This window comes from Actinoplanes sp. URMC 104 (assembly GCF_051386375.1).
GTDB lineage: Bacteria > Actinomycetota > Actinomycetes > Mycobacteriales > Micromonosporaceae > Actinoplanes.
Genome location: NZ_JBPQTO010000004.1, coordinates 1 through 912,019 on the forward strand (window position 1 = coordinate 1; position 912,019 = coordinate 912,019).

Genomic DNA, 912,019 nt, shown 5'->3' on the forward strand with positions numbered 1-912,019 from the left:
GCTCTGGCGCTCTTTGCGTGATGCCAAACATGTTCGGCAGAGCGGGATCACTATCTTCAGCCTATCCGGTACATCGGAAAAGATCACTCGGTTGTCCGGCCGTGTTGAGTGGTGACTTTCTCGTTCTAGGCTGACGGCTCGCCGGTCGAGAAGAGGAGGAGCCCTGTCCGCTGAAGACAGTGTCGTCCAGGCTCGGCGGGAAGGCCTGGCTCGCAATCCGGCTGTTCCCGCCACGATGCTGCGGCAACTCGTGACCGGGGCCCAGCGGCGAGTGCTGTGGTGTCTGACCCAGCGCGAGGGATGGACCCCGGAGCAGTTCGAGGTGCTGATCTCGCACCCCGACGTGGAAGTCCGCAAGGCACTGGCCGTCTCGGTACGTCTGGATCCCGAACGGCGCGGCCGGCTGGTCGAGGATCCGGACCGCAAGGTGCTGCACGAGCTCATCGAGCACGGCATGCCGTTGCCGTTGTGGGCGTACGAGCGGCTGTTCGAACGGTATCCCGCCTACCGCTACTACGTCGCCGATGATCCGAGAGTGCCCGCGCCGGTGCTGCACCATTTCCGGCTGAGCGAACCCGACCCGCAGCCCGACGCGCTGCCGCCGCTGTCCCGGGCGGAGGCCGAACGGCTCGCCGGTCACCCCAGCGAGTCGACGCGGGCCGAGGCGGCCGCCGATCCGAGGTTGCCCGCCGACCTCGTCGAACAGCTGGCCGGCGATCCCGCGAACGCGGTGCGCCTGGCGGTGTCCATGCGCCCGGAGCTGACCGAGCAGCAACGGGCGAGGATCGACTACCAGGTGCACTCGTCCGACCGGGTTCCGCTGGTGCGGTGGGCGCGCGAGACGCAAGATCCGAGCGAGCAGCGCCGGTGCGTCACGTCGGCGCACGCGGGACTGCGCCGCAGCGTCGCCCTCAACCCCCATCTGAGCCCGGAGCTGATGGCGGCGCTCGCCGCGGACGACGACGAGGATGTGCGACTGCTGCTGGTCGAGAGCCAGAAGGCGGCCCCGCCCGAGACCGTGCTCTGGGTCTATGCGCGCAACCTTGCCATCACCCATTCCTGGCTGCCCGACCATCCCGCGCTCGCGGGATACCCGTTTGCGCGCCTCGCCGAAGACCCTTTCCCCCGACTTCGCGCGCTGGTCACGAGAGACCCCGCAACCCCACCGGAAGTCATCGAACGGCTCAGCCACGATCCCGACCCTGCGGTACGCACCGAGATGGCCCGCGACCGCAGGCTACCGGTGGCCCGGGTGCTCGAGCTGTTCGAGGACCACTCGACCACTGAGGGCGCGGCCGCCAATCCCCGCCTGCCTCTGCCGGTCATGCACAGCATCGTCGCTGCGCGCTGACCCACATCCGGGCGGCCGGTGGTGCGGCACGGCGCACCAGCGTCCACATCGACGACGAAGTCCCCCGCCAACGGTCCGATCCCCGGCGCCCATAGCAGCGACTCGCCGCCTTGCCGGCGACTTACGTAGACGGCCGATTCGCCATGACTCCGGTTGAAATGAAGGGTGGGTGGCTTTTCGGATCTGTCAATCACGCTGCTCGCGCCAGACCCGAGTTTGGGCGCCAGATGTTCGCGACTTTCGGCACCACTCTGCCGGCACCGGGTCGCCGCAATGTTCGTAAGAACCGGCCCCACTCGTGGATCTTGACCGGCGCGTGGCGCCGGCGGTTCCTTCGGAGCCCGCTTACGCTGCGTGCATACGATCATGGGGCCACTCGGAGCGCGGGTGCGCGGATCTAGGCGATGAGCGGATACCCAGCGAGATGACCATGGTGTCGTCAGGGTTGTGCAGGACCTAACGTCGCCGCAGTTCGGTTGGAGTTACTCGTCTAGGATTCGCTGCCGATCAGAGGGGCGACGAGACGATGAGCGCTGCGCAACATGGAAGTGTCGAGTCGGAGGCCTTGGCAGGGCACATCCGTGCGGTCCTCGGCATGGCTGGATTCGAGCCGCATGTAGCCGGCGGGGAATCACGGATGCAGGCTGAGGCAAGAGTCAGCGCGGACGACGGGACAGGAGTCGTCCTTGACCTTGGGGAAGAGTCGGGTGCGACCAACTCAGCGGGATCGTGCCTGGTCAGATGGACGGTTACACGTGAGCTGGCCAGCGCTGCGCCAGAGGCGGCGAATGCGGTTGAACGGCGGATGCGGCGTGCGCTTGCCGACATTCTGTCGGCCGCTGGCTTCGGAGTCGATGCCAGCGGTTCAAACCTCGTCGTTGTCGGTCGCCCCGGTGATGAAGTGCTCACCTTGGCCGTGGCGGAAGAAGTCGAGGAAGAGCAGTTCCCGGGTGACGGCCCGCGCCACGCCGACGACTTGATCGCTCTGACGGAGACCATGCGTGCCGCCCTGGCCAAGGCGGGCTTCAAACCCACGGTGATCGGATTGTGGGAGAAAGCTGTCGGCTTAGTGGTCGATCCGGAGACGGTCGTGGTCGAGCCGCGCAGCAGCGTCCTGTGGATCCGCTGGGAATCGTCGAACCGGGTGATGGCCTACCGGCTTGCCCTTCCCAAGCCCACGTCGGCTCGTGAGGCGCAAGCCCTATACCTGAACGATCCGATTGTCAGGTTCGACGCCGCCGTCAATGAGGCGATGATGGAAGCCCTTGCGGACGTGTCGGCCGCGATGGGGTTCGATGTTCTGATGGATGTCAACGACTACGATCCGTACGGGATTTACGTCAAGGGATTTAGCGGTCCCGAGGCGAAGGCGACTCGCTGGCGACCTGCTGCGCCGTGACCGGATCGTGGTGGATGATTATCCCAGGTCGTTAGCATCCCCCGGATCTGCCGCCGACAGGCGTGCCATGTCTAAGTCACTCGTCACCGTGCGTCAACGATGAGGCCGACCGGCGACGCCTTAGCGGGGTCTCGGTCGGGGTGGGGTCCAACTCGCGAACATCGAAATAGTTGAGATCTCGGTGGTGCCGAAAGTCGCGATCATCTGGCGCCCAAACTCCTGAACAGACCATGCCCCCGCCCGGCACACACGGCTGGTAGCGCCCGGCCGGCGACGGCGGCTGCGTCAATTGTGGCCGGCCAGCGGTCCTACCCACGTCGCGCAGGCTCCGGCTGTCGGAGCGACGTCAGACAGGCAGGTGTTCGCCACAGCCAACAACCGCCGTTGTGAGGATGCGGAACCGCTGAGACGCCTGAAGAGGGCGCACAAGCCGGCAATATCCGCTCGCCGCCAGACCCGGAGGGGTCGACGCCAGCACGGGTGCCTCGGGTGCCGCGCCCTTTGATGCGCTGACACCACATCGAACGCCGAACCCGGATGGGAGGACGAGCTCCTCCCGAGGCGCATACCCGCATGACCCGCATCGACATGATCCTTAGTCCTCGTTCGCGTCCGGCGGCGATCTCTTATCCGCTGTTTCGAGTATCGCCGCGCATCGCGCTGCACAGCGCGGTGCGCGGCGGGAGGTGAACCCCGTCATGTCCCGCATCGAGCGGGCACGTCCGCGTGCCCAAACCTTGTTCCGCTTGCTGTTCTTGAGCCGTACGGCGGCCCGCCGAATCTGGCTGGCCGCGACGCCGGGCACCACGGCTGTCCTGATTGTGCTTACGCCGGCCGCCGCGCACGCTGACCCCGGCTTCGTGGTGCTGGCTGCGAACTCCCTGCCGCAGGTTGTCGCCAACCTGCAGGCCTGGGTCATGGGGATCCTTGCCGCCGTCGCCACGCTGTTCCTGGTCCTGGCCGGGGTGTACTGGGCGACTGCCGGCGGTGACCCGGCTCAGGTCGACAAGGCTAAAGGCGCGCTGAAGAACGCGCTGGCAGGCTATGGCCTGGCGGTGCTCGCCCCAGTTCTGCTGCAGGTCGTACGCGGCATCGTCGGGGGCTGACCGTGTACCCCTTTCCGTTGCCGTCCATCGGCGTGCTGCTCGATCAAGTACTCGAGTGGTTTGCCGGGCTGTTGCTGGACAGCCTCAACACCATGCTCGGCGTGATCACCGACGTTTTGCTGATCACCCCGAATGTGACCACCCTGCCGCAGGTGCAGGCGCTGACCGGACGCGCGGTCTGGGTCGTCGACACGATGTTTGTGCTGGCGTTCCTCGCCGCCGGGGTGCTGAGCATGACCAACCGCGGCGACGAGCAGTCCCGCTACATGGTCAAAGACCTGATCCCGCGCTGTGTCGTCGGGTTCATCACCGCCCACTTCTCGCAGCTGATCGCCGGTCAGATGATCGATGTGGCCAACGCGCTGACCACCGCTTTGACGGAACCCAACCTCGACCAGGACGGCGCGTTGCAAGCGATGCGCACCCAGATCGTCACCGCAGGCCAGCAGGGTGGGCTGCTGTTTCTGACCTGCGTGGCGATCATCTTGTTTCTGATGGCCGCCACCTTCTGCTCGGCGATCGTCCGGTTCGCGATCGCGCTGGTGCTGACCGCGGGCGCCCCGATCGCCCTGGCCTGTCACGCGCTGCCGCAGACCGATTCGGTTGCCCGGTTGTGGTGGCGATCGTTCGCGGGCGTGCTCGCGGTGCCGATCCTGCAGGGCTTCATGCTGTACGCAGCCCAATGGGTGCTCTTGGATCCGGCGGTCATGCTGCCCCTGCTGGGCTTGCCGGTGGAGCCGGGCAGCGTGCTCAATCTGTTCGTCGTCATGGTCCTGCTGTGGACGTGCGTCAAGGTTCCCGGCCTGGTGCACCGCTACACCAGCCAGGGCGCCCGCAGCAGCAACTTTCTCGGCATGGTCGTGCGGGTCGTCGTCGTGCAGCAGCTGAGCCGGGCGCTGCCCGGCATCGCCAGGGTGATGCGATGAACGAGCCGCGCGATGCCGAGGTCGTGCGGGCTCGGATGCCCGCCGATGTCGATGTCCCCGACAAAGTCGCCTACGGGCTCACGTTCCGTCAGTTGGCGATCCTCGCCGTCGCCGCGGTCTGCGGCTACGGCGCCTGGCGAGCCCTGCAGCACGTACTGCCGGTGCCGGTGCTGCTCGGCGCCGCCGTCGTGCTCGGCGGCCTGGTGTTCGGGCTCGCGGCCGGGCGCCGGGACGGCCTGACGATGGATGTATGGCTGCTCGCGGCGTTCCGGCACTCCCGCGCCCCGCGGGCGTTGTCGACCACTGACCCCACCGCGAAGGTTCCGGGCTGGGTGCAGGCACCGGCGTCGAGGGTGATGCTGCCGGCGCCGCTGACGCTGCCCGCCGAGGCGATCACCGACGACGGCGAGATCACCCTCGAGGGCGCCCGGGCGGCGATGGTCGCCTGCACCAGCGTCAACCTGGCGCTGCGCACCGCCGACGAGCAGACCGCCCTGGTCGACACGTTCGGCCGGTGGCTCAACTCCTTGTCCACGGCGACGCAGATCGTCGTCTCGGCACAGCCAGTCGACCTGCACTCCCACGCCCGCACCCTTTCGGCGGCCGCTGAGGCGATGCCGCACCCGGCGCTCGCCGCGGCGGCCGCCGATCACGCCCGCTTCCTGGATGACCTCGGGCAGCGCCGGGACCCGCTGCGCCGGCAGGTCCTGATCGTCACCCGCACCAGCGCGGGGGAGCGCGGCGAGCACGCCGCACGCCGCCGCGCCGACGGCGCCGTGCGGGCACTGTCCGGGCTGGGCGTCACCACCCGCGCGCTGGACGGTCACGCCGCGACCGCCGCCCTGGCGGCGGCGGCGGACCCGTACCGGCCGCCGCGCCCGGGCGGGCTGGCCGCCCCCGACACCGTCATCACCGGCCCTACACCGGCCGTATCGAGGAGAAGATCGTGAGCATATGGACCCGTACCCGCCGAGCGCGACCGCAGCCGGACAGCCCGGTCTCGCCGTTGGCGGCTATCACCGCGCCGGCCTCCGTCGAGGTCACCCCGCGCTTCGTGCGCGTCGGCGACGGGTACGCCGCCACGCTGGTGGTCACCGGCTACCCGGCCGAAGTCGGCCCGGCCTGGCTCGAGCCGCTGCTGTCCTGGCCCGGCCGGCTCGACATGGCCCTGCACATCGACCCGATTCCCGCCCCGACAGCAGCATCTCGGCTGCGCACCCAGCGGGCCCGGTTCGAGTCGTCGCGGCGTGCCGACGCAGCAAAAGGCAAGCTGGCCGACCCGTACGTCGAGGCCGCCGCCGACGACGCCGCCGACCTCGCCGAACGCCTCGCCCGCGGGGTGTCCAAGCTGTTCCGCGTCGGGCTGTACCTGACGGTGCACGCCCGCACCGAAGCCGAGCTACTCGAGGCGTGCGCCCAGGTGAAGGCCGCCGCCGCGTCCACGTTGATCGAGGTGCAACCCGCGACGTGGCGGCACCTGCCCGGCTGGACCACCACCCTGCCCCTGGCGACCGACAGCCTGCAGATGCGCCGGACCATGGACACCCAGGCCCTCGCGGCGGCGTTCCCGCTTGCGTCGGCTGATCTGCCGGCGCCGCTGCCCGGCGACCCCGCCACCGGCGGCGGGGTGCTCTACGGCATCAACCCGGACTCGCAAGGCATCGTCTGGTGGGACCGATGGGCGCAGGAAAACTACAACTCGATCGTCCTGGCCCGCTCCGGCGCCGGGAAAAGCTTCTTCGTCAAGCTCGACGTGCTGCGCCAGCTGTACCAGGGCGTCCAGGTCGCCGTCGTCGACCCCGAAGACGAATACCTGCGCCTGGCCGACGCGGTCGGCGGCACCATCGTCCAGCTCGGCGCCCCCGCCGTGAAGATCAACCCGCTTGATCTGCCCGTCAGGGACACCCGGCCGGACGTGCTCACCCGCCGCGGGCTGTTCCTGCACACCCTGGTCGCGGTGCTGCTGGCCGAGGTGCCGCCGCCGGCCGAACGGGCCGCCCTGGACCGGGCCATCCTGGCCGTGTACCGGCAGGCCGGGATCACCGCCGACCCGGCCACCCATCACCGACCGGCCCCGCTGCTGGCCGACCTCGTCGCGGTCCTCGCCGCCGGCACCGACCCGGCCGCCGCGCAGCTCGCCGCCCGACTCACCCCGTGGGTGGCAGGCTCCTTCGCCGGCCTTTTCAACGGGCCGAGCACCACCCGCCCCGACGGGCACCTGGTGGTCTGGTCGTTGCGGCAACTGCCCGACGAACTGCGCACCGTCGGCACGCTGCTCGCGCTGGACGCAATCTGGCGCAGCGTGGACGCCCCCGGTCCTGCGGGGCTCGGCGTGCGCCGCCTGGTGGTGGTCGACGAGGCGTGGCTGCTGATGCGCGACGGCGAAGGCGCCCGGTTCCTGTTCAAAATGTCGAAGGCCGGCCGCAAGCGCAACGCCGGACTGTCGGTAGTCACCCAGGACGTCGCCGATGTGCTGAGCACGGATGTCGGGCAGGCCGTGGTCGCCAACGCCGCCACGCAGGTCCTGCTCAAACAGGCGCCGCAGGCCATCGACCAGGTGGCGCAGGCGTTCGGGCTGACCGGCGGCGAGCGGCGCATGCTGCTGTCCGCCCAGGTCGGTCACGGCCTGTTGATCTCCGGCAGCAACCGGACCGGGTTCGAGACGATCGCCTCGAACACCGAACACGTTCTGGCGACCACGAAGCCGTCTGACCTCGCCGGCCTCGCCGACCGATGGAACCAGGAGGCCGACCTGTGAGCCCACCTTCCGTCCTGCTGGTGTTATCTACGGCGGCGCCTGGTCCTGCGGGACCGGGCGCCGATGTCGTTGCGCCGCCGAGCGCGCCCGCGCAGTGGATTCTCGACGCCGGCGCCTGGGCGTGGCAGCGGCCCTGGCTGGTCGCCGTCGCCGCTGGGCTGCTCCTGGCCTACGTCGCCGGGCAGAACCTGCTCGCCGGGTGGCGGCACCGCCGCCACGCCCAGGGCGCACGCCTGGTCACGGTGGCGCCGCCACCGGAGGTTGATGCGGCCTCGGCAGCGGCGTTGTGGGCGAACCTGCACGGCACCCTCACCCCCTCCACCCGCCGGCGGTGGCTCTACGGCAGCCCGCACGTCGTATGGCAGTACACCTGGACCGGCCGGCACCTGCTCATCTCGGTATGGGTACCCGGCACCGTCCCGCAAGGCGCAGTCGAGGCCGCGATCCGCGCCGCCTGGCCCGGCGCAGCCTGCACCACCAGCCAGGCCGGACCGCCGATCCCGCTCGGCGTGCCGCAGGCGACCGGCGGGCACCTCACCCTGCAGGCCGCGGAATGGCTGCCGTTGCGCATCGACCACGACAACGACCCCCTGCGCGCGTTGATGGTGGCCGGCTCGCAACTCAAGAACGACGAGTACGCCTGCGTCCAGGTCCTGGCCCGTCCCGCCTCAACGCGGCGGGCGGCCCGCGCGCGCCGCGCCGCCGCCCGGCTGCGCGACGGCAACACCGTCCTGCCCGCCCTCAACCCGGCAGCGCCGCTGCTGTGGCTGCTGGACATGGTCCTGCCTGGCCGCAGCACACCCACCAGAAGCAGCACGACGGCGGCCCGGCGCGATCCGGGCGTGGAACGCGACGTCCGGGCGATCCTCGACAAGACTGTCCACAGCCTGTGGACAATCGGTATCCGGTACGTCGTAGCCAAGGACAACCAGCGCGGCGGCACCCATGCGCAGGACCGGCTGCGCGGCATCGCCGACACGATCGCCTCCGCCTACGCGGTCTACGCCGGCCGCAACCGGCTCGCCCACCGCACCCGCATGGGCCAGCCGGTCGCCGTCGCGGCCGCCCGCCGCTTGGGTGCCGGGTTCCTCGCCTGCACCCCCGAAATGGCTGTGCTGGCGGCGCTGCCCCGCGACCTGGCCGTGCCCGGCCTGGACCGGGCGCGGGCCAAGGCGATGCCCGCGCCGGTGGCGATCCCCACCGGCGGGCGCGGCGTCAAGGTGATCGGTGACGCCGAGGTCGGCGGGCACCCGGTCGCGCTCGCGGTCCCGGACGCCCGCTACCAGACGCACGTGGTCGGCTCCACCGGCTCCGGAAAGACCACCCTGCTGGTCAACATGGCCATCGACGACATCATCGCCGGCCGGGGCACCGTGGTGATCGACCCGCACGGCGACCTCGTGCTGGACATCCTCGACCGGCTTCCCGCCAGCGTCGCCGGCCGGGTGGTGCTGTTCGACCCCGACCAGCCCAACCCGCCCACCATCAACCCGCTCGAGGGTGACGACCCGGACCTGGTCGTCGACAACATCGTGTCGATCTTCGGCAACATCTTCGCCAAGGCGTGGGGGCCGCGGATGGACGACGTCATGCGCGTCGCCTGCCTGACACTGCTGCGGCACGCCAACGTCACGCTGCAACACATCCCGCCGCTGCTCAACTCCGCGCAGTTCCGGTCCAGCATGACCGCCGGCCTGCAGGACCCGGCCGGCCTGTCCGGGTTCTGGCAGTGGTACGACATGCTCAACCCGGCGCTGCGCTCGCAGGTCATCGGCCCCGTCCTGGCCCGTCTGCGCGCCTTCCTGCTGCGCGATTTCGTCAAACGCACCATGCGCTACCCGAAGTCCAGCTTCGACATGAGCAAGGTTCTCGACGGCGGGGCGCTGCTGGTGCGGATCCCGAAAGGCCAGCTGGGGGAGGACACCAGCAAACTGCTCGGCAGCCTGATCCTGGCGCAGGTGTGGCAGGCCGCCACCGCCCGCGCCAGCGTGGACCCGGACCGCCGCCGCGACGCCACGTTGATCATCGACGAGGCGCAGAACTTCCTCACCTTGTCTTCGTCGCTGGACACCATGCTGGCCGAGGCCCGCAAATACCGGCTGTCCATGGTCCTGGCTCACCAAGACTTGGCCCAGTTCCCCAAGGACCTGCTCGCCGCAGCCTCCGCGAACGCCCGCAACAAGATCTACTTCTCGGTGGCGCCCGAGGACGCCCGGATCCTGGCCCGGCACACCATGCCGGAGCTCGACGAGCACGATCTGGCCCACTTGGACGCCTACACCGCGGTTGCCCGCCTGGTCGTGGGCGGCCGGCAAACACCGGCGTTCACCTTCAAGACCCGGCCGCCGAAGCCGGTCGTCGGGCAGGCGACCGCGATCCGGCAAGCCGCCGCAGCGCGGGTGCCCGCCCAGGACACCAGCGCCATCGACGAACTGGTCGACAAGTACTCGGCCCGGCCCGACGACGGCCGCCCGCAGCGCGGCACAAACAGCGAGAAGCCGAAACCCTGACCGCACCCAGACGACTCACGCCCGTAAGCGGCTGGTGACAGCTCGAAAAGTCTGTCAGTCCTGGTCGGCGGCCTACCCTGAGGCCCCTTCCGTGTCGGCTTCCCTCGCCCTTCACCACGGCACGCTTGCCGGTTCGACCGAACCCGGGCATGTCTGGGCCGTTCGTGCAGCACTCGCCGCTGGACCGGCCGTCTCCATCGCTCGAGCGAACTGCGACACCCCTCCCACGGAGGGACAACCTCTTCCGCCTAAGGAGCAGCCGTCGTGTCCACCTCCCGTCACCCGGATCGGTCGTCCCGCTCCCGCACTTCCCCCCGCACCACCTCTGGTGGCTCGGTGCGGTCGTCGGCTCGCCTGGCGCGCCTGGACCGGCTCGGCCGGCTCACCGACCGCGATCATCTGCTGCTGGGTTGGCTCGCCGAGCACTACGTGCTGTCCACCGGCCAGATCGCCGCAGCCCTGTTCCCGTCACTGCGCGCCGCCCGGCTGCGCCTGGCCGTCCTGGCCTCGCTGCAGGCCGTGACCCGGTTCGCCGACGTCACCACCGGCAGCAAGCAGTACCTCTACACTCTCGGCCCGCTCGGCGCCGTGCTCTACCCGACGCAGTACAACGACCCGCTGCGCACCGACAGCCGACAACCGCGTACCACCGTGGAACGCACCGAACGCATCATCGGCAGCCGCAAACTCGGCCACCTGCTCGGCACCAACCAGCTGTTCATCGACCTCTACGCCTGCACACGCACCGACCCGACCGCCCGGCTGGCCCGCTGGTGGTCCGAACAGCACGCCATCGCCGTGTACGGAGCCGTGCCCACCGCAGCCACCGACGGCCCCGGCATCCGCCCCGACGGACATGGCATCTGGCAGGCCCGCGGCCGGCAGGTCGGCTTCTTCCTCGAGCACGACAACGGCACCGAGAAACTCGGCACCGTCGTACTCAAGCTCGAGGCGTACACCCGCCTGGTGATCGGCGGCGGCCCCCGCTACCCGGTCCTGCTGCGCGTACCCGGACGCCGCCGCGAGCAGCACCTGCTCGACGCCCTCGCCGGCAGTCGCCTGGCAATGCCCGTCGCCACCGGCGTCCACGACGGCCACCCCGCCGGCCCCGCCTGGACCCTCACCCACGACCCGGCCCGGCGCCGCTGTCTGCACGAACTGCCCTCGGAGCACGGCCCCGACAACCCGGCCACCAACCCGCACCGCTACGCCGACGGGACGGCCTCCGCGTAGCGGCGAAGGACTTAAGCCGCGCAAGAGACCGGCCACAGCGGTCGTGGACAACGACAAGGCCGCTGTCAGACCGGCAGCCTCTGGCAGCAGCCGCACAGCGGCTCAGACGGCACCACTGGGAGTCCGACAGCGCAGGCCAGAGCACGTTCCGACGATCATGACGGCAGCCGGTCGTGACAGACCCTGCCCTTACCGTTTCCGGCACCACCCTTCCTCATATATCGCTCCACCCGGTCCGGTCCCGCCTCCGGGAACTCGCCGCACCTCACCGGTGCCCGTACCCACCGCCCTCTTGAAGGCCGGTCGGTACCCGCACCGCGCGGCGGCCCCGAAAGGTCGCACCGCACCACAGCAACTCGCTCAAACCCTCACCCGCTTCAGCCGGTCTCATGCACCCCGTGGGCCGGTCACCTTCGCGCGCCCTTACCGCGCCCGCACCCTTGAGGAGAGAACTCATGACCGCTCCCACAGCGGCCCGCAACGGCCAGCAGCTGCCCCACCCGAAGGCCCCAGCTGCCACCAAGTCCGCCGCAGGCGGGCAACCGCCGGTCATCCACCCGGCCCCGACCATCACAACGATGATCGTGTGCCTGCCCGACGCGGTGTCACGTGATCCGCTGACCGCTCACCAGCTCGCCCGGCACTTCGGGGACTCCTGCACCCTGCAGCCGCGGTACTGGGCCAAACCACATCTGTACCTGTGGCAGCTGCGCCGCCTGATCGGCCGGGTCAAGCCCGCGCGTAACCAGCCGGACTACTGCGCAGGCGGACCGGCCCGGCTGCTCGACCTGATCGGCCTGCGCCACGCCGCCGGCGTCGCAGCGGGCATCCGCCACCACCTCTGGCAGCAAGCCGTGCAGGGCACCCGCCCCGCACAGCCGTGGATCGTCTTCCACACCCGGCACCTGCAGGAGCCGGGCACGTACAGCTACGAGCAGGCCGGCACCGACTTCTGGCGCCAGGCCCGCGTGAGCGCCATGCGCGCCCACAACGCAGCGGGCGCCGGTGTGCCGCTGGCGATCGACAAGCTGGAGATGCTGCAAGCCGGAGCCGCGGCCTACCAGCACTACAGCGCCATGACCGCGGTCTGCGGCGACGCGCTGCTGACCGCCGAAGGCGCCCACCTGGTCCCCGCCAGCGACGCCTTCGCCGACCGGGTCACCTACCTCGAGCAAGCCGTCCGCTACCTCGCCGGCATCGACAACACCAGCCAGCGGCTCGTCGCGGTCTCCCTGCAGAACTCCCACCGAACCGGTCCGGTAGCTACCGCCACGGCCTGAAGGCGACGCGTACACCCCTCACCCGCCTCACCTCGCGCCCGCACCTCGCCGGGGCGACCCCAACCCCTTCGGACGAGAACAGATTGGAGATGCACATGCTCAGTGGCATCCAGGTCGCGGCGATCACTCGATGTCTGATCGGCCTCAACGACTACGTGCAACAAACCAAGAGCGAGCCTGGCGAAAGCATGCTGGCGGTCGTGCAGGAGAGCACGGTCCCGGGGCACCCCGACCCGACCGCCCGCCAGGTCAGGCTCAATCCCGTCCCCGTCCCGCAAAGGATCTGGAGCCACCCGGACGGCCCGGTCGCCGCGCTGCGCCACGCGCACGACGACATGCGCCAAGCCGGCGTCGAGCACCAGCTGGCCCGAGTCACCGGCATCCGGTTCCTGGCCTGGATCTACCTGTACACCGAGACAGTTCACGACGAGGAAGGCCCCGTCACCGTCCGCCAGATCGACGCCGTCGACATCGACGACCGGGCCTACCTGTTCACCCACGTGCTCGGCGAACCAGGGCACTCCGTGGCGGTCCTGCCCGCAGCGTCGTCAGCAGGCACCGACAGCACCCTCGCCGTCCTGATGACGCTCGCGCGCACCATGCGCACCAGCGGCTGACCCACCCTCACACACCCACGGCGCGCACCGGACCCGACGCCACCCGAGATCACCAGCGGTAGCGACAACACGCCGGTCACGGCCTGACCCCTGGCAATCAGCGACGCCGGGCTAGAAGACGCCACGGCACGCGCATCACGACACAACTAGCACCGATGCACGGCAGACCTACCGAGCCAACGAACCAAGGTCCCGACGAGCCCCGCAAAGCTCCTGCCCCAGCCGCAGCAGCGAAGTGCCAGCCGGTGAAGTCTCGCCCGGCGCCCCGGGCGGGGTGCTGGTCACGCTTCGGCCAAGCGACACGGCCGACCTTTACCTCTTCCACCAGCGAGCAGCCCTGCGCTCAGCCTGCCCAGCGGCTGCACCGCCGGCACACCTGCACCACCTTCCGGCCCGCACGACATCACACCTGTTCACCCACGCTCCCGGGACCACGCCTGGCCACCTGCTGATCCCGGGCTTTCCGGGACACGTGCATGGCCTGGCAGGCGCCGGGGCGATCAAGAAAGGGAACCCTGTCATGTTCGAACCCTCCGCCACGATCGCGAACCTGCTGACCACCGTGGCCACGACCCCGGCCGCCTCCGCAGGCATGCGGATGACGACCGAGCGCGCCGCCGACTTCGCGCACCCGCTGGCCGCGCAGCTGACCGGGATCGCACTCGACCCTGCCGGCCGCGAGCTCGCCGACCGGATGCTCGACACCTACTGGTCAGACGAACAGCGGCAACAAGACACGCTTACCGCCGCAGGCGACGACCGTGACGTCATCATCGGCAGCGGCTACCACGCCGCCGTATACGCCGCCACCCGCGTCCGCGCCGGCCACCCCCGACCGCTCGTGCTCGAACGCGATTCGCGCGTCGGTGGCATCTTCGCCGTTACCAACCGGCCGGTGTTCTACCTCAACTCCCGCAACCGCCCGGGCGGCCCCGGCCTTGCCGGCGACTTGGGCGCCAGCCTCAACTATCTGCCGGGCGCCCCGATCCAAGCGGCGAACCTGTCCACCGCCGAATACCAGACGAACACCGACATGGCCTTCGTCATCCGGCTGACCCTGGCCCAGTACGCCGACGTGGTGCCCGACGCCACGGTCACCGCCGTCGGCGAGTACAACGGCAACAGCATGCAACTGACCATCGACGGCCGCCGGGAGCTGTCTGCCCGGCGCGTCATCGACGCCCGAGGACTGGGCGACCCCAGCGGGGAGAGCCTCGCCAACGGCAGCACCATCGTCACGTTCGGCCAGTTCATGCAACGCATGGCCCGGATCTGGCCGCTGCGTGACCTGCGCAGGGTCGCCGTCGTCGGCGGCGGGGACTCCGGCAAGTGCGCGGTCGAATCGCTGCTGGGCATCGCTCCGGAACCCCTCATGGCAGCGGCCGCGCTCGACCGCGTGGACCGCATCGACTGGTACGCCCAGCAGTTGCCGACCAGCTGCGAGGGTTGGCAGCGCAACATCCGCGGCCGCTACCAGGCAATCGGCCGCCACCTACGCGAGGACCGCTTTGGTCTCCGGCGACTCACCGTCCTGCAGCGCCGGGCACGGGTCGTAGACCTGCCCGGCATGGCGCTCATCGACGGCCGCGGCTACGACTTGGCTGTGCTCTGCACCGGCACCACGGAACCGTCCATCCAGGGCCTGGGCGGCGTCAGCAGCACAGATCCGTACGCGGTCGCCGGCGCCGGCGTCGTCGCGCGGAAGTACTTCGACCGGCTGGCGTTCCGGGTCGGTCCCCACGCGAGGCTGCCATTCAGCCAGCAGGAGATCGACGAGGGCGTCGCCGAACAGCCCGGCAACGCTGCCGCGATGTTCCGGCTCGGCAGCAAGACCGCCGCTCTTGCGGCCACCCTGCCGCCGGCCAGCCCAGCCTGAGCGACACCCAACCGCAGAAGCCCCGCCGAGGCGCCCCCGAGGACGGACGACGCGTAGCCAGACGACCTACGACGGCCGGTATGTGCAACGGCTCAATCCGCTGACCACATCCGCCGAAGCGACGAGCGCTCGGCGGCCGGCTTCGGCGAGGTGGTCGCTACCCGGCGACCACCTCGCCCGTCCAAGGCCTTGGAACCAGCCCCTCAACACAGGCATCCGCCTCGACCGGCCGACGCCGACCGCTGGATCGACGCCACCACCCCAACCCGTCTTATCAACGATCCCCGTCGAAGGAGAAAACCGTGGTAATCCGTGTGCAACGCTTCGTCGTCGACGACCTCGACCAAAGCATCGAGAGCGTCGGCACCTACCGGTTCGCCCTCGAAGGAACCGAATACGAGATCGATCTGGCCGACCACAATCTCGAGCGGCTGCGCCTGGCGTTGCGTCCCTTCATCGCGGCCGGCCGGCGGCTACCGAAGGCCCCGAACGGCAAGACCCGCCGCAACACGGTCGGCGCGCAAGCCCGCGTCATCCGGCAGTGGTGGCACGACCATCGGGCCGACCTCGACCTGCCGCCCTACAAAGCGCGCGGCGCAGTACCAAGCCAGGTAAAGGTCGCCTTCCGAGCCGCGAGCCAGCACGGCGGCGTCACCGCCGACGTGCTCTCACTATGAGCCGCCACCTCATGGACGGCAGACCACGAGAATCGGCCACGAGGTGGCCCCAGGGAACGACAGGCGAGCAGCCAGACCGTAGGCGGTCACGCAGCGGCGCACCGAGCCGCAGGTGATCGCGATGATCTCTCGCGCCGTCGCCGGGATCGCAGTCACGGTCACCGTCGTCCTGCTGAGCTGCTCCGGACTCGTGGCCACCATGCTCGGCGGCGGCAACGCGTCCTCGGCAAGCTGCCTATCTACCGTCTATGCACCTCTAACCAGCACCGGCGCCGCGCCGAACGGTGTCACGAGTACGGCGCCCAAGCCGATCCGAGCATGGAATGCCGAACAGGTCGCGAACGCGGCGGTCATCGTCGCAGTCGGCCAGCAGCTGCAGGTACCGGCACGCGGCTGGGTGATCGCCGTGGCCACCGCCATGCAGGAGTCCTCGCTGAACAATCTGCCCGGCGGTGACCGAGACTCGGTCGGGTTGTTCCAGCAACGCCCCAGCCAGGGGTGGGGCACGCCCGCACAGTTACACGATCCGCGGTACGCGGCGACCACGTTCTACACCAAGCTCCTGGCCGTCCCCGGCTGGCGCAGCATGCCATTGAACCGGGCAGCGCAGGCCGTGCAAATCAGCGCCTTCCCCGACGCCTACGCGAAATGGGAGCCTCAAGCTTCCCAGCTCGTCGGCGCGGTCACCGGTACCGCGATCGCCTGCTCCAACATCAGCATGGCCGCCCCCGCGTCGCGCAACGCCGACGGCTCATGGCCGGACGAGCGATGCTCCATCCGGCCGGATCCCACCACCGGAGCGGGGTGCCTGACTCCGCGCACGCTGCATCTCGTTGTGCAAGCCGATGCCGCAGGCCTCCCGCAACCCGCGTGCTTCCGCGTCGATGACCACGGTGAACACCCCCAAGGTCGCGCCTGCGACTGGATGATGACCGCCGGCGGCGAAGCCACCGGAAGCCAACAGGCAATGGGTGATCTTCTGGCGGCCTGGGCGGTCGCGAACGCCGACGCGCTGGGCATCCGATACGTCATCTGGTTCCGCCAGATCTGGATCGACGAAAGCCGCCGCTGGCGCGCCTACAGCAACCCGTTCGGCGGCGACGACCCCAGTGGCTGGCACACCAACCACGTGCACATCTCGATATATTAGCGTCGAAACAATTTCGTCTGATGATGAGTTCGAACCGTTGGCCAATGGCCGGCTAAGCTGTCGCCAGCGGGAACTATGTCCGCGAAGAGACCTCACCGTGTCGAATGCGGTCGATGAACGACCCGGTATTCCTGCTAGTACCGTCATGCTCCGAATCGCAGCCGAACTCCCCGCCGATCTGCTCGCGGTGCACATCGGCACCGCACCCAGATGGGTTCACGAGGCGAGCGCCACCTAGACCGCTACCGGCACTCCTTGGGTTCCAACGTATGGTCGTCAAATTCCCATTCGGGTGCTGTGGAGCGGACGAACTTCGGCTCAACCCACGACCGAGTGACTCGATCTGGGTAGGCTTCAGCGAAGGTTCGTGCATCGAAATCAACCAGCCATTCCTCGGCAAAAGCAGTAGTCGAAAGCCCGCGTTCCTCGGTAAAACGCCGGAAATGAGCACGTTCTTGATAGAAGGTTTGATCGGACTCGGGCCCAGCAAGCCCGCCGCGCTCCCAGAACCGTTCGATATTCATGATGCGACACAGTTGCTCAACCATCCTTTCGTCAATCGGTAGCGTTTCGTACTGCCAGTCGTAATAGGCTCTCAGCAATGCAAGCACCGTAAATCCGGTACCCTCGCCGAAGCGGTTTTCGACGACCCCGTGCAAGGCTCGTGCCTCCAGCCCGAATCTTTCCTGCGCCGCGCTCAGTCGTAGCGCATGCACGATTGGAAGTACGTGTTCGAAGAAAATGAGCTGTCCAGCAACAACCGCAGCGAGGGGATCGACATCCTTCCCGGACTTTTCCAATCGTGTAACAAGGTAGTCATAGCCTCCAGGGCGCGCATCCTCGCGGCCGGCCGCCGACAGCGGCGTGCGCCGGATATAGCGCGCCACTTGGAGGAGTGCCGCTGAGTCGAGCCACCGAACGGCCAAGTCCACATAAAGGGTTGCCGAATCGCCGATCAGATAGCCGTCGATAGCCTCCATGCCGTCGATGAAGGAGCGGCCTTCTTTCGCCCAGAGTTCGGCGTCACAACGGAGGAGAAAAACCGGTGAACTTTCAAGCGCTCGGCTGAGCGGTAGTGAATGCACCGTGGGGTGCGTACGGTTCAAGTAGGAGATCGGCAGGGCCGCGGGCAACGAAGACGGGAAATGTAACTTGACCGTTCCCAGATAGAGGAACCTACGAGGCACGTCAGTCGGTGTGCAGAACTGGTCGAACGACTGCGCCAGCGCGTATCGGCGGTCACCCGCGGCGGTCAGGGACTGGGGATTGCTCCACCAGTGCGCCTCGCCGATGACAGCCTGAGTGACGGTCAACATCTCAATCGCCGCTGCTACCTCATCCGGAGTAACTAGCAGTTGCTGGCACTGGTTTAGCAGCACCTCCAAGGCCGCCTGGTCGCAGAGATTCTCGATCTCCGCCTCTTCCATATGCCGCGCGCTAGCATCAAGGGACTCGCGGATTGCGATGTGTTTCATCTCATGTAACACGACGAACAGGCGCGCAATTTCAGCGAATTTGTGCGCCTGTCGATTTAGCACGATCGGTAAGCGTACATCGTAATAGTTTCTCCAGCCGTGTCCGGTGCGAATGCCTCCAATGGTCGCATGGAGATACCGGTTAACGTATTCCCTGACCTCGTCATCCAGCCATCTCTCGTTAAGCAGGACGAACATCCGGGCTAGGATTTCCAGAGCCGCATTCATCCCACTCGAGCACGCCACGAAGTAGCACCCGTTGTGGATCTGCATGGCGCTTGCATGCCAATTGGAGTCATCGATTTCGGTCACGGACAAGTGCACATCGGAGACGCTCAGCCTGCGCATGTCATGGCCCGGCGGCATACGCGCCATCATTGCGGCCGCGAGATGAACAGCCTTATGCCAGTTCACTTCACCCGCATGGCCAAGCGCTTCCATCCAGTTGACATCAGAACCGGCGCGAAACAAGCTTTCCTCGGGCGCAGTCCAGTTAGCAGATTCCGCTATGAAGATACTGCCCTCGCTGCAGGAATTTATCAGCATCAGGGCGCACAGAAGTTTTTGAGACCGAACTTCACAATAATCGCGGCGACCGTGAAGCAGGCTGGCTTACCGACTAAGACGCTGATGGCGTCGGCGAGGGCGGACACGTCCACTGCGGTTTCGGCGAACTCCTTGCTTCGTGGGCACACGATCTCTTTGAGGCGGTTATTGTTGGCGGACAACCAGGTCTGTGCCCGAGCCTTTAATAACCGGCGATCCTCGCCGCCGAATCCGTCGATACTGAGTTCGGAACCTAGCTGGAGGTAGAGGTCGTCGAGGGTAAGTTCAGCAGCGTCCACATACACATCCTCCGTCACGGGAGGGGGTGCTCGCTAGAAGACACACCGCCTGTCCGGCATCGACTATCTCGGGCAGGCGATAGGCCGCCGTCGGTCCTTTGCCTTCTTGAGTGTAAGAAAGCTGAGTTCTGCCGCACGGACCTTGCGCGCGGGCAGTAGGCGGCCGGGCTCAGTACCGGACGTCGTACAACTCACAGGGTTTCGGTGGCAACCGTGTCGGTGGTAGGTGGGATTGGTGCCGACATTCACAGGACGGCTAGGCCGAAGCTCCTTGAATGCCGCCATGATCAAAAAAGCAACGAACAGGTCTCGTCGTTGCGAACAAATACTGTGCGGTGGCCGGCGAGCGGCCATTGCGTCGTCGGCGTTGCCTCTCGCAGCCCGCAGATGCCGCGCGCCCGTGCCTGTTGTCGTCGTGCGGCTGTCCAACGCGGCACATCCTGTGGCTGCGCGGCTTGGGGCCGAGCTCAGACGATGAGCGGAGCCCGCCCCACTTCGTAGTTCCAAAACCTGCACTACCTCAGAACGCTCGCCGTTGCCGTACACCCAGCGCTGGGAACTCCGGCGGGGCGTCGCCGCTGGGTCAGTGGCGTAGTGCGCGTCGCAGCGGTGCCGGGGCGAATCCCGACCGGCCGGCACGGCCCCCGGTGCGCGCCTTCACCGTGCAGCAATGTGCCACTTTCTCACGCTCTTCGTTCGGCCGCGCACCGCCGCGACGCCCGGGGCTCGGACACGGCTACCGCCAAGGCAAATCCCGCCCTGCATGACACCGCAAAAGCTCCAACTCCCTAATCGCACTTGATCAATGCGCTGCAGGAGACGTGGATCAGTGCACACCCCATCCGCCGCGAGCAGAGAGGACTCCCTCAGTCATGACTTTCCCCCGCACCCCTGCGGCACCCGCACACAGCGCGTTCGAAGTTCTTGCCGCCCTCGCCGACCTCGGCGAGGCCACCGCCGCCACGGTCGCCGAATACACACAGCTGGGCTACTCGACCGTGACGCCGAAGTTACGCGCCTGGGAGGCCAGCGGGCACGCCGAGCGCTTCCGCAACGACACCAGCCAGACGCTGTGGCGGCTGACCGCCAACGGCCGCGCCGCCACCGAAACCCCTAGCGAGCACGCCGCCACGGTGACGCCCCCTTCTTCCCCTCGCATCGACGACCACGTTGTGTCCACACCGGCCGAGGACGGCGCGGCTGCCTCGGCCGTGTCTAAGGTCGCGGCCTGCCCAGCGGTCCCGGACAGCACCACGTTGCCGGATACCGGCGAGCCGACCGACGCCACCGAGAACTGTCACAACGATCAGGATCCCGCTGAGCCACAGCCCAATTCCGCACCCGCGTCCGCAGACACTGCCGAATCCGAATCCGCCGCTGCAACGGGAACAATCGACGACATCGGCGAGCAGCCCGAGCTTGCTGGCATCGCTGCAACTTTCCCTTCGACCGGCGGCCAGATAGCGACGGAGCCGGCACCACCAGACACTGCCGCCAGCCTTGCAAACCCGGCGGCCGAAGACGCGGATTCACACCGGCCGGGCACCGCGCCATGCGGCCACCTCACCGACGCAGCAACGACCTCCCCATCCCACCGACGGCCGTCAGGCTCCCTACGCGGGGCAATCCTCGACATTCTCGAGGCCAACCCGGACACCAGCTACAAGATCAGCCAGCTGTGCATCCTGATCGACCGCGCCAACGAGGGCGCAAGCGCGAGAAAGGCCAGCGCTGGAGCGGTCGCCAACGCCGCCCACAAGCTCGCCGAAAGCGGCCGAGCCGTACTGCTGGTGGAAAAGCCCGCCACGTTTCGCCTGTCCGTAACCGACGCCTGACACACCCATCCGGATCCATAGCCCGGAAGGCAGGCGTCGAACTTCCCGGAACCACGCCTGCCCCCGGTGCTCCTTAAGCGACAAGGAGCCCAAGAAGTGTCTCCTACACTTGCCTCGATCCTCACTGCGGGTGGCGGCCTGCTCGCCGGGCTGGCGGTGGCCGGCATGCTGCTGGTGCGGCAGCACCGGACACTGGACCGCTGGCGCGACCTCGCCCATCACGACGACATCACCGGCCTGCTCAACCGGCGCGCACTGCTGACCGCCCTGCGCCGCGCCCTGCGCGACGGTGACCACGTCGGCCTCATCATGCTCGACCTCGACCGCTTCAAGCGCATCAACGACACCTTCGGCCACCAGGCCGGCAATCACGTCCTCACCGCCGTCGGGCGCCGCCTCGACGCCCTCGTACCTCCGGTAAGTCTCGTCGCCCGCCTCTCCGGCGACGAATACGCGCTGCTGGTCACCGGCGACACCGAACAGGTTGCCTCCGCCGCCTCCGCCGCGTGGCGGGCGGTCACCCGCGACCCGATCCCCGTAGGCGACACCTATCTGCAGGTCACCGCCAGCATCGGACACGTTGCCGCGGGCGTTGGTGCTACACCCACCGAGCTGCTGCGGGCCGCCGACATGGCCATGTACGAGGCGAAACAGGCCGGCACCGGCATCCACGCCGCCGGCACCGGCGGCCCGCACCTGCCACGGCACGCCCGCTACCGCGACCTGCCCCGCGGCTGAGCCGCCGCGCTCCAAGGCACCACGTGGACGCCCGAGGAACCTCACCAGGCCATCCAGCGGGTTCACCGCCGCAAGCGAGTAGCCGCCTTAAACCGCGGTTAGTCCTCGCCGAGCACGTGGCCCCTCGAACCCAGCATGCCGCGCCCTCTCCCGACCACCTGCCTGAACAGCCGCGTCCGACCCGCCCGCCCATCAATTTCGCAAGCAATGGAGATGCCATGACCATCTATCAGCCAGGGCAGCGCATCGCCCTGGTCCACACCGGCGATCCGTACACCACCCTGCGGGCCGGGGACACCGGCACCGTGCAACGTCACGACGTTGACCAGCAAACCGTTCACGTCGTCTGGGACAACGGCTCCACCCTGGCGATGTGCCTCGACGCCGGCGACCGCATTCAGCCGCTCCGCGCGGTAGCCGATCCGGTGGGCGCCGACGCCGACCGGTGGGCCAGCAGTCTGGAACTGCTGCGCGCCGCTGGCGCCGAGAGTGGTCGCAACGCCGCCGACTGGTGGGCGCAGGACACCATCGGCGGCCGAGCCTGCGCAGAACCTCGCCCTACGGCGCGACGCATCCTCACCGAGATCGCCGACGGTGACCCGGCCGTACTGGACTTGCTTCCCCACCTCAATCTGTCCAGGGAGTCGGTCGACGGTCTTAGCGAGAGCGACCTGTACGCCGCAGCGGTCGCCGACACCGGGCCAGCGTGGCAGGGTCTCGACGACCACCAGCGGGATACGGCGATCGACGCCTACCGCGACGCCTATGACACCGCCGTCCTGGACCGCGTCGAGCATCTGTGCCGGCTGGCGAGCAGCCCGAACGGCCGCGACCTGTCCCACCTGCATCCCGATCAGGTACGCGTCGGCAGTGTGGGGGTGTTCGCCGGTGACTGGGCCTGGACCGATGTCGACCGGATCGGCGTCGGCTTCGTCGGCACGCTGATCGACCGGTGGAACGGCTGGGCTGTGTTCAGTTGCACCCGGCAGGTCGCCCACGCCATCGTGGCCGACCAGCAGCAGCAACGCCGGTACGTCCGCGAGGCCCTGCAAGGAAGCGGAGTGCCCGAACCGCAGCTGGACGAGCGGGTCAACAGCGAGCTGGCCGATCTACGCGTCGAAGGCGACATCATCATCGCCGACCAGCGTGGCCTGTACGGCGACCCGGAGGCAATCGAGCGTCTGACCCCCGACGCCGACGGCCGCTACGTGGTGATGGGGTGGAACTGGTGCTGGGAAGCCGTCGACCCGTACCTGTGTGACCGGGTCGTGGGTGACCTGCCCGAGCCGGGAGATCAGCAGCAGTTCGAGCTGCTGGCTCACACACCGGGCCTGCGGGTACCGCACACCCGGCTGCGGCTGACCGACGTACAACCCGGCGGCGCCATATCGATCGGCAAGCCCGACACGGCGTTCACCGCGACCCCGGTCCTCGACGACGAGCCGGTCGCCGCGGTCAGCGCCGACGGCACCGGGACGGTGATGCTCGAGCCGCCCGAGGCAGCAATCGCGCACGATGCTCTGCGCTCTTACCTCGCCGGATGCCGCTACCGGGGCCAGCCAGCCGACACTGCGCTCGTGCTACAAGCGGTGGCCCGCGAGCACGTCCTCGGCCAGGCGGTCGCGCTCGCCGGCGCCGACGGCGCCACCGTGCTGCGGCTCGTCGACGACACCGGCCGAATCTACCGTCTGCGACCGCTGCGCCCCATCCCGCGACGCCCGCGGGATTTGCTCCACCTCGGCCGCACGCTCACCCACGCCCCAGGCCAGCGGTGGGAGCTCTGGACCGGCACCAGCTGGTCGACGGTGCCCGGCACCAGCACAACAGCCCACGATGCGGCACAGCCCTGACTGCATGCCGCGCCTACACGTGTCACCTCACCAGGGAGGCCGCTGTGAACACCTATGTCGAGCGGTTCCGGGATGCCGACCGCCGCTACGAGAACATCCGCTGCCGATGGAACGCTCTTCCCACCGCAGAGGCACGCCAAGCCTCCGGCCTGCGGCAGACGCTGGACTCCACCCACGACAAGCGGCAGTCAGCCGCCGCCGCGCTGCTGCACGATGCCGCATGCAGACACACCATCGAACAGAAATCCGGCGTCTATCTGCTCCTCGACGCCACCGGCCGGTGGCGGATAGACCCAGTCACGTTCGACGGCGCGCCGCTGCTCGGCTACGACAACGGCGCGCTCAACGAGGCATGCGAGCACGACGGCAACGACCCGGACGGCGAATGCGACGTCCTCACCCAAGCCGCCGACACCGTCGAGCTGCCCACCGCCGGCGAACTGACCGCCCTCATGCTCAGCTACCTGTGCCAGCACGACGAACTGACCAACCTGGATCTCGACGAACTCAGCGACCAAGAACTGGACAAGCTGACCGCGCACCTGAAAGCCCACCGACGCCCACCAGACAGCTGAATCTTCCACCTCGCAGACCACCGACTCATGTCCACAGGAGTGAACCCAATGCGCCCCAACCCGGCGGCCAACGCCGACCCACCCCACCACGCCTCGACCGCCGACGTGCCGGCCATAGCGGCGCCCGCAGGCCCCGATGCCCCGATCCTCCGACGGCCGCCGCTGCGGCAACCTTCGCTCAACGCCGACGCAGCCGAGCAGAGCCCGGCAGCGGTGACCGGCTCGGACAACCTGTCGGTCGGCGACCCGGCCACCCTGCGAACCCGGCTGCTGACCCGGATGTGTCACACGTGCGTGTTCCGGCCCGGCAACCTCATGCAGCTGTCGCAAGGCCGGCTACACGAGCTCGTCGAGCAGGCCCGCCAGGCGGAGAGCTACATCATCTGCCACAGCACGCTGCCCGGCATGGCACCCGACGACGTGGCACCGGCGGTATGCCGCGGCTTCGCCGACCGGTACTCCACCCAGGCGCTGCAAGCCATCGAGCGACTCTTCGGCTTCACCGAGATCGAACCGCCGCCCAAGTCCACGCCCTGACGGCGCCACCATCCGAGCACACCCCGGCCACCGCCCGCGTGGCCGAAGCCGGGCGCTCGCTGAATGACCCGTGACCGATACGCCCAGCCGGGCGCGGTTACCCGTGTTCAATCGCCGAGATCGAACCGTCCACGACGATCTCGACCCGTCTCCACTGTGCGGCTCCCAGGCCTGCGCACCCGGAGACGGGTGCGCAGGCCTCCTCCGCACTACGGAAAGGCCACGCCCATGACCGCACCCCCGCCCGCCTCCAACGGCCCCGGATACCTGTACCGCAAGGTCGCCCTCTACCTGTGCGATCACCCCGACGAGCTGCTCAAAGTCGGTGACATCACCAGAGCCATCGGCGCTCCTTCGACCGGCGCCGTGTTCGAAGTCGGCAAGAAGATGGCAGCTGCCGGACACGCCACCCACCAGACCAGCCCACACCGCTTCCAGATCACCCAGGTTGGCATCGCCGCCGCCGGTGCCATACCGCCCGCGGCCGGCAGCACCCGTGGCGGCGGCAGAAGCCGGCACGCCGCGCGACCCACGCCGGTCACCCGGCCCGGTGGGCAGCTGTACTACCAGCGCCGGCTCGGCGGCGACTGGGACATCACCGTCCTGCACAAACTGCGCAGGCAGAAGCTGCCAGTCCTGCTGTACGGGCCGCCAGGCACCGGCAAGACCGCCATGCTCGAGGCCGCCTTTCCCGACCTGCTGACCGTCGCAGGCACCGGCGACACCATCGTCGACGACTTCCTCGGCTCCTACGCCCCGCTACCCGGCGGCGGCTACGGCTTCGTCTACGGACCCCTGGTCACCGCCATGCGCGAGGGCCGGGCACTGCTGGTCGACGACGCCACCCTGATCCCGCCACGCGTGCTCGCGGTGCTGTACCCGGCGATGGACGGACGCGGCAAGGTCACCGTCAACACGCCACAGGGTGCCGAGACCGTCGAGGCCGCCGACGGGTTCTACGTGTGCGGCGGCCACAACCCCGGCGTGCACGGTGCCGTGCTCACCGAAGCCCTGGCGTCCCGGTTCACCGTGCAGATCGAGGTCACCACCGACTGGGACCTGGCCCGCCAGCTCGGCGTACCCGCCAAGGTCGTCGCGGCCGCAATCGACTGCAACAACGACCTGGCCGCCGGCCGGATCAGCTGGGCACCGCAACTGCGCGAGCTGCTCGGCTTCGTCAAAGTCCGCGACAACCTCGGCATGGCCGCCGCCCTGTCCAACCTGGCCGGCATCGCCCCCGACGGCTGCCGCACCGAAATCACATCCGCACTGTCGCGGCACACCGGCCAGACGATCAAGCCTCTCGCCCTCGGTAAACGCTGACCCCTACCTGCAATGGAGGCACCCACTGATGTCACAGCCGAGCACCCACCGCCGTCCAGCCCCTCGCATCCCGGCCGCGGTCGATCCAGGCTGGCAGCCCTGGTCCGACGCCTGGACACGGCACGTCCCCGTGCTCACCGGACGCACCGACCTGCACGTGCATGTCGCCCCCGGCGCCGGCGGCGGCGCCCCCGAATGCTTCTACCCGGACCTGCGCCGTATCGAGATCGACGCCCGCTACATCGCCGACACCCCCGACGTCGCCGACCCGCGCAAAGCCGGCCACAAGAAGATCGTGCCCACTGGCTACGGGCTTCTCATCCACGGCAGCGCCCACGCTGCCCACAGTCTGTGGCAAGCACCGCCCGGCACGCCGCCGATCCTCGCCGACACCGCCGAACTCCTCGAAGAGTCGCGCGCCGAAAGCCGCCAACGCAGCCGCCGACGCGCCGACCGCCGCTGGCTACGCCACATGATCAACGCAGTGGTGCATCCCGGCATCGCCCCCGTCGACGATCTCTGGCACGCGGGTGTCCTCGCCGCGCTCCTACTGGCCCGCGTCGACGCCCGGATCCTAGCCAGCAAAGACGTGCGTACCGTCCGGAGCGCCGTGACGGCCGTCGTCGGCCGCCGCCGGCTGCAGCAGCTACGTGACGTGTGGCGGCAGGCCCACTCCGTCGACGACACCGACGCCACCACCATGATCGAGCTGGCCCGCCGGTGGTGCGAGATCCTCGGCATCGACCCGCACCGGCAGCACACCGTTCCCATCCCGGACCCAGGCGCGTTCCCTGGCCTGCTCGAGCAGGCGCTGACCGACTTCCTCGCCGTCACCGCCGGGCTCACCTCCGCCGACTACCAGGCACAGGTACTTACCCGCCGGCACACCCCACCCGATGGCTGGCCGCGCACCAACCCGACCCGCGAGCAGCAGACCGCAGCCCGGCAGCTCGCCGAACGCCTTCAACGAGCACGAACGCGCCACCCCGAGACCGTCCAGCGCGGCTCGGTCGTGCCTCCCGGACGGCTACGGACCCGCAACGCCGTCGCCGCCGAGGCCCAGATCGCCGCAGGGCAAGTACCGACCGCCGCGCCGTGGCAGCACCGCACCCAGCAACCGCCGCCCAAACCCACCCTGCACCTGGCGATTCTGGTCGACCTGTCCGGCTCCATGCACTCCTACGCAGCCGAGTTGTCATCCGCGGCGTGGATCTTTGCGCACGCCGCGCACCGCGCGGAGGCCGTCACCACCACGATCGGCTTCGGTGATCAGACCAGCCTCTTGGTGAGCCCCAGGAGTCGGCCCAGCCACATTCTGCGCATGCAGGCAGGCGGAGGCACCCACACCTTCTGCGACGCGGTGAAGCTCGCCGACCAGCTGCTCAACCTGCGACACGGCCGCGCCCTGCGGCTTTGCGCGGTCGTCTCCGATGGCGCCGTCACCGACAAGCCGGCAGCGCAGAAACTCATCACGACCTTGCACCTGGCCGGTTGCGGCGTGCTGTGGCTGCATCCCGACGGGCTTGCCCGGCACACTTTCGCCGACACCACCGCCATCACCGTCGCCGACCCCGTCGACGCGGTCACCCGCATCGCCGACGCCGCACTCACAGCGCTCGAGAACGCCTAACTACCGAGGGCACACCGACCGTGTGCTTTCAGCCCTGGACGGAGGCGCACGGGTTCGACCAGTTGAAGGACTCGGCCGAAGATCGGACGCGCACCGCACGGCAACTCGCCAACCTCTCAACCGCGACCCTGCGGACAGCAGGAGGAGTCAGACGAACCGTCGCGGACGTCGGTAACCCGCTGTCGCCGCGAATGCCCAAGCCACACAAGTTCCGTGGTACCGACCTCAGAGGCGTTTGCCTGAAGGCCTGCTCGCCGCCGCAGCGGCGAGCAGGCACCTGAGAGCAGAACGGTGCTCTAGAACAGACGGAACCATTGCGCCTTGTTGTTGAGGTTGCAGGGCGCTTGGATGAGATTGGAGGAGTATGCCGGGTCGGACACGTACTGGATGCACTCGTGCTTCCCGTCCTCGAAGTAGGTGTAGAGATTCTTCAGCACCTGCCTCCGCGATGTGCCGGAGCCAACGTTGAAAACCTCCCACTCGTCGCCGCCGTAACCGATTTGGTTGTTGCAGACGAAGCTGGCCGGCCCGCCGCCGCTGCCGAACGAGTTGACGCATCTTCCGGTGGCGATGTTCTTGAACCGATATACCTGGTGACCGTTGTAGGAGCTGAGACCGATGAACGACCAGTTCCGGTAGTTCACCGGCGTCTGGCTGCAGGCCTTGAGCTGAGGATCTTGGGAAACCTCCCGGACGCAGAGCCCGTTGTGGTGGATGAACATACGCCCCGCGGCTTCGGCGGGGGTCGCCACCAGTGCAGCCGCCAACACCGAGACGAGCGCGGCACCCACTGCGATCAAGATACGCGTCAATGTCTGAAACTTAGTCATGAGGCGGGAGCGTATAGGGATGAGCGAGTGCACGAAAGCCCCGCACCTGCGAACTATTGTCGCTTAATGAGAATTTGAGACTTGCGTGTCCGAGTGTATTCGGTGCACTTCCTTGAGTAATAATTCGAATGGCCGCGAGCGCTCACTTGAAAAACTCCAGGAAGGCTGCTAACGGCACGAAAAAGGTACGCAGTTGCGCACCTCTATTGCGAAGGGATTGGTCAGCAGTTGCGCACCGGTCCTGGATTCGCTCAGCCGCTGGGTCGCGACAGGCCCAGCACAACTCCTCCACCGGTGACACATTCCGACCAGCGACTAAGCACGCAGCATCCTGGGAAACATAGCCGGGTCGGCGCCTGGCGGGTCGCCCGGCGCATGCGGTGAGCATGGGCCTACGTCTTCGCGCCTTCTCATGCCTAGCTAACTAAGGGCTTACGCGTCACCGGCATCGGAGTCGCGGCCATACTGCCCGCCGGTAAGCCCTCCAGGCGCTTCAGTCGTCTGCTCTTGGCCGGGGGCCGGCGGCCGGCCGGCACCAAGTCGCAGTAGTGACGTCGGCCGCAAGTGCAACCATGGGGTGCCAGACAGCGGCGTTCCGTTCGGGGAGAACCGTACAGATGTGAGCCGCCGCCTGGCGCCCGTTGGATTCTAGCGTTGTGCCTACGTTGGGCTGCTCGTGGCCATCCTGGCCGGTGTTAAGAGGTGCCGGTGGTTTCCCATTGTGTGGCGCGTGTCGGTGTGTTGGGTGAGATCTGCGGGAGTCAGACGTGACCGCCCCGAGTGACTGCTGTCGGTTCGGCCTCAGCGGCAGGTTGTGATTCGCGGTTCGTGCAGGTGGGTGCAGCCTCGTTGATCGCGAGCGCAGGATGGCAGGACCAAGTCATTTTCTCGTTGTGGAGATTGCGTGGGGGAGCGGTCGCGTATGGGGCGGGACGTGAGGGCCACTGCTGGCTCGTGCCCAGACGCCTTCGGCAATTGCCGGCAATTGACCGTGCCGTCCACCATTCGCTGCGAGAGCCGAGCGTCGGCCGGTGCGACGGCTAAGTCAGCGCCCGAATTGCTGGATGCCCGCGATCAGTTCATCGGCGAGCGTCATGGTGCGGTCGTCCGGTTCCGCGTCGATCTCGGCCAATGCCCGAGTCAGGTTCCGGCGCAGAGTGCGGATCGCGTCGGGGCGGCCGAGTTCGGCGTAGGCGCGCATGGCGTCGCGGTACAGCTGTTCGCTGTATGGGCTGTGCGCGATGGCGGCTTCCAGGACGCGGGCTTGGTCGGTGGGGTTGCCGGTGAGGGCGTCGGCCAGGGCGAGGTGAGCGTCGAGGGCTTGCTGGCGGATGGCTTCGCGGTACGGTTCCGCCCATTCGTAGTCGGTGTCCTCGGCCAGCGGGCCTTGGTAGAGCGTCACGACTCGGTGAAGTGCGGTGATGCGTTGCTGCGGGTTGGTGGCTTGGTGGGCTTCGCGGATCGCGGCGCGCATGCGCCACAGGTCGACGTCGATCGTGTCGGTGTTGAGGGCGTACCGCCGGTTCGGGTGGGTCACGTAGGTGGCTGGCCCGCCGATGCGGCGCATGACGGCGCGCAGGTCGGAGACGTAGGTGTAGAGCCGCTCGGAGGCTTTGCTGGCCGGAGCATCGGGGAGCAGGTCTTCCAGAATGGCGTCGACGGTGGCGCTGCCGTCATGCACTGCCAGGTAAACGAGCAGCTCCAGCGCCTTCTTGCGTAGTGTGCGGTCGGGCTTTGCGGCGACGATCCTGGCCGGTCCTAGCACCTTGACGTCGACGTGGCCCGGCGCGGTGTTGTCGTCTCCGGGCGCGTCGGCCGGGGGCTCGCTGGTGAAGACTGTCTCGCGGTCCGGCCAGCGCAAGGCGGTGTCGAGCTCGGCGTAGCGACCGGCGGCAGATGCGGTTCCGCCGCTAATTTCACCGGTGGAACTCGGCGGGTTGGTGACGGGCTCGGTATGAGCTGGTGACGATGCGGCGATGTCGGGATCATCGGTGGCGGCTCGGCCTGCTTCGGTGAGCCGCCACAGGGTGCGTCCGGTGTCCGTGCGGATGATTTCGGTGTGGCCGTCGTGTTCGCGTTGGACGAGTTCGGCGGTGGCCGTCGGGTACGGCACGTCGAGGTGGGCAGCGACAGCTGCCGCGGTCGCGTCGCCGAGCTCGGCCAATGCGCGTAGGACCCGCCCCGCTCGGCCGCGGCTGAGGCTGCCGTCAGCTGTCCCTGGTGTCGCCGGTGGCTGCGCGGTGGTCTGGAGCGGGTGTGCCTTGGTCTGCGGGTGCGGCGGGCCGGTGTGCGCCTCGAGCAGGGTGGCAAGCACGGCGAGCGCATCGGCTTGCGTGAGGACGGTGACCCGGTCGAGGTCGGCGAGCTGCTGGCTGTGGTCGTCGGTGGCTGCCGGTGTGGTGGATCCGTCGGTGTCCACGACGACGGTGTCGCCACTGGGCCAGTCGCCGAGCAAGATGCCGTGGATGTCGAAACGGTGGCCCTGCGAAAGCAGGGCGGCGATGCGAGTGTCGTTGTGGCTGTCGGTGGCGTCGGCCAGCAGCAGAATCGGTGGTGCCGGCTGCTCGTGCGGGTCGGCGGTACGCACGCCGGCGATGGTGTCGGCTTCATGGTCTTGAAGCAGGCGGGTCCGCTGCAGGATCTGCTGTTCCAGCAGGTTGAGGGCTTCTTCGAGATCAGTGGTGATGGTGACGCGGTCGCCGGCCGGCAGAGTATGGCCGGCGTCGCCGAACAGCATGACCGCTGTGATGGCGGGCAGCACCACACGGCCGGCCGGCGCCTGCGGGTCACTGTTGGCCACCGCGGTGGCCAGGAACCCGCGCGCGGCGGCTACGGCGCCGGGCCCGGTCAAGCCGAGACCGGACGTGGGCCACGCCACGGCCACAGGTTTGGTCAACGTGGGAGCGACGGGACGTGTGTCGCCTGGTCGCTGGGGTCCGTCTGCCGCTTCTTTCGTCAGCCCAGCAGCGGGTCCGCTTCGGTCGGCATCATCGTCGCCGGCCTCGGCGGCTTGGGCGGGGATCAGTGCGGTTGAGGTGGCGGTAGAGGCGGTCGTCGCGGGCTCGAGCATGATGCGCAGCCGGCGGCGTATCTCGGTGACCACTGGCGGCATGGCAGCCAGGTCTGGATCGTCGAGGCGCAGCTCAGGGCTGAGCGGGCGGCGGTGGTAACGGCGCCGACGGTGCGCCCAGATGAGGGCCGCGGCGGCTGCGACGGCGGTAGCCAGGCCCGCTTCGAGCCAGCTACCGCTGGTCAGTTGCACGCCCGGCGACGCGTCGCTGGCGCCGGGTGTGCCGTTGGGGGTCGGGACGTACGTCGCGCTGTGTTCGGCAGGCATGCCGGGTGCGGTGTTGGCGCCACCGGGCTCTTCGGTCGGCGCCGGTGCGGTCGTGGTAGCGGGGGCCGGCGGGCGCGATGACGTCGGCGCTGATGGATCGTGCTTTTCGGTTGGCTCGGGACGGGGCTCGTCGGTACCGCTGCGGGCTGGTGGCACGTGATCGGGGGTGTTCGGTGTGGTGGCGGTCGGCGGCAGCTTGAGGGTCCAGCCGGGATAGATGACATCCGGATCGGTGAACCTGCCGCCGACGTCGGGGTAGTCAGTGCCGCGGTTGAGCGCGAAGATTGCCGGCCATGCGTTGGCGTCGCCGAGACATCGTTCGGCGATGCTGGACAAGGTGTCGCCCTCCCGGACGATGACGTGATCGCGGCTCGTGCTGGCTGCTTGCGCTGCAGCGTCCAGGGCGGCCTGCGGCGTTGGCTGGTGCCCGCTGCCTATGCCGGGCGACACATCGTGAGTGTCTCCGCTGGCCGCAGACGGCGGGGCGGCGTGGGCGGTGCTGGCGGCCAGCGGTGCAGTCAGCGCGGTCGCGCCAACAACCGTCGCAACCAGCCCCTGCATGGGCGCGGGCAGATGCGCGACGAGCCGCTCCCAGCGCACCCGCGCGACCCGGCGCAAGATAGCCGCCACCACCAGGCCCGCGATGACCGACCAGATCAACCAGACCGCTATCCAGGCGGTGATCGCGGCATTGCCTGCTTCCAGGGGCGCCTGCGACCACATCTGGACCTGCTGCACCGAGGGCATCTGATGGGGCAGCCCACCGCCAACGGCGAACCCCAGAGGCGCACCGATCAGTAACACGGCTGCGGCCAGCATCCAACGGAGGGCAGCGATCAGCCGGAACATGGTGGGCATTCTCCTGTCATCGGTGAGCCGCAGGGGGCGGTCGTCCGCTTGCTCCTGATCGCTCAGGTCAACGGGTACGGCCTCGAGGCCCGGCGATGGCAGTTGGTGCCGGGCATCGGCACTCGGCCCGCCATGTTGTGGCGGACCGTCGACCTCCTAAGAGCTCGTACACACTGGGACACGGCGCGACCGACCGCATGGTTCACGCCGAAACAGTGCGCACTTGCGTCGGAGATTTCATCGGCGTTTGTCTGTATAACTGGCCGCTGTGTATCCACAGTTGACGATCGATTACGGGTCGGTCGCCACGCGGGCGGTGCTGACGTGGCGGGGTAGCCGGACGCCGCTGATCTTCGACGGGCAGGTGGAACTGTCCAGCGCCGTGCATGTGAGCGACGGGCAGCTGGTCATCGGCGCCCGGGCGTGGCAGCTCGCCGAAAGCGATCCCGACGGGTTCGTGCCCTCGCCACTGCACGCCGGTACCGGTCAGCTGGATGTGCGGGGCACAGCGTGGGAGGTCGCCGACCTGGTCGCGGCGACGCTGAGCCATGTGCATGCCGAAGCCGTCCGGGCCGCCGGGACACCGGTCCGCGAGGTGCGATTGGTCGTTCCTGCCGGGTGGGGGCCGCGCCGCCGTACCTGGATGCGGCATGCCTGCCGGAGCGCCGGCCTACCGGTGACCCGAATGCTCGACACGCCCATCGCGGTCGCACAGGCCGCCATGCCCGCGGGCGCATCGCCGTTGGGGACCACTGCCCTGGTCATAGACATGGGCTCTGGCTGCGAGGTCACCGTCGTGGCGCACGGACCTGCCGGATGGGAAGTGTTGTCCACCCTTACCGACCCGGACGCCGGTGGGAACCGAATCGACGCCGCACTGACTGCCGCGCTGGCCGGAGATCAGCTCGAACAGCTCACAGCCGGCGGACGGTGGACCCTCGTGGCGGCCATCCGCACCGCGAAACAGGCTCTGACCGGCCAAGCGGCCGTGACCGTACCGCTGCTGCCCGGCGAGCCGGCGGTTGTGGTCACCGCCGCCTTGCTCCAGCAGGTATCCCAGCCGATCGCCGACCGGGCCGCGGCGCTGGCCGCCACCGCAGTCGCCAACGCCGATCTGACTCTCGATCAAATCGGCGCGGTGCACCTCATCGGAGCAGCGGCAGCAACACCTGGCGCGGGCACCATGATCGCGGCGAAACTTAGCCGGCCGGTGCAGGTCGGTCCCTGCCCGGGCATCGCCGCAGCGGTCAGCGCCGGTGCACCGCCCGCCCCGGCCGGGCCCGACCATGAGCTGGTGGCGCTGCCGCCGCTACGCCGGCTGCTCGGCATGGCCCTGCCCGGGCTGGCGGCCCTGGTTCTCTACGCCCATTTCCTTCTGTCGGCCGACTTCAACAACGGCACTCCGCAGCGGTCCCGCCCCGGCTACTACGTTCTGGCCAGCTGGGGCGAACTCACCACCGCCTGCGTCCTGATCTCCGTAACAGCGCTGCAAGCCGCCGGGCTGCTGGCGGCGCTGCTCGCCCAGCGCAATCCCGAGACGGATCCGACCGGCGCGGCGCCGTCGCGGATCGCCGGCGGATTGCTCGCCTCGGCCGGCCTCAGCGCCGCACTCGCTGGGCTGTTCGCGGTGACCGCGGCCGAGTTCTTCGCGCTACCGGTATCCGCGCTCATGCGGTGGGCGCTGCTACCGCTCCTACCCCTCCTCGGTGTCGCCGTAGTCCTCGCCGCAGTTAGCCACAAAACGTCCCACCCGCCCGCGGGCGGATGGGACCGCCTGCTCACCTTCCCCGCCTCTTCGGTGATCACCGCGACGGCCGGCATCGTGGCCGTCGCATTGTGGTGGCAAGGCTCGCTGCCGGCTGCGCTCAACGGATGGGGCGGCACTATCGGCACCGCCGGCGGACTGCTCACCGGCATCGCCATCGCTTGTACTCTCGTGCGCAATCCGGCCGGGCGGACGATCCTCGCCGTTTTCACCGCGCTGTTCACCCTCGTCCTGTCGCGATCGGGCCCAGAAACGATCGCCGTCATCTACGCCCTCAGCGTGGCCGCCTTATACGGCATGCGCACGTGGGCGGCGACCAACCGCCATGCGCGGCCGTTCGCCCCTCACTTCCAGTCACAGGAGCTTCCGTCACAGAGCGGCCTTGGGTAGAAACGTCGATTGGAGGAGCCAGTCCGTGTTGCCGTTCGACACCGTCCACGCCATCACCACCCGACTGATCGCATCGGCCGACACCGGCCTGCATGAAATCCCCCGGCCGCCGACCTTGCTGCTCCTGCATCGAAGAAGCAGTCGCGCTCACCGGCACGCACTTCAGATAGACGTTCACCGGGCGAAGCTGGCAGAGGGCTATCCGCGGCGTCAGTCAGCAGATTTACTTCGCGACGTCGCGCGGCGCCTGTCCGACTCGCACCACACTCCCGGCAGCACCAAGCCGCTTCTTGGCGCGTCACGCCGCGAAGTACTAGCAGCGGGGATCGGCTACGACACTGTTTATGACAGCGGTGGCGAACCAACCCTGGCATACCGCATTCAGGCCTTGGACATAGACACACGCGCCTACGAGCTCAACTGGCGTCCCGGGGAGTCGCACCCATCCGTCGTGGTCGACGAGCGAGCCGATCCAGCGCTCACCGGCACTCTGCGCAGCCTTGCGACTCTGCTCGCTGCCGTGAACCAGGGCAGCCCGCCGAGCCGCCTGCCACGGACAAGTTCTCCGGTCACGGCGTCACCAACCATCGAACTCGACGACCAGGTCACGACACCTGGTCGTACCCGGGCACGCCGAGGACAGGGCGCCCGCGCACTCCGTGGCCGGCTCGTACGGCAAGGCGCGGGCGACAGCAGGCACCTTCGCACCGCCTTGCTCATCGCTACCAGTATTGCCGTCTTGATCGTGACGGAGCACCAGCGGTGTAGGAGGTGAGCGCCGGTGCGCCGCAGCGCGGCCACGATCAAAAGGTCGGCCGGCCGCTGGCGGCGGAAGCGACGTAACCGCCCGGGGCAGCCGTTGGCAGGCCGTCATCAACGGTGCCCCTCTCGCGTTGCCGGAATCGGCACCCGTCCTGGCATCGAGACGGACCTCTACAGTGAAAGTCATGCCGAGTCGCCAGGATCAGCTCCACTCCTACCAGTACGCGAACCAGCGTGTGGTGGCAGCGTTGATCAGCCAAGACCCGGACCCTGCCCGCTCGCCGATGCGCCGAGCAGGCATGACAGCGCTGGTCAGTTTGCTGATCGCAGCCCTAGCTGTCGGCGCCGTGACGGTCTACGGCGTGCTCACCGGCAACAGCACCACGAGCCCGCGCGACGCCGGCGTCATCCTGCAGGAGAAGGGCACCGGCGCCCAATTCGTGTTCCTGAAAGCCGACAACCGGCTGCATCCTGTACTCAACTACAGTTCCGGCCTCCTACTCGCCGAAGGCTCACCACCTCCGGTGAGAACCGTATCGTCACGCAAGCTGGCCGATGTCCCCCTCGGTCCCGAGCTGGGGATCCCCGGGGCACCAGACTCACTGCCGCAGCAATCTTCCCTGCTCAGCGGCCCCTGGTCGGTCTGTACCCAGCGCCGAGGAACCGTGTCGTGGTCGACCGTGCTGGTCGGCACGAGGCCATCGGACGGCCGCTTGGCGACCACGACCCGGGAAGCTCTCCTGGTTCGAGCGCCTAACGGGCGAGTCTCCCTCATCGACGGCAACCGCCGATTCACCATTCCCGCGGGAACGGAACTGCGGACACAGCGCGCGCTCGGCTGGGCGGCTCAGACACCCTGGCCGGTGGCCGCCGCCTGGATCAACGCCATCCCCAGCGGACCCGACCTGACCGCACCGCAGCTGCCCGACCCTCCCGGGCAATCGCCTGTGCAAGGGGTCAAGATCGGCCAAGTGCTGACCGACCTAGGCGGAACGCAGTTCGCGGTGCTGTTGTCCGACGGCGTTGCCGCCATCACACCGATGCAGGCGCAGCTTTTCCAGGCCCGTCCTGGTGCTCGAGCACCGGTCCCGGTCAACAACTTCGTCGACCTACGTCCCTCACGAACCAAGGTCACGGACGCAGGGGAGCCCGGTGGGCTGCCGGCGACAGTGCCCACTCTGGCTGAGGGCACTCCGCAACGCGCGTGCATCACCGTGCCGATCCGGGACGCGACCAAAGACGGCATCCGCATCGATCCCACGATCCCGGACGGCACGGCGATCCCCGCTTCCACCGTCTCGAGCCAAGTACGGGCCGACGCCGTGTTCGTGCCTAGAGGAGCCGGCGCCGTCGTCGTCTCCGCGGCGGGACCGGACGCCCCACCCGCGGGAACAGTGGCCGTCATCACTGACACCGGAACCATGCATCCACTGGCCAGCCCAGATCTATTGGCCAGACTTGGCTACGGCAAGGTCAAACCCGCCGCCGTGCCCGGTGAAGTCCTGAGCCTCGTGTCGCCCGGGCCACCGCTCGATCCCGAGCGCGCCAAGCAGCCGGCGACAGCCGATTGACGTCTACGCCAGTCCTTCACCGAACTAGCGGAGCCGTCGTGGAAAGATACCGGCGTGCCTAGCCCCCGCCTGGTCCCCGACCGGCCGGCGTGGCGGCCGTTCGTGGTCTTTACCGTAGTGGCCGGACCCCTATCAGGCGCGCTGCTCTGGCTGCGACCGAGTACTGCGGTCATCGTCCTGTGCGCCCTCGCCGCCATCTTCTACCTGGTCGCGGCAGCCAAACTGCTCCACAGCGCATGGTTCTGGCGATCACGCTCGGACTACGCCGCCGCAACATCAGCCTTCATCGCTGCCGTTTCGCAGCTGCGACCGGTACCGGTGATATACGAAAACTCCGACGATAACGTTGTCCTGGCTCGCACTCGGCACCGGCGCGCCTGGTTGCCGATGCATACACTGCATGTCGTATGGCGGATCGAACGATCCGACCTGGAGGACTGGCTCGCAGCCGCGACCGATCGCGCCAGGGCGCCAACTGTCGTAGTGACGCGACACTTGTTCACTCGACATAGCCCCGTACGGACTACCTTCGATGCGCACAAGGTGACCGGCGGCGGGGGAGGGACGCTGTGGGCCGCTGCATCACCGCGCTGGACGCCGGTCTCCCGTGCTCAACGACGTCAATGGCAGCGAAGCGGAGTGATCTATGCTTCGACGCTCGAGCTGGAAGAGGCCACGCGCGTCGTCCGCCAAAGCCATCCGATGACTCCACCCTCCTAACTGACCGGTCGCGAAGGCCTCAGTGCCGACCACTCGAGCCACGGGTATTCGGTCTCGTAGAGTTCAGCGCCGTGGGCGGAAACAGATCTCGGCGCCCGGTCCGCCCGATTCAACCCCGATAGGCTGGTACGGGTGCCAACGCCACGGTCGGTGGTGCGCAGTGCCAGATCGGGTCGAACACTTCTGCGGCTAGGCTCAGGAGCACACCCGTGGATATCGTTGGATGGATTGCCGGGCCGACGCCCGCTCCCACGACATGCGAGTCACACAACGGATCGACTCCAAACGCTCAACGAACGCAAACAGAGCGCTCCCGGCACGAACGGCGGCGTCATCATGATTGTGAAAATCGCCGACAGCAGCAACGGAGTGACGCGGATACAGGCCGCAGGCGAGATCGACATGGCGACCGTTGTACGGCTCGCCACGGCGATGACGGACGCCATCTTCACCGCCGGCACGGTCAGTGTGATCGTCGACATGGCCGATGTTACGTTCTGCGACTCCTCCGGCATTGCGGCGTTCGACCGAAGCTACTTCCTCGCCGCCGAGCGAGGCATCAGCTTCCGACTGATCAGAGTGCGGCCGGAGGTGTGCCGCGTACTAGAAATCACCGGCATGCTGCACACTCTCACCCAGTCGTAAGCATGTATCGCGCTAACGCCCCTCATCCGGATCCTCGCCGGGCGACTCTCGGCAGCCGCCGGGTTAGCTGGGAAGTTGCCGGTGAGCGCGTCGCGGTATGGGGTCTCGGGCGGCTGTCCGGTGCCCTTACATCTAGGACGACGACCTCCAGACCTCTCGAGTAAGCTCACGGCTTTCCGGACCATTCAAGTCGGTGGAAGCCGACTCAATGCGGATCGCCACCGAGTAAGGGACCGATCGCCTACAACTCGACGACCATGGTCGTCACCGAACGTATCTCCGTGCGAACCACTGCGCGGTATGCGGGTGCAACCCTCCGCACGCGCACCTCCCGAGTGAGCGTGCGGCGGCGCCCAAGAGACCCGCTCCTTCGGGGCTGTTCACGCGCCGACGTGGATGCCGGGGCGACGAGCGGGGTCTTTCTCGTGTTCGCGGATGATCTCGCGGGCGACGGGGGCGGTGTCGCCGCGGCCGAGCAGGAAGTAGCGAACCATGTGCACCAGTGGGCTGCCTTCGGCCCAGGCGAAATAGCAGTGGGGGCGTACCCCCGTGCAGTCCCGCAATGCCAGCAGAATCACGGCGATGGCGTTCGGCGCGGCGGGAGCCGCAGCGCGGAGCACGCGGTGACCGTCGATCTCCACACCGCGGACGCTTAGGGCGTCGCTGAAAGTCGACGGGTCCACGACGTCGATCTCTAGGAAGATCACGTCGGCGCTGCCGGGGACGGGGTTGTCGCCGCGCTGCTCACGCTCTTTAGCCGCATACTCGGCGGCGTCGCCGGTCTGCCGACGGTTGGCGATGAGGTTGATCTGCCCGTCGTAGGCGATGGTGTCGGTGATGAACCGGCGGGCGTTGTCGTCGAACTCGATGCGGTCGGCGCGTAGTTCGGTGGTCCGTGATACCCGGGAGACCAGCGAGACGACGATGATGCCGGCGATGAACATGGCCGAGATGGTGATGCCGTCAGGCTTGTCTATCACGTTCTCGACCAGCGCGTAGCACAGGATTGCGGTCAGCAGCCCGAAACCGATGCCGGCGAGATGCTGCCGGGCTCGGAACACGGCGACGGTGACCGCGAACGCCCCGGACACCATCATGGCCAGGATGCCGGTGGCGTAGGCGCCGGCCTGGGCATCGACGTCGGCGTCGAACGCCATCGTGATGACGATGCTGATGATCGTGTAGACGAGCACGACCGGCCGTACGGCGCGTCCCCATTCGGGAGCCATGCCGTACCCCGGCAGGTAGCGCGGCACGATGTTGACCAGACCAGCCATCGCGGATGCACCGGCGAACCACAGAATCAGTACGGTGCTCATGTCATAGACGGTGCCGAACACCTCACCGAGTTGTTCGTGCGCCAGCCACGCCAGCGCACGGCCGTTGGCGGCGCCGCCTTCAGCAAACTCGCCGGCGGGAATGAGCACCGTCGTGACGAGGCTGCTGGCGAGCAGGTACACGCTCATGATCAGAGCAGCGCCGGTGAGCAACTTGCGGGTGTTCTGGATTCGGGAGCGCAGGCGTTGCTGCTCGTCCGCGCCGGTGGCGGCAACCAGCGGCATCATGCTCACGCCGGTCTCAAACCCGGATAGGCCCAACACCAGCAGCGGGAACGCAACCAAGGCAGGCACGACCAAGTCACCGGCGCTGCCGCCACCGGCGGTCAGCGCAGTCGTCCACGCCGACCAAGCGCCGGGAGTGGTGACGATCTCGACGATGCCGACGCCGATGATCACAGCGTTCAGGCCGAGGAACACCGCCACCAAAGGGATGGCGACGCTGACGGCCTCGCTGAATCCAAGCAGAAACACCCCACCCAGCACGAGCAGCAGAACGACCGTGAGGGCGACCGCGTGGCCGTGCAGGAACTGTGGGGCGTGCGGGTTCTCCAGTACGTGCAAGCTGGCGTCAGCGGCCGACAGAGTGATGGTGATGATCCACGACGTGGCGACGAATCCCAGCAGCACAAGCACGAAGATCTTCCCGCGCCAGAACGGCAGTAGTCGTTCCAGCATGGCCACCGATCCGGCGCCGTGCGGGCTCTCCTTGGCCACCCGCCGGTACATCGGCAGCATCCCGAGCAGTGTCAACCCCACGATCAGCAGCGTGGCAAGTGGGGACACGGCTCCGGCTGCGGCCGCGGCGATCGCCGGCACGTAGGCGAGGCTGGAGAAGTAGTCGACACCGGTCAGGCACATCACCTTCCACCAGGCGTGGTGCTCAGCGTGTGCCTCGTCGGCAGCCCGGCCGACCGGCTGGACCTGGTGCTTGAGCAGCCACGTCGGTAGCGTTCCGCTGCGGCGGTCGCGCCGTGCCGGTGTGTCCACGACCGCAGGAAGCGCGTACGCGGGCCTCGGACCGGAGGCCTCGGCCTCGTCGATCGTGCTCATGGCTCACTTCCCGTAGTGGCTGCGGCGGTGCCGTACCGCCCTTGTCACGCTACGGCTGCCCTTTTGAGCAAGCTGCCGCAGAGGCATGCTTCCCCCGAAATGGCCCTGCGCAAGCACACGCGTCGCTGCATCCCAGGACCGCAGCCATTGAGCTCGTATTCCGGCGCCGACGCCCAGTCATGGGGGCAGCGGGGCATCGGCCGCGGTGCTCACGGAGTTACCGCGTCCGTCGGCCGAGAAGGGCGTCACTCGATTTGGATGGCGAGGATGGCCAGGTCGTCGTGCATGGGGTGGTCGCTGAAGCCGACGACTTTCTTGTGGACGTGGTTGACCAGGTCGGCGGCGGTCCCCGTGGGTGCTTGGGCGATGATGCGGTGTAGTCCGGTGTCGCCGAGGAAGGTGTCGCCGGTGCGGCGTTCGCTGGCGCCATCGGTGTACAGCAGGACTGTGTCGCCGGGGTGCAACTCGTGCCGGGTGACCGTGTGGCGCGGCCGGCGTGTAACGCCGAGCGCGACGCCGTTGGTGCCAAGCGGCTGCACATGGCCGTCAGCGCGCCGCAGGACCGGTTGTGGATGCCCTGCAAGGGTGAGATCCATCTGCACGGGGCTGGTGCCGAGGTTGAACGTGGCGTAGGCGAGGGTGCAGAACCTGCCGTCGGTGGTCTCTTCGAGCAGGGCGGTGTTGACGGCGGCCACAGCCTGGTCGGCGGCGGGCAGGAGCCGACCGAAGGCGCGGGTGCTGTGCCGGACCAGTGCGGTGCGGGATGCCGCGATCGGGCCGGTGCCGCAGATGTCGCCGATGGTGGCTACGAGCCGCCCGTCGGGGGCGGTGAACACGTCGTAGAAGTCGCCGCCGGCTTCCAGGCCGCGTTCGCTGGTGTGGTAGCAGCTGCCGAAGTTCAGCCCAGGAATCGTCGGGAGTTTCCGGGGTAGCAGACCTTGTTGAAGCAGGTGAGCGACTTGGCGTTGCTGGTTGAAGGCGCGGATGCGTTCCACGGCGGCGGCGGTCCGGCGACCGAGCTCGGTCGCGAAGCTGATGTCGCGATCGATGAATGGTTCCTCGTCGCGGCGGATCAGAGTGAGAGTGCCGATACGTCGGTCGGCGTGTTGCATCGGGGTGACCAGCCACGAGGATGCTGTCGCCTCGGCCAGGGCAGCGCGGTGCTCGGCGTTGCGGGCGAACCGGTCGAATGCGGCGGCCGGGTCGACGACCAGCTCGGGCTGCCCGGTGCGCAGTACCCAGCCGACGCCGGCGGGTGAGTCCGCGGCCGGGGGGAAGCGCTGGAGCAGGGCGTGCAAGGCCGTCAGCCGGCCGGGATCGGTGTCCGTGCTGGCCGCCAGGCGCGGCGCGGCTTTCGGCTCGGCGAGGTGGATCAGCGCGCCGCTGGACAGGCGGGGCACGATCGTCGCGAGCAGTGAGTCGAAGATTTCCTGCTCGTCTGCTGCGGCCGCCAGCGGGTCACTGAGCGCCGACAGGATCTCCAACTGGGTGTAGGCACGCGCGGAGGCCTCCCGGTGGCGGGTGCGGTCCAGCGCTTGAGCGCACTGGCTGGCCAGAGCGGTCAGGAACGCTCGTTCGGTGGGGTCGAAAGTGTGCTGGGTGGCGAAGTGGAAGCTGACTGCTCCGAGCAGCCGGTCGTCAACGGTCAGCGGTAATACCGCCGTGCTGATGGTGTGGTCGGTGAAGAACTGTTCGGCCTGCGGGAAGGCGGCTGCCCGCTCGGCGGCGTGGGTGAAGTACATCGGCTGGCTGGTGCGCAGCACGTGGGCCATCGGGTAGGGCGCGTCGATGTCGAATGCGAGTCGGTCCGGCACCGTGGTGGAGGTGTTGTGGCTGGAGGCCACGACGAACCGACGTCCTGTGACATCGGGTACGACCACGCCGCCGCTGTCAGCGCCCACAGCGGCCACCCCGTGCACGATCAGCGTGTCGACCACGGCGGCCGGGGTGTCCGCGGCGGCCAGTTGCGCAGTGATGGTGGTCAGGACCTCGGCGCGGGCCAGGTCGATGCCGGCGTCGCGCAGTTCCCACAGCAGAGTGTCGGCGCCGATGCGGCTGGCGTGGTACGTGTAGCCGCCGGGCCGGTAGGTCTGCTCCTCGGTCCAGTGAAAGCGACCCGACTCGGGTACGCCGGTGTTGAGCACCCGCATGCAGACGGCGAACGTGCCGTTGGCCAGCATCTGCGGCCACAACTGGCTGCACAACCCGCCGATCACGCGGTCCGGTTCGGGGTGACCGGCCCGGGCGGCCGCGTTCAGGTAGCCCAGCCGCATGTCGATGGCCGTTCCAGCTGCGTCGCGTACTGCGGTCGACAGCGTCACCGCTTCCGACAGATTCTCCAGCGCCGCGTCTCGTGCCAGCCGGTTCAGCGTCCCGGCGGCGGCCGCGCGGTCGTGCACGGGCCGATGCACCACCGGATCGTCAGCGCCCGGCATGTTCACGCGACGATGCCCGGTCTGCTGGCTGCGGCACGTTCGATGACTCGGTACACCGTCTGCCGGGACACCTGGAACAGCTCACCCAGCTCGGCGTGGGTGTGTTCGCCAGTGGCGTGCAGCTTGATCGGGTGCACCTGAGCGGCCGCGGACAGTTTCGGCGCGCGGCCTTGGAGTTTTTCTTTGGCGCGGGCGATGGCTATGCCTTCGCGAGTGCGCATGCGCAGCAGGTCAACCTCGCGGTCACGGCCGCAGCGTACCGGATAACCCACTGCTCATTGGATAAGCCAGCGGACACGCTATGTGTGACACCCGCTCCGCTGATCAGCGTCCGACCTCGGCAGAGCCGCCATGTGTCCGTTGGGGGAACGGCCAGCGGACCGTGCCCCGCGCTGCCTCAGAGCGGCTTATCGTCGGCTATGCGTGCCACGGTCGGCGTGCTTCGCCTGGTACATGGCGTGGTCGGCGCGATCGAGGAGGTCGTCGACGCTGATGCCGCGGCTGCCGGGAGCGCAGGTGATGACGCCGACACTGCCGGTTACATGCAGCTTGTCGAGGTCGGCGACAGCTGCGGCACGTACCCTCTGCGTCCAGTTCGATACGCAGGCGTCAGCCGGAAGCAGCGCGGCGACGATGAATTCGTCGCCGCCGAGGCGGCCGTGCAGGTCGCCGGCACGCCCGGTGTGGGACAGCGACAGGGCGAGGCGGCGCAGGATCTCATCGCCCGTAGCGTGGCCGTAGGTGTCGTTGACGGTTTTGAACCGGTCGAGGTCGATGAACGCGACGGCGAGTTGCTGCGTGCTGGACGCGATGCTGTCGAGGGCGTTGTGCAGCCAACGGTGGATGCCGGCGCGGTTGCCCAACCCGGTGAGCGGGTCGCGTTCGGCGGCCTCACGAAGGCTGTTCATGCGCTGCTCGAGGACGCTTGCCTGGGCGGCGCGCATCTGGTGTGCGGTCTCGCGGGCCAGTTGCGCGCTGAGCAGCTGCGCGAAGGTCGTCATGATGGCCAGGTTCTGTTCGTCGACGGCCGTATTACGGCTGCTGGCGCCGCACAGTGTGCCTAGCATGCCGTCGTGGGCGTCGCGTACAGGCACGCTGACGAAAGAGGTGATGCCCAGCTCCTGCGCGATGGCAGCACTGGGCCATGCAGTGGGTACGTCGGTGATGGTGGCGCGTCCCTCGTCGAGAGCGCGCCGGCACAGCGACTCATGCCAGCTCGACGTGGCACCTTCCGGAATGACCAGGTCATCGGTGTTGTGGGCGTAGGCGATGACGAGTTCGTCGGCGCTGGTGTCGACCAGAGTGAGGAAGGTCGATTCCAGGCCGGTGATGTCTTGCAGCAGTTGCAGCAGCGGTCGGGTCAGAGCTTGCAGGTCATGTCCGGCAGCGACCGCGGCGGCCAGTTGCCGCAGCCCTGCTTCGGCCGGCCTGTGCACGCCGTTGGTGAGCAGTTCGCTGATGTAACCGGCGACGGCGCGCACGGTGCCCTCGTCGCGCGGGTTCAGGGTGGCTGCGGGTGTTGTGGCAGCGCAGCACAGCGCACCGTGCACACGCCCGTCGACTGTCAGCGGGATACCGGCGTAGGCCGCCACGCCGAACGCGGTGGTGTGCGGGTGCTCGGCCATCCTCGGCTCAGCGGCGGCGTCACCGACCAGGATCGGCAGCTCACCGGCAGCGACCAGGTGACACAACGTCTCCTCGATCGGGTGTGACGTGCCGACCGGCAACACAGGGCCGCCCGGGACTGACACGCTGTGCGTAACGACCCGCTGGCCGTCGCGGAATGCGCTGACATAGGCGAGGTCCATACCGAGCTGCTCCACCAACAGCCCCAATGCCTGCTGTATACGCTGCTCGCTGCTGCCTGCCGCTGTGCGCAGCAGCCCGGCAAGCGCTCGCTCACCGGCCGCCGGTGCCGTGATGCTTCCCTGTGTCTGCATGCACCAACCGTCGACACCGCGGCAGCGAAACTGAACTCGGCACCCCAACCGCTCCCCACGCAGCCCAACACTGCACCTCCTGCCGAGCCGGCGTCCCGCTTCGCCCCGTAGCCCGGCCTGACGGACAGTAGGCGGCGAATATCGCTCGCAATAGGGGAATGCACGTGCGGTGAATACGAGCGAAAGTGTGCCGTGGTGGCCGGTGTCCGAGCCGGGCGGCCGGTTCGCGGTGCGCGTCGATGAGGTGCTGCTGCCGCTTCCTGGGGCGGCGCGGCACGCTCGGAACGTGGTCACTCAGGCGTGCCTTCAGTGGCAGATGCCGTATCTGCTCGCGCGGGCCTGTGTGGTGGTCACGGAGCTGGTCACCAACGCGGCCGTACACGCGCGAACGCTAGCTGACCTGCGGCTGATACGCAGCCGCCGCCACCTGATAATCGTCGTGCACGACGGCAGCCGCATCCTCCCGCCCAAACCTGCACGCCAGCCCGACGCTGCGCCCGGCCACCGCATCGGCTCGGGACTGACCCTCGTGGCGGCGATGGCCGACTGTTGGGGGTGCCGGCACGTCGACGGTGGCAAGGTGGTGTGGGCGGCACTACGACATGACGCCGTAGACCGTTATGCCGGCGTGGCAACGACGGAGCCATAACGACGCGCGATACGACTCAACATGCCGCGCTGGGTGATCGCGCGATCGCATCGGTCGAACAGGCAGCGGTGGTAGCAAGGCATTCGCGAGGCTCATTCGTGTCAAGCTGAGGCCGAGCGCCGCTTACTCACGGCCGATGGCTAACGCACACCCCGTGCCTGCCGATGGCAACCCCAGGAAGTCGCCTCTAGAGCGAAAGGGTGCTACCTGCTCATGGACCCGCTGCTGCTTTTGATGCAGGAAGACGCCGCGCAAGAACTGGCCGCCGCCGCGATGAACCTGGCGGTCACCGTGGAGTTGCTCGGCGCGGCGCATGCCGTGGCGGCCAAGTCAGGTGGCCAGGGCGCTGCTGAGCTGCTCGCTGCGATCGACGCGATGACTGCGGTACGTGACAGCCTGCATGGGCATGCCGCCACACTGTCCAACGCCGGCCGCTTCGGCACCGTGGCCGCCTACGGCGACTCCCGCTGATCCTCGCCACCGCGACCGGTTTGCTGCCTACTGCTGCGCCTCAAGAGCCGTAGCGGTGTGCCGATAAGGTCACTGGGACGACACCGGGCTGGCGTCGGGTGAAACGACGCCAGCTTTCGTCATACCCGTTGCTCTCGAGCGCCGTGTGCGGTGTGGTCCGGCTCACTACAACGCCGAGACTGCCGATAAGTCCAGTGCCGAGCCGCGGTGGCCTGGTGCACGAGCTCGTCTCGGTCTTTCCCCGGCTGCGAGCCCGTGGTCGCACGAGGGTCAGTCGAGGATCCGATTTCATGCCTTCTGATGCCGCAGCGCGAGCCGGGCGGCGCTCGCCGCTGGGCTGGTTCGCGAACCTGCCGGTGGTGCACAAACTCGCCGCCGCGTTCACGGTGATCTGCCTATTGCTGCTGATGGTCGGTGGTGTCGCCGTCTACACGCTGCATCGAACTCAGGCCCAGGTGGAGGCGATGTATCGCGACAGTCTGCAGGCCATTTCCCATCTGCGGACAGTCAGCGTCGCGTTCGAGCGCAGCCGCTACGCACTCACCGACCTGGCAGTCACCCCTGACCGGGCCGGGATGAGCGCGATCGAGAAGCAGATGGTCCAACGCGACGACGAGCTGGACGCCGGCTGGGCGGCCTACACCGCCACCGACATGCGGGGCCGGGAGACCGCCCGTGACGCCTTCGCCGAGCACCTGACCCGCTGGCGGCAGATCCGGGAGCAACTAGTGCCGCTGGCCCGTGCGAGCCGGCTGGCTGACTTCGTCGCTCTGCGCAACACCAGTCAACGCCCGCACGCTCTCGCCGCCGCGCGCGCCCTGGACGAACTGGCGAAGATCGAAGACCAAGCGGCGGCCGCGGCGATGAACATTACCCACGCTCATGAACAACGCGCCCAGCGGCTGGTCGCCGGACTCGCCGGCCTTGCACTACTGCTCAGCGCAGCGATGGCCGCCGGGATCGGCCGGATGATCGGCCGGCCGCTGCAGCGCACCGTCACGGTCCTGCAAGGCCTGGCTGACGGCCGCCTCGACCAGCGGCTGCCGGTCGACACCAGCGATGAGATCGGCCGCATGGGCGCCGCCTTCAACACCGCCCTGGACAGCCTCACCGACGCAATGAGCACCATCTCGGGTAACGCTGCCGAGCTGGCTGCCTCCTCGGAGGAACTTGCCGGACTGGCCGATCAAATGACCGGCACCGCGCGGCAGTCGGCCGAGCAAGCTCACCACGTCGCCGACTCCTCGAGGCGGATTCAGGCCGACATCACCTCGGTGGCCGGCGCGTCGGAGCAGATGAACACTTCCGTGCGCGAGATCGCCCGCACCGCGGCGCAGGCCGCCACCGTCGCCGACCGCGCCGCCGGCATGTCCCAAACGACTCAGGCCACGCTGGCGAGCCTCGGCGCCTCTTCAGTTGAGATCAGCAACGTAGTCAACCTCATCACTACGATCGCGCAGCAGACCAACCTGCTCGCGCTCAACGCCACCATCGAGGCCGCCCGCGCCGGCGACGCCGGCAAGGGCTTCGCCGTGGTCGCCAGCGAAGTCAAGGACCTCGCCCAAGCCACCGAGCAGGCCACCACCGACATCAGCAGCCGGGTCAACGCCATCCAGGTCGCCGGGCACGCCGCCACCACCGCCCTGGAAGAAATCATCACTGTCATCGAGGAGATCAACGCCGCGCAGCGCACCATCGCCGCCGCCGTTGAACAACAAACCCGAACGTCCGCCGAAATCGGCAAATCGATCACAGCGGTAGCGGGCAACAGCACCGGCATCAGCGACAACATCAAGAACGTCGCTCACCACTCCGCCGAGACCGGCATGGGAGCCGGCACCGTCGCCCACGCCGCCGGGCAACTCACCGACCTCGCCGTCTCCCTGCAGCAGACCGCCGCCCGATTCCGATTCTCCGCATCCACGGCACCTGCTGACACAGGCCACCCGGCAACGGCACCCACCCCCACCCGAGCCGTCGCCCGCCCGGACAGCACTACACCCAGAAATACCACCGCCGAGTTCGAACTTTTCTAGACAGTGCAGGCACCGCCTGGACGCGAAATCCGCCCGGGCGGCCGTCGCCGCCCGACGCTTGGGGCGACGGTGCTTGGCAGCTGGCCGCTGGTTAGGGTCAGTGGTCTGGGTAATCGCTGCCCAAAGACTGTGACCTAGCTGACCTGCCCTTCGGCCTTGGTGGCTGCCGTGGTGGCTGACGGCGGTACCCGCGCCGCGCCGCGGGCGCCCCGGGGTAGTGCGCGATGGCAGGAGCGATTGGCAGTGTGACAAGGGACGTTACGACGCGATCGTGGCCGGAGCCGCGAGTTGATCGCGCAGCGGATCGGGATCCATGAACTGTCAGGTCGATCGACGGAGTCGGTGCAGGTGTAAGTCGTTGCCGTGCACGAGCTGGTAAGTGACGAGGAAGCCGCGTCGCGAGTAGCGACGGCTTACTGTGCAGACCGGAGATCGCCGCGCAGGCGATGACCGATACCACGACCCCGCATTTGGCCACCCGCGCTCAGGTCGATCATGTTCGGCAAGGTTTGGGATCGTGCGGTCGGGCACCCCCACTCGGCCTGCTCTTGCGCTCGGCATCGTGACCTCCACGATCACGGCGCTGCCTCGCCGCGGCGCTGTCCGAGCACCATCACTGACGGCTTCTCGCCCGATGGCCAAGGCCGGCGTTCTCGATCACGTGCGTGACCAGCTGCGCCGCTACGTCGCGCCGACGCTGACCGTTGCCCCCGGCCCGTTACTCGTTCGACACACTGACCGCCTACGAGGCCGCAGTCATCCGCATCTGGAGCCGCCGGACAGTCGACCGCATCGGATCCGGCGATGGAACGCCCATGGGCGGCGGCACCGCACAGACGACCGACTAAGTGCTCGTCGGCATCGTTGACGGGCTCACCCTCGAGACGGCTATGACTGCCTATTGGCTGGCCGACCGGATAGTTAACCGGCGCGCGAAGGCTTCCGGCGTTCTGGGACGCTACCGATCGCCCGATTGATGATGGCCCGCACGCGAAGGGGGCGGGCGACTTCAGCCTTCACCGCCTGGGCGACCTCTTCGATATGGGCAGCGATGAGCCGAGCTTCATCCCACGTTGTCACAGGACTGCCCGCGCCGACCTTCTTCGCGGCCGCCCGCCACACGGCGACTGCTACCGCAGCGTCCATGCGCCCGCTCAACGCTGAGAGCACCGAAGCCTCATCGAAATCGGCATACGTCGTCGGCTCACCAGGCATGGGTACGCTCCTCGCGGTTGCTCAACCATTCGTCTGTCTGCTCATCGGCAGCATCGGCCCCGATCTCATGAACTGCAGAATGCATTACTCCCAGCGTTCCCGCCCGTGCCGACGCACTCCGCCGTGGCGTCACAGCCGGTCGAGCTGACCAATATTGCCGCAATCGGCGGCGATCCGGCACGTCCGGCGGCCAACAGGTGCACGTGACGGTAGCTCCACTTGCAAGTTCTCCCATGGGCGGCCTGACCAGCGATCATCTTGAGGTCAGGCGCTGCGCCGCTATGTGCTTCGAACGACGTACCTTCGTCAGGAGACAGGAAAAACGGGTTCAAGGTTGAATCACCGCGTCGGAAGGAGGCTCATGACGAACCGAGATATTTCCGTTGCCAGGAGAAAGATGGGCAGGCGACCGCCGAGAGCGATCGCCCCGGCGGCTAGCATTTTGCGCCTCGAAGACCGGCCGGCCGTCGAGGATCTGTGCTCGCAGGGCGTTGGTTCGGTGAGCGTTCGACGGCGCGTTCAGCCGCTCGGCCTGTGTCTCGTGATCGAGCGTCAACAGGAAACGTGGTCGAAGAGGTCCAGCATCTCGCGCTGATTGGCTGCGATTCCGCAGACAAATAGCGGCCGGCCAGGCCTGGAACGCTCGGCGATGACTGCGTCAACGCGGCCGCGCGGCCACACCCACCGATGATTGAGAACCATTCGTCCGACGCCGCGAAGGGCCTGTGTGACCGGCACGCCGGATGTCGTCTCCCACCCGGCGATGTCGTCCGCGTCGAACAGCGGATCCCCGCCGCGCGAGCTCCGATGCAAGCGAAGTCTTCCCCGACCCCGGATTGCCTGTGATCTGAATGGCCGTCACGGCCGAAACTCGTCTCGTCCGGTCGGAACGGTCAGTGCTGCCGGCGGGGCGACGACCAACTGGGTGTCCGGGTCGTGGTCGGTCTGTGCAGGACCACCCACGATCATGGTGGCTCTGGCCCACGGCTGTTCGCGCGCCAGGAACGGCAGCTCCTCCAGCAGCCAGTTCGCCACGTGCTCCAGCTGTTCGGGGGAGTCACCGTCGCGGACGAGCAGCCGGCGCTCCTGTTCATCGAGGTCCCCCTGCATCCACACCGAGGCATCCAGCCACCGAGCCAGCTCTTCCCGGATGACGCCGGTCCCCTCGATGAAGACGAATTGGGCGCCGGCGGGAACGGTGATGGAACCCGGCCGGTTGTGGGCGACCCATGCCTCGGGGCGGAAGTTCACCGCCGCACCCCGGTGCAGAGGTTGCAGGATGTTCTTGGCCAGCACGGCACCCCAGGCAAAGTAGGCGTGGTTCCAGGCGACGTCGTCGGTATGCACGATGGCCGCGTCAGGCGCCACTTCGCAGAGCCGTTCAGCCAGGGTCGTCTTGCCCGCACCACCTCGGCCGTCGATCGCGATTACCCGCGGACGTCCGGTGACTTCAGGCGATGCGTTGCGCAGTTGCCGGACAGCGTCCACCAAGGTCACTACACGCCAGCCAGCGGCCTCGGTCTCACCCGGATGAAGATGCATCGCCCACCTGGTCTCAGGAGAACACGCGCCCGGACCTGCCCGGACAGGTAGGCCAGTTGCCTCACCCTATCGCCGTCAACCTAGCGAAAACGACTCGAGCAGGACGGCAACGTCTACTTACTTGCGGTGAGGCTGACGGTGACGAGGGCGCGAGGCGGTACGCGCCTGGTGCCATGGGAGCGCCCGGCTCAGTCCGCGGTCGCGGCAAGTGAGTGCGCCGACGCAAGGGCCTGAAGTGGTGCCGGCGGTTGGGATGACGCAGCTGTCTATGGCCGAGGCTGCACCGTATTGTCGGCTTCGTGGTCGGCTGACCGACCGCAAGTAATCGCGGCGTTTATGTCGTAAACGGACCCGCAGAAGCTTGAGGGCCCCGCACATCAATCGGATGTCCGAAAGAGGTGTACGGCCGATGATAATTGTCTGTCCTGAGTTTGCGGCGACGGTATGGATGGGTACACGGCGGTCCGGTTTAATCCCCCGATCCCCGATGCGAAGGACCCTCGATGTCAGACCGAATTACCGACGGCGTGGGCGACATGCTGCGCTCAATCCTGCTGTTTTTGCCCAAGGCGCTCGCCTTCCTGGTCATCCTGCTGGTGGGCTGGCTCATCGCCAAGGCCGTCCGCAAGCTCGTCGACAAGATCCTCGAACGCGTCGGCTTCGACCGCCTCGTGGAGCGCGGCGGAGTCAAGACGGCCCTGCAACGGTCGAAGTACGACGCCAGTGACATCGTCGCCAAGCTTGTCTACTACGCGATCCTGCTGTTCACCTTGCAGCTCGCCTTCGGCATCTGGGGTCCCAACCCGATCTCCGACCTGATCACCGGCGTCGTGACGTGGCTGCCCCGGGCCTTCGTCGCGATCATCATCATCGTGGTGGCTTCGGCCATCGCCAAGGGCGTCAAGGACCTTATCTCCGCCAGCCTGGGCGGCCTGTCCTACGGCAAGATCCTTGCCAACATCGCCTCGGTGTTCATTCTCGGGCTGGGCATCATCGCCGCGCTCAACCAGATCGGCGTGGCTACCACCGTCACCACTCCGATCCTTATCACCGTCCTTGCGATCATCGCGGGCGTGCTCATCGTCGGTGTCGGTGGCGGCGCCATCAAGCCGATGCAGAACCGGTGGGAGCGCTGGCTCAACACTGCCGAGCAGGAGGCCACGAACCTCTCGGCCCGGACGACAGGCGGCGGCTACGCTGCCGGCGGCGGCTACGCCGCTCAGCCGGGCAGCCTTCCGGCGCAGCCTGCCTACCCTGCCACGGAGCAGCCGACCATGCCGATCGACCGCAACACCGGCACGTACTGAACAAGTCGACGAACGTAGCGGATGCGGGTTGATCGGATTTGCGATCAACCCGCATCCGGCATCGCAAGGGGCGCTCTGAACACCTCACTCGACGGCTCCTGTCAAACCGAGTCGGCGCGTACGGCGTCTCCCAGCCAGGCCCGGACGACTCCCAGGATCGACGAGCGTATCCGGACAGCCCCAGAGCTCACGTAGTAGCGACACAGAGAGCGCCTGAGCTGCGCTGATCAACAGGTGGCGATGGGCTGGCAAGCTCGCGTATTGATCCGCTGCGGATTCGCACCGGCAGGCGGCCCACTGGAACTTGTTGTTGCCGCCGTTGCTCCTTGCCGACATCGCGGGATGGGGTGGGTGGTTGGTCGGATTGGCGTTCGACGAAGCCCCCCGTCCGCGTGCATCCGGCGCCCGTAACCGGCCCGCGTACGTTGATCAACAGAGCGTGAGCTGCAAGAACGTATGCATAGGGGGGCAGTCAGCGGGTAGCAAGAGATCATCTGGAGCTACCGAAGGAGAGCACGCATGATCACGCAGGAGCAGGTGAGCACCCTCATCGGTCGCGAGGTCTATGACCGGGACGGTGACAAGATCGGCAAGGTTGGTCAGGTGTGGGCCGACGGCGCGGGCATGCCGGCCTGGGCGAGTGTGAATACCGGCCTGTTCGGCCTCAACGAGTCCCTGGTGCCGCTGCAGAACGCCGACGTTCAGGCCGACCGGCTCGTCGTGCCGTTCGAGAAGGATCTGGTCAAGGACGCCCCGAACGTGGATGCGTCACACGACGAGCCGCTGTCCGAGGCCGAGGTCGACATGCTGTACCGCCACTACGGGCTGAGCTGGGATGACAGCTACCGCGCCTACCAGGCCGGCGCTGGGACCGCCCGCGACTCGTACACCGGCACCGACGGCTACGACACCTCCGGCCCCACCACCGACGACGCGATGACCCGCTCGGAGGAGCACCTGGTCGCCGGTACCGAACGTGAGCAGGTGGGTAAGGCCCGGCTGCGTAAGTACGTGGTGACCGAGCAGCAGCAGGTCACCGTGCCGGTCACGCGTGAGGAAGTTCGCCTGGAGCGCGAGCCCATCACCGAGGCCAACCGCGGTGCCGCGTACTCCGGTACCGATATCACCGAGTCCGAGCACGAGGTCACCCTGCACGCCGAGCGGCCGGTGGTCGACACCGAGACAGTGCCGGTGGAACGGGTGCGCCTGGGCAAGGAGACCGTCACCGAGCAGCAGACCGTCGCCGGCGAGGTCCGCAAGGAGAAGATCGAGGCCGACCTGCCCGACGAGGGTCGCCGCACCCTCTGACCCGACACTGGCACCCGACAGCGGCGTCGTCGTCCTTCGCTGGACGGCGGCGCCGTTCCTGCGAAGGTCACTCCATCAACCGATAGCCGGCGGCCCGCGCGGGCGGCCATTCCGGGACGCCTACCTGCACCCGCTCGAGCAGAAGCTGGAAATCAACCGAGCCGCCGCGGCCTGTTGGGTCGGACGCTAAGAGATGTCCATCCGGGCGCAAGCAGGACACTGGGCGTGACGCGGGCGGCGACCGCGCTGCCAGCAGCCCTGCGGCGTACGGCGGGAGGAGCCGCCGCCGTTGCCCGCACGCTCGCGAAGGTCTGCGCGGTCGCATCGATCAGGTCGTCGGGCGGCGGAGCAGACCGCGTCCAGCAGCCGCAGCAGCGCGGTGGCGTGCCAGCCGGATGTCTGCTCGTGGGACACGCGCAGCAAGCGAGCGCAACTCGACGGCGGTGCGATTGCGGTGCCAGGCGGCGTCCTGCTAGGCGGGATCAACACGTTGTCGCCCGCGCCAGTGGACGAGCCTGGTCAGCGGATCCCGTCACTGATCCCAAACCACCACCACACCGGTCATGGGCGGAGTCTGTTCTGTCGAAGGTCGTACGACTCCCGGCTCGCGACTTCGGCCCCTGAGGCATTGATGCCCGTAACTCCGACGTGAAGACGTGCTCATATCCGTCCTCGGCTTGATGACTCGCCTGCGGCATGCCACGACACTGGGCTTGTTTCCGACATCGAGGAGTCACCATGGGGCGATTGATAGCCTTCCTGACAGATCTCGGCTACGCCGATGACGCGGTCGGGATGTGCAAGGGGCTGATGCTGCAGCGCAGCCCGGGCTCGCAGATCGTCGACATCAGCCACGAGGTGCGGCCGTTCGCGGTCGCCGAAGCCTCGCTCTACCTCAGTGACCTGCCGGACTTCTTTCCGGACGACACGGTCTTCACCATGATCATTATCCCTGAGACCGGTGTGCTGCCCTGTGTGGCTGCTCGCAACGAGCGAGGGCAGATCTTCGTGGCCGCGGACAACGGCGTGCTCACCGGGGTACGCCGGCGGGAGCCCTTCGAGGCCATCTACCAGATCGACAACCCGGAGTGCATGGTCTACCCGCCGACGCCGTCCTTCTATGGCCGGGACGTGGTGGTGGCCTGCGCCGGATCACTGGCTGGCGGCTTCCCGCTGGAGAAGGTCGGCAAGCGGATCGACGACGTCCGTATGTTGCCGCAGGAGGACCCGCATGTTGACGGCGACGGGACGCTGGTCGGCTCGGTGTCGATCATCGACCGCAACTTCGGCAACATCTGGACCGACATCCCCGGTGGGTTGTGCGAGAAGGCGGAGTTGGCCTTCGGTGATCAGGTGCTTGTCGAGTTCGACGGGCAGGACGCGCTGGACCTGCCGTACCGGCAGACCTTCGGCATGGTGGAGCAGGGTGCCGCGCTGGCCTATCTGAACAGCCGCGGCCGGCTCGCGTTCGCTCGCAACCAGGGAAGCCTGCAGGAGGTTCTACAGGTACCGAGCGGGACACGAGTTCGCGTACGGCAGGCGGGATGATGCGACCGGCGCTCGTGGTGGTGCTGTGCCGGCCGCCGGACAGCCCGGCCAGCAAGACCCGGCTGGTCGCCGACGTGGGCGCCGACCACGCCCGCGCGGTCTACCGAGCCTGCCTGCGCCGGGTGATCGGCGCGGCCGCCGGGGTGGACGCGGATGTACGGCTGGCCGTGGCCGGGCCGCCGCTGGCGCTGGCCGAGTTCTGCCCGGACAGCCCGGACGTCGAGCTGGTCCGCCAGTACGGCGCCACGTTCGCCGAACGGCAGCGCAACGAGATCCGCCGCGGACTCCAGCAGGGTTACCGGCGGGTGGCGTTCATGGCCTCCGATCTGCCGACGGTCGAACCTGGCCACATCGCCTGGGCCGTACGCGGGGAACCGGACGAGGTCCGCATCGTGCCGTCGCACGACGGCGGCTACTGCATCTTCGGCTCTGGTGTGGACGTGCCGGAGCTCACCCAGGTGGCGATGAGCAGGTCGGACACGCTGACGCGGTTGACGACCGAACTCGCCCGGCGGGGACGGCCGGTGGCCCTTGCGGAGTTCATCGTGCCGAATGTCAACACGGGTACCGACTTGCGATTCGTCGCCACCACGGCCGGCGCCCCCGACAGAAGGGCGAACGAGAGATGAGCGAGAACACGGCCGCGCCGGTGCGCGTGGCGCTGGTGGGATGCGGACCGCGCGCCGAGGGCCACGCCCGGGCTCTCCGGTTGTCGTCCGACTGCGAGCTCGTGGCGTGCTGCGACGTGGTCGAGGACCGGGCGGCTGCTTTCGCCGCGGAATGGGGCCTGCGGCACTACTACTCGGATCTGCCCACGATGTTGAAGGATCAAGAGCTGGCTCTGGTGGACGTCGCGACGCCCGCGGCAGTTCGGCTACCTGTCGTCGAACAGGTGGCCCCGGCCGGGGTGCCCGGGCTGTTGCTCGAGAAGCCGCTGGCCATGCGGCCCGACGCCGGCTATCGGGTGCTCGACCTGTGCCGCGAGTCCGGGGTGCAGTTGTACGTCAACCACCAGCTGCGCTTCTTCCCGCCTATCCAGCGCTTCCAGGAGGTGCTGCGCGCCGGGAAGATCGGCCGGATCCGGATGGTGCGCGCCGCCACCCGCTGGTCGCTGCTGGAGCACGGCACCCACCTGTTCGACCTGGTCAACTTCCTCTTCGAGGACGCGCTCGTACCGGAACGCCTGCTGGTACAGGCCAGCGGCTGGGAGGAGCAGGCAGGCATGCCGGAGTGCCCCACGCACACGGCCGGCGTGCTCACCACCGCCGAAGGGCCCCGGGTCTACTTCGAATGCGGACCGTGGGCGCCATCCTGGCCGGGCACCATCAACGCGTGGCACCAGGCCGGCATCGACATCGTCGGTAGCTCCGGCGTCGCCGGGTGGAGCCTCAATCGCGGTTGGTGGTACGTCGGCGAGAACGGGCGCGACGAGGAGCGCTACGAACACGACGCGCTCGACGACGTCGCACAGGCGGCGTTGTTCGACAACATCGGCGCCGCGCTCCGGCAGACCTCCCCGACCCTCGAGGCGGCCGCCATCGACGTACCCACCGATGCGGCCCGCTCGGCCTGGTCGTTCCAGGTGGTGATGGCCGCGTTGCGGTCGGCATGCCGCCGCAGCTGGGTGGACGCGCTCACGCCGGTCAGCGACAAGGACGTGGACCGGCTGCACGAGGTCATGCCCGAGCCATTGCCGGAGAGCTTCGTGCCGCCGCTCTCCCCGGTACCGCCGATCGATCCGGCCACGCCCAGCGAGCCGGTCGTCCCGGCACAGCCCGTCGTCCCGCCGGAGAGCTGATGCCGCCCGCCGTCCACCTGCTGACCCCGTCCCTGACGGACACGACCGTGGCGCGGGGAGGCATCACCTTCTATCGCGGCACGGCGGCGGCGCTCACCGCGTTCGGCCCGGTGACGGCGTACGAGCTGGATGCCGGTGAGGGCGGCCGGGAACCCGTTCCCGGGGTGGACATCGTCCGTTGCCCGACTGCCGCGGGGATCGCGGATGCGCTCGCCCACCGGCTGCAGCCCAGCGATCGGGTGGTCAAGTTCGTCGGCGCGGCCGGGCTTGAGGACTGGCGCCTGGATCTGTGGGTGGGCCGGTTGTGCCGCGATCGTGACGGGCGCGCGGTGTACGTCGACCCGGACGCGCCGTCCCGGCTGGCGTTGCTGGCCGACGGCGTACATCTGCGGTCGGCCTTGCGCGACTATACGGCCGTGGTGCTGTTCGCCGGCGGCTCGCGCGCCATCCACGAGTACCGGCGCATCGCGCCGGTACCGTGCTGGCACGCGTCCGCGGCTATCACCGCGCTGGCGCTCGGCGACCCGCCCGGTCCGGCTCGGTCACCGGAGTACGACGTCATGCTGGTCGCGGCCGGGCACGGCGCGCGGGAGCGACGGGCCGGCGAGCTGCTGACCGCATGGCTGAACCGGCGGCCCCGGCTGCGGGTCATGCTGGCCGGGCACTGGCCGGCCGACGCGGTGCCGTGGAGCGGTCCGCTGTCCCGGCAGCCGTTCACCGGCGCGGGACTTCCGGCTCTCTACCACCGGTCACGCTTCGTGGTGAATCTGCTCCGCCGGGATTTCGGCGGCTATGCGGACACCGCCGCGGCGCGGGTCTTCGAGACCGCGTGGGCCGGCAGCTGTCTGATCACCGAGCCGTTTCCCGGCCTGCCGAATTATCTTGAACCCGAACTCGAGTGCTTGGTGGCCGAGTCGGTGGCCGATTTCGTGACGGCCGGCGACGTGCCCGAGCGCCGACGGCTGGAAATCGGTGCGCGGGCGCAGCGCCGGGTGGTCGCCGACGCTGCGGCAGCGGCCCGGCAGCTCGTCGACTTCCTGTCCGGGCTCACGGCGACCCGCGTGCTGGAGCCGACATGATTCTTTTCTGGTATTCCCGGCACACCTACCGCGGCAGGCGATGGTACGCCGCGACGCCCACCGTCCCCGAACCGTCCGCCGGCTCCTGGCCGGTGGAGTACCGGCGCCCGGACAACGTGCCTGCGGGCGATGAGACCCGCGAGCTCGCCCACGCGGTCACCGGCGCGCTGGCCGGAAGCGGCCCGGGTGATCTGCTCTACCTCGTCGAGACAGCCTGCCGGCACACCGCCGCGGCGGTCGGCGCCCTGGTGCAGGGTCTCACCCGGACCGACGCCGACTACGTCGCGGTGCATGACGACGTGCGGGACTACGGGGAGTCGGACGCCACGGTCGACGGCACCGCACCGGCCGGCGCGCTGGCGGCCGTGATGTCGGACGACTACGTCTGGCACCGCCGGTCGTGTCTGGGCCGGTCGTTCGGTTGCCGCCGCGGCGTCTGGGAACGCGACCAGGACATCGTCCTGGACTGGCTGGCCGGCGCCGGTGACGTGCCCGCCTGGGACCGGCTGTGGGCCGCGTTGAGCGCCCGCGGCCGGGTACTACGCGCGGTGTCGCCGGCGATGGCGTCACCGTCGGTGCCGGGCGAGCAGTCACCGTCGTTGCCGCCGACGACGCCCATCGGACCGGTGCCCGCCGCGGCAGGCGTGCCGGCGGCCGACTTCTGGGCGCGGCCGTCGCCGGCCCAAATCGCCGTGTTACCGGCCGTGTCGGCCGGCTTCTGCGCGGAACTCGCGCGCCTGCGACCCGGCGCCCGGCTCACGCCGGTGGCGGGCGTGGAAGCGCTGGACGACACCGATGCCGGTTGCGTCGCGGTGACCATCGGCGACAAGGAGAAGCTCGACGACTTCCTGCGATTCCGGCGGCACGGCGTGACCGCCGTCGTCGTGGAGCTGACCGAGAGCGACCCGGCCCGTACGGTGCGATGGATATCCGGCCGCGACTGGCTGTTGCCGGCGGCGGCCGCCGAAGCCTCGCCCTGGATCGTGTGAAGGAGTCATCATGATCACGCATGTCGTGCTGTTCCGGTGGACCGGCGAGCCCGAGAAGCAGTCCCGGCACCTCGCCGAGGCTCTGCCCCAGATGATGCGCGAGGTCGGCGGGATCGCCGGCTACGAGTTCGGCAGCGACCTGGGCCGGCTGGGCGACGGCTACCACGCCGCGTTGCTCGTCCGCCTGCAGGACGAAGACGCGCTGCGGCGTTACGAGCAGCACCCCGCGCATCATCGGGTCATCGACGAGCGGGTCAATCCTGCCCTGGACGGCTTGGCCATCGTCCAGTTCGCGAGCTGAGCCCGGATGTCGGCCGACAACGAACTCGCCCCCGAGGCGAACCGGACGGGCGGCTCGGCGCCGGCCCGGGTGATCCTCGCCGTGTGCCTCGCCCAATTCCTCAGCGTGCTCGACGGCTTCATCGTCAGCGTGGCACTGCCGCCCACGGCCGCTGACCTCGGCATCGACGCGGCGAGTCTGCAGTGGATCCCGAACGCGTACGGGCTGCTCTACGCGGCGCCGCTGCTGATCGCGGGCCGGATGGCCGACCGTTTCGGACGGACCCGGATGTTCCAGGTGGGCCTCGCCGTCCTGATCGCCGGATCAGTCCTCGCGGCCCTCGCGCCGAACCCTACGGTCCTCTTCGTGGGCCGCGGCGCACAGGGTCTCGGCACCGCGCTCTGCCTGCCGGCCGGGCTGGGCCTGCTGGTGGCCGCGTTTCCCGAGGGACCAGGCCGCACCCGGGTGCTGGGTCTGGTCACCCTCAGCGGCGGCATCGGCATGGTCTCCGCGGGTGCCCTGGGCGGAGTGCTCACCGCCGGCTTCGGCTGGCGTGCGGTGTTCTGGTTCGCCGTGGGCCCGGCCGTACTCGCCATGGCGTTGATGGCGGCCGGCGCGCCGGGACGCCGCCCTCTGCCGCAGCGGCGGGAGCCGCTCAACATCGGCAACGGGCTGGTCGGCGCGCTCGGCCTGTCGCTCCTGGTGTACGCGAGCTCGCGCGTGCCCGCCGACGGATGGTCGGCGCAAGTGTGGGTGGCCGCGCTCGGCTCCGCCGTGCTGATCGCGACGTTCGTCGTCCTGGAACGGCGCAGCCGGAGCCCGCTACTCGATCCGCTGGTCATCGCCCGGCCGAGGGTGCGGGGCGCGAATCTGCTGGCACTGATCTTCCCGGTGGGCTTCATCGCGCCGCAGTTCCTCGGCACTCAGGTGCTGCAGGAGGTCCTCGGGCTCGACGCGATGCGCACCGGGCTGTCGTACCTGCCGCTGGCCGCCGTCGTGCTGGCGACCACACCGCTTGCCGCCCGGCTGACCGACCGGGCCGGGCCCCGATTGGTCACCGCCCTCGGATTCGGCATGCTCGCCGTCGGATTGACCTATCTGACGGCGACGCTCGACTCCGCGTACGCAATCGGTTTCCTGCCAGCCACGCTGCTCGCCGGCGCTGGCGTGACGGCGGTTTTCGTCGCGCTCGCAGTCGCCGCGGTCGAAGGGGTCCCGACCGAGCGGACCGGGATGGCCAGCGGGCTGTTCAACACCAGCCAGCAAGTGGGCGGCGCGCTGGTGCTGACCCTGACCGCATCGTTGGCGGCCGGCCGGTCGGAGCAGATGCGCGTCGACGGCGCCGATCCGGTGAGCGCGCTCGCCTCCGGCCTGCGGCTGGGCATGGCGACCACCGCGGTGCTCAGCGCCGTGGGCGTGATCGGCGCGCTGTTCCTGTTACGCCGAACCAAGGAGAGTCCATGAGCGACACCGACAAGCACGTCGGCATTACCGTCGGCGGGATCGACGCGGCCGTCGAGTTCTACACCTCGGTGCTGAACTGCCGGCTGATCCGCCGCTTCACGCCCGGCGGTCACGACGGCGTGCGTAGCCTCGTCGGCTTGCCCAGCGCCGACCTGGACGCGGCCTTCCTGGCCCTGCCGGACGGCCGCGTCCTGGAACTGCTGCACTTCCGCGCCCCACAGGTCGTGGCCGCCGAGCCCTCGCCCGCCGCAGTGGGCACGGTGCACCTGGCGGTGCCGGTGACCGACCTCGCGACGACGCTCGACCGGCTCAAGGCGCGGCACGGCACCGTCGTGGGCGGTCCGGTCCAGCTGGACGAGGCCGCCCTCGCGTACGTCCGCGACCCCGACGGCGCCCTCCTCGAGCTGATCGAGTCAACCGGGAACGACGATGACTGACGCCATCGCGGAGATCGGGGTGTTCGGGGGCTCGGGGCTCTACTCCCTCTTCGATGACGAAGCGCGGGAATACCGTGTGGACACCCCGTACGGCGAGCCGAGCGACGTGATCACGATTGGCACGGTCGGAGGGCGCAGGGTGGCGTTCCTGCCCCGCCACGGCCGCGACCATCGGCATCCGCCGCACCGCATCCCGTACCGGGCCAACGTGTGGGCCCTGCACCACCTGGGCGTCCGGCAGATCCTCGCGCCCTGCGCCGCGGGGTCGCTGGACGCCGACGTCTGCCCCGGCGACATGGTTGTCTGCGATCAACTGGTCGACTGGACACGTGGGCGGGCAGGCACCTTCTACGACGGGCCGCAGACGCGGCACATCGGCTTCGCCGAGCCGTACGATCCCTGGATTCGCGCGACGCTCCTCGCGGCCAGCGACCGGCTCGGCCTCGGCCTGCGCGAGACCGGGACGATGGCGGTCGTCGAAGGCCCCCGGTTCTCGACTGCCGCCGAGTCGCTGATCCTGGCTCGGCTCGGCTGCTCGGTAATCAACATGACCGGCAGCCCGGAGGCTCAGCTTGCTCGCGAGCTCGCCGTCGGCTACGCCACCGTCGCCATCATCACCGACCACGACGCCGGCCGGGCTGCCGACCTGCAGATTCCCGCGGTCACGCAGGAAGCGGTGGGCCGTATGTTCGCCGCCAACCTCGACCGGCTCCGCGCCTTGCTGTTCGACACGATCGCGCACCTCTCCTCCGAGCCGTCGCCGCTCAGCAGCCGGGCACTGGACGAGGCGACTTTCGGATGACCATGCCGAACGTCGACGCCTCCGCCCCACCGCGGCGGCCTCTCGTCCGGGTGACCGGCCGCCGGTTAGCCGTACTGGCCGTGCTCGCCGGCGCCGGCCTGGCTCTCATAGTCCTGGTGATGGCCGAGGCGCCGGTGCCCGCGCACCCGACGAGCGCGCGCTCATCGGCGTCCGGAGCCGGCCAGGGAACCGACGGGCGGATGCTGCTCGCCCTCGCCATCTGCGCCGGAGCGTCGTGGCTGGGCGGCACTCTATGCCGACGGCTGCTGCGCCAGCCGGAGCTGATCGGGCAGTTGGCCGCCGGCATCCTGCTGGGCCCGTCGGTCTTCGGTCGGCTGGCGCCCGATGCACAGCAATGGCTGTTCGCGTCCGACCTGGTGCACCAGATCGACGTGCTGGCCCAGCTCGGTGTGGTCCTGTTCGTCTTTCTGCTGGCACACGACCTGGCCGGCCACAACGTCCGCGGTCTCGGTGTCGCGGCCGGGGCGGTGTCCGCCGTCTCGGCCGTCCTGCCGGCGCTGCTGGGCGCGCTTCTCGCGTGGTGGCTCTACCCGGAGTACGCGCCTCCGGGCGCGAGCTTTCCCGCGTTCGCCGGGCTGATCGGTGTCGTGTTCGGCGTGACGGCCGTGCCAGTGCTCGGCGCCATCCTGCACGACCTGCGATTCGCCGACCGTCCGGTGGGGATCCTGGCGCTCGGCTCCGCGGTCGTCACCGATGCGCTGTGCTGGGCAGCCATGGCCGCGATCGCGGCCATGCAGGCGGAGAGCCTGGCATCGTCGTTCCTGATGGTGGCGGGTGCGGCGGTGTTCATCGCCGCCGCGGCGGCCACCGCGCGGTGGTCGCGGGCTGCCGCGCCGGACAACGCCGGCCTCGCGATCACCGTGATCGTGGTCCTGCTCGGCGCCTCGTGCACTGCATTCCTCGGGCTGCACCCGATTCTCGGCGCATTCGTCATCGGCGTCCTCGGCGTGACCGGCCGTGCCGCGCAGTCCTCGACGGCGGACCGGCTGCGAGACCTCACTCGGGTGTTGCTGCTCCCGCTCTTCTTCGTGACGGTCGGCCTGCGGCTCGACATCGCCGGCCTGATCGACCCGGGCATGGCAGGGCTCCTCGCCGTCGCCTTCCTGATCGCCTGCGCCGGCAAGATCGCCGGGGCTACCACCGCGGGACGCCTGCTCGGCCTGCGGTGGCCGGACGCGCTTCAGCTCGGGGCGTTGCTCAACTGCCGCGGCGTCACTGATCTGGTCGTCATCGAGCTCGGCTACCGGCTCGGCCTGCTGACCTTGCCTTTGTACGCGATCCTGGTGATAGTTGCGGTCCTCACCACGACCATGACGGCACCATTGATGCATTTGTTGACACGATCGAAATCATCAGATGTTTTAGTCGCTCATTGATGTTTGCGCGGTCGCCCCCGACGCCATTCCGCGGCGGAAGGCATAAACCACCGCCTGCTGACGATTCTGCAGCCGAAGTTTCGTCAGAATGCGCGAAACGTGACTCTTGACGGTGCCTTCGGTGACCGTCAATGCGGATGCGATCTCGGCATTCGACATCCCGGCCGAGATCAATTGCAGCACATCGCGTTCCCGCTGAGTCAGTTCGTTCCCGGCGGACTCGGCCGGCGCCACGGCACTACCGTGCATCACCGCGTGCCGGATGAGACACCGCAGAGCTGTCGGGCAGGCGTAGGGCCGGCCCGCGGCGACCGCCTCGATAGCGACGAACAGGTTCTCAACCGGATCGGTCTTCAGCATGAAGCCCAGCATGCCCGCCGTGTACGCATGGAGAATCGCCTCGTCGTCCGGGTGCGCGGCCAAAGCGATCGGGCCGGTGAGCAATCGCCCGTCATGCCGGCGCGGCAGCCGGCGCACGGCCTCCACCACCTCATCGGCCGACCGATCGAACTCCAGCAGGGTCACATCTGGGCGCAGCCGCCGCACCTCATCGGCCACCTCGAGCGGCTCCTCCAACTCGCCGACCACCGACATCCCGGGCGCCGCCTCGATCAATTGAGAGAATCCCGCGCGAACAAGCTGATGGTGATCGCACAGAAGCACTCGGATGGTCATCTCGGGCCCTCCCCGTAGGCACGCACGTCCCCGCTCGGCTCGATCAGACTAATGGACTAACTCTCATCTGATTACGTCGATAAGTGCGGTATCCCACACGGCCACCGGAAAACTATCTGACCAAATTCTGACACCTCGCAGTGCCGCTGAACTTTCAACAACTACGACGGCTAGAAGGCGCCCGGCTCATGGTCGCGACCTCGTGGGATGAGGCGACGGTGGGGTCGGTGCCAGTGCGGCGGCCGAGGCGGCCGGCTGGACAGGGACGCCTCCCTGCCCCTGGATGGCCAGCGCCAAGTGCACCGTCCGCACGATGGATCTTCACCAGTGCCCCTTCGGCCCTCGTCCCGAACCCGCCCTGCGCCGGCGGTACCGCCCAGCATCTCGTGCTGGGTGTGGGTCCTGCTCATGCTTCAGACCGCCGGAATCGCCGCACTGCTCTCGCACGCCTCGAGTAAAAGCTCTCCGAGGCGATCCTCACGGGCGGCGGCGCCTTTGCCGGAACCGTGCTGCTACTACTGGCCATCGCTCACTTCGTCAGCGGCAAGTAAGTCGCCGCCACCCCTGACGACCAACGGCGGAAGCTCTCACGGGCTTTCCGCCATCGCTCTGCATGGTCACAGTCCGGCGTCCGAGGTTCTCCCTCACTGCGGCACGCCCGCTGGAGGGGACGGTAGGCAACTGCCGGTTCCCACGGCCAAGACCAGGCCACGTAGAGTGATCGACTTGATTCTCTCCGTATATTTATGGGCGTGGCGCCCAACACCGTGGTCATCCACGTGCCGACCGGCCGCGAGCTCGACCTGACCGACCTGCCCGACCTGGGTCACCCCGACCGGCCCGGCCTGCTCGACGAGCTTTACCACCAGCGGCGCAGCCCGCGATACCGGCCGGGCGAGCTGCAGTGCCCGGACTGCCAGGAGAACAACCCGGACTGCCCGGAGTGGATGTTCCTGCGCCGCCGTGACGGGCTTTTCCACGCCGTGCACCACAACAAGAACCTCGGCGATCACCACGAGCCGGAGAGCGACACTCACAAGGCGCTCAAGGAACGCATGGTCACCGCCGCCGAGCGCGGCGGCCTGACCGCAGTAGCCGAAAGCCGGCCCGCGCACGGCCGCCGGCGTACCGACGTGGTCGTCACCGGTGGTGCGCACGACTTGGCCTGTGAGGCGCAGGTCTCTTACGCCACCGCCCGCAGCGTCCGCGAACGCGCCGACCGCGCCCATGACGACGGGCTCACCCCGCTGTGGGCCACCCTCAACGGCGCCGTCGACTGGGCCGGACAGGTGCCGTGGGCCCTGCTGGACCGCAAACCATGGCAGTACTACACCAGCGAGGCCCGGCTCCCGGTCCGCGGCGGCGTCCGCACCCTGCGGATCGCGGCCTGCGGCCGCACCGGCCAGGTCTGTCCCGACCGCCGCCGCGGCCGCCGCTGCACCGGCAAGCACGGCACCTGGGAGCCCGCGCAGATCACCCACCTTGACGATTTGATCGTGCGGGCCGCGCACGGCGAGTTCATGCCCTACCGCACCCACGGCAGTCGGCGTACCAACTGGTTCTGGGTCCGTCCCCAGGACCTGACCCGGATCCGTGAGGAACAAGACGAGCGCAGCTCACGCGCAGACCAGCTGGACAACACCGTTCCGGACGAGCCAGCAACAGACGGTCGCGGGCTCGACCGTACCTGCGGCTACGAGCCGTCGTATCGGATCGCTAAGCGCGCCGCGCGATCGCCTGGCGCGGCCGTCAACGAGCCGGTCGTGGTCGCTCTTGCCCCTGGACCCAACACAGCACCTCAACCGGGCACGGCAGAGAAAGCGCTGGTCAGCGGTCAGGAGGTCGGCGCCGCGCCGTACCGTAGGACCATGATCAACCCGGGGACTGCTCCGCTCGAGCAAGCCAGCGAGGACCTCGCCGCCACCAATCTCAACGCCTTCCTGAGCGCGGTCGCCGAACGCACCGCGGTCTTCGAGCAGGTCCCGATCCGCCGGCGGGTCGCCCGCCTCGAGGGCACCCCGGTCCGCGATCCCGCCGCCGACCGTGACGGCCGCTTCGGCTGGAACCTGCCCCTCTCCGACGGCAGCACCGTGCGCCTGCTGATGCCCGGCGCCCCACTGATCGCGCTGCGCGGCGACATCACCGCCCAGGCGCCCTGCCTCTACGTCAACGGCAACGCCTGGTGGTGGGACGGCGCCGTCGATCAGGTCGCCAACGAAGGCATGGCAGGACCGCTACTGCTCGACCGCGGACGCGCTGATGGCTGAGTGACTGAAGCCTGGGGAAGCCTGGTGACGCACAGCAGTAATCGGCCTTCAGACGACGCCGAGGCCAAGCAAGACGGTGGTGCCGAGGAGGCCGGCACCCGTCAGCAGACTGATCCGATTGAGATGGGCTCCGTCCAGCGGGGTGACCGGCACGAGCACCGAGGCCAGCATGACGATGGCAGCGGCGGCCAGGGCACCTACGACGGGGGTAGCGAATGCCGCTGCCTCGACGAACAGCACGAGACCGATCGTCCCGAGCGCGACCGGCGCCGCAAAGTGTATCCGTGGCGCATCGGACACCGGCGCGAAGATTGCGCTTGCTATCGCGAAGGCGATACCGGGACTCCAGCTGCTGTGCTGCACCGTCTGCCCGGCACGCCGGGCCACAAAAACCTCGAGCTTGCATCGTGACCCACGACAGGAGGAGCACACCAATGACCAGCAGGATCGTTTCGCCGTATGGGCTACGGCCCCGTACCGCCCCGAACGCGAAGATCAACGTTGTTGCCGCGATACCCCAAGCTGGGCTCTGAAGACGTCGGCTGCCCTTGCCGGCGAATGTCTCGAGCCACTGCTGGGCGTTGCCCGGGGTAGCGGCGGCGCGGGCCAGGGTCAGACCGAGCACCAGTACAGCGAGCACACCGGCCGCAGGCGCCGGTGACAGCGCCGGTAGTCCGGCGAGCGTCCATCGCGGCGGAACGGACTTCGACAGGTCCAATCCGGTTCGGTAGGTGGCCGTGTCGGTGGTGACTACGCGAGGGGCCTTCCGGAGTTTCTCGTCGAGCGCGAAGGCGCGTGCATAGGCGCCTTGCGACTGGAGGAAGTATCCGGGTCCCATCTGGCTGTATACCGTGGCGAGATTGAGCCAACCGAGGGCGTAGTCGGGGTGAGCGCCAACCGCCCGGCGCAAAGCATCGACGGCCTCGTCGCTGCGGCCCCGGTGCGTGAGCGCGACGCCCAAGTCGTTGGCGGCCGGGTAGGCCCCGTCGCCTCAGGTTCGCGAACACTGGGCCTTGCAAGCCGAGCAACGCCGCAGGATTCTTGTTGCCAGAAGGTCGACCGGCCGGGCCGAACCGCTGGTCACTTGCATCGCTGTCGCCGACCGCGTACTTGCCGGCGGAGGACTCGCCGTCGATGACCAGCGAGTTCGGCTGCCCGGCCCGTCGTCGGGGGCACAGCTCCTCGGCGGGCGTCCGACCGCGCCGTCCTGATTGTCAGCGGACCGGTTCGTCGGCCTCGAATTCGTCGGCCAGACGTAGTATGACGTCCGGGTACACGGCGGCCAGGACGGGCAGCGGGGTGGTCCACGGGCCGGCCGCGAGTGCCCGGCCCAGCAGATGCGCGGCGGCGGGCGGCCCGGCGCCTCGGGCGATCTCGGCGAGGGCGTGGGCCTTCCGCTCGGTCTCGGTCACCGCTTCAATGATCTCGGCGCCCCGCTCGGTCTGCCCGCGCGCGGCCAACTCCAGACCGACCGTGGACAAAGCCTCGTCCCGCTCCATGTCGGGGATTGCACGGGCGACCTTCTCGGCGTCGGACAAACGGCCGGACCGCGCGAGGGACACCGCGATCTTCGCCATCCGTCCGGAGCTGAGGAACCGCTGGAGATCGGGATCTGTCGGACGGAAACCGGGCTGAAGGGCGGCTCGAACCGCGCCGATCAACGCGAGTGAGGACGCGGCCGCGGGCGAACGGGGAGTGCCGCGGGCAATGCTGTCGGCCGTAGGGTAGCCGCCGGCCAGGACGGCGGCATCAACCGCCGCGTCAAACGGCTGTTGCACATCCCACTCGGTCAGGTGCCGGGTCCGCCGGTGGGCGAGAGTGTCGGCCAGCACTCGTGCCAAGTAGGCTGCTAGGCCGTAGTCTCCGGCCTCGGCGAGGGCTTGACCGAGACGACCGAGTCTCTCGCCCGGTTCGAGCCGGTGGCGCACCGTGACGACCAATCGGCTGGCGAGTGCACGCTGACCGGCGCGTGCTGCGGCGACCGCGATCGACGACATCGCGTCGAAGCTACTGATCGTCTGGGCGAGCCGTTCGGCCTGCGCCCACCGGCCTTGCTCGGCTGTCACCGCCACGACACGGGCCAGTACCACGGTTCGGTCTGGCACGGACGGATTGTCGCGGGCGACGCGTTCGGCCCAGTCGTGGTCCCCGCGCCGGGCCATGGCACCGGCTACCCCGGCAAGGGCGCCCACCTGAGAAAACTCGCTGTCGGCCAGGCGTGCGAGATGCTCGGCACGCTGGTAGTGCCCGCTGTCGGCCAGCTTCTCCGCGACGATGGCCCGTAGATGTGCCCGTTGTGGAGGGTAGGTGATGGACTCGGCGAACAGCTCGACTGAGTCGTAGCGTCCCCACTCGCACAGCGCTCGGACGAACCGCTCCGGCTGCCAACCCCCGCCGCCCGGCTCGAGAGTATGTAGCGTGCCGGCCAGCTTTTCTGCCACGTCTCGCGCGCCGGCAGCGACCGCTTCCTCGACGATTGCCGAGAGTACGGAGATAAGCGACGAGGGGGGGCCGGCACGGGCGATCCGCTCGGCTCGGTCGTATGCTCTCGTGATCGCCACCGCGCGGACGACCGCCAAGGCTTCCGCGCTCCGCTGGCTACTGTCGACGAGAGGACGGACAATCCCTTCGGCCTCGTTGGCCAGCCGCTTCGCGACCGCCGGCGATCCGGACCGGGCGGCGATCATGGCGATCCGGGTCAGCCCGTCGGCGCGGATGGAGGGCGAGCCGATGATGCCGACGATGCGCTCTGCTTCCGCGTAGTCGCCGAACACCACCATCGCCTCGGCCACCCTAGCCAAGATTGGATCCCGGATGAACAGGCCGTCCGGGTCGATGATCGCCGCAGCGATCCGCTCGGCCTGCGCCAGCCGGCGCCGCGCGCGGTCCGATTCTCCGGTCCGGGCCAGTGCTTCGGCCGCAGCAGCAAGCGCTCCGGCCGTGCGCTCCTGAACCTCGAAGTTGTCGACCTCTCCGTCGAGCTCTCCGGCCCGCCGATCTGCCTCGGCCGCAAGTCGGGCGGCGCGGTCGGTCAGACCGGCTGCGGCAGCCAGCTCGGCCAAGCCCGCCAGGGTCTCGACTCGTGGCCGCGGTCCGCCGATCTGGGCAACAAATTCCTCGGCTTGTTCGTGATCACCGTTCGCCGCCATCGCCCTCGCGATGCCTGCGAGGCTCTCACCGTCACTGTACGGCCGATCGTCCAACCCGTCGGCGATGCGCTTCGCCTCCTCGTGGTGACCCGCTCGGGCCATTACCTCGGCGAGGCTCCGCCGGGAGGCGTGCGAAGGTTCTCGGGTCCCGGCGGCCTTCGCCAGCTCGACGGCTTGGTTCGGCTTCCCCACCTCGGCCAGTGACCGGGCGAGGGAAAACAGCGCTGCCTGACGCACCGATTCGGACTCCACCGTACTTGCCATGCGGACGGCCTCGTCGTGGTGCCCGTGGTAGGCCATCGCCTGAGCGACCTGCGCTCGGGTAGAGTCACGGTCGTAGACGGAGGTCAGCGACTCTGCAAACGCGGCGGCGCCGTCGAAGTCGCCGGCGTCAGCAATCGCTTTTGTAAGCTGCCTAGCCCCCCGGCTGTACCGGCCACCGTCGGTGATTGCCCGGAGCATCGCCTCGGCCCGCGGTACCTCGCCGAGCGTCGCCCAGACGGCCGGCAATTCGTCCGGGATCCAACGGTTGCGGGCCTGCAGCTCGTTACGATGCCGAGACAGGTGCACCAGTCGTAGCAGGTCAGGCGGATTGCGGGCAAGCAGGTGATTTTGAGCTAGGCCGATCTCGGTGAACGCCGCGGAATCGCCACCAGTGGCAGCCAGCATCCGGTCGTGCCGCCGCGAATCGATCGCCAAGTTGACCAGCCGATCCCGATCACCGACCTCGGCCAGCCGCCGGGGATACCCGCGGATAAGGTACGCGGGAGTCTGCTCCGGCCACTGCCGCCCACGATAGTCGTCGGCCCAGGCGTGGATGCGGGCCTCGAACCCGGCGAGGATGTGCGGGCCGAGCCGGTCGACCGCTTCAGCCTGCAGCGTTTCATGGGTGAACAGATACTCACTGCCACGGGCGGCGATCGTGCGTCCGAAGACCCCGCCTAGCAGCCCGTCGAGGCGGAAGGCGGGCTCGGTCGTCAACTCGAGTAAATCCGGCCGGCTGAGACCACCGCCGGCTGCGGTGACCAATCCTACGATTTCATAGGCCAGCTGCCGCTGTCCGGCGCGGTCGACGGTTAGCACTTCGTCGAGCTCCCGCTGGGCCAGCTCAGCGATCCGCTGGGCGTGCGGCGACGGCTCCAGCGTGCGCACCCGGCAGGTCCGCAGCGGGTGGTCGCCGTCGACATCGGCCGGGACCGGCGGGTCCGGCCGACCCGCGACGATCACCCGAAGCCCGTCCGGCGGACGTTTGGGCAGAGTAGCTGCGATGCTCGCAAGTCCTGAGCCTGGAAAGGACCCGCTGTCCTCGTCCAGGCCGTCAACGAGCAGCACGAGTCGCCGGCCCGTCTCGACTGCCCGCTTGGCAGCGACCGGCAGCAGCCGCTGGCGTAGCCGGTGCCGTTCCCCGGCGGTCGCGGCCGGCGGCACCGGTTCACCGGTGATCGCGGCGAGCTGGTCGAGGAGCGCGTCGGTGAACGCGGTGCTGTCGGACTGCCCGGCCAGCCGCGCCGTCACGAAAAACGAGACTACCCAGGTGCCGGATGGCGGATGGCGGGAGAACCACGACATCAGCGCGGTCTTGCCAGCCCGCGCTGGAGCCTGCCACCACACGTACGGCTCGTCACCGGCGCACCACCCGGCCAGCTCAGCCAGCTCTGCCTCTCGGCCGCTCAGCTCGACCGGCGCGATATCCGCGACCTGCTCGGGATACCCGCAACGGCGCCACCACGAGTTGGCGGACGGGAGTACCACCCGGGTATCCGCAGCGGGCGTAGTTAGCTCTCGCAGCCGCTCCAAGAATCGCCGCTCAGGCAGGCGATCCGGCCTGGCGTCGAAGTAGTTGACGGTGCCGAGCTCGAACCAGGGTTCACCGGACAGCAGCAGCGGCAGGATCGGCTTCGCTCGGTCCCGGGCCCGCTGCACCTCGTTGCCGACGTAGATTGAGGCCTCGGCGGCCGGGGACATCACCACAAGCAGCACGGCGCAGTCGTCGATCCGGTCGCGGAGTTCGTGCGCCCACCGGTCACCAACCTCGAGGCGCTGCCGGTCAAGCCACACCGGCACCCCGGCCTCGGTCAGCCACTCGGCCAACCGGTCCACATAGAGCTCGTCGCAGCGGCTGTAGCTGATGAACACATGTCCCGCCACCAGCACACCGTACGCCGGTCAGCGGAACTTCAGGCCCTAGCGGGCCAGGGGCAGCGGCGTTTCCGGCACGGTGGAGTGTCATAGCGATGTCGGCCTGAACGAGTACCAGGTCCGCGACTGGCGGGCCTGGTACTCGCACGTCACCTTGTCGATGGCCGCTTGCGCCTGGCTCGTGGTCGCCCGGACCTTGACCGCGCAACAGCAAACAGCAGCAGTGACGGCATGATGATCGCTACACGGTATCGGAGATCCGGCGCTTGCTAGCCGCACTGTTCGTCCGCCACCACCAGCCCAAACACGTCTGGTGGTGGTCACGCTGGCGACGACGAGGCCAACACCAAGCCCGCCTCAGCCACTATTACACCGCGGCTATCCACTCAGGTGAAGTGCCGTTGCAGTACTAAGGCGGCTTCTCGACGTGATGCAGGCTGACGTGTTGGCCTGCACGATCGGGGGGGCGCCCGGACACACCTGGCTCAACAGCGTCGCCACCAACGGGGTCGGTGGTCCGGGTCGCCAGTTACGCCGCCCGGGCGGAGGGTGGAGCTGAAATGACGCTTTATGGGAGAACAACGCCTCGCTAGCTTATGGACCGGCAATCTGTCACGGAGCGTAGAGGTGGGGCGTTGAGGGACATTTGGAAGAAGCTGGCGGCCGGAGTTTGCGCTGTTTTCGGGGCCGGGCTGCTTTATGCGGCTGTGCCGTCGGCAGACGCGGCGGTTGCTGCTTCATCGTGGACGCCGGCTGAGTTGTTCAAGGCGGCGGCGCCGACAAACCCCTTTCCGGGCGGACAACCGAACGGCGGGGTGTGGCGGCTCGCCGAAGGCAATGGGTTCGACACCGGAGGCTATCGGGCGCTGAACTCATACACGGGGGCCAACTGCGGGATCGGCGGCTATCGGGTCTTCAGCGACCCGTCGGGGCTGCCGCTCGTGGGATGGAACGGTTCCGGCCGCGACATCACCAACGAGGCCGGGACGTGTGCCACCCCGTTCACCATTCCTGCGGGGGCGGTCGTCGTGCATCCGATGGCGGCCGACGCGGTCATCGAGTGGACGTCGCCGGTGGACGGGACCGTTGACGTCACGGGACGGTTGTGGGACGCGGACACCAGCTGCGGCAACGGCGTGGGATGGAAGCTGGCAGTCATTCCGCTCGGGGCGGGGCCGGTCACGACGTTGACGAGCGGAAGCTTCGGCAACGGGGGGACCTCTACGATCGACGCGGTGGCCGCCGCCGGGCAGGCCGTGGCCAGAGGCAGCCGGATCATCCTGGTGGTCGACGATGCCGGGGACACCACCTGTGACCTGACGAACGTCGACCTGACCGTCCGATCCAGCCCGGGCCGGTACGCCTACGTGGCCATGGGGGACTCGTACTCGTCGGGCGAAGGGTCGCCGGAGAACACCTTCTATCGGGACACCGTCGTGCCGGACCAGAAGACCGGTGGGAGCACCGGCTGTCACCGCTCGAGCAAGGCGTGGGCCACCAACATCGCGGCGACCCGGAAGCTGACCGGCAACCAGTGGAAGTTCGCGGCCTGCAGCGGGTCTGTGCTCAACGACTTCTTCGCGGCCAACCACGCCAACCCGGCCGAGGCGCCGCAGACGTCGTTCCTGTCATCGGACACGAAGCTGGTGACGATGACCATCGGCGGCAACGACGTCGGATTTTCCACGATCGTCAAAGACTGCATCTTCGACGAGCTGCGTCAGAAGGGGCAGCCCGGATGCCGGCAGTCGGGCCGGGTGGCAAACACCACGGCCGAGGACGGGCTCCGGAAGCTTCGGGAGACCAAGCCCATCGGCGGGCAGCAGCTCAACCGCCTGGCCGAGGCTTACCTGTACGTCGCAACACACATCGCGCCGGACGGCAAGGTCATCGTTGCGCAGTATCCGCGGTTGTTCGCCAGTGGTGCCGCCTTCTACCGGGCGTTCCCCTTGCGTAACACGGCCTCGTGCCAGGTCGGCACGGCCCACTTCGCCGCCTCTAGGGCAGCGTTGCCGGACCGTATCTACGTCGCCAAGGCCGACGCCGACTACCTCAACGGTGTCCTCGACCGCGGGAACGCGATCATCGCTGACGGGGTCAAGCAGGCCAACGACGCTTTGAAGGCGCAGGGCCGAAGCGCGCAGGTCGTCCTGGCCGACGGGGTGAACAAGCAGTTCGATTCGGATCGGGTCTGTGACGCAGGGGCGCACATCAACGGGGTGATCCTGCACGGGTTGCAGAAGGGCGGGAACGCCCAGAATCAACACCCCGATCCCGATCAGCGCAGCTTCCACCCGAATACCGACGGGCAGAGCGACTACGCCCGCGCCGTGAAGGCGAAGCTGGGGTGATTCCACAGATCCCGATTCAGCCAGCGGGGGAGAGGTGGCCGGTAGCGGTGTCGCTTTGAACGGTGTCCCGATGCCGTCCCGGACGCCTCGGTAGACCTTCTTGCTAAGCGCCGCGACTACTGCAATCCCTCGAGCGAAGGGCGTGATTCTGGCGGTTTGCCTTAGCCCGACCCGGGCGGCTCAACTGGCCCCACCAAGAGAGGCTCAGGCTGGCGCGAATCCTCGTCACGCCGCGTTGTCTATCAACGCGAGGGCCGCGGCGATGCGGAGATGTGTCGATGCGGGAGAATCCCGGCCATGACGTCGTCGCGGTGGCTCAGCCGTTACCTCGCCGGAGACCGCGAGCAGGTATGGCAGGACATGCGCCAACTGGGCGGCACGGTGCGGGAGCGCTCCAATCTGGCTGAGGAAGCGCAGGCGGTCTGCGACGAGATGGCACGTCGAGCACGGCAGAACGTCGAGGTTGTCATCGAGCGACTGTCCGATGCCGGCTACCGGTTCCACTCCAACGACGACGAGCAGACGCCCGTGAGACCTCACGTCGCGCCGACCGCGACGGCGGACGAGCTCGCTTCCTAGCTTCAGGAACAGTCCGAGGAGGTGCCCATGGCTCTCCTGTCTTGGACCAGGATCGTCGGGGACGTCTGGCTGGTCGGAACCCACCCGCAGTGGCCCGACTCGGCTTCAGGCGATCCGCTGGTGATCGAGGTGGAGGGCTCGCGCTACCCGGGAGACTCGTCAATCCGGGAGTATTTCGAGGATCAGTGGGACGCGTGGCGCGACACCGCGCAGAGAACCTCCACGCTGCCGAGCCGTTCGTGCTGACCCTGGTGCCGGATCGCTTACACAAGGAGAACGTGAGCGGCGGATCGCCGTGCGGAATCATCCTCCCTGACAGCTCCGTCGAGGGGCTGTTCGTAGGCGAGACCACGACGCCGTTCGTTTCCTTCCGGAACTGGGTCTTCCTTCATGGCGGCTTTCCCGGTATCACCAGGTCAGAGAGCGAATGGCACGTGAAGCAAGATCTCGCTAGGGATCTGCTACCGCTCTGACACACCCGGCACGTCGGTCTCGCCGTCGGCCACCCGGCTCAGCCCCTGAACCATCAGCAGCAGGTTCACTTCGACGTACGCAACCAGTCGGTGCTGGCGGCCTTGACTCTTGCCGAGCTCACTCAGTTCGTCGGCGCAGACGGAACCGAAGATCGTCTGGTCGTCGCCGATGTCCCAGATGGCCCAGCGGACATCCCCAACAGGGAGGCACCTCCACGTTCGCCACGTGCCGGCGGAGCTCGGCTGGATCGACCGGAGCCTCACGGCGAATCACGGCAACACCAACGCCTTCCGGCTGGCTCCGTCGCTCGTCACGGCGGGAAACGTAGCGGCTTGACTGTGTCCCTTGCAGTTCGCAATTGCGAACATCCCGTTGTAAAAGCCGGCCAGCGCTGCTGGCGGCGAACAACGGCCGCCGATCGCGGGTACCGGCGCCCGCGACGGCTCAGGGACGGGCAGCCGGTTCGAGCCAGGCCGCCACAGCCAGTCAGGTATAACATCCAGCCACCGAGCGTAGGTAGGGTGGCGCGACGACGTGCGCCCAACCCTTGGGTAACTACAGCGCCCGGTGATCGCAGTCGTGACCGAACTGCTCGAGGCGATCCCGCCGATCGCTCCACTGACCTGTAACCCCGGGCGAGCAGCAGCACCGCGAGGGTCGGGGCGCTGCGCCCGCTTGCGTCCCGTGTCGGTGTCGGCCGCTGCCAGCATGCGCAGAGTACGGTCCGTTCATTACTAACTGGCTCGGGCTGGTGTCACGTCAAGCCAGTAGGCCACGCGCATACGGCCGCAACCGGCTCTATCAGGCGACATTACTTCTGCGAAGCCTCCACAGAACCCGGCCAGAAGGTGTACGCAATCCCGGTCAGAAGGACCCACAGGCCGAGGAGCAGCCCCACCCATGCGGCGCCCTCATGCTCGACCATCCCGTAGATACTGCCCGCGAGCATCATCACTCCCAGCAGTAAGGTCCCGAGGCCGAACAGACGCTTGCCGGACGAGCGCTTCCTGAGAATCCCTCCGACTGTCATCAGGGCCATCGTCAGTGCATACAGACTAAACAAAATGGACAAAATGATGGCAGCGGAAGATCGGGGAAGTAGGTCGAACAGAACGCCGAGAAGGTAGATGATTGCCGCGGCGATGAGATTCGCCAGAACGTTGACCAGTACGTCTCTCGGAAACCCGGCGAGTCCTTGGCCCTGGCTCTGGTATCGCTCGTGCTCAGCTGCAGGCGTCATTGCGTGACGCTAACGCTGCGTTCATGCCGACGCCTCGTTACGCGCCGTCAAGCGCAGGTGCGGCAGCGGGTTGCCGGTTACAACTGCTGACCACGGCCGCCGGCATCCTGACTCTCGTTCCCTTGGTCCGCCGATCAACAGCGCCGTACCCTTGACGTCGCAGTCGGCAGACTGGGTCGCCGCGGCTTGATCCCGTGGCTTCCCTCCGGCGACGCGGCGATCTCGGCGCCACTCCGTCCCGGCGTGAACCTGGCTCGGCAAGGCGCCAACGGCGGTCTTGTCTACCTGGGGATAGGCGGCGAACGGCGCGGCCAAGGTCTTAAAGCACGTCTGACTGTCTACCGGCGGGGCAAGCCGCCGTCAGCGGATCGGGCGATGCGGCGCTGGATCTAGCTCTTCGCGATCCAGCATTCGTGCAAGTCCAGCTCGCCGAGCTCCTTGACCGCTCGCCGAAACCCGCCGCCGTCTGGGCTCGAGACGCCTTGCGATGGGCTGACCTGTTCGTCCGCTAGGCCGTCACGGCAGAACGGTCCGCAGCCGTGACGCTCGAGCGTGCCGTGCTGGACGCGTCTGCGTGCAGCAATCCAGGGACATCGCTCGACCTGGTGGCGCCCGTAGTGACCCTTATGTTGTCGCCATTGAGAGACTCGGTTGGCGTGTATCCGGCTTACAGGCTGACTCGTCCGTTGCCTACCTGACCAGGGCGCTCTGCACCCCTCCGGAATTGGCGTTTTGTACGTCAGTTTTAGTCGGTTTCGGTCAGCGTTTGACGGCCCAGCCACGGCCCAGGACGGCCCGAGAACAGTCATTAGAAGCATCGGGGACGCCTATCTGAGCGGGCATTCCGTAGCGCAGGCCACGCCCGGGCCGGCTGCGCCTGCCTGGTCCAGTTGGAGCCATACCACGTCTGAACGAGATGAACAGGCAAGCGCGGTCTGGCTGCCTCGCGGCGGATACCCGCCGGGCTCCGGCGTCCCATAGCCGCCGGGTCCAGGGAGGTAGCCCGGCCGCCGGAGGCTATCCACGGGTGCAGGGTCGGAGATCCTGCCCACCGGAGGCGCTAGCTGGTGATGATGGTGCTAAGTTCGGCCGTCCAGCGTCACTACCCCCGCCCGCGCTGCGCCAACACATCGAAGGGTCGGTAGTCCGATGTCGGCTCTGAGCACCACCGCTTCTACCCGCGAAGGTCGTTTCGGACGGAGCTGGCTGCTTGCTCTCTTGGCCGGCGGCTGGGGGTCGATGGTGTTCGACAACGTGAACGACCCGATCCTTGCTGCCCCTTTCTTCGTATTGACGACACTGGCGACGGCCGCCCTCGGTTATGAGCTCTACACCCAGGCTCGTCGCCCGTCCGGGGAGGGCGTGGCTCGGTGGGAGCGCTCTGATACAGCCATCGTCACGTTCTTGGTCGGTCTAGCCGCGGTCATCTCTGTAGTTATGGTTCTTCGGCCGTTTACGGCGCCCGAGCAATCGGCAAGAGCGTCATTCGCGGTGCTGTACGTGGTGTTAGCCAGTATCTTCGCCTGGCAGCGAAGCTCAGCGATGTCCCCGCCGTAGCGCTTGGAATGTTGCTCAGAGCCTCGACTGTCTCCCTGGTGGGATCCGGTCGGGGCTTCGCCATGTTCGGCTGAGTTTCGGGTCTGCGCAGTCGGGGTCGACGCCAGGAGCGCAGCGGCAGGCGTTGATCTCTGAGCTGCGCCTTTAAGATGTAGGGAAGGCCTCACACTGTGCGCATCGGCTGTTGTCACGTCTCATGACCTGCGCGACACATCAGCATCAGGACATGCGTGACACAAAGACCGCTGGGTGCATCACGGTTAGTCAGCAAATCATGGGAGACGCGTGGTCAGCGGCAAACCGGTCGTTCGTTGGCCCAGCGGCACTCTGTCCCTTCCGACAGTCTCTGGCTACAAGAAGCTCTCGGACGGCACCAAAAAGGGAAACTGAGCGGTCACCGCCCTAGGTGACAGGAGGTTGAACTCGGCCGGGACAGACGGCACACTGTTCGCTGCTCCCGCCGGACCGCATAGGAAACAAGACCACCGATGGACGAGGCCGAGTTCTGGGAGCAGATCGACCAGGTCACCGAAGTGCGGTTCGGGGGACCGGGTGGCTGCTCTGCACTCCCGGTTGAAGATGCTGGGTCCGGAACAGCTGACCGGGTTCGCCGACCGGTTGCACGAGGTCTTGGACCGGCTAGACACCCCCGCACACGCCGCGGCCTGCCACGGAATCGGCGACGCGTTCCTGTACATGCGCTGCGCCGTGGTGCTGTCCGGGCGGACCACCTTCGGCAACGTGGCCTTGCACCCGCCTGCCATGGCGGCGTTCGACGGCTGCGAGGCCGAACGGCTGCTGGATGCCGCCGCGCGGGCCTACGAGAAGAGCACCGGCTTACCCTGGGAACACGACCCGGCCGCCTTCAGCGACGAGGAGCCGTACTCGCGCTGGCTGGACATCTCTTTTCATTCGGAGGACCCCTGGGCTACCAACCTGGGACTGGAGTACGAACTCACGTACGCCGACCTGATCGACGACCTGTGCCACAGCGCCATCTGGACGTCCTGGTGGCAGGGTTCCGGCCGTGACGAACTCATCGCTGACGTGTATCTCGGATCAACCAGGCCCGTGGCTGCACGCCGAGGCCGCCGAATCGTGAAATTGACCTTGCACTGGACGACGCTGGGCTCGCACAGCAGCCTGGGAGCCTCACAGTCACGGCAGGCTTACGACGACGTTCTGACGGTCTTGACGACGGCGCAGCAGACGCTGGACCTGCCACAGCTACCGGAGCTGCCAAATCCGGCGCCGCCGGACCCGGACTACGTCGAGCAGCAACGCCGAGCTCGTCTTTGACATGGTCGAGTGCATCCCTCGGCATGGGCCGACGTCGTAGGGCGGGTCAGCCAGTGTGGCGACGGTGCCGTCGGTACAGGCGACGACCTGGCTATCGTGGCGTGCGCTTACCGGCGTGGTGGCGATGCGGGGCGCCCGGGCCGTGCCGGCATGTCGGTGTGGTCTCATGGCGGCCAGGCCCGATCGCGTCCCGGACGCCATTGGTGTGGCTTGACCTGTCGATCCGGTCGCTCGGTGGTCGCTCGGATGTTCAGCGCCACTGCCGGACGCGGCCGGACAGGACCGTATTTTGCTTGTCACGGAGGCCCCTGAGTCGACTCTTGGCCCTTGGAGATGACGGGATGTAGCCTCTCACTGTCGGACCGTGCAGCCTATAAGTCCTCCTTGCGGGAATACTGCTGAACTGCGGACTTTTAATCCTTAGGTTCGGGGTTCGAGTCCCCGGCGGCCCACCCTTCTGAGCTGCGGAAATTCAGATCCGTGCGGCCGGGTCCAGCAGGCTCCTCACCATTGCCCGGGCCGCCTCAGCACCCTCCCTCTCGTGGACTGCAGAATGCATTGCGCTTAGGGTTCGGGCTTCCGCCGACGCCGGCGCTCCGCCGCTGGGTGCTGCGAACGACGTACCTTCGTCAGGGGGCAGGACGAACGGGCACAACGCCGAACCACCGCGTCGGAAGGAAGCCCATGACGTACCGCGAGATCTCCCTTGATGTCGGAAGGCCCTTGGCCGCAGCCTTGGTGACGCTGGCCCAGACACCGGACGAGGCGTGCACCCTTCACGATCAGCTGCTCACGATCGTCCAGCTGGCTACCGAGCGAGTCGAGGCGGCAGATTTCGCGTCCGTTACCGCGCTGCGCGATGGCGCCTTGACCACCGTGGCGGCGAGCGGCGAAATCGCGCGCGCAATCGACCAGGTTCAGTACGGCGATGAAGAAGGCCCGTGCGTCCAAGCCTTTCGTGACGAAGTACCCCACGCCGTTCCTGCCGTCGCCGCCACCATGCGGTGGCCGGGTTTTCGTCGAGAGGCTCTGCGCTGGGGACTTCACGCCTCGGTGTCCGTTCCCCTGTTCGTCGCCAGCGGCAAGGCGGCGGCGATCCTCAATCTCCACAGTCGAGACGATGCCGCGATGGCTCCGCTCATCGCGGGTGTGTGGTCGATCTACGATCCCGACCGCCGGCTTCCGTACGACGACAACCTGCGGCCGGTGGGGGTGGGCGGGCAGGAAATGCTCGATGGCTTCGCCGGCGCCGTGCAGATCCGCGCCACCATTCAACGTGCTCTTCACACGATCATGAATGAGGAGCAGGGGACGGCCGTCGAGGCGTACTGGAAGCTGTCCCACCGCGCGACCCGGCACAAGCGGCCGATCCTGGAGATGGCACGGACGTTGCTGGCGAGCCAGGTGCCGGAAGCGGACGCCTGATCATCGGGGAAGGCGCGTCACGAATCACCCGGCGCCGAGCAGTCCGGATCGGATGCCACAAAGGCGGAGCCCTTCGACGGCAGCATGATGCTGAGCAGATCGGCTCGCACGGTGCGCGACGGCAGCAGATCGACGGAGCCGAGCCGCAGCTGATCGGCGGCGGCGCGAATGGACGGCGCGATGATCTCGCGGGTGACCCGTGTGCAGATCTTCTCATTGATCCAGCATTCGAAGGTCACGAGGTCGGTCCGGCCATTGTCGAGGGGTTGCAGAAAGGCCAACTCGCCGACGAGTCCGACGGGTACCGAGCGTTGTCCGTCGGATTCCGATATCGCCCGGCAGAAGATCCGGGCGGTGAACGGACTGGAGCCCGGCCAGTACTGCACCTGGGTGAACAGACCGGCAAAAGTCTCGAGGCGTTCCGGATCGAGACCGCAGCCTTTCAACTGATCGAGGTCGGCGGCGAGCGCGACGGCCAAGGTGAGGTCACGATGGTTCACCGAGCCGACCTTCGTGGCGCGCATGGCTTGGGGCAGCAGGCCGGTCTCCGGATCGTAGAGCTGCCGCGTGACCTCGGACTCTTGCTCCCAGCCCTCGACCACGAACGCCGCTCCGGGGGTCGCGCACGCGAACTCGGGAAGCTCGGCACGAAGGATGCCGGCGAGATGCAGGTACATGCCGGAAAGAGCCGGAATATCGTCGGTCACGGTAGGGCCGGAATGGAATCCCAGCCAGCGGCAGACCTCGTCATGGGCGGCCTCGCCGGTGAGATCGGGACGCTCGATTTGATCCGCCTCGGTAAGAGTGTGCGCCATGTATGTGCTCACCTCGGAGATCCTTTCTTGCGCTGTCGGCTGAAGTCAGCGAGCGTGGAGAAATATCCCGGCCGAACGCGGCCACCCGGCTGACCGATCAGTGGAACACAAGCCGTATCCGAGCGACTACTTTTCAGTACGAAAGTTGTCTCCGCCGGTGTCCTGATCGGAGACCTTCATGAGCGTGGACATGTCGCCGATGCCGGCCACCGAGCGGGCGCAATGGCTTCCGCCGTCGCAATGGCCCACCGGCAGCGATCACCTTTTCACGCCCGGACCGTTCCGGGCCGAGGCGCAACTGCCGGTCGTCACCCGGTACGCCGAGGTACGCACCGCGCTGCTCAACGCGGACGCGGCGTTCAGCCGGGTGGTGCCGTTCGCGGTGATCCCGGCCGAGCTGCGGCACCGCACCCTCTACGCGTCGTGGGGACTGGACGGCGCGGAGCACCGTCGGGCCCGGCAGTCCCTGGCCGGCATCAACCGGGGATCGAGCCCGGCGGCTCGTCGATACACCCGCGAATTGACGGAACGGCTGACGCGGCAACTGCTGCAGGAGCCGCCGCCGTGGGACCTCAGCCGAGTGATCTACGCGGTGTCGATGCAGGTCGTCGTCGAGCACACCATGCAGGCGCCGGTGCTGCTGCCGTACGTCCGGCGGTTGCGGGAACTGACCCGCGACCACGTGGCCGCGGCCGGCGGCTTCTTCGGGATCCGGCGCGACCGGGAGGCGGAGAAGATCCTGTCGCTGGTCGTCGACGGGTACGACGAGTTGCCCGCCGGCCTGGCACGGCACCTGGGCGACCTGCACCGCCTGCGGCCCGAGGAGTTCAGCGCCGACCATCTGGTCGGTCAGCTGTGGCTGCTGGCCGTCAGCTCGGAGACACAGGCGACGCAGACGGCGAGCCTGGTGGGAATGCTGCTCGAGACGGGCGAGTACGCGTACGCCCGGGACGTTCTCGACGATCCCGCGGCGCTCGAGCTGCTGGTGGCCGAGGCCGGTCGCCGAGGGATCGTCTTCCCGGCGAGCATGGTCGTGCCCCGGCGGCCGGTCTCGTTCGACGGGCAGACGCTGGACGCCGGTCGGCCGTGCTTGATCAGCTACGCCGCCGCGAACCTCGACCCGGCAGTGTTCGAGGATCCCCTCCGCTTCGACCCCCGGCGCCCGCGGAACGCCAAGCACCTCGCCTTCGGCGTCGGCGACCATCGCTGCCAGGGCGAGGCCGGCGCCGAGCAGTTCGTCGCGGACGTGACCACCACCCTGCTGCGGGTCCTGCCCCCGGAGGTCCGCCTGCACGACGGCCTGGTGCATCGGGAGACCGGCATCTCGATGTCGGTGGCGTGCCTGCCCGTCACGGCGTAGGCGACCCCGGGCCGGGCTCCGGCGTGACCAGGCCCGTCTCGTACGCCAGAACCACCGCTTGCGCCCGGTCCCGCAGCTCCAGCTTCGCGAAGATCCGGGCGACGTGGGTCTTCACGGTCGCCTCGCTGAGCGTCAGCGTCTCGGCCAGCTCGGCGTTCGACAGTCCCCGTCCGAGCAGCGCGAGCACCTCGGTCTCGCGCGGCGTCAGCGGCGAGAGGTCGCGGTGCAGGGTGGGTTGCGTCGTGGCGAACCGCTGCACCAGCCGGCGTGTGATCGACGGGGCGAGCAGCGCGTCCCCGGTCCCGACCAGGCGGACGGCGTTGGCGAGGTGGTCGGCGGTCACGTCCTTGAGCAGGAAGCCACTGGCCCCCAGGGCGAGCGCGGCGTAGACGTACCGATCCAGATCGAACGTGGTGAGCATGAGAACGCGGCACTTCGGGCTGCGGGCCAGGATGCGCCGCGTCGCCTCGAGACCGTCCATGGTGGGCATCCGGATGTCCATCAGCACGACGTCGGGGCGCAGCCGACGCTCGGCTTCGACGGCCTCGGCGCCGTCGCCGGCCTCGCCGACCACGTCGATGCCCCGGGCGGTCAGGATCAGCCGGAAACCGGCACGGATCAGCTCCTGGTCGTCGACGATCAGCGCTCTGGGCAAGCTCCTCACCCCTCCACGGGAATCCGGGCGCGTACGCGGAACCCTCCGCCCAGCCGGCGCCGGGCGTCGAGGTCTCCGCCGTACACCGCGACCCGCTGCCGCAGGCCGAGCAGGCCACGACCGGCGCCGGTGCCGTCCCCGCCGGTGGCCGACCGCGCGGAACCGCCGGTGAGCACGCTCGAACCGGTGGTCAGCACCTCCACCCGCAGCGCACGCTCGGTGTAGCGGATGAGCACCTCGGCCTTGCCGCCCGCGCCGTGCTTCAGCGCGTTGGTCAGCGCCTCCTGCACGATCCGGTACGCCGTGACGTTGATGCCGGTGGGCAGGGGGCGCGGCGTGCCCGACAGACGCACCTCGACCGGCAGGCCGGCGAACGCGATCCGATCGACGAGCGGCCCGAGGCTGCTCAGCGTGGGCTGTGGCGTGAACGCGGTGTCCGACCCGTCGGCGTCCGGGGCCAGCAGGCCGAGCAGCGTACGCAGCTCGGTCATCGTGGTCCGCCCGGCCTTCTCCACCTCGGCCAGCGCGGAGTGCGCCGTCTCGGGCAGGGACGTCATCACCTCGCGCGCGGCAGCCGTCTGCACGATCATCACGCTGACGTTGTGGCTCACGATGTCGTGCAGCTCGCGGGCGATCCGGGCGCGTTCCTCGCCGACCGCCGCCTGCGCCGCGGACTCCCGCTCGCGTTCCAGCAGCCAGCCACGCTCACCCAGGTCGGCCGCGTGCCGGCGGCGGGAGCGCACCAGCAGGACGCCCAGCGCGGCAGCGGCCGAGCACGCGACCACGAGCGCCACCGACAGCACCACCGTTCCCACGCTTCTCACCCTGTCAGAACGGCGCGACCGGCACATCATCCCGGACGCCTAGCGCGCATACATCCCCGGGACTACGGCGGGCCGACGTCCATCGACGGTCCGATGCCGTCCGCGTACGGCGTCGTTAGCGTCTTCGGCTATGACGACAGAGACGGTGGTACGCCTCGACGGCGTACGCAAGGAGTACGGGGAGACCGTCGCTCTCGATGGCATTTCCCTGCAGATCCATCCCGGTGAGGCCGTTGCGGTGATGGGACCGTCCGGCTGCGGGAAGTCGACGCTGCTCAACATGATCGCCGGGCTGGACCGGCCGACCGCCGGCACGATCGAGGTGCACGGCGAGCGCCTCGACGAGATGAACGAGACGCGGCTCGCGCTGTTCCGCCGGCACCACCTCGGCATGATCTTCCAGTTCTTCAACCTGCTGGACGACCTGCCCGCGTTGGACAACGTGGCCCTGGCCGCGCAGCTGACCGGCAGCAAGGCCGGGCCGGCCCGCGCCCGTGCCCTGGAGCTGCTCGACGAGCTGGGCATCGCCGACCGGCGTAACGTCTACCCGGCCGCGCTCAGCGGCGGCGAGCGGCAGCGGGTCGCGGTGGCCCGCGCCCTGATGAACCGGCCGGCCCTGCTGCTGGCCGACGAGCCGACCGGCGCGCTCGACTCCAAGGCCGGCGACCAGGTGATGGACCTGCTCCTCGACCTCAACCAGATCGGCCAGACCCTGCTCATCGTCACGCACGACGAGCGGCTGGCGCACCGCTGCGCGAGCCGGCTGATCGAGATGAGCGACGGCCGCGTCGCCCGCGAGTCCACCCTGGAGCGGTTGTGAGGGCGGTGTGGCGGGCGGCCCGGGCCGCCGTCCGCCGCCGGAGGCTGCAGACCTTCCTCATCGGTCTGGTGGTCCTGCTCTGCAGCGCGACGACGGTGGTGTCGCTCGCGCTGCTCGACGCCTCGTCCGCCCCGTTCGACCGGGCGTTCACCGCCGTGCGCGGGGCACATGCGGTGGCCGCCTTCGACAACTCCCGGGTGACCGAGTCGCAGCTGGCCTCGGCGCGGACCGGGGTGACCGCCGCGGCGGGCCCGTTCGGCCAGGTGACGCTGACGCCGGGCGAGGAGGCCGGGATCCTGGCGGGCACCCCGCTGACGGTGGTGGGCCGCGCCGATCCGTCCGGCGCCGTCGACCGGATCGACCTGTGGCGGGGGCACTGGCCGTCCGCTCCGGGCGAGATCGTGCTGGCTGCTCCGTACGACCCGTACTTCGACCGTGGCGCACTCGGCCGGATCACCTCGGTCACCGCGGGCGGCGTCACGTTGCGGGTGGTCGGTTTCGCGGAGAGCATCAGCCGGTCCGCCGGCGGCTGGGTCACCCCGGAGCAGATGACGGCGCTGCACCCGACCGGGTGGCAGATGCTGTACCGCTTCGCCGGCGACGTGTCGACGCGGGACGCGGTGGACGCGCGCCTCGCCGGGGTGACCACGGGGCTCCCCGGCGGGGCGTTGCTCGCCGCCGAACCGTACCTCTCGGTCAAGGAACAGGCCGCCGAGGAACTGGGCACGTACCTGCCGCTGCTCGCCACGTTCGGCGTGCTGGGCCTGCTGGTCGCGGTGCTGATCGTGGGCAACGTGGTCAGCGGCGCGGTGATCTCCGGGTTCCGGCACATCGGCGTGCTCAAGGCGGTCGGGTTCACGCCCCGGCAGGTGGTCGCGGTCTACCTGCTGATGGTGTCCGTGCCGGCGGTGGGCGGCGCGGTGCCCGGCACGGTGATCGGGGCGCTGGGCGGCAAGGAGCTGATCGGCTCGGCCTTCCGGGACTTCGGCTTCGGAAACACCCAGGTCCGCTGGTGGGTCTGGCTGGCCGGGCTGGTGGGGCTGCCGTTGATCGTCCTGGTCGCGGCGCTGATTCCGGCCGGGCGGGCGCACCGGCTCTCCGCCGCCGAGGCGATCAGCGCAGGGAGCGCGCAGCGGCGCGGGCGGGCGCTGCGTGTTCAGCGGGCGCTCAACGGCTCCCGGTTGCCGCGGCCGGTCAGCCTCGGCCTGGGGCTGCCGTTCGCCCGCCCTGGACGGACCGCGCTGACCATGGCGGCGCTGCTGCTGGGCGTGACCACGGTGACCTTCTCGACCGGCCTGAGCAGCACGCTCGACCTGTTCACCGCGGTCGGCAACCAGCTCGCCGGCGACATCGGCGTCCGGGGCCTGGCCGCTACGTTCGGCACCCCGACCAGCCGCAGCGACGCCGAGGTCGAGCAGTTGCTGCGCGGCCTGCCCGGCACCGCCCGGGTCGGCGTGTTCGCGAACACGGAGCTGCCCGTGCTCGGCAGCAGCCAACCCATCGGAGTCAACTTCTTCCGCGGTGACGTCGCCGGGCTGGGCTACCGCGCGGCCCTGCTGCGGGGACGCTGGATCTCCGCTCCGGACGAGGCGATCGCCCCGTCGGATGTGCTGCTCGAGCGGGGGCTGCACGTGGGCGACTCGGTCACCGTCGAGTCCGGCGCCCGGCGCAGCACGCTGCGGATCGTCGGCGAGACGGTTCGGGGGCCCTCCGGCGCGCCCGGTCTGCTCGTCCCGTGGCAGACGTTCCGCAGCGTGGTGCCGCAACCGCGGCTGGAGCCGAGCGACTACTTCTACCAGGTGCAGCTCACCGCGGGTCAGGACCTCGACCGGTACGTCGCTGCCGTGCAGACGGCCGACGGCGGCCTGGACGCGTGGAACAACACCGGCACCGGCAGCTTCGCGATCATCGTGACCGGCTTCTCGACGGTGCTGGGCGCGCTGCTCGCCCTCGTCGCCGCGCTGGGCGTGCTCAACACGGTCGCGCTCAATGTGCTGGAGCGCCGCCGCGACCTGGGCATGCTTAAATCGATCGGGATGACGCCAAGGCAGGTGGTGTCCATGATGGTCACTTCGATGGCCGCCCTGGGCGTCATCGGCGGCCTGATCGGCCTGCCGCTGGGCATTCTCGCCCACCGCCTGGTCGTGCCGATGGCCGCGAGCGCCGCCCGGACCACCCTGCCGAGGTCGGTCCTCGAGGTCTGGTCGCCCGGAACCGTGACGGTGCTGATCCTGACCGGTGTGGCAATCGCAGTCCTCGGGGCGCTGCTGCCCGCCCGCTCGGCGGCCCGGCTGACCATCGCCCAGGCACTGCGCAACGAATGAGAAGCCGATGCTTGCCTCAGTCCTCCATCAGGGCGGTCAGGTTCTCCAGGCTGCTGATCAGTGCGCCGGTGTAACCGAAGATCCGGGCGGACCACTTGGCGACCGCCGCGACGATCTGCGCGGTCACCACCGGGATGGTGACGATCGCGAGCGCCTCGGCGGCCCACACGATCACCCGCGCCACCAAGTCGCAGATCAGGTCGCGGACGACGTCCCGGGTGAACTGCACCAGGTTGCCTGCCGCCTGGGTGGCCGCCGACATGGTGTCGGCCAGGACCGCCAGGCCGCCGAGCCCGTCCACGTTGTTGGTCATCATCGCCCGGTACGACTCGGCGGCAGTGCCGCCCCAGCCGGGCAGGTCGGCGGCCAGGCTCGACTGGAGGTCCTCGGACATGGTCCGGAGCGCGCCGGCCATGTTGGCCCACGTGTGCGCGTGCGCCGTGACCTTGTCGGGGATGCCGGTCAGCTTGTCGAGCACCTCACGCAGCGGTTCGAAATGCTCCATCACCCAGCCCAGCCCGTTGGCCAGCAGGGCGCTGAACGGGTCGATGACAGTCGCCGCGGCGTCGCCCACGAGCGAGCCGCCGGCCAGCATGCTGTCGACCCAGCTGCCGCCCTGCACCGACTGATGGAGGCCTTGGAAGCCGTCGGCGAGGGATATGCCGGTGTACGCAGTTCGGGTCGTCGTCGATGTGGCCACCAGGGACGTGTTCGACACCATGGTCAGCCCAGTCCGCCGGCGGCTCGGATCCTGCTCTGTGCTTCGCTGTCGACGGCGTCGTAGTCCCGGCCGGTGGCGTCGAGGGCCTCGGCCAGCAGTTGAAGGTTTTCCTCGACGTACGTGTAGAGCTCGCCCTGACTGCCGTGCCGGCGCTCGAGGACTGCCGACATCCACCCACACAGCAAGCCGTACGCGGTGTCGTCCTGCGAGATCGCGCCGCTCGCGGTCTTGATCGCCGCGAGCTGGTCGCGCACCGCGCGAACGTTGGCAGCGTGCCGGAAAAGCTGTGCCGAATCCACCTCGAAGGCGTCGGACACGTCAGTACCCCTCACCGACGGGCTCGTGCTCGTTGGGCCGCCCGTCGTCCGGCTGCTCCAAGGTGTGACGCAATCGGTCGGCGATCGTACGCGCCGACAGCGAATCGGGGCCCATCGTCTCGACCGCGATGTCGTGCGCCCGGTCGGCGGCCCGCGCCCGGGCCTCGCGCAGCGCGCTCATCACCGCCCGAGCCACCACCGCCGGCTCGAATCGATGGATACGGTCGGTGAGCTCTAGGCCGACCAGCACTCCGGCGGAATCTATGGTGACCTCGGCGAGTCCGTTCCCGTCCCGTGCCGTGACGCGCAGCCGTTCCATCTGCGCGCTCATGGCCGCGGCCCGCGCCGCCATCCGGTCGACGTTCTCTTTCCAGGACCCCAGGTATTCGCGGGACGCGTCCGGATCCAGGAAGGCCTGAGTGTCGGAAACCTCGGACATGCGCCGGAGTGTAACAACGACCACCAGAAATGGATCACGTCGTGAAAACAACCGCCCGAGCGTCGACGTTCACGATGTGCCCGTCGCCGAGGACGGCCACCGGCTCGGCCCAGTGCACGTGCCCGCAGAGCGTCAACGCCGGCGCCCGCCGCTCGAGCGCGCTGCGTACCGACGCGCGGCCCAGCTGGCCCGCCCGGTCGCCGGTCGGCCCCTCGTGCATGAGCAGCACGTCAGCCGCGGGCGTGGTCAGCCTTCCGAGTAGGGCCAGAAAATCCTTCTCCGTACGCCGGAGGGCACGGTCGGGATCGCCGACGATCCCCGAGATACCGCCGACCATGACGTCGCCGAAGCCACGACGGTCGCCGTCCAGCAGTGCGACATCGCGGCCGAGTTCCGCCACCTGCTCGGCGCTCACCTCGTCGTGATTGCCGGCGACACCGAACACCATCGGGCATCCTGCGGCGGCGAAGGCGAGCCAGACGTCGAGGACCGGGCCGGAGGCGCCGCGCCGATCGGCACCGGGCGCCGAGTACAGATCGCCGGTGAGCAGGACGCCTACCCGATCGGGCGGCGGCAGCAACCCGCTCTCCGCCCACACCCCCAAGTAGTCGGCGAGCGCAATACCCAGCAGCACGGGATCGCCGCCGAGCGGCGAGGGCGCCACCCCTTGCAGGTCACCGGCGGCAAGCAACGCGTCGCAGCCGACCGGAAGCTCGTCGACCCGCACATGGTCGACCTCGAGCTGGACGTTCTGGGGGGCCCCGCCGGGACCGGCCGCCCGGTACGGAACTGTCGCGAGCCGATGCGTCCGCGTGCCGATCAGCCGCATCGGCTGCTACTCCACGACACTGCGGTAGAGGAACCGCCACTGCGGGAGGGACGCCAGCCGGGCCCGCACCTCGTCGGGACGGTCGAACTTGTCGACGAACAACAGGTAGCGGTATTCCGGGAAGTCGGGCTCCTGGTGATACTCGGCGTCGCCGTCGCGCAGGTCATTGGACTGGAGCCGAAGCTTGCCCGCGCCGGTACGCGGCCGCGCCGCGAAGTAGATGCCGCGGTAGTCGCTCTCGTGCGTGATCCACTCCACCCCGAGGGCCTCGGCGAGCCTGCCGGGCTGATCGTCGAGGGTGGGCTCGCCGTATCCGTACACGTCGTAGATCACTGTGTGCTTCCCGTTCAGAACCAGACTTTGATGGTCGGCTTGCGGCCGGCGGCTTCTTCGATCGTACGGAAGATCATGACGTGAACCTCCCGACCCGTCTCGGCCGCTGCGTCCTCGAGTATGTCGTCGAGCCCCAGCCGGTCCAGATCGCGCTCGCTCAACGGTCCAGTGGACACGCCGTCGCCGCGGAAGGGCACGCCGTTCTCCTGAGCCGCTCGGTTGATCGAATCGCCGCTGATCGCGATGTCGTAGTCACTGATCCGGCCTTCGTCGAAAGGCGCCCCGGTCTCCGCACTGCGTCCGGTGACCGAACTGCCCTGGAACCCCATGTCCAGGTCGGGATAGAGCTCGCGCATCCGGTCCCGGAACCGGGTGGCGAACTCGCGGAACTGCCCGAAGTCGCGGAAGCCGTACGGCACGCCTTGCGGCTGGCCGGACGAGGGTGAGCGGGATCCGGTTGAGGTAGGGGAGCCGCTGCCCGCGGCCGTGGGTCGTCCGTGCCGGAACACCTCGCGGGTCCGGCCCTCGTTCCGCTCCACGCTGCCGGACTGTCCACCCCGGCCTCGGCGGCCCCGGCCGCCGGAAGGTGGTTGGTCGCCGCCACTGCCGTGACCGCGGGATCTCGGAGTCAACGCCTGCCTCCATCGATGTCGGTCACGACCGTACCGCCGTGGCGCCATCGGCCGGCTCCGCGGTCGAGAGCGTCGCCGACCGCGCTGGAAAGGCGGGCGACAAGGCGTCGCACCATGCGGCGTTTCCGCTGATACCCCGAGGCGCGGGGACTCCGATATCCTCCAGGTTCAGGGATCCATCCGCGCTTCGGAAATGAGAAGCTGTGTCGGACTTGCAGATTTCCCGCGGGCGCCTCATCGACGTACTCCTCGAGGTGCCGGGCCTCGAGAGCCGCGCGACGCGTGACATCAGGATTGCCGAGCTCAGCGAGGAACTGACCCGCGACCTGGTCTTCGAGCGGTCCGACGACGCCGCGGAGGATCTGACTGCGCTGGTGGAGCTGCTGCTCGACGCGCCGGCCGATCTGCGAGCCTTCGGCACGATCATCCTGGCCCGGCACGGCGGTGAGGCGGCACGCCGGTTCGCCGAGCTGACCGCCGTACGGTCGTCGTCCGCCCGGGCGCACGTCTACCGGCCCGAGGAGCGGATCGTCGGCGAGATCCCGCTGCGCAACCGCAACTTCACCGGCCGCGTGGAGCTGCTCGACCGGCTGGGCCGCGCGCTCGCGCAGGACTCGACCACCTCGGTGCTGCCGCCCGCGCTCAACGGCATGGGCGGCGTCGGCAAGACCCAGCTGGTCAGCGAGTACGTGCACCGCCACCTCAACCAGTACGACCTGATCTGGTGGATCCCGGCCGAGCAGATCTCCTCGGTGCTGGCGTCGCTCACCCAGCTCGCGCAGCGCCTCGACCTGCCGATCGCCGACGACCAGCAGGAGACGGCCCGCACGGTGCTCAACTGGCTGGCCGGCAGCGACCGCGAGTGGCTGCTCGTCTACGACAACGCCGACGACCCGGCGCGGCTGACCCCGCTGCTGCCGTCGACCGGCGGGCACGTGATCGTGACGACCCGCAACGCGGAGTGGAGCACCACCGGCATCGCCATCGAGGTCGACGTCTTCCGCCGCGACGAGAGCATCCAGCTGCTCACCAAGCGCGCGGTCGACCCGGACGGCGTACCGATGATCACCGTGGAGGAGGCCGACGAGCTCGCCGAGAAGCTGGGCGACCTGCCGCTGGCGCTCGAGCAGGCCTCGGCGTGGTACCTGGCGACGCTCATGCCCGTCCGGGAGTACATCGACCTGCTCGACCACCGCATCGAGCTGCTCAACGAGGGCCAGCCGCCGGACTATCCGCTGACCGTCGCGGCGTTCGTCGCGGTCGCGATGGAGAAACTGCGCAGCATCGACGAGGCGACCGCCCAGCTGTTCGCGCTGTTCGCCTTTCTCGGCGGCGACGGGATCCGGCAGTCGATGCTGGGCCGCGGCGGCACCGCGCAGCTGTCGTCGCCGCTGCGTGAGGCGCTCGGCAACCCGATCCGCACCGGACGGCTCGTACGTGAGCTGCGGCGCTACGGGCTGGCCAAGACGGTCAGCCGGCCCGCGTCGGCCAGCGGCGACAAGTCGGCCCGCCTGCAGGTGCACCGGCTCGTCCAGCGGGTGCTGCGCGACACGCTCGAGCCCGCGCAGCGGGAGCAGACGCTGCGCAACGTGCAGAACCTGCTCGCCGCGGCGAAACCGGGCGACCCCGACGAGGTCGGCAACCTCGACGTGCAGAGCGAGATGGGCCCGCACCTCGAGGCCGCCGACATGATCCATTCCGGTACGCCGGAGGGCCGCCAGACCGTCCTGGACCACGCCCGGTTCCTCTGGATCACCGGCGACTACGAGGGCAGCCGGGCGCTCGCCGCCCGCGCCGCGACCGAGTGGGCGGCGGAGGACCCGTCCGACTGGCAGCTCGGACCCGACGGCCAGGCGACGCTGCTCGCCCGGGCGCAGGTCGCCAACGCGACGCGCCAGCTGGGCGACAGCAAGCGCGCCGCCGAGATCATCAGGGACACGTACGAGCGGTTCGTGAACAACCCGGCGCTCGGCCCCCGGCACGAATACACGCTGATCACGGGCAACCAGCTCGGCCACGTCATGCGCATCGACGGGCAGTACCGGGAGGCGCTGGAGTTCGACCAGCGCAGCGCCCAGCTGCACCGGGAGGTCTTCGGCGACGAGGAGGTCTACACGCTGCGGGTGGTCAGCAACGTGGCCGTCGACCACCGGCTGATGGGCGAGTTCGACGCCGCGGCGGCCCTCGACCGCGAGATCGCCCTGCACTTCGAGGGCGCGGGCGCCCTCGACGTGGAGGTGTTCCGGGTCAACATGAACCTGGTCCGCGACTACTACGGCCTCGGCCGCTACTCCGAGGCGCTGGACCGGCTGAAGGAGTGGCTGCCCGTCCAGCAGCGCCTGATCGCCGACACCCACCCGCTCGCGCTCATGGCCCAGCGCACCTACGCGATCACCTTGCGGAAGGCGGGCCGGCTCGACGAGGCCGTCCGGGCCATGCGGGAGGCGTACGACCGGACCCTCCGCACGCTCAACGCCAACCACGAGCACGCGGTGGTGGCGGCGATGAGCCTGGCCAACGCGCTGCGGCAGATCGGCGAACGCGACGAGGCCGCGACGCTGATGGACGACGTGCTGCTGCGCTACCGCAAGGACTTCGGCCGTGACCACCCGTTGACGCTGGCCGCCGAGGTGAACCAGGCGATCCTGCTGCGCGCGGGCGGCGACTGGGAGAGCGCCCGGCAGATCGACGAGACGGCGTACGGCCGCCTGGTCGAGAAGCTCGGGCCCGGGCACGCGTACACCATCTGTGCGGGCACCTCGCTCGCGACCGACTACGCCGCGGCCGGGCGCACCGCGGAGGCGCTGCTGCTGTCCGAGCAGATGGTGGACCTGAGCCGCGCCGCGGGCGCCCACCCGTACGTGCTGATGCGGATCGTCAACCTCTCCCACGACGTGCGTGCCGCGGGCGACGAGAAGCGCGCGACCGACCTGTTCGACGACGCGCTGGAGCGGCTGCGGCAGTCGCTGGGCGAGGATCATCCCGAGGTGCTGGAGGCCGCCGCGGGCCGCCGCCTCGAGGGGGACATCGAGCCGCCGCCGACCTGACCGGACGCCGGGGCGCCGGGCGGGCGACTCGCCGCTGGTGTGGCGAACAGGACCATGATCGAGTAACTGGTACATTTCGGGCATGGTAAACGGACCCCGGCGCAGTGTGCTGCGGGCGTTGCCTGTTCTCCTGGTCATGGTCCTGGCGCTGTTCGGCGCCCTTCAGGGCCTGGCCGTTCCCGGTGTCACCGGTTCCCCGCGCAGCTCCGCGGCCACAGCCGCGCATCACGCCGTAGCGTCGTCCGCTACCGCGTCTGCCGAGGACGAACCGGATTCGACCGACTCTCCCGCACCTGCCGAGCCCGGCGTCGCCGACCGCTCGACGCCCCTGTCCGACCAGTTCTCCCCGTTCGTCCGCAGCTCCCGCGCGCCGCCCGCGGCCGCCGTCTGACCGTCCGCGCACTCTGAAGCCGCGGCGGTCTCAGCACGCCGCGCGCACTCCTGCGACGGCGAAGAGACGACGCGGATGGATTGCCGTCATGAACGTGGTTGCGGAAATGCTGCTGACCGAGCCCACCCCGCTGGTCATCTGGGGAACGCTGCTGGTGCTGACCGTCCCGGCGGTGCTGCTGCTGGGCAACCCGGAGGTCCTGAGGGAGCCGGGGCGTGCCCTGCGCGAACTGTTCGCCGCGCTGCGCCGCCAGAAGCCGGCGGGCCCGTCCCCGGACGAGGCCGTCGAGGCGGTGCGGTTCGCGGCGGAGGTACGCGTCGCCTCCGCCCGCGCGGACGCCGCGGCCGGCCAGTGGCGGCAGCGGTGGGAGGACGCCGACGCCCAGCAGGCCGCGGACTGGCAGGCGTGGCTCGACGCCGACGCGCGGCTGCGGGACAGCCGGGCGGCGGCCGCGTTCCGCACGCTGTGGTCCGTGCCGACCTGCGCCGAGTACGCGTCGCGGGAGCGTTTCCTGCACCGTACGGTGGCGGCCGCCGTCGAGCGTGGTGACCTGCCCGCCGTCGCGCTGGCCGACGCCCTCGCCGGCCGCGGAGGCTGGGACGCCCGCCTGCACCCGGTCGAGCAGGAGCTGGTGATCAACCGGGCCGCCGCGGACTACCGGCGCCGCCGCTACGAGATGTCCGCCCAGGCGGAGCAGGACGCCTGGCGCGACGCGGGGGCGGCCGACCGCGCCGCCCGCGGCCTGCGCCGTACGGCCGGGGAAGCCGCCGCCCGCGCCGCCGAGCTCCACCACCTGCTGCCCGCGGGCGTCTTCGCCGGCAGCCGCCGCAGCACCCGGCTGGTCCCCGCGCCGGCCATGTGACCCACTTCCTGACCCGAGGGTCACCCGATCGGACATAGGCCTCTGCCAATGTGAGTGTGGTCGGCCGTATCGTCATTGGTCGTGACCGATGAACGCCATTCTCGTGATCCGGTCATTACGCCGGCCCACCTCGCCGTGGACATGGGCTGATGCCCCGCGTGTTGAAGCTCGTCAAGCAGAAGCTCAACGGCAACGCGGGTAGCTGGCTCACCTATCACCTCGGTGACGACGAGGCCGGCTCCTGGCTGTTTCATCCCGAAGGCACCGCGTACACGGGTCGGTGGGCCGACGGCCGCGAGGCCACGTGCTTCTCCGGGGTCCCCGAGGAACCGGGCTGCCCCGTCCTGTACTTCGCACCACATCAGGGCGGTTGGGTCGCTGCCTGGAGGCACACGCCCCGGACCGGGATCACCGTCGACTTGTCCCGTCCGATGACGCGAGGCGGGGACGTGTGGAGCTTCGTGGATCTCGAGCTCGACCTCTGGCACCTGCCGGACGACGACACGCGTCCTGGCGCCGATCCTCGCCCCAGGCTCAGCCGGTGCGGTAGGACCGTCGGCATTGCCGACGACGACGAACTTGACGACGCCGTCAGCCGCGAATGGATCACCTCAGCCGAGGCGGCCCGGACACGCGACGAGGCACGGTACGTCGCCGACCTGATTCTCGATGGGGTCCATCCCTTCACCCAGGGAGCCTGGGAACGCTTTGAACAGGCAGTCGCCCGAAGACTGCCACCTCCTCACCAACCGAAGGAACGGCGCAGCCTCAACAGTCCGATCCGAGGTGCTGGCAGCAGTGGCTGGAGCTGATACGGGCTGCGATCATGACCACCGTGACGGGCGATGACACACCCCTGCGTGAGCGGATGATGGCCATGCTCAGGCGTGACCTGCCGGCTGGTATCGACCCTGATATGGACCTGATGGTGGACAGGCTCGTCGACGCCGGTTCGATGGAGCCGTTGCTGCAGGCCCGGCAGGTGTACGCCCAGTTCGACGTGGCCGACCACGACTCGAACGTCCTGTCGATGATGACGCGGCTGGTCACGCGCGGCTGGACCGTCGAGGACCTGGCCGGGCTCCGCGAGGACTGGCCTGCCACCCACGGCTACAAGGCCGTGTACCACCTGTACCGGTTCGCGAACTACCACACCGAAATCGAGGGACTGCCGGCTGAGCAGATCCGGGCCGGGATGCGGGCGCTGTATCCGTGGTTCACCGTTGCGCCCGGCCCCTACCTCAGCCCGCGGGCCGTAGGGGACCGGTGGCCGTGGCCGTGGCCGCGGGCTACCGCTTGAGCGGACGGAACGCTGGGCACCCCGGCGGCCGACGTCGATGCGTCCGTCCTGTTGCTCACCCGAGCCAGCCGTTCGGTTGGTGGCCTCGACCCGGATGGCGAAGCTACTCCACCGTAGCGTGCCACTCACATGCATTGATGGACAACTATATTAGGGGAGATTGAGCCCCTAGCCCGCATCAGGCAGACGGCGCCCGTACTCGGCGCAGCAGCCCATCTCCCAACGATTACCGCTGGGGTGGCCGTGTTCTGTCCGTAATGGGTTCGAGTTGCTGTCGATGGCCGTGCGCGAAGGGATCCCGTCAATGCGGAATCGGCGATACCTCATTGTCTCCGGGCTGCTGTCCGGGTTGCTTCTTTCCAGCATTTCGGGCGTCGGGGCGGCCGGCGCCGTCGAACAGACAGCCGCGACACACGACCACGATCACGATCACGACCATGCCGACGGGCACGAGGACAGCCGCGAGCACATGGCGCAGGACCTTGTCGGCACGCCCATCAGCGTGATCGAGAAGGAGACTGCGCAGAACGCGGCGCGCATCCAGCGGGCGACAGGCGTACGCCCGGGGACTGCCCGCACCAAGGTCCGGGTGGCCGCCGATCCGGGCCTGTCCGGGTCGTGGGGCTCCGTCGTCAGCACACCGGTCGTCCCGGTGTTCGAGGCGGTGCTGCCCAACGGCAAGGTGCTGATCTGGGATTCCGTCGGCGACAACGCGGCCGAGTCGTATCCCGACCACACCTTCACGCGGGCGATGGTGTGGAACCCGGCCGACGACACGTACAAGCGGGTCGACCTCCAGGGCACCAACATCTTCTGTGCGGGCTTCGCGCACATGAGCAACGGCAACATCCTCGTCGCCGGCGGAAATGCCAACGCGAAGCTCCAGGGCACGGTCACCACGTACGTCTTCAATTGGCAGGCGGAGACCTGGACCCGCGGGAAGGACATGGCGGCCGCCCGCTGGTATCCGTCGGTGGCGGAAACGGCGAACGGCGAGGAGGTCATCGTCGGTGGTGGTCCCGCGACCCCGGAGGTCTATCAGACCAACGGCGCCATTCGGGCATTGACCGGCTTCACGCAATACGCCGGCCGGACCTATCCATTCATGGGCTCGCGTCCGGACGGCCAGCTCGGGCTCTACGGTCCCGCTACGGCCGGCTACACGCTCACGACCGCCGGAAACGGCGTCGTCACGGCAACTGTCACGCGCGACAGCATCTACCGCGACTACGGCAGCTTCTCCACTTACGACATCGGCAAGTCGCTCGTCGTGGGCGGTGGAAACATCACCGAGAACGGTGTTGCGAAAGTGCCGACCAAAACCGCCGTCGTCCTGAGCACCGGCACCGGAGTGGCGCCGACCGTCGCCTCGACCGGCTCGATGTCGATCGCCCGGCGGCAGATGAACGCAAGCCTGCTCGCCGACGGTTCGGTGCTGGCGACCGGCGGAATGACCAGTGCGGCGACGTCGAGCCTGGTCGACCTCGACAACGCCGCGACGGCCGCGGAGCGCTGGGATCCGGCGACCGGGAAATGGACCGTGCTCGCGAGTGCGAGCCGCATCCGGCAATACCATTCCACCGCCGCGCTGCTGCCCGACGGGCGCGTCATGACCGGCGGCGGCGGGATCTGCAGTGACTGCACCAAGTTCGGCTATCTCGAGAAGAACGTCGAGTACTTCACCCCGCCGTATCTCTACAAGAAGGACGGCAGCGGCGAGCTCGCCACCCGGCCGGTCATCTCCACGGCCCCGGCCGGCGTGAGCGTCAACACGAATTTCGCGGTCACTTCCCCGCAGTCGGCGGACATCCGCAAGGTCGCTCTGGTCGGCCTCAGCGACGTCACCCACGGCGTCGACCAGGGCCAGCGCTACGTCCCGCTGAAATTCACCGCTTCCGGTACGACGCTGACGGTCACCGGCCCGCCGAACGGCGGCGTGGCACCGCCCGGCTTCTACATGTTGTTCCTCATCGACTCGGCCGGCGTGCCTTCCGTCGCCAGGATGGTGCAGGTGGCAAAGGGACCGAATCCGGTGCTGAGCCCGGTGAAGAACAGCACCGGCCGGTGCCTCGACGTGCCGTCGTCGGCCCTGGCGATCCGCACCTATCTGCAGGGCTACACCTGCAACAACAGCAAGGCCCAGGCGTTGACGCGGCTGCCCGGTGACAAATCGCTGCGGGTCCTCGGCAACTGCGTGGACGTGCCGTCGAGCACCTTCGTGGCGGGCCGGCGGATCTGGGCGTACCAGTGCAATGCCTCGGTCGCGCAGACGTGGCAGTTCAATGCCGACGGCACGATCCGGCCGCTCGGCAAGACCACATTGTGCCTGGCCGCCGCATCATCGGCGCAGAGCGCGCAAATCCTGCTCGCCACGTGTAACGGCAACGCGTTGCAGAAATGGAGCTGGTAGCGATTCCGACGCCGGGCCCGGGCGGCCGCCGTGTGGTGCCGCGGGTCAGCTGCGCCGACTGCCCGGCGGCGGCGGGGCCAACCGTGGGCATGGGAAGCAGAGCCTTGGTCGTCGATCGATGCCTGGCATAATGCCTGCTCGATGACCACGAATATTCACGTCGGCAATGACGTAACCGCGCGGATCGCGCGACCTCAGCCGGTTCGCGCCGGTCGGCGGCTGACGGGGTGGGCGGCTGTCGCGCTGGCCGCGGTCGCGGCCGTCGGGGTGAGCGTCTGGTCGGCGTTGAACAACGACGTGACGTACGCCTTGGGTGGCATGGAGACCGCCGGCAAGACCGGGGTGAGCATCTGGGACGTGTTCGTGGCCCGTCCGGTCGCGTACCGCCTCCTGCTGGCCGCGCTCGATGCGCCTGTGGTGGACGCGCCGCTGCGGGTGGCCCACGCGGTCATCCGGATCGAGACCGCGATCGTGGTCGCGGGTGTCGCGGCGGTGCTGTTCCTCGGGATGCGGCGCTTCCTGGACGTCCGGGCGGCGGCAGCGGTGGCGGCCGCTGCTGGGCTGGCGCTGATCATCGCGCCGCAGTGGCACTTCCTGGAGCCGGACTGGGTGGCCGCGATGTTCGCGGTGCTGGCGGTGGGTGCGGCGTGCGCTCCCCGGCGGGTGTGGCTGGGTGCTGTGCTGGGTGGCTTCGCGGCGTTCTTGGCGATCGCGGTCAAGTTGGCCACCGTGCCGATCACCCTGCTGGCGCTGCTGCTCGTGGGGGTGCTGAGCGTGCGCCGGGCGGCTTGGGCTGCCGTGGCCGCGGTCGGGTCCACAGTGCTCTGGTACGTGGCGACCAAGCATTTCCTGCCGTGGGAGTGGACGTGGCTGGACGACCAGGCGAACCTGGTCGCGGACTCGCCGATTCACCACGGTCTGCGGTGGGAGGACTTCCACCTGCTGCTGGTGGGGCTGGGCGACGTGGCCCTGTTGAGCCCTGTCGTGGCGGTGGCGCCCGCCGCCGCGACGGCTCTGGTCCGGCGGTTGCCGCCGGGCCGGCCGCGCTGGATCGGTGCGGCGGTCGCCGTGGTCGCGGGCGGGTTGTCGGTGGCGTCCGCCTATGGGCAGGGCGAGTTCTACATGTACCACTACGCGGTCGTTCCGGTGCTCGCCGCGGCGGTGTGGGGCGTGGCCTTCGGCCTGTGCCCGGGGGCTCGTACGTCGCTGTTCGTGACCACAGTGGTCTTCGCCGTGGCCAGCTTCGTCCTGCTCGCACAGTCGCCCGAGTGGCGCCGCGAGAACGTCACGGCCGTATCGCTGTGTTACCTGGCAGCCGCCGTGCTCGCCGCGGTTGCCACCTGGACGCTGGAGCGCCGGGCCACGCCGCTGGTTGCTCCGCAGGCCGGGGCGATCGCGCTGATCGCGGCGCTGGTGCTGGCCACGCTGCCGACCGCGCCGCTGGCCTTCAGCGGCTACAACTACGCGCTGCACAACGAGCGGCCGTCCGCGCCGGGCTACGCCGCCCTGCGCGAGCGCATCGGTGCGGACACTCCGGTGTTGTACCTGGCGTTCGGATCGATCAACTACCTGCTGCGCAACCCGTCGACCTGCCGGTACCCGTCGCCGCAGTGGCTGCAGCGGGGTGCGCACTTCAAGCGGGTGCGGGACTACCCCAGCTACCAGGACAACCTGCGCTGCCTGACCGAGGACGACCGCGCCGGGTATCTGGTGCTGCAGCCGGGGTGGTTCCCGTGGAAACGGGCGAGCCCCGAGGTACGCGGCCTGATCGCCGGCCGCTTCGACTGCTCCGCCGCCGCACGCGTCCCCGCGCCGAAGGGTCTGGTCGTCTGCCCCGCCCGTCCCTGACCGCACAATGCGCAACAGCCCCGTCTCTGCGTCAGGGCAGGTCGGGCATGTAAGTACGTGAGCTCGGCCGTCAGATGCGTAGGTCCCGACGGCCACACCTTGAAGCCGGTGAGCGTTCAGGTGCGCAGCTCCGGTTGCGGGGGGATCGGCATGGCGCGCATGGCGACGTCGACAGAGGCGTGCAGGTCGGCGCGGCTGGCGCCGGCGGCGGCGTGCACGGCGTGGCCCTCGCTGAGCGCCATGACGAAGCGGGCCAGCGCGCGCGGGTCGATGCCGTCCGGGAGGTCGCCCTCCGCGGCCGCGCGGGACAGGCGCTCCTGGAGGGCAGCCTCGGTGGCTGCCCGGCCTGCGGCGAGCGCCTCGGCGATGCGGGCGTTCTCCGGCGCGCATGCCAGGCCGCCCTGGATGGAGAGGCAGCCGGGAGGGTGGTTGTCGGCGGTGAGGCCGTCGGCGCTCGACCGCAGGAACGCCTCGATGGACGCGTGCGCGGTCGGCTGGTCGAGCGCAGCCCTGGCGGTGGTCACCTGCCTGTCGTGGTAGCGGGTGAAGGCGCGCTTGAACAGCTCCTCCTTGCTGCCGAACGCGGCGTACAGGCTCGGGCGGTTGATGCCCATCGCGCTGGTGAGCGCGCTCAGTGAGGCGCCTTCGTAGCCGTGCTGCCAGAAAACCTCGGCGGCGCGGTCGAGGACGGTTCCCTCGTCGAAGGCCCGTGGTCGTCCCGCGGCCGGCGCGTCAGTGTCCATGACCCTCACTCTACCGCTCGGTACAGATCATGAACCGAGTCACAACCGATCAGTACAAAATCATGTTACGGTGATCCCCAACCGAGCGGTACAAAATTGAGGCCTGCAGGAGGGCATCCATGACCGTCACACTGATCACCGGAGCGAACAAGGGCATCGGGTACGAGACCGCCCGGCAACTGCAGGAGCTGGGGCACACGGTCTACCTCGGCGCGCGTGACACCGAACGCGGGGAGAAGGCCGCCGCCGAACTCGGGGCGCGGTTCGTCCAGTTGGACGTCACCGACGACACCTCGGTCACCCGGGCACTGGCCGCGATCGACGCAGCCGAGGGCCGTCTGGACGTCCTGGTCCACAACGCCGGCATTCTGGAGACCGCACTCGACGTCCCCGCGGCGCTGCGTACCTTCGACACGAACGCGGTCGGCATCGTGCGCGTCACCGAGGCCGCACTGCCCCTGCTCCGCAAGTCCTCCAACCCCAACGTCGTCACCATCTCCAGCAGCCTCGGATCTTTCTGGGCGGTGACCAACCCCGAGCGACCGGAATACGCCGTGCCGCTCGCGCTGTACGCGGCGTCGAAGTCGGCGGCCACCATGCTGACGGTGCAGTACGCCAAGGCGCAGCCGGGCATCAAGTTCAACGCCTTGGAGCCGGGCACCACCGCGACCGACATGACTGCCGCGTTCGGCATCGGGCGACCGGTCGAGCAGAGCGCCCGGGTCGTCGTACGCCTGGCCACGCTCGACGCGTCCGGGCCGACGGGCACCCTCCAGGACGAGGCCGGAATCCTGCCGTGGTGAGTGCCCGCACGCAGGCACGCCCCCATGCAGCGGCCGGCGAGCAGACGGCAGGCCCGTCCTGGAGCGGTGTCGTCTCGCTCGGTCTGGGGATCTTTGCGATCGTCATGTCGGAGTTCCTGCCGGCGAGCCTGCTGCCGGTCATCGCCGATGACCTGCGGGTGTCCGAGGGGACGGCCGGCCAGGCCGTCAGCAGCACCGCCTTGGCGGCGGTGCTGTCGGCTCTGCTCGTCTCGGTGATCCTGCCGCGCACCGATCGGCGCCGCGTCATGATCGGCCTCACTCTTCTCGCCGCAGTGTCCAACCTGATCGTGGCAGTGGCCCCCACCTTCTCCGTCCTGCTGGCCGCCCGGCTTGTGCTCGGTGTCGCTCTCGGGGGGTTCTGGGCCATGGCCACCGCGATGGCGGCGCAACTGGTACCCGCGGACCACGTCGGTCGAGCGCTGACCGTCATCAACTCCGGAGTCGCGGCCGCCACCGTCGTAGCCGTGCCGTTCGGCGCCTGGCTCGGTGGGGTGTGGGGATGGCGGGGTGTCTTCCTCCTCGCTGCGGGCGTTGCGGTGCTCGCCCTGATCGTGCAGGTGGCGACACTGCCAAGCGTCTCTGCCGAGGCGGCTGGTGCGCTGGGCGCCTTCGGATCGGTCCTGCGCTCCGGTGTCGCCCTGGCCGGCCTGTTCGCCGCCTTGATGATCTTCGGCGGTCATTTCACCGGATTCACCTACGTCCGGGTCGCCGCGCAGAGCCTTTCCGGCATCGACAGTGGCGGCTTCGCCATGCTGCTGCTCGTATTCGGCGTCGCCGGCTTTCTGGGTACGGTGCTGAGCGGTCCGCTGGCCGACCGTGCCCCGCGAGTGGGCATGGTGTTGTTCCCGGCCGTGCTGGGGATCGGGATGCTCCTGATGTACCTGACGGGCGGCTCCGTCCTCGGTCTGTTCGCCGCCGTCGCGGTGTGGGGCTTCGGATTCGGCGGTGTGCCGACCACGATCCTGAGTTGGGGTGCCCGGAGTGAGCCGACACGGCTCGAGCAGATCGGTGGGCTGATCGTGATGGTGTGCAACATCGGAATAGCCCTAGGCGCGGTAGGCGGCGGCGTTCTGGTCGACAGAGTCTCCGCCGGGATACCGCTGGTGGCCGGCGGTGTTCTGGCCGTCGCCGGCGCGGTGATGCTGGTGAGCCTGCGACCGCAGCGTTGACGGTCGTTCGCGGTCCCGGCCGGCGGCCGGCCGCGACGGTGAGGGCCCACTTCACTGCGGTTCCACTCGAATGGAAGGTGCTCATGACCACTATCGGCATTCTCGGTGCCGGCCAGGCGGGAGCCACGCTGGCTCGTGCGTCGATTGCGGCGGGCTACAACGTCGTGATCGCCAATTCGCGTACACCCGAGACACTGCGGGACCTGGTCGACCGGTTGGGCCCACGGGCCCGCGCCGCCTACGCGGTGGACGCTGCGGCCGCAGCCGACTTCGCAGTCACCGCGTTCCCGTACACGCCCGACGACAGGCTGCCGGTCGAGGCACTGGCGGGCAAGGTCGTGCTCGACATCAACAACTACATGGTCTGGCGAGACGGGAACTATCCCGACGTCGACTCCGGCCTCAAGACGATTCACGAGTTGCGTCAGGAGCAGCTGCCCGCCTCCAAGGTGGCGAAGGCTTTCACCCACATCCAGTTCCACGAGCGCTCCCCGATCAGGGTCCCCAGCGACGCGCTGCCTGCCGTGTTCCGGCTGGCCAGACCCGCCGGCGCCCCTGACCGAAAGGCACTGGTCGTCTCGAGCGACCACCCGGAGGCCGTCGAGCTGGTCACCCGGTTCTATGACGATCTCGGGTTCGACGCGGTCGACAACAGCCCACTGAGCGAATCGTGGCGCAGTGCCCCCGGTACGCCGATGTGGCGGCACCACGTCGACGGACAAAGCCGCGAGGAGCTCATCAGCAACTTGCAGCGCGCCCAGCGCCCCGTTCGATGAGCACGCGTCATCCCTCGGCGGCCGATCGGACGCTGAGTACCGGCACTCCCGCCCGTAGCGCGGGCAACACCCAGCTCGCGATGCCGGGGCACCTTGACCGCGACGACCACAAGGTCGAGTGATCGCTCGCTCGAGCTCCCGGGTCGCGGGGTGCTCACGTCGGCCAGGCGAGCAGTGCCGTGTCGACGATCTCGTCGAGAGTCTCGGGCCCGAGGCCGTTCGCGGCCTGGACCGCGATGCCGAATCCCGTCGTCATGACGTATCGGGCGAGGCGTCCCGGGTCGGCGTCACCCGAGAGGTCGCCCTCCTCGACGGCGCGCCGGAAGCGCGCCTCGAGCTGGTCACCCGCATCGATGCGCCAGCCGACCAGCACATCGTGCGCCGGCCGGCTCTGCTCACTCAGCGCCAGCGCACCCTGCACGGAGAGGCATCCCGTGGGGCGTCCCGGAGACGTCGTCGTCCGGACGGCTCCCCGAAGGAATGCCTCGGCCACCGCGCGCGCGGTGGGCTCCCGCAGGGCGCGGGTCACGTAGGAGGCCGGCCCCTCGGCGTAGCGCTGCACGGCCTTACGGAAGAGCTGCTCCTTGTTGCCGAAGGCGGCGTACATGCTCGACTTGGTGATCCCCATCGCGCCGGTCAGGTCCGTGAGGCTGGTGCCGTCGTACCCCCGCGCCCAGAACACCTGCATGGCGCGTTCCAGAGCCTCGTCGATATCGAACTCCCGGGGGCGGCCGAACCCTGTGCTTCGGGATCCACTCATGACGGCATCCTCCTCGCTCCGGGGTGGACAGGCGCGCCGGGTCGCTGTGGCCAGCTGATCTTTTCGTCACAGCAGACTTTACTCCCGGTCGGTCCAGATGTGCTAGCGTTCTGGACCGACCGGGATTTAAGTCGGTTCGCCGACCACAGGGAAGAGGATCACCACGATGAGAACCACCTCGCTCGGCGGGCTGGAGACCTCCCGCATCGGCCTGGGTGCCATGGGCATGTCGGCCTTCTACACCGGCGCCGGCCGGCGCGATGCCCAGTCGATCCGCACCATCCAACGGGCCCTGGACATCGGCGTCACCCACATCGACACTGCCGAGGCGTACGGCCCCTACATCAACGAGGAACTGGTGGGCCGCGCCATCAAGGGACGCCGGGACGAGGTCGTTCTCGCGACCAAGTTCGGTCTCGTCTCGCACACCGGCCGCCCGGGCGCGGACAGCACGGCGGCCAACGTCCGGCTCGCGGTGGAGGGATCGCTGCGCCGCCTCGGCACCGACCACCTGGACCTCTATTACCAGCATCGGGGCGACCAGGACACGCCGATCGAGGAGACCGTCGGGACGCTGGCGGAGCTGGTGAGCGAGGGCAAGATCCGTCACATCGGACTCTCGGAGGCTGGGCCCGAGACGATCCGGCGGGCGCATGCTGTTCATCCGATCGCCGCGGTGCAGTCCGAGTACTCGCTGTGGGTCCGCGACCCCGAGGCCGAGGTGCTGCCGGTCCTGCGCGAGCTGGGCGTGGGCCTCGTCCCGTACTCCCCACTGGGCCGCGGGTTCCTCACCGGCGGCATCCGCACGCTGGACGACCTCGACGCCGACGACTGGCGCCGTACCAACCCACGCTTCGCCGCCGGCAACCTCGAACGCAACATGCGCATCGTCGACGAGGTCCGCGCCGTCGCCGCCGAGGCCGGGGTCACGCCCGCGCAGGTCGCCCTCGCCTGGCTGCTCGCCCAGGGCGACGACATCGCCCCCATTCCCGGCACCACGCGCATCGACCGGCTGGAGGAGAACGCCGCCGCCGACCGCATCAGCCTCACCGACGGCCAGATCGCCCGACTGGACAACCTGACCCCGGCTACCGGCGCCCGCTACGACGAAGCCAACATGGCCGCCCTCGACCACTGAGCGGACAGCCACCCGGGAGTCGTCCTGAGAGGCGTCGCCGACCTGGCGAGGGCGCATCATCGCGCCGGCGGAGGACCGGCGGCCGCGAGGAAGGGCGGTGCCGGTGCGCTCAGCCTCGTCCGGGTGCGTACGCCCGCGCGACGAGCGTGCGCAGAACGTGGCGGCGGCGTTCGTGGTCGGACTCGGCATCCGAAGAGCTCGCCGTAAAGGTCGTGCTCGCCGGGGACCACGCCATGGACAGCGCGATCACGGTGACGAAGATGTCGAACGGGTCGAAGTTCTTGTCGATGTGACCCGCGGCCTGCGCCGCAGCGATGTTGGCCAGTTTCTCCTCGGCGCGGGGGAGCGGTTCGGCGGTGAGGGGCCCGGTCGGCCGACGCTCGAGTCGCGACCATGCGGCCAGCCGGATCAACTCGGGGTGTGCGAGGTACTCGTCGTAGAGCTGGACCGCGTACCCGGGAAGGTCCGTGCCGTCGAGGGGGACGGCGTCCACGATCGCATGCAGTGCGGTTGAGAAGACGGCGTCGAAGAGCGCGTCCTTGCTCCCGAAGTAGGCGTACAGCTGAGCCTTGTTCGCGCGGGACTGTTCCGCGATGCGGTCCACGCGAGCTCCGGCGATGCCGTGCTGCGCGAACTCGGCACGGGCGGCGTCGAGAATCCTCGCGCGCGTCGCTTCTCCACCGGCTCGCATGCGAACACGATAACAAACTAGTTGGTTGCGCTTGGGACGACGTTGATCTAGGGTTGGATGGGATGTAACTAACCAGTTTGTTAGGGGCGAGTCCTGGTCAGCCGTCTGATCGACGTGGCGTCGCGCCCTCGGCGATTGAGTCAGCGCCCGAGACCTCGCTCCCTCGGCTGAAAGGAACACGATGCGCTCGACGTACGCCTACGCGAAGGCCGCGCCCGGGGCCGACCTGACGCTCACGCGGATCTCCCGCCGGGACCTGCGCCCGGACGATGTCGCGATCGACGTGACCTACTGCGGAGTGTGTCACTCGGACCTGCACGAGATCGATCGTGGGGACACCTTTCCGCTGGTGCCCGGGCACGAATTCACGGGCGTCGTGACGGCCGTCGGCAGCTCCGTGTCGCGGTTCCGCGTGGGCGACGCCGTGGCGGTCGGAAACATCGTCGACTCCTGCGGCACCTGCCCGATGTGCCAGGTCGGGCAGGAGAACTACTGCACCTCCCATCCGACGCTGACATACGGAGGCACCGACCGGCACGACGGGCGACCCACTCTCGGCGCGTACGCGAACGAATACGTCGCCACCGAACGATTCGTCTACCCCCTTCCCGGCAACCTCGACGCCCCCGGTGTCGCACCGCTGATGTGTGCCGGCGTCACGGTGTGGGAGCCGCTCAAGCGTTGGGAGACCGGCCCGGGCAAGCAGGTCGGAGTCGTGGGCCTCGGCGGGCTCGGCCATCTCGCCGTCAAGTTCGCCCACGCCCTCGGCGCACATGTCGTGCTGTTCACCACCTCGGCCGCCAAGGGCCAGGGAGCCAAGGATCTCGGCGCGGATGAGGTTGTCGTCTCCAGCGACGCCGCGGCGATGGAGGCCCGGTCCGGTCAGCTCGACTTCATCCTGGACACTGCCTCGGCCCCGCATGACCTGACGCCGTACCTGAAGGCGCTCAAGCTGGACGGCACGCTGTGCTCGCTCGGCGCCCTCGGCTCGATGAGCTTCGACCCCCTCGCGCTGCTGGTGGGCCGCAAGAGCCTGGCGTCCGCGGGCAGCGGCGGAAGGCGCGGAACCCAGCAGATGCTGGACTTCTGCGCCGAGCACGACATCACCGCGGAGGTCGAGGTCATGCCCGCTTCTGAGGTGAACGAGGCGCTGGCGCGCCTGCGGCGCAACGACGTGCGTTACCGGTTCGTCCTCGACATGCACCAGAGTGGATCCTGACGCCGACCGGACGCCGCCGAGGCGGTGGGCGACGACGTTTTCAGGTGCAGTTGCGCGTGCCCCGCTTGACCGCGCCGGGCCAGGCCGCTCGTACGCCTGCCGGTCCGGGATACTTGGTGAACTTGATCTGGAGGCAGTCGCCCTGCTCGTAATAGCGTGAGGCGGCGAGAGCGAGCAGACCGGCGGCGGGTGCGACGGCGCCGCCGCAGACCACGGCGAGGGTGCCCGCCGAGAAGACGCCGCAAGCGCCGGCCGCGATGCCGATGACGGCGCCGGCGTCGCGCGCATTACGGGTCTGGGCGCGGTCGATGCGCACCGTACAGGTCACAATGCCGCAGTCCCCCTGGAACGGAGGGGATGCCTGCGCGGCCGGCGGCGCGATTCCCACCACGGCACCAGTTGCTATCAGTGTGGTCGTGAGTGCGGCCACAGTGCGCCGTAAGGACGGAATTCGCATGTCGTTAACTCTCCTCTGCATTGCGCGCTCCGGGGAACAAACTGTGCACGCCGGCTCCTCCAAAGGAAAGGTCTCGAAAAGGGGTCCCTCGGCAGGGTGATCACGGCACACATCGCCGAGCGGCAATCTCCGAATCGGCCTGGCCGGTCAATCGCTAATCTGCCGATCTTGCATGCAGGATGCAGTTGCGTTGCCCGACCGACGAGCCGGATGGGCCGGATGGACGAAATGTTGCTCCACTACTCGGTCGGGCTGTGTGACTTGTGGTTACGGGCAGGTGATCTGCGTCGTTGTGCCGGTGTCGCGCGGATGTTTCATCGGATTGATCGGTACGACGGTCGTCCACGTCGTATTTCCGCGCGACGAAACATACGGATCGGCTCACGTTCGAAGGGTTTTACCGTGCTCAAAGCTTTTGCTGTCGGCGCTTCCCTGGCTGCTTCCCTCGTCGCCATCGGCTCGCCTGCCGACGCGGCCGGCGCCGCGCGGCCGGACGAGGAGATGGTCATCGGCGTTGTCGCCGCTAATGGCTCCGGATGCCCGTGGGGCAGTGCTCAGGTGACGCCGTCGCCGGACAACAAGGCCTTCACCGTCACGTACAGTGAATTCACTGCCCAGGTGGGCGTCGGGACGAAGCCGACGGATTTCCGCAAGAACTGCCAGCTCGCCCTCGACGTGCACGTCCCCCAGGGGTATACGTACGCGATCTCGGGTACGGATTACCGCGGCTTCGCTCATTTGGAGCGCGGAGCATCCGCATCCGAGACCGCCAACTACTATTTCCAGGGCGAGCGGCAGAGCACCCGCATCAGGCACGACTTCTCAGGCCCGTTCGACGGCAATTGGCAGCGTACCGACAGCGTCGGCATCAGCTCGCTGGCCTTCCTGCCGTGCGGGGAGCAGCGCTACCTCAACGTCAACACCGAGCTTCGCGTCAACGCCGGCTCGTCCAACACCAAGAAGACGACCAGCATGCTGACCATGGACTCGACCGACGGCCGCATCGACACCGTGTACCACGTCGCCTGGAAGAAGTGCTGACCTTCTTCGCCACGGCTGGTCCGGATCACGGTCCGGACCAGCCGGCCGAACAACCGATCCACCCGCCGCACCGGGCATGAACTGGTGGGCCACCGGGTGAAGCCGGACAGGCCGTGCTCGAGTGAGCACGGCCTGTCCGGAACATGGGCGATTCCCGGCTGTTGTGCCAGCCTCTTCAGGCTCGCGCTCAGCACTTCTTCCAGGCGACGTGGTACACGGTGTCGAGATTCCCGTCGGTGGAATCCATGGTGATGAAACTGGTGGTCTTCCTCGTCTTCGACGAGCCGGCGAAGACGCGCAGTTCGTTGTTGACGTTCAAATACCGCTGATCCCCGCAGGGACGAAACGACAGAGCGCTGATCCCCATCGTCCGGCTGCGCTGCCAATTCGCGTCCGCGGGCCCGGAAATGGTGTGCCTGCTCATGCCCGAACGCGACTCGCCTTGAAAGTAGGTGAAGGCGGTCAACGTCGCGTGCGCGCCGCGCGCGAGGTGGGCGAAGCCGCGGTAGTCGATCCTGGAGATCGCGTAGGTGTAACCCTGCGGCACTCGCACGTCGAGTGCCAACTGGCAGTTCTTGCGGAAGTCGGTCGGTTTGGCGCCGACCCCCACTTGGGCGGTGAATTGACTGTATGTCACGGTGAACGCCTTGTTGTCCCGCGACGGGGTCACCTGGGCGCTGCCCCTGGGGCAACCGGAGCCATTAGCGGCAACCACATTGACGACCATCTGGTTTCGTGGCGTCGGTCCCGCTGATGCCGCTGCCGGTGCCGCAGTTGCGGCCAGTGACGCGACAAGCGTGGTGCCGATGGTGAGAGCCTTCAGCATGCTGATCCTTTACGAGTGGGAATTCTGCGTTACTGCTTCGCGGTCGAGCGGAACGATCGTCAAACCGCAGCAGGTTGAGAAAACGTACCATTTGTCGCTTTCACGCCAGATAGTCCATTCGGCCGAGAACCAAAAGAGGGAAAACTCGCGCCGGCCGATCGGGTCAGCGAATCGTTCGCGATCGGGCGGGCGAGCGACGGGACAGCAGGAATCCGGCCAGGGCTGCGGCCATGCCGGCGAGCCCGGCCGCCGCGAAGCCGCCCGGCGGCGCGGACGCGTCGATCACCCACCCGACGACCGGGGATCCGAGCGCGAAGCCCGTGCTCTGGGCCGCGGACTGCAGACCGGTCGCCTCACCGCGAACGCTGGGCGGCGCCAGCCGGCTCACCGCGTCGGCCACTGTGGAAAGAGTCGGCGCGGTGAGAAGCCCGGCGCCGACGACGGCCACACACAACCAGCGCCAGTCGTGGGCGAGCCCGGCGGGAATCGTGACGAGCCCGAGCAGACCGAGCAGCAGCCATGTGGGTCGCGGCCCGGAGGACTGCGCGCCGTAGATCAGTCCTCCGGCGACGGAGGCCATGCCGAACACGGCAAGGACCGCGGCGGCCCAGGACACCTGGCCCGCTTCTTCGAGCGTGGCGACGACGGCGAGGTCCACGCCGCCCAGAAGCGCCGTCACACCGAGCGCCATCGTCAATGTGGCGATCATGCCGGCGCCCAGCCACTCCCGATGCCGGGGCCGTCCGGCGGAGCCGGCGTACGCCTCGCCTTCGGCACGCAGCGGCGGATCGAGCCAAGCGATAGCGGCCCCCCCGGCTGCGATCGTGGCGCCGACGCCCCACGCGACCACACCCGAGGACAACTGCGCGGTGCACACGATCACCACTGCCGGCCCCACCATGTACGAAACCTCGCCCTGCACCGACTCCAGCGCGAAGGCGGCCCGGCGCTGTTCCGCCGTCGTCATCGCGGCGATGGCCTCCCGGGTGACCAGCTGAGCCGGCACCATCGCCAGGCCCCCTGCAAAGGCGGCGCCGAGCAGCACCCCGTACGGCAGAAACGGCACACTCAGCCAGAACACGACCTGCACCGCCACGGTCGTCCACAACACCGCCCGCAGGCCCCGCATGTCGATCATGCGGCCGAGCACCGGCCCACCCAGCGCCAAGCCGGCGGTGAGCGACGCCGCGACGCCGCCCGCCGCCGCGTAGCTCAGGTCCAGAGTCAGCACGACGTGCAGTGTCAGCACCATGACGTCAGCCGTGATCGCAACTCGGGCAAGCAGCGACACCGCCAGCAGTGGCGCCAAGCCCGGCACGGCGAGCACCTGTCGGTAGCTGATCACGCTCCAAACGCTAGGTCGCCGCCTGAGCCATAGGAACCGGCGACTCCATTAGGCCCGGCATAATGGTTCCTTATGGCCAGGGATCTGGACACCGCGTTGCTGCGGTCGTTCGTCACCGCCGTGCGGGCGGGCAGCATCGGGCGGGCCGCGGCCGCGCTCGGGCACAGCCAGCCCGCGGTCAGCCAGCAGTTGCGCAAGCTCGAGAGCGTCGTCGGCCGGCCGCTGCTGCACCGGTCGCCATCGGGCGTCACGCCGACCCGCGCAGGTGAAGAGCTTCTGCCGTACGCCGAACGCATACTCGCGCTGTCCACGCAGGCCCTCACCGAAACCGGGCGCGCGCTGACCGGCCGCTGCGGCGTGGGGCTGCTCGAAGACCTCGCCGCGTCCCAGCTCTCCCAGGCCCTTGCCGACCTTGCCCGGCTGCATCCCGGCGCGACCCTCGAGGTGCTCACCTACCCGGAGGCCATGATGCGGGAGGCCTACGACGCGGGCCACGTCCACCTCGTACTCGACGAGGCGGCGCGCGTTCCCGGACCGCTGCGCTGGACCGTCCGCCGCCCACTGGTCTGGGCGGCCGGTCAGGGTGTCGACGTGACCGCCGACCCGCTGCCGGTGGTGCTGTTCTCGAACCCGTGCTTCTGGCGTACCTCAGTCATGGAGACGCTCGAGCGTGCGGGCCGGCGCTGGCAGGTGACGTTCGAGAGCAACAACCTGGTCGGGGTGCTCGCCGCGCTACGGGCCGGCCTCGGCGTCGCGGCGCTCATGCCCACGAACATCGAACCCGCCCTGACCTGCCATGACTCCGACACCCTGCCCGTCCTGCCGGACGTCGAGCTCGGTCTCGCACGACACCCGCGTACCGAAGGCGACCCACTGATCAATGCCGTCGAAACCGTGCTACGACGCATGATCTGAACGCCGCCGGCGTCGGCAACAGCGAGCCACGGGGACCCACCCGAAGGGATTAGCCGGAACGGCCATCCCCGGCGATTACCTCTGGCCGCCACGTCGTCGCGCGGGAAAGGATGCTCGCGGGACGAACGGAGGTGGGGATCGCGTGACCGGGTACGACGCCGAGCAGCTGACGGCGGGCCTTCGCTCCATGACGATGCTGACCGCGCTCGTACGGCGCGGCGGACGGCCGGCGGCGGTGGCGCCGACCATCGCGCTGCGGACGGCGGAGAAGCAGTACGGCTGGCTGCCCGTGACGCTGGGCGGCGGCGAGCGGCGGATCGCTGTCGTCACGAACCTGCGGCTGATCGTGGGTCCGGACGAGATCCCGCTTCATGCGATCACGCGCCTCCGGCCGGGCGGGCAGCCGTGGTCGGTGACGCTCGATATTCGCGGGCGGGCGCAGGAGCTCACGCTGAGCGGGCCGTGGGTGCCGTGGATGAGCGTGGTGCTCTGCGCGGAGCTGTACGGGACGGCGTGGCCGCCGGCGTTCGCTCCGGTGCGGGCTGTGCCGGCTCCTCGACGTACATCGGAAAAAGTGCCGGAGTCGGTGGACCGGCGGCCCCGGCACTGCGACGCTGAGCATTGTGTATGACTACGACCTGTTGGTGCTGGGCTCGGGTCCCAGCGGTCAGAAGGCCGCCATCGCTGCCTCCAAGCTCGGGCGCCGGGTCGGCATCGTCGACCGGCGGGACATGATCGGTGGGGTCTGCATCAACACCGGCACCGTGCCGTCGAAGACGCTGCGGGAGGCGGTGCTCTACCTGACCGGCCTCAGCCAGCGCGATCTGTACGGCAGCAGCTACCGGGTCAAGGACGAGATCACGGTGAGCGATCTCGCGGCCCGTACGCAGCACGTGATCAGCCGGCAGACCGACGTCATCCGCAACCAGCTCGCGCGTAACAAGGTCACCATGATCACCGGGGTGGGCCGGTTCGCGGACGAGCACTCGATCTGGGTCGACGGCGGCAGCGGCCGGGAGAACAAGGTCAGCGCCGACAAGATCATCATCGCGGCCGGCACGCGTCCCGCCCGGCCCGACAGCGTGGACTTCGACGACCGTACGATCGTCGACTCGGACGGCGTGATCAACCTGCAGGCCGTGCCGCGCAGCATGGTCGTGGTCGGCGCCGGGGTGATCGGCATGGAGTACGCCTCGATGTTCGCCGCCCTCGGCACCAAGGTGACCGTCGTCGAGCGCCGCGAGAAGATGCTCGACTTCTGCGACGACGAAATCGTCGAATCGCTGAAATACCATCTGCGCGACCTCAGCGTGACGTTCCGCTTCGGCGAGGAAGTGGCGGCGGTCGAGCGTCACCAGACCGCCGCGCTGTGCATTCTCAAGAGCGGCAAAAAGATCGTCGCCGACACGGTCATGTATTCGGCCGGCCGCCAGGGCCAGACCGACGACCTGGCGCTCGAGGCGGCCGGGCTCGAGGCCGACCGGCGCGGACGCATCGAGGTCGACCTCAACTACCGCACGGCGGTCGGCAACATCTACGCCGTCGGCGACGTGATCGGCTTCCCTGCGCTGGCCTCCACCTCGATGGAGCAGGGACGACTCGCCGCGCACCACGCCTGCGGCGAACCGGCCCGCGAGATGCACCAGCTCCAGCCGATCGGCATCTACACGATCCCGGAGATCAGCTTCGTCGGGAAGACCGAGGACGAGCTGACCGACTCCGCGACCCCCTTCGAGGTGGGCATCGCACGCTACCGCGAGCTGGCGCGCGGGCAGATCGTCGGCGACTCGTACGGCATGCTCAAGCTGCTGGTGGCGCCCGACGACGGCAAACTGCTCGGCGTGCACGTCTTCGGCACCGGCGCCACCGAGATCGTCCATATCGGGCAGGCCGTGATGGGTTGCGGCGGCACGGTCGACTACCTGGTCGACGCGGTCTTCAACTACCCGACGCTGGCCGAGGCGTACAAGGTGGCCGCCCTCGACGCGTCCAACAAGATCCGCAACATCACCCGCATCGACGGATAGGGGCGGTCGCGGACGTCAATGTCCGCCCGTCCGGCTCGCCCGTTGGCGCACATTGAGACGAGCGTTACTGAGAATTTCTCGTTACGCACCTCGAAGTAACTGTCCGCAGTGTGGCGAATCGGCACAAGTGGCCTACCCCGCGCCGACGAAATACCGATCTCTTAAGGGGAACCAAAGACGAGGTAGGGGCGGTTCGAAAAAAGAATCAAGTACGCTTCGGCTATGTCATGGATGGCCAGTGCCCGGCACGGCGTTCGGGAGGCCCCCGCCGGTTTGGCGCTCCTTCAGGAGCTGCTGAACACCCGCGCGCCCATGACGTACGGCACTGACCTGCTGCTGAGCGCCGACGACGCCCAGCGGTGGCTGACCGAGGCCCTGATCACCTGGTCCCGCGTCTCCGGGCTGCCCGCGCCCACGCTGCTGATTTCGTCGTCCGACCTGCGCTCGCTGCGGCGGCTGCGCACCACGTTCGAGAACGTCATCCTCGTGGGCGGCAACCGCGGCCCCGAGGGCGCGCTGCCCCCCGCCGACGTGCCCGTCAGCCTCGTGCCCGACGCCGACGGCTGGGTGCGCATCGTCCCCACCGGCCGCGGCACGCGCTGGCTGGCGTCGGCGCTGTGGGCCGAGGCCCTGCTCGCCCAGCAGGCCGGCATCTGGCCCCGGCTCAAGCTGTGCCACAACGCCGACTGCCGGGCCGCCTTCTTCGACACGTCCCGCAACAACAGCGGCGTCTGGCACGACGTCAGCACGTGTGGGAACACTGCCAATTTGCGCGCTTTCCGCGAGCGCAAGCGGTTGATGGGCGGTAGCGGCGCGCTGCCGCCGCGGCCCACCGTCCAGGGCCCACCGAGCTTGATCGAGCCGCGCGGCCTCCTGTGAGGCGAGGGCTTGCCGGAGCTGCACCGGTGATGTGAGCGGGCCGGTCGGCCTGAAGTGCGGTGGCGGCTTGGCGTTGGTTGCGACGCCGCCGCGTCTCGTCAGGAACTTCTGGGTTGATCGGACCTGGGTCCGTTTCAGCATGCTCTTCGCGGCGCCGCGCCGCGCCGCTGCCTTCCGCGCCGCGCCGCTGCCTTCCGCGCCGCGCCGCTGCCTTCCGCGCCGCGCCGCTGCCTTCCGCGCCGCGCCGCTGCCTTCCGCGCCGCGCCGCTGCCTTCCGCGCCGTGCTGCCGCCTTCCGCGCCGCGCCGTGCCGCCGCCTTCCTCGCCGGCCGTGCCGCCGCCTTCCGGGCCGTGCCGCCGCCTTCCGCACCGCTGAACGGCAACGCCGGGACAACGTTGGCGGGCTTCGACCGCCCACATCGCGGCATCTTCGTCACGCTGCGTCCCTGTGGATAACGCGTTCTGCCGGTTGCGGAGGGCGTAGGGTCGGAGCGCCCCGGGCGGGCGGGGGTATGGGCGGGCACACCGGATGATCCACAGGCAGGAGCGGTTGCGACGCGGGTGTGGGGGCCGGGCGGTCCGCACGAAGCTCGCACGCCGCGCCCGACGCGCCGGATGTGCTCGCCGGCATCCCCGACGCGGGGAGAGGGTGCCAAGCGGCGCATCGGGCGATCAGACCTGAGTGCGGGCATACCGGACGACCTGCGCCAGTCGGGGCAAGCTGAGTCGGCACGCCGGTTGGTTCGCGAATCCGGAGCGCAGGCGGAGGTCGGGCGGGCTGGCCTGGGAGCGCAAGCGGAGGCCGGGCGGGCTGGCGCGGGAGCGCAAGCGGAGGTCGGGCGGGCTGGCGCGGGAGCGCAAGCGGAGGTCGGGCGGGCTGGCCTGGGAGCGCAAGCGGAGGTCGGGCGGGCTGGCCTGGGAGCGCAAGCGGAGGTCGGGCGGGCTGGCCTGGGAGCGCAAGCGGAGGTCGGCGGGCCGGCTCGGAGCGGGAGCGTAGGCGGGGTTGGCGAGCTGGGTGGTTGGCGCGGAGCCGGAACGCAGACGGGAGGCCGACGGGCCGGCTCGGAGCCGGGGCGTAAGCGGGTCGGCGAGCTGCGTGGTTGGCGCGCAGGTGTAGCGAAGGCGAGGCCGGCGCGCCTGGGTGGTGGGGAAGACGGCGCGCGATGAGCAGGCCGGGGCGCGGGAAGCTGGGGTGCGGACGGGAACTTCGCGCGGGTTTCGGGCGACTATGGGTTCATGGCGTGTGAGCGGTGGCGCGAGATGCTTTCGGCACAGCTGGACGGGGAGGACGACCCGGCTGACCGTACGGCGGTCGATGCGCACCTGGCGGGATGTGCCGGGTGCCGGGAGTGGCTGGACGGTGCGGCTGCGGTCAACCGGCTCACCAGCATGAACACGGTCACGCCGCCCGATCTGAGTGCGGCTGTTCTCGCGGCGCTGCCCGGAGGGTCCGCGGGGCTGGTCGCGCTGCCGGGGGGCAACGCCGGGGGCGATGGGGCGGCCGACAGCGCGACGCAGCGAGGATGGTGGCGGCGGGTGCCGTGGGAGCGGCTGCCGATCGCGGCGGGGCTGCTGGTGGCGCTTGCGGCGGTGGGGGCGGTGCAGCTCATCCTGGGACTCGACCAGGTGGGCGGCGGGGTCGTCGGCGCGCACGTGCACACGGGGCTGGACGCCACGCCAGGGCATCTGTGGCACGAGTCGGCGGCGTGGAACGTGGCGGTCGGCGCGGGATACCTGTTCATCGCGCTACGGCGCAGCCGGCCGTCGGGGCTGATTCCGATGCTCACGGCGTTCGTCGGGATGCTGTTGCTGCTCTCGGTCAACGACCTCACCGCGGGGCGGGTGGACGCCACCCGGCTGATCAGCCACGGGTTCGTGATCCTCGGATATCTGCTGATCGTCGCCCTGTCGCGGGTTCCAGGGGGCTTCGTGAGTACGCCGCCGGGCGCTCGGTCGACGGGCGGTGGAGCATGGCGGGCCCGCTTCGCCGCCGACGAGGCGGACGAGCTGAGCGAGAGGCCGGGACTGCGTCTGGTGCCGCGCGGGCCGATGACCGCCCAGCACGACGGGCGCCGGGCCGCCTGACGAAGCACGACGAGCGCCGGGCCGCCTGACGAAGCACGGCGGGCGCCGAGCGCCTGACAAAGGGGCGAATCCGACGGAGAAGCCGAGGGCGTAGGCGGCCGCAAGCGCCGGCGGAGAGGGAAGGCCGCAAGCGCCGGCGGAGAGGGAAGGCCGCAAGCGCCGGCGGAGGGGGAAGGCCGCAAGCGCCGGCGGAGGGGGAAGGCCGCAAGCGCCGGCGGAGAGGGAAGGCCGCAAGCGCCGGCGGAGGGGGAAGGCCGCAAGCGCCGGCGGAGGGGGAAGGCCGCAAGCGCCGGCGGAGAGGGAAGGCCGCAAGCGCCGGCGGAGGGGGAAGGCCGCAAGCGCCGGCGGAGGGGGAAGGCCGCAGAGCGCCGGCGGAGGGGAAGAAAGCCGGGGAAGAAGCGCCAGGAGCCGGCCGGAGCGGGGCCGGGCTGGAAGGCAGCGGCTAAGAGGCGGCGCGTCAGCGGGACGGGGGGCGGACCGAGAGCTCCCGCCAATCCCCGGGGGTGGAGAGCAGCGCACGCACGGTGTCCAGCGCGGCGTCCTCGGAGTCGTACTCGAAGAAGTGAGAGACGCCGTCGGCACCGCCCGCGCGCTGCTCGACGTACCACTGGTCGCCGCTCACCCGCAGGTAGACGTCCTTGCGGGCGACGCGGCCCCACTTGCCGTTCCACCAGTGCTTACGCTGCTCCATCCCGGCAGCGTATCGAACATCTGTTCGAGACTCGCGGAGTGGGGATGATCTTTTCGCGAAATGTCAGCGTGGCGGTTCCTGCTGATGACGCCCCGGAGTGTCGCTGTAACCGCCGGTCCTCGACACGAGCGCGTCGCGGATCTGGGTGAGCAGCACGATGTCCTCCGGCGGGGACTTCGGCGGGGGCTCCTCGCCGCGGCGGCGGCGTTCGGCCAGGATGTTGAGCGGCAGCACCACGAAGAAGTAGAGCACCGCGGCGGTGATCAGGAACGTGATGATCGCGTTCAGGAACGTCGCGTAGTCGAACTCGACGCCGCGGATCTTGAACTTGCCGGCGTCCAGGCCGGTGCCGCCGCCCATGAGCTGGATCAGCGGCTTGATGAAGCCGTTCGTGAAGCCGGTCACGACTCCGCTGAATGCGGCACCTATGACGACGCCGACCGCCAGGTCGACGACGTTGCCCCGCATGATGAAGTCTTTGAAGCCTTGGAAGATCTTGTTCACAAGCTCTCCTGCGCGCGCCGAGGGGATCGTTCCGGCCGCAGGTGCCCGCGACCGGCCGGCGACAAACTACGCCGACCGGGACGACCCTCCCCGGAAGGGGGGAGTTCAGTCGAGCGCCGGCTCCTGGGCGCTGACGGCCTCGTCGACCGTGGGGTAGGTGCGCAGCACTTCGACCAGGCCACTGACCTCGAGGATGCGCAGCACCCCGCGCTGGGGGGCGGCCAGGCGGACCGTGCCGCCGGCGTCGTCGGTGCTGTTCTTGGCCCGGACGAAGACCGAGAGCCCGGTGGAGTCGCAGAACGACACCTCGGCGAGGTCGAAGACCAGACGGGTGCGCCCCTTCTCCAGCAGGTCGCTGATCTGGTCCTGAAGCTGGGGCGCCGTCGCCATGTCCAGCTCGCCCGCCACCGACACGACCACCATGTCGGCGCGCTGTTCCGTTTGTACCGTCAGAGACATTCAGGACCTCCAGTTATGTGCTGAACGGTACTCCAAGACGCCCCCCGCCCGCAGAACGGGGCGCGTCGGTGGAGCCCGGCTCGTTATTTGGCTGGCAGCAAGTATCAGGTTCCGCGGTGGTAAAGTCCCGCCCGGCTACATGGGAAAACCACGTCGGGAGGCAGCGGTGACGCTGAGCGCGGATGAGGCGGCTCGCTTCGCCGCCCTGCTCGAGGAACACGAGCAGGCTCTGGTCGCCGCCTGGACCGAGCGGGTGGCCGCCTCGGTGCGCGGCCGGTTGAGCCACGCCGAGCTCGAGCGGCAGACCTCCGAGCTGCGGCGCGGCTTCCGGCAGGCGCTCGTCGGCTCGGCGCAGGACGTCAGCGGCGAGTCCGCCGGCGAGCTGCGGGCCCAGCTCGCCGAGCTCTCCTCGATCCGGGCCCGGCAGGGTTTCACCGCCACCGAGACCGCGGTGAGCGTCTTCGCCTTCAAGGAGGCCGTGCTGGCCGTCCTGGACGCCAACAAGGACGGCAACGACGCCGCGACCCTGCGGGACTACGTCGCTTTCTCCTCCTTCATCGACGACGCGGCGCTGTTCACCTTCGACAGCTACGTGCGGGTGCGCGAGGAGCTCATCGCCGACCAGGCCGAGCAGCTGCTCGAGCTCTCCACCCCGGTGGTGAAGCTCTGGGAGGGCGTGGTCGCCGTCCCGCTGGTCGGCACGCTCGACTCGGCCCGCGCCCAGGTGGTCATGGAGCGCCTGCTGCAGACGCTGGTGGACACCGGCTCGCCGTACGCGATCATCGACATCACCGGCGTGCCGGCGGTCGACACCCAGGTGGCGCAGCACGTCCTCAAGACGGTGGTGGCCGCCCGGCTGATGGGCGCCGACTGCATCATCTCCGGCATCCGCCCGCAGATCGCCCAGACGATCGTCGCGCTCGGCATCGAGTTCGGCGACATCGCCACCAAGGCGTCGCTGGCCGACGCGCTGCGCTACGTGCTGGCCAAGACGGGCCAGGCCAAGAAGGCCCGGGAGCGCTGAGGTGGACCGCGTACCGGTCCTCAAGATCGGCGACATCCTGCTGGTCTCCATCCAGATCGACATGGAGGACCAGGTCGCCCTGCAGCTGCAGGAGGACCTCGCCGACCGCATCGTGGCCACCGGCTGCCACGGGGTGGTCATCGACATCAGCGCGCTCGACATCGTCGACTCGTTCGTCGGCCGTACGCTCGCCACGATCGCCGCGATCTCCAAGGTGCTCGACGCCGACACCGTCGTGGTCGGCATGCGGCCCGCGGTCGCGATCACCCTCGTCGAGCTGGGCCTGTCGCTGCCCGGCATCCGCACGGCCCTCAACGTCGAGCTCGGCATGGAGATGCTGGCCCGCGAGCGCGACGCCGACGACGACGGTGACGACGACGAGGACGAGGGTGACGCCGAGACGCCCGCGGTCTTCACGCCGTGAACGAGCAGGTTCAGCGGATCGAAGTCGTCTCGGACCAGGACGTGGTGCGGGTGCGGCAGCTCGTGCGCTCGCTCGCGGTCGCGGTGAAGCTGTCGCTGGTCGACCAGACCAAGCTCGTCACCGCGGCCAGCGAGCTGGCGCGTAACACCCTGGTCTACGGCGGCGGCGGATCGGTCGAGGTGAGCCCGGTCGACAACGGCCGCCGCAAGGGCATCCGGATCGTATTCGCCGACGAGGGGCCCGGCATCGCCGACCTCGACCTGGCCTTCACCGACGGGTACACGACCGGCGGCGGGCTCGGGCTGGGTCTGAGCGGCGCGCGGCGGCTCGTCGACGAGTTCGACATCGTCACCGCCGTCGGCGAGGGTACGAGGATTACCGTGACCAAGTGGTGCCGATGAGCGGAGGCGCGGTGGCGTCGCTACCCGAGGGGCTTCTCGACGGGGGAGTCTGGTTCCGGGTGGAGGAGACGCCGACGGCCTCCACCGTACGGCGGACCGCCGAACGGCTCGCCGTGGAGCTCGGCATGCCCGAGCGCCGCATCGCCGATCTCTCGATCGTGGCCGCCGAGGTGGCCGGCAACCTCGCCAAGCATGCCGACCAGGGCGTCGTGCTGCTGCGCCCGGTGCGCGCGGACGGGCAGGCCGGCGTCGAGCTGGTCGCCCTCGACAGCGGGCCCGGCATGGCCGACCCGGCCTTCTCGTTCGGCGACGGGCATTCCACCGCCGGCACGCTCGGCATCGGGCTGGGCGCGATCGTCCGCCAGGCCTCCCGGTGCGACCTGCACTCCGTGCCCGGCCGCGGCACCGTGCTCACCGCCCAGGTCTGGCCTGCCGACCCGCCCGAGGACACCTGGGCGGCCGGGCTGACCCGCCCGCTGACCGGTGAGCCGGTCAGCGGTGACGCCTTCGCCGTACGGGAGACCGACGGCCGCTACCAGGTGATGATGTGCGACGGGCTGGGGCACGGCGGGCTCGCCGCGGTGGCCTCGCGCGAGGCGGTCCGGGCGTTCACCGAGGCCCCGGCGGCCCCGCCGGCTGCCGTGCTCGAGGTGCTGCACCGCAAGATCAGCCACACCCGGGGCGCCGCCGTGGCCGTCGCCGAGCTGGACGCCGGCGCGGGCCTGATCCGGTACGCGGGTCTCGGCAACATCGCCGGGACCGTGGTGTCGCCGCTCGGCGCCCGGCGCGGCATGGTCTCGCTGCCCGGCATCGCCGGTCACCAGCGGCGCCAGATCAAGGAGTTCGACTACCCGCTGGCGCGTGACGCGATCGTGCTGATGCACTCCGACGGCGTGGTCGACCGGTGGAACGTCATGGACTATCCCGGCCTGCTCATGCACTCGCCGCTGGTGATCGCGGCAACCGTGCTGCGTGACGCGGGCGTACGGCGTGACGACGCCGGCGTGCTCGTGGCCCGGTTGCCGTGAACGGGCCGCCGGGGGACGGGCCGGAGCTCATGCGCGTGCGGCTGCGGGTGGAGCAGGACGTGTTCGTCGTCCGCCAGCTGGCCCGTGAGGTGGCCCGCGAGGTCGGTCTCGAGCAGCAGGACCAGACCCGGCTGGCGACCGCGCTGAGCGAGGTGAGCCGCGTGGTGCTGGCCGCCGGAACCGATGCGGATGTGACGTTCACCGTGCAACAGGACGGGGTATCCACCGCGCTGCGGCTGGCGGTGGAGCGACGGTCGTCCGGCGGCGAACAGCAGTTGCGGGCGGAGCTCGGCCATGTGGGCCGTCTTATGGACATGTTGGAGGTCGAGAACGATGGGACCGGTACGGTCGTCTGGATGGCTCGACGTTTGCCGGCGAGTGCGCCGAGGCTGACCCAGGAACGGATGGACGAGATCCGCGCCGGGTTGGCCCGGCACGTGCCGGGGAGCCCGCTCGACGAGCTCAACGTGCAGAACCAGCAGCTCATCGCCGCGCTCGACGAGGTGCGGGCGCAGCGCGACGAGCTCGCTCGGCTCAACGCCGAGCTGGAGGAGACCAACCGCGGCGTCATGGCGCTCTACCACCAGCTCTCCGAGGAGCTGGAGGAGACCAATCGCGGCGTGGTGGCGCTCTACGCCGAGCTGGACGAGAAGTCGGAGCAGCTCGCCGCGGCCAGCGAGGCCAAGAGCCGGTTCCTGGCCAACGTCAGCCACGAGCTGCGCGCTCCGGTCACCGCGGTGATCGGGCTGAGCCGCCTGCTCGCCGACGAGGGCTCCGACCCGCTCACCGACGAGCAGCGCCGCCAGGTCGACCTGATCCGCGGCTCGTCGAGCGATCTGCTGTCGCTGGTCAACGACCTGCTCGACCTCGCCAAGGCGGAGGCCGGCCGGCTGGAGCCGGTCTGGGAGGAGGTCGACCTCAAGGCGATGTTCGGTCAGCTGCGCGGCACGCTGCGGCCGCTCGCGACCCGGCCCGAGGTGGATTTCCGCATCGACGAGCCGGCCGTCGCGTCGATGCGCTCCGACGAGGTCCTGCTCGCCCGGGTGCTGCGCAACCTGCTCACCAACGCGCTCAAGTTCACCGCCGAGGGGGAGGTGCGGCTCGCCGTGCGCCCCGTGGAGTCGGACGTCGAGTTCACGGTGACCGACACCGGCACCGGCATCCCGGCCGAGCTGCACGAGCGCATCTTCGAGGAGTTCTACCAGGTGCCGGGCAGCAAGGCGCTCAACGGCAAGGGCACCGGGCTGGGCCTGCCCTACGCGCGGCGGCTGGCCGGCATCCTCGGCGGCGCGCTGCGGGTGCGCTCCACGCCCGGGGAGGGCAGCACCTTCACGTTGCGGTTGCCGGCGTCATGAATCCGGCCTCCGTCCTCGTCGTCGACGACAGCGCCACCAAGCGCTACCTGCTGGTGAGCTGGCTGACCCGCGCCGGGTTCACGGTCCGCCAGGCCGAGACCGGCGGCGAGGCGCTGCGGATGCTGCCGGGCTCCGACGTCGAGCTGGTGGTCCTCGACGTCAAGCTGCCCGACATGAGCGGCTTCGACGTCTGCGAGAGGATCAAGACCGACCCGGCGTACGGGACCATGCCGGTCATCCACGTGTCGGCGCACGCCGTCGACGTCGTCGACCGCACCCAGGGCCTCAACCGCGGCGCCGACGCGTACCTGGTCGAACCGATCGAACCCGACGAGCTGATCGCGACCGCCCAGGCGGTGCTGCGCTACTACTCGGCCCGGCGGCGCGCCGAGTCGCTGGCCGCGCGCATGGTGCGTCTCGCCGAGACCACCCTGGCGATCAACACCGCGACGACGTTGCCCGACCTGATCGAGGCAGCCGCGGCGGGCGCGCAGGAGATCTTCGGCGGTCCGGTGGTGGTGCTGGCCGAGACCGTCGACGGTGAGGGGATCGCGGCGGCGGGCTCGCCTCCGGTCGTACGCCCGTGGTCCCTGCCCGTGGATGACGTCGCGGTCGGATCGGTCGTACGCGTCGACGACACCGCCGCGTGGGACGTCGTCACGTGGCCCGAGGGGGAGTCGGTGACGGTCGCCGCGGCCCGGCTGCGCAGCGACCGGCCGCCCGTCTACGTCGCCGTGCGCAGCAGCAGCCAGAACCCCGGCTTCCCGGTGCTGCGCCAGCTCTCGCAGACGGTCGCCGCCGCGGTCGAGGCGCAGCGGTCCTTCGCCGAGGAGCACCGGATCGCGGTCACCCTGCAGCGCAGCCTGCTGCAGTCGTACCTGCCCGACGTGCCGGGCGTGCAGCTGGCCGTGCGCTACGAGCCGGCGGGCGCGCAGACCGAGGTGGGCGGCGACTTCTACGAGCTCACGATGCTCGACGGCAAGCTGCTGGTGGCGATCGGCGACGTCGCGGGCCACTCGTTGCACGCCGCGACGGTGATGGCCGAGGTGCGCCATGCCGTACGGGCGTACGCGGTCGAGGGGCACCCGCCGGCGACCGTGCTGAGGCTGGTCAACAATTTCATGCGGACGGTGCTGCCCGCCGACTCCGCGACCATCTGCCTGCTCACGCTCGACCCGGGCACCGGCGAGGTGCGGATGGCGAGCGCCGGTCACCTGCCGCCGCTGCTGCACACCGGCGAGGCCGTACGGTTCCTCGAGCCGCACGGGCCGCTGCTGGGCATCAACGCGTCCCGGCCCGGCGACTTCGAGTTCGTGCTGCCGCCGGACGGGACGCTCGTGCTCTACACCGACGGCCTGGTCGAGCGTCGCGACGCGGACATCGACGTGGGCCTGACGGCGCTGGCGAACGCGTCCGCATCGGTGGAGCCCGACCTGGACGCGTTCTGCCGGCGGCTGATGGTGGAGCTCGGCGGCGCCGGGCAACAACCTGACGACATCGCGGTCGTCGCCCTGCGCCGCCGGTGACTCAGTAGATCCCCGTGTACTGCTGGTAGCCGGTGCCGATCTGGGCCCGGTCGCCGAACGTGCCGGTGCCGGTGCCGAGCTTGCGATACAGCACTCCGGCGGTGTCGCGCATCAGCAGGTCGTTCCTGCCGTCCTCGTTGAGGTCGCCGATGCCGATCACGCTGTTGTAGCCGAGCCAGCCGGTGCCCACGACCTTGAGTCCGGCCTGGAACGTGCCGTTGCCGTTGCCGTAGAGGGCGTACATGGTGCTGGTGGGGTCGTACTGCAGCATCAGGTCGGCCTTGCCGTCGCCGTTGATGTCGCCGGGCCCGACGACCTTGCTGTAGCCCTTGTAGCCGCCCTCGATCTTGACCGGGGTGCCGAAGCCGCCCTTGCCGTTGCCGGCGAAGTAGTACAGCGAGCCCGAGGCCCGCTCCCGGACGACGAGGTCGGACTGGCCGTCGCCGGTGAGGTCGCCGGTGTGCACGAGGGCGTCGTAGGCGTTCCAGTTGCCGGGGATCAGCAGCGACGTGTTGCTGCCGAACGGGGGCTGCTCGCCGCCGAGGTAGACGCGCAGTGAGCCGTCGGAGCGGCGTACGAGCAGGTCGTTCTTGTAGTCCTTGCTGATGTCGCCGAACGGGACCAGTCCGGTGAGCGTCCCGAGCGACTCGCTGCCACCACTGGTCAGGCCGATCGTGTCGCCGGTGACCCGCCGGGTGAACTGCCAGGCGCCCTGACCGGTCGTCTGGTTGAGCGCGAGCAGCGAGGGCTGGCTGGTGCACTCGTAGCTGTGCAGCAGCGGCTTGCCACCGCAGCCGACGGTGAAGGTGCTGGTGCCGGTCGCGACGGTGCTCTCGGTGCCGTCCGCGGTGGCCGTGAGCGTCCAGCGGTACGGGCCCTTGGCCGCCCGGTCGTCGCCGAAGGCACCGTCCCAGGTGACGGTCGCCGCGACCCGGGCTGCGCCGCCGGTGACCCGGACGGTCCGGCCCGTACGCACCTGGGTGATGATCAGCGCGGTCGCGGTGACCGGCCGGGACAGCTGCGCGGTGACGGTCAGGGTGCCGGGCAGCGTGAGGTTGGCCGGGGTGGCCGACGAGAGCTCGGCGACCGGCGCCGAGGGAGCGACACCCGGGTCGACGATGTGCACGGCGTTCTGGGCGTCGACCCAGGCGACGTCGCCGCCGAACTTGTCGACGGCCCAGGTGATGTTGCGGTCGTCGGCCAGGTCGCCGCGCGGGAAGGTGGCCATGGTGACCGGCTCGCCGAGCGTGTTCCCGGTGATGTCGTAGCGCAGGAGCGCACCGCTCGCGTCGTGCCGGACGAGGTAGTTGTCGCCGAGCAGGAACTGGCCGGCCGGCAGCGTGATCACGTTGCGCCGGGCCTTGAGGTCGAGGATGCCGGCCGTGCCCTGAGCGCCGCAGGTCCAGTACAGACGGTTGCCGACGACCTGCACCTCGGTGGCCGGGCAGCCGATGGCGATGGGCGGGTTGCCCGAATCGGCCGGCCCAAGATTGTAGTCCTTGACGCCGTTCTGCTCGGCCCGCCACAGGAAGTCGAACCAGAGCGCGGCGGGCGCGACGGGATCGGCCGGGAACTGATTGACGGTGCCGTTGCGCAGGACCTGCTGCGTGGTGGCGGTGTTCACGACCCGGAAGTTGGGCGAGGCGTCGATCACCTTGGCGCCGGCCCCGACGGGCACGGCGTAGCCGGTCGGGTCGGAGGACCGCATCGAGTATCCCGTGCTGCCGCGGCTGATGTAGGACGAGCCGAGGAGCGACCCGTCGGCCATCCGGACGCAGAACGCGTCCGTCTCGCACGGCACCGGGCTCACCAGGTCGGCGTCGGCCACGGGCGATCCCGTGCCGGGCGCACCGGGGCCGATCTGCTCGGCGAAGAGCCGGTAGACGCCCTCGCCGGGCACGGCCCGCGCCGCGACGTGCCGCAGCACGCCCTGCGACAGCGTCACGCCCGCGTTGACCGTCGGGCCGTACAGCGGCAGCAGGGCCGACTCGCCGGTGGCGGTCGCCTTGCGCATCGACCAGTCGCCGGTGCTGGTGCCGCCCACGAAGAGCACGCCGTCCGGCGCCTGCAGGGTGGCCGCCAGCGCTCGCGGCACCACGACGGCCGGCTCGCCCGAGCCGGTGTGCCGCTCCATGACCGGCTGGGTGCCGCTGCCCGGCTGCGGGGCGATCACGTCGTCGCCGGCCAGACCCTGGTTGGTCACCGGGACGGCGACCGGCAGCGTGACGACGTCCGGCTCGCCCGGGGTGCCGGCGGCGACCGCGGTGCGGATGAAGCTGCGGACGACCGTGGTGGTGAGCAGCCCGATGCGGTCGTCGGTGAGCACGACGCGGCCCGCGACCGGGACGGCGGGCAGCAGGTCGACCTCGCCGGAGGCGGCATCGAGCAGCCCGTACCGGGTGCCGTCGGCGTTGTCGAACCGCAGCACCGCTCCGTCGCCGTCGTTGGCCACGACGCTCATCGTCGTGGTGCCGTCAGGGACGCCGGTGACCGGCGCGGCGATCCACGACCCGTCGGCCGCGACGCGACGCAGCTCGACCGTGTCCGGCGTCGCGGCGGGGTCGATCGCCACCACCGTGTCGCCCATCTGGCGGCTGTAGGCGATGGTGCCCGTGGCCGGAACGTCGCGCCAGGCCCGCGTGCTCAGGTTCAGCGAGGGCCGGGTGCCGGTGGGGCTCGGGCGACCCGGCACGGAGGCGAACACCAGCACGGTGTCGCCGCCGGCGGGCGAGATCGCGGCGTTGGGCACGTTGTTCAGCTCGTCCACCGCGGTCGTCCTGCGATCGGCGTACGTCGTCCACAGCAGACCCGAGGTGGTGGTGCGCCGGTGCAGGAAGCCGGTCGCGCCGGCGAAGATCGGTGTGTCGGTGACGTAGGTGGCCGGGACGGTGGGCGCGGGCACGACCTTGATCTCGGTCGGTGCCGTGGCCGCCTGGGCGACGCCCGGGAGGGACAACCCGGCGGCGACGACTGCGCCGCCGACGGATGCCGCTAGAGCTCTTCTCATGATTTACCCGTTGTCTCAGTAGATGCCGGCGTACTGCTGGTAGCCGGTGCCGATCTGGGCGCGGTTGCCGAACGTGCCGGTGCCGGTGCCGAGTCGGCGGAACAGGTTGCCGGCGGTGTCGCGCAGGACGAGGTCGTTCCTGCCGTCGTCGTTGAGGTCGCCGATGCCGATCACGGCGTTGTAGCCGAGCCAGCCGGTGCCCACGACCTTGAGTCCGGCCTGGAACGTGCCGTTGCCGTTGCCGTAGAGGGCGTACATGGTGCTGGTGGGGTCGTACTGCAGCATCAGGTCGGCTTTGCCGTCGCCGTTGATGTCGCCGGGCCCGACGACCTTGCTGTAGCCCTTGTAACCACCCTCGATCTTCACCGCGGCGCCGAAGCCGCCCTTGCCGTTGCCGGGGTGGAGGAGCAACGAGCCCGACGCGCGGTCGCGGACGACGAGGTCGGACTGGTTGTCGCCGGTGAGGTCGCCGGTGTGCACGAGGGCGTCGTAGGCGTTCCAGTTGCCGGGGATCAGCAGCGACGTGTTGCTGCCGAAAGGTGGCTGCTCGCCGCCGAGGTAGACGCGCAGTGAGCCGTCGGAGCGGCGTACGAGCAGGTCGTTCTTGTAGTCCTTGCTGATGTCGCCGAACGGGACCAGGCCGGTGATCGCGCCCAGCGACTCGGCGCCGCCCGCGGTCAGGCTCGTGCCGTTGTCGCCGAGCCGCTGGGTGAACTGCCAGGCGCTCTGACCGGTCGAGGCGCTGGTGAGCGCGAGCAGCGAGGGCTGGCTGGTGCACTCGTAGCTGTGCAGCATCGGCTTGCCGCCGCAGCCCACGGTGAACACGCCGGTAGCAGCGTCGGTGTCGACGCCGTCCACACCGGCCACCAGCGTCCACCGGTACGGGCCCTTGGCGGCCCGGTCGTCGCCGAAGACGCCGTCCCAGGTGAGGTTCGCCGTCACCCGGACCGCACCGCCGGCCACCTTGACGCTCCGGCCGGTACGCACCTGGGTGATCGTCAGCGCGGTCGCGGTGACCGGCCGGGACAGCTGCGCCTTGACCCGGAGGGTGCCGGGCAGGCTCAGGTCGTCGGGGGTGGCCGAGGACGTGCCGAGGGCCGACGGGGCGGACGGGGCGACGCCGGGGTCCACGATGTGCACGGCGTTCTCGGCGTCGACCCACGCGACGTCGCCGCCGAACCGGTCGACGGCCCAGGTGATGTTGCGGTCGTCGGCCAGGTCGCCGCGCGGGAAGGTGGCCATGGTCGCCGGCTCGCCGAGCTTGTTGCCGGTGATGTCGTAGCGCAGCAGGGCGCCGTTCGCGTCGTGCCGGACCAGGTAGTTGTCGCCGAGCAGGTACTGCCCGGCGGGCAGCGTGATGACGTTGAGGTTCTCGCCCTGGAAGGTCAGGTCCACGATGCCGGCCGGGCCCTCGGGGCCGCAGGTCCAGTAGACGTGCCTGCCCACGGCCTGCAGCTCGGTGATCCGGCAGGTGGAGCCGGTGCTGACACCCGGGGCCTTGTTGCCGGTCGGCAGGTGCCACGCCTCGAAGCCGCCGTTCGGCCGGGCGCGGAAGAGCGAGTCGAACCACAGCGCCGACGCCACGGCGCCCTGATCGGGGGTCGAGGTGGGGCCGTCGGCGCCGAAGACCTGCTGCGACGTCGCGGTGTTGACCACCCGGTAGTTGGGGGAGGCGTCGACCACCCGGGCGTCCGCACCGACCGGACGGGCGGTGATGGCGGGGTCGGAGGACCGCAGCGTCAGACCCTCGCCGTCGCGGCCGACGTAGGCGGAACCGCTGTTCGACCCGTCGACCATGCGGACGCAGGTCGCGCCGGCCTGGCACGGCACGGGGTCGATCAGCGGGTAGCTGTTGACCGCCGATCCCGTGCCGGGCGCGCCCGGGCCGAGCTGCTCGGCGACGAGGCGGTAGGCGGCTCCCTCGCCGGGCCGGGGCGCGGCGACGGTGTGCCGCAGCACCCCGGCGGAGAGCGTGACGCCCGCGTTGACCTGGGTGGCCAGCGGCAGCACGACGGAGGCGCCGGCCTCGGTCACCTTGCGCATCGACCAGTCGCCACGGCCGGTGCCGCCCGCGAGCAGCACGCCGTCGGGGCCCTGCACGAGCGGCAACGCCGCCTCGGGCACGATCGGGGCGGGCTCGGTGCTGCCCGGGGTGCGGCGGGTCACGGAGATCGTCTCGCTGCCGGTGGCGACGACGAGATCACGGCCGGCCAGCGCCGTGCGGTTGTTGTTGGTGGGGTGCGGCAGCGCGATGGGTTCCGGGGTGGTCGCGGTGCCGTCGAGCACCTCGGCGCGCGGGAAGACGTACGCCGTGGTGGCGTCCGTGGTGCTGTGGATGATCGCCACCGCTTCGCCGGAGAGCTCGTACCAGTACCCGCCCGAGGCGATGGGACCGAACGGCAGCAGGGCGATCCGGCCGGAGGCGACGTCGAGCAGCCCGAACCTGCCTCCGGAGGGGTGCCCGAGCCCCAGCAGGGCGCTCCTGGCGTCGCCGGCCAGGATCAGGATCCCGGTCGTGCCCTCGGGGACGCCGGTGATCGGCACCGGCGTGGACGAGCCGTCCGCGGCGAGCCGGCGGAGCTCCGGCACGGACGACGGGGTGCCCTGCTCGATCACCAGGGTGGAGTCGCCCAGCAGGCGGTTGAGGCTCGCGTTGGCGCCCAGGGCCACTTCACGCCAGGTCATCGTGCCGAGGTCGAGAGCCTGCCGGGTCATGTCGGTGACCGGGTGGTCCGGCGCCGAGGTGTTGAGGACGACGGTGTCGCCGCCCGCCGACGTGAAGGCGGTGGGCGCCAGGGTTCCCAGCGCCTCGACCACCGTCGTGCGGCGGTCGGCGTACGTGGTCCACAGCCACGGCGAGCTCGAGAGGCGGCGGTGCAGAAAGCCGGTCTCGCCCGCGAAGGCCGGGGTGTCGGTGGGGTAGGAGGCGCTGACGGGAGCGGGTATCACCTTGACCTCGGAAGGCGCGGTGGCCGCTGGGGCGATGCCGGGCACGGCCAGCCCGGCTGCCGCCAGGACGCTGCCGATGGTTGCCGCGAGGGCTTTTTTCATTTGTTCCCCGTTGAGTTCCAGCGACCGGGGTGATTGGGACACCGGTCCGCCCGCGGATCGTAGACATTCATGACGGCCGTTTCAACCGGCCTCCTTGACGCCAGCTATTCATTCAGTGAATAGTGAGTGTCATGTCCACTGCGCACGTTTTGCTCGGCTTGCTCGCCGCGGGTCCCCGGCACGGGTACGACCTCAAGCGCGTGCACGACGAGCGGCTGCCGCAGGCCAAGCCGCTCGCGTTCGGGCAGGTCTACGCGACCCTCGGCCGCCTGCAGCGCGACGGCTACGTCGTCGACTCGGGGCAGGATCGCGAGGCCGGCCCGGACCGGACGTCGTACGCGCTGACCGAGTCCGGCCGCGGCCACCTCGACCGGTGGCTGTCCACTGTCGAGCCGCCCGCGCCCTACGTGACCAGCGAGCTGTTCACCAAGGTGATCGTCGCGCTGCTCGTGGCGGACGCCGGCCGGGCGCGCGATTACCTGACCGCCCAGCGCGCGGCGCACCTGGCGCGGATGCGCGAGCTCACCAAGGTCAAGACCCGGGCCGGCGCGACCCTCGCCGACCGGGTGGCCGCCGACTACGCGCTCGGCCATCTCGACGCCGACCTGCGGTGGCTGCAGACCACCCTGACGCGGGTCGCCGAACTGCAGAAGGAAGTGACGACGTGAGCGCTCTGCTCAGCGGAACGGGGATCACCAGGAGCTTCGGCGCCACACCGGCGCTGCGTGGCGTCGACGTCGCGGTCGGCCCGGGCGAGATCGTCGCCGTCACCGGGCCCAGCGGGTGCGGCAAGTCCACGCTGCTGCACTGCCTGGCCGGCATCCTGCGCGCCGACGCGGGCCAGGTCGTCTATCGCGACCAGGACATCGGGCTCTGGTCCGAGGCGGCCCGGTCCCGGCTGCGGCGCACCGACTTCGGGGTGCTGTTCCAGTTCGGACAGCTGGTGCCCGAGTTGACCGCGGCCGAGAACGTCGCCCTGCCGCTGCTGCTCGCCGGCTCGGGGCGGCGAGCAGCGCGGCAGGCGGCGCTCGGCTGGCTCGACCGGCTCGGGGTGGCCGAGCTGGCCGACAAGCGGCCCGGCACCATGTCCGGCGGCCAGCAGCAGCGCTGCGCGACGGCCCGGGCGCTGGTCACCGAGCCGCGGGTGCTGTTCGCCGACGAGCCGACCGGCGCGCTCGACGTGCTCACCGGCGAACAGGTGCTCGCCGAGATCGTCCGGGTGGTGCGCGAGCACGGCACCTCGGTCGTGCTGGTCACGCACGAGGCGCAGGTCGCGGCGTACGCGGACCGCGAGATCGCGCTGCGCGACGGCACGCTCGACCCCAGCGGCCTGGGCCTCGGGGCGCGCTCGTGAGGCCCGGCACGCTGGCCCGGCTCGCCATCGCCGGCACCCGCACCGACGTGCTGCGCGGTGCGCTCACCGCGGCGAGCACGGCCCTCGCGGTCGGCGTGCTGCTGGCCGCCGCCACGGTCGGCGCCATCTCGGGGTACGCCGAGCGGTACACCAACAACCTGCTGGTCGAGCCCGGCCTGCGTCCCGGCGTGGTGACCGCGCTCGTGCTGGTCGCGGTGCCGGTGCTGGCGCTGGCCGGGCAGTGCGTCCGGATCGGCGCGCCGGCTCGCGACCGGCGGCTGGCCGCCATCCGGCTGGCCGGGGCGACCCCGCGCGAGGCGGTGCTGATCGCCACGGCCGAGACCGTGGTAGCCGGTACGGCAGGGGCGGCGCTCGGCATCGTGGGCTACCTGTCCCTGCGCCTGGCATTGCCCGGCGCGGGCACGGACGGCCTGCTGGCGCTGCCCACCGACGTGCTGCCCCCGGCGCCGGTCATCGTGCTCCCGGCGCTCGCCGTGCCGGTGGTCGCCGGGCTGATCGGCGCGGCGCTGATGCGGCGGGTGATCGTCACACCGCTCGGGGTGACCCGCCGGGTGACCCGCGACCACGGCCCGCGGCCCTGGCCGGGACTGCTGCTCGGCATCGGCGTGGTGTGCTTCTGGCTGCCCGCGGGCATCGGCGAGCGGGTCCGCATGCCCGACGACCTCGTCCTCGCGCTGCTCGCCGCCGGCCTGGTGACGACCGTGCTCGCCGTCGTCCTCGGCGTCGGCTGGATCTCGCACACCACCGGGCGGCTGCTGCGCCGCTTCGGCCGGGGGCCGGCCACGCTGCTGGCCGGGCAGCAGCTGATCACCGATCCGTGGCTGGGCAGCCGGACGCTCGCGGCGATGCTGGCCGCGCTCATCGTCGGGTCGGTGGCGCTGGGCTTCGGCGCGCAGATCGAGACGGAGTTCGCCGCGTACGACCGGCTCGCCGAGCTCAACCCCGCCGCGATCGGGATGGGCCTCACCGGCGACCGCGAGTTCTACACCGGAGCAGTCGACCTGGTCGTGCTCGCCGTCGTGATCAGCGCGTTCATGGCCGCCGCGGGCGTGCTCGTGGCGCTCTCCGAGAGCATCGTGGCCCGCCGGCGGACGTACGCCGCGCTGACCGCGACGGGCGTTCCCCGGCGTACGCTCTCGGCCGCGCTGCTCTGGCAGACGCTGACGCCACTGATACCCGCGCTGCTGCTGGCACTGTGCGCGGGCGGGGTGCTCATCCGGCTGACCGGGGTGGACGTCTCGGCCGGCGGCATGAGCTGGACCGAGTGCATCGACCCGAAGGCGGACGCGGCGACCTGCGCCACCCGCACCGTCTCGCTGCCGCTGGTCGAGATGCAGGTGCCCATCCCGGTGGACCGGATGGCGCTGCTCGGCGGCGGCGCGCTGCTCGCCATGCTCCTCGCGGCCGGTGTCGCCCTGCTGGTCCTGCGGAGCAGCACCGACCTCGAGGAGCTGCGCGTCGGCTAGCGGCCGGCGAGCCCGAGCACGTCGAGCACCCAGGCCAGCACGAAGGCCTCCTCCTTCCAGGCGTCGTAGCGGCCGCTGGGGCCGCTGTGCCCGGAGTCCATCTCGGTCTTGAGCAGGTAGTCGCCGTCCGGGGCGACCGCGCGCAGCCGGGCGATCCACTTGGCGGGCTCGTGGTACTGCACCCGGGTGTCGTTCAGGCTGGTCATGGCCAGGATCTTGGGGTAGGGCAGCTTGCCGACGTTCTCGTACGGGCTGTACGCCTTCATGTACGCGTACACCTCGGCTGACTCGATCGGGTTGCCCCACTCCTCCCACTCCGTGACGGTGAGCGGCAGCGACGGGTCGAGGATGCTGGTCAGCGGGTCGACGAAGGGCACCTCGGCCACGATCGCCGCGAAGGCCTCGGGGGCCAGGTTCGCGACCGCCCCCATCAGCAGGCCACCGGCCGAGCCGCCGCGCGCCACCAACCGGTCCGCGGACGTCCATTCCTTGCGGACGAGCGTCTGCGCGCACGCGACGAAGTCGGTGAACGTGTTGCGCTTCGCCAGCAGCTTGCCCTGCTCGTACCACCGGCGGCCCATCTCGCCACCGCCACGGATGTGGGCGATCGCGAAGACCACGCCGCGGTCGAGCAGCGAGAGGCGGGCGACCGAGAAGTACGGGTCGACGCTGATCTCGTACGAGCCGTAGCCGTACAGCAGGGCGGGCGCCGTGCCGTCGCGCGGGGTGCCCTTGCGCGCGACGATCGAGATGGGCACCTGGGTGCCGTCGGGCGCCTGGGCCCACTCGCGGAACTGCTCGTAGTCGGCGGGGTCGTAGCCGCCCAGCACCGGCTTGCGCTTGCGCAGCGTCATCGAGCGCGTCGTCAGGTCGACGTCGTAGACGGACTCCGGCGTCACCATCGAGGTGTAGCTGATGCGTACGGTCGCGGTCTCGTACTCCGGGTTGCCGGCGAGCCCGACGCTGTAGATCGGCTCGGGGAACTCCATCTCGTACGCGTCGGTGCTGCCGTCGGTGATCACCCGCAGGCCGGTCAGGCCGGCGCGCCGCTGCGAGACCACGATGTGCCGGGCGAACGCGTCCACCGACTCCAGCCGCGTGCCGGGCTCGTGCGGGATCATCTCGACCCAGTCGCCGGGGTTGTCGGCCGACGTGTACGCCAGCGCGAAGTCCTCGGCGTCACGGTTGTGCAGCACGAGGAAGCGGTGGCCGTGGTGCTCGATCGAGTACTCCACGCCCTGCTCGCGCGGGGCGATGAGGATCGGCTCCGCCGCCGGGGTCTCGGCGGGGATGACCCGTACCTCCGAGGTGACCTTGCTGGACGCGTCGATCACCACGAACTTCTCGCTGCGGGTGAGGCCGACGCCGACCCAGAAGCGCTCGTCGGGCTCCTCGAAGACGATCACGTCGTCGGTCGCGGGGCGGCCGATCGTGTGCCGCCAGACGCGGTACGGGCGCCAAGCTTCGTCGACCGTGATGTAGAACAGCGCGCTGCCGTCGGCGGACCAGGCGGAGCCGTACGACGTGTCGGGCACCTCGTCGGGCAGCACCTCGCCGGTGCGCAGGTCCTTGACCCGCAGCGTGAACCGCTCGTCGCCGGTGAAGTCGGTGGAGTAGGCCAGCCAGTTGCCGTCCACGCTGACGTCGAACGTGCCCAGCGCGAAGAACTCCTTGCCCTCGGCGAGCGCGTTGCCGTCGAGCAGCACCTCCTCGCCCGGCTGGTCGGTGGTCGACGGCGGGTCGGTCTCGCCCGCACGCACCGGCACGCGGCAGTGGATGCCGTACTGCTTGCCCTCCTCGGTGCGCGTGTAGTACCAGTACGCGCCCTTGCGGCTGGGCACGCTCAGGTCGGTCTCCTGCGTGCGGCTCCTGATCTCGTTGAAGACCCTGTCCCGCAGTTCGCCGAGGTGGGCCGTCGCCCGGTCGGTCCAGGCGTTCTCGGCCTTGAGATAGGCGATGGTCTCGGGGTTCTCCTTGTCGGCCAGCCACGAGTACTCGTCGACGACGGTGTCGCCGTGGAACGTGCGCTCGGCGGGCGCCTGGCGGACCGTGGGCGGGCTGGCAGGAGTCGGGTTCGTCACGCGGCCTAGGTTACCGGGCGGTCCGGTTTCCCCGGCTTCTTTACTTCTTGCGCGCTGGACCTTGCCCGTTCGAACACGTGTACGATATGCCAGAGTGGACGATCTTCGGATTCGTCGATGGATCGCCACCACCGGGACGCGAGCTGAGAAGACGGGAACCGCGACGTGACTGACCAGGTGCTGACCGCGCTTGTGGACATCTGCGGCCCCGATTACGCCCGCGTCGCGCGCTCCACCGACACGGTTTCCGGCCGCCGCGCCGGCCACGTCGCCGTGCCCGCCACCCCGCAGGCCGTCGCCGACGTGCTGCGCCTCGCCGCCGACCTGGGCCGCAGCGTCCTGCCCCGGGGCAGCGGGTCGAAGATCGGCTGGGGCGCCCCCCGCGACGCCGTCGGCATCCTGCTCGACACCGGCCGCCTCAACGGCATGTGGGACCACGATGTCGACCGCGCCACCGCCGAGGTCGCGACCGGCACCCCCGTACGAGCCCTGCAAGCCGCGCTCGCGCTGCACGGCCAGCGGCTGCCGGTCGATCCGCCGTCGCCCACGGCCACCGTCGGCGGCATGCTGGCCGTCAACGAGTCCGGCCCGCTGCGCCACCGCTTCGGCACTCCCGCCGAGCACGTCGACCGGGTCGCGTACGTCGACCGCTCCGGCGAGGTCGCCGAGTCCGACGGCGAGGACGGCCGCCCCGGCCTGGCCGAGATCGACGGCGTGATCACCTCGGCGACGCTGCGCCTGCAGCCGCTGCCGCAGGCCCGCCGCTGGGTCGGCGTCGCCGTGCCCACCCCGATGCAGCTCGGCAAGCTGATCGACGCCGCCGGCGGCATGCGGCCCAGCGCCGTCGAGGCCGACCTCCCCGCCGGCGGTCAGCGCGGCACGCTGGCCGCGCTGTTCGAGGGCCAGGAGGCCGCCGCGGTCGAGCAGGCCGAGCGGCTGGCCGCGGCGTGGGGCGCCGGAGCCGTGGTCACCCCGATCGCGCCGCCGTGGTGGGGCGTCTACCCGTTCCGCCGCGACGACCTGGCCCTGCGCCTGTCGGTCGCCCCCGACGACCTGGCCGCGGCGCTCTACGCCCTGAGCGACGCCGCGGGCGGGCCCGTGCCGGTGCGCGGCTCGGCCGGGCTGGGCAGCGTCCACGCGGTGCTGCCGGGCACGCTGGCCCCCGACCGGGTGCGCGGCATCCTCGACAGCCTGCGCCATGTGCTGCTGGCCCGCGGCGGGCGGGTCGTGCCGGTCGTGGCGCCGCCCGAGCTGGCGGGCGAGCTCGAGATGGCCGGCCCGCACGACTTCTTCTGACGCCCGGCGGTCGCCGCTCCTTCTCCGGGCCCGGCTTCTCTTGAGGCCCGCGGTGCCGGCTTCTTTTCCAAGCGCGCCCGCGGTCCTCCGCCTTTCCTCTCCAGGCCCGCGGTCCCCGGCCGCGCCGGACCGCGGGCGGGCTAGGCGGAGGCGCCCGCGTGCAGGACGGCGTAGCGGTGGGCGTCGGCGGTCGGGTGGCGGTCCGGGATGGGCTCGTTGCCGACCGCGTAGGTCAGGTAGGCGAAGCGGCCGACCTGCGCGGTGCCGGTGAGGGCGAGGTGCCGCGCGGTCAGGTGCCGGGGCAGCAGGGGAGCGCCGCCGCCGAGCACGACCGGGGCGATGCCCAGGATGATCTCGTCGAGCAGCCCCTGGTCGACGAACTGGCCCACCAGGTCGCCGCCGCCGACGAGCCAGACGTTCTTGCCCTTGGCCGCCACCAGCATGGCCTCGTGCACGCGCTTCACGTCGCCGCTGACCATGAAGATGTTGGCGTCGGGCACCAGCGGCAGCTCGCGGTTGGCGAAGACCCAGCACGGGATGTCGCCGTACAGGTCGTGCCAGTTCTGCGGCTCGGCGAGCACGTTGTCGTTCTGCAGCACCCACTCGTAGGTGGTCGCGCCCATGGCGAACGCGCCGACACCCGCGAAGAACCCGCCGAACGGGTTCTCGTTGCCCCCGTCGACGTCGAAGAGCCACTCCAGCGAGTTGTTCTCGTCGGCGATATAGCCGTCGATGCTCGTCGCCGTGTAGTACTGAGTTTTCGCCATGAGAAACACCATGCCACGAAATAACCGTCCCAAAGGTGCGAATGGGCGGCTTGGCGGGCGGCGAAGGATCGGCGTGGCCACGGGTGTTCGTGGAGCAGCGCTGAGGGGCGGCAGTCAGCGCTGGGCGTCGGCGGACCGGAGGCCGTCGACGAGGAGGGCCACCATGCGACGGCCGTAGTCGGATTGCTCACCGGGCAGGGGCGCGCACAGCTTGGCCACCGCATAGAGCAGGTCCCGCGGGCTGATTCCGGCGCGGACCGCGCCGGAGGCGGCGGCGGTGTCGAGCAGGGATGCGAGAGCCGGCCCCAGCTTGTCCAGCAGATAGCCGGAGAGGCCGTCGTATGCCGGGTCGCCGCTGTGCAGTGCCGCGGCGAAGCCGCGCTTGGTGGCGACGAAGGCGGCGAGCCGGTCGAGCCACTGCGCCAGGGCGACGCCCGGCTCGTGAGATGCGGCCAGCGCGGGAGCCGCGTCGGCGCAGGCGTCGATCTCGCGCTCGATCACGGCCTTGATCAGGTCGGAGCGCTGCGGGAAATGCCGGTAGAGCGTGCCCACCCCGACGCCGGCCAGGTCGGTGATCTCCTTCGCGGGGGCGTCCACGCCGGAGGTGACGAAGACGGTCTTGGCTGCTTCGAGCAGCGCCTCGACGTTGCGCCGTGCGTCGGTGCGCATCCGGCGCGGCGCCCGCGCGTCGGTGGTGTCGTCGGTCACGATCACTCCTCTTGCTTATCCGGAAAAGCTTTCCGTATATTTTCGGAAAGCCTTTCCGCTTGAGCCACGATACCGCGAGGAGTGGGCCATGCAATACCGCACCCTGGGCCGGACCGGCATCAAGGTCAGCCCGTACGCGCTCGGCGCGCTGATGTTCGCCACGCAGGTCGGCAACCCCGATCCGGCCGAGTCCGTCAAGGTGATCCACAAGGCGCTGGACGCCGGCCTCAACCTGATCGACACCTCCGACGTCTACGGCGATTCGGAGGAGGTCGTCGGCCGGGCACTCGAGGGGCGGCGCGACACCGTCGTGCTCGCCACCAAGTTCGGCCGGCCCACCGGCGCCGATCCGAACCAGCAGGGCGCCTCCCGGCGGTGGATCATGACCGCCGTCGAGAACTCGCTGCGCCGACTGCGGACCGACCACATCGATCTCTACCAGCTCCACAAGCTGGACCCGGACACCGACCTCGAGGAGACGCTCTCGGCACTCACCGACCTGATCCGCGCCGGCAAGGTGCGGGCGATCGGCTCGTCCAACACGCCGGCCGTCGACATCGTCGATGCCCAGTGGCTCGCCGAGCGGCGCGGGCTGGAGCGCTTCCGCACCGAGCAGTTGCCGTACTCGATCCTCAATCGCGGTGCCGAGAACGACGTGCTCCCGGCCGCGCAGCGCTACGGGCTCGGCACGCTGGTGTGGGGTCCGCTCGGACAGGGGATGCTGACCGGCCGGGTGCGCCGGGGCGGAACGAACGACCTGAGCCGCGCTCGCTTCTTCCGGCACCTCAACGACGAGCGCCGCATCGACGTCGTCGAACAGCTGGTCCCGCTCGCCGACGAGGCCGGCCTGCCGCTGACCCACCTCGCCATGGCGTTCACCGTCGCGCACCCGGGTGTGAGCAGCACTCTGCTCGGCGTGCGCACCCTGGAGCAGCTCGACGACCTGCTCGGCGGCGTCGACGTGGCGCTCTCCGACGACGTCCTGGACCGGATCGATGAGATCGTCCCGCCCGGCGCCGACGTCACCCGGCTCGACCAGGCGTACGTGGCCCCGCCCGTGGCCGACCCGGCGCTGCGCCGCCGCCCGCTCGGCGAGCGCGGCACGGCGAAGAGCTAGGCGTCGTTGCGGAGGACCAGGATGGCGATGTCGTCCCGCGGCTCCTCGACGGAGAAGTTGATCGTCGTGGAGCGCAGCCGGGCGGCCATCACCTCGGCGGGGTAGCCGGCCAAGGGCGCGGCAGCGTCGCGCAGGCGGGCGGTGCCGAAAAGCTCTCGGCCGCGGCGGCGTTCGGTCACGCCGTCGGTGTAGAAGATGAGCGAGTCGCCCGGCTGGAGCTCGATCTCGGCGTCCGGGGAGGTGATCGACTCGAGCAGGCCGAGGGCCGTGCCGCCCTCGCCGACGAACGAGGACTTGCCGTCGGCGTGCACCAGCACCGCGCGGTCGTGGCCGGCCAGGTGGAGGCAGACCGAGAGCACCCCGTCGTGGGTCCTGGTCACCTGGGCCATCGCGAGCGTGCAGTACCGCCCGCCGCCGCGCTGGACCAGGGTCTTGTTCACGCGGCAGAGGATCTCGCCCATCGGCTTGCCGTCGTCGACCAGGATGCGGATGACGTCGCGCACCAGGCCGGTCACCGTGGCGGCCTGCACGCCCTTGCCGGACACGTCGCCGACCACGACGATCCAGCTGTCGGGGCCCGAGGGCACCACGTCGTAGAAGTCGCCGCCCACCTCGGAGCCGGTCGGCACGTACTCCGCGGCGAAGCCGACGCCCTCGACCTTGGGCAGCGCGGGCGGCAGCAGCGAGGCCTGGAGCGTACGGGCGACCTTGTGCCGCTCGTCGTGGATGCGCGCGTTGTCGATCGCCAGGGCCGCGCGGCGGGCCACGTCCTCGAGCACGGCGACCTCGTCGGCGTCGTGCCGGATGCGGTGGTGGCGGCCCACGGCGAGCGTGCCGAGCCGGGTGCCGCGGGCGACCAGCGGCACCGCGAAGCCCTCGGTCGGCGCGCCCAGCATCACCTGGGTGCCGAGCCGGGACGCCTCCTCGAGCCGGGCCAGGATCGCGTCGGGGCCGGTCTCGGCGAGCGCGTCGTGCAGCTGGGGCAGCGCGGACTCGTCGGCGTGGGTGGCCGCGGCGAGCTGCAGCCGGCCCCAGGCGTCGGTGGTGTGCACGGCGCACCACTGGCCCAGCCGGGGCACCACGAGCTGGGGGATCAGCGCCATCGTCAGGTTGACGTCGAGCGACTGGGCGAGCAGCTCGCTGGCCTCGGCCAGGAACGTCAGCCACGTCTGCCGCCGCAGGTCGGTGCGGCGCAGGCGGTCGTTCTCGAGGTGCAGCGAGAACCGTTCGGCGACCAGCGTGGCCAGCGGCTGGGCGTATCCCGTGGGGGAGGCGTCCAGCTCGAGCTCGCCCGCGTACGGCCTCTGCACGGTCAGCGGCACCTTGATGGTGTCGGCGTCCTCGCGCGGCGCGCGGCCGTACCGGGCCAGCAGCTGGCGCCCGCCGCCGTCGCCGCGGTCGAGCCGGACCACGCCGCCGGCCGCGCCGGTCAGCCGGGCCAGCTGGGCGAGCAGGTCGGCCGCGTACTCGGCCATGCCCTCCTCGGCGTGCCGCTCGGGGTTGACCTGCAGCAGCGCCGTGAGCGCGCCGACGTTGGGGGTGTCCGTCCGGGGCGTGTTGGCCGTCGCCGGCACCACGGCCGACACCTGGCCCGTGTGAGTGCGCTCGAGCCGGAACCAGACGCCCTTGCCGCTGCCCTCGTGGACCGTGCCCCAGCGGCTCGCGAAGTGGTCGACCAGCAGCAGGCCGCGCCCGCGCTCGGCGACCTCGCCGATGTCCACGCTCTCGTTGCGCGGGCCGATCGCGAGCTGCTCGACCGGGCCGGGCGCGAAGTCGGTGACCGTGACCGTGAGCCCGGTCAGGTCGGCGCGCACCTCGATGTCGAGCTCGGTGTTGGCGTGCACGACCGCGTTGGTGGAGAGTTCGGTCGTCAACAGCAACGCCTCGTTGAGCAGGGCGTCCAGCCCAGCCTCCTCGAGGACCGAGCGCACGAGGGCGCGCGCAGCCGCCGGGGTACGCCGGTCGTTGGGCAGCCGGACGCGCCGGAGCAGCCCACCCGCCGGGGTGTCCGAGATCGCATCGGCCACTGACACGTCTGCATCCTCTCCTGTCGGTGGGCCTGTGCACAAAGTCGTCTCTCGCATTGACCCGGTCGGGCGAGAGAGGATAGGAGCCCCCCGGCGGATGGACAGCGAGTGAGGACAGCATGACCGCGGTCAAGGAAGCCAACGTCGGCATGCCCGACGACACCGCAGTGCTCGGCGAGCTCGCCGAGGCCCTGCGGCGGGTTCGTCGTGGCGATCTCAAGGTGCGGCTGCCGCGCCGCAGCGGGCTGGCCGGCGAGGTCGCCGACGCCTTCAACGAGGTCGTGTCGCTCCAGGAGCGGCAGAATCTCGACCTGCGCCGCATCAGCCGGATCGTCGGCCGCGACGGCCGGCTCACGGAGCGTCTCGACGACGAGGGGCTCGACGGGGCCTGGGCCGACAGCGTCCGCTCGGTGAACGCCCTGATCGACGATCTGGGGCGCCCCACGACCGAGATCTCCCGGGTCATCGTGGCCGTCGCGGAGGGTGACCTCTCGCAGCACATGGCGCTGGAGATGGACGGCCGTCCCCTGCGGGGTGAGTTCCTGCGGATCGGCCGCACGGTCAACACGATGGTCGACCAGCTGTCGTCGTTCGCCGACGAGGTCACCCGGGTGGCCCGCGAGGTGGGCACCGAGGGCGAGCTGGGCGGCCAGGCCGACGTACGCGGGGTGGCCGGCACCTGGAAGGACCTGACCGACTCCGTCAACACGATGGCGTCGAACCTGACCCACCAGGTGCGGTCGATCTCACAAGTCGCGACCGCGATGGCCCGCGGCGATCTGTCCCAGAAGATCACGGTCTCGGCCCGCGGCGAGGTGGCCGAGCTGGCCGACACCATGAACGGCGTGACCGACACGCTGCGGCTGTTCGCCGAGCAGGTGACGAGGGTGGCCCGCGAGGTGGGCACCGAGGGCAAGCTGGGCGGTCAGGCCGAGGTGCCGAACGTGGCCGGCACCTGGAAGGACCTCACCGACTCGGTGAACTCGATGGCGTCCAACCTGACGAGCCAGGTGCGCAACATCGCCCAGGTCTCCACCGCGGTGGCCAAGGGCGACCTGTCGCAGAAGATCACGGTGGCCGCGCAGGGCGAGATCCTCGAGCTCAAGGACACCGTCAACACGATGGTCGACCAGCTCTCCAGCTTCGCCGACGAGGTGACCCGCGTGGCGCGCGAGGTGGGCACCGAGGGCCGGCTGGGCGGTCAGGCCCAGGTCCGCGGCGTCTCCGGCACCTGGCGGGACCTCACCGAGAACGTGAACCAGCTCGCCGCCAACCTCACCGACCAGGTCCGCAACATCTCCCAGGTCTCCACCGCCGTGGCCAAGGGCGACCTGTCGCAGAAGATCACGGTCGACGCCCGCGGCGAGATGCTCGAGCTCAAGAACACCATGAACACGATGGTCGACCAGCTGTCGAGCTTCGCGGACGAGGTCACGCGCGTGGCCCGCGAGGTGGGCTCGGAGGGCAAGCTGGGCGGTCAGGCGCAGGTCAAGGGCATCTCGGGCACGTGGCGCGACCTGACCGACAACGTGAACTACATGGCGTCCAACCTGACGAGCCAGGTGCGCAACATCGCGAGCGTCACCACGGCCGTGGCGAAGGGCGACCTGTCGCAGAAGATCACGGTCGACGCCCGCGGCGAGATCCTCGAGCTGAAGTCGACCGTCAACACGATGGTCGATCAGCTCTCCAGCTTCGCCGACGAGGTGACCCGCGTGGCGCGCGAGGTGGGCACCGAGGGCAAGCTCGGCGGCCAGGCGCAGGTGCGCGGCGTCGCGGGCACGTGGCGCGACCTGACCGACAACGTGAACTCGATGGCCTCGAACCTGACCGGTCAGGTCCGCAACATCGCGCAGGTGTCGACCGCGGTGGCGAAGGGCGACCTGTCGCAGAAGATCACGGTCGACGCGCAGGGCGAGATCCTCGAGCTCAAGAATACCGTGAACACGATGGTCGACCAGCTGTCGTCGTTCGCCGACGAGGTCACCCGCGTGGCGCGCGAGGTGGGCTCGGAGGGCAAGCTCGGCGGTCAGGCCCAGGTCCGCGGCGTCGCCGGCACCTGGCGCGACCTCACCGACAACGTGAACTACATGGCGTCCAACCTGACGGCCCAGGTGCGCAACATCGCGAGCGTCACCACGGCCGTGGCGAAGGGCGACCTGTCGCAGAAGATCACGGTCGACGCCCGCGGCGAGATCCTCGAGCTCAAGGACACCGTCAACACGATGGTCGACCAGCTCTCGAGCTTCGCCACCGAGGTCACCCGGGTCGGCCGCGAGGTGGGCGTCGAGGGCAAGCTCGGCGGTCAGGCGCAGGTCAAGGGCGTTTCCGGTACGTGGCAGGACCTCACCGACAACGTGAACCAGCTCGCGTCGACGCTGACCATCCAGCTGCGCGCGATCGCCGAGGTGTCCACCGCCGTGACCCGCGGCGACCTGACCCAGAGCATCGCGGTCGAGGCGCAGGGCGAGGTCGCCGAGCTCAAGGACAACATCAACCAGATGATCGTCACGCTGCGCGAGACGACCAAGGCGAACGCCGAGCAGGGCTGGCTCGACTCGAACCTGGCCCGCATCGGCGGCCTGTTGCAGGGCCAGCGCGACCTCGGCGAGGTCTGCCGCATGATCATGACCGAGGTGACCCCGCTGGTCGACGCGCAGCTGGGCGCGTTCTTCCTGGTCGACAACGAGCAGGCGGTGATGCGGCTGCGCCTGGCCGCCTCGTACGGCTATGTCGCCCGCAACCACGAGGTGACCTTCGGGCCGGGCGAGGGGCTGGTCGGCCAGGCCGCCGTCTCGCGCCGCACGATCCGGGTCCGCGCCACCCACGACGGCATCCTGACCATGCGCTCGGGGCTGATGTCGATGCCGCCGAACGACCTGGTCGTGCTGCCCGTGCTGTTCGAGGGCGAGATGCTCGGCGTGATCGAGTTCGCCTCGGTGGCCGCGTTCTCGGGCCTGCACCTGACGTTCCTCGAGCGGCTGGTGTCGACGATCGGCATCGCGCTCAACACCATCCAGGCCAACCGGCGTACGGAGGAACTGCTCTCCCAGTCGCAGCGGCTGGCCCGCGAGATGCAGGACCAGTCGGCCGAGCTGCAGCGCACCAACGCCGAGCTGGAGGACAAGGCGCAGCTGCTCAGCGACCAGAAGGCGAACATCGAGACCAAGAACCGCGAGATCGAGCAGGCCCGCCGCGGCCTGGAGGAGAAGGCGCAGCAGCTCAGCCGCGCCAGCGCGTACAAGTCGGAGTTCCTGGCGAACATGAGCCACGAGCTGCGCACGCCGCTGAACTCGCTGCTGCTGCTCGCCCGGCTGCTCGCCGACAACCCCGAGCGCAACCTGACCGAGAAGCAGATCGAGTTCGCCCGCACGATTCACAGCGCGGGCTCCGACCTGCTCTCGCTGATCGACGACATCCTCGACCTCGCCAAGATCGAGGCCGGCCGGATGGACGTCGAGCCCGACCAGGTCGAGTTCGAGGGCGTCCGCAGCTACGTCGAGCAGGCGTTCGCGCCGCAGGCCGAGGAGAAGGGCCTGGAGTTCCGCGTCTGGCTCCAGCCGGGCCTGCCCGAGTCGATCGTCACCGACCCGCAGCGGCTCCAGCAGATCCTGCGCAACCTGCTGTCCAACGCGGTCAAGTTCACCGACACGGGCTCGGTCACGCTGAGCATCTTCGGCGCACCGCCGGAGACGGACTTCGACGTGCCGGCGCTGGCCGGCGCGCGTCAGGTGATCGCGTTCGCGGTCACCGACACGGGCATCGGCATCAGCGACGAGAAGCTGGCGATCATCTTCGAGCCGTTCCAGCAGGCCGACGGCACGACCACCCGCAAGTACGGCGGCACCGGCCTGGGCCTGTCGATCAGCCGCGACCTGGCAGCGCTGCTCGGCGGCACGATCGTGGTGTCGTCCCGGCCGGGCGAGGGCTCGACGTTCACGCTCTACATGCCCGACGCGCTCAACGGCGACGGGGCTCCGCCGCTGAGCCTGCCCGCGCTGCCGTCCACGACGGTGGTGGTGCAGCCCGCGCCGGCGCCGCTCGACTTGCCGCTCATGGAGCTGCCGGTGCTGCACCAGCGCGCCGAGCTCGAGGGCCACGTGGTGAGCCCGGCCAGCCGGCAGCTCGACGGCGCCACCGTGCTGATCATCGACGACGACGTGCGCAACGTCTTCGCGCTGACCAGCGCGCTGGAGATGCACGGGCTCAACGTCCTGTACTCCGACAACGGCGTCGACGGCGTACGCCTGCTGGCCGAGCACCCCGAGGTCGACATCGTGCTGATGGACGCGATGATGCCCGACCAGGACGGCTACGAGACCACCCGGCACATCCGGCGCAACCAGCGCTTCCAGGATCTGCCGGTAGTCTTCCTGACGGCGAAGGCGATGCCCGGCGACCGGGAGTCGGCGCTCGCGGCCGGGGCCAGCGACTACATCACCAAGCCGGTGGACCTCGACGAGCTGATCGAGCTGATGGCCCGCTGGGTGAACGCCGAGACCACGGAGCCGGAGCGGGGCTGACGCCCCCAACGAAAGGATCATGGTGGCGGAGCGCGCGAAGGCCCTGCTGGTCGACGATCGCAGGGACAACCTGCTGGCCCTGGAGGCGATTCTCCAGGGCCTGCCGGTGACCCCGGTGGCGGTCGAGAGCGGTGAGGCCGCGCTCAAGCAGCTGCTCACCGACGACTTCGCGGTCATCCTGCTCGACGCGCAGATGCCGAACATGGACGGCTTCGAGACGGCGAGCCACATCAAGCGGCGCGAGCGCACCCGGCACGTGCCGATCCTGTTCCTCACCGCCGCCGACCGCGACGCCCAGCTCGCGCTGCGGGGCTACGCGGTCGGCGCGGTGGACTACCTGACCAAGCCGTTCGACCCCTGGGTGCTGCGCGCCAAGGTGTCGATCTTCGTCGACCTGTGGACCAAGACGCAGCAGCTCAAGGTCCAGTCCGACGCGACGCGTGAGCGCGACGCGCAATGGCAGCGCCTCACCGAGACCGTCGACGAGGCGGCCCGGGTGCTGCGCTCCGGCGGCGAGGACGCCGCTGCCGAGGCGCTCGCCCTGCTGGAGAAGGCACGCTGGGGCAACTAGACGTTCGCGTACGGGGTGAGGACGCCCGCCAGCAGCTGCCGCAGCACCGACTTCGGCCGCGCGCCGACCAGCCGCTGGGTCACCGAGCCGTTCTGGAAGATCAGCAGGGTCGGCAGCGACATGATCCCGTGCGCGCGGGCGGTTCCCGGGTTGTCGTCCGCGTTGAGCGTGGCGATGACCAGCCGCCCCGCGAACTCCGGCTGCAGCTCGGCGAGCGTGCGGGCCATCGGGCCGCAGGGCGGGCACCACTGCGCCCAGACGTCCACGGCGACGGGGACGGCGGAACCGGCCAGGTACTCGCGGATGGTGGCGTCGGTCAGGCTCGGCAGCTCTGGGTGGGACACGGCAACTCCTCGACGGCTTGCTCCAACTGGGAGCGCAACTGCTGCCGGATCTCGGTGAGCTGCCCGATGTAGCCGTCCACTTCGGCCAGCTTGCGGCGCAGCACGACGACCGAGTCGGGGCACACGTGGCCCTGATCATTTCCGGCTCGCAGGCACGCGACGAAGGGACGGATGTCGTCCAGCCCGAAGCCCGCGGCCAGCAGCGACCGGATCTCGTGCACGACCCGCAACTCGGCGTCGTCGTACTGGCGGTATCCGTTCGCGTCCCGGCCGGCCTGCACGAGCCCGTGCTGCTCGTAATAGCGCAGCGTGCGGGTGCTCGTGCCGGCGCGCGAGGCCAATTCTCCGATCAACATCTCCGGTGCCCCCTCGTCGTCACCCGACGCTAGGCCTTGACACCGATGTCAACGCAACCGTTACGCCGTGCTGCTGATCATCAAGGCGCTGCGCAGGCCCGTGATGTCGAGCACTCGCATGAGGAAGTCGCCGACGTTGGTCAGCGCCAGCACCGCGCGGGCGTGCTGGGCCTTGCGGCTGAGCACCACCAGCGTGCCGAGGCCCTGGGAGTCGCAGAACGTCACCCCGGCCATGTCGAGCACGATGCGGGCCGGCGGATCGGCCAGAGCCTCGTTGACCAGCGTCGACAGCTCCGTGACCGTGAGCACGTCGATCTCCCCGGCGAGGTGGAAGACGACCTCGTCGGGTGCGTGCTCAGCCGTGATCGACAGCTCGGGACGCTCCACCCGGCAAGCCTATCGCCTGTGCGCTTGTTCGGCCCGTTGGGCACGACCGTATGGGGATCTTCCCGACATCACCCTATGTGGCCGTCGATGATCCTGGGGTGATGTGAGGAACCCTCTTGAGATTCTTGTCGGACCGCGCTGACACAATGGGAGACGCTGTGACCACCTCATACCGTGCCGAGGGCCTCCCCTACCCGGAGGACGCCCCGGCCTCCCAGTCCCTGTTCGATCGCGCCAAGGTCATCGTGCCCGGCGGGGTCAATTCACCCGTGCGTGCGTTCCGAGCGGTCGGCGGCACGCCCCGATTCATGGCCCAGGGCTCGGGCCCGTGGCTCACCGACGCCGACGGCCGGCGTTACGTCGATCTGGTCTGCTCGTGGGGCCCGCTGATCCACGGCCACGCCCACCCCGAGGTCGTCGCGGCGATCCAGTCGGCCGCGGCGCGGGGCACCAGCTTCGGCACCCCGACGGCCGGCGAGGTCGACCTGGCCGAGGAGATCGTGCGGCGGACGCCCGTCGACGAGGTCCGCCTGGTCAACTCGGGCACCGAGGCCACCATGTCGGCGATCCGGCTGGCCCGCGGCTACACGGGCCGTCCCAAGATCGTGAAGTTCGCCGGCTGCTACCACGGCCACGTCGACGCGCTGCTGGCCGCGGCCGGCTCCGGGGTCGCGACGCTGGGCCTGCCCGACTCGCCCGGCGTGACCGGCGCGGCCGCGAGCGAGACGATCGTGCTGCCCTACAACGACCTCGCCGCGGTCGAGGAGGCGTTCCGGCTCGACGGCGCCGACATCGCCGCGGTGATCACCGAGGCCGCGGCCGGCAACATGGGCGTGATCGCCCCGCGCGAGGGCTTCAACCAGCGGCTCGCCGAGATCGCCCACGCGGCCGGCGCGCTGCTGATCGTCGACGAGGTGATGACCGGCTTCCGCGTCTCGGCCGGCGGATGGGCCGGGCTCGACCCGGTCGACGCCGACCTGTTCACGTACGGCAAGGTCATGGGCGGTGGACTGCCCGCTGCGGCGTTCGGCGGCCGTCGCGAGATCATGTCTCGGCTCGCCCCGGCCGGCCCGGTCTACCAGGCGGGCACGCTCTCCGGGAACCCGCTGGCCTGCGCGGCCGGGCTCGCCTCGCTGCGGCTCGCCGACGACGGGGTCTACAAGCGGCTCGACGAGCTCTCCGCGACGGTCGGCGCCCTGGCCTCCGACGCGCTGAGCACCGCGGGCGTCGCGCACCGGCTCTCGTACGCGGGCAACATGTTCTCGATCTTCTTCACGGCGTCCGAAGTGTTCGACTACGAGTCGGCCAAGACCCAGGACGCGGGCGCGTTCAAGGCGTTCTTCCACGAGATGCTGGCGCGCGGCGTCTACCTGCCGCCGAGCGCCTTCGAGTCGTGGTTCGTCTCGGCCGCGCTCGACGAGCAGGCGCTCGAGCAGATCGCCGAGGCGCTGCCGCATGCGGCGCTGGCGGCAGCGGGGGGAGCAGCACAGTGAGCGAGCCGACGCGGACGACCGTGCACGTGCTGCGGCACGGCGAGGTCTTTAACCCGAACAAGATCCTCTACGGCCGCCTGCCGGACTTCCACCTCTCCGAGCTCGGCAACCAGATGGCCAAGGCCGCAGCCGAGGCGCTCAAGGACCGCGACGTGACCCACGTGGTGGCCAGCCCGCTGGAGCGCGCGCAGGAGACGGCGGTCCCGATCGCCGCCGAGTTCGACCTCGACATCGCCACCGACACGCGGCTCATCGAGAGTGCCAACTTCTTCGAGGGCAAGAAGGTCTCGGTCGGCGACGGCGCGTTCAGCAACCCGCGGCACTGGTGGGTGCTGCGCGACCCGATCACGCCGTCGTGGGGTGAGGCCTACCTGGTCATCGCCCAGCGGATGTTCGCCGCCGTGCAGGCCGCCCGGGTCGCGGCCGAGGGTCACGAGGCGGTCTGCGTCTCGCACCAGCTCCCGATCTGGACCCTGCGGCGTTATATAGAGAAGAAGCGTCTCTGGCACGACCCCCGCCGCCGCCAGTGCGGCCTGGCGAGCCTCACCTCGTTCCGCTTCGAGGACTCGAGGGTCGTCGGCATCGACTACACCGAGCCCGCCGCGCACCTGGTGGCGCTCTCCGCGACAGCCAAGACCGCCAAGGGAGCTTGACCATGCGCCGCCTCGCCGCCGTCCTGGCCGCCGCCGCACTGACGGCCGGTGCGCTGGCCGGATGCAGCGGGGACGACAACTGGGCCAAGAAATGCTCCACCGCCGCCGGCGTGGTCGAGTGCGCGCCCGACCAGCGCACGGCGGTCAAGGAGGTCAAGGGCGAGCTGCTCGACGGCGGGCAGTACGACCTGGCCCAGGACCGCGGCAAGGTCGTGGTGGTCAACTTCTGGGGTTCCTGGTGCAACCCCTGCCGGGCCGAGGCCGACGACCTCGAGAAGACGTACCAGGCCACCAAGGCCAAGGGCGTCACGTTCATCGGCGTCAACTCGCGCGACGACAAGGACGCGGCCCGCGAGTTCGAGCGCGGCCGGGTGACGTACCCCAGCATCTACGACTTCGACGGCAAGGTCGGTCTCCAGTTCGACGTGACCCAGGTCGCCACCCCGGCCACGCTGGTCATCGACCGGCAGGGCCGGATCGCGGTCGCGCTGCGCCAGGCCACCACGGTCACGCAGCTGCAGCCGCTGGTCGAGAGGGTGGCCGCGGAGGGGAACGGCTGATGGGGCAGAGCTTCGCGGCCATCGCCGGCACCGGTCCGCTGCTGCTGGCGATCGGCGTCGCCGTGCTCGCCGGCCTGGTGAGCATCCTCTCGCCGTGCGTGCTGCCGCTGGTGCCGGGCTACCTGTCCTACGTGACCGGCCTGGCCGGCTCCGACCTGGACGCCGGCGCCGACAAGGCGCCGGTCGGCGGCGGAAGCGTGCAGACGCTGGCCAGGCCGCAGAGCCGCCTGGCCGGCAAGGGCCGCGTGCTCGCCGGCACCAGCCTGTTCGTGCTCGGCTTCATGGTCGTGTTCACGCTGCTCACCACGGCGGTCGCCAACCTGACCTTCCTGGTGCGCCACCAGGACGTGCTCAACATCGTGCTCGGCGTGCTGATCATCGGGCTCGGGGTGGCGTACCTGGGCTGGATCCCCGGCCTGCAGCGCGAGGCCCGCATCACCCGGCTGCCCGCCGCCGGCCTGCTGGGCGCGCCTGTGTTCGGGGCGATCTTCGCGTTCTCCTGGATCCCGTGCGTCGGCCCGACCCTCGGGGCGGTCATGCTGCTCGCGTCGACCAGCGGGGAGACCAGCCGGGCCGTGATCCTCGCGGTGGCGTACAGCCTCGGTCTCGGCATCCCGTTCGTGCTGTTCGGCCTCTTCTTCCGCAAGCTGCTCGGCGTCTTCCGCGCGGTGCGCCGCAACAGCCGCTGGGTCACCCGCGTCGGCGGCGTGCTGCTGATCCTGGTCGGGCTCGCGCTGGTCACCGGCGGGTGGGACCACTTCCTGGTGTGGCTCAAGGTCACCTTCGACTTCGGAGGGGAGACCCTGCTGTGACGATCACCGAGGAACGCCGGGCTCCGGCCGCTCCGCCACCGCGCCGCACCAACCGGCTGTGGGCGCTGCTGCGCAACTCGTGGCGCCAGCTCACCAGCATGCGTACGGCCCTGGTCCTGCTGTTCCTGCTGGCGATCGCGGCGATCCCCGGCTCGGTCTTCCCGCAGCGCGCGGTCAACGCCGAGCGCGTGACGCAGTACTACCGGGCGCACCCGCAGCTCGCGCCGTGGCTGGAACGGCTCGGCGGCTTCGACGTGTACGCGTCGCCGTGGTTCGCCTCGATCTACCTGCTGCTGTTCACGTCGCTGATCGGCTGCATCGTGCCGCGGATCGCCGACCACCTGCGCGCGCTGCGCCAGCCCCCGCCGGACGCCCCGAAACGCCTCGAGCGCCTCCCGCAGCACGCCGAGCCGTGGGCGCGCGCCGGCGAGCCGGCCGGGGTGGCCCGCGACATCGCGAGCGGCCTGCGCCGCGGCCGGTTCCGCACCAAGGTGCGCGAGCACGCCGACGGCTCGTGGACGGTCTCGGCCGAGAAGGGCACCCTCAAGGAGACCGGCAACCTGCTCTTCCACTCGGCCCTGATCGCCGTGCTGCTCGGGGTGGGCTTCGGGCACTGGTACGGCTGGCACGCCAACCGGATCCTGGTGGGCGGCGCCGACCAGGGCTTCTGCAACACCCTCACGCAGTACGACGACTCGACGCTCGGCCCCCGCGTCGGGCCGGGCGACCTGCCGAACTTCTGCATCAAGCTCAGCGACTTCGACGCCACGTTCCAGAGCACCGGCCAGCCCAGGACGTTCTCCGCGACCGTGCAGGTCAGCGAGGACAACGGGCCCGCCGAGACCCGCAAGTTCACGGTCAACGACCCGCTGCGGCTCGACGGGGCGAACGTCTACCTGCTCGGGCACGGATACGCGCCGGTGCTCAAGTTCACCGACCGCTACGGGGTCGCGCAGACCAAGGTCGTGCCGTTCCTGCCGATCGATGCCATGCAGACCAGCGAGGGCGTCGCCCAGTTCCCCGACGTCAACATCGACCCGAAGACCGACAAGCGCGACCCGACGCTGCAGATGGGCTTCGAGGGGCTGTACCTGCCGACCTCGCCCAGCGACGGCGGCGCGCGGTCGGCGTTCCCGGCCGAGAACAACCCGGTGCTCTACCTCAGCGCGTACCGCGGCGACCTCGGCCTCGACGTGGGCACGCCGGGCTCGGTCTACTCGCTCGATGCGGGCCAGATCGCGAGCGGCGACCTCAAGAAGATCAGCGGCGCCCGTCCGCACGCGCTCAAGCTCGGCGACACCTGGACGCTCGACGACGGCACCAAGCTGGAGTTCGTCGGCACCCGCCCGTTCGCCACGCTCTCGATCCGGCACGACCCGACGCAGCTGCTCGTGCTGGCCGGAGCGGTGGCCGGGCTCATCGGGCTGATGTTCTCGCTGTCCGGGCGCCGGCGGCGGGTGTGGTTCCGGGTCCGGCCGAATGCCGCCCTCGCCGGGTCGGGGGACGCCCCCGGCGGTACGTTGGTGGCGGCCGGTGGACTGCCGCGTACCGACTATCCCGGTTTCGCCGAGGAGTTCAAGCAGCTTGTGAAGGCCGCCGAGGAAGGGAAAACCTGATGGCGGAGTTGTCGAACCAGTTGATGGCGGCCGCCGTCCTGGCCTACCTGATCGCGATGGTCTGCTACGCCGGGGAGTACGCGTTCGGCAAGCGCAGCCGCATCGGCCGCGCCGCGGTCCGCCCGGCGGAGGCGAAGCAGCTGGTCGGCGCGGGCGGCCCGGTGCCCGACGACGTCGTCTCGGCGCCGGTGGCCGAGAACCGGCCGGCCCGGCGCGACCGCGGCGAGCTGATCGGGCGCATCGCGGTCGGCGTCAACCTGCTCGCCGCGCTGCTGCACCTCGGCGGCCTGGTCACCCGCGGCATCGCGGCCGACCGGATGCCGTGGGGCAACATGTACGAGTACATCCTGTCGACCACGTTCATCGCCTCGGCGGTGTGGATCGGCGTCGTGCTGGCCCGCCCGGCCGTACGGCACCTGGGGCTCTTCGCCTCGCTGGCGCTGGTCGTCATGCTCGGCGCGGCCAGCATGATCGCGTACACCCCGGTGGGGCCGCTGGTGCCGGCGCTGCACTCGTACTGGTTCGTCATCCACGTGTCGACGATCATCATCGGCTCGGGCATCTTCCTGATCGGCGCGGTGCCGGCCGCCATGTACCTGATCCGCGACGGGTACGACCGGGGCAAGCGCAGCTTCCCCTACACGCTGGGCAAGCGCGTGCCCGAGGCGGTGGCCCTCGAGCGGCTCACGTTCCGGCTGCACGCGTTCGCGTTCCCGCTGTTCACCTTTGGCGCGCTGATCGCGGGACCGATCTGGGCCGAGGCGTCGTGGGGCCGTTACTGGGGCTGGGACCCCAAGGAGGTGTGGGCGTTCATCTCGTGGATCGTCTACGCCGGCTACTTGCACGCCCGGGCCACGCCCAGCGTGAAGCGCACGGTGGCCACCTGGATCGCGCTGGTGGGCTTCGTGACCATGCTGATGAACCTGTTCGGCGTCAACCTGTTCTTCGAGGGCCTGCACTCGTACGCGAACGCCGGCTGACGCTCAGCCCGGCGCCGGCGCCGCCGATCGGGGCCTGCCGCAGTCGCCGGCCGTCCACGTGTCGTACCGGGTCAGCCAGTCGAGGCAGAAGCCGCCGCCCAGCCGGCGCTGCGCCGGGTCGGTGCCGGTCAGCGTGAACACGTCCTCGCGCCAGAAGCGGGCCTCGCCGCCGCCGGGCGGGCGCAGCCGCACGTTGTCGACCATCACCGGCGGCACGTCGACCAGCCCGGGCGAGCCGGAGTCCACGTGCACCTCCACGTACTGCTCGACGGTCGCGGTCTGGCCGAGCGGCAGCCGCTGGGCGGTGAGCAGGTTCCACCGGTCGCCCCACCACAGCCAGGCGCTCCACGTCCCGCCCGAGTCGGCGTGCAGGTCGATCCACACCTTCTCGCCGGGCCGCAGCGGGTACTGCTCGTAGAACTGCCAGGTCTTGGTGTTGGTGTTGAACGTGTAGACCTGCTGGCGGCCGGGTGCCGCCCAGCCGGTCTCGGCCCAGCCCGCCTCGAGCCAGGCGATGGCGCCGCGGCCCTGGGCGCGCTTGGCCATGAACCGGCCGGCCACGAAGTCGTACGACCGGGGCCGGATCGACCCGTCGACCACCGACATCCGTCCCGAGACGCCGGACCACTCGCCGCCCGTGTTGGCGCCCAGGTGGTGATAGCCGCTCGGGGTGAAGCCCTGCTCGCCGCGGCGGGCGAACCGCACGCCCGACTCGAGGACGTGGCCCGCAGCCCGGCACGCCCCCTCGCTCGCCGGTCCGGCCGGCTCGCTCGGCGCCCGCGTCGAGGCGCGGGCCGGCGGGCAGGCCGGCAGCCGGCCGCTCCGCGCGGACGTGTTCTCCGATCGCGGGCCTGCGGAAACGGCCGGGGCGGCCACGGTCGGCGCGGCGATCACGCCGGCCAGGGCGCACCAGAGCGCCGCGTTGCGGATCTTCACCTGCACCTCGCCTGCGCCATGGACCAATCGACCACTCAACGCGAATCGGACATCGTGAGTGACGGTGATCGCCTGCGTTCGGAACTGTCGGTCAGGTGAGCGAGACTTATGGCCATGGCGTCTCGTGGGTTTCCCTATGAAGATCTGCAGAGCTTCCTCGGCGCTCTCGAGGCGGCGGGTGAGCTGCGACGGATCACCGTCCCGGTCGACCCGACCCTGGAGATCAGCGAGGTGGTGACGCGCACCGTGCGGGCCGGCGGCCCGGCGCTGCTTTTCGAGCGGCCCACCCGCGGCTCGATGCCCCTGGCGATCAACTTGTTCGGCACCGAGAAGCGCATGGCCATGGCGCTGGGGGTCGACCACCTGGACGAGGTGGGCGACCGTATCGGCGCGCTGACCAAGCCGGAGCTGCCGGTCGGCTGGTCCGGCATCCGCGAGGGCCTCGGCAAGGTGCTCCAGCTCAAGTCGCTGCCGCCGCGCAAGGTCAAGTCGGCGCCCTGCCAGGAGGTGGTGCTCAAGGGCGACGAGGTCGACCTCGATCTGCTGCCCGGGCTGCAGATCTGGCCCGGAGACGGGGGCATCTACCACAACTTCGGGCTCACCCACACCAAGCACCCGGAGACCGGCAAGCGCAACCTGGGCCTCTACCGGCTGCAGCAGCACTCCCGGAACACGCTGGGCATGCACTGGCAGATCCACAAGGACTCGACCGCCCACCACGCGGTGGCCGAGCGCCTCGGGCAGCGGCTGCCGGTGGCCATCGCGATCGGCTGCGACCCGGTGGTCAGCTATTCGGCGTCCGCGCCGCTGCCGTCCGACATCGACGAGTACCTGTTCGCCGGCTTCCTGCGGGGCGAGCGGGTCGAGATGGTCGACTGCCTCACCGTGCCGCTCCAGGTGCCGGCCCAGGCCCAGATCGTCCTCGAGGGCTACCTCGAGCCCGGCGAGCGGCTGCCCGAGGGCCCGTTCGGCGACCACACCGGCTTCTACACCCCGGTCGAGCCGTTCCCGGTGCTCCACATCGAGTGCATGACCATGCGCAAGAAACCGATCTACCACTCGATCATCACGTCGCAGCCGCCGCAGGAGGACCACGGCCTCGGCAAGGCCACCGAGCGCATCTTCCTGCCGCTGATCAAAATCCTGATCCCCGACATCGTCGACTACGACCTGCCCTCGGCCGGCGTCTTCCACAACTGCGCGATCATCTCGATCCGCAAGCGCTACCCCAAGCACGCGCAGAAGGTCATGAACGCGGTCTGGGGCGCCCACTCGCTGGCGATGACCAAGCTGATCGTGGTCGTCGACGAGGACTGCAACGTCCACGACTACAACGAGGTGGCGTTCCGCGCGTTCGGCAACGTCGACTACAGCCGCGACCTGCTGCTCACCGAGGGGCCCGTCGACCACCTCGACCACGCGTCCTACCAGCAGTTCTGGGGCGGCAAGGCGGGCATCGACGCCACCCGTAAGCTGCCCGGCGAGGGCTACTCGAGAGGCTGGCCCGAGGAGATGGCGATGTCCCCCGAGGTGGTCAGCCTGGTGGACAAGCGCTGGAAGGAGTACGGCATATGACGGCGCTCGCGGCGGTCCCCGAGAAACCGGGCCGGGTCAAGGCGTTCCTGCGGCTGGTCGCCATCGAGCACTCGGTGTTCGCGCTCCCGTTCGCCTATCTGTCCGCGGCCGTCGCGCTGGACCGGCTCGGCACGGGCATCCACTGGGTCGACCTGCTGCTGATCACCGTCGCCATGGTGTCGGGCCGCACCTTCGCCATGGCGGCCAACCGCATCCTCGACCGCAAGATCGACGCGCTCAACCCGCGGACGCGGAACCGTGAGCTCGTCACGGGCGCCGTCTCGCTGCGGACGGCGTGGACCGGCGCCGCCGTCTCGCTGGTCGTCATGGCGCTCGCGGCCGGCCTGCTCAACTGGCTGTGCCTGGTGCTGTTCCCGCTCGCCGTGATCCCGCTGGTGATCTATCCGTACGCGAAGCGGTTCACCAACTTCCCGCACTACGTGCTCGCGCTGGCCCAGGCGGTCGCCCCCGTCGGCGCCTGGCTGGGCATCACCGGCACGTTCGACGGCTCCGGCCCCGCCTGGTTGCTCGGCGTCGCGGTCGGCCTGTGGATCGGCGGCTTCGACATCATCTACGCCTGCCAGGACGTCGAGGTCGACCGCAGCATCGGCGTGCACTCCACCCCGGCCCGCTTCGGCGTCCGTACGGCGTTGCACATCTCCACGGCCACCCACGTGGTGACGTTCGCGCTGTTCGTCTGGTTCGGCCAGCTCGCCGGGCTCGGCTGGCTGTGGTGGGTGGGCCTGGCCCTGACCGCGGCCGCCTTCGCCTACCAGCACATCGTCGTCACCCCCACCGACCTCTCCAAGGTCAACCGCGCGTTCTTCACCGCGAACGGCTTCGTCGGCATCGCCCTGTTCGTCTTCGCGCTGCTCGACCTCGTCCTGCTGTGACCCGCCCCGCACCGGCGCGGCCGCGGGTGCCGGAAAAGCTGTAACCGTTCACGCAGCGATCTCCGTCTAACCCGCGTGAGCAACCACGAGGCCGAGTTCCGCGAGTTCGTCGGCGCGCAGATGGAGTCGCTGCGCGGGCTCGCGTACCTCACGTGCGGGGACTGGCAGGTGGCCGAGGACGCGGTCCTCTCGGCGCTCGCCCGGCTCTACGTGAAGTGGGGCCGGGTCGACAAACCGGACGCGTACGCCCGTACGGCCGTGGTCCGCGCGGCGATCGACGAGACACGGCGGCCGTGGTGGCGGCGCGAGCAGTCGCACGGCCACGCGATGCCCGAGCTCGCGGCGCCGGACGAGATCCCGAACGCCGACGATCGCGTGCACCTGCGCCGGGCGCTGCTGCAGGTGTCGCCCAAGCACCGGGCGGTGCTGGTGCTGCGCTTCCTGGAGGGGCTCAGCGTGCCCGAGACGGCGGCGGCGCTGCGCTGCCCGGAGGGGACCGTCAAGGCGTACACGTCCCGCGGTCTCGAACGACTGCGCCGGGTCCTCGGCGTGGACCTGCGCCTGGACGAGCGGACGGAGGCCCGGTCATGAAGCTGTCTGACCTGCTGGAGACCGTACGCGACGACGCGCCGCCGGCTCGCTACACCGTCGACGACTTCGTCGCCGCGGGGCGCCGCCGCAAGCGGCTGCGCAACGCCGGGTGGGGGGCTGTGGCCGTGGTGGCTGTGGTCGCCGCGATCGGGGTGCCGCAGACCCTCACCCGGCGAGCGAGCGAGCCGGCAGTCGTGCCGGCGCCCGTGCCGTCGGCGGGCAGCCCGTCGGTGGCGGAGCACACGTTCACCGGATACACCGCGGGCCCGTTCCGGGTGCTCGACCCGGAGACTTGGCGGCTGGACGGGGAGACCACGGTGATCGAGCGGGACGGCGTGCCGGTGGGCGTGCTCGACGTCCTGCACCCGGGCGTGGACCCGTACGGCAGCACGGTGAGCAACTTCGAGAGAACCGACACCGACCCGGTGAACGGACGACCCGCGTACGTCCGCCGCGGCACCGATCAGCCGAACATCGTGGATCTCGTCTGGGAGTACGCGGACGGCGCCCTCGCCTCCGTGCGAACGTCCGGCAAGATGTCGCCGGCGGACATGCGGATGGTCGCGGAGGGCTTCTCCCTTGCTCCGCCGCGCGCGGTGCGCACTCCGTTGAGCACGTCGTTCCTGCCGCAGAGCTATCACCTGGTGCAGGCAAGCGCGGACGCGGTCCAGGCGTACGCGTACTTCCAGCTCGACGACGAGATCAGGATGCGGCTGGGGGAGCCGGACTACAGCGACCCCCTCGTCCCGCCCGCCACCCACGCCCCGCGGGGCTTCATCGGCCTCCAGCTGCTTCCGCGGGACAGGACAGCGCTGAGGCCCGCGACCGATCAGCCCGTCTGCAAGCGGACCGCCGGGTTCGAGCTGTGCGTGCGGCGGGTGGCGGCCGATCGCTTCGTCCAGGTCAGCGGCGGTGACTATCTGACCAGAGCGCAGGTGCTGCGAATCCTCGGCGGTGTCACCGTCGCCGACGTCGCCGACCCGTCCGCGTGGCGGCCGGTCGGTGAGGCATTCCCCGCAACGGCGCAACCTCTGAAGTGACCACAGGGCACACTTGAGGCATGCGTGAACCCTGGGTCGTCGGTGTCTCGGGTGCCTCGGGCACGCCCTATGCCCGGGCGGTGCTCACCGCGCTGCTCGACGCCGGCGAGTCGGTCGACCTGGTGATCTCACGGGCGGCCCGGTTGACGATCCTCGACGAGACCGGCGCGTCCGTCCGCGACGCGCACTGGAAGGAGGACGTCGGCTCCTGGCTCGGGCGCGACCTGGGCGACCTGTCCTACTGGCCCGCGGGCGACCTCGCGGCCGGGCCGAGCAGCGGGTCCTACCCGGCCAAGGGGATGATCGTGGTGCCGGCCAGCACGGCCGCGTGCGCGGGCATCGCGATCGGCCTGTCCAAGGACCTGCTGCAGCGCGCGGCCGAGGTGAACCTCAAGGAGCGCCGGCGTACGGTGATCGTTCCGCGCGAGACGCCGGTCACGCGCAGTCACCTCGAGCACCTCATCGCCCTGCACGACGCCGGGGCCGTCGTCCTGCCCGCCAGCCCGGGTTTCTACGGCTCCGGAGCGCAGGCGACGGCGCAGCAACTCGTCGATTTCGTGGCGGGCAAGGCGCTGGACGCGCTCGGCGTGGAGCACACGCTGCTGACCCGGTGGAAGGGCGAGCTGAACGCTCAGCGCAACCCGTTGGGCGGGCCGTAACCCATGCCGGGGTTGGCCGGGCCGGAGTTGCGGGGCCGGTTGGCGGCGTCGTCCTCGCGCATCTCCTCGACCACGCCGTCGCCTTCCAGCAACGCGCGGACCTCGGACTCGCGGAACCGGCGGTGGCCACCCGGAGTACGGATGCTGCCGATACGCCCGGCGGCGGCCCAGCGCGTGACCGTCTTCGGGTCGACGCGGAACAGCGCGGCCACCTCGCCTGGCGTCAGCAGACGATCTCCAGTGTCCACAGCCCCCTCCTCGCGTCGGTCTTATTGGAGCGGCCGTGATCACGGTGAGTGTCGGCGTGCTCGATCGGGACGTAAAGCCATTAGAGCATCGCCCCGGAACCGAGTCCCTGGAATGCGGAAAAAGCCCTAATTGCGACAGTGATCGTTATCCTGCCGCCCATTCGCCGCTACCGGGCGTGAGTGGTGATCTGCCACCCGTTTAGGGTCATCACCATGGACTCCATCGACCTCCGGCTGATCGAGCTGCTACGGGAGAACGCCCGCTCGTCGTACGCCGAACTCGCCCGGCAGGTCGGGCTGTCCGCGCCGGCCGTGCACGAGCGGGTCGGCAAGCTCGAGGCGGCCGGCACGATCCGTGGCTACCGCGCCGAGGTCGACCACGAGGCGCTGGGGCTGGGCGTCACCGCGCTCATCGGCATCATCGAGGACTCGGGCGCCGACACCGACGACGTGCTCGCCGCCGTGCGGGCGATGCCCGAGGTGGAGAGCTGCTATTTCATGGCGGGCGTGGAGTCCTACCAATTGACCGTACGGGTCGGCACGATCGCCGAGCTCGAACAGCTCATCGTGCGCATCAACCGCACGCCGGGAGTCGCCTCCACCCGTACGGCCATCGCCCTGTCGACGAAATGGGAGAACCGGCCGCAGCCCGGCGTGGCCTGACGCGGCCCCTCACAAGCCCGCTGCGCCGCTCAATCGGCGCGCTTGGGGTGTGGATCACCAGACCGCTCCGCCAGGCCCGGATAGTCGATCACGAAGCCGTCCTCGTCGATGGTGAGGTCGGCGCTGAACGTCTCGCTCGCGTAGCGCACGCGGCCCTCGCCCAGCACGGTGTAGATCTGGTCGGCCTGCACCACCTCGAGGCTCGGCGGCAGCACCCAGGCGACGCTGAGCCGGTGCGCGACGCCGGTGTCCGCGGCCGCCGGCCGGTGCAGCCCGAGGCGGCGGATCGGCAGCGTGCTGGTCAGCGGGGAGCCGCCCAGGTCGACGTCGAAGGCGCCGTAGAGCAGGTCGGGGTCCTCCGTGCCCGGCAGGCCCGCCCCGGCGTGCCCGGCGGCGGTGAGCACCGCGTCGAGGTCGCCCTGCTCCGAGGTGGTCGCCCGCCAGCGGCCCGCGGCCAGCTCCAGCCGCACGCTGCGGGCCCAGCCGGCGCCCTCGGCCGACACGTCGAGGTGCGCGGTCGTCCAGCCGGGATCGGTGCTCAGCTCGTAGCGGCAGGTGTAGGGGATCGGGTCGATGGCCAGCGCCGTGCCGCGGGCATAGAGGCCCTTCGAGGCGTTGATCAGGGCGTGCTCGGAGCCGGCGGTGTCCGTGCGGTGCCAGAACAGGGAGGCGGGCAGCAGCGACATCCCTCCTGTGTACCCGGTCGCGCCTGCCCGCAAAAGCCGATCGCCCGGCACTGCGAGCAGCGCCGGGCGATCGGGGAAGGGTGCGTCAGTAGGTGCGAGCCGGGCGCGGGGCGCCGAAGCGGCCCGCGGGGCCCTCACGGCGGTCGTTGCGCGGAGCGGAGTCGCGGCGGAAGCCGCCGGCACGCTCGCCGTTGCGGCCGAAGCCACGCTCGCCACGCGGCCGGTCGCCGAAGCCACCACGGTCGCCGTAGCCGCCGCGGTCGCCCGAGCCCGAACCGGCCCGGTCGCCGTAGCCGCCGCGGTCACCCGAGCCCGAACCGGCCCGGTCGCCGTAGCCGCCACGCTCCGGGCGGTCGCCGTACGAGCGCTGCGGGCGGTCACCGCGGGAACGGTCGCCGTAGCTGCCGCGCTCGCCGGCCGGACGGTCACCGTAGGACCGCTGCGGACGGTCACCGGCGGGCCGGTCGTCGAAGGAACGCTGCGGACGGTCACCGTACGAGCGCTGCGGACGGTCACCGCGCGGGCGGTCGCCGTACGAGCGCTGCGGACGGTCACCGAAGCGGCCCCGCGACCGGTCGCCACGCTCGCGGCGGGGCTCCGGCTCGTCGACCACGGGAACGCCGCTCGGCTCGCGGGCGCCGGTGATCTCGGCCAGCTTCTCGTCGCCCAGGCGCACCCGCGTCTCGGCCGGCGCGACACCGGCCTTGGACATCATGGCCTGGGTGCTGCGGCGCTGCTTGGGCAGCACCAGCGTGACGACCGCGCCGGACTCGCCGGCCCGGGCGGTGCGACCGGCCCGGTGCAGGTAGTCCTTCGGGTCCTTCGGCGGGTCCACGTGCATGACCAGCGAGATGCCGTCGACGTGGATGCCGCGGGCGGCCACGTCCGTCGCCACGAGGACGTTGGTGCGGCCCTCCTTGAACTCGGCGAGCGTGCGGGTGCGGACGCGCTGGGTCTTGCCGCCGTGCAGCGCGCCGGCCCGGACGCCGACCTGCCGCAGCTGCTCGTGGAGCCGGTCGACGCCCATCTGGGTGCGGGCGAAGACGATCGTCTTGCCGGTCCGGTTGGCGATCGACGCGGTGATCGGGAACTTGTCGTGCGGCGGGATCAGCAGCAGGTGGTGGTCCATGGTGGACACGCTGGCCTCGGCCGGGGCGGTCGAGTGCGTCACCGGGTCGTGCATGAACCGCTTGACCAGCGCGTCGACGTCACCGTCGAGCGTGGCCGAGAACAGCAGCCGCTGAGCGCCCTCGGGCGTCTTGGCCAGCAGGTCGGTGACCTCGGGCAGGAAGCCCATGTCGGCCATCTGGTCGGCCTCGTCGAGGACGGTGACCTCGATGTCGTCGAGCTTGCAGGCGCCCCGCTCGATCAGGTCGCCGAGGCGGCCGGGCGTGGCGACGATGACCTCGACGCCGCGGCGCAGCGCGTCCATCTGACGGTCGTACGGAACGCCGCCGACCGCGGTCTTCAGGAACACGCCCACCGAGCGGCCCAGCGGGGTCAGCGCGTCGGCGACCTGCATCGCCAGCTCGCGCGTCGGCACCAGGATCAGGGCCTTGGGGTGGTGCGGGCGGGCGCGGCCGCCCTTGGCGACGCGGGCCAGCAGCGGCAGGCCGAACGCCAGCGTCTTGCCGGAGCCGGTCTGACCGCGGCCGAGCACGTCACGGCCGGCCAGCGCGTCGGGCATGGTCGCGGCCTGGATCTCGAACGGGGTGGTGATGCCCTCGCGGCTGAGCACGCGGACCAGCTCGGCCGGCAGGCCCAGCTCGGCGAAGCTCGGCAGCGCCGGAGCCTCGGGGGCCTCGATCGCCTCGGGGGCCTCGATCGCCTCGGGCGCCTCATCTGTGACGGAGGTCTCGCCGACCGGCGCCTCGGTGGGGGCGCTCTCGGTGGCGGCAGGGGTCTCGACGGTGGACTGCTCGTCGGCGGTACGGGTTTCGAAAACGGACGGGAACGTGCTGGGATCAGCGAAAGTGGTCAAGAGAACCTCTCTACGGGGGCGCATGCTCGCGAATGGCCCCGCCGCGGCTGAAGGAAGCCGGCCGCTGAAATGCCCGCAAGAACGCCCGTGGCGTGCTCCGCAAGGGCACGCCGCGTCAACAACTGTCATAAGTGTACGGCTCAACGTTTCGCACGCCGACCGCATTCCGCGTCGCTAGTGGGCAGGCTCACCCTTCACGCCGCGCTCGCGTCACGCAGGATTCGGACCTGGGCACGCAAACCAAGCAAGCTTAGGCGACCGGCCGTGTAACGCCAAATCGCCTCAGGAGAACACGCCGCCCAGCCAGTCGCTGAACGAGCTGCCCGCGGTGAGCAGGAACACGATGCTGACCGTCACGAGCAGCCCCAGCACGACCAGCATGGCGACCGCGACCTTGAGGTTGCTGCGCCGCCGGTCGACGACCTCGTCGCGCCAGCCCTGGGCAAGGATGTGCCCGGTCAGCGACCCCGAGTTCTCCACCGGGTTGGTCGACACGGGCATCGTCGCGTCGATCGTCTCGTATCCGCCGGTGCCGTAGAGGGTGCCGTTGAAGTTGCGCTGCTGCGGGACGGCCACCGTGGGCTCCGGGTCGAAACCGGGCGGGTACGCCGGTGCGGCGTTGCGCTGCGAAGTCGGCACGGGCTGCGTGGCGTCGGCCGGAGCCGGTCCAGGCTTGGCCGCGGGCGACCCGAACGGCCGGGGCGCAGTCGACCCGAACGGCGCAGTCTGCGCAGCCGGCTCGGCGACCCCGAACGGTGCAGTCTTCGCGGCCTGCTCGGCCGCCCCGAACGGCGCGGTCTCCGCAGCCGGCTTGGCGGCACCGAACGGTGCGGTCTTCGCGGCCTGCTCGGCTGCTCCGAACGGCGCGGTCTTCGCGGCCTGCTCGGCTGCTCCGAACGGTGCGGTCTTCGCGGCCTGCTCGGCTGCTCCGAACGGCGCGGCCCGGCCAGCTGGCTCTGCGGCCCCGAACGGCGCGGCCTGGGCGGCCTGCTCGGCGGCGCCGAACGGAGCACCGGCGGCCTGCGACCGGGCCGAGGTGGCCGGCGGGACCGTGTACGCGGGCAGGCCGCTCGCCTGCGGAATCATCGGCGGCGGCGGAACGATCGGCTGCGGCGGGCCGGGCACGGGGCTGGGGCCGGGCGGTCCCGGAACGGGGCTCGGCGATGGGCCCGGGGGCACCGGCGAGGGGTCCGGACCGGGCGGTACGGGCGAGGGGCCCGGGCCAGGCGGAACGGGCGACGGGCCGGGACCGGGCGGAACCGGGCCGGGCGGCGTGGGGCTGGGCTGCGGGCCAGGGCCGGGCGTCGGGCTGGGACCTGGGCCGGGCGTCGGGCTGGGATTTGGGCCGGGCGTCGGGCTCGGGCCGGGTGTCGGGCTGGGGAACGGTCCGGGGGTGGGCGCCGGGAACGGGCCCGGGGCGGGCGGCGCCGGGAAGGGCTCCGGCGGCCGTACGGGATCGGGGCGTCCGGGGGCCGGTTCCGGCTCGGTGGGCCTCGGGCGCGACGGCGGCGCGGGCACCGGGGCGGGACGCTGCGGCTCGGGCTCACCCGGCTCGGGGCGGCGGGGCTGAGGGTCACCCGGCTCCGGGCGGCCGGGCTGGGGCTCACCCGGCTGGGGGCGGCTGGGCTCGGGGTCGCCGGGCTGGGGCTGACCGGGGTCGGGGTCGCCGGGGTGCGGGTCGCCGGGCTCCGCGGGCTGCGGGTCGCCGGGCTCGGGCCGGCCGGGCCGCGGGTCGGCGGGCTTGGGGTCGCCGGCCTCCGGCTCGGGCGAGCCGGCCCGGGGCGCCCCGGAAGCGGAACGGATGTCCCCGTTCGGCGGCGAGACCTTGGCCCGCGCGACGACCGACCGGCTCTGCTCACCGGGGCCCGCGGAGGCGCCGGAGATGGTGGAGCTGCGGCCCTGCTCGCCGGAAGCAGCGAAGCTGCGGTCCTGCTCACGCGAGCCGACGGAGGCGGTGGAGCCGCGGTCCCGCTCGCTGGAGCCAGCGGAGGCGCCCGAGCCGGTAGACACGGCCGCGGACGCGGTTACGGGCCGGTCGCTGGCGCCGGACGAGGACGCGGACCGGCTCTGCTCGTCGGAGCCCGTGGCAGCGGTGGACACTGGTGCCGAACCGGTCACGGGACGGCTGTGCTCGCTGCGGGCTGGGGGAGCGGAGGTCACTACCGGGGCGGAAGGGGCCGCCGAGACGGGAGCGGACGCGACCGCGGTGGGGGTTACGAGCTTGGCGCCGGACTGCTCGCCGGGGCGGCTGCCGTAGACCTTGGCCTCGCCGGCGGTGTGGGCGGCGCCCGCCGGGGCGGGGCTGATCGAGCCGGGCACGCTCACGCGGGCGGCGCCGGAGCCCAGCGTGGTGGGCAGGCGCCGGCTGGAGCCGTCGACGCGCTCGGGGACGAAGTCGTCGCCTGCGGGGGCGGGCGCTGCCGAGACCGGGGCGGTGGCCCTGATCGAGCCGCTGCCCTCGCCGGACGGCTTGGCGGCCCACAGCGCTCCGGGTGGCGGGGGCGGCGGAGGAGCGTACGCGTCCTGGTCGTTGCCCGCCGGCGTCCGCTCAGCAGCCGGCTCTTTGCCGCCACTGTCCGGTGTCGCCTGCCGCTCGTCCATGGATCCTCCCGACCGCCGCGTGCCGACGGGTTCGGTCGTCGGGCGCTGCACATAACCGTGCCATATCCGTGCGCGTCAGCACACCCGGCATCAACCGGACCATGCCCCCGGCCGGGCACCGACCACCGTAAAGGCGCAAATCAAGTGCCTCTGCGGCGGACCCTCCTGCCCTCCGGGACCGAAGCCGACGCTCCGGACCCGGACGGCCGTCAGGAGCCGGAAGCGGACGCCGAGGACGACCGGGAGGCCGACTCGGTGACCTTCGAGGGGCTGGCCTTCGACGACGAACTGGCCTTCGACGAGCTGGCCTTGCCGCTCGGCGTGTTGGCCGAGGACGAGCCGGACGAGGAAGTCGCCGACGACGAGCCCGACGAAGAAGTGGCAGACGACGAGCCGGACGATGAGCCCGAACTCGATCCGCTGGAGCTCGACCCGCCCGAACTCGATCCACCGGAGCTCGACCCGCCCGAACTCGATCCACCGGAGCTGGATCCGCCGGAGCTGGATCCGCCGCTCGAGTTGGAGCCGCCACCCGACGGGCTCTCCGCGCCGCCCGAGCTGGACCCGCCGCCCGTGGTCGGCGGGTTGGTGGTCGGCGGGTTGGTCGTGGTCGGGTTGCTCGTCGGCGGGTTGGTGGTGGTCGTCGGCGTGGTCGGTGTGGGCGACGTCGTCTTGGGCGGCGTGCTCGTCGTCGGTGTCGGCGACGTCGTCTTGGGCGGCGTGCTCGTCGTCGGCGTGGGCGACGTGGTCTTGGGCGGCGTGCTCGTCGTGGGTGTCGGCGACGTCGTCTTCGGCGGGGTGGTGGGCGTGGTCCGCGGCGGCGTCGTCGGGGTCGACGGCTGGGTCGTGGTCGGGTTCGGGTTGTCGGGCGTGGTCGGCGGCTCGGGATCGGGATCGCCCAGCTCGGGACCGGGAACGACGCCCTCGATCGAGCCGAACACGCGGGTGGCCTGAAAGAGCCGCGACCAGCGCACCGGGGTCAGCCGCACGTTGAGGCCGGTGCGCGGGGCCTCGACCATCATGCCGTCGCCCGCGTACATCGCGACGTGGTGGATGCCGCGCCAGCTGTTCGAGTGGCTGAAGAACAGCAGGTCGCCGGGGAGCAGCGAGTAGCGCGAGACCACCTTGTTGCGGGTCTGCCAGTACTGGTCGCGCGAGACGCGGGTCAGCTGGAAGCCGACCGACCGGTAGGCCGCGTACATGAGGCCGGAGCAGTCGTACTCGTCCGGGCCCTCCTCGGACCAGACGTACGGGTCGCCGCGCTGGGCGAGCGCGAACTGGAGCGCCCCGATGGCCCGCGCGTCGGCGCCGCGACCGGCCTCGGCGCCGGCCAGGTAGTTGGCGCCGAGCGCGCTGTCGACCCGGCCCTGGCTCGCCTCGGCGGCGGCCAGCTCGGGTGCGTGCGCGGCCTCGAGGCGCTGCTGGGCGGCCTGTTTCTGGGTGAGCTGGCCGTTGAGCTTGGTGTATTTGGCGACGAGGTCGCGGTAGCGCTCGGCGCTCAGCGTCTGCTCGTCGAGGGCCAGCTGCGAGTTGATCTGCGCCTGCTGGATCTGGCGGGCCGCGGCCTGGGCGGTGTCCTTGCCGCGCTGCAGCCGGGCGAGGTCGTCGAGGTCGGACAGCCCGCCGGCCCCGGGCGGCATCGCGGCGGCGTCGATCACGGACTGGGCGGCCGCGTCGGCGGCGGCTGCCTGCGCCCGCTGGAGCGTCTCGGTGGCCTGCCGGTATTTCTGCTGGGCGGCCGTCTGCTGGTCGCGGGCGAGGTTTCTGTCCTGCTCGACCTCGATCAGCTGGTCGCCGAGGGCCGTGATCGCGTTGCGGCCCTTCTCGATCTGCTGCAGCACCGGGCTGGTGGCGGCGCCGGCCAGCGTCGGCACCGGGGTCGGCGTGGCGGGCCTCTGGCCCGGGAGGGTCAGCGTGCCGAGCGCGGTCGGGCGGGCGCCCGCGTCGGGCACGGCCAGGCTGAACGTGTCGGGCGGGGCGGCGGCCGGGTCGGCCAGGGCCGGCACCGGCTGGAACAGGGCGGCGATCGTGGCGGCCACAGCGGAATACACCACAGGACGCCACCATGGGCGTGCTCTGTGTAGTCGCCGGACCCCAACTCGTGCTGTCGCCATCTGCTCCCCGTCCGCCGCGGCGCGCCGGCGCCGCATCGTTCCCTCTAAAGGGATACCGCACGCTGGACATGCCTGTCGATTGATCGAAGGTGAAAGAAGGCTGGGAATCCGGCCAACGACGGCGTGACCTGGGCCGCCTGGGACGCGGGCGTGCAGATGGTGTCAGAGGGCCCACGTACGCTCGACGGCGGGACACCAGGAAGGGGCGCTCATGGATGCCGGACTCAAGCGCGAGCTCGAGGCGAAGGTCTACGCGGGCGAGCGGCTGACGCGTGCGGACGGTGAGGCGCTGTACGCGAGCGACGACCTGGCGTGGCTGGGCCGGCTCGCGCACCACACGCGCACCGAGCGCCACGGCGACCGCGTGACGTTCACCCTCGAGCCGGGCGACGAGGGCACGGCCGCCACGATGCTCTACGGCCACACCGAGGAGCACGGCGACCGCGTCGGCGAGGTGCTGCGGCTGCGCGAGCTGCAGGACAGCACGGGCGGCTTCGCGACCTTCGTCCCGCTGCGCCACCGGCCCGACTCGCCCGACCGCACCACCACCGCCGCGCCGGCCGACTCCCTCAAGACGTACGCCGTCTCGCGCCTGCTTTTCGACAACGTCGCCCACGTGACCTGTTCGTGGGTCGCGCTGGGGCCGTCGGTGGCCCAGCTCGCGCTCAACTTCGGCGCCGACGACCTGGACGCCTCGGCCGCCGGCGCGCAGCGCGAGGAGCTGCTCGAGCTCGTCTGGGACGCCGGGTTCCGGCCGGTCGAGCGCGACGCCCGCTTCCAGGTCGTCCACGAGTTCGACCCGGCGCCGTCGCTGGCCGAGCGGCGCAGCGAGCCGCAGAAGGTCTGGGCTTAGCGCCGGAGGCCGCCGCCGCCTGCTGGCGTACCCTCGGGGTGTCATGACGGAGACGACGAGTGCGCGCCGCCCGCGCCGCGACCCCAGTGGACGGCTGGCCACCATCGGTGACCTGATCGGCACCGCCCTGGCCGGGCTGGTGACCGGCGCCGTCCTGCTGCTGGTGCTCGAGGCGATCCTGTCGCTGACCCACGTCTCGGAGTTCGGCGGCACCAGCGGCTGGCTCGCGATCATCCTGCCGGTGTGGCTGTTCGTCGAGGAGTTCCGGGCGGAGGGCTACGGCGCCTCCCGCGTGGTGGTCGCGCTGCTGGGTGCCGGGTTCGCCGTGGCCGCGGGCATGACCGTCGCCGGTTTCGCGGCGAGCCAGTTCCCGACCCTGGTGAGCGGGCTGGCCGGCGCGGCCGCGTTCACGGTCGTCTACTGCCTGGTGTGGTTCTACGGCCTCCGGTGGCTCAGCCACCGCATGGGCTGAGAAGAGGAAGAGATGAGTCCCGCCGTCAAGTACACGCTCGGCCGGATCGGCCTGTTCGTGGTCGTCCTCGGGGTGCTCTCGATGTTCCCGCTCAACCTGCTGGTGGCGGGCATGGTGGCGGTCGTGGTGTCGGCCGTCGCGTCGTACTTCCTGCTCGCCAAGTGGCGCAACGAGATGAACGAGCAGCTCGTGGGCGCGGTCGCCCGGCGCTCGGCGGAGAAGGAGCGGCTGCGGGCCGCGCTCGCCGGCGACGAGGACGCGGCCGCCGCCGGTGACCGCGCCGCCAAGAAGCCCGCCGAAAAGCCCGCCGACCGCGCATAGCCCGCGGGGAGCTGCCGGCGGCCGGGTCGGCCGGCGCGCGGAGGCCGGTGTGCGGGGTGCCGGCGCGCGGGCTGCCCGCGCGTGGAGGGCCGGCGTGCGGTGGGCAAGCGCGCGGTGGCGCGAGCTCAGTTGCGGCCGGCGAGGATGCAGAACAGGCCGCCCTGCGGGTCGGCGAGCATCGCGTAGCGCCCGATCGGCAGCGTGGTCGGCGGCTGCACCACGACGCCGCCGAGCGCGAGCGCGTGCTCGGCCGCCCGGTCGCAGTCGTGGACCGCGAAATAGACCATCCAATGCGGACCCACGTCGTCCGGCCACATGTCGGGGAGCATCGGCTGCAGGCCGCAGACCGGGGTCTGCTGCACCTTGGCCACGATGTAGGGCACCCCGGACATCGAGCTGTTGCGGAACTGCCAGCCGAACACGGACTGGTAGAACGCCATGGAGCCGTCCAGGTCGCGGGTGTTCAGCTCGTTCCAGGTGAGCGCGCCGGGCACGTCGAACACCGCGGCGCCGCGCATCGTGCCGGGCTGCCAGACGCTGAACGGCGCGCCGCCCGGGTCGAGGAAGGCGGCCATCCGCCCCTGCTGCTGCACGTCGAACGGCGGCACCAGCACCTTGCCGCCGCCCGCTTCCACCCGGGCGGCGACCTCGTCGGCGTCGGCCGTGCCGATGTACGTGCTCCAGGCCGTCGGCTGGCCCACCCCGTAGAGCGGGCCGGCGCCGGCGACCGGAAGACCGTTCAGGGCGAAGGTGACGTACTCGCCGGAAACCTCCGCCGTCCAGCCGAACAGCGCGGAGTAGAACCGCTGCGCGTCGTCCGGGTCGGCGGTTCCGAGATCGACCCAGGCGGGCGATCCGGGGGTCGAGGGAGTCATCGCCGCATCGTCGCACCACGTACCTTTGGACGGGCTTAAGTGTCGTGGTTCTAGCTGAACCGGCGACCCTCATCGCGTCGATAGGCCCATACGGCCACCCCAGCGAGGGCGGCCGTCCAGACGGCCAGGGCGGCGATGGAGCTCAGGTCGTACGGGAAATCGCTCACGGCCGCCCACATGAGACGCACGGCGCCCCCGGTCGGCAGGTAGGGGGCGAGGTCTTCGACGATGCCGGGCGCCATGCCGGGCCCGGTCATCAGCCCGCCGAGGAACGCCAGCGGGAAGAACAGCAGCTGGGCGACGACGACCGCGGCCTTCTGCGGCATCGAGTAGCCGATCGCGAGGCCCATCAGGATGAACGGGATGGCGATCAGCGCGGTCGTCAGCGCGGTGACGGCGAAGGCGGCCGGCGTGAGCGTGGCCTCGGTCAGGAACGCCGCGATCAGCACCACGGGCAGCAGCGACAGCGCCATCATGCAGAGGCCGGCGAGGATGCGGCCGGCGAAGCGGGGGCGGGCGCCGGCGGGCAGCGTACGGACGTACGGGTCCCACGGCTGGGCCCGGTCCTCCGCGACGCCCACGCCGTACTGGAAGAGGTTCGTCGACATCACCGAGAACGTGACCATCGACGCGGTGGCGGCCGTGGCCAGCTCGGGATCCTTGCCGACGAACGGCACGACGAACGCGAGCATCGCGGCGGAGGGGAAGAACGCGCTGCCGAACAGCGCGATCGGGATGCGGGAGATCTCGAGGAGCTGGAACCGGGCGTGGGTGAGCGCGAGCGACGACATGAGGGGTCTCCGGTCTCAGGAGCGCGCGGCGGCGCGGGTCTCGGTGAGCGTGAGGAACGCCTCCTCGAGCGAGGTGGGGCGGACCTCCAGGTCGGTGAAGGCGATGCCGGACGTGACCAGGTCGCGCACCAGGCGGTCGGCGTCCGCGGTCAGCAGGTGGTGGCGGTCCCCGTCGCGCTCGGCGCCGGTGATGCCGGGCAGCTCGGGCAGCGGCCCCGGGACGCTCAGACTGACCCGGCGGACGGCGACGAGGCTGCGTACGGCGTCGACGGTGTCGTCCGCGAGCACCCGGCCTCCCCCGATCACCACCACCCGCCGGGCCAGCGCTTCGATCTCCTCCAGGTAGTGGCTGGTGAGCACGACCGTGCCGCCCTCGGCCTGGTAGGAGCGGATGCCGTCCCAGAGCAGCCGGCGGGCCTGCACGTCGAGGCCGGTGGTCGGCTCGTCGAGGAACACGATCCGGGGCCGCCCGACGAAGGCGAGCGCGACGGCCACCCGCCGCTTCTCGCCGCCGGACAGGCCACCGGTCTGACGGCGTACGAGATCGGCCAGCCCGAACCGGTCGAGCAGCTCACCCTTGGGCAGCGGCTCGTCGTAGTGGGCGGACACGAAGTCGACGACCTCGCCCACGCGCAGCGAGGCGGGCAACCCCGTCTCCTGTGGAGTGACGCCCAGGCGCCGCCGGCTGGCCGGGCGGCGGGGGTCGTCGCCGAACAGCTCGACCCGGCCGGACGTGGGCCGGCGCAGCCCGGTGAGCAGGTTGACCAGCGTGCTCTTGCCCGCGCCGTTGGGCCCGAGCAGGCCGACCAGCTCGCCGGGCTGCACCGCGAGGCTCACCGCGTCGAGGGCCAGCTTGTCGCCGTAGCGGCGGGTCACGTCGATGGCGCGGGCGAGCGTCACGGCTTCTCCTGAGGGTCGAGCAGCGCGCGCAGCGCCGCGGTGTAGTCGTCGAACGCGAGCCGGCCGCGCCGTGTGAGCCGGACGAGGGTGGCGGGCGTACGCCCGTGGTGGGTCTTGGTGACCTCGACGTAGCCCGCGTCCTCGAGTTTGCGCAGGTGGACCGACAGGTTGCCGGCGGTCATCCGCAGCGACTCCTGAAGCTGGGGGAACGTGATGCGGTCGTCGTCGCGCAGCACCGAGAGGGCCGAGACCACCCGCAGCCGGGCCTGGGCGTGGATGACGGGGTCGAGCTCGGTGGACGCCAGATCGCTGCGGTCGGTCATCGCCGGCGCACCCAGCCGATCAGGCCGGCCGCGATCATGCCGCCGCCTCCGGCCACCGCCACGATCAGCGAGTGCCAGCCCGGGCCGACGAGGATGCCGACGACGTTGATCACGCTGGTCCAGGCGCCGAGGACGAACAGGTGGCGGTCGTCCCAGAGCGCGCCGCCGGCCATGTGCAGCGCGCCGGTGAGCGCCACCATGCCGCCGGCCCAGAGCAGACCCGCCCGGTCCTCCGGCAGAACGTCGCTGAACTGGGCGAAGAGGACGGAGAACGCGGTGAACGCCAGCGACCAGGTGATGCCGTAGAGCGCGCCCTGGCGGCTGCTGGGCCCGGACACCCGGCGGCCGACCCGGCCGCCGGCGAAGCCCGTGACGATGCCCGCCGCGATGAACAGCACGGACAGCACCAGCAGCGGCAGCCACGCGGGCAGGTCGGCGAAGACCCGGCCGTCGGGGCCGAAGCGCAGGAAGAACAGGGTGAAGCCGATGAGCCAGGCGATGCCCCAGGGCCAGAACATCAGGCGCGGGTCGGGGCTGATGTCCCGCACCAGGTTGGCGCGCTCCCGCTGGATCAGCGCGAGCGACTCGGCCGGGTCGAGGGGAGGAGCGTCGTCATCGATCGGGGTCATGCCAAGTACTTTACGGCACAAAGTCAAAGAGGTTTGTGCCATAAAGTTGACAGCGGTGCGATAGGGCCGCGAGCGGCGGGGGCGTCAGTCGAGCGGGGCGGGCAGCGGCTTCGCGTGGAGGACGGAGAGGCGGGAGACGGCTCTGGTCAGCACGACGTACAGGCGGTTGAGGCCCTTGGGCTCGGCGGCGACGATGTCGGCGGGCTCGTGGACGATCACATGGTCGTACTCCAGGCCCTTGACCGCCGTCGCGGGCACCACCGTGACCCGCGCCGCGGCCTCGACCTCGTCGGCGCTCGCGTTCTCGATGCCGGCCGCCGTGAGGTGGACGCGCAGCCGGTCCACCGCGGCGTCCGCGGCGATCACCGCGACCGAGCCCTCGTGCGTCAGCGCGGCGGTCACCTCGGTCAGCGTCGCGGCGTCCAGGGCGGCCGGGTCGGCCACTGGCACCACCGCCAGGTCGCCGTCGCGGCGCAGCGAGACCGCCTCGGGCACGTCGACGCCGAGCGCGGGCAGCAGGCGGTTGGCCAGGGTGAGCACGGACGCGGGCACGCGGAACCCGATCGTCAGCGGCACGACGGCCGCCCCGGGCTTGCCGAGGTGGGTCAGCGTCTCGCGCCACTCGGCCGCAGCCCACGGCGCCGTGCCCTGGGCCAGGTCGCCGAGCACGGTGATCGAGCCGTGCTCGCTGCGGCGGGCGATCGCGCGGGCCTGCATCCCGGAGAGGTCCTGCGCCTCGTCGACCACCACGTGCCCGAAGCTCGTCTGCCGTTCGAGCAGTCCCGCGGCCTCGTCGATCAGCACCAGGTCGGCGGCGCTGAACTTCGCCGACTTCACCGTCTTCGGCGGCTTGACCCAGCGGATCGCGTCCTGCTCCTGCTCGGTCAGCAGGTCGTACGAGGGATCGGTGAGCACCTCCGCGACCAGCGCCTCGGGCGTCACGGCGGGCCAGCACGCGTCGAGGAACGTCGTCACGGGAGCGACCTTCGCCATCCTGCGCAGCCAGCCGTCGGTCGGCGAGTTGCCGGTGCGGTACTCCGACTGGCGCTGCAGCAGCCCGACCACACGGGCCCGCACGCGTTCGCGGCCCACCGCGTACGGGAGCCCCTCGCGCCTCGCCTCGTCGACGATCCGGCGCAGCGGTTCCGCGTCGATGCGCCAGCGATACGAGCCATCCGACACCATGATCGGCTCGGTCGGCTTGCCGAGCTTGCGCCACAACGCCGTACGCAGCACCTCGGCCATCCGTACGTCGTGCTTGACCAGCATCGCGGCCTCGCTGTCGGCGGCGCGTACCGGCAGCCGGCCGACCAGGTCGTCCACGGTGGCCTGCTGGACCTCGACCTCGCCGAGCGCCGGCAGAACGGCCGAGATGTACGACAGGAAAGCCGTGTTGGGCCCGACGATGAGCACGCCCGAGCGCCGCAGCCGCTCCCTGTGCAGATAGAGCAGGTACGCGGCCCGGTGCAGGCCCACGGCCGTCTTGCCGGTGCCCGGTGCGCCCTGGACGCAGATCGAGTCGGCGAGCTCCGCGCGCACCAGCTCGTCCTGCTCGGGCTGGATCGTCGCCACGATGTCGCGCATCGGCCCGACGCGCGGGCGCTCGATCTCCGCGGTCAGGATGCGGCTGCTGGTGCCCAGCTCCTCGCCGCGGTCGAGGTGCTCGTCCTCGAAGCTGGTCAGCTCGCCGCGCACGAAGCCGAACCGGCGGCGGGTCGCCACGCCCTGCGGGTCGCGCACGCTGGCGCGGTAGAACGAGCGGGACAGCGGCGCACGCCAGTCCAGCACCAGCGGCTCCCCGGCGTCGTCGGTGACGTGCCGGCGGCCCACGTGGTAGGCGGCGTCGTCCATGTCGAGCCGGCCGAAGAACAGCGGGGTGGTGGGGTCGTCCGCGAGTTCCTTGACGCGGCGGGCCATGTGCCGCCCGAGCTGCTCGGCGGTGTACGAGTCGCCGGCGACCTTGTCGCCGGTCGAGTAGAGGGCCTCCGCGCGCCCGCGCATGCGGGCCAGCGCGGCCCGCGACTCGCGGAGGTGGAGGCGTTCGGCGGTGAGTTCGGTGTCCAGGTCGGGTGCGGGCACGGTGCATCCTCAGGCAGGTCGTTTCCCGGCTGCTCGCGTATCCGGTAGGGCTGGTCCGTCGCCCTCGGCGCGGGGGACGTCCGCTGCGGTGCATGCTCACCACGGCCGTCAAGCGGCCGTTCACGTTACGTCACGTGCGCCCGTGGCTCCACCGATTTACCGAGGCTGAAGAATGGGCGGCATGAGTGACGAGCGTGGGCGGGGCGGATTGCGGATCACGGACCCGCAGGTCATGCGGGCGCTGGCCCACCCGGCGCGGATCGCGATCGTGGAGCATCTGAACGACACGGGGGCCGTGGTGACGGCCACCGAGGTCGCCGAGCTGGTCGGGTTGTCGCCCAGCGCGTCCAGCTATCACCTGCGGGAGCTGGCCCGGTTCGGGCTGGTGGAGCAGGCGCCCAGCCGCGGGGACGGGCGGGAGCGGGTCTGGCGGAGCACGAGCACGGGGCTGCGCGTCGACTCCGGCGGGGACGACCCGGACGTCGCGGCGGCCACCGAGGCGCTGGTCGACGTGTTCCTCGAGCGGGACATGGAGCGCGCCCGGCAGTGGATCCGGCGGCGGCCCGCCGAGCCGGACGACTGGCGTGCCGCGGGCACGTTGACCGAGCACAGACTGCTGCTCACGGCCGACGAGCTGCGGGCGCTCACCGACCGGGTCAACGAGCTCGTGGAGCCCTACCGCTTCCGGAACCGGATGGACGATCCGCCGCCGGGCGCCCGGCCGGCCTACTTCAACATCATGGCGTTTCCCGGCGACGAAGGCTGACGGGGTCTGGCGCGATCCAGATGTGAAGGACTACTTTCGAAGTATGTCCTTCACATCTGGCGGGACGCGCTGGGCCGACATCGGGCTGATCGCGGGATCGCGGGGAGTGTCGGTCTGCGGCGACTTTCTCGCGGCGACCACGCTCGCCCTGGTTCTGCAGCAGGGCGGCCACGGCGGGCTCGCGGTCTCGGCGCTGTTGCTGGCCGCGAGCGTGCCCCTGGCTCTGCTGGCCCCGGTCGCCGGGCGGGTCGCCGATCGGGCGGACAGCCGTACGGTCCTGGTGTGCGTGCCGCTGGTCCAGGCCGGCATCTGCGTCGTGCTGGCGTACACGAGCCGGCCCGCGGCCGTCGTCGGGCTGGTGGCGCTGCTGGCCTGTGGGCTGGCGTTCACCCAGCCGGTGCTGACGGCGCTGCTGCCCGCGATGGCGAGGCGGGAGGACCTGGCCAAGGCGAGCGGGCTCAGCCAGACCGCGGGGAACCTCGGCATGCTGCTCGCCCCCGCGCTGGCGGGCGTCCTCGTCGGGCAGGCGGGGACGCGGGCGCCGTTGCTGATCGACGCGGCCAGCTACCTGGCCCTGGTCGGTGCGGCGCTCGCCGTCCGTACGCGTCGCAAGGGGGTCGCCGGCGTAAAGGTGGCGCTGGTCCCGTGGCGGCTGCGGGACGACCGTACGCTCGCCGTCATGGTCGGCGCGCTGGCCGTGGTCATCGCCGGCGTCAGCGCGATCAACGTGGTCGAGGTGTTCTTCATCCGGGACACGCTGGCCGCCTCCACCACCGTGTTCGGGCTGGTCGCCGCGGCGTGGACCGCCGGCATGCTGCTGGGCAACGCCGTCTTCGGGCGCGTGCCGCCGCACCGCATCACGGTGCCCGCTGTGCTGGCCGTGGTGGCCGGCTCGTCCGCGCCCCTGCTCGCCGGCGCAGCCGTCACGGGACCGTACTGGTTGATTCCGCTCTGGATCGCGGGTGGCCTGTGCAACGGCGGCATCAACGTCTTCACCACGGTGATCGTTGCCCGCCGTACGCCCTCCGGCGCGCACGGCCGCGCCTTCGCCGCCCTCAGCGCCGCCGTCCAGGGCGCGGGCGTGATCGGCCTGCTGGCGGCCGGCCCGCTGGTCGAGCACGTCGGCCCCCGCCTGCTGATGGCGGCGATCGGCGCGTTCGGCCTGGTCGTGCCGCTGGCCGGGATGCCGCTCGTGCGACGTGAGCCACCTTCGCATCCGGTGAGGGGCGGTTCGCCGGTGCAGCGGGATAGCGTCGGAGAATGAGCGACAGCGCCGGTCGGCCCCGGGTCGGGCACATCCAGTTCCTCAACTGCCTCCCGATCTACTGGGGCCTCATGCGTTCCGGCCACCTGCTCGACGTCGACCTGCACAAGGACACGCCCGACCGGCTCAGCGCCGAGCTCGTCGCGGGGAACCTCGACATCGGCCCGATCACGCTGGTCGAATACCTGCGCCACGCCGACGAGCTCGTGCTGCTGCCCAACCTCGCGGTCGGCAGCGACGGGCCGGTGCTCTCGGTCAACCTCATCTCGACCCGGCCGCTCGCCGAGCTCGACGGCCGCCCGGTCGCGCTGGGGTCTACCAGCCGCACCGGCGTGCTGCTCGCCCAGATGCTGCTCGCCGAGCGCTACGGCGCCGAGCCCGAGTACTTCCGCTGCCCGCCCGAGCTCACCCAGATGCTGATCGAGGCCGACGCCGGCGTGCTGATCGGCGACCCGGCCCTGCGCGCCCTCTACGAGGCCCCGCGCCTCGGGCTGCAGGTCACCGACCTGGGTCAGGCGTGGCGTGAGTGGACCGGCCTGCCGATGGTGTTCGCCGTCTGGGCCGTCCGCAAGGACTTCGCCGCCGCCCACCCGGGCGTGGTCAAGGACGTGCACGAGGCGTTCCAGCGCTCCCGCGACCTCTGCCTCGGCGAGCTGGACGAGGTCGCCGCCGCGGCGGCCCGGTGGGAGCCGTTCGACGCCGGGACCCTGGCCAACTACTTCCGGGCGCTCGACTTCTCGCTGGGTGAGCGGCAGATCGCCGGGGTGCGGGAGTTCGCCCGGCGTGCGGCGGCTCGTGGCGAGGTGCCCCCGTTGCCCGCTCACGGTCCGCTTTTCGCCGAAGTTTGATCTTCAAACGCGCAGCCCCTACGCTCCCCGCACCTCTCATCGACGCAGAGAAGACGGGGATCCCATGCGCCGACTTGCCCTTCCGGCGGCTGCTGCCCTGGCCCTCGGCGGCCTCGCCGCTCCGGCCCAGGCCGCGCCCGGCGACGCCGAGCCGCTCGTCGGCGTGTACGTGCCCGAACAGATCGCGGTCATCGCCGGCAAGACCAAGACGATCCGTGCCGAGGTGGGCAACGTCGGCAATGCGGCGGCCAAGAACGTCGTGGTCAGCTTCGCCGGCGTCGACCCGGCGCTCGAGCTGACGCTGCCGGCCGGCTGCGACGCGACGTCCTGCAAGGTCGGCGACCTCGCCGCGGGCGCCCGCAAGACCCTCACCTTCACGGTCGCGGTGACCGGCGACGAGCTCGTCTCCACGTTCCGCGTCGCCACCAACGTCGGCTTCGAGACCGAGGTGTCGGTGGTGCGCTCGGCCGGCGGCGTCGACCTGGAAGTCGAGCCGATCGACGACCTCAAGCTCACGCGCGGCCGGTCCGCCGCCCTGCCGCTCGCCGTGCACAACACCGGCAGCGAGACCGTCGACTCGGTCGGCCTGCTGGTGCTCGGCGAGGAGGGGATCACCGCGCTCGGCGACTACCGCAACTGCCTGTCCCTCGACGAGTTCGAGGACGACACGGAGGAGTCGGAGCTGGGCGTTCCCGGCATCCTCTGCAAGTTCGACCAGGAGTTCGCGCCCGGCTCGACCCTCGCGCTCCCCAAGACGTCGCCGATCCGGATCCAGCTCGACAAGGACGCGGGCGGCCCCTACACGTACTCCGGGGCCGTCCTGGCGCTCGGCGTGAACGACGACGACGCCGCGCTGCTCGCGAAGAAGAAGACCGGCCGCGCGCTGAGCCTGACCCCGGTGAGCAAGGCCGCCGACATCACCGACGGCACCGAGCCCGACGACATCAACGCCGAGGACAACGTCGCCTACTTCGGCGTCACCGCCGCCAAGTCGGCAGCCGACAGCGCCGCGGTGGGCGGCGCGTTCTCCGGCCGGTCCGAGACCGTCGAGGTCGGACTGCGCAACCTCGGCCCCACCACGCTCATCCCCGGCGACGACCAGTTCACCTGGGTCCCGAGCGTGCGGGTGTCGATCCCGGCCGGCGTGGAGCTGAGCGAGGTCGACATCAACTGCATGCCCGGCACCGACGCCGGCGAGTGGGACTTCGACAACGCCGGAGAGGTCGACGGTCTCGAGTACACCTGCTTCCCCGACCTGGGCGCCAAGGTCGGCGAGACGGTCTCGTTCGCCTTCACCGGCAAGGCGACCAAGCAGTCCGCCCCCGGTTCGGTCGTCGTCGACGGCGGCGTGCAGGACGTCAACCACGGCAACGACCGCGCGCAGATCACCGTCGCCGCGCCGGCCGGAACGGGCGGGACCGGCGGCGGCCTGCCGGTCACCGGCGCGCCTGCCGGGTGGGTCGCGCTGGGCGGCGCCGCGCTGCTGGTCGCGGGCGGGGTGGCGGCGTTCGCCTTCCGCCGGCGGCGCATCGTCACGACGCTCTGAAGCTGATCGTCCACAGGGCCGTCCGAGTTCCCGGGCGGATCGGGCGCCGGATCCGCACCTCGCCGACCCGGGGTTGCTTCGGGTTGCTAGCGTCCGCGGATCATGAGGAGTCCCGAGTTCGACGGGTATGAGCGCGCCCGGTGGGCGGGCCGGGCCGCGGCGTACGAGCGCAGCTTCGCCCGGCTGTGCGCGCACCCGGCCGACGCCCTGCTCGACGCGGCGGGTGTCGACAAGGGACGGCGCGTGCTCGATGTCGGCACGGGCACGGGCACGGTGGCCGCTCTGGCGGCGGCGCGGGGGGCGACCGTGCTGGCGGCGGACGCCGAACCGTCGATGCTGGACGTGGCGGCGCCGCGGCTGCCGACGGGGGCGACGGTGCTGGCCACGCTGCCGGTGCTGCCGTTCCCGGGGGAGTTCTTCGACGTCGCGGTCGGCAACTTCGTGATCAACCACGTGGGCAATCCGGCGGCGGCGGTCGCGGAGATGGCGCGCGTGACGCGCCGCGGCGGGCGGATCGCGGTGACCGTGTGGCCGTCCCCGCCGCCGACGGCGCAGCGGCTGTGGAACGACATCTTCGACGCGGCGGGCGTGGAACGGCCCGCACAGCTGCCCCGGCTCGACGACGCCAACGACTTCCCGCGTACGGAAAAGGGTCTGTCCGCCCTGCTGGAAGGCGCGGGCCTCGCCGCCGTCATGTGCACCACGGTGTCGTGGACGCTGCGCATCGACCCGGACGACTGGTGGGCCGGACCGGCCGCCGGGCTGGGCATGCCGGGCCTCATCCTCGCCCGGCAGCCGCAGTCGGTGGTCGCCGAGGTGCGGGCCGCGTTCGACGAGCTCACCGGCCCCTACCGTACGGACGGGGGTCTGCTCGCCCTGCCCACGTCGGCGCTGCTGGCCCGGGGCACGCGCGGCCGGCCGGCCTGACGGCTACCCGAGCACCTCGTCGAGCGCGGCCACGTCGTCGGCCGACAGCTGCCAGGCGCCGGCGGCGGCGTTCGCGTGCACCTGCTCGGCGCTGGTGGCGCCCGCGATCACGCTGGCGACGGCGGGACGCGCGGCCAGGCCGGCGATCGCCACGTCGAGCAGGCTGTGGCCGCGCTCGGCGCCGAACGCGGTGAGCGCCTCGATGGTGTCCCAGTCGGCGCCGTCGACCCAGCGCTGGTAGCGCGGCTGCGACAGCCGGGTGCCCGCGGCGGGCTCCTCGCCGCGGCGGTACTTGCCGGTGAGCAGCCCCGAGTCGAGCGGGAAGAACGGCAGCAGCCCCAGCCCGAACTGCTCGCAGGCCGGCACGACCTCGGCCTCGACCTCGCGGTGGAGCAGGCTGTACTGGTTCTGGGCGCTGACGAACGGGGTGAGGTTGGCGGCGCGGGCGGTCCAGTCGGCGTCCGCGATCTGCCAGCCGGCGAAGTTCGAGTTGCCCAGGTAGCGCACCTTGCCCGAACGCACCAGGTCGTCGAGGGCGGCCAGCGTCTCCTCGATCGGCGTCTGCGGGTCGGGGGTGTGCAGCTGGTAGAGGTCGATGTGGTCGGTGTCGAGCCGGCGCAGCGACGCCTCGACCGCGCGCACGATGTACCGCCGGGAGCCGCGGGCGCCGAAGTCGTTGCCGTTGAGGCCCTCCATGTCGAGCCCGAACTTCGTCGCCAGCACGACTTCGTCGCGGCGGCCCTTGAGCGCCTGGCCCAGGCACTCCTCGGAGGCGCCGTGCGGGGTGCCGTACACGTCCGCCGTGTCGAACAGCGTGATGCCGGCGTCGATCGCGGCGTCGACGACCTCGCGGGTGCCGTCGGCGTCGAGCTTGCGGCCGAAGTTGTTGCAGCCGATGCCGACGACGGAGACGACCAGGCCCGAGGCGCCCAGCCGGCGGTAGCTCATCTCACTCATGACCCCGACCCTATGCCCGTTCGTACCGTCGTTTGCCCGCGACGCCGCGACATCGGCCGTTGTCTATTGACACACGCCGGAAACAAAACCGACGCTCGGCTGAGAGCGCTCTCTAGTCCCCTCGGCGGAAGGTGTTCCCCCGTGCGTACCCTCCTGCGAGCCCTGGCCGCGCTGGCCGTGACCATCCCGGTCGCGGCCGCGGTCTCCCCGCCCGCGGCGCAAGCCGTCGGCCCCACCCTGCTGCCCGTCACCGTCTCCAACAACACCGGCCGCGGCGAAGCGGTGTACCTGTACGTCATCGGCATCCAGCTGTCGTCCGGCCGGCTGGGCTACGTCAACCAGGCCGGCGCCTTCTCGCCCTGGACCGGTGGCGCCCTGCCGCCGGCGCCCGCACCCGACGTCTCCATCCCCGCCGCGGGCAACGGCGGCAGCACGACCATCCAGTTCCCGCGCGGCTTCTCCGGCCGCGTCTACTTCTCGCTCGGTGAGAAGCTGAAGTTCTTCCTCACGCCGGACGGGCTGGTGCAGCCGGCGCCCTGGGCGAGCGGCGACGCCAACGAGAACATCCTGTTCGACTGGAGCGAGTTCACCTACAACGACGCGGGGCTGTGGCTCAACAGCTCGCAGGTCGACATGTTCGCGGTGCCGCACGCCGTGTCGGTGACCGGGGCCTCCGGGGCGACCAAGCGCACGGGTGACCTGGTCGCGAACGGGCGGGACACCATCATCAACACGATCCGCGGCACGTCCGGCTGGGCCAACACGGTCCGTACGCGATCGGACGGAACGGTGCTGCGGGTGCTCGCGCCGGGCAAGGCGGCCGGGGCCGGGCTGCTGAGCAGCACGTACCTCGACCCGTACATCGCGTCGGCGTGGAACGCGTACACCGGCAAGACGCTGACGGTCGTGCCGTTCGGCGATCAGCCCAACACCCGCTACTTCGGGCGTACGTCGGGCAACGTCATGCGCTTCACCAACTCCGCGGGCGCTGAGGTCGCGTCGTTCAACCGGCCGTCGTCGGCGTCGGTGTGGGGCTGCGACGGGGACCTGCCCGCCCCGAACGACCAGGTGGTCGGGCCGATCTCGCGCACGCTCTGCGCGGCGCTGAACCGGGGCACGCTCGGCACGATCGACACGCAGCCGAGCACCAACCCGGCCGACTTCTACCGCAACAACCCGACAAACGTGTACGCCAAGGTGATCCACGCCAACATGGTGGACGGCAAGGCGTACGCGTTCGCCTTCGACGACGTCGGCGCGTTCGAGTCGCTGGTGCACGACGGCGATCCCCGCTCGGCCGGCATCCACCTGACCCCGTTCGGTGGCGGCGGCTCGGGCGGCGGCGGCTCGACCGGTGCGGTGTCCGTGATCAGCTCGCTCAACAACAAGTGCATCGACGTGCCCAGCGCGAACTTCGTCGACAGCGCGCCGCTGCAGATGTGGACGTGCAACAACACCAACGCCCAGAAGTGGACCTTCACGGGCGGCACGCTGCGCAGCGAGAACAACAAGTGCATGGACGTGCAGGCGGCCGGAACCGCGAACGGCACGCCGATCCAGCTCTACACGTGCAACGGCACGGCAGCTCAGCAGTTCGTGCTCAGCGCGGCCGGCGACCTGGTGAACCCGCAGGCCAACCGGTGCGTCGACATCAAGGACGTCAACTCCGCCGACGGGGCCCGGCTGCACCTGTGGGACTGCATCGGAGCCGCCAACCAGAAGTGGCGCAAGGGGTAGTTCTGCTTCCCGTTCCACCGTGGACCTGCGGGTTCGCGGTGGAACGGGGTTGCGCGGCCCGATCATCGGTGCCAGGTTGCCCGGGTGACGATCTTTCTCGGGGGCGGCGGCAGCGAGGACGACGAGGCGCTGCTGTGGGACGAGGTTTTCCGTACGGGCGGACGCGTGGCCGTGTGGCCCTTCGCTCAGCCGCGCCGGCAGTGGCGGGCGATCGAGCAGTGGCTCGCGGGCGCGCTGGCTCGCCGCGGGAACTTCGCCATCGACCTGCCCGGCGACGCCACGGGCGGCCCCGGTGAGCTGCTGGAGACGGCGGACGTGCTCGTCATCCCGGGCGGCAACACGTTCGACCTGCTTGCGGCCCTGTGGAAGCGTGACCTCGTCGGGGCTCTGACGGACTTCGCCGTACGCGGCGGCAACGTCTACGGCGGCAGCGCGGGCGCCATCCTCCTGGGCGCGGACATCGCCATCGCGGGCGTGCTCGACCGCAACGACACCGGCAGCAGCGAAACCCGGGGCCTCGACCTGCTCGGCGGTCACGTGGTCTTTCCGCACTTCGACCCGTCGGCGCCGTCCGCGGCCCGGGAGTGGGCCCGCACCCACGATGTCCCCGTCCTCGCCATCCCCGAGACCGCGGGCGTCGTCGTCGACGGCGCACAAGCCCGCAACGCAGGACCGTCCCCTGTGGAGGTGTTCACCCCCGCCGGCGGCCGCGCCTACGCACCCGGCGAGGTCTGGTCGCTGCGGGGTCAGGACTCCGGCGGGGCGGCCAGCTCGCGGTAGGCCGGGCGCAGCAGGTCGACCAGCGGGATGTGGCGCACCTTGACCGGTGGGGCGTCGAGCGCGCGCAGCAGGAGCTCCGGCGGTGTGCTGATGCGCGTCGGGCGTTCGCGCAGACGGCTCAGGCTGATCGCGGACGTGTAGAAGCCATCGAGGTGATCCTCCAAAGGGGACTCCTCAACGGCCAGCGGGTCGACCGCCGGGACCGGCTCCGGTGTTCCGCGCAGCGCGTCGAGCAGCGCGTCTCGTGGCCGGCCGCGCCACGCGAGCACCAGGAACGGGTCGTCGTCGAAGGCCTCGGCCAGCACGTAGAGAACCGCCGAGCCGTGCTTGCAAGGCACGCTCCAATCAGGACAGCTGCAGCGGATGTCCAGGCGGTCGGGGAACAGCGGCGCCTCGTGCGCGGTGAACAGGTCGACGATCTCGTGCGGCATCTCGCCGGCCAGCAGCGCCGCACGGTAGAGCGCCTGCGAGCCGAGCGCCTCGGTCAGCTCCGTCCACTGTGTTTCGTCGAACGCGGCGATCTCGATCGTGACCTCGTACGGCTGCGGCCGCGAACCCTGCACCCGCGCGGTGACCCGGCCCGCGGCGAGCGCGAAGTCCATCACCTGACCCTTGCGCGCGTAGGCCCGGCCGCGCGCGAGGCGGCCGCCGTCGCAGACCTGTTCCAGCACGTCGACGAAGCGGCGCGACCACCACTGTTCCCCGATCTTGCCGCGCTTGGCCCGTACGGCGATGCCGCCCTCGACCTCGATCGGCCGCCCGCCCTCGAAGAACCGCCCCTGCGGATCGACCGGCATGTCAGCGCACCGCCCCGGCGTCGAGCGCGAACAGCTCGCGCAGCTCGTCGGTGCTCAGATCGGTGATCCAGTCCTCGCCCGTGCCGACGACCGAGGAGGCGAGCGCCTTCTTCCGCTCGATCATGCCGTCGATCTTCTCCTCGAGCGTGCCGGTGCAGATGAACTTGCGGACCTGCACGTTGCGCGACTGTCCGATGCGGAACGCGCGGTCGGTGGCCTGATCCTCGACCGCCGGGTTCCACCACCGGTCGAAGTGGACGACGTGGTTGGCGGCGGTCAGGTTGAGGCCCGTGCCGGCCGCCTTGAGCGAGAGCAGGAACAGCATGGGCTCGTCATCGGTCTGGAACCGCTCGACCATCTCGTCGCGCCGGGCCTTGGACAGTCCACCGTGGAGCCAAAGCACCGGGCGGTCGAGGTGGGCCGCGAGATAGGGCTGCAGCAGCGATCCCCACTCCGAGTACTGCGTGAAGACCAGCGCCTTGTCGCCGTCCTCGACGATCTGTTCCGCGAGCTCCTCGAGGCGGGCCAGCTTGCCCGACCGCGCGGGCAGGCGCGAGCCGTCCTTGAGCAGGTGCGCGGGGTGGTTGCAGACCTGCTTGAGCTTGGTCATCGCGGCCAGCACGTTGCCGCGCCGCTGGATGCCCTCGCTGCCCTCGATCTCGTCCATCATGTCCTCGACGACGGCCTGATAGAGCGTGGCCTGCTCGGGCGTGAGCGTGCACCACACCTTCATCTCGTTCTTCTCGGGCAGGTCCGAGATGATCGTCTTGTCCGTCTTGAGCCGCCGCAGCACGAACGGCCCGGTCGCCCGCTTCAGCGCCGCGGCGGCGTCCTCGTCCTGCCGCACCTCGATCGGCTCCTGGAAACGCCGCCGGAACCTCTTTGCCGGCCCGAGCATCCCCGGGTTGCAGAAGTCCATGATGGACCACAGTTCGGCCAGGTGGTTCTCGACCGGCGTGCCCGTCAGGGCGAGCCGCGTGCGCGCCGGAACCGCGCGGACCGCCTGGGCCTGCCGGGTGCCGCTGTTCTTGATCGCCTGGGCCTCGTCGCAGACGACGCGTCCCCAGTGGACTTCACGCAGCGTCTCGAGGTCGCGCACCGCGGTGCCGTAGGTGGTCAGCACGAGGTCGGCGTCGCGTACGGCGGCGTCGAAATCCTCGCCGCGTTGCCGCGTGCCGCCGTGGTGCACGTAGACCCGCAGGCCGGGCGCGAACCGCGCGGCCTCCTTGTGCCAGTTGCTGACCAGCGACATAGGACAGATCAGCAGGGTCGGCGCCACGACCGAGGCGGCGTCGGCGCGCTCGGTCAGCAGCAGCGACAACGTCTGCGCGGTCTTGCCGAGGCCCATGTCGTCGGCCAGGATGCCGCCCAGCCCGATCCGCGACAGGAAGCTCAGCCAGGACAGGCCGCGCTCCTGATAGGGCCGCAGGGTGCCCTGGAACGACGGGGGCGTCGGGACCGGGGTGAGGCGCTCGGCCGCCTGTCCGGAGAGCAGGTCGCCGAGCAGGCCGTCGGCGTCGACCTCCACCAGCGGCAGGTCCTCCTCGCCGCCGTCCATGACCTGCTGCAGCACCTCACCCGCGGTGAGCTCGCCCTCGCGGCGGCTGCCCACCGCCTTGAGCGCGGCCCGCAGCTGACGATCGTCGAGCTCGACCCACTGGCCGCGGACCCGCACCAGCGGAACCTTGAGCCGGGCCAGCTCGGCCAGCTCCTCGGCGGTCACCGCCCCGTCGCCGATCACCAGGTCGATGCGGAAGTCGACCAGCTCGTCGAGCCCGAACCCGGAGTCGGCCACGGCCCGCGACGAGGTGCCCTTCCGCGACCGGGACCGGGTGGTCAGCTTCAGCCCGACGCTCTTGCGCCCGGCCCAGGCGGGCAGCTGGACCCCGAACCCGGCCGCCTGCAACAGCGGCGCCGCCTGCCGCAGGAACTCGTGCGCCTCGGCGGTGGCGAGCTCCATGCCCGCCGGCTCCTGCCCGAGCAGCGCGACGTTGAGCAGCGGGAACAACCGCACGGCCCGGCCCAGCCCGGCCAGCAGCGTCTCGTCGGGGCGCGGCGGCAGACCGGGGAACCGCCCGCCGGCCCACACCTCGGCCGCCGGCAGGTAGAGGCTCGGATCCTCGGCGGACTGCAGCGCGAACTCCAGCCCCCACGCGTCCTGGCCGGGCGGCGGCTCGATCAGCCGGAAGCTCACCCGGATCGGGCCGTTGGCCTCGTGCGCGGCTCGCAGCCACGCGTCGAGCGCCGCCCGCAGGTCGCGTTCCTCGTCGTGGCGGGCACCGGGCAGGGCCGGGTCCTCGGCGGTGAGCGCCGCGATCCACCGGTCGGGCAGCGGCGCCTTGGGTCCGGCCCGGTGCCCCAGCAGGATCCGCTCGGGCATCACCGACCGGGCGGCCGCGTCGACCAGCGCGTCGAGCGCATCCCGGAGAGTGTGGGCCACCCCGCCGGACGCGGAGCCCGGCGCGGTGGCGGTCGGGGACGCCGGGGGAGAGGGGGAGGCGGCGCGGACGACCGGGGGCATGGCGGCGGCGAAGTCGCGGTAGGTGGTGGCGTCGGCGCCGGTCTGGACGGGGCGCCAGCGGGCGGTGGGGACGGCGGCCTCGGTGACGAGCTGGGGGAGCATGCGGCCGCGGTGGGCCAGGTCGCAGGCGTGGCCGGCCAGGACGCAGAGGTAGCGCAGCGACGACGCGGGCAGCCAGGACCCGGCCGGGTCGGGGTCGGCGAGCGCGCCGAGGGCCGGGAGCGCGGCGTCGCCGGGCAGCAGGAGGGCGGGCACGGTCCACTCGGCCAGGCGGGCGCCGCGGCCCGCCGGCTCGGCGCCGGTCTCGGGCGAGGGCAGCGGGCCGCGGGCGGCGCTGGGCAGCAGCAGCGCCAGCGACCCCACGCCGGCCTTGGCGAGCGGGTCCCGTACGTCCTCGGAGGTCTCGGTCAGGGTCGTGAGCAGCGCCTCGGCGGCGATCGCGAACGGATGTGGCCGCCGCTGCGCCCGCGAACCGGTGGTCAGGGGCAGCGCGGGGTCCTCGGCCCAGAGCGCGAGCTGTCCCGGCCGGTCCGTGCCCGGCACCCAGCCGCCATGCACGACGAGCACATCCACCCCCTGAAGGAACGCATCGAGACTAGCGACGCGGGGGGCCGGAGTGCTCATCGCCACGCAACGCGCCGACTGACGCCCGGGCGAGCGGGGACGTAATCTCGACAACGTGACGGCGAACCCGGAGATCGACAGCATCCTGCAGCGTGGGGCCGACGGCGGGCGGATCACGCCCGAGGAGGCGCTGCTCATCTACACCGAGGCGCCGTTCCACGCGCTCGCCGAGGCCGCCGACGCGGTCCGGCGCCGCCGCTATCCCGACGGCATCGTCACCTACCTGATCGACCGCAACATCAACTACACGAACGTCTGCGTCACCGCGTGCAAGTTCTGCGCCTTCTTCCGCGCGCCCAAGCACTCCGAGGGCTGGTCGCACCCGATGGAGGAAATCCTGCACCGCTGCGGCGAGGCGGTCGACCTCGGCGCCACCCAGGTGATGCTGCAGGGCGGCCACCACCCCGAGTTCGGCGTGGAGTACTACGAGAACCTGTTCGCCTCGGTGAAGCAGGCCTACCCGCAGCTCGCCATCCACTCGATCGGCCCGAGCGAGATCCTGCACATGGCGAAGGTCTCGGGGGTCTCGATCGAGGAGGCGATCGTACGGATCAAGGCCGCCGGGCTGGACTCGATCGCCGGCGCCGGCGCCGAGATGCTGCCCGACCGGCCGCGCAAGGCGATCGCCCCGCTCAAGGAGAGCGGCGCCCGCTGGCTCGAGGTGATGGCGGTCGCGCACCGCAACGGCCTGTCGTCGACCGCGACGATGATGATGGGCACCGGCGAGACGCACGCCGAGCGCATCGAGCACATCCGCATGATCCGCGACGTGCAGGACCTGACCGTGGCCCGCGGCTACCGCGACGACGCCGTCGAAACGAGCCGGGAGATCGGGGGCTTCCGGGCCTTCATCCCGTGGACCTACCAGCCGGAGAACAACCACCTCAAGGGCCGCACCCAGGCCACGACCATGGAATACCTGCGGTTCCTGGCCATGTCGAGGCTGTTCTTCGACAACGTGGCGCACCTGCAGGCGTCCTGGCTGACCACGGGCAAGGACGTCGGCCAGCTCTCGCTGCACCTGGGCGTGGACGACCTCGGCTCGATCATGCTGGAGGAGAACGTGATCTCCTCGGCCGGCGCCCGGCACCGGTCCAACCTGCACGAGCTGATCTGGATGATCCGCACCGCCGACCGCACCCCGGCCCAGCGCGACACCCTCTACCGCCACCTCGCCGTGCACCGCACGCCGGCCGACGACCCGACCGACGACCGCGTCGTGTCGCACTTCTCGTCGATCGCGATGCCCGGCGGCGGCGCGGGCCGCACCCAGCTGCCGCTGGTCGAAGCCTCGTAGAAAAGGCGGGTTGCCGTTGACCGTTCGGTCAGGTGCCGCTCCCCGAACCGGGGAGGGGCGGGTATCTGGTTCGTAACGAGGGACGTGAACCTCTGTTGCCGGCGTTCCGGCCCTGGTTACGTTGCCCGCGTAAGACCTGAGAACCACCTGACGCATCAGCCGGGTTCGACACCGGTGATGGTCGCGGACCCGACCGATGGCGGTCGTATATATAACGCACGAGGAACGGGCGGGATGGGTCACCATCCCGCCCGATCTGTTTGTGCCGGGTGTAAGAGTGGTGCTGTGACGCGCGCAGATCTGGACAAGCAGCCGCACGAGGTCGCCGAGATGTTCGACGGCGTGGCCGACCGGTACGACCTGACCAACACGGTGCTCGCCTTCGGCCAGGACCGGGGCTGGCGGCGCGCCACCCGCGCGGCGCTGAGCCTGCGTCCGGGGGAGCGGGTGCTCGACGTGGGCGCGGGCACCGGCGTCTCGACCGAGGAGCTGGGCCGGTCGGGCGCGTTCGCGGTGGGCGCCGACCTGTCCACCGGCATGCTGCGGGCCGGGCGCCGGGCGCGCCCCGAGGTTCCGCTGGTCGCGGGCGACGCGCTGCGGCTGCCGTTCGCCGACGGCACGTTCGACGCGGTCACCATCTCGTTCGCGCTGCGCAACGTCGTGGACGTCGACGGCGCGCTGCGCGAGCTGGGCCGGGTCACGCGTCCCGGCGGGCGGCTCGTGGTCTGCGAGTTCAGCCACCCGACCAACGGGCCGTTCCGCACTGTCTACATGCAGTACCTGATGCGGTCGCTGCCCGTGGTGGCCCGCAAGGTGTCGAGCAACCCCGACGCGTACGTCTACCTCGCCGAGTCGATCCGCGCCTGGCCCGACCAGCGGGCGCTCGCGGCGCGCATCGCCGGGGCAGGCACGTGGAGCCGGGTCGGGTGGCGCAACCTGACCGGCGGCATCGTGGCGCTGCACCGGGCAACTAAAGCCTAAAGAGGGACAAAAACGCCTTTCGGCCCGGCGCGGCGCGAAGGCTGTTTGGCTCGGGTCATGACGACCTTCGGGCAGCTCGAAGACACCGACATCGACATCGCCATCGACGAGAGCGACGCCGGCGAGCGTCGCGGCATGGAGCTCGCCGCCCGGCTGCGGCTGGTGGCAGCGCAGGACCCGGATCTGGCTCAGGAACTGGTCGACAACCTGATCGTGGCGCTGGACAAGGCCATGGGCGGCAACTTCCGCGACTACCTCGAGGGCGACGCGCGTGCCGCGGCGGACAGAGTTCTCGCAGAGGGCAATTCACCCACTCGAAACAGTTAGGGTTCCCTTACCAGAACGACCTTCGATGGCCGTCCTAGACTCCGAACTTGGGCGCGCTTGTGAACTGTTTCACGAGCCGCTGCGAGACGGAGGTGTGGTGTGCGCAACCAAGTACCATCCGGTCCGACAGCCGACGAGGCCGACGTCATCGTCGTCGGCGCGGGTCCGGGTGGATCAGCGGCGGCCTATCACATGGCGCGGCACGGACTGAGAGTCCTGCTGCTGGAGAAGACCGAGTTCCCGCGCGAGAAGGTCTGCGGCGACGGGCTGACCCCGCGTGCCGTCCGCCAGCTCGTCCGGATGGGCATCGACACCTCGGAAAAGGCCGGCTGGCTGCAGAACAGGGGCCTGCGGGTGATCGGCGGAGGCGTGCGCCTCGAGCTCGACTGGCCCGACCTGGCCAGCTTCCCGAACTACGGCCTGGTGCGCACGCGCCTCGACTTCGACGACATGCTCGCCCGGCGGGCCGTCGAGGCCGGCGTGCTGCTGCGCACCGGTGTCACCGTCACCGGCCCCGTGCTCGACGAGGACGGCAACGCGATCGGTGTCGAGGCCAAGGCGGGGCCGGACAAGGAGCCCGTGGAGTTCCGTGCGCCGCTCGTGATCGCGGCGGACGGCGTGTCGGGCAAGCTGCCGATCGCGATGGGGCTGACCAAGCGCGACGACCGCCCGCTGGGCGTGGCCGTCCGGCGCTACTACCACTCGCCCGTACGCGCGGACGACGACTACCTCGAGTCCTGGCTGGAGCTGCGCAGCGCGAGCGACCGCGACAAGCTGCTCCCGGGCTACGGCTGGATCTTCGGGCTGGGCGACGGCCGGGTCAACGTGGGCCTGGGCATCCTCAACAGCTCCAGCGCGTTCGGCAAGACCAACTACCGCGCGATGCTGACCGACTGGCTGGCCGGGACGCCCGCCGACTGGGGCATGCGCGACGACTCCAACGCGGACGGGCCGATCCTGGGCGCCGCGCTGCCGATGGGCTTCAACCGGGTGCCGCACTACACGCGCAACCTGATGCTCGTCGGCGACTCGGGTGGCATGGTCAACCCCATGAACGGCGAAGGCATCGCGTACGCGATGGAGAGCGGCGAGCTGGCGGCCGAGATCGCGGTCCAGGCGCTCGCCCGGCCCGCCGGCGCCGACCGCGAGCGGGCCCTGCGGGCGTACCCCGGCGAGCTGAGCGCGCGGTTCGGCGGCTACTACCGTCTGGGCGGCGTGTTCGTGAAGCTGATCGGCAACCCGCACGTCATGCGGATCGCCACCAAGCACGGCATGCCGCATCCGACCCTCATGCGGTTCGTTCTGAAGCTGCTGGCCAACCTCACCGACCCGCGTGGCGGCGACGCCATGGACCGGGTGATCAACGGTCTGACCAAGGTTGCGCCCGCGGTATGAGCACCCCGCGCGCCGAGAGCGTAAATCGGACTAATAGTGTGAACCAGCTAATAGTCGGGCAGGAGATAACATGACGGTCAACCCATACGTCCCGATCGTCGGGTTACTGATCCTCGGCGCGCTGTTCGCGTTGTTCTCGGTGTCGATCGCGCCGATCGTCGGTCCGCACCGCTACAACCGCGCCAAACTCGACGCCTACGAGTGCGGCATCGAGCCCGCGCCGCAGCCGGTCGGTGGTGGCCGCTTCCCGGTCAAGTTCTATCTGACCGCGATGCTCTTCATCATCTTCGACATCGAAACCATCTTCCTGTACCCGTGGGCCGTCTCCTTCGGAGCGCTGGGCATCTTCGGGTTCGTCGAGATGGTCCTGTTCATCGTCACCGTCTTCATCGCCTACACGTACGTGTGGCGACGCGGCGGCCTCAACTGGGACTGATGCTCTATGGGTATCGAAGAGAAACTGCCCTCCGGAATCCTGCTGACCTCCGTCGAGAAGCTCTCGAACTGGGCGCGTAAGTCCTCGTTCTGGGGCGCGACGTTCGGCTTGGCCTGCTGCGCGATCGAGATGATGGCCGCCGGCGGTCCGCACTACGACCTGGGCCGCTGGGGCATGGAGGTCTTCCGGGCCTCGCCCCGCCAGGCCGACCTCATGATCGTCGCGGGCCGGGTGAGCCAGAAGATGGCCCCGGTCGTGCGCCAGATCTACGACCAGATGCCCGAGCCCCGCTCGGTGATCTCGATGGGCGTGTGCGCCTCGTCCGGCGGCATGTTCAACAACTACGCGATCGTGCAGGGCGTCGACCACATCGTCCCGGTCGACATCTACCTGCCCGGCTGCCCGCCGCGGCCCGAGATGCTGATCGACGCGATCCTCAAGATGCGCGAGAAGGTCATGGCCCAGCCGCTCGGCCCCAACGGCCGCAAGATGCTCGAGGCCCGCAAGGCCGAGGGCAAGGTGCCGATCGTCGCGCCGGGCGCGATGCCCTCGTCGTACCGGGTCGACAAGGTCCGACGCGCGGAGTGGACCCAGGCGGTCAAGGAAGGCCGCGAGGAACAGCTGCGCATCGAGAACTGGATGAAGCTGCAGCCGCACCTGCGGGAGGGCAAGTGAGCACCCAGCCCGAGTCCGACGGCGGCGTGCCCGCCACGCAGCCCGTCGGCGCCGACATCGACGCGCCGGCGCAGGTCCCGCCGAGCCCCTACAAGGGCATGTTCGGCGTCAAGGGCACCGGCGACGTCTCCGGCTTCGGCGGCCTCGCCCGGCGCACGCCGACGACGGCCGACAGCGAGCGGCCGTTCGGCGGCTACTTCGACGAGGTGCACGACTCGCTCGAGGAGGCGTACCCGGCCTTCGCCGACGCGATCGTCAAGGTCGTCGTCGACCGGGGCGAGCTGACGCTGCACCTCAAGCCCGAGCGCATCGCCGAGGTCTGCCAGATCATGCGCGACGACGAGTCGCTGCGCTTCGAGCTGTGCTCCTCGGTCGACGCCGTCGACTACCTGGGCAGCGACCCGGCGCGCTTCCACGTGTCGTACCAGCTGACCTCGATGACCTACCGCCGGCGCGTCCGCCTCGAGGTGGCCGTGCCCGAGAACGTTCCCGTGCCGAGCGTGACCAGCGTCTACCCGACTGCCGACTGGCAGGAGCGCGAGGTCTACGACATGTTCGGCGTCGTGTTCACCGGCCACCCCAACCTCACCCGGATCCTCATGCCGGACGACTGGGAGGGCCACCCGCAGCGCAAGGACTATCCGCTCGGCGGCGTGCCCGTCGAGTACAAGGGCGCCGAGATTCCGCCTCCTGACCAGCGGAGGGTCTACCAATGACACAGTCGGGCTACGCAACCGAACGAGAGACCACCGAGGGCCGCGTCTTCACGGTCACGGGCGGCGACTGGGACTCCGTCACCAGCAGCATCGACCCGCTGAGCAACGAGAAGATCGTCGTCAACATGGGGCCGCAGCACCCGTCGACGCACGGCGTGCTCCGGCTCGTGCTGGAGCTCGAGGGCGAGACGGTCCAGGAGGTCCGCCCGGTCATCGGTTACCTGCACACCGGGATCGAGAAGAACCTGGAGTACCGCAACTGGACCCAGGGCGTCACCTTCGTGACCCGCATGGACTACCTGTCCAACATGTTCAACGAGGCCGGCTACTGCCTCGCGGTCGAGAAGCTGCTCGGCATCGAAGACCAGATCACCGAGCGCGCGACCACCATCCGGGTCATGTTCATGGAGCTCCAGCGGATCGCGTCGCACCTGGTGTGGCTCGCGACCACCGGCATGGAGCTCGGCGCCATCTCGATGATGCTGTACGGCTTCCGCGAGCGGGAGTACATCCTCGACATCTTCGAGGAGACCTCCGGCCTGCGGATGAACAACGCGTACATCCGCCCGGGCGGTCTCGCGCAGGACCTGCCGGAGTCCGCGATCCGCAAGATCCGTGACTTCCTGACGTACATGCCCAAGAAGCTCAAGGAGTACGAGGACATGCTCTCCGGCCAGGTGATCTGGCAGGAGCGCACGAAGGGCGTGGCAGTCCTCGACGTCACCGGCTGCCTGTCGCTGGGCATCACCGGGCCGGTGCTGCGCTCCGCCGGGCTGGCCTGGGACCTGCGCAAGACGATGCCCTACTGCGGCTACGAGACGTACGAGTTCGACGTCCCGACCGCGACGACCGCCGACGTGTGGGGCCGTTACCAGGTGCGGGTCGCCGAGATCCGCGAGTCTCTCAAGATCATTGAGCAGACCCTGGACCGGCTGCGCCCCGGGCCCATCTACATCGCGGACAAGAAGATCGCGTGGCCCTCGCAGCTCGCGCTGGGCGTCGACGGGCTGGGCAACTCGCTCGAGCACGTCGCCAAGATCATGGGTCAGTCCATGGAAGCGCTGATCCACCACTTCAAGCTCGTGACCGAGGGCTTCCGGGTCCCGCCGGGCCAGGTCTACGTCGGCATCGAGCACCCGCGCGGCGAGCTCGGCGTCCACGCGGTCTCGGACGGCGGCACCCACCCCTACCGGGTGCACTACCGCGACCCGAGCTTCGTGAACCTGCAGGCCATCCCCGCGATGGCCGAAGGCGCGCTGCTGGCCGACGTCATCGCCGGCGGCGCCTCCCTGGACCCCGTGATGGGTGGGTGTGACCGCTAAATGACCGACACACAGGTGGAATTCTCCCCCGCAGCCGCCCCGCTGGCCGAGAAGCTGCTCGCGCCGGCGCTCGAGATCATCGCCCGCTACCCGGAGGGCCGCAGCCGCTCGGCGCTGCTGCCGCTGCTGCACCTCGTGCAGACCGAGGAGGGGCACGTCAGCCCGAACGGCGTGGCGTTCTGCGCCGAGATCCTGGGCATCAACAAGGCCCAGGTCGGCGCGGTCGCCACGTTCTACACGATGTACAAGCGCCGCCCGACCGGCGAATACCTGGTCAGCGTCTGCACCAACACGCTGTGCAACGTGCTGGGCGGCCAGGAGGTCTACGACCAGCTGTCCGAGCACCTCGGCGTGGGGCACGACGAGACGACCGGCGACGGCCGCATCACGCTGGAGCACGCCGAGTGCCTGGCGGCCTGCGACTACGCGCCGGTGGTGACGGTCAACTACGACTTCGCCATCGACCAGGCCACGCCCGAGACGGCGGTCGGCCTGGTCGAGCAGCTGCGGGCCGGCGAGCGGCCCACGCCCAGCCGGGGCGCGCGGATCTGCTCGCTCAAGGAGATGCAGGTGCAGCTCGCCGGGTTCGCCGACCCGCGCGAGGGCGCGGTGGCCGACGGGCAGGCCGGTGCGCCGACGCTGCGCGGCGTGACGCTGGCGCAGGAGCACGGCATCGCGGTCGCGAACTTCAACCCGGACACCCCGATCACCAAGACCAAGCCGTCGCCCCGCGAGGAGAGCCGCGGCAAGGTCGCCACGGTCGTCGACAAGGTGAAGAGCGCGGCCAGCTCGGTCAAGGAAGCGGTCACCGAGAAGGTGAGCCACGCCGGCCAGCCGGTTCGCGCCGGCGACGAGAAGGACCCCGAGGTCCGCACGGCCGAGCAGCGTAACCCCACGATGGGCACCCCGGACAAGACCGGGGACGCGCAGGCCACCACGCCCACGCCGACGAACCCCGCCGAGGCTGCCGGGGCCGCCAAGAACGTTCCCGCGGGCGACGGCAAGCCGGCCGGCGACACCGAGCGTGGCGAGGACATCGTCAGCAAGGAGACGTCCGAGCGGAACAAGGGCGGCGTCGATCCCAACCCGGGCTGGCAGAACGTGCCGCGCGGCGGCGGCAAGGAGGAGGAGAAGTGACTCAGCCACGGCCTGAGGTTCTCCAGAAGCTGACCCCGGTCCTGACCAAGCGCTGGCTCTCGCCGGACGCCTGGAAGATCGGCGTCTACGAGCGGCTCGACGGCTACGCCGCGCTGCGCAAGGCCCTCGACGTCCACCCCGACGACCTGATCCAGCTCATCAAGGACTCGGGTCTGCGCGGCCGCGGCGGCGCGGGCTTCCCGACCGGTCTCAAGTGGGGCTTCATCCCGCAGGGCGACGGCAAGCCGCACTACCTCGTGATCAACGCGGACGAGGGCGAGCCCGGCACCTGCAAGGACCTGCCGCTGATGACCTACGACCCGCACTCGCTGGTCGAAGGGGCGATCATCGCGGCGTACGCGATCCGCGCGAACCGGGCGTTCATCTACATCCGCGGCGAGGCCGTGCACGCGGCCCGCCGGCTGCGCAACGCCGTCGAGGAGGCGCGGGCCAAGGGCTACCTCGGCACGAACATCCTCGGCTCGGGCTTCGACCTGGAGCTGGTGGTGCACAGCGGCGCGGGCGCGTACATCTGCGGCGAGGAGACGGCGCTGCTCGACTCGCTCGAGGGCTTCCGCGGCCAGCCCCGGCTGCGCCCGCCGTTCCCGGCGATCGCGGGCCTGTACGCCAGCCCCACGGTGGTCAACAACGTCGGCACCATCGCGAGCGTGCCGTACATCGTGCTCGGCGGCGCCGACTGGTGGAAGAGCATGGGCACGGAGAAGTCGTCCGGCCCGATGATCTATTCGCTGTCCGGCCGCATCGCCAACCCCGGCCAGTACGAGTGCGGGCTGGGCATCACGCTGCGCGAGCTCATCGAGCTGGCCGGCGGCATGAAGCCCGGGCACAACCTCAAGTTCTGGACGCCGGGCGGCTCGTCGACCCCGCTGCTGACGGCCGAGCACATCGACACCCCGATGGACTTCGAGGGCGTGGCGGCGGCCGGGTCGATCCTGGGCACCACCGCGATGCAGATCTTCAGCGACCAGGACTGCCCGGTCTACGCGACCTGGCGGTGGCTGGAGTTCTACCACCACGAGTCGTGCGGCAAGTGCACCCCGTGCCGCGAGGGCAACTACTGGATGGTGCGCACCTACCGCCGGATCCTGTCCGGCGAGGGGACGTACGCGGACCTGGACACCCTGCAGGACACCGCCGACAACATCTTCGGCCGGTCGTTCTGCGGCCTCGGCGACGGCGCCGCGACGCCGGTCGTGTCGACGCTGAAGTGGTTCCGGCAGGACTACCTGGATTACATCGAGGGCCGGACCGCTCCGCGGCTGTCCGCCAAGGCTCTGGTTGGAGCTCACTGATGACGGACGTAGCCAAGCAGACGGACACCGTCGCCCTGACCATCGACGGGATCGAGGTGACCGCGGAGAAGGGCGAGCTCGTGATCCGCGTCGCCGAGCGGATGGGCATCGCGATCCCGCGGTTCTGCGACCACCCGCTGCTGGCCCCGGCCGGCGCGTGCCGCCAGTGCCTGGTGGACATCGAGGGCCAGCGCAAGCCGGTCGCCTCGTGCACCCAGACGGTGGCCGAGGGCATGGTGGTCAAGACCCAGCTCACCTCGCCGGTGGCCGCCAAGGCCCAGGGCGGCGTGATGGAGCTGCTGCTCGCCAACCACCCGCTGGACTGCCCCACCTGCGACAAGGGCGGCGAGTGCCCGCTGCAGAACCAGGCCATGTCCAACGGGCGGGCCGAGTCGCGGTTCAAGGAGCACAAGCGCGAGTACGAGAAGCCGATCCACATCTCGAGCCAGGTGCTGCTCGACCGCGAGCGGTGCATCCTGTGCCAGCGCTGCACCCGGTTCTCCGAGGAGATCGCCGGCGACAAGTTCATCGACCTGATGGACCGCTCCTCCGGCGAGCAGATCAACGTCTACCGCGACGACTTCTTCGGCGGCCGCGGCACCGGCGACGGCCAGGTCGGTGAGGGCGACGGCGACGTGGCCTTCAACTCGTACTTCTCGGGCAACACGATCCAGATCTGCCCGGTCGGCGCGCTGACCGGCGAGCAGTACCGGTTCCGCGCCCGCCCGTTCGACCTGGTGTCGACGCCGACCGCGTGCGAGCACTGCGCCGCGGGCTGCTCGATGCGCGCCGACCACCGCCGCGGCCGGGTGCTGCGGCGGCTGGCCGGCGACGACCCCGCGGTCAACGAGGAGTGGAACTGCGACAAGGGCCGCTGGGGCTTCCAGTACCAGGTGGCCAACGACCGGATCACCACCCCGCTGCTGCGCGACGCCGCGACCGGTGAGCTGCGCGAGGCCTCCTGGAGCGAGGCGCTGCTCGCGGCGGCCGAGGGGCTCACGGCGGCGCGCGCCAAGGGCGTCGGGGTGCTCACCGGCGGACGGCTGACGGTGGAGGACGCGTACGCGTACGCGAAGTTCGCCCGCGTCGCCCTCGGCACCAACGACATCGACTTCCGGGCGCGGCCGCTCAGCACGGAGGAGGCGGACTTCCTCGCCTCGTCGGTCGCCGGCGTCTCCGACGTCACGTACGCCGACGTGGAGAACGCGCCGTCCGCGGTGATCGCCGGGCTCGAGCCCGAGGAGGAGTGCCCGATCCTCTTCCTGCGCCTGCGCAAGGCGCACGGCAAGAAGAAGCTCCAGGTGACGGCCGTCGCGCCGTACCTCTCCCGCGGTTTCGAGAAGCTCGGCGCCACCCTGGTGTCCGCGGCGCCCGGCGAGGAGGCCCGGCTGCTGGCCGACGACCCCGCCGTCGCCGCCGCGCTCGCCGTGCCCGGCGCGCTGCTGATCGTCGGCGAGCGCCTGGCCACCGTGCCCGGCGGTCTGTCCGCCGCGGCTGCCCTCGCTGCCCGCACCGGGGCCCGCCTCGCGTGGGTGCCCCGCCGGGCCGGCGACCGGGGCGCGATCGACGCCGGCTGCCTGCCCAACGTGCTGCCCGGCGGCCGCCCGGTCACCGACACGGCGGCCCGCGCCGAGCTGTCGCTGGCGTGGAACGTCGAGGCCGGCCGGCTGCCCAGCGCGGTGGGCCGCGACACGGACGCGATCGTCGCCGCGGCCGCCGCGGGTCAGCTCGGCGGCCTGCTGGTCGCGGGCGTCGACCCGGGCGACCTGGCCGACCCGCGGCTGGCCGAGCAGGCGCTCGACAACGCCGGCTTCGTGGTGAGCCTCGAGCTGCGGCACAGCGCAGTCACCCGCCGCGCCGACGTGGTGCTGCCGGTCGCCCCGGCGGCCGAGAAGGCCGGCACGTACCTCGACTGGGAGGGCCGGCTGCGGTCGTTCAACGCGGTGCTGCCCAGCACGGCGATGACCGACGGTCGCGTGCTCGAGGCGGTCGCGGCGCTGATGGAAGTCGTCCTGGGCACCGGCGATGTCATGAGCATCCGCCGCGAGCTCGGCGCCATGCCGGTCAGCCAGGCTGCCCGCCCCGCGGCGCCGACCGTTCCGGCGGCGTCGCTGCCCGAGACCGGCGAGCACGAGGCCGTGCTGGCCACCTGGCACCACCTGATCGACCTCGGCTCGCTGCTCGAGGGCGACCCGGTGCTGGCCGGCACCGCGCGGCAGCCGCTGGCGCGGATCGGCAAGGACCTCGCCGAGTCGCTCGGCGTGGTCGACGGCGACCCGGTGACCGTCGGCACCGACCGCGGCGCGATCACCCTGCCGGCCGCGATCACCGACCTGCCGCCGCGCGTCGTGTGGCTGCCCACCAACTCGCCCGGCTCGACCCTGCGTCGCAGCCTTGGCGTCGTCGCGGGCTCGGTCGTCCGGCTCTCCGCCGGGCGTTCCGGTCCCATTCTGGCTTCCTCGGAGGCGACCGCATGAACACCGTCCTCGCGGCGCACGCCGTCGACCCGACCCTTCAGACGTTCGAGAACGACGTCTGGTGGATCACGCTGATCAAGCTGTTCGGCGTCTTCGTCCTGCTGCTCCTGCTGACGCTCTTCACAATCAACTATGAGCGCAAGGTCGTGGCCCGGATGGCGGTCCGGCCGGGCCCCAACCAGGTCGGGCCCAAGGGCTGGCTGCAGAGCCTCACGGACGGCGTGAAGCTGCCGTTCAAGGAAGAGATCATTCCGAAGACCGCGGACAAGGTCGTCTACTTCATCGCGCCGGTCATCTCGGCGACGACGGCGTTCACCGCGTTCTCGGTGATCCCGTTCGGCGGCGTGGTCAACATGTTCGGCCACCAGACCGCGCTGCAGCTCACCGACGTGCCGGTCTCGGTGCTCGTGCTGCTGGCCTGCTCGTCGATGGCCGTCTACGGCGTGGTGCTGGCCGGCTGGGCGTCGGGTTCGACGTACCCGCTGCTGGGCGGGCTGCGGTCGAGCGCGCAGATGATCTCGTACGAGGTCGCGATGGGTCTGTCGATCGTGGCGGTGTTCATGACCGCGGGCACGATGAGCACCTCGCAGATCGTGGCCGCGCAGGCGCAGGGCAACCCGGTGAACATCCTCGGCTGGGAGGCGACGACCCCGAGCTGGTACGCGGTGCTGCTGCTGCCGAGCTTCGTCATCTACTGCATCGCGGCCGTCGGCGAGACCAACCGCGCGCCGTTCGACCTGCCCGAGGCCGAGTCCGAGCTGGTCGGCGGCTTCCACACCGAGTACTCGTCGTTCAAGTTCGCGCTGTTCTTCCTCGCCGAGTACATCAACATGATCACCGTCTCGGCGTTCGCCACCACGCTGTTCCTCGGCGGCTGGCGGGCCCCGTGGCCGATCACCTGGTTCTGGGAGGGCGCGAACTCCGGCTACTTCGCGCTGATCTGGTTCTTCGCCAAGGTGCTGCTGCTGCTGTTCGGCTTCATCTGGCTGCGCGCCACGCTGCCCCGCATGCGCTACGACCAGTTCATGCGCTTCGGCTGGAAGGTCCTGATCCCGGTCAACCTGGTGTGGATCCTGTTCCTGAGCTACGTCAAGGTCGCCAACAACGAGCTGTCCCAGCAGGCCAAGTGGTTCTCGATCGTCGGCATCGTGGTCGTGATCCTGCTGGTCGCCATGCTGTGGCCGGCCGCCCGCAAGCCGAGGCAGATCTCCATCGAGGAGGAGCTGGCCGCCCGGCCACCAGGCAGCTTCCCGGTACCTCCGATGGACCTGCAGGTGCCTCCCAGTCCACATGCCCGCCGGGCGGTCGCCGAACGCGCTCCGGCCACGGTCGGGTCTCCTGAAGAAAACAAGGAGGTGTGACGTGGGTACGTTCACCGGCTCTTTCAAGGGCTTCGGGGTGACCTTCGCGCACATGTTCCGCAAGGTCATCACGACCGACTACCCGTTCGCACCGCCGACGCCGGCGCCGCGCTACCACGGCCGGCACATCCTCAACCGGCACCCGGACGGCCTGGAGAAGTGCATCGGCTGCGAGCTGTGCGCCTGGGCCTGCCCGGCGGACGCCATCTATGTCGAGGGCGCCAACAACACCGACGAGCAGCGGTTCTCGCCGGGTGAGCGGTACGCGGGCATCTACCAGATCAACTACGCCCGGTGCATCTTCTGCGGGCTCTGCATCGAGGCCTGCCCGACCCGTTCGCTGACCATGAGCAACGAGTACGAGCTGGCCCGCGACAACCGGCAGGACCTGATCTTCACGAAGAAGGAGCTGCTGGCCCCGCTGCTGGAGGGCATGGAGCAGCCGCCGCACCCGATGCGGCTGGGCGAGACCGACAAGGACTACTACATCGGCGCGCTCACCAACCCGGGCACCTCGGCGGGCGCCGAGCGGGCGCCCTGGTCCGACCTGGGCACCGACGACGCGTCGACCGCCACCGGCCCCGGCGACCGGGACGAGACGGCCGGCACGCAGCGCCAGCCGGGTCAGTCGCCGACCCCGAAGGAGCGCGTCTGATGGACCACGTGTCTACCGGCGAGGCCGTCGCCTTCTGGATCCTCGGCTCGCTCTCGGTCATCGGCGCGCTGGGCATGGTGCTGGCCCGCAACGCGGTCCACTCCGCGCTCTGGCTCGTGGTCACGATGCTGTGCCTGGGCTTCCTGTACGTGGTGAACTCGGCGCCGTTCCTCGGCGCGGTGCAGATCATCGTCTACACCGGCGCGATCATGATGCTGTTCCTGTTCGTGCTGATGCTGGTCGGCCGCGACGCCTCGGACTCGCTGATCGAGACGTTGCGCGGCCAGCGGGTCGCCGCGATCCTGCTCGGCGCCGGCCTCGCCGCGCTGATCGGCACCGGGCTGGCCCGCTCGCTGGGCGACGTCCCCGTGGCCGGGCTGACCGACGCGAACGCCAACGGCAACGTGCAGGGCCTCGCGGCGCTGCTGTTCACCCGGTACGTCTTCGCCTTCGAGGTCACCTCGGCGCTGCTGATCACCGCGGCGGTGGGCGCCATGATCCTGGCGCACGTCGAGCGGGCCAAGGCCGACGCCGACGACCAGGTGACCCGGATGAAGCAGCGGTTCCGGCCGGGCAACTACCCCGGTCCCAAGCCCGGCCCCGGCGTCTACGCCAACACCATGTCGGTCGCCGCTCCCGCCCGGCTCCCGGACGGCAACGGCTCCGAGCGCAGCATCTCCCCGATCCTGCCCGTCCGTGAGCTCACCGCCGAAGAGGCAGCTCCGAAGGGAACGGACAAATGACCCCCGACTACTACCTCGTGCTCGCGGCGATCCTGTTCACCATCGGCGCCGCCGGGGTGCTCGTCCGCCGCAACGCGATCGTGCTGTTCATGTGCATCGAGCTCATGCTCAACGCCGCGAACCTCGCGCTGGTCACCTTCAGCCGCATCAACGGCGGCCTGGACGGCCAGATCATCTCGTTCTTCGTGATGGTCGTCGCGGCCGCCGAGGTCGTGGTGGGGCTCGCGATCATCATGTCGATCTTCCGTACGCGGCGCTCGGCGAGCGTCGACGACGCGAACCTTCTGAAGTACTAAAGGGGCCTTCACGTGGAACAGACAGTGGAGTACGCCCACGCGACGGGGGCGTTGAGCGGGATCTGGCTGCTGGTGGCCATACCGCTGGCCAGCGCGGCGATCCTGCTGCTCCTCGGCAAGCGGGCCGACAAGTGGGGGCACTGGCTCGGTGTCCTCGCGGTGGCCGCGTCCTTCGTGCTCGGGCTGGTGTTCTTCTTCAGCCTGCGCGGCCTCGACCCGGAGCAACGGTCGGCCGAGCTGAGCCTGTGGGACTTCATGGCCGTCGGGAACCTGCACGTCGACTTCGGGCTGCTGTTCGACCCGCTGTCCGGCGTTTTCGTCCTGCTGATCACCGGCGTCGGCTCGCTGATCCACCTGTACGCGGTCGGCTACATGGAGCACGATCCGGGCCGCCGCAAGTTCTTCGGCTACTTCAACCTCTTCGTCGCGGCGATGTTGCTGCTGGTTCTCGGCAACAACTACGTGATGCTCTACTTCGGCTGGGAGGGCGTCGGCCTGGCGTCGTACCTGCTGATCTCCTTCTGGTACACCCGGCCGTCGGCGGCCACCGCCGGCAAGAAGGCGTTCCTGATGAACCGGGTCGGCGACGCTGGCCTGGCCATCGGCATCTTCCTGATGTTCGCCACGCTCGGCACCACCCAGTACTCCGAGGTCTTCAACGGCGTGGGCGCGCTGACCGCCACCACGGTTCTGGTCCTCGGGCTTCTGCTGCTGCTCGGCGCGGCCGGCAAGTCCGGTCAGTTCCCGCTGCAGGCGTGGCTGCCCGACGCGATGGAGGGCCCGACCCCGGTCTCCGCCCTGATCCACGCGGCGACGATGGTCACCGCGGGCGTCTACCTGATCGCCCGCTCCAACCCGATCTTCTCGGCGAACACCGCGCTGCAGACGGTCGTGGTCAGCGTCGGCGCGCTCACCCTGCTGATGGGCTGCATCATCGGCGCGGCCAAGGACGACATCAAGAGGGTGCTGGCCTGGTCGACCGTGAGCCAGATCGGCTACATGTTCCTCGGCGTCGGGCTCGGCGGCGGGGCGTACGCCCTGGCGATCATCCACCTGCTCGCGCACGGCTTCTTCAAGGCCAACATGTTCCTCGGCGCGGGCTCGGTCATGCACGGCATGCACGACCAGGTGGACATCCGGCGCTTCGGCGGCCTGCGCAAGTACATGAAGTGGACCTGGCTCACCTTCATGACGGGCTGGCTCGCGATCATCGGTCTGCCACCGTTCTCCGGCTTCTTCAGCAAGGACCCGATCATCGAGGCCGCTTTCGCCCGTGAGGGCTGGACGGCCTGGCTGTTCGGATTCGCCGCGCTGATCGGCGCCGGCCTGACCGCCTTCTACATGACCCGGCTGTTCGTGCTGACCTTCCACGGGCCCGAGCGGTACACCGAGGACAACGAGCACCCGCACGAGTCGCCGAAGATCATGACGATTCCGCTGGTGCTGCTCGCCATCGGTTCCGTGGCGGCGGGTGGCCTGATGGCCTCGCCCGTGGCGCACTGGCTGGAACCGGTGCTCGGCCCGGAAGAGCATCACGAGCCGGTCATCGGTCCCGCCTGGGTGGTCAGCGTCCTGGTGGTGGTGATCTCGCTGGCGGGCGCCGGTCTCGCCTGGGCGATGTTCCGCCGGGGCACCGCCCTGCAGGAGCAGCCGGCCGGGGCCGTGGTTACCGCGGCGCGGCGCAACCTGTACACCGACGCGTTCAACGAGGCGGTGTTCGAGCGGCCCGGCATCTACCTCACCCGGGCGCTGGTCTACCTCGACAACAAGGGCATCGACGGTCTGGTCAACGGCATCGCGGCCGGCATCGGCGGCAGCTCCGGCCGGCTCCGCAGGCTCCAGACGGGCTTCGTCCGGTCGTACGCCCTGTCCATGCTCACCGGTGCCGTCCTCGTCGTCGGCGCCTTCCTCGCGATCCAGCTTGGGTGGTAGGCGTGTCTGACTTTCCGTTCCTCTCCATCCTGACGCTGCTGCCGCTGGTGGGCGCCGTCGTCGTGGCGCTCGTCCCGCGGCAGAAGGCCGAGCTGGCCAAGACGATCGCGCTCGGCTGGTCGCTTGTCGTGCTGGTGCTCAGCGTCGTCATGTGGATCGCCTTCAAGGTGGGCGGCGACCGCTTCCAGTTCCGCGAGTCGTACGCCTGGATCCCCTCGTGGGACGCCCGGTTCACGTTCGCGGCCGACGGCATCGCGCTGGTCATGCTGATGCTGATCGCGATCCTGTTCCCGATCGTCATCCTGGCGTCCTGGCACGACGTCGAGCAGAGCAACCGCTCCGCGCCGACCTACTTCGCGCTGCTGCTGGCCTTCGAGTTCACGATGATCGGCGTCTTCGCGGCCGCCGACATCTTCCTGTTCTACGTGTTCTTCGAGGTCATGCTGATCCCGATGTACTTCATCATCGGGTCGTTCGGCGGGCAGCGGCGCCAGTACGCGGCGGTGAAGTTCTTCCTCTACAGCCTGGTCGGCGGTCTGTTCATGCTGGCCGCGGTCATCGGCCTGTGGGTGGTCGGCGGCCACACGTTCGACTTCGGCAAGCTGACCGAGGCGGCCGGGGCGATCGACCAGAACACGGCCCGCTGGCTGTTCCTCGGGTTCTTCGTCGCGTTCGCGATCAAGGCGCCGTTCTTCCCGTTCCACACGTGGCTGCCGGACGCCGGTGGCGCGGCCCCGGCCGGCGCCGCGGCGCTGCTCGTCGGCGTCATGGACAAGGTCGGCACGTTCGGGATCCTGCGCTACTGCCTCCCGCTGTTCCCGGAGGCGTCGCGCTGGTTCGCCCCGGCGGCGCTGGTGCTCGGCGTGATCGGCATCCTCTACGCGGCCCTGCTCGCGGTGGGGCAGAACGACCTCAAGCGCCTGGTGTCGTACACGTCGATCGCGCACTTCGGCTTCATCGGCATCGGCATCTTCGCGTTCACCAGCCAGGCCGGCACCGGCTCGGTGCTCTACATGGTCAACCACGGCCTCGCGACCGGTCTGCTGTTCATCGTGGTGGGCATGTTCGTCGCCCGCCGCGGCTCGAACCTGATCAGCGACTTCGGCGGCGCCGGCAAGCTCGTCCCGGTGCTCGCCGGGGTGTTCTTCTTCGCCGGTCTCGCCTCGCTGGCGCTGCCGGGCACCGCGCCGTTCATCAGCGAGTTCCTCGTGCTGATCGGCACGTTCACGGTGCACAAGACGTACGCGGTGGTGGCGACCGTCGGCATCATCCTGGCCGCCGCCTACGTGCTCTGGATGGTGCAGCGCACCACGCAGGGCACCCTCAACCCGGCCCTCACCGAGGTGCCGGCGATGCAGAAGGACATCACGCTTCGCGAGAAGGTCGTGGTGGCCCCGCTGATCCTGCTGATCGTGCTGCTCGGCTTCTACCCCAAGCCGGTCACCGACGTGATCAACCCGGCGGTGGAGGCGACCATGCAGGACGTCGGCGTCCAGGACCCGGGACCGACGGCGGTCGTCGCTAACGAAAGGGTGGCGCGCTAGCCATGGAAGACCTCAAACTGCCGGGCATCGACTACGGCGCGCTGCTGCCGATGCTGATCCTCTTCGGGGCGGCCTGCGTCGGCATCCTGGTCGAGGTGTTCACGCCCCGCCGGTCGCGCAACGCGATCCAGCTGACGCTGGCGTTCCTGGCCGTCGCGGCGGCGTTCGTCGCGGTGATCGTCCAGCACGACACCCGCAAGATCACGATCGGCGGCGCGGTCGCGGTGGACGGCCCGACGCTGTTCCTGCAGGGCTCGCTGCTCGTGCTCGGCGCCGTCTCGCTGATGCTGATCGGCGAGCGCTCGCTCGAGCGCGGCGGCCCGTTCGTCTCGCAGGCGGCCATCACCGTGGGCTCGCAGAAGGACCTGCGGCAGGCCGGCGACCAGCCCGGCGGCACCGAGGTCTACCCGCTGACGATCTTCTCGCTCGGCGGCATGCTGCTGTTCGTCGCGGCGAACGACCTGCTCACCATGTTCGTCGCGCTCGAGGTGCTCTCGCTGCCGCTGTACCTGATGTGCGCGCTCGCGCGCCGGCGCCGCCTGCTCAGCCAGGAGGCGGCGCTCAAGTACTTCCTGCTCGGCTCGTACGCCTCGGCGTTCTTCCTGTTCGGCGTGGCGCTGATCTACGGCTTCTCCGGCGGGATCCAGCTCGGCCAGGTGCACGACGCGGTGGTCGACCCGCAGCGCAGCCAGGTGCTGCTCTACGGCGGGCTCGCGCTGGTCGCGATCGGCCTGCTCTTCAAGGCGGCGCTGGCCCCGTTCCACGTCTGGACGCCGGACGTCTACCAGGGCGCGCCGACGCCGATCACCGCGCTGATGGCCGCCTGCACCAAGGTGGCCGCGTTCGGCGCGCTGCTGCGGATCCTGTACGTGGCCTTCGACGGCGTGCGCTGGGACTTCCAGCCGGTGCTCGGCACGATCGCCGTGCTCACGATGCTGGTCGGCGCCGTCCTCGCGGTCACGCAGACCGACATGAAGCGCCTCCTCGCGTACTCCTCGATCGCGAACGCCGGCTACGTGCTGGTCGGTGTGCTCGCGCTCAACGAGGAGGGCCTGAGCAGCACCATGTTCTATCTGGTGGCGTACGGCTTTTCGGTGCTCGCCGCCTTCGGCATCGTGACGCTGGTGCGCGACGCCGACGGGGAGGCCACCCACCTGTCCCGGTGGGCCGGTCTGGGCCGCAAGAGCCCGCTGTTCGCCGCGACGTTCACGTTCATCCTGCTGGCCTTTGCCGGCATCCCGCTGACCAGCGGCTTCACCAGCAAGTTCGCCGTCTTCGGCGCTGCCATCGAGGGTGGCCAGACGTGGCTGGTCATCTTCGGCGTGATCACCAGCATGCTGCTGGCCTTCCCGTACCTGCGGGTGGTCGTCATGCTGTGGCTGTCCGAGCCGAGCGAGACGACGCCCACGGTGTCCATTCCCGGCTTCCTGACGTCGGCCGCGCTGGTCATCGGCGTGGTGGCTACGGTCGCCCTGGGTGTGGTGCCGGCGCCGCTGATCGACCTGACGAGAGACGCGGCGCAGTTCGTCCGCTGATCTTTTCGTGAAGAAGGCCCCGGCTCTGGTGAGCCGGGGCCTTTCTCGTTGAGCTTGTGCCCTTGTGCCCTTGTGCCCTTGTGCCCTTGTGCGGCCGGGCCCGCGCTGCCTCGTGGGGCCGGGTTCCCGCTTCCGCCCGTGGTGGGCTCCCGGGCTGCTTCGTGCGGCCGGGTTCCTGCTTCTTCCTGCGGTGGGCTCCTGGGCTGCTTCGTGCGGCCGGCTTCCCGCTTCTTCCTGCGGTGGGCTGCGGTCAGCTCGTGCGGTCGGCGATGAAGTTGCAGAGGGCGTCCATGGCCCGCTTCGCCTCGCTGTCGGGCAGCGGGGCGAGCTCGGCGCGCGCCTCCTCCGCATAGGACCGCACGGTCTCGCGCGCCTTTTTCATCGCCGCCGACTCGCGCAGCAGCGTCAGCGCCTCGGCGTGCAGGTCGTCGTCGGTGATCGGGCCGCTCGCCAGCAGCTCGCGCAGCCGCACCGCCGAGGCGTCGGTGTCGTCGCCGGCCAGCGCGTACAGCACCGGAAGCGTCGGCACGCCCTCGCGCAGGTCGGTGCCCGGCGTCTTGCCCGACTGCACCGACTCGGACGCGATGTCGAGCAGGTCGTCGGAGAGCTGGAACGCGATGCCGATCGTCTCGCCGTAGCGGGCGAGCGCCTCCACGATCTCGGCCGGCGCGCCGGAGAACATGCCGCCGAACCGGGCCGACGTGGCGATCAGCGAGCCCGTCTTCTCGGTGATGACGTGCAGGTAGTGCTCGATCGGATCGCTGCCGCGCGGCCCCACCGTCTCGGCGATCTGCCCGTGCACCAGCCGCGCGAACGTGCGGGCCTGCAGGTGGACGGCCTCGGGGCCCAGCGAGGCGGCCAGGTCGGCGGCCTGGGCGAACAGGTAGTCGCCCACGAGGATGGCCACCGAGTTGCCCCAGCGTGAGTTGGCGCTGGGCGCGCCGCGGCGTACGGGAGCCTCGTCCATCACGTCGTCGTGGTAGAGCGTTGCCAGGTGGGTCAGCTCCACCACGTTGGCCGCCGGAACGATCTCGGGCGCGGTCGGGTCGCCGAACAGCGAGCCGAGCGCCACGAGAATCGGCCGGAACCGCTTGCCGCCCGCATCGGCGAGATGGCGCGCGGCCTCAGCCACCAGCGGGTCGGCGCTGGCCACGTTCGCCCGGAGCGCCTCCTCCACGGCGGCCAGCGTCGCCGACACCGACGCATCGATCGCGGGATCGATGTCGAGGCCGAGCGACGACAGCGTCAGATCACCGGTGCTCACCACGCTTTCACGATGCCACATGGGTGCGACGACCACGGCCCCAGGGGTCACGGCAGCAAGATCAAAACCAGAGTTGGCACACGGGCGGGTCCCACCCCGGCGGCCGGCTGGGGAGGCGGCCCGGAGGAGGGTTGTCCACAAGACGCTGCGGCCTGTGGACAACCCGCTCGGCCCGCTGTGGCGGCGGCATAGGCTGCCCGCTGCCCGCTGCCCGCTGCCCGCTGCCCGCTGCCCGCAGCCCGCAGCCCACAGCCCACAACCCTGGGTGGGCGGGGGAGGCGGTGGCACACCCCGATGATCAGCTTCCAGCGGATCGGCGCCTGGTGGGCTGAGACGGGCGCGGGTGGTGGCGGCTGGTTCGCGCGGGCTCGAGGCAGGGCGTGCGACGGCGGTGCGCGCGCGGGCGAGGTGCGTTCGGCCGGCGTTGTCAGCCGCGCAACCCGCTCGGAGCGGGGCTCACGGCGACGTCAGCTAGGTGTGTGCGGCTGGGTGTTTCGCCGTGCCGTCGCACTGGAGGGAGCGCCGCGGCGACGGCCGCTGCGTGCATGGGGGAAGGTGTGTGGAGCCGGGTGCCGTACGGCTGGCTTGGATCTGGGCACCGCGGTGATGGCGGTTGCGTGCGCGGGTGCGGGACGGGGTGTCGTCGGCCGTGGAGCCGGTATCTGGGTACCGCGGTGTGGCGGTTGCGTGCGCTGGTGCGGGACGGGGTGTCGTCGGCCCTGGAGCCGGTATCTGGGTACCGCGGTGATGGCGGTTGCGTGCGCTGGTGCGAGACGAGGTGTCGTCAGCCGTGGGGCCGGCTTGGACCTGGGCACAGCGGTGACGGCGGTGGGGCGTGCGCCGGCTTGGGGGACGGGTGCCATTAGTCGCGCGGCCGCCTTGCAGCGGGCACGCCAGCGGCGGCTGCATTTTGCTGGAGAGGTGAGTACGGCCATGGGATATCGAGCCGTACGGCCCCCTGAGAAAGCGGCAACGTGAGGTGCTGCTGCCCCCAGACCCGAAACTGCCACCTCAAGCCACAGCGACCGCCTCAGGAGCATGCCGCCGCAGCAGGTGGCTGCCGAGCAGCATGGCCCCCGCGGCGGTCAGCATCGCGGCCGAGGCGACCACCCACATCGTGCGGTAGTCGGTGGTCGTGGCGACCGTGCCCAGCCCGAGCGGCCCCAGGCACCCACCGGCGTACACCCCGGTCTGGGTGATCGAAGTGGCCGCGGCCGGGGCCTGGGGGTGGAGGCGGACAACGGCGAAGTTCATCAGCCCGGGCCAGGACCAGCCGAAGCCGAAGCCGAGCACGACGCCCGCGACCAGCGGCAGCCCGCCGGGCACGGCGAGCAGCGCCAGGCCCGCGCAGCCGGTCAGCAGGAGGGCGGAGATGACGGCGATCTGGCGCTCGGGCCAGCGGTCGGCGAGCCAGCCGCCGAGGATGCGCGCGGTGACGCAGACTGCGCTACCCAACGTGAGCGCCAGGCCGGCCGGGCCGGGGGAGATACCGCGTGCGACGGCCGAATCGACGAGGAACGTGCCGAGCGCGTTGGCGGAGCCGGAGGCGAGGGTGGCGCCGATGCCGACCACGACGAGTGCGCCGGTCGCTCGCTTGGCGCCGGTGGCTGCCTTCGTCGAGGCGGTCGTGGGCTCGTGCGGGACGAGCAACAGCGCCGCCGCGGCGAGCACGGCGACGAAGACGAAGGCCCAGCGCCAGCCGAGGGTGAGCGCGACGGTCGGCACGGCGGCGCCGGACAGCAGGGTGGCGACGGGGATGGCGGCCTGCTTGATGCCGAACGAGAGGCCCTGCCGCCGCGGCGGGACGTGCCGGGACAGGGTGGTGTTGCTGGCGAGCTGCCCCATGGCGTTGGCGCCCGCGCCGAGCGCCAGGACCGCGATGAGGCTCCACAATGTATCGGCGAACGCGGCCACGCCGAGCAGCGAGGCTGCGGAGAGGGCGATCCCGGTGCGGGAGACCCGGGTGGCGCCGTACCGCTCGACGAGGTGCCCGGCCGGGACGGAGGCGAGCGCGCTCGCGCCGAAGTAGGCCGAGACGGCCAGGCCCAGCCCGGCGGGCGAGAAGCCGAGGTCGTCGCCGATCTGCACGGCGAGGCCGCCGACGAGGAACACCGGCACGCTGACCGCGATCGTCGTGGTCAGCGCGCTGACGGACGCCCGTACGGCACCGGTCGCCGGGCGCGGCGGAGAGTGGACCATCCCTCGAAGACTAGGACTACAGAATGCATTCGAGCGCGGTGAGTGCTAATGACCACACGGCTCGTACAAATCGATCGTGATCCACATCCCATTTGGCATTCCCTCGGGGGAAGATTATTCATATGGTGTAAGTCCCTGGCGTCGGAGGTAGCTGTGCGCGACCCCCTGGCGGAGCCGTCAGACCTGATCCGGAGCGTGTCACGCGCTTTGCGTGTGCTCGAGTCGGTCGGCCGGGCTCCGCGCGGACTCACCGTGAAGCAGATAGCGCGACGGTGCGAGCTGACCGTCGCGACGACGTATCACCTTGTGCGCACCCTGGCCTACGAGGGCTACGTGATCCGCCGCGAGGACGGCACGTACATCGTGGGTCTCGAGATCGCGGACCGGTATCGGGAGCTCGTGTCGGCGTTCCGCGGACCGCCGGCCGTCGGCGAGGCGCTGCGGCGTGCCGCGCTCGACAGCGGATACAGCCACTACCTGGGTCGTTTCGTCGGCGGCCGGATAGCGGTGACCGCCTCGGCCGAGGGCGCCCGCTCGCCGTTTCTCGACGACATGACGCCCGGCTTCGACGAGGGCGGTCATGCCACGGCGCTGGGCAAGGCGCTGCTGGCCACGCTCACGCCGGATCAGCGGGCGCGCTATCTGCGCGACTACGGCATGCGCGGGTTCACGCCAGCGACGCTGACCACGCCGGAGGCGCTGGAGGCCGACCTCGCGGCGGGGGAGCGGCGCGGCATGCAGCTCGAGATGGGCCAGTTCCGGCAGGGGCTGGCGTGCGCGTCGGTGCTGGTCATCGCCGACCGCGACATCGAACGCCGGCTCGTTCTGGCGTGCGCGCTGCCGGCCGCCGAGATGCTCACCTCGGCGCGCGTGGTGCGGGCCAAGCTGACCGCGGCCGCCCGCAGCGTGGCCGAGGCGCTGTCGGCGGGAGAGTCCGCCACGGCCTGACGTGCGGAGCTAAGACTCCGTTGAACCTCTCGTCATTCTCCCTCGTAAGACAGGGTGCCAGCGGGGATTCGGCGGAGGGTGGTGACGGGGTGCACTGCGAGCACGAGCACGACGACGGAGCCTATGTGCTGGGCGCCCTGTCGCCGGCGGAGCGCGCCGCCTACGAGAGCCACCTGGCGACGTGCTCGTTCTGCCGCGAGGCGGTGGCCGACATCTCGGCTCTGCCCGACGTGCTGTCCCGGCTCGATGCCAAGGAGTTCGCCAAGCTCCTCGACCCCACGTTGACCAGCGGTGCGGGCCATCCCGGCGCCTCGCTGCGCGACTGGGCGACCAGCGAGTGGGCCACGCTGCAGCCCGATGCCAAACGGCGCAAAAAGGCTTCCCGCGTACGGATGGTGAGCACCGCAGCCGCGGGTCTGCTCGTGGCCCTGATCGCGGCCGGGGTGATCGCCTGGACCCACGACAGCGCCGCGCCGGCGTCCCCGCCCGCCGGTCCCGCCATCGCGATGACCGCGGTGGAGGCCTCGTCTCCGGTCTCCGCCTCCGTGCACCTGACGAGCACGGGCGGCGGCACCAAGATCGACCTGCTGTGCTCCTACAGCAGCGCGGCGGCGCGCCCCTACACGTTCCGTCTCATCGCGTACGGTCCCGACGAGCAGAAGGAGCAGCTCGGCTCGTGGCAGGCGTCGCCCGGCGCGGAGTTCGCGATGCCCGGTGTCACCCACTTCGGCCGCGGCAGCCTGTCCCGGCTCGAACTGGTGCAGTACGACGGCAAGGTGCTGCTCGCCTACGACGTCCCCTGACCTTCTGATTCCGGGTCAGCGGGGTGGCAGGGTGGTGGCCGGCTCGACGGTGGCGGCTGTCGGGCCGGCCGCCGTCTCTCCCGCCACGACGCGGGGACGGCGGCGCAACGCGTCGACGGTGAAGACGATCAGCGCCACCCACACCAGGGCGAAACCGGCGAGACGGGCCGGCGGCATCGGCTCGTGATAGATCAGCAGCCCGACGGCGAGCTGCAGGATCGGCGCGACGTACTGCAGGATGCCGATCCCGACCATCGGCACCCGGTTGGCCGCGCTCGCGAAGAGCAGCAGCGGCAGCGCGGTCGCCAGACCCGAAGAGATCATCAGTACGGTGTGGGTCGCCGAGACGTGCCCGAAGTGCGCGTCACCGGCGGCGGTCAGCCAGGCGACGTACGCCAGCGCGGGCAGCGCCAGCACCGACGACTCCACGAACAGGCCCTCGGCGGGCGGCAGCGACATCCGCTTCTTCACCAGGCTGTAGGTGCCGAAGCTGGCCGCGAGGATCAACGCGATGTACGGCAGGTGGCCGTAGTCGATGGTCAGCACGACCACGGCGACGGCCCCGACGCCGACGGCCACCCACTGCAGCACGCGCAGCCGTTCGCGCTGCACGGTCACGCCGAGCAGCACCAGGACGAGCGGCGTGATGAAGTAGCCCAGCGCCGTCTCGACCACGCGGGACGAGTTGACCCCGTAGATGTACGTGCCCCAGTTCACCGCGATCAGCAGCGCCGCCAGCGAGATGCCGGCCAGCAGCTTGGGGCTGCGCGCCAGGCGCTTGAGGAAGCTCCAGTTGCGCACCACCGCGAGCAGCAGGCTGACGAACACCACCGACCAGATCACCCGGTGGGCGAGGATCTCCAGCGGCGACGAGGGCTGCAGGTGCTTGAAGTAGATCGGGAAGAAACCCCACATCACGTACGCCGCGAGGCCGTACAGATATCCGCGCCGTTCGTCGCTCATTGCTCCACCGTAAGGCCAGAAGCGCTGATCGCTCCTTGCCGTATGGCTGACCTCACGGGGTGCGGAGGTGACATTCCATCCAGCGGCCGGGCTGGACCTCCGTGAAACCGTGCCGCGCGTAGATCGCCTGCGCGTCGCGCGTGACCAGCAGGAAGCGCTTGAGGCCGCGGGCGGCGTAGTGGTCGCGCAGCGTGCCGACGAGCCAGCCGGCCAGCCCGCGGGCGCGGTGTGCCGGCTCGACGTAGACGTCGCACAGGTACGCGAAGACGGCGCCGTCCGTGACGACCCGGGCGATCGCCACCTGAGCGCCGTCGCGCCCGTAGATGCCGAACACCTCGGAGCCGTCGAGGGCGGCCCGCATCTGCTCGAGCGGCCGCTCCATGGCCCAGTAGGCGTCGGTGGAGAGCCACCGGTGCACCCGGGGGACGTCGATGCGCTCGCGTTCGGAGCTCAGCTCGTATCCGTCGTCGCGTAGTTCGTGCAGCACGCACCGAGTCAAGCCGTGGCGGCCCCGAATCGCCAGCCCATTTCGATCATGTCGTGGGCGGCGGCGCCGGTCAGTCGTCGCCGTCCGGGACCAGCATGTTGAGCAGCCAGCTCACGACGCCGACGAGCAGGGCGCCCAGGACGGCGCTCGGCCAGAAGTCGTCGACGTGGAACGGCAGGTCGAACCGGCCCGCGATCCAGCTGGTCAGCAGGAACAGCGCGCCGTTCACGACCAGCGCGATCAGCCCGAGCGTGAGCACGTAGAGCCCGCAGCCGACGACCTTGATGATCGGCCGCAGCACCGCGTTGATCACGCCGAAGATCACGGCGACGATCAGCAGCGTGATGATCTGCTCCGACACGACGTCGGTGGTCAGCTCGATCCCGTCGATCAGCACGGTGGCCAGCCACAGCGAGAAAGCCGTGATCAGAAGCCGGATGATGAGACCCATGGCCCCGAATGGTGCCACGATCACGCCACTCCCGGCCGCGACACCCCGATCTTGCAGCCAATCGACCGACATCACGAGCCAGCCGAAGCCCGTGGCCTGCCACGAGCGGTCGGGTCAGCCCGGCCGATGTCGCGAGGTAACCGAACCCCGTGGCCGGGCGTCAGCGGCCGGGTGGTCCGGTCAGCTGGGTCTCGATGGGGGTGTGGGCCAGCGCCGCCCAGCGGACCGCCCGCCGGTTGACCACGCCGACCATGTCGGGGCGGATCCGCGTCATCCACTGGGCGACCTCTCCCAGCCCCAGCGCGCCGCCGATCAGGCTCGCCTCCTCCGGCCGCAGCGGCTGCAGGATCAGCAGGTCGGCGCGCGACGCCACGTCGACGTCGGCGGCCGAGAACTCGTCGCGGACCACGAGCGTGGCCTGCCAGCCGTCGCCCGGACGGTTGTCGGCGCCCACCGGACCGATGTCCACGACGACCAGCAGCGGGTGCAGGGCGGACCCGGCGGCGATCCCGATCGGGCGGCCGGGCGGCACCACGGCGATCGACTCGCCGGGCACGGCCGCGCCGCGGACGAACGGCTCCCACGCCCTCGGCCGCGCGGTCTGCACCACCACCCGCGCCCCCAGGGCCATCGCCCGCAGGGCGACGAGCTGCGCGCAGCGCACGCCGCCCACCAGCAGCACCCGCGTCTGCTCGGGACGGAACAGGCGGATCACCACCGGGCTGCCGTGCCGGTTGCGCCCCAGCATGAGTCCCGACGTGCCGACCGGCAGGTGCAAGCCCTCGAGCTGCTCGGCCGGCTGCACCCCGTCGTCGGGGAGGCCGGGCACGGCGCGCGGCCTGCCGCCCAGCGGGAGCGTCGCGAACAGGCCCTCGAGCTGCTCGCCGTCGAGCCGCTGGGCGCCCGCGTGCTCACCCGACAGCAGCTTGCGCAGCGCCTGGGCGGCCACGCCCAGCGAGCCCGGGTCGGGGGCGGCCAGGCGCACCGTCAGGTCGAGCGGCGTGGGGCCGTGCGCCGCCTGCGGGCCGGCGGTCAGCGACACGGTGGTGGCGGCGGCCGGCAGCGCGAGCAGGCGGGAGACGAGGCGCCGCGACGTCTCGACGCTCGGATCGGGCCAGCGCCGCAGCCGGAAGGTCGACTGCGCGAGACCGCCGACGCGCAGCCCGGGCCACGTCTCCTGGGCCGAGCCGGCGCCGTCGTCGTGCGCGAGCTCGGCGATGACACGCAGCGCGGCCGCCTCGCCCAGCGGCCGGGCCGGCACCGCGGAGAGCCGGCGCACCAGCTTGCGCACCAGCCCGGACAGCGACCTGCGCAGCTCCTCCTCGGACCAGCCCTCGGACCGCAGCACCCGTACGGCCAGCACTGCCCGGCTGTGCCCGAGCAGGCGCCCCTCGGTGAGCTGACGGTAGGAGTTCGCCGGAGTGCCCGCACCAGCCCGCACCGCGGGCGCCGGCGCCCCGGTCAGCACCAGTTGGATCAGCACCGGGGGCAGCTCGGCCTCGGCGGAGGGCAGCAGCGACGCCGGCGAGGGCAGCGCCGGCGCGTCCTCGGCGAGCAGGCCGGCGGGATCGCCCAGCTCGAGAACCGCGGTGAGGCCGTGACCGTCGACGACCACCGCGGCCGGATCGCCCGCGAGGTCGGTCTGCTCGACGCGCGCGCCGGGCGCGACGAACTGCAGCAATGCCGCCGGACCGGCGTCGACCGGAGCGGAGTGGCGACGCCCGCCGAAGCGCAGGCCGACGCCCAGCCACTCGAAGGCCCAGCGACCCCGCAGCCGCAGCCAGGTCAGGGCGAGCACCGCCAGGGCCAGGACGCCGCCCGCGACCAAGCCGATCGGCCCGTTGAGCGCGCCCAGCGCGACCGCGACGGCGGCGACCTGGGTGGCGACGAGCTGACCCGCCCGGATGCCGAACAACCGTCCACGCCGGAGCGGGCGGGCGCTCGCTCCGGGCTGCACGGTACCGGAGAGATCACGGTGGTCCCGGTCGCCTGCCACACCAACCGTCACGTCACACCGCCTTCCGCATCCGTCGTCGTGCGGGCCCATCGTAGGGGCTGCGGCCCACCGCCGGAGCGGGCTGTGGACAGCCGAAGTTATCCACAGCTTCCGATTCCGGGCTACCGCGTCTTGACGGCTTTCGCTACGGTCGGCGACGTCATGGAAAGTGATCGGCCGCTCACGGCCCGCCCCTCAAGGCTTGTGGTCAGGGGTTAGCCTGGTGGCCAACGTCGATATGTCGAGGACGGGTGATCACCGTCCGTCCACAACGGATCAAGACATGGTCGGCGACCCGAACGAGAAAGCGGGGTGACTTCCGGGGTGGCCGGAATGAAAGCTCAAGCACAGGACATGGCGAACACCGCCGTCAAGTTCGACGACGCCAACCAGGAACTGCAGACGATGCTGAGCACGCTCATGACGGAGCTCTCCTCGCTCAGCAGCACGTGGAAGGGCCTGGGCGCCGCGGCGTTCGAGCAGGTCAAGCTTCAGTACGAGGCCGACCTCAAGACCCTCAACGCGGCCCTGGCGCAGACCGCCGAGTCGCTCAAGCAGTCCGGAGTGGGCTACGACGCGACCGACACCGAGGCGGCCAGCCGGGTGACCAGCACCGGCGGCAACTTCTCGCTGCCGCTGTAGAGGACGGAGACCAGACATGCCCAACGACGGAATGCTTCTCGTCAACTTCGGCTCCCTGCAGCAGGCCGGCGCCGACATCCAGAAAGCAGTCAGCACGCTGCAGACGAAGCTCGACGAGATCGAGGCCGCCGCGGCTCCGCTGGTCGAGAGCTGGGACGGTGAGGCCAAGGCGGCCTACCACCAGCGGCAGGCCACGTGGCGCGCGGCCGCCAACGACCTCACGACCATCCTGCAGAACATCAAGGGCGCCGTCGACCGCTCGGCGGAGGACTACATCAGCACCGAGAAGCAGGCCACCCAGCGCTTCCAGTGAGCCTCGGCAAACGGCCGGACCAGTCGACGACTGGCCGGCCGTTGTGCTGTTCGGAGTTGAATGTCCGCTTGGTCCGTTGTTGCGTAGCTTAGTGTCGCCCGAACGCGTACTAGGCGAATCGGCCGATACCGCTACGATCGGTGGTTGATCGATCGCGTCAAGCGACCGAAACGGCACTTCGGGAAGCTTCCGGACGCGCGGCGGGCGCGCCGTACAGCCGACTTGGTCGTCTGCCTACCGCCGCCCATTGTCATCGCGGCCTGACCTTGTAGGTTGTACGCGTTGAGAAGGCCTCGTCGCGCGGTGGGGAGAGGTGGACGTGTCCGAGTGGGAGCCGGCTACGGACGCCGAGGTCGCCATGCGCGATGCGCTGCGCACCGACGACCAGGAGTCGTACTTCCGTATTCTCTCCGGCGTCGACCTGCTCCTGCCCGTCTCGGCCGACGCCCTGGCGGGCCTCGCGCCGCTGGGCTGGGGCACCTGGAGCACCGGCGGCCGCACCCACGTGCTGGCCTTCACGTCGACGGCCGCGTTGCAGGCCTGTCTCGCCGACTACACCGGTTCCGCGCGCCGGGTTCCCTATGCCGAGCTCGCCAACACGTGGCCCAACCTCGAGTGGTGGCTGGCGGTCAACCCCGGCCTGCCGATCGAGGGCTATCTGCCGGCGTGGTTCGTGGCGCAGCTGTCCCGCGGCGACCTGAGGCTGCCGACCCGCGGGCCGGGGCGCGCCGAGTCCCGGACGGGCAACAGCAAGGTCACGGATCTGCAGGCTGCGGCGATGGCGGCCAACGCGGCCGCCGCGGGCCAGGAGGAAGCGGCTCGCCCCGGCGGACCCACCCATGAGGGTGCGCCGCTCACCTCGGCCACGGGCTCCTACCCGCAATATCCGGCCGCCGCGCAGAGCAGGCAGCTGCCGGGAGCGCCCGCCGCCTACGGTCAGGCCGCCGCCAACACGTACGGCGGAGCCTACGCCCAGCCCGCCGGTCAGCCTCCGGCCAGCGAGCTGCCCGCCCGCACGCCCGACCAGCCTCCCGGCGGTGGTCTGCCGACCCGTACGCCGTCCGTCGCCGCTCCCGCAGGTCTGCCGACGCGTACGCCCTCCGCCGCGCCGGACCAGCCCCCGGCCGGCGGCCTGCCGACGCGTACGCCGGCTGACCAGCCGCCCGCCGGCGGTCTGCCGACCCGTACGACGTCGCCGGCCCCGAGCCCAGCTCCGGCCGGCGGTCTGCCGACTCGCACGACGTCGCCTGCCCCGAGTCCGGCGCCGGCGGGTGGCCTGCCGACCCGCACGCCGGGTCAGCCACCGGCGAACGGCCTGCCGACCCGCACGCCGCCCGCATTCGGCCAGCCCGCGGCCGCCGCGCCGGCTAGCGCTCCGCCCGCTGCCAACCGCCCGGCGAGCGCCCCGCCTTCCCCGGTGAGCGCGCCTCCTCCTTACGGTCGCCCGGCAAGCGCGCCCCCCGCGTACGGCCAGCCCACCAGCCCGGCCGCGGCAGGCCACGCCCCCGCACGTCCCGGCTTCGCCCCGGCCGCGCCCGAGGCGCCCGGCCCCAAGCCCGAGCAGGTCGGCCCCGGCGGCCTCCCGGTCCGCACACCCGGCACCGTGCTGCCGAGCGGCCTGCCCGCCCGTGGTCCCGCCTCCGCCCCGGCGCCGCCGATCTCGGCGCCTCCGGCGCCCCCGCTCGCAGTGCCGACCGCCTACCAGCCGCCGCCCGTGCCCCCGGCGTCCATCCAGCCCCCGGTCTCCGCTCCCACCCCGGACTCACGCGGCCCGGTGCAGGATCCGCGCGGCCCGGGGCTGGACGAGCGACGCCCGGCGCAGGACCAGCGCGGCCCGGTGCAAGATCCGCGCGGAGCGCTGCAGGACCCGAGCGGCCCGCTGCCGGTCCGCACCCCCATGGCGCAGACGCCGCCGGTGCCCGACCACATCGCCCCGCACGACCCGGAGGAGACGCCGTTCAACCCGAGCTGGTCGCCCCCGTCGGGCGCCCTCGGTGATCTCCCGCGCCGCCGCCCGTCCGACGCCCAGCAGCCGTCCGGGTTCGCCGCGCCCCCGACCGGCGACCGCCAGCCCGGCGGCTTCCCGCAGGGCCCGGCCTCCCCGCAGGCCGCTCAGCGCACCGCCCCGCCTGTCATGCCCCCGATCTCCGCCCCGCCCGCCCCGCCCGCTCCGCCCGCCGCACCGATCCCGCAGACCCCACCCGCGGCGACCTCGCAGGCCCCCGCGGCGGCTCCGCAGGTCCCCGCGGCGGCTCCGCAAGCCCCCGCGGCGGCCCCGCAGCCCCCGGTGGCGGCGACCTCACCGGCGCCGGCGGCGGCGACCTCACCGGCGCCGGCGGCGACTCCACAGACCCCGCCGACCACGGCCCCGCAGCCGGTCACGCCCGCCGAGCCCGGCCGCGGCTTCGGCACGCCGCTGCCCCGGCGCCAGGCGACCCAGGCGTCGGACCGCCCCGGCCTCACGTCGTTCCCCGCCTTCCAGACCAGGGCCGAGACCGCGCCCCAGCCGATGTCCCCGCCGGTCATCCCCGGCTCGCCCGGCAGCGACCGCCCGGCCCGCCTCGGCGCCCAGCCGCCGCTGGAGCAGCGCACCCCCGCTCCGCCCCCGCAGCCCGAGGTGGCGTTCGTTCCCGCCAACGACGTCGAGCAGGATCTCTTCGAGGCCGCGAGCAGGCACAACACCGACGCGTTCCTGTCCACGCTGCTGCTGGCCACGGTGCTCGTGCCGGTCGCGAACCACTCGCGGCCGGGCAGCGCTCCCGGCGAGTCCGGGTTCGCGTTCCGCACCGAGCAGATGGACGGCGAGACGTTCCTGATCGTCTTCACGAGCCGGGACCGCCTCTCCGACCACTTCTCCGAGCCGACCCGCACGGTGAACGTCCGCTTCATCGAGCTCATCCGCAACTGGCCGGACCCCGGCTGGTCGTTCGCGGTCAACCCGACCGGCCCGATCGGCGCGAAGTACCCCGGCCCGCAGGTCATCGCGCTGGCCAACTGGGCCGCCGAGTCGGGTCTGGGCACCGATCCGGACGGCCTGCTCGACGAGGCCGCTCCGGTGCCCGCGCCCGAGCCGGCGAGCGACGACGCGCAGCACGCCACGGTCATGCAGAAGACGCTGCCGCCCGAGCAGGTCGACTACTACCTCGAGCGGGGTTACGACCGGGTCGCAGGCTTCGTGCACCGGGCCACCGAGGTGGAACATCTGCGTACGCCGGGGGAGCTCTTCGCCGCCCTCGGGCTGAGCTACGACACCTCGCCGCACCAGCCGGACGCCAAGGAGGCGTACGTCCTGCGCTGGCCGGCGTACCGCCCGAGCCTCTACCGCATCCCCTACGGCGGGCAGAACGAGCAGGCGCTGCGCGCGATGGACGGCTGGGTGATCGAGCGCGCGCCGTTCCGCGGCAACGGGTTCGCGCCCGGTGAGGGCCGCGACGTGATCGCCGAGTTCAAGGTGGACAGCGTACGGCTGCCGCACGGCGCGCAGCTGTGGCGGATCGACGCGGACGGCTCCGAGCGCATGATCGCGATCTTCGACAACGACGGTCCGCTGTGGCGCCGGGTGGGTGAGCAGTGATGCGTGACGGTTACGTGGTCGCCTGGCAGGGCCGGGAGTACGACGCTGCCCCGGACGGTGACAACGTACGGATCTACCGCTCCGATCCGGCCGACGGCTTCACCGAGGTGCGCCCCGGCCGCTACGTGCGGGTGCTGACCCCCGAGGAGTACGACGAGCTCGTCTACGTCCGCACCACGTGCACCTGGCGGGGTGCGGAGTTCATCGTGCTCGCCGAGGCCAACTCGTGGCTGCGGGTCGAGTACGCGGGCGGCCGCGCCCCGGTCGCGCGCCGGCTCGGCCTCGAGGAGTTCGACTTCGGCGTCTACCAGGGCTGGGCCCCGCTGCACGAGGTGTCCGACCTCAGCGAGCAGCGCATCTAGGCGGTCTTCAGCCAGCGCAGCACCTCGCCGGTCACCACGTCGGTGGCCTCCTGGTGCAGGAAGTGACCCGTGTCCGGGATCAGCCGCCACTCGTACGGCGCCAGCACGTAACGCCCCGAGCCCTGCGCGGTCCTCGGCAGGGTGGCGGTGTCGAACTCGCCGTGCAGCTGCAGCGTCGGCGTGACCAGCGGGCGCTGCATCAGCTTGACGAACCGGTATCCCTGCAGGCGCAGGGCACTGCGAAAGACCCAGCGGTACGCCTCGAGCGCGCAGAACGCCGCCTGCGGGATCTGCATGGCCTCCCGGCAGCGCGCCACGTAGTCGTCGAACTCCGGCGTGCCGTTCCACTGCGGACCGGCCCAGCGGGTCATCAGCTCGCCCACCATGGCGGCGTTGTCGCGGGTGAGCACGTGTTCGTACCGCGGCACCTGGAAGCGCAGAGCCGAGGAGGACGCGGCGAACTGGCCGCGCGGATCGGCGAACAGCGCCGCCCGTAGCCGCAGCGGATGGGCCGCGCCGAGCACCACCAGCCGGTTGACCAGCTTCGGGTGGAACGCGGCCGCCGCCCACCCGATCATGCCGCCCGCGCCGGCCCCGACGACCGTGGCGTTGCGCTCGCCGAGCGCCCGGATCAGCCCGGTGATGTCGGCCGCCATCGTGTAGCCGTCGTAGCCGCGCGGCGGCTTGTCGCTCGCCCCGTAGCCGCGCAGGTCGATGGCGACGGCCCGGAAGCCCGCGTCGGCGATGCGCGGCAGCATGTCGTGCCACGCCCACCAGAACTCGGGGAAGCCGTGCAGGAACAGCACCAGCGGGCCGGTGCCGGCCTCCACGACGTGGAAGCGGCTGCCGTTGGCGCCGACGAAGCGATGGGTCCACGGCCCGTCGACCAGCACGCACGACTCATCCACCCGACCGCCCATGGGCTCCAGGGTAGGCGTTGCCGTCGAGAGGTTTCCTGTGACGGCCCTGCGCCGGCGGTCTTGACAGGCCCGCGGCGGTGCTCTCTCAGCCCTCGGCGATCAGCAGCCGGCCGAGCGTGGCAGCCTTGCCGGAGCCGCAGTCGACCGGTGTCTTGCCGGGGGTGAGCCGCGCCCGGACCTTGTCGCCCTTGCTCAGCGGCACCTGCTTGGCGGAGTACACCGACCAGGTCTCGCCGTCGGCGCTCCGGAACGTCCAGCACTTGCCGGAGCCGCCGGTCACGGTCGCGGTGATCCAACCGCGGTTCGCCGGGTCGGGGTTGGGAAGGACATGGCCGGCGGGGCGGCTCGGCGGCGTCTCGGCTGTTCCTGCCTCGCCGGGCTGGGCCGCGGCGCTGCCCGCGCTGCCGGGTTCCGTGGCGTCGGCCGTGGGCTGGGCGCCGGCCGAGGCAGCCGCGGCAGCGGACTCGCCGGCCGAGACCGGGACGGCGCCGGACGCCGCGGGATCGTCGTCGGACGAGCAGCCGCCGGCCAGCAGCAGCGCCAGGGACAGCGCTCCCGCCGTCCCCGTGATGGACCTCAGCATGACCAAGCACCCCCGTGACCGAACTCGCGGCGCAAAGCGTAGCGGTTTCACGTCCGTCGCGGGGGCGGCGCCCGGGCAGGCCGGGCGCCGCGTGCGGCGGGGTCAGTCCTCGGACTTGCCGGTCTTCATGCCGGACGAGATGAGGTCCATCACCGCGGAGTCCTGCAGCGTGGTGACGTCGCCCAGCGAGCGGTGCTCGGCCACGTCCTTGAGCAGCCGCCGCATGATCTTGCCGGAGCGGGTCTTCGGCAGTTCGGGGACGAGCATGATCTGGCGCGGCTTCGCGATCGGGCCGAGCGTCTTTGCCACGTGGTTGCGCAGCTCGACGTTGAGCTGCTCGCCCGCGTCGCCCTCGGTGTCGACGTTGCCGCGCGGGATCACGAACGCCACGATCGCCTGGCCGGTCGTCGGGTCGGTCGCGCCGACCACCGCGGCCTCGGCCACCGACGGGTGCGACACCAGCGCCGACTCCACCTCGGTGGTGGAGATGTTGTGGCCCGAGACCAGCATGACGTCGTCGACCCGGCCGAGCAGCCAGAGCGCGCCGTCCTCGTCCTTCTTGGCGCCGTCGCCGGCGAAGTAGATCCACTCGTCACCCGAGCCGGCGCCCGCGCCGAACCGCGACCAGTACGTGTCGAGGAACCGCTTGTCGTCGCCCCAGATCGTACGGAGCATCGACGGCCACGGGTCGCGCAGCACCAGGAAGCCGCCGCCGCCGTTGGGCACCGACTCCGCCTGGTCGTCGACCACGTCGGCCGTGATGCCCGGCAGCGGGGTCATCGCCGAGCCGGGCTTGGTGGCGGTGACGCCGGGCAGCGGCGAGATCATGACGCCGCCCGTCTCGGTCTGCCACCACGTGTCCACAATGGGGCACCGGTCGCGGCCGATGTTCTTGCGGTACCACATCCAGGCCTCGGGGTTGATCGGCTCGCCGACGCTGCCGAGGATGCGCAGCGACGACAGGTCGTAGCCGGCCGGGATGTCGTCGCCCCACTTCATCATCGTGCGGATGAGCGTGGGCGCGGTGTACAGGATGGACACCTTGTACTTGTCGACGATCTGCCAGAAGCGGTCGCGTCCCGGCGTGTCCGGCGTGCCCTCGTACATCACCTGGGTGGCGCCGTTGGAGAGCGGGCCGTAGACGATGTACGAGTGGCCGGTGACCCAGCCGATGTCGGCGGTGCACCAGTACACGTCGGAGTCCGGCTTGAGGTCGAAGACCGCGTGGTGCGTGTAGGAGATCTGGGTCAGGTAGCCGCCGGTGGTGTGCAGGATGCCCTTGGGCTTACCGGTCGTGCCCGAGGTGTAGAGGATGAACAGCGGGTGCTCGGCGTCGAACGGCTGGGCCTTGTGCTCGGGGCTGGCCTGCTCGACGGTCTCGTGCCACCACTTGTCCTTGTCGGTCCACGCGACGTCCTGCCCGGTACGGCGTACGACCAGCACGTTCTCGATGCTCGGCGATTTCGCGACGGCCTCGTCGACGGTGGGCTTGAGCGCCGAGGGCTTGCCCCGCCGGTATCCGCCGTCGGCGGTGATGACCAGCTTGGCGTCGGCGTCCGCGATGCGGGTCGCGAGCGCGTCGACGGAGAAGCCGCCGAAGACGACGCTGTGGGTCGCGCCGATGCGTGCGCAGGCCAGCATGGCCACAGCGGCCTCGGGGATCATCGGCAGGTAGATCGCCACCCGGTCGCCGGCGCCGACGCCCAGGTCGGTGAGCGTGTTGGCGGCCTGGCTGACCATCTTGAGCAGGTCGGCGTAGGTGATGGTGCGGGTGTCGCCGGGCTCGCCCTCCCAGTGGATGGCGACCTTGTCACCGCGGCCCGCCTCGACGTGCCGGTCGATGCAGTTGTACGCGATGTTGAGCTCGCCGCCGACGAACCACTTGGCGAACGGCGGGTTCGACCAGTCGAGGACCTGGTCCCACTTCTTGGCCCAGGTGAGCCGGTCGGCCTGCGCGGCCCAGAAGGCGAGACGGTCGGCGGCCGCCTCCTCGTAGGCGCCGGCCTGCACGTTGGCGGCCGCGGCCAGCGCTTCGGGCGGCGGGAACTGCCGGCTCTCCGACGACAGGTTCGCCAATGTCTCGCTCATGAGGGCGGCTCCTCTTCACTGCTGACCCGGGCTTCTTCGTTGCACACTAGTTGCGCCGATGGATACCGGCGAGACCTGTGGATAACAGCGCGCCGGATGGTGCGATGGCCGCGCTGGATGACCACCACGTGCTTGGTCATGCGCGAATCTTGCCAGTTGTGAGCCTGTTTGCGCACCCCATGTTTCGCCCGGTTTTCCGGCTACGGTGTTCGGGTGGATCCCCTGGCCCCGCTTCTCGACCTCGCCGACGTCGCTCCCGCCCTGACCGAGGCCCGCGAGCGGGTGGACGCCGCGATGCGCCACCGCGCGCTGCGCCGGCACGGCGGACGGGTCGCCGCCGAGGCGAGTCTGCGCGCGGCCGTGGCGAGTGCCGCGCTCGAGGGCAGTGCTCACGACCTCGACGAGGTACGGGCGGGAACTGTCACCGGCCCGGTCGTGCAGGGCTCGCTGCGGGTCGCCGAGGGCGTGGGAGCGCTCGTCGACCTGTGGCCCCGCGCGCCCCGCCAGGCGCTCGCCAAGCTGCACGTGCTCGCCGCCCGGGGCGTCGTCCCGCCGTCCGACCTGGGCCGGCTCACTGGAGGCGCGGAACGCGTGGACATGCTCGCCGGTCTCGTCGCGGGCAACGACCGTACGCCTCCGCTGCTGCTCGCCGCGATCGTGCACGCCGAGCTGCTCACGCTGCGCCCGTTCGCCGGTCCGGCCGGCGTGGTCGCCCGCGCCGCCGCCCGGCTCACGCTGATCAACCGCGGGTTCGACCCGCGCGGCCTGGTCGCCGTGGAGGTCGGGCACCAGGCACGCGAGCCGGAGTACGTCGGCTCGGCGGGCGCCTACGCCACCGGCACCCCCGACGGCGTGCGCTCCTGGCTGCGCCACTACGCTGCCGCAGTGATCGTCGCCGCCGACGAGATCACCGCGATCGGCGACAATGTGCTGGCGACCGTATGACCGGTCATTGAGTTGTGGGTCCGTGCGAACCACCTCACCCCCTGACCAGCGGCTTCTAGACTTTTTCCGTGGAGACCTGGGAGCGGCCGTACACGCCGGGTGCCGGGCGCTGGCTCGTCATCGGGTGGGAGGCCTTCGCCCTGGCGCTGCTGGCCTGGACCTCGATCGAGACGTTCGAGCTGAACTGGCACGGCGTACGCCTGCTCGCGTGCGCGCTCGCGGTGCTCTGGGTGATCGGCGCGCACCGCATCCTGCAGATGGGGGCGTACGTCGGCCCCGGCGGGCTGCGCATCCACGGGCTGCTGCGGTCGCGCACGATGCGCTGGGACGAGGTCTCCCACGTGCGCCTGCACGAGGCGAGCCAGCGGCTGGGCCCGTGGAACATCCCCAGCGGGCAGACCGTGCTGATCGAGCGGTACGACGGCTCGACGGTCAACACCGAGCTGTGGGCGCAGGGCGTCGACTTCCACGCGCGCCCGAAGCTGTTCCGCGCCGTCTATCACGAGCTGCGCACCCGCCACCTGGCCGCGCGCAGCAGCTGACCGCGCCCGAGACGATTAGAGCCGGCGTCCCGCAATTGGGGCGCCGGCTGCTGCTCGTCCGACCGGGTTATCAAGCGTGCACCTGGGTCGTTGTCGACAGTCCCCAACCTCGCGGCTCCTCAAATGAAGCCCAGGGGGTCGAGGTCCCGTAGCAACGTGCCTGCCGTGGCTGATCGCGCGTGGGTTCCCGGTGGCCGTGCACGAATCTCGTCGCTTCACCGGCCAGGCATCCCGGCCGTTCCGCTTCGATCCTCGCCAGTTCTTTGTACGCCTCGCCGACACATGATCGCCAGGGCTTGGGCCCGGCAAATCTGGCTTTTGGCATTAGTCAGACTAAAGCCATTCGTACTGCTCACTGCGGGCGTACGCCCCGGAGCGCGGCAGCTCTCAGGCAGGAGCCTTGGCGATGCGCCGGTGGCGGGCGTAGATCGCCAGGCCGATCGCGGCGCCCACGCCGACGCTCAGGGCGGCAGCGGCCACCGGTACCGCGGGGCGATCGCGCAGCCGGCGACCCAGCGGGATCGGGTGGCGGAACTCGAGGATGGGCCACTCGTTCTCGACGGCGGCGCGGCGCAGGGCACGGTCGGGGTTGACGGCGCTGGGGTGGCCGACGGACTCGAGCAGGGGCAGGTCGCTGCTCGAGTCGGAGTAGGCGTAGCAGTCGGCCAGCTGGTAGCCGCGCTCGGCGGCCAGCTCGCGGACCCCGATGACCTTGCTCGGGCCGGCCGCGTAGAACTCGACCTCGCCGCTGTAGCGACCGTCGACGATGCCCATGCGCGTGGCGATGATGTCGGTGATGCCCAGCAGCGCGCCGATCGGGCGGACCATCTCGTCGCCCGACGCCGAGACCAGCACGACGTCGCGCCCGGCCGCCTGGTGCTCGGCGATCAGCGAGGCTGCCTCGGCATAGACGTACGGGTTGATGAGCTCCTCGAGCGTCTCGGCGACGATCTGTTGCACCTGCTCGACCCGCCAGCCCTTGCACAGCGCGGCGAGGTAGTCGCGGGTGCGGGCCATGCCCTGCTCGTCGGTGCCGCCCCCGAGCCGGAACATCAGCTGTGCGTAAGCAGACTTGACCATGTCACGCCGGCTGATCAGGCCGTCACGGTAGAACGGCCGTCCAAAGGCCAGCGCGCTGGACTTGGCGATGACGGTCTTGTCGAGGTCGAAAAACGCGGCGCTCAGGCCCACGGGCGGCAAGTGTAGTCGTAAGTCGTTCACAACCGGCGCCCCGCGCCCGAGTTCGCGCGCCGCCTGGTGACGCGCTGTGAAATCGGTCAGACGGCAGCAGATATCGCAGTCGGCGACAATCGGTACTCGACTGTGCTGCGTCGGTGAGGCATGCTTGTCCTGTTGCGACCGCGATTCATGTTGCGTCGGTCGCGCCCGGCACCCTCCGCTGCATCGACTTCAGCTCCATCCACCCCAGCCCTCGGTGGTTGCGCCCCCCGCGATCACCGAGTCGATTCGGCTCGACCCCCCCGGAGCCGAATCCTCGGACGGCCCCCGTCTCCCCCGACGGGGGTCGTTCCCTTTGCGGGCCCGGGTCTCAGGCGCCGGTGGCCTGGGAGGGCTCGGCGGCGGTCTCGACGGTGCCGGTCAGCCCGAACAGATCGCAGAGGCCGGTCACGTCGAGCACCCGGCGCAGCATGGTCGTCGGGTTGACGACCAGGAATCGGGAGCCGGTGTCGGTCGCGGCGCGGTAGCCCTCGATCAGCGCGCCCAGGCCGGTGGAGTCGATGAACGCCGCACCGGCCAGGTCGACCCGCACGATCGGCGGGGACCAATCGGAGACGGCGTCGCGCAGGCAGGCGGCCAGCTCGTCCGCGTTCGAGAAGTCGATCTCGCTGTCGACGGTCACGACGGCCGCGCCGTCGGCGTCCAGCGCGCGGTGGATCGAACTGTCCATGCCAACCCCATCGGTTCGTGTCCGCATCAACATACCCAATGCCCGCCTGTTCCACTCGGCGCCGGCGCCCGGCCGCCATACCAGATCCAGGCGGCGGGTACGCGTTGTCCACAGCGCCGAATCTTGTCCACAGCGCGCGAATTCGGTGCTGGCGAAGGCTTTCGCAGTCGGTGAAGGTGGCCGCCTCACCCGCTTCCGCGCCGCGCTGGAGACCGCCGATGTCCGCTGTCCGACTGCCCCTCGTCGTCACCGCCGACCCCGACCTGCTCGACGACCTGCTGCGCCTCGCCGCGGCCGGTGGCACGAAGGTCGACGTGGCCGCGGACCCGGCCGCCGCCCGCCCGAGATACGGCGCCGCCCCGCTCGTCATGATCGGCGCCGATCAGCTCGACGCCTGCCTGCGCGCCCGGCTGCCGCGCCGGTCCCGGGTCGCCGTGGTCGGCCACGGCCCCGTGTCCGAGGCGATGTGGCAGGCCGCCGGTGCGCACGGCGTCGAGCACATCGCCGAGCTGCCCACCGCCGAGAGCTGGGTGGTCGACCGCTTCGCCGAGCACCTCGACCAGCCGCTGGGCCGCGTGGTCGCGGTGATCGGCGGACGTGGCGGCGCCGGCGCCAGCACGCTCGCCGCCGGGCTCGCCATGACCGCGATCGCCGAGCGCCACCGCACCCTGCTCATCGACGCCGACCCGCTCGGCGGCGGGCTCGACCTGATGTTCGGCTGGGAGCGCCGGGACGGGTTGCGTTGGTCGGCGATCGCCGAGGCCGGCGGGCGCGTCGACCCGCCGAGCCTGCTCGATGCGCTGCCGCACCACGGCGACCTGGTGCTGCTGTCGTTCGACCGGGACACGGTGCCCGACGTGCCCGCCGACGCGATGGCCTCCGCCGTCGACGCGGCCCGCCGCGGCCGGGACGTGATCGTCGTCGACCTGCCGCGCCGGCTCGACGACGCCGGAGTGCTCGCGCTCGAGTGCGCCGACCAGGCGGTGCTGATCGTGCCGGCCGAGGTGCGCGCCGCGGCGGCCGCCGCCGGGGTGGTGCGGATGGTGCGGGCCCACCGGGATCAGCTGTCGCTGGTCGTCCGCGGGCCCGCGCCCGGGCGGCTGCGCTCGCGCGAGATCGCTTCGGCGCTCGGGCTGCCGCTGATCGGCACGCTGCGACCGGAACCGGCGATCCCGCAGGAGGTGGAGCGCGGCCGGCCACCGGGCTCCGACGGCAAGGGCCATCTGGCCGACCTGTGCCGCCGGGTGCTCGGTGACCTGCTGGGCGGCTCGACGGCGGTGGCGGCATGACGGCGTACGCGGGTCTGGGCAGCCGCCTCGCCGCCTCCGCGCCGGTCGTGGCCGATCGGGTGCGGCACCGCTTCGCCGTCGAGGGTGTGCCGGCGACCCCGGCCGCGGTCGTGCAGGCGGTGCGCACCGAGTCCGACGCCGCGGTGCTGGGCGACACGGCGGTGCTGCGGCTCGCCGACCGGGTGCACGACCAGCTCGTCGGCGCGGGGCCGCTGGCTCCGCTGCTGGCCGATCCGCAGGTGACCGACGTGCTCGTCAACGGCCTGGCGGTCTGGGTCGACCGCGGGTCGGGGCTGCAGCGGGCGCCGGTCGTGCTGGGCGACCGCGAGGAGGTACGCCGCCTCGCTCAGCGCCTCGCGGCCGCGTGCGGGCGGCGCCTCGACGACGGCCAGCCGTACGCGGATGCCCGGCTGCCCGACGGCACCCGTCTGCACGCGGTGCTGCCGCCGGTCGCGACCGACGGCCCCTATCTGTCGCTGCGCACGTTCCGCCAACGGCCGTTCCGCCTCGACGACCTGGTCCAGCACGGCACGGTCGCGCCCACGGTCGCCCCGGTGCTGACGGCGATCGTCCAGGCCCGGCTGGCCTACCTGGTCACCGGCGGCACGGGCAGCGGCAAGACGACGCTGCTGGCCACGCTGCTCGGGATGGTGCCCGCCACCGAGCGGATCGTCCTGGTCGAGGACGCGGCCGAGCTGCGCCCGCTGCACCCGCACGTGGTGGCGCTGCAGGCCCGCACCGCGAACGTCGAGGGGGCGGGCGCGGTCGGGCTGACCGACCTGGTGCGGCAGGCCCTGCGGATGCGGCCCGACCGGCTGGTCGTGGGGGAGTGCCGGGGAGCCGAGATCGTCGACCTGCTGGGCGCGCTCAACACGGGCCACGACGGCGGGGCCGGGACGCTGCACGCGAACACGCCCGCCGACGTGCCCGCGCGGCTCGAGGCGCTGGGGATGCTGGGCGGGTTGCCGCGGGCCGCGCTGCACGCCCAGGTGGTGGCGGCTCTACAGGTGGTGCTGCAGGTGCGGCGTACGGACCGCGGGCGCGTGCTCGAGTCGGTGAGCGTGCTGCTGCCCGCGGGCGAGAACCGGCTGGCCACCGTGGTGCCGGCGTGGCAGCGGCTGCGCGGCGCCGGGCCGGGCGCGTTCGAGCTGGCGCGCATGCTGAGCGCCCGCGGGGTGGCCGTTCCCGCGGTGCTCTCGCCGCCGGTGGTGGCGCCGTGAGCTGGGGGCCGTTGCTGCTCGCGGCGGGCGCGGTGGTGATCGTGCTGCCGCACGGACGCATGCGGCTGCCGCGGGTTCCGCTCGCGGTGCTGGCGGCCCGGGTTCTCGCGGTCGCCGGGCGGTCGCCCCGGCGGGCCGTGCTGGGCGGCGTGGGCGCGGTGGCCGGCGCGGGGCTTCTCGTGGGCGGGCCGGTCGGGGGAGTGGTCGCGGGGGCGTACGCGGGGCTGGCCGCGCGGGCGTTGCTGCGGCGTTCCGCCCGGCGGCGTGCGGCGGTGGCGCGGTCGGCGGCGCTCGATGCGCTGGCCTCGCTAGCCGCCGACCTTCGAGCCGGGCTGCCGCCTGAGATACCCACCGCCGGCCCGGGCGAGCGAATGGCCGCGTTTGGGTCAAGCGAGCGGATGGCCGCGGTGGGGTCGGATCGGCGGACGGCCGAAGCGAGGCTCGGCGAGGGGACGGGTGCGGGCGGGCCCGCGGATCGCTTGCGGCGGCTGACCGGGTCGGTGTGGCGGCTGGCGGAGCGTACGGGGGCGCCGGCCGCCGACCTGGTCGAGCGGATCGAGGCGGACGCGCGGGCTGCGGACCGGGCGGGAGCGCTGGCCGCGGCGCAGGCGGCCGGCGCGCAGGCCACGGCCGTGCTGCTGGCGGCATTGCCGGCCGCTGGGCTCGGTCTCGGGCTGCTCATGGGAGCGGATCCGCTTCACGTGCTGCTGCGGACGCCGCTGGGCGCGGCGTGCGGGCTCGGCGCGGTGGTTCTGCAGACCGCGGGGTTGCTATGGGCCGAGCGGCTCGTCGGCGGGGTGGCGCAATGACCGGCGGGTGCGCGCTGGCCGACTTCCTGCGAGTCGGAAGGCCGGGGCAGGTGCCCCTGCGGCCCTGTTGCGTCGCAGCCCTGCTGGCCCGGCGTGACGGATGCCTGCCGCGGCCGGAACCCGTCTCCGCAGCGACCGGCGTGGGCGCGGCGGTTGGCGTGTCTGGGGCGGCTGGCGTGCCTGCTTCGGCTGGCGTGTCCGTGGCGGCTCCCGTGTCTGCGACGGCCGGCGTATCCGCGGCGGTTGGCGTGTCTGGGGCGGCTGGCGTGCCTGCTTCGGCTGGCGTGTCTGCGACGGCTGGCGTGCCTGCTTCGGTCGGCGTGTCCACGGCGGTTGGCGTGCCCGGGCCGGCCGGCGTGTCCGCAGCGCCTGGCGTGCCTGCCTCGGCCGGCGTGCCTGCTCTGGCTCCCGCACCGGCCGGCCGGCGGGCGGTGGCGTCGTGATCGCGCTGCTGATCGCGGCGGCCGCCCTCGCGCTCGTGGTGGCGCCGATTGCTGGTGGCCGCGCGGTGCGGCGCCGTCTCGCGGCGGTGCGTCCAGCGCCGTCCGCTTCGTCCTCGCCCTCGGACGCCGAGCGCCGTACCCGCATCCTCGTGGCCGCAGCGGCCGGGCTGGCGGTGGCGTGGTTCGTCGGGACGTGGTGGGGCCTGCTGCTCGGCGTTGCCGCCGGAGCCGGGGCCGAGCGCTTCCTGCGGCAACGCGAGCCGGCCCGCGTACGGCAGGAGCGCCGGGCCGCCGCGGCGGACCTCCCCCTGGGTGCGGACCTTCTGGCGGCGGCGCTGCGAGCGGGCGCGCCGGTCGACGGGGCGGCGGCAGCGGTCGCCGACGCGCTCGACGGGCCGCTCGGGACCCGGCTGCGGCGCACCGCCCGATCGCTGGCGCTGGGCGCGGCCCCGGCCGAGGCGTGGGCGCACCTCGACGGCATTCCCGGGGCCGAGCGGCTGATCGCGGCGGCCGTCCGAACCAGCGCGAGCGGCGGCGCGCTGGCCGGGGCGCTCGGGCGGCTCGCGGACGACCTGCGGGCCGACCGGGCGGTCCGGATCGAGGCGGCCGCGCAGCGCGCCGGCGTGCTCATCGTGCTGCCGCTCGGGCTGTGCTTCCTCCCCGCCTTCCTGCTGGCCGGGCTTGTCCCGGTGCTGATCGCGGTCCTCGGCGACGTGCTGTGACCGGGGACCACCAGGGCCGGCCGCGGGCCGGTCGCCACCACAACCGAAGGAGAACCACGTGCGCACACTGATCGCGAACTACGCCCGGCTGCGGGCCGAGGCCGCCGACGCGGGGATGAACACGGCCGAGTACGCCGTCGGCACGCTCGCGGCCGTCGCGTTCGCCGGGATCCTCTACAAGGTCGTGACCGGCGGAAGCGTGACGGCGGCGCTGACCGGCATCATCGCCCGGGCGCTGAAGTGAGGCGGCGCCGGTGGCCCGGCCGCGACCGGGGAGCGTTCACCGCCGAGCTCGCGGCCGGGCTGCCGGCGCTCATGCTGCTGCTGTTCGCCGGCCTGGCGGCGGTCGGCGCGGTGGCAGCCAAGGGCCAGTGCCTCGACGCCGCCCGCGAGGCGGCGCTGGCGGAGGCGCGCGGCGACTCGGGTGCGGCCGCGGGCGCCCGGGTGGCGCAGCCCGGCGCGGTGGTCGAGATCGGCGGCGATGGCGAGGTGGCCACCGCCCGCGTGCGGGCGCACGTCCGAGTGCTGGGCGCCAACCTGCCCGTGATCACCGTCGAGGGCACGGCCACAGCCGCCCGCGAACCGGAGCCGGTCCAGTGACCGGGCCCCGGCGCGGCCCCCAACTCCCGCGGCCTCAGGTTGATCCCGCGACCGAACGCCGCCTCCGCCTTCTACGCCCGCGAGCCCGAGCCGGTCCTGTGACCGGGCCCCGGCGCGGTTTCCGAAGCCTGCGAGCCCGCTCCACTCCGGTGAGAGGGCGCGATCGGGGCGCCGCCACGATTCTCGTGCTGGCGATCGGCCTGTTCCTGGTGGCGGCCGGTATGGCGGCGGCCGGTGTGGGCGCGGCGCGCGTCGGCAGGCACGCGGCCCGCACGGCGGCCGACCTGGGAGCCCTCGCAGGCGCGGCGAAGGCGATCCACGGGCCCGAGGTGGCGTGCGGGCGGGCCGAGCGGTTTGTCGTAGCGAACGGCGGCCGGATGGCGTCCTGCGTGGTCGAGGGCCTCGACGTCGTGGTGCGCGCGGAGGTCACCGTCCGCGCGCTGCCGGGACTGGACGCCCGGGCTGTCGCCACGGCGCGGGCGGGACCGATCTACGCGCTGCCGGAATGACCGGCCGAGCGCAGGGCGGCCAGCACGGTGCCGAGCACCTGGACGGCGCCGGGCTTGTGGAGCGGGTTGTTGCCGTTGCCGCACTTGGGCGACTGGACGCAGGCGGGGCAGCCGGCCTCGCAGGCGCACGCGGCGATGGCCTCGCGGGTGGCGGACAGCCACGCGGCTGCGGTCGCGTACGCCCTCTCGGCGAAGCCCGCGCCGCCGGGGTGGCCGTCGTAGACGAAGACCGTGGGGGCCTCGGTGTCCACATGGTTCGCGGTGGACAGGCCGCCGATGTCCCAGCGGTCGCACGTGGCGATCAGCGGCAGCAGGCCGATGGCGGCGTGTTCGGCGGCGTGCAGGGCGCCGGGCACGTCGGGCGGCTCGACACCGGCGGCGTCCAGCGCGCGCGGCGAGACGGTGAACCAGACGGCGACGGTGCGCAGCTCGCGTACGGGCAGGTCCAGCGGGCGGGTGTCGATCACTTCGCCCGAGCCGATGCGGCGGCGCTGGTAGGAGACGACCTGGCTGGTGACCTCCACGTCGCCGAGGAACAGGCCGACGGGGCCGGCGTCGACGTACGAGCGGACGCCCAGCACGGAGACGTCCGTGACGTCGCGGGCCTGCGTCGTCCAGTCGGGCTCCTCCTGATGCACGAGCGCGATCGCGTCCTCGAGGTCGAGCTCGTCCACCAGATAGGTCACGCCCTGGTGCAGATAGACCGCGCCGGTGTGCAGCATGACGTGCGACGACGTCTGGTCGACCGTGCCGAGCAGGCGGCCGGTCGACGCCTCCACCACCGACACGGGCGCGCCACCGGCGCCGCGCAGGTCGACGTCGGGGCGGCCGGGATGCGTCCAGTACCAGCCGGACGGGCGCCGCCGCAGCGCGCCGGAGGCGGTCAGCCCGTCGACGGCGGCCCGTGCCGCGTCGCCGCCGAACAGGGCCAGGTCGGTCGCGGTGATCGGCGCCTCGGAGGCGGCGCAGCACAGTTGGGGGCCCAGCACGTACGGGTTCGAGGGGTCCAGCACGGTCGTCTCCACCGGCCGCCCGAACAGCGCCGACGGGTGGTGCACCAGGTAGGTGTCGAGCGGGTCGTCGCGGGCGATCAGCACCGCCAGCGCCTCGCCGCCGGCCCGGCCCGCGCGGCCGGCCTGCTGCCAGAGCGACGCCCGCGTGCCGGGATAGCCGCAGATCAGCACGGCGTCGAGCCCGACCAGGTCGACGCCGAGCTCGAGCGCGTTCGTGGAGGCGAGCGCGAGCAGCTCGCCGGAGAGCAGCGCGCGCTCGATGCGGCGGCGGTCCTCCTTGAGGTAGCCCGCCCGGTACGCCGCCACGCGGTCGCCGAGGCCGGGCACCACCTCGTCCAGCGCGCGCCGGGTCATCGTGGCGACCACCTCGGCGCCGCGCCGGGAGCGGACGAACGCGAGCGTCCGGGTGCCCGCTGCCACCGCGTCCGCGAGCAGGTCGGCCGTCTCGCTCAGGGCGGACCGGCGGGTCGGCGGCGTGTCCTCGAAGGGGTCCTCGGGCGGGAGCAGCGGCGGCTCCCACAGCGCGAACGTGGTGGCCCCGCGCGGCGAGGCGTCGGTCGTCACGGCCCTCACCGGCAGGCCGGTCAGCCGCGACGCCGCGTCCGCGGGATCGCCCGAGGTGGCGGAGGCCAGCACGAACGTCGGCGACCCTCCGTACCGGGCGGCCAGCCGTCGCAGCCGGCGCAGCACGTGCGCGACGTGCGAGCCGAACACCCCACGGTAGGCGTGGCACTCGTCGACCACCACGTACGCGAGCCGGCGCAGGAACGTCGCCCAGCGCGAGTGCCCCGGCAGCAGTCCGTGGTGCAGCATGTCGGGGTTGGTGAGCACCAGCCGGGAGTTCTGCCGGATCCACTCCCGCTCCTCGCGCGAGGTGTCACCGTCGTACGTCGCCGGTCGCACCCCGTCGAGGCCGAACCTGGCGACCGCGCGCAGCTGGTCGGCCGCGAGCGCCTTGGTGGGCGAGAGATAGAGCGCCGTCGCCCGCGGGTCGTCGTGCAGCCGGGAGAGCACCGGCAGTTGATAGGCGAGCGACTTGCCCGACGCCGTGCCGGTCGCCACGACCACGTGGTGTCCCTCGGCCGCGAGCGAGGCCGCGGTGGCCTGGTGCTCCCACGGCCGCGCGATGCCCTGGGCGGTCAGCGCGGCGATCACGTCGGCGGAGGCCCACGAGGGCCAAGGCGCCGTACGGCCCTCGCGGGCGGGGATCTGCTCGACGTGGGTGACCGGGGAGGCCGACGTGCGTGCCCGCAACCGGTGAAGCAACTCGGCGGGGCTGTGGGCGGTCGACGTCACGCCGTGCACTGTGACACCGGAATGGCTCGAACCTCAAACGGGTACGACGGTGGAGCCGGACGGCGGGTGGGTACCGGGCGGTGGTTAGATTCGCTGGGGAGATCGCCCCGGAGGAACGTGGCCCGCAGGGAGGAGGAGCGATGGAGCTGTCCCTTGCGACCCGGACCGTCGCCGAGCACACGGTGCTCGAGGTCGGCGGCGAGGTCGACGTCTACACGGCTCCGAGGCTGCGCGAGCGCCTCGTGGAGCTGGTCGACTCAGGGGTGCGCAGCGTCGTCGTCGATCTGGGCGGTGTCGAGTTCCTCGACTCCACCGGCCTGGGCGTGCTGGTGGGCGCGATGAAGCGGCTGCGGGTGGCGAACGGGCGCTTCAGCCTCGTCTGCTCCAAGGAGGCCCTGCTGAAGATTTTCCGGATCACGGCGCTCGACCAGGTGTTCCCGATCTATCCCACGATCGAGGCTGCGACCCGAGACAGCGACGACAGCGCGACTTCGTGATGGCGACTGTTCGGCTGTCCTTCTCCCCGGCACCCGTGCACGTGCGCACGGCCCGGTTGGTCGGCGTCGCCGTGGCGCGGCGCGCCGGTGTCGCCGAGGAACTGCTCGACGAGGTCCGCCTGGCGATCGGCGAGGCCTGCACCCGGGCGGTCGCCCTGCACAACCAGTACGGCCTGCCCGACCTGGTGACCGTCGAGATGTCTGATTCGGACTCATATTCCGTACGGGTCATCGACCACGCCCCGATCGAGGCGAGCATCGGCCTGGCCAAGCTGCCGCCCGACGAGCTCGCCGACGAGTCGCTGACCGACGAGGCGCTGACCACCGGCGTGGGCTTCGCGCTGCTCGCCGGTTTCGTGGACGACCTCCAGGTGCGCCCCGTCGAGGACGGTTTGGGCACCGAGGTCCGCATGGTCTGGCCTGTTCGGCGCCGCTGAGAGGCGCCGAAAACCAAAAGCCAAGCTCACGACCATATCAATCTTCGTGAGTACCCAGTCGGGCCCCCGCTAACACAGCGGTAATTATCACCACGACACGGCCGGATCCGGGTGTGACCACCGACACGCCTGGCCGATACAGTACGCGAGTTATCAGCTACTGCTCCTGGTCCCGCGGCCGCGGGACCCAGTTGTCGTCTCCCCCTTGGACGGGGATGCGCCCGGGCGGTGTCGTCCGCCGTCCCGGGCGCGGTCGGTGTACAGGAGGACATTGATGTCCGGGACCTCGTTAAGTGGTTCTAACGTCACATTTGTCATCGTCGCTCTGGTCTTCGCGCTCATCGCGCTGGGCTTCGCGGCGATGTTCGTCCAGTCGGTTCTCAAGGCCGGCCGGGGCACCAAGAACATGCAGGAGATCGCCGGAGCCGTCCAAGAAGGCGCATCGGCCTACCTGTTCCGCCAGTTCAAGACCCTCGCCATCTTCGTGGTGATCGCGGTCGTCCTGCTCTTCCTCCTGCCGGTGCACGACACCGACAACGAGGTCTGGGTGAAGATCGGACGCTCGCTGTTCTTCATCGTCGGCGCGGTCTTCAGCTCGTTCATCGGCGGCGCGGGCATGGCGCTCGCGACCCGGGCCAACCTCCGGGTGGCCGCGGCGGCCGGCGAGAACGGTGGCCGCGAGAAGGCGATGGGCATCGCGTTCCGCACCGGCGGCGTGGTCGGCTTCCTCACGGTCGGCCTGGGCCTGTTCGGCGGCGCGCTCGTCGTGCTGATCTTCCGGGGCGACGCCCCGACCGTGCTCGAGGGCTTCGGCTTCGGCGCGGCGCTGCTCGCGATGTTCATGCGGGTCGGCGGCGGCATCTTCACCAAGGCCGCGGACGTCGGCGCCGACCTGGTCGGCAAGGTCGAGCAGGGCATCCCCGAGGACGACCCGCGTAACGCCGCGACCATCGCCGACAACGTGGGCGACAACGTCGGTGACTGCGCCGGCATGGCGGCCGACCTCTTCGAGTCGTACGCGGTGACCCTCGTGGCAGCCCTGATCCTGGGCTCCGCCGCGTTCGGTCAGGACGGTCTGATCTTCCCGCTGATCATCTCGACGGTCGGCGTCGTGATCGCCATCCTCGGTGTGTTCATCACCCGGCTGCGCCCCAGCGACCGCAACGGCCTGACCGCCATCAACCGGGCGTTCTACATCTCCGCGGTCATCTCCGCGGTGATCGTCGCCGTGGTCAGCTTCGTCTACCTGCCGTCCACGTTCGCCGGCTTCAACGACGAGAACATCGCGGCGGACGTCCTGGCCAGCGGCCGCGACCCGCGCTGGATCGCGATCGGCGCGGTCGTCATCGGCATCGTGCTGGCCGCCGCCATCCAGGCGCTGACCGGCTACTTCACCGAGACCAACCGCCGCCCGGTGCAGGACATCGGCAAGTCGTCGCAGACCGGCGCGGCCACGGTCGTGCTCGCCGGCATCAGCGTCGGCCTGGAGTCCGCGGTCTACTCGGCGCTGCTGCTCGGCGCCGGCGTCTTCGGCGCGTTCCTGCTGGGCGGCTCGTCGCTCACCCTGTCGCTGTTCGCGGTCGCGCTCGCCGGCACCGGCCTGCTGACCACGGTCGGCGTCATCGTCGCCATGGACACCTTCGGCCCGATCTCGGACAACGCGCAGGGCATCGCCGAGATGTCCGGTGACATCGACGAGAAGGGCGCGCAGATCCTCACCGAGCTCGACGCGGTGGGCAACACCACCAAGGCGATCACCAAGGGCATCGCGATCGCGACCGCCGTGCTCGCCGCGACCGCGCTGTTCGGCTCGTACACCAACAGCCTGGCCACCTCGCTCGCCGACGCCGGTATCTCCGCCGACCGGGTGCAGAACGAGATCCTCGGCCTGCTGAACATCTCGAACCCGCGCAACCTCGTCGGCCTGCTGGTCGGCGCGGCCGTCGTGTTCCTCTTCTCCGGCCTGGCCATCAACGCCGTGTCCCGCTCGGCGGGCGCGGTCGTCATGGAGGTCCGCCGCCAGTTCCGCGAGTTCCCCGGCATCATGGACCGCACCCAGCGGCCCGAGTACGGCCGGGTGGTCGACATCTGCACCCGCGACGCGCAGCGCGAGCTGCTCACCCCGGGCCTGCTGGCGATCATGGCTCCGATCGCGGTCGGCTTCGGGCTGGGCGCGGGCGCGCTCGCGTCCTACCTGGCCGGTGCGATCGGCGCCGGCACGCTGATGGCCGTCTTCCTCTCCAACTCCGGCGGCGCGTGGGACAACGCCAAGAAGCTGGTCGAGGACGGCAACTTCGGCGGCAAGGGCTCCGAGGCGCACGCCGCGACGGTCATCGGCGACACCGTCGGCGACCCGTTCAAGGACACCGCGGGCCCGGCCATCAACCCGCTGCTCAAGGTCATGAACCTGGTCTCGCTGCTGATCGCCCCGGCCGTCGTGGCCTGGAGCATCGGCAACGACCAGAACGACGCGCTGCGCATCGCGATCGCCATCGTCGCGGCGGCGATCATCGCCGGCGCGGTGGTGTGGAGCAAGCGCAAGCCGATCTCGATGGGCGACGACACCCCGGCGAGCAACTCGACGCCGACGGCCAAGGTCACCGCCTGACGCCGAGCACGACAACGGGGCACCCGGCCGAGTGGGCCGGGTGCCCCGCACCATAGATGAGGATGTCGGACCTTGCCCGTACGCTGCTTCCCATGCGCCCGGCCCGACCCCTCGTACTGCTGGTTCTGCTGACACTCACCGCACCCCTGGCCGCCTGTTCCGGCGCGCACAGCGCCCGGGCGTGGGCGGCCTCGGTGTGCACCACCCTCGAGCCGTGGCGCACCGAGATCGGCTCGCTCACCAGCCGCACCCAGCAGCAGATGGAAACCGCCACCACGCCCGGCCAGGCGAAGGAAAACCTGATGCGGCTCTTCGGCGGCGCCGAGGACGCGAGCGAGCGTGCCCGGGCCGGGGTGGAGAAGGCCGGGGTGCCCGACGTCGACAACGGCGCCCAGATCGCCGACGGCTTCCTGGGGTCGCTGGCCGCCACCCGCGATGCCTACGCCAAGGCCAAGAGCGGCATCCAGGCGCTCGAGACCGCGCCGGCCGACACCTTCTATCAGCGGGTCTCCCAGGTCGTCCAGCAGCTGCAGAGCGACTACCAGGCGAGCGGCCTCGACACGAGCAAGCTCAGCTCCGCCGAGCTCAAGGCCGCGTTCGACGAAGTGCCCGAGTGCCGGTGACATGACCGAGACGGGGTGGCCGCTGATCCCGCGCGAGGTGCTCCCCGCGCCGGTCCAGGCTGCCAAGCGACCCGCTCAACCCCGTCCCGCCTCGGTCCACGACGCGGGGCGCCAGCTGCCGTTCTTCGGCGCCGAGACCACGGAGCCCTCACCCGCCGACCTGGCCGGCCTGCTCGCGGGTCCCGGGCGGCTGGGGCGCATGGGCGGCACGGCCCGCGTCTCCGTCCCGGTCGACGCCGCGTGGCGGGTGCACGTTCTGATCCCCGAGCTGGTCATGCGCGGGCTCGTGGTCAGCTGGCGCCCCTTGAATCAAGACCAGACCGACGCCGTACGAGACCTCGTCTCCACGCCGATCGAGGCCGAGGAGCTGCCCGCCGCGGAGGAAGCTCCGCCCAGCTCCGAGTCGCCGAGCGCCGCATCGCCCGGCCCGGCCGCCCCACATTTGACCTCGGCCACTCAGCGCAAAACCGAAGAATCGGAAATGTTCGAACCAGTGGGGTTGGGCGGCCGGGATGAAGCGGTCGGGGACGGGCGCGGCGGCGCGGAAGGTGATGGACGCGGCGGCGCGGTGGGGGACGGGCGCGGTGGCGCGGAAGGTGATGGACGCGGCGGCGCGGTGGGGGACGGGCGCGGTGCCGCGGTGGGGGACGGGCACGGTGGCGCGGTGGGGGACGGGCACGGTGGCGCGGTGGGGGACGGGCACGGTGGCGCGGAGGGTGACGGGGAGGGGGAGCCGGCCGGGCCGCGGTTCGAGGTTCTCACGGCGTACTCCCGGAGGTTGAACGGTCTTGCGCAGGCCTGGCCCCGGGCGGCCGCCCAGCTTTTCCTGAGCGGCCCCCGCCTGCGTCTCTGGGTGGCGGCCGCCGGGGAGCCGGCGCCGGGGGGCTACGCGCTCGGGCTCGACCCCGCCAAGGACACGGCGGAGATCGATGCGGCGCTGGTCCGCGCCGGTCTGGCCGGGCGGGTGTCGGACGATGGACGGCGCTATCTGATCATGGGGAAGCGGCGGGTCGCGCGGCTCGCTGAGCTGGTCGGGGACCGGCCGGACGCGGCGCCCCCGGAACTCTGGCCGGGCGGCGCGGGTGCGTGATCTTCCTGGATTGTGTGCGACACGACAGCATGTTCCCGGTGTACCGTGTCGCCGTCGGAGGCATACGGTGGCCGGACCGTTACCATCCGACTCCGGGGCCGTCGGGGAATGTGTCCTCGTCCGGCGCGTTACGTTGAAAGTCTGTGCTCCGCCGGTCCGGATGGCGGAAACCGAGTGTGAGCGAAGTTTGGGAGTGCCGTGCCGAGTGACGCCAGGACGACCCGTCTGGTCATCGTCGAGTCCCCGTCGAAGGCCAAGACGATCGCCGGTTACCTGGGCCCCGACTATCTGGTCGAGGCCTCCATCGGCCATGTCCGCGACCTGCCCAAGAACGCCGACGAGGTGCCCGAGCAGTACAAGGGCGAGTCGTGGGCCCGTCTGGGCGTCGACGTCGACAACGGCTTCCACCCGCTCTATGTGATCTCGGCCGACCGCAAGCAGCAGATCGCCAAGCTCAAGAAGCTGGCCAAAGAGGTCGACGAGATCTTCCTCGCCACCGATGAGGACCGCGAGGGCGAGGCGATCGCCTGGCACCTGCTCGAGACGATCAAGCCCAAGGTCCCGGTCCACCGGATGGTCTTCCACGAGATCACCAAGCCCGCCATCCAGGCCGCCGTGGCGAACCCGCGTCAGATCGACCAGAACCTGGTCGACGCGCAGGAGGCCCGCCGCATCCTCGACCGCCTCTACGGCTACGAGGTCAGCCCGGTCCTCTGGAAGAAGGTCATGCCGAAGCTGTCGGCCGGCCGGGTCCAGTCCGTGGCGACCCGCATCGTGGTCGAGCGCGAGCGGCAGCGCATGGCGTTCCGCAGCGCCGAGTACTGGGACATCAACGCTCTGCTGGCCGTCCAGGGCCAGGTCGAGGGCCCGCGCCAGTTCGGCGCGACGCTGATCGCGCTCAACGGCGACCGCATCGCCACCGGCAAGGATTTCGAGGCGACCACCGGCCGTCTCAAGCCGGGCGCGGCCGTCGTGCAACTCGACGAGGCCGGCGCCCGCGGTCTGGCCGCCCGGCTCGAGGGCCAGGCGTTCACCGTCACCCGGGTCGAGGAGAAGCCGTACCGGCGCCGCCCGTACGCGCCGTTCATCACCTCGACGCTGCAGCAGGAAGCCGCTCGCAAGCTGCGCATGTCGTCGGCCCAGGCGATGCGGACGGCCCAGCGGCTGTACGAGAACGGCTACATCACCTACATGCGAACCGACTCGGTCAACCTGTCGGAGACGGCCATCGCGGCCGCCCGCCGGCAGATCGCCGAGCTGTACGGCGAGCGCAGCGTGCCGCCGGAGCCCCGCCGCTACACCGGCAAGGTCAAGAACGCGCAGGAGGCGCACGAGGCGATCCGGCCCGCCGGTGACTCGTTCCGCACTCCCGCCGAGGTGGCCAACGAGCTGTCCGGCGACGAGTTCCGCCTCTACGAGCTCATCTGGCGGCGGACCGTCGCCTCGCAGATGACCGACGCGATCGGCAACTCGATCTCCGTACGCATCCGGGCCATCTCCTCCGCTCAGGAGGAGGTCGACTTCGGCGCGACCGGTAAGACGATCACCGACCCCGGCTTCCTCCGGGCCTATGTCGAGTCCTCCGACGACGAGAACGCCGAGGCCGAGGACGCCGAGCGCCGCCTGCCCAACCTGGCCAAGGACCAGCCGCTGACCGCGGACGAGCTGACCGCCGCCGGCCACCACACCAGCCCGCCGTCCCGCTACACCGAGGCGTCGCTGGTCAAGGCCATGGAGGAGCTCGGCATCGGCCGCCCCTCGACGTACGCGTCGATCATGCAGACGATCCAGGACCGGGGGTACGTGGAGAAGCGCGGCCAGGCGCTGATCCCGACGTTCATCGCGTTCGCCGTGGTCAACCTGATGGAGACGCACTACCCGCGCCTCGTCGACTACGGCTTCACCGCCGCGATGGAGAACGACCTCGACGGCATCGCCGGTGGCGACCACGCCTCGCTCGACTTCCTCACGGCCTTCTACTTCGGCAGCCAGACCGCCGGCGCCGACGACGCGATCGCCAAGGCCGGCGGCCTGCGCAAGCTGGTCACCGAGAACCTCAGCGCGATCGACGCCCGCCTGATCAACTCGATTCCCCTCTTCGACGACGAGGAAGGGAACCACATCGTGGTGCGGGTCGGCCGCTACGGGCCGTACCTGCAACGTCAGAAGCCCGGGGCGACCGAGGAGCAGACGAACGACCCGAGCAACCGGGTCTCGATCCCGGAGGGCGTCGCGCCCGACGAACTCACCCCGGAAAAGGTCGAGGAACTGTTCCTCGGCGGCGGCGGTGAGCGCAGCCTCGGCGACGACCCGCAGACCGGCGAGAAAGTGCTGCTCAAGTCCGGCCGGTTCGGACCCTACGTGGAGAGCGGTGAACGCCGCGGCTCGCTGTTCCGTTCGCAGTCGCCCAACACGCTCACCCTCGAGCAGGCGATTCAGCTGCTGAGTCTGCCCCGCGTGGTCGGCAAGGACCCCGACGGCAACGAGATCATCGCGAAGAACGGCCGGTACGGCCCGTACGTGCAGCGCGGCACCGACTCACGCTCGCTCGCCTCGGAGGACCAGCTGTTCACGGTCACCCTCGACGAGGCGCTGGCGCTGCTCAACGCCCCGAAGACCCGGGGCCGGGGCGCGGCCAAGCCGCCGCTGCGCGAGATGGGCCCCGACCCGGTGACCCAGAAGCCGATGGTCATCAAGGACGGCCGGTTCGGCCCCTACGTGACCGACGGCGAATACAACGCCTCGCTGCGGCGCGACCAGACGCCCGAGGAGCTCACGGTCGAGCAGGCCTCCGAGATGCTGGCCGAGAAGCGGGCCAAGGGCCCGGCGCCCAAGAAGCGGGCGGCGAAGAAGGCGCCGGCCAAGGCCGCCGACGCTGCCGAGAAGACGCCCGCGAAGAAGGCGCCTGCCAAGAAGGCCGCGGCGAAGAAGGCGGCGCCCGCCAAGAAGGCCGCTGCCAAGAAGGCGGCGCCGGCGAAGAAAGCCGCCAACGCCGCCCCCGCCGCTGCGAAGAAGGCGGCCGCGCCGGTCAAGGCGACGGCCGCCGCGGAGTAGGGCTCAGACGCCGAGCACCCGGTCCAGGTATTCGTTGGTGAAGACCCGGGCCGGGTCGAGGCGGTCGCGCACGGCCACGAAGTCGTCGAACCTCGGATAGACCGGGCGCAGGTCCTCGGCCGTACGGTAGTGCAGTTTGCCCCAGTGCGGCCGGCCGCCGAGCGGCCGGCAGACCGCCTCGAACGCCCGGAAGTACGGCTCGTAGGGCGCCCCGCTGAACTGGTGCACCGCCACGTACGCCGACTCGCGCCCGTACCCGTGCGACAGCCACACGTCGTCGGGCCCGGTGAACCGCACCTCGACCGGGAACTGGACCTTGAACGGCAGGCCGTCGATGATCCGCGGCAGCGCGTCGAGCACCTCGGGCAGCGCCGCGCGCGGGATCTCGTACTCCATCTCGGTGAAGTGCACGCGCCGCGGCGTACAGAAGACCCGGTCCGAGCGCTCGGTGTAGGTGCGGGCCGTGAGCGCTCGCGCGGCGATCGACTGCACGGCCGGGACGACGGCCGGAACCCGGCGGCCGAGCCGGCAGACCCCCTGCCACAGCGTGTTGGCCAGGAACTCGTCGTCGAGCCAGCCGCGGAAGGCGGTCAGCGGCCGGTCGTTGGCGGGCACCTTGTTGTTGCGCTTGAGCTGCGCTCGGTCGGTGTAGGGGTACCAGTAGAACTCGACGTGGTCGTTCGCCGGGATCCATTCGTCGAGCCCGGCCAGCACGTCCGCGAGCGCCATCGGCCGCTCGTCGGCGAGCAGCGTGAACGCCGGCACGCAGCGCAGCGTCACCTCGACGAGGACGCCGAGCGCGCCGATCCCGAGCCGCGCCGCCGGGAGGAGCTCGTCGTCGCGGCCGACCGTGAGCACCTCGCCGTTGCCGGTCACGAGCGTGACCGCCTCGACGCAGGAGGCCAGCGTCGTGTGGGTCGCGCCGGTGCCGTGCGTGCCCGTGGAGATCGCCCCGGCGACGGTCTGCGCGTCGATGTCGCCCAGGTTGGGCATGGCCAGCCCGTTACGGGCGAGCGCCTCGTTGAGCTTCCACAGCGGCATTCCCGCCTGCACGGTGACCAGCGGGCCGTCCACCGAGATCAGGTCGGTCATGCGGTCGAGCAGCATCCGCCGGTCGTCGGCGACGGCGATCGCGGTGAACGAGTGACCGCTGCCCACCACCTTGACCCGGCGTCCGGTTCCCGACGCTTCCTTGACCTGAGCAGCCACCTCGTCGACAGTGCCGGGGGTGAGAACGTCGGTCGCGAACGACTGCTGGTTGCCGCCCCAGTTGATCCAGCGGCGGGCGTTCCGGGGGGTCGCCATTTAAGTTCTTGTCCTCCGTACGAGCGGACAGCCGCACCGCGCGTCCCGTCGATGCCTCTCGCTCGTTGATCCGAGTAACGTTCCGATTATCACTGCTGAGAGGGAGTGGCGACGCGTGTCGACACCAACCGTCACCACCGGGCCGCTGCGGCGCGTACCGGTGCAGGGCAGAAGCGTTGCCAGGGTCCAGCGCATGCTCGACGCCTGCGCCGAGCTTGTCGACGAGGTCGGCTATGAGGGCCTGACCACGACGCTTCTCGCCGAGCGGGCCGAGGTCGCCATCGGCTCGGTCTACCAGTTCTTCCCCGACAAGCGGGCGATCGTCCAGGCGCTGGCCATGCGCAACATGGACGCGTACCTGCAGGGGTTGTCCGATCGCTTCGCCAACGAGACGTTCGCCCACTGGTGGGACGGCGTCGACGCGGCGATCGACATCTTCATCCAGATGCACCGTACGGTGGCCGGCTTCCGCACGCTGCACTTCGGCGACGTGGTCGACGTGCACCTGCTCGACGTCGAGCGCGACAACAACGCGGTCATCGCCGAGCGCCTCGCCGAGCTGCTGGTCGACCAGTTCCAGCTGATCGACCGCGACCGGCTGCGGTTCTCGCTGGAGATCTCGGTGGAGGCGGCGGACGCGCTGATCAAGCTGGCGTTCCGGCGCGACCCGCACGGCGACGAGGCGGTGCTCACCGAGGCCAAGGCGCTGATCAGGGAGTACCTGCACCGGCACGTGACCGCCTGAGCGGTCACCCCAGGAAGGCATGACCCTCCCCCCGGTACGTCGGGGCCGGCGTCGCTGACCCGCCGTCGACCAGCTGCAACTCGTTGACGTGCTCGCACAGCTCGCCGGCCTTGGCGTGACGGAACCAGACCCGGTCGCCCGGACGAAGGGCGGCCGCCGCCGCGCCGAGCAGCGGCGTCTGCACCTCGCCGGCGCCCTCGTCCGGCTTGAACGCCAGGCCCTCGGGCAGGTACGGGGTCGGCAGCCGCGAGGCTTCGGCCGGCCCGGAGGCGATCCAGCCCCCGCCGAGCACGGTGGCGATCCGCGGCGCCGGGCGGCGCACGACGCTGAGCGCGAAGAACGCGGACGGGGTCGGGCGCCACGCGGAGTAGGCGTCGAACAGCGTCGGCCCGTACAGGCCCGATCCGGCGGTGACCTCGGTGACGGCCGGGTCGGCTCCGGTCGCCGCCACGCTGCCGGTCCCGCCGCCGTTGACGAACTCCAGGTCGGCGTGTTGCCGCACGGCCGCGACCGCCTCGGCACGCCGCCGGACGAGCTCGGGGAACGAGCGCGACTGCATCAGGCGGATCGCCCGTCCGCGCAGCGCCTGACCGGGTGGCAGGTCACCCAGCCCGGCGATCTGGGCCTCGTACGACATCATGCCGACCAACCGGAAGCCGGGGCGCGCGGTGATGCGGCGCGCGAGGGCCGAGGCCTGGCCGGCCGAGTGCACGGGGGACCGGCGCACGCCCATGTGCAGCCCGCCGGCCGGGCGCCACGAGGAGTCGAGATCCAGACAGAGGCGTACGGCGGGCCGGTCGCCCGGCGGGGTGACCTGATCGACCAGATCGAGGTGCGACGGGTGGTCCACCATGAGCGTGATGGCGTCGGCCAGTTTCGCCTCGGCGGTGAGCTCGCGCATCGCGGTGCGGTCGACCGAGGGGTACGCGATCAGCACGTCGGCGGTCACGCCCGAGCGCACCAGCCAGATCGCCTCGGGCAGCGTGTACGCCATGACACCGCGCCAGCCGGGGCGGGCCAGCACGCGTTCCAGCAGCGTGCGGCAGCGCACCGACTTGCTCGCCACGCGCAGCGGCTTGCCCTGGGCCCGCGCCACCAGCTGGTCGGCGTTGTCGTCGAACGCCGCCAGGTCGACGGCCGCCACGGGCGTCTCCAGATGGGCGGTGGCTCGGTCGAGCCGCTCCTTCAGGGCGATGCGGTCGGCGCTCACGCCAGCACCGTATCGCCGTCACCAGCAATACGAAACCTCTTCACTTATTCGATACCCGAACGTGGGTGACCGGACGGCTTCGCGCCGCCCGATAGAGTGCACCCTGCGGGGATCACGGGAGGTACGGCCATCGACACCGAAACGCGGGACACCGGCCCGGTCGACCTGTCGGGCGCGGCAGCGCTGCGCTCGGTGCTGCGCATCCGGCCCTTCCGCCGCCTCTGGCTCGTGCTCGGCCTCGCCTCGTTCGGCGACTGGATCGGCCTGCTCGCCACCGGCATCTTCGCCGCGGCGCAGTTCGAGAGCAGCGCCGGTCAGGGCGCGGCGTTCGGCGGCACGATCGCCGTACGGCTGCTGCCCGCGCTGCTGCTCGGCCCGATCGCCGGCGTGTTCGCCGACCGGTTCGACCGGCGCTACACCATGGTCATCACCGACCTGATCAGGTTCGTCTTCTACGGCTCGATCCCGCTCGTGCCGCTGTTCGGCGGGTCGCCCGGTGTCACCGTGGCCTGGGCGACGATCGCGACGTTCATCGGCGAGACGATCACGCTGATCTGGATCCCGGCCAAGGAAGCCGCGGTGCCCAACCTCATCCCGAAGTCGCGGATCGAGGTCTCCAACCAGCTGACGCTCGTCACCACGTACGGCATCACGCCGATCCTCGCTGCGCTAGCGCTCTCCGCCCTCACCGCCGGCATCCAGCAGTCCGGCGCGACCCTGCCCGACTGGGCCCAGCCGGTGCAGATCGCGCTCTACCTCAACGCGATCTCCCGGCTCGTCACCGCGATCACCGTCTTCTTCGGCATCAAGGAGATCGGCGGCAAGAGCGCGGCGCGCGAGCAGGAAGCCCAGCAGAGCATGACCCGTCAGTTCCTGGACGGCTGGAAGTACATCGGCACCACCCCGCTCGTGCGCGGCCTGGTGCTCGGCATCTTCGGCGCGTTCGCCGCCGGCGGCGTGGTGATCGGCGCCGCCAAGACGTTCGCCACCTCGCTGGGCGCCGGCGAGGCCGCGTTCTACCTGCTGTTCGGCACGATCTTCATGGGCCTCGCGGTCGGCATCGGCCTCGGCCCGATGATCATCCGGGAGCTGTCCCGGCGGCGCTGGTTCGGCATGAGCATCGTGCTGGCCAGCGGCTCGGTGATGTTCCTGGGCGTCGCGTTCCACCTGTCGATGGCGCTGGTCGGCGCGCTGCTGGTGGGCGCGGGCGCGGGCATGGCGTTCCTGGCCGGCACCACGCTGCTCTACGGCGAGGTCGACGACGCCGTACGCGGCCGGGTGTTCGCCGTCGTGCAGATCGGCGTGCGGATGGTGCTGCTGCTCGCCATCACGCTCTCCGGCTTCCTCGTCGGCCTGGGCAGCTCGCGCCGCATCGACCTGGGCGCGTTCAGCTTCGACCTGTCCTTCACCCGCGTGCTGCTGCTGGTCGCGGGCGCCGTCGGCGTGTTCGTCGGCATCGGCTCGTTCCGCCAGATGGACGACAAGCGCGGCGTACCCGTGCTGGCCGACCTGTGGGGCTCGATGCGCGGGCGTCCGCTGTCGCCGCACGAGGAGTTCGTGCGCAGCGGCGTCTTCGTCGTCTTCGAGGGCGGCGAGGGCGCCGGCAAGTCGACCCAGGTCACCCGGCTCGCCTCGTTCCTGCAGGCCGAGGGTCGCGACGTGGTGGTCACCCGCGAGCCCGGCGCCACCGACGTCGGCTCGCGCATCCGCCGGCTGGTGCTCGACAAGACCGAGACTCCCTCCGCCCGCGCCGAAGCTCTGCTGTACGCCGCCGACCGCGCCCACCACGTCGCAACGGTCGTCCGCCCGGCCCTGGCCCGCGGCGCCGTCGTCATCAGCGACCGGTACGTCGACTCGTCGCTGGCCTACCAGGGCGCCGGCCGCACCCTGCCGGTGGCCGAGATCTCGTGGCTGTCGTCGTGGGCCACCGGCGGCCTCAAGCCCGACCTCGTCGTGCTGCTCGACGTCGACCCCGGCGTAGGCCTGGGCCGCGTCGACTCCCGCGGCGAGGGCGCCGACCGCCTCGAGAGCGAGTCCCGGTCGTTCCACGAACGGGTCCGCTACGCCTTCCTCGACCTGGCCGCCGCCGACCCGAAGCGCTACCTGGTCCTCGATGCGGCCCGCCCCGTCGAGGAGATCGCCGAGGTGGTCCGCACCCGCCTCGCCGCCCTCCTCGGCCCCGGCGAGCCCCAGCATCCCGCCCCCGCCTCCACGGCGGTGCCGCCGGGCCCCGACCTCGGCGCTCCCGACCTGACCGCCGAGCCCACCCAGCCCCTCACCACCCCCGCCGCCTCCACCGCGTCCGTTGCTCCCACCGCGCCCGCTGCCTCCGCCGAGCCCGCGGCCTCCACGGCGTCCGCTACCTCCGCCGCGCCCGCCGCCTCCACCGCCGACGTTGACGCCACGCAACCCGTCGCCGCTCGTCCTTCCGCTTCCGCGTACGCCCCCGCTGACGCGGAAGCCACGCAGCCCGTCGTCACCCCTCCCTCCGCGCCCGTCACCGCTTCTGCTGACGCGGACGCCACGCAGCGGGTCGTCGCTTCCACCGACGCGGAAAGCACGCAGCGAGTCGCCCCTCTTACCCGCGCAGACAGCACACAGCCTGTCGCCTTTCCCGTTAACGCCGACGGCGCGCAACCTGCCGCCGCTTCCACGGACGCGGACACCTCACAGCGCGCTTCGCGCGCTGCTGGCGCGGTGCAGTCGGCCGCCACTCCCACCGGCGCGGATGCCACGCAGCCCGTTGCCGCCCCGGCCGCCGATCAGCCCGTCGCCACTCCCGGCGCCGCGGACGGCATGCAGCGAGTCGCCAGCCCCGCCGCCGCGGACGGCACGCAGCGAGTCGACGCGGACGGCACGCAGCGAGGCGACGCGGACGGCACGGAGCCTGTCGCCTACCCTGCCGGCGGCGGCGAGATCACCCAGCCTGTCGCCGCCCGGGTCGAGCCCGACAGCCGCGACGGCGAGCGCCGGCCGGCCACCGCCCCGGACAAGCGCGCGAGCCGCGACGACGAGCCGCCGCTCGAAGAGATGGCCGAGCTGATCGGCATCAACGACGACGACACCCCCGACGGGCCTGGCCGCTACAGCCGTCGCTGAGCGAACGTCCCGCCGGCGGTCAGCCGCGCCACAGGTTCAGCATCATGGCCTCCACGGCGATCTCGGGTTTGACGTTCTCATCGATCGCCTGGCGGCACGCCAGCACCGCCTCCAGGCGGCGCAGCGCGCTCTCGGGCGACCACTTGCCCGCCGCGGCCTCCGACTGGGCGGCCACGTCGGTGTGCACGACGCCGACCGGCGCGCGCAGGTTGGTGATGAGCACGTCGCGGTAGAAGCCCGCCAGGTCGACCAGCGCCCGGTCGAGCGCGTCGCGTTTCGAGCGGGTGGCCCGCGACTTCTGCCGGCGTTCCAGATCTTTCAGCTGGCCGGCCGCGCCGCGCATCGCCCCCGCCGCGCCCCGGCCCGTGCCGCCGGCGCCCAGGGCCTGCTCGAGGGCCGACCGCTCGGCCGCGTCGGTCTCGACCAGCTGCTCCGCTGCCTCGGCCTCGGCCGCCTTGATCAGCGCGCTGGCCGCCTCGAAGCAGGCCCCTACCCCGGTCAGCCGCCGAGGCACCGACAACACCGCCTCGCGCCGCCCCCGCGCGTCGGCATCCCTGGCCAGCCGCTTGGCCCGCCCGACATGCCCCTGCGCCGCGGCCGCCGCCCAGGCAGCCACGTCAGGCGCGACGCCGTCACGGCGCGCCAGCACCTCGGCCACCGCGTCGGCCGGCGGCTGCCGCAGCGTGACCACCCGGCAGCGGGACCGGATCGTCACGGAGATGTCGTCGGGGTGGGTCGACGGCGTGCACAGCAGGAAGACCGTGCGTGGTGGCGGCTCCTCGATGGCCTTGAGCAGCGCGTTGCCCGCCTGCTCGGTGAGCCGGTCGGCATCCTCGATCACGACGACCTGCCACCGGCCCCCCGAGGGCGCGCTCGCCGCCCGCAGCACCAGCGCGCGCATCTCGTTGACGCCGATCGACAAACCCTCGGGCACCACGAACCGTACGTCCGCATGGGTCCTGCCGATCGTCGTGTGGCACCCGTGGCACTCACCGCAGCCCACGCCGTCGCGCTCGCACTCGAGCGCCGCCGCGAACGCCCGCGCGGCCACCGAGCGTCCGCTGCCCGGCGGGCCCGTGAAGATCCAGGCATGCGTCATGGCGCCGGCGGCCACCTGCTCGCCAGCCACCACCCGGGCCGCAGCCGCCGCGGCCTGCCGCAGCGTGGCAACCGGCTCGTCCTGACCCACCAGATCGGCGAAGACGTCACTCACGGCACCGATGGTATTGCGCGGCACCGACAGAAACGGTGGCGCTGTCCAGAGGCCCCAAGTTATCCACAGTGGAAAACGAGCCGTAGCGAAGGCGTCACTCTTCCGGGTACGGTCTGAGCCCGGTACGCGACGGCGCGCTGACACACGGTGAGGAGCCTCCGGCATGGCACGCGAGATCGACGAGGCCTGGATCAGTGAGGCGATCGAGAGGCATCGACGTGTCGAGCAGCTGCGCGGCGACTACGACCGGGCGGTCGAGGCGCACCGGGTCTCCGTTCATTCCCCCGACGACTCGATCGAGGTGACCGTGACGGCTTCCGGCGAGATCGCCGACATCCGCATCCACGGCGAGCTGCGGCATCGCCAGCCGGCCGAGTTCGCCCGCGAGCTGCAGGCGACCGTCGCCAGCGCCGCCGAGGCCGCCCGCTGGGCACGCGAGAAGCTGCGCGACGAAATCTTCGGCAAGCTCCGCTCACTGGGGGAGGCCTGACATGGACCGCCTTGCCGACCGTCTCGACCAGTCCGCCGACGCGGTGACCGCGCTGTCCCGCCAGGCGCCCGCTCTGCTCGTCGCGTTCGCCGTCCCGGCCACGCTCGCCGCCTCCGGAGCGCCCCGAGACGCCGGCGCTCCGGGCCTGCCCGGTCGGGTCGGTCGTGCCCTGCACGATCACTGGGCCGCCGTGGTCGAGGCGCGCGCCCACGAGGCGTCCGCGGCGGCCGCGCACCTGGCCCGGATGGCCGATTCGGTGCGCACGACCCGCCGCCACTACGCCGAAACCGACGAGGCGGTCGAGCGCCGCTTCCACCAGGAGTTGTGATGGATCGGCTCGACGAGCTGCTCGACGCCGCCGCCCCGCTGCTGCGCCGGGCCGAGGACGTTCTCGACAGCGCCGGGGCGCCGCCGGGTCACCCGCTGTGGGACGACCTTCGACGCGTACGGCTCATGCCCGCCGACGCGGCTCGCGCCGTGGCCGAGCTGCGCCCGTCCGCGCTGGCCGGGGCCGCCCCCGAGCTGCGCGCCGGCGCGCGGGTCTGCGCCGAGGTCGCCGGCTCGCTGCCGCCGCCAGACGACTGGGAGGGCGAGGCCGCCGACGCATACGAGGACCTGCGCCGCCGGACGATCAGGCAGCTGTCCGGCGACCACGACAGCCTCGAGGAGCGCTTCGAGGCCACCGCCGACCTGGCCGCCGCGCTGCACGAGTGGATGACCCGTACGAGAGAAGGTCTGGCCTCGGTCCTCGCCGACGTGCTCACCTCGGCGGAGGCCGTGACGCTGACCGCGCCGGCCGCGTTTCCGCCGACCGCCGACGAGGTCCAGGCCGCCGCGGACCTGGCGGTGTACGTCCTGCACGCGATCGCCGTCGACTATGCCGAGGCCGAGGATCTGCTGCTCGGGTCGCAACGCTTGGCCACGCCCCTGCCGCTCTGACCGTCGCGGGATGCCGGCGGGCGGGTCTGCCGTGTCGCATGGGCGCGGCGCCACATTCGGACAACCGGAAACTCCGAATGCGACGCCGCGTCCTCCTGCACCCCCCGCAGGTGTAATGCTCACTCAACGCTACGAATCGATCGTTGTCTCGGTCCGGGACGGCCTTCGGGCCGCTCGGCGGAGCAGAAGGGTCCGTCCGTTCCGGTCGGCCTCATCCATCAGGAGATCGACATCTCTCCATCCGGACGACGCCGCTCCCGGAGGCGAGCCGGCACCGAGGGACGAGGCCGGTTCGGGCGGTGAAGCCACATCCGGGAGCGACGCCGGATCCGGAGGTGGAGTCCCACCCGCAAGCGGCGCCGGTCTCGGAGGTGGAGTCCCACCCGCGAGCGGCGCCGGTCTCGGAGGCGGGGTCAGACCCGGGAGCGACGCCGGCGCAGACCGGCCAGCACGGCCGCGATCCCGACCAGAATGAGGCCGCCGCCGATCCAGGCCAGCCGGTTCAGGCGCGCGCCGGTGACGGGCAGGCCGCCGCCCGAGCCCGCGGTCGCGGGGGAGGCCCGCTGCTTGGGACCGAGGGAGACCGCGGCCGCCTCGAGTACCCCCAGCGACATGGTCAGCGAGACGGCCGACGTGCCGCCGTAGCTGTTGCCCGAGGCGGTGGCCTGGCTCAGCGACACCTTGACGGCCGTGGCGCGTGCGGCGATCGCCTGACCCCGGACGGCGTGGCGCACGTCGCCCAGCGCGAGGCGCAGCCGGATGCCGCCGCCGGTGGTGGGCGCCGACTCCGGCTCGGGGTCGGTCACCGAGGGCAGGCCCGGGACCGCCGGAACGCCCAGCGGCTTCGCCTTGCGCAGCCCGCCCACATCGACCGGTTCGGTCAGCGGGGCCGACTCGGTGGCGTGCGCGTCGGGCGTCAGCGCCACGTCGACGTGCTCGCCTGCCGCGTCCAGGCGCTGGGTGGCGATGCCCTCGCCGGAGACCTCGACGATCGCGGGCCGGTAGTCGACCTTGCCGCCGGCCGCGGCCGACATGGCGGCCTCGAGGGTGGGCGCCTGCAGCACCCGCAGCCGGATCCGGCCGCCGGCCAGGTCGATGCGCTCGGCGGCGAAGGTGGACCGGGCGACCGTACGGGTCTCGCCCGCCCGATGCTCCAGCGCGGTCGTTCCCCGGCTCGTCAGGCCGCCGGGAACGCTGACGACCGACTTGAGCAGGCCCACGCTGCCCAGCTCGGCCTCGGCCCGTCCCGTCTCGCCCACGACCTGCCCGCACGCCATGCCGGCATCCCACCGCGCGTGCGTGTCGAGCCGCCCGCGTCCCAGCCGCAGCGGACCGGGACGGCCGGCGGGCGTGGTGCGCCGCGCGCCCTCAGCGTTGGTCGGAGGCGCCTTCTGCAGCAGCGGCTTGACCAGCGAGGCGTACGTGCCCGAGGCCTTGTCGCCCGGGTAACCGTCCAGCATCCGGGCGTAGGCAGCCGACGCGATCCGCGCAGATCCGATCATCGCCGTGCGCGCCTCGCCCACCCGTACGTCCTGCACGACGCTCGTCCGCGGCCCGCGCTCGTCGTCATCCTCCGAGCCTTCGTCCACCGGCTCCCCACCGCCGGCGCCCGACGTGTCGGTGTGCTCGCCTTGCGCCGCGCGGTCCGCCGTGTCGTCCTCGCCGTCCTCGCCCGGCACGCCTTCCCGGTCCGACCTCCTCGGAGCGGTCGTGCGCACCTCGAGCCTGTTGATCCGCAGCAGCTCCGCGCCGGACTGCGCCGCGAACCCCGGCTGGTCGCACGGCCCCGGCGCCGCCAGCGCGGGCTGCGGTGCGGTGAGGGCGCTCGCGAATCCGAGCGCGACGACACTGGCGGCCAGCGACCTGGCGGGCGTCATGGAGTTCCTCCCGAGTTCGGCCGCGGTGGGCGGCGTCTACGGGTCTGCCCAACGAAGGCCGATTCGGGCGGTTGCGATACATCTATGGGACAACCCCGACGGGTACCTCAAAACAGGCATTTGGTACGTGCTGTCGGGCGTCGTAGGGTGGAGAGCATGGGCATGCTGTGCGCGGTCAGCTTCAACCGGTACGGCCGTCTCTACTACCTCGATCCGGGCGAGCTCTCGCCCCAGGTCGGCGACCGTGTGCTCGTGCCCACGGACGACGGCCCCGAGGTGGCGGAGTGCGTCTGGGCGGCGCAGTGGGTGAGCGAGGACACGTCCGGCTTCCCCAAGGTCGCCGGTCTCGCCGATGACAACGATCTGCGGCGCGATGAGCTGCTGCGCAAGCGCAAGGCGGAGGCCAAGGTCGCCGCCAAGAAGCTGATCAAGGCGCACGAGCTGCCCATGAAGGTCGTCGCCGTCGACCACGTGCTCGACCAGACCGGCACGGGCAGCGCCCGCACTACCATCTATTTCACCGCACCGCACCGGGTCGACTTCCGATCCCTCGTACGGGACCTCGGCGCCACCCTGCACTGCCGGGTCGAGCTGCGGCAGCTCTCGGCGCGCGACTCCGCCCGCGTCCAGGGCGGCATCGGCTCCTGCGGCCGCGACCTGTGCTGCGCCACGTTCCTGACCGACTTCGAGCCGGTCACGATCCGCATGGCCAAGGACCAGGACCTGCCCCTCAACCCGCTGCGCATCTCCGGCGCGTGCGGCCGGCTCATGTGCTGCCTCAAATACGAGCACCCGCTGTACCAGAAGTTCCAGGCCTCGGCCCCGGCCGTGGGCAGCCGCGTGACCACCCCCGAGGGCGACGGCCGCGTCGTCGCCCACAGCGTGCCCAAGGACGCCGTGGTCGTCCGCATGGACGCCGACGGTTCCCGCTGCTCCTGCAGCCGCGCCTCGGTGTGCGGGCCGCGCCAGGCCCACGACGAGCACTACAACTGACCCGCCCGGGCCGTCAGCGCACCTCGATCGGGGCCTCGATCCGGTGCGGGGTCAGGGGCTCGCGCGGGCGTAGCCACGGGCTGTCGGGCGCGCCGTCCGGGTCGGCCGTCCAGTCGCGGCAGATCCGGTCGATGCCGATGGGGTGGATCGTCAGGGTGCCGTCGGCGGCGATGTGCATGCGCAGAAAGCTCTTGCTGTCCTCGATGCCCTGGCCCGCGTAGAGCTCGTTGAGGTTCACGTCGGCGCTGGCGGCGATCAGCAGGTAGAGCGCCGTCAGCTGGGTGGCGAGGAAACCGCTCACCGGCCCGTACGCGATGACCGCCACGATCAACGGCCCAGGCCACTCCCAGTTGTGGAACGGCAGCTCGAGCCACACCCACGTGCCGCCCGCCGCGAGTCCGATGTGGGCGAAGCCGTGCAGCAGCCCGGCTATCCAGTGGCGCGCATGCTTGGGCCGGTCGGCCTTGGGCGGCTGGGCGAACGCCACGGCGCCCGCCAGGATGAGCACGAGCATGAGCGTCAACGGGATGCTGAACAGCCGCTGGAGGACACCGCCGCCGACGGCCGCCGCGCCCGCCATGGCCAGCATGGTCAGCGTGTGGACGATGCCCAGCATGGTGACGAAGCCGGGGTTGCGGGTCGGCACGCGCCGGAACACGCTCCACCCCAGACGCTTGGAGGTCGCGGCGTCCGGATAGGACGAGCGGAACGCGTACGACCGGCTGACGCTGCGGTTGCGGGTGAGCGTGTCGGGCTGAGGGACGACCAGCTCGTCCGGCAGGTTCTGCGTGCCGAGCAGGTAGGCGCCGCCGCCACCGCACGTGATCAGCTCCCGTTGCGGGTCGCTGTAGCGCGCGTAGTGGTGCAGGTCGCCGGAGACGAGCACGCGGGTCGTCGCGCCGGTCGGGTCGAGGATCGTACGGATGAAGTAGTCGATCGCGTCGTACTCCTCCGGATCGTCCACGGACTTGACCCACTTCGGCGACGGGGTCATGACGATGACGCGGTCCTGCGGGCCGACGTGCCGGGCGGCCGCCTCGAAGTAGACGAGCTGAGGATCGTCGATGTACGCCCCGAACTGCTCGTCGATGGAGAAAAGCCACCAGTTGGCGGGCAATTTCACCGCGAAGTACGAGCGGCGCTGCTCGGTGCGCCAGCCGCCGATGTGCCCGTCCTTGCGGCGCGCGAACAGCCTGAGGAACGCGGTGAGGCCGTCGTACCAGTCGTGGTTGCCCGGCAGCGCGAACAGCGTTGGCTGCGGCGACGCGACCGGCGGCTCGGGCAGCGCGGCGCGGTAGGGCCCCTTCATCCGGCTCTCGTAGCCGTCGCCGCTGGCCAGCGGATAGACCTGGTCACCGCCCATCAGCAGCAGCCGGCCGCGCGGCAGCGAGGCGTCGCCGAGGTCGAGGCGGGACTGTGCCAGCAGGTACGCCACCGAGTAGGTCGCGTGGAAGCCGTCGCCCAGGTCGGCCACGTAGTCGAGCCAGAGCTCGCCGTCCTCGGTCTGCGAGTGGTCGAACCAGTCGTCGTCGAGCGCGTTCTGCAGCTCACGCTTGTCGAGGTAGGCCCCGAACAGGACGGCCAGCAGCGTACGCAGCCCCGTGTTGAGCAGCAGGAGCGGCGCCAGCCAGCCCACCGGCCGCTGCGGCGTGAACCCGAGCTGCTGCGGATCCATGCTGGTGGGCCGGCGGGGAACGACCTGACCGGTGCGCGGGGGAGGGGGATGATCGGTCACGCCTGGCACCCTAGTCCCGCCCTGCGACAGAAACGCCCGCCGAATGGGGTGGGTCAGCTGAGACGCCCGAGGCGCGTACCGTACACTTGGTTCTCGTTGCCGCCTTAGCTCAGTCGGCTAGAGCGACGCACTCGTAATGCGTAGGTCGACGGTTCGATTCCGTCAGGCGGCTCCAAGGCGAAAGCCCAGGTCATAGACCTGGGCTTTCGTTGTTTCCGCAGGAGTTGTCAGGCCTTCGAGAGCGTGACCAGCAGCTGGTCGTTGAAGGCGGGGATGTCGTCGGGCTTGCGGCTGGTGATCAAGTTGTCGTCGACGAAGACCTCCTCGTCGACCCAGGTGGCGCCGGCGTTGGCGAGGTCGGTGCGCAGGCTGGGCCAGCTCGTGAGCGTGCGGCCCTCGACCACGCCGGCCTCGATCAGGGTCCAGGGGCCGTGGCAGATGGCCGCCACGGGCTTGCCCGCGGTGAAGAAGTCCCGGACGAAGCTGACGGCCTCGGGGTTCGTACGGAGGAAGTCGGGGTTGGCGACGCCGCCGGGCAGGACCAGCGCGTCGTAGTCCTCGGCTCGGGCCTGGCCGATCGGCTTGTCGACCTGGTGCTTGCCGGCCGGGTCCATGTGGTTGACGGCCTGGATCTCGTCGTCCTTGATCGACACGAGCTCGGCCGTGCCGCCGGCGGACTCGACCGCCTTGCGCGGCTCGGTGTATTCGACCTCTTCGACGCCGTCGGTGGCCAGGAACGCTACGCGCTTGCCCTGAATGGACGCTGTCATGATGGCGCTCCCTTCTCGCGGTTACATCAATATCCGCGGTTCCCCACGGCCGCCCGGGCAAACGCGGGCGTACGGCCGTTGGCGAGCGCGCTGCTGAACCAGGCGCCGAAGCCGGCGATGGACAGGGCGAGCACCTCCAGCAGGAACAGGCCGACGCCCGCCTCGCGGTCCGGGTCGCCGACGCGCACCATGAGGATCACGGCGAACAGGAACAGCACGCCCATGTTGAGCAGCACCCGCAGCACGCCCATGCGCTTGGCCTCGGGGCGGTGGACGAACGCGAGGTCGACCGCGCCCGCGAGCGTGGCGGCGATGCCGGCCACCAGTCCGGCGACGATGTTCCAGTAGGCCAGCGACCCGACGATGGCGGGTGCGCCGAGCAGGTTGGCAACGTCGAAGATCACGGCCATCACGAACAGGCCCAGCGGGAACATCACCAGGATGGGCTGTACCGCCTGTCCAGCGATCTTGAGTCGGCTCTCCATGCGGGTTATCGCCCTTCTACCTGCGTGATCACAGGTCCGAGGTTGGCATCCGAACGAGGCCTACCCGGCCGGTTCGTCAATGAAACGCCACAAGACGGTCAGGGTGACGCTCCTCATCGCTTCGCTTCGCTTGTACGCAATCTGCAACATGGCAGATTGATGCGTGGCGGACAGCTTGGTGGCGTGGTCTACTGAGAGGGAGCAAAAGGGCGGAGTCGAGGTCGAGGGGGCGATCGAAACAAACGGCACCCGGCGGCAACCGGGTGCCGTTGTCGCCTCTGCGGACGTCCTCTGTTGTCTTGAACTCGCGAGGCGGGGCACTTCTCTCCAGCGCCATCGTGGATGTCGTTCCCCTTTCCTCGCAAGGAACAGGGGAAAGGAGTGCGCCATGAGCAAACGCACCTACTACCGCGGCCCGGACGCACTGATCACCGACGACCTGTTCGTCTGGCGCGGGACGCCCGCCAAGATCTTCGCCGTACGCGATCTGCGCCGCGTCGTCGTGGTCCGAGCTCATGCGACGCCCGCCTCGCCCGCCGCCGTCCTGGCCGCTGCGGCCGGCGCCGTCACGGTGGTGGGAGTGGGCTGGACTTTGCTGGAGCCGCCGACCGCCTATGCGACCGGGCTGCTCGCCGTGCTGGTCCCCTTCGCGTTCACCGTGCCCTCGATGGCGCGTCGCCCGCGCGGGTGGGAGTTGCGCGCGGTCTACCGCAAGGCCGATGTGGTGCTCTACGCCTGCGACGACGAGCAGCGGTTCAACCAGGTCAAGCGTGCCCTGCAACGGGCCATCGAGGACGCCCGCCCACCCGAGCGCGGCCGGGACCTCGCCGCCGCCTGAACTCGTGAGAGTGACGGCCGCATTAGCCAGTTTGGTCTGATTTTCAGAACGCCGCCGTTAACGTATAGCATGCACCTCGCTGACTGCCAGATGGCAGACGGCGAGGTGGCATCGCCGTCTCCGCCGCACCGACTTCAACGATGAAGGACACATGGCCGAAGGCGTCTCGCCTACGATCGCGCGCCGACGCGTACGCATCGCCGTACGGGAGGCCCGTGAGGCGGCCGCATTGACTCAGGCCCAGGTGGCCGAGGAAATGGAGTGGTCCCTCAGCAAGGTGATCCGCATCGAGAACGGCGACGTGTCGATTTCCATCGCCGATCTGCGCGGATTGCTGAGCCTGCTCAACGTGCGTGACAAGGATCGGATCAGTGCGCTGCTGGCCGATGCGCGTATTGCGCGCGCCAGGACGTCGGCCAAGCAGATGTGGTGGCGCGAGCCGCGTTTCCGCGAATATCTCACGGACGATCTGCGTCGCTACATCGAGTACGAGGTGGAAGCCACCGAGATTCGTTACTACTCCATCATCTACTTCCCCGGGCCGTTGCAGACGCGCGAGTACGGCGCCGCGCTGACCGGCATGTTCCTGGAAGAGGGAGAGATGAGCCAGGAACAGATCGACGTCCTGGTGGATGCGCGTCAGAACCGGCTCGAGGCACTGCTCCGGAGGGTCGACTCGGTGCACATCTACTGCCTCCTCGACGAGTCGGTCTTCTGGCGCAGGCCCGGCGGTCCGGCCGTTCTCGCGGCGCAGTTGCGCCAGATCCTCGACCTGGCGGGTCAGGGGCTGGTCTCCGTGCGCATGCTCCCGTACGACCTCAGTGTCCCCATTGCGAACAATGCAAGCTTCGATCTCATGCGAGTCGGATCCGACCGCGCGGACAGCGAATTGCTGTATCGCGAGAACGGCATGAAGGACGAGATGGTGGACATTCGTTCGGAGACGGTCAGGCACCGCCAGCGTTTCGACCAACTATGGCTGCGTGCCAACGATGAGAGCGACACGATCAGCTTCATCGAGGCGCGCGTCGCGGAGCTCGCGGAAAAACCGTCGAGTCGCCGTTTGTGAGAACCGAATTTATCCGTAGTACCTTCATGTCGAGCAGGAGATCTGATGAGCCAGGACGAGTCGCCACAGTGGCGTCGTAGCAGCCGCTGCAGCGGCAGCACTTGCGTCGAGGTGGCCAGGGTGGGTGGGCGGTACCTCATTCGCGACAGCAAGAACCCCGAAGTGCCGGCGCACTCTTTCACGGAAGAAGAGTGGGTTGCCTTCGTCGCCGGTGTGAAGGCCGACGAATTCGTTTTCTGACGCCGGGTCGCCGGCACGGCTCACCTGCCTCGCCTCAGGTTGTGCGAGGCAGGTGGGCCAGTCCGCCGACGCCGTCGGTGCGCGGGCTTCTCCACCATGCGCCGTAATACCGACTTAGCGGTTTTTAACTCTTCAATCGCCCGGGCATATCCCTGCTTAAGGGGCAATTCGATTCGCCGAATCATTCATTCCTGCCGAGATTTCCCGCCTTCACTTACCGTGGAGCCCGGGGAACCGGTATGGAGGTGCGAGATGATCGACTCGACGAAAGAAGCGGGCTGGCGAAAAGCCCGGGACTGCTCGAACGGTAATTGCGTCGAGGTGGCCAAGCAGGGGGATCGGTATCTGATCCGCGACTCCACGGCTCCCGGCGTCGTGCTTTCCGTCTCCGAGGCCGAGTGGCAGTCGTTCGTCCGAGGCGTCGAGGCGGGCGACTTCTCCTTCGAATGACCGCAGCGCAAGGGCCCGTTCGAGGTGTCAAGGCGGGGGGGCGGCTCCTTCGGATGAGGGGGAGTCGGGTGGAAGCGCTGGTTGGCCGTCGGGCGTGCGGGGCATACTGCGCTGGTGAGGGACCACCCGCACGTCGCCCGTTCCGTCGCTCTGCACGACGCTGCCGAGGCGCTGCTCGACGAGCTGGCGGAGGCCTACGTGGTCGACCGCCGCGAGAGCAAGGAACAGCTCGGGCCGGCGGAGGCGCTGGTCCGGGTGGAGCGGCTCATGCCGCGCACGCCCGCCGCCGCGCCGCTGGCGATCGCGTTCACGGGAGCGCCGGGGATCGTCGTGCGGCTCGGGCGGTGGTGGGTGGACACGCTGCCGGAGAGCGCGTGCCAGGTCGATGTGCTGCGTAAACAGGTCTCGGCGCTGGTCGAGGGCGGTCTGTGGGAGCGCGTCCGGCGTGGGGTGGGCGGGTCCTGGTTCGAGTCGCGGCTGATCGGGGTCGGCGTCAACGCGCGGCGTGAAGGGCTGCTCAGCCGGCGGGACGCGCGCGAGGCGCGGCGCAGCGGGTTCGCGGCGGCGGTGCAGTGGGCGCCGTGGCCGGCCCGGCCTTGCGAGGACGAGCGGCCGCAGGGGCTGGTCACGCCCTGAAGAGGTCCCGCGAGGACGAGCGGCCGCAGGGGCTGGTCACGCCCTGAAGAGGCCCCGGGAGGACGAGCCGCCGCAGGGGCTGATCACGCCCTGAACAGGGTCAGCAACGCCTGCACGGCGGGGCGCTGGAGGACCCGCGCCATGGAGAGGTCGCCGCGGCAGAACGACTCGAACGCCCGCCAGCCGATGGGGGTGGCCATGGTGGTGTGCACGACGCCGGGGAAACGGGCGAAACCGGCCAGCAGGCGGCGGCCGGCGGCCATCTCGGGCTCGAGCTCGGCTGCCACGCGATGTTCGTACGCGGGAAGGTCCTTCCACAGCGAGCCGGCCCAGGTGCCGGAGCGCAGCGCATAGCTGATGCCCTCGCGGGTCCACGGCTCGAGCAGCCCCGCGGCGTCGCCGACGACCACGACCTGACCGCGGCGCAGCGGGGAGCCGGGGCGGCGGCAGCGGGTCAGGTGCCCGGAGTCGCGGACGACCTTGCGCTCGGTCAGGCCGTGCCGCGCCACGAGGTCGGCCAGGTACTGCTTGGTGGCGGCGCCGTTGCCCTTCGACATGATCACGCCGACGGTGAGCTCGTCGCCCTTCGGGAAGATCCAGCCGTACGAGCCGGGGACCGGGCCCCAGTCGAGCAGCACCCGGCCCTCCCAGGTCGTACGGTCCTCGTCGGTGGCGGCCAGCTCCACCTCGAGCCCGAGGTCCTGCTGCTCGAAGGTCGCCCCGACGTACCGCGACGTGATGCCGGCCGACCCGTCCGCGCCGATCACGACGTGGGCGGTGATCTGCTCGCCGCCGGCCAGCGTGACCACGCCCTGGTCGACGGCCCGCACCTGGGCGTGCTGCCGGACGGTGGCGCCCGCGGCGAGCGCCGCCGAGTACCAGGCGTGATCGAAGTCGTCGCGCCGGACAAGAGTGAGGAACGGGCGCCCGCTCGCGCGCCGGGTGAACGTACGGCGGCCGTTGCGGGTGAAGGTCAGCGCGGAGATCCGGTTGCTCGCCGGCACGTCGATGTGCTCGGAGGCGTACGTCAGCGAGGTGCCGATGAGCCCGCCGCCGCACGTCTTGTAGCGCGGGTGCTCGGCGCGTTCGAGGACGATGGTGCGCGCCCCGGACGCGGCGGCCGCGCGTGCGGCGGACAACCCCGCCGGTCCGCCGCCGACGACTGCCACATCCCAAGCCGGCTCTGCGATCACGTGGCGGAGTCTAGCCAGGAACTTATGTACGATCGTACGCATGAGCACGATGCGCGAGCGCATGCTGACCGGTGAGCTCTACCAGGCCGACGACCCCGCGATCGGCGCCGAGCTGGATCGGGCGGCGGCGCTGTCCCACCGGCTCAACACCGCCGACCCGTCCGACCACGCGCTGCGGCGGGAGTTGCTGCTCGAGCTGCTGGGCGGCTTCGGCGAGGACAGCGAGATCCGGCCGCCGTTGCGCTGCGACTACGGATACCAGACCTTCGTCGGCGCCCGCACGTTCATCAACTTCGGGCTCGTCAGCCTCGACGTGGCGCGGGTCACGATCGGCGACGACGTGCAGATCGGGCCGAACGTCCAGCTGCTGACCCCGTGGCATCCGGTCGCCGCCGGCCCGCGCCGCGACAAGTGGGAGGCTGCCTCGCCGATCACCATCGGCGACAACGTGTGGCTGGGCGGCGGTGTCATCGTGCTGCCCGGCGTGACGATCGGTGACAACACCGTCGTGGGCGCGGGCGCCGTGGTGACGAAGGACCTGCCACCGAACGTGGTGGCCGTGGGTAACCCGGCCCGGGTGATCCGGCAGGTCGAGCCGTGACCGCCGTGCCCACCGCCCGCTCGCCGCGGCGTTACGACCCCGACCGCAAGGGCCGGATCATCGACGCGACGATCGACGTCGTCGCCGATCACGGCGTTGCCGGGACGACCAGCCGGCGCATCGCGGCCGCCGCCGACGTGCCGCTCGGCTCGATCACGTACCACTTCGACAGCGTCGACGACCTGCTCGAGCAGGCCTTCGCGCGGCACGCCGAGCAGATGTCGCCCCGCTACGAGGCGCACTTCGACCACGTCACCGATCTCGCCGGCTTCGCCGACGCGGTCACCGATCTGATCCACGGCGGGGCGGGCGCCGACGCGCGGGACTGGGCGGTGTCGTACGAGCTCTATCTCGCGGCGCTGCGCAACCCGGCTCTGCGCGCCGTGACCGAGGCGTGGATGCGCCGTTCACGCGCTGTCCTGGAACGGTTCGTCGACCCGGTCACGGCCCGGGGGATCGACGCACTCGTGGAGGGTCTCGTGATGCACCTGACGCTGTCCACCAGCACCTTCGACCGGGCGGACACCCTTACGATCGTCCGCCGCTGCCTCGGAGTCGCGCCGTGAGCCAGGTGCGGTCGGCGGCCGGCGCCGTCTACGCCGCCTTCATCCTCGCCGGTGTGGCCGCCGCCAGCTGGGCCTCCCGCATCCCGCAGGTGCGCGACGAGCTCGGCCTCACCCCGTCCGGGATCGGCCTGGTGTTGCTCTCGCTCGCCGCCGGTTCGATCGTGTCGCTGCTGCTCGCGGGTCAGATCGTCGCCCGGCTGGGCTCCAGCCGCACGGTCGCGATCATGGGCGCGGTGCTCGGCGTGGCGCTGTTCGCGGTGTCGTTCGGCTACGAGTACGGCGTGCCGCCCGTCGTGCTGGCGCTGTTCGTCTTCGGTTTTGCGAACGGCGCCTGGGACGTGGCGATGAACGTGCAGGGCGCGATCGTCGAGCGCCGCCTCGGCAAGGCGATCATGCCGCGCTTCCACGCCGGCTTCAGCGTCGGCACGGTCGCGGGCGCCCTGGTCGGCGCGGGGGCCGTCGCGCTGGGCATCTCCGTCACCGCGCACCTCGCCGTGACGGCGGTGCTGATCGCCGTCATCGTCGTCTTCTCGGTGCGAGCGTTCCTGCCCGACGACGCCGGCCCCGTGCCCGCCGTGACGCCCTCCGACCCCACGATGGTCGGCTCGACCGCGCCCGTCGTCACCAAGCGCGACCGCCTGCACGCCGCCCTCGCCACCTGGCGTGAGCCCCGCACGCTCGTGGTCGGCGTCTTCGTGCTCGCCTTCGCGTTCACCGAGGGTGCCGGCATCGACTGGATCAGCGTCTCGATGATTGACAGCCACGGCACCTCCGCCGCCGTCGGCACGCTCGCCTTCGCCGTGTTCCTCAGCGCGATGACCGCCGGCCGCTGGTTCGGCCCCGCCCTGCTCGACCGCTACGGCCGGGTCGTGGTCGTCCGGGTCCTCGCCGCGATCAGCCTCGCGGGCCTCGCGCTCTACATCCTTGGGCCCGGTTCCCCGTACGCCTTCGTGGGCGCGCTGTTCTGGGGGCTGGGAGCCTCGCTGGGCTTCCCGGTGGGGATGAGCGCGGCCGCGGACGACCCGGCGCACGCCGCCTCACGGGTCAGCGTGGTCGCCTCCATCGGCTACTGCGCGTTCCTGGGCGGGCCGCCGCTGATCGGCTTCCTCGGCGACCACGTGACGGTGAAGAACGCGCTGGTCGCGGTCGCCGTGCTGCTGATCGTGTCGATCTCCGTCGCCGGCGCGGTGAAGCCGCTCGCGGAGGCCGAGCACGCGGTGTGATCAGGCGGTCGGAGCCGTACCGTGGGAACGCGCGCGGATGCTGCGCCGCACCGACGACGGGAGACGCTGTGCCCAAGCCCTACATGCGGCCGCCGATGAAGGCGACCGCGGACGAGCAGGACGCGCCGGAGCAGGCCGGGCTGATGCCGGCGCAGGCGTTCGGCGTGGTGACCGACGACGGGCGGTGCCCCACCTGCGGCAAAGTCGTCACCGACGTGAACGCCGAGCCGCTCGACTACGACGAGATCGGCGACGGCACGCTGCTGGTCAAGTCGGTGGTGTTCGTCGTGTTGCCGTGCGGGCACGACTTCACGCGCGAGGTGCGGGTCGACCGCTAGCCGCGGGCGGCCGTCACTTCATCACCAGGCGGCCGGTGGCCTCGAACTGCTTCAGGTCGGCGAGGACCTCGTCGATGACGAACGACTTGGGGCCGGGCAGCGCGTCCAGCGGGAAGAACCCGGCGTCGACCGACTCCTCGGTCTGGCGCAGCAGCTCGCCCTCCCAGGTGTGGATCCGGAACGACATGAGGATCTGCTGGTAGGAGTGCCCGTAGTCGTTGGTGTACGTGTACGCGCTGTAGAACGCGAACGGCGTCAGCGACGTGGCCCGCAGACCCGTCTCCTCCCACACCTCGCGGATCGCGCACTCCTCCATGCTCTCGCCCAGCTCCATCGCGCCGGCCGGGATCGCCCACCGGTGGTTGTCGGAGCGCTGGATGAGCAGCAGCCTGTTCCGGTCGTCGAGGATCACGCCCCGCGCCCCCACGAACAGGATGGTGTCGGTGTCCCCGACGCTCGCCCGCACCTTGCCCAGATAAGACTCAGCCCACGTCAATGCCACGGGCCAACTCTAGTCAGGCCGACTTCTTCACCGCCTTCTTCGCGGGTGTGGCCTTCTTCGTGGCCGGGGCCTTCTTGGCGGCCGTCTTCTTCGCGGCGGTGGTCTTCTTCGCCGGGGCCGCCGGGGCCGCCGGGGCCGCCGGGGCCTTGGCGGGGGCGGCCGCCTCGCCGCGCGCGGCCTTGGCCCGCTCGACCGACGCCTTGAGGGCTGCCATCAGGTCGACCGCGGCGGCCGGCGCCTCCTCGGTCTCCTCCGGCTGCACGATCTCGCGGCCCTCGACCTTGGCGTCGATGACCTCCTGCAGCGCGGCCCGGTAGTTGTCGGTGAACTCGTCGGCCTTGAAGCTGCCGGCCATCGAGTCGATCAGCGAGCTGGCCATCGCGAGCTCCGCGGGCCGGGTCTCGATGTCCTCGTCGAGGAAGCCGAAGTCGGGCGTGCGCACCTCGTCGGGCCACAGCATGGTGTTGAGCACCAGCACGCCGTCGTGCACGCGCAGCGTGGCGAGCTGCTCCCGCTGGCGCAGCGCGATCTTGACGATGGCGACCCGGTCGGCGTCCTGCAGGGCGTCGCGCAGCAGCACGTACGGCTTGGCCGCCTGCCCCTCGGGCTCCAGGTAGTAGGCCTTGGCGAACAGGATCGGGTCGATGTCGTCGGCCGGCACGAACTCCAGCACGTCGATCGCGCGGGACGTGGTCAGCGGCAGGTCGGCGAAGTCCTCGTCGGTGAGGATGACCATCTCGCCGCCGCCGATGTCGTAGCCCTTGGCGATGTCGTCGTAGCTGACGACCTCGCCGTCGATCGAGCAGGTGCGCTGATACTTGATCCGGCCGCCGTCGGTGCGGTGCACCTGGTGGAACCGGATGTCCTTCTCCTCGGTCGCGGAGTAGAGCTTGACGGCGATCGACACCAGGCCGAACGAGACCGCGCCCTTCCAGATCGCACGCATGTGCCCTCCCATACCCGTTGCGATCAGGATGGCATCACTGAGACGCCTGCGTAAGGTGTTCCGAGTTGCCTATGGTGATCGGGTGCCCGGTGCGCCGCTGTCCCCGATGCTCGCGACCGCGGGCGCGCTGCCGGGTGGGCCGGGCTGGAGCTACGAGTTCAAGTGGGACGGCGTACGCGTCCTCTCGCTGTTCACCGGTGGGGCGCCCGACCTGTTCGCGCGTTCCGGCGCGGTCGTCACCGCGGCGTACCCGGAGATCGCGGAACTGCGGCTGCCCGAGGGCACGCTGCTCGACGGCGAGATGGTGGTGCTCAACGCGGCGGGCCGCCCGTCGTTCACCGCGCTGGCCGAGCGCATGCACGTGCGCGAGCACCAGCGGGCCGCCCGTCTGGCCGTGACGCTCCCGGTGACGTACATGATCTTTGATGTCCTGTACTGCCGGGGCGACGACTGCACCGGCCTGCCCTACCGCGCGCGCCGCGAGCTGCTCGAGGAGCTGGTGCCGCCGGGGCACCGGTGGATGGTGCCGCCGTCGTTCGCGGACGGGCCGGCGACCGCCGACGCGGCCCGCGAGAACAGCCTGGAGGGCGTGGTCGCCAAGCGGCTCGGCTCGGTCTATCTGCCGGGCCAGCGCTCGCCGGACTGGATCAAGGTGAAGTTCGACCGCACCGGCGACTACGTGATCGGCGGCTGGCGGGCCGGGGTGCGCAAGCTCGGCGGGCTGCTGGTCGGCGTGCCGGCGGCGGACGGGCTGGCCTTCCGCGGGCGGGTCGGCGGCGGCATCGGCGCGGTTGCCGAGAAGGAGCTGCTGGCCGTGCTGGAACCGCTCGCGCAGCGGCAGTCGCCGTTCGTGGCCGGGGCGGTGCCCCGCGAGGATTCCCGGGGGGCCCACTGGGTACGTCCCGAGCTGGTCGTCGAGGTGCGTTACGGCAACCGTACGCCGGACGGGCGGTTGCGGTTCCCGCGCTTCCTGCGGTTGCGTGAGGACAAGACCCCGGAGGAGTGCGTGGAGGAGTACGAGGATGGCCGGTGACCGGTTCGGCGTCTCGATCGACGGGCGCGACCTCGAGCTCTCGAACCTCGACAAGGTGATGTATCCGGCGGCCGGCTTCACCAAGGGCGAGGTCATCGACTACTACACGCGCATCGCCCCGGTCATGCTGCCGCACCTGGCCGACCGGGCGGTGACCCGGATCCGCTTCCCGAACGGCGTCGACGGCATGCACTTCTTCGAGAAGAACAAGCCCGGGGGCACGCCGGACTGGGTGCGCCTGGCGACGCTGCCGGTGCCCGGCTCCACCAAGAGCCGCGAGACGATCGACTTCGTCGTGGTGGACGACCTGCCGACGCTGGTCTGGCTCGCCAACCTGGCCGCGCTGGAGCTGCACACGCCGCAGTGGCGGATCGGCGCCGACCCCGACCTGCTCGTCGTCGACCTCGACCCGGGCGCCCCGGCCGGGCTCAAGGAGTGCAGCGCGGTGGCGGTGCTGATGCGCGACCGGCTGGCCGAGGACGGCGTGGCGGCGTACCCGAAGACGTCCGGCAAGAAGGGCATGCAGCTGTGCTGCCCGATCTCCGGCACGCAGGGCTCCGAGCTCGTCTCGGCGTACGCGAAGAAGGTGGCCGAGGAGCTCGCGGCGATGGTCCCCGGTTCGATCACCGCGAAGATGGCCAAGGCGATCCGGCCGGGCAAGGTCTTCATCGACTGGAGCCAGAACAACGCGGCGAAGACGACCGTGACGCCGTACTCGCTGCGCGCCCAGCAGGTGCCCACCGCCTCCACGCCGCTGACCTGGGACGAGGTGGAGGCGGTCGCGACCGGCGCTCAGGAGCCGCGCCACTACCGCTCCGCCGACGTGCTGGAGCGGGTCGACAAGCACGGCGATCTGATGGCGGACCTGCTGGAGCCCGGCCCGGAGTTGCCCGCCTAGACCTACCTTGCGGCGCAAGGTACTGTGTGGCGCATGGCAGAGGCCTCATCGCTGGCGACGAGCCTGCGCCGCGGGACGCTCGAGTTCTGTGTGCTGTCGATGGTCGAGTTCGAGGACCGGTACGGCAACGAGATCGTCCGCCGGCTGGGCGAGGAGCCCAACCTGGCCGCGGGCGAGGGCACGATCTATCCGCTGCTCTCGCGCTTGCGCCGCTCGGGTTGGCTGGAGAGCAAGTGGGCCGAGTCGCCGAGCGGGCCGCCGCGGCGCTACTACGGGCTGACCCCGGCGGGGCGGGCCGCGCTCGACCACTTCCGTACGGAATGGGTCTCGTTTCGTCAGACCGTCGACCGTCTCGTGGGAACCGGTGAGGCCGCATGAGAACAACACCGAAGGACGTCGTCGCCGAATACCTGGACGAGGTGGACCGGCGGCTGGCCGGCATCCCCGTGCTCCAGCGCCGCGAGCTGCTCGCCGACCTGGCCGCGCACATCGCGACGGAGCGGGCCGAGCGCAACCTCACGACCGAGGGCGAGCTGATCGAGGTGCTCGAGCGGCTGGGCAGCCCCGAGGTGGTCGCCGCGGCCGCGCGGGAGGAGGCCGGCACCGGCTTCTTCCCGCCGGTGCCGCCGGCTGCTCCCCCCGCCCGCTCCCGGCGCCGGCTCTGGCCCTACGCCGTGCTCGCCGCGGTCGTGCTGGCCGCGCTGTTCCTCTGCGCCGGCCTGCTGCTCATCGGCCGGGACGGCGCGACCAGCATCGAGGGCCCGGCCACGCCCGCCGAAACCGTGTCCCCGATCGAGCCCTCCTAGTCGATCTGGGGGAGCGCCGGGCCGAGGATGTCGTCGGCGTCGACGATCGTGTAGGCGTAGCCCTGCTCGGCCAGGAAGCGCTGCCGATGGGCCGCGTACTCGGTGTCGATCGTGTCGCGCGAGACGACCGTGTAGAAGTGCGCCTGCCGCCCGTCACCCTTGGGACGCAGCACCCGGCCGAGCCGCTGGGCCTCCTCCTGGCGGGAGCCGAACGTGCCGGAGACCTGGATCGCGACGGCCGCCTCGGGCAGGTCGATCGAGAAGTTGCCGACCTTGGACAGCACCAGGGTGCGCAGCTCACCGGAGCGGAACGCGTCGAACAGCCGCTCGCGCTCCTTGTTGGTGGTCGAGCCCTGCACGATCGGGGCGTCGAGGTAGTCGCCGAGCTCGTGCAGCTGGTCGAGGAAGCCGCCGATGACCAGCACCTGCTCGCCCGCGTGCTTGTCGACCAGCGCGCGCACGACCGGCAGCTTGGTGCGCGCGGTGGCTGCGACCCGGTAGCGCTCCTCGGCCTCGGTCACCGCGTACGCCATCCGCTCCGCGTCGGTGAGCGTGACCCGCACCTCGACGCACTCGGCCGGCGCGATCCAGCCCTGGGCCTCGATGTCCTTCCACGGGGCGTCGTAGCGCTTCGGGCCGATCAGCGAGAACACGTCGCCCTCGCGGCCGTCCTCGCGCACCAGCGTGGCGGTCAGCCCCAGCCGCCGGCGGGCCTGCAGGTCGGCGGTGAACCGGAAGATCGGCGCGGGCAGCAGGTGCACCTCGTCGTAGATCACCAGGCCCCAGTCGCGGGCGCCGAACAGGTCGAGGTGGGTGAACGCGCCGCCGCGCCGCGAGGTGAGCACCTGGTAGGTCGCGATGGTGACCGGACGGATCTCCTTGCGCTCGCCCGAGTACTCGCCGATCTCCTCCTCGGTCAGCGACGTGCGGGCGATCAGCTCACGCTTCCACTGCCGGCCGGCGACCGTGTTGGTCACCAGGATCAGCGTCGTGGCCTTGGCCGTGGCCATCGCGGCCGCGCCGACCAGCGTCTTGCCCGCGCCGCAGGGCAGCACCACGACGCCCGAGCCGCCCGCCCAGAAGCCGTCGACCGCCTCCTGCTGGTAGGACCGCAGCGTCCAGCCGTCCTCGGCCAGGTCGATCGCGTGCGCCTCGCCGTCGACGTAGCCCGCCAGGTCCTCCGCGGGCCAGCCCAGCTTGAGCAGCGCCTGCTTGAGGCGGCCGCGCTCGGACGGGTGCACCACGATGGTCTCGTCGTCGATCCTGGCGCCGAGCATCCCGGCGAGCTTCTTGGACTTCGCCACCTCGACCAGCACGATCTTGTCGAGGCCGCGCAGCACGAGCCCGTGGGTCGGGTCGTTGGCCAGTTGCAGCCGGCCGTAGCGGTCCATGGTCTCGGCGACGTCGACCAGCAGCGCGTGCGGCACCGGGTAGCGCGAGAACTTGATCAGCGAGTCGACCACGCCCTCGGCGTCGTGCCCGGCGGCGCGGGCGTTCCAGAGGCCGAGCGGGGTCAGACGGTACGTGTGGACGTGCTCAGGGGAGCGCTCGAGCTCGGCGAACGGCGCGATCGCCATCCGGCAGGCCTGCGCGTCGGGGTGGTCGACCTCCAGCAGGAGGGTCTTGTCGGACTGGACGATCAGGGGTCCGCCGCTCACCAGTAACACCCTTCGAAGTGCTCACATCGACCCTCCAGTCTGACACGAATTCGATGCAACCTTCCGGGGCGCCGACGCGTTGATCATTTCGCGGGGAGGGCGGGTCGCACCACGACGGGGGTGTGCGACCCGCGCTACGCCTCCTCGTCGGGGACCGCGGCGGTGATCCGGTGCAGCGCGAACGTGTGCAGGGTCTCGGTGCGCTCGTCCTCGGCGCGCAGGTAGCCGGCGCTGAGCGAGACCGGTCGCACCAGCCGCGACAGCGTGGCCCCGTGCGAGTCGACGTAGCCCACCCAGACCCGGGCCTTCTCCCGTACGGCCTGTTGCAGCACCGCCATCGCCTGGCCGTGCTGCTGCACCGAGGTGAGCCCCGGCACGGCCTGCCCGTTGGCGGCGCGCACGCTCACCGGCGCCCGGCGGGCCGCACGGGTGGCGATGTCCCCGCGCCGGATCTGCTCGACCACCCCGGCCAGCCGCGGCCCGGCCAGCTGAGGCGGCAGGGCCTGGTCGGCGAGGCGGGAGGCGACCGACGTACGGGTCGGCGCCCGCCGCACCTTGGGCCGGCTGAGCACCGCGGCGCCCCCGGCGTCCTCGGCGACCGGCGCGAAGCCCGCGTCGCGCAGACCGCCCAGCAGCCGCGCCACCTGCAACGGGCTGACCAGCACGGTCGGCGCGATCTGACGCAGCCCGAGCGCGCCCAGCCGCTTGTCGGCGAGCACCTCGGCGATCAGCGCCTCGTCGTCGCTGCGCAGGTAGGACCCGGCGGACCCGGCCCGCAGGCCGCCGTGCTTCCGCGCGGCATCGTCGATCATGTAGGTCAGCGTCTGCGGCACCGGCGTGCGCGACCGGCGCCGGAACAGCGCGTGCAGGTCGGCGGCCGTGTAGCCGACGTCGAGCGCGCGCCGCACGCTGGCCGTGGTCACCCGGAACACGCTGGCGCCGCCGGCCGACTCGGGCTCGGCGACGACGTCGAGCTCGGCGGCCAGCTCGGGCTCGGGCGGGCCGGGCACGACCACCGACAGGTCCGCCTGCACCAGCACGTGGTCGACCGGAGCGGGCAGCAGCGCGTCCAGCGTGCGCACGGCGTCGCTGGGCGGCTCCGGCGCGCCGGAGGACCGCACGCCCAGGGGATCGGTGTCGGCGTCGTCCACGTCCTCGAGCAGCAGGCGGCCGTACGAGGTGACGGCGCCCAGCGCGGTGACGCCGAGCAGCGCGGCACCGGCCAGCGCGTCGCGGTGGCTCGCCTCCCGGCCCCGCGAGCGCCGCGGGGTCTGCCACGCCAGCAGGCCGAGCACCTCGTCGACCTGCGGGGCCGTGCCGGGCTCGAGGTCGGCGAGCACGAGCAGCGCCTCCCGCCGGGCCTGCGGCGCGCCGGCCCGCTCGGCGTCGGGGGCCAGCGCGTTGATCGGCCGGTCGCGGTCGTCGCGCTGCCCCACCAGGCCGGGCTGCCGGGTCATCGCGAGCCACGCCCGGGCCAGCGCCGTCCAGCGCTGCGCGGTGCTGAGCGCGCGCCACAGGTCGTACGCGCCGGTGGGCAGGAAAATCTCGTCGGGCGTGCCGGTCGCCCGGCTCACCGTCACGGCCCGGCCGGTGCCCGTGACATCCGTCTCACCGAGCAGACCCGCGGCGTACGCCACCTCGAGCAGCAGCGCGGCGCCCGGCTCGTCGAGCCCGGCCGCACGGGCGAGGCGCTTGAGATCCCGTACGCCCAGACCGCCGGCCCGCAGCACGGGAGCGGGCTCGGCGGCGAGCGCCTCGAGCAGCGAATCGGTGCTGCGGACGGCCTCCATCACCTGCCCCGCGCCGGCCGAGTCGACCGACTTCGGGTCGCGCGCCGTGCCCTCGGGGATCGGCGGGAAGGGCCGCAGCGTGCCCAGCGGGCCGGTGTCGCGCCGCAGCAGCATGCCCACCTCGCGGGGCAGCTCGACCAGCTCGCCGTCGGGACGCGGGGCCCGGCCCGCCTCGCCGATCGGCACCAGCACGTGGTTGTCGACCAGCCACTGCACGGGCTCGGCCACCGACTCGCGGCGCAGCGCCCCGATCGGCGGCCCGGCGGCGAGCCGGTCGAGCACGGCGCGGGCGCCGGCCGGGGCGGCCAGCACGGTGCGGCGCAGCTTGGCCCGGTCGGCGCACAGCGCGGCGGCCTGCGCGTCCAGGTAGTCGGCGGGGCGGCCCAGGCCGGCCGGGTACGGCGAGGTGACCTCGTCGACCGCGCCGACCAGCGCGAGCGCGTCCTCGCTGCCGTGCAGCAGGAACCGCACCCGCAGGCGGTCGATCGCCACGCGCACGTCGTCGGCGGCGACGCCCGTGGCCAGCTCGAGGATGGCGGCGACCGAGGTCAGGGCCGTCTCGGGGGCGCGGCTGAGCCGGGCCGCGTCGAGCACCTGCAGGGTGAACTCGTCGAGGCCGTCGAGGCAGCGCGCGACCGAGCCGCGGGACTGCGCGCGCACGGCGAGGGCGGAGATGTCGGCGGGAACCGGCACGACGAGATCGGGGCGCAGCTGGATGAGCGCGCCCAGGGCCTCGTCGGTGAGCGACCGCAGTTGATCGGCGAATGTGGTGGCCATCGTGTTCAACGCTAGCGGCCGTGGGACGATATTGAGGTGTCCGGAGGCTCCGCCGGAGCGTGATCTTGTAAAGGGGACTTTTCGTGGCCGCGACCAACAATCTGCCCGGCACCGACGTCAAGGGAGGCGCCGCCGACCGCCAGACCCACCCGCGCGGGCCGGAGGAGAACCTCGAGGTCTCCGAGCTGCTGTCCGACCGCGCCGCGGCGCCCTCGCCGTTCGGCGACGACCAGACCTTCCCGCTGCCGGTGGACCAGCTGCACTACATCCCGTCGACCCCCGCGTGAGTGCTGCGGTCGGGTTCGACCTGGACATGACCCTGATCGACTCCCGGCCGGGCATCCGCGCCGCCTACCGGGCGCTCACCGAGAAGACCGGGGTGTACGTCGACGCCGACCTCGCCGCCTCACGGCTCGGGCCGCCGCTGCGCACCGAGCTGGGGCACTGGTTCCCGCCCGAGCAGCTCGAGGAAGCGGTCACCACGTACCGCGCCCTGTACCCCGACCACGCCGTCGCCCCGACCGTGCCGACTCCCGGTGCGGCCGAGGCGCTGGCGGCCGTCCGCGAGCTGGGGCTGCGTGTCGTCATCGTCACGTCGAAGCTGGGCCGGCTGGCTGCGCTGCATCTCGAGCACCTCGGCCTCGTGGCGGACGAGCTCGCCGGGGACCTGTTCGCCGAGGGCAAGGCGGCCGCGCTGACCGAGCACGGGGTGCGCTGGTACGTCGGTGACCACGTGGCGGACATGGTGGCCGCGCACACCGCCGGGGTGCCGGGCATCGGCGTCGCCACCGGGCCGTGCTCCCCGGACGAGCTGCGCGATGCCGGGGCCGCGTACGTGCTGTCCGATCTCACCGCGTTCCCGGCCCTGCTGCGTCAGATTGCAGTTGGGTCCGGGCCCGCCGCTTAAGTAGCCTTGACGTGAGCGGTTGTTTCCATTGAGTGAAGTTGAGGTCAGCGGTGCCCACGGGTCGAGTGAAGTGGTACGACGCGGCGAAGGGATTCGGGTTCGTCACCAGCGATGAGGGCGGCGACGTGTTCCTGCCCAAGGGCGCGCTGCCGGCCGGGGTGGCCGAGCTGAAGACGGGTCAGCGGGTCGAGTTCGGCGTGGTGGACAGCCGCAAGGGCGCGCAGGCGATGGGCGTCAAGCTGATCGACGCGCCGCCCTCGCTGGCGGAGCTGCGGCGCCGTCCCGCCGAGGAGCTGCACAGCATGGTCGAAGACATGATCAAGGTGCTCGAGTCGCAGGTGCAGCCGGGCCTGAGCCGCGGGCGCTACCCCGACAAGCGCGTCGCCCAGAAGATCGCGCAGCTGGTGCACGCGGTCGCCAAGGAGTTCGAGGCGTAGTTCGTCACAGGAAAGGCTTCACCGCAGGCGTGATACCCGCCGCCGCCGCACGCTGCAACAGGGCGTCGGCGGCGGCGAGTCCGTCCCGGCCCAGGTCGAGCGTGAACTCGTTGACGTACAGCTCGATGTGCTGCCTGACGACGTCGGGCTCCATCTCCTGCGCGTTGGCGAGGATGAAGTCGCGGCTCGCGTCCGGGTTGGCCCACGCCATGCTCACCGAGGTGCGGATCCACTCGGTGGCCTCGGCCGGGTCGACCACGCCGCGCTTGGCGAGGATCGCGCCGAGCGGGATCGGCAGGCCGGTGTCGGACTCCCACCACTCGCCGAGGTCGGCGAGCGAATGCAGCCCGTACCGCTGATAGGTGAAGCGCGCCTCGTGGATCACCAGGCCCGCGTCGAACTTGCCCTCGGCGACCCCGGGCATGATCTCGTGGAACGGCACCACCTCGATGCGGCCGGGCGCGCGGTCGGCGGACCAGAGGCGGAACAGAAGGTACGCCGTCGTGCGGTCGCCCGGCACGGCCACGGTCTTGCCGGTCAGGTCGACGCCGGGCTCGCGGGTCAGCACCAGCGGGCCGCAGCCACGCCCGAGCGCGCCACCGGTGGGCAGCAGCTCGTAGTCGTCGAGCAGCCAGGGCAGCGCCGCGTAGCTGACCTTCACGAGATCGAACTCGCCCCGCTCGGCCGCCGTGTTCGTCACGTCCACGTCGGCGAAGGTCAGGTTGACCTCCGGGGTGCCGGGAATGAGCCCGTGCACCAGGGCGTGGAAGACGAACGTGTCGTTGGGGCACGGGGAGACCGCGAGTGAAAGCGCCACGTCGTCCACGCTAGACGGCCCACCCCGCCGCCGGGCGTCACGACGGGTGTCTCTCATCCCACACGGCCCACGACAGAGTTATCCACAGGCTGTCCACAAGGCGCTGGAAGCTGTGGACAACGCCTGGAACGCCTCCTGGAGACGCCAGGCCGTACGGTCCCGCGGGCCCACCGGGTTCGAGATCGCCCGCAGCTCGACGAAGGGCAACCCCGCCGCGGCCACGGCCACCCCGTACCCCTCCATGGCCTCGGCCACCGCCTGTGGATAACGCGCCGCGAGGCGCTCCGCGGTGGCGGCGGTGCCCGTGACCGTGCTCAGGGTCACGATGTCGCCCACGATCGCCTCCGGCAGCGCCGCGGCGAGCCGCTCAACCAGCGCCTGGTCGGCCGGAAGCACGCTGGTGCCGAAGCCGAGCTCCTCGACCGGCAGAAACCCCTCCGGTGTCTCGGCGCCCAGGTCGGCCGCGATGCTGCTCGCCCCGATCACGACCGCGCCGACCGGGGCGCGGCCCGGAAAGCCGCCCGCGATCCCGGCCGAGACGACCGCCCGGTAGTCGCCGGTCGCCAGCAGGCGCGCGGTGCCCGCGGCGGCGGCGGCCGGGCCCACGCCTACCGGGTGCACCACGACGTGGGCGGGGTCGGTGGCGGCTCGCACTGCTGCCGCCTCCGCCTCGACCGCGGTGACCACCAGGAGGGGCAGCGTCATGGCGGTTGTCCTCATTCGATGTTGGTCGGTGGGGTCGCCCGCGTGGGGTTGTGGGTCGTCCACTTGGCCCAGCCCACCCACCCGGGGGCCGCCAGCCTACGTCGGGAGCGAATTTTCGCGAGTTCATTGTCCACAGGCGCCGACGGCCGCGGCGCCGCTCGTCCACAGGCGCGGTCGGCGGAGGTGCCGCTCCCCACGGGCGCGTCTGGCGCAGGTGCCGTTCTCTGCGGGCGCGGCTGGTGGGGGTGCCGTTCTCTGCGGGCGCGGCTGGTGGGGGTGCCGTTCTCTGCGGGCGCGGCTGGTGGGGGTGCCGTTCTCTGCGGGCGCGGCTGGTGGGGGTGCCGTTCTCTGCGGGCGCGGCTGGTGGGGGTGCCGTTCTCTGCGGGCGCGGCTGGTGGGGGTGCCGTTCTCCGCGGGCGCGGCCGGGGGAGGTGCCGTGCTTCACGGGCGCGGCCGATGGAGGTGCCGCTCCCCGCAGGCGCGTCTGGCGCAGGTGGCCGCCCGCCGCAGGCGCGGTGGCGGAGGTGCTTGTCATCCGTTGGCGCGGGGTGGGGCCGTGCCGCCGTCGGCAGGCCGCGGGTGTCGGACGTCCCGCCTTCCCGTGGGCGCGGGTAACCGACGTGTTGCCGCCCACGGGCGCGGGTCAGACGGGTTCGCTGTCTGCGGGCGGTGACGGGCGTGCCGCTATCCGCCGCGCGGGTGACGGGCGTGCCGCTGTCCGCGGGCGCGGGTGCTGGACGTACCGCCGTCCTTCGTCGGCGGGGGTAGTGGACGGCCGTTCTTGCGGGCCCGGATGACGGAGGAGCTGTCCTCCCCAGGCGCTCGGGGAGGGTGGGTCAGCGGTCGTTGTCCTCGGGCGGGGCGGGGGTGGGGCGGCCGGCCGAGGACGGGCGGTAGACGTGGAAGCCGGGTGGGGCCAGCGCGGCGTCCGGGGCGGGCTCGGGTGAGGGCGCCGGCGTGGGCGGCGGGGGTGGGGGTGGGGGTGGTGTGGATGAAGAGGAAGGCGGGGTGTCGCGGCGCTTGTCCTTGCGTCGGCCGAACCAGCCTCGCTTGGGCTCGCCGGGGTCGATCCGCGTGGGCGGGTCGGAGCGGTCGACCCGGGTGGGCGGATCGGACGGGTTGATCCGGGTGGGCGGGTCGGTCGGGCGAGTGCGGTCGATCCGTGTTGACGGGTCGGAACGCTCGGCGTGCGTGGGCTGCGTCGGGAACGGGCCCGAGCGAGGCGACCTGCCGCCGGGTGAGGCGCTGTTGGGGCGCGTGTGGGTGGGCACGGTGGGGGCGTCGGGCCAGGGATCGGCCGGCTCCGCCGGGCCGCTGCCGGGGCGGCCCCAGCGTGCGGACGCGCCGGCTCCCGGAGGGCCGGACGGGCTCGGGTGCGCCGCGGACGGCGAGGTAGGCGATGAGCCGCTAGGGCCGGGCGCGCCGAAAGAGGTGGGTGGGCCGCCGGGGCGGGGGGCGCCGAAAGGTGTGGCTGGACGGGGCGTGCCGGAAGAGGTGACCGGGCCGCTGGAGCCGGGCGCGCCGGAAGAAGTGGCCGAGCCGCCGGAAGAGGTGGCTTGGCCGCCGGGGTGGGGTGTGCTGGAAGAAGTGGCCGCGCCGGGGGAGCCGGGCGCGCCGGGAGAGGAGGGAGGGTCTTCGGCTCGGCCGCTGAGGCGTTCGTTGTTGAGGCGGGTGGCTACGTAGGCGGCGCGGACGGTGGCTGCCACGGCCAGCACCGTGGCCAGGCCGACGCCGAGGCGGCCGGGGAGGGGGATGATGCCGATGCCGCCGCCGAGGACCCAGGCGATCATCAGCACGGTCTCGGAGTGGGCGAAGGCGCTGGCCCGGAGGCGTTCGGGGACGCGTTCCTGGATGCTGGCGTCGATGGCCAGCTTGGCGATCCCGCTGAAGACGGCGACCAGCAGCGCCAGCAGGGTGACGGTGGCGAGGCTGTAGAACAGGGTCGCCAGCACTCCGGTCGCGGCCACGACGGTCAGGCCGGCGGACTGCAGGGCCAGCGGGCGGCGGATGCGCAGCCGGGTGCCGACGGCGGTGGACAGGAAGGTGCCCACGGCCAGCGCGCCGCCGATGAGGCCGACCGCGCCCTGGCGGCCGATGTCGGTGCCCAGCACCGTGGTGTCGAGCCCGTCGGCCATGATGACGAACGCCAGGAACAGCAGCATGAAGCCGTACAGCAGGCGCAGGCTGGCGCTGCCGATCAGCGTGGCGACCACCAGCTTGCCGGAGAGCGGCCGATCCTCGCCGCGGCCCAGGCGCAGCATCGCGCGCCACGGGCGGGGCACGGCCTCGGGCGGGTCGGAGTCGGCGCGCGGGGGCAGGCGCAGCGAGACCACCATGCCGGCGATGAAGATGATCATGGCTACGCGCAGCGGCCACTGCGGGCCGAACTTGAACGCGAGCAGGCCGACGGGGGCCACCACGGCGCCGGCGAAGGTGCCGTAGACGCTGGCCCGGGCGCCGACCTGGGAGAGGCCCACGCCCTCGGGGAGCAGCCGCGGCACGGCGGCCGAGCGCGCCACCCCGTACGCCCGGGAGAGCGCAAGCACCCCGAAGGCCGCCGGATAGAGACCCCAGCCGAAGAGGTTGTCCGAGATCACGTAGGCCAGGAACGCCCGGCCCAGCATGGTGACCGCCAGCGCGTACCGCCGGCCGTGCCGGAAGTGGTCGAGCAGCGGGCCCACCACGGGCGCCAGCAGGGCGAACGGCACCATCGTGATGAGCAGGTAGAGCGCCACCTTGCTGCGCGCCTCGCCCAGCGGGACGTTGAAGAAGATCGTGCCGGCCAGGCCGATCGCGATCAGCGTGTCGCCGGCGCAGGAGAGCGCGTGCAGGTCGAAGAGCCGGATCATGCCCGTCTCGTTTGCGGCGCCCCGGGCCCGCGCCGTGCCGACCCGGCGGGTAGCCCACGCTCCACCGCGCACGGAACCGCGCACCAGCAGGCGGGCCGCCTTGACGCCGGTGCCGACGGAGCGTCCGAGAGAGGGAAGCAGCGGCATGAATCCCATCCTGACTGATGGGAGCGAGCGCTGTCCCGTTCCGCCGCGGGCGGATCCGGGGGAGTCGGTGCGGCACGAGGGGGCCCGGTGGGGAACAATGGCCACGTGACGACTCGGACCACCACGCGCGCCGCCCGCCTCGACCAGGTTTGTGCCGATGCGGTCGGGATCGCGCGTGGCGCGATCACCGATGTGGACCCCGCCGACATCGGTGAGCACCTCGAGGCGATCGCCGAGGGCGACCGGGTCGTGACCCACCTGTTCGAGAGCCACCTCGCGGGCTACCGCGGCTGGCGCTGGGCGGTCACGGTGACCCGCGTCCCGCGCAGCCGCCACGTCACGGTCTGCGAGACGGTGCTGCTGCCCGGCCCCGACGCGCTGCTGGCCCCGGGCTGGGTGCCGTGGAACGAGCGGGTCCAGCCGGGCGACCTCGGCGTGGGCGACCTCATGCCGACCGCGCCCGACGACGAGCGTCTCGCCCAGGGCTACGTGCTCAGCGACGACCCCGCCGTCGAGGACGTCAGCTGGGAGCTGGGCCTCGGCCGCGCCCGGGTGATGTCGCGCGAGGGCCGCATCGACACGGCCCAGCGGTGGTACGACGGCGAGGCCGGCCCCGAGGCGCCGATCTCGACGGCCGCCCCGCGCAACGCCCGCTGCGGCACCTGCGGCTTCTACCTGCCGCTGGCCGGCTCACTGCGCAGCATGTTCGGCGTGTGCGGCAACCTCTACGCCCCCGACGACGGCCGCGCGGTGAGCGCCGACCACGGCTGCGGCGCGCACTCCGAGGCCCTGCTGGGCGCCTCGGAGCAGCCGGTCGAGGAGCTGCCCACGGTCTACGACGACAGCGAGGTCGAGTCGGTGGCGGTCAGCCGCGGCCACGGCTCGGTCGAGGAGAGCGAACCGGCCGAGGACTACGGTCACAGCTGACTGGTCACCCGGAACTCCGGGTGCGTGAGCAACCGGCGCCGACGGCGGTGCCGGTCGTGCACGATCATCGTGATCAGGCCGGGGATGCCCGCGAGGAAGCCCGCGATGCAGATCTGCAGCCAGCGGTCGGGCCCGTCGGCCAGCCACACGATCAGGGCGGCGACGGCGAATGCGGCCAGGCCCCCGACGGCGAACGGGACCATGGGTGGGTCCAGCGGCTCGACCCGGGGCTTCGGTTCACTCACACGGACAGGATAGGACCGCCGCGATCACGGGGACGCCCCTGTGACCGGGCCGACATCGGCCTGTTTTGCGCAGGTCATCGATGACTGAGAACATGCGCCGACGATTAACTCGCGATCCGGAGAGCCCGCATGACCGTCGCCACCGAAACCCGTACGCCCAAGAACGGTTTTGACCGGTTCTTTGAGATCTCGGCCCGGGGCTCGACCCTGGGCCGCGAAGTCCGCGGTGGCCTGGCCACCTTCTTCACGATGGCCTACATCGTGGTGCTCAACCCGCTGATCCTCGGCGGCGGGGTGGACGGCGACGGCGCCAAGCTGCCGATCGCCGCGCTGGCCGCGGGCACCGCGCTCGTCGCCGGCGTGATGACCATCCTGATGGGCGTCGTGGCCCGCTTCCCGCTCGCGCTCGCCGCCGGCCTGGGCGTGAACGCGCTGGTCGCGTACGAGATCGCCCCCGAGATGACGTGGGCCGACGCGATGGGCCTGGTCGTCATCGAGGGTGTGCTGATCGCCGTCCTCGTGCTCACCGGCCTGCGGACGCTCGTGTTCCGCGCCGTACCGACGCAGCTCAAGACCGCGATCGGCGTGGGCATCGGCCTGTTCCTGATGATCATCGGTCTGGTCGACGCGGGCTTCGTGCGCCGCATCCCGGACGCGTCCAACACCACCGTCCCGGTCGAGCTGGGCGTCGGCGGCAAGCTCGTGACCTGGCCGTCCGCGGTGTTCGTGATCGGCCTGATCTTCACGCTGGTCCTCTTCGTGCGCAAGGTCCGCGGCGCGATCCTGATCGGCATCCTCGGCAGCACCGTGCTGGCGATCATCGTGGAGGCGATCGCGCACCCCAAGGGCTGGTCGCTGAACGTCCCCAAGCTGCCCGAGAAGATCGTCAGCACGCCCGACCTGTCGCTGGTCGGCCACTTCAACGTGCTCGACTCGTGGTCGCGGGCCGGCTGGCTGGTCGTGCTGATGTTCGTCTTCAGCCTGCTGATCACCGACTTCTTCGACACGATGGGCACGATGGTCGCGGTCGGGCAGGAGGGTGAGCTGCTCGACGCCGAGGGCATGCCGCCGCGGACCAAGGAGATCCTGCTCGTCGACTCGGTGGCGGCCGCCGCGGGCGGTGCGGCCAGCGTGTCGAGCAACACCTCGTACATCGAGAGCGCGGCCGGCGTCGGCGAGGGCGCCCGCACCGGCGCGGCGAACCTGGTCACCGGCGTGCTGTTCCTGCTCGCGATGTTTTTGGCGCCGCTGGTCTCGGTGGTGCCGTTCGAGGCGGCGTCGACCGCGCTGGTGGTCGTCGGCTTCCTGATGATGACGGCCGTACGGCAGATCGACTGGTCGGACTACACGATCGCGGTGCCGGCGTTCCTGGCGGTCACGCTGATGCCGTTCACGTACTCGATCTCCAACGGCATCGGCGCGGGGATCATCTCGTACGTGATCCTCAAGGCCGCCACCGGCCGGGCGCGCGAGGTCCACCCCATTCTGTACGGCGTGGCCGTGCTGTTCGTCCTGTACTTCTTGCGCGGCCCGCTGGAGGCCTGGATCCTGTGACCGGTGACCGAGGTCATGCCGTGTTCGAATGTCGTTAGCCATGCTCATTAGCTAGGCTAATAATCGTGATGGAGTGTCCCGTGGAGGCGCATCAAGGCACAGCGGACGAGCTGGCCAAGAGCCTGCGCGAGGCGATTCAGCGGCTGAACCGGCGGGTCCGCCAGGCCCGCCCGGTCGGTGATCTCACCTTCAGCCAGCTCTCCGCGCTGACCAGCCTCCAACTGGCCGGCGCGCTGACCCCGCGCGAGCTCGCCGACGTCGAACGCGTCCAGCCCCCGACGATGACCAAGATCGTCGGCAAGCTGGAGGAGCGCGGGCTGGTCGCGCGGACCCCGCACCCGACCGACGGCCGGCAGGTCATCCTGTCGGCCACCGAGCGGGGGCAGGCCGTGCACGCCCAGTTCGAGCAGGCGCGCAACGAGTGGCTTGCCTCGCAGCTGGCGGCGCTGTCGCCCGCCGAACGCGAGACGCTCGCCCGGGCGGCGGAGGTTCTGCAGAAGGTCGCCCGCGCCTGAGGGTTCGGCTGTGCGGCGCTTCGTCACACGACGATGACGCGTACACCGAACAGGAGGCACAACCGCGTGCGGTCAGTGCTGGACACCACATTCCGGTCCCTCAGGGTTCGCAACTACCGGCTGTTCGCCACCGGGCAGCTGGTGAAGCTCGTCGGCGTGTGGATGATGTTCACCGCCCAGGACTGGCTGGTGCTCGACCTGTCCGGCAACTCGCCCGGCGCGCTGGGCGCGGTGGCCTCGCTGCAGTTCCTGCCCGTCCTGCTGCTGACGCTGTACGCCGGCAAGCTCGCCGACCGCTTCGACAAGCGGCGCCTGCTCGTGCTCGCCAACGCCGCCTTCGCGGTCACCGCGATCGTCTTCGCGATCCTGGTCGCCTCGGGCCACGCCCAGCTCTGGCACGTCTTCCTCTTCGCCGGCCTGCTCGGCATCGCGAACGCCGTCGAGACCCCGGTGCGGCAGGCCTTCGTCTCCGAGCTGGTCGAGCTGCCGCTGCTGCCCAATGCGCTCGCGCTGTCGGCGGCCACCTTCAACACCGCCCGCATCGGCGGTCCCGCGCTGGCCGGCGTGGCGCTGGCCGTCTTCGACACCGGCCCGGTCTTTCTGATCGCCACCGTGCTCGCCATCGCCCCGGTGTTCAGCTACACCCGGATGAGGGCCGACGAGCTGCGGCCAGCCGAGCGGCAGGCCAAGGAGGACGCCCGCATCTCCGACGGCCTGCGGTACGTCGGCAAGCGCTCCGACCTGGTGCTGCCGATCGCGCTCATGTTCGTGGTCGGCATGATCGGCTTCAACTTCCCGGTCACCCTGGCCGCGCTCGCCAAAATCAACTTCAACGCCGGCCCGTCGTCGTTCGGCCTGCTCACCACGGCACTGGCCGTCGGCGCGCTCGGCGGCGCCCTGGCCGGCAGCGCCCGCCGCGCCCGGCCCAGCATCTACCTCGTGCTCGGCGCCGCGATCGCCTTCGGGTTGCTGGAGTTCGCGGTCGGCTTCGCGCCGAACTTCGTGGTCGCCATGCTCGTGCTGGTGCCCACCGGCTTCTTCTCGATCTATCTGGCCCAGGCCGCGAACCATCGCGTGCAGATGGGCGTCGACCCGGAGTTCCGCGGCCGGGTGATGGCCCTGTACGTGCTGGTGTTCCTCGGCACCACGCCGATCGGCGCGTCGCTGGCCGGCTGGTGGGGCGAGCACTTCGGGGTGGCGTCGAGCATCTCGGGCGCCGGCGTGGTCTGCTTCGTGGCCGCGCTGGTCGCCACCGTGTGGCAGCTGCGGACCAGCGGCGAGCGGTTCGAGATGACGCTGCGCCCGCGGCCGCGGCTGGTGCTGATCCCCGGCGCCGCCGACGACGCCCCGGTCGTCAAGGTCCCCGCCCGGGAAGCAGCCTGACGGGTATTTGGCAGAAAAGTCTATTCCGGTCCGCTGCTGTTCCGTTTTAGCGTCGAGGTGTGGCCCTCCCGCACATCGTCGTGCTCGCGGTGGTGCTCGTGCTCCCTCTGGCGGTCCCCTACGCGGTGGTCGTGACCAGGCGGCGAGACGAGTGCCGGCGTCGGCGTGCGTGCGGACTGGACAGGTCGATGCGTGACGTCGACCCCGTGGTGGCGCTGGCCCGGCTCGCCCCGCCGCCGATCGAGTGGCTGGCCCGCGACCTGCGCCGGCTCGACCGCCAGCGCCGGGGCGGGGTGACGCTCGAGAGCGAACGGTGGCTGGCCGCGGTGCTGCGGGCCTACGACGAGCGATTGTGCCTCGCCTGCAAGTGCCTGGGCGTCGCCGAGAACCTGCGCCCGCTCGACGGCCTCGACCGTGAGATCGAGCGGGTACGGGTGGAGGGCGCCCTCGAGGCGGCCGGCCTGCAACTGCGACCGCCCGAGTAACTGCATCGCCGGGCGGTCAGAGCGGCCAGGAGGCCAAGCGCTCGTAACGGCCGTCCGAGCTGCTCACCAGCGTGAACTCGGTGACCGGCCAGGGATCGCCCTCGTGACCCGCCAGGGCGCGCCGCAGGTCGTCGTCCGGGCGGTACGACACGGTGAGGTGCGGGTGGAACGGCCGGTCGTCGCTCGGGTAGCCGCCCAGCGTCAGCGCGTCGCGGACGCCGTCACGCAGCTCGCCGAGCCGCCGCAGGTCGCCCCGCACGCCCGCCCACGCGGCCGTGCGGAACTGGCCGCCGCCGGAGAGGCGCAGCTCGAAGGGGCCGGGGGACGGCACGTCGCCCAGGAGGGCGGCGACGGGCCCGGCATCTCCCACCGATCCGAGGAAGACCAGCGTCAGGTGCCAGTTCTCGACCGGCGTCAGCCGCGAGCGTGACGGCAGCACCTCGCGCAGCGCCGCGAGCGCCGGCAACGGCGGGAAGACCCCGACGAAGAGCCGGATCAGGACGACTCGCGCGCCGCCGGACCGCCGCCGAAGAGGACGTCGTCCCAGCTCGGCAGCCGCTTGCGGGGCTTGGCCTCGTCGGTCTCGGCGGACGCCTGCTGCCCACCCTGGCCCACCGTGCGGCGGGGGCGCAGGACGGCCAGCGACGGCACGGCCGGCACCTCCTTGGGCAGGTCGGAGTCCTCGTCGAAGGCCGAGCCGGGACCGCCACCGAGCAGGGCGGCGGCGCCACCGGCCACCGGGCGGCGCGGGGTCTCGGCGGGACCGGCGTCGGCGCTGCGGCCGCCGGCCGGGTTCAGCGGGCGGTCGAGCGAGGCGAGCAGCGCGTCGCGCCCGGCGCGGATCGGGTCGCGGGTGGGGCGCTGCGGCGTCTCGGCGGCGGGCAGGCCGTGGCCGCCGCGGGCCGGCTCGGCCGCGCGGGACGGGCCCGGCAGGCCGTGGCCGCCGCGGTCGGTGAAGGCGCGCTCGGGAGCGGGCTCCTGACCCAGGATCTGGGTGGGCCGCTCGGCGCAGAGGTATTGCGCCATGTCGTCGTGCGGCGACACGACCTGGCGTCCCTTGTCGAGGTCCCAGATCGCCTGGGCGGTCGCCTTGCCGGACGGCCAGGTGGCGACGATGCGCCAGGTGCCGTCCTCGCGGCGGAACGCGTCCCACGAGATCTTCTCGGTGTCTATGCCGTGCTGCGCCAGGCGGCTGTCGACCACCTCGGCGAGCGGAGCGCCCGAGTCGGACGTCTTGAGCCGGGTGCGGCGCGCGTGCTGGGCGAGCATGGCCCGCTCCTGGAGCACCGGGCCCGCGTAGCGCAGCACGCGGTCGACCGGCACGCCGGCGATGCGGGCCACCTCTTCGGCGGACTCGCCGGAACGGATGCGGGACTGGATGTCGCGCGGCGACAGCGAAGGCTGCGCGTCGGGCGCCATCACGGCCACGGCCGATCCGAGAACTGCCGGGTGATGCCCCTCGTGCGCCAGCGCACCGGAGACCCGGTCGTCGATGGGGAGCGCCAGGAGCCGGCCGACCTCGTCGGCGAGCACCATGGCCTGACCGTCCTCGGAGAGGGCGACGAAGCGTACCGGCCGCATGCGTTGCCTCCGTCCCGTCGCGTGGCCCGTGCCCCGAGAGTCAGCCACCCGGGCGCGTTTCGGAACACGGTACGCGCCTCGGTCCCCCGATGGTGGTAAGCCACGCCGTCGAGTTCGCTGAGCTGCGATGATCTTGAAAATTCACAAGCTCAACTTCGGGCGTACGGGTCGTGGCGTGAGAAGGATAACTACGGCGCGACCCCGGACCCGGCCACGGCGCGCGGCGCGACCTCCTGCGGCTCGAGGCCCGTGCCGCGAGCCGCGGCCGTGGTGGACGGCCGGGCTAGAGGCGCTCGACCACGTAGTCGATGCATGCCGTCAGCGCTGCCACGTCGGAGGGCTCGATGGTCGGGTAGAGCGCGATCCGCAGCTGGTTGCGCCCCAGCTTGCGGTAGGGCTCGGTGTCCACGATGTCGTTGGCGCGCAGCACCGCGGCCAGCGCCGCCGCGTCCACGCCCTCGAAGTCGATCGTGGCCACCGCCGCGGACCGCAGCGCCGGGTCGGTGACGAACGGGGTCGCGTACGACGACTTGTCGGCCCAGCCGTAGATCGCCGCCGCGCTCTCCGCGCTGCGTTTGACCGCCCAGGCCAGGCCGCCCTGCGCGTTCATCCAGTCCAGCTGCTCGGCCGCCAGATAGACCGTGGCCAGCGCGGGCGTGTTGAGGGTCTGCTCGAGGCGGGACTGCTCGATCGCGGTCACCAGGTCGAGGAACTGCGGGATGTACCGGCCGGTGGCCTTGATCTCGAACGCCCGCTCGATCGCCGCGGGGGACATCAGCGCCAGCCAGATGCCGCCGTCGGAGCCCAGCGCCTTCTGGGGGGCGAGGTAGTAGACGTCGGTCTCGCGCACGTCGACGTCGAGGCTGCCGCCGCCGGACGTGGCGTCGACGACCATGAGCGAGCCCTCGTCGGCGCCGGCCACCCGGCGGACCGGCACGGCCACACCGGTGGAGGTCTCGTTGTGGACCGTCGCGTACACGTCGACGCCCGCCTCGGCCGTCAGGTAGGCCGCCTGGCCGCCCGGGGCGCTGTGCACGGTCGGGTCGGCCAGGAAGGGCGCGTCCCGCACGGCTTTCACGAATTTCGCCCCGAACTCGCCGAACTCCGCGAACTGCGCCCGCTCGCGGACCAGGCCGAACGTCGCGACCTCCCAGAACGCGCTGGTGCCGCCGTTGGCGAGGATCACCTCGTATCCCGGAGGCAGCGCGAAGAAGTCGGCCAGCCCGCGCCGCAGCCGGGCCACCTGGTCCTTCACCGTGCGCTGGCGGTGCGAGGTGCCCAGAAAGGTGCGCGACACCGCGGACAACGACTCGACGCCCTCGGGCCGCACCTTGCTCGGCCCGGAGCCGAACCGTCCGTCGACCGGCTTGATCGTTTCGGGGATCCGGATGTCACTCACGGGAAGCCATTATGCGCGTAGCTCGGACCAGCCCTCGACCTGCTGCGGCTTGCGGTGTCCCGGTCCCACATAGCGGACCACCGGGTGCACCACCCGGCCGCGCCGCTTCTGCTCGAGCACGTGCGCGCTCCACCCGGCCACCCGCGCGCAGGTGAACATCGAGCTGAACATGTGGCCCGGCACCTCGGCGAAGTCGAGCACCACGGCCGACCAGAACTCCGCGTTCGTCGGCAGGGGGCGGTCGGGCTTGCGCTCCTGGAGCTCGGCGAGCGCCGCCCGTTCGAGGGCCACCGCCACCTCGTAGCGCGGGGCGCCCAGCTCCTTGGCCGTGCGCCGCAGCACCCGGGCGCGCGGGTCCTCGGCGCGGTAGACGTGGTGCCCGAAGCCCATCAGCCGCTCGCCGCGGTCGAGCACGCCCCGCACGTACGCCGCGGGGTCGCCGCTGCGCTCGACGTCCTCGAGCATGGTCAGCACCCGGGCGGGGGCGCCGCCGTCGAGCGGGCCGGACAGCGCGCCGATGCCCGAGGAGATGCACGCGGCCACGTCGGCGCCGGTGGAGGCGACCACGCGGGCGGTCAGCGTGGAGGCGCTCATGCCGTGCTCGGCGGCGGAGATGAAATAGGCGTCGACGGCCTTGACGTGGCGCGGGTCGGGCTCGCCCCGCCAGCGGCGCATGAACCGCTCGACGATCGTGCCGGCCTTGTCGATGTCCTTCTGCGGCACGGCCGGCAGGCCCAGCCCGCGGGCGGCCTGCGCGACGAACGACAGCGCGGTCACCGACACCCGGGCGAGGTCGCGGCGGGCCTGCTCGTCGTCGATGTCGAGCAGCTGGGCGAGACCCCAGTAGGGCGCCAGCATCGCGACCGCCGACTGCACGTCGACCCGGATGTCGCCGGAGTGCACCGGCACCGGGAACGGCTCCGCCGGGGGCAGCCCTGGCCCGAACCGCCCGTCGACGAGCAGTCCCCAGACGTCGCCGAACGAGACCTGGCCGATGAGGTCCTCGATGTCGACGCCGCGGTACCGCAGCGCGCCATCGGCCTCGTCGGGCTCGGCGATCTCGGTCTCGAAGGCGTCGACGTCCTCGAGCCCGGGCTTGAAGTGGGTCACGGCCCTCCCTGTTCGCGGGCGATGCTGTAGGTGTTTCATCTTGCTCGCTGGGTAACGGCAGGTCGACCCGCCGCGATGTGCTCTCCGTGACACCCATCCTCACCGACCTGACGGACGGCCCGGAGCGACTTACGGTCTTTAGCGGTGCTAACGACCGGACCTTCGCCCAAGCAGGAGCGCACGTGACCCTCGAACCCCCCTCGCCCGCGAGCATGCGGCGCGACTACACCGAGCGCGGGGCGCTGCTCGAGACGGACCTGGCGGCAGACTGGCACATCCAGTTCGAGGCGTGGTTCACCGACGCGGCGGGTTTCGGGCTGCCCGAGCCGAACGCGATGATCGTGTGCACGGCGACCCCGTCCGGCCGGCCGTCGGCGCGCACGGTCCTGCTCAAGGACTACGACGAGCGCGGGTTCGTGTTCTTCACCAACTACGAGTCGCGCAAGGGCCGCGAGCTGGGCGAGAACCCGTACGCCTCGCTGGTCTTCCCGTGGTTCCCGATGCAGCGCCAGGTGCTCGTGTCGGGGGCGGTCGAGCGGGTGACCCGGGCCGAGACCGAGCAGTACTTCGCCTCCCGTCCGCGCGGCTCGCAGCTGGGCGCGTGGGCGAGCCCGCAGTCGGCCGTGCTGCCCGACCGGGCGGCCGTCGAGGCGGGGCTGGCGGCCGCGCAGGAGCGCTTCGGCGACGGCGAGGTCCCCGCGCCGCCGCACTGGGGCGGGTTCCGCGTGCTGCCCGAGACGGTCGAGTTCTGGCAGGGCCGCAGCAGCCGCCTGCACGACCGGCTGCGCTACCGCCGTACGGAAGCCGGCTCCTGGGTCGTGGAGAGGCTCGCGCCGTGAGCCGGACCACCGAGCGGAAGTCCTGGGTCATCGACGTCCGGCCGCTCAAGGTGGTCGCCTACCGCCGGATGTGGATCGGCAACGGCGTCTCGTACTTCGGGTTCCAGTTCACCTCGGTCGCCGTGCCGGTCGAGATGTACGACATCACGCGCTCCTCGGCGTGGGTCGGCCTGATCGGCATCGCGGGCCTGGTGCCCCTGCTGATCTTCGGCCTCTGGGGCGGCGCGGCGGCCGACGTGGTCGACCGGCGCAAGCTGCTGCTGGCCAGCTCCACGCTGGCCTGGCTGGCGACCGTGGGGCTCCTCGCGCAGGCGCTGCTCGGCGTGCGCAGCGGCTACGTGCTGCTCGCGCTGACCGCGGTGCAGTCGGCCGGCTTCGCGATCAGCTCGCCCGCCCGGCAGGCGATCATCCCGCGGATCGTGCCGGCGGAGCTGGTGCCGGCCGCCAACACGCTCGCCTACACGACCACCACCGCGGGCGGCGTGCTCGGCCCGCTCGCCGCCGGTCTGATCTTCGCGGTGGCGAGCACCGGCGCCGGGGTCACCACGGCCTACCTGGTCGACGCGGTGCTGTTCACCATCTCGTTCTGGGCCACCTGGCGGCTCCCGCCCATCCCGCCCGTCGAGCACGAGCCCGGCGAACAGCGGCCCACCGCAGGGCTGCGCGGCATCGCCGTCGGCCTGCGGTTCCTGGTCACCCAGCCGGTGCTGCTGCTCTCGTTCGCGGTCGACATCATCGCGATGGTCTTCGCCATGCCGCGCGCGCTGTTCCCCGAGGTGGCCACCGACCGCTTCGGCGGCGAGTGGGCGGTCGGCTGGCTGTTCAGCGCGATCGCGATCGGCTCGGTGATCGGCGGCCTGACCTCGGGCTGGATCGGCCGGATCAAGCGGCAGGGCGTCGCGCTCGTGATCGCGGTGGTCGCCTGGGGCGTGGCGATCGGGCTCAGCGGACTGGCGCACAGCCTCTGGCTCATGGTGCTGCTGCTGGCCGTGGGCGGCGCGGCCGACCTGGTCAGCGCCGTCTACCGGCAGTCGATCCTGCAGGTCTACGCGCCCGACCGGCTGCGCGGCCGCCTGCAGGGCGTGTTCACGGTCGTGGTCGCGGGCGGCCCGCGCCTGGGCGACCTGCGCGCCGGCGGCACCGCCGATCTCACCTCGACGACCGTGTCGTGGGCGGGCGGCGGCTTCGCGGCGGCCGGTCTGGCGGTCGCGCTGGCCGCCGCGTTCCCGGCCCTGCTCAGATACCGGCCACCGGCTTCGGAGGCGGACGGCGCCGGCGCCGGGGCGAACCGATAATGTCCAAGCCATGACGAGTGTCGTAGCCGCGAAGTCCGGCACCCAGTGGTCCATCGAGTCGGACGGGCAGAGCGCCGTCGTCGTGGAGGTCGGCGGCACGCTCCGCAGCTACTCCGCCGGCGACGTGGCGGTGCTCGACGGCTTCACGGAGGACGAGCTCTCGCCCGCCTCGGCCGGCCAGATCCTCGCGCCCTGGCCCAACCGCATCCGCGACGGCAAGTACACGTTCGAGGAGCAGGCCTACCAGCTCCCGCTCACCGAGCCGGCCCGGCACAACGCCATCCACGGCCTGGTGAACTGGAGCCGCTGGTCGCTGGTCGAGCAGACCCCGTCGGCGCTCACCCTCGAGTACGACCTGCCCGCCCAGATCGGCTACCCGTGGTGGCTGACGCTGCGCGCCACCTGGTCGCTGTCCGCCGCGGGCCTGCGCTGCGACACCGAGGTCGTCAACAACTCGGGGTCGAACGCGCCGTGGGGCTACTCGGTGCACCCCTATCTGCAGCTGGCCGGGGTGAGCGTCGACGACACCGTGCTGCACGTGCCCGGCAGCACGCGGATCGTGGCCGACAGCCGGCTGCTGCCGATCGGGGCCGTCCCGGTGCCCGGCACCGAGTACGACTTCTCCGAGCCGCGCCGCATCGGCGACCTGGTGCTCGACACGACGTACGGCGACATCACGCACACCGACGGCGTCTCCGAGGTGACCCTCGCGGACCCGGCCTCCGACCGCAAGGTCGTGGTGTGGGCCGACGAGAAGTTCCGGTACTGGCAGGTCTTCTCCGGCGACACCCTGCACGGAGAGCGGTTCCGCCGCTCGGTGGCGGTCGAGCCGATGACGTGCCCGCCCGACGCGTTCCGCACCGGCCGTGACCTGGTCGTGCTCGCTCCCGGCGAGCGCTGGAGCGCGTCCTGGGGGATCCGCGGTTGATGGACTTCGAGGAGGTCCTGCGCCGCCGGCGGATGGTGCGCAGCTACGACCCCGACCGGCCGGTCGACCCGGCGCTGGTCGACAAGATCGTGCGGCACGGTCTGCGGGCGCCGAGCGCGGGCTTCTCGCAGGGCTGGAGCTTCCTGGTCCTGACCGAGCCGGCGGACCGCGACCTCTACTGGTCCTCGACCAGCGACGGCGGCGAGCCGGACGGCTGGCTCACCCGCATGCGGACCGCGCCGGTGATCGTCGTGTGCCTGTCCAACAAGTCCGCCTACCTCGACCGCTACGCCGAGCCCGACAAGGGCTGGACCGACCGCAGCGAGTCGCACTGGCCGGTGCCGTACTGGGACATCGACACCGGCTTCGCCGCGCTGCTCATGCATCTGAGCGCGGTCAACGAGGAGCTGGGCTCCTGCTTCTTCGGCATTCCGGTGCCGGCCGTCGCGCGTTTCAAGGACGCGTTCGGGGTACCGGAGGAGTACAGCCCGATCGGGACGTTGACCGTCGGCTATCGGGCGCCGGACAAGAGGTCGCCGTCACTCAGGCGCGGGCACCGTCCGGTGGACGATGTGGTGCATCATGGCCGATGGGCCGCGCCCCGGAGGGGCTAGGCTGGCAGCGCAGCGACGCGTTGAGACGTTCGGAGGGGGAGCGCCGTGATCTTCAAGGCGGTGCGGGACGGTGCCCCGTATCCCGATCACCACACCACGCTCAAGGCCTGGGCCGAGATCCCGCCGCGGCCCATCCGGCTCGCCGACCTGATCACCACCAAGCGCGAGCTGGCGCTCGACAAGCTTCTCGCCGAGGACTCGACGTTCTACGGCGACCTGTTCCCGCACGTGGTCGAGTATCGCGGCGCCCTCTACCTGGAGGACGGGCTGCACCGCGCGCTGCGCGCCGCCCTGCAGCAGCGCAACCAGATCCACGCACGGGTGCTCGTCGTCGAGTAACCCGTTAGGTTGAGGTCATGGTGGCTCCCCTGGATCTTCTGGACCTCGACACGCTGCTGAACGACGAGGAACGCGACATCCGCGAGGTCGTGCGGCGGGTCGCCGACGACCGGGTGCGCCCGCACGTCGCCGACTGGTACGAGACCGGCAGCACCCCCGTGCGCGACCTGGCCCTCGAGTTCGGCAAGCTCGGGCTGCTGGGCATGCACCTGACCGGCTACGGCTGCGCCGGCGCCTCCGCGGTCTCCTACGGGCTGGCCTGCATGGAGCTCGAGGCCGCCGACTCGGGCGTGCGCTCGCTGGTCAGCGTGCAGGGCTCGCTGGCGATGTACGCGATCTGGAAGTACGGCTCCGAGGAGCAGAAACAGCGCTGGCTGCCCGGCATGGCGGCCGGCGAGCTGATCGGCTGCTTCGGGCTGACCGAGCCCGACCACGGCTCCGACCCCGCGAACATGTCGACCCGCGCGCGGCGCGACGGCGGCGACTGGGTGCTCGACGGCGGCAAGATGTGGATCACCAACGCGCCGCTCGCCGACGTCGCGGTGATCTGGGCCCGCGCCGAGGAGGGCGTGGTGGGCTTTGCCGTGCCGACCGACTCGCCCGGCTTCACCGCCCGCGAGATCAAGCACAAGATGTCGCTGCGGGCCTCCAGCACGGGCGAGATCACGCTCGAGGGCGTGCGGCTTCCCGACGACGCCCGCCTGCCGCAGGCGCGCGGGCTCAAGGCGCCGCTGTCCTGCCTGACCGAGGCCCGGTTCGGCATCATCTGGGGCGCGATGGGCGCGGCCCGCGACTGCCTGCGGGTGGCGCTCGACTACGCGACGACCCGCGAGCAGTTCGGCCGGCCGATCGGCGGCTTCCAGCTCACCCAGGCCAAGCTCGCCGACATGTCGCTCGAGCTGCAGAAGGGCTTCCTGCTGGCGCTGCACCTGGGCCGGCTGCGCGACTCGGCCGGCAGCCTGCGCCCCGAGCAGGTCAGCGTGGGCAAGCTCAACAACGTGCGCGAGGCCATCGCGATCGCCCGCCAGTGCCGCACCATCCTGGGCGGCAACGGCATCAGCGGCGAGTACCCCGTCATGCGGCACGCCAACAACCTCGAGAGCGTGCTCACCTACGAGGGCACGTCCGAGATCCACCAGCTCGTGATCGGCCAGAAGCTGACGGGGCTGAACGCGTTCGCCTGAGGCGGCCCGGAGATCCACAAATCGGGGTGTGACAGGTCCCGCCGAGGCGGACAGGTAGAGGGCATGCACACCGACGAGGGGCGGCAGGAGAGATTCCGCCGCCTGCACGCCGAGACCTACCCCGACCTGCTGCGGTTCGTCGAGCGCAGGGTCCCGCACAGCGAGAGCGAGGACGTCGTCTCGACGGTCTTCCTGACCGCGTGGCGGCGCTTCGACGACCTGCCCGACGACGTGCGGCCCTGGCTGTTCGCGGTGGCCCGCAGGACCATGGCCAACCGCACCCGCGGGCTGCTGCGGCGCCGCGCGCTGGACATCCGGCTGATGTCGCTGCCGGCCTCGGCGCCGGACGACACGGCGGGCGCCGCGGCCCGCATCGACCTGGAGCGAGCCTGGCGTGCCCTGAGCCCGGCCGATCGCGAGGTCCTCGCGCTGATCGCGTTCGACGGCCTCACCACCGATCAGGCCGCCACCGTGCTCGGCTGCCGCCGGACCACCTTCGCCATGCGCCTGAGCCGCTCCCGGCAACGGCTGCAGGCCGCCCTCTCCGCGCCCCGCCCCCGCGACCTCCAGGAGCAGTCGTGAACCCGAACCTGACCGATCTCGACCAGCTGACCGTCCTGGACCCGGCCCGCGGGCGCGAGCCGAGCGCCGCCGAGTGGGCCCGCTCCCGGGCGATGGTGGACCGGATGACGGCGGGCCGGCGACCCCGCCGGATGCCGCGCGAGCTGGCCGTGGTGGCCGCCGCGGTCGCCATCGGGGTGGTGGGCGCGCTGACCGTGCCGTCATTGCTGCAGAGCACGGCCGAGAGGGCGTACGGGTCCTGGACGCCTGCGCCCGGGTCCCTCACCGGCGAGCAGGTCCTCCCGCAGGCGCGCCTCTGTGCCGCCAACGGCGTCGGCGAGGCCGAGGGCGCCGGCGGCCGGCCCGCCGCGGTCGACCCGGCCGACGTGCTGCTGGCCGAGCAGCGCGGGCTCGCGACGCTGCTGATCATGCGCAAGGGCAACGGCGTGATCGTCGAGTGCATGAGCGCCGGGCCCGGCGAGGACGAGCAGCTCGCGTCCATGAGCCTGATCGACGGCGACCCGCCCGCGACGCCCGCCGGTACGGTGACGCTGGAGACGATGAGCTCCTCGGGCGAGGGCGACGGCCAGTGGTCGAACATCGTGGGGCTGGTCGGTCCCGGCGTGACCGCGGTGGAGGTGCGCCTCGACAGCGGCCGGGTGTTCCAGGCCAGCGTGCGCAACGGCTGGTGGGCGGCCTGGTGGCCCGGCCACGAGGGCGGCGAGGTCGACACCCTGACCGTCACCGTGCGCACCGCGGACGGCGGCGCCACCACCCTCCGGCCGTCCGAACTGGCCTGACGGCCGGAAAGCCGTGCTGAAAATGTCGCACTCGGCTCGTACCGTGAGGGTATGGCCAACTCGGACGTGTCCTCGGGCGTCGACGAGCCCACGCGGGAGTACCCGGCGCCCGAGGAGCCTCCCTCCTCGGCGCCGCCGCCCGCGCGCGGCAGCGGCTTCGCCCGCGTGCTCATCTTCACGGGCGCCGTCTTCGCGCTGATGGTCGTGGCCTGCCTCGGCCTGCGTGCGATCAACGTGCTGCCCAGCTTCGACAACCCGTTCGCCGACAAGACGACCGACCGCAGCCAGCCGGTGCTGCTGCAGTCGATGCGCGACCTCAGCCGCTACGTCGCCGCCGACGGCACCTTCCAGGTCATCGTCGACCTGCAGGAGAACAAGGAGAACATCCCCGACTTCCTGGTCAACCGGCGCACGCTGTTCGTCGGCTCGGGCACCGTCGAGGAATATGTCGAGTTCGGCGCCCTGGCCGACGACGCGCTCCAGGTCGACAACGACAAGATGACCGTCACGATCACCCTGCCGCCGCCGCAGCAGGGCGACGCCGCGCTCGACATGCAGAAGAGCTACGTCGTGGCCGAGGAGCGCGGCCTGTTCAACCGCATCGGCGACGCGTTCCGCACCGATCCGGGCAAACAGCAGCAGGTGTACGCCCTGGCTCAGCAGCGCATCACCGAGGCGGCCCGGGCGAGCGGGCTCGACGAGCGTGCCCGGCAGAACACGCAGCGCATGCTCGAGAGCCTGTTCACGCGTCTCGGGTACACGACGGTGACCGTGAAGTTCGGATCTCCGTAGGGGAGCCGAGCGCCGCCATTCCGGGGGGCGGGGGCGGCGGCGCCCGGCGTTCGTCAGCGGTGCGGGGTCACGCGCCGGGGGTCACTCGTTGGGCAGCAGCGCCCAGAGCACGATGTAGGCCAGGAACTGCGGGCCGGGCAGCAGGCAGGAGACCACGAAGATCAGCCGCATGATTCCCGGGGAGACGCCGAAGCGGCGTGCCAGGCCCGAGCAGACGCCGGCGATCCAGCGGTCGTCACGGGGGCGAGCGAGACGGCGAGACACGGTCACTTCACTCCTTCACTGAGGAATCCGGCTGTTCCGCCGGCTCCTCTTCGACGGTATGGGCGCGGTGACCGTCCGCCCTCGGTCCCCAGGTGGAGAAGGGCGACCCGGCTCCCGTAAGGGTGACCCGTACCCGTAGCCCTTCCGCTGTTAACCTGGGTGCCGATTTCCGGCCCCCTGCGCTCCCGCGCGGCCGGTCGGCCGTGCGATGGTGCCCCTAGGAGGCAGGCGGTGACTTCCCGGTGACGCTGGCCGTCCTGCACCCCGGCACCGGCAACACCCTCGATCCCGCCGACGCGGCCCGGCTCGCCGGGGAGCTCTCCGTCGCTCTGCGTGCCGCCGGCGCGAGCACGGTCGACACCGACCTGCGCGAGGTGGTGGAGCGGGCCCAGCAGTCCCACGAGCCGGTGCTGGTCTGCGACGACAACCTCGTGGCCCACCCCAGCCTGCTGTGGATGCTCGCGACCGAGCCCGCCGGCCGCACCACCGCGCTGGTCGTCCCGGACCCGCACGGCGACCTGCGCGACGACCGTGGCAAGGTCCTGCCGGCTCCGGGCGGCGACGGCACCGTGCGCTACGGCGGCGCGATGTGCGTGGCCCCCGCCGACCTGCCGGTGCTCGCCAAGGTCGCCGACCGGCCCGACGTGCTCTGCGCGCTGCTCGAGGCCGGGCTGGTGCCCACGGCCACGCCCGTGCGGCTGCTCAAGGCCGCGCTGGTGCACGACGCCGCCGGGCTGGCCGACGCCCGCGCGCAGGTGGCGGCCGTCGACGAGGACCGGGCCCGGCTGCGCATGGCGGTCAAGGAGAGGGACGACTTCTTCACGACGTACGCGGTCAGCACCTGGTCGCCCGTGGTCACGAAGGCCTGCGCCCGGCTGCGCCTGACGCCCAGCGGCGTCACGGCCATCTCGGTGCTGCTGGCGGTGGCCGCCGCGCTCGCGTTCTGGCAGGCGTCGCGCCCCGCGATGATCGCCGGCGGCATCCTGCTCTACCTGGGCTTCGTGCTCGACTGCGTGGACGGGCAGCTGGCGCGCTACACGCGGCGGTTCGGCGCGTTCGGCGGCTGGCTCGACACGATGGCCGACCGCGCCAAGGAGTACGCCGCGTACGCGGGTCTGGCCGCCGGCGCCGAGCGCGCCGGGCTGCCGTACGCCTGGCCCCTGGCGATCACCGCGATCGTGCTGCAGACCGTGCGGCACATGACCGACGCCTGGTACGGCGCGCTGCACGACGAGGCCGCCGCCCACCCGCGCGCCCGGGCCGCCGGTGGGGTGGGCGCCCGGCTGAGCGCGGCGTCGACCCGGGTGCAGGGCGACACGGGCTCTCTCGCGTACTGGCTCAAGCGGATCGTCGTGTTCCCGATCGGCGAGCGCTGGGCGCTGCTCGCGGTGCTGGCGGCCCTCACCGACGGGCGGATCGCGCTGGCCGGCATGGTGGTCTGCGGGCTGTTCGCCATGGCCTACACGCTGGCGCTGCGCTCGCTGCGGGCGCTGAGCATGCGGGTCGGCGTCCTCGACAAGGTGGACACCTCCCGCTTCCGCGACGACGGCCCGCTCGTACGCCTGCTGCTCGCCCGGGCCGGGGCGCCGGCTCCGCTCGCGTTCGCCGCCCTCGCGGCCGTCGCCGCCCTGGCGTTGGTGATCGTCCTGCTCACCGACGGCGTCGACCCGTCCGCGAGGATCGCGGTCGCCCTCGTCGTGCTCGTCGCCGGCCTGCCCGCGCGGGCCCGGCACGGCGGACCGCTGGACTGGCTGGTGCCCGCCGCCCTGCGCGCGGCCGAATACCTGACCGTGGTGGCCGTCGGCGTCGCCGGCGAGGTGCCGACCGCGGTGACGTACCTGCTGATCTTCATGCTGACCCTGCACCACTACGACCAGGTCGCCCGGATGGAGAAGGCCGCGCCCGCGGGCCGTGCCACCGGCGACCCGCTCGGCTGGGACGGCCGGGTGGTGCTGCTGATCGCCGCCGCACTGGCGGGCGTGCCCACCGCGGGCATGGTGGCGCTGGCCGTGGTGGTCGGCGGCATGTTCGGAGTCAACGCGATCGCCGACTGGCGGACAGGTGGCACCCGGCCGTGACATTCCTGAGCATCGTCCTGCCGGTCTACAAGGTCCAGGGTTACCTGCGGCAGTGTCTGGACTCGCTGCTGAGCCAGTCGTTCACCGACTTCGAGGTCGTCGCCGTCGACGACCGCTCGCCGGACTACAGCGGCGCGATCCTGGCCGAGTACGCGGCCCGCGACCCGCGTGTGCGGGTCGTGACCGCGCCCGAGAACCTGGGGCTGGGCCGGGCGCGCAACCTGGGCCTCGAGCACGCCACCGGCGAGTACGTGTGGTTCGTCGACTCCGACGACTGGCTGTCCGAGGGCTCGCTGGCCGCGGTCGCGGCCCGGCTGCGGGCCACCGGCGCCGACCTGCTGATCGTCGGCTGGGACCGGGTGCACTGGGACGGCCGGGTGCAGACCGGCACCGCGAACAAGACGCTCGCCGAGGCGCCGGAGGTCTTCTCGGTCGAGGACTGGCCGCGGGTGCTCAACATCCTGCACGTGGCCTGGAACAAGGTCGTCCGGCGCGAGTTCCTGCTGCGGCTCGGCTTCGTCTTCGAGGCCGGCTGGTACGAGGACGTCTCGTTCTCGTTCCCCGTCATGCTCGCCGTGCCGCGCATCAGCACGCTGCCGCGTACCTGTGTGCACTACCGGCAGCGGCGCACCGGCGCGATCACCCGTACCCGCGGGGACCGGCACTTCGAGGTCTTCGACCACTGGGAGCACGCGCTCGCGCTGGCCGCGAAGTACGCCTCGCCCGGCGACGAGGTCCGCGGCCTGCTGTTCCGCCGGATGATCTGGCACTTCCTGCGGGTGCTGCGGCACGACGCCCGGGTGCCACCCGAGTCGCGGGCCCGATTCTTCGGCCGCATGACCGAGATGTACCGCAAGCACCTGCCGCCCACGGGCTACCCGATGCCGGGGCGCGCCGAGGGCCTGCGCTACCGGATGGTCGGCAGCGGCTCCTACCACTCGATGCGCGCGCTCGACTTCACCGTGCGCCAGGTGCGCCGGGGCAAGCGGCTGGCGCGGAGCGCCGCCGGGCTGCTCAAGCGCCGCGCGCGCCAGGTCGCCGGGCACCTGTACTACCAGGTGAACCTGCGGCTGCCGGTCGACGAGAACCTCGCGCTGTACGCCGCGTACTGGTATCGCGGGGTCAGCTGCAACCCGGCCGCGATCGCCGCGAAGGCCGCCGAGCTCGCCCCGCATCTGCGGCCGGTGTGGGTGGTGGGGCCGACCCGCGCCGCCGCGCTGCCGCCGGGCACCGACCACGTGGTGGCGGGCACGCTGCCGTACTACCGCGCGCTGGCCAGGGCCCGCTACCTGGTCAACAACGTGAACTGGCCCAACCGGATGGTGAAGCGGCGCGGCACCACGCACGTCATGACCCACCACGGCACGCCGCTCAAGCGGATGGGCGCGGACCAGGCGGACCATCCGGCGGGCGCGCGGGACACCGACTTCCGGCGTCAGATGCGGCGCGCCGACCGCTGGGACTACAGCGTGACCGCCAACGCGCACACCACGATCGCCTGGGAGTCGGCCTATCCGTGCTCCTACGAGACGCTCGAGGTGGGCTATCCGCGCAACGACCGGCTGGCCACCGCGACGGCGGCCGACAGCGCGGCGGCGCGCGAACGGCTCGGCGTCCCGGCCGGCCGGCGGGTGGTGCTGTACCTCCCGACGCACCGCGAGTGGCTGCCACCCGAGCGGCACGTGCTCGACGTCGAGCGGCTGGCCGCGTCGCTCGGGCCCGACACGACGCTGCTGGTGCGCGAGCACTACTTCTCCGCGGGCACGCCGATTCCGCTCGCGGACGGCTCGGCCGTGGACGTCTCCGGCTACCCCGTGGTGGAGGACCTCTATCTGGCGGCCGACGTGCTGCTCACGGACTACTCGTCGGCGATGTTCGACTACGCCGTCCTGGACCGGCCGATCGTGATCTACGCGCCGGACTGGCCGGTCTACCGCGAGCTGCGCGGGGTCTACTTCGACCTGCTCGCCGAGCCGCCGGGTGCGGTGGCCACGGCGTACCCGGAACTGGTCGATACGCTGCAGAGCGGGGCATATGCGGACGAGGCGTCAACCGCGCTCCGGCAGGCGTTCCGCGAGCGCTTCTGCTATCTCGACGACGGGCACGCGGCAGAACGTGTGGTTCGTCACGTATTCCTCCGTGAAAATCGGTAATTACTTGGTTACGCAGCGCAAATGGCACCTTTACCCGATGGTGTGACATCGATACTCCTCGTCAAATGAAGGCCGATCGCCGGCCGTCGTGGGACCGGGATCACATTGATGTTGCCCGGTAGGGGGAGGTAGGCGGTGTCGACCGTCTCGCTCAAGGACGTCACCAAGGTGTGGCCGGACGGCACCGTCGCCGTCAACCACGTCAGCCTCGACGTCGGCGACGGTGAGTTCCTGGTCCTCCTCGGCCCCTCGGGCTGCGGGAAATCCACCATCCTCCGCATGATCGCCGGCCTGGAGGACCCGTCCGAGGGCGACATCCTGCTCAACGGCGACCCGGTCCTCGAGCTCGCGCCGCGCGACCGCAGCATCGCGATGGTGTTCCAGGACTTCGCGCTCTATCCGCACATGACCGTCGGCGACAACATCGGCTTCCCGCTCAAGCTCTCCGGCCTCGAGCCCGGCTCGCGCGGCGAACGCGTCGGCGATGTGGCGAACGCGCTGGGCATCGGCGACGTGCTGCGCCGCAAGCCGAGCCAGCTCTCCGGCGGGCAGCGCCAGCGGGTGGCCATGGGCCGGGCGATCGTCCGCCGCCCGGGGCTGTTCCTCATGGACGAGCCGCTCTCCAACCTGGACAGCGGGCTGCGCGCCGAGCTGCGCGCCGAGATCTCCAGCCTCACCCGCGAGCTCGGCGTCACGACCATGTACGTGACCCACGACCAGGCCGAGGCGCTCACGATGGCCGACCGCGTGGCGATCCTGCGCAAGGGCGTTCTGCAGGACGTGGGCACGCCGACCGAGGTGTACGGGCGGCCGGCCACCCTCTATGTGGCGGCGTTCCTGGGCGCCCCGCGGATGAACCTGCTCGAGGCGTCCGTCTATGTGCACCTCGAGCGCTACATCGAGCTGAACTTCGGCGAGCAGGCGCTCTACCTGCCCTGGGACGACATCCGGGCGCGGGCGGTGTCGCACTACCACGGCGAGCGGATCGTCGTCGGCATGCGGGCCGAGGCGCTGACCCCGGTCGCGCCGGACGTGCCGGGCGACGTGCTGCGCGGCCGCATCCGCTATCTGGAGCACCACGGGCACGAGTCGCTGGCGTACCTCGACATCGGCGCCACCGCGATCGTCATCGACGAGATGGGCACCGCCGCCCGTGACGACGGGGAGCTCGACGGCGGCGGGGCGTTCAAGCGCTTCGGCGGGGCGCTGCAGCGGCTGGCGGGCCGGACCAACGGGGCCGCGCTGCAGCGGCTCGGCGGCCGTTTCAACGGATCCGTGCAGACCCGCGAGCCCGAGCAGCAGAGCGTGCTCAACGATCCCGGCCGGCACCACCGCCGCCCGGCCGAGCTGGGCGTACGGCTCGCGCCGTACCCGCCGGTCTCCCCGGGGCACCCGCTGTCGGTCGCGGTGCGCATGGACGCCCTGCACTTCTTCGACGAGCGCGGCGACCGTATCGACGTCGGCTGGCGCTGACCTCTTTCCGTCCCTCCGCCGCGCGTCTGCAAAGCGCGGACCTTCCCCCATTTGCTCGGATGGCGTACCGTTCCGCGCACAACGTCGATGCGAGGGCGTATCGACGGTACGGACCCGACCTCTGGGAGGTAGGAACGTGGCGAACGCGTCCGGACTCTTGGTTATCGAGCGCATCCTGCGCGACAGACAGGGCATCTGGCAGCAGATCGTGGAGGACCGCGACCTGCCCAGGCTCACCGGCCAGATGCTGGTCAGCTCGGTGGTGGCGCTGGCCGTCTACGGCGCCGTGCTGGGCTCCTTCCACAGTGTGCTGATGGCGCTGACCTCGGCGGGCAAGCTGCCGCTGCTGTTCCTCGCCACGCTGGCGATCTGCCTGCCGACGCTCTACCTGTTCAACCTGGTGTTCGGCGCCCGGCTGTCGATCCGGCAGTCGCTGTCGCTGGTGATGGTCGCGCTCACCGTCACCGCCATGCTCGCGCTGGCGTTCGCGCCGATCAGCCTGTTCTTCCTGATCACCGCGCCGGACTACGCGTTCTTCAAGCTGCTCAACGTCGCGATCCTGGCCCTGTCGGCGCTGGTCGGGCTGCGCTTCCTCACCGGTGGCATGCAGGTGCTCAACCAGCACGGCCTGCTGGCCCCGAAGGCCGCCGAACCGGCAGCTCCGGCCGCGGTCCCGGCGGCCGCCGAGCCCGTCAAGCCCCTCGTCGCGGCCCTGGCGCCGGCGGAGAGCACCAATGGAGCCGCTGCCGCACCCGCGACCGCGCCCGCTGCCGCTCCGGCGCCCGTCTCCCAGCCCCATCTGCTTCCGCCGGGCTACGCGCACCAGCCGCTGCGCCAGGCGCCGCAGCGCCCCGCCGGCCAGCAGACGCCGCCGAGCATGACGCTGCTCTACATCTGGATCCTGCTGTTCGGCTTCGTCGGCACCCAGCTCGCCTGGACGCTGCGGCCGTTCTTCGGCAGCCCGGACAAGCCGTTCAGCCTCTACCGCGACATCGACGGCAACTTCTACGCGGAGATCTTCCGGACCATCGCCGACCTGGTCTGAGGGCCGGCCGCGGTGTCGCTGTTGCGGTGAAATGCGGACGCGTGGTGCCACTGAGGTGGCACACCGCGTAGGCTGCACCACGGTGGAGGACAGCGTGAGGCAGGGTGTGCGGCCGGCTCCGGGAACGGAGGCGGCGCAGGGCGGTGTGTCCCCGTCGGTGCTCGCGGGCCCGGTGCCCGACAGCGCGGGCCGGCTGCTCGACCGCCGTTTCGGCCACGACGACATCACGCTGGTGCGCCACGAGGTGGCGGCCCGGCTGCGCTCGGCGGGGCTGGGCGGCGACCGCCTGCACGGCTTCATCCTGGCCGTCAACGAGGTGGTCACCAACGTCGTGCTGCACGCCGGCGGCCACGGGCGGGTGCTGGTCTGGCTGGCCGACGGCTCGGCGTGGTGCTCGGTCACCGACTCGGGCCCGGGCATTCCGGCGCGTTACCTGTCGTCTCCGGAGGTCCCTGAGGCGTACGAGGTGGGCGGCCGCGGCATCTGGCTGGCCTACCAGCTCTGCGACGAGGTGGCCGTGGCCACCGGCCCGATCGGCACCACGATCGGGTTGCGGATCGTGCTCGCGCCGCCGGCCGGTCCGCGTGGCGAAACAGCACTTTGAACAGGACGTGAACGCGCCGTCGGAATGTGAAGCCGCCCTTCCGGTCTCGTGAGTGTCCGGGTGCGACTACATTGGGCGCGTGCTCGGACTACCTCCTCACGTGACCGCCTGCCTCTTCGATCTCGACGGTGTGCTCACCCAGACCGCGCTCGTGCACAACGCCGCGTGGAAGCAGACCTTCGACGTCTTCCTCGAGGATTGGGCGACGCAGCACGGTCAACCGTTCGTGCCGTTCGACTCCGGCTCCGACTACCACCTTTACGTCGACGGCCGGCAACGCGCCGATGGAGTTCGCACCTTCCTGGCCTCGCGGCACATCACCCTGCCCGAGGGCAGCCCGGACGACGGTCCCGACCAGCAGACCGTCAACGGCATCGGCAACCGCAAGAACCTGCTCGTCCTGCAAAAGATCAAGGAGGGCGCGGTTCAGGTCTACGACGGCTCTGTCGCCTACCTCAAGGCCGCGACCGACGCGGGTCTGCGGCGTGCCGTCGTCTCCGCGAGCGCCAACTGCAAGGACGTGCTCGAGGCCGCCGGTATAGCGGACTTCATAGAGGTACGCGTGGACGGCGTGACCGCTCGTGCGCAAAACTTGCCGGGCAAGCCCGCGCCCGACACCTTCCTCAACGCCGCAGAGCAGCTCGGCCTGCCGCCGGAGAACTGTGCGGTCTTCGAGGACGCTCTGGCGGGTGTAGCCGCCGGGCGGGCGGGCAAATTCGGGATCGTGGTCGGTGTTGACCGCGTGGGCCAGACTCAGGCCCTTCTGGACAACGGTGCCGACATCGTCGTCACGGACCTGTCCGAACTCCTGACGCGTTGATCGCGTATCAGCGATTACATCTTCAAGACTTTCTCTTTCTCATTTGCGAGAGGCACCACCGTGATCCGTGAACGGGCATATCCCGTCGACCCCTGGCACATCCGGGAGACCCGGCTCGACCTGGACCTGCTGGCCCAGTCCGAGTCGGTGTTCGCGCTGGCCAACGGACACATCGGGATACGCGGGAACCTGGACGAGGGCGAGCCGCACGGCCTTCCGGGCACCTACCTGAACTCGTTCTACGAGCTCCGCCCGCTGCCGTACGCCGAGGCCGGTTACGGTTTCCCCGAGTCCGGCCAGACGATGGTCAACGTCACCAACGCCAAGCTCATGCGGCTGCTGGTCGACGACGAGCCGTTCGACGTGCGCTACGGCGAGCTCCGGTCGCACGAGCGGGTGCTCGACATGCGGGCCGGCACGCTCGAGCGCACCGTCGAGTGGGTCTCCCCGTCCGGCCAGGCGGTCCGGGTCCGCACGGTGCGGCTGGTCTCGTTCACCCAGCGCTCGGTCGTGGCGTTCCTCTACGAGGTCGAGCCGCTGGACGCCTCCGCCCGGCTGATCCTGCAGTCGGAGCTGGTCGCCAACGAGCAGCTGCCGCCGATGAGCAAGGACCCGCGGGTCGCCGCCGTGCTCGACCACCCGCTGCAGGCCGAGGAGGTGCTCGAGCAGCGCACCGGCGGCCTGCTGGTGCACCGCACCAAGGCCAGCGACCTGCGGATGGCCGCGGCCATGGAGCACCTCGTCGAGGCGCCCGGCAAGCACGCCGTGACCACCGAGGGGCACCCCGACTGGCTGCGGACGACCGTGGCGTGCAAGCTCGAGCCCGGTCAGAAGCTGCGCGTGGTCAAGCTGGCCGCGTACGGCTGGTCCAGCCACCGCTCGCTGCCCGCCGTGCGCGACCAGGTCGGCGCGGCCCTGGCCAGCGCCCGCCTGGACGGCTGGGAGGGGCTGCTCGAGGCCCAGCAGGAATACCTGGACGCGTTCTGGGACCACTCCGACGTACGGGTCGACGGCGACGCCGAGGTGCAGCAGGCGGTCCGCTTCGGGCTGTTCCACACGCTGCAGTCCGGCGCCCGGGCCGAGCAGCGCCCGATCGGCTCCAAGGGCCTGTCCGGCCCCGGCTACGACGGCCACACGTTCTGGGACGCCGAGACGTTCGTGCTGCCCGCGCTGACCTACACCCAGCCCTCCGCCGCGGCCGACGTGCTGCGCTGGCGGCACTCGACGCTCGACCTGGCGCGGGAGCGCGCTCAGACGCTCGGCCTGCAGGGCGCAGCGTTCCCGTGGCGCACCATCCGCGGGCAGGAGTGCTCGGCGTACTGGCCGGCCGGCACGGCGGGCTTCCACATCGGCGCCGACATCGCCGACGCGGTCCGTCGCTACGTGCAGGCCACCGGCGACTACGACTTCGAGCGCGAGGTCGGCCTCGAGCTGCTGGTCGAGACCGCGCGGCTGTGGCGTTCGCTGGGCCACCACGACCGGCACGGGCGCTTCCACATCGACGGGGTGACCGGCCCGGACGAGTACACGGCCGTCGTGGACGACAACATCTACACCAACCTGCTCGCCCAGCAGAACCTCCTGACCGCGGCCGAGGCGGTCAAGCGGCACCCGGACCTCGCCCGCAAGCTGGGCGTGGACGACGAGGAGACGGCGAGCTGGCGGGACGCGGCGGCCGCGGTGCACATCCCGTACGACCGGGAACTGGGGGTTCACCAGCAGTCCGAGGGCTTCACCCGGCTGCAGGAGTGGGACTTCGAGAACACCCCGCCCGAGGCGTACCCGCTGCTGCTGAACTACCCGTACTTCGACCTGTACCGCAAGCAGGTGGTCAAGCAGGCCGACCTGGTCATGGCGATGTACGTCCGGGGCGACGCGTTCACCCCGGAGGAGAAGGCGCGCAACTTCGCCTACTACGAGGCCCGCACGGTCCGCGACTCGTCGCTGTCCGCCTGCGTCCAGGCCGTGATGGCGGCCGAGGTGGGCCACCTCGAGCTGGCCCACGACTACCTGGGCGAGGCCGCGCTGATGGACCTGCACGACCTGCACCAGAACTCGCGGGACGGCCTGCACATCGCGTCGCTGGCCGGCACCTGGATCTCGCTGGTCGCCGGGCTCGGCGGCATGCGCGACTTCAACGGCCAGCTGTCGTTCGCGCCACGCCTGCCCAGCCGCATCAACAACATGGAGTTCTCGCTGCTCTGGCGCGGGCTGCGGCTGCGGGTCAACGTGACGCCCGACGAGGTCACCTACTCGCTGCGCAACGGCGGCGGCTCGGCCCGGCTGACGCTGGTGCACCACGGCAAGGAGATCGAGGTGACCCAGGTCAAGCCGGTCGTCGTGCCGATCCCGCCGCCGCACCCGGTCGGCCCGGCGCCGCAGCAGCCGGCCGGTCGCGCGCCGGTGCGGCGGGCGACGAGCTGACGTCCGACGACGGAAAAGGGCCCCGGGATCTCCCGGGGCCCTTTCGTGTGTGTGCGGGGCGGTCAGAGCAGCGACACGTGCACGTGGTCGGTGTGCGCGCTCGGCCCGTGGTACGTCTTCCAGCCGCTGGCGGGGAACCAGATCTGCTTGTACCAGATCACGTAGTAGATGCCGAGCCGGTCGGCGTTGCGCACCAGGAACGCCATGAGGTTGTTGCCGTAGCGGCGCATGTCCTCGTTGTGCGCGACCGCGAAGCCCTTGTCCTGCAGCGACCAGTCGCAGGCGCGGCCCTTGGGATGCTCGAACGGCCCGCCGTCGCGGTGACAGCCCACGAACCGGTCGAAGCCGGCCTTCTTCACCTCTTTGTACATGTGGAACGTCCGCGCGGTGATGCAGCCGTTGGTCGTCGGGTCCTCGACGTTGCAGCTCTCGGGGGAGAACCCGCCGTCGGAGTTGCGCGGCGCCGGGGCGGCCTTGGGCGAGTTCGCCAGCACCAGGCCGTGCGTGAGGCTCTCGCCGCCGACCAGCGCGAGCGCGTCGTCGGCCGCGTCCTTCTGCTTCTTCATCGCGACGAGGTTGGTCTGCTGCTTGCGCACCTCGGCGTCGAGCGCGGCCTTGGCCTTGTTGACGTCGTCGATCGCCTTGTTGAGCTCGGCCAGCTTGCGGTCCTGCATGGCGTTGATCTCTTCGAGCGAGACCGCCTTGGCGAGGAAGTCGTCGGAGTTCTGGCTGCCGAGCAGGAAGCCGGCGGCGCCGAGGTGGCCGGTGCGGTACTGCTGGCCGGCGATCGCGTTGACCTCGGGCAGCAGCGCCAGGCGCCGCGCCTCCGCGGTCTTGATCTCGGCGGCCAGTCTTTTCTGCGCCGCCGTGGATTTCGTCACCGCGGCCTTGGCGGCGACGAAGCGACGGTTCGACGACTCGAGCACGTCGTCCAGGGTGGCGTTGTTCTTGCCGACCGATCCGCCCGACTCGTCGGGGCTCGTCGAGGTGCTGCCACCCGGCTCGGCGCTCGCCGGGGAAGCGGGTGCGGCCAGGAAAGACAAGGCCACGAGCGGCGCCAGGGCAAGTGTCAGCCACCGGCGGGGTCGTACGGTCAATGCAGTTCCTTCCGGTAAACCGCCGACCGGGTTAGCTGACGGGTTCGGGACGGAAGCGATCCCTACCGCTCGCGCGGATGCACCCCACTGACCTGGTTCCCCGGCTCGCCTCGCGGCGATTGGGCGGTGGCCTGCCGGCACCTCGGGGGCGGTGCCTCCGTGGCAGAACCGGCGGCCAGTTTACCCGAGACTTTGCGCCGCTTCAGTCTTCAGGAATGGCTATTTCGTAGTCACTCCGACACATTCCGTAATTGCCGTCACGTGCCGTCGCGGGCGAATTGCGGTGCGTGCGATAACTGTCGATCATTCGATGGAGTCGGTATGGTCGGGGGCGGTCTCCACCCCCAGGGGACCGCCGCCTAATCGCCCGCGGGCGAGCCGGGGAACCAACCGTTTTTCCGGGGTGAATCCGCGCTCGCGCGGTAGGGATCACTTCCGTCCCGAACCCGTCAGCTAACTCGGTCGGCGGCCGACGGAAGGAAAGGTTGTGCGGCATAACACTGTCCGCCGACGTTCGGCGGCACTGCTCGCGCTCCTCGTCGCCATCTCCGGGCTGACTCTGGCGGTGGCCGGTCCGGCCGCCGCGGCGCCCGGCGACAGCGGCGACGACGGCGAGGGCGCACCCAGAACCCTGATCCAGCAGCTCGAGGCGGCCTCCCGGGGCTACGTCGAGGCCAAGGAGGCGCTGGCCCGGTCGCGCACGCGGCAGTCCCAGCTGGCCGCCCGGCTCAAGGAGCTCGAGGGCCAGGTGGGCCCGAAACAGGCGGCGATCGACGACATCATCCAGCAGTCCTACCGGACCGGCCGGCTGGGACCGATGAGCGCCCTGCTGCAGGCGAGCTCCTCCGGCGACTTCCTCGACCGCGCCCAGACGCTCGAGACCGTCGCGGTCAAGGAGAACGCGGCGCTGGCCGCGCTCAAGGCGACCCGCGACGGGCAGCAGCGCGCGAAACTGGCCATCGACGCCGAGGTGCGCAACCAGCTCAAGCAGGTCAACCTGATGGCCAAGCGCAAGGTGCAGGCCGAGGCCGCGCTCAAGGCCGCCAACACCGGCGAGGACGCCGATCCGCCCGGCGGCGGCACGAGCGGCGGGTCCAGCGGCGGATCGAGCGGCGGCGGCTCGCAGGCCAAGGCCACTCCGGCGCCGCGCAGCTCGGACGGCTCGCTGCGGGACGAGGGCTGCACCGAGGACGACCCCACCACCAGCGGCTGCCTGACCCCGCGCACGCTGCACGCTCTCAAGCAGGCGCAGAAGGCGGGCTTCACCCGCTATGTCGCATGTTTCCGCGAGCAGAACAGCGGCGAGCACCCCAAGGGCCAGGCGTGCGACTTCGCCGCCGAGAAGAAGGGGTTCGGCGGCGTCGCGTCGGGTGGTGACAAGACGTACGGGACCAACCTGGCCAACTACTTCATCAACAACTCGGACCGGCTGGGCGTGCTCTACGTCATCTGGTTCAAACGCATCTGGCTGCCCTCGAGCGGCTGGAAGGCGTACTCCCGCGGCAACGGCGACCCGTCCAGCGACCACACCAACCACGTGCATTTATCAGTGCGCTGACCTCGCGAGGGGGTACGAGGCTTACTTGTTGACGTAGGTCTCGTACTCCTTCATCACGTCGTCGGTGGGGCCGTCCGCGCGGATCACGCCGGACTCGAGCCAGATGGTGCGCTCGCAGGTGTCCCGGATCGACTGCTCGCTGTGGCTGACCAGGAACACCGTGCCGGCCTCCTTGCGCAGGTCGCGCACCCGCTGCTCGCTGCGCTTGCGGAATTTCGCGTCGCCGGTGGCCAGCGCCTCGTCGATCAGCAGCACGTCGTGCTTCTTCGCCGCGGCGATCGAGAACCGCAGCCGCGCCGACATGCCGGACGAGTACGTCTTCATCGGCAGCGAGCTGAAGTCGCCGCGGTCGTTGATGCCGGAGAACTCGATGATGTCGGCCGTCTGCGCCTTGACGTCGGCGGGCGACATGCCCATCGCGAGGCAGCCCAGCTCGACGTTGCGCTCGCCGGAGAGGTCGTTCATCAGCGCCGCGTTCACTCCCAGGAGTGACGGCTGGCCGGCCGCGTAGATGCCGCCGCCGCGCTCCACCGGCAGCAGGCCGGCGATCGCCCGCAGCAGCGTCGACTTGCCGGAGCCGTTGGTGCCGATCAGGCCGATCGCCTCGCCCTTGTAGGCCACGAAGCTGACGCCCTTGACCGCGTGCACCTCGCGGACGGCCGCGCTCTTCTTGCCCGTGATGATGCGCTTGAAGCTGGCCAGCGGCGTGTTCGCGCCCGGCGCCACCGAGCCGTAGATGCGGTAGACGATGTGCGCGTTGTCCGCGATGACGGTCGGTTCCCGCTGGTCAGCCACGGCCGTAGCCCTTCTCTCCGCGCCAGAAGTACACGTAACCGCCGAAGCCGACGAGCGCGGTCCAGATCAGCGCGCCGGCCCAGAGCATCGGCGCCGACCCCGCGAGCTCGACGTCCTCCATCAGCGCGTGCCGCATCAGCTCGATGAAGATCAGCAGCGGGTTGGCCTCGACCAGCGTGAGCTGCCAGCCGTGCAGCCGCTCCTGGAAGAACGTGACCGGGTAGAGCACCGCGGACCCGTACATCCAGATGCGCAGGATGTAGGGGATGAGCTGCCGGATGTCGGTGACCTTGGAGATCAGCCGCGCCACGAACAGCGCGAGTCCGGCGTTGAAGATCGTCTGGAGCAGCAGCGCCGGCACGGCCAGCAGCCACTCGACGGTGATCGGCTCGCCGGTGAGCAGCACGATCGCGACCAGGACGGCCATCGAGGCGACCATGTTGCGCACCTCGACCAGCGTGACCGCGATCGGCAGGCTGGCGCGCGGGAAGTGCAGCGCCCGGATCAGCGCCATGTTCGCCGTGATCGACTGGGAGCCCGCCTGCACCACCGACTGGGTGAATCCGAAGATGAAGACACCCGCGCACAGGTACGCGATGAAGTTGTCGACGTCCTGCTTGGTGTTGATCAGCACGCCGAAGATCACGTAGTAGACGCCGGCGTTGATCAGCGGGGTCAGGAGCTGCCAGACCACGCCCAGCTTGGTGCTGCCCAGCGACGCGCTCACCTTGGCGTTGGCGAAGGCGGCTATGAAGTGCCGGTAGGTCCAGAGGTGCCGGGTGTATTCCGGCAGGCTGGGCAGGCGCCCCGCCTTCGTCAGGCCGTGCCGCCGGGCCAGCTCCTTGAGCGATGGCCCGGTGTCGGAATCGGCGACCGCCGTCTGAGCCATGGGGTGGTGCTCCGATCTCGTCGGCCCGTGAGGGTCACCGGGCCCTGGTTCTTTAGGCGAGAACACTTAAGCAGCATGCCAAGTCGCGGCCGACGGGACGGCCTCGTATCGACGTAACCGGAAGGTTATCCGACCAAACGGCGGAACGCAACCGTAACGTCCTGGCGTATAGTGACCGCGTGGCAACAGCGAAGCGCGCACCGGCCGGAGCGGCGGTGCTCCGAAGCGACATCACCGTGGCGATCCGTGACGCCGTGATGCACGAGCTGGCCGAGGTGGGTTACGGCCGGCTCTCCATCGAGGCCGTGGCGCGCCGCGCCGGCGTCGGCAAGACCGCAATCTACCGCCGCTGGGGCAACAAGCTCGAGATGGTGCTCGAGATCGTCTCCGACGTGGCCGGCCGCAGCGTGCCGCTGCCCGACACCGGCAGCTTCGCCGGCGACCTGCAGCTGATCATGATGATCGTGAGCCGCGCTCTGCAACACCGGATCGCCTCGCAGATCATTCCCGACCTCATGGCCGAGGCCGCCCGCAACCCGCAGATCGCCGAGACCCTCCAGACGGCGCTGCGCACCCACCAGCTCGCCGTCGGCGAGAAGCTGATCGGCCAGGCGGTCGCCCGGGGCGAGCTCCCCGCGGGCACCGACCCCGACGTGGCGGTCGACCTGATCCTCGGGCCGCTCTACTGGCGGCTGGCCGTCTCGCGCTCCAAGCCCGACGACGACTACCTCGAGAAGCTGATGGCGGCCGTGACCGCGGCGCTGCGCGGATGATTGCAACCGGGGTGCACCGGGCATCCGGGTGTGCTGGGTGGCGTCCCTGCCGATGGTAGGGGCTCCGCGTCCCCGACCCCCGGAGCCTCCATGCGCGCGCCTGCCGATCAGCACGTCGACACCACCGTTCTGGACGCAGCCGCGCTGCTCACGCTCGCGTTGCGCGCACGCCCGGCGCGACAGCCGGGGCCGGTCGGGCGTACGCCCTCCTCGGGCCCGGTGACGCCGCCGGTCGGCGCGTGGCTCAGCGCGGACGGCACGGTCCGTCTCGACATCAGGACCGACGGAACGTACGCGGGAAAGGTGGCGGGGCGCAAGCGTCCGGCGCGCGGCACCTACCACCTCGAGGGCGGCACGCTGACGCTCAGCGATCGCTCCGGCCTGCACACGCCCGTGGTCGTCGGCGACGGCGTGCTGCAGATGGCCGGCCACCTCCTCGGGCCCGCCTGAGCCCGGTGTCCACAGGGCCGCCTCAGACGGCGGCGGGCTCCGCGCGGCGCGGCTCCCCGAGGACGCCGGGACGGCGGTCCATCCGGAAGCTCAGCACGGCCAGCACGAGGCCGGTGACCGCCAGCAGCACGCCGATCCACGCCGCGGAGAGATAGCCCCAGCCGGCGGCGATCACGGCGCCACCCAGGGCGGCGCCGGCGCTGTTGGCGACGTTGGAGGCCGACTGGTTGACGGCGGCGCCCATGAGCTGGGCTCCGGGCGCCACGGCGATCAGGCGGGCCTGCAGCGCGGGGCCGATGAACAGGGCGGCCGCGCCGACCAGGAAGGCGCCGGCGAACAGGCCCACGGGGTGGCGCGCCACGAGGCCGAAGAGCGCGATGGTGGCGATCATCGCGACGAAGCCGAGCAGCATGCTGCGGCGCAGGTGGCGGTCGGCGGCCACGCCCCCGGCGGCGTTGCCGACGCTCATGCCCACGCCCATCACGGCCAGCACCCAGGGCACGTACGACTCGCTGAGGCCGGTCACGTGCGTGGTGACGGGGGCGATGTAGCTGTTCACCGCGAAGAAGCCGCCGAACCCGACCGCGGCCACGGCGGCGGCCAGCCACACCTGGCGGGAGCGGAAGGCGCCCAGCTCGGCGCGCGGCGAACCGCCCGGTGCGGCGGCCACCTCGGGCACGGTGAAGACCACGAACAGCAGGGTGAGCGCGAAGACGCCCGCCACCGCGAGGTACGCCACCCGCCAGCCGGCGGCCTGGCCCAGGCCGGTGATCAGCGGCACGCCGAACACGTTCGCGGCGGTGAGCCCGCTGAGCACGATCGCGAAGCCCTTGCCCTGGCTGCCGGGGCCGAGCATTGCCGCGGCGAGCAGGCCCGCGGCGCCGAAGTAGGCCCCGTGCGCCAGCGCGGCCAGGAAGCGGCCGGCCAGCACGAGCTCGAACGTGGGCGCCAGCGCGGAGGCCACCGTGCCCGCGACGAACAGCGAGAGCAGCACGATCACGAGGCGGCGCCGGGGCATGCGGGCGGTCAGCGCGGCGATCGTGGGCGCCCCGACGACCACGCCGAGCGCGTAGATCGTGATCATCCAGCCCGCCCGGGCGACGGCGTCGGGCGCCGAGCGGGCGTAGGCGGCGGGCAGCAGGTCGCGGGCGAGGTCCGGCAGCAGGCCCATGGCGACGAACTCGGTGAGGCCGAGCCCGAAGCCGCCCAGGGCGAGCGCGAGCAGGGCCGCCCGGCGACGGCCGGCGGTGAGGTTCTCCACGCGATCGACTCTAGAACGTTCTAGTCGGTGGCGGCTTAGAACGTTCTAGTCGTCACAGGTAAATTCTCGGGTCATGACGGTGGGGGACCGGCGGCCCACGCTCGCGGACGTGGCGGCCGAGGCGGGCGTGTCGGTGGCGCTGGTGTCGATCGTGATGCGCGACGCCCCGGGTGCGAGCGCGGCCACCCGCGAGCGGGTCCTCGAGGTGGCCCGACGGCTGGACTATCAGCCCGACAGCCGGGCCCGCCTGCTGCGCAGCGGCCGCAGCCGGCTGCTCGGCGTCGTCTTCGGCGTGCAGCACCCGTTCCACGACGACCTGCTCACCGGGCTCTACGACGCGGCGGAGCGCAACGGGTACGAGCTGACGCTGAGCGCGGTCACCCCGAGGCGCGACGAACGTACGGCCATCGGCGGTCTGCTGCAGGACCGGTGTGCCGCGCTGGTGCTGCTCGGTCCGCAGATCACGACCGCGGAGCTGGGCACGCTCGCCGGGCGCCTGCCGGTGGTGGCGATGATGCGCTCGGTGCGTCAACGGCAGGTCGACGTGGTGCGCACCGACGACGCGCGCGGGCTGCACCTGGCCGTCGACCACCTCGTCGCGCTCGGCCACACCCGCATCGCGCACGTCGACGGCGGGCGGATGCTGTCGTCCGCGGAACGGCGCCAGGGCTATCGCGAGGCGATGCGGCGCCACGGCCTCCAGGCGTACGCCCGGGTGGTCGGCGGCGGTTTCGGCGAGGAGGACGGCGCCCGGGCCGCCCGCGAGCTGCTGGCGGACCCGCCGACCGCGGTGACCGTGTTCAACGACCTCAGCGCGACCGGCCTGCTCGACGTGCTGCGCCGCAACGGGCTCGCGGTGCCGGGCGGCATCAGCGTCGTGGGCTACGACGACAGCAGCTTCAGCCGGCTGGCCCACATCGACCTGACCACCGTCGCGCAGGACATCGACACGATGGCGACGCTGGCCGTGGCCCGGGCGGTGGAGCGCATCGACGGCGCGGCGGTCGCCCACCGCGAGGTGGTGATCCCGCCGCGCCTGGTGGTGCGGGGCACGACGGGCCCGCCGCCGGGCTAAGCCGCGGACGGTTCGCGCCGAACGGAGGGGAAAGGACTCTGTTCGGGGGATAGATGCGGTTCCGCGCATTCGGCCTTGCGCTGCTGCCGTTCCTGCTGAGCGCCTGCGGCGGCGGAACCCCGTCGGCCGCGCCGAGCCCCATCACCAGCACCGGCGACTCCTGGGTGACCGTCAAGCCGGGCAGCGCCACACCCAGCGCGCCGGCGAGACGCGGCGGAAGCCTCCCGCCCGCGCTGCCGCCCGTGTCGTTCATGCCGTTGAGCTCGGAGTGCGCGAACGCCTGGAACGAGGACGTCGGCATGGTGTTCATCCCGCTGTCGGTGACGCCGGGGCCGCGTTCGCTGCGGGTGCAGTGGCCCAACCGCTACGGCAAGCGGTACCGCGTCACCGCCGTACCGCAGGAGCTCGTCAGCGGCGCCCAGCCCGAGCCCGTCTGGCAGACCGTCACCACCGGCGGCGAGTGCACCGGCAGCGCCACCATCACGGGGCTGGTGTCCGGCGCGCCCTACGTCGTCTGGCTCGACGCCCCCGACACCCCTCGCGACGTCGACAACTCCCGCAGCCTCTACAGCGGCCGATCCGGCGTCGTGAAGCCCGGCTAGGCCGCGATGGTGTTGCGGCCGCTCCACTTGGCGGCGTAGAGGCGGTCGTCGGCCTCGCGGAAGAGGACCTCGCCGGACATGCCCTCGGCGAGCGCCGCCAGGCCGACGCTCACGGTCAGGCGTACGCCGGGAATGATGTCCGACCTCGCGACGGCGGCCCGGATGCGTTCGGCCACCTCGCGGCCCACGGTCAGGTCGCCGCGCAGGAAGACGGCGAACTCGTCGCCGGCGTAGCGGACCGGGGTGTCCTCGGCGCGGCAGTGCGCGCGCAGGATGCGGGCCACCTCGCGCAGCGCGCGGTCGCCGGTGGCGTGCGAGTAGGCGTCGTTGATCGCCTTGAAGTGGTCGACGTCGACGATCAGCAGCACCAGCGGGGCGGTGAGCCGGCCGCGGTCAATGCGGTCCATCAGCAGGTCGAAGCGGCGCCGGTTGTCCAGGCCGGTGAGCGGGTCGCGCAGCACCTCGCGCTCGGCCCGGGCCCGCGCGGCCTCGGACTCCTCGCGCTGGCGGGCCTGGCGCAGCATGGCGAGACGCTGCAGCCGCAGCCGCCACAACTCCAGCGTCTGACCCTGCACGGCCTCGAACAGGTCGCGGCCGGGCTGGCCGTCGTCGGCGTCGCGGGCGGTGAGCGCCAGCTCGAACCGGATGATCGGTTCCTCGTCGGGGCGGGTGCCGTACGCGCAGAGCTCGCGCGCGGCGATGAACTCGCGACGCGCCTCGGCGAGCGCGCCGTGCGAGCGCAGGCTGATGCCCAGCGCCAGGTGCGCCATCCGCGCGTACCGGAAATTCTCGGCCCCGCGCAGCGGCATCACGGCCTCGCGGGCCAGCTTCTCGGCCGGGATCACGTCGCCGAGCTTGGCCAGGGCCAGCGCCAGCATCGCGGCGGCGACCACGTCGTCGGGCCGCTGCTCGGTGTGCCGCCGGGTGATGGCCGCGCTGCGCCGCAACCGGCTGGCCGCCTCGTCGTGGCGGCCCACGTGGTCGAGCCGCAGCGCCCAGTGCAGCAGGGTGTCGGCGTGCACCAGCCCGAACGACGCGTGCGCGATGCTGAGCCGCTCATAGGTCGCGGCGGCGGTCTCGTACATCTCGGCCGCGGTGGCCGCCTCGGCGAACGAGCAGAGCGCGGAGACGCGGCGCTCGCCGTCGGTGTAGGGCAGATCCAGCAGCACGGCCGCGCGGGCGAGGTAGCGCATCGCCAGGAAGTAGCGTCCACGCAGGACCTCGATCTGCGCGAGGTCACACAGGATCTTGGCCTCGCCGAGCGGGGACCCGGCCGTCCGGTGCAGCCGCAGCAGCCGCTCGGCCAGCGAAGCCGCCTCCGCCAGACGTCCCATGAGGAGGTTCGCGTACATCTGGCCCTGAAGAAGGAACGGCACCGTACGGTCGTCGCCGGTGGCATGGGCAATGGCGAGGTACGCGTCGGCGGCGCGCAGGGCCTCGTGCCCGCGGCCGGAGTTCGCCAGCCGGTGCACACGCACCGCCAGCAGGTGCAGCGGCCCGAACGGCGTGACCGGCACCGGCAGCCGTGCGCCCGTCGGGTTGTCGCCGTCCATGGTCCCAGTATCGACTGTGACGGGTCGATCAACTACGGCTATATCGACCGATCTCACGATGAGGGTGTCGCGTACTTGTCCAAGCCGTCGACGAGCAGTTCCAGCCCCAGGTCGAAACGTGCCTCGGGACCGCCGCCGACCAGCGCTTCGGCGTGCCGGGTGACGTGGGGGTAGACGTCCGCGGGCAACTGCCGGATGTAGCCGAGATAGTCGAAGCTGAGCGAGTCGAGAAAGCCCTGCTTCGTGGTGCCGGCGGCCCGCTGGCGCCAGATGGAGTACTCGTACGCGTCGGCGGTGATGTAGAGGAAGATCCGGTCCATCGCCCAGGCCGCGACGCGCGGCGGAATGCCGCCGGCCAGCATCATGCCGAACATGGCGTCCGAGATGCGCAGCGCGTTGGGGCCACTGGGGATCGTCGCGAGCGCCGCGCGGGCGAGGTCGTTGTGCGCCACCATGGCCGCGTGCCCGGCCCGGGCCAGATCCTTGACCTGCTGTTTCCACCGTGACTCGTCGAGCGCGGGCACCTCGACCAGCCCGCACATCTCGTCGAACATCAGCTGCAGCAGTTCGTCCTTGTTGCGGACGTGGGCATAGAGGCTCGACGGACCGGTGTCGAACTCGGTGGCGAGCCGCCGCATGCTCACCGCGTCGATGCCCTCGGCCTGCACGATGCGCAGCGCGGTCCGCACGATCTCGGTCCGGGTGAGAGGCGCTTTCGCCGTACGGGCACGGCGTGCGCCAGGAGGCCAGTTCACATCGCTCATCGTCGGCGAATTTACCTTGACGCGAACAGTGTTCGCCAGTAGAACAGTGTTCGTTACAACGAACAGTGTTCGTCCAATCGGAAGGATGTGGCCATGGACGCCGTGCTCGAACGGGCGGCGGCGCAACAAACGCCGTACCGCTACCGCTGGGTCGCCCTCTTCGTGATCCTCAGCGTCGAGGTCATGGACCTGCTCGACGCGCTGGTCACCACCATCGCCGGTCCGGCCGTCCGCCACGAGCTGGGCGGGTCGTACAGCCTCATCCAGTGGCTCGGCGCCGCGTACACCCTCGCCATGGCGATCGGCCTGCTCACCGGCGGCCGCCTCGGCGACATCTTCGGGCGCCGCCGCATGTTCCTGATCGGCGCGGCGGGCTTCACGCTCGCCTCGCTGGCCTGCGGTCTCGCGCAGACGCCGGGCCAGCTCGTCGCCGGCCGGGCGGTGCAGGGCCTGTTCGGCGCCGTGATGCTGCCGCAGGGCCTCGGCATGATCAAGCAGATGTTCTCGCCGGCCGAGCAGGCCAAGGCGTTCGGCGCCTTCGGCCCGGTGATGGGCCTGTCATCGGTGGGCGGCCCGATCCTCGCCGGGTGGCTCGTCGACGCCGACTTCCTCGGCTCCGGCTGGCGGATGATCTTCCTCATCAACCTGCCGCTGGGCCTGTTCGCCGTGATCGGCGCGCTGCGGTTCCTCCCCGAGTTCCGCAGCGAACGCGCGCCGAGGCTCGACTGGCTCGGGGTGCTGCTCGCCGCGGCGGGCGCGTTCCTGCTGCTCTATCCGCTGGTGCAGGGCCGCGAGCTGGGCTGGCCGGTGTGGTGCTTCGCGCTGCTCGCCGGGGGCGTCGTGGTCTTCGGCCTGTTCGCGGTCCTCGAGCGCCGCCGCGAACGCCGCGGTCTCGACCCGCTGGTCACGCCGAGCCTGTTCCGCAAGCGCGCCTTCAGCGGCGGGCTCGTGGTCGGTCTCGTGTTCTTCGCGGCGCTCATCGGCACCGGGCTGGTCTTCACGCTGTACCTGCAGGTCGGCCTCGGCTACTCACCGCTCGAGGCCGGGCTCACCACGCTGCCGCAGGCGCTGGGCACGGTGGCCGGCTTCGTGGCGGCGGGCTCCGGCCTGAGCGAACGACTGGGTCGCAAGCTGCTGCTGATCGGCACCGTCGTGATGATGGCGGGCACGGCCGGGTTCATGCTCACGCTGTGGCTGGCGGGCGCCTCGATCACGCCGTGGCTGCTGATTCCCGCCCTGGCCGCGATCGGCGCGGGCATGGGCCTGGCGATGGCGCCGTTCTTCAACATCGTGCTGGCCGGCGTCGACGACGAGGAGACCGGCTCGGCCTCCGGGGCGCTCACCTCGGTGCAGCAGCTCGGCGGAGCGTTCGGCCTCGCCGTGCTGGGCACGATCTTCTTCGCGCTGGCGCCGGACGATCCCGTGGCCGGGCTGCGGGACTGCGCTCCGCAGGACAGCTGCCTGGCGGCGTACGCCGGCTTCCAGGACGCGACGGTCGCGACCACCGGGGTGTCGCTCCTGCTGCTGGGCGTGGCCTTCGGGTTGTCGTTCCTGCTGCCCCGCCGGGCCCGCGAGTCCTAGCCCGGCGCGGGTTCCGGCCGGCGGCGGCGTACGAACCACCGGATCATCAGCGCCGCCGCCGGCAACCCCGGTCCCACGTGGACGGCCAGCACGCCGGCGAGGTGCGGCCCGCCCCAGTCGTTGCGGTAGGTCGCCGCGTCGCCGAAGTCGATGACGAACGGCTCGATGGCCGCCCGGACGACGAGATAGAGGCCGATCACGAAAAGCGGAATGCGCCACATGGCTCGGACGCTAGGGCCCACCCGCCGGCGGCGGCACCGGAGAGCCCCCTAGGAAGATCCCCGACTTCCACGCCGATCTGCGGTGGGCCCGCCCATACCCCCGCCCACCCGGGGCGGGCCGACCCTACCGCGCCGCGGAGATCAGGGGCGAACCCTGCACCGTCGGCAATCCGGCATCGCGCCAAGCCCGGTAGCCGCCCTCCAGGTCGGTCGCCCGCCACAGCCCCAGGTCCTGCAGCGAGGCGGCGGCCAGGCTGCTGGTGTAGCCCTCCTGGCAGGTGACGATGACCTCGAGGTCGTAGCTGCCGGCGAACGGCAGCCGGGCGTCGCTGCGCGGGTCGAGCCGCCACTCGAGGACGTTGCGCTCGATGACGACGGCGCCGGGGATCTCGCCGAACTCGGCGCGCTGCGCGGCCGGCCGGATGTCCACGAGGACGGCGCCACGGCTCAGAGCGGCTTGCGTCTCGTACGGGTCCACGCGGCTCAGCCGGGCGCGGGCGTTGGCCAGGATCTCGTCGATGCCGAGCGACCCCGGCGGGGCCGGCGTCACCACTGGGCACCGGCCCGCTCGACCTCGAGCACCTCGAGGCCCGCCGCGCTGATGCGGTACTTGGTCATCGTGGTGAGCGCCGGACCGTACACGTGGACGCTGACCGCGGGGCGGTTCGACCGGTTGGTCATGCGGTGGATGTGGTGGCTGCCGAAGCGCCGGCCGGCGCCCTCGCCCAGCTCCCGCGACGTGACCCGGGGGGAGCGGCCGGCGCCTCCGACCGGCTCCCAGCGGCCGGCGCCCGCGTCGGCGCCGTACAGACCCGTGTCGCGCCGACCCGCGCCGCGCTGACCGGCGCCCGCGGCGGCGTCGCGCTGACCGGCGTCGCGCTGACCGGCGTCGCGCTGACCGGCGTCGCGCTGAGCGGCGCCCGCGGCGGCGTCGCGCTGACCGGCGTCGCGCTGAGCGGCGCCCGCGGCGACGCCGTACAGACCGGCGCCCGCCTGCAGGGCCTGGTGACCGGTGCGGTGGCCGGAGTCGCCCAGCGCAACCGTGTCCTCGGTGAGCGTGCCGCCGAAGACGTGGAACGCGCCGGCCGATCCGCCGTGGTCGTGCCATTCGGTGCCCTGGCCGGGCAGCCAGGTGAGCAGCCACACCTCGTAGTCGTCCGCGACGTGCAGGCGGTGGTACCAGCGGTCCACGGGGTTGAACCGCGGCGCCACCGGCCACTGCTCGGGTGCGGCGGCGAAGCGCGCGGCGATGGCGAGATGGTCGAGACGGGCGTCGACGACAGTCACGGAAGCTCCTCGCTTTGCATACATTGCCTATCAGTCCTATAGGTTTACCGCCACAGTGTGGTCCAGAATAGCGGGGCTCGCACCCCGGTGGCGGGAAGTCAGCCGAACAGGTTCGCGCGTGGCGTTGCCACGGGGAAGACGCTGATCAGCTGGGACAGCAGGCGCTGGCGCAACGCGCCAGATCGATCGCCAGGTCGGCGACGAGAGGGATGCCCATCCGCTGCATGGTTCACCATGCTGGCGACGCGAACCCGGCTCGTCAAACGCAGTCCAGATGTTGGGAGGCAGGGTGCTGCTCGACCTCCGGTCATGGGCTTCAAGGGTGAACGCGACGCCGGTGGCGACTTGCCGTGGCGAGGCCATGCGGGCCGTCCGGTGACTTCCGCGAGGGCGGTCGTTGCGTGGACGCCGTGTTGGATCACTCGGCGCTGTGCTCGATCAGGTGGAGCGTTCGGTCGACTTTCTCCGGGGTCGCGGAAGTGGTGCTGAAGGTGGCGTCGCGCCGCCTTCGCCGGTTCGCCCTCGAGCGACGTGGGTTGCTCAACACGCACGAGAAGTGCTCACGCCAGAGCGGTACGACCGACTCCCCGTCACGCGACTCGGGTGGTCGCAGCGAAGTTAGCGGCCGGTGTGCTGCGCGCTGAACTGGTGTGCGACTCCTCAGGTTTCCGTGGGTAGCGTGATTGTCACGCCGCCGAGACAGAGGTAGATCATGGCGCTGAGCGCGTCGAGGTTGCGGTAACCGAAGCCGCGGCGTTGGATGAGCCGGATCTTGGCGTTGATGCCTTCGAGCCGTGAGTTGGACAGGCCTAGTTCGACGGCGGCGATGATGGCGTCGAAGTGCTTCTGGATGCGGCGTACGAGGTTGGCGAACGCGGGGATGCGGCTGCGTTTCGCGGCGGTGCACCACCGTTTTAGGTATGACCGGGCATCGGCGGGGTCAACGGTTCGGTAGAGATCGCGTAGTTGTTCTTTCAGTTCCCAGGTGCGCCAGAGGCGGTAGCGGTGTCGGCGTAGGAGCCCGAGGATCCGGTGTTGTTGATCGTCGAGACGTTCTTGGCCGGCCCGGACGATGAACCGGGTGCGGCGCCAGTCACGGCGGCTTGGCATGCCGGCGACGGCGGGGATGTGCGGCGCTTCAGCGCGGTAGACGGACTCGACGACTTCGTTGGTCCACTTGATGACGTGGAACGGGTCGAGCAGACAGTGGCGTTCGGGATCTGCTCGCGGGCGACCGGCTGGTAGACGCTGCTGCCGTCCAGGCTGATCGCTTCGATGTCGGCGGCGCGGTCTGGGCCGAGCGCGGTGAAGAACTCTTCGAACGCGGACTTCGAACGTTGTTTGCCGACCCAGACGACGTTGCCGCTGTCGTGGTCGGCGACGATCGTGAGGAACTTGCGTCCGCGTTTGTAGGAGATTTCGTCCACGCCGATCCGGTAGAGGTTGTTCAAACGGGTGTCGTCGACGTGGTCGGCCACAACTCGGCAGACGATCGCGTCAACGGCTTCCCAGGAGCAGCGCAGGAGTCGGGCGATGCTGGTCTTGTCGGTGCGTTGCGCCAGCCACGCGACCACGTTCTCGAAGTCAGTGGTGTGCCGGGCGCCGGGCCGGGCCCACGGCACCTGCTCGGTGCGGACCCGGCCGCATGACCGGCAGTCCAGGCGGTGAATGTCGGCTTCCAGCCAGACCTGGCAGGCGCCGAAGTCGAGATGGCGCCAGCGACGTCGGGAGGTGTCGTAGCGCGCTTTGGTTGCCCGCGAGCAGGGGCAGACCAGTCGGCGCCGTCGGCGGCGCAGTCCGATCACGATTCCCCGGTCGGTGAACGCCACCGAGTGCACCGAGGTACCCGGTAACTGCAAGATCCGATTGAACGCCGTGGTGAGCCGCGAATTGACCAACGAAAGTCCGGCCAGCGGTCAGGGACGAACCTCGATGGAAAACGACAAGCAGGCGCAGACCGTCTCAGTCCTGTGTCGGGGCGGAGGCTGACGGCTGGCTTATCGGTGGGGCCTACTTTCGGCAGTCGTCGCTGGTGCCTTGGCTTGGCGGGTGGCTGCCCAGCTGGCCAGCAGTCGCAGAGCATCGTCGTCGGCGGAGCCGGCCGGGGCGGTGAAGGCGGTGAGGGTTTGGCCGGGGTCGGCGGGCAGGGGCATGGTTTCGTAGCTGAGGTTCAGGTGGCCGACGACAGGGTGGCGGAACTGTTTGATCCCGGTGCGGTGCTGGCGCACGTCGTGGGCTGCCCAGCGGGTGCGGAAGTCTTCGCTGCGGGTACTGAGCTCGCCGACAAGATCGGTCAAGCCTTTGTCATAGGGGTCGCGGCCGGCTTCGGTGCGCAGCATGGCCACGATGTCGGAGGCGATCCGGTTCCAGTCGATCCAAAAGTCGCGGGCGCGGGGGTCAAGGAAGGCGAAGCGGGCGTGGTTGGCGGGCCGGGCGGCGGCGTCGAACATCGGCGCCAACAGCGCCTCGGCCAGAGGGTTGGCGGCGAGGACGTCACCGCGGCCGTTGTTGACGAACGCCGGGACCTCGGTCATCAGTTCCAGTAAACGCGCCACGCTCGGTCGGACCTGTTGTGCCGGAGGTTTACGGCGGGTGCGGGCGGCGGGGCCGGCGGCGCGGGCCAGGTCGGCCAAGTGCGCCTGTTCGGCCTCGTCGAGTTGCAGGGCCCGGGCGAGGGCGTCCAGGACGCTGTCGGAGGCGCCGGCGAGGTTGCCGCGTTCGAGCTGGGCGTAGTACTCGACGCTGACGCCGGCCAGGTCGGCGACCTCACTACGGCGCAGCCCCGGGACCCGCCGGTTGCGGCTGTAGCTCGTCAGGCCTGCCTGCTCAGGGGTGATCTTGGCGCGGCGGGAGCTGAGGAAGGCTTTCACCTCGTCACGGTTGTCCACGCTTCCCAGGCTAGAACGGATCGGCGGTGTGAAGGGTGGGCTGTCAGTACACCTTCTGGCAGCAACTTCCTCGCGCCCGTGAACAGCGGTTCTCTGGTAATCGGCACCGGACAGCGGTGCCTCGACACGACGGAGAATGACGTGACTGAGAAGAAGGTTCTGCTGATCACCGGCGCCGGGCGTGGCATGGGCGTGGACATCGCGCAGGCGGCACTGGCCGCCGGCTACGCGGTGGTCGCGACCGGCCGGAACCCGGAAACGGTTGAGCAGGCGGTAGGCGCCGCAGATGACCTGCTGACGGTGCGGCTCGACGTGACCGACCCCGCGAGTGCGCAGGCCGCGGTGCAGGCAGCCGTGGACCGGTTCGGTCGCATCGATGTGCTGGTCAACAATGCCGGCAACTTCATCGCTGGGTTCTTCGAAGAGATCACCGCTGAGAACTTCCGGGCCCAGATCGAGACGAACCTGTTCGGCCCGCTGAACGTCACCCGCGCGGTGCTGCCCGTGATGCGCGCCCAAAGGTCCGGGCTGGTCGTGACCATCTCATCGACCGCCGGCATCGTCGGCGGGGAGTTCACCTCGGCGTACGCGGCGTCGAAGTTCGCCCTCGAAGGGTGGATGGAGTCACTGACCCCCGAGGTGGCGCCGTACGGCATCCGCACCATGCTCGTCGAGCCCGGCTTCTTCCGCACCGACCTGCTCACGCCCGAGTCGACCAGCTACGCGCAGCCGAGCATCGACGACTACATCGAACGCACCAAGCAGACCGTCACCGCATGGAACGCTATGAACGGTCAGCAGGGCGGCGACCCCGCCAAACTCGCCACTGCATTGGTCCAGTTCGTCGGCTCCGACGAGCCGCCGCTGCGCTGGGCCGCCGGCGCGGACGCGGTCGCCGCCTTTGAGGACAAGGCCCAGACCCTGATCAAGCAGGCCGATGCCTACCGCGACCTGTCCTCCTCGCTCGCCCACGACGACGCTTCCTGACGCATCGCCATTCACCAGCCGTCGGCCTCACGGCAACGTCTACAGAGCGACTCGATCCGGTTGGCCGAACCTAAACCATGATCAACAAGTAGGACTCGTTCTCGCAAGCATCCCGCGGAGTGATTAGCGAGGTGGCGCTGAGGTGAGCAACATCTGGGGCCCCGTTCTCGCGAACCAATCACCCACACCAACCCGAGTTGTCGCACTGGTGTTCGGCCATGCCGCCTGGGACGTCGCCGGCGGCGCCAGTCGGTGGTCACATCTGTCGTGCTGCGAGTTGAGGAGCCTGCATTCGGGGCTCAGTCGGCGAAGTTTGCCCGTCGAGGCACCACAGTGGCGGGAGTCGAAGCTCGGGCACCGGGCGAGGCGCCGGTAGCCACGACAGGACCCGGCGCCGGCTGGAAAGGCGGCGGCGATCGGAATTCGGCGGTGGCGGTGTGGAGGTCCTCAGGTGCCAGGCGCGGTCGGGGCGGGGTGCTCGGATGCCAGGCGCGCGCAGGGCGGGGTGTTCCGATGCCAGGTGCGGGCGGCGCGGTGTGCTCGGGTGTCAGGCGTGGGCCGGGGCGAGGCGCTCGGATCGCAGGCGTGCGCGGGGCACTCGGATCGCAGGCGTAAGCGGGCGGCGCGCCTGGATCCAACGCGGCGAGGCGGGGCGATCGGACCCGGGCCGGGCGCGCGGCGGCGATAGAGGCCACGGTCGGCGCCGGCCGGGGGGAGAGGCCGCTGTCCGGACGGTCCACAATGATCAAGCGCCATTTCCGGGATAGCGGACACTCCAAGCATGATCAGCATTCGCCGATGGGGATAAATCCGGACACGGGTTGCGGCATTGCACGGCATGCGGGCACGAGCCGCGGGTGACACCAATTCAGCACCGTCACTGCATTCCGGATCTCTTGGCCGGCGCGGCGTCGCGGGAGCGGTCAGCAGGGGCTTCGCACCGAGATCAACAACGCTCCGCGGGGCGTATCTGAAAGAGGCTCGTGCCGGTTAGCCTCTTTCCGAAGAAACTTCGAGTGCGCCGTCCGCAGTCGACTCGACACGCTCAGTCAGGGAAATGCGCCGATGGCTCACCGGATCGGCTCACCGCCTCAGCCGTTAAGGCGGAAATCGCGCTGAGCAGGGGTCGGAGAATCGAGAAAGCTATATGGTGACTCCGCCGCCGAGAACCGGTGTCGGAGGCACCCCTCGCCGCCCCTCCGACTCCCCCCGATCAACGAGGACGGACACGTGTTGAAGTCACGCCGCGGGCTCCTTGCCGCCGGCCTTGCGATTGCCGTGGTCGGCGCCATTGGCGTCACCTCCACGATGAACGCGGGCGCCGAACAGATCGCGAGCCCAGCAGAGGCGAGCGCGACGACGTCGGATGCCGGCTCAGCCACCGACGAGGCTCCTGCTGCCGCCGCGGCAACCGACATCACTCCGCCGCCGGTGCTGCCGTGGGGTGAGAAGCCGAAGCGGATCAAGAGGGGCACCAACGGCGCCAGCAGTTCGACGCTGCGGGCGCAGGGTCTTTCCGCGGCCCTCGCCGACAAGAACAGCTCGTTGGTCCCGCGTCCCAAGTACGGTCCCAAGGGCCGCAGCAGCAAGTCGGGCGTGCTGCGTCGCGAGCCGACCGACGTCGTGCCTCCGAAGCCCGCAAGCGCGAAGGCGGCCGAGCCCGAGTCGGACGTCAACTACATCTACAACCGCGGCACGCAGTACGCCGACAACGCCGGCGTCTACGCCAACATGACGATCGCCAAGCCCGAGCTGGCCAAGACCGACTACCACACGCTGGGCGAGATCGCGCTGCAGTCGGCCGACGGCAAGCAGATCGTCGAGGTGGGCTGGACGGTCGACCGGGTGGTCAACGGCGACGACGACCCGCACCTGTTCGTCTTCCACTGGGTCAACGACGAGCCGGGCTGCTACAACGGCTGCGGCTGGGTGCAGGCCGCCGACAGCATCAACCCGGGCGCGACGCTCACGTACGGCGTGACCAAGCGGTTCGGCATCCAGTACTACAACGACGGCTGGTGGATCGCCTACGACACCCAGTGGATCGGCTACTTCCCCGAGAAGCTGTGGAACAAGGAGGGCATCAGCTTCAACCGCTCCGGCTACGTGCAGGTCTTCGGCGAGGTCGCCACGCCGAGCACCACCCTGACGTGCACGGACATGGGCAACGGCACCGCCCCTAACAAGGAGACCGCGGCGCGGTTCTCGAGCGTCGCGTTCGTCGACGGCCCGGCTGCCGACCTGTTCGTCCGCGCCACCCCGGAGAAGGCTGACTATCAGCCCGCCATGATCCCGAACACGACGCGATCCTTCCGGTACGGCGGACCGGGCAGCGGCAAGTGCGACCAGTGACGCTCGGCATGTGACGCGATGCCCGGCCCCGGCGAGGGGGACCGGGCATCGTCCGTTTCGGCTTCCGGCGAAGAGATCGGCGCGCCCGTCGAACCGAGTTCACCGCCGCGGTGTACAACGTGGTGGCGAGACCGGAGGTCGAGAAGGCGGGCGGATGAAGCGACGGGTGAGCCCCGACGAGGAGCTGATGACCGCGCTCTACACCGAGCACTACGCGGTCCTGCTCAGCTTCGTCCTGCGGTACGTGCACGACCGGCACCGCGCCGAGGATCTCGTGCAGGAGACGTTGCTGCGGGCCTGGAAGCACATCGACCACCTCGACACCGATCCCGGCCGCATCCGGTCCTACCTGCTGACGATCGCCCGCAACGTCGTCACCAACTCCTGGCGGGCCGAGCAGCGCCGGCCCCACCTGGTCGCCGACGACGCCGCGATGAACGCGATGCCTTCGGCCGACAACGTCGACCAGATGGTGGAGGGCTGGCTGGTGGCCGAGGCGCTGGAGCGGCTCTCCGCCGACCACCGCGCCGTGGTGCAGGCCATGTACTACGAGGGGCAGAGCGTCGCCGACGCCGCGCGCCGGCTCTCGGTGCCGGAGGGGACCGTCAAGTCCCGGGCGTACTACGCGGTGCGGGCGCTGCGCACCGTGTTCGAGGAGATGGGGGTGCTGCGGTGAGCACCGGCCACGACGAACTGCACCGCCTGCTCGGCGGCTATCTGCTGGGCGGCCTCGACGAGGCGGACACCGAGCGGCTCGACGCCCACCTGCGCGACTGTGACCGCTGCCGGGAGGAGCTGGACCGGCTGGCCGCGGTGCCCGAGTTGCTGCGCCGGCTGCCCGACGCGGAGCGGGCCGACCCGGGTGCGCCCGCGGAGAAGGTCAGCATGTCGGACCGGCCGAGCCAGGAGAACATCGACGGGCTGCTGCGCCGCATGCGGGCCGAGCGGTCCCGGCAGAGCCGTACGGCAGGTTTCCGCTGGTTGGCCGCGGCGGCAGTGGTGCTGACCGCGGTGGCGATCGGTGTCGGCGTTCTGCGCGGCAACCGTACGGACCGCGAGCCGACGGTGCTGCCGAGCCCGCAGCTGGTGACCGCCCAGTTCGAGCCCGCGCAGGGCAGCGGCATGGCGGGCCAGGCGGTGCTCACCCCCAAGACGTGGGGGGTGTCGGTGGCGCTCGACGTGAGCAAGCTCAGCGGCGCGGGCCCCTTCCACTGCCAGGTGCGGGGCTCCACCGGTCAGGTGGAGCAGGCGATGGTGTGGGGCCCGACGCCGAGCGGCAACGCCAAGGTGATCGGGGCCAGCTCGATCCAGCTGCGCAACGTCAGCCGGATCGAGGTGCAGGACCACGACGGTCAGGTGCTGGGCACCGCCGATCTGCGGTGAATCAGGTGACCCTGCGGAGCCGTACGAGATAGGTCTGTGCCACCACGACCAGCGCCAGGAACGCGCCGCTGATCACCTGCTGCCAGTTGCTGTTGAGGTTGCCGACCTGGTTGATGATGTTCTGGATCACGCCGAGCAGCAGCACGCCCGCGACGGTTCCGGCGATCGTGCCGGCGCCGCCGGTGAGCAGCGTCCCGCCGATCACGACCGCGGCGATCGCGTCGAGCTCCATGCCGGTGCCCAGAACGGTGACGCCGGAGCCGAGCTTGGCCGCGTTGATCGCGCCGGCCAGACCGGCGAGCAGGCCGGACAGCACGTAGACCCAGACCTTCGTACGGCGCACCGGCACACCCATGAGGCTGGCCGCGTCCTCGCTGCCGCCCACGGCGTAGACCGAGCTGCCGAAGCGCGTACGGGCCAGCACCAGCATGCCGACGACGACGAGCACGGCGGCCAGCCACACCGGGTAGCCGATGTCGAGGAACGAGCCGGTGCCCAGCTTGCGCAACGCGTCGTCCTCGACCAGGTAGGTGTTCGAGCCCTCGGAGCTGATCGCCCGCATGAGCCCGCGCGCGCCCAGCAGGGCCGCCAGCGTCACGATGAACGGCGCCATCCGGGTGTACGCGATGAGCAGCCCGTTGACCACGCCGATGGCGCCGCAGACGGCGAGCGGAAGCGCGAACGCGGCCAGGATGCCGTACTGCGAAGCCCACGCGGCCAGCACGCCGCCGAGCACGTAGAGCGAGCCCACGGACAGGTCGATGCCGCCGGTGATGATGACGAACGTCATGCCGAGCGCGATGAGCATCGGCGGCGCGGCCGCGATCAGGATCGTGGCGGCGTTGTCGAGGCTGCGGAAGTTGGGGAAGCTCGCCAGCGCGATCAGCGCCACGACGACGAGCACGGCGAGGGCGCCCTGCCGCTGGATGGTGCCGACGATGCGGTCGGTCCGTTCGGCCTTGCGGACGTCCTCGGCGACGATCGCCGGAGGGTCCGAGACGACTCCCATGGTCACCGGGTCTTCCTCTCTCGGGCCACGTACACCGCGACCAGGATGATCACGGCCTGGACCATCTCGGTGGTGGACGGCTGAAGGTTGTGCTTGATCATCGTGGCGATCACCAGCTGCATGAGGATCGCGCCGGCCACGGTGCCCAGCACGCGCACCTTGCCGCCGGTGAGCGGGGTGCCGCCGACGACCACGGCGGTGATCGCGGAGAGCTCGATCAGCAGGCCGACCGCCGAGGCGTCGCTGGACTGGATGCGGGCCACCGACAGCAGGCCGGCGATCGACGCGAGCACGGAGCACACCACGTAGACGGTGATGAGCACCCGCTTGACCGGCAGGCCGGCCAGCTCGGTCGCCGGGCGGTTGCCGCCGACCGCGAGCAGGCGCCGGCCGAAGACGGTGCGGCGCACGACGAACGCCACCACGAGCACCAGCAGCGCGGCGATCCAGACCAGCACGGGGATGCCGAGCAGGTCGCCCGAGCCCAGGTAGAGGAAGTTCGGGTCGCGGATGTCCTTGAGCTGGCCCTCGCTGATCACCACGGCGAGGCCGCGCCCGCCGACGAACAGGGCCAGCGTCGCGACGATGGGTTGCAGGCCGACCCGGGCGACGAGCACGCCGTTGATGAGGCCGACGACCACGCCCGCGATCAGCGACACGAGGATCGCGGCGACCACCCCGTACCCGAGATAGAGCGGGATGAAGGCGGCGGCCAGCGCCATCACCGAGCCGACCGAGAGGTCGATGCCCTCGGTGCCGATCACCAGCGCCATGCCGAGCGCCACGATGACGATCGGCGCCACCTGGATCAGCTGGATGCGCAGGTTGCTCCAGGTCAGGAAGTACGGCGTGAAGAAGATGTTGTAGAGGACCAGCAGGACGATGGCGGCGTAGACGCCGTACTTGGGCAGCCAGGCCTTGAGCCGGGCGGTGTCGAAGGCGGGCCGGGCGGCCACCGTTTCAGTGCTCACGGGTGTCCTTAGCGATCGTGGACATCAGGTCCTCGGTGGTGACTTCGGCGCCGGTCAGGTTGCCGACCACGACGCCGTCGCGGAGCACCACCACCCGGTCCGAGCCCTCGACCAGCTCCTCGGCGTCCGACGAGACCAGCACGACGCCGAGTCCCTCGGCGGCCAGCTCGTCGATCAGCGACTGCACCTCGGCCTTGGCGCCGACGTCGATGCCGCGGGTCGGCTCGTCGAGCAGCAGCACCTTGGGGTTCGTCGCGAGCAGCCGGGCCAGCAGCACCTTCTGCTGGTTGCCGCCGGAGAGGTCGCCGACCGCCTGGTCGGGGCTCGACGCCTTGATCCGCAGCCGCTTCATGTAGCCGTCGACGATCTCGTCGATCCTCGAGTCGGACACGAGGCCCATCTTGGACACGCGGGGCAGCACGGCCAGCGCGATGTTCTCACGCACCGACAGGCCGGGGACGATCCCCTCGGCCTTGCGGTCCTCGGGCTGCACCGCGACGCCGGCGCGCACCGCGCGCTCGGGGGTCGGCTTCTTGAGCGGCTTGCCGTCCACCTGGATGTCGCCGCTGTCGAGGTGGTACGCGCCGCCGATCGCCTTGACGGTCTCGCTGCGCCCGGCGCCGAGCAGGCCGCCCAGCCCGACGACCTCGCCGGGCCGGACGTCGAAGCTGACGTCGTGCAGCTTGTGCCGGCTGTTCAGCTCGCGCACGCGCAGCACGGGCGCGGCCTCGGCGTCGCCGGTCGCGGACCCGGAGAAGGCGGTCGCGCCCTCCCGGCGTACCTCGGCCATGTCGCGGCCGAGCATGAGCGACACCAGCTTGATCCGTTCCAGGTCGGCGAGCTTGCCGGTGTGCACCAGCTTGCCGTCGCGCAGGATCGTGACCGCGTCGCAGATCTCGTACAGCTCGTCCATCCGGTGGCTGACGTAGATGATGCCGATGCCCTTGGCGTGCAGGTCGCGGATCACGCCGAACAGCGTCTGCACCTCGCGGGGCTCGAGCGAGGAGGTGGGCTCGTCCATGATGACGACCTTGGCGTCGATCATGACGGCCCGGGCCAGCGCGACCATCTGCTGCGCGCCGAGCGCCAGCGTGCCGAGCTGGCGGCGGACGTCCGTGGTGACGCCGTAGTCGGCGAGGATCTTGCGGGCCTCGCGGTCCATCCGCTTGCGGTCGATCATGCCCAGGGCGTTGCGCGGCTCGCGACCGAGGAAGAGGTTCTGCGCCACGCTCATCAGCGGGACGAGGTTGACCTCCTGATAGATGGTCGAGATGCCGGCGCGCTGGGCGTCCATGGGGGTGGCGAACTGCACCGGCTGGTCCTGGTAGCGGATCTCGCCGCCGTCGGGGCGGTAGACGCCGGTCAGCACCTTGATCAATGTGGACTTGCCGGCGCCGTTCTCACCGACCAGCGCGTGCACCTCGCCCGGGTTGAGCGTGAAGGTGACCCCGTCGAGGGCGCGCACGCCCGGAAATATCTTCGAGACGTCGACGACTTCGAGCAACGCCATGCAGTTCTCCTTCGGTGCCGGGACGGGTGGCAGGGGCGCCACCCGGCCCGGCGGTTCCTCGCTACCCCAGCGGGGTCGCGTTGTTCCAAGTCGCGTCGGCGTTGTAGCTGCCGGCGCTGTCCCACGTGTTGCCACCGCCGTTGGTGGCGATGTAGACGGCCTCCGCGTGATGCCGCCAGTAGTAGCCGGGATAGTTGATCGATTCCAGTGAAACGGTGCCCGTCCCGCCGTTCAGGCCGGGCTGGGCGCAAAATGTGGCGTCCTGGGCGAACACCGCGCTGCCGTCGTTGCCCGCCTTCTGCAGCCGGTATCCGGCGTGCCGCAGGTACTGGCCCGGGTAGTTGACCGACTCGAACGTGTAGCAGCTGGTGTCGGCCAGGCCGGTCCGCACGGTGAACGTGGCGTCCTGCCGGTCGGTGAGCGGGCTCGACGCGGTGGTCACGTCGGTGCGCGCGAGACCGTCACGGTGCCGCAGGTATCGGGTGTCGAAGCCGGCGGTGGTGACCCGGAACGACCGGTTCTGCCCGGCGGTCAGGTCGGCGCCGCTGCGCCACAGCGGCGCGCCGACGGCCCAGGTGGCGTCGTCGTTGAACGACCCGCCGGTGCTCGCCTCGACCCACACCTGCTCGGCGCGGTGGCGCAGGTAGCGGCCGGGGAAGTTGGCCGACTCGAGCGACGTGCCGCCGCCGGAGAGGCCGGGGCGGGCGCAGAACGTGGCGTCCCCGGCGAACGAGCCGCCGGTGTTCGCCTCGCGGTAGACCCGGGAGTCGCGGTGCCGCAGGTACTGGCCGGGGAAGTTGCGCGACTCGAACGAGTAGCAGGACGCGTTGGACAGGCCGGGACGCACCCAGTAGGTGGCGTCCTGCCGGTCGGTCGTCGAACTGGCCGTCGTCAGCACGTCGGTGCGCGCGGCGCCGGCCGAGTGCCGCAGGTAACGGTTGGTGTAGCCGGGCGTGGTCACCCGCAGCGAGGCGAGCCGGTTGACCGGGAGCGTGGATCCGCTCGCCGCGCCGAGCACCCGCAGGTTGACCTCCCGCACCCGGGCGAAGTCCATCTTGCGGACCTGCCGGTCGTACGTGAAGAAGCCGTTGAGCTCCTCCTCGACGTCGGTGGGCTCGGTGTAGACGGAGCCGGACAGCCCGTTGCCGTTGATCAGATCGACGAGCCGGCCGGTGACCTGCACGTAGCGGTTGGTCAGCGCGGTGGAGTCGGGCAGCCACTCGTACGCGAACTTGCCGGCGGTCGGCCACTCGTGTCCCGGCGAGCGCAGGCCCAGCCCGCCGTACTCGCCGTTGACCGCGAAGCGGGTGGCTGTCGGCGGCCGCGAGATGCCCGGGCCGACGTACACGTGGTCGTCGATGACGTCGCCGTTGCCCGGGTCGGGGTCGGAGTCGCAGCAGTTGGAGCCGGAGTTGTGGTTGACCATGCGGGTCGGGTCCCAGCTCTTCACCAGGTCGGCGATGCGGCCGGCGTCGTACTCGCCCCAGCCCTCGTTGAACGGCACCCACTGCACGATCGAGGTGATGCCCTTGTGCTCGTCGACGAGCTCGCGCAGCTCCTTCTCGAAGCGGGTGCGCCCGGCCGCCGACGGCTCGCGGCCGCTGGCCAGCGCTGGCATGTCCTGCCAGACCATCAGACCGAGGCGGTCGGCCCAGTAGAACCAGCGGTCGCTCTCGACCTTGATGTGCTTGCGGACCATGGTGAAGCCGAGCGCCTTCTGCTGCTCCAGGTCGAAGCGCAGCGCCGCGTCGGTGGGCGCGGTCGAGATGCCGTCCGGCCAATAACCCTGGTCGAGCGTGCCCAGCTGGAAGACGAACTTGCCGTTGAGCGTCGGCCGCAGCACGCCGCCGAGCATCGCCTTGCCGAGCGAGCGCATGCCGAAGTAGCCGCCCACCGTGTCACCGCTGGCGAGCGTGACGCGCAGGTCGTACAGGAAGGGGTCGTCGGGTGTCCACAGGTGGGCGTTCGGGACCGGGATGCGCAACGACGAGCCGACCGTGCCGGTGGCCGAGCCGACGACCGTGCCGCCCGAGAGCACCTGCGCGGTGACCTGCTGGCCGCTCGCGTTGGCGGCCTGCACCACCAGGTCGAGACCGCCGGCGCCCACGTTGGGCGTGGTGTCGAGGCGGGTGATGCGCGCGGGGTTGGTCGGCTCGAGCCAGACGGTCTGCCAGATGCCGGAGTACGGCGTGTACCAGATGCCGCCGCGGTTGAGGCGCTGCTTGCCGACCGGGATGTCCTGGCTGTCGGTGGGGTCCCAGACGCCGACGATGATCTCGTTGCTGCCGGCCCGCAGCGCGCCGGTGATGTCGTACGAGAACTTGTCGTAGCCGCCCTCGTGGGTGCCCAGCAGCGTGCCGTTGACCCACACCTTCGACTGCCAGTCGACCGCGCCGAAGTTGAGCTGCACGTTGCGGCCCGACCATCCGGAAGGGACGGTGAACGTGCGCCGGTAGTACGAGTAGTCCTGCCGCCGCATGATCCCCGACAGCGCGCTCTCGACCGGGTACGGCACGAGGATCTCCTCGCCGAGGTTCTGGCCCGTCGGCGGAGTGTTCAGGTTGGACGCTCCCGCGAACTGCCAGATGCCGTTGAGACTCTGCCAGTCGGCGCGGGTGAGCTGGGGGCGGGGGTACTCGGGGAGGGGGTTCGTCGTGCTGACCTGGCCGGTCCAGGGGGTGGTCAGCGGCGGCGTCCTGGGGGTGAATGCCGCGGCCGGTCCGGCTGTCGCCACGACCGTGCCGGCCGTGGCGGTCAGGGCCGCGACCACGAGGGCCGACAACCTTCGGGGATGTGCAGTCACGTTCTCTCTCCTTCGAAGAAGTGAGCCGTGCGGGGACGCACACATATTGACGTGAACGCACACGTGTCAGCAATAGACAGGCATCGATACGACCGGCGGCGCCGCGCCGGGCGCGGCGCCGCCGGACTGTCCTCAGTAGGCGCTGCCGAGGTCCGCCTTGGCGTTGTCCTCGCCGTACTGCCGGTCCTGGATGATGATGTCCTGGCCGACCGGCTCACCCGCGAAGAACTTCGTCGCCGTCTCGAAGGCGAGCGGGCCGAACCGCGGGTTCGACTCGATGACCGCCGACGCCCAGCCGTCGACGATGGCCTGCACCGCGCCCTTCGTGCCGTCGATCGACACGATCTTCACGTCACCGGCCTTCTTGCCGGCGCCCTTGAGGGCCGTGACGGCGCCGAGCGCCATCTCGTCGTTCTCCCCATAGATGCCGTTGATGTCGGGGGTCGACTGCAGCAGCTGCTCGGTGACTTTCTGCCCTTCCTCGCGGGCGAAGTTGCCCGTCTGTTCGAAGACCACCTTGATGTCGGGCGCGACCTTGGCGATCTCCTCCTTGAAACCGCTGGTCCGCAGCGTGGTCACGTTGTTGCCGGGGGAGCCCAGCAGGATCGCGACCTTGCCCTTGTTGCCCATGGCCTTGGCCATCTCCTGGGCGGCCCGGCGGCCCTGCTCCTCGAAGTCGGAGCCGATGAAGGTCAGGTAGTCCTTGCAGGGGGTGGCGTTGATCTTCCGGTCGATCGTGATGATCGGAACCTTCTTGGCCGACGCCTTGGCGAAGACGGAGTCCCAGCCGTCGGAGTTCAGCGGCGCGATGACCAGCAGCTGCACGCCCGAGTCGATCATCTGCTCGACGTCGCTGATCTGCTTGTTGAACTGCGAGTTGGCGTTCGTGGTCGTGAGGTTGGTGATGCCCAGCTTCGCCGCCTCGTCCTTGATGGACTGGGTCTCGGCGATGCGGAACGGGTTCGCCTCCTTCTCCGACTGGGAGAAGCCGACCTTCGCGGTCTTCAGATCGACCTTGGTGCCGCCGTACTGCTGCAGGGTGCAGGTCGGGCCGTCCGTGCCGGCGGACTGCACCACCTGGGCGCCGGCCGAGGCGGGGGTGCCGCTCGAGGCCGACTCGCCGCTGTCCTCGGACTTGGCGCAAGCGCTGGTGAAGAGAAGGGCCGCACCGAGAATCGCGGCCGCCGGCCGCCAACGGCCGGAAGAAACGCCCATGACAGAGCTCCTTTAGCGGTGGATGTGACATCGGGGAGTAACCACCTGGAAACACATTCACGCACTATCGAACTTTTTCTGTCAAGACATGGGCGCGCAGTCGCGCAGGAACGCACGCGACGCAAGATCCTTGCAACGCTGTGAACAGGATCAAAACACAGATGTCGATGTGCGCGCGACGTCCCAGCGCGCAGACATCGAAGCGAACAGACGCCGCGCTTCCTCGGGCCGCTCGCCGCTGAGCACGGCCGCGTCCTCGAGCGCCGAGGCCAGCTCGAACACCCGGCCGACCTTGCGGTAGTGCGCCGCCGCGGCCAGCGCGGGGGCGGGATCGCCGAGCAGAAGCGCCTGGCAGCGCAGGCTGGCCGCGTACGCGCGGGCCGGGCGCACCTCGCGCGCGGCCTCGGCGGCACAGATGGCGGCGGCCCGTTCGGCGACCTCGGGACTGTGATTGCGCTGCGCGAGCCGCAGCACCTCCGGCAGCCACTGGTGGCGCAGCATCATCGGCGCGTACGCCGGTTGCAGCAGCGGGCCGAGCGTCTCCAGCGCCTCGGCCGGCCGGCCCTGCTGCTCGGCCGCCAGCGCCCGCGCCACCAGCAGGAAGTCGCAGTTCTCGCGCTCCGCCTCGCTGGCCGGCACGGCGTCGGCGGCGCCCAGGTGGGCCGCGGCCAGGTCGGGCGCGTCGCGGTGCAGGGCGATCAGCGCGGCCACCCCGTGCAGCAGCATGGTCACCGCGCCCGGCTCCCGCCGGCCGTGAAAGGTGATGCCCGGCCCGTCCTCGGTGACCGCGCCGATCTCGGCCAGCGCCTCGTCCCACCGGCCCAGCCAGTAGTCCTGCACGGCGGTCGCCACCTGCAGCCCGGCCGGCAGGCGCTGCTCGGCGGCGAACTCGGCGGCGGTGCGCAGCGTCTGCTGGGCCTCGTCGAGGCGGTCCAGGTTCTGCAGCGAGAAGATCCGGTTGTCGAGCAGGTCGAAGTACGTCGCGGCCAGCTCCGGGCGGCCGCGGACCACCTCCAGCGCCCGGTCCACGTGCTCCAGCGCGCGCTCGTGATCGCGGCGGATCGAGCTGGTCAGCCAGATCGTCTGCAGGGCGAACGCCGTCTCGTACGTGCGGCCCGCCGCCACCGCCTCGTCGTGCACGACCCGGGCCCGCCGCTCGGCCGCGTCGAGGTCCTCGAGGTCGCCGCGGTGGAAGTTGGCGAGCAGCACCCGGTGCCGCGAGCGCCAGATCGCCGGCACCCGCTCGTCGTCCACGGCGTCGCGCAGCATCGCCTCCGCCTCGGCCGTCTCGCCCCGCCGGTGCCGCATGGTCGCCAGCAGGTGGCGCATCTCGGCCCGGGCGCCCGGGTCCGTCGCGAGGCTCATCGCCTCCTCGGCCTGGTTCATCGGCGTGCGGCCCTGGCGGAACTCCAGACGCACCAGCGCGACCAGCAGGATCCCGCGCTCCTCGGCCGAGGGCAGACCGGTGGCGAGCGTACGGCGGATGAGGTCGCCCGCGATCTGCGGCGCCCGGCGGACCAGCGCCGTGTGCTGGGTGACCAGCCAGTTCAGCACCCACGCGTCCACGTGCGGCGCGGACGCGTTGAGCTGCTCGGCGACCCGGGTCAGCGGGCTCCCGCAGGCGGCCAGCACCTCGGCCGCGTGCCGGTGCAGGCCCGCGCGCAACGCCGGCGGCACGCTCGCGACCAGCGCCTGGCGCAGGAACGGGTGCCGGAAGGCCAGGTCGGTGCCGCTGTCGACGAGCACGGCCGCGGCCAGCGCCTCCTCGAGCGCGCCGACCAGGTCGAGCGCCGAGCGCCCGGTGACCGCCACGACCTCGCTCACCGAGAACTCCGAGCCCAGCAGCGCGGCCAGCCGCAGCACCTCGCGGGTCTCGGGCGAGAGCACGTCGAGAGCCGCGTGCACCGCGTCGAGCAGCGTCTGCGGCGGGTCGACGGTCACCTCGGGCCCGATGTCGGCGCGGCCCTCGCTGATCTCGACCGCGTCGCGTTGCCGCAGCGCCTCGACCAGCTCGCGGGCGAACAGCGGGTTGCCGCCGGACCGGGCGGCCAGCGTGCGCAGGTTGTCGCCCGGCGGCGCGCCGACCAGCGCGGTCACCATCCGGTCCAGCTCGGCCGGGGCGAGCGGCCCCAGGTCGAGCGGCATCCGCTGCCGGGCGCGGACCTTGCGGCGCAGGTCGGCCTGGTGCGCGTCCGGCCGGCCCGCGGCCACCAGCAGCAGCGGCAGCTTCGTGACCAGCCCGAGCAGGCGTTCCCAGACCCGTACGGTCGCGCTGTCCGCCCACTGCATGTCGTCGACGACCAGCACCAGCGGGGACGTGCTGCACGCGGACCGCACCGCCGCCACGATCTGGTCGTCGGCGGGCTCCTCCACCGGGCTCCGCGGCCGCCGCGACGCCGTCTCGAGCCCCAGCGCCCGGGAGAGCACCTGCAGCGGCACGCGCGAGCCGAGCTGGTCGGCGGCGCCCCAGGCCACGCGGCATCCGAAGCGCGCCGCGTCGGCGAACGCGTGGGTGAGCAGCTCGGTCTTGCCGATCCCCGGCTCACCCGAGATCCAGACGGCGCCCCCGGTGCCCGCCGCGAGCGTCCGCACCAGCCCCCGCAGATGATCAATCTCGGCCACCCGGCCCACCCACGACCGGGCGCCGAGGCCGTCGCGCAGCGCCTTGGCGATCGGCGTGGGCACCACCGTGCGGAACGGCTCGCCGCCCGGCCGCGGGGCGGTGCGGTCGGCCGACCCGGACAGCAGGTGCCGGTGCAGCGAGCGCAGCTCCGGGCCCGGCTCGATGCCCAGCTCGGCGACGAGCGTGCGGCGGGCGGTGCGGAAGGCCTCGAGCGCCTCGCCGTGCCGGCCGGCCTGGTGCAGCGCCCGCATCAGCAGCTCGTGCAGGGGCTCGTGCAGCGGGTTGTCGCGGACCAGCGCGGTGAGCTCGGCGATCAGCCCGTCGTCGCCGCCGGCCTCGAGGCGCAGCCGGGCGCGCTGCTCCGCCGCGGCGAGCCGCAGCTCCGCGAGCCGCTGCCGGTCGAGCTCGAGAAAGGGCCCGGCCAGCCCGGCGTACGCGTCCCCGCGCCACAGCGCCAGCGCCTCGTCGAGCCGGGCGACGGCCCCGGTCGCGTCCCCGGCGGCGAGCAGCTCGGCCGCGGCCGCCCGCAGCCGCTGGAACTGCGCGGAGTCGAGGCAGGCCGGGTCGGCGCGCAGCACGTAGCCGCCCGAGCCGGTGCCCAGGTGGGCCGGCTCGAGCACCCGGCGCAAACCCGAGACGTACGTGTAGACGCTGCCCACGGCCGTGGCCGGCGGGGAGTCACCCCAGATCGCGGTGATCAGCTCGTCGCGCCCGACCACCCGGCCCGCGTGCGCGGCCAGCACGGCGAACACCGCCCGCTGCCGCGCGGGGCCCAGCTCGAGCTCGGTCTCGCCCCGCCAGGCACGCACCGGCCCGAGCACGCTGACGCGTACATTCGCCACGTGTCCTCCCGGGTCGGTACCAGTCAACTTCAAGGGAGACGGGCCGGGTGTCAATGGATAACACAAACCGCACGGACGGGCACTGTTGCGCCGTCGTCCTTCCGCGCGGGGCCGGGGCTCTGCTGAACTGGTTCATCGGACATACGGGCCCGATGAAGGATCCGTGAAGGTTCCGTGAAGGCTTGTTTCCGACACTGCTTCCCTGACCTGATGGGGAGGCAGCCATGGAACAGATCCGGGTCGCTGTGCAGGCGACGGACCCGCTCAGCCACGCCGGTCTCGCCGCGTTGCTCCAGTTCCGCGGCGACCTCACGCTGGTGCGCAACGCCCAGCGCGCCGAGGCCGACGTGCTCGTGGTGGCCGCCGAGCGGCTGAGCACCGAGGTGGTGGCCACCCTGCGCCGCGCCGGCTCCGAGACCACCGCCCCGGTCGTGCTGGTGGTCTCCGAGATCGACGAGAGCGACCTGCTGACCGCCGTGGAGTGCCGGGTGGTCGCGATCCTGCCGCGCGGAGCCGTCTCGGCCGACCGGCTCGCGCACAGCGTGAAGGCCGCGGCGTGCGGCGGCGGGGTGCTGCCGCCCAACCTGGTCGGCGAGCTGCTCAAGCACGTCGAGCGGATGCAGCGCGACGTGCTCACCCCCAACGGGCTGAACGCCTCCGGCCTGACCCCGCGCGAGATCGACGTGCTGCGGCTGATGGCCGACGGCTTCGACACCAACGAGATCGCCGGCAAACTGTGCTACTCCGAGCGCACGGTCAAGAACGTCATCTACGGCGTCACCCACCGGCTCAAGCTGCGCAACCGCTCCCACGCGGTCGCTTATGCGCTTCGCGCCGGGATGATCTGAGAGTTGGATGGGGCCATGGACGCCCCTCGCAAAGTCAAGCCCGGCGATCGCGTCGCCGTCGTGTCGCCCTCGTGGGCCGGCCCCGGGGTCTTCCTGGCGGTCCACGAACAGGCCCTCCGCCGCATCCGGGCCGAGCTGGGGCTCGAACCGGTGGAGCTCCCGACCACCCGTACGCCCGGCTCGTCCCCGGCCGAGCGGGCCGCCGACCTGATGGCCGCGTACGCCGACCCCGCGATCCGCGCCGTCTTCGCGAGCATCGGCGGCGACGACGAGATCACCGTGCTGCCGCATCTCGACCCGGCGCCGTTCCGCGCGGACCCCAAGCCGTTCTTCGGCTACTCCGACAACACCAACCTGCTCAACTGGCTGTGGATGCACGGCGTGGCCGGCTACCACGGCGGCTCGACGATGGTGCACCTCGCCCGCGGCGGCGGCATCGACGCCGAGCACCTCAGGTCGCTGCGGGCGGCGCTGTTCGAGACCGTCGACCTGCCGATCACCCCCGTCGAGCGGTTCGGCGACGAGGAGCTGAGCTGGGAGGACCCGGCGTCGCTGACCTCGCCCGCGCCCACCGTGCCGAGCCCCGGCTGGGTCTGGCACCGGCCCGACCGGGTGGTGAGCGGGCCGACCTGGGGCGGCAACCTCGAGATCCTGCACTGGAACCTGGCCGCCTCGCGGTGGATCCTGCCGCCGGCGAGCTACGCCGGGTCGATTCTGCTGCTGGAGACCTCCGAGGAGCTGCCGCCTGCCGACGAGGTCTTCCGGATGCTGCGCAACGCCGGTGAGCGCGGGCTGCTCGAGCAGTTCCCGGCGGTGCTGGTGGCCACGGCCAAGGCGAGCAACCTGGGGCACCGGCCCGCGCAGGAGGAGCGGGCGAGGTATCGCGACGACCAGCGGGAGGCGGTGCTGCGGGCGCTGGCCGCCTACAACCCCTCGGCAATGGCCGTGTTCGGGATCGATTTCGGACACACCGCGCCGCAGTGGATTCTGCCGTACGGCGGTCGCATGACCGTGGACGGGCCGAACCGCACGGTCACCGCGCACTACTAGCGGCGTGGACCGGCGGGGCGCACGGGTCGCAGAACGACCGGGCCGGCGGGTGCGCGGGCAGGCGGTGCGGGACGAGCAGCCAGGCCAGCACGGCGCCCACGACCATCAGCCCGGCGCAGATCGTCATGGTGTTGCGATAGACCGGGTGCAGCTGGGCGGCGTCGGTCAGGCTGCCGCTGCCCAGACCGGCCGCCAGCGGCAGGACAGCGACCGCGAGCAGGCCGGCGGCACGCGCGACGGCGTTGTTCACCCCCGACGCGATTCCCGCGTACGCGTCCTCCAGCGCGCCGAGAGCCGTGGCCGTCAGCGGCGCCACCAACGTCGACAGGCCCAGCCCGAAGATCAGCACCGCGGGCAGCACGTCGGCCCAGTACGAGGCGCCCGCGCCGATGCGCGACATCATGGCCAGCGCCACGGCGCAGATCAGCGGGCCCACGGTCATCGGGATGCGCGGCCCGATCCGCTGGGAGAGCCCGCCCGCGCGCGACGACAGCAGCAGCATCATCGCGGTCGTCGGCAGCAGCGCCGTGCCCGCGGCCAGCGGCGAGAAGCCGGACACGACCTGCAGGTTGACCACGAACAGGAAGAACACCCCGCCGTTCGCCGCGTACACCAGGAAGGTGACCAGGTTGGCGCCGCTGAACGCCGCGTTGCGGAAGATGCGCACGGGCAGCATCGGGTGCGGCGAGCGCCGTTCGGCGAGCACGAAGGCGACCATGGCCGCGGCGCCCACCGCGAGCGAGGCGAGCACGACCGGGTCGCCCGGGCCGTGCTCCGGCCAGGCCGTGAAGCCGTACGTGAGCCCGGCCAGCCCCACCGCGCCGAGCAGCACCCCGGTGACGTCGAGCGAACGGGCCGCCGCCGGGTTGCGCGACTCGGGCACGTGCCGCGCGGCGACGAGCACGACCGCGACGGCGAGCGGCACGTTGATCAGGAAGATGTAGCGCCAGCTGCCGATCTCGACGAGCCAGCCGCCGAGGAACGGGCCCAGCGCGCCGCCGATGCCGCCCAGCCCCGACCAAGCGCCGATCGCCCGGCCGCGGTCCTCCGGCGCGAACGACGCCTCCAGGATCGCGAGCGCGCCCGGGGTGAGCAGGGCCCCGCCCACGCCCTGCAGGATGCGGGCGGCGACGAGCAGCTCGACGGTCGGCGCCAGCCCGCACAGCAGCGAGGCAGTCGCGAACCACGAGACACCCAGCACGAAGATCCGCTTGCGGCCGTAGCGGTCACCCAGCGACCCGCCCAGCAGCACCAGCGCGGCCAGGCTCAGCGCGTACCCGTTGACGGTCCACTGAAGGCCGGCGGCGTCCGAGCCGAGGTCCCGGCCGATCTCCGGCAGCGCGATGGTGACGACCGTGGAGTCGATGAAGGCGAGGCTCGAGCCCAGCACGGTGGCGAGCAGCACCCACCGGCCCGCGGCCGAGCGGTAGCGGAGCGGCTCGCCGATCGTCAGGTCCATGCGGCGAACCCTATTACCGCAGAGCGGTCAGGCGCTTCGGCGTACCGGCTCGAGGTGCGGCGTGCGTCCGATCGCCCCGCGGGCGGCGAGCAAGGCGGCGTTCGCGACCTGCGCCGCCCGGCGGCTTGCTCCGTGCCTGCGCACCAGCAGGTTGCCCACCCGGGCGCCCAGCTCGGTGCGGTGGAACGGCTTGGTCAGGTAGTCGTCCGCCCCGGCGTGCAGCCCGGCGAGGATCCGCTGGTCGTCGACGTGCGCGCTGATCAGCATGATCGGCAGGATCTCGGTGGCGGGCTCGGCGCGCAGCCGGCGGCACAGCTCGATGCCGTCCATCCCCGGCATGCGCACATCCAGCAGCGCCGCGTCGATCCCCCCGCCCAGCAACGCCTCCAACGCCTCCCCGGCGCCCGCCACCGGCACGACCTCGTAGCCGGCCCGCTTGAGCCCGAACGCCATGAGGTCCCGGTGGTCGACATCATCGTCGGCGACAAGCACGGTCGGCATGCAAACCTCCAGGGACGCCGGCAGCAACCACTCTGCTCTTCGGTGCGCTCGCCCATTCGCTGAGCCGTTTCCCTCCCACTCCCGAAAGCCCCGCCGGCGTCGCCCTGTCGCCCGTCCGGAGGGGCCGATATCCGTCCGCTTCGGGTCCGAGTGCGCGGCTCGCCCGAGCGCGCGCCCCGCCCGGGTGCGTGGCCCGCCCGGGTGCGTGGCTCGTCCGCGTGCGTGGCTCGTCCGCGTGCGTGGCTCGTCCGGGTGCGCGGCCCGCCCGAGCGCGCGCCCCGCCCGAGCGCGCGCCCCGCCCGAGCCCGCGCCCCGCCCGAGCGCGCGGCCCCGGTCCAGCGCTGCCCCGGGTCGAATGAGGCCGGGGTTCGGGTGGGGCTCGGGGTTGGGTGGGGCTTGAAGTCGGGTCGGGCTCGAAGACGGGTGAGGCTGGGGCCGGGTGCGGCCTAGGGTCGAGCGCAGCTTGGGCCGGGCAGGGCTTAGGCCGGGCGGGGCTTGGGCCGGGCGGGGCTTGGGTCGGGTGCGGCCTGGGGCCGAGCGCGGCTCCGGGCTGAGCGCAGCTCCGGTCGAGAGCGGCCTCGAGTCGAGCGCCGCTCGAAGTCGAGTGCGGCCCGGGTGGAGCGTGGTCCCGGGTCGAGCGCGGTTTCGGACGAGCGCGGCTTCGGTACGAGCGCAGCTTCGGTCGAGTGCGGCCGCGAGTCGAGCGCGGCTCCAAGTCGAGCGCGGCTCCAAGTCGAGTGCGACCCCGGGTGAAGCAGGGTCTCGGGTCGAGCGCGGCTTCGGACGAGCGCGACCCTCATCGCGAGCGGGCCGCCTTGGGGGAATGCGGCGTCTGCGCCCCGCTGCCGTCGGTCTCTTGCCGTCGACGAAGCAGCTCCTCCGCGGGCCGGATCGTCGCAGCGGCGGATCGGCATGCCGTCGACCCGGTACTGGCGAGCCCCTCCGTCTCACGCCTGTCACCGGTGTCCGCACCCGGTCGGCGGCGCGGCGCAAGGAGCGTGGACAGAGAACGTGATTCGTCCGGAAGAGCGAGCCGCGGCGATGCCGACGCACCGCGGCACTGATCGGGTCGCCAGGCGGGCGATCGACCGAGCGGGGCTCGCGTCCGGTATCGCGCGAGTGGCCGTGCTGATGCTCGGGGGCTCGGCGTTGGGCGGAGTGATCGACTCGCGGGGAGGGGTTCGGCGTTGGGCAGGGATGGTTGCTCTGTTGGCCGAGGTGCTCGGCGTTAGGGCCGAGGTGCTCGGCGTTGGGTAGGTGGTTGCTCTGCTGGCGTCGGCGTCGGGCAGACGGTCGTTCAGGTGCCGGAGGCCGGTTGGGTGGTTGGCGGGTGGTGGTCTGGGGTTCGGCGGCTGGTTGGGCGGTCGGCGGGTGGTGGTCCGGGGTTCGGCGGCTGGTGGGGCGGTTGGCAGGTGGTGGTCCAGGGTTCGGCGGCCGGTTGGGCGGTTGGCAGGTGGTCGTCCCGCGAGTCGAGGTCGGCGATTCGGTGACTGTGCCGGGCGCAGGTCACGGTCGTCGTGGTCACCGAGAGCGGCGCATGGCGGCTGTGGAAACTAGGGTGGCAGGCATGATGCGTGCAGCCGTGTTCACCGAGCCAGGTCCCGCGTCCGTCCTTCGGATCGCCGAGCGGGACCTGCCGCCTGCCGGGCCCGGTGAGGTCCGCGTCCGGGTCGTCCTGTCGGCCGTCAACCCCACCGACACCGGGACGCGGGCGGGCCGCGGCGTGCCGGACGGGGTCACCCCGCCGCGCGTGCCGAACCAGGACGGCGCCGGGGTGGTGGACGCGGTGGGTGACGGGGTGACGGGGCTCGAGCCGGGCGACCGGGTCTGGGTGTGGGACGCCTCCTACGCCCGCGAGAACGGCACCGCGCAGGAGTACGTCGTGCTGCCGCGCCGCCAGGTGGTGCGGATGAACGAGGACGTGCCGTTCGAGGTGGGCGCCGCGCTGGGGATTCCGGCGCTGACGGCGCACCGCTGCCTCACGCTGGCCAGCGACGGGCCCGACCGGCTCGCCCCGGGGGCGCTGGAGGGCCGCACGGTGCTGGTGGCGGGCGGCGCGGGCGCGGTCGGCAACGCCGCGATCCAGCTCGCCAAGTGGGCCGGCGCGACCGTGCTCGCCACCGTCTCGTCGAAGGAGAAGGCGGAGCTGGCCACGGCCGCGGGCGCCGACGCGGTGTTCAACTACCGCGACGAGGACGTGGCGGCGCAGATCCGGGCGTTCAGCGAGACCGGCCCCAACGTGGTCGTCGAGGTCAGCACCGACAACCTGCCGCTCGACCTCGACGTGATCGCGCCGGGCGGCAACATCGCCATCTACGTGCCGGGCAAGGTGTCGTTCGGCAGCTTCAAGGCGATGCTCAAGAACGTCAGCCTCGACTTCGTGCTGACCTACACCACCTCGGAGCAGGAGAAGGACAACGCCGTCGCGGCCGTGGCCGAGGCGGTCGACTCCGGCGCCTTCCGGGTGGGGGAGGAGGCCGGGCTGCCGATCGTCCGGTTCCCGTTCGACCGGGTCGCCGACGCCCACGAGGCCGTCGAGCAGCACGTCGTGGGCAAGGTCGTCATCGAGGTGACGGCACCCTAGCGAGCAGCGCGTCGGCCACCCGCTCCACGCCGCGGCCGTCCACCGCCGACCAGGCCCGCTGGGCCAGCTCGGTGCGGGCGGCCGCGTCGGTGAGCAGCCGGCTGAGCGTGTCGACGGCGTCCGCGCCCAGGTGGCCGAGCCGCCCGAGGCCCGCCCCGTAGCCGCGGGCGATCGTCTTCTCGTACCCCAGGATCTGGTTGTCGACGACCCAGACGAGCGCCGCCGGCAGGCCCAGGCAGAGCAGCTCCCACGTCGACGTGCCGCTCGCGCTCACCGCGAGGTCCGCGCCGGCGAGCAGCTTGGGCAGGTCGTCGGTGGGGGCGATGATGTCGAAGCGCTGTCCCTCGCCGGGCACGACGGCGTGCAGCTCGTCGCGCAGGCTCTCGTTCGCCCCGATGATCGTGGCCTCGAACGGCGCCCCGGTCTGCGCGAGCAGCACCGCGATCTCGGGAGCGGCCCGATAGGCGTCCGTGCCGCCGAAGAAGGCGACGACCTTGGGCGTACGGGTGGAGGTGTGCACCGGCGGCTCGAGCGGCCGCAGCTGGCGCACCGAGCTGCGCAGCAGCGCGTAGTCGAGCCCGGCCAGGCCCAGCCCGTCGGCCCCGCTGATCACCGAGTCGAGGTTCTGGTCGACGTAGATGTCGGCGGTCTGCCCGCGGAAGTCGCCGTCGACGATCGCGAGCACGGGCAGCCCCGACGCGCGGACCGCCGCGGAGTGCTCCGGCGGCAGCGTGTACGAGTCGATGACCAGCGCGTCCAGGCCGAGCCGCCCGGCGGTCCCGACCAGCCCGGCCGCCTCGGCCGGCGGCTGCTCCCAGGCCAGGCCGCGCTGCGTGAGCTGCGACTCGGCCCACTCCACGCCGCCGAGGTCGGCGAGGAACCGCACGCCGACGCCGCGGGCCACCAGTTCCTCGGCCAGCGCGACGCACCGGACGAGATGCCCGACGCCGGTGCGGGCACCGGCGTCGCAGCGGATTCCGACAACCGTCACGGCTACGCCTGCACCAGGGCCTTCTGCAGGACGTGCGCGTTGAGCTCGATGAGGTCGGGCCGGCCGGCCAGCCAGTCGGCGAGCTCGCGCACCGAGATCGGCTCGTCGCCGAAGTGGCCCACGATCGCCTCGATGAGCTTCCAGTCGTCCTCGGTGTCCAGCGTCAGCCGCAGGTGCGAGAGGTCGGGCTGCATGGTCAGGCCGATCACGTCGAAGTCGTCGGCGTGCGTGTAGATGTACGACGTCACGTGGGTGCGGTGGTGCTCGGTGGCCAGCTTGTCGACGGCGCGCAGCACCGGGGTGCGCACGACCTCCACGTCGAGCCCGCGCGGCAGGGTGCGGGCGATGGACGTGGTCATGTAGTCGACCTCGGCCGCGACGAACACCCGGTGGGCGAGCCCGACCAGGTGCGGGTCGAGCAGCGGGCAGTCCGCGGTGAACCGCATGACCACGTCGCTCTCGTGCCGGTCGAGCACGCCCAGGAAGCGGGTCAGCACGTCGTCGACCGGGCCCCGGTAGCAGGGCACGCCGATCTTGGCGCACTCCTCCACGACGGCGTCGTCGGCCGGCTCGACGGTGGTCGCGACGACCAGCGTGTCGAGCACCCCGCTCTGCTGGGCGGCCCGCACGACCCGCTCGAGGACGCTGCGGCCGCCGAGCTGGCGCAGCACCTTGCCGGGCAGGCGCGAGGAGCCCATGCGGGCCTGGATGATGCCGAGGGTTGTCATTTAAGTCCTTTTCGAAGGCGGTTACGTGCCTTGCGGGCGACGCCGTACCCGAGTTTCGCCACACGAAAGCTCACGGTGCCGCTGAATAGCGCAACCTGCTTGCGAAGTTTGTGGAGTTCGGAGTCCCGCTTGTTGAGCTCGCGCTCGTACCACTGGGCGCGGGAGGTGGCGTCGGCGATCTGCCGGCGCAGGGCTCGCAGCTGCTCCTCGTGCTCGCGGCGCGAGTCGGGCAGGGGCAGCTCCTCGTCGGCCGGTACGGCCGGGACGTCGTCGGGCAGGCCGGCGGCGCCGTGCAGGATCGAGGTGAGCGTCGGCAGGTCGGTGGCGGCGGGCCAGGGGTGTGCGTAGCCCCCGCCGAGCAGCGTCTGCGCGAACCGGCGGATCACACCGGACTGCGGGGGGACGCTGGGGTCGAGCAGCGCGTAGCTGTCGTGGTGCACCACGACGTTGTCGGCGGTCGCCTCGGGCAGCGCGGCCGCCCAGCCGGTGAGCAGCCGCCGCAGCGTCGGCAGGTCGTGCCGCAGGCTCGCGGCCAGCAGCAGCTCCTCGAGCAGCCGGCCCGGGGGCAGCGGCCCCTCGAGCACGGACAGGTCGCGGCCTGGGGCCTCGCGCAGCACGCGGCGCACCCACCGGCCGTCGGAGCCCGGGGTGAGCTCGAGGACCGGGCCGTCGCCGGCGAGCACGGGCGGGAGGTGCAGCACGGCCGCGGGGCGGGGCGCCCGGTGGGCGGCCACCAGCCAGGAGGCGGCGAACTCGGGGCCCAGCCCGCCGCGCACGGCGGCCGCGGCGAGCCGGCGGGGATCGCTGAGGACGGCCTTGTCGGCGTACGCCTTACCGACCGCACCCGCGGCCACGGCGGCCAGCGCGTCGGACGGGCCGTCCTGCAGCGCGTTGGGCGTGGCGATCAGCGTCGGCGCCTCGGGCACCGGCCAGGCCGCCGCCACCCAGTCGATCGCGAGGCCCTCGGCGGCGAGCCGGTCGGCCAGCCGGGTGGGGTTGCCGGGCTTGGTGTCGAACTCGCCGAGCGGCCGCCACTCGCTGTCGTTCTGGGCCGACGTGGCGGTGGTGGGGTCGACGAGCCGGTGCACGCCCAGCTCGTTCTCGACGGCGAGCAGCAGCGTGCCGCCGGGGCGCAGCGCGCGCTTGAGCGCCTGCAGGCACTCGACCCAGTCGAGCTGCGCGTCCTCGACCGAGCACAGCCGGTCGAGGCCGTCGAGCGCGACCACGACCTCGTACTTCTCGTCGGCGGGCAGCTTGGCGAGCGAGCCGCAGAGCGTGGTGATGCCGCGGGCGTCGAGCTCGATCGCCTCGGGCTCGGAGCGCACCAGGCAGGTGACAGCGGCGCGGGCGGCGAGCGCGTCGATCAGCTCGTCGGTGTGCGGGCCGGCGATGAGCACCTCGGCGCCGGCCGGGAGCTGCCCGGCCAGGTAGCCGAAGAGCGCGCCCCCGGCGCGCGGGCGGTCCTCGGTGAAGGAGGGCATCTCACCCCCGATCATTTCGATCATGCCAGCACGGCCTCCGTCTCGGCGGGAGAGGCAGTGTAATACCCCGTCCAGCCGAGCATTGCGCGCAGCTCCGCGGGTGACGCCAGGTAACCGTCCCCCAACTCGCTCATGGCCGTGGCGCGGGCGGCCGCCAGATCGACGTGCTTGCCGTGCAGCTCTGGCCAGTTGCGCCGGATGCGGTCGGCCGTGGGCCGGTGCTCCTTGTCGAGGTGCATCGGGTCGCCGTAGACGGCGGGCTCGCAGCCGGCCGCGACGCCGTGGAACACGGCGCTGCTCAACCTGTTCGACGCCACGCGCTTGTGTTTGCGCAGCTCGACCAGTTGTTTGTCGAGGAAGTCGATGTCGGTGTCGCGCCACTGGTACCCGCGGTAGCCGTGGCAGATCACCCGGCCGTACTTCTCGTACGAGGCCCGGACGGCATCGTTGCGGAACTCGTGCCAGTAGAGACAGAACGTCACCGGGCCGCCGCGCTCGGTCTCCAGAATCTCCTCGACCTGGCGCTCGTGGTCGCCCGCGATGTGCTGGCCCTCCCACCCGTGGAACGGATACCAGATCGTGCCCTCGCGGGCCGCTTCCTCGGCCGGCGTCGGCTCGGGGCGCATGGTGAGCAGGTACAGAAACGGCGCGCCGACCACCGTGGCCTGCCGGCGTCCCATCGACCACGCCCGCCGTCTCGTCTGCTCGGAATAGACGAAGATGGGCCGGCCCGGCACATAGGGAGTGCCGGCGCCGAGCCCGTCCACCACGTTCCACCCGTGCTGCAGGTAGCCGTTGATCCGGGGCGGATGCTCCCGGTCCAGCCCGCAGTACTCGGCCAGGATGTGCGCGTGGCCGTAGAAGTGGTTGGCGTGGTGCACCCGCTAGCTCCCGAGGATCGTGCGCAGCGTCTCCACGACGCGGTCCTGGTCGGCGTCGCTGAGATCGACGAAGAGCGGCAACGATAGCTGCTCGGCGTAGAAGGTCTCGGCCACGGGGCACATGCCGCGCTTGTAGCCGAGGTCCTCGAACACCGGGTGCCAGTAGACCGGGATGTAGTTGACCTGCACGCCGATGCCGGCCTCGCGCATGCGCTCGAAGACCTCGCGGCGGCGGCCGTCGAGCACCCGGACGGGGTAGAGGTGACGCAGCGGGTCGACGCCGTCACGCTGGATCGGCAGGCGCAGCCCCGGCACGTCGGCGAGCAGCTCGTCGTAGCGCGCGGTGAGCTGCTGGCGGCGGGCCTTGAAGGCGGCCAGCCGCTTGAGCTGCGAGCTGCCCAGGGCGCAGAGCACGTCGGGCAGCCGGTAGTTCTCGCCGAACTCGTGCACCTCGTAGAACCACGGGCCCTCGTCGGGGCGGCGCAGGTCCTCGCGGACCACGCCGATCGTGCGGAAGGTGCGGGCCCGCTTGAGCAGGTCGGGCCGGATCGACGCGACCGCGCCGCCCTCGGCCGTGGTCATGTTCTTGGTCGGGAAGAACGAGAACGTCGTCAGGTCGGCGAGCGTGCCGACCGGGCGGCCGTGGACGGTCGAGCCGATCGAGTGCGCGGCGTCGCCGACCAGCACCGCGCCGACGCTCTCGGAGATCTTGCGCAGCGCGTCGTAGTCGGCCGGGTGGCCCGCGTAGTCGACCGCGCCGATCGCCTTGGTGCGCGAGGTGACGGCGGCCTCGACGGCCGCCGGGTCGATGTTGGCCGTCTCGTCCTCGATGTCGGCGAACACGATCGTGGCGCCGTGCATCGCCGCGGCGGACGCCGTCGCCACGAAGGTCATCGGCGTCGTGACGACCTCGTCACCCTTGGTGACGCCGGCCGCCGCGTACGCCGTGTGCAGCGCGGTCGTGCCGTTGGTGACGGTGACCGCGGGCGCGCCGGCGACGGCCTCGATGTCCTTCTCGAACTGCGCGACCCGGGGGCCGGTGGTCAGCCAGTCGCTGCCGAGCGCGGCGACGACCGCCTCGACGTCGGACTGGTTGATCGACTGCCGCCCGTACGGCAGCATCAGCTCTCCTCGAGGAGCTTGCGCATGTCCTCGACCGAGAGCCACAGGTCGTTGTTGTCGGAGCGGTAGTTGAAGCCGTCCGCGACCTCCTCGCCACCCTCGGGCTTCTCGTAGCCCCAGCTGGCCACGACCGGCTGCACCACGTAGCGGTCGGGGAAGCGCAGCGTCCGGCGGCTGTCGTCGGAGGCGATCATCTCCTCGTGCAGCTTCTCGCCCGGCCGCACGCCCATCTCGTGGGTCGCCGAGTTCGGCGCGACGGCCTCGACCAGGTCAAGGATCCGCATGCTCGGGATGCGCGGGACGAACAGCTCGCCGCCCTGCATGGTGTCGAACGAGTCGACGACGAACTTCACGGCCTGGGGGAGCGTGATCCAGAAGCGGGTCATGCGCTTGTCGGTGATCGGCAGGCTCTTGCCCTCGGCGGCGAGCTTGCGGAACAGCGGAACGACCGAGCCGCGGCTGCCCATAACGTTTCCGTAACGAACCACCGCGAGGCGCGTCGGGTGGGTCGCGGCGTAGTGGTTGCCGGCGATGAACAGCTTGTCGGCGACCAGCTTGGTGGCGCCGTACAGGTTGATCGGGCTCGAGGCCTTGTCGGTGCTGAGCGCGACGACCTTCTTGACGCCCTTGTCGATCGCGGCGTCGATCACGTTCTGCGAGCCGTTGATGTTGGTCTCGACGAACTCGGACGGGTTGTACTCCGCGGTGTCGACCTGCTTGAGCGCGGCGGCGTGCACCACGTAGTCGATGTTGTGCATGGCCCGCTCCAGGCGCGCCTTGTCCCGGATGTCACCCAGGAAGAAGCGCAGCCGCGAGTCGTCGCCGAACATCTGCCGGACCTCGTACTGCTTCAGCTCGTCGCGGGAGAACACGACGATGCGCTGCGGGTCGAGGTGGGTCAGGGCGTAGTCCAGAAACGCCTTGCCGAAGGACCCGGTGGCACCGGTGACCAGGATCGACGATCCGCTGAGTACAGACACTTGATTTTCTCCCGGGGGGTGGGCAGGACGCAGTACGAGGCGGAAGCATAACCACCTCACCAGCCGATTCGCGGGCCAACATCAAACGCCAACCGTAGTTCATCGGCGCTTCCGCTAGCATTAACGACCACGTTGCCGCAGGCGACGAGCTTGAAAATCCTCTGTCCACCCGCCCCCTTTGGAGTACCCCCGTGAGTGAACTGCAGAGACTGCGCGAGGCGTTCCGCACCGCCCTGGACCTTCCGGCGGACGCCCCCGTGGACGACCTGCGGTACCAGGACAACGAGAAGTGGGACTCCTTGGCCCACATGTCCCTGGTGGCGGCCATCGAGGACGAGTTCTCCGTGATGATTGACACAGACGACGTGATCAACATGTCGAGCTTCGCCGAGGCCGTCCGCATCCTCGGCAAGTACGGGGTTGACATCAATGAGTGACCGGGCGGCCCTGGTCACAGGCGCCTCCCGCGGTATCGGACGGGCTACCGCCACGCGGCTCGCCGAGCGAGGGTACGACCTCGTGCTGCACGGCCACGGCGCCGAGGCGGTCGCCGCGGTCGCCGAGGAGCTGTCCGGCAAGTACGGCGTGACCGCCGTCAGCGGGCACGGCGACATCGCCGACCCCCAGACGTCCAAGGCGCTCACCCAGCTCGCGTTTCAGACCTTCAAGCGCCTCGACGCGCTGGTGGTCAACGCCGGCACGCACGCCGCCGGCATGCTCGGGATGACCGACGACGCCACCATCCAGCGCCTGTTCGCGGTCAACGCGGCCGGCGCGGCCTACACGCTGCGCGGCGCCGCCCGGCTGCTGGCCCGGGGCAAGAACCCGGCCGTCGTGCTGGTCTCGTCGATCACCGCCTCGCGCGGGATCGCCGGCCAGGCCGTCTACGCCGCCTCCAAGGCCGCCGTCGCGGCGCTGGCCAAGTCGGCCGCCAAGGAGTTCGGGCCGCAGGGCATCAGGGTCAACGCGGTCGAGCCCGGCTTCATCGCCACCGACATGCTCGACACCCTCGACGAGAAGGGCCGCCAGGAGCGCATTGCCGACACGGCGCTGGGCCGGCTGGGTGAGGCCGACGAGGTCGCCGACGTGATCGCGTTCCTCCTCTCCGAGCAGGCCCGGTTCGTGACCGGCCAGGTGCTCGGGGTCGACGGAGGACTGACGCTGTGAACCTGCTGCACCCCGGTGCCCGCGTGATCGACGCGGTCACCGGCGAGACGCTGACCGAGCAGATGATCGAGGCAGCGGCCGCCGAGCTGGCCACCGGGGCCGGCGTGGTGTTCCTGCCGTTCGAGACGACTCTGCCCGCGATCGCCCGCTATCTGGCGGCGTTCCGGGTGGGCCGTCCGGTCGTGCTGCTCGACCCCGACGGCGACCACGCCGACCTGATCGAGCGGTTCACCACCACCGAGGTGCACCCCGACCTGGCGCTGCTGCTGACCACCAGCGGCTCGACCGGCAACCCGAAGCTGGTGCGGCTGTCCGCCGAGGCCGTGCGGGTGAACGCCGAGCAGATCGCCGAGGTTCTCGACATCACGCCGGACTCGGTCGCCATCACGACCCTGCCGCTCTTCTACTCGTACGGGATGTCGGTCCTCAACTCGTACCTGCTCAAGGGCGCGACCGTGGTGCTCGAGCGCACCGGCATCATGCAGCGCGACTTCTGGACGGCGGCGGGCGAGCACGGCGTCACGTCGATGGCGTTCGTCCCCTACCAGTACGAGATGCTCCGCCGGCTGCGCTTCGACCCGGCGAAATACCCCGCGCTGCGCACGCTCACCCAGGCGGGTGGCCGGCTGCGCACCGACCTGGTGACCGATTTCGCCCAGCGGATGGCGACGGTCGGCGGCCGGCTCTACGTGATGTACGGCCAGACCGAGGCCGCGCCCCGGATGGCCACGCTGCCGCCCGAGCGCCTCGACGAGAAGCTCGGCTCGGTCGGCCTGGCGCTGCCCGGCGGCACGTTCACGATCGAGGACGACGAGGTCGTCTACCGCGGCCCCAACGTGATGATGGGCTACGCCGAGACGGCGGCCGACCTGGCGCTCGGCGACGTGCAGGGTGGCGTGCTGCACACAGGTGATCTCGGTCGCATCGACGACGAGGGTTTCCTGTTCATCACCGGCCGCACCAAGCGCATGGGCAAGGTCTTCGGCGTCCGGATCAACCTGGATGACGTGGAGAAGAACTTCCCGGTGGCCGCCGTGGCCGGCGACGACAAGCTGCACGTGTTCGCCGAGAACATCTCGGACGACGAGGCCCGCGGGCTCCGCACCAAGATCTCCGAGTGGCTGGGGACACACTTCTCCGGCGTCGTAGTGCGTAGTGTTGACGCCCTGCCGCTGCTGCCGAACGGCAAGATCGACTATCGGGCGCTGGAGTCGTCGCTGTGAGTGTGTTCACCCTGCCTCAGGCCGCGAAGGAGGAGGTCCTTCTCAAGGAGCTCTCCGCGCTGACCGAGCACCACCGGGAAAACTGCGAGCCGTACGCGCGGATCCTGGCCGCCTCGGGCTTCCGGACCGCCTCGTCGGTCGCGGAGCTGCCCTGGCTGCCGGTGCGGCTGTTCAAGAACCTCGAGCTCAAGAGCATCCCCGACGACGAGGTCTACAAGGTCCTCACGTCGAGCGGCACCACCGGCGCCGAGGTCAGCAAGATCTACCTCGACAAGGCGGCGGCCGGCGAGCAGACCCGCAAGCTGGGCGCCACCGTGCAGACCGTGCTCGGCCCCAAGCGGCTGCCGATGATCCTGGTCGACACCAAGGCGATGCTGAAGGACCGCAAGTCGTTCAGCGCCCGCGGCGCCGGCGTGCTGGGCATGTCGAACTTCGGCCGTAATCACGTCTGGGCGCTCGACAACGAGGGCCACGTCGACGTCGAGGCGCTGCGCGGCTTCCTCGAGCAGTACGGCGACGAGCCGTTCCTGATCTTCGGCTTCACCTACCTGGTCTGGCTGCACCTCTACGAGGTGGCCCGCGACAACGGGCTCGACCTCAGCAACGGCATCCTGATCCACTCCGGCGGCTGGAAGAAGCTGATCGACCAGGCCGTCTCGCCGGAAGAGTTCCGCAACCGGCTGGCCGGCGTCGGGCTCACCAAGGTGCACAACTACTACGGCATGATCGAGCAGATCGGCACGATCTTCCTCGAGGGGCCCACCGGCGGCTCGCTGTACTGCCCCGACTTCGCCGACGTGGTGATCCGCGACCCCGAGACCTGGGCCGAGCAGCCGGTCGGCAAGCCCGGGCTCATCGAGGTCATCAGCACGCTGCCGACGTCGTACCCGGGTCACGTGCTGCTCACCGAGGACCTCGGCGTGGTGCACGGCGTCGACGACGGCGACTGGCCCGGCAAGCGTTTCTCCGTGCTGGGCCGGCTGCCGCGGGCCGAGGCGCGCGGCTGCTCCGACACCTACCGGGAGGCGGCGTGATCCAGTACCGCTTCGGCGTGGAGGGCGACCTCACCGCTCCCTCCGACGACCGGCTCACCGTCGGCGACCCCCGGGTCGTCGACTTCCTCGCCAAGCTGGCCCGCAAGCTGCTCGCGCCCGCGGTGGCGCGGCGGCACCCGGAGCTCGGCTCGCTGGGGTTCTTCCTGCGCCCGGCCGAGCTGCACCGCACGGTCGAGCACATGAGGCAGGGCGACGCGCTGGTGTTCCCGCGCGGCAACGTCTTCCACATCCCGCCGGCGAACGTCGACACGATCTTCGTGTACTCGTGGGCGCTGTCGGCGCTGGCCGGCAACCACAACGTCGTCCGCATCTCGGAACGCTCGGCCACCGCTGCCGACACGATCCTGACCGCGCTCAACGAGGTGCTCGCCGACGCCGACCCGGTGATCGCCCGCACCCAGCGCATGATCACCTACGGCCGGGACGACGCGGTCACCGCGGCGCTCAGCAAGTGGGCCGACCTGCGGGTCATCTGGGGCGGCGACTCCGCCGTCGAGGCCATCCGCAAGCACCCGCTGCGCCCCTCCGCGCGCGACCTGACCTTCCCCGACCGCACGTCGTGGGCGGCGCTGTCGGCCGACGGCTGGCGGGCGTCCGACCCGGCCAAGCGGCGGGCGGCGGTGCTCGGCTTCACCAACGACTCGTACTGGTTCGACCAGGCGGCCTGCTCCTCGCCGCGCGCCGTGTTCATCGTCGGCGAGGACGCCGACGTGAGCGACGTCCGCGAGGAGTTCGTCGAGCTGCTGCTCGAGACGGTCGACCAGCGCGGCTGGGAGATCGATGCCGCCATGGCGGTCGAGAAGCGGGTCAACGCCTACGGCATGGCCGCGACCGGCGCCGTCTCGTCGATGGAGTTCCCGGCCAACACGGTCACCGCCATGTCGCTGATCACGGTGCCGGACGCGCCGCGCCGCTGGATCGGGGCGGGCGCCTTCCCGTTCGCCCAGGTCGGCTCGCTGCTCGAGCTGGTGCCGGCGATGAACCGGCAGGACCAGACGTTCAGCCACTTCGGCTTCACGAGCGAGCAGCTGCGCGAGTTCGCGCTGGCGCTCGGCGGCCGCGGCGTCGACCGCATCGTCCCGTTCGGGTCGGCCCTCACCTTCGGTTCCATCTGGGACGGCTACGACCTCCCGCGTGAGTTCACCCGGTTGACGACGCTCGTCGAGTGACCGCCGTGCTCGAGTCCGCCGAGGCCCCGCCCGCGGCGCCGGCCCCGGCGGACTCCCGACGACCCCGCCAGGTGTACCGCTACGTGCGGTTGCCGCTCGCGATCCTGCCCTGGATCGTGCCCGCCGTGCTGTTCGTGCTCGCGCTGCTCGACACGGGCGTGCCGGGCCGGGACATCGCGCTCTACTCGCTGTACTTCGCCGTCGACATCGTGCTGCCCGGCACGCTGCTGTACCGGGCGTTGCGCGGCAGCCGCGGCAACCTGCCCGAGGACCTGGGCCTGGGCGCGGCCACCGGCATGCTGATCATGCTGGTCGGCTGGGCGCTGTGCGCGGCCACCGGCAACCAGGTGCTGCTGCCGTGGTGGCCTGCGCTGGTCGTGGTGCCGTTCCTGGCGGTGCCGAGGCTGCACCGGCACTGGCGGGTGAGCGATCCCCGCCCGCTGCCGTTGCGCTGGTCGTGGATCGTGGCCGGCGGCCTGGCGCTGCTGGTGGCCTCGCAGTACCCGGAGTGGGCCTCGACGCCGCTGCCGCCCGCCGGGGGCGTGATCTATCAGGACGTGCTCTACCACCTCGCGCTCGTGCACGAGATGACCCGCGGGATCCCGTTCCAGGTGCCGCAGGTGGCGGGCGAGACGCTGCACTACCACTACCTGTCCGACGCCGACATCGCCACCGGCAGCATGATCACCCAGATCGACCCGGCGATCGTGCTGCTGCGGCTGTGGATCGTTCCGGTGGCCGGAACCGCGATCTTCGTGCTCGCCGCGCTGACCCGCCTGCTCAGCGACCGGTGGTGGGCGGGCGCGCTCGGCGGCACGACCGCGGTGCTCGGGTTGCCGCTGCTGCTGGGCTCGGCCACGACGGCGCTGGGCGTGAGCCCGGTCAGCGCGGTCAGCCCCTCCCAGACGTACGCGATCCCGCTGCTCGGCCTGCTGGTCGTGTTCACCGTCGACGTGTTGCAGGGCCGCCGGCTGGGCTGGACGTGGCTGCTGGTCTTCCCGCTCGCCCTGGCCTGCGCCGGCGCCAAGTCGAGCGCGCTGCCGCCGTTGCTGGCCGGCCTGCTCGCGGCGTCCGTCGTCATGCTCTTCCGCCACCGCCGGCGGCTGCTGCCCACGGCCGGGTTCTTCGCCCTCACGGTCGCGGCCACGGCGCTCGGTTTCCGGCTCTTCGCGGGCGGCGGCGCCGGCACGCTGGCCTTCCAGCCGCTCGCCATCCTGTACTGGGTCACGCCCTACCGCGGCACGATCGGCTATCAGGACGTCATCGACAAGAACCAGTTCCTCCCGTACGGCGTGGAGCACGCGAGCACCGCCGGCAAGTTCTTCATCGCCTCGCTGCTCGTCTGGTGGCTGCTCATGCAGTCGCCGCGGATGCTCGCCCTCGCGGGCCTCGTCGCCCGCCCCACCCGCACCGACCCCGCCGCGTGGCTGCTGGCCGGCATGACCACGGCCGGCGCCGGCGCGACGTTCCTGCTCTGGCACCCGTCGGCCAGCCAGATCTACTTCTTCATGAGCGCGGCGCCGTTCGGCACGGTCGCGGTCGCCTGGGTGATGGCCCAGGTGGCGCGCAGCTGGCGTCCGGTGCTCGCCGGGGTGCTGGCGGGCGGCATCTGGGCGTTGATCGCCCCGCAGATGTTCCCGCCGCGCGTCGACCGGGTGGTCCGCTGGGCGCTCGTGCTGGCCGAGCCGGTGGTGCGTACGGCGATCGTGGCCGCGGGCGTGGCCGCGATCGCGCTGATCCTCCGCCGCGTCTTCACCGGCCGTACGCCCTGGCGCGCGGTCCCGGCCGGGCTGCTCGCCGCGGTCCTGGGCGCGGGGCTGGCCGGCGGCGCCCAGCGGCAGTTCAAGGAGGTGGACACCGCGCTGTCGGGCGCGCCTGCCCCCTACGTCGAGCCGGAGAAGCGCATCCTGCCCGAGGAGATGCAGGCCGCGCAGTGGCTCGACGAGAACGCCGGCAAGGACGACGTCGTCGCCACCAACGTGCATTGCCAGCCGATCGACTGGGTGTCCGGCTGCGACGCCCGGGCGTTCTGGGTGGCCGGGCTGGGCGGCCGGCGCACCGTGATCGAGAGCTGGGGATACACCGACGAGGCCGTCGCGCAGGACGGCGTCAACGGCGAGCGCTACATGCGGCAGCCGGCGCCCGACTTCGAGCGCTACATGCTCAACCAGAAGGTCTTCGCGGACGGGCTGCCGGCCGACATCGAGAAGCTGCAGCGGCTGTACGACGCGAAGTGGCTGTTCGCGGACGAGCGGGCTGCCGGTAAGGTCTCGGCGAACCTGGCCAAGGTGGCAACCCTGCGATACACCGCCGGGCCGGTCACGATTTATCAGTTGCGCTGAGCCGTACGGTGGTGGGGTTAACCCTACCGCCGATCGGGCGGCTCGCAGGATCGGAACGGGGACCGCCGATGCCTAGCGTCAACAACATGACGACGTACGCCTCTCCCGCGCCCTCACCTCTCGCGCGCCTGTCGCGGCAGGTGCTCATCGACACCCAGTACGTGCTCGTCGGCTTCCCGCTCGCGATGCTCACGGTCACGCTGTTCATGACGTTGTTCTTCACCGGCGTGGGCACGTTGATCATCTGGGTCGGCCTGCCGATCCTGCTGGCGACGTTCATGGTGGCGCGCGCCTTCGCCATGCTGGAGCGCGCCCGGATCCGCCCGGTGCTGGGCCGGGAGGTGCCGCAGCCCTACTACAAGAGCAGGCCCGACGCCGGCCTGCTGCAGCGGACACTGGCGCCGCTGACCGACAGCCAGTACTGGCTCGACCTGGTGCACGGCATGTTCCGCTTCATCCCGAGCACCATCAGCTTCAGCCTCGTGGTGACCTGGTGGGCCGGCGCGATCGGCGGGCTCACCGCGCCTCTCTGGGACTGGTCGATCCCGCGCGGGGCGGACGACCAGGACCTGCCCGAGCTGCTCGGGATGGGCGACGGCACCGCGACCCGGTTGGTGTTCTACATCGCGCTCGGCATCTTCTTCGCCGGCACCCTCTACCCGGTGGCCCGCGTCTCCGCCCTGCTCGAGGCGTGGTTCGCCCGCGGCCTGCTGAGCAGCCTGAACGATGTCCGCGAGCAGCTCGCCCAGGCGAACGCCGCCACGGTCGTCGCCCAGCAGCAGAAGGCCGCCGCCGTCTCGGCCGAGGCCACCGCGCTGCGCCGGCTCGAGCGCGACATCCACGACGGCCCGCAGCAGCGCCTGGTGCGGCTCGCGATGGACCTCGGCCGCGCCGAGCAGCAGTTCACCACCGACCCCGAGGCCGCCCGCGCCACCGTCGCCGAGGCGCTCACGCAGACCCGCGAGACGCTCGACGAGCTGCGCGCGCTGTCCCGCGGCATCGCCCCGCCGATCCTGGTCGACCGCGGGCTGCAGGCCGCCCTCATGGCGCTCGCCGGCCGCAGCCTGGTCCCGGTCGACCTCGACGCGGAGCAGATCGAGCGGCTCGAGCCCTCGCTGGAGTCGACGGCGTACTTCGTGGTCGCCGAGGCGCTGACCAACGTCGCCAAGCACAGCCACGCCAACGAGGTGCAGGTCAGCGTCCGGCGCAGCGGCAGCGGCCTGCTGGTCTCGATCGCCGACGACGGGGTGGGCGGCGCCAGCCTGGCCAAGGGACACGGGCTGGCCGGGCTCGACGACCGGGTGCGGGCGGCCGGCGGCGTGCTCGACGTGGAGAGCCCGCTCGGCGGCGGGACGCGGCTCACCGCGGCCCTGCCCCTCTTCTGATCGGCTTTTCTGACAGCATGGCGGCATGCGGGTGGTGATTGCAGACGACGCGGTGCTGTTGCGTGAGGGACTCGTCAGGCTCGTCCAGGAGAACGGTCACGACGTCGTCGCGGCCGTCGGGGACGGGCCTTCCCTCGTTTCCGCGATCGCCGAGCACAAGCCGGACGTGTCCATCGTGGACGTCCGCATGCCGCCCTCGCACACCGACGAGGGGCTCCGGGCCGCGGTGGAGGCGCGCGGCCTGGTGCCCGGCACCCCGATCCTCGTGCTGTCCCAGTACGTCGAGGTCTCGTACGCCGACGATCTGCTCGCCGACCGCCTGGGCGCGGTCGGCTATCTGCTCAAGGACCGGGTGTCGCAGGTCGGCGAGTTCCTCGACGGGCTGCGCCGGGTCGCCGGCGGCGGCACCGTGCTCGACCCCGAGGTGGTCAGCCAGCTGCTCGTCCGGCGCCGCCGCGACGACCCGCTGCGGGCCCTCACCCCGCGCGAGCGGGAGGTGCTGGGGCTCATGGCCGAGGGCCTGTCGAACAACGCGATCGCCCGCAAGATGGTCGTCACCGAGGGCGCGGTCGAGAAGCACGTGCGCAACATCTTCACCAAGCTCAACCTGCACCAGGACGAGGAGCAGCACCGCCGCGTGATGGCAGTGCTGGCCTACCTGCAGGGGTAGGGCTACCCCTACCCCCGATAAGCGGGTCAGCCGTATCGATCGCGGTCGCCGCAGTTCCTAGCGTTTCCAGCATGAAGAATCCCGAGCACGTCAAGGGCATCGCGGCACGCGCCGCGCTCTGGAGCGCCCGTCACCGGACTCTCGCGATCCTGGGGTGGATCGCCTTCGTCGCCGCCGTCACCGTCCTGAGCGGACACTTCGGCACCATCGAGGCCACCGGCGCCGACCAGGGTCACGGTGACTCGGGCAAGGCCGACCGGATCGTCGAGGCGGCCGGCTTCCCCGAGCGGCCCGCCGGCGAGATGGTCATCGTGCAGAACCGGGCGAGCAGCAACCGCGCCGCCGCCGTCGCCGACGTCACCGCGGCGCTGAGGAAGACGCCGGACGTGGTCGACGTGCAGGCGCCGATCCAGTCGCCGGACGGTCGCTCCTCGCTCGTCGCGTTCGGCATCGGCGGCGACCCGGAGACCGCCTCCGAGCGGGTGCAGCCGGCCCTCGACACGGTCGCCCGCGTGCAGGCCGTCCACCCCGGTCTCTACATCGCCGAGGGCGGCGACGCGAGCGGTGAGAAGCTGATCGGCGACAAGCTCGAGAAGGGCCTCAACCAGCTCGGGATGCTCTCGATTCCGGTGACGCTCGGCATCCTGCTGGTCGCCTTCGGCGCGGTGGTCGCCGCGCTGCTGCCGGTCGCGCTGGCGATCATGGCGGTCGTCGCGGCGATGGGCCTGCTGGCGTTCGCGAGCCGCCTGGCGCCGACCGTGGACACCACCGTGCACGTGATGCTGCTGGTGGGCCTCGCGGTGGGCGTCGACTACTGCCTGTTCTACATCCGCCGGGAACGCGACGAGCGGCGCAACGGCGCCGACCCGCACCGCGCCCTGGTGATCGCGGCGCAGACCTCGGGCCGTTCGATCTGGATCTCCGGTCTGACCGTCATCGTCGCGATGGCGGGCATGTTCCTGACGTTCGACACGACCTTCGTCAGCTTCGGCGTGGGCACGATCCTCGTCGTCGCGACCGCCGTGCTCGGCTCGCTGACCGTGCTGCCGGCGCTGCTGTCGGCGCTGGGCGACAAGGTCGACGCAATCAAGATCCCCGGACTCTACCGGCGGCGCAGCGACGGCCGGGTGTGGAACGGGTTCCTGCGGCTGGTGCTGGCCAAGCCGCTGATCTCGGCGGTGCTCGCGGTGGGCGCGCTGGCCGCGCTGGCCGCCCCGGCGCTCGACCTGCGGACCAAGGCCGAGGGCCTCGAGGACCTGCCGCCCAGCGCGCCGATCGTCCAGGCGTACCGGGCCATCGACGAAGCTTTCCCCAGCGAGACCTCGCCCGCGCAGGTCGTGGTGGCCTCGTCCGCGGTGCGGTCCAAGGGCTTCGAGCAGACCGTGGCGCGCCTCCGTGCGGAGGTGGAGGCGAGCGGCGGACGGCTCACCGGGCCGGTGGACGTGCGGATCAACCCCGCGGGAACGGTCGCCGTGGTGTCGCTCGGCCTGGCCCACGAGTCCGACCTGACGCTGCTGCGCTCCACCGTCGTGCCGCGGGTCTTCGGATCCACGCCGGCCCTGGTCACCGGCGAGGCGGCCGGCAGCGCCGACTTCAACGCCCGGCTCGACGCGAGCCTGCCATGGGTGTTCGGTTTCGTGCTCGGGCTGGCGTTCCTGCTGCTGCTGGTGTCGTTCCGCTCGGTCGTGGTCGCGGTCACCGGGGTGGTGCTCAACCTGCTGTCGGTCGCCGCGGCGTACGGGATGCTGGTCTTCGTCTTCCAGTACGGCCACTTCGAGAGCCAGCTGGACTTCCAGGCCGCGGGCGGGATCATCAACTGGATGCCGCTGTTCCTGTTCATCATCCTGTTCGGACTGTCGATGGACTACCACGTCTTCGTGCTCAGCCGGATCCGCGAGGGACACGACCGCGGCCTGTCGACGCGGATGGCGGTGCGCGAGGGCATCGGCCGCACGGCGGGCGTCATCACCAGCGCCGCGGTCGTGATGGTGGCGGTGTTCGCCCTGTTCGCGACGCTGCCGCTGGCCTCGACCAAGCAGCTGGGCATCGGCCTGGCCGCCGCGGTGCTGCTCGACGCGACCATCATCCGGGCCGTGCTGCTGCCCGCCGTGATGGCGCTGCTGGGCGAGAAGAACTGGTGGCTGCCCCGCTGGCTCGGGTGGCTGCCGCAGATCGCCCACGAGCCGCCGCAGACCGCGGCGCCCGCCCGTGACGAGCGGGAGCTGGCCCGGGTCTAGCCGTTGTGCCGTTCGCCGCTGCCGGACTCCGGGAACTCCCGGGGTCCGGTCCGGCGGTGCAGGAGGATCTCGGCGCCCACGGGACGGTAGCCCGCGGACTGGAAGGCGCGGATGCTGCGGGCGTTGCCGGCGGCCTGCTGGGACCAGAGCACGGCGCCCGGCGGGATCAGGTGCCGGCCCGCGAGCGCGAGCGCGCGGCCCAGCCCCCGGTCGCGGGCCTGCTCGTCCACCTCGATCGAGATCTCCCAGCGGCCCGCCACGCCGCGGCCGATCGTCAGGACGCCGCCGAGGGCCTGCCACGTGCGCACGTCGTCGCGGTGCTCGAGCGCCCGGCGTACGCGGGGGTGCTCCTGGTCCTGCTCCTCGGTGAGCGGCAGCGGCGGCGGACCGGCCAGCGCGGATGCGACGGTCAGCAGGTCGATCGTCTCGGTCGTGCGGCCGGTGCGGGCCATCAGCGCGGACAGGAAGACCGGGTTCATGGTCGCGGCCAGCGGGTCGCAGTCGAGCGCGGCGATCGTCGCGTGGATCCAGGCCGGGTCCTCGTCGAGGAAGATCACGGTGTGCGCGGTGAAGGCCAGGACCCCGGCGTCGCGGTCGCTGGGCTGCGGGACGACGGTCGTGCCGCCGTCGGCCGCGGGGAACTCCCCGGCGGCCGCCGCTTCGAGAATCTTCGCCAGCTCCATCCCGCGATCCTCCCGGTCAGAGGGACGCGCCGAGCAAGCGCCCCAGGGCGGCGGCGGCCAGGCCGAGGGCGAGGCTCAGCGCCACGTAGGTCACGGCCCGCCGGCGCTCGCCGTTGCGGACCAGCGTGAGCGTCTCGAGGCTGAACGTCGAGTACGTCGTGAGTGCCCCGCAGAAGCCGGTGCCCAGCAGGGCCGCCAGGGCCGGGGGAGCGGGCAGGCCGATCAGGAGGCCGAGCAGCAGCGAGCCGGCCACGTTGACGGTCAGTGTGCCGACCGGGAACGTGCCGCGGCGTAATGCCTGATCGGTCAGATAGCGCAGCGGAGCGCCCACCGCGGCGCCCAGCGCGACCAGCAGCGCGGTCACCGCGGCATCCGGGCCGCCAGCGCGCTGCCCGCCCAGACGGCCAGCAGCGCCCCGGCCAGGGTCGCCAGCAGGTACACCAGGCCGATCACGGTGGGTGACAGCACGACGTCGGTCATGGCCGTGGAGAAGGTGGTGTAGCCGCCCAGGAATCCGGTCACCAGGAACGGGCGCACGTGACGCCGGTCGGGCAGGAACCGGGCGATCCAGACCGCCAGCAGGCCGGCCAGGAAGCAGCCCGAGACGTTCACCAGCCAGACGGCCCAGCCGAAGCCGCCCGCCGGGTGGGGCCAGGCGACGGTGAGGCCGTAGCGCGCCAGCGCGCCGAGCACCCCGCCCGCCGAGATCACCCCGAGGGTCCGGCCGTCCATGCCGATCAAGGTAGCGCAAGCGACGGTGTGTCCACTTTGGGTGACGGTCACGGTCGCCGGAGCGGGATCGACACTGGTGGGTTACGGGTCCTAACGGGTGATGTGTAACACACAGCAACCGCCAAGGTGTCCGGCACAATCGCAGGCCGGACGCCGTTTGGCGGTCACAATCGGGCATTTCGACCGCGCGGCTCGCCGTTCCGACCGGGGAACGATTCCCTAACGGTCCCCGCGGAACTTAACCTTGGGTGGTACCTTTCGGCGTCGACTTGCCAGGCCCCGACGGCCTGACGACATCGCGCGCCCGAGCGAACTTCAGATGGCGGCGCACCAGCAGCCGGCGATGGACGAGGGAATGCATCACGCCAACTATCACTACGGTCACGCCCACCTGTTGGCCCGCTACTGCGATCTGCCCGATCCTATGCACCCGCCTCGCCTGCAGGGTTATCTCCAGCACGGCTGGAACATGGGTGACGGTCTAGCCCCGGGCACCCCCTTCGTGAACGGCAGCCGCATCTTCGTGTGGTCCGAGGAGACCCGGCGCCGCTCCTGGTCGCAGGGCCGCCGCGACGTCATCGTGGTCGGCGCCCCGTTCGCGTACCTGCTCGAGATGGAACCGGAGCCGGCCGACGCGCCCGAGCCCGAGGGCACCATCTTCTACCCCTTCCACGGCTGGGAGGGCCAGCAGATCAGCGGCGACCACCAGAGGCTGATCGACGAGGTCAAGGCCGTCGAGACCGGCCCGGTGACCGCCTGCCTGTACTGGAACGAGTACCGGATGAAGAGCGTTCGCAAGATCTACGAGAACGCCGGCTTCCGGGTGATCTGTCACGGCTACCGCGGCTTCTGGTGGCGTGACCACAACCGTGAGTTCCTGGTCGGGCAGCTCAAGGAGCTGCGCCGCCACCGCCGGGTGGTGTCGAACCGGCTGTGCAGCGCCGTCTGGTACGGCGCCCTGGCCGGCCGCGAGGTTGCCGTCTACGGCGACCCGATGGTCCTCGACAACGCCGACCCGACCTTCGGCGGCGAGCCGCGTCTGCGCCGGCAGTGGCCGGAGGTCTACGGGCACCGCACCGACTCCGCCGTCACCCATGCGCTGGCCCGCCAGCAGCTCGGCGCCGACGAGCTCGCCTCTCCCGACGAACTGCGCGCCATCGTGGGCTGGCCCGCCTCCACAGAAAGGCTGAAGTGATGTCGGAGCGCTCCGCGGCCCTGCTTCCGAACGAGGGCACGGACTTCGCCGCCGCGCTCGCCGCGCCGCCGGTCAACAACCTGCGGCGGATCGGCGGCGAGATGTTCGCGTGGAGCGACCGGGACCCGCAGCGCGGCCCGGCCCTGCCGCGCGGCGCCGTCCTCCGCCACCTGATCGGGGAGCACGCAGCCCCCGGCCGTACGGTCCTGGTCGCCGGGCCGCACGCCGAGGAGGTCGTGGTCGCGCTGGCCGACAGCGGCGCCGCGGTCACCTGGCTGCTGCGGTCGCTGGTCGACGCCGAGGAGGCCGCCCGCAACCACCCGCGGATCACCGTGCTCGCCGGCGCCGCGGTCAAGCTCGACGCCGCCGAGAAGTTCGACCTGGTCGTCGCGGCCGACGGCGTCGAGCGGCTGAACTCGGCCGAGGGCGAGCAGATGACCGCCGCCCAGCTGATCGACCGGCTCGCCGAGGCCGTGCAGCCCGACGGCGTGCTGCTGCTCGTGCACGACAACCGGCTGGGCGTGCACCACACCGTGCGCCTCGAGCCGGGCGCCCGCGAGCGGCACGACTCGGAGTGGTACGCGGCCGAGGACGAGCAGGACACCCAGCGCCCCGCCTCGCAGGAGCAGCTGGCCGCCCGGCTCGCCGAGTCCGGCCTGACGGTCGGCGCCTCGTACGCGGTGTTCCCCGAGCCGGCCGCCCCGACCGTGCTGGTCGGCGAGGGTCTGCTGGGCGAGGTCTCGTCGCCGCTGCGCCCCCGGCTCGGCACCGCGCTGTCCCAGGCGTTCGCCGCGGCGTTCCGTGGCCGTCCGGTGCTCAGCGACCCGCGCCGCCTGGTCAATCGCGCACTGCGGGCCGGCGCCGAGAGCACTGTGGCGCCCGCCTGGCTGATCATCGCGCAGGCGCAGGACGCCCCCGCGGTCAACCGCCACGAGCTGCTGATCGGCGACGCGCGCGGCACCTTCGCGTACGAGGTCGCCTCGAGCGGCAACCAGGTGCGCACGACCGTCCTCCAGCCGCTGGAGGGGCCGATCGAGCGGGAGGGCCTGCGCCGCATCAGCGAGCCGACCGCGCCCGGCGCCGACGCGGGCTACGTGCTCGAGGAGCGCCTGCTGCACCTCGCGGCCACCAACGACCTGCGCAACCTGCGGATCGAGCTGACCCAGTACGACGCCTGGCTGCGGGGCCAGGCCCAGGACGGCCTGCTCACCGGGCCGGTGGCGCTGGCCGGGCTCGCCGACGTCTTCGTCACCGAGGACGGCGCGGCGCTGCTGCCCACCCGCTGGGAGCCGGTCGAGCCGGTGCCGTTCGAGACCGTGGAGACCCGCGCGATCTGGCAGTTCGCCGTCCAGCTCATCACCTCGGGCCAGGCGCACCCGTGGCCGGTCACCTCCAGCGCGGTCGACCTGACGGCGATCATGCTGGGCATGGTGGGCCAGGGCGTCGGCGCCGACCAGGTGCGCGCGGCCGTCGACCTGCACGTGCGGCTCGAGACGGCCGACCTGGAGCTCAGCCTGGCCGACCAGCACGACCGGCGGCTGCAGCTGCTCGCCGTCTCGCCCGGCTCGGCGTCGGTCGACGTGGCCGGCTTCCGCGAGCTCACCGAGGCGCTCTGGCGTCAGCGGTACCAGGCCAGCCATCTGCTCTCGATGATGGACTGGACCGAGCAGATGATCAAGTCGCGCGACCTCGCGGTCAGCAAGATGGACTGGGAGGTGCAGTTCTACAAGAAGACCTGGGCCGGCCGGTTCCTCTGGGTCTCGCGCAGCGCCTACCGGGTGCTGATGCGCGACGGCCGCAAGTTCGTCCGTGGCCGCCGCGCCCGCAAGGCGGCCGAGGCGCAGGCGAACGCCGTACGGTAAGGCTTGAAAGAAGGGCCCCTCCAGCGCGGAGGGGCCCTTCTTTCATGACTGTGTCAGACGAGGTCCCACGTCAGCGGGGTGCCCTTCTCGGCGTCCGCCGTGAAGGTGCGGCCCAGCACCTGCCCGATGGCGTCGGGCTCCAGCCCGCCGGTCGGGCGGATCGACCGGACGTTCTCGGGGGTGACCTTGTCGCCCGCCTTGACGTCGGCGACCACGTAGAGCGAGCGACGGAACCGCAGGCCCTCCTTCTCGGCCTCGGTCGGGCCGATGTGCGTGGTGCCCAGCGCCTGCCAGGCCCGCTCCGACTCGATCCGCATCGCCTTGAGCTCGGCCGGCTCCAGCGAGAACGCCGAGTCGACGCCGCCGTCCGCGCGGTCGAGCGTGACGTGCTTCTCGATCAGGCACGCGCCGAACGCCACCGACGCGATCGGCACGCCGATGCCGTGCGTGTGGTCGCTCAGGCCGATCGGCCGCTCGAGCATCTGGGCCAGCACCGGGATGCGGCGCAGGTTCGTGTACTCCGGCGGCGCCGGGTACGAGGCCGTGCAGCTCAGCACGGTGATGTCGGTGGCGCCGGCGCCCTCGGCGGCCTCGACCGCGGCGGCGATCTCCTTCACCGAGGCCATGCCGGTGGAGATGATGATCGGCTTGCCGGTGCTCGCCGCGAGGCGGATCAGCGGCAGGTCGGTGATCTCCGAGGAGGCGATCTTGTAGAGCGACGCGTCCAGCTTCTCGAGCAGCTCGACGGCCGTACGGTCGAAGGGGCTGGAGAACGGCGTGATGCCGCGCTCGCGGGCCCGCTCGAAGATCGGCTGGTGCCAGTCCCACGGCGTGTGGGCGCGCTCGTACAGGTCGTACAGGTAGGCCTCGGACCACAGCTCGTGGCCCTTGGAGATCTGGAAGCGCGGGTGCTTCACGTCCACGGTCATGGTGTCGGCCGTGTACGTCTGGATCTTGATGGCGTCCGCGCCGGCGTCGGCCGCCGCGTCGACCAGCGCGAGCGCCCGGTCGAGAGAGCCGTTGTGGTTACCCGACATCTCCGCGACGATGTACGGCCGCTTGTCGGGCCCGAACTTAGTCATTACTTCCCTCTCTCCGTCCAGACGACAGTCTTCATCTCGCCGTCGACAAGTCGTTCGTAGCGCCGCGTCTCCTTGAAGCCGAAGCGCCGGTGGAGCGCGAGCACCTGTTTGTTCTCGGCGAGCGTCTCGCCGCCCAGCGTCTCCAGGCCAAGTGTGCCGAAGGCGTACTCGACGGCCTCCTTCTCGAGCCGCATCCACGCCTGCAGCTGCCGGTCGCCCAGGCCGGCCGTGTCGAGATAGAACGACCAGGTGTTGCCGTCGAAGATCACGACACCCGCGGGCGTGCCCGCATCGTCCTCGTAGATCAAGACGTCACGCCAGCGCTTTTCCCACCACTTCGCGTGCTCCTCGGGCTTGATCTCGTGCGTGGTCAGGCTCACCGCACGCACCGACTCGTGGTTGCGCCAGGGCAGGATCATGTCCCGTTCGGCGTAGGTCGCAGGTCGCAGCACAGTCACAAAGTATGGCCGCCCCGCCGGCGCTTCCTCCGGCGACCTGGGTCACAGCGCGATTCCTCACCCTCGTCCGGCCGCAGCCGATCACTGCGGAAGCAATCTTCTCTCGAGAGGCGGACCGGATGGGCGTGCTCAGGAGTCGGCCCAGCCGACCACTCCAAGCGTCCGGGGCGCTGCTGCTCATCACGATCGTCATGATGGCGGTCAACGCGATCGAGCCGGTGATCCCGTGGGTGCTGCTCTGGGTGCCCGGCACGATCGGCGCGGTGCTGCTGGCGGTCAACAGCCGGCTGACCGCGCGCACCGGGCACCTGCCCGTCGCGCTCCGGCGGTTCTGGCAGCACATCTCGGTGGCCGTCGTCTTCGTCGGCCTCGGCGGGGCCGCGCAGGCGTACGACATCGTCGCGGCCTCCGGCGGCGTGGTGCGCGAGTTCGGCTCCGGCCAGATGGTGTTCCACGGGATCGCCCTGTGCATCGTCATGTACGCCCTGCTCCGGCTGCCGTTCGGCCTGGAGAGCCGCGGCGAGACGTTCCGGGTGGTGCTCGACGCCGGCACGGTCATGCTCGCCTGCGCCGTGTTCGTCTGGCACTTCGCTACCCGCTACTCGTTGCAGAGCGGCGGGGCCGGCTTCACGTACATCTCGCTCGGGCTCAGCGTCATGGCGCTGCTCGCCGTCTTCGCCGTCGCGAAGTTCATGCTCACCAGCCACGCGCACATCGACCGGGGTGTGCTCCGGCTGATCGGCGCGGCCGTGAGCATCGGAGCGGTCGGCCCGGTGCTGCGCCCGGTGTTCCTGGCGTACGACGCGCACCTGTTCCCGGACATCGCCTACCTGCCGGCCATCTACCTGCTCGCCTCGTGGGCCGCCGAACGCTCGCGCACCGTCACCGCCGGGCCCCGGCGTGGCACCCCACCGCCGCGCCGCCGGCCGTTCAGCGTGCTGCCCTACCTGGCCATCGCCGCCATCGACGTCCTGCTGCTCAGCGTCACCTGGCCGGTCGCCGGCACCGAGGGCCACATCGTCCTGGTCAGCGCGGTGCTGCTCACCGCGGTCGTCGTGCTCCGTCAGATGACCGCCTTCCAGGACAACGGCCGGCTGCTGCGCCGCCTCGACCACAGCGCCACCCACGACGCGCTCACCCAGCTGCCCAACCGCGTGCTCTTCCACGAGCGGCTGCGCCGGGCGCTGGACGCCCCCGCCGAGCGGCCGGTCGCCGTCGCGCTGATCGACCTCGACGACTTCAAGGAGGTCAACGACACGCTCGGGCACGAGGTCGGCGACCAGCTGCTGATCGCGGTCGCCCGGCGCCTGTCCGGTTGCCTGCGCGTCGAGGACACCGTGGCGCGCCTCGGCGGCGACGAGTTCGTCGTGGTGCTCGACGGCGCCGACCCGGCCGCCGCGGACCTCGCCGCCCGGCGCATGATCGAGTCGCTCCGGGCGCCGGTCCTGACCGACGGCCACGAGCTGCCGATCCGGGCCAGCATCGGCATCGCCGACGGCCGCGCCGGCGACGACGCCAGCGTGCTGCTGCGGCAGGCCGACATCGCCATGTACGCCGCCAAGGCGCTGCCCGGCACGGCGTCGCTGCACTACCAGGCCGACATGGCCGCCACCTCCGCCGGGCAGTCGCACCTCGGCGCGGAGCTGCGCGAGGCGATCCGCGACGAGCAGCTGTTCCTGCTGTTCCAGCCGATCGTGACGCTCGGCGACGACCACCGCGTGCTGGGCGCCGAGGCGCTGGTGCGCTGGGCCCACCCGGCGCACGGCACGCTGGCGCCCGACGCCTTCATCCCGCTGGCCGAGCGCACCGGCCTGATCGTCCCGCTGGGCCGCTGGGTGCTGCGCGCCGCGCTGCGCGAGATGGCGCACTGGCCCGCCGGCACCCTCATCAACATCAACATCTCGGCCCGCGACCTGCGCGAAGCTGACCTTCCCGCGTTCGTGGCCGCGCTGCTCGACGAGCACGGCATCGCCGCCGACCGGGTCACCCTCGAGCTCACCGAGTCGATGCCGCTGGAGCCCGGCGAGTCGCTGACCGCCCTGGCCGCCCTGCGCGCGCTGGGCGTCAAGGTGGCGCTGGACGACTTCGGCACCGGCAGCTCGCCGCTGAGCCTGCTGCACGACGTGCCCGTCGACGAGCTCAAGCTCGACCGCGCCTTCACCCAGGCCGCCCCCGACGGCGGCATCCCGGTCGCCGCCGGCGTGGCCCACCTCGCGCAGGCCCTCAGCCTGCACGCGGTCGCCGAGGGCGTCGAGACCGAGGAGCAGGCCGACCGCCTGCGGGACCTCGGCTTCCCCGCCGCCCAGGGCTACCACTTCGGCCGCCCCATGCCCGCCGCCGACTTCCAGGCGCTGCTGCTGGTGGGCGCCGCCGCATAGGGTCGGCCCCATGGAGAGCGTCCACCGCCCGGCGGCCCGGGTTATCTGCTTCGACGCCGACGGCCGCGTGCTGCTGATGAACTGGCGTGACCCGCACGACGGCTCCGAGCTGTGGGAGCCGCCCGGCGGCGGTATCGACGACGGCGAGACCCCGCGTGAGGCCGCCCGCCGGGAGCTGGCCGAGGAGACCGGACTCGACACCGCCCGCGTGGGCGACCGCTGCGTCGACGTCGAACGTCGCTCGCGGTGGAAGGGGAGGCTCTACGTCGGCGTCGAGCAGTTCTTCGCGGCGCGCTACGACACGTCGCGTCCGGGGCTCTCCCGCGCGGGGCTGCTGCCCTACGAGGCCGCGGAGCTGATCGGCCACGCCTGGGTGCCGCCGGCCGAGTTCGCTTCGCTCCCCGGCCGTCTCGAGCCGCCGGAGCTGGCCGAGATCGTCAAGCTTCTCTGAGGTACGGGTGACGCGGAGCTGCAGCGGCCCCCCACGTGGGCGGCGGGCCGCTGCGACGACGGCCGGCTCAGGCGCTGATCTGCCGGCGCCCGGAGTTCCCGGCCGCAACGCTGATCTTGCGTGGCTTGGCCTGCTCGGAGACCGGGATGGCCAGCGTCAGCACGCCGTTGTCGTAGGTCGCCTCGAGCTTGTCGGTGTCGAGGATGTCGGCGAGGAACAGCTGCCGGCTGAACACGCCCATCGGCCGCTCGCTGATCACGGTCTCGACGCCGTCCTTGGCGCGGCGCTGCCGCTGGGCCCGGACCTGCAGGACGTTGCGCTCGACGGTCAGCTCGATGGAGTCCGGGTCGACGCCGGGCAGATCGAAGTAGACGTAGAAGGTGTCGCCGTCGCGTTCGGCGTCGACGTGCATGACGGCCGGTCGGCTCATCGTGCCGGTGAGCTGGTCGAAGAGACGGTCGACGTCGCGGAAGGGGTCGGTGCGCATCAACATGGTCATCTCCTCCTGAGATTCTCCGGTGCTCCTTCACCACCGGAGCCCCGCTGACCCGGGGATTCTCCCGAAAGTTGAGTGCCCTTAACTCAACTCACTTCTACCGATACAACGAGCCCGTGTCGCTGTCAAGCCCCGCCGGATCCGGGGTCTTGACAGTGCGGGGCGCGCGTTTTATCACTTGTTCTCGGGAGGGAGAGCGACCGGACCGAGCGCCACCAGCATGTCCAGGAGGTGATCGCGAATGTGGCCGCAGGTGACCGACCGGTGGGTGTTGCACATCGCCGCGACCCCGCACCAGGTCGACGACGTCCTCGCCGAGCTGTGCATCCACAAACGTGCCGTGCCGATCGGCGACCCGCGCTTTCCGGCCTGCCTGGCCGGGCCCGAGACCCCGCACGAGCCGCCGACGTGGATGAGCCTCGCCCGGGCCGAGCTCGAGCGGCGCGGCTACCGCACCCTGTGGTGCGATCTGGACTGCCCGCACCATCCGTCGCCGGCGAACGAGGGTGACGGGCGCGGCCGCGCGGACCGGCGATCGCCTTCGGGCCGTACGTCGCTGCGCCGCCTGATCGGCCGCGTCCCCCACCACCGCGGCGCGGTCATCCGGACCCGCAACGACCCGGCCATGAGCTGAGCCGGCGCCGATCGTGTCGTGGGAGTTCGGCAAACCTCATACGTAAATCAAGCGCGCGACGAGAATGACGATCAGGTCCCGCCGTTGTGAGGATTGGGTGACGTGGTCGAGATCTTGCGCCGTCTGCGCATCAACACGCGCGTGCTCCTGCTGGCCGTCGTCGGGCTGGCGGTGGCCGCCCTGCTGGTGCTGACCGCGGTCGGGGGCTTCCGGACGCAGCTGGAAGCCGGGCAGCGGTCGCAGGCGGCGATGCAGCTCACCGGGGAGGTGATGGAGGCCAAGTTCCGTACGGCGGACATGGCGGGCTGGCAGACCGGGTACGCGTTCGACTTCGCCCGCCGGGGCCGGGCGCGCTGTCGGACACCGCGGGTCAGCGCAAGCAGTTCCTCGCCTCGGCGGCAGCCCTGCGCACCCAGTACGCGACCGTCGGCGAGAGGTCGCTGAGCGGGTCCGAGCGCGCCCTGCTCGCGCAGGCTCAGCGGGCGTTCGAGGCGTTTCTGCAGATCGACAACCGCATCATCGCCGGTTACCGGGCCGGTACGCCCGCCTCCATCAAGGCAGCTGACGCGCTGGCATCCGGCACGTCGCTGGAGGCCTTCGGCGAGGCCGCCACCGCGACCAGCGACCTCGCGCAGCAGGTCGTCGCCGACGGGCTGCGCACCACGCAGGAGGCGGCGGCCTCGGCCAGGCGGGGGCGGCAGATCATGATCGTCACCGGGCTGGCGGGCCTCCTGGTGTCGCTCGCCGTCGCGTACGCGATCATGCGGAGCATCGCGCAGCCGCTGCAGCAGCTGCGCGGACGGCTGGACGAGATCGCCGACGGAGACGGGGACCTGCGCGCCCGGCTGCTCGAGACCGGCCGCGACGAGCTCAGCGGCGTGGCGCGCTCGTTCAACCGGTTCGTCGCCGGGATCGCCGACGCGCTGCGAGCGGTCGAGGAACAGTCCAACCGTCTGACGCATCGCTCGGACGAGCTCACCGCCATCTCCGGTGAGCTGACCTCGACCGCCGCGCAGACCAGCCGGCGGGCCGCCGCGGCGAGCAGCTCCGCCCAGCAGATCACCACAAGCGTGCAGAGCGTGGCCGCCGGAGCCGACGAGATGGGCGCCTCCATCGCCGAAATCGCGCGCAGCGCGGGGGAGGCGGCTCAGGTGGCGACCGACGCGGCCCGTGTCTCGGCGACCGTCACGCGGAGCGTCGGGAAGCTCGGCGAGTCCAGCCGCCAGATCGGCGAGATCGCCAAGGTGATCAGCGCGATCGCCGAGCAGACCAACCTGCTCGCGCTGAACGCGACCATCGAGGCCGCCCGCGCGGGCGAGCAGGGCAAGGGCTTCGCCGTGGTCGCCGGCGAGGTCAAGGAGCTGGCCCTGGAGACGGCTCGGGCCACTGCCGACATCGACGAGCGGATCGGCGCCATCCAGGCGGACACCGACGAGGCGGTGCAGGCGATCGCCCGCATCACCGAGGTCATCGACCGGATCAACGCCCTGCAGACCACGATCGCCTCCGCGATCGAGGAGCAGACCGCCACCACCGGGGAGATGAGCCGCAGCATCGGGGACGTCGCCGCCGGGTCCGTCGGCATCAGCACCGACGTCACCACGGTCGCCGACGCCGCGCAGATCACTTCGGGCCGGGTGGACACCATCCGCGGCGCCGCCGCCGACCTCGCTGCCGCGGCGGCCGACCTGCGGGCCCTCGTCGGTCGCTTCCAGTACTGACCTGCGCGCCGCCGATGGCTAGGGCGTGGGCGGTGGTGAGAAGAGCATGTCCTGCAGGGCCTCGCCGGTCAGGGGCTCGGCGAAGAAGTAGCCCTGGCCCATCTCGCAGTTGCCGCCGGCCAGCGAGCTCAACTGGCCGGCGTGCTCGATGCCCTCGGCGACCGTGGACAGCTGCAGCGCGCGGCCCAGCTGGATGATGCCGTGGGTGAGCGCGGCGGCGGTGGGCTCGTCGACCACGTCGTCCACGAACGACTTGTCGATCTTGATGATGTCGACGGGGAAGCGGCGCAGGTAGGCCAGCGACGAGTAGCCCGTGCCGAAGTCGTCGATCGCCAGGCGGACCCCCAGGGCCTTGAGGGCCAGGAGGCGGTCGAGGGTGGCGGGGCGGTGGTCGACCAGCAGCGACTCGGTGAGCTCCAGCACGAGCTGCGCCGGCGGCAGGCTCGCGGCCCGCAGCGCGGACTCGACGATGTGCACGAGGCCGGCCTGCTCGAGCTGCACGGCCGAGACGTTGACGCTGACGGTCAGCGGCGGGCCGCCGCGGCAGGCGTTCCAGAAGGCGACGCGGGCGGTGGCCTCGCGCAGCACCCACTCACCGATCGGCACGATCATGCCGGTCTCCTCGGCGAGCGGGATGAAGTCCATCGGCGGCACGATGCCGCGCTCGGGGTGCTGCCAGCGGACCAGGGCCTCGACGCCGGTGATCTCGCCGGTCCGGAGGTGGACGATGGGCTGGTAGCGCAGCTCGAACTCGTGGCGCATCACGGCGCGGCGCAGGTCGGCCTCCAGGGCGATGTGGGCCTGGAACGCCTCCTGCATGGCGGTCTCGAACACCTCGTACCGGTCCTTGCCGTGCTTCTTGGCCTGGTACATCGCGAGGTCGGCGTGGACCATGAGCTCGGCGACGGCGTGCTCGCCGGGGCCGCCGACCGCGACGCCGATGCTGGAGCTGATGAACGTCTCGGAGCCCAGCAGGTCGAACGGCTCGCGCAGCGCGGCGAGGACGCGCTCGGCCACCGGTACGGCCTCGGCGGCGTCGAGCACCCCGGGCAGCAGCACGGCGAACTCGTCCCCGCCGAGGCGCGCGGCGGTGTCGCGCTCGCGCAGGCAGCCCTGGATGCGGGCGGCCACGCCGGTGAGCAGCGCGTCGCCGGCCGCGTGGCCGAGCGAGTCGTTGACGACCTTGAAGCGGTCGAGGTCCACGAACAGCACCGCGGCGCCGGGGCCGCCGACGGCCAGCGCCTCCTCCATGCGGGCCTGGAAAAGCGCGCGGGTGGCCAGGCCGGTGAGCGAGTCGAGGAACGCCTGGCTCATCGCCTCCTGGGTGCGCGCGTCGGTCAGCGCGAGGCTGAGGTGGTCGGCGAACGCCTGCAGCACGTCGCGGGCCGGCTTGTCCCAGTCGCGCAGCGTGCCCAGCACGCCGACGGCGAGGCTGCCCACGGCCTGGCCGTTCTCGTGCACGGGCGCGGCCATCACGGACTCGAGCCGGGCGGCGGTCATCTCGGGCAGGGCGATCGGGCAGTCGGCGTAGTCCTCGACCGCGACGAGTTCGTCGCCGAGGATGGCGAGCCCGGAGACGCCGCCGGCGGCCACCGGCACGCGCCGGCCCGCGGCGCGGACGTCGTCGGGCACGCCGAGGGCGGCCACCGTGCTGAGCAGGGACGGGTCGTCCCGCTCGACGAGCGAGACCGTCACCAGGTCGACGCCCAGCAGGTCGCGCAGCGCGGCCAGCGCCATGTCGAAGATCTGCGGCACGGGCAGGCGGCGGCTGATCGCCCGCTGCAGGCGGGTCAGCTCCTCGAGGAACCGGCGGCCCAGGTCGAGGCGGCCGAGCAGCCGGCCGTTCTCCTCGGCGTAGCGGCGCTCGGACTCGATCATGTGCAGCGACTGGAGGCTCAGCTCGAGGACGCGGGCCATGCCGCGCAGCAGGCAGACCTCCTCGGCGGTGAACGGGCCGGCGGCGCGGCCGAGCACCAGCACGCCGGGGCTGGCGCCGCCGATCGAGGTGAAGGTGACGGCGTAGCGGCCCTCGCCCAGGTCGAGCGTGGTGCGACGGCCGGCGGCGATCTCGCTCAGCGCGTACGCGGGCACGTCGCTCGCGGCCAGGCCGATCGTGGCGACCACGCCGCCGTCGATCATCAGCACCGCGACGTCCGCGTCGAGCGCCCGCGCGGCGCACTCGACCGCGGCGTGATGCGCGGCCGGACCCGCGGGCCGGTCGGCCACCGCGGACAGGAACTCTGTCAGTTGATCCGTCGCTTGCACACGTTGCCAGTCGGCCCGCGCCGCCCGCACTTGAGAAAAGCCGCCGCCGGGGCCGGAAAAGCGGGCGTGCGGACGAACCGGAAGCCCGAGCTCACATGACCGGTCATGATGTGGTCACGATTTCCGAGCAAACGGTCAGAAGATTCGCGGCTTCGGTCCGGCTTTGAGGTGATCTTGGTCGACGTTCGGGAGCGGGCAAACGGGCAAGTAAACAACGAAGTTGCTGACCTTGTGATGAGGACCACAGGTTTCTCCGGTGTTACAAATAGGTCGGTCGACGAAGGGGAGGTGGCGGCAAATTGAATGCGGACGAGCGGCAGCATCAGATCGTCGCGCTGGCCCGCCGGCACGGAGAGGTCGAGGTCGCGAAACTCGCGGCGGAGCTCGACGTCTCGGCCGAAACAATTCGCCGTGATCTGCGCCTGCTGGAAAAGCACGGTCTGATCCGTCGCACACACGGCGGCGCGTATCCCGTGGAGACCGCGAAATTCGAGACCGACCTCGCGATGCGGACCGTCCGCGGCGTCCCCGAGAAGCGGCGGATCGCGGCCGCCGCGGCGGGGCTCATCGGCGACGCGGAGACCATCTTCATCGACGAGGGCTTCACCCCCCAGCTCATCGCCGAGGCGCTGCCCACCGACCGGCCGCTCACCGTCGTGACCGCCTCGCTCAACACCGCCGCCTGGCTGGCCGCCTCCACCCCGGCGACAGTTCTGCTGCTCGGAGGACGGGTGCGGGGGCGCACGCTGGCCACCGTCGACCACTGGGCGGCCAACATGCTCTCCGGCTTCGTGATCGACCTGGCCTTCGTCGGCGCCAACGGCATCTCCCGCGAGGTCGGGCTCACCACGCCGGACCCGGCCGTCGCGGACGTGAAGGCGCGGGCGGTGGCGGCCGCCCGCCGGCGCATCTTCGTCGGCATCCACACGAAATTCGGTGTCCGCACGTTCTGCCGGTTCGCCGAGATATCCGATTTCGAGTCACTGGTCACGGACACCGCATTGCCGGTTTCCGAGGCGCACCGCTATGCCCGGTTGGGACCGCAAGTCATCCGGGTCTGATCCACCGATAACCCCCACTCGCCGTTTTCGAATAAAACGGAGGTTCCACCATGCCCAGATTCGCCACGATAGGAGCAGCCGCGGCGGCCGGCCTGTTGCTGGTCACGACCGGCTGTTCGGGCGCCGGCTCGACCGGCGGCAGCAGCGGCGACACGGCCGACAACACCATTACCGCCCTGATGGTCGGCAACCCGCAGATGGAGGACATCCAGAAGCTGACCGCCGAGAACTTCACGAAGCAGACCGGCATCACCGTGAAGTTCACGATCCTCCCGGAGAACGAACTGCGGGACAAGGTCACCCAGGACGTCGCGAACCAGGGCGGCCAGTACGACGTGGCGACCGTCGGCGCGTACGAGGTGCCGATCTGGGCCAAGAACGGCTGGCTGCACGAGCTGTCGACGCAGGCGCAGGCCGACTCGGCGTACGACGTCGGCGACCTGATCAAGCCGATGGTCTCGTCGCTGAGCGGCGAGGACGGCAAGCTGTACGCGGCGCCGTTCTACGGCGAGTCGTCGTTCCTCATGTACAACAAGGAGCTCTTCGCCGCCAAGGGCCTCAAGATGCCCGAGAAGCCCACCTGGGCGCAGGTGGCGGAGTTCGCGGCCAAGCTCGACGACAAGAGCAAGGGCGTGTCCGGCATCTGCCTGCGCGGGCTGCCCGGCTGGGGTGAGCTGTTCGCGCCGCTCACCACGGTCGTCAACACGTACGGCGGCACCTGGTTCGACAAGGACTGGAACGCGAAGGTCGACTCGCCGGAGTTCAAGGAGGCGACGAACTTCTACGTCAACCTGCTCAAGCAGCACGGCCAGCCCGGCGCCCCGCAGTCCGGCTTCACCGAGTGCCTCAACACGTTCGGCCAGGGCAAGGCGGCCATGTGGTACGACGCCACCTCGGCGGCCGGCACGCTGGAGGACCCGAAGGCGAGCAAGGTGGCCGGCAAGGTCGGCTACGCGTACGCCCCGGTGAACAAGACCGAGTACTCCGGCTGGCTGTGGACGTGGGCGTGGGCGATGCCCAAGACCACCAAGAAGGCCGACGCCGCCTGGAAGTTCATCAGCTGGGCCACCAGCAAGGACTACGAGAAGCTGGTCGGCCAGCAGCTCGGCTGGTCGCGGGTGCCGTCCGGCAAGCGCACCTCGACGTACTCGATCCCGGAGTACAAGGACTCGGCCAAGGCGTTCGCGGACATCACGCTCGGCTCGATCGAGCACGCCGACCCGACCAACCCGGGCGTGCAGCCGCGGCCCGCGCTGGGCGTGCAGTTCGTCGGCATCCCCGAGTTCGCCGACCTCGGCACCAAGGTGTCGCAGGAGGTGAGCGCGGCCATCGCGGGCAGCAACACGGTCGACAAGGCGCTGGCCGACGGTCAGAAGCAGGCCGACGACGTGGCCAAGAAGTACCGGAAGTAATGACCACCCTGGCCGCCCGGCCGGACGAGCGGACCCAGCCGCCCGTCCGGCCCACCAGGGGCGGAGCCAAAGACCGCTGGGTACGCCGGGCGCCGCTGCTGCCGGCGCTGATCTTCGCGATCGTCATCACCCAGGTGCCGTTCCTCTACACGATCTATCTGTCGACGCTGAGCTGGAACGCGCTGCGCCCGGGCGACAAGCCGTTCGTCGGCATCGACAACTACGTCACGGTGCTGACCGACTCGCGGCTGCGCTCCGCGCTGGTCAACACCGTGGTGCTCACCGCCGGCGCGGTGATCTTCTCGATGATCCTGGGCCTGGTGTTCGCGCTGCTGCTGGACCGCAAGTTCCTCGGCCGCGGGATCGTCCGGACCATGCTCATCACGCCGTTCCTGGTGATGCCGATCGCGGCCGCGCTGCTCTGGAAGCACGCGATCTTCAACCCGACGTACGGCTTGATCAACGGCATCTTCGGCGGCTCGACCGACTGGGTCTCGTCGTATCCGAAGGGCGCCGTGATCGCCACGCTGGTGTGGCAGTGGACGCCGTTCATGATGCTGATCCTGCTGGCCGGGTTGCAGTCGCAGTCGAACGACGTGATCGAGGCGGCCCGCGTCGACGGCGCGAACGCGTGGCAGATCTTCCGCCGGATGACGCTGCCGCACCTGCGCCAGTACCTCGAGCTGGGCGCGCTGCTCGGCTCGATCTACCTGGTCAACACGTTCGACGCGATCTTCAGCATCACGCAGGGCGGCCCGGGCACGGCGACGACCAACCTGCCGTACGAGATCTACCTGACCATGTTCCGCAAGTTCGAGTACGGCGAGGCCTCCGCGGCCGGCGTGATCGTGGTGATCCTGACGATCATCGTCGCAACCTTCGCGTTGCGGGTCATCTCGAGCCTCTTCAAGATGGAGGAGCGATGAGAACCCGGCTGAGCAACTCGATCTGGGGCGTCGCCGCCTGGATCGCCGGGATCATCTTCGTCTTCCCGGTGATCTGGATGGTGCTCACCAGCTTCAAGCAGGAGAACGTCGCCGCGACGAACCCGCCGTCCTGGTTCTTCGCGCCGACGCTGGCGCAGTACACCCAGGTCTTCGACCGCAACATCACGCCGTTCCTGCTGAACTCGCTGATGGCCAGCGTCTTCTCGACACTGCTCGTCGTGCTGCTGGCGACCCCGGCGGCGTACGCGCTGTCGTTGCGCCCGGTGGCCAAGTGGAGCGACTCGCTGTTCTTCTTCATCAGCACCAAGATGATGCCCGCGGTCGCCGCGTTCCTGCCGGTCTATCTGCTGGTCAAGCACCTGGGCATGCTCGACAACATCTGGACGATGGTCATCCTCTACACGAGCATGAACCTGCCGCTCGCGGTCTGGATGATGCGCTCGTTCCTGCTCGAGGTGCCGCGCGAGGTGCTCGAGGCCGGCGAGGTGGACGGCGCGAGCCTGCCCACCTCGATCCGCAAGATCATCCTGCCGATCGTCAGCCCCGGCCTGGCGGCCACCGCGCTGATCTGTTTCATCTTCGCCTGGAACGAGTTCTTCCTGGCGGTGAACCTGACCGCGACGAACTCGGGCACCTCGCCCATCTTCCTGGTCGGGTTCATCTCGTCCGAGGGCGCCTTCCTCGCCCGGCTGTGCGCCGCCGCGACGATCGTGTCGCTGCCGGTGCTCATCGCCGGGTGGGTGGCGCAGAACAAGTTGGTCCGCGGCCTGTCGATGGGAGCCGTCAAGTGAGAGCAGCCGTCGTCGTCACCCCCGGCACGATCGCCGTCGAGGACGTGCCGGACCCGGCGCCCGGGCCCACCGACGTGGTGGTCCGGCCGGCCGCGGTCGGCATCTGCGGCACCGACCTGCACATCATGGACGGCGAGTTCGCCCCGTCGTTCCCGATCGTGCCGGGTCACGAGTTCGCCGGGGAGATCGTCGCGGTCGGCGCGGAGGTGACCGGCTACGCGGTCGGCGACCGGGTCGCGGTCGACCCGTCGCTCTACTGCGGCCACTGCTACTACTGCAAGCGGGCGCGGGGCAACCAGTGCGAGAACTGGGGCGCGATCGGCGTGACGGTCGGCGGCGGCGCGGCCGAGTACGTGGCGGCGCCGATGGCGAACCTGTTCAAGCTGCCCGAGCACCTCGCCGCCCGGGACGCGGCGTTGATCGAGCCGCTGTCCTGCGCGGTCCGCGGCTTCGACGTGCTGCCGCGGGCGATGGCCACCTCGTACCTCATCTACGGCTCCGGGACGATGGGGCTGATGATGCTGGAGCTCGCGAAGCGGGCCGGCGCCGAGTCGGTGTCCGTCGTGGACCTCAACCCGGCCCGGCTCGAGACCGCCAAGCAGCTCGGCTGCACGGCGGCGGTCACCTCGGCCGACGAGCTCGACGCCCCGCGCGGCTGGGACGTGGTGATCGACTGCACCGGCGTCGAGGCGGCGATCCGTGACGGGCTGGGCCGGGTCGGGCGGGGCGGCACCTTTCTGCAGTTCGGGGTGGCGAACTACGACGCCCGGGTGGCGATCGAGCCGTACGAGATCTATCGCCGCGAGATCACCATCACCGGCTCGATGGCGGTGCTGCACAGCTTCGACCGGGCCGGGCAGCTGCTGGCCGCCGGCGTGCTCGACTCGTCGATCTTCGTGAGCCACCGGTTCCCGCTGACCGACTACGCCCAGGCGCTCGAGCAGTTCCGGGCGGGTATCGGGCGGAAGATCCTCATTGAACCCTGAGGGAAAACTCACGGGGTGTTGTCACCCGCTCACTGATCAGGATCAAATGGAGGGGTGGGTACGCCCGAGGACCTCCCGCACACCCTCGTCCCCGGCCGTCTCGGCGCGGCCGCCGTCACCTTCTTCGCGCTGGCCGCGACCGCGCCGATCGCCGTCCTGATCGCCGTCGTGCCCGCCGCCTATGCCACCGGCGGCGGGCCCCTGGTTCCTCTCGCCTTCGTCGTCCTCGGCGTCGTGCTGATCCTCTTCACGGCCGGTTACTCGGCCATGGCCCGCCGCGCCCCGTTCGCCGGCGCGCTGTCCACGTATGTCACCCGCGGGCTCGGGCGCCCGGCCGGCACGGGCGCCGCCTGGCTCGCCATCGCCTCCTACCAGGCGATCCAGCTGGGCATCTACGGCCTGGCCGGCGCCGCGGCCGCGCCCCTGCTGCGCAGCTGGTTCGATGTGCGCGCCGACTGGTGGGCGGTCGCGGCCGCATGCTGGCTGCTGGTCGCGCTCTGCGGCACGATCCGCGCCGAGATCGGCGGCGGGCTGATGGCGTTCCTCGTGCTCGCCGAGGCCGCGGTCGCCGCCGGGTTCACCGCGGCCAACGCGATCGACCCGGCCGGCGGCGAGCTCACCCGCGGCAGCATCCTCCCGGCGAGCCTGTCCGAGGTGGACATGCCGGTGCTCGGGATGCTGCTCGCCATGGGCGTGCTTGCCTTCGCCGGCTTCGAGACCGCCGGGGCGTACGCGGAGGAGTCGATCCGTCCGCGGCGGGACCCCGGCCTTGCCACGTACGCCGCGGTGGCCGTCTTCGCGGTGCTGCTGGCCGCGGCGTCGTGGTCGCTGAGCGCGGCCGCCGGCGCCGACCGGATCACCGGCCTGGCCCGCGACCGCGGCCCCGAGGTCCTGTTCGACCTCGCCGCCGAGCGGCTCGCGCCGTGGGCCGTCACGCTGGGCCGGCTGATGCTGCTGACCGGCCTGTTCGCGGCCCTGCTCGCGCTGCACCACACGATCGCGCGCTACCTGTTCGCGCTCGGCCGGGAGCGTGTGCTCCCCGCGGGGCTGGGACGGACCTCCCGGCGTACGCGCGCACCCCGCGCCGCCTCGTGGACGCAGTCCGCCGTCGCCGCGCTGCTGCTGGCCGCGGCCGCCGCCGGGGGAGTAGCCGACCCGCCGCTGACCGGTCGCCGGCTCGTGATCGCCGGCGGGCTCGGCGTGCTGGTGCTGCTGACCGCCACCTCGGTGGCCGCCCTGCTGCACCTCAACCGGGTGCCCGACGGCGAGGGCGCGTGGGTGCGGTTCACCGCTCCGGCGCTGTCCACGGTCGCCCTCGGCGCGCTGACCTTCCTGGCCTTCCGCGATCTGCACGAGCTGTTCGGGGTGCCGGGCAGCTCCCCGCTGCGCTGGATCGTGCCGACTGCGGCGGCCGCCGTGGCTGCGCTGGGCGTGCTGCATGCGCTCGTGCTCCGCGGCGTACGGCCGGTGACCTATGCGGGGATCGGCCAGGGCGGCGTCCCGGTGGTGGTGACGCCGCTTGCGCTGCCCGCCGCCCCGGGCGAGTATCCGCCTATGGCGACGCCTCGGGAGCCCCACGCGCACCCGCCTACGGCGACGCCCCGGGAGCCCGGCGCCCACCCGCCTACGGCGACGCCCCGGGAGCCCGGCGCGCACCGGCCCGAGCGTGTGAACCGCTGATGCGCGCGCCGGATCCGCGACCCGACAGGGAACGGATCCGTGCGCTGAACATGGACTTCGCCGCGCGCAGCGAGGCTCCACCCGCCCGTGCGCGTTGTGGTGCGCTGGTCGTGGACCTGGTCGTACGGGGTCGGGTCACGCTGCTTGCCCGGGAGCGGTTCGAGGCGATGGGCGTCTCGCCGCCTACCCGGGCGCGGTTCCGGGCGCTGGGCATGGACCCGGCGACGGGCAGGTTCCGCCGCAACGAGGCCGAGACGGCCGTCCGCATCGAGGCCGAGCTGGGCGTGCGCCTGACCCGGGCCGAGCCCGGCTGCCGGGCCGACTGGTTCGACGAGGGCGGGCGCTCCTACGACGCGGTGGGGCCGTTCGCGGCGCACCGCTTCGACCAGCAGTGGGCGCGGTTCTCGCAGCAGATCGTGCTGCACCTCAGGAAAGCGGACCTGGTGCCGGTGGACGTCTCGCTGTTCACCGCCGACCAGGTGGCAAGGATCGAACGGTTCGTGGCGGAGCGAGGTCTGGCACCGCGTGTCTTCATTCTGGGGCGGCGACAATGGCGGCTCTCATCATGGTCCGGCCGGGCAGCGACTGGCAGGCCACGGGCGGGCTCTTCGAGTGGACACTGGAATTTCTCATCCCGCGGCTCGGCGACCGCGGCACGGCCGAGCGGCTCCGGACGGTCGTGGCCGAGAACCTCGGCAGCCTCTGGATCCCGGACCTCCCGGAGGCCGGGCGGGCGGAGATCTACACGCTGCTCCGTACGGGCGTGGTCGCGGCCGCCCGCCGTGAGCTGCCGGACGGTCCCGGCAAGGGCGACGCGCTCGCGCAGCTCCAGGAGCTGGTGGCGCTGACCTACGCGAAGAACTCCTGAATCTGCGTCAGGGTCAGATAGCCCTGCTGCTCGGGCTCGTGCGGCGCGTCGGGCAGCGGCTTGGCGGTCACCGGCACGTCGGGCACGTCGGTCGGCAGGCTCGGCACCGGCGGGGTGGGCGGCAGCGCCGGCATCGTGAGGGCCTGGCGGATCACCTCGAACATGGCCCGCACCTCCTCGGTGGCGGCCCTGGTGGCGGCCGCCGCGGGGGTGCCGGCCGGCAGCGCGCAGGTGAAGTTGGCCCGCAGCCGGTCGTCGAGGCGGCGGATGTCGGCGCTCGGGCGCAGGTGGTCGAACCCCTCGGCCACTATGCCGAGCTCGCAGGCCGACAGCCCCGACTGCCGCCACCACGATCGCCACCGCGGGTCGGCGTCGAGGGTCAGGGCGACGTGGCGCAGCGCGACCACGTACTCGCGCGGAGCCCGGCCGCCGCCGGTGGTGGTGGTGCCCAGATGCGGGCGCAGCCAGGAGCCGTCCGCCGCGTCCGGGTCTTGGTCGACCAACGCCCAGAGGGTTTGCTCGTCCATGACTGCATGGTGACATTTCGGGCGCTTCCCGGTCAGCCCGACGACCCGGCACGTACGGGCGAATTGCGACACCGTGACGAACTCGTGAAGTCTCCCGGCGGAAAGCGGCCTTCATAAGCCGGTGATATACGTAGTGCTGTGCAGCCCGCCTCCGCCGAGCCCGGCGCCCTCCCCGCCTCCGACGAGGCCATCGCGGCCGGGTTCGAGCGCTTCTACGGCACCCTCCGCCGCCTCTCACCGCGCGGCCCGCTCAGCCTGACCGCCGCCTCGACGCTCCGCCGCCTCGAGCGCGCCGGCGCGCACCGCCTCAGCGAGCTGTACGCCCCCGAGGGCATCAGCCAGCCCGCGATGACCCAGCTCATCACCCGCCTCGAGAAGGAGGGCCTGGTGCGGCGGGCCGGCGACCCCAACGACGGCCGCGCCGTGATCGTCACCATCACCGACGCCGGCCGCGCCGCCGTGGCCCACCGTCGCGAGGTCCGCGCCCGGGCGCTGTCCGAGCTGCTCGGAGGCCTTTCGCCGGACGAGTACGAGACCGTCGTGGCGGCCCTGCCCGCGCTGGACCGCCTCAACGACCTGGCCGCCGACCGGCTCGGCTAGGAGCTCCGGAGCCGCGCGGTCAGAGGGTCGCGGCGGCCAGCAGGGTGGCGGCTATGTCGCGGGCCACCAGCGGCGCCCGGGTGTTGCGGTCCATGCGGGCGCCGGCCGTGGCGCCGTCGTAGAGGACCACCATCTGGTCGGCCAGAGCGGCGGGGTCCCTGGCGCCGGCGTCGCGGGCCAGCTCGAGGAACAGGCCGCGGGTCCAGGCGCGGGTGGCGTCGGAGACCTGCTCGGCCGGGCTGCCGGGCGGCGACTCGGCGCTGGCGTTGTAGAAGGCGCACCCGCGGTAGCCGGTGGCCTCGGCCCGCTCGGACAGCAGCTCGAACACGCCCAGCAGCCGGTCGCGGGGGTCGTCGTAGCGTTCGAGGCCGGCCAGCAGGCGGGCGCGGCGTTGCTCGTGCCGGCCCTCGAGGTAGGCCCGGACCAGCTCGTCCTTGCTGCCGAACGTGCTGTAGAGCGAGGCCTTGGCGACGCCGGCGCGCTCGATGATGCGGTCGATGCCGACGGTGTGGACGCCCTCGGCATAGAACAGCTCGTTCGCGGCGGCCAGCAGCCGGTCGCGGGCCGAGGGCTTGCGCGCGGTGGAGGGTGACGCGGCGGACATGCAGTTGACGGTATCAGACAGGTCTGTCTAGTCTCGGCGCATCGCATTAGACAGACCTGTCTGTTGAGCCACACCGGAGGGATCCGCCATGACCACCCTTGCCGACGCTCCGCCGGCGGCGCGCGACCGGCGGCTGTCCCGGCCGGTCGCCTTCGCCGCGATCGCCGCGATCTTCGTTACGTTCGCGGCGGCGTCCGCGGCGCCCTCCCCGCTGTACGTCGTCTACCAGCACCTGTGGGGCTTCTCCGCGAGCACGCTCACGGTGGTCTTCGCCGTGTACGTGGTGGGCCTGATCGGCTCGCTGCTGATGCTCGGTGCGCTCAGCGACCACATCGGGCGCCGGCCCGTGCTGGCTGCGGCGATCGGTCTCGAGGCGGTGTCGCTTGTGCTGTTCCTGACCGCGGGCGACGTCGGGGTGCTGCTCACCGCGCGGTTCCTGCAGGGCATCGCGACGGGCGCGGCGATGACCACGCTCGGCGCCGCGCTCGTCGACCTCAACCCTGCGCACGCCCCCGGCCGGGCCGGACTGGTCAACAGCCTCGCCCCGGTCGCGGGTCTGGCGATCGGCGCGCTGGGCTGCGGGGTGCTGGTGCAGTACGCGCCCTCGCCCACGCACTTCGTGTGGGCGCTGCTGCTGGCGGCCATGGTGCTCGCCGCGGTCGTGGTCGCCGGCATCCCCGAGACCTCCGCCCGCCGCCCCGGCGCCGCGGCCTCGCTCGCCCCGCGGCTGGGCGTTCCGGCCTGGCTGCGCGCCGACCTGCTCGCGCTGGTGCCGATCATCGTGGCGAGCTGGGCGATCGGCGGTCTCTACCTCTCGCTCGGCCCCTCCGTGGCGGCCGGCGTCTTCGGCCTGAGCAACCACCTCGTCGGCGGCCTGGTCGTGACGCTGCTCTGCGGCACGGGCGCCGTCTCCTCGTACGCCCTCCGCAACGTCCCGGCGAAGCGCGTGCTCGCCCTCGCCGGCAGCCTGCTCACCCTCGGCGCCCTGGTCAGCGTGACCGGCCTCGAGCTTGGCAGCGCCGTCCTCGCCGCGGCCGGCACCGTGATCTCCGGCGTCGGGTTCGGCGCGTCCGCGCTGGCCACCTTCGGCACGCTGGCCGTGCTCGCCGCCCCGCACGAGCGCGGGGAGCTGTTCGCCGTGGCGCTCGTCATCTCGTACGTCGCCTTCAGCGTTCCGGCCGTGATCGCCGGCTTCGCGGCCACCTCCGCGGGCCTGCACGACACTGCGCTGGTCTACGGGCTGGTGGTGGCCGCCCTCGGGGCCGTGGCTCTGGTCGCTCAGCGCCGCCGCCGCCCGGTCGGCTGAGCGCTTCTTTCGTGGCGCCCCGGCGTGGACGGTCCCTCTGGGGCCGCCCACGCCTCACCATATTGGGGCGAATCGGACACGAAAGGCTGGCATGAGACGACTTCTGGCGGCGGCCGCCACGATCGCGGTGGCGATCGTGAGCTCGGCGAGCGGCGCGCGAGCGGCGGACGAGCGGAGCGGCGGGACCGGCTACGCGCGGGCCGCCGCGCCGATCGCGTGGACCGCGTGCACCGACCCGACCCTGCGCACGCACAAGGCCGAGTGCGGCTTCCTCTCCGTTCCGCTGGACCACAGCCGGCCCGAGGGCGAGAAGATCCAGATCGCGGTGTCGCGGATCAAGCACACCGTGCCGGACGCCAAGTACCAGGGAGTCGCGCTGGTCAACCCCGGAGGTCCCGGCGCCAAGGGCCGCGGGCTGGCCGTGCTGGGCTCGCTCGTGCCCAAGCGCGCCGGGGCGGCGTACGACTGGATCGGCTTCGACCCGCGCGGCGTCGGCGCCAGCAAGCCCGCGCTGACCTGCGACAGCGACTACACCGGCTACAACCGGCCGCCCTACGTGCCCACGACCAAGCAGATCGAGGCGACGTGGCTCGAGCGGGCCGAGGGGTACGCCAAGGCGTGCGCGAAGGCCGGCGGCAAACTGCTCGAGCACCTCAAGACCCTGGACACCGTGCGGGACATGGACCTGCTGCGGCAGGCGCTCAACGCCCGCCAGATCACCTACTACGGGTTCTCGTACGGCACCTATCTCGGCCAGGTCTACGCCACCCGTTACCCCGAGCGCGTACGCCGCATGGTGCTGGACGGCAACGTCAACCCCACGCGCGTCTGGTACGACTCCAACCTCGACCAGGACCGGGCGTTCGACCGCAACATCAAGGTCTACTTCGGCTGGCTCGCGAAGCACCACCGCGTCTACCACCTCGGCCGGACCGCCCGTGAGGTGCAGCAGCGCTACTACGACGAGCAGCAGAAGCTGACCCGCAAGCCGGCCGGCGGCGTGATCGGCCCGGCCGAGCTCACCGACGTCTTCCTGCAGGCCGGCTACTACACGTTCGGCTGGGCGGACATCGCCCGCGCCTTCAGCGCCTGGGTGCGCGAGCAGGACGCGTCGGGGCTGCGCAGGCTCTACGACGCCAACAACCCGCGTGGCGAGGACGCCGACAACAACTACGCGGTCTACCTCGGCGTGCAGTGCACCGACGCGCCGTGGCCGCAGAGCTGGACCAAGTGGACCTCCGACAACTGGGAGGTGCACCGCAAGGCGCCGTTCGAGACCTGGGCCAACGCCTGGTACAACGCGCCCTGCCGCAGCTGGGCGGCGCCCAGCGGCGTCCCGGTGACCGTCTCGGGCGAGACCGTGCCGCCGGTGCTGCTGATCAGCGAGTCGCTGGACGCCGCCACCCCGTTCGCCGGCAGCCTCGAGGTGCGCAAGCGGTTCCCGCGCTCGGTGCTGGTCGAGGGCGTGGGCGGCACGACGCACTCCGGCTCGCTCTACGGCAACCGCTGCGTGGACGACACGATCGCCGACTACCTGGCCACCGGCAAGCTGCCGAAGCGGGTCGGCGGGGAGCGCTCCGACAAGCGGTGCAAGCCGATCGCCCCGCCCGAGCCCGGCGTGACGGCCAAGCGGGCCCCCGAGCGCCTCCAGCTGCAACGGCTGATCACCGGGCGGTGATTGCTCTCACGGTCCCCGCCCCCGGGCGGGGGCCGTTCGCTATGCTCGTATCCGCGAAGGGGAGTAGCTCCCAATGCCGCGGTCGACATACTGATCCCTGATCCGATCCGGGGTCCGGCCGCGCGGCCTCCACGAGGCGAGCGAGACCTTCGACTACGGCTGCTCACACGCGGCCGGGTCGAGGTCGCCCCTGTGCCCTTCCTCCCGGTCCGCTGGATATCGGGAGTTCCTGGTGCAAGCATTCCTCGTCGCGACGGCGCTCAGCTTCGCGGTGATCTTCGTGGCCGAGCTGGGCGACAAGTCGCAGCTCATGGCCCTCACGTTCGCGACCCGCTTCAAGCCGGTCCCCGTGCTGATCGGCATCACCGTGGCCACGGCGGTCGTGCACGCGGTGTCGGTCGGCATCGGCTACGGCCTGGGGGCGACGCTGCCGACCGGGTGGATCTCGCTGGTCGCCGGCATCGCGTTCCTCGCTTTCGGCGCCTGGACGCTGCGCGGCGACTCGCTGACCGACGAGGAGAAGACCAAGGCCGAACGCAGCAGCGGCTCGGCGATCCTCGCGGTGGGCGGCGCGTTCTTCCTGGCCGAGCTCGGCGACAAGACCATGCTGGCGACGATCACGCTGGCCACCCAGCACGGCTGGTTCGGCACCTGGCTGGGCTCCACGGTCGGCATGGTCGCGGCCGACGCGCTGGCCATCCTCGTCGGGCGCCTGCTCGGCCGGCACCTGCCCGAGAAGACCATCAAGTACGGCGCGGCCGCGCTCTTCGCTATCTTCGGCATCTGGCTGATCGTCGAGGCCATCGTCGAGTTGCGATAGGGGCCGGCACATGCGGGTGTACCGGGCGGAGCTGACCGCCGACGTCACGTTCACCACAGGCGGTCGCCTGCAGGCCCAGGGTCTGCGGGTTGACGTGCCGCACCTGGACGTCACCGAGGCCGACCTGGCCCGGATGCTGGTGAGCTCGCTGGGCCTGCGCGACGTCGAGCGGGTCGAGCTCACCGGCGTACGCACCTTCGCCGCCGAGCAGGCGCCGACCGGCCCGCCCGCCGCGCCGCGCCTGCGGTTCGTCGAGCTCAGCCACGTCATCTCCGACGGCATGGTCACCTATCCCGGCCTGGACGCCCCCGTCATCACGCTGCACCGCAGCTGGGCCGAGTCCCGCCCGCAGTACGCCGAGGGCACCGAGTTCAGCTTCGACCGCATCGAGATGCTCGGCCAGACCGGCACGTACCTCGACACCCCGCGGCACCGCTACGAGGGCGGCGCCGACCTGGCCGGGATGCCGCTGGAGCGGCTCGCCGACCTGCCCGCCGTCGTGGTGCGCACGGCCGGCAGCGGGCGCCGCGCGGTCACCGAGGACGACCTCGAGCCGCTCGCCGTCGCCGGTCACGCCGTGCTGCTGCACACCGGCGGCGACCGGGACTGGGGCACCCCGCGGTACGGGCTGGAACCGCCCCACCTGACCGCCGGCGGCGCGGCCCTGCTGGTCGAGCGGGGCGCCGCGCTCGTCGGCATCGACTCGGCGAACATCGACGACAACACCCCGGCGAGCGGGGGCGAACGCCCGGCGCACACCCTGCTGCTGGCCGCCGGCATCCCGATCGTCGAGCACCTCACCGGCCTGGAGAACCTGCCGCCGCACGGCGCGCGGTTCACGGCCGCCCCGCCGCGGATCGCCGCCTTCGGCACGTTCCCCGTCCGGGCCTATGCGCAGGTGCCCCACTACGAGCCGCACGACCACACCCGGTCCGCCGGGTGGATGCCCGCCCGCTGAGCGCCGGATCTGGCTGAAAAGCCTCACACGCTGCGCAAATCGGCCGATGATTTCCCTGTGACCGCCAACCTCCCGCGGACCGGGGACCGCCGATGACGGAGTGGCCCGTCACCAGCCCGGCCGGCCCCGGCCCGGGTCCCGGAGCCGACCGGCAGCCCCCGGCCGGCCCGCGCGCCTTTCCCGGCGCGAGCGAGGTGGCGATCGCCCAGGCCGCCACGCTCTTCGAGCAGCTCGAGCTGGAACGCGCCGTCGCCACCCTGCAGCCGGTCGTCGCGACCGACCGCGGCAACGTGGAGGGCTGGGTGCTGCTCGCCCGGCTGCGGCTCGCGCTCGACCAGCCCGAGGACGCGCTGGCGGCCGCCGACACGGCCACCCGGCTGGCCCCGGCCGACCCGCGCCCGCTCGCACTGGCGAGCCGCGCGCTCACGCTGCTGGGCCGGCACGAGGACGCCGTGACCACGGCGTACCGCGCGGTCGTCGCCGAGCCGCGCAACCCCCTCTGGCACGACCGGGTCGCGTGGGCGCTGCTGTCGGCCGACCGGCAGATCGCCGACGCCGAGCAGGCCGCGCGGACCGCGATCGGGCTCGACCCCACCGAGGCGCACTACTACTACACCCACGGCGTGACGCTGGACGCCCTCGGCCACGTCGACCAGGCCCGGCAGGCGCTGCTGACCTCGCTGCGCATGGAGCCCGAGAACCCGGTCGCCCAGCACAAGCTCGCGCTGCTCAACGGCCAGGCCGAGCGCGAGCCCGAGACCCGCAGACGCGGCTGGCGCCTGTTCGGCCGCAAGGGCTAGGGCTCTGTTCCGCCCGGTGGCGGTGGCCGCGAAGGTCAGGAGGTCTGCTCTGTGCGGTGGCGGTGGCGGATGACCAGCCAGACGAGCCAGCCCAGGCCGATGATGAAGCCGAAGCTGATCAGGCGGTAGAGCACCACCGCGGCGACGGCGTGGGCGCTGACCAGGCCGCCGGCGACCAGGCCGAGCACCAGGGCGCCGTCGACGACGCCCAGCCCGCCGGGCACGATCGGCACGCTCGCGGCGGCCATGCCGGCGCAGTACGCGATCACCAGGCTCACCGGGTTGATGCCGCCCGCGCCGACCGCGACGCAGCACAACCAGAGGCACAGCGCGTCGAACAGCCAGTTGAGCAGCGCCAGCGCCACCGCGGCCGCGAAGTTCGCCGGGTGCACCCGCACCTCGCGCAGCTGCTCGACGAAGCCGACGAGCCGGTCGTGGCCGTGCTCGGGCGGGCGCCGGCGCACCCGGTTGACGCCGCCCAGCACGGCCCGCACCGGCCGGTCGAGCAGCTGCGGGCGCTCGGCCAGCTGGCGTACGCCGAAAGCGACCAGCAGGGCGGCCACCGCGTAGGCCACGAGCGTGTGCCAGCTGCCGGTGTTGCGGGCGAGCAGGCCGCCCACCGCGCCGATCACCACCAGCGCGCCGGCCGACAGCACGCCGCTGAGCGCGATGCACCAGGAGGCCACCGCGGGGGAGGCCCCGAAGCGGCGCAGCTGCTGGAAGTTGAACGTGGTCGAGAAGACCGGCCCGCCCGGCAGCGTGGCGCTCAGCGAGTGGGCCGCGTACGCGGTGGCGACGTGCTTCTTGACGCTCACCTTGGTGCCCGCGCCGCGCAGCAGTGCGCGCTGCATGCGGGCGTACGTGCCCATCGACGCCAGCTCGGCGGCGACCGCGGCGGCCACCCAGTTCCAGTGCGGCGCGCGCAGCTGGTGCAGCGCGCCGGCCAGCGCCGACCAGCCCAGCGTCAGCTCGGCGCCCAGCACGAGCACGACGACGACGGCCACGGTCGGTCCGCGGCGCCACCACGGCGCCGCCCCGGTCGTGAGCCGGGCGGACTGTTCCTGCACGGCCATCGGTTCCATGATCCCACCCGCCGGGCGGCGGCGCGGCCGATCAGCGGGTGTAGGCCAGCAGGTCGAGGTGGCGTACGTCCGGCGGCTCGACGGCCTGCACGCGCAGCTTGTTGTCCGAGTCGAACAGCGACAGCAGCGTCCGGTTCTCGTCGTCGGTGCGCACCAGCAGGTTGCCGTCCGGCCCGAAGACCGCCCCGACCACCGTGCCCGCGACGGGCAGCGACTCCAGCTTGCCGGTGGCCGTGTCGACGACCGCGTCGGCCGTGTCGGTGCCCACCGCGGTCTCGCCGGTGGTCTGCAGCGGCACGGTCACCCGCTGCCCGGTCGCGTCGACGCTGGTCGCCTTGCACGCGGCCAGGTTGTCCGGGTTGTCCTGCGGCTGGGTGTCGCCCAGCACCGGCACGCTCGTGCTCGTCCCGGTCTCGGCGGCCACCTCGAGCCCGCAGGACGAGGTCGCGTACACCAGCGTGCTGCCGTCGCCCGACCAGCGGAAGTGCTGCCCCGCGGCGAGCTGCTCCGGCAGCGGCGTGAACGCGCCGGACTCCAGGTCGAGCACGCCGGGCGCGTCCGCGTGCACCAGCAGCCGATCGCCGTCGGGCGACCAGACCGGCGCCTGGTCGGCGGCGGCCACGCCCACGGCCACCTGCTCGGTGCCGGTGGCGCCGCCGGCGTCCGCCTGCTCGCCGGCCTGCGCGACCAGCAGCTTGCCGCCGGACACGTACGCGATGCGGTGCCCGTCGGGCGAGACGCCCACCGAGGACGGCGCGTCGGGCAGCACGACCTTGCTGGTGCCCGACGCCGGTGACATGCGCACCACGTCGGGCTCCGTGCTGCGTTCCCGGTAGAAGACGTGCCCCGGCAGGTCCGCGAGGGTACGGGAGCGAGGCTTGGCGGTGCGGGGCCTGCTCGTGGTGTTCCCGCCCGCCTCGGGCGGCCGCACCGGGGACGCCGTCTGCCGCCGGGGCGAGCCGGTGGGCGAGGCGCCCGGCGACGTCGCGGTCGACGACAGCGACGGCACCATGGACGCCGCCGGATGCGGGCCGCCGGCCGCGGCTGCCATGTCGGCCGGCTCGCCGCCGTGCGGCAGGCTCCACAGCCCGCTGCCCAGGACGGCGAGCACCAGCACGGCCGCGCCGGTGCCGACGGCGGCCTCGCGCCGGGCTATCCGGCGGGACCGGTGCACCGCCCGGTCGTACAGGTCGGCCGGCTCCGCGCCGTCGGCGAGCTCGGCCAGCGAGGCCCGCAGGTGTTCGTGCTCGGCGGTCATCGTCCGGCCTCCGGCACCTCGGTGAGCAGGTGCAGGTCGGGCAGCAGCGCACGGAGCCGGTCGAGCGCGCGGGCGGTCTGCGTCTTGACCGTGCTGACCGAGACGCCGAGCAGCTGGGCGGCCTCGGCCTCGGTGCGGTCCTCGAAGAAGCGCAGCACGATCACCGCCCGCTGCTTGGCGCTCAGCGTGAGCAGCGCGCGGCGCAGCAGCAGGCGCTCGACCGCCGCGTCGGCGTGGTCGTCGGCGCCCCGGCGGTGGTCGGGCTGGTAGTCGGCCGGCAACACCTCGGCGACCTTGGGACGGCGCCACAGCGACACCTGCGCGTGGTACATCACCTTGCGGGCGTACGCCTCGGCGTTCTCCGGTTTCTCGAGGCGCTGCCAGGCCCGGTGGGTGCGGGCGAGCGCCTCCTGCACCAGGTCCTCGGCGAGGTGCTGGTCGCCGGTCAACAGGTACGCCGAGCGCAACAATGCGTGCGTCCGGGTGCGGACGAAAAGCGCATAGTCGGCCTCGCGGGCGTCCATTCGAAGGTGTCCGTTCGAGGTGTCGAGGGAGACGTGAGCGTACCCAGGCGGCTCAAGCACCGCGCTGCCGGCCACGTCGACCCCTCTCCACCATCAACGCGCCGGGCGATGCCGCCCCGTGCGGGCACCGACCAGCACTTGCACCAGGCGATGCCTCCCCGTGTGCGCATCGTCCGGCGCCATCCAAGACGCCGGAGGGGCGGTCGCCGGACGACAACCGTTCGGCCGAATTCCGGACTCGGCCGTTCGGTCACCGGTGTTCGCGGACCCGCTCCACGGTCCAGCCGATGAACTGGGCGATCTCCTCGTCGGGCGTCGACTCGTCCACGGCCCACGCCTCGAGCGCCCGCCGCAGCGACGGCGGCACGCCCGGGGTGACGATGTCGTCGGCGAAGGTCACCAGGTCCTGCTCGCGCCGCTCGGCACGGGCCTCGTCCGCGAGGAAGGGCGCCAGCAGGTACCGCCGGACGTGGACGCGGCAGGAGTCGTCGTGACCGTGCGTCAGGACGCGTGCGGAAGGGGGCGGACGTCGAGCCAAGACGACTCCTTCGGACACGAGTGCGTCGCGTACCCCCGATCGACACCGGTACGCGTGAGTGAGCGGGACCCGATCGATTCGGTGCGGACGGCCACGGGGATTGGCGAATGTCGCCGCGCTCACATCGCGACCGGGCCGTTCTTGGGTAGCGTCGGGACATCGGTTCTGCTCGCAGGGCGCCGCCCGCGCCCGGGACGGAGGCCCGCATGGCACGCCCCCGCATCGTCGTCGTCGGCGCCGGGTTCGCCGGCTTCACCGCGGCGCGTGAGCTCGGCAAGCTGTCCCGTGGCGGCGCCGAGATCGTGGTGCTCAACCCCACCGACTACTTCCTCTATCTGCCGCTGCTGCCCGAGGTGGCGGCCGGCATCCTCGAGCCCCGGCGGGTCACCGTCTCGCTGCAGGCGGCGCTTCCGGGGGTGCGCCAGATCCTGGGCGAGGCCGACGGGTTCGATCTGCGGCAGCGCACGGTCACCTACCGCGACCCCGAGGGGCGGGCCGGCTCGATCGGCTACCACCGGCTGGTGATCGCGGCCGGCAGCGTCAACAAGCTGCTGCCCGTGCCCGGCGTGACCAAGTACGCGCACGGCTTCCGCGGCATCCCCGAGGCGCTCTATCTGCGCGACCACGTCACCCGGCAGATCGAGCTGGCCGCCGACGCCCGCACCGAGCAGGAGCAGCGCGCACGCTGCACGTTCGTCGTGGTGGGCGCGGGCTACACCGGCACCGAGGTGGCCGCGCAGGGCGTGCTGTTCACCCGCGCGCTGACGGCCCACCGGCCCGAGCTGCGTGACCGGGTGCGCTGGATCCTGCTCGACACCGCCGAGCGGGTGCTGCCGTCGCTCGACCGCCGGCTCGCCGACGCCTCCGACCGGGTGCTGCGGGAGCGGGGCGTCGAGGTCCTCCTGCGTACGAGTGTGAAAGAGGCCACAGAGGACGGCGTGCACCTGTCCACGGGCGACTTCGTCCCCACCCGCTCGCTGATCTGGTGCGTGGGCGTGCGGCCCGACCCGCTCGTCACCGCCGCCGGCCTGCCGCTGCGCGAGGGGCGGATCGTCGTCGACGAGTACCTCACGGTGCCCGGCCATCCGGACGTGTACGTGATCGGCGACGCGGCGGCCGTGCCCGACCTGACCCGGCCCGGCGAGATCACCGGCATGACCGCGCAGCACGCCGTGCGGCAGGGCGCGGTCGCGGCGAAGAACATCGCGGCCTCGTACGGGACGGGTCGCCGCCGCCCCTACAAGCACCACGACCTCGGGTTCGTCGTCGACCTCGGCGGGTTCGACTCGGCCGCGAACCCGCTGGGCGTGCCGGTGAAGGGGTTCCCCGCCAAGGTGGTGACCCGCGGCTACCACCTGCTCTCGATGCCCGGCAACCGGGTGCGGGTGGCGGCGGACTGGCTGCTCGACGCCGTGCTGCCGCGGCAGGGGGTGCAGCTGGGCCTGGTGCCGGGCGAGTCGGTCCCGCTCGACAGCGCGTCGCCCGAGGAACAGACGAGCGGTTCGTCCGTTTAGGCGACCAGGATCGGGCGGACGGCGGGGGGTTTGCGGGCCGGAGCCAAGGGTGCGCAAGCCATAATTCGGGCATGCGATCTTGTTGGTTCGGCGGGATGGTCGTCGTCGCCGTCTCGGCAGCTTTCGTTGTCAGCGGGCCCGCGCCCGTTCGTGCCACCCCGCCCGGCGGTCCGCGAGCCGCGGCGGTGGGAACGCCGGTCGTGATGGCGCGCTACGCGTTCAACGGCGCGTCCGGCTCCATCCTCGACGAGTCGGGACGCGGGCACACCCTGCGGGTCATCTCGGGGCACGGCGGCGTCGTGCGGCGGGTCGCGCACGGGGAGGGCTCCGCGCTGCTGTTCCCGCCCCGCTGCACGCAGCGCACCTGCCCGCACGTGGCGCTGCAGACGCCCTCGACGGCCGACCTCAACCCCGGCGCCCGCGACTTCTCGTTCGGCGCCGACGTGCTGCTCAGCCCCACGCAGACGAGCAAGGGGCAGAACGTCGTGCAGAAGGGCTACTCCACCACGGGCAGCCAGTGGAAGCTGCAGATCGACGGCGCCGCCGGGCGGCCCAGCTGCGTGCTGGTCGGCGACGGGCAGCGCCGCATCCGCGTGGCGACCAGCGTCGTTTCGGTGGCCGACGGGCGGTGGCACCGGCTGCGCTGTTCCCGGATCGGCTCACGCCTGTCGGTCTACGTGGACGGTCTGCTGCGCGGCTGGATCGCCGTGCCGCCGGGGCTCCCGATCACCAACGACCGGCCGTTGAGCATCGGGGGCAAGGGCGCCTACGCCGACAACGACCAGTTCAACGGCGCCCTCGACAACGTCTGGGTGCAGGTGGGCTGATCAACGGGTGAGCCCGGTGGCCATCGACGTGAGCAGGTCGCCGGTCGCCGTGTCGCCGGAGAGCTCCCACGCGAACGCGCCGCCCAGCGCCTTGCTGCGGGCGTACGCCATCTTGGCCGCGATCGTCCCGGGGGTGTCGTAGGACCACCACTGGTCGCCGCAGTGGGCGTACGCGGTGCCGGCGACGGTGCCGGTCGGAGGGCAGCGCTTCACCAGCACCTCGTACTCCTCGAGGCCCTTCTCGTAGCGCCCCGCGGCCGGCCCGCTCGCCGCGCCGCCCGGCTCGGCCGCCGACACCCCGGTCCAGCCGCGGCCGTAGAACCCGACGCCCAGCAGCACCTTGGCGGACGGGATGCCCAGCTCCGCCAGCTTGTCCACGGTGGCCGAGGTGGTCGCGTCGGGGCGCGGGATGCCGGGATACGCGGTGAGCGGCGAGTGCGGGGCCGTCCGCGCCGGCGCGTCGCCGCCCGCGCCGAAGTAGTCGTAGGTCATCGCGCTGAGCCAGTCGGCGCTGTCCGCCGCGGATCGGTAGTCGGTGGCCGCGAGCTTGGTGGGGTCGCCCGGCACGGCCGCCGTGACGACGGCGCCGGGCCCGAACTCGGACCGCAGCGAGCCGAGCAGCCTCGGGAGCGCGTCCGGGCCGCTCCTGTCGCAGGACAGGCCGCAGGCGTTCGGGTACTCCCAGTCGACGTCGATGCCGTCGAAGACGCCGGACCAGCGCGGGTCCTCCACCAGCGCCCGGCACGACCGGGCGAACGCGGCCGGGTCGCGCGCGGCCTCGGTGAAGCCGGCCGAGCCGGTCCAGCCGCCGAACGACCACAGCACCTTGAGGCCGGGGTGCTTCTGCTTGAGTTTGCGCAGCTGGCCGATGTTGCCGCGCGGTGTGGCGCCGGCCGCGTCGGCGACCCCGTCGACGCTGCGCGCGGCGGCGATCGGCTTCTCGTAGTCGGCCCAGCGGTCGGCGGCCGTGCACTTGCCGCCGCTGACCTTGCCGAACGCGTACAGCAGGTGGGTGAGCCGCCCGGCGGCCCCGCTCGTGTCGAGGTCCTTGACCTGGAAGTCGCGCGCGTAGACGCCCCACCCCGTGAAGTAGCCGACGACCTTGGGGGCAGCGGGGGGAGCGGGCGCCGGCTCGGGCGACGGCGAGCACGCGGCGAGGCCGAGCAGGATAAGGATGATCAAGACGAAACGGGCGCGCACCGCTCCGAAGCTATCCGGACGGCACAACCGCAACCCAGATGATCACTCGACCGGGTGTACCCGGCCCGGGGTGATTCCGGGCACGCCCGGTCACCGCGCGGCGGAGCTGTGCGATCGTTTTCCGGTGGCCATCAGCCCGCACGAGCCCCCCGCAGCCCCAGCCGTCCGCAGCTGGAAGGCCGAGCTGCGCGCGCTGCTGGGCTGGCGGCGCATCCTGACCCGGCTGCGGGCCGTGCTGCGCAGCGCGCTGGTGACGTTCGTCGTGCTGACCCTGACGCTGTGGCTGATGCCGGGCGTGGAGAGCAACGACATCGTCGACACGCTGGGCCTGGTGGCGATCGTCGCCGGCGTGGGCGCCGTGCTGCGCCCGCTGCTGCTGGTCGGCATCGTGGCGCTCGGCGGCTGGGGGGCGATGCTGCTCGGCGTCGTCGCCCAGGTCGTGGTCATCGTGGTGGCCCTCGAGATCGACCCGGCCAACCGGATCAGCGGGTTGCCCTCGCTGGTGGTCACCGCGATCCTGGCCGTCGTGTTCGCCGCGATCATCGACTGGATGGCGGACAGCGGCTCCGACGACACCTTCGTCCGCGAGGCCAAGCGGCTCATGCGCGGGGTGCGCCGCCGCCAGGCCCGGCTGGTCGGCGGGCCGATCATCACATTCCGCCGCCCCCGGCAGGGCACCGAGCCGGGTCTGCTGATGGTGCAGCTCGACGGGCTGTCCGAGCCGGTGCTGCGGTGGGCGGTGCGGGCCGGCAACCTGCCCACGCTCGGGCACTGGCTGCGCTCGGGCAGCCACACGCTGCGCGGCTGGCACACCGGGCTGCCCTCGACCACGCCCGCCTCGCAGGCCGGCATCCTGCACGGCGCGTCCCGGCAGATCCCGGCGTTCCGGTGGTTCGAGAAGGACACCGGCAAGCTGATGGTGACCAACCGCCCGCGCGACGCGGCGGTGCTCGAGCCGCGGCTCAGCGACGGTCGTGGCCTGCTGCGCGACGGCGGGGTGAGCATCGGCAACGCATTCAGCGGCGACGCCGCGGTCAGCCTGCTCACGGTGAGCCACGCGGCGCTGCCGGGGCGGTCCGCGCGCGGCTGGGCCGCGTTCATGGCCTCCCCGTACGGCTTCACGCGCGCGCTGGTGCTGGGCGTCGGCGAGGTCTTCACCGAGCTGCACCAGGCCCGGCTCCAGCGGCGCCGCAACCTGCAGCCGCGGGTGAGCCGCTCGGGCGCGTTCCTGGCGCTGCGCCCGGCCTCGATGCTGCTGCGCGACGTGAACGTCTCGCTGATCGCCGAGCAGATGGCCCGCGGCGCGCCGGCGATCTACTGCGACCTGGTCGACTACGACGAGGTGGCCCATCACGCCGGACCCGCGCGGCCCGAGTCGATGCGCCAGCTCGAGAGCCTCGACCGCATGCTCGGCGTGCTCGAGCGGCTGGCGCCCGAGGCGGCCCGGCGCTACCACCTCGTGGTGCTCTCCGACCACGGGCAGAGTCAGGGCGCCACGTTCCGCCAGCGCTACGGCGAGAGCCTCGACGAGGTGGTCGAGCGGTTCTCGGCGGGCGACCCGGCGGCCGCTCCCGAGTCGCCGGCGGAGGCGGAGGCGACCCGCGAGCCGCACTTCCCCGAGCCGCCGGTCGCGCCGCTGCTGGTCGTCTCGTCGGGCAACCTAGCGCTGCTCTACCTCACGAAGTTCCCCGACCGGCTCGACCGGGCCGCGATCGACCGGGAGTACCCGCGGCTCATCCACGGGCTGGTCGCCCACCCGGGCATCGGCCTGGTCGTGGTGCTGGACGACGACGGCCCGGTCGCGCTGGGCACGTCGGGCACCCACCGCCTGCGCGACGGGGTGGTGCACGGCATCGACCCGCTGCTGCCGTACGGCCCGCGCGCCCGCGAGGACCTGCTGCGCCACCAGGAGGCCGCGCACGTCGGCGATCTGGTGCTGATCAGCTGCGTCGACCCGGTCACCGAGGAGGTCGCCGCGTTCGAGGAGCTGGTCGGCTCGCACGGCGGGCTGGGCGGCTGGCAGACCGACGCGATGATCGTGCACCCGAGCCGATGGCCGATGACCGGGACCGAGCTCGTCGGCCCGGACGCCGTGCACCACCAGCTCGTCGAGTGGCTGGCGATGCTGGGTCTGCGCACCCAGGAGCCGGTCCCCGAGCTGGAGCATCTCGAGCCGCACGCCTTCGAGGCCGGCGATGTCGCGAGACTTTCGAGGACGCACGACGGTTAGGCACTTTGTGCCACGTCTCCCGGTTCTCGTTCTAGCTGTCGCCGCTCTGCTGTTGCCCGCGGCCGCCGCCCCTGCGGTGGGCCCGCGGGCGCGCTCGGAGGCGCCGGTGTTCAACGGCGGCGTCTACGCGATCGCGCACCGCGGCGCCACGACGTACGTCGGCGGCTCCTTCACCACCGCCACCGCGGGTGGCCGCACCTATCCGCGCGAGCGGCTGGCCGCCTTCGACTCGCGCACGGGCAAGCTGCTCGACTGGTCGCCGCGCGCCGACGGGGTGGTGCGGGCGCTGGCCGCCACCCCGGAGAGCGTCTACGCCGCGGGCGACTTCCACCGGGTCGACGGCGAGAAACGCGACTCGCTGGCCCGCCTGCACCCGACCGGCGGCGCCGTCGGCTCGTTCCGGCACACCCTTTCCGGTACGCCCTACGCCCTCGCGATCGGCAACGGCCGGCTCTATCTGGGCGGCAGCTTCACCGACGTCTCCGGGCAGAAGCGCGCCAACCTGGCGGCCTTCTCGCTGACCACCGGCGTGCTGGACGCGCGCTGGCGCCCGGCCGCCGACGACACCGTGCACGCGCTGGCGGTCGCCGGCCCGCGGGTGTACGTCGGCGGCGGCTTCCACACGGTCAACGCGGTCAAGGGCACCTTGCGGCTGGCCACGGTGGACGGCGCCGGCGGGACCGTCGACCCGAGGTTCCTGCCGCGGGTGCCGGCCGAGGTCCGGGCGATCGCGCTGGACCCGACCGGCGTGCACGTCGCCACGGCGGGGGTGGGCGGACGGGCGATCTCCTACAGCCACACCGGCACGCTGCGCTGGCAGCGGGTGTTCGACGGCGACGCCTCGGCGATCGCGGTCACCGGCGGCATCACCTATGTGGGCGGGCACTTCGACAGCGCCTGCCTGACCGAGCGCAACGGCGTCAAGGGCGGCTGCGTCGACGGCTCACGGCCGCGCTTCAAGCTCGCGGCCGTGACGTCGAAGGGGCAGCTGACCGGCTGGGCGCCGAAGGCGAACGGCGTGATCGGCGTCCGGGTGCTGAGCGTGAACGCCGTGGCGGGCGCGCTCGAGGCCGGCGGCGACTTCACCATGATCGACGGGAAGGACCGCCGCCGGTTCGCTGCGTTCTGACTCAGAGGGAGGCCCGGACCTTGGCGACCACCGCGTCGGTGGACAGCCCGTACCGGTCGTGCAGGGTGGGCAGGGCGCCCGCCGCGAGGAACTCGTCGGGCAGCGCGATGGGCACGATGCCCCGGCCCTGACCGGCGAACGCCAGCGCGGCGGCGACGGACTCGCCCAGCCCGCCGCGGATGGTGTGGTTCTCGAGCGTGACGACCAGCCGGTCGGTGGCCGCCGCGCGCAGGATCGCCTCGGTGTCCAGCGGCTTGATGGTCGGCACGTGCAGCACCGCCACGTCCACGTTGTCCTCGGCCAGCCGGTCGGCGGCGGCGAGCGCCCGCATGGTCATCAGCCCGGTGGAGATCAGCACCGCGTCGCGGCCGGTGCGCAGCTCCGCGGCCTTGCCGAGCTCGAACCGGTAGTCGTACTGGTCGAGGACGGTCGGCACGTTGCCGCGCAGCAGCCGCAGGTACGTCGGCCCGTCGTGGGCGGCCAGCGCGGGCACGGCCTGTTCGATGTCGACGGAGTCGCACGGGTCGACGATCGTGAGGTTGGGCATGCCGCGCAGGATCGCCAGGTCCTCGGTCGCCTGGTGGCTGGGGCCGTAACCGGTGGTCAGGCCGGGCAGCCCGCCGACGACGTTCACGTTGAGGTTGGGCTCGGCGATGTCCAGGCAGAGGAAGTCGTACGCCCGCCGGGTGGCGAACACGGAGTACGTGGAGGCGAACGGCACCAGGCCCACCTCGGCCATGCCGGCCGCGGCGCCGAGCAGCACCTGCTCGGCCATGCCCATCTGGAAGAACCGCTCCGGGTGGGCGTCGCGGAAGATGTGCATGTCGGTGTACTTCGCGAGGTCCGCGCTCATGCCGACGATCTCGGGACGCTCGTCGGCGAGCCGGGCCAGGGCGTGGCCGAACGGCGCGCTTGCCGTCTTCTGCCCCGGGTCGGCGAACGAGGCGATCATCGCGGAGGTGGTCAGCTTGCGCTGGGTCGGGGTGGTCATCGGCGGTAGCCTTCCTCGAGCTGGTCGCGGGCGATCTGCCATTCGTGGGCGTCGACGCGCATGAAGTGCGCCTTCTCCCGGGTTTCGAGCAATGGCACACCCCGGCCGATGCGGGTGTCGCAGATGATCACGGCGGGGGAGCCGCGGTGCTCGCGGGCCTCGTCGAAGGCGGCGACGAGCGCGGCGAGGTCGTTGCCGTCGACCCGGATCGCGTGCCAGCCGAAGGCCCGCCACTTGTCCGTGATCGGTTCGGTGCGCAGCACTCCGGCGGTCGGGCCGTCGGCCTGCAGGGCGTTGACGTCGACGATGGCGGTGAGGTTGTCCAGCCCGTGGTGGGCGCCGGCCATCGCGGCCTCCCACGTGGAGCCCTCGTCCAGCTCGCCGTCGGAGAGCAGGTTGTAGACGCGGGCCGGGTTGCCCTGGTGGCGCAGGCCGAGCGCCATGCCGGTGGCGACGGTGAGACCGTGCCCGAGCGAGCCGCCGGAGATCTCCATGCCGGGCGTGTAGGACGCCATGCCCGACATCGGCAGCCGGCTCCCGTCGCTGCCGTACGTCTGCAGCTCCTCGACCTCGATCACGCGGGCCTCGGCCAGGGCCGCGTAGAGGGCGATCGCGTAGTGGCCGATGGAGAGCAGGAACCGGTCGCGGCCGGGCCAGTGCGGGTCCTCGGGCTTGAACCGCAGCTGGTCGAGGTAGGCGACGGCGAGCACGTCGGCGACGCCGAGGGCCTGGCCGATGTAGCCCTGGCCCTGCACCTCGCCCATGTCGAGGGCATTGCGCCGGATCCGGTACGCGGCGTCGCGCAGCCGGGTGAGGCGGTCGGTTCGCGGTTCGGTGGTGGATGTCATGGTCGTCCTCCTCAGACGGTGGTGGCGTCGGTGCGGCGGGCCCAGGACGCGTGCGTGTTGACGCCCTTGACCTCTCGGGCGAGGCGCTCGACCTGTTCACGCTCCTTGGCGCCCCACGTCTCCGGCGTGGCCAGCGCCGCGAGGAGCCCGAGCAGGCCGTACGCGGTGAACAGCAGCGCCGGTCCGATCCAGCCGAAGTTGCCGTAGAGCGCGGTTGCCAGCAGCGGCGTGAAGCCGGAGACGACCGCGGACAGCTGGTAGGCCAGCGAGGCGCCGCTGGTGCGGGTCTTGGCGTTGAAGAGCTCGGAGAACCAGGCGCCCTGCACGCCGGCCAGCGAGTTCTGGCAGACGGTGTAGCTGATGACGAACGCCAGCACGATGAGCACGGCGGTCTCGGTGTTGACGGCCAGGAACAGCGGCACACCCCACACCGCCACGAGGGCACAGCCGACCATGTAGACCGGGCGCCGGCCGAAGCGGTCGGACAGGTGCCCGTACCAGGCGGTGGCGCCGATGCCCAGGGCGGCGGCGACCAGCAGCGCGGTCAGCGTGACCGGCCGGTCGGCGATGTCGTTCAGGCTGATGTAGGAGAGCATGAAGGTCACCGACACGGCGTAGCCGGCGGTCTCGGCGATGCGCAGGCAGAACGCGCGCAGGACGTTGCGCCAGTCGTCGCGCAGCACCTCGAGCAGCGGGTTCTTGGAGACCGCTCCCTCCTCCTTGAGCTCCTCGAACTCCGGGGACTCGTCGATCTTCAGGCGGATCATGATGCCGACGACGATCAGCACGGCGCTGAGCAGGAACGGCACCCGCCACGCCCACTGCGAGCCGAGCGGCACGCTGGCCAGGAAGGCGAGGTTCGCGAGCAGCAGCCCGACCGGGAAGCCGGCCTGCGTGATGCCGGTGTAGAGCCCGCGTTTGCGCCAGGGCGCGTGTTCGAAGGTCATCAGGATCGCGCCGCCCCACTCCGCGCCGAACGCCAGGCCCTGGATGACCCGGACGACGACGAGCAGCACCGCGGCCCAGACGCCGACCATCTGATAGGTCGGCAGCACGCCGATGAGGACGGTCGCGACGCCCATCAGCAGCAGCGATCCGACCAGGACGGGCTTGCGGCCGATCCGGTCGCCGAGGTATCCGCCGACGATGCCGCCCAGCGGCCGCACGGCGAAGCCGATGCCCAGCGTCGCGAACGACAGCAGCGTGCCGGACAGCGGGTCGGACTCGGGGAAGAAGACGTCGCCGAAGTAGAGGGCGGCCGCCGTGCCGAAGCCGATGAAGTCGTAGGTCTCGATGGTCGCGCCCACTCCGCAGCCGATCGCGACCCGCTTCTTCTCGGGGGTGCCGTCGATCGGATGCCACTGGGCGACGTTCTGAACCGGGGGTTGCGCCATGGGGGAGCCCCTCACGTCGTGCCGACAGTTGACTGTTAACAGTCGGCTGTTGAGAGACGATGCTGGACGTCATGTGTCGGATGTGTCAACCCACTGTTACGGCGACGTGCAGCAAATGAAACGGATCAATGCGCGCGCGATGCCGGGTGAGCCCACCGGGCGCTGTCGCGGACGCCCTGCACGGTGATGCCTATGGGCCGCTTCAGGCGGCGAGGCGCTCCGCCGCCCGGCTCATGTGCTGGTGGGCGACGTCCACGGCGGCGGCTGGGCTGCTTCAGGCGGCGAGGCGCTCGGCTGCCCGGCTCATGTGCTGGTGGGCGACGTCCACGGCGGCGGCTGGGCTGCTTCAGGCGGCGAGGCGCTCGGCTGCCCGGCTCATGTGCTGGTGGACGATGTCCTCGGCGGCGGCCGGGTCGCCGACCTCGATGGCATCCACTATCGGCGAGTGGTAGTCGCCGGACATCAGGGCGGACTGCTGCTCGCCGCGAGCCATGATCGTCACGCGGATGCGCCCGGCCAGCCCCTGCCACGTCGTGGTCAGCATGGAGTTGCCCGACAGGTCGCAGAGCAGCTGGTGGAACGCCATGTCGGCGTCGACGTGGGCGATGAAGTCGCCGGGGGTGTCGTTCAGCTCGGACACGGCGTGGCGCAGGGCCCGCACGGCGTTGTCACGGTCCGGCGACGCGATGATCAGCCGGGCGGCCAGCCCCTCGAGCGCCGCCCGGACCTGGAACAGCTCGCGCACCTCGGTGGCGGTGTGGCTGCGGACCCGCAGCATGCCGCGCGCACCGGGGGTCACCAGCCCCTCCTGCTGCAGGTGCCGCAGGGCCTCGCGGATCGTGCCGCGGCTGACCCCGAGGCGGCCGGCCAGCTCGACCTCGCCCAGGTGGTCGCCCGGCTGGTACTGCCCCGAGGTCACGGCGAAGCGCAGCGCATCGAGGGCGCGTTCACGCAGCGTGCTGCGGTCCAGGCTCATCATCGGGTCGGCTGCCATGCCCCGATCTTAGGCACGCAATCTGTCAACATCCAAATGTTGACTGTTGACAGTCGGCAGATGGACAGCTTTCCTGGAGAGACCCACCGCTTCCAGAGGAGTGCTCATGTCCGTCTCCGACAAGACCGCCGTCGTCACCGGCGCCGGCTCCCGGCGCGGGATCGGCCGCGCCACCGCCCACACCCTGGCCGCCGCCGGCTGGAACATCGCGATCCTCGACATCGACGAGGCCAGCGCAAAAGAGGCCGCGACCGAGGTCGCCGAGCAGCACGGGGTGCAGGCGCTCGGGGTGGCCTGCGACGTCACCGACGAGCGGTCCGTGGGCCAGGCCGTCGACGCGATCACCGGCTCGCTGCCGCCGGCCGGCGCCGTGATCAACAATGCGGGCATCACCTCACCCGTGCCGTTCCTCGAGGTCACCGGCGAGGAATGGGACCGGATCTTCGCCGTGAACGTCCGCGGGTCGTACAACATCACCCGTCGTCTCGCGCCGGGCATGGCCGAGCGCGGGTTCGGCCGCGTGGTCTTCCTGTCCTCGGTGTCCGCCGAGCGGGGCGGCGGCGTCTTCGGCGGGGTGGCCTACTCCGCTGCCAAGGCCGCGCAGCTCGGTTTCGCCCGCGCGCTGGCCCGCGAGGTGGGTCAGTACGGCATCACCGTCAACTCGGTCGCTCCAGGCCTGATCGACACCGACATCACGGCCGGCAAGCTCGACCCCGAGCGCAAGGCGCAGATCATCGCCGGCGTTCCGAGCGGGCGCGCGGGCACCGTGGCGGACGTCGCCGACCTGATCACCTATCTGTGCCGGGAGGAGTCCGGCTACATCACCGGGGCCACCTACGACGTCAACGGCGGCTCCCACATCCACTAGTCAGGTGATCCGGCGGCGTGCCGCGACCCGCTGGCTGAGGCGCCAGTACCGGGTGGGCGTCAGGCGGGCGAGCCAGTCGGCGCCCTTGGCCACGCCGCCGATCACGAGCCGTGGCCTGCGGTTGTGCACGGCGGCCACGATCTGCTTCGCCGCCTCCTCGGCCGGCATGGTCAGCGCCCGCTCGGCGAAGCGCCGCGCCTGCTCGGCCTGTGCGCCGCCCGGGTCGCCCGCGCTGAGCCGGGCGGCGGCCGCGATGTTCGTACGGATGCCGCCCGGGTGCACCACGGTCACCCCCACGCCGCGCGGCTCCAGCTCGTTGCGCAGCGCGTCGGTGAAGCCGCGCACGCCGAACTTGCTGGTCGCGTACGCCACCTGACCGGCCGGCGCGATGAGTCCGAACAGGCTCGACACGTTCACCAGGTGCGAGCCGGGCCGTTCCAGCAGCTGCGGCAGGAACGCCTTGGTCAACCGGATGACCGCGAGGAGGTTGATCTCGAGCAGCCATTCGAAGTCGGCCAGGCTGTTCTGCTCGAAGCTGCCCATCAGCGTGACGCCCGCGTTGTTGACCAGCAGGTCGACGCCGCCGTGCCGGGACGCGACCTCGGCGGCCAGATCGAGCCGGTCGCCGCCGTCGCCCAGATCCACCTCGTACGTCGTCACGTCGCCCGCGCCCAGCTCCCGGGCCATCTCGGCGACCCGGGCGAGGCCCTCCGCATCCCGGTCGACCAGCGCCAGCACCGCCCGTCGGCGCGCCAGCTCCAGGGTGAGCGCCGCGCCGATCCCTCCGGCGGCGCCCGTGACCAGACAGGTCCGCCCCGCGAACGCGAAGTGCTTCATCGGGCCATTATCGGTCCCGCCGCCCCTAGACTGCGGCCCATGACCGCGCCTCGATCATTGGCCCCGACCGTCACCTCGCAGGCGGTGCTGGCCCCGCTCACCGACGCCGCGATCTTCCTGGTGTTCACCGTGCGCCCGGGCGGGGAGCAGGTCGTCCGTGACCTGCTCGAGGACGTGAGCGGCCTGCAGCGGTCGGTCGGGTTCCGGCTGCCCGCCGCCCAGCTGTCCTGCGTCACCGGCATCGGCTCCGACCTGTGGGACCGCCTGTTCGCCGGCCCGCGTCCCGCCGGGCTGCACCGCTTCCGCGCCTGGAAGGGCCCCCGGCACAGCGCGCCCTCCACCCCGGGCGACCTGCTGTTCCACATTCGCGCCGGGCAGATGGACGTCTGCTTCGAGCTGGCCGGCAAGCTGGCCGAGCGGCTGCGCGACGTGGCCGACGTGGCCGACGAGACGCACGGCTTCAAGTACTTCGACGAGCGCGACCTGCTCGGCTTCGTCGACGGCACCGAGAACCCGGTGGGCGCCGAGGCCTTCGACCACGTGGTGATCGGCGAGGAGGACGAGGCGTTCGCCGGCGGCAGCTACGTGATGGTGCAGAAGTACCTGCACGACCTGGCCGCCTGGAACGCGCTGACCGTGGAGCAGCAGGAGGCCGCGATCGGCCGCACCAAGCTCGACAACATCGAGCTCAAGGACAAGGCGCCCGACTCGCACGTCGCACTGAACACGGTAGACGACCCGGACGGCAACGAGCTCAAGATCCTGCGCGACAACATGCCGTTCGGCTCGATCAAGGACGGCGAGTTCGGCACGTACTACATCGCGTACGCCGCCACGCCCGACGTTCCCGAGCTGATGCTGCGCCGCATGTTCCTCGGCGACCCGTACGGCACGTACGACCGCATCCTCGACTTCTCGACCGCCGTGACCGGCTCGCTGTTCTTCGTGCCGCCGGCCGCGTTCCTCGACGACCTGCCGGACGCGCCCGCTACGTGAGCAGGGCCGCGAGGTCGTTCAGCGTGTTCAGCCGCAGGTCGCCGTCGAGCCCGCGCAGCGCCGCCGTGCGCGCGCCGGCCGCGCGTCCCGCCGCGAGCCCCACCTCGGCGTCCTCGACCACCAGGCAGTCCGCCGGGTCGACGCAGAGCAGCTCCGCGGCCCGCAGGTAGCCCTCCGGGTCGGGCTTGCCCGCGCCGATGTCGTCGGTCGTCACGAGCACCGACGCGACTATGCCCGCCGCCGCCAGGCGGGCCTTGGCCAGCCGGCTGTCGGCGCTGGTCACCACGGCCCACGGGATGCCCTTGAGCGTCAGCTTGAGCAGCAGCTCGCGGGCGCCGGGGGTGGCCTGCACGTCGGAGAGGTCGTCGTACTGCAGCTCGAGCTGCCGCGCCGCCGCCACGACCAGCGCGGCCTCGTCGAGGTGGGGCAGGAGCTTGCGTACGGTCGTCGCGCTGGGGCTGCCGTGGGCCATCTCGTACGCCTGCTGCCCGTCGACCCCGTACTCGGACGCCCAGGACAGCCAGGACCGCTCCACCGCCCGATCCGAGTCGACGAGCGTGCCGTCCATGTCGAACAGGATCGCCCGCACGGTGCTGATGTCGAACGGGGCCGGATGGGTCTCGGGCACCTACAACCTCCAGGTCCTTGTCTTCAGTCGGGCTCGGCGAACAGCGGGGGCGGCCACCACGTCGCGGGACGGGTGGCCGCCTCGGCCACGGACGAGAGGCAATGAGGCGTACGGGATCAGGTGGTCCGCTTACGCGGAGCGCTGCGCCGGGTGGGGGTTGCGGGCGCCGGCGTCTCGGCGGCCGTGGTGCTCTTGCGGGGAGCCCGCGCACGCGTGGAGGCCGATGCGGCCGCCTTGCGCGCGGTCGAGCGGGCCGCGGTGGCCACGGCCGTGTTCGGTTCGACCGGAGCGGCGGTCTCCGCCTGGCCGCCCGACGCATCGGCAGGCGGGGTGTCGGTGGCCGGCGCGTCGCCGTTCGGAGAAGCGGCGTCGGCAGGCTGGTCCGGAACCGGCGGGATGACGGCCGGCAGGTCGGGACTGACCGGAGCGGCGGGCCGGGCCGACTCGGTCTCGGCGGCTGCGGACGCGGCGGGCTGGGCCGACTTGGTCTCCGCGGCTGCGGACGCGGCGGGCTGGGCCGACTTCGTCTCGGCGGCTGCTGACGCGGCGGCGCGGTCCTTCGCCTTCTCGCGCTGGATCAGATCGGCGAGCAGGCTCTGCTCGTACTTCTCGTCGAGCGCGGCGGCCCGGCTCTGGGCCTTCTGCGCGCGGGTGACGGCCTTGCGGTGCGCCTTCTCCAGCCGGGCCTTGTCGCGGGCCTGGGTCTTGAGGGAGCGCTTGAGCCGCCTGGCCTCGGCCTCGGCGTTGCGCAACGCCTGCGTCTGCAACCGGGTCGCGTCGGCGTTGGTGCGCAGCCGGTTCTCCAGCTCGGTGACGGTCGTCCTGGTGCGCTCGACCGCTTCGTTGGCTGCCGCACTCTGTTCCCGGCGGCGTTCGAGCTTGGTGCTCACGGCGTGTCTCCTTTCCGTATCACTTCTGCCCTACCCGTGGTGCGGCGGCGCAATCTCCTCGGAGATCGTGTCATCGGCCGCGGCCTTCCGGGCGCGGCGCCGGCGGATGTGCCGCACGTGCAGCGTCACGTAGCCGGCCACCGCGAGCGTGACAGCCGCGATGGCCCACCACTTGTAGCGGTGCGCGTGCTCGATGATCTCGACCAGGTGGGTGCCGAGCAGATAGGCGACGGTCGTCCACAGCCCCACCCAGAGGGCCGCGCCGATCGCGTTGTAGAGCAGGAACGTGCGCCACGGCATCGCCGTGATCCCGGCGATCACCCCGTTGAGCTGGCGCAGCCCGTCGATGAAGCGGGCGACCACGACCACCCGGCCGCCGCGGCGGGCGAAGAAGCCCTCGGCGCGGGCGAGCCGCTCGGGCGTGAGGAAGACGTACCGGCCCCAGCGCAGCGCCAGCTTGCGGCCGCCGCGCGCCCCGATCCAGTAGCCGACGTTGTCGCCGAGCACGGCCGCGACGAAGGAGAGCGCCGCGACGGCGAAGATGTTCATCCGCCCGGCGCCCGCGTAGATCGCCGCGGCCACCATGATGGTCTGCCCGGGCGCGGGGACGCCGAAGCTCTCGACCCCGATGATGGCGGCAACGGCGTAATAGCCCCAGCGGTCGAGAAGCGGGGCCACGCCGTGCAGGAATCCGGGAAGGTCGGCTTGCATCGGCTCAACGGTAGCCGGGATCCCGCGGGGCCGACGCGCGGAGTCGCTACTGCGGCTGATCCCTGGTGCGGTGCAGGAGCCAGTTGACCCCGTCGGTGTGAATCAGCGCGTACCGGTGCGACCCGTCGCGGCCGTGCAGCGTGAAGACGAACCGCTTGTCGGTGCGGTCCTGAAGCTCCCACCAGCCGATGTCCGCGATCGACTTGTCCGCGTCGGTGTAGGTGAGGTGGTCGAGGTCGTGATCCGGCACGGCGACGGCGAGCCGGTTGCGCGCCGGATCGGTGGGCAGCCCGCGCGGGACGGCCCACGAGCGCAGCACGCCGTTCTCCTCGAGCCGCAGGTCGAAGTGCGGGCGGGGCTTGCGGTGGTCGTGCAGCACGAAGGCGGGCTCCACCGGGCGACTGTAACCGGCCGGGGACCGGTGGGGGATCGTCCGCGACCAATCCGTTGATCAAGAAGTTGAACGAGCGGGCCGGACGGACCGGCCGTTCGGCCGTGGCCGGAGGGGAGGCCGGCTTGCTTGGGTGTGCCGTCATGAATTTCCTGTCGCGCCGCAGAACCGCGGTCGCCGCGCTGATCGCCGCCGTGGTGGTGAGCATGTCGGCCTTCGCGCTCACCCGCGCCGACGCTGCCGCGTACAGCACCGTCCAGCCGGGCGCCTTCACCGGCTCTGCGTTCGACGCGTGCACCGCGCCGCCCAGCGCCTCGATGAAGGCGTGGCGCGCCTCGTCGCCGTACCGGGCCGTCGGTATTTACATAGGCGGCGTCAACCGCGCCTGTGCCCAGCCGCAGCTCACCGCCGGCTGGGTCAAGGAGCAGGTGCAGGCCGGCTGGAAGCTGCTGCCGCTCTACGTCGGCCCGCAGGCGACCTGCACGACTATCGGCAGCAGCCGCACGCTGATCGACAACGCGCACGCCGACACGCAGGGCCGCGCCGCCGCCTCGGACGCCGTCGCACAGGCGAGCGCGCTGGGTCTCGCGCGCGAGAGCGTGATCATTTATGACCTGGAGGCGTACCGCACCGACGACCCGGCCTGTCGCAAGGGTGTGCTGGCCTTCCTGAACGGCTGGACCGCCCGGCTGCACGACAACGGCTACTTCTCCGGCTTCTACTCCAGCGTCGCCTCGGGCATCGCCGACCAGGTCACCGCGTACGCGACACCCGGATACACCCGCCCCGACTACGTCGACTTCGCCCGCTGGGACCAGAAGGTCACGCTCGCCGACCCGCGGATCCCGGCGACCGCCTGGCCCGGCAAGCGGCGCATGAAGCAGTACCGCGGCGGCCACAAGGAGACGTACGGCGGTGTCACGATCAACGTCGACAACGACTACGTGGACTTCGCGCCGCTGCCCCGCACCAGGGCGGCCGACTTCACCGGCAACGGCTGGCCGGACGTGCTGGGCCGGTCCGCGACCGGGTCGCTCGCGGCCTTTCCCGGCAACGGGTCGCTGGTCGACGCGAACGCGCGGCGCTCGCTGGGCGGCGGCTGGAAGGCCATGACCGCGATCGTGCGGATCGGCGACCTCGACCGGGACGGCCGCGAGGACGTGGTCGCCCGCCGGTCCAACGGTGAGCTGTGGTTGCACCCCGGCGCGAGTTCCGGGTTGGGGCGGCCGCGGAAGCTGGCCTCGGGCTGGCAGGCGCTTCGCGAGATCACCGCGATCGGCGACCTCACCGGGGACGGCTACCCCGACCTGCTGGCGATCTCCAAGGCGAACAAGCTCTACCTGTACGCCGGGCTGCCCGGCGCGGCGCTGGCCCGCCCGAAGCTGGTCGGCAGCGGCTGGGCCGGCAAGACCGAGCTGGCCGGCGCCGGGGACTTCAACCGCGACGGGTTCCCCGACCTGGCGGCGCGGGTCACCTACGACGGCGGTCTGTACCTGTGGACCGGGCGCAAGGGCGGCTTCACCGGCAAGCGCCTCAAGCTGGGCGCCACCGCCACCGGTCTGCGCGACCTGATCGGCGTCGGCGACTTCGACCGGGACGGCTACCCGGACCTGGCAGCCGTTCAGAAGTCGACGGGCGCGCTGGTGCTGCTGCGCGGTGCCGGCTCAGGCGTTCGTGCCCCGTTCCGCCTGGCGACGGGCTTCGGCGGCACGGCCCCGCTCGCCTGAGCCGGAAAAGACTCGTGGCCGGCCCGAACCGGGCCGGCCACGAAATTCTTGCGGAAGCTTTACAGGGTGTCGGACGCCAGCTGGCCGCGCAGCTTCGTCAGCGCCTTGGTGAGCAGGCGGGAGACGTGCATCTGGCTGATGCCGATCTGCTCGGCGATCTGCGACTGGGTCAGGTTGCCGTAGAAGCGCAGCGTGAGGATTTTCTGCTCGCGCTCGTCGAGGGTGGCCAGCGCGGGGCCGAGGGCGACGCGGGTCTCGGCCAGCTCGTACTCGTAGTCCTCGCCGCCGAGGGTGTCGCCGAGCTCGGTGGAGCCGTCGGCGCTGATCGGGGTGGACAGGCTGGTGGCGTTGTAGGCGCGGGCGCCTTCCAGGCCTTCGAGGACGTCTTCCTCGGTGACGCCCAGGTGGGCGGCGACGTCGGCGACGGTCGGGGAGCGGCCGAGGCTGTGGGTGAGGGTGCTGTTGGCCTCGGTGATGGCCAGGCGCAGTTCCTGCAGGCGGCGGGGCACGCGCACGGACCAGGTGCGGTCGCGGAAGTGGCGCTTGATCTCGCCGATGATGGTGGGGATGGCGTAGCCGGCGAAGTCGACGCCGCGTTCGGGGTCGAACTTGTCGACGGCCTTGATCAGGCCGACGGTGGCGGTCTGGACGAGGTCGTCGGTGGGCTCGCCGCGGCCGGAGTAGCGGTGGGCGAGGTGACGGGCGAGCGGCAGCCACGCCTCGATCGCCCGGTCGCGCAGAGCGGCGCGAGACGGGTGACCGGCCGGCATCGCGGCCATAGCGTTCAGCAGCTCGGCCGCGCTGTCGGCGGGCGCCGTGACGCCGGCCGGAAGTGCTTCCTGCGCCTGCTCTGTGCTGGCGGTCTCGGTGACGGTCATGTCGGTGGTCCTCCCTGGCACCTCTCCGGAGAGCCGGTCCTCACACTGCGAGGACCCGGTCGGTCGGGTGTCCCTATCTCAAGGTCGACGGTGTCTATTCCCCCGCCGTCGACCACGCACACTAGGCCGTTCGGGTATGAAAACCCTAACCGAGAGGCCCAGAAAAGACTAGCCGAAAGTATGAGTTACTTTGCGTGATAGCAAATATACGGAGAGGATCTCACCGGGCATCCAAGGCTCTGGATGCGAACGGGGCCGGACCGGACCGTCACGTCTCTGTGTAACCACCCGGGCCCGTGTGAAACCTCCCGGGCAGGGCAAGATGGACGGCATGTCTGGCCTGCGCCCCGCCGCGCCCTATCCGGCAGCGGTCGAGCTGCGCTGCTGGACCCTCGACGCGTTCGGCGAGTTGCGCAGGCTGCGCGCGGCCCTGCGCGAGGCGATCGAGAACAACGCGGCCGAGGTGGACGACCTGTTCGACAAGATGGCCGTGGTCGCCACCGAGCTCGCCACCAACGCGCTGCGGCACGGGCTGCCGCCGACCGAGGTGCGCCTGCTGCGCTACGACCACCGGCTGATCCTCGACGTCGCGGATTACGACGTGGGCACGCTCCCGGAGGTCGACGACAGCCGTCCGCTGGGCGCCGGAGGGCTCGGACTGCAGCTCACGAAGACTTTCGCGATCGACACGGGCTGGTACACCACCGAGACCACCAAACACGTCTGGGCCAGCTTCCCGGGCTGAATCTCCAGCGGCCTGATAGAAATGCCCCCGTGGCGGACTCCTACGAGATCGGCCGGGAGCGAGCGGCCGGCCGGGCCGCGACGATCCTGCGCCCCAGCGGCGAGCTGGACATCAACGCGCGCGACGACCTGCGCGCGTCGATCCTCGAAGCTCTCGACGAGCCGGGCGGGGACAGGCGCGGCGTGGTGGTCGATCTCGCCGGCGTCACCTTCATCGACTCCGAGGCGCTCGGCGCGCTGATCGACGGCTACAACGCGGCCGTCTCGCTCGACGCCTGCTTCCGCGTGGTCAACGCCACGGGACCGGTGGCCCGTGTGCTCACCGTCTCGGGTGCGCAGGAACTGTTCGACTCGTAACCTGCCGCCGTGGACTTGATCATCTCGGCGATCCTGCTGGCTGCCGTGCTGGCCTTCGCCGTCGCGCGCCCGCGCGGCCTGCCGGAGGCGGTCGCCGCCGTCCCGGCCGCAGGGGTCGCGGTCGCCGCCGGTCTCGTCCCGTGGCACGACGCCCTCGCCGAGATCCGCGAGCTAGGCCCGACCGTGGGCTTCCTCGCCGCCGTGCTGGTGCTGGCCCACCTCGCGGCCGATCATGGCGTCTTCTCGTACGCCGGAAGGGTCGCGGCCCGGCTGGGCGGAGGTCACCCGCCCCGGCTGCTCACGGCCGTCTTCGTGGCGGCCTCGCTCATCACCGCCTTCCTCAGCCTCGACGCCACCGTCGTGCTGCTGACCCCGGTCGTGCTGGCCACGGCCGCCCGCGTCGGCGCCCGGCCCCGCCCGCACGCGTTCGCCTCGGCCCACCTGGCCAACTCGGCCTCGCTGCTGCTGCCCGTCTCCAACCTGACCAACCTGCTCGCCTTCGCGGCCGGCGGGCTGAGCTTTCTCGGCTTCACGGGGCTGATGACGCTGCCCTGGCTGGCCGTCGTGCTCGTCGAGTACCTGGTGTTCCGCGCGTACTTCCGGGCCGACCTGCGGGCGCGCGAGCAGCCCCGGCCCGACCAGGGCAACGGGCCGCCCCCGCGGTACGCCCTGGTGGTGCTCGCCGTGACGCTGGTGGGCTTCGCCGTGGTGCACCCGCTCGGCGTGCACCCGGCGTGGGTGGCCGTGGCCGGGGCGGTGTTGCTGGCCGTGCCCCGCCGGGTGCCGGTCGGCACGCTCGTGCGCGAGGCGAACCCGGCCTTCTGCGCCTTCGTGCTGGCGCTCGGCGTCGTGGTGCTCGCGGTGCAGCGGCACGGCCTCGAGGACCTGCTCGACGCGATCGTGCCCGACCACCCCGACCTGCTCGGGCTGCTGGCCGTCGCGTTCCTGGCCGCCGCGCTGGCCAACCTGCTCAACAACCTGCCGGCGACGCTCGCGCTGCTGCCGGTGGTGGAGTCGCGGCCCGGGCTGCTGCTGGCCATGCTGATCGGGGTGAACGTCGGGCCGAACCTCACGTACGTCGGCTCGCTGGCCACGCTGCTGTGGCGGCAGATCCTGCACACCCACGACGCGGCGCCGGACGCCCGCGACTTCCTGCGGCTGGGCGTGCTCACCGTGCCGCCGGCCCTGGTGGCCGGGGTGCTCGCGCTGTGGCTGAGCCTGCGCGTGGCCGGCTGAGAAACAGGGCGCACCCTCGCCGCCGCGCCGGCATCGGTCCGGGGAATGGCCGAGGTGATCCGGTGGGGGATTTCGGCGGCGGGGTGCGTCCGACGCAGTCAGTCTTGTCGATGTAACTGTTACAGGCAAGTAAAACTGGTTACGGAACTCGGGCCGGCGGCGCGCCGCTCGGCGGGGTGCCGCCGGGGCCGCCGGGAGCTCCGGACGGGCCGCCGTCGCCGGAGAGTTGACCGCCGGTGGGGGTCGTGCTGGTGTCCACCCTGACCGTGAGCGAGACCGCGTACCCCTTGGCCGGGTCGCCGGTGACCGTGCCGAGCTGCGTGGCGGCCGAGTCGTCGCCGAAGACGTTGTCGCTGTCCAGGCTGACCCGGCTCAGGGCGCTCACCGACGCCTCGTACCCGGTGGTGGCGTAGAAGAACGTCGCCTTGCCCGCGGCGTCGGCGATCTGGACGCCGCGCAGGTAGTTCTGGTCCTTGACCGCCTCCGAGTACAGCGAGTACTGCCCGGCGCGGTCGCAGTGCCAGACGTAGACCGCCGTGCCCGCGAACGGTCTGCCGCCGTTCGCCAGGCCGAACCCGCGCAGCAGGTGCCGCCGGCTCACCAGCGTGCCGAGGTCGAAGCCGAGGCCCTGGTCGACGACCTCTTCGTCCGGCCGGGGGAGTCGTCGTCCCTCGTGCGCCGGTCCGGGGCTCCGGGGCATCGTCCGCTCCTTCTTTCAGGTGCCGCACGGTTTCGACGAGCCTAGGGCCGATTGTTGTGGAAGGTCTGTGTATGTCCTGTCGGTCGTGCGGCCGCTTGTGTGACGGGCGCGTCATGGAGGAAGTTTTCCTACCGGTTTAGAAGAGATAATTCTGCCGGACTGTTGACGGAAAAATTCGGGCCCGCCTACGGTGGCGGCATGTCCGGGTCCGGAGGCGTTCATGCGCTGGTCAGGCGCGCTCACGAGGAGCGCGTGCTGGCGATTCTGCGCGAGCGCGGCGGGCTCAGCCGGGCCCAGATCGCGGCCCGGTCGGGGCTGTCCCGCACCACGCTGTCGGAGATAACGTCCGAGCTGCTCGCGCGCGGCGCGATCGTGGTCGTCACCACCGACGCGGGCGAGCGGGCCGGCAGCGGACGCCCCGCCGAGCTGCTGGCGCTCGACCCGCGGTCGGGGCAGTTCCTCGGGGTCGACCTCGGCCACACCCGGGCGCGCGTCGCGGTCGCCGACGCGGCGCACGAGATCATCGCGAGCGGCGTCGAGGAGTACCCGGCGGGCAGTTCCTGGCCGCGTCGCCTGGCCGCCGGGGTCGATCTCGTCGACCGGGTGGCCCGCGAGCAGGGCGTCGGCCTGACCGCGCTGCAGGGCATCGGGGTCGGCGTCGCGGGACCCGACCCGGCCGGCGGCTCGCGGGCCGACGTGCTCGCCGCCTTCGCGGAACGCTTCTCGGCCCCCGTGCTCGTCGACAACAACACCCGGTTCGCCGCGCTGGCGGAGGCGACGATCGCGGCGGATCGCGTCCCCGCGGCAAGCGGCGAACCTGAGGCCGGCAACGCACGCCCGGCCGGGCGCGCCGCCACCGGCAGCGCGGTGGCCGGGCACGAGGTGGGCAACCTGCTCTACGTGCGGCTCGCGGACGGGATCGGCGGCGGGCTCGTGGCGGGCGGGCGGCTGATCTCCGGGGCCGGCGGCGTGGCGGGGGAGTTCGGGCACGTGAAGGTGGACCGGTCCGGCGCGGTGTGCCGCTGCGGCAAGCGCGGCTGCCTCGAGACGGTCGCCGCCGTGCGTCCCGCGCTGGCCGCGGCCGGCGTCCGTGACCTGGCCGAGCTGGCCGCCCGCCGCGAGGAGCCGCAGGTGCGCGCCGCCATGGACCGGGTGGCCGATGCCCTCGGCCGGGTGCTCGCCGACGCGGCGTTGATCCTCGACCCCGAGCAGATTGTCATCGGCGGCCCGCTGCCGCGCGCGGTGCCCTCGATCGTCGCCCGCGCCGGCGCCGTGGTCGCCGGCGAGAGCATCCGCCTCGGGGCCGGCCCGCTGATCCGGGCCGCCCGGCTCGGCGACGACGACGGCGCCCGCGGCGCGATCACCGCGTGTTTCCGGCAGTCGCCGCTGCTGGCCGGCTATCCGGGCGTGCCCCGCCCTCGACCCTCCGGGAGCCCCTCATGACCGTGGTCCAGGTGGACACCGAGGTCGCCGCCGGCACACCTCCGCCCGAGCCGCGCCGCCGCCGCGGCGTACCGAAAGGGCTCTGGAATCTGCTCTCGGTGGTGCTGGGCATCGGGGTGTGGTGGGGCTTCGCGCTCGCCGGCTTCGACATTCCGGCGCCGCCCGAGGTGCTGGTGCGGTTCAAGGAGCTGATCGCCGACGGCACGCTCGCCGACGACGTGCTCGCCAGCCTGGGCCGGGTGCTCGCGGGCTTCGTGCTGGGTGTCGTGCTCGCCGTGCCGGTCGGTTTCTTGATGGGCTGGTACGGCGTCGCGCGCGGCCTGCTCGAGCCGTGGGTGCAGTTCTTCCGCACGATCCCGCCGCTGGCGATCATCCCGCTCGCGGTCGTGCTGATGGGCATCGGCGAGACCCCGAAGATCTTCGTCATCTTTCTGGCGTCGTTCCTGGCCTGCGTGATCGCGACCTTCCAGGGCGTGGTGGGCGTCGACAAGACGCTGATCAACGCGGCCCGGGTGCTCGGCGCCAAGGACGGCACGATCTTCGCCCGGGTGGTGGTGCCGGCGTCCACCCCGTTCATCCTCGTCGGCATGCGGGTCGGGCTCGGCTCGTCGTGGGCCACGCTGGTCGCCGCCGAACTGATCGCGGCGCAGCAGGGCCTCGGCTATCGCATGCAGAGTGCCCAGCTCTACTACGACCTTCCGACGATCTTCGTGGGGCTGATCAGCATCGGCGTGCTTGGCCTGCTGATGGACCGGCTGCTGTTGCTCGCCGAGCGCCGTCTGACCGACTGGCAGGAGCGCCGATGATCACCGTCCAGAACGTCCGGAAGGTCTTCCCGGTCAAGGGCGGCGAGTTCGTCGCGCTCGGCGGCGTGGACCTCGACGTGCGCGACAACGAGTTCGTCACCGTCGTCGGCCCGTCCGGGTGCGGCAAGACCACGGTCATGAACATCCTGGCCGGGCTGGAGACGCCGACGAGCGGCCGGGCCCTGGTCGACGGGAAGGTGATCACCGGACCCGGACCCGACCGCGGCGTGATCTTCCAGCAGTACGCGCTGTTTCCGTGGCTGACCGTCCGCAAGAACGTGGAGTTCGGACTCCGTACGGCCGGGGTGCCGAGGGCCGAGCGACGCGAGCGCGCCCAGCACTTCATCGACCTGGTCGGCCTGCACGACTTCGCCGACGCGCTGCCCCGCACCCTGTCCGGCGGCATGAAGCAGCGCTGCGCCATCGCCCGCGCGTACGCCGTCGGCCCCTCGATCCTGCTCATGGACGAGCCGTTCGGAGCCGTGGACGCCCTCACCCGCGTACGCCTGCAGGAACAACTGCTGCAGACGTGGAGCCAGGAGAAACGCACCGTCGTCTTCATCACCCACGACGTCGACGAGGCGGTCTTCCTCGCGAACCGGGTCGTCGTCATGGCGGCCCGGCCCGGCCGGATCGTCGAGATCGTCGACGTCGACCTGCCCTACCCCCGCACCGAAGAACTGCGGCTCAGTCCCGCCTTCACGGCGCTGCGCAACCGAGTGTGGAGCGCCGTCTATCACCAGGAGCCTGTTGCATGAAGCGTCTTCTCGCCGCCCTCGCGGCGGCCTCGCTGCTGAGCGTGGCCGCTTGCGGATCATCTGATGACAACTCCTCGTCCGCCGCCGGCGGGACGACGAAGGTCAACTTCGGCTACATCGCCGACTACAACGGCGCGAGCCTGCTCGCGGTCGCCGACGACCAGAAGCTGTGGGCCAAGCACGGCCTCGAGGTCAGCACCAAGGTCTTCACCAACGGCCCGCTGCAGATCACCGCGATCAACGCCGGCGACCTCGACTTCGGCTACATCGGCCCGGGCGCGGTGTGGCTGCCCGCCTCCGGCAAGGCCAAGATCGTGTCGCTCAACTCGCTGGGCAACGCCGACCGGGTGATCGCCCAGCCCGGCATCACCGACCTCGCCCAGCTCAAGGGCAAGAAGGTCGGCGTGCCCGAGGGCACCTCGGGCGACATGATCCTCACCCTCGCGCTGCAGAAGGCCGGGCTGTCCGCGTCCGACATCCAGCGCGTGCCGATGGACCCGGCGACGATCGTCTCGGCGTTCGCCTCGGGCCAGATCGACGCGGCCGGCATCTGGTATCCGCTGCTCAACAACATCAAGCAGAAGAAGCCCGGCCTGGTCGAGCTGGCCAAGAACGAGGACTTCTCGAGCACGGTGTCGTTCCCGACCGCGTTCGTGGCGGGCAACGAGGTGGCCGGCGACAAGGACAAGACCACCAAGGTCGTGCAGGTGCTGCGCGAGGCCATGGACTACCGCGCCGCGAACAGCGACAAGACCGTCGAGCTCACCGCCGCGCTGCTCAAGCAGCCCGTGGACGCGGTGAAGGCCGACTCCGGCAACAGCAAGATGCTCGACTCCAAGACGCTCGACGGCTACACCGCCGACGGCACGGTCACCAAGTGGCTCAGCGGCATGGGCGACTACTTCGTGGGCGCCGGCAAGCTGCAGAGCAACCCCGACCCGAAGACCTACTACCTCGGTGACGTCTTCACCGGAGCGGGAGCAGCCGCGAAGTGAACTTCCTCTTCCTCATGACCGACCAGCACCGGGTCGACACGCTCGGGGCGTACGGGAACACCCAGGTCCGCACGCCCCACCTGAACCGCCTCGCGGCGACCGGCACCCGATTCGACCGGTGGTACACGCCGACCGCGATCTGCACGCCCGCGCGGGCCAGCCTGCTCACCGGGCAGGCGCCGTTCCGGCACAAGGTGCTCGCCAACCACGAGCGCAACGTCGGATACCAGGAGGATCTCGCCGAAGGCACGTTCACCTTTCCGGTGGCGCTGCGCGAGCGCGGCTACAACGTCGGGCTGATCGGCAAGTGGCACGCGGGCACGCTCAAGGCGCCCGCGGACTACGGATTCGACGGGCCGCACCTGCCCGGCTGGCACAACCCGGTCGATCATGGGGACTATCGGGCGTACCTCAAGGAGAACGACCTTCCGCCGTACGAGATCACCGACCACATCCGCGGGACCCTGCCCAACGGCGGCCCCGGCAACCTGCTCGCCGCCCGGCTGCAGCAGCCGGTGGAGGCGACGTTCGAGTACTACATGGCGACCCGGACCATCGAGATGCTCCGGTCGTATCAGCAGGACGGCAAGCCGTTCTACCTGGCGACGCACTTCTTCGGCCCGCACCTGCCCTACATCGTCCCCGACGCGTACTTCGACCTCATCGACCCGGAGACCGTCGAGCTGCCCAAGTCGATCGCCGAGACGTTCGAGGGCAAGCCGCCCGTCCAGCGCAACTACAGCGCGCACTGGACGTTCGACACGATGCCGATCGAGGTCACGCGCAAGCTGATCGCGGTCTACCGGGGATACGTCACGCTGATCGACGAGCAGGTCGGGCGGATCCTCGACGAGCTCGACCGGCTGGGGCTGACCGACGCGACCACGGTGTTCTTCACCTGTGACCACGGGGAGTTCACCGGGTCGCACCGGCTGCACGACAAGGGCCCGGCCATGTACGAGGACATCTACCGCACGCCCGGGATCGTCCGCATCCCCGGCGCGCCGCCGCAGGCCCGCGACGAGTTCGTCTCGCTGCTGGACTGCACGGCGACGATCCTCGACCTGGCCGGGCTGGACCGGTCGGAGGCGGTCGATTCCCGCAGCCTCGTGCCGCTGGTGCGCGGCGAGCACCCCGAGTGGCAGCCGGACATCGTGGCCGAGTTCCACGGGCACCACTTCCCGTACCCGCAGCGGATGCTCCGGGAGGACCGCTACAAGCTGGTCGTCAACCCGGACTCCACCAACGAGCTCTACGACCTGGAGCGCGACCCGGACGAGCTGCTGAACATCTACCACCACCCCGAGATGGCCGAGGTGCGCGGCCGCATGCTGCGCCGTCTGTACGCGCTGCTGGTCGAGCGCGACGACCGGTTCTACCACTGGATGACCTCGATGTACGACGTCGGCGCGGTCGACCACGACCCGACGCTCAGCGGGCTCGACGAGGCCTCGTACCGATGAGCGGGCGCCGGCCGAACATCGTCATGATCCTGACCGACGACCACGCCGCGCACGCGATCTCCGCGTACGGCTCGCAGGTCAACACGACGCCGCGCATCGACGAGATCGCCCGGCTCGGCCGGCGCTTCGACAACTGCTTCGCCACGAACTCGCTCTGCTCGCCGTCGCGGGCCAGCATCCTGACCGGCACCTACAGCCACGTCAACGGCGTCACCACGCTGGTCACACCGATCGACGCGGCCCAGCCCAGCTTCGTCAGCGCGCTGCGCTCGTCGGGCTACCGGACCGCGATGGTCGGCAAGTGGCACATGGGCGACGGACCCGGGCACGACCCGCAGCACTTCGACTACTGGGACGTGCTGATCGAGCAGGGCGAGTACGTCGACCCGCAGTTCCTCTCGGAGTCCGGGCTGCGCACGGTCCCCGGCTACGCCACCGACATCATCACCGACCTGGCGCTGGACTGGATCTCGTCGCTCCCGGTGTCCCAGCCGTACTGCGTGCTGATCTACCACAAGGCGCCGCACCGGCCCTGGGTCCCGCCACCCTCGTCGGAAAACCGGTTCATCGAGCCGATCCCGCTGCCGCCCACCTTCGGCGACGACTACGCCACGCGCACGTCGTCGGCGCGGCGCGCGGCCATGCGGATCGCCGAGCACCTGACGCTCGAGGACCTCAAGACGCCGCCGCCGGCCGGGCTCCCGTACGAGCAGGAGGCGCTCTGGAAGTACCAGCGGTTCATGGAGGACTACCTGCGCTGCGTCGCGTCGGTCGACGACAACGTGGGCCGGGTGACCGACTTCCTCCGCGAGCGCGGCGAGTTCGACGACACTGTGCTGATGTACGCCTCCGACCAGGGCTTCTTCCTCGGCGACCACGGGTGGTTCGACAAGCGCTTCATGTACGAGCAGTCGCTGCGGATGCCGCTGGTCCTGTCGTACCCCCGGAAGGTCTCTCCCGGCGTGATCGGCGAGATGGTCACGAACGTGGACTGGGCGCAGACACTGCTGGAGGCCGCCGGGGTGCCGGCCCACCCGCGCATGCAGGGCCGCAGCTTCTGGCCCTTGCTGCGGGGACGGGACTACGTCGCCTCCGAGGGCGTCTACTACCGGTACTGGGAGCACGACGACGTTTTCCACAAGGCGCCGGCGCACTACGGCTACCGCACGACGCGGCACAAGCTGATCTACTTCTACAACGACGGCCTGGGGATCCCCGGCTGCGGGCCGGACACCTATCCGCCCGAGTGGGAGCTGTACGACCTGCTCGAGGATCCGGCCGAACTGCGCAACGTGTACGACGATCCCGCGTACGCCGACGTGCGGGAGGAGCTGAAGGCCGCGATGTGGCAGGAGCAGGCGCGGCTGGGCGACAAGCCCCATCCCAGCCAGCCGCGGCCGGTGATGTTGTGAGCGAGTGCTGCAGCCCCTCGTCCGGCCGCCCCTCCACGCCGCCCGCCGTTCCGGCTCCCCTTCCCCTTTCGTCGCCGTCGGCTCTTCCTGTGCCGTCGCCCGTTCATCGGGCGGGGCGCGGGCGCCACGGCGTACCGCAGGCTGCCGTGCCCGCGCAGACGTTCGCGATGGGCGACGCGTTCGGCGACGGCGTCCGCCCCGACGGCGAGCAGCCCGTGCATCCGGTACGCGTCGCCGCTTTCGCCATCGACGCGACCACCGTGACCGTCGCCGACTTCCGCGCCTTCGTCGACGACACCGGCTACCGCACCGAGGCCGAGTCGTTCGGCTGGTCGGCGGTCTTCCACCTGGCCGTCGCCCCCACCGACGAGGCCGACATCGTCGGCAGCATGGCCGGCACCCCGTGGTGGCTGGGCGTCTCCGGCGCCGACTGGGCCCACCCCGCCGGCCCTTCCTCCACCGCCGACGACGACCACCCTGTCGTGCACGTCAGCTGGAACGACGCCCAGGCGTACTGCACCTGGGCCGGCCGCCGCCTGCCCACCGAGGCCGAGTGGGAATGCGCCGCCCGCGGCGGGCGCCCCTCGCAGCGCTACCCCTGGGGCGACGCCCTGCCGCCGGAGTGGGCGTGCAACATCTGGCAGGGCACGTTCCCCACCGAGAACACCGCCGAGGACGGCTGGCTCACCACCGCGCCGGCCCGCTCGTACGCACCCAACGACTACGGCCTCTACCAGCCGATCGGCAACGTGTGGGAATGGTGCGCCGACTGGTTCTCACCCGTCTACTACGCGTCGTCCCCTGTGGACAACCCGCAGGGCCCACCCCTGGGCGCAGCCCGCACCATCCGCGGCGGTTCCTACCTGTGCCATGACTCGTACTGCAACCGCTACCGCAACGCGGCCCGCTCCTCCAACACCCCCGACTCCTCAACCGGCAATACCGGTTTCCGCACCGTGGCCCTCTGACCCCACCCCTGAGCCCGCCGGCTCTGGTCAACCCTCTCACCTGCCCACCCCGCCCAACCAGGGGGCGGGCCCACTGTAGGCGCCTGTCAAGCCGCCGATCCGGCTTATCCACAGGCATGCGCGATGACTCGTCGGCTCGTCCACAGCCGTGCGTGATGACTCGTCCACTCATCCACAGGAATGCACGGCGACTCGCCGATTCGTCCACAGGCAACGCGGTGAACTGCGGGGCTTGTGCACAGGCAAGCGCCGTGAACTGCGGCTCGTGCACAGGCGCACGCGGCGCCTCGTCGGCTCGTCTGCAAGCGCCGTGGTGGCCCATCGGCTCATCTGCAGGCGGGCGTGGTGGCCCGTCGGCTCCTGCAGAGGCGGGCGCGGTTACCCGCTGGCTTGTGCACAGGCGGATGCGGTGGTCCGTCGGCTCGTCCGCGGGAGGGCGCGTTGATCCACCGGCTTGTGCACAGGTGGGCGTGGGTGGCCCATCGGCTTGTGCATGGACGGACGCGGTGACCTGTTGGCTCGCCCGCGGGCCGGCGCGGTGACGCGTCGGCTTGTGCACAGGTGGGCGTGTGGACCGCCGGCTCGTGCACAGGCGGACGCGACGGGCCGATTCGATCACGTAAGGACGTACGCCCCGAACTGACGCTCAGGCCTGGCCTGCCGGGAAGGTGGTGTGGCGGGCCGCCTGGCGTAGGTCGACCTCCTCGATCAGTTCGCGCGCGATGTCCTCGGTCAGCTCGCGGTCGCGGACGGCCGTGGCCAGGGCCCGGCGCTGGGCCTCGAAGGTCGCGTCGACGTCCGCGGTCGGCTCGGCCGTCGCGCCGGACGCGATCAGGCGGCCACGTTCGCGCATGGCCTCGGCTTCGGCCCGCTCGCCGGTGAGGTCGAAGTTCAGCAGGCGGGCCAGCCGGGCGGTCGTGGTGCCCTGGATCAGCAGCGTGCCGAGCGTGACGATCAGCGCGATCGCCTGGATGGCGTCGCGGCCGGGGAACTCCTCGCCGGACGCGGTGTGCTCGGGGATGGAGGCCGCGGCGGCCAGGGTGAGGATGCCGCGCATGCCGGTCCAGCCGACCAGCAGGGTCTCCTTGGTCGTCGGCGCGGGCAGCGGTTCAGCGCGGCGACGGGCGCTGCGGCGCTCCCGCCACTGCTCGTAGCGGGCACGGTAACGGTCGTCCCGCTCCACGCGGCGCTGGATGCCCCGCTCCTTGAGCAGCCAGCGGCCGAACAGCGCGTACACCCCGGCCAGGCGCAGCACGATCGCGGCGAGCAGGAGCACGCCGGCCGCCACCAGCGTGCGGGTCAGTCCCGGCTCCTCCGACCGGGCGAGGTCCTGGAGCACGAACTTCAGCTGCAGGCCGATGTACGCGAACACGAACGTCTCGAGCAGGAAGTCGACCACCGGCCAGACCTGCCCCTCCTGCAGGCGGGCCCGGTACGCGCCCGGGTACTGGTGGCGCGGGTCGAGGGTCAGGTTGGCGCTCAGCGAGAAGGCCGCCACGACCACCGCGAGGATGCCGGAGGCGTGCACCTCCTCGGCGGTCAGGAAGGCGGTGAACGGCACCAGCAGCACCAGCGCGGTCTCCAGCGTCGGGTTGCCCAGCCGCTTGCGGATCCAGAGCGCGGCCACGGCGTACGCGGCGCCGATCCCGATGCCGATCAGGGCGGTCCGGAAGAACTCCCCGATGCCGCCCTGCCACGTGGTGTGCTCCCCGTTGACGGCCGCGACCGCGATGCTGAACAGGGTGAGCGCGGTGGCGTCGTTGACCAGGCTCTCGCCGGTGAGGATCGAGGTCGCCCGCTTCGGCAGCCCGATCTCCTCGCCGTGCGAGACCGTGGTGATCGTGTCGGGCGGCGCGAGCACCGCGCCCAGCACGAACGCGACCGAGAGGCCGAGCGTCGGCAGCAGCCACGACGAGATCAGCCCGAGCGCGCCCGCGGTCAGCACCACGAGGATCACGCCGAGCGACCAGATCGCGCGCAGGTTCGCCCCGAAGCCCGAGACCGACGCGCCGCGGGTGGCCGAGTACAGCAGCGGCGGGATGACGATCGCGAGGATCAGCTCGCTCTCCAGCTCGAGCCGCGGCACCCCGGGGATGAACGACGCGGCCGCGGCCAGCACCACGATGATCATGCCGGGCTCGACGCCGCGCTTGCGCGCGAGCGCCGACACCGCGATGCCCACACCGATGATGAGCAGGATCTGTACGCCGTTCACGGCATCAGATTAGTGAGTCAGCCGGACGTCCTGGATCTGTACCAGAGTCGCGACCGCGAGACCGCCCCGGCGGGTGAGCGGCGCGGCCAGCCCATCGGTCCTCGCGCTCGCCGCCACGGCCGCCGCGTCCGCGGATCGACCTGCCAGTACGGCGGGTCGGTCAGAGCCTTCTTGCGTTCCAGGATGTCGATGAGCCGCAAGTCACCCTCCTCCAGGTGCGGTGACCGTATGACTCCTCTCGGGGCATACGCAACCAACTTTCGTACCGGTATGCTCGTCCGCGGGCCGTGACTGGCGCGTCAAGGTGGGGCAACCATCGGGGAGCGGCTCCGTCGTTGGGACGAACTTGCCGTGCGCCTGGGCCTCTGCATCCGTGATAGGGAGGTCCCATGCCCGAGTTGAACCCTGAATCCGCCGCTTTCCGCTCCGCCCTCGAGGTGGTCCGGACCGTCGAGCCGCGCATCGCCGACGCCATCGCCAAGGAACTCACCGACCAGCGCGAGTCGCTCAAGCTGATCGCCAGCGAGAACTACGCGTCCCCGGCCGTGCTGCTCGCGATGGGCAACTGGCTGTCCGACAAGTACGCCGAGGGCACGATCGGCCGCCGCTTCTACGCCGGCTGCCAGAACGTGGACACCGTCGAGGCGATCGCCGTCGAGCACGCGAAGGCCCTGTTCGACGCGCCCTACGCGTACGTGCAGCCGCACTCCGGCATCGACGCCAACCTGGTGGCGTACTGGGCGATCCTCGCCGACCGGGTCGAGGTGCCGCATCTGCGGAAGTTCGAGAAGCGCCAGATCAACGACCTCACCGACGCCGAGTGGGCCGAGCTGCGCCAGGCGTTCGGCAACCAGCGCATGCTGGGTATGAGCCTCGACGCGGGCGGCCACCTCACCCACGGCTTCCGGCCCAACATCAGCGGCAAGATGTTCGACCAGCGCAGCTACGGCGTCGACCCGGCCACCGGTCAGATCGACTACGCGGCCCTGCGCGAGACGGCCCGCGAGTTCAAGCCGCTGATCATCGTGGGCGGCTACTCGGCGTACCCCCGGAAGGTGAACTTCGCGACGCTGCGCGAGATCGCCGACGAGGTGGGCGCCACGTTCATGGTCGACATGGCGCACTTCGCCGGTCTGGTCGCGGGCAAGGTCTTCACCGGCGACTACAGCCCGTTCCCGCACGCGCACATCGTCACCACGACCACGCACAAGTCGCTGCGCGGCCCGCGCGGCGGCGCCGTGTTCGCCCAGCCCGAGCTGGCCGACCAGGTCGACCGCGGCTGCCCGATGGTGCTCGGCGGCCCGCTCGCCCACGTGATGGCCGCCAAGGCGATCGCGTTCGCCGAGGCCCGGCAGCCGTCGTTCCGGACGTACGCGCAGCAGATCGTCGACAACAGCCAGGCGCTCGCCGAGGGGCTGCTCCGGCGCGGTGTGCAGGTCGTCTCCGGCGGCACCGACAACCACCTGGTGCTGATCGACGTGCACCCGTTCGGCCTCACCGGCCGCCAGGCCGAGCAGGCCCTGCTCGACAGCGGCGTGGTCACCAACCGCAACGCGATCCCGCAGGACCCGAACGGCGCCTGGTACACCTCCGGCATCCGGGTCGGCACTCCCGCGCTGACCTCGCGCGGCCTCGGGGTCGCCGAGATGGACCAGATCGCCGAGCTCATCCACACGGTCCTGGCCGCCACCAAGCCCGCCGAGGGCTCGAAGGCCAAGTTCCACCTCGACGCCGCCGTCGCCGACAGCGTCCACAAGCAGGCGCACGAGCTGCTCGCCGGGTTCCCGCTCTACCCGAGCGTCGACCTGGGCTGACACGGACGCCGGCGTACGCCCGGTGCCCGTCAGCGGGTGCCGGGCGGTTCGTCGTCCGCGCGCCGGCGCCTGTGGACAACGTCGGTTGATCAACAGCCGCGCGCGGTAGGGTGGTGGCCCCCAGGGCGGGTGGGCTGGCTGGTGGGCCGGCTGGTGCACGAGTGATCGGCCCCGGGACGGGTATGCCACCTGTGTGAGCGACCAACCACGCGACCTTCCCGTCGGCGCCCTCGAGACCGTGCACACCTTCGACTCGGGCCCCATGCCCACCGGCGTCGGGGTGTCGAGAACCGGCCGGGTCTTCGTCAACTTCCCCAAGTGGGGCGACGACGTCCCGTTCACCGTCGCCGAGATCCGCGACGGCGAGGTCGTGCCCTACCCGGACCTGGACTGGAACTCGCCCGCGAGCGACGCCGACCCCGAGGCCCTCGTCTCGGTGCAGAGCATCGTCGTGGACCCGGCCGACCGCCTGTGGATCCTGGACACCGGCAGCCCGATGTTCCAGCCCACCCAGCAGGGCGGCCCCAAGCTGGTCTGTGTCGACCTCGAGACCGACCAGGTCGTCCGCACGATCGTCTTCGAACCCGACGTGGCGCTGCCGACGACCTACCTCAACGACGTACGGTTCGACCTGCGCCGCAACGCCGCGTTCATCACCGACTCGGCCGACCAGGGACCGAACGCGCTGATCGTGGTCGACCTGCACACCGGCGAGGCGTGGCGCCGCCTGGAGGACCACCCGTCGACCAAGGCGGTGCAGCCGCCCGACATGCTGCCCGTGGTCGAGGGCAAGCCGTTCATGGAACGCCCCAAGGACGGCCCGCCGCAGCCGGTGACGATGGGCGCGGACGGCATCGCGATCGCCGCGGACGGCTCGCGCATCTACTACTGCCCGCTGATCTCCCGCCGCTGGTACAGCGTCTCCGCGGACGCGCTGTTCGACCGCGGCATGAGCGACGCCGACGTGGCCGCCACGGTCACCGACGAGGGCGACAAGGGCGGCGGCTCCGACGGCCTCGAGACCGACGACCGGGGCCGGCTGTACCTGACCGACTGGGAACACCAGTCCGTGCTGCGCCGCCTGCCCGACGGCACCTTCGAGACGCTGGTGCACGACTCGCGCCTGCTGTGGCCCGACACGATGTCGGTGGCCGACGGCTACCTCTACGTGACCGCGAACCAGCTGCACCGCCAGGCGAAGTACCAGCACGACGACGACCGCAGGCAGTACCCGTACTCGCTGTTCCGCGTCCCGATCGACGCGGGCCCGGTCAACCTCCGCTGACCAGCCGAGAGGCGAGCCATCGCAGGGCGTGCAGGCCCTGCTCCCGTTGCATGCGGCGCAGGGCCGGCGGGCCCGGCAGGTGACCGTCCCGCCAGCCCCGTCCCGCCAGCCCGGCGAGCGCCACGTTCACGCCATCGGCGGGCGCGTCCGGCCAACAGGCGCGCAGCAGCCGCTCCGGGTCGTGCCCGCAGGCCGCCACGTCCGGCCCGAGCCGCACCGCGTCCGTCCAGCGCGGCGCGGTCCACAGGTGCGTCCAGTCCACGATGAGCAGCCGCCCGTCCCGCCGCCGGAGGACGTTGTCGCGGCGCAGGTCGCCGTGGTGCAGCGCGGTTCCGTCGGCCAGCGCATCGAGCCAGCGGCTCTCGAGCTCGGCCAGCACCTCCCGCGGAGCGTCGACCGGCAGCGCCGGCAGGTCCGGCTCGTTCCAGGCGCCGAGCAGAGGTACAAACGCCCGGGCGTACGGGGTGGTGCCGCGCAGCGGGCTCGGATCGAACAGCTCCCGCATCCGCCGCAGGATCCCGGCCAGCCGCGGCAGGTCGGCGGCCTCCCATCGCGTCACGGGCTCCCCTTCGACGACCTCGTAGGCAGCGATCCGCCATGCCCCGACGGTGGCGTGGCCCACCAGCCGCGGGCCTAGGTCGGCGGTCACCTCCGCGAGGGTCACACCTGCCTGTACGGCTTCTCCCAGCCCGGCTCCGACCGGTGCCGCCTTGACGAAGAGCCTCCGCCCGCCGCGCGTCTCTACGACGGAGGCGATCGACGGGGTGAACCCGCCGTCGGCGGGATGCTCGGCGACGACCGGCCCGCCGAGCATGTCCGCCACCGCGGCACGTACGGCCTCGGGCGCGTCATCCAGCCGAGGTCGCCTGGTGTCCGCCTCATCCACGGGACGAGTCTCCCCGGCTGGGCGACGCGTGCATCCATCCGGGTGGACCGTTGCGCCGGGCGGGTGTCGGTCGACGGGTGCGCCGCTTTGCAGGGCGGACGGCCGGCCGTGGGCGGCGGCTGGGCAGCGTCGGGCACGGGTGGCCGGTGGGGTGGGCGGGTGCCGAGGGGCGGTAGCCTCGGGGCCGATGGAGCCGTCGCGTGTGCTTTCTGTGCTGGCCGAACTGGCGCCCGCGGGGAGTGACCGCGAGCTGGACGTGACCCGCGGCGGGCAGCCGCTGGTGTGGCTCGACGACGCGGAGCGGCTCGCGCGGGGCGGCCCGGCCAACCGGCTCGCGGCGATCGGCATGCTGCACCGGGAGGAGAGGCCGCTGCGGCGCGGCTGGGGGTTCCTCCTCGGGCGTACGGAGGTCGACGGCAAGCAGCGCAGGATCAGGGTGCCGCTGCTCAGCCAGCCGGTGCAGCTCGAACGCGGGCTGCTCGGCTACCGCGTCGTGCCGGCCGGCGACGTGGAGATCACCCCGCTGATCGAGGACCGGAAGCTCGCGGCGGCCCTGGAGGCGGCGCCGGGGGTGGCGGCGCCGGGGTGGCTGGAGGCGATCGGCAGCAAGGCCTGGATGTGGTCCGCGGCGGAGGCGACGGGGCTGCCGGTCGACGCGCTCGCCACCGGGCACCGCGCGCCGGACGACCGGATCGTGCTCGTGCCGCAGGCCGCGTTGTTCGTGGTGCGGGACGTGTTCGGCGCGGGGCTGGCCGACAGCCTGCGCAGCTGGGCGGGCCGCGACCTCGGCGGCACGGCGCTGGCAGCCGTCTACGGCTCGCCGCCGGAGGTCGCGGGCAACGACGAGCCGGTGCTGTCGCCGCTGCCGCTGAGCGAGGCGCAGGCCGGGATCGTACGGCGGGTACGAACCGCCCCGGTCACCGTCGTGTCGGGGGCGCCGGGCAACGGCAAGAGCCACACCGTGGTCGCGGCCGCGCTCGAGGTCGTGCACCGCGGCGGGTCGGTGCTGGTGGCAACCCAGTCGCCGCACGCGGCCGAGGTGCTGGCGAACCTGCTGGAGCGCTATCCGGGGCCGGTTCCGGTGCTGTTCGGCGACGGGTCGAAGCGCGAGAGCCTGGCCGCCGAGCTGGCCGCCGGCCTCGACCGCGGCGCCACCGAGAGCGAGCTGCGCGCCGATGCCGAGGCGGTCCGTCGCGCCCGGGAGGCCGTACGCCGGGAAAGTGACGACCTCACCGCGGCGCTCGGCCTCGAGGCGTGCGCCGGGACGCTGCCCGGCTGGCAACCGTTGCTGCCCGGGCTGGCCGCGGACGTGCCCGGCGTGTTCGCCGACGACACCGACCTCGAACGCATGCGGAAACTGCTGCACGGCAACGGCTTGGCGAGGTGGTGGGCGCGGCGGCGGCTGGGCGTGCGCAGCGACGTACCGCCGGATCGGGTGACCGACGCGCTGACCGCGGCCGCCGCGCAGCGTGCCACCGCCCGGCTCGCGGCGACCGGCGGCACCGACCTGCAGCCGCGGTGGGACGCCCTGCGTGAGGCGGAGAAGGCGCTGGCCGCAGCGGTGGGCGAGGCCATGCGACGCGCCGCCCGCAGCGAGCGACGCTGGGACCGCGCCGCACGCCGGGGCGCCGCCGACCTGGCCGTGGCACTGCGGGCCGGCCGCAACCGCCGCCGCGAGCTGCTGGCGGGCTGGGACGCGGAACCCCTCGTCCGGGCCCTGCCGCTCTGGATCGGCACGGTCGCCGACGTGGAGGATCTGCTGCCCGCCTGGCCGGGGATGTTCGACCTGGTCGTGCTCGACGAGGCGTCCCATGTGGACCAGGTGCGCGCGGCGCCGGTGCTGGCCCGGGCCAGGCGGGCGCTGGTGGTCGGCGACCCGCGGCAGCTGCGCTTCGTGTCGTTCGTGAGCGACGTCGACGTGGCCGAGGTGCTCGCGCGGCACGGGGCGGACGAGCGTCTCGACGTACGCCGGGTCAGCTCCTACGACCTCGCGGCGGGCACGGCCCCGGCGACCTGGCTGGCGGAGCACCACCGCAGCGTGCCCCGTCTCATCGGCTTCTCGGCGCGGCGCTTCTACGGCGACCGGCTCGAGGTGCTCACCCGCAACCCCGCCACCGAACAGGCCGACGCGATCGAGATCGTACGGGCATCCGACGAGATCGCCGCCGTGCTCCGGACGGTCGAGCGCCTCGCGGCGCAGGGCACCCGCGGCATCGGTGTGATCTCGCCGTTCCGCGCGCAGGCGGAGGCCTTGGAGGCGGCGCTGGTCGACGCGTATCCCGTCGAGCGCATCGAGGCGCTGGGCCTGCGGACCGGCACCGTGCACGCCTTCCAGGGCAGCGAGGCCGACGTGGTGATCGTGTCGCTGGGCCTGTTGCCGACCGACCCACCGGGCCGCCGGCGCTTCGTCGCCGACCCCAACCTGTTCAACGTCATGGTCACGCGAGCCCGCCACAGGCTCATCGTCGTCACCACCCTGACCACCGCCGACGGCCTGCTCGGCGACTTCTTCACGTACGCCACCACGCCCCCACCCCCGCCCGCCGCGCCGATCTCCTCCGCCTCCGCGCCCTCACCTCGCGCCGACAAAGCGGAAAGGTCGGGTCGAGGGATGGGGATTCCTCTGGAGGGAGCCGCGGTGACGTGCGGAGAAGAGATCGAGCAGTGCGGGGAGGGGACCGCGGTGTGTGGCGAGGGGGAGGCGTCCGGGTGGGTCGGGGAACTGGCTACCGAGCTGTGCCGCCTCGGGGTGGTCGTGCGGCCTGCGTACGCGGTGGGGCGCTGGAACGTCGACCTCTGCATCGGGCCGCCCGGTGGCACGCTCGGCGTCATCTGTGGCCCGCACCCCGACGGGCCGGGGGCGCACCTGGCCCGGCAGCGCGCCCTGTTTCAGGCGGGCTGGCGCCTGCGGGACGCCTTCGCGAGCCGCTGGTCGGGTGATCCGCGCCGGGCGGCGCTCGAGCTCGGTAGCGAGGTGGGTGCAACTGCCGGCGACGCCGCGGACAACTAATCCCGTACGCGCGCCGTCCGATCCTTGCGGCCGACATCAGCGACGAGGAGCCAAGGATGGATCAGTACCTCGAGACCGCGTACGGCGTGACCAGCGCGCTCTTCGGGCCCGAGTCAAGCATCCCGTGGTGGGCATGGATCGTGGTCGCCGTGGCCGCGTTCTGGAAGCTCACGGTGCGCGAGCCGAAGACCGTCAACGAGCGGGACAGCGAGATGCTCGCCGAGATGTTCGGCGACGACGCCAAGGGCGGCAAGAAGAAAAAGAAGAAGTAGCCGGCGCCACCCCGGGAGAGGGCGACGCCGGCCGGAACGGGTCAGGCAGTGGGCGGTGGTGGCTCGGCGGCGCCGGTCATGATCGCCACCGCGTCGTTCATCGAGTGCGACTGCGGGGTGACCACCGTGGCGCGGCGGCCCAGCCGCTGGATGTGGATGCGGTCGGCCACCTCGAAGACGTGCGGCATGTTGTGGCTGATCAGGATCACCGGCAGCCCGCGGTCGCGGACGTCGCGGATCAGCTGCAGCACGCGGTTGCCCTCCTTGACGCCGAGCGCCGCGGTGGGCTCGTCGAGGATCACCACCTTGCTGCCGAAGGCGGCCGAGCGGGCCACCGCCACGGCCTGCCGCTGCCCGCCGGACAGCGACTCGACGGCCTGGCCGATGTTCTGCAACGTGGCGACGCCGAGCTCGTTCATGTGCCGCTTCGCCTCGGAGCGCATCTTGCTGCGGTCGAGCATGCGGAACACCGAGCCGAGCGGTCCGGGTTTGCGTTGCTCCCGGCCGAGGAACAGGTTGTCGGCGATGTCGAGGCCGGGCGCGACGGCAAGCGTCTGATAGACGGTCTCGATGCCGGCGGAGCGTGCGTCCATGGGCGTACGGAAATTGACGCGTTGCCCGTCCAGGAAGATCTCGCCGCTGTCCGGCACCAGCGCGCCCGACAGGGCCTTGATCAGGCTGGACTTGCCGGCGCCGTTGTCGCCGATGACCGCGAGGATCTCGCCCGGGTACAGCTCGAGGTCGCTGCCGTTGATCGCCACGACCCGGCCGTACTTCTTGACCAGGCCCTTCGCCTGCAGCACCGGGGTCCGGGCGGCGGCGTGCCGAGGACCGGCCGGGTTGGTGTCGGTGTCGGAGCTCACGTCTTCACCTTCCTGATCCACTGGTCGAGGGAGACCGCGATGAGCACCAGCAGGCCGATCGCGAAGCCCTGCCAGACCACCTCGACGCCGCCCAGTTGCAACCCGTTGCGGAAGACGCCGACGATCAGCGCGCCGATCAGCGTGCCCAGGACTGCGCCGCGGCCGCCGAACAGGCTGGTGCCGCCGAGCACGACCGCGGTGATCGAGTCGAGGTTGTACTCGACGCCCACGTTGGGGCTGGCGGAGGCGAGCCGGCCGATGAGGATCCAGCCGCCGATCGCGTACAGCAGACCGGCCACGGTGTAGACCGAGAACAGCACCCGGCTGGTCTGGATGCCGGCCAGCCGCGCCGACTCGGCGTCGTCGCCGGTGGCATAGACGTGCTTGCCCCAGGCGGTGGAGCGCAGCGCGTAGAAGAAGTACGCGAACAGCGCCAGCATGATGATCGACCCGTACGTCAGCCGGAAGTTGCCGATCGGGATCGACTGGCCGGTCCAGGTCATCAGCGACGGCATGTCGGAGCCGCGCACCGTCTCGCTGTTGCTGACCACCGAGTTGAGCGAGAAGAAGATCGTCAGCGTGCCCAGCGTGACGATGAACGGTGGCAGCTTGATGCGGGTGACCAGGAACCCGTTGAGCGCCCCCATCACCGTGCCGCAGGCGAAGCCCAGCAACAGCGCGACGATGCCGGGCATGCCGGCGTCGACGCAGAACAGCGCCATGAGGATCGACGAGAACACGGCGATCGCGCCGGCCGACAGGTCGATGCCCGCGGTCAGGATGATCAGCGTCTGGCCGAGCGCGAGCGTCGCGATGACCGTGACCTGCTGAAGGACCAGCGACAGGTTGGTCGCGGTGAAGAACCGCCCGTTGACGATCGAGAAGGCGATGATCGCGACGAGCAGCACGGCCAGCGGACCGAGGATCGGGTTGGCGTGCAGGAGGTGTTGGACGCGCAGGCCGAGCGAGTCGTTGCTGCGGACGTCGAAGTCGGTATCGGCGGTGGCAGTGGCCATATCAACCCCAGCAGTTCTGCTTGCCCCACGCGGAGTCCTTCGCCTCCACGCCGGCCTGCGGGTCGTCGGTGATCAGTTGGGTCCCGGTGTCGTAGAAGTCCTTGCCGGGCGTTGCCTGCGGCTTGGTGCCGTCCTTCGCGTACGCGGCGATCGCGTCGACGCCCAGCTGCGCCATCTTGAGCGGGAACTGCATCGAGGTGGCCCCGATGACGCCCTTGGAGACGTTCTCCACGCCCGGGCAGCCGCCGTCGATGGAGACGATGACGGTGTCCTTGTCGCGGCCGGCCGACTTCAGGGCCTGGTACGCCCCGGCCGCCGCCGGCTCGTTGATCGTGTAGACCAGGTTGATCGACGAGTCCTTCTGCAGGAGGTTCTCCATCGCGGTGCGGCCGCCGTCCTCGGCGCCGTCGGTGACGTCGTGGCCGACGATCCGCGGGTCCTTCTCGTCGCCGATCCGGTTGGGGTCGGCGACGTCGATGCCGAAGCCGTCGAGGAAGCCCTGGTCGCGCTTCACGTCGACGGAGACCTGGTTGGCGTTGAGGTCGAGCATGGCGATCTTCGCCTGCTTGCCGTCCTTGGCGAACTTCGCCTTGGCCCACTGGCCGATCAGCTTCCCTGCCTGGTAGTTGTCGGTGGCGAAGGTGGCGTCGGCGGCGTTCGGCGGGTCGACCGGCGTGTCCAGCGCGATCACCAGCATGTCCTGCTCATGCGCCTTGTCGATGGAGGGCACGATCGCCTTGGAGTCGTTCGGGGTGATGAGGAAGCCCTTGGCGCCGAACGACATCAGGTTCTCGATCGCCTGCACCTGGGCCTCGTTGTCGCCGTCCTGCTTGCCGGCGAAGCTCTGCAGCTCGACGCCCTGCGTGCGGGCGGCGCCCTGTGCGCCCTTCCTCATCTGGACGAAGAACGGGTTCGTGTCGGTCTTGGTGATCAGCCCGACGACGTCCTCGCCGGATCCTCTGTTGCAGGCAGCGGCCGTGCCCAGCACCAGCGTCACCACGCAGCCGACGGCCACCGTCCTGCCGGTCCGGGACATGGTGGGGTCGCGCATGTCTCCTCCAAACCGATTTAGCTAAATCGAGAGACAACGTTGTCTCGCAGTAGACGCCCGCCTTCAGCGCGTGTCAACAATGAGTTTCCAAGACGTTGCGGGCAGTGATCCACATCGACGGAGGTATATCGATGGAGGCGCATCGACCGACCATGAACGACGTCGCCCGCGCCGCCGGAGTGAGCCTCAAGACGGTGTCGCGGGTGGTCAACGGCGAGACGACGGTCGCGCCCGACCTGGCCGCACGCGTCCGGGCGGCGGTGGACTCCCTGGACTACCGCCCGCACCTGGGCGCCAGCATGCTGCGCCGCAACGACCGCCGTACGCAGACCATCGGCGTGCTGCTCGACGACGTCTCGCACCCGTTCTCCGCGGCGCTGCACCGGGCCGTCGAGGACCAGGCACGCGCCCGCGGGATCCACGTGCTGACCGGCAGCCTCGACCGCGACCCCGTCCGCGAACGTGACCTGGCCGCCGCGTTCGCCGAACGTCAGACCGACGGCCTCATCCTCGCCCCGAGCGGCGAGGACCTGGGCCACCTCGCGGCGCACACCGGCATGCCGGTGGTCTTCGTCGACCGCGTCCCCATCGGCATCGGCGGCGACACCGTGGTCTCCACCAACGTCTCCGGCGCGGCCGGCGCCGTACGCCACCTGATCTCCCACGGCCACCGCCGCATCGGCTTCCTGGGTGGCCACCAACGCCTGTCGACCGTCCGTGACCGTCATCGCGGCTACCAGCGTGCCCTGGGCCGCCGCGCCGGTCCCGTGGTGCACGATCTGCACGATCCGACCGCCGCCGAGAAGGCCGTCGTCGCCCTGCTGCGCGGTCCCAACCCGCCCACGGCCCTGCTCTCCACCCACGGCACGGTGACCCTCGGAGCCGTACGGGGCCTGCGCCGCCTCGGCCGCCAGCACGACGTCGCGCTGGTCGGCTTCGACGACTTCCCGCTCGCCGACCTGCTCGACCCGCCCGTCACCGTCATCGCGCAGGACCCCGCCCGCATGGGCCGCACCGCCGCGATCGCCCTGTTCGAGCGCATCGAGGGCTACGACGGCCCGCCGCGCGAGATCCGCATCCCCACCACGCTGATCCCCCGCGGCTCCGGCGAGCTCTGACCGCGCAGACCCATGCAGATCGGCTCGTCAGCGGCCCCTCGCGAAGGAACGCGGCGCGGTCCGCATTTCCACCACGCACGCCCCACCCGCAAATCGAACGTACAGGGTGCGCATCTCGAACATCGGGCCGTCGCAAATCGAAAGTCGGTCCGCCGCAGATCGAACGAGTTCGCAACGCGCGAGTGAGGTCTCAGCAGCTAGCATAGGGTGTGCACACGGCTCGTCTGCTTCCCCGTCACGCCGCCGCGCAGGTGGACGCCGCACTGGCCGACACGCGCGTTGTGCTGATCAGCGGCGCCCGGCAGGCCGGGAAGAGCACGCTGGTCCGCGTCGTCGCCGGAGACCGTCTGGCCGACCGCCGTGACCTCGACCGCGCGCAGGACCGGGCTGCTGCGATCGCCGACCCGACGGGTTTCGTCGACTCGCCCGGCCTGCTGGTCATCGACGAGATTCAGAGAGCTCCGGAGCTTCTGCTCGCCATCAAGGTGTCCGTCGACGAGGACCCCCGTCCCGGCCGCTACCTGCTGACCGGCTCCGCACAGTTGTTCGGCATGGTTGCAGCACCCGATGCGCTACCCGGCCGGATGGAGACCGTCGAGCTGTGGCCGTTCTCCCAGGGCGAGATCGACGGCGACCCCGACGGCTTCATCGACGCTGTTTTCGCGCTCGGCCCCGGACTGCGGCACTCGTCCACCGTGACCCGCGCCGACTACGCCGCCAGGGTCGTGCGCGGTGGCCTGCCGGAGGCGGTGTCCCGCGACGACGCCAGGCGGAGGCAGCGGTTCCTGGAGGGATACGTGCAGGCGCTGATCGACCGCGACGTCCAGCAGGTGTCCGAGATTCAGCGCAAGGGACAACTGCTCACCATGGTGCGGCTGCTCGCCGCCAGATCCGGGACGGTCATCGCTGCCAACTCCCTCGAGTCGGCGCTCGGGCTGAGCCGGCCGACGATCGCGCGATACCTGCGGGCTCTCGAGGAGATTTTCCTGGTCAAGCGGATCCCGGGCTGGTCCCGCAACCTCGGTACCCGGGCCACGGCCGCTCCCAAGCTCGTCTTCGTCGATTCCGGCATCGCCGCGAACGAGCTCGCCGTCGATGCGCGGGCGTTGCTCCGGCCGGGCGCGCCGTTCGGTCCGCTGCTCGAGTCCTTCGTGCTGTCCGAGCTGTCCCGTCAGCTCACCTGGTCGGAACAGGCCGCCGATCTCTTCCACTATCGCGACCACAGTAAGTTCGAGGTCGATGCCGTGCTGGAGAACAGGTCCGGGCAGGTGGTCGGGATCGAGGTGAAGGCCGCGTCGACGGTCAGGTCCGATGACTTCCGCGGGCTGCGCAGGCTCGCGGACCGCCTGGGTGAGGACTTCATCGCCGGGATCGTCCTCTACACCGGCACCTCCACCCTGCCGTTCGGCGACAAGATGCGGGCCATGCCGGTCAGCGCGCTGTGGCAGGTCCCGGCGCCCTAGCGAACGGCGTCGGTGCACAGGGCGGTCAGCGCGACGACCATCCACCTCCGATACTCGGCGGCGCCCCAGCCGCGCTGCCGCACCAGCAGGTCCCAGTGGGTGAAGGAGTTCAGCGTCCAGATCGTGTCGCGGAGGTGGCGGATCGCGGCCGGGTCGGTCACGCCCAGCCGGTCGGCGACGATCTCGGCCAGCCGGGAGGCGCCGGTGAGCCGTTGCGCGTCCAGAGTGTCCACCAGCCGGGCGATCTCGGGATCCGCGTCGGCGGCCGCGTAGGCCACCGCGGCGATCGGGGCGGCCCGCTGCGCTACTTCGACGAACGCGTCCGCGAGCCGCTCGACCACCTCGGCGAAGGTGGCGGCCTCGCGCACGCGCCGCATGACCGGGCGGGCGGCGAGCGGCTCCTCCTGCTCGTCACCGACGATCGCGGTGTCGACGGCGAGCTTGAGCAGGTTGACCTTGGACTGGAAGCGAGCGAAGACGGTGGGCACGGAGACGCCGGCCTCGCGCGCGATCTGCGAGACCGGCGTACGCGCATAGCCCTGCTCGATGAAGAGCCGCCGCGCCGCCTCGAGCACGCGGGCGCGGCTGAGGGAGGCCTGCGCCTGCCGGCCCGTCGAGTCGTATGGCCGACGTTCGCGCCGCATCTGCCCCGTCACGGTATTCAATATAGCCGGAGTCAAACGAAATGGAGGATGCGATGTTGCACCACTACACGTTGGGCACGGGCCCGCTCGTGTTGCTGATCCACGGCGGCGCCGAGGACGCCGGGATGCTCGAGCCGCAGGCCCGGGCGCTGGCCGAGCAGGGTTGCCGGGTGATCTGGTACGACCGCCGCGGCACGGGCCGCAACCGCGGGGCGGGCTGGGCGACGGACCGGGGCGACCGGCACGCCGACGACGCCGCGGAGCTGATCCGGGATCAAGGGCCGGCGACCGTGCTGGGCTTCAGCTCCGGGGGAGTGGTCGCGCTGGCGCTCGCCGCCCGGCACGCGGATCTCGTCCGCGAGGTCGTCGCCTGGGAGCCGGCCGCGCTCGGCATGCTGCCCGACGCCGACGCGACGCACGCGGCGATCATGGAGCCGATCGAGGCGTATCTCGTGGCGCACCCGGACGACTGGCAGGGGGCCTGGCGGGTCGCCCTGACCGTGCTCTCCGAGGGCCGGGCCGATCTCGAGGCGCCCGAGACCAGAGCCACGATGGTCAACGCGGAGGCGGCGATCCGCGACGACGCGCGGCAGCTCACCCGCCGCGCGTTCGGGCCCGGCGAGCTGCCGGCCGACCGGGTCACGCTCGCGGTCAGCGAGGCGCCCGACCCGGTGCACCTCGAGATCGCCGAGCGCGTCGCGAAGCTGATCGACCGGTCGCCCGTACGCGTGGAGGGCGCGCACGACCACGAGGTGTACCGCAGCCGCCCCGGCGTGCTGGCGACGTGGCTCGGCGCCCGCCTCTCGCAGGAGTGACGGGCGCCGAGGGTCAGCGATCTACGGGAAGTTGGTGACCGTGGACGGGGTGACGTTGCTGGCCTGAGCCGGCGCCCCGATGTTGTTCACCACGTGGTCGATGGTGCCGCTGGCCAGCGAGATCGTGAAGATGTTGTGGAACCTCACGGCGCCGTTGGCCGGGGCCTGGAAACCGTTCGCCGAGTGGACGGCCGGGTTCACGTTGAAGAACGCGTAGCTGCCCATCGCCCACGCCTCGTGGCTGGTGACGTTGTCCGCCACCTTGTAGGCCGGGTAGCCGACGCCGTCGCTGCGCCACGCCGCGTTCGACGGCGGGTCGTACGGCTGCTCGTTCTGCAGGAAGTACGTGCGGCCGCCGTTGCCGTTCCAGAGCACCTCGGTCTTCTGGTAGTGCTCGACGAACAGGCCGTACGCGGTCACGTTGTTGCCGTTGACGATCAGGCCGCTGTCGGCCGTGTTGACCGTCCAGCCGTAGGTGCCGGCGTTGCCGTGGTCGGCGCGCCACGCCCAGATGTGGTCGATGATCACGTTGTTGCTGTTGACCAGGAGGCTGTTGGTGGCCTTGCCGGCGATGTAGCCGCCGATCCGGAAAAACACGTCCTGCACGGTGCTCGGGTTGGCGGCGTGGTTCGCGGACGAGCCGGACTGGCCCATGACGAGCAGGTTCGGCGAGTTGGTGGTGCCCGCGTCGAACAGGATGCCGGCCACCTTCACGCCGTCCACGTCGGACACCTGCATCGCGGTGACGCCGTTGTCCGGGATGATCGTGGCGTAGCCGAGGCCGAGCACCACGGTGTTGGCCCGGGTCACGTTGATCGTCTGGTCGACGTGGTAGATGCCGGGCTGGAAGATCAGGTTCAGGCCCTGCGCGAGCGCCTGGTTGATCCGCGCGGCGGTGTCACCGGGCTTGGCGACGTAGAACTGGCTGAGCGGGATGCTCGTACCCGGGGTGTTGCCGTTGAGCCAGGTCGCGCCGGACACGTTGCTCTGCAGGCTCGGCACGAAGACCGCGTAGTCGCCGCCGCTCTGGTACAGGTACGGCTTCTCGCGGATCACCGGCGTCTGGCCGATGACGGTGTACGGCGGGGTCGGGTAGCTGGCCGCGGGAGCGCCCTGCACGCCGACGAAGGTCTGGTTCCACACCGCGTTGCTGTTCGAGCCGATGGTGCTGTTACGGGTGAACCACTGCTGCTGCGAGTACTGGCCCTCGGTGCCGGTGATGCGCGAGTCGGCGATGTAGCCGCCGGACGCCCAGCCGTAGCCGTTCGGCGCGAGGTTCAGGTCGCCGTGCACGTCCATCCGCCGGAACGGCGCGGCCTGCGAGACGGCCCAGCGGTTGGCGCCGTTCACCGGGTAGACCGACAGGTTCTCGGTGGAGCGCCAGAAGTTCTGGGTGGCGTTGCCCTGGAACCAGCCGGCGTCGACGGTGATGTCGCCGTTGATCCGCACGTCCTGCGGGTTCTGCCCGAGGCCGACCACCGAGGTGTAGAAGCCGACCTGGATGTTCAGGCCGTTGTAGGTGCCCGGCTTGAACGCCAGCACGTAGCGCCCGGTGCCGAACTGCGCGGTCTCCTGCTGACGGAAGATCTCGTCGGCGCGCGCCTGGATGGTGGCGCTGGGCATCGACGGGTCGAAGACCACCACGTTGGCGCCGAGGCTGCCGCCGCCGGGGATCGCGGGGCCGGTGGCCGGCGGCGTGGTGGGCGGGGTGGTCGGAGTGGTGGTGCCGCCGCCACCGAAGACCTTGAACTCCCAGAGCGAGTAGCCGTACCCGGTGGTGCGCTGGGTGCCGTACATGCGCACGTACCGGCCGGTGCCGGTGACCGGCAGCGACTGCAGGCCGCCGGCCGACGTCGTGGTCGAGTAGATGCTCGTCCACGAGCTCGCGTTGTCGGACACCTGGATCTGGAACGCCTTGGCCGCCGCCGTCTCCCAGTTGAGCTCGACGCGGCTGATCGCCTGCGAGCTGCCCAGGTCGACCTGCAGCCACTGCGGGTCGCTGAACGCCGACGACCAGCGGGTGCCGGTGTTGCCGTCGACGGCCTCGGCGGCGGCGTACGCGCCGGCCGCCTCGGTGGACGACGCGGTGGCCGGCTTGCCCTGCGAGAGCAGGGTCTCGGCGGCGCTGGCGCCGACCGTGGTGAACGCGGCGTAACCCGCAACGACGGAGGCGACCAGGCCGCTTATCGCAGCCAGGCGCCAGGGGGAGCGCCTCCGCTCGGGTGCGGAGGAGACGGGGATGGACATTGCTTCTCCTTGGGCGGGGATGCGCAAGGGGGACTCTTGCGCCCTAGGGAAGGCCGATCTCTCCTCGGGTACGAGGGAAAGCGCTCCCCGGACCCGACGCTAAGGACGCGTTCATCGGCTGTCCATAGATGAACACAGTTCCGGAACTCGCCGGGACTTGTGCCCGACATCAAGATCAGGCACGGCGTGCTGCCTCTTCGGGCAAAGATCCAGGTCGATGCCGTACGGCCGGTGCCCGTTCGCTCGGCGTCAAGACCGATAACAGCTACCTCGGAACCGGTTCCGGCGCGCTCTGGTAAAAACGGCAAGTCCGCCAATTGTGTCGATCTGCGACCGGAAAGCGCTTCCCGGCGGCATGGTCCCTACCCTGGAGCGGTGCGACTGGTCCTCACGAGCGACACCCACCTGCCCAAGCGCGCCCGCGATCTGCCGCCCTCCCTGTGGGCCGCGATCGACGAGGCCGACGTCGTGATCCACGCCGGCGACTGGGTCGGCGAGGCCACGCTCGACGCCTTCGAGGCGCGCTCCGCCCGGCTGATCGCGTGCTACGGCAACAACGACGGTCCCGGCCTGCGCGCCCGGCTGCCCGAGATCGCGTACGCCACCCTGGACGGGCTGCGGCTCGCCGTGGTCCACGAGACCGGCCAGTCCACCGGCCGCACCGAGCGCTGCGCGGCCCGCTTCCCGGACGTCGACCTGCTGGTCTTCGGCCACTCCCACATTCCTTGGGACACCACCGCCGCCTCGGGCCTGCGGCTGCTCAACCCCGGCTCGCCCACCGACCGCCGCCGGCAGCCCTTCTGCACGTACCAGACCGCCACGATCGAGGCCGGCAAGCTGACCGACGTGGTGCTGCACACCCTGCCGCCGCGCGACCAGGTGGTTGCCCGCGGGCTCTAGGGTCGGCACGTGCGTCGCCGTTTGATCATCGTGGTGCTGGCCGGACTGGTTCTCCTGAGCGTCCCGTGGCTGTGGACGACCGGGGCGGCGTGGGGGCACCTGCACGACGGGGCCGACGCGCCGGCCGCCGATGTCGTCATCGTGCTGGGGACGCAGGTGGGAGCGGATCGGCGTACGCCGGAGGCTCGTCTCGCCGGACGGCTGCGCACGGCCGCCGCCCTGGTGACCGACGGCCGGGCCCGCGCGATCCTGGTCTCCGGCGACGCGGGTGGCGACTCCGGCGACGAGACGGCGGCGATGACCGGCTACCTCACCGGCGAGCTGGGCGTCGACCCGGCGCGGGTGGTGGCCGACCCGTACGGCCTGGACACGTACGACAGCTGCCGCCGCGCCCGCGACGTGTACGGCGTCCGCTCCGCGCTGATCGTCACCCAGTCCTATCACCTGTCCCGTGCGGTGACCGTCTGCCGGCAGCTGGACCTCGACGCCGACGGGGTGCGCGCCGACTGCACGGGCTGCGGGGCGAAGCTGCTCGCCGGCAAGGCGGTGCGGGACTACTTCGCCAGCGGCAAGGCGGCCTGGGACGTGCTGCGCGACCGCCCGGCGGCGGTGAGCTCGCCCGCCAGCACGGCGCTGACCGACGCGATCGGCGGCTGAGGCCGGATCACCCTCCCTGCCGTTCGGCTCGCCGGCGGACCAGCTCCTCGACCGCGGTCGGCAGGGTGGTCTCGAAGTCGATGAGCTTCGCCCAGGTGGGGGTGACGACGATGCGGACCATGCCGTCGTAGAGCGAGCGCACCTCGGCCTCCCACTCGGCACGCTGCTCGGGGGTCATCTCGTAGCTGCCGTTCATCCGCAGGTACTCCTCGGGGATGCCGTCGACGTCGTCGAGCTCGGCTCGCCCGCGGATCAGCAGGATCTTGGGCGGGTGCACTTCGGTGTCGATCGTCAGGGCGACCTGCGGATTGCGGCGCAGCGACGGCAGCTTGGGGGCGTTCCTCGTGGTGCAGAGGACGACCTGCGAGCCGTTCCAGGTGAACGCGATCGGGACGTTGCGCGGTGTCCCGTCCGGGGCGACGTAGGCCAGGCGGGTCAGGTCGCGGGCCAGCAGTTCGCGGCTCAGCGGGCGGTTCAGGACCTCGGTGACTTCATGCTGTTCCATGCCCCTGGGACGGAGCCGGCCGCGCCTTCTCGACATGGCCGACCGGCCCCGCGCCGCGCATCTGACGTCAGATGCGCGGCGGCCACCGGTGCGGGAGTGCACCGGTGGCCGCCGGGTTCGGATCGGTGGTGCGCCTGGAGATCAGGGGTAGGCCACGACCTGCCGCGGGGTGGTGTTGCCGGCCGGGTTGGGGACGGCGCCGCCGGTGTCGTTGACGACGTTGGCGATGGTGCCGACGTCGCCGAGCGAGACGGTCAGGACGCTGCGCAGCTGGACGCCGGACCGGACGGGCACCTCGAACGAGCGATCGAGCCGGACGCTCGGGTTGGCGTTGAAGAAGGCGTACGAGCCGCCGCCCCAGAGCTGGTGGTCGGTCACGGAGTCGGCGACCTTGTAGGCGGCGTAGCCGTTGCCGCGCGGCCCGATCCAGGCGGCCTGGTTCGGCACGTCGTACGGCTTCTCGTTCTGGAAGAAGATCGTCTTGCCGCGGTTGCCGTTCCAGATCACCTCGTACTTCTGGTAGTGCTCGACGAACAGGCCGGTGGCCAGCACGTCGTCGCCGTTCACCAGCAGGCCGGTGTCGCCGGTGTTGACCGTCCAGCCGGTGGGCGCGCCGCCGTGGTCGGCCCGCCAGGCCCAGATGTGGTCGATGATCGTGTCGTCGCTGTGCACGGCGAGGGTGGTGGTGGCCTTGCCCTGGACGCTGCTGCCGATGCGGAAGAAGACGTCCTGCAGGCTGGTCGGGTTCGCCGAGTGGTCGGTGTGGACACCGGCCCGGCCGACGCTCATCAGCGTCGGGCTGTTGGTCGTGCCCGCGTCGAAGGTCAGGCCGCTGACCTTGACGCCGTCCACGTCGGCGACGTTCAGGGCCTCGACCCCGCCGCTCGGGATCAGCGTCGGGAAGCCGATGCCGGTCACCACGGTGTTGGCGCGGGTCACCCGGATGGTGTCGTTCAGGGTGTAGGTGCCCGGGGTGAAGAACAGGTTCAGGCCCTGGGCCAGCGCCTGGTTGATGCGGGCGGCGCTGTCGCCGGGCTTGGCGACGTAGAACTGCCGCATCGGGATCGACGTCCCGGCGGTGTTCGGCCAGTTGGCGCCGGCCGAGTTACGCCGCACGTTGGGCACGAACACGCTGTACTTGCCGGCGCTGTCGACGTACAGGAAGGGCTTCTCCCGCGTGACCGGGGTGGTCGCCAGCGTGGTGTGCGGCGGGTTCGGGAAAGCGTTGGCCGGGGCGCCCTGGACGCCGGAGAAGACCATGTTCCAGACGCCGCCGTCCCAGCGGGCGACCCGGGTGTCGCGGGTGTACCACTGCTGCTGCGAGCCCGAGGAGACGGTGCCGTCGACCACGGAGTCGGCCAGGTAGCCGCCGCTGGCGTAGCCCTGCCCGCCGTCCTGGTTGGAGGGAGCCAGCGTCAGGTTGCCCTTGATGTGCACGCGGCGCATCGGCGCGGCCTGCGAGACGGCCCACCGGTTCGTGCCGCCCTCGGGCACGATCGACAGGTTCTCCATGCTGCGCCAGAAGTTCTGGGTCGCGTTCTTCTCGTCGCCGTAGTTCCATCCGGAGTCGACGTTGACCGCGCCGTTGATCGTCACGTCGTCGGGGTTGAGGCCGAGGCCGGCGACCGTCGTGTAGAAACCGACGTTGGCCCAGACCCGCCCGTACGTGCCGGGCTTGAACAGGAACACGTGGCGCTGGGTGCCGAACTGCGCGGTCGAGCTGCGCAGCTGCGCGTTGAACGCCTGGTCGACCGCCGACTGGATGGTCGCCGTCGGCGTGGACGGGTCGAAGATCCGCACGTTCGCGCCGAAGTCGGGGGTGTCGGAGGTCGGGAGGGCCGGCCCGGTGGAGGTCGGCGTGGGCGTGGTCGGCGTCGGCGTGGTCGGGCCGGTGCTGGTGCCGAAGACCTGGAACTCCCAGAGTGAGTAGCCGTACGGGGTGGCCCGGCCGGTGCCGTTCATCCGCACGTACCGGCCGCTGCCGGAGACGTTGAGGGTCTGCTCACCGGCCTTGCCGGCCGTGACCGGGGAGATGTTCGTCCAGGTGGTGCCGTTGGGCGAGGTCTGGATGGTGAACGCCGAGGCGTACGCCGCCTCCCAGTTCAGCACGACGCGGCTGATCGTCTGGGTGCTGCCCAGGTCGACCTGCAGCCACTGCGGGTCGGCGAACGCGCTGGACCAGCGGGTGCCGGTGTTGCCGTCGACCGCGGCGGACGCGGGGTAGGGGCCGGGGTTCTCGCTGGACGAGGCGGTGGCCGGCTTGCCCTGCGACAGCGGGACCTCCGCGGCGCTGGCATTGGTGGCGACCGTGGCGACGGTGACGCCGAGGGCGGTGGCGAGGACCGCGCTCAGCGCGATCAGCCCACGGCGCCGGCCGGTCCGCGGCGGTGGGGATGTCAGTGTCGGGGATGTCATGAGCCTGCCTTCTGGGGGCGGGTTGCCGCGCGTCCGTTGGGGACGGACGAACAGCGCAGGGGAAATGACGTGCGGCGCTTTCAGAGAGCGCTTTCTCAGATGTTACTTCCCCGTTTCGGCTCGTCAATATCCCGGCAACAAAACGCCCGTTGACCTGCCCTTTCGTCCCCCAGCAGGATTGTGAATTGGTCCTGGAAAACTGTTATCGCGTGCGTTAAGCGCAGTTGGTCCGTTGCCGGAGCGGCCGGCCCCCTGACGTCCCGACGCTGACGCCAGGGGGCCGGCCGTGGTGCGGTGCGGGTGTTTCAGGAGCCGTCGGAGACGTAGACCGCGTAGGTGGTGGCGTCGGTGTCGGTGCCGTCCGCCTTGTGGCCGGTCACGGTCAATATGTGGGACTCGTAGTCGTTCCCCAGCGTGTAGGTGACGGACGCGGTCCCGGTCCAGCCGATCCCCGCGCGGGACCAGTCGTACGTGCTGTAGACGTCGACCTTGTTGTCCCGCACGTCGAAGGGCGCCATCCGCAGCTCCGACTCGGTGCCGTCCGCGCCCACGCTCGTGACCTGCACGTCGTTGTAGCCCCACGAGCTCGGCGTGTACGTGACCGTCGCGGTGCCGTCGGGACCGGCCGCGATCGTCTCCTGGTCGGCGCCGTTCAGCGAGAAGCGGTACGAGGCGACGCCCGGCAGCCCGGGGGAGAAGGTGAACGTCACCGGCCGGCCGACGGTGCCGCTGCCCGCGGGCGTCTGCGTGACCACGGGACCGGACCAGATGCCGAACGTGTACGTGGTGGCGGGCGATCGCGTGCCGTCCGACAGCAGCGCCTGGACGACCACGGTGTTGTCGCCCGCGTGCTCCGGCGTGACGGTGATCGAAGCGTACGGGTTGCCCTCGCTGGACACGGTCTTCTCCGCACCGCCGTCGAACCGGTACGCGAACCCGGTCAGGTTCGGCAGCCGGCTCTCCAGCTCGATGCCGAGCGGCACGCCGACCCCGTCCCGGCGCGGCGAGTAGCTCAGCTCGTGGGCGTACGCGGTCGGGCGCGTGTCGATGACGTTGAACTGGTGGTCGGCCTCCATCGAGGTGGAACCGTCCGCTCCGACCGACCGGACCGTCATCGAGTGCCAGCCCGGCGTCGCCGTCCAGGGCAGCACGGCGGTGTCGTCGTCCGCCGCCGGGATGGTTTTCCACTCGTCGTCGAGGTTGTACTCGTAGGCGACGACATCGCTGTTGTGCGGGACGGCCGGAAGCCGGACCTCCGCGGCGTTTCCGAGCTGGTAACCGAATGCGGTCGTCCCGGGCTTCGAAGCGGTGAACGCGATCGTGCTCGGCAGGCCGACGCCGTTCATGGTGACCGCGGCGTACGGTGCCGTCTCGGCGACCTGGAACTCGTATTCACGCTCGGGCCCCCGGTTGCCCGCAGCGTCGACGGATGCGACGCGGAGCTTGTTGTGGAAACGCAGCTGCGGGGTGTACTTCAGGATCGCCTTGCCGCCGGGACGCTTGGTTGCGACCTGCCCGGAGTACCCCACGGTGTCGCTCCAGGCGAACGCGACGACGTCCCGGTGCCGTAGTAGTCGCGGAACTCGCGCCGCTGCGCGGGGTCGTCGGCCGGCCAGATCGCGTACGTCACGGTCGGGCTGTCGCCCTCGTCGGCGTCCGCGGCGGTGGCTTTGAAGGATGTCGTCTGCGCGGCCGGTGACGGCTTGAGGCTCTTCTCGTGCCGGCCCAGCGCCGCGTTGAGCGTGGGCACCATGTCGAAGCCCAGGTAGCTCGGGCAGGGCGAGATGCCGGGACCCCGCTGGGCACTCAGCAGCTTCTCGAGCTCGGCCGGTGAGCGCAGCCAGGTCGTGTCCGCCCTGACCGGGCTGGTCCGCCACACCTCGATGGTCACCGGGGCATCCTCCCGCGGCGGCGCTTGGATCGGCGCCGAGCGGGCGTCATCGTAGCGGCGCGGCGGTCCCCCGGGGGGCGTCCACAGGGGACCGCTAGCCGCGCCGGTGGTCAGGCGCCCCAGCCGGCCTGGGTGCCGCCCACGCGCTCGGCGATGATCTTCTCGTCGTAGCCGCTGCGCTTGTAGGCGGCGATCGGGTCCGGGTCGAGGCCGGCGTCCGCGCGCACCTCGGCGAGCAGGGGGCGTACGTCGGTGTTGTAGGCGTCCATGAACACCGCGTTCGCCTCGAGCACGTCGCCGGAGGCCTGCGCCCGGGACAGCGCGTCGCGGTCGACCAGCAGCGCCTTGGCGGTCGCCTCCTGGACGTTCATCACCGACCGGATGATGGCCGGGATCTTGCGCTCGATGTTGTGGCACTGGTCGAGCATGAACGCGATGCCGTACGCGGGGTCCAGCGCATCCGCGCGCACGATCTCGTACATGATGCGGAACAGCTGGAACGGGTCCGCGGCGCCCACCATGAGGTCGTCGTCGGCGTAGAAGCGGCTGTTGAAGTCGAACGCGCCGAGCCTGCCCTGGCGCAGCAGGAACGCCACGATGAACTCGATGTTCGTGCCGGGCGCGTGGTGGCCGGTGTCGATGCAGACGGTGGCCCGCTCGCCGAGCTCGATGCAGTGCGCGTACGAGGTTCCCCAGTCCGGCACGTCGGTGGCGTAGAAGGCCGGCTCGAACAGCTTGTACTCCAGCAGGATCCGCTGGTCGCCGGTGAGCCGGTCGTACGCCTCGCGCAGCGCAGCCGCCAGCCGGTCCTGCCGGCTGCGCAGGTCGTCCTGGCCGGGGTAGTTGATGCCGTCCGAGAACCACAGCTTGAGATCGCGCGAGCCGGTCTGGCCCATGATCTCGATGGCCTCGAGCAGGTGGTCGGTGGCCTTGCGCCGGATGCCCGCGTCGGGGTTGGTGACCGAGCCCAGCTTGTAGTCGTCGTCCTGGAACACGTTGGTGTTGATCGCGCCGATCTCGACGCCGAGGTCCCGGGCGTACGAGGTCAGGGCCGCGTAGTCGGCCACCTTGTCCCACGGGATGTGCAGCGCCACGGTGGGGGCCACGCCCGTGAAGCGGTGCACCGTCGCGGCGTCCGCGATCTTCTCCTCGGGGTTGCGGGGCACCCCGGGCTGGGTGAAGACCTTGAAGCGGGTGCCGGAGTTGGCGTAGGCCCACGACGGGGTCTCGATGCGCTGGGCCGTCAGGGCGCGCTTGACGGCGGCGAGGTCGGTCATGACGACTCCTGTGAATCCTCGGAAAGGTGGAACACCTCGGTGAGCAGCGGGAACCCCTTGTCGTTCGGCCCGCCGCCGGCGAAGAACTCCGCCATCTCGGCCTGCCACCTGGTGTTGACGTCCAGCGCCGCCATTGCCGCCTGGGACGCCTCGAGATCGTCCGCCTCGACGTAGCCGATCAGCAGCCCGTCGTCGCGGAGGAAGAGCGAGTAGTTGCGCCAGCCGGTGGCCCGGAGTGCGTCCTGCATCTCGGGCCACACGGCCTGGTGCCGCTCCACGTACTCCGCCATCCGCTCGGGGCGGACCTGAAGCTGGAAGCAGTAGCGCATGTCGCTGACTACCCGCGACCTAGAAGTTGAACTGGTCGATGTTGGACTTGGTGAACTCGGTCGGCGGGCCGAGCACGATCTCGCCGTTCGCGGCGATCGTGTACTCGCCGAGCTTGCCGGCCTTGAACTTCTCGCCCTCGGCGCCGGTGATCTGGCCGGAGGCCATGGCCGCGCCCGCGTACGCGGCGAGGTAGCCGATGTCGGCCGGGTTCCACAGCGCGAACTTGGCGACCGTGCCGTCCTTGACGTACTCGCGCATCTGGTTCGGCAGGCCCAGGCCGGTCACCGCGACCTTGCCCTTGTAGCTGGACGAGCTGATGTAGCGCGCGGCCGCCGCGATGCCGACGGTGGTCGGCGCGACGATGACCTTGAGGTTCGGGTACGACTGCAGCAGGCCCTGCGCCTCCTGGAACGACTTCTGGTCGTCGTCGTTGCCGTACGCGACCTTGACCAGCTTGAGCTTCGAGTAGTCGGGCTTGGCCAGCTCCTTCTTCATGACCTCGATCCACGAGTTCTGGTTCGTGGCGTTCGGGGTCGCGGAGAGCACGGCGATCTCACCGCCGTTGCTGCCGGCCTGCTCCAGCGCCATCTTCGCCAGCGACTCGCCGATGCCCTGCGTGGTGGCCTGGTTGATGAACGCGTCGCGGCAGTCCTTGCTGGCGTCCGAGTCGAAGGTGATGACCTTGATCTTCGCGGCGCGGGCCTGGTTGAGCGACGGGCAGACCGCGTTCGGGTCGTTGGCGGCCACCACGATGACGTCCTGCTGCTGCTGGATCAGCGTGTTGATGTAGGAGACCTGCGACGAGGCGGACGCGTCGTTCGGGCCGACCAGCTTGTACTCGCCCTTGAGCTCGCCGACGGCCACCTTGCCGCCGCCGGTCTCGACGTCGGAGTAGGGGTTGTTGAGCTGCTTCGGCAGGAAGGCGATCTTCAGGCCTTCCTTGACCTGCGCGTTGGGGTCGGCGGCCGCGGCGGACTGCCCGCTGCCCCCGCCGGTGTTCGACGAGCTCTCCTTGGTGGTGCCGCCGCAGGCGGTCAGACCGGCGACGAGCAGTGCTGCCGAAGTGACGGAAAGTAGTGTACGGGGGGAGCGAAGCACGGCGTACTCCAATCTCGGGGGTTATCGCGCGGCTGCGGCTTGCCGCAGTTTCCGGCGTTGCCAGTTGCCGCGTACGGCGGTGGTGACGTTGGGAAGCAGGACGGAGAGCACGAGCAGCGAGCCCGTGACGATGTTGAGCGCCTGCCCGGAGACGTCCTCCAGGCGCAGCGCGTTCTGCAGCGCGGTCAGCAGCACCACGCCGGCCAGCACGCCGGGCAGGCTGCCCTTGCCGCCGAAGATCGAGACGCCGCCCAGCAGGACGGCCGCGACGACGGCGAGCTCGAGGCCCGAGCCGTTGTCGGCCCGGGCGCTGGAGTAGCGCAGCGTCCACAGCACGCCGACCAGGCCGGCGACCGCGCCGCTCACGACGTACAGCCAGAACTTGGTCCGCGCCACCCGGATGCCGGAGAAGTGCGCGGCCTTGTCGTTCGCGCCGATCGCGTAGAGCGCGCGTCCGAACGGCGTCGCGTGCTGCACCACCCCGAAGATCAGGGCGAGCACCACGATGAGGATCAGGACGTTGGGCACCGCGCCGCCACCGATCGTGCCGGTGACCCAGCCGGTGTAGTTCCACGGGAAGTCGGCCACCGCGCCGTCGCCGAGCACCACGAAGGCGAGACCGCGGTAGAGCGCGAGCGTGCCGATGGTGACCGCCAGCGACGGCAGCCCCAGCGTGGTGATCAGGAAGCCGTTGACCACGCCGCAGACCGCGCCGATCAGCACGCAGATCGGGATGATCGTCTCGATCGACAGGCCCTGGTTCCACAGCCAGCCCATCATCGAGCTGGTCAGGCCGAGCGTGCTGGCCACCGACAGGTCGATCTCGCCGGTCACGATGATCATCGTCATCGGCAGCGCGATCAGGATGATCGGCAGCAGGTCGAGCACCATGAAGGTGAAGTTGCGGCTCGTCCCGAAGTTGTCCACGGTGACCGACGCGATGATCAGCACCACGACCGTGAGCGCCAGGATGATGCTGTCCCAGCTGGTCAGCAGCTTCTTAGACATGCGCGTCCCTCTTTCGCAGCGAGCGGGCGATGCGCACGGCGACCAGGCGGTCGGCGCAGATGGCCAGGATGATCAGCGCGCCGACGATGGCCTGCTGCCAGAACTGGTTGATGTCGAGCACCGCGAGGGCGCTGCCGATCACCGTGAGCAGCAGCGCGCCGAGCGCCGCGCCCCACACCGTGCCGCTGCCGCCGAAGACCGCCACCCCGCCGACCACGACCGCGGCCACGACGTTGAGCTCCATACCCGTGCCGGCCGCGGCGTCGACCGTGCCGAACCGGGCCGCGTACAGCACGCCCGCGAGCCCGGCGAGCGCGCCGCTGAGCACGAACGCGCCGAGCAGGTTGCGGGCGACCCTGATGCCGGCGAGCTCGGCGGCGGCAGGGCTCGAGCCCATCGCGTACAGCTCCCGGCCGACCCGGTAGTTGCGCATCAGCAGCGACCCGGCGCCGACCACGATCAGCGCGATCAGCACCAGCCACGGGATGCCGAGGATGCTGTCGTTCGCGAACGTCAGGAAGTGCCGGGGCAGCTCGTCGGCGTTGACCTGCGAGCCGCCGGCCCACGAGTACGTGACGCCGCGGTAGATGTAGAGCGTGCCCAGCGTGACCACCAGCGCGGGCACCTTGCCGTAGCGCACCAGCACGCCGTTGACCAGGCCGGCGACCGCGCCGACCCCGAGGCCGACGAGCAGCGCCACGATCATCGGCATGCCCTGGTTGTCGCTCATCAGCGTGGCGACGGTGAAGGCGCTGAGGCCGAGCACCGAGCCCACGCTCAGGTCGATGTTGCGGGTGATCACCACGACCGCCTGGCCCGTCGCCATCACCGCGAGGATCGCCGTGTTGAGCAGGTTGTCGCGGATGCTCTGGCCGGACAGGAAGCGCGGGTTGTCGATCGCCGTGTAGGCGACCAGCAGCGCCAGCGCCAGCACGATGCCGAGCTCGCGGGTCCTCAACAGGCCGGCTATCGCTGGTCGCTTCTGTGCAGGTGCTTTGATCGACGCCGCCGTCATGCTGCAACCTCCTGTCCCATGGCCGCGTACATCACGGACTCCTCGGTCGCCTCGGCGCGGGTGAGCCGGGCGGCGACGCGGCCCTCGCGCAGCACCACGATCCGGTCGGCCATGCCCAGCACCTCGGGCAGCTCCGACGAGACCATGACGACCGCGAGGCCGTCGGCGGCCAGCGACGACATCAGCCGGTGCACCTCGGCCTTGGTGCCGACGTCGATGCCGCGGGTCGGCTCGTCGACGATCAGCAGCTTCGGACCGGTGGCCAGCCACTTGGCGAGCACGACCTTCTGCTGGTTGCCGCCCGACAGCGTGCCGACCGCGTCGCTGAGCCGGCCCAGCTTGGTCTGCAGCTTGCGGGTCCACGTCTCGGCGGCCTCGCGCTCGCTGCCGCCGAACAGCAGACCCAGCCGGGCCAGCTTGCGGGCGCGCGGCAGCGTCACGTTGCGCTCGATCGACAACTCCATGACCAGGCCCTGCTGACGGCGGTCCTCCGGGACGAGCGCCATGCCGGCCGCCATCGCGGCGCGCGGCGACCCCTTGCGCAGGCGCCGGCCGTGCATCTTGACAGACCCTTGGTCGTACGGGTCCACGCCGAACACGGCCTGCATGACCTCGGAGCGCCCCGCGCCGACCAGCCCGGCCAGCGCGACGATCTCGCCCGCGCGGACGGTGAACGAGACGTCGCGGAAGACGCCCTCGCGGCTCAGCCCCTCGACCTCGAGCACCACGTCCCCGGGCTCGACGTCCTGCTTGGGGAAGAGCGCGCTGAGGTCGCGTCCCACCATCCTGCGGATCATGTCGTCGACGCTGAGGTCCGCGACCAGCTCGGTCGCGACGTGCCGGCCGTCCCGCATGATCGTCACCCGCTGGCAGAGCGCGGTGATCTCCTCGAACCGGTGCGAGATGAACATGATCGCGGCGCCCTCGTCGCGCAGCGACCGCACCACCGAGAACAGCCGCTCCACCTCGACGGCCGACAGCGCGGCGGTGGGCTCGTCCATGACGAGCACTCGCGCCTCCGCCGACAGCGCCTTGGCGATCTCGACGAGCTGCTGGTCGGCGATCGACAGCCCGCGCGCGGGCCGGGTCGGGTCGAGCGGAACGCCCAGCCGCCGGAAGAGCCGCTCGGCGTTGGCGTGCATGACCTTGCGGTCGATCTGGCGGAGCTTGGTCAGCGGCTGGTTGCCCATCGCGATGTTCTCGGCCACGGACAGGTCGGGAAACAGCGTCGGCTCCTGATAGATCACCGCGATGCCCGCCGCCTTGGCGTCGGCCGGCCCGGCGAACTCCACGTCCGCCCCGTCGACCCGCAGCGTGCCCGTGTCCGGCCGATGCACCCCGGCGAGCATCTTCACGATCGTCGACTTGCCGGCCCCGTTCTCCCCGACGAGCGCGTGCGCCTCACCCGGGTAGAGCGGAAAGCTGACCCCTTGCACGGCCGCCACCGCCCCGAACGACTTGGAAACGTCCCTGACCTCGAGCCGCGCCTGCCGCCCCCCGCCCGCCTGCGGTCCGTTGTCGGCGGCCGACGCCGCGGTCCCGGCCGGCCGGCTGCGACGCGCGGGCGGCTGCTCTGCGGTCCCGGCCGGCTGGGTGCGGCGCTCGGCCGACTCGCGGGCCGACTCGCGGGCCGGCTCCTCCGGGAACGCGACGGGCCGGTGCGCGTCCCGTTCGGGCTGGTCGGGTGCGTGCTCGCGCCGGTCCGGCCGGTCGTCGGGCCGGGCGTTCTCCTCCGCCACGGACCACCTCCACGTGGGACTGGAAATCGGCTTTGAAATGTTTCAGCGACAGTACGACGAACGTAGGTGGCCCCGATCACACGTGTCAAGCGTTGTACCGAAACGTTGTGGAAACACGGACGTCGCGTCGGCGCCGCGTACCGTAGGATGCGGCTTCAACGTTTCAACGCGGGGCTCGGGAGGTCGGAGTGCTCAACGGCAGGACGCCGTCCGTCAAGGACGTGGCAGCGGCCGCCGGCGTCTCGCTGGGCACCGTGTCGAACGTGATGAACCGGCCCGAGGTGGTCAGCTCCCGCACCCGCGAGCGGGTCGAGCGGGCCATGGCCGAGCTGGGCTTCGTCCGCAACGAGTCGGCCCGTCAGCTCCGCGCCGGCACGAGCCGCACCCTGGCGTACGTGATGCTCGACGGCACCAACCCGTTCTTCCACGACGTGGCGCAGGGTATCGAGCTGGCCGCCGAGGACGCCGACCTGTCGCTGTTCATCTGCAACAGCAACAGCCGTTCCTCCCGCGAGGAGCTGCACCTCGATCGCCTTCTGCAGCAACGGGTCCAGGGCATCCTGATCACCCCGGTCGACCCCGCCGCGCCGCACCTCGACGAGCTGTCGCGCCGCGGCGTGCCGCTGGTCATCGTCGACCGGGTGCGCGGGGCCGACAGCTGCTGCTCGGTGGCCGTCGACGACGTGCTGGGCGGGCGCATCGCGGTGGAGCACCTGGCCGAGCAGGGCCACACGCGGGTCGCCTTCATCGGCGGGCCCGAGACCCTGGGCCAGGTGGGGGAGCGGTTGCTGGGCGCGCGCGAGATCTGGGAGGCGCTCGGCCGCGACCCGGAGGACCTGGTCCACCTGCCCACCGAGACGCTGTCCGTCGCGGAAGGACGGTCGGCGGGGGAGCGGCTCGCCGGGCTTCCCGCGCGGCGCCGGCCCACGGCGGCCTTCTGCGCCAACGACCTGCTGGCGCTGGGGCTGTTGCAGCAGAGCATCGGGGCGGGGCTGCGGGTGCCGGACGACCTGGCGATCGTCGGGTTCGACGACATCGAATTCGCGGCGGCGGCGGCCGTACCGCTGACCTCCGTACGGCAGCCGCGGCAGGAGCTGGGCCGGGCCGCGGCGCAGTTGGTGCTCGACGAGGCCACCAACCCGCAGCACCGGCACCAGCAGCTGCAGTTCACGCCGGAGCTGGTGGCCCGCGCCTCGACGATCAGCCGCGGCCGCTACCACTAAGTCGTGTTTCGTAGGCGTCGATGTCGCGGCGTGGCGGTGGTCGATAACAGACGAGGTCTCCGGTATTTGGTTTAGCGACCAAGCCAAAACTTCACACCGGAGACCTCGTGCCGAGCGTAGCGGCAGCGAGGCGACCCGACCTGACCGACATGCAGTGGGCGACGCTTGAGGCGTTGCGGCCAGCGGGAACGGGTCGTGATCGGCCGCGCAAGTGGACCATGAGAGTGATCATCGACGGGATCCGGTGGCGGGTCCGGACCGGCTCGCCCTGGCGTGACGTCCCGGCGGTGTATCCGCCGTGGCAAACCCTGTATCGCTGGTTTCGCCGCTGGCAACGCGACGGTGTCTGGGCACAGATCCTGGCTGGGTTGCAGACCCGGGCGGACGCAGCCGGATTGATCGGGTGGAGCGTGAGCGTGGATTCCACGATCAGCCGCGCCCATCAGCACGCCGCCGGAGCCCGCCGCGACGGCGACCAGCAGAAGGAACCGCCTGGCGGCCGGCAAACCGAACCGGCCGATCACGGACTCGGCCGATCCCGCGGCGGCTGGACCACCAAGACTCCTTTGGCCTGCGAACAAGGCCGCAAACTGATGGCCGCGGTAGTGACCGCCGGGCAACGCGGCGACAGCCCACAGTTCATCACCGTGCTGGCCAAACTGCGGGTGGCCCGCGCCGGTGCCGGCCGCCCTCGAACCCGTCCCGACCTGGTGCTGGCCGACAAGGCCTACACCTCCCAGGCCAACCGAGCCCACCTGCGCTCACGCGGCATCATCGCCTGCATCCCCAGCAAGAGCGACCAGGACTCCCACCGCAAAGCCCAAGGATCCAAAGGCGGGCGGCCGCCCGCCTTCGACCCCCAGCTCTACCGCCTGCGTCACGCGGTCGAGTGCGGCATCAACCAGCTCAAACAACACCGCGCCATGGCCACCAGGTACGACAAGCCCGCCGTGCGCTACGAAGCCACCCTCACGATCGCCGCTATCAACCAATGGCTTCGAGCCCTACGAAACACGACCTAGTCGCGCCCGGGTGGACGTCCGGTCAGCCGCGGCCGGCCGGTGAGCGGTCAGCTGAAGTAGCCGGAGTCCACGGTCTGGATTTTGAGCAGGCCGGCCAGGCGGGCCGTCACGGGGCGGGCCTCCAGGTGCAGCCGGGCGATGTTCAGGCCGCTGTCGCCGATCACCGCGAGCAGGGCCAGCTCGCCCACCGCGTACACCGACAGGTAGCCGCCCTGGTTGCGGATCGTCACCTCCTGGAAGCCGCCCTGCTGGAGGGCCGCGCCGCAGGTGCGGCTGATGCCGTGGGCCCCGGCTGCCAGCGCCGCGATGTCGTGCGGCTCGGGGCCCGAGGCGGTGTCGTGCAGGATCAGCAGGCCGTCGACGCCGGCGATGACGCAGCCGCGGACCCCGGTGACCTGGTGGCGCAGCGAGGCCAGCTCGGCACGGACGGCCTGGTAGGGATCGGAGGGATGCACGAGGTTCTCCAGGGAGTGGGAGCGGCGGAGGGGGTCAGAGCCGGCGCAGGCCGACCAGCACGCGGCCGAGGATGTCGTCGTCGGTCGCGTACGGGCGGCCCAGCAGGTCGAGCAGTTCGGAGGTCCGGTCCGTCTCGGGCGGGTCGAAGCTGCTCCGCCGGGGGAGCAGTCCTTCAGGGGTGTCGGGGACCCGCACGGACGCGCCGAGTTCGACGGTGCCGCCCAGGTCGCGCGGGATGAGGTCGAGGTCGAGCGACGTGCCGCCGCCGGGAGCGGGCGCGGGGCGCGACGGCTCGATCTGCTTGGCGTACGAGGTCAGGATCGAACCGAACTCGCGCCGGGCCATCGCGAGGTTCGCGCCGGCCCGGCGCAGCGTCAGGTGGGCGACGAGCGGCGCCTCCGCACCGACCAGCCGGACGACGTGGAACGCGTCCGCGCTGGTGAGCAGGATGTCACCGAGCTCGTCGCCGCCGTTGCCGTCGAGCAGCACCAGACCGGCCGCCGCCGTGGCGAGCGTGACGGCGGCGGCGGACTCCTGTTCGGTCGGCGGGGTCTCACCCGCCCACCAGAGCACGTTGGCGCCGTCGGGGTCGAGCAGAGACACCGCGTGGGCGCCGGGGATGCCCAGCGCCTCCGTCAGCGGCGGCACGGTCATCAGCTGAGGCCGGCGTCCAGCTGCTTCATCACGAGGCGGGCCTGCGTGAGGATCATGCCCGTGTTCGCGGTCTTGCGGCAGACGACGACCGCGACGATCTCCTGGTTGGCGCTGCGCAGGAACACGTGCGCGTACGAGTCGCTCTGCGCCAGGAACTCCTGGAACCAGTGGCGGTCGTCGAGCACGCCGTAGCGGGCCTTGAAGATGTCCTCGATCATCATCACGTTGCGACCCTGGAACAGGTCGAACGTGGCGGCGGCCAGCAGGTCCAGCACCTCGCCGGGGTGCTCGTCGAGCGTGTCGGCGGCCAGCAGCATGCCGGTGGACATGTCGACCAGTCCGGCGCCGACGCACTCGGGCACCTGGGCGCGGAACTGCTTGACGGCGTCGCCGATCAGCTGGGTCGTGCTCCGGATGCCGAGTCCGGTCTCGTCGACGGCCGTCATACGTCGAGCTCGCTTTCGATCTTGCGGAGCTGGTGGCGGGCCAGGCCGAGGTTGGCGCGGCTCTTGTTCAGGGCGAGGTAGAGGAAGAACGCCTCGTTGCCGCGGCCCTGCAGCAGCCGGATCAGGTGGTACTGCGAGTCGAGCGTGATCAGGATGTCCTCGACGCTGTCGGGCAGGCCGAGCATCTCGAGCGTGCGCACCTTGGCCCGGATCACGTCGGTGTTGCCGGCGGCGGCGACGTTCATGTCCATGTTGAGGCCGCCACCCATGACACCCAGCGTCAGGCCGCTGGTGTAGTCGACGAGGGCCACGCCGATGGCGCCCTCGATGGTCATGGCTTCCTTCAGCGAAGTCTCGATGTTCGCCACTTGCTCCTCCTCCTCGCGCCGTCACAGGCGGTCACGAGCTCGGGACCCGTGCGGGTTGTCGGCGCCAACAGTGGCACGCACGCGTTCCGGTGACACCCGCGAGAAGGGGGAATCCCCGCAGGTCAGGCCGAAGATCGTGAACGCATGATCGGATGACCCTGAGCGGGGTCCCCCGAATGGCGCGCAGGGCACCGATTTGTCGGATGGACAGGGTGCGGGCACCGCCTCCAAACCGACGCAGGAGCAACGTTTCATCGACGTCGGCGTCTTGACCGGGGCAGCTACAGGGCCGTAATCTGTCGGCAACGTCTGAAACGTTTCACGTAATCGTGGTCTCACGGACAACCCCGGCGATGACACCCCCCGGCGAAGGACACCATGACGAATCCCGCAGTGCGTGAGCTTCTGGAGCGCAGCAACCGGCTCGGCGCCGACCCGCGCAACACCAACTACGCCGGGGGCAACACCTCGGCCAAGGGCACCGAGACCGACCCGGTCACCGGCGAGCCGGCCGACCTGGTGTGGGTCAAGGGCTCCGGCGGCGACCTCGGCACGCTGACCGAGAAGGGCCTGGCCGTGCTCCGCCTCGACCGGCTGCGGGCGCTCACCCGCACCTATCCGGGCGTCGAGCGCGAGGACGAGATGGTCGCCGCGTTCGACTACTGCCTGCACGGGCGGGGCGGCGCGGCCCCGTCGATCGACACCGCGATGCACGGCCTCGTGGACGTCGCGCACGTCGACCACCTGCACCCCGACTCGGGCATCGCGATCGCGACCGCGGCCGACGGGCCGGCGCTGACCAAGGAGATCTTCGGCGACCGGGTGCTCTGGGTGCCGTGGCGGCGCCCGGGCTTCCAGCTCGGCCTCGACATCGCCGCCGTGCAGAAGGCCAACCCGCAGGCCATCGGCGTCATCCTCGGTGGGCACGGCATCACCGCGTGGGGCGCCACCAGCGAGGAGTGCGAGCGCAACTCGGTCGAGATCATCCAGACGGCCGCCGAATACCTGAGCAGGAACGGCAAGGCACAGCCGTTCGGGGCGCAGGTCACGACGACGCTGCCGGAGGAGGAGCGCCGGACGAGAGCTGCCGCCCTGTTCCCGGTCCTCCGCGGCCTGGCCTCGACCGACCGCGCCCAGGTCGGCCACTACACCGACTCCGAGGTCGTGCTCGACTTCGTGAACAGCGAGCGGGTCCGGGAGCTCGCGCAGAAGGGCACCTCCTGCCCCGACCACTTCCTGCGCACCAAGGTCAAGCCGATGGTGCTCGACACCGCGCCCGACGCGCCGCTCGACGAGGTCGTCGCCCGCGCCAAGGAGCTGCACGAGGCGTACCGCGAGGACTACCGCGCCTACTACGACCGGCACGCGACCGCGGACAGCCCGGCGATCCGCGGCGCCGACCCGGCCATCGTGCTGGTGCCAGGCGTCGGCATGTTCTCGTTCGGCGCCAACAAGCAGACCGCGCGCGTCGCGGGCGAGTTCTACGTCAACGCGATCAACGTGATGCGCGGCGCCGAGTCGGTGTCGACGTACGCGCCGATCGACGAGGCCGAGAAGTTCCGCATCGAGTACTGGGCGCTCGAGGAGGCCAAGCTCCAGCGCATGCCGAAGCCCAAGCCGCTGGCGACCCGGATCGCGTACGTGACCGGCGGTGGCTCGGGCATCGGTCGCGCGATCGCGTTGCGGCTCGCCGCCGAGGGCGCCTGCGTGGTCGTCGCCGACCGCGACGCGGAGGCGGCGGAGAAGACGGCCAAGGAGATCGGCGGCAGCGACGTCGCGCTGGCCACGACGGTCGACGTGACCAGCGCCGAGGCGATCACCGCGTCGCTGCGGGAAGCCGTGCTGGCCTTCGGCGGCGTCGACCTGGTCGTCAACAACGCCGGCCTGTCGATCTCCAAGCCGCTGCTGGAGACCACCGAACAGGACTGGGACCTGCAGCACGACGTGATGGCCAAGGGCTCGTTCCTGGTGTCGCGCGAGACGGCCCGCATCCTGGTGGCGCAGGGCCTGGGCGGCGACATCATCTACATCTCCAGCAAGAACTCGATCTTCGCCGGCCCGAACAACGTCGCCTACGGCGCCACCAAGGCCGACCAGGCCCACCAGGTGCGCCTGCTGGCGGCCGAGCTGGGGGCCCACGGCGTACGGGTCAACGGCATCAACCCCGACGGCGTGGTCCGCGGGTCGGGCATCTTCGCGGGCGGCTGGGGCGCCAAGCGGGCCGCCGTCTACGGCGTGCCCGAGGAGAAGCTGGGCGAGTACTACGCGCAGCGCACGCTGCTCAAGCGCGAGGTGCTGCCCGAGCACGTGGCCAACGCGGTCTTCGCGCTCACCGGCGGCGACCTGACCCACACGACCGGCCTGCACATCCCGGTGGACGCCGGGGTGGCGGCGGCCTTCCTGCGATGACGACCTTCGCCGCGGTCGACCTCGGCGCGTCCAGCGGACGTGTCATGGCCGGCCGCGTCGGCCCGGGCACGGTCGAGCTGACCGAGACGCACCGGTTCGCGAACGAGCCGGTGCGCGCGGGCGGCACCCTGCACTGGGACATCCTCGCGCTTCACCGCGGGGTGCTGGAGGGCCTGCGCCGGGCCGGCCCGGTCGACAGCATCGGCATCGACTCGTGGGCGGTCGACTACGGCCTGCTCGACGCGGCGGGCGCGCTGCTGGGCAACCCCGTGCACTACCGCGACGGCCGCACCGAGGGCGTACGCCTCGGGATCGGCGACGAGAAGCTGTACGAGATCACCGGCCTGCAGAAGCTGCCGTTCAACACGATCTACCAGCTCGCCGCCGCCCGGGACACGCCGCAGTTCGAGATCGCGCAGCGGCTGCTGCTGATCCCCGACCTGCTCGCGTACTGGCTCACCGGCGAGACCGGCGCCGAGTACACCAACGCGTCGACGACCGGCCTGCTCGACGTGCGTACGCGGGACTGGTCCGCGCCCCTGATCGCCGAGCTCGGGCTGCGGCCGTCGCTGCTGCCGCCGATCCGCCGGCCGGGCGAGGTGATCGGCGAGCACAAGGGCACCAAGGTAGTGGCCGTCGGGTCGCACGACACGGCCTCGGCGGTGGTGGGCGTGCCGGCGGCGGGCGAGCACTTCGCGTACATCTCCTGCGGCACCTGGTCGCTGGTGGGTCTCGAGCTGCCGGCGCCGGTGCTCAGCGCGGAGTCGCGCCGGGCCAACTTCACCAACGAGGGCGGCGTCGACGGCACGATCCGCTATCTGCGCAACGTGATGGGGCTCTGGCCGCTGCAGGAGTGCATGCGCGAGTGGGGCTCGCCCGACATCGGCGAGCTGCTGCGGCAGGCGTCGCGCGAGACGCCGGTGGTGGTCGACCTCGACGACCCGGGCTTCCTGCCGCCCGGCGACATGGCCCAGCGGGTGGCGAAGGCGGCCGGCCTGCCCCCGGACGCGAGCCCGGCCAAGCTGACCAGGTGCATCGTGGACAGCCTGGCGGTGGCCCACAAGCGCGCGGTCGAGCAGGCGCAGGAGCTGTCCGGGCGGCACGTGGACGCGGTGCACATCGTCGGCGGCGGCGCCCGCAACGAGCTGCTGTGCCAGCTCACCGCGGACGCGTGCGGGCTGCCGGTGCTGGCCGGCCCGGTCGAGGCCACCGCGCTGGGCAACGTGCTGGTGCAGGCGCGGGCGGCCGGCGTGATCGGCGGCGACCTGGCGGCGCTGCGCACCGTCCTGCGCGACACTCAGCGGGTGGTGCGCTACGACCCCGTACGGAGGTAGCTCATGCGCATAGCGTTGTTCGCCACCTGCCTGGCCGACACGATGTTCCCCGCCGCGGCGAAGGCGACCGTCCAGCTGCTGGAGCGGCTCGGCCACGAGGTGGTCTTCCCCGAGGAGCAGACCTGCTGCGGCCAGATGCACGTCAACACCGGCTATCAGAAAGACGCAGTTCCCCTCGTACGCCGATACGTGCGCACCTTCGAGCCGTACGACGTGATCGTGGCGCCGTCGGGCAGCTGCGTCGGCTCGGTGCGGCACCAGCACGCGATGGTGGCGGCGGGAGCGGGCCGCCCGGGGCTGGCCGCGCACGCCGAGGCCGTCGCGAGCCGCACGTACGAGCTGTCCGAGCTGCTCATCGACGTGCTCAAGGTCGAGGACGTGGGCGCGTACTACCCGCACCGGGTCACCTACCACCCGACCTGCCACTCGCTGCGGATCCTGCGCGTCGGCGACCGGCCGCTGCGGCTGCTGCGCCACGTGCGCGGGCTCGACCTGGTGGAGCTGCCCGCGGCCGAGCAGTGCTGCGGCTTCGGCGGCACGTTCGCGGTGAAGAACGCGGACACCTCGACCGCGATGCTCGCCGACAAGATGCGCCACGTGCTCAGCACCGGCGCCGACGTCTGCACGGCCGGCGACGCGTCCTGCCTCATGCACATCGGCGGCGGCCTGTCCCGGCTGCGCACCGGCGTCCGCACCGTGCACCTGGCGGAGATCCTGGCCTCGACGGAGGCGACCGCGGCGACCCCGCCGATCGAGCGCCCGACGATGACGGAGGGGCGGCCATGACGCCGACGTTCCTGGGCATGCCGGCGCGCGCGCCCCGCGGGGTGGGACATCTGCGCGGCGACGAGCCGTTCCCCGCGGCGGCCAAGAAGGCGCTCGACAACCCGCAGCTGCGGCGCAACCTGCAGCACGCGACGACGACGATCCGGGGCAAGTCCGGCGGGGTGATCGCGGAGCTGCCCGACTGGCAGGAGCTGCGCTCGGCCGGGTCGGCGCTCAAGGCGTACACGATGGCGAACCTGCCCCGGCTGCTCGAGCAGCTCGAGCGCAACGTCACGGCCGCGGGCGGTGTGGTGCACTGGGCGGCGGACGCCGAGGAGGCCAACCGGATCGTCACCGACCTGGTCAGGGCGACCGGCGAGCAGCGGGTCATCAAGGTCAAGTCGATGGCGACGCAGGAGATCGGGCTCAACGAGGCGCTCGAGGAGGCGGGCATCACGCCGGTCGAGACCGACCTCGCGGAGCTCATCGTCCAGCTCGGCGACGACAAGCCCTCACACATCCTGGTGCCGGCCATCCACCGCAACCGCTCGGAGATCCGCGAGATCTTCCTGCGCGCGATGCCCGGCGTCGACCCGGCGCTGACCGACGACCCGCCGGTGCTGGCCGGGGCGGCGCGGCGCTACCTGCGCGAGACGTTCCTGCAGACCAGGGTCGCGGTCTCCGGCGCCAACTTCGGCGTCGCCGAGACCGGGACGCTGGCGGTGGTCGAGTCCGAGGGCAACGGGCGGATGTGCCTGACGCTGCCGGAAACGCTGATCACCGTGATGGGCATCGAGAAGGTCGTGCCGGCGTGGCAGGACCTCGAGGTGTTCCTGCAGCTGCTGCCGCGCGCGTCGACCGGCGAGCGGATGAACCCGTACACGTCGATGTGGACCGGGGTGACGCCCGGCGACGGGCCGCAGAACTTCCACCTGGTGCTGCTCGACAACGGGCGTACGGCGGTGCTCGCCGACGAGGTGGGCCGGCAGGCGCTGCACTGCATCCGCTGCTCGGCCTGCCTCAACGTGTGCCCGGTATACGAGCGCACGGGCGGGCACGCGTACGGCTCGGTCTATCCCGGCCCGATCGGCGCAGTGCTGTCGCCGCAGCTCACCGGCGTCGAGGACAACGCTTCGCTGCCGTACGCCTCGTCGCTGTGCGGCGCCTGCTTCGACGCGTGCCCGGTGAAGATCGACATCCCGTCGATCCTCGTGCACCTGCGCAACCAGGCCCCGCACCCGCGCGCCGAGCGGACGGCGATGGCCGCGGCGGCGTACACGATGGACCACCCGCGGTTGTACGAGCGGGCGCAGCGCGCGGCCAAGCTGTCGCGCATCCTCGGCCGGCGCGGGCGGGGGCTGCCGCCGCCGCTGAACGGCTGGGCCGCGAGCCGCGACCTGCCCGAACCGCCGGAGGAGTCGTTCCGCGACTGGTGGCGAGGACGATGAGCAGCAAGGAGCTGATCCTGAGCCGCATCCGGCAGGCGCTCGGCACCGACCCGGGCGCGCCGGATATTCCGCGGGCGTATCGGCGCGGGCCGGCGGCGGTCGACCTCGACCTGCTGGTGGAGCGGCTCGTGGACTACAAGGCTGTCGTCCACCGCACTCCGGACATCCCGTCCGTGATCGCCGAGATCATCGGTGCCGGTTCACTGGTCGTACCGCCGGGTCTGCCTCAGGAATGGCTGCCGCCCGACGTGCCGGCGCGGGTCGACGACGGGCTGACCGCGGACGAGATCGCGGCGGCCGACGGCGTGGTCACGGCGGCCGCGGTGGCCGTGGTGGAGACCGGCACGATCGTGCTCGACGCGTCGCCCGACCAGGGCCGGCGCATCCTCTCGCTGCTGCCCGACCTGCACATCTGCGTGCTGCGCGCCGACCAGGTGGTGGCGTCGGTGCCCGAGGCGGTGGCCCGGCTGACCCCCGGCCGCCCGCTCACCTGGATCAGCGGCCCGTCCGCGACCAGCGACATCGAGCTCAACCGGGTCGAGGGCGTGCACGGCCCCCGCAACCTCCACATCGTCCTGGTCGAGGAGACGGCATGATCCTGGAACCCAAACCGCGCCGGAAGATCCGCATCGGGCTGGTGGCGGGCGGCCTCGGCACGTACTGGCCGCAGTTCCCCCACCTGCTGCCGCAGCTGCAGGAGTCCGCGCGCTACGTGTCCGAGCGCTTTCAGGAGATGGACGCCGAGGTCACCGACGTCGGCTTCATCTCCGACGCCCAGGAGGGCGCGGCGGCCGCCGAGAAGCTGCGGCAGGCCGACTGCGACCTCATCGTGCTGTTTCTGACGACCTATCTGACTTCGTCGATGGTGCTGCCGATCGCGCAGCGGGCGAACAGCCCGGTGCTGGTCATCGACCTGCAGCCCACCGAGAAGATGGACCACGCCTCGTTCGACACCGGCTCGTGGCTGGCGTACTGCGGGCAGTGCCCGGTGCCCGAGGTGGGCAACCTGTTCCGGCGGGCCGGCATCCCGTTCCGGTCGGTCACCGGCTGGCTGCGCCAGGAGTCGGCGTGGACCCGCATCTCGCGGTGGATCACGGCGGCCCGCGTCCGCGCGGCCCTGCGCGAGGCCCGGCACGGCCTCATGGGTCACCTCTACCCCGGCATGCTCGACGTCTCGACCGACCTCACGCTGCTTCCCACGACGTTCGGCTCGCACGTCGAGGTGCTCGAGTTCGACGACCTGCGGGAGCGCACGCTCGCCGTCACCGACGCCGAGGTCGCCGAGCGGATGGACCTGGCCCGCAAGATCTTCGTGCTGGACGACACGGTCAACGAGGAGGACTTCGCCTGGGGCGCGCGGGTGTCGGTGGGCCTCGACCGGCTCGCCGACGACTTCGAGCTCGACAGCCTCGCCTACTACCACCGCGGTCTGGCGGGCGAGCAGCACGAGCGGCTCGGCGCGGGCATGATCCTGGGCGCGTCGCTGCTGACCGCGCGCGGCATCCCGGCCACCGGCGAGTACGAGCTGCGCACGACCGTGGCCCAGCTGGCCACCCAGGTGGCCGGCGCGGGCGGGTCGTTCTGCGAGATCCAGGCGCTCAACTTCGAGGACGACGTGGTCGAGATGGGCCACGACGGGCCGGCCCACCTCGCGGTCAGCTCCAAGCAGCCGCTGCTGCGCGGGCTCGGCGTCTATCACGGCAAGCGCGGCTGGGGAGTGTCGGTCGAATTCGACGTACGGCCCGGGCCGGTCACGCTGCTCGGGCTGGGCCAGGACCGCGACGGCTCGCTGTCGTTCATCGCCGGCGAGGGCACCGTGGTCGAGGGGCCGCTGCTCGCGATCGGCAACACGACCAGCCGGGTGGACTTCGGCCGCGACCCCGGCGAGTGGGTCGACGAGTGGAGCGCCTCGGGCGTCGGGCACCACTGGTCGCTGTCGCTCGGGCACCGCGCCGCCGACTACCGGGCCGCGGCCTCGCTGCTCGGCATCGACTTCCGCCAGGTCTGATCCGCCCCGGGACGCGCGGGTGGCCCATGTGGACAGTGGGCGCAGGTAGGCTGCCCGCGTGACCTCACCGATGCGGGTGCCGCCGTCCGACCCCGAGCGCGAACACGCCGCGGAACTGCTGCAGAAGGCGTGCGGCGACGGCCGGCTGACGCTCGAGCAGTTCAGCGCGCGGGTCGGGCTGGTGTGGGCCGCCGAGGACGCCGACGAGCTGGCCCGCGCCACCGACGGGCTGGGGCAGCCGCCGATCGTCGGCTCGGCCGCCACCGTCGACCGGGTCGTCACGGTCTTCAGCGAGAACAAGCGGCAGGGCCGCTGGCGGCTGCGCTCCCCGCGGCTCACGGTGCGCACGCTGTTCGGCTCGACCGAGCTCGACCTGCGCGAGGTGCTCACCGACCAGGACGTCATCGAGATCGCCGGCAGCTGCACGTTCGGCGAGCTCAAGGTGATCGTGCCGGAGGGCGTCGAGGTCGACCTGACCGGCGCCGTCGCGTTCTCGTCCCGCAAGATGCACCTGGCCGCCGTCCCGCGCCTGGCCGGCACGCCCGAGGTGCGCATCCACCTGACGTCGTGGTTCAGCAACGTCGAGGTGGTGTCGCGCCCCTACACGCTCCCGCCGGCCTGACCGATCTCCACCCAGACGTCGTCGAGCATGCCCTGGAACTGGTCGTTGTCGGCGTACGAGCCCTTGCCCCCGATGCTGAACGGGCGGACGTTGCTCACCGACAGGTCGGCCGGCAGCGCGGCCCGGCCGCGGACCACCCCGTCGACCAGCAGGCTCAGCTGGGCGCCCCGGCGCCGGCACTCGAGCGTGTGCCAGCGGTCGTCGGCGACCCCGACGCTGCTGATCGCGGCGTGGATGCCGGGGCTGCGGTCGTCGACCAGCACGCAGCTGGGCCGCCCGGCCAGCCCGTCGACCTGCAGCTTGTACTGGCTGCCCCGCACGGAGTAGCCCTTCTGCATCACGTTCTCGCCCTTGGTGGTCTGGTCGGCGGCCAGGCGCACCGACGCGCCGTACCGCAGCGGCCTGCGGCCGGGGTTCAGCTCGGTCGTGGTCGCCGCCCGCAGCGCGATCCGCGGGCACGGCTCCTTCCGGCAGGGCGGCGGGAACACCAGGGCCCTGCCACCGCCCTCCCGTGCGGCGGTGGCGGAGGCGCCTCCGTAGCGGCTCACCGGCGTGAGGTCGTGGCCGTGCCCCGAGACGTCGGCGAGCACCGCGGGCCCGTCGAAGGTGTAACGGACCGCCATCGTGGTCGCCGCCCCCGCGGGCGCGGCGAAACCCGCGGGAAGCATCATCGATGCGGCAAGGACCAGGCTCCGGAACACCGGTTCACCCGAACGACGCGCGACGGACATGCTGACAGATACGCACGCCGAGTCAACGCGCCACCCGCCCCGAGGATGCGCCGGTCCTGATCACACCGGCCGCGAGCCGAACCACGGCGTGCTGCCCTCCGCCAGCGCCAGCGACAGGCAACGGGCCTGGTGCGGCGGCAGCGGGGGCATGTCGGCCGGGTCGAACCAGCCCACCTCGACCGACTCGTCGTCGTTGACGCGAGCCTCGCCCCCGGCGTGCCGGCACAGCAGGCCGATCGAGAGCCAGTGCACCTGGTCGCCGTTCGGGGCGACCGCCAGGTCGAGCGCCTCCACGGCGAGCAGACGCTCCACAGTGACCTCGACGCCGGTCTCCTCGCGCACCTCGCGCGCCGCGCCCGCGGCGGGCTGCTCGCCGGGCTCGAGGCAGCCGGTGGTGAGCGCCCAGGCGGAGGTGTCGGAGCGGCGCACCATCAACACGCGGGACCGGTCGTCGAGCACGACCGCCACCACCCCGGAGAGCGGCAGCGGGTCGTGCCCGATCTTGGCGCGCAGCGCGAGGACGAAGTCGGGGACCGGCATCGGGCCAACCTAGTCGGGGATGTTGCGCCGCCGCAGGCCCGCGATCCCCGCGGCGGTCAGGAGCGCCGCCAGCAGCGTCAAGGTGATCAGCGGGGTCGCCGACACGTCGCCGCCGGGCAGGTGCGGGACGTGGGTGAACGGGGAGAGGTCGAGCACCCACTGGTCCAGCTGCAGGGTCTGGCCGACCAGCAGGATCAGCAGGCAGATCGCGGGGGGCGCCCACGCCACCGCGGACAGCCGCGGCACCAGCCCGAAGACGAGGACCGCGAGGGCGGCCAGCACCCAGACGGCCGGCAGCTGCACGACCGTGCCGGCGAGGATCGCGCCGAGGTCGCCGTCCGGATAGGCCAGACCGGCGGCCAGGCCCTCGGCCGCGAGCGCGAGGACGGGGCCGAGCAGCGAGAAGAGCAGGTGGCTGCCGGCCCACGCGTAGCGGGAGACCGCCGTGCTGAGCACCGCCTCGGCGTGGCCGGTCAGCTCCTCGTCGCGCAGTCGCAGCGTGGCCTGCACGGCGTAGCAGGCGGCGATCAGGCCGACGACTCCGGCCGTACCGGCGAAATAGCTGTCCACCAGCGCGGAGGAGCCGCCGAGCCGGGCGAAGATGTCGCCGAGCTCCTCGTTCTCGCCGGCCAGGTCGAGCACGCTCCCGCCCACGCCGCCGAAGACCAGGCCGAGCAGCGCGAAGCCGGCGGTCCAGCCGAGCAGCAGCCCGCGGTGCAGCCGCCAGGCCAGGCCGAACGGGGACGCGAGCGCGGCGGACGCCGACGCGGGACCCAGGCGTGCGGGCAGCAGCCCCGAGCCGAAGTCGCGCCGGGTCGATAGGACCGCTGCCGTGCCCGCCGCCGCGACGGTGAACAGAACCGCGAGCACCGCCGGCCACCAGTCGTTTCCGCCGTACGGGAAGACGTGCTGCACCCACCCGATCGGCGACAGCCAGCTCAGCCACGACAGCGCGCCCGTGCCGAGCGCAGAGACGTCCCCGCCGACCCGCAGCACGAACGACACCGCGAGCACGAGGATCGCCAGCGACCGGGCGCCGCGCGCGCTGCTGGTCAGCTGCGCGGTGATCGCGCCGACCCCCGCGAACACGCAGCCCGCCAACGCCATCTCGGCCCCGAACGCCACCGAGCCCTCGGCCGGCATGCCCTGGCCCAGCATCGCTGCCGTCAGCACCGCGCCGAGCGTCAGGCTCGCCGCGCACGTCGTCAGCAGCGCGGCGGCCAGCGGCGCGTGCCGGCCGATCGCGGCCGCGCCGATCAGCTCCGTACGGCCCGCCTCCTCGTCGGCGCGGGTGTGCCGCACCACCGTGAGCAGCGCACACAGCGCGACCAGCACCGGCAGGAACCCGGCGCGCCACGCCACCAGCTCGCCCAGCGACGAGCCCCGCAGCGGGCCGTAGAGCGTGACGAACCCGGCGTTGCCCTCGCTGACCCGCGCGTAGTCGAGCCGCTCGGCCTCGGTCGGGAACAGCCCCTCGAACGAGGCCACGTAGCCGGCCGGGACCAGCCCCAGCAGCACCGCCCACAGCGGCAGGACCAGCCGGTCGCGCCGCAGGATGAGCCTGATCAGCTTGCCGGTGCCGGTCATCGCTGGTCCCGCTGGTACTGCCGCAGGAACAGCTCCTCGAGCGACGGCGGCTGGCTGACCAGGCTGCGGACCCCGACCTTGACCAGCGTCCGCAGGGCCGGCTCGAGCGCGTCGGAGTCGACGTCGAAGCGCACCCGCTGGTGATCGGCCCGGAAGTCGTGCACGCCGGCCAGCGAGGCCAGCCCGTCGGGCGGCCCGGCCAGCTCGGCCTGGATCGTCGTGCGGGTCAGGTGGCGCATGTCGGCAAGCGTGCCGGTCTCGACCGTGCGCCCGTCCCGGATGATCGTCAGGCGGTCGCACAGCGCCTCGACCTCGCCGAGGATGTGGCTGGAGAGCAGCACCGTACGGTCGCCTCGCCGCTTCTCCTCGCCGATGGCCTCGCGGAAGACCTCCTCCATGAGCGGGTCGAGGCCGGAGGTCGGCTCGTCGAGGATCAGCAGCTCCACGTCGGACGCCAGCGCCGCGATCAACGCGATCTTCTGCCGGTTGCCCTTGGAGTAGGTGCGGCCCTTCTTGCGCGGGTCGAGCTGGAAGCGCTCCAGCAGCTCGGCCCTGCGCTTGCGGTTGAGCCCGCCGCGCAGCCGTCCGAGCAGGTCGATCGCCTCGCCGCCGGTGAGCGCGGGCCAGAGGGTGACGTCACCCGGCACGTACGCCAGCCGGCGGTGCAGCGCCGTCGCCTCGGTCCACGGGTCGCCGCCGAGCAGCCGTACGTCGCCGCCGTCGTGGCGCATGAGGCCGAGCAGGACGCGGATCAGGGTGGTCTTGCCGGCCCCGTTGGGACCGAGGAACCCGTGCACCTCGCCGGTGCGCACGTGCAGGTCCAGACCGTCGAGGGCGGTCACCTTGCCGAATCGTTTGACGAGCGCGAGCGCCGTGATGGCCTCGGTCATGACGTCTCCTCCGCGGTCAGCCGGTCGAGCGCGGCCCGCGCCTGCAGGGCCTGCTCCGGGGTGATGAGGGGTTGGGAGAAGATGTCGAGCGAGGCCTGGAGCATGCGCGACCAGGTGGCCGGCTCGGTGACATCGGAGCCGAGCGCGCGCGACATCAGGTCGCGCATCGTGAACATCGACATCTTCATGACGGCGAGCACCGCGACGAACGCGCGCGGGTCGTCGACCTTGAGCTCGGTGGTGGCGAGCCACTGCTCGCCGTACTCCAGCATGCGGTCGAACAGGGCGGCGCCGGTCGGCGAACCGTCCATGGTCGAGCGGATCAGGTAGCGCTGGAGCAGCTGAACGCGCGGGGTGAGCCCGTCGAGCGAGCGGAACTCGGTGAACTGGCCGCTGACCTTCGTCAGCTGGCCGAGGGCCCACTCGTCGCAGGCGTCGCGCAGGCCCTCCTTGGAGCCGAAGTGGTGGCGCAGCAGGCCGGAGGAGACCTCGGCCCGCTGCGCGATGTCGCGGATCGTCGCGGCATCGACGCCGCGCTCCGCGAAGAGCTCGATGGCCGCATCGCGGATGCGGGCACGAGCCGTCAGATCGCTACTCACATGTGTAGGTTACTACACAAGCGTGTAGTCGAGCGTGCCGGATTTCTACCGTGAGCGGTCCGGCAGCAGCCGCTCCTCGTGGTCGAGCTCGCGCTCCAGGATCCGCAGGCCCTCGTCGTTGAGGTTGCCCGCGTCGCGCCAGCGCAGCAGCTCCTCGCGCTGCGCCTCGATCACCCGGCGGCGCACCATCAGCGCGGCCTCGTACTGCGGCGAGGTCGGCACCTCGTCCGAGTCCGCCTTCTCGAGCAGGTCGAGGCGGCGGCGGTAGCGCTCGAGCCGGATCTTCAGCTGCTCGCGCATGGTCTCGATCGCCTGGTCCTCGACGTGGTCGTGCCGCTCGGCCTGGATGTCGTCGAGCCGGTCCAGCGCGGCCTCCACCGCGGCCGAGCGGGCCTCGTTGCGCTCGCGGGCCTCGTCGGTCTTGTTGGCCCGCAGCCCCAGCCGGCGCACCAGCGGCGCGAACGTCAGCCCCTGGCCCAGCAGGGTGACCAGCACCACCACGAACGCGCAGAAGTGCAGCAGGTCGCGGGCCGGAACCGACGGGGGCAGCGTGAAGATGGCCGCCAGGCTGATCACGCCGCGGGTGCCCGCCCAGCTGAGCGCCGTGACCTCCCGGCCGGTGAGCGCCTTCTCCAGGTCCCGCGCCCGCGCCGCCTCCTCCGCCGAGCCGGGCTCGATCGCGGCGTCGGCCTCGCCGCCGAGTCGCATGTGCAGCGAGCGCGGCAGCAGCTGGGTCAGAACGAGCCAGAGTGGACGCAGGATCAGCGTCACGCCGACGGTCACCGCGACCGCGGTCACGATGGTCGAGGTGGAGTAGTTGCTGAGCTCGTCGACCACGGTGGGCAGCTGCTGGCCGATCAGCAGGAACACGATGCCCTCGAGCAGGAAGTCGACCAGCCGCCAGACCGCGGTGGTCTGCAGCCGGCTCGCCGCCACGCTGTGCCGCGACGAGTCGTGCCCGATGATCAGGCCGGCGATCACGACGGCGAGGACGCCCGAGACGTGCACCGACTCGGCGAACACGTACGCCGCCAGGGGAGTGGCCAGCGACATCGCGTTCGCGGTCAGCGGGTCGCGGCGCAGTGGGCGCAGGAACCGGATGACGTACGCGACGACGACGCCCGCGACCACGCCGCCCGCGGCCATGAGGAAGAACTGCAGCGTGGCGGACGGGAACGAGAACCCGTCGCCCTTGGCGGCCGCGAGCGCCACGGTGAGGATGGTCAGCGCGGTGGCGTCGTTGAGCAGGCCCTCGCCCTGGATCAGCGTGATGAGCTTGGGCGGCAGCCCGGCGCGGCGGCCCACGGCCAGCGCCGCCACCGGGTCGGGGGGCGCCACGGCGGCGCCCAGGGCGACCCCGGCCGCGAGCGTCGCGCCGGCCACCCACAGGTCGATGCCCACCCCGATGAGCAGCGCGGTGGCGAGCACCAGCAGCACCGAGAGGCTGATGACCGTACGGGAATGCCGCCGGATGTCGAGCAGCGAGGAGTCCAGCGCCGCGTTGTAGAGCAGCGGCGGGATGACGTACGTCATGACCAGCTCGGGCTCGAGCTCGAGGTTCGGCCCCGGCAGCACGGCGTACGTGATGCCGACGATCGTGAGCAGGGCGGCGGCCGGCAGGCCGGTCCGTTCGGCGACCCAGCGGACCGCCACGATCACGGCGACCGCGGCCAGGATGAAGAGCAGGGTGTCGTCGACGTGCACGGATTCCATCTTTCCCCGCCCGGCCCCACCTATGAGGCCGGGCGGGGAAAGCAGTGCGTCAGTAGCGGTAGTGCTCAGGCTTGTACGGGCCCTCGACGTCGACGCCGAGGTACTCCGCCTGCTTCTTGGTGAGCGTGGTCAGCCGGACGCCGAGGGCGTCCAGGTGCAGCCGGGCCACCTTCTCGTCCAGGTGCTTCGGCAGGACGTACACCTGCTTCTCGTACTCACCCGGCTTGGTCCACAGCTCGATCTGGGCCATCACCTGGTTGGTGAACGAGTTCGACATCACGAAGCTGGGGTGACCCGTCGCGTTGCCGAGGTTCATGAGGCGACCCTCGGAGAGCACGATCACCGAGTGGCCGTCCGGGAACCGCCACTCGTGCACCTGCGGCTTGATCTCGACCTTCTCGATGCCGGGCACCTTGGCCAGACCCGCCATGTCGATCTCGTCGTCGAAGTGACCGACGTTACCCACGATGGCGTTGTGCTTCATCGCGGCCAGGTGCTCGGCCGTGATGATGTCGGTGCCACCGGTGGTGGTGATGAAGATGTCCGCCTCGGCGACGACGTCCTCGAGCCGGACGACCTGCATGCCGTCCATCGCGGCCTGCAGCGCGCAGATCGGGTCGACCTCGGTGACCACGACGCGGGCGCCCTGGCCGCGCAGCGTCTCGGCGGAGCCCTTGCCGACGTCGCCGTAGCCGCAGACGACGGCGAGCTTGCCGCCCAGCATCACGTCGGTGGCGCGGTTGAGGCCGTCGACCAGCGAGTGCCGGATGCCGTACTTGTTGTCGAACTTGCTCTTGGTGACCGCGTCGTTGACGTTGATCGCCGGGAAGAGCAGCGTGCCCTCCTTGGCCAGCTTGTACAGCCGGGCCACACCGGTCGTCGTCTCCTCGGTGACGCCGCGGATGTCCGCCGCGATGCGGGTGAACCGCTGCGGGTCGTCCGCCAGGCTCGCGCGCAGGGTCTCAAGGATGATCCGGTACTCGTGGTTGTCGTCCTCGGTCGCCTGCGGCACCGCGCCGGCCGCCTCGAACTCGACGCCCTTGTGCACCAGCAGGGTGGCGTCACCGCCGTCGTCCAGGATCATGTTGGGGCCCTGGCCGTCGCCGAAGTCGAACAGCCGCATGGTCGCCCACCAGTACTCCTCCAGCGACTCGCCCTTCCAGGCGAACACCGGCACACCCGCGGGGGCGTCGACCGAGCCGTCGGGGCCGACGACGACCGCGGCGGCGGCCTCGTCCTGGGTCGAGAAGATGTTGCAGGACACCCAGCGCACCTGGGCGCCGAGCGCGACCAGCGTCTCGATCAGCACGGCGGTCTGCACGGTCATGTGCAGCGAGCCGGCGATGCGGGCCCCGGTCAGCGGCTTGCTGTCGCCGAACTCGGTGCGCAGCGACATGAGGCCCGGCATCTCGTGCTCGGCCAGACGCAGCTGGTGCCGGCCGGCCTCGGCCAGCGAGATGTCGGCAATCGCGTACTCGACCCCGTTGACAGTGGTCAGGCGACTTTTGGCAAGATCAGTGCTCACGTGAGGGCTCCTCCCTCATCAGGAGGCGCCCTTGCGGTCAGAAACCCGGGCCGAGCGTGGCGGATACCGATCGAGTTCCGGTTCCGTCGCAGCGCCTCTCGACGCGGGCAGGTATTAGCTTAACCCTTTGTCCCCCTCCAAGGAGCGCCGCCCGGACATGAGGCTCCGCACTCAGCTCACGCTGGCCGTCACCGTGCTCGTCGCGTTGGTGGTCGCGCTGACCGGGTTCGTCCTCGTCGTCCGCAACGACCACCGCGACCGCGCTGACCTGGACCGCGTCCTGGCCACGCGCGCCGACCAGGTGCGCGCCGCCGCCACCCGCAACGGGTCGCTGCCCACCGACGGCACGTACGCGATCCGCCTCATCAACGGCGGCGAACTGCTCAAGCAGGTGGGCTCGTCGGCCGGATTCCCGACACCCGCCAAGGACGGCTACTCCACGGTCAGCTCCGGCGACGACGAGTGGCGTTCGCTGGCCCAGACCCTCGTGACCGGCGCCCAGCTGCAGATTCTGGTCAGCCTGGACGACCTCGAGGAGCAGCACACCGATAACGTGCTGATCGTGGATCTGCTGGTGCTGCTCGCCGCCGTCCTGAGCGCGGCCGGGGTCTGGTTCGCGACGGGCCTCGTGCTGCGCCCGTTCCAGCGGCTGCTGTCCGCCGCGCGAGACCTCGATCCCGCGTCCGAGCGGCTCCCGGAGGTGAAGAGCCCCCGCGAGGTGGCCGAGCTGACCGCCGCGGTGAACGACCTGCTGGACCGCGCCGCCCCCTCCCTGCGGCCCGACCCGACGGCCGCGCCGGGAGTTCCCGGCGCCGCGTCTTCGTCGCCGGGTGCCTCTGCTTCGTCGGCGGGTGGCGCGCGGAAGCCGGCCCACGCGGCGCCCGAGCCGGACGACTTCACGTCGGAGCGAGACAGCGCCGGATCCGATCCCGGCCCGGACGTGCCCGTCGGAGTGGCCGGCCCGACGGTCGAAATGCGGACGCTCGAGCCCTCCTCATCGTCGGCAGCCGCCCAGCAAGCCGAGCCCGAGCCCGCGTCGACTCGACGGTCGGCCAGGCGCCGAGCCCCGGCCGCCGCGTCACCCGAGCCGACATCGGCACCCGGAGCTCCCACCCCGGCCGACGCCCTTACCTCCCTCGATCCCGCCGCCGCGACGGCGTCCGATCCGAGCACTTCTCTTGGCCCGGCCGCAGCGCCCGCCGCTGGCGCTGCCGCGTCCACTGGCCCGGCCGCAGCGCCCGCCGCCGGCGCCGCCGCGCCCGCCGGCTCGGTCGCAGCGCCCGCCGCCGGTGCCGCCGCGTCCACTGGCCCGGCCGCCGGACCCGCCGGCTCGGTCGCCGGACCCGCCGGGCCAGCCGCTGGATTCGCCACAGACCCAGCTATCCCGCCCGCCGCCGCCGGCTCGGCCGCCGAGCCCCAGCAGGCGCCCGCCGCTGCCTACGCCGTCCCGACGCCCGACACCGCCTCGGCCGCCCCCGACCCGGCCGTCGACCTGCGCCCCAGCCTGGCCGACCTGGGCGTTCAGCTCGACCAACTGCTCGACAATCCCGACATGCCCGCGACCCAGCGCCACCTCCTCCTGGCCCTCATGGCCGACGAACACCGCCGCATGGTGGCGCTGCTCGACGGTGACGCATGACCAGTCACGCGATGGGCTGACCACGCATCAAGGCTCTTCCATGAGCCCTCAGAACTACCTCATCCTGGACGCGGCATCGACCGGCCCTGTGGACAGCACGCTTTTGTGGACAACCCGAACGACCATTCGCCGGTCGCGTAGCGTCGGCGACCCCGGGTGGGTGGGGGGTAGGGATGGCCCACCGGGTTGTGATCAAGTAAAGGACGGTTCCATCGCGCTGATCGAGGCTCGAACGGCGACTGCGCTGATCAAGGGCCCGGACGGCGACGGAGTTGATCGAGGCTCGAACGGCGACTGCGCTGATCAAGGGCCCGGACGGCGACGGAGTTGATCGAGGCTCGAACGGCGACCGCGCAGATCAAGGCCCGGACAGCGCTGATCAAGGCTCGGGCAGCGACGGCGCTGATCAAGGCCCCGGACGGCGCTGATCAGGCTCGACCGGGCACCGCGCTGGTCAAGGCTCGCAACGGTTCACCGACGCCGACCAGGGCAGCGCCGACCCACCGCCCGATCAACAGCCGCAGCCGATCAAATGCACCGCAAGACGATCTGAAAGGGACTCGTGAAACACCCGTACCGCATCCGCGAGATCGCCGCCCACGCCGGCCTGAGCGAGGCCACGGTGGACCGGGTGCTGCACAACCGCGGGGGCGTACGGGAAAGCACGATCCGCGAGGTGCACCAGGCGATAGCGGCGCTGGATCGCCAGCAGCTGGAGCAGCCGTTGCCGGCGAGGGCGTTCGCGATCGACGTCGTCGTGCGCGACCAGGCCCGGGTCGGGGCGGCGCTGCGGGCGGAGCTGCCGGGTCTGCGCCCGGCGGTGATCCGGCCCCGGATGCGCCCGGCGGACGACCCGGCGGCGGCGCTGGAAAACCTGGCGAAGGTCGCGCGGTCCCGGTCGCAGGGGGTGATCCTGCAGGCCGACGAGACTCCGGAGCTGCTGGAGGCGGTCGGCCGGCTGGGGGTTCCGGTGGTCACGTTCGGCGCGGACCTGCCGGCCAGCAAGCGGGTGGCGCACGTCGGGCCGGACGAGGCGGAGGCGGGGGCGACCGCGGCCTACCTGGTGGAGCAGTGGCTGGCGGACCGGGCGGGCGACGTGCTGGTGGTGGAGTGCGCGGGCGCGGGGGAGCGCATCGCGGGGTTCCGGGGTGAGCTGCTCAGCCGCGCGCCGAACAGGCGCCTGCTGGTGGCGGGGCCGGAGCGCATCGGGGCGGAGTTGGCGGCGAGCCCGTCGATCCGGGCGGTCTACGCGCCGGCGGGCGGCGGCACGGCGGCGGCCGTGGTGGCGGGCTTCGCGGAGGCCGGACGCAACTACGACGTCTTCGTGGCGCACGACCTGGACGACGGGAACGCCGAGCTGCTGCGCACGGGGCGCCTCTCCGCGGTGCTGCACCACGACCTGCGGGCCGACGTGCGGGCGGCCTGCCTGGCGATCCTGCAGTCTTCGGGTGCGCTGCCGGGGCCCGTACGCTCGAATCCGTCGAACGTTCAGGTGATCACTCCGCTGAATTTGCCGCCTTTCTGAGCGCGGCTGTCCGGTTGGAGCGGTCGCCGTTCGTCACCCTGGCAAACGCCCGCGAGGGCGACGACCGCGAGGGAGACCGCCATGAAGTACATGATGTTCGTCTGCAGCGACACCGAGCCGGAGACCGACGAGTCGCGGGTGCCCGACATCGAGGTGTGGGTCGGCGAGAACGACGCGGCGGGGCGGCGGGTCACCGGGAGCGTGCTGGCGCCGCCGAGCGCGGCGACGACCGTGCGGGTGCGCGGCGGCGAGACGATGCTGACCGACGGCCCGTTCGCCGAGACGAAGGAGGTCATCGTGGGCTTCGACGTCCTCGAGTGCGCGGACCTCGACGAGGCAATCGCGGTGGCCGCCGCCCACCCGATGGCCCACCGCGGGCGGATCGAGTTGCGGCCCTATGCCGATCTCTGAGATCGAGGCGGCGACGCGGGAGAGCCGCGCCCGGATCGTCGCCGCGCTGATCCGGATGACGGGCGACTGGACGCTGGCCGAGGACTGCGCCCAGGACGCGCTGGCCGCCGCGCTCGAGCGGTGGCCGGCCGATGGCATCCCCGGCAATCCGGGCGGCTGGCTGATGACGGTCGCCCGGAACCGGGCCCTGGACGTGCTGCGGCGTGCCGCGGTCGAGCAGCGCAAGCTGCGGGAGGTGGCGACGGTGGTGACGACGACGCCGGACGACGGGATCGAGGACGACCGGCTGCGGCTCATCTTCACGTGCTGCCATCCGGCGCTGGCTCCGGAGGCCCGGGTGGCGCTCACCCTGCGTACGGTCGCGGGGGTGCCGACGGCCGACATCGCGCGCGTCTTCCTGGTGTCGGAGGCGACGATGACGCGGCGGCTGACCCGGGCCAAGTCGAAGATCGCGGCGGCGCGGATCCCGTACCGGGTCCCGGAGGGCGAGGCGCTCGGCGAGCGGCTGCCGGGGGTGCTCGCGGTGCTCTATCTGCTGTTCACGCGCGGCTACGACGGCGAGCCGGCGTTCGCGGAGGAGGCGATCCGGCTGGCGCGGCTGCTGGCCGAGCTGATGCCGCGCGAGCCGGAGGTGGCGTCGCTGCTGGCGCTGTTCCTGCTGCAACATTCGCGGCGGCACGCGCGGCGGGACGTGTCGGGTGAGCTGGTGCCGTTGGACCGGCAGGACCGTACGCTCTGGGACCGCCCGGCGATCGCGGAGGCGTTGGAGATCCTGCAGAGGACCCCGATCGAGGGCCCGTACGCCCTGCAGGCGCGCATCGCGGCCGCGCATGTGCCCACGAGCGACTGGCCGTCGATCGCGCTCTGGTACGACGAGCTGGCCCGGGTGCAGGACACCGCCGTCGTGCGGCTCAACCGGGCCGTGGCGCACGGTTACGCGTACGGTCCGCAGCGGGGTCTGGCGCTGCTGGCGGAGGCGCGGGTCGACAACTACCCGCTCGTGATCGCCGCCGAGGCCGACTTGACCGCCCGCGCCGGCGATCGGGTGCGGGCGGCGGAGCTGTTCCGGGCTGCCGCCGCCACCTTCGACGGCGCGGAACGGCGGGCGCTGCTGAGGAGGGCCGAGGAACTCTAGGCGGCCGCGAGGCGGTTCGAGGCGGCCAGCGCCCGCGTCGACCAGCGCACCGCGTCCATGTACTGCGGGGCCAGGTCGAACGTGCCGAGCTCGCCCTTCTCGTACGTGTCGACCGCCTTCAGCGCCTGGCCGAGCCGGCCGCTTCCGCAGGTGAGCGCCGCCTCGACGGCGGGGGCGAGCGGGAACTGGTCGGCCATGTCGGCGGGCGGGATGCCGAGCACGCCGGCCACCCCGGTGATCACGCCCGCCATGAACGCCGCGTCGGGCGCAGCGCCGAACCAGGGCGCCACGTTCTGGCAGAGCCGGGCCCGCGTCAGCACCTCGAGCATGTGCTCCTCGGTGGCGCCGCCGACCTCGTCGAGCACCATCAGCATCGCCCACTGGCGGATGTGGGTCAGGCCCACCATCACGATCGCCTGGCGCACCGAGGACACCCGGTTGGCGTGCCCGGCGGCGACCGAGTTGCTCGCCCGCAGCACGCGCAGCGACAGCGCGGGGTCGCTGGCGATGATCGAGACGATCCGGGGCATGTCGGCGTCGGGGGCGCTGAGCGCGGTGACCAGTTCGAGGCGGCGCAGCCGGGAGGGGGAGAGGCTGGCCATGGTCAGCACCTGCGGGTGGCTCAGCGCGTACCCCTGGCGCAGTTCCATGCCGTAGCGCTCGGCGATCGCGAGCTGCTCGTCGGTCTCGAGCCGCTCGGCCACGAGCTGGATGTTCGGGAACTGCCGGCAGGCCGCGACCACCTCGTCGAGGGTGCTCAGGTCGCCGTCGAGAAGATCGAGCTTGACGTACGAGGCCAGGTCGAACAGCTGCTCGTGCCCGGAGCCCCAGACGAAGTCGTCGAGCGCGATCCGGTAGCCGGCCTCCGCGAGCCGGGTGATGCCCGCGACCACCTCGTCGTCCATCTCGACCGTCTCGAGCACCTCCAGCACCACCTGCGCCGGGCCGAACGGCAGCGCCAGCTCGCCGGCGAGGAACTCGCGGGTCAGGTTGATGAAGCAGAGGCGGTCGCCCGCGACCTCACGGATGCCGAACTCGGTGAAGGCGTTGATCATGACTGTGCTGGTGGCGTACGTGTCCTGCCGGCCCGCCGCCACCGCGTCCATGCTGCCGCGGAACAGCAGTTCGTAGGCGACGACCTCGCCGTGCACATCGAAGATCGGTTGGCGCCCGACGTGGACGAGCTGAGTGCCGTCCGCGGCCTTCGATGGTTTCACGCGCTGCCTATCGGCCGGACGGGTGCGGAGTTGATGACTTGTGCGGCACGGATCCGCCGGTCAGCCACCACGGGCTCGAGTAGGCCAGGCCGAAGTCGTTGCACGGATGCCCGTACGGGCCCGGCGACGGGTTGTCCCGGCTCGGGTCGGAGATCCGCAGCACCACCCAGTCGCCGTCCTCCACGTCGAGCGGCACGGTCACCTTGACGACCTCCCCGGCCCGCAGGTGCTGCATCTCGACCACCTCGGGCGCCCTCGTGCCCGGCCGCAGCACCTGCAGGCACAGCGGCTCGTCGGCGAACTCGGGGCCGCGGTCGAGGTCGACGCGGAACGTGACGTCGCCCTTGGCGATCGGCAGGCGGCCTCCCATCCGTACGCCGTCGGCCGTCGCATCCAGGCGCAGGCCGCTCACCCGGCTCGCGAAGAACCGGCGCTTGCGCATGGCGGCGAGCACCCCGGCGCGGGTGTTCTCGGTGACCCAGAGCCCCGTACGCCCCTTGCCCTCGTCGTGTCCCCAGTCGCCGCCGTGCTCGTCGGTCACCCCGGTCAGCCCGGTACGCCACCCCGCGTTGAGGCAGGCGGTCAGCGGCGAGCTGTGCCCGGGCCAGCCGTCGAACAGGTAGTCGTCGCGGTTGTTGAACATCTCCAGCGCCACCATCTGGTCGGCGAGCCGGGCGTCGTACGCGAACTCGCCGAACCGCAGCGGCTGCCGGCCCGGGTGGTTGAAGCCGCCGATGCCGTCGGAGCCGGTCAGCCACTCGAACAGCTTGGGCATGCTCGCCGCGCCGCGCAGGTCGGTGAACTCGTCGGTGTACCAGACGTTGACGTGCCCGAGGTGCGAGTGCGACCACTCGAAGCCGCGCAGCGCCGTGTAGACGCCGGGCTCGTCGGCCGCGTCGGCGAGCTCGCCGGTGTGCTTCCACTTGTGCCGCGTGATGCCGGTGTGCGGTGAGTCGGTGGAGTGGTCGGTGATCGCGGCGACGTCCAGCCCCGCGGTGCGCATCGACTCGAACGCGAGCTCCGCGTCGCCCATGCCGTCCGAGAGCAGCGTGTGGTTGTGCAGGTCGGCGTGCACGAGCGTGGTCCCGTGGCTGATCCGCGAGGCCCGCGCGGCCCCCTGCCGGTGCGGGCCGGTGGCCAGGCCGGTGGTGGTGGCGCGGGCGGTGCCCGGCGTCGCGGCCAGCATGAGCAGGCCTCCGGCGCCGGCCAGCAGTGATCTCCGGCGGACGTGGTCGTGGGCGTGGGTCACTGGTGGAGCATGCCAAGGCTCGCCGCGGGGCACGCGCGATTGGCCGAACCGCCGCGCCGCTTGTGGCCCGTACGAGGTCGTCAGCCGGTGGCCTGCCAGAGGCTGTCGTCCGCGACCTTCAGCATCGTGGAGCCGTGGGTCGCCGGTGAGGTCGCCGCCGGGGCCTCGCCGGGGGTCCACCGCCCGTGGTCGACGATCCAGGCGGCGGGCGCCGGGTCGATGCTCGCGGTGGCGCTCTCGCCGGTGACCAGCCATCGGCCGTCCGGCAGGGCCGTCACGTCCCGCGCCGCCGTGCCCGCCAGAGCCGACTCGCTGAGCGTGTACGTCCGGCCGTCGGGGGAGAACCACGCCGCCGCGCCGCTGCTCCGGTTGCCCGCGATCGCGAAGCCCTGCGGGCCCGCGGCGATCGGGCCGACGTCGACGGCCTCGTCCCCGCCGTACGTCTCGAAGGGTGCGGCGTTCTCGGCCATCCGCCCGTCCGGCAGCCGCCGCCACGTGCTGACCCGGGGGTTGCCGTGCGCGCCGCCCGGCGTGGCGCCGACCATCGCCACCTTGTCCTCGGCGCAGGCCACGCTCCGGATCACCTGGCGGGGGCCGTAATAGCTCCCCGGCAGCGGGACGAAACGGACCGGGGCCCACGCCGAGCCGGTTCCTCCGCCGCCGGTCCACGCCGCCGGGCGGGTCGTCCCGTCGGCGGCCGCGACGGCGCCGACCGCCCACCACGTGCCGTTGCAGTCGGCCACGTCGCGCACCACGACCGTGCCGTCGGCGGGCAGATCGATGCGGGCCCACGTCGGCTCTTGCGGCGAGTTGCTGCAAGCGGCGACCACGACCACGACGAGCATGAAAGAAATCGAACGCTTCACGTAAACATCGAGCAATCTTCTGGAAACTCTCAACCGTGTCTTGTGGACTACGTCACAGCAACTCTATGGTCACGGCACGCCCCCTCCGAGAGAGAGTCTCGTCGATGTCCCTTTTCCGCAGACGGTTGGCCGTCGTCGTGCTGGGTGCCCTCGCGTTCCCCGGCGTCGCGGTGGCCCAGGCGGCGCCCTCGTCCACCACAGTCACCCGCGCCGCCCTGGACCCCGCCCTCGTGGCCGGTCGCGGCGCCACCGTGCCGTTCCTCGAGCAAGAGGCCGAGCACGCCGCCACCACCGGCACGGTGATCGGCCCCGACCGCACCGCCTACACGCTGCCCGCCGAGGCGTCCGGTCGCTCCGCCGTGCGCCTGACCCCTGGCCAGCACGTCGAGTTCGTCCTGCCCAGGGCCGCCAACGCGATCACCGTGCGCTACAGCATCCCGGACGCGCCCACCGGTGGCGGCCTCACCGCGCCGCTCGCCGTCAGGGCCGGCGGCGCCACCCGCACGATGACGCTGACCTCGCAGTACTCGTGGCTCTACAACCAATATCCGTTCACCAACGACCCGAACGCCGACCTGCTGCACCCGGACTGGTGGATCACCGAGTGCGCCTGCGTCCCGGCGTCCACCACCCCGGCGCCCGTGATCAGCAAGCCGTTCCGGCCGAGCCACTTCTACGACGAGCAGCGGCTGCTGCTGGGCCGCACGCTGAAAGCCGGCGACAAGGTGCGGCTGACCGCGTCGTCGGCCGTGCCGTGGACCGTCATCGACCTGCTCGACTCCGAGCTGGTCGGCCCGCCGCACGTGCGTCTGGCCGCGGCGAACGTGCTCGCCTTCGGCGCCGACCCGACCGGCAGGCGCGACTCGGCCCCCGCCATCGAGCGGGCCATCGCGTTCGCCCGCAAGACCAGGACCAAGGTGTACGTCCCCCCGGGCACGTTCCAGGTCAACCGGCACATCGTCGTCGACGACGTGACGATCGAGGGCGCCGGCGCCTGGTACACGATCATCAAGGGCCGCGAGGTCGCGCTCGCCTCGCCGGCGCCGGACGGGTCGACCCATACGGGCGTCGGTTTCTACGGCCGCCCCGCTGCGGAGGGCGGCAGCCGCAACGTGCACCTCTCCGGCTTCGCGATCGAGGGCGACGTCCGCGAGCGGATCGACACGGACCAGGTCAACGGCGTCGGCGGCGCGATGAGCGACTCCACGATCCGCGACCTGCACATCCGGCACACCAAGGTCGGCCTCTGGTTCGACGGCCCGATGACCGGCACCCGGGTCGAGAACAACGTGATCGTCGACCAGATCGCCGACGGCCTCAACTTCCACACCGGCGTCACGAACTCGGTCGCCCGCAACAACTTCGTGCGCAACAGCGGCGACGACGGCCTGGCGATGTGGGCCGAGAAGACGACCAACGCGATCAACACGTTCGACCGCAACACCGTGCAGACGCCCGTGCTCGCCAACGGCATCGCGATCTACGGCGGCAAGGACATCACGGTCTCGGGCAACCTGGTCGCCGACCCGATCCGCGAGGGCAGCGCGCTGCACGCCGGGTCCCGCTTCGGCGCCGAGCCGTTCACCGGCACGCTGCGCTTCACGGACAACACCACGGTCCGGGCCGGCACGCTCGAGCTGAACTGGAACATCGGGCTCGGCGCGATCTGGTTCTACGCGCTCGACCGCAGCATCGACGCCGGCATCGAGGTCACCGGCGACCACTACCTCGACAGCACGTACAACGCGATCATGCTGGTCTCGGAGTGGGCGGTGAAGGACCTGTACGCCATCCCGAACGCCCACTTCAAGGACGTCCGTGTCGACGGTACGGGCACCAGCGTGCTCAGCGCCCGGGTGGCCGGCGGGGCGACCTTCGAGAACGTGGACGCTCGCAACGTCGGCGCGGTCGGCGTCAACAACTGCGGCAGCTTCGGCTTCACCCCGGCCGGGTCGGAATTCGTGCTCACCGACCGTGGCGGCAACGACGGCGGCTGGCTCGCGCCGTGGATGCTGCCCAACACCATCACCTGCGACGACCGTCCCCCGGTCGTGGCGCCTCCGGCGCCTTCCCCCTGGCCCTAGGGTCCACGCCCGCGGCCCCGCTCGGACGATCCGGGCGGGGCCGCGGGCGTCTTGGTAGCCTTGCCGATCGGGAGTCTTCGGTCGGAGGAGTACGGTGAGTCACACGCTGCTGGTCACCGGTGGAGCCGGTTTCGTCGGTTCCGCCCTGATCAAGTCCCTGCTCACGGACTATCCGGCCGCGGCCATCGTGTCGCTCGACAACTACTTCACCGGCGTCCCCGAGAACCACGTGAACGACCCCCGTGTGACCTACCTCGACGGGTCGACCGTGGACCTCGCCAAGATCTGGGCCGGTCGCGGCCTGCCCAGCCCGGAGATCGTCTTCCACCTGGGCGAGTACTCGCGGATCGTCACCTCGTTCGAGGACCACGACCTGACGTGGGACTTCAACCTGCTGGGCACCAAAGAGGTGGTCAAGTTCGCGTCGGCCGCCGGCGCCAAGCTGATCTACGCGGGCTCCAGCTCGAAGTTCGGCAACGACGGCCAGGACGAGAACCTCAACCCGTACGCGTGGACCAAGGCCAAGAACATCGAGTACATCCGGAACTACTCGAGCTGGTACGGCCTGGACTACGCGATCACGTACTTCTACAACGTGTACGGCCCCGGCCAGATCACCAGCGGCAAGTACGCCACCGTGATCGGCATCTTCGAGGACAAGTACCTGCGCGGCGAGCCCCTGCCCGTGGTGTCGCCCGGCACGCAGACCCGCGACTTCACCCACATCGACGACATCGTGCGCGGCATCGTGCTGGTCGCCCAGAAGGGCCACGGCGACGGCTACCTGCTGGGCGCCGGGCACGAGTGGCCGATCCTCGAGGTGGCCAAGATGTTCGGGGTGCCGTACGAGCTGGTGCCGGCGCTGCGCGGCGAGCGCACCCGCGGCCAGGCCGACATCACCAAGGCCGCCGAGCTGGGCTGGAGCCCCTCGCACCGCCTCGACGAGTACGTCGCCTCTTTCGTGGCCGCCCATCCCCGCTGACGTTTAACCCCCTCTGACCTGGGGATCCGGGGCTTGTGGATCAACGGCGAACCCCGGTGCTCGAGGCGATCGAGCAGTACCGCACGGACGACAAGTACTCCTTCGCGCTGCCCGGCCACCGCCTGGGCCAGAGCATCGACGACCGCGCGGCGGCGGTGCTCTCCCCGGGCGCCTTCCAGGCCGACGTCATCTTCGCGAAGTTCGCCGTCACGGAGGCCGAGCAGTTGATGGCCGACGCCGTCGGCGCCCGCGAGGCCATCTTCACCACCTGTGGCTCCAGCATCTCCATGCACACCGCGATGCTGACGATCGCCGGCCCCGGCAAGCGCCTGCTGATCGACCGCAACGTGCACAAGTCGGTCGTCGCCTCGCTGATCCTGGCCGGCGCCACACCGGTCTGGCTGCGCCCGCGCTGGGACCACGAGAACGAGATCGCCCACCCCGCCAGCGCCGACGACGTGGCCGCCGCCCTCGACCGTGACCCCGGCATCGACGCCGTCGTCATGATCACGCCGACCGAGTACGGCACCGGAGCAGACGTACGGGGCATCGCCCGCATCTGCCACAAGCGGGGCCTGCCGCTGCTGGTCGACGAGGCGTGGGGCGCGCACTTCCCGTTCCACCCCGACGTCCCGACGTCCGCCATCCAGGCGGGTGCCGACCTGGTCATCCAGAGCCTGCACAAGGCCGGCGGCGGCCTGTGCCAGGCGTCCGTGATCCTGGTGGGCAGCGACCGCGTGAACCCCGTGGACCTCCGCCTGCGCCTCGACCTGATCACCACGACGAGCCCGTCGGCCCTGCTCTACGGCTCGATCGACGGTTTCCGCCGGCGCATGGTCTCCGAGGGCCGCCAGCTCATCGACGGCGCGCTCGAGCGCGCCAACCACCTGCGTGCCCGGCTGTCCAAGCTGCCCGGCCTGGCGGTCATGGACGAGTCCATCATCGGCCACGACAGCGTCGCCGAGTGGGACCCGCTGAAGCTCTCGGTCGACGTCTCTGCCCTGGGCATCACCGGCTACCAGGCCATGGACTGGTTCGACGAGCACGAACGCCTGTCGCTGCAGCTGGGCGACTCCCGCCGGGTCGTCTGCTCGCTGACCTACTCCGACACCGACGTGGCCCTGGACCGGCTGGCCGACGCGTTCGAACGCCTGACCACCTCGCCGCCTGCCGGCGACCGCCCCGCCACCGCGGTGCCCCCTCTGCACGAGCTCGACCTCGAGCAGGCCATGGGCCCGCGGGAGGCGTACTTCGCCCGCACCGAGATGGTGGCCGACCCGGCCGGCCGCATCTCCGCCGAGATGATCAGCCCGTATCCGCCCGGCGTCCCCGCCATCCTGCCCGGCGAGCGCTTCAACGAGGCCGTCGTCACCTACCTGCGGGCGGGCAAGGCCGCCGGCATGGTCATCCCCGACGCCTCCGACCCCGGCCTGGAGAAATTCCGCGTCGTCGCGGAATGAGGTCGCTCACTCCGCAGGGCCGGCGCACCCGGCACCCGGTTGACTGGTCGGAGTGCGCCGTTCCCTGACTTTCGTGCTGGCGGTGGCCTGCGGGCTGACCGCCGCCAACCTGTACTACTCCCAGCCGCTGCTCGACCTGGTCGCCGATGCCTTCGGCATCACCCAGGGCGCCGCCACGGTGGTGGTCACCCTGACCCAGGCCGGCTACGCCGCCGGCCTGCTCTTCCTGCTGCCGCTGGGCGACCTGCTGGAGAACCGCCGCCTGACCACCCGCCTGCTGTTCGGAACCGCGCTGGCCCTGCTGCTCGCCGCGCTGTCCCCGGCGTACGGGATGTTCCTGGTCGTCTCGGTGCTGGTGGGCGTCACCTCGGTCGTGGCCCAGATCCTCGTCCCGCTGGCGGCCCACCTGGCCCCACCCGACCAGCGCGGCGCGATGGTCGGCAAGGTCATGAGCGGCCTGCTGCTCGGGATCCTGCTCGCCCGCACCGTCTCCAGCCTGGTGGCCGACCTCTGGGGCTGGCGCGCCATCTACTTCATCTCCGCGGCCTTCATGGTCGTCCTGGCCTTCGTCCTGCACCGGATGCTGCCTTTTCGCGCTCCCGACCACACCGCCGGCTACGGCTCCCTCCTGCGCTCCGTCGTCTCCCTGGCCCGCTCCGAGCCCGCGCTGCGCCGCCGCGCCTTCTGCCAGGCCATGATGTTCGGCGCGTTCACCGCCTTCTGGACCGCGATCGGCTACGAGCTCATCGACGAGCACGGCTTCACCCAGACCCAGATAGCCGTCTTCGCCCTCATCGGCGCCGGCGGCGCCGCAGCCGCCCCCTTGGCCGGCCGCATCGCCGACCGCGGCCACGGCCGCTCCGCCAGCGGCGCCGCCCTGCTGCTGGCGTCGCTCATGCTCGTGCTGGCTGCCTTGGGCCACCGCAGCGTGGTCGTCCTGGCCGTGGCCGGGGTGCTGCTCGACTTCGCCGTCCAGGCCCACCAGGTCATGAGCCAGCACGAGATCTACGCCCTCAACCCCCACGCCCGAGCCAGAATCAACACTGTCTTCATGACCACAGTCTTCACCGGCGGCGCCGTCGCCTCCGCCCTGACCGGCGCCCTGCACCACAGCTTCGGCTGGACCGGCGCGTGTCTGCTGGGGGCCGCGCTGCCGCTGGCCGGGCTCGCCGTCTGGTCGACCAGTCTGCGCTCCCGCACCCTGGCGTCGGCCTAGTCACCCATCGCCCGCTCCCGCCGGCCCGGACCCTGCCGAATGCGTGACTGCCGTCGATACGATCGGCCTTCCGCAGCGACTTCCGGATGGCAGGCATGGCCCGACCTCACGGCCCGCACCCTGGAGGCTCCTCGCCGCGCCCGGAGCCCTCAACCGGCGGTGGCGGTGGCGGTGACCCGCCTCGGCGGCGAACGCCCGTAGGCAGCGGGGCCGACGGCGGCGACAGTATTCGCGCGGCCCAGGAACGGACCGCCGAAGTTGCCCGATCCGGTAGGTCAGGCGGCCGGAGCGCAGGCGAACCGACGGCCGAGGGCGCCGGTCCGGTGAGGGGCCCGGCGGCGAAGATCCCGCTGAAGCCGCCCAACAACCGCCACAACCTCAACGGCATCCGACCTCAGAGCCCGGCCAAAGACAGGAACACCATCGTTCTGCCGGGCACCGACGTGGCCGGCGACATGGCGGACATCTCCGCGGGCCGCGCCCGGTGGATCGACGAGGAGAACCGTTATGAGGTCAACGGCCGGACCTACGCGGTCGAGCCGACCGGAACCGTCTTCCCGGTCTCGGGACCGGGATTCGTGAACCTGATGCGGCCCGAATATAAAGTCCTCAAGCAGCTCATCGGATCCGACGGTGACATCGGTGCCGCGCGCGACGCGTTGCGCCGCGACCCCAGCATCAGCGACGGTGACTGGCCGTCGGCGCTCGAAGTCTTCAAGCACCACAAGAGCTACAAGGGTGGGGCATGACGTACGGAATCTACTTCGACAGCAGAACGCCCGCCGAAGCGTTGCGGCAGGCATTGAACACTGTTTATGGCGTGCCGCTGGAGCTGGTGTACGCGGGACCCTACGAGGGGCTCAAGGACCACCCTGGGCCGGATCCGGTAGCTCTCATCACGCCGGCCGGGGGCCAGTTCGGCCACGAGTTCAGCGCGGGGGACAAGCTCCACCAACTGACGAAGGCGAGTGAGCTCGAACTGGCTCGAGCGCTCTGCCGTGCCGCCCGCAGCCGGGCCTTGCTCGATGACGGCAGCCCCTCCCCGGATTATTGGTTCCTCGTGGCGGCGGACGGCAGCTACGGGCGGATACAGGCAGACCCCGACAGCGACGAACTCGCCGTCCTGTACGCCCTGGAACCGATCACCGGCGAACCCGACCTCCCCGTCGTGCCGCCACCCGACTGGGCCAAAACCTGGTGACGGTGACCGGCTTGGTGCTGATTGGAGAGGGCACGGCATGAACGACGCGATGGAGCGGGGCCGGTTCTCCCAGCCTAGGCGGAACGGCGACGTGGTCGAGCGTGTCCTCGGGCCCGACCGGACGAACGTGCACGCCTTCCTCGAGCACCTGCACGCCCGCGGCTTCGAGCTGGCACCCCGGTTTCTGGGGCTGACCGAGGACGGCACCCGCGAGCGGCTCAGCTTCCTGCCCGGCGAGACCGGCTATCCGCCGCTCGTCCCGCAGCTGCGCTCCGACGCGGCGCTGGCCAATGTTGCCCGGGCGGTGCGACGGCTGCACGATGCGAGCCAGGGATTCGTCGCGCCCGAGCCGGGGCAGTGGAGCGGCCACGACTACGCCGGCCCGGTCCAGCCCGATTGCGTCGGCCACCTCGATCTGGCCCCGTGGAACATCACCTTCGACGGCGAAGAGGTGGCGGGCCTCATCGACTGGGACTTCGCCGCCCCGACCTCCCGGGCCTGGGATCTGGCTTACGTCGCACATCACTTCGTGCCGTTTCACCCGAGAGAGGCACTACCCGCCTGGGGCTGGGACGTCGAGCCCGACCGCGCGGCGCGGCTGCGGCTGCTGGCCGACGCGTACGGTGCGCCGATCACCCCAGCCGAGCTGGTCGACCTGGCCGCCATGCGGCTGCTGAGCATCGGCGCGAACATCGAGAACCGCATCCGCGCCGGCGACCCCGCGTTCGCCGTACACGCCGCCGAGAACCACGGCGCCGGCTACCGCGCCGCCGCCGCATACATCCTCACCCACCGCGGCGACCTGCTCGCCTAGATCCGCGCGGCGCCTTCACTCATCCGCTGATGGCCACCGATCACCGGTGCGCCGACGGTTCGCACGCCCGGGCGGCAACCGGTCGGGTCCTTCCTCCGCGCCGCCTTCCGCTCGGAAGTAAGGCCCTGCCAGGGCCGACACGCGGCGTGGTCACGCTGCCTCAGCACCTCGACTGGTTCCGACGTCCTGAGTCGGCCAGCACGCATGGCCCCCGTCTACAAGGCAGTAGAACGTACGCTTTCCCTTGCCGCAAAGCCTGAGGAGTTCCCGCCCTTGCCCCGCCTTCCATGGCACAAGCTGCCGCGCAGTGTCCGGGCGGCCGTCGAGCGCCGCACCGGCCCGATTCTGCGCGTGAGGTCGGTGGACACCGGGGCGATCTCCGACGTGGCGGCAGTACTCGAGACCGACAGCGGGTTCATGTTCTGCAAGGGGGCCGCAGCAGACAACCCGATGGGCTGGATGCACCGCAACGAGGCCCGCATCAATCCCCACCTGCCGGCGCCGGCGCCGCGACTTCAGTGGCAGGTCGACCACGACGGCTGGTTACTGCTCGGGTTCGACCACGTCGACGGCCGGCACCCCGACCTGAGCCCAGGGTCGTCGGATCTGCCGGCCGTGGCCGCCGCCTTGAGCGAGATGGCTACGACGCTGACACCGTGCCCGCCGGTCAAGGTGCAAGCAGCCACTGCCCGATGGGCGGACTGGATACCGCCCGACGTGGTCGACGGCGACACGCTCGTACACACCGACGTCACCCCGTTCAACTTCCTGATCCACAGCGGCGGCGTGACGGTCGTGGACTGGTCGATGCCGTGCCGCGGCGCCCCCTGGATCGACACCGCTCTCATGGTCATTCGACTCATCCGCGCCGGTCACAGGCCCGAGCAGGCGGAAGCCTGGGCTGATCAGATCGCGGCTTGGTCGGGCGCCGAGCCCGAGTCGCTCGATGCCTTCGCTGCCGGCATCGCGATGCTGAGCCGGGTACGGCAGAGCCGGCAGCCATCCTCCAGCCACCTCGGCCCGCTCGCGGACGCGGCGGAGTGCTGGGCGACCTACCGAGCCGGCGCGAGTATTCCCCTCTGCCATTCTGATGTGCCTGCTGGCGCAGTCATGAAGGCGGGAATTGCTGATGATCTCACCGTTCCCGGTTGACCGGACGGCGATCAGGCACCACGGGTCAAGATGTCGAAGATTTCATTGATGCGGAAACGCACCGCAGTCATGGTGAGATGCCCGAGTGTCGATGGGCGGTCGGCTCAGCAGGAAATGCGCCTTCGTCGGGCTCAGTAGTAGTAGGCGTGGGCGGTCGTCGGTGCTGCGCCGGACCGCCGATACGCGCGCAGGATGGCTACCACGACTTGGTTGAACAACCGTCGATTCACACCGTCCGCGGTTCCTGACGGTTCTCCCACCGCGGGGTCGTACGTCAGGTCTCCGATCGGCTGACCGCTGTCGTCGGCCGGCCGGATTCGTCGGGTCGCTACCTCGAATGTCACGAAGCCGGTCTGCTGGTCGGCCTCCCACCGGTAGAGCACCGACTCGCCGGTCGAGTCACCGAGCGCCCAGACGCCGATCGAGGCGGTCATCGCCGGCCCCTGTTCTGGTTGACTAGCACGTCAGTCCCTCCGCTGATATCCGACGCCGTCCCGAGCCGCAGCCTCAGGATCCCATGTGAAACCCGCCTCTATGGTGGCGGTATGCGCCCGACCGTAGCTGCGGTCGCCGGTTCGAGCCATGTACTCGGCCTCGAACCGTTCGTGCCGTAGCAGGTCGATATCGGCCGGGTGCGGATCACCGTCCGCGAGTCGCTGCCAAGCTTCGGCCATGCGCGGATTCGCGTCGAAGCGAGCGACGATGTTGTCGCCGTACAGATCAAGCAGATGCTCGTCGCGGAACACGTGATTCTTGATGGTGGCGATGTCTTCAGGGCTGAAGCCGTACTCGCCTGCTGTCGCGGCGACCGCAGGAAGTTCGTCGTCGGCAGCGCGGAACGTGTCATAGGCTTGGCCTGCCCAGTCCTCCTCGAAGTCGATGTCACCGCGTGGACGTCGCAGCTCACCACCGGTCTGTCGCACAGCCGACGCAGCGTCGGTCGGGTCGGAGCGACTGAGCTTGCGCAGGGCCTTCTGAAGCCGATCGAGCATGCCGGTCAACTCGTTGAGCTTGCCGTTGAGCCGTCGCAAGCTGTTGAGCAGCGCGCGAAGGAATTCTTGGATCCGGTTGACCCACTTGGCGACCAGGCCGGCTACCTGGCTGACGACAACCGGGGTGGCGAGGCCGAGAGTGAGGCCTTCGGCGGCCAGCCACTGGGGCAGGCGGGCCGCGAGGGTGGCCACGAACTGGGCGATCAGGTCACGGACGATGCCGCGTACCAGGCCGACGAGCAGTCCCGCGCCTTCGACGGCGTACGAGATCGCCCCAGCGACGGTGGCAATGCCACCGAGGGCGTCGGATTGCCGGGCGGCGTGGTTGCGATAGGCGTCGCCGGACGCGCCGAGCCAGTCAGCGGTCTGCGACCGTACGGCGTCGGCGTATCCCTGCTGGGTAGAGGCCATGGCTTCGGCGACGTTGCGCCAGGTTGCGGCGTGCGCGGCGATCTCATCCGGTTGGCCGGCCAGCCAGTCGAGGGCTTCCTTAAGGGGCTGTACGTGTTCCATCAGCCAGCCGACGCCCCAGGCCATCAGTGTGCCGAGCGGGTCGATTGCGGTGGCAAGTATGTCGAGGCTGCCGCCGGCGCCGCCCAGCGTGGTGTCGACCCAGCTGCCGTTCCGAATGCCGTTGCTGATCTCGGCGGCGTCCTCGACCAGCCCGAGTCCGGTGTACCAGGTAGTTGAGCTGTGTGCCTGGGCGACCAGCGGGTCAGTCATAGCGGCAGATCGAGCCCGGGGCCTGCGGCAGCGTTCAACTCTCTGGCGTTGGAGGCATCGGTGGCACTCATGTCCGATGCGACCTTGCGCAAGTTCAGCGCGGTCTCTCCGAGCGCGTCCACGGCGTCGTTCATGACGCTCGGTGCGCTGCTGAACAGCGGACTCAGCAGGGTGGGAAGAAACTGACAGAGCTGCCCGTACGCCTGGCTGTCCATGGTGACCTCGCCGACCGCCCCTCGGGCCGTCGCCACCTCGTTCGACGCCTCACTCACCTGGTCGGCGTGGCGGAGCACCGCCTGGGCCGGAAAGTGCATACCCGAGGTCATCGGTCCTCCTGGCGCTCGACCGTGGGGGACCTGCTCGCGAACGGATGGATCACCGCTTGCCCGGTCTCGTGCACGCCGCCCAAGATCACTCCCATCGACGTCTGTCGACAGACTAACGGGCAGTTGCGTGTCGAGGTGCCTTGAGCGCGGCTCGAGGGCCGACATATTGTGCGGCCTCGTCTCCAAGTCGTAGTGTGGCTGAGTCGGGACGGCGATCCGTATGCATCCCGAACATGTCACTCGCCGCATTGTTATCGGAGCCCACTTTCGGCAGAAGCGCCCAGGGGCTGAATCTCGCGCGCGGCACCTCAAATTTCTCCTGGCTCCCAGGCCTTTGTTGGATCGCTCGTTCCGTGTTGCTCAGCGATGCCGTGTCGGAGCCGGCGTCGCCCACCGCGCGAGAGGATCACCCGTGTCCGAGAAAGACCCCAGCACGCCAGCTGCCAGACCGCTGCGGCATGGCGAGATCTGGACCGAGACCGACTATGAGCAGCTGCTGCATGGGGTGGCCAACGGCCTGTCCGCGCAGCAGATTGCCACCGAACTGTTGCGCACACAGGGCGCAGTCAACGCGCAGCTCGCTCGATTGGTGCCGGATGATGTGAAGATCAAGCACACCACCCAAGCACGCGTCGAGTGGCTTCGACAACGCCTGACGGAAAGTCCCGAATACGACTGGCAAGCTGTCCTGAACTCACGGGCGGATGACGCATACCGGCTGTGGCGTGGGAGGGAGGAGGATCTCCTCCAAGCTGGCTGGAACCAGTGCACCGCCTTGCCGGAGCTGGTGAGAAGACTGCAGATCTCCGAGCCGGCGATCGTCCGCCACTTGATCGGTTTGGGTCTCGCCGCGGACATCTGTGAGGTAGTTGACCGGCTCGGCGCCACGCCGGGAGGCAGCGTCGAAGCCCGGGCGCGCCATCTGCGCGCCGAACTCGCGGAAGCTATTTACGTTCTGGTCATTGCGCGCCCAGGGCGACCGATCACCAGCCTCCACCACAGCCGCGAAGATGCCGAGAAGGCCTTCCGCCACATCGCGGCGAACTTGACTAATTCCGAATCGCGACCTTGGGTGCTTCGACGCTCTCTCGACGGCCGCGATGCCGGGCAGAGCTGGACGACGCCCGCTTCCAGCAGCTGATCCGCTGCGGAAGCCACGCGCCGGGCACCTTCGCGCGAGATGCCCGGCGACTCTGCCGCAGGAGGCACACCCCACGGCGCCGGTGCACGAACGATCACTCGACGCCGCGCGAGCATCCAGCCAATCGCCGAAGACGTTTCTCCAGGTCACCAGAGTGCTCGGCGATCAGATCGCACGCGAAATGACCGATGGTCGCCGCCGGCAGGCCGGCCCGCGGTCGCCCGAGTTTGCTCGGTGTGTGCTTCGACCAGCGAAGGAACCGCCACCGGCACACCGATGGCACCCATCTGCACGCGACACGACGCCCGGGCACTCGTGGATATCCCCAGCTAGGTACGATATGGCCGTAGGCCCTCGTAGCTCAGGGGATAGAGCATCGGTTTCCTAAACCGTGTGTCGTAGGTTCGATTCCTACCGGGGGCACCAAGCCGATCGCGGCACTGCTTGTCGTGCCGGCATTCGCGCGGGCTCCCAGGTGAGCCCGGCGGAGGACGCTGCGGCCGTCGGCTCACCTGGTGGTGTGGTTACTACGACGCCATTGAGAACCGTCGTTTCTGTGAGCCCGTGGGCCGCGTGACGGCGGTGACGGTGAGGATGGCCCGCGGTTGCTGGCCGGGCTGGACTTCAACGCGGCTAACGTCCGGGAGATCCGTGGCGCGGTTCCGCACGTACGGGGACTGGTCTTCACGCTTGGCGAAAGCGCGAGCCGGCCAGGGGTGCGGTATCACCGTTTTGCGGACGCGCTGGACACGGTGCGGGCCGTTACGGTGGGGTAGTGCTGAGCGACCGCGATCGCACGTTGTTGGCGCCTCACCTTGCGCTGTTGCGGCGCGCGCAGAAGGAGCTGGCCGAGGCGCAGCGGGACGCTGACGAAGCGGAGCGGAAACTTGCAGCGTCGGCGGGGAGCACGGATTGGCGCGACCGCATGTTCGGCGGGCTGTTCAGCGCGGACGACCGGCGCACCCAGGGGTTCAAGCAGGCGAGGGCCGCGCAGCAGGCGGCGGGCAAGGCGCTCGAGGCGGCCAGGCGAAAGCATGCCAAGTACGCGGAGCGGATGGACGGGCTGTTCGAGCCGATGCTCACCGAGCGTGACTCGGGCTTCCGGGCGAGGGTGGACGCGGTACGCGCGTGCGACAGGGCGCTGCGGCAGTGTGAGCGGATGCGGTCGCGGATCTCGTCGGTGAGCAGGGACGCCAGGAAGCAAGGGCGCGGCAAGGGCGAGCAGGGCGGCGGGAGCTGGCACGAGGCGGAGTTCGCGCGGCGCCGGTTCGACGAGACGATGGCGGAGATCAGGGCGAGCGGTCCGGCGCTGCGCAAGGCGATCGAGCTGGCGGCGCAGGCGGTGGGGGAGCCGGCGCGGGGAACGGCCGCGATCGACACCAGTGCGCTGCCGGCATGGGGGCCCGCGGCGCAGCAGCAGGTGGCGGCGCTGAACCGGGAGGTGGAGCTCGCTGCCAAGGAGGTCGCGCGCTGGCGGAAGAGCGCCGAGCGGGCACGGGTGCAGGCGCTGAGGGCCGCGCAGGATGCGTTGTGATCACCGAGCGGCCCGCACCGGGGGCTGGTGCGGGCCGCTCGGCAAGAAAGCAGGTCAGCCGACGCCCTGGACGGCGTCCTTGTGGACGTGCACGCCGGCGCCCAGCTCGACGATCTGGCTCTCGGTGAGGCCGACGCCCTGCCAGACCTGGACGATCAGGTAGACGCCGGACGGCTGCTTCACCCACAGCTCCCAGCCGGTGTCGCCGCCGGGCGCGGGCGGCACCGGGCCGTCCGGGGTCTGGCCCTGCAGGCTCTTGAGCAGCACGCCCTCACGGTCGCCGACCTTGACGGTCTTGCCCTGCCGGCTCGGGCCGTTCTGGTCCTTCGACTCGAGCATGACGGCGATCTTGTCGACGAACACGTCCGGGGCGTAGACCGGTTCCTCGGACGGGTTCACGCCGGGGCCGGGCTTCTTCGCCTTGTCGGGGGCGATGGTCAGATAACCGGGCTCGCTGGCCTGCACGAACCAGCCGTCGGGCACCTTGTCGACGGTGAAACCCTGGGGCTGTTCGCCCTTGTAGGCAACCAGCTGTACGGCGGGGGCGGCGGCGGTGACACGGTCCGGCGCGGAGGCGGGCGCGCCCGTGGTGGCGAACGCGATGGCCGCGGCCAGGGCGGCGACGCCGAACGACGAACCGGCGATGCACTGCACGGTCCGGCGGCGGCGCAGCGCGCGGCGGCCGCGTACGAGATCGGCCTTGACCTGCTCGGCGGTGGGGGGCGAGACCGGTCCGGCGATCTGGGAGAGGTGGTCACGCAGGTCGTTCATCGGGTGGCTCCCTGGCTCATAAACGTGGGGTGGGCGCTGTGCAGCGCGGCGCGGAGACGGTCCAGGCCCCGGGCGGTCTGGCTCTTGACGTTGCCTTCCGAGCAGCTGAGGGCGTCCGCGGTCGCGGCCACGTCGAGGTCGTAGAAGTACCGGAAGACCACGGCGGCCCGCATGCGTGGCGGCAGTTCGCGCAGGGCTTGCTGGACGGCCTCGCCGACCGGGCCACTGCTGGGTGATGCGCTTCCCTCGACTTCCGGCAGTACGGCCATCGTCTGCTCACGGCGGCGCCAGATCCGCCGCTTCTCGTCGATCAGCGTATTGACGAGCACCCGGCGGACGTAGCCGTCGGGGTTGTCCGCACGCTGGAAGGACGGCCAGGCGACGTACAGCTTGGTGAGCGCAGCCTGGACCAGGTCCTCGGCGAGGTGCGTGTCGCCCGCGGTCAGCAGGGTCGCCGTGTGCAGGAGGTGAGGGCGCCGGCCGACCACGAAGTCGTGGAACTGCTCATCTCGCTCGGTTCTGCCCGAGCCGCTGTCTCGTCTCACACCCCGATGACGATCGGATCGGCGGCCGGGTTGCATGCCGTCATCATCGCCTCCGGTGCGCTCAGCAGGCGACCCACTGGCGGTCGCGCTGCTGCTGCCAGGTGCAGTCGTCGACCGTACGGCCGGAGGCGTCCCGCAGTTCGGCCGCGTCCCCGGTGTTGTTCCAGACGTAGTTTCCACTGCCCCAGAACACGTCGGTGGCACTCGGCCGCCCCTTGCCGGTGTGCAGGAAAACGCGCGCGTTGTCGCCGGGCAGCGTCACGTCGCCGAACGTGAACGCGTGGCCGGCCTCGTCGCGCACGCTCCAGCGCAGCAGGCTCACCGGTTTGCGGCCGGTGTTGACGATCGCGATCCACTCCTGGTTGAGGCTCTCGGCGCTGCGGTCGTCCCGGCCGGGCGAGTCGTACTGGACGCCGTGGAACCGCACCACGGGGGCCACCCTCGCGGTCGCACTGCCCGGCACGATCAACCCGCCGAGCACGATCGCCGCCAGCCCCGAGACGACACTCATCTTGCGCATGCTGCTCCCTTGATGGAGTCCGATTTGCGCTGATTATGTCGGCGGGCGGGTGATGGGGACGGCGAATGGAGGAACCGTCGTTCGGACGGGCGGAAGCGGGCGGGGCGGAAACGCGGCCGTCGGAACGCGGACGAGTGAGGACGTGGGCAAGTGGAACGGGGATGAGTGGGGACGTGGGCAAGTGGAACGCGGACGAGTGGGGACGTCGGCACGTGGAACGCGGACGAGTAAGGACGTCAGCGAGTGAAGCGTGGACGAGTGGGGGTGGTGCGTGCGGATGAGTGGGGGATAGCCGCGGGCGGAGCGCGGACAAGTGAAGACGCCGACGAGCGGAGCGCGGATGAGTGGGGTGCGCATGGCGCGCGGAGCACTGATGAGTGGGGAGCGCATGGCGCGCGGAGAACTGATGAGTGCGAGGCACAGGGCGAACAACTAGGAGTGCTTGGCGAGTCGGCTGCGGACGAGTAGGGCAGCGGCGAGCGGAATGCGATCGAGTGCGGGATGTCCGCAGCAGCGCGCGAATGGGGAACATCTGCGAGAAAACGTGGACGAGCTGCAGGTCGACGGCTGCGGGAACGTGGACGAGCTGCACAGGTCGACGGCTGCGGAAACGTGGACGAGCTGACCGCGCTGCCGGAGGAAACGCGGAGGAGCTGACCGCGGTCACGGCGAAAACGTCGACGCCCTGATCGCGGTGACGGCGGGGACGTGGATGGGCGGCGCGCGTGGCGGAGGAAACGTGGAGGGGCTGCCCGCGGTGACGGCGGAAACGTCGACGCGCCGAGCGTGGTGACGGCGGGAACGTGGATGGGCGGCGCGCGTGGCGGAGGAAACGTGGAGGAGCTGACCGCGATGGCGGGGGGAACGTGGATGAGCTGACCGCGATGGCGGGGGAAACGCGGAGGAGCTGACCGCGGTGACGGCGGAAACGTCGACGCGCCGAGCGTGGTGACGGCGGGAACGTGGATGGGCGGCGCGCGTGGCGGAGGAACGTGGAGGAGCTGACCCCGGTGGCGGAGGAAACGTGGCGAAGCTGACCCGCGATGGCGGAGAAACGCGGAGGAGCTGACCGCGGTCACGGCGAAAACGTCGACGCCCTGAGCGCGGTGACGGCGGGAACGTGGATGGGCGACGCGCGTGGCGGCGGAAACGTGGATGGGTGGCGCGCGTGGCGGTCGGAACGTGAGCTGACGGTGGAGGCGAGCGGGTGTCCCAGAGGGAACACGGATGCGGGAAAGCAAAAGCCCGGCGCCGTGGGGCGCCGGGCTCAGCAAAGGTCGGTGCGCATGTCGCCTGAAGGCGAGTGGCGCGACGCGGCTCCAGCCGGACGGTATTCCGCGAAGGCAATGGGTGAGGCCCTGGGACACTGGACGCACCGACACCTTCCTCAACCGGCGGGGGTGGCTGGACAATCCCGCCGGGGAGGTGAGGGCGGTCACGTCTGTGGCTGGGGCTCCGGCTCGGGCGACGGGGTGGGCGCGGGGCGCAGCCGGGCCAGCGCGGCGGTGAGCAGCTCGCCCGGGCGGGGGCGCCGGCCGATCAGCTGGGTGAAGAGGCTGTGCTGCAGCACGCGGCCGGGGAAGCTGCCGTGCACCTGGCCGGGGCCGTCCATGGGGGCGTCCAGGTTGTCGACGCCGTTGTCGGGGCGGTCGGTGCGCTGCAGCCCGACGCCGAGGCGGCGGATCGAGAACAGCGCGTCGGTGAGGGCGGGGGACAGTCGCTGGCCGAGGATGAACACGGCCGCGGCGCCGCCCACGGGGATCTCGCGGCGGGGGTGCTCGGCGGCGTACACGATCGTGTCGGCGACGATCTCGGGGGCGTACACCGGCGGCGGGGGCTTGGGCATGGCGCCGAGCTTGCTGCGGGCGTGTTCGAAGAACGGCGTGTCGATCGACGCCGGCAGGATGGTGCTGACCGCGATCGGCGCGCCCTCCTGGGCGAGCTCCATCCGCAGGGTGTCGTAGAGGGCGCGCAGGGCGAACTTGCTGGCGGTGTACGGGGCGTGCAGCGGCACGGACCGTACGCCCTCGACTGACGCGACGCCGATCATCACGCCGCCGCCGGCCTTGCGCAGCGCGGGCATCGCGGCGTGGATGCCGTGCACGTGACCGAGGAAGTTGACCCGCATGACGCGGTCGAACTCCTCGTCGGTGATCTCCTCGACCCGCCCCCAGACGCCGACGGCGGCGTTGTTCACCCACGTGTCGATGCGGCCGAAGTGCTGCTCGGCCAGGTGTGCGAGGGCGCGTACCTGCCCGGGGTCGGCGACGTCGGTCGGGGCGGCGACCGCCATGCCGCCGTCCTTGGTGATCTGCTCGACCAGGGTGTCGAGGGCCTCGGCGCTGCGGGCGGCGCACACGACCTTGGCGCCCTTGGCGGCGAAGGCGAGCGCGGCCGCGCGGCCGATGCCGGTGGACGCTCCGACGATGACCACGACTTGCTCGGATACGGGTTTGGGCATACCCCGGGCTACCCGGCCACTCCGCGTTCTAACAAGGCCGCATCGACGGCGCCGCGATGGGTACGCCGCGGCCATGAGCGACGTGATCCTGATCGGCGGCCCGCGCGACGGCGGCCGGTACGACTCCCCCGACGCGGCCCTGATCCAGCTGGAGATCGACGGCCTCTTCCACCGGTACGTGCGCACCACCGCCACGCGTGACGTCGACGGCGAGGCGCTGACGGTCTACAACTACGACGGCGTGGTGCGGCCGGAGGTCGCGAAGCCGACGGACTGATCAGGCGACGCTGCCGGAGCGCATCCGGACGACGGTGCCGGCGACGTCGATCACGCGCTGGTCGTGGGTGGCGACGACGGCCAGAGTTCCCGAGCGTACGACGGCCGTCAGCGCCTCCAGCACCATGCCGACGTGCTCGTCGTCCTGGTGGGCGGTCGGTTCGTCGAGCACGGCCACCGCCGGGCTCAGCACGAGCGCCCGGGCCAGCGCCGTACGTTGCTGCTCGCCCAGGGAGGTCTCGCGCGCGGGACGCCCCGCGATGGCGGCGAGCCCGAGCCGCTCCAGCAGCTCGTCAGGCAGGGCGGGGGTGGCGCCGCGGAGGGTGGCGGGGAGGAGGACGTTCTCGGCCACGGTCAGGTCGGGCTCGAGGGCCAGGCGTTGAGGCAGCAGAGACACGGTCGCCCAGTCCGGGGCGGGATACGCGGGACGGTCGGCCACCAGCACCTCGCCGGAGGTGGGCGGCATGACGCCGGCGATGAGGTGGCACAGCGTGGACTTGCCCGAACCCGACCGGCCGGCCAGGACGGCGAGCTCGGCGGCGGGCAGGGACAGCGTCACATCGTGCAGGAAGCTGCGGTGGCTCACGTCGCGTACGGAGATCATGGCTGCTCCGGAGGACGCAGTTCGACGTGCCCGTCGACGACGGTGACCACGGCGCGGCCGCCGGGGAAGAGCGGCAGGGCCTCCTCGGGCAGCTGCACGCGGCCCAGCCCGTCGATGGTGGCGGTGCGTTCCTGGCCGGCGTCGTGCTCGCCGGAGAGCACGCCGTGGCGCAGGCGCAGCACGGTGTCGGCGGCGGCGATCGCGCGCGCGTCGTGGGTGGCGAGCACGACGGCGGTGCCCTCGGCGGCCCGGGCGCGCAGCAGCCGCAGAACCAGCGCGGCCGACTCGTCGTCCAACTCGGCGGTGGGCTCGTCGGCGATGAGCAGCGCGGGCGGGCCCACGCTCGCGGCGGCCACGGCCAGCCGTTGCTGCTCGCCGCCGGACAGCACGGCCGGGCGGGCCGCGGCGCGGTCGGTCAGCGACACCTCGGCGAGGGCTGCGTCGACGTCCCACCGTACGCCCCGCAAGTGCGCCATCTGGGTGAGCTGGGCACGCGCGTCGAGCTGCGGGAACAGGCTGTGCGTGGGGCGCTGCGCCACCCAGCCGATCTCGCGGCGGCGCAGGCGTTGCAGATCGCGGCGGGAGATCGCGGACACCAGGCGGCCGCGGTGGCGCAGCTCGCCGCCTGCCGGGCGTTCGCGCAGGGCGAGCACGGCCAGCAGCGTCGACTTGCCGCTGCCCGACGGGCCGGTGATGGCGATGACGCGACCGCCCGTGACGGTCACGTCGACGCCACGCAGGGCCTGCGTCGGTCCGGTCCGGGCCGCGTACAGCTGAAGCAGTTCGCGGCCGACGAGGAGGTCAGTCGTCACGGTAGGCGTTCTCCTCGGTCCTCGACAGCGACGTCAGCGCGAGCGCCAGGAAGATCGCGACGACGGCGGCGCCGGCCGTGATCGCCAGGCCGTCGGGGGAGAGCCGCAGCACGAAACGGGGCAGCAGGCCAGGCTGGCCGTCGAGCAGCCGGGCGCCCAGCGGCGACAGCGCGGCCACCCCGGCGACGGCGGCGGCGTAGGAGACGGCGGCGAGCAGCACGAACTCCACTGCGCTCGCCCGGCGGATCCGCGCGCGGCCGAGGCCCACCCGCGCGAGCATGAGATCGGTCGGGCGACGCAGCGTGGCGGTGCGCTGGGCGTAGATGCAGAGCGTGAGAACGGCGAGCAACGCGAGGTAACCGGCGATGGCGACCTGATAGCCGCGGGCACGGTCGGTGGCGACGTACGCGGCCTCCTGGCGCAACTGCGCGGCCGTGCTCACCCGCTGAGGCTCCACGCCCGCCGGCTGCGTCACCGCGTGCACGCCCGTGGCGCCGCCGGAGCTCCACAGGAACGCCGTCGGGAACAGCGAGTTGAGGAACTGGTTGATCGGCCGCAACCGGGGGTCCTCGGGGCCGAGCAGCCCCAGCGTCGGGTCCGTCACGGTGACGTACATGGGCCTGCCCCGCATGCCGGGGAACGCGTCGACCCGGGCGGCGACCGTGAAGTACTGGTCCATGGAGCCGGCGACCATGCGGACGATGTCGACGTCCGCCGATGCGGGGTCCGCGACGGCGATCACCCGTGCGCGGCCGCCGTCGGTCGGCCGCGCGGCCAGGTCGGCCACCGCCCGGCGCGCCTCGGCCAGGTCGGCGCCCCGGCCCCACAGCGCGACGTCGGCGAAGCGTGCGGGGTCGATGATCAGCAGGTCCTTCTGGTCGTCGTCGAGCAGCGTGCGCACGTCGGTCCGCCACACCATCGTGCTGCCCGGAGGCAGAGGCGGATTGTGGACCCCCGGGACGGGCTGGTCGAGTGGCGGCGGGTTGGGGCTGTCGCGGGGCACGGGCACAGCGGTCTTGTCGAGCGCCCACGAGCCCTCGATCGTGGCGACCCCCTCGGCGCCGGCGGCCACCGCGATGCGGTCCTCGTCCGAGACGTCCGTCGAGTCCACAGCGGACAGCGCGAACAACAGCATCCCCAGGCCCGCGGTCACCACCACGACGGCGAGGCGGCGTTCGGTCCCGCCCGCGCCCAGCCGCCGCCGGGCCAGCCACAGCACCGCGCGACCCGGCGAGGACGGCAGACGCGTACGGCTGCCCGCGAGCCGCCCCGGCAACCAGCCCGCGACCACCCCGGCCGCGGCCAGCACGAGCAGCGGCACGAGCAGGTCGACGCCGTTGGCGCTGTCGCCCGCGCTCGCCAGCCCCGCGGCCGCGACCAGGGCGGCGATCACCACCATCAGCCCCCACGGCAGCGCACGCCGCGCGACCGCGGGAGGAGCCGGGCGTACGCGCCGAGCCGCGGCAGCCGCGCCCACGGCGGCCACCGTCACCAGGCCCGCCAGCGCGGCCCCGGTGCTGTACTGCGCCGCCGGCTTGATCGACTCCTCGATCGCACCGGGCGGGCCCAGCCGGTCCACGAGCTGCCAGGCGACCACCCATCCCAGCCCCGCGCCCAGCACGGCCGGCACCAGGTGCTCGAGCAGCCACAGCCCGCCCACCCGCGGCGGCGACATGCCGACCGCGACGGCGTGCCGGATCTCGCGCTCGCGGCGCCGGGCCGACAACAGCGCGACGGCGAGCACCGAGGCGAGCCCGATCGCGGTCGCCGCCCACTCCACCGGGCGGGTTCTCTGCCGTACGGCATCGGTCGTGGTCTTGGCCGTTTCGACGATCCGGCCGATGCCCGAGGCGAAGCGCAGCGCCATCGGATCGTCCGCCTCGGCGGGCAGCCGGGTCGCGTACTTGCGGCGCAGCAGCTCCACCTCGTCCGCCGTGCGCCGCGCGTCGGCCAGCGTCGTGCCCTTCGCCAGCGCCGCCTCGACCGACCAGAAGATGTCGTCGCCCACCGTGCCGCTGAGCCGCTCGACCGTCGCGACGGTGCCCACCAGCAGATAGGCCGGCAGCGTCTCGTACTCGGTGTCGCCCGGGGTGTCGCCCTGCCGCAGCGCCCACTTGTTCGTGCCCGGCGGATCGGCCGGCAGCCGTCCGCCCGGATCCACGGCGTAGATGCCGTTCACCGTCGTCGTGGTCGTCCGCGGCGTGCCCCTCGCGCCGCGCCGCAGTGACAGCTCGATGCGGTCACCGGGCCGTACGCCCAGCTCGTCGGCCATCGGCTTGGGCAACCACAGCCCGTCGTCGCCCTGCCCCCGGCCGGTCGGCACCAGCTCGGCGCCCGGCGTGCCCACCGCGAAGAACCGTCCGCGTTCCCGCCGGTCACCCGCCCGCACCGTGAAGCCCCAGTACTGCGGCGCCGCCAGCTCCGCTCCGATCGACCCGCCCGTGAGGTCCGGCTCGGACAGACCCGTGACACCCCGCAGGTCCTCGAGGATCGGCTCCTGGTCGATGCTGCGCGGCCCCACGTTCGCCGACACCCGGACCACCGCCGCGTCGGTCTGCCGCGCGGTCAGCGGGATCTGCTGCCGGCGCGCCTCGAAGGCCGCGTTGTCCGACGCCTCCGCGAACATCGGCCCGGCCGCGCCCGCCGCCGCCAGCACGACGAACGCGCTGACGATGAGCACCGACCAGGCCCGTTGCCGCAGCCCGTCGAGCACCGCAGCCGCGGTGAGCCGGTCGCCGAACGCCATGGGCCTCCCTCGGCCGTACCACCTGCGGGCCTTCGCCGATGAAGCTATCCCACCAGAGCCTCTCGCCGCGTCCCCGTTGCCGCCGGAACCGCGGGGCCGATGGTCTGATGCGGGGCGGGCCGGCTATCCGAGGAACTGTGCAGCGGGCGCCGACCCCAGTCGCAGAGCGTGGCCGGCGATGAGGTCGCACTCGACCTCGAGCAGCTGAGCCGGCGCGTGCCCCGGCAAGGGCGCCCAGGACCACTCGATCGGCCCCGAGAAGGCGGCACGCTGCCGGTGATCCACGAGGCGGCTCTTGGCGACATGGGCGGCCACCCGGGCACGGACGACGCCCTGTCCGATGTAGACGAGGGCTTCCGCGCCGGCCCGGCGGACTCGGTAGACGCCCACAGCCGGGTCGGCGACCGGCGTCGAGCTCCACGGGCTCCACGCCTGACCCGCCCAGTCGGGCGCCGTCGGGTCGCGGACCACGTCGAGGACCGAGGCGTGATCGGCGGCCCGCGCGGCCCGGGCATCCTGATGGCCTCGCACCCGACGGCCCGCCTCCGCGAGCCGTTTCGTGTTGCCGGAAGACTTGACCCACCCGTCCGGCATCCGGCCGAAGTTGGCCAGCGGTGAGCGACCGAACTCCGCACGGTGCTCGGAGACCACGACGCACTCGGCCGTCTTGAGGCTCACGACGTCGCCCGCGACCTCCGCCACCGAGAACTCGAACTCGGCACCCTCGACGGTGCGCATCACCCAGAGACAGGGGGCCGCGGTGTGCGGGTCGTTGTACGGGATCTCCTGCCGGTACAGAGCGCACAACTGGCCGAGCCGCTGCCGAAGGTCCGAGGACTGTCCGACGTAGGCCAGGCCGGCCTCGCCGACGACTCGCACCCGGTAGAGGCCAGGCATCCGCGGCGCTCGGAGGCGGGCGGCCCGGTCGCTCAGGGAAAGCCAGTCGGCCCAGGTCGGAGTCGGCACCACGCGCGACAGTACTACCTATGCGGTCGCGTCGGCGGGGACGGCTATGCGGAGGGCTTCGACCAGGCCGCGGTAGAGGTCGTCGGTGGCCAGCAGGGAGGTGTGGGTGCCTACGGCTCGCACGTGGCCGCCGTCCAGGACGATGATGCGGTCGGCGTCGATCACGGTGGAGAGGCGGTGGGCGATGGTCACGACGGCGGAGTCGGCGGCGCGCTCGCGAACGCAGTCCTGCAGGGCCGCCTCGGTCAGCGCGTCGACCTGGGCGGTGGCCTCGTCGAGCAGGAGGACGGCGGGCGTACGGACGAGGGCCCGCGCCAGGGCGATGCGCTGACGTTCGCCGCCGGAGAGCTCGGCGCCGGACAGCGGGGTGTCGAGGCCCAGCGGCAGCGAGGCGACCTTGGCGGACAGGCGGACGCGCTCGAGCACGCGGTGCAGTTCCTCGTCGGTGGCCTCGGGGTGGCTGAACAGCACGTTGTCGCGGATGGTGCCCGGCACGACGGGCGCCTCCTGCTCGACGTACGCCAGCTCCTGCCGGATCTCGCTGTGCGTGAGCGACCGGTACGGGCGGCCGTGCAGGTAGAGCTCGCCGGACTGCGGGTCGAGGAAGCGCAGCAGCAGCGAGAACAGCGAGGTCTTGCCCGCGCCGGAGGGGCCCACGAGGGCGGTGTGGCCGCGCGACGGGATGGTGAGCGTGACGCCGTCGAGGGCGGGCGGTGCGTCGTCGGAGTAGCGGAGGGTGACATCCCGTACGGCGAAAACCGGCGCGTCCGGCATGCGGGCGCCCGGCTGCGGGTCGGAGGTCTCCTCGCGCATGGCGTACACCTCGCTGATCCGGCGGGCGGCGGCGATGCCGGACTGCAGCGCGGTCACGTTCTGGGTGAGCTCGCCGATCGGGCCCATCAGCTGGAACGCGTACAGCAGGAAGGCGATCAGGCTGCTCACGGCGAGCAGGCCGGCGTCGGCCCGGTAGGCGCCCACGCCCAGCACGGCGATGATCGCGAACGAGACGCCGCTCCACGAGACGGTCCAGACCCACGCGGCGCGGCGGGCCGCCCGTACGTTGAAGGAGGCGGCACGGCGGGCGTCGTCCTCGATGCGCCCGCCCTGACGCTGCTCCGCCCGGCTGGCCTTGACCGTCCGCATGGCGCGCAACGTGCCCTCGAGCTCGCCGCCCAGATCGCCGACCGCGTCCTGCGCCGCCTTCTGCGCCTTGCTGATCGTGGGCAGCAGCACCGCCATGACGGCGCCCACGACGGCGACCGCGGCCAGCGTGCAGAGCAGCAGCACCAGGTCGAGCGTGCCCATGAGCACGAGCGTCGCGACGAACGCCAGCGACGCGTTGACCAGGCCCACGATGCTCGACGAGGCCTGGTGCAGCAGGCCGGGGTCGGCGGTGACGCGGGTGACCAGCTCGCCGGTGGGGCGGCCGGTCAGCTCGGCGAGCCGGGCCCGGAAGTAGCGCTGGATCACCGACAGGCGCGCCTCCAGCACCACCTGCTCGGCGAGCGTGCCCATCAGCATCCACTGCCAGAGCCCGATCACCGAGCCGATCACGACGAGGACCAGCAGCAACGAGATGGGCCCGGTCAGCGAGCCGCCGTCGCCGAGCGTGTCGATGATCCGCTTGGTGGCGAGCGGCGCGGCGAGGTTGGCGGCGTTGGAGACCAGGCCGAGCACGAGGCCGAGGAGGAGGACTTTCCTGTGCGGGCGGAGAAGGTGCAGGAGAATCTGCATGGTTCGTAGTGGAACACGATTGTTCCGTGACGGGCAATGCCAATTCCTTTAATGTATGGCTGTGACCTCCGGCATCAAGAACCGCACGCGGCAGGCGATCCTCGACGCCGCGATCGAGCTGCTCGCCGACAACCCGGGCTGCTCCCTGGGCGACATCGCGGCCGCGGCGCAGGTCGGGCGCACCACGCTGCACCGCTACTTCGGCGAGCGCGCCGAGCTGCTGGCGGCGGTCGCCTCCGAGGGCGGCGAGCGGCTGGTGCGCGCGGCCACCCTGGCCGACCTCGATCGCGGCACGGGCGCCGAGGCGCTGCTGCGGCTCTGCCGGGAGTACTTCGACCTGGGCTCGCTGCTGTCGCTGATGTTCAGCGGGCAGGGCGGCGAGTGCTGGGAGTCGCAGGACGAGGCCGACCTCGGCCGGGTGGTCGCCCGCGGGCACGCGGACGGCTCGATCGACGCCGCCCTGCCGGCCGACTGGGTGCTCAGCACGCTGTGGAGCCAGCTCTACGCGGCCTGGTCCTATCTGGGCGAACGGCCGGACGAGTCCCGTCATCACGTGCTCGACCTGCTGACCCGTACGCTCTCGAACGCCTTCCGCCCGTCATGAGCCTCGCCGACCGGCTCGCCGGCTGGACCGACTGGGACGGCGCTCAGTTCGAGGTGGGCCGCGCGCTGGGGCTGTTCGAGGGGCGCACGTTTCCGGAGACCAAGTGGGTGTTCTGGACGGACAACCCGCTCGGCAACAGCCTGCACGAGACGCTGCTCGGGCTCGTGGCGGCCGGTGTGCTGGAGCGGCGCGGGGAACCCGACGAGCAGTTCCGCCGGCGGGGCGAACCGGCCTGGCCGGGACCCCGGCCGCTGTGACCCGGCGCCGGTAGCGTGCAGGGCATGCTGGTCGATTTCGCGTGTCTCCCGGTCGGGCGGACCGGATGAAGCTGGGGCCGGGGGAGCCGGAGGCCGGGCCCTGGCGTACGGAGCGGTTCGACACCTTCGTACGGTCGCTCGAGGGTCGGATCGTCGCGGTGGACGGGCGCGGCGGGAGCGGGAAGACGACGCTCGCCGCGCGGATCGCGCGCGCCGTGCCGGGGGCGGCGGTCGTGCACACCGACGACGTCGCGTGGTGGCATTCGCGGTTCGGATGGGCGGACCTCATGGCCGACGGGGTGCTGCGGCCGCTGCGCGAGGGGCGCGACGTGCGGTACCAGCCGCCGGCGTGGGCGCCGCGCGGGCGTACCGGGTTCATCGAGGTTCCCGCCGCGACGCCGCTGGTGATCGTGGAGGGGGTGGCGGCGTCGCGGCGGGAGCTGGTGCCGCTGATCGACACGGCGATCTGGGTGCAGTCCGACTACGAGCAGGCGAAGGCGCGGGGGCTGCGCCGGGACCGGGCGGAGCGGGGGCTGGACGAGGCGGACGCGCTGCGCGAGTGGGACGAGTGGGAAGCCGAGGAGGTGCCGTTCTTCGTCGCGGACCGGCCCTGGGAACGGGCCGACTACGTCGTACGGTCAGCCGTGCTTGACGCTGAGACCGTAGAACTTCACCTTGGCCCCGTTCGTGGTGCTCTCTGACGAGGACTGGTTGTACGAGCCGGCCTTGAAGTACTGGCGGTACGGGTTGAAGGAGCTCGGGATCGTGTAGGTGGTCCTGCTGCCGTTGATCGTGACGCTCGCCTTGTTGCCCGAGACGTTGATGACGTACGTCCATTTCTGGCCGACCGCGACGGTGCCGAGCTTGTGCAGCGTCTGGCCGTCCGTGGGGCTGCGCTGCTGGCCGAGGTAGATGTCGCCGTTCGCGCGGTAGTAGAGCTCGAACAGCGGCTTGGTCGAGGTGCCGCCGGAGCCGAGCTTCACCTGGCCGACCGCGACGTTCTTGGTCACCGACACGATGCGTAGCTCGGCGCTGAGCGTGTGGTTGCCTGCGAGCGTCCAGTCCGCGGCCGAGCCGTCGGCGTTCATCTCGCGCAGCTCCGAGCGGGCGTACTTCGAGTTCGGCGTGGTCACGCCCTTCTCCGGCGCCCAGAACGTCATCGAGCCGTCGTTCTTGTCGGTCCAGAAGTACGCCGGGTTCGTGTACCCGTTGGCGCCCTTGAGCCTCGCGGGGGAGATGGTGTCGGGCTTGCCCGGCGAACCGGTTGGGAGCTGCAACTGCCAGACCGCGAGGTTGAAGTTGCCGCCGGGGGCCACGCCGGGGTTGAGGGCGGCGGCGTTCGCGTTGGTGATGCCGAGGACGCCCAGCCCTCCGGCCACCACTGTGGACAGCGCGGCGGCGAGCAGCGTGCGCTTCTTCATGGGGATGCTCCGTTTGCCGTCGAGGGGGATTGGCAAGACGGTTAACAATAAAGCCGCTCATCGATCCCTCGTCAACGGGAGCAACCCTTAAACATCCTTAATATCTCGGGGCGCGCGACGCCCGCCGCGGCCTGACGCTCCCCGCGCGACGGCTGGATCCCGTCCCGCGGTCATGCCCGTCAGGGACGGCACGTAGCTGGTCGAGCATTCGGCCAGCTGAGCTTGTCGAACCCTGGTGGCCGGTCCGCGCCGGTGGTTGCCCCGGTTCAACCCGCGTTCGACCTGGTCGCGATGCCGGTAGGCGGCCGCCACGACCGGATCAAGGACCGTCATCCATGATCGCCACGCTTGATCCGCGGTGGGCCTCCGCCTCCCCCGCCCACCCAAGGGCGTGGCGGCCAACCTACGCCCCGGCGCGGGGCGGAAGGCGGTTGTCCACAGGGCCGGGCGTGCCATCCTCGGATCCATGTCGATCAACCGGCTCAGCGGCACCGCCCGCCTGTCCGCGCCGCCCGCGAAGGTCTACCAGCACCTGCTCGACCCGCACAGCTACGTCGGCCTGTCCCCGCTCGTGGTCGCCGTCCGGGATGTCCGGTCCGCGCGCGACGAGCAGGGGCGCGAGGCGACGGCCTACGTCGCGGTCGAGCGGTTTCCGATGGGCCCGCTGCACTGGGACAACCCCATCCGGGTCACGCTGACCGGCGTGGTCGAGGATCGGCGGCTGGTCAGCTCGGTGGTCAGCCCGGGCGCGGTGCGGCTGACGGCGACCGTCGACCTTGAACCGGCCCCCGGCGGTACGGTCCTGACCGAGTCGATCGTGGTGCGGTCGCCGCGGCTGCTGCGCTCGTTCGTCGTGGGGCAGGCCGCCTCGGTGCAGACCGAGCGCATGGCCGAGCTCGCCCGGCGCTTCAGCGGCTGAGGTGCCGGCGGAACCACTCCACGGCCAGGCGGTCGACCGTGGCGGCGTGCGGGGTCTGGGGAGCGGCGCCGGTGCCGGGCTCCTCGGCGAGGGCGTGGGCCATGTGCGGCACGACGTGGTGGTCGACGGTGGCGCCGCGGCGGGACAGCTCGGCGACTGCCTGCTCGACGGGTGCGACGAAGGCGTCGTGCTGGTCGTCGGCGCCGGTGACGTAGCGGATCGCGACACCGTCGAGGTCGGCGGCGCGGGCCACGAAGTCGAGGCGTTGCGCGACGCGGTCGGAGGCGGGCGACCACGGGTACGTCATCCCGTGCGCGGCGACGATCCCGTTGATCGCCTCGCGCAGCCGCACCACGGGGCTGACGAGCACGGCGGCGCGGACGTCGAGCAGCTTCTCCGCCGCTACGAGCTGGGCCGCGACGGCGCCCATCGAGCCGCCCAGCACGCCGGCCGGAACACCGTCGGCCAGGCCCAGGCGCGCGCGGATCACCGCGTACGCCTCGGGGAGCTCCTCGGCGGCGCCGACGGCGACGGGCTCGTGCACCTTGAGGACGGCGTCACCCGTGAGCAGCGGCTCCAGGCCGTCCGCGGGCAGGCGGGATCCGCTCAGCGGCAGCCCCAGATAGAGGCGCCACGCGTCGAGGCCGTCGAGGGGCAGCGCGGAGGCGAACGCCACCTCGGTCCGCGGCGCGTCGAGCAGGTGGTATGCCACGACCACCGGCGCGTCGGGCCGGGCGCCGGCGGCGGGCGGCACGGCCACGTACGGGACACCTGCGGCGACTCCTCTGAGATCCACGGGGTACAAGACTGCCATGGCGGAGACTTTGCTGACGGGCGCGGCCGGGCGGATCGGGCGGATGCTGCGCGCGCGGCTGTGCGACTCGTCGTGGCGGCTGACCGACCTGCGGCCGGAGCCCGGTGTGACGGCGCTGGACGTCACGGACGCGGCGGCGGTCGAGCGGGCCTGCGCGGGCGTCGAGTCGGTCGTGCATCTGGGCGGGATCGCGGGCGGCGGATCGTTCGACGAGGTGCTCGAGGCCAACGTGCGCGGCACCGAGAACGTGCTGCGGGCGGCCGTACGCGCCGGGGTGTCGCGGGTCGTGATCGCGTCGAGCAACCACGCGGTCGGCTTCGCCTCGCGCGCCGACGGCCGGTGCCTGCCCGACGACCTCGCGCCGCGCCCCGACTCGTACTACGGCTGGAGCAAGGCGGCGATGGAGTCGCTGGGCCGGATGTACCACGACCGGTACGGCCTGCACGTCGTCTGCCTGCGCATCGGCGCGTGCTTCGACGAGCCCGGCGAGCCGCGGCACCGGGCGCTCTGGCTCTCGCCGGACGACGCGGCGCGCCTCGTGCGGGCGTCGCTGGCGGCCACCGGCTGGCACCTGGTGTGGGGCGTCTCGGCGAACAGCGAGCGCTGGTTCTCGCAGACCGGCGGGCGCGCGATCGGCTATGCGCCGCAGGACGACGCGGCGGACTGGCCGCTGGCCGCCGCGGACCCGGCACTACCCGAGCAGTTCCTGGTGGGCGGCTCGATGCCCGGCCGCGCGCTCACCGGGGAAGGCTGACCCAGCTGCCGGTCGCGGCCGACTTCTCCATCGCGTCGAGCGCCTCGGCCGCCCGCACGGCGTCGGCAAGCGTTGCCCCGTACGCCCTCCCGTCGCCCACCGACCGCAGGAACTGTGCCGCCTCGATGACCTTGAGGTCGTCGTAGCCCATCGGGATGCCCGCGCCCGGCTGGAACGCCCCGAAGTCCCCGTCGCGCGGGCCGGCGAAGACCGTGCGCACCGGCTCGTCCTGATAGGAGCCGCCCGACGCGATGCCCAGCTCGCCCATGCGGCGGAAATCCCAGAACAGCGCGCCCGCCGTGCCGTGGATCTCGAACCCGTAGCTGTTCTGCTCGCCGACCGCGACGCGGCTGCAGTCCAGCGTCACCCGCGCGCCCGACGCCATGCGCAGCAGGCTGCCGAAGTAGTCGTCGTTCTCCACCGGCCCGGGCTCGCCCGCCGCCCGCTCGTGCCCCGCGGTCGCGCCGACCGGCCGGGGCCGCGACGCGATGAAGATCGCCGTGTCGGCCACCAGCGCGTCGATCTCGCCGAGCAGGTGACGGACCAGGTCGACGCCGTGCGCGCCCAGGTCGCCGAGCACCCCGTTGCCGCCGCGGGCCCGCTCGAACCGCCAGCTCAGCGCGCCCTCGGGGTGAGCCGCGTAGTCGCTCAGGAACCGGAACCGCGCGTGCGTGACCCGCCCGATCCCGCCCTCCGCGAGGATCGCCCGGGCCCGCTCGACGGCCGGCGCGTTGCGGTAGTTGAACCCGACCGTGACCTGCACGTCCCCGACGATCGCCCGCGCGTCGTCGGCGGTCAGCCCCACCGGCTTCTCGATCCAGATGTGCTGCCCGGCCGCCGCGAACGCGCTGCCCATCTCGCGGTGCAGGAAGTTCGGCGCGGTGATGCTGACCGCCTGCACCCGCGGGTCGCCCACGAGCGTCCGCCAGTCGTCGACCGCCTGCTCGAAGCCGTAGCGCCGCGCCGCGGACGCCGCCCGGCCGGGCACGTCGTCGGCGACGGCGACCAGCCGGACCGGGGCCACCTCGGCGAAGTGGTGCGGCACCCGGGCGTACGCCTGCGCGTGCACCCGCCCCATCCAGCCGAAACCGACGACGGCGACGCCGAGCGCGGCCACGTCAGGTCGTCCTGCGGCGGCGGGCGAGCAGGAAGCCGCCGAGGCCGAGCACGGCCAGGACCACGACGACGATCGTGACGATCAGGCCGGGGTTGCCCGGCTCGTCCTCGGCCTGCGACGCCGAGGTCAGGTTCGCGGTCGGCTGCGCAGCGGCGGCCGCGGAGGACGGCGGCACGGCGACCAGCGACTCGTCGGGAGCGGGAGCCGGCGCGGAGGAGGGCGGTGAGGGGTCGGCCACGGTGAACTTGTAGGAGCCCTGCACGGTGTGGCCGTCCTTGGAGACCACGCGGTAGGCCACCGTGTAGACGCCGTTCGGCAGCGCGTCGAACGTGACCGAGCCGGTGGCGCCCTCGACCTCGGGGTCGGACGTCTCGACCTTGGCGTCGCCGGTGACGGAGATCGTGGTGTAGTCGGGGTTGAGTTTCTGCAGGAACTTGAGCCTGACGCTGGTCGGCGCCTTCTTCACGGTGGCGCCCTTGGCCGGCGTGGCCTCGGCCAGCGCGTTGTGCGCGAACGCCGGCGCGCCGGGCAGCAGGACCGCGAGCGCCGCGGCGAGCGCGACGACCAGTCGGGTGAGGTGCTTCTGCATCGTGGGAACGGGTCCTTCCGTGGCGGCGTTCGTGCGGTCATCGTAGTTCTACGGGCGGCGCACGACTTCGGTTGTGGACGACGGCGGCTTAGGGGAATCTCACCGATTCGTCTGGGGTGGGCGCGTTCCTAGGCTGCCTGTGTGCAGATGGTCGACGACCTGCTCGGGGCGCTGCCGGCGGGGTTGGTGCTGGTGGTCGTGGCCGCGCTCGTGGTCGCCGAGGGCGCGCTGCTCGCCGGGCTGGTGCTGCCCTCGGCGACCGCATTGGTCGCGCTGGGACTGCTCGCCAACGAGGGGGTGGTGGGCATCGTCCCGGCCGTCCTGGTCGCGGTCGCGGCGGCCCTGCTCGGCGGCTCCGGCGGCTACTTCGCGGGTCGGCGGAAGCCGGTGCGGCGGGCCCGGGGGCGTCACTGGCCGCGGGCGGAGAAGATCTTCGGCCGGTACGGGGGAGGGGCCGTCTTCTTCGGACAGTGGGTGGCCGGCACGCGGACGCTCATGCCGCGCTTGGCCGCGAGCCGCGGTGTCCCGTACCGCCGGTTCGTCGCGTTCCACAGCCCCGCGGCGGTCGGCTGGTCGCTCTGGCTGGTGCTGGGCAGCTACGCGGCGGGCGCCTCCTACGACGTGCTGGCCGCCCGCGCGGGCCGGGCGGGCGGCGCGCTGGCGGTTCTCACCTGCCTGCTGGCCGCCCTCGTCCTCGCGGGCCACCGGCTCGGGCGGCACCCGCTGAGCCTGCCCGCCTGGCCGCCCCTGGCCGAACGAGCCGACCGCACCGTCCGGCTGTCGGCCGGCCTCGGCGCGCTCGTCGTCGCCGCGGCGCTGCTGGCGGTCGTCATCCCGTTGATCGTCGAGCTCAGCGGCCTGTCGGCAGCCGACGAGGCGGTCGCCCGGTGGGCGCGCGACCAGTGGACCTCGGACGGCTACCGCTTCGCGCTCGAGCTCGCCACCAAGCCCAGTCCCGAGTTGCTGCTCGCCGTGGCCGGGGCGCTCGCCCTGGGCCTCGCCTGGTGGCGGCGCACCGACCTGCTCGACGCCCTGGCGCCGCTCGCTCCACCGGCCGTGCTCATGGTGGTGCTGGCCGTGGCCGCTCCGCCCTCGTGGCAGAGCCCGCCCGAGGTCGTCCTCCCGTCCGCCGCCGAGTACGACGGCCCGCTGCCCCTCGCCGGAGCGGGAGCCGCGCCGGCCGGGCTCGCCACCGCGCAGACTGCCCAGCTCGCCGTGCTGGCGGGCCTGCTGGCCTGGCAGCTCGGCCGCCGCCTCGCCTGGCCGCACCGTGTCGCCGTGGGCACGGCGGCCGCCGCTCTGCTCACCGTCTGTGCCGGTTCCTGGGTCTATCTGGGCTGGAGCCGGTTGAGCGAGACGATCGCCGCCGTGCTGCTCGGCGGGGCCTGGGCCGTCCTCAACGGCGCCGTCTGGCAAGCAAGATCGACGCGGCCGGAGGCGCTGGCCTAGGGTGGCGGTCATGACCGTCGACTGGGCGCGGCGCCGCGCGCACGCCGCGGTCGACGCCCTCGAACGGCTGGTCGGCGGCCTCGGCACGGCGATCCTCGCGCTGGCCACGCTGCTCTGGGTGGCCGTCGTCGCGGTGCTGTGCCTGGGCGGCGTCGGGTTCCTGCTGGCGCCCTCGGCCGCGCGGGCGGTCCGCGCCGTCGCCGACCGGGAACGCGCCCGGCTGTCGCGCTGGGGTCCCGAGATCCTCGGCCCCGGCCCGCTGCCGCCGAGCTGGCGCGACCGCGGGTTCCTGCGCGAGCTGGCCTGGACGGTCGAGCACGCGACGGTCGGCTTCGTGATGAGCATCTTCGGCCTGACGATCCCGCTCTCCACCGTGCAGGACGCGACGTACCCGCTGTGGTGGTGGCTGGTGCCCGCGGACGCCGCGCCGGGGCTGGTGTTCTGGTCGGTGCACAACCAGCTCGACGCGCTCGCCGTGGGGCTCTATGGCGTGGCGTGGCTGCTCGTCGGCATCTTCGCCGGCCCGCTGCTGGCCCGGTTCCAGGCGTGGCCGGGCCGCGCGCTGCTGTCCCCGCCGCCGGGCACCGACCTCTCGCTGCGCATCGCCGAGCTGACCGCCACCCGCGCGGCCGCGCTCGACGCCCACGCCGCCGAGCTGCGCCGCATCGAGCGTTCGCTGCACGACGGCGCGCAGAACCGGCTGGTCGCCGTCAGCGTGCTGCTCGGCGCGGCCCGGCGGGCGGTGGAGCGCGACCCAGCCACGGCCGGTGAGGTGCTGGAACGGGCACAGGACGCCGCCGAGCAGGCCCTCGCGGAGCTGCGCACGGTCGTGCGCGGCATCCTTCCCCCGGTGCTCGACGGCCGCGGGCTCGACGGCGCGCTCGCCGGGCTGGCCGCCGACTGCGCGGTGCCCTGCCGCCTCGACGTGGACCTGCCCCGCCGGTGTGCCGCCTCGGTCGAGGCGACCGCGTACTTCGTGGTCGCCGAGGCGCTCACCAACGTCACCAAGCACAGCGGCGCGACCTCGGCGAAGGTCACGGCCCGCCTCGAGGAGCAGAGGCTGAAGGTCATGATCGAGGACAACGGCCACGGCGGCGCCGACGAGAGCCGCGGGTCCGGCCTCACCGGCATCCGGCGGCGGATCGAGGCGTACGACGGAAGCCTCACGCTGACCAGCCCGGCCGGCGGGCCGACGACGATGCGAGTGGAGCTGCCGTGCGGATCGTGATCGCCGAGGACGACGCCCTGCTGCGCGAGGGGCTGGCGCTGCTGCTGCGCGCCGAGGGCATCGACGTGGTCGCGACCGCCGACCAGCCGGCCGCGTTCCTCGACGCCGTCGACGAGCACAAGCCCGACGTGGCCATCGTGGACGTGCGGATGCCGCCCACGCACACCGACGAGGGCATCGTCGCCGCGGTCGAGGCACGCCGGCGGCTGCCCGGGCTGGCCGTGCTCGTGCTCTCGGCGTACGTCGAGCAGGCCTTCGCCACCGACCTGCTCGCCGGCGGCGCCGCCGGGCTCGGCTATCTGCTCAAGGAGCGGGTCGGCCGGGTCGAGGAGTTCCTCGACGCGCTGCACCGCGTGGCCGGCGGGGGCACGGCGGTCGACCCCGAGGTGGTCGGGCTGCTGCTCGCCCGCAGCCGGCCGGACGACGCGCTCGAGCGGCTGAGCCCCCGCGAGCGCGACGTGCTCGCGCTGATGGCCGAGGGCCTGGGCAACGGCGCGATCGCCGAGCGGCTCGTGGTCACCGAGGGCGCGGTGCACAAGCACATCCGCAGCATCTTCGCGAAGCTCGACCTGGCCCCGGACGACCGCGCCGACCGCCGCGTCACCGCCGTGCTGCGCTACCTGCGCAAATGATCCGGAGTACAGCAGGCTGTACCCCGAAGACGCCCGCTGGCTTCATCGATCTTGACCGCTGCCGAAAATAGCGTTTCCGGTGTCAGGCAAACCGCACACCGAGAGGCGCGAAGAGATGAACGACATGGTCGCGGTCCGGGTGGAGGGCCTCACCCGGACGTACGCCTCCGACGGGCAGCCGGTCACGGCGCTCGCCGGGGTGGACGCCGCCTTCGCCCGCGGCACGTTCACCGCGGTGATGGGCCCGTCCGGTTCCGGCAAGAGCACGCTGCTGCAGACCGCCGCCGGGCTCGACCGGCCCAGCTCGGGCAAGGTGTGGGTCGGCGACGTCGAGCTGTCGGAGCTGTCCGAGACCCGGCTCACCGAGCTGCGGCGCGACCGCATCGGCTTCGTCTTCCAGGCGTTCAACCTGATCGGCGCGCTCACCGTCGAGGAGAACATCCTGCTGCCCTCGAGACTGTCCGGCGAGCGGCCCGACCGGCAGTGGCTGGCCGCGGTGGTCGAGCGGGTCGGGCTGACCGACCGGCTGCGGCGCCGCCCGGCCCAGCTCTCCGGCGGCCAGCAGCAGCGCGTGGCCATCGCGCGGGCCCTGGCCGTACGCCCCGAGGTCGTCTTCGCCGACGAGCCGACCGGCGCGCTGGACACCGAGACCGCCGCCGAGGTGCTCGGGCTGCTGCGCTCGACGGTCGACGAGTTCGGCCAGACCGTGGTGATGGTGACCCACGACCCGGTGGCGGCGTCGTACGCCGACCGCGTGCTCGTGCTCGCCGACGGCCGCATCGTCCGCGACCTGCCGCAGCTGGGCGCGGAGAGGATCGCGGAGGTGCTCGCCTCGCTGGGGCGGCGCCGCGTGACGGTGGGGGGCTGAACCGTGCTGAAGCTCGCCCTGCGCATGCTGCGCCAGCGCCCCGGCACCGCGATCGCCACGCTGGTGGCCCTCGCCGCCGGCGTGATGATCCTGTCGACGCTGGCCGTCTTCGTCGAGTCCGGCCTGCGGTTCCGGCCCGAGCCCCGGCAGTACGCGGCCGCCGACGTGGTCGTCGCCCACCGGTACATCACCGTCTCGACCAAGGAGTTCGACGGCGAGGTCACCTCCTCGAAGGTGCCGCTGCCCGAGGGCACGGTCCCGCCCGCGCTCGCCGGCCGGATCCGTTCGCTCCCCGGCGTGACCGACGTGCGCGCCACGCCGCAGGCCATCGCCATCAAGACCGCCGACCAGGCGGCGATCCAGGAAATCGACCGGCTCGCTCGGGAGGCGGGCGTCGAGGCGTACGCCGGGAAGGAACGCGGCTGGGCCGAGGCGTCCGCGTCGATCGAGGCCCAGAGCCTGCTGCTGCAGGCGGGCAGCGCGTTCGGCGGGTACGTCGTCCTGCTGATCGTCTTCGTGGTGGCCGGCACGGTCGGGCTGTCGGTGCGGCACCGCCGCCGCGACCTGGCCCTGCTGCGCGCCGTGGCCGCCACCCCGCGCCAGGTGCGCCGCCTGGTCGTCGCCGAGGCCGCGGTCGTGAGCCTCGCCTCGGCCGCCCTCGGCATCCCGGCCGGGCTGTGGTCCACCGCCTGGGTGCACGACGAGTTGATCGCCCGCGGCTTCCTGCCCGCCGGGTTCCCGGTCGCCGCCCCCGGCCTGGCCGCCGTGTTCGCCACCGCCACCACGCTGCTGATCGCCGTGCTCGCGGCCTTGATCGCCGCCCGCCGCATTGCGCGCATCCGTCCCGCCGAGGCGCTCGGCGAGGTGGCCGTCGAGCCCGCCCGCGGCGGCCGCATCCGGCTCGCCTCCGGCCTGGTCACGCTGGCCGCCGCGGGCACGTCGATCTTCTTCGCCGCCGCGCTGGCCGGCACCGCGGCGCTGGCCGCGGCGCTCGGCATGCTGTACCTGTTCGTGCTGGCCGTGGCGCTGCTCGGGCCATGGATCAACGGCTACGCCGCTCGTCTGCTCGCGCCGGTCCTGCGCACGGTCTGGGGTGTCCCGGGCGAGCTGGCGGTCGCCAACCTCAGGGCCAACGCCCGAGGCATGGCCGCCGTGCTGACCGCGCTCGTGCTGTCGGTCGGGTTCGGCGGCTCGGTGTGGTTCCTGCAGGACAACCTGCAGCGGCAGACCGTCACGCAGAGCCGCGACGGCATGCTGGCCGACCGGGTGCTGACCGCGCCGGCCGGCGACGTCACCGAGCAGGTGCGCCGGATCCCCGGGGTCGAGGCGGTGACGCCGGTGCGGCACACCTCCGTGGTGGTGCGCACCTTCGACGGCGCCGAGCCGGCCGTGGCCCGGGCGGTCGACCCGGCCGGGCTCCAGTCCACGATGGATCTGAAGGTGCGGGACGGCAGCCTGGCCGACCTGGCCGACGGGACCGTCGCGGTCTCGGCCCTGCAGGCGTCGTCCTCGAGCTGGAAGGTCGGCGACCGGGCCGACCTCTGGCTCGCCGACGGCACGCCGGTGCGGCCGCGGGTGGTCGCCGTCTACGAGCGCGGCCTCGGCTTCGGCGACGTGGTGCTGCCGCAGCGGGGCGGCGCCTTCGACGAGATCCTGGTGCGCACCGACGGGACCGCCGACCGGCAGCTCGCGGCGCTCGGAACGGTGCGCACCGCGGACCAGCTCAGCGGCGAGCTGGGCCGCGACCTGGCGATCAGCGCCTGGCTCAACAAGCTGCTGATCACGGTGATGGTGGGCTACGCGGCGCTCGCGGCCGGCAACACGATGGTGATGGCGGCGCTGGCCCGCAGCCGGGAGCTGGCGCTGCTGCGGCTGGCCGGCGTGACCCGCCGCCAGGTGCGCCGGATGGTCAACGCCGAGCAGGTGGGGCTGCTCGGGGCGGCGCTCACGGTCGGGATGGTGATCGCCGGGATGACGCTGGTGGCGGTGGTGCACGCGCTGACCGGCACGCTGGTGCCCTACGTCCCGCCGCTGGGCTGGGTGGTCGTGCTGGGCGGCGCCACGGCGCTGGCGCTGGTCACGACGATCCTGCCGGTGAGCAGGCTGCTGCGGGTCCCACCGGTCCGCGCGGCCGGCACCAAGGAATAGCGAGGAAGATGGCCGGGTGGACAACCTTCCCGCCTGGCTGCTCGCCGAGATCGACACCGTGCCGGCGTACGAGGCCTTCGCCGGGGTCGACGAACTGCACGCCGGGCTCCGGCGGATCGCGGACCGTCACCCCGGCGTCGCGTCGTTGCGCCGGTGCGGCAGCTCCCGGCAGGGCAACCCGCTCTGGTGCCTGACCATCGAGCCGGGCGTGCCCGACGCGCCCGAGGCCCTCGCGTTCGGGCTGCCGCACCCCAACGAGCCGATCGGCGGGCTCACCGCGCTGCACCTGGCCGAGCGCCTCTGCGCCGACCGGGAGCTGCGCGAACGTCTCGGCCACCGGTGGCGGATCGTGGACTGCGTCGACCCGGACGGGCTGCGGCTCAACGAGGGCTGGCTGCGCGGCCCGTTCACCCGCGCGCACTACGCGCAGCACTTCTACCGGCCGGCCGGGCGCGACCAGGTCGAGTGGACGTTCCCGGTGAACCACGGCGACGCGTACTTCGACGAGCCGATCCCCGAGACGCAGGCGCTGATGCGGCTGATCGACGCGCACCGGCCCGCGCTGATCGCGTCGCTGCACAACAGCGAGCTCGGCGGCGCGTACTACTGGCTCAGCCGCGCCGAGCCCGCGCTGCACCCGATCCTCCAGGCGGTGCCCGAGCACCTGGGCATCCCGCTCGACCGCGGCGAGCCCGAGGCGCCCGACCTGGTGCTGCTCGACGACGCGATCTACGAGGCCACGCCGCTGGCCACCGTCTACGAGCAGACGATGGCCCGCCAGGAGCCGTGGCAGTTCGAGGGCGGCAGCACCACCTGGTACGCCGGTCAGTGGGGCTCGCTGATGCTGGTCAGCGAACTGCCGTACTGGCTGGACACGCGTGCCGCGGACACGTCGCCGGCCGGAATCGGCTACGCCGAGGCGCTGGCCTCGAACGCTGTGGCGCTCACCGACCTGGCCGAGCTGCTCTCCCGTACGCTCGCCTCGGTCGGCACCCACCTGCTGGCGCCGGCCTCGCCCTACTGGCGGGCGGCCCGCTTCTACGCCACCTTCCTCGAGCGGACCGGACCGGCGCGGCTGGCCCGCAGCAAGGACCCCGCCTCGGACCGTCCGGCCACAGTGGCCGAGGCGAACTCGCTGGCCCTCAACGTGCACGAGTACCGGCTGCGCTACGGCGGCATCCTGCTGCGCGCGCTGCGGGGCGAGGCCGGCGTGGGCAACGTGCGCGGCGCCGTGCGGACCGCACTGGCCGAGGTGGAGCAGCGGTACGCCGAGTGGCTCGCCGAGGACGCGCGGGTGGCCGAACTGGAACCGATCGAGATCCGTCGCCTGGTCGGCGTGCAGTACGCGGCGACGATCGCGGCCGCCGCTCATCTGGCTGGACGTCTGCAATTGTGACCTGCCCGGCTCGGGCTTGCGGATATCGTGTTTGCCGTTAGGTTAGGCTCACCTTCCCGATCATGGAGCCTTGATGCGACTCTCGTTTGCCCGGCGGTTGCTGCCGGTCGCGATTTTGGGCGCCGCCGTGGCGCTCGCCGGCTGCTCGACGACCGGCACCGAGGACGACAACGCCGCGAGTGACGCGCCGTCGTCGGCCGCCGCCCAGTTCCCGGTCACCATCCCGACCGCGTTCGGCGACGTGACCGTCGGCAAGCAGCCCGAGCGCGTGGTCGCGCTGGGCTGGAGCGACGCCGACGTCGCGCTCTCGCTGGGCGTGCAGCCCGTTGGGGCGGCCGACTGGCTGGCCTTCGGCGGCGAGGGGCAGGGCCCGTGGAACGCGGGCAAGTACACGACCAAGCCCGAGATCCTGGGCACCCTCGAGCTCGACATGGAGAAGGTGGCGGCGCTCAAGCCCGACCTGATCCTCGACACCCGTTCCAGCGGCGAGAAGGCCCGCTACGACTCGCTGAGCAAGCTCGGCGTGCCCGTGGTCGGCGTGCCCAAGGGTGGCGAGATGTACCTGACCACGTGGGAGCAGCAGCTCGACATGGTCGGCAAGGCGCTCGGCAAGCAGGCCGAGGCCGCCGAGCTCAAGAGCGACCTCGACGCGAAGTTCGCCGCGGCCGCTCAGGCGAACCCGAAGTTCAAGGACGCGACCGTCGCGGCGGTCGCCCGCACCGGCGACGGCTGGGGCGCGTACGTCACCGGCGACGGCCGGGTCGACTTCCTCACCAAGCTGGGCTTCAAGAACGCGCCGGCGGTCGAGGCGCTCAAGAAGGACTCGTTCTACGTCATGCTCTCCAACGAGCAGCTCGACCTGGCGAACGCCGACCTGACCGTCGTGTTCCTCATCCAGGCGAAGATCGACCAGGTCAAGAACGACAAGCTGTTCCAGGCGGTGCCGTCGGTCAAGGCCGGTCACGTGGCCTACATGGACGATCCGGACGTCTCGAACGCGTTCTCGAGCGCGTCGGTCGCCGGCCTGTCCTACGCCGTGGACAAGGTCACCCCGCAGCTGGCCGCCGCTCTCGGCTGACCGCAGGTGCCGGACACCCGTCACCGCAGGGCCGCCGTGCTCACCACCGGACTGGTGGTGATCGCGGCGGCCCTTGCCGGAGCTGCCCTGCTGAGCCTCGCCGTCGGCGCGAGGCCCGTGCCGTTCGGGACGGTGCTGCACGCGCTGGCCGACCCCGACCCGAACTCCACCCTGGACCTGATCGTCACCGAGTCGCGCGTGCCCCGCACGATCGTCGGCCTGCTCGCCGGTGCGGCGTTCGGCCTGGCCGGCGCGGTGATCCAGGGCGTCACCCGCAACCCGCTCGCCGACCCCGGCATCCTCGGCGTCAACGCCGGCGCCGGGCTGTTCATCGTCATCGCGATCAGCTTCTTCGGCATCAGCGGCCTCACCGGGTACGTCTGGTTCGGCTTCCTCGGCGCCGCGGTGACCTCGGTCCTGGTCTACACCGTCGGGTCCATCGGCCGCGGCGGCGCGACCCCGGTCAAGCTGGCGCTGGCGGGCGCGGCGGTCACGGCGGCGCTCACGTCGTTCACCACGGCCGTGCTGATCACCGACGTGGACGCGTACGACCAGTTCCGCTTCTGGCAGGTCGGCTCGCTGGCCGGGCGGGGCACCGACATCGCCGTGCAGGCGTTGCCGTTCCTGGTGGCCGGCGCGCTGCTGGCGCTCTGGTCGGCGCGCGCGCTCAACGCGCTGGCCCTCGGCGACGACGTGGCCACCTCGTTCGGCCAGAACGTGATCGTCGCCCGGCTCGTCGCGGCCGGCGCGGTGGTGCTGCTCTGCGGCACGGCCACCTCGATGGCCGGCCCGCTGGTCTTCATCGGCCTGCTGATCCCGCACATCGCCCGCGCGATCACCGGGCCCGACCACCGCTGGCTGCTGCCGTACTCGATGCTGCTGGCCCCGCTCCTGCTGCTGCTCGCCGACGTGGTCGGCCGGGTCGTGGCCCGCCCCGGCGAGGTGCAGGTCGGCATCGTCACCGCCATCCTGGGCGCCCCGATCTTCGTGGCCATGGCGCGGCGCGAGAAGCTGGCCGAGCTGTGAGCGCGGGGATCGTCGCGCGGACCCGCCGGCGCGAGTCGGCGCGCGCCCGGCTGGTGACGCTCGTGCTGGCGGTCGCCGCGGTCGCGATGTTCGCGCTCACCCTGTCCTACGGCGACTTCCAGATCTCGCTGCCCGACGTGGTGCGGTCACTGCTGGGCCTGCCCACGCCCGCGGGCGTCGAATACGTCATGCACGACCTGCGCCTGCCGCGGGCCTCGGTCGCGGCGCTGGCCGGGTTCGCGTTCGGGCTGGCCGGCGCGATCTTCCAGCAGCTCCTGCGCAATCCGCTGGCCAGCCCCGACGTGATCGGTGTCAGCCAGGGCGCGACCACCGTCGGGGTGGTCGCCGTGCTGGTCCTGCACCTCGAGGGCGGCGTGGTCGCAGCGGCCGGCCTGGCCGGCGCGGTGGTCACCGCCCTGGTGATCTACGCGCTGTCCTGGCGCAAGGGCGTGGGCGGCTACCGCTTCATCCTGGTCGGCATCGGGATCGGCACGGTGCTGACCAGCGTCACCTCGTACGTTCTCACCCGCTCGGACGTCAAGATCGCGGCGGAGGCGATGATCTGGCTGACCGGAAGCGTCAACGGGCGCACCTGGCCGCAGATCGTCCCGCTCGCCGTCGCGCTGCTGATCCTGGCGCCGCTCGCGCTGGTCCTCGGTCGCACGCTCACGGGCATGCAGCTCGGCGACGACCTGGCCACGGCCTTCGGCGTACGGGTCCAGGCCAGCCGCTTCGCGCTGCTGATCACCGCCGTCTGCCTGACCGGCATGGCCACCTCGGCGGCCGGTCCGATCGCCTTCGTCGCGTTCATGTCGGGGCCGATCGCCGCGCGTCTGGTCGGCGGCGGACGACCCGTGCTCGTCCAGGCCGCCCTGGTCGGGGCCGCGCTGGTGCTCGTCTCGGACTTCATCGGGACCCACCTGCTCGGCTCGCGCCAGTTCCCGGTCGGCGTCGTCACCGGCGTGATCGGCGCCCCCTACCTGCTGTGGCTGCTCGCCACCGCCAACCGCACCGGCCGAGGAGGATGACCGTGCCCCTGGATCTGCAGGCCGATCGGCTGTCGCTGGGATACGGCGAACGGACGGTCGTCCGCGACCTCACCATGGACGTGCCGACCGGCAAGGTCACCATCATCGTCGGCCCGAACGCGTGCGGGAAGTCGACCTTCCTGCGCGGCCTGGCCCGGCTGCTGCCGGCCGCGTCGGGCGCCGTGCTGCTCGACGGCAAGTCCATCCACGCGACGCCCAGCCGCGAGGTCGCGAAGCACCTCGGCATCCTGCCGCAGGGGCCGGTCGCGCCGGACGGCATCACGGTCGCCGACCTGGTCAGCCGCGGCCGGCACGTGCACCAGGGCTGGTTCCGCCGCTGGAGCAGCGAGGACGACGAGGCGGTCACCGCGGCGCTCACCGCGACCGGCACGCTGCCGCTCGCGGACCGGCCGGTCGACGAGCTCTCCGGCGGCCAGCGGCAGCGGGTGTGGATCGCGATGGCGCTGGCCCAGCGCACCGGCATCCTGCTGCTGGACGAGCCGACGACGTACCTCGACATCGGCCACCAGGTCGAGGTGCTCGACCTGCTGACCGACCTCAACGAGGCCGAGGGCGCCACCGTCGTGATCGTGCTGCACGAGCTCAACCTGGCGTTCCGCTACGCCGACCACCTCGTGGTGATGAAGGACGGCGCGGTGGTGACCGCGGGGCGGCCCGGCCGGGTGCTCACCGAGGAGATCGTCGAGGACGTCTTCGGCATGCGCTGCCGGCTCGTCGACGACCCGATCTCGGACACGCCGATGATCGTGCCGATCGGCCGGCACCGAACCGGACGCTGATCGTCCGGAACACGGTCTAGCGTGCTCGCATGGCCACCTTCGAGCACCAGAACCTGAGCGGATCCCGGTTCCGCGACGTCGACCTGCGCCGGTCGGTGTTCCGCGACACCGACTTCTTCGGCTCGGTCATGCGCGGCGTCTACCTGGGCGACGTCGACATCGACGGCGAGATCTCGAACCTGGTGATCAATGGCGTCGACGTGGTGCCGCTGATCAACGCGGAGCTCGACCGCCGCGATCCCGACCGGCCCAGGATGAATCCCGCCGACCCGGCCGGGTTCCGCGAGGCGTGGGACATCGTCGAGCGCCGGTGGGCGGCCACGGTCGAGCGGGCCCGCGAGCTGCCGCCGGAGAAGCTGCACGAGTCGGTGGACGAGGAGTGGTCGTTCATCGAGACGCTGCGCCACCTGGCGTTCGCCACCGACGCGTGGGTGCGGCGCGCGATCCTCGGCGACCCGTCCCCGTGGCACCCGCTCGACCTGCCGTGGGACGGACTTCCGGACACTCCCGGCATCCCGCACGACCGCACGGTCCGGCCCACCCTGGACGAGGTGCTGGCGCTGCGGCACGACCGGATGGCGACGGTGCGCCGCGTCGTCGACGAGCTCACCGACGAGCAGCTGGCCGCGAACACGAAGCCCGTCGAGGGTGACAGCTGGCCGCCTCCGCGGAGCTTTCCCGTACGGAAATGTCTGTTGACCGTCCTCAACGAGGAGTGGCAGCACCGGTTGTACGCCGAGCGCGACCTCTCACGTCTCGGGTGACGTCCCGGCACGGTCGGTGTGGCCGAGCGAGCGGCCGGGCGCGACGCGGTCACGCACCAGCCGCTTGAGCTCGGGCAGCTCGGGGAAGCCGCCGGCCGCCTTGCGCGACCAGAGCAGCTCCTCGTCGAGCCGGATCTCGAACACCCCGCCGACGCCCGGCACCAGCGCCACCTCGCCCAGCTCCTTCTGGAACGTGGTGAGCAACTCCTGAGCGGTCCACGCGGCGCGCAGCAGCCAGCGGCACTGCGTGCAGTACTCGATCTCCAGGCGGGGCTGTCTCGTCACGACGTCGAGTATGCCTACCGGGAGAACGTGAAGTACTTGTAGTTGCCGTAGGTGGTCGTGTTGACCGTGTCACCGGACTTGCCGTACAGGTACGCGGACCGGACGCGGTACCTGACGCCGATGGTGTGCGTGCCCGTGAGGATGTTCTCCGAGACGCCGTTCTGCAGGACGGAGTAGGAGGCCCGCCAGGTCTGCCACTTGCTGCCGTTGAAGAAGTCGATGGTCAGGTACGGCTTCCGGCCCGGGTACTGCGGCATGTGGGTGAAGAACGACGGGTCCACCGACGAGCGGATGACGTGGTACGTCACCCCGCCGACCACGGCGGTGCCGTAGTGCTTGTCGATCGCGACCCACACGTTGACCTTGGTGGACACCGTCGACTTGGCGGCGCGCGCCGCGGTGAACGCGTCACCCCGGAAGATCGCCGAGAACGTGGTGTTGCGGGTCAGCTTGTACGACGCGGTCAGCACGCCCTTGCTGTTCACCGCGGCCCTGCGGACGAGCTTGCTGGGCTGGTCGGAGCCGAACGGGTCGGCCCAGATCTCGACCGTACGGCTGGAGTGGGTCGCGCCGAGCTTGGCGGTGAGGGTGACCGTCGACCCGTACGCGAAGACGCCGCCGTTGCGGTCGAGCGAGAGCGTCGTGGTCCCGGCCGTTCCCACGGCGAACGACTTGGTGACCGTGGCCGGCGAGAAGTCGTCGTTGCCGGCGAACGCGACCGTGTAGGTCACCGTGCCGCCCTTCGCCGGCTTGTCGCTGATCGTGAACCTGCCGCCGGCGGGCACGGTCGTGGGGCCGACGCGGCGGCTGCCGGCCGCGTCCTTGCGGGTGATCACCACGGGCAGGCCGGCCGGGACCGGGCTCGCGAAGACGCCCGTGATCGTCGCCGTCGCGCCGAGGGCGAGCTTGGCGGGCACGCTGAGCGCGACGGTCGTGGTGGTCCGGGACGGGTCGCCGAAGATCTGCAGCGCGAACTTCTCGGGTGTGCCCGCGACGGTCTCGTCCGAGACGCCGAACAGCCGCGGGCCACCGGGCTCCCAGGCGAGGCCGCCCGGCAGCAGCGTGCCGGCGTTCCTCAGGTCGTACTGCCTGGTCGCGGCGGCCTTGCCCGGCGTGAACAGCGAGACGGCCTTGGCCGCCGTGCCGGGCCGCCCGACCGCCACCGTGCCGTCCGCCCGCACGGCCACGGCGTTGCCGTCCGGGCCGGCGGTGTAGTTCTCGATCGTGCTCAGGTCGGCGGGCTTCACGGCGCGGGCGGGGCTCCCGAGCCCGGCCGTGACCAGCCGGCTCCCGTCGGCGGTGAACGCCAGGTCCTGCGGGCGGTCGGCGCCGAGCTGCCTGGTGACCACTTTGGTCGGTGGGGTCGTCGAGACGTCCACGACCGTGAAGGTCGCGGGCTTGACCGAGGTGTCGGTGGCGACCAGGAGGTTGCCGGAGGCGGCGAACGCCGGACCGGTCGAGAACGAGACGTCCACGACGCCCGGCCGCAGGGTGGGCTCGTCGCCGCTGCGGTCGAGGCGGCCCAGCTTGCCGTTGCCCGCGCCGAACCAGATGCCGCCGCCCGCCTGGGCGACCGCGAGCGGCCGTTCGGCGCCGCCCGCGGGGTACGTCTCGAGCCTGCCGCCGTTCTCGCTGAAGGCGACGATCGCGTTCAGGCCGGGCACGGCGGCGTAGACGTCGCCGTCGTCGGCGAGCGCCAGCCCCGCGATGCCCGGCAGCTTGTCGACCGTGTTCGTCACCTTGCCGGCGTAGTCGGTGGTGACCAGCTTGCCGCCGGACGGGTCGCTGATGAAGATCCGCTTGCTGGCGCCGTTGACGACGATGTCGCCGAACGAGGCGATCGGCAGACCGGTCACCAGGTCGGCGGCGCGCGCGGGCCCGGGGGAGCTCAGGATGAACGCGGCCGAGCCCGCGACGAGGGTGGCCGACAGCGCGGTGCGGATCATCCGATGCGACACGACGCGCATCGTATGGGGGCGGGCGGCGGATGCTGATCATCCGAACGGACCGCGCCCGCCGCCCCACCTGTCACACGTCCGCCGTCTGGCCCTCCAGCACGCGGTCGCTCTGCTCGTCCGCGGTGGTGATGGCGATGCGGCGCGGCTTGGCCGCCTCGGCGACCGGGATGGTCAGCGTCAGCACGCCGTCCTTCCAGGTGGCGGAGATGTGCTCGAGGTCGAGCCCGTCGCCGAGGGTGAGCCGGCGCTCGAACGTGCCGGTCGCCCGCTCACGGCGCAGCCACTGCACCTCTTCGCCGCGCGGGGAGCGCTCGGCGCGGATGGTCAGCACGCGGCCGTCGACACCCACGTCGACCGAGCCCGGGTCGATGCCCGCGAGGTCGCAGTGCAGCACGAAGTGGTCGCCGGAGCGGTAGAGGTCCATCGGCATCGCGATCGGGGCGACGCCGCCGCTGCTGGTGGCGCCGAGCATCTGGCCCGCCAGGCGGTCGAACTCACGGAAAGGATCGAAAGTCAGCACCACGGGATCCACCTCCCACTAGACAGCCCGCCGGCGAGTCCGGCGGCGCACGTGGCGCTCGGCTCAGATCAACTCTGCCGAGGTCGCGCGGCTCGTCCCGAGGTGGTTCATCACCGCGGTGAGCAGCAGCGACAAGTCATTTTTTAGCACTCGCCAGCCGAGACTGCCAAGTGGTTCCGGCGAAATTCTGTCGTACGCGGCCGGTAGCGTCCCGAGCATGAACCGCACCCGTGCATCGGTCGCTCTGGCGGCGCTGTCGCTGGGTGCCTTCCTCTACGTCACCATCGAGACGCTGCCCATCGGGCTGCTCGCCGCGATGGCCGGCGACCTGGGCGTCACGCAGTCGTCGGTCGGGCTGCTCGTCACGGCGTACGGCTTCGTCGTCGTGGTCTGCACGGTGCCGCTCACCCGGCTCACCGCCGCGTGGCCCCGCCGTCGTCTGCTGGGCGTGCTGCTCGCCGTCGTCGCCGTGTCGACCGCCCTGTCCGCGCTGGCGATGAACTATCCGTCGCTGCTGGCCGCCCGGGTCGCCATCGCGCTGAGCCAGTCGGTCTTCTGGGCCGTCGTCACCCCCGCCGCGGCGGGCCTGTTCCCGCCGCGGCTGCGGGGCCGCGCGCTGTCCGTGGTGTTCGCCGGCAGCTCCGCCGCGCCGCTGGTCGGCGTCCCGCTGGGCACCTGGCTGGGCCAGCGGTTCGGCTGGCGACTGCCCTTCCTCGCGCTGGCCGTGGTCGCCGTGGTCGTGCTGGTCGTCGTGCTCGCGCTGCTGCCCGAGACCCCGCGCGGCGAGAGCTCCGCCGACCGCGGCAGCGCCCCCGACGCCGGCCGTTACCGCGTGCTGGTCGCCGGCATCGCGCTGACCATGGCGGGCGCCTTCGCCGCGTTCACCTACGTCGACCCCTTCCTCACCGAGGTGAGCGGCTTCGACGCGTCCGCGCTCGGCCCGATCCTGCTGCTGCGCGGCGCCGCGGGCCTGCTCGGCGTCCTGGTCGCGGGGCTGGTCGCCGCCCGCTGGGGCTGGCAGAGCTTCCTCGTGACGGCCGTCCTGCAGGCCGTGACGCTGGCCGCCCAGTTCGCCTTCGGCACCGACCAGCTGACCGCCGTCGTCACCACCGCCGTGGCGGGCTTCGCCCTGTCCACCTTCACCTCCGTGAGCGGCGTCCGCGTCCTCGAGGTGGCCCCCGCCAGCACCGACATGGCCGCCGCCGGCACCTCCACCGCCTTCAACGTCGGCATCACCGGCGGCGCCCTGCTCGGCAGCTCCCTGCTCACCTCCGCCGGGCCCCGCTCCACCGCCCTGGCCGGCGCCGCCCTCACCGTCGTGGCCGCCTTCGTCATCCTGGCCGAGCCCCGCCTGGCCACCGCCCGCCGCCGTCCGGCTCCCGTCCCCGCCTTGACCCCTTCCGGCGGCCACGACGCGGCTTAGCGGGGCTTCGTGACGGTCCTCATCCCGCGCCGGTTCCGCCGGTTGCATCGGGCAGGTCGGTCGTCCGCCGTGGCTGCCTCCGGCCGCTCGGCGGGCGGGCTGGTCTCCGCCTTCTGCAGGTGGTGCAGGTGCAGGCAACGCCACGACGGCGTAGCGGGCTGACCAGAGGTGAGAGCACCGACAACGGGCCGGCCCTGACCGCTGACCGCCAACTGAAGCCCGGCGCTCGGACTGTGCCGGGAGCAATCCAGCGCCGCACCCTGAGCCGGTATCGCCACACCACCGGCAGCACCCTTTCCGCGTGCTTCAGCGGCGTGCTGGTAAGCCCGCATGACGGCGGAGTCGGCGCTGATAGCTCACCCGGCCGGCTGACCATCGTCACGGACTCGGCGTGGGCGAGGATCCGTTCCGAAGCGCCGTCGTCGGTCCACCTGCGCAACGATTCATGCCAGGTCCTGCCACGGCCCCCGATCCGTGCCTGCAACAGAATTCAGTGACTACCCGTCGGTGATCACGCCACCGGCGTTCCTGGTTACGTGTAGCGACATGGCGCGATGGTTGCGGTTGCTGCCTCGTCCCCTTGCCCGGCGCGTTCTCGTACCTGCCCCGCCAGTCCAGTTACGACAAGCGCCCAAGGGCTGTCGCGCTTGGGTTGTGGGGGATACGCCCAGGCCGTGTCCTGCCGATCACCGAAGCCAAATCAGGGCGGCGATGAGCAGCAGTTTGAGCGGTAGAGGGCGGCGCGTTCGGCGTAGCGGGTGGCGAGGGCTCGCCACTGCTTCAACCGGTTGATGCAGCGTTCCACGACGTTTCGCCGCCGTAGAGCTCGCCGTCGAAGGCCGGTGGTCGTCCGCCGTGGCTGCCTTTGGCGACTCGGCGGGCGACTTGGTCGCTGCGTTCCGGAATGGTGCAGGCAACACCACGACGGCGTAGTCCGCGGCGGGTCGGGTCGTGGGCATAGGCCTTGTCCGCGATCAGGTGCTCAGACCGCCCCGGGAGCGGCCCAGCGCCTCACCGTCCTGCGCCGGTATCGCGATACCGCCGGCAGATCCCCCTTTTTTACGCGCTCCAGCGGCGTGCTGGTGGGCATGCACGACGCTGGAGTCCACGCTGACGATCCATTCCACCGGCTGAGCATCGTCATGAACCTGTGCAGGGGCGAGGATCCGTTCCCAGGTGCCATCATCGGTCCACCGGCGTAACCGTTCATGGCAGGTCTTCCACGGCCCGTACCGCTCCGGTAGGTCCCGCCACGGCGCCCCGGTCCGCGCCTGCCACAAGATCCGGTTGATGACCTGACGGTGATCACGCCACCGCCCGTGGCGGCGGCCCGGTTGCGGCAGCAACGGCTCGATCTCCGCCCACGCCTTATCCGTCAGCTCACCGCGCCCAACCCCAGACATATCAATCAGAACTGATCACGGCCTAGGACGGCGCGAGCCCGTCGGGACTTGACGGCGTAGCTACCGCTGCTGCGGCAGGCGGTCCCGGTGATCGCCGCCGACACCGAGCCGGCTGTCGGCGTGCGCCTGGTCACTGGGCCTGCGCGGTCAAGCGGGCGATCACCGGGAAAGGCCACCGCGTGAAGCGGACCGCCTCGCGGCGGACCTGGGCGAACTGTGTCTCGGCGGCGCGTTCGGCCCGGCGCAGGGACCAGCGGACGTCGTAGATCCGCAGGAGGCCGCCGGGGCGGAGGACGCGGCGCAGGTCGCGGATGCCGGCGTCCACCCGCGACCAGTGGTGCTGGCTCAGCGACGAGACGATCAGGTCGAAGGTCGCGTCGGGGTAGGGGAGCGCGGCCACATCGCCGACGGTGTAGGTGACCCGGCCGGACGGGTCCCGGCCGCGGGCGTACTCGATCATCTGCGGGGACAGGTCGACGCCGTCGAGGGTCCACGACGGTTCGGCCTCGGCGAGCGCCCGCGGGATGCGGCCGGGGCCCGTGCCGGCGTCGAGCACTCTCGCGCCGGCGGGCAGGCCGAGGGCGCGGGTGTCGGCGACCACGTGGTCGTAGAGTCGCCGGCCCAGGCGGAGGGCGTGACGGTCGTACTGCTCGGCATGGGTGAACGTGTGCATGATCCGCTCCCGGACTGAGTGTTCGCTTCCGAACATCGTGTTCGGTTACGGTGGGAGGGGTCAACGCGCGGATTCGCCGCGCTGTCCCGAACCGCACACATGCGGCCAAGTGGCCGGAAGGACGGACATGGCAGCGGAGGACCGGCGCGTACGGCGTACGCGGGCCGCTCTTCAACAAGCATTGGTGAGCCTGGTCGTGGAGCGCGGCTACGACCGCGTCACCGTGCGGGACGTGCTCGATCGGGCCGACGTCGGCCGGTCGACGTTCTATGCGCACTACCGCGACAAGGACGCGCTCTTCGCCTCCTGCTTCGAGGACCTGCGCACCGGCCTCGAGCGCGAGCTGGCCGCGCTGGCCGATGAGCGGTCCGGCGACCCGGTCCGGGCCCTCGGCGTGGTGTTCGAGCACGCCCACCGGCACGCGGACGTCTATCGCGCGGTCGGCACGAGCCACCTCCATACGATGCTGTTCGAGGTGATGCGCGACCACCTGTGCACCCACGACGAGCTGCAGCTGCCGGTCGAGGTGGCGGCCGAGTACCACGCGAGCGCGCTGGTCGGCATCCTCGGATGGTGGGTGCGGGCCGGCTTCCCGCACGGGCCGGGGGAGATGGCGCGCATGATCCGCCGGCTCACCGTCGGCGGCATCACGGCCACGTGGCGGGAGGAGGCGGCAGACTGGTCGCATGCGCGCATTCGTGATCACCGGGCCGGGGCGGTCTGAGGTCGTCGAGGTCGAACCGCCGGTGGCGGGCGCCGGCGAAGTGGTCGTCGACGTCGAGCGGGCCGGTGTCTGCGGCACGGACATGGAGTTCCTCACCGGTGACATGGCCTACCTGGCGACCGGCGACGCCACGTACCCGGTCCGCATCGGCCATGAGTGGAGCGGCGTGGTTTCCTCGGTCGGCGCCGGGGTCGACGCATCGTGGCTGGGCAAGCGGGTCACCGGCGACACCATGCTCGGGTGCGGCCACTGCGCGCGGTGCACCAGCGGCGGCCAGCATCTCTGCGCCGACCGGTACGAGATCGGCATCCGGCACGGCTGGCCCGGCGCGCTGGCCGAGCGCCTCCCGGTGCCGGCGAAGGCGCTGTTCGAGCTGCCCGACGCGGTCGACGCCACGCTCGGCGCGCTCGTTGAGCCGGGCGGCAACGCGCTTCGCGCCGTCCGCGCCGCCGACCCCGCGCCGGGCCGGACGGTGCTGGTCACCGGTCCGGGCACGATCGGCCTGCTGGCGGCCATGTTCGCCCGCGCCCGCGGCGCCGACGTGCACCTGCTCGGCGCGACCACCGAGTCGCTCGACTTCGCCCGCTCGCTCGGCTTCGCGAACGCCTGGACCCGCGAGGAGCTGCCGGCGGTGCCGTTCGACGCGATCATCGACGCCAGCAACGCGCCGTCGCTGCCCTCGTTCGCGGTGGAGCGCGTCGAGCCCGGCGGCCGGGTCGTCTGCATCGGCATCGCCGGCGAGCCGTCCCTCGTGGACACGCGCCAGGCCGTCCTCAAGGACCTCACCGTCGTGGGCGTGCTGAGCGCGTCCGGCGGGCTGGCCGAGACCATCGAGACGTACGCCTCGGGCGCCGTCGACCCGCGGCCGCTGGTCGGCGAGACGGTGGGCCTCGACGAGGCCGCCGACGTGCTCGCCGGCCGCCGGCGTGGGGCTGCACCGAAGGTCCACATCGACCCCCGGGGCGTGAGCCGCTAGGTGTGCATCTGCCAGAGTCGGTTTACACCTGGGTCTGACTCTTTTGCTTAAGTCGTTCGTAGGGTGTCTGGCCGTCCAGGGCGCCGTGTGGGCGGTGGTAGTTGTAGTAATCCTCCCATTCGCGCAGCTTGTCGTTGAAGACGCCGGTGTCGTCGATGACGACGCCTTCGAGCATGCGGTAGAACTCTTCGGCGTCGATGCGGTGGGACCGTTCGACCTTGCCGTTGAGGTGCGGCGATGCGGGTTTGATGTAGGTGTGGGCGATGCCTTGGTCGAGCACGTGCCAGTGGAACTGGGTCTGGAACTCGGCACCGTTGTCGGTCTGGATGACCTCCACCCGAAACGGCAGGCGTTGCAGCACGTAGTCGAGGAACTGGATGGCGGTCTTCTGATCGCATCGCGGGTAGATGCGCAGCACGCGCAGCCGGGTGCAGTCGTCGATCGCGGTGAACTGGTAGTACCTGGCACGGCGGCGTTGCTTGGGTAGCCGGCCTGATACCGGCGCTGTGCCGGCCGCGGGGTCGGCGGGCAGGCCGATCGGCTCGATGAACTTGACGTCGATCTGGAGCCGGTTGCCGGGAAGTGGTTTCTCGTAACGTTTCCAGCGTTTCTCGCGGCTGGTGTAGCGCTGCGAGGCGGGCAGCCGGTTGAGGCCGAGGCGGACCAGGATGTTGTAGATCGCCGAGCTGGTGATCGTGATGTCGTGGTATCGCTTGAGATACATCTGGATCTTCACCGGGCCGAAGTGATAGTTCTGCCGCAGGTAGACGATCTTGTTGACGATGTCGGCATGCGTCGCGGTCGGGCAGTGGTGCGGGGCGCTCGAGCGATCGCGCAGGCCGGTGAGGCCTTCGTCCTGGTAGCGGCGCAGCCATTTGTAGTAGGTCGGCCGGCTGATGCCGTAGTAGCGGCAGGTGCGGGCGACGTTGCCGGTGACTTCTTCAACGTGCCGCAGAACCGCCAGGCGATGCTGTGCCTGACGGTCCAGCTTCTGGTCCATCGACGGGGGCATAAGTCTCCAACGATCGGAGACCCGAAGTGTTAACAACCTCTGGCAGTTTTAGAGCTAGGCCAGGTGGCCGCGCAACGTCGCCGCCTCGGCCTCCAGCCGCTGCGCGTGCTCGGCACGGCCGAGCGCCCGGTAGTCGGCGGCCGCCTGCTCCCGCTCGTCCGCCTCGGCGCGGACGATGCGGGCCACGTCGTCCTCGGTGAGCACCCGGCGGGCCACCTCGGTCGCGCCCGCGCCGACGGGCGCCTCCTCGATCGCGAGTCCCCGTCCGCCGTCGGCCGGCGCCACCGCCTCGGCGTTGTCGATGGCGGCGAGCGTCGCCCGCAGGGCCGAGACCGCGGCCCGGTCCCCGGCCTTCATGGCCGCCGGCAGTGCCGTGCGCAGCCTCTCCCGCAGAGTCATGCGCGAGACGCTAGCCGATCCGCCTCAGTCCGACGACCTGGTTTGCACCGGGCCCGACAGCGCGAGCCGCTGCCCCGGATAGATGCGGTCCGGATCGGACAGCACGCCGGCGTTGAGGCGGTGCAGCGTACGCCAGCCGCCCGCCACCCCGGTCTGCGCCGCGATAGTCGCCAGCGTCTCCCCGGCGCGGACGACGTGATAGCGCGCCGAGCTGCCGGCGCTGACGGTCCGGTACTGCTTGGCCGACCCGGCGCGCCGGCCGCAGGAGGGCCAGGCGCCCAGCCCCTGGCCGCGCCGGACGCGCTCGGCGACGAGGATCTGTTCGTCGCGGCTGGCCTGGTCGGCGGTGCCGGCGAACCGCGAACCGCCGTACGCCCGCCAGGTGCTGCGGCTGAACTGCAGGCCGCCGTAGTAGCCGTTGCCCGTGTTGATGCTCCAGTTGCCGCCCGACTCGCAGTGCGCGATGGCGTCCCAGTTGACGTCGGAGGCGGGCGACGGCGCCGCGGCGGCCGGTGTGACGACCGGTGCGGCCAGTGCGGTGAGGCCCGCCGCGGCCAGAACCAGCGCGACGCGGGCAGGATTGCAGACTCGTGCCATGACAGGTTGCCCTCCACGCCTGCGAGGTGAGCTGTCGGGTTCGGGCTGAGGTGCCCGGCCGCGTACGTGCGGCTTCACCCCGAGGCGCGCGGGCGCGCCGAGGAACGTGGGTCCCCCGCTCCATGCCGTGGGTGTGAGTCCCGCCGGGCGGCGGCAGGATTAGGCGTTCCGCCCGCGGGGTCCGCGCTCTTCGCGGACAGGGCCGGCGGGGCCTCGAGGAGCCCGGCACCGGCCGATTCGTACGGGATCAATGGGTCTGAGACTAGCTGTGGCGAGCGGTTTATGAGGCGCTGATGCAAAATCCACAACCATGAGCGACCGCGTCCGCGAGCACGATATCGTCGTCTACGGGGCCACCGGGTTCGTCGGCGTCATCACCGCGCGCTACCTCGCCGAGCACGCGCCGGCGGGCACGCGCGTGGCCCTGGCCGGCCGTTCCGGGCAGCGGCTGGCCGACGTCCGGGGGCAGCTCGGCGTCGACTGGCCGACCGTCGTGGCCGACGCCGCCGACGGCGAGGCGCTGTCCCGGCTGGCTGCCTCGGCCCGGGTCGTGATCACCACCGTCGGTCCCTACCTGCGGTACGGCAAGCAGCTGGCGCGCGCGTGCGCCGAGGCGGGCACCGACTACGTCGACCTGACCGGCGAGGTGGTGTTCGCCCGCGAGAGCATCGACGGCAACCACGAGATCGCACGCCGCACGGGCGCCCGCATCGTGCACTCCTGCGGGTTCGACTCCGTTCCGTCCGACCTCGGCGTCCACGTCCTCGCTCAGCGGGTCGCGGCCGACGGCGCCGGCGAGCTCACCGACACCACCATGGTCGTGACCAGCCTGCGCGGCGGCGTCAGCGGGGGCACGGTCGACACGTTGCGCACCCAGCTGGACGTGGTGCGCGACGATCGCCGGCTGCGGCGGATCGCCGCCGGGCCGTACTCGCTGAGCCCCGACCGCGCCGCCGAACCCGACCTGGGCCGCCAGGGCGACGTGGCCACCGTCCGGGGCGCCGACGTCCATCCCCGCCTGCGCGGCACCCTCGCGCCGTTCTTCATGGCCTCCTACAACACCCGCGTGGTGCGCCGCAGCAACGCCCTGCGCGACTGGCGGTACGGCCGCCGCTTCCGCTACCGCGAGCTGATGAGCGTCGGCGCGTCCCCGCTCTCGCCGCTGCTCGCCAACGGCGTGCGGCTGGGCCTCGGCGCGCTGGTCGCGGGCATGATGCTGCCGCCGACGCGGTTCGTGCTCGACCGCGTGCTGCCCAAGCCGGGCAGCGGGCCGGACGAGCGGGTCCAGCGCGACGGCCACTTCACGTGCGACTTCTTCACCACCACGACGACCGGCGCGCGCTACACGGCCCGCTTCCGGGCGAACGGCGATCCCGGCTACGCGGCCACGGCGGTCATGCTCGCGGAGTCGGCGCTTGCCCTGGTGTACGACCGGGAGGCGCTCCCACCCTCGGACGGCGGTGTGCTGACCCCGGCCACCGCCCTCGGCGACGCGCTGGTCACCCGGCTGCGCGCCGCCGGCATGGAGATCACGGCCGCGCCGGCGTAGGGACCGTCAGAGCGACGTGGCGCTGCCGACCAGGGCCAGGGCGATGCCGGTCAGGTGCTCGGCGAGCTGGTCGGGGTCGCCGGGCATGTCCTGCGAGATCCAGTGGATGATCACTTCGCTGAGGCCCGCCACGAGGGCGAGCAGCGTCCGGTCGTACGCCAGCCGGTCCTTGGGCTCTCCGGTCGCGCGCCGCAGCACCTTCGCCACGAACTGGGCGTCCTCGCGCAGCACCCCGCGGCGGCGGGTCTCCATGCGCGGCGCGTTCACGTAGATCACGCGGGCGCTCTCGGGGTGGCTGCGCAGCATGCCGACCAGCGCGTGAAGCGCCGGGCCGAACACCTCGGCCAGGTTCGCCGGCTGCTCCGGCACGGCCGCCGCGATGCCGCTCAGCAGCCACTCGTTCTGTTCGCGGTTGACCTTCAGCAGCAGATCGGCCCGATCGTCGAAATGCTCGTAGAAGTACCTTTTGGACACCTTCGCGGCGGCGCACACGTCGGCCACCGTGACGTCCTCGTAGTCGCGCGTGCCGAACAGGTGCACCGCGGCCGCCACGATCCGGTCGCGCCGCTCGCTGGACCGCTGCTGGCGAGAGCGCCCGGCGTAGGTCTCACCCCGCCGAGGCGCCACCGTGGTTCGTTCCTCCACGACGACAACGTTACGACTCCGCCGTCACACCCACCCGTCGACGGTCCACAATGGCCGTTTCCGGGGCCGCGTACGGCAGCCTCTTGGTCAGGCGATGCACCATGATCAGCGGAACGATCCCGAAGACGCCGAACGAGATGTCGATCAGGGTCCACCAGGGCGGCAGCCCGCGGATCGGGCCCGCGATCAGCGCCAGCGGGACGATCCCCGCACAGCACACCATTCCCCAATGGATCACCCAGACGTTGCGGACCGGATCGCGCCACGGCCCCCAGAACGCGATCGCGATGACCAGGTGGGCGAAGGCGAGCCAGTCGGTCCCGTACGCGATGAAGGGGTAGCGCTCGCCGGTGACGGTCAGCCCCTCGTGCACGCGGTCGATCCAGGCGACGAGCGGGCCGGGCGCGGGAACGGCATGTAGCACCCCGGCCAGCACCCGGGTCTCGGTGAGGAGGGGGAACGCGGTGACGCCACTCAGCACCAGCCCGACGACGAAGACCAGCAGCCAGGCGCGGATCGCTTTCATGATCACAACGTAGGCGCTGGGCGCCGGGCCGGGCGACTCCCTGCACCAGATCTTCACAGACGCAGCGGTGCGATCCGGGCACCATGACCAATCACTCATGCCTACATATCCCTCGCTACTGGCCGCAACCGGTCCCCGACGGCAGGATCGAGTGGTGGTCGCCAGCCGTCTCCCCTTTCCGCTCACGCTGACCGGAGACGGCCTCGTCCTGCGCGAATGGCGTTCCGAGGACCTCGACGACCTGGTCCGCATGCTCGACGAGCCCGAGATCGCCCGGTGGCGCCCGATGCCCTCGCCGTTCGACGTGGAGGCCGGCATCGCGTATCTCAAGCGCTGCCACCAGGGCCGGATCACCGGTCAGCGGATCCAGCTCGCCATCACGACCGACGGCGGACGGCCGCTCGGCGAGGTGCTGCTGTTCGGCGTCGACCTGGGCCTCAAGGAGGCCGAGCTCGCCTACCTGGTCGACGTGCGGGAGCGCCGGCGAGGGCTCGCCTCGGGGGCGTTGTCCCTTCTTTCCGCGTACGCCCGCAGCAGTCTGCATCTCGGCCGGCTCCTGCTGCGCATCGACTCGCGGAACACCGCCAGCACTGCCGTGGCGCGGCACTGCGGCTACCGGCTCACCGGCGAGCCACCGATCCTGCAGGAGACACCGTACGGGCCGAGCCGGCTCGACACCTGGGAACTCGTCGAGCGGCAGACCGGCAGCCGCCGCGATCGCCAGAAAAATGTCGCAGCCCGGCGGTACGGTCGTCGCACCTGACTCCCCTGGGAGGTGCCGTGGTCACCGTCGACCGTGCACAAGTGATGGCCTACCGGGTCGCCGCGCTGGGGCTCGCCGAGCGCGTCTCCGACCGCCCCGCCGACCTGCCCGTCCTCGACCTCGGCGTGCAGGAATACACGCCGGGTTCGGCCCAGGTCGCGCTCGCCGCGCGCACGAGCGCCGACCCCGCCGACGACCGCCTGATCACCGTCTGGGCGGCCCGCGGCGCGCCGCATCAGCATCGCCGTGCCGACCTCGCCGCGCTCGTCGAGCAGCTGTGGCCGATCAGCGACGCCGACGCGTCCGCGCGCATCAAGAGCGGCCAGATCCCCGAGGGCATGAAGCTGGGCATCGAGGCGTTCCGCGTCACCGCCGACGCGTTCCGCGAGGTGGTGCACGAGCCGATGCCGCGCGGCGAGGTGAGCACCGAGGTCAGCAAGCGGGTGCCGCGCTCGCTGACCTACGACTGCCGCTCCTGCCGCGCGCGGCACATCGCGGGCAACGTCTGGCAGCACGCCGGGCTGGCCGGCGGCGTCGAGGTGCAGTCCCGCGGCCGCGACGCCATGCTCGGCCCGATCCCCGACGCTCCGCCGCGCCCCGAGCGGAACGCCGGGCTCGCCGACCTGATCGTCACCTACCTGCGGTTCCTTGGCCCGGCCGGCCCGCTCGAGGTGGGCAAATACCTGGGCAGCTCGACCGCCGAGATGAGATCCGCGTGGCCGTCCGACCGGTTGACCGAGGTCGTGGCCGACGGCCGCAAGGCCTGGCTCCCCACCGACGCCGTCGCGTCGCTCGAGTCGGCCTCCCCGGTGCCCGGGGTGCGCTTCGTGCCGCCGATGGACCCGCTGCTGCAGGCGCGCGACCGCGACCTGCTGGTGCCCGGCCGCGACCGGCAGAAGGAGGTGTGGCGCACCCTGGGCAATCCGGGCGCCCTGCTCGTCGACGGCGAGGTGGCCGGCGTCTGGCGGGCCAAGGTCTCCGGCCGCAAGCGGATCGAGCTGACCGTCACCACGTTCGAGTCCCTTCCCGCCTCGCGGCGCAAACAGGTCGACCAGGAGGCCGCCGAGGTCGCCCGGGCCCGTCAGGTTCCCGAGGCCACGGTCGCCTTCGGATAGGCGTCGTGCCCCGGTTCGCCGGATCGCGGACGGGTGGTTGTCGTGGTCAGAGCGGTGCCGGTGCCGCCGAGCCGACGTTGAGGAATTCCGGAGGTATCCGAAAGGCAACACGTGAGTAACAATGGCATTGATCGGAGTGCGTGCCGTCCAACGAAGTGGCCGCGGCCCCGACCGGAGGTGGCGACATGTTGAGCAGGGAAGACAGCCGTCGGCTGGCGCAGCTGGAGCGTCAGCTGCGGCGTGACGACCCCGAGTTCTGTGCCCGCATGACCAGCGGCCGGCTCGATCCCCCGCGGCCCAAACGCCCACCCCTGTCCCTGTTCCTCACCGCCGCCGTCATCTGGACCGCCGCCTTCATCCTCGGCGTCCTCGGCTGGTGGATCGCCGCGGCGGCTTCCGCCTTCTTCGCCACGCTCGTCATCGCCGCCGCCCTGCTGCGCCGCCCACCGGGCCGCCCCCGCCGCATCACTCCCGATCAGCTGCCGCCAGATCACTGACCCCGCCCGCTCCCGCCGCGGCGTCCCTCAGCGACAGTCCGGCGGCCGCGGATTCGTGGCGTGCCGGTGGCGCCGACATGATGCGGGCGCGGCGCGGGCCTGCCGCTGTCGTTGGTGCGGGCTTGCCGCTGGCGACGGTCCCCGGGTGGCGCAGCAGCCGGTGGCACAGGCGAAAGCCTGCCGTTGGCGCGGGGGACCGCTTGGTGGCGCGGGCGCGGACCTGCCGCTGTCGTTGGTGCGGGGTCGCCGCTGGCGGGAATCTGCGAGTGGCGTAGGTCCGCCGGTGGTGCAGGTTTGCTGGCGGCGCGGGCGAGGGCCTGCCGCTGTCGTTGGCGCGGGCCTGCGCTGGCGCGGGTCCGCGGGTGGCGCAGGCGAAGGCCTGCCGTTGGCGCGGGGAACGCTTAGTGACGGTCGTGGGTGCCGGTCGCCGCAGCCGACCGCGTCAGCCGCTCTGCGGCGCAGGTGCTCGCCAGTCGCCCACGCCGCCTATACCTACCCGGCGACGTGCTCGATCGTCTTCGTGGGTGTAGCGGCGGGACGCTCGAGGCCATCACAGCGTGGGACGGCAGCTACCTTCCTTCGCTCGGTCAGCCGGCCCGGTACCGTCCCCCACCGCCGGCGGTGCGCGATGTCGTCCCGGGGCCGGCGTGCTTCGTTCCGTTGGTTGATTTCGTCCGCGTGGCGGTGCTCGATGTCATCCGGTGCCGTGTTGCTTCGTTAGCCGGGGTTGATCGTCGGTCGGTGAGTGTCGTGCTCGCTCCCGGGCCAATGGAGGGCCGCGGTCGCCGCCCACGTGGCCGTCGCCGCGGCGGCGGTGCTGTCAACGAGTGCTATGCCCGCGCCTGGTCAGCGGTCCGGCCGTGAGCGCCACGGTGCTTGCGCCCGGTCAGCGTCCGGTGGGTCTGCCCGTGCCGCCGTGCTCGCGATCGGTCAACGACGGTGATCTGTCTTCGCCGCAAGTGCTCGCCAGGGTCAGCGACGGCGATCTGCCTGGGCCGCCGCGCTGGTTGTGTCGTCGGCCAACTGCTCGGCATCTGAGTTGACGAGCGCAGCTAGGCCCCGCTCATCGCTACGTCAAACGCCCCTCACTCTGTGACCACCTTCCGCGGCGCGACACCTTAAGTGGCGTGTGCCCGGTCAGTAGTCGGGCGGACGCGCGATCGCGGCCAGTCAGTGCCTCTCGATTGCGGCGAGTGGGTGGCAGATGCGCGATCACGGTGAGTCAGTAGCCGTCGGTCGCGGTGAGTGGCTGGCGGGTGCGGGGACGTGGTGTGGGAGCAGCGGCCCGTTCTGAATTGCCGGCGCCGGGGCGGAGAGGCGGCGCAGGGCGGAGACCGGCGGGGGAGGCGGACAGGCGGGACCGGCGGGGAGGAGGCGGGGCGGAGAGGTGGCGCGGGACGGGGACCGGCGGGGGAGGCGGAGAGGCGGCGTCGGATGGGACTAGCGCGCGGAGAGACGGAGAGGTGGCGCGGGACGGGGACCGGCGGGGGAAGGCGAAGAAGCGGCGTCGGACGGGACTGGCGCGCGGAGAGGTGGAGTGGACGGCGTCGGACGGGACTGGCGCGCGGAGAGGTGGAGTGGACGGCGTCGGACGGGACTGGCGCGCGGGGGAGGTGGAGAGGCGGCGCTGGACGGGGACCGGCGCCGCCTCTCCCGAGGGGCCCGGTGGGCGCCGGGGCGGCCACCGGGTCCTGGCTGGGGGTCAGGCGGTGGCGGGGCGGAACACCCAGATGCGCAGCAGCAGGAAACGGACGGCGGTGGCGAGGAGGTTCGCGATCACCAGGACGGCCAGCTCGACGGGCTTGGCGGGGGCCGAGTGCAGGGCGTCCAGCAGGGCCAGGGAACCGCTCGTCAGCGCCAGGCCGATGCCGAAGACGATCAAGCCTTGGGCTTGGTGCCGCCACGCGTTGTCGGTTCCGCGTACGCCGAAGGTCAGACGGCGGTTGGCGGCGGTGTTCGCGACGGCGGTGACCAGCAGGGCGATGAAGTTCGCCCACTGCGGGCCGGCGCCTAGGCGGAGCAGCGCGTAGAGCGCCAGGTAGGCGAGCGTGCTGGCGACGCCCACGAAGGCGAAGCGCAGGAGCTGACCGGTGAGGCCCGCGGGCACGCCGTCCACGGGCAGCGGGTTGCGGCCGAGCTGTTCGCGCAGCGCGGCGAGCGGCAGCCGGCCGGAGCCGAAGGCGCGCAGCAGCCGCACGATGCCCTTGAGGTCGGCCACCGCGGTCGCCACGATGTCGACGCGGCTGTCGGGGTCGTCGATCCAGTCGACCGGGACCTCGTGGATGCGCAGGCCGGCCCGCTCGGCGAGCACCAGCATCTCGGTGTCGAAGAACCAGCCGGTGTCCTCGACCATCGGCAGCAGCCGCGCGGCCACGTCCGACCGGATCGCCTTGAAGCCGCACTGGGCGTCGGAGAAACGCGCGGCCAGGGCGCCGCGCAGGATGAGGTTGTAGCTGCGCGAGATGAACTCCCGCTTGGCGCCGCGCACCACCCGCGAGCCGCGCGCCAGGCGGGAGCCGATCGCCAGGTCGGAGTGCCCGCTGATCAGCGGCGCCACCAGCGGCAGCAGCGCGCCCAGGTCGGTCGACAGGTCGACGTCCATGTAGGCGAGCACCGCCGCGTCCGAGTGCGTCCACACGTGCTTGAGCGCGCGGCCCCGGCCCTTCTCGGGCAGGTGCACCCACTGGACCTCGGCGAGGTCGGCGCTCAGCCGGCGCGCGACGTCGGCGGTCGAGTCGGTGCTCGCGTTGTCGGCGATGGTGATCCGGAAGCGGTACGGGAAGGAGCTCTTCAGGTACGCCTGCAGTCGTCGCACGCACGGCTCGAGATCGATCTCCTCGTTGTGGACGGGAACGACCACGTCGAGCACCGGAGCATCGAGGCGGGTCGGGGCCGCGGCGGGCGAGGGCTGCGTCGAAAGGCTCATGTCGTCAACGGTGATCCCGGCGGCTGAGCAGCATTTGTGCCGGTCCTGTGCCCGCACTGTGAGTCCTTGCCAAGACGAAGAACAGGCGGCTCCCGTACGGGAACCGCCTGTCCACTGCGGAGCTGTCAGGGCGTGGTCGTGGCCGCGAGCTGGGTCAGGTCGTACACCGTGGTGGTGCCGACGGTGCGTGCTGTGAAGTTCTCGGCCACCCAGGATGCGATCTGCGAGCCGGCGCCGCTGCCGCCCATGCTGCGGCCGCCGCCGAAACCGCCGCCGCCGATGAAGTAGTGGATCTTTCCTTCGGCCACGTACTGCTGGAACTGCGCCAGCGTGGGCGACGGGTCGCTGCCGTTGAAGCCGCCGACCGGCATCACCGGGTCGCCGGTCGCGAGCTGGTAGCCGGACGCGCTCTGCGAGCCGACCGCGGCCGCCACCCAGGTGTACTTGCCGGCGTCGGCCTCGAGCAGCGCCTTCATCTCGTCGCTGACCGTCGCTGCGTCGAGCAGCCCGCCCATGCCGCCGCCGGTGCCGCGGCCGCCGAAGCCACCGTTGCCCTGGGTCCCGCCGTTGGAAGAGCCGCCGTTGGTGGAACCGCCATTCGGGGAGCCGCCATTGGTCGAGCCGCCGTTCGGAGAGCCGCCGTTCTGCGTGCCGCCGAGCCCACCGCCGGGGACGCCGGGGAACCCACCCTGACCAGCGCCGCCGCCGGGGAACCCCTGCCCGCCGCCCGGGAAGCCCTGCCCGCCACCGGGGAAGCCACCCCGCCCGCCGCGACCACCGCGCCCCGGCCCGCCGCCGAAGCCCCCGGCCGTGGCCGGCCCCGCGGAGGGGATCGACCCGGTGTGCGCCTCCGAAGCGGTCTGCACCGCATACGCCGCCGGCCCCGCCAGCACCGCGGCCAGCGAAACCCCGGCGGCCACCGCGGCCACCCGGGCCGGCAGCCGGAGCGCCCCGAGCAGCGCGACCGCCCCGGCGAGCCCACCGATCAGCACGACCCACCGCAGCCACGGCAGGAAGTCCGCGCTGCGCGCCAGCAGGTGGTACGACCACCAGGCCGTGACCGCGACCGCAGCCGCCAGCGTCACCGCGGCCACCACGTTGCGCCGGTGCTGCCACAGCAGCGCGACGCCCATGCCGGCCACCGCGCCGACCGCCGGCGCCAGCGCGACCGTGTAGTACGCGTGGAAGATGCCCTGCATGAAGCTGAACACCAGCCCGGTGATCAGCAGCCAGCCGCCCCACACGATGAGCGCCGCCCGCTGCCGGTCGGTGCGGGCCCGCCGCGCCGTGATGACCAGCCCGGCGACCAGCACGATCAGCGCCCCGGGCAGCAGCCACGAGATCTGACCGCCCTGCGAGCTGTCGAACATGCGCAGCAGCCCGGTCTCGCCCCACATGCCGCCACCGCCGCCGAAGCCGCCACCGCCGACGCTGCCGGTCTCCTCGCCGTTGAGCCGGCCCAGACCGTTGTAGCCGAGGGTGAGCTCCAGCAGGCTGTTGTTCTGCGAGCCGCCGATGTACGGCCGCATCGACGCCGGGATCAGCTCGACGATCGCGATGTACCAGCCCGCCGAGACGACCAGCGCGACGCCCGAGAGCAGCAGCTGGACGATGCGCTTGCCCAGCCTGGGCGGGCCGGCGACCAGGTAGGCCAGCGCGAACGCGGGCACCACGAGCAGCGCCTGCAGCATCTTGGCGAGGAAGCCGAACCCCACGAAGACGCCTGCGAGCACGATCCACTTGGTCGAGCCGTTCTCGATGGCCCGTACGGTGGCGTAGGCCCCGGCGACCATCAGCAGCACGAGCAGGGCGTCGGGGTTGTTGAACCGGAACATCAGCACGGCGATCGGCGTGAGGGCCAGCACCGCGCCGGCGATCAGGCCGGCGGCCGGGCCGAACCAGCGCCGCACCGTGGCGAACAGCAGCCCGACGCTGGCCACGCCCATCAGGGCCTGCGGCACCAGGATGCTCCACGCGTTGACCCCGAAGGCCCGCGCGGAGAGCGCCATGGCCCAGAGCGCGGCGGGGGTCTTGTCGACGGTGATCGAGTTGGCCGCGTCGGAGGAGCCGAAGAAGAACGCCTTCCAGCTCTGCGAGCCGGCCTGCACGGCGGCCGAGTAGAACGCGTTGGCCCAGCCGTTCCTTCCCAGCCCCCAGATGTAGAGGACGCCGGTGAGCAGCAGCAACGCGAGCAGCGCCGGGCGCACCCAGGGCGCGTCGCCGGCGGGGCCGCGCAGCAGACGCCATCGGCGCCCGGGCAGAGGCGGGACGGCCGGCGCAACCGACGGCGGGACGGGCAACGTCGTGGTCATCGAGGCTCCACTGAGAGGCGGATCTTTACCTCGACAACGGTCGGCGTTGCCCCTGTCCCGCCGTTATGCCGTTCCTGTCCGGGAGCTGTGAATCCCCGGCAGGCAGTCAGCTGAGTGTGGCGCGACGCTTGGCGGACGCGACGGCGAGCCGTTCGAGGACCGACACCGTCGGGTCCCAGCCCATGCAGGCGTCGGTCACCGACTGGCCGTACGTCAGCTCACCGCCCAGCTCCTGGCGGCCCGGCACGAGGAAGCTCTCGAGCATCACGCCGCTGATCCCGCGCTGGCCGGCCTCGAGCTGGCCGGCCACGTCGTCGGCCACGATCGGCTGGCGCAGGTGGTCCTTGCCGCTGTTGCCGTGCGAGCAGTCGATCACCAGGCGCTCCGGCAGCGAGGCCTCGCGCAGCAGCTCGAGGGCGGCGGAGACGTCGGCGGCGCTGTAGTTGGGCTTGCCGCCCCCGCCGCGCAGCACCAGGTGCGTGTCGGGGTTGCCAGTGGTGTGCAGGATCGCCGGGGTGCCGGAGAAGTCGATGCCGGGGAACACGTGCGGCACCGCGGCGGCGTGGATCGCGTCGATCGCGGTGGCGATGCTGCCGTCGGGGCGGTTCTTCATGCCGATGGGCATCGACAGGCCCGACGAGAGCTGCCGGTGGACCTGCGACTCGACCGTACGGGCGCCGATGGCTCCCCAGCTCACCGTGTCGGCGATGTACTGCGGCGTGATCGGGTCGAGGAACTCCACGGCGGTGGGCAGGCCGCGGCCCACGATGTCGAGCAGCAGCCGGCGGGCGATCCGCAGGCCGGTGCCCACGTCGCCGGTGCCGTCCAGCGCGGGGTCGTTGATCAGGCCCTTCCAGCCGACGGTGGAGCGCGGCTTCTCGAAGTAGACGCGCATCACGATCAGCAGGTCCTCGGCGAAGCGACCCTGCACCGAGGCCAGGCGGGAGGCGTACTCGCCCGCGGCGGCCGGGTCGTGCACGGAGCACGGGCCGACGACGACGAGCAGCCGCGGATCTCGGCCGTTCAGCACGTCCTCGACCTGGCGGCGGCCCTCCAGCACGGTGTCGTGCAACTCGCTCGTCAGCGGCAGCTCGTGGTGCAGCAGCGCGGGGCTCATCAGCGGGACGACGGCCTCGATGCGCTGGTCACGAACGCGCTGAACCTCGGGGGCAGTCACGGTGGTCTCCACTCCTCCGCCGGCGCCCACGGTGAGAGCCGGCAATGAAAAAGGCAGCGACATCGTGTCGCTGCCCGGGCCGGCTCTGGCGTGGTGTCTCAGGACATGGCTGAGGCACCGGCGGGAGCCGGCCCCATAAACCACGAATACCAACGAGACACGTCGGACAGCATAGCGCCTCAGTTCGCGGGCGGCGCGATCTGCGCCAACTGCTCAGCTGGTGGGACGGCCACCGGGGCGGCCGGGTCCAGCGGCAGCGTGACCGTGAAGACCGTACGGCCGGGTCGGCTGTCGACCGCGACCGTGCCGCCGTGCGCGCTCGCCACGGCGTGCACGATCGACAGGCCGAGCCCGGTGCTGCCGGCGGCGCGCGAGCGCGAGCTGTCGCCGCGCGCGAACCGCTCGAAGATGTGCGGCTGCAGGTCGGCGGGGATGCCCGGGCCGCCGTCGATGACCCGCAGGACCGCCGAGCCGGGCGTGCGGGCGACCGAGACGGTGACCGTGGTGCCCTCGGGCGTGTGGGTGCGCGCGTTGGCCAGCAGGTTGGCGAGCACCTGGTGCAGCCGCGCGCCGTCGCCGATCACGGTGACCGGCTCCTCGGGCAGGTCGAGCTGCCAGTTGTGGCCCGGCCCGGCGGCGTGCGCGTCGCTGACCGTGTCGACGACCAGCATGGTGAGGTCGACCGGATCGTGCGCCAGCGGGCGGCCGGCGTCGAGGCGGGCGAGCAGCAGCAGGTCCTCGACCAGGCCGGTCATCCGCTTGGCCTCGGACTCGACGCGGTTGAGCACGTGGGCGACCTCGTCGGGCACCGCGGCCCGGCTGCGGCGGCTCAGCTCGGCGTACCCCCGGATGGCGGCCAGCGGCGTGCGCAGCTCGTGGCTGGCGTCCGCGACGAACTGGCGGACCTGCATCTCGCTGGCGTGCCGGGCTTCGAGCGCGTTGCCGACGTGGTCGAGCATCTGGTTGAGCGCCGCGCCGACCTGCCCCACCTCCGTACGGGGATCGGTGTCCTGTTCCGGCACGCGCTGCGCCAGCCGCACCTCGCCATGGTCGAGCCGCAGCTCGGAGACCCTGGTGGCGGTGGCGGCGACCCGGTCGAGCGGGGCCAGGGTGCGGCGCACGATCAGGGCGCCGGCCCACCCGGCGATGCCCAGCGCGATGAGCACGGCGCCGCCGGTGACCAGCGCGACCCGCAGCAGCGTGAAGTTGGGGTTCTTGAGCGACAGCGCGGTCACCCGCACGATGCCCTCGTCGATCGGTGCGGCGGTGACGCGGAACGACCCGTAGCCGTCGACGTCGACCGTCGACTTGGCGCCGTCGGGCGGGACCGAGAGCAGCTGCGCGACGGCGACGTCCGTGAGCTCCTGGTACTTGGTGTCGGGGTTGTTGTCGGTGTTGGTGTACGGGACGACCTGGCCGCCCCTGACGTTCGCCACGCTCGTGTAGTAGAGCGTGATCGAGCCGATCTCCTCGCCCCGGAAGGGGTGGTCGATGTCGAACGAACCGAACGGGCCGCCCGGCGGACGCCCGCCGATCACGTCGAGCTTGGCGTCGACCTGGGTGTAGAGCGTGTCGCGCAGGAAGACGTACGCCGTGCCGCCGACCGCGAGCCCCAGGACGGTGAGCAGCACCATGATGATCGCGACGATGCGGGCGCGCAGCGGCCACCCGGCCGGGCTGCGCCAGCGGGCGGCACGAACCCGGGCCACCTCAGTCGGCGGGCTTGAGGACATAACCCGCCCCGCGCATCGTGTGGATCATCGGGGAGCGGCCCGCGTCGATCTTCTTGCGGAGGTACGAGATGTAGAGCTCCACCACGTTGGCCTGGCCGCCGAAGTCGTAGTTCCACACCCGGTCGAGGATCTGGCTCTTGCTGAGCACCCGGCGCGGGTTGCGCATGAGGTAGCGCAGCAGCTCGAACTCGGTGGCGGTCAGCGTGACCAGGTCGCCGCCGCGGCGCACCTCGTGGCTGTCCTCGTCGAGCGTGAGGTCGCCGACGACCAGCTGCGAGTCGGTGCGCATGGGGGAGTGACCCATCCGGCGCATCAGCCCGCGCAGCCGGGCCACCACCTCCTCGAGGCTGAACGGCTTGGTGACGTAGTCGTCGCCGCCCGCGGTCAGTCCGGTGATCCGGTCCTCCACCGAGTCCTTCGCGGTCAGGAACAGCACCGGCACCTCGGGCGACTCGCCGCGCAGCCGGCGCAGCACCTCGAGCCCGTCGATGTCGGGAAGCATCATGTCGAGCACGACGGCGTCGGGGCGGAACTCCCGGGCGGTGCGCACGGCCGTCTGGCCGTCGCCCGCGCTCTTGACGTCCCAGCCCTCGTAACGCAGCGCCATCGACAGGAGCTCGGCCAGCGTCGGCTCGTCGTCGACCACGAGCACGCGCACGGGACCGCCGTCGGGCCTGCGGAGCTCGCTGCTGGGATCTGCGTTCGCCATCGTCATGCCCCTACTGTCACGGGCTCCGCTATGCGCCTGCTTTCCGCTTCCTGTGTACCACCTGTGGGAGTGCGCCGGCGTCAGCCGGTGGTGACGGCGAGCGCCGCGTCGCGGAACCGGCCGGCGCCCTGCTTGAGCCGCTCGGCGTAGGACGGCCGGTTCCAGCTCGCCCACCTGACCTGCCCGACCGCCTGGTCGGTGCCCGAGGCCGTCAGCGACACCGTCACGCCGGGGCTGGTCTGCATGGTCAGCTCGCCGGACCGGGGCACGGCCACCCGGCGCGCGGACGGGTCGGCGAAGCCGAGCATCGCCCACGGCACCCGGATGGTCAGCTCCTCGCCGTCGACCTGCCACAGCGCGCGGCTGTCGGCCTCGGCGTCCTGCGGGTCCCAGACGCCGTGCCGCAGCGCGCCCACGTTCTGCAGCTCGACCGGCAGCCGCACGCCGGTGCGCAGGGTCAGCGCCCGGTTGACCACCAGCTCGTACGGCTTCCAGCCCTCCGGCGCCGGGCCGCGCTGGGCGGCCGGCACCGCGAAGTCGAGCTTCAGCGGATCGAGCTGGTTGCGCACGTACGCCTGCCCGGTCTGCCCGACCAGGTTCAGCGCGAGCACCGCGTCGGGCCGCCGGTCGGCGCTGCCCGGCATCGGCGGGCCCGTCACGCCCGGGAGCACGTCGAAGTTCGCCATGAGCGTGCCCGGCGCCGAGTCCGCCAGCTTGATCGACAGGTGCAGGTACGCCTCGTCGACCCGAGCCGTGACCTCCCGCGCCGGCCAGGCGTCGGTGTCGAGCAGCTGTTGCTCGCCGGTGTCGGGCAGCGGCTGCGGGTCCATCGCGAGCAGCCCGAAGTGCTGCTCGTTGGTGAGCGGGTCGTGCCAGAGCTGGCGGCGCGCGGGGTCCTGCGCGCCGGCCGTGTTCCACGTGGAGCGGTACCACTCGTCCATCCAGCCGACGAAGCCCGCGCCCAGGCCCTGGCCGGCCATCATCCGCAGCAGCTCGGCGTTGATCCGCATGGCGTCCTGCTCGCTGTGGTCGCCCTGCGAGCGGCCCAGCGGCGCGTCGTGCGCCGAGCCGATCGACGACGGCACCCCGAACTCGGTGATCAGCGTGGGCATCGTCGTGTGGTGGCGGCGCAGCTCGGCCAGATATCCCGCGTACGGGTCCCGGCGCCCGTCGTACTCGTAGCCGAGAAGATCGGGCTCGTAGCGCAGGAAGTCCGGGTAGAACGGGTACGCGTGGTAGCTGGCGAACGTGCCGGCCGGCCAGTCCGCCGTGGGCAGCACGTGGTTGGCGTCGACCGAGAGCAGGTCCTCCTGCGGGAGCGGCTCCTGCGGGTGGCGCAGCGGATCGGTGGTGGGCCAGTTGACGAAGGCGATCGGCTGGCTGACCTCGTGCGCGGCGACGTAGCCGGCGAGGTCGTTCATCCGCGCGGCCAGCCACCGCTCGGTCGGCGTCGATTTCGGGGTGTTGCGGAAGTACCTGCCCTGGAATCGCGGCGCCGAGGCGTTGCGGCGGTCGGAGGCGGCCGCGGCCCGCGGGTCGATCTCGGCGCCGACGATCCAGCCCGCCAGCCACGGCGTGACGTCCGCGTCCCAGACGCCGCCCACCCGGCCCGGCACGGCCGTACGCCGCAGCTGCCCGGCCACCGCCTGGGCCGCGGCCTTGAGCTCGCGCCGGAACTCGCCGGTGACGGTCTTGTCGAAGAGGTTCCGCTTCTCGACGTACGTCTCGTCGGGCAGCGCCACGCCCTGCATCAGATAGAGCGGCCGCTGGGGGTTCGCCTCGTTCCAGGCCGCGAGCTGCTGGTAGAAGGCGGGCGGGTGGATCTCGTAGATCCGCACCACGCGCAGGCCCAGCCAGCTCATCGCCGCGAACCACGCCCGGTACTGCGCGGCCGAGATCGCGCCTTCGCCCGGCAGGTGGCCGGGCGTGGTGCCGCCGAGGTCGGCGCCCGGCAGGAACGTCCGGTCGCCGCCGGCGGTGTGCAGCTGGAAGTCCTGGCCGTCCGAGCTGGCGATCATCCGCAGCCCACCGGCCTCGCGCGGCGCGGGCGCCCACGAGGTGCCCTGCGGCGGCGACGGGATCTCGCGCATCCCGGAGATCAGGAACGCCGGCGAGGTCAGCGCCGGCGCGGCGGTGCCGCCCGCCAGCAGCAGGCACAGCGCGAGTACGAACACCCCGATCACGGCCGCCTTGAAACGCCCGGACCGGGGCCGGGCCGGCGCGGTCACGAGATGGCTCGGATAGTCCCCCACGCAGGCATTGTCTGACGGCGCGGTGCCTGTTTGCGGCGATTTGTCTTCCAAGCTTGGATCATCGGGCTCGCCGTTGGCGCGATGATGTGCCAGCGTTGGGAGACCGGCGCGAGCGTGGGGAGCAGGCACGTGGATCTTCTCGAGGAGTACCGCAGGGCCACCTTCTTCTTCGAGTCCGGCGACCCGCTCGGCGCCGCCCGCCTGCTCGAGCCGATCGTCGAGGCCGAGCCGCACAACGCCGCCGTCCGCCAGCTGCTGGCCCGCGCGTACTTCAACTCGGCGCAGCTCAATGGTGCCGAGGAACAGCTCCGGGCCTTGATCGAGCAGAATCCCTCGGATCACTACGCGCACCACGTGCTCGGCCGGACCCTCGAGCGGGCCGGCCGGTTTCGTGAGGCCCTGCCGCACTTACGCCTGGCCGCGGCCATGAAGCACCACACCGACTACGAACAAGCCCTGCACCGGGTCGAGGAATGGCTCGGCAAGTCCGAAGGATCGACGGCGTGAAACTGAAGCTCGACCTGCACGACATCTTCAACAAGGGGCAGGAGATCGACCGTGCGCTGCGCGGGATCATCGACGAGGCCGTGCAGAAGAAGGCCAGCACCGTCGAGATCATCCCGGGCAAGGGCAGCGGCGCGCTGAAGAAGAAGGTGCTGCGCTTCCTCGACCAGAAGGAGATCAAGCAGCTCTACCACCGGGTGGAGAAGGACGGCGACAACTGGGGCCGGCTCTTCGTGCACTTCCGCCACAACGAGTCCACCGGCCGCCGCGGACGCGGCCGTTAGCGCAGGCGCTTGCCCATGACGGTCGCGCCCTCGAAGACGCCCCCGGCGAGCGGCTGCCAGCCCTTGCGGCGATAGAGCCGCCGAGCCGGTGCGGTCTCGTCGTCGATGGCGGTGAGCAGCGCGACCCGGTGCGGCAGCCCGTCGAGCAGGCGGTCGTGCAGGGCGGCGCCGATGCCGCGCCGCTCGTGGGACGGCCGCACGGCGAGCTCGACCAGTTCGAAGTGCCCGCCCAGCCACTCGGCCGCCAGTTGCGGCGGCACCGCGGCGACGACCTGGTCGGTCCACCATTGGCCGCGCTCGCCCGTGTAGCCGTAGGCGAAGCCCACCAGCAGCTCGCCGTCCCAGGCCGCCACGCAGCGGAAACCGGACCGCGCGGCGTGCTGGGGCAGCGACTGGTCGCGCCAGGCCAGGATCACCTCGGCGGGCTCGTTGTGCGGCGGCCGGCCGAACGCCTCGGCGTAGACATCCCCCAGCGCGGCGGCCTCGTCGAGGCCGGCCGGGCCGATGCTCACTCCGGTCATCGTCAGAAGGTATAGGTCTTCGCCACGGCGAGCAGCTCGCTCGTGTGCGAGCCGACGATCCCGACGCCGGCCGGGCGGGCCCGGAAGCCGGGCAGCCCGCTCAGCCCGTCGCTGCCGTCGGTGACCCGGAACTTCGCCTGTCCGGCGCCGCGCAGGGTCAGCGTGACCTCGACCCCGTCGGGCGGCGGGGCGTGGAACACGAAGCCCCAGCCCCACGGGCGCCCGGTCACCTCGCGCGCCGGCACCGAACGGCCCTCGACGGTGGCCGACTCGACCGGCGTCCCGGCGCCCACGTGCAGGGTGGTCAGGCGCACCTGACGTTGCGGTCGCAGGCGCAGCCGCAGCGTGCGGGTGTCGCCCGTGCGGGTGTCGGACTCCACGGTGAGCCGCGGCGCGGGCAGCCCGGCGGCGGGGGCCTCGCCGGTGCGCACCCGCTCGGGGCCGAACGACGGCAGGGTGTCGTCGACCCGGTGCCGGTCGCCGGAGACGTACCGGCCGGTCCACTGCTGGACGCTCGGCTCGTCGCTGATCCACCGGGCGGTGCTGGTGTCGGCGTCGAGCGCGTACATGAGCTGGGTAAGGGCCGGGCGGTCGCGGTCGAACCGGTCGGTCAGCAGGCCCGCGGTCGCGCAGACCAGCACGGCGAGCACCGCCGCCAGGGTGGGCAGCGCGCCCAGCCGGCGGCTGCGCAGCGCCTCGAGCCCGCGCTGACCGCCCACCCGCGGGTGCAGCAGGTCGATCACCGGCAGCAGCGCCAGCCCGAGCAGCACGGCGAGGAACGCCCCCGCGCCGCCCATGCCCAGGCCCAGCGCGGGGAAGAGCATGGCGATCGTGGGCAGCAGGATTAGCGTCGCCACCGCGCCGCCCAGCGTCACCGCTAGCACGGACAGCGGGCCCCGGGTGGTGATCGCTGCGAGCGCCGCGAGCGCGCCCGCCAGCGCGGGCAGGGCGGCCAGGTACGACCCGCCTGGCACGAACGCGGCGAGCACCGCGCCGAGCACGGCGAGCCAGCCCAGCCCGGCGATCGCCAGGGCGGCCGGGCCGAGCCGGCGGCGCAGCAGCGCGAACCAGCCGGACACCACGGCCGCGGCCAGGAACAGCACGGCCAGCCGGTACAGGCCCGGGCGGTACGGGTCGATGGGCATCGCGGCGTACGCCGGACGCATCAGCCGCAGCAGGTACCACAGCGCCTGGGCCAGCAGGGCCGCCAGCACGATCGGCGCCGGCGTCAGCGCGCCGGCGATCAGGGCCCGCCGCGTCGTGATCAGCCTCTGGCGGCGTGCCGGCCACGCCAGCGCCGCGACCGCCACCACCGCCAGCACGGCGATCGGCCGGACCAGCCCGCCGGGGTAGCGCACCAGCATGCCGGGCACCGGGAAGTAGGTCGCGTCCTCGCCGCCGGTGCGCTTCAGCGCGCCCAGGTCGCGGCCGCCCAGCTCGCGGACCAGGGCCAGCGTGTTGCTGCCGTGGTGCTGCAGGCTGTCGTGATCCATCGCGGCCGGCACGTCGGTCGGCCCGTGATAGACCGCGGCCCCGTCGATGTAGGCCGCGTTCAGCCCGGCGAACCCGGCCTCGCGGAACGGGGTGAAGTCGGTGTCGTTGGGCAGCAGCCGGTAGATCTCGACCGCGAACGACGTGCCGACCGGCTTGGCGGTCCCCGCGTAGGCCCCCACGAGCCCGCCGTTGCCCTTCGAGGTCTCGAACATGATCGCCGGGCCCCGGCTGCCCCGGGCCTCGAGGTTGAGCACCACGCCGCCGTCGCGGGCCAGCGGGTGCTGGTCGACGAACGCCTTGGCCCCGCACAGGCAGGCCTCCTCGCCGTCGGTGAGCAGCAGCACCACGTCGTTGCGCAGCCGCGGGCCGGCGAGCAGCGCCCGGGCCGTCTCGAGGACCGCCGAGGTGCCCGCCGCGTCGTCGTTGCCACCCGGCCCGGCCTGCACCGAGTCGTAGTGGGCGACCAGCAGGACACGGCCGGTGGAGCCGGTACCGGGGATCGTCGCGACCACGTTGCGGACGCGGGCCAGCCCGGTGCCGCCCGCGCTCGACGACAGCCCGGCGCCCTCGATCGACACCGTGTCCTGCACCTCGGGACTCAGGCCCAGGCCGCGCAGGGTGGTCAGCAGATGCTCGCGCACCTCGTCGTTGGCCGCGCTGCCCACCGGGTGCGGCCGGGTGGCGATCGCCTCGACCTGCCGGTACGCCCGCTCGGCGCTGAACCGCGTGGCCGGCGCGGAGGCGGGCTCGGCCGCCGGCGGCCGCACCGACCACAGGCCGGCGAGGCCCGCCACGGCCAGCACGGCGACCGCCGACAGGGCCGCCGCCGCCCGGCGGGCCGGATCGATGATCGCGGGTGCACGCATGGATGACATCTAAGCGGGTCCGGGTGGGCCCTGAACAACTCTCCGCGGGTAGCCGAAAGATCGTTTGGGGCGTGCCCTAGCGTTGTCGGGGTGAGCACGCCGTTCGACCCCGCCGCCGTCGTGGCCGCCTTCATCGACGCGGTCGCGCCCTACGACCCGCACCCCGAGGCCGCGCCGGTCGCGATGGTGGGCGTGCGCACCGCCGTGGGCGAGGGCGTGTTCCCGGTCAGCGACCACGTCATCCGAGCCATGTGCAAGGCGCTCGCGGCCTACCGCGACCCCGAGGACAGGGGCACCTGCGTCGACTGTGGCAGCCGCCACCTCGACGAGAACCTGCACTGCCGCGAGTGCGGCCGGCTGCACGGCATCCTGGGGGAGGTCATCGCTCGGCACGCCCGGCGGGTGGCCGCCGAGGACGCCACGTGAGAGTGTTGTGCGCCCGTGGTGGGCGGTTCGGGAGGACGAGTGGGGTGGCGGCATGACTGAACGTTCGGTCGCGCCCCGGGCCCGGGCAGGCGTCCCGGCCTATCAGGAGCGGCTGCGCGTCCTGCTGGTCGAGGACGACGAGGGCGACGCCTTCCTGGTGCGCGAGCTGCTGCACGAGGCGGAGGCCCCGTTCGACCTGCGCGTGGCGACCAGCCTGCGTGAGGCGCGGGGGCTGCTGCACGGCATCAACTGCGTGCTGCTCGATCTGGGGCTGCCCGATGCGGAGGGCATCGACGGGCTGCGCAAGCTGCTCGCCGTCGCGGGCAGCGCCGCCGTCTGCGTGCTCACCGGCCGCTCCGACGAGCACCTGGGCGTCGCCGCGGTCGCCGAGGGCGCACAGGACTACCTGGTCAAGGGCCAGGTCGACGGCGTCCTGCTGACTCGCGCGCTGCGCTACGCGGTCGAGCGCAAACGCGCCGACGAGAACGCCCAGCGGCTGCGCGAGGTCGAGCTGCGCCAGGCCGAGTCGGCGCGCCTCGAGCGCGGCCTGCTGCCCCAGCCGCTGATGTCCACCGACCGGGTGGCGGTGCACACGTTCTATCGCTCGGGCCGGGCGATGGGCCTGCTCGGCGGCGACTTCTTCGACGTCGTCCAGGTGGGCGACGAGAAGATCCACGTGATCGTGGGCGACGTCTGCGGCCACGGCGTCGACGAGGCGGCGCTCGGCGTCGAGCTGCGGGTCGCCTGGCGCGCGCTCGTGCTGGCCGGCGTCCCCGACGACCAGATCCTCGGCTCGCTCGAGCAGGTGCTGATGAGCGAGCGCCGGGCCCGCGAGGTGTTCGCGACCGTGGCCTCGGTGGTGCTCGACCTGCCCGCCAACAAGGCGGTCGTCCGGCTGGCCGGCCACCCGCCGCCGGTGCTGCTGAGCGACGGCCGGGTCGGCCCGGTCCACGCGCGCACGGGCATCGTCCTGGGAGTGCGGCCGAGGCCCACCCCCGCAACCGAGGTCGACTTCTCCGGAGATGACTGGTCCTTGCTGATGTACACCGACGGCCTGATCGAGGGCCACACCGGCGCCGGGAACGAACGGCTCGACGTGACGGGCCTGTGCGGCCTGCTCGACGAGCCCGCGGGCCGCACGGTTCCGCTGCCCGCGCTGCCGGCCTGGCTGGTCGGCCGCGCCGAGCAGGCCAACGGCGGCCCGCTCGCCGACGACGTGGCGATGTTGCTGATCTCGCGGGGGAGCGGCCGGTGAGCGTGTTCGAGTTGCGCACCTGGACCCTGCGGCGGCGCATCGTCGCCCTGTGCGTCACGGTCGGGGTGCTGCTCGCCGCCCTCGGAGTCTTCGCAGCGATCACCGCGGCGGAGAACGACCGGCACCTCGACGACGTGCTCGACCGGGCCAGCCCCATGCGGGCCGCGGGCGAGGCGCTCAACACGGCGTACGTCGACCAGGAGACCGGCATCCGCGGCTTCGCGATCACCGGCAACGAGGCCAACCTGCGGCCCTACACCGACGGTGTGGCCGAGGAGCAGCGGCTGATCGGCCGCATCGACGGCTATCTGCGCCCGGACGACGGCGACATCCGCGCCGCGCTCGACGAGGTGCAGCGCCGCGCGGACGTCTGGCACCGCGAGGTCGCCGAGCCGGTCATCGACGTGATCCGCACGGACGGCGCGGCGGCCGGCCGCGAGCGGATCATCGCGGCTTCCACGGCGCAGTTCGACGCCCTGCGGTCCGCGATCTCGACGATGCAGGACGAGATCCAGGTGCTGCGCGCCACCTCGGCGGAGGCGGCGCGGGAGAGCAGCCGCACCATGGTGGCCATCCAGATCGCCGCCGCGGCGATCATCATCCTGGCCGGCTCGGCGCTGCTGCTGCTGCTCGACCGGATGGTCAGCCGACCGGTGACCGAGCTCGCCGGGCAGGTCCGCGAGGTGGCCGCAGGCGACTACGGCCGGCGCATCTCGAGCAGCGGCTCACCCGAGCTGGCCGGTCTGGCCTCCGACGTCGACGGCATGCGGCAGAAGATCGCGGCTGAGCTGGCCGAGGTGCGCGAGGCCCGCGAGCAGGTCCAGTGGATCAACGAGCAGCTCAAGACGCAGGCCGACGAGCTGACCCGCTCCAACCGCGACCTCGAGCAGTTCGCGTACGTGGCCTCGCACGACCTGCAGGAGCCGCTGCGCAAGGTGGCCAGCTTCTGCCAGCTGCTCCAGCGGCGCTACTCCGGGCAGCTCGACGAGCGCGCCGACCAGTACATCGGGTTCGCGGTCGACGGGGCCCAGCGGATGCAGCGGCTGATCAACGACCTGCTCGCGTTCTCGCGGATCGGCCGGCTCACGGCGGGGTTCACCGACGTGCCGCTGGACCGGGTGCTGACCGAGGTGAAGTCTCAGCTGGAGACCCGCGCGGGCGAGGACGCCGAGATCAGCTGGTCGGAGCTGCCGGTGGTGGAGGGCGAGGAGCCCCTGCTGACCACGCTGTTCGTGAACCTGATCGGCAACTCGTTGAAGTTCCGCCGGCCGGACGTGCCGCCCGTGGTGCGGGTCAGCGCCGAGCGTGAAGGCGCCGAGTGGCGGATCAACGTACGCGACAACGGCATCGGCATCGAGGCAGAGTTCGCGGACAAGGTGTTCGTCATCTTCCAGCGGCTGCACGCCCGGGACGCGTACGAGGGCACCGGCATCGGCCTGGCCATCGTCAAGAAGATCGTCGAATATCATGGCGGTCGGATCTGGCTGGACCTCGACGTCGAGGTGGGCACGTCCATCTACTTCACCCTTCCGGTGCTGCCGGGCACTCCCGACCAGGAGCAGCCCGCCGTGCCGGCACAGGAGACGAGGAAAGAGGTCACGGCATGACGGCTGCCATACGGGCCGACGGCACCCCGATCGAGGTGCTGCTGGTCGAGGACGACCCGGGCGACGTGCTGATGACCCAGGAGGCGTTCGAGGAGCACAAGGTCCGCAACCGGCTCACCGTCGTCTCCGACGGCGCTGAGGCGCTGGCCTACCTGCGGCGCGAGGGCCAGTACGCCGACGCCGTGCGCCCCGACCTCATCCTGCTCGACCTCAACCTGCCCCGGCGCGACGGGCGCGAGGTGCTCGAGGAGATCAAGAAGGACGACCAGCTGGGCCGGATCCCGGTCGTCGTGCTCACCACGTCGGCCGCCGACGAGGACATCCTGCGCAGCTACCAGCTGCACGCCAACGCGTACGTGACCAAGCCGGTCGACTTCGAGCGGTTCATCACGGTGATCCGGCAGATCGACGAGTTCTTCGTCAGCGTCGTGAAGTTGCCGCCGCGTGCTTGATCAGGTCGCCGAGCTCATCCGCGAGGTCGCAGCCACGATCGTGCTGCCGCGCTGGCGCCACCTCGCCACCGACGAGATCGATCAGAAGGCGCCCGGTGACCTGGTCACCATCGCCGACAAGGAGTCCGAGCGGGCGCTGACCCGCGGCCTCACCGCGCTGCTGCCCGGCTCGGCTGTGGTGGGGGAGGAGTCGGTCGCCGCCGACCCGAGCGTGCTGGACCGCCTCGGCAACGGGGGCGCGGTCTGGATCGTCGACCCGGTCGACGGGACGAACAACTTCGCCGCGGGCAAGAAGCCGTTCGCCGTCATGGTCGCACTGCTGCGCGACGGCGAGCCGGCCGCGTCGTGGATCCTCGACGTGCCGGGCGACAACCTGACGGTGGCCGAGGCCGGCTCGGGCGCCTACCGCGACGGCGTACGGCTCAAGACCCGCACCGACGACCCCGGGGTCGGCACGCTGCGCGGCGTCGTGGCCAGCCACTACCTGCCCGAGCGGCTTCGCCGGGTGGCCGCGGGCAACGCCACGGCCTTCGGCCAGGTCACCAAGGGCCACCACTGCGCCGGGTACGAATATCCGGCCGTCGCGGTCGACGAGCAGCAGTTCGCGCTGTTCTGGCGGATCCTGCCGTGGGACCACGTGCCCGGCTCGCTGATCATCCGCGAGGCGGGCGGCATGGCGCTGCACCTGGACGGCACGCCCTACCGGCCGACCGACAGCGAGCGCGGCCTGCTGATCGCCGCGAACGACGACATCTGGCGGACGGCCCGGGACACCATCTTCCCGGACCTGTCGATCCTGTAGCGCGCATGTCGGCGTACCTGGAAAGCCTCTTCGGTCTGGCCGGCCGCACGGCGATGGTCACCGGCGGCAGCTCGGGCATCGGCCGGGCGATGGCGGTGGCGCTGGGACGCGCCGGCGCGCGGATCGTGCTGGTCGCGCGGCGTCCCGGGCCCATGGCGGAGGTGATCGGGCAGCTGCGCGGGTTCGGCGCCGAGGGGCACGCGATCGAGGCGGACCTCGCGGACCGCGCTGCCGTCGCGCGGGTGGCCGAGCAGACCCTCGAGCGGTACGGCGCCCCGGACATCCTGGTGAACTCGGCCGCGGTGAACCGGCGCCCGCCGCTGGGCGAGCTCACCGAGGACGACTGGGACGTGACGATGGCGGCGAACCTGACCGCCCCGTTCCTGCTGGGCCAGGCGTTCGGGCCGCGGATGGCCGAGCGCGGCTGGGGCCGGATCATCAACGTCGTCTCGCAACAGGCCTTCCGGGCGTACGGGAACAGCGGCGCCTACGGTGTCTCCAAGGCCGGCCTCGTCGGGCTCACCCGCTCGCAGGCCGAGGCGTGGTCGCCGTACGGCGTCTGTTGCAACGCGATCGCGCCCGGCGTGGTGCACACCCCGCTCACCGAGCCGGTGTTCGCGGATCCGGCGACCGTCGCGAAGCACGCGGCCCGCGCCATGATCGGCAGAAACGGCGTACCGGAAGATTTCGGTGCTTGTGCGGTCTTTCTGGCCGGCGACGGCGCGGTTGCCGTGACGGGCCAGACACTGTTCGTCGACGGTGGATACTCGGCCAGTTGATCGATCTGCCGCTTCCCCGCGTATCACGGTAGAGTCTGCCCGCGCTGACGATGGGGAGGTATCCGTGGCGGCGGTTTTCCAGCGCCGGCTCAGCACCGTGCTCGTGATGGTCCTGGCTGCCCTTCTGCTGACCTCGACGGTCGCCCAGGCGGCCCCGGACGAGGGCGACGACAAGACGCTGCGCAGCGCGCTCGAGTCCGCGGCCAAGGGCCAGGCGGTCGCGATCCAGAGGCTCAAGGCGTCGAAGAAGCGGGCCGCCCAGTTGCAGGTGACGGTCAAGCAGGCGCAGGCCGCGGCCAAGGCCATGGAGGGCCGGGTCGCCGAGATCGCGAGCCGCTCCTACCGGCTGGGCCGGCCCAGCACGGTGTCGATGCTGCTCGACTCGAGCTCGCCCGACCTGTTCCTCGAGCGCATCGAGCGGCTCGACATGATGGGCCAGCTCGACGGCCAGGTGCTCACGCAATACAGGGCGTCGCTCAGCAAGGCCCAGGCGGCCAAGGTGGCGATCGACAAGGAGGTCCGCGAGCAGACCAAGCAGGTCGCCGCGCTGACCAAGAAGAAGGAGGAGGCCTCGCGGGCGCTCGCCAGCGTCGGCGGCGGCCGGGTCGCGGGCGGCTTCATCTCGGCGAGCTCGCCGCTGGCCAAGCCCGCGCCCCGCAACTCCGACGGCTCGTGGCCCGACGAGAGCTGCACGATCAGCGACCCGACCAGCGACGGCTGCCTCACGCCGCGCACGCTGCACGCCTACCAGGAGGCCAGGGCGGACGGGTTCACGCGCTACACGGTGTGCTGGAGCCAGCGGAACTCCGGCGAGCATCCCAAGGGCCGGGCGTGCGACATGTCGTCGAACGAGAAGACCTACAAGACCTCGCCGGCGACGGGCGACGACCGGGAGTACGGGGACCGGTTGGCCGCGTACTTCGTGAAGAACGCGGACCGGCTCGGCGTGATGTACGTGATCTGGTTCCGGCAGATCTGGCTGCCCGGGGACGGCTGGAAGAGCTACAGCGGCAGCGGCGGCGCTTCGGCGGAACACACGAACCACGTGCACGTCTCGATGCTCTAGGTTTCTCTCAGGAAGCGGCCGATAGCATGCGGCGGATGGGAAATCCGCCGCGTGCCCTGCCCTCCGGCCTCGCCACCGCCCTGGTCTTCGGGGCCAGCGGGGCCGTGCTCGTCCTCGAGATCGTCGCGTTGCGGCTCGTCGGGCCCTACGTGGGCGTCACGCTGCAGGTCAGCAGCTCGGTCATCGGCATCTCGCTCGCGGCCATCGCGTACGGCACGTGGCTCGGCGGCCGGCTCGCCGACAAGTTCGACCCGCGCGCGCTGCTCGCGCCCGCGCTCCTGCTGGGCGCCATCGGCACGGCCGTGACCCTGCCGCTGGTGCGCTTCGGCGGCGAGATCCTGCGCGGCGGGGCGGCTCCCGCGGTGCTGCTGCTCGCCGCGCTGGCCGTCTTCCTGCCCGCGTTCCTGCTGTCGGCGATCACGCCGCTGGTGGTCAAGCTGCAGTTGAGCGACCTCGACCGTACGGGCTCGGTGGTCGGGCGCCTGTCCAGCGTCGGCACGCTCGGCGCGATCACGGCGACGCTGGCGACCGGGTTCATCTTCGTGGCGGCCCTGCCGTCGAGCTGGATCATCATCACGCTCGCGGCGCTGCTGGCGGTCGCGGGCGTCGCGCTCGGCTGGTGGCTGCGCCAGCCCTTCCCGTGGCGCCGGCGCACCGGGGCGGTGCTGGTCTCGGCCGGGCTGGTCGGCGCCGGGCTGGGCGTGGCCTCGCCCAACCCGTGCGACGTCGAGACCGCGTACCACTGCGCGCGCGTCCGGACGGACTCCACCAACGCCGGCGGCCGCGAGCTGATCCTGAACTCGGCGCGGCACTCGTACGTCGACCTCGACGACCCGCGCCACCTGGAGTTCGCGTACATCCAGTGGATCGGCGCCGTGGCCGACGTGCTGCCCGCCGGTCCCGTCGACGCGCTGCACCTGGGCGGCGGCGGCTTCACGATGCCCGACTACCTGCGCGCCACCCGCCCCGGCAGCGACCAGCTGGTGCTCGAGCTGGACGGCGGCCTGGTCGACCTCGACCGCGAGAAGCTCGGCCTGCGGACCGGTCCGGACCTGCGCGTACGGGTCGGGGATGCCCGCGTCGGGGTGGCCTCGCAGCCGTCCGCCTCCTACGACTTCGTGGTGGGCGACGCGTTCGGCCACCTCACCGTGCCGTGGCACCTGGCCACCCGCGAGATGGCCGTCGACATCGCCCGCGTCCTGCGCCCCGGCGGGGTCTACGTGCAGAACGTCATCGACTATCCGCCCGGCCGTTTCATCCGCGCCGAGCTGGCCACGGTCGCGGCCGCCTTCCCGCACGTCGCCGTGATCAGCAGCCGCGAGGCCCTCGACGGCGAGGTCGGCGCGAACTTCGTCATCATGGCGTCGGCGAGCCCGCTGCCCGAGTCCGAGGTGCGCGCCCGGGTCGCCAAGGTTGCCGATCCCGCCGTCATGCTGACCGGCCGCGAGCTGACCGACTACATAGCCGGCGCCCGCATCCTGACCGACGACTACGCCCCCGTCGACCAGCTCCTGGCCGGCTGACGCCCGCCTTCTCACCGCCCCCACGACGCCCGCCGCCCCTCGCGGCGCCCGCCGCCCCTCGCGGCGCCCGCCGCCCCTCGCGGCGCCGGTATCCTCGCCGCCCCCACGGCGCCCGCCGCCCACGCGGCGCCCGCATCCCCGCCGCCCATGCGACGTCCGCTTCCCCGCCGCCCCACGGCGCGCGGTTCAGGTCGCCCGCTCTCCGGCGGTCCCGCGCCTTCTGCCGCCGGGCTCACATCGCCAGCGAGTAGCCCGTTCCCTTGTGGGCGGTGAGCGGCGGCAGCGGGGTCGGGGTCGGGGCCGGACGCTTCGGAGCCAGTGAACCGACTCGGCGCTGCGGGGTGCCGCTCTTGCGGGACGGGCGCTTCCGCTCCGGCTCCGGCTCGGCAGCGGCGATCTCTTCGGTGTCGGTGTCCGTCGCCGTGCCGCCGTCCGTGCCAGGGCTGTCGGCGGTCTGCGACGGGCGGGCGCGGTTGTCCCGGGTGCCCCGGTCGTCGTGGCGGCTCACCGGGGCGCTCGCCAGCACCTCGGCGCGGCACCGCACACCGTCCACCGTGAACACCAACGGCAACGGGTTGTAGTCGTCGTACTCACCACGCAGCGTGAAGGACTTCAATGCACCGTGACCCTTCGCGGTCACCTTGCGGCCCTTCTGCGTAACCGCCTTCGACGTGCCGGTGAGCCTCTGCGTCCCCGGATACGAGAACTGCGCCCGCCACGAGCCCCGAGCCAACCCTTCGGTCGTGGTCACGGTCAGCTGGGCCTCGTACTCCCGCCCCGAGTCGCGCCGCAGCAGATAGCGAACCGCACACCGCGATGCCTCACTCGGCCCGGCCGCCACTACTCCGGCCCCGGCCGCCTGCGCCTCCTGCACGTCCGGGGCTTCCCGGCTGCTCGCCCATGCGACCCCCGCCGTCGCCACCACCGCAAGCGTCACCATCCCCGCCTGCACCCGTTGCCGCCCGTGCCGCCCCACCTTCCCGGCGAACCGCCCCGCGCCCGCGATCCGTGCGCCGCCTCGGAGCCGCCCTCCGCCCGCGAGCCCTCTTCCCGCCGCGAGCCGCCCTTCGTCCGCGAGCCGGCCTTCGCCCATGAATCGGCCGACGAACGGACTCCCGCTCGCGAACATGCCGCCGCCGAGCGGGCGGGGCGCGTGGAGGTGCAGCGCTGCGCCGATACGCAGGGCGGCGCGCAGCCGCAACACTCGTACGGGCAGACGGTGGCCGGCGCCGCCGCCCGGCAGGCCGAGATAGGCGAGAACCGAACGAGTAAGACCAACCCGCGGGCGCGGCGTCACGGGTGGCGGTCCGGCGGTGCCGCGAGCCGTCTCGGGTGCGTCGTCGGCGCGCTCCACGAGCGGCGGGATGATCGGCTGCACCCCGATGACGGCCGCCAGGTCGCGCGCCACCTCGGCGGCGCCGGGGCGGTCCGCCGGGTCCTTGGTCAGGCAGCGCAGGCACAGCGCGGCGACGGCGGGCGGCATCCCCGCGATGGCGGGCAGCGGCTCCGGGTCGGCGTACAGGTGGGCGCGGAGGGCCTCCGCGGTGTTGTCCGCGGGCCAGGGCAGCCGGCCGCAGAGCGAGCGGTAGAGCAGCAGCCCCAGCGCGTAGACGTCGGTCGCCGCGGACACCTGGGAGCCGCCCAGCCGTTCCGGCGCCAGGTAGGCGGGAGTGCCGAGCAGGCTGCCGTCGGGTGCGGCGTCGCGCTGCCCGACGATCGCCGATATGCCGAAGTCCACGACCTTGGCGCCGCCCGGGGAGAGCATCACGTTGGCCGGCGTGACATCACGGTGCACGACCCCGCGCGCGTGCGCGGTGGCCAGCGCGGCGGCCACCTCCACCGCCACGGTGACGGCGTCGCGCCACGGCAGAGGCCCCTGCCGCCTGATCCGCGCGGACACCGACTCGCCGTCGTTGAGCTCCATGACGACGTACGGGACCGTCAGCCGCTCGTCGAGCGGGAACTCCCCGAAGTCGAAGATCCCCGTGATGTGCGGGTGGCAGAGCCGCGCGGCCGCCAGCGCCTCCTGGCGCAGCCGGTCGCGGAACAGCTGGTCCTCCGCGAGCCGCGCCGAGAGCACCTTGACCGCCACGGAACGGCCGAGCGTCTCGTCGTAGCCGCGCCACACCTCGGACATGCCGCCCGTGCCCAGCTTCTCGACGAGCCGGTAGCGCCCGGCGATACGAAGCGAGCCAAGCTGACCGTTTCGCCCCGTCCGCCCCATGTGCCGATTGTGACCCGAGGGGCGGGCCGCCCGGAGCGGTCCGCGGAAACCCGTGACGCTCGTGCCCGATTGCCGGGATTCGGCGCATCTGCACCACCCCGCCGCCCGTGCCGGCTCGTTAAGCTCAGGCCTTCTGCCTCCCTTCCGACAGGAGGAATCGCATGCGCACCTCGGTGACGGTCAACGCCTCGACGCGAGGACGTGCCACCGCCCGCTAGGGCCCCACTTTCACGTCACTCCTCGCCTCGGGGCGGTCGCTGACGACCGTTTCCCTTCGCTCGAGGAGCCCTTTTGCGTGCCCTTTCCGCCGCGCCGCTCGGCGCGGACTTCTGGAAGCTCTGGACCGCCTCCGCCGTCACGAACCTCGGCGACGGCATCACCATGGTGGCCGGCCCCCTGCTCGTCGCCTCGATCACCGGCAGCCCCGCCGCAGTGGCCGGCGCCGTGTTCGCCCAGCAGCTGCCGTGGCTGCTGTTCGCCCTCATCAGCGGCGCCTGGGCGGACCGCCTGGACCGCCGCCGCCTCGTCGTGGCCGTCAACATCCTCCGCGCCGCGGCCCTGGCCGTACTCTCCCTCGCGGTCGCCTCCGATGTCGCCTCGGTGCCCCTGATCCTGGCCGTCTTCTTCGTGCTCGGCACCGGCGAGACCCTGGCCGACACGGCCTCGGCCGCCTTCGTGCCCACGCTGGTCCCCGCCGCGCTGCGGCCCCGGGCCAACGCGCTGATGTACGCCAACTTCAACCTCCTCAACCAGTTCGCCGCGAAGCCCCTCGGCGGTTGGCTTTTCATCGCCGCCGCGGCCGCCCCCTTCGCCCTGAACGCCACCACTTTCGCCCTGTCAGCCGCCCTCCTGCTGGCCATCCGCTCCATCTCCCCACCCACGCCGGCCACCTCCGGCAGCGTCCCTTCCGCGCACGAGCCGTCTCGGAGCCTGTGGGCCGAGATCGGCGAGGGCGTGCGCTGGCTGCTGGCGCACCGGCTCCTCCGCACGCTGGCGTTCACGATGGCGGTCGGCAACGTGGTGTTCAGCGCCGCGTTCGCGATCTTCGTGCTCTACGCCGCCGAGCGTCTCCGGCTGAACGAGGTCGCGTACGGCGCCCTGCTCGTCGCCTTCGCGGCCGGCGGCTTCCTCGGGACGCTGGTCGCCCCCGCACTGATCCGCCACGTCGGCGCCGCGCTCCTGTTGCGTACCGGCCTGCTCGTCGAGGTCGCCCTGCACGCCACCCTCGCCGTGACCCGCAGCCCCGTGGCCGCCGCGGCGATGATCGTCGTCTTCGGCGCCCACACCACCGTCTGGGGCGTGATCGTGACGACCCTCCGTCAGCGCGACGTCCCGCCCGTCATGTACGGCCGTGTCGCCAGCGTCTACTCCTTCCTCGACCTGGGCGGCGCCGCGCTCGGCTCCCTCCTCGGGGGCGCGGTGGCGACCGCGTACGGCCTGGTCGCCCCGTACTGGACCGCAGCCGCGGCCATGGCCGTCGTGGCGGCAGCGGCCTGGCGCCCCCTCCGGAGCGCCACCCTCCGTCCGTCCACAGACCCCAGCCCCTGAGCCGCGCGACGACGTCGTACTCCCGGCGCAGCGGGGTCCGGCCCGTCGATAGGGTGAAGGCATGTCGAGGCTTGCGGTGGTCAGCGGCGGTGGTACGGGAATCGGCCGCTCGACGGCGGGCATGCTCGCCGGCGAGGGCTACGACGTGATCGTCGTCGGCCGCCGGCCCGACGTGCTGGCCGAGGCGGTCGCCTGGATCGGCCCGCAGGCGTCCGCCGTGACGGCCGACGCCTCCGACCCCGCCCAGGTGGCCGCGGTGGTGGCCGCCGTCGGCAACCGCCCCCTCGACGTGCTGGTCAACAACGCCGGCGCGTTCGTCTCCGGCGGCGACGAGACCCTCGAGGACGTGGCCGACCGGTGGCACGCCACGTTCGACTCGAACGTCCTCACCGCCGTGCTGATGACCACGGCGCTGCTGCCCGCGCTGCGCCGGCCCGGCGGCCGCATCATCCTGACCAGTTCGATCGCGGCCCAGCGCGGCGGCGGCGGACCGTACTCCGCGGCGAAGGCCGCCCTGCACGGATACGTCCTCGACCTGGCCACCAGCCTCGGCGACCAGGGCATCACCGCCAACGTGATCGCCCCCGGCTACGTGATCGACAGCGAGTTCTTCACCGGCCGGATGACGCCCGAGGGGCATCGGACCCGGGTGGACGCGTCCCTGCTCAAGCGCGCCGGCGAGCCGCAGGACATCGCCGAGGCCGTCCGCTGGCTGGCCGGCCCCGGCGGTCGATGGGTGACCGGCCAGATCATCAACGTCAACGGCGGTTCGGTCCTCGGCCGGTGAACCGTTACTGGCTCGCGCCGCCGGTGAAGCGGCCCTCGCCCTCACGGTTGACCCGGAAGCGCAGGCCCGACCACCGATCGTCGATCGCGACCTGCCCGCACGGGCGCATGTCGTAGTCGGCGACGATCGGCCACAGCGAGTCCCGGTTGATGTCGGCCTTGTTGCCCTTGGGATAGGCCACCCAGAACGCGCTCGGCTTCGCCAGGTCGGCGCGGTGCTCGTCGAGCTGCCGGCGCACGCTCGCGGCGTCCTCGGCGAAGAGCACGGCCGCGCTCGCCGCCGCCAGCACATTCACCTGACGGACGCCCTCGGGCATCGGCGTCAGGATCGGCAGCTGAGCCGGGTCGGACAGCCAGACCGTGGTGTTCGGCTTGATCAGCAGCTTCTCGGCAATCGTCTTCGACATGTGCCCAGCCTGGCACCGGCAGGACCCGCCGGAGCGCCGACCACGGGAATGCGGGATGAAGTACCACGGCTCACTTCCTTCGGCTCGGGGGCGGAGGTGGGCTCGATGATGCGCCGGGCCGGCACGGCGCCGGATGTCTTTCCTTCCGCCTGTGGATGACGAAGGGCCTGTGGATAACTCCGGGTTCTGTCGGACCGGGCTGATAGACATGCCGGGTGACCGAGACGACGCGTCCCCCAGCCAGTTCAGCCGAGCAGGCAACCGCGGCCGACCGGGCCGCCGTGCGCGAGCGGGCCGAGGCGGTGCTGCGCCGGCTCGCCGGTGACCATGCGGTGCTCCGCGAGGATCAGTGGCGGGCGATCGAGGCGCTCACCGTCGACCGGCGGCGCGTGCTGTGCGTGCAACGTACCGGCTGGGGCAAGTCCGCCGTCTACTTCGTGGCGACCGCCCTCCTGCGCGAGGGCGCGACCGCCACCGGCGACGGTCCGCCGGCCGGTCCGACGGTGATCGTTTCGCCGCTGCTGGCCCTGATGCGCAACCAGGTCGACGCCGCCGCCCGCGCCGGCATCACGGCCCGCACGATCAACTCCGCCAACCTCGACGAGTGGTCGCTGATCGAGGCGGAGATCCGTGCGGGCGAGGTCGACGTCCTGCTGATCAGCCCCGAACGGCTGAACAACCCCGACTTCCGCGACAACGTGCTGCCCGGCCTCGCCGCCGAGACCGGCCTGCTGGTGGTCGACGAGGCGCACTGCGTCTCCGACTGGGGCCACGACTTCCGCCCCGACTACCGGCGTCTCCGCACGTTTCTGGCCGGGCTTCCGGGGCGTACGCCGGTGCTAGCCACCACGGCCACCGCCAACGCCCGCGTGACCACCGACGTCGCCGACCAGCTCGGTGACGCGCTCGTGCTGCGCGGCCCGCTCGACCGTGACTCGCTGCGCCTGGCCGTGCTCGACCTGCCCGACCCGGCGCACCGGCTGGCCTGGCTCGCCGACCACCTCGACCGGCTGCCCGGCTCCGGCATCATCTATACGCTCACCGTCGCCGGCGCCTCCGAGACGGCCGACTTCCTGCGGTCGCGCGGCTTCCCCGTGGCCTCCTACACGGGCCAGGTCGAGGACGCCGACCGTCGCGCCGCGGAGCAGGACCTGCTCGACAACAAGATCAAGGCGCTGGTGGCGACGTCGGCGCTCGGCATGGGCTTCGACAAACCCGACCTCGGTTTCGTCGTGCATCTGGGCGCGCCGCCCTCGCCGATCGCCTACTACCAGCAGGTCGGCCGGGCCGGTCGCGCCGTCGAGCACGCCGAGGTGGTGCTGTTGCCGGGCGCGGAGGATGCGGCGATCTGGCGCTACTTCGCCTCGCTGGCCTTCCCGCCCGAGGAACAGGTGCGCTCCGTGCTGGCCAACCTGTGGCCCGACCGGCCGATGTCCACGCAGGCCCTCGAGCCGCTGGTCGACCTGCGCCGCAACCGGCTCGAGATGATGCTCAAGGTGCTCGACGTCGACGGCGCGGTCCGCCGGGCGCGCGGCGGCTGGCTCGCCACCGGCCAGCCGTGGACCTATGACGCCGCCCGGTTGCGCCGGGTCGCCGAGGCGCGCGCCGCCGAGCAGCGGACCATGCTCGAGTACGCATCGACGAGCGCGTGCCGCATGGAGTTCCTGCGCCGGTGCCTCGACGACCCCGAGGCCGCGCCCTGTGGGCGGTGCGACAATTGCGCGGGCCCGTTGTTCGACGCCGACGTGTCCGCCGCTTCGCTGGCCGCCGCGGAGGGGTTCCTGGGCCATCCCGGCGTGGTGATCGCGCCCAAGAAGATGTGGCCCACCGGGCTGGCGGCGGTCGGGGTCGGGCTCAAGGGCAAGATCGTCCCGAGCGAGCAGATCGAGCCCGGCCGCGCGGTGGGGCGGCTCTCCGACCTGGGCTGGGGTAGCCGCCTGCGTGGCCTGGTCGCCCCCGAGGCGCCGGACGCGCCGATCCCGGACGACCTGGCCGCCGCCGTGGTCGAGATCCTCAAGGACTGGGCGCACGGCGACGACGCCTGGCAGAAACGCCCGGCGGCCGTGGTCGCCGTTCCGTCCGGCCGCCATCCGCAGCTGATCAGCACCCTGGCTGCCCACATCGCCGAGGTCGGCCGGCTGCCGATGCTCGGGACCGTCGAGGTGGCCGCCGGCGACGGGTCCGACGGACGCGGCAACAGCGCGCAGCGGGTCCGCGTGCTGCACGACGCCTTCACGGTGCCGCCCGCGGTGACGGTCCAGCTTCCCGGCCTGTCCGGTCCGGTGCTGCTCGTCGACGACCTGGTCGACTCCGGGTGGACGATGACGCTGGCCGGCCGCGCCCTGCGCCGCGCCGGTGCGGAGGGGGTGCTGCCGCTGGCCCTGGCCGTCGCCGGCTGACCGGCGCCCTGTCCGGGGGCGAGGCTGGGGAGATACGGGGAGGGGGTATGCTGGCGGCATGTCCGACGAGTCGACGCCGCAGCACGGTCCGCATGGGTATTCCGGCGACAAGGCGGCGCTGCTGGGGCGCCTCCGCCGCATCGAGGGGCAGATCCGTGGGCTCCAAAGGATGGTTGACGAGGACACGTACTGCATCGACGTCCTGACGCAGATCTCGGCGGCCAAGAGCGCGCTGCAGGCGGTCGCGGTCGGGCTGCTCGAGGATCACCTGGCCCACTGCGTCGTCGACGCGGCGCGTGCCGGGGATCCCAGCGCCAAGGTCAAAGAGGCGTCGGATGCGATCGCCCGGCTCGTCCGCTCCTGACGGGGCCCGCGTCCGTCGCTGCACTCGTTTCGAAAGGCAACTGCCATGGCTGTGACCAGCACCTACACCGTGACCGGCATGACCTGCGGGCACTGCGTGCAAGCGGTGACCGGCGAACTGTCCGCGCTGCCCGGTGTGGCCGACGTGCAGGTCGACCTCGCGTCCGGCGCTGTCACCGTGACCAGCGAGGCCCCGCTCGCCGACGACGCCGTGCGCGCGGCGGTCGACGAGGCCGGCTACGAGCTCGCGAATGCCTGACGACCCGGTAGCGCCGGTCGACCGCGGCGCCGACCGGCACCCGCCCACCGGCGGTCAGTCATCCGCCGGTGCGCCGCCGCTCGCCGGTGAGCAGCCGTCCGCGGGTGGGCAGCCGCCCGCGGGTGGACAGGTGCCCGCGGGTGAGCAGGTGCCCGTGGGTGGACAGGCGCCCGCGGGTGGACAGGCGCCCGCGGGTGGACAGTCGGCTGGCGTGGGGATCGGGATCGGGACCCCGGTGGGGGAGCGGGCCGGGTTCCGGCTGGCTGCCTTCGGGGCCGTGCTGATCGTGGTGCTCTTCGCCGGGTACGGGCTGGGGCGGCTCAACAACTCGACGGCCGCGGCCTCGGCGCCGCCCGCGGCGGGCACGTCGAGCATGCCGGGCATGGCCATGGACGAGAACCAGCCGCACGCGCACAACTCGGACGGCACGGTCAGCCAGTCGGGCGCCGCGATGCCGATGGGCGCGGCGGTGGGTGGGCTGTCGCTCAGCTCGGGCGGGCTCACGCTCGTACCGGGGAAGGCGACCTTCGAGGCGGGCAAGCCGCAGCGGCTGAGCTTCCGCGTCACGGGTGCGGGCGGGGCGCCGGTCACGACGTACGCGATCGTGCATGACAAGCCGCTGCACCTGATCGTCGTGCGGCGCGACCTGACCGGGTTCCAGCATCTGCACCCCACGATGGCGGCGGACGGCACGTGGGGGATCGACCTGACGCTCGCCGAGCCGGGGATCTACCGCATGATCGCGGACTTCACCGCGGTGGTCGGCGGCCGGCAGATCGCGACCACGCTGGGCGGCGACCTGACCGTCGCGGGGAACTACGCGCCGCGGGCCCTGCCCGCTGCCGGGCGGACCGACCGGCCGGACGGCTTCACGGTGTCGTACGAGGGCACGCCGGGCACGCAGGCGACCCAGCCGCTGCTGATGAGCGTGACCGGCGCCGACGGCAGGACGGCCAAGCTCGACCCGTATCTGGGCGCGTTCGGCCACCTGGTGGTCATGCGGGCGGGTGACCTGGCCTACGTGCACGTTCACCCGGAGGCCACGCTCGTCGACGGCAAGGTCAAGTTCTGGCTGACCGCGCCGAGCAGCGGCGACTACCGCATGTTCTTCGACTACCAGGTGGCGGGCGAGGTCCACACCGCGGCGTGGACCGTCACCGTCGGCTGAGGGTCAGGGAAGCATCTTCTCCAGGGCGGGAGTCACGCCCCACTCCGAGGTCAGCGACTCGTACTCGGCTCGCTGCGCCTCGGTGGGCGGGGTGTCGGTGCGGCGCGCCCGCAGCAGCAGGTTGCGCGGGGTGTGGGCCGAGTCGATGAACTCGACCACCTCGACCTTGTAGCCGTTCAGCCGCAGCAGGGCGGCCCGCAACGAGTCGGTCAGCACGTCGGCGAAGCGCTCGCGCATGATGGCGTGCCGGGTCAGCTCGCCGAACGGGGCGGGCGCGGGCCGCCCCTTGAGCTGGGCGGCGATGTCGTGGTGGCAGCACGGCGCGGCCAGCGTCCACTTCGCCTGCCAGCCGACGGCGCGGGCCAGCGCCTGGTCGGTGGCGGTGTCGCAGGCGTGCAGGGCGAGCACCAGGTCGGGGGAGAACGGCAGCTCCGCGTCCTCGATCGTGCCGGCGACGAAGGTCACGTCGTCGGCGCAGCCCAGCTCGGCTGCGACGGCGGTGTTGCGTACGCGCTGGTCCTCGCGCACGTCGACGCCCACGACCCGGACCGAGTCCGTCCGCCCGGCCAGGTAGCGGTAGGCGGCGAAGGTCAGGTACGCGTTGCCGCAGCCCAGGTCGACCACCCGCAGCGACGACGGCAGCTCCTCGGGCAGCGTGGCCGCCAGCGCTCGCAGGAAGGCGTCGGTCTGGCGCCGCTTCGCCGCGTTGCCGCCGATCACCTTGAACAGCGGATCGCCCGGGTCGAGCAGCCACTGCTTCTGCCGATCGTGGGCGACGGCCGCGGCAGGGGAGGGCGCGGCGGCGGCGCGGTGGACCTGGGCGTCACCCTTTTTGGTCACTCGCAGTTGCAGCGTCGTCGAGCCGGTCTCGATGTGCCAGTTTCCGAACGGCTCGGCCAGCAGCTCGTCGACCGCCGCGGCGGCCTCGTCGCCGGGAGCCACGTTGCGGGTGAACGGGCGGGCGCCGTCGTCGGTAACGATCTGCAGGCGCGGGCCGCCCTTGAGCGTCACCGGACGCACCTGGGCCCTGGTCACGGAGGGGGTGAAGCCCCGGCGGCGCCCGGCCGCGACGGCGCGGGTCAGGCCGGGACCGAGCAGCAGCTGCCGGACCTCGGCGAGGGCTTCATCGAGCGGTTGTGGCATGCGTCCATTCTGCCGCGCGCCCCGCGGAAACTTGCGGGGCGTAGGATCCGCGGCCACCGGAACGCGCACGCCCCGTGAGGGCCGGTTAGTTGATCTATAGATAGGCTGATGAGCCGGGAAGTGAGGTGCCGCGCCGATGTCGTTGATGGCCGATCCGCCGGGAGCCGACCGGCTCTCCGTCCGCGTGCGCCGCAACACCGCGGGCGACCACGACGAGGCCCAGCGCAGCGGCTTCCTCGACGCGCTGGCGGCCGGTCACCTGCCCTGGGAGGCGTACGCCGACCTGACCGCGCAGCACTGGTTCATCTACGAGGCCCTCGAGTCGGCCGCCACCACGATGGCCGACGACCCGGTGGTGGGCACGTTCCTCTTCCCCGAGCTGCGCCGGCTCCCGTCGCTCGAGGCCGACCTGCGTTTCCTGTACGGGCCGAGGTGGGCCGATCACCTGTTCGCGCTGCCGGCCACGACCACGTACTGCACGCGTCTGCGTGACGTTGCTCACCGCGCGGCCACGGGCTTCGTCGCGCACCAGTACACCCGCTACATCGGTGACCTGTCCGGCGGGCAGTACCTCGGGCCCGCGATCGCCCAGGCCTACGGGCTGCCCGGCGCCGACGGCCACCGCTTCTTCGTGTTCGCCGGTGTGGACCCGCTGGCGTTCAAGAAGCACTACCGCGGGCTGCTCGACGCGGTGCCCTGGACGCCCGCCGAGCAGCGCGAGTTCATCGCCGAGGTCGCCGAGGCCTACCGGCTCAACATCGGGGTGCTCGGCGAGCTGCAGAGCCGCTGGGCCTGACCGGCAGGGAGGCGCCGATGACCGATCCGTTCCCGCCCGAGGTGGTCGACCAGATCGCCCGGCACATGAACGACGACCACGCGGACGACAACGTGCTGATCGTGCGCGCGCTCGGCGGGATGCCGTCCGCGACCGCGGCCCGCATGTCCGGCCTGGACGCGGACGCGATGGAGTTCAAGGCGGTGGTCGACGGCATCGAGGTGCCGGTGCGGGTGCCGTTCGCCGAGCGGCTCACCGAGCGCCGTCAGGTGCGGGCCGAGGCCGTCCGCATGTATCGCGACGCCTGCGCGGCCCTGGGTCTCGAGCCCCGCCACTAGCGGGCAGAGGAAAGCCCCCCGGCCGTCGAGGACCGAGGGGCTTCGCCGTACGGGGTCAGGCCGTGGTGCCGACGCCGGCTTCGGAGCCGCCGCTCATGTCAGCCGGTGCCGAAGCGGTGCCGGCGTCCGAAAGGCTGCCGGTGTCCGAAGCGGTGTCGGCATCTGAAGCGCTGTCGGCATCCGATGCGCTGTCGGCGTCCGAGGCGGAGGCCGAGCCGGATCCGCGGCTGCCGCGCCCACCCCGGCGCCGCCGGCGACGCGGCCGGTCGGCCGATTCCTCGTCGGACGACGCGTCGTCGGCCAGGGAGCCGGAGGTGTCGGAGGGGGAGGCGACCTCGGTGGCCGCCGGATCGAGCGTCGACGCCACCTCGCCGTCGGCGAACACGGGAGCGCTCGCCCGGCGACGGGTACGCGTCCGGCTCGTCCCGGCGGGACGCTCGGTCTCGCTGCCGGCATCACCGGCCGGAGCCTCGGCGACCGCGCCCTCGGCGGGGGCGGAGGCGGCGATCGGCTCGGACGCCGGGTCGGAGTCGTCGACCCGCCGCCGGCGCCGCTGCCGCTTGGGCCGCTCGGTCTCGCCCTCGGCGCCGCGGTCGCCACCGCTGTCGGGGCCGCTCGAGCCGCCGCGCGACGGCCGTCCGCCGCGTCCGCGACCGCCGCCACCGCTCTCGCGGCGCCGGCGCCCGCCGCCCAGGTCCTCCTCGACCTCGGCGGACAGGCCCGCCCGGCTGCGGTCGGCAGTGGGCAGCGTGCCGGAGATGTCGGCGGGGATGTCCAGGTCGCTGTAGAGCGCCGGGCTCGTGTGGTACGTCTCCGGGGGCTGCGGCATGCTCAGGCCCATCGACTTGTCGATGAGGACCCAGCGCGGCATGTCCTCCCAGTCGACGAAGGTCACCGCGACGCCGGTCGCGCCCGCCCGGCCGGTGCGGCCGATGCGGTGCGTGTACGTCTCGGGGTCCTCCGGGCAGTCGTAGTTGATCACGTGGGTGACGCCGGAGACGTCCAGCCCACGGGCCGCGACGTCGGTGGCGACCAGCACGTCGATCTTGCCGCTGCGGAATGCGCGCAGGGCCCGCTCGCGGGCGCCCTGGTTCAGGTCGCCGTGCACCGCCGCCACCGCGAAGCCGCGGAAGTCGAGGTCCTCGGCGAGCCGGTCGGCGGCCCGCTTGGTCCGCGTGAAGATCATCGTCAGCCCGCGGCCGCGGGCCTGCAGGATGCGCGCGACCATCTCGACCTTGTTGAGCGGGTGCGTGCGGTAGACGACCTGCTTGGTGAGCGGCGACGGGCCGCTGTCGGCGGTGTGGCCGGCGTGGATCGTCACCGGGTGGCTCAGGAAGCGCCGGGAGAGCGCGACGATCGGGTCGGGCATGGTCGCCGAGAACAGCATGGTCTGCCGCTGCTCGGGGATCATCGCGAGGATCTTCTCGACGTCGTCGAGGAAGCCCAGGTCGAGCATCCGGTCGGCCTCGTCGAGCACGAGCGTCTTGACCGAGTCGAGCTTGAGCTGCTTCTGCTTGGCCAGGTCGAGCAGGCGGCCGGGCGTGCCGACCAGGATCTCGACGCCCTTCTTGAGCGCGTCGACCTGCGGCTCGTACGCCACGCCGCCGTAGATCGGCAGAACCCGGACGCCGCGGGTGCTGCCCGCGGCGGCGAGGTCGCGAGCCACCTGCAGGCCCAGCTCACGGGTGGGGACGACGATGAGCGCCTGGGGCTTGCCGTCGGCGCCCTCGGACGGGGCGGCGACCCGCTCGAGCATCGGCAGGCCGAAGCCGAGGGTCTTGCCCGTGCCGGTCGGCGCCTGGCCGATCAGGTCGGTGCCCCGCAGCGCGATCGGCAGGGCGTACTCCTGGATGGCGAAGGCGTGGGTGATGCCGGCCTTGGCCAGCGCTTCCACGGTCTCGGCGCGGACACCCAGCTCGGCGAAGGTGGGGCTGTCCGGGCGGACCGGCGCGCGGTTGGTCACTGGTACGAGTGCGGGTGCGTTGGTTTCGATGTCGGTCATGAAGTTTTACGGGTGCCTCTCGTGGTGCGCCCGTGGAGTGTCTGGGGCGCGGTCTGGATAGGGCGCGGGCCACACGCTGAGAGCGGGCCGCACGCGCAGGTCGCCGCGGCGATCGGTGAAGATCGACGTCGACGGCAACGCTGCCAGTCTACCCGACGGGAAGCTTTTGCACTTCAAGGCGGAATTCGGGGGCTCAAGCGCGCGGAGGGCGCCCCCAGGGGGACGCCCTCCGCGACGGGAAACCAACCTCAGCGGACGGTGAAGCCGAACGGCCGCGCGTTCGACTCCGCGATCTCCACGTATGCCACCTTGGCGATCGGGATGATCACCTTGCGGCCCTTCTCGTCCGTGAGCGAAAGCACGCTGTCCTTGGCCATCGCCTCGGTCACGGCCTGCTCGACCTCCGCCGGGGTCTGAGCGCTCTCGAGCACCAGCTCACGCGGCGTGTGCTGCACGCCGATCTTGACCTCCACGGGGCCCTCCTTTTCGCGGGTCTTGCCGCGTGCAAGGTTATCCGATTTCGGCGGGGGTGCCGCCCGATGCGCCACCCTGGAGCGGGAAGCTGGCGATCCCGCGCCAGATCAGCGCAGCTACGAGCGCTTCGGCTTCAGCTTTGGGCGTACGCCTTCCGTTGGCGAGCCAGTACTGAGCGGACTGCCCGGCCGCCCCCACGAGGCCCGAGGCCAGCAGCTGGGCGGCGTCGGCGGTGAGGTTGGTGTCCGAGATGATCGTGTCGGTGACCGCGGCGATGCAGCCCTGCTCGACCCGCTCCACCCGCTGGCGCACCTGCGGGTCGTTGCGCAGGTCACTCTCGAAGACCAGCCGGAACGCCTCGCTCTCGTGGTCCATGAAGTCGAAGTACGCCCGCACGGCGCCCTTGACCCGCTCCTTGTTGTCGGAGGTGGCCAGCATGGCGTCGCGAACCTTGGCGATTATCGCGTCGCAGTGGGTGTCCAGCAGCGCCAGATAGAGCTCGAGCTTGCCGGGGAAGTGCTGGTAGAGCACCGGCTTGGAGACCCCGGCGCGCTCGGCGATGTCGTCCATCGCCGCGGCGTGGTAGCCGTGCGCGACGAAGATCTGCTGAGCCGCCGCGAGCAGCTGCTTGCGGCGCGCGGAGCGGGGCAGACGGGTGGGACGGGCCGTCTGAGCTCCGCCGGACGCAGCAGTCATGTTCCTCGAACCTCCAGGGGGTACGTACCCCGTTTGCCGGCGCGGATTGCCCGGTTCGGCGCGTCTTGCTTCTCGGCAGTCAATTGTGCCGACGCTGCAACTTATCGCCACTGCAAGGACACGGTAGCCTCAGCGAGGGCGAGCGAGGAGCACGCGGTGGATGAACCAGAGCATTCCGGAGACGCCGGAGCCGCCGACAGCGGCAACGGTGCCGATGCGCGTGAGCGCAAGCGGATGAACGGTTGGGCGACGTCGGACAGTCCCTGGTCGTACACGGCGCCCGGAACCGATGCCGACGCCGACGTGCCGGCCTGGCGCCGGCCGGGCGGCGAGACGCGCTCGTTCCCGCGTAATCCGGCATTTCCGTCTTCGGCGTTGCCCTCGCCGGCGTTGCCCTCGGATCACCCCGTCCCGGCCCAGCCGGTCCCGGCCCAGCCCATGCCGGCCCAGCCCATCCCGGCCCAGCCGTCCTCGAGCGTTCCGGCGCCCACGCCGCCGGGCTTCGTCGACGCCCAGCAGAGTGGCGAAATTCCCCCGTCCGGGGAGTCCGTCTCGCCGGCGCCCGGCTCGCGGTGGGACCGCTCGCGGTTCTCCGAGCTGCTGAGCCCGCTGACGTCCCGCTCGTCGCAGCCGTCGGCGCCCGAGCCGGCCTCGCCCGCGCCGCCGGCCGCCCGCGAGCCCGGCACCGGCAGCGGGAACGTGTCCGCCGGTCTGCGCGCCTACGACGTCCCGACGCCGAGCAGCGCCCCGCCCTACCCGTACGAGGGCGATCTCGACGAGGAGCCCGCCGACCCGCTGCCGCCGCCGACGCCGATCGCGCAGCAGCGCGCCGCCGTGCCGCTGGTGCGCCCGGCGACTCCGGGCGGTGGCCGCCGTGCCGACTGGGGAACCGCCGAGCACACCACTCTCGAGCCCGCCCGCCACGCCGCCGCCGGCACTCCGGTGCAGGGCGTGCCGCGGCTGTCCTCCGAGGAGCCCGGCCCGGCCCGGCCCGCGTACGACCCGTCGAGCTTCCCGCGCCGCCTGTCCTACGAGCCCCCCGCGCCGTACGAGCCGCAGCGCCGGTACGAGGTCCCGAAGCCCTACGAGGCTCCCAAGGCGTACGAGCCGCAGCCGTACGAGCCCCCGGCGCCCGCCTCTCCGGCGCCGCCGGCGACCTATTCCGGTTTCGGCGAGACGACCGCGCGCCTCGGCGCCCCCGTCGAGCAGCGCCCCCGCGGCCTGCCCCAGCGCGTCCCGGCCCAGCCCGACGTGCCCAAGGGCGTACCCGAGCCGATGGCGGAGGCCACCGCCGAGACGCCCGCGCTCGCCCGGATCGCCACCCACCTGCGCCGCGGTGACGTGCTGCCGGTCCAGGAAAGGCAGGAAGGTTTCGACGTGCAGGCGATCCTGGCCGCGGTGCGCGAGGTCGACGGGGTGCGCGACGCGTCGCTGCGCTCGACTGCGACCGGCGCGCACAGCCTGCGGCTCGACCTCGCCGAGGGCGCCGACCCGGCCGAGGTGAGCCGCCGCGTGGCCCGCCTCCTGCAGGACCGGATGGGTCTCGACGCGGCCATGCCCGGCGAGGTGCCCGTCGCGCCTCCCGCCGAGTCCGCGCCCACACCCCCGCCCGCCGCTGTTCCGGTCTCGCCGCCCGCCCCCGCGTCGGCGGTCCCCGCGCCGGCCCCGGTCTCCCCGCCGGCTCCGGCGCCCCGGGCGCGCACCGCCGAACCGGTCTCGGCGCCCCCGGTCTCCGCCCCGCCCGTGGAGTCGCCGGTCGACCGCCACCAGCAGCGCGAGACCGCCGAGCGCCAGGCTCGCGAGACCAGGGAGCGCGAGGCGCGCGAGCGGGAGGCCCGCGACCGCCACGCCGCCGCGGCCCGCCTGGTCCCCGAGGTCGACGAGTCGGCCGAGGTGGTGCCCACGGGCGCCGACTGCGGACCGCCCCGCCCGCTCTATCCCAACGAGCACCCGGCGCCGCGCGTGGTCATCGAGAACGTGCACGTCAACACGTTCGGCTCCGACGCGACGGTCGAGGTCCGGCTGGCCGTCGGCGACCGTACCGCGTCGGGTGTCGCGAGCGGCCCCGCCGTCGACGGCTACCTGCTTCGCCTTTGCGCGATGGCCACGGCCGGCGCGGTCGACGACCTGCTCGCCGAGTCCGACCACCCGGACGGCCCGGCCCGCTGCTTCGTCGAGCACGCCGCCGCCGTGCCGTTCGGCGCCGCCCAGGTCGCGGTGGTCGTGCTGCTGCTCTCGTGCGGCGGCTGGGTGGAGCAGCTGGCCGGCTCGGCCGTGGTGACCAGCGACGACCGGCACGCCATGGTGCGCGCCACTCTGGCGGCGGTGAACCGCCGGCTTGAGGCACTCTTGACCCGATGAAAGGCGCCATCCTGGCCCCCGACAGCGCGCTGCTGCCCGAGGGCGAAGCACCAGCACCCTGGCCCCCGCGACAGGTCACCGTCAACGGGGCGATGCTGCACGTCCGCGACACCCCCGCGACCCGGCCCGGCGCGGAGCCGGCCGTCTATGTGCACGGGCTCGGCGGCTCGTCGCAGAACTTCACCGACTTCGCCGGGCTGCTCGCCGACCGGTTCGACGCGCAGGCCGTCGACCTGCCCGGGTTCGGCTACAGCGACCCGAGCCCGCGCTACTCGATCCCGTCGTTCGCGGAGACGCTGATCGCCTATCTCGAGCACGACGGGCGGGGGCCGGTGCACCTCGTCGGCAACTCGCTGGGCGGCTCGATCGCGGTGCGCGTGGCTGCCCTGCGGCCGGACCTCGTGCGTACGCTCTCGCTGATCTCTCCGGCCATGCCGTTCCTCGACCCCCGCCGTACGGCTCAGGCCCGCGCGCTGCCCCTGCTGGCGTTGCCGCGCGCCGACCGTGTGCTCGGGTGGGCGTTCTCGCGGCTGACCGCCGAGGAGATGGCCGAGCAGGTGCTCGCGGCGTGCTTCGGCGACACCCGCAAGGTCACGCCGCAGCGCCGCGCCGAGGCGATGGAGGAGATCCGGCTGCGCTACACCGTGGCGCACTATCCCAAGGCCTACCTCGGCACGCTGCGCGGCCTGGTGTCCAGCTTCGTGCGGGCCTATCTGCCCGGCGCCAACTCGCAGTGGCGGCTGGCCGCCCGGGTGCAGGCGCCCACCCTCGTCGTCGGCGGGCTGGGCGACAAGCTGGTCGACCCGCGCGTACCGCCGCAGGTGGCCCGCTCGATCCCCGACGCGCGGCTGCTGATGCTGCCCGGCGTCGGCCACGTCGCCCAGATGGAGGTGCCGCGGCTGGTCGCCCGCGCGGTCGTCGGCCTGCTCGACGACGTCGGTTCCCCGGTGGGAGGATAGACCGCGACGCGGATCTCACAAGATCCACTGCGGGCAGACATCGTCCGGCGGCGTGTGCGACGCTGGCGGACGATGATCGGCGAACTCACGGCCCCGCCCGCCCCGGCGCCGCCGCCCGGCCGCGGCCGGTGGCGAAAGTGGTGGCTGGCCGGCTTCGCCGTGGTGGTCCTGGTCGCGGGCGGCGCCGCCGTGGGCCGCCGCCTCGAGGAGGGCGACACCCCGTCCCCGGCGGTCACGGTCGCCAGTTCGGCGCCGGCGGCCGCAGGCCCACAGGTGGAGAGCCTCACCAAGCCGCCCCGGAAGCCCGCGGAGACCACCCCGCCGGCGAGCCTGCTCCAGCTGCCGGGTGCGGTGCCGTCGCACGGCACGGGCACATTCACGTACGCCACCGAGCGTGGCCCGGTGCGCGGCGCCAAGGGGCAGCTGCGCCGGTTCCGGGTGGCGGTCGAGAAGGGCAGCAACGAGGACGCCGGCACGTTCGCCGAGCAGGTGGCCGCGATCCTCGGCGACGACCGCAGCTGGATCGGCGGCGGCCAGCTGCGCCTGCAGATGGTCGCCGGCTCGGACGCGGCCGACTTCACGGTCTACCTCGCGACCCGGGACACGGCCGGCCGGATGTGCCTGGCGGGCGGCACGAACATCCGGGTCGGCGGCCGCCCGTACACGTCGTGCCGGACCACCGGAAAGGCGATCATCAACCTCGACCGGTGGCGTCGGTCCGCGCCCACGTACGTGGACGCGAAGGTTCCCCTCTCCACCTACCGGAAATACGTGATCAACCACGAGGTCGGTCACGAGCTGGGGCACCACCACCAGAACTGCCCCCGGGCGGGCGGCCCGGCGCCCGTGATGGTGCAGCAGACGCTGACGCTGCGCGGCTGCCGGCCGTACGCCTGGCCCCGCCTCGACGGCAAGCTGCTGACCGGCCCCGCGCTGTGAACGCCGGGGAAAATTCCCGTGTCCCGCATGTCGGGCCGGTGTCCAACGTCATGGCCGCTCAGCCCCGTCGCGAGTGACAATGGTGGCCGATCCTTACCGCCAACCCGGGGAGTTAACGTGGCACTGCCCCCGCTCGTCGAGCCGGCCGCAGAGCTGTCGATCGATGAGATCCGCCGTTACTCGCGGCACCTGATCATCCCGGATGTCGGGATGGACGGTCAGAAGCGGCTGAAGAACGCGAAGGTCCTGGTCGTCGGCGCGGGTGGCCTCGGCTCCCCGGCGCTGCTGTACCTGGCCGCCGCGGGCGTCGGCACGCTCGGCATCGTCGACTTCGACACCGTCGACGAGTCGAACCTCCAGCGCCAGATCATCCACGGCGTCTCCGACATCGGCCGGCCCAAGGCCGAGTCCGCCGCGGCGAGCATTGCCGAGGTCAACCCGCTGGTGAACGTGGTCATCCACAACACCGCGCTCGACCGCGACAACGTCAAGGAGATCTTCAGCCAGTACGACCTGATCGTCGACGGCACCGACAACTTCGCGACGCGTTACATGGTCAACGACGCCGCCGTGCTGCTCGGCAAGCCGTACGTCTGGGGTTCGATCTACCGCTTCGACGGCCAGGCCTCCGTCTTCTGGGAGGAGCACGGGCCCTGCTACCGCTGCCTCTACCCGGAGCCCCCGCCGCCCGGCATGGTGCCGAGCTGCGCCGAGGGCGGCGTGCTGGGCGTGCTGTGCGCGTCGATCGGCTCGATTCAGGTCAACGAGGCGATCAAGCTGCTCACCGGCATCGGCGAGCCGCTGGTCGGCAAGCTGATGGTCTACGACGCCCTCGAGATGGAGTACCGCAAGATCAAGGTCCGCAAGGACCCGAACTGCGCGCTCTGCGGCGAGAACCCCACCGTCACCGACCTGCTCGAGGACTACGAGGACTTCTGCGGCGCCGTCTCCGAGGAGGCGCAGGAGGCCACGCTCGACGCGACGATCACCGCCCGCGAGCTCAAGGACTGGCAGGACTCCGGCAAGGACCTGTTCCTCGTCGACGTCCGCGAGCCCGCCGAGTGGGAGATCAACCGCATCCCCGGCGCGACGCTGATCCCCAAGGGCGAGATCCTTTCGGGTGAGGCGCTGTCGCGCTTCCCGCAGGACCGGCAGATCGTGCTGCACTGCAAGTCGGGCGTCCGCTCGGCCGAGGCGCTGGCGGCCCTCAAGGCGGCCGGTTTCAAGGACGCCGTGCACGTGCAGGGCGGCATCGTCTCGTGGGTCAACACGGTCGACCCCTCGCAGCCGTCGTATTGATGGTCGTCATGCTGGGGAGCCGTTGAGGCGGCTTCCCAGCAGCGAAATCCAGGAACGCGTTGTAGCGTCACGGACGTGGTAGATATCGACTCCGCGATCGGTTACGTCGTCGCCCACGGCGACCCGGTCGAGCGGGCGCGCCTGTCATATCTGCGCACCGGCCAGCGGCCCGACCCGCTCATCATCGACCGCATCGTGGCCGGTCAGGCCGAGAACGGCGGCTGGCCCGCGTCCACCGACGGCACGATCGCCTCGATCGACGCCACCTGCTTCCGCCTCAACGAGCTCGACGACCTCGGCGGCCTGCACGGCGAGCCGGTCGACCGCGCCCTGGCCTGGCTGGCCGGCGTGCAGCGGCCCGACGGCACGTGGCAGGAGGCCGAGGAACTGGCCCCCGAGGCGCCCGTGTGGGCCATGCCGGGCGACCCCGAGGCCACGCTCTACCTCACCGCCGTGGCCGGCTTCTGGATGACCCTCGCCGAGTACGAGGCGCACCCCAACTTCGACGTGCCCGCCCGCTACGGCCGCACGCTCGGCGCCGCCGCCACCTGGGTGGTCAACCAGATCCGCCCGGACGGCACGTGGCCGTCGTTCCTCGCCGCCGGCTGGCACGCGGCGGGCCTGCTCTACGGCCAGCAGTACTTCTACGAGTCGGCGCGCGTGCAGCTCGTGCTGGGCGACCGCCTGCCCGACATGGCCCCCGCCGACGTCGCCTCGATGGCCGCCGCGCTGCGCCGCATCAACCTCGGCGACGACTGGCTGCTGCAGAGCGCCCGTAAACGCCTCGGCGAGACCCAGCGCTCCGACGGCGGCTGGGACAGCGCCGAAGGCCCGATCTTCGACGTGAACACGACCCTCACCGTGCTGCGCGCCTGTCGCTGACCTCACGCACAGTGAGCCCGTCAACGGCTGCAACCGGATTGCACCCGAAAAGGGCCGAATGGCTACGGTCCTGCTACCCGGGCGACGTCACGGACAGTTACTTAGGCTATTGGTGGCAAAGCCACAGGTAAGCCATAGTTGTTGCAGGCCCGACGGGGGCCTAAGGCGAGACGAAGATCCGCTGGGCGATGAAGTTTGGTCGCCACAGTCCGGCGGGGAGTCAGTGGCGAAACCGGCGCCTCGAAGCAGTATCTACTTCGGAGGAACGCCTCAAATGCGTAAGTCTGTCAAGCACGCCGCTGTTGTTGGAGCCGCCCTCGCTGTCACCGTTGGTGCCGGCGCCGCGTACGCCGCGTGGTCCGTCAGGGGTGCCGGAAACATCGAGGCCTCGGCCACGAACGCGCAGGCGCTCAACTTCGACGGAACCGTTACTGTCGGCGACCTCTACCCGGGCGGCAGCGCTACCGGCAAGGTCACCATCAACAACCCCAACCCCTTCCCGGTCAAGCTCACCGGCATGACCCTCCAAAAGTCGTTCGGCAACCTCGGCGGCGGCGTCAGCGGCAAGGACTCCGGGTGCAACGCGGACGAGGCCATCGTCCTGAGCCCTAACGTCGGCGCCCTCGCGGCCGGCAAGGAGGTCCCGAAGAACGGGCAGCTGATCCTCGAGGTGCCGGCTGCCGTGACGATGACCAACAAGGCGAACGACTTCTGCCAGGGAGCCAAGTTCACTTACGCGGTCACGGTCAACGGTGTGAGCGCCTAACTTAACGCAGTCGGTTGCGGAGGTGGCGGACATGCTGTCACCTCCGCAGCACCACCCTGACTGGAAGGGCTGAGATGAGGCTGTCGCACACGACGCATGTCATGGCCGGAGCCGGCCTTACGGTGGCCGCCTTACTTGCTATGCCCGGTGCCGCCCTGGCCGCCTGGTCCACAGGCAGCGACACTGCAACCGTGACTGCCCACGCCGCCGAGCTGCCAGGCACCGGCGTTCCCGCTGTGGACGCGAACGGCTCCTCGGTCTCGCTGGATTGGCCCTCGATGATCCTCCCCAAAGGGGCATCCGTTCGCGGCTATCGCGTCACCCGCATCAACGCCACTACCGGGGCGAAGGATGCCGCTGAAGGGGGCTGCGCGGGGGTTCTCACCCGAAGTCACTGCACAGAGGGCAACGTTCCCGACGGCCGCTGGCTGTATGCGGTTGTGACACTCGTCGGTGACGACTGGCAATCCCCGGCAGGAGTTTCCGCGCCGGCGACAGTCGGCCGGCCGGCCGATCCGGCCCGAGTTCCGGGCCCGAGCCCGACAACTGCTGCTCCGACGTCGGCTCCCAGCCCGACGACTGTAGCGCCGACGCCGGCTCCCGCATCGACGACAGTGGCTCCGACACCGGTTCCGAATCCGACGACTGTGAGCCCGACGCCGAGGCCGACGACCGCGAGCCCGACCCCGAGCGCGACCACCGCGACCCCCAGTTCCCCGGCCACGACGACTACGCCGACCGGGCCTGGCAACTCTGATCACACCAATGAGCCGAAGGCGGCGAAGTCGTCGGACCGCGAAGCGGAAGCGGAGGCGTCGCCCTCTCCGTCGGCCTCCTGAGCGACTACCGCCGGATGTGGCCGTTGCCCGTGACGACGTACTTTGTGGACGTCAGCTCGGGCAACCCCATCGGGCCGCGGGCGTGCAGCTTCTGGGTGCTGATGCCGATCTCGGCGCCGAAGCCGAACTCGCCGCCGTCGGTGAAGCGGGTGGAGGCGTTCACCATCACGGCGGCCGCGTCGACGCGGGCCGTGAAGCGCCGCGTCGCCGTCACCGATTCGCTCACGATGGCCTCGGTGTGGCCCGTGCCGTAGCGGCGGATGTGGTCGAGCGCGTCGTCCAGCGAGTCGACCACCGCGACAGCGAGGTCGGCGGACAGGTACTCCGTGCCCCAGTCCTCCTCGGTGGCCGGCACCACGTCGTCGGAGTAGGCCGCCACCCGCGGGTCGCCGTGCACCGTCACGCCGGCCTCGGCCAGCGCGGTCAGCACCAGAGGCAGGAACCGGTCCGCGATCTCGGCGTGCACGAGCAGCGACTCGGCAGTGTTGCAGGTGGACAGTCGCTGGGTCTTGGAGTTGACTGCGACGGCGAGCGCCTTCTCGAGGTCGGCCGCCTCATCCACGTACACATGGCAGTTGCCCACCCCGGTCTCGATCACCGGGACCGTGGACTCCTCGACGACTGCCTTGATCAGCGAGGCGCCGCCGCGCGGGATCAGCACGTCGACGAGCCCGCGTGCCCGCATCAGCTCCTTGACGGAGTCGCGGCTGGTCGCGTCGAGCAGCTGGATCGCGTCGGCCGGCAGACCGCTGTCGGCGACCGCCTTGCGCAGCACCGCGACGATCGCGGCGTTGGAGCTGAGCGCCGAGCCGGAGCCGCGCAGCAGCGCCGCGTTGCCCGACTTGAGGCAGATGCCCGCGGCGTCGGCGGTCACGTTGGGCCGGCCCTCGTAGATGATGCCCACCACGCCGAACGGCACCCGCACCTGCCGCAGCTCGAGGCCGTTCGCCAGCGTCGAGCCGCGCACCACGTCGCCCACCGGGTCGGGCAGCGCGGCCAGCTGGCGCAGGCCGTCGGCCATCGCCTCGACCCGCGCCGGGGTCAGCGTCAGCCGGTCGATCACCGCCTCGGACAGGCCCGCGGCGCGCGCGTTCGCCACGTCGACCTCGTTGGCCGCCACGACGTCGGGTGAGCGCTCGACCAGCCGGTCGGCCATCAGCAGCAGCGCGCGGTCCTTCTCGGCGCGGGTGGCGGCGGCGAGGTCGATGGCGGCCACGCGGGCGTCGGCGGCCTGCTGCAGGACGGTGCTCATGGGTACCCCTTGGTCAGAGCAGGACGAGGTCGTCGCGGTGCACGACCTCTCGTTCGTATCCCGGCCCCAGCGCGGCGGCCAGCTCTCCGGTGGTGCGCCCCAGCAGCGCGGGCAGTTCGATCGCATCGTAGTTGACCAGGCCGCGGGCGACCGGCGCACCCGAGCCCGCATCGACCAGGTCGACGGGGTCGCCGGCGGCGAACGAGCCATCGACGGCGGTGATGCCGGCGGGCAGCAGCGACTTGCGCCGGGCCACCACCGCGGCGACCGCGCCCGGGTCCAGGTGCAGCCGCCCGCGCGGGGCGGTGGCGTGCGCGAGCCAGAACAGCCGGGCGGTGGGACGGTTGTCGGCGGGGCGGAACAGCGTGCCGACGTCGTCGCCGGCCAGCGCGGCGGCGGCCAGGGGAGCGGCCGTGAGCACCACGGGGATGCCGAACCCGGTGGCGATGCGGGCGGCCTCCACCTTGGTCACCATGCCGCCGGTGCCGACGCCCGACTTGCCGGGCGTGGCGATGCTGATGCCCTCGAGGTCGGCTTCGCTGCCCACGTACGCGATCCGGCGCGACGACGGATCGGACGGGCTGCCGGTGTAGAGCGCGTCCACGTCGGAGAGCAGCACGAGCAGGTCGGCCTGCACCAGCGCGGCGACCAGCGCGGCGAGCCGGTCGTTGTCGCCGAAGCGGATCTCCTCGGTGGCGACCGTGTCGTTCTCGTTCACGATCGGCAGCGCGCCCAGGTCGAGCAGCTTGCGCAGGGTCCGGTACGCGTTGCGGTAGTGCGCGCGCCGGGTCACGTCGTCGACCGTGAGCAGCACCTGGCCGACGCGCAGGCCGTGCCGGGCGAAGCCGGCCGTGTAGCGCCCGATCAGCAGGCCCTGCCCCACCGAGGCGGCCGCCTGCTGGGTGGCCAGGTCGCGCGGCCGCCGGCGCAGGTTGAGCGGGGCCAGGCCGGCGGCGATCGCGCCGCTGGAGACCAGCACCACCTCACGTCCGTCGGCGGCGAGCCCGCCGAGCGCGTCGACCAACGCGTCGACGCGCTGCTCGTCGATTCCGCCGGAGGCCGTGGTCAGCGACGAGGAGCCGACCTTGACCACGATCCGGCGCGCACCGGTCACCACTTCGCGCACCGGCCAATTGTGCTCGGACGGGCCGACGGAAACCGGCCGAGATCCCATATCGTGGCCCGGGTGACACCGCAGGAGTACGTCGAAGAGGTGCTTTCACTCGTGGAGCGGATCCCCGAGGGCCGGGTGATGTCGTACGGCGCGGTCGCCGACGCCCTGGCCGACGTCTCCGGCCGCAACTCCGCCCGCGCGGTCGGCACGATCATGGCGCGGCACGGCGGCGGCGTCCCGTGGCACCGGGTCGTCACCAGCTCCGGGCGGCTGCCACCCGGGCACGAGCAGGAGGCCCGCCAGCGGCTGCTGTCCGAGGGCGTACCGCTGAAGGGCGAGCACGTGGACATGGCGAGGGCGGGGTGGCAGCCCTGATGGAGCGCGGACAACCCAGCCGTACGGCGATGAGCGCGGCCCGCTACCGGGCGGCGCACCAGATCCTCGAGCAGGGCCGGATCTTCACGGATCCGCTGGCCGTGCGCATTCTCGGCGTACCGGAGGGGCAGTTGCTCGCGGACGCGCCGCGCCGGGCGATGCGTGTGTTCATCGCCGCGCGCACGCGGTTCGCCGAGGACGCGCTGGCCGTGGCGGTCTCCCGGGGCGTACGGGAGCTGGTCGTTCTCGGCGCGGGCCTGGACACCTTCGCCTACCGCAATCCGCATCCCGGGCTGCGCGTCACCGAGGTCGACCACCCGGACACGCAGGCCTGGAAGCACGACCGCCTGGCGGAGGCGGGGATCACGGTGCCGCCGTCGGTGCGCTATCTCGGCGTGGACCTCGAACGCGAGTCGCTGGCCGACCGGCTCGCGCTCGACGCGCCCGCGTTCTTCCTCTGGCTGGGTGTGGTGCCCTATCTGACCGGCGCCGGCTTCGAGGAGACGCTGCGGGTGGTCGCCGCGCGGCCGGGCAACGAGGTCGTCTTCGACTACGCGCAGGACCCCGCGGGGATGCCGCCCGGACGGCGCGAGGCGCTCGAGGCGCGGGCGACCCGGGCGGCCCGGCTGGGGGAGCCGTGGCTGACCTACTTCGAGCCGGACGAGATCGCGGGACGGCTGGGCGCCCTGGGCTTCGACGAGATCGAGGACCTCGGTCCCGCGCAGCTGGCGGCCCGCTTCTTCGGCCGGACCGACGTGCCGCCCGACACGCCCGGCGGGCATGTGCTCAGGGCGCTGCGGTCATCCCGATGAGGGAGGCGGCGCCGCGCATCTGGTACTCGAAGAAGCCGCGGCGGTCCTCCTCCACCGAGCCCACGAGCTGGCCGAACAGCTCGGCGCTGATCGCGCCGCTCAAATGGACGAAGGCCGACATCGCGGCGGCGACCAGGTGCGGCGGCGCGCCCGGCGTGTACTGCTCGGCGACCGCGCTGAGCTCCTCGGCGTACCGGCCGGTGATCGGTTCGCGGGCGGCGAGCTCGTTCGCGACGTACGCGTCCCGGACGAGGTTCGCGATGAGCAGGATCACCCGGGTGGCGGGGCCGATCGTGTCCTGCGGCGCCTGATAGCCGGGCACCGGGCTGCCGTAGATCAACGCCCACTGGTGCGGATCGGCGAGGGCCCATTCCCGTACGGCATGGGTCATGGCCAGGAACCTGCCGAGCGCGGACAGGTCGCCCGCCGCGGCCGCCGCTGCCTCGGTCGCGTCCCCGAGCGAGTTGTACGCGTCGATGATGAGCGCGGTCAGCAGGTCGTCGCGGCTCGCGAAGTAGCGGTAGACCGCGGACGAGACCATGCCCAGGTCGCGGGCGACCGCGCGCAGCGACAGGTTCGCGCCGTCGGTGGCCAGATGCCGGCGGGCCACCGCCTTGATCTCTTCGGTCATCTCGGCGCGCACGCGGGCGCGTACTCCTTGGGCGCTCATGGAGACCAGTGTGCCATAGCGAGAGCACTGCTCTTGATTTTCGCCGCTAGATGCGTATCGTTGTTCTCGTCAGAGAGCAGTGCTCACTAAGGAGAGCAGTTATGTCGACTCACGTCATCGTCGGTTCCGGCCCGATCGGCTCCTCCATCGCGCGCCAGCTCGTCGAGCGGGGCGACCGCGTACGGATGGTCACCCGCAGCGGTGGCGGTCCGGAGCACCCGCTGGTCGAGCGCGTCGCCGCGGACGCCTCCGACGCCCGCCGGCTCACCGAGCTCACGCAGGACGCCGCGACGCTGTTCAACTGCGCCAACCCGCGCTACACGGAGTGGGAGAAGCTCTGGTTCCCGCTGAACGATGCGATGATCGCCGCGGCGAAGGCGGCCGGCGCGGTCTACGTGCTCACCGGCAACCTCTACGTGTACGGGCCCCAGCCCGGCGGCCACATGACCGAGAACAGCCCGATGGCCGCCGTGGGCCGCAAGGGCAAGGTACGGATCAAGATGTGGCGCGACGCCCTGGCCAGCGGCGTCCGCACGGTCGAGGTCCGCGGCTCGGACTACCTTGGCGCCGGCGCGGTCGGCGTGTTCTCGTCCGCGCTGCTGCCCGCGATCAACTCGGGCCGCGCCGCGTGGGTGCCCGGCGACGCCGACCTGCCGCACAGCTTCACCTACACCGGCGACCAGGCCCGCACCATGATCGCCCTGGCGCACGACGAGCGGGCCTGGGGCCGCGCCTGGCACACGCCGACCAACCCCGCCGTCACGATCCGCTCGCTGGCCGACCGGTACTGCGACCTGGTCGGCAAGCCCCGGCTCACGATCCACAAGCTGCCGCGTTTCGTGATGCGCACGGCCGGGCTGGTCAACCCGATGGCACGCGAGCTGGCCGAGATGGACTACCAGTTCTACGCGCCGTTCCACCTGGACAGCTCGCTCACCGAGCGCACCTTCGGCCTGCAGCCCACCCCGCTCGAGGTCGGCATCCGCGAGACCGCCGACGACGCCCGGGCCATCGCCGAGCGCCGCATGTGACCCCGTCGCGCCGACGATCTCCGGTGGGCCACCGCCTCCCCCGCCCACCCGGGGTGGGGACGACCCTACGCCCCGCGAGAAAGCGGGCGGGAGTTATCCACAGGCTCTCAGAGCAGCAGCCCGACGCCGGCGCGGCGGGGATCGCCCGCGGCGCCGGCCTGACCCACCGCGGTCACGCCGCCGAAGTAGTGGTTGAGCCCCGGCCACTGCTTGATCCGCCAGCCGGCGGCGGCCAGCGCGGCGAGCTCGTCGCGGGGGCAGCCCGGTTCGGCGTGCACGGTGTCGTCCACGACGTGGTAGCGCGGCCGCGCGATCGCCTCGGTCATGTCCAGGCCGTCGACCAGCACGCCGAGCAGCGTGCCGATCAGCGCCGTACGGATCCGGCTGGCCCCCGCCGACCCCGCCGCCACGGCGAGCCGGCCCTCCGGGTCGATCACCACGAGCGGGCACATGTTGGACGACATCCGCTTGCCCGGCACCATGTCGTCGGTGATCAGCTCGCCCTCACCGAGCATCGAGTTGAGGTTGATCCCCAGGCCGGGCAGCCACACCCCGGAGCCCAGCCCCAGCGTCGTCGTGATCACGCAGGCGTTGCCGTCGGCGTCCACGACCGAGACGTTGGTGGTGTCGCCGATCTTCTGCCGCCCCCTGTCCCGCAGCGCACCGGCGACCTCGACCGCGCGGCCCGGGCGCGACAGGTCGGCGGGCAGGGCGGCGATCGTGTCCACGACGCGGTTCATGTCGTGCCGGGCGAGCACCCGGTGCCCGGCCAGCGTCGCGTGGTCGACCGGCGTCTCCAGCACCCGGTAGTCGGCCAGGTCCTTGGGGCCCAGGCAGCCGCCGGCGGCGCGCACCGCGTCGACCATGACCCCGGCGTAGGCCCCGGTGTAGAAGATGCCGGGCCCCGCCTCGGCCAGCCGGGTCATCGCCGTGCCGAGCCCGTCGTGGAACAGCAGGTCACCACCCTGCAGGTGGCGGCCGTTGGGCGTGTAGACCTTCGCGCCCTCACCCCAGGCCAGCGCGGGCGCGCACGCGTCGAGCGTCTGCGCGTGCGCGGGCGGCACCGGCACGCCGGCGGCCGCCAGCTCGATCGCCGGAGCCACGACCTCGGCCCAGGGCAGCCGTCCCCAGCGCCGGTGCACCTCGCCGCAGCCCGCCGGCACGCCCGGGACCGCGACGCTGGCGCCGCCGATCGAATAGACCTGCGGCATCCCGCCGAAGAACACGTCGACCGCGACCATCGGGCCGGCCTCGCGGTCGCCGTCGGTGCCCGGCACCGCGACGAAGAAGTCGAGGCAGGTGACCTCGCCGGTGACCGCGTCGAAGTAGGTGGCGAACCCGCCGCCGCCCAGCCCCGTGTAGATCGTCTCGGCCGCGCAGCAGGCCAGCACCGCCGCGACCGCTGCGTCCGCCGCCGTGCCCCCGTCCCGCAGGACCCGCAGACCGGCCGCCGCCGTGGCCGGGTGACTGGCGGCAACCCCCGCCGCAACCTTTGTCATGCGGCGAAGCGTAGGCGCGTTCGGATGATCGTGGTTACCATCCGCGTCCATGGCGACCGCTGATCCCTCTCCTGGCGTACGGGCGGCGGCCGCCCTGCCTCGTCGTACTTTGGCCGGATATTCCCTCGGTTCGCTGGTCACCGGCGCGTTCGGCACCGTGCCGGGGCTGCTCCTGCTGCCCTATCTGACCGATACATCGGGTGTGGCGGCTGGCGTCGCGGGCCTGCTGGTGCTGCTGCCCAAGGCCTGGGACGTCCTGGTCAACCCGATCGCGGGCCGCATCTCGGACCGTCGCGGCGACCGGCGCCCGTTCCTGCTGGTCGCCGGGCTGCTGCTCGCCGTGCTGTTCGCCGCCATCTTCGCGGGCCCGGTGCGCAGCGGCGCGGGTGCGGGCGCATACGTCGCCGTCTCCTTCCTCGCGGCCGCCACCGCGTACGCCTTCTTCCAGGTGCCCTACGTCGCGATGCCCGCCGAGCTCACCGACGGCTACGCCGAGCGCACCCGCCTGATGACCTGGCGCGTCGCCGTGCTGGCGTTCGCCATCCTCGTCTCCGGCGCGCTGGCGCCGCTCGTCGTCGAGCAGACCGGCGGCGGCCTCGTCGGGCACCGGTGGGCCGGCGTCTTCGTGGGCGCGCTCATCGCCGTCGGCACGCTGGGCGTCTACTTCGGAACCCGCCACGCCGAAACCCGTACGGTTCCTGCGGTGGAGCCCGGCCTGCGCGCCCAGTTGCGGCTGGCCGCGGCCAACGGTCCGTTCCGCGTACTGCTCCTCCTCTGGATCGTCCAGGCGGTCGGCATCGGCACGATGCTCGCGGGCGTGCAGTACTTCGCCGACCACGTCGTGGGCAGCGCCACGGTGCTGTTCGCGGCGTTCGTGGGGCCGGCGCTGCTGGTCATGCCACTGTGGACGCGGGTCGGCGCCCGCCTCGGCAAGCCCCGCTCGCTGGCCGCCGGCTCCCTGCTGTTCGCCGCCGGAGCCCTGGCGCTGCTGTCCGCACCCGCGCTGCCGCCGGTGGCCGTGTATCTGATCGTGGCCGTGATCGGTGTCGGCTACGCCGGCCAGCAGGTGTTCGCGCTGGCCATGCTGCCGGACTGCATCGCCCACGAGACGGCCCGCACGGGCCGCCGCCAGGCCGGCGTCTTCACCGGCCTGTGGACCGCGGGGGAGACCCTCGGCTTGGCGCTGGGCCCCGGTCTTTACGCATCGATCCTCCAGCTGTTCGGTTACGTCTCGTCCTCCACGGGCGAGGCCGCCACCCAGGACGGCACCGCCCGCCTGGGCGTGCTGCTCGGTTTCACCGTCGTGCCGGCCGTGCTGGTCGGCGCCGCGGTCGCACTATTGGGCGCCTACCGCGACGTCTCGCGATAGCGCCATCGGTACTGCCTCGACCCAGTACCTTCGGCGGTCCTCGCCGCGGGCGCGCTGGGATAGCGTCGTCGCCATGTTCGAGGCACTGCCCGACAAGGGCGTTCCGGGTGAGCAGGTCCTGGCCGAGCTGCAGGAGCTGCGCGCCGCCGACCTGCCCACCCACGGTGGCCGGCTGTTCGCGTACGTCTACGACCCCGCGCTCGACGGCCTCGACGACCTCGCCCGCGCGGCCCACGCGATCTCCGCGCACGTCAACGGGCTCGACCCCACCGCGTTCCCGTCGCTGCTCGCGATGGAGAACGCCCTCGTCGCCGCGGCCGCCCGGCTGCTGGGCGGCGACGAGCGCACGGTCGGCAGCGTCACCAGCGGCGGCACCGAGTCGCTGATCCTCGCGGTGAAGGCGGCCCGCGACTCCCGCCCCGATCTGGCCACCCCGCGGCTGGTGGTCCCCTCGACGGCCCACGCCGCGTTCGCGAAGGCCGCCCACTACCTGCGGGTCGCGCTCGACGTGGTGCCCGTCGGCGCCGACCTGCGCGCCGACCCGGCAGCCCTGGCCGCGGCGATCGGCCCCGACACCGTGCTTGTGGCCGCGTCCGCGCCCTCCTATGCCCACGGCGTGGTCGACCCCATCCCCGAGATCGCGGCGGTCGCGGCCGAGCGGGGCGTGCGGTTCCACGTGGACGCGTGCTTCGGCGGCTGGGTGCTGCCCTATCTGCGCCGGCTCGGCACCGAGCTGCCCGAGTTCGACCTGGGCGTGCCGGGGGTCACCAGCATCTCGGTCGACCTGCACAAATACGCCTACGCGCCGAAGGGCGTCTCGATCCTGCTGCACCGCGACGAGGCGCTGCGCCTCCCGCAGTACTTCGCGTACGCCGGCTGGCCCGGCTACACGATGATCAACCCGGTGATCTCGTCCACCCGCTCCGGCGGCCCGATCGCCGCCGCGCTCGCCACGCTGCGCCACATCGGCGACGCGGGCTACCTCGAGCTGGCCGCCCGCACCCGCGAGGCCGTGTCCGTGCTCGCCGCCGCGGTCGAGGCCACCGACGGCGTACGCCTGTTCACCCCGGCCGAGACCACCGTGGTGTGCCTGGCATCCGAAGACGTCGACCTCTTCGTGCTGGCCGACGAGCTCGCCGCGCGTGGCTGGCACACCCAGCCCCAGATGGCGTACGCCGACATGCCCGCCACCATTCATCTCACGGTGACCGCCTCCGTCGCCGGCACCGTCGCGGCGTTCGGCGCCGACCTGGCCGACGCGGTGGCCGCCGCCCGGGCCGCCGGTCCCGTCGACCTGCCGCCCGCGCTGCTCGAGGCGGCCGGCGCGCTCAGCCCCGAAATGGTCACTCCCGACCTGGTGGCCGGCCTGGCCGAGGGCCTCGGTCTGGGCGGCGGCGACTTCACCCGCATGGCCGCCGTCAACTCGCTGCTGAACGTCGCGCCGCCCGCCCTGCGGGAGGCGCTGCTCACCGGCTTCCTCAGCCTGCTGCAGCGACCCGCCCCGGTCACGGAGTAGGTTGGCGTCGTGGCCGGTCTGCCAGGAGTGCTCGGGGAACCCATCCGGTTCGTGCTGAACTGGGGGCGCCGCTACTCGCTCTGGGTGTTCAACTTCGGGCTGGCCTGCTGCGCGATCGAGTTCATCGCGTCGAGCATGAGCCGGCACGACTTCATGCGGATGGGCGTCATCCCGTTCGCGCACGGCCCCCGCCAGGCCGACCTCATGGTGGTGTCGGGCACGGTGACCGACAAGATGGCCCCGGCCATCAAGCGGCTCTACGACCAGATGCCCGAGCCGAAATACGTGATCTCCTTCGGCTCGTGCGCCAACTGCGGCGGGCCCTACTGGGACTCCTACTCGGTCACCAAGGGCGTCGACCAGATCATCCCCGTCGACGTCTACGTGCCGGGTTGCCCGCCGCGGCCCGAGGCTCTGCTGCACGGCATCCTGCGCCTGCAGGAGAAGATCGCCGCCGAGCAGTCCGGGCCGGGCGGTGTGCCGCGGCCCGACCCGCTGGCCGCGGCGAACAGGTCCGATGCGGCAGCGTTGTCTGCCCCGATGGTGCCCCCGCCCATGGCAAGTGGGGACTAGTCTCCGCACTATGACGGAACAGTCTCGCGCGGACTTCATCATCGACGTTCTGAGCAGGGAATTCGGCGAGCTGATCGCCATCGATCCGGCGGCGTTCCGGCGCAAGTTCCGCAAGATGGCCGCGTCGCCGTTTGCGTTCTACCGGGGCAGCGCGTCGCTGTTCTACGCCGACCTCTCCGGCGCGTACGCCGACAGCAGCTTCCTCGACGACCGGACGAGCCGGGTGTGGATCCACGGCGACCTGCACGCGGAGAACTTCGGCACGTACATGAACTCGTCCGGGCAGCTCGTCTTCAACGTCAACGACTTCGACGAGGCGTACGTCGGGCCCTTCTCCTGGGATCTCAAACGGTTCGCGGCGAGCGTGGCGCTGATCGGCTACTCCAAGGCCCTCTCCGACGACAACATCACCGCGCTGGTCACCGGCTTCGCCCGTTCCTACCTGACCGAACTGCGGGCCATCGCGCAGGGCGGCGACGACGCGATCGGCTCGATCACCCTCGGCAACGCCGACGGCGTGCTGCGCCGCGTGCTGCAGGAGGCGCGGCTCAACACCCGCATCGACCTGCTCGCCGCGCAGACGACCATCGACGACTACGAGCGCCGGTTCACGCTGTCCGACGGCGTCTTCGAGGTCGACGAGCCCACCGGCGCGGCCGTGCGCGAGGCGTTCGACCGCTACCTGGAGACGCTGCCGACCTCGACCAAGCCGGTGGCGACCAACATCAAGGACATCAAGCTGCGCAAGGGCGTCGGCATCGGCTCGGCCGGCCTGCCGTCCTACAACCTGCTGCTCGAGGGGCACACCCAGGCCCTCGAGAACGACGTCATCATCTACATGAAGCAGGCGCAGGTGCCGGCCGTCGCGCGGTGGATCGACGACGAGCGCGTCCGGTCGTACTTCAAGCACCAGGGCCACCGTACGGCCGAGTCGCAGCACGCCCTGCAGGCGCACGCCGATCCCTGGGTCGGGTACACGACGCTGGCCGGCGTGGGCCAGCTGGTCGCCGAGGTGTCGCCGTACGCGGCCGACCTCGACTGGTCGGACGTCAACGAGCCCGAGGAGCTGACCGGCGTCCTGGCCGACCTGGGCCGCGCGGTCGCCCGCATGCACTCGGTCGCCGACGACGAGTCCAGCCACGACCTGGTCGACTTCTCCACCGAGGAGGCGATCGTGGCCGCGATCGACAAGGACGAGGCCGGCTTCGTGGATCACCTGGTCGAGTTCGCGCACCGCTACGGCGACCAGGCCCGCGAGGACCACCAGGACTTCGTGGACGTCTTCCGCAACGGGCGCCTGCCGGGCCTGTGACACCGGGGCTGCCCTGCCGGTCACGCCGCAGCGAGGCCGGCGGGACAGACCCTAGGATGACCGCATGACTCCCGAAGAGGTCGGCGAGCGGCTGGTCGCGCTGCTGACGGACGACTCCCCGGACGCGCCGCCGGGCGAGATCGTCGCCGGCCTCTCCGGCGGTGGCCCCGGCCACGAGCGGGCGGTGGTCGACGTCCCGGTCGCCCGCTGGTGGGAGACGGTCGGCACGGCCAAGCACAACGGGGCGCTCGGCTGCGACTACTTCGACTGGCTCTCCGCCGTCGACGAGCTCGACGAGGGCTTCCGCGTGGTCGCCCACCTCTGGTCGACCCGGCGCCGGCACGCGTTGCTGCTGCGCACGCTCGTGCAGCGCGACAACCCGGTGATCGAGTCGGTGATCGAGCTGTTCCCCGGCGCGGCGTGGCACGAGCGGGAGACGTACGAGATGTTCGGCATCACGTTCGCCCGCCACCCCGACCTGCGGCCGTTGCTGCTGCCGCCGGGCTTCGAGGGCCACCCGCTGCGCAAGGAGTTCGTGCTGGCGTCCCGGGTCGCCAAGGCGTGGCCCGGCGCCAAGGAGCCCGGCGAGTCCGAGGCCGGCACGGCCAAGCGCGCCCCCATGCGCCCGCCGGGCGTTCCCGACCCGAACGAGTGGGGCCCGCACGCGGGTCAGCTGCCGCCCGCGACCGAACGGCCCCGCCCCGCCGCGGCAGGGCGCACCCGCCCGGCCGGAGCCCGGCCGCGGTCCGCCACTCCCGCCGCGCCCGACCCGGCGTCGCCGCCCGTCGCCGACTCGCCCCAGGACCCCCGCACGCCGTCGGGTCCGGCAGAGCGCCGGCGCGCGGCGGCGTCACCGGACCCGGATGCGCCCGTGCCCCGCAAGGCCGGCCCGCAGGCCCCTTCCCCGTCGGGAAGCCTCAACCCCGAGCCGGCCGCGACGCCGGAGGACGCCGAGCTCGCGCCGCCGCGCCCCGAGGACGCCGACTGATGCCGCTCTGGCTCGACCTTCTCGTCCGGGTGGTCGCCGTCGTGGCCGCCTTCCTCGTGCTGCCGCTCGTCGTCGGGCAGGCCGAGCACAAGGTCATGGCGCACATGCAGGGCCGCCTCGGGCCGATGTACGCGGGCGCGTTCCACGGCTGGGCCCAGCTCGTCGCGGACGGCGTGAAGTTCGTCCAGAAGGAGGACGTCGCGCCCGGCCTGGCCGACCGGCGCGTGTTCCGGCTCGCGCCGATCGTCGCCCTCTTCCCGTACCTGCTGGTCCTGCTGGCCATCCCACTCGGGCCCGGGGGTCTCGTCGCCCAGGCGCTCGACGTGGGTCTGTTCTTCGTGCTCGCGGTGCTCGGTGTCGGCGTGCTCGCCGTGCTGATGTCCGCGTGGGCCTCCGCCAACAAGTACAGCCTGCTCGGCGGCCTGCGTGGCGCCGCCCAGCTGCTCGGCTACGAGCTGCCGCTGGTGCTCGCCGCGGCCAGCGTCGCCATGGCCGCCGGGACGCTCAGCCTGCCCGGCATCGTCGAGGCGTGGCGTCCGTGGTGGCTGCTCTGGCAGGCGCCCGCCGCGGTCGTCTTCTTCGTCGCCGGGCTCGCCGAGATCCGCCGCCCGCCGTTCGACATGCCGATCGCGGACTCCGAGCTGGTCTTCGGCTACATGACCGAGTACACCGGCCTGCGGTTCGCGTTCTTCCTGCTCGCCGAGTACGTGGGCATCGTCGTGATTGCCGCGCTGACCACCGTGCTGTTCCTCGGCGGCTGGCACGGCCCGTTCGCCGACCAGCTCGGCTGGCTGTGGACGCTGGTCAAGGTCTTCGCCGTGTCGTTCGTGATCATCTGGTTCCGCGTGGCCTACCCGCGCCTGCGCGAGGACCAGCTGCAGAGGCTCTGCTGGCTGGTCCTCGTGCCGGTGGCGCTGGGTCAGCTCGTCCTCACGACGGTCGTCAAGGTCGTCATGTGAGCAGCGTGACCGTGTAGTTCGTCGTCGTGCCGCTGGCCGTGTACGTCGCCGTCTGCCCGTTGGCGCAGTACGAGACGAACACGTTGCCGGGCACGTCGTTCCCGGCCTGCGCGTGCACGAGCGGTCGCACGTCCACCCCCTCGGCGAACGGCGTCGAGGCCAGGTCGACGATCCGCCACTGGTTGATCGGATAGTTGTCGGTCGGAGCCGACAGTTGCCCATCCCGGGTGGTCAGCTGGAAGTTGATCACGAAGCCGCCGTTGTTGACGACGGCCACCTTCTGCACGCAGGGCGTGGCCAGCGTCACCGGCTCCGCCGCCGCGGCGGGCGCGGCGAGCGCGCCGACCAGTCCGGCCGTTCCCACGAGGGCCAAGGCCATCCGTCCGGTCCTGCTCGTCATGCGAGGGTCTCCGTTCCTCTCGGATGAAGCGGTCACCCGAGCAGTAACCGGACACCCGGGAAGCAAAACGAACATCATCTATATAAAAGACTTTTACTGTTATCTCGCCTCACGATCGGAAACGCTCCCACGCATAGTCGTCGGCGCGGGCGCCGGTAGGAGGGGTGCCCGTCGGGCACGCCGGCAGCGATCCCGTCAGAGATTGCGTGGGCGGATGGTGCTCAGCGGGATCTCGATGTGCCACGGCCGGTCGAGCCGGATCGTGTCGTCGCCCTCGAACATGCCGATCGGCTCGTAGATCTCGACTTCGCGGTTCAGCTCGTAGGCCGCCACGGTCAGCTCGCCGCTGGTCTCGATCAGCCAGTAGAACGGGATGCCGGCCCGCGCATAGAACGCCGGCTTCGTCAGGTGGTCGATGTTCTTCGTGCTGGGCGACACGATTTCCACAGCGAGAGTGACGTCGCGTGCCGCGAACTTGCCGGTTCGCGTCTTGGCCGCCTCGAAGTCCACGACGAGAAGATCAGGAATGCAGACACGGTTACGACTGACGATGACGTCATTCATCTGGCTGACGAAGTAACGCTCGGGGCAGGAGGCGGAGAGGGCGTAGAAGAGGAAGCCGGACAGCGCCTGGTGGACGCTGGAAGGTGAGGGGGTCACGTGCAGCACTCCATCGAAGATCTCGCGACGGACGCCGTCCTCGGGGAGCCGATCGAGATCCTCGGAGGTCCAGTCACTCCTGGGTGGCATGTCGCTGGTCGCAGCGGTCATGTGAGGCCTCCCGGGCGCTGGTCACTCACCAGGCGTCTCACGCTACCGGAAGATCTGACGGGGGTGTGCTCGCGCCGGAGGGTGCGACGGGGCAGGATATGCGTTTGTGAGTGACGACGGGGAGCGCAGCACGCCCGGCAAAGGTCTGGTGCAGGGCCTCGCCGTCACGTTGAAGACGATGACCCGGCGGTCGACCACCCAGCAGTACCCGGACGTGGAGCCCGAGCTGCCGCCCCGCAGCCGCGGCGTGATCGCGCTGCTCGAGGAGAACTGCACGGTCTGCATGCTGTGCGCCCGCGAGTGCCCGGACTGGTGCATCTACATCGACTCGCACAAGGAAGAGGTCGTGGTCCCGGGCGCCGCCCGCGCGCGGCAGCGCAACGTGCTCGACCGGTTCGACATCGACTTCTCGCTCTGCATGTACTGCGGCATCTGCATCGAGGTGTGCCCGTTCGACGCGCTGCACTGGACGCCCGAGTTCGAGTACGCCGAGACCGACGTGCTCGACCTGCTGCACGACCGCAACCGGCTGGGCGACTGGATGCGTACGGTCCCTCCGCCCCCGGCCCACGACGTGCTCGGCGAGCCTTCCAAGGAGGAGGCCACGGCGGCGCGCAAGGCGGCGGGTCCGGGTGCGGCCACTGCCGCCAAGACCGCAAGACCGGCCGTACGCCGTACCACGCAGCAGCCGGAGTCGGAGCGGTGACCGTCGCGGACGCGCTGATGCTGGCTCTCGGCGCGATCGCGGTCGGCTCCGGCACCCTCGTCGTCACCAGCGCCCACCTGGTTCGCGCCGGCTTCTACCTGGTGGTCAGCCTCGGCGCGGTCGCCGGCCTCTACCTCGTGCTCGGCGCCGAGCTCGTCGCCTGGGTGCAGATCCTGGTGTACGTCGGGGCGGTCGTCGTGCTGCTGCTGTTCGCCGTCATGCTGACCCGCGCCCCGATCGGCCCCTCCAAGGACCTGGACCGCCCCGCCCTCCCGGCCGCGCTGATCGGCGGCGGTGTCGGGCTGGGCCTCACGGTGCTCCTGCTCGACGCCTTCCGCTGGACCGAGTACGAGCTGCCGCCGCCCGGCACCGGCCGCCGCGTCGGCGAGCAGATCTTCGGCTCCTGGGTGCTCCCGTTCGAGGTGCTCTCGATCCTGCTGCTGGCCGCCCTGGTCGGCGCGATCGTGCTGTCCCGTCCCGACATCGGAGCCCGCCCCGACCCGGACGCCGCCGCCGTCCCGGCACCCGCCGGGCCCGGCCCGGTCGACGAGTCCGACGAGGTGGCCGCCCGCCTGGAGCGCATCGCCGCCCGCCAGGCCGCCGCCCAGCAGCGACTCCGCGACCAGCGCGCCGCCGAACGCCAGGCCGAGGCGGCCGAGGGTCCTGCCGCGGAGCCCACCCGCGAGGACCTGCTCAAGGAGCAGGCCCGCAACGTCGTCTTCCAGGCGCGGGAGGCAGCCCCCAAGCTCGGCACCACATCCGACAAGTCCGATTTGCTCGATCCCGAAGCGGGTCCGACGGTCATCGAGGGCACGAGCAGAGAGCTTCCGCGCGAGAACCGCCGACGGTCGCTGCCCGGAGAAGGTGAAAAGGCGCTGCCCGGAGGCGAGGGCAAGGCGCTCCCGGCGGGCGAGGGCCAGGCGCTCCCGGCGGGCGAGGGCCAGGCGCGACCTGCCGGGCGGGACAGGGCGCTTCCGGGCAGAGACGAACGGGCGCTCCCGAGGGCCCCGCGCGCGGACGGGGAGGACTGATGCACGCGGTCATCCCGTACGTCGTCGCCGCTCTGCTCTTCGCCCTGGGCGTCTATGGCGTGCTGCGCCGGCGCAACGCCATCCTGGTGCTGATGGCGGTCGAGCTCATGCTCAACGCCGTCAACCTGATCCTGGTGGCCGCCGACTCGACGATCAAGGCCGGTCTGGCGGGCGTCCAGCCGGAGGCCTGGGCCTATCCCGTCCCCGAGCCGCGGGCCGGCGCCGTCTTCGCGCTGTTCGTGATCGTGCTGGCCGCCGCCGAGGTCGGCGTGGGCCTGGCGATCGTCCTTCAGTACTACCGCCTCCGCCGGGCCGTGGTGCTCGACGAGGTGGCTCTGCACGAGCACGACCACGAGCTCGGTGACGCGCACGCGCTCGTGGCCGACCAGAACAGGAACGCGCGGGTGACCGGGTGATCGCGGCCGTCCTGATTCCCGGCATCCCCCTGCTCGCGGGTCTCGCCGGGCTGCTGCTGCCCCCGAGCGACGGCGACGGGCGCCGCCCCGCGGCCACGCTCGGTGTCGCCGGAGCCGCCGCCGCACTGCTCGTGACGCTGGGCGTCCTACTCTTCGCGTCCAAGCCCGTCGAGCTGTCCGCACACTGGGTGAACCTCGGCGACATCAACCTCACGCTGGGCATCAGCGCCGGAAACGCGGCCCTCTACGTCGCGCTCGCGGTCACTGCCGTCGCGCTCGCCGTGCAGGTGTACTCCGTCGCCTACCTGCACGACGACCCCCGCTACGGGCCCTACGCCGCCCAGGTCAGCCTGTTCACGGGCGCGATGCTGCTGGTCGTCACGAGCGGCGACCTGATCGGCATCCTGATCGGCTGGGAGGTGATGGGCGCCTGCTCGTATCTGCTGATCGGCCACGACCGCCGCCTGCCCGAGGCGCCCGCCGCCGCCGTGAAGGCCTTCCTGGTCACCCGCGTGGGTGACATCGGGTTCCTGCTCGGGGTGGCGTTCCTGATCGTCGACGCCGGCACCAGCGAGCTCACCGCCGTGCTCGCGCAGCGGCCGCACCCGGCCGCGCTGATCCTGATCCTGGCCGGGGTCGCGGGCAAGAGCGCCCAGTTCCCGCTGCACACGTGGCTGCCCGACGCGATGGCCGGCCCCACGCCGATCTCGGCGCTGATCCACGCCGCCACCATGGTCGCCGCCGGGGTGTACGTCGTCTTCCGGCTCTACCCGCTCTACGACCGCTCGCCGGCCGCGCTCGCCGTGCTCGGCGTCATGGCCGCGATCACGATCCTGCTCGGCGCGCTCAGCGCCATGGCGCAGGACGACCTGAAACGCGTCCTCGCCTGGTCGACGGTCAGCCAGATCGGCTACATGACCGGCGCCCTGGCCGTCGGCTCGCCCGCCGCGGCGCTGTTCCACCTGCTCACCCACGCCGCGTTCAAGGCCCTGCTGTTCCTGGCGGCCGGCGCGGTGATCCACGCCGTGGGCACCAACTCCATGTCCCGCATGGGTGGGCTTCGCGAGCACATGCCGGTCACGTTCTGGTCGTTCGTCGTCGGCCTCGGCGCGCTGGCCGGCCTGCCGCCGCTGGCCGGCTTCTGGTCCAAGGAGAACGTGCTGACCGCGGCCGCGCACGCCACCGAGGGTGGCGAGACGGCGCCGGTGTGGGTCGGCTGGCTGGTGTGGCTCGCCGCGCTCTTCGCCGTCGGCATCACCGCCTGGTACGCGACCCGCCTGCTGCTCCGGACGTTCTTCGGCGCCTCGCGCGCGCACGGCCCCGAGGGTCCCGACTGGGAGATCGGCTTCGACGACGCCCGCTACGCCGAGCCGGCGGCCGCGCACGACCCTCCGGCCGCGATGCGCTGGCCGATCCTGCTGCTGGCCGTCCCGGCGGCGCTGCTCGGCCTGGCCGCGTACGCCCCGGGGTTCCGCACCGCCCTCGAGCTCGAGGGGCCGCACCTGAGCGCGGCGATCGTCCTGCCGCTGGTGCTGCTCGCCGCGGGCGCCGGTGCCGCGTGGTGGCTGTGGCGCGCCGTGCCGGGAGTCGACCCCGCGGCTGCGCTGGGCCCCGCGCGTCCGCTGTTCGCGTCCGGGTTCCGGCTCGACGACGTTCAGAACCGCTTGGTCGTACGCCCGGCACGCGCCCTCGCCCGGGCGGTGACCACGGTCGACGACAAGGTCGTGGACGCGGCGGTCGAGGGCACCGGCACCGCCACCTCGGGTCTGGGCACGGCCTTCGCGTACGCCCATCGCGTCCCGCTGCCCGCGGCCGCAGCGGCGGTCCTGGCCGGCGCCCTGCTGCTCGGCGCCGCCGCAGTCCTGTTCGGAGCCGCCGCGTGAGTGCCGTACTCCTGTCCGTCCTGCTCATCCCCGCGCTCGGCGCGGCTGTGCTCGCGCTCTTCCCGGCCCGGCTCGACCGCGCCGCGCGGATCACCGGCACCGTCTTCGCCGCGCTCGTGCTGGTTCCCGTCGTCGCGCTCGCGTTCGCCCGGGACACCGCCTGGTCGACGTATTCGGCGTCGCCGCTGTCCATCCGGCCCTGGGCCGAGCTCGACGTCAGCTGGGTGCCCGCGCTGCGCCTCGACTTCCACCTGGGCGTGGACGGCGTGTCCTATCCGCTCGTCGCGCTCACCGGCCTGCTCACCGCGCTGTGCTGCGCGTACACGGTCTGGAAGGTCCCCGGGAACAGCTCGGGCCGTGCGCTCGTCGCCCTCCTGCTGGTCCTCGAGGCCGGCATCCTCGGCACGTTCCTGGCGCTCGACCTGATCCTGTTCTTCCTGTTCTTCGAGGTCGTCCTCCTGCCGATGTACGCGGTGATCGCCGGCTGGGGCGGCGAGGACAGGCGCCGCGCGGCTCGCAAGTTCGTCCTCTACACGGTGTTCGGCTCGGTGCTGCTGCTGCTCGGCGTCATCACGGTGGCCGTGAACGCGGGCACCGGCGACCTGGCCGAGCTCACCGGCGGCGGGGGCCTGAGCCGGTCCACGCAGTACGCGGCGTTCGCCCTGTTCGCCGTCGCGTTCGCGGTCAAGGCCCCGCTGTGGCCGCTGCACACCTGGCTGCCCGACGCGCACACCCAGGCCCCCACGGTCGGGTCGGTGATCCTGGCCGGCGTGCTGCTCAAGATGGGCACGTACGGGCTCATCCGCATCGGCGTCGGCGTGGCCCCGCTTGGCGCCGAGTGGGCCGCCCCCGTGCTCGGCGTGCTCGCGGTCGCCGCGGTGCTCGCCGGCTCGCTGATCTGCCTGCGCCAGACCGAGCTCAAGCGGCTGATCGCCTATTCCAGCGTCGGGCACATGGGGTTCGTGCTGCTCGGCATCGCGACGCTGAGCGTCACCGGCCTGCAGGCCGCGCTGCTCGGCAACGTGGCGCACGGGCTCATCACCGGCCTGCTGTTCTTCCTGGCCGGCGCGATCAAGGACCGCGCGCACACCGGCGAGCTCGCCGAGCTGGGCGGCCTGCGCGAGTCCGCGCCCCGGCTGGCCGGCCTGCTCGGGTTCGCCGCGATCGCCTCGCTGGGGCTCCCCGGTCTGGCCGGCTTCTGGGGCGAGGCGTTCGCCGTGGTCGCCGCCGTCGAGCGCGGCGGCGGCCTCTGGGTGACGCTGGGCGTGCTCGCGGCCATCGGCGGCGCGCTCACCGCCGCGTACTTCCTGCGCCTGCTCCGCAAGGTCACGCACGGGCCCGCGGCGCGCGCCGGTCTGCCCGCCGCAGTCGCCCCCGCCGAGTGGCTGGCCTGGTCGCCGCTCGCGGCGCTGACGCTGGCCGTGGGCGTGGCGCCCACCCTGGTGCTGGCCGCGACGAGCGCGCCGGTGCGAGCCCTGACGGAGGCGCTGCGATGAGGGCCCAGGCTGTCGACCACCTCTCGCTGCTGCCGCTCTATGCCGCCGCCGGCACGGTCGTGCTCGTGCTGCTGGCCGACCTGCTGATCGGCCGCCGGTTCGTCGCGGGCACGCTGGCGCTGGGCGGGCTCGCCACGGGCGTCTGCGCGATCGTGACCGGCTCGCGCGCCGGCACCTTCTGCGCCCCGGACGGCACCGCCTGCTCGTGGGTGCCGAGTCCGCTCGCCGCCACCGCCGCCGTCGTCTTCGCCGCCCTGACCGTCGGCGTGCTCGCGTTGTCGGTTCCGTCGCTGCGCCTCGGCACCGCGCCCGCGGGGGAGTACTGCTTCCTGCTCGCGGCGTCGATGACCGGCGGTGTCGTGGTCGGCTACGCCGGCGACCTGATCACGCTGATCGTCGGCCTCGAGACGCTGACGCTGCCGCTCTACCTGCTGGTCGGCCTGCGCCGCTTCGCTCCCGGCGAGCGGGCCACCACCTCGGCCGCGTCCGCCTCGGTCACGTTCTTCCTGATCAGCGTCGTCTCCACCGCGATCGCCCTGCTCGGCGCCGCCCTCAACTACGCCGCCACCGGCGCCCTGCACCTCGACCGCCTGATCGCCGGCGCCGGACTCACCGCCCCCGTCGCCGACGTCGGCGTCGCGCTGCTGGTCATCGGCCTGGCGTTCAAGGTCGCCGCCGTGCCGCTGCACGCTTGGGCCCCGCCCACGTACGAGGGCTCGCCGCTGCCGATCGCCGCCTACCTGTCCACCGCCTCGAAGCTGGGCGGCGTGCTGGCCCTGGCCGCCATCGTCGTACGCCTGGACGCCGCCGAGCTGACCGCCGTGCTCGCCATCCTCACGATGACCGTCGGCAACCTGGTCGCGCTCCGCCAGACCCGCATCGTGCGGCTGCTCGCCTGGTCGTCGATCGCCCAGGCCGGCTACATCCTCGCCCCGCTGGCCCTGGGCGCCGACGGCCTCCGCGCCGCCGCCGCGTACGCCGTGTTCTTCGTCGTCCTCGAGTTCATCGCCTTCGCCGTCGTGACCGCCCTGCGCCCGCCCGGCGCCGACGGCGGCTTGCTGGACTCCTACCGCGGCGCCGCTCGCCGTTCCCCCTGGCTCGGCGCCGCCCTCGTGCTGGCGCTGGCGGGCCTGGCCGGTCTGCCGCCCGGCCTGGCGGGCCTCTTCGCCAAGGTGACCATCGTCGACGCGCTGATCGACCACGGCCAGACGTGGCTGGCCTTCGTCGTGGCCCTCAACGCCGTCGTGGCCCTGGCCTACTACGTACGCGTGGCCGCCCTGCTCTACACGCCGCCCACGCGGGTAGGCATCCCCGTGGCCGACCCCGACCTCCTCGACGCCGCCCTGCACCCCCGCCGCCCCGTCACCCGCCCCGTCGCCGCAGCCCTCATCGCCGCCGCCCTCGTGGCCGTGGCCCTGGGCTTCGCCCCCCAGCTGCTCTTCGACGCCCTCTCGTAGACCCGCAACCGCCGATCAGATCCGCCACGACGCCCGCGTGGCGTCCTGAATCAGCGCCCGCTGGGCCAGGAACCGCACGACCGCGATGTCGTGTTGCAGCAACGCAGCTTCCGGGCCGAACGGCAGCAGCAGGTCACCTCCCCGCGGCCCGCCGTCCTCCTTGGCGTGCACGATGCGGTTACGGATCTCGTAGACACGCTGGGCCACCTGTGCGACGAGCGGAGCGACGTTGCCTGCCTGCTGCAGGTTCAGGTGACTGACTCCCCTGAGCTGGTTCTTCGTGCAGAGGAACGCCTTGCGGGCGTCGGACGACTCGACGAAGGTGCGGATCTCCAGATCGTCGGTGCAGCCGTCGATCGTGGCCCTGAGTTGCGCGTCCTCGTACTGCAGCGCCTTGGCCTCGGCGCTGAGGAACGAGACCAGCGTGGCTACCTGACTGACGTTCGTCGGATCGAAGGTGGGGTCCTTGAGCCGCCGCTGGAAACGTTGGATCGTCTCGGTCCGTGCATATGCCGGAAAGAAGAACTCGAGCACCTGGTAGAACGCCAGAAACTGAAGGAGCGGCATGTTGCTCGCCGAGCGGCCGTAGAAGTAGAGCGAGGTCGCTTGCTGGTTGTAGTTGTGCTTGGGCGCTGCGGGCGGCGAGAGTTGCTGAACCTCGCTCAGGCCGAAGGCGGCCTGCCGGGTGGCTCTCGGAAAGGCCCGGAGACTCAAGGTGATGCCGTAAGCCGTATCGATGTCGAAGAAGAGCGACCTGGAAAAATCCTCGAGCAGCGTGACTGCCGTCTCGGGCGTGAGCTGTGCCGCCGTCCTGATCTTCAGAGAAATGGGGGCAAGCCTCTGAAGCGCACCGTCGACGGCCCGCAACTCGTCGCTGGCCAATGAGATCTCGGCGGATTGCAGGGAGGTGCCCTCGGTGTCGATCCTCAGGGAAGCGCCCCTCACCGTGCGCTTTCCCGTCAACCGCGCCAGAGCCACCATCGAGGAGATGGGTCCCAGGGTGCGGAGCGCTGCCTCGATCGTGTTCGTCGACTGATTCAGGACCGCGGCGTAGTCAGCGAGAAAGGCCCACCTTTCGAAGCTGGACGACAGCAGCGCGTGCGCGGTCGAGTCGTTCACCCGGCAAGTTCTGTAGGCCTGGCCGCTTGCGGGTAGGCGAATGTCGAGACTCCACACGACGGACCGCTCAGGAGCGAACCGTTCCACGGACTGCCAGGAGTGGTCGATGGCTGCTGTTCGCGCGCGACCGGCAACCTCCTGCAAGGCGGCAGGCTTCACGGCCGAGGGGATCTGGGAGGAGGGCGTGCCAGGGTCGTCGAACTCGCCTTCTTCTTCCTCCTCTTCCATGCGCGGCAGTCTATGGCCCGCCGGCTGAAGGCTGCAGCGTAGGTCAGAGCCGCCGTTCGATCTCCTCGCGCAGGTCGGACGGCAGGGCCTCGGCGTCGAGCAGACGGGCCAGCTCCTCCGAGCGGTGCATGTAGATGTCGAACGCCTCGGAGACGCCGATGCTGCGGGCCGGGCGGTGCACGATGTCGATCGGGTCGCCGGCGCGCAGCGGGCCCGGGGTGATGACGCGCAGGTAGGTGCCGGTGCGGGCGACCCGGGCGAACCGCTTGAGCCACCCCTTCTCGCCCATCTTGGCCTGGAACGTGGCGCACGGGATGCGGCCGAACGTGGGCTGCAGCTCCAGCACGTCGCCGATCCGCCACACCTCGCCGATCTGCGTCGCGTTCACGTCGAGGCCCACCGTGGTCATGTTCTCGCCGAAGTACCCGTCGGGCAGCGACCGGCCCAGCTCCGCCTCCCACCAGTCGTAGTCCTCACGCGAATACGCGTACACGGCCTGGTCGTCGCCGCCGTGGTGCTTGGTGTCGCCGATCGGGTCGCCGACCACCCCGCTGTGCAGGCCGGTCCGTTTGGGTCCGGGCGCGCGCACCTCGACGGCGTGTTCGACGGGCAGCTTGTCGATGCCGGTGGGGCCGCCGTGCCGCTTGGCGGGGTTGGGCCGGGCGACGCCCACGTTCACCGAGAGCACCTTGCCGTCTGTCATGTCGTGAACTCCACGATCACTCGGTCCTCGACCGGGCGGAAGCCCAGCCGTTGATACAGCGCGTTGCTGGTCGGGTTGGCCAGATCCGTGTTGAGAACCACATCCCGTACGCCCGCATCGAGCGCTTCCCGGGTCGCGGCGACGGTCACCGCTCCGGCGTAGCCGCGGCCCCGGTGCACCGGCGGGGTGTAGACGATCTGCACCCGTACGGTCCCGGCGGCCGGGAGCGACCGCATGGCCATCGACACGGGATGCCCGCCATCCTCCCAGAGCAGCACCCCGCCGTGGTCGAGCCGGTCCTCGATCATGCCTCGCGGATCGTCGGGGCGCCGCTCGCCGATCTCGTCGTGGAACGCGAGCAGCCACCCCTCGAGCAGCCCCTGGTCGCCCGCCCCGGCGTAGCAGGCGCGCCCGGGCGGCGGCGCCGGCGGCGGGGTCAGCGCCGCCAGCCGGTAGAGACGCGTACGCCGGACGATGTGGGTGCGGACCCCGGTGCGGTTCCGCCAGCCCGCGACGAACCCGTCGACGGCGTCGGCGGTGAGGTTGGCGCCGGGCAGGACGTGCCCGCCGAGCGCCTCGACCGCCGCCGGCACGGCCCGCGGCGGCAGCTGGCTGAAGATCACCGGGTGCGGCGGGGTCTGGACCAGCACCCCGGCGACCCGCCCGCCCGGCGTGCTCCACCAGCCGAAGATCGGCACCCCCGGCCCGTACGCATTCCGGCCGCGCCGCCGGACCGTGTCGACGATCGTGAGCAGGTTCGTGTTCTCGACCGGGCGGGACTGCAGGAAGTCGCCCGCCGTCGCGATGAACGTCTCGACGTCGTCGGTCAGCTGCCAGCTCATAGCGCGATCATGTCGTCGCAGCGCGTGATCCGCGACCCCGCGGCGGCCCAGTGGTGTCGATACGTCCTCAGATGGCGCGCTTGGAGAATGGCGAACCGCGGACGCATCCGAATCGTTCTGTTTTGTACGACGACCGAGCGGCCGGGGAGGAGGCGAACGCCGACGACATCGAGCTGCTCTGCTACCCAGGAACACCGGAGCCGAGCTCTGCAGTGAACCTTCACGGACCGTGGCCGGATCAGGAACGGACGGTGGACCCCGTCGGGATCCAGGTCACATTTCGACCGTAGCTCGTCTCAGTTCTTGTCGACCTGAGCCCGGCTCATGAGTATCTTGTGCGGCGACCATGAATTATTCAGTCCATACCCCCATCATCGGCCAGCGGCCGCCGTCCGCCTCCGGGGACGGTCTCGGATCCGCGGCTTCTGAGCCGCAGCCCCGCGCCGAGGGCCAGCACATCGGGTTCCGGCCCGACATCGAGGGCCTTCGTGCCGTTGCTGTCGTGCTCGTGGTGCTCAGCCACGCGGGCCTGAGCACGTTCGCCGGTGGCTACGTCGGTGTGGACGTCTTCTTCGTGATCTCCGGCTTCCTCATCACGACGCTGCTGCTCAAGGAGCTCGGCAAGACCGGCACGATCTCGCTGCCCGGCTTCTACGCCCGCCGCGCGATCCGCCTGCTGCCGGTCTCGACCGTGGTGCTGGTCGCCACCGTCGTCGCCGCGTGGTTGTGGCTGCCCGCCACCCGGTTCAAGTCGATCTCGCTGGACGCCCTGTTCAGCACGTTCTACGGCATCAACTGGCGGCTCGCGTACGAGGGCACCGACTACCTCAACGCGACCGCGGCCCCCTCGCCGCTGCAGCACCTGTGGTCACTCGCGGTCGAGGAGCAGTTCTACCTGGTCTGGCCGCTGCTGCTGCTCGCCGTCTGGGCCGGGCGCCGCGCCAACCGGCGGGCGCTGTTCGCCCTGAGCGCCCTGGTCGTGGTCTCGCTCGCGGTCAGCGTCCAGCAGACCTCCAGCGCCGCGCCGTGGGCCTACTTCGGCTCCCACACGCGGGCCTGGGAGCTGGGCATCGGCGCGCTGGTCGCGGTGACCGGTGGCTTCCTCCGCCGTACGCCCAAGGCTCTTGCCGTCGTGCTCACGTGGGGCGGCCTCGCGGCGGTGGTCGTCGCGGCCGTCACCTTCGACGAGGCGACCGCGTTCCCCGGCTACGTCGCGCTGCTGCCGGTGCTCGGCACCGCTGCCGTGATCGCCGGCGGCACGAGCGCGGGCGGCTGGGGCGCCGTCAAGCTGATCGGAACGGGCCCGTTCCGCTTCATCGGCAAGCTGTCCTACGGCTGGTACCTGTGGCACTGGCCGGTGCTGATGATCTGGCCGTCCGCCTTCTCGCGCGACCCCGGCATCAAGAGCAACCTGGTCTTCGCGGTCCTCGCGCTCGGCCTGGCCTGGCTGACCTACCACACGGTGGAGAACCCGGTCCGGATGCGGCCCTGGCTGCGCAGCCGGGCCCGTCGCGGCCTCGCCCTCGGCCTCGTCCTGTCCGCCTCCGCCGCCGTCTTCGCGCTGATCATCGGGCAGTTCACGCCGCCGCTGCCGGCCGGTCCGGCCGCCCCGGACACGCGGGCCGAGGTCGCCGCGGCCGCCGACCCGCAGGCGCGGATCACCGAGCTGATCACCGACTCGCTCGGCGGCGCCAAGCTGCCCAAGAACCTGACGCCCAAGGTGCCGGAGGCGGGGGAGCAGAGCCCGCAGATCTACGACGACCAGTGCCACTTCAACTACACCCAGGTGCGGCAGGACAGGGAGTGCGTCTACGGCGACCCGAACGGCGCCAAGACCATGTACCTGATCGGTGACTCGCACGCCGCGCACTGGTTCCCGGCCGTCGACGACGTCGCGAAGAGCCACAACTGGAAGCTGGTGGCGCTGACCAAGGCCGCCTGCCAGCTGCCGCAGGTGCTCACCTTCAACGACGCGCTCAAGCGCAACTACACCGAGTGCGTGACCTGGCGTGACCAGATCCTGCGGCGGGTCGCCGAGGACAAGCCCGACCTGGTCGTGATGGCGTCGAACGACCTCGACAACGGCGGCATCGTCGGCGACGACGGGCAGATCATCCCGCGCACCGGTCCGCAGGACGACCCCGTCTGGGTGCAGCGGTGGAAGCAGACGTGGGCCAAGCTCGGCGGCATCCGCAAGGTCCTGCTGCAGGACACGCCGTGGCCGGCCGGGGACGCCCCCGAGTGCGCGGCCGTGAACGCGCGCCGGCTCGCCCTGTGCGACCGGCCGCGGTCCAAGGCGATCGCCGAGAAGAACCGGCGCACCCTCGTGGCGTCGGCGGCCCGTACGGCCGGGATCCGCGTGATCGACCCGACGCCGTGGTTCTGCAACGCCACCAAGTGCCCGATCGTGGTCGGCAACGTGCTCGTCTACAAGGACAACAGCCACATGACGGTCCCGTACGCGCACGCGATCGCCCCGCTGCTCGACCGGGCGATCTTCACCGCGAAGGGCTGATCAGCGCCGCTGCTGGTGACGGATCACCTGCACCCCGACCGTCACCGCGGCGAGCGCGGCGCCCGGCACCAGCATCCACACCGGCCACGGGTAGATGTCGGAGTCGGCGCCGGCCGAGACCAGCGCGTAGACGACCAGGTTGACGACGGTCAGCGACGCCCAGATCGTCCACAGCACCAGCATCGCGGTCGGCAACCGCCGCGCCGCCCGGCGCTGGTCGGCCTCGTGGCGGGCGCGCACCTCGGCGGCGCTCAGCCCCGGTCGCGGCAGGTCGGTGAGCAGCATCAGCAGTTCCTCGTACGTCTTCGCCGCGTACGCCAGCCCGACGCGCTCGTCGTACTCGTGCAGCGTCAGGCGGCCCTCGTCGAGCGCGGACTTGAGCTGGTCGGCGACCTTCTGCCGATCCGCGTCGGCGGCGCGCATCGTCTCGATGTCGGCACGAATGTCTTTCGCCATCGAAGCTCCTTTACGCGCCCCCGTCGATCGCGTCAGGCTATCCGAGCGGCACCAGCGATCGGCAGGGGGAAAAACCATGAGACTGCGCCTGGAGAAGACCGGATCCGCCGGGTACGGAGAACTGGCCGAGCGCCATCGGGCCGCGTACGGCGACGACGCCGCGGCCGCGCGCGACGCCCGCCCCAAGGCCTTCTGGAAGGTCGACGAACGGGCGGCCTTCCTCGACCGGCTGCGGGCGGCCGACGCCCGTACGCTGCTCGAGATCGGCTGCGGCACCGGGCAGGACAGCGACTTCTTCCACCGCGAGGGTCTCGACGTGACGGCCGTCGACGTGTCCCCGGCCATGGTCGAGCGCACCGCGGCGAAGGGCGTCAAGGCCCTCGTCCGTGACGTGATGGCGCTGGGGTTCCCCGAGAGCTCGTTCGACGCCGTCTATTCGCTCAACACGCTCCTGCACGTGCCGAACGCCGACCTCGACGCCGCGCTGCGCGCCATCCGGCACGTGCTGGTCCCCGGCGGGCTGTTCTACCTGGGGGTCTTCGGCGGCGAGCAGGAGGAGGGCGTGGCCGCCGACGACCCGCACGTGCCCGCCCGGTTCTTCTCGTTCCGGTCGGACCGGCAGCTGCTGGAGTACGCCGAGCGCGCCTTCGAGATCCTCGACTTCCACGTGTACGACGACCACGCCGGCATCCGGTTCCAGTCGCTCACGCTGGTGAAGGGCCTCTAGGCGGGTTCGGCGGCCAGCGCCTCGCGCAGCCGGTCGGCGGCCCGGCGGTCGGCGCGGGCCATCGAGCCGCGCGGCACCGCGGCCACCAGGGCCGCCACCGCCAGCACCGCCCCGGCGAACGCGAAGGCCCAGGCCAGCCCGCCCGGCTGGTCGACGATCGCGCCGGCCACCGCGCCACCCGCCGCGCTGCCCGCCACCGAGACGGTCACCACCCAGGTGAACGCTTCGTTCAGCATCGCGGCCGGCGCGAGGCGGCTGACCAGGTTGTTCTCCACGGTCAGCGCCGGAGCGATCACGGCGCCGCCCAGCACCAGCGCCGCGCTGAGGTGCAGCGGGCCCGGCATGAACGCCAGCACGAAGAAGCTCAGCGCGACCGCGCCCAGCAGCCACGCGAACTGCCTCGGCAGCGCCATCGCGGGCCTACGGGTGCCGAACCAGATGCCGCCGATCACGCTTCCGACACCCCAGACGCCCAGCAGTACGCCGCCCAGGCCGTCGCCGCCCCCGTGCCGGCTCGCGTAGGCGGGGACGATCACGCCGGCCGCTCCGAACGCCACGCCCAGCGCGATCACGCACACGAGCAGGGCCGGGAAGCCCTCCATCCGCAACGGCCCCAGCCCGCGGGCCGTGTCGTGGCGCTCGTGCCCGCGGTGGCGGCGCATGACCGGCAGCCGCGCGATGGTGAGCGTGCCCGCCAGGGTCGCCGCCGCCGCTCCGAGCAGCGCAGCCGCCGGCCCGGTGACCACCACGAACGCCGCCACCAGCATCGGCCCCAGCACGAACACGAGCTCGAACAGCGACGTCTCCGCGGCCATCGCCGCGCCGCGCAAGTGATGCTGCCCGCTGCCCGGCTCGGTCATGTCCGTCCACGCGCGCCGGATCGCCGCGGTCAGCGGCGGATAGGTGGCGCCCGCGACCGCCGCGGCCACGAAGATCCACGGCAGCGCGGCCGCGCCGCCCTGGCTGATCAGCACCAGCGCGACCAGGGCGAGCGGATGCAGCACCGCCGTGGTGGCCAGGATGGGCGACGGCCCGATGCGGTCCGCCAGGCGGCCGGCGACCGGGCTGACCGCCGCGCCGGCGAGCGCGTAGACGCCACCGGCGAGCCCGGCCGCGGCGTAGCTGTCCGTCTCCTGCTGCACCAGCAGCAGCAGGGCGAGCGGGGTCATGCCGATGCCGAGGCGGGCCAGGATCCCGACGCTGAGAAGGACCCGCCCGCCCGGCAGCTGCCAGACGCCCAGGTACTGACGCAACGCGGTCACTGCTCCCACCTCTCCTGCCGGTAACGACCCATACGCTTTCCGACCCTAACGCCGACGGCCTGGCCGCCGTGCCCGCCGGTGTGGGGGAACACAAGCGAGGGCCGCCCCCGGACGGGGACGGCCCTGATGGGTGGGTGCTGGGTCAGCGGGCGTACTGGATGGCGCCGGCCTGCTCGCGCAGCCGGGCGATGCGCTGCTCCATCGGCGGGTGCGTGGAGAACAGCGCCGACATGCCGCCGCCCCGGAACGGGTTGGCGATCATCAGGTGGGCGGCGCTGGTGAGCCTGTTGTCGGCCGGCAGCGGCAGCCGCTGAGCCCCGTACTGGATCTTCTCGAGCGCGCTCGCGAGCGCCAGCGGGTCGCCGGTCAGCGTCGCGCCGTCGGCGTCCGCCTGGAACTCGCGGTTGCGGCTGATCGCCAGCTGGATGATGGTGGCGGCCAGCGGGCCGAGGATCAGCATCAGCAGCAGGGCGGCCGGGTTGGGGCTGTCGTCGTCGTCCGAGCCGCCGCCCAGCGGCAGGAAGATCGCCAGCTGCGCGAGGCTCGTGATGATGCCGGCCAGCGCCGCCGCCACGCTCGAGATGAGGATGTCGCGGTTGTAGACGTGCGACAGCTCGTGCCCGATCACGGCGCGCAGCTCACGCGGGCTGAGCAGCCGGGTGATGCCCACGGTCACGGCGACCGCGGCGTGCTGCGGGTTGCGCCCGGTCGCGAACGCGTTGGGCTGGGCCGACGGCGACACGTAGAGCCGGGGCATCGGCTGGCGCGCGGCCGACGACAGCTCGCGCACCATCGCGAAAAGCGCCGGGAACTCCGCCTCGCTGACCGGCTGCGCGCGCATCGCCCGCAGCGCCAGCTTGTCCGAGAAGAAGTAGGAGCCGGCGTTCATCGCCAGCGACAGGAGAACCGCGAACACGAGGCCGCCACTGCCCCCGAGCCAGTAACCCGCGGCCAGGATGATGGCCGTCAGCAGACCCAGCAGAGCGGCCGTCTTGAGGCCGTTGTGATGGCTGTGCAACTTCAACTCCTTGGATCCCGTGGCCGGTCACGGCCACGCATCCATGGAACGCCGCTCACCTGCTGTTTCATCCTCAGCGCGCTGTGAGTTCGCTGAAACGCGAAAGGCCCTCCCCACATCGTGGAAAGGGCCTTTCGGTGCGCCTGGTGGCGGGTGAAGGATTCGAACCTTCGTAGCTTTCGCGACGGATTTACAGTCCGCTCCCATTGGCCGCTCGGGCAACCCGCCTGGGCACACCACCACGGTTTCCCGTGGCAGCGGAGAACAGCTTAGCCGTACCGCGGACCGGATTCGCAACCGGGTACGGTCGGCATGTCGCCAGGCTCGTCGCCGGGCCCGGTGGCATCAACGACAGCCAGCATGCAGGAGCTGAACACCATGGCAGCCAGCCCGTCCTTCGACATCGTGAGCAAGGTCGACCAGCAGGAGGTGGACAACGCTTTCCACCAGGCGGAGAAGGAGCTCGGCACCCGGTTCGACTTCCGGGGCACGGGCACGACGATCGCGAAGTCCGGCGAGTCCGGGGTCACCATCACCTCCGAGACCGAGGAGCGCGCGAGCGCCGCGCTGGACGTCTTCAAGGAGAAGCTGGTCAAGCGCAACATCTCGCTGAAGTCCCTCGAGGCGGGGGAGCCGCGCCAGTCCGGCAAGACCTACAAGATCGACTGCAAGGTCATCGAGGGCATCGAGACCGACAAGGCCAAGGCGATCAGCAAGAAGATCCGCGACGAGGGCCCCAAGGGCGTGCAGGCGCAGATCCAGGGCGACCAGCTGCGGGTCACCGGCAAGAAGCGCGACGACCTGCAGGCCGTGATCGCCCTGCTCAAGCAGGAGGACTTCGGCGTCGCGCTCCAGTTCACCAATTACCGCTGACCCGAGCCGCTCGTGGCCCCAGACTGGGGCCATGAGCACCAGTGCGTGGACGATGGTGGCCGGCGGCGTGGCCGGCGGGGCGCTGGCGGTGTTCGGGCTGGTCATCCTGCTGACCGGCCGGGCTCCGGCCACGACCGCCCGTGCGTTCGGGTCGGTGCGCGACGCCGGCTTCTACCACTTCCTCTTCGGTACGGCGCTGGGGCTGGTGGTGATCGGCACGGCGATCGACAGCCCCGCGGTGACCATCACGATCACCGCGCTGGCCGTCGTGATGGCGGGGGTGGCCCTGATTCGTTTCCGCCCGCACGGCCGCCGCCGCCCCGTGACCGACAAGTAGGCCCGCGCGGGGCGCTCAGGAGCGGGCCTGCTCCTCCGCCCAGCGGGTGTGCGCCTCCCAGGCCGCCTGCTTCGTGTTGCCCAGCGCCGCGCCGATCTGCGTCCACGAGGCGCCGGCGTCACGGGCCACCCGCACCATCGACTGGCGGCCGTAGCCCGCCTTGCGGATCACCACCTCGCTCAGCGCCAGCATCTCGAGCGCCTCCTCGCGGGTCAGCGGCACGCCGCGTTCGCCCGCGACCGCGGCCATGGCGTCGCGCATCCGCAGTTCGTCGTAGCGGGTCGTCGCCGTCGACAGGGTGTGCTCCCGCTCGAGGTCGTCCGGTGAAGCAGTCACGGCCGCAGAGCATGGCGTCAGGCTCGCCTGACGTCAAGATTGCCTGACGGCACCCGCCTGCTTTCCGCGCCATTGTCCGGTTATTTCGGGCGTAAAGTCGCCCATTCTGCGCGTAACCGGTGGGGCGGCGGCTCAACCGTTCGGTCAGGATTTCGGAATGTGCGGTTTCGACCCGCCCATGGACGCTGCCTGTCGCACATGCCGTGTGGCACCATCATGTGACCCCCCGCCGAAACGCGTTAGCACATCGCAGGAGCAGACATGTTCGCTAGGAAGCTGGGTCGCGTCGCCGGCTTGGTTTTCGCGCTTTCCGTGATCTTCGGTGGCGTCGGCATCTCGACCGGCGTGGCCGACGGCGGAAACGCCGAGGCGACCAACGTCACCACACAGGTCTGGAACTGGGACTAAAAGGCCCGGCGCGCATCCACCCGGCATCACGGGACAGCGTCGATGGACGAGGGAGCGCAATGGCTGGGCGTCCGCGGACTGGACGGCGTTCCGCGCGGTACGCGTGGCTGATCACCAACCCGCTGGCGCTCTTCGCGGTCATCTGCACGGTCGTCTTCTGGACCCGTGACCCGGACTGGTATCACGACTGGCTCGGCGGCCTGGTCGCGCTCGCGGGCATGGTCATCGCCCACATCGGCGTGATCAACGTCGTCGTCCGGCGCACCACGTTCAGCGTCTACATCACCGAGGTCCCCATCCTCCTGGCGCTGTACTACCTGCCGCCGACGATGGTCCTCGTGGTCATGGCCCTGGCCGGGCTGCTCGTCCAGCTCACCCCGCGCACCGAGATCATCCCGAGCAAGCTGTGGTTCAACGTGGCCAAGTCGGCCGCCGCGGTCGCCACGGCGCTCCTGGTCGTCACCGCGCTGCCGGAGATCCGCGGCGCCGGCCCCGGCACCTGGGCGATCCTGTTCACCGCGGTGGCGGCCAGCGTGCTGGTCGAGGTTCTCAGCCTCGCCGCGGTCATGGCCGTCGTGCAGGGCGGTCGCGCGGGTCAGGACCTGCTGCGCGGCTCGCTGCCCGGCTGGATCATGTCGTGCACCAACATCGTGATCGGCCTGATCTTCCTGGTCGCGCTCGAGGCCACGAAGTGGTCGGCCGCGCTGCTCGCGGTCCTGGTCGCCGCGCTGATCCTCATGCTGCGCTCGTTCGCCGAGTTCTTCCGCCAGCACCGCACGCTCGCCGACGTCTACGAGCTCACCAAGGCCGTCCGCGATCAGAGCGCCGACGCGGGGCTGCCCGACGTGCTGCTCGGCCGGGTCCAGCACCTGATGCGCGCGGAGTACGCGACGCTCTGGCTCTCCCCGCAGGGCCGGCACCCCGAGATGCTGCTCACCGCCCGCGTCGAGAACAAGGGCCTGCTCGACCTCTCGCCCACGCCGGCGCCGATCCGCGAGCGTGCCGTGGCCGAGTGCGCCACGGTCGTCACCGGGCCGCAGTTCGACGGCCCCGAGGAGATGCGCCGGGCGCTGCGCGACAACAAGGTCAAGGACGTCATCGTCGTGCCCCTGCGCTCCGGGCAGACCGCGATCGGCACCCTCGAGGTGGTCAACCGCCTGGGTGACACGCGCACCTTCCGCCCGGCCGACGTGCAGGTGCTCGAGACCATCGCCGCGCACGTCGCCGTCGCGGTCGAGAACTCGCGTCTGGTCGACCGGCTGCGCTACGACGCCTACCACGACCGCCTCACCGCGCTGCCCAACCGGCGGCGGCTCACCGACGCGCTCGCGGAGTCGGTCAAGGTGCGTGCCGAGGACGAGGTCGTCGCGGTGCTGCTGTTCGACGTCGACGGCCAGCGCGACGTCAACGAGTCGATGGGCCACGCCGCGGGCGACAAGCTGCTCGCCGAGGTGGCCGAGCGGCTGCGCGCGATCGCCGGCCCGGGCGCGCTGGTGGGCCGCATCGGCGGTGACGAGTTCGTGGTCACGCTGCGCGCCGAGAGCACGGAGGCCACCGTCCAGCTGGCGACCGAGATGCGCGAGCAGCTGCGCGGCCCGCTGACCGTGGGCACCCTCACCCTCGACGTGGACACGGCCGTCGGTGTGTCGGTCTACCCCGACCACGGCACCGACCCCGAGACGCTCATCCAGCGGGCCGAGCTCGCCGCCAACGCCGCCAAGGTCCTCCCGTACGGGGTGCAGCTGTTCCACCCGGCCCTGGAGTCGCGCGCCGTCCGCCGCCTCGGCATTGCGGCCGACCTGCGTACGGCCCTCGACAGCGGCGCCCTCGACGTCTACTTCCAGCCCAAGGTCACGCTCACCGACCGGCACCTCGTCGGCGTGGAGTGCCTGGCCCGCTGGCAGCACCCGGCGCAGGGCGAGGTCGCCCCCGAGGACTTCATCGCGGTCGCCGAGCACACCGGCCAGCTGTCCCGCCTCACCGAGGTGGTGCTCACCGAGGGGCTGCGCCGCTGCCGGGAGTGGTCCGACCAGGACCGTCCGCTCTCGATCGCGGTCAACCTGTCGGTCCGCACGCTGCTCGACTCCCGCTTCCCCGACCAGGTCGCGGCGCTGCTCGAGCGCTACGGCGTGGCCGCGGCCCAGGTCACCTTCGAGATCTCCGAGCCCGGCATGCTGGGCGACATCGAGCGGGTGCTGCCCACCCTCTACCGGCTGCGCGACCTGGGCGTACGGCTGAGCGTCGACGACTTCGGCACCGGCGCCTCCTCGCTGTCCTACCTGCGCCAGTGGCCGGTGCACGAGGTGAAGATCGACGACAGCTTCGTGCAGGGCATGGCGACCGACACCGGCGACCTGGCGATCGTGCGCGCCGTGATCAGCCTGGCGCGGGAGTTCGGCCTCACGGTCGTCGCCGAGGGCGTCGAGAGCGAGCTCACCCTTGAGCTGCTCGAGGAGATGGGCTGCGAGATCGGCCAGGGCTACCTGTTCAGCCGGCCTCTGCCGTACGAGCGGCTCGAGGCCTGGTTCAACGCGCAGACCGAGCCCGCCACGACCCCCGCGGGCGAGGTCCGCAGGCTCCGCGCAGTGATCTGACCTGGCCAAACACTGGATCGGGGGAGTCGATTTCACCCCCGGCTACCGGCCGTGTAAGCTTTCCCCTGCGCACCAAGCGAGAGATCGCGCGCAGGCCCCCTTAGCTCAGTCGGCAGAGCGTCTCCATGGTAAGGAGAAGGTCTACGGTTCGATTCCGTAAGGGGGCTCTACCGGGTTCGTTCCCGCCACAGGCGCTGGACTTGAGCCTGGCTCTGGCGGTGTAGCTCAGATGGCAGAGCAAGCGGCTCATAATCGCTGTGTCGCCGGTTCAAGTCCGGCCACCGCTACTTTGCGAGAGGGATCCCACCCGGGGTCCCACTTTGCATGTCGGCACTCCGGACGCGTACGCTGGAGCGTCGTTAAGAAACCCCGTTAGCAGGAAGGCAACCCGTCGTGGCCAAGGCGACCGACGTCCGTCCGAAGATCACCCTGGCTTGTACGGAGTGCAAGGAGCGGAACTACATCACCCGGAAGAACCGGCGCAACGATCCGGACCGGATCGAGCTGAAGAAGTTCTGCCCGCGCGACGGCAAGCACACCCTGCACCGCGAGACCCGCTGACTTTCAGCCCTCGAGCTTCACACCTGCGCCGTCCGGTCTCACCGGGCGGCGCAGAGTCGTTGCGGGGCCAAGTAGGTTCTCAGGTATGCCCCTGGACCAGTCCTTCGTCGGCCGCAGCTGGCCGCCCACCGAGCCCTACCTGGTCGGCCGCGAGAAGATCCGCGAGTTCGCCCGCGCGATCGGCGCCACCGACGCCGAATATCACGACCCCGAGGCCGCCAAGGCCCTCGGCTACGCCGACGTCGTGGCCCCGCCCACCTTCCCCGTCGTGATCACCATGTCGGCGAGCCGGCAGATCGTCGAGGACCCGGCGCTCGGCCTCGACTACAGCCGCGTCGTGCACGGCGACCAGAAGTTCGCGTACGCGCGGCCGGTCGTCGCCGGCGACGCCCTGGTCTGCGTGAACTCGGTCGACGACATCACCTCCCGCGGCGGGCACGACTTTCTGACCACGCGGACCGAGGTCACCACCACCGAAGGGGAAGCCGTGGTCACCGTCTGGTCGAAGCTCGTGCAGCGAGGTGCGGAGTGAACCTCGAGGCGCAGACCTTCCGCATCACCCGCGCCGACCTCGTCCGCTACGCGGGCGCCTCCGGCGACTTCAACCCGATCCACTGGAGCGACCGCATCGCCACCGGTGTCGGCCTGCCCGGCGTCATCGCGCACGGCATGTTCACCATGGCCTTGGTGGGCCGCGCCGTCACGGCGTGGGCCGGCGCGCCCGACGCGGTCGTCGAGTACAGCGTCCGCTTCTCCCGTCCCGTGCCCGTCCCCGACACCGACGAGGGCACCGAGGTGGTCGTCTCCGCGGTCGTGAAGGACACCACGGCCGAGGGACACACCAAGCTCGCGCTCACCGCCACCTGCCAGGGCGAAAAGGTGCTCTCGCTGGCTCAGGCGACGATCCGCAAGCGCTAGGGCGAGCCCGGGTTGGGCGAACGCTGTGTGAACCCGTACACTGGTGCGCCGTGGGGCAGTGACCCCTCGGAGCAGCCTGCCTGCGGCAGGTCAGACCGGGGTTTCACACGGCCTCGCACAGGGGTGTAGCTCAATTGGCAGAGCAGCGGTCTCCAAAACCGCAGGCTGCAGGTTCAAGTCCTGTCACCCCTGCGCAACCCTCCTAGACGTGCCCGCCCGGTGCGCGGTCCGCACGACCCCCGCGCCCGGCCCGAGCGCCGACGGGGGACCCCATCACCACCGATGACGGAAGTAGGGCGCCATGGCGGAGAGAAACCGACCCGGTGACGGCGACCCGGCCGACGACGAGGTGTTCGCCGATGCCGTCGCCGACGACAACGACAAGGACGCGGTCGACGACGACGCCGAGCCGGTGGGCCGCGGCGGCACCGCGGTCGCCGAGCGTTCGGCCCGGCCCAAGAAAGAGGTCCGCCGGACCGGCCTCTTCGGCCGCATCGGTGCTTTCTTCCGTGAGGTCGTCAGCGAGCTGCGTAAGGTCATCTGGCCCACCCGCAAGGAGCTGCTGACCTACACGACGATCGTGATCGCGTTCGTGGCGGTCATGACCACCATCGTCGGCTTCCTGGACCTGGGCCTGGGCAAGGCCATCCTCTGGGCGTTCGGCGGCTGACGCCGCCTGTGACAAGACTTAGCTGGAAGTGAGCGAGCGTGCCTGAGTACGACGACGAGACCGCGCAGGCGACCGACGAGCAGTCGTCGGTGGCCACGGCGGACACCGACGAGTCGGTCGAGGCCGCTGAGCCGCAGGAGGCCGCCGCTGCCGACCCGGCGCCGGCCGCCGCCGAGCAGGACGACGACTTCGACCCGGTGCAGGAGCTGCGGCAGAAGCTGCGCTACGCCCCCGGCGACTGGTACGTCGTGCACTCCTACGCGGGCTACGAGAACAAGGTCAAGACCAACCTCGAGACCCGCATCACGAGCCTCGACATGGAGGACTTCATCTTCCAGGTCGAGGTGCCGACCCGCGAAGAGGTCGAGGTCAAGGGCGGCAAGCGCGTCCAGGTCAACAACAAGGTCTTCCCCGGCTACATCCTCGTCCGGATGGACCTGACCCCCGAGTCGTACTCCTGCGTCCGCAACACCCCCGGGGTGACCGGCTTCGTGGGCGCGACCGACCGGGTCGACCGTCCCGCGCCGCTCTCGCTCGACGAGGTGCTCAAGTGGCTCGCCCCTGCCGTCGAGCAGGAGGAGAAGAAGGCCAAGCCCGAGGTCAAGGTGCTCGACTTCGAGGTGGGCGACTCGGTCACGGTGACCGACGGCGCGTTCGCCTCGCTGCCGGCCTCGATCAGCGAAATCAATGCCGACCAGCAGAAGTTGAAGGTTCTGGTCTCCATTTTCGGCCGTGAGACGCCGGTGGAGCTGAACTTCAACCAGGTCGCCAAGATCTGACCAGCACGACAGCAGTCAGTGGGAGGGCCTCCCCAAGGTCCGCCATCTACCACAGGAGTAAGTGAACATGCAGCGCAGCAAGGGCTACCGCAAGGGCGCCGAGACGATCGACGCCAGCAAGCTCTACGAGCCGGCCGAGGCGATCAAGCTCGCCAAGGACGCCAGCCCCACCAAGTTCGACGCGACCGTCGAGGTCGCGATGCGTCTGGGCGTCGACCCCCGCAAGGCCGACCAGATGGTCCGCGGCACGGTCAACCTGCCCCACGGCACCGGCAAGACCGCCCGCGTCATCGTCTTCGCCCAGGGCGCGAAGGCCGAGGAGGCCGTCGCGGCCGGCGCCGACGAGGTCGGCACCGACGAGCTCGTCGCCCGCATCCAGGGCGGCTGGCTGGACTTCGACGCGGCGATCGCGACCCCCGACCAGATGGCCAAGATCGGCCGGATCGCCCGCATCCTCGGCCCGCGTGGTCTCATGCCCAACCCGAAGACCGGCACCGTCACCATGGACGTGGCCAAGGCCGTCAACGAGATCAAGGGCGGCAAGATCACCTTCCGGGTCGACAAGCACTCGAACCTGCACCTGATCATCGGCAAGGCCTCGTTCTCCGAGGAGCAGCTGGTGAACAACTACGCGGCGGTGCTCGACGAGGTGCTGCGGGCCAAGCCGTCCGCCGCCAAGGGCAAGTACCTCAAGAAGGTCACCGTCACCACCACCATGGGCCCCGGTGTCCAGGTCGACCCCAACGTGGTCAAGGGCTTCACCGGCGCCGAGGCCTGATCGGCGGCACAGCAGTTTCGAACGGCCCCCGGGGACATCCCCGGGGGCTTTTCTGTGGCACGCTTCCCGGGATGCGTTTCGACGGGGTGTGGTTCCGCTACGGCCGCCGGGCCGGCTGGACCCTGCGCGCCGTCGACGCCGACGTCGCCCCGGGCCGGACGATCGTCGTGCTCGGCCGCAACGGCGCCGGCAAGTCCACGCTCCTCCAGCTTGCCGCCGGTGTCCTCCGCCCCGTCCGCGGCGCCGTACTCGACCGCCCGCCGACCGTCGGCTGGGTTCCCGAGCGCTTCCCCGCCGACCAGCCCTTCACCGCCGGCGACTACCTGCACCGCATGGCCGAGGTCCGCGGCCGCCCCGCGCGTGACGCCGACGCCTGGATCGAGCGCCTGCTGCTGACCGCCCACACCGGCACGCGCCTTCCCGACCTGTCCAAGGGCACCGCGCAGAAGGTCGGCCTGGCCCAGGCCCTGATCGCCCGCCCCGGCCTGCTCATCCTCGACGAGCCCTGGGAGGGCCTCGACGCCGCCGCCCGCACGCTGATCCCCGGCATCGTCGCCGAGGTCACCGCCACCGGCGGCATCGTCCTGGTCAGCGACCACCGCGGCGAGATAGCCGGCCTACCCGACGCCATCCCCTGGACCGTCACCGACGCCACCGTCACCGAGGCCGCCGTCCCGGGGGCCGCCGTGGCCGACGCTGCCATCGCTGGGGCCGCCGTCGCCGAGGCCACCATCGCAGGGGCCCCAGTTTCCGGGGCTGCCGTCTCCGGGGCTACGGGCCTCACGCCGCCCCCGCCCGCGACCCTCTCAGACGAGGTCATCATCGAGGTGGCCGTCCGCCGGGCAGACGCGGACCGGGCCGTGGCCGAGCTCAAAGCGGCAGGCCACGCCGTTCAAGCCGTACGCGACGGGACTGCCCACGGCCGGAGCAGCACCGCATGATCCCTCTCGTCCGGATGCGCCTCGCCGGTTTCCTCCGCGGCGGCCGCATCCTGCCTCCCGCGATCGCCGTGCTCGTCGTGCTCGGCGTCATCTACGGCGGCGGCCCCTCACCCGCATCGGCCGCCTACGGCTACTCCGCCGCCGCGCTCTTCCCCGTGCTCGCCTGGCAGACCAAACTGCTGCTCGACACCGAGCCCGACGTGCAGCGCCGCCTGGCCCGCACCGCCGTCGGCGCCCGCCGCGAGGCCCTCTCCGGCATGCTCGCCGCCACCCTGCTCGCCCTGCTCGTCTGCGCTCTGGCCATGCTTGCCCCCTGGCTCTTCCGCGGCATCGACACCCGCGACGCCGTGCTCAGCGGCACCCTGCTCGGCGCGCTTGCTCACCTGCTAGCCGTCCCACCCGCCGTGGCCGTAGGCGCCCTCGCCAGCCGCGCCGTGACCCGAGGCCCCCGCAACGGCGTGGCCGTCCTCGTGACCGCCGCCGTCCTCGTGGTGGTGCTGGGCTTGCAGGGCTCGTTCGCCCCGTGGCTCGTCCCGCCCGTGATGGCTACTGCGCGCGCCCTCAACGACGCCTCCGCGCCGCCCGCCGCCACAGTCCTGGTGCTCGTCGTTTGGGTCGTTCTCTGGTGCGGGGCAGCCTTCACCGGTTACGCCCACCTGCGCCGCACCCGCTCCTGATTTCCACAGCCCCCAACCCCTTGTGGATAACCACTCAACCCGTCCCACCCCCGGCGTACCCTGCCCCCACGACGCCTCCCAGGGCGGGCGGGGGAGGCGGTGGCTGCACCGGCTAAAGGATCTTGGCAGACAAATCGGCGTTTCCCGGTGATCGACTAGCTGGAGGACGGCGCCGGCGCGGGCGGTAGTGGCGGGCCCGGTCATGAAGCGGCTTTCTGCGGCGGCGGACTTGGTCGCCGTCGTTGGCGAGTGAGTTCCGGTGGTCGGCCGGCTTGCGGGAGCGATGCCCGTCGGGGTGCCGCACAGCGGGCGGGCGGCGATACGGGCGGTGCGCACTTGGCGGGAGGGCGCCACGGCGGTGCCCTCCCGGGAGGCCGCGGGCGGTGAAGACCGACCCGGCTGTGGCTTAACTAGCGGGACGGGTTCCACAGGGGTGGGGCGGTGGCCGATTCGCGGCGTGTGCCACGGCCGTGCGGGCGGCGGGCGGGTGCCACGGCAGAGTTTGGGCCTCCGCAGGCGGGGTGGGCGCCACTGCGGTATAGGCAGATGGTCGCGGGCATCGCGGCACTACCGGGGGCTCAGCCGGCGGGACGGGGGTCATGGTGGCGCGGTCGGTGGCAGTCGACGGGGAGGTCGCCGCGGCGGTGTCTGGGCTCAGCCGGCGGCACGGGTGCCACGGCGGTGGGGACGGCCGGCAGGTGGCAGGCGGATGCCGCGCCGGTGCCGAGGCTCAGAGGCCGTGGGCGCGGCGGGCGAAGGTGAGGTTTGGGGCGATGGCGAGGCGGGGCGACGGGGAGTGTGGTGCGGAAGACGCCGCCGCGCCGATCTCGTCGGAGGCGGCCAGGTCGACGGTGGCGTCGATGCCCAGTCTGCCCACCAGGATGCGGGTCACGGCCTGCCCATCGGCACGGCGCGACCGGACAGGCGGCCAGGCGGGCGAGCGGGCTGCGAGCGGCGATGGGCGACTCGGACGTGACGGCTGGCCCGGGGTGACGGTGTTGGTGACCTGGGAGGCTGATCGCGTCGACGGTGTGGCGGTGAAGGTGGCACGGGGGGTGACGGCGGGCCGGGGTAGGTGGCGTAGGCGGCGCGGCGGCGGCCCGGCTGCGCGGCGTGTTGGGCGGCCTGGTCTGGCGGCGCGGTGGGCAGTCCGGACTGGGCAGCGCAGCAGGCGGCGTGGGAGCCGGTGGTGGGGGACGGCTTGCGGAACAGGAGCCGTCGGCGTTTCCGGACGAGGTTGGGCGGCACCGGTGGCGCGGCGCAGCGCTAGGCGGACGGGACGATGCGGGCAGCGGGACGATACGGGCGGTGCGGCGGTGTGGGCGGTGGGAACAAGTCGCCGGACGCCCGCCGCGTGCGAGGTGGGACGGCGCGGCCGGGCGACAGCCGGGTGGGCGGTGACTCGACGCGGCCGGGTGCCGCGGCGTGGGCGCGACACGACGCGGCCGGGCTACGGCGATGGTGGAAGAGGTGGCGGCTCGGGCGGCGCACCCGTGAAAGGCGTGGTGGACCAGAAGGCCGCGCCGGGTGGATTTGGCGGTTGGGGGAGGGTCGCGTACAGTTGCTTGTCGAAGTTCCACCCATAGACCGCTGGTCGCTGCGGCGCTGTTGTGAGACGGACGCTGCGGTCGAAGGTCCCGCACGATGCGGGCGGCCCGCGCAGGGGAGAACGGTTCGTGATCGGGCTTTTGCGATGAGCCTGCTCCGCCCCGTGCGCCCTGCGCCGGGGCGTTTCTCATTCTGCCCCTCCTTCGAAGCCGGCCAGTGGCTGAGCACTGAGAGAGGAGGGACATGGCGGACAAGCCGGTCCGGGCCGACAAGGCCAGTGCCGTCGCGGAGCTGACGGACGACTTCCGCAACGCGTCGGCCACCGTGCTGACCGAGTACCGCGGTCTCACGGTCAAGCAGCTCACCGAGCTGCGCCGTTCGCTGGGCGGCGACACCAAGTACGCGGTGTCGAAGAACACCCTGGCGAAGCGTGCGGCCAGCGACGCTGGCATCGAGGGCCTCGACACGCTGTTCACCGGTCCTACCGCGCTCGCCTTCATCAGCGGCGACCCGGTCGAGGCGGCCAAGGGTCTTCGGGCCTTCGCCAAGGCCAACCCCGTCCTGGTCATCAAGGGCGGTGTGTTCGAGGGCAAGGCGATCACGGCGGATGACGTCAACAAGATCGCTGACCTCGAGTCGCGTGAGGTGCTGCTGGCCAAGCTGGCCGGCGCCATGAAGGGCAACCTGTCCAAGGCGGCCGGCCTCTTCCAGGCCCCGCTGTCGCAGGTGGCGCGCCTCGCGGCCGCTCTTCAGGAGAAGCGCGAGAAGGACGGTCCCGCGGAGGCCTGAGCCACCGCGCACCAGCACGACTTTCACATTGAAAAGCTAGGAAAGGTTGCCAGACATGGCGAAGCTCAGCACCGACGAGCTGCTCGACGCGTTCAAGGAGATGACGCTGATCGAGCTCTCCGAGTTCGTGAAGCAGTTCGAGGAGACCTTCGAGGTCACCGCGGCCGCTCCGGTTGCCGTTGCGGCTGCCGGCGCCAGCGGTGGCGCTGCCGCGGCCCCGGCCGAGGAGGAGAAGGACTCGTTCGACGTCGTCCTCGAGGGTGACGGCGGCAAGAAGATCCAGGTCATCAAGGTCGTGCGCGAGCTGACCGGCCTGGGCCTCAAGGAGGCCAAGGACGCCGTCGAGTCCGCCCCCAAGGCGATCCTCGAGGGTGTCAACAAGGAGAAGGCCGAGGCCGCCAAGGCCAAGCTCGAGGGCGAGGGCGCCAAGGTCACCCTCAAGTGACCTGACGCTCCACCGCACTCTCTGCGACTGGCGAGGACCCGGGTACGGGTTCTCGCCAGTCGTCTTTCCACGGCCGTGAGCAGGGGCGATGCGGGAAAGACCGGCCGACGTACAAAGCGGGTCCAAGCGGGCAAGCCGTGGAGTATGGTCGTCACAGCGCGCCGGGCGGGCGACGGCGCGAGGCCGACCCGCCTCGCAGCCCTTGACTGTGTGTCCGCTGACAGGCACGCTGACAACAGCAAGTTTCCGCGCTTGCGACAGCCGCCCCGCGGGTAAACCGGTGTCACCGGACCCAACGGGCCGGCGCCGAGGGAGAGTTGCCGCGTTCCGAGCGGCCCCGCACGAGGCCCTGGCCGATTGAGGCGCAGGTCAGAGGCCGCGGGGACACCGTTCCGCAGGCCCCCTCCGGTGTGGGCTGGACAGCGGTTAGCCGAGCGGCTACACTGCTAGTTTGCGCTGCCTTCTGTCTTGAGCCCTGCTAGGACATCCATCCGGATGAATTCCTAGGGGCTTGTTGGAGTGCACGCAGACAGTTGCATACCGCAGCTGCAGCCGCATCAGCAGCACCGGTCCTCGGAAGGACGCATCTTGGCAGCTTCCCGCCCTGCGAAGACCAGCCGTACGTCGAGCGCTTACGCACCCCGCCGTGTCTCTTTCGGCAGGATCACCGAGCAACTTGAGGTCCCCAACCTCCTCGCCCTCCAGACGGAGTCCTTCGACTGGCTGGTGGGAAACGAGGCTTGGCAGGCCCGGTCGACGGACGACCCGCACGCCCACTCGGGCCTCGCAGAGATCCTCGAAGAGATCAGTCCCATTGAGGACTTCTCCGGCACAATGTCGCTGTCCTTCTCGTCTCCCCGATTCGACGAGGTCAAGGCCTCGATCGAGGAGTGCAAGGAGAAGGATCTGACCTACTGCGCGCCGCTGTTCGTGACCGCGGAGTTCACCAACAACACGACTGGTGAGATCAAGAGCCAGACCGTGTTCATGGGCGACTTCCCGATGATGACCCCCAAGGGGACGTTCGTCATCAACGGCACGGAGCGCGTCGTGGTGAGCCAGCTCGTCCGGTCGCCGGGCGTGTACTTCACCAAGGAGCCGGACAAGACCTCCGACCGCGACCTCTCCAGCGTCAAGGTCATCCCCAGCCGGGGCGCCTGGCTGGAGTTCGACATCGACAAGCGCGACACCGTGGGTGTCCGGATCGACCGCAAGCGCCGGCAGGCCGTCACCGTCCTGCTCAAGGCGATCGGCTGGTCGGCCGACCAGATCCGTGAGCGGTTCGGCTGGTCCGAGCTGCTCATGACCACCCTCGAGAAGGACCACATCGCCGGGCAGGACGAAGCCCTGCTCGACATCTACCGCAAGCTCCGCCCGGGTGAGCCCCCGACCCGGGAGAACGCGCAGACCCTGCTCGACAACCTCTTCTTCAACCCGAAGCGGTACGACGTCGCCAAGGTCGGGCGCTACAAGTTCAACAAGAAGCTCGAGATCGACGTGCCGATCAACCAGGGCACGCTGACCGAGGAAGACATCGTCACGACCGTCGAGTACCTCTGCCGGCTGCACGCCGGTGAGGAGGGCTACGAGGCCGACGACATCGACCACTTCGGCAACCGCCGTCTGCGCACCGTGGGCGAGCTCATCCAGAACCAGGTCCGCGTCGGCCTGTCCCGGATGGAGCGCGTCGTCCGCGAGCGCATGACGACGCAGGACGTCGAGGCGATCACGCCGCAGACCCTGATCAACATCCGTCCCGTCGTGGCGGCGATCAAGGAGTTCTTCGGCACCTCCCAGCTGTCGCAGTTCATGGACCAGACCAACCCGCTGGCGGGCCTGACCCACCGGCGCCGGCTGAGCGCGCTCGGCCCCGGCGGTCTGTCGCGTGAGCGGGCGGGCTTCGAGGTTCGCGACGTGCACCCGTCCCACTACGGCCGGATGTGCCCGATCGAGACGCCCGAGGGCCCGAACATCGGTCTGATCGGCGCGCTCTCGACGTTCGCGCGGGTCAACCCGTTCGGCTTCATCGAGACGCCGTACCGCAAGGTCGAGGACGGCCGCGTCACGGACGAGGTGCACTACCTCACCGCGGACGAGGAGGACCGGTTCATCAAGGCGCAGGCGAACGCCACGCTGAAGAGCGACGGCACCTTCGCCGACGACCGCGTCCTGGTCCGCCGGAAGGGCGGTGAGGTCGACTACGTGCCCGGCACGCAGGTCGACTACATGGACGTGTCGCCGCGGCAGATGACCTCGGTCGCGACCGCGATGATCCCGTTCCTCGAGCACGACGACGCCAACCGTGCCCTCATGGGCGCGAACATGCAGCGCCAGGCCGTGCCGCTGGTCAAGGCCGAGTCGCCGCTGGTCGGCACCGGCATGGAGTACCGCGCCGCGGTCGACGCCGGTGACGTGGTCGTCGCCGAGGTCGGCGGCGTGGTCGAGGACCTGTGCGCCGACTACGTGACGGTGCACCAGGACGACGGGCACCGCCGCACCTACCTGCTGCACAAGTTCCGCCGCTCCAACGCCGGCTCCTGCGTCAACCAGAAGCCGGTTGTGTTCGAGGGTGACCGGGTCGAGGCCGGCCAGGTCATCGCCGACGGCCCGTGCACCGACGAGGGGGAGATGGCCCTCGGCCGCAACCTGCTCGTCGCGTTCATGTGCTGGGAGGGTCACAACTACGAGGACGCGATCATCCTGTCGCAGCGCCTCGTCCAGCAGGACGTCCTCACCTCGATCCACATCGAGGAGCACGAGGTCGACGCCCGCGACACCAAGCTCGGCCCGGAGGAGATCACCCGCGACATCCCCAACGTCAGCGAGGAAATGCTCGCCGACCTGGACGAGCGCGGCATCATCCGGATCGGCGCCGAGGTCGTGCCCGGCGACATCCTCGTCGGCAAGGTCACGCCCAAGGGCGAGACCGAGCTGACCCCCGAGGAGCGGCTGCTGCGCGCGATCTTCGGTGAGAAGGCCCGGGAGGTCCGGGACACCTCGCTGAAGGTGCCGCACGGCGAGACCGGCACGGTCATCGGCGTCCGCACGTTCTCGCGTGAGGACGGCGACGAGCTGCCCCCGGGCGTCAACGAGCTCGTCCGGGTCTACGTGGCCCAGAAGCGCAAGATCCAGGACGGTGACAAGCTCGCGGGCCGCCACGGCAACAAGGGCGTCATCTCCAAGATCCTGCCGGTCGAGGACATGCCGTTCCTCGAGGACGGCACCCCGGTCGACATCGTGCTCAACCCGCTCGGTGTCCCCTCGCGCATGAACATCGGCCAGGTCCTGGAGACCCACCTCGGGTGGATCGCCAAGACCGGCTGGGAGGTCGAGGGCGACGACCAGGAGTGGAAGCGCCAGCTGCGCGCGATCGAGGCGCACGAGTCCCCCGCGGACTCGAACGTCGCGACCCCCGTCTTCGACGGTGCGCAGGAGGAGGAGATCAAGGGCCTCCTCGAGTCGACGCTGGTCAACCGCGACGGTAAGCGGCTGGTCAACGGCGACGGCAAGGCGCAGCTCTTCGACGGGCGCTCCGGCGAGCCGCTGCCGGACCCGATCTCGGTCGGGTACGTCTACATCCTCAAGCTGAACCACCTGGTCGACGACAAGATCCACGCTCGGTCGACCGGTCCGTACTCGATGATCACGCAGCAGCCGCTCGGTGGTAAGGCCCAGTTCGGTGGCCAGCGGTTCGGCGAGATGGAGTGCTGGGCGATGCAGGCCTACGGCGCGGCCTACGCGCTGCAGGAGCTGCTCACCATCAAGTCCGACGACGTGCTCGGCCGCGTGAAGGTCTACGAGGCCATCGTCAAGGGCGAGAACATCCCGGAGCCGGGAATCCCGGAGTCGTTCAAGGTGCTGCTCAAGGAGCTGCAGTCGCTGTGCCTCAACGTCGAGGTGCTCTCCAGCGACGGCGTGGCCCTGGAGATGCGCGAGACCGACGACGAGGTCTTCCGGGCCGCGGAGGAACTCGGTATCGACCTGTCCCGGCGCCCGAACGAGGGCGTCAGCAGCGTCGAGGAGATCTGACGGACAGCGGCCTCCCTGGTGACAGGGAGGCCGCTCCCGCCGGCCTGGAACCCATTCGAGCAACGAAATACGAGGGATAGACCAAGTGCTCGACGTCAACTTCTTCGACGAGTTGCGCATCGGCCTGGCCACCGCCGACGACATCCGGCAGTGGTCGCACGGCGAGGTCAAGAAGCCCGAGACGATCAACTACCGCACGCTCAAGCCCGAGAAGGACGGACTCTTCTGCGAGAAGATCTTCGGTCCGCAGCGGGACTGGGAGTGCTACTGCGGCAAGTACAAGCGGGTCCGGTTCAAGGGCATCATCTGTGAGCGCTGCGGCGTCGAGGTGACCCGGTCCAAGGTCCGCCGTGAGCGCATGGGCCACATCGAGCTGGCCGCGTCGGTCACGCACATCTGGTACTTCAAGGGTGTGCCGAGCCGGCTGGGCTACCTGCTCGACCTCGCGCCCAAGGACCTCGAGAAGATCATCTACTTCGCCTCGTACGTGGTCACGAGCGTGGACGCCGAGGCGCGTCACCGCGACATGTCCACCATCGAGAACGAGATCTTCGCCGAGAAGCGTCAGTCGGAGAACGGCCGCGACTCGGAGATCGAGAAGCGTGCCGCCAAGCTCGAGCAGGACCTGGCCGAGCTGGAGGCCGAGGGCGCCAAGGCGGACGTGCGCCGCAAGGTCAAGGAGGCCGGCGAGCGCGAGATGCGCCAGATCCGCGACAAGGCGCAGCGCGAGATCGACCGGCTCGACGAGGTGCTCGACACCTTCCGCAAGCTCGACAGCAAGCAGCTGGTCACCGACGAGCTGCTCTACCGCGAGCTGCGGGACCGCTTCGGTGAGTACTTCACCGGCGGCATGGGCGCCGAGGCGATCAAGGCGCTGCTCGAGAACATGGACCTCGACGCCGAGGCCGAGAACCTGCGCGAGATCATCCGTACGGGCAAGGGCCAGCGCAAGATCCGGGCGCTCAAGCGCCTCAAGGTCGTCGCCGCGTTCCTCAACACGCGGAACTCGCCGCTGGGCATGGTCCTCGACTGCGTCCCGGTCATCCCGCCGGACCTGCGCCCGATGGTGCAGCTCGACGGTGGCCGGTTCGCGACCAGCGACCTGAACGACCTGTACCGCCGGGTCATCAACCGCAACAACCGCCTCAAGCGTCTGATCGACCTCGGCGCGCCCGAGATCATCGTGAACAACGAGAAGCGGATGCTGCAGGAGGCCGTCGACGCGCTGTTCGACAACGGCCGCCGCGGCCGGCCGGTCACCGGTCCGGGCAACCGCCCGCTCAAGTCGCTGTCCGACATGCTCAAGGGCAAGCAGGGCCGGTTCCGTCAGAACCTGCTCGGCAAGCGCGTCGACTACTCCGGCCGTTCGGTCATCGTCGTCGGCCCGCGCCTGAAGCTGCACCAGTGCGGCCTGCCCAAGCAGATGGCGCTGGAGCTGTTCAAGCCGTTCGTGATGAAGCGCCTGGTCGACCTGAACCACGCGCAGAACATCAAGTCGGCCAAGCGCATGGTCGAGCGTCAGCGGCCGGTCGTGTGGGACGTCCTCGAAGAGGTCATCAGCGAGCACCCGGTGCTGCTGAACCGCGCGCCGACCCTGCACCGCCTGGGCATCCAGGCCTTCGAGCCGCAGCTGGTCGAGGGCAAGGCGATCCAGATCCACCCGCTCGTCTGCACGGCGTTCAACGCCGACTTCGACGGTGACCAGATGGCGGTGCACGTGCCGCTGTCGGCCGAGGCTCAGGCCGAGGCCCGGATCCTGATGCTCTCGTCGAACAACATCCTCAAGCCGGCCGACGGCAAGCCGGTCACCATGCCCACCCAGGACATGGTCATCGGTCTGTACCACCTGACCCACCTCACGCCCGGTGCCAAGGGCGAGGGCCGGGTGTTCAGCTCGGACGCCGAGGCGCGGATGGCCTTCGACAACGGCGAGCTGCACCTGCAGGCGCCGATCAAGCTCCGCCTGCGGGACGTGGTGGGTGTCGACAACGGCGCCAAGGGCGCGCCGTGGGAGGCGCCGGAGGACTGGACCGAGGGCGAGCCCGTGCTCGTCGAGACCACCCTCGGCCGGGTCATCTTCAACGAGACGCTGCCCCCGGGCTACCGCTTCGTGAACTACGAGATCCGCAAGGGTCAGCTGTCGGCGATCGTCAACGACCTCGCCGAGCGCTTCCCCAAGGTCGCCCTTGCGGCGACCCTGGACGCGCTCAAGGAGGCCGGCTTCCACTGGGCCACCTGGTCCGGCGTGACGATCGGCATGGGCGACGTCATCGGCCCCCCGCGCAAGCCGGAGATCCTGCAGCGCTACCAGGTCGAGGCGGACCGGATCGACAAGCAGTACCAGCGTGGTCTCATGACCGCCGAGGAGCGTCGCGGCGAGCTCATCGAGATCTGGACCAAGGCGACCAACGAGATCTCCAAGGAGATGGAGACCGCGCTGCCGCAGGAGAACCCGCTCTGGGTGATGATCAACTCCGGCGCTCGCGGTAACCTCCTCCAGCTCCGGCAGATCGCCGCGATCCGTGGTCTGGTGGCCAACCCCAAGGGCGAGATCATCCCGCGGCCGATCACCTCGTCGTACCGCGAGGGTCTGACCGTGCTGGAGTACTTCATCTCCACGCACGGCGCCCGCAAGGGTCTGGCCGACACCGCGCTGCGTACCGCCGACTCGGGTTACCTGACCCGTCGTCTGGTGGACGTGTCGCAGGACGTCATCATCCGCGAGGAGGACTGCGGCACCGACCGCGCGATCCCGATGCAGGTGGGCGAGCGCGAGCCGGACGGCACGCTGGTCGTGCACACGCACGCGGAGACCGGTGTCCACGCCCGTACGCTGGCCGACGACATCAAGGACGCCAACGGCAACCTGGTCGTGGCGCGCGGCTCGGACCTCAACTCGATCCTGGTCGACAAGCTGGTCGCCGCCGGCGTCGAGAACGTCCGGGTGCGTTCGGTGCTGACCTGCGAGTCGAAGCTCGGCGTGTGCGCGGCCTGCTACGGCCGCTCGCTGCCGACCGGCAAGGGCGTCGACATCGGCGAGGCGGTCGGCATCATCGCCGCCCAGTCCATCGGTGAGCCGGGCACGCAGCTGACGATGCGTACCTTCCACACCGGTGGTGTCGCGGGTGAGGACATCACCCAGGGTCTGCCGCGTGTGCAGGAGATCTTCGAGGCCCGCGTGCCCAAGGGCAAGGCGCCCATCGCCGACACCCCGGGACGCATCCGCATCGAGGACGGCGAGCGCTCGCGGAAGATCATCGTGGTGCCGGACGACGGCAGCGAGGAGATCGTGTACGACAAGATCTCCAAGCGCGTCAAGCTCCGCGCCCACGACGGCGACCACGTCGGCGTCGGCGAGAAGCTGACCGAGGGCACCATCGACCCGCACGAGCTTCTGCGGATCATGGGTCCGCGGGCGGTCCAGGTCCACCTGACCCAGGAGGTCCAGGAGGTCTACCGCTCGCAGGGTGTGCTCATCCACGACAAGCACATCGAGATCATCATTCGCCAGATGCTCAAGCGGGTGACGGTCATCGACTCGGGCGCGGCGGAGTTCCTGCCGGGCGTGCTGGTCGACCGGGCGCTGTTCGAGTCGGAGAACCGCCGGCTCGTCGGCGAGGGTGGCGAGCCCGCCGCCGGTCGCCCGGTGCTCATGGGTATCACCAAGGCCTCGCTGGCCACCGACTCCTGGCTCTCGGCGGCCTCCTTCCAGGAGACCACCCGGGTGCTGACCGACGCGGCGATCAACTCGCGCAGCGACTCGCTGGTCGGCCTCAAGGAGAACGTCATCATCGGCAAGCTCATCCCGGCCGGTACGGGCATCAGCAAGTACCGCAACATCCGGGTCGAGCCGACCGAGGAGGCCAAGGCGAAGGTGTACTCGATGACCGGGTACCCGGAGACCGACTACGGCTTCGGGCCGGCCAGCGGGCAGGCTGTGCCGCTGGACGACTTCGACTTCGGGTCGTACCGCTAGGGTCCACGCTCCGAGGGGCGGTCGCGCACTGCGCGGCCGCCCTTCGGGCTTTCTAAGATGGGGTGGTGACGCTTCCCGCGGCGGTGCCCACCCGCCACCCGATGGATCCGGATCCGGGGCCCTCGTCGAAGGCCCGGGCGGTCTTCGCGCTCGGTCTGGTGGGTTTCCTGACCGGCGCGTTCATCGGCGGTGTGATTCCCGCCACGATCGCGCTGCTGGTCGCCCGGCAGGCGGCCCGGCAGGCGTACGAGGCCCAAGGTTTCCTGACCGGCTCGGCGTGGATCCGCCGGGGCCGCAGGCTCGCCTGGGCGGGCATCGTGCTGGCGCTCACGTCGCTGGTGATCGCGTCGATCGCGGGCCTGCTGCACCTGGCCGCGCCGCCCGGCAGCCAGTTCGCGCCGGGCACCGACTGAGGCGGGGTGCACCCTGCCCCGGACGAGTGACATGCTCTTGTCATGAGCCTGCCGCCCGCCGCCGTGCCTCCGCCGCCGCCCTCGGGCCGGTGGCGCCCGGAACGCGTCGACGCCCTGCCCGGCACGGAGTTCGGGCTGGTGCAGCTGCGGGTCGAGCCGATCACCTCCGGCCTGGCCATCGGCTCGCTGATCGCCGGCATCGGCTCGATCCTGGTCTCGCTGCTGGTGCTCTGCTTCGGCGTGGCCGGCTCGAGCGGTGGCTGGGGCGGTTGGGTGTCGGGCGCGTTCACGCTGCTGAGCGTGGCCGCGGGCGGGGGAGCGGTGGCGCTCGGGCTGGTCTCGCGCCGGCAGGTGCGCCGCTCGGGCCGTACGGGTCAGGTCCGGTTCACCGGCGCGGGGCTGGGCATGGCGGGCATCATCTGCGGGGCGGCCGGAGCGGGAATTGCTCTGCTGTCCCTCGCGTTGACTCTGGTGCTGCAGGTATCGGTCTGACGCACGATCGGGCACCGCGGCATTGGTATCCGATGGCACCCGGTACACTTGTATCGGAGATATCCGTCGCGTGGCACGAGGCCCAACAGGGCTCCTCGATTCGGGCTCATTTTGACCTGCGTGCTAGTGGTGGGTAATCTTTCCCTTCGTGCCCGGGCTTGCCCGGGCAACTCGTGCGTGCGCCCGAGTCGGCTAAGACGACTTGGCGGCGACACGCCGAGCCGGCGCCCCCGCCCAACGCGGGGCGTCGACACAGACAAGACCCGGTGCGCGTCGACTGGCGCGCGGCGGGACCGTGAGCCGGACGACACGCCCGACCGCGGGTGCCGGTCACCTCCCCGGAGTGGGGAAGTGACCAGCACACAGAGGCATACAGAAGACGGTGCGGCCGCCTAGGAAGCGGCCGAAGGGAGCGGAGAAACCCGGTGCCCACGATCCAGCAGCTGGTCCGAAAGGGCCGCCAGGCGAAGACGAGCAAGACCAAGACGCCGGCGCTGAAGGGAAGCCCTCAGCGGCGCGGCGTGTGCACGCGCGTGTACACCACTACCCCCAAGAAGCCGAACTCTGCGCTGCGCAAGGTCGCTCGTGTGAAGCTCAGCAGCCAGATCGAGGTGACGGCGTACATCCCGGGCGTCGGCCACAACCTGCAGGAGCACTCGATCGTGCTCGTGCGTGGCGGTCGTGTGAAGGACCTCCCGGGCGTCCGCTACAAGATCGTCCGCGGCTCGCTGGACACCCAGGGTGTCCGCAACCGCAAGCAGGCTCGCAGCCGGTACGGCGCGAAGAAGGAGAAGAGCTGACATGCCGCGTAAGGGCCCCGCTCCGCGCCACCCTGTGGTCGCGGACCCGGTTTACAACTCGCCGCTGGTCACTCAGCTGATCAACAAGATCCTGATCGGCGGCAAGCGTCAGCTCGCCGAGCGCATCGTCTACGGCGCCCTCGAGGGCTGCCGGGAGAAGAACGGCACCGACCCCGTGGTGACGCTCAAGCGCGCGATGGACAACGTCAAGCCGACCCTCGAGGTCCGCAGCCGCCGCGTCGGTGGCGCGACCTACCAGGTTCCGGTCGAGGTCCGTACGCCGCGCCAGACCACCCTCGGTCTGCGCTGGCTGGTCCAGTACTCCAAGGCCCGCCGCGAGAAGACGATGATCGAGCGCCTGCAGAACGAGCTGCTCGACGCCAGCAACGGCCTCGGCGCCGCCGTCAAGCGTCGCGAGGACACTCACAAGATGGCGGAGTCCAACAAGGCCTTCGCGCACTACCGCTGGTAAGACCCCGCTGCCGGCCCGGGTAACCCCGGGCCACAGCGCAAGTCGTACCGGTCCACGAGACGACGACGAAGAAAAGTAGGGATTGAAGTGGCCGCCGCAGACGCGCTCGCCAACGTACGCAACATCGGCATCATGGCGCACATCGATGCCGGTAAGACCACGACTACTGAGCGAATCCTCTTCTACACCGGTATCACGTACAAGATCGGTGAAGTCCACGATGGCGCCGCCACCATGGACTGGATGGAGCAGGAGCAGGAGCGCGGTATCACGATCACTTCCGCCGCCACCAAGTGCGAGTGGAAGGGCCACACGATCCAGATCATCGACACGCCCGGCCACGTCGACTTCACGGTCGAGGTCGAGCGGTCGCTGCGTGTTCTGGACGGCGCCGTGGCGGTCTACGACGGCGTCGCCGGCGTGGAGCCGCAGACCGAGAACGTGTGGCGGCAGGCGGACAAGTACCACGTTCCCCGGATGTGCTTCGTCAACAAGCTCGACCGGACCGGCGCCGACTTCTTCCGCTGCGTGCAGATGATGATCGACCGGCTCAACGCCACCCCGCTGGTCCTGCAGATCCCGATCGGGCTCGAGGGCGACCACATCGGTGTCGTCGACCTGGTCGAGATGCGCGCGCTCACCTGGCGCGGGGAGACCCAGAAGGGTGAGGACTACGCGATCGAGGAGATCCCGGCCGACCTGGCGGACTCCGCGGCCGAGTGGCGCGAGAAGCTGATCGAGACCCTGGCCGACGTCGACGACGCGGTCATGGAGAAGTACCTCGAGGGCGAGGAGCTCTCGGTCTCCGAGATCAAGGCGGCCATCCGGCGCGCCACGATCGCCAGCAAGGCGAACCCGGTTCTGTGCGGCTCGGCGTTCAAGAACAAGGGCGTTCAGCCCATGCTCGACGCCGTGGTCGACTACCTGCCGTCGCCGCTGGACATCCCGGCCATCGAGGGCACCGCCACCGACGGTGAGACCCCGATGCAGCGCAAGCCGTCGAACTCCGAGCCGTTCTCCGGCCTGGCGTTCAAGATCCAGACGGACAAGCACCTCGGCAAGCTCACGTACGTCCGGGTCTACTCCGGCACGCTCGACTCCGGCTCCCAGGTGGTCAACTCCACCAAGGACCGCAAGGAGCGGATCGGCAAGATCTACCAGATGCACGCGAACAAGCGTGAGGAGCGCGCCACCGCGCAGGCCGGCGACATCATCGCCGTCCAGGGTCTCAAGCAGACCACCACCGGTGACACGCTCAGCGACCCGGCGAACCCGGTCATCCTGGAGTCGATGACCTTCCCGGAGCCGGTCATCCAGGTCGCCATCGAGCCGAAGACCAAGTCCGACCAGGAGAAGCTGGGCACCGCGATCCAGCGCCTCGCCGAGGAGGACCCGACGTTCCGGGTCTTCAACGACGAGGAGACCGGTCAGACCATCATCGCCGGCATGGGCGAGCTCCACCTCGACATCCTCGTCGACCGCATGCGGCGCGAGTTCAACGTCGAGGCGAACATCGGTAAGCCGCAGGTCGCGTACCGCGAGACGATCCGCCGTGCGGTGGAGAAGATCGACTACGTGCACAAGAAGCAGACCGGTGGCTCGGGCCAGTACGCGAAGGTCATCGTCTCGGTCGAGCCGCTGCCGCTGGCGGCGGACGGCCCGACGTACGAGTTCGTCAACGCGGTGACCGGTGGCCGCATCCCCCGGGAGTTCATCCCGTCGGTGGACGCGGGCGCGCAGGACGCCATGCAGTACGGCGTTCTCGCCGGCTACCCGCTGGTCGGCGTCAAGCTGACGCTGGTCGACGGCCAGTACCACGAGGTCGACTCCTCCGAGATGGCGTTCAAGATCGCCGGTTCCATGGTGATGAAGGAAGCCGCTCGCCGCGCCGACCCCGCGCTGCTCGAGCCGATGATGTCCGTCGAGGTCACCACGCCCGAGGACAACATGGGCGACGTGATCGGCGACCTCAACAGCCGCCGTGGCATCATCCAGTCGATGGAGGAGCGTTCCGGCGCCCGCGTCGTCAAGGCGCTGGTGCCGCTCTCCGAGATGTTCGGCTACGTCGGCGACCTCCGGTCGAAGACTGCCGGCCGGGCTAGCTACAGCATGCAGTTCGACTCCTACGCCGAGGTCCCGCAGGGCGTCGCGAAGGAGATCATCGCCAAGGCGACGGGCGCCTAGTTCCCGCCGAAGCGCTGAGGCGCGTGCGGTCCGTCGAGGACCGCACGCGCGCGAGCAGTCGACAGAGTCCCCATCGCCTTATCGGGCGTGCCGGGCGAAAGAAAAACCACAGTCCACAGGAGGACACCAGTGGCGAAGGCGAAGTTCGAGCGGACTAAGCCGCACGTCAACATCGGCACCATTGGTCACATCGACCACGGTAAGACGACGCTGACTGCGGCCATCACGAAGGTCCTGCACGACCAGTACCCGGACCTGAACCCGTACACCCCGTTCGACGAGATCGACAAGGCGCCGGAGGAGAAGGCCCGCGGCATCACGATCTCGATCGCGCACGTCGAGTACCAGACCGCGGCGCGTCACTACGCGCACGTGGACTGCCCCGGCCACGCCGACTACATCAAGAACATGATCACCGGTGCCGCGCAGATGGACGGCGCGATCCTGGTGGTCGCCGCGACCGACGGCCCGATGCCGCAGACCAAGGAGCACGTGCTCCTGGCCCGCCAGGTCGGCGTTCCGTACATCGTCGTGGCGCTGAACAAGAGCGACATGGTCGAGGACGAGGAGCTCCTGGAGCTCGTCGAGCTCGAGGTTCGCGAGCTGCTCAGCACCTACGAGTTCCCGGGCGACGACGTGCCGGTCGTGCGCGTCTCGGCGCTCAAGGCGCTCGAGGGCGACGCGGAGTGGACCGAGCGTCTCATGGAGCTGATGAACGCGGTCGACACCGCGATCCCGCAGCCCGAGCGTGAGACCGAGAAGCCCTTCCTCATGCCGATCGAGGACGTGTTCACGATCACCGGTCGTGGCACCGTCGTCACCGGCCGGGCCGAGCGCGGCATCCTCAAGCCGAACGAGGAGGTCGAGATCGTCGGTATCCGCGAGAAGTCGACCAAGACCGTCTGCACCGGCATCGAGATGTTCCGCAAGCTGCTCGACGAGGCCCGCGCGGGTGAGAACGTCGGTCTGCTGCTGCGCGGCATCAAGCGCGAGGACGTCGAGCGCGGCATGGTCGTCATCAAGCCGGGCACCACGACCCCGCACACGGAGTTCGAGGGCCAGGTCTACATCCTCTCCAAGGAGGAGGGCGGCCGGCACACCCCGTTCTTCCAGAACTACCGCCCGCAGTTCTACTTCCGCACCACGGACGTCACCGGCGTCGTCACGCTGCCCGAGGGCACCGAGATGGTCATGCCCGGCGACTCCACCACCATGTCGGTCAAGCTGATCCAGCCGATCGCCATGGAGCAGGGCCTGAAGTTCGCGATCCGCGAGGGTGGCCGCACGGTCGGCGCCGGAACGGTCACGAAGATCAACAAGTAAGGTCGCCTGACCCCGATTAGCATTGCCGGCGACAATCCGGCATACTAGTCAGGTTGCGTCCGAGCGGGGTGGCTAGCTGCCTTCGGCAGCTGGCCACCCTCGCCGGGTGTCTGGGGTGTGTTTTTGAGCCGCCCGTGAGGACACCTCAAGATCCCCGCGATCTGGATGGCTGCTGCGCGCAGCTTTCTGAGAGCAAACGCGACACGCCCGACCGCGGGGGTCGGACAACGCAGGATCAACGGTCCTGCGGGCATGCGAGAGCCACCGCTTTCGCACGTAGCGGCATCGAGAGAAGGAAACAGAAGCCACCATGGCGGGACAGAAGATCCGCATCCGGCTCAAGGCCTATGACCACGAGGTCGTCGACTCCTCGGCGCGCAAGATCGTCGAGACGGTCACGCGTACTGGTGCGTCGGTCGCAGGCCCGGTGCCGCTGCCCACGGAAATCAACCGTTTCTGCGTCATCCGTTCGCCGCACAAGTACAAGGACTCGCGCGAGCACTTCGAGATGCGCACGCACAAGCGGCTGATCGACATCATCGACCCGACTCCCAAGACGGTCGACTCGCTCATGCGCCTCGACCTGCCGGCTGGCGTCGACATCGAGATCAAGCTGTAGGGATCTGCGACTGATGGACAGGCAAGTTAAGGGGATCCTGGGCGCCAAGCTCGGCATGACCCAGGTCTGGGACAACAACAAGGTCGTCCCGGTGACCGTGGTGCAGGCCGGCCCTTGCGTCGTGACCCAGGTCCGCACAGATGAGAAGGACGGCTATGCCGCCGTCCAGCTGGCGTATGGCGCGATCGACCCGCGGAAGGTCAACAAGCCCGAGGGCGGCCACTTCGCGAAGGCCGGTGTCTCGCCCCGGCGTCACGTGGTCGAGCTGCGCACGACCGACGCCGGCGAGTACGAGCTCGGCCAGGAGATCACGGTCGACACCTTCCCGGTGGGCACCGCGATCGACGTGACCGGCAAGACCAAGGGCAAGGGCTACGCCGGTGTCATGAAGCGGCACGGCTTCCACGGCCTCAAGAGCAGCCACGGTGTCGAGCGCAAGCACCGCTCGCCCGGCTCGATCGGCGCCTGCGCGACCCCGGGTCGCGTCTTCAAGGGCGTCCGGATGGCCGGTCGCATGGGTGGCAACCGCTTCACCGTGCAGAACCTGACCGTGCAGGCGGTCGACGCCGAGAACAACCTGATCCTGGTCAAGGGTGCGGTGCCCGGCCCCAAGGGCGCGCTCGTTCTGGTCCGCACCGCGGCGAAGAAGGGCGGTGCCCAGTGAGCTCGGTTGACGTGATCAACGTCGAGGGCAACAAGGCCGGCTCGGTCGAGCTGCCGGACGCGATCTTCGACGTGCAGGCGAACATCCCGCTGATGCACCAGGTCGTGGTGGCCCAGCTCGCGGCCGCCCGCCAGGGCACGCACAAGGCGAAGACCCGCGGCGAGGTCGCCGGCGGCGGCAAGAAGCCCTACAAGCAGAAGGGCACCGGCCGCGCCCGTCAGGGCTCGATCCGCGCGCCGCAGTTCACCGGCGGTGGCGTCGTGCACGGTCCCGTGCCGCGCGACTACAGCCAGCGGACCCCCAAGAAGATGAAGGCCGCCGCCCTGCGTGGCGCCCTGTCCGACCGGGCCCGCGACGGCCGCGTGCACGTGGTCGAGGCGTTCGTCAGCGGCGAGAAGCCGTCGACCAAGGCCGCGATCGCGACGCTGCGCAAGGCCACCGAGTCCACCAAGGTCCTGGTCGTGCTGAGCAGCACCGACGAGCTGAACTGGCTGTCGCTGCGCAACGAGCCGACCGTGCACCTGCTCGAGGCGGGCCAGCTCAACACGTACGACGTGCTGGTCGCCGACGAGGTGGTCTTCACCAAGGACGCGCTCGACGAGTTCCTGCGCGTGCCGGCGACCGCCGAGGGGGAGAACAAGTGAGCACCATCGCCGACCCGCGCGACGTCATCATCCGCCCGGTCGTCTCCGAGAAGAGCTACAGCGTTCTCGACCAGAACTGGTACACGTTCCTCGTCCACCCGGACGCGAACAAGACCCAGATCAAGATCGCGATCCAGCAGATCTTCAACGTCCGCGTGCTGACGGTGAACACCGCGAACCGCGAGGGCAAGCGCAAGCGCACCCGGACCGGCTTCGGACAGCGCAAGGCCACCAAGCGCGCCATGGTGAAGCTGGCTGACGGGGACCGTATCGAGGCCTTCGGCGGCCCGGTCAGCTAAGGGGTTTTGAACAATGGCTATCCGTAAGTACAAGCCGACCACGCCGGGCCGTCGCGGCTCCAGCGTCGCCGACTTCGCCGAGATCACCCGGTCCACCCCGGAGAAGTCTCTGCTGGTTCCGCTGCCCAAGAAGGGTGGTCGCAACGTCCACGGCCGCATCACCACGCGGCACCAGGGCGGCGGCCACAAGCGGCAGTACCGGCTGATCGACTTCAAGCGGGTCGACAAGGACGGCGTGCCGGCCAAGGTCGCGCACATCGAGTACGACCCCAACCGCACGTCGCGCATCGCGCTGCTGCACTACGCCGACGGCGAGAAGCGCTACATCCTCGCGCCGAAGGACCTCAAGCAGGGCGACCGCGTCGAGTCCGGCCCGGGCGCGGACATCAAGCCGGGCAACAACCTGCCCCTGCGCAACATCCCGGTCGGTACGACGGTCCACGGTGTGGAGCTTCGTCCCGGCGGTGGCGCCAAGCTGGCCCGCTCGGCCGGTGTCGGCATCCAGCTGCTCGGCCGTGAGGGCGCGTACGCCACGCTGCGTATGCCCTCGGGCGAGATCCGGCGGGTCGACATCCGGTGCCGTGCCACGGTCGGCGAGATCGGCAATGCCGAACAGTCGAACATCAACTGGGGCAAGGCCGGCCGCATGCGCTGGAAGGGCAAGCGCCCGACCGTCCGCGGTGTCGCCATGAACCCGATCGACCACCCGCACGGTGGTGGTGAGGGCAAGACCTCCGGTGGTCGCCACCCGGTCAACCCGGCTGGTAAGCCGGAGGGCCGTACCCGCCGCAAGGGCCAGCCGAGCGACAAGCTGATCGTTCGCCGCCGCTACGCCACCCGCAAGCGCGGGTAACGGGAGTAGAAGAAGATGCCACGCAGCCTGAAGAAGGGCCCGTTCGTCGACGACCACCTGCTCAAGAAGGTGGAAGTCCAGAACGAGAAGAACTCCAAGAACGTCATCAAGACCTGGTCGCGCCGCTCGATGATCATCCCGGACATGCTCGGGCACACGATCGCGGTGCACGACGGGCGCAAGCACGTCCCGGTGTTCATCACCGAGGCCATGGTCGGTCACAAGCTCGGCGAGTTCGCTCTGACCCGCACGTTCAAGGGTCACGAGAAGGACGACCGCAAGAGCCGTCGTCGCTAGTCAGTCCACGGATAAGAAAGGGGTCACAGCGATGCCGACAAAGAACGACGCACCGGCGCTGCCGGGCAGTCGCGCGGTTGCGAAGCACGTTCGCATCTCGCCGAACAAGGCACGCCGCGTGGTCAACCTCGTCCGCGGTCTGCCCGCGAAGGAGGCTCTGACCGTGCTGCAGTTCGCGCCGCAGGCGGCGAGCGAGCAGGTCTACAAGGTGCTCGCCAGCGCCATCGCGAACGCGGAGAACAACGAGCGGCTCGACCCGGACGCGCTCCTGGTCAGCGAGGCGTTCGTCGACGAGGGCCCGACGCTCAAGCGGTTCCGGCCGCGGGCGCAGGGCCGGGCGTACCGGATCCGCAAGCGCACCTGCCACATCACGATCGCCGTCGAGGCGGTCCAGGTCGCACGGCCCGCCAAGAAGGCGGCCGCGGCGAAGAAGGCGGCGCCGGCCAAGGCCGCGCCCGCTGCCGAGTCCAAGACCACGGAGGAGTCCGAGTAATGGGCCAGAAAGTTCACCCCACCGGATTCCGCCTCGGTATTTCGACCGACTGGAAGTCCCGTTGGTTCGCCGACAAGCTCTACAAGGACTACATCGGCGAGGACGTCAAGATCCGCCGCATGATGTCCAAGGGCCTCGAGCGCGCCGGCATCTCCAAGGTGGACATCGAGCGCACCCGTGACCGGGTCCGGGTCGACATCCACACCGCCCGGCCGGGCATCGTCATCGGCCGCAAGGGCGCGGAGGCCGACCGGATCCGCGGCGAGCTCGAGAAGCTCACCGGCAAGCAGGTCCAGCTCAACATCCTCGAGGTGAAGAGCCCGGAGTCCGACGCTCAGCTGGTGGCGCAGGGCGTCGCCGAGCAGCTGTCCTCCCGGGTCAGCTTCCGGCGGGCGATGCGCAAGGCCATGCAGTCGGCCATGAAGAACCCGATCTGCAAGGGCATCCGGGTGCAGGTCTCCGGCCGTCTCGGCGGCGCGGAGATGAGCCGCACGGAGTTCTACCGTGAGGGTCGCGTTCCGCTGCACACGCTGCGCGCCAACATCGAGTACGGCTTCTTCGAGGCCCGTACGACGTTCGGCCGCATCGGCGTGAAGGTCTGGATCTACAAGGGCGACGCCGTGCCGGGTCGCGAGGTCGTCACCGAGGCGCCGGCGCGTCCGCGCCGCGAGCGCGGTGACCGCCCCGAGCGTCCGCGCCGGGCCCGTTCCGGTTCGTCCGGCACGACCGCAGGCGGGACCGAGGCCGGCCGCGCCGCGGCCGCCCAGGCCAAGGGCGACACCCCGACCGGCGAGTCGGTGAACGACGCGGCTGTCGCCGCGGCGCCGGCCACGACCGAGACGCAGCAGGAGGGCTGACACATGCTGATGCCGCGTAAGCCCCCGAAGGGCTTCCGCAAGCCGCACCACCCGGACCGCCACGGCGCGTCCAAGGGCGGCAACCGGGTCGTCTTCGGCGAGTTCGGTATCCAGGCGCTGGAGCCCGCGTACGTGACCAACCGGCAGATCGAGTCGGCCCGTATCGCGATGACCCGTCACATCAAGCGTGGCGGCAAGGTCTGGATCTCGGTGTTCCCCGACAACGCCCTGACCAAGAAGCCGGCCGAAACCCGCATGGGTTCCGGCAAGGGCTCGCCCGAGTGGTGGGTCGCGAACGTCAAGCCGGGCCGCATCCTCTTCGAGATGTCGTTCCCGAACGAGACGATCGCGCGCGAGGCGATGCGCCGCGCGATCCACAAGCTCCCGATGAAGTGCCGCATCGTGACACGCGAAGTGGGTGAAAGCTGATGGCAGCGGGCGTTAAGGCATCCGAGCTGCGCGAACTCTCCGCCGAGGAGCTGGTTTCGCGCCTGCGGGAGGCCAAGGCGGAGCTGTTCAACCTTCGCGTGCAGGGCGCGACCGGCCAGCTCGACAATCACCGTCGGCTGCAGGTGGTCCGCAAGGACATCGCGAAGATCTACACGATCATGCGTGAGCGCGAGCTGGGGCTCTCGGTTGCGCCGGATGAGGTGACAGCATGAGTGACGAGAGCACGGCCACGGTCCGCGCGAACCGCAAGGTTCGCGAGGGTCTCGTGGTCAGCGACAAGATGGACAAGACCGTCGTCGTCGAGGTCGAGGACCGCGTGAAGCACGCCCTCTACGGCAAGGTTCTGCGTCGCACCCGCAAGCTCAAGGTGCACGACGAGCAGAACGCGTGCGGCATCGGCGACCGGGTTCTGCTGATGGAGACCCGTCCGCTGTCGGCCACCAAGCGGTGGCGTGTCGTGGAGATCCTCGAAAAGGCCAAGTGAGTGCGCTGGGCCGGCCACCCCGGCCGGCCCGGCCACCCATCGTTCCGCCAAGCTTCGGCCCCCGCCGGAGAACTGGCAGACATAGGAGACAGACGTGATTCAGCAGGAGTCGCGACTGCGCGTCGCCGACAACACGGGTGCCCGGGAGATCCTGTGCATCCGCGTACTCGGCGGCTCCGGTCGCCGTTACGCGAGCATCGGCGACGTCATCGTGGCCACGGTCAAGGACGCCATTCCGGGCGCCGGTGTGAAGAAGGGTGACGTCGTCAAGGCGGTCATCGTTCGCACCGCCAAGGAGAAGCGCCGTCCCGACGGCTCGTACATCCGCTTCGACGAGAACGCCGCCGTCATCATCAAGGACGGCGGGGACCCCCGCGGTACCCGCATCTTCGGCCCGGTCGGGCGCGAGCTGCGCGACAAGCGGTTCATGAAGATCATCAGCCTGGCGCCGGAGGTGCTCTGACCGTGAGCATGAAAATCAAGAAGGGCGACACGGTCGTCGTCATCGCCGGCAAGGACAAGGGTGCCAAGGGCAAGGTCATCGCGGCCTACCCGCGGCAGGACAAGGTCCTGGTCGAGGGCGTCAACCGCGTCAAGAAGCACGAACGCATCCGCACCACCCAGCGTGGTTCGAAGACCGGTGGCATCGTGACCCAGGAAGCCCCGATCCACATCTCCAACGTGCAGATCGTGGACGACCAGGGCAAGCCGACGCGCATCGGCTACAAGGTCGACGAGAACGGCAACAAGGTCCGTATCGCGCGTACGACCGGTAAGGAACTCTGATGACCGCCGCCACTGAGACCAAGACGCTGCCGCGCCTGAAGCAGAAGTACCGCAGCGAGGTTGTCGCCGCGCTTCAGGAGCAGTACAAGTACGGCAACCCGATGCAGGTTCCCGGCCTCGTGAAGGTCGTCGTGAACATGGGTGTCGGCGAGGCCGCCCGCGACGCCAAGCTGATCGACGGCGCCGTGCGCGACCTGACCACCATCACCGGTCAGAAGCCGCTCGTGCGGCGGGCGACCAAGTCCATCGCGCAGTTCAAGCTGCGTGAGGGCATGCCGATCGGCGCGAAGGTGACGCTGCGCAACGACCGGATGTGGGAGTTCCTCGACCGGCTGCTGTCGATCGCGCTGCCCCGTATCCGCGACTTCCGCGGCCTGGACGGGCGCAAGCTCGACGGGCACGGCAACTACACCTTCGGCCTGACCGAGCAGTCGGTGTTCCACGAGATCGACCAGGACCGGATCGATCGTCCGCGGGGCATGGACATCACGGTGGTCACGACCGCCAAGACCGACGACGAGGGCCGGGCGCTGCTCAAGCTCCTGGGCTTCCCGTTCAAGGAGAACTGAGCATGGCCAAGAAGGCGCTGATCCTGAAGGCTGCCGCGAAGCCCAAGTTCGCCGTTCGCGCCTACACCCGCTGCCAGCGTTGCGGCCGGCCGCACTCGGTGTATCGCAAGTTCGGCCTCTGCCGCGTGTGCATCCGTGAGATGGCCCACCGTGGCGAGCTCCCGGGCGTGTCGAAGGCTTCCTGGTAACCCTCCCGCTTCCAGCGGACAGAAGAGCAACACCGCTTCGCCGTAGGCCCGCCCGACGTGGGAACCCCGGCGAGAAAGGTTGACGAACACCCATGACGATGACGGACCCGATCGCAGACATGCTGACGCGTCTGCGTAACGCCAACCAGGCGTACCACGACAAGGTGACCATGCCCTTCTCGAAGATCAAGGCGAACATCGCCGAGGTCCTCAAGGCCGAGGGTTACATCGCCTCCTGGTCGGCCGAGGAGCCCGAGGAAGGCGCTGTCGGCAAGCGTCTGGTCGTTGAGCTCAAGTACGGCCAGAACCGCGAGCGCAGCCTCGCCGGCATCAAGCGCGTTTCCAAGCCCGGCCTCCGGGTGTACGCCAAGTCCGACGAGCTCCCGCGGGTGCTCGGCGGCCTGGGCGTCGCGATCATTTCGACGTCCCAGGGGCTGCTGACCGACCGGCAGGCCCGCAAGCGGAGCGTTGGCGGGGAAGTCCTCGCCTTCGTCTGGTAACTGGAGACTGAGAAACCATGTCGCGAATCGGACGTAAGTCGATCCCGGTCCCGGCCGGCGTCGACGTCACCATCTCGGGCCAGACCGTCAAGGTCAAGGGCCCCAAGGGCGAGCTGTCGCACACCGTCTCCGAGCCGATCACGGTCTCGCAGGAGGGTGGCGAGCTGCACGTCAACCGCCCCAACGACGAGCGCCGGGCCAAGGAGCTCCACGGCCTCTCTCGTACCCTGGTCGCCAACATGATCGTCGGCGTCACCGAGGGCTACAAGAAGACGCTGGAGATCAACGGCACCGGTTACCGGGTGACCGCCAAGGGCAAGGACCTCGAGTTCGCCCTCGGCTTCTCGCACCCGGTCAACGTCACGCCGCCGGCGGGCATCAGCTTCTCGGTGGAGCGCCCGACCCAGTTCACGGTGTCGGGCATCGACAAGCAGCTGGTCGGCGAGGTCGCCGCGAACATCCGGAAGATCCGCCCGCCGGAGCCCTACAAGGGCAAGGGCGTCAAGTACCAGGGCGAGGTCATCCGCCGTAAGGCCGGAAAGGCAGGTAAGAAGTGACCGCCACGCTTCTCAAGCGTCGCAACGGCGCGGGTGTCTCCGCCAAGCGGGCTGTCGGGAAGGCGCGTCGGCACTTCCGGGTCCGGCGGAACCTCCGCGGCACGACCGAGCGTCCGCGCCTGGTCGTCACCCGTTCCTCGCGGCACATCACCGCGCAGATCATCGACGACCTCAACGGTCACACCCTGGCCTCGGCCTCCACGCTCGACGCCTCGCTGCGCGGCGGCGAGGGCGACAAGAGCGCGAAGGCCGGCAAGGTCGGCGCTCTGCTCGCCGAGCGGGCCAAGGCTGCGGGCGTGTCCAAGGTCGTCTTCGACCGCGGTGGCAACAAGTACGCGGGGCGTATCGCCGCGCTTGCCGATGCCGCTCGCGAAGCCGGACTCGAGTTCTAGGAGGAATTGACCAATGCCTGGTCAGCAGCGCCGAGGCGGCGGGTCCGGCGGTAACACCGAGGGTGGCAACCGCCGGGACAACCGCCGTGAGGGCGGCCGCGGCAACGCGCCCGTCGAGAAGACCCCGCACCTCGAGCGGGTCGTCGCGATCAACCGCGTCGCCAAGGTCGTCAAGGGCGGTCGTCGCTTCAGCTTCACCGCTCTGGTGATCGTGGGCGACGGCGACGGCACCGTCGGCATCGGCTACGGAAAGGCCAAGGAGGTGCCCGCGGCCATCGCCAAGGGCGTCGAGGAGGCCAAGAAGCACTTCTTCAAGGTTCCGCGGATCGGCGCGACCATCCCGCACCCGGTGACCGGTGAGGCCGCCGCGGGTGTCGTGCTGCTCAAGCCCGCGTCCGCCGGTACCGGCGTCATCGCCGGTGGCCCGGTGCGCGCCGTGCTCGAGTGCGCGGGCATCCACGACGTGCTCTCCAAGAGCCTGGGCTCGTCGAACCCGATCAACATCGTGCACGCGACCGTCGCGGCCCTCAAGGGCCTCGAGTCGCCGGAGAAGGTCGCGGCCCGCCGCGGCCTGCCGGTCGAGGACGTGGCGCCGGCTGCCATGCTGGCGGCGCGTGCGGAAGCGGCGGTGCACTGATGGCGCGTTTGAAGGTCACCCAGATCCGGTCCGAGATCGGCCGCAAGCAGAACCAGCGGGACTCCCTGCGGTCGCTCGGCCTCAAGCGGATCAACGATGTGGTGGTCAAGGAGGACCGTCCCGAGATCCGGGGCATGATCTTCGCCGTGAACCACCTCGTGAGTGTTGAGGAGGTCGAGTAATGGCGATCAAGGTCCACCACCTCCGGCCGGCGCCGGGAGCCAAGACGCCGAAGACCCGCGTGGGTCGCGGTGAGGGCTCGAAGGGCAAGACCGCCGGTCGCGGCACCAAGGGCACCGGTGCCCGCAAGAACACCGGTGCGGCGTTCGAGGGTGGGCAGATGCCCCTCCACATGCGCCTGCCGAAGATCAAGGGTCTCAAGAACCGGCCCCGCAACAAGGTCGTCTTCCAGGTCGTGAACCTGGACCGCCTCGCCGAGCTGTTCCCGAACGGCGGCGAGGTCGGCCCGGACGAGCTGTTCCAGGCCGGCGCGGTTCGCAAGAACCAGCCGGTCAAGGTCCTCGGCTCGGGCGAGCTGGGCGGCGTGTCGCTGACCGTCAAGGCGCACGCGTTCAGCGAGTCGGCCAAGGAGAAGATCGCTGCTGCCGGTGGTTCCGCCACCGAGCTGTGACACCGGGGATGTCTGCCCGGGCGGTGCGAAAACGCGCCGCTCGGGCAGCCATCCCTTTGTGGCGTTTGACCTGGGCCTTTTCTGTCGGGTTGGCCGCCTACGCGCGGTGACGGCTACCGTGACACACCGCGCTCCGGCAAGACTGTTAGAGTCCGTTCCCAGCTAGGTATATCGGTCGTGCGGCCGATGCCTTTCCCCCACCCGCCGGTCCCGGCGGTTACCTCGCGCAGGAGGAAGAAGTTGCTCTCCGCCTTTACCAGTGCGTTCCGAACGCCTGACCTGCGCAAAAAACTGCTGTTCACGGTCTTCATCATCGCGCTGTACCGGCTCGGTGCCACCTTGCCCAGCCCCGGTGTGTCCTACACCAACGTGCAGCGGTGCATCGACATCGTGAACTCTTCGAACGCCGACAACGGCGTGCTCAACCTGCTGAACCTGTTCTCTGGAGGCGCGCTGCTCCAGTTGTCGGTGTTCGCGCTGGGCATCATGCCGTACATCACGGCCTCCATCATCCTGCAGCTGCTGACCGTGGTCATTCCCCGCCTCGAGCAGCTGCGCAAGGAGGGCCAGTCCGGCCAGGCGAAGATCACGCAGTACACGCGCTACCTGACCCTCGGCCTCGCGGTCCTGCAGTCCTCGGCGTTCGTCGCCCTGGCGCGGACCGGGCAGTTGTTCAACAACGCCTGCGACCAGAACGACCCGAAGCTGCAGATCATCCCGGAGAACACCGGCCTGCCGACCTGGCTCACGCTGAGCGTCTTGGTGCTCACGATGACCGCCGGCACCGGCATGGTGATGTGGCTCGGTGAGCTGATCACCGACCGCGGCGTCGGCAACGGCATGTCCGTGCTGATCTTCACCTCGATCGCCGCCCGCCTTCCCGGCGAGGGCTGGTCGATCAAGGAGTCGAGCGGCGTCGGCAAGTTCATCCTGGTGATCGTGCTGGTCCTGGTGATCATCGGCCTGGTGGTCTTCATCGAGCAGGCCCAGCGGCGCATCCCGGTGCAGTACGCCAAGCGCATGATCGGCCGGCGGATGTACGGCGGCACGTCCACCTACATCCCGCTCAAGGTCAACCAGGCGGGTGTCGTCCCGGTCATCTTCGCGTCGTCGCTGCTCTACCTGCCGCAGCTGTACCTGCAGTTCTTCGACCCGAACAACCTCAAGGGCTACCAGATCTGGATCCAGAAGTGGCTGGCCGACCCCACCAGCGAGCTGTACATCGGCGTCTACTTCCTGCTGATCATCTTCTTCACCTACTTCTACGTCTCGATCACGTTCAACCCGACCGAGGTCGCGGACAACATGAAGAAGTACGGTGGATTCGTGCCGGGCATCCGTCCGGGCAAGCCGACCGCCGACTACCTGGACTTCATCCTCAGCCGCATCACGCTGCCGGGCGCGCTGTACCTTGGTCTGATCTCGGTTCTGCCGAACTTCTTCTTCATCTGGCTGAACCAGCAGCAGTACCAGAACTTCCCCTTCGGCGGCACGGCAGTGCTGATCATGGTGGGTGTGGGTCTGGAGACGGTGAAGCAGATCGAGAGCCAGCTGATGCAGCGCAACTACGAAGGGTTCCTCCGGTAGTGGGGACGCGAAGCCGGGGGGCTTCTGCGTCTGCGGTATGCGAGGCTCGTTCTCACCGAAGCGAGGCGATGTAGGTGCGGCTGGTACTGGTGGGCCCTCCGGGGGCCGGCAAGGGGACCCAGGCTGAGTTCATCGCCGCCCATCTGGCCGTACCGAAGATCTCGACCGGCGACATCTTCCGCGCCAACGTCTCGCAGGGTACGCCGCTGGGCGTCGAGGCCAAGCGCTACATGGACGCGGGCCAGCTGGTTCCGGACGAGGTGACCATCAACATGGTCCGGGACCGGCTGGCCGAGCCGGACGCCGGTGACGGCTTCCTGCTCGACGGCTTCCCGCGCACGGTCCCGCAGGCGTCGGCGCTCGACAAGCTGCTCGCCGACCTGGGCACGGCGCTCGACCTGGTGATGGAGCTCGTGGTCGACGACGACGAGGTCATCCGCCGGCTCTCGGGCCGTCGCACCTGCCGGGGCTGCGGCAAGATCTGGCACGTCGAGTTCGACCCGACGAGCAAGGAGAACATCTGCGACCGCTGCGGGTCGGAGCTGTTCCAGCGGGACGACGACAAGGCCGAGACCATCGCCAACCGGCTGGTGGAGTACGCCGAGAAGACGGCGCCGCTGGTCGACTTCTACGGGGCCCAGGGCAAGCTGGTGGGCATCGACGCGACCGGCCCGGTCGAGGACGTCACCGTGCGCGCCATCGACGCGCTGCGGTCCTACGGGGGCTGAGATGCGCCGCGTCCAGCTGGACATCCAGCTGAAGACCCCCGAGCAGATCGAGAAGATGCGCGGCGCCGGCCTGGTCGTCGCCGCCGCGCTGCAGGCCATGCGCGAGGCGGTGGCGCCCGGCGTTTCGACCGCCGACCTCGACGCGATCGCCGAGAAGGTGATCCGCGACGCCGGGGCGGTCCCGTCGTTCAAGGGCTACCACGGCTTTCCGGCCTCGATCTGCGCCTCGGTCAACGAGCAGGTCGTCCACGGCATCCCCAGCGCCCAGCAGGTGCTGGCCGAGGGCGACCTGATCTCGCTGGACTGCGGCGCGATCCTGGACGGCTGGCACGGCGACTCCGCGATCACCGTGGGGGTCGGCGAGACCGACCCGGCGCTGCTCAGGATGGCCGAGGTCGCCGAGGACGCCATGTGGGCCGGCATCGCGGCCGCGGCGCGCGGCGCGGCGAACGGCCGGGGCAAGCTGACCGACATCTCGTTCAACGTCGAGAAGGCGGTGCGCAAGGCGGGCCGCTACGGCATCGTCGACGGCTACGGCGGGCACGGCATCGGCACCGAGATGCACCAGGACCCGCACGTGCTCAACCACGGCAAGCCCGGCAAGGGCCCACGCCTGGTGCCCGGGCTGTGCCTGGCGATCGAGCCGATGATCACGATGGGCTCGCCGCGCACGGCGGAGCTCGACGACGGCTGGACGGTCGTCACCCGAGACGGCTCGTTCGCGGCGCACGTCGAACACACCATGTGCCTGCTGGAGGACGGCGTGTGGGTGACCACCGCGCCCGACGGCGGACGGGCCCGGCTCGGCGACCTGGTCACCTCGCGCCAGTCCTGACTACCGGTCGGCCCGCGCTCTCGGGCATGCTGGGACCCATGGGGCGGGAGCAGATGCGGGCCGGCGACGGCGACCGCAAGGCGGTGGCGGATCAGCTGAAGACGGCTCTCGACGAGGGGCGTCTCGACCTGCACGAGTACGACGAGCGGCTGCAGCGCACGTACGCGGCCAAGACGTACGCCGACCTGGACGGGCTCCTCGACGACCTGCCCGGCACCGTGCCCGTGCAGCACTCCCAGATCCAGCCGGCGGCGCCCTCCGTGGCGCCCGTTCCGGCCGCCCAGGGCCCGGACGACAACGCCCAGTGGGTCGGGCGCTATGCGGGCGTCGTGGCGATCTGCGTGCTGATCTGGGCGATCACCAGCATCGCCTCGGGCGAGCTGCTCTACTTCTGGCCGATCTGGACCATGATCCCGCTGATCCTCGGCTTCTTCAGCCGGCGCTTCGGCGGCGGCCGGGGCCGCTGATCTCGACAGGGGCTGCCACGATGGGAGACATGGCGCGGGAGAACATGCGGGCCGCCGACGAGGACCGCCGCAAGGTCGCCGACCGGCTGAGCGCGGCGCTCGGGGAGGGCCGGCTCGATCTCGCCGAGTACGACGAACGTCTCCAGGGCGCGTACGCGGCCAAGACCTACGCGGACCTCGACCGGCTGCTGGCCGACCTGCCGGACGCCGCCCCGCTCGTGCCGTCGCCGGCCCCCGCGCCCGTGCCGGCCGCGGCTCGCGACGGGGTCCGGGCGCAGTGGCTGGGGCACGTCTGGATCCCCTGGGCCAAGGCGGCGGCGTTCTTCACGATCATCTGGGGCCTCGCGTGGGTGGCCAACGGGGACCCCACGGCGTACTGGCCGGCCTGGATCATCGGCCCGTGGGGCGTGGTGCTGCTCGTGCGCACGGCGACCGGTCTGGCCGGGGACGAGCCGCGCAAGCACGCGGAGGAGGCCGAGCACCGGCGCCGGCTGCGCGAGCACCGGCGCGACCGCAAGGCCCTCTATGCGCGGGCGGTCGCGGCGGGGGAGCTGCCGGCCAAGTCGACCAAGCAGCAGCGCAAGGCGTACGTCGCGGAGGCGATCTCGAGGGGCGAGCTGGCGCCCAAGCCCCGCCGACCGGTCACCGGCGGGTGAATTCGGCGTCGTTGTCCGGTTTCCGAGCCCGCGACACACCCGACTCCGGGTCAGGGCGACACCGGTTTGGCGTGGCGATGCGGCGCGCGTACACTGGCTAGCTGGCGCGCAGCGTCCACTCCCGCATGTCTTCAGCGCTTCGAAGGCTGCGGGAGCCGCGGCTGGTCCGAGTTCGCTGAACGTACTCGGGTAAGACGTTGCACCGCCAGCCCCGAACCCCAGTGTCAGGTAGCGGAGGACATGCCTAAGAAAGACGGAGCCATCGAGATCGAGGGCCGTGTGATCGAGCCCCTGCCGAACGCCATGTTCCGCGTTGAGCTCGCCAATGGTCACAAGGTCCTTGCACACATCTCCGGCAAGATGCGGCAGCACTACATCCGCATCCTTCCCGAGGACAGAGTCGTCGTCGAACTCTCGCCGTACGACCTCACCCGTGGGCGAATCGTCTACCGCTACAAGTGAGTGTGGGGGCGGGGGGATTCGTTTCCCGTCCGACTGAGAGTTAAGGCAAACCGTGAAGGTCAAGCCGAGCGTCAAGCGGATCTGCAACAACTGCCGGGTCATCCGGCGGCACGGCCGCGTCATGGTCATCTGCAAGACCGACGCGCGCCACAAGCAGCGCCAGGGCTGAGTCCCGGCACTGCCAGATCCGGCACATGCAAGAGCCCGTCCCAGTCACTCAGGTGGCTACACCCCCGGCGCGGAGGCCGGGGCCCGTCCGGGCAGACGGGGTGGGAGGGGCCCAGACCTCCGAACGAATCTGAGGAGTACGCCCACTTATGGCACGACTCGTCGGCGTCGATCTTCCCCGCGAGAAGCGGATGGAGATCGCGCTCACCTACATCTACGGGATCGGTCGCACCCGTGCCGTCGAGGCACTGACGGCGACCGCTATCGACCTGAACAAGCGCGCCAAGGACCTCACGGACGAGGAGCTGGTCCAGCTCCGCGACTACATCGAGGGCAATTTCAAGGTTGAGGGCGACCTGCGCCGCGAGGTCGCCGCGGACATCCGCCGCAAGGTCGAGATCGGCTCCTACGCCGGCATCCGCCACCGCCGGGGCCTGCCCGTGCGCGGCCAGCGGACCCGTACCAACGCTCGTACCCGCAAGGGCCCGAAGCGCACGGTCGCCGGTAAGAAGAAGCCCGGTCGGAAGTAATAGGAGCGCACTGACTTATGCCACCGAAGGCACGCGCTGGGGCCGCAGTCAAGAAGGTCCGGCGCAAGGAACGCAAGAACGTCGCCCACGGGCAGGCGCACATCAAGAGCACCTTCAACAACACCATCGTGTCGATCACCGACCCGACCGGTGCTGTGATCTCCTGGGCCTCGTCCGGCCAGGTGGGCTTCAAGGGCTCCCGCAAGTCGACCCCGTTCGCCGCGCAGCTGGCCGCCGAGGCCGCCGCTCGCCGGGCGATGGAGCACGGCATGCGCAAGGTCGACGTGTTCGTCAAGGGTCCCGGCTCCGGCCGCGAGACCGCGATCCGCTCGCTGCAGGCCGCCGGCCTCGAGGTCGGGCAGATCAGCGACGTCACGCCGCAGCCGCACAACGGATGCCGCCCGCCGAAGCGCCGCCGGGTCTGAGGGAGAGACAGGAAACATGGCTCGTTACACAGGTGCGGACTGCAAGCGCTGCCGCCGCGAGAAGATGAAGCTGTTCCTCAAGGGCAGCAAGTGCGACGGGCCCAAGTGCCCGTTCGAGTCGCGTCCCTTCCCGCCCGGCCAGCACGGCCGCGGCCGGACCAAGGAGACCGAGTACCTGCTCCAGCACCGCGAGAAGCAGAAGGCCCGCCGCGTCTACGGCGTGCTCGAGAAGCAGTTCCGCGGTTACTACGAGGAGGCTGTCACCAAGCCCGGCAAGACCGGTGAGGTGCTGCTGCAGATCCTCGAGTCGCGTCTCGACAACGTCGTCTACCGGGCCGGCCTCGCGCAGTCCCGGGACATGGCCCGGCAGCTGGTCAAGCACGGCCACTTCCTGGTCAACGGCGTCAAGGTCGACATCCCGTCGTACCGCGTCAAGGAGCACGACATCGTGACCACGCGGGAGAAGTCGAAGGAGATGACCCCCTTCGTCGTCGCCCAGGCCCAGGCCGGCTCCCGGCCGGTGCCGGCGTGGCTCGAGCCCATCCCCAGCGAGATGAAGATCCTCGTGCACTCGCTCCCGGCCCGGGCCGTCATCGACACCCAGGTCCAGGAGCAGCTGATCGTCGAGCTCTACTCCAAGTAGCGCTCTGCCGGGGGCGCCGTTCGGCGCCCCCGGTGCACCATCAGGACGGCCATCAAATAGTGGGTGGCCCGACAGAAAGAAGAAGCAGCGTGCTCATCAGCCAGCGCCCCTCGCTCTCCGAGGAGTCGATCAGCGAGACCCGTTCCCGGTTCACCATCGAGCCGCTGGAGCCGGGCTTCGGTTACACCCTCGGCAACTCGCTGCGGCGGACCCTGCTGTCGTCGATCCCCGGCGCGGCGGTCACCAGCATCAAGATCGACGGCGTCCTGCACGAGTTCACCACGATCCCCGGTGTCAAGGAAGACGTGGTCGAGCTCGTCATGAACGTCAAGGAGCTCACCGTCAGCTCCGAGCACGACGAGCCGGTCAGCATGTACCTGCGCAAGCAGGGCCCGGGCGACGTCACCGCCGGTGACATCCAGCCCCCGGCCGGCGTGTCCGTGCACAACCCCGACCTCAAGCTGGCCACGCTCAACAGCAAGGGCCGGCTCGACATGGAGCTCACCGTCGAGCGGGGCCGTGGCTACGTCACGGCGGCGCAGAACAAGAGCGCCGGCGCCGAGATCGGCCGCATCCCGGTCGACTCGATCTACTCGCCGGTCATGAAGGTGACGTACCGCGTCGAGGCGACCCGTGTCGAGCAGCGCACCGACTTCGACCGTCTGATCATCGACGTCGAGTCCAAGGCGTCCATCTCGCCCCGCACCGCGCTGGCCTCGGCCGGCTCGACCCTGGTCGAGCTGTTCGGGCTCTGCCGCGAGCTGGACGAGACCGCCGAGGGCATCGACATCGGCCCGTCGCCGCAGGACGCGCAGCTCGCTGCCGACCTGGCCCTGCCGATCGAGGAGCTGGACCTCACCGTCCGGTCGTACAACTGCCTCAAGCGCGAGGGCATCAACAGCGTCGGTGAACTCATCGGGCGGACGGAGGCCGACCTTCTGGATATAAGGAATTTCGGTCAGAAGTCGATCGACGAGGTCAAGATGAAGCTCGCCGGCATGGGGCTGGGCCTCAAGGACAGCGCGCCGTCCTTCGACCCCGCGCACGTCGTGGACTCGTTCGGCGACGTGGATTACGACACCGACGATTACCGCGAGACCGAGCAGCTCTAAGAGCCCGGCCGCCCTCTACAAGGAGCATCAAGAAATGCCCACGCCCACCAAGGGAGCCCGCCTCGGCGGCAGCCCGGCGCACGAGAAGCTCATCCTGGCCAACCTGGCCACCGAGCTCTTCCGGCACGGGAAGATCAAGACCACCGAGGCCAAGGCGCGCCGGCTGCGCCCCCTGGCTGAGCAGCTCATCACCAAGGCCAAGCGCGGGGACCTGCACAACCGTCGCCGCGTGCTGGCCACGGTGAAGGACAAGGACGTCGTGTACGCCCTGTTCGAGCAGATCGCTCCGCGTTACGGCAACCGCCCGGGTGGCTACACCCGGATCACCAAGACCGGCCCGCGCAAGGGTGACGCCGCCCCCATGGCCGTCATCGAGCTGGTCGAGGAGCTGCAGGTCGCGGCGACCACCGCGCCGGCCAAGAAGGCGGCCCGCAAGGCCACCGCGCAGCAGGACAAGGTCGAGGCGCTGGCCCGCGAGGACGAGGCTCCGGCCGCCCGCGAGAACGAGGGCCACGAGGTTCAGGAGTCCACGTCGACCGCGGCCGGCTCCGAGGCCACCGTGGATCAGGACGCCGAGCCGCCGGTGAACGCCTCCGGTGACAAGGGCGCCGAGGGCCCCGGCGACCAGGCCGAGGGTGAAGACACCTCCAAGGCCTGAGCCTGACGGTTGAAGACCCGGCACCCCTTCGCGGGGTGCCGGGTTTTTTCTTGGGACGAGAGAGCAGCGGGATGACCGAAACGATCCGCCTTCGACTGGACGTGTCGTACGACGGCGCCGACTTCTCGGGGTGGGCGGCGCAGCCGGGGCGCCGGACCGTGGCCGGGGTGCTGACCGAGGCACTCGGGCGGCTGGTCGGCGCGGACACTCCGCTAGGGCTCACGGTCGCCGGGCGCACGGATGCGGGAGTGCACGCCTCGGGTCAGGTGTGCCACGTCGACCTGCCGGTGGTGTCGTGGGAGGAGCTCGGGACGTCGCTGCTGCGCAGGCTGGCCGCGCTGATGCCGCCGGACGCACGGGTGCGGGCCCTCACGCCGGTGCCGCCGAGCTTCGACGCGCGGTTCTCGGCCACGTTCCGGCGGTACGAGTACCGGGTGGCCGACACCGTGTGGGGCCCCGAGCCGCTGCGCCGGCACGACACCATCGGCTGGGTGCGCCCGCTCGACCTGGACCGGCTGACCGTGGCCTCGGCCGGGCTGACCGGCGAGCACGACTACGCCGCGTACTGCAAACGCAAGGAGCACGCCACGACCGTCCGGGCGATCACCCGGCTGGACTGGCGGCGCGACCCGGACGGCGTCGTCGTGGCCACGGTGCAGGCCGACGCGTTCTGCCAGTCGATGGTGCGCAGCCTGGTGGGGGCGCTGCTGACCGTGGGCGACGGGCGCCGCGATCCGGGCTGGCCGTCGACGCTGCTGACCCGTACGGAACGCTCGAGTGAAGTCACCGTGGCGCCCGCGCACGGGCTCACGCTCGTCGAGGTCGGCTATCCCGCGGAGGACCACTACGCGGCCCGCGCCGAGGCCACCCGCCGCCTGCGCGCCTAGCGTTCAGAGCTCGGACGCCGCGCCGCCGAGGTGGGCGTCCACCAGCTCCGCGGTGATCCTTTCCGGGTACGGGTCGTCGCCGCGCATCACCGAGCCGTCCGGCCTGGTGATCACGCAGTAGAGCAGCCGGTCGCCCCGCGCGTGCCAGCCCACCCGGGCCGTCGCCGGGTCGCCGCCCGCGCCGGCCGGGAGCGTCGTGAACCCGCCGTCGCCGGTCTCGACGAGCCCGCGCACCAGGTCGTCCACCTCTCTGGCCGCGGCCTCGTCGCCCAGGCTGAACGCGCCCGCGGTGACCCGGTAGCCCTCGTACGGCGAGGTCAGGCCCGCGCGCACCACCCCGCGGCAGCCGTGCGCCGCGAGCACCGCCCCGAGCTGACCGGTGGCGGCCACGCGGCAGTCGGCCCCGGACTGCCGCGTGTCGACCCGGTAGGCCCCCGTGGCACCTGCCGGTCGCAGCTCACCGCCCTGGGGAAACAGCTCGCCCGCCGGTGCGGCCGTGGTCGCCGACTCCCGCTGATGCCGGTCCGAGGCCAGCACAAGGAAGCCGATCATCAGGGCGAGGCCGAGCAGGATGAGTCCGGCGAGGCCCTGGGTCATCCACTGCGCCGCGCGTCGCGGCTCGACCACGACCCGGGCCGGCGCCGCCCGGCGTCGTCCGCGGGTCCGGGCGCGCGGTTGGGGGGCCGGCGGCAGCCGATGCTGTCCACCCGGTCCGATGCCGCGGACCAGCAGCATCAGGCCGCCGTCGGCGGTCGCGCGGTGGGCTGGGGGAGGGGTGCCGTACCGCATGCCGACAACGCTAGATGCGCACGGTGATCAATGAACGCACAGTTTGTGCGGCACCCCCGCCGCCGCTCGCGCGTTAACCGGCGGCAGACTGGTGCGGTGACCGCCGAACATTACTTCAGCGCCGAGCCGGCCACCCCCGACCAGCGCGGCGAGATCGCCTTCAACGTCGCCGGCCGCGACTACCGGATGACCGTCGCGTCGGGCGTGTTCAGCGCCGGCCGGCTCGACCCGGGCACCGCCGTGCTGCTGCGCAAGGGCGATCTGCCGGACGCCGGGACCGCCGGCACGTTCCTCGACCTGGGCTGCGGATACGGGCCGATCGCCTGCGTGCTGGCGAGCGAGGCGCCGCGGGCGGTGGTGCACGCGGTCGACGTGAACTCGCGGGCGCGCGAGCTGACCGCGCTCAACGCCGAGGCGCTCGGGCTGGCCGGCCGGGTGCGGGTGGCGGCGCCCGGCGAGGTGCCGGACGACGTGAGCTTCGACCAGATCTGGAGCAACCCGCCCACCCACGTGGGCAAGGCGGAGCTGCGCGCGCTGATGGAGCGCTGGTTGCCGCGGCTGGCGCCGGGCGGGGTCGCGTGGCTGGTGATCAATCGGCATCTGGGCGGTGATTCGCTTCACGCCTGGCTGGTCGAACGGGGCTGGCAGGTCGAGCGTATCGCCAGCCAGAAGGGCTTCCGCGTGCTGCGGGTGGCGGGAAAAACAGACTGACGCCGGGGCCGGTGGCCAGCGATGATGTCGGCCATGGGTTACGTGGATGTCGCCGGGGCCGGATTCGTGCTGCCCGACGGGCGCCGGCTGTTCGCCGACGTCGCGTTCCGGGTGGGCGAGGGCGCCAAGGTCGCGCTGGTCGGTCCGAACGGCGCGGGCAAGACGACGCTGCTACGCATGGTGGCGGGCGACCTCGCCCTGCAGGAGGGCACGATCGCGCGCTCCGGCGGGCTCGGGGTGATGCGCCAGTTCATCGGCATGATCGGCGACGACCGTACGCTGGAGGATCTGGCTCTGTCGCTGGTGAAGCCCGAGCTCGCCGCCGCGGGTGAGCGGCTCGCGAAGGCCGCCGCCGGGCTCGACGACACCGAGCGCAGCCAGCTGGCGTACGCGAACGCCCTGGCGCACTGGGGCGAGGCCGGCGGATACGACGCCGAGGTGCTGTTCGACACCGTGGCCGTGGCGATCCTCGGCAAGACGTGGGACGAGGTGCGGCACCGTCCGGTGCGGACGCTCTCGGGCGGTCAGCAGAAGAGGTTCGCCCTGGACCTGCTGCTGCGCGGCGACGACGAGGTGCTGCTGCTCGACGAGCCCGACAACTTCCTCGACGTGCCCGGCAAGCGCTGGCTCGAGTCGCGGCTGCGCGACTCGCCGAAATCCGTGCTGTACGTCTCGCACGACCGCGAGCTGCTGGCCCAGACCGCCGACCGGGTGGTGGCGGTCGAGGGCGGCAGCGCCTGGACGCATCCGGGCGGCTTCGCGTCGTGGCACGAGGCGCGCGTGCACCGCCACGACCGGATGGAGGAGAACCACCGCCGCTGGGAGGAGGAGCACCAGAAGCTCAAGGATCTGGTGCTGTCGCTCAAGCAGAAGGCGACCTTCAACGACGGCATGGCCTCGCGCTATCAGGCCGCGCAGACCCGCCTGCGCAAGTTCGAGGAGGCCGGCCCGCCGCCACTGCCGCCCAAGGAGCAGTCGCTGCGGATGAACCTGCGCGGCGGGCGCACCGCCAAGCGGGCGGTGATCTGCGAGCAGCTCGAGCTCGAGGACCTGACGTTCCCGTTCGACCTCGAGATCTGGTACGGCGACCGGGTCGCGGTGCTCGGCGCGAACGGCACCGGCAAGTCGCACTTCCTGCGGCTGCTGGCGGCCGGCGGCACCGACCCCGAGGCGGAGAACAAGCCGGTCGACGGCGCGCCGCTGGCGCACGTGGCGCACAGCGGTGTGGCGCGGCTGGGCGCGCGGGTGCGCCCGGGTCACTTCTCGCAGACGCACGACCGCCCCGAGCTCCAGGACCGCACGCTCGTCGAAATCCTGTGGCGTGGCGACGACCACCGGTCCGGGATGGACCGCGCCGGCGCCATGAAGGCCCTCAACCGGTATGAGCTGGCGGCGCAGGGCGACCAGAAGTTCGGCACGCTCTCGGGCGGTCAGCAGGCGCGGTTCCTGGTGCTGCTGCTGGAGCTGTCGGGCGCCACCGTGCTGCTGCTCGACGAGCCCACCGACAACCTCGACCTCGCCTCCGCGGAGGCGCTGGAGGAGGGGTTGCGGCAGTTCGAGGGCACGGTGATCGCGGTCACCCACGACCGCTGGTTCACCCGGTCGTTCGACCGCTTCGTGCTGTTCCGGGGCGACAACGAGGTGATCGAGACCCCGGAACCGGTCTGGGACGTGCGCTAGCCATTTCGCGGCGGGCCGGGTTATGGTCCGAGACAACAACCCCACGGGAGTCCGGTGCACCGGGCTGAGAGGGGGGCTGACGCGGCCCCCGACCGTCGAACCTGATCCGGATCATGCCGGCGCAGGGAGGAGCTCGCGTTGTTGTTGCCGCGTTTGCACATCGTCACCGACTCGCTCGACGTCGTCCGGGGCGTGCTCGGGCACGGGCCCGTCGCCGTCCAGGTGCGGGTCAAGACCAACGACCGCGAGGCGTACGCGCTGACGACCGCCGCGCTCGAGCTGTGCCGGCCGGCCGGGGCGCTCTGCCTGGTCGACGACCGGGTCGGGGTGGCGCTCGCGGCCGGCGCCGACGGCGTCCACGTGGGAGCCGACGACCTGCCGGTGGCGGCCGCGCGGCGTGCGTTGGGGCCGGCCGCCGTGCTCGGCGCCACCTGCCGCAACCCCGCCGACGCGCGGGCCGCGGTGGCGGACGGGGCCACCTACCTGGGGGTGGGGCCGGCGTTCGCGACCAGCACCAAGGCCGGGCTGCCGCCGCCGATCGGGCCGGCGGGGGTCGCGGCGGTGACCGAGGCGGTGCCGGGGACGCCCGTGATCGCGATTGCGGGGATCACGCCCGAGCGGGTGGGGCAGCTCTCGTGTCACGGGGTCGCGGCGATCTCGGCTGTCGCAGCCGATCCGGCCGGCGCGACCGTGGCTTTCCTCCGGGCGCTGGGCTCGCGGCCCGGCTCTGCTGCGGGGGGCTTTGGCGGCGGTGCTGCCGGCGACGGTCTCCGGGCGGACGATGCGGGCTGGGCTGCCCGCGGCGGTCTCGCGGTGGGCGATGTGGGCGGGGCTGCTCGCGGCGGGGACGCGGCATGAGCGACGTCGCGATCGTCGGGGGCGGGATCATCGGGCTGTCCGTCGCGCTACGGCTCGTGCAGCGCGGGGCTGACGTGACGGTGCTGGACGGCGGGGACGAGGGCGCCTGGCAGGTGGCGGCCGGCATGCTGGCGCCGGGCGGCGAGTCGGAGCACGAGGACCCGGCGCTGATCCGGCTGATGGAACGCTCGGCCGAGCTGTGGCCGGGGTTCGCCGCGGAGCTGGGCGTCGAGGTCGGCTATGACGACACCGGCACGCTGAGCCTGGCGACGACCGCCGACGACGTGGCCGAGCGGCGGCGGGTCTGGGCCCGGCAGCAGCTGCCCCTTCTGCGACCCTCGGAGTTGCGCGCGCTCGAACCCGCGCTGTCCCCCCGCGTACGGGCCGGGGTCTTCGCCCCACGGGAACGCCAGGTGGACCCGCGCCGGGTGGTGGGCGCGCTGCGGGAACGGCTGAGCGACCGGATCGTGCCCAAGCGCGTCGAGTCACTGTCCGACGTGGATGCCCGCACGGTCGTGGTGGCGGCCGGATGCGGGACGGCGGCGCTGACGGGGCTGCCGGTGCGGCCGGTGAAGGGCCAGGTGCTGCGGCTGCGCGGCGAACCGGGGCTGCTGCGGCACGTGCTCGACGCGGCGGTCGACGGGCGCGAGGTCTACGTGGTGCCGCGCGCGGACGGCGAGGTGGTGGTCGGCGCCACCCAGGAGGAGCGCACCGACCGGCTGGTCACCGCGGGCGGCGTCGCCGACCTGCTGCGTGCGGCGATCGACCTGGTCCCGGGGCTCGCCGAGCTCGAACTGGCCGAGACCACGGTCGGGCACCGGCCCGGCACGCCGGACAACGCGCCGCTGCTCGGCCGGCTCGACGACCGCGTGGTCGTGGCCGCCGGGCACTTCCGCAACGGCATCCTGCTGGCGCCGGTCACCGCCGACCTGGTCGCCGGCCTGGTGCTCACCGGCGAGGCGGACCCCGCGCTCGCCGACTTCTCACCCCGGAGGTTCTGATGCGCCTGACGGTGAACGGCAACTCCCGGTCCTTCTCCTCCGACCAGCTCTCGGTGCAGGCCCTCGTCGACACGATCACCGACGCCCGGCGCGGAGTCGCGGTGGCGGTCAACGGCGAGGTGGTGCCGCGCTCGACGTGGGGGCTGACGCGGCTGGGCGACGGCGACTCGGTCGAGGTGCTGACCGCGGCGCAGGGAGGATGACGATGAGCTTCCTGGCGAAGTCGCGGCTGATCCTGGGAACCGGCGGCGCGAACAGCCTGGCGGCGCTGGAGGAGGCGATCGTCGCTTCGGAGACCGACCTCGTCACGGTGGCGCTGCGCCGGGTCGACGCGGCCGGGCCCGGCCTGCTGCCGATGCTCGACCGGCTCGGCGTCCGGGTGCTGCCCAACACGGCCGGCTGCTACACGGCCGGGGACGCGGTGAAGACCGCGCACCTGGCCCGGGACGCGTTCGAGACCGACCTGGTCAAGCTCGAGGTGATCGGCGACGAGCGGACCCTGCTGCCCGACGGCGTGGAGCTGCTGCGCGCCGCCGAGACGCTGGTCGGCGACGGGTTCACCGTGCTGCCGTACACCAGCGACGACCCGATCCTGGCCCGCCGCCTCGCCGACGTGGGCTGCGCCGCGGTGATGCCGGCCGGGTCGCCGATCGGCTCGGGGCTGGGCATCTCGAACCCGCACCACATCCGGCTCATCCGGCAGAGCGTGGACGTGCCGGTGGTGCTCGACGCGGGCATCGGCACGGCCTCGGACGCGGCGCTCGCGATGGAGCTGGGCTGCGACGCGGTGCTGATCGCGAGCGCGATCACCCGCTCCGACGACCCCGGCGCGATGGCCTCCGCGATGCGGCACGCGGTGGTCGCGGGCCGGCTCGCCTTCGAGGCCGGGCGGATCCCTCGGCGCTTCCACGCGGTGGCGTCCACATCGGACGAAGGGCTGGCGCAGTGGTGACGCCGGGCGGGCTCGTCGTGCTCACCGATCGGCGGATCGCCGCCGGGCCGCTGGTCTCCGTGGTGCGCGCGGCGGTCGACGGCGGCGCCGCCTGGGTCGTCCTGCGGGAGAAGGACCTGCCGTACGCCGAGAGGGCCGCACTCGCCGACTCGCTGCGCGCGGTGGTCCCGGACGGACGGCTGATCGTCGCCGGGCTGGATCCGCTCGGCGGCGACGCGGTGCACCTGGCCGAGGCGGACCCGTTGCCGACGGGCGACATGAGGACCGTCGGGCGGTCGTGTCACGGCGTCCCGGTGCTGTCCATCGAGGACTATGTGACGCTGTCGCCGATCTATCCGACGCCGACGAAGCCCGGCTACGGGCCCCCGCTCGGCACGGAAGCGGCGGCCCGGATCGCTGCCGCGGGGCGGCGTGTGGCACCGCCGGCCGGGGACGTTCCACGGGGGCCGGCCGGCGGGGTGCCCTGGCTGGCGCTCGGCGGGGTGGATTCGGCCGAGCGGGCCGCGGCCTGCGCTGCGGCCGGGGCGGCGGGCATCGCCGTGATGGGCGCCGTCATGCGGGCCGGCGATCCCGCCGCGGTGGCCGCCGAACTGGCCGCTGCCTTCGCCGGCGGTCGAGATCCGGCTCGCCCCGGGGCGAGCGCAGCCGTGGCCGAGGTGGGGGTGTGGTGACGCCGCCCGTTGTGCTCACGATCGCGGGGTCGGACTCCGGTGGGGGAGCGGGGATCCAGGCCGACCTCAAGACGTTTGCGGCGCTGGGGGCGTACGGCGCCTCGGTGATCACGGCGGTGACCGCGCAGAACACGCTGGGCGTCACCGCGATCCACCCGATCCCGATCGAGGTGGTGGCGGCGCAGCTCGACGCGGTGCTCGACGACCTGCCGGTCGCGGCCGTCAAGGTGGGCATGATCGGGGATCCGGCCGTGGCCGAGCTGATCGCGTCGCGGTTCGACCGCCTGCCCAACCTGGTGGTCGATCCGGTGCTGGTCGCGACGTCCGGGGCCCGGCTCGCGGAGAGCGCCTCGGTTGCGCCCCTGGTGACGTACCCATGTGTTCTGACCCCGAACCGGCAGGAAGCCGGCGCCCTCGTCGGAGCTCCGGTCGAGACGGTCGAGGAGATGGCCGCGGCGGCGGAACAGCTGACCGGCAAGGGGGCGCGAGCGGTCGTCGTGACGGGCAGCGAGGCGGCGGTCGACGTGCTGCGCTGCGACGGCACGACGACGACCCTGCGGGGGGAACCGGTCGGCACCGTCAACAACCACGGGTCGGGGTGCACCTTCTCGTCGGCGATCGCGGTGCGGCTGGCGGCGGGTGATCCGGTGCCGGTGGCGGTGCGCAGCGCCAAGCGGTACGTGACCTCGGCGCTCGCCGGCGGGCGCGACTGGCGGCTGGGCGCGGGACCCGGACCGCTGAATCACTTCGGGTTTTAAGGGCGGCCGAGGGTGCGGCGCGGGGACGCGTACGCCCCGATGGTGCCTGGTTTGTACCTATAGGGGAGGAAAAGGCATGAGGCGCAAGGTGTACGTCGAGGGTTCGCGGCCGGACATCCGGGTGCCGTTCGCGGCGGTCGAGCTGAGCGGCGGCAACGAACCCGTACGGCTCTACGACACGTCCGGCCCGGGCAGCGACCCCGCCGTGGGGCTGCCGCCGCTGCGCAAACCGTGGGCGAGCGGCCGCACCCAGCTCGCGTCGGCGCGGGCCGGCGTGGTGACCCCCGAGATGGAGTTCGTGGCGATCCGCGAGAACGTGCCCGCCGAGCTGGTGCGCTCCGAGATCGCGGCGGGCCGGGCGGTGCTGCCCGTGAACCGCAACCACCCCGAGTCGGAGCCGATGGTGATCGGATCGCGGTTCCTGGTGAAGGTCAACGCGAACATCGGCACCTCGGCCGTGACCTCGTCGGTCGCCGAGGAGGTCGAGAAGCTGACCTGGGCCACCCGGTGGGGCGCCGACACGGTGATGGACCTGTCGACCGGGCCGCGCATCCACGAGACCCGCGAGGCGATCATCCGGAACTCGCCCGTCCCTATCGGGACCGTGCCGATCTATCAGGCGCTCGAGAAGGTCAAGGGCGACCCGGTGAAGCTGACCTGGCCGCTGTTCCGCGAGACGATCATCGAGCAGGCGGAGCAGGGGGTGGACTACATGACCATCCACGCGGGGGTTCTGCTGCCGTACGTGCCGCTGGCCGCCGACCGGGTCACCGGCATCGTGTCGCGCGGCGGATCGATCATGGCGGCCTGGTGTCTCGCGCACCACGAAGAGAACTTCCTCTACACCAACTTCGAGGAGCTCTGCGAGATCTTCGCGGAGTACGACATCACGTTCTCGCTCGGCGACGGCCTGCGCCCCGGGTCCATCGCGGACGCCAACGACGAAGCCCAGTTCGCGGAGCTGCGCACGCTCGGGGAGCTGACCCACCGGGCGTGGGAGCACGACGTCCAGGTGATGGTCGAAGGGCCCGGCCACGTGCCCATGCACAAGATCAAGGAGAACGTCGACCTGCAGGTCGAGCTGTGCGGCGGGGCGCCCTTCTACACGCTCGGGCCGCTCACGACCGACATCGCGCCGGCGTACGACCACATCACGTCCGCGATCGGCGCTGCGATGATCGGCATGTTCGGCACCGCGATGCTCTGCTACGTCACGCCCAAGGAACACCTCGGCCTGCCCGGCAAGGACGACGTGAAGGCCGGGATGATCGCCTACAAGATCGCGGCACACGCGGCGGACCTGGCCAAGGGGCATCCGGGCGCCCAGGAGTGGGACGACGCGCTGTCCAAGGCCCGGTTCGAGTTCCGCTGGGAGGACCAGTTCGAGCTCGCGCTGGACCCGGAGACGGCCCGCGCCTACCACGACGAGACGCTGCCCGCCTCGGCGGCCAAGACGGCGCACTTCTGCTCCATGTGCGGTCCCAAGTTCTGCTCCATGAAGATCAGCCATGAGCTCAAGGCGCAGGGGATGGGCCAGAAGTCGGCCGAGTTCGTCGCGGCCGGCGGCAAGGTCTATGTGCCGCTGGAGGTCGGTCGCCCGGAGTAGACCCGGGGCGCTGACCGCGCCGGAAACGACCGCAGGGCCCCCCGACGCACTAGCATCGCCCGGGAACGACGTTTCCCGGAGGGGGCCCGATGCGGCAGTCGCAGCGGCTGAGAAGTGTCCGGTACGACATCCGCGGCCCGGTGCTGCGCCGGGCGCAGGAGCTGGAGGCTGCCGGGCACCGGATCCTCAAGCTCAACCTGGGCAACCCGGCGCCGTGGGGGCTGGCCACGCCCGAGCCGATCGTCGCCGACGTCGTGCAGAACATCGTGGCCGCTCAGGGATACAGCGACGCGCGGGGCATCTACTCCGCTCGCGTCGCGGTGGCCCAGCACTACCAGACTCTCGGCGTGACCGGCGTGCAGCCGGACGACGTGCTGCTCGGCAACGGTGTCTCCGAGCTGATCGTGATGGTGCTCCAGGCGCTGCTGGACACGGGCGACGAGGTGCTGGTGCCCAGCCCCGACTACCCGCTCTGGACCGGCGCGGTGAACCTGTGCAGCGGTCGCGCGGTGCACTACCGCTGTGACGAGAGCGCGGGCTGGGCGCCGGACCTGGAGCACATGGCGTCGCGGATCACCGACCGCACCCGCGCGCTCGTGGTGATCAACCCGAACAACCCGACCGGCGCCGTGTACTCGCGGGAGACCCTGCTCGGCATCATCGAGCTGGCCCGGCGGCACGGTCTACTGATCTTCACCGACGAGATCTACGACAAGATCGTGTACGACGGGGCGACGCACCACACGCTGGCCGCGCTCGCGCCGGACGTGCCGGTGGTCAGCCTGGGCGGCCTGTCCAAGGTCTACCGGGCCGCCGGCTTCCGCTCCGGCTGGCTCGCCACCAGCGGCTTCAACGGTCCGGACTCGGACTACCTGGACGGGCTGCAACTGCTCGCGAACATGCGCGTGTGCCCGAACGTGCCCGCCCAGCACGCCATCCAGACCGCGCTCGGCGGCTACCAGAGCATCGAGGAGCTGACCCGCCCCGGCGGTCGCCTGCTGGAGCAGCGCGACCACGCCTGGCAGTCCCTCGTCGACATCCCCGGCGTCGACTGCGTCAAGCCGGCCGGCGCGCTCTACCTGTTCGCCCGCCTCGACCCCGAGGTCCACAAGATCCACGACGACGAGCGCCTGGTGATCGACCTTCTGGAGCAGCAGCACCTGCTGATCTCCCACGGCACCGGCTTCAACCTCGACACACCGGACCACCTCCGCCTGGTCTTCCTGGCGGCCACCGACGTCCTCGACGACGCCGTCTCCCGGATCCGCACCTTCCTCTCCACGTACCGCCAGTGACCGACGCTCCTGGCCAATGTTTCGTAGGGCGTCGGAGTGCGGCATCAACCAGCTCAAACAATGCCGCGCCAGACTGCTCGACTGCCGTAGCTTTCCCATCACCGCCGAGGGCTATCGGGCGATGCTGAAGTGGGCCGCCGCATTCGGCTCGGTCCGGCGAGCGGCGTGGAGGGCGACCATTCCTACGGCGCTGTCCTGACTCGCCACCTACTGAGTTCTGGGATCGGCGTTATCGAGGTCAACCAGCCAGACAAGGCTCACCAAAGACGACGCGGCAAGACCGACGCCATCGACGCCGACCTCGTCCGGGCCATCCCGACACTCAGCGGCAGCCATCTACCACTTGAAATCCATACGGGCATCGAACGCGCCGTGCGCTACGAGGCCACCCTGGCCATCGCCTCCATCAACCAGTGGCTCCGGGCACTACGAAACACTGCCTAGCGGCCCAGGCCGCTCACCCAGTCGGTGATCTCGCCGTCCTTCTGTTGTCCGGGACCGGCGGGGCGCTGCGGGGTGAAGCCGTCGAACGGCGGCATCGTGATGACGCCGGTGTCGGAGGGGCGCAGTTCGTCGTCCGGGCGCTGAGCGGCGGCTGCCGCGCGGGCGGCGACCGACGCCCGGGCGGCGGCCACGGAGGCGCGGCCGGTGATGGCCTGGGCCGCGCCGGCGCCGGGCAGCGGGCCGCCGCCGGCCTTGGCGATCTCGGACTCGGGCTTGGCGTCGCGCTGGGGGAGCGGCGGGCGGTCCGGAGTGGGCTCGGCGCCGGTTCCGCCCGTACGGGCGGCGGCCGTGTCGCGCTGCAGCAGGGCGGTGAGAACGGAACCGAGCACGCCGGCGCCGGCCGCGGTCATCGCTCCCCAGTACGGCATCTGCTGGAAGCGGCCGTCGCCCGGCCCGGCGATCAGGTAGGCCAGCGTGAGCAGCGCGGGACCGGGCAGCCCGGCCAGGGCGATGGCGACAGTGGACAGTTTCGCGCGGCGGGCGGCCAGGCCCCCGGCGAGCCCGCAGAGCAGAGCGACCGCCGGCATGGTGACCAGCGCCACCCGCTCGGCGAGGGCGTCGGGCACGAACGAGGCGTCGAGCACGCCGAGGCGTACGACCGGGGTCGTCCCGGAGCGCAGCGACGGTCCGATGGAGACGATCGCGAGCAGCCACACCGTAGTGCTCAGTGCCACGAGGTTCCAGCGGGCGGCGGAGCGGCCCAGGGCGGCGTACGCGGCGAAGATGCCCGCCGCCGAGCCGAGCACGGCGCAGGCGCCGACCACGAAGACCGCGTGCACGCCGGTGATCTGCGCGCCGCGCGCGGGGTGCATGGTGAGCGGGACGATCGTGGCGGCGCCCAGGCCCGCGGCGATGCCCGCGATCAGCCTGGTGGCGGCGCCGGCCCGCTTCGGCAGCCGGGAGCGTGCGGCCAGCCCACCGGAGGCGGCCGCGGTCATCGCGAACCACGCCACCCAGACGAGTTGCGTCGTCCACTCGTCACGCGCTGTGACGTCGACTGCCCGCGAGAAGCTCAGGATGCCCAGCCCGTACGCCAGTCCCAGCTGACCGGCCCCGAACAGCGCGGCGGCGCCGAATGCCGCTCCTATCAACCTCGCCCAGGTACGCAATGCCATGCCCGGCACGTTACGGTTTCCCTGCCTATGCGCTCAACCGCGGGACCGGATTCTTAAAATCCCGCTCAGCTATTCATACGGTCAGTGATGGTCAGGCCATCAAAAGATCATGGAGCAGGGCGCTGCAGCGGGCCACCTCGTCGGAGTGCGCCGTACGGCCGAGCGTGCGCGGCCGCGGGATGCGTACGTCGACGATCTCGCGGACCCGGCCGGGACGCGGGCTGAGCACGACCACGCGGTCGGCCAGCAGCACGGCCTCGTCGATGGAGTGGGTGACGAACACGGTGGTCGCCTCCTGCTCCATGTGGATGCGCTGCAGCTCGATCGACAGCTCCTCACGGATCAGCGGGTCGAGCGCGGAGAACGGCTCGTCCATCAGCATCACCTGGGGGCGGCCGATCAGCGCCCGGCACAGGGCCACGCGCTGCTGCATGCCGCCGGAGAGCTCGTGCGGCAGCCGCTTCTCGAAGCCGGTCAGCCCGGTCACGGCCAGCAGCTCGTGCGCGCGGTCGCGGTAATGCGCCTTGCGCCAGCCGAAGATCTGTACGGGCAGCAGCACGTTGTCGAGCACCGACCGCCACGGCAGCAGGGCCGGGCGCTGGAACATCATCGCCACGTCACGGCGCGGCTTGACCACCGGTTCGCCGCCCACCTCGACGCGGCCCCCGGTGGGCGGCAGCAGGCCCGCGATCAGCCGCAGCAGCGTCGACTTGCCGCAGCCCGAGCGGCCCACGACGGCCACGAACTCGCCGTCGGCGACCTCGAGGCTGACGTCGCGCAGGGCCTCCACGGTGCCCGAGCGGCCGCTGAACGACCGGGACACCCGGTCGACCCGGATCATGACGCGAGCCGCCAGCGGCCGCTGCGGGCGACCAGCATGGTCAGCGCCTGCGGCATCAGCCCTGAGTGGTTGTCGGGGGTGAGCCGGATCGGGCCGGACAGCCCGTCGACCTGGGACGTCTCGACGATCTCGCGGATCCGCGCGCGGTCGGCGCCGACCCGGGCCACCGCGTCGGCGACCAGGTCGACGGCGTCCGCGGCGAACGAGGCGACGCCCGAGTAGCTGCCGTACCGGGACGTGTAGTCGCGGAACCACTGCTTGCGGGAGGACTTCGCCGGGGTCGTCGCGATCACGTCGTCGATCGCGAGGATCTGGGTGAAGACCATCGTGGCGTTGTCCGTGGCCGTGGCGGCTTCTCGCGGGATGAACAGGTCGCTCGCGGCGGCCGCGTCGAAGTACAGGCGCTTGCCGAAGCCGGCGGCGCGGGCGCCGATCGCGGCCTGCTGGGCCACGTCGGGCGGCGTCAGCACGACGAGCGCGTCGGGGTCCGAGGCCACCAGCGACGCGACGGGCTGGCCGATGTCGCTCGCGGCCGGCTTGACCGCCCGGGCGGCCGACACGGTGATCCGGGCCGAGCGCAGGGCATCGGTGAGCGCCGCGCTCGCGTCCTTGCCGTACAGGTCGGTGGTGGACAGGATCGCGGTCCTCTTCACCCGTGCGCGGGTGAGTTCGCTCACGAGCGCGGCGGCGTTGTCGGCCGAGTTCGGGCCGAGCTTGAACACGTACTGCCGGGCCGCCACGGGGTTGGTGATCTCGTCGCTGGCGGCCAGCGCGATCGTCGGGAGCTTCTTGTCGTTGATCGTCTTGGCCGCGCCGACCACGCACGCGTCGCAGGCGCCGGTGATCACCGCGGCCACCGCCGGGTCGTCGGCGAACGTGCTGATGTTGCGCAGCGACGCGGTCGGGTCGTTGCGGTTGTCCTGTGTGCGCAGTCGCAGCTCACGGTCGCCGAGCTGCCCCGATGCGTTGATCTGCTCGATCCGCAGCTGCAGGGCGCGGGCGTACGCGGAGTCGACCGGCGACGAGTTGTCCAGGTCGGCTGCGATCACGACGACGTCGGCGCCGCCGGGGGCGGCGTCGTCGTCCGAGGAGCAGCCGGCCGCGCCGGCGAGAAGCATCGATGCCACGGCGGTTGCCGCGGTGATGCGGGGGAGCCGCACTGCGGTGCCTCCTATGGGGGCGGGAAGGCAGGAGCGCCGGCACCATCGTGGCCCGCCGGCGGGCACGCCGACACGGACAGCATGTCCGTTCGATCGCGCCAAACCTTGCCAACGTGAGAGCCACTGGTCAAGCGGCACACCATCGATGGAACGAGACGCGTGTCTCACATAATGGTTGGAATCTTGAGGGTGGGCAGTGATCGGATCGTCACGGAATGTCGCGTGGAGGATATTCGTGCACGTCAAAGCTTCGTGAATGTCGAGAGTGGAACTGAAGGGAATGCTTGCAGTCGGACAGGGAGTTCGTTTCCGGGTGTTTCCAGACTTCCCAAATGGACTGGCGTTCTGATGAAATTCCCGGGCCGCGCGAGGTTTTGCGGGCGAAGAGACACGGGGATGACCACGGAGGAGAAGTCGTGAGCACCGGATCTTCGACCCAGGTGACGCGCCGTGGTGTCCTTCCCCGCCTGCGGGACGCGCGGATCCGCGCGAAGCTCGCCCTCATCCTCGTGGTCCCGTTGGTCGCCGTGATCGCGCTGGCCACCGTCCGTCTCGTCGACGTCGGCCGCCGCGCCGCCGACGCCGGACGGGTCGAGCAGTTGACCAAGCTGGAGACCGACGTCTCGTCGCTCACCCAGCTCCTGCACGTCGAGCGCATGGCCGCCGCGGCGTACCTCGGCGACTCCCGGAGCGACCCCGCGGTGACCGAGGCGCGCACCGGCGCCTACCAGGCGGCGGTACGGGCGAGCGACGCGCAGATCCAGGTCTACCGCGCCGGCCGCGCCGACGTCGGCAACCCTCCGGGCGCGGTCCTGGACCGGCTCAACCGCATCGACGACCACCTCCGGACGATGGACGCCACCCGTACGGCCGTCGGCGACCGCAACGGCATCGCCGTCGCCGAGGCGGTCTCCCGCTACAGCGTGGTGATCACCGACCTCGTTGCCTACGGCGAGGCGATCAGCCAGTTCGCCGGCGACGGTGACATCGCCGACCGGCTGCGCGCGATCGCGGCCTTCGCCCGCGCCAAGGCCGGCACCGCCGAGCAGGAAGCGGTCTCGTACGCCGCCCGGGTCACCGGCGACCTGAGCGCCGAGCAGCGCACCGCCTTCATCGCGACGCAGACCAGCCAGCAGGAGGCGCTGCTCGCCTTCTCGCTCGTCGCGGACCCGGGGCAGCGCGCGCTCGTCGACAACGTGGTCAGCGGCGACGCCGTCAACCTGGTCGACGGCGTGTCCTCGCGGCTGGCCCGGGCCGGCAGCGGCGGCACGGTGCTGCCCGACGAGATCACCCAGTCGTTCGGCGCGGTGGTCGACCTGATGCGCTGGGCCGAGCAGGAACTCGAGAGCGACGTCGTCGATCAGGCGTCCGCCGACCGCGACGCCGTCGTACGGCAGGCGGCGATCGAGTCGGCGCTGGTCGTGCTCGTGCTGATCGTGGCCGTGGTGCTCGCGGTCATCCTGGCCCGCTCGCTCAACATGGCGCTGCGCCGGCTGCGCGAGGGCGCCCTCGCGGTGGCCAACCGCGACCTGCCGGACGCCGTGGCGCGGCTGCGCGACGCCCGCAACCTCGGCGAGGGCGGCGCGGACGACATCGTCCGGCAGGTCCGCGACCCGATCAAGCTGCCCAACCGCGACGAGATCGGCCAGGTCGCCCAGGCGTTCAACGTCGTGCACCGCGAGGCGGTCCGCGTCGCCGCCGAACAGGCCGCGCTGCGCACCAGCGTCTCGACCATGTTCCTCAACCTCGCCCGGCGCAGCCAGTCGCTGGTCGACCGGATGATCGGCGAGCTCGACCAGATCGAGCGCACCGAGGAGGACCCCAAGCGGCTGGCGCAGCTGTTCGAGCTCGACCACCTGGCCACCCGGATGCGCCGCAACGACGAGAACCTGCTCGTGCTCGCCGGCGCCGACTCCAGCGCCCCGCGCCGCGAGGACGCGCTGCTGGTCGACGCGCTGCGCGCCGCGCAGTCCGAGGTGGAGCTCTACAACCGCGTCGAGTTCGGCACGGTCGACACGGACATCTCGATCGCCGCGCTCGCGGTCAATGACGTGGTGCGCCTGGTCGCGGAGCTGCTCGACAACGCCACCCGCTTCTCGCCGCCCACCACGATCGTGGTCGCCGACGGACGCCGGATCCGCGACTACGTGGTGATCCAGGTCGAGGACCGCGGGCTGGGCATGTCCGAGGAGCAGATGGACCAGCTCAACCGCCGGCTGGCCGAGCCGCCGGGCGTCGACGTGGCCGCGTTCCGCCTGATGGGCCTCGCCGTGGTGGGCCGGCTCGCCGCGCGCTACGGCATCCGCGTCGAGCTGCGGGCCAACCTCGAGGGCGGCACCGTCGCGCAGGTGACCCTGCCGAGCAGCATCGTGGTGCTGCCGAGCCGGCGCCTCGACCCGCCCGCACGGCCGCAGGAAGTGAGCACGGCCCCGTACGGCGGGGGCTGGGACGCGCGGGCGGGCCGGTCGGCCACCGCGACGCTGCCGGCGATCGCGCCGGACTCGTGGCAGGAGCCGGCCCCGCCGCCGCAGGGTGCGCACCCGCAGCTGCCGATGTTCCCGTCGCAGCGGCCGCCGTCCGACCCGGACGTACAGCCGACGCCGAACCGGCCGCCGCTGCCGACGCGGGTCTCGAAGACGATCGACGCCACCAACAGCGGCGCGACCATGAACGGGTTCGCCGCCGCGACCCCGGCGCCGTCGGCAGCGCCGCCCGTGATCTCGGCGCCGCCGGTCGTCTCGGCGCCGCCGGTCGCCTCCGTGCCGCCCGCTCCGACCGGCAGCAGCTGGGGGGCCGCGCTCGCCGCGACGCCCCCGATTCCGGCGCCCCCGGTCAGCCCGGCGCCCGAGCAGCGCGGCGACTCCCCGATCTTCGTGCAGATGCAGCAGAGCTGGTTCCGCAACCACGAGGGGTCGGGCCAGGAGGAGTGGGGGATGCCGACAGCTGGTTACGCACCGCCGCCCAACGGCTCGGCCAAGCCCGCCGCACAGCCTGCTCCCGCTCCGGCTCCGGTCCCGCCGAAGGCCCCGGCCTCCGTCCCCGTGAACCCGCCCGCCAAGGCCGCCGCGCCGGTTGCGGCGGACACCGGGCACAATGGACCGTCGGTGCCGAAACCGCGCGCTGCCGCCGAGGACCGGTGGCGGACGGCGGCCGACGAGGGGTGGGTCAAGGCGATGGCGGCTGCGGAACCGGTCGACGCCGGCACGACGCGGTCGGGCCTGCCCAAGCGCGTCCCCCAGGCGCAGCTCGTGCCCGGAGGCGTGCAGCCCGGGCCCAGTACTCAGAACCGTCGCAGCCCCGACGAGGTCCGCGGACTCCTTTCCGCGTACCACCGGGGTGTGCAACGCGGCCGGACCGATGGCACCGCCGAGGCCGCCGCCCAGGCTAAGGAGAACCGACCGTGACCAGGCCCCCCACCATGCAGGACATGGGCTGGCTGCTCAACAACTTCCAGACCAGCGTCGCCGGCATCGCCCACGTCGTGGCGGTGTCCGCCGACGGTCTGCTGCTGGCGGCGTCGCGCGACCTGCCCGCCGACCGCGCCGACCAGCTCGCCGCCATCACGTCCGGTGTGGTCAGCCTGACCGACGGCGCGTCGCGCATGTTCAACGCGGGCGAGGTCCAGCAGACGATCATCGAGATGGACAGCGGCTACCTGTTCCTGATGTCCATCAGCGACGGCTCGTCGATGGCCGTGCTCGCCGCGCGCAGCTGCGACGTGGGACAGGTGGGCTACGAGATGGCGCTGCTGGTGGAACGGGTCGGCGCGTCGCTGTCGCCCGCGCCGCGCGAAGTTGTCAGTCACTAGCAGCCGGCTCGACGGAAGGGGGTGATCGCGGTGGGCCAGCCGGAGGACCCGAGAGGCAACCTGGTACGCCCGTACGCGGTCACCCGCGGACGCACCGAGCCGCGTCGGGACATCCCGATCGAGGCGGTCCTGGTCGCCAGCCAGGCCGGCCTGCAGGAGGCCCGGTTCGCCGGGCACGACAAATACCGCATCGCCGCCATGTGCGAGGCGAAGGCACAATCGCTGGCCGAGCTCTCGGCGCTGACCCGGCTGCCGCTGGGTGTGGCGCGGGTGCTGGTCGCCGACATGGTGGCCGACGGGCTGCTGTCGTTGCACAGCGCCGCTCCCCGAACCGGGTTCACGGAGCGGATGGATCTGCTGGAAAGGGTGTTGAGTGGACTTCGCAAGCTCTGAGCGGGCGGGGGCGCAACCCAGAGAGATCACCTCCGCGAAGATCGTCATCGCCGGGGGCTTCGGCGTGGGCAAGACGACGCTGGTCGGAGCGGTCTCCGAGATCGAGCCGCTGACCACCGAGGCCGTGATGACCTCGGCCGGCCAGGGGGTCGACGACGCGTCCAAGGTGCCCGGCAAGGGGACCACCACGGTGGCGATGGACTTCGGCCGCATCACGATGGCCGACGACCTGATCCTCTACCTTTTCGGCACGCCCGGGCAGACCCGCTTCTGGTTCATGTGGGACGAGCTGATCCGCGGCGCGGTGGGCGCGGCCGTGCTGGTCGACACCCGCCGGATCGCAGACGCGTTCGCGCCGCTGGACTACTTCGAGAACCGCCACCTGCCCTACCTGGTGGCGCTGAACTGCTTCGACGGCGCACCCCGGTACGAGCCGGACGAGGTGCGCGAGGCGCTGGCGATCCCGCCGCACGTGCCGCTGATCATGTGCGACGCCCGCCACCGCGACTCGGTCAAGCAGGTGCTCGTCAACGTGGTCGAACACGCGATGGCCACACTGGTCGCCGAGCAGAGCGGCGGCTACCCGGCGCCGGTCGGCTGATCGGCGCCTCCGCGCGTCGGCGGGCGGTCAGACGGGCAGGCGGTAGCCGCGCTTGACGACCGTCTGGATGACCCCGGGGGCGCTCAGGCCGGCTCGCAGGCGCGCGACGGCCATCTCGACGGCGTGCTCGTCGGCGCCCCTGGGCAGGGCGTGCAGGAGCGCCGCGCGTGACAGCACGCGGCCGGGTGTGGCTGCGAGGGCTCGCAGCACGGCCATGGGCGCGGGCGCCAGGGGACGCAGCTCGCCGTCGACTATCGCGGCGTGGCCGCGCAGGGTCAGGGAGTGACCGGCCACCTCGAGCGACACGGCACGCTGCGGCAGCTCGTCGACGATGGTGCGGACCAGGGCGCTCAGGCGGGCCCGGGAGGGCGCGACGACCGGCACGTCGTGGCGGCGCAGGGGAGCGGCGGTCACGGGGCCCACGCAGGCGGCCAGCACGTCGGTGCGGAAGGCGTCGAGCACCGCCTCGCAGGCCGGCCCGGCCGTGCGCAGCAGCGCCTGGACGGCCGGGGCCGTGGTGAAGGTGACCGCGTCGACCAGGTGGGCGGTGATCAGGTCGACCAGGCGGTGCAGGGGCGCGGGGTCGGTCGGCGGCGCCCACCGGTAGACGGGCACCTCGATCACGCGGGCGCCGGCCTGTTCGAGGGCCTCGGTGTATTCGGGCTGGCTCTCGCCGTGCAGCTGCATCGCCACGGTGAGACCGGCGATACCGCGGGCCCTGAGGTGGTCGAGCACCTCCTCGTAGCTCTCGCCCTCGGGGGACCACCGGTCGTGCAGGCCGGCGGAGCGTACGGCGGCTCGGGCCCTGGGGCCACGGGCGACGAGGTACGCCTCGGACAGCACCGCGCGCAGCGGCTCGGCGAGGCCCCAGCCCTCCGCGGCCTCGAGCCAGCCGCGCATGCCGATGCCGGTGCTGACCAGCACGATGTCGGGCGGGGTCTCGAGGCAGGCACGGGTCGCGGCCCGGAGCTCGGCGTCGTCGGCGATCGGCACGATGCGCAGCGCGGGGGCCAGGACCACCCGGGCGCCGCGGCCCTCGAGGAGGCCGGCCAGCTCGTCGCGGCGGCGGTCGGCGGTGACCCCGATCGTGTAGCCCGAGAGCGACGCGGCCGGCTGCGCGAGCGCCGCGGCCGTGATGACCGTCCGGCGCGTTCCCCCCGTGCGTTCGGTCATCCGGCCGTCGCCCCGGGCTGGGGGACGAGAAGTCGTGGCGCGGCCGTCCGGTCCACCGAAGGGCACGCTCGGAGCACGCCGTCCTCAGCGTCGACCCGCTCCCATGTCACGCCTGCGTTCTCCGCCGTACCTCCGGCCGGCGCGCGCCACGACTCCTCCTCGCCGGACCGGGAAGCCGGTCCAGCGGTCACCGTCAGGTCCGTCCTCAACCCTGACGGTGGCTTCTCCATAGTGCGTCCTGCCCGCACGCGGGAGCCACGCCGGGCCCACGTCGTCGGGGTGTCCGCACCATCGGCCATGTCCGAAGCGTGCCGTCGGCGAATTTCACCCCCGCGTCCCGATTGTTTCAAGCCTGCTAAGAGGCATCGACCTGTGACCTCCGCTACCCCGGATCCCGGCGTCGGGCGCGTCCCGAGGGGCGAGTATGCTGGACGGCGGTTATGTTTGGAGGTCGCGTCCGTGCGCTGGACGGGGCCACCGATCGTGTCGACCCTTGCACGTTTTGACCACGCGCCGCGCGGCCGGGTATTGTTGCCTGCTGTTGTGCGACAGCTGCGAGCCCGCCCTCCGAGGGTAGGCTTGATGTTCGCGATCGCTTGCGACCAGCGCGCGACCCCAGACCGACGACAAGACAAGGTAATTCTGTGCGTACGTACAGCCCGAAGCCGGGTGAGATCGAGCGTCAGTGGCACATTATCGACGCTTCTGACGTCGTTCTGGGCCGCCTGGCCACCCACACCGCGAACCTCCTGCGCGGCAAGCACAAGCCGACCTTCGCTCCGCATGTCGACACCGGCGACTTCGTGGTGATCATCAACGCCGGCAAGGTGGCCCTGACCGGCAACAAGCGGCAGACCAAGGTCGCCTACCGCCACTCGGGCTACCCGGGCGGCCTCAAGCAGGTCGGCTACGAGGAGCTGCTGAGCAAGCGCCCCGAGAAGGCGATCGAGCTGGCCGTCAAGGGCATGCTGCCGCACAACAAGCTCGCGCGGCAGATCATCAAGAAGCTCAAGGTCTACCCGGGCGCTGAGCACCCGCACGCCGCCCAGCAGCCCCAGCCGTTCGAAATCACCCAGATCGCGCAGTGAGCGCGGGAGAAGGCAGCAGCATGTCCGACATCATCGAGCCCGAGGTCGTCGAGACCGTCGAGGAGCCCGCTGAGACGGCCGTCGTCGTCGAGACGCCCGCTGAGACGGTCGTCGTCGTCGAGACGCCCGCGCCGGCCCCGGTCCGCGCCCCGCGTCCCGGTGACCGTCCGATCCAGACCGTCGGCCGCCGCAAGGAGGCCATCGTCCGGGTGCGCCTCGTGCCCGGCAGCGGCAAGATCACCTGCAACGGCCGCGACCTCGAGGCCTACTTCCCGAGCAAGGTGCACCAGCAGCTCATCCGTGAGCCGCTCGTGACCACGGAGCGGGAAGAGCAGTTCGACGTGATCGCGAACCTGCGTGGCGGTGGCATCACCGGCCAGGCCGGCGCGCTCCGCCTCGGCATCGCCCGGGCGCTCATCACGAACGAGCCCGACGACCGCCCCGCCCTCAAGAAGGCCGGCTTCCTCACCCGTGACGCCCGCGTCAAGGAGAGCAAGAAGTACGGTCTCAAGAAGGCCCGCAAGGCTCCGCAGTACTCGAAGCGCTGATTTTGCGCCGAGTCTGACACGGCCGGGACGTGCCCCTGGGTTTCACCAGGGGCCGCCCGGCCGTTTGCGTTCCCTCCCCTCAACGACGCACCCGGTCGCCGGCGACCGGCGAAAGGAAACCGCCATGGGGCGACTCTTCGGCACCGACGGCGTACGCGGGCTCGCGAACGGCGATCTGACTCCGGAGCTGGCACTCAGCGTGGCCGTCGCGGCCGCGCGCGTGCTGGTCGAGAGCGACAGCAGCCACCAGCCGCTGGCGATCGTCGGACGTGACCCGCGGGCGAGCGGCGAGATGCTGGAGGCGGCCGTGGTCGCCGGTCTGACCAGCGCGGGCGCCAACGTGGTGCGGGTCGGCGTGCTGCCCACCCCGGCCGTCGCCTACCTGGTCGGCCAGACCAACGCCGACCTCGGCGTGATGCTCTCGGCCTCGCACAACCCGATGCCGGACAACGGGATCAAGCTCTTCGCCGCGGGCGGCACCAAGCTGCCCGACGAGCTGGAGGAGCGGATCGAGCAGGCGATCGAGGACGGGCACGGGCTGGTCGGCCGCCCGACCGGCGCCGGCATCGGCCGCGTGCACGACCTGCTCGACGGCGCCGAGCACTACGTCAAGCACCTCGTGGGCTCCACCCCGCACCGCCTCGACGGCATCAAGGTCGTGGTGGACTGCGCGAACGGCGCGGCCAGCGAGGTCGCCCCGGTCGCGTACGAGGAGGCGGGCGCCGAGGTCATCGCGATCCACGCCGACCCGGACGGCCTGAACATCAACCTCGACTGCGGCTCGACCCACCTCGACAAGGTGCGCGACGCCGTGCTCGCCGAGGGCGCCGACCTGGGCCTGGCCCACGACGGCGACGCGGACCGCTGCCTGGCCGTGACGGCCGCGGGCGAGGTCGTGGACGGCGACCAGATCATGGCGATCCTGGCGCTGGCGATGCGCGACGCGGGGACGCTGACCGACGACACGCTGGTCGCGACCGTGATGAGCAACCTGGGGCTGCGGATTGCCATGAAGCAGTCCGGCGTCAAGCTGCTCGAGACCAAGGTCGGCGACCGGTACGTGCTCGAGGAGCTGAACGCGGGCGGGCTGGCGCTGGGCGGAGAGCAGAGCGGGCACATCGTGATGCCGCAGTACGCGACGACCGGCGACGGCGTGCTGACCGGCCTGCACCTGATGGCCCAGCTCGCGTCGAGCGGCAAGTCGCTGGCCGACCTCGCCGCGGTGGTGCACAAGCTGCCGCAGGTGCTGATCAACGTACGCGTCGGCAACCGCGAGGCGGGCGCGGCGGCCCCGGCGGTGCAGGCCGCGGTGGCGCTGGCCGAGAACGAGCTGGGCGAGACCGGCCGGGTGCTGCTGCGCCCGTCGGGCACCGAGCCGCTCGTCCGGGTGATGGTCGAGGCCGAGACCGAGGAGCAGGCCCGCGCCGTCGCCGAGCGGATCGCGGACGAGGTGCGCTCGGCGTCACCGGCCGCCTAGCTTCGTGAGGCGCTGGGCAGCCTCGTCGATCACGGCTTCGCGCTTGCAGAAGGCGAACCGGACGAGGTGGCTGCCCGCCGCCCGGTTGTCGTAGAAGACCTGGGTGGGCACGGCCACGACGCCGCACCGCCCGGGCAGCTCGCGGCAGAACGCGATGCCGTCGCTGCCACCCAGCGGGGTGATGTCGGCGGTGACGAAGTAGGTGCCCTCCGAGGGCAGCACGGCGAAGCCCGCCTCGGTCAGCCCGGCGGTCAGGCGGTCGCGGCGGGCCTGCAGCGCGTCACGGAAGCCGGCGAAGTAGCTGTCGGGCAGCGCCAGCGCGACGGCCACCGCCGGTTGCAGCGGGCCGGCGTTGACGAAGGTGAGGAACTGCTTCACCCGCGTCACGGCCGAGACCAGCGGGGCGGGCCCGGTGGCCCAGCCCACCTTCCACCCGGTGCACGAGAACGTCTTGCCGGCCGACGAGATGCGCAGCGTGCGCTCGCGCATGCCGGGCAGGCTCGCCAGCGGGACGTGCGGCTCGCTGCTGTCGGTGAAGACCAGGTGCTCGTACACCTCGTCGGTCACCGCCCAGGTGTCGTGCTCCTGGCACAGCGAGGCGATCAGGCCAAGCTCGGCGGCGGTGAACACCTTGCCGGTCGGGTTGTGCGGCGAGTTGAGCAGCACCAGGCGGGTGCGCGGGCCGAACGCGGCGCGCAGCTCGCCCTCGTCGAACGCGTACCTGCCGTCGGCGCCGGGCCGCAGGGTCACCGGGCGGCGGACGGCTCCGGCCAGGGTGATCGAGGCGGCGTACGAGTCGTAGTAGGGCTCGAACGTGACGACCTCGTCGCCGGGCTCGCAGAGCGCCAGGATCGCGGCCGCGATCGCCTCGGTGGCGCCCGCGGTGACGACCACCTCGGAGCCGGGGTCGCGGGCGAGGCCCCAGAACCGCTGCTCGTGCGCGGCGATGGCCTCGCGCAGGGCGGGGATGCCGGGCAGCGGCGGGTACTGGTTGGCGCCCTCCTGCAGGGCCCGCGCGGCGGCGGCCAGCATCTCGGCGGGCCCGTCGGTGTCGGGGAAGCCCTGCCCCAGGTTGATCGAGCCGGTGCGGGTCGCGAGGGCGGACATCTCGGTGAAGATCGTGGTGCCGAACGGGCGCATCCGGTCCACCAGCGGGTCGTTCGTCACTCGCTTCTCTCCATCACTCGATCGCAAAGTGCGTGCACGTCGCTGTGGCGACGGTACCGGCGCTGGAGGTGCGCTGCTTCACCTCGGCGCCGTCGACCAGCGCCCGGCAGCTGATCGTGCCCTCCGAGGTGCCGATGCGCACCGCGACCACCGACACCAGCGTCGGCGTCTCCATCTGCGCGGTGAACTTCCAGGGCAGGTCCACGTTCTGCAACCGCTTGGGCGCCTCGCCGAGCTTCTCGACGTAGAGGATCTGCGACGCCTGGCCCTCGCCGGTCACCTCGTACGTGACCGAGATGCTGCGACCGGTGACGTCGGGCGCGCCGGCCGGCAGGCTGGGCAGCTGAGTGGGCAGCTGAGTCGGCAGGTCGGGCACGTCGGGGACCTGCGGCGCCGCCGTGGGCAGGTCGGGCAGCGCCTCCTTGGCGCGGTCGGCCAGGTTGCGGGTGATCATCACGCCGGCCGTGACCAGGCCGCCGCAGAGCAGCAGCGAGACCGCCACGATCACGCCGACGATCGGCAGGCTGCTCTTGCGCGGCGCCCGCGCAGGGGGCTGAGCCGGATGCCCCGCAGGCGGCGGGCCGTAGCCGGGCGGCGGGCCGTAGCCGGGCGGCGGGCCGTAGCCGGGCGGCGGGCCGTAGCCCGGGGGGCCGTAGCCCTGCGGGGCATAACCCTGCGGGGGATAGCCGGGCGGGGCGTACGCCTGCGGCATCTCGCCGGTCGGCACGGACGGGAACTCGGACGTCGGCGGATAGTCCGGGTTCGGCGGCGGGGGCAGCGGGGCATGGCCGGGCGTGAACGCCTGATAGGGCCGGTCCACCGTCGGATCCGCTGTCGGGTCCACCGTCGGGTCGGCCGGAGGCGCCGGCCAGGGCTGCGTCGGCGCGGGCGGTCCGTTCAGGGGCGCAGTCTGCTCGGATCCGTCGTCCGGTGGCCGATTGTCCGGCTGGTTGCTGCTCACTGTCTCTCCCGATGCGAGCGCGCTGTCGTGGCGCGGTAGCCGACGGTACGCCAGCGACGCCAGCCGTTCGATGCCACGGTCGGCCGTTCGGGCCGTTCTGCGCAGTCCGTGTGCTCGAAAGGGTGCTTCTCGAGCATGACGGATGAGCGGTCGTCGGTTACGCTTCCGGCCATGTGTGGCATCGTGGGGTACGTCGGCGGTCGGCCGGCGCTCAGCATCGTTATCGACGGACTGCGGCGGCTGGAATACCGCGGATACGACTCCGCAGGCGTGGCCGTCGTCGACGACGGTGCTCTCCTGACCGAGAAGAAGGCCGGCAAGCTCGCGAACCTGGAGAAGGCGCTCGCCGAGACCGGCCGGCCCGGGATCGCCGCCGGTCGCACCGGCATCGGGCACACCCGGTGGGCGACCCACGGCGGGCCGACCGACCGCAACGCGCACCCGCACGTCTCGCAGGACGGCCGCGTGGCGGTCATCCACAACGGCATCATCGAGAACTTCTCCCGGCTGCGCGCCGAGCTCGAGGCGACCGGCGTCGAGTTCACCAGCGACACCGACACCGAGTGCGCCGCGCACCTGCTCGCCGCCGAGGTGCGCGAGCTGCGCGCGTCGGGCATGGCGGACGGCCCGCAGCTGCTCGCCGAGGGCATGCGCCGCACGGTGCGCCGGCTCGAGGGCGCGTTCACGCTGCTCGCCATCGACGTCGAGGTGCCCGACGCGGTCGTCGCCGCCCGCCGCAACTCGCCGCTGGTCGTGGGCCGCGGCGACGGCGAGAACTTCCTGGCCAGCGACGTCTCGGCGTTCATCGAGCACACCCGCGACGCGATCGAGCTGGGCCAGGACCAGGTCGTCCTGATCACCCCGGCCGGCATCGAGATCACCGGTTTCGACGGCTCGGCCCAGGAGGGCAAGCACTTCCACATCGACTGGGACGCCTCGGCCGCCGAGAAGGGCGGCTACGACTACTTCATGCTCAAGGAGATCGCCGAGCAGCCGCAGGCCATCGCCGACACCCTGCTGGGCCGGCTCTCCGACCGCGGCGAGATCGTGCTCGACGAGGTGCGGCTGACCGACCAGGACCTGCGCGACGTCGACAAGATCTTCATCATCGCCTGCGGCACCTCGTACAACGCGGGCATGGTCGCCAAGTACGCCATCGAGCACTGGGTGCGCCTGCCCTGCGAGGTCGAGCTGGCCAGCGAGTTCCGTTACCGCGACCCGATCCTCGACCGCTCGACGCTGGTGATCGTGATCAGCCAGTCGGGCGAGACGATGGACACGCTGATGGCGCTGCGCCACGCGAAGGAGCAGAAGGCGCGCGTGCTGGCCATCTGCAACACCAACGGCTCGACGATCCCGCGCGAGTCCGACGCGGTGCTGTACACGCACGGCGGCCCCGAGATCGCGGTGGCGTCGACCAAGGCGTTCCTCACCCAGCTGGTCGCCTGCTACCTGATCGGCCTGCACCTGGCCCAGATCCGCGGCGTCATGTACGCCGACGAGGTCGCCGCCGTGGTCGAGAAGCTGCAGAACACTCCGGACAGCCTGCGCCGGCTGCTGGGGTCGATGGAGGAGGTGCGCGCGCTGGGCCGCGACCTCAAGACCGCCTCGACGGTGCTGTTCATCGGGCGGCACGTCGGCTACCCCGTGGCGCTGGAGGGCGCGCTCAAGCTCAAGGAGCTCGCCTACATGCACGCCGAGGGCTTCGCCGCCGGCGAGCTCAAGCACGGGCCGATCGCGCTGATCGACGAGGGCACGCCGGTCGTCTGCGTGGTGCCGTCGCCGGCCGGGCGCGGCGTCATGCGCGACAAGGTCGTCTCGAACATCCAGGAGGTGCGCGCCCGCGGGGCCCGCACCATCGTGATCGCCGAGGAGGGCGACGAGGGCGTCCGGGCGTACGCGGACCACCTGATCCCGGTGCCGGCCACGCCGACGCTGCTCGCGCCGCTCATGACCACCGTGCCGCTGCAGATCCTCGCCTGCGAGATCGCCTCGGCCCGCGGCCACGACGTCGACCAGCCCCGCAACCTGGCCAAGTCGGTCACCGTCGAGTGACCTCGCCCGCCCGGCCGTCATCGCGCTGTTCCCAGCGTGATGGCGGCCAGCCGGTCGAGCGAGGATGACCCGCTGTCCCAGTAGCCGACGTGCCCGCCGCCGGGCGCGCTCTCGAAGACCCGTGCGCCGAACGCGGGGTCGCCCGGGTTGTGGCCGAACCACAGGTCGCGCTCCGGGCGCCCGAACGCCAGCCACGGCCCGGCCACCGGCACGCTCGCGGCCAGCGCGAGATCACGGGCGAGGCCGGCCGGCGCGACGGCGGCGTACTGGATGACGTCGTGGCTCGCGGTGGACGCCCACACCTCTCCGGGCGGCACCCGCAGATCGTGCGCGGAGTCGACGCCCACGCCCGGCGAGCCCACGAAGACCACCCCGTCGGCCGCGAGGCCAGCCCCGGCCGCCGCCCGGCCGACCACCAGCGACCCGTAGCTGTGGCCGAGCACCACCTGCCGCGCGGGCGGACCCTCGTGCCCGGCCCGCAGCCCCTCCTGGAAGTGCCGCAGCGCCGGCGTCGCGGCGTCGGCCCGGCGTGCGCTCGCCGCCTCGCCGACGAAGTCGGGCGCGTCGTAGTCCAGCCAGAGGATCGCGCTGGTCGCGGTTTGCGGGCCCAGCTCGGCGGCGCGGACGGCGACCCGCTCGGCGCGGGCCAGCTCGCCGCCGAGCGAGACCAGGTCCGCCGTCATGCCGGGCACGTGGGTGAGCACGCTGCCGGCCCGGTCGGGGTCGCCGAGCGCCACCACGGCGCGCCCCTCCCCGGCCGTGTCGAGCCGCAGCAGGTAGGCCCGCGGGCCGGACTCGCCGGCCAGCCGGTCGCTCAGCGCGGCGAGGCCGTCGCGCACCTCGCGGAGCCGATCGCGCTCGCGGCCGGTGGCGGCGGTGATCGCCCGGTCGACCTCGGCGCGCCGGTCGTCGAGCAGCAGGCGGTTGGCGGCGTCGCGGTCGGCGGCCGGCAACCCGTCGAGGCCGGCCAGCGAGGCCGGCTCCGTCGCGAGCAGCCAGTGCCGCTGCGCCACCGGCAGCCCGGACCACCAGCGCCGTACCTCGGCCGGCGAGGCGGCGCAGCCGGGACGGTCGCTGCGTGCCGGTTCGACCGTGGTGGGCATCGCCCCGGCGAGCTGGTGCAGCCGGTCGGTGGCCTCGGCGTCGGCCCGGGCCGCCAGCGCCACCGCCGCCGCGAGTTCGCCCTGACCGGCGGGCTCCGCAGTGCTTGCGTCGCGGTTCGCCGGCGCCGCGGTCAAGGCCCGGGCCAGCAGCGCCCGCGCCCGGGTCAGGGCGGCGGCGAACTCGTCGGCCGCCTGGTCGGCGAGCCAGCACCGCAGCCGGAACAGGACCAGGCGTCGGCGCAGCGCCTCCAGCCGCTTGGCGGCGGCCGTCGCGGCAGATCCGTGCCAGGCCGCTCGGAGGGCGGCCAGCCGCGGGCCGATCTCGGCGGCCAGGCGGCCGGCGATCTCGGCCCAGCGGCGCCAGGCAAGGGCGAGCGCGTGCCACCGCGCCGGGTCGGTTACCCGCAGGCGATCGCGGACCGACGACATCGCTCCGGGACTCATCGGCGCCGCGCTCATCGGACGCCGCCTCTCGGTGCGACGGTCATCGACGCTGCCCCCATCGGTGCGGCCGTCATCGGGTCAGCCGCAGACGGGTGACGGCGCGGGCGTCGGCCAGCTCGTAGTCGGCCGAGGCCGCCGTGATGCGGCGTGCGGTCTCGTCGAGGTCTGCGCCGATCATCGCGAGCTGGCCCCGGGCGGCCTCGGCGGCCAGGGCGGCCGCGTCGGTCGCCGTCCAGCGCGGGACGGCCGGAGCCTGCGGCTCCGCGCCGGTCGCGGCGGTCACCCGGTCGCCGGTGGCCGTCACATCACAGGCCGCGCGCCGCAGCGCGTCGACGTCGACTTCGAGATCGGGGTTCATCGGCAACCTCCTGGCCGCAGCGGTGGGATGCGCCGACGTTAGGGGTCGCGGACCCGCCGCGGGAGGGGCTGTGGACGGCCGCCGGCCGTTGTCCACAGGGCCGCGTACCGCCCGGCGGCGACCGATAGGGTGGGGCCGTGATCGTGGCTGTCGGCATCGACGTGGTGCTCGTGGAGCGCTTCGCCCGTGCCCTCGACCGCACGCCGCTGCTGGCGACCCGGCTCTTCACCGAGGACGAGCGGGTCACCACGTCGGGCAACCCGCGCTCCGCCGAGTCGCTGGCCGCCCGGTTCGCGGCCAAGGAAGCGGTGGCCAAGGCGCTCGGCGCGCCCGCCGGCATGCTGTGGCACGACTGCGAGATCGTCGCCGACCCCGACGGCCGTCCCTGGCTGACCGTCTCCGGCACGGTCGCCGCGGTCGCCGCGGAGCGCGGGATCAAGCGGTGGCACCTGTCGCTCTCCCACGACGGCGGGATCGCCTCGGCGATGGTGGTCGCGGAGTCCTGACCAGCGCCGGGGCAAAGTGTCGGAGCCGGGGTGTACAACCGTCGGCAACAGGCGAAGGCTGGAGGACCGATGCGGCAGGCTTGGCGGGTCGCGGATGTGCGCGCGGCGGAGAAGACGCTGATGGCGACGCTGCCCGAGGGCACCCTCATGCAGCGCGCGGCGGCCGGGCTGGCGCGGCGGTGCGCGCTGCTGCTCGAGGACGCGGGCGGCGTCTACGGCGCGCGGGTCGTGCTGCTGGTCGGCAGCGGCGACAACGGCGGCGACACGCTCTATGCCGGCGCCGCCCTGGCCCGGCGCGGGGCTCAGGTGCGCGCGCTGCTGATGAGCCCCGAGCGGGTGCACCTGGCCGGTCTGCGGGCGTTGCGCGCGGCCGGCGGCTTCACGGTGCGCGACCTGCCCGAGCGTGCCGACCTGGTGCTCGACGGCATCGTGGGCATCGGGGCGAGCGGCGGGCTGCGGCCACCCGCGGCGGCCGTGGTCGATCGGCTGGGCGAGCTTCGGGGGCGTTCGGGCGCGCGGGCCACGGTCGTGGCCGTCGACGTGCCGAGCGGCGTGGCCGTCGACACCGGGGACGTGCCCGGTGCGGCGGTGACCGCCGACGTCACTGTCACCTTCGGCTGCCTCAAGCCGGCCCACGTGCTGGGGGCGGCCGCGGTGCGCTGCGGCCAGACCGAGCTGGTCGACATCGGGCTCGGGCCCGTGCTGCGCGCCGACCCGGCGGTGTCCGTGCCTGGCTCCGGCGACGTCGCGGGCTGGTGGCCCCATCCCGGCCCGGCCGACGACAAATACACCCGCGGCGTGGTGGGCATCGCCACCGGCTCGGCCACCTATCCCGGCGCCGCGCTGCTCGGCGTGAGCGGCGCGCTCGCCGGCCCGACCGGCATGGTGCGCTACGCGGGCAGCGCCTACGAGGACGTGGTGCGCGCCCATCCCTCGGTGGTGGCCGTGCCCAGGGTCGCCGACGCCGGACGGGTGCAGGCCTGGGTGTGCGGCTCCGGTCTGGGCACCGACGACGAGGCCCGCACGACGCTGCGCAGCGTGCTCGCCACCTCGTTGCCGGTGGTGCTCGACGCCGACGCGCTCACCCTGCTGATCGACGGCAAGCACGCGGAGGACCTGCGCCGCGACGCCCCCGTGGTGGTCACGCCGCACGACGGCGAGTTCAAGCGCCTGGCGGGCGAGGCGCCCGGCGCCGACCGCGCGGGCGCCGCGCTGAGGCTGGCCTCGTGGATGAACGCGGTGGTGCTGCTCAAGGGCGACCGGACGATCGTGGCGACCCCCGCCGGCGAGGTGTGGGCCAACCCGACCGGCACGTCGGCGCTGGCCACGGCGGGCAGCGGCGACGTGCTCGCGGGGCTGCTCGGGTCGTTGCTGGCCGGCGGGCTGCCGCCCGAGCGCGCCGCGGTCGCCGCGGCGTACGCCCATGGCCTGGCCGGGCGGCGGGCCGCCGAGGACGGCCCGGTGACCGCCCCCGACATCGCATCCGCCCTGCGTGCCACCGTGCGCGACCTGACCGGTCAGTAGGCTGGAATCATGTGGCAGGCCGAAGTCCGGGTCGATCTGGACGCCATCCGGGACAACGTCGCGTCGCTGCGCGCCGGCACCACCGCCGAGGTCATGGCCGTGGTCAAGGGCGACGGTTACGGGCACGGGATGCTGCCCTCCGCGCGGGCCGCGCTGGCCGGCGGGGCCACCTGGCTCGGGGTGGCGACCCTCGACGAGGGGCTCGCGCTGCGCCGGGCGGGCTTCGACGTGCCGGTGCTGGCCTGGCTGCACTCGCCCGGGATGCCGCTGCACGAGGGCGTCACCGCCGGCATCGACCTGAGCGCGGGCAGCCTCAAGCTGCTCGGTGAGCTCGTGGCCGCGGCCCGGCGCGCGGAGCGGACGGCCCGAGTCCACCTCAAGCTCGACACCGGGCTGGCCCGCGGCGGCGCCACCCCCGCCGAGTGGCCGGCGCTTCTCGAGGCGGCGGCCAAGGCGCAGGCCGACGGCGAGGTCGAGGTGGTGGGCGTCTGGAGCCACTTCATCGCCGCCGACGAGCCCGGCCACGAGACGATCGACCACCAGCTGGCCGCGTTCGCCGACGGGCTGGCGGTCGCGGAGCGGTTCGGCGTCACGCCGCGCTACCGCCACATCGCGAACTCGGCGGCCACGCTGACCCGCCCCGACTCCCACTACGACCTGGTCCGGCCCGGCATCGCGGTCTACGGGCTGTCGCCGATCGCGGGCGAGACGTTCGGGCTGCGGCCGGCGATGACCGCGCGGGCGCGGGTCGCACTGACCAAGCGGGTGCCGGCCGGGCAGGGCGTGTCCTACGGCCACGCGTACCACACCGAGCGCGAGACGACGCTGGCGCTGGTGCCGCTGGGCTATGCCGACGGGGTGCCACGGGCGGCGTCGAACGTGGGGCCGGTGCAGCTGGGCGGCAAGCGGCGCACGGTGGCCGGGCGGGTCTGCATGGACCAGATCGTCCTCGACGTCGGCGACGACCCGGTGGTGGCCGGCGACGTGGCGACGCTGTTCGGGCCGGGCGACGACGGCTGCCCGACCGCCGACGACTGGGCCGCGGTGACCGGCACGATCAACTACGAGATCGTCACCCGGTTCGGGAGCACGCGGGTGCCGCGGGTCTACGACGGCGGCGCCGGGGGTGCGGCGTGAGCCCGGCCGCGAGGTCGCGGCGGACCAGGCAGGTCGGCATCGCGGGCGCGGCCGTCGGTGTGCTCGCGGCGGGCCTGGCAACCGCGTTCGCCGTCGAGCGGGTGCTGGTGCGCCGCTCGGTCAAGGCGCCCGGCGATCCGTACGTCGACGAGCCGTTCGGCGATCAGCCGTACGACCGCGAGATGACCGTCACCGCGGCCGACGGCACGCAGCTGCACGTCGAGATCGTCGAGCCGAAGCAGGCCGTCGACGAGCCCAAGCCCACGATCGTCTTCGTGCACGGCTTCGCGCTCGACATGGGCACCTTCTACTTCCAGCGCAAGGCGCTCGCCGAGCAGGGCGATCAGCGGTTGGTCTTCTACGACCAGCCCGGACACGGCCGGTCCAGCCGCCTCGCGTCGGGCGACTACGACATCGCGGCGCTCGGCAAGTCGCTGGCCGCGGTGCTCAACGCGGCGGTGCCCGACGGGCACATCATCCTGGTCGGCCACTCGATGGGCGGCATGACGATCATGGCGTTCGCCGAGCAGTACCCGGAGTGGTTCGGCGGCCGGGTGGTGGGCGTGGTGCTGATGTCCACCTCGGCCGGGCTGTTCGACAAGACCAAGCTGGGGCTGCAGACGCTCGTGGCCCGGGCCAGCGCGCCGTTCTTCCCGCTCTGGGGCAAGACCGCGCAGCTGGGCGGCACCACTATCGACCGGGCGCGGGTCGTCTCGTCCGATCTGGCGTGGCTGCTGACCCGGCGCTACGGGTTCGGCGAGCCGAAGCCGAGTCCGTCGCTGGTCACGTTCGTGGAGCACATGAACTCCAAGACCTCGGTCGAGACGCTGACCAAATACCTGCACACGCTCTACACGCACAACCGCTTCCCGGCGCTGTCGGCGCTGCGCGGCGTGCCGGTGCTGGTGATCGTCGGCACGCGCGACTACCTGACGCCGGTCACCCACTCGGAGGAGATCCTCAAGCATCTGCCCGAGGCGGGGCTGGTCAAGGTGGACAACAGCGGTCACGTGGTGATGCTGGAGAAGGCCGACGAGGTCAACGCCGCGCTGCTGCCGTTCCTGGAGAAGATCTCGTGAAGCTGCCCACCGTCGAGGACACCCGAGAGTTCGGGCGCCGGCTCGCCTCGGTGCTGCGCGCGGGCGATCTCGTGCTGCTGACCGGACCGCTCGGGGCGGGCAAGACCGCGCTGGTGCAGGGCATCGGGGCCGGGCTCGAGGTGTCCGGCGCGATCACGTCGCCGACGTTCGTGATCGCGCGGGTCCACCGGGGACGGGTGCCGCTGGTGCACGCGGACGCGTACCGGCTGGGCGACAGCGCCGACCCGCGCGCCGAGATCGACGACCTCGACCTGGACGCCTCCGCGGACGACGCGGTCACCGTGGTGGAGTGGGGCGCCGGGATGGTGGAGCAGCTCAACGACGAATACCTTCAGGTGCGCATCGACCGGCTCGACGACGACACCCGGGTCGTCGAGCTGGTGCCGCACGGCGGCGACTGGGCGGCGCGGGTGGCGGGCCTCGAGGTGGAGGAGTGACGGTGGACCTGGCGCAGTTGCTGCCGGACGAGTGGCGGGCCGAGCTCAGCGGCTTTCTCGACGAGAAGGCGACGGCCGCGCTGGGGCAGTTCGTGGCCGCGGAGTACGCGACCCGGACGGTCTATCCGCCGATCGAGGACCTGTTCGCGGCGTACCGGCTGTGCCCGCCGGAGCGGACCCGCGTGCTGATCCTGGGCCAGGACCCGTACCACGGGCCCGGCCAGGCGCACGGGCTCAGCTTCAGCGTGCGCGAGGGCGTACGGATCCCGCCTTCGCTGCGCAACGTGTTCAAGGAGCTCGCCGAGGACGTCGGAGTGGCGCCGCCGGCGACCGGGGACCTCACCGGGTGGGCGCGCCAGGGCGTGCTGCTGCTCAACGCGGTGCTCACCGTGCGGGCGGGCGCGGCGGCGTCGCACGGCGGCAAGGGCTGGGAGGCGTTCACCGACGCGACGATCCGGGCGCTGAACGCGCGCGACGAGCGGGTGGTGTTCCTCCTCTGGGGTGGTTACGCGCGCAAGAAGGCCGCGCTGGTCACCAACCCGGCGCACGTGGTGCTCGAGGCGGGCCATCCGAGCCCGCTCAACCGCGAGGGCTTCCGCGGCGCCCGCCCGTTCAGCGCGGCGAACAAGGCGCTGGCCGACGCCGGACGCCCGGTCGTCAACTGGGACCTCAGCACGGCGACGCCGTGAGTTGAGCCCGGTGCGCGCGCGTTAGGGTCGGGACGTGCTCGTACTGGCTCTGGACACCGCCACCCCCGCCTCGACGGCAGCCCTGGTCGAAGTGACCGCCGACGGCCTGCGCGGGGTGGCCGAGCGGCGCACCGTCGACCCGCGTGCCCATGGCGAGCGGCTGGCCCCCGAGATCGAGGCCACGCTGGCCGAGGCGGGCGCCCGTCCGGGTGACCTCGGCGCGATCGTCGCGGGGCTGGGGCCGGGGCCGTTCACCGGCCTGCGGGTCGGCCTGGCCACCGCCGCGAGCATGGCCCAGGCGCTGGGCATCCCGGCGTACGGTGTCTGCTCGCTCGACGCGCTCGGCCGGGCCGCCGGGCCGGGGCGGGTGCTGGTCGCGACCGACGCCCGCCGCCGTGAGGTCTACTTCGCCACCTACCTCGACGGCGTCCGCGTCACCGGTCCGCAGGTGGCCCGCCCGGCCGAGGTCGCCGCCGCCGTCGTCCGGGCCGGCGCCGCCGCGACGAGCCGGGCTCGCAACAGCGCTGCCACCGAGGCCGCCGCCCTGGCCGAGTCCGAGACCATCGAGGCCGCCACCGCGCTGGCCGGCGCGGACGCCGCCCGGGTCGCCGCCGCCCTGGCCCGCGCCGAGGCCGACGACCTCATCGGCCAGGCCACCGCGCGCGACGACGGCGTCGACCTCACCGGGCGCGAGTCCGCGGAACAACCGCTCGGCCTGCACGGGCTGGTCGACCGCGCCGCCGGCGAGGGCGCGCTCAAGTACGGCGACCAGTTCGGCGTGCCCGTCGAGGAGCACCTGCTCTATCCGCCCGGGGCCGCGCTGGTGGCGCTGGCGGCCGGCCGCATCCGCGACGGCGCGCCCGGCGAGCAGCTCACCCCGCTCTACCTGCGCCGCCCCGACGCGGTCGAGCCCTCCGGGCGCAAGCCGGTGCTCACCTGATGCGGATCGAACGTTTCCGCTGGTGGCACATCGCCGAGGTGCTGCCGATCGAGGAGGACCTGTTCGGCGACGAGAAGTGGTCGCCCGCGATGTTCTGGAACGAGCTGGCGCAGCGCAACTTCTACGTGGTCGCGCTCGACGGTGACGACCTGCTCGGCTATGCCGGCCTGGCCGCCACGCAGGACGAGGCGTGGGTGCAGAACATCGCCGTACGCCGATCCGGGCAGCGCCGCGGAACCGGCCGGGCTCTGCTCGAGGCGCTGCTGGCCGAGGCCGCCCGCCGCGGGATCAAGCAGACGCTGCTCGAGGTCGCGGTCGACAACGCCCCCGCCCAGCGCCTCTACGCGACGTACGACTTCGAGCCCGTCGGCATCCGTCGCGGCTACTACCAACCCAGCAACACCGACGCCCTGGTGATGATGCGCAATGGCTGACGAGCCCCTGGTCCTCGGCATCGAGACCTCCTGCGACGAGACCGGCATCGGCATCGTGCGCGGGCACACGCTGCTCGCCGACGCGCTCGCGTCCAGTGTGGACCAGCACGCTCGGTTCGGCGGGGTGGTGCCCGAGGTGGCCAGCCGCGCGCACCTCGAGGCGCTCGTCCCCACCATGCAGCGCGCGCTCGACGAGGCGAAGGTGACCCTGGCCGACATCGACGCGATCGCGGTGACCAGCGGGCCCGGGCTGGCGGGCGCGCTGCTCGTCGGCGTCGCCGCGGCCAAGGGGTACGCGCTGGCGGCCGACAAGCCGATCTACGGCGTCAACCACCTGGCCGCCCACGTCGCCGTCGACACCCTCGAGCACGGCCCGCTGCCCGAGCCCGCGATCGCGATGCTCGTCTCGGGCGGACACTCGTCGTTGCTGCTGGTCGACGACCTCACGAACGGCGTCACGCCGCTGGGCGCGACGATCGACGACGCGGCCGGCGAGGCGTTCGACAAGGTGGCCCGGCTGCTGGGGCTCGGCTTCCCCGGCGGACCGGTCATCGACCGTACGGCCCGGGACGGCGACCCCGCGTCGATCGCCTTCCCCCGGGGGCTGACCGCGCCGAAGGACCTCGTCGCGCACCGCTTCGACTTCTCGTTCTCGGGCCTGAAGACCGCGGTCGCCCGCTGGGTCGAGGCCCGCGAGCGCGCCGGCGAGCCGGTGCCGATCGCCGACGTGTCCGCCTCGTTCCAGGAGGCGGTCTGCGACGTGCTCACCGCCAAGGCGATCGAGGCCTGCCGCACGAACGGCGTGCGGACCCTGGTGATCGGCGGTGGCGTCGCCGCGAACTCGCGTCTGCGGGTGCTGGCCGAGGAGCGCGCCGCCCGGCACGGCATCGAGGTACGGGTGCCCCGCCCCCAGCTGTGCACCGACAACGGCGCGATGGTGGCGGCGCTCGGCTCGCGCCTGGTCGCGGCCGGGGTCGCGCCCAGCCGTCTCGATCTGCCTGCCGATTCCGCGATGCCATTGACCGCGGTCAGCGTTGCGGGGTAGGAAGCGGAGATGATCGCGCGGATGTGGGAAGTACGTGCGCACCCCAAGGGCTTCGACGAGCTGCTGTCCTGGGTGTGCGACGTCGCGGTGCGGCGCGTGGAGGTGCTGCCGCAGCACGTCTCGAGCGACGTCTACTCGTCCACCGACAACCGCATCGTGGTCATCACGAAGTGGCGGCACAGCCCCGAGAGCCTGCCCGCCCCGCCGGCCGACCTGGTCGCGCGGGCCCCCCACGTGTGGGACTTCACCCCCGTCGACCGCTGATCTCTCTCCACTGAGCCCACCCCGCCCACCCAGGGGGCCGGCCCGCGACGATACGGCGTTGTGGAGATCGAAAACGGGTTGTCCACAGGGAACCTGGCGTGATGTGGCGGACACTTGCGGGCACGGTAAACGCGTCGCGAAGTGTCGTACCCCGCCCGTAACGTCGGGTCTGCGATGAAGAAGCTCCCCGATCCCGACCCCGGCACCCCCGACAACCGATCCGCCACCGCCTATCTGCGGTGGCTCGTCCGGCGCTCCTGGCGATCCGTGTACGCGGCCATCGCGCTCGCCGTCCTCTGGATGCTCTGCCAGGCGTTCGTCCCCGCGATCGTCGGCAAGGCGATCGACGCCGCCACCGGCGGCGACCGCGGCGGCCTGCTCACCTGGAGCCTGGTGCTGCTCGCCGCCGGCGCCGGCCAGGCCGCCTTCGGGATCGGCCGGCACCGGTTCGCGGTGGTCAACTTCCTGGGCGGCATGTTCACCACGGTCCAGGTCACGGTCCGCCACGCCGGGCGGCTCGGCTCGGCGCTGTCCCGCCGCCTCGACACCGGCGAGGTCGTCGCGATCGGCACGTCCGACATCCGCCAGATCGGTTCGGCGATCGACATCACCGCGCGCGGCACCGGCTCGCTGCTCGCCGTGGTCACGGTGACCGTCATCCTGCTCGTCACCTCGGTGCCGCTGGGTCTCGTGGTGGTGCTCGGCGTGCCGCTGCTGATGGCGGTCGTGGGCCTGCTGATCCGCCCGCTGCACCGCCGGCAGCAGGCCTCCCGCGAGCAGCAGGGCCTGCTCACCGGCCGCGCCGCCGACCTGGTGGGCGGCCTGCGGGTGCTGCGCGGCATCGGCGGCGAGGCGGTGATGGGCGAGCGCTACCGGGCCGAGTCGCAGCTGCTGCGGGCGGCCGGGGTGCGTACGGCCCGGGTCGAGTCGCTCCTCGAGGCGGCCCAGGTGCTGCTGCCGGGCATCTTCCTGGTGCTGGTCACCTGGCTGGGCGCCCGCTTCGCGCTCGACGGCCGCATCACCGTCGGGCAGCTGGTCTCCTTCTATGCGTACGCGGCCTTCCTCGTCACGCCGTTGCGCCAGCTCACCGAGGCGATCGACAAGCTGACCCGCGGCCACGTCTCGGCCCGCCGCGTCGTGGCGATGCTGCGGACGCGGACCGACCTGCCCGACCCCGCGGAGCCGGCGCCGGCCGAGCGGTTCGCGGGCGAGCTCGCCGACCCCGCGTCCGGCGTCACCGTCCGGCCCGGTGAGATCACCGCGATCGTCGCCACCGTGCCCGCCGAGGCCGCCACGATCGCCGACCGGCTGGGCCGCTACGCCGACGGCGCCACGATCGGCGGCCTGCCGCTGAGCTCGTTCCCGCTGTCCACGGTCCGCGAGCGCATCCTGGTCGCCGACAACGACGCGCGCCTGTTCACCGGTCCGATGCGCGCGGATCTCGACCCGACCGGCAGCGGCCGGTGGCCCGCGGCGCTGCATACGGCCGCCGCGACCGACATCGTCGAGGCGCTGCCCGACGGGCTCGACAGCGAGGTCGCCGAGCGCGGCCGCACGTTCTCGGGCGGCCAGCAGCAACGTCTGCGGCTGGCGCGGGCCCTGGTCGCGGACCCCGACACGCTGATCCTGATCGAGCCGACCAGCGCCGTCGACGCGCACACCGAGGCGCGCATCGCCGACCGGCTGATCACCGCCCGTGCGGGTCGCACCACGGTGCTCTGCACGTCGAGCCCGCTGGCTCTCGACCGTACCGATCGGGTGTTGTTCGTGGAGCACGGCCGGGTGGTGGCCGAGGGCACCCATCACGAGCTGCTGGCGAGCGAGCCGAGCTATGCCCGCACCGTCCTGCGCGAGGAGGAGCAGTGAACAACCTGCTGCCGGTTGCCGATTCCGCGCAGGTGCGGCGCTACGCCCGCGACCTGTTCCGCCGCTATCCACGCGCGCTGGGCACCACGGTCGGGCTGCACGTGCTGGCCGCCGTCGCCGGGCTGGTCGGGCCGCGGCTGCTGGGCGATCTGGTCGAGGCCATCCGGCACGGCGAGGGCGTCGGCGTGGTCGACCGGCTGGCCGCGGCCATCGCGGCGTTCGTCGTGCTGCAGGCGGTGCTGGTCCGGTTCGCCTACCTGGCCTCCGCGCGGCTCGGCGAGCAGGTGCTGGCCCGGTTGCGCGAGGAGTTCGTTGATCGGGTGCTCGCGCTGCCGCTGTCCACGGTGGAGCGCGCGGGCTCGGGTGACCTGCTGACGCGGACGACGCGGGACGTCGACGCGCTGTCACGCTGCGTGCGGCTCGCGGTGCCCGAGACCGCGATCGCGCTGATCACCGTGGTGCTGGTGGTCGGCGCGCTGGTCCTCACCGGGCCGCTGCTCGCGCTGCCGATGCTGGTCGCCGTGCCGATCATCGTGGTCAGCACGAGGTGGTACCTGCGCCGAGCCCCCGACGGCTACCTCCGTCAGAACGCGGTGTACTCGACCGTGACCGACGGGCTGGCCGAGACGGTCGAGGGCGCGCGCACGGTCGACGCGCTGCGCCGCCGGCCGCAACGCATCGAGCGCTCCGACGCCGACCTGAGCAGGTCGTGGGTCGCCGAGAGATACACCCTGTTCCTGCGTACGGTGTGGTTCCCGGCCATCGAGGTCAGCTACGTGCTGCCGGTGGTGGCGACGCTGCTCGTCGGCGGATGGTTCTATCTGCACGGCACGGTGTCGCTCGGGCAGCTGACCGCCGCGGTGATCTACGTGCAGCTGCTGATCGATCCGCTCGACCGGATGCTCGGCTGGCTCGACGAGGTGCAGGTGGGCGCCGCGTCGCTGGCCCGGCTGCTGGGCGTGGCGGCAGAACCGGGTGAGGAGCAGGCGGGTTCCGACGCGCGACCGGACGGCGCCCGCATCGAGGTGCGCGACGTCCGGTTCTCCTACGTCGCCGGTCGCGAGGTGCTGCACGGCATCGACCTGACGCTCGAACCGGGGGAGCGGCTCGCCGTGGTCGGCCCGTCGGGTGCGGGCAAGTCGACGCTCGGGCGGCTGCTCGCCGGGGTTCACGAGCCGACCGGTGGCACGATCACCGTGGGCGGGGTGCCGCTGCACGACCTGTCCCTCGATCGGCTGCGCACCGAGGTGGCGCTGGTGACGCAGGAGCATCACGTCTTTATCGGTACGGTGCGCGACAACATCGCGATGGTCCGGCCCGGCGCGGGCGACGACCAGGTGCGGGCGGCGCTGGCGGCGGTTCATGCGCTGGAGTGGGCGTCCGCGCTGCCCGACGGCCTCGAAACGGTCGTCGGGTCGGGTGGGCATCCGCTGACGGCTGCTCAGGCGCAGCAGCTGGCGCTGGCCCGGCTGGTGCTGGCCGACCCGCACACGCTGGTGCTCGACGAGGCGACGTCGCTGCTCGACCCGCGGGCGGCGCGCGACCTGGAACGTTCGCTGGCCGCTGTGCTGCGAGGGCGTACGGTCGTGGCGATCGCGCACCGGCTCTTCTCGGCCCACGACGCCGACCGCGTCGCGGTGGTCGAGGACGGCCGCATCACCGAGCTGGGCTCCCACGACGAGCTGGTCGCCGCCGACGGCCCTTACGCGGCTTTGTGGCGCTCCTGGCATGGCGAGCGACCCCTCGACCCGTCCGACGAGGGCGCTTCCCGGGCGGCGGCTGCCCGCTGACGGGTGGACCGGAGGAGAGGGGAGGGTGCCGACGCGGTGGCGCGAGGCGAATGCCGGTTCGGCGCGCGGAAGAGCCGGTGCGGGGGCGTGGGAGAGCCGCCATGCGGGCTCGCGAGGAACGCGGCGCGGGCGCGCCCGAGAGTTGCGGCGCGGACGCGGGGGAAAAGAGGCGGCCGCGGCGAACGGCGTGGTGCGGGGCGGGCGAACGGCGCGGAGCGGGTGAACGGCGCCGGGCAAGCGAACGGCGCGGCGCGGGCGAACGGCGCAGAGCATGCGAACTGCGAATGGCGCGGTGAGGCGAACGGCGCGGTGAGGCGAACGGCGCGGTGAGGCGAACGGCGCGGTGAGGCGAACGGCGCGGTGAGGCGAACGGCGCGGTGAGGCGAACGGCGCGGTGAGGCGAACGGCGCGGCGAGGCGAACGGCGTGGCGAGGCGAACGGCGTGGCGAGGCGAACGGCGTGGCGCGGCGAGGCGAACGGCGCGGGGGTCAGGCGCGCATCAGGGCGATGAAGACGCCGAGCAGAACGAGCGTGGCGGCGGCGACGGCGAAGAGGATGAGCAGGTCGCGGCTGGGTTCTTCGGCCGAGGCCGCCGCGGCGGCGGCCGCGGGCGCGTCGGCGGGCAGGTCGTGCACGACGGCGGCCAGCTCGTCGAGGGTGCGGGCGCCGTGGGCGACCTTGGCGCGCTCGGCGAACTCGTCCAGGGTGAGGCGGCCCGCGCCGGCGTGCCGTTCGAGCGCGGCCACCGTGCGCTCGCGGTCCTCGTCGGATGCCCGGATGTCCACGGCGGCACTCTACCGCCGCGGCGCGACCGCCGGCGCGTGCCGGAGGTCGCGGGGTTGGGGGAAGGCGACGAAAAAGGCGCGTCCCGCAGCGGGACGCGCCTTTTCGGTGAAGCCGATGGATCAGAAGCCGGGGCCGTGCTGGTGGCCGTGGCCACCGTGGCTGTGGCCGTGACCGCCGGCAGCGGCGGGCTCCGGCTCGGCCGGCTTGTCGACCACGAGGCTCTCCGTGGTCAGCAGCAGACCGGCGATCGACACGGCGTTGGAGACCGCGTTGCGGGTCACCTTGACCGGGTCGATGATGCCGGCGGCCGCCAGGTCGACGTACTCGTCGGTGGCCGCGTTGAGGCCGTGGCCCCAGCCCAGCTCGGCGACCTTGCCCACCACGACGTAGCCGTCGTGGCCGGCGTTCTGCGCGATCCAGCGCAGCGGCTCCACCAGCGCCTTGCGGACGATGGAGACGCCGATCGCCTCCTCGCCGGTGAGGCCGAGACCGCCGTCGAGCTCCGTGGCCACCTGGGCGAGGGCGGCGCCGCCGCCGGGGACGGTGCCCTCCTCGACCGCGGCCTTGGTCGCCGCGATGGCGTCCTCGATGCGGTGCTTGCGCTCCTTCATCTCGACCTCGGTCGCGGCGCCGACCTTGATCACCGCGATGCCGCCGGAGAGCTTCGCCAGCCGCTCCTGCAGCTTCTCGCGGTCCCAGTCGGAGTCGGAGGCCTCGATCTCCTTGCGGATCTGGGAGACCCGGTCGGTGACGTCGGCGGACTTGCCGCCACCGTCGACGATCGTGGTGTTCTCCTTGTCGACCACGACGCGCCGGGCGGTGCCCAGCATGTCGAGGGTGACCTGGTCGAGCTTGTAGCCGAGCTCGGGGGCGATGAGCTCGCCGCCGGTGGCGATCGCCAGGTCCTGCAGCATCGCCTTGCGCCGGTCGCCGAAGCCGGGCGCCTTGACGGCGGCCACCTTCAGCGTCTTGCGGATCGCGTTGACCACCAGCGTGGACAGGGCCTGACCCTCGACGTCCTCCGCGATGATCAGCAGCGGCTTGCCGGACTGGAGCACCTTCTCCAGCAGCGGCAGCATCTCCTCGATGCTGGAGATCTTCTGGGTGGTGATCAGGATGTGCGCGTCCTCGAGGACGGCCTCCTGCGACTCGGCGTCGGTCACGAAGTTCGGGGAGATGAAGCCCTTGTCGAACTGCAGACCCTCGGTGACGTCGAGCTCGGTCGACAGGGTCGAGCCCTCCTCGACGGTGATGACACCGTCGCGGCCGACGCGGTCCATCGCCTCGGCGATGAGCTCGCCGATGGTGGAGTCCTGCGCCGAGATGGTGGCCACGTTCGCGATCGCCTTGTGGTCGGCGACCTCGACGGCCTTCGCCAGCAGCGCCTTGGAGACGGTCTCGGCGGCCTGGTCCATGCCGCGCTTGAGGCCGATCGGGTTGGCGCCCGCGGTCACGTTGCGCAGACCCTCACGCACCAGGGCCTGAGCGAGCACGGTCGCAGTGGTGGTCCCGTCGCCGGCGACGTCGTTGGTCTTGGTCGCCACCTCCTTGACCAGCTGCGCGCCGAGGTTCTCGTACGGGTCGGTGAGCTCGATCTCCTTGGCGATGGTGACGCCGTCGTTGGTGATCGTGGGCGCGCCGAACTTCTTGTCCAGCACGACGTTGCGGCCGCGCGGCCCGAGGGTGACCTTGACCGTGTCGGCGAGCGAGTTGACGCCGTGCTCGAGCAGGTGGCGGGCGTCGTCCGAGAAGCTGAGAATCTTCGCCATTGTTCAATAGCCCTTCACGCACCACCGCCCTGACCCGTCGCGCGGGCCAGGGCGGTAAGCACTGTCAGTAGGTCACTTCTCGATGACCGCGAGGACGTCGCGGGCGGAGAGCACCAGGTACTCCTCGCCGGCGTACTTGACCTCGGTGCCGCCGTACTTCGAGTACAGGACCGTCTCGCCGACCTTGACGTCAACCGGGATGCGGTTGCCCTTGTCGTCGATGCGGCCGGGGCCGACAGCGAGGACGGTGCCCTCCTGCGGCTTCTCCTTGGCGGTGTCGGGGATCACGATGCCCGACGCCGTGGTCGTCTCAGCCTCGTTCGCCTGGACCACGATGCGGTCCTCGAGCGGCTTGATCGCAACCTTGGTCGCGGTAGTCACGGGCATACCCTCCTGGGTATCAGGTTCCGCCGGTCAAGTGTTGGCCGGTCTTGATGCCTCATGCCACCGGGCGGGGCCGTCGTCGCGGGTGCCGGTCCGCCTGGTGCCTAACCACGCGCCCGGATGGCCGCGTGGCTGGCACCCTCATGTTGAGAGTGCTAATCGGAGATTAGGCCGGAACTAGCACTCCGTCAACCAGAGTGCCAATGATGTCGTGCGGGAGAGAATGCCTGCGTGACTGCGGACTTGAGGACCCCCGAAGGCATCGAGGCGCTGGCGGCGGCGGGCGAGGTGGCGGGCCTGGATCCGCTCGCCGCGGCCTCGGCTCTGCGGTCCCGCGGCGTCCCCGGCGACCTCGCCGCGGCGGCGCTGACGCAGGTCGATCTGAGGCGCCGCGCGGCCTCGAAGTTCGGTCCCGACGCCGCGTCGATGTTCTTCACGCGCGCCGGCCTCGAGCAGGCGACCCGGCGGGTGGTGGCCGACCGGCGGGCGGCCCGGCTCGCCGCCGCGGGCGTCCGCACGCTGGCCGACCTCGGGTGCGGTCTCGGCTCCGACGCGCTGGCGGCGGCGCGGGCGGGCATCACGGTCCACGCCGTCGACGCCGATCCCGTCACCGCCGCGACTGCCGCCGCCAACGTCGAAGCGCTCGGCCTCGCGGACCGGATCACGGTCGAGTGCGCGGACGCCACCTCCGTACGGGTGGAGGCGTTCGACGCGGTCTTCGCCGACCCCGCGCGGCGCCGGGCGGGCCGCGGCCGGGTCTTCGACCCCCGGTCGTACTCGCCGCCCTGGGACTTCATCGCCGGGCTGGCCGAGCGGGTGCCGCGCACCGTGCTCAAGCTGGCGCCCGGGATCGACCACGCGCTGCTGCCGCCCGGCGCCGAGGGGGAGTGGGTGAGCGTCGGCGGCGACCTGGTGGAGGCCGCCTTCTGGTGCGGGCCGCTGGCGGAGGCGCCACGCCGCGCGACGCTGCTGCCCGCGGAACAGCGACGCCCGCCCGCGGAAGGAAGAACGGACGGGCGTGCAGGGAGGCGAGCGGACGAGCGCGGCGAGGCCGGGGTGGACAGGCGAACGGATGGGAGCGGGGAGACCCGGGCGGACGGGGCGGGGGAGTGGCAGTTGACCGGGAGCGGCGCGCGGGTGGCGCCGGTGGGCGGCGTGGGGGCGTACCTCTGTGACCCGGATCCGGCCGTCGTGCGGTCGCACCTCGTGGCGGAGTTCGCCGAGACCGTGAACGGCCGGCTCGCCGACCCGGAGATCGCGTACGTCTACACGGACGAGCCGGCGGTCACCCCGTACGCCCGCTGTTTGGAGATCACCGACGTGCTGCCGTTCTCGCTCAAGCGGCTGCGGGCGCTGCTGCGGGAGCGCGGCGTGGGCCGTCTGGAGATCCGCAAGCGCGGCTCCGCCCTGGAACCGGACCAGCTGCGCCGCGACCTCCGACTGGCCGGCCCGGCGGCGGCGTCGCTGGTGCTCACGCGGGTGGCGGGCGCGCCGACCGTGATCCTCTGCCGCGCGTAGCGGCGGAGTAGCCTGCGCGCCATGGCGAAGAAGGCCGCCGCCGGCACGCCGGCCACCGCGCTGCTCACCGCGCAGAAGGTCGAGCACACCCTGCATCCGTACGACGTCTCGCCGGACGCGCCCAACTACGGCGCGCTGGTGGCCGAGGCGCTGGGCATCGGGCCGGAACGGGTCTTCAAGACGCTGATCGCGGACGTCGACGGGTCGCTCGTGGTGGGGGTGGTTCCGGTGACCGGCGATCTGGACCTCAAGGCGCTCGCGCACGCCGCGGGGGGCAAACGGGCAAACCTCGCCGACCGCGCCGCCGCGGAGCGCAGCAGCGGATACGTGCGTGGTGGGATCAGCCCGCTCGGGCAGCGCAAGAGGTTGCCCACGGTGATCGACGACTCCGCCCTGGGCCTCGACCGGATGTACGTCTCGGCCGGTCGGCGCGGCCTGCAGGTGGGCCTCGCGCCGGCGGATCTGGTGCGTCTCACCGGGGCGACCACGGCAGCAATCCGGACATAGAGGTCGAAACCACCGGGCTCGGCGGCGACCGTTACGACAACGTTACGCCCCGAGAGGATCTTTCTCCCGAGAACGGTCCAGATCGGGCACGGACCTGACTTAGCGTCACATGGTGAGTCACGCCCGCGATCGATCGGAGTCGAGCGACGCGCCTTCACCAGGGTCTTTCTGCTCCTACCACCTCCGTGTTGCCGGATTGTTATGCCCGGTTACGAGATCGCCCGCCGACACCGCTTGTGTAACCGGGCGCAACCGGAATACGTTGCCGGACACAACAAACTAGCTCCTGATCACTCTGTGCACTTGATCACTGAAGCGTCTCGGGGAGCGACACTCCCGCAGCGCACACTCTCGAATCCGATCGAAGGCCCGGATTTACCCGAAAGGACACAAGGAATGCGTAAGGGACTGTTCGCCCTTGCCGCGGTCGGCCTGCTGGCCACCGGCAGCATGGCCGCATGTGGCGACGACAGCGGCAGCGACTCCGGCAGCGGCAGCAGCGGCGGTGGCTCCGCGGCCGCCGGCAAGGTTGGCGTCATCCTGCCGGACACCAAGAGCTCGCAGCGGTGGGGCACCGACGACCCGAAGTTTCTGAAGGCGGCGTTCGACGAGGCCGGCGTTCAGGTCGACATCCAGAACGCGCAGGGCGACAAGAACCAGTTCCAGACCATCGCCGACGGCATGATCTCGAGCGGCGTCAAGGTTCTCATGATCGTCAACCTCGACTCCGGCACCGGTAAGGCCGTCCTCGAGAAGGCCAAGAAGGCCGGTATCGCGACGATCGACTACGACCGTCTCACGCTCAGCGGCGGCGCGGACTACTACGTGTCGTTCGACAACGTCAAGGTCGGCGAGCTGCAGGGTGAGGGCCTGATCAACTGCCTCACCGAGAAGAAGTACACCAAGCCGGTCGTCGCCGAGCTCAACGGCGCCCCGACCGACAACAACGCCACGCTGTTCAAGCAGGGCTACGACTCGAAGCTCAAGCCGAAGTACGACGACGGCACCTTCACCAAGGGCCCGGACCAGAGCGTTCCGGACTGGGACAACGCGCAGGCCGGCACGATCTTCGAGCAGATGCTGACCGGCAACAAGAACATCAAGGGTGTTCTCGCCGCGAACGACGGCCTCGGCAACGCGGCCATCCAGGTGCTGAAGAAGAACAAGCTCAACGGCCAGGTCCCGGTCACCGGCCAGGACGCCACCGTTCAGGGCCTGCAGAACATCCTCGCCGGCGACCAGTGCATGACGGTCTACAAGGCGATCAAGAAGGAGGCCGACGCGGCCTCGAAGCTGGCGATCGCGCTGGCCAAGAACGAGAAGCCGACCACGGCCACCGGCACCACCAAGGACCCGGAGTCGGGCAAGGACGTTCCCTCGGTCCTGCTGGACCCGCAGTCCATCACCAAGGAGAACGTCAAGGACGTCATCGCCGACGGCTTCGTCACCAAGGACGCCGTCTGCACCGCTGACTTCGCGAAGTTCTGCACCGAAGCGGGCATCAGCTGAAAAACCCTCAACTGATGGCGGGCTAGTCCCGAACTGACGACGGCGTCGCTCACCCCCCGGTCACCGGGGGTGTGGGCGGCGCCGGAGTTGGGTTTCCCCCCACCCTGCCGCCCTGGCTCTGCCACGGGCGGCAAACCCGGTCACTTAGCGAAGGAGAACCACCGTGGCCGCGACACCCCTCTTGGAACTCAGCGGGATCAACAAAGCATTCGGTCCCGTCCAGGTTCTGCACGACGTTGCCCTCAGCGTCTACCCCGGCGAGGTCACCGCCCTCGTCGGCGACAACGGCGCCGGCAAGTCGACGCTCGTCAAGTGCATCAGCGGCATCTATCAGATCGACTCGGGCACGGTGACCTTCGAAGGCAACCCGGTGGCGATCCACGGCCCCAGCGACGCCTCGGGGCTCGGCATCGAGGTCGTCTACCAGGACCTCGCGCTGTGCGACAACCTCGATGTCGTTCAGAACATGTTCCTCGGCCGTGAGAAGAAGCGCGGCATCGTCCTGGACGAGCCGACCATGGAGCAGATGGCCGGCGACGCCCTCGCCAGTCTCTCGGTGCGCACCCTGAAGTCGCTGCGGCAGCTGGTCGCCAGCCTCTCCGGTGGGCAGCGACAGACCGTGGCGATCGCCAAGGCCGTGCTGTGGAACTCGAAGATCGTGATCCTCGACGAGCCGACCGCCGCCCTCGGCGTGGCGCAGACCGCCCAGGTGCTCGAGCTCGTCCGGCGTCTCGCCGACAACGGCCTCGGCGTCGTGCTGATCTCGCACAACATGAACGACGTGTTCGCGGTCTCGGACCGGATCGCGACGCTGTACCTCGGCCGGATGGCGGCTCAGGTCAAGACCACCGACGTGACCCACTCCCAGGTGGTGGAGCTCATCACCGGCGGCCGCAGCGGCAACATCGGCCTGCCTCCCGAGAAGCCGGCTGACTTCGGCGGGGACGTCGTCGACATCACGCCGGGAGGCGACAAGTGACCACCACCACGACTACCACGGCCGGCGGCGTCAAGGTCGTCAAGCCGACCGTCGGCAGCTACATCAACGACTACTGGAGCCGGGTCCGCGGCGGCGACCTCGGCGGTCTGCCGGCCATCCTCGGCCTCATCGTGCTGAGCCTGATCTTCGGCGTCGCCCGGGACACGTTCTTCAGCGGCCTCAACTTCGCGAACCTGTTCAACCAGGGCGCCATCTACGTCTTCATCGCGATGGGCCTGGTCTTCGTCCTGCTGCTGGGCGAGATCGACCTGTCCGCCGGTTACACCTCCGGCGTGTGTGGCGCGGTCGCCGCGATCCTGCTGACCAACCACGGCTGGGACTGGTACACCGCGATCCCGGTCTCGCTGGCCACCGGCCTCGTGATCGGCTTCGTGCTCGGCTTCCTGGTCGCCAAGATCGGCATCCCGTCGTTCGTCGTCACGCTGGCCGCGTTCCTGGGCTTCCAGGGCCTGCTGCTCGTGCTCCTCGGCGGCGGCACCAACATCTCGACCCGCAACGAGTTCTTCAACTCCCTCAACAACGACAACATGTCGGTCACGTGGAGCTGGATCCTCGCGGTCGTCGCGGTCGCGGGCTACGCCCTCGCGCAGTTCAACCAGGTCCGCAGCCGGGCCAAGCGCGGTCTGGTGACCGACCCGCTCGGCATCGTGCTCATGCGCATCGGCGGCCTCGCCGTGCTGATCTTCGTGGCCACCGCGATCCTGAGCCAGGAGCGCGCGATCAACCCGGCGATCAACTCGCTCAAGGGCGTTCCGATCGTCGTCCCGATCATCGGCTTCTTCCTGGTGCTCTGGACCTTCGTGCTCGGCCGCACCAGCTACGGCCGGCACATCTACGCCGTCGGTGGCAACACCGAGGCGGCCCGCCGCGCCGGCATCCCGGTCGACCGGATCCGCATCTCGGTCTTCGTGATCGGCTCGTTCATGGCCTCGATCGGCGGCATCATGGCCGTCAGCCGGGCCAGCTCGGTCGACCCGAACACCGGTGGCAGCAACATCCTGCTGTACTCGGTGGGCGCGGCCGTCATCGGCGGCACCAGCCTCTTCGGCGGCAAGGGCAAGGTCATCAACGCCGTCATCGGTGGCGCGGTCATCGCGGTCATCGACAACGGCATGGGCCTGATGGGCTTCAGCTCCGGCACCAAGTTCATCGTGACCGGTCTCATCCTGCTGGTCGCCGCGAGCGTCGACGCCCTGGCCCGGCGCAGAGCGGCCGCAACCGGCAACCGATGAGCGACATCCGCCTGGCTCCGGGGACGGCACGCTGATGCGAGCCGGCCCCAGCCAGGAGGAGGTGCGCCGGCACAATCTCGGGACGCTGCTGCGGTACGTACACGTGCACGGGGCGACGTCCCGGGCCGAACTCACCAGCCGGCTCGGCCTGAACCGCAGCACCATCGGGGCCCTGACCGCCGAGCTGACCACCGCAGGGCTGGTCAGCGAGGCGGCACCACGAGAGACCGGCCGGGCCGGGCGACCGTCGCTGGTCGTCCGGCCCGAGTCGTCCCGGGTGTACGCGTACGCGCTGAGCATCGAGGTGGACCGCCTGCGGGCGGCCCGGGTCGGGCTGGGCGGCCGCATCCTCGACCGCCGCGAGACCGACCGGCCGCGCGGCATGCAGGTGCTCGACGCGGTGCAGCCGCTGGCCGAGTTCGTCCGGGAGATGCGTGCCGGCGTGCCCGACGACGACACCCGCTACGTCGGCACCGGCGTGGCGGTGGCCGGGATGGTCCGCCGGGTGGACGGCATGGTCCGCCTGGCGCCCACGATCGGCTGGGTCGAGGAGCCCGTCGGGGCCGCGCTGCGGGCGTCCCTGGGCGACGTGGGCCGGCTGACGCTGGGCAACCACGCCGACGTCTCCGCGCTGGTCGAGCACAGCCGCGGCGCGGCCGCGGGCTGCGACAACGTCATCTACCTCTACGGCGACGTGGGGGTGGGTGCCGGCATCATCGCCGACGGGCGCCGGGTGGCCGGGCACGGCGGCTACGGCGGCGAGGTCGGCCACATGGTGGTCAACCCCTACGGCCGCGAGTGCAGCTGCGGCTCGCGCGGCTGCTGGGAGACCGAGATCGGCGAGTACGCCCTGCTCAAGCACGCCGGCCGGGAGTCGCAGAGCGGCCGTGAGGCCGTGCTGGGCGTCGTCGAGGCGGCGATGCGCGGCGACAGCCAGGCCCAGTTCGCCGTCCGCCAGGTGGGCGAGTGGCTCGGCTTCGGCGTCGGCAACCTGGTCAACATCTTCAACCCCGAGGCCGTCATCTTCGGCGGCACCCTCCGCGACGTCTACCTGGTGGCCGCCGCCCAGATCCGCAGCCGCCTCACCGCCATCGCGCTGCCCGCCTGCCGCGAGCACATCCGGCTGCGCACCCCGGAGCTCGGCAACGACGCGGCCCTGATCGGCGCGGCCGAGCTCGCCTTCGAGCACCTCCTCGAGGACCCGCTGCTCTCCTGACCCGTCCACCACCGCCGAGAAGCCGTTCCGCTCCCGCGGGACGGCTTCTTCGTGCGGGCCTCCGGACGGGGTATCCGGCGATGATCAAGTGCGTCTATGCTGCCCGCCGTGACCGAGCCCGACGCCGTCCTGTTCGATCCGGCGGACGCCTACCCCGAGGTCCGCGTGCTGCGGGAGCTGCTGGCCGCGCGCGACTTCGACGCTGCCCGCCGGCTGGCCGACGGGCTGCCGCCGGCCGGCCGCACGATGCTGTTGCGGGCGGCCGCCGAGGTGCAGGACGTCGAGGATCAGGTCCGCGAGGTGCTCGCCCGGAATCCGGCGGACGCGGCGGCCGCGGCGGTGCTGGGCTTCCGGTACATCGACATCGGGTGGAACATCCGCTCGACCGCCCGGGCCGACCAGGTGAGCGCCAAGCAGTTCGAGCTGTTCCACGACTGGCTGCGCAAGGCCGAGGTGGTGCTCCTCGACGCGACCGCCCGCCACCCGCGGGACCCGGCGCTCTGGACGGCCCGCACGCTGGCGGCGCGCGGCCTGGAGCTGGGCATCGCCGAGACGCGGCGCCGCTACGACAGGGCCGTGGCCGCCGACCCCCACCACCTGCCGGCGCAGATGCAGCTGCTGCAGTCGCTGTGCCCCAAGTGGGGTGGCACCTGGGAGGGCCTGCACTCGTGGGCGCGGGAGGCGATGCTGGCCGCGCCGCCGGGCTCGGCCCAGGGCGTCCTGGTCGCGGAGGCCCACGTCGAGCACACCCTGGACCTGCCCGCGGGCACCAGCACCGCGTACCTGAACGGCGGGCCCGTCCGCACGGAGCTCTACGAGGCCGCCGAGCGGTCCGTGCTGCACCCGGGCTTCGGCCGCGACCACGGCTGGGTCCAGGCCGCGAGCACGTTCGCGATGGTCTTCAGCCTGATCCGCGACCGGCGTGCCGCGGCCGCGATGTTCACCATGCTCGGCGACCTGGCCACCGAGTACCCGTGGGCGTACCTGGGCGACGACCCCGCCGAGCAGGTCCGCAACCGGCGGCGCCGGGCGCTGGCCGCGGAGGAGCCCGATGATCGAGCAGATCGAGGTCGACGGCGTGCCGGCGCTGGTCGCACCCGCATCCGGGCCGGCGCACGCCGGGATCGCCTTCCGGGTCGGGTTCGCCGACGAGCCACTGGCCCGGCGCGGCGTCACGCACCTGGTCGAGCACCTCGCGCTGTTCTCGACCGGTGGCGCGGACTACCACTACAACGGCGCCACGGGCGTCGAGCACACGTTCTTCCACATGCAGGGCTCCGAGGACGAGCTGGCGGCCTTCCTCACGGGGGTCTGCGCCTCGCTGCGCGACCTGCCCCTGCAGCGGCTCGCCGTCGAGAAGGACCTGCTGCGCGCCGAGGCGAACGGACGCAACCCGGCTGCGGCCGGTCCGATGGCGCTGTGGCGGCACGGTGCCCGCGACCACGGCATGCCCAGCTATCCGGAGTGGGGCCTGCCGGCGATCACCGCCGACGACCTGCAGGCCTGGGTGCGGCGCTACTTCACCAGGGAGAACGCCGTGCTCTGGGTGGCCGGCGACGGCGTGCCGGCGGGTCTGCGGCTCGACCTGCCGTCCGGCGTACGCCGCGACCCGCCCGCGATGTCGTCCGCCCTGCCGGCGACGCCTGCCTGGTTCGGCGGCTCGTCCGGGATGCTGGTGTGGGACGCCCTGGTGCCGCGCGCCGCGCGCTCGTCGGTGTTCGCCGGGGTGCTCGAGCGGGCGATGTTCCGCGAGCTGCGGCAGGAGGGCGGGCTGTCGTACGCCGCCCACACCGGCTACGAACCGCTCGGAGCGGACCGCGCGCTGGTGACCGCGGTCGCGGACACGCTGCCCGGCAAGCAGAACGCCGTGCTCGGCGGGTTCGTCGACGTGCTCGCCGCGCTGCGGGTGGGCCGGGTCGAGGAGACCGACGTGGCCGCGGTCGTGAAGAAGCAGGCCGAGGCGCTGCGGCAGGCCGACGAGCAGGGCACGCGGCTGCCGGGACAGGCGCTGGGCCTGCTGGCCGGCCGCCCGGTGCGCGAGGCCGGCGAGGCGGTCGCGGAGGTGCGGGCCGTCGGCGTCGCCGAGGTCGCGCAGGTGGCGGCCGAGGCCTGGGACGCCGGTCTGCTGATGACCCCGCAGACCCGCGGCGACTGGGTCGGCTTCACGGCCGCACCCGTCCGCTCCGAGCAGGCCGTGTCCGGTTCCGCGTACCGGTCGCTGGAGACCCCGGGCGAGCGGCTGATCGTCGGGCCCGAGGGCGTCAGCGTCGTCGCCGGCGACAACTGCGCGACCGTACGCTTCGACGCCTGCGCCATCGTGCGGGCCTGGCCGGACGGCGCGCGCCAGCTCGTCGGCGCCGACGGCATCGCGGTGCTGGTCGAGCCCACGCTGTTCACCGGCGGGGCGGCCGCCGTGGGACGGATCGACGCCGGCGTGCCGGCCGCCGTACGGGTCGACGAGCCCGCCCGCGACCCCGAGGACGTCCCGCAGCCGGCGCCGGCCCCGTCGCGTGGGTCGCAGGTGCGCCGCGGCTCCGCGATCGGTGGACTGCTGGCCCGCGCGCGGCGGGCCGTTCGTCGCTGACGCCGCCTATGGACGACGGCGAATCTGTGGAAACGTAGTCGTCCACGGGCGGACGACGGCGGGGGACGACATGTCCGGAGGAGCAGATCCTGCGGGAGCAGCAGCGAGCGGCACCCGGCTGCGGCCGCCGCGGCATCCCGTCGACCGCCGCGCCGTCGGCTGGTGGACGACCGACCTGCTGTTGCTGTTCGCCGCGCCGGTGGTGGTGCTGCTCGTGCTGGGCCTGCTGATCCGGCCCGCGCGGTTCTGGCTGCTGACGCCCGCCCTCGTCGTCGCGGTGATCGGGCTGGTGGCGGCGGTGGCGCTGCCCCGCTGGTGGTTCCGCGTGCACCGGTGGGAGGTCACCGGCACGGCCGTCTACACCCGTACGGGCCGGTTCTGGCAGGAGTGGCGGGTGGCGCCGCTGTCGCGCATCCAGACCGTGGACACCCGTCGCGGCCCGATCGAGCAGCGGTTCGGCCTGGCCACGGTGGTCGTGACGACGGCGTCGGCCAAGGGTGCGGTGACCCTGCCCGGCCTCGCGCACGCGCTGGCCGAGGACCTCGCCGAGCAGCTCACCGCCGCCACGCAGGCCGTGCCCGGTGATGCCACGTGAGCGAGCAGTGGCGCCGGCTCGATCGGCGGGCCGTGCCGGTGGCGGCGCTGTTCATGCTCGGGGTCGCGGTGCTGGCCGGCGTCCCGACCGCGATCGGGCTGTCGGAGATCTCCACCGCGGTCGCGCTGGGCTGGGTGCTGCCCGGCTCGGTGCTGGTGGTGGCGGCCGGCACGGTCGCCGAGTGGCTGCGGCTGCGCTTCAGCCGCTACCGCGTCGGCCCCGACCGGGTCGAGCTGCACACCGGCGTGCTGATCCGCACCCGTCGCTCGCTGCAGCGCGACCGAATCCGTGCGGTCGACGTCACCGCCAACCCGCTGCTGCGGGTGTTCGGGCTGGTCTCGGTGCGGATCGGCACGGGGGAGCACGCCGACGAGGGGACCGTGCGGCTGACCCCGGTCACCCGTGCCACCGGCGAGGAGCTGCGCCGGACGCTGCTGGACCGCCCCGCGGGCACGGTCACCGAGGGCACGCTCGCCGTGCTCGACCCGCGCTGGATCCGCTACGCGCCGGTGTCGTTCGTCGCGCCCCTGCTGGGCGTCTCCGCGATCGGCGGCGCGCTCAACGTCGCGGACTGGTTCGGCCGGGCCGGCGGGCTGGTCGACTGGGCGATCGACCGGCTCGGCGGGCTGGGCCTGATCGGCGCCCTCGCCGTGCTGCTCGGACTGGCGCTCGTGGTGGGCGTCCTGGGCGCGCTCGGGCTGTGGGTGGAGATGTGGTGGGGCTACCGGCTCGACCGCGAGCCGGGCGGCACGCTGCGGGTGCGCCGGGGGCTGCTGACCACCCGGTCGATCTCGGTGGAGGAGGACCGCGTGCGCGGCGCCGAGCTCGTCGAGCCGCTGGGGACGCGGCTGGCCGGAGCGGCACGGGTCGACGTGCTGACCACCGGCATGGCGACCGGCGCCGAGCGGAACAAGACCCAGCACGGCACGCTGGTGCCGCCCGCGCCCCGGGCACTGGCCCAGCGGGTTGCCGCCGGCGTGCTGCGCGAGCCGGTCGCGCCGACCGAGGCCGTGCGCCTGTCGCCGCACCCGGTCGCCGCCCGCGGGCGACGCCTGCGCTGGGCTCTGGCCGGCGTGCTCGCGGGCGAGCTGCCGCTGATCGTGCTCGGCGTGCTGTTCACCGATGTGCTGCTGCACGTCTCGTCGATTGCGGCGGTGATCGCCGTGCCGGTGGCCGTGGCCCTAGCCCTGGACGCGTACCGCAGCCTCGGCCACGGCCTGCACGGCGCCTATCTGGTCGCGCGCAGCGGCTCGGTGCGCCGCTCGACCGTGGCGCTGCAACGCCACGGGATCATCGGCTGGACGGTGCGGCAGTCGGTGTTCCAGCGCCGGGCCGGGCTGGCCACCGTCCGGGCGACCACGGCGGCGGGCTCGGGCGCCTACGCCATCCGGGACGTGGCCACGGGCGCCGGCATCGACGTGGCCGACGCCGCGGTTCCCGGGCTGCTCGCTCCCTTCGTCGAACGCCGAACGTGATGTTGCGGACGGGACCGTCGCCGGAGCGGGCCGCGCGGAGCAGGATGAAGACGTGAAGCTTTCGGTTCGGGCCGGTCTCGCCGGGGTGGCGGCCGCCGCGGTCGCGGTGGGAGCGGCCGAGGTGGTGGCCGTGCTGACCGGGCCGCTGTCGGCGCCGCTGGTGGCGGTGGGCTCGGTCGTGGTCGACAACGTGCCCGCCGCGGTCAAGGACTTCGGCGTACGGGTCTTCGGCGTGCACGACAAGACGGCGCTGATCGTGGGCACCGCCGTGTTGCTGGCGGCCTACGCGTACGGGTTGGGGGTGCTCGCGCTGCGGTCTTGGCGGGCCGCCCTGGCAGGGATCGGGCTGTTCGCCGCCGTCGGCGTGGCTGCGGCGATGACGCGGCACGACGCGGGCGTCTTCGCCTGGCTGCCGACCGTGGCGGGCGCGGGGCTGGCCGTCTGGGTGCTGCGGCTGCTGCTCGAGCGAGCCGGCGCGGGAACGGCGGCGCCCGATCAGGCGGCTGCGCAGCGGGCCGGCACGGGAACGGTGGTGCCCGCCGAGGCGGCTGCCCAGCAGGGCGGCACGGCTACGGGGGCGCCGGCTTCCGTGCTGCTGCGGAGCGGGCCGCGGGCCGGCCGGGACGCGTACACCGAAGGTCGTCGCGGTTTTCTCAAGGGGCTGGGCGTCGCGTTCGGCGCGGCGGTGGCCTCGGGGTTCGCGGGGCGGTGGCTGACGTCGCGGCAGGCGGTGACGGCGGCGCGCGCGGACGTGGTGTTGCCGGTCGCGCGGCAGACGGCGCCGCCCGTGCCGGCCGGGGTGCAGGTGCCGGGCGTGACCCCGTACGTGTCGCCCGTCAAGGACTTCTACCGCATCGACACGGCGCTCATCCCGCCGCAGGTCGACCCGTCGACGTGGCAGCTGCGGATCCACGGCATGGTGCGCAACCCGATCACGATCACGTGGGAGCAGCTGCTGCGGCGGCCCATGATCGAGCGGTACGTGACGCTGGCGTGCGTGTCCAACGAGGTCGGCGGCGACCTGATCGGCAACGCGCTGTGGCTGGGGACGCCGATCCGCGAGCTGATCGAGGAGGCGGGCCCGCTGCCGGGCGCCGACCAGGTGGTGCAGCGGTCGGTGGACGGGTGGACGTGCGGGAGCCCCACGTCGGTGCTGCTGGACGGGCGCGACGCGCTGCTGGCGGTCGGGATGAACGGCGAGCCGCTGCCGATCGAGCACGGCTTCCCCGTCCGCATGGTGGTGCCCGGGCTCTACGGCTACGTCAGCGCGTGCAAGTGGATCACCGAGATCGAGCTGAGCCGGTTCTCGGACTTCGACGCGTACTGGGTGCCGCGCGGCTGGTCGCAGCAGGCCCCGATCAAGACGGAGTCGCGGATCGACACCCCGCGGGACGGGTCGCGGCGGGCGCCGGGCACCGTGGTGGTCGGCGGGGTGGCATGGGCGCAGCACCGCGGGATCGCCAGGGTCGAGGTGCAGGTCGACGACGGGCCCTGGGCGGAGGCTACGCTCGCCGCCACGGTGTCGAGCGACACGTGGCGGCAGTGGAGCTACGCGTGGCAGGCGACCGAGGGCGAGCACCGGCTCCGGGTACGGGCGACCGACGGCACCGGGGCCACACAGACGAGCACTCCGGCTGCGCCCGCGCCCGACGGGGCGAGCGGCTGGCACGCCGTCCGCGTCGACATTCGTTGAGTGCCATTGGTTGAAGGCCGCACCAGGCGTCCGTCGTTGGTGTCCAAGTCGCTCATACGGTGGCTTGCATGTCCACCGATGCGGTTGATGAAGAGCCGTCGAACAACGCGAACCGGCCCCCGAACGGGGACCGGATCGTCATGGTGATGCCGCGCGTCAGGCGTCAGGCGGCGGGCGCCTGCCGCTGCGCCGGCACGGCCGACTTGTGGGGCCGGCCGAGCCGGGCCTCGAGGCGAGCAAGGTCGACACGTCCGTGATGACGGTCGGCGAGGTCCTCCCAGCCGACCGCGAGCAGCCGCAGCCGCTCCGTTTCGCTGAAGCCTCCCCAGACCCCGTACGGCTCGCGTACCGCAAGAGCGTGGGCGGCGCACTCGGCTCGCACCGGGCAAGCGGCGCACATGGTCTTGGCCTTGGCCTCCCGGCGGTTGCGGGACGAACCGCGCTCACCGTCCGGGTGGAAGAACTGCGCGCTGTCCCGGCCCCGGCACAGGCCGAGGCGCTGCCAGTCCCACAGGTCAGCGATAGGCCCGGGCAGTCTGCGAACGTTCGACATAAAACCCTCCTCCCGCGCGGCACCGCGGAGTGTCGTTCCTGAGGGCCCTTGCTCAGGCCTGCCGCGGTCTTACCCCTGAGATCCCGGCCTCACACGCACGACATCGATGTCTTCTTCACGCCGCATGACATCGAGCAACGAAGCCATACCGACCTTTCCCTTTTTTTCCATCTAAAGCGCGTAATGCTGCGGCCCTCGCGTGATCTCCTCTGAGAGAGAAGGAGGATCACTGTGCGTACCGTCCTCGTGTGCGTCCGTACCCCGCTGGCGGCCCAGACCGTCGCGTCCACCGCGGCCCGGCTCGGCATGACCGGCGTCGTCCGGACCGCGGTCAGCGAGACCGAGGCCATGATCCGCCTGGCTGAACGGCCGGCTGAAGTGGTTCTGGCTGACACCGCCGTGACCCGTCCCGACAGCGTCGGTTTCACCCGTCGCGTCCTTGCCCGTGCGCCGCAGGCGCAGCTGGTGCTCTTCGGCGCCGAAGACCCCCGGGTCGCCGCGGCAGCCGTCGCCGCCGGCGCCCGCGGCGTCATCCGCGGCGTCGAGCACGACCTAGTCAGCGTCGTCGCCAAGGCGCTGCTCCTGCTGCTGCTCCCGGTGCGCCCGCAGGGCATGCCGATCAACGGCGCCAACGCCCAGCCGGCCACCGTCGCCGGCGGGGCCCGCAACAACAACTCGACCGCCGCGCGTGGCACGTATCAGAACGGCCTCGGCATGGGCTCGCCCAACGCGGCCGCCGTGCCGGCCGTGCTGGGCCCCAACGCGCCGATGGTGCCGGCCCAGCGTGGCGACGCCCCGATCGACCCGGCGACCGGCCGCCCGATGGTGGCCTGGCCGGGCAACGAGACCCAGGTCGGGGTCGCCGACCCGGCGCCCGCGGGCCGGCGGCTCACGCTCACCGAGCGGGAGCTGCAGGTGCTGCGGGGGATGGCCGACGGCAAGAGCAACGCCGAGATCGGGCGGGAGCTGTTCGTCTCGGAGGACACCGTCAAGACGCACGCCCGGCGGCTGTTCCGCAAGCTGGGCGCCCGGGACCGCGCACACGCGGTCGCAGCCGGCTTCCGAGCCGGTCTAGTGGCCTAACTGCCCTGCCCGGCGATCGCCGCCGGTGAGTTGGCAGTCGGTTTTTCGACGCCCGCGGGGTTTGCGGGTGGCGGAAAATCGCCTGTCAACTCACCGGTTACAAGGCGATCGCCCGCGGAGCGAAGCGGAGCCGGTCGGCTCAGCCCCGGCCTTTTACTCCTTCTCGTCCTCGTTGCCCTCGGTCAGCGTGTCGTGCACGCCGTCGGCGTAGCCGCGCGCGTACTCCCACGTGACGTAGTGGTCGGGATCCGGGTCGTACGCCGGCTCGTGCACCCGGGGACGCCCGCTGCTGAGCAGGTGCTGCAGGTTGCCCCGCAGCAGGTCCCAGTCGAAGTAGTGCGGCTCGTGGCAGTCCTCGCACTCGATCACCAGGCCGCGGATGCCGGTCGGGCTCAGCAGCGCCTGATAGATCTCCAGGTCGGAGAGGTCCTCGAGGACGTCCTGCCGTTCGGCGTCGGTCAGCGGCTCGGCCTCGACGTCCTCGCTGAGGTCGTCGAGCCCGGCGGCCGGGTCGGCGGGGTCGCCGTTGAACGGGTCGATCGGCTCTTCTTGCACCCCCTTACCGTACTCACCCCGGGCGGATGTGTGCTGGCCCGCACGTGCTCCTCCGTCGTGCGAGGCGCCGCAGTCCGGATGGGTACCATGAACCATCCGTCTTCCAGCTTGTAGGGATGCTCCGTGGATACTGACTCGGCCCGTACGGTTCCGCTCGGTCTGACCTTCGACGACGTGCTCCTCCAGCCCGGAGAGTCCGACATCGTCCCCAGCCGGGTCAACACGAACACACGGCTCACCCGCAACATCGGCCTGACGATCCCGCTGCTGTCCGCGGCGATGGACACCGTCACCGAGGCGCGCATGGCGATCGCGATGGCCCGCGAGGGCGGCATCGGCGTGCTCCACCGCAACCTCTCGCCCGAGGACCAGGCCGCCCAGGTCGACCTCGTCAAGCGCTCCGAGTCCGGCATGATCACCAACCCGGTCACGTGCAGCCCCGACGAGACCCTGCGCGAGGTCGACCAGCTCTGCGGGCGCTACCGCATCTCGGGCGTGCCGGTCACCGACGCCGACGGCACCCTGGTCGGCATCGTGACCAACCGCGACATGCGTTTCGTCACCGACGAGAACGCCAAGGTCCGCGACGTCATGACCAAGATGCCGCTGATCACCGCGCCGGTCGGCGTGACCAAGGACGAGGCGCTGCGCCTGCTGCAGCAGCACAAGGTCGAAAAGCTGCCGCTCATCGACGACAGCGGCCGGCTGCGCGGGCTCATCACGGTCAAGGACTTCACCAAGAGCGAGCAGTTCCCCAACGCGACCAAGGACGACCAGGGCCGGCTGCGGGTCGCCGCGGCGGTCGGGGTCGGCGACGAGTCCTACAAGCGCGCCCGCGGCCTCATCGACGCGGGCGTCGACGTGATCATCGTGGACACCTCGCACGGCCACCAGCGCCAGGTGCTCGACATGATCGCCCGGCTCAAGCGCGACACCTCCACCGACATCGTGGGCGGCAACGTGGCGACCTACGCGGGCGCCAAGGCGATGGCCGAGGCCGGCGCCGACGCGGTCAAGGTGGGCGTGGGCCCCGGCGCCATCTGCACCACCCGCATCGTGGCCGGCGTGGGCGTCCCGCAGATCACCGCCGTGATGGAGGCCCAGCGTGCCTGCGCCCCGTTCGGCGTTCCGGTGATCGCGGACGGCGGCATTCAATACAGCGGCGACATCGCCAAGGCGATCGTGGCCGGCGCCGAGACCGTCATGCTGGGCGGCCTGCTGGCGGGCTCCGAGGAGAGCCCCGGCGACCTCATCTTCGTCAACGGCAAGCAGTACAAGTCCTACCGGGGCATGGGGTCGCTGGGCGCCATGCAGTCGCGCGGGCAGGCCAAGTCGTACTCGAAGGACCGCTACTTCCAGCACGACGTGCCCGAGGAGAAGCTGGTCCCCGAGGGCGTCGAGGGCCAGGTGCCCTACCGCGGCCCGCTCTCGCGCGTGGTGGCCCAGCTCGTCGGCGGCGTGCGGCTCGCGATGGGCTACGCGGGCGCCGAGACGATCCCCGACTTGCAGCAGCGTGGTCAGCTCATCAGGATTACCGCCGCGGGCCTCAAGGAAAGCCACCCGCACGACATCCAGATGACCGTCGAGGCCCCGAACTACCACTCCCGCTAATAGGACGAGGCGAAGAAGATGCGTGACGTAGTGGAGATCGGTCTCGGCAAGACCGCCCAGCGGGGGTACCACCTGGACGACATCGCCATCGTCCCGAGCCGGCGCACCCGCGACGTGGACGACGTGTCCACCGAGTGGCGCGTCGACGCGTACCCCTTCAAGATCCCCTGCGTCGCGCACCCGTCGGACGCGACCATGAGCCCGGAATCGGCCGTCGCCCTGGGCCGCCTCGGCGGCCTGGGCGTGCTCAACGCCGAGGGCCTGTGGACGCGTTACGAGGACCCCACCAAGATCCTCGAGGAGCTGGGCTCGCTCGACGAGGACGCCGACGCGACCCGGCGCCTGCAGGAGGTCTACTCTGAGCCGATCCGGCCCGAGCTGATCGCCGAGCGGGTGCGGACGATGCGCGAGGGCGGCGTCACCGTCGCCGTCCGGGTCTCGCCGCAGCACACGCTGGCGCTCGCCCCGGTGGTGCTCGACGCGGGCGTCGACCTGCTCGTCATCCAGGGCACGCTGGTCAGCGCCGAGCACGTGTCCACCACGGACGAGCCGCTGAACCTCAAGGAGTTCATCGCCGACCTCGACCTGCCGGTCATCGTCGGCGGCTGCACCGACTACAAGACGGCGCTGCACCTGATGCGCACCGGCGCGGCCGGCGTGATCGTCGGGGTGGGCGCCGACGAGTGGTCGACCACCGACACCGTGCTGGGCATCCGGGTGCCGATGGCCACCGCCATCGCCGACGCCGCGGCCGCCCGCCGCGACTACCTGGACGAGACCGGCGGCCGCTACGTTCACCTGATCGCGGACGGCGGCATCTCCACTTCGGGTGACATCGCCAAGGCGATCGGCTGCGGCGCCGACGCGGTGATGCTGGGCGAGCCGCTGTCGCTTGCCGAGGGCGCCCCGGCCGGTGGCGCCTGGTGGCATTCGGCGGCGAGCCACCCGCAGCTGCCGCGCGGTGGGTTCTGCATCGCGGGCGAGCCCGACGGCACGCTGGAGGAGCTGCTGTTCGGCCCCGCGAACCGTCCCGACGGACAGCTCAACCTGTTCGGCGGGCTGCGGCGGGCGATGGCCAAGTGCGGCTACCGCGATGTCAAGGAGTTTCAGAAAGTGGCTCTGGTCCTCGACCGCTGACTAACCTCGCGCCTATGAGACGCACAGCCGTTGCCGGGATCCTCGGCGTCGCACTGGTGGCAGCCGGTTGTTCGGGCGACGACGAACCGTCCCCTGTGGTCTCGTCGTCGTCCGCGCCGGCCTTCGCGCCGGGTGCGGAGGGCGCCGGGGACCCCTACTTCCCGAAGTACGGCAACGGCGGTTACGACGTGGCCGGCTACGACCTGCGGGTGCGCTACGACCCGGCCAAGAACGAGCTGACCGGCACCGCCACGATCACGGCGACGGCCACCCAGGACCTGTCCCGGTTCAACCTCGACCTCTCGAAGCTGACCGCGAAGAACGTGACGGTCGACGGCGTACGGGCGAGCTCGTCGGCCTCCGGCGCGGAGCTCACCGTCACCCCCGCCACGGGCATCGCGAGCGGACGGGCGTTCACCGCCGTCATCGAGTACGGCGGGCAGCCCGCCCAGCTGCCCAACGCGGTGCTCGGCGACGGCGGCTGGCTGCGCGAGACCGGCGGCGGCGGCGCGATCGCGCTGGGCCAGCCCGAGTCGGCGAGCACGTGGTATCCGGTCAACGACCACCCGTCCGACAAGGCCACCTTCAAGCTCGCGATCACCGTGCCCGCGGGGGTCGAGGCGATCAGCAACGGCGTGCCCGGCGGCAGCCGCACCACCGGCGGCTGGACCACGTGGTCGTGGACCGAGAGCGCGCCGATGGCCAGCTACCTGTCGATGGTCGTGATCGGCCAGTACCGGATCGCCTCGTCAACGCACCAGGGCAAGCCCATGGTGATCGCGGTCGCCGACTCGCTGCCCGCCGACGGCCCGGCCGCGCGGTCGCTGGCGGCCACCGGCGAGATCACCGACTTCCTGGCGACGCAGTTCGGCCCGTACCCGTTCGACGCGTACGGCGGCGTCGCCGTCGACGACAAGCGGATCGGGTACGCGCTCGAGACGCAGAGCCGCCCGGTCTACGGCCCGGCCTTCTTCGGCGGCGGCGCCGACGAGACGGTCGTCGCGCACGAGCTGGCCCACCAGTGGTTCGGCGACAGCGTGGCGCTGGAGCGCTGGCAGGACATCTGGCTCAACGAGGGCTTCGCGACGTACGCCGAGTGGCTGTGGACCGAGCACAAGGGCCGGGGCACGGTGCAGCAGAGCTTCGACCGCACCTACGACTCGTTCCCGTGGGACCAGCCCGGCCCGCCCGGCGACCCCGGGGCGGCGCGCATCTTCAGCCAGGCGGTCTACCAGCGCGGCGGGATGACCGTGTACGCGCTGCGCCGGACCATCGGCGACGCCGCGTTCGACCAGCTGCTCAAGCGGTGGACGAGCGAGCACCGCAACGGCAACGCGCGCACCGACGACCTGATCGCGCTCGCCGAGGAGGTGTCGGGCAAGCAGCTCGACGACTTCTTCCGGGCCTGGCTGTTCGGGACGGCGAAACCGCCGAAGCCGTGAGGCCTACTTGTCCACCAGCCCGGGGTGCGCGGCGAGGTAGGCCGCGACCCGGTCCCGCGCGACGGCCTGCAGGAAGCCCCGGCCCTCGGCGGTGAGCTGCTCGCCCAGGTAGCCGCCGCCGCGCCCGACGCTGCTGCCGGGCAGGCTCACCCGCGTGATCTTCGACGGCAGCAGGCCGCGGAGGGCGTACGCGTACTCGACCGGCTTGCGGCCGCCCAGGTAGACGAAGGTGTCGCCCAGCGCCTCGACGAGCCCGTCCACCTTGGTCGCGTCGGTGTCGAAGCCCTGGCTGCGCGCCTTGGTCAGCAGCGCCGAGACGATCTGCCGCTGGTGGCGCTGCCGGTCGTAGTCGCCGTCGGGCAGCCCGTACCGCTGCCGGGCGTAGTCGATGGCCTGCCAGCCGACCAGGTGCCGCCGGCCGGGCTGATAGACGGCCTGCGGTCCCCGGTAGTCGCCGCCCGAGAGCGGGCGCAGCGAGCCGTCCGGTTTGCGGTGCCGCGACTTCACCTGCTGGTCGATCACCAGGTCGATGCCGCCGAGCTGGTCGGTCAGCCGGGCGAGGCCGCCGAAGTTGAGGACCGCGCCGGCCTGGATCTGCCGGATCCCGGTGTAGCCGCTGATCGACCTGGTCAGCAGCTCGTAGCCCTTGCGGACGTCGGGCTGCTCGCTGCCCTCGACGCGGGAGCCGCGGCTCATCGCCTCGGTGACCTTGCGCGTGCCGGCGCCGGGCACCTTGACCCGCAGGTCGCGGGGGAGGGAATAGAGGTACGCCGAGTCGAGCCCGCGCTCGACGTGCAGCAGCATGATCGCGTCGGCGTGCGGCTCCCAGCCGGGGATCGAGACGCGCGTGTCGACGCCGACGAGCAGCAGGTCGAGCGGCCCGGTGATGTCGGCGCCCGGCGACGGCGGCGGGGTCGTGGGCTCCGCCGCCGGGGACGACGAGGCGGCCGGGGCGGGCGCTGCCGTAGGCTTGTCCGACCCCGAGCGCACGGCCCAGGCGATGCCGCCGCCGGCGAGCAGTGCCAGCACCACCGCGCCGGCGATCCAGAGCCCGGCCCTCTTGTTCCGCATGCCGGAACAGTAAGCGAGCATGATCCGCAGCTCAATGCCCGATGATCTCGGAATGTGAAACTGCTCATTGCTTTCCCTGGATTCGCCCGTACGCTGACCGCCGCGAATCAACGGGGGAGGCACACGCTTCAATGAAGCTCACACCGCGGCGGATCACCGTCGGTCTCATCTCCACCGCCGTCGTCGTCACGATGACGAGCGTGACCACCTGGGCACTGGCTGCCGACAAGGACGCGGCGCCCGCTGCCTCCTCCACGCCCGTGCGCCTGATCGTCGGCTACAAGGCGGGCGCCGACCGCGCCTCCGCCACCCGCGCCCTGTCCGCCTCGGGCGCGCGCGTCTCGGTCTCCGACGCCGCCAAGGCCGCGCTCTCCGCGATCAACGCCTCGCGCGTGACCGTGTCGCCGGAGCGCAGCGCCGCGACGATCTCCGCGCTGCGCAGCGACCCGAACGTCGCCTACGTCGAGACCGACCAGCCCGTCAAGACGGCCGAGACGATACCGAACGACCCGGTCTTCTCGAAGCAGAACGAGATGTACACGGTGCACGCTCCGAAGGCGTGGGACACGACCAAGGGTGGTGCCAACGGTCCCACGGTCGCGGTGATCGACACGGGCGTCAACGCCGTCGGCGACCTCAAGGGCGCCACCGTGGCTGGATACGACTTCGTCAACAACGACGCCTCGCCGGCCGACGACGCCGGCCACGGCACCTCCGTTGCCGCGCTGGTCGCCGCCCGCGGCAACAACGGCGACGGCATGGCCGGCGTCTGCTGGACTTGTAAAATTATGCCAGTCAAGGTGCTCGATGCCCGGGGCGACGGCTATCAGAGCGATGTGGCACAGGGGATTATCTGGGCCGTTCAGAAGGGCGCCCGCATCCTCAACCTTTCGCTCAGCGGCGTGAAGGGCACCCAGGCGCTGGCCGATGCGGTGGCCTACGCCAACATGAACGGCGCGCTGGTGGTGGCCGCGGCCGGCAACGATGGCAACACTGTGAAGCAGTACCCCGGCGCCTATGGCGACGTGCTCACGGTCGCCGCCACCCAGCGCTGCACGGACTTCGCGAAGGACCCCGACTGCACCGCTGGCACGACCACCCGCACGAAGTGGTCGTCCTACAACAAGCCCAAGACCTCGACCTCACCGGCCGACGTCTGGGTCGATGTGGCCGCCCCCGGCACCGTGTCGAGCATGGACAGCAGGGGTAACTACAGCACCGGCATCGAGGGCACGTCGTTCTCGTCGCCGATCGTCGCCGGCGCCGCCGCGCTCATCAAGGCGGAGAACCCGTCCTACTCCGGCTGGTCGATCGCGAACGCAATCTACACCGCCGCGGCCAAGCGCCCGCTGACCAACGGCGGCGTCAACTACGGCCTGATCGACATCCCGCCGTCGCTGAACGTCCCGACCGACACCACGCCGCCGACCGCCACCGGCATCTCGCCGGGGAACGGCTCGTTCAAGCGCGGCACCTTCACGGTCAGCCCGGTGGGCCTCAAGGACGACCGCTCGGGCATCCGTAACACGACGCTCTGGGTCAACGGCAAGTTCGTCAGCTACAGCCGCAAGGCGCCGTTCGGCGTGAGCTTCAACTTCAGCTCGTACAAGGGCCCGACCAAGATCGAGCTGCGGATCTTCGACCGGGCCGGCAACAACAAGATCGTCAGCAGCACCGTGACGATCGACAACAACGCGCCGGGCGTGCGCATCACCTCGGCGCCCAAGAGCGGCTCCAAGCTCTCCGGCACGGTGTCGATCGGCTACACCGGCTCCGACGCGAACGGCATCACCCGCTACGAGCTGCTGCTCAACGGCAAGGTGGCGCAGACGCACACCGGCACCGCGGCCTTCAAGTTCGCCACCACGGCGGTCGCGAAGAGCTTCACCGTGCAGGTGCGGGCCTACGACAAGGCCGGCAACCCGGGCCTGTCCGCCAAGTACAGCTACACCCGCTAGCACCCCGATCGCACCGGGGAACAACCCGGGCGATCAGGCGGCGAACCGAAGAGAAAGGGGCCGGCCACTGTGGCCGGCCCCTTTCCCGTTGTGAGGTTCGCGGATGCGCAAGCTGCTCGCCGGTCTGATCGTGGGCGCCGCCCTGGTGCCGGGGGCGCCGGCCCGGGCAGCCGCCGCCGATCAGTGGGGGCTCGCCCAGACCCGGGTCGACCAGGCCTGGTCGGCGACCCGCGGCTCCGCGCGGACGATCGTCGCCGTGCTGGACTCCGGCGTCAGCCCGCTGCCCGACCTGGCCGGCCGCCTGCTCCCGGGCCACGACTTCGTCAACCACGACGACGACCCGGCCGACGACAACGGGCACGGCACGATGGCCGCGACCGTGATCGCCGCGGCCGGCCGCAACGGCAAGGGCGTCGACGGGGTGTGCTGGTCGTGCCGGATCCTGCCGGTCAAGGTGCTCGACGCGAAGGGCGCCGGCGGCTACACCGGCATCGCGCTCGGCATCCGCTACGCCGCCGACCGGGGCGCCGCCGTGATCAGCCTGTCGCTGGGCGGGTCGGACGACAGCCCGCTGCTGCGCGATGCCGTCGCGTACGCCGAGTCCAGGGGCGCCCTGGTCGTCGCGGCGGCCGGCAACCGCGGGGTCTCCACGCCGCACTATCCGGCCGCGATCCCGTCGGTCGTCGCGGTGGGCGGCGTGACCCCGGCCGGGACCCGCTACGAGTGGTCGAACTTCGGCGCCTGGGTCGACGTGACCGCGCCCGGCTGCAACCAGGCCCAGGGCCCGTCCGGCGTGGTCGGGCCGTACTGCGGCACCTCGTCGGCGACGCCGTTCGTGGCCGGGGTGGCGGGGCTGCTCGCCTCGACCGACCCGGCGCCGTCGGCGGCCCAGGTCCGTACGGCCCTGCTCGCCTCCCGGGGCCGCGTCGACGCGCTCACGGCGCTGCGGGCGCTGCCCTACGACGGTGACGTCACCCGGCCCTCCGTCTCCCTCGGCCCGGTCCGCCCGCTGGTGCGCGGCCGCGTGACGATCACGGCTGCGGCGTCCGACCAGCACGGCGTCTCCCGGGTGCAGCTGTACGCCGGGGGCCGGTTGGTCGCCACGGACACCTCAGCGCCGTACGCCCTCGGCTGGCAGTCCGCCCCGCGTACCGGCCCGGTCGTCCTGGAGCTGCGCGCGTACGACCGCCGCGGCAACCTCACCGTGGTGCGCCGCACCGTGCGTGCCGACAACACCGCTCCGGCGCTGCGGCTCACGAGGACCGGCCGCACCCTCACCGCGCGCGCCGCCGACCCGTCCGGCATCGCCCGGCTCGAGCTCGTCGTGAACGGCAGGGTGACCGCGCGCCACGCCGCCGCCACGGGCCGTTTCACCGTTCCGCGCGCTCGCAAGGTGGTCGTCCGGGCGGTTGACCGGGCCGGGAACGCGAAGGTGGCCGACGGTAAACTCGTGCGGTGAGTACTCCCCGCCCGGTTCTCGTCGTCGACTTCGGCGCCCAGTACGCCCAGCTGATCGCCCGCCGCGTGCGTGAGGCGCGGGTCTATTCCGAGATCGTTCCGCACTCGATGCCCGTCGCCGAGATGCTCGCCAAGGACCCCGCCGCGATCATCCTGTCCGGCGGCCCGTCCAGCGTCTACGAGCCCGGCGCCCCGGTGCTCAACCCCGAGCTCTTCGACAACGACGTGCCGGTCTTCGGCATCTGCTACGGCTTCCAGGCCATGGCCCAGGCGCTGGGCGGCACGGTCGCGCACACCGGCTCCCGGGAGTACGGGCGCACGCTGCTGACCGCCCAGGGCGGCACGCTGCTGCGCGAGCTGCCCGACGACCTGCCGGTGTGGATGAGCCACGGCGACAGCGTCGCGGTCGCCCCGCAGGGCTTCGCCGTCACCGCCTCGACCCCGGGCGCGCCGGTCGCCGCGTTCGAGGACCTCACGGCCAAGCGGGCCGGTGTGCAGTTCCACCCCGAGGTGGCGCACACCGACCAGGGTCAGGAGATGCTCAAGCGGTTCCTCTACGACATCGCCGGCATCGAGCCCGTCTGGACGCCGAGCAACATCATCGACGAGCAGGTCGCCGCGATCCGCGAGCAGGTCGGCGACAAGCAGGTGATCTGCGGGCTGTCCGGCGGCGTCGACTCGGCGGTGGCCGCCGCGCTCGTGCACAAGGCGATCGGCGACCAGCTGACCTGCGTCTTCGTCGACCACGGCCTGCTGCGCGCCGGCGAGGCCGAGCAGGTCGAGAAGGACTACGTCGCCGCCACCGGCATCCGGCTCAAGGTGGTCGACGCGGCCGACGTGTTCCTGGGCCACCTGGCCGGCGTCACCGACCCCGAGCAGAAGCGCAAGATCATCGGCCGCGAGTTCATCCGCGCGTTCGAGGGCGCCGCGCGCGAGCTCGACGCCGAGCGGCACATCGAGTTCCTGGTGCAGGGCACGCTCTACCCCGACGTGGTCGAGTCGGGCGGCGGCACCGGCACGGCCAACATCAAGTCGCACCACAACGTCGGCGGCCTGCCCGACGACCTTCAGTTCGCGCTGATCGAGCCGCTGCGCACGCTGTTCAAGGACGAGGTGCGGGCGCTCGGCGCCGAGCTGGGCCTGCCCGACGAGATGGTGCACCGCCACCCGTTCCCCGGCCCCGGCCTGGCGATCCGCATCATCGGCGCGGTCGACCGGGACCGGCTCGAGATCCTGCGCGCCGCCGACCTGATCGCCCGCGAGGAGCTGACGGCGGCCGGCCTCGACCGTGACGTGTGGCAGTTCCCCGTGGTGCTGCTGGCCGACGTGCGCAGCGTCGGCGTCCAGGGCGACGGGCGGACGTACGGTCACCCGGTCGTGCTGCGGCCGGTCTCCAGCGAGGACGCGATGACCGCCGACTGGTCGCGGCTGCCCTACGACGTCATCTCCAAGATCTCCACGCGCATCACCAACGAGGTGCGCGAGGTCAACCGTGTGGTGCTCGACGTGACGAGCAAGCCGCCGGGCACCATCGAGTGGGAGTGACGACCCGCTAGGCCGTGGGGCGGCCCCACGTGGGGTCGCCCGGGTCGTGCCAGGCGGGCGCGGCGGGTTCCTCGGGCATCAGGAACCACATGATCGGGTAGGCGAGCAGGGCCGTGCCCCAGGTGACGACGGCGAGCAGCGCGAACGCCACCCGCACGAGCACCGGGTCGATGTCGAAGTAACGGCCGACACCGCTGCAGACGCCCGCGGCGAGGCGGTCGTCGAGCGGCCGGCGCAACTGCTTGTACGGCGCCTCGGTGCCGCCGTGGGGGAGCTGTGTCATGACCCCATGGTCGCCTCGCCGAGGCCCCCGCGACCTCCGTGAGCCCCCGGATACGGACCCTGATTTAGACCATTACGCAAAGTAGCGGATCTAGGGCTCATTGTGCTGAGTAGGGGCCTGATCAGCAATTACGCAGCGCAAACCCACTGTCAGGAATCCGACAGACGTTTTCTGGAGTTCACATATTCCGGGCAGAATGCCGCCCGTGACCCCCGCACTCGAACCGCTCCGCCGGATCGCCGCCTACGCCGTCGCCACCGATGACGACGGCCGCGTGCTGCTCGTGCGCGCCTCCAGCCGTTCCGGCACCCCCGGCGTCTGGTCGCTGCCGGGCGGCGCCGTGGATCACGGCGAAGACCCCAACCACACCGTCGTCCGTGAGACGGCCGCCGAGACGGGCCTGTCCGTCGCGGTCGTCGGCCTGCGAGATGTGCTGGCCGACATGCGATCGCTGCCGCACCGTGGCGTCACGATCCACACCGACCGCCTCATCTACTCGGTCTCCATCCGGGGCGGCACGCTCGTGGACCGGGTCGGCCACAACACCGACCAGGCCCGCTGGCACACGCTCGAGGAGGCCGGGCGGCTGAAGCTCCGGCAGTTCACCGCGGACGCGCTCGGGCTCGGCAGCGCCTCCGCCGACCTGCGCCCCGAGCCGGCGCCCACGTTCCCGTCCTTCTACGCCTACCCGGGGCCCGACGGACTGCACCGCGCGCAGCGCTTCGCGGCGTACGCCATCGCCACCGACCCGCACGACAAGCACCTGCTGCTCACCCGCATCGCCCCGGGCTATCCGGGCGAGGGCCGGTGGCACCTGCCCGGCGGCGGCACCGACTACGGCGAGCAGCCCGGCACCGCGCTCATCCGCGAGCTCGTGGAGGAGACGGGCCAGGAGGGCCGGCTCGTCGAGCTGCTGGGCGTGGCCAGCCACCGCGACGCCGCGTCGCTAGGCCCCGAGGGCTACCCGATCGACTGGCACGGCGTCCGGGCCTTCTACCGGGTGGTCGTCGACGCGCCCACCGAGGTCGCCGTCTCCGACGTCGGCGGCTCCACCTCCGAGGCCCGCTGGATGCCGGTCAAGGAGGTCGCCGACCTGCCCGAGGACGAGCTGACCGAGGTGACCGCCGAGGCCCTGCGCAAGGCGCGGCTAATCTAGATCGGTGAAGATCAGACGCGTCGGGGCGTACGGGATCTGCCGCGACGAGGCCGGGCGGGTGCTGCTCGCCCGGAACTCGGCGCTCAGCTCGTTCCCCGGCCTGTGGACCCTGCCCGGTGGCGGGGTCGAGCAGGGCGAGCACCCGGACCACACGGTGGTGCGGGAGTTCGAGGAGGAGACGGGCCTTTCCGTACGCGTCGACGCGCTGCACACCGTGACCGCGGACGTCTTCCGGCTGCCCGGCGGCGAGCTCGAGCACACCGACCGCGTCGTCTACGACGTGTCCGTGACCGGCGGGACGCTGCGGCCCGAGGCGTCGGGCACCACCGAGCTGGTCGAATGGGTGGCGCCGGCCCACTTCGGTGAGCTGCCGCTGATGCCGTTCACCGCGGCCCTGCTGGGCCAACCTGCCGCCGAGTCCGACAAACCGGACGGCGAGGAGGAGTCGGCCCGTCCCGCACGGGTACAACGCTTCGGTGCGTACGGCGCAGCAACCGACCCGAACGGTCGCATTCTTCTCACCCGGATCGCCGACGGCTATCCGGGCGCCGGCCGCTGGCACCTGCCCGGCGGCGGCACCGACCACGGCGAGACGCCCGAGGCCGCGCTCGCCCGCGAGCTGGTCGAGGAGACGTCGCAACACGGCCGGGTGACCGGCCTGCTGGGCATGTCGCACCGGCACGATCCCGCAGCTCTCGGACCGGAGGGCGTGCCGATCGACTGGCACGTCATCCGGGTCCTCTTCCGGGTACGGGTCGACGCCCCGACCGAGCCCCGGGTGACCGAGGAGGCCGGCGGATCGACCGCCGAGGCGCGCTGGTTCACCCTGGCCGAGGCCCGCGGTCTGGACCTGACCGAACCGGCCGCCCGCGCAGTAGCCCGGATCGCAACGGAAACGGCGAGTTAAAATCTAGGCGGGGAGAGGTGAGGCAAGTGACCTGTCCCGGCCGCTACTGGAGCTAGCCACCGCCGACGCGGGCTTGATTCGGCTTCTCGCCAAGGTCGATCAGCTGTGCGATGGTGTAACCCGCAATTTTCCCGCCCCGCATGGGCGGCGGGATAACGGGCACCTATCCACCGAGCAAACGGTGGACCAACCGATCCCCATGGAGGAAGCACGTGCCGAGAACCCCGTGGCGCCGGCGGCGTACGACGGATAGCCCCCGTCCCGCCGGTCGTCGTTGGGCAGGCCGGTTGCGCCGCAGCGGAACCATCGCGCGGCAGGCCCTGATGGTGCGGGTCGGCCGCCGGAACTCCGGTCGCGCCGCCACCGCCACCCGGGCGGAAGTCATCTACACCGGCTCCGACTACGGCCGCCAGGTCGGCACGATCGGCCCGGTCGCGCCGCACCTCGCGACGCCGGCGCCCGCCGAGCAGGCCGCCGAGGACGTCTCGCTTCTTCCGGGGGAGCACACCGCGGCCCGCCGCGTCCGCTTCGCCATCGTCAACGCGTGCACGCTGGCCAGCCTGGCCCTCGGCCTGTCCGCGATCTTCCTGGCGATGAACGACGAGGTCCGCCTCGCCGCCGCCTTCCTGGTCGCCTGTGTCGCCTTCGACGGCCTCGACGGCGCGCTCGCCCGCAAGCTGGGCGTCTCGAGCCCGTTCGGCGCCCAGATGGACTCGCTGGCCGACATGTGCTCGTTCGGCCTGGCCGCGCCCGTGGTGGTCTACGCGTCGCTGGCCCACGAGGTGCCCACCCCGGCCGCCGCGGTGGCCTGCATGCTGGTCGCCGCCTGCGCCGCGATCCGGCTGGCCCGCTTCAACGTCTCGCCCAAGGACGGCAAGTTCTTCTCCGGCGTGCCCACCACGCTGGCCGCCGCGGTGCTGGCGGTGACCGTGCTGATCGACCTGCCGTTGCCCGGCCTCGCGGTGCTCGGCGGCGTGGCGCTGCTCGCGTTCGCCATGGTCTCGAGCTTCCCGTACGCCAAGCTGGCCCGCGTCGTGAAGCTGCCGCCGTGGTTCTGGCTGGCCCCGGTGATCGGCGCCCTGGTCGACGCCCGCCTGACGTTCGTCATGATGGTCGCGGCCTACTTGATCAGCGGCCCCGTGATGTGGGTCCGCACCAAGCAGTAACTCTGGCCTCTGTAACGATGGTCGCCGCTCCGCGGCTCCGGGATTTCGCCCTTTGAGGCCGTTGACGGGGGCACCGAAAACGACCTCGCTTCGCTAGCCGTTTTCGGCGCCCCCGTCAACGGCGGGCGAAATCCGACCCTGGTTCCGGTCGAAACGGCAAGAAGGCCGCCCCTCGGGGCGGCCTTCTTGTGCTGGGGCGCGGGCGGGTCAGTTCAGCCAGCGGGCGATGACCGAGGAGCCGCCGATGACCTTTTCGTTGACGCTCACGGCGGCCTCGGCGCGGTCAGCGGGCAGGTAGACGTCGGTGCGCGAGCCGAACCGGATCAGCCCCATGCGCTCGCCGCGCGCCACCAGCGTGCCCACGGGCACGCGCTGCACGATGCGCCGGGCGATCAGGCCGGTGCGCTGGGCCACCGCCACCGTGCCGTGGTCGGTGTCGAGCACCGTGTAGGCCGCCACGTTGTGCTCGGCCGCCGCGGTCATCGCGTTCGCGTAGCCGCCGTCCTCGACGAAGTAGTCGGTGACCCGCCCGGCCACCGGCACGCGGTTGACGTGCACGTCGAGCACCGACAGGAACACGGCGACGCGCAGGAACTCGCCCGGCCCGAAGCGCTCGTCGGTCATCCGCTCGATCGACAGCACCCGCCCGTCGGCCGCGGCCACCACCGCCGACGGGTCGTCGGGCACGTCACGCTCGGGGTCGCGGAAGAACGCCGCGACCGGCGCCGCCGCGAGCGCGGGCAGCAGCCAGAGCTTCGACTTCGGCCGGGCGGTGCGGGCCACGGCGGCCAGGCCGAGCGCGATGCCCGCCGCGGCGACGCCGTTGGAGTCGATGTGCATGCCGCGGGTGACCGGGACGCTGGACGGGCGGTAGGCCGGGGCCAGCGTGGCCGCCACCCGGGTGTCGGCCGCCGTGAAGCGCAGCCGGTGCACCCGCAGCGGCGGCTGGTTGCGGACCACCAGGTCGGAGCCGACGCCGAACAGCGCGCCCTGCCGGAACAGCTCGGCCGCGGCGCCGCCGGTGCGGCCCGGCGTGGCCGGGACCGCCAGCGTGACGACGCCGCCGTCGGTGAGGTGCTTGCCCAGCCGGTCGAGCAGGTCGCGCACGTCGGACGCGGAGCCGGTCAGCGGCTCCCCGACGATCACCACGTCGGCGGGCTGCGCCTCGTCGAGCGACTCGACCACGTGCACCCGGTCGGCGATCCAGCTGCCCAGCCCGTCGATGTGGTCGCGCAGCAGGTCGGCGGTGCTGCGCTCGCCGGCCACCAGCGTGAGGCGGTCGTCGGGCAGCAGGGCCTCCACCGCGTTCGCCACCACGAGGGAGGCATGGTCGGCGCCGACCACGATCGCGGACGTGGCCGCGTTGTGGCGGGCGAACTCGGCGGTCAGGGCTCGGGCGGCCGTGGCGCCGACTCCCACGATCGGCGCTCGGGACACGGCGGGGAACGGAGTCATGCGCACGAGCATATTGCGCCGCTCGTCTCAGTCACGCGGCCGCTCGGCCGTCAGGTCCGGATGTTCCTTGGTGATCCGGCCGACGCTGTCGTCCAGGAGCTCCCGGACGATCGACGCGTGCACCTCGGGGGACAGGTCGCCGGGCAGTTCCGGCTCGGCCGGCTGCTCGGCGGCGGGGGCCGGCGCCGGCGTGGGCTGCGACCGGGCCGACCGCAGGGCGCCGAGCAGGCCGATCACCCCGAAGAGGATGAGTCCGCCGGCGACCAGCCAGCCCACCGCGGGCAGGTGGATGGTGACCACGCGGGACACCGCCCACCACGCCACGATCAGCAGGAACAGGACGCCGAAGCTGAGCGAGACGCCGTCCGTGCGATGCGGCTTCATCGGAGCACCTCCACGTTGCCGGTGTCGAGCTGCAGGTCGAGTTTGAGCGTGCCACCACCGGCGCCGTCCAGCCCGAGGTCGGTCACGGTCTGCCCGTTCACCTCGCGGTCGTCGAACTGCTTGTCGAAGACCACGGCCCGGCCGTTCTCGACGCGCAGGGTGGCGGTGGTGTCGACCGTCTCGGGCAGCAGCACCCGGATCTGGCCGAGCTTCATGGTCACCGCGATCGACTGCTCGCCGGTGAAGGTCACCTGGCGCAGGTCGAGCGTGGCGTTGCCGGCCGTGAAGTCGTAGCGGTCGGCGACCTGGGCGAGCGTCGCGGGCCGGTAGACGCTGTTGCCCACCTCGCCGGCCCAGCGCTCGGCGCCGGTGGAGACCAGCAGGCCGATCGAGATCAGCAGGCCCAGGGCGATCAGCCCGCGGGCCCGGCCGAGCCAGGCGCCGACGATCAGGCCGAGCCCGACCGTGATCAGCGCGGCCGCGAAGTAGGCGGAGATCGCGATGCTCGCCCCGGCCATGTCGATCGCGGCCATCACGCCGACCACCACGACCACCGCGAAGAACGTGAGGCGGCCGAGCTTGGAGCGCTCGCGCGGCGGCTTGGGCGGCTTGACCGGCTTGGCCGCGGCCGGGGCCGGCGGAGCCGGGGGATAGGTCACCGGGGTGGGGCGGGCGTAGGGGCCGTGCGGTGCGAACGGCGGCCGGTAGCCCGTGGCCGGCGGCGTGTAGGGCGGAGGAGGCGGAGGCGGAGGCGGGGCCGCAACCGGGTCCGTGACCGGCTGGGTGGTCATCGGCTGGGTGGTCATCGGCTGGGTGGGCGGTGCGGGCGGGGCCGCGGCGAACTCCGCCGTCCTGTCGTCGGCGCCCGGCGCGAACGGCCCCGGGGCGGGCTGTGCCGGGCCCGGAAACGCGGCGCCGCCCGCCTGCTGGTTGCCGCCACGCTTGATGATCAGCACGGCACCGACGATGACCGCGCAGGCCAGCAGGCTCGCCCGCATGCCGTCGCGCACGATGAAGGCGAACGACAGCACGGCGGCCCCGCCGAGCAGCACCACCGAGGCGGGCGCCATGCCGGAACGCCCCTTGCCGAGCAGCGACTCGATCGGCGAGGCCGGCTCGCCCTCGGCCGGGATCACCAGCCACCCGATCAGGTAGAGCAGCACGCCGACCCCGCTGATCACGCCGAGCACGGCCAGCAGCACCCGCCACAGCACCGGGTCGGTGTTCGTCGCGCGGGCCAGCGCCCCGCAGACGCCGCCCAGATAGCGGCCCTCACGGGGACGCACGAGCTTCTCGCGGGAGAAGCTCGGCCCCGCGCCGGGACCTCCGCCGGCCGGCGCGAACCACGGCGGCGGCTCGGTCGCGGGACCGGGCTGAGTGGTGGGGCCGGGCTCGGTGGTGGCGCCGGGCTCGGTGGTGAGGCCCGGCTCGGTGGTGGGGCCGGGCTCGGTGGTGGCGCCGGGCTCCGTGGCAGGGCCGGGCTCGGTGGCCGGCGCCGAAGTCGCCGACGGGGTGGTGGGGCCGGCGGCGGACGCGGGCACGTCCTGCGGACCGGACGGGCCGGACGGACCCCGCGCTGCGGCAGCTTCGTCGTTCATGACACCGATCCTCGCTCCCCGGGCACCCCCGTCGCCTCGGGCGCCGACCCTGAGGCCACCCTGAGATCCTGGAGCCCGATACCTGGGGGAGTTCCCCGTGGCCTCGACCGCCCGAACGTGTGACGATCGGAGGACACGAGCCGAGGAGGAGCCATCACCGCCGCCGCCGTCCCGCCGACGCGCCGCCTGTACCGGCCGCGCGACCACCGCATCATCGCGGGCGTCGCCTCCGGGCTGGCGCAGCACCTGGGCATCCCCGTGCTCGTCGTGCGCGTCGCGCTGGTGGTGCTGCTCGGCTTCAACGGCCTCGGCCTGCTGCTCTACGCCGCGTTCTGGGCCGTGCTCCCGCAGCAGGTCGTCACCAGTGAGCAGCCGCAGCGCCGCGACCTGGCCATGCTGCTGCCGTTCGGGGCGATCGGCCTGGGCGTCGTGCTGCTGCAGGCGCTGGTCTTCGACGACAGCGTCGCCGGCACGGTCGGCTGGCTGATCGCGGTGGTCGCGGTCGGCGCCGGCATCATCTGGCACCAGTCCGACCCCACCCGCCGCCACCTGGGCGGCCTCGTGCCGCAACAGCCGTGGCTGGCCGCCGTGGTGGCCGAGAGCGACCGCCGCTTCTTCCTGTTCCGCTTCATCGGCGGCGGCGTGCTGGTCGCCACCGGCATCATCGGCGTGGTGGCGGTCTACGCCCCGGCCGGCAGCCTCACCGCGGTGCTCAACGGCGTGATCTTCGCGCTGGTCGGCCTGGTGGGCGTCGGCGTGGTGGCCGCGCCGCTGCTGTGGCGCATGTTCAACCAGCTGCGCGCCGAGCGCGAGGGCCGCATCCGCGAGCAGGAGCGCGCCGAGCTGGCCGCCATGATCCACGACCAGGTGCTGCACACGCTCGCGCTGATCCAGCGCAACTCGGCCGACATCAAAGAGGTGCAGCGGCTCGCCCGGGGACAGGAGCGCAGCCTGCGCAACTGGCTCTACAAGCCGGCCGCCTCGCCGACCGAGCGGTTCGCCGCCGCGCTCGAGCAGGCGGCCGCCGAGGTCGAGGACACGTACGCGATCAGCGTCGAGACGGTCGTCGTCGGCGACACCGAGTGCGACGAGCGGGTCGCGGCGCTGGTCGCGGCGGCCCGGGAGGCACTGGTCAACGCGGCCCGCCACGCCGGCGTGCAGACCGTGTCGCTCTACGCGGAGGTCGAGGACGACGAGCTGAGCGTCTTCGTGCGCGACCGGGGGGCCGGTTTCGAGCTGTCCGGCGTGCAGGAGTCGCGGCACGGCGTGCGAGGCTCCATCATCGGGCGCATGCAGCGCCACGGCGGCAAGGCGGAGATCCGCAGCGCCCCCGGCGACGGCACGGAGGTCAGGCTGACCCTTCCGGCGTCGCGGGAGAGCGTGGCGGCCGGGAAGGAGACAGCACGATGACCGAGCTTCAGGAGTCCGGCGACGCGACCGGCCGGCGGCTCACCGTCTTTCTGGTCGACGACCACGCGATGTTCCGGGCCGGGGTGCGCGCCGAGCTCGGCGCGCACGTCGACGTGGTGGGCGAGGCCAGCTCGGTGGCCGAGGCGGTCAGCCGGATCGCCGCGATCGAGCCCGACGTGGTGCTGCTCGACGTGCACATGCCCGACGGCGGCGGCCGCGCGGTGCTCGACGCGATGCGCCGCAGCCACCCCCACGTACGCTTCCTGGCCCTCTCGGTCTCCGACGCCGCCGAGGACGTGATCGGGCTGATCCGGGCCGGCGCGCGCGGCTACGTGACCAAGACGATCTCGCCCGACGAGCTCGCCGCCGCGATCCGCCGGGTGGCCGACGGCGACGCGGTGTTCAGCCCGCGGCTGGCCGGCTTCGTGCTCGACGCGTTCGCCTCCCGGCCCGACGTGCCGGTCGCCGACCCCGAGCTCGACCAGCTCACCAACCGCGAGCGCGAGGTGCTGCGGCTGCTCGCGCGCGGTTATGCGTACAAAGAGATCGCCAAGGAGCTGTTCATCTCGATCAAGACAGTCGAGACACATGTCTCGAACGTCCTGCGCAAGCTGCAAATGAGCAACCGTTACGAATTGTCACGATGGGCGGCCGACCGGAGGCTCGTCTGAACGGTCCGAACTGGGCCGCTGCGGTCGGTCACCGGCCGCACACTGATCGACATATCGGCAGGTCAGGGGCTCGCCAGAGGCCGTGTGAAAACTTCTCACGCGGCCTCTGACTAATATCGGGGCGGAAACGGGGCTATGGCAGTCGTTGGCTCTGTGTCACAGTTGCTGCGTCTCACACACCCCCGTGAGAGCCCCTGAAGGAGGCACCCCCTCATGCCTGCGAAAAGCCCGATGGCGGCCGTGGTGGCCGCCATCGCATTGTTGGCTGCGGGCTGCAGCGGCAGTTCCTCGGAGGACACCGAGGTCCTGCCGGACAGCATCAGCATCGGCATCGGCGAACCGTCGAGCCTGCTCCCGTCGAACTCGATCGAGTCGGCCGGCTCCCAGGTGCTGGCCTCGCTGTTCTACCCGCTCGTGCGGTTCGACACGACCGGCAAGCCGTACGACGTCGCCGCCCAGTCGATCGAGCACGACAAGGGCAACCGGGTGTGGACCATCCGGCTCAAGCCCGGCTTCACCTTCAGCAACGGCGAGCCGGTCACGGCGGACAACTACATCAACGCGTGGAACTACGGCGCCTACGCCCCCAACGCGCAGCTCGCGTCGTACTTCTACAAGCGGATCGACGGCTTCACCGACCTGAACCCGCTGGACCCCGACGAGGACGGTCCCGCCGAGGCGCCCGCGCCGACGGCCAAGAAGATGCGCGGGCTCAAGAAGCTCAACGACCTGACGTTCACGGTGACGCTGTCCGAGGGCTTCGTGGGCTGGGAGTCGGTGATGGGCTACGACGCCTTCTACCCGCTGCCCAAGGCCGCCTTCTCCAGCGACGGGGTGCTCAACAAGAACTTCGAGCAGGCGCCGATCGGCAACGGCCCCTTCAAGATCAAGGGCACCTGGCAGCACGACGACAAGATCGTCGTGGAGAAGGTCGCCGACTTCAAGGGCACGGTCCCCAAGGTCGCGGGCATCACCTGGAAGATCTACCAGGAGCTCAGCGCCCAGTACGCCGACCTGATGGCCGGCAACCTCGACGTCGAGACCAAGATCCCGATCGAGAACCTCAGCTCGGCCTCCGGCGACCTCGGCGCCCGGCTCGGCAAGACCCCCAGCTCCTCGTTCTCGTTCGTCGGCTTCCCGATGTACCTCGACAAGTACAAGAACGTGAACGTGCGGCGCGCGCTGTCGATGGCGATCAACCGCGAGGAGATGACCGACCAGGTCTTCCTCGGCTCCGAGACGGCGGCCAAGTCGTTCATCTCGCCGGTCGTGGCCGGCGCCAAGATCGACAGCTGCGGCGCCGCGTGCGAGTACAACCCGGCCAAGGCCCGGCAGATGTACACCGCGGCGAACGGCCCCCGGGACATCAAGATCGCGTACAACATCGACGGCGGCCACAAGGCGTGGGTCGACGCGATGTGCAACCAGATCAAGGCCTCGCTCGGCATCAACTGCACGGGCTCGCCGTACCCGAAGCTCAAGAACATCCTCGACAAGGTGCGCGCGGGCGAGGACGTCGGCCTGATCCGGCTCGGCTGGACGATGGACTATCCGCTGATGGAGAGCTACCTCGGGCCGCTCTACACCAGCGACGGGTCGTCGAACTACTACGGCTACAGGAACAAGGCGTTCGACACGCTGGTGCGGCAGGGCTCGGCGGCGAAGAACGACGCCCAGTCCATCGCGCTGTGGCGCCAGGCCGAGGCCCTGCTGATCCGGGACATGCCGGTGCTGCCGCTGCGGTTCGGCCAGAACGTCTTCGGCTACTCCGAGCGCGTCACCGACGTGACGATGGACCTCTACCAGAAGGTCGACATCTACGCGATCGACATCGCGAGCTGAATCCGTACGGTGGTGGCGCCACGGTTGAGGTGAAACCGTGGCGCCTCGTGCCCTTCGCCCAAAAGGCCTCACCCCATGTTCCGCTACATCGTGCGGCGCCTGCTCCAGATGGTCCTCACCTTCTTCGGGGCCACCTTCGTCGTCTACGCGCTGACGTTCTCCTTCGTGGACGACCCGTACCAGGCGCTGGTCGGCGAACGACCGCTCTCCAGCAGCCAGAGGGCCGCGCTGGACGCCCGCTACCACCTCGACGACCCGTTCCTCACGCAGTACTGGCACTACGTGCGCAACCTGCTGACCGGTGACTTCGGCGAGTCGCTGACCGGCCGTTCGATCGGCGCGATGCTGGCCGACGCCTGGCTCGTCACCGTCCGGCTGTCGCTGCTGGCGGTCGTCATCGCCGCCGTGATCGCGGTCGGGGCCGGCGTGCTGTCCGGCATCCGGCGCGGCGGCGCGTTCGACACCGTCACCCTCGTGCTCACGCTGGCCGTGCTCGCCATGCCGATCGTGGTGCTGGCCCCGCTCGCCCAGCTCGTCTTCGGCATCCAGCTCGGCTGGTTCCCGGTCACCGCCACCCGCGACGCGGGCCTCCACGAGCTGCTGCTGCCGGCGCTGGTGCTGGGCAGCCTGGTGGTCGCGACCGAGCTGCGGGTGACCCGTACGGCGGTGGCCGAGAACCTGCGGGCGGACTACGTGCGTACGGCTCGGGCCAAGGGCCTGGCGCCCCGGCGCGTGATCGGGGTGCACGTGCTGCGCAACTCGCTGATCCCGGTGATCACGCTGATCGGCGTGGACATCGGCGCGCTCATGTCGGGCGCGATCGTGACCGAGGGCGTGTTCAACATCCCCGGCGTCGGCTTCAACCTGTTCCGGGCCATCCGCACCGAGGACGGCCCGCTCGTGGTCGGCTTCGTGAGCGTCCTCGTGATCGTCTTCCTCGTGATCAACCTGATCGTCGACCTTCTCTACGCCGCCCTCGACCCCCGGATCCGCTATGAGTGACCCGCACACCGTGACCATGGCCGAGGCGCCCGGCCCCACGCCCGACGGGCCGCGACGGCGGGACCGCACCGGCCGGCCGCGGAGCCTGGCCGGCGACGCGTGGCTCGACCTGCGTGCCAGCAAGGTCTTCTGGATCGCCGCGGTGCTGGTCGCGCTCGTGCTGCTGATGGCGGCCTGGCCGTCGCTGTTCACGTCGGCCGATCCGAGCGACTGCCTGCTCGCGCGCAAGAACGCCGGGGCGAGCGGGGGAGCGATCTTCGGGTACGACTTCCAGGGTTGCGACGTCTTCTCCCGTACGGTCCACGGCGCGCGCGACTCGGTCGTCGTGGCGCTGGTCGCCACGCTGATCGCCGGGGTGATCGGCCTGCTCGTCGGGCTCGCGGCCGGCTACGCGGGCGGCTGGGTCGACGCGCTGCTGTCCCGCTTCATCGACGTGATGCTCGGCATCCCGCTGCTGCTGGGCGCGATCGTGCTGGCCCGGCGGCTGTCGGCCGACCCGGAGAGCGACGGCGCCCTCGCCGTGATGATCACGCTGGGCGTGCTCGGCTGGACCACGGCAGCGCGGGTCATGCGCTCGGCGGTGATCTCGGCGAAGGGGCAGGACTACGTGGCCGCGGCCCGCATGCTGGGCGCCGGCCCGGGACGCCTGATGTTCCGGCACATCCTGCCCAACTCGATCAGCCCGTTCATCGTCGTGCTGACGATCCTGCTGGGCGTCAACATCGCCGGCGAGGCCACGCTGTCCTATCTGGGCGTGGGGCTCAAGGGCGACGCGATCAGCTGGGGTATCTCGATCCAGGAGGCCGGGCCGTACGCGCGGACCGCCGCGGCGCCGCTGGTCTGGCCCTCGGTGTTCCTGGCGGCCACGGTGCTCGCCTTCATCATGCTGGGCGACGCCGTCCGCGACGCCTTCGACCCGAAACTGCGGTGAGGCGGCGATGACCGACATCAGGGCCCAGGTGGACGCGCTGCCGGGCGTCGACCCGCGGGCGGCGCTGCTCGAGGTGCAGGACCTGCACGTCGAGTTCCGCACCCGCGACGGCGTCGCCCGCGCGGTGAACGGCGTCGACCTGCGGCTGAACCCGGGCGAGACGCTCGCCGTGCTGGGCGAGAGCGGCTGCGGCAAGTCGGTGACCGCCCAGGCGATCATGGGCATCCTCGACACCCCGCCGGCCCACGTCACCCACGGCCGCGTGCTCTACCGCGGCGTCGACCTGCTGACGCTGCCCGAGAGCGAACGCCGCAAGGTGCGCGCCAACCGCATCGCGATGATCTTCCAGGACGCGCTGAGCGCCCTGAACCCCGTCTACACGGTCGGCTTCCAGCTCGCCGAGCTGTTCCGGGTCCACCGGGGCACGTCGCGCCGCGAGGGCAAGCGCCGCGCCGCCGAGCTGCTCGACCGCGTACGGATCCCGGACGCCCGGCGCCGCGTCGACGACTATCCGCACCAGTTCTCCGGCGGCATGCGGCAACGCGTCATGATCGCGATGGCGCTCGCGCTCGACCCCGAGGTGCTGATCGCCGACGAGCCCACCACCGCGCTCGACGTGACCGTGCAGGCGCAGATCATGAGCCTGCTCGCCGAGCTGCAGCGCGAGCGCACCATGGGGCTGATGCTGATCACGCACGACATGGGCGTGGTCGCCGACGTCGCCGACCGGATCGCGGTCATGTACGCCGGGAAGGTCGTCGAGCAGGCGCCGGTGTACGACATCTACGCGCGGCCGGCGCACGCGTACACCAAGGCGCTGCTCGAGTCGATCCCGCGCCTCGACCTCAAGGGCCGTCCGCTGAACGTGATCCGGGGGCTGCCGCCCGCGCTCACCGACGTCCCGGCGGGCTGCGCGTTCCATCCGCGGTGCGCGTACGCCCGGGAGATCTGCCGCCTCGAGCCGCCGCCCGCCTATCGGATCGCGCCGCAGCGGGTCGCGAGCTGCCACTTCGTCCGGGAGGTCCTGGGTGTCTGACGTCGTGCTCGAGGCCCGCGGGCTGGTCAAGCACTTCCGCGCACGCCGCGGTGCGGACGTCCGCGCGGTCGACGGCGTGGACCTGCAGCTGCGCCGCGGCGAGACGCTCGGGGTCGTGGGGGAGTCGGGCTGCGGCAAGTCGACGCTGGCCAAGCTGCTGGTCGGGCTCGAGAAGCCGACGAGCGGCGAGATCCGCGTACGCGGCGAAGACCTGACCCGGCTGTCGGGCTCGCGGCTGCGCCGGGCGCGCCGCAACATCCAGATGGTGCTCCAGGACCCGTACACGTCGCTCAACCCGCGGATGACCGTGGGCGACATCGTCGGGGAGCCGTACGACATCCACCCCGACGCCGTGCCGCGCACCGGCAAGACCCGCGCCGTGCAGGAACTGCTCGACCTCGTCGGGCTCAACCCCGACCACCTCAACCGCTACCCGCACCAGTTCTCCGGCGGCCAGCGCCAGCGCATCGGCATAGCCCGCGCCCTCGCGCTGCGCCCCGAGATCATCATCTGCGACGAGCCCGTCTCCGCCCTGGACGTGTCGATCCAGGCCCAGGTCATCAACCTGCTCGAGGCCCTGCAGCGCGAGCTCGGCCTGTCGTACGTCTTCATCGCGCACGACCTGTCGGTGGTCCGGCACATCTCCGACCGGATCGCCGTCATGTACCTGGGCCGGGTCGTCGAGACCGGCAACCACGTGGCGATCTACGACCAGCCCACCCACCCCTACACCCAGGCGCTGCTGTCCGCGGTCCCCGTGCCCGACCCCCGCCTGCGCGGCCGCCGCGACCACCTCGTGCTCGCCGGCGACGTGCCCTCACCGTCCGAGCCGCCCTCGGGGTGCCGCTTCCGCACGCGCTGCTGGAAGGCCCAGCCCGCCTGCGCCGACCACGAGCCGTTGCTCGAGATCCGCCCCCGTTCCCCCCACCCGAGCGCCTGCCATTTCGCCGAGATCCGCAACGTCATGCGCCGCTACTGATCCCCTCCGCGCCGGCACCCCGGGGGACGTCTGCGAGGGGACGCAGGAGGGGTGCGGCCGCCCCCTAGAGGGGGCCGCGGCCCGCGCGGAGGATCATCAGGGCGACCTGGGCGCCGTCGGCGCCGAGGGCCTGGCGGAAACGTTCGACGATCTCGCGTTCGCGGGAGAGCACCAGGCGGGTGCCGCCGCTGGCCATGCGGGTCTTGCCGACCTCCTGGGAGAGGCGTGCCCGCTCCAGCCACAGGTCGATGATCTGCTGGTCGATCTCGTCGATGCGCTCGCGCATGGCGCGGATCTCGTCGGCGGCCAGCGGCTCGCCCGCGCCGGTCTGCTGGTCCATCACGTCGGCGGTCATCTCGTGCTCCTCGGGTGCTTGCGCCCCGGTCGACCCGGCCCGGGCAGCATCAAGCCCCGGGCTGGGAAGCCCGGGGCTTGATGTAGGTCTGTCGTTCAGACGCGGCCTACGGTCGCCGGACTCCCGGTGCCGTAGTAAAAAAATCGCGCCTGCTGGATCACGCAGCCGAGTATGCCCCTGTCACGAACGGGTCCGCAAGGAAACCGCCCGATGGGTGGGACGCCGCCGTCAGGCGACCGTGGAGATGCGGTCGGCGGGGCCCGGAGCGACCGGGGCGCCGGCGCCCAGATAGGCGACCAGCGCGTCGATGTCGAACCCGGGCGCGGTGGTGCGGCCCGTGCCCTGCGACAGCGCCGTGAAGCCGTCACCGCCGTTGGCAAGGAAGTCGTTCGTCGTCACCTGGTAGGAGGCGGCGGGGTCGATCGGCGTCCCGTTCAGCGCGAGGTTGGTGACCTTGGAGCCGAGCGGGGCCGAGGCGCTCCACGTGTACGTCAGGCCGGCCGACACCTGCAGGATCTTGGTGGAGGTCTGGCCGTTGTACCCCGCGAACTGCTGCTCGAGCACCTCCTTGAGCTGCGCACCCGTGAAGGTCTGGGTGACCACGAGGTTGTTGAACGGCTGGACGGTGAACGCCTCCCCGTACGTCACCTCGCCGTTGGCCTCTCCGCCCGCCGACGCCTCGGCGTCGAAGTCGGCGCGGATGCCGCCCGGGTTCATCAGCGCGATCTGCGCGCCGGTGCGCGCCCGCTGGGCGTCGGCGATCACGTCGCCGAGCGGGCTCTCGCCGGCCGGTGTCGCGGCGCGGGTGATGTCGGCGGTGATCCGGCCGACCACGCGGTTGGCGATCGGCGCGACCGCCGTACGGTATTTGTCCGCGATCTTCTTGGCGGCCGGGTCGACCGTGCCGGGGTTCTTGAGGTAGACGCCGTTCGCGTCGCGCTGCCAGCCGCCGTTGCCGTCGGGCACGCCGTTCTCGACGATCACGTTCCTGGCCGTGATGTCCGCGAAGCGGCCGGTCCGCCGGTCGATCGACCAGTCGATGTCGGTGATCAGCTGCCCGTTGGTGCCGGCGCTGGTGACCACGGACGTGCCGCCGGAGTTGGGCAGCTTGCACGAGTAGAACCGGTGGGTGTGGCCGGAGACGACAACGCCGAACTCGGGGTTGAGCCCGGCGACGATCGGCACGATCGGGCCGGTGAAGCCGTTGCAGTCGCTGACGCCGGGGGTCGGTGTGGCCGTGGCCTGTGAGCCGCCCTCGTGCACGAGCAGCACCTGCGCCTTGACGCCGAGCCGCTTGAGCACGTTGCCCCACTTGTTGGCCGTCTCGACCTCGTCGGCGAAGCGCACGTCCTGGATGCCGGCCGGGTTCACGATGCCGGCCGTGCCCTCCAGCGTCAGCCCCACGAAGCCGACGGGAACCCCGCCCACGAACTTGATGCTGATCGGGGGCAGGATCGGCAGGCCCGTCTTCTTGTTGATCGTGTTGGCCGCGAGGTAGGTGAACTTGGCCCCGCCGAACCCGTCGCCGTCCTGGCAGCCGTCGGTCGGGTGGCAGCCGCCGCGCTGCATGCGGATCAGCTCGGCCACGCCCTCGTCGAACTCGTGGTTGCCCACCGAGCTGATCTGGAGGCCGACCTGGTTCATCAGCTCGATGGTGGGCTCGTCGTGGAAGGCGGCGCTGACCAGCGGGGTGGCGCCGATCAGGTCACCGGCGCCCACGGTGAGCGTCTGCCGGCCGTCGGCCCTGGCCTCCGCGCGCAGCCGCTTGAGGTAGGTCGCGAGGTATTCGACACCGCCCGCGGGGGTCGCGGTGCCGGCGGCGTTGACCACGGCGCCGCTTCCGCTCGGCGGGTCGATCGCGCCGTGGAAGTCGTTGTAGCTGAGGAACTGGCCCTTGACGGTCGCGCCGACGGGCAGCCCCGAGGCGACGCTGACGGGCTGGAACTCCGGCGGCGCGGCGGCCGCGGGGGTCTGCGAGGTGACGGCCGGCGACAGCGCCGCGACGACGGCCAGGGCCAGGGCCGGTGCGGCGAGGTGACGCCGCAGGGCCCGGCCACGGAGGCGGGGACGGTCCATGGTGTTCGGTCTCCCGAAGAGGATGGTGTCAATCGACTCCGACAGCCTGGAGCATCGATGCCGGTGAGCGCTACCGCCTGTGGATGACAACTCGGCGGCGGGACGAGGCCGGATTCTTGTCGGAGGGTCGGCATAGACTTCACCCCGCGATGCGACCTTCTTCCGAAACCCCCGACGGCACCCTGTTCGCGATGCCCGCCGTGCGGCAGCCCGCGGCCCCTCCGGCTGCTCCCCAGGCGCGCCCGAAGCGCAGGCTCGACCCCGAGTCGCTGCTGACCGGGCTCAACGGCCCGCAGCGTGACGCGGTGACCCACGCCGGCACGCCGCTGCTGATCGTGGCCGGCGCCGGGTCCGGCAAGACCCGCGTGCTCACGCATCGCATCGCCTATCTGCTGGCCGAGCGCGACGTCCACCCGGGCCAGATCATCGCGATCACCTTCACCAACAAGGCCGCCGGTGAGATGAAGGAGCGGGTGGCCCACCTCGTCGGCCCGCGCGCCCGGCTGATGTGGGTCTCGACGTTCCACTCGGCGTGCGTGCGCATCCTGCGGGCCGAGCACGAGCACGCCGGCCTCAAGAGCACGTTCTCGATCTACGACGCCGACGACTCGCGCCGGCTCATGCAGCTGGTGATCCGCGAGCTCGACCTCGACCCCAAGCGCTACACCGCGCGCGGCCTGGCGGCCCAGGTGTCGAACCTGAAGAACGAGCTGGTCGAGCCCGAGGAGTTCAAGGACCGCGCCAAGGGCCCGCAGGAGCGGGCGGTCGCCGAGGCGTACGAGCTCTATCAGCGCCGGCTGCGCGAGGCGCACGCGCTCGACTTCGACGACATCATCATGGCCACGGTGCACCTGTTCCAGTCGCACCCGCACGTCGCCGAGGCCTACCGCCGCCGCTTCCGGCACGTGCTCGTCGACGAGTACCAGGACACCAACCACGCGCAATACATGCTGGTCAAGGAGCTCGTGGGGGGCAAGGGCGGGGAGGTCGGGCCCGCCGAGCTGTGCGTGGTGGGCGACGCCGACCAGTCGATCTACGCGTTCCGTGGCGCCACCATCCGCAACATCCTCGAGTTCGAGCGCGACTACCCCGACGCCCGCACGATCCTGCTCGAGCAGAACTACCGCTCGACCCAGACGATCCTCTCGGCGGCCAACGCGGTGATCGACCGCAACACGTCGCGCAAGCCCAAGCGCCTCTGGAGCGACCAGGGCGCCGGCGAGCAGATCGTCGGCTATGTGGCCGACACCGAGCACGCCGAGGCCGACTGGGTGGCCCGCGAGATCGACCGGCTGAGCGACAAAGAGGGCGTACGCCCGGGTGACGTGGCGGTCTTCTACCGGACGAACGCTCAGTCCCGCGTCTTCGAAGAGGTGTTCATCCGCGTCGGCCTGCCCTACAAGGTCGTCGGAGGCGTCCGGTTCTACGAGCGCAAGGAGGTCCGCGACGCGCTGGCCTACCTGCGCGCCGTGGTCAACGACGACGACACCGTGAGCATCCGCCGCGTGCTCAACACCCCCAAGCGCGGCATCGGCGACCGGGCCGAGGCGTGCATCGAGGCGCTGTCCAGCCGCGACCGCATCTCGTTCGGCCAGGCGCTGCGCCGCGCGAAGGACGCGCCGGGCATCTCCACCCGCGCGGCCAACAGCATCGGCGACTTCGTGCAACTGCTCGACGACGTACGCGAGCTGTCCACCACGGTCCCGCCCGAGGAGGTGCTCGAGGTGGTGCTGCAGCGCTCGGGCCTGCTCTCCGAGCTCGAGGAGAGCCTCGACCCGCAGGACCAGGGCCGCGTGGAAAACCTGCAGGAGCTCGTGAGCGTCGCCCGCGAGTACACCGAGCGCGTCGAGGCCGCCGCCGAGGACGACGAGGAGGCGCCCGTCGCCACGCTCGCGGGGTTCCTCGAGCAGGTGGCGCTGGTCGCCGACGCCGACCAGTTGCCCGACGACGACCCGGACAACCAGGGCGTGGTCACGCTGATGACGCTGCACACGGCCAAGGGCCTGGAGTTCCCGGTGGTGTTCCTGACCGGCCTCGAGGACGGCGTCTTCCCGCACACGCGCGCGCTGGGCGACAACAACGAGCTCGAGGAGGAGCGCCGCCTGGCCTACGTGGGCATCACCCGCGCCCGCCAGCGGCTCTACCTGTCGCGCGCGGTCACCCGGGGCGCGTGGGGCCAGCCGCAGTACAACCCGCCCTCGCGGTTCACCGACGAGCTGCCGAGCGAGCTGGTCCGCTGGGAGCGCACCGGCAGCTCGTACACGTCGTGGTCGGGCACCGGCGGCGGCGTGGGTGGGCGCGGCGGGGGAGACCGCTTCCGCGGCGGCGGCTTCTCCGGGGGCACGCCCAAGGCCCAGCAGCTGGCGAGCCGCCTCGGCATCGACGGCAGCCGCCTGTCCACGGCCAGCGAGCTGCCGCAGGCGCCCAAGGTCTCGGCCGGCGACCGCGTCAACCACCAGCGCTACGGTCTGGGCCGGGTCGTCACCGTCGAGGGCCAGGGCCCGGGCGCGCGCGCCCAGATCGACTTCGGCGACCAGGTGATGTGGCTGGTCCTGCGGCACGCCCCCATCGAGAAGATCTAGCAGCCGTCGAGCGCGACGCCGTGCTCGTGCAGCCAGCGGACCGGTTCGATCGGGTTCTTGTACGAGCCCTGGTGCACCTCGAAGTGCAGGTGCGGCCCGGTGGAGTGCCCGGTCGAGCCCTCGTCGCCGATCTGCTCGCCGGCCTCGACGCGCTGCCCGGCGTGCACGGCGATCGCGGACATGTGCCCGTAGTGGGTGAGGTAGCCGTTGCCGTGGTCGATCAGCACGGCCAGGCCGTAGCCCTGGGCCTCGCCGGCCCGCACCACGACGCCGGCGCCCGTGGCGAGGATCGGGGAACCGCTCGGCCCGGCGATGTCGACGCCCGCGTGCAGCCGGCCCCACCTGTGGCCGAAACAGGAGGTCACCGAGCCGCTCGGGTTGGGGTTGACCCATGCCGCGGGGGCCTGCACGGCCTGCACGACGACGCGGGTCTTGAGCTTGCGGGGCGCCGCGGAGGCCTGCCCGCCCGGCGGCGTCCAGGAGTCCGTCGGCGCGGGGACGACCGCCTCCACCGGCGACGACGTGGGGACGACCTCGGCGGCGGGCGGGGCCTTCTTCTCGGCGGCCGCCGCGGCCGTGCCGCCGGCCACGCCGGTGGCGAGCGCGGTGCCCAGCGTCGCGGTCAGCAGCGCCGTACGGCCTCGCTCGCCGGTGACGAGAGGCAGGAGAGCGGGCTGCGCGCGGTGCCGGCGGATCTGCTCACGGCGGTGCCGCCCGACGGAACGGGTCTCGGCTCGATGCGCCACGCGGCACGACCTCCCAGGCAGAACGGATCACCGACATCTGCCTGTCGGCCTGCCTGCGGAGATGTTGAAGGAGCCGGCCCCGGTTCACCCGAACTGCAACCTGGAGCCGATGCCGCGGGTTACTCCGATAGTGGAGGTTTGCCCCGCTGTCGACGGGTATTCCCCACTCAGCGCGCGAGAGAACTGAATATCAGGAAGCCGCGGCCATGCCGGCGTAGACCGACTCGACCTGGAGCTTGATGTCGACGCCGCGCTGGCGCAGGAACGGGATCGGGTCGGTGGGCTTGCCGTCGACGTGGATCTCGAGGTGGAGGTGGGTGCCGTAGGAGGCGCCCGAGTTGCCGACCTGGCCGATCACCTGGCCCGCCTTGACGACGTCGCCCTTCTTGACCAGCAGGCGGCGCGAGTGCGCGTAGATGGCCTCGGTGCCGTCGTCGTGCTGGATCGTGACCGCGTAACCGTAGCCGCCGTAGTAACCGGCCTGGATCACCTTGCCGGCGTGCACGGCCTTGTAGGGCAGGCCCTCGTGGGCGGCCAGGTCGATGCCGGCGTGCAGCTTGCCCCAGCGGACCCCGTACGGCCCGGTGAACTCGAACTCCTCGAGGGGGAGCAGCCACACGTCGGCCGTGGCGTCCGCGGCGCTGACCTTGGTCTTGGCGGCGGCGTCGCGGCTGTCGCTGCGCGAGGCGGCCTGGCCGGCCTCGCGCTCGGCGAGGGCGTCGTCGGCGGCCTGGACGGTGCCGAGCCCCTTGAGGGACTGCACGTCGACCTGCTTCTGGTCGGGCAGGTTGGCCGCGGCGCCGAGGGCGACGACGCCGGCGCCGACGAAGGCCGAGGTGACCGCGACGGCGTAGCGGCTGCGGGGAGGGGTGGGTACGCGGCGGCGGCCGCGATAGCGATCGGGCTCAGACGACAAGCGCTGGCGCACGAACAACCCTCCGTCGGTGGCAAATGAGTGGCGGTCACGAGCCGAATTTCCGGTGAACCGTGTCCGTCGGGAGCTGTCAGATCAGCGTTAACTGGTTGACAGCCGGGAGCCACGGTAGCCAAGCGGCTGCCGTGTCACAAGTCGAAGCGCCAAATCGGCGACACTTTACGGTCCGTATTGCGCAGCGAATGTCCGAATTGGTGGCGTTTCCGCAGGCAGACGTTCGCACACGCGGAGTAATTGATCGAAATGCAGAAAGTAATGTGACTGAGAATACTTTTCCGCTCACTTCCGGTGATCGCTTGTGCGGCCGGGTGGCTACCCCGGGGGCCGCGCGCGGGTTACCTTTCGTTCAGGTGACAACGCGGTCAGTGGGCACGGAGGATCAGGATGCAGGCACGGATCAGGGTGGTCGTGGCGAAGCCCGGGCTGGACGGGCACGACCGTGGCGCCAAGGTGGTGGCGCGGGCGCTGCGCGACGCCGGCATGGAGGTCGTCTACACCGGCCTGCATCAGACGCCGGAACAGATCGTCGAGACCGCCATTCAGGAGGACGCGGACGCGATCGGTTTGTCCGTTCTGTCCGGGGCGCACATGACGTTGTTCCGCCGCGTGATCGAACTCTTGGCGGAACGTGACGCCGCTGACATCGTCGTATTCGGCGGTGGGATCATTCCGGCCGACGACATCGCCGAATTGGAAAAGCTCGGGGTGGCCCGCATATTCACGCCCGGCGCCACTACCGCGTCCATCATCGAATGGGTACGCGCCAATGTGAGTTCGCCGGTCGCCTGAGCAGGCGCAACGCTGACGCAAGGGGAGAGGCCGGACGCACCCCTCACACGTCCGGCCTCTCCATGCACGATGCCCCGCCGCCACCCCTCGACCGACAGGGCATCGGCCGCCTTCGCGCCGGCGCGCCGTAGCGCTCCGACACCACACTCAACGAAGCCCCGGGTGGGTGGTTACGCGCGTATCCGGGGAACTTTCGGCGGCTCGTCACGTACGTCTGGTGTGTGGTCTTGCACACCGTGCACCCGCGCCTGCTCGGGCGGTGGGCCGGTCGCTAGTCTGCGAATGACGGCCTTTCCGGGCCGACATCACATCCTTCCCGCCGGCGACGCCAGGAACGACGGCCGCCGCGCACACAGGTCGGGACGCGGGCGGTGTGGCTTGCCGGCCTCCTTGGCGTCGCGAGCGAAAGGAGACACGTGGACCTGTTCGAATATCAGGGGCGCGACCTCTTCGAACGGCACGGGCTGCCCGTGCTGGGCGGTGGCGTCGCCGAGACCCCGCAGGAGGCGCGGGCGATCGCCGAGCGACTCGGCGGCAAGGTCGTCGTGAAGGCGCAGGTCAAGGTCGGCGGCCGGGGCAAGGCGGGCGGCGTCAAGCTGGCCGACGGCCCCGACGAGGCGCAGGCGCGCGCCACCGACATCCTGGGCATGGACATCAAGGGCCACACGGTCGGCAAGGTCATGCTGGCCGAGACGGCCGACATCCAGGAGGAGTACTACTTCTCCTACCTGCTCGACCGGGCCAACCGCACCTTCTTGTGCATCGCCAGCGTCGCGGGCGGCATGGAGATCGAGCAGGTCGCCGAGGAGCAGCCCGAGCGGGTCGCCAAGGTCCCGATCGACGCGAGCAAGGGCGTCGACGAGGCCAAGGCCCGCGAGATCGTCACCCAGGCGCAGTTCCCGGCCGAGGTCGCCGACCAGGTCGTCGACATCGCGGTGAAGCTGTGGCAGGCGTTCGTCGCCGAGGACGCCACGCTGGTCGAGGTCAACCCGCTGGCCAAGGTCGGCGACGGCCGCGTGCTCGCGCTCGACGCGAAGGTGACGCTGGACGAGAACGCGTCGTTCCGCCACCCCGACCACGAGGCGCTGGTCGACCAGTCCGCGGTCGACCCGCTGGAGCAGGCGGCCAAGGCCAAGAACCTCAACTACGTCAAGCTCGACGGCGAGGTCGGCATCATCGGCAACGGCGCGGGCCTGGTCATGTCCACGCTCGACGTGGTCGCGTACGCCGGCGAGCAGCACGGCAACGTCAAGCCGGCCAACTTCCTCGACATCGGCGGCGGCGCCAGCGCCCAGGTGATGGCGAACGGCCTCGAGATCGTGCTCGGCGACCCCGCCGTGAAGTCGGTCTTCGTCAACGTCTTCGGTGGCATCACCGCCTGCGACGAGGTCGCCAACGGCATCATCCAGGCCCTCGCCCTGCTGGGCGAGCGCGGCGAGCAGGTCACCAAGCCGCTGGTGGTACGTCTCGACGGCAACAACGCCGAGGCCGGCCGGGCCATCCTGGACGGCGCCAACAACCCGCTCGTCGAGCGGGTGGACACGATGGACGGAGCGGCCGCGCGGGCCGCCGAGCTTGCGGCTGCGGGGAAGTAATCATGGCTATCTGGCTCACCAAGGACTCCAAGGTCATCGTCCAGGGCATGACCGGCTCCGAAGGCTCCAAGCACACCCGGCGCATGCTCGCCGCGGGCACCAACGTGGTCGGCGGCGTGAACCCGCGCAAGGCCGGCACGACCGTCGACTTCGACGGCACGGCGCTGCCGGTGTTCGCGAGCGTCGGCGAGGCGATCAAGGAGACCGGCGCCGACGTGTCGGTCATCTTCGTGCCGCCGGCGTTTACCAAGGCCGCGATCGTCGAGGCGATCGACGCCGAGATCCCGCTCGCCGTCGTGATCACCGAGGGCGTTCCGGTCCAGGACAGCGCGGCCGCCTGGGCCTACAACGTCGACCGCGGTCAGAAGACCCGGATCATCGGCCCGAACTGCCCCGGCATCGCGTCGCCGGGCGCCAGCAACGCCGGCATCATCCCGGCCGACATCACCCCGGGCGGCCGCATCGGCCTGGTCAGCAAGAGCGGCACGCTGACCTACCAGCTGATGTACGAGCTGCGCGACTTCGGGTTCTCCACCGCGGTCGGCATCGGCGGCGACCCGGTCATCGGCACCACGCACATCGACGCGCTCAAGGCGTTCCAGGACGACCCCGACACCGACGCGATCGTCATGATCGGTGAGATCGGCGGCGACGCCGAGGAGCGGGCCGCCGAGTTCATCAAGGCGAACGTCACCAAGCCGGTCGTCGGCTACATCGCCGGCTTCACCGCGCCGCCCGGCAAGACCATGGGTCACGCCGGCGCGATCATCTCGGGCTCCGCGGGCACCGCGGACGCCAAGAAGGCCGCGCTCGAGGCCGCGGGCGTCAAGGTCGGCAAGACGCCGAGCGAGACCGCGCGGCTCATGCGCGAGGTCATGAGCTGACCTTGCACTCCGTACGATCGGCGCGCCGTCGTCCGGGTCCGATCGACCCGAACGGCGGCGCGCCGCCGCATCTGCGTCGCCTGCCCGCCTCCGGCGTGGAAAAGTAGTCCGCGATGCCGACCACTCCCGACCGTCCCGGCGACTCGGACGACCCCTTCGCGGTCGCCGAGGCGGCTCAGGTCGCCCGCGACACCGAACCCGTCGGGGTGCAGCGCCCCACCGAGGCGGTGGAGGCCGGGGCGCAGAGCAGGGAGCAGCGCACAATCCTCGTCGACGACAAGCTGCTGGCCGGCCGCGAGACCGTCAAGCTGCCCTCGCAGCGCCGGCCGCAGGGGCCGCCGCGCCGCGCCCCGCTGCCCGTGGCGGCACTGTTCGCCACGCTGTGGGCGGCCCTGCTGTCGTACGTGCCGGTCGCCGCCGTCATCGGGCTGGCCCGCACCCTCGAGGGCAGCGGCGGCCTGGCCGGCGCCGCGCACGCGGGGCTGGCCGGCTGGCTGCTCGGCCACGGCGTCGCGATCGGCACCTCGATCGGCTCGCTGGGGCTGTCGCCGCTGCTGCTCAGCCTGCTGGCCGTGTGGCGGCTCAGCCGGGCCGGCCTGCACGTCACCCGGGCCGTGGGGGCCCGCCGCAGCCGCTCGACCGCCCGCGCGCTCGGGGTCGCGTTCGCCATCGCCCTGATCTACTCACTGCTCGGCTCGGTCGCCGCGCTCGCCGTCGACGGCCGCGGCACCGAGGTCACCCCCGGCCGGGCCGCCCTGAACTTCTTCCTGATCGGCGGGGCGGGGGCGCTGGCCGGCTCGCTGAGCGGCACCGACGCGCTCAGCGTCTGGGCCGATCGCCTGCCCCGCCCGCTGCGCCACGGCGTACGCGCCGGTGTGGTCGCCGCGCTGCTCGTGCTCGCCTGCGGGGCCGTGGTCACCGGGCTGTCGGTCGCGGTCGGCGGCGGCCAGGCGGCCGACATGATCTCGGCGTACCGCACCGGGGTGGCCGGCCAGGCGGGCATCACGCTGGTCAGCCTCGCCTACGGGGCGAACGGCGCGGTCTGGGCCGCTGCCTACCTGCTCGGCCCCGGCTTCGCGCTGGGCACCGGATCGGCCGTGCAGCTGACCGAGGTGACCGTCGGCCCGCTGCCCACGCTGCCGCTGCTGGCCGCGCTGCCGAACGGCCCGATGGGCGCGACCGGCGCCCTGCTGCTGGCCCTGCCGGTGCTCGCGGGCTTCGCCGCGGGCTGGCTGCTCACGCTGCGCCTGACCCGCGCGCGCCCCGCTCCCGCTCCCAAGCCGCTGCCCTGGCCGCTGGTGCTCGGCACCGCCCTGCTCGCCGGGCCCGTGGCCGGGATCGTGCTGGGCCTGCTGGCCGCGTTCTCGGGCGGGCCGCTCGGCGACGGCCGGATGGCGACGATCGGCCCGGACCCGTGGGTCGTGGGGCTGGTCGCGACCGCCGTGCTCGGCGTCTCGACCGCGATCGGCGCGGCGGCCGCCCGCATGGTGCGCCCGCTGCCGAAGGGGTGAGAAGGGGACGCCCGGAAGGCGTCCCCCCGCAAGCTCACTGGTTGGAGAAGTCTTCCCAGTTGATGCTCTGGCCCGCGGTGAGCGCCCAGATCAGCAGGCCGATGCCGAGCACCGCGGCGACCGCGCCGCAGATGAGCCCGGCCAGCGCCTGGCTGCGGTTGGTGGCCCGGCCGGCGTTCGCCTTCTGCAGGCCGAGGTAGCTGACGATCGCGGCCGCGATGCCCAGCGGGATGCCCAGGTAGACGCAGCAGACCAGCGGGATCGCGACGATGCCGAGGATCATGCCGACCAGGCCCTGGGTGTTCTGCGGGGCGGCCGGCACGCCGCCCGGCTCCGCGCCCGGCGGACCGTAGTAGGGGGGTGGGGTTGTCACGCTGTCCTCCCGTGCATATAGCTGTTGAGCAGTGAGAAATTCACATTTCTTCAGGGTCCGGCAGCGTATCGGATGATCAGCCGTTCCGCTGCCTCCCGGACGCCCCGTTCGCGGCCGCCGCACGCCGCGGGGATAGGGTGCTCGGGTGACCGACCCCGCGCCCGCCCGCCTGGTCGTCCTCGTCTCCGGATCGGGCAGCAACCTGCAGGCTCTGCTCGACGCCTCCGCCGATCCCGCCTACGGCGCCCGGGTCGTGGCCGTGGGCGCCGACCGTGACGGCATCGCCGGTCTCGACCGGGCCGCCGCCGCGGGCGTGCCCACGTTCGTCGACCCGGTGAAGGCGTACGAGACGCGCGACGACTGGGATGCCGCCCTGACCGCCCACGTGGCCGAGTTCAAGCCCGACCTGATCGTCTCGGCCGGCTTCCTCAAGCTCGTCGGGCCGCACTTCCTGGCCGCGTTCGGCGACCGCTACATCAACACGCACAACGCGCTGCTGCCCTCGTTCCCCGGCATCCACGGGCCGCGCGACGCGCTCGCCTACGGCGTCAAGATCGCCGGAGCGACCCTCTTCTTCGTCGACGCCGGGGTCGACACCGGACCGATCATCGCCCAGGTCGCGGTCCCCGTGCTCGACGACGACACGGAGGAGACGCTCACCGAGCGGATCAAGGTGGCCGAGCGGGCCCAGCTGGTCGAGCACGTCGGCCGGCTGGTGCGCGAGGGCTGGACCATCGAGAACAGGAAGGTACGCATTCCATGACCGCCTCGGACGAGGGCCGCCGCCCGATCAAGCGGGCGCTGCTGAGCGTGTACGACAAGACCGGCCTCGTCGAGCTCGCCCAGGCGCTCGCCGCCGCCGGCGTCGAGATCGTGTCGACCGGCTCCACCGCCTCCACGATCGAGGCGGCCGGCGTCGCGGTCACCCGCGTCGAGCAGCTCACCGGCTTCCCCGAGACCCTCGACGGCCGGGTCAAGACGCTGCACCCCCGGGTCCACGCGGGCCTGCTCGCCGACCTGCGGCTCGACACCCACGCCGCCCAGCTGGCCGAGCTCGAGATCCAGCCGTTCGACCTGCTGGTCAGCAACCTCTACCCGTTCACGCAGACGGTGGCGTCGGGCGCGAGCGTCGACGAGTGCGTCGAGCAGATCGACATCGGCGGGCCGGCCATGGTGCGGGCGGCCGCGAAGAACCACCCGTCGGTCGCCGTCGTGACGGCCGTCGAGGCGTACGTCTCGGTCGTCGAGGCCCTGAGCAACGGTGGTTTCACGCTGCGCCAGCGCAAGGCGCTCGCGGCCCGGGCCTTCGCCGACATCGCCGAGTACGACGTCGCCGTGGCGAACTGGACGGCCACCACCCTGGTCGAGGAGGCGGGCTGGCCGGAGTTCGCGGGCATCGCGCTCAAGAAGCAGAACAACCTGCGGTACGGCGAGAACCCGCACCAGCAGGCGGCGCTCTACCTCGACTCGGGGGCGCCGGCCGGGCTGGCCCAGGCCGAGCTGGTGCACGGCGGCGAGCTGTCGTTCAACAACTACGTCGACGCGGACGCCGCCTGGCGCAGCGCCAACGACTTCGACGAGCCGTGCGTATCGATCATCAAGCACGCCAACCCGTGCGGCATCGCGGTCGGCGCGGACGTGGCCGAGGCGCACCGCAAGGCCAACGACTGCGACCCGGTCTCCGCGTTCGGCGGGGTCATCGCCGTCAACCGCGAGGTCACCGAGGCGATGGCCAAGCAGCTCGACGGCATCTTCACCGAGGTGATCGTCGCTCCCTCGTACTCCGAGGGCGCGCTCGAGATCTTCCGCGCCAAGAAGAAGCTGCGCGTGCTGGTCGCCCCCGCGTGGAGCCCGCCGCGGGCCGAGATCAAGCAGGTCGGGGGCGGCGCGCTGGTGCAGCTGGCCGACCGCATCGACGCGCCCGGCGACGACCCGGCGAACTGGACCCTCGCGACCGGCGAGGCCCTCACCGGGCAGGACCTGGCCGACCTGGCCTTCGCCTGGCGGGCGATCCGCAGCGTGAAGAGCAACGCGATCCTGCTGGCCTCGGGCGGCGCCACCGTCGGCGTCGGCATGGGCCAGGTCAACCGGGTCGACTCGGCGCACCTCGCGGTGAACCGGGCCGGCGCCGAGCGGGCCAAGGGCAGCGTGGCCGCCTCCGACGCGTTCTTCCCGTTCCCCGACGGGCTCGAGGTGCTGGCCGCGGCGGGCGTCAAGGCCGTCGTGCAGCCGGGCGGCTCGATCCGCGACGACGTGGTGATCGAGGCGGCCGCCAAGGCCGGCATGACCGTCTACCTGACCGGCACGCGCCACTTCTACCACTGATGACCGACGACCTCGTACAGGACGTGACCTTCTCGGGCGAGGACTGGGCGCTCGAGGAGGTCACGGGCGTCCGGTACGAGGACTGCGCGTTCCACGACGTCGACTGGTCGGAGGCGCGGCTGACCGGCTGCGTCTTCACCAACTGCACGTTCGGCAACGTCCGCTTCAACGCGGCGGTGCTCGAGCGGGTCGCCATCATGCAGTCCACGCTGCAGCGCTGCTCGTTCTTCGACACCACGCTGACCGGCTGCAAGCTGACCGGCTCGCAGTTCGTGGACTGCGCGCTGCGGCCGATCCGGGTGTCCGGCGGCGACTGGGGCTTCGTGTCGCTGCGCGGGCAGAACCTGACCGGGGCGGCGCTGGGCGGCCTGCGGCTGCGCGAGGCCGACCTGATGGGCGCCGACCTGAGCCGGGTCGACCTGCGCGGCGCGGACCTGTCCCACGCGCGGCTGACCGACGTGACGCTCAAGGGCGCCGACCTGCGCGGCGCCGACCTCGACGGGGTGGAGCTGCGCGGGGTCGACCTCGGCGGCGCCACCATCGACCTGACCCAAGCGGTGCGGTTCGCCACGGCCTACGGTGCGACAGTGGCTTAACTCGCGTTCCGGCGACCGGCCGGTAATGCACCGTTAACCGACTGATACGGTCCGGAAAATAAGTCCCGGAGACTGGGAGTGACGAAGCTATGGGCAAGAAGGTAACCGTCGTAGGTGCCGGTTTCTACGGCTCCACGACCGCGCAGCGTCTGGCCGAGTACGACATCTTCGAGACCGTGGTGCTCACCGACATCCTCGAGGGCAAGCCGGCCGGCCTCGCGCTCGACATGAACCAGTCCCGGCCGATCGAGGGCTTCGAGACCAAGGTCGTCGGCGTGACCACCGGCCCCAACGGCGAGGGCTACGAGGCCATCGAGGGCTCCGACGTGGTCGTCGTTACCGCCGGCCTGCCCCGCAAGCCGGGCATGAGCCGCATGGACCTGCTCGAGGTCAACGCCAAGATCGTGCGCCAGGTCGCCGAGAACATCGCGAAGTACGCCCCCAACGCCGTCGTCATCGTGGTGTCGAACCCGGTCGACGAGATGACCGCGCTCGCGCAGCTCGCCACCCAGTTCCCCAAGAACCGGGTGTTCGGCCAGGCCGGTGTGCTCGACACCGCCCGCTTCACCAACTCGATCGCCGAGACGCTGAACGTGCCGGTCAAGAGCGTCAAGGCGCTCACGCTGGGCTCGCACGGCGACACCATGGTGCCGGTCCCGTCGCGCTGCACCGTCGACGGCAAGCCGCTGTCCGACCTGCTGCCCGCCGACAAGATCGAGGAGCTCGTCGTCCGCACCCGCAACGGCGGCGCCGAGGTGGTCGCGCTGCTCAAGACCGGTTCGGCCTACTACGCCCCGTCCGCCGCCGCGGCCCGCATGGCCAAGGCCGTGGTCGAGGACTCCGGCGCGGTCATGCCGGTCTGCGCCTGGGTCGAGGGCGAGTACGGCATCTCCGGCGTCTACCTGGGCGTCGAGGCCGAGATCGGCGCGCAGGGCATCAAGAAGGTCGTCGAGGACAAGCTCACCGACGCCGAGATCGCCGGTCTCAAGGAGGCCGCCGAGGCAGTCCGCGCCAAGCAGGCGGACGTCGCCAACCTCTGATCGTTCCCGTGGGCGAGGCCGGGGCTCGAAGCCCCGGCCTTTCTCATGCCTTACAACGGCGTGTCCGCCTCGTGCGGCGCTGCGGGACGTGCGGTCTGTCCGATGGCCGACGACGGGGTCAGCCGGGCGTCGCGACGATCAGCAGGGCCACGTCGTCCTCGCCCCCGGTCGTCGTGGCCAGCAGCAGGTCGGCCAGCTCCTCCGGGCCCGCGCCGGCGTGGGCGGCGAGGTGCTCGTGCAGCCGGGCGACGCCGTCGTCGAAGGTGGCCGTGCGCGTCTCGACCAGGCCGTCGGTGTGCAGCACCAGCGTGCTGCCCGGGGGCAGGTGCCGGGTGTGGCTGTGCCGCAGCGTGCGGCGGCCCACGCCCAGCAGCGCGTCGTGGCCGGTGAGCAGCGACACCTCGCCGCCGGTCATCAGCGTCGGCGGGGGATGGCCCGCGTTCGACCAGGTCAGCCGGTGGCCGCCGCCGGGCTCGGGATCGAGGTAGGCGAGCAGCACCGTGGCGATCCCGTCGAGGCCCAGCGTGCGGCCGGTGTGCTCGAGCCGGCGCAGCAGCGCGGACGGCGGCTCGTGCCGGTCGATCAGCAGCGTGCGCAGCATGCTGCGGTACTCGCTCATCCGTGCCGCCGCGTCGATGCTGTGCCCGGCGACGTCGCCGATGACGAGCGCGAGCCGGCCCTCGCCGAGGGTGATCGCGTCGTACCAGTCACCGCCGACGTGGTCCTCGTGGTGCGCGGGCGCGTAGCGCGCCGCCAGCCCCAGGTGCTCGTGCTCGGGCAGCGCCGTGAGCAGCGCCTTCTGCATGGTGGCGGCGGCGGTGCGCCGGTTCTCGAGCAGCCCGATGCGGGTCACGCTCTGCGCCACGTATCCGGCGAGCGCGGCCAGGGTCGTCAGCTCGTCCTCGTCCACCGCGTGGGGCTGCTTCCAGACGAACGTGAGCGCCCCGATCGGGCCGTCCGGTCCGGGCAGCGGCAGGCTCGCCGCCGACTGCCAGCCCATCTCGTCGAACGTGGCCGCCGCGTCCGGGGTGTGCGCGTCGACCGCCGTACGGTCCGCCAGCAGCACCGGCTGCGCGCTGCGCGCGGCCAGCGCCGACGGGGTCGACTGGGTCGGGGCGTAGTGCCGCCACCGCTCGGCCACCCCGCTCGGCAGCAGCCGGCTCGACGAGAGCGCCAGCCCGGTCCCGTCGAGCAGCGAGAACCCGACGTACGCCGGGTCGATCGAGCCGGTGACCAGGTCACGCACGGAGTCGACGACCTCGTCGAGCGTGCTCGCGGCCGCCAGCGTCGTGCTGGCGTCCAGCAGCAGCCGGCTCCGGACGTACGCCGACGTGGTGCGGTAGTTGGAGATGCGCAGCCGCAGGCTGTCCGAGCAGCTCGCGGCCAGCTCGGCGAGCAGGCCCAGCTCGGCGTCGGTCCAGACGCGCGGCCGCGTGTCGATCGCGCAGAGCGAGCCCAGCACCTCGCCGTTGGCGTCGGTGAGTGGCATCCCGGCGTACCCGATCACGCCCAGGTCCTCGATGGCGAGGTTGTCGCGCACCCGGGGATCGAGGCGCGCGTCGACCACCACGAGCGGCTCGGCGGTGGTGACCACGTGCTGGCAGAACGAGTGCGAGAGCGGGGTCTGCCGCTGCGCCTGCCACGGCTCGCCCAGGCCGCAGGCGCCGGGGAAGTACTGCCGGTCGGCGCCGACGAGGGTCACCAGCGCCACCGGGACGCGCAGCACGACGCGGACCATCTCGGCGAAGCGGTCCAGGGCCGGGTCGGCGACGGCGTCGAGCCCGGTGCGCAGCAGGGCGTCGAGCCGGGCGGGACGGGACAGGGCAAGGCCAGGCAGATCGCCCTTCGATCCGCTCACGTGCCCCCTCGTCCTGTCCGCAGTCGCCTGCAAATACTGCCACGGCCGCTCGGTGCCCGGACAGGGGCCGAAAGGGCCGCCGAGCGGCCAGACTGGGGGTGGCTGTCGGGCGGGGTCGCCCGGCGAACACGAAGAGTCCTGCAGTACGCTCGTACTGCTAAGCACGGTTTTCGGGAGAGGAGCGCCGGCCGCATGGCGAAAATCAAGGTCACAAACCCGGTCGTGGAGCTCGACGGCGACGAGATGACCCGGATCATCTGGAAGCAGATCCGGGAGCAGCTGATCCTGCCCTACCTCGACGTCCCGCTCGAGTACTACGACCTGTCGATCCAGCACCGCGACGAGACCGACGACCAGGTGACGATCGACGCGGCCAACGCCATCAAGCAGCACGGCGTCGGCGTCAAGTGCGCGACCATCACCCCCGACGAGGCCCGCGTCGAGGAGTTCGGCCTCAAGAAGATGTGGCGGTCGCCCAACGGCACCATCCGCAACATCCTCGGCGGCGTCGTCTTCCGCGAGCCGATCATCATGCAGAACGTGCCGCGCCTCGTGCCCGGCTGGACCAAGCCGATCATCATCGGCCGCCACGCCCACGGCGACCAGTACAAGGCCACCGACTTCGTCGCGCCCAGCGCCGGCAAGTTCACCATGACGTTCACGCCCGAGGACGGCTCCGAGCCGATCGAGTTCCACGTCGCCGACTTCCCGGCCGGCGGCGTCGGCATGGGCATGTACAACTACGACAACTCGATCCGGGACTTCGCGCGCGCCTCGTTCCGCTACGGCCTGGCCCGCAACTACCCGGTCTACCTGTCGACGAAGAACACGATCCTCAAGGCGTACGACGGCCGGTTCAAGGACCTGTTCGCCGAGGTCTTCGAGAGCGAGTTCGCCGACCAGTTCAAGGCGGCCGGCCTCACCTACGAGCACCGGCTCATCGACGACATGGTCGCCGCCGCGCTCAAGTGGGAGGGCGGCTACGTCTGGGCCTGCAAGAACTACGACGGCGACGTGCAGTCCGACACCGTCGCGCAGGGCTTCGGCTCGCTGGGGCTGATGACCTCGGTGCTGATGACCCCGGACGGCAAGACCGTCGAGGCGGAGGCCGCGCACGGCACGGTCACCCGGCACTACCGCCAGTGGCAGAAGGGCGAGAAGACGTCGACCAACCCGATCGCGTCGATCTTCGCCTGGACCGGCGGCCTCAAGCACCGCGGCGTGCTCGACGGCACCCCCGCGGTCACCGAGTTCGCCGAGACGCTCGAGAAGGTCTGCATCGAGACCGTCGAGGGCGGTCAGATGACCAAGGACCTCGCGCTGCTCATCTCGCGTGACGCGCCGTGGCTGTCGACCGACGAGTTCATGAACGCGCTCGACGAGAACCTCGCGCGCAAGCTCGCCTGAGTTCGCTCCCGAGGGCCGCTTCCCCAGCAGGGGAGGCGGCCCTCGTGGCGTAAAAGGTGGGAAGTGCGGCGTTGCTGCCGCCGCGCCGGGCCGCCACGATCGAAGCTGTGCATCATGTGCTGATCGTGCTCTTCGACGGCGTGCAGAGCCTCGACGTCACCGGACCTCTCGAGGTGTTCGCCGCGGCCGGCGGCTACCGCGTCACCACGGCGTCGCCGGCCGGTGCGCCGATCCGCACGGCGAGCGGTCTGACCCTCGTACCGGACGGGGCCCTCGGGAACCAGGCGCCGGACACCCTCGTCGTGCCGGGCGGCGCCGGGACGCGCGAGCCACCTTCCGACGTGGTCTCGTGGCTGCGGACCACCGGCGCCGGCGCAGAGCGGATCATGTCGGTCTGCACGGGCGCTTTTCTGCTGGCCGCCGCCGGCCTGCTCGCCTCCCGGCGCGCCACCACCCACTGGCAGTACTGCTCGACGCTGGCCCGCCGCTTTCCGGACGTCACGGTCGAAGCGGACCCGATCTTCGTACGGGACGGGCCGGTCTCCACCTCGGCCGGGGTCACCGCCGGCATCGACCTCGCCCTCGCGCTCGTCGAGGAGGACCGCGGCCGCGACACCGCCCTGGCCATCGCGCGCTCGCTCGTCATGTTCCTGCGCCGCCCCGGCAGCCAGGCCCAGGTCAGCGCCCCGCTCACCGCGCAGATCGCCCACCGCGAGCCGCTGCGCGACGTCCAGCGGCTGATCGTCGAACATCCCGAGGCCGACCTGTCCGTGCCCGCGCTGGCCGCCCGCGCCAACCTCTCCCCGCGCCAGTTCACCCGCGCGTTCGCCGAGCAGACCGGCACCTCCCCGGGGCGCTACGTCGACCGCGTACGCCTCGAGACCGCCCGCCGCCTGCTGCAGGACACCACCGACGCTATAGCCGAGGTCGCCCGCGCCGCCGGCTACGGCACCCCCGAAGCCATGCGCCGCGCCTTCGTCCAGGCCCTCGGCGTCGCGCCCGCCGAATACCGCCGCCGAACCTGAGGAGCTCCATGCAGATCAACATCCTGCTGTACGACCGGATGACCGCGCTCGACGCCGTCGGCCCCTACGAGGTGCTCAGCCGCGTGCCCGGGGCGTCTGTGCTGTTCGTCGCCGATACGCCCGGACCCGTGCGCGCCGACACCGGCAAGCTCGCCCTGGTCGCCGACGCCTCGCTCACCGACGCACCCCCGGCCGACGTCGTGCTGGTGCCCGGCGGCTACGCCCCGCCCCTCACGTCCGCACCCGTCCTCGACTGGCTGCGCGCCGCCGACGCCCGCTCCACCTGGACCACCAGCGTCTGCAACGGCTCCCTGCTGCTGGCCGCCGCCGGCCTGCTCACCGGCCGCCCCGCCACCACCCACTGGCTCGCCATGGACCGCCTCGCCGCGCTGGGCGCCGTCCCCACCCCGTCGCGCGTCGTCGTCGACGGCAAGTACGCCACCGCCGCCGGCGTCTCCGCCGGCCTCGACCTGGCGCTCACCCTCGCCGCGCGGCTCGCCGGGCCCGAGCTCGCGCAGATCGTCCAGCTGGCCCTCGAGTACGCCCCCGAGCCGCCCTTCGCCGCGGGCTCGCCCGACACGGCGCCGGCTTCCGCGGTGTCGTTCCTGCGCGACAACCGGTCGCTGGTCATGGCCGGCTGACGCCGCCGGAGCGTAACCACGTTCCGGACACGTCGTTGCTCATGGCAGAACGGATGACGGTCGCGACGCCGAGGGGTCGCCCACCGGTCCGGCCGCCTTGTCCCGGGCGCCGACCGGTTCCCTCAGCACTCCGCGACCGGCGTAGGTGCCGCGCGCCTGCCGTCCCTTCCCTGCGGGGGGCCCTGTCCCGGGCCCCCCGCCCCTCTATCCACAGGCCTGTGGACAACCCTTGTCCGGTGTCGCCGCCCGCGTAGGCTCGCTCGCGTCCCGTCGCGTCCCTGGGTGGGCGGGGGAGGCGGTGGCACACCGCGATCTTGAAACTCGCCGCCGGGCCGGCGCTGGTCGAGATGGGGCGGGCTTACCGGCTCGCCGGCGCTGGCGGGGTCCGTGGCTGGGCGTGCGGGCTTGCCGGGGTGGTGCGGGCGCTTCGGCGAGCGGGATTCGAGCTGGCTGATCTACATGCTCATGTAGCTGCGGGCGGCACGATGGGTTCTCGTTGTGTGCGGCGCGGTCGGGTTCGGCAGCGGGCAGCGCGGTTGAGTTCAGCTGCGTGCGGCTTAGTCGGGTGGGATGCGGGCGGCGAGGTTGCTTTCGGCTACGTGCGGCGCGAAGGATTTGGTTGTGTGCGGCACGGTCGGATCTGGCTGCGTGCGGCTCCGCGAGAGCTTGGCTGCGGCGGCTGAGAAACGGCAGAGTCGCGGCGGCGTGCGAGGGTGCGAGGTGGCGTGCGAGAGGCGGGGCCCGCGGTGGCGTGCGAGGGCGCGAGGTGGCGTGGGAAAGGCGGGGCCCGCGGTGGCGTGCGAGGGCGCGAGGTGGCGTGCGAGAGGCGGGGCCCGCGGTGGCGTGCGAGGGCGCGAGGTGGCGTGCGAGAGGGCCGCGGCGGCGCACGAAAGACAGGATCGCGGCGCGCAGGAGACGGGGCCGCGGTCGCGCGCGACGGCACAGCCGCGCCGGCACGAGGAAGGCGGCATCCGCAAACCCCGCTCACCCCCGGCCGGCGCACCCCACGCACGTCGTCGCGAAAGGACGGATCTCCAAGCGCTCCCCGGGAATCTCCCGCCCGCACACCGAGCACACCCCGTACTCCCCGGCATCGAGCCGGTCGAGGGCCCCCTCGACCGCCGCCAGTTGCTGCCTGGCGGCGGCCAGGACGGCGGTCAGCTGGGCCCTCTCGTAGGCGATGGTCGCGCCCTCGGGATCGTGTTCGTCGTCGGCGTTGTCGTCCCGGGAGGCCTCGAACAGGGCCTTCAGGTCGGCGTCCAACGTGGCGATCTCGGCCTCGGCCTGTGCGCGCAGGCCTTCGAGGGCGCGACGGTGGTCCATCAGACGTCGCGGAGCATCTGGGCGGCCTTCTCGGGCACGATGTCGTTGACGAAGAAGCCCATCGCCGATTCCGAGCCGGCCAGGTACTTCAGCTTGTCGGCGGCGCGCCGGATGCTGAACAGCTGCAGGTGCAGGTAGCCGAGCTCCCGCCCCTCGCCCACGACGGCCTGGTGCCAGGCCGAGATGTACGGCATGGGCTTGCCGAACAGGCCGTCGAAGCGGCGCAGCACGTCCAGATAGATCGGCCCGAACGCGTCACGCTCCTCGTCGGACAGCGCGGGCAGGTCGGGCACCTTGCGGTGCGGGGCCAGCTGCACCTCGAACGGCCAGCGGGCGGCCGCCGGCACGTACGCGGTCCAGTGCTCGTTGGCGGCGATCACCCGGGCGCCGTCCGCGCGTTCCGCCGCGAGCACGTCGGTGTAGAGGTCCCGGCCCGTACGGTCGAGGTAGGTGCGGGCGGCGGCCAGCATCAGCTTGGTGCGCGGCGGCACGGTCGGGTACGCGTAGATCTGCCCGTGCGGGTGGTGCAGGGTCACGCCGATCTCGACGCCGCGGTTCTCGAACGGGAAGACCTGCGCCACACCGTCCAGTTGCGACATCTCGGCCGTACGGTCGGCGAGCGCGTCGACCACCGTGCGCACCCGCGACGGGGGCAGGGCGCCGAACGCGCTGTTGTGGTCGCTGGTGAAGCACACGACCTCGCAGCGGCCGACCCCGGGGCGTACGGGAACCATGCCCGTCACCTCGGTGATCTCGTTCTCGGGGATGCGGTCGCTGAACGAGGGGAACTGGTTCTCGAAGACCACCACGTCGTAGTCGGGCGCGGGGATCTCGCTGGCGAACGTCGGCTTCGTCGGGCACAGCGGGCACGCGTCGCTCGGCGGCAGGAACGTGCGGGTCTGCCGGTGCGCGGCGACGGCCACCCACTCGTCCACCAGCGGGTCGTACCGCAGCTGGGAGGTGGGCGGCGGGGGCGGCAGCTGCCGGGTGTCGGGGTGGTCGGCCCGGTGGCTCTGCTCCTGCTCGTCGAAGTAGATCAGCTCGCGACCGTCGGAGAGACGGATCGCCGTACGGCTCTTGAATGTCACTGGGCGCTCACAACCACGAGGTCTTGGACCGTCTCGGACAGAAGGGTGCGGGCGGACTCGTCCAGCCCGTCGTCGGTGATCAGCACGTCGGCGCGTTCCAGCGGGACGATCGAGGAGATGCCGACCGTGCCCCACTTGGTGTGGTCGGCGAGCACCACGAGACGTTCGGCCGCCTCCACGAGGGCGCGGTTGACGTCGGCTTCCATGAGGTTGGGGGTGGTGTATCCGGCCCGCTCGCTCATGCCGTGCACACCCAGGAACAGCATGTCGAGGTGGAGCGTGCCGATGGCCGCGACCGCGACCGGGCCGACAAGGGCGTCCGAGGGCGTACGGGTCCCGCCCGTCAGCACGACTGTCTGATCAGGACGGCCGGCCCGGTAGAACACATCGGCCACCGGGATCGAGTTGGTCACCACGGTGAGCGACGGCACGTCGACCAGCCGCTGGGCGAGCCCGGCGGTGGTGGTGCCCGCGGAGAGCGCGATCGCGTCGCCGGGCGAGACCATGGCGGCGGCGCGCATGGCCATGGCCGCCTTCTCGGCGCGCTGGCGCACGCTCTTGGCCGCGAAGCCGGGCTCGTGCGCCGAGCCCGGACTGACCGTGGTCGCCCCGCCGTGTACCTTCGCGAGCAGACCGCGGTCGGCCAGCGACTCGAGGTCGCGGCGGATGGTCATGTCGGAGACGCCGTACTCGTTGGCGAGCTCGCTGACCCGCACGCCTCCGGCGGCCCGGACGCGGTCGAGGATGGCTGCCTGTCTCTGCTGGGCGAGCATCAGCACTCCCCGGACGGGAACCGCACTAATTCGAACACGCCCGAACACTACCTTGTGCGGTGGCGTGACGGAAAGAGTGACTTAGATACCACGGCCTCGCTTGTGAAGCGCGGAGAGAACGTTCTCAACCTTCACTGCTCCGGTCATCGCCGCAAGAGCAATCGCGGTACGAGGTTCCTTCCAGTTCGCCCGCACCGCCTCCTTGCTGAACTGCCACGCCTGGCTGCGGTTGCCGGTGGCCGCCGACCAGCACGCGAGCTGGCCGTACACGCGGGCCGCGCCCGGGCGGCAGCCGCTGATCTCCGGGTGGCGCTGCATCATCCAGCGCAGCGAGCTGATCTTCGTGGCGTACTCGTACGCGTAGTGCGAGGTGCGGCCCCACAGCACGCGCACCAGCGGCTCGTCCAGGTGCACGATCGGCGCCCGCCGGGCCGCGCGCAGCAGCAGATCCCAGTCCTCGTTCTGGCTGCCCGGCGCGTCCTCGGCGACCAGGCCGATGGCGTCGGCGGCCAGCGCCGAGCGGCGGAACAGGAACGTCGACGAGTGCAGCATCGCCATCCGCGAGCGGGCGAGCTCGTCGACCGTCACGCGGCTGCGGCCGGCCAGCCGCGGCGTGGTGTTCCCCTCGTACTCGACCTCGATCGCGCACGTGGCCATCTCGGCCTCGGGCGCGGCCAGCAGCGCGGCCATCTGCCGGCGCAGCTTGTCCGGCTGCCACTGGTCGTCGTCGTCGCAGAAGGCCACGTACTCGGTGTCCAGCGCGAGGATGCCGGTGTTGCGCGCGCCGGCCAGCCCGGACGTACGCCAGTTGGTCAGCACCAGCACCTGCACGCCCTCGGTCGAGGCGAGCAGGTAGTCGGGCTCGGTCTGGTCGTAGACCACCAGCACCTTGACGTCGCCGGGGTAGCGCTGGTCGCGGACCGCGCCGATCGCCTTGCGGACCAGCTCCGGCCGGTTGCGGGTGGGGATGACGACGCCGACGGACGGCCAGTTCATCAGAACTCCTCGAGGGACGAGACAGACAGCGGATATCCGTACGCCCGCAGCATCGGGGCGCACACCGTGCCGACCAGGCGCCGCTGATTGCTGGGCAGGGAGTGCTTCCAGGCGTCGTCGCGGCGCAGCGCCACCCGCCCGACGGTGAAGCGCATGGGGTTGCCGGCGGCGCTGTGCCCGGGTCGCAGGTCGGCGTGGCCGTCGCCGAGGAAGGCGAGGTCCTCGGGCAGCAGCCGCAGCCCGGCGAAGTCGCCGATCGACAGCAGCTGGGAGCGCGGGTGGGAGAGGAACTCCTCGTAGCGCAGCCGGTGCACGGCGACGCCGCGCTTCGCGAGGAGGCCGAACGCGGCGTTGTGAGCGTTCCACAACAGCGCCGAGCGGCCGGGGGAGTAGCGGGTCATCTCCTCCGTGCCGTCGGTCTCCGGGCGGGAGACCTTCTTCGTCCACGAGTACGCGACCCCGCGAGCGTCCCGCACGACATGCAGCACCCGCAGGTCGATGTCGGGCGCCCAGCGCAGCACGTGGGCCAGCGAGGAGTGTTTGGAGGAGTCGACCACCACGCGTGCCCCGGAGACCTCTGCGGCTGCGGCGTAGATGCGGCTGTAGAAGTGCGCGTACTCGTACACCTCCTCCGGCGCCTCGACCGCGGTGGCCAGGCGCGGGATGTGCCGGGTGCGTTCGACGGCGTCGCGCAGCGCGTGCACGCGGTCGACGTCGACGTTGTGCCAGCCGCCGAACGCGTGCTGCCCCACCTGCTGCCAGAACGAGCAGGCCCAGAAGCGCGCGCCGCAGCCGCAGCGCTCGTCGTCGCGGATGTCGCGCTGCCAGAGGTGGACGACCTCGCCGAGCGCGCACACCCCGGGCAGTTCGCCGAGCAGGCGCTCCACGAGCGTTGTCCCACTACGTCCTAATCCGCCCAGAAATAGCACACGTGCCACTTTGGCCCACCTTCACTCGTTTCGCTCCTATAACGAGCCAACAACCGTGAAGGAGGCGTTGCGTGACCGTCGAGGCATTCGACCGGGTCCAGCTGGACGGGACCGGCATCGACCGGATCACCGAGGCCGAGGTCGTGGCCGTCGTCCGCGAGGCCCTCGCGCACGGCCGCGGCGGCCGGATCCTCACCCCGAACATCGACATCCTGCGCCGCGCCCAGCGCGACGACGAGTGCCGCCGCCACCTCGCCGACGCCGACCTCATCGTGGCCGACGGCATGCCGCTGGTGTGGGCGAGCCGGCTGAGCGGCACCCCGCTGCCCGAGCGCGTCGCCGGCAGCAGCCTGATCTGGTCGCTCTCGGCCGGCCTGGGCCGAGACGGCCGCTCGATCTTCGTGCTGGGCGGCGCCCCCGCCACCGGCAGCACCGCCGACGGCGCCACCCGCGCCGCCGACCGCCTCCTGGCCGACTGCCCCGGCCTGCGCCTGGCCGGCACCGTGTGCCCGCCCTACGGCTTCGACAGCGACCCCCTGACGTACGCCGAGGTCTGCGCGAAGGTCTTCGAAGCGCGCCCCGATCTGGTCTTCGTCGGCCTCGGCTACCCCCGCCAGGAGCGCGTCATCACCCGCCTGCGCGCCGACCTGCCCCGCACCTGGTTCCTGGGCTGCGGCGCCGCCGTCAACTTCGTGGCCGGCGACATCGGCCGCGCTCCCCGCTGGATGCAACGCACCGGCCTCGAATGGGCCCACCGCCTGAGCACCGAACCCCGCCGGCTGGCCCGCCGATACCTCAAACACGACGCCCCGTACGCCCTGCGCCTGCTCGCCCAGGCCCCCGCCCAGCGCGCCCGCATCCGCTGACCGAGCCACGGACCGGTGACGGGCATCGGTGGCGGGTGGCTTACGTCCGTCGGTTCCGGCTGAGCCACGTCGTTGCGAAGTCGACCAGCGGGCGCTGCGGGATCAGGCGGGACTCCGCGTTGCCGACCAGCCCGACACGTACGGCGCCCGTCGCCTCGTAGGCGGCGCCCAGCTGGGGGAAGTCGTCCGCGTCGGCCACCGGCGCGCGCCAGGTGACCCACCGCCTCATTGTGCGCCGGCGCCGGCCGCCCGGTGGGACCTCGGGCGGCCGGCGGACTACGGGTTGAAGTACGGGTCCCGCACCATCGCGCCGAACTCCTTGAACGCGGGTGGGTCGCCGGTGAGCTGGAACTGCTGCTCCGGGCCGTTGCCCTCGGGGTCGGACTCGAAGTAGGCGATCGCCTTGATCTGCGGGTTCGCCTTGAACGTGCGCCGCGCGTCGCGCAGCCACGCCGCCCGCCGGGCCGAGCCCCACGCCTTCGCCACCCCGAACTCGCCGATGACGATCGGCTTGGGCCGCTGGGCCGCCCACGTCAGGAACGGCCCCATCAGCTCGCCGATGCGGTCGAAGCGGAAGCCGGCGTAGACGTCCACGCACGTCCAGTCCACCTGGTCGTCGCCGGGGTAGAACGCGGGCGCGTCGCCGCGGATGAAGCCCTCGGCGGTCGGGCACCACACCCACGACACGTTCGTGGCGCGCTCCTCCTCGAAGATCGCGCGCACGTACTTCCAGGCGGCCACGTAGTCGGCGCCCGACCACATCGTCGCGCGCAGGTTGGGGCGGTCCATCTCCCAGCGCATCCGCAGCAGCACGGGCACCTTCATCCGGCGTACGGCCTTGGCCTGCTTGCGGATCAGCTCGTCGTGCTCGCCGTCCAGGATGGACCGGTTGTCGCCGGTGGCCCAGCTGACCATGAGCGTGGCGCCGCGGGCCAGGAACTCCTTGTCCGACGGCGTGCCGACCATCTGCTCGAAGCGGCGGTACGTGTTGACGATGCGCAGCGGCCGGCCCAGGTCGGACTGCAGGCTCTCCACCGCGGCGAGCCGGCCCACGTGGGTCAGCGCGTCCGGCTTGATCCACGCGCCGAACAGCGCCCCGTGCCGAGGCGCCTTGACCGGCCCGGCCTGGAACGGCCCGCGGTTCACGGCCACCGCGGCCGGCGCGCCGTTCAGGTCGGGCGCGGGCGGCTGCGGCGGCACCTCGTCCTTGTCCCGGCCGAAGGAGCAGCCGGCCAGCAGCATCACGAAAGCGAGGAGGAGGGCGAGCCTACGCATGGACGCGCCGCGCGGTGTAGAGGACGTTGACCGCGTACCCGTCGCTGCCCGGCAGCCGGCGGACGGCCGCGTCGGCGGCGCGCGCCAGCGGGTTGCCGTGCAGCGACGGCGTGATCATCGAGAAGCCCCGCCGCTCGACGATGACGAAGCCGTGCCGGTCGAGCAGCGTCGCGACCTCCTCGTGCGACAGCTCGGCGAACCAGCGCTCGCCCCGGTGCCGGCGCGCGCGCAGGTGCCGCACGGAGCCCGCGTTGCCGTGGTTCTCGACGACCAGGATGCCGGAGTCCGCGGTCGGCAGCGCGCGGGCGGCGAAGGTCATCGCGCGGTCGCGGACGGTCTCGTCCACATTGAGCAGCAGGCGGAACATGGTGACGATCGCCGGGAACCCGGCAGGCACCGGGTGCGGCACCGGTCCGTCCGCCGCCACCTGGTGCCAGTTCGCGCGCGAGCCGACCTCGGCCGCCTTCGCCATCATCTCGGCCGACGTGTCGTAGCCGTGCGCCTCGCGCACCAGCCCGTGCAGCATGCGGATGGCCCGGCCGGTGCCGCAGGCGAAGTCGTGCTGCACCGGGGCCAGCTCGCCGAACTCGCGCCGCACCAGCGTGCGCAGGTAGTCCTGCTGCCGCTCGTTGATCTGCGAGGCGTAGCTGTCCGGCGCGTAGGTGATGTTCTCGTACTTCTCGACGGCGTCGGTGTCCTGGAACACCTTGGTGTAGTCGGTGGTCAACTCGTCCTCCTTCTCGGTTGGAACGCGTCCAGGGCGAGCGGAACGCGCAGAAGCCAGGCGCCGGCCACGAACAGCGGCACGGCGGCGAGCACGGCGACGATCGGGCCGGCCACCGGCGAGACGGCCCAGGGCAGGACGCCGAAGCAGACGACCGACAGCAGCGCGGCGGCCCGCGTGCCGCGGCCGAACGGGTGCAGCCCCACCGAGCGGCCCACCTGGACCAGCGGCAGCAGGTTGTTGACGACCATCGAGCAGGCCAGCCCGACCGCCGCGCCCAGCGCGCCGAACCGGGGGATGAGCAGCACGTCGAGCCCGACGGTCACGGCGAGCGCCACCAGCACGTTGGCGAGGTTCCACGACGTGCGCCCGGCCATCGCCAGCACCATGTCGACCATCCCGCAGCCGGTGGCGACGAGCATCGCGGCGGCCAGCACCGCCACCACGGGCGTGCCCTCGGCCGCGTACCGGTCGCCGAACAGCCGCAGCCACACCGGCGCCAAGAAGATCACGAGCAGCGTGACCGGCCACGTCACGAGCACGAGCCAGCCGGTCGCGGTCTGGTAGAGCGCGTTCGCGGCCCGCCGGTCGTCGACGGCCAGCGCCTCGGCGAGCCGCGGCTGCACCGACTGCGAGATGCCCTGGTTCGCGAACTGGATCAGCACGACGAAGCGCCCCGCCACGGCGTAGACCGCGGCCGGCACGAGCCCGCCGAGCGCCGCCACGAGCAGCACGTCGATCCGCTGCAGCGCGAGCTGCGCCACGCTGGCCAGCGCGCGCGGCCCGGTGAACCGCCAGAACTCGCGCCGCAGCCCGCGCCGCTCGGCCGGGGAGGCGGGCCGGCCCGGCCGGTGGAGCTTGCGCAGGGCGTACGCCGAAAGGATCGTCACCGGCAGGTAGGGCGCAGCCCAGGCCAGCGCGAACAGCGGCAGCGACCCCACCGTCCACAATGCCGCCACCCCGGCCGCGCCGACGAGCAGCAACTGCAGCCCGCTGCGCAGGAACCGCTCGAGCATCACCGTGGGGCGCATCGCCCGGTAGCCGCGGGTGGCCGTGAGCAGCGCGTCGGTCAGCGCCTGCAGCGGCAGGAAGGCGGCCAGCACGCGCAGCCCCGCGGTGTGCGCCTCGACGACGTGCCCGGCCTCGTCCGCGGTGACGTGCGCGATCGCGGGCGCCGCCAGCCACATCGCGACGGCCAGCACCAGCGCGGCCACCACGACCGGAACCAGCCCGGTGCGCAGGCACGCGCCGAGCAGGTGCTCGCGGCCGGTGGCACGCAGCCGGGCCGGCCAGTACACCAGGCCGGTCTGCGTGCCCAGCTTGGCCAGCCCGCCGGTCAGCACGAACGCCGCGGTGGCCGCGAAGAACGCGCCGGCCTGCTCGGCGCCGAGCGAACGGGCCACCACCCAGGTGACGACCACCCCGGCACCGCCGGCGAGCGCGGAGCCGGCCATGTTCGCCAGCCCGCCGCGCGCCGCTCCCCGGGCGCCCGCCGCCGGCCGGTCTAGGACCGCCATACCGGCATGCGCCCCAGCCAGCGCGACAGCGCCTCGTCGTGGGGCAGGTAGTAGTCGCTCAGCTCGGCGCGCAGCGCGGGGTCCATGTCCGCCTGCCGGGGCCGGGCGTTGTGCCGCTCGAAGGGCGGGCGCTCGAGATAGCTGGGCAGGCCCAGAAACTCGCAGATCTCGTCGTAGACCGGCTCGGGCTCGCTGAAGAACCGCTCGCTCTCGACCACGTGGATGCGCTCGCGGCCGACGTGCTGGGCCATCACGCTCAGGTAGCGGGCGTACTCGCCGCGGGCGCGGTAGGCGTGGTGCTGGTGGCTGAAGCTGTAGTAGCCCGGGTCCTCGGCCAGCCGCTCCTCCTGCTTGTGCAGGCGGGCCGGCTCGAGGGCCAGCGCGGCGCCGAAGTCCTGCTCGGTCTCGAACTCGCGGGCGACCTCGTGGTGGTGCTGCGAGTAGGCGCGCTCGACCGGGTCGCGCACGAGCACGACGAGCCGGGCCTGCGGCAGGTCCCGGGCGATCCGCGCGGCGGCCTGCGGGTGGTACATGTAGTACGGGCTCGACTCGAAGGTCTGCGCCGCCACCCCGTACCGCTCACCGATCCGGTCGGCGCTGCGCTGCAGCGGGAAGTGCGCGCGGTACCAGCTCATCCCGCGGTCGTACGAGGTGTCGAAGTAGTGCACGCCCTTGTGCAGCACGGCCTTGAGCACCACCGGGTGGCCGGAGAGCGCGCGGTAGAGCGACGTCGTGCCGCAGCGCTGGCCGCCGCAGATGAGGAACGAGGGCGTCATCCGGGCCGGCGCGGTCAGCCGGCCGTAGGAGCGGGAACCCAGGTGCACGACGCGTTTCATCGGCGCGGGCAGGTTGCGTACGTTCATGGTGGTCTCCTCAGAGCTCCTCGACCCGCCGGATCAGCACCGGCAGCAGCCAGGTGCCGAGCACGCCCAGGCGGGCGCCGGCCTCGGCCTGGCGGTCGGTCAGATATCGGGTGGCCAGGTCGACCAGGTAGAGCAGCGCGGTCATCTCGCGGCCCGCGACCGGCACGCCGAACGGCGCCAGCAGCTCGGCCGAGCGCTTCACGGTCGCCTCGACCGCGTCCCGGGCGTCCGCGGTCGACTGGATGCGCTTCTGCAGCTCGTGGTGCACGGCGTCGAACCCGAGCGGCACGCCGGTCGCGAACCGCTCCCAGTCCCAGACCAGCAGCGCGCCGGCCAGATTCGCCATGTTCCAGGGCGCCCAGTCGCCGTGCCAGGCGCCGTAGCGGAAGACGATGTCGCCGGCCCGCTGGACGAGCAGCTCCGCGGCGGACGCGAGCGCCACGCCCTCGGGCCGGTCGGACACCGCCGCGAGCCGGGCGCGCAGCTCCTGCCAGTACCCGCCGGTGGCGAGCGGGCCCGTGGTGAAGCCGCAGCAGCCGGCGACGTCGAGCATGGCGGCGACCAGCCGGCGGTGGCTCAGCGGCGCGCGCGGCAGCCAGACCGGCAGCGCGGTCTGCACGAGCACCTCGAGGTCGCGCCACTGCCCGGCGTACAGCACCTGCGGGACGGTCAGCTTGGTCAGGCCGGCGCCCGCCAGCGCGGTCAGCGCCGCGGTCTCGTCGCGTACGAGCCGCCGGGTGAGCGGGCCGGTGCCCAGCTTGCCGAAGCCGAACGTGTCCCCGTCCGGCCCGATCAGCTGCAGCACGGGCTTGCGGTTGGCCCGGGCCGGTCCGATGTGGACGCTCACCGACAGCTCGCGGCCCAGCGCCTCGCTCAGATGCCCGTCGATGCTCTGCGAGAACGGCCCGGTGACCCGGATGCGGTCGCGCAGCAGCACGCCGGAGGCGCCGGTGCGCACGGCGGCGACCACGGCCTCGCGCTTGAGCCGGGCGGCCCGCGACTGCGGCTCGGCGTAGCGGCGGACGGCGGCCGCGGACACCCGGCGCGAGGCGGTCGGCACGAGCAGGCGTGGCTTGCGGGCGTCGGGAACGACGAGATATTCGGCGATCGGGGTGCCGGGCGAGCCGTCGGTGCGGCACGGCGGCGGGTAGAGGAGGTCGAGCACCTCGGCCAGATACCGGGTGCGCAGCTCCGCGTCCCCGGCGGTCAGCTCGGCGGGCGCGGTCCGCACCGGACTCATGTCGTTTCCCCCTCGGTTGAGTTGCGCCAGAGCAGCGCGAACGCCAGAACCATGAACGCCAGGGGGGTAACGAGCGAGTTGTACCAGAGCATCGCGGAGAACGAGGTGACGATCGCGGCGCTCGCGGCCACCCCGATCGCGCTGCGGTCGCGGCGGAACCGCCACAGGCCGTACGCGAAGAAGCCCAGATAACCCGCCGTGCCCACCGCGCCGTGCGCGAACAGCAGCTGCCACAGCTGACCGTTGCCGCCGACGGTGAAGTTGCCGCAGCGCTCGCAGCCCGCGCTCTCGCCCACCGTGATCGAGTTGCGGCCGCCCAGCGTGTTGCGGGTGCCGCCGTACCCGATCACCGGCGAGCCCCGGAAGCCCTCGATCGCGCGGTCGATGAGGAACGAGCGCACGCCGTTGGACTTGCCGTTGTCCAGCCGGGCGTCGACCACACCGCCGAGCGGGGTGGCGATCAGCGCCAGCGCGAGCAGCGTGCCGGCCACCGCGACCGCGCCGATGATCCAGAGCCGGCCGGCGAGCACGTGCCGCACGGCGACGTACAGGACCAGCACGCCGACGCCGATCCACAGGCCGCGGTTGAGCGAGAACACCGCGGGCACGATCGAGACCACCAGGCAGAGCACGGCCCAGAACTTCGCGCGGCCGGTGCCGCTCTGCCACGCCGCCACCACGAGCCAGCCGGCCAGCAGGCAGAAGTTGTTGCCCCACGTGTTCGTGTAGCCCCAGGGTGCGGCGGGCCGGGGCTGGCCCTCGCCCACGATGTCCATGATCTGAGCCGCGTACGGGTGGACGAGCGACTGCACGAAGCCCTTGTTGCGCACGCCCGGCGGCAGCAGCCACTCGACCGGCGAGGTGAACTCGAACGTGCCCGCCACCATGCCCAGCAGCCCGCCCAGCACGGTCACCACGAACAACCAGCCGAGCAGCTTCACCAGCCGGCGGCGGGGCAGCTCGGCGTCGGTGAGGTTGCCGGCGTAGACCAGCAGCACGGTCAGCGAGGCGTACATGATCGCCTTGTAGCCGGCGCCCGGGAGCCGGCCCGTGGCGTGCCCGGCCACCGTTCCCGCCGGGTCGGCGCCGAGCGCGCCCAGGCTCACCACCACGGCGATCAGGAAGATCGCCCACCACGCGAAGCCCGGCGGCAGCCGCAGCGGGCGGCCCGCCGCGCGCCGGCGGATCAGCAGGAACAGCATCGGCACGGCCATCAGCGCGAAGATCAGCACGCCCAGGCCGAGCGCCCACCAGAGCGGATAGAGCGCCAGGATGCTCGCCACCGGCCAGGCCGGCAGGGTGCGGTTGCGGGTGCCGTGAGCCGGGCCGCCGGCAGCCTGCGCCGGGGCCTGGAACACCTGCGTCACTTCTGGTCGCCGTCCTGCGCGGGTGCGTCGGAGAGGTCGGTGCCGGACATGTCGATCACCGCGGTGATCTCCTCGGCGCTGTCCGACATCCGCTGCCGCACCTGCGAGGCGGTCGACACGGTGTTGGTCGGGAAGCGTCTCGGCTGCACCAGGTCGCGATCGAGGACCGCGGTCTCGTCGGGGCGCGGGGAGGGGGACGGCGAGGGCGGCGGCGTCAGCGTGACGGCCGGTCCCACCGGCTCGGCGACCCGCAGGTTCGACAGGCGCGGCAGCACCACGGCCCCGAGCAGCGGCGTGCCCACCCGCTGGAGCTGCTCGGCGGCGTCGAGCAGGGCGGGACGGTGCGCGCGGCGCAGCTCGACCGCGAGGATCGCGGCGTCGGCGAGGCTGGCCAGGCTCTGCGCGTCCGCGCTGCTGGCCGTCGAGGGCGCCTCGATCACGATGTAGCCGCCCTGCCGGCGCAGGCTCTCCAGGGTGTCCTTGAGCCGCTGCGACTGCATGAGCCCGGCGGCGGTGGCGGTGCCGCCGGTGGTGATCACCCGCAGCGACGGGATGCGCGGCGTGCGCTGCAGCACGGCGGCCAGGCCGACGCGGCCGGCGAGCAGGTCGGACAGGCCCGGCACGGCCGACACCCCGAGCATCCGGGCGAGCGGCGCGGCGTCCACCACGCTGTCCGGCAGGTGCGCGCCGATCAGCACGACGTCACTTCCCGTACGGGCCAGGGCCGCGGCGAGGTTGGCCGCGACCAGCGTGCTGGCCGAGCCCCGGCTGGCGCCGGTGACCACGATGATCTGGTTGCCCTGCGGCATCGTGGCGAGCACCTCGTTGCGCAGCCGGTTGAAGATCCGGCCACCGGCGCCGTACGGCTGGAGGACGTCGTCGAAGTGCGGGGTGGTGCGCTCGTCGAGCGCCGCCAGCACGTGCATGCGGCCCCGGTCGCGCACGTCGGCGGCGGAGCGCAGCCGGCGGTCGTAGCGCTCCCGCACGAACGCGAGGCCGAGCCCGAGCAGCAGGCCCAGCATGCCGCCGGTCGCAATGTTGATCATCGGGTTGGGACTGACCGGCGTCTCCGGCAGGCGCGCGTCGCTGATGATGCTGCCCGCGCCGATCGTCGTCGTGGTGAGCTCGTTGAGCTTGCCGGTCATGCCGTTGAGCTGGTTCTGCGAGTTGGACCGCAGGCTCAGCAGGTTGCTCTCGTCCGAGCTGCCCCGGGTGGCGCGGGAGAGCCGCGCGTTGATGCCCGCGAGCGTGGTGGTCAGCTGGCGGATCTTCGCGGACAGCGTCTTGATCTGCTGGTTCAGGCTGTTCTGCGCGGTCTCCTCGCGGTTGCGCAGGTAGGCCTCGGCGAACGCGTGCGAGCCGGCCTGGGCCTGCTCGGGCGACTCGGCCTTGAACGTGACCATCAGGACCGTGGTGTTCGCGGGCACCTCGACCGACACGTCACGGGCCAGGTCGATCGGCGAGCGGGGGCTGCGCAGCAGCGTGGCGGCCTTGGTGGCGACCGCGCCCGAGCCGACCAGCTGGGCCTCGGTGTCGAGGTTGACCAGTCCCTTGGTGCGGCCGCCCTGGGCGTTGGTGTCCTGGTCGATCGCCTGCACGAGCACGGCGGTCGAGGACTGGTACACCTTGGGCATCGCCGAGGTCACCGCCGCGCCCGCGCCCAGCCCGGCACCCGTCGCGATCAGCGCGATCCACCAATGGCGCCGGAACACGCCGAGATAGTGCGAGACATCGGCAGGGCGTGACGCTTCCATCGGTTGGCGGCCCTTTCGGGGGTGGAGTGAGAGGAAGTTGCTGGCAATCGGGCGTTTCGCCCCCGGAGGGGTAAACGGCTCACTCCCGCCTACGTGATGGCCCTATGGCATTTTCGGCTCCACCCAGCCGTGCTCCACCAGATAGGCGACGACGATCTCGATGGCCTCGCCGACGGTGATGGTCGTCGTGTCGATGGTCAATTCCGCGTCGGCCGGCTCCTCGTACGGGTCGTCGATGCCCGTCATGCCGCGCAGCTGCCCGGCCCGCGCCCGGGCGTACAGGCCCTTGCGGTCGCGCTGCTCGCACACCTCGAGCGGCGTGTTGACGTGCACGAGCACGAAGCCCGCGCCCGCCTCCACGGCCATCGCCCGCACGGCGGCGCGCGCGCTCTCGTACGGCGCGATCGGGCACGCGACCGCCACGCCGCGGTGCCGGCCGACCTCCGCGGCCACCCAGCCGATGCGGCGTACGTTGCGGTCGCGGTCGGCCTTGCTGAAGCCCAGCCCGGCGGAGAGCTCGCGGCGCACCACGTCGCCGTCGAGCAGCGTGATCGTGCGCTCGCCGCTCTCGCGCAGCGTGTCGGCCAGCCCGCGCGCGATCGTCGACTTGCCCGAACCGGAGAACCCGCTGAAGAAGACGACCAGCCCCCGATGCCGGCGCGGCGGGCGGGCGCGCACCAGCTCCTTGGCCACCGCCGGGGGAGTGTGCCACTCGGGCAGCGGGAACCCGCGGTCGAGCAGGTCGTCGACCTCGGCCGGGGTCATCGCCAGGCGCCGGTTGCGCGGCGGGATGTCGTCGCGCCAGCGCCACTGCCCGTCGCGGTTGTCGTACGCCAGCTCGCGCGGCACCAGCACGCGCAGGTTGCCGCCGGAGAGCATCTCGCCGGTGGACAGCACGTGGGTGACGCCGTAGGACCCCAGCACGCGGGCGCGCAGCAGGGCGTCGCGCATCTCGTCGCCGCGGGTCAGCAGCGGGACGGCGACGATGGTGGCCGGGGGCATGCGGTCGCGGGCGGCGAACACGGCCCGCACCAGCGCCTCGGGCGGCAGGCCGTCGGGGCCGGGGCCGCTCACCGGGATCATGATGAGCAGATGCGCGCCCAGCGTGCGGGCGGCGTGCGCGATCTGGGCGAGCTGCGGCCGGTGCAGGGGCCGGTCGGCGATCACGCCGAGCGTCCGGCCGGGCGGCAGCAGCGCGCGCACCTCCTCGGGCGTACGCCGCAGCCGCTGGAACGGCCCGTGCCCGCCGTCGCCCATCCGGCGCACCGGGCCGCCCACGCCGTGGCTGCGCTCGCCGGTCTGCCAGGCGTCGGTCACCTCGAGCGCGGCCACCGGCGCGCCCTCGGGGTCGGTGAGCACGACGGTGCGGTGCAGCGGGTCGTCGAGCGTCAGCCGCTCGGCGATCTCGCCGGGAATCTCCAATGTGACCGGCACCGGCCACGGTGTCCCGTCGGCGAGCCGTCCCCGGCGCCGCAGCGCGGTCAGGTCGGCGCGGCCCAGGAACCCGGTCAGCGGCGCGTAGGCGCCGGACAGCAGGAGTTCCAGATCTGCTAGCTCATGCGGGTGCGGTGTGTACGACGGGGCGTCGCGCAGCACGTCCTCGGGCAGCACCGAACCATTCACTTCTGTATCCCCCTGCGGCCGATTAGGGGACAGTTTCGCAGCCGCACCGATCGCGGTCGAGACGGGTCTCCACCTCCATCATTTCCCGTCCGGTATTAGACAAAACGGACCTAAGTCACAATACTGGCTGATCGTGAGTCGACGCCCACGCCGCTTGCGGCTTGTTCAGATAGCCGCCGTACCCACGGCCTTCGCCCTTTCCGTCGCCACGACTCTCGCCTGGGCCTGGACCGGCGGAGTCGACCAGATCGGGCTTCCGGTCGGGACGTTCGGCGACCCCACCGTCGGGCTGTCCGCGCCGGCGGAGCCCACGGCGCAGCAGCCCGGCATCCCCAACGCGCTCCCGCCCGCGCAGCGGCCGTCGGCGGCGCCCGGGACCTCCGCGGCCGCCACCGCCGCTGCGTCGTCGGCGGCGGCGTCGTCCTTCCCGCCCGGCGGCACCGCCCTCGCCACCCCGCCCGCCCCGCCCGCCCGATCCGGGGTTCCCTCGAGCCCGTCGCTCGGGCGCCGCGCGCCGGCCGCCGGTCTCGCTGCCGCTGGAGGCCTGCCCGCCGCGGACGACCTGCTGGCGATGGACACCTCCCAGTCGGGTCGTGGCGGACGGTGCTACACCGGACACAAGCTGGTGCCGACCTGCGGCGTGCTGTGGGGCGTCGCGCCGGGCGCGCACACCGAGAGCCGCGGCTCCTCGGCGCTGGCCCGCTTCGAGCGCAAGACCGGTCGCCACCAGGCGGTCTATCACGCGTACCACGGCGGGATCCGGCAGCTCTTCCCGACCGAGGAGGAGATCGCCATCGCACGCCAGCCCGGCAAGCGGCGCATCCTGTTCCTCAACTGGAAGCCCGAGGCGGCGAGCTGGGCCAAGATCGCCAAGGGCGACCGGCGGACCGACGCCTACCTCGACCGGCTGGCGCGGCACATCAACAAGAACTACCCCGAGAAGTTCTTCTTCGCCGTGCACCACGAGGGCGAGAACGACGTCCGCGAGCGGGCCGGCTCCGGCTACACCGCGCGCGACTACGCGGCGATGTACCGGCACGTCGTCAAGCGGCTGCGCGCCCGCGGCGTGGACAACATGGTCACCGTGCTGGTGCACATGTCGTACGTGCCGCACGCGCAGAAGAGCTGGTTCACCTCGATGTACCCCGGCGACGACGTGGTCGACTGGATCGGCTTCGACACGTACGCCTACAGCGACCCCGGCTACGGGCACGGTCAGTTCTCCGAGGTCTTCAACCGGCGCCTCGAGGGCAAGCGCTCGTGGCCCGGCTTCTACACGTGGGCCGTCAAGCGGCACCCCGGCAAGCCGCTCATGCTCGCCGAGTGGGGCGTCTGGTCGTCCAAGCGCAACCCGCGCTACAAGGCCGACTTCTACCGCCGGCTGGGCAGCGAGATCCGGGAGTTCCCGCGGATCAAGGCGATGGTGCACTTCGAGACGCCGAGCAACCAGAAGGGCCAGGACTCCTCCGTGGACAGCACGGCGGCCGCCCTCGACGCCTACCGCAGGCTCGGACGCCTGCCGCAGTTCCAGGTCGCGGTGCGGCCGTGAGCTGTGGGTGCCGGCCACCCGCGGGTGGCCGGCACCGCACTCAGCTCGTCTCGCCGGCCACGCTGAACGAGCCCAGCCGGTTGATAGCGTAGATCGTCCCGCCGATCGCGAAGATCAGGCTCATCACGACCGCCACCGGCACCGACACCTTGCCGGGCAGCATGTCGGTCGGGGCGATCCGGTCGGCGATCGCGATGACGTACTGCTCGATCGAGAGCACCCGGGTGCCGCTGACGAACCGGCCCAGCAAGCCCTCCCAGACCAGGATGTACGCCAGCCCGAGCAGCACCGGCCGGCGGGTCACCAGGCTGAGGAGCAGGAAGAGCGCCGAGTACGCGACCGCGCCGGCCACCGCGCCGACGGCGAGCGCCAGCCCGAACCGCACCGAGTCGGCCAGCACGCCGGTCACGAACAGCGGGATCGCCGAGGTCAGCGCGGTCACGCCGGCCGCCACGAACAGCTTCGCCAGGATGATGTCGCGGCGCGGCAGCGGCTTGGTGAGGATGTGCACGATCGTGCCGTCGTCCACCTCGGAGCCCAGCACGCCGGTGCCGACGATCAGCGCGATGACCGGCAGCACGACGGCCAGGCCGAGCCCCACGACCACGGGCTGGCCCCACTGGCTGGGGCTCACGTCGTACGCCCGGCAGATCAGCGCGAGGCCGATCAGCAGCAGCGGCAGGGGAAGCAGCAGGAGCACCCGGCGGCGGCCGAACAGCCCGCGTGCGGTGATGTAGGCGACCGTGGACATCATGCCTCCAGCAGGTAGGAGAAGACGCTCTCCAGGGACTCGTCGGACGGCAGCAGCTTGCGCAGCCGGATGCCCTCGCCGAGGGCGATGCGCGGCAGCGCGCGGGTGAAGCTGCCGTAGTCGGACGCCCGTACGGTCAGCCCGTTGGCCTCGACCTCGATGCCGCTCACCGATTTCTCGCCGATCAGCGCGACCGCGAGCCGGCGGTCGTCGGAGCTCTGCACGGCGAACACGTGCGGGCGGTTGGTCATCAGCCGCCGGATGCGCCGGTAGTCGCCCGAGGCCGCCAGCCGCCCCGCGACGATCACCTGCACCAGGCCGGAGAGCTGCTCGACCTCCTCGAGGATGTGCGAGCTGAACAGGATCGTGTGGCCCTCGTCGCCCAGCTTGTGCAGCAGCTCCATCATGTGCACCCGCTGCCGCGGGTCCATGCCGTTGAACGGCTCGTCGAGCAGCAGCACCCGCGGCTCGTGCACCAGCGACGCGGCGACCCGGGTGCGCTGGCGCATGCCCTTGGAGAAGGTGTCGATGCGCCGGTCCTGCGCGCCGGTCATCTCGACCAGCTCCAGCGCCCGCTTCGTGGCGGCGGCCGGGTCGGGCAGCTTCTGCATCTTGGCGCAGGCCAGCACGAACTCCTTCGCGGTGAGGAAGCCGTGCACCGCCTCGCGCTCGGCGACCAGGCCCAGCTGGCGATAGATGCCGGGGTTGCGCCAGGTCGGCGCGTCGTCGATGGTGACCGTGCCCTTGGACGGGGCGAGGAAGCCGGCCATCATGTGCAGCACCGTGGTCTTGCCGGCGCCGTTCGGGCCGAGCAGGCCGGTCACGCCGGGCTGCAGGGTCATGCTGATGTCGTTGACCGCGACGACGTTGCCGTACCAGCGGGAGACGTTCTCGAGTTGGACGACGCTCACAGCGAGGCCACCTTCCGGTAGCGGGCCAGCAACAGCAGCATGGCCGCGGCCACGAGGCAGAAGAGTTCGATGCCGTAGATCACCCCGAAGTCGCCCACGTCGAGACCCAGATCGGTCTTGCCGCGCAGCCAGGACTGCACGCCGGTGAGCAGCGACATCGGGCTGGCCAGGCCGGCCAGGTGCCGGGCGGTGCTGGACGGCAGGATGCTGAGCACGCCGACGACCGGCGCGGTCATCAGGAAGAACGCGACGATGCCGCCGGCCGCGAACGCGCGCTTGCCGGTGAACGACGCGATCAGCAGGCTGATCGACGCGAACAGCAGCGCCCACAGCACGCTGTAGCCCCAGCCCGGCAGCAGGTCGAGGAACTCGTTCCACACGCCCTTGACGCCGTCGTCGGTGGTGAACGCCCCGCCCAGGAACATGATGAGCTGCGGCACGCCGAGCAGCAGGAACACCGCCGTGGCGAGCGCGACGAACTTGGCGCCGATGTAGTCGAAGGCGCGCAGCGGCCGGCTGAAGTACAGCGGCAGCACGCCGGATCGCATGTCCCGCGACACCAGCTCGGGCGCGACGATCGCGACGAAGAAGATGACCAGCCAGCTCATCGTGTCGTCGAACGAGAAGTAGTCGAACAGCACGATCTTGGCCTGGGCCTTGACCGCGGCGTTGATCACCGCGACCAGCAGGACGATGCCCGCCACCAGCCACGGGAAGATCTTGGCCTTGGCCGAGCGGCCCAGCCCGAACGAGGCGCGCAGCCCGTGCTGGTAGATCGCTCCGAACACCGCGGTGCGGCCCAGACGCGGGCCCTCGTACCGCTGGTATCCGATGTCGTGGATGACGCCGGCGTCAGACATCGGCCGTCTCCTTCGTGGTGAAGAGCTCGGCCACCCGGTGGCGTCGCTGGTCGAGGCGGTGCAGCGGCAGGTCGAGCTCGGCCACGGCGCGCAGGATCTCGTCGTACGCGGATTCGCTCGTCAGGGGCACGAGCAGCAGCCGGCCCTCCTGCGTCACCGCGAGGTCCTTCTCCTGCAGCGCCGCGGCCAGCTCGTCGGTGCCCTCGCTGACCTCGACGGCCAGGATGTCGGAGGCGCCCGTCATCGCCGAGATCCGGTCGGCGCGCAGCAGCCGCCCGCCCTCGATCGCGATCAGCGAGTCGCAGATGCGCTCGACCTCGCCCAGCAGGTGCGAGCAGACCACGACCGAGATGCCGAACTCCGTGCCGATGCGGTGCACCAGGTTGAGCATGGCGTCGCGGCCGGCCGGGTCGAGGCCGTTGGTCGGCTCGTCGAGCAGCAGCAGGTCCGGGTCGTGCACGAGCGCCTGGGCCAGCTTGACGCGCTGCTTCATGCCGGTCGAGTAGCCGCCGATCTGGCGGTAGCGCTCCTCGTAGAGCCCGACGTGCCGCAGCGCCTCCGAGGCCCGCTCGCGCGCGGCCGTCCGCGGCAGCCCGCTGAGCCGGCCCAGGTGCGTCACGAACTCGGCGGCCGACACGTCCGGGGGCAGGCAGTCGTTCTCGGGCATGTAGCCCACCCGCGCCCGCACCTGATCGGTCTCGGTCACCGGGTCGAGCCCGAACACCCGAACCTCACCACTGGTGGGCGCCGTCAGCCCCAGCATTATCTTGATGAACGTGCTCTTGCCGGCGCCGTTCGCGCCGACCAGCCCGATCACGCCCGCCTCGACGCCGACGGTGAGCTCGCTGAGAGCGGTGACCCCGCCCCCATACGTCTTAGTGAGCGACTCAGTCGCGATGATGGTCACGCGCTCAGCCTAGGAAGCCCGCGCACCTGCCGGATCAGGCACAACCCTGAGAAGCCCTCCGGGTTCTCTCAGCCCACTCTCAGCTTTCCTCCTCCCTCTCCACCGTCCCCCCGTCCCCACCGCTCAGCCGCCCGCCCGCTGCGCGTCCGTCCGCTGCCCGACCTCTCCGTCCGTGCGCTCGCCCGCCGGCCGCTCGCCCGCCCGCCGCCCGATCGCTCCTTCCGTGCGCTCGCCCGCCAGCCGCCCTCATCCTCTGGCCGTTCGGCCCGCCGTCCACCCGCCTCACCGCTCAGCCTCCTTCTGGCCGCTCGCCCGCCCGCTGCCCGACCTTTCTGGCCGCTCGCCCGCCCGCTGCCCGACCCTTCTGGCCGCTCGCCCGCCCGCTGCCCGACCCTCCTGGCCGTTCGCCCCGCCGCCCTTTCGCTCTAGCCGTTCGCCCCGCCGACCACCCTCCGGCCGTTCGACCTGCCCACCGCTCCGGTCGCCCGCTGCCTACCGTCGCTTGGTCTCACGCGCCCCCACCGCACCGACCGTCTCCTCGCTACGCCCCTTCCGCTCCAGCCTCCAAGAGCCCGGTTGACCTGCGCCCGGTCCGCTCTCCGCGCGTTACCTCGTCGCCCGCCCGCATCGGGAGTCAGCGCGCCGCCCCGCCGCGCGCCCCTCCGCTCATGCCCGTGGCCCGGGTGCGAAGCGCCATTCTCAGCCCCATCCCGTGACCGGCCGGGCGCCGCGCATCAGCCTTGGCTCATCCCGTGACCTGCCGGGCGCCGCGCGTCGCCCTCGGCCCGTCCCGTGACCGACCGCGCGCCGCGCATCAGCCTTGGCCCGTCCCGTGACCGGTCGCGCGCCGCGCGTCGCCCTCGGCCCATCCCGTGACCGACCGCGCGCCGTGCCGCGCTTGGCCCGTCCCGTGACCGGCCGCGCCGCGCGCTCCTCGGCCCATCCCCTGACCGGCCGCGCGCGGCGCATCATCCTCAGCCCATCCCTGACCCTCGCGCGCCGGCCGTCATCGCCAGCCCGTCGTGGCAACCGCAACCGATCTGGCTGTCGATGCATGATGCAGCGCCGATCAGGGGTCGGCGTGGGGCCAGGACTTGCGGACTGCGGTGAGCTGAAGGCGCGGCCTGCGGACGCCCGAGAGTGCGGGCTTTGAGCGGGCCGAGGCCGGTCGAGGAGGCGGGGCGAGCGGGCGGGCTGAAGAGCTGGGCCGCGGTCGGGTCGAAGGGTGTGGGCTGCCGCGGCCGAGGGGTGCGGGCCGAGGGCCGGGATGGGGCGAGTCGAAAGGGTGTGGACTGCGGGCGGGTAGGAAGGAGAGCGCTGTCGATCTAGGGAACGGCGGTGGGGTGGGAGGGGAACGGCACCCCGAAGGGGTCAGGGCCGCACCTTCGATGGGGGGCGAAGCGTTTGTCTATGTATGAGCAGCACGTCGCGATGGCCGGGTGGGGTGTTTCTGTCGTTCGGGCTCTGGTTCGACCAGGTTCCGGAAGGTGGCGCGCTCGCCGCGGTCGGTGATGTTCTCGAGGAGCGGGGCGGCACGTACAGCGGCGCGATGTTCTTCGGGCCGGCGGATGCGGCGTTCGTCCGGGTGCTCGACATCGCGGGCATCGGCTATTCCGGCGCGGGGTCGGCGCGGTCGGTGCGGCGCGGGCTGCGGGACGGCATCGCGTACCGGGTGGCGATGCAGCTGCCGGGCGCCGGGCCCGCGGCCCTGTCGTACGAGGCGACGCCGGGGGAGAGTGCGCCGGCCGCGCGGCATCCGGTGGACGTGACGGTGCAGGCGGGCCCACTGAGCATCCCCCGCGAGTTGTGGAACGCCGACGAGCAGGCGGCCGCGGAGAAGCAGCAGGCCGTGGTCCTGGATTACCTGCGGGCGTGCTGCACGGCGCTCGACCCGGCCTATGCGGTGCTGCACTCGGAGGGCTCGACCCCGACCCCGGCGGCACTCCACGTGGGACGGCAGATCGGCGTCGACGTGTACGTGTCGCGGCGGCTGGGGCTCGGCGCGCATCTGTCGCAGGCGGCCCGGCTGTCCGAGACGTTCGACTGGGGGACCGGCGTGTTCTACTCCGGCGGCTTCCTGGCGGAGACGCCCGACCGGGACGCGCTGCTCGCGGCGTGGACCCGGCCGTCGCTCATCATCGGGGAGCAACTGGCGGCCCGCGCCGCGCGTTGACACACGTGTGCCCCGGGCAGGTGGGATGCCCGGGGCACACGCGGATCTACGGGCCGCCTTTGCCCGGGGCAGGTGGGATGCCCGGGGCACACGCGGATCTACGGGCCGGTCAGAAGTTGTCCGGCGTGCGGATGCGGCTCCGCAGGTAGGTGCCCGACTCGGTCAGGACGCCCGTTCCGGCGTACGTCGTGCCGTTGCAGGTGCCGGCCTTGAAGGCGGCGCTGCTCTCGCCGGCGTCGGAGTACGTCCAGTTGGCGTAGCTGATCTGCAGGCGGTCGAGCAGGTCGAGCCACGTGCCGGTGCTCGCCAGGTCGACCTGGCCGCCGCCGGTCGCGGTCACGGTGCCGAACTCGGTGACGAACAGCGGCAGCGAGGCGGCCGCACGCTGCACCTCGGCGCGGTAGTTGTCCTTGTGGGACGCCGCGTAGAAGTGGAAGGCGTACATGATGTTGGAGGCGTTGACCGGGTTCGCGGTGATCTCGCTCGACGAGGAGCCGTCCGAGACGCCGAGCGACGACCAGCCGCGGGTGCCGACGATGATCACGGCGTCGGGGTCGTTGGCGCGGATCACCGGGATGACCTGCTCGGCGTAGCTCTTGATGGACGCCCAGCTGACGCCGTTGGGCTCGTTGGCGATCTCGTAGATGACGTTCTTCTTGGCCGCGTTGCGGGCCGACACCTCGGCGAAGAACGTCTTGGCGCGCGCCAGGTTGTAGTTCGGGTCGCCGGGGGTCAGCGTGTGGAAGTCCACGATGGCGTAGAGCCCGCGCTGCTCGGCCTGGTCGACCAGGTTGTTGACCTGCGAGGTGAAGCCGGCCGGGTTGGTCTCGTAGCCGCCCTCCTGCACGTACATGGCGATGCGCAGCAGGTCGGCCTGCCAGTCCTGGGCGAGCGCGTTCAGCGACGCCGTGTTGTAGCACTTGGCGAACCACTGCAGGCCGTGCGTGCTCATGCCGCGCAGCTGGATGGCCTTGCCGTTCTGGTTGCACAGCTTCACGCCGCACACCCGCAGCTGCCCGTTGGCGGCGAGGGGGGTCGAGCCCGTGGGCGGGGGAGTGGTGGTGGCCGTGGGGGTCGGCGTCGGCGAAGTAGTGGTCGCCGTGGGCGAAGGCGTCGAGGATCCGTCACAGGACACGCCGTTGACCTGGCAGGACGTGGGGCGGCCGGTGCCGTTCGCGACGAAGCCGAACGAGGTCGAGGCGCCGGCGGCGAGGGTGCCGTTCCAGCCCGCGGGCGTGAACGTGTAGGTCGAGCCGGAGGCGGACTGCGTCGCGTTCCAGGAGTTGACGATCGTCGTGCCGGCGGGCAGGGTGAGCTGCACCCGCCAGGTGTTGATCGTGGACGAGGTGGTGTTCTTGACCTCGACCTGGCCCTGGTAACCGGTGCTCCACGAGTTGGTCACCGTGAAGGCGGCCGTCTCGGCACTGGCGGGCAGGGCGATGACCGTGGCTACCGAGGCGGCGGTGACGGCGACGGCGATGCCGGCGATCAGTCTCCATCTGCGCATGGGGCGGGGCTCCATCGGGGGAGTGGGAACGGGGGGTGTGGGAGCGCTCCCACGGACCATAGCCGTATCCGTCGATGGCCGCAACGCAAGGGGGCCGGGGCGATGAACGCCCCGGCCCCGCAAAAGCGACGGAATCAGCCCGTGTTGCGCATACCGGCCGCGATGCCGTTGACCGAGGTCAGCAGCGCCCGCTCGAGAGCCGTCGAGTCGGACGGCACCCGCCGCGCCCCGGGCGCCACCACGGTCTGCCGGTCGGCCTCGCCGGCCTCGCGGTACTGCCGCAGCAACGCCACCTGGAGGTGGTGCAGCGGCTCGAGGTACGTGTCCCGGACGTCCAGCGTGCGCTTGAGCTCGGGCTGGTTCTCCAGCAGCGCCGACGTGCCGGTGATCGCCAGCACCTCGCGCACGGTCAGGTCGTACTCCTCCTGGATCTTGCCGAAGATCGGCCGGAGGTGCTCGGGCACCAGCGTCTCGACGTAGCGGCGGGCGATCGTCAGGTCCGTCTTGGTCAGCATCATCTCGACGTTGGACAGGAACGTCTTGAAGAACTGCCAGTCGGCGTACATCTCCCGCAGCACCTCGGTGTGGCCGGCCTCGCGGGCCGCCTTGAGGCCGGTGCCGACGCCGAACCAGCCGGGCACGATCTGCCGCGTCTGCGTCCAGCCGAACACCCACGGGATCGCGCGCAGGCCGCCCAGGCCCGCGTCCGCGTTGGGCCGCTTCGCCGGGCGCGAGCCGATGTTCAGCGCGCCGAGCAGCTCGGTCGGGGTGGCCGCCCAGAAGTACGCCGCCAGGTCCGGGTCCTCGACCAGCGCGCGGTACTGCTTGAACGCCGCGTCGGAGGCGGTGTCCATCGTGGCGTCCCAGCGGGTCAGCCTGTCCGGGTCGACCGACGGGCTGGTGTGCAGCAGCGTCGCCTGCAGCACCGCGGCCACGGTCAGCTCGAGGTTCTCCCGGGCCAGCGCGGGCAGCGTGTACTTGTCGGAGATGACCTCGCCCTGCTCGGTCACCTTGATGGCGCCGTCCAGGGTGCCGTACGGCTGCGCCAGGATCGCCTCGTGCGTGGGCCCGCCGCCCCGGCCGACGGTGCCGCCTCGGCCGTGGAAGAGCCGCAGCCGCACGCCGTGCCGCGCGGCCACGTCACGCAGCGAGCGCTGCGCCTTGTGGATGCCCCACTGGCTGGTGGTGATGCCGCCTTCCTTGTTCGAGTCGGAGTAGCCGAGCATGACCTCCTGCACGTCGCCGCGCGCCCGCACGATCTCGCGGTACGCCGGCAGCGACAGCATCTCGTCGAGCAGGTCGCCGCCCGCGGCCAGCTCGGCGGGGGTCTCGAGCAGCGGCACGATGTTGACCCGCGCGCGGCCGGTGTGGATGTCGACCAGGCCGGCCTCGCGGGCCAGCACGGCCGCCGCCAGCACGTCGTCCACGCCGAGGGTCATCGAGATGATGTACGTCTCGATGACGTCCGCGCCGAAGCGGTCCTGCACGTCGCGGATCGTGTTGAACACGTCGAACGTCTTGCGCGCCGAGTCGGTGAGCGGGGTGTCCGCGCTGCTCAGCGGCCGCCGCCCGGTCAGCTCGGCGGCGAGCAGCTTGGTGCGCTCGGCCCGGTCCAGCGCGGCGTAGTCGTCCACCTCGCCGACCTGCGTGTACATCTGCTGCAGCACCTCGTGGTGCTTCTCGGCGTGCTCGCGCACGTCGAGCGTGGCCAGCTGCAGGCCGAACGCGGAGACCGTACGGATCGCGGAAGCCACCACGCCGACCGCGGTGAGCTGGCCGGAGTTGCGCGCCAGTGAGGCGCGCATCAGCTCCAGGTCGCTGATCAGCTCGTCGCTGCCCAGGTAGTCGCGGCCCGGCACGTGCGCGGTGCCGTTGCGCAGCCGCTCCCGCGTGTTCGCCAGCTTCGCCTTGATCGCGCGGACCTTGAGGCGGTACGGCTCCTCGGCGTTCGTGCGGCGGAACCGCGGCGCGACCTCGGGCAGGTTGTCCAGGTCCTTGGCGAGCGAGGCGGACAGGTCGAGCGAGACCCCGCGCAGCCGCCGCGACACCGACAGCACGTCGATGAGCTGGTCCATCGTGGCCTCGGTGGCCTGGATGCCGTGCTCGTGCTGGATGAGCAGCACGTCGCGGGTCACGGCCGGGGTGACGAACGGGTTGCCGTCGCGGTCGCCGCCGATCCACGAGCCGAAGGTCAGCGGGCGGGCCGTCGGGGCGGTCTCGACGCCGAGCTGGCGCAGGGTGTCGGCCAGGTCGGCGAGCACCTGCGGCGCGGCCTCGGCGTGCAGGTCCTTGAGATAGTAGACGGCGTTGCGCGCCTCGTCGGTCGGGTCGGGCCGGTCGAGCCGCAGCTCGTCGGTCTGCCACAGCAGGTCGATGAGCTCGGCGAAGCGGCGCGTCGAGGCGGTGGTGTCGGTCTGGCCGTAGAGCACCGCGGCGGCGGCCTCGTTGTCGAGCGCGTCGGCGAGCTGGCGCAGCTTCGACAGGATCGAGCGGCGGGCGGCCTCGGTGGGGTGCGCGGTGAACACCGGGCGTACGGCGAGCCGGCGCGCGGCGGCGGCGATCTCGTCGGCCGGCACGCCCCGCTCGGCGATGAGCTTGGCCGCCTGGTCGAGCCAGCCGCCGTCACGGGCGCGCCGCCGGCGCAGGTCCCGGGCGCGGTGCACCTGCTCGGTGATGTTCGCCAGGTGGAAGTACGTGGAGAACGCGCGGGCCAGCTTGGTGCCGGTGGTGACGTCCATGGCGGCGAGCCGGTCGGCCGCGGCCGCCGCGTCCTGACGGACCAGCGCGCGGATCTCCTCGACCAGGTCGAGCAGCGGACGGCCCTCCTGGCGGGCCAGGGTCTGGCCGAGCAGCGTGCCGATCCGGCGGATGTCCGCGCGCAGGGCTGCGTCGGGGCCGTCGGGGTCGAGGTGGCCGTTCTGGTCGGTCATCGGGGGCGCTCCTTCGCCTCAAAGGTGCTCCAGGACAGCGCTGTCCCGACTTCGCCGATCGTATCGGCGTGATCCTCCGTGGGGGAGTAATGAGGTAAGTCTCACCCCCCATCCCACCGCCCCGCCCGCCGCCCCTGACCGGAGGAGGCTGCGCCTCTCGTCATCCGGCCAACGCCAGGGCGTACGCGGGGTACCAGTGCCCGGCCGGGGGATGGCCCGGCCCGCACGCCCCGTCGGACTCGCCGGGACGTTTCACCCACAGGTACGCGTCGACGAGCGCGTGCCCCGTCCGCAGGGTGGGCGCCGCCCCGAGGCGGCGTCCGGGCGGGTTGCACCAGTGCCGGTCCCCGGCGCCGCGCTGCGCCGGTCCGTTGCCGTTGCGGCTGGTGTCGACGACGAAGTGCTTGCCGCCCACGGTCCGCGAGACGGCGTTCCCGTACGCGACGTTGTCCGCGGTCGTCTCGAAGTTGGCCACGTTGAGCGCGAACCCGCTCGCCGCCGCCACCCCCGCCGAGCGCAGCGCCGGCCCCAGCTCGCGCGCCGGGATCCAGCTCGGGTTGCCCGCGTCGAGGTAGACCCGGACGCCCGGGGCCTTGCGCAGCGCGGCGACGGCGTGCCGCAGCAGCCCGTACCGCTCGTCCGCCTGCTCCGGCGAGAGGCACCCCTGTACGGTCTGCGCCACCGCGTCCGGTTCGAGCACCACGATGGCGCGGTGACCGCGCAGGGCCCCGGCCAGGGCGTTCACCCACCTCCGGTAGGCGGCCGCGTCCGGCGCCCCGCCGGCGGAGTGCCCCGCACAGTCGCGGTGCGGGATGAAATAGAGCGTCAGCACCGCCGTGCGCTGAGCCGCGGTCGCCGCCCCGGCCAGCCGGCGTGCCCGCTCGGCGTATCCGGGCGCGTCGTCGGTGAACCAGACCGCCGCGGGCTGGTCGGCGATGCGGCGCAGGATCGCCGCCTCGGCGGTGCTCCCGGCCTGGTCGAGCGCGCGGACGGCGGCCACCGCCGCGCCCGACGGGTCGACGTAGAGCTGGGGGCTCGCCAGGCGCGGCGGCGCCGGGGTGCGGACCTCCGGATCGCGCTCGCGGGCCCCGGCGGCGACCGCCACCGTGCCGAAGCCGATCAGCGCGAGCGCGGCGACCAGCGACCTGCGGGCACGCCGGGCCATCAGCGCACCCTCACCCAGCGGGCGACCGACGGCCGTCCGCGGTCGTCGACGAGGAACAGCATGTACCACCCCGAGGGCGCCACCCCGGCCTCGCGGGGCACGCGCAGCTCGAGGCGGCCGGCCGAGTGGGTCAGCGCCAGCGCGACCGAGCGCTGGTCGGTGTCGGTGCCGTGGGTGACCGAGCTGGGCCGCACCAGCCGGGCCGAGGCGATCCGCGCGGCGTCCGAGGTACTCACCGCGAACGTGCCACCCCGCACGACCTCGCCGGGCGCGTGCCCGATCGCCGGCCGCTCGCCGCGGAACAGGTACGGCGGGCTGTAGACCTCGATTCTCTGCTCGAACGTGCCCGGCGCCTTGCCCGAACTGTCGTAGAGCGGGTCGCTGCCCATCGTGACGACCCGGCCGTCGGGCAGCAGGATCGCCTCGGAGTGGTAGTTGCGGCCGACCGTCGACTCCGCCGCGGTGCGGAACGAGCCGGTGGCGGGCACGTAGAACTGCGCGTTGAACAGGTCGCTGCGCTTCTTGCCGCGGTACGGGCCGCCGCGGTAGCCGGACGAGCCGCCGCTGGTGAAGACGGTGTCGTCGGGCAGCACGACCGTCGACAGGTAGCGCGCCGGCCTGGGCAGGTCCGGGCCGGGCCGATAGGCGGGCCGCTTCTGCCGCAGGTCGACGATGCCCGTACGCGCCGTGGAGACCGGCGAGTCGCCGACACCGCCGCCGCCCAGGAACATCACCTGCTGCTTCTGCGCCGGCGGCAGCAGCACCGAGGTGGCGGTCTCGTTGAGCTCGGGCTGCCGCAGGCCGGGCACCGGCTGGAAACGGTTGGTGCGCAGGTCCCAGACCCCGGGCGTACGGCCCTCCCGGTCCGAGCCGTAGCCGCTGTTCGCGCCCGAGTAGAACACCCGGCCGTCGGCCAGCAGGTGCAGGCTCGGATAGGTGGGGAAGTAGCGCTGCAGCCGGGGCGCGGCGGCCCAGGTGCGCCGCCGGGAGTCGTACACCTCGTTGCGGCCCGGGATGATCCGGCCGAACTCGTCGAGCCCGGACACCGCGAGCACGTCGCCGTCGGTCATCGTGACCAGCGTCGGATACCAGCGGTGCTCGGTGAGGTCGCCGGTCCGCACGTAGCGCTCGGTGCGCGGGTCGAACTCGTACGACGTCTTGTCCCCGCCGTACTCCTGCTTCTCCCTGGTGATCTTGTCGGCCACGCCGTACAGGTTGGCGGCGTCGCTGCCGGTCAGCCCGCTCATCCGGTACTGCGCGCCCTCGAGAACGACCGGGGCGTCGCCGGCCCGCACGGCGTCGACCCACACCTCCGTCTCGCCGGCGTGCACCGCGACGTGCTGTCCGTGGGTCATCTTGCGGGCGGCCGGCACGGTGAACGCGGTGCGGCTGACGTACTCGTGCCCGGCGGCGGAGCGGAACCTGGTGCCCTTGGGGAACGCGCGCGGGCCGTGGTCGGGCGACTCGTTCTTGACCTTCATGACGCCGCCCGCCCGCTTCACCTCGGACGCCAGCACCTCGTACGACTTGGTGCCGCCCGCGACGAGCAGGTTGCCGTTGGGCAGGAAGCTGTGCCCCGCGCAGAAGACGTCGGTGGGGGTGGGCACCTCGGTGAACTTCTCGGCGTGCGGGTCGTAGAGCACGGTGCGGAACGTGCCCGCCTCGAAGCGCTCGCGGTTGTTGCCGCTGCCCGCCACAATCAGCACCTTGCCGGTGTTGAGCAGCGCCGCGTGGATGGCGTTGACCCGGAAGTCCGCCGGCACCGGCAGATCGGCCCAGTGCCCGTACTTCTCCTTGTACGACTGCCGGTTGATCGAGTAGTTGTGCAGCGCCTCGGTGCCGGCCGCGAGCACCGGACGGTTCGCGAACGCCACTCCGGCGACCACCACCACCGCGACGGTTCCGCTGGCCGCCCGGCGCGCGAGACTGGGTCGGGGACGGGGCTTCATGGCTGGGACTCCTCGGTTCTGCGCCGGCGCAGGCAGAACCACAGCACCGGCGGCATCAGGCAGATGAACAGGTTGACCGCGGGCCAGACGGACATCGCGTCGTCGACGTGGCCGGTGACCTCGGCGACCACGAGCAGCACGAGGTAGAACGCCGCCCAGCGCAGCCCGGGCGCGAACGTGGCGAGCCGGTCGGGGCTGGTCGAGTCGCCCTTGGGCGTGACCACGAAGCCGGCCTTGCGGCGCAGCAGCGCGCCGACGAACGACGACACGTAGATCGGCGTGGACAGCGTCGACGCGATCATGCCGCTCAGCCCGGACGAGCCGGCCTCCTCGTGCGGGCTCGTGTTGTGCCGCCGGTTGAACAGGTAGAGCCCCACCTGGAACAGCGCGGCGTCGACGTAGAGCATCAGCCACACCTCCTGCGGCACGTGCACGCCCTGCGCGCCGAGCGCCAGGTAGCAGAACGCGTTGACGGCGCCGAGCAGCCAGGCCAGCGCGGTGAGCGGGTAGTACGACATCAGCAGCCCGTAGTGCAGCGCCCGCCCCGGGCCGAGCTTGAACGCGTGCCGGGCGAACGAGCGCAGCATCACCTCGTCGGTGCCGCGCGACCACCGGTGCTGCTGGGTGAAGTAGTCCGTCCACGACGACGGGCCCTCGCCGACCGCCAGCACGTCGGGCGTGTAGACCGAGCGCCACTTCGCCGCGTGCAGCGCCAGGCTGGTCGCCATGTCCTCGGTGATCGAGTCCTGCAGCCCGCCGATCGACTTGAGCGCGTCGATGCGTACGGCGTTGTTGGTGCCCACCAGCATGGCGATCCCGCGCCGGTTGCCCGCCCGCTGCAGCAGCGAGTGGAACAGGTACTGCTGCGACTCCGCCCAGCGCGTGACGAGGTTGTCGTAGTTGCCGTAGATCTGCGGCCCCACCACGAACCCGACGCCGGGGTCGCGGAAGTAGCCCAGCAGCCGCTCGCAGAAGTTCGGCAGCGGCACGTGGTCGGGGTCGACCGACACGAACACGTCGTAGTCGTCGCCGTGCGCGTCGACCCACGAGTTGTAGTTGCCGTGCTTGGTCTTCGCCTTGAACGCGCCCGCCGGCGTGTTGTACTCCGCGATCCCGCGGCGGCTGAAGTGGCGTACGCCCAGCCGCTCGCACATCGCCCGGACGCCCGGGTCGTCGCCCTCGTCGAGCAGCCAGACGTCGTACGTGCCGCCGTAGCGCACGTTGCGGGCGGCCCGCAGCGTGCGCTCCACCATGGACAGCGGCTCCTTGCCCGGCACGATCGTGGTCAGGAAGGCCACCCGCAGCGTCGTGTCCGGCACCACCGGCACCGGGTCGCGCGCCCACATCGTCGCGAGGCACAGCGTCACGACGTTGACGAGCCGGAACAGCTCGATGGCCGCGGTCGCGCCGATCATCACGAGCGCGCTCGCGTACAGCGCCGGGTTCAGCGCGCGGTCGGGCAGCTCGATCGACGCGATCAGCCAGCCGAAGAACGTGCTCTCGAAGGCGAACGCGAACAGCGTGATCAGCAGCGTGCTGATCGGCCGGCGGCGGGCCAGGCGCCGCATGCGCACGCGATAGGGCTCGCCACGGGCCGGCGCGGGCTCGGCCGGACCGGCCAGCACGCTGTAGGCGCTGTAGTTGTAGCGCGCGGGCAGCAGCATCGTGGCCGCCTGCAGCGCCGGGCTGACCTGCACCCGTCCCATCGGCCGCCGCGGCGCGGGGACCTTCTCCTGAAGCCGGCGCATCACGCGGACAGGGGCACGGCGGGACGCACCACCGGTCGCCGCTCGGGCACGATCCGGCTCACCGTCGCGCCGGTGGTCAGCCGCAGCCGCTCGGGCGTGGCGGCAGGCTGGGCCTTGCTGACGAAGGCGTGCCGCGCGGCGGCGAAACCGGACCGGTCGCCGAACATGTCGCGGCTCATCTCGGCCAGCTCGCGGGCTTCGTACACCTCGAGCGGCACGCGCTCGGCGGCCAGGCGGCGGGCCTTGTCCTGCCGGCGGCGGCGGGCCGTCCGCGGGTCGGCCACGCGCTCGGCGAGCTCGGTGAGCCATTCGGTGTACGCGCCGGGGTGGCGCGGCCCCACCTCGTCGACCAGCCCGATCGCGGCGGCCTGCTCGGCGCTCACCGGCAGCTTGTCCTCGACCAGCTGCTCCGCCCGCTCGGCGCCGACCCGCCGGGGCAGCGTGAACGTGTGCAACTCCGAGCCGTACAGGCCCATGTCGTAGTAGGGGTTGAGCACGATGCCCGCGCGCGCGGCCACGACGTCGGCGCCCAGGCCGAGCATCACGCCGCCCGCGCCGGCGCTGCCCGCGTACGCCGCCACGACGACCTGCCGGGTGCACGTGATGATCTCGCGGCACACGTCGTTGATCGCCCGGATGTTCACCCAGGCGGTCAGCGCGGGGTCGGCCGCGGCCTCGATCACGGTGAGGTGGATGCCGTTGCTGAACGCGTCGGTGCCGCCGCGCAGCACCAGCACGTCGGTGTCCTGGGCGGCGGCGTGGCGCAGGGCGGCGAGCAGGCGGCGGCAGTGGCCCGGGGCCATCGCGCCGTTGTAGAAGTCGAACGCCAGCCAGCCGATGCGTCCCGTACGGCGGTAGCGCACCTGGCGGTAGGCGGCCGGCGCCTCGGGCTCGACGCCGACCGGCAGCGGCGAGTGCGGCACGTCGCGCAGCCGCGCGCCGAGCAGCGTCGTCGCGGGCAGCTTGAGGCCCGCCTCGGCCGCCCGCAGGTGGCCCAGCCAGAGCCCGCCGTCGCCGGTGCGGACCAGCACCGCGCCCTGCCGCCGGCCCGCGAGCGTCCCGGGCTCGCCCGGCCGGACGAGGCCGGGCGTGGCGTCGTACGCGAAGACCGGCAGCCCGGCGATCTCGGTGCGCACCCCGGGCGAGCCGTCCGCGGCGCGGATCCTGCGCAGGATGTGCTCGGTCGGCTCGGACCAGTCGAACGCGCGGTCGGCCTGCTTCATCGCGGGCCGCGGGCGGGCGCCCGGCAGCTCGGTGGGCGCCTGGTCGGTCGGCACCGGCCGGAAGTCCGGGTCGGCGGCCTTGGCGACGACCTCGAAGACGCACTCCAGGGCGGCGTCCGCGACCGGCCCGTTGTAGACCGAGGACTTGCGCGGCGCGGCGGCGGGCAGGGAGAACGTGCGCGTCGCCCAGATCGGCCCGGCGTCCATCTCCTCGACCGCCTGCAGTGCCGTGACGCCCCAGGCGCGCGCGCCCTCGGTGATCGCCCAGTCCAGCGAGGACGGCCCGCGGTCGCCCACCGGGCCCGGGTGGATGATCACCGTGCGCCAGTGCTGCCAGACCTCGGCGGGCACCCGCTGCTTGAGGAACGGGCACAGGATCAGGTCGGGGTCGGCCGACCGCACCCCGTCGACGATGGCCGGGGCGCCGGTTGCGAGCTGCACTCCCACGTCGTGGCCGGCCTCGCGCAGCGCGCACCACACGCGCTGACTCAGCCCGTTGAACGCCGTAACGAGCAGCAGGATTCGCACGTTGCCTCCCCGGGGGATGTGCACAGAGAACGATGTGCATTTTTGACCCGGTATCGACGGTTATGTCGGACGTTTTGTGCGTTGTTCGCCGGCCGTCCGAGAATGTCGGAGGCCCGGACTAAGCTTGTCGCCGTACCCCCGCCCCTTTCGGCGCTGGGGTTTTTCGACGTGCTTCGAGGTGCCGAACATGCAGCTCTCCGGTCTGATCCCCGCCGCGCTCCGCGACCGTGCCCTCGCGCGCGCCCGCGATCTGGCGCGTCAGGGTTTCGTCGAGTCCGACGCGCTCGACCTGACCGCGCCCGCCTCGCTGCGGCCGTTCGTCGTGGCCACCGTCGCGGGCCCGCCCGAGATCGGCGGCGCCGGCCGGCCCGTGCTGGCGGTCACCGCCACCACCCGCGAGGCCGACGACCTCGCCGACGCGCTCGGCTGCCTGATCAGCCCGGCGCGGGTCGCCGTCTTCCCGTCGTGGGAGACGCTGCCCCACGAGCGCCTCTCGCCCCGCTCCGACACGGTCGGCCGGCGGCTCGCCGTGCTGCGCCGGCTGGCCCACCCCGCGCCGGGCGAGGAGCTGCAGGTCGTCGTCGCGCCGGTGCGCTCGGTGCTGCAGCCGCAGCTCAAGGGCCTCGGCGACCTCGAGCCGGTCGAGCTGACCACCGGTGGCTCGGCGGAGCTGGAGGAGGTCGCGCGGCGCCTGACCGACATGGCGTACGCCCGGGTCGACCTGGTCACCAAGCGCGGCGAGTTCGCCGTGCGCGGCGGCATCCTCGACGTCTTCCCGCCCACCGACGAGCACCCGTCGCGCGTGGAGTTCTGGGGCGACGAGGTCGAGGAGATCCGCACGTTCGCGGTCGCCGACCAGCGGACGATCGACCCGGTCGAGCGCCTCTGGGCGCCGCCCTGCCGGGAGCTGCTGCTGACTCCCGAGGTGCGCGCCAAGGCGGCATCGCTGTCGGCGGAGCACCCCGAGCTCGCCGAGATCCTCGACAAGCTGGCCGAGGGCATCCCGGTCGAGGGCATGGAGTCGCTGGCGCCCGCGCTGCTCGACGGCACCGACAGCATGGAGCTGCTGATCGACACCATGCCGGCCGGCACCCACGTGCTGCTCTGCGACCCCGAGCGCATCCGCACCCGGGCGCACGACCTCACCCGTACCTCCGACGAGTTCCTCGAGGCGTCGTGGGCGGCGGCCGCGGTCGGCGGGCAGGCCCCGATCGACGTCGGCGCCGTCGCCTTCCGCACGCTCGCCGACGTCCGCGCGCACGCCGCCACCCTCAAGCAGCCGTGGTGGACGGTGTCCCCGTTCGGCCTGGCCGACGCCGCGCCCGAGGCCGACGACCAGCCCTGGCTGGCCAAGCCCGAGGTCGAGGTGTCACCCGACCTCGGCGACGCGGTGGCGCTGGCCGCCCAGCCGGTGCCGCTCTATCACGGCGACACCGCCAAGCTCGCCGCCGACCTGCGCGACTGGGCTGCGGCCGGGTGGGCGATCGCGCTGGTCTTCGAGGGCCACGGCACCGCCCAGCGCGCCACCGAGCTGCTGCGCGACGCCGGCATCGGCATCACCCCGGCCGACAGCATCGAGACCCCGATCGAGCCGGGCCAGCTGCTGGTCACCTGCGGCGGGCTCAACCACGGGTTCGTCGACGCCGCCTCGCAGCTCGCGATCATCACCGGCAACGACATCACCGGCGGCCGCGGCGCGTCCACCAAGGACATGCGCAAGATGCCGTCGCGGCGGCGCAACACGATCGACCCGCTCGAGCTCAAGCCCGGCGACTTCGTGGTGCACGAGCAGCACGGCATCGGCCGCTACGTCGAGCTGGTGCAGCGCACGGTCAACGGCGCCGACCGCGAATACCTCGTGATCGAGTACGCGCCGTCCAAGCGCGGCCAGCCCGGCGACCGCCTCTACGTGCCCACCGACCAGCTCGACCAGCTCTCCCGCTACGTCGGCGGCGAGTCGCCCTCGCTGCACAAGATGGGCGGCGCCGACTGGCAGAAGAGCAAGGCCCGCGCCAAGCGTGCGGTCCGGGAGATCGCCGCCCAGCTGATCCAGCTGTACGCCGCCCGGCAGGCCTCCAAGGGCCACTCGTTCGGGCCCGACACGCCCTGGCAGCGCGAGCTCGAGGACGCGTTCCCCTACACCGAGACCCCCGACCAGATGGCCGCGATCCTCGAGGTCAAGCACGACATGGAGCTGCAGGTCCCGATGGACAGGCTGATCTGTGGCGACGTCGGCTACGGCAAGACCGAGATCGCCGTACGGGCGGCGTTCAAGGCGGTGCAGGACGGCAAGCAGGTCGCCGTGCTCGTGCCGACGACGCTGCTGGCCCAGCAGCACTTCAACACGTTCACCGAGCGGATGAGCCAGTTCCCGGTGACCATCAAGCAGCTGTCGCGCTTCCAGACCCCGTCGGAGACCCGGCAGACGCTCGAGCAGGCGGCCGACGGCACGGCCGACATCGTGATCGGCACCCACCGCCTGCTGGCCAACTCGACGCGCTTCAAGAACCTGGGCCTGATCATCGTCGACGAGGAGCAGCGCTTCGGCGTCGAGCACAAGGAGCAGCTCAAGGCCCTGCGCGCCTCGGTCGACGTGCTCACCATGTCGGCCACGCCGATCCCGCGCACGCTCGAGATGGCGATCACCGGCATCCGCGAGATGTCGACCATCGCCACCCCGCCCGAGGAACGCCACCCGGTGCTCACCTTCGTCGGCGCGCAGGACGACAAGCAGGTGGCCGCGTCCATCCACCGCGAGCTGCTGCGCGACGGCCAGGTGTTCTATCTGCACAACCGCGTCGAGTCGATCGACAAGGCGGCCCGCAAGCTGCGCGAGCTGGTGCCCGAGGCGCGGGTCGCGGTGGCGCACGGCCAGATGAGCGAGGAGCAGCTCGAGAAGGTGATGGTCGGCTTCTGGGAGAAGGAGTTCGACGTGCTGGTCTGCACCACGATCGTCGAGTCCGGCATCGACATCCCGAACGCCAACACGCTGATCGTCGAGCGGGCCGACCTGCTCGGGCTCGCCCAGCTCCACCAGATCCGCGGCCGGGTGGGCCGCGGGCGCGAACGGGCGTACGCGTACTTCCTCTATCCCCGCGAGAAGCCGCTCACCGAGACCGCGCACGAGCGGCTCGCCACCATCGCCCAGCACACCGAGCTCGGCGCCGGCATGTACGTCGCGATGAAGGACCTCGAGATCCGCGGCGCCGGCAACCTGCTCGGCGGCGAGCAGTCCGGCCACATCGAGGGCGTCGGCTTCGACCTGTACGTCCGCATGGTCGGCGAGGCCGTGCAGGCGTTCAAGGGCGAGCGCCCCGAGGAGGAGCCCGAGGTCAAGATCGACCTGCCGGTCGACGCGCACCTGCCGGTCGACTACATCGCGGTCGAGCGGCTGCGCCTCGAGATGTACCGCAAGCTGGCCGAGGCCCGCGACGACGCGAACCTCGACGAGGTGGTCGCCGAGATGACCGACCGCTACGGCGAGCCGCCCGCCCAGGTCGCCAACCTGATCGCGGTGGCCCGCTTCCGCCAGCGCGCCCGGCAGTACGGCCTGACCGACGTGTCGATGCAGGGCAAGCACATCCGCTTCTCCCCGCTGCCGCTGCCCGACTCCAAGCAGCTGCGGCTCAAGCGCTACCACCCCGACGCCGTCTACAAGCACGCGAACGACCAGGTCAGCGTGCCCCGCCCGAGCACCCGCCGGGTGGGCGGCGAGCCGCTGCGCGACCAGGCGCTGCTCGAGTGGTGCGCGCAGCTGCTCACAGACGTGCTGGGCGAGGCGCCTGCCAAGGTGGCCGCCTCGTGATCCGTTTCCGGGGGTCGCGTGACGTGGGTCTCAACCGGCGTGAGAGAGTCCATGCCATGCACCGTGCTCGCCGACTCGCATCCATCGTCGTCGTTGGGTCTCTGGCCGTGGGCGGGCTCTCCGCCTGCCGGTCCGAGCCGTCCGTGGCCGCGTACGTCGGCGACAGCGCCCGGATCACCGAGGCCCGCGTGCAGCAGGTCTGGGACAACGCGTACTCGGCCCTCACCGCTGCGGCCGCCGAGCAGCCCGCCCAGCCCCAGCAGCCCGAGGGCAGCCAGGCCGAGCCGGGCACCGGGCCGAGCGACGCGCCGGTGACCATGCCGATCACCCGCACCGACATCGTGCGCACGCTCGTCGGCCACGACGTGCTGGCCGACGTGGCCCAGCGCGAGGGCGTGACCCTGCCGTCGAACCTCCCGCTCGGCGACTACGCGACCCAGCTGCGCCTCCCGCAGAACGCCGAATACGTGCGGCTCTACGCCGAGTTCGACGGCCTGATCCGCGGCCTGCGCAGCAAGGTGCAGAGCAACGCCCCCGCCGCGACCGACGACGACCTGCGCCAGGTGTTCGACGTGCTCGTCGAGCAGGGCGAGGTGCCCGGCAACACCACGTTCGAGCAGTTCAAGACCCAGCTGCCGGCCGAGAACCTCCAGCTGGTGAAGACCGCGGCCGCCGTCCGTCAGGAGGTCGCCGAGCTGACCGACAAGATGGACATCACGGTGAACCCGCGCTACCAGCCGCTCGGCATCCCGGTGCTGGAGTTCCAGACCCAGCAGGGCGAACTGCGGCCGCTGGTCGTCGTGCCCCTCGGCGAGGACGAGACGAGCAACCCGGTGACCGACGTCTCCTGATCCGCCCTGTGGACAACCCGCTCGCCCCTCCCCACAGCCGCTAATCTCCCCCACGTCCCTGGGTGGGCGGGGGAGGCGGTGGCCCACCGCGATCTTGAACGCGCGCACCGCACTCGCGCCCGCCGCGATCTTGACCGTGCCACCGCGATCTTGAACGCGCGCACCGCACTCGCGCCCGCCGCAATCTCGACCGCGCCCCCGTGATCTTGCACGCGCACTCCGCGAGCGGCCGCGTCCGGCGAGACCCGGCCGCCCCGCGTCTCCGGCGCGCCGGCTGGCACAGTTGCGGGCATGACCGCACGGATCTACTTGCTCGTCACCTCCCCGCGGCTGCCCGCGGGCCTGCTCACCGCCGCCGCCTGGGACGTCCTGCGGGCGTACCCCGTCTTCGCCCCGGCCGAGTCCGAGCAGGCGGAGGCCCTGCGCAGCAGCGGCGTGCCGGTCACCGTGATCGAGAGCGACCCCGAGCGGCTGCTGGCCGAGCTGCGCCCCGCCCCCACGGACGGCGACCCGGAAGACGAGCAGGCTGTCGTCTGGCTGGCCGGGCCGAGCGGCGACGAGGCGTTCGCCCGCACCCTCGGCCTCCGGCTGGCGCGCGAACCCGGCCTGGCCGAGCTCGAGCTGATGTACGGCTCCTGGGACCCGCCGGGCGCGAGGCTGCTCGACGCCGTCTCGGTGATGGATCGGCTGGTCTCGCCGGGCGGCGACCCGTGGAAGCGCCGCCAGACCCACCGGACCCTCGCGCCCTATCTGCTCGAGGAGAGCTACGAGGCGTACGACGCCATCGAGTCCGACGACACCGACGCGCTGCGCGAGGAGCTGGGCGACGTGCTGCTCCAGATCGTGCTGCACGCCCGGCTCGCCGAGGAGCTGCCCGAAGGCGAGGCGTGGACGGTCGACGACGTGGCCGGCGGGCTGGTCGACAAGATGATCCGCCGCAACCCGCACGTCTTCGGCGGGGTCGAGGTGGCCGACATCGAGGAGATCACCCGCAACTGGGACGCGATCAAGAAGGCCGAGAAGACCCGCGACTCCGCGCTCGACGGCATAGCGCTGAGCCAGCCGGCGCTCGCCCTGGCCGCCAAGATCCTTCAGCGTACGGATCGAGCCGGTGTCGCCGTGCCGCTGCCGGCCGGGCCGGATCTGGGCGCCCGGCTGCTGCGGGCCGTGGCGCAGGCGCAGGCCGACGGCGAGGACGCGGAGCAGGCGTTGCGCCGTACGGCCCTGGCATATGCGGACGCCGTACGGGCTGTGGAGCGCAAAAATGTCGTAGCACCCGAGTAGCTTTCACGGCATGCCGGAGTTCGTACCGCTAGCCGAGCGCATCGTCGACGCCATCCTCGAGAGCCAGCCCGACGTGGCGTCCTACACCGGTGACCACCGCTTCGACGACCGCCTGCCCGACCTGTCCCGCGGCGCGGTCGACGCCCGGGCGGCCATGCTGCGTGACGCCACCGACGCCCTCTCCGGCATCGACGCCGACGCGCTCGACCCCGAGGAGCAGGTCGACCACGCGATCCTCAGCGCGATCGCCGAGCGGGGCCTGTTCGAGCTGGGTGACGTACGGGAACACGAGTGGAACCCGTTGGAGCACAACCCCGGCCCCCTGGTGCACGCGTTGATCTCCCGCCAGTTCGCCCCCGCCGAGGAGCGCCTGACCAGCCTCGCCGGCCGGCTCGCGGCGATCCCCGACGCGCTGGCCACCGCCCGGTCCGTGCTGGGCGACGTGCCGCGCATCCACGCCGAGACGGCGATCGGCCAGTTCGCCGGCACGGCCGCGCTCATCCGCGACGAGCTTCCCGCCCTGCTCGACCAGGAGCCCGGCATGCGCGCCACCGTCGAGCCCGCCTCGGCCGCGGCGCTGGGCGCCCTCGCCGAGTTCGACGGCTGGCTGCGTGGTCTGGTCGACAGCGGCGAGCCCGGCCGTGACCCGCGCCTCGGCCGCCGCCTGTGGGAGGCCCGCCTCTGGCACACGCTCGACACCGAGCTGCCCGCCGGCGAGGTGCTCTCGCGCGCCCGGGCCAACCTCGAGCGCGTCGGCGAGCGCCTGCGCGAGGCGGCCGCCGAGCTGGTCGGCGGCCCCGCCACCGACGAGACCGTCCGCCGCGCGCTCGGCACCCTCGGCGAGCAGCACCCGGCGAACGACACGATCGTCGGCCTGGCCCGCGACACGATGCAGGAGGCCACCGAGTTCGTCCGCAAGCACGACGTGGTCACGCTGATCGACGACCCGTGCGTCATCGAGGAGATGCCCGAGTTCGCCCGGGGCGTCGCGGTGGCCTACTGCGACCCGCCCGGCCCGCTCGAGACGGCCGACGTGCCGACGTTCTACTGCATCGCGCCCACCCCGGCCGACTGGTCGCCCGAGCGCGTTGCGTCGTTCTACCGCGAATACAACAACTTCATGCTGCGCAACCTCACGATCCACGAGGCGATGCCCGGCCACTTCCTGCAGCTCGCCCATTCCCGCCGCTTCCGCGCCGCCACCCGCGTGCGCGCGCTGGGCTGGTCCGGCCCGTTCGTCGAGGGCTGGGCCGTCTACGCCGAGGAGGCGATGGCCGACCTGGGGTTCGGCGGTCTTCCCGTACGCCTTCAGCAGCTCAAGATGCAGCTGCGCATGAGCCTCAACGCCATCATCGACCAGCTGGTGCACTGCGAGGACCTCCAGGAGCCCGACGCCATGGCCCTGCTGACCGGCGCAGGCTTCCAGGAGGACGGCGAGGCCGCCGGCAAGTGGCGCCGCGCCCTGCTGACTTCGACCCAGCTGTCCACCTACTTCGTCGGCTACACGGAGGTTTCCGCCATCGCCGCCGCCCGCCCTTTCGGCGCCACCCCCAAGGCCTGGCACGACGCCATGCTCGCCCACGGCTCCCCACCACCCCGCCACTTGGCCACCCTCCTGGGCGTCTGACCCGCGCCCGCACCCGCCCCGCCGCCGGTCTCCCGTGCAGCCGAGCCTCGCAGCCGACGCCCGCCCGCAGCCGCCCCACCGCCGCAGCCAACGCCCGCCCGGAGCCGACGCCCGCCCGCGGCCGCCCCGCCGCCCCGGCCGACCCCGCTGGCAGGCAAGCCCCTGCAGCTGCCGTCCGCCCGCGGCCGTCCGCTGCTCGCAGCGGAGCCCGGACGAACTAGCGACCGGCCGCCGCGCCGCGCGGCGGTTCGGCTGACCGGCCACGCTGCTGCGTCAAGCGGAGCCCGGCAGTGGCTGTCAGCCGGGTCGAGCCCCTCCAGTCACTTGTCGCATCGCTGCCGTGACGCGATGCTCTACCCACGCCCAGGTCCTTGGCTCATATGCAGGATGCATCGCCGATCGGAGCTGGAGTGGGCGATCCGAGAGCTGGCATCCGGTGCCCGTGTGGTGAAGAGCGCGCATACCACGTGAGTGCTCCGGTGCCAACGGCGTGAAAAGCGTGGCGACGACGTGGTGGTCCGGTGCCTACGGCGTGAAGAGCGTGGCGGCGACGTGGTGGTCCGGTGCCTGCGGCACGTCGAGCTCGGTGCGACGAAGTGATCCGTCGGCCGCGACACGAGGGTTGCGACGGCGACGAGGTTGGCCTGGCGGCTGCGCCGCGTTCAGCTTGGCGGCCGTAGCAGGGCGGCTCAGCGACGGCGACAGCGTGGGCGGTCGAGCGGCACTGTGGCGCGGTTGACGGTGGCTCGGCGGCGTGGCGCGGTTGACGGTGGCTCGGCGGCGTGGCGCGGTGACGGTGGCCTGGCGGCGTGGCGCGGTGACGGTGGCCTGGCGGCGTGGCGCGGTGACGGTGGCCTGGCGGCGTGGCGCGGTGACGGTGGCCTGGCGGCGTGGCGCGGTGACGGTGGCCTGGCGGCGTGGCGCGGTGACGGTGGCCTGGCGGCGTGGCGCGGTGACGGTGGCCTGGCGGCGTGGCGCGCTGACGGTGGCCCGGCGGCGTCGGTGCGGCGCGGTGCCATGGGGCGGTCGGACGGCCGTCATGCGGGCGGCTCGGCGGGTCGGCGCGCGTAGGGTCAGGGGGCGGCCCGGCCCCTAGCGCACCGACTTGTCGATCAGCTTGGCGTGGGGCGGGACCAGGAAGGCGTCCGGCGTGGTGGTGTCCGTATAGGCGGTCAGCGCCTGATCCATCCGCTCCCCGTCGATGGTCGCGGTGAAGCTGGCCAGCACCCCCTCGCTGGTGACGCACAGGTCGAAGGCGTGCGCCGGCGTGTCGTCCACGTCGGAGAGCGACAGGCACGTGGCGTGGCGGCCGGCGATCGTGGTGTCGTGCTGCGTGGTTTCGACGTGGGGGTCGAGAGCGGCGGCGGTGAGCATGGCCTGGGCGGCCTCGGGGGACACCAGCGGGGCGCCGTCGAGGGAGGCGGGCGCGGCGGGGTCGGCGGCCTTCGAGGTGCAGGTGGCGCCGGCGCAGCGGATCGTCACGGTGTCCGTGGTGATGAGGCGGCCGCCGGGATAGACGTACGACGCGCGGGCGGGGCGCTGCGCCCGGGCGACGGTGGCCGTCTCGCCGCCGGTCACCTGGTATTTCGCCGTGTAGGTGAGGCCGGAGCCGGTCGCCAGCTGGTCGGCGGCCTCGGTGATCAGGTCGTCGCGGGTGAGCGGGGCGGCGCTGGCCTCGTCGAGGTCACCGCAGCCGGCCGCGCCGAGCAGCAGCAGGCTGCCGGCGGCCAGGCCGGCGAGCGTGCGGCGCGCTACGGGAAACACGCCTGACACACTGGCCCATGGGCGCAACCCGAGGCAAACCGATATTCATCCCGATGCGCTGCGTACCCGGGCCAGCAACTGCTCGTGCATGATGTAGCGCCGGATGACCCTCGTCTGCTGCTCGTCGGCGTCGGTGAAGACCGCGACCAGCTCGACGATCAGCGGCCCGCGCCGCGGGATCTGCTGCCGCATCGCGCTCACCTTGACCGCCCGGGCGCGGAACTCGACCACCTCGTCGACGATCTGGATACGCAGCGTGACGTCGTCGCCGGGGTGCACCTCGACGTCGGTGAATTGGGCGCGCACCGAGCGCTCGCTGAAGTCCCGCACCTGGCCGTGCGCCGGCTCGCGGCCGGGCAGCAGCAGCACGGTCGGCTCGCCGCCGCCCCCGCGGACGAAGTCGCGGGACTGCTCGATCTTCGGCTCGCCGGTCAGCCGTACGTCGACCCGGTTGCCGTCGACCGAGGCGACGCTGCCTGCGGCCTCGTACCGGCCGCGCGGCGCCGCGGCCCAGCGCAGGGTCACCGCCGAGTGGGCGGGCGGCACGTCGGCGACCGCCAGCGACAGCGTGATGGTCGAGTCCGCGCTGTGCACGACGCGTACTCCGGGCAGCGTTTCGCCGTACGAGGTCAGCTCGACCGAGGACCCGGCGGCGGGAAGCAGTGATGTGCTCACGCCGCGCGACATCGGCAAACCGGGGCCGCACCTGAGGCAAAACCCAAGGGCAACCGTACGGGCGCCGCGACGGCTCGATACGCTCAGTGCCGTGGTCGGCCGCAGGGTCGCGGTCGGTGAACTGCAGCCTTACTAGAGGGAGCGACACGACACATGGCCACCATCGAAGCGATCGTCGCCCGCGAGATCCTCGACTCCCGGGGCAACCCGACCGTCGAGGTCGAGGTCGGGCTGGACGACGGCACGGTCGGCCGCGCGGCGGTGCCCTCGGGCGCCTCCACCGGCGCGTTCGAGGCAATCGAGCTGCGCGACGGCGACAAGGGCCGCTACCTGGGCAAGGGCGTCGAGAAGGCGGTCTCGAACGTCGAAGACAAGATCGCCGACGAGCTCGTCGGCTACGAGGCGAGCGAGCAGCGCCTCATCGACCAGAAGATGCTCGACCTGGACGGCACCGCCGACAAGTCGGAGCTGGGCGCGAACGCGATCCTCGGCGTGTCGCTGGCCGTCGCCAAGGCCGCGGCGCTCTCCGCCGAGCTGCCGCTGTTCCGCTACGTGGGCGGCCCGAACGCGGCCGTCCTGCCCGTGCCGATGATGAACATCCTCAACGGTGGCGCCCACGCCGACTCGAACGTCGACGTGCAGGAGTTCATGATCGCCCCGATCGGCGCTCCGACGTTCCGCGAGGCTCTGCGCACCGGCGCCGAGGTCTACCACGCGCTCAAGTCGGTGCTGAAGAAGAAGGGCCTCTCGACCGGCCTGGGCGACGAGGGCGGCTTCGCCCCGAGCCTGCCGTCCAACGCCAGCGCCCTCGACCTGATCGCCGAGGCCGTGCAGGCCGCCGGCTTCTCGCTGGGCAGCGACATCGTCCTGGCCATGGACGTCGCCGCCACCGAGTTCTACAAGGACGGGTCGTACGTCTTCGAGGGCAACCCGAAGTCGACCGACGAGATGATCGCGTACTACGCCAAGCTGGCCGCCGACTACCCGATCGTCTCGATCGAGGACCCGCTGTCGGAGGAGGACTGGGCCGGCTGGAGCGCGATGACCGGCGAGCTCGGCGACAAGATCCAGATCGTCGGCGACGACCTGTTCGTCACCAACCCGACCCGCATCGGCCGGGGCATCGCCGAGCGCGCGGCCAACGCCGTGCTGGTCAAGGTCAACCAGATCGGCTCGCTGACCGAGACGCTCGACGCCGTCGACCTGGCCCACCGGGCCGGCTTCCGGACGATGATGAGCCACCGCTCGGGCGAGACCGAGGACACCACGATCGCCGACCTGGCCGTCGCGGTGGGCAGCGGCCAGATCAAGACCGGCGCCCCGGCCCGGTCCGACCGCGTCGCGAAGTACAACCAGCTGCTGCGCATCGAGGAGCAGCTGGAGGGCGCCGCCCGGTACGCCGGTGCGGGCGCTTTCCCCCGTTACCGCACCGCGTGACGAGGGCCCGCTAGATCATGGAGTTGTGGCGCCCGCGGAAACGGGCATAGGTTTCCTGCGGGCGCCGCAGCGCGTGACGGAGGGGTTGGGGTGACGACACAGCGACGAGCACCGAGCGGTCAGGGCCCGGCCCGCCGCCCCGGCACGTCGCGCAACCGCACCACCGGGCCGATCCGAAACACTGGAAATGTCCGGGTCAGCAGGGGCGCGGCCGGAAGCAAGAAGCGCCCGAGGCGTACGGGCACCGCGCCCGCCCGCACCACCACGAAGCGCACCGTCGCCCCCCGGCCGCGGGCACTGACCGGCCGCGCGATGGTTCTCATCATCGTCTTCGTCGCGCTCGCGCTGGCCTACACCTATCCGCTGCGCGTCTATCTGGCGCAGGAGTCGGAGATCGCCCAGCTCGAGGCCGACCAGGCGCGGCAGCGGGAGCTGATCGCGCAGAAGTCGCAGGAGCTGCAGAAGTGGCAGGACCCGGAGTACCTCCGGGCGCAGGCCCGGGAGAAGCTGTTCTACGTGCGGCCGGGGGAGACCCCGCTCCTGGTGCTGAACGACCCGGCCGGCGCTGCAGCCGACGCCGGCCAGAAAGCCCCGGCGGCCGCACCCGACCGCTGGTACGACACGCTGTGGAGCAGCGTCCGAGCCGCCGACGCGGAGTCCCCCAACTGAAATGCCTGAACCACTGGAAGCCGATCTCGAAGTCGTCAAGGCTCAGCTCGGCCGAACCCCCCGTGCCACCCGCGCCGTCGCGCACCGCTGCCCGTGCGGCAACCCGGATGTGGTGGAGACCTCGCCCCGCCTCGACGACGGCACCCCGTTCCCGACCCTGTACTACCTGACGTGCCCGCACGCGACCGCCGCGTGCAGCCGGCTGGAGTCCGCCGGGGTCATGCGCGAGATGCAGGACCGCCTGTCGACCGACCCCGAGCTCGCCGAGCGCTACCGTGCCGCCGCCGAGGACTACCTGACCCGGCGCAAGGCGATCGAGGATGTGCCCGAGATCGCGCACGTGGCCGCCGGCGGCATGCCCGATCGGGTGAAGTGCCTGCATGTCCACCTCGGGCACGCGCTCGCTGTGGGCCGCGGCGTGAATCCTTTCGGGGATGAGGTCCGCGACGCGGTCGAGCCGTGGTGGGCCGAAGGTCCTTGCGTACGACGGGAAGAGTGACGGTGGAGATCCGGCGCGCACGCACGAAGGACGTCCGGGCGATCCGATCCCTGGTCGACGCGTACACGGGTGACCGGCGGCTGCTGACCAAGGCGACGGTGACCCTGTACGAGTCGGTGCAGGAGTTCTGGGTGGCGGTGGACGACCGCGACCGCGTCCTGGGCTGCGGCGCCCTGCACGTGATGTGGGAGGACCTGGCGGAGATCCGTACGGTCGCCGTCGACCCGGCCTGCCGCGGGCGCAAGATCGGCCATCGGATCGTCGAGCGCCTCCTCGACGTGGCCCGCGAGCTGGGCATAGCCCGCGTCTTCTGCCTCACGTTCGAGACCCGGTTCTTCGGCTCGTTCGGGTTCACCGAGATCGACGGCGCGCCGGTGCCGCACGCCGTCTACGAGCAACTGCTCCGCTCGTACGACGAAGGTGTCGCCGAGTTCCTGGACCTCGAACGGGTCAAACCCAACACGCTGGGGAACACGAGAATGCTGCTGCACCTGTGAGGGTCGCCGGGATCGACTGCGGGACCAACTCGATCCGTCTGCTCATCGCGGACGTGAGCGACGGGCGCCTGACCGACGTGGCCCGCCGCATGGAGATCGTGCGGCTGGGGGAGGGCGTCGACCGCACCGGGCGCCTCTCCGAGCAGGCTCTGGCCCGTACGCGGAAAGCTCTTCTGGGTTATGCCGCCGAGATCGCGGAGCTGGGCGTCACCCGGGTGCGGATGTGCGCGACGTCCGCGTCGCGCGACGCCTCCAACGCACAGGACTTCCGCGACATGGTGCGCGGCGTGCTCGGCGTCGACCCCGAGGTGATCACCGGCACCGAGGAGGCGGCGCTCTCCTTCACGGGCGCGGTCGCCGGCCTCACCGCCGAGCGTCCGTACCTGGTCGTCGACATCGGCGGCGGCTCCACCGAGTTCGTCACGGGCTCCACGGCCGTCGACCACGCGATCTCGATGGACATCGGCTGCGTCCGCATGACCGAGCGGCACCTGCACGCCGATCCGCCCACGCCCGCCGAGATCCACAATGCCGAACGCGACATCGCCGCCGCCGTGGACATCGCCCTGACCGCGGTCCCCGGCCGCGACGCCAGGACCCTCGTCGGGCTCGCCGGCACGGTCACCACCGTCACGGCCCTCGCGAAAGAGCTTCCCGAGTACGACTCCTCGCGCATCCACCATTCCGAGGTGAGCCTCGAGGCGGTGTCCCGGGTGACCGCCGAGCTGCTCGCCATGACCGTCGAGCAGCGGCTGGCCCTGCCGGTCATGCACCCCGGCCGGGCCGACGTGATCGGCGCGGGCGCGCTGATCCTGCGTACCGTCATGGAGCGCTCCGGGCACTCCTCGGTGATCGCGTCGGAGCACGACATCCTCGACGGCATCTGCTACAGCCTCGCCTGAGGCGGTCCATCGACGAATCCCGGTACTCCCGTCTTGACGGTATTTCGCACTGCGCAGTACTGTGCAGCGCGTGGATACCACCCAGTTGCTCAAGGGCGTGCTGGATCTGGCCGTGCTGGCCGTGCTGCGCGACGGGGACGGCTACGGCTACGACATCCTCCGGCGCCTGCGCGCGGCGGGGCTCGACGAGGTCGGCGACGCCTCGGTCTACGGCACGCTGCGGCGCCTGTTCGCCGGCGGCTTCCTCAACACCTACGTGGTGCCCAGCGACGAGGGGCCCCACCGCAAGTACTACGGGCTCAACGCCGCCGGCCGCGCCGAGTTGCAGCGGTCCGGCAAAGTGTGGCAAGGCTTCGCACTGACGATGGACGATCTGCTTCGCGAGCGGGGGACGGCGTGAACTCCACGGCACAGGACGAGATCACCGAGTACGTCGAGCGCGTCCGCGCGGCGCTGGCCGACCTGCCCGAGGCCACCCGCGACGAGCTGCTCGAGGACCTGCCCGAGCACCTGGCGGAGATCCGCGCCGAGGACACGGTCACGCTCACCGACCGGCTGGGCACCCCCGAGGCGTACGCGGCGGAGCTGCGCGCCACCGCCGCGGCGTACATCGGCAGCTTCCCCGAGCCGCCCAAGCGCCGCTTCGAGCCGTTCCACCAGATGCGCGCCGACGTGCTGCGGGTGCTGGGCACCGCCGACGTCCGGATCGGCCCGGTCATCGGCTACGCCAAGGCCAGCGACTTCCTCGTGCTGCTGCGCCCCGCGTGGTGGGTGCTGCGCGGCTACCTGGCCGCGATGGTGCTCGCGTACGCGTTCACCGACAACTCGTCCGGCCTCGGCCTGCTGCCCCGCCTGGGCGGCAGCACCGTCGTCGCGCTCGTGCTGCTGACCGGCTGCGTCATCGCCTCGATCCTGCTCGGCCGCCGCGCGCCCCAGCTGTCCGTGTGGCCTAAGCGCTTCTTCCACGGCGCCACCGTCGCGCTGGTCCTGTTCGCCCTGATCGGCTTCACCACCACGGACAGCGACGCGCGCGACCCGTTCTACGACAACGTCGGCTACAGCGGCAACGCGGTCCTCGACGACAACGTCCAGGACGTCCAGGACGTCTTCGTCTACGACAGCCACGGCCGCCTCGTGCCCGACGCCCGTCTGTTCGACCAGAGCGGCGCCCCGATCCAACTGGGCCAGCCGCAGTGCAGCGACCTGGTCACCGGCGAGGTCTCCTACTCGCGCCACACGGGCTACCCGTTCTGCCCCGACAGCGCCCCGTTCCCCACCGCCGAGGCCATCGCCGACCCGGCGCCGTCCACCCCGCCCGCGCCCTCCAGCCCGGCGCCCGTCGCGACGTCCCCGAGCCCGGCTGCCAAGGCGACGCCTCCACGCCCGGCGCCCACCACCTCGCCGGCCCGCTAGCTCCACGCGCAGCGGGGCGACCGCCGGTGACACCGCACGGCGGCGCGGCCGGGTGGCTGCCTACTCCCCAGCGGTGACGCGGATTCGCGGCGTGCGGGCGCGGGTAGCTAAGGTTCAGCCGGCCGCCCCGCGAGAGGACCCCATCTGTGAGCGACACCGCCGTCAAGCGGATCGGCAGGAGCCGGCTGGTTCTGCCGATCGTGGTCGCCGTCGTGGTGGCGCTCGCGGTGTGGGCGGTCACGGCCCTGGTCCTCGGCGGCGACGCCGCGCGGGACGCCAAGGCGGGTGACTGCATCGCCTCCGACGAGCAGGTCGCCGACGAGGGCACGACCGAGACGGGCGCGAACGTCGTCGACTGTTCCTCGGACGACGCCCGGTTCAGCGTCGTGGCCCGCGTCGACGGCGAGAGTTCCACGCAGAGCAAGGCCTGCGACAAGTTCTTCCAGCAGAACGAGGAGTTCTACGTCTTCGCGAACAGCGCCGGCAAGGGCTACGTGCTCTGCCTGAAACCCGCGAAGTGATGACCGAAGCAGAGCTGAGCGCGCTCGACGCCGAGATCGCCGACTGTTTCGCCTGCCCCCGCCTGGTTGCATGGCGTGAGGAGGTCGCCGTCACCAAGCGTGCGGCCTTCCGCGATCAGCACTACTGGGGCCGCCCGGTGCCGGGCTTCGGGCCCGCCGACGCCGAGATCGGCATCCTGGGCCTGGCGCCCGCGGCGCACGGCGGCAACCGTACGGGCCGCATCTTCACCGGCGACCGCTCGGGCGACGTCCTGGTCGCGGCGCTGCACCGCGCGGGGCTCGCGAACCAGCCGCTCAGCGTCTCCGCCGACGACGGGCTCGAGTACCGCCACGTGCGGATGTTCGCCGCCGTCCGATGTGCCCCGCCCGACAACAAGCCGCTGCCGGAGGAGCGCGACACGTGCGCGACCTGGCTGCACCGCGAGCTCGAACTGCTCCGCCCGACGCTGCGCGTGGTGGTCGCGCTCGGCGGTTTCGCCTGGCAGGCGTGGTGGCCGGTGATGACCCGGGTGTACGGCGTGCGGCCGCCCGTGCCACGCCCGAAGTTCGGCCACGGGGCGCTCGTCAGCCGACCCGGTGTGCCCCATCTGCTCGGCTGCTTCCACGTGAGCCAGCAGAACACCTTCACCGGTAAGCTCACCCCGGCCATGCTCGACGACGTCTTCGCCGAGGCGAAGCGGCTGGCTCGGATCTGACAGAGGATCGATGGGAACAGGTGCACTGCGGCGCTGGTGGCCTCTGGCCGCCGTCCTCGCGCTGCTCTTCGTCACCTCGCTGGCCGCGACCCGGTCCGAGCCCCGCCTCGACCAGATCATCCGCGACGAGCCGACGCCCAGCCCGAGCTTCCAGCCGCAGGGTCGCAGCCCGGCGCCGCAGCAGTCGATCGCTCCGCCGGAGCCCGCGCGCGGCCTGCCCGACTGGATCACCACCGTGGCGCTCGTCGTGCTCGGGTTGGTCGTGCTGGTCGTGATCGGCCTGCTGCTGCAGGCGGTGCTGCGCGACCGGCGCCGCCGCTCCGGCAAGATCGACCGCCGCCGCAAGAAGGACCAGCCGCGCACGGCCGAGGAGCTCGTCGCCGCGCTCGACGCCGGCCTGGAGGAGCTGTCCGACACCGACCGTGACCCGCGCCGTGCCGTGATCGCCTGCTGGGTCCGGCTGGAACAGGCGGCCGCCGACGCCGGCACCCCGCGCCACCCCGGCGACAGCCCCACCGACCTGGTCGGGCGGCTGCTGCGCGAGCAACAGGTCGACGCGCAGGTGCTCGCCGCGCTGCTCGAGGTCTACCGCCAGGCCCGCTACGCCACCCACACGGTCGACGACCAGATGCGCCGCCAGGCCCGTTCGGCCCTCGAGCGGCTGCGCGCCGACCTGGGGGCGGGGGTGACCGCGTGAGCACCGGCGGCCTCGACGACCTGTTCGGCAGCCGCGACGAGCCACCCGCCGGCGACGAGGCCGAGGCGCCGCGGCGGCGGTCGTGGCTGGGCTGGATCGTGCGCAACGTGCTGCTGGTCGGCGTCGCGAGCGCGGTGGTCATCGCCGTCATGCGCATGAACGACCTCGACATCTCCGTGGTGTTCGTGGTCGCCGCGCTCACCGGCCTGCGGCTGGTGCTGCTCGCGGTCGCCGAGGTGGGCGCCCCGCCCGCGCCCAAGCGGTCCGACCGGCGCGGCCACGCCGACGGCACCGGCGGCACCGACTCGCTGCGGGCCGCCGTGCGCCGGTGGGAGCAGAACCTCGAGCGGGCCCACGACGACGCGGATCTGTACTCGCGTAACGTTCTGCCGGTGCTGGCCGAGCTCACCGACGAGCGGCTGCGGCTGCGCCACGGGATCACCCGGGCGTCCGACCCGCGGCGCGCTCGGGAGCTGCTCGGCGACCCGCTCTGGGCGGCCCTGCACGACCGCGGGCGGCGGACGCCGAAAACGCGTGAGTTCGAGTCCTACGTGGACGTGTTGGAACGACTGTAAGAAAGGTGCTCGGCGTGACGGAGACAGGCGTGCAGGCTCTTCCCCCGTACGAGGTGGGAAGGCTCGCCGGTGCCGTCCTGGACTCGGTCGGCAGCGTCGTGGTCGGCAAGCGCGACTCGCTGGAGCTCGTGCTCGCCGGCATCCTCGCGGGCGGCCACGTGCTGCTCGAGGACCTGCCCGGCCTCGGCAAGACGCTGACCGCCCGCTCGTTCGCGCAGGCGCTGGGCCTGGACTTCCGCCGGCTGCAGTTCACCCCCGACCTGCTGCCCGCCGACGTGACCGGCTCGTTCCTCTACGACCAGCGCAAGGGCGACTTCGCGTTCCGCGCCGGCCCGGTCTTCACCAACATGCTGCTCGCCGACGAGATCAACCGGACGCCGCCCAAGACGCAGGCCGCGCTGCTCGAGGCCATGCAGGAGAAGCAGGTGTCGGTCGAGGGCGTCACGTACCGGCTCGACCCGCCGTTCCACGTGCTCGCCACGGCCAACCCCATCGAGTACGAGGGCACCTACCCGCTGCCCGAGGCCCAGCTCGACCGGTTCATGCTGCGCGTCTCGTTCGGCTACCCGACCGCCGAGGAGGAGTGGGACGTCCTGCAGCGCCGCATGAACCGCCGCCAGGAGGAGGCGTTCCTGCAGCCGGTGGTCGACGCGGCCACGCTCCAGTCGATGCAGGCCGCGCTCGAGGCGATCACGGTGGAGGACTCGATCGGCCGCTACATCGTGGCGCTGACCTCCGCGACCCGCGAGCACGCCTCGGTGCTGGTCGGCTCCTCCCCGCGCGGCTCGCTCGCGCTGCTGCTGCTGGCCCGCGCGCGGGCCGCGATGGCCGGCCGCGACTTCGTGGTGCCCGAGGACGTGAAGGACGTGGCGGTGCCCGCGCTGGCGCACCGCATCACGCTGCGCCCCGAGATGTGGCTGCGCCGGGTCGACCCGTCGTTCGTGGTCGACGAGGTGCTGCAGGCCACCCCGGCTCCGGCCAGCGGCGCCCTGCCCACGTACGCGACCGGGTACACCACGACGTGACCGTCCCGGAGCCGCTGCTGCGCCGTGCCGTGCCGCCGGTCGCGACGGCCGAGGCGGGCGCCGGTCCCGCCTGGGCGCCGACCCGCGCGCTCGGGCGTGCCGTGCTGCTCACCGGCCTGCTGCTGGTGCTCGGCGTCGCGCTGGGCCGGGTCGACCTGGTGCTGTTCGCCGCCCCGTTCGCGATCGGCGCCGCGTTCCACCTGCGCCGCATGCCGGGATCGGCGCCGGAGCTGTCGGTGACCGCCGACGAGGAGCTGACCGTCGAGGGCGGTCAGGTGCAGGCGTCGGTGACCGTCACGAACCCCGACGTCATCGCGTACGACCTGGTGGTCGTCCGCACCCGCACCTCGCGCTGGCTCAAGCTCGAGCACGCCGACCGGCCGTTCGCGATCACGGTGGCCGCCGACGGCTGGGCCGCGGTCGACCTGTCCGGCGACGCGCTGCGCTGGGGCCGGCAGGACGTGGGTCCCGCCGCCGCCCGGGTCGCGGCGTGCGGTGGCCTGCTCGCGTGCCGCCCGGTCGTCACCCCCGGGCACCGGGTGCGGGTCTATCCGGTCACCGAGCCGTTCAACGCGATCGAGGCCATGCCGGCCGCCGCGGGCCTGGTGGGCGCGCACCGGTCGAGGCGCATGGGGGAGGGCGGCGAGCTTGCCGGCGTACGCCCGTTCGCGCCCGGCGACCGGCTCCGGCGCATCGACTGGCGGGTCTCGCTGCGCACGCGCGACCTGCACGTCGCCTCCACGCTCTCCGACCGTGACGCCGAGGTCGTCCTGCTGCTCGACGTGCTCGGCGAGGTCGGTCTCTCCGGCGGCGTGGCGGGCAGCGCCTCGGTGCTCGACACCACGGTGCGGGCCTCGGCCGCGATCGCCGAGCACTACCTGCAGCGCGGCGACCGCGTCTCGCTGCTCGAGTACGGCGCGGCCGCCCGCCGGCTGCGCCCCGCGACCGGCCGCCGGCAGTACCTGACCGTCCTGGAGTGGCTGCTCGACGTGCGCCCCGACCCCATGGAGCAGGAGGGCGACTTCGGCGCCCACCACGTCTCGTCCGACGCGCTCGTGATGGTGCTCACCCCGCTGATCGACCCGCGGGCCGCCGACATGCTCGCCTCGCTGGCGCAGTCCGGCCGCTACGTGGTGGCCGTCGACACGCTGCCCGCCGACGCCCGCCCCGACGTGCGCAGCCCGTGGACCCCGCTGGCCACCCGGCTGTGGCGCCTGGAGCGGGAGAACGTGCTGGGCCGGCTGCGCGAGCACGGCGTCCCGGTGGTCGACTGGGCCGGCGCGGGCAGCCTCGACCTGGTGCTGCGCGACGTCGCCCGGCTCGCGTCGGCACCGCGGGGGCGCTGATGTTCGCCTCGGTCACCCGGCGGTTGTCCGGCGCGCGCCGCACGTTGACGCGGGCCACCGTGCTGCCGTTCCTGGTGCGCTGCGGCATCGGGGTGTGCGGCCTGATCGCGATGTCGGTGGCGTGGCCCGCCCAGCTGTCCGGAACGCGCTATTTCGCGCCGCTCGCCGTGATCGCCCTCTACCCGGCGTTCGCGCCGCGCGGCCGCGGCGCCACGTTCGCCGCCCTGGTGGTGGTCGGCGGCTGGCTGGCCGACACCGCGTTCTACGACTCGCCGGTGGCGCTGTGGCGGGTGCTGGCCATCGCGTCGTCGCTCTACCTCGGACATTCGCTCACGGCGCTGGCGGCGGTCCTGCCGTACGACGCGGTGGTGAACGCCGACGTCGTAGGCCTGTGGCTGGCCCGCGCGCTGGCCGTGGTGCTGGTCTCCGCGGTGCTCACGGTGTTCGCGCTGGGCTTCACCGCCGAGCTGGCCGGCGGGCCGTTCCTGGTCGCCACGGTGATCGGTCTGGCGGGGGCGGCGGGCGCCACGCTGCTCATAGCACGCCTCGTTCATAGAGCGTGAAATCTCCCCGCAACTTGTGCGTCATGGCACTTGACAAATCGTGTTGGCGTAGATCACACCAGGAGGCGCGGAGACCCCTCGACGCGCGAGAATGTCGATGTGAATCCGCAGCGCATCGTCGTCGTAGGGGCAGGGCACGTCGGGCTTTACGCCGCCCTGCGCCTGTCGAAGAAGCTCAACCGGCGCCGGGCCGAGGTCGTCGTCATCGACCCGCAGCCGCACATGACGTACCAGCCGTTCCTCCCCGAGGCAGCGGCCGGCAACATCTCCCCGCGGCACAGCGTCGTGCCGCTCCGCCGCGAGCTCAAGAAGTGTCGCGTGGTGGCCGGCGAGGTCACCAAGGTGGAGCACGCGCGCAAGACGGTGACCATCCAGCCCATCGAGGGCCCGGCCACCGAGATGAGCTACGACCACATCATCGTGGCCCCGGGCTCGGTCTCGCGTACGCTGCCGATCCCCGGACTGAGCGAGCGCGGCATCGGCCTCAAGACCATCGGTGAGGCCACCTACCTGCGCAACCACATCCTCGACCAGCTCGACGTCGCGGCCGTCACGCCCGACCCCGAGGTCCGCAAGGCCGCCCTGTCGTTCGTCTTCGTCGGCGGCGGGTTCGCCGGCATCGAGGCGCTCGCCGAGATGGAGGACGTCGTCCGCGACGCCCTCAAGTACTACCCCGAGCTCGACCCCGGGGAGCTCAAGTTCGTCCTGGTCGAGGCCACCAACCGGATCCTGCCCGAGGTGGGCGCCGAGATGGGGGCGTACGCCGCCCGGCAGCTCGCCAAGCGCGGCATCGACCTGCGCCTGGACACGCTGCTGAAGTCCTGCGTGGACGGCGAGATCGTGCTCTCCGACGGCGACACGTTCCGCGCCGAGACCCTGGTGTGGACGGCCGGCGTCAAGCCCTCGCCGATGCTCGACCACACCGACCTGCCGCGCGGCCCGAAGGGGCACGTCAACTGCCTGCCCACCCTGCAGGTCGCCGACGCCGACGGCAACGTCCTCGACGGCGCGTGGAGCGCGGGCGACTGCGCCCAGGTGCCCGACCTGACCAACCCGGGCGGCTGGTGCTCGCCGAGCGCCCAGCACGCCGTGCGCCAGGCCAAGGTGCTCGCCGACAACATCAAGCAGGTCGTGCTGGGCGGCGAGCCCAAGCAGTACAAGCACAAGTACATCGGCAGCGTCGCGGGCCTGGGCCTCGGCAAGGGCGTCGCGCACGTCTACGGCATCAAGGTCAAGGGCTGGCCCGCCTGGTTCATGCACCGCTCCTACCACGTGAGCCACATCCCGTCGTTCAACCGCAAGGCCCGGGTCGTGGCCGACTGGACGCTCGCGGCCCTGTTCCAGCGCGAGACGGTCGCCCTCGGCCAGCTGCACTCCCCGCGCGAGGAGTTCACCGAGGTGACCCCGCCGGTGCCGGCGCCGGCCGAGCGCGACAAGGTCGGCACGGCGTCGCGCTGAGGCGGTCTCCTTCCCCGCCCTCCCGGCTTATAAGGTGTCCTGGGAGCGTTGCCGTGCGCGGTGACGCCCCAGGCCCGCCCGGGTGGTGGAACGGCAGACACGGCCGCCTTAAAAGCGGCTGCCTCACGCAGGCGTGCGGGTTCGAGACCCGCCCCGGGCACCGCTCAGCCTGTTCACAGCTTTTCGAGGCTTCTCTAAACAGCTCCGCCCCGTACCCTGGAGTGGCACGTCAACGTGCCTCAACCTCAAAGGGAGGCTGGACACAGTGAAGACTTCCAACCCGGTGCTCTCGCGCCTCGGCCAGGCGGCCGAGCGGGAGCGCACGGCCGGGTACGGGGCTTACGGCCCCGCCGGTGCCGCCCCGGGTTACGGTCAGCCGTACCCGGGCGCCTCGGATTACCCCGCCGCTCCGCCCGCCGTGCGCCCGATGACGGTCGACGATGTCGTCGTCAAGACGGTCACCCTCCTCGGCATCACCGGTGTCTCGGCCGTCGTCGCGTGGAATGTGATCCCCACCGCGGCGACCGGCGCCGCCTGGATCGGCGCGGCCGTGATCGGCCTGGTGCTCGGCATGGTCATCTCGTTCATGCGGATGGCCAACCCCGCCCTCATCGTGGCCTACGCCGTGGTCGAGGGCGTCTTCGTCGGCATGGCGTCCAAGACGTTCCAGGTCATCGCCGGCTACGAGGGGATCGTCCTGCAGGCGGTGGTCGCCACCTTCGGCGTCTTCTTCCTCACGGCGTTCCTCTACAAGGCAAGGGTCATCCGCGCGACACCCAAGTTCCAGCGCGGCATGATCATCGTGATGGGCGGCCTGTTCGCCGTCATGCTGATCAACCTGGTGCTCGCGCTGTTCGGCTTCAACACCGGTCTGCGCGACAACGGCCCGCTCGGCTACCTCTTCAGCATCGTCTGCATCGTCGTGGCCGCGCTCAGCTTCATCCTCAGCTTCAACGAGGTGGAGGAGGGCGTCCGCATGGGCCTGCCCCAGCGCTACTCCTGGGTCGCCGCGTTCGGCATCCTGGTCAGCCTGGTCTGGCTCTACATCGAGATCCTGCGTCTGCTGAGCTTCCTGCAAGGCGACGACTGACCTCGGCACCACCGCACAGCGCCCGGCCCGCGATTCCGCGGGCCGGGCGCTGTTCTTTAGGCTCTTTCCCGTGACCGAGTTCGCGACGTCGATCGACCGGCTGCTCAACCAGATCCGGGTCTGGGAGCAGCCGCGCTGGAGTGCCGGTGGCCGTGCCGACCGCACGTACGCCCTGGTGCAGCTGCTGGCCGATCTGGGTGCCGACGCCGAGGGCCGGCCGCGCCGGGCGGTGCCGCGCGAGCACGACATGATCCTGCCCGACCAGGTGCGCGTGATGGCCGACGATCTGCTCGCCGCCAACCCGTCCGGCGACGTGCTGGCCGGGGCCGCGGCGGCGGTCGACGAGCTGCGCTCCTCGCTCTGACCGGCCTGCCCGCTATGCCCGGGCCCGCTCGCGCTCCGATCGGCCCGCCGGAATGATCTCCGCCGAGCCCGGCCGCTCGTGGCAGACCGGACCCGGCGGAAGCCTGTGGGGTCAGCGGGTCAGCTGAGGCGCTCCAGCACCATCGCCATGCCCTGGCCGCCGCCGACGCACATCGTCTCGAGGCCGATGCTCTTGTCGTGCCAATCCAGAGCGTTCAGCAGGGTGCCCGTGATACGTGCGCCGGTCATGCCGAACGGGTGACCCACCGCGATCGCGCCGCCGCTGACGTTCAGCTTCTCGATCGGGATGCCCAGGTCCTGGTACGAGGGGATGACCTGCGCCGCGAACGCCTCGTTGATCTCCACCAGGTCGATGTCGCCGATCGTCATGCCGGCCCGCTTGAGCGCCTGCTTCGACGCCTCCACCGGGCCGAGGCCCATGATCTCGGGGCTGAGCGCGGTGACGCCGGTCGAGACAATCCGGGCCAGCGGCGTGATGCCCAGCTCGCGAGCCTTGGTGTCGCTCATGATCACCACAGCCGCGGCGCCGTCGTTGAGCGGGCAGCAGTTGCCGGCCGTGACCCGTCCGTCCGGGCGGAAGACCGGCTTGAGCTGCGAGACGCCCTCGAGCGTCACGCCCGGGCGGGGGCCGTCGTCGGTCGACACGACCGTGCCGTCCGGCAGCGTCACGGGGGTGATCTCGCGCTCCCAGAAGCCGTCGGCGATCGCCTTCTCCGCGAGGTTCTGGCTGCGTACGCCGAACTCGTCCATCTCCTCGCGGCTGATGCCCTTGATCTGCGCGAGGTTCTCGGCGGTCTGGCCCATCGTGATGTAGATGTCCGGCAGCTTGCCGTCCTCGCGCGGGTCGTGCCAGGTGCGGCCGCCCTCGGCGAACTCGGCCGTACGGGCCCGGGCCTCGGCGAACTTCGGGTTCTCCCAGCCGCCGCCGACCTGGGCCTGCAGCGCGGAGGGAAGCCCGTCGGAGCTGCCCCGGGCGTACCGGGAGACGGTCTCGACGCCGGCCGAGACGAAGATGTCGCCCTCGCCGGCCTTGATCGCGTGGAACGCCATCCGGGTCGTCTGCAGCGAGGACGAGCAGTACCGCGTGACGGTCGCGCCGGGAAGCCCGTCGAGCCCGAGCTGGGTGGCGACCACACGCGCCATGTTGAAGCCCTGCTCACCGCCGGGCAGCCCGCAGCCGAGGTAGAGGTCCTCGATCAGCGTGCGGTCGAGCTGCGGCACCTTGGCCAGCGCGGCGTCGACGATGGTGGTGGCGAGGTCGTCGGGACGCAGGTCCCGCAGGGATCCCTTGGCTGCACGGCCGATGGGGGATCGGGCGGTGGCGACGATGACAGCTTCCGGCATGCGCCAAATTTAACTCGCGGGTAACTTGTGCCGCGAGTACAACTTCGTCACACCGTCCGTGACCTTCAGCCGGCCGGCGTCATCGCCGCCTTCGCGACGGCGGGGTAGAGCGCGTGCGCCCACACCCGATAGCCGTCGGCGGACGGGTGGAAGCCGTCATAGCAGAGGGTGCCCGCGTCGGCCCGGAACACGGCGCCGGTCTCCTCGGCCAGGTCGACCACGGCGCCGCCCGCGGCGGTCACGGCCTTGGCCTGCGCCTTCGCCATGCGGCGGCCCAGCACCCCGGCGAGCTGGCGCAGCGGCGGGGCGATCGCCCGCAGCGCGCCCAGGTCGGGGCAGGTGCCGACCACGACCCGTACGCCCGCCTCGCGCAGGCGCCGCACCGCGGTGCCCAGCTGCGCCGCGGATTCCTCGGGGCTGCGCAGGCCGGTCGCGTCGTGCGCGCCGATCAGCACCACGGCCACGTCGGGCCGGTCGCCCAGCAGTGCCCGCGCCACCTGGGTCGCCAGGTCGGAGGAACGCGAGCCGGCCACGCCCACGCTGGAGAGCAGCACGTGCCGCTCGCCGCTGCCCGAGTTCCCCTCGGCGAGCATGCGGGCCAGGTGGCCGCCGACGGTCTCGCTCAGCCACTCCACCCCCACGCCGATCGCGGCGGAGTCGCCCAGCAGCACCAGGCGCAGCGGCGGGGCCGAGACCGGCCCCATCGACGTGCGCAGCGCCAGGCCCATGGTCGGCTTGGCGTACCGGCGTGCCTTGGCGGCGAGCACCTCGCCGACCAGCAGTGCGGCGCCGCCCACCGCGCCGGCGAGCACACTCGTGGCCGCGGCCTTGCCGATGCGTGCGTTCAGCCCAGCCATCCCACTCGCCTCCCTGCGCCGCACTAATGATCCTCGGGAGTCCAGCCTACGGCGCTGGACGCCGGGGGACCGCTCGGAACGGCCTCCGGCGCCGGCGCGGGCGCCGTCCGGTGGCCGAACCACGAGCGGGTCTCGCCGAACCACGGATGCCGCCGCAGCACGGCCCAGCGGCCGGCCGCCCGGACCTCGGTGCCCGGAGCGTGCACCGCCTCCTGAGCCGCCTCCTCGAGGTTGCGTACCCCCTCGGCGGCGGAAGGAACCGCGCGGTCATCCTCGCTGAGGACAGCCATGAGGGTCGGCATCACCACGGCCGCGGCCCGGGCGTAGCCCTCGGCGGAGGGGTGGAAGTGGTCGGAGCTGAACATGCGGACCGGGTCGGCCTCGAACATCGGCCCGAGCAGGTTGCCGATCGAGACCGTACGCCCGCCGGCCTCGACGACCGCCACGGTCTGCGCGGCGGCCAGGTCGCGGCTCCACTTGCGGGCCAGCCAGCGCAGCGGCGGTTTGATCGGCTGGATCGCCCCGATGTCGGGGCACGTGCCGACGACCACCTTGCAGCCGGCCGCGCGCAGCCGGCGCACCGCTTCGCCCAGGTGGCGGACGGCGGCGGCGCGGTCGGAGACGTGGGTGACGTCGTTCCCGCCGATCAGGATGATCGCCACGTCGGGGTCGTGCTCGAGGGCGGCGTCCACCTGGTAGGGCAGGCCGGCCGACATCGAGCCGACCACGGCCAGGCGGCGCAGGCGCACGGGCCGGCGCAGGCGGCGGGACACGCCGGTGGCCAGCAGCGCGCCCGGCGTCTCGCGGGGGCGGTGCACGCCGTACCCCGCGGCGGACGAGTCGCCCAGGACGACCATGGTGATCGGCCTGCCGCCGAACTTGCCGCCGTAGAGGCCGTCACCCCGTGGTGGGGGCGCCTCGGCCAGCGGGATGACCCGGCGGGCGTCGGCGGCCTGGCGCAGGAGCAGGCCCGCCGACAGGGCGGTCACGCCGGCGACCGCGCCGGTCACGCCGCCGAGGATCTGCCCGGCCTGCTTGATCCGGCGCCGATCCGTGGCGGAGATCTCAATGGTGCTCACGGGCTCCCTCGCTCTCGCTCACTCGCTCCGTTCGGGCAAAGGAAACCGGTTGGGAGTTCGAGGCTAGCGCGCGGCTGCGAGAGGCAATCATGGCGCGCCCGAGTCATGCTTGTATGGAGGCAAGTTTCTCTGAACAGTGGGAGAACAGCGTGGCGAAATCGTTGAAACGTACGGCGGCATTCACCGCCCTTGCCAAAGCGCTGGTGTCCGGCGCGCGCGGCGGCCCGTCGCTGTCCAAGCGGATCGCGGCGCTCCCGCGCATGATGAAGGCCTCGATGCGGGGCGACTACGACGGCGGGCTGCGGGTGGCGATGATGGCCGCCGCCACGGCGTACGTCCTCTCGCCGATCGACCTCATCCCCGAGTTCTTCCTGCTGATCGGCCTGGCCGACGACGCCGTGATGATCGCGTGGCTGGCCGGCGCCGTGCTGGCCGAGACCGAGCGCTTCCTGGACTGGGAGAGGCAGCGGGATCGGATAGTCGTAGTCTGAGGTGTGCGCTACTACGACAACGTCGTCGACATCATCGGGGACACCCCCCTGGTCAAGCTGAACAAGGTCACCGACGGCATCGCCGCGACGGTGCTGGCCAAGGTCGAGTACTTCAATCCGGGCGGTTCGGTGAAGGACCGGATCGCCCTGCGGATGGTGCTCGACGCCGAGAAGGCAGGCCTGCTCGGGCCCGGTGGCACGATCGTCGAGCCCACCAGCGGCAACACCGGCGTGGGGCTCGCGCTGGTCGCCCAGCAGCGCGGCTACAGGTGCATCTTCGTCTGCCCCGACAAGGTCAGCGAGGACAAGCGCAACGTCCTCAAGGCGTACGGCGCCGAGGTGGTCGTCTGCCCCACGGCAGTCGCCCCGGAGGACCCGCGCTCGTACTACAACGTCTCCGACCGCCTGGCCCGCGAGGTCCCCGGCGCGTGGAAGCCCGACCAGTACAGCAACCCGGCCAACCCGCGCTCCCACTACGAGGAGACCGGCCCCGAGATCTGGAAGCAGACCGAGGGCCGGATCACCCACTTCGTCACCGGCATGGGCACCGGCGGCACCATCAGCGGGGTCGGGCGCTACCTCAAGGAGCAGGGTCCCGTACGGGTGGTGGGCGCCGACCCGGAAGGCTCGGTCTACTCCGGCGGCACCGGCCGGCCGTACCTGGTCGAGGGCGTCGGCGAGGACTTCTGGCCGGCCAACTACGACCGTGAGATCTGCGACGAGGTCATCGAGGTCTCCGACTCCGACTCGTTCGAGATGACCCGCCGCCTGGCCCGCGAGGAGGGCCTGCTCGTCGGCGGCTCCTGCGGCATGGCCGTCGTGGCCGCCCTCGAGGTGGCGCGCAAGGCCGGGCCCGACGACGTCGTGGTCGTGCTGCTGCCCGACGGCGGCCGCGGCTACCTCTCCAAGATCTTCAACGACGACTGGATGGCCCGCTACGGCTTCCTGCGCACCGTCGAGGGCGCTCCCACGGTCGCCGACGCGCTGGAGAGCAAGGGCGGCGCGATGCCCCCTCTGATCCACGTTCACCCGACCGAGACCGTCCGCGACGCGATCGACTACATGCGCGAGTACGGCGTCTCGCAGCTGCCGGTGCTCAAGGCGGAGCCCCCGGTCGTCACCGGCGAGGTGGCCGGCTCGATCGCGGAGAAGGCGCTGCTCGACGCGCTGTTCACCGGTCAGGCCCACCTGCACGACACGATAGAGCGGCACATGGGCGACCCGCTCCCCATGATCGGCGGCGGCCAGCCGGTGAGCGAGGCGGTCGCCCTGCTCGAGAAGTCCGACGCCGCGATGGTGCTGATCGACGGCAAGCCCGCCGGCGTGCTCACCCGGCAGGATCTGCTGGCCCACCTCTCCTGACCGCGACTCTCCGGCGGCCGGCGCGGCTCCCTGCCGCGCCGTCCGCCGCCGCGGGGCCTAGGTTGGGCTTCGTGACACGTCGACTGCTCCCGCTCCTGGCCGCCCTCGGCATCCTGCTGGTGGCCGCCCCCGCCGCCGCCGAGGCGCCCCAGCGGCTCGCCACCCAGGTGACCGACCGGGCCGGCGTGCTCGGCGACCGCCGCGCGGTCGACGCGGCGCTGACCGAGCTGCAGCAGAAGACCGGGCTCCAGCTGTTCGTCGTCATGGTCGACTCGTTCGACGGCGCCGCGGCCCAGCAGTGGACCGACGAGACCGCCCGGCTCAGCGACCTGGGCGACCGGGATGCGCTGCTCGCGGTGGCGACCGGCGACCGGGCGTACGCGTACTCGTTCCCCGACGACTCCCGGCTCACCCGCGACGAGCTCGCCGACGTGGCGCAGAACGACATCGAACCGGCCCTGAGCAGGAGCGACTGGTCCGGCGCCGTGGTCGCCGGGGCACAGGGGTACGCCGAGGCGGCGGGCGGCGGAGGAGGCTCCGGCTGGATCTTCCTCGTGCTCGGCCTGGTCGTCGTCGTGGCGCTCGCGTGGCTCTGGTTGCGCCGCCGCCGCCGCGCAGCGGCGCCCGCCGCGCCCGCCGATGCTCCCGTGCCCGCGCCGGCGGCCCCGAGCCTGGAGGAGCTCACCAACCAGGCCAACGCGCTGCTCATCGAGCTCGACGACGACCTGCGGGCCGGCGAGCGCGAGCTGGGGCTGGCCGAGGCCCAGTACGGCGCCGCGGCGACCGCGCCGTTCCGGGCCGCGCTCGAAGCGTCCCGCCAGGACGTCGCCGAGGCGTTCCGCCTGCGCCTGACGCTCGACGAGGAGCCGGCGCCCGACGAGCCCGCCCGCCGCGGCGCCCTGACCAGGATCGTCGAGCTCTGCCGCACCGCCGACGCCCGCCTCGACGCCGAGTCCGAGGCCTTCGACCAGCTGCGCGACCTGGAGGGCCGGGCCGCCGAGGCGGCCACCGAGATTTCGCAGCGCCGCGCCGCCGTCGAGGCCGCGCTGCCCGCCGCCGAGGCCACCACGCGGGACCTGCTGGCCCGCTTCTCCGGCGGCGCGGTCACCGCCGTCGCCACCAACGTGGAGCAGGCACGCGAGCGGTTGTCGTTCGCGGCTTCCGCTCTGAATGAGGCCCGCGCGGCCTTATCCGGCGCCGCCGCTGGGGCGGCCGGTAGTGCTGGGGCGGCCGGCAGTGCGGGCGGCAGTGCGGGCGCGAGTGGTGGTGCGGTCGCTGGTGCCGGTGCAACTGCCGCCGCGGTCGGCGGTTCTGTCGCCGAGAGCGCGGGTGGCTTGGCCGGCCGGTCTGCGGGCGGCGTGGTCGGCGGTCCGGCGGGCGGCGTGGCCAGCCGGTCTTCGGGCGGCGTGGCCAGCCGGTCTTCGGACGGCGTGCCTGGCGGGTCTTCGGGCGGCGTGCCAGGAGGGTCTTCGGGCGGCGTGCCAGGCGGGTCTGCGGGCGGCGCGCCGGGTGGGGATCGGGCGGAGGCTGCGCTGGCGGTGCGGGCGGCGGAGCAGGCGGTCGACCAGGCCGATCAGCTGGTCGCGGCGGTCGGGCGGGCCGCCAAGGACCTGCCGGCGGCGCGGGCCGCGGCCGATGCGCTGATCAACGAGATCTCCGGGGAGATCGCCGCCGGGCGGGCGACGATGACCGGGTCCGAGGCGCCCGCCGGCATGGGAGCGGCGATCACGGGCGGGGAGCAGGCGCTGGCCGAGGTGCGGGCCGCGCTGGCCGCCGAACGGCCCGACCCGGTCGAGGCGGTGGCGATCCTGCAGGCCGCCGACGCCGCCCTCGACGCCGCGCTGGCCGAGGCGCGCGACGTGGCCGAGCGGCGGGCGCACGACCGCAGCCTGCTGGCGCAGGAGCTGCCGGTGGCGCGGGCCGAGGTGGCCGCCACCAACGACTTCGTCACGACCCGCCGGGGAGCCGTCGACTCGGGCGCACGGGCGACGCTGTCCGAGGCTCTGCGGCACTTGGCGCTGGCGGAAAGCCTCGCGGCGTCCGACCCGGCCGCCGCCCTGACCGCGGCGCGACAGGCCCGGCAACTGGCGGCCGACGCAGGCCGAGCGGCCCAGCTCGACGTGGAGCGCTGGGGGAGCGGCGGCGGGTACGGCTGGGGCGGCCCGGCGCAGCCGGGCGGCTTCGACGCGGGCGCGTTCGCCGGAGCCGTGCTGGGCGGCATCCTGGCCGGCGGCGGCCGATCGTACGGCGGTGGCTGGAGCGGCGGCGGTTGGAGCGGAGGCGGCTTCGGCGGCAGCGGTTCCCGCGGCCGGCGCACCTCCGGCGGCGGCGGCCGCGTGGGCGGCGGCGGCCGCTTCTGACGCGTCACCCGGGCAGCTCGAGCACCTCGATCACGTGGGCGGCTCGGGGTACCGCGATCGGGCGGGTGGCTCGGGCACTGCGATCAGGCGGGCGGCGTGGCCGGCGGGTCTTCGGGCGGCTTACCAGGCGGGTTTGCGGGCGACGTGCCAGGCGGATGGCTCGGGCACCGCGATCAGGCGGGTGGCGCGGGCACCTCGATCGCGCGTGGGTGGCTCGGGCAGCGCGATCACGCGCCGGTGGCTCGGGCGCCTCGATCAAGCGGGTGGTTCGAGCACCTCGATCACGCGGGTGGTCGGGGCGGCGTCGCCGAGCCGCTCGCGCAGGGCCAGCCGTTCGGGGTCGACCAGGAACGCGTCGTAGCCGGCCCGCGAGCGGAACCGGATCCGGTGGACCTCGGACGCCCCGTCCGTGCTGCGCAGGCGGCTCTCCACGGAACCGCCGTGCCGGGGCAGCAGCGCCAGCACGGCGTCCTCGTAGCGCCTGCCCTCGACGGGGTGGCCGGGTGCCATGTCGACGATGGCGGCGAGCAGCACGCCGCCCTCCTGGCCGGGGTCGGTCATCCGGGCAGTATGGCACCCGGCCGCCCCACCCGCGGTCCTGCTCGCCCGGCCGCCGCCTCGTCGCCCAGCCGCCCTTCGCCCGGCCGCCGGGCCGCCTGGTCGCCGGGCCGCCTGGTCGCCGGGCCGCCTGGTCGCCGGGCCGCCGGGCCGCCTGGTCGCCGGGCCGCCTGGTTGCCCGGCCGCCTTGTCGCCCGGCCGCCCTCGGCCGGCCGCCGCCTCTTCGTCCGGCCGTGGGCGGCCTGAGCCTCGTACGGATGCCCAGGTGGCGACCCCGGCCCGACGGTCGGAGGGGCCGCGGGTCAGCTCAGCTCGGCGGGCACCGTGACGACGTCCACCAGCGCGTTCTTGCGCAGCAAGGTCATCGGCAGGTTCGAGCCGATGGCGGGGCCGAGCATGAGCTGCTGCAGCGCCTGGACGGTGCTCGTCGGCCGGCCCCCGGCCGTGATGATGACGTCGCCCAGGTAGATGCCCGCGCTGCCCGCGGGGCTGCCGGGGACCACCTCGACGACGCGCAGGCCGAGCTTCTGCCCGAGCCGCTCGGCGAGCGCGGGCGGCAGGGGAGTGGGCACCCCGGCCACGCCGAGCCACGCCCGGCGTACGCGGCCCGTGGCGACCAGCTCGCCGACGATCGAACGGGTGGTCGCGTTGATCGGGACGGCCAGGCCCAGCCCGTACCCGGCCACTGCGGTGTTCACGCCGACCACGGTGCCGGTGGAGTCGGCGAGCGCGCCCCCGGAGTTGCCCGGGTTCAGGGCCGCGTCGGTCTGGATGACGCTGTCGATGATGCGGACGCGCCGGCCGTCGCGCGCGGGCAGCGAGCGGCCCAGCCCGGACACGACGCCGGCGGTGACGGACCCGGCCAGGCCCATCGGGTTGCCGACCGCCACGACGAGCTGGCCGATCTTGAGTTCGTCGGCGTTGCCGAGCGGCGCGGCCGGGGCGCCCGCGTTGTGCACGCGCACGACGGCCAGGTCGGAGAGGGGGTCCGCGCCGACCACGTCGAAGCGGGTTTCGGTGCCGTCGGCGAAGTCGGCCGTTCCGCCGTCCGCGCCGGCGACCACGTGGGCGTTGGTGAGCAGGAATCCGTCGTCGGTGAAGGTGACTGCCGAGCCGGCGCCCTGACCGCGCGGGGTGCGTACGGAAAGGGCGGCGACCGACGGGAGCAGTTTGGTGGCGACGCCGGTCACCACACGGCTGTAGGCATCGAGGGCCTGTGAATCGACACCCGTGTGTTCGGTATCCATGGCGGCTTCAACGCCGTGCCGACCAGCGTCGATGCCCGTACGGCGTCCGCCCACGGCGAACACGTGTCCGTCACTCTCGGTCGCGCCAGTCGCACAGAAAGTCCGACCGGGGGATGGCGCGCGGGGGTTGTATGGGTTGTGACGGCCGCATGACGAACCGACCGGCACCCCGGACGCCGACGAAAGGTGAGGGAATGGTCATCGCCGACCAGCCGCTGCCCACCGACATCGTGGACCGCCTGCTGTGGCAGGACGCCCAGCAGATGCTCGGGCGGCACGCGGAGCCGGACGGGGAAGGCAATTGTGTCTGGTGCGGATGGCGGTGGCCGTGCGCGCCGCGGCGCCTCGCCGAACGGGCCGACGCCGCATCCCGCCGCCCCTGGCGCGAGGCGTGGACCGTACGACACGACCTGAACAGCATCCGCGCGATGCCCGGACTGCGCGCCGGGCACGACGACCGCCGGCGGCAGGCCCCGAACCGCGGCTACTTCGACTAGACAACTCCATCGAGCCCACGACGTCGCCCGTCAGCTTGACCTCCCCCGGCAGGCCATGGCCACCCGGCCCGGGCAGGCGTCGTCCGAGGCGGTGAGTCCGCTGCGCCCCGCCAGCGTCGCGATCTCCCGCCCGCAAGGACCCGCCCTGGAACTGGCACAGGACCGGCACGCCTCCGTCGGTCCAGCGTCTCCGGCCAGACGCGCCCCTCCAGTTCGGGCGGGACGGTTGGCGGGAGTGCGAGACCACAGGTTCCCCCGTTCCATTCGGTCTCGCGCTCCCGCCCAGCCACAAGATTCCCCGGGCGGGTCATCGCTTCCCCCGCTCAGCCACAGGATCCCGCGGTGGCCACCGCTTCCCCGCCCAGTCACAAGCTCCGCCGGTGGGCCATCGCCCCGTCCCCGCCCAGTCACAAGATCAGCCGGTGGGCCACCGCCTCCCCCGCCCGCCCAGGGAGTGCGGCGAGCCTACGCCGCCTGCGAGGGCGCCGCAGAAGCCTGTGGACAACAGACCTTCCGGCGCACCATTCGGCAGAGTGGGCGCAAAGGCCTGTGGACAATGCCCAGCGCGTACGACGTGGTCAGCGCGGCGCGAAGGCCGTTAAGAACGGGAATTCCGGTGGGTACGACACGGTGAGTGCGGCGCGGGTGCCAGCGCGAACGGTAGTTGCCGGCGCGTACGACGCGGTGAGTGCGGCGCGGGTGCCAGCGCGAACGGTAGTTTCCGGCGCGTACGACGCGGTGACTGCGGCGCGGGTGCCAGCGCGAACGGTAGTTTCCGGCGCGTACGACGCGGTGACTGCGGCGCGGGTGCCAGCGCGAACGGTAGTTTCCGGCGCGTACAACGCGATGAGCACGGCGCGGGGCCGTCAAGAACGGCAGTTCCCAGCGCAAGCGGCGCCGCGGAGGCCTGTGGACAACGCGAGTCCCGGCGCGCCCGACCCGGCAAGACCGGGCGCGCCGGATCGCGTCCGATGCGCGGGGCCGTGACAGCGGCACGCACACCGTCCCTGACGGACGCCGCGGTGACGTGGCGGCCAGTGCGGCGTCCGTAGTTAGGCTACCCTAACCAAACCCCGGCCCGCCGGTCAACGCCCCAGCGGCCGGCTGTAGCGCACCTGCCCCACCGGCTCCCCGTTCACCGGCTCCACCCGGGTCTCCCCGTCGGCGACCCAGCCACCGGCCTCGTAGAAACGCCGCGCCCGGGCGTTGCCCTCCAGCACCCACAGGACGGCCCGCGAGCCGCCGACCGAGGCCAGCTTGGGCAGCGCGTCCGCCATGAGCCGCCGCCCGAGCCCCGTCCCGACGTGTGACGGCTCGACGTGGATCGCGTAGAGCTCGGCGGCCCCGGCGGTCTCCGAAGGCCCGACGTAGGTGAAGCCCACGATCGAGCCGTCCTCGTCGGCCACGGTCATGCAGTGGGTGTCCCGCTCCCAGCGGTAGCGCTCGGCCCACCACTCGCCGAACGACTCCGCCGAGCGCAGCGCGAGCGTTTCCGGCGCGAGGATGTGGGCGTAGGCCGCCACCCGCGAGCGCTGGTGCACGGCCCCCACCGCGGCAAGGTCAGAGTCCGTGGCCGTACGCAGCAGGACGCTCATCGGTCGACCGTAGCCTCCCGCCGGGCCGGCACGGCGACGCGCCCGAGGTCCGAGGCGACCACGATCTCGCCGTCGAACTCGGCCCGCGCCTCGGCGAGGAACCGGGAGTCGTCCGGGTAGCGCTGCGAGAAGTGGGTGAGGACCAGCGTCCGTACGCCCGACTCGCGCGCCACCGCCCCGGCCTGCGCCGCGGTCAGGTGGCCCACCTGGGCGGCCAGCGCGGCGTCCTCGGTCAGGAACGTCGACTCGATGACCAGCAGGTCGACCCCGGCCGCGAGCGCGAACACGTTGTCGCACAGGCCGGTGTCCATGACGAAGGCGAAGCTCTGCCCGGGCCGTTCGACGCTGACCTGCTCGAGCGTCACGTCGCCGAGGCGGCCGGTCCGCTGCAGCTCGCCGACCGCGGGGCCGGCGATGCCGTGGGCCGCCAGCAGCGAGGGCACCATGCGGCGCGCGTCCGGTTCGTCGAGGCGGTAGCCGTACGTCGGAAGGGAGTGCCAGAGGGGCAGCGCGGTGAGGCGGCCCGCGGGCGTGGCGGCCGTGAAGCTCTCGCCGCCGACCGGGGCCGGCACTATCTCGGCGTTGTCCCAGTAGCTGGTGGCGTGCCGCAGGCGGTCGTAGAACTCCTGGCCCGCAGCGGGGTAGTGGACCGTCACCGGATGCGTCACCCGGTCGAGCGAGATGCGCTGCAGGACGCCGGGCAGGCCGAGGCTGTGGTCACCGTGGAAGTGGGTGATGCAGATGCGGCGCACGGGGCTGACGGCGAGCCCGGCGAGCAGCATCTGCCGCTGGGTGCCCTCGCCGGGGTCGAAGAGGATCACCTCGTCGTCCCAGCGCAGCAGGTAGCCGTTGTGGTTGCGGTGCCGGGTGGGCACCTGGCTCGCCGTGCCGAGGACGACCAGCTCGCGCACCGAGACCCCCGAGAAATGAAGCGACCCCCAGGGACTTCCTCCAGCGTTCGCACGCGTGAAGGTCCGGTCGGACAAGGCCGGATCCCTGGGGGTCGGGTGGCTGCCTGGTATTCGCCGCGACCGCTGCCACACGGTCTCGACGTATTACTTCTTTCGAAGCTGTCGAGGACAGCGGCTAGCGGACAGCCACCTCACGAGTCCCGTTGCTATACAACTTCGGACCACCTCCCTTCACGTGTACGGCTACGTTAACCACCGGGAGGCGCCGACGCCAAGACTTTTAATCTCACTACAGGCGCGGGAATACCCGAGGGGACATTTCGGTGCCTTCCACCGCAAGCGAGGCGGGCCCGACGATCAGCGGATCGGGGCGGCCGACGACGTCCTCGTCCTTGTTCGTGTAGTCGAACCGGTTGAGCACGTGGCGCATCGCCTCGAGCCGGGCGCGCTTCTTGTCGTTGCTCTTCACCACGGTCCACGGCGCGTCGGCCGTGTCGGTGTAGAAGAACATCGCCTCCTTGGCCTCGGTGTAGTCGTCCCACTTGTCCAGCGACGCCAGGTCGTTGGGGGAGAGCTTCCACTGGCGTACGGGGTCGACCTGGCGGATCGCGAACCGGGTGCGCTGCTCGCCCTGCGTCACCGAGAACCAGAACTTGACCAGGTGGACGCCGGAGCGCACCAGCATCCGCTCGAGCTCCGGGGTCTGGCGCATGAACTCGAGGTACTCGGCGCGGGTGCAGAAGCCCATGACCCGCTCGACGCCGGCCCGGTTGTACCAGGACCGGTCGAACATCACGATCTCGCCGGCGGACGGCAGGTGCTTGATGTAGCGCTGGTAGTACCACTGGGTGCTCTCGCGCTCGTTCGGCTTCTCGAGGGCGATCACCGCCGCGCCGCGCGGGTTGAGGTGCTCCATGAACCGCTTGATCGTGCCGCCCTTGCCGGCGGCGTCACGGCCCTCGAAGAGGATCACCAGCCGCTCGCCGGTGTCCTTGAACCAGTTCTGCAGCTTCAGCAGCTCGATCTGCAGCAGCCGCTTCTGGTGGTCGTACTCGGAACGGGACAGGCGCTCGTCGTACGGGTACTCCTCGCGCCACGTGTCGACGGGCGTGCCGTCGGCGTTGAGCAGCACCGGGTCGTCATCGTCGTCGTCCGCGACCCGGTAGCCGCCCAACTCCGCGATCGGACCATCGTAAGGGCTCGTGGTGAGGTCCTCGGTGTCGTTCTGGAAACCGTTGTGCTGTGCCTGCTCCGCCTCCGACTGCATGCCCCCTGCTTACCCAGCGAGAGTGACGTCGCAACGGGCCGTCGGGTGAACAATCAATTCATCCACTTGCGCAGCTTGCGGCTGCGCGACGTCTCCACCACGACCGGCAGCTGGGCGTACGTCTCCCGGCCCACCTGCTCCTGCCGGGCATAGAGCACCCCGAACCAGAAGCTGTCCTGCCCGAGCTCCTGCAGCAGCTCGCGGGCGACCACCGAGTCCTGGTGCGCGCCGAGCACGTCCTGCAGCTCGGTGAGCGCGTCCACCAGGTCCTTGGCGGGCCGCCCGGCCGCGGGCGCGAACACCTCGACGGCGTACCGGGCCCGCTTGTACGCCTTGCGGGCCTCGTGCAGCTCGTGGTCCTCGCCGTGGAACAGCGCCTCGTCGAGCAGCGCGTCGGCCTTCTGCAGGCTCTTGAGCGCGCGGCGCAGCGGCTGGGGCTCGACGGTCTGCTGCGCGGCCAGCTGGTCGATGCGATCGAGCAGCGTCAGGTAGCGCTCGCCCTCGAGCGCCTCGTCGAGCGCGGCGCGGCCCTCGGCGACCTGGCGGTCGAGGTGCTCGCGGATGCGCGCGGCGACCGGGCCGAACTCGGCGCTCTGCTCGTCGAGGCCGGAGAGCAGTTTGCCCTCCTGCACCTGGCCGTCGCGGACCTGGCCGAGCAGGTCGGCGAGCCACTTCAGCTCGCCGCCCAGGTCGGACGCCTCGGCGAAGGTGCGCTTGAAGGTCTTGAGCGTGCTGCGCAGGCGCCGGGTGGCGACGCGCATCTTGTGCACCGCCTCCGCGTCGCCGCGGCGGACCCCCGGGTCGTACGCCTCGATGGCGTCGCGCTGCTCCCGGACGTACCGGAGCACGGGGTCCTTGGGCGGCTTGGCGGCGGGGCGGGGCCGGTTGCCCAGCGCGCGTGCGACCTTGGAGGGGCCGCCCGCGGGGGTGGCCCCGGCGGCGAACAGCGCCTTCTCGACGGCGGCCAGCACCTTGGGGCTGCCATCGACGAGCTCGACCTCGACCTCCTGCCACCGCTGCTCGTGCCCGTCGGTCTCGGCGGTCACCTCGTCCTGCGCGACCAGCGCGAGCGTGTTGCCGTCGGCATCGCGCAGCGGCGTCTCGACCCGGTGCGTGCGCAGCCGGGCGATCGGCTTGAGCTCCCGGCGCCGGATGATCGCCCGCACCTGGCCGACGAGCTCGGCCGGCACGGTTCCGGGTGTGCCGTCGAGGGGGAGGCGGTGCTCGGTGCGGTCCGTGCCCTCGCCCGGCGTCTTGAGGTGCCACCCGGCGTCGCTGCCGCCGCTGCGCCGCCGCAGCGTGCGGCGGTTCTGCATCAGCGCGAGGTCGTCGGTGTCGAAGTAGGTCGCGTCGAGGTCGTGCGTCTCGGCGCCGTCCGTGCTGCGGATCCCTGCCTTGCCGGCGAGATCGGGCAGCCGAAACTCCGCGGGGACGTCGTACTTACGCTCTGTTTCGGTGGCGATCTCCATGCGTTAATACTGCCCGATCGGGTGACGCTGACACAGGTCAAGCGATTGGCAGCTTCCGCACAGCCACGTCACAGGATGCCGCGCCACGCTGGGAGCCCGTCGCTCTGGAGGTACGCATGGAGAAGCCCGACCGCCGGCCCGTCTCGCTGGCCGGCCTCGGACTGATCAGCGCCGGCGCCGTGCTCGGCCTGGCCCTGGCGACGCCCGCCGCGGCGTCGCCCTCCGACCAGCCCCGCCAGCCGTCGCAGTCCGCGCCGGCCCCGTCCCCCGAGGACGACTAGGCCGCCATCGGCCGGCCGCCCAGGCTGCGCAGATAGAGCGCCCTCGTGTAATTGGCGGCCGCCGCGCCGTAATACATGGTCGCCAGCCCCACGTGGAAGCTGTTGTTGGTCAGCGCGTTCTTCGCGTTGGCCGAGGCGGACCAGCGGATCTCGGCGTCCGACTCGCTGATCCCCTTGCGCAGGCAGCGCAGCCGGTTCATCTCCTTGCCGGTCTTCCACATGTCGAGGGCCGCCTCGGCCTCGCGCATCATCTCCTCGGCCTGCTCGACCAGCGACTCGGCCAGGTTCCAGGCGAAACGTTCATCGTCGTTGTAGAAAACCGGCATGGGTCACCTCCCACGACACCCCGCGATCGATCTCCAGTGTGCGGAGCATGTCGGGACATGTCGATCTTTTCCACCCTGAGGCGTGAAACAGTCACCATGCCATGGGGAGAGCGGTCACGCCGTGGACGAGGCCGCCGGGGCGCAGCCGTACGCCAGCCGTCGAATCGGCGAACCGCAGCCGCGGGAACCGGCGCAGCAGGGCCGGCAGGGCGATGCGCAGCTCCGCCCGGGCCAGCGGCGCACCGAGGCAGTGGTGCACGCCGTGGCCGAAGGCGAGATGGCCGGCCTCGCCACGGGTGAGGTCGAGGTCGCCGGGGTCGCGGACATACGCCGGGTCCCGGTTCGCGGCGGACAGCGACACCAGCACCAGCTCCCCGGCCGGGAGCCGCCGGCCGGCCAGCTCCACGGGCTCGGTCGTGACCCGCGGCGACGCGGCATTGACGACGGTCAGCCACCGCAGCAGCACCTCGACGGCGGCGTCGACCCTGTCCGGCCGCTCCCGCAGGACGCGCATCTGCCCGGGGTGGCGCAGCAGCGCCAGCGTGCCCAGCGAAAGCATGTTCGCGGTGGTCTCGTGGCCCGCGAGCAGCATCAGATGCCCGATGGCGGCCAGCTCGTCGACGGTGGCCTCGTCGCCGTGCTCGCGAGCCAGGGCGCCCAGCACACCCGGCCCGGGCCGGGACACGAGCCCGGCCATGTAGGCACGGACCTGACGGAACGCCGTCGTACGGTCCTCCGGGGTCAGAGAAAGGTCGAGCGGACGGCCGGCGAGGCGCTGGAACCGTTCCCGGTCCTCCGGCGGCACGACGAGCAGGCTCGGGTCGGGATGAAACTCGCCTTGCCTGCTCAGATACGCCGGGGCGGTCATGACGGCGCCTTGGGCGCGGCCGGCCGGAAGCGGGCGGTGAGGGCGGCGGCGCCCTCGCCGGACAGCTGGGGCAGCGCCACGAGACGGCCGCAGCACACGAGCAGCAGCGCGGCCATGGGGCCCCGGACCTCCGGGCCCTCGCCGGCCGACCAGGTCGTGTCGGTGGCGGTCAGCCGGAAGCCCGCCATCCGCCGGACCGAGGGCATCGGCGGCGGCAGGCGCATCGTCAGGTTGCGGGTGGCGGCGGTGGCCGCGGCCTCGGGGTCCATGTCGAGCCGGCGGCCGAGCGGGATGGCGATGTCCTGGCTGTGCACCAGGATGTCGGTGAGCGTCTCGAGCGGGGTGACGCCGAAGTTGTGCCGGCGCGAGCCGATCGTGCCGCGGATGGCGGCCACGATCTGGTCGGTGGTCAGCTCGGCGGCCCGCCGCCGGGCGACGTGCTCGCCCGTACGGTCCAGGCTGCCGCGCCACCGGCTCAGCAGGCGCAGCATGTCCCCGGGGCCGAGCTGCTGCATGGTCAGGTGGGCGGCGACGTCGCGCACGGTCCAGCCCGCGCACAGCGACGGCTGCCGCCACTCGTCGCCGGAGAGGTCGTCGAGCAGGGCGGTCAGGCTCGCCCGCTGCGCGTCGACGGCCTGCCAGAGGCGGTCGCGGTCGAGGGGAACGGTCATGGCGGAACCTCCACGGATCGTGGACGGATCACGGTCGTCACCAGGGCGGTGATCTGTCCGGCCGGGTCGAACGCCGGATCGGGAATGGCCAGGTCGTGCAGGACGAGGCCGGTGTAGTGGTTCATGATGATCGGCGCGTCGCGCTCGGGGTCGGTCGAGCCGGCGAGGCGCAGCCACTGCAGGAACCACGCGTTGACGCCGCTCCCGGTGGCGCTGAGCTGCGCGCGCAGCGACGGGTGGAGGCCGGCCTCGACGAGGATCGCGTAGCGCGCCAGGGTCAGCGTCCGGAGCGTGCCGGTGGCCTCCTTGGCGGCCGCCGCCAGCACCTGGGCCAGCTCCTGCGGGGTGGTCGGGGAGGCCCGCCGCGCGAGGTCCTCCCAGGCGGCGCGCTCGCGGGCGGCGAAGCGCACCACCACGGCGTCGAGCAGCGCGTCGCGGGTGCGGAAGTGGTTGGAGGTGGAACCCGCCGGCAGCCCCGCGGTGGTGTCGACCGCGCGGTGGGTCAGGGCGTGGATCCCTCGCTCGCCGAGCACGGTGATCGCGGCGTCGAGCAGGTCCTCGCGGCGTGTGGCCATGTCCGATACTACGATCGTAGTGGAGATCACTACAAGTGTAGTGACAGAGAAAGGCCCGCGCCTGCCGGAGCGGGCGCGGGCTGTTCGCCGGCGGTGAGCGTCAGTTGGTGCGGGCCACACCCACCGGGCAGGTCATGCCGTTGGGGCCGTGGTTGCAGTAGCCGTACGGGTTCTTGGCGTCACTCAGGTACTGCTGGTGATAGTCCTCGGCGTAGTAGTACGCGCCGAGCGGCTTGATCTCGGTGGTGATGCGGCCGTGGCCGGCGGCGCTGACCACGGGCTGGAAGGCCTCCAGCGAGGCCTGCGCGACCTTGGCCTGCTCGTCCGTGGTCGTGTAGATCGCCGAACGGTACTGGGTGCCCACGTCGTTGCCCTGGCGCATGCCCTGCGTCGGGTCGTGGTTCTCCCAGAACGCCTTCAGCAGGTCCTCGTACTGGATCTTGCTGGGGTCGTAGACGACCTGGACCACCTCGGCGTGCCCCGTGGAGCCGGAGCAGGCCTCCTCGTAGGTCGGGTTCCTGGTGAACCCGCCCGCGTAGCCGACCGAGGTCGAGTAGACGCCCGGCAGCTGCCAGAAGATCCGCTCGGCGCCCCAGAAACACCCCATCCCGAAGACGGCGACCTCGAGGCCGGCCGGCCACGGGCCCTTGAGCGGGGTGCCGAGCACGACGTGCTTGTCGGCCACCGGCATCTCCAGCGGGCGGCCGGGCAGGGCCTGGTCGGGGGTAATCAGCTCGAGCTTCTTGTGCCGCAGGAACACGGTCACTCCCTTCATCCGGTCTGCACAACGCCGGGAGGCGCCCCATCCTTACCCGAGTTTCGCGGCGATCGTCGCGGCGTACGAGGCGGCCTCCTCGTCGCTCGCGTACTTGTGCCGCGGCCAGAAGAAGCCGCGCAGACCGTCGCCCTTCGTGCGGGGCACCACGTGGACGTGCAGGTGCGCCACCGACTGGGAGACGATGTTGTTGTTCGCCACGAACGTGCCCTGCGCGCCCAGCGCCTCGGGCACCGCGGCCGACACCCGCTGCACGAGCCCGAAGAACCCGGGCAGGTCGGCGCCGGGCAGATCGGGCAGCGTCACGACGTGGGCGCGCGGCACGACCAGGACGTGACCCTTGAACACCGGCCGCGTGTCGAGGAAGCCGACACCCTCGGGGACGTCGATCACCTTGAAGGCGGGCACTGTCCCCGCCACGATGTCGCAGAAGACGCACGATGCCACCAGGTGAGACTAGCCTTGGCCGGCATGACGGCTAACCACTACGGGTTCGACACCCTCGCCATCCACGCCGGCCAGGATCCGGACCCCCGGACCGGCGCGGTCGTGCCCCCGATCTACCAGACGAGCACGTACGCCCAGGACGCCGTCGGCGCGCCCCGTCTCGGCTACGAGTACAGCCGCTCGGGCAACCCCACCCGCGACGCCCTGCAGGAGTGCCTCGCGGCGCTCGAGAACGGTCGCCGCGGCCTCGCCTTCGCGAGCGGTCTCGCGGCCGAGGACACGCTGCTGCGCGCCGTGTGCCGCCCCGGCGATCACGTCGTCATCCCCGGGGACGCGTACGGCGGCACCTATCGGCTCTTCGCCAAGGTGCTCGAGAACTGGGGGCTGGCCTGGACCGCGGTGCCGCTCGACGACCTCGACGCCGTGCGCGCCGCGTTCCGCCCCGGGGTCACCAAGCTGATCTGGGCGGAGACGCCGACCAACCCGCTGCTCAACGTCGCCGACATCGCCGCGCTGGCCGGTCTGGCGCACGAGTACGACGCGCTGCTCGTGGTCGACAACACGTTCGCCTCCCCCTACCTGCAACAGCCGATCGCGCTGGGCGCCGACGTCGTCGTGCACTCCACCACCAAGTACCTCGGCGGGCACTCCGATGTGGTCGGTGGCGCACTGATCGCGGCCTCCGACGATCTCGGCGACCAGCTCGCCTTCCACCAGAACGCGATGGGCGCGGTGAACGGCCCGTTCGACGCGTGGCTCACCCTGCGGGGCATCAAGACCCTGGGCGTACGGATGGAACGGCACTGCGACAACGCCGAGCGCATCGTCGGGTTCCTCAGCGAGCACCCGGCCGTCGGCACCGTGCTCTACCCGGGCCTCGAGTCGCACCCCGGGCACGAGGTGGCGGCCAAGCAGATGCAGCGCTTCGGCGGCATGGTGTCGTTCCGCGCGGCCGGTGGCATGGAGAAGGCCGTCGAGATCTGCAACCGGACGAAGCTGTTCGTGCTCGCGGAGTCGCTGGGCGGCATCGAGTCGCTCATCGAGCATCCCGGGCAGATGACACACCTGTCGGCTGCGGGGTCGGCGCTTGAAGTCCCCGCCGATCTCGTGCGACTGTCTGTCGGCATCGAAACCGTTGACGATCTGCTCGCCGACCTGGAGCAGGCACTCGGCTGACACACGGAGAGCCCGACATGACCGACGCGACGACCTGGGTGGGCGCGACCGCGAAGCAGATCTCCCGTGCGGTGCGGCGCGGTGACGCGACCGCCACCCAGATCGTCGCCGACCATCTCGAGCAGATCGCCATCACCGACCCGTCGCTGGACGCCTTCCGGGTCGTCCGCGGCGGCGAGGCGATCACCGAGGCCGAGAAGGTCGACGACCAGGAGGACCTGTCCAACCTGCCGCTGGCGGGGGTGCCGGTCGCGGTCAAGGAGAACACCCCGGTCGCGGGGCTGCCCAGCTGGCACGGCTCGGCCGCGGCGCGCACGGCGGCCGTCGCCGAGGAGGACCACGAGGTCGTCCGGCGGCTGCGCGGGGCGGGCGCGATCGTCGTCGGCACCACCCGGATGCCCGAGATGGGACTGTGGGCGGTCACCGACGACGCCGACGGGCCCACCCGCAACCCGTGGGACCGCGACCGTACGCCGGGCGGGTCCTCGGGCGGCTCGGCCGCCGCGGTCGCCGCGGGCCTGGTGCCGATCGCGCAGGGCAACGACGGGCTGGGCTCGATCCGCATCCCCGCCGCGTGCTGCGGGCTGGTCGGGCTCAAGCCCGGCCGCGGGGTGGTCCCCTCCGACCTGGGCATCAGCAACTGGTACGACCTGGTCGAGAACGGCGTGCTCACCACCACGGTCGCGGACGCCGCGCTCGGTTTCTCGGTGCTCGCGGGCCGCGACCCGATCCGGCTGGTGGAGCCGAGCCGGCTGCGGGTGGGCGTCTCGTTGCGGTCACCCCTGCCGGGCGTACGCGCCGACGAGCCCAACACCTCCGCGGTGACCACGGCCTCGAAGCTGCTGGTGCAGGCCGGGCACGACACCGTCACCGCGAACCCGCGCTATCCCCAGTCGCTCGGGATCGGCACGCTCGCCACCTGGTTCGCGTCGGCCTACCGCGAGTCGGGCGAGTACCAGCTGGCCCAGCTGCAGCCCCGCACCCGGCACCACATCCGGCTGGGCAAGTGGGCGCTGCGCAGCGGGCTCGTCCGGCAGGCGCAGCGCGACGCGTTCCGCGAGGCGTCGATCCGGTTCTTCGCCGACAACTCGCTCGACCTGCTGCTCACCCCGGCGCTCGCCGCCGCGCCGCCGCTCGCCGACGGGTTCGCGACCGCGTCCTGGCGGCACAACATGTCGGTCAACATGCGCTACGCCCCGTTCGCCGCGCCCTGGAACATCGCGGGCCTGCCCGCGATCGTCGTGCCCGTCGGCACCCGGCCCGACGGCCTGCCGCTCGGGGTGCAGCTGGTCGGGCCGCCCGACTCGGAGGCGCTGCTGCTCGCGGTGGCGGGCCAGTTCGAGGTGCTCAACCCCTGGCAGCGTCACGCCTTCGCCTGAGGAGGGTGAGAGCATTCCAGGAATGAACCCGCTCGACCTGCTCACCGCGGCCGACGTCCGGGCCGCGCGCGAGCTGCTGACCGGCGTGGTCAAGACCACCCCGCTGATCCCGTCGCGCCTGCTCGGCGAGATCACCGGCACCCCGGCGTGGTTGAAGTGCGAGAACCAGCAGCGTGCCGGCTCCTACAAGGTCCGCGGCGCGTACACCCGCATCTCCCGGCTGTCCGACGCCGAGCGGGCCCGCGGGGTGGTCGCGGCCAGCGCCGGCAACCACGCGCAGGGCGTCGCCCTGGCCGCCGGGCTGCTCGGCACGCGGGCCACGGTGTTCATGCCCGAGGGCGCGCCGCTGCCCAAGGTCACCGCGACCCGGGGGTACGGCGCGGCGATCGAGTACGCGGGCGCCAGCGTCGACGACTCGCTGGAGGCGGCCCGCCAGTTCGCCGCGAGCACCGGCGCCGTGCTGATCCACCCGTTCGACCACCCCGACGTGATCGCCGGGCAGGGCACGGTGGGGCTGGAGATCCTCGAGCAGTGCCCGGAGGCCACCACGATCGTCACCGCGGTCGGCGGCGGCGGGCTCGTCTCGGGCGTGGCGGTGGCGGCCAAGGCGCTGCGGCCCGACATCCGGGTCGTCGGCGTGCAGGCGGCGGGCGCCGCGGCGTACCCGCCCTCGCTGGTCGCCGGCTCTCCGCAGCGCCTGGAACGGGCGGTCACGATCGCCGACGGCATCGCCGTGCTGCGGCCGGGCGACCTGACCTTCGCGCACGTCAGCAAGCTCGTCGACGAGATCGTCACGGTCACCGACGAGGACCTGTCGGCCGCGCTGCTGGTGCTGCTCGAGCGGCACAAGATGGTGGTGGAGCCGGCCGGGGGAGCGGCCGTGGCGGCGCTGCTGACCGGGGCCTACGCGCCCCCGGCGGACGGTCCGGTGGTGGCGATCCTGTCCGGCGGCAACATCGACCCGATGCTGCTGCTGCGGGTCATCGAGCACGGCCTCGCGTCGGCGGGCCGTTTCCTGCGGCTGGCGGTGCGCTGCCCCGACCGGCCCGGCGAGCTGGCGCGGCTGCTCGGTCAGATCGCCGATCAGCGGGCCAACGTCGTCGACGTGGCGCACTCGCGGCAGAGCCCGCGGCTCAGCTTCGGCGAGGCCGAGGTCGCGCTGTCGGTCGAGACCCGCGGCCCCGACCACTCGGCGGCGCTGATCGGCACGCTGCGCGACTCCGGATATCGGGTGTCGCTGCTGGCGTCGCCCTGAGGCCTGCGTCTGGGGGGCGGGCCCGGTCGGCCCGCCCCGCAGCCGGGGGTCAGCCCTCGAACGGGCCGAACTTCACGACGGTCACCTTGATGTCGGAGCCGCTGGGCGCCGTGTAGGTGACGGTCTGGCCCTCACGCGCGCCCAGGATCGCCACGCCGAGCGCGGACTCCGGGCTGTAGACGGTGAGGTCGGTGGTGGACGAGATCTCGCGCGAGCCGAGCAGGAACGTCTCGGTGTCGCTCGGGTCGTCGTCGAAGTAGATCGTCACGACCGAGCCGGGCGCGACCGCGTCGGCGGTGGGAGCCTCGCCGACCTCGGCGTTGCGCAGGAACTCCTTCAAGTAGAGGATCCGGCCTTCCTGCCGGCTCTGCTCCTCGCGGGCGGCGTGGTAGCCACCGTTCTCGCGGAGGTCACCCTCCTCGCGGCGCGCGTTGATCTCCGCGGCGATGGCGGGGCGACCGGCGATCAGCTCGTCGAGCTCGGCCTGCAGCCGGTCGTAAGCGTCCTGAGATAGCCAGGTCTTGGGCGCCTCTGAACTGGACACGGTCGATCTCCTTGCTGGAACGGGCAACGACGGAAACTGAAAAAGCGCCCAGCATCTCTGGCGGGGATGCTGAACGGAGCGAATTACTTAGCTTACCAGCGGTACGCACGCCGCCGGATTTGCGCAATCTTGCACGTATATCAGGAGGCGGCCCGGCACCGGATCACGTCGCCGACCGACGCGCGCGACTTGGTCGGCACGTCCTCGCGGGCGTCGATCGTCGACTCGCCGGCCCCGGCCCGCACCACGACCGTGCGCCGTCCGACCTCGAAGCCGTCGTAGTCGCGGGCGCGCAAAATGCACTCGGCCGCCCCACCCTCGGGCACGTGCACCTTGAACTTAATCGTCATGACGGTGGCGGACGGCTCCTCCCACCCGACGATCTGCGGGTCGTAGTCGGTCTGCCCGTACTGCTGGAAGAGCTTGACCGACAGCAGCACCGAGGCGGCGATGACCAGCACGAGCGCGACGATCGGCAGCACCGGCCGGCGGCGGCCCGAGCGGCGCCGTCCGTACCGCCCCGGCGGGAAGACCGGGTCTGTGGTGCGCGTCTCGCTCACCTGTGCACCTCTCGTGCGTTTTCTGTCGGAGGGATCCGCAAGAATGACAGGGTCCATCTTCGCAGCCGACACCGGCCCGCCCGCCGCGGGTCAGGTCCGAGGAGTCATCAGTGGCTGAGCAGTTGCGTCTCATGGCGGTGCACGCGCACCCCGACGACGAGTCCAGCAAGGGCGCCGCGACCATGGCGCGCTACGTCGCCGAGGGCGTCCGGGTGATGGTCGCGACGTGTACCGGCGGCGAGCGCGGCAGCGTGCTCAACCCCAAGATGGACCGGCCCGACGTGCTGGAGAACATCTCCGCCATCCGCCGCGCCGAGATGGACCGCGCCCGCGAGATCCTCGGCGTCGAGCAGTCGTGGCTGGGCTTCGTCGACTCGGGCCTGCCCGAGGGCGACCCGCTGCCGCCGCTGCCCGAGGGCTGCTTCGGCCTGCAGGACCCGGAGACCGCCGCGATTCCGCTGATCAAGCTGATCCGCGAGTTCCGGCCGCACGTCATGACGACGTACGACGAGAACGGCGGCTATCCGCACCCCGACCACATCATGTGCCACAAGATCTCGGTGGTGGCCTTCGACGCGGCGGGCGACCCCGAGCGGCACCCCGAGCTGGGCGAGCCGTGGCAGCCGCGCAAGCTCTACTACAACTCCGGCTGGACCAAGGCGCGCATGCTCGCGCTGCACGAGGGCATGCTGGCCGCCGGGCTCGAGTCGCCCTACGCCGAGTGGCTCGAGAAATGGGCCGACCGCGACGACCGCGGTGACAAGATCACCACCAGGGTCGAGTGCGGCGAGTACTTCGAGACCCGCGACGACGCGCTGCGCGCGCACGCCACCCAGGTCGACCCCGACGGCTTCTGGTTCAAGATCCCGCTCGAGCTGCAGCAGAAGGTGTGGCCCACCGAGGACTTCGAGCTGGCCCGCTCGCTGGTCGACAGCCCGATCCCCGAGTCCGACCTTTTCGCCGGTATCCGCGAGTCGGTCGAGGCCCGCTGAGCCGGGCCTGCCCGCCGCAGTACGCTCGGCTGATGGACATCTTCGCGGTCAACAACTTCGGTGACACCCGGTCGGGCGGCCTGGCCGGCCCGATGGGGTTGTTCGTCATCGTGCTCATGTCCATAGCGACTGTTCTGCTGATCCGCAACATGAACAAGCGCATTCGTCGGCTTCCCGACAGTTTTGCTGACGGGAAGCGGACGCAGCGTGAGGCTGAGATCGCTCGGCTGAACGCGGATCTCGAGCGTCCGGACGCCGCCGAGTCCTCTGCGGATCTCGACGCCGATCGATCGGTGGCGGCCGCCGTCCCCGCTGACGACGAGGTCACAGGCGTTACTACCAAGCGTGACGGCGGTTCGGCGCAGGGCGACGCGGGCCGCGTTTGACCACGTCGCGGGCCGTTTCCTTCAAATGGGTAACAGCACCGTCCGTATTGGTCTGACGTAAGGGCGATACGCGTCGTGCGTCAAGCCCTGTTGTGTTCATCGGTATTGATTTAGCCTTCCGCCCGGGGGCTTCACCGCCTCCGATCCCTGCGCGGAAGGGGGCGCCGAGAATGACCATTTCCCGCCCCCCGATTTCTCCACTGCAGATGCACGTGCATCCGCCTGTGCCGCCGCTGAAGTGGGGTTTCTCGTGAGCGCGCCCCCGGTCGCCGGGGCCTCCGTCCGTCGTTCCTGGATCGACGCGGCGGGTCTCGCCGGCCGTTCCCGGGCGGTCCGTGCGCTCACCGCCGTGGTCTCCGGCGCGGCGCTTCTCGTCGCCGTGCTCGGCTTCCTCGTGCCGGCCGAGCGGCCCGCCGACCGTCCACTCTCGGCCCTCGCCGGCGCGGCCCTCGCCGCCGCGCTCGTGGCCGCCGGGCAACTGGCGCGGCTGCGCTTCCGGCTCGGCCGCGGGGTGGTGTCGGTCAGCTGGGGCGAGGCCGCGTTCGTGATCGGCTTCGTCGTGGCGCCGCGCGGCTGGCTGCCCGCGGCCACGCTGGCCGGCGCGCTCGCCGGGTGGGCCGTGCTGTCCTGGTGGAACTCGCACCGCAACCTCGCCGAGGTGGCGCACCTGGCCGGCTCGCTGAGCCTGGGCGCGGCCGGAGCGACCGTGGTGGCGGGGCTCGTGGCCGGCGACGCCCCCGTGCTGAGCACCCGCATGACCGCGGGCCTGGCGGCGGGCGCGCTGGCGTATCTGCTCATCACGTTCGGGCTGGCCACGCTGACGCTCAGCCTGCACCGTGACGCCCCGGCCCGGCAGATCCTGCTGCGGGCCTCGTACGCGAAGGTCCCGATGTTCGTCGGCAACGTGGTGGTCGGCCTCGCGGCGGTCCGCGCGCTGGTCGACGGGCCGCTGTGGCTGCTCGCGTTCGCGCCCGTGCTGTGGCTGCTGCAGCGCACGTACCGCTTCCACCTGCGCGCCGAGGAGGAACGCCGCATGTGGGAGGCGTTCTCGGCGGCCACGGCGACCCTGCCCGGCGGCACCGAGGCCGAGGTCGCGCGCGCCGGGCTGCGCGCCGCGCTCGAGGTCTTCGGCGCGCGGCGGGTCGAGATCGAGGTCCACGGCCCCGGCGGCGAGCGGCGCTACGCCGAGGACGGCCCCGGCCAGGACAACACGCTCGCCGGCCTGCCCGGCCCCGCGATCACCCGCTCGATGGCCGTCGCCGGCGACCCGGTCGGCGAGCTGACCGTCTGGCTCTCCGAGCCGACCCTGCCCGCCCCGCGCGACGAGGCCGCGATCTCGGCGTTCGGCGACGCACTGGCCGGCGCGCTGCACGACGCGGCGACCCGCGCCCGGCTGGCCGACCTCGAGCAGCGGCTCGCCAGCGACGTCACCCACGACCGGCTCACCGGGCTGCTCAACCGCGCCACCCTGCTCCACGACGGCGACCGGCTGCTGCGCTCCTCGGAGCGGGACCGCCCGGTCGCCCTGCTGCTGCTCGACGTCAACGACTTCCGCGAGGTCAACGGCACCCTCGGCCACCGCCACGGCGACGAGGTGCTGCGCGTGATCGCCGAGCGGCTGACCGAGCTGACCCGCGACGGCGAGCTGGTGGCGCGCACCGGCGACGACGAGTTCGCGCTGCTCATCCCGGCCGTCCCCACGCTCACCGACTCGGCCGCGCGGGCCGACCGGCCCAGCCCGCTGCCGATGGCCCTGCGCCGCGCCCGCGAGCTGGTCGAACACCTCATCGCGCCGATGGAGATCTCCAGCGTGCGGCTCGCCGTCGAGGTCGCGGTCGGCGTCGCCGCCACCACCGCGGGCCGCGCCGACTCGGCCGAGCTGATCCGCCGCGCCTCGCTCGCCCTGCGCCAGGCCAAGCGGCAGCAGATCTCGGTGAGCGCCTTCGACGCGGGTCAGGACGCGGTGACCACCGACCGGCTCGCCCTGCTCGCCGAGCTGCAGGACGCGCTCGCCGCCGACGACCAGATCGTGCTGCACCTGCAGCCCGCGGTGGACCTGGTCACCGCCGCGCCGACCGGCGTCGAGGCGCTGGTGCGCTGGCGGCACCCGCGCCGCGGCCAGCTCTCGCCGAACGACTTCGTCCCGGCCGTCGAGCACTCCGCCGAGCTGCACACCGCGTTCACCGCCCGGGTCCTCGACCTGGCCCTCGCCGCCGCGGGCAGCTGGCACGCCGCCGGCGTCGACGTGCCGGTCTCGGTCAACGTGGCGGCCCGCAGCCTGCTCGACCCCACGTTCCCCGCCCAGGTCGCCGAGGCGCTGCGCCGGCACCGTGCGCCCGCTTCCCGCCTGGTCCTCGAGATCACCGAGTCGGTGGCCGTGAGCGAGGAGCGCATCGTCGACGAGGTGCTGGCCGAGCTGCGCGACAGCGGCATCCAGCTCTCGCTCGACGACTTCGGCACCGGCTACTCCTCGCTGGCGATCGTCACCCGCGCGCCGGTCGACGAGATCAAGATCGACCGCTCCTTCGTCGACGACATGATCGACTCAGCCGCCGCCGGCGCCGTCGTCCGCGGCGCCGTGGAGCTGGGCGCCCGCCTGGGCGTACGGGTCGTCGCCGAGGGCGTCGAGACCACGGAGCAACGGGCCGCGCTGATCGCCCTCGGTTGTCCTGTCGCCCAGGGTTACCACTTCTGCCGCCCGATGCCGTCGGAGCGCATCGTGCAGGCGCTCACTCAGCTGGCCCAGGCCGCCCCGGACAACATCCGCCCCCTCCGCGCCGACGACGCCTCCTGAGCCGCTCCGCCGCCGCTCAGCAGGCCTGCTGCGGTGGCTCGACTCCTTCTGCCGTGTCGCTTGCCCGTATCGCTACGCTCCGCCTGTTCGGCCCGCCTCGCTACCGCTCCGCCGGTTCGGCCCGCCTCGCTACCGCTCCGCCGCTCCCTAGCTGGCCGACCGCTTTAGTTTTCGGTGATGTCCGTCGAACGCCGCCTCACTGCACGATGCATGCTGCACCGACGAGGGGTGAGGGGTGAGGGGTGAGGGGTGAGGGGTGAGGGGTGAGGGGTGAGGGGTGAGGGGTGAGGGGTGAGGGGTGAGGAGCGAGGAGCGAGAGAGGCGAGAGGCGAGAGGCGAGAAGCGAGGGGCGAGGGGTGGAAGGCCGAAGGCGGAAGCAGGAGCCGGAAGGCGAAAAGCAGGAGGCGGCAGGCGATGGCAGGAGGCGGAAGGCAGATCAGGGGGTCGGAGGCAGCAGGTAAAAGGCAGGAGGCGGTACGCGGCTGCCTTCGGCGAAGCCTGCCCACTCTGGCGAACAATGATGCATGCCGCATTGCGGGTCAGGGTGGGTGAGACCTGACGCATGTAGGCATGGTCGCAGCGGTCGGCCGCGGTCGGTGCCGGGGCGGACGCCGCGCCTGATCCGGAGGGCGGGAATCGCCGCTTCCGCCGAATCGTCGGGCGAGCGCTGAACCGCTGTGCGGCAGCTGCTGCCAGAACGCGCCGCACGAGGAAGGCGGCGACGGTGATGCCGGCGGCGCGGATGGTCAGGGCCGGGGTGGGGGAGGTTGCGGTGGGTGTGCGCGCCAGCCGTCGAGGGGTGCGGTGAGGATCGCCAGGTGGTGATCGCCGACGGCGGCGCCGGGGGGAACTATGCCGTTCAGCTCCAAGGTGACCAGGCCGTGCACGGTGGCCCAGCAGGAGAGGGCGATGCTCTCGGCCGGCGCCGGGCGGAGAAGGCCTGACTCCAGCCCGCGCTGCACGGCGTCGAGCAGGGGGCGGAAGGTCTGGAGCAGCTCCTCGCCGGCCGTCGAGGGGTCGGACCAGCTGCGGTTGAACATGATCTCGTACAGGTGGGGGTCGCTCAGCGCGTACTCGCGGTAGACGACGCCCATGCGGATCACATCGGCGAGCGGGTCGGCGGTCGGCTCGACGGTGGCCAGCGCGGCGGCGAAGCGGTGCACGGCCTCGCGGTAGAGCTCGTCGAGCAGCGCGGCCTTGCTGCCGAACAGCGAGTAGACGGCGGTCGTCGACGTGCCCACGTCCTTGGCGAGGCGGCGCAGGCTCAAGGCGTCCGGGCCCTGCGTGGAGACCAGCTCGGCGGCGCGGGTGAGAAGCGCGGACCGCAGGGCCTCGTTGTGAACCTTGGGAGGGGGCATTTGACAGTCCTATCATAACGGTGTTTCATAACGGTGTTACGAGCGGCCGAACCGGGGGAGACACAGCCATGCAGAACCTGATCCTGAGCGACTCCTCGCGGTCCATCGCGGGCGTGGTGTTGCTGACGATCGTCACGATCGAGTTCGGCGGCTGGTTCCTCACCCGCATCGTGCGGGGCGCCGTCGAGATGACCGAGTTCCAGAAGGCGTTCGCGCGCGCCGGTCACGGCCACGCGGGCATGCTGGTCACGCTCGGGCTGGTCAACCTGCTGCTGGCCGACGCGGCGGGGCTCGACGGCGTGACCGGGTCGATCGCCCGCCTCGGCGTGCCGGCCGCGGCCGTCCTGATGTCGGCCGGCTTCTTCTTCTCGTCGACGGGTCGCGGCGAGGTCGTCCGGCCGAACAAGCTGATCGTGCTCGTCTGGATCGGCGCCCTGTGCCTCGCGGCCGGCGTCGTGACCACCGGAATCGGCCTGCTCGCGGCCTGAGCGCATATCGCCTCGCCCGGCGGGCAATGCAGCGGGGACAGCCGGACCCGTGTGTCAGACTCGGGGGTCACGGGACGATCCGTGACAGACCGTGGCAGAAGTCAGGAGTGGCAGGATGGTCAACCGCCTCGCCGACGCGACGTCGCCGTACCTGGTGCAGCACAAGGACAACCCGGTGGACTGGTGGCCCTGGTGCGCCGAGGCGTTCGAGGAGGCGCGGCGGCGCGACGTCCCCGTGCTGATCTCGGTCGGCTATGCGGCCTGCCACTGGTGCCACGTGATGGCGCACGAGTCCTTCGAGGACGAGCAGATCGCCGGGCTGCTCAACGACGGCTTCGTGTCGATCAAGGTGGACCGCGAGGAGCGGCCCGACGTCGACGCCGTCTACATGACCGCCACCCAGGCCATGACCGGGCAGGGCGGCTGGCCCATGACGGTCTTCGCCACGCCCGAGGGCGATCCGTTCTTCTGCGGCACCTACTACCCGAAGGCCAACTTCGCTCAGCTGCTGCGCTCGGTCACCACGGCGTGGCGTGACCAGCGCTCGCAGGTGATCGAGCAGGGCGCCAACGTGGTCAAGGCGATCGGCGGCGCCCAGCTGGTCGGCGGCCCCACGGCGCCGGTGTCGGCCGAGCTGCTCACCGCCGCGGCGAACGGCCTGCTCAAGGAGCAGGACACGACCCACGGCGGGTTCGGCGGCGCGCCGAAGTTCCCGCCGCACATGAACATGCTGTTCCTGCTGCGCCACCACCAGCGCACCGGCTCCGACGAGGCGCTCGAGGTCGTCCGCCACGCCGCCGAGCGGATGGGCCGGGGCGGCATCTACGACCAGCTCGCCGGCGGCTTCGCGCGCTACTCGGTGGACGCGACCTGGACCGTGCCGCACTTCGAGAAGATGCTCTACGACAACGCGTTGCTCCTGCGGGCGTACACCCAGCTCTGGCGGCTCACCGACGACCCGTTCGCGCGGCGGATCGCCGACGAGACGGCCGAGTTCCTGCTGCGCGACCTGGCGACCCCCGAGGGCGGGCTGGCCTCCGCGCTCGACGCCGATGCGGCCGGCGTCGAGGGCCTGACGTACGCCTGGACGCCCGCCCAGCTCACCGAGGCGCTCGGCGAGCAGGACGGGCCCTGGGCCGCCGACCTGTTCGGGGTCACGCCCGGCGGCACGTTCGAGCACGGCAGCAGCGTGCTCGTGCTCGCCCGTGACATCGACGCCGCCGACCCGCCGCTGGTCGAGCGCTGGCGCGACGTCCGCGGCCGCCTGCTCGCCGCCCGGGCCGGGCGTCCCCAGCCGGCCCGCGACGACAAGGTGGTGGCCTCGTGGAACGGCCTGGCCGTCACCGCGCTGGCCGAGCACAGCACGCTGACCGGCTCGGCGACGACCCGGGAGGCCGCCCTGCGGATCGCCGAGGTGCTCGCCACCCGGCACGTGGTCGACGGCCGGCTGCGCCGCGTCTCGCGCGACGGCGTGGTGGGGGAGCCGGCCGGCGTGCTCGACGACTACGGCTGTGTCGCCGAGGGGTTCCTGGCCGTGCACCAGCTCACCGCCGACGGCGTCTGGCTGGACCGGGCGCGCGAGCTGCTCGACGTGGCGCTCGAGCACTTCGGCACCGGCTCCGGCGGGTTCTACGACACGGCCGACGACGCCGAGCAGCTGGTCACCCGCCCGGCGGACCCGACCGACAACGCCACGCCGTCGGGGCTCTCGTCGGTCTGCGCGGCGCTGGTGGCGTACGCGGCCCTCAGCGGCGAACCGAGCTATCGCGAGGCGGCCGACGCGGCGCTGGCCACCGCCGGCCCCATCATCGGGGGACATCCGCGGTACGCCGGATATGCGGCAGCCGTCGCCGAGGCGGCACTGACCGGACCGTACGAGATCGCAATCGCCGCCCCGCCCGGTCAGGAGGGTCCGCTGCTGGCCGCTGCCCACCGGCACGCGCCGCCCGGCACGGTCATCGTCGCCGGCGAGCCGGACCTGCCCGGGGTGCCGCTGCTGGCCGACCGGCCGCTGCAGAACGGCGTCCCCACGGCGTACGTCTGCCGGCACTTCGTCTGTGACCGTCCGGTGACCAGCCCCGAGGAGCTGACCACCCGGCTGAGCTGAGCAGCGGCTTGGCTAGGCTGGGCGGGCCATGGATACCCGAACCGGTCTGCCCGTAGTCGGCATGGTGGGTGGTGGCCAGCTGGCCCGGATGACCCACCAGGCCGCCATCTCCCTCGGCCAGTCGCTGCGCGTGCTCAGCGTGTCGCCGGACGACAGCGCCGCGCTGGTCGCGGCCGACGTACGGATCGGCACGCACATCGATCTGTCCGCACTGCGCGAGTTCGCGAAGGGCTGCGAGGCGGTCACCTTCGACCACGAGCACGTGCCCACCGAGCACATCGAGGCGCTCGAGGCGGAGGGCGTCAAGATCTATCCCGGCTCGGCGGCGCTGGTGTTCGCGCAGGACAAGGGTCTGATGCGCGAGCGCCTGCAGCAGATGGGTGCGCCCGTGCCGCGCTGGGCCCGGGTCTCGACGGCCGCCGACATCGAGGCGTTCGCCGGCGGCGTGTGGCCCGTCGTGGCCAAGGCGACCCGCGGCGGATACGACGGGCGCGGCGTCTGGATGCTGTCCTCCGCCGAGGCCGCGGACGACCTCGTGTCGACCGGCATCCCGCTGATCGTCGAGGAGCGCGTGCCGCTGCGCCGCGAGCTCGCCGCGCTGGTGGCCCGCTCGCCGTTCGGGCAGGTCGCGGCGTACCCGGTGGTCGAGACCGTGCAGCGCGACGGCATCTGCGTCGAGGTGCTCGCGCCGGCGCCCGGCCTGCCCGAGCAGCTCGCGCTCGAGGCGCAGCAACTCGCGATCGACCTCGCCAATGCCCTCGGCGTGGTCGGGCTGCTCGCCGTCGAGCTGTTCGAGACCGACGCCGGCATCGTCGTCAACGAGCTCGCGATGCGCCCGCACAACTCCGGCCACTGGACCATCGAGGGCGCGCGGACCTCGCAGTTCGAGCAGCACCTGCGGGCCGTGCTCGACTACCCGATGGGCGAGACCTCGCTGGCCGCGCCCGCGGTCGTCATGGCGAACGTGCTGGGCGGCGAGCCCGGCGGCATGGCCATCGACGAGCGGCTGCACCACCTGTTCGCCGAGGACCCCGGCGCGCGCGTGCACCTGTACGGCAAGCAGGTGCGCCCCGGCCGCAAGATCGGCCACGTCACCGTGCTCGGCGACGACATGACCTCGGTGCGCGCCCGTGCGGCGCGGGCCGCCCAGTGGCTTCAGGAGGGCCGGTAATGGCGCCGCTCGTCGGGATCATCATGGGCAGCGACTCGGACTGGCCCACGATGGAGGCCGCCGCGGTCTCGCTGGCCGAGTTCGAGGTGCCGTTCGAGGTCGGCGTGGTGTCGGCCCACCGTACGGTCGGCAAGATGGTCGACTACGCCTCGTCGGCCGCCTCCCGCGGGCTGCACGTGATCATCGCCGGGGCCGGCGGCGCCGCGCACCTGCCCGGCATGGTGGCCGCGCTCACCCCGCTGCCGGTCATCGGCGTACCGGTGCCGCTCAAGCACCTCGACGGCATGGACTCGCTGTTGTCGATCGTCCAGATGCCCGCCGGCGTTCCCGTGGCGACCGTCTCGATCGGCGGCGCCCGCAACGCCGGCCTGCTGGCCGTACGGATCCTGGCCGCGGCCGATCCCGCGCTGCGCACCAGGATGGAGAACTTCCAGGCGGGCCTCGAGAAGCTGGTCGCCGAGAAGGACGCGGCCCTGCGCGAGCGCCTGCTCGGGTAGCCGCATGGTGACCCGCCGCTGGCGTCCCACGATCGTCCTGCTCGCCGCGGGCGTGGTCGTCGGCGTGCTGTCGATCGCCCGTGGCTCGGTGGTCGCGGGCGTGGTGTTCCTGGTCGTCTGCGCCGTCTTCGCGGTGCTGTTCTCGCCGCCGGCCTTCCCGCGCTCGATCACCGACGCGCAGGCCCGCGCGGCCCAGGCCGCCGACGGCCGTCCGATCATCTACTGGCGGCCCGGATGCCCGTACTGCCTGCGGCTGCGCACGTCGCTGGCCCGCGAGGCCGCCCGCTACCACTGGGTGGACATCTGGTCCGACCCCGAGGCCGCCGCCACCGTCCGCTCGATCGCCGACGGCAACGAGACCGTCCCCACCGTCGTCGCGGTGAGCAGGTCCTATGTGAACCCGTCAGCGACCCTCGTCCGCGGCTTGTCCTGAGGCGGCCTTCGCGCGGGTGCGAGCCGCCGTCGAGGTCAGGCGGATCGCCCTGGCCGCGGCGGCAACGGCGGCTGCGGCCGATCGGCGTTCCCTGTGGGTACGGTGGGGCCGTGATCACGTGCGTGGTGCACTACACGATCGACCCCGCGAAGATCGACGCGTTCGAGCGCTTCGCGCGGGCCTGGATGCGGCTCGTGGCCGAGCACGGCGGCGTCCACCACGGCTACTTCCTGCCCGCCGAGGGCGCCAGCGACAGGGCCGAGGCGCTGTTCAGCTTCGAGAGCCTGGCGGCGTACGAGCGTTACCGCAGCCGCTTCGGCAGCGACCCGGAGTTCGTCGCCGCCGACCGCATCCGCGACGAGTCCGGCTGCGTGCTGCGCTACGAGCGCACCTTCATGCGCCCGCTGCTGCCCGGCGCCGGTTAGCGCATCCGCACCAGGGCGCCGCGCAGGCCCTCGCGGGTGCGGCGGCGGTTCTCGTTGGTGGCGCCGACCCAGAGCAGGATCACGCCGAGCGGGACGAGGACCAGCCACGGGCCGACCAGGGTCATGGCGAAGTGGACGGCGGCGATCAGCGTGGCCGCGGCGCCGACGACCACGGGCGCCTGCTGGCGGTTGCGGGAGCCGACGATCAGTGTGGCCACGGCGCCCAGCAGGAGCAGGACCTCGCGCAGCTCTCCGCCGTTGCCGGCCAGCACGATGCCGATGGTCGGAACGAAGGCGGCGAGCAGGGCCGGACCGTACGCGGCCCAGCTGCTCAGGTCGGCGCGGTCGCGCGACTCGATGACGCCGACGAGCAGGGCCAGGGCGGCGAACGGCAGCGTGTACGCCTCGGGGACCGCGACCTCGGCGAGCGCGATGAACAGCCACCAGCCGACGATCTCGAAGCCGACCGCCGTCCAGAACAGCGCCCGGCGCTGGCCGGGGGGACGGCCCACGCGCGCGGCGGCCAGGCCGAGCACGGCGCCCCACGCGGTCAGCAGCGCGGCCAGGTGGGGCGGGGAGTCGAGCGCCATGACGCCGGCGATCAGCGCGGACGCGTAGCCGCTCCACTCCACGGTCGTGGCCTCGGCCCGGAACTGCGGGAGGCCGAGCCGGGGCACGGTGGCCTCGAGGATGAGCAGGGCGGCGCCGACGGCGAGGACGCCGAACGCGGCCCACGGGCGCGCCACGCCGGCGGCGATCGCGGCGGTGAGCACGAACAGCTGGCCCATCACGGCGGCGAACACCCAGCCCAGCACCCGCGCGTGCCGGCTGCGGCCGCCCAGCGCGGCGGTCAGCCCGACGAAGACGGCGGTGCCGAACGTGAACAGCGTGAGGCGCTGCTGGGCGAGGCTGCCGGCCAGGCCCGCGTTGCCGGCGAGCAGGCCGATCACGAAGACGATGCTGCGGACCGTGCCGAGCAGCGACGAGCGGCGCCCGGCGGGCGGGGGAGTGAGCGCGAGGCCCAGCATCGAGATCGTGAAGACGACCAGCCCGGCGGTGGAGGCCGTCGGGTACGGCGAGTCCAGCGCGATCGGCGCGATCAGGATGGTGATCGCCAGGCCGGGCAGGATCACCGGCACGGCCTCGGAGGCGCGGCCGCCGAAGCCGATCGCGGCGAGCGCGGCGGCCCCGGTGAGCAGCACGATCGCGAGCACGCTGGTGCTGTCGACGTAGCCGGAGGACGGGTTCGCCAGCGCGGGGATGGGGCCGTCCCAGATGTGGCTGAGCTGACCCAGCGGGTCGATCAGGGCGGCGCGCAGCGCGGGCGCGATCGAGAACACGGCCAGGATCGTGGGCACGAGGGCGAGCACGAGCGCGCTGGTGGCCGGGTCGACCAGCCAGCGGTTGGTCAGGCCGAGCGGGCGCGCGGTGGTCCACCGGCGTGCCGAATAGCGCGTGCCGGTGAACAGCGTCTGCGGCGCCAGGGTGAGCCCGGGCGCGGGGATCGAGCCGCGCAGCAGCTCGGCCAGCACGCCGAGCAGCGCCGCGGCGGCCGCGTACAGGGCGGTCGGGTGCGGGGTGGGGATCGACGCGAACGCGGTGACCGTCGCGCCGAGCACCAGCCCGAGCGTGGCCCACGGCAGGAACTGCGGGATCAGGCGGCCGATGAGCGCGAGCAGTGCCAGGCTCAGGCCCGAGGCGGCGAGCGCGGCGGTGAGCACCACCTGGGCGTCGGAGCTCGAGCCGCCGGCGACCGAGGCGAGCACGCCGGGCAGCGCGAGCATGATCGCGCCGGTGGCCGCGCCGCCGATCTGGGCGCGGTGGCGCGGCATGCCGGTGTCGTCGCGGGCCAGATCGGCCTCGGTGACCGGGGACGGCTTCCCGAACCGGCTGGGCGGGGGCAGCGGGGTGCCGGGCGGCGGTTCCTCGATCACGGCGACCCGGGTGCGGGCCATGGCGGCGGTGAGCGCGCCGATCAGCACCACCAGCAGCAGCGACAGCGCGGTCGACCAGGGCCGGGCCAACGACGCCAGGACGGCGTGCAGCAGCACGACGGCGCCCGCTCCCGCCCGGCACAGGGCGGCGGCGGGCTCGGCGGCGGCGACGGCGGCCATCGCGTACGCCAGCCCCACCGCGCCGCCGATCAGCAGCGGCGACCACCAGGGCAGCCCGAGCGCGAACGGCGCGCCGATGGCGGCCAGCGCCCCGGCGATCGCGGAGAGCAGGTACGACCACGGGCGGGGTGCCGCGATGGCGGCCGCGATGGCGACGGCGACCAGCGCGAACGGCGCCTGCCACAGTCCCGGCTCGGGGCTCGGGAACGCGGACAGGTCGGCGTTCCACAGGTCGGTGGAGACGGCCAGCGTGCGTACGGCGCCGGACAGCGCCAGATATCCGGCGATCGCGCCGACCACGACGCCCGCGACGGCAAGCCCGCGGTTGGGCCCGCGGCTCCACTCGGCGGGCAGCAGGGCGACGCCGGACGCGACGATCAGCACGACCACGCCGGCCACGGCCAGCGGGGCCTCGGGGAAGGCGAGCGCGAAGACCCGGGCCAGCGCGCCGCAGATCGCGACCGTGGCCGCGGCGGCGGCGATGTCGGGGCCGTCGAGCATCCGGTCGCTGCGCCGCCCGTTGTCGATCGACTTCGAGAAGAACAGCAGCCCGGCGGCGACCAGCAGCAGCGCGCCGACCCAGACGTCGGGCGCGGTGGCGCCGGGCGCGAGCAGGGCGGCCAGGGCCAGCGAGACCGCGCCGAGGCCCGTGCCCGCGGTGAGCGGCACGCTGATGTCGCGGCGGGCCACCTGGAACACGGCGGCGTAGCTGAGCGTGGCGGCCACCGCCAGGAAGCCGACGGCAAGCGCCGGCACGGTGACGTCCTCGGTGGGCGGCGGGCCCTCGCCCCGGTCGGCGACCGCCAGCGCGGCGCTGACCACGGCGCCGGGCAAGGCCAGCGCGGCGGCGCCGGACGCCCAGTCGCCGACGAGCCAGGCGTAGAGCCGGATCGGGATCTGCCGGGCCGCCACGGCGATCATCACGCCCGCGCCGGCCAGCGCCGTGAGCACGGCGGCGGTCAGCCAGGCCGCGCCCAGGGCCGCCCCGGCGCCGAACAGCCCGACCACGCCGGCCGCGGCCACGTGCACGATCGCGATGCGCCGGGTGGTCGCGGCGAGCCCGGCGGCGCCCAGCCCGACGGCGGCGATGACCAGCGGCCACGGCGCCTCCGACCAGTTCAGGCCGAGCGAGGCGGGCACCGCGAGCGCGGTCAGGGCGATGCCGGCGACCGCGCCCTCGTGCCGCACGCTGGGCGGCAGGGCCAGCGCGGCGGCGATGGTGACCAGCAGCGCGCTGAACGCGAGCAGCCAGCCCAGCTCGCCGGCGGCCTCGGCCATCCGCTGGGCGTAGTTCGCCGTGTCCGCGTGCCAGACCGGGCGCGCGGCCTGCAGCGGCGCGAGCGCGGCGCGCAGGCAGTCGACGACCAGCACCAGCGCGATGATGCCGAGCGCGACCGCCGAGGCGATCTGCGGGCCGCGGCGCACCTCGGGCGGGACGAGCGTGACCACGGCGCCGGCGACCGCGATGACCGCGGCGGCGACCGCGAGCGTCCAGTGCGGCGAGACGACGTCGGCGATGCGGGCGGTCGCGCCGATCACGGCCAGCGTCAGCACGCCACCCGCGATGTTGCGGGCGGTCAGGTTGTCGAGCAGCGAGGCCGCCGCCGCCGCGGTGAGCGCGGCCAGCACCAGCACCAGCCCGGAGCGCAGCGCGTCGGGCAGCACCCGGGCCTGCAGCAGCGCCACCGACGAATACAGCAGGGCCCCGGCGCCGGCGACGCAGAGCAGGGCGAACGTCAGCTCGCGCAGCCAGTCGGCCGACGGCGGGGTGGCCGGGGGCGCCAGCGGCACCGATCCGGCGGGCGGGGCGTCGCCCGGGCGGGGGCCGGGGAAGATCCGCGTGGGCAGCCAGCGGCGGCGCGGGCCGGTCATCGCCGGGATGATCAGGTCGGGTTCCTCGCCCGCAGACTCGGGGCGCTCCGGAGCGTCCTCGGGCAGCGGCGCCGGGTCCTGCGCCTGCCGGTCGGCGGGCCCGGGGCGGCCCCACGGCCAGCGGGGCACCAGCCGGCCCTTGCGGATCACCGTGGTGAGCAGCAGCAGGTCGATCACGGCGACGACGGTCAGCGCCATGCCCCAGCCGGCCGGGCTCTCGATCATGGGCTCGGCCAGCAGCAGCGGTACGGGCTGCACGGCCACCACGGTCGCGTAACGCGGGGCTGCGAGACGGGTGGCGCCCGCGTACAGGAAGCTCGCGACCGCGGTGATCGCGAACGTGATGCCCAGGTAGAGCGGGACGGGCACGTCGGCCCCGCCGGTCGCCTCGCTGCCGTGCAGCGCGAACAGGGTGAGCGGCAGCAGGATCAGGCCGACCCACGAGACCGTCTCGCCGGTCGAGCTCAGCCCGCGCCGGGCGATGCCGGGGGCGGCGACCAGGGCGGTGGCGGTGGCCAGCGCGAGGATGAACGCCCGGGCGAACGGGTTGTTGACCGCCACGCCGGCGAACACCACCGCGGCCACGCCGATGAGCAGCGCGCCGAGCGCGAGCAGGATGTTCTGCACCGACTGCGAGGACGCCTCGGGCGGGTGGTGCTCGGCGCCGGTGAAGCCCGCCGAGCGGCGCGGCGACGGGGTGGCCCGCTCGGTCGGCGGCGGATCGTCGAGCAGCGCGGTCACGCCGTCGGTGGCCACGCCGGGCGGACCGGTGTGGGCCGAGCCGGGCGGTGCCCAGTCGGGGCGGGAGCGGGCGGGCCGGGCGCGCGGGGGCGGCGGTGGCTCGTCGGTCGCGACCCCCGGCGGCGGGGGCGGCGGGAAGTCCTCGGCGGCGCGGCGGCGTACGCGCCGGCTCTTCGCCGTTCTGGCGCTCTTCTTCTGAGAGTTCGCGTGGGCGAGGATGTCACGCTGGAACTGCGCCGCCTGGATCTTGGCGGCGATCTGCGTGCGCTCCTTGGCCGCGGCCATGTCACGGATCTTGAGGTCCGCGATCGACGCCTCGATGCGGGCCAGCTCCTCGTCGTAGCTGTCGGGCTGGTCAGCCTGCGCCACGGAACCTCCTCGACCTGCCGGCCACTGCGTCCCTTGAGCATGCCGGTACGACACCTCATTAGAACAGGCTCATGGGGGCCGACATCTATAGAAAACGCCCGGCGCCGTGATACCCAGACTCTGGTCGGCGTACCCTACGCGCCAGTAACATAGCGGCGGGACTGCTTGAGTGAAGGGGCCAGGGCCATGAGTGAGTTCGACGTCTACCGGCTGCCGGAGGACCACGAGACCATCCGCGCGGCGGTGCGCGAGGTCTGCGACGCGCGGGTCGCGCCGAACGCCGCCGAGGCCGACGAGACCGGCGAGTTCCCCAAGGCGTCCTACGACGCGCTGCGCTCCAGCGACTTCCACGCCCCCCACATCCCGGTCGAGTACGGCGGCGCCGGCGCGGACGCCCTGGCCACCGCCATCGTGATCGAAGAAGTGGCGCGCGCCTGCGGGTCCTCCTCGCTGATCCCCGCGGTCAACAAGCTTGGCACCATGCCGCTGCTGATCGCCGCCTCCGAGGACCTCAAGCAGCGCTACCTGCCCAAGGTGGCGTCCGGCGAGGCGATGTTCTCCTACTGCCTGTCCGAGCCCGAGGCCGGCTCCGACGCGGCCTCGATGACGACCCGGGCCGTCCGCGACGGCGACCACTGGGTGCTCAACGGCGTCAAGCGCTGGATCACCAACGCGGGCGTCTCGGAGTTCTACACGGTCTTCGCGGTCACCGACCCCACCCAGCGCTCCCGCGGCATCTCGGCGTTCGTGGTGGAGAAGGGCGACGAGGGCGTCAGCTTCGGAGCGCCCGAGAAGAAGCTCGGCATCAAGGGCTCGCCCACCCGCGAGGTCTACTTCGACAACGTACGGATCCCCGCCGACCGCATGATCGGCGCGGAGGGCACCGGCTTCGCGACCGCGATGAAGACGCTCGACCACACCCGCGTGACGATCGCCGCGCAGGCGCTGGGCATCGCGCAGGGCGCGCTCGACTTCGCCAAGGACTACGTCAAGCAGCGCAAGCAGTTCGGCAAGCCGGTCGCCGACTTCCAGGGCGTGCAGTTCATGCTCGCCGACATGGGCATGAAGCTCGAGGCCGCCCGCCAGCTCACCTACGTGGCCGCCGGCAAGAGCGAGCGCGGCGACGCCGACCTGACCTACTTCGGCGCGGCCGCGAAGTGCTTCGCCTCCGACGCCGCCATGGAGATCACCACCGACGCCGTCCAGCTCCTCGGCGGCTACGGCTACACCCGCGACTACCCCGTCGAGCGCATGATGCGCGACGCGAAGATCACCCAGATCTACGAGGGCACCAACCAGGTCCAGCGCGTCGTCATGGCCCGCCAGATGCTCAAGTGAGCCGACAGCCTGCATTTCGGCAGGATCAGAGCCATGGTTGTCCCCGTCCGTCGGGTGCTGTTCCGCCAGCACCCGACGGCACAGCGTGGCGCAGCTCGTCGCCGGGCCGTCAAGAAGCTCCTGTCCGGGTGACGGCGGCTCGGCGCTCCCACAGCAGGGCGGCCCCGGCGAAGGACAGCAGGCCGAGCGGGCCGATGGGTGGGCCGTGCAGGACGACGGCGCTGGAGAGGATCAGCAGGAGCGGCACAAAGGGGGAGGCGCCGGCCCGGTGCAGGGCCAGCGCGGCGGCCAGGACGGCCACGACCCAGGCGACGCCGCCGAGGGTGGTGAGGATGTCGTCGGAGACGGGGTCGTCCCAGAGGGCCTGCGCGCCGGCCGCGTCGCCGTGGCGGACCAGGACGCCGGCGGCTATGCCGATGACGGCCTCGGCGGCGCCGTAGAACAGGGCGAACGCGGCGGCTGCCCACCGGACGGTGCGGGGAAGCGGGCCGGGCAGGTCGTGGACGAGCAGGTCGAGGGCCACGGCGGTCAAACCGATGAACAGCAGCGTGCCGAAGTGGACGACGAGCCAGCGCGTGGAGTCGTCGCGCAGGCTGGAGTAGATCGCGTCGACGTCGGGCGTGGGATGCCACAGCAGCACCACGGCCCAGGCGAGCGGGGCCGCGATCAGGAAAACGGGCCGATACGTGGACGGGACCATTGCGGGCTCCTTCCCTCGGGTGCGGTCGAAGGGGCAGCATCAACCTCGATGCTGTACGGCAGGCGGGCGGCGTGTGCCGCGGTCGAGGAGCTGATGGCCGGCGCGGGTGCGGGGCGCGGCGGCTCGCTGGTCGTGCTCGGTGAGGCCGGGTCCGGCAAGTCCGCGCTGCTGGACCACGCGGCGGCCGGGCACGGAGGGCGGGTGCTGCGGGCCGGCGGCGTGCAGTCCGAGGCGGAGCTGCCGTTCGCGGCCCTGCACCAGCTGCTGCGGCCGTTGCTGGGCGCCCTGCCGGGGCTGGTGCCGACCCAGCGCGAGGCGCTGCGCGGGGCGCTGGAGCTGGGCTCGGCGGCGGTCGGGGACCGGTTCCTGGTGTCGGTCGCGGTGCTGAACCTGGTGTCGGAGGCGGCGGACGAACGGCCGCTGCTGTGCCTGGTCGACGACGCACAGTGGATCGACCGGCCGTCGGCCGACGTGCTGGTGTTCGTCGCCCGGCGGCTCGGCACCGAGCGCGTCGCGATGCTGATGGCCGCGCGGGAAAGTCCGCCGGGCGGGCTGCCCGAGCTGCCGCTGGAGCCGCTCGACGCCGAGGCGGCGGGCGCGCTGCTGCGGGAGCGGGCCGCGCTGCCGGACACCGTGGTCGCCCGGCTCGTGACGCTCGCCGGCGGCAACCCCCTCGCCCTGCGGGAGCTGCCCGCCTCGCTGACCGACGGGCAGCTCGCCGGGCGGGAGCCGGTGGACGACCGGTTGCCGCTGCCCGCACGTCTCGAGCGCGTCTTCTCCGAACGGGTGCGGCGCCTGCCGGACGCGGTGCGCAGGCTGCTGCTGGTCGCGGCGGCCGAGGAGACCGGGGAGACCGCGGTGATCCTGGCGGCCGCGGGCGTCGACGCGAGCACTGTGGACGCGGCGGAACGGGCGGGGCTCGTCGAGGTGGGCGGGGGAATCGTCGCGTTCCGGCATCCGCTGGTGCGGTCGGCCGCGTACCAGATCGCCGACCCCGCCGACCGCCGCGCCGCGCACCGGGCGCTGGCCGCGTGCGTGCACGGCGACGACCGGGTCGCCTGGCATCGGGCGGCGGCCACCGCGGGCGCGGACGAGGACGTCGCGGACGCCCTCGAACGGTCCGCGGAGCGGGCTGCCCACCGCGGCGGGCATGCCGCTGCCGCCGCCGCTCTGCGTCGCGCGGCGGAGCTGAGCGCCGACCCGGCGGCGCGGTGCCGCCGGCTGGTCGCGGCGGCCGACTCGGCGCGGCGCAGCGGCCGGCATCTGGAGGCCTGCGAGCTGCTCGACCGCGCCGAGGCGGGGGACGACGACCCCGCCGTACGGGTCGTGGCCGAGCACGTGCGCGCGACCATCGAGGCCGACTCGGGCAACGTGCTGACGGCCGCCCACCTGCTGGCCGCCGCGTCCGAGCGGGCGGCGGCCGTCGCGCCCACCCGGGCGTTGCAGATGCTGGTCGAGGCGGCCGAGGCGGCGGCGTACGCCGGGGACGCGTTGCGCTCGGCGGAGCTGGGCCGGCGCGCGGCGACCCTGCCGGCCGACGACAAACCCGCCGGGTTCCTCAGCGACCTGCTGCAGGGCATGGGCCGGGTCGCGGAGGGCGACACCGCCGCGGGCGCCGTGCTGCTGCGCCGCGCGATCTCGGTGGCCGAGCACCTCACCGAGCCGCGGCAGGTGCTCTGGGCCGGCGTCGCCGCGCTGTTCGTGGGCGACGAGGCCGCCGGACGGGCCTGGTTCGCCCGCGCGGTCGAGCAGGCCCGGCGCAGCGGCGCGGTGGGCGAGCTGCCGCACGCCCTGGAGTACGCGGCCGAGGTGGACCTGGTGACCGGCCGGTACGACGGTGCGGCAGCCCACGCCGCCGAGGGGTTGCGGCTGGCCGGCGAGCTGGGTCAGGACACCAGCGTCTGCCGCCATCACGCCACCCTCGCGTACGTGGCCGCGCTGCGTGGCGCCGAGGACGAGTGCCGTTCCCACGCGCGCCGGGCGCTGACCCGGGCGGCCGCGCGCGGCCTGGGCCTGGTCGCGACCACGGCCACGTACGCCCTGGGCCTGCTCGAGCTGGGGCTCGGCCGGTCGGAGGGGGCGCTCGGCCACTTCCACGCGATGCTGGCCGCGCCGCCCGGGTCCGGCAGCCCGTTCTTCGCCGTCATGTGCGTGCCCGACCTGGTCGAGGCCGCCGCGCGGACCGGCCGCCGGGACGGTGTCGAGGCCCCGCTCGCCGCCTTCGCGCAGATCGCCGGCCCGTCCGGGTCGCCCGCCGCCCGGGCGTTGCTGCGACGGGCGCAGGCCCTGCACGGGACGGGCGAGACCGCGTACGCCGAAGCCCTTGATCTGGGACGGGCGAGCGACCGGCCCTTCGATCTGGCGCGCACCCGGCTGGCGTACGGCGAGTTCCTGCGCCGCGGCAAGCGGCGAGCCGAGGCCCGCGCGCAGTTGCGGGAGGCGGTGCATGCCTTCGACCTCCTCGGGGCCGGGCCGTGGGCCGAGCGGGCGCGGGCGGAGCTGCGCGTGACCGGCGAGACCGCCCGCAAGCGGGAGCCGGGCACGCTGCAGCAGCTCACCCCGCAGGAACGGCAGATCGTCCGGCTGGTGGTCGAGGGCGCGACCAACCAGCAGGCCGCGGCTCAGTTGTTCATCAGCAAGCGGACGGTCGAGTACCACCTGCACAACGTCTTCACCAAGCTGGGCGTCTCGTCGCGGACCGCCCTGGCACGGCTAGAAGTCCCATGACGCGTACTCGGAGTTGCGCTGCCGCATGTCCTCGAACAGCAGCACCATCCGGTCGATGTACCACGCCTTGCTGATGTTGGTGATCAGCACCCCGGAGACGGCGGCCACCACGTCGAACCGGACCAGCCCGTAGGCGAGCACGATCAGCCCGATCGCCCCCAGCGCGTTCGAGACGTTCGGCACCGGCGAGCGGAACTGGGCCGGCACCTCCACGTCGTTGCGGGCGGCCCAGACCCGTTCGCCGAGCACGCCGCGCGAGGCCCAGTTGCGGGTGGAGCGCGGCGGCGGGAAGAAGAGCGGGTTGACCATCATCCAGACCAGCGCGAGCCCGACCGCGCCCAGGCTCCACCAGCCGATCCAGTCGCGGCTCCAGATCGCCAGCGCGAGGATCCAGAGAACGCTGAAGCGCGTCCATACGCTGGCCGGGTTGGCGTGCCGCATCCATCCGTCGCCGTGCAGGCCGAAGACCCGGGCGACCCGCTGCTCCATCGTCGGTGTGCTCATCTCGTCCTCCGAAGGTCGGTTGCTGATTTCCACCCTCGGCGATGCCACCCCGGCTTCGGATCCGTGTAACACCTAGTGTGGGGCGCATGAGCGAGAGTTGGGGCGCGACCTCCGAGGGTTCCGTCGAGCGGCACACCCTGAGCAACAGCAGCGGCGTGCGGGTGCGGATCCTGACGTACGGCGGCATCCTGCAGTCGATCGAGGTGCCCGGCCGCGACGGCGAGGTCGCCAACGTGGTGCTCGGCTTCAGCAGCCTGCAGGAGTACGTCGACAACCCCGGCCCGTACTTCGGCGCGCTCATCGGCCGGTACGCCAACCGGATCGCCCGGGGCCAGTTCGAGCTCGACGGCGCGATGTGGCAGGTGCCGGTCAACAACGGCCCCAACAGCCTGCACGGCGGCGCGACCGGCTTCGACAAGCGCATCTGGTCGGCGGCCCCGACGGCGGACGGGCTGGTGCTCACCCACGTCAGCCCCGACGGCGACCAGGGCTACCCCGGCACGCTGACGGCGACGGTCACCTACACGCTCACCGACGACGGGCTGCGCCTCCACTACCGAGCCACGACCGACGCGCCGACCGTGGTCAACCTGACCAACCACAGCTACTTCAACCTGGCGGGCGAGGGCTCCGGTTCCATTTATGACCACGTGCTGCAGCTCAACGCCGCCGCGTACACGCCCGTCGACGCCACGGCCATCCCGACCGGCGAGATCGCCCCGGTCGACGGCACTCCGATGGACTTCCGCACCCCGACGCCGATCGGCGAGCGGATCCGCGCGGGTGAGGAGCAGCTGCTGATCTCCGGCGGCTACGACCACAACTGGGTGCTGGACGACCCCGGTGCCGGGCTGCGTCTCGCCGCGCGGGTGGTCGACCCGGGCAGCGGCCGTACGCTCGAGGTGCACACCACCGAGCCGGGCGTGCAGTTCTACTCGGGCAACTTCCTCGACGGCACGTTCGCGGGCACGAGCGGGCGCGCCTACCGGCAGGGCGACGGGTTCGCGCTGGAAACGCAGCACTTCCCGGACTCGCCCAACCGCGACACCTTCCCGTCCACCGTGCTGCGGCCGGGGGAGACGTACGAGTCCACCACGGTCCTGAAGTTCGGCCTCGTGTAGTCGCACACGTCGCCCTGCTGCGGGCGGGGCAGCGCGCCGGTGGCGACCTCGGCAGGATGGGTCCATGAGCCGTCGATGGTCTGTGCTGGGAGTCCCGTCGAGCGCCGGCGCGCACACGCCCGGGCTGGAGCAGGGACCGGCCGCGTTGCGCGCCGCGGGCCTGCTGAGCGACCTGCGAGCGGGCGGGCTCGACGTGGACGACCGGGGCGACGTACGGGGCTTTCGCTGGCGACCGGATCCGGCCCGGCCCAACGGTCAGAACGCGCCGATGGTCGCCGCCGTGGCGGAGGACGTCGCGGCGGGGGTCGCGGCCGTCGTCGACGAGGGGCGTACGCCGCTGGTGCTCGGCGGCGACTGCAGTATCACCGTCGGCGTGATGGCCGGTTTTGCCCGCGCTGCAAGGGAACCGGCACTGCTCTACATGGACGGTGGTCCCGACCTCTACACGCCCGAGACCCGGCCGAACGGCAACTTCGACGCCATGGGCCTGGCCCACCTGCTGCGGCTGCCCGGCCATCGGCCGGAGGTCGCCGCGGTGGGGCCGCCGCTCACGACCGGCCGCGTGGTGTCCTATGGGGACGTTCTGGGCGCGGACTCGTCGGAGCACGAGCTGCGCCTGCTGACCGAGCTGGGAATCACGCGGATCCCCGCCGAGGACGTCCACCGCGACGCCCGGTCCGCGGCGGAGAGGGCGCTGGCCGCCGCCGAGGCCGCCGGCGAGTCGTTCGTGCTCCACTTCGACGTCGACGTGCTGCTCTTCTCCGACATGCCGATCGCCGACGTGCCCGATTCCGGCGGCGATCCCAGCGGTCTCACGCTGCACGAGGCGATGACCAGTGTCGCCGTCTTCGCCCGCAGCCCGCGCCTGGCGGCGCTGGTGGTCACGGAGGTCAACCCCGACCACGCACCGGACGCCGAAGTCCTCGGGGATTTCGTCACGGCACTGGCGACTGCCCTGGCCGCATAGCCCGGTCACCATTGGCGCGACAACGCGTTGGATGGGGCATGCATTCTGCCTTTGACGTTGTTTCGCGGTGCAAAGGCGAATGGCGACGCTGCACCGTTTCGCGGTTCGTGTGACGCGCCGCACAAACGGCCAATCAAGATCAGCCGAAAGTACGTATCAGCCTACTCAGGACTGTTTCGTCCGTTATGCCACGATCTGGGGCACAAGGCAGTCGACAATTCTGGAGGTTGGTATGAAGAAGGCAGCCCGGACGTTCACCATGCTGGCGATGGGCCTCGTCGCCGGCGCGACGATGGCCGCCGGCCCGGCGATGGCCGCCGACAGCACCACCGCCCCGGCCGCGAAGCCGTCGACCACGACCAAGGTGCAGAAGCACTGGGACCGTGACCAGGTCGTCGGCTACTTCCGCACGCTGCGCGACTGCGAGCGGGCCGGCCGCATCGGCGACCTGACGAACCGCTGGGACGACTACGACTGCGAGCGGGTCCGCTTCGGCTTCCGTCGTGGCCTGTGGGCCCTCGAGGTCGAGCGCAACTGGCGGGGCGGCGGCCACGTCTTCGGCCACGGCGGCCGCGGCCACGGCGGCTTCGGCCACGGCGGCTTCGGTCACGGTCACCACGGCCCGCGCGGCCACCGCTGAAGTTCACCCGGCCGCCCCGGCGGCTCGGGCGGTCACCGTTGAGGCTCACCAGGTCGGCCTGGTCGGCCTGCGGTCACCGTTGAAGTTCCACCCGGTCGCCCCGGCGGCTCGGGCGGTCACCGCTGAGGCTCACCAGGTCGGCCTGGTCAGCCCGCGCGGTCACCGCTGAAGTTCCCTGGTCGGCACGGCCGTGACGGCGAAATCGGGCACCGGTCGCCCTGACCGGTCCTCTTCGCCGCCGCCCCGGCGGAGCCGGCCGATGGCCACGACGACCCGAACCGTCCGGCCGGAAGTCGATTCCGCTGCGGAACGGTGACGGGATCGAGGGTTCCGTCCATGCTCTCGATCCCGCACTGCCGTCCACCCCTGTGCTCGGGCCGCATCTCCACCGGTGCGGCCCGAGCGCCTTTCTCCACGGTGGACGACCGTCGAGCCGGGCCCGACCGCGGATCAGATGCGGCGGAGGACGGTCACGACCTTGCCGAGGATCGTGGCGTCGTCGCCGGGGATCACGTCGTACGCCGGATTGCGCGGAACCAGCTCGGTGTGCCCGTCCTTGCGGCGCAAGACCTTGACCGTAGCCTCGCCGTCGATCATGGCTGCCACGATGTCGCCGTTGTCGGCCACCTGCTGCTGGCGGACCACCACCGTGTCGCCGTCGCAGATGGCGGCGTCGATCATCGAGTCACCGCGGACCTTCAGCGCGAACACCGTGCCGTGACCGACCAGGCTCAACGGCAGGTTGAGCTCCTCGTCGATGTTCTCGTCCGCGAGGATCGGCGCGCCCGCGGCGATCGTGCCGACCACGGGCACGGGCACGTTCGCCTGCTCACCCGGGGTGCGTACGTCGATGGCGCGCGAGCCGCGAGCACCGCGGCGGATGAAGCCGCGATCCTCGAGCACCTTGAGCTGGTGGGCCACCGACGACGGGGAGTCCAGCCCGACGGCGGCGCCGATCTCGCGGATGGTGGGCGGATAGCCATGCTGGTCGATCCACTCGCGGATCATCGAGAGGACCTGCCGTTGCCGCTTGCTCAGGGGCGCGTCGTCCGTGGGCATGCGAGGATGATACTACATTCTTCGATCATATGTACGACTCGGCCGTACGGCGTCCGTCAGCTCGGCCGCCGCTGAGCAGGGATGTCAGGCTCGTCCTCGGGTGGGCGTTCCATGCTCATCACGGTCATGCCGCGCCGCTCCGCCTCCCCGTCGCGGTCGGCGTCACCGTCCGGCGGCACGATCCGGCTCGTCGGGTCCTCCGCGAAGTTCGGGCTCTCCGCGCCCGCGATCGAGCTCGGCGCCGCGGCGGGCAGTCGGATGATCTCCGTACGCTCACCCGGCGGCTCCACGGTCCCCGGACGGATGACCTGCGTACGGTCCGGGTCGAGCCGGATCACCTGGGTCTCGCCGCCGCCGTCCGCGCCGTGATCCTCGACCAGTCCCGGATGACGCGCGATGCTCGCCGCCGGCGTGGGCGGCAGCAGCCGGAGCACCTCGTCCGGCGCGGCCGCCCGCACGACCTGGGTGCGTTCCGGGTCCGGGCTGCCGAGGTCCCGCGTCACCTCGACGTCGTCGGAGGACACCACCTTGATGGTGTGCGTCCGGTCCGGGTCCGGCGCCGTGAGCGACTGGGTGACCTCGGCGTCGTCCGGGGTGCTGTGCCAGTACGCGATGTCACTGTCCTCGGACGTGACCACCGTGATCGTACGGGTCTTGTCCGGGTCCGGGGCGCTCAGCGAACGGGTCACCTCCGCCCCCGACAGGTCCGGCCCGGAGCTGTCCGGCGTCGCCACCGAGGCGCGGGCCTTCACCGGCTCGTTGCCCGCCGGAAGGTCCTCCCCGGCCCCCGGCGTGACCTGAAGCTTGGTGGTCATCTGCCCGACGTCGATGGCCCGCGTCCGATCCGGATCCGGCCCGTCCAGCTCCCGCGTCGACTCGAGGTGAGCCGGCACGATCCGCGCCTGCGGCGGCGGCTTGGCCCGCCCCGTGACGAAGAGGTCCGCCAGCTCGTCGTCCACCTCGTCGACGTCTTGGTCTGCGTCGCCCGCCACCGCAGTGGTGACGTTCGTGTCGGCAGCGTCCCGATCGCCGTCGGCCGGCCCGTCCTCCGCTGCGAGTTCGGCTTCGGTCGCCGTCGTCGTTCCGGCGTCCGGCGCGCGGACTTCGGTCTTGAGCCCGGTGTCGGTGCCGCTTTCGACGCCGGCCCCAGCCTCCGCTCCGGCCTGAATCTCGGCTCTGGTTTCGGTCTCGGCTCCAGCTTCGATCTCGGGTTCGACTTCGGCCGACATACCCGCTTCGGTTGCAGCCGCAGCTTCGGCCTCAGCCGCAATTCCGGCTCCAGTTGCAGCCTCGGCTGTGGCCGTAGTTCCGGCTTCGGTGTCAACCTCCGTTCCGGCGGCAGTTCCGGCGCCGGCCTCAGCCCCACTCTCGACCCCGGTCCCGGCCCTGATTTGCGCCCCAGACTCGGCCTCGGCTTCGGTTCCGGCCGTGGCTGCGGTCTCGACCTCGGCCGTATCTGCCGTACCCGTCTCGGCCCCGGCCTTGGTTCCAGCGCTGGCCGCTATCTCTGCCTCGGGTTCGCTCTCGGTTTCGGCCGTGGCAGCTCTCTCTGTCTCAGCCTCGCTTTCGGCCGCGGCTCCAGTCTCCTCGGCCTCAGTTCCGGCCGGGGCTTCGGTTTGAGCTCCGGGCGCGAACTCGGTTCCGCCCGTAGTCCCGGACTCAGTTTCAGCCCCCGCCTCAGTCGCGGTCCCCGCCTGGGTCGCGGTCGTGGTGGTGGTTCTAGCTTCGGCTTCGGTTCCGGCTGGTGACTCGGCCGACGGCTTGGCCTGCCCGTCGGCCGCGGTCGGAAGCCCGGCTACAGCGGCGACATCTCCGTCTGTCGCGGCGTCCTCCGCCGCAACTTCGACATCTGCCGTTCCGCTGCTGGGAGCGGCGGGCGCTTCCTGGACGTGACCGCTCACATCCGCGAGCCCGGGCGTGACGACGACCTCGCTCACCGCCGCCGTGCTGTCAACGCCAGCCAGCATCTCTTCGCCGGCTGCGCGGTGCTCGGCGACCGCCGCAGGGGCCTTGTCAACAGGTGCTGGCGGCTCGGCAAGAGATGCAGGCGGCTCGTCGACACGTGCCGGCTGGGCAACAGCTACGGGCGGCTGGGCGACCGCGGTCGGCGGCTCAGCGGCCACGGCGGGCGACTTGTCAACAGGTGCCTGCGGCACGGCAACCGCGGTGCGCGCCTCGGCCACGGCGGCGGGCGGCTTGGCCACGGCGGCGGGCGCCTCGGCCACGGCGGCGGGCGGCTCGGCTGCTGCGGCGGGCGGCTCGGCTGCTGCGGTCGACTCGGCAACGGCGATGGGCGCTGCGGCCGACGTCGTTTCTGCGATGCCACGCTCAGAGTCAGCCGTCGCTGGCTTCTTGACCTCGGGCTCGGCGGGCGGCGGCGTCACGGTGGCCCGATTGACCGGCGCCGGGGCCACCGCGTCACGCTTGGTCGACGCCTGCCCGTTGCAGAGGGCCGCCACGGTCGCGGCCTCGTCGGACGAAACCACGACCGCCGTCTGACGCTCCTCCCGCCGAGTCGCCAGCGCGATGGTGGCCTCTTCCGCTTCGTCTTCCCGCGGGGCCTCGGCGACCTCAGTCCCTCGCGCATCCGCGGCGTTGCTCGGCCTGGGCGCGTCGCCTTCCTCAGCAGTAGCCGCCGCCATCGGAGACCCGACGGTCGCTTCGCCGGAGCCCGCATCCACTGCCGTCGGGGATTTCACGGTCGGCGCGTCGTCGGCCGCCACCGCCGTCGAGGGCTCCGTGGGCGAAGCGCCGGTCTCTGCCTCTGCCACGGTTGAGTTCGATGCCGCCAGTTCGCCGGCACCCGGCTCCGCCGCGGCCGGGCTCCGGAGAATCGGCTCGGTAGCGTCCGCGGGTGATTCCGCGGTCGGCGCATCGTCGGCCGCCACCGACGTCAAGGGCTCCGTAGCCAGCTCACCGGCATGCGATTCCTCCGCGCTGGGGTGCTCCCCCGCACCCGTCGCCACCACGGTCGACTTTGCCGTGGCCGACTCGCGAGCACCCGTCTCTGCGGCGGTCGGGCACTCGGCGATCGGGCCGTCCGCAACCCCCTCATCGGTATTCGTTTCAGCGGCTGTCGGGCCTTCCGCGGCCGGCTCGTCGTCGACCGTTTCAGCGGCTGTCGGGCCTTCCGCGGCCGGCTCGTCGTCGACCGTTTCCGCGGCCGTCGGGCCTTTCGTGGTCGGCCCGCTGACAACCGCCCCCTCGGCCGTCGAGCGTTCTTCGCTCTGGTTCTTACCGGCGACGGTCAGATCGACCGTTGCCTGGTCGGCCTTGCCGGTATCCGCGGTGATCGGGCCGGCCGTAACCGGCTGGTTCTTGACGGTGTCCACCGCCGAGCGTTCGGCGCTCTGATTCTTACCGGCGACAGTCAAATCGACCGTTTCCCGGTCGGCCTTGCCGGTGTCCGCCGCGATCGGGCTGACCGCAACCGGCTCGTTCTTGACGGTGTTTACCGCCGAGCGTTCCGCGATCCGGTCCTCAGCGGCGACGGTCAGATCGACGGTCGCCTGGTTGTCCTCGCCGGTGTCCGCAGCTATCAGGCTGGCCGCAACCGGCTCCTCCTTGGCGGCGTCCACCGCGGTCGAAGGGGCCGTGAGTGGTTTGTCCGGGGTGGGGGCGGCGCTGACCGGCTTGTCACGCGGGCCGGCGGGGATGACGGTGGTGGTGTCGTCGGAGCCGGGCGGCGGGGGGAGTACGGCGGTCGCGTCGGAGTCGGCTGTCCGCGGCGCGAAGGTGGGCTGAGCGGGCGGCACGGCTGCCTTGCCCCGCGCCCGGCCGAGCTGGCCGATCAGCGGGAGCACCGGTGGCTCGTAGCCCTGCCAGCGGCGCGCGCTCAAGGCCGTACACAGAAGAGGCAACGCCAACATCGCGGCCAGGCCGTAGCCCGGGCGGCTCAGGTCGAAGCCCTCCTTGGCGACGGCGGCGGGCCAGGCGCCCGCGTAGCCGAGCGGCGAGGCCAGCGCCCACACCGAGAGGCCCAGACAGGCGACGCCGGCGGTGAGAGGGCCGGCGGGCGAGATGGGGGCGAAGAGCAGGATGGCGTACGCCGCCCCGGCGAGCACGAGCAGCAGGAGCCCGGTGGCGGACTCGACCGCGAAGTCGTCGCGTCCCCTGGTGGTCAGGTCGTGGGTGAAGCCCACCGCGGTGAGCACCCACACGGCCGGTGCCAGCACGAGAGCATACAAGATCGACCTGAAGTGACGCACGCGTGGAACCGTACCGTCGAGCGGCAACCGCGCGGAAGGACGACGTAACGTACGCCGCATGAACGAGCAGCTCCCGGGCCGTCCCACGAGCCACTCCCGGGTCACCCTGAGCCGCATCATGACCGCGGTCGACGTCAATCTGTACGGCACCGTGCACGGCGGTGTTCTGATGAAGTTCGTCGATGACGTGGCGGGTGCGGCGGCGGCGCGGCACAGCGGCGGCACGGCCGTCACCGCGGCGATCGACGAGATCGTGTTCCTCGAGCCGGTGCGGGTCGGTGATCTCGTCCACGCGTACGCCCAGGTGAATTGGGCCGGCACGAGCTCGATGGAGGTGGGCGTCAAGCTCGCCGCCGAGCGCTGGGACGTGGCGACCGAGCCGCTGACCGTGGCAACCGCGTACCTGGTGTTCGTGGCCGTGGACGTCGCGGGCCACCCGCGCGGTGTGCCGCCGGTGCAGCCCGAGAGCGGCGACGACCAGCGCCGGTTCCGCGAGGCGCTGATCCGGCGCGAGCACCGCCTGGCGCGGCGCACCGCGATCCAGAAGGCCAGAACCGAGCTGACCGAACGTTAGGGTGAGACGCATGACGGGCACAGTGTTGTGGCAGCCCCCGGCCGACGTCCGTGAGAAGTCCCGGATCGGGCGCTACATGTCCTGGTTGGAGCGCGAGCGCGGGCTGAGGTTCGCCGACTACGCCGCCCTCTGGCAGTGGTCGGTGGACGATCTGCCCGGTTTCTGGCAGTCGATCTGGGACTACTTCGAGGTCATCGCGCACGACCCGCCGCAGGCCGTGCTGGCCGACGCCGCGATGCCGGGCGCGCGCTGGTTCCCCGGAGCCACGCTCAACTACGCCGAGCACGTGCTGCGCATGCCCGGGATCGCCGACGACGAGCCGGTCGTCCTCGCGTACTCGCAGAGCCGCGACCCCATCCGGCTGACGGCGGCGGATCTTCGCGAACGGGTACGAGCCGTCCGCGCCGGCCTGAAAGCCCGCGGTGTGACGAAGGGTGACCGCGTTGCTGCCTACGCTCCGAACATCCCGGAGACGTACATCCTGATGCTGGCCACCGCCAGCCTCGGGGCGGTGTTCTCGAGCTGCGCGCCCGAGTTCGGCGTACGCAGCGTCATCGACCGCTGGCAGCAGATCGAGCCCAAGGTCCTGGTCGCCGTCGACGGCTACCGCTACGGCGCCAAGCCCGTCGACCGCCGCGAGGAGGTCGCCGCGATCACCGCCGCGCTGCCGTCGATCGAACACGTCGTCACGATCGGTTACCTCGACCCGGACAACGACACGTTCCGCGACCTCGCCGGCGACGAACCCATGGCGTACGCCGCAGTGCCGTTCGACCATCCGCTGTACGTGCTGTACAGCTCGGGCACCACGGGACTGCCCAAGCCGATCGTCCACGGTCACGGCGGCATCCTGCTCGAGCACCTCAAGATGCTGGCCCTGCACCACGACCTCGGGCCGGGGGACCGGTTCTTCTGGTTCACGACCACCGGCTGGATGATGTGGAACTTCCTGGTGAGCGGCCCGGCCGTCGGCGCCGCCATCGTGCTGTTCGACGGCAACCCGGCCCACCCCACCCTCGACGCGCTGTGGGACCTGGTCGACGAGGCCGGCATCACGTACTTCGGTACCTCCGCGCCGTTCCTCATGGCATGCCGCAAGGCCGGGCTGACCCCCCGGAAGGACCGGCTCAAAGGCATCGGGTCGACCGGCGCTCCGCTGCCCCCCGAAGGGTTCGACTGGGTCTACGAGGCGGTCGGCTCCCGGCTGCAACTCCAGTCGCTGTCCGGCGGCACCGACGTGTGCACCGGCTTCGTCGGCTCGGTGCCGCTGCTGCCGGTCGTCGAGGGCGTCATCGCCTGCCGCGCGCTGGGGGCCAGAGTCGAGGCGTACGACCCCGCCGGCCGCCCGGTCAGCGACGAGCTCGGCGAGCTGGTCATCACCGCGCCGATGCCGAGCATGCCGGTCGGCTTCTGGAACGATCCCGACGGCCGGCGCTACCGCGAGGCGTACTTCGACCACTTCCCCGGCGTCTGGCGCCACGGCGACTGGATCACCATCGCCGCCGACGGCTCCTGCGTGATCACCGGCCGCTCCGACGCCACCCTCAACCGCGGCGGCGTCCGGCTGGGCACGGCCGAGTTCTACTCGGTGGTCGAGAGCCTGCCCGAGGTCGCCGACTCGGTGGTCGTGCACCTCGAGCAGGAGGACAACCCGAACGGCGAGCTGCTGCTGTTCGTCGTGCTCGCGGAGGGCGCCGAACTCGACGACGCGCTGCGCAAGCGGATCGCGGCCGAGCTGCGCAAGTCACTGTCGCCGCGACACGTTCCCGACGAGATCCATGCCGTACGGGCCGTGCCCCGCACGCTGTCGTCGAAAAAGCTGGAGGTGCCGGTCAAGCGCATCCTCACGGGTACGCCGGTGGAGGACGCAGCGGCCAAGGGGGCGCTGGCGAATCCGGAGTCGTTGGGGGCTTTTGAGGAGCTGGCCCGGCGCCGGGGTAGCTGACGCCGCTGCTGGTGATCACGGACCGCTGGCCGGTGGCCGCCGGCCGCATGGGCCGATGGCCGTGCTGACTGCGCTGGCCGCTGGCCGCTGGCCGTGCTGACCGCTGGCCGTGCTGACCGCTGGACGTGCGACCGCTGCTTGCGGACCGAGCTGACCGCTGGCCGTGCGGACCGCCGACCGTGCGGACCGCCGACCGTGCTGACCGCTGGCCGTGCGGACCGCCGACCGTGCTGACCGTTGGCCGTGCAGACCGCCGACCGCCGACTGTGCCGACCGCCGACCGCGCCGATCGCGATCACCGCAGACCCCGCCCTCCTCTGGGGGAGCCCCCGCTGGTCAGTGTGGCGGGGAAAGCGGATCTTCGCAGCGCGCCCTGTGGACAACGCGCAACTGTGGACAACTCACGCTGTCGCGGGCGGGTGGCGCAGCCGGGGGTGTTGCCGCGTCGGGCTGTGGCAGGCGGGTGACGCGGCCGGGGTGTTGCAGCGCTGGGCTGTGGCGTGCGGGTGGCGCGGCCGGGGGATTGCAGTGCTGGGCGAGCGGCTGGCGCGCCGTGGGTGTTGCAGTGCTGGGCTGTGGTGGGCGGCTGGCGCGGCCAGGGGCGTTGCAGCGTCGGGCTGCGGCGGGCACGTGACGCGGCCGAGGGTGTTGCAGCGCTGGTTGCCGCGGGCAGGCGGCGCGGCCGGGGCGTTGCAGCGCCGGGCCGTGGTGGGCAGGCGGCGGGGCCGAGGGTGTTGCAGCGCTGTTGCCGCGGGCAGGCGGCGCGGCTGGGGCGTTGCAGCGCCGGGCCGTGGTGGGCACGGCGGCGCGGCCGAGGTGCCCCACGACTCTGCCGCGCCGGGCAGGCGGCGCACCCCAACATGCCGGCACGACCGGCCCCGCTAGGCGACGACCAGCGTGACTTTCTCGGCGTCGACGCGCCCCGTCACCTTGGCAGGGTCGAGGTTGGCGCACAGCACGATCGACGCCCCCGCCGCGAGCGGCGCCAGCAGCCAGTCGACCGGATCGGGGTGCGTGCCGGCGTCGATCAGCACACGGCCGCCGGTGGCAATGCCGAGCTCGGTCGCCCGCGCGTACGCCGCCTGGACGACGTCGCCGTGGGTGCGGTCGTTGAGGGCCGGATCGGCGGCGCCCACCGGCCGGCCGGGGAAGTGGTCGCCGAACTGGCGCACCTCGAGGACGAAGTCGGCGAAGCCGGTGGGCAGCTCGCGCAGCGGCATCGCGAACGGCAGTAGGCCCGTCGCGTACCGGTCCGGGGCTTTTGTCGTGGTGGTCCGATCAGGCGTACTGAAGAGAACGTCGGCCGACTCGGGGTCGGTGATCTCCGCGCCGACGCCCGCGGACCAGACGCCCAGCAGGATGGCGGCGGTCTGCCAGTGCGGCGGCAGGGCGACCGCGGCGACGTCGCCGGTGCCCAGGCCGAGGCCGTCGGTCAGCAGGTTCGCGGTCTTCGAGACCCAGTTGTCCAGGGTTGCACCGGACAATTCCGTCCGATCGCCGCTCGCGTCGTCGTAGAACGTCAGCAGCGGGCTCGCGGGATCGCGGCGCACCGCCGCCGCCAGGACCCGGGGGATCGTCGTCTCCACCCGCCACACGATAGTTGGACTACGGACAGTAATCGGTCCTGAACGGGCGATGAGAACTGCGAAACGCTTCGAACAAGGCGGCGTCGCGGACACATCCGCGTCGCACGGCGGGCGTACCCTTGCCAGTGGTCTGAATTACAACCTCTTTGGGAGTTGCCTCGTGACCGCCGGTCGCCCCCCGCGAGTGCTCGTCGACGCCACCAGCGTCCCCGCAGACCGAGGAGGAGTCGGCAGATACGTCGACGGCTTGCTCGGCGCCCTCGGACGGATGGACCCGGACAGGGTCGATCTGGCCGTGGTGGCCCAGCGTTCGGATGCGGAGCGTTACAGCCGCATGCTCGACAACAAGGCCGAGGTGATCGCCGGCCCGGCCGCCGTCGCGCACCGCCCCGCCCGGCTGGCGTGGGAGCAGACGGGCCTGCCGCTGCTCGCCCAGCAGGTCGGCGCCCAGGTGCTGCACTCGCCGTTCTACACGTGCCCGCTGCGGGCCGGCTGCCCGGTCACGGTGACCGTGCACGACGCGACGTTCTTCACCGAGCCCGAGCACTACGACAACACCAAGCGCACGTTCTTCCGCAGTGCGATCAAGACGTCGCTGCGCCGTGCCGCCCGGGTCATCGTGCCCAGCAAGGCGACCCGCGACGAGCTGATCCGGCTGCTCGACGCCGACCCGACCCGCATCGACGTGGCGTACCACGGGGTCGACCAGGCCGCGTTCCACGCGCCGACCGAGGAGGAGAAGGCACGCGTACGGGCGAGGCTCGGTCTCGGCGACGCCGGCTACGTGGCGTTCCTCGGCGCCAAGGAGCCCCGCAAGAACGTCCCGAACCTCATCCGCGGCTGGGCCCGCGCGGTCGCCGACTGGCCGCACCCGCCCGCGCTGGTGCTCGCCGGCGGGCAGGGCCACGACGACGAGATCGACCGTGCGGTCGCCGAGGTGCCCTCCCACCTGCGCCTGCTGCGTCCCGGCTATCTGCGGTACGCGGACCTGCCCGGCTTCCTCGGCGGCGCGCTGGTCGCGTGCTACCCGTCGTTCGGCGAGGGCTTCGGCCTGCCGATCCTCGAGGCCATGGCGTGCGCGACCCCGGTCCTCACCACCCCGCGGCTCTCGCTGCCCGAGGTCGGTGGCGACGCGGTGGCGTACACGACCGAGGACCCCGACCGCATCGCCGCCGACCTCGCCGACCTCCTGCACGACGAGCCGCGGCGCCTCACGCTGGCCAAGGCGGGCTTCGACCGGGCCAAGGAGTTCACCTGGGCGTCGAGCGCCGAAGTGCACGTCACAACCTGGAAACGAGTCGCGGTCGTCTGACCCTTTACACTCTGTGCGCATGAGCGATCAACTGGGCGGGCTTTACGGCGTGGTGCTGGCCGGCGGGACGGGCACCCGTCTCTGGCCGCTGTCGCGCGCCGGGCATCCCAAGTTCCTGCACCCGCTGACCGGCACCGAGGCGTCGCTGCTGCAGGCCACGGTCGAACGCCTCGACCTGCTGGCGCCCATGGACCGCATCTTCGTCGTCACGGGCGTGGCGCACGCCGCGGCCGTGTCGCGTCAGCTCGACGCGATCCCCGACACGAACGTTCTCGTGGAGCCCTCCCCGCGCGACTCCTGCGCCGCGATCGCCCTCGCCGCCGCCGTGATCGCGCGGCGCGACCCCGAGGCGATCATGGGTTCGTTCGCGTCCGATCACCTGATCGCCGACAAGGAGCGCTTCACCGAGGTCATCCGGCAGGCGATGGTGGGCGCGAGCCAGGGTCTGCTGATGACGCTCGGCATCACCCCCACCCGCCCCGAGACCGGCTACGGCTACCTGCAGTGCGGTCCCGCGATCGGCGACGGTCCGGTGCTGGGGGTCGAGGAGTTCAAGGAGAAGCCGACGTACGACGTGGCCGAGGGCTATGTGAAGTCGGGCAACTACCTGTGGAACGCCGGCATGTTCGTGTGGCGCGTCGACGCGTTCCTCGCCGAGCTCTCCCGCCAGCAGCCCCAGCTGGCCTCCGGCGTGTCCCGCATCGCCTCCGCCTGGGACTCGCCCGAGCGCGAGGAGGTCCTCGGCGAGGTGTGGCCCACGCTGCCCCGCATCTCGGTCGACTACGCCGTCATGGAGGGCGCCGCCACGGTCGGCCGCGTCGGCACCGTTCCGGGCGACTTCGGCTGGAACGACGTCGGCGACTTCCACACGCTGGGCGAGGTGCTGGCCGCCGACCCGTCCGGCAACGTCATCGTGGGCCGCTCGGTCGAGCAGAAGTCCGGCGTCCTGCTGCGCGAGACCGAGGGCCTGGTCATCGTGCCCACCGACGGCCGGCTGATCGCCGCGATGGGCGTACGGGACCTGATCATCGTCGACACCCCGGACGCGGTGCTGGTCTGCCCCCGCGAGCGCGCCCAGGAGGTCAAGCACCTGGTCGACGAGCTCAAGCAGATCGGCCAGCACGGCTACATCTAGGCGGGCGGGCCCGGCTCCGGCCGGGCCCGGCTCACAACCGCGCCAACGCCGGTGCGATCTGGCGGGCCGTTCCCGACGCCAGCGGCGCAGGCAGGGCTTCCGGTACGAACCAGCCGAGCTTCTCCGACTCGTCGCTGATCTGCTCACGGGTGCCGGCCGGGCAGCGCAGCAGGAACCGTACGTCGAAGTGGACGGACGGCTCGGCCGGAGCACTCTCGGCGGCGCCGCAGCGCACCTCGTGGATGTCGATGTCGATGGGATCCGGGTCCAGGAGCAGCCCCGCGATGCCCGACTCCTCGGTGGCCTCGCGCAGGGCCGCGGCGGCCAGACCGGCGTCGCCCGCCTCGCAGTGACCGCCGAGCTGCATCCACATGCCGAGCCGCCCGTGCAGGCACAGCAGCAGCCGCCCGTCGCCGTCGACGATCAGCGCGCTGGCCGTCACGTGGCCTGTCCGGTGCGCGCGCGTCATGGCGACCGGTCCGTCCGCCAGCAGCTCCAGCGTCCGCTTGCGAGCCAGTTCCGCCTCGTCCGAGGTGGACCGCCAGCCGGTGAGGGTCCGCACAGCGTCCGCGTGCAGCTCGTCGATGCTCAAGGTCTTCCCTTCGTACGGTCGTGCCGGCTCAGGTGCCGGAGAGCTCCAGCCGGACGCCGTCCTCGTGCGGCAGCGACAGCGTGGCGATCGCCTCGGCGGCCAGTGCCGCTCGCAGCCGGTGCGCGTCGGCGCCCAGGCGCATCAGCCCCGGCGGCGTGGTGTCGCGGCTGTGCAGGTGCAGGGCCGCGGTGGCGCCGCTGCCCGCGACGACCTCGGCGGGCGCGACGATCGTGGTGGGGGACAGCGAATCGGCGACGAGCGCGGCCGCACGGTCGACCGCGGCCGGGTCGACGGGCAGGCCCGGCAGGGCGGCCAGCGGACCCTCCGGCAGCTGGGCGGCCTCCCGAAGGCCGAGCGCCCGGGCCTCCGACGTGCCCAGGCTGAACATGTCCGAGGCGCCGTCGCGCAGCAGAACCGCCGCGCCGTCGGTGTCGCGCACCCCGGCGCGGGGGTAGCCCCGGACGACCGCCACCGGCGTCCGGTCGACCTTGCCCTTGACGAGCTCGCCCGCCGCGGCCAGCTCGTCGATCACCGCCATCTGGGTGATCTCGAGCTCGTTGCCGTACGGGTCGGTCTCGCCCCGGTGGTCGCGGATCGGCTCGATGCCGGCCGCGCCCAGCGCCACGTCGGTGAGGCCGTTGCGCCACGCCCGGCCCATCGTGTCCGAGACGATGACACCGACGTCGAGGCCGCGCTTGCCGAACTCGGCGCGCAGCCGCCGGGCCGACGCGTCCGGGTCGGCGGGCAGCAGCACCAGGTGCGTCTTGTCGACGTTCGACGCGTCGATGCCCGCCGCCGCCATCACGAACCCGTGGTGCGTCTGCACGATCGTGGTCGGCCCGCGCCGCGCCACCACCCGCGCCGTCTCCGACTCCAGCACCGCCCGGCGTGCGTCGTCCCGTTCCGGCCCGTCGGCGGGAACCTCGACCAGCCGCCCCTCGGCCTTGGACACGATCTTGCTGGTCACCACCAGCACGTCCCCGTCGGCGATCCACGGCGCCGCCGCCAGGATCAGCTCCACCAGGTCGTCACCGGCCACGATGTCGCCGATCCCCCGCACCGGCAGAATCTCGAGCCCGTCCGTCACGACGCCGTCCCCTCCGCGATGAGATCTCCCCGCCCAGCTTGCCGCGCCGCCTCGAGGCCCCCGACACCGGGTCGGGGTCGTCGACGCCAGGGGCGACCGAAGGCGTCGCCCGGGGGAGGGGACCGATAGGTCGAGGCGCGGGGCAGACGGACCCGGGATCGAGGCTGGGCGCGGTTTCAGTGGGGGAGGAGCAGCCGCTCGGAGCGGGCCGAGATGCGGGAGGACATGACCAGGGAGGCGGCGCCGATGGCGCCGCCGTTCTCGCTCAAGGTGGTGCCCCGGACGGTCACCGAGTGGACGTCGCGGACGGTCAGCAACGAGGCGGGGATGGGGGGAACCACCCGCAGGTAGGTCTGGGACAGGGCGGGCCAGTTGGGGCCGCCGAGGATGACGGTGTCGAGGTCGAACACGTTGGCCAGCTGGCCGGCCACGCGGCCGATGGCACGGGCCGACCCTTCGACCACGGACAGCGCTCGGGGGTCGCCGGCGTCGGCCAGCGCGCACAACCGGGCCAGCGCGGCCTCCACGGCCAAGTGGTCCTCGGGGGGCACGGGTGGCAGAAGACCGAGGCCGGTGCCGGCGGCGACGAGGTGGACGGGGGCGCACGTGATGGCGATGCAGCCGCGGCCGCCGCAGTAGCAGCGGGGGCCGTCGGGGTCGCCGGTGAGGTGGCCGATCTCGCCGAGGTTGTCGGAGACGCCGCGCAGCACCTCGCCGCCGAGCACGACGCCGGCGCCTATGCCCGTACCGAGATAGATGAACGCGAAGTCGGTGAGCTCGCCGCCGCCGACCCAGAGCTCGCCGGTGGCCGCGGCGATGGTGTCCTTCTCCAGTACGACGGGCAGGCCGGTGCGGCTCTCGAGTTCGGCCCGCAGCCGCACCACGCCCCAGCCGCGCAGGTTGGGCGGTCCGACCACGGCGTCCGCCATGACCGGGCCGGGGGTCGACACGCCCAGGCCGGCCAGCCGGGGCAGGGGGATCCCGCGGCGGCGCACCAGGTCGCCGACGGCCTCGACGACGGCCCGCAACACGTCCTCGGGGCCGTCGGAGGAGGGCGTCACCAGCGACGCGTGCTCCTCGACCTCGCCGGCCAGATTGAGCAGCACCAGGCTCATCCGGGCCGGATCGATGTGCAGGCCCACCGAGTACTGGCCCTGGGGCACGATCCGGAACATCGTCCGGCGCGCGCCGGTGCCGGCCTCGGCGCGGCCGGCCTCCTCGATCAGCCCGGCCGCGACGAGGCGCCGGCAGATGTTGGAGACGGTCTGCCCGGAAAGCCCGGTGCGCCCGGACAGCTCCACCCGGTCGATGTTGACGTGCCGGCGCACCAGGTCGAGCACGAGCAGCTGGTTGTAGTCGCCGACCCGAGGCAGGTTCGATCCCCGCCGCTCCACTGCGCCTCCCCAGGTCGTATCGAGCTGATCACATCCTAGATTTCTAGCTTGCCGATAGGAAATCAATTTGATTGGGTGACGATGTCAGGGCAAGCGCCGATGGGCGGAGACCAGGGCAAGCGCCGAAAGGGAACCAGCATGAGACTCGCCAAGTCAGCCGTGGCCGCCTCGATGGCGGCCGCCGTTCTGCTCGGGCTCGCCGCCTGCTCGAGCGACGACTCCGGATCCGATGACGGCAAGGTCTCGCTGGTCTTCCGCCAGTTCGACCCGGAGAGCGAGATCTCCGGCCTGAAGACGGCGGTGGACGCGTGGAACTCGAGCCACCCGGACGTCCAGGTCAAGCTGGAGACGCTGAGCCCCAACAACATCCAGCAGTTCGCCCGCGAGGCCAACTCCGGCTCGGGCCCGGACATCGACCAGGTGGCCTTCGCCGACGTCGCGTCCGTGGCCAACCCGAAGATCCTCAAGCCGCTCGACGACTACCTGGCCAAGGACGGCGGCACCGGCGACCTGCTGGCCACCGACATGGTCACGTTCGAGGACAAGACCTGGGCCGTGCCGTGGACCGCCGACACGATGGCGCTGGTCTACAACAAGGTGAAGCTGGGCGCGAACAAGCCGCCCACCACCTGGGAGGAGCTCGCCACCACGGCCGCGAAGCTCAAGAACGGCTTCTGCTTCCCGGCGGCCGGCTCGGCGACCAGCGCGCAGTGGTTCGCGATCAACTACTACCTGTGGTCGCACGGCGCTCAGTTCATCAAGAAGGACGGCGACACCTGGACCACCGGCGCGACGCAGGACCAGGTGAAACAAGCCATCGACTTCTTCAACGGGCTGTTCACCTCGGGCGCGACGAGCAAGGCGCTGCAATCCGTGCAGGACTACAGCGACCCGTCCATCGTCAACGGGCTGGCCAACGGCACGTGCGCGATGAGCTACATGCCGCCGGCCACCTTCGCGACGCTCACCAAGCAGGCCGGTGACAAGGTGACCAGCGCGCCCATGCCGAGCGGCCTCACCGACGGCGCCACCCACCTCGGCGGCCGGGCGCTGGCGATCAACCGCAACAGCAAGCACCCCGACCAGGCGTGGGAGGTCATCAAGTACCTCACCAGCGCCGAGACGTTCAAGACCTACAACCAGTACCCGGCCTCGAAGGCCACGCTGACTGAGCTCAAGGTGCCCGACGCGCAGCAGGGGTACGTCCAGCAGCTGCCGCACTCGCGGTCGATGGCCCGCTACATCGGCTCCGAGCTGAAGGTCGCCGCGATCCAGCAGCTGGTCAACCAGCAGTTCTCCGCCGTCTACTCCGGACAGGCGTCGTCCGCGGACGCGGCCCGGGCGATCCTCGACGGGCTGGACAAGGGCCTCAAGGGGTGACCCGCGGCTCGCAGAGGCAGGCGTACGCGCTCACCACGCCCGCGCTGCTGGTCATCGGCGTGCTGTTCCTGTTCCCCGGCATCTACAACGTGGTGCTGGCGTTCCAGGACCTCACGCCGTACGACGCCCCGGGCGACGCGGAGTGGGCCGGCCTCGACAACTTCAAGGCGATCTTCACGGACCCGCAGATGGGGTCGGTCGCGTTCAACACGGTGTTCTGGCTGACCGCGGTGACCGTGGTGCTCCGGCTCGTGTTCGGGATGGGCCTCGCGCTGCTGCTGCACAGCCGCGTGCTGCAGCGGTGGCGGCTGCGGGGCCTCGCCCGCACGCTCGTGCTGGTGCCGTGGATGGTGCCGCCCGTGGTCGCCGTCGCCTGCTGGAAGTGGATCTTCGACGGGAACACCGGCGTGCTCAACCAGTTCCTGGTCGCGGTCCACGTGCTGCCCGAGGGCGTGCCGTTCCTGGCCCAGACCAACACGGTCTGGTGGTCGGTGATCGCCATCATCGTCTGGCGCGAGCTGCCGTTCGTGGTGATCGTGCTGCTCGCCGGCCTGCAGTCGGTTCCCGAGGAGCAGTACGAGGCGGCCGCGCTCGACGGCGCCGGCCGCGCGCAGTCGTTCCGGCACGTGACGCTGCCCAGCCTGCGCCCGGTCATCACCGTGGTGGTGCTCATGACGGTGATCCAGACCTTCAACAACTTCGTGTACGTGTGGCTGTCCACCGGCGGCGGCCCCGGCACGTACACGCAGGTGCTGGCGACCGAGCTCTACTCGCGGGCGTTCGTGGCCGACAGCCTCGGCGAGGGCGCCGCGATCGGCCTGGTGATGACCGCGGTGATGGCCGTGTTCGCGCTGGCCTACCTGCGCGCGAGCGACCCTGAGAGGCGCGAGGCATGAACCTGCGCGCGAGCGACCCGGAGAGGCGGGAGGCATGAAGCGGCGGCCCCGCGACCTGCTGGTGATCGTGCCGACGTTCGCGATCCTGTTCGTGATCGTCTTTCCGGTCCTCTGGATGGTGTTCACCTCGCTGCGGCCGGTGTCGGCGCTCGCCGCGGACCTGCCGGTGGGCGAGTGGTTCGACGGCCTGAGCTTCGACGCGTACGCCCGGCTCTTCAACGACTCCGGCTTCGCCCGCTACATCGGCAACAGCCTGCTGGTCTCCGCAATCAGCACCGTGTGCACGGTCGTTCTGGGCAGCTTCGCGGCGTACGGCCTCTCGCGGTTCCGCTGGCGGCTGCGCGCACCCACCCTCCTCGTCGTGCTCGCCACCCAGCTGCTGCCGTTCGTCGTGCTGATCTCGCCGATCTATCTGGCGTTCAGCGAGCTGGGCCTGCTCAACTCGTACGCCGGTCTGGTGGTCGTCTATGTCGCGATGACGCTGCCGCTGGCCATCTACCTGCTGATGGGCTACTTCGACACGATTCCCCGGGTGCTCGACGAGGCCGCGCGGATGGACGGCTGCTCCACCGCGGGCGTCATCTTCCGGGTCGTGCTGCCGATCGCGCTGCCCGGCATCGTCACGGTCGTCACCACCACGTTCATCTCGACGTGGGAGGAGTACTTCTTCGCGAGCGTGCTGATGACCGGCGAGGACCTCAAGACCGTCCAGGTGGGGCTGTCGTCGTTCTTCGGCGAGTACTCCACGGACTGGGCGATGATCATGGCGGCCGCCACCGTGGCCACCGTCCCCACCGTCATCCTGTTCTCCGTGGTCCAGAAACGCCTGGTCGCGGGTCTCGCCGCCGGGAGCGTGAAGCAGTGACCCCCAACGTCGTCATCATCTACGCCGACGACCTGGGCTACGGCGACCTCGGCTGCTTCGGCGCCGGCGAGCTCGACACGCCGGCGCTCGACGGGCTCGCCGCCGCGGGCGCCCGGCTGACCCAGTGGTACGCCAACTCGCCGGTCTGCTCGCCGTCGCGCGCCTCGCTGCTGACCGGCCGGCATCCGGCGCACGCCGGCGTCGAGGCCATTCTCGGCGGCTCGCGCGACACCGTGGGGCTGCCGCCGCAGTCCACCCTGGCCGGTCACCTGCGCGACCGCGGCTACGCCACCGGCATCTTCGGCAAGTGGCACCTGGGCGCCGACCCCGCGTACGGCCCGCTCGAACGCGGCTTCGACGAGCACTTCGGCTTCCGGGCGGGCTGCGTCGACTACTACTCGCACATCTATTACTGGGACAACCGCAACCCGGTGCACGACCTGTGGGACGGCGAGGACGAGGTCTGGCTCAACGGCGAGTACCTCACCACCGTGATCGCCCGCAAGGCCGTCGAGTTCATCGAGCGCGCGGACGGTCCGTTCCTGTGCTACGTGCCGTTCAACGCGCCGCACTACCCGATGCACGCGCCCGCGGAGTACGTGTCGCAGTTCGCGCACCTGCCCGAGGGCCGCCGGATGACCGCCGCGATGATCAAGGCGATGGACGACGGCGTCGCGGCGATCCTGGACGCGCTCGACCGCACCGGGCGCCGCGATGACACCATCGTCTTCATGTCCTCGGACAACGGACCCTCCATCGAGGAGCGCAACTGGCTCAACGGCGAGGAGGTCTCCTACGACGGCGGCTCGGCCGGCGGGCTGCGCGGGCACAAGGGCTCGCTGTTCGAGGGCGGCATCCGGGTGCCGGCGATCGTCCGCTGGCCCGGCGTGATCCCGCCCGGCACGCGCGACGACGTGGTCGGCTCGATGGCCGACGTCGTGCCGACCGTGCTGCACGCCGTCGACGGCGCCGAGCCGTCCGACCCGACGATCGACGGCCGCTCGCTGCTGCGCCGGCTCACCGGCGCGGACGCCGCCGCCGAACGCTGGCTGTACTGGGAGTACGAGGGCCAGCGCGCGGGCCGCCTCGGCGACTGGAAGGTGGTGCTCGACGCCTGCGAGAGCATGCAGGCGGAGGTGGCCGTGCCGGCCGCCCTGTACGACCTTGCCGCCGACCCGGCCGAGACCAACGACCTGTCGGGGACGCATCCGGAGCAGTTCGAGCGCATGCGCGGCGAGCTCGCGACCTGGGCGAGACGCTGCGCGGAATGGCGGTCCTGATGCACGACACCGCAGCGAACATCGAGACCCGCGTCGAGCGTTTCGTCCGTGAGCGCCTGTGGCCCGCCCTCGAGCGCCGCCGGAGGCCGCTGGACGTGACGGCGTGGGAGGTGCCCGACGAGCCCGTGCCGTTCGCCGAGGCCGTCCGGCAGACGTACGTCCCGACGGGCCCGGGCGCGCCCTGGAGCAAGCCGTGGGGCACCACCTGGTTCCACGTCACCGGCGAGGTCCCGCAGGGCTGGGGCGGGCCGGACGTCGTCGCGGAGGTCGTCGTCGACCTGGGCTTCTCGGCGCGCCAGCCCGGGTTCCAGGCCGAGGGGCTGGTCTTCCGGCCGGACGGCTCGATCGTCAAGGGCCTCGAGCCGCTGAACAACGCGGTCCCCGCCGGGCCGGGGCCGATCGACCTGTACGTGGAGGCGGCGTCCAACCCGGACGTGGCGGGCGACGCGTTCACGGCGCCCACCCCGCTCGGCGACAAGGCGACCGCCGGCAGCGAGCCGCTCTACACGCTGCGCCGCGTCGACCTGGTCGAGCGCGACCTCACGGTCTATCACCTGATGCGGGACGTGTGGACGCTGACCGGCCTGATGCGCGAGCTCGACCCGTCGCTGCCGCGGCGCGCCGAGATCCTGCGCGCGCTGGAGCGCATGTGCGACGCCGTCGACCCCGACCGGGTGGCCGAGACCGCGCGGGACGGGCGCGAGGCGCTGGCCGGGGTGCTCGCGTCGCCGGCGTACCCGAGCGCGCACCGGGTCGTCGCCGTCGGGCACGCACACATCGACTCGGCCTGGCTGTGGCCCACCCGCGAGACGATCCGCAAGTGCGCCCGCACGTTCTCCAACGTGCTGGCGCTCATGGACGAGTACCCGGACTTCGTGTTCGCCTGTTCCAGCGCCCAGCAGTACGCGTGGATCAAGCAGCACTACCCGGAGCTGTTCGAGCGGATCCGCGTACGGGTCGCCGAGGGCCGGTTCGTGCCGGTGGGCGGCATGTGGGTCGAGTCCGACACCAACCTGCCTGGCGGCGAGGCGCTGGTCCGCCAGTTCGTGCACGGCAAGGGGTTCTTCCTGCGCGAGTTCGGCCACGAGCCGGATGAGGTGTGGCTGCCCGACTCGTTCGGCTACACCGCGGCGCTCCCGCAGATCGTGCGTGCGGCCGGCTCGCACTCGTTCCTCACCCAGAAGATCTCGTGGAGCGAGACCAACCGGATGCCGCACCACACGTTCTGGTGGGAGGGCATCGACGGCAGCCGGGTGTTCACGCACTTCCCGCCGGTCGACACGTACAACTCCGACCTGTCCGGCGCCGAGCTGGCCCGCGCCCAGCGGCAGTACGCCGAGAGGGGGCTCAGCAACGTCTCGCTGGTGCCGTTCGGCTTCGGCGACGGCGGCGGGGGACCGACGCGCGAGATGATGGAGGCCGCCGCGCGCACCCGGTCGCTCGAGGGCTCGCCCACAGTGGAGGTCGGCACGCCGCAGCGGTTCTTCGACGAGGCCCGCAGCAGCCATCCGGCGCCCGCCACCTGGTCCGGCGAGATGTACCTGGAGCTGCACCGCGGCACCTACACCACGCAGGCGAGGACCAAGCAGGGCAACCGGCGCAGCGAGCACCTGCTGCGCGAGGCGGAGCTCTGGTGGGCCACCGCCGCGTGGCGCGGGCTGGGCGACTACCCGTACGAGGAGCTCGACGCGGCCTGGCGGACGGTGCTGCTGCAGCAGTTCCACGACATCCTGCCCGGCTCCTCGATCGCCTGGGTGCACCAGGAGGCGGAGCGCAACTACGCCGCGCTGGCCGGGCAGCTCGGCGCGCTGATCGACCGGGCGCAGCGGACACTCGCCGGGCCCGGCACTTCGCGGGTGCTCTTCAACGCCGCCCCCGTCGAGGCGGACGGCGTGCCGCCGCTCGCCGCAGCCGTCGCGACTCCGGCCGGCTGCGTCGCGCCCGTGGCCTCCGGCGACGGCTGGGTGCTGGACAACGGCGTGGTCCGGGCTGGATTCGACCGGGACGGGCTGCTCGTGTCGTTCCGCGCCGGGCGGGAACTGGTCGCCGAGGGCGAGGCGGCCGCGGTGCTGCAGGTCTTCCGCGACATCCCCAACCGGTGGGACGCCTGGGACCTCGACGCCCACTACCAGCGGCACGTCACCGAGCTGCGCGAGGCCGACGCGGTGGAGGCGGGCGCGGACGAGCTGGTCGTCCGGCGGTCGTTCCACCGCTCCACGTTCGAGCAGGTGTTCCGGCTCGCCGAGGGCGCCGACCAGCTCGACATCGAGACCTGGATCGACTGGCACGAGCAGGAGAAGCTGCTGAAGCTGTCGTTCCCGCTGGCCGTGCACGCCGACCGCGCCGCGTCGGAGATCCAGTTCGGGCACGTGCACCGGCCCACCCACGCGAACACCTCGTGGGACACGGCCCGCTTCGAGACCGCGGCGCACCGGTGGGTGCACGTCGGCGAGCCCGGCTTCGGCGCGGCGGTGGCGAACGACTCCACCTACGGGCACGACATCACCCGCCGCTGGACCGCGGACGGGCTCACCTGCACGCAGGTGCGGCAGTCGCTGCTGCGCGCGCCCCGCTTCCCCGACCCGCACGCCGACCAGGGCAGGCACGTGCTGCGCACCGTCCTGCGCGTGGCGCCCACCGTGCTGGAGGCGCTCGACAGCGGCTACCGGCTCAACCTGCCGGTGCGCGCGGTGGAAGGCGGCGGGCCGGTCGAGCCGCTGCTGCGGGTGTCGTCGCCCGCGGTGGTCGTGGAGGCGGTCAAGCTGGCCGAGGACCGTTCCGGCGACCTGGTCGTACGCCTCTACGAGGCGCGCGGCGGCCGGGCGTCGGCGCGCGTCGAGGTGTCGGAGTCGTTCGCCCGCGCGTGGACGACCGACCTGCTCGAGCGCGCGCCGGCCGAGCCCGTCGTGCAGACGAGCGCCTGGGCAGCCGACGAGCCGATCGAGATCTCGTTCCGGCCCTTCGAGATCGTGACGCTCCGCCTGAGCCGGGCCGCCTGAGCCGGTCTGCCGGCCCCGCACCGGCGGCTCCGGCCGAGGCCGGCGGGCTCAGGCCACGCCGGCCAGCGACAGCGCGTCCTTGACCATCTGGGCCGTCGCCTCCTCGGAGCTCATCCACAGCGGAACGGCCCGGGTCGGCACGCCGGCCACCTCGGTGGCGGCGTCCGAGGTGTCGACCAGCCAGCCGTCGAGGAGGCCGTCGCCCGAGCGGGCGCCGTAGAGGCCGCCCACGCCCGCCGCGGTGACCTCGACACCCAGGGTGGCCAGGCACTTGTCGGCCATGCCGCGGATCGGGGACTCGCCGATGATGGGCGACACGCCGACGACCGGGGCCGGCCCGCTCGCCACCGCGTCGCGGATCGCGCTCACCGCCAGGATCGGGGCGATGCTCACCACCGGGTTGCTCGGGGCGATCAGCACGACGTCGGCCCCGGCGATCGCCTCGAGCACGCCCGGCGCGGGCTCGGCCGCGTCGGCGCCGACGAAGACGAACCGGTGGGTGGGCAGGTCGCCGCGGTAGCGCACCCACCACTCCTGGAAGTGGATGGCCTTGCGCTCGCCGTCGACGTCGACCACCACGTGGGTCTCGAGCCGGTCGTCGGTGGCGGGCAGCATCGTGACGCCCGGCTGCCACCGGGCGCACAGCGCGGCCGTCACGGCGGAGAGCGGATAGCCCGCGTTGAGCATCTGGGTGCGTACGAGGTGGGTGGCCGTGTCCTTGTCGCCCAGCCCGAACCACGACGGCTCGGCGCCGTAGGCGGCCAGCTCCTCCTTGACCACCCAGCTCTCGCCGACCCGGCCCCAGCCGCGCTCGGGGTCGTGGGCGCCGCCGAGCGTGTACATCACGCTGTCGAGGTCGGGACAGATCTGCAGCCCGTGCATGCGCACGTCGTCGCCGACGTTGACCACCGCGGTCACCTCGGCGCCGAGCGCGCGGGCCTGCGCGCGCACGCCGACGAGGAACTTCGCGCCGCCGATGCCACCGGAGAGGACCACGATCCGCATGCCGACATCCTTGCGCACCGGTGTGACCGCCCGGGTGCAGGGGCGGTCTACCCTGAGTCGATCTCGTCGACCGTCCGCCAGGGAGAAATGCCGTGACCAGCCAACCGCCGCCCGCGACGGGCGAGGGCAAACCGGTGGGCCCGTTGCTCCGACCGCTGCGCGACCTCGCGGCGTACGCGCTCGTCGGCGCGCCCGCCCTGCTGCTCCTGGTCGCGATCATCCGGCTGATCCCGGACGGCGCGAACCAGTTCGGCTACCGCACCCAGGACAGCTTCTACGGCTTCGTCAACACGGCCACGATCGCCATGCCGCTGGCCGCGGTGCTGCTGGCGCTGCTCGTGCACCCGCGGCACCCCAGGGCGCAGCTCATCACGCTGGTCGCCCTGGTGGAGTACGCGGTGATGGCGTTCTTCGGCGTGCTGTTCGGCCTGTTGATCGGGCTGATCAACCACGCCTCGAACAACGGCGCGCGGGTCGCCTTCGAGGAGCTGCTGGTGCGCGCGGCGTGGCTGGCCGTGTTCGGCGTGGCGGCGTACGCGGTCTTCCGCCTCTGGCAGGGCCTGTTCCAGGTGGCGCGGCCCAAGCCGCAGCCGGGCGTGTACGGCCAGCCCGCCTACAACCAGCCGGGCACCTACCCGGGCCAGCCGGGGTACGGCCCGCCGCCGGCCCCGGGCTCGTACCAGCCGCCCGGCCCCGGCGCGCCGTCCCAGTGGGGCCAGCCGCAGTACGGTCAGCCGGCCCAGCCGTACGGTCAGCCGCAGTACGGTCCGCCCGGCCAGCCCCCGCAGGGCTCGCCGCAGGGCCACGCGCAGCAGCCGCCCGCCTGGAACCAGCCCGCCGCGCCGATCCCCGCGTCGGCCCCGCCGGCACACCCGACGTCGGCCCCACCCGGCCCCTTCGCCCCGCACCCCGGAGCGTCGCAGCCCGGAGTCCCGCAGCCCGAAGTCCCGCAGCCCGGCGCCTCGTACCCCGGCGCTCCGCAGTCCGGCGCCACCACGGCGTTCCCGCACCCTGGCGCGCCCGGCCCCGCCGCCGGCGACGAGCGCACCGAGAAGATCCCCGACGATCGCCCCGGCTTCGGCCGCGCGGGCGAGGACCCGCCGCGCCGCTAGGCGTCGTGTCCTATCCCACTGCGGTTGCTCCGGTCGTGCCGGGGCAACCGCGGGCATTCCGGCCTAGGCTGCTGGGGTGACAGAGGTCAACACAGTCGGCACCCCCACGGAAGCGAGCATCCGTCGCGCGCTGCGCCGCGCGGCCGACGGCAAGGCGGTGGACGCCGACGAGGCGACCGCGCTGCTGGCCGCCACCGGGGAGCACTTCGACGAGCTCCTCACGATCGCCGGGCACATCCGCGACGCCGGCCTGCGGGAGGCCGGCCGCGCGGGCGTGGTCACGTACTCCCGCAAGGTCTTCATCCCGCTGACGCGCCTCTGCCGGGACAGGTGTCACTACTGCACGTTCGCCACGGTGCCGCACCGGCTGCCAGCCGCGTTCCTCGAGCGCGATGAGGTGCTCGAGATCGCCCGGCAGGGCGCCGCGCAGGGCTGCAAGGAGGCCCTGTTCACCCTCGGCGACCGGCCCGAGGAGCGCTGGCCCGCCGCCCGGCAGTGGCTCGACGAGCGCGGCTACGACTCCACCCTCGACTACGTGCGCGCCTGCGCGATCGCCGTGCTCGAGGAGACCGGCCTGCTCCCGCACCTCAACCCCGGCGTGATGAGCTGGGCCGAGCTGCAGCGCCTCAAGCCGGTCGCCCCCAGCATGGGCATGATGCTCGAGACCACCGCGACCCGGCTGTGGTCCGAGCCGGGCGGCCCGCACTACGGCTCTCCCGACAAGGACCCGGCCGTACGCCTGCGCGTGCTCGACGACGCGGGCCGGGTCGGCGTGCCGTTCACCACCGGCATCCTCATCGGCATCGGCGAGACCCCCGCCGAGCGGGTCGACGCGCTGTTCGCGATGCGCCGCACCGCCCGCGAGTACGGCCACATCCAAGAGGTCATCATCCAGAACTTCCGCGCGAAGCCCGACACGGCGATGCGCGGCATGCCCGACGCCGAGCTGCGCGAGCTGGCCGCCACGGTCGCCGTGGGCCGGATCATCATGGGCCCGCGCGCCCGCATCCAGGCCCCGCCCAACCTGATCGACGCCGAGTTCGCGCTGCTGCTGCGCGCCGGCATCGACGACTGGGGCGGCGTGTCGCCGGTCACGCCCGACCACGTCAACCCCGAGCGCCCCTGGCCGCAGATCGACCAGCTCCGCGAGCGGTCGGCGGCGGCCGGGTTCGAGCTGCGCGAGCGGCTGACGATCTACCCGGAGTACGTGCGCCGCGGCAACGAGGGCTGGCTCGACCCGCGCCTGGCGGCCCACGTGGCCGCGCTGGCCGGCCCCGACGGGCTCGCCCGCGAGGACGCCGAGGTGACCGGCCGGCCGTGGCAGGAGCCCGACGACGCGTACGCCTCGGGCCGCACCGACCTGTTCGCCACGATCGACACCGAGGGCCGCACGGCCGACCGCCGGTCGGACTTCGACGACGTCTACGGCGACTGGGACGAGGTGGCCGCCCACATCACCACCGAGGCTCCCCGCCGCCTCGAGAAGGACGTCCTCGCCGGACTGAAGCTGGCCGCGAGCGACCCGGCCAAGCTGCTGCTGCCCGAGCACGAGGACGCGGCGATGGCGCTGTTCAACGCCGACGGCGAGGCCCTCGACGAGCTGGCCCGCATCGCGGACGACCTGCGCCGGCAGGTCAACGGCGACGACATCACGTACGTGGTCAACCGGAACATCAACTTCACCAACGTCTGCTACGTCGGGTGCCGGTTCTGCGCGTTCGCCCAGCGCGAGCGCGACGCCGACGCGTACCGGCTCTCGGTCGACCAGGTGGCCGACCGCGCCGAGCAGGCCTGGCGGGACGGCGCGTCCGAGGTCTGCATGCAGGGCGGCATCGACCCCAAGATGCCCGTGACCGCGTACGCCGACCTGGTGCGCGCCGTGAAGCAGCGGGTGCCCGGCATGCACGTCCACGCGTACTCGCCGATGGAGATCGTCACCGCTGCGGCGAAGGCCGGCGTGCCGGTGCGCGAGTGGCTCGCCGAGCTCAAGGAGGCGGGCCTGGGCACGATCCCGGGCACCGCGGCCGAGATCCTCGACGACGACGTGCGCTGGGTGCTGACCAAGGGCAAGCTGCCCACCAGCGCCTGGGTCGACGTGGTGTCCACCGCGCACCAGCTGGGCATCCGGTCGAGCTCGACCATGATGTACGGCCACGTCGACCACCCGCGACAGTGGCTGGGCCACTTCCGGGTGCTGGCCGGCATCCAGGACGTGACCGGCGGCTTCACCGAGTTCGTGGCGCTGCCGTTCATCCACACCAATGCGCCGATCTATCTGGCCGGCATCGCCCGGTCGGGGCCGAGCTGGCGCGAGAACAGGGTCGTCCACGCGATGGCCCGGGTGCTGCTGCACGGCCGCATCGACAACATCCAGTGCTCCTGGGTGAAGCTGGGCGACGAGGGCACCCGGGTGATGCTCGACGGCGGCTGCAACGACCTGGGCGGCACCCTGATGGAGGAAACGATCTCCCGAATGGCTGGTTCCGAGCACGGATCGGCTCGCACGGTCGCTGAGCTCAAGGAACTCGCGGCCGCGGCGGGACGCCCGGCGGTGGAGCGGACCACGACCTACGGTCGACGGTAGGTCACAAAACGGGTTAAATTGGACTCATGCGGGCCGAGCCGCGTTACCTTCCGGGGCTCCGGAGAGATAGGGCAGGAACGGGACCACGACGCGCCGGAGGCGCGCCGGGGAAACGGGCCTATTTATCAGGTTCGGCTTGACGACGCACGTCTTACACGCGTGTAATTTCGGTGGGGTTGCGAGCTGAGGCGGCAGGAATATCCGACTTCGACTCGCAAAAAACACGCTGCGTGCGTGGGGGGTCAGCGCCGGCATTGCTGCCGGCGCGGAAATTGGGAGGCACGCCGATGGAAGCGCAGGTTGAAGGGGTCGACCTGCTCGGGGACGCGCCCGAGTGGCAGGAACGGGCGCTGTGTTCGCAGACGGACCCGGAGGCTTTCTTCCCGGAAAAGGGGGGGTCCACCCGGGAGGCGAAGAGGATCTGCGGCCGCTGCGAGGTCAAGGCCGAGTGCCTGGAGTACGCGCTGGGTCACGACGAGCGCTTCGGCATCTGGGGTGGACTGTCCGAGCGCGAGCGCCGCAAGCTCAAGCGGCGCGTCGCGTAGGACTCAGGACAGTTCGTCGGGATCCACCCCGAGCAGGTTGGCGACCTGCTCGATGATCACATCGTGGACGAGGTCGGCGAGGTCCTCGCGGTCCATCGCCCGGAATTCCAGCGGCCGCCGGTAGAGCACGATCCGTGGGGGGAGCTCCTGCCGGCCGGGGCGCCCGGGCAGCAGCCGGGCCAGCGGCACCTCGCCGTCCTCGAGCACGTCGGAGTCGTAGACGTTGAGCTCGGGCGGCACGTCCTCGACCGCGAACTCGACGCCCGCCAGCTCCTTGGCGTAGCGGCGCTCGAGCGTCTCGACCGTGTCGAGCACCAGGTCGTCGAAGATCTCCGCCTTGGTGCGCGCCAGGGGAACGGTGGCCGGCACCAACCGGCCGCGCAGTCCCCGGCCGTGGCGGTCGCGGCGGGCGGGATGGCCCGGGCCGGCCTTGCGCGCCAGCCTCGACGGGTCGGAGCGGCGGCGTTCGGGACTGGTGGTCACGCGGCAACTCTAGTCCTCCGACGGTGTGACCCGGAGCCATACCTGGTGCGGCGTGGTGGATTCGTCCCAACGGGGGCTTACGCCGGTAATTCGCCCCATCGGGTGCCGCGTGTCGGGCGGCCATGACCGAATCGTGATGCATCGTGGGTCGGCGTGTCGCGGGCCTTCCGCCCCCGCGCGGGCCGCCGGGGCGATAACGTGCCGCCGTGAGGTCACCACGGCGTTGCTCCCGGAACGGCTGTCCCCGACAGGCGGTCGCCACGCTGACCTACGTCTACAGCGACTCCACGGCGGTCGTCGGCCCCCTGGCTGCCTTCGCCGAACCCCACACGTACGACCTGTGTGAGCCGCACGCCCGCAGCCTCACCGCCCCGCGAGGCTGGGAACTGGTCCGGCACGACGGCGACTTCGCCCCGCCGCCGCCCACCACCGACGACCTGGTCGCGCTGGCCGACGCCGTGCGGGAGGCCGCCCGCCCGACGGCGCCACCCCCGCGCGCCGACGACGAGGAGCGCCTGCCGGGTCACCAGACCGGCCGCCGCGGCCACCTGCGGGTCATCCCGCCGTCCCACTGAGCCCTACGGCAGCGCGACGAGGGTGTAGCGCTTCTTGAGCCAGGGGAGCAGGCGGCGGTACGCCGCGATGGTGTCCGGCTGCGCGTAGTCGTGCGACAGCACGATCGCGCCCGGCCGGCAGTGCCGCTCGATGCGCGAGATCACGCGGTCGCGGTGCGCCGCGTCGCTCTCGCCCTCGGGGTGGTCCCAGTCGCGGGGGTCGACCCGCCAGTAGATCGACGTCATGTCCATCTGCTCGGCGACCGCGACCAGCCGGGGCGTGAAGTTGCCGCCCGGCGCGCGGAAATACTTGATCTTCGCGCCGGGCGTGGCGCGCCGGATCGCCGCGTTGGTGCGCTCCAGGTCGGCGCGGATCTTCGCCGCCGGGGCCTTGCCGATCTTGAGGCTGTGGTTCCAGGTGTGGTTGCAGAGCGTGTGGCCGCCCGCGACGATCTGCCGCACCAGCTCGGGGTGCCGCCGCGCGTTGCTGCCGACCAGGCAGAAGGTGGCCTTGACGTGGTGCTTGGCGAGCAGGCGCAGCAGTTTGGGCGTCTCGGCCGGGTCGGGACCGTCGTCGAAGGTCAGGGCCACCCCGCGGCCGCCGGTCAGCGTGAGGCTGCCGGCCGGGCCGCCGACGCGCGGGTTGCTGACCTTGCGGGCGGACGGATGCCCCGTCGGAGCGGACGGGGACCGGGTGGCGGGCTTCGCGGGCCTGGCCGGCTTGGCGGGCTTGCCGGTCGGCGCCGCCGCCGGTGCGGACGCCGCCGATGGCGGGGTTGCCTGTCGCGCGGCCAACCGGCCGGTGCCGCCCGGCACCGAGTCCGCGGCCGCACGCCCGGCCAGGCTGACGACCAGCATCACCACGCCGAGCAGAACCGCTTTCCTGACGCGCGACAACCGCAACACCGCCTCCCGGGACCGTCCCGCTGCTGACGATGCCGCCCGCAGGGCGCGGCCGGCCCGCGCGCGGATCGATGCGGCACGGTCGGGGGAGACGTGGGCCCAGCGTGCTCGCGCCAGCACCCTGCGGAGCAGGGCGGCGGCGTGGCGGTCCAGGGCGTTCAGCGCCTCCAGGAGCTCGGCTGGGCGGGGTCGGCGGGGGGCTCGCACGGATGTCCTCGGTGGTCGGGTGCTCGGTCACGGCAGCAGCGAACCGCCGCCGTCCCCCATTGATACGGGACGGCGGCGGTCAGCGGATCAGTTCGTGACTCTTCTCAAAGGAGACAGGGGAGGAAATCAGGCGAGCTCGGCCAGCTCCTCCTCGGTGAGCAGACGCGATCGGATGAGGAACCGTACGCCCTCGGGGGCCTCCAGCGAGAAGCCGGAGCCGCGCCCGGGGACCACGTCCACCGTCAGGTGGGTGTGCTTCCACAGCTCGAACTGCGAGGCCGACATCCAGAACGTGATCGGCTCGTCGACCCCGTCGACCCGCAGCGACTCGAGCAGCACGTCGGACTGGCCGGTGCGGAACTCGCCCTCGAGGTAGCACATGGGGGAGCTGCCGTCGCAGCACCCGCCGGACTGGTGGAACATCAGCGGACCGTGCTGTCCCCGCAGCTGCCGCATCAGGTCGGCAGCCGCGGGGGTCACGTCGACCCTGGTGGCTCCCATGGCCTAGAAGAAGCCCATCGCCTTGGGGCTGTAGCTGACGAGCAGGTTCTTGGTCTGCTGGTAGTGGTCGAGCATCATCTTGTGGTTCTCGCGGCCGATGCCCGAGTTCTTGTAGCCACCGAACGCGGCGTGCGCCGGGTAGAGGTGGTACGAGTTCGTCCAGACCCGGCCCGCCTTGATCGCCCGACCGGCCCGGTACGCGGTGTTGATGTCCCGCGTCCACACCCCGGCGCCCAGCCCGTACAGGGTGTCGTTGGCGATCTTGATGGCGTCCGCGTAGTCGGCGAACGAGGTCACCGACACGACCGGCCCGAAGATCTCCTCCTGGAAGATCCGCATGCTGTTGCTGCCCTCGAAGATCGTCGGCTGCACGTAGTAGCCGCCGGCCAGGTCGCCGGAGAGCTCGGCCCGGGCGCCGCCGGTGAGCACCTTGGCGCCCTCCTGCCGGCCGATGTCCAGATACGAGAGGATCTTCTCGAGCTGGTCGTTGGAGGCCTGCGCGCCGACCTGGGTGTCGGTGTCCAGCGGGTTGCCCTGCTTGAGGTTCTCGACCCGCTTCACGCCCGCGGCCAGGAAGTCGTTGTAGATGCTCTGCTGGATGAGCGCGCGCGACGGGCAGGTGCAGACCTCGCCCTGGTTGAGCGCGAACATCGAGAAGCCCTCGAGCGACTTGTCGTAGAAGTCGTCGTCGAGCCGGCTCACGTCCTCGAAGAAGATGTTGGGGCTCTTGCCGCCCAGCTCGAGCGTGACCGGGATGAGGTTCTCCGACGCGTACTGCATGATCAGGCGGCCGGTCGTGGTCTCGCCGGTGAAGGCGACCTTGGCGACCCGGTTCGACGAGGCGAGCGGCTTGCCGGCCTCGACGCCGAACCCGTTGACGATGTTGACGACGCCCGGCGGGATCAGGTCGGCCACCAGCGACATCCAGTAGTGGATCGACGCCGGGGTCTGCTCGGCCGGCTTGAGCACGACCGCGTTGCCGGCGGCCAGCGCGGGCGCCAGCTTCCACACCGCCATCAGGATCGGGAAGTTCCACGGGATGATCTGGGCGACCACGCCGAGCGGCTCGTGGAAGTGGTACGCGACGGTGTCGTCGTCGAGCTCGCCCGCGGTGCCCTCCTGGGCGCGGATCGCGCCGGCGAAGTAGCGGAAGTGGTCGATGGCCAGCGGGATGTCGGCGGCGAGCGTCTCGCGCACCGGCTTGCCGTTCTCCCAGCACTCGGCGACCGCGAGCTGCTCGAGGTTCTGCTCCATGCGGTCGGCGATCTTGTTGAGGATGTTGGCGCGCTCGGCGGCCGACGTGCGGCCCCACGCGTCGGCGGCGCCGTGCGCGGCGTCCAGCGCCTTCTCGACGTCCTCGGCGGTGCCGCGGGCCACCTCGCAGAAGTCCTGGCCGGTCACGGGGCTGGGGTTGGCGAAGTACTGCCCCTTCGCGGGCGGCACGTACTCGCCGCCGATGAAGTGGTCGTAGCGGGACTCGTAGCTGACGATCGACCCGTCGGATCCGGGCGGGGAATACACGGTCATGGCAGCCTCCGTACCTCTTGGGTACGGCCGACGTTAGTTACGCGCACGTTGCACAGACGTTGCAAGACTGGGCCAACCGGCGTCGCCTCCGGCTCGCGAGGACTGCGCCCCTCGAGGCCGGTGTCGGGGGCGCCGAAAACGGCCTCAGCTTCGCCTCGCCATTTTCGGAGCCCCCGACACCTGCGGGCGCAGTCCGAACTCGATGCTCAGCTCGTTGATGCGTGTGCGCGCCAGGGGATCGGCGGGGGTGAGGCGTGCGTACGCCTCCCAGAGCTCGAGATCGTCGGCGCCCCAGGGGGAGCGCAGCCACCGGTGCAGCAGGTCACGATCGCGGGCGGCGAGCAGCGCGGCGCGCAGCCGGTCGTCCACGAGGCGGCGCAGGCGCACCACCGCGGGGGCGTCGGACAGGGGCAGGAGCGGTCCCGCGTACGCCTGGAGGGCGTCGGCGATCCGGCCGCGCTCGACCAGGCGCGTGACCGTGCGGAAGTCGGCCTCCAGCTCGGCGCGCAGCCGATAGGGCCGCGACTCCATCAGCTCCGGTCCCAGCGTGCGCCGCAGCCGCGACAGCTCCGCCCGTACGGTCACCGGGCTCGCGTCGTCGCCGTAGAGCCCCGCCCCCAGCTCCTCGCCGGTGCGCCCCTCGGGGTGCGCGAGCAGCAGCACGAGCAGCTCGGAGTGCCGCCGGCCCAGACGCCACCGCCGGCCGCCGACGCTGAGCAGCGCCTCGTTGCGGCCCAGCGCGGTCACCGAGCCCGCGGTCGCCGTCGTGGTGAGATGGCCGCGCAGGTACGCCTCCGCGGCGAGCGCGGTGGCCCGCACGAGCGCGAGGCTGTGCGGGTTGGCCAGGTGGTCGCCGCCGGTCACGTCGATCGCGCCGAGCAGCCGCCCGGTGGCGGGATCGTGGATCGGCGCGGCCGCGCACGTCCAGCGCTGCACCGGGCGGCTGAAGTGCTCGGTCGCGAAGATCTGCAACGGGTGGTCGACGGCGAGCGCCGTGCCGGGCGCGTTCGTGCCCGCGTGCGCCTCGTCCCAGCGGGCGCCGGGCACGAAGTTCATCTGCTCCGCCCCGCGCAGCACCTTGGCCGTCCCCTCGACCCAGAGGAGCCTGCCGTACGCGTCG

Annotated in this window: 834 protein-coding genes, 7 tRNA genes, 7 pseudogenes and 5 riboswitches (1 of these 853 cut by a window edge); of the genes and pseudogenes, 534 read left to right on the top strand and 314 right to left on the bottom strand. The window is 71.6% G+C overall.

Annotated features, from left to right (window positions below):
* Positions 1–250 precede the first annotated feature (250 nt).
* The 13 genes from ACSNN8_RS13840 to ACSNN8_RS13900 all read left to right on the top strand — a co-directional run bounded on the left by ACSNN8_RS13840 (position 251) and on the right by ACSNN8_RS13900 (position 16,883).
* Complete coding sequence (locus tag ACSNN8_RS13840; RefSeq protein WP_436649580.1) at positions 251–1,351, top strand: hypothetical protein; 1,101 nt, start codon at positions 251–253, stop codon at positions 1,349–1,351.
* Between the two features lie 805 nt (positions 1,352–2,156).
* Positions 2,157–2,750, top strand: a complete 594-nt coding sequence (locus tag ACSNN8_RS13845) for a hypothetical protein (RefSeq protein WP_436649581.1) — start codon at positions 2,157–2,159, stop codon at positions 2,748–2,750.
* Positions 2,751–3,448: 698 nt separating this feature from the next.
* Positions 3,449–3,856 carry a pilin gene (locus ACSNN8_RS13850; protein ID WP_436649582.1) on the top strand — a complete coding sequence of 136 codons (408 nt, stop codon included), beginning with the start codon at positions 3,449–3,451 and terminating at the stop codon, positions 3,854–3,856.
* A 26-nt stretch (positions 3,857–3,882) separates the two neighbouring features.
* Positions 3,883–4,782: a hypothetical protein gene (locus ACSNN8_RS13855; RefSeq protein ID WP_436650712.1), complete on the top strand. Its 900-nt coding sequence runs from the start codon at positions 3,883–3,885 to the stop codon at positions 4,780–4,782.
* A 35-nt stretch (positions 4,783–4,817) separates the two neighbouring features.
* Positions 4,818–5,732, top strand: coding sequence for a PrgI family protein (locus ACSNN8_RS13860; protein ID WP_436650713.1), 915 nt, complete (start codon positions 4,818–4,820; stop codon positions 5,730–5,732).
* Positions 5,733–5,734: 2 nt separating this feature from the next.
* Positions 5,735–7,540: a VirB4 family type IV secretion system protein gene (locus tag ACSNN8_RS13865; protein ID WP_436650714.1), complete on the top strand. Its 1,806-nt coding sequence runs from the start codon at positions 5,735–5,737 to the stop codon at positions 7,538–7,540.
* 20 nt (positions 7,541–7,560) lie between these two features.
* Positions 7,561–10,050, top strand: coding sequence for a type IV secretory system conjugative DNA transfer family protein (locus tag ACSNN8_RS13870; protein WP_436650715.1), 2,490 nt, complete (start codon positions 7,561–7,563; stop codon positions 10,048–10,050).
* A 354-nt stretch (positions 10,051–10,404) separates the two neighbouring features.
* Entirely contained in the window at positions 10,405–11,283 is an 879-nt protein-coding gene (locus ACSNN8_RS13875; RefSeq protein WP_436650716.1) for a replication-relaxation family protein, read from the top strand.
* Between the two features lie 455 nt (positions 11,284–11,738).
* Positions 11,739–12,563 (top strand): hypothetical protein, encoded by an 825-nt coding sequence (locus ACSNN8_RS13880; RefSeq protein WP_436649583.1) that lies wholly within the window; start codon positions 11,739–11,741, stop codon positions 12,561–12,563.
* A gap of 89 nt (positions 12,564–12,652) precedes the next feature.
* Positions 12,653–13,180 carry a hypothetical protein gene (locus tag ACSNN8_RS13885; RefSeq protein ID WP_436649584.1) on the top strand — a complete coding sequence of 176 codons (528 nt, stop codon included), beginning with the start codon at positions 12,653–12,655 and terminating at the stop codon, positions 13,178–13,180.
* A 274-nt stretch (positions 13,181–13,454) separates the two neighbouring features.
* Complete coding sequence (locus tag ACSNN8_RS13890) at positions 13,455–15,056, top strand: hypothetical protein (RefSeq protein ID WP_436649585.1); 1,602 nt, start codon at positions 13,455–13,457, stop codon at positions 15,054–15,056.
* Positions 15,057–15,358: 302 nt separating this feature from the next.
* Positions 15,359–15,733: a histone-like nucleoid-structuring protein Lsr2 gene (locus tag ACSNN8_RS13895; RefSeq protein WP_436649586.1), complete on the top strand. Its 375-nt coding sequence runs from the start codon at positions 15,359–15,361 to the stop codon at positions 15,731–15,733.
* Positions 15,734–15,854: 121 nt separating this feature from the next.
* Positions 15,855–16,883, top strand: a complete 1,029-nt coding sequence (locus tag ACSNN8_RS13900) for a hypothetical protein (protein WP_436650717.1) — start codon at positions 15,855–15,857, stop codon at positions 16,881–16,883.
* A 242-nt stretch (positions 16,884–17,125) separates the two neighbouring features.
* On the opposite strand, the gene ACSNN8_RS13905 is transcribed toward ACSNN8_RS13900, so the two are convergent.
* Positions 17,126–18,904 carry a hypothetical protein gene (locus tag ACSNN8_RS13905; protein WP_436649587.1) on the bottom strand — a complete coding sequence of 593 codons (1,779 nt, stop codon included), beginning with the start codon at positions 18,902–18,904 and terminating at the stop codon, positions 17,126–17,128.
* Positions 18,904–19,203, bottom strand: coding sequence for a hypothetical protein (locus ACSNN8_RS13910; protein WP_436649588.1), 300 nt, complete (start codon positions 19,201–19,203; stop codon positions 18,904–18,906). The genes ACSNN8_RS13905 and ACSNN8_RS13910 overlap by 1 nt, the downstream gene beginning before the upstream one ends.
* 872 nt (positions 19,204–20,075) lie before the next feature.
* On the opposite strand from ACSNN8_RS13910, the gene ACSNN8_RS13915 reads away from it, so the two are divergent.
* The 7 genes and pseudogenes from ACSNN8_RS13915 to ACSNN8_RS13945 all read left to right on the top strand — a co-directional run bounded on the left by ACSNN8_RS13915 (position 20,076) and on the right by ACSNN8_RS13945 (position 27,691).
* Positions 20,076–21,038, top strand: a complete 963-nt coding sequence (locus ACSNN8_RS13915; protein WP_436649589.1) for a MarR family transcriptional regulator — start codon at positions 20,076–20,078, stop codon at positions 21,036–21,038.
* A gap of 96 nt (positions 21,039–21,134) precedes the next feature.
* Complete coding sequence (locus ACSNN8_RS13920; RefSeq protein ID WP_436649590.1) at positions 21,135–21,776, top strand: GGDEF domain-containing protein; 642 nt, start codon at positions 21,135–21,137, stop codon at positions 21,774–21,776.
* A gap of 218 nt (positions 21,777–21,994) precedes the next feature.
* Positions 21,995–23,062: pseudogene (locus tag ACSNN8_RS13925) on the top strand (DUF4314 domain-containing protein); the annotation flags it as partial.
* Between the two features lie 608 nt (positions 23,063–23,670).
* Complete coding sequence (locus ACSNN8_RS13930; protein WP_436649591.1) at positions 23,671–24,201, top strand: hypothetical protein; 531 nt, start codon at positions 23,671–23,673, stop codon at positions 24,199–24,201.
* A gap of 48 nt (positions 24,202–24,249) precedes the next feature.
* Positions 24,250–24,738 carry a hypothetical protein gene (locus ACSNN8_RS13935; protein ID WP_436649592.1) on the top strand — a complete coding sequence of 163 codons (489 nt, stop codon included), beginning with the start codon at positions 24,250–24,252 and terminating at the stop codon, positions 24,736–24,738.
* Positions 24,739–24,966: 228 nt separating this feature from the next.
* Positions 24,967–26,061: an AAA family ATPase gene (locus tag ACSNN8_RS13940; protein ID WP_436649593.1), complete on the top strand. Its 1,095-nt coding sequence runs from the start codon at positions 24,967–24,969 to the stop codon at positions 26,059–26,061.
* A 130-nt stretch (positions 26,062–26,191) separates the two neighbouring features.
* Complete coding sequence (locus ACSNN8_RS13945) at positions 26,192–27,691, top strand: VWA domain-containing protein (protein ID WP_436649594.1); 1,500 nt, start codon at positions 26,192–26,194, stop codon at positions 27,689–27,691.
* 296 nt (positions 27,692–27,987) lie between these two features.
* Here ACSNN8_RS13945 and ACSNN8_RS13950 read toward each other — a convergent pair whose 3' ends face one another.
* Both ACSNN8_RS13950 and ACSNN8_RS13955 read right to left on the bottom strand, forming a co-directional pair.
* Entirely contained in the window at positions 27,988–28,521 is a 534-nt protein-coding gene (locus ACSNN8_RS13950) for a hypothetical protein (protein WP_436649595.1), read from the bottom strand.
* Between the two features lie 1,045 nt (positions 28,522–29,566).
* On the bottom strand, positions 29,567–32,707 hold the full coding sequence (locus tag ACSNN8_RS13955) for a BTAD domain-containing putative transcriptional regulator (RefSeq protein ID WP_436649596.1): 3,141 nt from the start codon (positions 32,705–32,707) through the stop codon (positions 29,567–29,569).
* Positions 32,708–32,987: 280 nt separating this feature from the next.
* Here ACSNN8_RS13955 and ACSNN8_RS13960 point away from each other — a divergent pair, with 280 nt between their 5' ends.
* From ACSNN8_RS13960 to ACSNN8_RS13975, 4 genes are all read left to right on the top strand, one after another.
* A complete protein-coding gene (locus tag ACSNN8_RS13960; protein ID WP_436649597.1) occupies positions 32,988–34,862 on the top strand; it encodes an Hsp70 family protein in 1,875 nt (624 codons plus the stop codon).
* A gap of 25 nt (positions 34,863–34,887) precedes the next feature.
* Complete coding sequence (locus ACSNN8_RS13965; protein ID WP_436649598.1) at positions 34,888–35,637, top strand: hypothetical protein; 750 nt, start codon at positions 34,888–34,890, stop codon at positions 35,635–35,637.
* A 172-nt stretch (positions 35,638–35,809) separates the two neighbouring features.
* Positions 35,810–37,195: a type VII secretion protein EccB gene (eccB, locus tag ACSNN8_RS13970; protein ID WP_436649599.1), complete on the top strand. Its 1,386-nt coding sequence runs from the start codon at positions 35,810–35,812 to the stop codon at positions 37,193–37,195.
* Between the two features lie 1,062 nt (positions 37,196–38,257).
* Complete coding sequence (locus ACSNN8_RS13975) at positions 38,258–38,560, top strand: STAS domain-containing protein (RefSeq protein WP_436649600.1); 303 nt, start codon at positions 38,258–38,260, stop codon at positions 38,558–38,560.
* Between the two features lie 380 nt (positions 38,561–38,940).
* On the opposite strand, the gene ACSNN8_RS13980 is transcribed toward ACSNN8_RS13975, so the two are convergent.
* The 4 genes from ACSNN8_RS13980 to ACSNN8_RS13995 form a co-directional block, all read right to left on the bottom strand.
* The gene (locus ACSNN8_RS13980) at positions 38,941–40,950 is read right to left on the bottom strand and encodes an amino acid transporter (RefSeq protein ID WP_436649601.1); all 2,010 of its coding nucleotides are present in this window, start codon (positions 40,948–40,950) and stop codon (positions 38,941–38,943) included.
* Between the two features lie 245 nt (positions 40,951–41,195).
* Complete coding sequence (locus tag ACSNN8_RS13985; RefSeq protein ID WP_436650718.1) at positions 41,196–43,385, bottom strand: GAF domain-containing SpoIIE family protein phosphatase; 2,190 nt, start codon at positions 43,383–43,385, stop codon at positions 41,196–41,198.
* A gap of 2 nt (positions 43,386–43,387) precedes the next feature.
* Entirely contained in the window at positions 43,388–43,657 is a 270-nt protein-coding gene (locus tag ACSNN8_RS13990; RefSeq protein WP_436649602.1) for a helix-turn-helix domain-containing protein, read from the bottom strand.
* 135 nt (positions 43,658–43,792) lie between these two features.
* Positions 43,793–45,325 (bottom strand): diguanylate cyclase, encoded by a 1,533-nt coding sequence (locus tag ACSNN8_RS13995; RefSeq protein WP_436649603.1) that lies wholly within the window; start codon positions 45,323–45,325, stop codon positions 43,793–43,795.
* Positions 45,326–45,494: 169 nt separating this feature from the next.
* Between ACSNN8_RS13995 and ACSNN8_RS14000 the strand changes: the two genes are divergently transcribed.
* From ACSNN8_RS14000 to ACSNN8_RS14010, 3 genes are all read left to right on the top strand, one after another.
* Positions 45,495–45,974 carry an ATP-binding protein gene (locus ACSNN8_RS14000; RefSeq protein WP_436649604.1) on the top strand — a complete coding sequence of 160 codons (480 nt, stop codon included), beginning with the start codon at positions 45,495–45,497 and terminating at the stop codon, positions 45,972–45,974.
* A 213-nt stretch (positions 45,975–46,187) separates the two neighbouring features.
* Positions 46,188–46,445, top strand: coding sequence for a hypothetical protein (locus ACSNN8_RS14005; protein ID WP_436649605.1), 258 nt, complete (start codon positions 46,188–46,190; stop codon positions 46,443–46,445).
* Between the two features lie 290 nt (positions 46,446–46,735).
* On the top strand, positions 46,736–48,481 hold the full coding sequence (locus ACSNN8_RS14010; protein ID WP_436649606.1) for a methyl-accepting chemotaxis protein: 1,746 nt from the start codon (positions 46,736–46,738) through the stop codon (positions 48,479–48,481).
* A gap of 921 nt (positions 48,482–49,402) precedes the next feature.
* Here ACSNN8_RS14010 and ACSNN8_RS14015 read toward each other — a convergent pair.
* Both ACSNN8_RS14015 and ACSNN8_RS14020 read right to left on the bottom strand, forming a co-directional pair.
* Positions 49,403–49,696 carry a hypothetical protein gene (locus ACSNN8_RS14015; protein WP_436649607.1) on the bottom strand — a complete coding sequence of 98 codons (294 nt, stop codon included), beginning with the start codon at positions 49,694–49,696 and terminating at the stop codon, positions 49,403–49,405.
* Between the two features lie 858 nt (positions 49,697–50,554).
* Positions 50,555–51,238 carry a uridine kinase family protein gene (locus ACSNN8_RS14020; protein ID WP_436649608.1) on the bottom strand — a complete coding sequence of 228 codons (684 nt, stop codon included), beginning with the start codon at positions 51,236–51,238 and terminating at the stop codon, positions 50,555–50,557.
* Between the two features lie 503 nt (positions 51,239–51,741).
* Here ACSNN8_RS14020 and ACSNN8_RS14025 point away from each other — a divergent pair.
* The 12 genes from ACSNN8_RS14025 to ACSNN8_RS14080 all read left to right on the top strand — a co-directional run bounded on the left by ACSNN8_RS14025 (position 51,742) and on the right by ACSNN8_RS14080 (position 63,647).
* Positions 51,742–52,545, top strand: coding sequence for a mechanosensitive ion channel family protein (locus ACSNN8_RS14025; RefSeq protein WP_436649609.1), 804 nt, complete (start codon positions 51,742–51,744; stop codon positions 52,543–52,545).
* A 519-nt stretch (positions 52,546–53,064) separates the two neighbouring features.
* Complete coding sequence (locus ACSNN8_RS14030) at positions 53,065–53,853, top strand: DUF2382 domain-containing protein (protein WP_436649610.1); 789 nt, start codon at positions 53,065–53,067, stop codon at positions 53,851–53,853.
* Positions 53,854–54,591: 738 nt separating this feature from the next.
* Positions 54,592–55,401, top strand: a complete 810-nt coding sequence (locus ACSNN8_RS14035) for an SAM hydrolase/SAM-dependent halogenase family protein (RefSeq protein WP_436649611.1) — start codon at positions 54,592–54,594, stop codon at positions 55,399–55,401.
* Entirely contained in the window at positions 55,398–56,030 is a 633-nt protein-coding gene (locus ACSNN8_RS14040; protein ID WP_436649612.1) for a TIGR04282 family arsenosugar biosynthesis glycosyltransferase, read from the top strand. The genes ACSNN8_RS14035 and ACSNN8_RS14040 overlap by 4 nt, the downstream gene beginning before the upstream one ends.
* Positions 56,027–57,199: a Gfo/Idh/MocA family protein gene (locus ACSNN8_RS14045; RefSeq protein WP_436649613.1), complete on the top strand. Its 1,173-nt coding sequence runs from the start codon at positions 56,027–56,029 to the stop codon at positions 57,197–57,199. The genes ACSNN8_RS14040 and ACSNN8_RS14045 overlap by 4 nt, the downstream gene beginning before the upstream one ends.
* Positions 57,199–58,278, top strand: coding sequence for a glycosyltransferase family protein (locus tag ACSNN8_RS14050; protein WP_436649614.1), 1,080 nt, complete (start codon positions 57,199–57,201; stop codon positions 58,276–58,278). The genes ACSNN8_RS14045 and ACSNN8_RS14050 overlap by 1 nt, the downstream gene beginning before the upstream one ends.
* Positions 58,275–59,267, top strand: coding sequence for a hypothetical protein (locus tag ACSNN8_RS14055; RefSeq protein ID WP_436649615.1), 993 nt, complete (start codon positions 58,275–58,277; stop codon positions 59,265–59,267). Before ACSNN8_RS14050 ends, ACSNN8_RS14055 begins: the two co-directional genes overlap by 4 nt.
* Before the next feature lie 10 nt (positions 59,268–59,277).
* Positions 59,278–59,568, top strand: coding sequence for a Dabb family protein (locus ACSNN8_RS14060; protein WP_436649616.1), 291 nt, complete (start codon positions 59,278–59,280; stop codon positions 59,566–59,568).
* Between the two features lie 6 nt (positions 59,569–59,574).
* Complete coding sequence (locus tag ACSNN8_RS14065; protein WP_436649617.1) at positions 59,575–61,011, top strand: MFS transporter; 1,437 nt, start codon at positions 59,575–59,577, stop codon at positions 61,009–61,011.
* Positions 61,008–61,448 carry a VOC family protein gene (locus tag ACSNN8_RS14070; RefSeq protein ID WP_436649618.1) on the top strand — a complete coding sequence of 147 codons (441 nt, stop codon included), beginning with the start codon at positions 61,008–61,010 and terminating at the stop codon, positions 61,446–61,448. The genes ACSNN8_RS14065 and ACSNN8_RS14070 overlap by 4 nt, the downstream gene beginning before the upstream one ends.
* On the top strand, positions 61,441–62,250 hold the full coding sequence (locus ACSNN8_RS14075) for an S-methyl-5'-thioadenosine phosphorylase (protein ID WP_436649619.1): 810 nt from the start codon (positions 61,441–61,443) through the stop codon (positions 62,248–62,250). The genes ACSNN8_RS14070 and ACSNN8_RS14075 overlap by 8 nt, the downstream gene beginning before the upstream one ends.
* Before the next feature lie 119 nt (positions 62,251–62,369).
* Positions 62,370–63,647, top strand: coding sequence for a cation:proton antiporter (locus ACSNN8_RS14080; RefSeq protein ID WP_436649620.1), 1,278 nt, complete (start codon positions 62,370–62,372; stop codon positions 63,645–63,647).
* Here ACSNN8_RS14080 and ACSNN8_RS14085 read toward each other — a convergent pair.
* On the bottom strand, positions 63,633–64,322 hold the full coding sequence (locus tag ACSNN8_RS14085; protein ID WP_436649621.1) for a LuxR C-terminal-related transcriptional regulator: 690 nt from the start codon (positions 64,320–64,322) through the stop codon (positions 63,633–63,635). The two genes, ACSNN8_RS14080 and ACSNN8_RS14085, sit on opposite strands and share 15 nt — an antisense overlap.
* 752 nt (positions 64,323–65,074) lie before the next feature.
* Between ACSNN8_RS14085 and ACSNN8_RS14090 the strand changes: the two genes are divergently transcribed.
* Positions 65,075–66,589, top strand: coding sequence for a competence protein CoiA family protein (locus tag ACSNN8_RS14090; RefSeq protein WP_436649622.1), 1,515 nt, complete (start codon positions 65,075–65,077; stop codon positions 66,587–66,589).
* A gap of 48 nt (positions 66,590–66,637) precedes the next feature.
* On the opposite strand, the gene ACSNN8_RS14095 is transcribed toward ACSNN8_RS14090, so the two are convergent.
* Positions 66,638–66,829: a hypothetical protein gene (locus ACSNN8_RS14095; RefSeq protein WP_436649623.1), complete on the bottom strand. Its 192-nt coding sequence runs from the start codon at positions 66,827–66,829 to the stop codon at positions 66,638–66,640.
* A 974-nt stretch (positions 66,830–67,803) separates the two neighbouring features.
* On the bottom strand, positions 67,804–71,886 hold the full coding sequence (locus tag ACSNN8_RS14100) for a TIR domain-containing protein (protein WP_436649624.1): 4,083 nt from the start codon (positions 71,884–71,886) through the stop codon (positions 67,804–67,806).
* 91 nt (positions 71,887–71,977) lie between these two features.
* On the opposite strand from ACSNN8_RS14100, the pseudogene ACSNN8_RS14105 reads away from it, so the two are divergent.
* From ACSNN8_RS14105 to ACSNN8_RS14125, 5 genes and pseudogenes are all read left to right on the top strand, one after another.
* A pseudogene (locus tag ACSNN8_RS14105) lies at positions 71,978–72,112 on the top strand (IS701 family transposase); the annotation flags it as partial.
* Positions 72,113–72,512: 400 nt separating this feature from the next.
* A complete protein-coding gene (locus ACSNN8_RS14110) occupies positions 72,513–74,228 on the top strand; it encodes an SGNH/GDSL hydrolase family protein (RefSeq protein WP_436649625.1) in 1,716 nt (571 codons plus the stop codon).
* 297 nt (positions 74,229–74,525) lie between these two features.
* Positions 74,526–74,807: a hypothetical protein gene (locus tag ACSNN8_RS14115; RefSeq protein ID WP_436649626.1), complete on the top strand. Its 282-nt coding sequence runs from the start codon at positions 74,526–74,528 to the stop codon at positions 74,805–74,807.
* Positions 74,808–74,834: 27 nt separating this feature from the next.
* Positions 74,835–75,053, top strand: coding sequence for a hypothetical protein (locus ACSNN8_RS14120; protein ID WP_436649627.1), 219 nt, complete (start codon positions 74,835–74,837; stop codon positions 75,051–75,053).
* Positions 75,047–75,280, top strand: a complete 234-nt coding sequence (locus ACSNN8_RS14125) for a hypothetical protein (protein ID WP_436649628.1) — start codon at positions 75,047–75,049, stop codon at positions 75,278–75,280. Before ACSNN8_RS14120 ends, ACSNN8_RS14125 begins: the two co-directional genes overlap by 7 nt.
* On the opposite strand, the gene ACSNN8_RS14130 is transcribed toward ACSNN8_RS14125, so the two are convergent.
* Positions 75,269–75,544, bottom strand: coding sequence for a hypothetical protein (locus tag ACSNN8_RS14130; RefSeq protein WP_436649629.1), 276 nt, complete (start codon positions 75,542–75,544; stop codon positions 75,269–75,271). The two genes, ACSNN8_RS14125 and ACSNN8_RS14130, sit on opposite strands and share 12 nt — an antisense overlap.
* A gap of 548 nt (positions 75,545–76,092) precedes the next feature.
* Positions 76,093–76,521: a hypothetical protein gene (locus ACSNN8_RS14135; protein WP_436649630.1), complete on the bottom strand. Its 429-nt coding sequence runs from the start codon at positions 76,519–76,521 to the stop codon at positions 76,093–76,095.
* A 1,149-nt stretch (positions 76,522–77,670) separates the two neighbouring features.
* Between ACSNN8_RS14135 and ACSNN8_RS14140 the strand changes: the two genes are divergently transcribed.
* The 3 genes from ACSNN8_RS14140 (at position 77,671) to ACSNN8_RS14150 (ending at position 80,802) form a co-directional block, all read left to right on the top strand.
* Positions 77,671–78,078, top strand: coding sequence for a hypothetical protein (locus tag ACSNN8_RS14140; protein ID WP_436649631.1), 408 nt, complete (start codon positions 77,671–77,673; stop codon positions 78,076–78,078).
* A 552-nt stretch (positions 78,079–78,630) separates the two neighbouring features.
* Positions 78,631–79,377: a DUF4240 domain-containing protein gene (locus tag ACSNN8_RS14145; protein ID WP_436649632.1), complete on the top strand. Its 747-nt coding sequence runs from the start codon at positions 78,631–78,633 to the stop codon at positions 79,375–79,377.
* Between the two features lie 684 nt (positions 79,378–80,061).
* Entirely contained in the window at positions 80,062–80,802 is a 741-nt protein-coding gene (locus tag ACSNN8_RS14150; protein ID WP_436649633.1) for a GAF domain-containing protein, read from the top strand.
* Positions 80,803–80,819: 17 nt separating this feature from the next.
* Here ACSNN8_RS14150 and ACSNN8_RS14155 read toward each other — a convergent pair whose 3' ends face one another.
* Positions 80,820–81,629, bottom strand: a complete 810-nt coding sequence (locus ACSNN8_RS14155) for a hypothetical protein (protein WP_436649634.1) — start codon at positions 81,627–81,629, stop codon at positions 80,820–80,822.
* Positions 81,630–81,795: 166 nt separating this feature from the next.
* On the opposite strand from ACSNN8_RS14155, the gene ACSNN8_RS14160 reads away from it, so the two are divergent.
* Positions 81,796–82,977 carry a cytochrome P450 gene (locus ACSNN8_RS14160; RefSeq protein WP_436649635.1) on the top strand — a complete coding sequence of 394 codons (1,182 nt, stop codon included), beginning with the start codon at positions 81,796–81,798 and terminating at the stop codon, positions 82,975–82,977.
* On the opposite strand, the gene ACSNN8_RS14165 is transcribed toward ACSNN8_RS14160, so the two are convergent.
* Both ACSNN8_RS14165 and ACSNN8_RS14170 read right to left on the bottom strand, forming a co-directional pair.
* The gene (locus tag ACSNN8_RS14165) at positions 82,967–83,641 is read right to left on the bottom strand and encodes a response regulator (protein WP_436649636.1); all 675 of its coding nucleotides are present in this window, start codon (positions 83,639–83,641) and stop codon (positions 82,967–82,969) included. The two genes, ACSNN8_RS14160 and ACSNN8_RS14165, sit on opposite strands and share 11 nt — an antisense overlap.
* A complete protein-coding gene (locus ACSNN8_RS14170; RefSeq protein WP_436649637.1) occupies positions 83,638–84,447 on the bottom strand; it encodes a sensor histidine kinase in 810 nt (269 codons plus the stop codon). The genes ACSNN8_RS14165 and ACSNN8_RS14170 overlap by 4 nt, the downstream gene beginning before the upstream one ends.
* A gap of 139 nt (positions 84,448–84,586) precedes the next feature.
* Here ACSNN8_RS14170 and ACSNN8_RS14175 point away from each other — a divergent pair, with 139 nt between their 5' ends.
* Together ACSNN8_RS14175 and ACSNN8_RS14180 are read left to right on the top strand one after the other, a co-directional pair.
* Positions 84,587–85,276: an ABC transporter ATP-binding protein gene (locus ACSNN8_RS14175; protein ID WP_436649638.1), complete on the top strand. Its 690-nt coding sequence runs from the start codon at positions 84,587–84,589 to the stop codon at positions 85,274–85,276.
* Positions 85,273–87,600, top strand: a complete 2,328-nt coding sequence (locus ACSNN8_RS14180; RefSeq protein ID WP_436649639.1) for an FtsX-like permease family protein — start codon at positions 85,273–85,275, stop codon at positions 87,598–87,600. The genes ACSNN8_RS14175 and ACSNN8_RS14180 overlap by 4 nt, the downstream gene beginning before the upstream one ends.
* A 16-nt stretch (positions 87,601–87,616) precedes the next feature.
* Here the strand turns inward: ACSNN8_RS14180 and ACSNN8_RS14185 are convergent, their stop codons facing one another.
* From ACSNN8_RS14185 to ACSNN8_RS14210, 6 genes are all read right to left on the bottom strand, one after another.
* Positions 87,617–88,222, bottom strand: coding sequence for a WXG100 family type VII secretion target (locus ACSNN8_RS14185; RefSeq protein WP_436649640.1), 606 nt, complete (start codon positions 88,220–88,222; stop codon positions 87,617–87,619).
* Positions 88,223–88,323: 101 nt separating this feature from the next.
* A complete protein-coding gene (locus ACSNN8_RS14190) occupies positions 88,324–88,638 on the bottom strand; it encodes a type VII secretion target (protein WP_436649641.1) in 315 nt (104 codons plus the stop codon).
* A 1-nt stretch (position 88,639) separates the two neighbouring features.
* Positions 88,640–89,077, bottom strand: coding sequence for a YbaB/EbfC family nucleoid-associated protein (locus ACSNN8_RS14195; protein ID WP_436649642.1), 438 nt, complete (start codon positions 89,075–89,077; stop codon positions 88,640–88,642).
* 34 nt (positions 89,078–89,111) lie between these two features.
* Entirely contained in the window at positions 89,112–89,906 is a 795-nt protein-coding gene (locus ACSNN8_RS14200) for a metallophosphoesterase family protein (RefSeq protein WP_436649643.1), read from the bottom strand.
* A 6-nt stretch (positions 89,907–89,912) separates the two neighbouring features.
* Entirely contained in the window at positions 89,913–90,239 is a 327-nt protein-coding gene (locus ACSNN8_RS14205; RefSeq protein ID WP_436649644.1) for a hypothetical protein, read from the bottom strand.
* A gap of 14 nt (positions 90,240–90,253) precedes the next feature.
* Positions 90,254–90,778, bottom strand: a complete 525-nt coding sequence (locus tag ACSNN8_RS14210) for a hypothetical protein (RefSeq protein WP_436649645.1) — start codon at positions 90,776–90,778, stop codon at positions 90,254–90,256.
* Between the two features lie 296 nt (positions 90,779–91,074).
* Between ACSNN8_RS14210 and fxsT the strand changes: the two genes are divergently transcribed.
* The 7 genes from fxsT to ACSNN8_RS14245 all read left to right on the top strand — a co-directional run bounded on the left by fxsT (position 91,075) and on the right by ACSNN8_RS14245 (position 100,729).
* Positions 91,075–93,918, top strand: a complete 2,844-nt coding sequence (gene fxsT / locus ACSNN8_RS14215; protein WP_436649646.1) for an FxSxx-COOH system tetratricopeptide repeat protein — start codon at positions 91,075–91,077, stop codon at positions 93,916–93,918.
* 82 nt (positions 93,919–94,000) lie between these two features.
* Positions 94,001–94,309, top strand: coding sequence for a hypothetical protein (locus tag ACSNN8_RS14220; RefSeq protein ID WP_436649647.1), 309 nt, complete (start codon positions 94,001–94,003; stop codon positions 94,307–94,309).
* A gap of 88 nt (positions 94,310–94,397) precedes the next feature.
* Entirely contained in the window at positions 94,398–95,171 is a 774-nt protein-coding gene (locus ACSNN8_RS14225) for a hypothetical protein (protein ID WP_436649648.1), read from the top strand.
* Positions 95,172–95,329: 158 nt separating this feature from the next.
* Positions 95,330–95,983 (top strand): hypothetical protein, encoded by a 654-nt coding sequence (locus ACSNN8_RS14230; RefSeq protein WP_436649649.1) that lies wholly within the window; start codon positions 95,330–95,332, stop codon positions 95,981–95,983.
* 14 nt (positions 95,984–95,997) lie between these two features.
* Positions 95,998–96,471, top strand: coding sequence for a hypothetical protein (locus ACSNN8_RS14235; protein ID WP_436649650.1), 474 nt, complete (start codon positions 95,998–96,000; stop codon positions 96,469–96,471).
* A 277-nt stretch (positions 96,472–96,748) separates the two neighbouring features.
* Entirely contained in the window at positions 96,749–98,881 is a 2,133-nt protein-coding gene (locus ACSNN8_RS14240) for a galactose oxidase-like domain-containing protein (protein ID WP_436649651.1), read from the top strand.
* A gap of 141 nt (positions 98,882–99,022) precedes the next feature.
* A complete protein-coding gene (locus ACSNN8_RS14245; RefSeq protein WP_436649652.1) occupies positions 99,023–100,729 on the top strand; it encodes a hypothetical protein in 1,707 nt (568 codons plus the stop codon).
* A gap of 116 nt (positions 100,730–100,845) precedes the next feature.
* Here the strand turns inward: ACSNN8_RS14245 and ACSNN8_RS14250 are convergent, their stop codons facing one another.
* Entirely contained in the window at positions 100,846–101,472 is a 627-nt protein-coding gene (locus tag ACSNN8_RS14250) for a TetR/AcrR family transcriptional regulator (protein ID WP_436649653.1), read from the bottom strand.
* A 119-nt stretch (positions 101,473–101,591) separates the two neighbouring features.
* Between ACSNN8_RS14250 and ACSNN8_RS14255 the strand changes: the two genes are divergently transcribed.
* The 3 genes from ACSNN8_RS14255 to ACSNN8_RS14265 all read left to right on the top strand — a co-directional run bounded on the left by ACSNN8_RS14255 (position 101,592) and on the right by ACSNN8_RS14265 (position 104,241).
* Positions 101,592–102,275 carry an SDR family NAD(P)-dependent oxidoreductase gene (locus tag ACSNN8_RS14255; RefSeq protein WP_436649654.1) on the top strand — a complete coding sequence of 228 codons (684 nt, stop codon included), beginning with the start codon at positions 101,592–101,594 and terminating at the stop codon, positions 102,273–102,275.
* Complete coding sequence (locus tag ACSNN8_RS14260; protein WP_436649655.1) at positions 102,272–103,465, top strand: MFS transporter; 1,194 nt, start codon at positions 102,272–102,274, stop codon at positions 103,463–103,465. Before ACSNN8_RS14255 ends, ACSNN8_RS14260 begins: the two co-directional genes overlap by 4 nt.
* 83 nt (positions 103,466–103,548) lie before the next feature.
* The gene (locus tag ACSNN8_RS14265) at positions 103,549–104,241 is read left to right on the top strand and encodes an NADPH-dependent F420 reductase (protein ID WP_436649656.1); all 693 of its coding nucleotides are present in this window, start codon (positions 103,549–103,551) and stop codon (positions 104,239–104,241) included.
* A gap of 154 nt (positions 104,242–104,395) precedes the next feature.
* Here ACSNN8_RS14265 and ACSNN8_RS14270 read toward each other — a convergent pair whose 3' ends face one another.
* Complete coding sequence (locus ACSNN8_RS14270) at positions 104,396–105,001, bottom strand: TetR/AcrR family transcriptional regulator (protein WP_436649657.1); 606 nt, start codon at positions 104,999–105,001, stop codon at positions 104,396–104,398.
* Positions 105,002–105,167: 166 nt separating this feature from the next.
* Here ACSNN8_RS14270 and ACSNN8_RS14275 point away from each other — a divergent pair, with 166 nt between their 5' ends.
* Positions 105,168–106,139: an aldo/keto reductase gene (locus tag ACSNN8_RS14275; protein WP_436649658.1), complete on the top strand. Its 972-nt coding sequence runs from the start codon at positions 105,168–105,170 to the stop codon at positions 106,137–106,139.
* A gap of 109 nt (positions 106,140–106,248) precedes the next feature.
* On the opposite strand, the gene ACSNN8_RS14280 is transcribed toward ACSNN8_RS14275, so the two are convergent.
* Positions 106,249–106,830: a TetR family transcriptional regulator gene (locus ACSNN8_RS14280; RefSeq protein ID WP_436649659.1), complete on the bottom strand. Its 582-nt coding sequence runs from the start codon at positions 106,828–106,830 to the stop codon at positions 106,249–106,251.
* A 181-nt stretch (positions 106,831–107,011) separates the two neighbouring features.
* On the opposite strand from ACSNN8_RS14280, the gene ACSNN8_RS14285 reads away from it, so the two are divergent.
* A complete protein-coding gene (locus ACSNN8_RS14285; RefSeq protein ID WP_436649660.1) occupies positions 107,012–108,049 on the top strand; it encodes an NAD(P)-dependent alcohol dehydrogenase in 1,038 nt (345 codons plus the stop codon).
* Positions 108,050–108,089: 40 nt separating this feature from the next.
* Here ACSNN8_RS14285 and ACSNN8_RS14290 read toward each other — a convergent pair whose 3' ends face one another.
* Positions 108,090–108,365 carry a hypothetical protein gene (locus ACSNN8_RS14290; protein ID WP_436649661.1) on the bottom strand — a complete coding sequence of 92 codons (276 nt, stop codon included), beginning with the start codon at positions 108,363–108,365 and terminating at the stop codon, positions 108,090–108,092.
* 573 nt (positions 108,366–108,938) lie between these two features.
* Here ACSNN8_RS14290 and ACSNN8_RS14295 point away from each other — a divergent pair.
* Entirely contained in the window at positions 108,939–109,547 is a 609-nt protein-coding gene (locus tag ACSNN8_RS14295) for a DUF4360 domain-containing protein (protein WP_436650719.1), read from the top strand.
* Between the two features lie 187 nt (positions 109,548–109,734).
* On the opposite strand, the gene ACSNN8_RS14300 is transcribed toward ACSNN8_RS14295, so the two are convergent.
* Both ACSNN8_RS14300 and ACSNN8_RS14305 read right to left on the bottom strand, forming a co-directional pair.
* Entirely contained in the window at positions 109,735–110,373 is a 639-nt protein-coding gene (locus tag ACSNN8_RS14300; protein ID WP_436649662.1) for a DUF4360 domain-containing protein, read from the bottom strand.
* A gap of 163 nt (positions 110,374–110,536) precedes the next feature.
* Positions 110,537–111,700 (bottom strand): MFS transporter, encoded by a 1,164-nt coding sequence (locus ACSNN8_RS14305; protein ID WP_436649663.1) that lies wholly within the window; start codon positions 111,698–111,700, stop codon positions 110,537–110,539.
* A gap of 114 nt (positions 111,701–111,814) precedes the next feature.
* Here ACSNN8_RS14305 and ACSNN8_RS14310 point away from each other — a divergent pair, with 114 nt between their 5' ends.
* From ACSNN8_RS14310 to ACSNN8_RS14330, 5 genes are all read left to right on the top strand, one after another.
* Entirely contained in the window at positions 111,815–112,633 is an 819-nt protein-coding gene (locus tag ACSNN8_RS14310) for a LysR family transcriptional regulator (RefSeq protein WP_436649664.1), read from the top strand.
* A 142-nt stretch (positions 112,634–112,775) separates the two neighbouring features.
* Entirely contained in the window at positions 112,776–113,264 is a 489-nt protein-coding gene (locus ACSNN8_RS14315) for a hypothetical protein (protein ID WP_436649665.1), read from the top strand.
* Positions 113,257–114,660: a Si-specific NAD(P)(+) transhydrogenase gene (gene sthA / locus ACSNN8_RS14320; RefSeq protein WP_436649666.1), complete on the top strand. Its 1,404-nt coding sequence runs from the start codon at positions 113,257–113,259 to the stop codon at positions 114,658–114,660. The genes ACSNN8_RS14315 and sthA overlap by 8 nt, the downstream gene beginning before the upstream one ends.
* Before the next feature lie 312 nt (positions 114,661–114,972).
* Positions 114,973–115,539 carry a CGNR zinc finger domain-containing protein gene (locus ACSNN8_RS14325; protein WP_436649667.1) on the top strand — a complete coding sequence of 189 codons (567 nt, stop codon included), beginning with the start codon at positions 114,973–114,975 and terminating at the stop codon, positions 115,537–115,539.
* Positions 115,540–116,774: 1,235 nt separating this feature from the next.
* Positions 116,775–117,623 (top strand): zf-HC2 domain-containing protein, encoded by an 849-nt coding sequence (locus tag ACSNN8_RS14330; protein ID WP_436649668.1) that lies wholly within the window; start codon positions 116,775–116,777, stop codon positions 117,621–117,623.
* A 457-nt stretch (positions 117,624–118,080) separates the two neighbouring features.
* Here ACSNN8_RS14330 and ACSNN8_RS14335 read toward each other — a convergent pair whose 3' ends face one another.
* The 3 genes from ACSNN8_RS14335 to ACSNN8_RS14345 form a co-directional block, all read right to left on the bottom strand.
* Positions 118,081–118,314, bottom strand: coding sequence for a hypothetical protein (locus ACSNN8_RS14335; RefSeq protein ID WP_436649669.1), 234 nt, complete (start codon positions 118,312–118,314; stop codon positions 118,081–118,083).
* Positions 118,315–118,377: 63 nt separating this feature from the next.
* On the bottom strand, positions 118,378–118,809 hold the full coding sequence (gene mscL, locus ACSNN8_RS14340) for a large conductance mechanosensitive channel protein MscL (RefSeq protein ID WP_436650720.1): 432 nt from the start codon (positions 118,807–118,809) through the stop codon (positions 118,378–118,380).
* A 114-nt stretch (positions 118,810–118,923) separates the two neighbouring features.
* The gene (locus ACSNN8_RS14345; protein WP_202997596.1) at positions 118,924–119,277 is read right to left on the bottom strand and encodes an STAS domain-containing protein; all 354 of its coding nucleotides are present in this window, start codon (positions 119,275–119,277) and stop codon (positions 118,924–118,926) included.
* A gap of 166 nt (positions 119,278–119,443) precedes the next feature.
* On the opposite strand from ACSNN8_RS14345, the gene ACSNN8_RS14350 reads away from it, so the two are divergent.
* From ACSNN8_RS14350 to ACSNN8_RS14375, 6 genes are read left to right on the top strand one after another with little or no spacing between them, the layout of a single operon-like run.
* Positions 119,444–120,301, top strand: a complete 858-nt coding sequence (locus tag ACSNN8_RS14350; protein ID WP_436649670.1) for an STAS domain-containing protein — start codon at positions 119,444–119,446, stop codon at positions 120,299–120,301.
* A 1-nt stretch (position 120,302) separates the two neighbouring features.
* Positions 120,303–120,725 (top strand): STAS domain-containing protein, encoded by a 423-nt coding sequence (locus ACSNN8_RS14355; RefSeq protein ID WP_436649671.1) that lies wholly within the window; start codon positions 120,303–120,305, stop codon positions 120,723–120,725.
* Positions 120,722–121,126, top strand: coding sequence for an anti-sigma regulatory factor (locus ACSNN8_RS14360; RefSeq protein ID WP_436649672.1), 405 nt, complete (start codon positions 120,722–120,724; stop codon positions 121,124–121,126). Before ACSNN8_RS14355 ends, ACSNN8_RS14360 begins: the two co-directional genes overlap by 4 nt.
* Positions 121,123–122,154 (top strand): ATP-binding SpoIIE family protein phosphatase, encoded by a 1,032-nt coding sequence (locus tag ACSNN8_RS14365; protein ID WP_436649673.1) that lies wholly within the window; start codon positions 121,123–121,125, stop codon positions 122,152–122,154. Before ACSNN8_RS14360 ends, ACSNN8_RS14365 begins: the two co-directional genes overlap by 4 nt.
* 29 nt (positions 122,155–122,183) lie before the next feature.
* On the top strand, positions 122,184–123,509 hold the full coding sequence (locus ACSNN8_RS14370) for a sensor histidine kinase (protein WP_436649674.1): 1,326 nt from the start codon (positions 122,184–122,186) through the stop codon (positions 123,507–123,509).
* Positions 123,506–125,035, top strand: a complete 1,530-nt coding sequence (locus ACSNN8_RS14375; RefSeq protein ID WP_436649675.1) for a SpoIIE family protein phosphatase — start codon at positions 123,506–123,508, stop codon at positions 125,033–125,035. Before ACSNN8_RS14370 ends, ACSNN8_RS14375 begins: the two co-directional genes overlap by 4 nt.
* Position 125,036: 1 nt before the next feature.
* On the opposite strand, the gene ACSNN8_RS14380 is transcribed toward ACSNN8_RS14375, so the two are convergent.
* Both ACSNN8_RS14380 and ACSNN8_RS14385 read right to left on the bottom strand, forming a co-directional pair.
* The gene (locus ACSNN8_RS14380) at positions 125,037–128,042 is read right to left on the bottom strand and encodes an FG-GAP repeat domain-containing protein (RefSeq protein WP_436649676.1); all 3,006 of its coding nucleotides are present in this window, start codon (positions 128,040–128,042) and stop codon (positions 125,037–125,039) included.
* A gap of 15 nt (positions 128,043–128,057) precedes the next feature.
* A complete protein-coding gene (locus ACSNN8_RS14385; RefSeq protein ID WP_436649677.1) occupies positions 128,058–131,093 on the bottom strand; it encodes an FG-GAP repeat domain-containing protein in 3,036 nt (1,011 codons plus the stop codon).
* Positions 131,094–131,224: 131 nt separating this feature from the next.
* Here ACSNN8_RS14385 and ACSNN8_RS14390 point away from each other — a divergent pair, with 131 nt between their 5' ends.
* The 3 genes from ACSNN8_RS14390 to ACSNN8_RS14400 are packed head-to-tail and all read left to right on the top strand — an operon-like array spanning position 131,225 to position 133,934.
* On the top strand, positions 131,225–131,761 hold the full coding sequence (locus tag ACSNN8_RS14390; protein WP_436649678.1) for a PadR family transcriptional regulator: 537 nt from the start codon (positions 131,225–131,227) through the stop codon (positions 131,759–131,761).
* Complete coding sequence (locus ACSNN8_RS14395; RefSeq protein ID WP_436649679.1) at positions 131,758–132,447, top strand: ABC transporter ATP-binding protein; 690 nt, start codon at positions 131,758–131,760, stop codon at positions 132,445–132,447. The genes ACSNN8_RS14390 and ACSNN8_RS14395 overlap by 4 nt, the downstream gene beginning before the upstream one ends.
* Positions 132,444–133,934, top strand: coding sequence for an FtsX-like permease family protein (locus tag ACSNN8_RS14400; protein WP_436649680.1), 1,491 nt, complete (start codon positions 132,444–132,446; stop codon positions 133,932–133,934). The genes ACSNN8_RS14395 and ACSNN8_RS14400 overlap by 4 nt, the downstream gene beginning before the upstream one ends.
* Here ACSNN8_RS14400 and ACSNN8_RS14405 read toward each other — a convergent pair.
* Positions 133,931–136,015: a S9 family peptidase gene (locus tag ACSNN8_RS14405; RefSeq protein ID WP_436649681.1), complete on the bottom strand. Its 2,085-nt coding sequence runs from the start codon at positions 136,013–136,015 to the stop codon at positions 133,931–133,933. The two genes, ACSNN8_RS14400 and ACSNN8_RS14405, sit on opposite strands and share 4 nt — an antisense overlap.
* A 165-nt stretch (positions 136,016–136,180) precedes the next feature.
* Here ACSNN8_RS14405 and ACSNN8_RS14410 point away from each other — a divergent pair, with 165 nt between their 5' ends.
* Positions 136,181–137,311, top strand: a complete 1,131-nt coding sequence (locus tag ACSNN8_RS14410; RefSeq protein ID WP_436649682.1) for an FAD-binding oxidoreductase — start codon at positions 136,181–136,183, stop codon at positions 137,309–137,311.
* Positions 137,312–137,451: 140 nt separating this feature from the next.
* Here the strand turns inward: ACSNN8_RS14410 and ACSNN8_RS14415 are convergent, their stop codons facing one another.
* Together ACSNN8_RS14415 and ACSNN8_RS14420 are read right to left on the bottom strand one after the other, a co-directional pair.
* Positions 137,452–138,078, bottom strand: coding sequence for a dihydrofolate reductase family protein (locus ACSNN8_RS14415; protein ID WP_436649683.1), 627 nt, complete (start codon positions 138,076–138,078; stop codon positions 137,452–137,454).
* 114 nt (positions 138,079–138,192) lie between these two features.
* Positions 138,193–138,786, bottom strand: a complete 594-nt coding sequence (locus ACSNN8_RS14420; RefSeq protein WP_436649684.1) for a TetR/AcrR family transcriptional regulator — start codon at positions 138,784–138,786, stop codon at positions 138,193–138,195.
* A gap of 88 nt (positions 138,787–138,874) precedes the next feature.
* Between ACSNN8_RS14420 and ACSNN8_RS14425 the strand changes: the two genes are divergently transcribed.
* Positions 138,875–139,903: an aldo/keto reductase gene (locus ACSNN8_RS14425; protein WP_436649685.1), complete on the top strand. Its 1,029-nt coding sequence runs from the start codon at positions 138,875–138,877 to the stop codon at positions 139,901–139,903.
* On the opposite strand, the gene ACSNN8_RS14430 is transcribed toward ACSNN8_RS14425, so the two are convergent.
* Positions 139,900–141,936, bottom strand: coding sequence for a SpoIIE family protein phosphatase (locus ACSNN8_RS14430; RefSeq protein WP_436649686.1), 2,037 nt, complete (start codon positions 141,934–141,936; stop codon positions 139,900–139,902). The genes ACSNN8_RS14425 and ACSNN8_RS14430 overlap by 4 nt on opposite strands.
* A 113-nt stretch (positions 141,937–142,049) precedes the next feature.
* Here ACSNN8_RS14430 and ACSNN8_RS14435 point away from each other — a divergent pair, with 113 nt between their 5' ends.
* Together ACSNN8_RS14435 and ACSNN8_RS14440 are read left to right on the top strand one after the other, a co-directional pair.
* On the top strand, positions 142,050–146,453 hold the full coding sequence (locus ACSNN8_RS14435; RefSeq protein WP_436649687.1) for a HAMP domain-containing protein: 4,404 nt from the start codon (positions 142,050–142,052) through the stop codon (positions 146,451–146,453).
* A gap of 22 nt (positions 146,454–146,475) precedes the next feature.
* Complete coding sequence (locus ACSNN8_RS14440) at positions 146,476–147,024, top strand: response regulator (protein ID WP_436650721.1); 549 nt, start codon at positions 146,476–146,478, stop codon at positions 147,022–147,024.
* On the opposite strand, the gene ACSNN8_RS14445 is transcribed toward ACSNN8_RS14440, so the two are convergent.
* The 3 genes from ACSNN8_RS14445 to ACSNN8_RS14455 are packed head-to-tail and all read right to left on the bottom strand — an operon-like array spanning position 147,021 to position 148,111.
* The gene (locus ACSNN8_RS14445; protein WP_436649688.1) at positions 147,021–147,368 is read right to left on the bottom strand and encodes a thioredoxin family protein; all 348 of its coding nucleotides are present in this window, start codon (positions 147,366–147,368) and stop codon (positions 147,021–147,023) included. The two genes, ACSNN8_RS14440 and ACSNN8_RS14445, sit on opposite strands and share 4 nt — an antisense overlap.
* Positions 147,341–147,724: a MerR family transcriptional regulator gene (locus tag ACSNN8_RS14450; protein ID WP_436649689.1), complete on the bottom strand. Its 384-nt coding sequence runs from the start codon at positions 147,722–147,724 to the stop codon at positions 147,341–147,343. The genes ACSNN8_RS14445 and ACSNN8_RS14450 overlap by 28 nt, the downstream gene beginning before the upstream one ends.
* A 60-nt stretch (positions 147,725–147,784) precedes the next feature.
* Positions 147,785–148,111, bottom strand: a complete 327-nt coding sequence (locus ACSNN8_RS14455; protein WP_436649690.1) for an STAS domain-containing protein — start codon at positions 148,109–148,111, stop codon at positions 147,785–147,787.
* A 146-nt stretch (positions 148,112–148,257) separates the two neighbouring features.
* Between ACSNN8_RS14455 and hemL the strand changes: the two genes are divergently transcribed.
* From hemL to ccsB, 6 genes are read left to right on the top strand one after another with little or no spacing between them, the layout of a single operon-like run.
* Positions 148,258–149,604 (top strand): glutamate-1-semialdehyde 2,1-aminomutase, encoded by a 1,347-nt coding sequence (gene hemL / locus ACSNN8_RS14460; protein ID WP_436649691.1) that lies wholly within the window; start codon positions 148,258–148,260, stop codon positions 149,602–149,604.
* Positions 149,601–150,257, top strand: coding sequence for a histidine phosphatase family protein (locus tag ACSNN8_RS14465; RefSeq protein ID WP_436649692.1), 657 nt, complete (start codon positions 149,601–149,603; stop codon positions 150,255–150,257). The genes hemL and ACSNN8_RS14465 overlap by 4 nt, the downstream gene beginning before the upstream one ends.
* A 2-nt stretch (positions 150,258–150,259) precedes the next feature.
* Positions 150,260–150,817: a TlpA disulfide reductase family protein gene (locus ACSNN8_RS14470; RefSeq protein ID WP_436649693.1), complete on the top strand. Its 558-nt coding sequence runs from the start codon at positions 150,260–150,262 to the stop codon at positions 150,815–150,817.
* Positions 150,817–151,629: a cytochrome c biogenesis CcdA family protein gene (locus tag ACSNN8_RS14475; protein WP_436649694.1), complete on the top strand. Its 813-nt coding sequence runs from the start codon at positions 150,817–150,819 to the stop codon at positions 151,627–151,629. Before ACSNN8_RS14470 ends, ACSNN8_RS14475 begins: the two co-directional genes overlap by 1 nt.
* Complete coding sequence (resB, locus tag ACSNN8_RS14480; RefSeq protein WP_436649695.1) at positions 151,626–153,245, top strand: cytochrome c biogenesis protein ResB; 1,620 nt, start codon at positions 151,626–151,628, stop codon at positions 153,243–153,245. Before ACSNN8_RS14475 ends, resB begins: the two co-directional genes overlap by 4 nt.
* Entirely contained in the window at positions 153,245–154,225 is a 981-nt protein-coding gene (gene ccsB / locus ACSNN8_RS14485; protein ID WP_436649696.1) for a c-type cytochrome biogenesis protein CcsB, read from the top strand. Before resB ends, ccsB begins: the two co-directional genes overlap by 1 nt.
* A gap of 3 nt (positions 154,226–154,228) precedes the next feature.
* Here the strand turns inward: ccsB and ACSNN8_RS14490 are convergent, their stop codons facing one another.
* Positions 154,229–155,161, bottom strand: coding sequence for a hypothetical protein (locus ACSNN8_RS14490; protein ID WP_436649697.1), 933 nt, complete (start codon positions 155,159–155,161; stop codon positions 154,229–154,231).
* 114 nt (positions 155,162–155,275) lie between these two features.
* Between ACSNN8_RS14490 and ACSNN8_RS14495 the strand changes: the two genes are divergently transcribed.
* The 5 genes from ACSNN8_RS14495 to ACSNN8_RS14515 all read left to right on the top strand — a co-directional run bounded on the left by ACSNN8_RS14495 (position 155,276) and on the right by ACSNN8_RS14515 (position 159,919).
* A complete protein-coding gene (locus tag ACSNN8_RS14495; protein WP_436649698.1) occupies positions 155,276–156,736 on the top strand; it encodes a menaquinone biosynthesis decarboxylase in 1,461 nt (486 codons plus the stop codon).
* Complete coding sequence (gene mqnP, locus ACSNN8_RS14500; protein ID WP_436649699.1) at positions 156,733–157,629, top strand: menaquinone biosynthesis prenyltransferase MqnP; 897 nt, start codon at positions 156,733–156,735, stop codon at positions 157,627–157,629. Before ACSNN8_RS14495 ends, mqnP begins: the two co-directional genes overlap by 4 nt.
* Before the next feature lie 75 nt (positions 157,630–157,704).
* Complete coding sequence (locus ACSNN8_RS14505) at positions 157,705–158,220, top strand: SigE family RNA polymerase sigma factor (protein ID WP_436649700.1); 516 nt, start codon at positions 157,705–157,707, stop codon at positions 158,218–158,220.
* On the top strand, positions 158,217–159,260 hold the full coding sequence (locus ACSNN8_RS14510) for a hypothetical protein (RefSeq protein ID WP_436649701.1): 1,044 nt from the start codon (positions 158,217–158,219) through the stop codon (positions 159,258–159,260). The genes ACSNN8_RS14505 and ACSNN8_RS14510 overlap by 4 nt, the downstream gene beginning before the upstream one ends.
* Before the next feature lie 20 nt (positions 159,261–159,280).
* On the top strand, positions 159,281–159,919 hold the full coding sequence (locus ACSNN8_RS14515; RefSeq protein ID WP_436649702.1) for a UbiX family flavin prenyltransferase: 639 nt from the start codon (positions 159,281–159,283) through the stop codon (positions 159,917–159,919).
* Here ACSNN8_RS14515 and ACSNN8_RS14520 read toward each other — a convergent pair.
* Complete coding sequence (locus ACSNN8_RS14520) at positions 159,892–160,167, bottom strand: BldC family transcriptional regulator (protein WP_436649703.1); 276 nt, start codon at positions 160,165–160,167, stop codon at positions 159,892–159,894. The genes ACSNN8_RS14515 and ACSNN8_RS14520 overlap by 28 nt on opposite strands.
* A gap of 213 nt (positions 160,168–160,380) precedes the next feature.
* Between ACSNN8_RS14520 and ACSNN8_RS14525 the strand changes: the two genes are divergently transcribed.
* Positions 160,381–160,830, top strand: a complete 450-nt coding sequence (locus ACSNN8_RS14525; RefSeq protein WP_436649704.1) for an Lrp/AsnC family transcriptional regulator — start codon at positions 160,381–160,383, stop codon at positions 160,828–160,830.
* Between the two features lie 29 nt (positions 160,831–160,859).
* On the opposite strand, the gene ACSNN8_RS14530 is transcribed toward ACSNN8_RS14525, so the two are convergent.
* The 4 genes from ACSNN8_RS14530 to ACSNN8_RS14545 all read right to left on the bottom strand — a co-directional run bounded on the left by ACSNN8_RS14530 (position 160,860) and on the right by ACSNN8_RS14545 (position 168,152).
* Positions 160,860–161,516, bottom strand: coding sequence for a putative glycolipid-binding domain-containing protein (locus ACSNN8_RS14530; RefSeq protein ID WP_436649705.1), 657 nt, complete (start codon positions 161,514–161,516; stop codon positions 160,860–160,862).
* Positions 161,517–161,601: 85 nt separating this feature from the next.
* On the bottom strand, positions 161,602–163,497 hold the full coding sequence (locus tag ACSNN8_RS14535) for a DEAD/DEAH box helicase (protein WP_436649706.1): 1,896 nt from the start codon (positions 163,495–163,497) through the stop codon (positions 161,602–161,604).
* A gap of 282 nt (positions 163,498–163,779) precedes the next feature.
* Complete coding sequence (locus ACSNN8_RS14540; protein ID WP_436649707.1) at positions 163,780–166,098, bottom strand: hypothetical protein; 2,319 nt, start codon at positions 166,096–166,098, stop codon at positions 163,780–163,782.
* Positions 166,099–166,307: 209 nt separating this feature from the next.
* Positions 166,308–168,152 (bottom strand): C40 family peptidase, encoded by a 1,845-nt coding sequence (locus ACSNN8_RS14545; RefSeq protein WP_436649708.1) that lies wholly within the window; start codon positions 168,150–168,152, stop codon positions 166,308–166,310.
* A gap of 271 nt (positions 168,153–168,423) precedes the next feature.
* Between ACSNN8_RS14545 and ACSNN8_RS14550 the strand changes: the two genes are divergently transcribed.
* Genes ACSNN8_RS14550 through ACSNN8_RS14560 form a run of 3 tightly spaced genes read left to right on the top strand, consistent with a single transcriptional unit; the run spans position 168,424 to position 169,858 of the window.
* The gene (locus tag ACSNN8_RS14550; protein WP_436649709.1) at positions 168,424–169,065 is read left to right on the top strand and encodes a hypothetical protein; all 642 of its coding nucleotides are present in this window, start codon (positions 168,424–168,426) and stop codon (positions 169,063–169,065) included.
* 43 nt (positions 169,066–169,108) lie between these two features.
* On the top strand, positions 169,109–169,537 hold the full coding sequence (locus tag ACSNN8_RS14555; protein WP_436649710.1) for a hypothetical protein: 429 nt from the start codon (positions 169,109–169,111) through the stop codon (positions 169,535–169,537).
* A 12-nt stretch (positions 169,538–169,549) separates the two neighbouring features.
* The gene (locus ACSNN8_RS14560; RefSeq protein ID WP_436649711.1) at positions 169,550–169,858 is read left to right on the top strand and encodes a DUF4229 domain-containing protein; all 309 of its coding nucleotides are present in this window, start codon (positions 169,550–169,552) and stop codon (positions 169,856–169,858) included.
* Positions 169,859–169,983: 125 nt separating this feature from the next.
* On the opposite strand, the gene ACSNN8_RS14565 is transcribed toward ACSNN8_RS14560, so the two are convergent.
* The 6 genes from ACSNN8_RS14565 to ACSNN8_RS14590 all read right to left on the bottom strand — a co-directional run bounded on the left by ACSNN8_RS14565 (position 169,984) and on the right by ACSNN8_RS14590 (position 175,455).
* Positions 169,984–170,733 (bottom strand): VOC family protein, encoded by a 750-nt coding sequence (locus ACSNN8_RS14565; RefSeq protein WP_436649712.1) that lies wholly within the window; start codon positions 170,731–170,733, stop codon positions 169,984–169,986.
* Positions 170,734–170,783: 50 nt separating this feature from the next.
* Positions 170,784–171,524 carry an ABC transporter permease gene (locus ACSNN8_RS14570; protein WP_436649713.1) on the bottom strand — a complete coding sequence of 247 codons (741 nt, stop codon included), beginning with the start codon at positions 171,522–171,524 and terminating at the stop codon, positions 170,784–170,786.
* 15 nt (positions 171,525–171,539) lie between these two features.
* The gene (locus ACSNN8_RS14575; protein WP_436649714.1) at positions 171,540–172,424 is read right to left on the bottom strand and encodes an ABC transporter ATP-binding protein; all 885 of its coding nucleotides are present in this window, start codon (positions 172,422–172,424) and stop codon (positions 171,540–171,542) included.
* Positions 172,421–172,747, bottom strand: a complete 327-nt coding sequence (locus ACSNN8_RS14580) for a winged helix-turn-helix domain-containing protein (protein WP_436649715.1) — start codon at positions 172,745–172,747, stop codon at positions 172,421–172,423. Before ACSNN8_RS14580 ends, ACSNN8_RS14575 begins: the two co-directional genes overlap by 4 nt.
* Complete coding sequence (locus ACSNN8_RS14585; protein ID WP_436649716.1) at positions 172,744–173,376, bottom strand: transporter; 633 nt, start codon at positions 173,374–173,376, stop codon at positions 172,744–172,746. The genes ACSNN8_RS14580 and ACSNN8_RS14585 overlap by 4 nt, the downstream gene beginning before the upstream one ends.
* Positions 173,377–173,460: 84 nt before the next feature.
* Positions 173,461–175,455 carry a HelD family protein gene (locus ACSNN8_RS14590; RefSeq protein WP_436649717.1) on the bottom strand — a complete coding sequence of 665 codons (1,995 nt, stop codon included), beginning with the start codon at positions 175,453–175,455 and terminating at the stop codon, positions 173,461–173,463.
* Between the two features lie 181 nt (positions 175,456–175,636).
* Between ACSNN8_RS14590 and ACSNN8_RS14595 the strand changes: the two genes are divergently transcribed.
* The 5 genes from ACSNN8_RS14595 to ACSNN8_RS14615 all read left to right on the top strand — a co-directional run bounded on the left by ACSNN8_RS14595 (position 175,637) and on the right by ACSNN8_RS14615 (position 180,806).
* Positions 175,637–176,221: an ArsR/SmtB family transcription factor gene (locus ACSNN8_RS14595; protein WP_436649718.1), complete on the top strand. Its 585-nt coding sequence runs from the start codon at positions 175,637–175,639 to the stop codon at positions 176,219–176,221.
* Positions 176,222–176,264: 43 nt separating this feature from the next.
* The gene (locus ACSNN8_RS14600; RefSeq protein WP_436649719.1) at positions 176,265–177,485 is read left to right on the top strand and encodes an MFS transporter; all 1,221 of its coding nucleotides are present in this window, start codon (positions 176,265–176,267) and stop codon (positions 177,483–177,485) included.
* Positions 177,482–178,333 (top strand): menaquinone biosynthetic enzyme MqnA/MqnD family protein, encoded by an 852-nt coding sequence (locus tag ACSNN8_RS14605; RefSeq protein WP_436649720.1) that lies wholly within the window; start codon positions 177,482–177,484, stop codon positions 178,331–178,333. Before ACSNN8_RS14600 ends, ACSNN8_RS14605 begins: the two co-directional genes overlap by 4 nt.
* A 64-nt stretch (positions 178,334–178,397) precedes the next feature.
* Entirely contained in the window at positions 178,398–179,879 is a 1,482-nt protein-coding gene (locus tag ACSNN8_RS14610; RefSeq protein ID WP_436649721.1) for a hypothetical protein, read from the top strand.
* Between the two features lie 102 nt (positions 179,880–179,981).
* Positions 179,982–180,806 (top strand): class I SAM-dependent methyltransferase, encoded by an 825-nt coding sequence (locus tag ACSNN8_RS14615; RefSeq protein WP_436649722.1) that lies wholly within the window; start codon positions 179,982–179,984, stop codon positions 180,804–180,806.
* A 3-nt stretch (positions 180,807–180,809) separates the two neighbouring features.
* Here the strand turns inward: ACSNN8_RS14615 and ACSNN8_RS14620 are convergent, their stop codons facing one another.
* Complete coding sequence (locus ACSNN8_RS14620; protein ID WP_436649723.1) at positions 180,810–181,763, bottom strand: aldo/keto reductase; 954 nt, start codon at positions 181,761–181,763, stop codon at positions 180,810–180,812.
* Between the two features lie 141 nt (positions 181,764–181,904).
* Between ACSNN8_RS14620 and ACSNN8_RS14625 the strand changes: the two genes are divergently transcribed.
* Both ACSNN8_RS14625 and ACSNN8_RS14630 read left to right on the top strand, forming a co-directional pair.
* The gene (locus ACSNN8_RS14625) at positions 181,905–183,500 is read left to right on the top strand and encodes a glycoside hydrolase family 64 protein (protein WP_436649724.1); all 1,596 of its coding nucleotides are present in this window, start codon (positions 181,905–181,907) and stop codon (positions 183,498–183,500) included.
* A gap of 84 nt (positions 183,501–183,584) precedes the next feature.
* Complete coding sequence (locus tag ACSNN8_RS14630) at positions 183,585–184,280, top strand: Type 1 glutamine amidotransferase-like domain-containing protein (protein WP_436649725.1); 696 nt, start codon at positions 183,585–183,587, stop codon at positions 184,278–184,280.
* Here the strand turns inward: ACSNN8_RS14630 and ACSNN8_RS14635 are convergent.
* Complete coding sequence (locus ACSNN8_RS14635; protein WP_436649726.1) at positions 184,247–185,077, bottom strand: SWIM zinc finger family protein; 831 nt, start codon at positions 185,075–185,077, stop codon at positions 184,247–184,249. The two genes, ACSNN8_RS14630 and ACSNN8_RS14635, sit on opposite strands and share 34 nt — an antisense overlap.
* Before the next feature lies 1 nt (position 185,078).
* Positions 185,079–188,165, bottom strand: a complete 3,087-nt coding sequence (locus ACSNN8_RS14640; protein ID WP_436649727.1) for a DEAD/DEAH box helicase — start codon at positions 188,163–188,165, stop codon at positions 185,079–185,081.
* A 112-nt stretch (positions 188,166–188,277) separates the two neighbouring features.
* On the opposite strand from ACSNN8_RS14640, the gene mqnC reads away from it, so the two are divergent.
* From mqnC to nuoN, 18 genes are all read left to right on the top strand, one after another.
* Positions 188,278–189,519, top strand: a complete 1,242-nt coding sequence (gene mqnC / locus ACSNN8_RS14645) for a cyclic dehypoxanthinyl futalosine synthase (RefSeq protein WP_436649728.1) — start codon at positions 188,278–188,280, stop codon at positions 189,517–189,519.
* A gap of 285 nt (positions 189,520–189,804) precedes the next feature.
* Positions 189,805–190,500 carry a demethylmenaquinone methyltransferase gene (locus ACSNN8_RS14650; RefSeq protein ID WP_436649729.1) on the top strand — a complete coding sequence of 232 codons (696 nt, stop codon included), beginning with the start codon at positions 189,805–189,807 and terminating at the stop codon, positions 190,498–190,500.
* 57 nt (positions 190,501–190,557) lie between these two features.
* Positions 190,558–190,827: a hypothetical protein gene (locus ACSNN8_RS14655; protein WP_436649730.1), complete on the top strand. Its 270-nt coding sequence runs from the start codon at positions 190,558–190,560 to the stop codon at positions 190,825–190,827.
* Positions 190,828–190,926: 99 nt separating this feature from the next.
* Positions 190,927–192,222 carry a geranylgeranyl reductase family protein gene (locus tag ACSNN8_RS14660; RefSeq protein WP_436649731.1) on the top strand — a complete coding sequence of 432 codons (1,296 nt, stop codon included), beginning with the start codon at positions 190,927–190,929 and terminating at the stop codon, positions 192,220–192,222.
* Between the two features lie 70 nt (positions 192,223–192,292).
* Entirely contained in the window at positions 192,293–192,658 is a 366-nt protein-coding gene (locus tag ACSNN8_RS14665) for an NADH-quinone oxidoreductase subunit A (RefSeq protein ID WP_436649732.1), read from the top strand.
* Between the two features lie 6 nt (positions 192,659–192,664).
* Positions 192,665–193,333, top strand: coding sequence for a NuoB/complex I 20 kDa subunit family protein (locus ACSNN8_RS14670; RefSeq protein ID WP_436649733.1), 669 nt, complete (start codon positions 192,665–192,667; stop codon positions 193,331–193,333).
* Positions 193,330–194,049, top strand: coding sequence for an NADH-quinone oxidoreductase subunit C (locus ACSNN8_RS14675; protein ID WP_436649734.1), 720 nt, complete (start codon positions 193,330–193,332; stop codon positions 194,047–194,049). Before ACSNN8_RS14670 ends, ACSNN8_RS14675 begins: the two co-directional genes overlap by 4 nt.
* On the top strand, positions 194,046–195,371 hold the full coding sequence (locus ACSNN8_RS14680) for an NADH-quinone oxidoreductase subunit D (protein ID WP_436649735.1): 1,326 nt from the start codon (positions 194,046–194,048) through the stop codon (positions 195,369–195,371). Before ACSNN8_RS14675 ends, ACSNN8_RS14680 begins: the two co-directional genes overlap by 4 nt.
* Entirely contained in the window at positions 195,372–196,508 is a 1,137-nt protein-coding gene (gene nuoE / locus ACSNN8_RS14685) for an NADH-quinone oxidoreductase subunit NuoE (protein ID WP_436649736.1), read from the top strand.
* Positions 196,505–197,821: an NADH-quinone oxidoreductase subunit NuoF gene (gene nuoF, locus ACSNN8_RS14690; RefSeq protein ID WP_436649737.1), complete on the top strand. Its 1,317-nt coding sequence runs from the start codon at positions 196,505–196,507 to the stop codon at positions 197,819–197,821. Before nuoE ends, nuoF begins: the two co-directional genes overlap by 4 nt.
* Complete coding sequence (locus ACSNN8_RS14695) at positions 197,821–200,298, top strand: NADH-quinone oxidoreductase subunit G (RefSeq protein ID WP_436649738.1); 2,478 nt, start codon at positions 197,821–197,823, stop codon at positions 200,296–200,298. Before nuoF ends, ACSNN8_RS14695 begins: the two co-directional genes overlap by 1 nt.
* Positions 200,295–201,659 carry an NADH-quinone oxidoreductase subunit NuoH gene (gene nuoH, locus ACSNN8_RS14700; RefSeq protein ID WP_436649740.1) on the top strand — a complete coding sequence of 455 codons (1,365 nt, stop codon included), beginning with the start codon at positions 200,295–200,297 and terminating at the stop codon, positions 201,657–201,659. The genes ACSNN8_RS14695 and nuoH overlap by 4 nt, the downstream gene beginning before the upstream one ends.
* 1 nt (position 201,660) lies before the next feature.
* On the top strand, positions 201,661–202,314 hold the full coding sequence (gene nuoI, locus ACSNN8_RS14705) for an NADH-quinone oxidoreductase subunit NuoI (protein ID WP_436649741.1): 654 nt from the start codon (positions 201,661–201,663) through the stop codon (positions 202,312–202,314).
* Complete coding sequence (locus ACSNN8_RS14710) at positions 202,314–203,057, top strand: NADH-quinone oxidoreductase subunit J (RefSeq protein WP_436649743.1); 744 nt, start codon at positions 202,314–202,316, stop codon at positions 203,055–203,057. The genes nuoI and ACSNN8_RS14710 overlap by 1 nt, the downstream gene beginning before the upstream one ends.
* Positions 203,054–203,353 (top strand): NADH-quinone oxidoreductase subunit NuoK, encoded by a 300-nt coding sequence (nuoK, locus tag ACSNN8_RS14715; RefSeq protein ID WP_364703333.1) that lies wholly within the window; start codon positions 203,054–203,056, stop codon positions 203,351–203,353. Before ACSNN8_RS14710 ends, nuoK (ACSNN8_RS14715) begins: the two co-directional genes overlap by 4 nt.
* Positions 203,354–203,365: 12 nt before the next feature.
* Entirely contained in the window at positions 203,366–205,285 is a 1,920-nt protein-coding gene (gene nuoL, locus ACSNN8_RS14720) for an NADH-quinone oxidoreductase subunit L (RefSeq protein ID WP_436649744.1), read from the top strand.
* 2 nt (positions 205,286–205,287) lie between these two features.
* Positions 205,288–206,829 carry an NADH-quinone oxidoreductase subunit M gene (locus ACSNN8_RS14725; RefSeq protein WP_436649745.1) on the top strand — a complete coding sequence of 514 codons (1,542 nt, stop codon included), beginning with the start codon at positions 205,288–205,290 and terminating at the stop codon, positions 206,827–206,829.
* Positions 206,830–206,831: 2 nt separating this feature from the next.
* Positions 206,832–208,364 (top strand): NADH-quinone oxidoreductase subunit NuoN, encoded by a 1,533-nt coding sequence (gene nuoN / locus ACSNN8_RS14730; protein ID WP_436649746.1) that lies wholly within the window; start codon positions 206,832–206,834, stop codon positions 208,362–208,364.
* 250 nt (positions 208,365–208,614) lie between these two features.
* Here the strand turns inward: nuoN and ACSNN8_RS14735 are convergent, their stop codons facing one another.
* Together ACSNN8_RS14735 and ACSNN8_RS14740 are read right to left on the bottom strand one after the other, a co-directional pair.
* The gene (locus ACSNN8_RS14735) at positions 208,615–209,607 is read right to left on the bottom strand and encodes a polyprenyl synthetase family protein (protein ID WP_436650722.1); all 993 of its coding nucleotides are present in this window, start codon (positions 209,605–209,607) and stop codon (positions 208,615–208,617) included.
* Positions 209,608–210,639: 1,032 nt separating this feature from the next.
* The gene (locus ACSNN8_RS14740) at positions 210,640–211,827 is read right to left on the bottom strand and encodes an MFS transporter (RefSeq protein ID WP_436649747.1); all 1,188 of its coding nucleotides are present in this window, start codon (positions 211,825–211,827) and stop codon (positions 210,640–210,642) included.
* A 153-nt stretch (positions 211,828–211,980) separates the two neighbouring features.
* Here ACSNN8_RS14740 and ACSNN8_RS14745 point away from each other — a divergent pair, with 153 nt between their 5' ends.
* The gene (locus ACSNN8_RS14745) at positions 211,981–212,775 is read left to right on the top strand and encodes an IclR family transcriptional regulator (RefSeq protein ID WP_436649748.1); all 795 of its coding nucleotides are present in this window, start codon (positions 211,981–211,983) and stop codon (positions 212,773–212,775) included.
* An 89-nt stretch (positions 212,776–212,864) separates the two neighbouring features.
* Positions 212,865–213,578, top strand: a complete 714-nt coding sequence (locus ACSNN8_RS14750) for an anti-sigma factor family protein (RefSeq protein ID WP_436649749.1) — start codon at positions 212,865–212,867, stop codon at positions 213,576–213,578.
* A gap of 15 nt (positions 213,579–213,593) precedes the next feature.
* On the opposite strand, the gene rarD is transcribed toward ACSNN8_RS14750, so the two are convergent.
* The 4 genes from rarD to eccE form a co-directional block, all read right to left on the bottom strand.
* The gene (gene rarD, locus ACSNN8_RS14755) at positions 213,594–214,541 is read right to left on the bottom strand and encodes an EamA family transporter RarD (protein WP_436649750.1); all 948 of its coding nucleotides are present in this window, start codon (positions 214,539–214,541) and stop codon (positions 213,594–213,596) included.
* A 52-nt stretch (positions 214,542–214,593) separates the two neighbouring features.
* Complete coding sequence (locus tag ACSNN8_RS14760; RefSeq protein WP_436649751.1) at positions 214,594–215,028, bottom strand: GNAT family N-acetyltransferase; 435 nt, start codon at positions 215,026–215,028, stop codon at positions 214,594–214,596.
* 70 nt (positions 215,029–215,098) lie between these two features.
* Positions 215,099–215,479, bottom strand: coding sequence for a phage holin family protein (locus ACSNN8_RS14765; RefSeq protein ID WP_436649752.1), 381 nt, complete (start codon positions 215,477–215,479; stop codon positions 215,099–215,101).
* A 160-nt stretch (positions 215,480–215,639) separates the two neighbouring features.
* A complete protein-coding gene (gene eccE / locus ACSNN8_RS14770; protein ID WP_436649753.1) occupies positions 215,640–217,394 on the bottom strand; it encodes a type VII secretion protein EccE in 1,755 nt (584 codons plus the stop codon).
* Between the two features lie 414 nt (positions 217,395–217,808).
* On the opposite strand from eccE, the gene ACSNN8_RS14775 reads away from it, so the two are divergent.
* The 4 genes from ACSNN8_RS14775 to ACSNN8_RS14790 all read left to right on the top strand — a co-directional run bounded on the left by ACSNN8_RS14775 (position 217,809) and on the right by ACSNN8_RS14790 (position 222,366).
* Positions 217,809–218,117, top strand: a complete 309-nt coding sequence (locus tag ACSNN8_RS14775; RefSeq protein WP_436649754.1) for a WXG100 family type VII secretion target — start codon at positions 217,809–217,811, stop codon at positions 218,115–218,117.
* 16 nt (positions 218,118–218,133) lie between these two features.
* Positions 218,134–218,430 (top strand): WXG100 family type VII secretion target, encoded by a 297-nt coding sequence (locus ACSNN8_RS14780; RefSeq protein WP_436649755.1) that lies wholly within the window; start codon positions 218,134–218,136, stop codon positions 218,428–218,430.
* A gap of 319 nt (positions 218,431–218,749) precedes the next feature.
* Positions 218,750–222,004: an SseB family protein gene (locus tag ACSNN8_RS14785; protein WP_436649756.1), complete on the top strand. Its 3,255-nt coding sequence runs from the start codon at positions 218,750–218,752 to the stop codon at positions 222,002–222,004.
* Positions 222,001–222,366, top strand: a complete 366-nt coding sequence (locus ACSNN8_RS14790) for a hypothetical protein (RefSeq protein ID WP_436649757.1) — start codon at positions 222,001–222,003, stop codon at positions 222,364–222,366. The genes ACSNN8_RS14785 and ACSNN8_RS14790 overlap by 4 nt, the downstream gene beginning before the upstream one ends.
* Here the strand turns inward: ACSNN8_RS14790 and ACSNN8_RS14795 are convergent.
* From ACSNN8_RS14795 to acs, 3 genes are all read right to left on the bottom strand, one after another.
* Positions 222,363–223,286, bottom strand: coding sequence for an alpha/beta fold hydrolase (locus ACSNN8_RS14795; protein ID WP_436649758.1), 924 nt, complete (start codon positions 223,284–223,286; stop codon positions 222,363–222,365). The two genes, ACSNN8_RS14790 and ACSNN8_RS14795, sit on opposite strands and share 4 nt — an antisense overlap.
* 85 nt (positions 223,287–223,371) lie before the next feature.
* A complete protein-coding gene (locus ACSNN8_RS14800) occupies positions 223,372–223,869 on the bottom strand; it encodes a hypothetical protein (protein WP_436649759.1) in 498 nt (165 codons plus the stop codon).
* A gap of 102 nt (positions 223,870–223,971) precedes the next feature.
* Entirely contained in the window at positions 223,972–225,957 is a 1,986-nt protein-coding gene (gene acs, locus ACSNN8_RS14805) for an acetate--CoA ligase (protein ID WP_436649760.1), read from the bottom strand.
* A 213-nt stretch (positions 225,958–226,170) separates the two neighbouring features.
* Between acs and ACSNN8_RS14810 the strand changes: the two genes are divergently transcribed.
* On the top strand, positions 226,171–226,902 hold the full coding sequence (locus tag ACSNN8_RS14810; RefSeq protein WP_436649761.1) for an oxidoreductase: 732 nt from the start codon (positions 226,171–226,173) through the stop codon (positions 226,900–226,902).
* A gap of 68 nt (positions 226,903–226,970) precedes the next feature.
* Positions 226,971–227,444 (top strand): PH domain-containing protein, encoded by a 474-nt coding sequence (locus ACSNN8_RS14815; protein WP_436649762.1) that lies wholly within the window; start codon positions 226,971–226,973, stop codon positions 227,442–227,444.
* A gap of 387 nt (positions 227,445–227,831) precedes the next feature.
* On the opposite strand, the gene ACSNN8_RS14820 is transcribed toward ACSNN8_RS14815, so the two are convergent.
* Together ACSNN8_RS14820 and ACSNN8_RS14825 are read right to left on the bottom strand one after the other, a co-directional pair.
* A complete protein-coding gene (locus ACSNN8_RS14820; RefSeq protein ID WP_436649763.1) occupies positions 227,832–228,635 on the bottom strand; it encodes an HAD family hydrolase in 804 nt (267 codons plus the stop codon).
* Positions 228,636–228,993: 358 nt separating this feature from the next.
* The gene (locus ACSNN8_RS14825; protein WP_436649764.1) at positions 228,994–229,353 is read right to left on the bottom strand and encodes an STAS domain-containing protein; all 360 of its coding nucleotides are present in this window, start codon (positions 229,351–229,353) and stop codon (positions 228,994–228,996) included.
* A 218-nt stretch (positions 229,354–229,571) separates the two neighbouring features.
* Between ACSNN8_RS14825 and ssd the strand changes: the two genes are divergently transcribed.
* From ssd to ACSNN8_RS14860, 7 genes are all read left to right on the top strand, one after another.
* Positions 229,572–230,642: a septum site-determining protein Ssd gene (gene ssd / locus ACSNN8_RS14830; protein WP_436649765.1), complete on the top strand. Its 1,071-nt coding sequence runs from the start codon at positions 229,572–229,574 to the stop codon at positions 230,640–230,642.
* Complete coding sequence (locus tag ACSNN8_RS14835) at positions 230,639–231,862, top strand: TadA family conjugal transfer-associated ATPase (RefSeq protein WP_436649766.1); 1,224 nt, start codon at positions 230,639–230,641, stop codon at positions 231,860–231,862. The genes ssd and ACSNN8_RS14835 overlap by 4 nt, the downstream gene beginning before the upstream one ends.
* The gene (locus ACSNN8_RS14840) at positions 231,859–232,671 is read left to right on the top strand and encodes a hypothetical protein (RefSeq protein ID WP_436649767.1); all 813 of its coding nucleotides are present in this window, start codon (positions 231,859–231,861) and stop codon (positions 232,669–232,671) included. Before ACSNN8_RS14835 ends, ACSNN8_RS14840 begins: the two co-directional genes overlap by 4 nt.
* A gap of 478 nt (positions 232,672–233,149) precedes the next feature.
* A complete protein-coding gene (locus ACSNN8_RS14845; RefSeq protein WP_436650723.1) occupies positions 233,150–233,836 on the top strand; it encodes a type II secretion system F family protein in 687 nt (228 codons plus the stop codon).
* A 115-nt stretch (positions 233,837–233,951) separates the two neighbouring features.
* Positions 233,952–234,080, top strand: coding sequence for a DUF4244 domain-containing protein (locus ACSNN8_RS14850; protein ID WP_436650724.1), 129 nt, complete (start codon positions 233,952–233,954; stop codon positions 234,078–234,080).
* Positions 234,077–234,436 carry a TadE family type IV pilus minor pilin gene (locus tag ACSNN8_RS14855; RefSeq protein WP_436649768.1) on the top strand — a complete coding sequence of 120 codons (360 nt, stop codon included), beginning with the start codon at positions 234,077–234,079 and terminating at the stop codon, positions 234,434–234,436. Before ACSNN8_RS14850 ends, ACSNN8_RS14855 begins: the two co-directional genes overlap by 4 nt.
* 149 nt (positions 234,437–234,585) lie before the next feature.
* Complete coding sequence (locus tag ACSNN8_RS14860; RefSeq protein WP_436649769.1) at positions 234,586–234,945, top strand: Rv3654c family TadE-like protein; 360 nt, start codon at positions 234,586–234,588, stop codon at positions 234,943–234,945.
* Here the strand turns inward: ACSNN8_RS14860 and ACSNN8_RS14865 are convergent.
* The gene (locus tag ACSNN8_RS14865) at positions 234,927–237,254 is read right to left on the bottom strand and encodes a DEAD/DEAH box helicase (RefSeq protein ID WP_436649770.1); all 2,328 of its coding nucleotides are present in this window, start codon (positions 237,252–237,254) and stop codon (positions 234,927–234,929) included. The genes ACSNN8_RS14860 and ACSNN8_RS14865 overlap by 19 nt on opposite strands.
* A gap of 140 nt (positions 237,255–237,394) precedes the next feature.
* Between ACSNN8_RS14865 and ACSNN8_RS14870 the strand changes: the two genes are divergently transcribed.
* The 6 genes from ACSNN8_RS14870 to topA all read left to right on the top strand — a co-directional run bounded on the left by ACSNN8_RS14870 (position 237,395) and on the right by topA (position 245,563).
* Complete coding sequence (locus tag ACSNN8_RS14870) at positions 237,395–237,751, top strand: STAS domain-containing protein (protein ID WP_436649771.1); 357 nt, start codon at positions 237,395–237,397, stop codon at positions 237,749–237,751.
* The gene (locus ACSNN8_RS14875; RefSeq protein ID WP_436649772.1) at positions 237,748–238,188 is read left to right on the top strand and encodes an ATP-binding protein; all 441 of its coding nucleotides are present in this window, start codon (positions 237,748–237,750) and stop codon (positions 238,186–238,188) included. Before ACSNN8_RS14870 ends, ACSNN8_RS14875 begins: the two co-directional genes overlap by 4 nt.
* A 274-nt stretch (positions 238,189–238,462) precedes the next feature.
* Positions 238,463–240,796, top strand: a complete 2,334-nt coding sequence (locus tag ACSNN8_RS14880) for a sodium-translocating pyrophosphatase (RefSeq protein ID WP_436649773.1) — start codon at positions 238,463–238,465, stop codon at positions 240,794–240,796.
* Positions 240,797–240,888: 92 nt separating this feature from the next.
* On the top strand, positions 240,889–241,419 hold the full coding sequence (locus ACSNN8_RS14885) for a hypothetical protein (protein ID WP_436649774.1): 531 nt from the start codon (positions 240,889–240,891) through the stop codon (positions 241,417–241,419).
* 1 nt (position 241,420) lies between these two features.
* Positions 241,421–242,509: a hypothetical protein gene (locus ACSNN8_RS14890; RefSeq protein ID WP_436649775.1), complete on the top strand. Its 1,089-nt coding sequence runs from the start codon at positions 241,421–241,423 to the stop codon at positions 242,507–242,509.
* 198 nt (positions 242,510–242,707) lie between these two features.
* A complete protein-coding gene (gene topA, locus ACSNN8_RS14895) occupies positions 242,708–245,563 on the top strand; it encodes a type I DNA topoisomerase (RefSeq protein WP_436649776.1) in 2,856 nt (951 codons plus the stop codon).
* A gap of 3 nt (positions 245,564–245,566) precedes the next feature.
* On the opposite strand, the gene ACSNN8_RS14900 is transcribed toward topA, so the two are convergent.
* Positions 245,567–246,868, bottom strand: coding sequence for a D-arabinono-1,4-lactone oxidase (locus tag ACSNN8_RS14900; protein ID WP_436649777.1), 1,302 nt, complete (start codon positions 246,866–246,868; stop codon positions 245,567–245,569).
* A 115-nt stretch (positions 246,869–246,983) separates the two neighbouring features.
* On the opposite strand from ACSNN8_RS14900, the gene ACSNN8_RS14905 reads away from it, so the two are divergent.
* The gene (locus ACSNN8_RS14905; RefSeq protein WP_436649778.1) at positions 246,984–247,613 is read left to right on the top strand and encodes a TetR family transcriptional regulator; all 630 of its coding nucleotides are present in this window, start codon (positions 246,984–246,986) and stop codon (positions 247,611–247,613) included.
* A 4-nt stretch (positions 247,614–247,617) separates the two neighbouring features.
* Here the strand turns inward: ACSNN8_RS14905 and ACSNN8_RS14910 are convergent, their stop codons facing one another.
* Entirely contained in the window at positions 247,618–248,823 is a 1,206-nt protein-coding gene (locus ACSNN8_RS14910) for an amino acid deaminase/aldolase (protein WP_436649779.1), read from the bottom strand.
* 228 nt (positions 248,824–249,051) lie between these two features.
* On the opposite strand from ACSNN8_RS14910, the gene tmk reads away from it, so the two are divergent.
* On the top strand, positions 249,052–251,922 hold the full coding sequence (gene tmk, locus ACSNN8_RS14915) for a dTMP kinase (protein WP_436650725.1): 2,871 nt from the start codon (positions 249,052–249,054) through the stop codon (positions 251,920–251,922).
* A gap of 19 nt (positions 251,923–251,941) precedes the next feature.
* Here tmk and ACSNN8_RS14920 read toward each other — a convergent pair whose 3' ends face one another.
* The gene (locus ACSNN8_RS14920; RefSeq protein ID WP_436649780.1) at positions 251,942–253,135 is read right to left on the bottom strand and encodes a DNA polymerase III subunit delta'; all 1,194 of its coding nucleotides are present in this window, start codon (positions 253,133–253,135) and stop codon (positions 251,942–251,944) included.
* A gap of 163 nt (positions 253,136–253,298) precedes the next feature.
* On the opposite strand from ACSNN8_RS14920, the gene ACSNN8_RS14925 reads away from it, so the two are divergent.
* From ACSNN8_RS14925 to ACSNN8_RS14935, 3 genes are read left to right on the top strand one after another with little or no spacing between them, the layout of a single operon-like run.
* Positions 253,299–253,625, top strand: coding sequence for a YbaB/EbfC family nucleoid-associated protein (locus ACSNN8_RS14925; RefSeq protein ID WP_436649781.1), 327 nt, complete (start codon positions 253,299–253,301; stop codon positions 253,623–253,625).
* Between the two features lies 1 nt (position 253,626).
* Positions 253,627–253,953, top strand: a complete 327-nt coding sequence (locus ACSNN8_RS14930; protein WP_436649782.1) for a hypothetical protein — start codon at positions 253,627–253,629, stop codon at positions 253,951–253,953.
* Positions 253,953–254,564: a hypothetical protein gene (locus ACSNN8_RS14935; RefSeq protein ID WP_436649783.1), complete on the top strand. Its 612-nt coding sequence runs from the start codon at positions 253,953–253,955 to the stop codon at positions 254,562–254,564. Before ACSNN8_RS14930 ends, ACSNN8_RS14935 begins: the two co-directional genes overlap by 1 nt.
* Positions 254,565–254,977: 413 nt before the next feature.
* Here the strand turns inward: ACSNN8_RS14935 and ACSNN8_RS14940 are convergent, their stop codons facing one another.
* Positions 254,978–256,441 (bottom strand): hypothetical protein, encoded by a 1,464-nt coding sequence (locus tag ACSNN8_RS14940; protein ID WP_436649784.1) that lies wholly within the window; start codon positions 256,439–256,441, stop codon positions 254,978–254,980.
* Between the two features lie 156 nt (positions 256,442–256,597).
* Between ACSNN8_RS14940 and ACSNN8_RS14945 the strand changes: the two genes are divergently transcribed.
* Positions 256,598–257,434 (top strand): PSP1 domain-containing protein, encoded by an 837-nt coding sequence (locus tag ACSNN8_RS14945; RefSeq protein WP_436649785.1) that lies wholly within the window; start codon positions 256,598–256,600, stop codon positions 257,432–257,434.
* A 13-nt stretch (positions 257,435–257,447) separates the two neighbouring features.
* Here the strand turns inward: ACSNN8_RS14945 and ACSNN8_RS14950 are convergent, their stop codons facing one another.
* Complete coding sequence (locus tag ACSNN8_RS14950; RefSeq protein WP_436650726.1) at positions 257,448–259,109, bottom strand: metallophosphoesterase; 1,662 nt, start codon at positions 259,107–259,109, stop codon at positions 257,448–257,450.
* A 158-nt stretch (positions 259,110–259,267) separates the two neighbouring features.
* On the opposite strand from ACSNN8_RS14950, the gene ACSNN8_RS14955 reads away from it, so the two are divergent.
* Positions 259,268–259,344: transfer RNA gene (locus ACSNN8_RS14955), tRNA-Thr, on the top strand.
* Between the two features lie 52 nt (positions 259,345–259,396).
* Here the strand turns inward: ACSNN8_RS14955 and ACSNN8_RS14960 are convergent.
* Positions 259,397–259,939, bottom strand: coding sequence for a type 1 glutamine amidotransferase domain-containing protein (locus tag ACSNN8_RS14960; RefSeq protein WP_436649786.1), 543 nt, complete (start codon positions 259,937–259,939; stop codon positions 259,397–259,399).
* A gap of 26 nt (positions 259,940–259,965) precedes the next feature.
* Positions 259,966–260,424 (bottom strand): DUF2231 domain-containing protein, encoded by a 459-nt coding sequence (locus ACSNN8_RS14965; protein WP_436649787.1) that lies wholly within the window; start codon positions 260,422–260,424, stop codon positions 259,966–259,968.
* A 388-nt stretch (positions 260,425–260,812) separates the two neighbouring features.
* On the opposite strand from ACSNN8_RS14965, the gene ACSNN8_RS14970 reads away from it, so the two are divergent.
* The 5 genes from ACSNN8_RS14970 (at position 260,813) to ACSNN8_RS14990 (ending at position 263,657) form a co-directional block, all read left to right on the top strand.
* Positions 260,813–261,262: a DUF6232 family protein gene (locus ACSNN8_RS14970; RefSeq protein WP_436649788.1), complete on the top strand. Its 450-nt coding sequence runs from the start codon at positions 260,813–260,815 to the stop codon at positions 261,260–261,262.
* 151 nt (positions 261,263–261,413) lie between these two features.
* Positions 261,414–262,331 carry a helix-turn-helix domain-containing protein gene (locus ACSNN8_RS14975; protein WP_436649789.1) on the top strand — a complete coding sequence of 306 codons (918 nt, stop codon included), beginning with the start codon at positions 261,414–261,416 and terminating at the stop codon, positions 262,329–262,331.
* A 45-nt stretch (positions 262,332–262,376) separates the two neighbouring features.
* Positions 262,377–262,571 carry a DUF397 domain-containing protein gene (locus ACSNN8_RS14980; protein WP_436649790.1) on the top strand — a complete coding sequence of 65 codons (195 nt, stop codon included), beginning with the start codon at positions 262,377–262,379 and terminating at the stop codon, positions 262,569–262,571.
* Positions 262,572–262,823: 252 nt separating this feature from the next.
* Positions 262,824–263,021 carry a DUF397 domain-containing protein gene (locus tag ACSNN8_RS14985; RefSeq protein ID WP_436649791.1) on the top strand — a complete coding sequence of 66 codons (198 nt, stop codon included), beginning with the start codon at positions 262,824–262,826 and terminating at the stop codon, positions 263,019–263,021.
* Positions 263,022–263,135: 114 nt separating this feature from the next.
* Entirely contained in the window at positions 263,136–263,657 is a 522-nt protein-coding gene (locus ACSNN8_RS14990; RefSeq protein ID WP_436649792.1) for a DUF6226 family protein, read from the top strand.
* An 83-nt stretch (positions 263,658–263,740) separates the two neighbouring features.
* Here ACSNN8_RS14990 and ACSNN8_RS14995 read toward each other — a convergent pair whose 3' ends face one another.
* Positions 263,741–264,892 carry a geranylgeranyl reductase family protein gene (locus ACSNN8_RS14995; RefSeq protein ID WP_436649793.1) on the bottom strand — a complete coding sequence of 384 codons (1,152 nt, stop codon included), beginning with the start codon at positions 264,890–264,892 and terminating at the stop codon, positions 263,741–263,743.
* Here ACSNN8_RS14995 and ACSNN8_RS15000 point away from each other — a divergent pair.
* The 4 genes from ACSNN8_RS15000 to ACSNN8_RS15015 all read left to right on the top strand — a co-directional run bounded on the left by ACSNN8_RS15000 (position 264,891) and on the right by ACSNN8_RS15015 (position 267,578).
* On the top strand, positions 264,891–265,451 hold the full coding sequence (locus tag ACSNN8_RS15000; protein ID WP_436649794.1) for a sugar O-acetyltransferase: 561 nt from the start codon (positions 264,891–264,893) through the stop codon (positions 265,449–265,451). The two genes, ACSNN8_RS14995 and ACSNN8_RS15000, sit on opposite strands and share 2 nt — an antisense overlap.
* Positions 265,448–266,017: a TetR/AcrR family transcriptional regulator gene (locus tag ACSNN8_RS15005; RefSeq protein ID WP_436649795.1), complete on the top strand. Its 570-nt coding sequence runs from the start codon at positions 265,448–265,450 to the stop codon at positions 266,015–266,017. The genes ACSNN8_RS15000 and ACSNN8_RS15005 overlap by 4 nt, the downstream gene beginning before the upstream one ends.
* The gene (locus ACSNN8_RS15010; RefSeq protein ID WP_436649796.1) at positions 266,014–267,240 is read left to right on the top strand and encodes an MFS transporter; all 1,227 of its coding nucleotides are present in this window, start codon (positions 266,014–266,016) and stop codon (positions 267,238–267,240) included. Before ACSNN8_RS15005 ends, ACSNN8_RS15010 begins: the two co-directional genes overlap by 4 nt.
* Positions 267,241–267,308: 68 nt before the next feature.
* Positions 267,309–267,578 (top strand): hypothetical protein, encoded by a 270-nt coding sequence (locus ACSNN8_RS15015; protein WP_436649797.1) that lies wholly within the window; start codon positions 267,309–267,311, stop codon positions 267,576–267,578.
* A gap of 13 nt (positions 267,579–267,591) precedes the next feature.
* Here ACSNN8_RS15015 and ACSNN8_RS15020 read toward each other — a convergent pair whose 3' ends face one another.
* Both ACSNN8_RS15020 and ACSNN8_RS15025 read right to left on the bottom strand, forming a co-directional pair.
* A complete protein-coding gene (locus tag ACSNN8_RS15020) occupies positions 267,592–268,080 on the bottom strand; it encodes an NUDIX domain-containing protein (RefSeq protein WP_436649798.1) in 489 nt (162 codons plus the stop codon).
* 13 nt (positions 268,081–268,093) lie between these two features.
* Positions 268,094–269,026 carry a Ku protein gene (locus ACSNN8_RS15025; protein WP_436649799.1) on the bottom strand — a complete coding sequence of 311 codons (933 nt, stop codon included), beginning with the start codon at positions 269,024–269,026 and terminating at the stop codon, positions 268,094–268,096.
* 82 nt (positions 269,027–269,108) lie between these two features.
* Between ACSNN8_RS15025 and ligD (ACSNN8_RS15030) the strand changes: the two genes are divergently transcribed.
* The 4 genes from ligD (ACSNN8_RS15030) to ACSNN8_RS15045 are packed head-to-tail and all read left to right on the top strand — an operon-like array spanning position 269,109 to position 271,763.
* Entirely contained in the window at positions 269,109–270,059 is a 951-nt protein-coding gene (ligD, locus tag ACSNN8_RS15030) for a non-homologous end-joining DNA ligase (RefSeq protein ID WP_436649800.1), read from the top strand.
* The gene (ligD, locus tag ACSNN8_RS15035) at positions 270,049–270,957 is read left to right on the top strand and encodes a non-homologous end-joining DNA ligase (RefSeq protein WP_436649801.1); all 909 of its coding nucleotides are present in this window, start codon (positions 270,049–270,051) and stop codon (positions 270,955–270,957) included. Before ligD (ACSNN8_RS15030) ends, ligD (ACSNN8_RS15035) begins: the two co-directional genes overlap by 11 nt.
* A gap of 33 nt (positions 270,958–270,990) precedes the next feature.
* A complete protein-coding gene (locus tag ACSNN8_RS15040) occupies positions 270,991–271,335 on the top strand; it encodes a PadR family transcriptional regulator (RefSeq protein WP_436649802.1) in 345 nt (114 codons plus the stop codon).
* A complete protein-coding gene (locus ACSNN8_RS15045; protein ID WP_436649803.1) occupies positions 271,332–271,763 on the top strand; it encodes an HAAS signaling domain-containing protein in 432 nt (143 codons plus the stop codon). Before ACSNN8_RS15040 ends, ACSNN8_RS15045 begins: the two co-directional genes overlap by 4 nt.
* Here ACSNN8_RS15045 and ACSNN8_RS15050 read toward each other — a convergent pair.
* The gene (locus ACSNN8_RS15050) at positions 271,760–273,421 is read right to left on the bottom strand and encodes a DNA repair helicase XPB (protein ID WP_436649804.1); all 1,662 of its coding nucleotides are present in this window, start codon (positions 273,419–273,421) and stop codon (positions 271,760–271,762) included. The genes ACSNN8_RS15045 and ACSNN8_RS15050 overlap by 4 nt on opposite strands.
* Positions 273,422–273,555: 134 nt before the next feature.
* Positions 273,556–275,988: a helicase-associated domain-containing protein gene (locus ACSNN8_RS15055; RefSeq protein ID WP_436649805.1), complete on the bottom strand. Its 2,433-nt coding sequence runs from the start codon at positions 275,986–275,988 to the stop codon at positions 273,556–273,558.
* Between the two features lie 83 nt (positions 275,989–276,071).
* Between ACSNN8_RS15055 and ACSNN8_RS15060 the strand changes: the two genes are divergently transcribed.
* The 3 genes from ACSNN8_RS15060 to ACSNN8_RS15070 are packed head-to-tail and all read left to right on the top strand — an operon-like array spanning position 276,072 to position 277,332.
* Positions 276,072–276,275 (top strand): hypothetical protein, encoded by a 204-nt coding sequence (locus ACSNN8_RS15060; protein WP_436649806.1) that lies wholly within the window; start codon positions 276,072–276,074, stop codon positions 276,273–276,275.
* The gene (locus ACSNN8_RS15065) at positions 276,272–276,895 is read left to right on the top strand and encodes an HAD family hydrolase (RefSeq protein ID WP_436649807.1); all 624 of its coding nucleotides are present in this window, start codon (positions 276,272–276,274) and stop codon (positions 276,893–276,895) included. Before ACSNN8_RS15060 ends, ACSNN8_RS15065 begins: the two co-directional genes overlap by 4 nt.
* Positions 276,896–276,945: 50 nt before the next feature.
* Entirely contained in the window at positions 276,946–277,332 is a 387-nt protein-coding gene (locus ACSNN8_RS15070; protein WP_436649808.1) for a cold-shock protein, read from the top strand.
* A gap of 4 nt (positions 277,333–277,336) precedes the next feature.
* Here ACSNN8_RS15070 and ACSNN8_RS15075 read toward each other — a convergent pair whose 3' ends face one another.
* From ACSNN8_RS15075 to ACSNN8_RS15085, 3 genes and pseudogenes are all read right to left on the bottom strand, one after another.
* The gene (locus ACSNN8_RS15075) at positions 277,337–278,149 is read right to left on the bottom strand and encodes a 1,4-dihydroxy-6-naphthoate synthase (RefSeq protein ID WP_436649809.1); all 813 of its coding nucleotides are present in this window, start codon (positions 278,147–278,149) and stop codon (positions 277,337–277,339) included.
* Positions 278,150–278,227: 78 nt separating this feature from the next.
* On the bottom strand, positions 278,228–278,854 hold the full coding sequence (locus ACSNN8_RS15080) for a futalosine hydrolase (protein ID WP_436649810.1): 627 nt from the start codon (positions 278,852–278,854) through the stop codon (positions 278,228–278,230).
* Between the two features lie 1,565 nt (positions 278,855–280,419).
* Positions 280,420–281,859, bottom strand: a pseudogene (locus ACSNN8_RS15085) (MFS transporter); the annotation flags it as partial.
* A 78-nt stretch (positions 281,860–281,937) separates the two neighbouring features.
* On the opposite strand from ACSNN8_RS15085, the gene ACSNN8_RS15090 reads away from it, so the two are divergent.
* Positions 281,938–282,777 (top strand): DUF3027 domain-containing protein, encoded by an 840-nt coding sequence (locus tag ACSNN8_RS15090; protein WP_436649811.1) that lies wholly within the window; start codon positions 281,938–281,940, stop codon positions 282,775–282,777.
* Here ACSNN8_RS15090 and ACSNN8_RS15095 read toward each other — a convergent pair.
* Positions 282,768–282,980 carry a DUF2530 domain-containing protein gene (locus tag ACSNN8_RS15095; protein WP_436650727.1) on the bottom strand — a complete coding sequence of 71 codons (213 nt, stop codon included), beginning with the start codon at positions 282,978–282,980 and terminating at the stop codon, positions 282,768–282,770. The two genes, ACSNN8_RS15090 and ACSNN8_RS15095, sit on opposite strands and share 10 nt — an antisense overlap.
* A 171-nt stretch (positions 282,981–283,151) precedes the next feature.
* Here ACSNN8_RS15095 and ACSNN8_RS15100 point away from each other — a divergent pair, with 171 nt between their 5' ends.
* The 4 genes from ACSNN8_RS15100 (at position 283,152) to ACSNN8_RS15115 (ending at position 286,959) form a co-directional block, all read left to right on the top strand.
* Positions 283,152–284,576 (top strand): NCS2 family permease, encoded by a 1,425-nt coding sequence (locus ACSNN8_RS15100; RefSeq protein WP_436649812.1) that lies wholly within the window; start codon positions 283,152–283,154, stop codon positions 284,574–284,576.
* A 68-nt stretch (positions 284,577–284,644) separates the two neighbouring features.
* Positions 284,645–285,091, top strand: coding sequence for a MarR family winged helix-turn-helix transcriptional regulator (locus tag ACSNN8_RS15105; protein ID WP_436650728.1), 447 nt, complete (start codon positions 284,645–284,647; stop codon positions 285,089–285,091).
* A 66-nt stretch (positions 285,092–285,157) separates the two neighbouring features.
* Entirely contained in the window at positions 285,158–286,474 is a 1,317-nt protein-coding gene (locus ACSNN8_RS15110; protein ID WP_436649813.1) for an MFS transporter, read from the top strand.
* Between the two features lie 59 nt (positions 286,475–286,533).
* Complete coding sequence (locus tag ACSNN8_RS15115) at positions 286,534–286,959, top strand: hypothetical protein (protein WP_436649814.1); 426 nt, start codon at positions 286,534–286,536, stop codon at positions 286,957–286,959.
* A gap of 16 nt (positions 286,960–286,975) precedes the next feature.
* Here the strand turns inward: ACSNN8_RS15115 and ACSNN8_RS15120 are convergent, their stop codons facing one another.
* The 4 genes from ACSNN8_RS15120 to ACSNN8_RS15135 all read right to left on the bottom strand — a co-directional run bounded on the left by ACSNN8_RS15120 (position 286,976) and on the right by ACSNN8_RS15135 (position 291,049).
* Positions 286,976–287,425 (bottom strand): 2'-5' RNA ligase family protein, encoded by a 450-nt coding sequence (locus ACSNN8_RS15120; RefSeq protein WP_436649815.1) that lies wholly within the window; start codon positions 287,423–287,425, stop codon positions 286,976–286,978.
* Positions 287,426–287,454: 29 nt separating this feature from the next.
* Positions 287,455–288,540, bottom strand: a complete 1,086-nt coding sequence (gene sepH / locus ACSNN8_RS15125; RefSeq protein WP_436649816.1) for a septation protein SepH — start codon at positions 288,538–288,540, stop codon at positions 287,455–287,457.
* Positions 288,541–288,823: 283 nt separating this feature from the next.
* Positions 288,824–289,939 carry a phosphoserine transaminase gene (serC, locus tag ACSNN8_RS15130; protein ID WP_436649817.1) on the bottom strand — a complete coding sequence of 372 codons (1,116 nt, stop codon included), beginning with the start codon at positions 289,937–289,939 and terminating at the stop codon, positions 288,824–288,826.
* 9 nt (positions 289,940–289,948) lie between these two features.
* Positions 289,949–291,049 carry a citrate synthase 2 gene (locus ACSNN8_RS15135; protein WP_436649818.1) on the bottom strand — a complete coding sequence of 367 codons (1,101 nt, stop codon included), beginning with the start codon at positions 291,047–291,049 and terminating at the stop codon, positions 289,949–289,951.
* 212 nt (positions 291,050–291,261) lie between these two features.
* On the opposite strand from ACSNN8_RS15135, the gene pdxH reads away from it, so the two are divergent.
* The 9 genes from pdxH (at position 291,262) to ACSNN8_RS15180 (ending at position 298,401) form a co-directional block, all read left to right on the top strand.
* Positions 291,262–291,888 carry a pyridoxamine 5'-phosphate oxidase gene (gene pdxH, locus ACSNN8_RS15140; RefSeq protein WP_436650729.1) on the top strand — a complete coding sequence of 209 codons (627 nt, stop codon included), beginning with the start codon at positions 291,262–291,264 and terminating at the stop codon, positions 291,886–291,888.
* The gene (locus tag ACSNN8_RS15145) at positions 291,885–293,183 is read left to right on the top strand and encodes an MFS transporter (RefSeq protein WP_436649820.1); all 1,299 of its coding nucleotides are present in this window, start codon (positions 291,885–291,887) and stop codon (positions 293,181–293,183) included. The genes pdxH and ACSNN8_RS15145 overlap by 4 nt, the downstream gene beginning before the upstream one ends.
* Before the next feature lie 10 nt (positions 293,184–293,193).
* On the top strand, positions 293,194–294,111 hold the full coding sequence (locus ACSNN8_RS15150; protein ID WP_436649821.1) for an aldose 1-epimerase family protein: 918 nt from the start codon (positions 293,194–293,196) through the stop codon (positions 294,109–294,111).
* Positions 294,111–294,725, top strand: coding sequence for a nitroreductase family protein (locus ACSNN8_RS15155; RefSeq protein WP_436649822.1), 615 nt, complete (start codon positions 294,111–294,113; stop codon positions 294,723–294,725). Before ACSNN8_RS15150 ends, ACSNN8_RS15155 begins: the two co-directional genes overlap by 1 nt.
* 45 nt (positions 294,726–294,770) lie before the next feature.
* Positions 294,771–295,064 (top strand): type II toxin-antitoxin system VapB family antitoxin, encoded by a 294-nt coding sequence (locus ACSNN8_RS15160; RefSeq protein ID WP_436649823.1) that lies wholly within the window; start codon positions 294,771–294,773, stop codon positions 295,062–295,064.
* Positions 295,065–295,084: 20 nt separating this feature from the next.
* Complete coding sequence (locus tag ACSNN8_RS15165; RefSeq protein ID WP_436650730.1) at positions 295,085–296,248, top strand: acyl-CoA dehydrogenase family protein; 1,164 nt, start codon at positions 295,085–295,087, stop codon at positions 296,246–296,248.
* Between the two features lie 63 nt (positions 296,249–296,311).
* A complete protein-coding gene (locus ACSNN8_RS15170) occupies positions 296,312–296,830 on the top strand; it encodes an RNA polymerase sigma factor (RefSeq protein WP_436649824.1) in 519 nt (172 codons plus the stop codon).
* Positions 296,827–297,609 (top strand): hypothetical protein, encoded by a 783-nt coding sequence (locus ACSNN8_RS15175; RefSeq protein WP_436649825.1) that lies wholly within the window; start codon positions 296,827–296,829, stop codon positions 297,607–297,609. Before ACSNN8_RS15170 ends, ACSNN8_RS15175 begins: the two co-directional genes overlap by 4 nt.
* 51 nt (positions 297,610–297,660) lie before the next feature.
* The gene (locus ACSNN8_RS15180; protein ID WP_436649826.1) at positions 297,661–298,401 is read left to right on the top strand and encodes a DUF4230 domain-containing protein; all 741 of its coding nucleotides are present in this window, start codon (positions 297,661–297,663) and stop codon (positions 298,399–298,401) included.
* An 81-nt stretch (positions 298,402–298,482) separates the two neighbouring features.
* Here the strand turns inward: ACSNN8_RS15180 and ACSNN8_RS15185 are convergent, their stop codons facing one another.
* Positions 298,483–298,665 carry a PspC domain-containing protein gene (locus tag ACSNN8_RS15185; protein WP_436649827.1) on the bottom strand — a complete coding sequence of 61 codons (183 nt, stop codon included), beginning with the start codon at positions 298,663–298,665 and terminating at the stop codon, positions 298,483–298,485.
* Positions 298,666–298,907: 242 nt separating this feature from the next.
* On the opposite strand from ACSNN8_RS15185, the gene ACSNN8_RS15190 reads away from it, so the two are divergent.
* The 7 genes from ACSNN8_RS15190 to ACSNN8_RS15220 all read left to right on the top strand — a co-directional run bounded on the left by ACSNN8_RS15190 (position 298,908) and on the right by ACSNN8_RS15220 (position 309,262).
* Positions 298,908–300,743 carry a DUF5941 domain-containing protein gene (locus tag ACSNN8_RS15190; protein WP_436649828.1) on the top strand — a complete coding sequence of 612 codons (1,836 nt, stop codon included), beginning with the start codon at positions 298,908–298,910 and terminating at the stop codon, positions 300,741–300,743.
* Positions 300,740–302,896, top strand: coding sequence for a bifunctional glycosyltransferase/CDP-glycerol:glycerophosphate glycerophosphotransferase (locus ACSNN8_RS15195; RefSeq protein WP_436649829.1), 2,157 nt, complete (start codon positions 300,740–300,742; stop codon positions 302,894–302,896). The genes ACSNN8_RS15190 and ACSNN8_RS15195 overlap by 4 nt, the downstream gene beginning before the upstream one ends.
* A 135-nt stretch (positions 302,897–303,031) precedes the next feature.
* Positions 303,032–304,369 (top strand): ABC transporter ATP-binding protein, encoded by a 1,338-nt coding sequence (locus ACSNN8_RS15200; RefSeq protein WP_436649830.1) that lies wholly within the window; start codon positions 303,032–303,034, stop codon positions 304,367–304,369.
* 136 nt (positions 304,370–304,505) lie between these two features.
* Positions 304,506–305,414, top strand: a complete 909-nt coding sequence (locus tag ACSNN8_RS15205; protein ID WP_436649831.1) for a hypothetical protein — start codon at positions 304,506–304,508, stop codon at positions 305,412–305,414.
* Between the two features lie 94 nt (positions 305,415–305,508).
* Positions 305,509–306,018 carry an ATP-binding protein gene (locus ACSNN8_RS15210; protein ID WP_436649832.1) on the top strand — a complete coding sequence of 170 codons (510 nt, stop codon included), beginning with the start codon at positions 305,509–305,511 and terminating at the stop codon, positions 306,016–306,018.
* A gap of 79 nt (positions 306,019–306,097) precedes the next feature.
* Positions 306,098–306,838, top strand: coding sequence for an HAD family hydrolase (locus tag ACSNN8_RS15215; RefSeq protein WP_436649833.1), 741 nt, complete (start codon positions 306,098–306,100; stop codon positions 306,836–306,838).
* A 60-nt stretch (positions 306,839–306,898) separates the two neighbouring features.
* Entirely contained in the window at positions 306,899–309,262 is a 2,364-nt protein-coding gene (locus ACSNN8_RS15220) for a glycoside hydrolase family 65 protein (RefSeq protein ID WP_436649834.1), read from the top strand.
* A 62-nt stretch (positions 309,263–309,324) separates the two neighbouring features.
* Here the strand turns inward: ACSNN8_RS15220 and ACSNN8_RS15225 are convergent, their stop codons facing one another.
* Complete coding sequence (locus ACSNN8_RS15225; protein ID WP_436649835.1) at positions 309,325–310,359, bottom strand: coiled-coil domain-containing protein; 1,035 nt, start codon at positions 310,357–310,359, stop codon at positions 309,325–309,327.
* A gap of 3 nt (positions 310,360–310,362) precedes the next feature.
* A riboswitch (cyclic di-AMP (ydaO/yuaA leader) is annotated at positions 310,363–310,495 on the bottom strand.
* A gap of 210 nt (positions 310,496–310,705) precedes the next feature.
* Positions 310,706–310,843, top strand: a riboswitch (cyclic di-AMP (ydaO/yuaA leader).
* Positions 310,844–310,846: 3 nt separating this feature from the next.
* On the opposite strand from ACSNN8_RS15225, the gene ACSNN8_RS15230 reads away from it, so the two are divergent.
* A complete protein-coding gene (locus ACSNN8_RS15230) occupies positions 310,847–311,917 on the top strand; it encodes a coiled-coil domain-containing protein (RefSeq protein ID WP_436649836.1) in 1,071 nt (356 codons plus the stop codon).
* Positions 311,918–311,938: 21 nt separating this feature from the next.
* Here ACSNN8_RS15230 and ACSNN8_RS15235 read toward each other — a convergent pair whose 3' ends face one another.
* Positions 311,939–312,712: an ABC transporter ATP-binding protein gene (locus ACSNN8_RS15235; protein WP_436649837.1), complete on the bottom strand. Its 774-nt coding sequence runs from the start codon at positions 312,710–312,712 to the stop codon at positions 311,939–311,941.
* A complete protein-coding gene (locus tag ACSNN8_RS15240; RefSeq protein ID WP_436649838.1) occupies positions 312,705–313,601 on the bottom strand; it encodes an ABC transporter permease in 897 nt (298 codons plus the stop codon). The genes ACSNN8_RS15235 and ACSNN8_RS15240 overlap by 8 nt, the downstream gene beginning before the upstream one ends.
* A 179-nt stretch (positions 313,602–313,780) precedes the next feature.
* Here ACSNN8_RS15240 and ACSNN8_RS15245 point away from each other — a divergent pair, with 179 nt between their 5' ends.
* Complete coding sequence (locus ACSNN8_RS15245) at positions 313,781–314,374, top strand: TetR/AcrR family transcriptional regulator (protein ID WP_436649839.1); 594 nt, start codon at positions 313,781–313,783, stop codon at positions 314,372–314,374.
* 90 nt (positions 314,375–314,464) lie between these two features.
* A complete protein-coding gene (locus ACSNN8_RS15250) occupies positions 314,465–314,824 on the top strand; it encodes an Atu4866 domain-containing protein (protein WP_436649840.1) in 360 nt (119 codons plus the stop codon).
* 22 nt (positions 314,825–314,846) lie between these two features.
* Here ACSNN8_RS15250 and ACSNN8_RS15255 read toward each other — a convergent pair whose 3' ends face one another.
* On the bottom strand, positions 314,847–316,085 hold the full coding sequence (locus tag ACSNN8_RS15255; RefSeq protein ID WP_436649841.1) for an MFS transporter: 1,239 nt from the start codon (positions 316,083–316,085) through the stop codon (positions 314,847–314,849).
* A 73-nt stretch (positions 316,086–316,158) separates the two neighbouring features.
* On the opposite strand from ACSNN8_RS15255, the gene ACSNN8_RS15260 reads away from it, so the two are divergent.
* Positions 316,159–317,160 (top strand): LacI family DNA-binding transcriptional regulator, encoded by a 1,002-nt coding sequence (locus ACSNN8_RS15260; protein ID WP_436649842.1) that lies wholly within the window; start codon positions 316,159–316,161, stop codon positions 317,158–317,160.
* Positions 317,161–317,213: 53 nt separating this feature from the next.
* A complete protein-coding gene (locus ACSNN8_RS15265) occupies positions 317,214–317,762 on the top strand; it encodes a hypothetical protein (protein ID WP_436649843.1) in 549 nt (182 codons plus the stop codon).
* Here ACSNN8_RS15265 and ACSNN8_RS15270 read toward each other — a convergent pair.
* Positions 317,759–319,315 (bottom strand): diguanylate cyclase, encoded by a 1,557-nt coding sequence (locus ACSNN8_RS15270; protein WP_436649844.1) that lies wholly within the window; start codon positions 319,313–319,315, stop codon positions 317,759–317,761. The two genes, ACSNN8_RS15265 and ACSNN8_RS15270, sit on opposite strands and share 4 nt — an antisense overlap.
* 53 nt (positions 319,316–319,368) lie before the next feature.
* Positions 319,369–320,079, bottom strand: a complete 711-nt coding sequence (locus ACSNN8_RS15275; RefSeq protein ID WP_436649845.1) for a TetR/AcrR family transcriptional regulator — start codon at positions 320,077–320,079, stop codon at positions 319,369–319,371.
* 93 nt (positions 320,080–320,172) lie between these two features.
* Here ACSNN8_RS15275 and ACSNN8_RS15280 point away from each other — a divergent pair, with 93 nt between their 5' ends.
* Positions 320,173–321,660, top strand: a complete 1,488-nt coding sequence (locus ACSNN8_RS15280) for an MFS transporter (protein ID WP_436649846.1) — start codon at positions 320,173–320,175, stop codon at positions 321,658–321,660.
* On the opposite strand, the gene ACSNN8_RS15285 is transcribed toward ACSNN8_RS15280, so the two are convergent.
* The 5 genes and pseudogenes from ACSNN8_RS15285 to ACSNN8_RS15305 all read right to left on the bottom strand — a co-directional run bounded on the left by ACSNN8_RS15285 (position 321,657) and on the right by ACSNN8_RS15305 (position 326,056).
* On the bottom strand, positions 321,657–321,881 hold the full coding sequence (locus ACSNN8_RS15285; RefSeq protein ID WP_436649847.1) for a hypothetical protein: 225 nt from the start codon (positions 321,879–321,881) through the stop codon (positions 321,657–321,659). The two genes, ACSNN8_RS15280 and ACSNN8_RS15285, sit on opposite strands and share 4 nt — an antisense overlap.
* Before the next feature lie 124 nt (positions 321,882–322,005).
* Positions 322,006–322,431 (bottom strand): rhodanese-like domain-containing protein, encoded by a 426-nt coding sequence (locus tag ACSNN8_RS15290; RefSeq protein ID WP_436649848.1) that lies wholly within the window; start codon positions 322,429–322,431, stop codon positions 322,006–322,008.
* Positions 322,428–323,168 carry a cysteine dioxygenase gene (locus ACSNN8_RS15295; protein ID WP_436649849.1) on the bottom strand — a complete coding sequence of 247 codons (741 nt, stop codon included), beginning with the start codon at positions 323,166–323,168 and terminating at the stop codon, positions 322,428–322,430. The genes ACSNN8_RS15290 and ACSNN8_RS15295 overlap by 4 nt, the downstream gene beginning before the upstream one ends.
* 660 nt (positions 323,169–323,828) lie before the next feature.
* A pseudogene (locus tag ACSNN8_RS15300) lies at positions 323,829–325,006 on the bottom strand (ISL3 family transposase).
* 159 nt (positions 325,007–325,165) lie between these two features.
* The gene (locus ACSNN8_RS15305) at positions 325,166–326,056 is read right to left on the bottom strand and encodes a helix-turn-helix domain-containing protein (protein WP_436649850.1); all 891 of its coding nucleotides are present in this window, start codon (positions 326,054–326,056) and stop codon (positions 325,166–325,168) included.
* Between the two features lie 78 nt (positions 326,057–326,134).
* On the opposite strand from ACSNN8_RS15305, the gene ACSNN8_RS15310 reads away from it, so the two are divergent.
* The 4 genes from ACSNN8_RS15310 (at position 326,135) to ACSNN8_RS15325 (ending at position 330,778) form a co-directional block, all read left to right on the top strand.
* Entirely contained in the window at positions 326,135–327,043 is a 909-nt protein-coding gene (locus ACSNN8_RS15310; RefSeq protein ID WP_436649851.1) for an SDR family oxidoreductase, read from the top strand.
* A gap of 1,230 nt (positions 327,044–328,273) precedes the next feature.
* Positions 328,274–329,395 (top strand): neprosin family prolyl endopeptidase, encoded by a 1,122-nt coding sequence (locus tag ACSNN8_RS15315; RefSeq protein WP_436649852.1) that lies wholly within the window; start codon positions 328,274–328,276, stop codon positions 329,393–329,395.
* Between the two features lie 154 nt (positions 329,396–329,549).
* Positions 329,550–330,071 (top strand): sigma-70 family RNA polymerase sigma factor, encoded by a 522-nt coding sequence (locus tag ACSNN8_RS15320; RefSeq protein ID WP_436649853.1) that lies wholly within the window; start codon positions 329,550–329,552, stop codon positions 330,069–330,071.
* Complete coding sequence (locus ACSNN8_RS15325) at positions 330,068–330,778, top strand: anti-sigma factor family protein (protein ID WP_436649854.1); 711 nt, start codon at positions 330,068–330,070, stop codon at positions 330,776–330,778. Before ACSNN8_RS15320 ends, ACSNN8_RS15325 begins: the two co-directional genes overlap by 4 nt.
* Position 330,779: 1 nt before the next feature.
* On the opposite strand, the gene ACSNN8_RS15330 is transcribed toward ACSNN8_RS15325, so the two are convergent.
* The 6 genes from ACSNN8_RS15330 to ACSNN8_RS15355 form a co-directional block, all read right to left on the bottom strand.
* Positions 330,780–331,787, bottom strand: coding sequence for an ABC transporter permease (locus ACSNN8_RS15330; RefSeq protein WP_436650731.1), 1,008 nt, complete (start codon positions 331,785–331,787; stop codon positions 330,780–330,782).
* A 2-nt stretch (positions 331,788–331,789) separates the two neighbouring features.
* On the bottom strand, positions 331,790–332,758 hold the full coding sequence (locus ACSNN8_RS15335; protein WP_436649855.1) for an ABC transporter permease: 969 nt from the start codon (positions 332,756–332,758) through the stop codon (positions 331,790–331,792).
* Positions 332,748–334,268: a sugar ABC transporter ATP-binding protein gene (locus ACSNN8_RS15340; RefSeq protein ID WP_436649856.1), complete on the bottom strand. Its 1,521-nt coding sequence runs from the start codon at positions 334,266–334,268 to the stop codon at positions 332,748–332,750. The genes ACSNN8_RS15335 and ACSNN8_RS15340 overlap by 11 nt, the downstream gene beginning before the upstream one ends.
* 61 nt (positions 334,269–334,329) lie before the next feature.
* A complete protein-coding gene (locus ACSNN8_RS15345; protein WP_436649857.1) occupies positions 334,330–337,071 on the bottom strand; it encodes an AbfB domain-containing protein in 2,742 nt (913 codons plus the stop codon).
* Between the two features lie 132 nt (positions 337,072–337,203).
* The gene (locus tag ACSNN8_RS15350; protein ID WP_436649858.1) at positions 337,204–338,286 is read right to left on the bottom strand and encodes an ABC transporter substrate-binding protein; all 1,083 of its coding nucleotides are present in this window, start codon (positions 338,284–338,286) and stop codon (positions 337,204–337,206) included.
* Positions 338,287–338,436: 150 nt separating this feature from the next.
* Positions 338,437–341,751: a BTAD domain-containing putative transcriptional regulator gene (locus ACSNN8_RS15355; RefSeq protein WP_436649859.1), complete on the bottom strand. Its 3,315-nt coding sequence runs from the start codon at positions 341,749–341,751 to the stop codon at positions 338,437–338,439.
* Positions 341,752–341,975: 224 nt separating this feature from the next.
* On the opposite strand from ACSNN8_RS15355, the gene ACSNN8_RS15360 reads away from it, so the two are divergent.
* Positions 341,976–342,599: a LuxR C-terminal-related transcriptional regulator gene (locus ACSNN8_RS15360; RefSeq protein ID WP_436649860.1), complete on the top strand. Its 624-nt coding sequence runs from the start codon at positions 341,976–341,978 to the stop codon at positions 342,597–342,599.
* A gap of 15 nt (positions 342,600–342,614) precedes the next feature.
* Positions 342,615–343,649: a S66 family peptidase gene (locus ACSNN8_RS15365; RefSeq protein WP_436649861.1), complete on the top strand. Its 1,035-nt coding sequence runs from the start codon at positions 342,615–342,617 to the stop codon at positions 343,647–343,649.
* Here ACSNN8_RS15365 and ACSNN8_RS15370 read toward each other — a convergent pair.
* Positions 343,633–345,108, bottom strand: a complete 1,476-nt coding sequence (locus tag ACSNN8_RS15370) for a DHA2 family efflux MFS transporter permease subunit (protein ID WP_436649862.1) — start codon at positions 345,106–345,108, stop codon at positions 343,633–343,635. The genes ACSNN8_RS15365 and ACSNN8_RS15370 overlap by 17 nt on opposite strands.
* Positions 345,109–345,135: 27 nt before the next feature.
* A complete protein-coding gene (locus ACSNN8_RS15375; RefSeq protein ID WP_436649863.1) occupies positions 345,136–345,609 on the bottom strand; it encodes a response regulator transcription factor in 474 nt (157 codons plus the stop codon).
* Between the two features lie 1,570 nt (positions 345,610–347,179).
* On the opposite strand from ACSNN8_RS15375, the gene ACSNN8_RS15380 reads away from it, so the two are divergent.
* Complete coding sequence (locus tag ACSNN8_RS15380; RefSeq protein WP_436650732.1) at positions 347,180–348,193, top strand: NADPH:quinone reductase; 1,014 nt, start codon at positions 347,180–347,182, stop codon at positions 348,191–348,193.
* Here the strand turns inward: ACSNN8_RS15380 and ACSNN8_RS15385 are convergent.
* The 6 genes from ACSNN8_RS15385 to pseB are packed head-to-tail and all read right to left on the bottom strand — an operon-like array spanning position 348,171 to position 354,376.
* On the bottom strand, positions 348,171–349,184 hold the full coding sequence (locus tag ACSNN8_RS15385; RefSeq protein WP_436649864.1) for a PseG/SpsG family protein: 1,014 nt from the start codon (positions 349,182–349,184) through the stop codon (positions 348,171–348,173). The two genes, ACSNN8_RS15380 and ACSNN8_RS15385, sit on opposite strands and share 23 nt — an antisense overlap.
* A 2-nt stretch (positions 349,185–349,186) precedes the next feature.
* The gene (locus tag ACSNN8_RS15390) at positions 349,187–349,912 is read right to left on the bottom strand and encodes a cytidylyltransferase domain-containing protein (protein WP_436649865.1); all 726 of its coding nucleotides are present in this window, start codon (positions 349,910–349,912) and stop codon (positions 349,187–349,189) included.
* Positions 349,909–351,417, bottom strand: a complete 1,509-nt coding sequence (locus ACSNN8_RS15395) for a hypothetical protein (RefSeq protein WP_436649866.1) — start codon at positions 351,415–351,417, stop codon at positions 349,909–349,911. Before ACSNN8_RS15395 ends, ACSNN8_RS15390 begins: the two co-directional genes overlap by 4 nt.
* Entirely contained in the window at positions 351,414–352,274 is an 861-nt protein-coding gene (locus ACSNN8_RS15400; RefSeq protein ID WP_436649867.1) for a hypothetical protein, read from the bottom strand. Before ACSNN8_RS15400 ends, ACSNN8_RS15395 begins: the two co-directional genes overlap by 4 nt.
* Before the next feature lie 3 nt (positions 352,275–352,277).
* Positions 352,278–353,396 carry a DegT/DnrJ/EryC1/StrS family aminotransferase gene (locus tag ACSNN8_RS15405; RefSeq protein WP_436649868.1) on the bottom strand — a complete coding sequence of 373 codons (1,119 nt, stop codon included), beginning with the start codon at positions 353,394–353,396 and terminating at the stop codon, positions 352,278–352,280.
* On the bottom strand, positions 353,396–354,376 hold the full coding sequence (gene pseB / locus ACSNN8_RS15410; protein WP_436649869.1) for a UDP-N-acetylglucosamine 4,6-dehydratase (inverting): 981 nt from the start codon (positions 354,374–354,376) through the stop codon (positions 353,396–353,398). Before pseB ends, ACSNN8_RS15405 begins: the two co-directional genes overlap by 1 nt.
* 191 nt (positions 354,377–354,567) lie before the next feature.
* On the opposite strand from pseB, the gene ACSNN8_RS15415 reads away from it, so the two are divergent.
* From ACSNN8_RS15415 to ACSNN8_RS15455, 9 genes are all read left to right on the top strand, one after another.
* Complete coding sequence (locus ACSNN8_RS15415; protein ID WP_436649870.1) at positions 354,568–354,813, top strand: acyl carrier protein; 246 nt, start codon at positions 354,568–354,570, stop codon at positions 354,811–354,813.
* Positions 354,806–355,543, top strand: a complete 738-nt coding sequence (locus ACSNN8_RS15420; RefSeq protein WP_436649871.1) for an SDR family NAD(P)-dependent oxidoreductase — start codon at positions 354,806–354,808, stop codon at positions 355,541–355,543. Before ACSNN8_RS15415 ends, ACSNN8_RS15420 begins: the two co-directional genes overlap by 8 nt.
* Positions 355,540–356,766, top strand: coding sequence for an AMP-binding protein (locus ACSNN8_RS15425; protein ID WP_436649872.1), 1,227 nt, complete (start codon positions 355,540–355,542; stop codon positions 356,764–356,766). Before ACSNN8_RS15420 ends, ACSNN8_RS15425 begins: the two co-directional genes overlap by 4 nt.
* Positions 356,763–357,800: an acyl-protein synthetase gene (locus ACSNN8_RS15430; RefSeq protein WP_436649873.1), complete on the top strand. Its 1,038-nt coding sequence runs from the start codon at positions 356,763–356,765 to the stop codon at positions 357,798–357,800. Before ACSNN8_RS15425 ends, ACSNN8_RS15430 begins: the two co-directional genes overlap by 4 nt.
* Entirely contained in the window at positions 357,797–358,990 is a 1,194-nt protein-coding gene (locus ACSNN8_RS15435; RefSeq protein WP_436649874.1) for an acyl-CoA reductase, read from the top strand. Before ACSNN8_RS15430 ends, ACSNN8_RS15435 begins: the two co-directional genes overlap by 4 nt.
* Positions 358,987–361,332: a hypothetical protein gene (locus ACSNN8_RS15440; protein ID WP_436649875.1), complete on the top strand. Its 2,346-nt coding sequence runs from the start codon at positions 358,987–358,989 to the stop codon at positions 361,330–361,332. Before ACSNN8_RS15435 ends, ACSNN8_RS15440 begins: the two co-directional genes overlap by 4 nt.
* 86 nt (positions 361,333–361,418) lie before the next feature.
* Positions 361,419–362,717: a sensor histidine kinase gene (locus tag ACSNN8_RS15445; protein WP_436649876.1), complete on the top strand. Its 1,299-nt coding sequence runs from the start codon at positions 361,419–361,421 to the stop codon at positions 362,715–362,717.
* A 25-nt stretch (positions 362,718–362,742) separates the two neighbouring features.
* Positions 362,743–363,387 carry a LuxR C-terminal-related transcriptional regulator gene (locus ACSNN8_RS15450; protein ID WP_436649877.1) on the top strand — a complete coding sequence of 215 codons (645 nt, stop codon included), beginning with the start codon at positions 362,743–362,745 and terminating at the stop codon, positions 363,385–363,387.
* Positions 363,388–363,458: 71 nt separating this feature from the next.
* The gene (locus tag ACSNN8_RS15455) at positions 363,459–365,624 is read left to right on the top strand and encodes an MMPL family transporter (RefSeq protein WP_436649878.1); all 2,166 of its coding nucleotides are present in this window, start codon (positions 363,459–363,461) and stop codon (positions 365,622–365,624) included.
* Here the strand turns inward: ACSNN8_RS15455 and ACSNN8_RS15460 are convergent.
* The 3 genes from ACSNN8_RS15460 to ACSNN8_RS15470 are packed head-to-tail and all read right to left on the bottom strand — an operon-like array spanning position 365,621 to position 367,039.
* The gene (locus ACSNN8_RS15460; protein ID WP_436649879.1) at positions 365,621–366,307 is read right to left on the bottom strand and encodes a GNAT family N-acetyltransferase; all 687 of its coding nucleotides are present in this window, start codon (positions 366,305–366,307) and stop codon (positions 365,621–365,623) included. The two genes, ACSNN8_RS15455 and ACSNN8_RS15460, sit on opposite strands and share 4 nt — an antisense overlap.
* Before the next feature lie 16 nt (positions 366,308–366,323).
* Complete coding sequence (gene crcB, locus ACSNN8_RS15465) at positions 366,324–366,671, bottom strand: fluoride efflux transporter CrcB (protein ID WP_436649880.1); 348 nt, start codon at positions 366,669–366,671, stop codon at positions 366,324–366,326.
* A complete protein-coding gene (locus ACSNN8_RS15470; RefSeq protein ID WP_436649881.1) occupies positions 366,668–367,039 on the bottom strand; it encodes a fluoride efflux transporter FluC in 372 nt (123 codons plus the stop codon). Before ACSNN8_RS15470 ends, crcB begins: the two co-directional genes overlap by 4 nt.
* A 355-nt stretch (positions 367,040–367,394) precedes the next feature.
* On the opposite strand from ACSNN8_RS15470, the gene ACSNN8_RS15475 reads away from it, so the two are divergent.
* Together ACSNN8_RS15475 and ACSNN8_RS15480 are read left to right on the top strand one after the other, a co-directional pair.
* Positions 367,395–368,234, top strand: a complete 840-nt coding sequence (locus tag ACSNN8_RS15475) for a hypothetical protein (protein ID WP_436650733.1) — start codon at positions 367,395–367,397, stop codon at positions 368,232–368,234.
* Positions 368,234–370,096, top strand: a complete 1,863-nt coding sequence (locus ACSNN8_RS15480; RefSeq protein WP_436649882.1) for a class I SAM-dependent methyltransferase — start codon at positions 368,234–368,236, stop codon at positions 370,094–370,096. The genes ACSNN8_RS15475 and ACSNN8_RS15480 overlap by 1 nt, the downstream gene beginning before the upstream one ends.
* Before the next feature lie 53 nt (positions 370,097–370,149).
* On the opposite strand, the gene pseI is transcribed toward ACSNN8_RS15480, so the two are convergent.
* Together pseI and ACSNN8_RS15490 are read right to left on the bottom strand one after the other, a co-directional pair.
* Positions 370,150–371,178, bottom strand: coding sequence for a pseudaminic acid synthase (gene pseI, locus ACSNN8_RS15485; RefSeq protein ID WP_436649883.1), 1,029 nt, complete (start codon positions 371,176–371,178; stop codon positions 370,150–370,152).
* A complete protein-coding gene (locus ACSNN8_RS15490; RefSeq protein WP_436649884.1) occupies positions 371,178–371,630 on the bottom strand; it encodes a GNAT family N-acetyltransferase in 453 nt (150 codons plus the stop codon). The genes pseI and ACSNN8_RS15490 overlap by 1 nt, the downstream gene beginning before the upstream one ends.
* 200 nt (positions 371,631–371,830) lie before the next feature.
* Between ACSNN8_RS15490 and ACSNN8_RS15495 the strand changes: the two genes are divergently transcribed.
* Both ACSNN8_RS15495 and ACSNN8_RS15500 read left to right on the top strand, forming a co-directional pair.
* Positions 371,831–374,014, top strand: coding sequence for a putative bifunctional diguanylate cyclase/phosphodiesterase (locus ACSNN8_RS15495; RefSeq protein ID WP_436649885.1), 2,184 nt, complete (start codon positions 371,831–371,833; stop codon positions 374,012–374,014).
* A gap of 10 nt (positions 374,015–374,024) precedes the next feature.
* Complete coding sequence (locus ACSNN8_RS15500) at positions 374,025–374,465, top strand: NUDIX hydrolase (RefSeq protein ID WP_436649886.1); 441 nt, start codon at positions 374,025–374,027, stop codon at positions 374,463–374,465.
* A 67-nt stretch (positions 374,466–374,532) separates the two neighbouring features.
* Here the strand turns inward: ACSNN8_RS15500 and ACSNN8_RS15505 are convergent, their stop codons facing one another.
* Positions 374,533–374,958 (bottom strand): Hsp20/alpha crystallin family protein, encoded by a 426-nt coding sequence (locus ACSNN8_RS15505; RefSeq protein WP_436649887.1) that lies wholly within the window; start codon positions 374,956–374,958, stop codon positions 374,533–374,535.
* A gap of 244 nt (positions 374,959–375,202) precedes the next feature.
* On the opposite strand from ACSNN8_RS15505, the gene ACSNN8_RS15510 reads away from it, so the two are divergent.
* Positions 375,203–375,595, top strand: a complete 393-nt coding sequence (locus tag ACSNN8_RS15510; RefSeq protein WP_436649888.1) for a hypothetical protein — start codon at positions 375,203–375,205, stop codon at positions 375,593–375,595.
* A gap of 102 nt (positions 375,596–375,697) precedes the next feature.
* Positions 375,698–376,039, top strand: coding sequence for a hypothetical protein (locus tag ACSNN8_RS15515; protein ID WP_436649889.1), 342 nt, complete (start codon positions 375,698–375,700; stop codon positions 376,037–376,039).
* 82 nt (positions 376,040–376,121) lie between these two features.
* Here the strand turns inward: ACSNN8_RS15515 and ACSNN8_RS15520 are convergent, their stop codons facing one another.
* Positions 376,122–376,310 carry a hypothetical protein gene (locus tag ACSNN8_RS15520; protein ID WP_436649890.1) on the bottom strand — a complete coding sequence of 63 codons (189 nt, stop codon included), beginning with the start codon at positions 376,308–376,310 and terminating at the stop codon, positions 376,122–376,124.
* Between ACSNN8_RS15520 and ACSNN8_RS15525 the strand changes: the two genes are divergently transcribed.
* Positions 376,300–377,316: a methyl-accepting chemotaxis protein gene (locus tag ACSNN8_RS15525; protein ID WP_436649892.1), complete on the top strand. Its 1,017-nt coding sequence runs from the start codon at positions 376,300–376,302 to the stop codon at positions 377,314–377,316. The two genes, ACSNN8_RS15520 and ACSNN8_RS15525, sit on opposite strands and share 11 nt — an antisense overlap.
* Before the next feature lie 18 nt (positions 377,317–377,334).
* Here the strand turns inward: ACSNN8_RS15525 and ACSNN8_RS15530 are convergent, their stop codons facing one another.
* Positions 377,335–379,581 (bottom strand): putative bifunctional diguanylate cyclase/phosphodiesterase, encoded by a 2,247-nt coding sequence (locus ACSNN8_RS15530; RefSeq protein ID WP_436649894.1) that lies wholly within the window; start codon positions 379,579–379,581, stop codon positions 377,335–377,337.
* Positions 379,560–380,018: a hypothetical protein gene (locus ACSNN8_RS15535; protein ID WP_436650770.1), complete on the bottom strand. Its 459-nt coding sequence runs from the start codon at positions 380,016–380,018 to the stop codon at positions 379,560–379,562. Before ACSNN8_RS15535 ends, ACSNN8_RS15530 begins: the two co-directional genes overlap by 22 nt.
* On the opposite strand from ACSNN8_RS15535, the gene ACSNN8_RS15540 reads away from it, so the two are divergent.
* The 7 genes from ACSNN8_RS15540 to ACSNN8_RS15570 all read left to right on the top strand — a co-directional run bounded on the left by ACSNN8_RS15540 (position 379,917) and on the right by ACSNN8_RS15570 (position 387,326).
* Positions 379,917–380,642: a DeoR/GlpR family DNA-binding transcription regulator gene (locus ACSNN8_RS15540; RefSeq protein ID WP_436650734.1), complete on the top strand. Its 726-nt coding sequence runs from the start codon at positions 379,917–379,919 to the stop codon at positions 380,640–380,642. The genes ACSNN8_RS15535 and ACSNN8_RS15540 overlap by 102 nt on opposite strands.
* Positions 380,643–380,692: 50 nt before the next feature.
* A complete protein-coding gene (locus ACSNN8_RS15545; RefSeq protein ID WP_436649895.1) occupies positions 380,693–382,054 on the top strand; it encodes an ABC transporter substrate-binding protein in 1,362 nt (453 codons plus the stop codon).
* Complete coding sequence (locus ACSNN8_RS15550) at positions 382,054–382,980, top strand: carbohydrate ABC transporter permease (RefSeq protein WP_436649896.1); 927 nt, start codon at positions 382,054–382,056, stop codon at positions 382,978–382,980. Before ACSNN8_RS15545 ends, ACSNN8_RS15550 begins: the two co-directional genes overlap by 1 nt.
* Positions 382,977–383,792: a carbohydrate ABC transporter permease gene (locus ACSNN8_RS15555; protein WP_436649897.1), complete on the top strand. Its 816-nt coding sequence runs from the start codon at positions 382,977–382,979 to the stop codon at positions 383,790–383,792. The genes ACSNN8_RS15550 and ACSNN8_RS15555 overlap by 4 nt, the downstream gene beginning before the upstream one ends.
* Complete coding sequence (locus ACSNN8_RS15560) at positions 383,789–384,778, top strand: zinc-dependent alcohol dehydrogenase family protein (protein WP_436649898.1); 990 nt, start codon at positions 383,789–383,791, stop codon at positions 384,776–384,778. Before ACSNN8_RS15555 ends, ACSNN8_RS15560 begins: the two co-directional genes overlap by 4 nt.
* A 54-nt stretch (positions 384,779–384,832) precedes the next feature.
* Positions 384,833–386,458, top strand: coding sequence for an APC family permease (locus ACSNN8_RS15565; RefSeq protein ID WP_436649899.1), 1,626 nt, complete (start codon positions 384,833–384,835; stop codon positions 386,456–386,458).
* Between the two features lie 550 nt (positions 386,459–387,008).
* Positions 387,009–387,326 (top strand): hypothetical protein, encoded by a 318-nt coding sequence (locus ACSNN8_RS15570; RefSeq protein ID WP_436649900.1) that lies wholly within the window; start codon positions 387,009–387,011, stop codon positions 387,324–387,326.
* Here the strand turns inward: ACSNN8_RS15570 and ACSNN8_RS15575 are convergent.
* The gene (locus ACSNN8_RS15575) at positions 387,308–387,853 is read right to left on the bottom strand and encodes a hypothetical protein (RefSeq protein ID WP_436649901.1); all 546 of its coding nucleotides are present in this window, start codon (positions 387,851–387,853) and stop codon (positions 387,308–387,310) included. The genes ACSNN8_RS15570 and ACSNN8_RS15575 overlap by 19 nt on opposite strands.
* Positions 387,854–387,991: 138 nt before the next feature.
* Here ACSNN8_RS15575 and ACSNN8_RS15580 point away from each other — a divergent pair, with 138 nt between their 5' ends.
* The gene (locus ACSNN8_RS15580; protein WP_436649902.1) at positions 387,992–388,453 is read left to right on the top strand and encodes a MarR family winged helix-turn-helix transcriptional regulator; all 462 of its coding nucleotides are present in this window, start codon (positions 387,992–387,994) and stop codon (positions 388,451–388,453) included.
* Between the two features lie 19 nt (positions 388,454–388,472).
* On the opposite strand, the gene ACSNN8_RS15585 is transcribed toward ACSNN8_RS15580, so the two are convergent.
* The gene (locus tag ACSNN8_RS15585; protein ID WP_436649903.1) at positions 388,473–389,057 is read right to left on the bottom strand and encodes a TetR/AcrR family transcriptional regulator; all 585 of its coding nucleotides are present in this window, start codon (positions 389,055–389,057) and stop codon (positions 388,473–388,475) included.
* An 88-nt stretch (positions 389,058–389,145) separates the two neighbouring features.
* On the opposite strand from ACSNN8_RS15585, the gene ACSNN8_RS15590 reads away from it, so the two are divergent.
* The 5 genes from ACSNN8_RS15590 (at position 389,146) to ACSNN8_RS15610 (ending at position 394,619) form a co-directional block, all read left to right on the top strand.
* Entirely contained in the window at positions 389,146–390,363 is a 1,218-nt protein-coding gene (locus ACSNN8_RS15590) for an MFS transporter (RefSeq protein WP_436649904.1), read from the top strand.
* Positions 390,364–390,454: 91 nt separating this feature from the next.
* Entirely contained in the window at positions 390,455–392,041 is a 1,587-nt protein-coding gene (locus ACSNN8_RS15595) for an alpha/beta hydrolase (RefSeq protein ID WP_436649905.1), read from the top strand.
* Positions 392,042–392,273: 232 nt separating this feature from the next.
* The gene (locus tag ACSNN8_RS15600) at positions 392,274–392,861 is read left to right on the top strand and encodes a TMEM165/GDT1 family protein (RefSeq protein ID WP_436649906.1); all 588 of its coding nucleotides are present in this window, start codon (positions 392,274–392,276) and stop codon (positions 392,859–392,861) included.
* 10 nt (positions 392,862–392,871) lie between these two features.
* Complete coding sequence (locus tag ACSNN8_RS15605; RefSeq protein WP_436649907.1) at positions 392,872–393,819, top strand: cyclase family protein; 948 nt, start codon at positions 392,872–392,874, stop codon at positions 393,817–393,819.
* Between the two features lie 92 nt (positions 393,820–393,911).
* On the top strand, positions 393,912–394,619 hold the full coding sequence (locus ACSNN8_RS15610; protein ID WP_436649908.1) for a tetratricopeptide repeat protein: 708 nt from the start codon (positions 393,912–393,914) through the stop codon (positions 394,617–394,619).
* Between the two features lie 35 nt (positions 394,620–394,654).
* Here the strand turns inward: ACSNN8_RS15610 and ACSNN8_RS15615 are convergent, their stop codons facing one another.
* From ACSNN8_RS15615 to ACSNN8_RS15630, 4 genes are all read right to left on the bottom strand, one after another.
* Positions 394,655–395,692 (bottom strand): lysylphosphatidylglycerol synthase transmembrane domain-containing protein, encoded by a 1,038-nt coding sequence (locus ACSNN8_RS15615; protein WP_436649909.1) that lies wholly within the window; start codon positions 395,690–395,692, stop codon positions 394,655–394,657.
* A 40-nt stretch (positions 395,693–395,732) separates the two neighbouring features.
* A complete protein-coding gene (locus tag ACSNN8_RS15620) occupies positions 395,733–396,959 on the bottom strand; it encodes a hypothetical protein (protein ID WP_436649910.1) in 1,227 nt (408 codons plus the stop codon).
* Complete coding sequence (locus ACSNN8_RS15625; protein ID WP_436649911.1) at positions 396,956–397,483, bottom strand: SigE family RNA polymerase sigma factor; 528 nt, start codon at positions 397,481–397,483, stop codon at positions 396,956–396,958. The genes ACSNN8_RS15620 and ACSNN8_RS15625 overlap by 4 nt, the downstream gene beginning before the upstream one ends.
* A 250-nt stretch (positions 397,484–397,733) precedes the next feature.
* Positions 397,734–398,021 carry a hypothetical protein gene (locus tag ACSNN8_RS15630; protein ID WP_436649912.1) on the bottom strand — a complete coding sequence of 96 codons (288 nt, stop codon included), beginning with the start codon at positions 398,019–398,021 and terminating at the stop codon, positions 397,734–397,736.
* Positions 398,022–398,227: 206 nt separating this feature from the next.
* On the opposite strand from ACSNN8_RS15630, the gene ACSNN8_RS15635 reads away from it, so the two are divergent.
* Together ACSNN8_RS15635 and ACSNN8_RS15640 are read left to right on the top strand one after the other, a co-directional pair.
* Positions 398,228–399,535: an NAD(P)/FAD-dependent oxidoreductase gene (locus tag ACSNN8_RS15635; RefSeq protein ID WP_436649913.1), complete on the top strand. Its 1,308-nt coding sequence runs from the start codon at positions 398,228–398,230 to the stop codon at positions 399,533–399,535.
* A 71-nt stretch (positions 399,536–399,606) separates the two neighbouring features.
* Positions 399,607–400,362, top strand: a complete 756-nt coding sequence (locus ACSNN8_RS15640; protein ID WP_436649914.1) for a LamG-like jellyroll fold domain-containing protein — start codon at positions 399,607–399,609, stop codon at positions 400,360–400,362.
* On the opposite strand, the gene ACSNN8_RS15645 is transcribed toward ACSNN8_RS15640, so the two are convergent.
* Positions 400,363–401,562 carry a glycoside hydrolase family 18 protein gene (locus tag ACSNN8_RS15645; protein WP_436649915.1) on the bottom strand — a complete coding sequence of 400 codons (1,200 nt, stop codon included), beginning with the start codon at positions 401,560–401,562 and terminating at the stop codon, positions 400,363–400,365.
* A 124-nt stretch (positions 401,563–401,686) separates the two neighbouring features.
* Here ACSNN8_RS15645 and ACSNN8_RS15650 point away from each other — a divergent pair, with 124 nt between their 5' ends.
* Both ACSNN8_RS15650 and ACSNN8_RS15655 read left to right on the top strand, forming a co-directional pair.
* Complete coding sequence (locus ACSNN8_RS15650; RefSeq protein WP_436649916.1) at positions 401,687–403,792, top strand: alkaline phosphatase family protein; 2,106 nt, start codon at positions 401,687–401,689, stop codon at positions 403,790–403,792.
* Between the two features lie 106 nt (positions 403,793–403,898).
* Entirely contained in the window at positions 403,899–404,921 is a 1,023-nt protein-coding gene (locus tag ACSNN8_RS15655; RefSeq protein ID WP_436649917.1) for a hypothetical protein, read from the top strand.
* Position 404,922: 1 nt separating this feature from the next.
* Here ACSNN8_RS15655 and ACSNN8_RS15660 read toward each other — a convergent pair whose 3' ends face one another.
* The 4 genes from ACSNN8_RS15660 to ACSNN8_RS15675 all read right to left on the bottom strand — a co-directional run bounded on the left by ACSNN8_RS15660 (position 404,923) and on the right by ACSNN8_RS15675 (position 409,148).
* Positions 404,923–405,912: a transketolase family protein gene (locus tag ACSNN8_RS15660; protein WP_436649918.1), complete on the bottom strand. Its 990-nt coding sequence runs from the start codon at positions 405,910–405,912 to the stop codon at positions 404,923–404,925.
* Complete coding sequence (locus ACSNN8_RS15665; RefSeq protein ID WP_436649919.1) at positions 405,909–406,760, bottom strand: transketolase; 852 nt, start codon at positions 406,758–406,760, stop codon at positions 405,909–405,911. Before ACSNN8_RS15665 ends, ACSNN8_RS15660 begins: the two co-directional genes overlap by 4 nt.
* Before the next feature lie 11 nt (positions 406,761–406,771).
* Positions 406,772–408,154, bottom strand: a complete 1,383-nt coding sequence (locus tag ACSNN8_RS15670) for an MFS transporter (RefSeq protein ID WP_436649920.1) — start codon at positions 408,152–408,154, stop codon at positions 406,772–406,774.
* Between the two features lie 346 nt (positions 408,155–408,500).
* Positions 408,501–409,148 (bottom strand): GntR family transcriptional regulator, encoded by a 648-nt coding sequence (locus tag ACSNN8_RS15675; protein WP_436649921.1) that lies wholly within the window; start codon positions 409,146–409,148, stop codon positions 408,501–408,503.
* Positions 409,149–409,254: 106 nt separating this feature from the next.
* Between ACSNN8_RS15675 and ACSNN8_RS15680 the strand changes: the two genes are divergently transcribed.
* Positions 409,255–410,016: an SDR family NAD(P)-dependent oxidoreductase gene (locus ACSNN8_RS15680; RefSeq protein WP_436649922.1), complete on the top strand. Its 762-nt coding sequence runs from the start codon at positions 409,255–409,257 to the stop codon at positions 410,014–410,016.
* Here ACSNN8_RS15680 and ACSNN8_RS15685 read toward each other — a convergent pair whose 3' ends face one another.
* The gene (locus tag ACSNN8_RS15685; protein WP_436649923.1) at positions 410,017–410,853 is read right to left on the bottom strand and encodes an SDR family NAD(P)-dependent oxidoreductase; all 837 of its coding nucleotides are present in this window, start codon (positions 410,851–410,853) and stop codon (positions 410,017–410,019) included. It lies immediately after the preceding gene.
* A gap of 39 nt (positions 410,854–410,892) precedes the next feature.
* On the opposite strand from ACSNN8_RS15685, the gene ACSNN8_RS15690 reads away from it, so the two are divergent.
* Entirely contained in the window at positions 410,893–411,849 is a 957-nt protein-coding gene (locus ACSNN8_RS15690) for a Dyp-type peroxidase (RefSeq protein ID WP_436649925.1), read from the top strand.
* On the opposite strand, the gene ACSNN8_RS15695 is transcribed toward ACSNN8_RS15690, so the two are convergent.
* The 4 genes from ACSNN8_RS15695 to ACSNN8_RS15710 all read right to left on the bottom strand — a co-directional run bounded on the left by ACSNN8_RS15695 (position 411,842) and on the right by ACSNN8_RS15710 (position 414,472).
* Positions 411,842–412,477, bottom strand: a complete 636-nt coding sequence (locus ACSNN8_RS15695) for an HAD-IA family hydrolase (protein WP_436649926.1) — start codon at positions 412,475–412,477, stop codon at positions 411,842–411,844. The genes ACSNN8_RS15690 and ACSNN8_RS15695 overlap by 8 nt on opposite strands.
* A gap of 116 nt (positions 412,478–412,593) precedes the next feature.
* Positions 412,594–413,367, bottom strand: coding sequence for a hypothetical protein (locus ACSNN8_RS15700; RefSeq protein WP_436649927.1), 774 nt, complete (start codon positions 413,365–413,367; stop codon positions 412,594–412,596).
* 30 nt (positions 413,368–413,397) lie between these two features.
* Positions 413,398–414,078, bottom strand: a complete 681-nt coding sequence (locus tag ACSNN8_RS15705; RefSeq protein ID WP_436649928.1) for a DedA family protein — start codon at positions 414,076–414,078, stop codon at positions 413,398–413,400.
* Between the two features lie 46 nt (positions 414,079–414,124).
* A complete protein-coding gene (locus tag ACSNN8_RS15710; protein ID WP_436649929.1) occupies positions 414,125–414,472 on the bottom strand; it encodes a DNA polymerase ligase N-terminal domain-containing protein in 348 nt (115 codons plus the stop codon).
* A gap of 140 nt (positions 414,473–414,612) precedes the next feature.
* Between ACSNN8_RS15710 and ACSNN8_RS15715 the strand changes: the two genes are divergently transcribed.
* Entirely contained in the window at positions 414,613–416,196 is a 1,584-nt protein-coding gene (locus ACSNN8_RS15715; RefSeq protein WP_436649930.1) for a glycoside hydrolase domain-containing protein, read from the top strand.
* Between the two features lie 59 nt (positions 416,197–416,255).
* On the opposite strand, the gene ACSNN8_RS15720 is transcribed toward ACSNN8_RS15715, so the two are convergent.
* Positions 416,256–417,074, bottom strand: a complete 819-nt coding sequence (locus ACSNN8_RS15720; RefSeq protein ID WP_436649931.1) for an RNA polymerase sigma factor SigF — start codon at positions 417,072–417,074, stop codon at positions 416,256–416,258.
* 331 nt (positions 417,075–417,405) lie between these two features.
* Between ACSNN8_RS15720 and ACSNN8_RS15725 the strand changes: the two genes are divergently transcribed.
* From ACSNN8_RS15725 to ACSNN8_RS15735, 3 genes are read left to right on the top strand one after another with little or no spacing between them, the layout of a single operon-like run.
* On the top strand, positions 417,406–417,819 hold the full coding sequence (locus ACSNN8_RS15725; RefSeq protein ID WP_436649932.1) for an ATP-binding protein: 414 nt from the start codon (positions 417,406–417,408) through the stop codon (positions 417,817–417,819).
* A gap of 29 nt (positions 417,820–417,848) precedes the next feature.
* Positions 417,849–418,175 (top strand): STAS domain-containing protein, encoded by a 327-nt coding sequence (locus ACSNN8_RS15730; RefSeq protein WP_436649933.1) that lies wholly within the window; start codon positions 417,849–417,851, stop codon positions 418,173–418,175.
* A 9-nt stretch (positions 418,176–418,184) separates the two neighbouring features.
* Positions 418,185–419,411, top strand: a complete 1,227-nt coding sequence (locus ACSNN8_RS15735; protein ID WP_436649934.1) for an SLC13 family permease — start codon at positions 418,185–418,187, stop codon at positions 419,409–419,411.
* A gap of 139 nt (positions 419,412–419,550) precedes the next feature.
* On the opposite strand, the gene ACSNN8_RS15740 is transcribed toward ACSNN8_RS15735, so the two are convergent.
* Positions 419,551–420,111, bottom strand: coding sequence for a hypothetical protein (locus ACSNN8_RS15740; RefSeq protein WP_436649935.1), 561 nt, complete (start codon positions 420,109–420,111; stop codon positions 419,551–419,553).
* A gap of 198 nt (positions 420,112–420,309) precedes the next feature.
* Between ACSNN8_RS15740 and ACSNN8_RS15745 the strand changes: the two genes are divergently transcribed.
* The 7 genes from ACSNN8_RS15745 (at position 420,310) to ACSNN8_RS15775 (ending at position 427,956) form a co-directional block, all read left to right on the top strand.
* Entirely contained in the window at positions 420,310–421,554 is a 1,245-nt protein-coding gene (locus tag ACSNN8_RS15745) for an ROK family transcriptional regulator (protein WP_436649936.1), read from the top strand.
* Positions 421,551–422,360 (top strand): ABC transporter permease, encoded by an 810-nt coding sequence (locus ACSNN8_RS15750; protein WP_436649937.1) that lies wholly within the window; start codon positions 421,551–421,553, stop codon positions 422,358–422,360. Before ACSNN8_RS15745 ends, ACSNN8_RS15750 begins: the two co-directional genes overlap by 4 nt.
* Positions 422,357–423,118, top strand: a complete 762-nt coding sequence (locus ACSNN8_RS15755) for an ABC transporter ATP-binding protein (protein ID WP_436649938.1) — start codon at positions 422,357–422,359, stop codon at positions 423,116–423,118. The genes ACSNN8_RS15750 and ACSNN8_RS15755 overlap by 4 nt, the downstream gene beginning before the upstream one ends.
* Positions 423,115–424,113 (top strand): aliphatic sulfonate ABC transporter substrate-binding protein, encoded by a 999-nt coding sequence (locus tag ACSNN8_RS15760; protein WP_436649939.1) that lies wholly within the window; start codon positions 423,115–423,117, stop codon positions 424,111–424,113. Before ACSNN8_RS15755 ends, ACSNN8_RS15760 begins: the two co-directional genes overlap by 4 nt.
* Positions 424,110–425,576 carry a sulfatase-like hydrolase/transferase gene (locus tag ACSNN8_RS15765; protein WP_436649940.1) on the top strand — a complete coding sequence of 489 codons (1,467 nt, stop codon included), beginning with the start codon at positions 424,110–424,112 and terminating at the stop codon, positions 425,574–425,576. Before ACSNN8_RS15760 ends, ACSNN8_RS15765 begins: the two co-directional genes overlap by 4 nt.
* On the top strand, positions 425,573–426,988 hold the full coding sequence (locus tag ACSNN8_RS15770) for a sulfatase family protein (RefSeq protein WP_436649941.1): 1,416 nt from the start codon (positions 425,573–425,575) through the stop codon (positions 426,986–426,988). Before ACSNN8_RS15765 ends, ACSNN8_RS15770 begins: the two co-directional genes overlap by 4 nt.
* A 146-nt stretch (positions 426,989–427,134) precedes the next feature.
* A complete protein-coding gene (locus tag ACSNN8_RS15775) occupies positions 427,135–427,956 on the top strand; it encodes a formylglycine-generating enzyme family protein (RefSeq protein WP_436649942.1) in 822 nt (273 codons plus the stop codon).
* Positions 427,957–428,602: 646 nt separating this feature from the next.
* On the opposite strand, the gene ACSNN8_RS15780 is transcribed toward ACSNN8_RS15775, so the two are convergent.
* Entirely contained in the window at positions 428,603–430,171 is a 1,569-nt protein-coding gene (locus ACSNN8_RS15780) for a cation:proton antiporter (RefSeq protein WP_436649944.1), read from the bottom strand.
* Positions 430,172–430,448: 277 nt separating this feature from the next.
* A riboswitch (ZMP/ZTP riboswitch) is annotated at positions 430,449–430,541 on the top strand.
* A gap of 19 nt (positions 430,542–430,560) precedes the next feature.
* Here ACSNN8_RS15780 and ACSNN8_RS15785 point away from each other — a divergent pair.
* A complete protein-coding gene (locus ACSNN8_RS15785) occupies positions 430,561–431,985 on the top strand; it encodes a glycine hydroxymethyltransferase (protein ID WP_436649945.1) in 1,425 nt (474 codons plus the stop codon).
* Between the two features lie 193 nt (positions 431,986–432,178).
* Positions 432,179–433,270, top strand: a complete 1,092-nt coding sequence (locus ACSNN8_RS15790) for an L-dopachrome tautomerase-related protein (protein WP_436649946.1) — start codon at positions 432,179–432,181, stop codon at positions 433,268–433,270.
* Here ACSNN8_RS15790 and ACSNN8_RS15795 read toward each other — a convergent pair.
* Positions 433,257–434,156, bottom strand: coding sequence for a phosphotransferase (locus tag ACSNN8_RS15795; RefSeq protein ID WP_436649947.1), 900 nt, complete (start codon positions 434,154–434,156; stop codon positions 433,257–433,259). The genes ACSNN8_RS15790 and ACSNN8_RS15795 overlap by 14 nt on opposite strands.
* Positions 434,157–434,343: 187 nt before the next feature.
* Between ACSNN8_RS15795 and ACSNN8_RS15800 the strand changes: the two genes are divergently transcribed.
* Together ACSNN8_RS15800 and ACSNN8_RS15805 are read left to right on the top strand one after the other, a co-directional pair.
* A complete protein-coding gene (locus ACSNN8_RS15800; RefSeq protein WP_436649948.1) occupies positions 434,344–437,166 on the top strand; it encodes an AAA domain-containing protein in 2,823 nt (940 codons plus the stop codon).
* A 56-nt stretch (positions 437,167–437,222) separates the two neighbouring features.
* Positions 437,223–437,438, top strand: coding sequence for a hypothetical protein (locus ACSNN8_RS15805; protein ID WP_436649949.1), 216 nt, complete (start codon positions 437,223–437,225; stop codon positions 437,436–437,438).
* 41 nt (positions 437,439–437,479) lie between these two features.
* Here ACSNN8_RS15805 and ACSNN8_RS15810 read toward each other — a convergent pair whose 3' ends face one another.
* From ACSNN8_RS15810 to ACSNN8_RS15820, 3 genes are read right to left on the bottom strand one after another with little or no spacing between them, the layout of a single operon-like run.
* Entirely contained in the window at positions 437,480–438,301 is an 822-nt protein-coding gene (locus ACSNN8_RS15810; protein ID WP_436649950.1) for an ATP-binding cassette domain-containing protein, read from the bottom strand.
* Positions 438,298–439,317 carry an ABC transporter permease gene (locus ACSNN8_RS15815; protein WP_436649951.1) on the bottom strand — a complete coding sequence of 340 codons (1,020 nt, stop codon included), beginning with the start codon at positions 439,315–439,317 and terminating at the stop codon, positions 438,298–438,300. Before ACSNN8_RS15815 ends, ACSNN8_RS15810 begins: the two co-directional genes overlap by 4 nt.
* Position 439,318: 1 nt before the next feature.
* Positions 439,319–440,368: a sugar ABC transporter substrate-binding protein gene (locus tag ACSNN8_RS15820; RefSeq protein ID WP_436649952.1), complete on the bottom strand. Its 1,050-nt coding sequence runs from the start codon at positions 440,366–440,368 to the stop codon at positions 439,319–439,321.
* A 152-nt stretch (positions 440,369–440,520) separates the two neighbouring features.
* Here ACSNN8_RS15820 and ACSNN8_RS15825 point away from each other — a divergent pair, with 152 nt between their 5' ends.
* Positions 440,521–441,486, top strand: a complete 966-nt coding sequence (locus ACSNN8_RS15825) for a LacI family DNA-binding transcriptional regulator (protein WP_436649953.1) — start codon at positions 440,521–440,523, stop codon at positions 441,484–441,486.
* Between the two features lie 209 nt (positions 441,487–441,695).
* Positions 441,696–442,949 carry an ATP-binding protein gene (locus ACSNN8_RS15830; protein ID WP_436649954.1) on the top strand — a complete coding sequence of 418 codons (1,254 nt, stop codon included), beginning with the start codon at positions 441,696–441,698 and terminating at the stop codon, positions 442,947–442,949.
* Here the strand turns inward: ACSNN8_RS15830 and ACSNN8_RS15835 are convergent.
* A complete protein-coding gene (locus ACSNN8_RS15835) occupies positions 442,946–443,605 on the bottom strand; it encodes a TetR/AcrR family transcriptional regulator (RefSeq protein ID WP_436649955.1) in 660 nt (219 codons plus the stop codon). The two genes, ACSNN8_RS15830 and ACSNN8_RS15835, sit on opposite strands and share 4 nt — an antisense overlap.
* 41 nt (positions 443,606–443,646) lie before the next feature.
* Here ACSNN8_RS15835 and ACSNN8_RS15840 point away from each other — a divergent pair, with 41 nt between their 5' ends.
* On the top strand, positions 443,647–444,408 hold the full coding sequence (locus ACSNN8_RS15840) for an alpha/beta fold hydrolase (RefSeq protein WP_436649956.1): 762 nt from the start codon (positions 443,647–443,649) through the stop codon (positions 444,406–444,408).
* 21 nt (positions 444,409–444,429) lie between these two features.
* Here ACSNN8_RS15840 and ACSNN8_RS15845 read toward each other — a convergent pair whose 3' ends face one another.
* Entirely contained in the window at positions 444,430–446,655 is a 2,226-nt protein-coding gene (locus tag ACSNN8_RS15845) for a galactose-binding domain-containing protein (protein ID WP_436649957.1), read from the bottom strand.
* A gap of 375 nt (positions 446,656–447,030) precedes the next feature.
* On the opposite strand from ACSNN8_RS15845, the gene ACSNN8_RS15850 reads away from it, so the two are divergent.
* Together ACSNN8_RS15850 and ACSNN8_RS15855 are read left to right on the top strand one after the other, a co-directional pair.
* Positions 447,031–447,555: a metallophosphoesterase family protein gene (locus ACSNN8_RS15850; RefSeq protein WP_436649958.1), complete on the top strand. Its 525-nt coding sequence runs from the start codon at positions 447,031–447,033 to the stop codon at positions 447,553–447,555.
* 9 nt (positions 447,556–447,564) lie between these two features.
* Positions 447,565–448,212, top strand: coding sequence for a SanA/YdcF family protein (locus ACSNN8_RS15855; protein ID WP_436649959.1), 648 nt, complete (start codon positions 447,565–447,567; stop codon positions 448,210–448,212).
* A 7-nt stretch (positions 448,213–448,219) separates the two neighbouring features.
* On the opposite strand, the gene ACSNN8_RS15860 is transcribed toward ACSNN8_RS15855, so the two are convergent.
* The 10 genes from ACSNN8_RS15860 to ACSNN8_RS15905 form a co-directional block, all read right to left on the bottom strand.
* On the bottom strand, positions 448,220–448,717 hold the full coding sequence (locus ACSNN8_RS15860; RefSeq protein WP_436649960.1) for a pyridoxamine 5'-phosphate oxidase family protein: 498 nt from the start codon (positions 448,715–448,717) through the stop codon (positions 448,220–448,222).
* Between the two features lie 141 nt (positions 448,718–448,858).
* Complete coding sequence (locus ACSNN8_RS15865; RefSeq protein ID WP_436649961.1) at positions 448,859–451,132, bottom strand: discoidin domain-containing protein; 2,274 nt, start codon at positions 451,130–451,132, stop codon at positions 448,859–448,861.
* Between the two features lie 305 nt (positions 451,133–451,437).
* Positions 451,438–452,661 (bottom strand): hypothetical protein, encoded by a 1,224-nt coding sequence (locus ACSNN8_RS15870; RefSeq protein WP_436649962.1) that lies wholly within the window; start codon positions 452,659–452,661, stop codon positions 451,438–451,440.
* On the bottom strand, positions 452,607–453,023 hold the full coding sequence (locus ACSNN8_RS15875) for a hypothetical protein (RefSeq protein WP_436649963.1): 417 nt from the start codon (positions 453,021–453,023) through the stop codon (positions 452,607–452,609). The genes ACSNN8_RS15870 and ACSNN8_RS15875 overlap by 55 nt, the downstream gene beginning before the upstream one ends.
* Before the next feature lie 110 nt (positions 453,024–453,133).
* Positions 453,134–454,300, bottom strand: coding sequence for an L-rhamnose isomerase (rhaI, locus tag ACSNN8_RS15880; protein WP_436649964.1), 1,167 nt, complete (start codon positions 454,298–454,300; stop codon positions 453,134–453,136).
* Entirely contained in the window at positions 454,297–454,629 is a 333-nt protein-coding gene (locus tag ACSNN8_RS15885; protein ID WP_436649966.1) for an L-rhamnose mutarotase, read from the bottom strand. Before ACSNN8_RS15885 ends, rhaI begins: the two co-directional genes overlap by 4 nt.
* Before the next feature lie 19 nt (positions 454,630–454,648).
* Entirely contained in the window at positions 454,649–455,728 is a 1,080-nt protein-coding gene (gene rhaS, locus ACSNN8_RS15890; RefSeq protein ID WP_436649967.1) for a rhamnose ABC transporter substrate-binding protein, read from the bottom strand.
* A 21-nt stretch (positions 455,729–455,749) separates the two neighbouring features.
* Positions 455,750–456,736 carry an ABC transporter permease gene (locus ACSNN8_RS15895; protein ID WP_436649968.1) on the bottom strand — a complete coding sequence of 329 codons (987 nt, stop codon included), beginning with the start codon at positions 456,734–456,736 and terminating at the stop codon, positions 455,750–455,752.
* Positions 456,729–457,694 carry an ABC transporter permease gene (locus ACSNN8_RS15900; RefSeq protein ID WP_436649969.1) on the bottom strand — a complete coding sequence of 322 codons (966 nt, stop codon included), beginning with the start codon at positions 457,692–457,694 and terminating at the stop codon, positions 456,729–456,731. Before ACSNN8_RS15900 ends, ACSNN8_RS15895 begins: the two co-directional genes overlap by 8 nt.
* A gap of 53 nt (positions 457,695–457,747) precedes the next feature.
* Positions 457,748–459,490 carry a sugar ABC transporter ATP-binding protein gene (locus ACSNN8_RS15905; protein ID WP_436649970.1) on the bottom strand — a complete coding sequence of 581 codons (1,743 nt, stop codon included), beginning with the start codon at positions 459,488–459,490 and terminating at the stop codon, positions 457,748–457,750.
* Positions 459,491–459,678: 188 nt separating this feature from the next.
* On the opposite strand from ACSNN8_RS15905, the gene ACSNN8_RS15910 reads away from it, so the two are divergent.
* Entirely contained in the window at positions 459,679–460,713 is a 1,035-nt protein-coding gene (locus tag ACSNN8_RS15910; RefSeq protein ID WP_436649971.1) for a LacI family DNA-binding transcriptional regulator, read from the top strand.
* 107 nt (positions 460,714–460,820) lie between these two features.
* Positions 460,821–461,735, top strand: a complete 915-nt coding sequence (locus tag ACSNN8_RS15915; protein ID WP_436649972.1) for an IS5 family transposase — start codon at positions 460,821–460,823, stop codon at positions 461,733–461,735.
* A gap of 47 nt (positions 461,736–461,782) precedes the next feature.
* Here ACSNN8_RS15915 and ACSNN8_RS15920 read toward each other — a convergent pair whose 3' ends face one another.
* Genes ACSNN8_RS15920 through ACSNN8_RS15935 form a run of 4 tightly spaced genes read right to left on the bottom strand, consistent with a single transcriptional unit; the run spans position 461,783 to position 463,659 of the window.
* Entirely contained in the window at positions 461,783–462,190 is a 408-nt protein-coding gene (locus tag ACSNN8_RS15920; protein WP_436649973.1) for a roadblock/LC7 domain-containing protein, read from the bottom strand.
* Positions 462,191–462,224: 34 nt separating this feature from the next.
* Positions 462,225–462,845, bottom strand: coding sequence for a hypothetical protein (locus tag ACSNN8_RS15925; protein ID WP_436649975.1), 621 nt, complete (start codon positions 462,843–462,845; stop codon positions 462,225–462,227).
* The gene (locus tag ACSNN8_RS15930) at positions 462,845–463,291 is read right to left on the bottom strand and encodes a hypothetical protein (RefSeq protein WP_436649976.1); all 447 of its coding nucleotides are present in this window, start codon (positions 463,289–463,291) and stop codon (positions 462,845–462,847) included. Before ACSNN8_RS15930 ends, ACSNN8_RS15925 begins: the two co-directional genes overlap by 1 nt.
* Positions 463,288–463,659 (bottom strand): hypothetical protein, encoded by a 372-nt coding sequence (locus ACSNN8_RS15935; protein WP_436649977.1) that lies wholly within the window; start codon positions 463,657–463,659, stop codon positions 463,288–463,290. The genes ACSNN8_RS15930 and ACSNN8_RS15935 overlap by 4 nt, the downstream gene beginning before the upstream one ends.
* A gap of 378 nt (positions 463,660–464,037) precedes the next feature.
* Between ACSNN8_RS15935 and ACSNN8_RS15940 the strand changes: the two genes are divergently transcribed.
* The 7 genes from ACSNN8_RS15940 to ACSNN8_RS15970 are packed head-to-tail and all read left to right on the top strand — an operon-like array spanning position 464,038 to position 472,245.
* Complete coding sequence (locus ACSNN8_RS15940) at positions 464,038–466,068, top strand: bifunctional aldolase/short-chain dehydrogenase (RefSeq protein WP_436649978.1); 2,031 nt, start codon at positions 464,038–464,040, stop codon at positions 466,066–466,068.
* Positions 466,065–467,402, top strand: coding sequence for a rhamnulokinase (locus ACSNN8_RS15945; protein ID WP_436649979.1), 1,338 nt, complete (start codon positions 466,065–466,067; stop codon positions 467,400–467,402). Before ACSNN8_RS15940 ends, ACSNN8_RS15945 begins: the two co-directional genes overlap by 4 nt.
* Positions 467,403–467,405: 3 nt before the next feature.
* On the top strand, positions 467,406–468,188 hold the full coding sequence (locus ACSNN8_RS15950) for a (Fe-S)-binding protein (RefSeq protein ID WP_436649980.1): 783 nt from the start codon (positions 467,406–467,408) through the stop codon (positions 468,186–468,188).
* Positions 468,185–469,615 (top strand): lactate utilization protein B, encoded by a 1,431-nt coding sequence (locus tag ACSNN8_RS15955; protein WP_436649981.1) that lies wholly within the window; start codon positions 468,185–468,187, stop codon positions 469,613–469,615. Before ACSNN8_RS15950 ends, ACSNN8_RS15955 begins: the two co-directional genes overlap by 4 nt.
* A complete protein-coding gene (locus ACSNN8_RS15960) occupies positions 469,612–470,211 on the top strand; it encodes a LutC/YkgG family protein (protein ID WP_436649983.1) in 600 nt (199 codons plus the stop codon). Before ACSNN8_RS15955 ends, ACSNN8_RS15960 begins: the two co-directional genes overlap by 4 nt.
* Positions 470,208–471,623, top strand: a complete 1,416-nt coding sequence (locus ACSNN8_RS15965; RefSeq protein WP_436649984.1) for an arabinose isomerase — start codon at positions 470,208–470,210, stop codon at positions 471,621–471,623. The genes ACSNN8_RS15960 and ACSNN8_RS15965 overlap by 4 nt, the downstream gene beginning before the upstream one ends.
* A gap of 58 nt (positions 471,624–471,681) precedes the next feature.
* Positions 471,682–472,245: a DUF1707 SHOCT-like domain-containing protein gene (locus tag ACSNN8_RS15970; RefSeq protein ID WP_436649985.1), complete on the top strand. Its 564-nt coding sequence runs from the start codon at positions 471,682–471,684 to the stop codon at positions 472,243–472,245.
* Here ACSNN8_RS15970 and ACSNN8_RS15975 read toward each other — a convergent pair.
* From ACSNN8_RS15975 to ahcY, 7 genes are all read right to left on the bottom strand, one after another.
* Positions 472,224–472,946 carry a LamG-like jellyroll fold domain-containing protein gene (locus tag ACSNN8_RS15975; protein ID WP_436649986.1) on the bottom strand — a complete coding sequence of 241 codons (723 nt, stop codon included), beginning with the start codon at positions 472,944–472,946 and terminating at the stop codon, positions 472,224–472,226. The genes ACSNN8_RS15970 and ACSNN8_RS15975 overlap by 22 nt on opposite strands.
* A 90-nt stretch (positions 472,947–473,036) precedes the next feature.
* Positions 473,037–473,516 carry an NUDIX hydrolase gene (locus ACSNN8_RS15980; protein ID WP_436649987.1) on the bottom strand — a complete coding sequence of 160 codons (480 nt, stop codon included), beginning with the start codon at positions 473,514–473,516 and terminating at the stop codon, positions 473,037–473,039.
* A 9-nt stretch (positions 473,517–473,525) separates the two neighbouring features.
* Complete coding sequence (locus ACSNN8_RS15985; RefSeq protein ID WP_436649988.1) at positions 473,526–475,103, bottom strand: ABC transporter permease; 1,578 nt, start codon at positions 475,101–475,103, stop codon at positions 473,526–473,528.
* On the bottom strand, positions 475,100–475,993 hold the full coding sequence (locus tag ACSNN8_RS15990) for an ATP-binding cassette domain-containing protein (protein ID WP_436649989.1): 894 nt from the start codon (positions 475,991–475,993) through the stop codon (positions 475,100–475,102). Before ACSNN8_RS15990 ends, ACSNN8_RS15985 begins: the two co-directional genes overlap by 4 nt.
* Positions 475,990–476,592, bottom strand: a complete 603-nt coding sequence (locus tag ACSNN8_RS15995) for a TetR/AcrR family transcriptional regulator (RefSeq protein ID WP_436649990.1) — start codon at positions 476,590–476,592, stop codon at positions 475,990–475,992. Before ACSNN8_RS15995 ends, ACSNN8_RS15990 begins: the two co-directional genes overlap by 4 nt.
* A gap of 45 nt (positions 476,593–476,637) precedes the next feature.
* Positions 476,638–478,305, bottom strand: coding sequence for a cation:proton antiporter (locus ACSNN8_RS16000; protein ID WP_436649991.1), 1,668 nt, complete (start codon positions 478,303–478,305; stop codon positions 476,638–476,640).
* 49 nt (positions 478,306–478,354) lie between these two features.
* Positions 478,355–479,830: an adenosylhomocysteinase gene (gene ahcY, locus ACSNN8_RS16005; protein ID WP_436649992.1), complete on the bottom strand. Its 1,476-nt coding sequence runs from the start codon at positions 479,828–479,830 to the stop codon at positions 478,355–478,357.
* A gap of 157 nt (positions 479,831–479,987) precedes the next feature.
* On the opposite strand from ahcY, the gene ACSNN8_RS16010 reads away from it, so the two are divergent.
* The 4 genes from ACSNN8_RS16010 (at position 479,988) to ACSNN8_RS16025 (ending at position 484,540) form a co-directional block, all read left to right on the top strand.
* Positions 479,988–481,469: a hypothetical protein gene (locus ACSNN8_RS16010; RefSeq protein WP_436649993.1), complete on the top strand. Its 1,482-nt coding sequence runs from the start codon at positions 479,988–479,990 to the stop codon at positions 481,467–481,469.
* A gap of 562 nt (positions 481,470–482,031) precedes the next feature.
* On the top strand, positions 482,032–482,994 hold the full coding sequence (locus tag ACSNN8_RS16015; protein ID WP_436649994.1) for a LacI family DNA-binding transcriptional regulator: 963 nt from the start codon (positions 482,032–482,034) through the stop codon (positions 482,992–482,994).
* Between the two features lie 81 nt (positions 482,995–483,075).
* Positions 483,076–483,405: a YciI family protein gene (locus ACSNN8_RS16020; protein WP_436649995.1), complete on the top strand. Its 330-nt coding sequence runs from the start codon at positions 483,076–483,078 to the stop codon at positions 483,403–483,405.
* Positions 483,392–484,540, top strand: coding sequence for an RNA polymerase sigma factor (locus tag ACSNN8_RS16025; protein WP_436649996.1), 1,149 nt, complete (start codon positions 483,392–483,394; stop codon positions 484,538–484,540). Before ACSNN8_RS16020 ends, ACSNN8_RS16025 begins: the two co-directional genes overlap by 14 nt.
* Here ACSNN8_RS16025 and ACSNN8_RS16030 read toward each other — a convergent pair.
* From ACSNN8_RS16030 to ACSNN8_RS16040, 3 genes are all read right to left on the bottom strand, one after another.
* Positions 484,537–485,757 (bottom strand): EAL and HDOD domain-containing protein, encoded by a 1,221-nt coding sequence (locus ACSNN8_RS16030; RefSeq protein ID WP_436649997.1) that lies wholly within the window; start codon positions 485,755–485,757, stop codon positions 484,537–484,539. The genes ACSNN8_RS16025 and ACSNN8_RS16030 overlap by 4 nt on opposite strands.
* A gap of 7 nt (positions 485,758–485,764) precedes the next feature.
* Positions 485,765–487,006 carry a CehA/McbA family metallohydrolase gene (locus tag ACSNN8_RS16035; protein ID WP_436649998.1) on the bottom strand — a complete coding sequence of 414 codons (1,242 nt, stop codon included), beginning with the start codon at positions 487,004–487,006 and terminating at the stop codon, positions 485,765–485,767.
* An 80-nt stretch (positions 487,007–487,086) separates the two neighbouring features.
* Positions 487,087–487,851 (bottom strand): hypothetical protein, encoded by a 765-nt coding sequence (locus tag ACSNN8_RS16040; RefSeq protein ID WP_436649999.1) that lies wholly within the window; start codon positions 487,849–487,851, stop codon positions 487,087–487,089.
* Between the two features lie 125 nt (positions 487,852–487,976).
* On the opposite strand from ACSNN8_RS16040, the gene ACSNN8_RS16045 reads away from it, so the two are divergent.
* The 8 genes from ACSNN8_RS16045 (at position 487,977) to ACSNN8_RS16080 (ending at position 496,781) form a co-directional block, all read left to right on the top strand.
* Positions 487,977–489,956, top strand: coding sequence for a glycosyl hydrolase family 28-related protein (locus tag ACSNN8_RS16045; protein WP_436650000.1), 1,980 nt, complete (start codon positions 487,977–487,979; stop codon positions 489,954–489,956).
* A gap of 94 nt (positions 489,957–490,050) precedes the next feature.
* Positions 490,051–490,938: an NAD-dependent epimerase/dehydratase family protein gene (locus ACSNN8_RS16050; protein WP_436650001.1), complete on the top strand. Its 888-nt coding sequence runs from the start codon at positions 490,051–490,053 to the stop codon at positions 490,936–490,938.
* Between the two features lie 35 nt (positions 490,939–490,973).
* A complete protein-coding gene (locus tag ACSNN8_RS16055) occupies positions 490,974–492,398 on the top strand; it encodes an aminotransferase class I/II-fold pyridoxal phosphate-dependent enzyme (RefSeq protein WP_436650002.1) in 1,425 nt (474 codons plus the stop codon).
* Positions 492,399–492,450: 52 nt separating this feature from the next.
* Positions 492,451–493,614 (top strand): MFS transporter, encoded by a 1,164-nt coding sequence (locus ACSNN8_RS16060; protein WP_436650003.1) that lies wholly within the window; start codon positions 492,451–492,453, stop codon positions 493,612–493,614.
* A 323-nt stretch (positions 493,615–493,937) separates the two neighbouring features.
* Positions 493,938–494,363, top strand: coding sequence for a hypothetical protein (locus tag ACSNN8_RS16065; protein WP_436650004.1), 426 nt, complete (start codon positions 493,938–493,940; stop codon positions 494,361–494,363).
* Positions 494,360–494,815, top strand: coding sequence for a hypothetical protein (locus ACSNN8_RS16070; protein ID WP_436650005.1), 456 nt, complete (start codon positions 494,360–494,362; stop codon positions 494,813–494,815). Before ACSNN8_RS16065 ends, ACSNN8_RS16070 begins: the two co-directional genes overlap by 4 nt.
* 37 nt (positions 494,816–494,852) lie before the next feature.
* Entirely contained in the window at positions 494,853–495,629 is a 777-nt protein-coding gene (locus ACSNN8_RS16075; protein WP_436650006.1) for a phosphotransferase enzyme family protein, read from the top strand.
* Between the two features lie 204 nt (positions 495,630–495,833).
* Positions 495,834–496,781: a phosphotransferase gene (locus ACSNN8_RS16080; protein WP_436650007.1), complete on the top strand. Its 948-nt coding sequence runs from the start codon at positions 495,834–495,836 to the stop codon at positions 496,779–496,781.
* 131 nt (positions 496,782–496,912) lie between these two features.
* Here ACSNN8_RS16080 and ACSNN8_RS16085 read toward each other — a convergent pair whose 3' ends face one another.
* The 3 genes from ACSNN8_RS16085 to ACSNN8_RS16095 are packed head-to-tail and all read right to left on the bottom strand — an operon-like array spanning position 496,913 to position 498,822.
* On the bottom strand, positions 496,913–497,215 hold the full coding sequence (locus ACSNN8_RS16085) for a hypothetical protein (protein ID WP_436650008.1): 303 nt from the start codon (positions 497,213–497,215) through the stop codon (positions 496,913–496,915).
* A 30-nt stretch (positions 497,216–497,245) separates the two neighbouring features.
* Entirely contained in the window at positions 497,246–498,496 is a 1,251-nt protein-coding gene (locus tag ACSNN8_RS16090) for a WXG100 family type VII secretion target (protein ID WP_436650010.1), read from the bottom strand.
* Complete coding sequence (locus ACSNN8_RS16095; protein ID WP_436650012.1) at positions 498,493–498,822, bottom strand: type VII secretion target; 330 nt, start codon at positions 498,820–498,822, stop codon at positions 498,493–498,495. Before ACSNN8_RS16095 ends, ACSNN8_RS16090 begins: the two co-directional genes overlap by 4 nt.
* A gap of 412 nt (positions 498,823–499,234) precedes the next feature.
* On the opposite strand from ACSNN8_RS16095, the gene ACSNN8_RS16100 reads away from it, so the two are divergent.
* The 3 genes from ACSNN8_RS16100 (at position 499,235) to ACSNN8_RS16110 (ending at position 501,497) form a co-directional block, all read left to right on the top strand.
* On the top strand, positions 499,235–499,963 hold the full coding sequence (locus tag ACSNN8_RS16100) for a hypothetical protein (RefSeq protein ID WP_436650013.1): 729 nt from the start codon (positions 499,235–499,237) through the stop codon (positions 499,961–499,963).
* 350 nt (positions 499,964–500,313) lie between these two features.
* Positions 500,314–500,389, top strand: a tRNA-Arg gene (locus tag ACSNN8_RS16105).
* A 349-nt stretch (positions 500,390–500,738) separates the two neighbouring features.
* Positions 500,739–501,497 carry a hypothetical protein gene (locus tag ACSNN8_RS16110; protein WP_436650014.1) on the top strand — a complete coding sequence of 253 codons (759 nt, stop codon included), beginning with the start codon at positions 500,739–500,741 and terminating at the stop codon, positions 501,495–501,497.
* Between the two features lie 54 nt (positions 501,498–501,551).
* Here ACSNN8_RS16110 and ACSNN8_RS16115 read toward each other — a convergent pair whose 3' ends face one another.
* From ACSNN8_RS16115 to ACSNN8_RS16130, 4 genes are all read right to left on the bottom strand, one after another.
* Complete coding sequence (locus ACSNN8_RS16115) at positions 501,552–502,268, bottom strand: hypothetical protein (protein ID WP_436650015.1); 717 nt, start codon at positions 502,266–502,268, stop codon at positions 501,552–501,554.
* On the bottom strand, positions 502,265–502,813 hold the full coding sequence (locus ACSNN8_RS16120) for a SigE family RNA polymerase sigma factor (protein ID WP_436650016.1): 549 nt from the start codon (positions 502,811–502,813) through the stop codon (positions 502,265–502,267). Before ACSNN8_RS16120 ends, ACSNN8_RS16115 begins: the two co-directional genes overlap by 4 nt.
* Positions 502,814–502,874: 61 nt before the next feature.
* Positions 502,875–503,333 (bottom strand): lamin tail domain-containing protein, encoded by a 459-nt coding sequence (locus tag ACSNN8_RS16125; protein ID WP_436650017.1) that lies wholly within the window; start codon positions 503,331–503,333, stop codon positions 502,875–502,877.
* Between the two features lie 1,435 nt (positions 503,334–504,768).
* Positions 504,769–505,869 carry an SDR family oxidoreductase gene (locus tag ACSNN8_RS16130; RefSeq protein ID WP_436650018.1) on the bottom strand — a complete coding sequence of 367 codons (1,101 nt, stop codon included), beginning with the start codon at positions 505,867–505,869 and terminating at the stop codon, positions 504,769–504,771.
* Here ACSNN8_RS16130 and ACSNN8_RS16135 point away from each other — a divergent pair.
* A complete protein-coding gene (locus ACSNN8_RS16135) occupies positions 505,868–506,071 on the top strand; it encodes a hypothetical protein (protein ID WP_436650019.1) in 204 nt (67 codons plus the stop codon). The genes ACSNN8_RS16130 and ACSNN8_RS16135 overlap by 2 nt on opposite strands.
* Here ACSNN8_RS16135 and ACSNN8_RS16140 read toward each other — a convergent pair whose 3' ends face one another.
* The 5 genes from ACSNN8_RS16140 to ACSNN8_RS16160 form a co-directional block, all read right to left on the bottom strand.
* Positions 506,072–506,674 (bottom strand): ABC transporter ATP-binding protein, encoded by a 603-nt coding sequence (locus ACSNN8_RS16140; RefSeq protein WP_436650020.1) that lies wholly within the window; start codon positions 506,672–506,674, stop codon positions 506,072–506,074.
* Positions 506,671–507,486 carry an ABC transporter ATP-binding protein gene (locus ACSNN8_RS16145; RefSeq protein ID WP_436650021.1) on the bottom strand — a complete coding sequence of 272 codons (816 nt, stop codon included), beginning with the start codon at positions 507,484–507,486 and terminating at the stop codon, positions 506,671–506,673. The genes ACSNN8_RS16140 and ACSNN8_RS16145 overlap by 4 nt, the downstream gene beginning before the upstream one ends.
* A complete protein-coding gene (locus tag ACSNN8_RS16150; protein ID WP_436650022.1) occupies positions 507,476–510,232 on the bottom strand; it encodes an FtsX-like permease family protein in 2,757 nt (918 codons plus the stop codon). The genes ACSNN8_RS16145 and ACSNN8_RS16150 overlap by 11 nt, the downstream gene beginning before the upstream one ends.
* Before the next feature lie 123 nt (positions 510,233–510,355).
* Positions 510,356–511,198, bottom strand: a complete 843-nt coding sequence (locus ACSNN8_RS16155; RefSeq protein WP_436650023.1) for a GIY-YIG nuclease family protein — start codon at positions 511,196–511,198, stop codon at positions 510,356–510,358.
* 18 nt (positions 511,199–511,216) lie between these two features.
* Positions 511,217–512,932 (bottom strand): ABC transporter ATP-binding protein, encoded by a 1,716-nt coding sequence (locus ACSNN8_RS16160; protein ID WP_436650024.1) that lies wholly within the window; start codon positions 512,930–512,932, stop codon positions 511,217–511,219.
* A 61-nt stretch (positions 512,933–512,993) separates the two neighbouring features.
* On the opposite strand from ACSNN8_RS16160, the gene ACSNN8_RS16165 reads away from it, so the two are divergent.
* The 3 genes from ACSNN8_RS16165 to ACSNN8_RS16175 all read left to right on the top strand — a co-directional run bounded on the left by ACSNN8_RS16165 (position 512,994) and on the right by ACSNN8_RS16175 (position 514,494).
* Positions 512,994–513,536: a TetR/AcrR family transcriptional regulator gene (locus ACSNN8_RS16165; protein WP_436650025.1), complete on the top strand. Its 543-nt coding sequence runs from the start codon at positions 512,994–512,996 to the stop codon at positions 513,534–513,536.
* A complete protein-coding gene (locus ACSNN8_RS16170; RefSeq protein ID WP_436650026.1) occupies positions 513,533–513,793 on the top strand; it encodes a hypothetical protein in 261 nt (86 codons plus the stop codon). Before ACSNN8_RS16165 ends, ACSNN8_RS16170 begins: the two co-directional genes overlap by 4 nt.
* 65 nt (positions 513,794–513,858) lie before the next feature.
* The gene (locus tag ACSNN8_RS16175; RefSeq protein ID WP_436650027.1) at positions 513,859–514,494 is read left to right on the top strand and encodes a uridine kinase family protein; all 636 of its coding nucleotides are present in this window, start codon (positions 513,859–513,861) and stop codon (positions 514,492–514,494) included.
* On the opposite strand, the gene ACSNN8_RS16180 is transcribed toward ACSNN8_RS16175, so the two are convergent.
* Positions 514,432–515,214: a polysaccharide lyase family 7 protein gene (locus tag ACSNN8_RS16180; RefSeq protein ID WP_436650028.1), complete on the bottom strand. Its 783-nt coding sequence runs from the start codon at positions 515,212–515,214 to the stop codon at positions 514,432–514,434. The two genes, ACSNN8_RS16175 and ACSNN8_RS16180, sit on opposite strands and share 63 nt — an antisense overlap.
* A 466-nt stretch (positions 515,215–515,680) precedes the next feature.
* Here ACSNN8_RS16180 and ACSNN8_RS16185 point away from each other — a divergent pair, with 466 nt between their 5' ends.
* Positions 515,681–516,133, top strand: coding sequence for an SRPBCC family protein (locus ACSNN8_RS16185; RefSeq protein WP_436650029.1), 453 nt, complete (start codon positions 515,681–515,683; stop codon positions 516,131–516,133).
* Here ACSNN8_RS16185 and ACSNN8_RS16190 read toward each other — a convergent pair.
* On the bottom strand, positions 516,123–516,929 hold the full coding sequence (locus ACSNN8_RS16190; RefSeq protein WP_436650030.1) for an alpha/beta hydrolase family protein: 807 nt from the start codon (positions 516,927–516,929) through the stop codon (positions 516,123–516,125). The two genes, ACSNN8_RS16185 and ACSNN8_RS16190, sit on opposite strands and share 11 nt — an antisense overlap.
* A 16-nt stretch (positions 516,930–516,945) precedes the next feature.
* Here ACSNN8_RS16190 and ACSNN8_RS16195 point away from each other — a divergent pair, with 16 nt between their 5' ends.
* The gene (locus ACSNN8_RS16195) at positions 516,946–517,701 is read left to right on the top strand and encodes an NAD-dependent epimerase/dehydratase family protein (protein ID WP_436650031.1); all 756 of its coding nucleotides are present in this window, start codon (positions 516,946–516,948) and stop codon (positions 517,699–517,701) included.
* Here the strand turns inward: ACSNN8_RS16195 and ACSNN8_RS16200 are convergent.
* On the bottom strand, positions 517,685–518,818 hold the full coding sequence (locus tag ACSNN8_RS16200) for a Gfo/Idh/MocA family protein (protein WP_436650033.1): 1,134 nt from the start codon (positions 518,816–518,818) through the stop codon (positions 517,685–517,687). The two genes, ACSNN8_RS16195 and ACSNN8_RS16200, sit on opposite strands and share 17 nt — an antisense overlap.
* 1 nt (position 518,819) lies before the next feature.
* Positions 518,820–519,407, bottom strand: a complete 588-nt coding sequence (locus ACSNN8_RS16205) for a copper resistance CopC family protein (protein WP_436650034.1) — start codon at positions 519,405–519,407, stop codon at positions 518,820–518,822.
* Positions 519,408–519,554: 147 nt separating this feature from the next.
* Here ACSNN8_RS16205 and ACSNN8_RS16210 point away from each other — a divergent pair, with 147 nt between their 5' ends.
* The 11 genes from ACSNN8_RS16210 to ACSNN8_RS16260 all read left to right on the top strand — a co-directional run bounded on the left by ACSNN8_RS16210 (position 519,555) and on the right by ACSNN8_RS16260 (position 531,824).
* Complete coding sequence (locus ACSNN8_RS16210) at positions 519,555–520,856, top strand: DedA family protein (protein ID WP_436650735.1); 1,302 nt, start codon at positions 519,555–519,557, stop codon at positions 520,854–520,856.
* A gap of 10 nt (positions 520,857–520,866) precedes the next feature.
* Positions 520,867–522,084: a sensor histidine kinase gene (locus ACSNN8_RS16215; RefSeq protein ID WP_436650035.1), complete on the top strand. Its 1,218-nt coding sequence runs from the start codon at positions 520,867–520,869 to the stop codon at positions 522,082–522,084.
* Positions 522,072–522,716, top strand: coding sequence for a response regulator transcription factor (locus ACSNN8_RS16220; protein ID WP_436650036.1), 645 nt, complete (start codon positions 522,072–522,074; stop codon positions 522,714–522,716). Before ACSNN8_RS16215 ends, ACSNN8_RS16220 begins: the two co-directional genes overlap by 13 nt.
* A 124-nt stretch (positions 522,717–522,840) precedes the next feature.
* A complete protein-coding gene (locus ACSNN8_RS16225; protein WP_436650736.1) occupies positions 522,841–523,584 on the top strand; it encodes an ABC transporter ATP-binding protein in 744 nt (247 codons plus the stop codon).
* A gap of 3 nt (positions 523,585–523,587) precedes the next feature.
* Positions 523,588–525,732 (top strand): FtsX-like permease family protein, encoded by a 2,145-nt coding sequence (locus ACSNN8_RS16230; protein ID WP_436650037.1) that lies wholly within the window; start codon positions 523,588–523,590, stop codon positions 525,730–525,732.
* Between the two features lie 16 nt (positions 525,733–525,748).
* Positions 525,749–527,128 carry a M14 family zinc carboxypeptidase gene (locus ACSNN8_RS16235; RefSeq protein ID WP_436650038.1) on the top strand — a complete coding sequence of 460 codons (1,380 nt, stop codon included), beginning with the start codon at positions 525,749–525,751 and terminating at the stop codon, positions 527,126–527,128.
* A gap of 73 nt (positions 527,129–527,201) precedes the next feature.
* Entirely contained in the window at positions 527,202–528,206 is a 1,005-nt protein-coding gene (locus tag ACSNN8_RS16240; RefSeq protein ID WP_436650039.1) for an iron-siderophore ABC transporter substrate-binding protein, read from the top strand.
* A gap of 6 nt (positions 528,207–528,212) precedes the next feature.
* Positions 528,213–529,232, top strand: coding sequence for a FecCD family ABC transporter permease (locus tag ACSNN8_RS16245; RefSeq protein WP_436650040.1), 1,020 nt, complete (start codon positions 528,213–528,215; stop codon positions 529,230–529,232).
* Positions 529,229–530,260, top strand: coding sequence for a FecCD family ABC transporter permease (locus ACSNN8_RS16250; protein WP_436650041.1), 1,032 nt, complete (start codon positions 529,229–529,231; stop codon positions 530,258–530,260). Before ACSNN8_RS16245 ends, ACSNN8_RS16250 begins: the two co-directional genes overlap by 4 nt.
* A complete protein-coding gene (locus tag ACSNN8_RS16255; protein ID WP_436650042.1) occupies positions 530,257–531,060 on the top strand; it encodes an ABC transporter ATP-binding protein in 804 nt (267 codons plus the stop codon). Before ACSNN8_RS16250 ends, ACSNN8_RS16255 begins: the two co-directional genes overlap by 4 nt.
* 29 nt (positions 531,061–531,089) lie before the next feature.
* Positions 531,090–531,824, top strand: a complete 735-nt coding sequence (locus ACSNN8_RS16260) for a DinB family protein (RefSeq protein ID WP_436650043.1) — start codon at positions 531,090–531,092, stop codon at positions 531,822–531,824.
* On the opposite strand, the gene ACSNN8_RS16265 is transcribed toward ACSNN8_RS16260, so the two are convergent.
* The 3 genes from ACSNN8_RS16265 to ACSNN8_RS16275 form a co-directional block, all read right to left on the bottom strand.
* Positions 531,810–532,109, bottom strand: a complete 300-nt coding sequence (locus ACSNN8_RS16265) for a SelT/SelW/SelH family protein (protein ID WP_436650044.1) — start codon at positions 532,107–532,109, stop codon at positions 531,810–531,812. The two genes, ACSNN8_RS16260 and ACSNN8_RS16265, sit on opposite strands and share 15 nt — an antisense overlap.
* 14 nt (positions 532,110–532,123) lie before the next feature.
* Positions 532,124–534,067 carry a hypothetical protein gene (locus tag ACSNN8_RS16270; RefSeq protein WP_436650045.1) on the bottom strand — a complete coding sequence of 648 codons (1,944 nt, stop codon included), beginning with the start codon at positions 534,065–534,067 and terminating at the stop codon, positions 532,124–532,126.
* A 70-nt stretch (positions 534,068–534,137) separates the two neighbouring features.
* Positions 534,138–534,590 carry an Hsp20/alpha crystallin family protein gene (locus ACSNN8_RS16275; RefSeq protein ID WP_436650046.1) on the bottom strand — a complete coding sequence of 151 codons (453 nt, stop codon included), beginning with the start codon at positions 534,588–534,590 and terminating at the stop codon, positions 534,138–534,140.
* A gap of 214 nt (positions 534,591–534,804) precedes the next feature.
* On the opposite strand from ACSNN8_RS16275, the gene ACSNN8_RS16280 reads away from it, so the two are divergent.
* Positions 534,805–536,010, top strand: coding sequence for an MFS transporter (locus ACSNN8_RS16280; RefSeq protein WP_436650047.1), 1,206 nt, complete (start codon positions 534,805–534,807; stop codon positions 536,008–536,010).
* A 686-nt stretch (positions 536,011–536,696) separates the two neighbouring features.
* Here the strand turns inward: ACSNN8_RS16280 and ACSNN8_RS16285 are convergent.
* Positions 536,697–537,413: pseudogene (locus tag ACSNN8_RS16285) on the bottom strand (IS5 family transposase).
* 130 nt (positions 537,414–537,543) lie between these two features.
* Positions 537,544–538,086 (bottom strand): class I SAM-dependent methyltransferase, encoded by a 543-nt coding sequence (locus tag ACSNN8_RS16290; RefSeq protein ID WP_436650048.1) that lies wholly within the window; start codon positions 538,084–538,086, stop codon positions 537,544–537,546.
* Positions 538,087–538,213: 127 nt separating this feature from the next.
* On the opposite strand from ACSNN8_RS16290, the gene ACSNN8_RS16295 reads away from it, so the two are divergent.
* Both ACSNN8_RS16295 and ACSNN8_RS16300 read left to right on the top strand, forming a co-directional pair.
* Positions 538,214–538,810, top strand: a complete 597-nt coding sequence (locus tag ACSNN8_RS16295) for a TetR/AcrR family transcriptional regulator (protein WP_436650049.1) — start codon at positions 538,214–538,216, stop codon at positions 538,808–538,810.
* Complete coding sequence (locus ACSNN8_RS16300) at positions 538,773–539,786, top strand: zinc-dependent alcohol dehydrogenase (protein WP_436650050.1); 1,014 nt, start codon at positions 538,773–538,775, stop codon at positions 539,784–539,786. Before ACSNN8_RS16295 ends, ACSNN8_RS16300 begins: the two co-directional genes overlap by 38 nt.
* A 22-nt stretch (positions 539,787–539,808) precedes the next feature.
* Here ACSNN8_RS16300 and ACSNN8_RS16305 read toward each other — a convergent pair whose 3' ends face one another.
* The 3 genes from ACSNN8_RS16305 to ACSNN8_RS16315 form a co-directional block, all read right to left on the bottom strand.
* Entirely contained in the window at positions 539,809–540,786 is a 978-nt protein-coding gene (locus tag ACSNN8_RS16305; RefSeq protein WP_436650051.1) for an IS481 family transposase, read from the bottom strand.
* 66 nt (positions 540,787–540,852) lie between these two features.
* Positions 540,853–541,197, bottom strand: coding sequence for a hypothetical protein (locus ACSNN8_RS16310; RefSeq protein ID WP_436650052.1), 345 nt, complete (start codon positions 541,195–541,197; stop codon positions 540,853–540,855).
* A 24-nt stretch (positions 541,198–541,221) separates the two neighbouring features.
* Positions 541,222–541,794, bottom strand: a complete 573-nt coding sequence (locus ACSNN8_RS16315; RefSeq protein WP_436650053.1) for a transglycosylase family protein — start codon at positions 541,792–541,794, stop codon at positions 541,222–541,224.
* A 1-nt stretch (position 541,795) separates the two neighbouring features.
* Positions 541,796–541,938, bottom strand: a riboswitch (cyclic di-AMP (ydaO/yuaA leader).
* A 166-nt stretch (positions 541,939–542,104) separates the two neighbouring features.
* Here ACSNN8_RS16315 and ACSNN8_RS16320 point away from each other — a divergent pair.
* Complete coding sequence (locus ACSNN8_RS16320) at positions 542,105–543,343, top strand: saccharopine dehydrogenase family protein (RefSeq protein WP_436650054.1); 1,239 nt, start codon at positions 542,105–542,107, stop codon at positions 543,341–543,343.
* 6 nt (positions 543,344–543,349) lie between these two features.
* On the opposite strand, the gene ACSNN8_RS16325 is transcribed toward ACSNN8_RS16320, so the two are convergent.
* Positions 543,350–543,988 (bottom strand): TetR/AcrR family transcriptional regulator, encoded by a 639-nt coding sequence (locus ACSNN8_RS16325; protein WP_436650055.1) that lies wholly within the window; start codon positions 543,986–543,988, stop codon positions 543,350–543,352.
* Positions 543,989–543,998: 10 nt separating this feature from the next.
* Positions 543,999–544,514 (bottom strand): hypothetical protein, encoded by a 516-nt coding sequence (locus tag ACSNN8_RS16330; protein WP_436650056.1) that lies wholly within the window; start codon positions 544,512–544,514, stop codon positions 543,999–544,001.
* Positions 544,515–544,668: 154 nt separating this feature from the next.
* Between ACSNN8_RS16330 and ACSNN8_RS16335 the strand changes: the two genes are divergently transcribed.
* From ACSNN8_RS16335 to ACSNN8_RS16345, 3 genes are all read left to right on the top strand, one after another.
* Positions 544,669–545,277 carry a GNAT family N-acetyltransferase gene (locus tag ACSNN8_RS16335; protein ID WP_436650057.1) on the top strand — a complete coding sequence of 203 codons (609 nt, stop codon included), beginning with the start codon at positions 544,669–544,671 and terminating at the stop codon, positions 545,275–545,277.
* A gap of 17 nt (positions 545,278–545,294) precedes the next feature.
* Positions 545,295–546,392: a DNA glycosylase AlkZ-like family protein gene (locus ACSNN8_RS16340; RefSeq protein WP_436650058.1), complete on the top strand. Its 1,098-nt coding sequence runs from the start codon at positions 545,295–545,297 to the stop codon at positions 546,390–546,392.
* Between the two features lie 185 nt (positions 546,393–546,577).
* Complete coding sequence (locus ACSNN8_RS16345; protein ID WP_436650059.1) at positions 546,578–546,889, top strand: DUF3040 domain-containing protein; 312 nt, start codon at positions 546,578–546,580, stop codon at positions 546,887–546,889.
* A 1,702-nt stretch (positions 546,890–548,591) separates the two neighbouring features.
* Here ACSNN8_RS16345 and ACSNN8_RS16350 read toward each other — a convergent pair.
* The 6 genes from ACSNN8_RS16350 to ACSNN8_RS16375 all read right to left on the bottom strand — a co-directional run bounded on the left by ACSNN8_RS16350 (position 548,592) and on the right by ACSNN8_RS16375 (position 557,998).
* Entirely contained in the window at positions 548,592–549,815 is a 1,224-nt protein-coding gene (locus ACSNN8_RS16350) for a glycosyltransferase (RefSeq protein ID WP_436650060.1), read from the bottom strand.
* A 125-nt stretch (positions 549,816–549,940) separates the two neighbouring features.
* Complete coding sequence (locus ACSNN8_RS16355) at positions 549,941–552,127, bottom strand: ArnT family glycosyltransferase (protein ID WP_436650061.1); 2,187 nt, start codon at positions 552,125–552,127, stop codon at positions 549,941–549,943.
* A gap of 106 nt (positions 552,128–552,233) precedes the next feature.
* Entirely contained in the window at positions 552,234–553,304 is a 1,071-nt protein-coding gene (locus tag ACSNN8_RS16360; protein WP_436650062.1) for a 3-deoxy-7-phosphoheptulonate synthase, read from the bottom strand.
* Between the two features lie 179 nt (positions 553,305–553,483).
* Positions 553,484–554,938, bottom strand: coding sequence for a sensor histidine kinase (locus ACSNN8_RS16365; RefSeq protein ID WP_436650737.1), 1,455 nt, complete (start codon positions 554,936–554,938; stop codon positions 553,484–553,486).
* A 76-nt stretch (positions 554,939–555,014) separates the two neighbouring features.
* Positions 555,015–555,752, bottom strand: coding sequence for a response regulator transcription factor (locus ACSNN8_RS16370; protein WP_436650063.1), 738 nt, complete (start codon positions 555,750–555,752; stop codon positions 555,015–555,017).
* A 74-nt stretch (positions 555,753–555,826) separates the two neighbouring features.
* Entirely contained in the window at positions 555,827–557,998 is a 2,172-nt protein-coding gene (locus ACSNN8_RS16375; protein ID WP_436650064.1) for a hypothetical protein, read from the bottom strand.
* 129 nt (positions 557,999–558,127) lie between these two features.
* On the opposite strand from ACSNN8_RS16375, the gene ACSNN8_RS16380 reads away from it, so the two are divergent.
* Entirely contained in the window at positions 558,128–558,505 is a 378-nt protein-coding gene (locus tag ACSNN8_RS16380; protein WP_436650065.1) for a tetratricopeptide repeat protein, read from the top strand.
* The gene (locus ACSNN8_RS16385; RefSeq protein ID WP_133873293.1) at positions 558,502–558,786 is read left to right on the top strand and encodes a Smr/MutS family protein; all 285 of its coding nucleotides are present in this window, start codon (positions 558,502–558,504) and stop codon (positions 558,784–558,786) included. The genes ACSNN8_RS16380 and ACSNN8_RS16385 overlap by 4 nt, the downstream gene beginning before the upstream one ends.
* On the opposite strand, the gene ACSNN8_RS16390 is transcribed toward ACSNN8_RS16385, so the two are convergent.
* Both ACSNN8_RS16390 and ACSNN8_RS16395 read right to left on the bottom strand, forming a co-directional pair.
* Positions 558,783–559,307, bottom strand: coding sequence for a GNAT family N-acetyltransferase (locus ACSNN8_RS16390; RefSeq protein WP_436650066.1), 525 nt, complete (start codon positions 559,305–559,307; stop codon positions 558,783–558,785). The two genes, ACSNN8_RS16385 and ACSNN8_RS16390, sit on opposite strands and share 4 nt — an antisense overlap.
* A 2-nt stretch (positions 559,308–559,309) precedes the next feature.
* Positions 559,310–561,667: a M28 family peptidase gene (locus tag ACSNN8_RS16395; protein WP_436650067.1), complete on the bottom strand. Its 2,358-nt coding sequence runs from the start codon at positions 561,665–561,667 to the stop codon at positions 559,310–559,312.
* A gap of 90 nt (positions 561,668–561,757) precedes the next feature.
* Between ACSNN8_RS16395 and ACSNN8_RS16400 the strand changes: the two genes are divergently transcribed.
* The 8 genes from ACSNN8_RS16400 (at position 561,758) to ACSNN8_RS16435 (ending at position 569,577) form a co-directional block, all read left to right on the top strand.
* Positions 561,758–562,093, top strand: a complete 336-nt coding sequence (locus ACSNN8_RS16400; protein ID WP_436650068.1) for a hypothetical protein — start codon at positions 561,758–561,760, stop codon at positions 562,091–562,093.
* Between the two features lie 52 nt (positions 562,094–562,145).
* The gene (locus ACSNN8_RS16405; RefSeq protein ID WP_436650069.1) at positions 562,146–563,348 is read left to right on the top strand and encodes a PP2C family protein-serine/threonine phosphatase; all 1,203 of its coding nucleotides are present in this window, start codon (positions 562,146–562,148) and stop codon (positions 563,346–563,348) included.
* Positions 563,345–564,955 (top strand): sensor histidine kinase, encoded by a 1,611-nt coding sequence (locus tag ACSNN8_RS16410; RefSeq protein ID WP_436650070.1) that lies wholly within the window; start codon positions 563,345–563,347, stop codon positions 564,953–564,955. The genes ACSNN8_RS16405 and ACSNN8_RS16410 overlap by 4 nt, the downstream gene beginning before the upstream one ends.
* The gene (locus ACSNN8_RS16415; RefSeq protein WP_436650071.1) at positions 564,952–565,407 is read left to right on the top strand and encodes a response regulator; all 456 of its coding nucleotides are present in this window, start codon (positions 564,952–564,954) and stop codon (positions 565,405–565,407) included. The genes ACSNN8_RS16410 and ACSNN8_RS16415 overlap by 4 nt, the downstream gene beginning before the upstream one ends.
* Positions 565,400–566,209, top strand: coding sequence for an inositol monophosphatase family protein (locus ACSNN8_RS16420; RefSeq protein WP_436650072.1), 810 nt, complete (start codon positions 565,400–565,402; stop codon positions 566,207–566,209). Before ACSNN8_RS16415 ends, ACSNN8_RS16420 begins: the two co-directional genes overlap by 8 nt.
* 5 nt (positions 566,210–566,214) lie before the next feature.
* On the top strand, positions 566,215–566,988 hold the full coding sequence (locus tag ACSNN8_RS16425; RefSeq protein WP_436650073.1) for an SDR family NAD(P)-dependent oxidoreductase: 774 nt from the start codon (positions 566,215–566,217) through the stop codon (positions 566,986–566,988).
* Between the two features lie 64 nt (positions 566,989–567,052).
* Positions 567,053–568,054: a coiled-coil domain-containing protein gene (locus ACSNN8_RS16430; protein ID WP_436650074.1), complete on the top strand. Its 1,002-nt coding sequence runs from the start codon at positions 567,053–567,055 to the stop codon at positions 568,052–568,054.
* Positions 568,055–568,089: 35 nt separating this feature from the next.
* A complete protein-coding gene (locus tag ACSNN8_RS16435) occupies positions 568,090–569,577 on the top strand; it encodes a fused MFS/spermidine synthase (RefSeq protein WP_436650075.1) in 1,488 nt (495 codons plus the stop codon).
* 232 nt (positions 569,578–569,809) lie between these two features.
* Here the strand turns inward: ACSNN8_RS16435 and ACSNN8_RS16440 are convergent, their stop codons facing one another.
* Positions 569,810–571,801, bottom strand: coding sequence for a serine/threonine-protein kinase (locus ACSNN8_RS16440; protein WP_436650076.1), 1,992 nt, complete (start codon positions 571,799–571,801; stop codon positions 569,810–569,812).
* Positions 571,802–572,092: 291 nt separating this feature from the next.
* Between ACSNN8_RS16440 and ACSNN8_RS16445 the strand changes: the two genes are divergently transcribed.
* Positions 572,093–573,349, top strand: coding sequence for an MFS transporter (locus ACSNN8_RS16445; protein WP_436650077.1), 1,257 nt, complete (start codon positions 572,093–572,095; stop codon positions 573,347–573,349).
* Positions 573,350–573,410: 61 nt separating this feature from the next.
* Entirely contained in the window at positions 573,411–574,136 is a 726-nt protein-coding gene (locus ACSNN8_RS16450; protein WP_436650078.1) for an SDR family NAD(P)-dependent oxidoreductase, read from the top strand.
* Between the two features lie 4 nt (positions 574,137–574,140).
* Here ACSNN8_RS16450 and ACSNN8_RS16455 read toward each other — a convergent pair whose 3' ends face one another.
* The gene (locus ACSNN8_RS16455) at positions 574,141–574,542 is read right to left on the bottom strand and encodes a hypothetical protein (protein ID WP_436650079.1); all 402 of its coding nucleotides are present in this window, start codon (positions 574,540–574,542) and stop codon (positions 574,141–574,143) included.
* A gap of 281 nt (positions 574,543–574,823) precedes the next feature.
* On the opposite strand from ACSNN8_RS16455, the gene ACSNN8_RS16460 reads away from it, so the two are divergent.
* From ACSNN8_RS16460 to ACSNN8_RS16475, 4 genes are all read left to right on the top strand, one after another.
* Entirely contained in the window at positions 574,824–576,941 is a 2,118-nt protein-coding gene (locus ACSNN8_RS16460) for a DEAD/DEAH box helicase (RefSeq protein ID WP_436650738.1), read from the top strand.
* 58 nt (positions 576,942–576,999) lie between these two features.
* The gene (locus tag ACSNN8_RS16465; protein WP_127499846.1) at positions 577,000–577,305 is read left to right on the top strand and encodes a metal-sensitive transcriptional regulator; all 306 of its coding nucleotides are present in this window, start codon (positions 577,000–577,002) and stop codon (positions 577,303–577,305) included.
* A 45-nt stretch (positions 577,306–577,350) separates the two neighbouring features.
* The gene (locus tag ACSNN8_RS16470; RefSeq protein ID WP_436650080.1) at positions 577,351–577,563 is read left to right on the top strand and encodes a heavy-metal-associated domain-containing protein; all 213 of its coding nucleotides are present in this window, start codon (positions 577,351–577,353) and stop codon (positions 577,561–577,563) included.
* A 211-nt stretch (positions 577,564–577,774) separates the two neighbouring features.
* Positions 577,775–578,731, top strand: a complete 957-nt coding sequence (locus ACSNN8_RS16475; RefSeq protein ID WP_436650081.1) for a hypothetical protein — start codon at positions 577,775–577,777, stop codon at positions 578,729–578,731.
* 3 nt (positions 578,732–578,734) lie between these two features.
* On the opposite strand, the gene ACSNN8_RS16480 is transcribed toward ACSNN8_RS16475, so the two are convergent.
* A complete protein-coding gene (locus ACSNN8_RS16480) occupies positions 578,735–579,874 on the bottom strand; it encodes a class I SAM-dependent methyltransferase (RefSeq protein WP_436650082.1) in 1,140 nt (379 codons plus the stop codon).
* A gap of 136 nt (positions 579,875–580,010) precedes the next feature.
* Here ACSNN8_RS16480 and ACSNN8_RS16485 point away from each other — a divergent pair, with 136 nt between their 5' ends.
* Both ACSNN8_RS16485 and ACSNN8_RS16490 read left to right on the top strand, forming a co-directional pair.
* Positions 580,011–580,670: a heme oxygenase (biliverdin-producing) gene (locus ACSNN8_RS16485; RefSeq protein WP_436650083.1), complete on the top strand. Its 660-nt coding sequence runs from the start codon at positions 580,011–580,013 to the stop codon at positions 580,668–580,670.
* Positions 580,671–580,687: 17 nt separating this feature from the next.
* The gene (locus ACSNN8_RS16490) at positions 580,688–580,987 is read left to right on the top strand and encodes a DUF2470 domain-containing protein (RefSeq protein ID WP_436650084.1); all 300 of its coding nucleotides are present in this window, start codon (positions 580,688–580,690) and stop codon (positions 580,985–580,987) included.
* Between the two features lie 55 nt (positions 580,988–581,042).
* On the opposite strand, the gene ACSNN8_RS16495 is transcribed toward ACSNN8_RS16490, so the two are convergent.
* The 3 genes from ACSNN8_RS16495 to ACSNN8_RS16505 all read right to left on the bottom strand — a co-directional run bounded on the left by ACSNN8_RS16495 (position 581,043) and on the right by ACSNN8_RS16505 (position 584,159).
* On the bottom strand, positions 581,043–582,989 hold the full coding sequence (locus ACSNN8_RS16495) for a DEAD/DEAH box helicase (RefSeq protein ID WP_436650085.1): 1,947 nt from the start codon (positions 582,987–582,989) through the stop codon (positions 581,043–581,045).
* A gap of 248 nt (positions 582,990–583,237) precedes the next feature.
* On the bottom strand, positions 583,238–583,462 hold the full coding sequence (locus ACSNN8_RS16500) for a DUF3107 domain-containing protein (RefSeq protein ID WP_436650086.1): 225 nt from the start codon (positions 583,460–583,462) through the stop codon (positions 583,238–583,240).
* Between the two features lie 37 nt (positions 583,463–583,499).
* Positions 583,500–584,159, bottom strand: a complete 660-nt coding sequence (locus tag ACSNN8_RS16505; protein ID WP_436650087.1) for a TetR/AcrR family transcriptional regulator — start codon at positions 584,157–584,159, stop codon at positions 583,500–583,502.
* A gap of 438 nt (positions 584,160–584,597) precedes the next feature.
* Between ACSNN8_RS16505 and ACSNN8_RS16510 the strand changes: the two genes are divergently transcribed.
* From ACSNN8_RS16510 to ACSNN8_RS16535, 6 genes are all read left to right on the top strand, one after another.
* Complete coding sequence (locus ACSNN8_RS16510) at positions 584,598–586,520, top strand: Daple (protein ID WP_436650088.1); 1,923 nt, start codon at positions 584,598–584,600, stop codon at positions 586,518–586,520.
* The gene (locus tag ACSNN8_RS16515) at positions 586,517–587,479 is read left to right on the top strand and encodes an alpha/beta fold hydrolase (RefSeq protein WP_436650089.1); all 963 of its coding nucleotides are present in this window, start codon (positions 586,517–586,519) and stop codon (positions 587,477–587,479) included. The genes ACSNN8_RS16510 and ACSNN8_RS16515 overlap by 4 nt, the downstream gene beginning before the upstream one ends.
* A gap of 72 nt (positions 587,480–587,551) precedes the next feature.
* Complete coding sequence (locus ACSNN8_RS16520) at positions 587,552–588,418, top strand: DUF3152 domain-containing protein (protein ID WP_436650090.1); 867 nt, start codon at positions 587,552–587,554, stop codon at positions 588,416–588,418.
* A 117-nt stretch (positions 588,419–588,535) separates the two neighbouring features.
* Positions 588,536–589,717 carry an adenylyltransferase/sulfurtransferase MoeZ gene (gene moeZ, locus ACSNN8_RS16525; protein ID WP_436650091.1) on the top strand — a complete coding sequence of 394 codons (1,182 nt, stop codon included), beginning with the start codon at positions 588,536–588,538 and terminating at the stop codon, positions 589,715–589,717.
* Between the two features lie 75 nt (positions 589,718–589,792).
* Positions 589,793–590,599 carry a prenyltransferase/squalene oxidase repeat-containing protein gene (locus ACSNN8_RS16530; RefSeq protein ID WP_436650092.1) on the top strand — a complete coding sequence of 269 codons (807 nt, stop codon included), beginning with the start codon at positions 589,793–589,795 and terminating at the stop codon, positions 590,597–590,599.
* A 274-nt stretch (positions 590,600–590,873) separates the two neighbouring features.
* Entirely contained in the window at positions 590,874–591,365 is a 492-nt protein-coding gene (locus tag ACSNN8_RS16535) for a hypothetical protein (RefSeq protein ID WP_436650093.1), read from the top strand.
* Between the two features lie 843 nt (positions 591,366–592,208).
* On the opposite strand, the gene ACSNN8_RS16540 is transcribed toward ACSNN8_RS16535, so the two are convergent.
* Positions 592,209–593,456: a glutamate-5-semialdehyde dehydrogenase gene (locus tag ACSNN8_RS16540; protein WP_436650094.1), complete on the bottom strand. Its 1,248-nt coding sequence runs from the start codon at positions 593,454–593,456 to the stop codon at positions 592,209–592,211.
* 13 nt (positions 593,457–593,469) lie between these two features.
* The gene (proB, locus tag ACSNN8_RS16545) at positions 593,470–594,630 is read right to left on the bottom strand and encodes a glutamate 5-kinase (RefSeq protein WP_436650095.1); all 1,161 of its coding nucleotides are present in this window, start codon (positions 594,628–594,630) and stop codon (positions 593,470–593,472) included.
* 12 nt (positions 594,631–594,642) lie between these two features.
* Between proB and ACSNN8_RS16550 the strand changes: the two genes are divergently transcribed.
* Positions 594,643–594,945, top strand: coding sequence for an MGMT family protein (locus ACSNN8_RS16550; RefSeq protein WP_436650096.1), 303 nt, complete (start codon positions 594,643–594,645; stop codon positions 594,943–594,945).
* The gene (locus ACSNN8_RS16555; RefSeq protein WP_436650097.1) at positions 594,945–595,757 is read left to right on the top strand and encodes a class I SAM-dependent methyltransferase; all 813 of its coding nucleotides are present in this window, start codon (positions 594,945–594,947) and stop codon (positions 595,755–595,757) included. The genes ACSNN8_RS16550 and ACSNN8_RS16555 overlap by 1 nt, the downstream gene beginning before the upstream one ends.
* Here ACSNN8_RS16555 and ACSNN8_RS16560 read toward each other — a convergent pair.
* Complete coding sequence (locus ACSNN8_RS16560; RefSeq protein ID WP_436650098.1) at positions 595,732–596,427, bottom strand: TetR/AcrR family transcriptional regulator; 696 nt, start codon at positions 596,425–596,427, stop codon at positions 595,732–595,734. The two genes, ACSNN8_RS16555 and ACSNN8_RS16560, sit on opposite strands and share 26 nt — an antisense overlap.
* A 101-nt stretch (positions 596,428–596,528) precedes the next feature.
* Between ACSNN8_RS16560 and ACSNN8_RS16565 the strand changes: the two genes are divergently transcribed.
* Positions 596,529–597,458, top strand: a complete 930-nt coding sequence (locus ACSNN8_RS16565; protein WP_436650099.1) for an NAD-dependent epimerase — start codon at positions 596,529–596,531, stop codon at positions 597,456–597,458.
* A gap of 107 nt (positions 597,459–597,565) precedes the next feature.
* On the opposite strand, the gene ACSNN8_RS16570 is transcribed toward ACSNN8_RS16565, so the two are convergent.
* The gene (locus tag ACSNN8_RS16570) at positions 597,566–598,957 is read right to left on the bottom strand and encodes a gamma-glutamyltransferase (RefSeq protein WP_436650100.1); all 1,392 of its coding nucleotides are present in this window, start codon (positions 598,955–598,957) and stop codon (positions 597,566–597,568) included.
* Between the two features lie 49 nt (positions 598,958–599,006).
* Between ACSNN8_RS16570 and ACSNN8_RS16575 the strand changes: the two genes are divergently transcribed.
* The 6 genes from ACSNN8_RS16575 to ACSNN8_RS16600 all read left to right on the top strand — a co-directional run bounded on the left by ACSNN8_RS16575 (position 599,007) and on the right by ACSNN8_RS16600 (position 605,674).
* Positions 599,007–600,326 carry an MFS transporter gene (locus ACSNN8_RS16575; protein ID WP_436650101.1) on the top strand — a complete coding sequence of 440 codons (1,320 nt, stop codon included), beginning with the start codon at positions 599,007–599,009 and terminating at the stop codon, positions 600,324–600,326.
* A 73-nt stretch (positions 600,327–600,399) separates the two neighbouring features.
* Positions 600,400–601,842, top strand: coding sequence for a pyridoxal phosphate-dependent decarboxylase family protein (locus ACSNN8_RS16580; RefSeq protein ID WP_436650102.1), 1,443 nt, complete (start codon positions 600,400–600,402; stop codon positions 601,840–601,842).
* A gap of 9 nt (positions 601,843–601,851) precedes the next feature.
* Positions 601,852–602,415: an NADH-quinone oxidoreductase subunit B gene (locus ACSNN8_RS16585; RefSeq protein ID WP_436650103.1), complete on the top strand. Its 564-nt coding sequence runs from the start codon at positions 601,852–601,854 to the stop codon at positions 602,413–602,415.
* 10 nt (positions 602,416–602,425) lie between these two features.
* Complete coding sequence (locus ACSNN8_RS16590) at positions 602,426–603,727, top strand: DUF2252 domain-containing protein (RefSeq protein ID WP_436650104.1); 1,302 nt, start codon at positions 602,426–602,428, stop codon at positions 603,725–603,727.
* Positions 603,728–603,791: 64 nt separating this feature from the next.
* Complete coding sequence (locus ACSNN8_RS16595; RefSeq protein WP_436650105.1) at positions 603,792–604,715, top strand: NADH-quinone oxidoreductase subunit C; 924 nt, start codon at positions 603,792–603,794, stop codon at positions 604,713–604,715.
* Entirely contained in the window at positions 604,715–605,674 is a 960-nt protein-coding gene (locus ACSNN8_RS16600) for a complex I subunit 1/NuoH family protein (protein ID WP_436650106.1), read from the top strand. Before ACSNN8_RS16595 ends, ACSNN8_RS16600 begins: the two co-directional genes overlap by 1 nt.
* On the opposite strand, the gene ACSNN8_RS16605 is transcribed toward ACSNN8_RS16600, so the two are convergent.
* Both ACSNN8_RS16605 and ACSNN8_RS16610 read right to left on the bottom strand, forming a co-directional pair.
* The gene (locus ACSNN8_RS16605; RefSeq protein ID WP_436650107.1) at positions 605,667–606,074 is read right to left on the bottom strand and encodes a hypothetical protein; all 408 of its coding nucleotides are present in this window, start codon (positions 606,072–606,074) and stop codon (positions 605,667–605,669) included. The genes ACSNN8_RS16600 and ACSNN8_RS16605 overlap by 8 nt on opposite strands.
* Positions 606,075–606,269: 195 nt before the next feature.
* Positions 606,270–606,845: a Uma2 family endonuclease gene (locus ACSNN8_RS16610; protein WP_436650108.1), complete on the bottom strand. Its 576-nt coding sequence runs from the start codon at positions 606,843–606,845 to the stop codon at positions 606,270–606,272.
* 106 nt (positions 606,846–606,951) lie between these two features.
* On the opposite strand from ACSNN8_RS16610, the gene ACSNN8_RS16615 reads away from it, so the two are divergent.
* The 6 genes and pseudogenes from ACSNN8_RS16615 to ACSNN8_RS16640 all read left to right on the top strand — a co-directional run bounded on the left by ACSNN8_RS16615 (position 606,952) and on the right by ACSNN8_RS16640 (position 613,834).
* Positions 606,952–607,551, top strand: coding sequence for a NuoI/complex I 23 kDa subunit family protein (locus tag ACSNN8_RS16615; RefSeq protein WP_436650109.1), 600 nt, complete (start codon positions 606,952–606,954; stop codon positions 607,549–607,551).
* A pseudogene (locus tag ACSNN8_RS16620) lies at positions 607,548–608,093 on the top strand (NADH-quinone oxidoreductase subunit J family protein); the annotation flags it as partial. The gene ACSNN8_RS16615 and the pseudogene ACSNN8_RS16620, both read left to right, overlap by 4 nt.
* A gap of 488 nt (positions 608,094–608,581) precedes the next feature.
* Complete coding sequence (nuoK, locus tag ACSNN8_RS16625; RefSeq protein ID WP_436650110.1) at positions 608,582–608,998, top strand: NADH-quinone oxidoreductase subunit NuoK; 417 nt, start codon at positions 608,582–608,584, stop codon at positions 608,996–608,998.
* Entirely contained in the window at positions 608,995–610,881 is a 1,887-nt protein-coding gene (locus ACSNN8_RS16630) for an NADH-quinone oxidoreductase subunit 5 family protein (RefSeq protein ID WP_436650111.1), read from the top strand. The genes nuoK (ACSNN8_RS16625) and ACSNN8_RS16630 overlap by 4 nt, the downstream gene beginning before the upstream one ends.
* A complete protein-coding gene (locus ACSNN8_RS16635) occupies positions 610,878–612,377 on the top strand; it encodes a complex I subunit 4 family protein (protein ID WP_436650112.1) in 1,500 nt (499 codons plus the stop codon). The genes ACSNN8_RS16630 and ACSNN8_RS16635 overlap by 4 nt, the downstream gene beginning before the upstream one ends.
* A complete protein-coding gene (locus ACSNN8_RS16640; protein WP_436650114.1) occupies positions 612,374–613,834 on the top strand; it encodes an NADH-quinone oxidoreductase subunit N in 1,461 nt (486 codons plus the stop codon). Before ACSNN8_RS16635 ends, ACSNN8_RS16640 begins: the two co-directional genes overlap by 4 nt.
* Before the next feature lie 15 nt (positions 613,835–613,849).
* On the opposite strand, the gene ACSNN8_RS16645 is transcribed toward ACSNN8_RS16640, so the two are convergent.
* From ACSNN8_RS16645 to ACSNN8_RS16655, 3 genes are read right to left on the bottom strand one after another with little or no spacing between them, the layout of a single operon-like run.
* The gene (locus ACSNN8_RS16645) at positions 613,850–615,181 is read right to left on the bottom strand and encodes a hypothetical protein (RefSeq protein WP_436650115.1); all 1,332 of its coding nucleotides are present in this window, start codon (positions 615,179–615,181) and stop codon (positions 613,850–613,852) included.
* Positions 615,182–615,224: 43 nt separating this feature from the next.
* Positions 615,225–615,884 carry an MOSC domain-containing protein gene (locus ACSNN8_RS16650; RefSeq protein ID WP_436650116.1) on the bottom strand — a complete coding sequence of 220 codons (660 nt, stop codon included), beginning with the start codon at positions 615,882–615,884 and terminating at the stop codon, positions 615,225–615,227.
* Positions 615,881–616,726, bottom strand: coding sequence for a GNAT family N-acetyltransferase (locus tag ACSNN8_RS16655; protein WP_436650117.1), 846 nt, complete (start codon positions 616,724–616,726; stop codon positions 615,881–615,883). The genes ACSNN8_RS16650 and ACSNN8_RS16655 overlap by 4 nt, the downstream gene beginning before the upstream one ends.
* 475 nt (positions 616,727–617,201) lie before the next feature.
* On the opposite strand from ACSNN8_RS16655, the gene ACSNN8_RS16660 reads away from it, so the two are divergent.
* Entirely contained in the window at positions 617,202–619,241 is a 2,040-nt protein-coding gene (locus ACSNN8_RS16660; protein WP_436650739.1) for an acyltransferase family protein, read from the top strand.
* Here the strand turns inward: ACSNN8_RS16660 and ACSNN8_RS16665 are convergent, their stop codons facing one another.
* Positions 619,242–619,697 (bottom strand): DUF1707 SHOCT-like domain-containing protein, encoded by a 456-nt coding sequence (locus ACSNN8_RS16665; RefSeq protein ID WP_436650118.1) that lies wholly within the window; start codon positions 619,695–619,697, stop codon positions 619,242–619,244.
* A gap of 76 nt (positions 619,698–619,773) precedes the next feature.
* Here ACSNN8_RS16665 and ACSNN8_RS16670 point away from each other — a divergent pair, with 76 nt between their 5' ends.
* Positions 619,774–620,424 carry a class I SAM-dependent methyltransferase gene (locus tag ACSNN8_RS16670; protein ID WP_436650119.1) on the top strand — a complete coding sequence of 217 codons (651 nt, stop codon included), beginning with the start codon at positions 619,774–619,776 and terminating at the stop codon, positions 620,422–620,424.
* On the opposite strand, the gene ACSNN8_RS16675 is transcribed toward ACSNN8_RS16670, so the two are convergent.
* The 3 genes from ACSNN8_RS16675 to ACSNN8_RS16685 form a co-directional block, all read right to left on the bottom strand.
* Complete coding sequence (locus ACSNN8_RS16675; RefSeq protein WP_436650120.1) at positions 620,421–621,686, bottom strand: MFS transporter; 1,266 nt, start codon at positions 621,684–621,686, stop codon at positions 620,421–620,423. The two genes, ACSNN8_RS16670 and ACSNN8_RS16675, sit on opposite strands and share 4 nt — an antisense overlap.
* Before the next feature lie 142 nt (positions 621,687–621,828).
* Positions 621,829–622,704 (bottom strand): zinc metalloprotease HtpX, encoded by an 876-nt coding sequence (gene htpX, locus ACSNN8_RS16680; protein ID WP_436650121.1) that lies wholly within the window; start codon positions 622,702–622,704, stop codon positions 621,829–621,831.
* Between the two features lie 144 nt (positions 622,705–622,848).
* Positions 622,849–622,932, bottom strand: a tRNA-Tyr gene (locus ACSNN8_RS16685).
* 150 nt (positions 622,933–623,082) lie between these two features.
* Here ACSNN8_RS16685 and ACSNN8_RS16690 point away from each other — a divergent pair.
* Entirely contained in the window at positions 623,083–623,577 is a 495-nt protein-coding gene (locus ACSNN8_RS16690; RefSeq protein WP_436650741.1) for a YajQ family cyclic di-GMP-binding protein, read from the top strand.
* Positions 623,578–623,608: 31 nt separating this feature from the next.
* Complete coding sequence (locus tag ACSNN8_RS16695) at positions 623,609–623,914, top strand: hypothetical protein (protein ID WP_436650123.1); 306 nt, start codon at positions 623,609–623,611, stop codon at positions 623,912–623,914.
* A gap of 15 nt (positions 623,915–623,929) precedes the next feature.
* Here the strand turns inward: ACSNN8_RS16695 and ACSNN8_RS16700 are convergent, their stop codons facing one another.
* Positions 623,930–624,250 (bottom strand): hypothetical protein, encoded by a 321-nt coding sequence (locus tag ACSNN8_RS16700; protein ID WP_436650124.1) that lies wholly within the window; start codon positions 624,248–624,250, stop codon positions 623,930–623,932.
* A 261-nt stretch (positions 624,251–624,511) separates the two neighbouring features.
* Between ACSNN8_RS16700 and ACSNN8_RS16705 the strand changes: the two genes are divergently transcribed.
* The 13 genes from ACSNN8_RS16705 (at position 624,512) to ACSNN8_RS16765 (ending at position 632,576) form a co-directional block, all read left to right on the top strand.
* Positions 624,512–624,658: a hypothetical protein gene (locus ACSNN8_RS16705; RefSeq protein ID WP_436650125.1), complete on the top strand. Its 147-nt coding sequence runs from the start codon at positions 624,512–624,514 to the stop codon at positions 624,656–624,658.
* A gap of 59 nt (positions 624,659–624,717) precedes the next feature.
* A complete protein-coding gene (locus ACSNN8_RS16710) occupies positions 624,718–627,252 on the top strand; it encodes a putative bifunctional diguanylate cyclase/phosphodiesterase (RefSeq protein ID WP_436650126.1) in 2,535 nt (844 codons plus the stop codon).
* Positions 627,253–627,346: 94 nt separating this feature from the next.
* Positions 627,347–627,419: transfer RNA gene (locus tag ACSNN8_RS16715), tRNA-Thr, on the top strand.
* Between the two features lie 47 nt (positions 627,420–627,466).
* Positions 627,467–627,539, top strand: a tRNA-Met gene (locus ACSNN8_RS16720).
* Between the two features lie 106 nt (positions 627,540–627,645).
* The gene (gene rpmG, locus ACSNN8_RS16725; RefSeq protein WP_067495822.1) at positions 627,646–627,813 is read left to right on the top strand and encodes a 50S ribosomal protein L33; all 168 of its coding nucleotides are present in this window, start codon (positions 627,646–627,648) and stop codon (positions 627,811–627,813) included.
* A gap of 85 nt (positions 627,814–627,898) precedes the next feature.
* Entirely contained in the window at positions 627,899–628,345 is a 447-nt protein-coding gene (locus ACSNN8_RS16730) for an FAS1-like dehydratase domain-containing protein (RefSeq protein ID WP_436650127.1), read from the top strand.
* Positions 628,342–628,731, top strand: coding sequence for a MaoC/PaaZ C-terminal domain-containing protein (locus ACSNN8_RS16735; protein WP_436650128.1), 390 nt, complete (start codon positions 628,342–628,344; stop codon positions 628,729–628,731). Before ACSNN8_RS16730 ends, ACSNN8_RS16735 begins: the two co-directional genes overlap by 4 nt.
* A gap of 119 nt (positions 628,732–628,850) precedes the next feature.
* A tRNA-Trp gene (locus ACSNN8_RS16740) sits at positions 628,851–628,923 on the top strand.
* A gap of 109 nt (positions 628,924–629,032) precedes the next feature.
* On the top strand, positions 629,033–629,401 hold the full coding sequence (gene secE / locus ACSNN8_RS16745; RefSeq protein WP_436650129.1) for a preprotein translocase subunit SecE: 369 nt from the start codon (positions 629,033–629,035) through the stop codon (positions 629,399–629,401).
* A 38-nt stretch (positions 629,402–629,439) separates the two neighbouring features.
* Positions 629,440–630,180 carry a transcription termination/antitermination protein NusG gene (nusG, locus tag ACSNN8_RS16750; protein ID WP_436650130.1) on the top strand — a complete coding sequence of 247 codons (741 nt, stop codon included), beginning with the start codon at positions 629,440–629,442 and terminating at the stop codon, positions 630,178–630,180.
* Positions 630,181–630,247: 67 nt separating this feature from the next.
* Complete coding sequence (gene rplA / locus ACSNN8_RS16755; RefSeq protein WP_436650131.1) at positions 630,248–630,958, top strand: 50S ribosomal protein L1; 711 nt, start codon at positions 630,248–630,250, stop codon at positions 630,956–630,958.
* A gap of 71 nt (positions 630,959–631,029) precedes the next feature.
* Positions 631,030–631,899 (top strand): ATP-binding cassette domain-containing protein, encoded by an 870-nt coding sequence (locus ACSNN8_RS16760; protein WP_436650132.1) that lies wholly within the window; start codon positions 631,030–631,032, stop codon positions 631,897–631,899.
* Positions 631,896–632,576, top strand: a complete 681-nt coding sequence (locus tag ACSNN8_RS16765) for a hypothetical protein (protein ID WP_436650133.1) — start codon at positions 631,896–631,898, stop codon at positions 632,574–632,576. Before ACSNN8_RS16760 ends, ACSNN8_RS16765 begins: the two co-directional genes overlap by 4 nt.
* Positions 632,577–633,306: 730 nt before the next feature.
* Here ACSNN8_RS16765 and ACSNN8_RS16770 read toward each other — a convergent pair.
* Positions 633,307–633,468, bottom strand: a complete 162-nt coding sequence (locus ACSNN8_RS16770; RefSeq protein ID WP_436650134.1) for a hypothetical protein — start codon at positions 633,466–633,468, stop codon at positions 633,307–633,309.
* An 899-nt stretch (positions 633,469–634,367) separates the two neighbouring features.
* On the opposite strand from ACSNN8_RS16770, the gene rplJ reads away from it, so the two are divergent.
* The 44 genes from rplJ (at position 634,368) to truA (ending at position 668,125) form a co-directional block, all read left to right on the top strand.
* Positions 634,368–634,913 carry a 50S ribosomal protein L10 gene (rplJ, locus tag ACSNN8_RS16775; RefSeq protein WP_436650135.1) on the top strand — a complete coding sequence of 182 codons (546 nt, stop codon included), beginning with the start codon at positions 634,368–634,370 and terminating at the stop codon, positions 634,911–634,913.
* 55 nt (positions 634,914–634,968) lie between these two features.
* On the top strand, positions 634,969–635,358 hold the full coding sequence (gene rplL / locus ACSNN8_RS16780; RefSeq protein WP_436650136.1) for a 50S ribosomal protein L7/L12: 390 nt from the start codon (positions 634,969–634,971) through the stop codon (positions 635,356–635,358).
* A 588-nt stretch (positions 635,359–635,946) separates the two neighbouring features.
* A complete protein-coding gene (gene rpoB, locus ACSNN8_RS16785; RefSeq protein WP_436650137.1) occupies positions 635,947–639,387 on the top strand; it encodes a DNA-directed RNA polymerase subunit beta in 3,441 nt (1,146 codons plus the stop codon).
* Between the two features lie 85 nt (positions 639,388–639,472).
* Positions 639,473–643,363: a DNA-directed RNA polymerase subunit beta' gene (locus ACSNN8_RS16790; protein WP_436650138.1), complete on the top strand. Its 3,891-nt coding sequence runs from the start codon at positions 639,473–639,475 to the stop codon at positions 643,361–643,363.
* Positions 643,364–643,464: 101 nt separating this feature from the next.
* The gene (locus ACSNN8_RS16795; RefSeq protein WP_436650742.1) at positions 643,465–643,776 is read left to right on the top strand and encodes a hypothetical protein; all 312 of its coding nucleotides are present in this window, start codon (positions 643,465–643,467) and stop codon (positions 643,774–643,776) included.
* A 42-nt stretch (positions 643,777–643,818) separates the two neighbouring features.
* A complete protein-coding gene (locus ACSNN8_RS16800) occupies positions 643,819–644,268 on the top strand; it encodes a hypothetical protein (RefSeq protein ID WP_436650139.1) in 450 nt (149 codons plus the stop codon).
* A gap of 425 nt (positions 644,269–644,693) precedes the next feature.
* The gene (gene rpsL, locus ACSNN8_RS16805; protein ID WP_014440718.1) at positions 644,694–645,068 is read left to right on the top strand and encodes a 30S ribosomal protein S12; all 375 of its coding nucleotides are present in this window, start codon (positions 644,694–644,696) and stop codon (positions 645,066–645,068) included.
* 1 nt (position 645,069) lies between these two features.
* Positions 645,070–645,540 carry a 30S ribosomal protein S7 gene (rpsG, locus tag ACSNN8_RS16810; RefSeq protein WP_436650140.1) on the top strand — a complete coding sequence of 157 codons (471 nt, stop codon included), beginning with the start codon at positions 645,070–645,072 and terminating at the stop codon, positions 645,538–645,540.
* An 87-nt stretch (positions 645,541–645,627) separates the two neighbouring features.
* Positions 645,628–647,724 (top strand): elongation factor G, encoded by a 2,097-nt coding sequence (gene fusA / locus ACSNN8_RS16815; protein ID WP_436650141.1) that lies wholly within the window; start codon positions 645,628–645,630, stop codon positions 647,722–647,724.
* 129 nt (positions 647,725–647,853) lie between these two features.
* A complete protein-coding gene (gene tuf, locus ACSNN8_RS16820; RefSeq protein WP_436650142.1) occupies positions 647,854–649,047 on the top strand; it encodes an elongation factor Tu in 1,194 nt (397 codons plus the stop codon).
* 310 nt (positions 649,048–649,357) lie between these two features.
* Positions 649,358–649,666, top strand: coding sequence for a 30S ribosomal protein S10 (rpsJ, locus tag ACSNN8_RS16825; protein WP_097322778.1), 309 nt, complete (start codon positions 649,358–649,360; stop codon positions 649,664–649,666).
* A 13-nt stretch (positions 649,667–649,679) separates the two neighbouring features.
* On the top strand, positions 649,680–650,330 hold the full coding sequence (gene rplC / locus ACSNN8_RS16830; protein ID WP_436650143.1) for a 50S ribosomal protein L3: 651 nt from the start codon (positions 649,680–649,682) through the stop codon (positions 650,328–650,330).
* Positions 650,327–650,974, top strand: coding sequence for a 50S ribosomal protein L4 (gene rplD, locus ACSNN8_RS16835; protein ID WP_436650144.1), 648 nt, complete (start codon positions 650,327–650,329; stop codon positions 650,972–650,974). Before rplC ends, rplD begins: the two co-directional genes overlap by 4 nt.
* Complete coding sequence (gene rplW, locus ACSNN8_RS16840; RefSeq protein WP_436650145.1) at positions 650,971–651,273, top strand: 50S ribosomal protein L23; 303 nt, start codon at positions 650,971–650,973, stop codon at positions 651,271–651,273. The genes rplD and rplW overlap by 4 nt, the downstream gene beginning before the upstream one ends.
* Positions 651,274–651,286: 13 nt before the next feature.
* Positions 651,287–652,126 (top strand): 50S ribosomal protein L2, encoded by an 840-nt coding sequence (gene rplB / locus ACSNN8_RS16845; RefSeq protein WP_436650146.1) that lies wholly within the window; start codon positions 651,287–651,289, stop codon positions 652,124–652,126.
* 15 nt (positions 652,127–652,141) lie between these two features.
* Positions 652,142–652,423 carry a 30S ribosomal protein S19 gene (gene rpsS / locus ACSNN8_RS16850; protein WP_097322773.1) on the top strand — a complete coding sequence of 94 codons (282 nt, stop codon included), beginning with the start codon at positions 652,142–652,144 and terminating at the stop codon, positions 652,421–652,423.
* Between the two features lie 31 nt (positions 652,424–652,454).
* A complete protein-coding gene (rplV, locus tag ACSNN8_RS16855; protein WP_436650147.1) occupies positions 652,455–652,916 on the top strand; it encodes a 50S ribosomal protein L22 in 462 nt (153 codons plus the stop codon).
* Positions 652,916–653,773: a 30S ribosomal protein S3 gene (gene rpsC / locus ACSNN8_RS16860; protein WP_436650148.1), complete on the top strand. Its 858-nt coding sequence runs from the start codon at positions 652,916–652,918 to the stop codon at positions 653,771–653,773. The genes rplV and rpsC overlap by 1 nt, the downstream gene beginning before the upstream one ends.
* Positions 653,774–653,776: 3 nt before the next feature.
* The gene (rplP, locus tag ACSNN8_RS16865) at positions 653,777–654,202 is read left to right on the top strand and encodes a 50S ribosomal protein L16 (protein ID WP_097322770.1); all 426 of its coding nucleotides are present in this window, start codon (positions 653,777–653,779) and stop codon (positions 654,200–654,202) included.
* The gene (gene rpmC, locus ACSNN8_RS16870) at positions 654,202–654,435 is read left to right on the top strand and encodes a 50S ribosomal protein L29 (RefSeq protein WP_436650149.1); all 234 of its coding nucleotides are present in this window, start codon (positions 654,202–654,204) and stop codon (positions 654,433–654,435) included. Before rplP ends, rpmC begins: the two co-directional genes overlap by 1 nt.
* Complete coding sequence (gene rpsQ, locus ACSNN8_RS16875) at positions 654,432–654,707, top strand: 30S ribosomal protein S17 (RefSeq protein WP_267561757.1); 276 nt, start codon at positions 654,432–654,434, stop codon at positions 654,705–654,707. The genes rpmC and rpsQ overlap by 4 nt, the downstream gene beginning before the upstream one ends.
* A gap of 94 nt (positions 654,708–654,801) precedes the next feature.
* On the top strand, positions 654,802–655,170 hold the full coding sequence (gene rplN / locus ACSNN8_RS16880; protein WP_015619002.1) for a 50S ribosomal protein L14: 369 nt from the start codon (positions 654,802–654,804) through the stop codon (positions 655,168–655,170).
* Between the two features lie 2 nt (positions 655,171–655,172).
* Positions 655,173–655,493 (top strand): 50S ribosomal protein L24, encoded by a 321-nt coding sequence (gene rplX / locus ACSNN8_RS16885; RefSeq protein WP_436650150.1) that lies wholly within the window; start codon positions 655,173–655,175, stop codon positions 655,491–655,493.
* Positions 655,493–656,062 (top strand): 50S ribosomal protein L5, encoded by a 570-nt coding sequence (gene rplE, locus ACSNN8_RS16890; RefSeq protein ID WP_436650151.1) that lies wholly within the window; start codon positions 655,493–655,495, stop codon positions 656,060–656,062. The genes rplX and rplE overlap by 1 nt, the downstream gene beginning before the upstream one ends.
* Before the next feature lie 2 nt (positions 656,063–656,064).
* Complete coding sequence (locus ACSNN8_RS16895) at positions 656,065–656,250, top strand: type Z 30S ribosomal protein S14 (protein WP_106130632.1); 186 nt, start codon at positions 656,065–656,067, stop codon at positions 656,248–656,250.
* Positions 656,251–656,342: 92 nt separating this feature from the next.
* Complete coding sequence (rpsH, locus tag ACSNN8_RS16900; protein ID WP_189205406.1) at positions 656,343–656,750, top strand: 30S ribosomal protein S8; 408 nt, start codon at positions 656,343–656,345, stop codon at positions 656,748–656,750.
* A 17-nt stretch (positions 656,751–656,767) separates the two neighbouring features.
* Positions 656,768–657,307 carry a 50S ribosomal protein L6 gene (rplF, locus tag ACSNN8_RS16905; protein ID WP_436650152.1) on the top strand — a complete coding sequence of 180 codons (540 nt, stop codon included), beginning with the start codon at positions 656,768–656,770 and terminating at the stop codon, positions 657,305–657,307.
* The gene (gene rplR, locus ACSNN8_RS16910; RefSeq protein WP_436650153.1) at positions 657,304–657,699 is read left to right on the top strand and encodes a 50S ribosomal protein L18; all 396 of its coding nucleotides are present in this window, start codon (positions 657,304–657,306) and stop codon (positions 657,697–657,699) included. The genes rplF and rplR overlap by 4 nt, the downstream gene beginning before the upstream one ends.
* Positions 657,700–657,712: 13 nt before the next feature.
* Positions 657,713–658,336 carry a 30S ribosomal protein S5 gene (gene rpsE, locus ACSNN8_RS16915; protein ID WP_436650154.1) on the top strand — a complete coding sequence of 208 codons (624 nt, stop codon included), beginning with the start codon at positions 657,713–657,715 and terminating at the stop codon, positions 658,334–658,336.
* Positions 658,336–658,518: a 50S ribosomal protein L30 gene (rpmD, locus tag ACSNN8_RS16920; RefSeq protein WP_026206137.1), complete on the top strand. Its 183-nt coding sequence runs from the start codon at positions 658,336–658,338 to the stop codon at positions 658,516–658,518. Before rpsE ends, rpmD begins: the two co-directional genes overlap by 1 nt.
* Positions 658,518–658,967: a 50S ribosomal protein L15 gene (rplO, locus tag ACSNN8_RS16925; protein ID WP_436650155.1), complete on the top strand. Its 450-nt coding sequence runs from the start codon at positions 658,518–658,520 to the stop codon at positions 658,965–658,967. The genes rpmD and rplO overlap by 1 nt, the downstream gene beginning before the upstream one ends.
* Positions 658,968–659,207: 240 nt before the next feature.
* Complete coding sequence (secY, locus tag ACSNN8_RS16930) at positions 659,208–660,554, top strand: preprotein translocase subunit SecY (RefSeq protein ID WP_436650156.1); 1,347 nt, start codon at positions 659,208–659,210, stop codon at positions 660,552–660,554.
* A gap of 74 nt (positions 660,555–660,628) precedes the next feature.
* Entirely contained in the window at positions 660,629–661,282 is a 654-nt protein-coding gene (locus tag ACSNN8_RS16935; protein ID WP_030436520.1) for an adenylate kinase, read from the top strand.
* A gap of 1 nt (position 661,283) precedes the next feature.
* Positions 661,284–662,117 (top strand): type I methionyl aminopeptidase, encoded by an 834-nt coding sequence (map, locus tag ACSNN8_RS16940; protein ID WP_436650157.1) that lies wholly within the window; start codon positions 661,284–661,286, stop codon positions 662,115–662,117.
* Between the two features lie 38 nt (positions 662,118–662,155).
* Entirely contained in the window at positions 662,156–662,584 is a 429-nt protein-coding gene (locus ACSNN8_RS16945; RefSeq protein ID WP_436650158.1) for a DUF1707 SHOCT-like domain-containing protein, read from the top strand.
* A gap of 29 nt (positions 662,585–662,613) precedes the next feature.
* Complete coding sequence (locus ACSNN8_RS16950; protein WP_436650159.1) at positions 662,614–663,240, top strand: DUF1707 SHOCT-like domain-containing protein; 627 nt, start codon at positions 662,614–662,616, stop codon at positions 663,238–663,240.
* Between the two features lie 240 nt (positions 663,241–663,480).
* Positions 663,481–663,702 carry a translation initiation factor IF-1 gene (gene infA, locus ACSNN8_RS16955; RefSeq protein ID WP_007073013.1) on the top strand — a complete coding sequence of 74 codons (222 nt, stop codon included), beginning with the start codon at positions 663,481–663,483 and terminating at the stop codon, positions 663,700–663,702.
* Between the two features lie 52 nt (positions 663,703–663,754).
* On the top strand, positions 663,755–663,871 hold the full coding sequence (rpmJ, locus tag ACSNN8_RS16960) for a 50S ribosomal protein L36 (RefSeq protein WP_015619018.1): 117 nt from the start codon (positions 663,755–663,757) through the stop codon (positions 663,869–663,871).
* 148 nt (positions 663,872–664,019) lie between these two features.
* Entirely contained in the window at positions 664,020–664,400 is a 381-nt protein-coding gene (rpsM, locus tag ACSNN8_RS16965) for a 30S ribosomal protein S13 (protein WP_097322757.1), read from the top strand.
* A 17-nt stretch (positions 664,401–664,417) separates the two neighbouring features.
* The gene (gene rpsK / locus ACSNN8_RS16970; RefSeq protein ID WP_014440747.1) at positions 664,418–664,825 is read left to right on the top strand and encodes a 30S ribosomal protein S11; all 408 of its coding nucleotides are present in this window, start codon (positions 664,418–664,420) and stop codon (positions 664,823–664,825) included.
* A gap of 16 nt (positions 664,826–664,841) precedes the next feature.
* The gene (gene rpsD / locus ACSNN8_RS16975) at positions 664,842–665,468 is read left to right on the top strand and encodes a 30S ribosomal protein S4 (RefSeq protein ID WP_436650160.1); all 627 of its coding nucleotides are present in this window, start codon (positions 664,842–664,844) and stop codon (positions 665,466–665,468) included.
* An 89-nt stretch (positions 665,469–665,557) separates the two neighbouring features.
* The gene (locus ACSNN8_RS16980; RefSeq protein WP_127499772.1) at positions 665,558–666,580 is read left to right on the top strand and encodes a DNA-directed RNA polymerase subunit alpha; all 1,023 of its coding nucleotides are present in this window, start codon (positions 665,558–665,560) and stop codon (positions 666,578–666,580) included.
* A 34-nt stretch (positions 666,581–666,614) separates the two neighbouring features.
* Positions 666,615–667,238, top strand: a complete 624-nt coding sequence (gene rplQ, locus ACSNN8_RS16985; RefSeq protein WP_436650161.1) for a 50S ribosomal protein L17 — start codon at positions 666,615–666,617, stop codon at positions 667,236–667,238.
* Between the two features lie 71 nt (positions 667,239–667,309).
* Positions 667,310–668,125: a tRNA pseudouridine(38-40) synthase TruA gene (gene truA / locus ACSNN8_RS16990; protein ID WP_436650162.1), complete on the top strand. Its 816-nt coding sequence runs from the start codon at positions 667,310–667,312 to the stop codon at positions 668,123–668,125.
* A 3-nt stretch (positions 668,126–668,128) separates the two neighbouring features.
* Here the strand turns inward: truA and ACSNN8_RS16995 are convergent, their stop codons facing one another.
* Entirely contained in the window at positions 668,129–668,914 is a 786-nt protein-coding gene (locus ACSNN8_RS16995) for a hypothetical protein (RefSeq protein ID WP_436650163.1), read from the bottom strand.
* 96 nt (positions 668,915–669,010) lie between these two features.
* Here ACSNN8_RS16995 and ACSNN8_RS17000 point away from each other — a divergent pair, with 96 nt between their 5' ends.
* From ACSNN8_RS17000 to ACSNN8_RS17050, 11 genes and pseudogenes are all read left to right on the top strand, one after another.
* On the top strand, positions 669,011–669,625 hold the full coding sequence (locus ACSNN8_RS17000) for a class I SAM-dependent methyltransferase (protein WP_436650164.1): 615 nt from the start codon (positions 669,011–669,013) through the stop codon (positions 669,623–669,625).
* 33 nt (positions 669,626–669,658) lie between these two features.
* Entirely contained in the window at positions 669,659–671,305 is a 1,647-nt protein-coding gene (locus ACSNN8_RS17005) for an ABC-F family ATP-binding cassette domain-containing protein (RefSeq protein ID WP_436650165.1), read from the top strand.
* Positions 671,306–671,338: 33 nt separating this feature from the next.
* Positions 671,339–671,450: riboswitch (TPP riboswitch) on the top strand.
* Positions 671,444–672,016: pseudogene (locus tag ACSNN8_RS17010) on the top strand (thiamine phosphate synthase); the annotation flags it as partial. (Overlaps the previous riboswitch by 7 nt.)
* 143 nt (positions 672,017–672,159) lie before the next feature.
* Complete coding sequence (gene thiO, locus ACSNN8_RS17015) at positions 672,160–673,164, top strand: glycine oxidase ThiO (protein ID WP_436650166.1); 1,005 nt, start codon at positions 672,160–672,162, stop codon at positions 673,162–673,164.
* Positions 673,164–673,367: a sulfur carrier protein ThiS gene (gene thiS, locus ACSNN8_RS17020; protein WP_436650167.1), complete on the top strand. Its 204-nt coding sequence runs from the start codon at positions 673,164–673,166 to the stop codon at positions 673,365–673,367. Before thiO ends, thiS begins: the two co-directional genes overlap by 1 nt.
* On the top strand, positions 673,364–674,116 hold the full coding sequence (locus ACSNN8_RS17025) for a thiazole synthase (protein WP_436650168.1): 753 nt from the start codon (positions 673,364–673,366) through the stop codon (positions 674,114–674,116). The genes thiS and ACSNN8_RS17025 overlap by 4 nt, the downstream gene beginning before the upstream one ends.
* Positions 674,110–674,787, top strand: a complete 678-nt coding sequence (locus ACSNN8_RS17030; protein ID WP_436650169.1) for a thiamine phosphate synthase — start codon at positions 674,110–674,112, stop codon at positions 674,785–674,787. Before ACSNN8_RS17025 ends, ACSNN8_RS17030 begins: the two co-directional genes overlap by 7 nt.
* Entirely contained in the window at positions 674,784–675,545 is a 762-nt protein-coding gene (gene thiD, locus ACSNN8_RS17035) for a bifunctional hydroxymethylpyrimidine kinase/phosphomethylpyrimidine kinase (RefSeq protein WP_436650170.1), read from the top strand. The genes ACSNN8_RS17030 and thiD overlap by 4 nt, the downstream gene beginning before the upstream one ends.
* 76 nt (positions 675,546–675,621) lie before the next feature.
* On the top strand, positions 675,622–677,151 hold the full coding sequence (gene thiC / locus ACSNN8_RS17040; protein ID WP_436650171.1) for a phosphomethylpyrimidine synthase ThiC: 1,530 nt from the start codon (positions 675,622–675,624) through the stop codon (positions 677,149–677,151).
* Between the two features lie 89 nt (positions 677,152–677,240).
* The gene (locus tag ACSNN8_RS17045; protein WP_436650172.1) at positions 677,241–678,446 is read left to right on the top strand and encodes a pyridoxal phosphate-dependent aminotransferase; all 1,206 of its coding nucleotides are present in this window, start codon (positions 677,241–677,243) and stop codon (positions 678,444–678,446) included.
* A 129-nt stretch (positions 678,447–678,575) separates the two neighbouring features.
* Positions 678,576–678,890, top strand: a complete 315-nt coding sequence (locus ACSNN8_RS17050; protein WP_436650173.1) for a hypothetical protein — start codon at positions 678,576–678,578, stop codon at positions 678,888–678,890.
* Here ACSNN8_RS17050 and ACSNN8_RS17055 read toward each other — a convergent pair.
* From ACSNN8_RS17055 to ACSNN8_RS17065, 3 genes are all read right to left on the bottom strand, one after another.
* Entirely contained in the window at positions 678,887–680,065 is a 1,179-nt protein-coding gene (locus ACSNN8_RS17055; protein WP_436650174.1) for a hypothetical protein, read from the bottom strand. The two genes, ACSNN8_RS17050 and ACSNN8_RS17055, sit on opposite strands and share 4 nt — an antisense overlap.
* Before the next feature lie 91 nt (positions 680,066–680,156).
* Positions 680,157–680,906 (bottom strand): ABC transporter ATP-binding protein, encoded by a 750-nt coding sequence (locus tag ACSNN8_RS17060; protein ID WP_436650175.1) that lies wholly within the window; start codon positions 680,904–680,906, stop codon positions 680,157–680,159.
* On the bottom strand, positions 680,903–682,066 hold the full coding sequence (locus ACSNN8_RS17065) for an ABC transporter substrate-binding protein (protein WP_436650176.1): 1,164 nt from the start codon (positions 682,064–682,066) through the stop codon (positions 680,903–680,905). Before ACSNN8_RS17065 ends, ACSNN8_RS17060 begins: the two co-directional genes overlap by 4 nt.
* Before the next feature lie 416 nt (positions 682,067–682,482).
* Here ACSNN8_RS17065 and ACSNN8_RS17070 point away from each other — a divergent pair, with 416 nt between their 5' ends.
* The 4 genes from ACSNN8_RS17070 to ACSNN8_RS17085 are packed head-to-tail and all read left to right on the top strand — an operon-like array spanning position 682,483 to position 686,868.
* The gene (locus ACSNN8_RS17070) at positions 682,483–685,470 is read left to right on the top strand and encodes a nitrate- and nitrite sensing domain-containing protein (RefSeq protein WP_436650177.1); all 2,988 of its coding nucleotides are present in this window, start codon (positions 682,483–682,485) and stop codon (positions 685,468–685,470) included.
* A complete protein-coding gene (locus ACSNN8_RS17075) occupies positions 685,467–685,874 on the top strand; it encodes a roadblock/LC7 domain-containing protein (RefSeq protein WP_436650178.1) in 408 nt (135 codons plus the stop codon). Before ACSNN8_RS17070 ends, ACSNN8_RS17075 begins: the two co-directional genes overlap by 4 nt.
* Positions 685,875–685,904: 30 nt before the next feature.
* Entirely contained in the window at positions 685,905–686,267 is a 363-nt protein-coding gene (locus tag ACSNN8_RS17080; RefSeq protein WP_436650179.1) for a DUF742 domain-containing protein, read from the top strand.
* The gene (locus ACSNN8_RS17085) at positions 686,248–686,868 is read left to right on the top strand and encodes a GTP-binding protein (RefSeq protein WP_436650180.1); all 621 of its coding nucleotides are present in this window, start codon (positions 686,248–686,250) and stop codon (positions 686,866–686,868) included. The genes ACSNN8_RS17080 and ACSNN8_RS17085 overlap by 20 nt, the downstream gene beginning before the upstream one ends.
* A 27-nt stretch (positions 686,869–686,895) precedes the next feature.
* On the opposite strand, the gene ACSNN8_RS17090 is transcribed toward ACSNN8_RS17085, so the two are convergent.
* On the bottom strand, positions 686,896–688,041 hold the full coding sequence (locus ACSNN8_RS17090; protein WP_436650181.1) for a uroporphyrinogen-III synthase: 1,146 nt from the start codon (positions 688,039–688,041) through the stop codon (positions 686,896–686,898).
* A gap of 644 nt (positions 688,042–688,685) precedes the next feature.
* Between ACSNN8_RS17090 and rplM the strand changes: the two genes are divergently transcribed.
* From rplM to glmM, 3 genes are all read left to right on the top strand, one after another.
* Positions 688,686–689,129, top strand: coding sequence for a 50S ribosomal protein L13 (rplM, locus tag ACSNN8_RS17095; protein ID WP_133873190.1), 444 nt, complete (start codon positions 688,686–688,688; stop codon positions 689,127–689,129).
* 20 nt (positions 689,130–689,149) lie between these two features.
* Positions 689,150–689,677, top strand: coding sequence for a 30S ribosomal protein S9 (gene rpsI / locus ACSNN8_RS17100; protein ID WP_436650182.1), 528 nt, complete (start codon positions 689,150–689,152; stop codon positions 689,675–689,677).
* 124 nt (positions 689,678–689,801) lie between these two features.
* The gene (gene glmM / locus ACSNN8_RS17105; protein ID WP_436650183.1) at positions 689,802–691,154 is read left to right on the top strand and encodes a phosphoglucosamine mutase; all 1,353 of its coding nucleotides are present in this window, start codon (positions 689,802–689,804) and stop codon (positions 691,152–691,154) included.
* On the opposite strand, the gene ACSNN8_RS17110 is transcribed toward glmM, so the two are convergent.
* The gene (locus ACSNN8_RS17110; RefSeq protein ID WP_436650743.1) at positions 691,140–692,294 is read right to left on the bottom strand and encodes a pyridoxal phosphate-dependent aminotransferase; all 1,155 of its coding nucleotides are present in this window, start codon (positions 692,292–692,294) and stop codon (positions 691,140–691,142) included. The two genes, glmM and ACSNN8_RS17110, sit on opposite strands and share 15 nt — an antisense overlap.
* Before the next feature lie 40 nt (positions 692,295–692,334).
* On the bottom strand, positions 692,335–693,141 hold the full coding sequence (locus ACSNN8_RS17115; RefSeq protein ID WP_436650184.1) for an MmpS family transport accessory protein: 807 nt from the start codon (positions 693,139–693,141) through the stop codon (positions 692,335–692,337).
* Positions 693,142–693,453: 312 nt separating this feature from the next.
* On the opposite strand from ACSNN8_RS17115, the gene glmS reads away from it, so the two are divergent.
* On the top strand, positions 693,454–695,337 hold the full coding sequence (glmS, locus tag ACSNN8_RS17120) for a glutamine--fructose-6-phosphate transaminase (isomerizing) (RefSeq protein WP_436650185.1): 1,884 nt from the start codon (positions 693,454–693,456) through the stop codon (positions 695,335–695,337).
* A 17-nt stretch (positions 695,338–695,354) separates the two neighbouring features.
* Here glmS and ACSNN8_RS17125 read toward each other — a convergent pair whose 3' ends face one another.
* Together ACSNN8_RS17125 and ACSNN8_RS17130 are read right to left on the bottom strand one after the other, a co-directional pair.
* A complete protein-coding gene (locus ACSNN8_RS17125; RefSeq protein ID WP_436650186.1) occupies positions 695,355–696,884 on the bottom strand; it encodes an alpha/beta hydrolase in 1,530 nt (509 codons plus the stop codon).
* Between the two features lie 70 nt (positions 696,885–696,954).
* A complete protein-coding gene (locus ACSNN8_RS17130; protein WP_436650187.1) occupies positions 696,955–697,242 on the bottom strand; it encodes a hypothetical protein in 288 nt (95 codons plus the stop codon).
* A gap of 137 nt (positions 697,243–697,379) precedes the next feature.
* Here ACSNN8_RS17130 and ACSNN8_RS17135 point away from each other — a divergent pair, with 137 nt between their 5' ends.
* From ACSNN8_RS17135 to ACSNN8_RS17190, 12 genes are all read left to right on the top strand, one after another.
* Positions 697,380–697,748 carry a holo-ACP synthase gene (locus tag ACSNN8_RS17135; RefSeq protein WP_436650188.1) on the top strand — a complete coding sequence of 123 codons (369 nt, stop codon included), beginning with the start codon at positions 697,380–697,382 and terminating at the stop codon, positions 697,746–697,748.
* A 69-nt stretch (positions 697,749–697,817) separates the two neighbouring features.
* The gene (locus tag ACSNN8_RS17140) at positions 697,818–699,272 is read left to right on the top strand and encodes an NAD(P)H-hydrate dehydratase (protein WP_436650189.1); all 1,455 of its coding nucleotides are present in this window, start codon (positions 697,818–697,820) and stop codon (positions 699,270–699,272) included.
* A gap of 9 nt (positions 699,273–699,281) precedes the next feature.
* A complete protein-coding gene (gene alr / locus ACSNN8_RS17145; protein WP_436650190.1) occupies positions 699,282–700,409 on the top strand; it encodes an alanine racemase in 1,128 nt (375 codons plus the stop codon).
* Positions 700,406–701,488: an alpha/beta fold hydrolase gene (locus ACSNN8_RS17150; RefSeq protein WP_436650191.1), complete on the top strand. Its 1,083-nt coding sequence runs from the start codon at positions 700,406–700,408 to the stop codon at positions 701,486–701,488. The genes alr and ACSNN8_RS17150 overlap by 4 nt, the downstream gene beginning before the upstream one ends.
* The gene (gene tsaE, locus ACSNN8_RS17155) at positions 701,485–701,946 is read left to right on the top strand and encodes a tRNA (adenosine(37)-N6)-threonylcarbamoyltransferase complex ATPase subunit type 1 TsaE (protein ID WP_436650192.1); all 462 of its coding nucleotides are present in this window, start codon (positions 701,485–701,487) and stop codon (positions 701,944–701,946) included. Before ACSNN8_RS17150 ends, tsaE begins: the two co-directional genes overlap by 4 nt.
* 2 nt (positions 701,947–701,948) lie before the next feature.
* Positions 701,949–702,635, top strand: coding sequence for a uracil-DNA glycosylase (gene ung / locus ACSNN8_RS17160; RefSeq protein ID WP_436650744.1), 687 nt, complete (start codon positions 701,949–701,951; stop codon positions 702,633–702,635).
* A 34-nt stretch (positions 702,636–702,669) separates the two neighbouring features.
* Positions 702,670–703,575 carry a tRNA (adenosine(37)-N6)-threonylcarbamoyltransferase complex dimerization subunit type 1 TsaB gene (gene tsaB, locus ACSNN8_RS17165; protein ID WP_436650193.1) on the top strand — a complete coding sequence of 302 codons (906 nt, stop codon included), beginning with the start codon at positions 702,670–702,672 and terminating at the stop codon, positions 703,573–703,575.
* Positions 703,575–704,009: a ribosomal protein S18-alanine N-acetyltransferase gene (rimI, locus tag ACSNN8_RS17170; RefSeq protein WP_436650194.1), complete on the top strand. Its 435-nt coding sequence runs from the start codon at positions 703,575–703,577 to the stop codon at positions 704,007–704,009. Before tsaB ends, rimI begins: the two co-directional genes overlap by 1 nt.
* Positions 704,002–705,054, top strand: a complete 1,053-nt coding sequence (gene tsaD, locus ACSNN8_RS17175) for a tRNA (adenosine(37)-N6)-threonylcarbamoyltransferase complex transferase subunit TsaD (protein ID WP_436650195.1) — start codon at positions 704,002–704,004, stop codon at positions 705,052–705,054. The genes rimI and tsaD overlap by 8 nt, the downstream gene beginning before the upstream one ends.
* A 9-nt stretch (positions 705,055–705,063) precedes the next feature.
* Positions 705,064–705,318, top strand: a complete 255-nt coding sequence (locus ACSNN8_RS17180; protein WP_436650197.1) for a hypothetical protein — start codon at positions 705,064–705,066, stop codon at positions 705,316–705,318.
* A 174-nt stretch (positions 705,319–705,492) separates the two neighbouring features.
* On the top strand, positions 705,493–707,184 hold the full coding sequence (locus tag ACSNN8_RS17185) for an ABC transporter ATP-binding protein (protein WP_436650198.1): 1,692 nt from the start codon (positions 705,493–705,495) through the stop codon (positions 707,182–707,184).
* Entirely contained in the window at positions 707,181–708,974 is a 1,794-nt protein-coding gene (locus ACSNN8_RS17190; protein ID WP_436650199.1) for an ABC transporter ATP-binding protein, read from the top strand. Before ACSNN8_RS17185 ends, ACSNN8_RS17190 begins: the two co-directional genes overlap by 4 nt.
* Before the next feature lie 488 nt (positions 708,975–709,462).
* Here the strand turns inward: ACSNN8_RS17190 and ACSNN8_RS17195 are convergent, their stop codons facing one another.
* The 3 genes from ACSNN8_RS17195 to groES form a co-directional block, all read right to left on the bottom strand.
* Positions 709,463–709,759 (bottom strand): DUF1707 SHOCT-like domain-containing protein, encoded by a 297-nt coding sequence (locus ACSNN8_RS17195; RefSeq protein ID WP_436650200.1) that lies wholly within the window; start codon positions 709,757–709,759, stop codon positions 709,463–709,465.
* Between the two features lie 120 nt (positions 709,760–709,879).
* Positions 709,880–711,529: a chaperonin GroEL gene (gene groL / locus ACSNN8_RS17200; RefSeq protein ID WP_436650201.1), complete on the bottom strand. Its 1,650-nt coding sequence runs from the start codon at positions 711,527–711,529 to the stop codon at positions 709,880–709,882.
* Positions 711,530–711,601: 72 nt separating this feature from the next.
* Positions 711,602–711,916, bottom strand: a complete 315-nt coding sequence (groES, locus tag ACSNN8_RS17205; protein ID WP_082771855.1) for a co-chaperone GroES — start codon at positions 711,914–711,916, stop codon at positions 711,602–711,604.
* A gap of 228 nt (positions 711,917–712,144) precedes the next feature.
* Here groES and ACSNN8_RS17210 point away from each other — a divergent pair, with 228 nt between their 5' ends.
* The 6 genes from ACSNN8_RS17210 to ACSNN8_RS17235 all read left to right on the top strand — a co-directional run bounded on the left by ACSNN8_RS17210 (position 712,145) and on the right by ACSNN8_RS17235 (position 718,895).
* Positions 712,145–713,431 carry a class I SAM-dependent methyltransferase gene (locus ACSNN8_RS17210; RefSeq protein WP_436650202.1) on the top strand — a complete coding sequence of 429 codons (1,287 nt, stop codon included), beginning with the start codon at positions 712,145–712,147 and terminating at the stop codon, positions 713,429–713,431.
* 21 nt (positions 713,432–713,452) lie between these two features.
* Positions 713,453–713,938 (top strand): Cys-tRNA(Pro) deacylase, encoded by a 486-nt coding sequence (gene ybaK / locus ACSNN8_RS17215; protein ID WP_436650203.1) that lies wholly within the window; start codon positions 713,453–713,455, stop codon positions 713,936–713,938.
* 396 nt (positions 713,939–714,334) lie between these two features.
* Complete coding sequence (locus ACSNN8_RS17220) at positions 714,335–715,447, top strand: sugar ABC transporter substrate-binding protein (RefSeq protein ID WP_436650204.1); 1,113 nt, start codon at positions 714,335–714,337, stop codon at positions 715,445–715,447.
* Between the two features lie 163 nt (positions 715,448–715,610).
* The gene (locus tag ACSNN8_RS17225) at positions 715,611–716,426 is read left to right on the top strand and encodes an ATP-binding cassette domain-containing protein (RefSeq protein WP_436650205.1); all 816 of its coding nucleotides are present in this window, start codon (positions 715,611–715,613) and stop codon (positions 716,424–716,426) included.
* Positions 716,423–717,679 carry a sugar ABC transporter permease gene (locus tag ACSNN8_RS17230; RefSeq protein ID WP_436650206.1) on the top strand — a complete coding sequence of 419 codons (1,257 nt, stop codon included), beginning with the start codon at positions 716,423–716,425 and terminating at the stop codon, positions 717,677–717,679. The genes ACSNN8_RS17225 and ACSNN8_RS17230 overlap by 4 nt, the downstream gene beginning before the upstream one ends.
* 34 nt (positions 717,680–717,713) lie before the next feature.
* Positions 717,714–718,895 (top strand): ROK family protein, encoded by a 1,182-nt coding sequence (locus ACSNN8_RS17235; RefSeq protein WP_436650207.1) that lies wholly within the window; start codon positions 717,714–717,716, stop codon positions 718,893–718,895.
* An 84-nt stretch (positions 718,896–718,979) separates the two neighbouring features.
* Here ACSNN8_RS17235 and ACSNN8_RS17240 read toward each other — a convergent pair whose 3' ends face one another.
* On the bottom strand, positions 718,980–719,327 hold the full coding sequence (locus tag ACSNN8_RS17240) for a hypothetical protein (protein ID WP_436650208.1): 348 nt from the start codon (positions 719,325–719,327) through the stop codon (positions 718,980–718,982).
* A gap of 619 nt (positions 719,328–719,946) precedes the next feature.
* On the opposite strand from ACSNN8_RS17240, the gene ACSNN8_RS17245 reads away from it, so the two are divergent.
* The 4 genes from ACSNN8_RS17245 to ACSNN8_RS17260 all read left to right on the top strand — a co-directional run bounded on the left by ACSNN8_RS17245 (position 719,947) and on the right by ACSNN8_RS17260 (position 725,242).
* Positions 719,947–721,479 carry an insulinase family protein gene (locus ACSNN8_RS17245; protein WP_436650209.1) on the top strand — a complete coding sequence of 511 codons (1,533 nt, stop codon included), beginning with the start codon at positions 719,947–719,949 and terminating at the stop codon, positions 721,477–721,479.
* A gap of 70 nt (positions 721,480–721,549) precedes the next feature.
* Complete coding sequence (locus ACSNN8_RS17250; protein ID WP_436650210.1) at positions 721,550–722,074, top strand: PH domain-containing protein; 525 nt, start codon at positions 721,550–721,552, stop codon at positions 722,072–722,074.
* Positions 722,071–723,549, top strand: a complete 1,479-nt coding sequence (locus ACSNN8_RS17255; RefSeq protein WP_436650211.1) for a PH domain-containing protein — start codon at positions 722,071–722,073, stop codon at positions 723,547–723,549. The genes ACSNN8_RS17250 and ACSNN8_RS17255 overlap by 4 nt, the downstream gene beginning before the upstream one ends.
* Before the next feature lie 52 nt (positions 723,550–723,601).
* On the top strand, positions 723,602–725,242 hold the full coding sequence (locus ACSNN8_RS17260) for a molybdopterin-dependent oxidoreductase (RefSeq protein ID WP_436650212.1): 1,641 nt from the start codon (positions 723,602–723,604) through the stop codon (positions 725,240–725,242).
* Positions 725,243–725,405: 163 nt separating this feature from the next.
* Here the strand turns inward: ACSNN8_RS17260 and ACSNN8_RS17265 are convergent, their stop codons facing one another.
* Positions 725,406–725,795 carry a WhiB family transcriptional regulator gene (locus ACSNN8_RS17265; protein ID WP_436650213.1) on the bottom strand — a complete coding sequence of 130 codons (390 nt, stop codon included), beginning with the start codon at positions 725,793–725,795 and terminating at the stop codon, positions 725,406–725,408.
* A gap of 231 nt (positions 725,796–726,026) precedes the next feature.
* Between ACSNN8_RS17265 and ACSNN8_RS17270 the strand changes: the two genes are divergently transcribed.
* Complete coding sequence (locus ACSNN8_RS17270; RefSeq protein WP_436650214.1) at positions 726,027–726,878, top strand: response regulator transcription factor; 852 nt, start codon at positions 726,027–726,029, stop codon at positions 726,876–726,878.
* 153 nt (positions 726,879–727,031) lie between these two features.
* Here the strand turns inward: ACSNN8_RS17270 and ACSNN8_RS17275 are convergent, their stop codons facing one another.
* Positions 727,032–727,433, bottom strand: coding sequence for a DUF5319 domain-containing protein (locus ACSNN8_RS17275; protein ID WP_436650215.1), 402 nt, complete (start codon positions 727,431–727,433; stop codon positions 727,032–727,034).
* Between the two features lie 123 nt (positions 727,434–727,556).
* On the opposite strand from ACSNN8_RS17275, the gene guaB reads away from it, so the two are divergent.
* The 3 genes from guaB to ACSNN8_RS17290 are packed head-to-tail and all read left to right on the top strand — an operon-like array spanning position 727,557 to position 731,623.
* Positions 727,557–729,044, top strand: a complete 1,488-nt coding sequence (guaB, locus tag ACSNN8_RS17280; protein ID WP_436650216.1) for an IMP dehydrogenase — start codon at positions 727,557–727,559, stop codon at positions 729,042–729,044.
* A gap of 18 nt (positions 729,045–729,062) precedes the next feature.
* Complete coding sequence (locus tag ACSNN8_RS17285) at positions 729,063–730,181, top strand: GuaB3 family IMP dehydrogenase-related protein (RefSeq protein ID WP_436650217.1); 1,119 nt, start codon at positions 729,063–729,065, stop codon at positions 730,179–730,181.
* A gap of 14 nt (positions 730,182–730,195) precedes the next feature.
* Positions 730,196–731,623, top strand: coding sequence for a M1 family metallopeptidase (locus ACSNN8_RS17290; protein WP_436650218.1), 1,428 nt, complete (start codon positions 730,196–730,198; stop codon positions 731,621–731,623).
* Positions 731,624–731,626: 3 nt separating this feature from the next.
* Here ACSNN8_RS17290 and ACSNN8_RS17295 read toward each other — a convergent pair whose 3' ends face one another.
* Positions 731,627–732,694 (bottom strand): LCP family protein, encoded by a 1,068-nt coding sequence (locus ACSNN8_RS17295; protein WP_436650219.1) that lies wholly within the window; start codon positions 732,692–732,694, stop codon positions 731,627–731,629.
* Positions 732,695–732,825: 131 nt separating this feature from the next.
* On the opposite strand from ACSNN8_RS17295, the gene ACSNN8_RS17300 reads away from it, so the two are divergent.
* The 3 genes from ACSNN8_RS17300 (at position 732,826) to guaA (ending at position 737,655) form a co-directional block, all read left to right on the top strand.
* A complete protein-coding gene (locus ACSNN8_RS17300) occupies positions 732,826–734,652 on the top strand; it encodes a S8 family serine peptidase (protein ID WP_436650220.1) in 1,827 nt (608 codons plus the stop codon).
* Positions 734,653–734,755: 103 nt separating this feature from the next.
* Positions 734,756–736,111, top strand: a complete 1,356-nt coding sequence (locus tag ACSNN8_RS17305; protein ID WP_436650221.1) for a S8 family serine peptidase — start codon at positions 734,756–734,758, stop codon at positions 736,109–736,111.
* A complete protein-coding gene (gene guaA / locus ACSNN8_RS17310) occupies positions 736,108–737,655 on the top strand; it encodes a glutamine-hydrolyzing GMP synthase (protein ID WP_436650222.1) in 1,548 nt (515 codons plus the stop codon). The genes ACSNN8_RS17305 and guaA overlap by 4 nt, the downstream gene beginning before the upstream one ends.
* A gap of 7 nt (positions 737,656–737,662) precedes the next feature.
* Here guaA and ACSNN8_RS17315 read toward each other — a convergent pair whose 3' ends face one another.
* Positions 737,663–737,938, bottom strand: coding sequence for a PspC domain-containing protein (locus ACSNN8_RS17315; protein ID WP_436650223.1), 276 nt, complete (start codon positions 737,936–737,938; stop codon positions 737,663–737,665).
* Positions 737,939–738,143: 205 nt separating this feature from the next.
* Here ACSNN8_RS17315 and ACSNN8_RS17320 point away from each other — a divergent pair, with 205 nt between their 5' ends.
* The 3 genes from ACSNN8_RS17320 (at position 738,144) to ACSNN8_RS17330 (ending at position 741,167) form a co-directional block, all read left to right on the top strand.
* Complete coding sequence (locus tag ACSNN8_RS17320; RefSeq protein ID WP_436650224.1) at positions 738,144–739,094, top strand: NUDIX domain-containing protein; 951 nt, start codon at positions 738,144–738,146, stop codon at positions 739,092–739,094.
* Positions 739,095–739,098: 4 nt separating this feature from the next.
* Positions 739,099–740,001: an NUDIX hydrolase gene (locus ACSNN8_RS17325; RefSeq protein WP_436650225.1), complete on the top strand. Its 903-nt coding sequence runs from the start codon at positions 739,099–739,101 to the stop codon at positions 739,999–740,001.
* Positions 740,002–740,288: 287 nt separating this feature from the next.
* Positions 740,289–741,167: a CDP-alcohol phosphatidyltransferase family protein gene (locus ACSNN8_RS17330; RefSeq protein WP_436650226.1), complete on the top strand. Its 879-nt coding sequence runs from the start codon at positions 740,289–740,291 to the stop codon at positions 741,165–741,167.
* 207 nt (positions 741,168–741,374) lie between these two features.
* Here the strand turns inward: ACSNN8_RS17330 and ACSNN8_RS17335 are convergent, their stop codons facing one another.
* From ACSNN8_RS17335 to ACSNN8_RS17345, 3 genes are read right to left on the bottom strand one after another with little or no spacing between them, the layout of a single operon-like run.
* A complete protein-coding gene (locus ACSNN8_RS17335; RefSeq protein WP_436650227.1) occupies positions 741,375–742,622 on the bottom strand; it encodes a phosphatidylserine decarboxylase in 1,248 nt (415 codons plus the stop codon).
* A 27-nt stretch (positions 742,623–742,649) separates the two neighbouring features.
* Entirely contained in the window at positions 742,650–743,006 is a 357-nt protein-coding gene (locus tag ACSNN8_RS17340) for a hypothetical protein (protein WP_436650228.1), read from the bottom strand.
* The gene (locus ACSNN8_RS17345; RefSeq protein ID WP_436650229.1) at positions 743,003–744,292 is read right to left on the bottom strand and encodes a PspC domain-containing protein; all 1,290 of its coding nucleotides are present in this window, start codon (positions 744,290–744,292) and stop codon (positions 743,003–743,005) included. Before ACSNN8_RS17345 ends, ACSNN8_RS17340 begins: the two co-directional genes overlap by 4 nt.
* A gap of 130 nt (positions 744,293–744,422) precedes the next feature.
* Here ACSNN8_RS17345 and ACSNN8_RS17350 point away from each other — a divergent pair, with 130 nt between their 5' ends.
* The 8 genes from ACSNN8_RS17350 to ACSNN8_RS17385 all read left to right on the top strand — a co-directional run bounded on the left by ACSNN8_RS17350 (position 744,423) and on the right by ACSNN8_RS17385 (position 752,475).
* A complete protein-coding gene (locus ACSNN8_RS17350) occupies positions 744,423–744,668 on the top strand; it encodes a hypothetical protein (RefSeq protein WP_436650745.1) in 246 nt (81 codons plus the stop codon).
* Positions 744,669–744,757: 89 nt separating this feature from the next.
* The gene (locus ACSNN8_RS17355; protein ID WP_436650746.1) at positions 744,758–746,014 is read left to right on the top strand and encodes a PspC domain-containing protein; all 1,257 of its coding nucleotides are present in this window, start codon (positions 744,758–744,760) and stop codon (positions 746,012–746,014) included.
* Positions 746,011–746,685, top strand: a complete 675-nt coding sequence (locus ACSNN8_RS17360; protein WP_436650230.1) for a response regulator — start codon at positions 746,011–746,013, stop codon at positions 746,683–746,685. The genes ACSNN8_RS17355 and ACSNN8_RS17360 overlap by 4 nt, the downstream gene beginning before the upstream one ends.
* A 213-nt stretch (positions 746,686–746,898) precedes the next feature.
* Entirely contained in the window at positions 746,899–748,527 is a 1,629-nt protein-coding gene (locus ACSNN8_RS17365; protein ID WP_436650231.1) for a peptide ABC transporter substrate-binding protein, read from the top strand.
* A gap of 75 nt (positions 748,528–748,602) precedes the next feature.
* Positions 748,603–749,529 carry an ABC transporter permease gene (locus tag ACSNN8_RS17370; protein ID WP_436650232.1) on the top strand — a complete coding sequence of 309 codons (927 nt, stop codon included), beginning with the start codon at positions 748,603–748,605 and terminating at the stop codon, positions 749,527–749,529.
* Complete coding sequence (locus ACSNN8_RS17375) at positions 749,522–750,460, top strand: ABC transporter permease (RefSeq protein WP_436650234.1); 939 nt, start codon at positions 749,522–749,524, stop codon at positions 750,458–750,460. The genes ACSNN8_RS17370 and ACSNN8_RS17375 overlap by 8 nt, the downstream gene beginning before the upstream one ends.
* A gap of 7 nt (positions 750,461–750,467) precedes the next feature.
* Positions 750,468–751,496 (top strand): ABC transporter ATP-binding protein, encoded by a 1,029-nt coding sequence (locus ACSNN8_RS17380; RefSeq protein ID WP_436650235.1) that lies wholly within the window; start codon positions 750,468–750,470, stop codon positions 751,494–751,496.
* A complete protein-coding gene (locus tag ACSNN8_RS17385) occupies positions 751,489–752,475 on the top strand; it encodes an ABC transporter ATP-binding protein (protein ID WP_436650236.1) in 987 nt (328 codons plus the stop codon). Before ACSNN8_RS17380 ends, ACSNN8_RS17385 begins: the two co-directional genes overlap by 8 nt.
* 64 nt (positions 752,476–752,539) lie before the next feature.
* On the opposite strand, the gene ACSNN8_RS17390 is transcribed toward ACSNN8_RS17385, so the two are convergent.
* Both ACSNN8_RS17390 and ACSNN8_RS17395 read right to left on the bottom strand, forming a co-directional pair.
* Positions 752,540–752,830 (bottom strand): chorismate mutase, encoded by a 291-nt coding sequence (locus tag ACSNN8_RS17390; protein ID WP_436650237.1) that lies wholly within the window; start codon positions 752,828–752,830, stop codon positions 752,540–752,542.
* Positions 752,831–753,058: 228 nt separating this feature from the next.
* Positions 753,059–754,906 (bottom strand): bifunctional metallophosphatase/5'-nucleotidase, encoded by a 1,848-nt coding sequence (locus tag ACSNN8_RS17395; RefSeq protein ID WP_436650238.1) that lies wholly within the window; start codon positions 754,904–754,906, stop codon positions 753,059–753,061.
* 149 nt (positions 754,907–755,055) lie between these two features.
* Here ACSNN8_RS17395 and pcrA point away from each other — a divergent pair, with 149 nt between their 5' ends.
* Entirely contained in the window at positions 755,056–757,488 is a 2,433-nt protein-coding gene (gene pcrA, locus ACSNN8_RS17400; protein WP_436650239.1) for a DNA helicase PcrA, read from the top strand.
* Here pcrA and ACSNN8_RS17405 read toward each other — a convergent pair.
* Together ACSNN8_RS17405 and ACSNN8_RS17410 are read right to left on the bottom strand one after the other, a co-directional pair.
* Complete coding sequence (locus tag ACSNN8_RS17405; protein ID WP_436650240.1) at positions 757,485–758,234, bottom strand: M23 family metallopeptidase; 750 nt, start codon at positions 758,232–758,234, stop codon at positions 757,485–757,487. The two genes, pcrA and ACSNN8_RS17405, sit on opposite strands and share 4 nt — an antisense overlap.
* Before the next feature lie 190 nt (positions 758,235–758,424).
* Positions 758,425–759,162 carry a M23 family metallopeptidase gene (locus ACSNN8_RS17410; RefSeq protein ID WP_436650241.1) on the bottom strand — a complete coding sequence of 246 codons (738 nt, stop codon included), beginning with the start codon at positions 759,160–759,162 and terminating at the stop codon, positions 758,425–758,427.
* A gap of 390 nt (positions 759,163–759,552) precedes the next feature.
* On the opposite strand from ACSNN8_RS17410, the gene ACSNN8_RS17415 reads away from it, so the two are divergent.
* The 4 genes from ACSNN8_RS17415 (at position 759,553) to ACSNN8_RS17430 (ending at position 763,947) form a co-directional block, all read left to right on the top strand.
* Positions 759,553–759,957, top strand: coding sequence for a cobalamin B12-binding domain-containing protein (locus ACSNN8_RS17415; protein ID WP_133873136.1), 405 nt, complete (start codon positions 759,553–759,555; stop codon positions 759,955–759,957).
* A gap of 416 nt (positions 759,958–760,373) precedes the next feature.
* On the top strand, positions 760,374–761,552 hold the full coding sequence (gene sucC / locus ACSNN8_RS17420) for an ADP-forming succinate--CoA ligase subunit beta (RefSeq protein ID WP_436650242.1): 1,179 nt from the start codon (positions 760,374–760,376) through the stop codon (positions 761,550–761,552).
* A 2-nt stretch (positions 761,553–761,554) separates the two neighbouring features.
* Positions 761,555–762,436 (top strand): succinate--CoA ligase subunit alpha, encoded by an 882-nt coding sequence (sucD, locus tag ACSNN8_RS17425; RefSeq protein WP_436650243.1) that lies wholly within the window; start codon positions 761,555–761,557, stop codon positions 762,434–762,436.
* A gap of 113 nt (positions 762,437–762,549) precedes the next feature.
* Complete coding sequence (locus ACSNN8_RS17430) at positions 762,550–763,947, top strand: cell division protein PerM (RefSeq protein WP_436650245.1); 1,398 nt, start codon at positions 762,550–762,552, stop codon at positions 763,945–763,947.
* A 34-nt stretch (positions 763,948–763,981) separates the two neighbouring features.
* Here ACSNN8_RS17430 and ACSNN8_RS17435 read toward each other — a convergent pair whose 3' ends face one another.
* Positions 763,982–764,320 carry a DUF4190 domain-containing protein gene (locus ACSNN8_RS17435; protein ID WP_436650246.1) on the bottom strand — a complete coding sequence of 113 codons (339 nt, stop codon included), beginning with the start codon at positions 764,318–764,320 and terminating at the stop codon, positions 763,982–763,984.
* Between the two features lie 145 nt (positions 764,321–764,465).
* Here ACSNN8_RS17435 and purN point away from each other — a divergent pair, with 145 nt between their 5' ends.
* The 4 genes from purN to mdh all read left to right on the top strand — a co-directional run bounded on the left by purN (position 764,466) and on the right by mdh (position 768,281).
* Complete coding sequence (gene purN, locus ACSNN8_RS17440) at positions 764,466–765,083, top strand: phosphoribosylglycinamide formyltransferase (RefSeq protein WP_436650247.1); 618 nt, start codon at positions 764,466–764,468, stop codon at positions 765,081–765,083.
* A complete protein-coding gene (gene purH, locus ACSNN8_RS17445) occupies positions 765,080–766,645 on the top strand; it encodes a bifunctional phosphoribosylaminoimidazolecarboxamide formyltransferase/IMP cyclohydrolase (RefSeq protein ID WP_436650248.1) in 1,566 nt (521 codons plus the stop codon). Before purN ends, purH begins: the two co-directional genes overlap by 4 nt.
* Positions 766,645–767,241 (top strand): pentapeptide repeat-containing protein, encoded by a 597-nt coding sequence (locus ACSNN8_RS17450; protein WP_436650249.1) that lies wholly within the window; start codon positions 766,645–766,647, stop codon positions 767,239–767,241. The genes purH and ACSNN8_RS17450 overlap by 1 nt, the downstream gene beginning before the upstream one ends.
* 89 nt (positions 767,242–767,330) lie before the next feature.
* On the top strand, positions 767,331–768,281 hold the full coding sequence (gene mdh, locus ACSNN8_RS17455) for a malate dehydrogenase (protein ID WP_436650250.1): 951 nt from the start codon (positions 767,331–767,333) through the stop codon (positions 768,279–768,281).
* A gap of 118 nt (positions 768,282–768,399) precedes the next feature.
* Here the strand turns inward: mdh and ACSNN8_RS17460 are convergent, their stop codons facing one another.
* Complete coding sequence (locus ACSNN8_RS17460; protein ID WP_436650251.1) at positions 768,400–770,139, bottom strand: SpoIIE family protein phosphatase; 1,740 nt, start codon at positions 770,137–770,139, stop codon at positions 768,400–768,402.
* Between the two features lie 192 nt (positions 770,140–770,331).
* Here ACSNN8_RS17460 and ACSNN8_RS17465 point away from each other — a divergent pair, with 192 nt between their 5' ends.
* From ACSNN8_RS17465 to ACSNN8_RS17475, 3 genes are all read left to right on the top strand, one after another.
* Positions 770,332–771,546: an NADP-dependent isocitrate dehydrogenase gene (locus ACSNN8_RS17465; protein WP_436650252.1), complete on the top strand. Its 1,215-nt coding sequence runs from the start codon at positions 770,332–770,334 to the stop codon at positions 771,544–771,546.
* Between the two features lie 107 nt (positions 771,547–771,653).
* Positions 771,654–772,571, top strand: a complete 918-nt coding sequence (locus ACSNN8_RS17470) for a GlxA family transcriptional regulator (protein WP_436650253.1) — start codon at positions 771,654–771,656, stop codon at positions 772,569–772,571.
* A gap of 8 nt (positions 772,572–772,579) precedes the next feature.
* Positions 772,580–773,212, top strand: a complete 633-nt coding sequence (locus ACSNN8_RS17475) for a DJ-1/PfpI family protein (RefSeq protein WP_436650254.1) — start codon at positions 772,580–772,582, stop codon at positions 773,210–773,212.
* 984 nt (positions 773,213–774,196) lie between these two features.
* Here ACSNN8_RS17475 and ACSNN8_RS17480 read toward each other — a convergent pair.
* The 5 genes from ACSNN8_RS17480 to ACSNN8_RS17500 form a co-directional block, all read right to left on the bottom strand.
* Entirely contained in the window at positions 774,197–774,535 is a 339-nt protein-coding gene (locus tag ACSNN8_RS17480) for a TraR/DksA family transcriptional regulator (RefSeq protein WP_436650255.1), read from the bottom strand.
* Entirely contained in the window at positions 774,535–775,623 is a 1,089-nt protein-coding gene (gene galT, locus ACSNN8_RS17485) for a galactose-1-phosphate uridylyltransferase (protein WP_436650256.1), read from the bottom strand. The genes ACSNN8_RS17480 and galT overlap by 1 nt, the downstream gene beginning before the upstream one ends.
* A complete protein-coding gene (locus tag ACSNN8_RS17490) occupies positions 775,620–776,396 on the bottom strand; it encodes a DeoR/GlpR family DNA-binding transcription regulator (protein WP_436650258.1) in 777 nt (258 codons plus the stop codon). The genes galT and ACSNN8_RS17490 overlap by 4 nt, the downstream gene beginning before the upstream one ends.
* A gap of 81 nt (positions 776,397–776,477) precedes the next feature.
* A complete protein-coding gene (locus ACSNN8_RS17495) occupies positions 776,478–777,392 on the bottom strand; it encodes a glycosyltransferase family 2 protein (RefSeq protein ID WP_436650260.1) in 915 nt (304 codons plus the stop codon).
* Positions 777,392–778,330, bottom strand: a complete 939-nt coding sequence (locus ACSNN8_RS17500) for a sulfotransferase (protein ID WP_436650261.1) — start codon at positions 778,328–778,330, stop codon at positions 777,392–777,394. The genes ACSNN8_RS17495 and ACSNN8_RS17500 overlap by 1 nt, the downstream gene beginning before the upstream one ends.
* Positions 778,331–778,392: 62 nt before the next feature.
* On the opposite strand from ACSNN8_RS17500, the gene ACSNN8_RS17505 reads away from it, so the two are divergent.
* Positions 778,393–779,187: a WecB/TagA/CpsF family glycosyltransferase gene (locus tag ACSNN8_RS17505; protein ID WP_436650262.1), complete on the top strand. Its 795-nt coding sequence runs from the start codon at positions 778,393–778,395 to the stop codon at positions 779,185–779,187.
* A 40-nt stretch (positions 779,188–779,227) separates the two neighbouring features.
* On the opposite strand, the gene ACSNN8_RS17510 is transcribed toward ACSNN8_RS17505, so the two are convergent.
* The 9 genes from ACSNN8_RS17510 to cysC form a co-directional block, all read right to left on the bottom strand.
* Entirely contained in the window at positions 779,228–779,416 is a 189-nt protein-coding gene (locus ACSNN8_RS17510) for an AAC(3) family N-acetyltransferase (protein WP_436650263.1), read from the bottom strand.
* A 47-nt stretch (positions 779,417–779,463) separates the two neighbouring features.
* Positions 779,464–780,462: a glycosyl hydrolase gene (locus ACSNN8_RS17515; RefSeq protein ID WP_436650264.1), complete on the bottom strand. Its 999-nt coding sequence runs from the start codon at positions 780,460–780,462 to the stop codon at positions 779,464–779,466.
* Positions 780,455–781,189: a methyltransferase domain-containing protein gene (locus ACSNN8_RS17520; protein WP_436650265.1), complete on the bottom strand. Its 735-nt coding sequence runs from the start codon at positions 781,187–781,189 to the stop codon at positions 780,455–780,457. The genes ACSNN8_RS17515 and ACSNN8_RS17520 overlap by 8 nt, the downstream gene beginning before the upstream one ends.
* Positions 781,186–782,703, bottom strand: coding sequence for an oligosaccharide flippase family protein (locus ACSNN8_RS17525; protein ID WP_436650266.1), 1,518 nt, complete (start codon positions 782,701–782,703; stop codon positions 781,186–781,188). Before ACSNN8_RS17525 ends, ACSNN8_RS17520 begins: the two co-directional genes overlap by 4 nt.
* Positions 782,691–783,566 (bottom strand): sulfotransferase family protein, encoded by an 876-nt coding sequence (locus tag ACSNN8_RS17530; RefSeq protein WP_436650267.1) that lies wholly within the window; start codon positions 783,564–783,566, stop codon positions 782,691–782,693. Before ACSNN8_RS17530 ends, ACSNN8_RS17525 begins: the two co-directional genes overlap by 13 nt.
* A 10-nt stretch (positions 783,567–783,576) precedes the next feature.
* On the bottom strand, positions 783,577–784,806 hold the full coding sequence (locus ACSNN8_RS17535) for a hypothetical protein (RefSeq protein ID WP_436650268.1): 1,230 nt from the start codon (positions 784,804–784,806) through the stop codon (positions 783,577–783,579).
* The gene (locus tag ACSNN8_RS17540) at positions 784,803–786,173 is read right to left on the bottom strand and encodes a hypothetical protein (protein ID WP_436650269.1); all 1,371 of its coding nucleotides are present in this window, start codon (positions 786,171–786,173) and stop codon (positions 784,803–784,805) included. Before ACSNN8_RS17540 ends, ACSNN8_RS17535 begins: the two co-directional genes overlap by 4 nt.
* A complete protein-coding gene (locus ACSNN8_RS17545; protein ID WP_436650270.1) occupies positions 786,170–787,885 on the bottom strand; it encodes a GNVR domain-containing protein in 1,716 nt (571 codons plus the stop codon). Before ACSNN8_RS17545 ends, ACSNN8_RS17540 begins: the two co-directional genes overlap by 4 nt.
* Positions 787,886–788,029: 144 nt before the next feature.
* Positions 788,030–789,550: an adenylyl-sulfate kinase gene (gene cysC, locus ACSNN8_RS17550; protein ID WP_436650272.1), complete on the bottom strand. Its 1,521-nt coding sequence runs from the start codon at positions 789,548–789,550 to the stop codon at positions 788,030–788,032.
* Positions 789,551–789,704: 154 nt separating this feature from the next.
* Here cysC and ACSNN8_RS17555 point away from each other — a divergent pair, with 154 nt between their 5' ends.
* Positions 789,705–791,099: a glycosyl hydrolase gene (locus ACSNN8_RS17555; RefSeq protein ID WP_436650273.1), complete on the top strand. Its 1,395-nt coding sequence runs from the start codon at positions 789,705–789,707 to the stop codon at positions 791,097–791,099.
* Between the two features lie 40 nt (positions 791,100–791,139).
* Here ACSNN8_RS17555 and ACSNN8_RS17560 read toward each other — a convergent pair whose 3' ends face one another.
* From ACSNN8_RS17560 to ACSNN8_RS17575, 4 genes are read right to left on the bottom strand one after another with little or no spacing between them, the layout of a single operon-like run.
* Positions 791,140–791,850: an ABC transporter permease gene (locus ACSNN8_RS17560; RefSeq protein WP_436650747.1), complete on the bottom strand. Its 711-nt coding sequence runs from the start codon at positions 791,848–791,850 to the stop codon at positions 791,140–791,142.
* Positions 791,850–792,761 (bottom strand): ABC transporter ATP-binding protein, encoded by a 912-nt coding sequence (locus ACSNN8_RS17565; protein WP_436650274.1) that lies wholly within the window; start codon positions 792,759–792,761, stop codon positions 791,850–791,852. The genes ACSNN8_RS17560 and ACSNN8_RS17565 overlap by 1 nt, the downstream gene beginning before the upstream one ends.
* Positions 792,758–793,621 (bottom strand): ABC transporter permease, encoded by an 864-nt coding sequence (locus ACSNN8_RS17570; protein WP_436650275.1) that lies wholly within the window; start codon positions 793,619–793,621, stop codon positions 792,758–792,760. The genes ACSNN8_RS17565 and ACSNN8_RS17570 overlap by 4 nt, the downstream gene beginning before the upstream one ends.
* Positions 793,614–794,528, bottom strand: coding sequence for an ABC transporter ATP-binding protein (locus ACSNN8_RS17575; RefSeq protein ID WP_436650276.1), 915 nt, complete (start codon positions 794,526–794,528; stop codon positions 793,614–793,616). Before ACSNN8_RS17575 ends, ACSNN8_RS17570 begins: the two co-directional genes overlap by 8 nt.
* Positions 794,529–795,942: 1,414 nt before the next feature.
* Here ACSNN8_RS17575 and ACSNN8_RS17580 point away from each other — a divergent pair.
* A complete protein-coding gene (locus ACSNN8_RS17580) occupies positions 795,943–796,701 on the top strand; it encodes a hypothetical protein (RefSeq protein ID WP_436650277.1) in 759 nt (252 codons plus the stop codon).
* A gap of 109 nt (positions 796,702–796,810) precedes the next feature.
* Here ACSNN8_RS17580 and ACSNN8_RS17585 read toward each other — a convergent pair whose 3' ends face one another.
* From ACSNN8_RS17585 to ACSNN8_RS17610, 6 genes are all read right to left on the bottom strand, one after another.
* A complete protein-coding gene (locus ACSNN8_RS17585) occupies positions 796,811–798,208 on the bottom strand; it encodes a cellulase family glycosylhydrolase (protein WP_436650278.1) in 1,398 nt (465 codons plus the stop codon).
* A gap of 134 nt (positions 798,209–798,342) precedes the next feature.
* The gene (gene ppc, locus ACSNN8_RS17590; protein WP_436650279.1) at positions 798,343–801,138 is read right to left on the bottom strand and encodes a phosphoenolpyruvate carboxylase; all 2,796 of its coding nucleotides are present in this window, start codon (positions 801,136–801,138) and stop codon (positions 798,343–798,345) included.
* Between the two features lie 160 nt (positions 801,139–801,298).
* Positions 801,299–802,303, bottom strand: coding sequence for a glycoside hydrolase family 6 protein (locus ACSNN8_RS17595; RefSeq protein WP_436650280.1), 1,005 nt, complete (start codon positions 802,301–802,303; stop codon positions 801,299–801,301).
* Positions 802,303–804,252: a galactose oxidase-like domain-containing protein gene (locus ACSNN8_RS17600; protein ID WP_436650281.1), complete on the bottom strand. Its 1,950-nt coding sequence runs from the start codon at positions 804,250–804,252 to the stop codon at positions 802,303–802,305. Before ACSNN8_RS17600 ends, ACSNN8_RS17595 begins: the two co-directional genes overlap by 1 nt.
* The gene (locus ACSNN8_RS17605; protein WP_436650282.1) at positions 804,249–806,000 is read right to left on the bottom strand and encodes a glycosyltransferase family 2 protein; all 1,752 of its coding nucleotides are present in this window, start codon (positions 805,998–806,000) and stop codon (positions 804,249–804,251) included. Before ACSNN8_RS17605 ends, ACSNN8_RS17600 begins: the two co-directional genes overlap by 4 nt.
* On the bottom strand, positions 806,000–807,751 hold the full coding sequence (locus ACSNN8_RS17610; protein WP_436650283.1) for a hydrogenase maturation protein: 1,752 nt from the start codon (positions 807,749–807,751) through the stop codon (positions 806,000–806,002). The genes ACSNN8_RS17605 and ACSNN8_RS17610 overlap by 1 nt, the downstream gene beginning before the upstream one ends.
* A 187-nt stretch (positions 807,752–807,938) precedes the next feature.
* Between ACSNN8_RS17610 and mfd the strand changes: the two genes are divergently transcribed.
* The 4 genes from mfd (at position 807,939) to ACSNN8_RS17630 (ending at position 815,318) form a co-directional block, all read left to right on the top strand.
* Entirely contained in the window at positions 807,939–811,556 is a 3,618-nt protein-coding gene (gene mfd, locus ACSNN8_RS17615; protein WP_436650284.1) for a transcription-repair coupling factor, read from the top strand.
* Positions 811,557–811,663: 107 nt separating this feature from the next.
* Positions 811,664–812,407, top strand: coding sequence for a hypothetical protein (locus ACSNN8_RS17620; RefSeq protein WP_436650285.1), 744 nt, complete (start codon positions 811,664–811,666; stop codon positions 812,405–812,407).
* Between the two features lie 291 nt (positions 812,408–812,698).
* Complete coding sequence (locus tag ACSNN8_RS17625) at positions 812,699–813,691, top strand: MazG family protein (protein WP_436650286.1); 993 nt, start codon at positions 812,699–812,701, stop codon at positions 813,689–813,691.
* A 10-nt stretch (positions 813,692–813,701) separates the two neighbouring features.
* Positions 813,702–815,318 (top strand): DUF885 domain-containing protein, encoded by a 1,617-nt coding sequence (locus tag ACSNN8_RS17630; RefSeq protein WP_436650287.1) that lies wholly within the window; start codon positions 813,702–813,704, stop codon positions 815,316–815,318.
* 525 nt (positions 815,319–815,843) lie between these two features.
* On the opposite strand, the gene ACSNN8_RS17635 is transcribed toward ACSNN8_RS17630, so the two are convergent.
* Genes ACSNN8_RS17635 through ACSNN8_RS17645 form a run of 3 tightly spaced genes read right to left on the bottom strand, consistent with a single transcriptional unit; the run spans position 815,844 to position 817,757 of the window.
* Positions 815,844–816,359, bottom strand: a complete 516-nt coding sequence (locus ACSNN8_RS17635; protein WP_436650288.1) for a hypothetical protein — start codon at positions 816,357–816,359, stop codon at positions 815,844–815,846.
* Positions 816,360–816,410: 51 nt separating this feature from the next.
* On the bottom strand, positions 816,411–817,082 hold the full coding sequence (locus ACSNN8_RS17640; protein ID WP_436650289.1) for a hypothetical protein: 672 nt from the start codon (positions 817,080–817,082) through the stop codon (positions 816,411–816,413).
* Between the two features lie 45 nt (positions 817,083–817,127).
* Positions 817,128–817,757 carry a hypothetical protein gene (locus ACSNN8_RS17645; protein WP_436650290.1) on the bottom strand — a complete coding sequence of 210 codons (630 nt, stop codon included), beginning with the start codon at positions 817,755–817,757 and terminating at the stop codon, positions 817,128–817,130.
* A gap of 153 nt (positions 817,758–817,910) precedes the next feature.
* On the opposite strand from ACSNN8_RS17645, the gene eno reads away from it, so the two are divergent.
* The 18 genes from eno to ACSNN8_RS17735 all read left to right on the top strand — a co-directional run bounded on the left by eno (position 817,911) and on the right by ACSNN8_RS17735 (position 831,508).
* On the top strand, positions 817,911–819,194 hold the full coding sequence (gene eno, locus ACSNN8_RS17650) for a phosphopyruvate hydratase (protein WP_436650291.1): 1,284 nt from the start codon (positions 817,911–817,913) through the stop codon (positions 819,192–819,194).
* A gap of 90 nt (positions 819,195–819,284) precedes the next feature.
* On the top strand, positions 819,285–819,863 hold the full coding sequence (locus tag ACSNN8_RS17655) for an FtsB family cell division protein (protein WP_436650292.1): 579 nt from the start codon (positions 819,285–819,287) through the stop codon (positions 819,861–819,863).
* 1 nt (position 819,864) lies between these two features.
* Entirely contained in the window at positions 819,865–820,362 is a 498-nt protein-coding gene (locus ACSNN8_RS17660) for a DUF501 domain-containing protein (RefSeq protein WP_436650294.1), read from the top strand.
* A gap of 2 nt (positions 820,363–820,364) precedes the next feature.
* Positions 820,365–820,859: an amino-acid N-acetyltransferase gene (locus ACSNN8_RS17665; RefSeq protein ID WP_436650748.1), complete on the top strand. Its 495-nt coding sequence runs from the start codon at positions 820,365–820,367 to the stop codon at positions 820,857–820,859.
* On the top strand, positions 820,856–821,761 hold the full coding sequence (locus ACSNN8_RS17670; protein ID WP_436650295.1) for a Ppx/GppA phosphatase family protein: 906 nt from the start codon (positions 820,856–820,858) through the stop codon (positions 821,759–821,761). The genes ACSNN8_RS17665 and ACSNN8_RS17670 overlap by 4 nt, the downstream gene beginning before the upstream one ends.
* A gap of 70 nt (positions 821,762–821,831) precedes the next feature.
* Complete coding sequence (locus tag ACSNN8_RS17675) at positions 821,832–822,161, top strand: PadR family transcriptional regulator (protein WP_436650296.1); 330 nt, start codon at positions 821,832–821,834, stop codon at positions 822,159–822,161.
* Positions 822,158–823,174 (top strand): HAAS signaling domain-containing protein, encoded by a 1,017-nt coding sequence (locus ACSNN8_RS17680; RefSeq protein WP_436650297.1) that lies wholly within the window; start codon positions 822,158–822,160, stop codon positions 823,172–823,174. Before ACSNN8_RS17675 ends, ACSNN8_RS17680 begins: the two co-directional genes overlap by 4 nt.
* Positions 823,175–823,320: 146 nt before the next feature.
* Positions 823,321–823,695 (top strand): LppU/SCO3897 family protein, encoded by a 375-nt coding sequence (locus ACSNN8_RS17685; RefSeq protein ID WP_436650298.1) that lies wholly within the window; start codon positions 823,321–823,323, stop codon positions 823,693–823,695.
* A complete protein-coding gene (locus ACSNN8_RS17690) occupies positions 823,695–824,390 on the top strand; it encodes a uracil-DNA glycosylase (RefSeq protein ID WP_436650299.1) in 696 nt (231 codons plus the stop codon). The genes ACSNN8_RS17685 and ACSNN8_RS17690 overlap by 1 nt, the downstream gene beginning before the upstream one ends.
* A 10-nt stretch (positions 824,391–824,400) precedes the next feature.
* The gene (locus ACSNN8_RS17695) at positions 824,401–825,087 is read left to right on the top strand and encodes a DUF4129 domain-containing protein (RefSeq protein ID WP_436650300.1); all 687 of its coding nucleotides are present in this window, start codon (positions 824,401–824,403) and stop codon (positions 825,085–825,087) included.
* A complete protein-coding gene (locus ACSNN8_RS17700; RefSeq protein WP_436650302.1) occupies positions 825,084–825,662 on the top strand; it encodes a hypothetical protein in 579 nt (192 codons plus the stop codon). The genes ACSNN8_RS17695 and ACSNN8_RS17700 overlap by 4 nt, the downstream gene beginning before the upstream one ends.
* A gap of 14 nt (positions 825,663–825,676) precedes the next feature.
* Positions 825,677–826,687 carry an AAA family ATPase gene (locus ACSNN8_RS17705; protein WP_436650303.1) on the top strand — a complete coding sequence of 337 codons (1,011 nt, stop codon included), beginning with the start codon at positions 825,677–825,679 and terminating at the stop codon, positions 826,685–826,687.
* Complete coding sequence (locus ACSNN8_RS17710; RefSeq protein WP_436650304.1) at positions 826,684–828,033, top strand: DUF58 domain-containing protein; 1,350 nt, start codon at positions 826,684–826,686, stop codon at positions 828,031–828,033. Before ACSNN8_RS17705 ends, ACSNN8_RS17710 begins: the two co-directional genes overlap by 4 nt.
* On the top strand, positions 828,033–828,596 hold the full coding sequence (locus ACSNN8_RS17715; RefSeq protein ID WP_436650305.1) for a hypothetical protein: 564 nt from the start codon (positions 828,033–828,035) through the stop codon (positions 828,594–828,596). The genes ACSNN8_RS17710 and ACSNN8_RS17715 overlap by 1 nt, the downstream gene beginning before the upstream one ends.
* Positions 828,597–828,695: 99 nt before the next feature.
* Positions 828,696–830,054, top strand: coding sequence for an NAD(P)/FAD-dependent oxidoreductase (locus ACSNN8_RS17720; protein WP_436650306.1), 1,359 nt, complete (start codon positions 828,696–828,698; stop codon positions 830,052–830,054).
* 76 nt (positions 830,055–830,130) lie between these two features.
* A tRNA-Leu gene (locus tag ACSNN8_RS17725) sits at positions 830,131–830,214 on the top strand.
* A 105-nt stretch (positions 830,215–830,319) separates the two neighbouring features.
* On the top strand, positions 830,320–831,144 hold the full coding sequence (locus ACSNN8_RS17730; protein ID WP_436650307.1) for a Bax inhibitor-1/YccA family protein: 825 nt from the start codon (positions 830,320–830,322) through the stop codon (positions 831,142–831,144).
* Positions 831,145–831,214: 70 nt separating this feature from the next.
* Positions 831,215–831,508, top strand: a complete 294-nt coding sequence (locus ACSNN8_RS17735) for a hypothetical protein (RefSeq protein ID WP_436650308.1) — start codon at positions 831,215–831,217, stop codon at positions 831,506–831,508.
* 119 nt (positions 831,509–831,627) lie between these two features.
* Here the strand turns inward: ACSNN8_RS17735 and ACSNN8_RS17740 are convergent, their stop codons facing one another.
* The 3 genes from ACSNN8_RS17740 to ACSNN8_RS17750 form a co-directional block, all read right to left on the bottom strand.
* A complete protein-coding gene (locus tag ACSNN8_RS17740) occupies positions 831,628–832,872 on the bottom strand; it encodes an acetyl-CoA C-acetyltransferase (RefSeq protein WP_436650309.1) in 1,245 nt (414 codons plus the stop codon).
* Positions 832,873–832,937: 65 nt separating this feature from the next.
* Complete coding sequence (locus tag ACSNN8_RS17745) at positions 832,938–833,729, bottom strand: SGNH/GDSL hydrolase family protein (protein WP_436650310.1); 792 nt, start codon at positions 833,727–833,729, stop codon at positions 832,938–832,940.
* Positions 833,730–833,752: 23 nt separating this feature from the next.
* On the bottom strand, positions 833,753–834,793 hold the full coding sequence (locus tag ACSNN8_RS17750) for an SGNH/GDSL hydrolase family protein (protein ID WP_436650749.1): 1,041 nt from the start codon (positions 834,791–834,793) through the stop codon (positions 833,753–833,755).
* Between the two features lie 164 nt (positions 834,794–834,957).
* Between ACSNN8_RS17750 and ACSNN8_RS17755 the strand changes: the two genes are divergently transcribed.
* The 3 genes from ACSNN8_RS17755 (at position 834,958) to ACSNN8_RS17765 (ending at position 839,021) form a co-directional block, all read left to right on the top strand.
* Positions 834,958–835,299 (top strand): YkvA family protein, encoded by a 342-nt coding sequence (locus ACSNN8_RS17755; protein ID WP_436650311.1) that lies wholly within the window; start codon positions 834,958–834,960, stop codon positions 835,297–835,299.
* Between the two features lie 3 nt (positions 835,300–835,302).
* Positions 835,303–836,661, top strand: a complete 1,359-nt coding sequence (locus tag ACSNN8_RS17760; protein ID WP_436650312.1) for a cystathionine beta-synthase — start codon at positions 835,303–835,305, stop codon at positions 836,659–836,661.
* A gap of 71 nt (positions 836,662–836,732) precedes the next feature.
* Complete coding sequence (locus ACSNN8_RS17765) at positions 836,733–839,021, top strand: TPM domain-containing protein (RefSeq protein WP_436650313.1); 2,289 nt, start codon at positions 836,733–836,735, stop codon at positions 839,019–839,021.
* A 255-nt stretch (positions 839,022–839,276) separates the two neighbouring features.
* Here ACSNN8_RS17765 and ACSNN8_RS17770 read toward each other — a convergent pair whose 3' ends face one another.
* Entirely contained in the window at positions 839,277–839,582 is a 306-nt protein-coding gene (locus ACSNN8_RS17770; protein ID WP_436650314.1) for a hypothetical protein, read from the bottom strand.
* Positions 839,583–839,881: 299 nt separating this feature from the next.
* Positions 839,882–840,826: a S1C family serine protease gene (locus tag ACSNN8_RS17775; protein WP_436650315.1), complete on the bottom strand. Its 945-nt coding sequence runs from the start codon at positions 840,824–840,826 to the stop codon at positions 839,882–839,884.
* Between the two features lie 194 nt (positions 840,827–841,020).
* Between ACSNN8_RS17775 and ACSNN8_RS17780 the strand changes: the two genes are divergently transcribed.
* Complete coding sequence (locus tag ACSNN8_RS17780; protein ID WP_436650316.1) at positions 841,021–841,323, top strand: hypothetical protein; 303 nt, start codon at positions 841,021–841,023, stop codon at positions 841,321–841,323.
* Positions 841,324–842,408: 1,085 nt separating this feature from the next.
* On the opposite strand, the gene ACSNN8_RS17785 is transcribed toward ACSNN8_RS17780, so the two are convergent.
* From ACSNN8_RS17785 to ACSNN8_RS17800, 4 genes are all read right to left on the bottom strand, one after another.
* Entirely contained in the window at positions 842,409–842,918 is a 510-nt protein-coding gene (locus ACSNN8_RS17785) for an N-acetyltransferase family protein (RefSeq protein WP_436650317.1), read from the bottom strand.
* On the bottom strand, positions 842,915–843,829 hold the full coding sequence (locus tag ACSNN8_RS17790) for a ribonuclease Z (RefSeq protein WP_436650318.1): 915 nt from the start codon (positions 843,827–843,829) through the stop codon (positions 842,915–842,917). Before ACSNN8_RS17790 ends, ACSNN8_RS17785 begins: the two co-directional genes overlap by 4 nt.
* A 289-nt stretch (positions 843,830–844,118) precedes the next feature.
* Positions 844,119–845,096, bottom strand: a complete 978-nt coding sequence (gene ppk2 / locus ACSNN8_RS17795) for a polyphosphate kinase 2 (RefSeq protein WP_436650319.1) — start codon at positions 845,094–845,096, stop codon at positions 844,119–844,121.
* Between the two features lie 53 nt (positions 845,097–845,149).
* A complete protein-coding gene (locus ACSNN8_RS17800; protein WP_436650320.1) occupies positions 845,150–846,565 on the bottom strand; it encodes a CHAD domain-containing protein in 1,416 nt (471 codons plus the stop codon).
* Between the two features lie 116 nt (positions 846,566–846,681).
* On the opposite strand from ACSNN8_RS17800, the gene ACSNN8_RS17805 reads away from it, so the two are divergent.
* The gene (locus ACSNN8_RS17805; RefSeq protein WP_436650321.1) at positions 846,682–846,846 is read left to right on the top strand and encodes a hypothetical protein; all 165 of its coding nucleotides are present in this window, start codon (positions 846,682–846,684) and stop codon (positions 846,844–846,846) included.
* Here the strand turns inward: ACSNN8_RS17805 and ACSNN8_RS17810 are convergent.
* The 6 genes from ACSNN8_RS17810 to ACSNN8_RS17835 form a co-directional block, all read right to left on the bottom strand.
* A complete protein-coding gene (locus ACSNN8_RS17810) occupies positions 846,843–847,172 on the bottom strand; it encodes a hypothetical protein (protein WP_436650322.1) in 330 nt (109 codons plus the stop codon). The two genes, ACSNN8_RS17805 and ACSNN8_RS17810, sit on opposite strands and share 4 nt — an antisense overlap.
* Before the next feature lie 91 nt (positions 847,173–847,263).
* The gene (locus ACSNN8_RS17815; protein ID WP_436650323.1) at positions 847,264–848,040 is read right to left on the bottom strand and encodes a cytochrome P450; all 777 of its coding nucleotides are present in this window, start codon (positions 848,038–848,040) and stop codon (positions 847,264–847,266) included.
* On the bottom strand, positions 848,037–848,711 hold the full coding sequence (locus ACSNN8_RS17820; RefSeq protein WP_436650324.1) for a maleylpyruvate isomerase family mycothiol-dependent enzyme: 675 nt from the start codon (positions 848,709–848,711) through the stop codon (positions 848,037–848,039). The genes ACSNN8_RS17815 and ACSNN8_RS17820 overlap by 4 nt, the downstream gene beginning before the upstream one ends.
* Positions 848,708–849,286, bottom strand: coding sequence for a TetR/AcrR family transcriptional regulator (locus ACSNN8_RS17825; protein WP_436650325.1), 579 nt, complete (start codon positions 849,284–849,286; stop codon positions 848,708–848,710). Before ACSNN8_RS17825 ends, ACSNN8_RS17820 begins: the two co-directional genes overlap by 4 nt.
* A gap of 100 nt (positions 849,287–849,386) precedes the next feature.
* Positions 849,387–850,046 carry a peptide-methionine (S)-S-oxide reductase MsrA gene (gene msrA, locus ACSNN8_RS17830; protein ID WP_436650750.1) on the bottom strand — a complete coding sequence of 220 codons (660 nt, stop codon included), beginning with the start codon at positions 850,044–850,046 and terminating at the stop codon, positions 849,387–849,389.
* A 48-nt stretch (positions 850,047–850,094) separates the two neighbouring features.
* Complete coding sequence (locus ACSNN8_RS17835) at positions 850,095–850,508, bottom strand: HIT family protein (RefSeq protein ID WP_436650326.1); 414 nt, start codon at positions 850,506–850,508, stop codon at positions 850,095–850,097.
* A 24-nt stretch (positions 850,509–850,532) separates the two neighbouring features.
* On the opposite strand from ACSNN8_RS17835, the gene ACSNN8_RS17840 reads away from it, so the two are divergent.
* From ACSNN8_RS17840 to ilvA, 3 genes are read left to right on the top strand one after another with little or no spacing between them, the layout of a single operon-like run.
* A complete protein-coding gene (locus ACSNN8_RS17840; RefSeq protein WP_436650327.1) occupies positions 850,533–851,684 on the top strand; it encodes a cystathionine gamma-synthase in 1,152 nt (383 codons plus the stop codon).
* A gap of 17 nt (positions 851,685–851,701) precedes the next feature.
* Positions 851,702–853,063: an amidase gene (locus ACSNN8_RS17845; RefSeq protein WP_436650328.1), complete on the top strand. Its 1,362-nt coding sequence runs from the start codon at positions 851,702–851,704 to the stop codon at positions 853,061–853,063.
* 22 nt (positions 853,064–853,085) lie between these two features.
* Complete coding sequence (gene ilvA / locus ACSNN8_RS17850) at positions 853,086–854,318, top strand: threonine ammonia-lyase (protein ID WP_436650329.1); 1,233 nt, start codon at positions 853,086–853,088, stop codon at positions 854,316–854,318.
* 49 nt (positions 854,319–854,367) lie between these two features.
* Here the strand turns inward: ilvA and greA are convergent, their stop codons facing one another.
* Positions 854,368–854,862, bottom strand: coding sequence for a transcription elongation factor GreA (greA, locus tag ACSNN8_RS17855; protein WP_436650330.1), 495 nt, complete (start codon positions 854,860–854,862; stop codon positions 854,368–854,370).
* 140 nt (positions 854,863–855,002) lie between these two features.
* Positions 855,003–855,422 (bottom strand): DUF4307 domain-containing protein, encoded by a 420-nt coding sequence (locus tag ACSNN8_RS17860; RefSeq protein ID WP_436650331.1) that lies wholly within the window; start codon positions 855,420–855,422, stop codon positions 855,003–855,005.
* 110 nt (positions 855,423–855,532) lie between these two features.
* Between ACSNN8_RS17860 and mca the strand changes: the two genes are divergently transcribed.
* The 3 genes from mca (at position 855,533) to ACSNN8_RS17875 (ending at position 859,594) form a co-directional block, all read left to right on the top strand.
* On the top strand, positions 855,533–856,414 hold the full coding sequence (gene mca, locus ACSNN8_RS17865; RefSeq protein ID WP_436650332.1) for a mycothiol conjugate amidase Mca: 882 nt from the start codon (positions 855,533–855,535) through the stop codon (positions 856,412–856,414).
* Between the two features lie 32 nt (positions 856,415–856,446).
* A complete protein-coding gene (locus ACSNN8_RS17870; RefSeq protein WP_436650333.1) occupies positions 856,447–856,800 on the top strand; it encodes a hypothetical protein in 354 nt (117 codons plus the stop codon).
* Positions 856,801–857,095: 295 nt separating this feature from the next.
* A complete protein-coding gene (locus ACSNN8_RS17875) occupies positions 857,096–859,594 on the top strand; it encodes a putative bifunctional diguanylate cyclase/phosphodiesterase (protein WP_436650751.1) in 2,499 nt (832 codons plus the stop codon).
* Between the two features lie 746 nt (positions 859,595–860,340).
* Here ACSNN8_RS17875 and ACSNN8_RS17880 read toward each other — a convergent pair.
* Positions 860,341–860,952 carry a TetR/AcrR family transcriptional regulator gene (locus tag ACSNN8_RS17880; protein WP_436650334.1) on the bottom strand — a complete coding sequence of 204 codons (612 nt, stop codon included), beginning with the start codon at positions 860,950–860,952 and terminating at the stop codon, positions 860,341–860,343.
* Between the two features lie 68 nt (positions 860,953–861,020).
* On the opposite strand from ACSNN8_RS17880, the gene ACSNN8_RS17885 reads away from it, so the two are divergent.
* The 6 genes from ACSNN8_RS17885 (at position 861,021) to ACSNN8_RS17910 (ending at position 866,073) form a co-directional block, all read left to right on the top strand.
* Positions 861,021–861,440, top strand: a complete 420-nt coding sequence (locus ACSNN8_RS17885) for a hypothetical protein (protein WP_436650335.1) — start codon at positions 861,021–861,023, stop codon at positions 861,438–861,440.
* Between the two features lie 115 nt (positions 861,441–861,555).
* On the top strand, positions 861,556–863,547 hold the full coding sequence (locus ACSNN8_RS17890; RefSeq protein ID WP_436650336.1) for a thioredoxin domain-containing protein: 1,992 nt from the start codon (positions 861,556–861,558) through the stop codon (positions 863,545–863,547).
* A gap of 28 nt (positions 863,548–863,575) precedes the next feature.
* Positions 863,576–864,718: a 5-(carboxyamino)imidazole ribonucleotide synthase gene (locus ACSNN8_RS17895; RefSeq protein ID WP_436650337.1), complete on the top strand. Its 1,143-nt coding sequence runs from the start codon at positions 863,576–863,578 to the stop codon at positions 864,716–864,718.
* Positions 864,718–865,215: a 5-(carboxyamino)imidazole ribonucleotide mutase gene (purE, locus tag ACSNN8_RS17900; protein ID WP_436650338.1), complete on the top strand. Its 498-nt coding sequence runs from the start codon at positions 864,718–864,720 to the stop codon at positions 865,213–865,215. The genes ACSNN8_RS17895 and purE overlap by 1 nt, the downstream gene beginning before the upstream one ends.
* Positions 865,216–865,219: 4 nt before the next feature.
* Positions 865,220–865,648 carry a glutaredoxin domain-containing protein gene (locus ACSNN8_RS17905; protein ID WP_436650339.1) on the top strand — a complete coding sequence of 143 codons (429 nt, stop codon included), beginning with the start codon at positions 865,220–865,222 and terminating at the stop codon, positions 865,646–865,648.
* Positions 865,649–865,758: 110 nt separating this feature from the next.
* The gene (locus ACSNN8_RS17910; protein WP_436650340.1) at positions 865,759–866,073 is read left to right on the top strand and encodes an NIPSNAP family protein; all 315 of its coding nucleotides are present in this window, start codon (positions 865,759–865,761) and stop codon (positions 866,071–866,073) included.
* Here the strand turns inward: ACSNN8_RS17910 and ACSNN8_RS17915 are convergent.
* On the bottom strand, positions 866,070–871,169 hold the full coding sequence (locus ACSNN8_RS17915; RefSeq protein ID WP_436650341.1) for an SCO7613 C-terminal domain-containing membrane protein: 5,100 nt from the start codon (positions 871,167–871,169) through the stop codon (positions 866,070–866,072). The genes ACSNN8_RS17910 and ACSNN8_RS17915 overlap by 4 nt on opposite strands.
* 186 nt (positions 871,170–871,355) lie before the next feature.
* On the opposite strand from ACSNN8_RS17915, the gene ACSNN8_RS17920 reads away from it, so the two are divergent.
* Entirely contained in the window at positions 871,356–872,507 is a 1,152-nt protein-coding gene (locus ACSNN8_RS17920) for an acyl-CoA dehydrogenase family protein (RefSeq protein ID WP_436650342.1), read from the top strand.
* Between the two features lie 109 nt (positions 872,508–872,616).
* Here the strand turns inward: ACSNN8_RS17920 and ACSNN8_RS17925 are convergent, their stop codons facing one another.
* A complete protein-coding gene (locus ACSNN8_RS17925; RefSeq protein ID WP_436650343.1) occupies positions 872,617–873,207 on the bottom strand; it encodes a hypothetical protein in 591 nt (196 codons plus the stop codon).
* A 48-nt stretch (positions 873,208–873,255) separates the two neighbouring features.
* On the opposite strand from ACSNN8_RS17925, the gene ACSNN8_RS17930 reads away from it, so the two are divergent.
* Positions 873,256–875,934, top strand: a complete 2,679-nt coding sequence (locus ACSNN8_RS17930) for an AAA family ATPase (protein ID WP_436650344.1) — start codon at positions 873,256–873,258, stop codon at positions 875,932–875,934.
* Here the strand turns inward: ACSNN8_RS17930 and ACSNN8_RS17935 are convergent.
* Positions 875,920–876,438 carry a DUF6653 family protein gene (locus tag ACSNN8_RS17935; protein ID WP_436650345.1) on the bottom strand — a complete coding sequence of 173 codons (519 nt, stop codon included), beginning with the start codon at positions 876,436–876,438 and terminating at the stop codon, positions 875,920–875,922. The genes ACSNN8_RS17930 and ACSNN8_RS17935 overlap by 15 nt on opposite strands.
* Positions 876,439–876,524: 86 nt before the next feature.
* On the opposite strand from ACSNN8_RS17935, the gene ACSNN8_RS17940 reads away from it, so the two are divergent.
* The 3 genes from ACSNN8_RS17940 (at position 876,525) to ACSNN8_RS17950 (ending at position 879,166) form a co-directional block, all read left to right on the top strand.
* On the top strand, positions 876,525–877,559 hold the full coding sequence (locus tag ACSNN8_RS17940) for an aldose epimerase family protein (protein WP_436650346.1): 1,035 nt from the start codon (positions 876,525–876,527) through the stop codon (positions 877,557–877,559).
* A gap of 64 nt (positions 877,560–877,623) precedes the next feature.
* Positions 877,624–878,526 (top strand): arginase family protein, encoded by a 903-nt coding sequence (locus tag ACSNN8_RS17945; RefSeq protein WP_436650347.1) that lies wholly within the window; start codon positions 877,624–877,626, stop codon positions 878,524–878,526.
* 232 nt (positions 878,527–878,758) lie between these two features.
* Positions 878,759–879,166: a hypothetical protein gene (locus tag ACSNN8_RS17950; RefSeq protein WP_436650348.1), complete on the top strand. Its 408-nt coding sequence runs from the start codon at positions 878,759–878,761 to the stop codon at positions 879,164–879,166.
* Positions 879,167–879,616: 450 nt separating this feature from the next.
* Here the strand turns inward: ACSNN8_RS17950 and lexA are convergent, their stop codons facing one another.
* Both lexA and ACSNN8_RS17960 read right to left on the bottom strand, forming a co-directional pair.
* Entirely contained in the window at positions 879,617–880,225 is a 609-nt protein-coding gene (gene lexA, locus ACSNN8_RS17955) for a transcriptional repressor LexA (protein WP_436650349.1), read from the bottom strand.
* Positions 880,226–880,281: 56 nt separating this feature from the next.
* Positions 880,282–884,433: a hypothetical protein gene (locus ACSNN8_RS17960; RefSeq protein WP_436650350.1), complete on the bottom strand. Its 4,152-nt coding sequence runs from the start codon at positions 884,431–884,433 to the stop codon at positions 880,282–880,284.
* A 58-nt stretch (positions 884,434–884,491) separates the two neighbouring features.
* Between ACSNN8_RS17960 and ACSNN8_RS17965 the strand changes: the two genes are divergently transcribed.
* Together ACSNN8_RS17965 and ACSNN8_RS17970 are read left to right on the top strand one after the other, a co-directional pair.
* On the top strand, positions 884,492–885,007 hold the full coding sequence (locus tag ACSNN8_RS17965) for an acyl-CoA thioesterase (protein ID WP_436650351.1): 516 nt from the start codon (positions 884,492–884,494) through the stop codon (positions 885,005–885,007).
* A 10-nt stretch (positions 885,008–885,017) separates the two neighbouring features.
* Entirely contained in the window at positions 885,018–886,952 is a 1,935-nt protein-coding gene (locus tag ACSNN8_RS17970; protein WP_436650352.1) for an acetoacetate--CoA ligase, read from the top strand.
* Positions 886,953–887,833: 881 nt separating this feature from the next.
* Here ACSNN8_RS17970 and ACSNN8_RS17975 read toward each other — a convergent pair.
* Positions 887,834–888,538, bottom strand: coding sequence for a TIGR03089 family protein (locus ACSNN8_RS17975; RefSeq protein ID WP_436650353.1), 705 nt, complete (start codon positions 888,536–888,538; stop codon positions 887,834–887,836).
* Between the two features lie 160 nt (positions 888,539–888,698).
* Between ACSNN8_RS17975 and ACSNN8_RS17980 the strand changes: the two genes are divergently transcribed.
* Together ACSNN8_RS17980 and ACSNN8_RS17985 are read left to right on the top strand one after the other, a co-directional pair.
* A complete protein-coding gene (locus ACSNN8_RS17980) occupies positions 888,699–889,850 on the top strand; it encodes a glycosyltransferase family 4 protein (RefSeq protein WP_436650354.1) in 1,152 nt (383 codons plus the stop codon).
* A 19-nt stretch (positions 889,851–889,869) separates the two neighbouring features.
* Positions 889,870–890,985, top strand: a complete 1,116-nt coding sequence (locus ACSNN8_RS17985) for a mannose-1-phosphate guanylyltransferase (RefSeq protein ID WP_436650355.1) — start codon at positions 889,870–889,872, stop codon at positions 890,983–890,985.
* A gap of 31 nt (positions 890,986–891,016) precedes the next feature.
* Here ACSNN8_RS17985 and ACSNN8_RS17990 read toward each other — a convergent pair whose 3' ends face one another.
* From ACSNN8_RS17990 to ACSNN8_RS18000, 3 genes are all read right to left on the bottom strand, one after another.
* Positions 891,017–891,577 (bottom strand): NUDIX domain-containing protein, encoded by a 561-nt coding sequence (locus ACSNN8_RS17990; RefSeq protein ID WP_436650356.1) that lies wholly within the window; start codon positions 891,575–891,577, stop codon positions 891,017–891,019.
* A gap of 28 nt (positions 891,578–891,605) precedes the next feature.
* A complete protein-coding gene (locus ACSNN8_RS17995; protein WP_436650357.1) occupies positions 891,606–892,664 on the bottom strand; it encodes a coenzyme F420-0:L-glutamate ligase in 1,059 nt (352 codons plus the stop codon).
* A gap of 176 nt (positions 892,665–892,840) precedes the next feature.
* Entirely contained in the window at positions 892,841–894,058 is a 1,218-nt protein-coding gene (locus tag ACSNN8_RS18000; protein ID WP_436650358.1) for an ROK family transcriptional regulator, read from the bottom strand.
* Between the two features lie 138 nt (positions 894,059–894,196).
* Here ACSNN8_RS18000 and ACSNN8_RS18005 point away from each other — a divergent pair, with 138 nt between their 5' ends.
* From ACSNN8_RS18005 to ACSNN8_RS18025, 5 genes are read left to right on the top strand one after another with little or no spacing between them, the layout of a single operon-like run.
* The gene (locus ACSNN8_RS18005; protein WP_436650359.1) at positions 894,197–895,438 is read left to right on the top strand and encodes an ABC transporter substrate-binding protein; all 1,242 of its coding nucleotides are present in this window, start codon (positions 894,197–894,199) and stop codon (positions 895,436–895,438) included.
* Positions 895,435–896,334, top strand: a complete 900-nt coding sequence (locus ACSNN8_RS18010; protein ID WP_436650361.1) for a carbohydrate ABC transporter permease — start codon at positions 895,435–895,437, stop codon at positions 896,332–896,334. Before ACSNN8_RS18005 ends, ACSNN8_RS18010 begins: the two co-directional genes overlap by 4 nt.
* Before the next feature lie 34 nt (positions 896,335–896,368).
* Positions 896,369–897,199 carry a carbohydrate ABC transporter permease gene (locus ACSNN8_RS18015; RefSeq protein ID WP_436650362.1) on the top strand — a complete coding sequence of 277 codons (831 nt, stop codon included), beginning with the start codon at positions 896,369–896,371 and terminating at the stop codon, positions 897,197–897,199.
* Positions 897,196–898,479 carry a sulfatase family protein gene (locus tag ACSNN8_RS18020; protein WP_436650363.1) on the top strand — a complete coding sequence of 428 codons (1,284 nt, stop codon included), beginning with the start codon at positions 897,196–897,198 and terminating at the stop codon, positions 898,477–898,479. Before ACSNN8_RS18015 ends, ACSNN8_RS18020 begins: the two co-directional genes overlap by 4 nt.
* Entirely contained in the window at positions 898,467–901,478 is a 3,012-nt protein-coding gene (locus tag ACSNN8_RS18025) for an alpha-mannosidase (RefSeq protein WP_436650364.1), read from the top strand. Before ACSNN8_RS18020 ends, ACSNN8_RS18025 begins: the two co-directional genes overlap by 13 nt.
* Positions 901,479–901,526: 48 nt before the next feature.
* Here the strand turns inward: ACSNN8_RS18025 and cofD are convergent, their stop codons facing one another.
* Positions 901,527–902,483 (bottom strand): 2-phospho-L-lactate transferase, encoded by a 957-nt coding sequence (cofD, locus tag ACSNN8_RS18030; protein ID WP_436650365.1) that lies wholly within the window; start codon positions 902,481–902,483, stop codon positions 901,527–901,529.
* Between the two features lie 92 nt (positions 902,484–902,575).
* On the opposite strand from cofD, the gene ACSNN8_RS18035 reads away from it, so the two are divergent.
* The 3 genes from ACSNN8_RS18035 (at position 902,576) to ACSNN8_RS18045 (ending at position 906,724) form a co-directional block, all read left to right on the top strand.
* The gene (locus ACSNN8_RS18035; RefSeq protein WP_436650366.1) at positions 902,576–903,595 is read left to right on the top strand and encodes a hypothetical protein; all 1,020 of its coding nucleotides are present in this window, start codon (positions 902,576–902,578) and stop codon (positions 903,593–903,595) included.
* A 76-nt stretch (positions 903,596–903,671) separates the two neighbouring features.
* Entirely contained in the window at positions 903,672–906,179 is a 2,508-nt protein-coding gene (locus ACSNN8_RS18040; protein WP_436650367.1) for a bifunctional FO biosynthesis protein CofGH, read from the top strand.
* A gap of 287 nt (positions 906,180–906,466) precedes the next feature.
* Positions 906,467–906,724: a WhiB family transcriptional regulator gene (locus tag ACSNN8_RS18045; protein ID WP_014688021.1), complete on the top strand. Its 258-nt coding sequence runs from the start codon at positions 906,467–906,469 to the stop codon at positions 906,722–906,724.
* A gap of 3 nt (positions 906,725–906,727) precedes the next feature.
* On the opposite strand, the gene ACSNN8_RS18050 is transcribed toward ACSNN8_RS18045, so the two are convergent.
* The gene (locus ACSNN8_RS18050; protein WP_436650752.1) at positions 906,728–907,165 is read right to left on the bottom strand and encodes a metallopeptidase family protein; all 438 of its coding nucleotides are present in this window, start codon (positions 907,163–907,165) and stop codon (positions 906,728–906,730) included.
* A 248-nt stretch (positions 907,166–907,413) separates the two neighbouring features.
* Between ACSNN8_RS18050 and ACSNN8_RS18055 the strand changes: the two genes are divergently transcribed.
* On the top strand, positions 907,414–907,782 hold the full coding sequence (locus tag ACSNN8_RS18055) for a DUF3499 domain-containing protein (protein WP_436650369.1): 369 nt from the start codon (positions 907,414–907,416) through the stop codon (positions 907,780–907,782).
* Between the two features lie 3 nt (positions 907,783–907,785).
* On the opposite strand, the gene ACSNN8_RS18060 is transcribed toward ACSNN8_RS18055, so the two are convergent.
* The 4 genes from ACSNN8_RS18060 to ACSNN8_RS18075 form a co-directional block, all read right to left on the bottom strand.
* Positions 907,786–908,667 (bottom strand): polysaccharide deacetylase family protein, encoded by an 882-nt coding sequence (locus ACSNN8_RS18060; protein WP_436650753.1) that lies wholly within the window; start codon positions 908,665–908,667, stop codon positions 907,786–907,788.
* Between the two features lie 330 nt (positions 908,668–908,997).
* Positions 908,998–909,372, bottom strand: a complete 375-nt coding sequence (locus tag ACSNN8_RS18065; protein ID WP_436650370.1) for a DUF779 domain-containing protein — start codon at positions 909,370–909,372, stop codon at positions 908,998–909,000.
* A gap of 3 nt (positions 909,373–909,375) precedes the next feature.
* On the bottom strand, positions 909,376–910,899 hold the full coding sequence (adh, locus tag ACSNN8_RS18070) for an aldehyde dehydrogenase (RefSeq protein ID WP_436650371.1): 1,524 nt from the start codon (positions 910,897–910,899) through the stop codon (positions 909,376–909,378).
* 144 nt (positions 910,900–911,043) lie between these two features.
* Positions 911,044–912,019 carry the 3' portion of a GAF domain-containing protein gene (locus ACSNN8_RS18075; RefSeq protein ID WP_436650372.1) on the bottom strand. It continues 311 nt past the right edge of the window, so only the last 976 of its 1,287 coding nucleotides appear in the window; its start codon lies off the right edge, out of view; its stop codon occupies positions 911,044–911,046.

Coding starts and splice junctions, on each gene's coding strand:
- ACSNN8_RS17740 (WP_436650309.1), bottom strand. CDS start 832,872: ATGCCGGAAGCTGTCATCGTCGCCACCGCCCGATCCCCCATCGGCCGT.
- ACSNN8_RS14680 (WP_436649735.1), top strand. CDS start 194,046: ATGACACAGTCGGGCTACGCAACCGAACGAGAGACCACCGAGGGCCGC.
- ACSNN8_RS15785 (WP_436649945.1), top strand. CDS start 430,561: ATGCCCGAGTTGAACCCTGAATCCGCCGCTTTCCGCTCCGCCCTCGAG.
- ACSNN8_RS15690 (WP_436649925.1), top strand. CDS start 410,893: ATGACCGCGCCTCGATCATTGGCCCCGACCGTCACCTCGCAGGCGGTG.
- ACSNN8_RS15845 (WP_436649957.1), bottom strand. CDS start 446,655: ATGTCCATCCCCGTCTCCTCCGCACCCGAGCGGAGGCGCTCCCCCTGG.
- rplV (WP_436650147.1), top strand. CDS start 652,455: ATGCCGACAAAGAACGACGCACCGGCGCTGCCGGGCAGTCGCGCGGTT.
- ACSNN8_RS17815 (WP_436650323.1), bottom strand. CDS start 848,040: ATGACCGCCCCGGCGTATCTGAGCAGGCAAGGCGAGTTTCATCCCGAC.
- ACSNN8_RS14435 (WP_436649687.1), top strand. CDS start 142,050: ATGACCGCGGTCAAGGAAGCCAACGTCGGCATGCCCGACGACACCGCA.
- ACSNN8_RS13940 (WP_436649593.1), top strand. CDS start 24,967: ATGACCGCACCCCCGCCCGCCTCCAACGGCCCCGGATACCTGTACCGC.
- purE (WP_436650338.1), top strand. CDS start 864,718: ATGGCGCCGCTCGTCGGGATCATCATGGGCAGCGACTCGGACTGGCCC.
- lexA (WP_436650349.1), bottom strand. CDS start 880,225: ATGCCCACGGACGACGCGCCCCTGAGCAAGCGGCAACGGCAGGTCCTC.
- ACSNN8_RS14515 (WP_436649702.1), top strand. CDS start 159,281: ATGCGTGAACCCTGGGTCGTCGGTGTCTCGGGTGCCTCGGGCACGCCC.
- ACSNN8_RS14175 (WP_436649638.1), top strand. CDS start 84,587: ATGACGACAGAGACGGTGGTACGCCTCGACGGCGTACGCAAGGAGTAC.
- ACSNN8_RS16355 (WP_436650061.1), bottom strand. CDS start 552,127: ATGACCACGACGTTGCCCGTCCCGCCGTCGGTTGCGCCGGCCGTCCCG.
- ACSNN8_RS15450 (WP_436649877.1), top strand. CDS start 362,743: ATGCGGGTGGTGATTGCAGACGACGCGGTGCTGTTGCGTGAGGGACTC.
- ACSNN8_RS15240 (WP_436649838.1), bottom strand. CDS start 313,601: ATGGCTCAGACGGCGGTCGCCGATTCCGACACCGGGCCATCGCTCAAG.
- ACSNN8_RS16535 (WP_436650093.1), top strand. CDS start 590,874: ATGCGTAAGTCTGTCAAGCACGCCGCTGTTGTTGGAGCCGCCCTCGCT.
- ACSNN8_RS17375 (WP_436650234.1), top strand. CDS start 749,522: ATGAGTGACCCGCACACCGTGACCATGGCCGAGGCGCCCGGCCCCACG.
- ACSNN8_RS17130 (WP_436650187.1), bottom strand. CDS start 697,242: ATGAACCCCGATCTCGAAGTCGACGTCGACGCGCTGCGGCGCGCGGCC.
- ACSNN8_RS14665 (WP_436649732.1), top strand. CDS start 192,293: ATGACGGTCAACCCATACGTCCCGATCGTCGGGTTACTGATCCTCGGC.
- ACSNN8_RS14470 (WP_436649693.1), top strand. CDS start 150,260: ATGCGCCGCCTCGCCGCCGTCCTGGCCGCCGCCGCACTGACGGCCGGT.
- secE (WP_436650129.1), top strand. CDS start 629,033: ATGGCGGAGAGAAACCGACCCGGTGACGGCGACCCGGCCGACGACGAG.
- ACSNN8_RS13850 (WP_436649582.1), top strand. CDS start 3,449: ATGTCCCGCATCGAGCGGGCACGTCCGCGTGCCCAAACCTTGTTCCGC.
- ACSNN8_RS16580 (WP_436650102.1), top strand. CDS start 600,400: ATGTTCGAGGCACTGCCCGACAAGGGCGTTCCGGGTGAGCAGGTCCTG.
- ACSNN8_RS16520 (WP_436650090.1), top strand. CDS start 587,552: ATGATCGGCGAACTCACGGCCCCGCCCGCCCCGGCGCCGCCGCCCGGC.
- ligD (WP_436649801.1), top strand. CDS start 270,049: ATGGCCGGTGACCGGTTCGGCGTCTCGATCGACGGGCGCGACCTCGAG.
- ACSNN8_RS13900 (WP_436650717.1), top strand. CDS start 15,855: ATGATCTCTCGCGCCGTCGCCGGGATCGCAGTCACGGTCACCGTCGTC.
- ACSNN8_RS14115 (WP_436649626.1), top strand. CDS start 74,526: ATGACGTCGTCGCGGTGGCTCAGCCGTTACCTCGCCGGAGACCGCGAG.
- ACSNN8_RS17780 (WP_436650316.1), top strand. CDS start 841,021: ATGGTCATCGCCGACCAGCCGCTGCCCACCGACATCGTGGACCGCCTG.
- rpsC (WP_436650148.1), top strand. CDS start 652,916: ATGGGCCAGAAAGTTCACCCCACCGGATTCCGCCTCGGTATTTCGACC.
- ACSNN8_RS14055 (WP_436649615.1), top strand. CDS start 58,275: ATGATTCTTTTCTGGTATTCCCGGCACACCTACCGCGGCAGGCGATGG.
- ACSNN8_RS14160 (WP_436649635.1), top strand. CDS start 81,796: ATGAGCGTGGACATGTCGCCGATGCCGGCCACCGAGCGGGCGCAATGG.
- ACSNN8_RS14475 (WP_436649694.1), top strand. CDS start 150,817: ATGGGGCAGAGCTTCGCGGCCATCGCCGGCACCGGTCCGCTGCTGCTG.
- ACSNN8_RS14795 (WP_436649758.1), bottom strand. CDS start 223,286: ATGGGCGGTCGGGTGGATGAGTCGTGCGTGCTGGTCGACGGGCCGTGG.
- ACSNN8_RS17770 (WP_436650314.1), bottom strand. CDS start 839,582: ATGACCGACCCCGGCCAGGAGGGCGGCGTGCTGCTCGCCGCCATCGTC.
- ACSNN8_RS17340 (WP_436650228.1), bottom strand. CDS start 743,006: ATGAAGCCGCATCGCACGGACGGCGTCTCGCTCAGCTTCGGCGTCCTG.
- rplJ (WP_436650135.1), top strand. CDS start 634,368: ATGGCGGACAAGCCGGTCCGGGCCGACAAGGCCAGTGCCGTCGCGGAG.
- rimI (WP_436650194.1), top strand. CDS start 703,575: ATGCGGATCGAACGTTTCCGCTGGTGGCACATCGCCGAGGTGCTGCCG.
- rplB (WP_436650146.1), top strand. CDS start 651,287: ATGGCTATCCGTAAGTACAAGCCGACCACGCCGGGCCGTCGCGGCTCC.
- ACSNN8_RS14255 (WP_436649654.1), top strand. CDS start 101,592: ATGACCGTCACACTGATCACCGGAGCGAACAAGGGCATCGGGTACGAG.
- ACSNN8_RS16070 (WP_436650005.1), top strand. CDS start 494,360: ATGACGTACGGAATCTACTTCGACAGCAGAACGCCCGCCGAAGCGTTG.
- ACSNN8_RS16730 (WP_436650127.1), top strand. CDS start 627,899: ATGCCCCTGGACCAGTCCTTCGTCGGCCGCAGCTGGCCGCCCACCGAG.
- ACSNN8_RS15365 (WP_436649861.1), top strand. CDS start 342,615: ATGGACGCCCCTCGCAAAGTCAAGCCCGGCGATCGCGTCGCCGTCGTG.
- ACSNN8_RS17365 (WP_436650231.1), top strand. CDS start 746,899: ATGCCTGCGAAAAGCCCGATGGCGGCCGTGGTGGCCGCCATCGCATTG.
- ACSNN8_RS16670 (WP_436650119.1), top strand. CDS start 619,774: ATGAGACTGCGCCTGGAGAAGACCGGATCCGCCGGGTACGGAGAACTG.
- ACSNN8_RS14015 (WP_436649607.1), bottom strand. CDS start 49,696: ATGCCTGGTGAGCCGACGACGTATGCCGATTTCGATGAGGCTTCGGTG.
- ACSNN8_RS17290 (WP_436650218.1), top strand. CDS start 730,196: ATGAGACGCACAGCCGTTGCCGGGATCCTCGGCGTCGCACTGGTGGCA.
- ACSNN8_RS17880 (WP_436650334.1), bottom strand. CDS start 860,952: ATGCCCCCTCCCAAGGTTCACAACGAGGCCCTGCGGTCCGCGCTTCTC.
- ACSNN8_RS17595 (WP_436650280.1), bottom strand. CDS start 802,303: ATGGCCCGGCGTGCCCGCAGGTCGCTGGTCGCCGCGCTCGCGCTGATC.
- ACSNN8_RS15885 (WP_436649966.1), bottom strand. CDS start 454,629: ATGCGCTACTGCTTCCAGCTTCAGGTCCGCCCCGAGCGGATGGCGGAG.
- ACSNN8_RS15420 (WP_436649871.1), top strand. CDS start 354,806: ATGAGTGACCGGGCGGCCCTGGTCACAGGCGCCTCCCGCGGTATCGGA.
- ACSNN8_RS16415 (WP_436650071.1), top strand. CDS start 564,952: ATGACGGCTGCCATACGGGCCGACGGCACCCCGATCGAGGTGCTGCTG.
- ACSNN8_RS15660 (WP_436649918.1), bottom strand. CDS start 405,912: ATGACCACCCCGACCCAGCGCAAGCTGACCACCTCCGCGATGATCGCC.
- ACSNN8_RS16540 (WP_436650094.1), bottom strand. CDS start 593,456: ATGAGCACCGTCCTGCAGCAGGCCGCCGACGCCCGCGTGGCCGCCATC.
- ACSNN8_RS16330 (WP_436650056.1), bottom strand. CDS start 544,514: ATGAAAGCGATCCGCGCCTGGCTGCTGGTCTTCGTCGTCGGGCTGGTG.
- ACSNN8_RS15770 (WP_436649941.1), top strand. CDS start 425,573: ATGAGCGGGCGCCGGCCGAACATCGTCATGATCCTGACCGACGACCAC.
- ACSNN8_RS14330 (WP_436649668.1), top strand. CDS start 116,775: ATGGCGTGTGAGCGGTGGCGCGAGATGCTTTCGGCACAGCTGGACGGG.
- ACSNN8_RS14030 (WP_436649610.1), top strand. CDS start 53,065: ATGATCACGCAGGAGCAGGTGAGCACCCTCATCGGTCGCGAGGTCTAT.
- ACSNN8_RS16945 (WP_436650158.1), top strand. CDS start 662,156: ATGGGGCGGGAGCAGATGCGGGCCGGCGACGGCGACCGCAAGGCGGTG.
- ACSNN8_RS16435 (WP_436650075.1), top strand. CDS start 568,090: ATGGGAAATCCGCCGCGTGCCCTGCCCTCCGGCCTCGCCACCGCCCTG.
- ACSNN8_RS16255 (WP_436650042.1), top strand. CDS start 530,257: ATGACCGTGCCCCTGGATCTGCAGGCCGATCGGCTGTCGCTGGGATAC.
- ACSNN8_RS14375 (WP_436649675.1), top strand. CDS start 123,506: ATGAATCCGGCCTCCGTCCTCGTCGTCGACGACAGCGCCACCAAGCGC.
- glmS (WP_436650185.1), top strand. CDS start 693,454: ATGTGTGGCATCGTGGGGTACGTCGGCGGTCGGCCGGCGCTCAGCATC.
- ACSNN8_RS15625 (WP_436649911.1), bottom strand. CDS start 397,483: ATGGACGCCCGCGAGGCCGACTATGCGCTTTTCGTCCGCACCCGGACG.
- ACSNN8_RS17805 (WP_436650321.1), top strand. CDS start 846,682: ATGGAGAAGCCCGACCGCCGGCCCGTCTCGCTGGCCGGCCTCGGACTG.
- ACSNN8_RS17890 (WP_436650336.1), top strand. CDS start 861,556: ATGGTCAACCGCCTCGCCGACGCGACGTCGCCGTACCTGGTGCAGCAC.
- ACSNN8_RS15265 (WP_436649843.1), top strand. CDS start 317,214: ATGCGGTTCCGCGCATTCGGCCTTGCGCTGCTGCCGTTCCTGCTGAGC.
- ACSNN8_RS15495 (WP_436649885.1), top strand. CDS start 371,831: ATGGCGGTCAACGCGATCGAGCCGGTGATCCCGTGGGTGCTGCTCTGG.
- ACSNN8_RS17515 (WP_436650264.1), bottom strand. CDS start 780,462: ATGCGTAGGCTCGCCCTCCTCCTCGCTTTCGTGATGCTGCTGGCCGGC.
- ACSNN8_RS17585 (WP_436650278.1), bottom strand. CDS start 798,208: ATGCGCAGATGGAGACTGATCGCCGGCATCGCCGTCGCCGTCACCGCC.
- ACSNN8_RS17415 (WP_133873136.1), top strand. CDS start 759,553: ATGCAGGCACGGATCAGGGTGGTCGTGGCGAAGCCCGGGCTGGACGGG.
- ACSNN8_RS16215 (WP_436650035.1), top strand. CDS start 520,867: ATGACCGTCGACTGGGCGCGGCGCCGCGCGCACGCCGCGGTCGACGCC.
- ACSNN8_RS17025 (WP_436650168.1), top strand. CDS start 673,364: ATGACGATGAGCTTCCTGGCGAAGTCGCGGCTGATCCTGGGAACCGGC.
- rplA (WP_436650131.1), top strand. CDS start 630,248: ATGCAGCGCAGCAAGGGCTACCGCAAGGGCGCCGAGACGATCGACGCC.
- ACSNN8_RS14390 (WP_436649678.1), top strand. CDS start 131,225: ATGTCCACTGCGCACGTTTTGCTCGGCTTGCTCGCCGCGGGTCCCCGG.
- ACSNN8_RS14555 (WP_436649710.1), top strand. CDS start 169,109: ATGACGGAGACGACGAGTGCGCGCCGCCCGCGCCGCGACCCCAGTGGA.
- ACSNN8_RS15380 (WP_436650732.1), top strand. CDS start 347,180: ATGCGTGCAGCCGTGTTCACCGAGCCAGGTCCCGCGTCCGTCCTTCGG.
- ACSNN8_RS14025 (WP_436649609.1), top strand. CDS start 51,742: ATGTCAGACCGAATTACCGACGGCGTGGGCGACATGCTGCGCTCAATC.
- ACSNN8_RS16705 (WP_436650125.1), top strand. CDS start 624,512: ATGTTCGCTAGGAAGCTGGGTCGCGTCGCCGGCTTGGTTTTCGCGCTT.
- ccsB (WP_436649696.1), top strand. CDS start 153,245: ATGGCGGAGTTGTCGAACCAGTTGATGGCGGCCGCCGTCCTGGCCTAC.
- ACSNN8_RS16280 (WP_436650047.1), top strand. CDS start 534,805: ATGAACCGCACCCGTGCATCGGTCGCTCTGGCGGCGCTGTCGCTGGGT.
- ACSNN8_RS15945 (WP_436649979.1), top strand. CDS start 466,065: ATGACGACCTTCGCCGCGGTCGACCTCGGCGCGTCCAGCGGACGTGTC.
- ACSNN8_RS16470 (WP_436650080.1), top strand. CDS start 577,351: ATGGCTGTGACCAGCACCTACACCGTGACCGGCATGACCTGCGGGCAC.
- ACSNN8_RS15340 (WP_436649856.1), bottom strand. CDS start 334,268: ATGGCGTTGCTCGAAGTCGTCGACGTCTCGAAGATATTTCCGGGCGTG.
- ACSNN8_RS16225 (WP_436650736.1), top strand. CDS start 522,841: ATGGTCGCGGTCCGGGTGGAGGGCCTCACCCGGACGTACGCCTCCGAC.
- ACSNN8_RS16345 (WP_436650059.1), top strand. CDS start 546,578: ATGTTGAGCAGGGAAGACAGCCGTCGGCTGGCGCAGCTGGAGCGTCAG.
- ACSNN8_RS16315 (WP_436650053.1), bottom strand. CDS start 541,794: ATGGCACGAGTCTGCAATCCTGCCCGCGTCGCGCTGGTTCTGGCCGCG.
- ACSNN8_RS15960 (WP_436649983.1), top strand. CDS start 469,612: ATGAGCAGCAAGGAGCTGATCCTGAGCCGCATCCGGCAGGCGCTCGGC.
- ACSNN8_RS17140 (WP_436650189.1), top strand. CDS start 697,818: ATGCGGCAGGCTTGGCGGGTCGCGGATGTGCGCGCGGCGGAGAAGACG.
- groL (WP_436650201.1), bottom strand. CDS start 711,529: ATGGCGAAGATTCTCAGCTTCTCGGACGACGCCCGCCACCTGCTCGAG.
- ACSNN8_RS17395 (WP_436650238.1), bottom strand. CDS start 754,906: ATGGACCGTCCCCGCCTCCGTGGCCGGGCCCTGCGGCGTCACCTCGCC.
- ACSNN8_RS17845 (WP_436650328.1), top strand. CDS start 851,702: ATGACCGACGCGACGACCTGGGTGGGCGCGACCGCGAAGCAGATCTCC.
- groES (WP_082771855.1), bottom strand. CDS start 711,916: ATGCCCGTGACTACCGCGACCAAGGTTGCGATCAAGCCGCTCGAGGAC.
- ACSNN8_RS14150 (WP_436649633.1), top strand. CDS start 80,062: ATGACGTACCGCGAGATCTCCCTTGATGTCGGAAGGCCCTTGGCCGCA.
- ACSNN8_RS16370 (WP_436650063.1), bottom strand. CDS start 555,752: ATGACGATGGCGAACGCAGATCCCAGCAGCGAGCTCCGCAGGCCCGAC.
- ACSNN8_RS15280 (WP_436649846.1), top strand. CDS start 320,173: ATGGACGCCGTGCTCGAACGGGCGGCGGCGCAACAAACGCCGTACCGC.
- rhaI (WP_436649964.1), bottom strand. CDS start 454,300: ATGACCGACCTCGCCGCCGTCAAGCGCGCCCTGACGGCCCAGCGCATC.
- ACSNN8_RS14570 (WP_436649713.1), bottom strand. CDS start 171,524: ATGTCGTCGCTCGCGCTCACCCACGCCCGGTTCCAGCTCCTCGAGATC.
- ACSNN8_RS14965 (WP_436649787.1), bottom strand. CDS start 260,424: ATGGAGAGCCGACTCAAGATCGCTGGACAGGCGGTACAGCCCATCCTG.
- tsaD (WP_436650195.1), top strand. CDS start 704,002: ATGGCTGACGAGCCCCTGGTCCTCGGCATCGAGACCTCCTGCGACGAG.
- ACSNN8_RS14710 (WP_436649743.1), top strand. CDS start 202,314: ATGGACCACGTGTCTACCGGCGAGGCCGTCGCCTTCTGGATCCTCGGC.
- ACSNN8_RS17480 (WP_436650255.1), bottom strand. CDS start 774,535: ATGGACCACCGTCGCGCCCTCGAAGGCCTGCGCGCACAGGCCGAGGCC.
- ACSNN8_RS15590 (WP_436649904.1), top strand. CDS start 389,146: ATGACCACCCTTGCCGACGCTCCGCCGGCGGCGCGCGACCGGCGGCTG.
- ACSNN8_RS16130 (WP_436650018.1), bottom strand. CDS start 505,869: ATGGCCGCGGCGTACCCATCGCGGCGCCGTCGATGCGGCCTTGTTAGA.
- ACSNN8_RS16995 (WP_436650163.1), bottom strand. CDS start 668,914: ATGCGGTACGGCACCCCTCCCCCAGCCCACCGCGCGACCGCCGACGGC.
- ACSNN8_RS15705 (WP_436649928.1), bottom strand. CDS start 414,078: ATGCAAGCCGACCTTCCCGGATTCCTGCACGGCGTGGCCCCGCTTCTC.
- ACSNN8_RS16160 (WP_436650024.1), bottom strand. CDS start 512,932: ATGCAGATTCTCCTGCACCTTCTCCGCCCGCACAGGAAAGTCCTCCTC.
- ACSNN8_RS17940 (WP_436650346.1), top strand. CDS start 876,525: ATGAGCGAGAGTTGGGGCGCGACCTCCGAGGGTTCCGTCGAGCGGCAC.
- ACSNN8_RS15510 (WP_436649888.1), top strand. CDS start 375,203: ATGTGGCCGCAGGTGACCGACCGGTGGGTGTTGCACATCGCCGCGACC.
- ACSNN8_RS14220 (WP_436649647.1), top strand. CDS start 94,001: ATGGTAAACGGACCCCGGCGCAGTGTGCTGCGGGCGTTGCCTGTTCTC.
- ACSNN8_RS17305 (WP_436650221.1), top strand. CDS start 734,756: ATGCGCAAGCTGCTCGCCGGTCTGATCGTGGGCGCCGCCCTGGTGCCG.
- ACSNN8_RS16695 (WP_436650123.1), top strand. CDS start 623,609: ATGAGCACCAGTGCGTGGACGATGGTGGCCGGCGGCGTGGCCGGCGGG.
- ACSNN8_RS17530 (WP_436650267.1), bottom strand. CDS start 783,566: ATGAACGTACGCAACCTGCCCGCGCCGATGAAACGCGTCGTGCACCTG.
- ACSNN8_RS16495 (WP_436650085.1), bottom strand. CDS start 582,989: ATGACCGACATCGAAACCAACGCACCCGCACTCGTACCAGTGACCAAC.
- ACSNN8_RS16080 (WP_436650007.1), top strand. CDS start 495,834: ATGGCCCCCGTCTACAAGGCAGTAGAACGTACGCTTTCCCTTGCCGCA.
- ACSNN8_RS14975 (WP_436649789.1), top strand. CDS start 261,414: ATGGCCGAAGGCGTCTCGCCTACGATCGCGCGCCGACGCGTACGCATC.
- ACSNN8_RS14525 (WP_436649704.1), top strand. CDS start 160,381: ATGGACTCCATCGACCTCCGGCTGATCGAGCTGCTACGGGAGAACGCC.
- ACSNN8_RS16665 (WP_436650118.1), bottom strand. CDS start 619,697: ATGGCGAAAGACATTCGTGCCGACATCGAGACGATGCGCGCCGCCGAC.
- ACSNN8_RS14600 (WP_436649719.1), top strand. CDS start 176,265: ATGTCCTTCACATCTGGCGGGACGCGCTGGGCCGACATCGGGCTGATC.
- ACSNN8_RS14995 (WP_436649793.1), bottom strand. CDS start 264,892: ATGCGTACGATCGTACATAAGTTCCTGGCTAGACTCCGCCACGTGATC.
- ACSNN8_RS17660 (WP_436650294.1), top strand. CDS start 819,865: ATGCCTGAACCACTGGAAGCCGATCTCGAAGTCGTCAAGGCTCAGCTC.
- ACSNN8_RS14560 (WP_436649711.1), top strand. CDS start 169,550: ATGAGTCCCGCCGTCAAGTACACGCTCGGCCGGATCGGCCTGTTCGTG.
- nuoK (WP_364703333.1), top strand. CDS start 203,054: ATGACCCCCGACTACTACCTCGTGCTCGCGGCGATCCTGTTCACCATC.
- ACSNN8_RS16505 (WP_436650087.1), bottom strand. CDS start 584,159: ATGACTGCTGCGTCCGGCGGAGCTCAGACGGCCCGTCCCACCCGTCTG.
- rplL (WP_436650136.1), top strand. CDS start 634,969: ATGGCGAAGCTCAGCACCGACGAGCTGCTCGACGCGTTCAAGGAGATG.
- ybaK (WP_436650203.1), top strand. CDS start 713,453: ATGGCGAAGAAGGCCGCCGCCGGCACGCCGGCCACCGCGCTGCTCACC.
- ACSNN8_RS16010 (WP_436649993.1), top strand. CDS start 479,988: ATGAGGCTCCGCACTCAGCTCACGCTGGCCGTCACCGTGCTCGTCGCG.
- ACSNN8_RS16795 (WP_436650742.1), top strand. CDS start 643,465: ATGGATCCGGATCCGGGGCCCTCGTCGAAGGCCCGGGCGGTCTTCGCG.
- ACSNN8_RS14580 (WP_436649715.1), bottom strand. CDS start 172,747: ATGACCGACCGCAGCGATCTGGCGTCCACCGAGCTCGACCCCGTCATC.
- ACSNN8_RS16125 (WP_436650017.1), bottom strand. CDS start 503,333: ATGCGCAAGATGAGTGTCGTCTCGGGGCTGGCGGCGATCGTGCTCGGC.
- rpsE (WP_436650154.1), top strand. CDS start 657,713: ATGCCTGGTCAGCAGCGCCGAGGCGGCGGGTCCGGCGGTAACACCGAG.
- ACSNN8_RS16600 (WP_436650106.1), top strand. CDS start 604,715: ATGCCGCTCTGGCTCGACCTTCTCGTCCGGGTGGTCGCCGTCGTGGCC.
- ACSNN8_RS16170 (WP_436650026.1), top strand. CDS start 513,533: ATGAGCCTCGCCGACCGGCTCGCCGGCTGGACCGACTGGGACGGCGCT.
- rpsD (WP_436650160.1), top strand. CDS start 664,842: ATGGCTCGTTACACAGGTGCGGACTGCAAGCGCTGCCGCCGCGAGAAG.
- ACSNN8_RS15170 (WP_436649824.1), top strand. CDS start 296,312: ATGCACACCGACGAGGGGCGGCAGGAGAGATTCCGCCGCCTGCACGCC.
- ACSNN8_RS16650 (WP_436650116.1), bottom strand. CDS start 615,884: ATGACAGACGGCAAGGTGCTCTCGGTGAACGTGGGCGTCGCCCGGCCC.
- ACSNN8_RS17090 (WP_436650181.1), bottom strand. CDS start 688,041: ATGACCGAACGCACGGGGGGAACGCGCCGGACGGTCATCACGGCCGCG.
- ACSNN8_RS14740 (WP_436649747.1), bottom strand. CDS start 211,827: ATGGTCCACTCTCCGCCGCGCCCGGCGACCGGTGCCGTACGGGCGTCC.
- purH (WP_436650248.1), top strand. CDS start 765,080: ATGACCGCCTCGGACGAGGGCCGCCGCCCGATCAAGCGGGCGCTGCTG.
- ACSNN8_RS14135 (WP_436649630.1), bottom strand. CDS start 76,521: ATGACGCCTGCAGCTGAGCACGAGCGATACCAGAGCCAGGGCCAAGGA.
- ACSNN8_RS14880 (WP_436649773.1), top strand. CDS start 238,463: ATGTCCGGGACCTCGTTAAGTGGTTCTAACGTCACATTTGTCATCGTC.
- thiC (WP_436650171.1), top strand. CDS start 675,622: ATGAGGCGCAAGGTGTACGTCGAGGGTTCGCGGCCGGACATCCGGGTG.
- ACSNN8_RS13935 (WP_436649592.1), top strand. CDS start 24,250: ATGCGCCCCAACCCGGCGGCCAACGCCGACCCACCCCACCACGCCTCG.
- ACSNN8_RS15570 (WP_436649900.1), top strand. CDS start 387,009: ATGGCGGCTCTCATCATGGTCCGGCCGGGCAGCGACTGGCAGGCCACG.
- rplP (WP_097322770.1), top strand. CDS start 653,777: ATGCTGATGCCGCGTAAGCCCCCGAAGGGCTTCCGCAAGCCGCACCAC.
- ACSNN8_RS15370 (WP_436649862.1), bottom strand. CDS start 345,108: ATGGACCTGACGATCGGCGAGCCGCTCCGCTACCGCTCGGCCGCGGGC.
- ACSNN8_RS14385 (WP_436649677.1), bottom strand. CDS start 131,093: ATGAAAAAAGCCCTCGCGGCAACCATCGGCAGCGTCCTGGCGGCAGCC.
- ACSNN8_RS17605 (WP_436650282.1), bottom strand. CDS start 806,000: ATGCGCCGGCTTCAGGAGAAGGTCCCCGCGCCGCGGCGGCCGATGGGA.
- ACSNN8_RS15715 (WP_436649930.1), top strand. CDS start 414,613: ATGAATTTCCTGTCGCGCCGCAGAACCGCGGTCGCCGCGCTGATCGCC.
- ACSNN8_RS16240 (WP_436650039.1), top strand. CDS start 527,202: ATGCGACTCTCGTTTGCCCGGCGGTTGCTGCCGGTCGCGATTTTGGGC.
- acs (WP_436649760.1), bottom strand. CDS start 225,957: ATGAGCGAGACATTGGCGAACCTGTCGTCGGAGAGCCGGCAGTTCCCG.
- ACSNN8_RS14035 (WP_436649611.1), top strand. CDS start 54,592: ATGGGGCGATTGATAGCCTTCCTGACAGATCTCGGCTACGCCGATGAC.
- ACSNN8_RS14620 (WP_436649723.1), bottom strand. CDS start 181,763: ATGAGTGAGATGAGCTACCGCCGGCTGGGCGCCTCGGGCCTGGTCGTC.
- ACSNN8_RS14020 (WP_436649608.1), bottom strand. CDS start 51,238: ATGCATCTTCATCCGGGTGAGACCGAGGCCGCTGGCTGGCGTGTAGTG.
- ACSNN8_RS17580 (WP_436650277.1), top strand. CDS start 795,943: ATGAGCAGCACGTCGCGATGGCCGGGTGGGGTGTTTCTGTCGTTCGGG.
- ACSNN8_RS14655 (WP_436649730.1), top strand. CDS start 190,558: ATGACGACCTTCGGGCAGCTCGAAGACACCGACATCGACATCGCCATC.
- ACSNN8_RS17245 (WP_436650209.1), top strand. CDS start 719,947: ATGATCGAGCAGATCGAGGTCGACGGCGTGCCGGCGCTGGTCGCACCC.
- ACSNN8_RS17775 (WP_436650315.1), bottom strand. CDS start 840,826: ATGGATACCGAACACACGGGTGTCGATTCACAGGCCCTCGATGCCTAC.
- ACSNN8_RS16640 (WP_436650114.1), top strand. CDS start 612,374: ATGAGGGCCCAGGCTGTCGACCACCTCTCGCTGCTGCCGCTCTATGCC.
- ACSNN8_RS15155 (WP_436649822.1), top strand. CDS start 294,111: ATGGACTTCGAGGAGGTCCTGCGCCGCCGGCGGATGGTGCGCAGCTAC.
- ACSNN8_RS17885 (WP_436650335.1), top strand. CDS start 861,021: ATGCAGAACCTGATCCTGAGCGACTCCTCGCGGTCCATCGCGGGCGTG.
- ACSNN8_RS17045 (WP_436650172.1), top strand. CDS start 677,241: ATGCGGCAGTCGCAGCGGCTGAGAAGTGTCCGGTACGACATCCGCGGC.
- ACSNN8_RS14825 (WP_436649764.1), bottom strand. CDS start 229,353: ATGGACAGTTCGATCCACCGCGCGCTGGACGCCGACGGCGCGGCCGTC.
- ACSNN8_RS15865 (WP_436649961.1), bottom strand. CDS start 451,132: ATGACATCCCCGACACTGACATCCCCACCGCCGCGGACCGGCCGGCGC.
- ACSNN8_RS14605 (WP_436649720.1), top strand. CDS start 177,482: ATGAGCGACAGCGCCGGTCGGCCCCGGGTCGGGCACATCCAGTTCCTC.
- ACSNN8_RS16085 (WP_436650008.1), bottom strand. CDS start 497,215: ATGACCGCCTCGATCGGCGTCTGGGCGCTCGGTGACTCGACCGGCGAG.
- ACSNN8_RS16365 (WP_436650737.1), bottom strand. CDS start 554,938: ATGGTGCTGCTCACCGTCCTGGGGCTCGCGGTCGGCGGCACGGCGTAC.
- ACSNN8_RS15985 (WP_436649988.1), bottom strand. CDS start 475,103: ATGACCGGCACCGGCAAGCTGATCAGGCTCATCCTGCGGCGCGACCGG.
- ACSNN8_RS15040 (WP_436649802.1), top strand. CDS start 270,991: ATGGCAGAGGCCTCATCGCTGGCGACGAGCCTGCGCCGCGGGACGCTC.
- ACSNN8_RS14970 (WP_436649788.1), top strand. CDS start 260,813: ATGAGCAAACGCACCTACTACCGCGGCCCGGACGCACTGATCACCGAC.
- ACSNN8_RS16800 (WP_436650139.1), top strand. CDS start 643,819: ATGAGCCTGCCGCCCGCCGCCGTGCCTCCGCCGCCGCCCTCGGGCCGG.
- ACSNN8_RS15965 (WP_436649984.1), top strand. CDS start 470,208: ATGATCCTGGAACCCAAACCGCGCCGGAAGATCCGCATCGGGCTGGTG.
- ACSNN8_RS17600 (WP_436650281.1), bottom strand. CDS start 804,252: ATGAAGCCCCGTCCCCGACCCAGTCTCGCGCGCCGGGCGGCCAGCGGA.
- ACSNN8_RS16440 (WP_436650076.1), bottom strand. CDS start 571,801: ATGGGGCGGACGGGGCGAAACGGTCAGCTTGGCTCGCTTCGTATCGCC.
- ACSNN8_RS14450 (WP_436649689.1), bottom strand. CDS start 147,724: ATGTTGATCGGAGAATTGGCCTCGCGCGCCGGCACGAGCACCCGCACG.
- ACSNN8_RS15670 (WP_436649920.1), bottom strand. CDS start 408,154: ATGGCGCAACCCCCGGTTCAGAACGTCGCCCAGTGGCATCCGATCGAC.
- ACSNN8_RS17945 (WP_436650347.1), top strand. CDS start 877,624: ATGAGCCGTCGATGGTCTGTGCTGGGAGTCCCGTCGAGCGCCGGCGCG.
- ACSNN8_RS16195 (WP_436650031.1), top strand. CDS start 516,946: ATGGCGGAGACTTTGCTGACGGGCGCGGCCGGGCGGATCGGGCGGATG.
- ACSNN8_RS15375 (WP_436649863.1), bottom strand. CDS start 345,609: ATGCCGACCGTGCTTGTCGCCGACGATGATGTCGACCACCGGGACCTC.
- ACSNN8_RS14550 (WP_436649709.1), top strand. CDS start 168,424: ATGGATGCCGGACTCAAGCGCGAGCTCGAGGCGAAGGTCTACGCGGGC.
- ACSNN8_RS16075 (WP_436650006.1), top strand. CDS start 494,853: ATGAACGACGCGATGGAGCGGGGCCGGTTCTCCCAGCCTAGGCGGAAC.
- ACSNN8_RS15585 (WP_436649903.1), bottom strand. CDS start 389,057: ATGTCCGCCGCGTCACCCTCCACCGCGCGCAAGCCCTCGGCCCGCGAC.
- ACSNN8_RS14365 (WP_436649673.1), top strand. CDS start 121,123: ATGAGCGGAGGCGCGGTGGCGTCGCTACCCGAGGGGCTTCTCGACGGG.
- ACSNN8_RS17870 (WP_436650333.1), top strand. CDS start 856,447: ATGGACATCTTCGCGGTCAACAACTTCGGTGACACCCGGTCGGGCGGC.
- rplQ (WP_436650161.1), top strand. CDS start 666,615: ATGCCCACGCCCACCAAGGGAGCCCGCCTCGGCGGCAGCCCGGCGCAC.
- ACSNN8_RS15940 (WP_436649978.1), top strand. CDS start 464,038: ATGACGAATCCCGCAGTGCGTGAGCTTCTGGAGCGCAGCAACCGGCTC.
- ACSNN8_RS16320 (WP_436650054.1), top strand. CDS start 542,105: ATGAGCGACCGCGTCCGCGAGCACGATATCGTCGTCTACGGGGCCACC.
- pdxH (WP_436650729.1), top strand. CDS start 291,262: ATGCGGCGCGACTACACCGAGCGCGGGGCGCTGCTCGAGACGGACCTG.
- ACSNN8_RS14005 (WP_436649605.1), top strand. CDS start 46,188: ATGGACCCGCTGCTGCTTTTGATGCAGGAAGACGCCGCGCAAGAACTG.
- ACSNN8_RS14960 (WP_436649786.1), bottom strand. CDS start 259,939: ATGACAGCGTCCATTCAGGGCAAGCGCGTAGCGTTCCTGGCCACCGAC.
- ACSNN8_RS16765 (WP_436650133.1), top strand. CDS start 631,896: ATGATCCCTCTCGTCCGGATGCGCCTCGCCGGTTTCCTCCGCGGCGGC.
- ACSNN8_RS17935 (WP_436650345.1), bottom strand. CDS start 876,438: ATGAGCACACCGACGATGGAGCAGCGGGTCGCCCGGGTCTTCGGCCTG.
- ppk2 (WP_436650319.1), bottom strand. CDS start 845,096: ATGCAGTCGGAGGCGGAGCAGGCACAGCACAACGGTTTCCAGAACGAC.
- truA (WP_436650162.1), top strand. CDS start 667,310: ATGACCGAAACGATCCGCCTTCGACTGGACGTGTCGTACGACGGCGCC.
- nuoN (WP_436649746.1), top strand. CDS start 206,832: ATGGAAGACCTCAAACTGCCGGGCATCGACTACGGCGCGCTGCTGCCG.
- ACSNN8_RS15950 (WP_436649980.1), top strand. CDS start 467,406: ATGCGCATAGCGTTGTTCGCCACCTGCCTGGCCGACACGATGTTCCCC.
- rarD (WP_436649750.1), bottom strand. CDS start 214,541: ATGAGCGACGAACGGCGCGGATATCTGTACGGCCTCGCGGCGTACGTG.
- ACSNN8_RS16310 (WP_436650052.1), bottom strand. CDS start 541,197: ATGACTCTGCGGGAGAGGCTGCGCACGGCACTGCCGGCGGCCATGAAG.
- ACSNN8_RS14980 (WP_436649790.1), top strand. CDS start 262,377: ATGAGCCAGGACGAGTCGCCACAGTGGCGTCGTAGCAGCCGCTGCAGC.
- ACSNN8_RS14045 (WP_436649613.1), top strand. CDS start 56,027: ATGAGCGAGAACACGGCCGCGCCGGTGCGCGTGGCGCTGGTGGGATGC.
- ACSNN8_RS14285 (WP_436649660.1), top strand. CDS start 107,012: ATGCGCTCGACGTACGCCTACGCGAAGGCCGCGCCCGGGGCCGACCTG.
- ACSNN8_RS14380 (WP_436649676.1), bottom strand. CDS start 128,042: ATGAGAAGAGCTCTAGCGGCATCCGTCGGCGGCGCAGTCGTCGCCGCC.
- ACSNN8_RS15640 (WP_436649914.1), top strand. CDS start 399,607: ATGCGATCTTGTTGGTTCGGCGGGATGGTCGTCGTCGCCGTCTCGGCA.
- ACSNN8_RS16305 (WP_436650051.1), bottom strand. CDS start 540,786: ATGGACCAGAAGCTGGACCGTCAGGCACAGCATCGCCTGGCGGTTCTG.
- ACSNN8_RS16185 (WP_436650029.1), top strand. CDS start 515,681: ATGTCGATCAACCGGCTCAGCGGCACCGCCCGCCTGTCCGCGCCGCCC.
- ACSNN8_RS15745 (WP_436649936.1), top strand. CDS start 420,310: ATGTCCGGGTCCGGAGGCGTTCATGCGCTGGTCAGGCGCGCTCACGAG.
- ACSNN8_RS15760 (WP_436649939.1), top strand. CDS start 423,115: ATGAAGCGTCTTCTCGCCGCCCTCGCGGCGGCCTCGCTGCTGAGCGTG.
- ACSNN8_RS14300 (WP_436649662.1), bottom strand. CDS start 110,373: ATGCTGAAGGCTCTCACCATCGGCACCACGCTTGTCGCGTCACTGGCC.
- ACSNN8_RS15100 (WP_436649812.1), top strand. CDS start 283,152: ATGACCGTCGCCACCGAAACCCGTACGCCCAAGAACGGTTTTGACCGG.
- ACSNN8_RS14900 (WP_436649777.1), bottom strand. CDS start 246,868: ATGGCGACCCCCCGGAACGCCCGCCGCTGGATCAACTGGGGCGGCAAC.
- ACSNN8_RS15575 (WP_436649901.1), bottom strand. CDS start 387,853: ATGGACGAGCAAACCCTCTGGGCGTTGGTCGACCAAGACCCGGACGCG.
- ACSNN8_RS17810 (WP_436650322.1), bottom strand. CDS start 847,172: ATGCCGGTTTTCTACAACGACGATGAACGTTTCGCCTGGAACCTGGCC.
- ACSNN8_RS14510 (WP_436649701.1), top strand. CDS start 158,217: ATGAAGCTGTCTGACCTGCTGGAGACCGTACGCGACGACGCGCCGCCG.
- ACSNN8_RS15455 (WP_436649878.1), top strand. CDS start 363,459: ATGAAGAATCCCGAGCACGTCAAGGGCATCGCGGCACGCGCCGCGCTC.
- ACSNN8_RS17525 (WP_436650266.1), bottom strand. CDS start 782,703: ATGGCGGTCCTAGACCGGCCGGCGGCGGGCGCCCGGGGAGCGGCGCGC.
- ACSNN8_RS16515 (WP_436650089.1), top strand. CDS start 586,517: ATGAAAGGCGCCATCCTGGCCCCCGACAGCGCGCTGCTGCCCGAGGGC.
- ACSNN8_RS14870 (WP_436649771.1), top strand. CDS start 237,395: ATGGAGCTGTCCCTTGCGACCCGGACCGTCGCCGAGCACACGGTGCTC.
- ACSNN8_RS13985 (WP_436650718.1), bottom strand. CDS start 43,385: ATGCCGGGCGCTGACGATCCGGTGGTGCATCGGCCCGTGCACGACCGC.
- ACSNN8_RS16300 (WP_436650050.1), top strand. CDS start 538,773: ATGCGCGCATTCGTGATCACCGGGCCGGGGCGGTCTGAGGTCGTCGAG.
- ACSNN8_RS14780 (WP_436649755.1), top strand. CDS start 218,134: ATGCCCAACGACGGAATGCTTCTCGTCAACTTCGGCTCCCTGCAGCAG.
- ACSNN8_RS18005 (WP_436650359.1), top strand. CDS start 894,197: ATGAGACTCGCCAAGTCAGCCGTGGCCGCCTCGATGGCGGCCGCCGTT.
- ACSNN8_RS16260 (WP_436650043.1), top strand. CDS start 531,090: ATGGCCACCTTCGAGCACCAGAACCTGAGCGGATCCCGGTTCCGCGAC.
- ACSNN8_RS14610 (WP_436649721.1), top strand. CDS start 178,398: ATGCGCCGACTTGCCCTTCCGGCGGCTGCTGCCCTGGCCCTCGGCGGC.
- rpsI (WP_436650182.1), top strand. CDS start 689,150: ATGTCCGACATCATCGAGCCCGAGGTCGTCGAGACCGTCGAGGAGCCC.
- rpsK (WP_014440747.1), top strand. CDS start 664,418: ATGCCACCGAAGGCACGCGCTGGGGCCGCAGTCAAGAAGGTCCGGCGC.
- ACSNN8_RS15980 (WP_436649987.1), bottom strand. CDS start 473,516: ATGCCGGTCCCCGACTTCGTCCTCGCGCTGCGCGCCAAGATCGGGCAC.
- rpsS (WP_097322773.1), top strand. CDS start 652,142: ATGCCACGCAGCCTGAAGAAGGGCCCGTTCGTCGACGACCACCTGCTC.
- ACSNN8_RS17360 (WP_436650230.1), top strand. CDS start 746,011: ATGACCGAGCTTCAGGAGTCCGGCGACGCGACCGGCCGGCGGCTCACC.
- ACSNN8_RS17630 (WP_436650287.1), top strand. CDS start 813,702: ATGCCGGAGTTCGTACCGCTAGCCGAGCGCATCGTCGACGCCATCCTC.
- ACSNN8_RS17475 (WP_436650254.1), top strand. CDS start 772,580: ATGCAGATCAACATCCTGCTGTACGACCGGATGACCGCGCTCGACGCC.
- sucD (WP_436650243.1), top strand. CDS start 761,555: ATGGCTATCTGGCTCACCAAGGACTCCAAGGTCATCGTCCAGGGCATG.
- ACSNN8_RS14040 (WP_436649612.1), top strand. CDS start 55,398: ATGATGCGACCGGCGCTCGTGGTGGTGCTGTGCCGGCCGCCGGACAGC.
- ACSNN8_RS17820 (WP_436650324.1), bottom strand. CDS start 848,711: ATGACCGTTCCCCTCGACCGCGACCGCCTCTGGCAGGCCGTCGACGCG.
- ACSNN8_RS17745 (WP_436650310.1), bottom strand. CDS start 833,729: ATGGCTGGGCTGAACGCACGCATCGGCAAGGCCGCGGCCACGAGTGTG.
- ACSNN8_RS15460 (WP_436649879.1), bottom strand. CDS start 366,307: ATGGAGCTGGCGAAGATTCTCGAAGCGGCGGCCGCCGGGGAGTTCCCC.
- ACSNN8_RS15095 (WP_436650727.1), bottom strand. CDS start 282,980: ATGGTCCCGTTCGCCGTCGGGGGCCTGGCCGCATTCGCCGTCGCCGCC.
- ACSNN8_RS13950 (WP_436649595.1), bottom strand. CDS start 28,521: ATGACTAAGTTTCAGACATTGACGCGTATCTTGATCGCAGTGGGTGCC.
- ACSNN8_RS16025 (WP_436649996.1), top strand. CDS start 483,392: ATGCCGATCTCTGAGATCGAGGCGGCGACGCGGGAGAGCCGCGCCCGG.
- ACSNN8_RS14585 (WP_436649716.1), bottom strand. CDS start 173,376: ATGACCCCGATCGATGACGACGCTCCTCCCCTCGACCCGGCCGAGTCG.
- ACSNN8_RS16605 (WP_436650107.1), bottom strand. CDS start 606,074: ATGACGAGCAGGACCGGACGGATGGCCTTGGCCCTCGTGGGAACGGCC.
- ACSNN8_RS16095 (WP_436650012.1), bottom strand. CDS start 498,822: ATGACCTCGGGTATGCACTTTCCGGCCCAGGCGGTGCTCCGCCACGCC.
- pseI (WP_436649883.1), bottom strand. CDS start 371,178: ATGACTAAGTTCGGGCCCGACAAGCGGCCGTACATCGTCGCGGAGATG.
- ACSNN8_RS14695 (WP_436649738.1), top strand. CDS start 197,821: ATGACGGACGTAGCCAAGCAGACGGACACCGTCGCCCTGACCATCGAC.
- ACSNN8_RS17390 (WP_436650237.1), bottom strand. CDS start 752,830: ATGACCGCCGACGTGATGGACCAGCAGACCGGCGCGGGCGAGCCGCTG.
- ACSNN8_RS16455 (WP_436650079.1), bottom strand. CDS start 574,542: ATGTCGAAGACGATTGCCGAGAAGCTGCTGATCAAGCCGAACACCACG.
- ACSNN8_RS16690 (WP_436650741.1), top strand. CDS start 623,083: ATGGCAGCCAGCCCGTCCTTCGACATCGTGAGCAAGGTCGACCAGCAG.
- ACSNN8_RS16595 (WP_436650105.1), top strand. CDS start 603,792: ATGACTCCCGAAGAGGTCGGCGAGCGGCTGGTCGCGCTGCTGACGGAC.
- adh (WP_436650371.1), bottom strand. CDS start 910,899: ATGACCGTGTATTCCCCGCCCGGATCCGACGGGTCGATCGTCAGCTAC.
- eccB (WP_436649599.1), top strand. CDS start 35,810: ATGCCGAGTCGCCAGGATCAGCTCCACTCCTACCAGTACGCGAACCAG.
- ACSNN8_RS14080 (WP_436649620.1), top strand. CDS start 62,370: ATGGCCGAGGCGCCGGTGCCCGCGCACCCGACGAGCGCGCGCTCATCG.
- ACSNN8_RS15620 (WP_436649910.1), bottom strand. CDS start 396,959: ATGACCGCCGAGCACGAACACCTGCGGGCCTCGCTGGCCGAGCTCGCC.
- ACSNN8_RS15470 (WP_436649881.1), bottom strand. CDS start 367,039: ATGGACGGCCGGACCCTCGGGGTGATCTCGGCGGGCGGGGTGCTCGGC.
- ACSNN8_RS17715 (WP_436650305.1), top strand. CDS start 828,033: ATGTTCGCCTCGGTCACCCGGCGGTTGTCCGGCGCGCGCCGCACGTTG.
- ACSNN8_RS14235 (WP_436649650.1), top strand. CDS start 95,998: ATGACCACCGTGACGGGCGATGACACACCCCTGCGTGAGCGGATGATG.
- ACSNN8_RS14065 (WP_436649617.1), top strand. CDS start 59,575: ATGTCGGCCGACAACGAACTCGCCCCCGAGGCGAACCGGACGGGCGGC.
- ACSNN8_RS18065 (WP_436650370.1), bottom strand. CDS start 909,372: ATGGGAGCCACCAGGGTCGACGTGACCCCCGCGGCTGCCGACCTGATG.
- ACSNN8_RS16465 (WP_127499846.1), top strand. CDS start 577,000: ATGTCCGACGAGTCGACGCCGCAGCACGGTCCGCATGGGTATTCCGGC.
- ACSNN8_RS14010 (WP_436649606.1), top strand. CDS start 46,736: ATGCCTTCTGATGCCGCAGCGCGAGCCGGGCGGCGCTCGCCGCTGGGC.
- ACSNN8_RS14050 (WP_436649614.1), top strand. CDS start 57,199: ATGCCGCCCGCCGTCCACCTGCTGACCCCGTCCCTGACGGACACGACC.
- ACSNN8_RS15815 (WP_436649951.1), bottom strand. CDS start 439,317: ATGGCCACTGCCACCGCCGATACCGACTTCGACGTCCGCAGCAACGAC.
- ACSNN8_RS16425 (WP_436650073.1), top strand. CDS start 566,215: ATGTCGGCGTACCTGGAAAGCCTCTTCGGTCTGGCCGGCCGCACGGCG.
- rpsH (WP_189205406.1), top strand. CDS start 656,343: ATGACGATGACGGACCCGATCGCAGACATGCTGACGCGTCTGCGTAAC.
- ACSNN8_RS15525 (WP_436649892.1), top strand. CDS start 376,300: ATGATCGTCACCGGGCTGGCGGGCCTCCTGGTGTCGCTCGCCGTCGCG.
- ACSNN8_RS16565 (WP_436650099.1), top strand. CDS start 596,529: ATGTCGACTCACGTCATCGTCGGTTCCGGCCCGATCGGCTCCTCCATC.
- ACSNN8_RS17535 (WP_436650268.1), bottom strand. CDS start 784,806: ATGAGTCCGGTGCGGACCGCGCCCGCCGAGCTGACCGCCGGGGACGCG.
- rplO (WP_436650155.1), top strand. CDS start 658,518: ATGGCGATCAAGGTCCACCACCTCCGGCCGGCGCCGGGAGCCAAGACG.
- ACSNN8_RS14140 (WP_436649631.1), top strand. CDS start 77,671: ATGTCGGCTCTGAGCACCACCGCTTCTACCCGCGAAGGTCGTTTCGGA.
- ACSNN8_RS13980 (WP_436649601.1), bottom strand. CDS start 40,950: ATGAGCACGATCGACGAGGCCGAGGCCTCCGGTCCGAGGCCCGCGTAC.
- ACSNN8_RS17295 (WP_436650219.1), bottom strand. CDS start 732,694: ATGCGGAACAAGAGGGCCGGGCTCTGGATCGCCGGCGCGGTGGTGCTG.
- ACSNN8_RS17380 (WP_436650235.1), top strand. CDS start 750,468: ATGACCGACATCAGGGCCCAGGTGGACGCGCTGCCGGGCGTCGACCCG.
- ACSNN8_RS15055 (WP_436649805.1), bottom strand. CDS start 275,988: ATGGCCACCACATTCGCCGATCAACTGCGGTCGCTCACCGACGAGGCC.
- ACSNN8_RS17920 (WP_436650342.1), top strand. CDS start 871,356: ATGAGTGAGTTCGACGTCTACCGGCTGCCGGAGGACCACGAGACCATC.
- map (WP_436650157.1), top strand. CDS start 661,284: ATGCGCCGCGTCCAGCTGGACATCCAGCTGAAGACCCCCGAGCAGATC.
- ACSNN8_RS16610 (WP_436650108.1), bottom strand. CDS start 606,845: ATGACCGCTGCGACCAGCGACATGCCACCCAGGAGTGACTGGACCTCC.
- ACSNN8_RS15685 (WP_436649923.1), bottom strand. CDS start 410,853: ATGAAGCACTTCGCGTTCGCGGGGCGGACCTGTCTGGTCACGGGCGCC.
- ACSNN8_RS14890 (WP_436649775.1), top strand. CDS start 241,421: ATGACCGAGACGGGGTGGCCGCTGATCCCGCGCGAGGTGCTCCCCGCG.
- ACSNN8_RS17510 (WP_436650263.1), bottom strand. CDS start 779,416: ATGAGGCGGTGGGTCACCTGGCGCGCGCCGGTGGCCGACGCGGACGAC.
- ACSNN8_RS17185 (WP_436650198.1), top strand. CDS start 705,493: ATGAAGAAGCTCCCCGATCCCGACCCCGGCACCCCCGACAACCGATCC.
- ACSNN8_RS17690 (WP_436650299.1), top strand. CDS start 823,695: ATGACCGAAGCAGAGCTGAGCGCGCTCGACGCCGAGATCGCCGACTGT.
- ACSNN8_RS15475 (WP_436650733.1), top strand. CDS start 367,395: ATGCATCACGCCAACTATCACTACGGTCACGCCCACCTGTTGGCCCGC.
- ACSNN8_RS15505 (WP_436649887.1), bottom strand. CDS start 374,958: ATGTTGATGCGCACCGACCCCTTCCGCGACGTCGACCGTCTCTTCGAC.
- ACSNN8_RS17985 (WP_436650355.1), top strand. CDS start 889,870: ATGAGCGATCAACTGGGCGGGCTTTACGGCGTGGTGCTGGCCGGCGGG.
- rpsM (WP_097322757.1), top strand. CDS start 664,020: ATGGCACGACTCGTCGGCGTCGATCTTCCCCGCGAGAAGCGGATGGAG.
- ACSNN8_RS14495 (WP_436649698.1), top strand. CDS start 155,276: ATGGCGTCTCGTGGGTTTCCCTATGAAGATCTGCAGAGCTTCCTCGGC.
- ACSNN8_RS14835 (WP_436649766.1), top strand. CDS start 230,639: ATGACGGCGTACGCGGGTCTGGGCAGCCGCCTCGCCGCCTCCGCGCCG.
- ACSNN8_RS14070 (WP_436649618.1), top strand. CDS start 61,008: ATGAGCGACACCGACAAGCACGTCGGCATTACCGTCGGCGGGATCGAC.
- ACSNN8_RS14240 (WP_436649651.1), top strand. CDS start 96,749: ATGGCCGTGCGCGAAGGGATCCCGTCAATGCGGAATCGGCGATACCTC.
- ilvA (WP_436650329.1), top strand. CDS start 853,086: ATGAACCCGCTCGACCTGCTCACCGCGGCCGACGTCCGGGCCGCGCGC.
- ACSNN8_RS17335 (WP_436650227.1), bottom strand. CDS start 742,622: ATGACTCCGTTCCCCGCCGTGTCCCGAGCGCCGATCGTGGGAGTCGGC.
- ACSNN8_RS14930 (WP_436649782.1), top strand. CDS start 253,627: ATGGACCGCCTTGCCGACCGTCTCGACCAGTCCGCCGACGCGGTGACC.
- ACSNN8_RS14415 (WP_436649683.1), bottom strand. CDS start 138,078: ATGGCGAAAACTCAGTACTACACGGCGACGAGCATCGACGGCTATATC.
- rpmC (WP_436650149.1), top strand. CDS start 654,202: ATGGCAGCGGGCGTTAAGGCATCCGAGCTGCGCGAACTCTCCGCCGAG.
- ACSNN8_RS16590 (WP_436650104.1), top strand. CDS start 602,426: ATGACGGAACAGTCTCGCGCGGACTTCATCATCGACGTTCTGAGCAGG.
- ACSNN8_RS15445 (WP_436649876.1), top strand. CDS start 361,419: ATGACGACGTACGCCTCTCCCGCGCCCTCACCTCTCGCGCGCCTGTCG.
- ACSNN8_RS17315 (WP_436650223.1), bottom strand. CDS start 737,938: ATGACACAGCTCCCCCACGGCGGCACCGAGGCGCCGTACAAGCAGTTG.
- ACSNN8_RS14940 (WP_436649784.1), bottom strand. CDS start 256,441: ATGACGCCCGCCAGGTCGCTGGCCGCCAGTGTCGTCGCGCTCGGATTC.
- ACSNN8_RS15330 (WP_436650731.1), bottom strand. CDS start 331,787: ATGGGAGTCGTCTCGGACCCTCCGGCGATCGTCGCCGAGGACGTCCGC.
- ACSNN8_RS16480 (WP_436650082.1), bottom strand. CDS start 579,874: ATGCCACAACCGCTCGATGAAGCCCTCGCCGAGGTCCGGCAGCTGCTG.
- ACSNN8_RS14425 (WP_436649685.1), top strand. CDS start 138,875: ATGCAATACCGCACCCTGGGCCGGACCGGCATCAAGGTCAGCCCGTAC.
- ACSNN8_RS17110 (WP_436650743.1), bottom strand. CDS start 692,294: ATGCGCCCGTTCGGCACCACGATCTTCACCGAGATGTCCGCCCTCGCG.
- rplF (WP_436650152.1), top strand. CDS start 656,768: ATGTCGCGAATCGGACGTAAGTCGATCCCGGTCCCGGCCGGCGTCGAC.
- ACSNN8_RS16645 (WP_436650115.1), bottom strand. CDS start 615,181: ATGGAAGAGGAGGAAGAAGAAGGCGAGTTCGACGACCCTGGCACGCCC.
- ACSNN8_RS14325 (WP_436649667.1), top strand. CDS start 114,973: ATGACGTACGGCACTGACCTGCTGCTGAGCGCCGACGACGCCCAGCGG.
- ACSNN8_RS14250 (WP_436649653.1), bottom strand. CDS start 101,472: ATGGACACTGACGCGCCGGCCGCGGGACGACCACGGGCCTTCGACGAG.
- ACSNN8_RS13845 (WP_436649581.1), top strand. CDS start 2,157: ATGCGGCGTGCGCTTGCCGACATTCTGTCGGCCGCTGGCTTCGGAGTC.
- ACSNN8_RS17180 (WP_436650197.1), top strand. CDS start 705,064: ATGATCGCGCGGATGTGGGAAGTACGTGCGCACCCCAAGGGCTTCGAC.
- proB (WP_436650095.1), bottom strand. CDS start 594,630: ATGGGATCTCGGCCGGTTTCCGTCGGCCCGTCCGAGCACAATTGGCCG.
- ACSNN8_RS15680 (WP_436649922.1), top strand. CDS start 409,255: ATGTCCGTCTCCGACAAGACCGCCGTCGTCACCGGCGCCGGCTCCCGG.
- ACSNN8_RS16485 (WP_436650083.1), top strand. CDS start 580,011: ATGTCGTTGATGGCCGATCCGCCGGGAGCCGACCGGCTCTCCGTCCGC.
- ACSNN8_RS16115 (WP_436650015.1), bottom strand. CDS start 502,268: ATGAACGACCTGCGTGACCACCTCTCCCAGATCGCCGGACCGGTCTCG.
- ACSNN8_RS14925 (WP_436649781.1), top strand. CDS start 253,299: ATGGCACGCGAGATCGACGAGGCCTGGATCAGTGAGGCGATCGAGAGG.
- ACSNN8_RS15360 (WP_436649860.1), top strand. CDS start 341,976: ATGGAACAGATCCGGGTCGCTGTGCAGGCGACGGACCCGCTCAGCCAC.
- ACSNN8_RS16020 (WP_436649995.1), top strand. CDS start 483,076: ATGAAGTACATGATGTTCGTCTGCAGCGACACCGAGCCGGAGACCGAC.
- ACSNN8_RS16950 (WP_436650159.1), top strand. CDS start 662,614: ATGGCGCGGGAGAACATGCGGGCCGCCGACGAGGACCGCCGCAAGGTC.
- ACSNN8_RS16570 (WP_436650100.1), bottom strand. CDS start 598,957: ATGACAAAGGTTGCGGCGGGGGTTGCCGCCAGTCACCCGGCCACGGCG.
- pcrA (WP_436650239.1), top strand. CDS start 755,056: ATGCGACCTTCTTCCGAAACCCCCGACGGCACCCTGTTCGCGATGCCC.
- thiS (WP_436650167.1), top strand. CDS start 673,164: ATGCGCCTGACGGTGAACGGCAACTCCCGGTCCTTCTCCTCCGACCAG.
- ACSNN8_RS14060 (WP_436649616.1), top strand. CDS start 59,278: ATGATCACGCATGTCGTGCTGTTCCGGTGGACCGGCGAGCCCGAGAAG.
- ACSNN8_RS17265 (WP_436650213.1), bottom strand. CDS start 725,795: ATGTCGAACGTTCGCAGACTGCCCGGGCCTATCGCTGACCTGTGGGAC.
- ACSNN8_RS16405 (WP_436650069.1), top strand. CDS start 562,146: ATGACTGAACGTTCGGTCGCGCCCCGGGCCCGGGCAGGCGTCCCGGCC.
- glmM (WP_436650183.1), top strand. CDS start 689,802: ATGGGGCGACTCTTCGGCACCGACGGCGTACGCGGGCTCGCGAACGGC.
- ACSNN8_RS15045 (WP_436649803.1), top strand. CDS start 271,332: ATGAGAACAACACCGAAGGACGTCGTCGCCGAATACCTGGACGAGGTG.
- ACSNN8_RS17965 (WP_436650351.1), top strand. CDS start 884,492: ATGAACGAGCAGCTCCCGGGCCGTCCCACGAGCCACTCCCGGGTCACC.
- ACSNN8_RS16450 (WP_436650078.1), top strand. CDS start 573,411: ATGTCGAGGCTTGCGGTGGTCAGCGGCGGTGGTACGGGAATCGGCCGC.
- ACSNN8_RS15725 (WP_436649932.1), top strand. CDS start 417,406: ATGTCTGGCCTGCGCCCCGCCGCGCCCTATCCGGCAGCGGTCGAGCTG.
- ACSNN8_RS18045 (WP_014688021.1), top strand. CDS start 906,467: ATGGAAGCGCAGGTTGAAGGGGTCGACCTGCTCGGGGACGCGCCCGAG.
- ACSNN8_RS15595 (WP_436649905.1), top strand. CDS start 390,455: ATGAGACGACTTCTGGCGGCGGCCGCCACGATCGCGGTGGCGATCGTG.
- ACSNN8_RS16350 (WP_436650060.1), bottom strand. CDS start 549,815: ATGAGCCTTTCGACGCAGCCCTCGCCCGCCGCGGCCCCGACCCGCCTC.
- ACSNN8_RS14670 (WP_436649733.1), top strand. CDS start 192,665: ATGGGTATCGAAGAGAAACTGCCCTCCGGAATCCTGCTGACCTCCGTC.
- ACSNN8_RS17800 (WP_436650320.1), bottom strand. CDS start 846,565: ATGGAGATCGCCACCGAAACAGAGCGTAAGTACGACGTCCCCGCGGAG.
- rpsJ (WP_097322778.1), top strand. CDS start 649,358: ATGGCGGGACAGAAGATCCGCATCCGGCTCAAGGCCTATGACCACGAG.
- ACSNN8_RS17300 (WP_436650220.1), top strand. CDS start 732,826: ATGAAGCTCACACCGCGGCGGATCACCGTCGGTCTCATCTCCACCGCC.
- ACSNN8_RS15840 (WP_436649956.1), top strand. CDS start 443,647: ATGTTGCACCACTACACGTTGGGCACGGGCCCGCTCGTGTTGCTGATC.
- ACSNN8_RS17785 (WP_436650317.1), bottom strand. CDS start 842,918: ATGAGCGTCCTGCTGCGTACGGCCACGGACTCTGACCTTGCCGCGGTG.
- ACSNN8_RS14370 (WP_436649674.1), top strand. CDS start 122,184: ATGCGCGTGCGGCTGCGGGTGGAGCAGGACGTGTTCGTCGTCCGCCAG.
- ACSNN8_RS16090 (WP_436650010.1), bottom strand. CDS start 498,496: ATGACTGACCCGCTGGTCGCCCAGGCACACAGCTCAACTACCTGGTAC.
- ACSNN8_RS15000 (WP_436649794.1), top strand. CDS start 264,891: ATGAGCACGATGCGCGAGCGCATGCTGACCGGTGAGCTCTACCAGGCC.
- ACSNN8_RS13885 (WP_436649584.1), top strand. CDS start 12,653: ATGCACATGCTCAGTGGCATCCAGGTCGCGGCGATCACTCGATGTCTG.
- ACSNN8_RS16040 (WP_436649999.1), bottom strand. CDS start 487,851: ATGCTCGTCGTGGTCGTGGTCGCCGCTTGCAGCAACTCGCCGCAAGAG.
- ACSNN8_RS14085 (WP_436649621.1), bottom strand. CDS start 64,322: ATGACCATCCGAGTGCTTCTGTGCGATCACCATCAGCTTGTTCGCGCG.
- ACSNN8_RS17490 (WP_436650258.1), bottom strand. CDS start 776,396: ATGCTCGCCCAGCAGAGACAGGCAGCCATCCTCGACCGCGTCCGGGCC.
- ACSNN8_RS15350 (WP_436649858.1), bottom strand. CDS start 338,286: ATGGGCGTTTCTTCCGGCCGTTGGCGGCCGGCGGCCGCGATTCTCGGT.
- ACSNN8_RS15955 (WP_436649981.1), top strand. CDS start 468,185: ATGACGCCGACGTTCCTGGGCATGCCGGCGCGCGCGCCCCGCGGGGTG.
- ACSNN8_RS15555 (WP_436649897.1), top strand. CDS start 382,977: ATGAGAACCCGGCTGAGCAACTCGATCTGGGGCGTCGCCGCCTGGATC.
- rpsQ (WP_267561757.1), top strand. CDS start 654,432: ATGAGTGACGAGAGCACGGCCACGGTCCGCGCGAACCGCAAGGTTCGC.
- ACSNN8_RS16290 (WP_436650048.1), bottom strand. CDS start 538,086: ATGCACACGTTCACCCATGCCGAGCAGTACGACCGTCACGCCCTCCGC.
- ACSNN8_RS16180 (WP_436650028.1), bottom strand. CDS start 515,214: ATGAAGAAGCGCACGCTGCTCGCCGCCGCGCTGTCCACAGTGGTGGCC.
- ACSNN8_RS16175 (WP_436650027.1), top strand. CDS start 513,859: ATGAAGCTGGGGCCGGGGGAGCCGGAGGCCGGGCCCTGGCGTACGGAG.
- ACSNN8_RS14530 (WP_436649705.1), bottom strand. CDS start 161,516: ATGTCGCTGCTGCCCGCCTCCCTGTTCTGGCACCGCACGGACACCGCC.
- ACSNN8_RS15825 (WP_436649953.1), top strand. CDS start 440,521: ATGAACGACGTCGCCCGCGCCGCCGGAGTGAGCCTCAAGACGGTGTCG.
- ACSNN8_RS17695 (WP_436650300.1), top strand. CDS start 824,401: ATGGGAACAGGTGCACTGCGGCGCTGGTGGCCTCTGGCCGCCGTCCTC.
- ACSNN8_RS14245 (WP_436649652.1), top strand. CDS start 99,023: ATGACCACGAATATTCACGTCGGCAATGACGTAACCGCGCGGATCGCG.
- ACSNN8_RS15800 (WP_436649948.1), top strand. CDS start 434,344: ATGGAGCCGTCGCGTGTGCTTTCTGTGCTGGCCGAACTGGCGCCCGCG.
- ACSNN8_RS15675 (WP_436649921.1), bottom strand. CDS start 409,148: ATGGCAGCCGACCCGATGATGAGCCTGGACCGCAGCACGCTGCGTGAA.
- ACSNN8_RS14120 (WP_436649627.1), top strand. CDS start 74,835: ATGGCTCTCCTGTCTTGGACCAGGATCGTCGGGGACGTCTGGCTGGTC.
- ACSNN8_RS16575 (WP_436650101.1), top strand. CDS start 599,007: ATGGCGACCGCTGATCCCTCTCCTGGCGTACGGGCGGCGGCCGCCCTG.
- ACSNN8_RS15605 (WP_436649907.1), top strand. CDS start 392,872: ATGCGGGTGTACCGGGCGGAGCTGACCGCCGACGTCACGTTCACCACA.
- ACSNN8_RS14850 (WP_436650724.1), top strand. CDS start 233,952: ATGAACACGGCCGAGTACGCCGTCGGCACGCTCGCGGCCGTCGCGTTC.
- ACSNN8_RS14275 (WP_436649658.1), top strand. CDS start 105,168: ATGAGAACCACCTCGCTCGGCGGGCTGGAGACCTCCCGCATCGGCCTG.
- ACSNN8_RS15860 (WP_436649960.1), bottom strand. CDS start 448,717: ATGGAACAGCATGAAGTCACCGAGGTCCTGAACCGCCCGCTGAGCCGC.
- ACSNN8_RS16710 (WP_436650126.1), top strand. CDS start 624,718: ATGGCTGGGCGTCCGCGGACTGGACGGCGTTCCGCGCGGTACGCGTGG.
- nuoK (WP_436650110.1), top strand. CDS start 608,582: ATGCACGCGGTCATCCCGTACGTCGTCGCCGCTCTGCTCTTCGCCCTG.
- ACSNN8_RS18025 (WP_436650364.1), top strand. CDS start 898,467: ATGGCGGTCCTGATGCACGACACCGCAGCGAACATCGAGACCCGCGTC.
- rplE (WP_436650151.1), top strand. CDS start 655,493: ATGACCGCCGCCACTGAGACCAAGACGCTGCCGCGCCTGAAGCAGAAG.
- mdh (WP_436650250.1), top strand. CDS start 767,331: ATGGGCAAGAAGGTAACCGTCGTAGGTGCCGGTTTCTACGGCTCCACG.
- cofD (WP_436650365.1), bottom strand. CDS start 902,483: ATGCGGATCGTGGTCCTCTCCGGTGGCATCGGCGGCGCGAAGTTCCTC.
- ACSNN8_RS15285 (WP_436649847.1), bottom strand. CDS start 321,881: ATGTGGCGCATTCCGCTTTTCGTGATCGGCCTCTATCTCGTCGTCCGG.
- ACSNN8_RS17430 (WP_436650245.1), top strand. CDS start 762,550: ATGCCGACCACTCCCGACCGTCCCGGCGACTCGGACGACCCCTTCGCG.
- ACSNN8_RS14595 (WP_436649718.1), top strand. CDS start 175,637: ATGAGTGACGAGCGTGGGCGGGGCGGATTGCGGATCACGGACCCGCAG.
- rpsG (WP_436650140.1), top strand. CDS start 645,070: ATGCCGCGTAAGGGCCCCGCTCCGCGCCACCCTGTGGTCGCGGACCCG.
- ACSNN8_RS15150 (WP_436649821.1), top strand. CDS start 293,194: ATGACGAGTGTCGTAGCCGCGAAGTCCGGCACCCAGTGGTCCATCGAG.
- ACSNN8_RS17370 (WP_436650232.1), top strand. CDS start 748,603: ATGTTCCGCTACATCGTGCGGCGCCTGCTCCAGATGGTCCTCACCTTC.
- ACSNN8_RS15250 (WP_436649840.1), top strand. CDS start 314,465: ATGCGCGCGCCTGCCGATCAGCACGTCGACACCACCGTTCTGGACGCA.
- ACSNN8_RS17635 (WP_436650288.1), bottom strand. CDS start 816,359: ATGACGGCCGTCCGACCGCCCCATGGCACCGCGCCGCACCGACGCCGC.
- ACSNN8_RS14195 (WP_436649642.1), bottom strand. CDS start 89,077: ATGTCCGAGGTTTCCGACACTCAGGCCTTCCTGGATCCGGACGCGTCC.
- hemL (WP_436649691.1), top strand. CDS start 148,258: ATGGGAGACGCTGTGACCACCTCATACCGTGCCGAGGGCCTCCCCTAC.
- ACSNN8_RS15260 (WP_436649842.1), top strand. CDS start 316,159: ATGACGGTGGGGGACCGGCGGCCCACGCTCGCGGACGTGGCGGCCGAG.
- ACSNN8_RS15665 (WP_436649919.1), bottom strand. CDS start 406,760: ATGACATCCACCACCGAACCGCGAACCGACCGCCTCACCCGGCTGCGC.
- ACSNN8_RS15395 (WP_436649866.1), bottom strand. CDS start 351,417: ATGATCGAAATGATCGGGGGTGAGATGCCCTCCTTCACCGAGGACCGC.
- rpmD (WP_026206137.1), top strand. CDS start 658,336: ATGGCGCGTTTGAAGGTCACCCAGATCCGGTCCGAGATCGGCCGCAAG.
- ACSNN8_RS15750 (WP_436649937.1), top strand. CDS start 421,551: ATGACCGTGGTCCAGGTGGACACCGAGGTCGCCGCCGGCACACCTCCG.
- ACSNN8_RS17840 (WP_436650327.1), top strand. CDS start 850,533: ATGACGGCTAACCACTACGGGTTCGACACCCTCGCCATCCACGCCGGC.
- ACSNN8_RS15610 (WP_436649908.1), top strand. CDS start 393,912: ATGACGGAGTGGCCCGTCACCAGCCCGGCCGGCCCCGGCCCGGGTCCC.
- ACSNN8_RS14935 (WP_436649783.1), top strand. CDS start 253,953: ATGGATCGGCTCGACGAGCTGCTCGACGCCGCCGCCCCGCTGCTGCGC.
- ACSNN8_RS14200 (WP_436649643.1), bottom strand. CDS start 89,906: ATGCGGCTGATCGGCACGCGGACGCATCGGCTCGCGACAGTTCCGTAC.
- ssd (WP_436649765.1), top strand. CDS start 229,572: ATGTCCGCTGTCCGACTGCCCCTCGTCGTCACCGCCGACCCCGACCTG.
- ACSNN8_RS13955 (WP_436649596.1), bottom strand. CDS start 32,707: ATGTTCCGGCTGATCGCTGCCCTCCGTTGGATGCTGGCCGCAGCCGTG.
- nuoH (WP_436649740.1), top strand. CDS start 200,295: ATGAACACCGTCCTCGCGGCGCACGCCGTCGACCCGACCCTTCAGACG.
- ACSNN8_RS13915 (WP_436649589.1), top strand. CDS start 20,076: ATGACTTTCCCCCGCACCCCTGCGGCACCCGCACACAGCGCGTTCGAA.
- ACSNN8_RS17285 (WP_436650217.1), top strand. CDS start 729,063: ATGCGTGACGTAGTGGAGATCGGTCTCGGCAAGACCGCCCAGCGGGGG.
- ACSNN8_RS14800 (WP_436649759.1), bottom strand. CDS start 223,869: ATGCTGAGGTCCATCACGGGGACGGCGGGAGCGCTGTCCCTGGCGCTG.
- ACSNN8_RS17055 (WP_436650174.1), bottom strand. CDS start 680,065: ATGGCATTGCGTACCTGGGCGAGGTTGATAGGAGCGGCATTCGGCGCC.
- ACSNN8_RS14335 (WP_436649669.1), bottom strand. CDS start 118,314: ATGGAGCAGCGTAAGCACTGGTGGAACGGCAAGTGGGGCCGCGTCGCC.
- rplC (WP_436650143.1), top strand. CDS start 649,680: ATGGACAGGCAAGTTAAGGGGATCCTGGGCGCCAAGCTCGGCATGACC.
- ACSNN8_RS17495 (WP_436650260.1), bottom strand. CDS start 777,392: ATGAACTGGCCGTCCGTCGGCGTCGTCATCCCCACCCGCAACCGGCCG.
- ACSNN8_RS15320 (WP_436649853.1), top strand. CDS start 329,550: ATGAAGCGACGGGTGAGCCCCGACGAGGAGCTGATGACCGCGCTCTAC.
- ACSNN8_RS14280 (WP_436649659.1), bottom strand. CDS start 106,830: ATGCGAGCCGGTGGAGAAGCGACGCGCGCGAGGATTCTCGACGCCGCC.
- ACSNN8_RS16395 (WP_436650067.1), bottom strand. CDS start 561,667: ATGCGTGCACCCGCGATCATCGATCCGGCCCGCCGGGCGGCGGCGGCC.
- ACSNN8_RS18015 (WP_436650362.1), top strand. CDS start 896,369: ATGAAGCGGCGGCCCCGCGACCTGCTGGTGATCGTGCCGACGTTCGCG.
- ACSNN8_RS16205 (WP_436650034.1), bottom strand. CDS start 519,407: ATGCAGAAGCACCTCACCCGACTGGTCGTCGCGCTCGCCGCGGCGCTC.
- ACSNN8_RS16210 (WP_436650735.1), top strand. CDS start 519,555: ATGGTCGACGACCTGCTCGGGGCGCTGCCGGCGGGGTTGGTGCTGGTG.
- ACSNN8_RS14765 (WP_436649752.1), bottom strand. CDS start 215,479: ATGGGTCTCATCATCCGGCTTCTGATCACGGCTTTCTCGCTGTGGCTG.
- ACSNN8_RS17905 (WP_436650339.1), top strand. CDS start 865,220: ATGGTGACCCGCCGCTGGCGTCCCACGATCGTCCTGCTCGCCGCGGGC.
- ACSNN8_RS16655 (WP_436650117.1), bottom strand. CDS start 616,726: ATGAGCTGGCAGCTGACCGACGACGTCGAGACGTTCATCGCGACGGCG.
- ACSNN8_RS17925 (WP_436650343.1), bottom strand. CDS start 873,207: ATGGTCCCGTCCACGTATCGGCCCGTTTTCCTGATCGCGGCCCCGCTC.
- ACSNN8_RS16560 (WP_436650098.1), bottom strand. CDS start 596,427: ATGAGCGCCCAAGGAGTACGCGCCCGCGTGCGCGCCGAGATGACCGAA.
- ACSNN8_RS17570 (WP_436650275.1), bottom strand. CDS start 793,621: ATGTCTGACGCCGGCGTCATCCACGACATCGGATACCAGCGGTACGAG.
- ACSNN8_RS15740 (WP_436649935.1), bottom strand. CDS start 420,111: ATGCCCCGGAGCCCCGGACCGGCGCACGAGGGACGACGACTCCCCCGG.
- ACSNN8_RS16490 (WP_436650084.1), top strand. CDS start 580,688: ATGACCGATCCGTTCCCGCCCGAGGTGGTCGACCAGATCGCCCGGCAC.
- ACSNN8_RS16135 (WP_436650019.1), top strand. CDS start 505,868: ATGAGCGACGTGATCCTGATCGGCGGCCCGCGCGACGGCGGCCGGTAC.
- ppc (WP_436650279.1), bottom strand. CDS start 801,138: ATGACCGACCAGAACGGCCACCTCGACCCCGACGGCCCCGACGCAGCC.
- ACSNN8_RS14270 (WP_436649657.1), bottom strand. CDS start 105,001: ATGAGTGGATCCCGAAGCACAGGGTTCGGCCGCCCCCGGGAGTTCGAT.
- ACSNN8_RS16140 (WP_436650020.1), bottom strand. CDS start 506,674: ATGATCTCCGTACGCGACGTGAGCCACCGCAGCTTCCTGCACGATGTG.
- ACSNN8_RS14565 (WP_436649712.1), bottom strand. CDS start 170,733: ATGACTCCCTCGACCCCCGGATCGCCCGCCTGGGTCGATCTCGGAACC.
- ACSNN8_RS16045 (WP_436650000.1), top strand. CDS start 487,977: ATGTCCCTTTTCCGCAGACGGTTGGCCGTCGTCGTGCTGGGTGCCCTC.
- ACSNN8_RS16150 (WP_436650022.1), bottom strand. CDS start 510,232: ATGGCGTTCGGCGACCGGCTCACCGCGGCTGCGGTGCTCGACGGGCTG.
- ACSNN8_RS15820 (WP_436649952.1), bottom strand. CDS start 440,368: ATGCGCGACCCCACCATGTCCCGGACCGGCAGGACGGTGGCCGTCGGC.
- ACSNN8_RS14885 (WP_436649774.1), top strand. CDS start 240,889: ATGCGCCCGGCCCGACCCCTCGTACTGCTGGTTCTGCTGACACTCACC.
- ACSNN8_RS14950 (WP_436650726.1), bottom strand. CDS start 259,109: ATGGATCCGCAGCAGCTCGGGTTCACGCCGCAGCGGCCGGTGGGCTGG.
- ACSNN8_RS16390 (WP_436650066.1), bottom strand. CDS start 559,307: ATGACCGGAGTGAGCATCGGCCCGGCCGGCCTCGACGAGGCCGCCGCG.
- ACSNN8_RS15895 (WP_436649968.1), bottom strand. CDS start 456,736: ATGTCTAAGAAGCTGCTGACCAGCTGGGACAGCATCATCCTGGCGCTC.
- ACSNN8_RS14635 (WP_436649726.1), bottom strand. CDS start 185,077: ATGCCGGTCGATCCGCAGGGGCGGTTCTTCGAGGGCGGGCGGCCGATC.
- ACSNN8_RS17005 (WP_436650165.1), top strand. CDS start 669,659: ATGGGTTACGTGGATGTCGCCGGGGCCGGATTCGTGCTGCCCGACGGG.
- thiO (WP_436650166.1), top strand. CDS start 672,160: ATGAGCGACGTCGCGATCGTCGGGGGCGGGATCATCGGGCTGTCCGTC.
- ACSNN8_RS14225 (WP_436649648.1), top strand. CDS start 94,398: ATGAACGTGGTTGCGGAAATGCTGCTGACCGAGCCCACCCCGCTGGTC.
- ACSNN8_RS17930 (WP_436650344.1), top strand. CDS start 873,256: ATGCTGTACGGCAGGCGGGCGGCGTGTGCCGCGGTCGAGGAGCTGATG.
- ACSNN8_RS17235 (WP_436650207.1), top strand. CDS start 717,714: ATGCGAGCCGGCCCCAGCCAGGAGGAGGTGCGCCGGCACAATCTCGGG.
- ACSNN8_RS15405 (WP_436649868.1), bottom strand. CDS start 353,396: ATGCTGCCGTACGGGCGGCAGTCGATCAACCAGTCCGACGTCGAGGCG.
- ACSNN8_RS15925 (WP_436649975.1), bottom strand. CDS start 462,845: ATGACCGTGCCGCCGCTGACGGAGGCGCTGGGCATCCCCGGCGCCCAC.
- ACSNN8_RS15930 (WP_436649976.1), bottom strand. CDS start 463,291: ATGACGGCCGTCGACGAGACCGGACTCGGCATCCGGAGCACGACCCAG.
- ACSNN8_RS13860 (WP_436650713.1), top strand. CDS start 4,818: ATGCCCGCCGATGTCGATGTCCCCGACAAAGTCGCCTACGGGCTCACG.
- ACSNN8_RS17125 (WP_436650186.1), bottom strand. CDS start 696,884: ATGAGTCCCGGAGCGATGTCGTCGGTCCGCGATCGCCTGCGGGTAACC.
- ACSNN8_RS16510 (WP_436650088.1), top strand. CDS start 584,598: ATGCCGGCCCAGCCCATCCCGGCCCAGCCGTCCTCGAGCGTTCCGGCG.
- ACSNN8_RS14075 (WP_436649619.1), top strand. CDS start 61,441: ATGACTGACGCCATCGCGGAGATCGGGGTGTTCGGGGGCTCGGGGCTC.
- alr (WP_436650190.1), top strand. CDS start 699,282: ATGTGGCAGGCCGAAGTCCGGGTCGATCTGGACGCCATCCGGGACAAC.
- ACSNN8_RS17625 (WP_436650286.1), top strand. CDS start 812,699: ATGACCGCACGGATCTACTTGCTCGTCACCTCCCCGCGGCTGCCCGCG.
- ACSNN8_RS15805 (WP_436649949.1), top strand. CDS start 437,223: ATGGATCAGTACCTCGAGACCGCGTACGGCGTGACCAGCGCGCTCTTC.
- ACSNN8_RS14615 (WP_436649722.1), top strand. CDS start 179,982: ATGAGGAGTCCCGAGTTCGACGGGTATGAGCGCGCCCGGTGGGCGGGC.
- ACSNN8_RS14540 (WP_436649707.1), bottom strand. CDS start 166,098: ATGGACGAGCGGCAGGCGACACCGGACAGTGGCGGCAAAGAGCCGGCT.
- ACSNN8_RS15025 (WP_436649799.1), bottom strand. CDS start 269,026: ATGCGTGCGATCTGGAAGGGCGCGGTCTCGTTCGGCCTGGTGTCGATC.
- ACSNN8_RS17895 (WP_436650337.1), top strand. CDS start 863,576: ATGGATACCCGAACCGGTCTGCCCGTAGTCGGCATGGTGGGTGGTGGC.
- ACSNN8_RS15480 (WP_436649882.1), top strand. CDS start 368,234: ATGTCGGAGCGCTCCGCGGCCCTGCTTCCGAACGAGGGCACGGACTTC.
- ACSNN8_RS17450 (WP_436650249.1), top strand. CDS start 766,645: ATGACCGACGACCTCGTACAGGACGTGACCTTCTCGGGCGAGGACTGG.
- ACSNN8_RS15550 (WP_436649896.1), top strand. CDS start 382,054: ATGACCACCCTGGCCGCCCGGCCGGACGAGCGGACCCAGCCGCCCGTC.
- ACSNN8_RS15275 (WP_436649845.1), bottom strand. CDS start 320,079: ATGAGCGATGTGAACTGGCCTCCTGGCGCACGCCGTGCCCGTACGGCG.
- ACSNN8_RS15990 (WP_436649989.1), bottom strand. CDS start 475,993: ATGACCGAGGCCATCACGGCGCTCGCGCTCGTCAAACGATTCGGCAAG.
- ACSNN8_RS17250 (WP_436650210.1), top strand. CDS start 721,550: ATGTCCGGAGGAGCAGATCCTGCGGGAGCAGCAGCGAGCGGCACCCGG.
- ACSNN8_RS16295 (WP_436650049.1), top strand. CDS start 538,214: ATGGCAGCGGAGGACCGGCGCGTACGGCGTACGCGGGCCGCTCTTCAA.
- sepH (WP_436649816.1), bottom strand. CDS start 288,540: ATGCGGCCGGTACGCTTCGTCGCCCTCTCCGAGGACGGTCAGGCCATG.
- ACSNN8_RS17560 (WP_436650747.1), bottom strand. CDS start 791,850: ATGTCCACGGTCGCCTACATCACCGCACGCGGGCTGTTCGGCCGCCGC.
- ACSNN8_RS15500 (WP_436649886.1), top strand. CDS start 374,025: ATGGAGAGCGTCCACCGCCCGGCGGCCCGGGTTATCTGCTTCGACGCC.
- nuoE (WP_436649736.1), top strand. CDS start 195,372: ATGACCGACACACAGGTGGAATTCTCCCCCGCAGCCGCCCCGCTGGCC.
- eno (WP_436650291.1), top strand. CDS start 817,911: ATGGCCACCATCGAAGCGATCGTCGCCCGCGAGATCCTCGACTCCCGG.
- ACSNN8_RS14265 (WP_436649656.1), top strand. CDS start 103,549: ATGACCACTATCGGCATTCTCGGTGCCGGCCAGGCGGGAGCCACGCTG.
- ACSNN8_RS13905 (WP_436649587.1), bottom strand. CDS start 18,904: ATGCTGATAAATTCCTGCAGCGAGGGCAGTATCTTCATAGCGGAATCT.
- ACSNN8_RS15720 (WP_436649931.1), bottom strand. CDS start 417,074: ATGACCGTCACCGAGACCGCCAGCACAGAGCAGGCGCAGGAAGCACTT.
- ACSNN8_RS16895 (WP_106130632.1), top strand. CDS start 656,065: ATGGCCAAGAAGGCGCTGATCCTGAAGGCTGCCGCGAAGCCCAAGTTC.
- ACSNN8_RS17060 (WP_436650175.1), bottom strand. CDS start 680,906: ATGATCCGGGTCGACCGGGTGTCCCGGTCGTTCAGCGGCCGCTCGGGC.
- ACSNN8_RS15545 (WP_436649895.1), top strand. CDS start 380,693: ATGCCCAGATTCGCCACGATAGGAGCAGCCGCGGCGGCCGGCCTGTTG.
- ACSNN8_RS15635 (WP_436649913.1), top strand. CDS start 398,228: ATGGCACGCCCCCGCATCGTCGTCGTCGGCGCCGGGTTCGCCGGCTTC.
- ACSNN8_RS17825 (WP_436650325.1), bottom strand. CDS start 849,286: ATGGCCACACGCCGCGAGGACCTGCTCGACGCCGCGATCACCGTGCTC.
- ACSNN8_RS14945 (WP_436649785.1), top strand. CDS start 256,598: ATGGGCATGCTGTGCGCGGTCAGCTTCAACCGGTACGGCCGTCTCTAC.
- ACSNN8_RS16760 (WP_436650132.1), top strand. CDS start 631,030: ATGCGTTTCGACGGGGTGTGGTTCCGCTACGGCCGCCGGGCCGGCTGG.
- ACSNN8_RS16555 (WP_436650097.1), top strand. CDS start 594,945: ATGGAGCGCGGACAACCCAGCCGTACGGCGATGAGCGCGGCCCGCTAC.
- ACSNN8_RS15615 (WP_436649909.1), bottom strand. CDS start 395,692: ATGGCCGTGCAGGAACAGTCCGCCCGGCTCACGACCGGGGCGGCGCCG.
- ACSNN8_RS13880 (WP_436649583.1), top strand. CDS start 11,739: ATGACCGCTCCCACAGCGGCCCGCAACGGCCAGCAGCTGCCCCACCCG.
- ACSNN8_RS14345 (WP_202997596.1), bottom strand. CDS start 119,277: ATGTCTCTGACGGTACAAACGGAACAGCGCGCCGACATGGTGGTCGTG.
- mqnP (WP_436649699.1), top strand. CDS start 156,733: ATGACGGCGCTCGCGGCGGTCCCCGAGAAACCGGGCCGGGTCAAGGCG.
- infA (WP_007073013.1), top strand. CDS start 663,481: ATGCCTAAGAAAGACGGAGCCATCGAGATCGAGGGCCGTGTGATCGAG.
- ACSNN8_RS16000 (WP_436649991.1), bottom strand. CDS start 478,305: ATGGAATCCGTGCACGTCGACGACACCCTGCTCTTCATCCTGGCCGCG.
- mfd (WP_436650284.1), top strand. CDS start 807,939: ATGCAGCTCTCCGGTCTGATCCCCGCCGCGCTCCGCGACCGTGCCCTC.
- ACSNN8_RS14985 (WP_436649791.1), top strand. CDS start 262,824: ATGATCGACTCGACGAAAGAAGCGGGCTGGCGAAAAGCCCGGGACTGC.
- ACSNN8_RS13995 (WP_436649603.1), bottom strand. CDS start 45,325: ATGCAGACACAGGGAAGCATCACGGCACCGGCGGCCGGTGAGCGAGCG.
- ACSNN8_RS15755 (WP_436649938.1), top strand. CDS start 422,357: ATGATCACCGTCCAGAACGTCCGGAAGGTCTTCCCGGTCAAGGGCGGC.
- ACSNN8_RS15105 (WP_436650728.1), top strand. CDS start 284,645: ATGGAGTGTCCCGTGGAGGCGCATCAAGGCACAGCGGACGAGCTGGCC.
- ACSNN8_RS17465 (WP_436650252.1), top strand. CDS start 770,332: ATGGCGAAAATCAAGGTCACAAACCCGGTCGTGGAGCTCGACGGCGAC.
- ACSNN8_RS15180 (WP_436649826.1), top strand. CDS start 297,661: ATGGCCAACTCGGACGTGTCCTCGGGCGTCGACGAGCCCACGCGGGAG.
- ACSNN8_RS17220 (WP_436650204.1), top strand. CDS start 714,335: ATGCGTAAGGGACTGTTCGCCCTTGCCGCGGTCGGCCTGCTGGCCACC.
- ACSNN8_RS17970 (WP_436650352.1), top strand. CDS start 885,018: ATGACGGGCACAGTGTTGTGGCAGCCCCCGGCCGACGTCCGTGAGAAG.
- ACSNN8_RS15080 (WP_436649810.1), bottom strand. CDS start 278,854: ATGACGCTGCCCCTCCTGGTGGTCACCGCGGTCGAGGCGGAGGCGGCA.
- ACSNN8_RS17950 (WP_436650348.1), top strand. CDS start 878,759: ATGAAGAAGGCAGCCCGGACGTTCACCATGCTGGCGATGGGCCTCGTC.
- ACSNN8_RS14775 (WP_436649754.1), top strand. CDS start 217,809: ATGAAAGCTCAAGCACAGGACATGGCGAACACCGCCGTCAAGTTCGAC.
- ACSNN8_RS15390 (WP_436649865.1), bottom strand. CDS start 349,912: ATGACAACCCTCGGCATCATCCAGGCCCGCATGGGCTCCTCGCGCCTG.
- ACSNN8_RS15270 (WP_436649844.1), bottom strand. CDS start 319,315: ATGGACGGCGACAACCCGACGGGCGCACGGCTGCCGGTGCCGGTCACG.